Genomic DNA, 797,059 nt, shown 5'->3' with positions numbered 1-797,059 from the left:
CGTACGCTTTGAAGTCACCAAACTGTTTGGTGATCGCGGCGGTCAGCGTGGTTTTGCCGTGGTCAACGTGACCAATGGTGCCGATGTTGCAGTGCGGTTTACTGCGCTCAAACTTTTCCTTAGCCATCTCGGGCGCCTTCTACTTTGTGGGGGGCCGGTCTTGGCCCGTTTTCCTCTACCGCGCGCGACATATTTGGTTGCGCGCAAAAAATCAAGCGGGTTTGCCGTTTATCGACGCAGCTCTCGTTCCAGCTGCGCGCGCTTACGCTCATCTTTCTCAGACGGCCAGCATTTTGCCAGCACTTCGGGGGGCACATCGTCCACCAGACAGGACCGATTCTCATGCATCCAGCGCTCGATCTCACGCGCGGCGTTGAAGGTGAGATTTTCCAATTGCTCTTCCGCGGTCATGGTAAACCCGCTGGATGTCACAACCGTGCCACTGCCAAAGCTTTCCAGCACAATGATCTCGCGGGGCTCTTCGTTGAACTTCGCGCCCGCACGGTCATCCCAGGCGGTGACGGTGAGGATCAGCGCAGATTTCGTGGACAACAGCACCGGCACACCGCGTTGCGCTAGCATGTAGCCTGACAGGTTGATGCCAAAATGCACCAGACGCTCCCCGTCATAGCGGCCCAGACGCGCATCCACCGCGTTCTTCATGGAGGCAATCCACTGCTCCTTGGGCAACTCGCGCGACAGCGGGCCTTTCTGAAGATCCGGCGCCACCACAATATTGTGGCCCATTGTGAAATCCCCGAGGTCCAGCTTTTCGCTGGTCACTTCGGTGCTGCGCGCGCCACAAGATACCAGCACGGCCAACGCCGCCAAACACATCCCGATCCTGCCCATGTAAGCTGTTCCTGCTGCTCGTCGTTGTGATTGAGCGATCACATAGCCGATGCCCGGCTTTCACGCAATCTTGGCCTTTATTTGAGTTGATCCGCAGCCTACACTTTTGCGTAGAAGGATCGACATGCCAGATGATGTACATCAGTCCCAGCTGACCGAGGCCGACCGCGCGAAGGCGCTGCCTGTTCACGCCAAACTTGCCACCGAGCCGCTTGGGCTCTGGGGCTCGCTCAAGGCGGCGCGCAGCAATCTTCTGTCGATCCTGCCGGAAATTGCCGTGCGCCAGCCCATGGTGTCTGGCCGCACCGGATTGCGCTGGCACATGGTGATGGACCCCGGCGCCATCCGGCAGATGCTTCTGGAAAAGGTCGACGACTATCCCAAGTCCCGCGCGACCAAGAACATCCTGCGCCCTGCCATCGGCGACAGCCTGTTTATTGCAGAAGGCGCGCACTGGCGATGGCAACGCCGCGCTGCCGCGCCCGTGTTCACCCACCGCAACATCAGCAACCTCGCCCCCGTCATGGCCGCCGCCGGAGAGCGCGCCGCCGACCGTATCGCCACCGCAGGCCCCCGCGCCGTAGATCTGCTGGATGAAATGGTCAAAACCACCTTTGACGTGATCTCGGAAGTCACCTTCTCAGGCGATGGCAGGATGGACAGCGGCGCGGTACATGAGGCCATTGACGCCTATATCGCAGAAGCCGGCAAAATCTCATTGCTGGATATGCTGGGCGTGCCCGACTGGGTGCCGCGCCCCGGCCGCATCCGTACCGGCCAAGCCATGGTGGAGATGAAAAAGGTTGCCGACGCGGCCATCGAGTCCCGGCGCGCACGCGGCGCAAAAAACACGCCGGATCTGCTGGATCTGCTGCTGGCGGGCGAAGACCCCGAAACCAAAAAGCGCATGAACACCGCAGAGCTGCGCGACAATCTGCTGACCTTCATCGTCGCCGGGCATGAGACCACCGCGCTCACCCTTGCCTGGGCGCTCTACCTCTGCGCCTTTGATCAGGACGTGCAAACAAAGGCCCGCGCCGAGATCAACGCGGTCTGCGGCGACGCCCCGATCACCGGCGATCATGTCGACCAGCTCACCTATCTGCGCCAGATTGTCGAGGAAACCCTGCGGCTCTACCCACCGGCAGGCATCATTTCCCGCACCGCGCAAAAAACCGACTCGCTCTGCGCCCGCGACATCCATCCCGGCGATACGGTGATGATCCCGATCTACGCGCTGCAGCGCAATCACCAGCTCTGGGACAATCCGGACGCTTTTGACCCGGACCGCTTTGCCAACCGCAAAGCCATTGACCGCTACGCCTACCTGCCGTTTGGCGACGGCCCGCGCATCTGTATCGGTGCGAGCTTTGCGCTGCAGGAGGCCGTAATCATCCTCGCAGCCCTCCTGCGCCGCTTTCATTTTGAAGAAATCGCAGGCCGCCCGCCAAAGCCAGTGATGATCCTCACGTTGAGGCCCGAAGGCGGAGTGTGGTTGCAGGCCAACGAGATCGCAAAGACGTCATAATCCGAGCACCCGCCAAAAAGAAAACGCCGACCATTCTCATGATCGGCGCCTCAAATGTTTAGGTCTCAGCGAAATCAGAAGCCGTGCTTTTCTTTCAGCGCTGCAACCGTGTCCTGATTGGCCGCGAACCACGCGTTGAACGAGTCAACAATGTCGCCGCGCGTGCTGGAGGACAGATGGTAATCCGCCTGCGAATTCGGCAGACTCTCATCAAAGACCAGCGCCCCTTCGTCCTGCCCCATTTCGCTCAGAACCCGGTTCAGAACATGCACGTTTGCATAGGCGCCATCGATACGCCCCGCGAGCGCCTGACGGACCAGGCCGCTGAAGTTCGGGTTTTCTTTCAGCGTCACCTGACCTGCTTCAATCCGGTCCAACCAGGAAAAGGCTGTGAAACCCAGAACCGTTCCGATCTGCGCGATCTCATCCACGGGTTTGCCAAGGTTCTCAGGGACCACCATCACCCCCTCCACGGTCGCTTCGACCACGGTGGAGTAGTGCATTTCAACGCCGCTCTTCAGATCTGCGGACCAATAGGCATTGTCCGGATATTTCAAATCCACATCCCCGGACACCACCGCCTGCATCAAGCGGTTGATCGGCAGCGCTTTAAACTGCAGCTCATGCCCTTGATCCGCAGCAAAGGCGGACAGCACATCAGCCGCAAAGCCAGTGTAGGACTTTCCGTCCCATTTGTAGTGCGGCAGGTAGTCGATGTTCTCAACGCCCACCACAAGGGTTTCTGCAAGGCTGGCGGTGCCAGACAGGCTGGCCAGTGCGAGGGTGCCGGCTGCAAGAATGGTTTTCATGGCTGTGCTTTCTTTTTGACCGAATGAATAAGTATTCCAGCGCTGGACCTAGGTTTTTCAGACTAACAAAGTCTAAAAACCGGCCCCGCGCACAGCGCTCAGCTCAGCAAAATTCGGTTCAAAATGGAGAGGCATTGCGGCTTCGGAAACAGAGCTGACGCGACTCGGATTGCGCGCCTAAAACCAAGAGAAGATTCCTCAAGCGCCGCGCGCAATCATAGGCCGTCATGACACGGGATAGGCCTATCACCCACGGCGACATCGACACCCCACATCAAAGAAAAACGGGGGCACAGTGGCCCCCGAAAATCATTTGAACTTATTGTCTTTGGGGAAGCCATAAGGCGGCTTCTTGCCCACCCCGGCCCGCTTCGCCAGCCAGTCTGACAGATCAGGCTCATGGCGGGTTTTGCCGCTGTTGCCCATCGACCAGGTGAGGCCGTCGTCCCACTTGAACGTGGCGATATCCGACAGGCCACCATCCAACTCCAGCGTACCCTGACGACCGCGCGCCATATTGTACTTCTGCAGGCGCACACCTTTGCCGCGCCCCAGCTCAGGCAGCTCATCCACCGGGAACACAAGGAAGCGCGCGTTTTTAGAGACCACAGCAACGTGGTCACCTTCCACAGGCTTACAGATCATCGCTTTGACGTCATCTTTGACGTTCAACACCTGCTTGCCCGTACGCGTCTGCGCGATCACATCGGTTTCCGGCACAACAAACCCGTCTCCAGCGCTGGACGCCACCAGCAGCTTGCGATCAGGCTTGTGGACAAAAATGTCAATGATTTCAGCTTCATTGGGCAGATCAACCATCAAGCGCACAGGCTCCCCCATGCCACGCCCACCGGGCAAATTGGCCGCGCTCAGGGTGTAGAACCGCCCATTGCTGCCAAACATCAGCAAGCGATCGGTGGTCTCCGCATGGAAGATAAACCGCGGTCCGTCGCCATCTTTGAACTTCAGCTCACGGGTCAGATCAATGTGACCGGACATCGCCCGGATCCACCCCATCTGAGAGCAGACAATGGTCACCGGCTCGCGGTCGATCATCGCCTCAATTGGCACCTCTTCCACCTCAGCAGCCTCGGCAAACACCGTGCGGCGCGCGCCGCCTTCATAGTCTTTGCCAAAGGTCTTCTTGGCCTCTTTGAGCTGTTCGGCGATACGGTCCCACTGCATGTCTTCGCTGCCCAAAAGCGCAACGATGCCAGCGCGCTCTTCCTGCAGCGCATCCCGCTCGCGGATCAGCTCCAGCTCTTCCAGACGGCGCAGGCTGCGCAGGCGCATGTTGAGGATCGCCTCTGCCTGCACCTCGGTCAGCTGGGTTGCACCACTGCCCGGCAGCGGCGACTTATAGTCCGCCTCACTGGTCGCGCGGGGATGATCCAGATCCCAATTCTCCGCCATCAACGCCTGTTTGGGCGCATCGTCATAGCGGATGATGTCAATCACACGGTCCAGATTGAGGAAAGCAATGATGAAGCCTTCCAACACTTCCAGACGATGGTCAATCTTCTCCATCCGGTGTTTGGAGCGACGGATCAGCACCTCACGGCGGAAATCCAAAAAGGCGCGCAGAACCTCTTTCATGGAGCAAACCTTCGGGGTCACGCCATCAATCAAGACGTTCATGTTCAATGAGAAGCGGATCTCCAGATCGCTGCTGCGATAGAGCATGTTCATCAGAACATCCGGCTCCACGTTCTTGCTGCGCGGCTCCAGAATGACGCGAATATCGTCTGCCGACTCGTCGCGCACATCGGCCAGAATAGGCACCTTCTTGGTCTGGATCAGCTCCGCAAGCTTCTCGATCAGCTTGGATTTCTGCACCTGATAAGGGATCTCTGTGACCACAATCTGCCACTGGCCCCGGCCCAGGTCTTCCTTCTCCCACTTACAGCGCAGACGGAACGAGCCGCGCCCGGTGCGATAGGCCTGCGCAATGCTTTCAGGCGGCTCAACAATCACACCACCGGTCGGGAAATCCGGCCCCGGCACATAGTTGAGCAACGTGTCATCGCGCACATCCGGCGTCTTGATCATGTGCAGACAAGCGTCACACAGCTCGCTGATGTTGTGGGGCGGAATGTTTGTCGCCATCCCCACCGCGATGCCGCTGGCGCCATTGGCCAGAAGGTTCGGGAAGGTCGCAGGAAGCACAACAGGCTCGCTCAGCGTGCCGTCATAGTTCTCGCGAAAATCAACCGCGTCCTCGTTCAGCCCTTCCAAAAGCGCCTCAGCAACCGAGGTCATCCGCGCTTCCGTGTATCGGCTCGCAGCCGGGTTGTCCCCGTCGATATTGCCGAAGTTCCCCTGCCCGTCGACCAGCGGATAACGGACGTTGAAGTCCTGCGCCAAACGCGCCATCGCATCGTAAATCGCGGCATCACCATGCGGGTGATAGTTGCCCATCACGTCACCGGAAATCTTCGCGGATTTCCGGAAGCCGCCGGTGGCGGAAAGTTTCAGCTCACGCATCGCGTAAAGGATTCGGCGGTGTACCGGCTTCAACCCATCCCGCGCATCTGGCAGCGCGCGGTGCATAATTGTGCTCAGCGCATAGGTCAGATAGCGGTCGCCAATCGCGCGCCGCAGCGGTTCCGTTACGTTCTGAGAGGGGAGCTCGTCGTCATCGATCAGATCAGTCATGGCTGAGTGATAACTTTTGCAGCCGTCACGGTAAAGCACATGCACGGGAACAGCCGCCGATTTTTCCCCCACAAGTTAAGGATTTCCTCAGTTTATCTTTTGCATCAAGCGCTTAAGAAGCGCGTCTGTATTGATTTATTGATTCCCTGGGGAGGGTACAAAGTGAATAAGTTTGTCATTGTGAGTTTTGGCATTATGGGTTGGGCCTTCTGGGAACTCAGCGGTGGCGCGGATTTTGAGCCAAAATCGCAGCGCATCGTGGAATCGGCCCAGACGGAACCCGCCATCGCCTCCACTGCCATGGAGACGGCAGCTGAGGTCACCAACAAAGAGTCCATTGCGCGTGTCGCAACCTCTGTGCCCACGGTCCGGGCCACGCCAGCGGTAGTACGCACCGCCAACACAGCCTCGGTCATCCCGGCAGTTCAGCCCGGCATCACCAACAATGTGTTTGCCACCTCTCGCAATGTGAATCTGGCCTCTTACGAGACCCCGAATGCGGCCTTTGTTCCGGCCGTTGCTGAGGCCACCCCGGTGCCCGCAGCGGAACCCGCACCCCGCGCCACCGCCGATATGCGGCAAGTGCGAGGCTCCCGCGTGAACATGCGGGGCGGACCGGGCACCGGATATGGCGTGCTGGCCGTGCTGTCGCGAGGCCAGGAAGTGCAAATCCTGCGCGAGAGCGGCTCCGGCTGGCTCAAACTGCGTGATCAGGAAAGCGGCATTGTCGGCTGGATGTCCGCAAAAATGATCACATCACCTAACAGTTAAGTAAGACGCCACGTCTGGGCTATTGCTCCGGTCTTGGTCCGGCCTAGTGTGCCGCGCAAACGCGCGCAACAGAAGGCCAGTCCCGCTATGACCCAGAAAACGCTCCTTATCACAGGCTGCTCCACAGGTATTGGCCTTGCAGCCGCTGAAACCATGAAGGCCCGCGGCTGGCGCGTGTTTGCCAGCTGCCGCCAGCAGGAAGACTGCGACCGCTTGATTGCCATGGGCTATGAAAGCCCGCGCATCGACTATCTCGATCCGGAAACCATCCGCACCGGCCTTGAGGAAGTGCTTACCGCCACCGGCGGCACGCTGGATGCGCTCTTTAACAACGGCGCGCGCGCCCTGCCCGGCGCGGTTGAAGACCTGCCAACCGACGGTCTGCGCGAGATGATGGAAAGCAACCTCATCGGCTGGCACGATCTGACCCGACAGGTGGTGCCAATCATGCGCAAACAGGGCCATGGGCGGATCGTGCAGAACTCCTCGGTTCTGGGCTATGTCTCCATGCCCTATCGCGGTGCCTATGTGGCCACCAAATTCGCTCTGGAAGGCCTAAGCGACAGCCTGCGCATCGAGCTGCGCGACACCCCGCTGCACGTGATCCTGATCGAACCCGGCCCGATCACCTCCAACATCCGCACCAATGCCGCGAAACAGTTCTTCAAATGGATCGACTGGGAAAACTCGCCCCATGCAGAAGACTACCGCAAAGGCCTGGTGGAGCGCCTGACAGAAGAGGATCAGTCGCCAGATAAGTTTGAGCTGCCGGCCTCCGCGGTCTGCGACAAGTTGATCCATGCTTTGGAGGCCGAAAAACCGCGCGCGCGTTATCGCATCACCTTTCCTGCACGGCTGATGCACGTCCTGCGGCGACTTTTGTCGACCCGCGCGCTCGATTGGGTGATCTCCAAAGGCTGAGCGCGCGTAAAGAGTTGGTGGTTCTTTTTTGCGCCCAAAGCGTTTACACAGAGCCACCACAAACTCGAGGAGCAGTCTCATGGCCAATGATCCCCTTTTTTGGGTTGCCGCTGTCGCCTGTATTGGCGTTTTGATCATCCTGATGGTGGGTGTCGGCGGGTTTGCCAGAGGCGGCGAATTTAACAAGAAATATGCCAACAAAATCATGCGCCTGCGCTTGATCGCCCAATTTGTGGCGGTTTTGCTGATCCTGGCGTTTGTTTGGCTGCGTCAGGGGGGATGACGACATGGTGGTACTGAACAAAATCTACACGCGCACCGGCGACAAGGGCACAACCGCACTTGGCAATGGCGACCGCGTTGCCAAATACGACGGGCGCGTTGCGGCCTATGGCACGTCTGATGAACTCAACTCGGCCGTTGGCGTGGCCCGCCTGCATGCGGTAGGCGAAATGGACACCGCGCTGATGCGCATCCAGAATGACCTCTTCGATCTGGGCGCTGATCTGTGTCGCCCGGACATGGCCAAAGACGCCGAAGCCGAATACCCGCCTCTGCGTATGGCGGCGAGCCAGGTTGCACGCCTTGAACAAGAAATCGACGCCATGAACGCCGATCTTGAACCGCTGCGCAGCTTTGTGCTGCCCGGCGGATCCGCACTGGCGGCGCATCTGCATGTCTGCCGCACAGTGGCACGCCGCGCAGAGCGTCTTTCGGTTGAACTTGCCCAGCATGAAGACGTGAACAGCGACGCGGTGACCTACCTCAATCGTCTGAGCGACTGGTTCTTCGTGGCCTCCCGTGTGGCCAACAACAACGGCAAGGATGACGTGCTCTGGGTACCCGGCGCCAACCGCTGAGCCCCACATCCTCCAATCCGCGCGCAGCAGCGCGAATCAAATCCGGGTCAGCGGCCCATCTGTTTGCGTTAACGGCACGGTTGACGCAAACTCTCCTCACGTAACTTTCTGCGACGCGGCAACAATCTTTCGAAGAACGTCGCGTGAAAACATCAATACGCGACGTCGTTGCGCTGCAAGGTGACGATTTTGCTCTGTTTCCTGAGCGCGCGAATATATATCAACGCGGTGAGAGCATTCGGATGAGCTGCCTAGGCGGCTTTGACAAACTTTGAGGAGTCTACGCCCATGAAGGTACTTGTACCTGTCAAGCGCGTGATTGACTACAACGTGAAAGTCCGCGTGAAAGCGGATGGGACCGGTGTCGATCTCGCCAACGTCAAAATGTCGATGAACCCATTCGATGAGATTGCAGTCGAAGAGGCCATCCGTCTTAAAGAAGCCGGTAAAGCGGACGAAATCGTCGCCGTTTCCATCGGTGTGAAGCAAGCTCAGGAAACCCTGCGCACCGCCCTCGCCATGGGTGCGGACCGCGCCATCCTGGTTGTGGCTGCTGACGATGTACATCAGGACATCGAGCCGCTGGCCGTTGCCAAGATCCTGGCAAAAGTTGTCGAAGAAGAGCAGCCGGGCCTCGTGCTCTGCGGCAAGCAAGCGATCGACAACGACATGAACGCAACCGGCCAGATGCTGTCTGCTCTGCTGGGCTGGTCCCAGGCGACCTTCGCATCCGAAGTGGATCTGGACGGCGACAAAGCGGTTGTGACCCGTGAGGTGGACGGTGGTCTGCAGACCATCAAAGTCAACACCCCGGCAATCATCTCCGTGGACCTGCGTCTGAACGAGCCGCGCTATGCGTCTCTGCCAAACATCATGAAAGCGAAGAAAAAGCCGCTGGATGAGAAAACCGCTGCCGACTACAGCGTGGATGTCTCCCCACGTCTGGAAATCGTGAAAACCTCCGAGCCGACTGAGCGCGCCGCAGGTATCATGGTTGGCTCCGTAGATGAGCTGGTTGCAAAACTCAAAGAAGCGGGGGCTGTATAATGGCTGTTCTTCTTCTCGCAGAAGTCAACAACGGTGAGCTGGCGCTGGACGCCACCGCCAAAGCTGTCTCCGCTGCAAAAGCACTGGGTGACGTGACCGTTCTGGCCGCTGGCGCATCTGCTGCCGCTGCTGGCGAAGCCGCCGCGAAAATCGACGGCGTTGCCAAAGTACTGGTTGCTGAGGATGCATCCCTTGGCCACCGTCTGGCCGAGCCAACTGCTGCGCTGATCGTTTCCCTCGCGGGCGACTACAGCCACATCGTTGCACCAGCCACCACCGACGCCAAAAACGTGATGCCACGCGTGGCCGCGCTGCTGGACGTGATGGTGCTGTCTGACGTGACCGCAGTTGTGGATGGCGACACTTTCGAGCGTCCGATCTACGCCGGCAACGCGATCCAGACCGTGAAATCTTCCGACGCCAAGAAGGTCATCACCTTCCGTACGTCCACCTTTGACGCTGCAGGCGAAGGCGGTTCCGCATCCGTGGAAACCATCGGCGCAGCAGAAAACCCAGGCCTGTCTGAGTGGGTTGAGGACAAGGTTGCCGAGAGCGACCGTCCTGAGCTGACCTCCGCTGGCGTGGTTGTCTCCGGTGGCCGCGGCGTTGGGTCTGAAGAAGACTTCAAAATCATCGAAGCTCTGGCAGACAAGCTGGGCGCAGCTGTTGGTGCATCCCGCGCCGCGGTTGACTCCGGCTACGCACCAAACGACTGGCAGGTCGGTCAGACCGGTAAGGTTGTGGCACCTGAGCTCTACATCGCAGCAGGTATCTCCGGCGCCATTCAGCACCTTGCAGGTATGAAAGACTCCAAGATCATCGTTGCGATCAACAAAGACGAAGAAGCGCCAATCTTCCAGGTTGCAGACTACGGTCTGGTGGCTGACCTCTTCGAAGCCGTGCCTGCTCTGACCGAAAAACTCGGCTAAGCGACACCGCTTTCAGATACAGAAAGGCCCGCCTCATTGGCGGGCCTTTTTTGTTTCGTCTGGCGCCCGTGTGGCTCACGCCAGCGGCATCAGCACCTGCAGGCTTTCAGCCAGCGCCTCTGCGGTCTCTTCATGGCCTTTCACGCTCAGCATACGTTGCGCCGCACCGCGCTCCATATCGCCAAAAGCCATGCCGGTGACGCCCTGTGCCATGGCCTCTTCGCTCAGCACCACTTCCACAACGTCTTCGACCAGCGGGCGCAGCTCTTCAATCATCAGACGGTCCACAAACAGCGGATCCGGCCCCAGACCGCTGGTGCCAAGCGCTGTGTCCGGCGCATGGTCAGCCACCCACAACAGCACCACCTTGCCGCCAATCGTGTTCAGCAACAGCTTCATCCGTGCGCTCCACGCCATGCGCAGCTCATCGCGCACCATGCAGTAGCGGTCCGGCGTGCGCGCACAAAGCGTGCCCAGCATATGGCGGGTAAAATGGAACTCGCTGAAATCAATTTCATTGAACACCATCTGCATCATATTGGAGGCGCCAATGAACCGGTCATTACGGCGCGGATGCACCTTGTAATACCGGTTGGACATATTCTGCGCGCCCATGACCTGAACCACGGTCACCTCGGCCCGCTGCGCCATTTCCAAAACGGTTGGCTCTGCCAGAAAGGCATCAATCCCGGCGTTCACATAGCCAAGGTTCACACATTCCAGCGGCAGCCTGTCGTCCAGCAACTCCACAAACGGATGCGCAACAAATTTCCCATAGGTCTCTGTCCCACCCAGAAACGCAACATAAGGCGCGTCCAGATCTTTCTTCGGTCCACGGAAGGCCAGCCGGGACTCCCCGTAACGACACGGCTCATAATTGAGCTCACCGCCCTTCATCTTCTCGTAAGACATATTCTCACCACTAATTTTCTCACCCGTTTGAGAGAATCGCGCAAAGCTCTTGCGAAAAAGCTAATGCGCGCCTTTGACATAAGTTTTAGCGACTCCCGCCTCTTGCAGCTGTCGCCCACGCAGGCATAAGGTCCTCGCAAAGGTCTCAGAGGATAAGTGACATGGACATCAAAACGATTGGCGTCGTTGGCGCGGGCCAAATGGGCAACGGCATCGCACATGTAATGGCGCTTTCTGGCTATGATGTGCTGCTCAACGATATCAACCAGGACGCTCTGGATGCAGCCGTGGCGCGCATCGACAAAAACCTTGAGCGCCAAGTCAGCCGTGAGAAGATTTCCGCCGATGCAAAGGCCGAGGCCATGGCCCGCATCAAAACCACCCTGCAGCTGCCGGATCTGGGCGGCACCGATCTGGTGATCGAGGCGGCGACCGAGCGGGAAGAGATCAAACATCAGATCTTTGACACGCTGAAGCCGCATCTCGGCCCAGACACGATCCTGACCTCAAACACATCCTCGATCTCGATCACCCGTCTGGCCAGCCGCACCGACCGCCCTGAGCGCTTCATGGGCTTTCACTTCATGAACCCGGTACCGATGATGCAGCTGGTCGAGCTGATCCGCGGCATCGCCACCGATGAGCCCACCTATAAGGCCTGCCTGAACATCGTGGAACGTCTGGGCAAAACCGCTGCCAGCGCCGAAGACTTCCCGGCCTTCATCGTGAACCGCATCCTGATCCCGATGATCAACGAGGCCTGCTACACGCTTTACGAAGGCGTGGGCAACGTCGCCTCCATCGACAACGCCATGAAGCTCGGTGCAAACCACCCGATGGGCCCGCTTGAACTTGCGGATTTCATCGGTCTGGACACCTGCCTTGCGATCATGAACGTGCTGCACGACGGGCTTGCAGACACCAAATACCGCCCTTGCCCGCTGCTGACCAAATATGTCGAAGCCGGCTGGCTGGGTCGCAAGACCAAACGCGGCTTTTATGACTATCGCGGTGAGACACCGATCCCGACCCGCTAAGAACCTCTGAGGGACGCGCGGCCCCGCGCCGCGCCCCTCACACGCTTTGCCCTCCGGCAAGCCACAATGCTCTCCGGCACTTTTACCCTGTAAGAAGATATGAAGCGTCAGCCCCGCCTGTGGCGGGCGTCTGTCAGCTGTCTTTGCCCAGATCCAGCGTGTGCTGGCGCAGCCACGCCATAAAGCCACGCGGGTCCGTGTGCAGGCGCTCCATCTGCGCATCCGTCAGCGGCTTGCCGACCACTGGTTTCTGCGGCTTGTGGCAAGAGCGCACAATCTCATGCAGCAACAGGCCCTGACGCAGGATCGGGGAGATCTTATTGGCAATCTGATACGCGCGGCTGTTCTGTCCGGGATAATAGATCGGCACCACCCGCGCACCGGAGCGGCGGATCAGCTGGGCTGTGAACACATTCCATTCCCGCTCAATCGCGGGGCCAAACCAGCTGTCAGAGCTCATCACAACACCGGATGGGAACAGCGCGACCACGCCACCCTCTTTCAGATGCGCCATGGCTTTGCCACGCATCTCAACCATCTTGCGTTGCGCGTCCGGATCATGCGGGAAAGGCACCGGAATCATAAAGCTAGAGGCCGCCTCATCCAGACCGGTGAGCACAGACCGGGTGAGGATGCGGTAATCCTGACGCACCCGCCCAATCAGATCGGCAAAGATCATCCCGTCAACCATGCCATGGGGGTGGTTGGCCACCACCACAACAGGGCCCTCGGCGGGAATGTTCTCAAGCTGCTCCTGAGGCGTCTTGAGCTCGATGCCCATGACATTAAGCGCCCCGCGCCAGAATTTCTGGCCCCGGTACTGTTCGTTGTCGCGCTCAAACTTGTTGACCATGCGCAAAACGGTCAGCTTGCCGGTAAACCATTCGATCACCCGAATGGCCAAAGCGGTCCAGCGGTCATCAAAGGAGTTGGCATACGTCAGGGTACGGCGGTCATAAATCTGACCGTCAGTTTCGCTTGCAGGTTTGCCCGCCTGCGCCTCTGGCACCGTGTCTACCAAGTCCGTCTTCCTGCGCCACCGCGCGCCTTTTCTAAAAGCCTTCGCCGAATTTGTCTGCGACAAGCGCCTCAATGGCGTCGGCCAAGGCCAGAGCATCTGGCCCGCTGGTTTCTACGTCAATGCTGGTGCCTTTGGAGGCAGCCAACATCAGCAAACCCATAATACTGTCGCCTCCGGCACTCAAGCCATCCTTTGCGACTTCGGCACTGGCGTCAAATCCTTCGACCACTTCCACAAGCTTGGCAGACGCCCGTGCATGCAGGCCTTTTTCGTTCACGATCTGCATCGTGCGTTGGACAATCTGGCTCATGTCACTACCCTGCTTGAATATTTTGGCTGTCAATATACTTGCGACCGGCCTCTAGCGCAGCGCGAACTGCATCGGCCACATCCAAATGGCGACTTTTGGCCAATTTGATCAACATTGGCAAATTTGCACCATAGAGAATCCGGCGGTTGGCCGGGGCGCAGGCCCGCAGACTCAGGTTGGACGGGGAGCCGCCAAACATATCGGTGACGATGACCACACCATCGCCGCGATCCACGGAATCCGCAGCTTCACAAATCTCAGATTGCTTTTGCGGCCGGTCGTGATCGGCCTCAATGGTGATCGCCTGCACGCCACCCTGCGTGCCGACCACATGTTCCATGGCGGCCAGATACTCTTTGGCCAACCCGCCATGCGCGACGATCACTATTCCGATCAAACTGTGTGTTCCCCATCTTCCTGGCTGACCGGTATCCGCGCTGGCAGCGACGCAAACCGGTTAAGCTCGCGATGTCTTATAGACACCTGCCAGCCCCTGTTTGCAAGGGATTCGGCCATGGTTTCGGTGACAAAGACCGAGCGGTGTTTGCCGCCCGTACAACCAAAGGCAATCATCAGATGGCTGCGGCCTTCGCGAATATAGCCCGGCAGCAGCCCTTCCACCATCTGCTCCATGCGCTCCATAAACGGCGCAAATCCCGGGTCTTCAGACACATAGGCGCCAACGGCGGCATCCCCGCCATCCAGCGCCCGCAAATCTTCCTGCCAATGCGGATTGTGCAAAAACCGGCAGTCGACCACGATATCCGCGCCCTGCGGCAGACCACGCTTGTAGCTGAAGGATTGAATGGTCAGGCCAATCGCCTGTTCGTTAAGCTGAGAGAACCGCGCCTGCACCGCCTGACGCAGCTCATGCGGGCTCAGTTCTGAGGTGTCGATCAGCACATCCGCATAGGTGCGCACCCCGCTCAGCAGCGAAAGCTCGCGCTCAATGCCTTCGGTGGGGTCCTCCTGACGCGCCATCGGGTGGCTGCGCCGGGTCTCATTGTAGCGCCGCCGCAGCACCTCCGCCCGGCAATCCAGATACAGGAGATCCGCCGCCGCATTTGGAATGCCCCGCGCAATCTCCATTGCCGCCAGCAAAGCGTCCGGCGAGAAATCCCGGTTGCGCACATCCAGCCCCAGCGCCATGGGCTGCCGCAATGGTTGCCCGGACAGCAACCGCTCCAGAAGGCCAAGCGGCAGGTTGTCTATGGTTTCATAGCCCACGTCCTCCAGCGCCTTGATCGCGGTCGAGCGCCCCGCACCGGACGGGCCGGTGAGCAAAACAAGTGGAAAGGGCTTATCGGAGGCGGGCATGATCTGTCCTTATGCGTTTCGGCCGTGACGCAGCATCTGCAAAAGCGCTGCCGCAAAATATGGGGCGTCCACTGACCAGAGCAAGGGCACATCCTGCTCAAGAATGCGTGCGTGCCTTGGATGGGGCAGCCGGTCGGTTTCGGTCTGATCCATATCGACCACCAGCTGCAGCTGCGCGGTCTCGGCAATCTCCGCACGCAGAATGCCCACCCCGCGCGCCTCGATCAGCCCGCTCGTCGTCTCAGGCGCAGACACCCAGAGCGCCGCCCCGTCGCGGCGCACCATGGTCTGATCATCCGCCACCAGCTTTGCGCCATACGCCATCATCTGCAACGCCAGCGAGGATTTCCCGCGCCCGGAGGCCCCACGGATCAGCACCGCACGCCCGCCATCTGCCACGCAGGAGCCATGCAGCAGGGTCTCTGCCACATGCAGGTCTTCTGAGGAATTAGACGCACTCACTGGTTTGCCCGGCGCCTGCTCCATGGCTCAGACCGGCAGGCCCACGACAAAACGCGCACCCAGCGGTTCAGAGGTCACATCCGCATCTGTCGGGCGAATGTTCTCAGCCCAGATCACGCCACCATGGGCCTCGACAATCTGTTTGGAGATCGCGAGGCCAAGACCTGAGTTGTTGCCAAACTGCGATTCTGGGCGGTGCGAATAGAAACGGTTGAAGATCTTGTTGAGCGACTGCTCCGGAATGCCCGGCCCGGTGTCTTCCACCACGACCAGCACTCGGTTTTCCCGCCGCCGCGCCCAGACGCGGATCGCATCGCCCTCTTCACAGAAGCTGATCGCATTGGTGATCAGATTGACAAACACCTGTGCCAACCGTGCCTCAAGCCCATTGATCTCAATCGGCCCTTCAGGGAGGTCTGCAATAAAGTCGATGTTCTTGGATTTGGCATCTTCGCTCAGATATTGCGCCAGATTGCCAATCATCATCAGCAGGTCGAAGTTCTCTTCTTCTTCCTTGACCAGCTCACTATCCAGCCGCGAGGCATTGGAAATATCGCTCACCAGACGGTCAAGACGCCGCACATCGTGCTCAATCACGCTCAGCAGCTTCTCGCGGTGTTCGTCTTTCTTCACAACCCGTAGAGAGCCCACCGCAGAGCGCAACGACGCCAGCGGGTTCTTGATCTCATGGGCCACGTCGGCGGCAAACTGTTCATTGCTGTCGATACGCTCATAAAGCGCAGACACCATGCCGCGCAGCGCACCGGACAGGCGGCCAATCTCGTCAGGCCGCGCGGTTAGGTCAGGAATACGCACCCGGCCGGGATTGACCTTGCGGTTGTCACTATCCCCGCCAAGCTCTGCAGCCGCGGCCAGATCAGAGAGCGGATTGGAGATGGTTGAGGCCAGCACCATCGACAGACCTACAGAGACCACCGTGGCAATCAGGAACATCTGCAAAACGCGCTCGCGTTCCGAGCTGACCATATGATCCAGCTCACCGGAGGCACTGGTCAGCACCACCGCGCCAATCACCCGTGCGCCCTGTTTGATCGGCACCGCCACGGCAAAGATGCGCTCGCCTGTGGCATTGGACAGCGTATCAAGGCTCTCACTGCCCGCCACCGCATCCTGCGCCAGCCGGTTCAGCTCTTCGTTTAGCGCAGGGCCTGTGCGCGGCTCGGAGCCATCCCGCCCGGAAATCGCTGTCCATGCACGGCTTAAGGCAGAAGTCAGGGGCGTGCCCTCAGGGCGCTCTGACAGCACCTCTGCCAGCGCGGTGGAGGTGATGCCCTCTTTAGAGCCCACAACACTTGGGGCGGAGTCAAACACGGTGACTGTGGTGCCCATCTGCAGCGGCAGCTTCGCAAGCGTGCCCGCCACATCAACCCCGTCATTGGTCACAAGGTTCACCGGCGCCCCCGCCGGAAGCTGCGCCTCAAAGGCACCAGCAATCAGGCGCGCCTCTGTGGCCAGCCCACCGGCGCGCTGCACGGCAAAGCTGTCGCGCGCACTGTTGAGGTACAAAATCCCCGCGACCAGAACGCAAAGGGCGATCAGGTTGAAGGTGATGATCTTTCGCGTGAGGGGCGATTTGCTCAGAGGCAAAAGACGGCGGCGTTCGCGCCGACCTCGCATTTCCCTCTCGGCACGGGCTTCAGGTGCGACCCAATCGTCACCCAAAACAACGTCCCCGTCCCGCCCTTGCGCCATATCTCGCACGTCGGTCCTTTCGGCCTGGTGTCGTTACTCTTCGTTGTACCTATAGCCAATGCCATAAAGCGTCTCAATCGCGGAAAAGTCCGGATCGGCTGTGCGCATTTTCTTGCGCAGGCGCTTGATGTGGCTGTCGATGGTACGGTCGTCAACATAGACCTGATCGTCATAAGCCACATCCATCAACTGGTCGCGGCTCTTCACAAAACCCGGGCGTTGCGCCAGCGCCTGAAGCAGCAGGAATTCGGTGACCGTCAGCGTCACGTCCTTGCCCTTCCAGCTCACAGAATGGCGCAGCGGGTCCATGGTCAGCTCACCGCGTTCCATGATCTTGGTGTCTTCGGTATCGCCGACAATATCGCCATCCACGGCTTCCTGACGGCGCAGCAAGGCACGAATACGCTCCACCAGCAGGCGCTGGCTGAACGGTTTCTTGACGTAGTCATCCGCGCCCATGCGCAGACCCAGCACTTCGTCGATCTCGTCATCCTTGGAGGTCAGAAAAATCACCGGCATCGTGGTTTTCTGGCGCAGCCGTTGCAGCAGATCCATACCATCCATGCGCGGCATCTTGATGTCGAGCACCGCCATGTCGGGGAGTTTCTTGTTGAATGCGTCCAGCGCCTGCTGGCCGTCATTGTAGGTCTCGACTTCAAACCCCTCAGCCTCAAGGGTGATTGAAACCGACGTCAAAATGTTTCTGTCGTCGTCCACAAGGGCAATTCTTGACATCGGACGGATCCTCTCACTGCTCTTATTTTATGCCTAATTTTTGCGGTATTATGCGCATCTCAGGCAGAGGCAATCAACGCAAAAGTGCGATTCGGGTCTCAAACCGGACTCATTAGGCCGCAAAATCGCTAACCAATGGCTAAATTGTCTCACTTTCAGGGACAAACATTGCGCGAATTTTCCGATCGGAACACTTGGTTGCGCTAACCTGCACTTGGTTGCGCTAACTATACCAAACCCGCCTGTTCTTATTGTGAAACGTCATGTTAAGACCGGCGGGTAACGCATCGGAAATGATGGTCGCGCAAGATTGTTGCTTTCCGAAGTTCATCAACGACCGCCGCCAAACAGACGCGGCTACAGGAGTGTAAGAAATGACATTTGGACGGGTAAACCCGCAATTCCGCCTGCAAGATCAAGGGATCGAAGGTCTGGGCAATGTCTATTACAACTTTATGGAGCCAGCGCTGATTGAGCACGCTCTGAAGCGCAACGAAGGCACGCTCGGCAACGGCGGCACCTTCTTGGTGAGCACCGGTGAATTCACCGGCCGTTCGCCCAAAGACAAGTTCACCGTGCGCACGCCGATGACCGAAGACACCATCTGGTGGGAAAACAACCACGAGATGGCCAGCGACGCTTTTGACCGCCTGCATGCCGACATGCTGGAGCACATGAAGGGCCGCGACTACTTCGTGCAGGATCTCACCGCCGGTGCCGATCCGACCCACGCCATCAACGTGCGCGTTGTGAACGAGCTGGCTTGGCACAACCTCTTCATCCGTCACCTGCTGCGCCGCCCTGACCGCGACGCGCTGGATCAGTTTGTGGCTGACTACACCATCATCAACTGCCCAAGCTTCAAGGCCGACCCGGCCAAGCACGGCTGCCGCTCTGAGACCGTGATCGCGGTCAACATCGAGAAAAAGATGATCCTGATCGGCAACACCGAATACGCCGGTGAGAACAAGAAATCCGTCTTTGGCCTGCTGAACTACCTGCTGCCGGAAAAAGGCATCATGCCGATGCACTGCTCCGCCAACCACGCCAAAGACAACCCTGTCGATGCGGCGATCTTCTTTGGCCTGTCCGGCACCGGCAAAACCACGCTCTCTGCCGATCCGAACCGCACCCTGATTGGCGATGACGAGCACGGCTGGTCTGACCGAGGCACCTTCAACTTTGAGGGCGGCTGCTACGCCAAAACCATCGGCCTGAACCCGGAAGCCGAGCCTGAGATCTACGCAACCACCAAGATGTTTGGCACCGTGATCGAGAACATGGTCTATGACGAAGAGACCAAAGAGCTCGACTTCGAGGACAAGAGCCTCACAGAAAACATGCGCTGCGCCTACCCGCTGGAGTCGATCCCGAACGCATCCGACAACGGCCTTGGCGGTCACCCCAAAAACGTGATCATGCTGACCTGTGACGCCTTCGGCATCCTGCCTCCGATTGCACGTCTGACCCCGGCGCAGGCAGAATACCACTTCCTGTCCGGCTTCACCGCCAAAATGGCCGGCACCGAGCGTGGCCTGACCGAGCCAACCCCGGCCTTCTCCACCTGCTACGGCGCCCCGTTCATGCCACGCCGTCCGGAAGCTTACGGTGCCCTGCTGCGCCAGAAGATCGCGGAATTTGGCACCACCTGCTGGCTGGTGAACACCGGCTGGACCGGCGGCGCTTACGGCACCGGCTCCCGCATGCCGATCAAAGCCACCCGCGCGCTTCTGACCGCCGCGCTGGACGGCTCCCTGAACCACGTGGAATTCCGCAAAGACGCCAACTTCGGCTTCGAAGTGCCTGTCTCTGTCCCCGGTGTGGATGACAGCCTGCTCGACCCACGCGGCACCTGGGCGGACAAAGACGCCTATGATGCACAAGCCGCCAAACTGGTGGGCATGTTTGCCGACAACTTCGAGCAATACCTGCCTTACATCGACGCAGACGTGAAAGCCGCCGCCATCGGCTAAGCGCTTCTCTCGGTTTATTGAAAAGCCCCGTGCCACCCGCGCGGGGCTTTTTTGCATGCGGCGTATGATTTGCTTGCTATGCTTCCTCTGAAAGGACGCCTCACATGATCGCCTATATCACCGTCGGCGCAGACGACATCCCCGCCGCAGAGCGGTTCTACTCGGCCTTCCTGCCCGCGCTCGGCTATCGGCTTGAGCACTATCACGGCGATCTCAGCTACATCCCGCCGGGTACTCCGCCAACCTCTCCGGATTTCTACGTGAAAGCCCCGTTTGACGGGACTGCGGCCTCTGCAGGCAACGGCACCATGGTGGCCTTTCAGACAGAGAGCCAACAGCAGCTGCGCGATCTGCACGCCGCTGCGCTCACCGCAGGCGGCACAAACGAAGGCGCGCCGGGCTTTCGCGAAGCCTATAGCGCCGATTTCTACGTCGCCTATCTGCGCGATCCCCAAGGCAACAAACTCGCTCTCTTCACCACCTCCCCGTAGGGTGCGCAGTCCCTGCGCACCGCCGCCCTCCCCCAAAGGCACGCCAAAATGCACATCCGCCCAGAAACCGCCGCCGACATCGACGCCATCCATAGCCTGACCGAAGCCGCCTTTGGCCAACCGGAAGAGGCGCGTCTTGTCGACATGCTGCGCGCAGAGGGCGATGCCGCGCTCTCACTCATCGCAGAAGAAGACGGCCAGATCATCGGCCACGTCCTGTTTTCCCCAATGGCCGCCCCAGTGCGCACGCTAGCCCTCGGCCCGCTGTCCGTTGCACCAGACCACCGGAAACAAGGCATCGGTGCAGCCCTCATCCGCCACGGCCTTGCGCAGGCGCAACGTGAGGGCTGGCACGCCAGCTTCGTGCTTGGCAACCCCGCCTACTACAGCCGCTTTGGGTATTCAGTGGAGCTGGCCAAAGGTTTCACCAACCAATTCTCAGGCCCTTATTTCATGGCGCTGGAGCTTGCGGCAGGCGCACTCAAAACCCCATTTGCGGTCTCATACGCGCCAGCCTTCGCAAAACTCTAGGCCGAGCGCACCCCCTTATGCCAGGCTGCGCGCAGCGAGGGCACGCCCTCAGTCAGCCGGAACCGGATCATATCCGCCTGCAAACCAACCTCCAGACGCCCACGGTCCATCAGGTTAGTGTATTGCGCCGGTGCCGCAGTGACCGTGTGCAGCCCCTTGGCCATGTTGCCCCAAGTCTGGCCAAGCATCACCGCACCAAACAGAAGCGAAGAAGGCACATAGTCTGACGAAATAATATCCAGCAGATCAAGCTCCGCCAGCTCCATCGCCGCCACATTGCCCGAATGGCTGCCCCCACGCACAAGGTTCGGCCCGCCCATGATATTGGCAATGCCATGGGCGTGATTGGCGCGTGCTGCCTCCACCGTTGTTGGGAACTCCGCCAGATGGATGCCATAACCCGCCGAGGTCGCCACTTGAGCAGCGGTGGTGTCATCATGGCTCGCAAGCACAGCCCCAAAGCGCTTGGCCTCCGCAACTGTAGCTTCTTCATGAGCCTTGCCCAACCGGTCATGCAGCCCATGCAGAAAGGCGACGTAGTCCTCAAACCCTTCCGCATCCATGGCGTATTTGCCGCGGATATAGGCCTCAAACTTGCTCAGATCGGTGAACTGTCGCTGTCCCGGCGTGTGATCCATCAGGCTGACAATGCCCACGCGATCCTCAGGCCCGAACTCCGCCAGCTCCTCAATCAGCGTCTCCGAGCAGGTCTCCGCCCGCAGGTGCAGATGGTGGCTGATCCGCAATCCTCCGCTGTCGCGCATCGACAGGATCTCAGCGGCCACAGCCCGGGCATATTTGCCGTATTTTTTGCTTGGATCAGACAGGATCGAGCCGATGCGCAGCGCATCAAACACCGTGGTGATGCCCACACTCGCCAGCTCCGCATCATGGGCCACAATCGCCGCCTGATGCGGCCAATCCACCTTGGGGCGCGGGCGCATGTGCCGCTCCAGATTATCGGTGTGCAGCTCAATGAGGCCCGGCGCAACATAATCGCCTTCGCAATCCACCGCGCCCGCAGGCACCGCCGCGCCCTGATCCATCTCGGCAATCATCCCGTCGCGCACCACAACCGAGCCGGTCACGGTCTCGTTGGGCAAAACAAGGGTGGCATTTGCAAGGATCATCTCTTGTGTCATGTGGGTGTCACGCATTTTTGGCATTCGCTGTCAAAAGGTTGAAAGAGGCAATATGCAGTTCAAACGATACGGCATTTACTACACGCCAGAGCCCGGTGCTCTGGCTGATTTTGGCGCCCATTGGCTGGGCTGGGATCCTGTGGCGGGCAAGCACTGTCCCCACCCGGAGATTGCAGATCTTCTGCGCCCGGTGGAAGAGATCACCGCCACGCCGCGCAAATACGGGCTGCACGGCACCATCAAACCGCCGTTTTTTCTGGCAGATGGCCAAAGCGCTGAGGCCCTGCAAGAGGCGCTGGCCGCGCTCTGTGCCACGCTGGCCCCTGTCACGCTGCCCGGTCTGACATTGGCCCGCCTCGGCAGTTTCCTGGCCCTTAAGATCGACGGCGATCAAACCCCGCTGGCCGCACTGGCCGCGCGCGCTGTCACCGAGCTCGACATGTTCCGCCGCCCGCCCTCTGAGGCCGAACTGGCGCGCCGCCGTCAGGCCAATCTGTCGCCCGCACAGGAAGCGCTGCTGGCAGAGTGGGGCTACCCTTACGTGATGGAGGAATTTCGCTTCCACATCACCCTCACAGGCCGCCTTGGCAAAGATGCCGAACAAACTCAGGCCGCGCTTCTGCCCCACATCACACCGCTCTTGCCACAGCCCTTTGTGGTCAACAGCCTGACCTTGGTGGGCGAAGACGACAGCCAGATGTTTCACGAAATCCACCGCTACGCCCTCACCGGCTGAAGCGCCTCAAGCGCGGCGGCCACGGTGGCCGCCAGCGCCCCGTCATTGGCCACTTCCACCACATCTGCGCCTGTCGGGCGCGACACACCGGCACGGGCCAGACGCGCTGCGATCTCCGCCTCGCTCTCCCGTCCCCGCGCCGCCAGCCGCTGCGCCAGCGTTTGCACATCAGCGGTCAGCGAAAGCACCGCAAAATCCTCAAACGCCGCCCGCGCCTGATCCAGCACACCACGGGACAGGTTCACCAGCACAATCCGCGCGCCCGCCTGCTGCAGCGCTTCACGCGGCACGCCATAGCGCAGCCCATGTGCGGGCCACCACAAAGCGAAAGCATCCTGCGCCACCAGCGCATCAAACTCCGCATCCGTCGCGCCAATCGAGTTCTCGCCACCCGCGCCTGCAGCCCGCGTGATCACCCGACGCGCCAAAACCACATCGCTGCGCGCCGCCGCCATGGCATCCATCACCGTGTCTTTGCCCACGCCAGAGGGGCCAACAACCCCCACAACCCGCACAGGCAATCCAGTGTTTCCCATCAAGCCGCCCCTTTCAAACCGGGTGTGAAGACAGACACATCAATCTCCCGATCACAGACCTGATCGCGCGCTGCCTCATCGTGGAAAATCCCAACAATCGCCGCCCCGCGCGCCTTGGCCTCTTCAATCAGCCCCAGCACAGTGGCGCGGTTGGTTGCATCCAGCGAAGCGGTCGGCTCATCCAGCAACATCGCCGGATAGCTATGGGCAAATCCGCGCGCAATGTTCACCCGCTGCTGCTCCCCGCCAGAAAACGACGTCGGGCTCAGCTGCCAGAGCCGCTCCGGAATGCGCAGCTGGGTCAGCAGATCCCGCGCCCGCTCCCGCGCAGCTTCGGCCTCCACGCCCACAGCCAGCAAGGGCTCCGCCACCACATCCAGCGTCGGCACCCGAGGCACCACCCGCAGAAACTGGCTCACATAGCCCAGCACCTCACGCCGCAGCGCCAAGATCTCGCGCGGCTCAGCCTGCACCACATCCACGCCATCCACGACGATAGACCCACCGGCAGCCAAATAGTTGCCATAGATCATCCGCATCAGGGTGGATTTCCCGGCACCAGACGCGCCGGTCAGCGCCACACATTCCCCGCGCGCCACGCTCAAGTTGGCGCCATCCATCACCGGGATCACCGCGCTGCCCTGATTGTGCAGGGTGAAGGTCTTGCTCAGATCTCTAATCTCAATCATCTGATTTCTCATTCCCAAATATCCTCGGGGGTTTGGGGGCAGACAGCCCCCAACCTGTCAAACTTGCAGAACGGAACTGACCAGCAGCTGCGTGTAGGCATGCTGCGGATCATCCAGCACCTGATCGGTCAGTCCGGTCTCCACCACATGACCATCCTTCATCACCATCAGCCGATCCGCGAGCAGGCGCACCACCGCCAGATCATGGGTCACGATGATGGCGCTCAGGCCCATTTCCCGCACCAATCCGCGCAACAGATCCAGAAGCCGCGCCTGTACAGAGACATCAAGGCCCCCTGTGGGCTCATCCATGAACACCAACCGCGGCCCGGTCACCAGATTGCGCGCGATCTGCAGGCGCTGCTGCATCCCGCCGGAAAACTGCGTTGGGCGGTCATCCACACGGCTCTCGTTGATCTCCACGCGGCCCAGCCAGTCAATCGCCTCTTCACGGATGTTGCCATAATGGCGCGCGCCCACGGCCATCAGCCGCTCGCCTACATTGCCGCCCGCGCTGACGTTCATGCGCAGCCCATCGCGCGCGTGCTGATGCACAAAGGCCCAGTCCGTGCGGCTCAGCATACGACGCTCCGGCTCACTCATGGTGACCGTATCCCGCATCGCGCCATCGCGCATCTCAAACAGCACCTCGCCCGTTTCCGGGGTCAGATGACCGGCAAGACAGTTGAGCAAAGTGGACTTGCCTGAGCCACTCTCCCCAACAATCCCCATGACCTCTCCGGGGTAGAGATCAAAGTTCACATCTTTGCAGCCAATGCGGTTGCCATAGTACTTGCTGATATTCTCAACTTTCAGAAGCGGCGTCATGCGGCGGTCTCCTCAAGGGCTGCGGCCTGCGCGCCCATATGCCCGGCGGCACGGCGGCTGGCGCAATAGTCGGTGTCAGAGCAGACAAACATCCGGTTGCCCGCGTCATCCATGATCACCTCATCCAGATAGCTGTCCTCGGCACCACACATGTCACAGGGGTGATCGGCCTTGCTGGCCTCAAACGGGAAATCCTCAAAATCAAGGCTCACCACCTGACAGTAGGGTGGCAGCGCATAGATCCGTTGCTCACGGCCCGCGCCAAACAGCTGAATGGCCGCCATTTCCATCTTCGGGTTGTCAAACTTCGGGATCGGGCTCGGATCCATCACATAGCGCCCCTCCACCTTCACCGGATAGGCATAAGAGGTGGCAATCGCCCCGTGTTTGGCAATGTCCTCATAGAGTTTCACATGCATAAGCCCATATTCCTCAAGGCTGTGCATCTTGCGGGTTTCGACCTCTGATGGCTCCAGAAAGCGCAGCGGTTCCGGGATCGGCACCTGATATACAAGGATCTGATCCTCGCGCAGCGCCTCTTCAGGAATGCGGTGGCGAGTCTGAATAACACTCGCCCGCGCGGTTTCTTCCGTGGTCGCCACACCTGCGGTTTTCTCAAAGAATTTGCGGATCGACACAGCATTGGTCGTGTCATCCGCACCCTGGTCGATCACCTTCAGCGTATCCTCCGGCGTCAATGTGGCGGCAGAGACCTGCACGCCGCCTGTGCCCCAGCCATAAGGCATCGGCATCTCGCGGCTGGCAAACGGCACTTGATAGCCCGGAATGGCCAAACCCTTGAGGATGGCACGACGAATCATCCGCTTGGTCTGCTCATCCAGATAGGCAAAGTTGTAGTCAGACATGTTCTGGCCCTCTCAAGGTAAGCCCTAAATTGCGCGCATGTTGTTTGCCGAGGATAGGATAGTGCACCTGGAGTGCGTGCCGCAGGCACGGACCGCGCCCGACCCTCCCCATGGGAGGGCGCATTGCGCCGTTCTGTACGTCACCCGCGTTGGCGCGCATGGCGGCTGAATTGTCCCCAACACAACGTGTCAAAGCGCCCACCCAGGCTCGGGCGCGGTCCTCTCGGTTTACGCCTCGAAGCTTCATTCCGCCGCCTCCTGCACCGGTGCCACATTTTCCATCGCCTCACGGCGCAGCTTGCGGATCAGCTCCAGCTCAGACTGGAAATCCACGTAATGCGGCAGTTTGATGTGCTCCAAGAACCCCGTCGCCTGAATGTTGTCAGAATGATAGAGCACAAACTCCTCATCCTGCGCCGGCGCACCGAGGTTGTCTTCGCCCAGCTCCTGCCAGCGCAGCGCGCGGTCTACCAGCGCCATGGAGATCGACTTGCGCTCAGACTGGCCAAACACCAGCCCATAGCCGCGTGTGAACTGCGGTGGCTCGGTTTTGGAGCCCTGAAACTGGTTCACCGTCTCACATTCGGTCAGCTCGATCTCGCCAATCTCGATGGCAAAGCCCAGCTCTGGGATCTCCATCTCCACCGCGACCTTGCCAATGCGCAGCTCCCCCACAAAGGCGTGGTTGCGCGCATAGCCCCGCTGCGTGGAATAAGCCATCGACAACACAAACCCCTCATCGCCCCGCGTCAACGCCTGCAGGCGCAGCGGGCGGTTGGCGGGCAGCTCCAGCGGCTCACGGGTCAGATCCCCCGGCGTTTCTTCCGAGCTAACCTCCGTCTGGATCAGCCCCTCTTTGTTCAAAAACTCGGTGATATGCGGCGTCGTCTCCACGCGCGCTTCGCCACGCTCAACCACAGGCGTCTCGCCTTCTGCGGCCAGCGCAAAATCCAGCAGGCGGTGGGTGTAGTCAAACGTCGGTCCCAAGACCTGCCCACCGGGCGCATCTTTGAAGGTCGCCGAAATCCGGCGATCGCAAGCCATTTCCGCAGTTTCCACCGGCGCGGACGCGCCAAATCGCGGCAGCGTCGTGCGATAAGCGCGAATGAGGAAGATCGCCTCAATCATATCACCGCGCGCCTGCTTGATGGCGAGCGCGGCCAGATCAGGATCATAGAGCGATCCCTCCGCCATCACGCGGTTCACCGCAAGGCTCAGCTGTTCGCGGATCTGCGCGACAGAGAGTTCCGCCACATTCAGGTCGCCACGGCGTTCTTCGGCCAGCCACGCATGCGCATTGTCAATCGCGCGCTCGCCGCCTTTCACTGCAACATACATCAGGCCGCCTCCACTTTCGTTGTTCTTGGCAAGGCGGAAACCTGATCCCCGCAGGTGAAGAAGAAATCGAGCCCCAGCGGGAACAGCAGCGCATTCATCTGAAACGCTTCTGCTTCGGGCAGCGCCATCTCAGCCGACTCCTTGATCCCCGGCCCACGCAAGGTTGCACCCTTTGTCGCAAGTGCCTCGCGCTCCACAATCAATGTAGCGGAGCGGTCCGGATATTCCGGCGTGCCAATGGCAAATCGGTTGAGCGGCGCAAGAGCGTCCCAGTTACCAACCGCAAACATTGCGTGCGAGGCCCCAACGATCGGCGCACCAATGTGAAAGGCGATCCAGTCCCGCACCTCTTGGCAATCCCAGTCGCCTGCCAGATGCAACGGCGTGTCGGGATCACACAATGTCAGGATCAGCGTGCCCGCGGCTGTTGACATTGGCGCGGGCGGTACTGCGCCATCCAGAGTTTCGACCGTGCCCGGTCGCGCCATCACATTCATGGCTGCGCGAAACGCATGCGCCGCATCCACCGGTGCATTGGCAAACCCGCCTTTCAGAACATCTGCGTTCATCAGTCCTCTCCCCGCACCATGGTGAAGAAATCCACTTTTGTGGCCGCAGCCTTCTCGGCCCGAGCGGTTTTGACTTCCGTCATCTCTGCGTCCAGCGGCTTTAGAACAGCGGCTTCCACCGCCGCCGCTTCCGGCCCCTGCATCAACGCATCTACAAGCGCGGCTATCTCTGCCTTCTGCTTGTCGCGCCCCTGCACATAGCCATGGCCAACCTCGCCGCTCTCCAGCTGCAAAGCGCAGCGCGTCAGCGTCATCTCTCCGAGATTGAATGGCGCACCTGTGCCGCCAAGGCGCCCACGCACCATCGTTGCGCCGATCTCCGGCGCACGCAGCCAGTGAAATGCAGGCGTTGCGCCATGCTCTTGCCAAAGCGCCAAAAGCCGGTCTGCGGGCGCTTTCGCAAGCAGCGACATCCAGGCGCGTCTGTTATTTTCTGCGGTCATCTAGACACCTTGTCGATTTGTCTACTTTCCTATACAACTAGACAAATCCTAGCGACACATCGCGAGTCGCGCAATCCGTCACCCCATGAAGTTTTCATGACAGAGGCCCGCACATGAGCGCCAAACGCACCCCGATCTGGCAATCCATCGCCAACACACTGACCGAAGACATTGCCGAAGGCCGCTATGGTCCGGGGGACAAACTGCCCACCGAGGCAGAGCTCTCCGGCCGCTTTGGCGTCAATCGCCACACCGTGCGCCACGCGCTAAAATCGCTGGCGGACAACGGTTTGGTCCACGCGCGGCGCGGTGCAGGTGTGTTTGTGGCGCAGGTACCAACCGACTACGCCATCGGCAAACGGGTGCGCTTTCACCGCAACATCGCGCAGGCCGGGCGGCTGCCGGGCAAAGAGGTGCTGCATCTGGAAACCCGCAGCGCGGATGCAGCAGAGGCCACAGCACTCGCGTTGCCGGAAGGGTCAGAGGTCCATGTCTATGACGGTCTGTCGCTCGCAGACGGCAACCCAATCGCCCTCTTCAAAAGCGTCTTCCCGGCGGCGCGTTTTCCCGATCTGCCGGAACAACTTTCACGCCTGCGCTCTGTCACGGCGGCGCTCAAGGAAAACGGCGTGGCGGATTACACCCGGGCCTCAACCCGCCTGACAGCGCGGCGCGCCAGCGCCACCGAAGCCCTGCACCTGCGCATCAGCGAAAGCGATCCCGTCCTGCGCACCAAAGCCATCAACATCGACCCGGCGGGCAATCCGGTCGAATTTGGCATCACCTGGTTTGCCGGCGACCGCGTCACGCTCACACTTACAGAGTGAATAATTTGCCCAACAAGCCGCAGACGTCACGCAGCCGACACATAAGGAACGTAGAGAGAGCGAAAACACCAAAAGAGCATTCTTATGTCCAGATCCTCTCTGTCTCTGCGCCTCACAGGCGCACACGTCCTGCGCGACGGCATGCTGCAGGATGCCCCGCTGTCCTTCGCGGACGGCCTGATTGTTGATGACACACAGGCGGAGGTAGATCTCTCCGGCTATCTGCTGATGCCCGGCATCATTGATCTGCACGGCGATGCCTTTGAGCGCCACATCGCACCGCGCCCCTCCGCGCCATTCCCTGTGGACATGGGCCTGCGCGGCACTGATCGGGATGCCGCCGCCAATGGCGTGACCACCGCATGGCTCGCCCAAAGCTGGAGCTGGGAAGGCGGCCACCGAGGCCCCGATGCGGCAGAAACGCTGCTCGCCGCACTGGATGCCTACCGCCCCCATGCCCAGACCGATCTGCGCATTCAGATCCGGTGCGAGACACATACGGTTGACACACGTGACCGCCTTCTGGCTGCGGTTGAGAAACACAAAGTCGACTACGTGGTCTTCAACAACCACCTCGAAGAAGCGCTCGTTTTTGCGCGCGAAAAGCCCGCAGAAATCGCCATCTGGGCCCAAAAGTCTGGTCGTACTGCCGACGAGCATATGTCCTTGGTACATGCGGCCTTTGACGAAACACCTCAAGTGCCTCGCCACCTCTGCGCGTTGGCCGAAGCCTTTGACCGGCTCGGTGTGCGCTACGGCAGCCACGATGACCCCGATGGCGATACGCGCGAGCGCTATTCCGTGCTTGGTGCACGGGTCTGCGAATTCCCCACCGCCCGCAGCGCCGCGGCCGTGGCCAAAGCGGTTGGCGATCATGTGGTGATGGGCGCGCCCAACATCGTGCGTGGCGGCAGTCAAGCCGGCAACATTCAAGCTGCGCGCCTTGTGGCTGATGATCTCTGCGATGCGCTGGTGTCAGACTACCACTATCCTGCGCTTTCCAAAGCGGCCTTCCGCATGGTGGACGACGGACTCTGCGATCTGCCCACAGCGTGGGCGATGATCTCCACCAATGCCGCCAAAATCATGGACATGGACGATCGCGGCACCCTGGCCCCCGGCAAACGCGCTGACATCACGATTGTGCATCCGGTCACACACGCAATCGAAGGCACCATCGCAGGCGGACGCATCAGCCATCTGTCCGGCGAAGTGGCCCACCGCTTCTTTGACGTGGCATCAGACACAAAAATGGCGGCGGAGTAATCCGCCGCCACTGGCTGTCCCGCAAAGAGCAGGTCAGCCTCCGTATTTCTCCAGAAACGCCTCTGCCTTGAGCGCGCGAAAATCCGTCAGCGCCGCGCGCAACCGGCTGTGGTCCCAATCCCACCAGGCCAGCGCCATCAAGCGATCAGACACCTTCTCGCTGAACCGCCGCCGCAGCGGTGTCGCCGGCATCCCGGCGACAATCATGTAAGGCGGCACATCTTTGGTCACCACCGCGCCGCTCGCCACAATGCTGCCGTGGCCCAGCGTGACTTCCGGCTTGATCATCGCGCCATGACCGATCCAGGTGTCATGGCCAATGGTGGCCACCCGGCTCTGTCGATGGGAAAAAAACGCCGCATCCGGTTCTGCATCGTCAAAGTAATCGTCTGAACGATAGAGAAAGTGGTGCAGCGAAGCGTTTTCCATCGGGTGATCCGTCGCGCCAATCCGGGTGAAGGCAGCGATGTTCGCAAATTTGCCAATCTTGGCATTTGCCACTTCCGCCATACGGTCACAATAAGAATAGTCGTCAAAATGCGCCGAGATAACCCGGCTGCCTTGCCCGATCTCCACATAACACCCAAAAGTCGCGTCATGCAGAATGCAGTCTGGGTGGATCAGGGGTGTCTCTGCTGAGAGCTTGGCCATTTGTGGTTCCTGCTGTGTAAACTTTTGTGCCTCCGGCGGGGATATTTCTGGCAAGAGGAAACAGGGCCGCCCCGCACTTCCTCTTGCCCCAAATATCCCCGCCGAAGGCGAAATCCCAAAGGGTGGATCAGTGGCCGCTCTCGTCACCGGTGATTAGCTTGCGCCGCAGCCAGCCAGAGAACCAATCCATCACCATCACCATCAGCACAATCAGCACGATGTAATAGGTGACCTCTTCCCAGTCTTTCTGCGTGATCATCGCCTGTGTCAGCATCAAGCCGATGCCGCCGCCGGTGATAGCGCCAATGATGGTGGCGCTGCGGGTGTTGGACTCCAGGAAATACAGGACTTGGCTCATCAGGATCGGCGTCACCTGCGGGATCACCCCAAAGCGATAACGCTGCACCGGCTTGGCCCCGGTCGATTGGATGCCCTCGATCTGTTTCTGATCGACATTTTCCAAAGCTTCCGAGAACATTTTGCCAAACGAGCCGGTATCCGTGATCAGGATCGCCAACGCGCCCGTGAGTGGCCCCGGCCCAAAAGCCCGCGCCAGAACAATCGTCCAGATCAGCGCATCCACGCCGCGGAAGAAGTCAAAGATACGACGCGTGATCTGACGCAGCACCACAAAAGGCGTGAAGTTTTTGGCCGCCAGAAAGGCCAGCGGCAGCGCCACAATGGCCGCACCCATGGTGCCCAGGAAGGCCATCAGGATCGTTTCAAAGATCGCCCAGGCCACATCTTGGTGACGCCACATCTTGTTGGTCCAGAAATCCTGCCAGATCGCAGCCGCCTCGCCGCCCAGTGCCCGTGACATCACTTCGCCCACAGGCATCCCGTGGTAGGGGCTATCGAGCGTGAAGAAGAAGAGCTCCCAGCCGTTGAAATAGCGGAACACCTCAGTACGGTTGCGCGTCACCGTCAGACGGCCTGCTTCCGTGGTGATGGTCATGCGGTTCTTGGAGGCATTGATCCAGTCAGGTGTCTCGCCTTCGGGCAGCACGGCCTGCACCCCTTTGGCGCGGCTCGGCTGCGCAGTGATCACCCCATAGCCCGGCACATTGTAGCTGACAAAATTATCCGCGCCATAGGTCACCACATGACCTTCACCCAGATCGATCACCGTGTCAGCCTCACCCAGCGTGACCCAATCCGGTGATGTCCCCTCAGGATAGGTGCCTTTGCGCTCGCCCTCGATGGCGACAGACACCGCGCCAGAGCGGTTGTCACGCGCCACATGGGTTTTGTAGCTGTAGCTGTCCGCCACCAGCGCGCGGGCATTGTCCGCCTCAAAACGCTGCGCCAGACCGGGAATGTCAAAAATGAAGAAGATATAGGTCAGATAGGCAATCACCAGCGCCGGCAGCCCAAAGCTCACAAGCTTCTTTCTGGCAAAATGGCGATCCGCCTGCACCTTCAGGAAATCGGTTTCATTGGCTGCGATACTCATGCCGAGGCCTTCTCAAATTTTTGCTCAGATTTGCCGTGGGTCAGGCGCTCGCGCACCAGCGAGGACAACTGATCCACCACCACAATGGTGACAAACAGCAGGATGAAGATCGCGGCAGCCTCGTCATATTGGCCTTTGCCCCAGCTCATCGCGTTGCGCAGCTCATAGCCAATGCCGCCCGCACCGACGAAGCCAAGGATGGCTGAAGCGCGGATGTTCACCTCAAACCGCAGCAGGGCGTAGCTGAAGTAGTTTGGCGCCACCTGCGGGATCACCCCGAGCCACATGCGCTGGTTCCAGCTTGCACCAACAGATTGCAGCCCTTCCACGGGCTTGAGTGAGGCGTTTTCATTGACCTCGGAGAACAGCTTGCCCATCGCGCCCGCGGTGTGGAACGCAATCGCCACCATCGCAGGCACCGGCCCGCCGCCCATCACAAAGATCAGCACCAGCGCAATCACGATCTCGGGCATGGCGCGCATGATGTCCATGATCCGGCGGAACAGCGGAATGAGGCGCGGCCATTTGGCCATGCCGCGTGTGGACAGCAGCGACAGCACCATACCCAGCATGGTGCCAATCAGGGTCGAGGCCGCCGCGATATTGATGGTCTCAATCAGAGAGGGCAGGAATTTGAGCAGATGCGCAGGCAGATCAGCAGCCTTTTCAAAGGCCTCGCCCAGCACCTCTTTGGGGAAATCAAACAGACGGTGCAGCCCGTCCCAGAACCCACCGGCATTGCGGTCATCCGCAATCATGAAACCCGTTGTCATCAAAGCGATGAAAACGATGAGGATGATGCCGTCCATCATCCGCTTGCGCCGCACCTGCGCCATGTAGTCCGCGCGCACGCCGCCCGCGTTACGGCTGCCAGTGCCGCTACCGGTCAAATCTGTCATGGGAGCCCCTCAGTCAGGAAACAGGCCCCGCGCGCTTTTGCACAGGGCCTGCTCAAAGTGGTAAAGTCGTCTTAGTTGGACTTCAGTTTGCGTGCTTCGATGATCACTTCGTAAGCGTCATGGCTGATTGGCTGAACACCCTTGGCTTCGCCGGATAGCACGCCATATGCACAGTCTGGATCGATGGATGGCAGGGAGGCCATCAGCGCAGTGAATTTCACTTTCACGTCTTCAGGCAGCGCTTTGCGCAGCACGATTGGGCCTTCTGGGATCGGCTTGGACTGCCAGATTTTGACCAGCTCGTTCATGTCCACGAGACCCGCATCAACCGCACGACGCAGCGCGCCGGAGTTGTAGCCGTCTTCCCACTCGCCCAGACCGTCAGCCCAGGTCACGCCGCCGTCAAAGTCGCCGTTGTTCACGCCAACGATGGTCTGCTCGTGACCACCGGAGAATTTCACTTCGCCGAAGTAGTCGCCAGAGGTCATGGTCGCGCCGGTCACTTCAGGGATTTCGATGGATGGGATCAGGAAGCCGGAGGTGGAGTTTGGATCACCAAAGCCGAAGGTCTTGCCCTTCATGTCTTCCAGCGAGGTGATGCCGCTGTCTTTGCGGGCAAAACCGATGGAGTAATAGCCATAGCCACCGTCCACGTTCACTTTCACCAGGATCGGCTCAACCGCTTCCGGGTCAGACAGGTAGGTCTTTGCGTAGCCGGATGCGCCCAGCCATGCCATGTCGATGGTGCCACCCAGCAGGCCCTGGATCACGCCGTTGTAGTCGGCAGGGGCGAAGAGCTTGGTTGGGACACCCAGCACTTCTTCGGTTTTGGCGCGCAGGCACTCGTTGTTGTTCAGACGGTCCTGGGCGTTTTCGCCACCCAGCAGACCAATGCGGAATTCGCTGATCTCTTCAGCAAACGCAGGGGCTGTCAGGGCAGTGGTCGCCAGAACGGCAGCAATCAGTTTTTTCATCGTTTCTCTCCGGTTGATAAAAAAACCCACGCTTCTGTGACGTGGGGTGTGATGAAACTCAGGCGTATTCAGGGGTCTTGCGGCCGACTTCTGCGTCGGTGCGGTCCAGCGTCTCGATCTCTGTCGAGGTGGCCGCTTCGCTAAAGGTGGCATCCGCGCCATAGATGTCGCGCGCCACACCAGTGGTCAGCTGCGCGGGCGTGCCGTCAAACACGATACGCCCGTCGCGCATGCCGATCACACGGTCACAATAGCGTCGCGCCGTGTCCAGCGTGTGCAGGTTGGCGATCACCATACGGCCGTCTTCTTCGTGGATCTGGCGCAGCGATTGCATCACCACCTGCGCATTCATTGGATCCAGCGAGGCAATCGGCTCATCGGCCAGAATGATCTTCGGGTCCTGCATCAACGCACGCGCAATCGCCACACGCTGCTGCTGCCCACCCGACAGCGCTTCGGCGCGCTTGGCGGCATGCTCGGCAATGCCCAGACGATCCAGAATGTCGATCGCGCAGTGAATGTCTTCATTTGGGAACAGGTTGAACATCGTCGCCAGCGTGCTGCGGCGGTTGAGCGTGCCATGCAGCACGTTGCTCACCACATCCATACGCGGCACGAGGTTGAACTGCTGAAAGATCATCGCACATTCGCTCTGCCAATGGCGCTTGTCGCCGCCCTTGAGTGCGGTCACATCAGTGCCTTCAAAGATGATCTTGCCGCTTGTCTCTTCGGTCAGGCGGTTCAGCATCCGCAACAGGGTGGATTTTCCAGCCCCGGAGCGACCGATGATCCCGATCATCGCTGGCTTGTCGACAACAACATTGGCCGCATCAACAGCCACATTGGGGCCAAAGGCTTTGGTGAGCTTTTCAATTTTCAGCACGGTTCGTCCCATCCATTTGATGGGCGCTGGCTACAGGCCGAATCCAAAGCTTCGTTGTCAGAATGATGAAGATTGCGTAACGGAATTTTCGACAGTTTTAGATTTCGTCACAGTTCCGCCATGTGTCCTCAGATCATGCGGATCCATTGCTATGCCTTGAAACCGGAAGGCTGGGCCAAATCACCGCGCAATCTGGCGCGCTGTGCGATCGAATTTCCGAAATCAAAAAACCCGCGCAGAAATGCAGATTTCTCTCTTGACCCCACCTCAGGAACACCCTAAATCGCACCTCACTTACGGCGGTATAGCTCAGTTGGTTAGAGCAGCGGAATCATAATCCGCGTGTCCGGGGTTCAAGTCCCTGTACCGCCACCAAGAATTCCAGAAGCCCGGATGGATCGCCATCCGGGTTTCGTTTTTTTTGGGATCCGTGAGTGGATTTTAGATCCCTGCCTACGCCGCGGTCTGCTCCGCAACGACTTCCGCAAACTGTGCAAAGAACTTCGCCGAGAGTTTCTTCGCCGTGCCTTGAATGAGCCGGCTGCCCAGCTGCGCGATCTTGCCGCCGACCTCTGCCTTGGCTTCATAGCTCAGCACTGTCTCCGCACCGTCTTCAACCAAGGTGACTTCGGCACCGCCCTTGGCAAACCCGGCCGCGCCGCCTTTACCCTCACCTTTGAGCGTGAAGCCATCCGGAGCGCCGCTGGTGTCCAGAAACACCTCTCCCGCAAACTTCGCCTTCACCGGCCCGATTTTCAGCACCACTTTCGCCTCCAGATGCTCCGGCGTGTGCTGCTCCAGCTCTTCACAGCCCGGAATGCACTGTTTCAGCACCTCAGGGTCATTGAGCGCCCGGTACACCACGTCGCGGGGTGCCGAAATGCGAATCTCATCTTTTAGTTCCATCTGGTCTCTCTGCCTTTCTTGGTCTCAACAACATTTGGGAAACACCCGAAGCGCCTCTTCTGCGGCCTGCTCCGGTGTCAAATCTTCACGTGGGGCCCAAAACGCCCGCAATCTCTCAAGCAAGTTTCTCATCGCTGCCCTCTCCCGCTTCTATTTGATCCATCCGGCGCCACTGAACGATCTCCGCGAGGATCGACAGCGCGATCTCATGTGGATCCACCGCACCAATATCGAGCCCCGCCGGGCTCTTCAGCCGACCAACCCTGGCCTCCTCCAGTCCTGCCGTGATCAGCTTCTCACAGAGCACCGCCGCTTTTTTGCGGCTCGCCACCATCGAAACCCGCCGCGCCGGGGTCTCCAGCGCCGAGCGCAGCGCATCGCTGTCCCGTTGCCCCTGTGAAGCCACCAGCACAAAATCCCGCGCCTCGATCTGGCCCACACCCTCATCGCCTCGGCACACCCGAAACCCGGCCAGCGTGGCATGGGCCGCCACCGCCTGTGCAATCGGTGTGTCGCCAAAAATCACCAACCGCTGCGCCTGCTGGTAGGGCTCGATCAGTACATCCACCGTGCCGCCCGACGGGCACCCGCTCTTGAAGGTCTGCACACCGTCCGGATCCAGCAAGGTCACCACTTTGTCGGAGGGCTTCACCCGGATCATACGCGGTGTCTCTGCCACCAAGGCCTCTGCCGCCGCCTCTTTAACCGCGCGTTTCACACAAGCCCCGCCCAGATGTCCGATGATCTCACCCGTCTGCGTCACCGCCGCCTTCGCCCCCGCTTTGGCAGAGGTCACATCAGCGGTGCGCACCACAGTTGCGACACAAAACGGCGCCCCCTCCTCACGCAGCCGCGCCACCGTATCAAATATGTCAAACGCCTCCATGCGCTCCTCCCTCAAAGCCACGCACCGTCACAGGCGGGCAAATTCTCGCTCCAGCGCGCCAAGCGCCTCAAGCGTGTTCGCCGGCAGATGTGCATCCAGATAGGGCAGCGCCGCCTGCATGCTCGCCGCCACCGGCGCATAGTCCCGCCAGCCTTTCAGCGGGTTCAGCCAGACAATCCGCCGCGCCTTTTTCCTCAGTTTTGCCAAAGCCGCGCCCAGCGCCTCCGGATCAGAGGTGCAATAGCCATCCGACAGGACGATCACGACCGTCCGCCCATTGAGCGCCCGCGCGCCATAACCATTCAGAAAACGCTCCAGCGATCCGGAAATATCCGTGCCCCCGCCAAAGCCTTCCGCCATCAGCGACAGCCGAGAGGCCGCCCGCAGCGTGTCGTGATCGCGCATCGCATCCGTCACCCGCATCAGCCGCGTGTGAAACAGATAGGCATCGGTGCGCGTCTCACTGCTCACCAGCCCCTTGAGGAAGGCCAGAAACGCCCGCGCATAAACGGTCATCGACCCGCTCACATCACAAAGCGCCACAATCTGCATCGGTCTTGGCGGCCGCGCCCGCCGATGCAGTTCCATCGGCTCACCACCACGTGCCAGCGACGCCCGCTGAATACGCCGCATGTCGAGCTGCTGGCCGCGCAGCGCCTGCTTGCGCCGCCGCGAGCGCCGATCCCGTATCACGCGCGCAATCCGCTCCGCCGCCGCTTCGGCACGCCGCAGACTTTCCTCATCCATCAACTCGCGCAGATCCCGCCGGGAGAGGTTATCCGTCCGGGTCGCAATCAGCCGCCCATCGGTGCCCTCAGACTCCCCATCACCCTCATCCGGCGCAAAGGCGTCTTCTGAACTCTCCGTGCCACCCTCAGCGCCGTCCTCAGCACTCTCACCAAAATGCGTCTGCCACAGCAAAGGCCGCGCCGCCTGAACCTTCACATGATCGCTTTTCGCCGTGCCCTGCCGCTGTTTGCCCGCATTAAACCAATAGGCATCAAACAGGTCGTCAAACCTGCGCCAGATCTCCGCATCCCCAGACAACAGAACACACAAGGCTTCACGCGCCTGATCCACATCCGTCGCCTCCACCGCCGCCAAAGCGGCCAGCGCATCGCCGGTCTCCGCCACGCCCACAGGCAAGCCATTCATACGCAAATGCGCCATGAACCCCGCCATGCGGTCGGCCAATCCTTCGGCACGGGAGGGAAACCGCGTCACCTGCATCAGGCGACCTTCCCGATCAGCCGGTCCATCACCTCACGGGGGGCCGCATCATAATCCGCCGCAGTCTTAAGCAGACACACCAATGTCGCCTGCACCGCCTCCGGGCTCTGGGCCATATCATTCACCCCAAGCCCCGCCAGCGCCGCCGCCCAGTCCAGCATCTCCGCCACCCCCGGCGCCTTCTCAAGCTCCTCACGGCGCAAATCCTGCACCACGCCGACAATCTGACGCGCCAGCAGACCTTCTATCTCCGGCATCCGCGTGCGCAGGATCGCCAGCTCTGTCTCGCGATCCGGATATTCTACATAAGCATAAAGACAGCGCCGCCGCAGCGCGTCTGACAGCTCCCGCGTGCCATTGGCGGTCAAAATCACCATGGGCCGCGTGACCGCCTCAACGGTTCCCACCTCCGGAATGGTGATCTGAAAATCAGACAGCACCTCCAAGAGATAGGCTTCAAATTCCTCATCCGCCCGGTCGATCTCATCAATTAACAAGACCGGCGGCTGCTCCTGTGTGATCGCCTCCAGCAGCGGGCGTTTTAAAAGATAGTCTTCGCCAAACAGCGCCGCCTCCGCCATGCCGCCCTGCGCCTCAGACGCGCGGATCGCCAATAGTTGCCGCTGATAGTTCCACTCATAAATCGCGTGGCTCGCGTCCAAGCCCTCATAACACTGCAACCGGATCAGCTTGGTCTCATGCACCGCCGCCATCGCCTTGGCGACCTCGGTCTTGCCAACCCCCGCAGGCCCCTCCAGCAGCAAGGGCCGCCCCAGGGTCTCCGCCAGATGCAGCGCCATCGCAAGGCGCGCATCCGCCACATAGCCCTCTTCCGCCAAGGCAGATTGCATATCGTTCACGCTCATCGCGCGCCCCTCACCTTCTCATTCTCAAAATATCCCCGCCGGAGGCCCCCGCCCGCAACGCGGGCGAGGTCATAAGCGGATCAGCCATGCAGGCCCAGATCATTGGCAGTCTTCCAGATCCGCCAGTGATCATGCGGCATATTGGTCTGTGTCAAACCAAAAGCGCGGAAGGCGTCATGCACCGCATTGGAGAAACAGGGCACACCGCCCACATGCGGGCTCTCGCCCACACCCTTCGCGCCGATCGGATGGTGCGGGCTTGGAGTCACGGTGTAATCCGTTTCATAGTTCGGCACTTCCCAGGAGGTCGGCAGGAAGAAATCCATCAACGTGCCGGTCTTCACATTGCCCATCTCATCATAGGCAATCTCCTGCCCCAGCGCCACGGCCAGCGCCTCGGTCAGGCCGCCATGGATCTGCCCCTCGATGATCATCGGGTTGATCCGCGTGCCACAGTCATCCAGCGCATAAAAGCGGCGGATTTCCGGCACGCCGGTGTCCACATCAATGTCCATCACACAGACATAAGCGCCAAAGGGATAGGTCATATTGGGCGGATCATAATAGCTCACCGCCTCAAGCCCCGGCTCAATCCCCGGAATGGCCTGATTATAGGCGGCAAAGGCGATCTCTTTCATCGTCTTGAACCGTTCCGGCGCACCTTTGACCACAAAGCGATCCACGTCAAACTCGACGTCATCGTCATGCACCTCCAAGAGGTAGGCCGCAATCATCTGCGCCTTCGCACGGATCTTGCGTCCCGCCATCGCTGTCGCGGCCCCCGCCACCGGGGTAGAGCGTGACCCATAAGTGCCAAGCCCATAAGGCGCGGTGTCTGTGTCACCTTCCTCAATGGTGATGCTGTCCGCAGGCAAGCCGATCTCAGAGGCGAGGATCTGCGCAAATGTGGTCGCATGCCCCTGCCCCTGACTGATCGTACCGAGCCGCGCAATCGCAGAGCCCGTCGGGTGAATGCGGATCTCACAGCTGTCAAACATGCCCAGCCCAAGGATGTCGCAATTCTTCACAGGCCCCGCCCCGACAATCTCGGTAAAGAAGGTCAGACCAATGCCCATCAGGCTGCGGGTCTTGCCCGCTTTGAAATCCTCAATCCGCTGCGCCTGTTCGGCGCGCAGGCCTTGGTAATCCACAGCCTCCATCGCCTTGTCCCAGGCGGTGTGATAGTCGCCGCTGTCATATTCCCAGCCAAGGGCCGACTGATAAGGGAACTGCTCTTTCTTGATGAAGTTGATCCGGCGCAGCTCGGCTGCATCCATGTTCAGCTTGATCGCCAGCACCTCAATCATCCGTTCGATGAAATAGACCGCCTCCGTCACCCGGAAAGAACAGCGATAGCTCACCCCGCCCGGTGCTTTGTTGGTATAAACCCCATCCACCGCCAGATAGGCTGTCGGAATGTCATAAGAGCCGGTGCAGATGTTCATGAACCCGGCGGGGAACTTGGTGGGATCGGCGCAAGCGTCAAAACCACCGTGATCTGCGGTCACATGGCAATGCAGCCCGGTGATCTTGCCGTCCTTGGTGGCGGAAATCTTGCCGCTCATCCAATAATCGCGCGCAAAGGCCGTGGTCATCAGGTTTTCCATGCGGTCTTCGACCCATTTCACCGGCTTGCCGGTGACAATGGAGGCCACAACCGAACAGACATAGCCCGAATATGCGCCAACCTTATTGCCAAAGCCGCCGCCAATATCGGGGCTGATCACCCGGATATTATGTTCCTCAATGCCGGAAATCAGCGACACCACGGTTCGGATCGCATGGGGGGCCTGAAACGTGCCCCAAAGTGTGAGCTTGCCGGTCACCTTATCCATGCTGGCCACAGAGCCGCAGGTTTCCAGCGGGCACGGGTGGGTGCGGTGGTAATACATGGTCTCTTCCGCGACCACTTCAGCCGCCGCCATCACAGCTTCGGTTGCCGCCTCATCACCCTGTTCCCAGGTGAAGATGTGGTTGGGGTGATTGCGCGGCCCATGCGCACCATCAGTGGCCTTGCCGTTGGCGTCCACCGTATCCTCGCGCAGCACCACATCGGATTTTAGCGCCTCAAACGGATCCACGATGACAGGAAGCTCTTCGTACTCGACTTCCACCAGTTCCACCGCATCAGCCGCCGCATAGCGATCTTCGGCCACCACAAAGGCCACCTCTTGGCCCTGAAACAGCACTTTGCCATCGGCCAGCACCATCTGCTTGTCACCGGCCAATGTTGGCATCCAGTGCAAACCCAGCGGTTCCAGATCCGCCGCAGTGATCACAGCCACCACGCCGGGCACTTTCATGGCCTCTTCCGCGTTGATGCTCACCACCCGTGCATGGGCATAAGGCGAGCGCACAAAGTCGCCAAACAGCATGCCGTCGAGCTTGATGTCATCCACATAGTTGCCGCGCCCTTGGGTAAAGCGCACGTCTTCCACACGCTTGCGGGCACAGCCCATGCCTTTGAGATTGGCGGCGCGTTCTTCGGGGGTCGGTGTCATGTCATTCATTCTGCCGCCTCCTTCTGAGCGTTCAGCGTGTCCGCCGCAGCGGCAATCGACTTCACAATGTTCTGATATCCGGTGCAGCGACAGATATTGCCCGCCATGCCAAAGCGGATCTCTTCTTCGGTCGGGTTGGGGTTCTCCTGCAACAAGCGGTGCGCGCGGGTGATCATCCCCGGTGTGCAGAAGCCACATTGCAGCCCGTGATGTTCGCGGAACATCTCCTGCAGCACACCGAGGCTGCCGTCCTCATTCACCAGACCTTCCACCGTGGTCAGCTCTTTGCCCTGCGCTTGCGCCACAAACACGGTGCAGCTTTTGACCGACTTGCCGTCCAGATCCACGGTGCAGGCCCCGCAATGGGATGTCTCACAGCCGATATGCGGCCCGGTGATGTTCAGGTTTTCACGCAGGAAATGGATCAAAAGCGTGCGCGGCTCCGCAAGCCCTTCCACCTCTTTGCCATTCACGGTCATCTTTACATGCATCTTTGACATGATTTCCCCCCTCAGCTCGCACGGCTCTGCGCACGCGCAATCGCGCGGCGCAGGATCACTGCAGCCACATGTTTCTTGAATTCGATCGGCCCGCGGTTGTCCGCCACCGGGTCAATTGCGTCCATCATCGCGCTGACACAGCCGTCAACGTCCCCCGCCGCCAGCGCAGCGCCAGCCGCGTCAGACCAGATCGGCGTGTCCGCGAGGTTGGTCATCGCCACCGACGCTGTACCGCCGCCAATCATCACAGCCGCCGCCGCCGTGGCATAATCGCCAATCTTGCGCTTCTGCTTTTCATAGGCATAGCCAGTGCCACTTGCTGGCACAGGAATGGTGATCCGCGTTAGGATCTCCTCATCATCGCGTGCAGTGAAATAGGCCGCCTCATAGAACTCGCGCGCCGCCACTTCGCGCACCCCATCCGGCCCGCTCAGCTCAAAGCGCGCGTTCAGGCACTGCATCAACCCCGGCATGTCATTGCCCGGATCACCGTTGGCGACATTGCCGCCCACCGTGCCCATGTAGCGCACCTGCGGATCGGCAATCAAAAGCGCCGCCTCTTTGATCAACGGCACGGCGTTTGACAACCCTTCATGTGTGATCAGCTCATGCTGCGTCACCATCGCTCCGATGGTCACCGCATCGCTGCCAATCTCAATGCCCTTCAAGGCGTCAATATCCTGAAGATCGATCAGGTGGCCCATATCGGCCATGCGCAGTTTCATCATCGGGATCAGGCTGTGCCCGCCCGCGATCACCCGCGCCTCATCTCCATGTTCCTGCAAAATCGAAACCGCTGACGCAATGTCAGACGGACGGTGGTACTCGAACCCCGCTGGTATCATCTGGCTTGTCCTCCCTGGCACGCCCAGTGCGCGCCTCCGACATCCAGTCCGCCAACAGCAGAGGACCCGCGCCAGCCTTTAAAAACAGCCCGCGCGGTTCGTTGCACGAAATGCGAATAGGCTGCACGAGTTGCGAAAACCGCAAAATCCACCAGATGCACCGCTGATACTCTGCAAGCCACACGCCGCCCCACGCTGACGAGCCTGCCGCATCACACGCGCGCCTCTAGAGCGCCGCAAACCCTGCCCGCCCGCCTCAAACGGCACAAAAAGGCGAATCTCCTCTGAGGCGCAAAAACGATTCTCTCGGCGCAATCAGACGCTGAACCCGGCGCGCCGTCTCCCAAACCGCCCGCAATTTCATCAAAACCACATGGATTCCTGACTATTTTGCTTATTTTATCGTTTGGTAAAATTTTTTTCTGGCTTTTTTGATCAATTGGTCAAACCCTACCTCCAACAGGAGGCCCCATGACCGACCCACTCAAACTGACGGCAGACGCACTGCAAGCCCTTGATCTGGAGACGCTCATGGCGCGGGCACGTGACATGCGTGACAGCCACTGGGGCAAAACGGTGACCTACTCGCGCAAGGTTTTTGTGCCCCTGACCAACATGTGCCGCGACACCTGCGGCTACTGCACTTTTGTCAAACACCCCGATGATCCGGCCGCGCAGCTGATGTCTCCTCAGCAAGTTCTGGCCTCCGCAAAACGCGGCGAAGCCAAGGGCTGCAAAGAGCTGCTCTTCAGCCTCGGAGAGAAACCAGAGAAACGCTATGAGAAGGCCCGCGCGGCGCTGGCAGCCTATGGCTATGACACTCTGGTCGACTACCTCAGCGACATGTGCCGGCTGGTGCTGGATGAAACCGGCCTGCTGCCCCATGTCAACGCGGGCTCCCTCACTGAGGACGAGCTGACACAGCTCAAACCGGTCAGTGCCTCCATGGGCATGATGCTGGAAACCACCAGTCGGCGGCTCATGAAAAAAGGCATGGCGCATTACGCCTGCCCTGACAAAACCCCGGTGCAGCGCCTGCGCACATTGGAGCGCGCCGGGCGGCTTGAGATCCCCTTCACCACTGGCCTTCTGATCGGCATCGGCGAAACCTGGGAAGAACGCATAGAGGCGCTGCACGCCATTCGCGAAAGCCATCTGACCTATGGCCATGTGCAGGAAGTGATCGTGCAGAACTTTCAGGCCAAACCCGGCATCGCCATGGAACACCACCCGGAGCCCAGCCTTCAGGACATGCTCAAAACGCTCGCCGCCGCGCGCCTGATCCTGCCCGCCGATGTCAGCCTCCAAGCGCCTCCGAACCTCAGCGCCCGGCATCTGGAATATCTGAGCGCCGGGATCAACGACTGGGGCGGCATCAGCCCGGTGACCATCGACTTTATCAACCCGCAGCACGAGTGGCCCGAGATCCGCACGCTGGCCGAAAACACCGCGCGCACCGGCCACCAGCTGCAGGAACGCCTCACCGTTTACCCCGCCTATCTCAAGCGCAGCGCCCGCTTCATGGCACCGGAATTGGCACAGCGCGCCAAGGCACAGGCCCGCGCAGACGGGCTCGCGCTGCAACAAGAGGAAGAGACATGTTTGACCACAACCGCGTGAACGGCCCCGCCCCCGTTTCGCTGCACGGCACCTCGCCCGCTGTGCGCGCTATCCTAGAGAAATCCCTCGACGGTCAGGAGATCAGCGAACAGGAGGGCGAAACCCTCTTTGCCGCGCAAGGCGCGGACATCGCGGCAATCTCTGCGGTCGCGGACCAGCTGCGCCACCGCGCCAATGGCGATCAGGTCAGCTTTGTTGTGAACCGCAACATCAACTTCACCAACGTCTGCTACATGGGCTGCAAATTCTGCGGCTTTGCCAAACGCCGCGAAGATGCGGGAGCCGAGTGGCTCAATGTGGATCAGGTTGTCGCCCGCGCCGTGGAGGCCTGGAACCGCGGCGCGACCGAGGTCTGCATTCAGGGCGGCCTGCATCCCAAGATGTCCGGACAGGAATACCGCAATCTGCTGCTCGGGCTGAAAGCCGAACTGCCCGACATGCACATCCACGCGTTTTCGCCCTTTGAGGTCTGGTACGGCGCAGCCAAAACCAAACTGTCCTTTGCCGATTTCATTCAGGATCTCAAAGAATGCGGCCTTGGCTCCATGCCCGGCACCGCCGCCGAAATTCTGGACACCGACATCCGCAAACAGCTGACCAAAAACAAGCTCAGCGCCGAGCGCTGGGTCGAGATCATCCGCGCCGCCCATTCCGTCGGGGTGAAAACCACCGCCACCATCATGTACGGCCATATCGACGGCCCCAAACAATGGGCGCAGCACATGCGCATCCTGCGTGACATCCAAAAAGACACCGGCGGTTTCACCGAGCTGGTCCCACTCAGCTTTGTGCATGAGGACTCCCCGCTCTTCACCGCCAATCCGGAGATTGTCCGCCCCGGCCCGACCCATGACGAAACCGAAAAGATGCATGCCGTCAGCCGCATCTTCCTGCACGGCCAGATCGACAACATTCAGGTGAGCTGGACCAAACTCGGTGCCGAGCGCGCGCATTACATGCTGGATCGCGGCGTGAACGATCTGGGCGGCACGCTGATGAACGAAAGCATCAGCCGCTCTGCCGGTGCCAAAAACGGGCAGGAGATCATGGCCGCCGAAATGGTCGAGATCATCCGCGCCGCAGGCCGCATCCCCGTGCGCCGCAACACGGTCTATGACACGCTGGAAACCTACGACGATCACACACCTGACACCCAAGCGCCGCTTGTCGCCCGTGAGGGGCAGGACCCGCTGGCCTTCCTTGAGGAAGACACCACACGGGTGGCCGCAGAATGACCGGCCTGTCTAAAACCCGTGTCACCCTGATCGCTGGCGGCGTTGGCGGTGCCAAAATGGCCGAAGGCTTTGCGCATCTGGAAAACGTTGATCTGCGCGTGATCTGCAACGTCGGCGATGACGACAGCTTCCACGGTCTCTGGGTGTCACCGGATGTGGACACCATGCTCTACACGCTGAGCGATCGCATCAACCGCGCACAGGGCTGGGGTGTGGAAGACGACGCCCTGCGCGCGCTCTCGGTCCTCAAGGATCTGGGCCAAGAAACATGGATGACGCTGGGCGACCGTGACCTCGGCCTGCACATCTTCCGCACCATGCAACTGGTGCAGGGCCGCGCGCGCCAACACATCACAGATCACATCGCCAAAGCCTTTGGCCTTTCCGCGCGGCTGCTTCTCTCCACCGAAGACCAAGTGCCAACCCGCGTCTGTACCGAGAGCGGCTGGCAGAGCTTTCAGGAGTATTTTGTACGTGACCAATGCCGCCCTGCGGTGCGCGATCTGGCCTATGAGGGTCAGGAAACCGCCCGCGCCAATCCGGCGGCACTGGACGCGCTCACCGACACCGACCTGATCGTGATTGCCCCCAGCAATCCCCTGATGTCGATCATGCCCATTCTCGGCATTCCCGGGATCGGGGAGACCTTGGCACAGGCCGCCGCCCTCCGCCTTGCGGTCAGCCCCTTTGTGGGAGGTCGCGCGCTCAAAGGACCGGCGGACAAAATGCTGCAAAGCCTCGGTCACACGCCCTCCACCGCCTATATCGTCGATCTCTACGATGGGCTGATCGACGGGTTGGTGATCGACGGCACCGACGCCGGGGATCAGGTGGCAACCGGCTTGCCCCTCCATGTCGAGCAAACCGTGATGAAAACCCGCGCCGACAAATGCGCATTGGCGCAGCGCCTGCTGCATCTCGCCAACCTGTCACCGCTGACCCCTGCTCCGGATGAGGTCTGCGCATGACGGGCAAGCTGCTGATCGCCATTCCGATGAAGGACCCCAAACAGGCCAAAACCCGCCTCAGCGACGCCCTGCCCCCGCAAGAGCGGCAGAGGTTTGCCCTCTCCCTGTTCCTGCGCACGCTTGATCAGATCGCAGCGGCGCAATGTGAGGCTTCGGTGGTGGTGGTGACCGCCAGCTCTCTCATTGCCGAAGAAGCGCAAGCGCGCGGGGCTGCCGTGCTGAGGGAGGAAACCGCACAAGGCCTCAACAGCGCCTGCGCGCAGGCCAAGCTCTGGGCCGCAGAGCAAGGCTTTGCGCATCTGGCCATCCTGCCCGGCGATCTCGCCCTGCTCTCTGCCACCGACATCGCGCAGCTGTCACGGCTTACCCTGCCGCGCACCGCCGCGGCGCTCTGTGAGTCCAGCGATGGCGGCACCAACTGTCTGATGCTCCATCCCGAGGCCGAATTTGAGTTCTGCTTTGGCCCCGACTCCTTCCGCGCGCACCGCAAAGCCGCCGCCCGCGCGGGTCTCGCCAGCCACATCCTGCGCAGCCGCACCCTGCGCTTTGACGTCGATACCACCCGCGATTTGGCCCAGATCCAACAGCTGCGCCAACGCCCCTCCACAGGACAACAGGCCCTATGAGCGCGCTTTCCATCATCGCCGTCCCCGGCATCCCCGAAATCCACCCCGGCGACGATCTCGCCGCCATTCTTGCCGAGGCTCTAGAGCCGATCGGCGTGGAGCCCAACGACACTCTGATTGTCGCCCAGAAGGTGGTGTCCAAAGCCGAAGGGCTTCTGGTTGATCTCGCCTCCGTCACCCCGGGGGAGGAGGCCAACGCATTGGCGCAGCGCATCTCCAAAGACCCGCGCAAGGTCGAGGTGGTGCTGCGCGAAAGCGCGCGTGTGGTCAAAAGCTGGAAACACTCCGACGCGGACGAAGGCACGCTGATCTGTGAACATGTCAGCGGCCATATCTCCGCCAATGCGGGCGTTGATCAGTCCAACATCGGCGGCGAAGACATGGCGCTCTTGCTACCCCGCGATCCCGACGCCAGCGCCGCCGCCCTGCTCGCGGCCCTCACCGCGCGGTTTCAGACCCGTCTGGGCGTGGTGATCTCTGACACCTTCGGCCGCCCGTGGCGGCTCGGGCAGGTCAATGTGGCCATCGGCATAGCCGGGCTGCCCGCACTCAAATCTGAAGTCGGCAACAAAGACGCTCATGGCCGTGATCTGGCGGTCACGCAACCGGCCTTCGGCGATGAATTGGCCGCCGCCTCGGGCCTCGCAATCTCCAAAGCCTCACAGACACCCCTCGTGGTGATCCGGGGCCTCACATGGGATGGAAACAGCGGACAGGCCAGCGATCTGGTCCGCAAAAAGAAAAAGGATATGTTCAGATGACAATTGCAATTATCGGCGGCACCGGCCCGCAGGGCCAAGGTCTCGCGCTGCGCTTTGCCCGCGCGGGCGTGCCGGTGGTGCTCGGCTCACGGGACGGCACCCGCGCCAGCGAGATCGCCAGCGAGCTTCAGGCCAAACTGGCCGCCGACGCCGCCCTGATCACCGGAGCCGACAACGAAGGCGCCACACAGGCCGCCGAGGAAATGGTGATCCTCGCGGTGCCGTTTGCGGGCCACAACGCCACGCTTGAGGCACTCAAACCCCATCTTGCGGGCAAGATCCTTGTGGACATCGTGGTGCCGCTGGCAGAAGGCGATCCCAAGCTTGTGGACATGCCGCCCGAAGGCTCCGCAACCGAGGCCGCGCAGGCCATTCTCGGGGCCGACATCCCGGTGATCGGCGCGCTGCACAATGTCTCTGCGGTCACCCTGAACACGCTTGAGTGGGACATCAACTGCGACATCCTCGTCTGCGGCAACCAGCTGGCCGCGCGCAAAAAGGTCATGGAACTCTGCGAGAAGCTCGGCGTCACCGCCTATAACGCAGGTCCCGCACAGGCTGCCCGCTGTGTCGAGGCGATCACCCCGATCCTGATCCGCACCAATATTTCCAAAGCCGTGCCGTTTTCCCACGCCGGCATCAAAATCTGGGCCCCGGATCACTGATCCACCCGCCCCCAAACACAACAACACCCAACAAGGAGACCCCCATGGAATTTGGTATTTGTTTTAAAGGCTTCGTTGAGCCTGAGCGCGCCAAGGCACTTGTGCGCCAAGCCGAAAACGCAGGCTTCACCTACTGCTGGTTCTATGACAGCCACATCCTGTGGCGCGAAAGCTATGTGGCCATGGCCATGTGCATGGAGCACACCACCAAGATGAAATTCGGGCCTTGCGTCACCAACCCGAACACCCGCGACTGGTCCAACGCCGCCTCGCTCTTTGGCTCCCTTGCCAAGCAATCCGGCAACCGCTTTGAGCTTGGCCTTGGCCGCGGCGACAGCGCCGTGCGCGTGATGGGCAAAAAACCTGCCCCCCTCGCCCGCCTTGAGGAATTCACCCATGTTGTGAAAGCCCTCGTGCGCGGCGATGAGGCACAATACGGCGACGCGCCGAACCCCATCCAGTTCCCATGGGCCACCGGCTATGAACTCCCCGTTTGGGTCGCCGCCTATGGCCCCAAGGCCCTGTCCTCCGCAGGCCGCGTCGGTGATGGTCTGATCCTGCAGATTGCCGAACCTGCGATCATCAAATGGCTCACCGATCAGGCCATTGCCGCAGGCGAAGCTGAAGGCCGCGACATGTCCAACTTCGGCGTCATGGCCGCCGCGCCTGCCTACACAGGCGACCGCGCCAAAGGCCGCGAGGCCACCAAATGGTTCCCCGCCATGGTCGGCAACCACGTCGCTGACATCGTTGAGAAATACGGCACCGAGCGCGAAGACATCCCCAAAGCCCTGACCGAATACATCAAAGACCGCAAAGGCTATGACTATTCCAAACACGGCCAGAGCGATAACCCCTACCTCGACTTCATCACCGATGACATCGTCGACAGCTTCAGCGTTCTGGGCGAGATCGACGAGCACATCAGCAAGCTCAACGCGCTCAAAGAGGCCGGTGTGACACAGTTCAACATCTATCTGGACAATGGCGAGGAGGAGAAAATCATCTCCGACTACGGCAACCACATCATTCCGGCCTTCCAAGCGCAGGCCGACGAGGCCATCGCAGCGGAATAAATCTGCCCCAGACATAACCGGCTCCGTGACCTATGGGGCCGGTTTACTGCGTTGGAGCGGGGGGACTGCTCGATGAGATGTGAACTAATTTCCAAACGCTTAGCTAGTTCAATAAAAGTAGTTGCTCTAAAGATCTACAGGTGAGTGATTGTCGGTTGTAAAGAGCTGCAATGCTTAGTGAAGGGTATGGCCTGCCCCCAAAAATCTCCCGCGTTGTAGTGTAGGGGTTGCTGGGAAAGAGCTGACGACGCCGGTCAAGCGACGCGAGGAGCATTGTTGGCAATGCGGGATCATGACATCTCGCAGCGCTGCGCATGCCGTCTTGTCGGTGTCGACCCCAAGACCGTCAGGCGCGACCGTCTGCCTGACAATCCGGAGATCCGCAAGGAGATGAAGGGGATCGCTGCCAAGCGACGCAGATTTGATTATCGCCGGATCGGCGTGATAATTGAGCACGAAGGGTGCATTATGAACCAGATGAATTTGTATCGCCTCTACACCGAAGAGAAACTGGGTGTCAGACGCCGACGAGGTAGGTAGCGCGCCCGAGGATCACGAACACCGATGCCAGAGGTCCTATGGCCCGGTGCACGTTGGTCGCTAGACCTTCAGTCAGAGACGTTCGGTGCATCGCGCCGGTTCCGTATTATGGCAGTGAATGCTGATTATTCTCGTGAAAATCTGGGGCTGATCGCAGACACATCGATCTCCAGCGCCCGTTTGGCGCGAGAACTGGATTCGCTGGTTTGCATAAATGGCAAGCACGCCAGCATTGTCAGCGATAATGGAATAGAGTTCACCAGTCGGGCGATCCTGAAATGCGCGAAAGACAACAACGTCGATTGGCACTACATTGATCTAGGCAAGCCGCAGCAGAATACCTTCTTCGAGAGCTTCAACGGCTGTATCCGCGACGAGCCATTGAACGAAGAGATGTTAGAGAGCTTGGAAGATGCCCGCCGAAAGCTGGCGCTCTGGCGATACCACTACAACAACGTCAGACCGCACTCATCGTTCGGCAATCAAACGCCCACAAAAGCGTTTCTGACGCTTGAGCAAATTGAGGGTTCCGTGCCCGACGCGCTTGCCCATACCAAAGTCGCCGAATATTAAAACAGACCCGCAGACTCTCGTTGCGAGTGAGGGCGCATCGGGGCAGGTCGGACCGCCCGCGTCTAAAAAGCTTGAAACCGGCGATGGGGTGGCCGAGCTGCATTCAAAGGGGGCCGCTTGCACTTTGCAATTCCTGTACGACTTGCGTCCAACAACACATGTGTAAGAAAGTCGCGCTTCGCAGCAACTGAATTCACCGCGCCTAAAACTTTTCCCTGTGCAACCAGTAGTCAGCAGCCCCCTGAGACGCATTGCCGAAACAAGAAATAACCACCCCCGCCAAACACGTTTCTGATATAAAAACAGTCAAGCTAACCCATCGCAAACAATGCCAGGATGTGGGCAACGAGACTACTTCTTTCTTATAATCGCCAAGCCATCTCGCCCCTTACGAACGTCGAGATCAAAAAACTCGCTCGTACTCTTAGTAAAGAAGAGTATGTCACTCCAAATAATCGAAAGCGCCTGTGCGACTGACGGCCAAGAGAATGCATCATGAAAAAGCACAATACCCCCTTTATTGAGGTATTCTCTAATCATATGGAAATCCATGAGAGTAAAAGCCGTTGAGTGGTCCCCATCCACAAACGCAAAATCCACTCCCTCTTCTACAGCCTGCAAAACGTCCCTTCCGACCACAGGGATATTCATCATGCGCGCTTTCTCTAAATCAACGCTCGTAACCTTGGCGTCATATCCATGGGATATCCGGCCTGAACTCCAACCTGTTTCGAATGACACAATATCTGAAAGGCCCATATTGGCAAAAAGCTCTTTCGCCACATCAACCGGGTTCCCACTTGAGCGGTGTTGGATTTCAGGATCAATGCAAATCAGCCTTCCAGAGCCATTTTGCCGAAGAGCGTCTGCAATAATAGCGGCAGAATAGCCAATAAAGGTGCCAATTTGCACAACATTCTTTGGTTTTTGCTCTATGATCAGACGATGCAGCGTCACCGCTTCATCATCTTTGATGCTTCCACCAAAAAAATTGCCTCTAGTGATACCAAAGCGCTCAACATTAGAACTATAGAAATCGTTAATGCGTTTTACCGCAGCTTTTGATGCGGCTAACTCCGTCGGAAACATATCAATTGTCCTAGAACGACAGAGGAAATTCCACCAAACATAGTCCACAGGAGTGAACTCTGCTCCACGAAATCCTGCAGGAACGCGCGCCAAAATTTCTCCGACATTGATCTCAGCCAGAGTTTCTTTTGCTGAATCGAGCTCAACTTCAGATGGCGATGCAACATGTGTTCCTGTTATAACGCCAAACGCCCCGCGAACTCGGCCGATAGCTCGCGCTGCTAGAGATTTTTTTGAACTCATGATTGCTCCTATGAAGTGTAGAAATGATCACTGAAATGCAGTGACAATTCGATCCCGTATCAAGCACTTTGCTCTTAGCATTTCAAGCCACTGGAAGGTCGGAATGTTCAGGGCGAGCCAAATATGTGCAAACTTGGGAGATCTTTAAAACTAATGGGGCATACCGAAAATCGAGCTTTTTGAATTTCCCCCATTAAGCGAGGGCTTAACTGGAAAGCTCTGCCCCCTTTCACAACCCCAGCGCCTCGCGCAGCGGCCCCATGCGGGAGCGGCTCACCGGTACCTTGCTGAGCGACTCCACCGTCTCAAAATACAGCGTGCCATTGTCCTTGTTGCGCTCAAAGCTGCTCACATGGCTCGGGTTGATCAGATAGCTGCGGTGCGCCCTTAAGAACCCGCTCGCCTCCAGCCGGTTGGCCGCCTCCGTGATGGACCAGGGGCAAAACAGCTTCTCCGCCCCAAGATAAAGCACCGTATAATGCCCCTCCGCCCGAATGGCCGCGACCTGCGTCGGGTCTGCAAAAAACGTCTGCCCCTCACGCTCAAACGGCACCCCCGCCGTGGCCGCCACAGGCTGTGGCGTCGGCGCAGGCTCTGCGGCGGGCTCTGGCGGTGCGGTCTCGGTGTCTTCTTGCGGGGCAATGAAGGTGATCCCGGTCAGCAGGAAAGCCCCGCAAATCAGAAACACCGCCAGCGTGACCCCCATAGCCAGCACCTGATTGTCAAGCGCGGGTCCGGCGACAGCGGCGGCCTCACTGGGCAGAAACCCTGTGAGCAGGATCGCCACAAAATGCATGGAGAACACAGCAAAGCCAAAACACACCGTGCCCAGCACAATGTTGCGCTGTGTGCGCGCATCATAAGCGACCCAGATCGCCAGAATCGACAGCACCACAGAGGCCACGGTGGAGATCACCACATCCAGCACGCCGTAAACCGGGCGGCACAGCTGCATCCCGGCCATGCCGACATAATGCATCACCACAATGCCAAGGCCAACAATCACACCCGCCCCAAGGATCACCCGCGGCGAGCGCTCTCGGAAATGCAGCAGCAACAACGCCAGCCCCACCATCAGGATCGCCACCAGCGCAGAGATCAAGGTGATCAGCGCGTCATAGAAAAACAGGATCGGCAGTTGCAGCCCGAGCATGGCGACAAAATGCATCGACCAGATGCCCCCGCCGAGCACCACCGCCGCCAACGCCACCACAATCTTGCGCCGCGCATCGGGCAGCGCATTGGCCCCGCGTGTGAGCGACAACCCGGTGAACCCCGCCATCAGCGCCACCGCCAATGACGTCGCCACAAGCCAGGGGTTGTGCGAAAAATCCAACACGCCTGTGACCCTCCCCCGATCGCTGCCGTTTTGGTTGCTGTGGCGACGCTAGCAAAGCCCCCGTTCAAAGGCAATTTTCTCCCGCACTTTTATGGCGTTAGAAGTGCCGCACCGGGCTTTTCTCCTATGTCACAGATTTCCTGCGCGTTTTTGCGCCCTATTGCCCCGGTCCGCCGTTTCCGGCTAGGTCGGAAGCATCACAAAAGGCAGAGCGCAGATGAGCAGCACAATCTACATCCTCAACGGCCCCAACCTGAACCTTCTGGGCAAACGCGAGCCGGAGATTTACGGGCACGACACGCTGGCCGACGTTGAAACCTCCTGCGCCGCGGTCGGGGCCGCGCTTGGCTTGTCGGTGAAGCTGCTGCAATCCAATCACGAAGGCGAGCTGGTCGACTGGATCCACGAGGCCCGTGCGCAAGCGGCCGGGATCATCATCAACCCCGCCGCCTACAGCCACACGTCTGTGGCCATTCTCGATGCGCTCAACACTTTTGAAGGCCCGGTGCTGGAGGTGCATATCTCCAACATCCACAAACGCGAGGCCTTCCGGCATCACTCCTATGTCTCCGCCCGCGCCGAAGGTGTGATCGCAGGCTTTGGCGTGGAAGGCTACGCACTGGCCATGCGCCGCATGGGTACACTGCTCGGTTAATCCTTCTGACCCACAGCAGGGAGGTCTGCGCCTGCCTGCCCCCCGGCAGGCGCATCTGCAACCGCTCAACAGATAGTGAGCCAAGTGGTTTGGGGAACCACAGCGCAGCCTTTCACGCTGCAAAAGCGCCTACCCAGGCAGGCGCCGCCCTCCCCTCATCACTTCTTGCGCATCGCATCCATCAGCGCAGCGCCCAATGCGCCATTGCCGCTGTCTTGCTGCTTGGGCTTGGCACTGTAGTTGCCTCCACCGCCACCGCCGCGCGGCCCTTTCCCACGTGGCCCGCCCGCAGGCCCACCACGCCCCTTGCCGCCAAAGCCTGCGCGTGCGTTGCGGTCTTCTTTGGCCGAAGCCCCGCCATCCTTGCGCATGGACAGGCCGATGCGTTTGCGTGGCACATCCACTTCCGTCACCGTGACTTTCACCACATCCCCGGCTTTCACCACCTCATGGGGGTCTTTCACAAAGCGATCCGCCAGCTGGCTCACATGCACCAGACCATCCTGATGCACGCCCACATCCACAAAGGCCCCAAAGGCCGCCACATTGGTCACCGTGCCTTCCAGCACCATGCCGGACTTGAGGTCTGAGATCTCCTCAACCCCATCGGCAAAAGTCGCGGTCTTAAAGGTCGGGCGCGGGTCACGCCCCGGCTTTTCCAACTCGCTCAGAATGTCGCGCACGGTTGGCAGACCAAACTTCTCGGAGACAAACTCCTCCGCCCGCAGGCGTTTCAGCGCCGCGCCATCGCCCATCAGGCTGCGCACATCCCGCCCACAGGCAGAGACAATTTTACGCGCCACATCATAGGCTTCCGGGTGCACTGCGCTGGCATCAAGCGGCTCATCCCCTTCGGTGATCCGCAAGAACCCCGCGCATTGCTCAAAGGCCACCGGCCCCAAGCGCGCCACTTTCAGAAGCTCTTTGCGCGAGCCAAAGGCGCCGTTTTCGTCCCGATGCGCCACAATCGCTTCTGCCAGACCCGGCCCAAGACCGGACACATGCGCCAAGAGCGGGGCGGAGGCCATGTTCAGGTCCACACCCACCGCGTTCACCGCGTCTTCCACCACCGCTTCCAGCGACTTGCCCAAACGGTGCTGATCCACATCATGCTGGTACTGGCCCACCCCGATGGACTTCGGCTCGATCTTCACGAGCTCCGCCAACGGATCCTGCAAACGCCGCGCAATCGACACCGCGCCACGCAAAGACACATCCAGCCCCGGGAACTCCCGCGCCGCCAGCTCGCTTGCGGAATAAACCGAGGCCCCGGCCTCGCTCACCACCACTTTGGTCGGCGCCTTCACACCTTTGGGCAAATGCTTCAACACCTCGCCCACCAGCTTCTCGCTCTCCCGGCTTGCCGTGCCATTGCCAATCGCAATCAGCTCCACCCCATGTTTGGCAATCAACGCCATCAAGGTCGCCTCAGCGCCGCGCACATCATTCTTCGGCTGGAAGGGATAAATCGTGGCCGTGTCCAACAGCTTGCCGGTGGCATCCACCACCGCCACTTTACAGCCCGTCCGAATGCCAGGGTCCAGACCCAGCGTCGCCTTCGCCCCCGCAGGAGCTGCCAGCAAGAGGTCTTTCAAGTTGCGCGCAAATACCTGAATGGCCTCTTCCTGCGCCCGCGCGCGCAGCTCGCCCATCAGATCCACGGTCATCGTCAAGCTCAGCTTCACCCGCCAGGTCCAGCCCGCCACTTTGCGCAGCCACAGATCACCGGGCGCCTCGCTGCGGGTGTCGAGATAACTCGCCACCATCGCCTCTGCGCGCTCTTTGCCACCCTCCGGATCGGGGCCAATGTCCAGCGAGATCACGCCTTCTTTGGAGGCGCGCATCATCGCCAGCGCACGGTGGCTTGGCACTTTGGACCACGGCTCGGAATGCTCAAAGTAGTCCGAAAACTTCGCGCCCGCCTGTTCCTGACCGGAAATCACCTTGGTCGCCACAATCGCCTCTTTCTGCAAGAAGCTGCGCAGCTCGCCCAAAAGCGTGGCATTCTCTGTCAGCCCTTCGGCCACAATATCGCGCGCGCCATCCAGCGCCGCTTTCACATCGGCCACGTTTTCGGTGACATAACCCGCCGCCAGCGCCTCAGGATCGGCCGTGCGATCCGCCAAAATCGCCTCTGCCAGCGGGGCCAGCCCGTTTTCGCGCGCGATCATCGCCTTGGTGCGACGTTTGGGTTTGTACGGCAGGTAAATATCTTCCAGCGCGGCTTTGGTCTCCGCCCCCACAATGGCTTTGGCCAGCGCATCCGTCATCTTGCCCTGCTCGGTGATCGAGGCCGCCACGGTCTCGCGCCGCGCCTCCAGCTCCCGCAGATAAGCCAGCCGATCCGCCAAGGTCCGCAGCTGGCTGTCATCCAGCCCACCTGTCACCTCTTTGCGGTAGCGCGCCACAAACGGCACCGTCGCGCCCTCATCCAAAAGCTTCACAGCCGCCCCAACCTGATCGGGTTTGGCGGCAATCTCGCCAGCAATGGTGCGGAAAATGCGCGTGCTCGTATCCAAGGGGGCTCTCCTGAAAATCATTGGAGCACCCTTCTTAGCATTGCCTGCCGTGGGGCCAAGAGCGGAACGCCCCGCTCAGAGAAATACCGCCTAAAGAGCGTCACAACCCAGGGACGCGCCTGACCCTGGGTGGGCGCAGCATACCTCTGAAATGCCAGTTTATGGGTCCGCCAGCTCCAAGGAGCAGATTGGCCGCATCGCTGCAAATGCGCCCTCCCATGGGGAGGGGCGGGCGCGGCCCGGCGGGCTACGCCCTTATTTCCGGGCCAAGACGGGCGTTACCCATCAAGCTCCAACGTCTGCAAAAGCGCCTTCATGGTCGCGCGCTCTTCATCCGTCATGGCCGCCTTGCGGCTTTTAAACAGCGTCGCCTGCGACTTCAGCACCAAGGCATCTGACAGGATTTTCAAGTGGTTGGCCCGCAGCGTATCCCCTGTCGAGGTGATATCCGCCACGCCTTCCGCCGTCATATTCTTGATCGTGCCTTCGGTCGCACCTTGGCTGTCCACCAGCTGATAATCCGCCACGCCGTTGTCGCGCAGGAACTCCCGCACCAGGCGGTGGTATTTGGTGGCAATCCGCATCCGGAACCCATGGGCCTCCCGGAACGCCGAGGCCGCCGCATCCAGATCATCGAGCGTGTCCACATCGGCCCAACAGCCCGGCACCGCAATGATCAGATCCGCATGGCCAAAACCCAAAAGCGCCAGCTCCGCAACCTGCTGCTCCCACTGACCAAGCTTTTCGCGCACCAGATCGGTGCCCGTGACGCCAAGGTGAATGCGCCCCGCCGCCAGCTCACGGGGGATTTCTCCTGCGGACAGCAACACCAGCTCCACGCCCTCAACGCCTTCAACGGCCCCTGCATATTCACGATCCGACCCTGTCCGGCTTAGCTGCACACCGCGCGCGCCAAACCAGTCAAAGGTCTTCTCCATCAGCCGCCCTTTGGAGGGCACACCCAGCTTGATGCTCATGCCGCGTCCTCCAGATCGACCAACACACCGGGACGGATCACGCCACCCACGGCGGGAATTTCCCGTCCCTGACCAAGCACTTGGGTCAGCGCATCATAGCGCCCGCCCGTGGCCACCGCAGGCAGATCCGCCCGATCCGGCACATAAAAGCCAAAGACAAACCCGTCGTAATATTCCATCGAGGTCCGGCCATAGCTGGCTTCAAACTCAAGGCTTTCCACATCCACACCACGCGCATCCAGCGCTTCCATACGCTCGCGCAACCGGCGTGCGGCTCCGCTGATCGCGGGCATGTCCACCGCCAGGTCGCGGATATGCTCAAGCGCATTGGGCAGCGTCTCGCGCACATTCAGCAGCGCTTCGATCAGCTCCACCTGCAAAGGCGAGATCGGCGCCGCCGCCGCATCTTCGCGCAACGCCTCAATCCGCGCTGCCACCTCAGATTGCGACCGCAGGCCAATATCGGTGAAACCATGCGCCATCGGATCATCCGCCGCCAAAAGCGCCGCCCGGCTTGCAGGCACCTCGCTGCGCCCGGCAAAACGATCCAGCAGCGCCTTAAACCGCCGTGGCCGCCAGATGTGGCGTGCCAAAGCGCGCTTGCGCCGCTCGGTGGTTTCCAGCCCGGCCACAGCCGCGGCCAGAATGCCGATGTCGCCCGTCGCGGCGCGCAGCTCCACGCCTTTCAGCGCGTCCTGCATCACCGCAAACACCTCGGCGTCACTCGCCGCAGGGTTCTCGCGGTCAAACACCTCATAGCCGACCTGCATATATTCATTGGCCCGCGCAGGATCATCTTCCTGCCGCCGGAACACCTCACCCGCATAGGTATAGCGCGCCGGTTCCGCCCCATGGGCCATATGCATCTGCACCACAGGCACGGTGAAGTCGGGCCGCAGCATCTGCTCCCCGCGCAGCGCATCCGAGGTCACATAGGCACGCCCGCGAATGTCTTCGCCATACAGGTCCAGAAGCGCGTATGCAGGCAGTAGAATCGGCGTTTCCACCGGCACCGCACCCGCCGCTTCAAAGCCAGCAGCCAGCGCTGCCGCCCGCGCGCGGATCTTGGATTTTTGTGCCATCAGCCCGCCTGCTCTTCGCTCTGGGATGCGAGAATTTCGCGCACCTTCGCCACCAGATCGCCGCGTGGCACCTCAAACTGGCTCGGGCGCTCTTTCCACTCTTCCAATGTGGCGCTCTCGGCAATTTTTGCGCCCAAGATCAGGTCTTTGAGCTGCACCACACCGTTGGCTTTCTCATCACCACCTTCGATCACAGCCACAGGGCTGTTGCGCTTATCTGCGTATTTCAGCTGGTTGCCAAAGTTCTTCGGATTGCCAAGGTAGACCTCAGCGCGAATGCCTGCATTGCGCAGCTCCGCCACCATGGCCTGATAATCCGCCATCCGGTCGCGATCCATTACGGTCACCACCACAGGACCCGTGGCCACGCCACCCATACGGCCCTTCTCACGCAGCGCCGCCAGCAGGCGATCCACCCCGATCGACACCCCAACCGCAGGCACTTCCTGCCCGGTGAAGCGCTTCACCAAGCCATCATAACGCCCGCCGCCGGACACAGAGCCAAACTGCCGCTTGCGGCCCTTCTCGTCGAGGATCTCAAAGGTCAGCTCTGCCTCAAACACCGGCCCGGTGTAATAGCCCAAACCGCGCACAATGGAGGGGTCAATCTCGATCCGGTCACTGCCATAGCCACCGGCGGCCAACAGCTCACCAATCTGTTCCAGCTCGGCAATGCCCTCAGCGCCCACCTTGGAGGCGCCAACCGCCCCGCGCAGATTGTCAAAGGTCTTGGCCACATCGTCCGCTTTGGAGGTCAGGAAGGCAATCACCGGCTCGATCTGATCGTCAGACAAGCCCACGCCGTCGATGTAAGCGCCAGAGGCATCCAGACGGCCTTTGCCCAGCAATTCGCGCACGCCGCTCTCGCCCACCTTGTCGAACTTGTCGATGGTGCGCAGCACGTTGTCGCGGGCAACCGGGTCTTCACCAAGCCCCATCACTTCCAGCACACCGTTCATGACCTTGCGGTTGTTCACCCGCACAAGGAAATCCCCGCGCGGAATGCCCACGGTCTCCAGCGTGTCAGACAGCATCGCGCAGATTTCCGCATCCGCCGCCATGCTCGCCGTGCCTACGGTGTCCGCATCACATTGATAAAACTGACGATAACGCCCCGGTCCGGGCTTTTCGTTGCGCCACACTGGCCCCATCGCATAGCGGCGATAAGGGTTGGGCAAATCATTGCGGTGCTGCGCATAAACCCGAGCCAACGGCGCGGTCAGATCATAGCGCAGGGCCATCCAGTCACCCTGATCTTTCTCGTCAAATTCCTGCCAGGCAAACACGCCTTCATTGGGGCGGTCCACATCCGGCAGGAACTTGCCCAGCGCCTCAACAGTTTCCACCGCGCTGCTCTCAAGCGCCTCAAAACCATAGCGATGATAGACCCCGGCGATCTGATGCAGCATCTCGGTGCGCTCGGTCACCTCCACACCAAAATAGTCGCGGAACCCCTTTGGCGTGACTGCCTTGGGGCGGGGGGCTTTCTTCTGCTTGGCCATATCCATGGTCCCTGAGTGAAATTACGTCGCTTGTGCCTTTACAGAATGCCCAGCAGAGGAGCAAGGAAAGGCTTTATGACAGCGCCCGGCTCTTACGGCACCCGACCCCAAATCTGCCCCCGCAATCGAAGGCAGATTCACCGAATCTAAGGACACTTGCACAAAAATGTTCCGACATGCGTATTTGTCAGGCCCTTCGATGACCGACCTCACTTTGCCGACCTTGGCACCGGAAAAAACCAAGACACTGCTTTGGTCCATCGCAATTGCTCTTGGCACTGCGCTGATCTTCTTTGCCGTTCTGCGGGTTGAGGAAAACCACATCAGCAAGCATGAGCGTTTGCAGCTTGTGGAAATGACCGACAGCTTTGTGGCCGTGTTTTCTGATGCGCGCGGCGAGGACTCCCCTATTCCAGCGCATTTCCGGCGCCTTGGCATCGAGCATTTTTCCAGCACCGGACAAGTCGAACGCGACGGGCGCGCCAACACGCAGATGCGCATGCCGGGTCTGCCCGGCCTTGAGCTTGGCACCAGTGAGGATGACCCCCGTCTGTCCGAGGTCATCGCCGGATTTTCAGGCCAATCAAACCACGCGCCGGTGCACGAACAGCATTGGGAGAATGGCCGGCTCATCAGCCGCACCCTGGTGCCGTCGATTGCGGAAAAAGAAACCTGTGTGAGCTGCCACAACACGCTGCTTGGCGAAGAGGTGTTTCACCTGGGCGACGCGATGGGCGCCTATGTTGTGGAGCGCGACATGACCGCCAACGCGCTGGCAGATGCCAAATATGCCGCCGTCTGGTTCTTTGGCTCTCTCGCCGTCTTCTGGCTCATCGGCTTTCGCGAACACGCCCGCAACCTCCATGTGCTGCAGCTGAAATCGCAGGTCAAAATCGAGGAAATGAAAAACGCGGCGGACGCCAAGGAAAAGTTCCTGCTGTCCCATGACCCGCTGACCGGCCTGCCCAACCGCAAGCTCTTCAACGAGCATTTGCGTGACTGTTTTGATCTGCCCGAACGCAACACCCTGACCGCAGCGCTGGTGGATCTGGATGACTTCAAACTGGTGAACGACACCATGGGCCACGCCGCCGGTGATGCCCTGTTGGTTGAGGTCGCCCAGCGCCTGAAGGCGGCGACCCGCGATGTGGACGCCATGGTCGCCCGCTTGGGAGGCGATGAATTTGCGCTGATCTGGAACGCCCGCAACGCCTTCAGCCTTGGTGCTGCGGTGGCTCCGCGTATGCTGGCGCAGATCACCCGGCCGATGGAATTTGAGAATTGGTCCATCACCCCGAAATGCTCCATTGGTCTGGCCTGCGCCGATCAGGGCATGGGGCAGACCCCAAGCGAATTGCTCAAGGCCGCAGATGCCGCGCTTTATTCGGCCAAAGGGCTCGGCAAAAACACCTATCAGGAATACGACAAGGTCATCGACGCCTCTCTGCAGCGGCAGAAAACCATCGCCGCCCGCCTGCCCGACGCGATCCGCAATGGCGACATCCGTGTCGCGCTGCAGCCGCAGGTCAATCTGAGCAACCGGCAATTCCGCGGCTTTGAAGCGCTGGCGCGCTGGCGTCTGGACGGGGAAGACATCTCACCGGACGAGTTCATCACCATCGCAGAAAGCTCCGGCGTGGTGAAAGACCTCGATCTCTATGTGCTCAAAAAGGCCGCCCGCTTTGCCCGAACGCTGAGCGCGGATATGGGCGTGCCGGTGCCCATTTCGGTCAATGTCTCCGCCAAAAGCTTCCGCAGCCTGTCCCTTGCCGAGGACATTCAGGACATTCTCTGGACCACGGGGTTTAATCCCGAGCTCCTGACACTGGAAGTGACCGAAACCGCCGCAATGGAAAAGATGGAAGCAGTTCAGGCCACAATGGGCGCTCTGCGCAAACAGGGCGTGCGCAGCGCGTTGGATGATTTTGGCACCGGCTATTCCTCGCTAGCTTACCTGCTGCGCATGGAGTTTGACGAGATCAAGATTGATCGGGAATTTGTGCGCGACATTCACGCGGGCAATGACAACCACATTCTGGTTCGCCACCTCGCAGATATGCTGTGCCAGCTCGACATTGATCTGGTAGTGGAAGGCATCGAAACCGAAGAGCAGATCGCGCTGCTGCACGGGGTCGGCAACCGCGTGGGTCAGGGCTATCTCTTCTCCCGCCCGCTGGAGCTGGAGAATGTGGAAGGCTATCTGCGCTCTGCGCTCAACCTGCCGGACGGCGCAGCACAGACTGGCACCAAGGGGTAGCTGGCACCAACGGCTATCTAGAACCGAAGCTTAAAGCGCACCGAGGTCGTCGGCGATCTCCTGCGCGATGGCGACGCCATCCACCCCCTCGCGCTCTGCTGACACCCGCAGCCCCAGCAGATCAGACTGATAGCGCCGCGCCAAAGCCTTGGGATTATGCGCCGCGTCAATCTCCCCGGCGGCCTGCGCCTGCGCGAACAGGGCGGCAAAGGTGGCTTCCATTTTCAACAGATGCTGGCTCGCGGTTTCCGCGAGCGGGTGGTTGTGTGCCCGCAGCTCCAGAAGCGTTTTGGACAACATACAGGCCTTTGCCGGTGCCGCCCCGTTGCCGATCGCAATCTGCGGCCAACGCTTGAGCGCCTCAAGCGGCCCGAGATCCTGCGCCAATGCGTTCAGCCCCGCCACCCCGTCAGAGGCATATTGATTTAAGGCCAGCTCAAACAGCGCGTCCTTGGAGCCGAAAGCCGCATAGAAGCTGCCCGGCTTCATCTGAAGCTCTGCCTCCAGATCCTTGAGCGACGTGCCCGCCCAGCCGCGCTGCCAGAACAGATCACGGGCGCGGCCTATCAACTCTTGGCGGTCATAGTTTGGCTTTCGGGGCATCACGGACTCGTTACGGCTAATTCTTGAATGATTGCTCAACAATATACTTGAGTGATCACTCAAGAAAGCCTAAATGAGTCTCATCAACACTGAATCACAGGAATAATCCTCATGAGCTTCCCGTCCCACGACCTCGAAACCGCCCCAGAAGCCTCCAAGCCGCTGCTGGAAAACTCCCAGAAAGCCTTTGGCCGCCTACCCGGTCTGCACAAGGTTCTGGCAGAGAGCCCACAGGCCTATGAAGGCTACCAACTGCTGCACAAACTCTTCACCGAGACCGATTTTGACGCCGATGAGCTGACCGTTGTCTGGCAGTCCATCAACGTCGAGCACGCCTGCCACTACTGTGTGCCAGCCCACACCGGCATCGCCAAAATGATGAAAGTGTCTGACGAGATCACCGAGGCGCTGCGCAACGAAACCCCGCTGCCTTCCGCCAAGCTGGAAGCTCTGCGCACCTTCACCGTGCAGATGGTGCGTGAACGCGGCAACGTGTCTGAAGCGCAGATGAAAGCCTTCTTTGACGCAGGCTACGGCCACCGCGCGGTGCTGGACGTGATCCTGGGTCTGGCTCAGAAAACCATGTCCAACTACGTCAACCACGTGGCACAGACCCCGGTCGACGAAGTGTTCCACCCGCTGAAATGGGAACGCGGCAACACCCCTCTGGAGGTGTAATCCCGCCGGGCCCTTCCGGGTCAACAGAGCAAAAAAAGGGGCTGCGCTTGACGGCGCGGCCCCTTCACGCCTATGGCAGGCGCATGGAACACACCGTGCAAAAGCTTGAAGAACAGATTGCCCACCTGACCCGCACCATCGAGGATCTCAGCGATGTTGTGGCCCGTCAGGACAGCGAGATTGCCCTGCTCACCCGCCGTGTGCACATGCTGATGGAACGCGAAGCCAGCCGCGAAGCCGAAGGCGGCGGCGGTGTGGTGATCGGCGATGAGCGCCCGCCACACTATTGACCGGCCGGTCGCTCAGCTGACGCTGAGCCTGCTTGTGGGCGCTGCCCTCGTCACATCAATGATGTGACTTCACCCGGGATATTTTTGGAATGAGAAAGCTGGCGGGTGTTTCCTCCCCCGCGGGGCTGAGATAGCCTGTGGCAATGACCACAGCTCCCCGATTCATTCACCTGCGCACCCACACGGAATACTCTCTGCTGGAGGGCGCCGTGCGCGTGAAAAAACTGCCCGCGCTTTGTGAAAAGATGGGCATGCCCGCCGTCGCCATCACCGACACCAACAGCCTGTTTGCCGCGCTGGAATTCTCGGTCAGCGCGCAGAACGCAGGCATTCAGCCCATCGTCGGCTGTCAGGTCGATCTGCACATGCCGCACAACGACCCGACCGGTCGCACGGCCCCGCCGCCCCCGGCCCCCATCGTGCTGCTGAGCCAGCGCGAGGAAGGCTATGAAAACCTCATGAAGCTGTCCTCCTGCCTTTATGTGGACAAAGGCGGGCAGCTGCCGCAGGTCACCATGGAGGAGCTGGCGGAGCGCTCTGCTGGGTTGATCTGTCTCACCGGCGGGCCGGACGGCCCGATGGGGCGCATGATGCGCACCGGCCAGCATGATGCCGCCCGCGCCATGATGACCCGTTTCAAAGAGATTTTTGACGACCGGCTTTATGTGGAGCTGCAGCGTCACCCCGGCGAGCACGGCAAGCCTGAGGCCGAGCAGCTGACCGAGCGCGGCTTTATCGAGATGGCCTACGCCATGGACATCCCGCTGGTTGCCACCAATGACGTCTACTTTCCCACCACCGATATGTATGAGGCGCATGATGCGCTGATTTGTATCTCCGAAGGGGCTTATGTGGACCAGCAGGAAGGCCGTCGCCGCCTGACCCCGCAGCATTATTTCAAGTCTCAGGAAGAGATGATCACGCTTTTTGCCGATCTCCCTGAAGCAATTGAAAACACGGTGGAAATCGCCAAGCGCTGCGCCTTTGCCACCTATCTGCGTGACCCGATCCTGCCCAAATTTGCCGACGACGAGGTCGCCGAGCTGCGCCGCATCGCCAATGAAGGCCTGCAAGCGCGTCTGGCGGTGATCCCCCACGCCGTGAGTGTGGAGGAATATCAGGAGCGGCTCGATTTTGAGCTGGGCATCATCGAAGGCATGGGTTTCCCCGGCTACTTTCTGATCGTTGCCGACTTTATCCAATGGGGCAAAGACCACGGCATCCCCGTGGGCCCGGGCCGGGGCTCGGGTGCGGGCAGCCTTGTGGCCTATGCGCTCACCATCACCGACCTTGACCCGCTGCGCTATTCGCTGCTTTTTGAACGCTTCCTCAACCCGGAACGGGTCTCGATGCCCGACTTTGACATCGACTTCTGCATGGACCGCCGCGAGGAGGTCATCAAATACGTGCAGCAGAAATACGGCCGCGACAAAGTGGGGCAGATCATCACCTTTGGTGCGCTTCTGTCCAAAGCCGCCGTGCGCGACATCGGCCGCGTGCTGCAGATGCCTTATGGGCAAGTGGATCGCCTCTCCAAGCTGATCCCGGTGGAGGGCGTGAAGCCCATGTCCATCGCCGACAGCCTCAAAGAAGAGCCGCGCCTGCGGGAAGAGGCAGAAAACGAAGAGGTGGTGAACCGCCTCCTGACCTACGGCCAACAGGTTGAAGGGCTTCTGCGCAACGCCTCCACCCACGCCGCCGGTGTAGTGATCGGCGACCGTCCGCTCGATGCGCTGGTGCCGCTTTACCAAGATCCGCGTTCTGACATGCCCGCCACCCAGTTCAATATGAAATGGGTCGAACAGGCGGGTCTGGTGAAGTTCGACTTCTTGGGCCTGAAAACACTCACCGTGATCCAGAACGCGATTGAGCAAATCCACAGCTCGGGCCGCCCCCTGCATGTGGCCGCCGATGGCACCCAGCTTTATGAGCCTGCCGAGGGGGCCGAGAACCAGATCAACGCCATCCCGCTGGATGACGGGCCGACCTACAAGCTTTACTCCGCCGCCAAAACCGTCGCCGTGTTTCAGGTGGAATCCACCGGCATGATGGATGCGCTCAAGCGCATGAAACCCACCTGTATTGAGGACATCGTTGCGCTTGTGGCGCTCTACCGTCCGGGTCCGATGGAGAACATCCCGGTCTATTGCGAGGTCAAAAACGGGCAGCGCGAGATCGAATCCGTCCACCCGCTGATCGACCACATCCTTGAGGAAACTCAGGGCATCATCGTTTATCAGGAACAGGTGATGCAGATCGCGCAGGTCATGGCGGGCTACTCCCTTGGCGGCGCCGACCTGTTGCGCCGCGCCATGGGTAAAAAGATCAAGGAGGCGATGGACGCCGAGCGCCCGAAATTCGAAAAAGGCGCGGCCGAAAACGGCGTTCCGGCCAAGAAAGCCTCCGAGGTTTTCGACCTTCTGGAAAAATTCGCCAACTACGGCTTTAACAAATCCCACGCGGCCGCCTATGCGGTGGTGAGCTATCAGACCGCTTGGCTCAAAGCCAACCATCCGGTTGAATTCATGGCCGGGGTGATGAACTGCGATATCCACCTCACTGATAAGCTCGCGGTCTATTTTGAAGAGGTCAAAAAAGCCCTCAAACTGCCCTATGTACCGCCCTGCGTGAACCGCTCTGATGCCACCTTCAAAGTGGTCGACGGCGCGCTGGTCTACGCTCTTGGGGCGCTGAAAAACGTCGGTGTGGAGGCGATGAAGCTCGTCACCGAAGGCCGCAAGGTCGACGGACAGGACAAGCCTTTTGCCACGCTGTTTGATTTTGCCCGCCGGGTGGATCTGAAGAAAGTGGGCAAACGCCCGCTGGAAATGCTCGCCCGCTCCGGCGCTTTTGATCAGCTCGATGGCAACCGCCGCCGCGTGCTGGAAAGCCTCGATGGGCTGGTGAACTACTCCGCCGCCATCCATGAGCAAAAGACCTCCAATCAGGTCTCGCTCTTTGGGGAGGCCGGGGATGACCTGCCAGAGCCACGCCTCTCCCCCGCCGGGGACTGGCTACAGGCCGAGCGTCTGGATGAGGAAGCTAAGGCGATTGGCTTCTTCCTCTCCGGCCACCCGCTCGAAGACTACATGGCCGCGCTCAAGCGCAAGCAGGTGCTCACGCTGGACGAGCTCACCGACAAGGCGCGCGGCGGGGCCTGTATCGCCAAACTCGCCGGTCGTGTTTCCGGCCGCCAGGAACGCAAATCCGCGCGCGGCAACCGCTTTGCCTTTGCCCAGCTTTCTGATCCGACCGGGGCCTATGAGGTCACGATCTTCTCGGACACGCTGGAAAAATGCCGCGAGTATCTGGAGACCGGCTCCAAGGTGGTTGTGACCGTGAAGGCGGAAATGGAAAGTGACCAGCTCAAACTGCTGGCTCAATCCATGACGCCGGTGGACACCATTGTTGCGGATGCCGGAAATGCGGGCCTCAAGATTTTCCTCGATGATGCCAGCGCGGTGGGGCCAGTGGCCAACATCCTGCAGGGCGCAAAAGAGAGCATGCCCAAGGCCCCCAAAGGCCCGATCATGTTCTGCCTCACCAATATGGAGCTGCCCGGCGAGGTCGAGATCGACGCGGGCGCAGGTTTCCCGGTCAATCCCCAGATCAAAAGCGCGCTGAAATCCGTCGAAGGCGTGATGGCGGTGCAGGAGGTCTAACCTCCTGCGCTGAGCCTTTTGAGGACTCCGCCCTCGCCCGATTACAGATGGGGCTTCACCCGAGATATTTTTGGCAAGAGGAAGGCGCAACGCGCGCCGCCTTAAGGTTTTGCGGCCGCCTGAATTTGGCACCTACGCAATACAGCCGCGATACAGACGCAATACCGACGTCGCGGTTTATGGTTAATATAGCCAAATCGCAGCGCAACACTTTGGCCATAACGCTGCGGCGATGACGCCGCGTTCAGGGGTGACAGCGCCCCCACTTTACGTTTTGGTCAACCGGAAATGAGGAGGCACCGATGGAGGCACCTGTGACTCAATATCCCCATATGCTGGCCCCGCTTGATCTGGGCTTTACCACTCTGAAAAACCGCGTCCTGATGGGCTCGATGCACACCGGTCTGGAAGAAACCAAAGACTGGAATCGGGTGGCGGAATTTTATGCTGAACGCGCCCGCGGCGGCGTTGGCCTGATCGTCACAGGCGGCATGGCCCCTTCCAAAGAGGGCGGCGTTTTCCCAGGTGCTGCTGGGCTGTTTTCCGATCAGGACATCGCCAACCACAAGGTGGTGACAGATCGCGTCCATGAGGCCGGAGGCAAGATCGCCATGCAGATCCTGCACGCCGGTCGCTATGCCTATGGGCCGGAATGTGTGTCGGCCTCCCCGATCAAATCCCCGATCTCTCCCTTCCCGCCAAAGGAGCTGGATGAAGAGGGAATTGAAAAGCAAATTCAAGACTTTATCACCGCCACTGTCCGGGCGCGTGAGGCCGGATACGACGGTGTGGAGATCATGGGCAGCGAGGGCTATTTCCTCAATCAGTTCATTGTCACCCATGTGAACAAACGCACGGACCGCTGGGGCGGGTCTTATGAAAACCGCATCCGCCTGCCCATCGAAGTGGTGCGCCGCTGCCGTGAGGCTGTGGGTGAAGACTTCATCATCATCTACCGTCTGTCGATGATTGATCTGGTGCCCAATGGCTCCACCCACGAAGAAGTGGTGCAGCTGGCGCAAGAGATTGAAAAAGCAGGCGCGACCATCATCAACACCGGCATCGGCTGGCACGAAGCGCGCATCCCGACCATCGCCACCTCCGTGCCCCGCCGCGCCTTTGCATGGGTTACCAAAAAGCTGATGGGCAAAGTCGGCATCCCCGTGATCACCTCCAACCGCATCAACACGCCGGAAGTGGCCGAAGAGGTGCTGGCCGAGGGCTGCGCCGACATGATTTCCATGGCCCGCCCCTTCTTGGCAGACAGCGATTTTGTCAACAAAGCCGCCGAAGGCAAAGCCGCCCACATCGCCCCCTGCATCGGCTGCAACCAGGCGTGTCTGGATCACACATTTGGCGGGAAGCTCACATCTTGTCTTGTGAATCCAAGGGCTTGCCATGAAACGGAATTGCCGATCCTTGCTGCGGAAGCGGTGAAGTCCATCGCCGTTGTTGGCGCTGGACCAGCCGGTCTGTCCGCTGCAATGACCGCTGCACAGCGCGGCCACAAGGTCACGCTGATCGACCGCGCCGACAAATTGGGCGGCCAGCTCAACGTGGCCAAACAGATCCCCGGCAAAGAGGAATTCTGGGGGCTGGTGGACTGGTATGAAGCCATGATCGCCGATCTCGACATCGAGATCCGGCTGAACACCGAGGCCACCGCCAACACATTGGCTGGCTTTGACGAGGTCATCATCGCCACCGGCATCGTGCCACGCGATCCGGGCATTCCGGGCCAAGACCGCCCCGAGGTGATGAGCTATCTCGATGTGCTGCGCGACAAGAAGCCTGTCGGCAAAAAGGTCGCCGTCATCGGCGCAGGCGGCATCGGTTTTGACGTCTCCGAATTCCTTGTCCATGAAGGGGAAAGCCTCACCGAGAACCTGCCGGAATGGATGGTGGAATGGGGTGTCTCTGATCCCGAAGAACACCGCGGCGGCCTCGCTCCCGAGGGCGCACAGCCCCACGCCCCGGCCCGTCAGGTCACCCTGATGCAGCGTAAGGCCAAAGCGCTTGGCAAAGGTCTTGGAAAAACAACCGGTTGGATCCATCGCGCGGCGCTCAAAATGAAGAACGTCGAGATGCTCGGTGGCGTCAATTACGAGCGGATCGACGATGACGGTCTGCATATTTCTTTTGGCGAAGCGCGTGAAAATCCTCGGGTGATCGCAGTCGACAATGTGGTGATCTGCGCCGGTCAGCTGTCTGACCGCAGCCTGGCCGATGCGCTGGAGGCCGAAGGCGTCACTTGCCACGTGATTGGCGGCGCGGATGTGGCTGCCGAGCTTGATGCAAAGCGCGCGATCAACCAAGGCACACGTCTGGCCGCAAGCTTGTAAGGCCCTGATAACAAAACCAAAGGGGAGCGCTGGCCGCTCCCCTTTTTTATTGCCCGCACAAAAGAAAAAGCCCGAGTTCACAAGGAACCCGAGCTAAGGTTGCTTTCATAGAAAGCCAGGGAAAATTACCAGTTGGCCGGGCCTTTGTCGCCAAAAGCGTGGACCAGAAAGTCGATAAACGCGCGCACCTTGGGCTGCGTAAAGCGCCCGGGCGGGTAAACAGCATAGATGCCTTGTGTCTCAATCGGCAGATCCGGAATGGCTTCCTCAACCAGCCCCTGCTCCAGCGCATCCGCATAGAGGAAGTTCGGCAGATAGGCGATGCCGAGGCCAGATTGTGCCGCGTTCAGAAGGGATTGCCCGTCATTCACCGAAAGCCAGCCCGCCGTGCGCACCTGCCGCTTTTCGCCTGACGGCGCGGTCAGTTTCCAGACAGCGCCATTGGCCTGGCTGGAATAATGCAACAGTTTGTGGTGGTTCAGATCGTCGATCTTTTCCGGGCGGCCGTATTTTTCAAAATAGGCCGGGCTCGCGATCATACGCTTGGTGGTCTCAGCTAATTTGCGCGCCCGCAGGGTGCTGTCTTCCAGCTCCCCAATGCGGATCGCCATATCAAAGCCTTCAGAGATCAGCTCCACATAGCGGTTGTTCAACACCATATTCACTGTGATATCAGGGAATTCCGCCAGAAAATCGCCCAACACAGGGGAGAGGTGATTGACCCCAAAATCTGTCGCCACAGAGATCCGTAACAGCCCCGAGGGCGCCGATTGCATCGACGTCACCAGCGCATCCGCCTCGCCTGCGTCATTCAAAACCCGCCGGGCGCGGTCATAATAGGCCAGACCAATCTCCGTGGGTGAGACACGGCGGGTGGTGCGGTTCAACAGGCGCGCGCCCAGACGGGCTTCGAGGGAAGAAACGTGCTTTGACACCGCAGATTTGGAAATGCCCATCTTCTTGGCGGCATCCGTGAATCCGCCCTGATCCACAACAGTGGCAAAAGCTTCCATCTCGGTCAGGCGATCCATGCTGGTGTCCTCTAGTTACTCGCTTGAGCACCATCTATGACGTCGGAATCGGGCAGGATATGGGCAGAGGCCGGACAATATCGGGGTTTTCATGGGATCGTTTGCGGCATGGAAACAGGGAAACACTCGGTTTCCACAGCCCATAAGACCCCAGAAACACATAAAAAACCGCGCTCAGCTTATGTGAAAGGCTGCCCGGACAGTTCAGGGCAAAAACATCTATATTGTGCACAGCCTCGCCAGAAAGACGGGTCGCCCCGCAGATCAGTCGCCCAGTTTGGCGTGAACCTCGTCCAGATCGATTTCCCCAATCGGCATTTTGTTGGCCGGATTCTCGAAATCATATTTGAACAGGTGGAAATCGCGTTTGTAGATTTCATAGACCAGATGCATCGACAGATCGTCGAAATAGTCCTCAACCGGATGCGCGCGCTTGGGGCCGTGGCCCTCAGATTCGTTGAAGCGCGGGATGCTCGCCAAATCCACCGCATGCGGCGTCTCGATCTGATCCAACACGCTCTGCATGCCATCGTTGAATTGCTCGGTCCAGAAAATCTTGTCGTAAGCGCCGCCGTTCACAATGAAGGTTGAGATATGGCCCGACATGGCCGACCAGTGAATGTCCGGGTCCATCGGGCGCCGCCAGCGAATGGTGTCGCGCGCAAACAGCAGGAAGCGGCGGAAGCTTTGGATCTGGTCAAACTCCTGTTTGCCGTCATCGCCGCCCACTTCGATCCCGTATTTCTGCACCAGCATCGGCACCAGATTGCCGCGATAGCGCTTGCCGTTGCGCTGAATGCCACAGATCTTGTCAAAGAAAGACGACAGTATCCGCGTGTAAGGATTGCGCACACAGGTGAAGGCGTAAGAGCGGTGGTCGCGCACATTGTCGGTGATCGGCTGATGGCTGCCTTCCAGCGCCCATTTGTGCATCCCGCCCTTGGCGTCATGGATGTCACCGTCAAAAAACGTGCCATGATCGGAGTAATACATGATCTGCCCGATCGTCGAGCAAGCGCATTTGGGTACCACACGGTACACCACGCTCTCACTTTCCGTCATCCAGGTGCCGGGAAATCCCATTGCTCTGCCTCCGTTACCGCCGTGCTTCGCTCAAATGCCACGATCTCTGTACGTATTTTAAAATTCCAAACAAAGTCTGTTTATTCAACGCGTGTTCATCTTTAAATGGATAATTACAAGACGTCAAAGTGGGGATCAAAGAGGCTAGATGGCGAGAATTGCTTACATTCTTCTGTGCCACAAGGATCCCGAAGCCATCATCAAACAGGCGGAGCGCCTGACGGCCACGGGTGACCACATCTCCATTCACTTTGATGCGCGTGCCAAACCAGAGCACTTTCGCATGCTGCAAGAGGCGCTGGGGACCAATCCCAATGTGGCCTTTGCCGAAAAGCGGATCAAATGTGGCTGGGGCGAGTGGTCTTTGGTGGAGGCGACACTGAACGCAGTGGAAACCGCCGTCAAAAAATTCCCGCGCGCCTCGCATTTCTACATGCTGTCTGGCGACTGCATGGTGATCAAATCTTCTGAGTACATCCACAATTTCCTGGATGAGAACGATGTGGATTTCATCGAGAGCTTCGATTTCTTTGAGAGCGACTGGATCAAAACCGGTATGAAGGCCGAGCGCCTGATCTATCGCCACTGGTTCAATGAGCGCACGCAGAAGCGCCGGTTTTATACGACCTTCAATCTGCAGAAAAAGCTGGGCCTGAAACGCGAGGTTCCCGCCGACATTCAGGTGATGATTGGCAGCCAATGGTGGTGTCTGCGCCGCCAGACCATCGAGGCGGTGCTGAATTTCACGCAAAAACGCCGCGATGTGATGCGCTTTTTCCGCACCACTTGGATTCCAGATGAGACGTTTTTCCAGACACTGGTGCGCCATCTGGTGCCAACCGAGGAGATCCGCTCCCGCACGCTGACCTTCCTGATGTTCACCGACTACGGGATGCCCCTGACCTTCTATAACGATCACTATGATCTGCTGATCAGTCAGGATTACCTCTTTGCGCGCAAGATCAGCCCCGAAGCCTTGGAGCTCAAGGAACGTCTGGGTCAACTTTATGCGGAGAAAGGCGTGCAGTTTCAGATTTCCGCCGAAGGCCCCAGCCTGTTCCGTTTCCTTACCGGGCGCGGTCGACAGGGCAAGCGCTTTGCCAGCCGCTTTTGGGAGACCGAAAGTACGCTGGGCCGGGACCGCGAGTTGATGCTCTTGGTGTGCAAGAAATGGCACGTCGCCAAACGTCTGCTCGACAAAATCAGTCAGACCACCAACATCCCGACCATTGCCTACCTCTTCAACGAGGAGGGCACACCACTTCCCGATCTGGGCGGCATTCAGTCCACTCTCGGCAAACGCACGCGCCACCGCCGCGCGCTGATGCGAATGTTGTTTGACTATTACGACACCGATCGCCTGCTGATCTGCCTCGACCCCAGCGCGCTGGATCTGATGCAGGATTTCTTCAGCGACCGCTCCACCACGCGGATGCTGGAAATCCAGTGTGACTTCACCGATCAGTATCTGACGGGCCACGCCATCCGGATTGGCCTCGCCGGAGAACAGACCCCTCGGGAAACACTGGAGCGGCTCCTGCCAACCATCAAACGAGACATCTTCAACGAAAGTGACCGCATCCGCGACGCTGGATTTGAGAACCTCTCCCGCATGATCGAGGGCGGCACCGAAGAAACCCATGTGAAAGCCCTAACGGACTTCCTGCATGTGAACGAGGAAGCCGCCCGCGAAGTCGCCCGCACGGACTATCTGTTCAGCGACTAAGCGAGGTGCCTTTGCCCGTCGCGCAGTCTCAGCGGCTGCGCGTCAGCTCCAGGAACACATCTTCAAGATCGGCCTGCTCGGTCTTCACATCCTGAATCGAAATCCCCGCAGCCCGCACCGCGTTGAGCACGTCTTCAGCCGAGGTGGCATTGGCCTGATAGCTGATCGCCAATGCGCCGTCCGCGCGGCGCTCCACCGAAAGACCTTCGGCTTCGGGCAGCGCATCAACTTCGCCTGCGGGCTGGATGACCATGCATTTCTGATCGATATGGCCCAACAGGTTGCGGGTGCTGTCCTGCGCCACCAGCTCGCCCTGGTTGATGATTGCAATCTCATCACACATCTCCTCAGCTTCCTCGAGGTAGTGTGTGGTCAGGATAATGGTTGTGCCCTGCTCTTCGTTCAGCCGCCGCACATTGCGCCACAACATCTGGCGCAGCTCGATATCTACACCAGCGGTCGGCTCGTCCAGCACAAGCACCTGCGGCCCATGCACCAGCGCCTTGCCAAGCAACAGCCGCCGCCGCATCCCGCCAGAAAGCGTACGCGCATAGGCGTCAGCCTTATCAGACAGCCCCACCATCTCCAGAATGGCATCGCTTTGCCGCTGCGCCTTTGGCACACCATAAAGGCCCGCCTGCACCTCAAGCGCGCCGCGCGGGGTGAAGAAGGGGTCAAGGTTCAGCTCTTGTGGCATCACGCCAATCGCGGCGCGGGATTGGCGCGGATTTTCATCCTGATCAAATCCCCAGATGCGCACGCTGCCGGAGGTCTTGGTCACCAGCCCCGCCATGATGTTTATCATGGTCGATTTACCGGCTCCGTTGGGGCCCAACAGACCAAAAATCTTGCCCGCTGGCACCGATAGATCGACCCCTTTGAGCGCGTGTTTCTCTGGCTCGCCGCGGCCGCCCCTGTAGGTCTTCTGCAGCCCGCGGATTTCAATCGCATTCTGAACCATGACCGCTCTTGCCCCTCGCTGTGCAATCCATAATATTTGCCCTATCGAAACGGGGCCGGTATCACAACCAACTCCCCGGAAATTGCCAAGTCACAGGCGCATGCCTGCCCCAGCCAAAGGACGTTTGCGATGACGATTGCCGCCCCTGAAACCAAGATCGTTGACAGCTATCGCATTGCCTGTGACGGCGGCGAGGGTGCCTTGGGCCACCCCCGTGTCTGGTTGCAGATCCCAAATGAGCACGGCTGGGTCGAGTGCCCCTATTGTGACTGCAAATACATCCACAAAGACTTCGAAGACAAAGTCGCCTAAGCGGTCCATCCGCGCCGAGGTGCCTTTCCGAGGCACCCACCGGTTTTACAAATGGGTCTGGGCAAACTGCCGGTCTGGGGCTTCAAGATGGGCCACAGAATTGAACTGGGCCAGCAAAGGCTTGCCCAGAACCATCTGCCAGCGGTGAACAGAGGTGTTCTGGATCGCCAGACACATCTGCGCCCAGCCATCCACGTCAAGCGAGAGAGTCTGGCGCAGCACCGCGCCAATCAATCCGCCAGACGTGACCACCAGCGCACGGCCCTCACCGGAAGCGATCTCCGCCATCGCCGCCTTCACCCGCGCATCAAAATCGGCATAGCTTTCCGGCACATCTTGGATCTCGCCCTCCTGCCAGGCGCGCAACACCCTTGGCATATGGCGCACAAAGCCTTCCCGGTCTGAAGGCACCTCCAGCCCGAACTGCTCTTCCATCAGACGGGACAGATCAAAATAGGCAAATTCATTCAGACGCGGATCTTCCACGATCTCGGCAAACTCTGCCGCGCCAAGGCTCTCCGCTGTCTCTCGGTGCCGCCGCATACTGCCCACATAAACCCGCTGAAACCGCTCACCGTTGCCGCGCAGATGTGCGCCAAGCCATGCGGCCTGCTGATGCCCCAAAGGCGACAGCTTGTCATAGCTCTGTTCATCGCGGGCTTCGGTGTTGGCCTGTCCGTGGCGCACAAGGGTGATGTGAGGCATCTGCGACCTTTCTCAACTACAACGGTGGCCCATGCGTAGCGAAGCGGCACGCCTTGGGAAAGCGAATTCGCCGCCACCGGCTTGCGCTTCCCCTGCGGGAAGTTAGGGTTTGGCCATTCACAAGTGAGGCCCATCCATGCTCAATCCCGACCGCTTTCTTCAAGACCTTCATGCGCTGCGCGCTATCGGTGCGGCGGGCGTTGGCAAAGGTGTGCAACGGCGGGCCTTTAGTGCGGATGACATCGCCGCCCGCCAATGGCTTGCCACCCGCTTTGAAGAGGCCGGGCTGACGCCGCATTTTGACCCTTCCGGATCGGTCTGGGGACTGGCAGAGGCGCCCTCGTTGCTGCTTGGCTCGCACTCAGACACCCAACCCGAAGGTGGCTGGCTCGATGGGGCGCTTGGGGTCATCGCCGGGCTTGAAATCGCCCGTGCCAACAAAGAAAGCGGCGGCCCGCCCGTGTCCGTTGTGTCCTTTCAGGACGAAGAAGGCCGCTTTGGCGGCACCACCGCCAGCGCGCTCTGGAGCGGCGTGACCCAGCTCGAAGAGATGGACCAAGTGACAGATGACGCGGGTATCACTTTCGCAGAGGCCCGTCAGAGCATGGCGCATCTGGATCAGGGCTGGGTGGATCCCGCACAGTTCACTGGCTTTCTGGAAATGCACATCGAGCAAGGCCCCTGGCTCGATCTCGCAGGTGAGCAAATCGGTGTTGTGACCGAGATTGTCGGCATCCGCGATCTCAAGATCACCTTTGACGGCGCACAGAACCATGCTGGCACCACCCCCATGTCCACCCGCAAAGACGCGTTTCAGATGCTTTCCGCGTTCAACCAATCGCTCAATGCAGCCCTGACCGATATCGTCACAGACACCACGGTATGGACCATCGGCCATGTCTCCCTGCATCCCAACGCCAGCTCCGTCGTCCCCGGCAGCGTGACCTTCTCCATGCAATGGCGCGACGGGTCCGAGACCCGCCTGCAAGGCATGGACACACTGATCAGAAAGATCGCCAAAGACTGCGCCCCCCGCTTTGGCGGACGTGTTTCTTTTGGCGGCGAATGGAGCTTGCCTCCGACACAGATGAACCCGCGCCTTAAGGCTGCGCTGTCGGACGCGGCAGCCGAGTTGGCCCCGGATGCGCATCGCCTGATGCCCTCTGGCGCGCTGCATGACGCCGCCAATGTGGCCAATATCCTGCCCGTCGGAATGCTCTTTGTGCCCTCCATCAACGGCGTGAGCCACGTGTTTGAGGAAGACACCGCCGAAGCAGATCTGGTCAAAGGTCTGGAAGTGCTCGCCCGCGCGGTATCGCGCTTGGCCAACTGAAGCAGTTTGCCTCGACTTGAGAAAAGGCGGCCCCGTCAAATACGCGAGGTTCTAGCTGCGCGCGTATCCCTTACGCAGAGCTTTGCGCCGGAACCCATCCGCCGCCAAAGACGCATCGCGCAGGTTGCCAAAGATGCTTATCATAGTGCGGCCTTTGCCACCCTTCACGCCCCATTCGCGCATGACAGAGACCTCTTCAAACAAGTTCATCGCGATCTCCACCCGGTAGTATCTTGGGCGGGTGCGCAGCGCTGGTTTGTACATGATGCAGATGGCCATGAGGTGATTCTATTGCAGAGAGTCATCGGACGCAACTTCGCATCGCGCGGGTATGCAAATTTGGCGGACCAGCTAGGCCAGCCTCCAGCCGTCACTCAGTGATGTTGAGCAAAACAGCTTCCACACGCCGATTGGCCTCCCGCCCAGCGTCCGTGCGATTGCTGGCAACGGGCGCCAGATATCCGGCCCCTCGGGCCTCGACCTGCTTGGATGGCACGCCATGCTGGCTGACCAAACGGTCTTTCACCGCCTGTGCCCGCTTTCTCGAGATGCGGGTGTTCACATCCAGCGCCCCCTGACTGTCGGTATGCCCAACCAGCGCGATGCGCGTCTCGGCATTTGCCTTCAGATAGGCCGCAAGCGCCTCCAGCGAGGCAAACTCCCGCTCCGCCAACGTGGAGGCACCGGTCTCAAAGGACAGATCATCCAGCACCACATGCCCGGTGCCTTCAATCTGCGCGCGCAAATCTGACAGGGATTTTGTGGACACAGCCTCCTGCCCGTCGAGTGAAACCTCCGCCACGCCTTGAAAACCGCCGCCACCGGTGGGGGCCAGAGGCTCTGGGGCCACGGCGTTAGCCGGAGATACGCTTTCAATCTGCACCATGCCTGCCTGCACGGTTTGGCTCACCAGAATCCAAACCGCCTCCAGCCCGGTGTCTGTGTCTTTGGTGCCCGAGAGAAAGAAGTAATCCGACAGATCCACAAACATCTTTGGCGGAGGCAGGACGTCGATCCCGAAGCGGAAATCAAACCCGCCGCAGCCATCGGATTCACATTCAAAGACCACGTCATACCCCTGCTGGCGCATCTGCGCCGCAAGCGTGGCGGTCAACATGCCCGTGCCGCGAAACCCACGCGAGATACGCCACGTGCGCCGGGTCACATGACCCGGCAGGCTGCGCGTCGGCATCACGCCATCGGCAAATCGCCCAACTGGCAAAGTCAAAACACCCTGAGGCTCGAACACATCGGCCATCAACTGACCTTCGCCATCGAACTGAGGCTCAAATGCCCAGCACGCCAAAGGCGCCATGATCGCCAAGCCTATCGCCAGGGCCGTTTTCATCTTGCTTGTGCGTGATACTCTTCGTTGGGTTTCATATTGGTCGCAGAGGCCACACGATTGGACATGTTATAAAACCCCGCCACATTGGCGATATCCCAGATGTCTTGATCGGAAAAGCCAACATCGCGCAGCTTTTGACGGTCATTTTCTTCAATTGTACTCGAAGCCACCGTCATCTTCTCGGCAAAGGCCAGCATCGCATATTGCCGCGCATCCAGATCCGCCACGCGCCAGTTCATCACCATCTTTTCGCCGAGGCTCGGATCGCCCGAAAGCTGTCGCACCGCGGCCCCATGCGCCACCAGACAGTAAAAACACTTGTTGATCGAGCTCACCGCCACCGCAATCATCTCGCGCTCAAGCTTGCTCAGCCCGCTCTCACCCAGCATCAGATCATTATAGAGCGCGGTGAAAGCATTGAGCTTATCCACCGTGATAGCATAGGCCTTCAGAACGTTGGGCACCATGCCCAGCTTTTCCTGACAAATCTCAAAATAGCGCTGTGTCTCCGGTGGCAGCGGGTCCATCATCGGAATGTCGAGTGCGGTTGGCATCTCTGCTGTGCTCATGGTCTTTCCCCTCCCTCAAGCGTTTGTTTTCTGGCGGTAATGATACTGTCCCACAACGCGCATCCCGAGGGAAGCATAGAGGGCGTTTGCCCCTTCGTTCGCTGTGGTGCAGATCACCGAAAGATGTGTGCCGCCGTGCTGCTGCACCCAGATCGCCGCTCGGCGCATCAAAAACCGCGCGACGCCCTGACGGCGCTGATGCGGAAGAATTTCAAGCGAGTGCACCATGCCGACACCTTCATGCATGGCGAGGAAAGACGCCCCTGCGGGCTTGTCGTTCCAACGCGAAATCATCCCGGTTTTCGGACCTTCTGCACGGCGCATCACGTCGATACGTTTGGGGCCAACCCCACCTGCGGCCCAGATCTCCTCCATGATCTTGAGCGGCTCCCAAGCGGGGATTGCCGCCGTACGCGGTGGCTCTTCTTGCGAAAGAGCTTCCACCTCAATCACATACATGGTGACAGGGTCAATGACGTCATAGCCGCGCGCAGCCAGCGTCGCATCCAGGGCCTCTTCGCCCTCACGCAGCTGAAACAACAGGCCCTGCCCAAGCGCGGTCATAGCTTCTTCCGCACGGGCAATATCACCGTCGTCATAGGGGCCCAGCGCGGTGGCCGCAGACACCCGCTTGCCTCCGCCCTTGCCTTCGCGAATGAGAAACGGCCCAACGGCAAAGCTCCGCGCTGCAGGCCAGGTGGCATCTACGACATCATAGAGCTGCCGCGCATCCGGCGTCGCACTCATGCGAACAACCCAGACAACCGCGCCATGGCCGCATCAATCCGCGCACCATCTGTGCCGCGCACCACCACATTAGCCCCGTAAACGCCATTGCGCTGATAGGGATAAGAGCCAATCGACAGATCGGAAAATTCCTCGGCCAACTCTCCCAGAGGCCCGGCAATCTCGCCTTCGCCGCGCTCAATGCGCAGGGTCTGGCTCAGCAATGGCGCACCACCTGTGAGCTTTGGCAGAACACTCGCCACCATCGCCTGAAACACCGACGGCACACCGGCCATCACATAGACATTTTCCACCACAAACCCCGGCGCGACCGACACCGGGTTGTCGATCAGGGTCGCCCCATCAGGGATACGCGCCATGCGCTGGCGCGCCGCGTTAAACTCCTGCCCGGCATTGTCATAGTGCCTTTGCAACAGCGCCCGCGCATCATCGCGAATGTCGATGTGCACCCCAAAAGCCTCAGCCACACAATCCGCCGTGATGTCGTCATGGGTCGGCCCGATCCCGCCGGAGGTGAACACACTGTCATACTCCGCAGAAAGCGCACGCACCGCGCCAATGATCTTCTCAGGCACATCCGGCACCACACGCACCTCAGCCAGCGTGATCCCCTGCTTGGTCAGCTCGCCCGCAAGATAGTGCATATTCGCATCGCGCGTTCTACCCGACAGGATTTCATCACCGATAACCAGCATGGCGGCAGTAGGGTTTGTCATGATCTCATTCCTTGTCAGCAGCTTAGTGCAGGTATAGGCCTGTCCCATGCGCTTTCAAACCCCTCTTATCCCCGCCACGCTGATCCGCCGATACAAACGCTTTCTTGCCGATGCGGTGCTAGAAAATGGCACAGAGGTGACCGCCCATTGCGCCAATCCCGGCTCTATGATCGGGCTGGCCGAACCGGGGATGAAAATCTGGCTTGAGCCCAATGATGACCCGAAGAAAAAACTCAAATACGGCTGGCGCTTGGTCGAGCATGAGAGCGGCGATTTCACAGGTGTGGACACTTCGGTGCCCAACCGCGCGTTAAAAACCGCGCTGATGGCAGGCGAAATCCCCGAATACGCCAGCTACGACATGATCCGCCCGGAGGTAAAATACGGCCAAAACAGCCGGATTGATTTCCTGCTGTCCGGTGCCGGTCGCCCTGACCTCTATCTGGAGGTCAAATCCGTCACCCTGTCGCGCCAGACCGGTGTGGCTGAGTTTCCCGATAGCGTGACCGCGCGCGGGGCCAAACATCTGCAAGAGCTGATCGAGATGCGCGCGCAGGGCCATGATGCTGCGATGTTCTATCTGGTGCAGCGCACCGACGCGGAGCGCGTGACGCTGGCCCATGACATCGACCCGACCTATGCCGCCACCTTCGTCGAGGCACAGGCCGCAGGCGTGCAGGTGATCGCCTATCGTTGCGACATCACGCCTGCGCAGATCACCATCGGCAAACACCTGCCTTTTCACCTCCCCGAAACCCTTTCTGACGCATAGCATAAGCCCCCTCTGGCGCTTTGAGGCATTTGCCCTTACATAGCGTCGGACCCTAGGTGATGGAGCAGTTCAGATGATCGGCAAAGGCCGCCAAACCCGCGATGGCATTCGCATCTACGCCCCAGGCGACCATGCAGGCATGCACAAAGCAGGCGCGCTTGCCTCGCAGATCCTCGATGAGATCGCAGAGCATGTGTTCCCCGGCCAGACCACGGCCGAGCTGGACCGCCTGATTGAATCCAAAGTCGTCGCGGCTGGCGCTGAATCCGCCACCATCGGCTATCGCGGCTACCAGCACGCCAGCTGCATCAGCGTGAACCACGTAGTCTGCCACGGCATCCCCGGCAGCCCGATCCCCAAGTGGAACAAAGAGACCAGCGCCCGCAAAGAAGACCCGATGCGCGCCGATGACAAACTGCAGGATGGCGACATTCTCAACATCGACGTGACCGTGATCGTGGACGGCTGGTTTGGCGACACCAGCCGCATGTATGTGGCCGGCAAACCGAAGGCTTTTGCCAAAAAGCTCATTCAGGTCACCCATGACGCGCTGATGCTGGGCATCGAAGCCGTCAAACCCGGCAATACATTTGGTGACATCGGCAACGCCATTCAGACCTACGTGGAGCGCCAGCGCATGTCGGTGGTGCGCGACTTCTGCGGCCACGGGCTTGGCCTCGTGTTCCACGCCCCACCCAACGTGCTGCACTATGGCCGCGCTGGCACTGGCCCGGTGCTCGAAGAAGGCATGTTCTTCACCATCGAGCCGATGGTGAACTTGGGCCGCCCCGAAACCAAAGTGCTCGAAGATGACTGGACAGCGGTAACACGCGACAAATCCCTCTCCGCACAGTTTGAGCACTCCATCGGCGTGACCTCAGACGGCGCAGACATCTTCACGCTCTCCAAAGCCGGTCTCTTCCACCCAACCTGGGGCTAAGACCTAAGCGCTGCCTGCCCCACGCAGGCAGCCATCGTACTTCGGAATGGCACAGATACGAGAAAGGCCGCCCAAACTGGGCGGCCTTCGAACATTAGAAACCGTCTGTTTGGTTAGGCGCGGACGCGCTTTACCGCTTTGCCGTTCTTCCAGAAGCGATAGATCACGCGCAGGGCAGGCCAGATGCCGTCGGCTTTGGTTTGCACCTTCTTACCTTGCGAAATACGCTCGATCTGCATGGTGTACCAGCTGATTTCCATGATCGCCATCGCGTCGATCTTCTTCAGACCGGAGCGGATCGGTGCCACTGGAGACACGTGCTTGTTGTTCTGCATCACGTGCTTGCCAAACTTCGGATCCACCGCAAACGGACGGGCCACACCGGCCATATCCATTGCACCGGTCCCCAGCGCTTCGCTCATGCCTTCAGATGAGCGGAACCCACCGGTCACCACCAACGGTGTGGAAATCTGGCTTTTCACCTTTTCAGCATACTCAAGGAAATAGGCCTCACGCTTCAGCGTGCTTTCCTTTTTCGCTTCCTGCTTGCCTTTACGGTTCACCGGGTTTTCCCAGCTGCCGCCGGAAATCTCGATCAGGTCGATGCCCAGCTTGTCCAGACGCTTTGCCACCTCGATGGAATCTTCCTCGGTGAAGCCACCCTTCTGGAAGTCAGAGGAGTTGATCTTGATGCCGACGTTGAAACCAGGGCCGGTGCGGGCACGGGTGCGGTTGTAGATCTCTTCCACAAAGCGGAAGCGGTTTTCAAAGCTGCCGCCCCATTTGTCTTCGCGGCGGTTGTGGTGCGGAGACAGGAACTGGCCAATCAGATAGCCGTGTGCACCGTGCAGCTGAACACCGGTGAAGCCCGCTTCTTCAAGACGCGCCGCCGCTTCGGCAAAGCTGTCGATGATGCCTTCGATCTCTGCGTCGGTCAGCTCGCGTGGCGGCGCAAACATGTCGTTGGGGATCGGCACAACAGACGGCGCGAGCGGTGCATCATTCACCATTTTTGGCGATTGCTTGCCCGGGTGGTTCAGCTGTGGCCAGATGTGGGTGTTGGTACGTTTGCCGGTGGCTGCCCACTTGCGCAGCAAGTCCATGTTGGTGTCCAGCAGCGCGTCCACAACAAGCGGCTCGTTCATGTGCTTGCCGTCTACCATCATGTTGCCGGTGATCAGCAGGCTCGCGCCGCTGTCCACCCATGCTTCATAGAGCGACACATGCGCGTCCGTTACCTTGCCGTCCGGCGTTGCCAGCGCTTCATTCATCGAAGCCTTGCAAATCCGGTTGCGCAGAACCGTACCCGATTTCAGCGTCAGAGAATCTCCAAGCGTTGCCATGTCTGTGTTTCCTTGATGTCTGTACAGGCCGGCATGCCCTGTCGCATGCGGCCAGTTTCCATTGTAGTTTTTACGCCGTGCCCACGCCCATTGCGGCGTGAACGGCGTTCTTGCGTTCGAGCCAGCCCGCTTCTTCGCCGGGTGGTGGCAAAACCATGCCCCCTTCAACAACCCAATGCGGCTCGATGCCGATCAGCGTGACGAGAACTTTGGAGAGATCCAGCTTGGCCGCTTCCGCGATCCGCTGGTGCATTTGTTGGTTGAGCTGCTCATAAAGACCGGCGGTGCGGTCTCCTCCGGTGCGCACGTTCCCGTTCACACCCAGAATGGTTCCGCGGCGCATGCTGTAACCGGTCATGAAAACCACATTCACAAACTCGGTTGGCGCACCGGTCAAGCCACAGTGCACATCCGTGATCACCTGTGCGATGTCAAAACGTGTCTGCTCGGCAAACGGCTTCTTGGAAGCCAGAGTATAAAGCGGCATGAGTTTCCTCCCTCACTGGTTAAATCGGGTAATCAGCACTCCATACCGTGCCTTGGATATAAAGATGCGTGTGAAAAGCTTGGCCAGATAGCTGATGCGCCCCCATGTGGAGAACCGCGTCAGGTTGCCTTTCAGAATGTCCGTGTAGCGCGACTGGTCAAAGGCGCCGACGGCCACCTGATCTGGGTGCTGCCCGGTCACGGCACGCCAGCTCTTTTCCACCTCCAGCATGAAGGCTTCACGCTTCTGGGTTTCCAGCCCGTCTGGCACTTCCATGGTCACTGTAGAGGACCGAGACCACTTCCGATCGGTGATCGTGTGCTGCTTGGCGGCAATGTTCCAAATGATGGTCAGTTTGTCGTCGCAGATGTGTTCCGCGTAAAGTTTACGCAAAACCTCTTCCAACGCCTTGATCTGCTCGAGCGAAATTTGACCTTCTTGAATGGCAATAAGTGATCGCATATGTACCTCCCGATCACATCACAATAGACGACCGCCAAGGAAAGCCGATGACGTTTGGGGACATCATTTTGACATTTCCGGCCACGTGATTTAGCGTCTGATCATGTTAGATATGTCACTAAAACGCCCCGCAGGCAGCATCCGCATCCTGTGCGAAGCAGCGCCAAATTATGGCGTCAGCTCAGAGCAATGCCTGCAAGGAACGGGCTTGGTCACATTCGACCTCTACAACAACGACACCCAAGTGACGATCGCCCAAGAGGTTGCTGTGATTGGCAACTTTCTAAAACACACCACAAACCGGCCGGGTTTGGGTGTAGAAATCGGGCGTCTCTATCGCCCCGAGGTGTTCGGGATCTGGGGCTACGCTATTGTCAGCAGCCCGTCCCTGCGCGCTGGCCTGAAAACCGCCGTGGATTTTGCCAACCTGTCCTTTCTGATCGCCCAGTTCAAACTGGAGCGCGCCGAAAACAGCACCTTGCTGATCTATGACACCGATGGCTTGCCGCCCAGCGTCAAAACCTTTGTGCTGGAACGCCACCTGACGGTGTTCACAAATTTCACCTCAGAAGTGCTGCCAAAACTGTCGCTCGCGCAGATGACGGTGGAATCCACGCTCAATGCGCCGGAAAACGCAGCAGCGATACAGAAGCTGCTTGGCCTGAAGGTCATCGTAAACAGCGACCGCAACGCCATCGTGGTGCCCGATCACCTGATGGACACGCCCCTGCCGCGCCATGACCCCGCGACCATGGAGCAATGCCTCCAGCAATGCCGCAGCCTGCTCAACCTCACTGAGACCGCCCCCAACGACATGCGCTCCAAAGTGCGTGAGGCCATTCTGCTCAACATGAACAACGAGCCGACAATCGCCTCCATCTCGGCCAAACTGGGGGTGAGCGAACGCACCCTGCGCCGCCGCCTGTCCGCAGAAGGCGCGTCTTTCCGGCAGATCTTCATTGAGGCTCGTCTGGCGATCGGACACGAGCTGCTCAGCACCGCTGGCTTGGATGTCACCACCGTTGCGTGGCGCACCGGCTACTCCGAATCTTCAAGCTTTGTGCGCGCCTTTACCAAGCAATACGGCTACAGCCCCGGCAGCTTGAAACAAAGTGCCTGAACATTTCCGCCAATAGGGCGCACATATTGCCGCCACGTCAGGCAGACAGCCCTCAAGCCTGACACTGCAACAGATCGCACATCACAGGGTTGAAGCCCAAGGGCCCAGCATGCCTGTTTCACAGCCTCTTTTGAGCCAATGACGCAAACCCAAACAGCGTTTTTGTGAAATCTTAGCAAAAGATTGCAGTTATCTCCGGCTGCCGCGCGCGACTTGCATTCTGCGCAAACCTCCCCTTAGTTTCAAAATTTCCAGCAACCTAAAAACCACTCAGGATTGAAAATCCGGAACAATAGAGGAACTCGACTGGCCGGAAGTGTCAAAAAAATGTCCTCAAAGACGCTTCCTCAAACCGCTCGATTTTCTAGCATACGGCAAGGGAGGAATACCATGAAATTTGACTACGTGATCGTAGGCGGTGGATCTGCGGGTTGTGTACTCGCCAATCGCCTGACCGAAGACCCCAACATCAACGTGTGCCTGCTCGAAGCAGGCGGCGGCGGCAACAGCATCCTCGTGCGCATGCCTGCCGCGGTTGTGGCGATGCTTCCGGGCAAACCATTCAAGATCAACAACTGGATCATGGAAACCGTTGAGCAGCCCGGCCTGAACGGCCGCAAGGGCTACCAGCCGCGCGGCAAAGCGCTTGGTGGCTCCAGCGCGATCAACGCCATGCTCTATGTGCGTGGCCAGCGTCAGGACTATGACGAATGGGCCAACCTCGGCTGTGAAGGCTGGGATTGGGACAGCATCCTGCCCTACTTCAAGAAATCCGAAAACAACGAGCGCGGCGCCGACGACGTGCACGGCAACGGTGGTCCGCTTCAGGTGTCTGACCAGAAAGAAGCGCGCCCGATCACCGCAGATTTTGTCGAAGCGGCCCGCCAGCTGCAGTTCCGCGAGAAGACAGATTTCAACCGTGGCGACAACGAGGGTGTTGGCTACTATCAGGTCACTCAGTTCCACGATGAGGCCAAAAACGGCGAGCGCTGCTCTGCCGCCGCCGCCTATCTCTTCCCGGTCATGGACCGCCCCAACCTCACGGTGATCACCAAGGCCCACGCCACGCGGCTCACATTTGACGGCCTGCGCGCGACCGGCGTGGTCTACAAAAAGGATGGCAAAGGCGCGGACATCACTGTCAACGCCAAACGCGAGGTGCTGCTCTGCAGCGGCGCGCTGAAAACCCCGCAGCTTCTGCAACTCTCCGGCGTCGGCGATGCCCAGGACCTGCAGAAACACGGTATCGAAGTGCGTCACAACCTGCCCGGCGTTGGCAAAAACCTGCAGGACCACCTCGATTTCACCCTGGCCTATAAGTCCAAAGACCTCGACAACTTCGGGATCAGCCTGCGCGGCGGCATGAAAATGCTGGGCCACCTCAAAAGATGGCGCAAAACCGGCGTCTCGATGATGGCCACCTGCTTTGCGGAAGGCGCGGGCTTCCTGAAAACCTCCCCGTCGCTGGATCGCCCCGACGTGCAGTTGCACTTCACCGTGGCGCTGGTGGACGATCACTCCCGCAAACTGCACTACGGCCATGGCTTCAGCTGCCACATCTGCAAATTGCGCCCGGAAAGCCGCGGCTCTGTGACGCTCAAGAGCGCGGATCCGTTTGACAGCCCGGCCATTGATCCGGCCTTCCTCGAAGACCGCCGCGATCTGGAAACCATGATCAAAGGCATCCGCATGACCCGCGAGATCATGGAGGCCCCGGCGCTGGCAAAGTACCGCCACAAAGAGATGTTTGGCACGGAACACGCCAAAACAGACGCGGATTGGGAGAAGCACATCCGTGCGCGCGCGGACACGATCTATCACCCTGTGGGCACCTGCAAGATGGGTGTCGACGAGATGGCGGTGGTTGATCCCGAGCTGCGCGTCCACGGCATGGAAGGGCTGCGCGTGATCGACGCATCCATCATGCCCAACCTGATCTCGGGCAACACCAATGCCCCGACCATGATGATCGCAGAGAAAGCCGCCGACATGATCAAATCGGACCAGATCAAAGCAGCGGCCTGATGACACACTGACATCCTGCCTCACACGAACGGAGGCGGGTGCCGGACCAAAAAGGGAAAGACAATGAATAACAATACCGTTCTCAAAACCATGGATGAAATTCTTGCGTTTGAGCGGACACCTTTGCAGGATCGGCACCTGCCGCAAAGCACCTATGAGGCGCTTCAGAAAGGCGCAGCGCTCAACCCTGATGCCCCTGCGCTCAGCTTCTTTCTGAGCGCAGCCGCCATGCGCACGCCCTATGTGTTGACCCATGGCCAGCTGCTTGCGCGCATCACCCAAACGGCCAACGCCCTGCGTCGCCTCGGCATCGGCCGCGACGATGTGGCGGCCTACATCCTGCCCAACATGCCGGAAACCCATTTTGCGATCTGGGGCGGCAGCGCAGCAGGTGGCATGCTCGCCATCAACCCGCTGATGGAAGCCGATCACATGGCTGACCTGCTGAAGGCCGCCGGTGTGAAAGTGCTGATCACGCTTGAACAGACCCCCGGTGTCGACATCTGGGAGAAAGCCAGCGCCGCAGCCAAAGACGTGCCCGGCCTGGAGCACATCTTGCTCTGCAACTTTGCGCCCTACATCAAAGGGGATGGCGTCTGGCCTGAAACCCTGCCCCTGCCTCCGGTCGCCCCCATGCTTGAGGGCACCAATGTCACCATGTCCCGCCTGCTGGATGAAATCGCCAACGATCCATCCGATGCGCTCACCTTTGATGCGCCGGGTCCGCAGGACACCTCCACCATGCTCTGCACCGGTGGCACCACCGGCCTGCCCAAAATCGTGAAACGCACCCATTTTGGCGAGGTCTACAACTCCTGGTGCCCTAGCCTTTATGTTGGCGCGGAAAACGTCGGCCCGGGCACCGCAGCACTCTGCGGTCTGCCGCTCTTCCACACCAACGCCATGCTCGTAACCGGCCTGCTGCCATGGATGCACGGCGGCCATATCGTGCTGGCCACCCCTTCCGGCTATCGCGGCGAAGGCGTGATCGCAGGATTCTGGGACATGGTTGAGCACTATGGCATCAGCTCCTACTCCGGCGTGCCCACCATCTACGGCGCGCTGATGCAGGTGCCGCACAAAGACAAAGACCTCAGCTCCCTGCGCTTTGGCGCTTGTGGCGCGGCCCCGATGCCGGTCGAACTGTTCAATGCCTTCATGGCGGAAACCGGCGTCTCCATCGTTGAGGCCTATGGCATGACCGAAGGCGTTCTGGCGTCTTCCATGAACCCGATCAACAACCCGGAACCGCGCATCGGCTCCATCGGAATGCGCTTCCCCTATCAGGACATGCGCATCGCCATTCTCAACGACAACGACGAATTTGAGCGTTGGGCCGAGGTGGATGAGGCCGGGGTGATCTACATTACCGGCCCCAACGTCTTTGACGGCTACCTGATCGAGGAGCAGAACAAGGGCATCTGGCTGGAGCAAGACGGCAAGCGCTGGTTCAACACCGGCGACCTCGCGCGCTGTGACGCGGATGGCTACTTCTGGATGACCGGCCGTAAGAAAGAGCTGATCATTCGCGGCGGCCACAACATCGACCCCAAGATCGTCGAAGAAGCCATGCACAAGCACCCCGCCGTCGCCATGGCTGCCGTGATCGGCCGCCCGGATGCCAAAGTGGGCGAAGTGCCGGTGATGTATTATCAGAAATCGGCTGGCACAGAGGTTGATGCGGCCGCGCTGCTGGAGTTTGCACAAACCCATGTGACCGAACGCGCGGCGGTGCCAAAGGATTTCATCTGCCTTGAGACCTTGCCGGTGACCGCAGTGGGCAAGATCCACAAGGTCACGCTCAACATGATGGAAATCGAGCGCACCGTGCGGGAAGAGGCACAAAAACTCTCCGCCGAGCTGCTCAGCCTCGACGTGGTGCAAGACGCCAGCCGCGGCGTTGTGGCCAAAGTTGCAGTGGCGTCCGGTCAAGACGCATTGCAAAGCGCCTTGGGCCAATTTGCCTTCACCGTCGACATCAGCTGACCCGCGACACCTCAGCCAAACTGATAGATTTGAAGCGCCGCAGTCCCCTCTGCGGCGCTTCTTACTTTGCCCCCCACCACAGAGGTCCGCAACGCGTGCCTTGCCACAAGCGCACCAATACCACGTGCTCAAAAGCTGATCTGCACCAAAGGGCCGAGACTACGCCTGTGTGACCTGCTTATCGCCAAGCTCGCCCCTTCGCATCAGCCGTCAGCTCATACCTTAGCCATTCGGCACCGGAGGCATCGGTTGCAAAAACGCGCGCTGCAACATCGAAGAGCGCACCCAAGGCACCTGCATCCCTTGCGTCTGGCGCACCACATCGACCCGAATGCGGCGCAGCACATCCTCCAGCTGCGGGGCTTTTTGTGTGACATGGCGCAAAAAAGCCTGCGCAAAAGGGCTGTGGCCATTTTGGCCGTCATAAGCCACCGTACCAGTTGAAGACGCAAAAGCGATGGCGACCCCGGCCTCCATGGCCTGCCCGCTGCCGCCAAGACCGTCCCTGATCGGAGATACAACCGAACGGCATGCGTCAAAAAAAATAATCTTGTTGCGCGGTTTGTCTGAAAGCGCCTGCACAATTGCGGAGAGTGGCACCGTTTGAGACAAAGCCCCCATCTGCGCCGCCGTCGGGCTTTGCGCTGGCGGATCAAACTGCGTCCCATTCAGCGCATCCACTGGCAAATAGAAGGCCTGACCCGCCTGCATCACACCATGTCCGGCCAGATAAACCACCACCTGCCGCGCATCTTCAGCCGCCCAGCGCAAAACGGCCAGTGTGCGCATCACCTCCGCCTGTGTCGGGTTTTCAAGGTGCATCACACTATAGCCCAGCCCATGCAGACGCGCGGCAATCGCCCCGCTATCCGCCACCGCATTGGTCAGCGCCGCCGCCCCCGGATAGTCCCCGCTTCCAATCACCAACGCGACATACCGCTGGTTGCGAATGTCGGCCCATGCGGCGTGCGCAACGCCCACGACACCAATCAGCAGAACTACCAGAGCCCGCCAGATCACTTGCAACGGGCCCCATTGCTCGGCCGCGCCAGAATTTCCACACGGCGGTTTAACGGATGTGGCCCCGGGATGCCGCTCAGCAGGGCGGTTTCGCCGCGGGCTTCTGTGGCGATCCGGCCCTTATCCACTCGAGAGGCGCTGGCCAGCGCTGCCGCCACCGCCCGCGCCCGCGCGTCGGACAAACGCCGGTTATAGGCCGGCCCGCCCACACTGTCCGCATGGCCAACCAGTTTGATACAACTCTGCGCCAGCTTCGGCGCATTCAAAACGCGCCCCAACCGCGCCAGATGAGCCTTGTACTCCTCTGTCAAATCATCGGAATTGAAGGGAAAGCGGATAAAATACCCCTGCTCCTCAGGCACGCTGTCCAGACTGGCCGCTGCGGTGTCAAACCCCGCAGGCGGCAATCGCCGCGCGACGCCAAGCTCCGCTCTGGCAGGCGGCGCACACCCTGCCCCCACTTGCCCCGTCAGCGCAAAATGGATCGCGCAACCGTCTGCCGAAACCGGCAGCTCACGCGAGGCTGCAAACACTTGAGAAGACAGAAGAAAGAAAGCGCCAATAAGGCTGAGAAACCGCACAAACATCATAGCCAAAACCAAACACAACACAGTGGCAACGCCTCTATTCTGGCATGAAAGCCTAAACAGAGCGTAACTTGAGGGCTTTCAATTTTCAGAAAATTCGCAGCAAAAACGCTGGCAACTTCACCCATGCGTTTTACCGGTGTAAACCAATTGGCCGCACACTATTGGGGTGTTTTGGTTATGTGTATGGTGTCCTCTTGGTTCGGGTTCGCTTTGTTTCCGTTGTGATTTTCTGGCTTCTGGCCGCGTTCATTTTGGCCAGCTGTGCCTCCTCGCACGCCAGTTTTGCCCCTGCGGTTGCGCAACCCAATGCGCGCCCGGCGCGGAATTTCACCTCATTTGCCCCATCCCTGCGCTGCATGGACGGGCTCTTAGCCCAGCTGCCGGCGCGGCGCTATCTGGTGTCGTCCTCAGACATTCCCGATGACACCCGCGACATTGATGTGGGCGCGGACGACATGCTCATCAACGCGCTCAACCAGATGAACCAACGCAGCGGGCGCTATGTGTTTCTGGATCAGGCCCGTATCTCCGGGTTTGGTCAGTTGGAGCTGGTGACAACCCGCAAAAAGGGCGAGGTCAAACCCAACCTCTATATCAGAGGGTCAATTTCCCAGCTCGATTCTGACACGGTCGACAACACCATCACCGCCGGCCATGACTCCAACAGCGGGCGCGGCATCACCACCTCGCTTTACCGCAGCAAACGCACGCTTTCGATTGTCTCGGTGGATCTGCATCTTGTGCAATATCCCAGCCGTCAGGTGCTCGCTGGCGGCTCTGTCTCCAATTCCATGGTTGTCTCCCGCCGTGGGCTCAGCGGTACGGTCGCAGGCATGATCGACGATCTGGATGTGGCGGTCCCGATCTCCATCGACCGCGTCGAAAGTCAGGGGCAGGCGGTGCGCAATCTGATCGAGCTTGGTCTGATTGAACTGTTGGGCAAACACGCGGGTGTGCCCTACTGGCAATGTCTGCAGGGCGATATGACAGATGCCCGCGCCGCCCAGAAACGCGAGCGCAAACATGTGCTTACCGGTGCGGAGACCGAGGACATACAGCACCGGCTGATCGCGCTCGGCTATCTTAGCGGCAGTCCAAGCGGCACGCTGGATTCTGCCACCCGTCAGGCGATCACCCGGTTTCAAACCAAGCATCATCTCATTGCCAATGGCGAAGTGGATTTTGACTTTATCGAGCGCCTGAAAGCGGCCACCCCGCCCCCTATCGCCAAAGCCAAGCCAGCATCGGCGCCCGCATCCGAGCCAAAGCAGCCACGCCAGCCGGCCAAGCCCGCCGCACGCGCCACCGCTCCCGCAGCCCCCGCAACGTCACCGCAATGTGTGAACAATCAAAACTGCGAAGGGCTTTACAAAAACCTCTATGATTTCATCAAGGAAGACGTCGAATTCTAAGCGCTAAGGCGCGTGTCTTCCAAGCCCGCTTCCGGCTCCTCAAACGCTGCCTCTTCCTCCGCGCTGGCCACATCCATCTCAAAACGCGACACAATGCCAGTCAGGCTTTGGGCCTCGCCCTGCAGCATCTGGCTGGCGGCAGCGGCCTCTTCTGCCATGGCCGTGTTCTGCTGGGTCATGCTGTCGAGCTTGCGCATGGCCGCATTGACCTCATCAAGATCAGACGCCTGCTCCTGCACACCTTCGGAAATTTCGGTCACCAGATCGGACACAGACCCCACCTGCGTAATGATGCTGCTCAGCGCCTCGCCTGCACGTCCCACCATGGCAACGCCATTGGCAACATGGTCCTCGCTGGCTCCGGTCAGGGTCTGGATCTTGCCCGCAGCAGAGGAGGCCCGCTGTGCCAGCGCCCGCACCTCAGAGGCCACCACCGCAAATCCGCTGCCGGCTTCGCCTGCGCGCGCAGCCTCAACACCCGCGTTTAAGGCCAGCAAATTGGTCTGAAAGGCGATGTCGTCAATCACACCGATGATCTGCGCAATCTCATCAGAGGCCGTCTGGATCTGATCCATCGCCGACACCGCAGAGGACACAACATCGCGGCTGCTCTCTGCCTCATTGCGCGCGGCCTGCATGGCCGTATCAACCCGGGTTGCCCGATCGGCAGTGGCTGTCACACCTTCAGACAGGTGATCCACCGCGCGCGCGGTTTCCTCCAGTGTTGCAGCAGCCGCCTCTGTCCGCGCTTCCAGCACGGTTGCCGCAGATTTCTGCTCGTTGGAGTATTGATCCACATTGCCCGCCGCATCGATCACACCTGACATCATGTCGCGCAGGTTGGCGAGGCCGCGGTTAAAGCTCTCCCGCAGCGTTTCGTAATCCTCGGCAAAGGGCGTTGTGATGTCACAGGCCAGATTGCCGCCTTCCAGATCAGACAGCGCATCATTCATGGTTGCCACCACATGTGCTGTCTTCTGCGCCGCCTGCGTTTCGCGGGCAGAGGCCGCATCCGCGCTCTTCAGCCGGTCACGGAAATTGCCCATGGCGTTGGCCAGATCGCCAAGCTCATCGCCCCGCGCGCGCCCGGTGATCTCCACGTTATAGGCCCCTTCCGCCAGCGCGCTTGTCACCTCCCGCAGCGATTGGATTGGGCGTGTGATCCGGCTTGCGACAAGCCAAGACACCCCCGTGGCCAAAACAACAGCCGCCGCGATCATGGCGATGGCAACCATGCGAATATCGCGCACAACCGCGAAGGCCGCATTGCGGTCTGTCTCCATCACCAGCGCCCAGGAGAACCCATCAACATCCAGCGGTTTGACGAGCCCAATCACGGCATGCCCAGCGCCGGTTTTCACGCTTTCAAACAACGCCTCTTCGCGCGCCACGGCCGCAGCAATATGCGGTGCCTCAGGCAATATGTCCCCAACCGCAAACTGCCCCTCAATCAGAGACGGGCTGCGCGCGCGCCCATCCTGACTGACCAGAAACATGTTCTGCCCGCCGTTTGGCTCCAGATTACCCGCCAGGGCCTGCGCGATACGCTCACTGGAAAGCTGCACCGCCAGAACGCCCGCGATCACCTTTTTCTTGCTCAGCACCGGGATCGCAAGAAAAGCCCCTGCACCGCCATCGCCAAGCGCGTAAGCAGCAACATCAGATGTGCTGATCTCCCCCGGCTGCGCCTTCAAAGCGGCCTGAAACACCTGCCCCAAACCTGTCTCTGCATTTGCTCCGGCAGAGAAATCCTGCGCGAAATCCGCCTGTTTGGTCACGGAATATAGCAGACGCCCCTCTGTGTTGAACAGATACATATCCTTGTATCCATTGAGCGTGAGCGCCCGCAGAAACGTCGGATGATAGCTGGCATGGGATTGGCTGTAGTATTCGCCATCTCCGGGGTCGACCAGTTTGGCACGCTCTTCTGCCGCATGCGGATTGTTGGTGACGTAAGTGTCGGTGAGATACTGGATCGGATCGTCCGCTTCGATCATCTTGATCACGCGCTCAAAATTGCTGATCGCGCGGAAGGTTGTTGGCTGATCCGCATTCATCACCAGATCGCGACGCACCGCATCAATCATGGCCGTCAGCGCCTGCTGGGCCGCATTGGCGGAGGTCTCATGAGAAAAGAACACATTCTGCCGAATGGTCTGCTCCGCCATCCGGTAGACGGAAAAGGACACCCCCACAAGGAACGTGGCGGTCAACGCGACCATCAGCAGGGGCAGCTTGAGCCGGAGCGAAAGGTTGCCAAACTTGAGCATAGAAACGCCTCCCGACCATGCCTTCTCACGCGAGTATTCGCGCCTTTCACTGAGCCTAAGCGCAGAAATCCTGAGAATTCTTTAAGCGATCGGGCGGCCTATCCCAAAGGAGGAGGCCGCCTACCCAAGCGCTGTAATATTGGGCGTTTCACGGGCCACACGCCTTCTCGCCACCCCTACTCTGCAACCTGAGGCACAGCCTGCGGCACGCCAAACCTCTGCCAGGCGTCATATTGAGACAGGAAAACCTCGCCATTGAGCGCCTCAATCAGATGCGAGCGCCGCAGCCGGTCCATCACCGGGCCTTTTACCTCTGATAGATGCAACCCGACACCCATATCTCGCAGGCGGGCATTGATGGCTTCCAGACTTTCCAGCGCGGAATAGTCTACCTCATTGACCGCAGAGAACATCAGCACCACATCGCGCACCTCACAACCGGCGGTGACACGGCTCTGGATCAAATCCTCGAGGAACCGCGCATTGACGAAGTAGAGGCTCTCATCCACCCGCAGCGTCACCAGCGCGGGCACGGTCTCCACCTCATGGCGGTGGATATTGCGAAAGTGCTGCGTGCCAGGCACCAGCCCCACCTCCGCCACATGGGGGCTGGAGGTCTTATAAAGATGCAGCAGCACCGAAATGGCCACACCGCTGGCCACACCAACCTCCACACCCAGCCCCAGCGTCAGCAGGATCGTGGCCGCCACGGCGATGAAATCCGCGCGAGAGTATGCCCAGGTCTTTCGCAGGATCGAAAAGTCCACCAGCGACAGCACCGCCACGATGATTGTCGCCGCCAGCGTTGCCTTTGGCAGAAAATACACAAGAGGGGTCAGCGCAACCGCTGCCACCGCCAGCCCCACCGCCGTAAAGATCCCCGCCGCAGGGGTTTCCGCCCCGGCATCAAAATTGACCACCGAGCGGGAGAAGCCCCCGGTGACGGGAAAGCCGCCGGTGAACGCCGCCCCCAGATTGGCCGCCCCCAGTCCAATCAACTCCTGATCCGGATCAATGCGCTGGCGTTTCTTGGCCGCAAGGGTCTGCGCCACCGAAACGCTTTCCACAAATCCAATGATCGAAATCAGGATGGCAGGCAGCAATAGCGCGCCGATAAGATCACTGCTCACCCCCGGCAAGGTCAGCGGCGGCAGGCTTTGCGGCACATCGCCAACTATGCGCACGCCCTGCTCCCCCAAATTCAGCCCCCAGACCGCAAGCGTGGTCGCCACCACCGCAAAAACCGGGCCGCCCTTGGCCAGAAGATCAGTCAGAAGCGGCCCCGTCCTAAGCTTTTTCAGAAGCGGCTTCAGGTTGCCGCGCACCCAAAACAGAAAGCCCGCGGCCAGAACTCCGATCCCCACTGTGATCCAGTTGATCTCATGCAGATGCCGGGCAATCGACAGCAGCATCTCCGGCAACGTATGGCCATGGGCGCTCACACCCAAAATATGTTTGAGCTGGCTGGCGGCAATCAGGATGCCCGAGGCGGTGATAAACCCGGCAATCACCGGATGGCTCAGGAAATTCGCTAAAAACCCGAGGCGCAGGACCCCCAACAGCACCAGAAACGCGCCCGAAAGAAACGCCAGCGTGAGCGCGGCAACCGCATACCCAGCGGTCCCCTGCTCTGCAACCTGCCCGATGGTTGACGCGGTCAGCAAAGACACCACCGCCACCGGTCCCACTGCCAGAGCGCGGCTGGTGCCAAAGATCGCATACAGGATGATCGGCGCAATCGAGGCATAAATGCCTGCCTCCGGCGGCAACCCGGCCAACAACGCATAGGCCAGCGACTGCGGGATCAGCATGATCGTCACGATCACCGCTGCGATCAGGTCATTTGACAGCGCGTTCCGGTCATAGCGACGCCCCCAATCAAGAATGGGAACAAACCGGCGCAGGGGGTGGGACATTGTGGTTTCCGTCATCTGAGTTTTGCGGGCCTCGGCCCATCGCGCAGGTCCGCGCCCGCCCATCGCAGCGTGAAACAGGCGGGCACGACGCTGGCGAAGCGCCCTAGTTTGGCGCGACCTTGATCTTTTCCGGTTTTGCCAGCCACTCCTTCCCTTTGAGCATGGCCTTCCAGTAGATCGGCGGCAGCATGGTCTCCTTCAAAAACCAAGCCGCCCGGCTGGGTTTGGTGCCATCCAGCAGGAAAGTCGGAAAACTTGGCTTGAGCACACCACCATAGCCAAATTCTGCGAGCACAATCTTGCCGCGCTCTACCGTCAGCGGGCAGGAACCATATCCGTCATAGGCCGAGTTTGGCGAGCGCCCCGCAATATCCGCCACGATGTTATCGGCCACCGTCGGGGCCTGTTTGCGCGCGGCGGCGGCGGTCTTGGCGTTTGGCGCATTCATCACATCGCCAAGGGACCAGATGTTGTCATAGCTCCTGTGGCGCAAGGTGGCCTGATCCACATCGACCCACCCCGCAGCATCCGCCAAGGGCGACACCCGAATGAAATCCGGCGCCACCTGCGGCGGGCAGACATGCATCATGTCAAAGTCCACCGTAACCTCCGCAGGATCGGTATCCGGCTGGGCCACTTTGAACGTGGCCGTCTTCGCAGCCCCATCCACCGCGACGAGGTTGTGGAAGAAGTTCAGCGTTGCGTCATATTTCTCCACATATTGCGAGAGCGCAGGGACATAGTCCTTCACCCCGAAAAGCACCCCGCCGGCGTTCATGAATTGGATGTCGATGTTCTTCAGCCGCCCATTTCGGTGCCAGGCATCCCCGGAAAGATACATCGCCTTCTGCGGTGCCCCCGCACATTTGATCGGCATCGGCGGCTGGGTGAACAGCGCACGCCCCTCCTGCAACTCCTGCACCAGCTGCCAGGTATAAGGCGCCAGATCATAGCGGTAGTTTGAGGTCACCCCATTGCGGCCCAGCGTCTCCTCTAGGCCTTCGACCGCTGCCCAATCCAGCTTCAGGCCCGGGCAGACCACCAGCCGGTCATATTTCACAACCCGGCAGCCATCCAGAATGACCGCATTGTTTTCCGGCTCAAACGCCGCCACTGCGGATTTGATCCAATGCACGCCTTTGGGAATGAGAGATCCCATGGTTTTGGCGGTGGTTTGCGCCTCAAACACGCCGCCCCCCACCATGGTCCAGCCGGGCTGATAGTAGTGGATGTCTGCAGGATCAATCACCGCGATATTGAGGCCCGATTGTCGTGCCTTCAGGCTGGCGGCAACTGCGATGCCCCCGGCACCTGCACCAACAATCACCACCTCAAAATGCGCGTCTCCGGTATCTGTGGGGGTTTTGCCCCCATTGGAAATACGCCGCGCCACGCCGTTCATGTCATAGCCCGCCGCTTTGGTGGCCGCGAGAATCTCCGCCATCGGGCGCGATTTGGACTGATGGAAAGACCACAGCGTTGCCGAGCGTGTGCCGGTCCGGCAATAGGCCAGAACCGGGCGCTGGACCTCCTCCAAAACCGCGCCAAATGCGGCCACATCCTCATCGCGCACCATGCCCGATTGCACCGGCACATAGCGTGCCTCAATCCCTGCGGCCTTGGCGGCAGCTTCTATCTCTTCAAAGGAAGGCTGATCGCCCCCCTCGCCATCGGGCCGATTGCACAGAATGGTGCGAAAGCCCTGCGCGGCAATCTCGGCAATATCATCGGCCACAATCTGCGGGCTGACCGAAACCTGATCGGTTAGTCGTTTGATGTTCATGTGAACCCCTCCTCCGGGCGGTTTTGGCGGATCGCACGCCTCAGCGCGCATTACCGCTTACAGGCCGTTGACCGGCACCTTGAGCATCGGGTTGCCGTCTTTATCGGTCGGCACTTCGCCCGCACGCATGTTCACCTGCAGCGATGGAATGATGAGCTTTGGCATCGAGAGCTGCGCATCCCGCTCGGTGCGGAACCTGATAAACTCTTCCTTGGTCTTGCCCTGACCAACATGGATATTGGCCGCTTTCTGCTCCGCCACCGAGGTTTCCCAGGCGATGGCACGGCCGCCGGGGCCATAATCGTGGCACATAAACAGCCGCGTCTCATCCGGCAGTGCCAGCACTTTCATGATGCTTTCATAAAGCTCTTCTGCCGAGCCGCCGGGAAAGTCACAGCGGGCAGAGCCGCCATCAGGCATAAAAAGCGTATCCCCGACAAAAGCCGCATCGCCCATCACATGCACCATGCAGGCGGGTGTGTGCCCCGGCGTATACATCGCAAAGCACTGCATATTGCCGACCATATAGGTGTCGCCATCCTCAAACAGCGCATCAAACTGCGACCCGTCGCGCTGAAATTCGGTGCCTTCGTTGAACACTTTGCCAAACACGTTCTGCACCACAGTGATCTTGGAGCCGACCCCGATCTTCCCGCCCAACCGCTCTTGCAGATAAGGCGCCGCGCTCAGGTGGTCGGCATGCACATGGGTCTCGATGATCCACTCCAGCTTAAGACCCTGTGTCTCGATCTGGCGGATCAACTCGTCTGCGTGATCAAAGGTGATACGCCCGGCGGCATAGTCGATGTCCATCACCGAATCCACGATCGCACAGCTCTTTGAAGACGGGTCTTTGACAATGTAGCTGATGGTGTTGGTCGCCTCGTCAAAGAACGCCTGAACCTCAGGTTTCACGGTGATGTTGACTGGATAATCAGTCATAGGTTTCTCCTCCTCAGGACGCACCCCGCGCCCTTGGTCTTCCAAATCAGTGACGGCATGTGTGACCGCGTATTGGCTGAAAGCGCGCCGAGGCAGCCGCACCGCTGGCGCGCAGCCCCGGCAATCGCCCTGCCAAAGCCAAACGCATCCGGGTGCGGTGCAGAGCGCTCAAAGCCATCTCAAAAGGAAGGCCCCTCGCGCCCTTGGCCCGCGCGTGGATCAGCAGTCGCGGCAGGTCTTGAGGCCGACAATGCGGTAAAGCGGGCAATTCCCGACAAACGCCGTCAGCGTGAACACAGCGGCAACAGCCAGGGCAATCCAGAAAAGGACACCACCAATAACGCCTGCAACCAGCGTCAGAAACACCAATGCCGCCGCGATGATCAGACGGCCGCCGCGGTCGATCATTCCCATGTTCTTCATCATTTTTCGTCTCCAGGTCGAATCGTTGCTGGGCCACATTCGCATGCGGCGCGCGGAGACTTTGGTGACATGGTCACCAAGCAATGGAATTTCATGAAATCTGGTGGGATTTTTTGCCCCGCGCACCTTTGCAACAGGGCTCCAGACATCTTACCGATGCGCGCCTGAAGTCTTCACAAGGTGCTCCAGCCCTTCGCGTTCCAAAAGCTTCACCTCGCCGCGGGATTGTTCCACCCATCCCCGCCGCTGGAATTCCGACAGGGTGCGCGAAATAACCTCCCGTGCCGTGCCCAATTCAGTGCCCAGCGCGGCATGGGTCGCATGCACAACATCACCCGCATCCGCGAGCTCCAGCAAACGGGACGCCAGCCGCACATCCATCCGCTGAAAGACAATATCGTCAATCAGCGTAAACAGATCAGTGATCCGGCGCGAATAGGCGGTGAACACAAATTCCCGAAACACCGGTGACTTGCCAACAAGATCATCAAAGGTCGCGCGCGGTATCGCCACCGCTTTCACATAGGTCTCCGCAGCGCCTTCCGCCGAGTAATCCTCAAAGGCCAGCATACAGGCCGTGGTGAGCACACAGCTTTCCCCCGCATGCACCCGATACAGAAACACCTCGCGTCCGGTGTCTGACCTTTGCTGCACCTTCACCGTGCCATCCAAAAGCAACCACAAATTGTCAGCCGTCTGCCCCGGCGCAAAGATCTGCGTGCCTGCCGGAACCGAAACAATCTCGCTGCCCGCCTCCAATGCCGCCCGTATGTCTGCAGGCAAGCGGCTCAAGCCATTGAACTTTTCAATCCAATTCTCTTCCATCAGCATGCCCCCTCAGATGGTCCCGCCTGAGTCTTAGTCCATCCTGAATGGCGGGTCCATTGGGTCAGGAGCAAGGCCACAGGATGCGAATTTAATCGCCGATACAGTGTGCCATAGGTCGCTCAACCCGCCCCAACTAACCTAAAGTATAGCCGCCTTGCCTTAGGGCTATTTGCATTCACCCTCTGCCACCCAATCGTCAAATGAATACGACGGTATACAAACGTCACAGCCGAAACGCTGACGGTCCCCCAGACCCAAACCAGAATGGTTCTCTTTCAGAATTCCCCATCCGCCCGGAGAGACCCGCTATGAAACCGATGACCGCCAACCAGATCGTTCTTGCCACCGCCCCCACAAAGACCAACGACGCCCCGCGCCTCAATGTCATGCAAATCATCCTGCTCAATCTTGGCTGCTCCCTTTTGCTGGCAATCTCCGCCGCCGTAATGGGGGCCACCTGGATCAGCGCCCCGGTATTGGGCTGGCTTGGCGGCGGCATCGCCACTTTGGTGATCACAGCAATCTTTGTGGCGCTCGAACCAACCACATCCAAACGGACGCTCAAAGCTCTAGAGACTGAAGAAGAAAGCCTCGCCACCCTTTCCGAATGGGACACAGACGCTGCAAAAGAACATGCCTTGACCTTGGAAGTTGACGAGGCCCTCCAGGACGATTTTATGCGCCACCTCAACGACTTCAACACCATCGAAGAGTTTCTGGAAACCCAATCAACAGGCGGATCATGCACTTCAGTCTCCCAATTGGATGGTTACCTCACCGGCGTGATCTGCTCCCCTCAATCCGTCCCAGCCTATGAGTGGCTTCACGTCGCCCTGGGCGCCCCAGAGGACCTTCCCGAAAGTGTCATCATCGCGGTTGGCGGCCTCTATGACGACATTCTGGCAGGCCTCGAAGAGAGCAAACACCTCGCGCCGGTGTTTGATGAAACCGCAGAAGGCGACATGGACCCAACCTCCTGGTGCGCCGGTTTCCTCGCCGCCGCCGCCCTGCGCCCGGACAGCTGGACCGCCAACGGCCTCCACCTGAGCCATCAAGACTTCCTGCTCCCCCTGCTCGACTTCCTCAACGACGGAAAAATCCACGTCTCGCACCGAACCAATGCCATCGACACCTTCGCCTTCGCCGACCGCGACATCCTCGTCGACCTGATCCCCTTCGTCGTGCCCATGATGTATCACGAATTCAAACTGCAAGCCCCGGTGCAGGCAGATGAAAGTGGTGATTTGGCGGATTTTGCGGTTGCGTGATTTCGGAGCGTGTTGGTGTTGTTGAGGCAGCCGACAATAGTACGCTTAGTGGGGCGGTCCTTCTATTAATCACAAGCAAGGAGGGCCCTAAGCGCGCATATAGCAGCAAAGCCGAACAGTTATCGTTGGTCGCTCTCATTTGAGCTCTTCAAACAGCCTAGATCTGCTCTTCAACTTATCCGCTAAAAGATACCCCGAGGCGACATCAAAGCACCGAAGCAGTGATTTTCAGTACATCGTGAACTTCAAAAATGAGCCAGGCTAATTTTTTGCATCTACATAGATGGTAAAATTATCTTCGTTGGGTTTCGCTCGCCATTGATTGGCAAAGCGCTCGGCATAGCTCCTTTCAATCAAGCCCAAGATCCGCTCTTTTCTGAAAAGCCAAGAAAATTCACCTTTACCGGACCTACAAGAGCCTGAAATCGACAAGCGAAAATGCCCTCCCTCAGAGAAGACGCAGCACTCAATTAAAAGAACCTCAAAATAATCCAAACCCAAAAAATGAATAGAACACGCAAATAAAGAAACAGAAACTCAGATATCAACTTCAACCCTAAATCCAACCAAAAGTTGAAAGAATCGAATTTATATATTACAATCTACGTTACTTAATTCTTCCGATTTAGCGGAGTGATTGCTGTGAAGTCAGCCTTGGTATTGATTGTTTTGTGCGCTGCGTTTTTTGCAGCATCCCCTTCCTCGGTGCATTCTCAGGTGGGGTGCGACCCTTCGCGCGAACGGTGCCGATAAAGTAGCATTGTAACGTCATGTCTACGGACGGTATGCACGACATTGTCGCATTGTTTTTTGGCGTCGGCATTATAATCGCATTTTCCCATGAACGTTTTAACCGGATCTCCTACGAGACCGGCAAACGTCTTGATCGGCTTGTATCGTTTCTTACACCAGATAAATTGCGCGCACGCCGGCAGGTTACATATGCATATTTTATCTACACGCTTTCGCTGATCATCCTCTATTTGATCTTATGCGGCTATGCCGAGATTTTGTTACCTCTTATCGGAGGTCAAAATCTTTTGCCCGAGATCGGGGCAAGCACTCTGCCCTCCGAAGCGTCGACGAGCCCGCCTCCAGCGTCAGACACCGCACCCGAACCCACGACAGGTTTCGCCCCCATGGAATCTTCGGCGATCGAGTTCTGGATAGCAAACCTTGAACCCACTGTGAGTTCCGAGCCTGTGGAAACCAATTCAGGTGTCAATATCGCGCCCGAAGTCTCCATGGGACTGGCCCTGATCATGGTCGGTCTAGCACCTTCCATAAAGGCGCTGGTGCGCGTGGATGAATGGCTGCGTATGTTTGCCCATCGCGTTGCGGGAATACCGACCTGGGTTATAGATACCTCGGACGCTTTGCGGTCGAACGCCAAGGTTTTACGGTTCTTCACGGACAGCGAAGCCGACAATTCCAGCGAATATCTTATTTCAGAACCCGAGCGCAAACGTGTTATAGATTTGCACGCCAAGGCCAAGCCGTTTCTGGGCAATCTGGATGATTTCATCCTGAATATCGAAGTCATTCTTGTTGCATCGGCGTGGTTTCTTGATGAAAAGCTGCGGATCACGGGGACCGGCGACAAAAACCGCTTCGAAGAAATAGAAAATGAGCTTCGTCGCCGAAAGAACGAGTTGTTCAGCAATGCGAATAGTCCCGATCTTTCCCATGAAGGCTGGGAGGCTGTGGCCACTGCCGCAGATGAATTGGCCAGCGATTTCTGCGTGCTGATTGCTCTTTATGACGAACAGGACGTCATTCACCCCTATGATCAGCGCCCGGCCCCCACAGAAAGCCAGCGCCGCGCCCGGGATAGGCTGAGGCAATTCGTAGACGTCCTTTACAAGAACAAGACTGAACCATTGATGCAGCGCCGCGGCAACAATTTGGCGCTATTCTGGACACTGGCGATCGTGCTGAGTTGGACAGTCGCCTGGGCGGTGCTGTGGCCGGGGCAAGCGGAATTCAATTTGATCTGGGACACGCTCAGCAGTGACACCTATCGGAGGATCAGGCTGTATTCGGTCAACGCATTCAACACCTACTGCATCGCCACGATCGTTGCGATCACATTTCGCTGGGTCCGCATGACTTCCGTTGCTGAAGACGGCCAGCGAAAATGGGAAAACATGCGCTATCCCAATCACTGGACACGCTGGCTACCGCAGGCACTAAGCCTGTTTTCCATTGCCTTCTTGGTTTCTACAGCATTGAACATAGCGGTTCAGCTATGGCTCACGGAAACCAGAACACCCGAAGCAGAAGCCTGGCGAATGACATTCGAAGAGTTCATAATTTCGATCCGCTGGCGTTTTGAATACATGGGCCCAATTTCTTTCCGCGCGGCATGTTTGGCGCTGCTTGTGACAGTGCTTTTGGATGCGAGGCAGCGGTTGTGGACCGACTCGGGCCGGTATGAGCAGAAACAGCTCAAGAGACATAAGTCTAGCGACCAGATGAAATCGAATGCCAAAACATGGCGCGATTTGTCATTGCTGGACAGTCTGTCTTGGGTCGCGGTGGGAGCGTTGATGATGCTGATAATCACCCCCGTCATGCGCTATCTGTCATTTTTGGCGGCCACGCAGGACTATCCTCGAGATTTCGATCATATAGACGCCGGGTTGATGATCTGGGCGACGCTTTACACCGTTGTTCTGGCAGCTTTGGTGATGTTCTGCCTGTCCGAAGTACTTACCCGACGCGCCTTTTATCGTGCCTCAAAGGATCCAGCCGACGGTCGAGTTTTAGAAACTGCGGGGGAAGAATAATGAAAGCCAGTGTCTGGATTTCACTGTTGAGCTTGGCTTGTCTGCCAGCACTCGCCTTTGGACAAGATATCCAACTTGAGACCGCTGTAAAAGAGGATCGGAAAATCATCATGGGCGCGCGCACCGATGTGCCGCCATTCATCTGGAAGGACAAACGAACCCAAAAATACCGCGGGCTTTTTTGGGATATCTGCGTTGAGGCACTCGTGCGCTCAAATCGGCCATTCGAAACCGTGCCGATTTCGGCGGGGCAACGATCGGACCTTTTGTCCAAAGGCAGTTATTGCACAGAGGACGGCGAGCCATACGGCACATGCACCGCCGAGATCGCGACAGTGGAACTGCTGTGCGATCCGACCACTGTAAATCTGAAACGGATGCAGACCTTCTCAGAAATAGACAACGAAGACCAAGGAGAAGGCCTGCACCGTTTTGTTTTCTCCCCCATCCTTTATCTGGCAAATGGTTCGTATTTTCAGCTGGGCTATCCCAGAAGAGTGTTTCGTGAACAGCTCGCAAAGACCCTGAAGCTTAGGTGCACTCAGTTCCCTGAGTTAAAGCCTGTTTTTTGCGCCGAGCGCGAACACCCGACCGGTTGGGAGTGGCTTCGCCGACCCGATACTGAATTGTTTGCACAAAAGCCAAGCATAGATTGGACGACTGCCTGTGATGCCATCCTTGAAGCCATGGCGACAGACAAGGACTTGCCGGAAAACACCGAAGACCCAGGGCGCAAAGTTTGGCCCCCGCAAATCTGGCCGGAGCCGGACCCGGTAAAGCCTGAGTTCGAAATTTGGGGATATCTCGAAGGATCGACCATCGGACCGTCAGTTGTCAAAGCAGCGGAACTGGCTCCCTCCTCCATCGGCATTTGCCCCCAAGCTTTTGACTCGCACACCTTAGCCACTGAAGCCTTCTGCAACGGAAAGATCTACCGCTATTTCGGAGATGTCGATCTCGTTCGGGCGGCGGTCAACGCCTATCGCGCCAACAATACAGATAACGATTGCCCCGCAGACGAAACGCCCTCTTCTCGTGGGACCTATGAACCCTATGCTTTGGTTCTTTCCAACGAAAAAAGAGGTTTCGCCGAGGACTTCACCCTGGCGCTGTATTCCATGTTCACCGATGGCACGATTGCCCAGATGTTCGACGGAAGATTCGGGGAAAGACGTCGGTCTCAGTACCTTGAAACCTTGTTCAGAATTAACAGCATCCCAACTGGTGAGACGAATATCGAGGAATAGCGCCCCCTCGCATTTATTCGCATTTATAATGTGGCAGCGCCAAATCGATATCCGCTGATTTTCCCAACCGTCAACAAGCCTCAAAAGCTGCGGTTTGCGGCCCCCGCCGGAGCCGCAAACGCTTGTTCAATGTGTTTCGAGCGAGATGTATACATCCATCTCGGCGTCGGGATCAAAATCGCTAAGGTCCATGACCGAAAAGAACATCGCGCACACCGGCGACTCCATCTCTTTTTTGACCACGTCCTGATAGTCCTCGTGGCTTCGGAACTGCACGATATCGAGGTATGTGCCGTCGGGTTTGCGCACAAGTTCACGGCGTAAAATGCCCGGCTCATGGGCGACAAAGTCCCTTTGAAAAACGGCCGAAGCCGCGAGCAGATCCGCCTCTGTTTTGCCTTCAGCAAGTTTGATCGGCGCCAGAACGGTCACCGGTGACGTTGCTTGCCCATCCGCCTTTGGCGTGTCAGGCTCTATGATCCGGGTCGTCCCTGACACGCGGATACCTTCGCCCGGAGTGGCGCCAAACTGCGCTTTCAACAGCGACCGCGCCCCCATGTCTTCTCCTTGCACGATGTCGATCTCGCCCTCATGCGGCCAGCCGATATCGCGCAGATAGCCAGACAATGCGGCGGCGGCGGCCCCTGTCGCGGGGTCTTCGGCCACGCCGCCAATGGCAAAGGCGTTGCGGCTGTGAAAACGGCGTGGTGTTTCAGCCCACAACAGACTGATCGTCGTCAGGTCATGCGCCCGCATGAGCTGCGCGCCTTCCGCCAAATCATAAGACATTGCCGCAAGCCTCTGTCTGTCACGCAACGCAAGGATCAGGTGATTGTTGCCAGCATTGGCCTGCGCGGGTGGCAATGCGGGGTCAAGGTCGGCGGTTTTCAGGCCAAAGAGCGCAAGCGCCGCCGCCACCAGATCCGGGTCCGCCTCAGCGCTGTGGGTGGGAGGAGAGGTCAGCGTGGCGCTGCCGTCATTTTTAGTTTCCACGCTGATGCGCCCCGAATTCAGATCAAGTTGAAACAGCCCGCCCCCCTCACGCGCGGTGAGGGCGTTGCCCAGCGCGATGGTGGCATGTCCGCAGAACGCCACCTCTTCCTCGGGCGAGAAGTAGCGCACCCGCCATGCGTCACCCTGAGGTGCGGCGAAGACTGTTTCGGAATATCCCACCTCTTGAGCGAGGCGCTGCATTTCAAAGTCGGAGGGAAGCGTATCGCCGAGCACGACACCTGCGGGGTTGCCGCCTGTGGCTCCATCGGAGAAGGCCGCTACTCTGAGAACGTTCAGGTTGATGCTATCTTTCATGGGTTTGGTCCTTTTTCTGTCATTGCTGGTCAGAACGGGCAGCTCAAAAGCGGGATGTCATGGCTGCCCGCTTGCACTGCCCTGGCAGATCATCGCGCCAGGGCCGGAAGCCTCTACTGGGTGACGCGCGCGAGAAACTCCTGCATCTCGGCCGCAATCACATCGCCATACTCCTCGAGCGCGAAATGGCCGGTGTCCAGCAGGTGGAATTCCACGTCGGTCAGGTCCGCCTTGTAGGGATGGGCGCCATCTGCGGGAAAGATATGGTCGTTCTTGCCCCAGACGATCAGCGCCGGCGGCTGATGCTCTTGGAACAGGGCCTGCCACTTGGGGTACTCAGCAACATTGGTGCCGTAGTCCAGGAACATCTCCAGTTGCACCTCTTGGTTGCCCGGACGGTCCAGCAGGTACTGAACGTGCCAATAGTTGTCGGGGCTCACTGTGGAGACATCGCCCACACCATGGGTGAATTGCCACTTGGTTGCGTCAAGCGTCAGAAAGCCGCGCAGCGCATCTCCGTTTTCCGTGCTGGGATCGGCCCAATAGGCTTTGATCGGATCCCAGAATTCGCGCAGGCCTTCATCATAGGCATTGCCGTTTTGAATCACGAACCCCGTGACGCGCTCGGGGTGTTCAGCGAACATGCGATACCCAACAGGCGCGCCGTAATCCATCAGGTAGACGCTATAGGTGTCGACCCCTTTGGCGTCGATCAGGCGGGTGACGGTTTCCGCAGCATTGGCAAAGCTGTAGTCATAGCTTTCCGCAGATGGCATGTCCGATGCGCCATAGCCCAGATAGTCCGGCGCAATCACGTGATAATCCTCGGCCAGCACGGGAATGAGGTCGCGGAACATATGCGACGAGGTGGGAAACCCGTGCAGAAGAAGCACGGTCGGTTTGGACGGATCACCTGCTTCGCGATACGCAATATTGTGCCCGTCAATCTCCATGGATTTCATATCCACGGCAAAGGGGCTTTCCGCAGCGGTCGCACTGTTGGGGTGGATCATCGGCAATAGCATGGTGCCGGCCAGCAGCGTGGTAAGTACCGGAATACGCAAACGTTTTGTCATTGGTCAGTTCCTTTCAAAGTTGGGGTGCCGCGCGCGAGCGTCGCGCGCAGGGCAGAGGTTTCGGCCCGCAGGGCCTCGTTTTCGCGGCGCAACGCCGCAATCTCCTGCTGCGCCTCATCAACCGTGAGGCGCTGGGGAATATGGTTGGGACAGTTCCAGTCGAAGGCCTCAACTGTGATCATCACCGCGCGCTCGGGACGCGCCCGGTAGGATGGGTCATGCAACTGGTCCAGAATTTCGGGATGGTCGTCGCCTTCGATCAGACGTGCGCGGCCCCACAGCTTCAGGCGGCGGCGGTTGGGGTAATCCATCAAAATCATCGACAACCGCTCATTGCCCGACAGGTTCCCCGCGCTGATATACTGACGGTTTCCGCGATAATCGGCATAGCCAAGCGTCTGGGGAGACAGCACCTTCAGAAAGCCCGCCGGGCCACCGCGAAACTGCACATAGGGCCACCCTGTTTGTGACACCGAGGCCTGATAGAAACCGTCACGCGCGGTGATAAAATCGATCTCTTGGGGCCCAAGTTCATCTGGGTAAACCACATCGTCTGACAAGAGCTTGGCATAGGCATCTGCAGAGCCCTTTCGGGACTGCTGCGAGCGTACGGCAGGCGTAAAGGCAATGGTCGCGAAGGCACGTGCCATAGCGTTCTCCTTTCGGAAACTCATTCATTCATCTTGGTTGGGATGCCCGACTGGGCTGTTTCTGAATGTAAATGTGCGCATCACACCGCAATTTGACAAACGACAATGTCTATCGCAGGGTTAGAAAAAATAAGTCATAGCCATGCACCGCAAGAACTATCCCCTGAACGCACTCCGCGCTTTTGAAGCGTCCGCGCGCCATCTCAGCTTTGTGGCAGCCGCCGAAGAGCTGTCTGTCACCCCGGCAGCGATCAGCCACCAGGTCAAAAAACTTGAGGAGTTCCTCGGCTTCCCGCTGTTTCGGCGGCGGACGCGCGGCTTGGTACTTGTCGAGGCGGGACAACTGCTCGCCAAAGAGCTGCACGCGGTGTTCATCAGTCTCGATCGCACCATGGAAAACGTGATGGAGGCAGATCAAGGCGGATCACTCGCCCTCTCCGTCGCGCCGACCTTCGCCGCGATGTGGCTGATCCCGAAGCTGCAGAAATTCTATACGGAACATCCAGATATCGATGTGCGCATTTCTACAGGCCTGAGCCTGGTGGATTTTCAACGCGACGATTTTGACGCCGCCATTCGCCTCGGCCACGGCCAATGGCCCGGTCTTGAAGCCATCAAGCTCTTTGATGAGGCGGTTATTCCCATGTGCAGCCCCAGCCTTCTTGAAGGCCCAAATGCGATCAGAACGCCGTCTGATCTTCGAAAACATGTCCTGCTGCACAACCACTCAATGGATTTTGACCCAAACGCACCAACTTGGCAGACTTGGCTGGACGCAAGCGGCTCAACCGACGTGGACGCCTCGCGCGGGATGCACTTCAGCTTACCGGACCATGGGCTGCAGGCCGCGATAGATGGCGCAGGTGTTGTCCTTGGTTGGCGAGTCCTGTCGGCAAAAGACGTCCAGGCCGGACGCGTGGTCGAGCTTTTCGACTTAGAAATCCCCTTGGGATCAACATTTTACCTTGTCTATCCCGAAGCGCATTCACGACGCCCAAACATCGCAGCACTCCGCGACTGGATCTTCCGGGAGTTAAAAAACGCCTGAAGCGCGAACTCAACCTCGCAGGGGCTTTGCTCATCTGCTGCTGCAATTGTGGGATAGGTGCCTATGCGCTGGGTGACGAGCAAACAGCCAACGACCAGTCTGAGCCACTCGCAGAACATGTTTCGTTTTTCAAATGGTTGCATTCCAGCCTCAGACAGCGAAATGCCATCTAAAACCGCCAAACGCGCGGTCAAACCAGATAATCTGTATCAGAGATCTAAATGGTGCCCGGGGGCGGAATCGAACCACCGACACGAGGATTTTAAATCCATCCAGAATGGCTCGGCCAATACTTATCATTTATGTTTTCACTACATAAACAGATCACCCAGTCCTGACGATCAGCTTCACTGCAAGGCTTCGCTTTCGGCTTGTGGCCAAGGCGTAGACTCAAAGGCGGTATGACCGGTGCCCATGTCCCACCTATCTCAAATACCCAAGTTGCACCTTAGCGAACTCGCAGCACGGACACTTAGAAGAGGGTTCTTAGGCGCATTGCTCAATATCTCCTGCAACTCAAGGGAAACCTGACTTGTATTTGATGCAAGTAAGGCGATCTTAAAGCCAAGGACAGGCTGACAAACAGGGTTTCATGAACAGGTGGATTTTTGGATGCTTTGCGTCTTTGCTTGCGCTTTGCTGCGTCACGATACTGGCGTTCCGATGGGCTGCGTACCTGCGCGAGACTGTACCATTTTCCGTCGGCCTCCCCCCAGAGGGACAGCTAATTGAAACCGCTCAAGGCGACATCTTTACAGTCGATGTCGCCAAACAAAGCGCGCCTCGTGTAGTTTTTGCGCATGGAACCGCAGCCTGGTCAGCGATTTGGCGTGAAACCATGCTCTCGGTTTCAAACGCCGGTTACCAAGCGACAGCATTCGATATGCCTCCCTTTGGTTGGTCAAAGCATCCCGATGGGGCAGACTACAGCAGATCAGCGCAAGCTGACCGAGTGATTGCCCTATTGGAAGCTTTGGATGATCGCCCAATCATCGTGGCGCATTCAGTTGGCGCTGGCCCAGTTTCTGAAGCTGTGCTGAAGAGACCGGAATTGGTCTCAGGGTATATCGTTGTATCCGGTGCAATTGGTCTAAGTGACCGAGGAAACCCCAAACAACCGCCGCATCTCTTACGCAACTCTACTATTCGTGAACTTGCAACTTCCATCACAGCGACAAATCCAATGCTGACCGGAACTTTCCTGCGTGACTTCATGTATCGCAAGGAAGCAGCAACACCAGAACTCATTGACATGCTGCGTGCGCCGATGGTGCGTGAGGGCTATACAAATGCTGTCTCGAAATGGGTTCCGGAACTCTTCACAACGCCAAGGGATGCCCTGAGTTTAGACCCTACCAACTGGGAAGCGCTCGACCTGCCATTCGCCGTCATTTGGGGCGCAGAGGATAAGGTTACGCCAATTTCACAGGGCAAAGAACTCGCTACGCTTGTACCAAACGCAAAATTGACGATCCTTGAGAGCGTTGGCCATATACCTCACCTGGAAGCCCCTCCGGAATTTGCAGAGGCGCTCATAGATGCGTTGAAGTCAATGGCGCCGCCACACACACAGGAGTTGGAACAGCAATGAAGCCTTTCACCCGGCGGGCAGCCCTCGCCCTTGGTGGCGCGGCAGCAGGTTGGCTTGCTGCCCGACCATTTCACAGCAATCTGCCTGTTCTAAACGGAACAACAAGACTGGACACTACTCCCACCGGCTTGGTCATGAATGACGCAAGCGGTCTCTCGGCCACCCCAATCCACAAGCATCTGGTCCTTTCGGAGGATGCAGGCGACGCATTGATTGCAACAATACGTAGGGAACTTGCCGAAGCTAGTACTGCAAACAGGGCCTTCAACGTGGGCGCCGCGCGTCACTCGATGGGAGGGCAGGCCATTCCACGAAACGGTACAGCCGTGACATTCGACAATGGTAACGTGGAAATCGACACCGGCAATCGCAGCTATCGCACCCATGCTGGCGCTCGTTGGTCAGAAGTCATCGCAGCACTTGATCCGACCGGGTGGTCGCCCGCCGTTATGCAATCCAACAATGATTTTGGAGTGGCTGCGACGTTTTCCGTCAATGCACACGGCTGGCCTGTGCCTTACGGACCGATGGGCGCAACGGTGCGCGCACTTCGCATGATTTTGCCAACTGGCGATCTCGTAAATTGCTCGCCAACGGAGAATTCAGATCTCTTCAATATGGCCATGGGCGGCTATGGGCTTGTTGGCGTGATCGTGGACCTGGAGGTAGACATGGTGCCCAATGCCCGCCTGGCCCCGACCTTTGAAACAATGAAAGCCGAAGCGTTTCCAAGGGCCTTTCAATCCGCTGTGGATGATCTGGCAGTTACGATGGCATACGGCCGCTTGAACGTAGAGCGAGACGCCTTCTTTGAGCAGGCCTTACTTGTGACCTACCGACAGACCGACGATCAAGAAGCCCTTCCAACTGCGTCTGGCTCCGGCTGGATGTCGCATGTGGCAAGTCGCATATACCGCGCGCAACTTGGCAATGAGACCATGAAATCCTTCCGCTGGTGGAATGAAACGACACTAGGGCCAGCCCTCGGCAGTGGCGAGGTGACACGCAATTCGCTGATCAACGAACCCGTTGTGACACTTGATGATCGCAATCCCGACCGGACCGACATCCTGCATGAGTACTTTGTCAGTTTCGACGCATTTGACGCCTTTCTTACGGCCTGCCGCGAAGTGATCCCGGCGTCCTATCAGGAATTCTTGAATGTTACACTGCGCTATGTGGCTCAAGACGACCAGAGCGACCTATCGTATGCCACAACACCTCGCATCGCCGCCGTCATGTCTTTCAGTCAGGAGATGACCAAACGGGCCGAAGCCGACATGCGACGCATAACCGAAGAGCTGATAGACCGGATATCGCAAGATGGTGGCGCCTACTACCTGCCCTACCGGCCTCACGCACGTCTTGATCAACTGTCAAAAGCCTATGCCGGGGCCGCTAAATTTGCGGCTAGAAAACGTGAACTGGATCCTAAATTGGTCCTGCGCAACAACCTCTGGGATACGTATTTGGAGCGGTTATGACGTCACTACAGAAACTCAGCCTTGCTTACTTCATCGCGTTGATGATCGCAGCATCCTTGAACTACGTACCTGGATTGACGGATGCAAATGGACTGGCGTTCGGTATCTTTGCCCTCGACATCTATGACGATGCCCTCCACGTCGCGTCCGCAATATGGGCATTAATCGCCGGAATAAAGTCCCATAGGGCCGCTCGCATGTTCATGATCTTGTTTGGCCTTGCCTATCTCGGCGACGGTGTTTTTGGCTTTTTCACGGGCTATGGCTATCTCGATCTAGGCATTCTGACGAATGCTTCTTTGGGTCTGGACTTCTCGCTGGGTCGCGTGCTTGCGAATGTCCCACACTTGGCGCTCGGTGGCCTTGCCGTTTGGGCCGGAGCCAAAAACATCGGAAGCCCCGAATGAGACTATTCTTGCGATGGCTCTTGAGGCTGACTGCAGTTGCCGTTGTAGGTGTTCTGGCGCTCTTGTCCCCGGTTGTCTATTCAGAGACCCAGTGCCGACCAACCGGAGAGGCGGACTCGCGCAAACCGATCTTGGACCAAATGCACCACCGCGCTGAATCACGCACGCTCTTAACCTATCCAGAATGGCATATCGTTCACGCCTATGAAGATTACGCACGCGTCATCGAAACAGGCGACCCGCATGACTACCAGTTTCTCAAAGGTATTTCGGGGTTCTGGCGCTCGGTGTGCACCATGTCTCAGGCGTCAGGTACCCTTGGGCCTATTGAAGGCGCGACGAAGCAAATGGTTTACGTTATCGGCGTAAGCTTCACGGCTGAGTTGTTGGCTAAGGCAGCCTACGAAGAAACATTTGGTCGTCTTTTCTCGGCTCTCCGAGGTCCCTCCAGGGCCATTCTGGACGTCGTTTCAGCGCAACAGGCGAAAGAGTACGCATCCTTTCTTCAACAGGTGCCTTGGTACAAATGGGATTTCCTCGCGGACGCGCAGGCTCTTGCAGAGGAGGACGCAAAAGAACTGAGAGACCACGAGCGACGGATTGCTTTGGGGCTAGAATACCGCACGAAAGCCGCCTACGCTAAAGTGATAGACGCCGCTGTTGCGGGCGTTGGCGCTGACGCACTCACCCTTCGAATGATTGTTGATGGCGCTTCACCCGAGACGCTCGAACGTTTCAATGGGGTGACCGTTGTCCGTGAAACACGTTTTGGCATCGAAATCGAAACGATACGTTACCGCGCACTCACACATCTCATTTTGGAAATGGCAAGTATTGGTGTTGAGTTTGTCGAAATCGCAGGAAATGATGACATCATGTTCACGATTATTTCGGAAAGTGATACCCAACCTAATGCGATTTACAGCGATGTCAGGCAGGGTTTTGAAAGCCATCGGCACATCATTTTGACAAAGGTTGCGAACCTGGCCTCCGATCTGCGAGCGCTGCAAGATGGAACTCAGCGACTGGAGCATATCCATGACTACTAGAAGCGTTTTGTTGTCACTGGTGCTGCTTTTGTTTGGATGGCTGGGTATTCTTGGGGCGGTAACCCTGTTGACCAATGATGCACCTGCTGCATTGGTCGTGTTTCCCAGCCAAGACTTCCTGGAGCGCATGCCAAAAGATGTGGCCATTTTGTCGGCCTCACCCTTTAGCGTGACACTGGCGTCCGAGAATACGGGTCTAGCCATTCAACTGTACCAAAAGGGAGCATGGCTCGTTTTACCCGCCGGGCTTCAGGGCTGTTCGCGGCTTTCCTAGCTGCTTGCTAGCTCCGACCGCGCCTTAGCAGGAGCATCGCCCCACATTCCCGCAGTGGCTAAAGTGGCGACGTCAAACAGCTCCGACAGCCGCCACTGTTTATCTTAGGCCGCCATCAGCTCGGCATCCAACTTCTCAAACATTGACACGTCCTCTTCCGCGTTCTCAAACAGATGTCCGTAGACATCCATTGTCATTGTGATGGAAGCGTGACCAAGCAGTGCTTGGATCTTCTTGGGGTTCCAGCCTTGCTCGATAAACAGAGAAGCTGCAGCATGGCGAAGGGCGTGTATGCCAAACTTGGCTTCGCCTTTGTCATCAACGATACCCTCTTTGACAAGCATCGGTTTGAACACGCGGTTGTAGATGTTTGAATAGTTCTGCACCTTGCCGACAGAATTTGGGAACACCAGATCCAGCTTGCTTTCAGTCGCGTTAGCCTTCCACTCCCAAAGCTCTTCAAAGACCGTCGGGGCCATTGGGATCTCACGTGTGCCGGCACGGCTCTTCGGCAAACCGATTTCACAGTATTCATCTGCTCTCTGTCGGATTTGGATCACGCGCCGATCAAAATCGATCGCACCCCATGTCAGCCCCCTCAATTCAGAGATCCGCATGCCCGTGAAGATAGCTGTGATGAACATGGCACGATGTGACGCAGGCGCTTTCGCGATGATCGCTCTGATCTCCGCTTTGGTTGGCACATCCACGCGTTTCCCATCTGCGCGAGAACTACGCTTAAGCTTCACTTCGGCTGCAACGTTGTGACTGGCCCATTCGCGTTCAACCGCTTCGGTCAAAATGGCTCTGAGGCTCACCATGATCTTCTTGACCTGTGCGCGCGACACATCCCCATCAAGCAAGTCATCCATGAAATCCCGGATATCGCCACGCGACAGCTCCGCGAGCAGGAGACCTCCTATCTTCGGTTCAATATGGATGCGCACATGGCTGCGATAGGCTTTCATTGTAGAGCGCTCAAGCTCATTGCGCTGGCAGGTTTTCAGCCAGCTTTGGCACGCGTCAGATACGGTTTTTGATGATTTGGACATGCGGATCTTTCCCTTGGATAGTTGTTGACCGATCTGTGCTAGTAATCGGCCTCGAAGCCTTCGGGCGATTTCCGAATATTTTCCGCAATTGTTGCCGAAATGCATCACTTTTCTTAGATTGAAGCAGAACAGCCTGCCAGATATACCTCCAATCCACCCGTTTATGTAGCCACAACATAAAGAGAACCCGTTGATACCAGCGTATGCCCTACTCACCCACGGTCCAAAACCAAATGGATCTATCCAACAGCACCCATCAGCCAAGCAACAACTCGCCAACCTTCAAGGCGCGGCAAATGAGTTGGGAGCTGCCGACAAGCTGCTCATATTCTACGACCATTCTCGCAGCTACAAATCGCTGACTGATCTGCCAACATTGCAAGAACTCTTAAAGAGAGTGAGAGAACAAAATAGCGCAGTTATCATCGACGATTTCCGCCGACTGTTTGCCCACTATTCTGGCGATAACACCGTGACACTTCTTGAAGAGTTGTTGCTATTCAAGGAAAACATAAGGGATCTCAAAACAGGCAAACTGCTAGGTGAGCTCCCTGAAACCCTGCTGAAGCAACTGTGCCTGGCTGAAAGACCGGTAAGATATGTCCGGACACCTATTCCCCGAAAAGCGATACCGAAGGCGGAACGTCACCTGAATACGCGAGACGCAGTCCGTGCTTCCAGGAAGGTGAGATCCGACACAGCGGACCGCAAAGCTCATGAACTTGCCGAAGTGCGCGACCGCCTTGAACAAACACATGGAAACGCACCCCACCAGGCGATAGCGGATGCTGCCAATGCTGAAGGACTGCGAACCAGTCGCGGCAATCTATGGGGACCCGCAGGTGTCAGACGCCTGCTGAAGCGCCTGGAAGAAGTCGATGGAGATGAGGAAACACTTGCAGCAAGAGCAAAGGCCTCTTTGCGGAAAAGAGACGAAGTGTAAGAGTTGAGTTGTCGGTTTGGCAGGTTGTTTAAAGCCCCCGCCGCAATGGCACCAAAGCTTATACTGGGCTTTTTGAAGATCAGCCCTCTAAATTCAAGGTTCGGAAGCTAAACCGATGCCAATAAAGTTAAAACGCCTACTTATTCCCCAGAGAACCCCGTATTTTTCCCTTGGTAATTCCGCTCTATTCGCGAACAAGGCGGAAGAGGCGCAGCTTGTTAGGTTCTCGCCCACATGGTTTTAGAGTAACCGGGGAGCTGACAGATCAGCATCCAACAAGCTTCACAAGATTGAGCGCAACGAGCAAAAAAGCGGGAGACACTGCTTTTCGCAAAATTAGCACGAATGGCCAGTAGCGCACGGCCGGCACCAGCCCTAGGCAGACCCTACCCAACTACTTGTTAGGGCGAAGGGTCGCGCTTCGCCCGAAGGTCTGCTGCACGGACGAAGTCGTCATTTACCGCATAACTTTCAATGATCGCTTTTCAGTGCAAGGCGATAGCGCTGCTTTTGGAGCAAATTCGCAGACCCGGACCTTCGGTGAGCCACTGGCAAGCTGCTAAATTCCCGGAAATAAATGACAAACGGGTTGCGCATCCAATGCCTTCAAAAGACGCATGTTCGCTCATCCCCCACGTCCTACCTAAGAGTTCCAGGGGAGGTCATTTCGCCAATTCTCTTGCGAGTGCGTCATTAACACTGCGGTAGGCTGGTTCGATCCAGTTGGAATTCCAGAACCAAAGGTAGAAACCACGGTCGACCTCGTGCTGGATGACTTTCGTGCCGCCTTCAACAGGTTCCAGAAGCCAGCGGTGATCGAATGTGATGACTCCGGGAATACCGCCATACTGGCGCAACTCGCGCTCCGGATTCAGGGCTATCACTGTCGCGGTCATTTCCAAGATGTTGCCTTTCGGGTCACGCACCTTGTTCTGCAACTTCGCACCCTGGGCATAGGTCCCTTCCACCGAGACAAAAACGGGGTTCCATTCTGAGTAAGCCTTTGTGTCGATTAAAACCGCCCATACTTGCTCCGGGGTGGCAGGAATGACGGTTTCGACATGGAACGTCTTGCGGGTAAAGGCGCCCGCCACCGCTACAAAGGCGAGGGCAGGCAGACCCCACTTGAGGATCGACCAGAGCATCACATATACCTGTCAAACCAACCCATCAGCTCTTCGGGGTGGCTGCCCACATAGTCATAGGCCGCGAAGCGGCTCTTTTCGATGTCCAGCATACGCATGTCTTTTTCCACTGTGAGGGCTTGGTAGTAATCCTCCACCATGCCAAGCTGTGTCCAAGGATCGTTCTTGTTTTGCACCACAAGCGTCGGCACGGTCACATTATGCGCTTCTTTGACGAAGTTGGGTTGCCCCATGTCAAAGCCAAGACGCTGCTCGCTGACTTTCTCACCGGCCTTCACCATAAAGTTTGGCATGCCCAGGGCCTTCATGAAGCAGGTATACAGAAGCGGCTGAACCGCTATCATTGCCTTCACATTCTTACGCTCGGCCAAACCATTGTCACGACCATAGGCATAGGTGGTGGAAGCCGATCCCATGCAGATCGACAAAAGACCAATGGACGCTTCGGGGAAGCGCGCGGAAACAAAATCTACAGCGCCGATCACATCTTTGGCCTCTTCGGGTCCCCAGGATACCCAAGGGATCGGCCCCAAGTCGCTCTCCCCGTGACCGCGCATGTCATACATCAACACCGAGTAGCCCTGCTCCATCAGATACTCCGCCTGACGCAGGAATTTGATGTCCTGTTTCCACGGGGTGATCGGCCCATGGCCCTTGGGCGTCCAGCCGCCCCGGTTGCACTGCACACCAAAGTGAGTCTGCACGATCACCTTGTCGCTGCCGCCATGGATCAACCAGCCTCTGAGCGTCACACCGTCTTCGGTCTGAAACGCCACGTCTTCATAATCGAGGCCGTAAGCATCCGGGCTGTCAAACAAAGGGGACTGCCCCGGTTTGACCATCATGTTGGAAATCACTTTGCCAAACATCACCATAGTCCTCACAGATGCGCATCATACCAAGCGATCATCTCCGCCGGGTTTTGACTAAAGTAGCGATAACCCTCGTAGCGCACGGGCGTCCCTTCGATCCAGAGCAGCTTCTTGTCTTCATTCTGAAGCTTTGCAAAAATGCCTTCGGCATCACTTGGTTTGGTGGTCAGGTCGTCTTTCACCTGCACCAACATTGTGGGCAAGGTGACCTTGTCCGCGCGCGCTATCGCGTTGCTGTCGGTGTGACGGAAGCTGCTGTAGTAACTATAGCGCTCGTTGAACCGTTCCACCGCATTCTCAACTCCGTTGTCGATCAACGCCCGCTCAATAAACGGCTGCGCCGAAAGCGGCTGTACAGCGATCATACAGATAATATCTTCGAACTCTTCTGGATGTTTTTCCATCGCAATGAATGTTGAATTGCACCCCATACACTGGCTGTGCAAAGCAATCTTGGCTCTCGGCATCCTTTCTTTGGCATACCGCACAGATCCGATCACGTCTCGCCATTCAATCGCGCCAACACCACAGATATTGCCCGCACCTTCCGCCGAATGCCCGTGGCCGCGTAAATCATAGGCCAGTACGTTGTAACCTGCGTCATGCAGCGCCTTGTAGGCTTCGACAAAGTTCACCTCGAACCCGCCCTGACCGGTCCACGGGTCCAGATGACCGGGATAGCCATAGCGATTTGCGCCAATGAAGTGGTTCACGATGATCAGTTTGTTGCTGCCTTCGGCAGGGATGAACCAACCATCGAGCATGACCCCATCCATTGCCGGGAAAAACACGTCCTCATAATCCAAGCCATAGTCGGACGGGCGGCGCAGGACCGGGGTTCGGAAAGCGAAACTGACGCCCTTGGCGATCTGGTCGATCATTGCATCTTCTTGGGTCTTGTCCATTTGGGGTCCTTTCGGCGTTTCAGAGGCAAGGCTCTGTTTTGGAAGAATGCCAGCTACTACGGCGGCAGCGGTGGTGGAAAGAAACTGTCGGCGGGTTGGGGTCACGGGAATCATCAACTTTACAACCTGATCAATACTGTCAGCTTGTATTTTACATATGAATGCAACTTGTCAAGACGTAAGGTGAGCGCTATTTGTCGCTCAGACCTCGAAAACGCGCATGACCATGACTGAAACCGAAGAAAAGATCCTGAACGCCGCAATACAGACCTTTGTCCGTTACGGCGCACGCAAGGCATCGATGAACGACATTGCCCATGCAGCGGGTGTGTCACGCCAAACGCTTTACGATGCGTTCGGCGGCAAGGACGGGTTGATCAGGGCCTCGATCCGCATCGTGACCGACAGAAACCTGGCTCAGGTGCGTGCGGCACTGGAGGGGACCGCAGAGCTGTCTGACCAACTGGATACCTATTTCGCAAACACCATTGTGAAGAGCTTTGAGTTGCTACAAACAGCAGGCGACATGGAAGATCTGATCTCAGGTCATAACACGGCGGGCAAGGAGGAAATTGAACGCTCACATGCACGCCACGAAAAGCTAATTGCCGAACTGCTCGCCCCATATGAGCGGGAGATCCAAAGGAACGGCCTGACCGTCACCCAGCAGGCGCATTTCATCGTAACGACAGTCATGGGTTTCAAAAACGGCGCGAAGACACGTGAGGATTTGAACAGTCTTTTGATGGCGCTTAAGGCAAGTGTTCTTCGAGTTGCTAAAGTAAACTTAGGATAACGTTCACTCCTGAACCTGCCAGCAGGAACCTAAAGAAGTTTCACCTGTCTCCAGACGCCGTCCATTTTGAATCCAAAGTTGCAGTCAGAGAAAATCGTAGCATATGTATGCTTTGGGCTCCGGCCAAGCGCCCGCAAGGATCGGTTTTATAGTCCGATTTCGGTGACCTGCTTACGTTTTGCAGGCTCCGCTCTCTGTGCATTGCGTGATTCAGACAATACTCAGCATCAGTCAGGATGGGCTCTGAGCTACCGCTCGCCGCAATCAGTTTGTAGGTCCGCTTTCAATAATCGCCTTTACTTTGCGCAGTCCGGTCTCTTCGCTTGGCTCCTATAGCTGCATCGCGCAGCATCGTTCAAAGCTAATCAGTGTGCGCCTTTCCCCGAAGCACACCCGAGCGGTATTCAAAAGCGATCAACAAATCGCAGGTCGCGCGACTGCCCCAAACCCGGCGGTTCTCCCCACCAGGGAAAGGCTAGCAAGCCACTCTAGTAGCGACTTGCCACGCCCTCTGACAGGAAGTCCTAGCCAGCCATATCTGCATATATGAGGCATTCCCTGCCCTATTCGCCTGGCCGGCCCCCAATCCTCATAGAGGCGCTTCCTAGCAACAGGACTGAGCGTGCCCGACTATGTCTGTGCATCAACTCAAAACCCCACGCTGGCTTGCCTGAGGCTCCATATCGGGCGGAGCTGGGCAATTTGCACAAGACAATCAGCCATGACCAAACAGTCCTACGACGAAGAAACCGCCCGAGCATACTTAGCGGTCGAATATCCCCGCTGCCCAGAAGATCAGATCCCGTTTCTCGTCCAGAAACTTACGGCAAGGGAATGGGAGAACGCTCCCCTTCCGAAAGCAACAGGGATCGTTGTCACCAATCACATCCGCCACACACTGACGGTCTACGAAGCATTGCTGAAGCGTTACAAACTGAGCCGCAGTCAAGCGCGTTTGTGGGTTTCTGACGAGGTCAATGCAATGACCACAGCATGGCGCGAAGGAGCGCCCATACGAGCGCTGAGGAGAGCCAGAAAGCGTCGCAAAGACACACCCGCGCCGAAGCAGCGGATCACACCAGTGAGCTCTGAGCACGCGCAGAACGCGCCTACGGAGACACCCACCAAGCAAGGTCTTTTCCCTCACATGCCTCAGACAAGGACATGACTGAGCGCACTATCACATCGCATCGAAACAAGATCACGAGGTGATAGAAAATGACCGCCAGCCCAACTGCAGAAATGCTTGCCCAAGCCATTGATGCGTCGGAAATGACACAAAAGGAAATCGCTGACCAGATTGGCATGAAGAACGCCAATGTCATTAGTATGATGAAACAGGGGATCACCAGAATTCCCTTAAGTCGTATCCCCGCCCTTTCTGAAACCTTGCAGATCAACGCGCAGACTTTCCTCATGACCGCCATTGAAGAATATCACCCAACAACCCACGAAGTCTTGGCGGATGTTCTTGGACTGCCTTTGAGTGAAACCGAGATGAGATTGCTTGATCTCCTGAGGACGACCGAAGCAAGCGGGTTCATTGATGTGATTGGCCCACTATGGAGACACATGGAAAGACTTTTAGAGTTGGTGACCGAGGAGAGGACATGAACCAGATTAGCTAGACTTAAGCGAGCCCCAAAGCTTCACGCTATCGCTCTAGCGACGCTCTTCGCTTGGCTCGGCTACGCCTCACAGCTCAAGCGTCGAGGAATTGGCCTACATTCGGTTCAAGCGATCCTTCGGATCGTTTCCCTCATTCGGCCAATTCCATTTCTTTCAGAGAACGAGTGATCGGTAGTTGTCATTAGACAATAGGAAACAATTACCATCTCTCGACGGCCGTTAATCAGAACCAAAACAAGGTTTACCCATAGCGTCGCACCGGGCTCCAATGTTTTGTATCAGGTGTCGAAGAACTCACGGAAGATTACAAAGTCTTCGATGTTGGGCTCATATCCCAAAGACTTGGTCACGTAGTCTGCGACCGTTGTAGAGTCGGCGACTGAAGCTTTAATCAACTCCACATCTGAAGAACCGCTCGGAACGAGCTTGGACCAAGTTCTTTTGACAATGCGGTTGAAATCGTTGCTCGCGCCGAGATCTCGGATTTGATCAGACGTCAGCTGCAAGAGCAAATGCCAGTGCGGATTGACACCAGCTTTTTCAGGGAACGCAATCCAGTTGATGCGCTCATCATAGCGCTTCAACCATTTCGGCCCCACAATCTCTCGATTCACTCTGCCATCCCAATTCCGCAGGCGGTCTTTCATGCGTTCGCGCTTGAAACTTTGGTCGTTTGTCGTGAGCGTGACCAGATGTGTAAAATACATAGGACCAAGCCATTCACGCATCGCATCACGAATACTTATCTGGTTCCGGTAACCGAATTGTTTGGGGGAGCAGTTCATGTAAACATTATATCAAAACGCTAAAACGGGGTGAAGGGTTTTCCCTGAAAAACAGGGACTTAACCCAATCATCCGACAGAAGCAGCTATCTTATACAGCCGCACGCGCGCGGCATGACTTTAGTTTGTTACAACATAAATGATACATAGGCACCCCCAAGCAAAAGAGCACGGGTCGCATACAGATCCACACAGCTAGAAGCAGCCACGCAATAAATACCAGGCAATGTCAGAATTCCGACGCTTCTACATATTCTGATCAGGCTTAAATGGTGCCCGGGGGCGGAATCGAACCACCGACACGAGGATTTTCAATCCACTGCTCTACCCCTGAGCTACCCGGGCACGGGAAGGCTGTTGACCTTGGGTGGGGTGCTTCTATGTCAGCCGCGCGGGGCTGTCCAGAGGGAAATGACAAAAAAATTTAATGCAATCGCGAAGACTGTTTTTCGATCTCTTCCAACGCCTCAATCGCCTCTTCAGGATCCTGAGACGGCACCGCATAATCGCGTGAAAACCACTTGTTCAGGTCGATATCGGCGCAACGCTTGGAGCAGAACGGGCGGTAGTCCGCCACGGTCTCTTTCTTACAGATCGGACAGCTCATTTCAGCACCTCCGACAGCGGCGCGCGGGCGTTTTTGCGCTGCAGCTCATAGTGGCCAAGCGGGGTCCAGCCCACCAGCGTGGTCTCGATCTGATCACGCTTGAAGGCGGCGCGCAGCGCGCTCTCAAACCCACGGCGGTCCTTCTTGGGCATCGGGGCCAGATCCAGCACAATCTGCCCGCCAAGGCCGCGCACACGCAGCGCCCGCGGCAGGGCTTTGGCAACCGCAAAATTGGCTTTGGTGCCCGCAGCCGGGGAGGTGTCGCGGCCGGTGTTCACATCCACCGCCACCAGCGCGCGGGTCGGCTCCACATACATGTAGGCCCCACCGCCCAGCGCCACCTCGGCGCCCTCCGCCATCTCCAGCGCATCAAGCACGCCATGGCTGTCAAAACTGCCCGCCTCGGTCACCACCTCCGCAGGTTCTGACCAATCGCGCCAGGCCGAGACATGCGGGCCGTCGCCTTCGCTCAGCATCTCCGCCGCACCTTCCGCATCCGCCAGAACCGCTTCACAAAGATCCAGCATCGCGCGGATGTCTTCCGCAATATCCTCTTCCGCCGCGTCTTCACAGGCGGAGCGCAGAATCAGACCAATGCGCGCCTCTTCAGGCAGACCACCGGCCTCCGCATGGGCAATCGCCAGCAGCGCGTCGCGCGCATCATCATCGCGGATCGAGCGGCTCACATTCACGCCTGGCGCTCCGGGGGTGACAATCACATAGCGGCTTTTGAACAGGATTTTCTGCGTCACCGGAATGGCTTTGCCAGGCTCGGCAATGCCGGTGACCTGCACCAGCATCTGATCTCCCGGCGCAAGCCCCTTCACCTGCCGCAGAAAGGCCGCGCCATCCGGCGTCTTCAGGAACATCCCGCCCTGCCCCTTCACAGGCCGATCGGCAACCGCACGGTAGATCGTGCCCACCCGCGGCGCATCGCCCTCAATCAACAGGTCATCAAGCTGACCATCCACCATAAGAGCAGCGGCCTCGCGCCCATTGATGTGGTCGAGAATGATCTGACGCCCCTTCATCTGCGCATCCTTTTATGTGTTTTGGTAAAGCGGATATCCGGCGGCCTGCAAAAGCCCGGCTGTCTCCGCAACGGGCAGCCCCACAATGCCAGTGAATGATCCGGAAATCCACGGAACGAAGGCCCCGGCCGGCCCCTGAATGGCGTAGCCCCCCGCCTTGCCTTCCCAGTCGCCGGTGGCGAGATAGACATTGAGCTCCGCGTTGGACAGCCGTTTCATCTTCACAGCGCTCTCCACCTCGCGGGTCCAGAGCTGCTCGCCTTGGCGCACCGCAACCGCAGTGATCACCCGGTGGCGACGCCCGGAAAGCGCCATGAGAAACTCTGCTGCCTCTCCGGCATCCGCAGGTTTGCCCATAATCCGACGCCCCAAGGCAACGGTGGTATCGGCGCACAGCACAATATCCTCAGGCGCGGCCTGCACAGCCTCCGCCTTCTGCCGCGCAATGCGCGCGCAATAGGGGCGGGGCAGCTCATTTTTGAGGGGGGTCTCATCAATATCGGGCGGGCGGATCTCATCCGCCACAACCCCAATCTGTGCCAGCAATTCCCGGCGGCGCGGACTGCCGGAGCCCAAGATCAACTTCATCTCAGACCTCGTTTTGTCTGTCCGCGCAAAGGCTTACTTGAAGCGATAGTTGATCCGACCCTTGGTCAGATCATAAGGTGTCATCTCGACTTGGACTTTGTCGCCAGCCAGAACACGGATGCGGTTCTTGCGCATCTTGCCCGCCGTATGTGCGATGATCTCATGGCCGTTTTCCAGCTCGACCCGAAACGTCGCATTGGGCAGGAGTTCCTTCACGACACCGGGAAATTCGAGCAGTTCTTCCTTGGCCATGGTTTCTCCTTCACATTACACCCGCCTGTTGCGGGCTGCCCCTAAATGATCCCAAATGTGCTGCTTTTCAAGGGCAAACTCCCGCCAATTGCGCAAAAGTGACCCTCCGAATGCCTTATGACGCTGTGGAAACCGACGCACCCCAGCGCTTTTGCAGATAGGCCACGATCTCATCACGCGCCATCCGGTAGGCTGCGAGCTTGGCCTCACGTGCATCGCCGGTGGTCGCACCGCTTGGGTCTGACACCGGCCAGAACTCCAGATCAAGATGATCAAAGCGGGTTAGCTTTTCCGCCTCAGCCCGACTCGCGGGCGTCAGGGCCACCACCATGTCAAAGCTAGAGAGGTCATCGCCAAGCTTCTCCATTTCTGCAAAACTGCGGGTGCGGTGGCGGGCAAGCTCCACGCCGATCTCGTCGCAGACGGCAATCGCAAAGCCGTCGATGTCCAGATCGCTGCGAATCCCGGCAGATTGCACGTAAACATCCATACCGTAGAGCTTTTTCATGATGCCCTCCGCCATCGGAGAGCGCACCGCATTCTGATCACAGCAAAACAGAACCGACTGTGGCAAAGGCTGTTTCTGGTCCGTCTTTGCCACTTGCCTCAGCCTCCGAAATGCAGAACGCAGATCAGGGTGAAAAGCCGTCGTGCGGTGTCCGTGTCCACCTCGGCCTTCCCCTCAAGCCGCTCCTGCAGCACGCGCGCGCCTTCGTTGTGAATGCCGCGCCGCGCCATATCAATGGTCTCGATCTGGCTCGGCGGCAGGGTCTTCACTGCGTCAAAATAGCTCTCACAAATCGCCCAGTAATCTTTCACAACCTGACGAAACGGGCTCAGGCTCAGGTGAAACTCCGCCGCCTTGTCCCCGCCTTCGGTCGCCACATCAAACACCAGCCGCTTTTCGCGAATGGCGAGATCCACGGAGAACGGCCCGTCAGGCACCACCCGATCCTCCCGCTTGGGCAGCTCAAAGCTGTTGTCCTCCAGCAGGTCAAAAATCGCGACTTTGCGCTCCTGATCAATCTCCGGCGTGGGCGGCGGCAGGTTGCGGTCGTCAATCTGAATGTGGCTGATCCGGGACATGGCTGCCTCTTCTCGGTGTTGCGATGCAGCATGAGTAGCGCAGCCGCGCCCGCCTTGTCTATGCACCGTCTGCCTCAAGCCGATCTCACGTCACGGCGCGACACGCTTGACAGGGCCCTGTCCGCCACGCGATGCCGGGGCCACCCGCTCGCGACAAAGGATCTCCTGATGCCCAACGCCCTGCCCTGCTTTGACCTCTCCGGCCAAAACGCCCTGATCACCGGCAGCACCGACGGGCTTGGCCTTGCCGCCGCCGAACTTCTGGCTGAGGCTGGCGCGCATGTGTGGATCAACGGCCGCAACGCCGCGCGCTGCGCAGAGGTCACCGCCACACTCAAATCGCGCGGATGGGCGGCCAGCCCCCTGCCCTTTGACGTGTCAGATGAGACCGCGGCCGAGGCCGCCTTTGCCACGCTGCAAACCGCCGGAGGCCTGCCGATCCTCATCAACAATGTCGGCCTGCGTGACCGCCGCAACCTGCCAGAGTTCACCCAAGCCGATCTGCAACGCCTGTTTGGTGTCGATCTGATCGCCCCCTTCCGGCTGTGCCAGCGCGCAGCCACGCAGATGCAGGCAAGGGGCTACGGCCGCATCGTCAACATTTCTTCGATTGCCGGGCTCATCGCGCAACCGGGCGACGCCGCCTATACCTCAGCCAAGGCAGGCCTCAATGGCATGACCAAAGCTCTGGCCGCCGAACTCGGCCCCTCCGGCATCAACGTCAACGCCGTGGCCCCCGGCTTCTTCAAAACCGCCCCCAACATGGAGGCGGCAAAAGATCCCGCACTTGCAGAAAAGCTCAACAACGCCACCGCGCTCAAACGCTGGGGAGAGCCCGCAGAACTCGCCCCCGCGCTGCTGTTTCTGGCCTCCCCCGGCGCAAGCTATGTCACCGGACAGGTCTGGGCCGTCGACGGCGGTTACACCAGCCATTACTGAAGCGTTCAGCCCCACCAAAACTGGGAGCTGAGGCTTCCTCTTGCCGTAAATATCCCGGGGTGAGCCGCCTCTAGAAAACTGTCCAGTGGACAGTTTTAGCGGCGAACGGGCGGAGCCCCGAACAGCCTGATGTGGCAGGGGCAGCGCCCCTACACGTCTACTCTTCGTTCAGCGCATCCAGCCGCGCGCGCACGCTCAGGCCATGGGCCTCAAGGCTCTCTGAAATCGCCAAAGTTTCCGCCGCCGGGCCAATCGCTTTGAGCGCGGCGGGTGTCATCTTTGACAGGGTTGTGCGCTTGATGAAATCCATCACCGACAGACCGGAACTAAAGCGGGCAGAGCGCGCCGTGGGCAACACGTGGTTGGGGCCACCCACATAATCGCCAATTGCCTCAGGGGTATATTGGCCAAGGAAAATGGCCCCCGCGTGGGTGATCTCTTCTGCCAGCGCATCCGGATCAGCCACACAAAGTTCAAGGTGCTCCGGCGCAATCCGGTTGGAAAGCTGCGCCGCAGTCGCCAGATCGGGCACGGTCACAACCGCCCCGAAATCACGCCAGCTTGCTCCCGCAATCTCGCGCCGCTCCAGCGTCTCAAGACGCTTGTCCACCGCCGCAGCCACCGCCGCGCCAAAGGCCTCGTCATCGGTGATCAGGATCGACTGCGCGCTTTCGTCATGCTCGGCTTGGCTCAGCAGATCGAGCGCGATCCAATCCGGATTGTTGTCCTTATCGGCAATCACCAGAATCTCGCTCGGGCCAGCGATCATATCGATGCCCACCTTGCCAAACACCCGGCGCTTGGCCGCCGCCACAAAGGCATTGCCCGGCCCGGTGATCTTATCCACCGGCGCAATTGTGTCCGTGCCATAAGCCAGCGCCGCCACAGCCTGCGCCCCGCCGATGCGGTAGATCTCATCCACGCCCGCTAGCTTGGCGGCGAGCAGCACCAGCGGATTGGCCACACCGTCCGGCGTTGGCACCACAATCGCCAGCCGCTCCACCCCGGCCACCTTGGCGGGGATGGCATTCATCAAGACAGAAGACGGATAGCTTGCCAGCCCACCCGGCACATAAAGCCCCGCAGCCGATACCGCCGTCCAGCGCCAACCCAGCGTGGCCCCGCTTTCGTCGGTCCAGCTCGCATCTTCCGGCATCTGGCGCGCGTGATAGGCGCGCACCCGCTCCGCCGCCAGTTCAAGTGCTGCGCGATCCGCGTCAGTCACCTGCGCGCAGTACTCTTCGATCTCAGTTTCCGAGAAGCGCAGCGTCTCCGGTGTCAGCTCCAACCGGTCAAACTTTGCCGTCAGCTCGATCACCGCCGCGTCGCCCCGATGTCGCACATCTGCGATGATGTCGGCCACCACCGCATCCACATCCGGGCTGTCCTCGCGCTTGGCGCTCAGAAGCGCGGCAAAGCGGGTCTCAAAATCTGCATCAGAACTGTTCAGAAACTGCGGCATGAGTGTCTCCTTTGTGCGGTGTCTTAACGGGCAGGACAAAGGGTCTCAAGCGATCAGCGCAGATGCGGCGATCTGCGGCAGAAAACGTTGCGCAACGCACGCGGCCTTAACGGGCCTCATGACGTCAAAAGTCGGAAAATTGCACCTACGCGATACCGACATCACGGTTTTGCGCCGCATTTTCGCGCCCCGCGTCGTTAACTTTTGGCGAAAAAAGTCAGGCCGCGTCGAGTCGCTTCAGCATCAGCACGTCATCGCGCGCCACGCCGTTCACAATCACAGAGCGCGGCCGCAGCCCGATCTGCTCAAATCCCAAAGCCGCATAAAGCGCCCTTGCGCCCGCGTTTGTGGCGTCCACACAGAGCTCAAGCTGCAGCAACGCCTTGCCCCGCGCCGCATCAATCGCCGCCTGCATCAGCTGTTGCCCAAGGCCACGGCGTCGCGCCGAGGGCTGCACATAAAGCGGGCCGATGTCTGCCATATGGCGCAGCCGCTGCGGCCCGCCCTGATGCATACCGACAAAGCCCACAAGGGTCGCGCCCTCAAAGGCACCAATAACGGCGCCTGAGGCCAGCTTCGTAATCAGGCCGCTGTCCAGAGCGCCCAAGGCTTCCTCCGCTGTCAGCAGAAAGGCCGCAGGTTCAGAGGTAAGCCCCTGTATCCAAAGCGCTTTATAGGCCTCCAGATCATCCGCCGTCAGGGTACGGATCATTCCGGATGGCTCGGTGTGGTTTTGGACACCGCCATATAGGGCCGCGTCACATCCTTCAGCGTGGCCTCCAGCGCCTCCACCTTCAGACGGATCGCGCCATCCCCCGCCAGCGTCAGCGTGACGAACCCTTCGGCATCCTCACCAGCCTCAAAGCCAACAGACAGCAGCGACAGAATCGTATCCGCATCCCCGCGCGCCACCCCCTGAGAGGCCACCGACAGCACGTTTTCAAACAACAGCACCGCCTGAACCCGCTCCACCGAGCGCCCGCGCGCTTCAGCAGAGGTCTGATCCTCCCAGCGGAAGCGGTTCAAGAGAATGGCAAATCTGCGCTCCTTGGGCAGCCACTGCATTTCAGTGGCCGGAAAAACCGCATCCTGCGCCAGTGTGGACAGAACCTGCAGGTCCTCCCCATCAAGCGCCCCAAGGTTCAGCGGGCGATCGCCGCCATCTTCAAACCGCGCGTCCTGTGTCACTACTCACTCACCCTCTCAATATGGGCCCCAACATTGCTGAGCTTTTCCTCAACCCGTTCATAGCCGCGATCCAAATGATAGACGCGACTGACAACGGTTTCACCCTCTGCCGCCAGCCCCGCAAGAATCAGCGACACGGAGGCGCGCAAATCGGTCGCCATCACCGGCGCCCCCTTGAGCGTTTCCACCCCATGCACCGTCGCCGTGCCGCCATGCACCTCGATGTTTGCGCCCATCCGCACCAGCTCCGGTGCGTGCATGAACCTGTTTTCAAAGATCTTTTCTTCCAGCACAGAGGTGCCTTCAGCAGTACACATCATCGCCATGAACTGGGCCTGCAGGTCAGTCGGGAAGCCCGGGAACGGCTCGGTGGTCACATCCACAGCCTTCACCCGGCCATTTTTGCGCGCCACTTTCAGGCCCTTATCGGTCTCTTCCACGTCGATTCCCGCCTCATGGAGTTTGGCCACAAAGCTCTCCACCAGATCCATACGACCACCAAGCAGCTCAACCTCTCCACCACAGAAGGCAGGCGCGAGCATAAAGGTGCCCAATTCGATTCGGTCGGTCACCACAGGGTGAGTCGCGCCATGCAGCCGGTCCACACCCTGCACGGTGATGTCACTGGTGCCATCCCCTTCAATCTGAGCGCCCATTGCGCGCAGACAGGTGGCCAGATCCACAATCTCAGGCTCCCGCGCGGCGTTCTTGATCACCGTGGTGCCCTTGGCAAGTGTCGCAGCCATAAGGATATTTTCGGTTGCGCCCACGGAGGCAAAAGACAGCTCAATCACCGCGCCTTTCAGACCATTCGGTGCTTTGGCGTGCAGATAGCCGTCCTTCAGCTCGATCTCAGCACCCAGTTTTTCAAGGCCAAAGATGTGCAGATCCATCGGCCGCGCGCCAATCGCACAGCCGCCTGGTAGCGACACAACCGCATGCCCAAGCCGCGCCAGCATCGGCCCCAACACAAGGTTGGAGGCGCGCATTTTGCGCACGATGTCATAGTCCGCCACATGGTTGTTGATGTCATGGCTCGACATCGCCAGCACCTTGCCGTCCTGCAGGCTGGTCACTTCAGCACCCAACGAGCTCAGCAATTGGCTCATGGTCTTGATATCACTCAGCCGCGGCGCATTGGTCAGCGTCAGCGGCTCTTCGCTCAAAAGCGTCGCAGGCATCAGGGTGAGACAGGCATTCTTGGCCCCGGCAATGGGGATTTGCCCTTTCAGCGGCCCGTTGCCGCGCACGATGATCGAATCCATTTAATCCTGCCTTTTGTTCTCAACTGCCTCAATCTCTTCGGACGCGTCCGTCGGCGTAGCGCGCGCACGCGCCTGCGCCTTACGGCGCCCCATGTTGGCTTTCAATGCAGCCTTCAGACGGTCTTCGCGATCTGAGGCTTTTTTGGCTTTATTTACAGGGGTCGATTTGCGTTCCATGAAGTTTCTTTACATGAGGTGCAAAAAAGGGTCCAGATTGCCCTTGCACCCGTCAGATTTTGCGCCTAAAAGCCGCGCCACGGTAACGCTGCTGTAGCTCAGTGGTAGAGCGCACCCTTGGTAAGGGTGAGGTCGGGAGTTCAATCCTCCCCAGCAGCACCACCGTCATCCCCTTAAACGAACATCACTTTTTATCGTGCAAAAGTGCCCAAGCCTATTTCTCGCCAGGGCAATAAAACATGCACGCTAAAAAGCGTTCCGATGCGGCCTGCATGTGCGATGCCGCTCCACTGAGGGAATCAGCGCAACCAGCAACCGCCCCGGCGACAGCGATTCGCCCCCTTCTGCGCGCCACTCCGAACCAATCCCTGAGCGACTCGCCCTTTGAGCAAATTTCAGAAACAATCATCCCTCACCGCTGAAGCGTAGCAAACGGCCCTCCCCGCCCGCGATCCGCGCGCCCGATTGGTTCCCTTTCAGAAACACCCACCACGCCAGTTTTTCTCTCAGTTTTTGGGCCACCTTGAAAAACGGCCAAAATGTGGCGCAAATATGGACCCCGACCAGGCACGCCACGCCACAATTGCGCCCCAATTGAGAAACAATCAGCCGTAACCCGTTGAAACTCATCGCCCATTGGTCCGGCACAATCACGCCCCTTTCACGTCGATTTTTCCAAAATTTTTTAAGTTTTTATTTCTCTAACGGCACATTTCGCGCATATTTGGCTCACATCCGACTGGGGGATGGGTTCGGCTAGGGGCAGCCACCAAAAATTGTAATACGCATCCGTGTGATGCCGCTTGTGACCGCTTTACTGCGGCACGGAGCCGATCTTTTGCGGCCTGTGCCCCATCGCCGGTTCAAGCCGGTACCGCCCGGAGAGGAAGAGGTACTATGGCTGATCCAAGAGGTCCCGGAATCGTAGACGGCACCGAAACAGACGACATTGTCGAAGTCGGAAGCGTCGATGGACAAGGCGACACTGCAGACAGCTCCGGAAACACCATCAGCACGCAAGATGGCTCTGATACCATCCGTGCGGGTGCAGGTGATGATACGATCTTCGCAGGCAACGGCAGCGACCTGGTCTTTGGCGGGGCAGGCGACGATCGTATCATTGCCGACGAAACAGGCACTGACAGCGATAGCTCCGAACCCGCAGGCGACGACATCATCGTGGGCGGCGCAGGCAATGACACCGTATTTGGCGGTGCTGGCAATGACGCGATTTTTGGCGACTACAAACCGGGCACACCGCCGGTTCAGTCTGTGCGCGAAAGCTTCAACTGGGATGATCTGGGCGCGCAGGCCGACGGCGATGCCATCACCGTACCGCAGTCTCAGGACACTGGCTCCGTTTCCGTCACCCTGACCACGTCCGGCACCACCTCCTTTGAAGCGGATGCTCAGCTGGTGAGCGACCTTAACACCGGCGACGAAGCAGCCAATCCAAACAGCGGCGCGCTGTCCGCAACCGGCAACGGCATCAACGCCACAGCCACGCAAGCGCTGGCGTTTTCCGAAGCGGTTGAAAACGTTCAGTTCCGCATCAACGACATCGACGAAGACTCCGTTGTAAAGGTCCGCGCATGGGATGCGGACGGCAACCCGGTTGAGGTCACCCTCACCGCAAGCGATCTGACCAACCTGCATCTGACTGACATCGACGGCGACGGCGCCACCGAGGCCTCCATCGCAGACGGCACTGCTCCCGGCGACGCAGAAGACGCCGATAATTCCGTCGTGGTCGACATTCCGGGTCCAGTGGCACGGTTGGAAATCATCACCGTCAACTTGGATGACGCACCTGCCGACGTGACCATCAGCGATGTTTTCTTTGACGCCTCGCCAGATGCGAATGATCTGCTGATCGGCGGCGCAGGTGATGACATCATCCTTGGTCAGTTTGGCGATGACACCATTGTCGGCATGGACGGCAACGACACCATGTTTGGCGGCGAAGATCAGGACACCTTCGTTCTGGTCGGCCCCGGTGACGTGATAGACGGCAATGAAAGCGGCGTTGATTTTGACACGATCAACCTCTTCCGCGCGGCAGAAGACGCCAATCCGGGCGGCACGCTGCGCATCGAATTTGATCCCGACAACGCAGAAAACGGCACCATTTTCTTTCTTGATGCCAATGGTGTGGAAACCGGCTCCGCCATTTTCCGCAACATCGAAAACATCACCGACACGCCAGTGGTGGTCTGCTTCACCCCCGGCACCCGCGTGCTGACCCCCATGGGCGAAGTGCCGGTCGAAAACCTGCAGGCAGGTGACAAAGTTGTCACCCGCGACAACGGCCTTCAAGAGATCCGCTGGACCGGGCGCAAACATGTCTCGGGCCGCGAGCTGATGAAAACGCCAAACCTGCGTCCGATTCTGATCAAGAAAGGCACCCTTGGCCCCAACCAGCCGGAGCGGGACATGATGGTGTCGCCAAACCACCGGATGCTGCTGGTGTCAGAACGCGCCGAACTGCTGTTTGAGGAACGCGAGGTGCTGGTGGCCGCCAAACACCTGACCCATCTGGAAGGTGTGGAGCAGGTCGACACCGTGGGTGTCGAATACATTCACTTCATGTGTGACCACCACGAGGTGGTGCTCGCAGATGGCGCATGGAGCGAAAGCTTCCAGCCCGGCGAATACTCGCTGGATGGCATTGGCCGCGAACAGCGCGACGAAATCTACGCCCTCTTCCCCGAGCTGCAAAAGCTCGAAGGCCTGAAGCGTTACACCGCCGCACGCCTGTCGCTGAAACGGGACGAAGCCAAGCTGCTCGGCTGACACCGCACGCACCACGCGCCGCAATCTGGCACATCAAATATCGCTATGAGATGGGCTGGCCTTCGGGCCGACCTGTCTCGTTTTTGCGCAGGCCTCTGGACAGCACGCAGGCTTGCCTGTTCAATCCGCCGCAACTGCCCTCAAACCTGACGGAGCCGCGATGCCTGCGCCCAAGAACACCTTCAAAGCCGCCCTTGCCGCCAAACAGCCCCAGATCGGTTGCTGGATGAGCTTTGGCTCCCCCCTCGCCGCAGAGCTGATGTCCACCACCGGTTTTGACTGGCTGGTGATTGACGGCGAACATGCCCCCAATGACCTGCTCTCTATCACCGACCAGCTGCGCGCCATGAACGGGAGCGCCAGCCATCCGGTGGTGCGTGTGCCGATCTATGAGGATTGGATTCTGAAACAGGTGCTGGATGCGGGCGCACAAACCGTGCTGGTGCCGATGATCGACACCGCAGAAGAGGCCGCCGCCGTCGTGCGCGCCTGCCGCTATGCCCCCGCAGGCGTGCGCGGCATGGGCGGAGCTGGTTCCCGCGTGACCGGCTTTGGCGCCATCTCCGACTACGTCAGCAATGCCAACGAGGAAATCTGCGTGCTGGTGCAGGCCGAAAGCCGCGCGGCGCTGGCCAATCTGGATGAGATTCTCGCGGTGGATGGCGTCGATGGTGTGTTCATCGGCCCCGCAGACCTCTCCGCCGACATGGGCTTCCCCGGCAACTCCGATGAACCAGCGGTACAGGCGGCCATCGCAGAGGCCATTCAAACCATCACCAAAGCGGGCAAAGCCGCGGGCATCCTGACCTTTTCCCAGGAGGCCGCGAAACGCTATCTCGATCTCGGCGCGACCTTCGTGGCGGTGGGAATGGACACGCTCCTGCTCGCCAAAACCGCCCGCGCACTCTCCGCAGAGGTTAAGGCCCTGACCTGAGGCGATTCCGTCGTCCCTTAAGCAGTGGAGCAATAGGCCGCCCCACTCCGAAAACACACCACATGCGTGGCTCAGCGCGCATGTGGACCCAACGTCAATACACTCAGATGGCGCGTTCTTTGCCCAAAGATCGGCTCCAAACGTGCCAAAACCGTATAAAAATTAGGCATTTTCTGCCTGCTTTCCCCTGCAACTCTTTCGTCATTTCATTGAAAATCTTCTGGCAACGCCCTTAAAAACCAAGGATATGGAGAGAGACGCGCCCTCTGGCACCAGCCAGGCGCGGCCCAAAGCCCAAGGCGCGCGGAACTTTCTGTTGCAGAGGCGGGGGGCCGGTTTCTAGGGTGTGTACGCAACAAAAAAGCGGCCTGTCCGCACCCAATAGGCAAAGACTTACTCAGGGGATCACATATGAGCGCACCGCTCCTTTCCATCAAAGGTCTGACCAAGGCCTACCCCGGCGTGGTGGCCAATGACGACGTCTCCTTTGACATCGGACACAACGAAGTACACGCCCTGCTCGGCGAAAATGGCGCGGGCAAATCCACGCTGGTGAAAATGATCTACGGTCTGGTGAAGCCCGACAGCGGCGCCATGACATGGAACGGCGAGCCCTTCGCCCCGTCCGAGCCCAAAGCCGCCCGCGCCTCAGGCGTGGCGATGGTGTTTCAGCACTTCTCCCTTTTTGACGCGCTGAACGTGGCGGAGAATGTCGCCCTTGGCATGGAAAACCCGCCGTCGATGCGCGACCTTGCACGCCGCATCCGCCGCGTGTCGGAAACCTACGGCCTGCCGCTCGATCCCAACCGCACCGTAGGGGATCTCTCTGCCGGGGAACGTCAGCGCGTGGAGATCATCCGCTGCCTGCTGCAGGACCCCAAACTGCTGATCATGGACGAACCCACCTCGGTTCTGACCCCGCAGGAAGTGGACATCCTGTTTCAGACCCTAAACAAGCTGAAGGCCGAGGGCACCTCGATCCTTTATATCTCCCACAAGCTCGAAGAGATCCGCACGCTTTGTGACCACGCCACCATTCTGCGCCTTGGCAAGAATGTGGGCGAATGTGTGCCCGCCGACACCTCTGCCCGCGATATGGCGGAAATGATGGTGGGCGACACACTGCAAACGCCGACCCGCACCACCGACAAAGCGGGCGATGTGGTGCTGGATGTCTCTGGCCTTTCCATTGAACCAAGCAATCCTTTCGGCACCACGCTCAAAAACATCCACTTCACCGTGCGCGCAGGCGAAATCCTCGGCATCGGCGGCGTGGCTGGCAACGGGCAGGACGAACTGCTGGCCGCGCTGTCTGGCGAAGCGCTGACATGGCCGGATGCGATCAAGGTCAACGGCGAAGAGATTGCCAGCCTTGGGCCCAATGCCCGCCGCGATCGCGGCATTCTCGCCGCCCCCGAAGAGCGTCTGGGCCACGCCGCCGCGCCGGACCTGAGCCTGACAGAAAACGCCCTGCTGACCGGGGCCATCCGCGAAGGGCTGACCAAAAAAGGCTTTGTGAACTGGTCCAGCGCCAGTGACTTTGCCAACCGCATCATCAAGAGCTTTGACGTGCGTACCCCCGGCAACCACGTGGCCGCCCGCGCGCTCTCTGGTGGCAACCTGCAGAAATTCGTGATTGGCCGCGAAGTGCTGCAACGGCCCAAAGTGCTGGTGGTGAACCAACCTACATGGGGCGTGGATGCCGCCGCCGCTGCGGCCATCCGCCAATCCCTGCTCGATCTCGCCGCCGAAGGGGCGGCCATCGTTGTGATCTCACAAGACCTCGACGAACTGATGGAAATCTCTGACCGCTTTGGCGCACTGAACGAAGGCCGCCTGTCTGACATCCGCTCCGCCGCAGGGCTGACGATTGACGAAATTGGCCTGATGATGGGCGGTGCCCACGGCATGGAAGTCGCCCACGTGGGCGAGAACGACCAAGAAGGAGCAAGCGCATGATCGCGCTTCAAAAACGCCCCACCCCGTCCCGCGCCCTGTCGCTGGCGACACCGCTGATCGCGGTCATCATCACCATGATCATGGGCGGCATCCTCTTTGCCGTGCTTGGCAAAAACCCGGTGGAAGCCATCCGCACGATCTTCTGGGATCCGGTCTTTGGCGAGTTTGCCTTCTACTACCGCCCGCAGCTTCTGGTGAAAGCCGCGCCGCTGGTGCTGATCGCTATTGGCCTGTCGCTGGGCTTTAAAGCCGGCATCTGGAACATCGGGGCCGAAGGCCAATACATCATGGGCGCCATCTGTGGTGCCGCCGTGGGGCTTGCGGTCTATCCGACAGAAAGCCGCCTGATCTTCCCGGTGATGATCCTCGCAGGCGCGCTGGGGGGCTGGGCCTGGGGCATGATCCCCGCCCTGCTGAAAGTCCGCTTTGGCACCAATGAAATCCTCGTGTCATTGATGCTTGTCTATGTGGCAGAGCAATTCCTGGCCTCCATGTCGCTGGGCCTTTTGCGCAACCCCGACGGCCACGGTTTCCCCGGGTCGCGCAACTTTGGCGACTACCCGGCGGCCAACAGCTGGATCAACGAGGCCGCAGGCCTGCACTGGGGCATGGCATTTGCCTTTATTGCGGTGATCTTTGCCTATGTGCTTCTGAACCGCCACATCCTCGGCTTTAACATCCGCCTCACCGGCGAGGCCCCCCGCGCGGCCCGCTTTGCCGGTGTGAACCCCACCCGTCTGATCCTCTTCTGCCTTGGCACCTCCGGCGCACTGGCAGGTATGGCAGGTCTGTTTGAAGTCACCGGGCCCTCCGGTCAGGTCAACATCGACTTCGCCTCAGGCTATGGATTCACCGCGATCATCGTGGCCTTCCTCGGCCGTCTGCACCCGGTCGGCATCCTGCTCGCAGCCCTGCTGATGGCCCTCACCTACGTGGGCGGTGATCTGGCACAGGGCAATTTGGGCCTGCCTTCTGCCGCCATTCAGGTCTTCCAGGGGATGCTCCTGTTCTTCCTCCTGGCACTCGACCTGCTCACCAACTACCGCGTGGTTCTGAAAACGAAGGGCGTCGCATAATGAGCACCCTCTTTCAGATTTTTCAGGGCGCGCTTGGAGCAATGCTCACCATTTTGGTGGTTTTTCTTGTGATGGACGCAGGCTGGCAAGCAGTTCCGATATTGGCCTACTTCTTTGCCATTGGAGCTGCAATCTACGGCCTTCTTTGGCTGTTACATCGAAAGTTTGTTGGGCAGGTGCGCCCTAATCCAGATGATCAGCACCCAAAATCCACCCGTTTCCTTTCTTTGAAGGTCGGGACAGGCATTTGTCTTTTTGCTTTGATCGTAGCCGTGGGAGCTAACGAATAATGGATCTCTCAGCCATCAACCCCGTCCTTCTGATCGCCTCCCTCATGGTGGCGGCGACCCCGCTGCTGCTGGCGGCGATTGGCGAACTTGTTGTCGAGAAAGCCGGCGTGCTGAACCTCGGCGTCGAAGGCATGATGATCGTGGGCGCGATCTGCGGCTTTGCCATCGCGGTGGAGACCACCTCCCCCATGCTGGGCCTGTTGGCCGCCATGGTCGGCGGCGCGGTGCTCTCGCTGCTCTTTGCCTTCCTCACACAGTTTGCACTGGCCAATCAGGTGGCATCAGGCCTCGCGCTCACGCTCTTTGGCTTGGGGCTCTCAGCCCTCATGGGACAGTCCTATGTGGGCATCAAGCCGCCCGCTCTGGCGAAACTCGACATTCCGGTGATCTCTGACATCCCGGTGATTGGTCCAATCTTCTTCTCCCATGATCCCGTGCTTTATGTGGGCATCGCCCTCACCGCCGCTGTCTGGTGGTTCCTCAAGAAATCGCGCGGCGGGCTGATCCTGCGCGCAGTTGGCGAAAGCCATGATGCCGCCCACGCGCTCGGATATAACGTGATCCGCGTGCGCATTCTGGCGATCATGTTTGGCGGTGCCTGCGCGGGCCTTGGCGGTGCCTATATTTCGCTCATCCGCGTGCCGCAGTGGACCGAAGGCATGACCGCAGGTGTCGGCTGGATCGCCCTCGCCCTTGTGGTGTTCGCCAGCTGGAAACCCTGGCGCGTTCTTCTCGGTGCCTATCTTTTTGGCGGCATCAATGTTTTACAGCTCAATTTGCAGGCGGCAGGCATTGCCATTCCGGTCGAATACTTGGCAATGTCTCCCTATCTGATAACCATCCTCGTTCTGGTTATCATGTCGGCTGACAAGAGCGGCGCACCCGCCTCGCTTGGCCGTACCTTCCACGCCTCCCAGTGAGGCATATGATAAAAAACTGCTACCAACAGGGGGATCTCCCAAAATGAAATTCACCAAACTTCTGACAAGCGCAGCTGTCGCGCTGGGTCTGGCGACCACCGCCATGGCCGACACCACCAAAGTGGGCTTTGTCTACGTTGGCCCAGTGGGCGACGGCGGCTGGACCTACGAGCACAACAAAGGCCGTCTCGCGGTTGAAGAGAAGTTCGGCGACAAAGTGGAAACCACCTTTGTTGAGAACGTGCCCGAAGGTGCCGACGCTGAGCGCGTGATCACCCAGATGGCTCTGCAGGGCGCAGACCTGATCTTCACCACCTCTTTTGGCTACATGGACCCAACCATCAATGTCGCCAAGAAATTCCCGAAGGTGAAGTTTGAGCACGCCACCGGCTACAAACAGGCCGACAACGTGTCCGTTTACTCCGCACGCTTCTACGAAGGCCGCGCGGTACAGGGCCACATCGCAGGCAAGATGACCAAGACCAACAAGATTGGTTACATCGCCTCCTTCCCAATCCCGGAAGTGATCCGCGGCATCAACTCCGCCTACATCCACGCCAAGAAAGTAAACCCGGACGTCGAATTCTCCATCATCTGGGCCTACACATGGTTTGACCCAGCCAAAGAAGCCGACGCAGCCAAAGCGCTGATCGAGCAAGGCGCAGACGTGATCCTGCAGCACACCGACTCCACCGCACCTCAGGCAGCGGCACAGGCAGCAGGCAACGTGATCACCTTTGGTCAGGCCTCTGACATGGGCGAATACGCACCGTTCCCACGTGTGTCCTCCATCATCGATGACTGGGCGCCTTACTACATCGCACGTACCCAGGCTGTCATGGACGGCACCTGGGAGTCTGTCTCCACATGGGACGGCATCGGCGCAGGCATGGTTGGCATCGGTGAAATCTCCGACGCAGTTCCAGCAGACGTGAAAGCCGAAGCACTGGCACTGGTTGATGCACTGGCAGACGGCTCCTACCACGCCTTCACCGGCCCGCTGAACAAGCAGGACGGCACCCCATGGCTCGCAGAAGGCGAAACCGCCGCTGACTATGGTGACGACGGTCTGGCAGGCATGAACTTCTACGTTGAAGGTCTGACTGCCGAGATCCCGAACTAAGCCACGCTTGGTTTTGAAACACAGAAGGCCCGCCAGATTGGCGGGCCTTTTTGTATGGGCAGCCTAGCCAAAGGGCCGCAGGCCCGCCGGGCATCGCCCGACCTCCCCCACGGGAGGGCGATTTTGGCGCCGAAGGCAACGCTATAGTCGACTGTCAGCTTTTAGGGCCGTCAGATATGCTACAAAAAAGATAGTGCATCACTGGTTTTTTTGTGTGGGACTGGAGAAGGTTTTACCGTCAAACTCCACAAGCATCACCCCTCGAAACGACAAAGGTAGCCGTGCTGTAGCCAACGTAGATACGGTGCCGTCTTCGCAAACCCACAGCTTGCGGGCTTCTCCGAACTCACAGTTGGTTGCCGAGCCTTCAGGCACCGCATAGGTAATGATTTGGCGCTCAAGAGCGAAAGTTGAGCCATCTTCCGACACCATTTCAGGAATTGTCGCGCATCCAGTCAAAAGAACGGCCGCAACTCCTGTTCGAAAAAACTGAGGTTTGGGCATATCCTGACACTAACAGGGAAGCAGAGGCGACGACATCAGATATCGGCAGCAAGGTTGCCCGTGCGGTGGTCATTGCCCTTACGCCGAACTTGCCTATCCTAGGTGCCCTGATTGAATGCAAGACCATCCTGTCCCGTTTCAGCCCCCACCAAAACAAAAAAACGGGCGCTCTCACGCCCGGTTCTAACCTCATAGACCTTAGATCACTCAGCGATTGTGCGATCGTAGTCCAGCCGCTCTGCCGCCTGTAGTGTCAGGATTTGGAACAGGCGGGATGCTTCATCATCAGAACCAACCGGCGTTCCGCCGTCACCGCCACCGGAGCCAAACACATAGGTCGGCACATTCCGCTTGGCAAAGGCCTCAGCCCAGAGCTTCTGGATTTCCACTTCGGCATCCAGTTTCTGCGCCAGCGCGTTGTCGGCCTCAAGGATTTTGCTCTTGGCGTAGGCCTCCGCATCCGCGGCAACCTGCACCGCCTCCGCATCAATCCGTGCCTTATCAAGCAGGATCTCAGACTGCTCCTTGGCAATCCGCGCCGCTTCACGTTCCCGCTCCGCAGCCGTGATCGCCAGCTGCTTTTCGGTCTCCGCATCGGTGGTCCGTTCAATCTGAATCACCTTGGCCGCCGCCTGACGCTCCGCCACCTCACGTTCACCACGTGCCACGGCCAGAAGCTTTTGCTCTTCTTCCTGAATGCGCTGCTCACGCGCAATCGCGCGATCCGCTGCTGCCTGCTGGCGCAACGCCATCCGGTCCTTAAATTTCTGGTTCGGGTTCACATCGGTCACACGCGCCGAGGTCACCGAGATCCCAAACTGGGTGAACGACTGCTGCTTGCGACGCGGCTGACCGGTTTCATCCAGCAGCTTCTGCACCACAAACACAGTCTTGGTGTCATCGCCAAACTCTTCCTGATCTTCCCCAAGCGCGGCATTCGCCGATCCCGCCCGGTTCTGACCCGAAGACACCTGTGTCTCAATCCGACGCACAAGATAGATCCCGTCTTCCATCTGGCGCTGGAATTCATTGTTAAATTCCGTCTTGCCACCCTGGAAATAGTCTTCTGCAGACATCAACGCAGCGGTCGCGCCCAGCGTCTCTTCAAAGGCCGGCACCAATTCCGTGCGCAGCAGGTTTTCCGGCGTACGGTACTGACGCGCCAGTCGCAGGAATGCCTCTTCATCAGAGGGCAATTCAAACCGCGAGGTCGCAGACACAAAGGCATCCACCTGATCCAGGAACACCAGCGACTTTGGCGCAAGGTTCGCGCTCATCTGCGCGCTCTCTGCCTCAGCCACAACTTCGCCCCGTCCGGTCGAAGAGGCCTGCACCGACATCGCGTTTTTCCACGCATTGTAGCGGCCAAAGAGATAAAGGTTGTAGCCTGTGTCAGACACCATCTTCTCTTCGCCCAGAATGGTCCGCACGTGGTATTTGAAACCCGGCTCCGCGTAAAAGAACATGCCGCTAAACAGGCTGCCCACCAGCATCAGCAAACCAGTCGCTTTCACAAACCACCCGGCGATGTTCACCGTGCCATCCACATTGGGTTTGTCCGGGAACTCAATAGAACGCCGCAGCACATAGCCTGCAGCAATCACAAAGATCGAAATTATTGGCAAAAATAGCAAATTCTGCTCTCCCTGTTGTTGTTTCACCTGTCTGCCATATAGGCATTCCGGCACCTGCATGCCGTGAAACAGGCGGCTCAACCGCTAAATCCATGTTGTCTTAGAAAGCCTGTCGCCTCGCCTTTGGGTAGTATTTATTGACCCTCAGACGCGCATGTTGCACAAAAGCCACTTTTTGAAATCTGTCCCGCGACGGCCCGCATTTGGCCGCCTGAAACAGCGCTTTTAAGGCGATTGCGTCCACCATTTGACAGCCCTTAGAGGACACAGGCACAATCGCCTGTAATCCGAAAGGAATTTGGTATGCGTCATCTGTTTCTCCCGGTCGCCGGGGCCATTGCCCTGTCCTGCAGCGCCCTCTTCACAGGCCCCGCTCATGCCCAAGACATCGCCGACACGATCTATTCCGGCGGCACCATCCTTACGATGGATGACAGCGCGCCACGGGCGGAGGCGCTGGCCACCAAAAATGGCCGCATCCTCGCTGTCGGCACGCTCGCGGATCTTCTGGCCCATCAGGGCGAGAGCACCCGCACCTATGATCTGGACGGGCGCACCATGTTGCCGGGCTTTGTGGACAGCCACGGCCATGTGGTAATGGGCGGCCTTCAGGCGCTTTCGGCCAATCTGCTGGCCCCACCTGATGGGGACGTGACGGATATCGCCAGCCTGCAAGAGGCCCTGCGCGCTTGGATGGCGGACAATCAGGATGCCATTGCCGCCTCCAACCTGATTGTCGGTTTTGGCTATGACCAGTCCCAGCTCGCAGAACAGCGCCACCCCACCAAGGAGGATCTGGATGCGGTGTCCACCGATGTGCCGATCATCCTTGTGCATCAATCCGGCCATTTCGGCGCGGTGAACACGGCCGCGCTTTTCGCCAATGACATCACCAAACGCACCCCGGTACCGCCCGGCGGCATCATCCGCTACGGCGCGGATGGCGAACCGGATGGTGTGCTGGAAGAGAACGCCTTCTTCATGGTGCTGGGCCAGATGCTCGGCGGAATCGGGGATGAGGGCTTCAAGGCCTTCGCCCGCGCGGGCGCCAAACTCTGGGCAAGCTTTGGCTACACAACCGCGCAGGAAGGCCGCGCCACACCGCAGGTCGCCGCCATCGCCCGCGAAGTTGCTGCCGAGGGCGGCATGGACGTGGATGTGGTGGTCTATCCCGATGTTCTGGTGGATCGGGATTTCATCCTCGCCAATCAATCCGCCACCTACGACAACGGCGTGCGCATCGGCGGCGCCAAACTCACCATCGACGGCTCCCCGCAAGGCTTCACCGCACTGCGCGACCGACCTTACTTTGATCCTGTCGGCAATTATCCTCCGGGCTATGCGGGCTATGCTTCCGCCACCCCCGAACAGGTGCAGGACGCCATCAACTGGGCCTTTGGCAACGACATTCAGATCCTCACCCATGCCAATGGCGAAGGGGCCTCTGATATGCTGATCGCCGCCATCGACGCCGCCGAGGAGACCCACGGCCGGGCAGATCGTCGCCCGGTTCTGATCCATGGCCAGTTCCTGCGCCCCGATCAGGTGGCTGCGCTGGACCGGCTTGATGTCTTCCCCTCGCTCTTCCCAATGCACACGTTTTATTGGGGAGACTGGCACAGGGATCGCACAGTGGGGCCAATCAATGCCGACAACATCTCGCCCACGGGCTGGGTGCGCGAGCGCGGCATGATGTTTGGCACCCACCACGACGCACCGGTGGCCTTTCCCGACAGCATGCGCGTGCTCTCCGCCACCGTGACGCGGCGCACGCGCTCTGGTGACATCCTTGGCCCCCACCAGCGCGTCGACGTGATGACCGCACTCAAGGCCATGACCCTCTGGCCCGCCTATCAGCACTTTGAAGAGGCCGAAAAAGGCTCTCTCGAAGTGGGCAAGATCGCCGATTTTGTGATCCTCTCAGACGACCCTACTGCAGTTGATCCTGAGGCGCTCGACACCCTCAAAGTGGTCGCCACCATCAAGGACGGTAGCGAAATCTACCGGGCCAAAGACGGCCCGCAAAAAACTTTTCTGGTGCCGCCAGTGGGCCACCATGTGCTCGATGTCGCCCACGCTGCCGCGCGCAAAAACTGAGCGCTAACGGGCAGAGTGGCGAAAAACACCGCTCTGTTAAAACACAAAAAATCAAAATTTTTCGCAATTATTATCAATGCCTTAATTCACGTTTGTGCGCATGAGTTGAGTTTTTTCTGATCCGCGCCGCTGTTGCCGTCCGTAGTTTTCACGTCAACATTGGAGAGGATTGAACATGTTTAGACGTACATTTATGGCCACTGTGATCGGCGCATCTTTGGCTATTGCGGGGGCCACTTCGGTATTCGCCGACGGCCACGGCAAGAAAATGGATATTGTCGACACCGCCGTTGACGCGGGCTCCTTCACCACCCTGGTCGCCGCTGTTCAGGCTGCCGGTCTGGTGGACACCCTGAAAGGCGAAGGCCCCTTCACTGTGTTTGCCCCCACCGATGCCGCCTTCGCAGCGCTGCCTGAAGGCACGGTTGAAAACCTGCTGAAGCCTGAGAACAAAGATCAGCTTGTGCAGATCCTGACTTATCACGTGGTGCCAGCCAAAGTGATGGCCGGTGACATCGACGGCAAGAAAGCCAAAGTCCTGACTGTGGAAGGTGAGCGTCTGGACGTGAACGCCCGCAACGGTGTGAAGGTGAATGATGCCAAGGTGACCGCTGCGGACATCACCGCCTCCAACGGCGTGATCCACGTGATCGACAAAGTGCTGATCCCGGGCACCTGATCGGCTGCGTTACATCGCACGCTGCTTGTCTGAGAGGGGATCGCAAACTGATGCGATGCAGGGCAAACGGTGGCGTGAAATACAAAAAAGAGGCGCGGATCGCTCCGCGCCTTTCTCTCGTCTCTAGGCCTTCGGATCAGCCTTTGATCAGGCCGAGGCTTTCCAGCTTCAGAATCACCTGATGTGCACAGTTGTCCACGTCGGCACCTTCGGTTTCCACACGCAGCTCTGGATCGACAGGCACGTCATAGGGGTCGGAAATCCCGGTGAATTCCTTGATCTTGCCTTCACGTGCAAGCTTGTAGAGGCCCTTGCGGTCACGGCGTTCACATTCCTCGATCGAGGTCGCAACGTGCACTTCTACAAAGGCACCAAACTGCTCGATGTCCTCACGCACCGCGCGACGGGTGGTGGCATAAGGCGCAATCGGCGCACAGATCGCGATACCACCGTTCTTGGTGATCTCGGACGCCACATAGCCGATGCGGCGGATGTTGAGGTCACGGTGCTCTTTGGAAAAGCCCAGCTCGGAGCTGAGGTTCTTACGCACGATGTCACCATCCAGAAGCGTCACAGGGCGGCCACCCATTTCCATCAGCTTCACCATCAGCGCGTTGGCGATGGTGGATTTGCCGGAGCCGGAGAAGCCGGTGAAGAACACGGTGAAACCCTGTTGCGCCCGTGGCGGACGGGTCTTGCGCAGCTCCTTCACCACCTCAGGGAAGGAGAACCACTCAGGGATTTCCAGACCTTCGGCCAGACGGCGGCGCAGCTCGGTGCCGGAGATGTTCAGGATGGTGACTTCATCCTTGTCTTTGATCTCATCCATCGGTTCATACTGCGCGCGCTCCTGCACCCACACCATGTGTTTGAAGTCGACCATTTCGATGCCGATTTCTTCTTGGTGCGCACGGAACAGATCCTGCGCATCATAGGGGCCGTAGAAGTCTTCGCCTGCGGAGTTCTTGCCGGGGCCTGCGTGGTCGCGGCCAACGATGAAGTGGGTGCAGCCGTGGTTGGCGCGGATCAGACCATGCCAGACCGCCTCACGTGGGCCCGCCATACGCATCGCCAGGTTCAGCAGGGACATGGAGGTGGTGGAGGCTGGGTATTTGTCCAGCACCGCCTCATAGCAGCGCACGCGGGTGAAGTGATCCACATCGCCCGGCTTGGTCATGCCAACAACAGGATGGATCAGCAGGTTGGCCTGCGCTTCTTTCGCGGCACGGAAGGTCAGCTCCTGGTGCGCACGGTGCAGCGGGTTGCGGGTCTGGAACGCCACAACTTTGCGCCAGCCCATCTTGCGGAAATAAGCGCGCAGCTCGTTTGGCGTGTCGCGACGGCCGCGGAAATCATAGTGCACAGGCTGCTGAATGCCGGTGATCGGGCCGCCGAGGTACACTTTGCCTGCGGTGTTGTGCAGGTAGTTCACTGCCGGGTGCGCATCGTCATCCGCACCAAAAACCTTCTCGGCTTCGCGCGCTTTGTTTGGCACCCAGTTGTCGGTCACGGTCATGGTCGCGAGGATCACGCCCTCTTGGTCGCGCAGCGCGATGTCCTGACCCGCTTCAAGGGAGCCTGCGAACTCTTCGTTCACATCCAGAGTGATCGGCATTGGCCACAGGGAGCCATCCGCCAGACGCATGTCTTCCACAACGCCGTTGTAGTCTTCTTCGGTCAGGAAGCCTTTGAGCGGGTTGAAACCGCCGTTCATCAGCAACTCAAGGTCACAGATCTGACGCGGTGTCAGATCCCAGCTGACCAGATCAGCCGCTTCGACTTTCAGTTTCTGAGCGCTCTCATAGGAGACATAAAGCTCAGGAATAGGAGCCAGGTTGTTTTGCATTGGATGTGTCCTGTGTTTGATGGGGACAAGGCCGCTTGCTGAGCCTGTCAATTCCGCATGGAGTGCGTTGTATTCTGCCAGCTTGCGGGCAAGGAATTGGTCGGTGAGGCGCATCTTCTCCGTCGCCCCACGGGTGGTCAGCGTATAGGCAAAGCGCTGGCGCTTGTCCGGCCCGGCCCTGTCGCTGATCGTGATAAGCCCCGCGTCCGCCGCCGCGCGTAATTGCGCATTCAGCCGACCCAACGAAATGCCCAGCGCCTGCGCCGTCGCCCGCTGAGACGCATCCGGCGCCGCATCCAGCTGGCGCAGGAGTCGGAAGATCAGATCTTCCTCGTCTGGGTTGGGTTTGACTGTGGTGTCGGGCATCTCAACGAGACTCAAAGTATGTTCATGCGTGAACACATTGCACAGCACATTTCAAAAAGAAAGCCCCTACACTCCCTAAACTTGTGAAATTTTAGCGACACAGCAGGTGATCACACAGCTGTGTTCGCCTTTTGCGCGCCCTGCCGACTTAGGCGGCGGCCTCCTGATCCAGAATTTCACGCAGATCACTGCCAATCTGCACAGGCAGCGCCAGCACCGGCTTTGACACCCCGCGCAGCTCCAGAATCTCCAGATCCAGCCGATCCACATCCTGACCAACCGCGCGCAGCACGTTCTCCGACACCAGAAGCTCAACCCCAAGATCCTTGGTGGCCCCCTCAAGACGGCTCGCCGCATTCACCGTGTCGCCAATGATGGTGCGCGGTGCATGCTGCGCAGCACCGATCTCCCCAATCACCAGCGTGCCCAGATGCACCCCCATGCCGATGGCAACCGGCGCAGCTTTTTCAGCCTTCAGGGCCTGATTGAAGGTCGCCAAGGCAGAGCTGATGCCAATCGCCGCCTCCATCGCCGCCCGCGCGCTTGCCGCCTCATCTTCCTGCTCAAACACCGCCAGCAGCCCGTCGCCAAGGTATTTGTCCACTGTGCCACCGGCCCCTATGACCGAGGGCACAATGGCATCAAAGAAGCGGTTCAGCAGAAAGACCACATCATAAGGCAGCTGGCCTGTAGTGCGCGCGGTAAACCCGCGCATGTCCAGAAACAGGATCGCCATATTGCGCTCTTTGCCGAGGCTCTGGTGCGCCCGCACCCGTCCGCCATCGCTGTTAAAGACCCGCAAAACCGTGGCAGGCTGCACCGGCCGCAATTGGCAAGCCAGCCGCGCATTGGGCGGTGCATTCACCGCCGCCAGACTGGCCTCTTCTTCCGGGCTGGGCGGCGGCAGATGCTCTGCGCCTTCCTCAACGATCACGCGGCATGTGGTGCAACGTCCACGCCCGCCACACATCGCCAGATGCGCCACACCCGAGGCGCGCGACATCTCAAGAAGCGTCATGCCGGGCTGTCCCGAAATCTCAGGACCAGAGACATATTTGATCCGCACAGCGCCCCGCCGCGCCAAGAGCCGCCGCGCCGCCATGGCGATGACCACCACAGCCAGCACCGCTGCAAATGCCCAGATCGCGATGGTGCTCCGGTGATGCAGCGTGGCAAAGGCTTCTGCTGACAGCCAGTTGTAGTATTCCGCCAGCGCCGGAAACACATCCGGATCCTGCAGCGCAGCCGATTGCAGCCGCCCCTGCACCATAAAGCCAGCCAGCGCAAAGGCCGGCACCAGCACACCAAAGGCAATAAACGCCGGCAGCACCCGCTCCCAGAAACCCTGCGTGCGCAGCCAGAAATGCACGCCCATACAGCCGTGCGCCCATGTGATCAAAAGCAGCGCCGCCTGCTTCCAGCCGCTGCCGGTGTTCCAGATCAGCCCGACGATATAGCCCATCTCGTCATTGAGCAGGAAAACCTCATGCGCCATCCGCGTGTGCACCACATGGGTGATCAGCAGGAACGGGATCGTCAACCCCAGCGCGACCTGAATCCACTCCCAGATCGGCACCCGCAGCGTCCGCCGCCGCGCCAGACGCCACAACGCCAGCCCGCCGTGCAACAAAAACGCGCCATAAAGCACCACACTGCCCAGAAAGCTGCGGTGCACCAACTCGCGCATGTCCTGAAACGCCTCCGCCAGATCCAGAGAAACCAGCCCCAAGCCGATGTTGAGAAAATGCACCAGCACATAGGCAAACAGGATCAGGCCGGACACAATCCGCACCCGCACCCGCCAGTTGCCTTTCCAAAGAGTATTCATATGCGCCCGTTCAAAAATGTTGCCCTGCCTCAAACTGGCCAACACCCCCACCAGCGTCAAGATCACCCTCTGCGCCCTCGCGCAGATGTGCTGTGCGCGCGATCTTTCCAACACGCTCTGGCCCAGTCGGCTGCATCACACCCCGTTTTCTGATAGACTTGCTAGATCAAGCCCCCAAAAGCCCGCCGTGCTGCGCCCCCACACGCGGCATACTCCGCACTGCTGTTGTTTCTCTGGTATCTCGTTTTTCAGGAGTCCCCCCATGGCCGCACCCGCTTCCCCGCTCAGCGAACTCAACAGGGATCTGGGCGATCTTTACAACGACATCGATTATTTCTCGACGCCCCTCAAAGACGTGCATGATGCGCTCAACGCGCTGGAGCGGATCGAAAAAACTCCAAACCGCATGAAAGACAAAGTCAAAGAGGTCCACTCGGTTCTCTCCAACCTGCAAAAAGCCTGCAAGGCAGCCACTTGGCTGCCGGAGGTTGGCGAAGAGGCCAAATTCGCCGCTGAAACGCTGGGCAGCATCAACACGGTCCTTGGCGAGGTGCAGACCGTTCTGGGCGACATTCAAAAGGATGTCGACAAAGCCACGGAAGCGTTTTTTGAGCTCAAAAAACCTGTCGATGCCTCTTGGGCAGCCATTGCAAATGTCGAAGGCTTTCTGGAACGCGCCGAAACCGTCACGGCAGATCTGCTCAAACATTATGAGGGCTGCGAGACACCCGCTTCCGTCAACCGCTGCGCCGTTGCGCTGGATCAGCCGCTCGCCCCCTTTGTGCGCCCTTTGAACGACGCCAAAGATCAGGCGCAGAACGCCCTCAATGCGGCAGAGCGCGCGGGAGAGGCTGTGGTGAACGCGCTCACGAAGGCGGTGGATTTCAGCGATTTCATCGAAAAGGTCTATGCGGGGCTCAAACCAATCCGCGACGCCATACATGCCATCAGCTCCGCCCTCGCCCAACTCGCCCACTACGGAGAAGCCACAATCAAAAGCTTCCTTGCCCTTGGCGAGAAACTCGGCGGCAAAACCTACCGCAAAATCAAAGGCTTTCTCGATCAAATCGACCGCGAGTTTCACAAGCTCAAAAAGAAGTTCACCGATTGGGCCTTCAAACCGATCCGGGATGCGATGAAAAAAGCGCGGGATATGCTTCAGGATGCGCTTGGCAAACTGCCCGATTTTGACCCGGCCAAGGCAGCCATGGCCGCGGTGCAAGCGCTGCTGGCACAAATTGAACAGGCGATCAACGGCTTGGCCAGCACCTGCGCCGACCTCTTCTCCGGCAAAACCCCCATCGGCAGCGCAGCCTAGGGGCGCTGTCCCTGCCACATCAGGGATTTGGCCACTCTAGGGTCATTGCTGTCGGCTTCATTCTGCCCCAAATACTGCGGGGGGAGCGTGGCGCAGCCACGCTGGGGGCTGGCCCCCTCCAACAATCAAAACAAACGGGGCCGCAGCATGTGCCGCGACCCCGTCAATGGTCCGATGTCAAACAGCTCAGCTGTTTTCGGCCACAAAGCGTTCCGCATCCAGCGCCGCCATACAGCCCATGCCTGCGGATGTGACCGCCTGACGGTAGACGTGATCGGTTAGATCGCCTGCCGCAAACACGCCGGGGATGGAGGTTTTGGAGGTGCCGGGCTCGACCTGCACATAGCCGCCGTTGTGCAGCTCCAGCTGATCTTTCACCAGCTCGCTCGCAGGCGCGTGGCCGATGGCGATGAACACGCCTTTTGCCGGGATCTCGGTGATCTCACCGGTCTCCACATGCTTCACCTTCACGCCGGTCACGCCTTTTGGCATCTCATCGCCCACAACCTCATCGAGCTCGTGGAACCAGAGGGTTTCGATCTTCTCATTCTTGAACAGGCGGTCCTGAAGGATCTTTTCTGCGCGCAGCTCGTCCCGACGGTGGATCAGCGTCACTTTGGAGGCAAAGTTCGTCAGGAACAGCGCTTCCTCAACAGCGGTGTTGCCGCCGCCCACAACCACGATTTCCTGACCGCGATAGAAGAACCCGTCACAGGTCGCACAGGCCGACACGCCAAAGCCTTTGAAGGCCTCTTCGCTCTCAAGGCCCAGCCACTTTGCGCGCGCGCCAGTCGCCAGAATGACCGCATCAGCGGTGTAAAGCGTGCCGCTGTCGCCTTTGGCCTTGAATGGCCGCTCGCTCAGGTCGAGATCGGTGATGATGTCGCCGATGATCTCACAGCCCATGGCGCGGGCGTGCTCTTCCATCTTCTGCATCAGCTCCGGGCCCTGCACCTCCACGAAGGAAGGGTAGTTCTCCACCTCGGTGGTGGTGGTCAGCTGGCCGCCGGGCTCGATACCCTGCACCAGCACAGGCTCCAGCATTGCGCGGCTTGCATAAACACCCGCAGTATACCCCGCAGGCCCCGACCCGATGATCAGAACCTTGGTGTGTTTTGTCTCGGCCATGAAGGCACCTTTCTGCATTGCAAAATCTAAGTCGGTAGCCGATATAGCCATCCCCGCCCCGCAGGGAAAGCCCAAGACCCAAAAGCGGAACACTCTGCTCAACAAACAAGCGTGAGTAGGAAATCCGCAAAAGGATATTGCGCTAACACGAAACAATATTGCGCGCGCGCCCTTTGGTGATATAACAACCGCGAATTTGACCAATGAGACAGAGACATGCCCGGACACCGGCTTGATCCGATTGATCGCAAAATCCTCGCAGAGCTTCAGGCCGACGGCCGCATGACCAATGTCGAACTCGCCAAACGAGTCGGCATCTCTGCCCCGCCCTGTCTGCGCCGCGTGCGCACGCTGGAGGACGCCGGCTATATCCGTGGCTACCACGCAGATGTGGACAGCCGCGAACTTGGCTTTGAGGTGCAGGTCTTTGCCATGGTTGGGCTTGTGTCTCAGGCCGAAGTGGATCTCTCCGCCTTTGAAGAGCGCTGCCGCCAGTGGCCGCTTGTGCGCGAATGCCACATGCTCAATGGCGAGGTGGATTTCATCCTGAAATGCGTGGCGCCTGATCTCAGCACCTTTCAGACCTTCCTCACCGAAGAGCTGACCAGCGCTGACAATGTGGCCAGTGTGAAAACCTCACTGGTGATCCGCGGTGCCAAAGACGCCCCCGGTGTGCCGTTTGAGGTGCTCGAAGAACGCCTCAGCCGCGACGCCTGAGCCCATACCCAATCTTTGAGACCATATGGACGCGCTCTCGGCGCGTCATGACTGCTGTGCAAACCATCCCTGTATCATCTCAAGCAATGCGGAAAAGGCCGGAGACAGCGCAGACACAGGCCGATAGGCCGCCGAGGCGCGCCACACAGGCTGCAACGCGCTTTGCGAAAGCACCCGCAACCGCCCATCCTCCACATAAGGCCGCAGCAAATGTCGCGGCGCGCAGGTCAGCATATTCCCGTTTTGCACCACATCCATAATCATGTCGTATTGATCCGTGGTCAGCGTGGTGCGCAGCGGCTCCTCTGACGCCCCGCCCATGGCCGCAATCTGCGCCTGCAGGTCACTCGGAATTTCCGGAAGACTGAGCGGATAGGCCGCGATATCCTTGAGCGAAAGCGCCTGCGCACCCTGCAACGGATGCGCGGGTCGCGACGCGATCTGCATCGGGTCTTCAAACAGCGGCTGCAGCATCACATCCGGGCCACAGGCCTCCGCATTCAGCGCCCCAATCCCAAGATCCAGACGCCCCGCCGCCACATCCTTGGTGATCTGATCCGCCGAACTGGTCTGAAGGGTCAGTTGAAAATCAGGATAGGCGCGGCAAAACGCAGGCACCACCTGGCGCATCACCCCGTGGATCACCACCGGCCCCGCCGCCACCCTCAGCGAGCCGCGCTCCCCTCCGGCCAGCAGGCCCAGCTCATCCTCCAGACGGTTGAGACGAGACAGGATGTCCGGCGCTGTCTTCAGGACATGATGCCCAAAGACCGTCGGCTCCGCCCCCTTCTTGGAGCGCAGAAACAGGCGCACCCCCAGCCGCTCCTCAAGCGTGTTGATGCTTGCCGTCAACGCAGGCTGGCTCAGATTCAGATGCTGCGCCGCCTGATTGAAGGTGCCCAGCTCGGCAATGGTCAGAATCTGTTGCAAATGGCGCGGGGTCAGCATCACGGCTCCTTGTTATAGGTTACGTCTATAACATCTGCAGATTAATTCCATTATTCCTTTAATGTGCCACAGTCTATTTTCTCCCCAGTTTTTGAGGAGCCCCCATGACCTTCAGCACCAAAGCCCCGCCCCTGGCCGGTTTGTTCCTGTGCTGTCTCGCACTGGCCAGCCCCGGCGCCGCCTCTGCACACGCAGCTGAATCCCACACCAAAACCGCCAATGCTGCCGAGCAGACGCAGCTGGATTTTAGCAACCAACAGGATTTCGAGGACGCCCTGCGCGGCTTTATTGCCACCATCGACCCTGCTATAATCACCAATGAAAACGGCGATGTGGTCTGGGACATGGAGCGCTATGACTTCCTGTCAGGCCCCGCGCCTGACACGGCCAACCCCAGCCTGTGGCGACAAAGCCAGCTCAACGCCCTGCACGGGCTGTTTAAAGTCACCGACCGGATCTATCAGGTGCGCGGCTTTGATCTCGCCAATATGACCCTGATTGAGGGCGATACCGGCTGGATTGTCATCGACCCGCTCACCACCAATGAAACCGCCCGCGCCGCGCTCGCACTGGCCAACCGTGAGTTGGGGGAGCGCCCGGTGAAGGCGATCATCTACACCCACAGCCACGCGGACCATTTTGGCGGTGCCCGTGGCATCATCAGCGAAGAAGAACAGGCCGCCGGCGACATCCGCATCATCGCGCCCGAAGGCTTCATGGAACATACGATTTCCGAAAATGTTCTGGTCGGCAACACCATGGCGCGCCGCTCTGCCTATCACTTTGGCAATGTGGTGCCCGCCGGACCGGAAGGCCAGATCGGCTCTGGCCTCGGCCAAAGCACCGCCACCGGCGTTGTCTCACTTGTTGCGCCCAATGAAACCGTGTCCGAAACCGGCGCCATGCTGACTGTGGACGGGATCGACATCGAATTTCAGATGGCCCACGGCGCTGAGGCCCCCTCTGAGTTCATGTTCTATTTCCCGCAGTTCAAAACGCTCTGCCTCGCGGAAACTGTGAACCACACGCTGCACAACACCTACACCCTGCGCGGCGCGCGCGTGCGGGATGTGCTGGCCTGGACCCACTATATCAACGAATCCCTGCAGATGTTCGGCGACCGCGCCGAGATCGCCTTTGGCAGCCACCACTGGCCCAGCTGGGGGCAAGAGCGGATCAACACCCATCTGATCACCCAGCGCGACGCCTACCGCTTTATCCATGATGAAACCCTGCGCCTGGCCAACCACGGCCACGGCCCGCGCGAGATCGCAAACCTGATCGAAATGCCGGAACCCCTCGCACAGGTCTTTGCCAACCGCGGCTACTACGGCAGCGTCAAACACAATGCGCAGGCGGTCTACAATTTCTATCTCGGTTGGTTCAACGGCAACCCCGCCCTGCTTGATCGCCTGACCCCGGTGGACAGCAGCACCCGCTATGTCGCGGTGATGGGCGGGGCTGATGCGGTTCTGCAAAAAGCGTAACGCGCCTTTGAAGACGGCGAATACCGCTGGGTCGCGGAGCTGGTGAACCACGTGGTCTATGCCGATCCAGACAATGAACAGGCCCGCACCCTGCAGGCCGCCGCCCTGCGGCAGATGGGCTATCAGGCCGAAAGCGGCAGCTGGCGCAATTTCTACCTCAGCGCAGCGCAAGAGCTGGAAACCGGCGTCCGCCCTGTGCCAGCCCCGCTGCCCGGTCCGGACACGGTGAAAGGCATGTCCCTTGATCTGTTCTTTGATTTTCTCGGGGTGAAGCTCAACCCGGAGCTGGCAAAAGATGCGGAAATCATCATCAACTTCGACTTCCCCGATCAGAACGCGCAATACATGATCGAGCTGAAAAACGGCGTGCTCAACAACACCCGTGATGTGCAATCAGACGATGCGCATGTGTCTCTGATCATGGACCGCAGCGCGCTGGACAAGCTCATCCTGCAGGAGGCGGGCTTCATGTGGCTGGCCACCACCGGCGAGATCAAGTTCACCGGCAATCCACTGGCTTTCCGCAAGCTGATGGGGATGATGGACGACTTTGACCCATGGTTTAACATCGTCACGCCATGAATTCAGACCGGACGCCGCGGCGGCATGGCCCGCTCCGGCGTCCGGCTCACACCAGAGCCAGATACTGATATTGACGCACGCGGTTGTGCCCCGCGTCCTGAGCCGCACTCAGCCCCTGATCCGCGCGCCGCATCGCTGAATCGATGTCCTCATCACCTTCGCGATACTCCACGCCAATCGACACCGTGCAGGACACGCTGCCCTGATCCGCTGGCAAAGCCTCCTGCTCCACCGCGCTGCGAATGCCCTCGGCAAAGTCCAAGGGCGCGCGCCCCAGATCATCAGGCAGAAAAACCGCAAATTGCGCGCTGCCCACCCGCGCCGCATAGCCACCTGCCGCCGTCTGCACCTTCAGAACCTGCGCCACCATGGCAATCACCTGATCTCCGATCTTATGGCCATGGTTCTGGTTAATGGCTTTGAAACCATCGATATCCACCAGCAGGATCGCCCCGCGCCCAAGGGCGGTATCGGAAGCAAAGAGATCAAAGAACGCAGCCCTGTTCAGCAGGCCCGACAGGCTGTCATGCGCCAAAATCCGTTCGAGTTCACGATTGAGCTCATAGACACGCAAGGTTTTCTTCGTGGCCCAATTGACGGCCAATGGCGCAACAATCAGCGGAACAGTCACAGAGGGCAAAAGCGCCTGAGGCGACAGGCCGGTGGGCGACAGCACAGAGGTCAGCACTAATGAGCCTATCAGGGATGCCACTGTCACCACAAAACCCAAAACCCATCGATCGCGATTATTCCTAATATTCACGCGCCAGAAACCCTTACTCATTCCCTGTCCCTTTATGCGCCAAACACGGGCGAAGCCAAATAGGTTGCTACCCCCTCCATTTGCATGACCAAACGTAAAGAAAATCATTCCGCCAGTATGACAGCGGCCTCCGCCTGCAAAATCTCCGCCAAAACCGCGGCGCCGCGTGTGGGTTCTGCCCGCATCGGCTCCATCAGGGCAATTTCGCGGTGCGCCTCCGGGTGATCGAGCCTGCGCAGCCCCACATTTGTGCCCCGCTGCACCTCTGTCGCCGCATAGACACTGGGCAACACCGCCACCCCCGCGCCGCTCGCCGCCATCAGCCGGATCGCATCCAGACTGGTGCCCTCATATTCATCCGACACCCGCCCGCCCGCGCGCAGGGCCAACCCTTCCACAATATGTGAGAGCCTGTGTTTGCGCCCCAGGGTCAGCAGGGTTTCATTCTCCAACACCTCAAGCGCCAGCGCCGCCCCTTCTGCCTGCGGATGATCGAGCGCAAAGGCCGCCCAGAGCGCCTCAGTAAAGAGGGGCATGGCCCGCGCGCCCATATGGTCTTCAGGGGTGGAGATGATCATATCAAGCCGCCCGCTGCGCAGCCCTTCTTCCAGATCATGGGTGCTTTCTTCCCGGATCACGAGTCGCAGGTCCGGATGTTCCGCATGCAGACGACGCACCACGCCGGGCAGCAGATACGGCCCGATTGACGGCAACACGCCCAGACGCAGCCGCCCCTGAAAAATCCCGCCCCCGCGCGCCACTGCGCGCAAATCCTCCATCTCATGCAGGATCATCCGCGCGCGGCGCACCACCTCTTCACCCACGGGAGTGGGTTTCGCCCCGCCGCGCCCGCGCAGAAACAAGGTGGTGCCCAAATCCGCCTCCACCTCGGCCAACTGCGCAGAGAGGCTCGGCTGGCTCACATTCAACCGATCCGCCGCCACACCAATCCGCCCGGTCTCAGCCACCGCCACGATATATTCCAACTGCCGCAATGTCGGGCGCATTTCATAGCCTCAAACTATACAAATCGAAGAAACCTTATATTTGAACAAATGTTTCACACAAGAGATATCAGGTCAAATGCAATGCCTCCCGCTGCCTGATCTCTTTGGCGGCATGAACAAGGACCGCTCTATGGATCACCGACGACCCGACCCGCACTGATCCTCTGATCACTGGCACCTCCCCCTGAAAATTCAAGAAAGTCTCGCTTATGGACCTCTCCCTCGCTGCTTTGGCGGGCAACTTGCTTGCGCCCACAATTCTGTTTTTCCTCCTCGGCCTGATCGCTGCTTTTGCCAAAAGTGACCTCTCCATCCCAGAGGGCGCTGCCAAGATCATGTCGATCTATTTGCTGCTCTCCATCGGCTTCAAAGGCGGGGCGGCGGTGGCGGTCAGCGGGATCAGCAATGCGCTGATCCTTTCGCTGGTCGCCGGGATCGTGCTCTCCTTTGTGCTGCCCTTTGTCGCCTTTGGCCTGCTCTCGATCATGACCCGTCTTGACCCGCTCAACGCCGCTGCGGTGGCGGGTCATTATGGCTCGATCTCCATTGTCACCTTTGTGACCGCCGTGAGCCTGCTCGAAGGGCGCGGCATTGACAGCGAAGGCTTCATGGTTGCCGTCGCCGCCGTGATGGAAGTACCCGCCATCATGTCCGCCCTCTGGCTTGCAGCGCGCAAAGGCGGCGGTGCGAAATTTGACAGCAAACTGGCCCACCACATCCTAGGCAATGGCTCGATTGTGCTGCTGCTTGGCGCCTTTGCCATCGGCGTCACCACCGGTCAGGAAGGCCTTGCACAGATGGAACCCTTCATCATCGTGCCCTTCACCGGCGTGCTTGCCCTGTTCCTGCTGGACATGGGCCTGTCCGCCGGCCGCAGTCTGATTGAACACCGCAAAGAAATCTCCGGCGGGGTGCTGATCTTTGGCTGTGTGATGCCGCTGATCGGGTCCCTCTTTGGCTGGGGCGCGGGGGCGCTTGTGGGCCTGTCGATGGGCGGCACCTTCCTGTTGATGGTGCTCTGCGCCTCTGCTTCCTACATCGCTGTGCCCGCTGCCATGCGCCTCGCGCTGCCGCAGGCCAAATCCGGCATTTACCTGTCTCTGGCACTCGGGGTGACCTTCCCCTTCAACCTGACATTCGGCCTGCCGATTTACTTCTATCTGGCAAGCCTCACCGGCTGAGACACGGGCTCTATCGTGTGGCGGGAGCCCCCAGGCTCTCGCCCTGCTCTGCCTGCCGGTAGGCGCGCGGCGACATGCCGGACCAGCGCTTGAACGCGCGCGAAAAGGCGCTCTGCTCGGAAAATCCGGTGAGAAAGGCAATCTCGATCAGCGAATAAGACGAGCCCAGCACCAGTTGTTTGGACAATTGATGCCGCGCTTCATCCACCAGCGCCTGAAAGGTCTGCCCCCGCTCAGACAGCCGCCGCTGAAAGGTGCGCTCCCCCAGCCCCATGATCCCGGCCACCTCGGCCAGCTGAGGCACACCACCGCTGAGCAGCTTGGTGATCTCCTCCACTACCAATGCATCAAACGGGCGCGCCTTGCTGTCTTCCTCTTCCAGCGCCTGATCCAGGTGCGCTGTCAGATATTGCCAGATCGCCGCATCCCCCACCGCGCAGGGTTGCTCAACCTCGGCCATGTCAAAATGGATCGCATCTCGCGTTGCATCAAACTCGGGCATCACGCCAAAATGATCCAGCAAAGCCGCCTTGCTGCCCTCGCGCGTGTGGCTGAACTCTACTTTTGTCGGGGTCAGCGCTGTCTGCGTCGCCTCCCGGCACAGCACCAATGTGGTCGCCATTGCCGCCTCATTGGACAGCGCACTGCCCAGCCGCGCCACCGCCGGTCCCTTCATCGACCAGACATAGGCGCCCCCTTCAGGTTCCGCCGCAAACTCCGACACCCGGTTGTGCAGCCGCACATATTGCTGAAGCCGCTGCAATCCCTGCCGCACAGTCGGCGCAGATTTGAACGCAAGCCCGAACACGCCGAATTCATCGCACCGCATGCTCTGGCTCGTGCGCATATGAAACTGCAGGTCGGGCCATTCGCTCTGCGCAATCGCTTCAATCAGGCTCAGATAGGCCGCAATCGGCACCATCACCGCAGGATCCTGCACCTGCTCCGGAGTCAATTCGATGATCTTATACAGCGGTGCCTTGTCGGGCAGCTTCACAGCCTGCTCGATCTGCTTGCGCGCATACATCGCTGACACTGCCGTCACGCGCCTGCCCCCTTGTTCACCCATAATTTGCATCGATCACGCGCGCCGCCCATCGATCACGCTTTCGTGATCGACACTTTGACCTTTGGCATCTGCTGTCAAGTCTTTGGCACGTGGCGTCAATATTTGGCGGCTGCCCTGCGGTATCTCTGAGCACATCAGACACACACCGCCCAAGCACTCCTCCACGCAGACGGCGGGTTCCATTCAAAACCGCGCATCCTCCCTGCGCCAAACAGACCAAAGGAATACAACCATGACGTTTTCCATTCCGCAAATTGGCAAATCTCTGGCCCTCGCCGCACTGGGCGGCAGCCTCACCATCACCGCGGGCGCGCTGATCCTCGGCCTTGGCAGCTCTGCCGCGGGCGCGCCCAGCCTGCCATCCCCCACTGAGATCGCCGCCCTGCACGTGCCTTTCGCACTCTAACATCCCATTCGGGGTGATCCCTGTCCCTATGTACACCCCGATCCGGCAGCCACACTTCCCCCCTCGCGCAACCCAAGCGCCTCCCGTGGCTGCCCCGCACCGCCTCCGACAGTGGCTCTCCTTCGCTGTCGGGGGCGGCACAGACCTCCGCACGCCGCCGCTCCCAAAACCCTGTCTCACACAGCGAGTTTTTCCATGCATGTTCTCACCGTATTAGATCACCCGACCCCCACCTGTTTCGCAGCCGGTGCCGCCAGACGCTTCATCGCCGGTCTCAAATCCGCAGGCCACACCACAGAGCTCGCCGATCTGCACGCCGAAGACTTCAATCCGCTGTTCTCCCTTGCCGACATCTCCGAAGAGGGCGCGGAGGATGTCGCCCAGGAGCAGGAGCGTATCGCCCGCGCCGATGCGATCTGTCTGGTGTTTCCGCTTTATTGGTGGGGCATGTCCGCCAAGATGAAAGGCTGGGTCAACCGCGTCTGGATGCCCAACGACGCCGCCAATCAGAACACCGCGCCCACCCTGCGTGACGCCCACCTGAACTCCGGCCTGATGCTGGTCCCCGCCGGGCCGCGCAGCGACCGGGTGGAGCGCAAAGGCCACGCCCCGGCGCTGGACACCACATGGATGCTGGGAGCCGCTGGCGATTTTGGCGCCCTGCCCCGACGACTGGAACTGCTCATTGGCAGCTCCGCCTCAGAGCAACGCCGCGACATGCTGCTTGACCGCTGCTTCACCATCGGCCAGACCTTGCCTGCACCGGCCACCATCCGCAAAATTTGACACCAGCTCTGGTAGGGGCCTGCGCATATTAGGGCTGGGCAGCAAAGCTGCGATGCGCGGCCCAAAATCGCCCTTCCCCCGCGCCGCAACCCATGGCAACGTCGCGCCATGACACAGCCTCTTACCAGCCCCAACGGCACCCCCATCAGCCGCTTCGCCTTTGGCACCATGCAATTTGGCGAAGGTGCCAGCGCCGCAGACAGCGCCGAAATGTATGAGGCCTGCCGCGCGGCGGGCATCAACCACTTTGACACCGCCCATGTCTATACCTCCGGAAAATCAGAGAAAATTCTGGGCGAATTGATCAAGGACCACCGCGACGATCTGGTGATCGCCACCAAGGCGGGCTACACCGGCGGCGCTGGTGCGGCCAATCTTGCCGCGCAATTTGAGCTCTCCCGCCAGCGGTTGCAGCTTGATCAGGTCGACATCCTCTATCTGCACCGTTTTGATGACGAGACCCCGCTCGCAGAAACCCTCGATTTCTTTGCCGAGCAGAAGGCCGCCGGAAAAATCAGATACGTTGGCCTCTCAAACTTTGCCGCCTGGCAGGTGGTCAAAGCCGCATGGACCGGCGCAGCAAAAGACCTCTCAATCGACGTGCTGCAACCGATGTACAGCCTTGTGAAACGTCAGGTGGAGGTGGAAATCCTGCCCATGTGCGCTGATCTCGGCATTCTTGCGGCCACCTATTCACCCCTTGGCGGCGGGCTGCTCACCGGCAAATACAGCGCGGAAACTGGCGCGGGACGCCTGAGCACCGACAGCCGCTATGCCGCGCGCTATGGTGTGGATTGGATGCACACAGCGGCGACACAGCTCACGGCCATCGCCGCTGAGCGCAATGTCCACCCCGCGACGCTGGCCGTGGCTTGGGCCGCGCGCCACAGCACCGCGCCCAGCCCGATCCTGTCGGCCCGCACCGCTGCACAGCTGGCACCTTCGCTGGCGGCGGTCTCTTATGACATGGACGATGCGCTTTATGAGCAGCTCACCGCGCTGACACCGACACCGCCGCCTGCCACCGACCGGCTTGAGGAGGCATGATAGATTTCCTGATCATCGGCGGCGGCATCGCCGGACTGTCCGCAGCAGCGCGGCTGGCGTCGATGGGCAAAACCCTTGTTCTGGAACGGGAAACCGCGCTTGGCTATCACGCCTCCGGGCGCTCGGCCGCGATGTTTGAGCAGAACTACGGCCTGCCCAGCACCGTCGCCCTCAGCCGCGCGAGCGCGGATTTCTTTGCCACAACAGACGGGGGTTTCCTCTCCCCGCGTGGCGTGATGTTTCTCGCCAAATCCGAGGACCGCGTGGCCTTTGAGCAGGTCTGCGAGAGCTTTGAGGCCACGCCAATCTCCACAGAAGACGCCTGCACGCGGGTGCCCATTCTGCGGCCAGAGATCGCAGCCTTCGCAGCCATGCACGAAGAGGCCTCTGACATCGACACAGATCGCCTGCTGCAATGGTGCGCCAAGACTTGCCGCGCCCATGGCGGGGAGGTGCGCACCGGCCAGACCGTCACCGGGATCACGCGCACCAAATCAGGCTGGCAGGTGATCACGGAGGGAGAAACCTATGAGGCCAAACTGCTCCTGAACGCCGCCGGAGCCTGGGCCGATCAGATCGCGGCGCTTGCAGGCATTGCCCCGCTCGGCATCACTCCGATGCGCCGCTCCATGGCGCGCATTCCAGCCCCCGGTGGCCATGATCTGCGCCACTGGCCCATGCTGCTCGATGTGCATGAACATTGGTACGCCAAGCCCGATGCGGGCAGCCTGATTGTCTCCCCCGCCGAAGAGGACCCGATGGCACCGTTTGACGCGTGGCCTGATGACATGGTGCTGGCCGAAGGCCTTGCCAGATATCAGGAATTTGTCTCTGAGGAGGTGACGCGCCTTGAGGCCAGCTGGGCCGGGCTGCGCAGCTTCACGCCCGATCGCAACCTTGCCCTTGGGCCCGATGGCAGCGATGCGGCCTTTATCTGGGTTGCCGGTCAGGGCGGCTATGGCTTTCAGTCCGCGCCAGCCGCCTCCCAGCTGATCGCCGATCTGATCGCGGGCCGCGCTTCAGAACTCGACACCGCCACCCGTAACGCCCTTGACCCAAGGAGGTTCTCCCGATGCCCCGCCGCCTAAACCTGCCTGACAGCGCCTCCGTGGCCACGCCGGACACCGCTGGCAAACTCTTTGCCCCCTCTGCCGCGCGCAATGTCAGCCCTCTGATCGACGCGTTGAAAGACCTCCTGCCCGCAGAGGGCGAGGTTCTTGAAATCGCCAGCGGCACCGGGCAGCACATCGCCGCCTATGCCGAAGCCTTCCCCGCGCTCACATGGCGCCCCACCGAAATCGACGCCACCCGCCGCGCCAGCATTCAGGCCTATGTGGAAGAAAGCAGCCTCACCAATCTCGCCGCCCCTCGGGATCTGGACGCCACCGCCCCCGGTTGGGCGGCGCAGGTCGGCGCACCAGATGTGATCCTGCTCAGCAATCTTTTGCATCTGATCAGCACAGCGGAGGCACAAACCCTGATTGCCGAAGCCGCCAAGGCGCTGGCCCCGGGCGGTCAGCTGCTGATCTACGGCCCCTTCAAACGCGATGGCGTGCTGGTCAGCGAAGGCGATCAGCGCTTTGATGCAGACCTGCGCGCACAGGACCCGGAGATCGGGTACAAATCTGACACCGACGTCGATGCCTTCGCCACTTCACACGGGCTTTCCAAAGGCACCCTGACCGAGATGCCCGCCAACAATCTGCTGCTGCAACAGAAGAAACCTCTGTAATCGCAGGAAAACGGCGGCGGTCCGGCCATGATGTATACGGGCAACGCACTTGAGTGCTTTGAAGAGCTTTCCGCAGGCTGACATCCCGCGCGCCACGCCCTAAGGTGCACACAACCATAGCTAAAATGATTGGATCTCCAATGCGCTCGTCTCTAATTTGTTCCGCCCTGCTCTCGCTTGGGCTCACCGCAGCCTACCCCGCCCTCGCCTCTGAGGATTGGGATCTGGACGCGGATGGCACCATCACATGGGCTGAGATGGAAGAGATGCGCAAACGCACTTTTGAGGCCTTTGATGCCAATCAGGACGGCAAGCTCGACAACGCCGAATACAGCGCCTTTGACGAGGCCCGCGCCAAAGAGGCCGAGGCCCATCCGACATCCCTATCCAACCGCGCCGTGCAAGGGCTGAGCCGTGCCACCACCGACCTCAATCTGGACGGCATGGTCACCCGCGACGAGATGAACACCCGCCTGCGCGCGTGGTTCTCCAGCATCGACAAAGACGGTGACGGCGTGATCTCCAAAGGCGAATATTAAGCGCCGCGCGCTTTTTTACACCGCCCCGACCAAAACAAAACGCCCCGCAAATCTGCGGGGCGTTTCTTGTTTCGTGAGCAGACTTAGCCGTCTTTCCGAATGGTTTCGTTCTTCGGATCGTAAGGGCTGTCACAGGTCACAACCGCATCCCACAGCTTGTCCTGCATCTTCACTTTCAGCTTGGTGCCTTCCACCGCCAGCTCAGGCTTCACATAGCCCATGCCGATGGATTTCTCGAAGGCCACGGAGTAGCCGCCGGAGGTCAGACGGCCAACGCGCTCACCCTCTGGGGTGTAGAGCACTTCGCGGCCCCAAGGATCCGCATCTTCCGGCCCGTCGATCAGCATGGTGCAGCACTTGAAGCGCACGCCCTTGGCTTCCATTTCGGCCTTGCCGTGGAACTCCTTAGACAGATCGATAAAGCGCGGCAGGTCGGCCTCTGCCGGGGTCGCATCGCGGCCCAGCTCGGTGCCAAACGCACGGTAGGATTTCTCCTGACGCAGCCAGTTCTGCGCACGGGCGCCAACCAGCTTCATGTCAAACTCCGCACCCGCGTCGACCAGCAGATCCCAGAGGTAGTTCTGCATCTCGATCGGGTGGTGGAGTTCCCAGCCCAGTTCACCGGTGTAGGCCACACGGATCGCATTCACAGGGCACATGCCCAGCTCGATCTGGCGCGCAGACAGCCAAGGGAAGCGCTTGTTGGACAGCGCAGTGCTTGGATCGGCGTCGCTGATGACCTTTTTCAGCACATCGCGGGATTTTGGCCCGGCAATCGCAAACACACCCCACTGTGTGGTGACGTCCTGGATTTCGATGTAGCCGAACTCTTCCATCTTGTCCTCGGCCGCTTTGCGCAGGAAGTCTGCGTCATATTCGGTCCAGGCGCCTGCGGAGACGATGTAGTAGTTGTTCTCGCCGTTGCGCACGATGGTGTATTCGGTGCGGGTGGTGCCTGCTGCGGTCAGCGCATAGGTCAGGTTGATACGACCGACCTTTGGCAGCTTGTTGCAGGTGAACCAATCCAGGAACTGGGTCGCACCGGGGCCTTTGACAACATGTTTGGTAAAGGCGGTTGCGTCGATCAGGCCAACACCTTCACGGATCGCTTTGGCCTCATCCACGGCATACTGCCACCAGCCACCACGGCGGAAGGAGCGGTTTTCCTCGTCAAAGTTCGATGGTGCATCCACAGGGCCGTAGTAGTTCGGACGTTCCCAGCCGTTCACCCAGCCAAATTGCGCGCCTTTTTCTTTCTGGCGGTCAAAGGCAGGCGAAGTACGCAGCGGACGACATGCCGGACGCTCTTCATCTGGGTGGTGCAGGATGTAGACGTGCTCATAGCACTCTTCGTTCTTGCGCGCCGCAAACTCGGTGGTCATCCAGTTGGAGGAATAGCGCTTCGGGTCGAGGCTCGCCATGTCGATGTCAGCTTCGCCGTCCACCATCATCTGCGCGAGGTAGTAGCCGGTGCCGCCTGCTGCGGTGATGCCGAAGGAAAAGCCTTCTGCCAGCCACATGTTGCGCAGACCCGGTGCCGGACCCACCAGCGGGTTGCCATCCGGGGTGTAGCAGATCGGGCCGTTGAAGTCGTCTTTCAGACCGGATTCGGCACAGGAGGGCACACGCTCGGCCATCGCCATGTACTGATCCGCGATCCGATCGAGATCCAGCGGGAACAGGTCTGCACGGAAGCTGTCTGGCACACCGTGCTCAAAGCGCGCAGGCGCGCCTTTTTCGTAGATGCCGAGGATCCAGCCGCCACGCTCTTCACGCGCGTAGGATTCATTGTCTGCGTCACGCACAACGGGGTGCTCAGGGTTGCCCGCTTCGCGCCATTTGACCAGCTCAGGGTCCTGATCCATCACGATGAAGGTGTGCTCCACCGGGATCGCTGGCATCTTGATGCCCAGCATCTTTGCGGTGCGCTGTGCGTGGTTGCCCGACGCGGTCACAACGTGCTCAGCGGTGATCACCACCTGCTCGTCGGATTCAATCAGGTTGCCGCCTTTTTCCACCATCTTGGTGCAGGTGACTTCCCAATGGGTGCCGGTCCAGTGGAAGGCATCGGCCTGAAGCTTACGATGAATTTCCACACCACGCTGGCGCGCGCCTTTGGCCATCGCCTGGGTCACGTCAGCCGGGTTAATATAGCCGTCTTCGGTGTGGTAGATAGCGCCTTTCAGGTCGCCGGTTTCGATCAGCGGCCAGCGCTCTTTGATCTGATCCGGTGTCAGCCACTCATAGGCCACGCCGCAGGTTTCCGCGGTGGAGGCATAGAGCATGTACTCGTCCATACGCTCTTGGGTCTGCGCCATACGCAGGTTGCCCACAACCGCAAAGCCCGCGTTCAGGCCGGTCTCTTCTTCCAGCGTTTTGTAGAAGTCGACCGAGTACTGGTGGATGTGTGTTGTCGCATAGGACATGTTGAACAGCGGCAGCAGGCCAGCTGCGTGCCAGGTCGAGCCGGAGGTCAGCTCGTCCCGCTCGATCAGCATCACATCGTCCCAGCCCGCTTTGGCCAGGTGATATGCAATCGAGGTACCGACGGCACCACCGCCCACTACCAGCGCTTTGACATTCGTTTTCATAAGACAGGCGACTCCCCGCAGAAGAATGATTTTCGCTCAGTCTAAACGATTGGCCACGAATCTCTCGGTCCAGCCGACGCAATATTGTGCGAATGCGACGTGGCGTATTGGTTAAAACCCTTGCTGTGCACCCGCAGCATCGCTACACCCTCCCCACCTTAAATGGAGACAGACCAGTATGCTGATCTGCCGCTCAGTTTCGGAATGCCGCCAAGCGATCGCAGGGCTGCACCAAAATGGCCAAAGCGTCGGTATGGTGCCCACCATGGGCTACCTGCACGCAGGCCACATGAGCCTTATCAAAACCGCCCAAGCCCACGCCGACGCCATTGCCGTGTCGATTTTCGTGAACCCCACCCAGTTTGGCGAAGCCGCCGATCTGGACGCCTATCCACGGGATGTGGAGCGCGACCTCGCCCTGCTCAAAGAGGCCGGTGTCGCTGTGGTCTTCCTGCCAGAGGTCGAGACCATGTACCCTTCCGGCGATGAAACCATCGTGGAGACCACCCGTCTGGCCAACATGCTGCATGGCGAAGTCCGCCCCGGCCACTTTCGCGGCGTGACCACCGTGGTTGCACGGCTGTTTAACATTGTGCAACCGGATGTGGCTGTCTTTGGCGAGAAAGACTACCAGCAGCTTCAGGTCATCAAACGCATGGTCGCCGACCTTCACATGCCGGTGCAGATCATCGGCGCCCCCACCGTGCGTGAGGCCGACGGGCTCGCCATGTCATCGCGCAACGTGCGCCTGTCGCCGGAAGACCGCGCCGCCGCGCTGGTGCTGTCACGCGCGCTGGATGCGGCTGAGGCCGTGGCCGCAGGTGCTGATGCGACGATCGAACAGCTGCAGGCCGCCATCGTAGACACAATTTCAGCCCAGCCCCGCGCCGCCCTTAAGGGGGTGGACATCGTGGCCGCCGAAACGCTCAATACCCTCACCGGGCCGCTCACCGGCCCCACCGCCATCATGATCTCCGTTGCCTTTGGCGACATTCTTCTGATTGACCAAAGAGTAGTGACCACATGAGCAAACAGACCCAGTTCCGCCGCACCACCGTCCCTCAGATCGCCGCCCGCAAAGGCGGAGAGCCGATTGTATCGCTGACCTCCTATCACGCACACACCGCCGCGATTGTCGACAAATACGCAGATTTCATTCTGGTGGGCGACAGCCTTGGCATGGTCATGCACGGTATGGAAAGCACCGTCGGCGTTCCGCTCGATCTGATGATCATGCACGGCAAAGCCGTGGTGCGCGGCACTCAGAAAGCGCTTGTGGTGGTGGACATGCCCTTTGGCACCTATGAGGAAAGCCCTGCCGTGGCCTTCCGCAATGCCGCCAAGATCATGAAAGAGACCCAATGTGGCGCGGTGAAGCTGGAAGGCGGCAAACGCATGGCCGAAACCATCCGCTTCCTGACTGAACGCGGCATCCCGGTGATGGCCCACATCGGCCTCACACCACAGTCTTCAAACGTCATGGGCGGCTTTAAGACCCAGGGCCGCGAGGAAGACAGCTGGGCGATCCACGAAGAAGACGCCCGCGCCGTGGCCGAGGCCGGTGCCTTTGCCATTGTGCTTGAGGGCATGGTCGAGCCGCTGGCCGCCAAGATCACCAAACAGATCCCCATCCCCACCATCGGCATCGGCGCTTCCGCCGAGTGTGACGGCCAGATCCTCGTGCTCGAAGACATGCTGGGCCTGAACGAATGGACGCCAAAATTCGTGAAAGTCTACGGAGACCTCGGCCCCGCCATCGAACGCGCGGTGAGCCAATACGCCGAAGAGGTCAAAGACCGCAGCTTCCCGGGAGAGGATGAGGTCTATCGGTGATCCAAATACCAAGGCAAAGCCCCAACCTCTGCGTCGGGGCTTTGTTTTCGCGCGCCACACACCAGCATTCTGAATTATGTCGCGCTCTTAGACGGAGACCCGCGCTCAAGAAGCCCCCAAATGGCTTTGCTGAGCATCGCCCCATTGCCGTGGGGATTGCCCGTACATCCGCTTGAACTCGCGACTGAATTGCGACGGGCTGACATAGCCCACATCCATCGCCGCCTCATTGACGGCCACACCGCTGGCGATCTTCATGGCCGCATTGCTCAGGCGCATGGACTTCACAAACTGGATCGGCGCCATGGTCGTGACCTGCTTGAACTTGCGGTGAAACACGGCCCGGCTCATGCCCGCGCGGGTCGCCATATCGTCAATCGAAATCGGCGAATCCAGATGCGAAGACACATGGGCAATCGACCGCGCAATCGCATTGCCAGCCCCAAAGGCCTGCCGCGCAAAAACGCCCGCCTCCCCCTTCAATATCGCGTAATACAGCTCCCGCAGTCGCGGCTCGCCCAGAACCGCCGTATCCGTTTGACTGCGCCCCAGTTCCAAGAGCCGCTGCAAAGCTTCCGTAAACGCCGCATCCCACGCCGCCAGCCGGATCCCCTGCGCCCGCATGTCGCCTTTCATTGGCGAGAGCAGCTCTCCGGCCGCCTCCATTTCCATCGACATTTCGGTCATCCGGCGCTGATCAAGCGCGATTAGAACACCGTAAAGCGGCCGCTCCGGCGACGCCATCGGGGTGCCCGCTTTCACCGGCATCGACATCGGGCAGCACAGGTATTGGCGCTTATCATAAAGGTATCTCTGGCCGTCCAGCACAGCCTCTTTCGCACCGCTGACGATGGCCACCACACAGGGTTCATAAACCGCTGGGACACATGGGATCTCACAAGTGGCACGAAACAGACGCACCCCATCAATGCCGGTTTCCGTCAGCCCATCCCGCTCCGTGCGTGCCGCAATGAGGTGTTTGATCGCTTCTTGGCTCATGTGACCGATCTAACGCCGTACAATCGGCCATGACAACCGCTTTGAGACAATCAGGCAAGCATTCAAGACAAACACGCCTATTTGGGCCGCCATACGAGAGTTATCTGCAACTTTAGGACACACATCGCATCAAGCGACTTGAAGCTTTAAGGAGACACACAATGCCCGACACCACTTTTGGCCCCCAAGGCTGGACACCGGAACGGCTCGGCCCGCAAACCGGCAAAAGCTATGTGATCACCGGAGGCAATGCCGGTGTCGGGTTTCAGGCCTCCCGCATCCTTCTGTCCAAAGGCGCAAAGGTGGTGATGCTGAACCGCAACCCCGAGAAATCAACCGCCGCCATCGGCGCATTGAAGCAGGAGTTCGGCCCCGCCGCCGATATCAGCTTTGTGTCCATGGATCTCTCTGAGCTTGCAAGTGTGCGCGCAGCCGCCAAGGAAATCCTGCAAACCGTGCCCCGGATCGACGCGCTGATCTGCAACGCAGCCATCGCTCAGGTGCCGCGCCAAAAGCTGACCGTCGACGGTTTTGAAAGCCAGCTGGGCACCAATCACTTTGGGCATTTCTTGCTGTGCGGGATGCTGTTTGACCGGATCGAAAAGACCAAAGGACGGATCGTGGTGGTTTCAAGCCTTGGCTACAATATGGGCCTGAAAACGATCCAGTTTGACGATCTCAACTGGGACAAAAATTACAGCGCCAACCCTGCCTATAGCCAATCCAAACTGGCACAGATGATGTTTGCTTATGAACTGCAGGATCGCATTGCCGCCGCAGGCAAAACCGTCGAAGTCTATGTGTGTCACCCCGGCTCCTCCGCAACCTCGCTGATCAGCACCAGCGGCGGTGTTTTGACCCGCGCGATCTGGTGGCTGATGACCAAATCCCCGATGGTCCAGACCGCGGAACAGGGCGCATTCCCCGAACTCATGTGCGCCACCGAACCAAACCTGCAACAGCGCGCGCTCTACGGCCCCACCGGTCGCATGGAATTTGTTGGCGCTGTTGGCAAAGGCACACTCCACGCCCATGCCTATGACAAACCTGTCATGGTCAAATTGTGGGACGTGTCGGAAAAGGCGACGGGCTTTTCCTGGGCAATGTAACCCCAAAGCCTCTCTGCAACCTATCAGGGCAGGAGACCAATCGTGGCGCCCTCCTGCTCTACCAAGACGCAACGTTAGATTTGTTTGACACCGCAAAAGAGACCAGATGTGTGGCTCGATTTCGCACAGAACCCCGCTCCGACAGCGTCTCAAGACAGGTAGTTAGACACCATGGCCGATCACGTCCCTCCCCGTTCAAATGCGGAAAATCCCCCTGTCACGATCTCGGTCTATCGCCGCATCCTGCCCGGGCGTGAGGCGGCCTATGAGGAGTGGATCCGCGGCATTTCCGAGGTGGCCTCCCATTTTGACGGCCAGCAAGGCATCAACATTCTGCGCCCGTCTGAGCAGACCGGCGGGCGCTATGTGGTGATCTACCGCTTTGACACCTACGAACACGCCACCGCCTGGGAAAACTCCCCTGTGCGCACCGAGTGGATCGCCAAACTGGAGGGGATCACCGACGGCGAGCCCGATCGCGAAAGCGCCACGGGCCTTGAAGTCTGGTTTGACCTGCCCGAAGCCCCCCGCCCCACGCAGCCACCGCGCCACAAGATGGCGGTTGTCCTGATTGCCGTGATCTTTGCCCTGGTCTTTGCGCTTCAGCTCTTGCTCGGCCCCATCATGACAGGCCTGCCGCGCTGGTCACAAACCCTGATCATCGTCACCATTCAGGTGCTCGCCATGACCTACCTGATCATGCCCGTCATCACGATGTTGCTGAAAGCTTGGCTGTTCCGCAAAAAGGGCTAATCGCCACGACCGGAGCGGGTATTGCCCGCTCCATTTGCAATGATCGCAGCGCTCTGGGGGAAGATGCGGCTTGTTGGAAACGCGCAGACCCAGCCCGAAGGGTGCGCGCGTTGCACACCGGTGCGCGAAGGCTGATCTGCGAAAAAACCAGCCGTGGCTATGTTAGTATCAGGGAATTACTTTCCTAGGTTCCTATATGAACCTAGAATCGAGAGATCATGGAACTATTCGCATTCGCTTTACCGTCAATGTGTGGCGCAGTGACAGCCTGGCTGACGAGCAATAGACGGACCAGGACCTGGATCATTTTGCTAACGGTATGGCTGAGCGTTCCGCTTGGAGCAGCATTTTCGCTAGGGCTGGGCATCTGGTTGAAGGACCTGGGTAACTGCTATGATCCACGTGGGCGCGACGTAGTCGAGTGTATCGTTTTTGGTCTCGACGTAACCAATTGGGTGAATAGCTTAAGGACGGGCGGATATGCGATTGCTCTTTTTGCCTTGCCTTGGTTTGCCTTCGGCGGGTTCATGCTTTTTATTGCCCGAATTATTGCGTTTTTTCGAGCTGACAATTCGTGAAGAAATTTGCGAGAGCAATAAATATTCGCCCGGTAGGCCTCGCCTCAAAGCACTCCCTATCCCCTTCCAACACCCTCAGAAAATCTTCCCCGGGTTCATAATCCCATCCGGGTCAATCGCTGCCTTCACCGCGGCCATCACATCGACCGCTCCGCCAAGCTCTTTGCGCAGATAGGGCTTCTTGCCCTGCCCAATGCCATGCTCGCCGGTGCAGGTGCCCCCCATGGAAATCGCCAGATCATTGAGCCAGCTGACAAAGCCCTCCGCCTTGGCGACCTCCTCGGCATTTTCCATGTCAATGAGCGGCAGCGTGTGGAAATTCCCGTCCCCCACATGGCCTACAATCGGGGCCAGCAAGCCAAGCTCCGCCGCCTTCTCTGTCGCCGCCGTGACACATTCCGCCAGCCTTGAAATCGGCACGCAGACATCGGTGGAGACACCTTTTGCGCCGGGGCGCAGCTGTAGTGAGGCCCAATACATATCGTGGCGCGCCTGCCAGAGCTTGGTGCGGTCCTCGGCCTTTGTCGTCCATTCAAACCCCGTGCCACCCATCTCCTCAGCGATGGCGCCAAACATCTCTGCCTGCTCGGCCACGCCATTGTCTGAGCCGTGGAACTCCAGCAGCAACAGCGGTGTTTCCGGCAGATCGAGCTTGGAATAGGCATTGGCCGCCTTCACGCTCATCGCATCCAACAGCTCGATCCGCGCCACCGGAATGCCGTATTGAATGGTGGCCATCACCGCCTGACAGGCTGCATCCACACTCTCAAACGAGCAGCGGGCGGAGGACATTGCCTCAGGAATGCCCTGCAATTTCAACGTGATCTCGGTGATGATGCCCAAGGTACCCTCAGCCCCCACCATCAGGCGCGTGAGGTCATAGCCTGCACTGGATTTCTTGGCGCGGGTTCCGGTGCGGATCACCTCGCCTGACGGCAGCACCACCTCCAGCGCCAGAATATTGTCTTTCATCGTGCCATAGCGCACCGCATTGGTGCCGCTTGCGCGGGTGGAGGCCATCCCGCCCAGCGAGGCATTGGCCCCCGGATCAATCGGAAAGAACAGGCCGCGGTCGCGCAGATGGGTGTTGAGCTGCTCGCGGGTCACACCGGGCTGCACCACGCAATCCAGATCCTGATCATTGACGGCGACGATCCGGCTCATCTCTGTGAGGTCGATGCACACGCCCCCCGCCGGCGCATTCACATGCCCTTCAAGCGAAGTGCCCGTGCCATAGGCGATCACCGGCACCTTATGGGTGGCGCAGGTTTTCACAATGGCGGAGACCTCTTCAGTGGATTTGGCAAAGATCACCACATCCGGTGCCTGCGTGGGCAGCCAGGTGGTGGTGTGGCCATGTTGCTCGCGCATGGCTTGGCCGGTCTGACAGGCCTCGCCAAACTGCTGCTTCAGCACTCCCAGCGCTGCCGCAATACCCGTCTCATTGCGCTCCAAAACCTCTGCGTTTGCCATGCCTCTCCCCTTTGCACCTCGCATCGGGCCACAGGCAAACGCAGAGCCTTGTGCTCAGATGCGCTTATTCGCCATAGGCCACCCCTTCGCGGCGGTTGTCCGCCCCGCCCTGCAACCCATCACCAATTGCGATGGCATGCAAGCCAGAGTTCAGCCCACGCACATTCACCTCAAAACCCATCTCTGTCAGAGGAGCCTCAAAATCAGCCGCCGAGGTGCCTTCTTCCACGTCATAGGTGCCAAAACGGTTCACCAGATGCGGCAGATCAATCGCCGCCTGCACATCCATGCCCCAATCCATATGGGCAATGATAGTCTTGGCCACATAGCCGATGATCCGGCTGCCGCCCGGGCTGCCAATCACCAGCACAGGTTTGTCGTCTTTCAGCACAATCGTCGGCGCCATGGAGGAACGTGGGCGTTTGCCCGGCTCCACGCGGTTGGCCACTGGCACGCCGTCATTGTGCGAGCGGAAGGAGAAGTCAGTCAGCTCATTGTTGAGCAGATAGCCCCGCGCCATCACCCGGCTGCCAAAGCCGTTTTCAATCGTGGTGGTCATCGACAAAGCGTTGCCATAGCTGTCCACAATCGAGATGTGGGATGTCGACGGCTGCGCAAATGTCTGCCCGTCACCCCAGTTCAGCGCATGGTCAAACTCCGGCGTACCCGGGGCCACGTTTTCCAGCGCCTCGTCACCCGACAGCAGCTCTGCCCGCGCCGCCAGATAGTCTGGTGCCACCAGCCCCGCGGTTGGCACCGGCACAAAATCACTGTCCGCCATGTAACGGCCACGGTCAGCAAAAGCCAAACGCGAGGCATCCCCGATCAACCGCCAGGCATCCGCGCTCTCAGGCCCCATGCCCGCCATGTCATAAGACCCAACCAGCCCGAGGATCTGCCCCACGGTCAGCGCGCCCGAGGAGGGCGGCCCCATGCCACAGACATCATGATCGCGGTACTCCACACAGACCGCATCGCGCTCTTTCACCTGATAAAGCGCCATATCCACGGTACTCAGCACGCCGGGATTGTCGGCACTGCGCACCGTGGCCACAATATCCGTGGCAATCTCACCGGTGTAAAACGGATCCGCGCCGTGCTCCGCCATCAGGCGCAGGCTCTCTGCATAGTCCGGGTTCTGCAAAACACTGCCTTCTGCCAATGGCGCGCCACCGGGAAGGAAATAGGCCGCAGTGGTCGGATGGCTTGAGAGTCGCTCCGCATCATTGGCCACCGCGCCTGCAAGCCTAGGGGAAACCGCAAAGCCGTTTTCCGCATGGCCAATCGCGGCCTCAAGCAGGCCGGGCCAGGCGCTGCGCCCCCAGCGGCGATGCGCTTCTTCCATCAGCATCGGCGTGCCCGGCACCCCGACAGAGCGCCCACCAACCACCGCATCAAAGAACTTCATGCGCTCGCCGGTCTCATCCAGAAACAGCTTCGGTGTGGCCGCAATCGGCGCTTTCTCCCGCCCATCGAGCGTGGTCACCGTGCCGCTCTCAGCATCATACCAGACCAGAAACGCGCCGCCGCCAAGGCCAGAGCTTTGCGGCTCCACCAGCCCCAGCACCGATTGCACAGCCACCATGGCATCCGCCGCAGAGCCCCCGGCGCGCAGCACATCTGCGCCCGCCTCAACCGCCAGCGGATTGGCCGCTGCGACCATCCAGTTTTCCGCCGATGTGGGGCTGCCTGCCTCCTTGGCCTTCTGCGCCGCCATCAAGGCTTCGGGGATTTGCCCGCCAAGCTGAGTCGCCCCCTCCGGCGCAATACTGTCCGCCGCCTCCTGCGCCAAACTCATGCTTGCCATCAGGCAAGCCACGGAAACACTTAATGAAAAACGCTTCATTCCACTCTCCCTAAATCGGAAACCACAAGGCCAATTCCCGCTCTCAAAATCCCGAGCGATCCACCTGAAGACAGCTTAGGTCAGAGCGGCGGCATCACCAACAGCGGATAATCGCTGAGCACCTCATACTGCGCGCCAACTGAGGTCAGATGCGAGCGATAGAGCGCAAATTCAGACACCGAGACCGGCCACATATCGTAATGCGCACCGCGCGAAATCGCGCCTTGGATCTTCTCCGGCGCGTGCTGCCCGTCGCGAAACCGGCTCAGCGTGACATGGGGGCGAAAGCGACGCTTCTCGATCTTCATGCCCACCCGGCGCGCGGCGCGAGCCACATCGGCCTGCAACGCCATCAACGCCGGATCCGGCGCCACCAACAGCGCCAGACAGCGGCTTTTCGCGCCGCCCACGATGTCGATGCCCTTGAGGGTCATCTCAAAGCCCGGCGCGCGGATCATCTCCAGCTCTTCATGCAGCATCTCAAGCTGCTCCACCGGCTGATCATCCAGAAAGGCCAGCGTCACATGCAAATTGGCCGCAGGCACGGGGGTGCCAACGGCCAAACGGTCCTGCATATCCAGCAGGCGGTCTTCTTCGGGGCCATCCAGCGGTATGCCAACAAAGGCGCGCATGGGGTCAGCGCCGCCCGCTCAGAGCATCGCTGGCACAACCAGATCCGGCGGGCGGTGGCCGTCGTCAAAGGTCTTGATGTTGATCAGGACTTTTTCACCCATCTCAATGCGCCCTTCCACGGTGGCCGAGCCCATATGCGGCATCAGCACCACATTAGGCACACCGCGCAGATCAGGATGCACCTCATGGCCGTGCTCATAAACGTCGAGCCCCGCACCCGCGAGATCCCCGTTCTTAAGCGCCCGCACCATGGCGTTCTCGTCAATCACTTCCCCGCGGGAGGTGTTGATGATGACAGAAGAAGGCTTCATCAGCTTCAACCGGCGCGCGTTCAGCAGGTGGAAAGTCGATGGCGTATGCGGGCAGTTCACGGAAATCACATCCATACGCGCCAGCATCTGATCGAGGCTCTCCCAATAGGTCGCCTCATATTGCTCTTCAATCTCGGGGCGCAGACGGCGGCGGTTGTGATAGTGGATCTGCATACCGCAGGCATGCGCACGCCGCGCCACAGCCGTGCCGATGCGGCCCATGCCCAGAATGCCCAGCCGTTTGCCGCTCACCCGGCCACCCAGCAGCGTGGTGGGGGCCCAGCCGTCCCATTCGCCCGATTGCATGCGCTGCACGCCTTCGCTCACGCGGCGGGTCACACCAAGGATCAGCGCCAGCGCCATATCCGCCGTGTCATCCGCCGACACACCCGGCGTGTTGGAGACCAGAACACCGCGCTGACGGGCCGAGGCCACATCAATGTGGTCCACACCCGCACCATAGTTGGCGATCAGCTTTAGCCGCTCGCCGGACTGCGCAATCATGTTTGCGTCGATCTTGTCGCTCAGCGTTGGCACAAGGACATCCGCGTCCTTCATGGCCGCCGCCAGTTCCTCGCGGCTCATCGGGGCGTCATCCTCCCGCAACCGCACATCAAACAGCTCCGACAGCCGTGTCTCAACCGCTTCTGGCAGACGTCGCGTTACGACAACACTCAGACGTTGCTTTGGCATTCGATGCCTCCCAATGCTTTCCAAATCAGCCTGTTGATGTCACAGTGCAACACAGGCCAGCGGGGCACAAGAACCCCTCCGCACCTTCAATGCAGAAAATAACAGGCAAAATGTTCACCTTGGGTCGAAAATCTCTTGTGAGCTTGGCCGCAGCTTTGCTGTTGGCGCTCACAAATTCCGTTGCGGCAGAAGTACAAGCCGACCAAAAGCGCGGGCCGGTGACCAACCTGCCTTTGCCGCGCTATGTGTCTTTGAAAGCCAGCAAGGCCAACGTGCGGCGCGGCCCCTCGCGCACGCACCGGATCGACTGGGTTTTCACCCGCAAATCCATGCCGCTTCAGATCACCGCCGAATATGGCCACTGGCGCCGTGTGCGCGACATCGAAGGCGCAGGCGGCTGGGTGCATTACTCGCTTCTGTCCGGCGTGCGCACGGTGATTGTCCAGAAAGACATGCTGCCGCTCGCCATACGCCCGGAAGCCGAAACACAGGCCGCCGCGCATCTTGAGCTGGGCGTGATTGCCAAACTTGAAGAATGCAATCCGGACTGGTGCCGCCTGAAGGCGGGTGGCTACAAAGGCTGGGTCCAGAAGTCCGACCTTTGGGGCGTGTCAGCCGAGGAAATCCGCGACTGATCTGCGCGCTGTCGCTTGGAAAACGTTTCTCAGGCAGCTGACGCAACCATCAGGACTGGCTTCGGTCTCGGAGCGCAAGCAAGTTCATACAGCGCAGCGCAAATCCGCTTGATGACGCGCTGCTGCGATGCTCGCGAAGAGGTCAATACCGGATGCTGTGATATGGATGAAGTTCTGCTTCCTTAGGAAAGCAGAGGCGAAGCGAGACTGGCACGCTTCGCTTTCAATCCAATTGAAAACGAGCCGCCTCTCGCTTGCGCTCTAACGCGTGTCTCGAAACTTTTTCAATCTGCTTCGATACACTTCACCCTACGGGGTTTTGGTTGCGTACAGAATGCAATCCCTACCTGGGTTGAGTTCTTTGCAGTGAGCAAGGGCCCCGGCCTTGGCTTCATCCAGTGTGGATTTGCCACCAATGCGACCACCACCTCCACCAGTTTCCGTAACATACAATGCCCCGAAAGCATCCACATGTCGTATAAACTCTCGGTAGGCCTGGGGCATTGGTCCGTTCAACTCGATCTCGCTAAACCTTTGAACATTAGAAGGTTCTTCAAACTCGACACCCGTTTGGCATCCCAGCAACAGAGAAAACATGCAACCAAATAGCGCGAGTCTAGATATCATCGATATTCATTTTCTTGCTTGCTCAAACACAACGATATGTGCGCTCCAGCCATGTATCGTACGCGTTGCCGCGGGTTTTTTGCTCTTGCTGACCGGTATATTCAGCCGCTTCCTTTCCGAACTCCGCGCAGGCGTCATTGGCCAGTGATTGCATCTTATTGTACCCAAGAGCATGGGTCTCAGGCGGATGGCTCAACAAACTGATATGGATACCAATGGTCACTTGGTCGGCACTTTTTTCTTGTACCCAAGCATTGGTGTGCTCCGCACCTCCGGTGCAAGACGCCAAGGTGGCAACACAGCCCAAAATAAAGAGATTTCGCATAGCTTTTCTTTCTAAATTCCCCGATTCATCAAAAAACTATGAAGTAAAGCCAGCCGGAAGTTCCAGAGCCTTGAAGGCGATTGGCCCCGGATCACTCAAAGAAAATCGCGAAGTGCTTTTATCGTATCACGCGAGACCACAAGCGGGAGTGACTTGCTGTTCAGAGCAGCCAACCAAACACCGCCCCGCTGACGGCCTCAAAAAACCTCCCGTCGAGCGCCATACTTCCATGACGCTCAACAGGCACTCATTGCGCGCTGCTTAGTGCGTCGCCTCTGCCGCTGCGCGGATGGCGCGGATGTTGTCGCCGTAGACCTGCGCCTGATCGACAGAGCCGCCTTTGAACACGGCAGAGCCCGCCACCAGCACATCGGCACCGGCCGCCGCCACCAATGGTGCGGTTTCCGTGGTCACACCACCGTCGATCTGAATGTGGATCTCCCGATCGCCGATCATCTCGCGGCAGCGGCGTGTTTTCTCGACGCCGGAGTGGATGAACTTCTGCCCGCCAAAACCGGGGTTCACGGTCATGATCAGCACCATATCCACCAGATCCATCACATGCTCGATGCTCTCCAGCGGCGTGCCGGGGTTGAGGCTCACACCGACCTTCACGCCCTGCGCCTTGATGGCCTGCAACGTGCGGTGAATATGCGGGCCTGCCTCCACATGGGCTGTGATCATATCGGCACCCGCCTCGGCATAGGCCTCGATATAGGGATCCACCGGCGCGATCATCAGATGCACATCCATGAAGGTTTTCACATGCGGACGGAAGGCTTTCACCGCGGGCGGGCCAAAGGTCAGGTTGGGCACAAAATGGCCGTCCATCACATCCACATGCACCCAATCCGCGCCCTGATCCTCAATCGCGCGGATCTCCGCGCCGAAGTTGGCAAAATCCGCTGACAGGATGGATGGGGCGATCTTAATCTTGCGATCAAAGCTCATATCTGGCTCCTCTCCGGCCACGCCGGGATCTGAAGGGCTGCGGGGTCAGGCGTGTTGTCAGACCGCGCAAAATGGCGACATCGCCCCTTCTGAGGGCGATTCGAAACTGGCGGCAAAATGGCGAGACAGAGGGCAAATTTCAATCGAATTGGCATCTGCGCCGCAAAGTTCACAATCCGCCTAATTTTTCATCTTAGGTTTTCAGTTAGCGCAAAAATTGCACGCACCACACAAATGCGCTCAAAAATCGGGCAGTCTCACTTTCCGCCCGGCGCAACCGATGCGAGTCAAAGGCAAATTCCCTGCCGAAAGACCGGAGAGTGCCATCACCGCGCTGACACCCATATCACGTCCAGAGCCTGCCCTGCCGCCCACGCAGCAGCAGCCACGCGCGCAAGGCAGTGCCGATATCCGCAGCAAACAGCGCGAGGGCAACTCCGTTCTGGATGATCTGCGCCTGTCCGGCTCCAGCCGCGTCCTGTTTCCCCACGCCAATTACGCACGCGGCCGCACCAAGGCGCTTCAGGCGGTCCTTCTCAACACTGCAGGCGGCATCACCGGAGGCGACCGTTTCTCCGTTGCCGCCGCCGCAGGCACGGGCAGCCATCTCACCGTGACCACGCAGGCCGCAGAGCGGGCGTATCGCAGCATCGACGCAAAGCCCGGCCGGCTGGACAGCACGCTCACCCTGTCTGAGAACAGCCAACTCGATTGGCTGCCACAGGAAACCATCCTGTTTGACGGCGCATCGCTCTCCCGCAGCCTGACCGTCAACATGCATGAAATCGCGCGCTTCCTGATGGTGGAGCCTTTGATTTTTGGCCGCACCGCCATGGGTGAAACCGTGCGCAAAGCCGACATCTTTGACCGCATCACCGTGACCCGCGGAGATCAGCTGCTGTTTGCAGACCGGATCAAACTCAGCGGCAATATTCAGGCCCAGCTTGACCGCCCCACCATCGCCGGCGGTGCCCGCGCCATGGCCACGCTTTTGCTGGCCGCTCCGGATGCGGCCCGCCATCTGGACGCCCTGCGCGCCCTGCTGCCCGCCACGGCAGGCGCCAGCGTGATCCGCGACGGCCTCCTCTTTGCGCGCATTCTGGCCGAAGACGGCCACGCCCTGCGCCAATCTCTCATTCCCGCGCTCACGCTTCTGCACGGCGCCGAAATTCCCCGAACATGGATGCTCTGACCACATGCAACTGACTCCCCGCGAAAAGGACAAACTGCTGATCGCCATGGCGGCCGAGGTCGCCCGCAAGCGCCTCGCGCGCGGCGTAAAGCTGAACCACCCAGAGGCCATTGCCCTGATCACCGACGCCGTTGTCGAAGGCGCACGGGACGGCCGCTCCGTGGCCGACCTCATGAAATCCGGCGCGCAGGTCATCACGCGTGAGCAGTGCATGGAGGGCATCCCCGAGATGATCCATGAGGTGCAGGTGGAGGCCACTTTCCCCGATGGCACCAAGCTCGTCACCGTCCACAATCCGATCCGCTGACCAAAACAGAAAGACCCATCATGCAACGTTTTGCCTTCACCGCCCTCCCCGCCAAAAGCGCCGCCCCGGCCTTGGCACAATTCAGTGACCCCCTGCTTCTGGCACAGCTGGCAGGCAGCTTCACCCTCGGCGCACTTGGTCTTCTCGCGTGGTCCCTGCAATGATCCCCGGCGAACTGATCCCCGCAGAGGGCGAACTCACCCTGAACGAACACGCCGAAGTCACCACCCTCATGGTGGCCAACACCGGCGACCGCCCCATTCAGGTGGGCAGCCACTACCATTTTGCCGAAACCAATCCGGCTCTGGAATTTGACCGCGCCGCCGCCCATGGCCTGCGTCTGGACATCGCCGCCGGCACCGCCGTGCGCTTTGAGCCGGGCCAACGCCGCGAAGTGAACCTCATCCCGGTTTCAGGCGCCCGCCGCATTTACGGATTTAATCAGAAAGTCATGGGGCCTCTCTCATGACGTAACCCCAAGGAGATTTTGATGCAGACACTTGCCATGGGCTCTATCACGGCCTCACTGAACGGGTTTATCTTCATGTCGCGCATGATGGAGCGCAACATGCGCACCTCTCATGCCATGACCAAGGCCATGATGACCTCCATGGGCCTGCGCCGCCCGGATTCCGTCTCAGAGGTGTCTGCACCCTTAACCGCACCGCCTGTCGCCGAGGTGGCCAAACCGGTCCCGGTGACCAAACCGGCCGCCAAACGCCCGCCCCGCCGCAAAGCCAGCACTGCGACCAAGGCCAAGACCACCCGCCCTGCATCACGCGCTGCTGCCAAACCCGCGCCCTCAGAGCCGAGCTTCAAAACAACCAGCGCCAATGTCGCGACATCACCTGCGCCGAAAGTCGCAAAGACCGCCGCGCCGGAAACGCCAGCGGCCAAACCCGCGCCAAAGGCCAAGCCCGCCACCAAAACGGCAAAGACCGCAAACCCGCCTGCTGCCAAGGCCGCCACAACCAAACCTGCAGCCGCCAAAGCTGTCGCCAAGCCAACGGTGGCCAAAACCGCAGAGCCCAAAACGCCAAAAACAGCCGCGCCAAAGGCCAAACCCGCCGCAAAAACCGCAACACCCGCGCCCGCAAAAGCCGCGCCTAAAACCAAGGCCAAAGCAAAGGCAAGCACAGCTGCTGCCCCCAAAGCGGCCGCCAAACCCGCACCCGCGGCCAAAACCGCAACGCCCAGCGCCGAGCCTTCAGCGACACAGGCACAGCCACCAACGCCGACGCGCAAACCCAAACGCCAGCCTTCCAAGCCTCCGACCATGCCGCAGGCTTCAAAACCCCAAAAGTAATCCAGAGGCGGGCCCCGCCCGCCCTCTGCGCAACCAACAGAGACGTCCTTAAATGCCAGCCAAAATTTCCCGCTCCGACTATGCCGCCATGTTTGGCCCCACCGTGGGTGACAAGCTGCGCCTCGCTGACACTGATCTCGTGATCGAGGTGGAGCGAGATCTGACCGCCGAGAAAGCAGGCAACGGCAATGCGCTGAGTTACGGCGAAGAGGTCAAATTCGGCGGCGGCAAGGTGATCCGCGACGGCATGGGGCAAGCCCAGACCACCCGCGCCGAAGGGGCTGTGGACACGGTCATCACCAACGCGCTGATCGTCGATCATACCGGCATCTACAAGGCCGACGTGGGCCTTAAGGATGGGCGCATCGCCAAGATCGGCAAGGCAGGCAACCCCGACACCCAGCCGGGCGTGGACATCATCGTTGGCCCCGGCACCGAGGCCATCGCGGGGGAAGGCAAAATCCTCACCGCAGGCGGTTTTGACAGCCACATCCATTACATCTGCCCCCAGCAGATCGAGGATGCGCTGCACTCCGGCCTCACCACCATGCTCGGCGGCGGCACCGGCCCGGCCCACGGCACTTTGGCCACCACCTGCACCCCCGGCCCATGGCACATTGGCCGTATGCTGCAATCCGCTGACGCCTTCCCGATGAACCTCGCCTTTGCGGGCAAGGGCAACGCCAGCCTGCCGGCCGCCATCGAAGAGCAAGTGAAGGCCGGTGCCTGTGCGCTCAAGCTGCACGAAGACTGGGGCACCACGCCCGCCGCGATTGATTGCTGCCTCTCGGTGGCGGATGCCATGGACGTGCAGGTGATGATCCACACCGACACGCTCAATGAAAGCGGCTTTGTGGAAAACACCGTGGCCGCCATGAAAGGCCGCACCATCCACGCCTTCCACACCGAAGGCGCAGGCGGCGGCCACGCCCCGGACATCATCAAGATCTGTGGCGAAGAGCATGTGCTGCCCTCCTCCACGAACCCCACACGGCCCTTCACCGTGAACACGGTGGATGAGCATCTCGACATGCTCATGGTCTGTCACCATCTCGATAAATCCATCCCCGAGGACGTGGCCTTTGCCGAAAGCCGCATCCGGCGCGAAACCATTGCCGCTGAAGACATCCTGCACGACATGGGCGCGTTCTCGATCATCGCGTCCGACAGCCAAGCCATGGGCCGCGTCGGCGAAGTGCTGATCCGTACATGGCAGACCGCTGACAAAATGAAGAAACAGCGCGGCCGCCTTGCTGAGGAGACCGGCGAGAACGACAACTTCCGCGTCCGCCGCTATATCGCCAAATACACCATCAACCCCGCCATCGCCCATGGCATCGCTCATCAGATCGGCTCCATTGAAGAAGGCAAGCGCGCCGATCTCGTGCTGTGGAACCCGGCCTTCTTTGGCGTGAAGCCGGAAATGGTGCTGATTGGCGGCTCGATTGTCTGTGCGCAGATGGGCGACCCCAACGCCTCCATCCCAACGCCCCAGCCGGTCTACTCCCGTCCGATGTTTGGCGCCTATGGCCGCGCCGTGGAAAACGCCGCCGTTGTGTTTGTGTCAGAAGCGGCACAAGCGGAAAACATCGGTGCGTCACTGGGCTTGGCAAAACAAACCATCGCGGTTCAGAATACCCGCAAGATTGGCAAGTCAGATCTGAAACTGAACGCCGCCACCCCGGAAATCGAAGTCAATCCAGAGACTTACGAGGTGCGCGCGGACGGCGAACTTCTGACCTGTCAGCCTGCCGAGGTGCTGCCCATGGCACAGCGGTACTTTATGTTCTGACCGGAGGCCTTATGCGCGCACTTCTTCTCGCCCTCACCTGCTTTGCCAGCCCCCTCGCTGCGCAATGCCCAACCGCTTCTGACATGGACACCGGCATCCGTCTGGTCGACATGGAAGGCACCGTGGAAACCTACGAGGCTTTCGGCGAAAACCACATTCGCGGCGCGTGGGAAGAAGGCTCTGAGGTGCTGTCGAAGTTTGTCCTGCTCAAAGGCATCTATCTTGTGGAGTATTTTGATGTGAGCGACGGCAACGCCATCACCAGCTCCCGCAGAACCCACAGCTACCCCCTGCCGCCCGAAAAAGCGCCGCTCCCGGTCGCAGGCGGGCGCTGGGACACCAAAGTGGTGACCATGGACAGCGAAGGCGTCGTCAGCGGCACCGAAAGCTACCTCTTCGGCGACCCGACACAGGTCACCCTTGGCGGCTGCAGCTACGACATGATCGCGGTCACCGCCATCTACCATGATGACGACGGCTATCAGGAAACCCTGCACTACCTGCCCGAACTCGGCTTCTCCTACCTCTCTGAGTCCAAATCCAAAGACGCAGAGCCAGACCGCTATGTCTATGTCCGGATCGAAGCCGCAAACTAATCCCCACCCTGCGCTGACGCTGCATTGCAGCAAACGCAGGCCAGCTATGACGAAAGACCCCGTGCACATGCCCCCCCATTTCCCCCATATAAAGCGCCAGGGGAGGACCGAACGTTTTACTCAAACCGAGGTTCATCATGGCACTGACCGACACAACATCCGCCGCACCGCTCACTCTGAGCAAAGTGCTGGCCGCACCGTTCCGCGCAATCGGCAATGGCTTCGTTTCGCTGATCGAAAACAACAGCCGCATTCAGCAGGTCGACCGACTGAACGCACTGACCGACGCCCAGCTGGCCGCACGTGGCCTGAAGCGCGAGGACATCGTGCAGCACGTCTTCCGCGATTACATGCATCTCTGATCCTGCGGGCAACCGGGGGGGCGTCATGACCGCTCTGCCAACCGCCCGCGCCTATCACGGCCACGCCCATGCCCCCTCTGCGGGGCAGGTGGCCCTGACCTACGAAGACCGCTTCTTGCGCCGCAAAACCCTGCGGCTGGAAGACGGCACCCGCATCCTCGTCGATCTGCCCAAGACCACATCGCTCGATCACGGCGGTGTTCTGGTGCTGACCGACGGGCGCGAAATCACCGTGACCACCGCGCCGGAGCCGCTGCTGCAGGTCACCGCCCCAGATCTCACCCGCATCGCCTGGCACGTCGGCAACCGCCACACCCCGTGCCAGATCGAAAGCATGCGCCTGCTGATCCAACCCGATCACGTGATCAAAGAGATGCTGACCCTGCTCGGCGCCACCGTGACAGAGGTCTGTGAACCCTTCACACCGGAAGGCGGCGCTTACGGCCACGGCCGCACCCATGGCCACGATCACAGCCACCCGCACGCCCATGATCACAGCCATGATCACAGTCACGGTCATGACCACACGCATGAGCACTGATCCGATCCTGACATTGGCCCAATGGCTCTCCCCCGCCTATCCAGTGGGGGCCTTCACCTACAGCCACGGGCTGGAGGCGCTGGTGGATTGCGGCACGGTGCATGATGCCGCCAGCTTTTCGCACTGGCTGCAGGACACGCTTGTGCATGGCGCAGGCCACAACGACGTGATCCTGCTCGCCGCCGCGTACAAGGCTGACGATCTGAGTGCCCTGACGGAGGCCGACAACCTCGCCCGCGCGCTCGCCCCCTCTGCCGAGCGCCTGCTGGAAACCGATCAGCAGGGGTCCGCCTTTGTGCGCACGGCCAGTGCCATTCACGACCTTGATCTGACACAGCTCACCTATCCGGTGGCCGTGGGCCGCGCCGCGCGCCTGCAAGACCTGCCGCTGCCAGAGACCGCCCGCTTCTTCTTGCACGCCTTTGCCGCCAATCTCACCTCCGCCGCCACCCGGCTGGTGCCTTTGGGACAAACCGAGGCGCAAAGCGTGCTCACCGCCCTCACCCCGCTGTGTCAGTCCATCGCAGATCAGGCGATCACCGAGCCGCTCTCCGCCATCGCCGCCACCACATTTGCCTCAGACATCGCCTCGATGCGGCATGAAACCCAATACTCCCGGCTGTTCCGGTCCTAACCTCACAGGAAAACCACATGACCTCCTCCGCTTCTCCTCATGGCCCGCTCCGCATCGGCATCGGCGGCCCCGTCGGCGCCGGCAAAACCACGCTCACTGCCAACCTCTGCCGTGCCCTGCGCGACAAGCTCTCCATCGCCGTGGTCACCAATGACATCTACACCCGCGAAGACGCCGAGGAACTGATGCGCCAGCAGGTGCTGCCTCTGGATCGCATCAAAGGTGTGGAAACCGGCGGCTGCCCGCACACCGCTATCCGCGAAGACGCCTCCATCAACCTCGCCGCCATTGACGAGCTGACCAAAGAGATCCCCGATCTCGACATCGTGCTGATCGAATCCGGCGGCGACAACCTCTCCGCCACCTTCAGCCCCGAACTGGCCGATCTCACCATCTATGTGATCGACACAGCCGCCGGCGAAGAGATCCCCCGCAAAGGCGGCCCCGCCATCACCCGCTCCGACATTCTGGTGATCAACAAAACCGATCTTGCGCCCTATGTTGGCGCCTCGCTGGAAGTGATGGAGCGCGACGCTGGCAAAATGCGCGGCACCCGCCCTTTCCTCTTCACCTCCCTGCGGCACGGCAAGGGGCTTGAGGCCCTGCTGCCCCTGATCGGCGAAATCGGCGGCGTCCCCGCCCTCATGGCCGACTAAGCGGAAAACTTTCCCGCCAAACACGCCCCTCAGGGCTTCTCATTCCCGAAATATCCCCGCCGGAGGCATCCTCCGCTTCAACCGGCGCGCGCCCCGCGCTATGAGCGCAGCAGGCAGCAACCGGCGGGACCCCCATGATCGAGCTTCAAAACGTCAGCCTCTCTTTTGGCGACCGCGAGGTCCTCAACGACCTTTCGCTCACCCTGTCTGAGCGCCGCATCGCCATCATCGGGGCCAACGGCTCCGGCAAATCCACCCTCGCGCGCCTCCTCAATGGACTTGCCCTGCCCTCCTCAGGCGATGTGCTGATCGACGGGCTCAACACCCGCAAAAAGGGACGTGAAGTGCGCCGCAAGGTCGGCTTTGTCTTCCAGAACCCCGACAATCAGATCGTCATGCCGGTGGTGGAGGAAGACCTCGCTTTCGGCATGAAGAACTGCGGCTTCTCCACTGCTGAAATTGCCGCCAAAACCGATAAAATCCTCGCCCGCTATGATCTGAGCGAGCTGCGCGAACACCCCGCACATCTGCTCTCAGGCGGGCAGAAACAGCTGATCGCCATCTCCGGCGTGCTGGTGATGAACCCCGACATCGTGGTGATGGACGAACCCACCACGCTGCTGGATCTGCGCAACAAGCGCCGCATCGCCCGCGCCGTGGCTGCACTGTCCCAAACCGTCATCATGGTCACACATGATCTTGATCTGATCGCCGATTATGACCGCGTGATCGCCATTGATGAGGGCCGCGTCTTCGCCGACGGGCCGCCTGCCGAGGTCATCCCCGCCTATCAGGAGCTCATGGCCTGATGCTGGATCTCTACTCCCCCGGCCACTCTCCGCTGCACCGCATGCGCCCCGCGGTCAAAATGGCGGCGCTGATGGCGGGCGCCACCCTGCTCTTCATCAACCAGAGCTTGGCTGTGACCGCCGCCGCCACGCTGGCGATCCTCGCGCTTTATCCGCTGGCGCAGCTCACGCTGAAACAGGCCTTTACCCAGATCCGGCCCCTGCTGTGTATCTTTGTGCTTTTCTTTGCGGTGCAGTGGTTTTTCTCAGGCCTCACACTGGCGGCCTATGTGGTGCTGCGGCTCGTCGCCCTGATCTTGCTGGCAAGCCTCGTGACCCTGACCACGCGCTCCTCAGATATGATCGACACCATGACGCGCGCGCTCAGCATCCTGCGCCCCTTTGGGGTCAACCCCACCAAGGTCAGCCTCGCGATCTCTCTGGCGCTGCGGTTCATTCCGGTTCTGGCGCAGATCATGCGCGATGTGCGCGAGGCCCAGAAAGCCCGTGGGCTCGAGCGCTCGGTGATTGCGGTGGCCATGCCCATGGCGATCCGCGCCATCAAGATGGCGGATGATATTTCTGATGCCATCGATTCCAGAGGATATCGTTCCTAAGTCCGCCTCGTTAGCGCCTCATGCCCTTGAGCCCTCAGCGGCTTTTGCGCACCCCTCCCGCCAAACAGATTTCTGACAAGGGACGGATCAGATGGACACCGCAATGAAACAAGGCTTCGCGACCAAAGACATCGTCTATATCGCACTTTTTGCCGCCCTCACCGCCGCACTTGGCCTGATGCCCCCGATCCATTTCGCAGGCGCCGCGCTGCCTCCGATCACCGCTCAGTCGCTGGGCGTAATGCTCGCCGGTGCCGTGCTCGGGTCCAAACGCGGCGGCCTTGCGCTCCTGCTCTTCATTGCACTGGTGGCCGTGGGCCTGCCGCTTCTCTCCGGTGGCCGCGGCGGCTTTGGCGTGCTGATCGGTACCTCCGGTGGCTTCCTGCTGGCATGGCCACTTTGTGCCGCCCTGATCGGCTATCTTGTGGAGCGCGACACCGACAACAGCGCCTTTAAAACAGGTCTGAACGTGGCGCTTGGCGGCATCGTTCTGATGTATGCCGCAGGCATTCCCTGGATGGCGTTCATCGGCAAACTGGGCATGACCAAATCCCTCGCGATCATGGTGGCCTATGTCCCCGGCGATCTGGTAAAGGTGGTTCTGGCGACAGTGATCGCCCGCGGTCTGCGCCGCGCCTTTCCAGCCCTTTGAGGACGCGCTTGCCTTTACGCCACGCAATAGATCATCACGCCCGCCAGCGCCCCGACGCGCTGGCAGTTGCGCTTTCCAAGACCCGCCTGACCTACGGCGCGCTGCACCGCAAGCTGCAACGCCTGCATGCCGCCCTCAGCGCTCTGCCCGCCCAGCCCCGCGCCGACCTGTCGCTGCCCGAAGACGCGCGCAATTTTGCCCTCTCTGCGGGCAACCACCCCAACGCGCCTGTCCTGCTCGCCACAGCGCTCGCCACGCCCCACGCCGTCACCCTGCTTGATCCGCAGTGGCCCGACGCCCTGCATCAGCGCGTGCTGGCCAAACTCCCCCCCGATGCGCTGTTCTGCCTCTCCGGCCAGACCGCCCTGATCGCCGCCGCCGAGCGCCTCGGCATTCCCGCCATCCGCATTGACACCGCCGATTTTGACGCCTTCCTCGCCGCGCCTGCCGAGATCCCCTTCACCGATCCCCGCGCGATCTTCATGGTTGGCTTCACCTCCGGCACCACATCCGAGCCCAAAGCCTTTGCCCGCGCTCGCCACAGCTGGCGCGCCTCACTCGACGCCAGCCGCCTCGCCTTTGCGCTGACCGAGCAAAGCAACACATTTGCCCCCGGCCCGCTCGCCCACGGCATCACGCTTTATGCACTCGCCGAAACACTGGAACTCGGAGCCGCCTTCCACGCCCTGCCGAAATTCGACCTCGCCGCCGCCCATGCGGCCATGGCCGAGACCCGCCGCATCGTCGCCGTGCCCAGCCTCTTGGGCGCGCTTTGCCGCGGCACGCCGCTCGCGCAGATCATGGAAATCACCACCGCCGGGGCCAAGCTCGACCCGGCACTCTTGGAAAAAGCCCGCGCCTTCTTCCCACGCGCCCGCGTGCATGAATACTACGGCGCTTCCGAGCTGGGCTTTGTCAGCCTCAACACCCACGGCCGCGACAGCTCCTCTGCTCCCGCCCATTCGGTTGGCCGCCCCTTCCCCCATGTGGAACTCTCCCTGCGCCAGAACGGTCAGGAGGTCGCCCAGGGTGAGGCTGGGACCATCTTTGTGCGCGGCGATCTGGCGATCGACAGCTACCTCTGGGGCGGGCGCAACTCCGGTTTCCGCCGCGAAGGCCCATGGGCCACCGTTGGCGACGTGGGCAAGCTCAACAACGACGGCAGTCTCAGCCTTCTGGGCCGCGAAGGCGGCATGGTCATCACCGCAGGCCACAACGTCTACCCGCAGGAAATCGAAACCGCGCTCTCCGAAATCCCCGGCCTCACCGCCGCCGTGGTGCTCGGCGTGGCCCATCAGTCCCGCGGTCAGGAACTGGTCGCCATTGTCGAAGGCGACACGCCGCTTGAGGAGCTGCGCGCCCAACTCGCCATCCGCCTGCCCCGCTACAAACTCCCGCGCCATTTCTACCGCACGCAAGACTGGCCCCTGACCAGCTCCGGAAAACCCGACCGCGGTCGCCTGCTTTCATGGCTCAGCAAAAAGGACGCGCGCCTTGTCCCTGCTGCCACCTGAGCGCCAACCGGTCATTATCGCCGCCCGCCGCAGCGCCATCGGCCGCGCAGGCGGCATGTTTGCCTCTCTGGATGTCGAAGACCTCGCCGCCCCCGTGCTGCAAGCAACCCTCGCTGACGCAGGCCTCTCCCCCGATCAGCTCGACGACGTGATCCTCGGCAACGCCGCAGGCCCCGGCGGCAACGTGGCCCGCCTCGCCGCCCTACACGCAGGTTTCCCCACATCCATCCCCGGCATGACCGTAGATCGCCAATGCGGTTCGGGTCTTGAGGCCGTGATGCTGGCCTGCCACCTCATCATGGCAGGCGCAGGTACAACCTATCTCGCAGGCGGCGTGGAAAGCCAAAGCCGCGCGCCCCTGCGCACCCTGCCCGCCAGTGGCAGCCTGCCCGCACAAAGCTACAAACGCGCGCGCTTTTCCCCCGACACCTTAGGCGACCCAGAGATGGGCGCCGCCGCCGACACAGTGGTAAATGAGTTCAAGATCTCACGCACCCGACAAGACGCCTTCGCCCTGCGCTCCCAAGAGCGCGCCAAACATGCCCGCGATGCCGGGCGTTTCACCGGTGAAATCACCCCCATCGCAGGCCACGCCACCGACGAATGCATCCGCGACAGCATGACGGCTGCGCGCCTCGCCCGCCTGCGCCCCGCCTTCACCCAAGACGGCAGTGTCACCGTCGGTAACGCCTGCCCGCTCAACGACGGAGCCGCCGCCCTCCTGATCACCAGTGCCGCCAAAGCCCGCGTTCTGGGCCACACCAAAGCGCTCGCCTACCTCGGCGGCGCAGCGGCGGGCGTGGATCCCAATATCCTCGGCATCGGCCCCGTCGCCTCCACCCAAAAACTGCTCAAGCAACACCCAAACCTGCGCCTCTCCGATCTCACCCATCTGGAGTTCAACGAAGCCTTCGCCGCGCAGGTGCTGGCCAGCCTCGATGCGCTGGAGATCGACGAAACCCTGCCCAACCAAGACGGCGGCGCCATCGCCCTTGGCCACCCTTTCGGAGCCTCCGGCGCAATCCTCGTGGTGCGCCTGTTCAGCCAACTCATTCGCCAACAAGCCCCAGACAACGCGCTGGCCCTGGCCATGATCGGCATTGGCGGCGGCCAAGGCCTCACCGCCGCCCTCCAGCCCACACGCCTTTAGATTTTAAGTGCCGAGAGCCAAATCGCGCAAAGCGGGTAACCCGCTGATGCACAACCTTTTTCTTGTCATTTTCCCGAACACCACCATAATCTCCGGCACTTAGTTTGTTTAATGATTGGTACCTTTGCTATGAAACATTTTCTAATTCTCTCCACCATTGCTGCCTTCGGTCTCACCGCATGTGACACCGCGCCAACCCCACCATCAGATGCGCCCGCATGGCTCTCCGTAGTCGACAAGACTCTTGTGAGTGGCAACACCTCAGTCGTGCTTGGCTCTGACGGTTCCGTCTCTGGCGATGGCATCGAAGGTGTCTGGGAAGAGCGAGATGGCAAATATTGCCGAACCCTCACAAAACCTGAGCGGTTTGCGGGAACGGAGTGTCAGGTCGCCACACTGGACGGTGATCAGATCACCTTTGACAATCAACAAGGTCGCACATCGACCTGGACCATCCAATAGGCCCACAGCTCTATCGGCGCATACACTCGAAATGCGCCCTAAAAACCAAAACGGGGCCGCCAAGCGACCCCGTCTCTATCTTCGCATCAGACGTGTTTATTCGTCTTCGTCATCCAGCATGCGCACCGCGCCCAGCGAGGCGTTGGACACATGCGCCGCATAGACCTTCAGCGCCTTGGACACTGCCCGTGGACGCCCTTCCGCTTTCCAGAACTTCTTGTCCGCCTGCGGGTGGTTGTCACGACGTCGCTGCAGCTCCTCGTCGCTCACATCCAGATGGATGGTGCGGTTTGACACGGAGATTTTGATCTTGTCGCCATCTTCCACCAGACCAATCACGCCCTTTTCCGCCGCTTCCGGCGAGGCGTGGCCAATCGACAGACCGGCGGTGCCGCCGGAGAAGCGGCCATCGGTCAGCAGCGCACAGGTGGTGTCGAGCTTCTTGGATTTGAGGTAGGCGGTTGGATAAAGCATTTCCTGCATGCCCGGCCCACCTTTCGGGCCTTCATAGCGGATCACCACCACGGAATACGGCTTCACCTCATTCTGCAGAATCCCATGCATTGCGTCTTCCATGGATTCAAAGACCTTCGCAGTGCCTTCAAACTCATACATCTCTTTGATCACGCCCGCGGTCTTCAGGATACAGCCCTGCTCCGCGATGTTGCCAAACAGCACGCAGAGGCCACCTTCCTGAGAGTAGGCATTGGCAAAGTCGCGCACGCAGCCGTCCTCAATGTCCAGATCAAGCTCGGTGTACATCCGTGACTGGCTGAAGGCCTCTGTGGTGCGCACACCACCGGGGGCCGCGATGAACAGATCGCGCGCCTCATTGCCCGCGGTTTCGCGGCGCACATCCCATTTGTCGATGAACTCACCCACAGTGCGCTCATGCACGGTGGCGCAATCCCGGTGGATTTTGCCTTCGCGCTCCAGCTCCCCCATGATCCGCGCAATACCGCCTGCGCGGTGCACGTCCTCCATGTGGTACTTCGGCGTTGAGGGCGCCACTTTGCTCAGATGCGGGATCTCGCGGCTCAAACGGTCCATATCCGCCATGGTGAAATCCACGCCGCCTTCATGGGCAATCGCCAAGAGGTGCAGAACAGTGTTGGTGGACCCGCCCATGGCAATATCGAGCGCCATGGCGTTCTCAAAGGCTTTGAAATTCGCAATGCCACGGGGCAGCGCGGTCTCGTCACCTTCTTTGTACCAGCGGTCACACAGCTCAATGATCTTGTGACCGGCTTCTTCAAACAGCCCGCGGCGTTTGGAGTGGGTCGCCAGCAGCGAGCCATTGCCCGGCAGCGCCAGACCCAGCGCTTCGGCCAGACAGTTCATGGAGTTTGCGGTGAACATACCGGAGCAGGAGCCACAGGTCGGGCAGGCGGAGCGCTCGAGCTTATCCACCTCTTCCTGGCTGCGGTCTTCGTCGGTCGCACCCACGATGGCAGTCACAAGGTCGGCTTTGTGCTCACCATCTTTCAGGATCACCTTACCGGCTTCCATCGGACCACCGGAAACAAAGATCGCCGGAATGTTCAGGCGCATCGCCGCCATCAGCATACCGGGCGTGATCTTGTCACAGTTGGAAATACAGACCAGCGCATCGGCGCAATGGGCATTGGCCATATACTCCACAGAGTCCGCGATCACTTCGCGGCTTGGCAGGGAATAGAGCATCCCGTCATGGCCCATGGCGATGCCGTCATCCACCGCAATGGTGTTCATCTCTTTGGCCACACCACCGGCTTTCTCGATTTCACGCGCCACCAGCTGGCCCATGTCCTTGAGGTGCACGTGTCCGGGCACAAATTCGGTAAAGGAGTTGACCACAGCCACAATCGGCTTGCCGAAGTCCTCAGTTTTCATACCCGTCGCCCGCCATAGCGCGCGCGCAGCCGCCATTCGGCGACCGAATGTGGAGGTCTTGGAACGAAGATCGGGCATTTTGTGCTCTCCTGAGGATGGCGTTGGCACCCAGGTGGGCGCCCCTTTCATTTCTGGTCTGAACGGGTGCCATTCAAGGGGCCGAAATGCAAGTATGTTCAGAAATTTTATTGCCAGAAACACCCCGCCAAAATTGCGAAAACAACGCAACTCGCGCAAAACCTGTAACCTCCTGCACGCCCCCCCCCCCCGCCTAGGCGCAAGACACAAAGGCCCGTCGGAGCCCGCGCCACCACAATTCTACCCAACCGTCAGATGCGCCAGCAGCTCAGCGGCGTTCTTCACCTCAAACCGCTTCAACAGCCGCGCGCGCACGTCTTCCACCGTTCTTGGTGACAACCCCAGCTCACGCGCGATCTCCTTGCTGGTCAGCCCGCGCCCAAGGCCGCTCACCACCTGCCGCTGCCGCGCGCTCAGCGACAGGGGCGGGCCGTCATGGATCACCGCGATGCTCATCACCAGCTGCGCCAGCGGATCGTCCGGCGTGCGCGTCTGTGCGCGAAACCGGCACCAGATCTGCCCACCGTCGCGCCGCCGCAACATGCGCTCATCACTATAGGCCGTGTCCGCCCGCAGCGGCGCCATCCCGATGTCACGCACCTGCTCAAACTCCTCCGTGGTGCCATAAAGCAGGCGAAAGGACTGCCCGATCAGCTCCGCCTTCTGATACCCCAGCATCTGCGCAAAGCTCGCATTGCAGCCCCGGATCACCCGATGCTGCGTCACCACGATCCCCACCGGGGCCGCATCATATGCCAGCAGATCCCAATCCATCACATGCTCCCCGCAAACCGTAATCCTACGGTATTGATACCGTATCCCCACACAAGCCATTCTGCCACCACAGCTTTTCCTCTTGCCAGATATATCCCCGCCGGAGGCTCCCCAGCTGTCCACACCCGTCAGCAGCCGAGGTTTTGCCATGCCCTTTGACACAGACCGTTTGATGACGCGCATCGACGCCATGCGCGAAGACCTCATTGCTCTGACCCAGGATCTGATCCGCATCCCAACGCTCAACCCACCCGGCGAGTGCTACCGCGACATCTGCGACTACCTCGATACCCGCCTCACCCGCCACGGATTTGACACCCAGCTGATCCGCGCCCATGGCGCACCGGGCGATTGCGACAAATACCCCCGCTGGAATGTTCTGGCCCGCAAAGAAGGCCATCACCCCGGCGAATGCGTGCATTTCAACAGCCACACCGATGTGGTCGAGGTCGGCCACGGCTGGACCTTTGATCCTTTCGGAGGGCAGGTGTCAGACGGCAAAATCTACGGGCGCGGCGCCTGTGACATGAAAGGTGGGCTGGCCGCCTCCATCATCGCCGCCGAAGCCTTCATCGCCGAATTTCCGGATTTCTGTGGCGCCATCGAAATCTCCGGCACGGCCGATGAGGAGAGCGGCGGCTACGGCGGTGTGGCCTTTCTGGCAGAGCGCGGCTTCTTTGCCCCGGAACGGGTGCAGCATGTGATCATCCCCGAACCGCTCAACAAAGACCGCATCTGTCTGGGTCACCGCGGCGGCTGGTGGGCGGAAATCGAAACCTTCGGCGAAATCGCCCATGGCTCCATGCCCTTCCTTGGCGATTGCGCGGTGCGCCACATGGGCGCGGTGCTCGACAAGTTTGAGAGCGATCTTTTCCCCGCCATGGCGGCCCGACGCACCGATATGCCGGTGGTGCCCGAAGGCGCGCGTTCCTCCACCATGAACATCAACTCGATCCACGGCGGCCAGCCTGAGCAGCCCGAAGATTTCACCGGCCTGCCCGCCCATTGCGTGCCCGACAGCTGCCGCATCGTGATCGACCGCCGCTATCTGGCCGAAGAAAACCACGCCGGGGTGGCAGGCGAAGTCAAAGGCCTGCTCAACGATCTCTCCGCCCAGCGCGAAAACTTCCGCTATGAAATGCGCGAACTCAACCATGTTGCGCCTTCGATGACCGACCGCGCCGCACCGGTTGTCACCACCGTGGACCGCGCCATTCAGGATGTGCTGGGAAAATCGCCCGATTATGTCGCCAGCCCCGGCACCTATGACCAAAAACATATTGATCGCATCGGCAAGCTCAGAAACTGTATCGCCTATGGGCCGGGTATTTTGGAATTGGCCCACAAACCAGACGAATACATCGGCATCGACGATATGGTCGACAGCGCCAAAGTCATGGCCCATAGCCTGACTCAGCTTTTGTTGCCGTCAGAAGATGCTACATAGATTTATCCGGCCTGCCTCACCTGAGGCTGTGCCCAAAAATAATAAAAACCAATAAGATAAGGGAGAGATAAAATGACACTTCACACGTCAAAGCTGGCCCGCACACGCCTGATCGCCAGCACAACCGCCCTCACCGCAGCCCTGTTTGCGGGCGCGTCCATGGCACAGACCGACCTCACCGTGGCCCTGCAGCTGGAGCCACCGCATCTGGACCCGACCTCCGCCGCCGCAGGCGCGATCGACAGCGTGCTTTATTCCAATGTCTTTGAAGGGCTCACCCGCTTTGCCAGCGATGGCGCGGTCATTCCGGGCCTCGCCAAAAGCTGGGAGATTTCCGAGGACGGCCTCACCTACACCTTCATGCTCAACGAAGGCGTGACCTTCCATGACGGCAGCGCCATGGATGCGGAGGACGTGAAATTCTCGCTCGACCGCGCCCGCGCCGAAGACAGCGCCAATGCGCAAAAGGCCCTCTTTGCCGGGATCACCGATGTTGCAGTGCTCGATCCGCTCACCGTGCAGGTGACGCTGGAGGCCCCCAACGGCAGCTTCCTCTTCAACATGGCTTGGGGCGATGCGGTGATCGTGGCCCCTGAAACCATCGAGGACATCAAGACAACCCCCATCGGCACCGGCGCTTTCAAATTTGAAAACTGGGTGCAGGGCGATCAGATCACGCTGGCGCGCAACGAGGCCTATTGGGGCACGCCTGCTGCGCTGACAGATGTGACCTTCAAATTCATCTCTGACCCCACCGCCGCTTTTGCCGCGATGATGGCCGAGGACATTGATGTCTTTGCCGGCTTCCCCACCCCGGAGGCCCTGCCACAGTTTGAGGCCGATCCACGCTTTCAGGTGCTGGTGGGCAGCTCTGAGGGGGAGACCATCCTCTCCACCAACAACCAACAGCCGCCGCTCGACAATGTAAAAGTGCGCAAAGCCATCGCCCATGCGATTGACCGCTCCGCCATCATCGACGGGGCCATGTTTGGCCTTGGCACCCCGATTGGCACCCATTTTGCGCCGCACAATCCGGATTACGTCGACCTGACCGGCAACTCCCAATACGATCCGGAGCTGTCCAAACAACTTCTTGCCGAGGCGGGCTTTGCCGATGGCTTCAGCACAACGCTGAAACTGCCCCCGCCCTCCTATGCCCGCCGTGGCGGTGAGATCATAGCCGCCCAACTGCGCGCCGTGGGCATTGAGACCGAGATTTCCAATCTCGAATGGGCGCAATGGCTGGAGCAGGTCTTCCGGGGCAAAGACTACGGCCTGACCATCGTCAGCCACACCGAGCCCTTTGACATCGGCATCTATGCCCGGCCGGATTATTACTTCCAGTACGACAACCCGGAGTTCCAGCAGATCATGGAAACCCTGAATGCGGCAACCGATCCGGCGGAACGGACCACACTGCTGAGCGAAGCACAGACCATGATCTCCGAGGATTATGTGAACGGCTACCTCTTCCAGCTCGCCTTCCCCACCATCGCCAAAGCGGGCGTGCAGGGTCTCTGGGAAAACCAGCCCACCCAAGCCACCGATCTCACCGCTGTCACCTGGGCAGAGTAACACCCTCCTGAACGGAGCCGCCCGCGCGCGGCTCCGGCATTTGCCTCATTGACCTAGAAGGGTCTTTGCCATGATCGACCATATCCCCGCCGGGAGCCTGCCGAGCCGCGCAGGCGCTCCGGAGTATTTCACCGGCACGGTGCGTCTTGACCCGATCACCGAAAGCCGCCCGCCGTCCGAGCTCTTTGCCGCACGTGTCACCTTTGAGCCGGGCGCGCGCACCGCATGGCACACACATCCCGTGGGCCAGACCCTGCATGTGCTCTCCGGTGTTGGGCTGATCGCGCTGCGCGGCGAAGCCCCCCGCACCATCCGCCCCGGAGACACCATCTGGATCGAGCCAGGTGTGGAGCATTGGCACGGCGCAGCACCTGAAACCGGCATGTGCCATCTTGCCATGCAACAGGTCAAAGACGGCTCCGGCGCGGACTGGCTCGAACATGTCACCGACGCCGACTACCTGACACCACCAACCTGATGCCCGCCGCCGCAACGATCTGAAACCAACCACTCTAACACCCAAATGCTCCGCTACACTCTCAAACGCGCGCTTTCTTTAGGGCTCAGCCTGATCGTGGCCTCCCTCGTGATCTTCTTTGTGATCGAGGTGGTGCCCGGCGATCCCGCGAGCTTCATGCTGGGTCTCAATGCCCAGCCCGACACCATCGCGGCCCTGCGCGCAGAGCTGGGTCTGGATGTGCCCAAGTTTGAGCGCTACCTCACGTGGGTTGGCGGCATGTTGCAGGGCGACTTTGGCCTCTCCTACACCTACCGCACACCTGTGACAGAGATGATTGGCGACCGCATCTGGGTCTCTCTGCCACTGGCGCTCTATGCACTCACCCTGTCCACCCTGATCGCCTTCCCCGCTGGCATCTACGCCGCCTCCCGCCGCGGCAAGGCTGGCGACATGGCGGTGATGGGGGCCACCCAATTTGGCATTGCCGTGCCAAACTTCTGGTTCGCGATGATGCTGGTCCTGATCTTTGCCATCAACCTGCGCTGGTTCTCTGCCGGGGGTTTTGTCGGTTGGGACAAAGGCTTTGGCGCGGCGATGAAATCCCTCACCCTGCCCGCAATCGCACTGGCGCTGCCGCAATCCGCCATCCTCGCGCGTGTCATGCGTTCCTCGCTTCTGGATGTGCTTGGCGAAGACTTCATGCGCACCGCCCGCGCCAAGGGTCTCTCCCGCCGTCAGGCCCTGCTGCGCCACGGGCTGCGCAACGCCATGATCCCGGTGCTCACCATCATCGGCATGCAGTTCTCTTTCCTGCTCGCGGGTGCCATCATCATCGAACAGGTCTTCTTCCTGCCCGGTCTCGGCCGCCTGATCTTTCAGTCCATCTCCGCGCGTGACCTTATCGTGGTGGAAAGCGTGGTGATGCTGCTGGTGTTCCTAGTGATCCTTGTCACCTTCCTCGTTGATCTCGCCTACGCCGCGATTGATCCCCGCCTGAGGTCCCGCACATGAGCCTGTCGCGCAACATCCTCCTTGGCGGGCTGCTCTGCCTGATCGTGGTCAGCGCCGCGCTCCTCAGCTTTGTCTGGACGCCTTATGACATCACCACGATGGACATCCCCAACAAGCTGCAAACGCCCAGCGCGTTGCATTGGTTTGGCACCGACCACTTCGGACGTGACATCTTTTCAATGATCATGGTGGGCGCACGCACCTCGCTCGCCGTGGCGCTGGTGGCTGTGGGCATCGGCATGGGACTTGGCGTGCCCCTCGGCCTCTGGGCCGCCGCGCGTCAGGGCGGCTGGGCTGATGAGCTGATCATGCGTGGCAACGATCTGATCTTTGCTTTCCCCAGCCTCGTGATCGCCATCCTGATCACCGCCATCCTCGGACCCGGCGCAGTCAACGCGATCCTCGCCATCGGCATCTTCAACGTGCCGGTCTTTGCCCGCCTCACCCGCGCCGGCGCACTGCCGCTCTGGCAACGCGATTTCATCCTCGCCGCCCGCGTCGCAGGCAAATCCCGCGCCTTGATCAGCGTCGAGCACATCCTGCCCAATGTCGCCAACCTCCTGATCGTGCAGGGCACCATCCAGTTCTCCCTCGGCATTCTGGCTGAGGCTGGCCTCAGCTACGTCGGCCTTGGCGCACAACCACCTACGCCGTCCTGGGGCCGCATGCTCGCGGATGCGCAAACCATGGTCTCTTTCGCGCCCCATCTCGCGCTGATCCCCGGCCTCGCCATCATCTCCGCTGTGCTGGGCCTCAATCTCCTAGGCGACGGGCTGCGCGACTGGCTTGACCCCAAAATCCGCGTGGTGCGCACATGACCCTTCTCTCGGTGCAAAACCTCTCCCTCACCATCGGCTCCGTCCCGATCCTGCACGATGTCACCTTCTCCATCGCCCCAGGCGAAAGCCTCGCGGTCACCGGCGAAAGCGGCTCCGGCAAATCCATGACAGCTCTCGCGGTGATGCAGCTCCTGCCCGACACAGCCGAAACCCGCGGCCACATCCTGCTCAACGACACCGATTTGCTGACCCAATCCGAGTTCGACCTCTGCACCATGCGCGGCAATGACATCGGCATGGTGTTTCAGGAGCCGATGACCGCGCTAAACCCGCTGCAAACCATCGGCACACAGGTGGCAGAGACCATCCGCATCCACACCGGGGCCCCCAAAGCCGAGGCCATGGCGCAAGCCGCCGCCATGCTCACCCGTGTGGGCCTGCCCCAGGACCGCTTCCCCCTCAGCCGCTACCCGCATGAGCTGTCCGGCGGCCAGCGCCAGCGCGTGGTCATCGCCATGGCCATCGCCCGCCGCCCGCGCCTTCTGATCGCCGATGAGCCGACGACTGCGCTCGACGTCACCACCCAGGCCCGCATCCTCGATTTGCTCAAAGATCTCGTTGCCGAGTTTGACATGGGCCTTCTGATGATCACCCACGACCTCGCCGTGGTCGCCGATATGGCCGACCGCATCGTGGTCATGCGCAAAGGTGAAATTGTCGAACAAGGCGCCACCCAACAGCTGCTCGCCAATATGCAGCACCCCTATACGCGCGCGCTCTTTGAGGCCTCAGGCCACACCGTCGATCTGCCAACGCCACAGGACACACCTGCCCCGATCCTGACGGTGAAAAACGCCGTCCGGGACTACGCCCTGCCCCGCACCCGACTCTTTGCCCCTCGTGCCTTTCACCGCGCCGTCAACGATGTGTCCTTCACCATTCACCAAGGCGAACGGGTCGGGCTGGTCGGCGAGTCTGGCTGCGGAAAATCGACCCTAACACGGGCCATTCTGGGGCTGGAGCCGGTGCAAAGCGGCCAGATCATCGCCTTTGACCACCCGGTTGGCGCAGCCATGCCCGCCGCGCTGCGTCTCAAAACACAGGTGGTTTTCCAAGACCCCTATAGCAGCTTCAACCCGCGCCACCGCGTTGCCCGCATCCTGACAGAACCCTTCCATCTGGTGCAAAACCCGCCCAAAGGCGCGGCCCTGCAGAGCCTCATCGGCGAGGTCCTCACCGATGTGGGCCTCACGCCTCAGGACGCGCAAAAATACATCCACGAGTTCTCCGGCGGCCAGCGCCAGCGCATCGCCATCGCCCGCGCCCTCATCACCCGCCCCGAGCTCATTATCTTTGACGAGGCGGTCTCCGCGCTGGATGTCTCCATCCGCGCGCAAATTCTCGACCTGATCGCCGATCTCTCCCGCCGTCACAGCCTCGCCTATCTCTTCATCTCCCACGACCTTTCTGTGGTACGCACCGTCACAGACCGCGTGCTGGTCATGCAAAACGGTGAAATCGTCGAGGAAGGCGAGACCGAAGCGGTCTTTGCCACTCCGCAGCACAGCTACACCCAAAGCCTGATCGCCGCCGCCCCTGTCTTGCCCAAAATCTCCATAGAGGAGGCCCCCGCATGAGGCTTCTGATCAATGGCGTGCGCCTGTTTGTGGATTTTGACGGGCCGGAATGGATCGCAGACGGCCCCACGCTGCGGCAGAAACCCACGCTGATCCTGCTGCACGGCGGCCCCGGCGCGGATCACTCGATCTTTAAGCCCCATTACGCCGCCGCACTCTCCGACCTCTGCCACATCCTCTACCTCGACCACCGCGGCAATGGCCGCTCTGACGATGGCGACCCCGCGCTCTGGACGCTTGATCAATGGGCCGATGATCTCGCCACGCTCTGTGATGCGCTGGAGATCACCGATCCGATCCTCTACGGCGGCAGCTTTGGCGGCTTTGTCGCGCAGGCCTTTGCCACAAAATACACCGACCGCCTCGCGGGCCTCATCCTGTCCAACACCACCGCGAAAGTCGATTTCCCCACGATTTACAACGCCTTTGGCCACTTGGTCGGCCCGGAGGCACAGGCAGCGGCGCAAAACTACTGGGGCAATCCCACATCCGCCTCCCGCGCCACCTACGGCCGGATCTGCGTCCCCCACTATACCCAAACCGCGATAGAACCCGACTTCTGGTCCCGCGTGCTGATGAAAGATCCGGTCGCCCTGCATTTCAACGGCCCAACCAATGAAATGGGCCGCTTTGATTTCCGCACAGCGCTCGCCAAGGTCACCTGCCCCAGCCTGATCATCAGCGGCGACAAAGACCCGATCATGCCCAGCGCCTTTTCCCAAGCCATCACCGCCGCGCTCACCCACAGCGACGCGGCCCACCACTGCCTGCCAAACTGCGGCCACCTGCCGGAGTTTGACGCCCCTGACACCTATTTCAACCTCTTGCGAAATTTCCTCCAACGCATTCCCTCAAAGGATACTAAATGACTTCCGATCTCTGGTTTGACCCGTCCAAATGCCTCATCGGCGGCACATGGCAACCAGCCCTCTCCGGCGACACATTGGCGCTGACCAACCCCTCAGACGGCAGCCCGCTGGCCACCATCGCGCGCGGTGCCAAGGCAGACATCGACGCCGCCGTGGCCGCCGCGCAGGCCGCGCGCAACAGCGACTGGGGCCGCGCCACCGCTGTGGAGCGCGGGCGCATCCTCACCTGCATCGGCCAGCTTGTAATGGAGCACGCCGAAACCCTCGCCCGGCTTGAGGCACAGGACGTGGGCAAACCGCTGACACAGGCGCGCAACGATGTCACCGCATTGGCGCGCTATATGGAGTTCTACGGCGGCGCAGCTGACAAGGTGCATGGCGAGACCATCCCCTATCTGGATGGCTACACCGTCTACACCCTGCGCGAGCCTTTTGGCGTGACCGGCCACATCGTGCCGTGGAATTACCCGATGCAGATCATTGGCCGCTCGGTCGGGGCCGCGCTCGCCATGGGCAACGCCTGTGTTCTCAAACCCGCCGAAGAAGCCTGTCTCACCGCGCTGGCCTTTGCCGATCTGGCGCAACAGGCCGGCCTGCCGGACGGCGCGCTCAATGTGGTGCCGGGTTTGGGGGCAGAGGCCGGGGCTGCACTCGCCGCTCATCCAGACGTAAACCACATCTCCTTCACCGGCTCGGTGAACACCGGCCGCCTTGTGCAGGCCGCCGCCGCGGAAAACGTCGTACCGGTCACGCTGGAACTGGGCGGCAAATCCCCACAACTGGTATTTGCGGATGCCGATCTGGACGCCGCCCTGCCCTTCCTAGTGAACGCAGGCATCCAGAACGCGGGCCAGACCTGCTCGGCCTCCTCTCGCATTCTGGTGGAGCGCAGCGTCTATGAAGAGGTCAAAACCCGCATGAGCACCGCCTATAAAGCCATGCGCGCCGCACCTGCCATGGAGGATGCCACCCTCGGTCCGCTGATCTCCGCACGACAAAAAGACATCGTGTCAGACTTCCTCACCAAAGGCGCAGACCTGACCGTCGCCGCCCAGGGCGAAATCGCCACCGACGCCCCCGGACACTACGTGCCCCCCACGCTCTTTGCCGATGCCCCCCCCGATCACAGCCTCGCGCAGGAGGAAATCTTCGGTCCCGTTCAGGTGCTCATCCCCTTTGACACAGAAGATGAGGCGCTCGCCATTGCCAACAGCACAAAGTATGGCCTTGTCGCCTCGGTCTGGTCCCAAAACGGCGCGCGTCAGATGCGGCTGGCCAAACAGCTCAACGCCGGTCAGGTCTTCCTCAACAACTACGGCGCAGGCGGCGGGGTCGAGCTGCCCTTCGGCGGCACCGGCCACTCCGGCCACGGCCGCGAAAAAGGCTTTGAAGCCCTCTTCCACTTCTCCCAACTCAAAACCGTGGCCGCTCTGCACGGCTAGGCTTCTCATTCTTCAAATATCCCCGCCGGAGGCATCTCTCTTTGCCCGGCCCAGATAAAAAGGACCAACACATGCGCCTTCACAACAAAACCGCCATCATCACCGGAGGCGCCCAGGGCTTTGGCGCGGGCATCGTCGACAAATTCCTCAGTGAAGGCGCCAAGGTGCTGGTGGCGGACATCAACCGCGATGCCGCCAGTGCCAAAGCCGCCGAGCATGAAAACGCCACCCCCTGCACCGTGGATGTGGCCGATGCCAGCAGCGTGCAAGGCATGATCAACACCGCGCTTGGCGCTTGGGGCCAGATCGACATTCTGGTGAACAACGCCGGGGTCACGCATCTGCCTGCCCCGATGGAGACAGTCACGGAGAGCGATTTTGACCGCGTCTTCGCGGTGAACTGCAAATCCATCTACCTGATCGCCCAGGCGCTCATCCCCCATATGAAATCCCGCGCGGCAGGTGCGATCCTCAACATCTCCTCCACCGCAGGCCTCTCTCCGCGCCCCAACCTCAACTGGTACAACGCCTCCAAAGGCTGGGTGAACACCGCCACCAAAGCCATGGCCGTCGAACTCGCCCCCCATGGCATCCGCGTCAATGCGCTCAATCCCGTGGCAGGGGAAACCCCGCTCCTGAAGTCCTTCATGGGCGAGGACACCCCTGAAATCCGCGCCAAATTCCTCTCCACCATCCCGCTTGGCCGCTTCTCCCAACCCGAAGACATGGGCAACGCCGCCGCCTTTCTGTGCTCTGATGAGGCCTCAATGATCACCGGCACGCTGATGGAGGTCGACGGCGGGCGCTGTATCTAAAGCAGTTTGCGTTTTACTGAGGTAAGCGGATCGCTTTTCGCGTTCGACCGCATGGGAGAGGCAGCGAAAAAGCGATTCAAATCAAACGCAAACTGCTAAAAGCGCCCAACAAAACATCAAACCGAACCAAATACGCCCAAAAACCAAGCAGCACACTGCGTCACACCCGCCGCGCAGGCCTCCCCTGCGTGGCCCTTCGCTGCACTGCGGCACTATCACAGGGCAACCGCCACAGCCGCCCCGGAAACAGCCACCCGTGACAGCCAAGCTCACCATCCTCATCGTGGAGCCCGACAAACATCGGGCCGAAGCCATCATCGACAGCCTGACCGAAACCGGAGACCACCACATTCGCGTGCTCTCTGAATCCACCGGCCTGGCCCGCTCTGTGGCCGAGCTGAACCCCGATCTTGTGCTGGTGGATGTGGCCAACCCCAGCCGCGACGCGATTGACGCGCTCACCCTGGCCTCCTCGCCGCTGGAGCGTCCGGTGGCGATGTTTGTGGACCGCTCAGACGACAGCCTGACAAAGGCGGCCATCGAGGCGGGCGTGTCGGCCTATGTGGTCGACGGCATGCATCCCGACCGCGTCAAACCTGTACTCGATGCCGCCATCGCCCGGTTTCACATGTTTGCCCGCATGCGCAACGAGCTCGCCGCCACCAAACGCGCCCTTGAGGAACGCAAGATCATCGACCGCGCCAAAGGCATTCTGATGCGCGCGCGCGGCCTGCCAGAAGAAGAAGCCTACGCCCTCATCCGCAAAACCGCCATGAGCCAGGGCAAGAAAATTGTCGATGTCGCCCAAGCCCTTGTGACCGCATCGGAGCTTCTGTCATGAGAACCCTGCCGCTCTCTGTGGGCTTCATGCCGCTTGTCGATGCCGCCCCGCTGATCGTCGCCCATGAGTTGGGCTTTGCCGAAGAAGAGGGCCTCTCCCTTCATCTGCAAAGCGCGCCTAGCTGGTCCACCCTGCGCGACCGGCTGGTGCTCGGACAGATCGAAGCTGCCCATATGCTCGCCCCGGTGCCTGTGGCGATGGCGCTGGGTCTGGGCGGCGTGCCCACCAAGCTCGACGCGCTCTGCGTGCTCTCGGTCAACGGTAATTCCATCGGCGTCTCCAACGCGCTGGCGGCAGAGCTCTCCGCCAAACATCCCTTGCCTGACTTTCTCGATGCCGCGCAGGCCGGTCAGGCCCTTGCCAATCTGGGCCGCACCCTGCGCGTCGGTGTGCCGTTCCCGTTTTCCATGCACGCGGAGCTTCTGCACTACTGGCTGGCCAGTTCCGGTCTCAACACGCCCGAGGCGCTGGACATGCGGATCATCCCGCCCCCGCTGATGGCCCAAGCCATTGCCGCTGATGAGATCGACGCCTTCTGCGTGGGCGAGCCTTGGGGCTCCATCACCGTGGAACAGGGCGGCGGGCGGCTTTTGCTCGCAGGGGCCGCGATCTGGAATTTCACCCCGGAAAAAGTGCTCGCCGTGCGCCGCGATTGGGCGCAGGCCGAGGATGATCTCACCGGCCGTCTGATGCGCGCGGTCTGGAAAGCGGGCCGCTGGCTCGCCGATCCGGCGAAACGCTCCACCGCCTCAGACATCCTCGCATGGCCAGAATATCTCGACGTCTCCGCCGAAATTCTCGACCGCGCGCTCAGCGGCCAGATGCTCACCCACCAAAGCGCCGCCAACCACTGCGTGCCGCGCATGCTGGAGTTCTTTGACAGCGCCGCCACCTTCCCATGGAAAAGTCAGGCCGCCTGGATCGGCACCCGCATGGCCGCCCGCTTCGGGCTGGACCGCGCCCAATCCGCCGCCACCGCAGCCTCGGTCTTCCGCTCCGACCTCTACCGCCGCCACCTCGCCCCCTTGGGCGCAGTGCTGCCTGCGGCCTCTGAAAAATGCGAAGGCGCGCTGGCGCATCCAACCGCGATGAAGGCCACCAATGGGCCGCTCACCCTTGGGCCGGATCGCTTCTTTGACGGGCGCATCTTCGACCCGGCCCACCCTGAGTGATTAAAAAATAAGCAATCACCCCGCGTCATGCGGCGACGCAGCAAGAAACCGGCGATTCGCGCTTGAGCCAACGCGCCGTGATCCGCCAAATGGTCTCAAGACGGAACAAGGGCGTTCCGTAAAATCAGCCCCCGAAGCCGGGGACACTCTGAGCAAAGCCGCTCGACCTGACACCGCACTTCCTCCCGCGGTCTCTTGGTCAGCGGCTTTTTTCGTTCCCCGCCCATCTCCTCCAACAGGGCAAACAAAAGGACAGTCTAGATGAAACGCATTGCCTCCATCCTCGCGGCCACGACCATGTTTGTGACCCCGGCCATGGCCGAACTGGAACTTGAGAAAGACGAGCTGACGTTCGGCTTCATCAAACTCACCGACATGGCGCCGCTCGCCGTGGCATATGAGCAGGGCTACTTCGATGACGAAGGCCTGTTTGTCACGCTGGAGGCACAGGCAAACTGGAAAGTTCTTCTGGACGGTGTGATCGACGGCCAACTGGACGGCGCGCATATGCTTGCAGGTCAGCCCCTCGCTGCCACCATCGGCTACGGCACCGAAGCCCACATCATCACCCCCTTCTCCATGGATCTGAACGGCAACGGCATCACCGTCTCCAACCAGATCTGGGAAGAAATGAAACCGCACGTGCCGCTGATGGACGATGGCCGCCCACAGCACCCGATCTCCGCAGCCTCGCTGAAGCCGGTGGTCGAGAAATACACCTCTGAGGGCAAGCCGTTCAACATGGGCATGGTGTTCCCGGTCTCCACCCACAACTACGAACTGCGCTACTGGCTCGCCGCCGGTGGTCTGGAGCCAGGCTACTACTCCCCTGAAAACATCACCGGCCAGATCGGCGCGGATGTTCTGCTTTCCGTCACACCGCCACCACAGATGCCGGCCACCATGGAAGCGGGCACCATCTACGGCTACTGCGTGGGCGAGCCATGGAACCAGCAGGCCGTCTTCAAAGGCATCGGTGTGCCTGTGATCACCGACTACGAACTCTGGAAGAACAACCCGGAGAAAGTCTTCGGCCTGAACGCAGAGTTTGCCGAGAAATATCCAAACACCACGCTGGCCGTGACCAAGGCCCTGATCCGCGCCGCCATGTGGCTCGATGAAAACGACAACGCCAACCGCGAAGAAGCCGTGCGCATCCTCAGCCAGCCGGAATATGTGGGCGCGGATTATGACGTGATCGCCAACTCCATGACCGGCACCTTTGAATATGAAAAAGGTGACAAGCGCGACGTGCCGGACTTCAACGTGTTCTTCCGCTACAACGCGACCTACCCGTTCTACTCTGACGCGGTCTGGTATCTGACCCAGATGCGCCGCTGGGGCCAGATTGCAGAGGCCAAGCCGGACAGCTGGTATGACGAAGTGGCGAAGTCTGTCTACAAGCCTGCGATCTACCTCGAAGCCGCCCGCCTGCTGGTGGATGAAGGTCTCGCCAACGAAGCCGACTTCCCATGGGACAGCGACGGCTACAAAGCGCCGACCCCGGCTGAGGATATCATCGACGGCATCACCTATGACGGCCGCACCCCGAACGCTTACCTCGACAGCCTGCCCATCGGTCTGAAAGGCGACCAGCGCGTCGTCGGCACCGAAGTACAGGGCTGATCGGCTCCGTCGCCGGAAGGATCGCTCCCCTTTCCGGCGACGCAACGCACGGGCGATTAAGTTTTGCCCGTGCCGCGTTTTTCCACCTACGCGAAACAGTCGCGATACCGACGCAATACCGACGTGCCATTTCGCCGTTAACCATTCACGCAACAGCGCCCCAAGCCACTCAAAGCTGCCACGCAAAGCCACGGACATATCCATGACCACAATCGACCCCCAATCCATTGCTGAGGAAGACCGCGAAGCCAAGCGCGCCCGTCTCTTCACCCGCATCAACAAGGCCGACGCTTGGTTCCAAGTCCTCGGCCTGAGCTTCATCACCCCGATCCTGAAAGCCGCCGCAGGCGACAACCCAAAGGCCCAAGCCACTGAAATCTGGCGTCTTTTGGGCGTACCGCTGCTCGCCATCTGTGTCTTTCTGGTGCTCTGGGGCAACCTCGCCCCCAAGGTGCAAACCTCCCTCGGCGCGGTGCCCGGCCCCAAAGAAGTCTGGACCGAAGCCGTCAATCTGCACGAAGACGCCCAGGCCAAGGCCGCCAAAGAAGCGAAATTCATGGAGCGCGTCGAAAAGCGCAACGCCAAGTTCATCGCCGCCGGCCAGCCGGAAAAAGTCAAAGATATCAAGTACACAGGCAGCCCCAGCTACTACGATCAAATCTGGACTTCGATCAAAACTGTGTTCTTTGGCTTCCTGATCGGCTCCGCCATTGCGATCCCTCTGGGCATCATGGCGGGCCTGTCGCTCTACGCCAACGCCGCCATCAACCCGCTGATCCAGATCTTCAAACCGGTCTCTCCGCTGGCATGGCTCCCCATCGTGACCATGGTGGTCTCCGCCACCTACACCGTGGATGACGGCCTGTTTTCCAAGAGCTTCCTGACCTCCGCGATCACCGTAACCCTTTGTTCTCTTTGGCCAACTCTGATCAACACCTCTCTGGGTGTGGCCTCCATCGACAAGGATCTGGTGAACGTCTCCAAGGTTCTGAAGATGAACACATGGACCAAAATCACCAAGCTGGTGCTGCCCTCTGCCCTGCCTCTGATCTTCACCGGCCTGCGCCTGTCGCTCGGTGTTGGCTGGATGGTTCTGATCGCCGCAGAGATGCTTGCCCAGAACCCGGGTCTCGGCAAATTTGTCTGGGATGAATTCCAAAACGGCTCCTCCAGCTCACTCGCCAAAATCATGGTCGCCGTCTTCACCATCGGCATCATCGGCTTCCTGCTCGACCGCCTGATGTACGCGATCCAGTCGCTCTTCACCTTCAGCGCAAACCGGTGAGGTCAAACAGATGAGTGTTCTGAAATTTGAAAATGTTTCCAAGAGCTTCGGGGAAGGCACCCACACCACCCATGTGCTCAAGGACATCAATCTCGAAGTGCAGGAGGGCGAGTTCCTCGTTCTCCTGGGCTTCTCCGGCACCGGCAAATCCACGTTGATCAACCTCATGGCGGGCCTTGAGATGCCCACCAAAGGCACCGTCAGCTTCAAGGGCAAACCCATCACCGGCCCCGGCCCGGAACGTGGCGTGATCTTCCAAAGCTACTCGCTGATGCCCTGGCTCACCGTGAACGGCAACGTCCGCCTCGCACTGGACAGCGTCTTCCCGAAAATGCCCAAGGCAGAAAAGGAAGAGAAGGTCGCGCATTACGTCAACATGGTGGGCCTCAGCCACGCCACCGCGCGACGCCCGGCAGAGCTTTCCGGCGGCATGCGCCAGCGTGTGAACGTCGCCCGCGCGCTGGCCATGAACCCCGAAGTTTTGCTTCTGGATGAACCCCTTAGCGCGCTTGACGCCCTCACCCGCGCCAATCTGGCGGATGAGATCGAAGCCATCTGGGACGCTGAGAAAAAGACCTGCGTGCTGATCACCAACGATGTGGACGAAGCCATCATTCTGGCCGACCGCATCATCGCGCTGAACCCTGACGGCACGCTGGGCCGCGAGTTCAAGGTGAACATCGAGCGTCGTCGTGACCGGATGGAAATGAACCACCACGAAGGTTTCAAAAAGCTGCGTGCCGAGGTGACAAAATACCTGATGGACGTGGGCATCGAAGCCAAGGCCGAAGGCTCCAGAGTGCTGCCTGACGTGACCCCGATCCACGGCGTGCCTGCGGCGGTCAAAGATGCCCAGAAGGGTATGATCGACCACAACTTCCTCGACTTCTCCCAACTGCATAAAATCTATCCCACCCCCAAAGGTCCGCTAACCGTGGTGGAGGATTTTGACCTTAAAATTCAACGCGGTGAGTTCATTTCGCTGATCGGCCACTCTGGCTGTGGCAAGTCCACAGTGCTGACCATGGCCGCCGGTCTGAACGCCATTTCCAAAGGCGGTATCCGTCTGGATGGTCGCCACGTTGAAGGCGCAGATCCGGAACGCGCCGTGGTGTTCCAATCCCCCAACCTCTTCCCTTGGCTCTCCGCCAAAGAGAACGTCGCGATTGGCGTGGACAAGGTCTACCCGAAGGCAAGTCAGGGCGAACGTCAGGACGTGGTGGAATACTATCTGGAGCGTGTTGGACTGGCAGACGCCATGGACCGCCCGGCGCACTCCATGTCCAACGGCATGAAACAACGCGTCGGCATCGCCCGCGCCTTTGCCCTCTCCCCCAAACTGCTGCTCTTGGATGAGCCTTTCGGGATGCTCGACAGTCTCACCCGCTGGGAGCTGCAGGAGGTTCTGATGGAAGTCTGGGACCGCACCAAGGTGACCGCCATCTGCGTGACCCACGATGTGGACGAAGCCATCCTTCTGGCAGACCGCGTGGTGATGATGACGAACGGCCCACAGGCCACCATCGGCAAGATCGTCGATGTGGATCTGCCCCGCCCGCGCAGCCGTCAGGCGCTGCTCGAGCACCCGGACTATTACCGTTACCGCCAGGACGTTCTTGATTTCCTTGAGGAATATGAACACGGCGCGAAACCAAAGCCCAAAGTTGCCAAAGCCATCGCTGCGGAGTGAATATGACACAGAAACTAATCATCATTGGTGCAGGCATGGCCGCGGGCCGCGCTCTTGAGCACCTGTTTGAACAAGCGCCGGACGCCTATGACGTCACCTTGTTCAACGCCGAACCACGCGGAACCTACAACCGCATCATGCTCTCTCCTGTCCTATCCGGAGACAAGAGCTTTGAAGAGATCGTCACTCATACTGCTGAGTGGTATGAGGAAAACGGCGTGACCTGCCGCTTTGGCGAGAAGGTTGTGAACATCGACCGCGCTGCCAAAACCGTGACCTCAAACACCGGCGACGTGCTGCCTTACGACAAGCTGGTCATCGCCACCGGCTCCAACCCGTTCATCATCCCGCTCCCCGGTCATGATCTGGACGGCGTGATTGCCTACCGAGATCTGGAAGACACCAACGCCATGATCGCCCTAGGCGAAAAACCGGGCGCCAAAGCTGTGGTGATCGGAGGCGGTCTGCTGGGTCTGGAAGCTGCCGCAGGTCTTGCCTTGCGCGGCGTGGATGTGACCGTGGTGCACATCATGGGCCACCTGATGGAACGCCAGCTTGATGAGGCGGCAGGTTATCTGCTGCGCAAGGCACTCGCGGACAAAGGCATCACCGTCAAATGCTCTGCCAACTCCAAGGAAATCCTTGGCGAAAACGGCAAAGTCAAAGCGCTGCTGCTGGATGACGGCAACGAATTGCCCTGTGATCTCTTGGTGATGGCAGTGGGCATCCGCCCCTCCGTCGCATTGGCCTCTGGCGCCGGACTCGCAACCGGTCGCGGCATCCACGTGGATGATCAGATGCTCACCTCTGACGAGCATATTCTCTCGCTTGGTGAATGTGTTGAGCACAACGGCGATGTCTTTGGCCTCGTGGCGCCAATCTTTGACCAAGCCAAGGTACTTGCCAAAACACTGCTCGGTGAAGAGGCCGCTTTTGTGAACAAAGAGGTGGCAACCAAACTTAAGGTCACCGGCTGCGATCTCTTCTCCGCCGGTGATTTTGCCGATGGCGAGGGGCGCGAAGACATCGTGTTCCGTGATCCGGCCCGCGGCGTCTACAAACGTCTGGTGATTGAAGAAAACCGCATCGTTGGCGCGGTGATGTACGGCGATACCGCAGACGGAAACTGGTTCTTCGGGCTGATCAAAGACCGCGAAGACATTTCTGAGATGCGCGATACGCTGATCTTTGGTCCAGCCTATCAGGGGGGCGACTCCCTGGACCCTATGGCGGCCGTTGCAGCCTTACCGGCTGACGCAGAAATCTGCGGCTGCAACGGCGTATGTAAAGGTCAGATCGTGGACGCCATCGGCAATGGCGCGACCACTTTGGAAGACGTTCGGGCAGTGACAAAGGCCTCCGGGTCCTGCGGAACCTGCACCGGGCTTGTGGAGCAAGTGCTTTCGGTCACTCTGGGTGATGATTTTGTCATGCCAGCGGCCAAATCGGTGTGCGGCTGCACCGACCTCACACATGAGGATGTGAGGCGCTTGATAAAGTCCCGCGAGTTGAAATCCCAACCGGCCGTTTGGCAGGAACTGGGGTGGAGCACGCCAAACGGTTGCCACGTGTGCCGCCCCGCGATCAACTATTACCTTCTGGCGGATTGGCCGCTGGACTATGCGGATGATCCACAAAGCCGTTTTGTGAACGAGCGCAACCACGCCAACATTCAGAAAGATGGCACTTATTCGGTGGTGCCTCGCATGTGGGGCGGGATCACCACCCCAGACGAGCTGCGCGCGATTGCAGATGCGGCGGATAAGTTTGACGTGCCAACGGTCAAAGTCACCGGTGGCCAGCGCATCGACCTGCTTGGCGTGAAGAAAGAAGACCTGCCTGCAATCTGGTTTGATCTGAACCAAGCGGGGCTGGTCTCTGGACATGCCTACTCCAAAGGCCTGCGTACGGTGAAAACCTGCGTCGGCACAGATCACTGCCGCTTTGGCACACAGGACAGCACAGGGCTTGGCATCAAGCTTGAAAAGCACCTCTGGGGATCTTGGACGCCCCATAAACTCAAGCTCGCTGTCTCTGGCTGCCCTCGCAACTGCGCGGAGGCTACGTGCAAGGACATTGGCGTGATTTGCGTGGACTCAGGTTACGAAGTGTCTGTTGCCGGTGCTGCGGGCATGGAAGTCAAAGAGACCCAACTGCTTTGCAAGGTGGCCTCCGAGGAAGACGCCATCGAGGTGATCTCTGCCATGACGCAGATCTACCGCGAGAACGCTAAATATCTGGATCGTATCTGGAAATGGGTCGACAAGGTCGGACTTGATTGGGTCAAGGAGCAGATTGTGGATGATCTGGAGAACCGAAAGGCGCTGGCCGAACGGTTCGAGATTTCCCAATCCGTCTTCCGCACCGATCCATGGGCAGAACATGCGCGTGAGAAGGCGGAAACCTATCAACCGATTGCAAACCTGACACTGGAGGCTGCGGAATGAGCTGGATCGACATTTGTGACGTGACCGACATTCCCTTGCGCGGGGCACGTATCGTCAAAACGGCCGTGGGCTGTGTTGCGGTGTTCCGCACCAACGACGCCGAGGTCTTTGCCACCTCAGATCGCTGCCCGCACAAAGGCGGCCCCCTGTCGGAAGGCATCGTGCACGGCAAGAAGGTCACATGCCCGCTGCACAACTGGGTGTTTTCCTTGGAAACCGGTGAAGCGCAGGGAGCGGACGAAGGTCAGATCGCCACCTATGCAACGCAGGTTGTTGAGGGACGTGTCTTGCTGGATGCCAGCGCGCTGACAACAGGTGTGGCTGCGGAATGAGCCAGACTGTCTGCACCACCTGCCCTTACTGCGGCACAGGCTGTGGGGTCTTGGCGACACCAACGGAGGATGGGGCGCTCGCGGTCAAGGGTGACCCTGAGCATCCCGCCAATTTCGGGCGTTTGTGCTCAAAGGGCTCTGCGTTGGGAGAAACCGTTTCCAACGAAGGGAGGCTGCTGACGCCCCTGATCGACAAAGAGGCGGCAAGCTGGGACAGCGCACTGGATCTTGTCGCGGAGAAATTCCGCAAAACCATCGCCGAGCACGGACCCGACTCCGTGGCGTTTTATGTCTCCGGTCAGTTGCTGACGGAGGATTACTACGTCGCCAACAAGCTCATCAAAGGCTACATGGGTACGGCCAATATCGACACGAATTCGCGGCTCTGCATGGCCTCGACCGTGGCAGGCCATAAGCGCGCCTTTGGCACAGACACCGTTCCTGGCACTTATGAGGACCTAGAGCTGGCGGATCTGATTATTCTGACCGGCTCAAACCTGGCGTGGTGTCACCCGGTTCTCTACCAACGGATTGCCGCCGCGAAGGCGGAACGTCCGGAGATGAAAGTGGTGGTGGTCGATCCGCGTCGCACAGCCACCTGTGACATTGCCGATCTGCATCTCGCCTTGCGCCCCGGCACAGACGTCGCCCTGTTTAACCACCTTCTTCAGAAATCCTACGAACAAGGCGTGGTAGACACGTCCTTCGTCGGGCGGCACGTTGCTGGCTTTGACAAAGCACTGGACGCGGCGAGCGGTTCATCTGTTGAGGCAACAGGCCTGTCTGCGCATGACATCGAAACTTTCGTCAAGCTCTGGCTGACAACCGAAAAAACCGTCACCGTCTTTAGCCAGGGTGTGAATCAATCAGATCACGGTACCGACAAGGTCAATGCGATCCTGAACTGTCACCTTGCCGCGGGACGCATTGGCAAACCAGGCATGGGGCCGCTTTCTGTCACCGGGCAACCCAATGCCATGGGCGGGCGTGAAGTGGGTGGTTTGGCAAACATGCTCGCGGCCCATCTCGACATCGAAAACGCCGATCATCGCGCGGTCGTGCAAAACTTCTGGCAATCGCCGACACTTCCGGAAAAAGCTGGCCTTAAGGCCGTCGATCTGTTCCGTGCGATTGGCGAGGGCAAGGTGAAGGCTCTCTGGGTGATGTGCACAAATCCCGCCGTCAGCATGCCTGATGCCAAATCGGTGCGCGCCAGCATTGCCGGATGCGACTTTGTTGTGGTCTCCGATATGTTTGGGGACACCGACACCGCCGAACTGGCGGACGTGGTGTTACCCGCGACGGGATGGGGCGAAAAGGACGGCACCGTCACCAACTCCGATCGCACAATCAGCCGCCAACGCGGCTTTCTGCCACCTGCGGGAGAGTCTCGTCATGATTGGCAGGCGATCTGCGGCGTGGCCCAACGCATGGGGTTTGCTGAGGCGTTCAATTTTGAAACACCCGCACAAATCTTCCGCGAACATGCAGCTTTGTCAGGGATTGCCGCGGCACAAGGCAAAGACTTCGACATCTCTGGCTTCACGGATTTGTCCGACGCAGGCTACAACGCTCTGCAGCCCACGCGCTGGCCGTATCCGGCAGATAAGATGTCTTCAGAGCGCCTGTTTGAACATGGTGGTTTCTTCACCCCAACGCGGCGGGCCAATATGCTTCCTGTCGCGCAACCCGCTTCACAAGAGCCATCAAGGGACGCGCCATTTCGGCTCAATACGGGGCGCATTCGCGATCAGTGGCACACAATGACCCGCACCGCACGAGCGTCGCGCCTGAACCAGCACTATGGCGAGCCGTTTCTGGAGGTACATCCAGAAGACGCGCTTGCGCTTGGTTTGAGGGCTGCAGATCTGGCGACGCTCAGCAATGCGCACGGACACTCCATCCTGCGCGTTTTGATCACGGATCGTGTGGCAAAGGGAGATGTCTTTGCTCCGATACATTGGACCGCCACAACCGCTCCAAGCGGGCGCATTTCTGATGTTGTGACGCCCAAAACAGATCCGTTTTCCGGGCAGCCCGACAGCAAGGCCGCCAAAGTGGCCATTCATCCCTTCGCGCCCAAATGGTATGGGTTTGCGGTGTCTCAGCGCGAGCTTCAGCCAAATTCAGACTACTGGGCCAAATCGCGCGTCGAAGCTGGCTGGCAATATGAGCTGGCGCATCAAGACACACCAGAGTGCTGGGAAAGCTACGCCCGTGCGCTGTTTGAGGCACCGGATGCGGAAATCTCCAGCGTTTTGGACACATCCCGTGTTTCAGCGCGCATTGCGCTTCACAAAGATGGCGTCCTGATCGGCGCTTTGTTTGTTAGTGACCGCCCCGTTTCGGTCTCCCGAGGTTTCGCAGGAAGTCAGCTGGGCACCACAAGCGAAACTGTGTTGCTTGGCCGGCCAAGCGCGGAACAACCCGATCCCGGCCCAACTGTTTGTGCGTGTTTCAGTGTAGGGGTGAACACCATTCTGAGCGCGATCGAAACGCAAAACCTGATGTCGGTCGACGCGATTGGTGTAGCGCTTTCGGCGGGCACAAACTGTGGTTCGTGCAAGCCGGAACTCGCCGCGCTGCTGCAATCGGCCCAACGGAGTGTGGCGGCGGAGTAGCCACCTTCGCGCGCCAAAAATCCACGATCTGCGGTCAACTCGAAAGGCGTTGATCGCAGGTTTTGTGGCTACAAAGCAACACTTCAGGGGCGACACTCGCCTGTTTTGCGTGCAAACGAGGGCCAAACCGGCGATACATTGCCTGACGCGCATACCTCTCTGAACTCTACAATTTTTTAAATGGCCATTTAAAATGTCGGTTTCAGCGCGCAAAAGGCCGGTTTTCGAATACCCCCCATTTCACAGAGTTCGCGGGCGTTTTGCCCCTCTAAAAACTTTGTCAGCCCTGCCACATTTTCCTTGCTTTGAGTCGCGTTCGGATCGCAGCATGTCAGAAAACGACAAAATCAGCATGGGAGTCTCCAAATGAACAACGAACTTAAGTACCTGAGCCGCCAGGCGGCGTTGGGGAAACTGTCACGCCGCACCTTCCTGGGTCGTGCTGGCGCGCTTGGTGTATCCGCTGCCGCAGCCAACACAATGATGTCCACCGCAGTTCATGCAGCAGGTCCACAAAAGGGCGGCACATTGCGCATCGGTCTGCAGGGCGGCTCCACCACGGACAGCATGGATCCCGCACTGGCGACCAACACCGTTGCCGTGAACCTGATCCGCATGTGGGGCGAGCCACTGGTTGAATTGACCGACGATGGCGGCCTGCAGGGCAAAGTCGCAGAGAGCTTTGAAGCTTCTGCCGACGCCAAGACCTGGACCTTCACCGTTCGCAACGGCATCACCTTCTCCAACGGTCAATCCGTGACCGCAGAAGATGTGGCAGCGACCATTGATCGTCACTCCGGCGAGGACACCAAATCCGGTGCGCTTGGCCTGTTACGTGACATCAAAGGCGTCCGCGCCGACGGCCGCAATGTGATCATCGAGCTCAACAATGGCAATGCCGACCTGCCGTATCTGATGAGCGACTATCACCTGATCATTCAGCCAAACGGCGGCAAGGATGCACCGGACGCAGCCATCGGCACCGGCCCCTATATCATGAAAGAGATTGATATGGGCGTCCGCTTTGTTGCGGAGAAGAACCCGAACTATTGGGGTGACCTCGGCCACGCGCAGACCATCGAAATGCTGGTGATCAATGACAACACCGCACGTGTTGCCGCGCTGCAATCCGGTCAGGTTGACATCATCGACCGTGTGCCACCGCGCACCGCGGGTCTGGTGGCACGCGCGCCAAACATCACTGTCGCCTCCACCGCAGGCCCCGGCCACTATGTGTTTATCGCGCACACAAACACTGCACCGTTTGACAACCCGGACCTGATGATGGCGCTGAAGCACGGCATCAACCGTCAGGAAATGGTCGACAAGATCCTGTTCGGCTACGGCTCTGTTGGCAACGATACGCCCATCAACGCCGCGTATCCGATGTATCAGGAAATCGAGCAGCGCGAGTATGACCCGGAGAAAGCCGCGGAATACTTCAAGAAATCCGGCCACTCCGGTCCGGTTCTCCTGCGCACCTCCGACAACTCCTTCCCCGGCGCGCCGGATGCTGCGGCTCTGTTCCAGCAGTCTCTGAAAGCTGCTGGTATCGAGCTGGAAATCAAGCGTGAGCCAAACGACGGTTACTGGTCTGAAGTCTGGAACAGCAAACCGTTCTGCACCAGTTACTGGGGTGGCCGCTCCACGCAGGATCAGATGTTCACCACAGCGTATCTGTCCACCGCGGACTGGAACGACACACGCTTCAACAACGAACAGTTTGACCAGCTGCTGATCGCCGCACGTGCGGAGCTTGACCAGACCAAGCGTAAGCAGATGTATGCAGACATGGGCACCATGGTGCGCAACGAAAGCGGCCTGATCTGCCCGATGTTCAACGACTTCATTGACGCCTACACCGACAAGCTCGGCGGCTGGGTCGAAGGCGTTGCAGGCTTCTCGCTCATGAACGGCTACGCGGCACAGCGTATGTGGGTGACCGCCTGATATGTCGCTCCTTTTGAAACTTTTGGCCCAGCGCATCGCGCTGGGCCTCCTTCTGCTCTTCCTCGTCTCGATCCTGATCTTTGCTGGCACGCTGATTTTGCCAGGGGACGTGGCACAACAAATTCTCGGTCAATCCGCTACGCCTGAGGCACTCGCCAACCTGCGCGAAGAGCTCGGCGTGAATGACCCACCCGTACAACGCTATTTTGACTGGCTCGGCGGCCTTGTCCAAGGCGACCTTGGGACCTCTTTGACCAGCGGAAAGGCCATTACAGAATCCATTGGCAGACGCCTTGGGAACACATTGTTCCTTGCGTTCTGGGCAGCCATCATTGCTGTGCCTCTCGCGATTTTGCTGGGCCTGTTGGCCGTGCGCTACCGCGAACGCTGGCCAGACAAGATGATCTCCGCTGTTACACTGGCTTCGATCTCCGTCCCTGAGTTTCTGATCGCTTATGTGGCCATCTTCTTCATTTCAGTTCGCCTGAGATGGGCGCCATCGGTGACAACGATCAACGACAGTATGAGCCTTGGTGAGAAGCTGCACACCATCAGCATTCCCATTGCCGTTCTGACCCTTGTTGTCTTGGCCCATATGATGCGCATGACCCGCGCGGCGATCCTCAATGTGATGCAATCCGCCTATATTGAGACGGCTGAGCTGAAAGGCCTGCGCATGTTCACCATCATCTGGAAACATGCCTTCCCCAACTCCATCGCGCCGGTTGTGAATGTTGTCATGCTCAACCTGGCTTACCTTGTGGTTGGCGTTGTGGTGATCGAGGTGGTCTTCACATATCCCGGCATGGGGCAATACCTGGTGGACCACGTGTCCAAACGCGACATTCCTGTGGTGCAGGCCTGCGGCTTGATTTTCGCAGCGGTCTACATCGGCATGAACATGATCGCCGACATTGTCTCCATCGTCACAAATCCGCGTTTGCGGCATCCGAAATAGGGAGGTCTCCAGATGAGAATACCCATCGCCGCCCTGATCGGGCTTTTCTTCACCGCGCTGTATTTCCTGGTGGCCATCTTCGCCCCATGGATCGCGCCTTATGGTATGGCTGAAATTGTCAGCCGAGATGTGTGGTTGCCACCTTCCAGCGAGTTCCTGCTGGGCACGGATAACCTCGGCCGCGACCTGCTGAGCCGTATGATCTACGGCGGGCGCACCACAATCTTTATCGCGACCGCAGCCACCATTCTGAGCTTCACCACGGGCTCCGTCCTCGGCTTCCTTGCCGCTGTTCTTGGTGGTTGGGCAGATCAGGCCATGAGCCGGTTTGTCGATCTGATCATGTCGATCCCATCGCTGATCTTCGCACTTGTGGTGCTGTCAGTTACACCTGTGACCGTTCCTGTTCTGATCATCGTCATGGGTCTCTTGGACTCCACGCGCGTCTATCGTTTGGCACGTGCTGTGGCCGTCGACATCAACGTCATGGACTATGTGGAAGCCGCCAAACTCCGTGGCGAGGGCCGCGGCTGGATCATCTTCCGCGAAATCCTGCCAAACGCGCTCTCCCCGCTGATCGCGGAAATGGGCCTGCGCTTTATCTTCATGGTGCTTTTCGTCTCCACGCTGTCCTTCCTTGGTCTCGGTGTGCAACCGCCGCAAGCGGACTGGGGCGGTATCGTGAAAGAGAACGCTGACGGCATCGTATATGGCATCGGCGCAGCCCTTTATCCGGCTGTGGCGATCGCCACACTCGCGATCTCCGTCAACCTCGTTGCGGACTGGATCCTGAACCGCACCACATCGCTGAAAGGAGGCCGCGGATGAGCGACAAGCTTCTAAAAGTCCAAGACCTCAAGATTGGCGCGACGGTGTACCCTCCCGGCGAAAAGCCACACGATATTGAAATCGTGCACGGGGTGAGCTTTGAGCTGGAAAAAGGCAAGGTGCTTGGCCTCATCGGAGAATCCGGTGCAGGCAAGTCCACCATTGGCCTAGCCTCTATGGCTTACGGCCGTGGCGGCGTCAAAATCACCGGTGGGGAAGTCTGGGTTAATGGCCGCGACATCCTGAAATCCGGGCACGGCGACATTCGCAGCCTGCGTGGCGGTGAGGTCACCTATGTCAGCCAATCCGCTGCAGCCTCTTTCAACCCAGCCAAACAGATCATGGATCAGGTGATTGAAGCTGCCGTGGTTCAAGGCAAGTTCTCCAAGAAGGAAGCCGAGGCGCGCGCCGTTGAACTCTTCCGCAAGCTTGGCCTGCCGGACCCGGAGAACATCGGCAATCGCTACCCCCACCAGGTTTCCGGGGGGCAGCTGCAACGCTGTATGACAGCGCTTGCGCTCTGTCCGGAGCCGGATCTGGTTGTGTTTGATGAACCAACCACCGCGTTGGATGTGACCACGCAGATCGACGTGCTTATGGCGATCAAAGAAGCCATCCGAGACACGGGCGTCGCCGCGCTTTATATCACGCACGACCTCGCGGTTGTGGCGCAGGTGAGCGACGATATCCTTGTGCTCAAGATGGGCGACATGGTCGAATATGGCCCTGTTGATCAGATCATCAACGATCCTCAAGAGGATTACACCAAAGCGCTCGTCTCGGTTCGCTCGATCGACCATCAGGAGAAAGAGGCGACCCCTGAGCCGGTACTTAAGGTTCAGAACATCACCGCGCGCTACAAAGGTACCAACTTTGACGTTCTCAAGAACATCAACGTCGAGCTTCACCCCGGCCAAACCCTCGCGGTTGTGGGGGAAAGCGGGTCCGGCAAATCGACGTTGGCCCGGGTGATCACAGGGCTTTTGCCGCCCAAAAATGGGACTATCCATTTTGCTGGCCGCGACCTGTCCCCTGACCTTGATGGGCGTTCGCGCGAAGATTTGCGTGAGCTCCAGATGATCTACCAGATGGCGGATGTCGCGATGAACCCGCGCCAAACCGTGGGGACGATCATTGGACGCCCCTTGGAGTTCTACTTCGGTCTCAAAGGCGCAGAGAAGCGCAAGCGCATCATCGAGCTTCTGGATGAGATCGAAATGGGCGAGAAGTTCATTGACCGTTATCCGGCTGAGCTTTCGGGCGGCCAGAAACAACGTGTGTGTATTGCCCGTGCTTTGGCTGCGAAGCCCAAGATGATCATCTGTGACGAGGTGACAAGCGCGCTCGATCCACTGGTGGCGGATGGCATTCTGAAGCTGCTGTTGGATCTGCAGAAGATCGAGGACGTCGCGTATCTCTTCATCACCCACGATCTGGCCACGGTGAAGGCGATCGCGGACTCGATTTCCGTGATGTATCAGGGCGAGGTTGTCAGATACGGCGGCAAGACCGACGTGTTGAGCCCGCCATTTGACGACTACACCGATCTTTTGCTGAGCTCTGTACCGGAAATGAAACTCGGCTGGCTGGAAGACGTCATAGCGCACCGCAAAATGGAAAGCGCCGGGAACTAATTCCAAACGCCAAAATGAAAAAGTTGGGCGATGTCATCAAGACGTCGCCCTTTTTTATTAGCCGGACCCAGATTGTCGCATTTGCAATAGTTCTTGAAAGCGGAACTGGCGACCGTGGACCGGACGGAAAGGGAGACTCAGATGGACCGGAAACTTTTGCTCATCATTCTGGACGGCGTGCCTTGGCGCAATTGGGAACGTCTGTTTGGCAACCTTGAAGGTTGGGTTGCAGACGGCACCGCCCAAAAGTGGAAAATGCGTTCCGTTCTGCCCTCTACCTCTGCAAGCTGTTACGCGTCGATCCATACAGGCGTTACGCCGCAGGAACACGGCTGCACAGGCAATGGCAACGTATTTCGGATCAAACAGCCAGATGTATTTGGCCAGGTGCGCAAGTCAGGTGGCGTGACCGGCGCAGTCGCGCATTCGTTCTGGTCGGAGTTCTTCAACCGGCACCCCTTCGACTATGTGCGCGATGTGGAATATGACGAGCCCGAAAGCGAAACGATCAACCATGGCCGTTTTCACTCCATGACGGGCTACGGCATGGCCAATCAGATGACACCTTCGGATGTGGATCTTTTCGCGACGCTGACGAACCTCTGCCTGAAGCGCGGCCTGAATTACGGCATGCTACACACCTGTACGCTCGACAGTATGGGGCATCGCTTCCAACACGACAGCCACGAAATGGATCACGCCTGTTTTGTGATGGACGAGATGCTTGCGCCCTTCATCCCGAAGTGGCGCGCACTTGGGTATGAGGTGATCGTGACGGCGGATCACGGACAAGATGCACGCGGGCATCACGGCGGTCGCGACCCACTGCAGCAGGAGTTCGCGCTCTACTACTTTGGAGAGGCACAAGGCCCTGAAGCGGATACGGTTATCGATCAGCTGCAGCTGGCCCCCACAATCCTGTCGCGCCTTGGCGCTGAGATCCCGGAGACCATGAGGGCTGCCCCATTCCTAGGCTGAGGGCAGCACCGCATTAAACGCGGTCTCAAGCGCATCACAGATCAATGGGATATGGGCATCTTCCATTATGAACGGCGGTGCAAGCAGCACATGTGCCCCGTTTTGCCCATCGATTGTCCCTCCCATGGGATAGCAGATCAAACCCGCCTCAAAGGCTGCAGCCTTGAGCTTCGCCGCAATGCCAAGAGCAGGATCAAAGGGCGCCTTGGTTTCGCGATCCGCCACCACTTCAAGACCAAGGAAAAGCCCTCTGCCACGGATGTCACCGATGTTAGCGTGCTGCCCAAACCGCTCCTCAAGAGCAGCGCGCAGTTTTGCGCCCTTAGGGGCAACCTGCTGAACAATACCGTCCTCCACCAAGCGTGTGAGCACGGCATGCGACGCCGCCGCAGCGGTCGGGTGGCCATTGTAGGTGTGACCATGTTGGAAAAAACCCGAACCATCCCGGATGGTGTCATAGATTTCGGCTGAGCAGAGCATCGCACCGATGGGTTGGTAGCCGGCCCCGAGCCCTTTTGCGACCGAGCAAATGTCCGGAGTGACGTCGTCCTGCTCACATGCAAACAACGTACCGGTCCGCCCCATGCCACACATGACCTCATCCAAAATCAGCAAAACGCCGTTGGCGTCGCAAATCTCTCGGATGCGTTTGAAATAGCCCTCAACCGGCGGCACCGCGCCCGCGGTCGCGCCCACAACAGGCTCCGCGACAAAAGCCAATACTTTTTCCGCGCCTAGAGCCTCTATGGCCTCCTGAAGTTCATTGGCGACGCGTTGGCCATAGTCAAAAGCCGTTTCACCGGTTTCTTGGCCGCGATAGGCATAGCAAGGTGAAATGTGGTGGGTGTCCATCAACAGCGGCGCAAAGGGTGCGCGGCGCCATTGGTTCCCACCTGTCGCGAGCGCACCAAGCGTATTCCCATGGTAGCTCTGACGCCGGGCAATCACGTGGCGGCGGCGCCCTTCGCCCTTCTCAAACGCATATTGGCGCGCGAGCTTCAGCGCGCTTTCCATCGCCTCAGAACCACCTGAAACGAGGTATACGCGATCCAGCCCTTCAGGCGCGTTCGCCACGAGCTTTTCTGCCAGAGCTTCCGCCGGTTCTGAGGTGAAGAAACCAGTGTGTGCGAAGGCGACAGTATCCACCTGAGCCTTTATCGCCTCTGTCACAGCTGGATCAGAATGGCCAAGACAAGAGACAGCCGCTCCACCGGACCCATCGAAATAGGCTTTACCCGTGGTGTCATACAAAAATGGCCCCTCACCTCGTGCCACTGTGGGCAAGGTTTTCTTTGAGTGCCGGGGAAAAACAAAACTCATGAGACTGTGACCTCTTTCAAAAGCGGGCGGCCCAAAGCCTGCGCCGCATCTACTGCGCGGCGAACGTTCTCCGCGTTGTCTTCCGCCAACGTGCCATCAGGGCGTTGGATGTTGTTTTCAAAACCGATGCGTATGTGCCCGCCAAGCTTGATCGCAGCTTCGGCAACCGCATGTTCATTTTGCCCAAAAGCACACACCGTCCAGCGATCAGCGATTTGTGCGGCACCAGCAGCAAATGGTGCCAGCTCTGCAACTTCGGCCAATCGTGGCGGGGCATAGCGACCCAGCACCAGCAGAACATCAGATTGGCTACGCTCAACCACAGCGGCGTTCTGCCAACGGGCAAGCAGTTCCAGATCTTTCCTGTCGTACAAAATGTGCTGGACCTGAACGCCTGCTTCTCTGACAAAAGCATAAACCCTGGGGGCCAGTTCCATATCACGCGACATTTCCCGTACCGACACACTCGCGGCCTGCGGAACCAACTCTTGCAACGCAGAAAACTGCTCTTCGACATTGTACTTGCCGGCAGCTTCCGTCGTCACTTGAATGCCCAAATCGGGCGCCGTCTCAGCAATTGCAGAAATCGCCTCACGATAGCGGCAGGCATCAAGAGAATGGGCACCGCTGTCATCGCGGACGTGGAGATGAATCTCGTCAGCGCCCGCATCTGCACACTTTTTAGCCGTTTTGGAAATTTGATCTGTTGTAATTGGCAGCTGTGGATGATCTATCCGTCCGCGCCGGGCTCCGTTGGGGGCGACGGTTATCTTTAGCGGCGCCATTGTCTGCCAGTTCAAGGTTTCTTCAGGCAAATGCACAGTCATGAGGTCTCTCGTTTTGCTTCACGCTCACGGATCGCAACGCATGAAACAAATGTTCCAATTGTTGACATCCGTTAAAACAACTGCATAACCTGAGTCAATAGGAGGGACACGTGAGCAACGCCAACCGTCTTCAAGAGCGGGTTGCTGAAAGCTATGCTGGCTTAAGCGTCAAGCTTAAGGCTGCGGCTGATTACGTCGTGCACAATCAGATGGAAGTCGCCACGCGCTCTCTCAGATCAGTATCGGCGGCAAGCGGCGTCTCGCCTGCCACGCTTTCACGGCTGGCCCGAAGCCTCAGCTTTGACAGCTATGAAGACATGCGCGAGCTGTGCCGCGAAACGGTGGGAGAGCGCTCCTTGTCTTTTGCGGATCGCGCTGAGCAGCTCACAAGCGATCCTCAGCCCGACCAATCCATGCTCGACCGGCAGGCCGCTGCTTGCGGGCTGAACATCTCAAAACTCAGAGAAGAGCTGAACCAAGATCGGTTGAAAGCTGCCGTTGGTGCACTAAAAAACGCCAGAGGCGTTGTTTTGTTTGGTGCCTTTGGCTCGACCGGGATCGTCGAGTACATGGCTTATTTGGCCAACTATTTCACCACCAACTGGACCCTTGCCGGGCGCATGGGCGCTTCTCTTGGCGCAGCGTTGTCCACACTGGCAAAAGAAGATGTTCTCCTCATAGTCACCAAAACGCCTTACGCCAAAAAAGCGGTGCGCGCGGCGGAATCCGCCCGTGCTTCGGGCGCGACGGTCATCGTTATCAGCGACAGCCACGCCTGTCCCGCGATTGAGTTTGCAACTTTTCCCTTTATTGTTCCGTCAGATAGTCCACAATTCTTCTCGTCCTATGCTGCGACTCTGTCTCTATTGGAGACCATGATTGCCATGTTGGTCGCACAGTCAGGCGAAGACGCAAGCCGCCGTATCCGCGACGTAGAACGCCGGAACCAAAGCTTGGGCGAATTCTGGAACGACTGACCACAACAACACTAGAATTACTCAAACCATCATCAACTAGGGAGCCTAAGATGATTTCGAAACTTAAACTGGCGGGCGCCGCCATTATTGCCTCCATGGGCATCTCCGCGGGTGCATCCGCACAGGAGTTTATCTCCATCGGCACAGGCGGCGTGACCGGCGTCTATTACCCAACTGGCGGCGCGATCTGCCGTCTGGTGAACAAGGGCCGCAAAGAGCACGGCATCCGCTGTGCCGTGGAATCCACCGGTGGTTCTGTTTACAATATCAACACCATCAAGGCCGGTGAGCTTGAGTTCGGTGTTGCGCAATCTGACTGGCAGCACCACGCCTATAACGGCACTTCCAAGTTCGCAGACAACCCATTCCCTGATGTGCGCGCGGTGTTCTCTGTACACCCAGAGCCGTTCAGCGTGATTGCACGCTCTGATGCGGGCGTGAACAGCTTTGCGGATCTTAAAGGCAAGCGCGTAAACGTGGGCAACCCAGGTTCCGGCCAGCGCGCCACCATGGAAGTTGTGATGGAAGCCTATGGCTTCACCATGGACGACTTTGCTCTCGCAACCGAATACAAAGGTTCTGAGATGGCAAAGCAGCTGTGTGACGGCAACATCGACGCGATGATCTACACCATCGGTCACCCTGCCGCGGCCATCAAAGAAGCCACGACCACTTGTGATGCGAACCTCGTGAACGTGACCGGCCCGGAAATCGACAAACTGGTTGCCGATAACCCGTTCTACCGCGTCGCAACCATCCCAGGTGGCATGTACAAAGGCACCGATGGCGACACCACAACCTTTGGCGTGGGCGCAACCTTCGTGACCTCCGCAAACATCTCTGACGATGTTGTCTATGTGGTGGCGAAGTCTGTGATGGAAAACATCGAAGACTTCCGCAAGCTGCACCCGGCGTTTGCCAACCTTGACCCCAAAGAAATGGTTAGCGACGGCCTGAGCGCACCAATCCACCCAGGTGCGGAAAAAGCATACAAAGAACTCGGCCTGAAATAACTCGGGTTCAAATCTCTAAAAAACTACAAATGCGCCCCAGAAATGAGGGCGCATTTGGCCAAGGGCTAGACGAGGACAAAAATGGTTCAGGACCCCAATAAAGATGGCGCGGCTTCCGCCGATGCTATGGTCGCAGAAGTCGACACCGGCGCGCGCAATGCCACGGGTTTTCAAGGAAAACTCATCATCGCGATCTGTATCATCTGGTCGTTGTTTCAGCTCTATATCGCGTCCAAACTCCCCGGCACGCTCGCCCAACTCACCGGGCTTTCTGATTTTGCGAATGTGGTCAGCCAAGCGCGCTATATCCACCTCGCTTTTGCGATGTCACTGGCCATTCTGGCCTTTCCGATGTTTAGAACATCGCCACGTGACCGCATCCCGCTTTATGACTGGCTGCTCCTGATCATCGGCGTAAGCGCCTGTCTTTACCTCGTCTTCTTCCGCTACCAGATCGCGGATCGTCCCGGCCTTTGGACCAGCACAGACATCACCATGTCCGCTCTTGGCATGATCGTTTTGATGATCTGCGTGTATCGCTCGCTTGGCCTGCCACTTGTGATCATAGCTGGGGCCTTTGTGCTCTTTGCCTTCTTTGGCGGCAACTCCGAATGGGTGCGCGAGATCACCAACTATGGGGGCGCCTCGCTGTCCAAGGCGCTTGGCCACTACTGGATGCAGACCGAAGGTGTCTTTGGTGTCGCATTGGGTGTCTCCACCACAATGATCTTCCTCTTTGTGCTTTTTGGCGCATTGCTGGATCGCGCAGGGGGCGGCAATTGGTTCATCAAGGTGGCCATTGCCCTCCTTGGCGCGCTGCGCGGCGGCCCGGCCAAAGCCTCGGTTCTCAGCTCCATGATGACCGGCATGATCTCCGGCAGCTCGATTGCGAACACCGTCACCACCGGCACATTCACCATCCCACTCATGAAGCGTATTGGCTTCCCTGCTGAGAAAGCCGGCGCGGTTGAAGTGGCCTCTTCGACCAATGGTCAGCTGACCCCGCCTGTCATGGGGGCCGCAGCCTTCCTGATGGTTGAATATGTGAACATCCCCTACATCGACGTGGTCAAACACGCCTTCTTGCCTGCGGTGATCTCATACATCGCGCTGCTCTACATCGTGCATCTCGAAGCGCTGAAAATGCAGATGCAGGGTCTGAAGAAGGCCGGTCGTCACATCGGACCGATCATGATCCTCGTGTTGTTCCTGACCGGCTTCATCGGCCTTGGCGCGATCACTTTCGCAATGATCGGGATCCGCAATGTCTTGGAGCCAATGGTGGGCGACAGCATCTATATCGCGGTCGCACTGGTTGCCGTGATGTATCTTGGTTTGCTCTATGTGGCGTCAAAATATCCAGACATCGCAATGGATGATCCAAACGCCCCATTGGCGGCCCCTCGCCTGACACCAACACTTTTGGGTGGGGCTTACTACGCGCTGCCAATTTTCATTCTGGTTTGGAACCTGATGGTGAAAACCGAGAACCTGGATCGCTTGTCTCCGGCGCTCTCGGCCTTCTGGGCGACGATCTTTATGATCATCGTGGCGGTGACACATCGCCCAATCAAAGCGTTCTTCCGCGGCGAAACGGCCGTGAACGCCGCTTTCAGCCAAGGCTGGAACGATTTTGTTCAAGGCCTGATCATGGGCGCACGGAACATGATCGGGATTGGCGTGGCGACCGGCGCTGCAGGCATCATCGTTGGCACCATCAGCCTCACCGGCGCACACCAAGTGATTGGTCAGGTGATTGAAGTCATCTCTGGTGGTAACCTGATCATCCTGCTGCTCCTTGTGGCGGTGCTGAGCCTGATCCTTGGCATGGGCCTGCCAACCACTGCCAACTACATTGTGGTCAGTTCTCTGATGGCACCTGTTATAGTGGGCGTTGGAGCACAAGCCGGCTTGGTTGTGCCGCTGATCGCGGTCCATATGTTTGTGTTCTACTTCGGCATTCTTGCGGACGACACACCGCCTGTGGGCCTTGCAGCCTATGCGGCGGCTGCAATCTCTCGGGGCGATCCGATCAAGACCGGTGTGCAGGGCTTTGCCTATGACATCCGGACGGCTCTCTTGCCCTTCATGTTCATCTTCAACACCGATCTTCTGCTGATTGACGTGAGCTTTGGAAAAGCCGTTCTGGTGTTCTTTATCTCGCTCATCGCGATGCTGATATTCGCGGCCGCAACCCAAGGCTATTTCATCGCCAAATCCCGAAAATGGGAAAGCGCGGCGCTGCTCTTCATCGCTTTCATGCTCTTCCGGCCAGATTTCTTCCTCGACCAAGTGTCAGAGAAGTATCAGACCATGGTTGGACCGGAAGCGGTGCAGCTGGTCGGCGAACAGCCTGAAGGCGCGCTGGTGCGCTTTAAGGTCGAAGGACCGGACTTTGACACCGGCGATAACCGCGCCACCACCGTCACGATGATCTACCCAGGCGGCGATGCGTTGACGGCGATGTCAGACGGCGGCCTGAGCGTGTTGGAGGAAGATGGTAAGCTGCTGCTCGAAGAGCCTTTCCCCGGCACGCCCTACTTTGGCCAGTTGGGCACAGAGTATGATTACTACGGCGATCAGCCTGTGGTGATCTCGCAGGTGCAAGTTGAAAACGAGCGGATGCCAAAAGAACTGTTCTTCATTCCGGCGCTACTTCTGCTTGCAGGCTTGATGATGATCCAGCGGCCACGCGCCACACAACCGGCGTTCTAAGGAGAGAAAGTCATGTTCAAGACAATCTTGCTAACCGTGGACGTCAACGATCTGAAAGGCTCTGAGCGCCCCGCCGAGGCCGCGCGCGTGATGGCAATGGCCGATGGGGCTGAACTGCACGTCATGAACGTCGTGCCCGACTACGGCATGTCGATCGTCGGCTCGTTCTTCAGCCAGGATCACAACAAGCTGATCCTGAAAGAAGCCAAAGCTGCATTGGAGGATTGGGCCAAAAGCGCGCTGGCAGGTGTGGAGAACCTGCGCCTGCATGTGGATCAGGGTACAATCTATGATCTCGTTCTAAAGGAAGCCAAAAGCGTAGAGGCCGATGCGATCATCGTTGGCGCCCACAAATCCCAGCTGAAGGACTATCTGATTGGCCCCAATGCCGCACGCATCGCGCGGCACGCCAAACAATCGGTGTTTGTGATCCGCTGATCCGGCACTTTCAAAAAAGGCCCGTCGCGCAGTGCGGCGGGCCTTTTGTTTTTGCCCACGTGCTGAGATCAGAGACGTGGCACAGTGCTTTCCCAGTGTTTGGCAAACACCTCTGCGCCATTCTCGGATGTTTTCAGATCAGCCGTGATCAGGAAGTTCTGCCCATCGGTCCGCATCGAAACATCGGCATAGATCTCAACCTTCCACTCACCGCGCGCCATGGTGCGCCGCCATGTGAAGTGGTTTTCAGCGGAATTCGGATCACGTTCGACAATCGAGAACCGCTCTTCCACACGGGCTCCGGAAATGAGGCCGGTGTCCAGATCCTCTGTAAGACCCGTGTCGCCCACAATCTCCAGAGTGAGCTGTTGAGACCCCACATCCTTGGTGACTGTCTTCTTGTTCTCAGGCGCAGAAACCTGACGTGTGCGCCTCGGCTTCGCCGCCTTTGGCGGATCAAAGGAAACGGATGTTTCCTCCGCAGGTTCTTCGCGCACCGGCAATGAGAGAATGCCGCTTTGCAGCGTCAGCACCGCCGTTTCTGCCTCAGGCCAGACATAAGGCCAATAGCTCGAAGACAAGGCCAACCGCAGCTGATGCCCGGCAGGCAGCTGATAGGCGCAGTGGTCCAATGTCAGGGTCACATCAACGGGTTGATTGACCGGCAGATCGACAAAAGTCTCGTGTCGATCATGATGCCGAAGGTTCAGCACGCCATGCGTGATCAAGGTGCTTTGCCCATCCGGGTGCACATCGCACAAACGCGCGATCAGCTGCGCCTTTGGCTTGTCCGCCGAGAGCTTCAAACGCACCGAGGGGGCGCCAACAATAGCGCGGCAAGCGGTCATAACCTCTGTCTCAAAGCAGCAGGACAAAGCATCGTCTTCGCGCTGATCAGCGGGCAATTCCCCCGGCGCTGTCCCGGCAGGTGCCAGCGAAATCGGGAAATACTCGCCTGTGGCCTGTCCGCAGAAAAGAGCGGGCGCAACGATACGCTCCGCTGGGCCTTCGGTCTCTGAAAGGCTCTTCCCAGTCAGGAAAAAACTCTCAACCGCTCCGTTGATGTCTTCTGCGGAATCCGCGATCCACCGCCCTGGGCGGTCATCATAGATGGTCGCCGGTGGCACGCTGTCCATCAGCCAACGGCGCATGTCTGGCAGCGCTTCTACACCGTTGTCGATGCCCTTAAGCCAGCGATCCCACCACCGCAGCATTTCCCCCAGAAAGTCGATCTGTGGTCCCGGCGCGGCAAAATGAGGGTATTTATGGATCCAAGGCCCAATGAGGCCTTTCACAGGTGCGTCGAGGTTTTCAACGAGATGCGCGATGGTGTTGCGATACCCATCGTGCCAGCCGCCCACGCTCAAAACTGCGGCCTTGATCCCACTATAGTCCTCACAGACAGACCCATGTTTCCAATAGTCATTGCGCGCTTGTTCTTGCACCCATTTCTCTGCGAGGAACGGCGTGTTTTGCAGCCGTTCAAGCCAGACTTCCCGCCAGCTCTCGCCAACGATTTCTGGATCAGGAGGCAAGGCAAACCACCCCAGGACGGTTGCCGCCCAGCCGGTATTTTCGCCAAGCATGACACCGCCTTTGTAGTGGATGTCATCGGCAAAGCGGTCAGTGGTTGAGCATATGCTCACCACAGCCTTAAGCGCTTCGGGCGCCAAAGCCGCAATCTGAAGTCCGTTGAAACCGCCCCAGCTGATACCCACCATACCAACGCTGCCAGAGCACCACTCCTGCGCCGCCAGCCATTCGACCACCGAGACGCCATCGGCGAGCTCTTGCGGCGAGTATTCATCATCAAACAGACCTTCGCTGTCGCCGCAGCCGCGCATGTCCACGCGGACGCAGACATAGCCGTGTCCAGCCATATAGGGATGGGTCAGCGCGTCCCGTTCAGCAGTGCCATCCCGTTTGCGGTAAGGCAGGAATTCTAGGATTGCGGGCAGCGGTTCATCGGTCTCAGGTCGCCAAATCCGGGCGGACAACAGGGTGCCATCTGGCATTGGAATCTGAACATGCGGATGCTCATTCACTTGATAGGGAAAATCTTCCACCGTTTGCATCTCAAACTCCAGTGCTTGCGGTCACAGCTTTTTGTCAATCTGTACAAACATTTGCGTCCCCGCAAGAAAAAGCGAGATAGGTCCAACCTGTGTACAGTTCACTCTTCTGCGGCGATCAGCTGTTTGATGAGGATGAGACGCGCAATCAACATCAACCCGAAACATAGAGCGAAGGAGAGCGTTTCGCCAATGATGGGCGCAGACAGCACATAGATGCCGCCACCAATCAGCGAAACCGTCGCATAGAGATCTTCTTTCAGAACCGATGGGGTCACATTGCAAAGAACATCGCGGATAATTCCGCCCACGATGCCAGTGATACAGCCGATCACCACCGCAATGGCGGGATGGGTGCTCATATCAAGCGCGACACGCACACCAACAAGAGTGAACAACGCCAACCCTATGGCATCAAGTTGCATCAAAAGGCGCAAACGTCTGCCATTGCCTGACGGAAGGCGCGTGGCGACAAAATACATGGCAACGGCCACGGGCACCGCTGTGGCGAGATAACTCAGATCCTCAATCCAGAACACCGGCGTGCGGCCAAGCAGCAGATCCCGAAGCGTGCCCCCACCCACTGCAGTGGCGACACCGATCAAAGTGGCACCAAAGAGATCCAGCGTATGTCGCACCCCTTGGATAGAAGCAGAGGCCGCCATAACGGCGGTCGCGATGATTGTTGTGAAGGTGACAAACTGGGTGAGCGGGTCGATCATAGGTAGCGACTTTCACTTGGGCCCAAATTGCGTAGATCGATGCAGAACTATGTATCGCCCCACACATTATTAAGGGGGCCGAACGCCCCCCATTTTTCACCTGCCGGTCCCTGATCCCAAACGCCATCTGCCTTGTTTTCTACGGCGCGAGGAGTTGCTTTCACTATAGGAGCGGTGATTCGCTCCCGTCAACTGTCTGGGATCTCAAATCGCAAATCTGCCAACCAGAGCTTGGCAGATGCATAACATTAGCCGTTTTCGCGCAGCACCGCGCCTGCCAGATAGAGTGACCCACAAATCAGGATGCGCGCTTCCGGGGATTGCGCCGAAATGGTCGCTATCGCCTTGGCAACACTTTCTGCGACATGCGCCGTCAGCCCGGCCGCATTCGCATGCTCGGCGGTTTCTTCTGCCAGAAGCGTGTTGGCTTCCCCGGGAATGGAAACCGCGTGCAAGCTGTCGGACACCTCAGCCAAGGGGGACAGATACCCTGAGACGTCTTTGGTGTTCAGCATGCCACAGATGAGATGTGTCTCGCGCTTGGGCAGCCCTGCGATATGGGCGGCCAAAGCCTGCCCTGCCGCTGCATTGTGCCCGCCGTCGAGCCAAAGCTCAGCGGAGGCAGCCGCCTCCACCAATGGCCCCTCGCGCAAGCGTTGCATACGCGCAGGCCAGAAAACGTCTCGCATGGCCGCTTCGCAGGCTTCTGCATCGCAACCGAGGTGGCGCAACGCCGCCAAGGCGGCACCGGCGTTTTGGATCTGATGCGCACCGGGCAAGGCAGGGAGCGGCAGGTCCAGCAGGCCAGTTTCATCCTGATAAATCAGGCGGCCGTGTTCCTCATAAACATGCCAATGCTGCCCATAGGCGATCACCGGAGCGCCCAGACGAGCAGCGGTTTCTTCAATCACCTCCATCGCCTCTTCCGGCTGAGGGCCCACCACAACAGGGATCCCGCGCTTGATGATCCCAGCCTTTTCCGAAGCGATCTTGGCAAGCGTGTTCCCGAGGAATTGTTCATGGTCGATAGAAATTGGCGTGATCACGCACAGCTTGGGATCGTCAATCACATTGGTCGCATCCAGACGGCCTCCAAGACCGACCTCAAGCAAGGTGTAATCTGCCTGCACGCGCGAAAACGCGAGCAGAGCCGCGCAAGTGGTGATCTCAAAATAAGTGATATTCTGGCGCTCGTTGGCCTCCCAACACTCATCCAGCACCTGTGTCAGATGCGCCTCGTCAATCAGCTCCCCTGCGAGCCGAATACGCTCGTGAAACCGGGCGAGATGGGGGCTTGTATAGGCGTGGACCGTTTTGCCTGCACCTTCCAGCCCAGCGCGGATCATCGCCTGTGTGCTACCTTTGCCGTTGGTGCCCGCCAGATGGATAACCGGAGGCATCTTCTTCTCCGGATTTTCAAGCGCATTGAGCAATCGCCACATGCGATCCAACGTCAGATCAATGATCTTGGGATGCAGCGCCAGCATCCGGGCGAGGATGGCATCTGATGTGTCTGAAGTGTGGGTCATTTGCGCCTCCGAAACAGTGAGCCCGCCCTAAATGAAAGCGGGCTTCCGGTCAAACAAACCGAAAGCCCGCAGCTCAATAAAATTCTGAAAACTTACGCGTCCTGCGCAGTGTCCTCTTCGGCCTCGCCCAACTCTTCCTGGGTTGGCGCCGGCAGGTCTCCTTTGACGGCCGGAGGCATGTCCATCAGCATGCGGATGATCGTCACCAGCTCGTCCTTCATTTCGGTGCGTTTAGTGACGCGATCGAGCATACCGTGATCCAGCAGGTACTCCGCGCGCTGGAAGCCCTCGGGTAGCTGTTCACCGATGGTTTGCTGAATGACCCGTGGCCCCGCAAAACAAATCAAGGCGTTTGGCTCAGAGATCTGCACATCGCCCAGCATCGCGTAAGACGCTGTCACACCGCCTGTGGTCGGGTGGGTCAAAACCACGATGTAAGGCAGACCGGCTTCTTTTAGCATCTGCACAGCAACCGTCGTGCGCGGCATCTGCATCAGCGAAAGGATACCTTCCTGCATCCGCGCGCCACCGGCGGCTGAGAACAGCACCAGCGGGCGTTTCATGGCAACCGCACGTTCAGCGGCAGCGATGATCGCATTACCCACATACATGCCCATGGAGCCGCCCATGAAAGAGAAGTCCTGACACGCGGCAACAATCGGTGTGCGCCCGATTTCGCCTTCTGCCACCAGCATCGCTTCTTTCTCGCCGGTCTTCTTCTGCGCGGCCTTCATGCGTTCCGGATATTTCTTCTGATCGCGGAACTGCAGAGGATCGGCCAGCGGTTCAGGCACCTCGACTTCAACAAAGACACCACCGTCAAACAGCGCCTCAAAACGGTCACGGGCTGTGATCGCCATGTGGTGGCCGCATTGGGTGCAAACGTTCTGATTGCCCTTAAGCTCGCGGTGAAACAGCATTGTGCCGCATTCGTCGCACTTGGTCCAAAGGTTGTCCGGCACCTCACGGCGCGAAAAGATCGAGTTGATCCGCGGGCGGACATAGTTTGTGATCCAGTTCATGTGATCAGGGTCCTCTGGCTTCCAATCAGGCACCGAAATAAGACGCCACGTCAGGAATTGCAATCTATGGCGTGCTCTCTCCTGCGGGAACGGTCGAAACCAGCCTGCTGTGATTGGCGTTTCCTGCTCCCAGGGCGCGCTGGCGGCGGGGCAACACTTTGTCGGCAAATGTGAATTTGTGCGCCCCAATTGTTGAATGGGCGTTTGTCTCATCTCAATCAATTGGGTAGATAATAGAAAATCGAGCTGCGCATCGTTTCGCAGTCAGAAACAATTGAGCGGGACTCACTAATCGATATGGCACGTAGCAAGCGCGTTCTTCAGCAGTTTTTTCAAGCTGGCCTGGCACGCTATTGGGCGCGTGTGGCAAGCAAAGCAGCACATGAAGACTTGACCCGTCTGCGCCGTCAGCGGCGGCGCGCGCGGACTTTACGCCATCATCTCGACATGGTGATTGCGATTTCCGAGAGCCGGCTGGCTTTGCCCATCATCGGCTCCAATGCCTTTCCCAAACCCCACGGGACCGATTGGTCCTGGCGTCCCGCCCTGTGGCGGGAACCCAACCCCACCAAGGGTCTGGCTGGGGTTCAGAACAAAGAAAAACTCGGTGACGAGGTCACGCTGTTTCATGACTGCCGCATCTCGGAACTGACGCTTCGCCAATTGCGCAATCATCGCGAAAAGGATCTGGCACCGTTTGGCCTGCGCATGGATGTGTTCCGCTTTGACGGCTCGTTTCTCTCTCTGGTGATTGACCTGCCTCCGGAGTCAGTGGCCGGTCTGCGCCGGGAGCATGTTCTACGGCTCGATACCATTGTGGAAATGGAAAAGCCGCTTGAGATCTTTGCCCGTCTCAACATCCGGCACGGACCAAACACCGAGCAAATTGTGCGGGAGCTGCCGCTGCATGACGAGGACATTCGGGTTGAGTTTGATCTTGCCTACTCCAACCTGAACGAAAAGCGGGTGGAAAAGATGTGGATCGACCTGATTTTCGAAGGCCCTGAGATGAACCAGGTGGTCCTCAGAGATGTGACATTTGCCCGCCGCCCCCGCGCTGAATTCTAAGCCTGCTGTGAAAAGGATCGAGATATGAGTGAGTTAACGCTGACCAAGACCCGCCTTTTCGAAGGTGTTTGGGAAGGTGTCCTGAAATATGAGAGCGGTCAGGGACCGGTTCCAAAGGTTGACGTCACCTACCTTGGCGATCCGGTCAACGGGGTGCAGATTGACGCCACCGACACTCAAGACAGCTGGCGGCTCCGCTTTCCGCTGCCTAAGGAAAGCCTGTCAGATGGCGTGCAAACCCTGCTGATCACAGATCAGCTGAGCGGAGATCGCCTTGAGACCCTGAGCTTTGTTGCCGGCGAAGCGCTTGCTGATGATCTGCGCGCTGAAATCGATTTGCTGCGGGCGGAGCTCGACATGCTCAAACGGGCCTTCCGGCGTCACTGCGTCGAAACGATGTAAGCGCGCGCTTTGAAACGTGATACTTTGATTTCCAATCAACGATAGGATCCTCTCATCGCCGATCTGTTTCCAATGAGTCAGCCGCAACAGCTGTTGTGGGGCACCGTGGTGCTCAGCGCCTGCGCGATCATTCATGTCGGCTTTTTGTCTCTGATGATCGAAGCGCTTGAGAAAATTGGAAAATGGGTGACGCAGAGATCAAGGTTCCTCAGGACAGCGGTGGTGACCGGCGCGGCCTTCGCCATGATTGTCGGGTCTCACACCATTCAGGTTTGGCTCTGGGCCTATGTGCTAATCTATATGGGCGCGTTTGATTACCTTTATGATGCGCTCTATTTCTCGCTCGTGACCTATACCACCGTCGGCTATGGCGATGTTGTGCTGCCTATTCAGTTTCGCGTCTTTGGAGCCTTTGGCGGCGTGACGGGCATTCTGTGCTTTGGCATTTCCACCGCGTTTCTCGTTTCCCTGATCAGCCGGCTGTTGCCGCGCTCGCTCGACTGAGCAAAGGCAATATGCCTCAGTTGTAATCCGGCTTCTGAAACCTAAAATTAGACCATGATGAAAATTGCATACACGATGGCGCATGGGCGCGGGAAACTGGATTTGCTGCTGGCGGAGCTGGCAGATCGGCTGAATGATCGCGGGTTGACCGCACGTGGTATTGTGCAGACCAACACGGGCTGTGAGACCGATCAGCGTTGTGACATGGACGTTCAGGTACTGCCGAGCGGACCGATCATTCGTATCTCACAAGACCTTGGCAAAGAAGCCAAAGGCTGCCGTCTTGATCCGGACGCCATGGCCACGGCAATCACCGCTGTGTCGCAATCCATGGAAGAGCCCTACGACGTGTTCCTCCTGAACAAATTTGGCAAGCAGGAAGCCGAAGGAAAAGGATTCCGGGATCTGCTGGCAGAAGCGTTGGAGAATGGCGCGACGGTGATCGCGGGCACCAACCCGCTGAATGCCGGAGTGTTTGAAGAGTTTGCCGGGGGCATGGCCACGCAAGTGGCGCCCAACATCGACGATCTTCTTGCTTGGTATGATCAGGTGAACGCTTAAGCCGCCTGCACTCAACCGAGCAATGCGCGCCGCATCAGGTTGAGCGAGGCGATCAGCAAAACAAAAAGTGTGGCCTGTCGAAAACGGCGTTGGTCGATGCGATCAGAGATACGCCCTCCAAACCACATGCCCAAAATGGCGGGCAAAACCAGTGCGAGCGACAGGGGGGCGGTTTTGCTGGTCAGCACACCTGAGCCGATATGGGCAAAGAGCAGCACAACCGAACCGAGCCCGTAAATCACACCCTGAATGCGCATCTGCTCGGATTTCTCGGTGCCCAGTGCCGTCAAGTAGGCCACCGTGGGCGGCCCCCAAACACCAGAGATGCCGCCAATTGCCCCCGCAACGCCACCGACAGCCATCTCACCGCGTGCCGATGGCTTTGCGATGGTGATGGAACGCCCCATCAGTTGCAGCAGAGAAAACAAAAACACCGGCACACCGATCACCAACAGCAAAACGTTCCCTGGAAGAATGCGGACAAACTGCGCGCTGATCACCATGACAGCACCACCCGCGATCAAAAATCGCCGGAAACGCTTAACGGACTGCCAAGCTGCCGCACGCCCCTGACGCAACGCCTGCATGCCGTTTGTGGCCAATGTGGGCAGGATCAAACCGGCCAAAGCCAGCTCCGGGGCCAGAAACGAGCTTAGCCCAGAGATCAGGACCATAGGCATGGCAAACCCGACCATCCCTTTGATAACGCCCGCCAAAACAGCGATTCCCGCGCAAAGTAGCCAGGCAACGGGCGGTAGGGTTAGAATGTCGAAATCCATATCTTCCTATAGTGCCTGACATCCTGTCGGGCAAAGATTTGACGCGAAATAAACAATCAAAACGCAACGTCTTCTGGCATTTTTGTTGCGCTGCACCTGCAAAACAAATATGCACTCTGCAGAAACAGAGGATACTGCAACATGGCCCATGATGGACAGGATTTGACGATGGCGACTCCGGTGATTCTTCCCGATCTTCTGAAATTGACCGGCGCGGCTGTGGCCCCGGTTGAAGCCATTTTGGAAACCGCTATTGCGCGCGTGAAGGAAACTGTCTCCGAAGATGGCCGTGTTTCCGGCAAGCTGATTGAGGAAAATCAGACGGCAGCACATGGCCTGAGCTGGCTCGCAACTTACGCGCAATCGCTCAAACAGATGCAGGCTTGGGCAGAGAAGCTCAATGCAGACGGCAAGTTTGGCGAGATCGAACAGATCATTCACCAGATCGCTTTTGGCGAATACCTCTGGCAGGTGTATGGCGGCATTCCGATGAGCCAGGGCGAGATCATTCGCCTGCAGGACCTTGGCCTGACGCAAGACGAAATGCGTGGCCTGATGGCGCCGGATGTGATGGTCCTCTGCACCGAGGGCAACAGCCAAGCGGCGCGCATGCGACTTGTAGAGCTGATGCAGGAGCAGGCGGCAAACATCACCGTCGGCACCTCCGGTCTTGATGAAGAGCTGGAAATGATCCGCGAGCAATTCCGCCGTTTTGCGGTGGATCGCGTTGAGCCAAACGCCCACGAGTGGCACCTCAAAGACGAGCTCATTCCAATGGAAATCATTGAAGAGCTTGCGGAAATGGGTGTGTTTGGCCTGACCATCCCGGAAGAGTACGGCGGGTTTGGCCTCTCCAAAGCTTCCATGGTTGTGGTGTCTGAAGAGCTGTCTCGCGGCTATATCGGCGTGGGCTCGCTGGGCACCCGCTCTGAGATCGCCGCTGAGCTGATCCTGTGTGGCGGCACCGAAGAGCAGAAGCAGAACTGGCTGCCGAAACTGGCGAGCGCAGAAATCCTGCCAACCGCTGTGTTTACAGAGCCGAACACCGGATCTGACCTCGGCTCCCTGCGCACCCGCGCGGTGAAAACCGAGGACGGCAACTGGGAAGTGACCGGCAACAAAACATGGATCACCCATGCGGCGCGGACCCATGTGATGACCCTGCTGGCACGCACAAATCCTGACAGCGCCGACCACCGCGGTCTCTCCATGTTCCTGGCGGAAAAGACCCCGGGCACCGATGAGAACCCCTTCCCGACCGAAGGCATGACCGGCGGTGAAATCGAGGTGCTGGGCTATCGCGGCATGAAGGAATACGAGCTGGGCTTTGATGGCTTCAAAGTCAAAGGCGAGAACCTTCTGGGCGGGGAAGAAGGCAAAGGTTTCAAACAGTTGATGGAAACCTTCGAGTCGGCACGTATTCAGACTGCGGCCCGCGCAGTGGGTGTGGCACAGGCGGCGCTGGACGTGGGCATGCAATATGCGATCGACCGCAAGCAGTTTGGCAAATCGCTGATCGCCTTCCCCCGCGTGGCAGGCAAGCTCGCGATGATGGCGGTAGAGATCATGATTGCCCGCCAGCTGACCTATTTCTCTGCCTGGGAAAAAGACCACGGTCACCGCTGTGACCTTGAAGCGGGTATGGCGAAGCTGCTGGGCGCACGTGTGGCCTGGGCGGCGGCGGATAATGCGCTGCAAATTCATGGCGGTAACGGCTTTGCGCTGGAATACACCGTGAGCCGCATCCTGTGTGATGCGCGTATTCTCAACATCTTTGAAGGTGCGGCTGAAATTCAGGCGCAAGTAATTGCAAGACGTTTGCTGAGCTGACACCCGCTCTCAGTTGGACAGCAGACCCGGCGCGGCTCTCCCTCGGAGCCGCGCTTTTTTTGTGCCCGTTAACAAAGTCGCTGATTCGCAAAATCCGCAAAAATCGCGTGTTCGGTATCGCGTCGGTATTGCGTCTGTATCGCGGAGGTGCCGATTTCGGTGATCTTTTCGCAGGTGCAGCAATAAACACACCGCACGTTGTTGCGTGAAATGGCGCAACATTTGGTCACACTCCCTTTGCGCCTGTTGCAGTGCAGCATTTGCGCTCCTACGCTTCCATCATGACAAAGCGACTTTCACAGCAGGATTGGCTGCAGGCGGGATTTGAAGCGCTCACCGAGGCCGGATCGGCCGCCTTGAAGGCCGAGCCACTGGCGCGGCGGCTTGGCACAACCAAGGGCTCCTTCTACTGGCACTTTGACGATGTACCGGGATTTCACGCCGCATTGCTGGCGGCCTGGGCTGATGATGCCGAAGCGGTGATAACAGCCCAGCGGGAGGACACCGGTACGGCTGTGCAGAAGCTGCGTGATCTGGCGCAGATTGCTGAGCAAGAGACAGACAGCGAGACCACGCGGCTTGGACCAGCGATGCGGGCCTGGGCGCGCGACAATGCGGATGTGGCCGCTCAGATCACAGCGGTTGATGAGGCGCGCATGGCTCACATCAAGACCCTGCTGTCAGAAATTGGCCTCACCAATCCGGAATTGACCCGCTTGCTCTATGGCGCCTTCCTTGGCATGGAGACCCTGTCTGCGCATGATGGTGTGCAGAACGGCCCGGCTCTGGGCACTTTGGTTGATTTGATTTTGGCATTGCACGAGGCGGAATGATGCGGCGGATTGCTTGGGTTTTGGCAGCGGGTTTGGGCGTGGCCGCCTGCGCACCGTCTGAGACGGTGACACAATATGGTGGCGCCGACTACACTTGGCAGCTGCAGGAGATCGACGGCGCGGCTGTTGATTATGAAGCCAGCCTCACACTGGAAGAAAACGGCCGGGTGATGGGCCAAGGGCCCTGCAACAGCTTTCTGGCAACGCAGGACGCCCCCTACCCGTGGATCAACATCAAGGTGGATGTGGTGGAGCAGATCTACTGTCCGGACATCGATCGTGAAGAGGCCTATCTGACCGCGCTGCAGGAGATGAGCCTTGTGGAGGTCTCTGGCCCGACACTGGTGCTGAGCAATGATGCCGGGCGGGAGATGGTGTTCAGCGGGCAGACAGCTGACGCGCAAACCGATCAATAAAGCGCGCGCGCGCATCCGGCAGCGGTTTGTGCCCCAGATCGGGTGCGAGCTTTTCTGACAGGAAGTAGCCCGTGGTCGCCAGCGCGGCCAACACCTCTTCATCCGGCGCGCCGCCCTCCCCGCGTAGGACAGGTGGCAAGGGCAGCAGCCTGTCTGCCCACTCTCCAGCACCTTTGGCAGAGACCGCGCGCCCTGATTTGGGTGAAACATAGATTAGCGCGTCAGAGCTGCCTGTGACCGCACAGGAGGTGAGGTCGAGACCATAGCCCAGTTCCGTCAGCAGCGCCATTTCCCAGCGCAGATAGGCCAGCGGCCAGAGCTCGTGCTGCCCCAACAGATCCAGAAGCTGCACGCTTTGATGATAGAGCGCCGGGTGCGGTTCGCGATCCGGCAGGCAGAAGGACAAAAGCGCCGTCACCGCATTCAGCCCAGCCAGCGAAAAGCGGTCGCTCAGCACAGCAGCACGGGAGCGCAGCGGCTCAACGGTGTAGGTGCCAATATGATCTGACAGGCGCGCGCGCCAAGTGAGATCAACCTGCCCACCGGGCTGTAGGATGGGGGTCATCTTGCGGCTGATGCCACCGCGCACGATGCCTGCATGGCGGCCCTGTGTCTCGGTGAAGGCCTCCAGAATGACCGAGGTTTCCCCGTGTTTTCTTGTGCTGAGCACAAAGCCCTGATCGCGCCAGTCCATCGCCCTATCCTTTGGCTCAGAAAACCGTGCAGAGGGTCAAAAGGAAAGCCCATTCCAGCTTCATTCTGCCAAAAATACTCTGGGGAGATCACAGCTTTGCTGTGAGCGGGGCGAAGCCCCTGTCCCGCTCAATCCGACAGACCCGGCTCATCAAGCAGATGGCGCCCCTGACGGTCCTCAACCTCAATCACCCATGCGTCCGGATCAAAGCTGCGCTGACGGGCCAGTGCCGCATCCACCTCAGCCTCATCGCCCTCAGACAACACAACCCATTTGCGTTCGCCGCTCATCAAATCAAAACTGCGCTGAAACACCGTGGCTTTGCCATCCAGCGTGTTGAGTTTGACCAGAACCGCGCCCGCCGTGTCGTCGCCATGGGCCACCACAAAGGCCGGAATATCCGCAAGCCGGAGCCGCGCAATATAGGCGTGCACCCAGAAATCAGCGGTCAGGCGCATGGGCGTTCCTTCAGGCGTTGCCGTCTTTGAAATCGAGACCCATTTCGGAATAGCGCTCTTTTTCCTCAAGCCAGTTCGGGCGCACTTTCACCTGCAGGAACAGGTGGATACGACGGCCCATGAACTCTTCAAGCTCTTCCCGGGCGGCTTTGGAAACCGCCTTGATGGTCTCGCCCTTGTTGCCCAGCACGATGCCTTTGTGCCCGTCACGCATCACATAGATCATCTGATCTACGCGCGCGGAGCCGTCTTTGCGCTCTTCCCAGTTCTCAGTTTCCACCGTCATCTGATAAGGCAGCTCCTGATGCAGACGCAGGGTGAGCTTTTCACGGGTGATTTCGGCGGCGATCATGCGCATGGGCAGATCGGCGATCTGATCTTCGGGGTAGAGCCAAGGGCCTTCAGGCAACTCTGCGGCCAGCCATTTGCGCAGATCGGCGCAGCCGTGGCCTTTCTCTGCGGAGATCATAAAGGTCTCAACAAAGGTGAAACGCTCGTTGAGGTCTTTGGTCAGGGCCAGAAGCACATCGGATTTCACGCGGTCAATCTTGTTGATCGCCAGCGCCACTTTGCGCCCCTCTGCGATCTCTTCCAGCTGCTCCAGAATGGCTTCGACACCTTTGGTGACGCCGCGATGGGCCTCAACCATCATCACGATGACATCAGCATCCGCAGCCCCGCCCCAAGCGGCGGCAACCATGGCGCGGTCCAGACGGCGGCGCGGACGGAACAGGCCCGGAGTGTCCACAAAAACAATCTGGCTGTCGCCTTCCAGCGCCACCCCCCGGATGCGCGCGCGGGTGGTCTGCACCTTATGGGTCACGATCGAGACCTTCGCCCCCACCATCTGGTTGGTGAGCGTGGATTTGCCCGCATTGGGCTCTCCGATCAGGGCAACGAATCCGGCGCGTGTGGTCATGTGAATGCCTTTGTGAGTCAGCTGTGGCTGGTTAAGGGGCGTCTGTAGCGGAAATTGTGGGCTGGGGCTAGGGGCCTGATGCGCATGGGAGATATGCGAGAGTTGGGCTTTCTCACGGAAATCCGTTTTAAGATGCGCAAACCAAGCCTGTTGACCTCACAATCTAAAGTCTTGAGCGGCTTCGAAATTTCAAGGAAGGTGGAAAGAACACCTTTGAGTTGAATATCATTATGCTAATCAAGTTCCTTAGAAGCTTATTCTGGGCCCCGCCAAAACGGCCATCTTTTCCGCCAAAGGCGAACTACCTTTCTGACAAACCAAAACTGCAGGTTGTCGAAAAGCCTCCAATTCGCCACTCCTCCAAAGAAACGATCAAACCTGCCAACACACCTGCAAAGAAACAGCTGGTCGGCAAATGTTATGTGATCGATGGCGACACCATCGTGATAGATAAAACGCACATACGCCTCTTTGGCATTGATGCGCCAGAGATGGATCAACCCTATGGAAAGAAAGCCAAGTGGGCGATGGTCTCGCTCACCAAGGGCCGAACGGTCACAGCCAATCTACTTCCAGAAAGCAGCTATGATCGTGTGGTAGCACTTTGCGTTCTGGACGACGGCACCGACCTTAGCGCTGAGATGGTGAAACAGGGTTTAGCACTCGACTGGTCTAAGTTTTCAGGTGGCGCTTACGGCGAGTTTGAAACTCAAGACGCGCGCAAGAAACTCTGGCGGGTCGCAGCAAAACATCGCGGAAAGTTGCCGCCTGGCGACTAAGGCCTACCCGCTTACCTTCTCCAGCAGCGCCTTTGCCGCGGCCTGTTCCGCTTTGCGCTTGGAGTTGTCTGTCGCCTCAGCCGATGCGCCATTCTCCAGCTTGGCGGCGATGGTGAAGACCGGCGCGTGGTCGGGGCCGGAGCGTTTGACCAGCTCATAGCGCGGTGGCGGCAGTTTGCGGGCCTGTGCCCATTCCTGCAGCGAGGTTTTGGGGTCACGTGCGTCGGCCTCTACCGATTTCACGCGGTTGCCCCAGAGCCGCAGGATCAGAGCCTTGGCCACTTCAAAGCCCGCATCGCGGTAAACGGCGGCGATCACCGCCTCCATGGCGTCGCCCAGAAGCGCCTGTTTGCGGCGGCCACCGGACATCATCTCGGAACGGCCGAGCTTCAGGGCGGCTCCCAGATCAATCTCGCGCGCCACATCGGCGCAGGTTTCCTTGCGCACAAGCGCGTTGAAACGCGGGGCGAGCTGACCCTCGGCGGCGGATTTGTCGTGCTCCAGCAGCGCTTCGGACATGACAAGGCCGAGCACCCGATCGCCCAGAAACTCCAACCGTTGGTTGTCCTGCCGTGTGGGCGAGGACATGGAGGAGTGGGTGACCGCGCGCACCAGAAGATCGGGGCGGGAGAAGGTGTGCCCCAGTCGCGCTTCAAATGCCTTGAGTTCCGCTGCGAGTTTCACGTGACCCTCACTCAATCCCTTTGAAGAAACGATCCCCGCGCCATGTCCAGAAGGCAAACATGGAGCGCCCGGCGGAGGAGAACATCACCCGGTCGGCGCGGCCGATCAGGTTTTCATAGGGTACAAAGCCCACCCCACGTGCGGATTGCGGCACGCGGCTGTCGGTGGAGTTGTCGCGGTTGTCCCCCATGAAGAAGTAGTGGCCTTCGGGCACGGTGTAGATACCGGTGTTGTCAGACTGCTGATTGGTGATGTTGAGCGTGGCGTAGCTCACACCGTTTGGCAGGGTCTCAATATAGCGCGATTTGGCACAGATGCCGCCATCGCCGACGGGGCCGTTTTCACAGCGCGGGCGGTGGCCTTGTGGGCCCTGCGGGCCGTATTCTTCGCGGAAGACACCATCGGCCTTGCGCTTCACCGGCACGCCGTTGAGGTAGACCACGCCATTTTTGATCTGTACCCTGTCACCGGGCACACCGATCAGGCGCTTGATGAAGTCATAGCCGGTCACCGGATGGCGGAAGACCACAACATCACCGCGCTCAGGCTCGCCGCCCAGAAGACGGCCGTTGTTGCCGCCAAGCCAGCCGCAGAGGTCTTCGGCGTCAATATTCACACCCACCGCCGGGATGCGCACAGACGGGCAGGAGGCATAGGAGTAGCCGTAGGTCATCTTGTTGACGAAGAGGAAATCTCCGATCAGCAGCGTGTCTTTCATGGAGCCTGACGGGATCCAGAAGGGCTGAAAGAACAAGGTGCGGAAGACACCGGCAATCAGCAAGGCCCAGAAGATCGTTTTGATGGTCTCGACAATGCCGCTTTCGCTTTTGGCTTTTTCCGCCATGGGGAATGCTCTCCGCTCGTTCTGCCAGTGTTTTTTGGTCTGAGGTTACATGCGGGCGCGGGCGCGAGGTGTCAAGCAGACTGTCCCTGCGGCGCCGCAATTGGGCGGGCTTCGATCACCACAAAGGCCTGTGCCCAGGGGTGGTCATCGGTCAATGTCACATGAATGATCGCCTCATGGCCGGGCGGCGTCATCTCGGCCAGCCGCTCCTTGGCCCAACCAGTGACCTCCATCACGGGCTGCCCCGTGCGCATGTTTTTGACCGCCATGTCTTTCCAGCTGATGCCCATGGCCAGACCTGTGCCCAAGGCCTTGGAGCAGGCCTCCTTGGCGGCCCAGCGCTTGGCATAGGTGCCCACGGTGTCGCGGCGGCGCTCTGCTTTGGCCTGCTCCACCTCGGTGAAAACACGGTTTTTGAAACGATCGCCAAAGCGCTCAATGGTGCCGGAGATGCGGTCGATGTTGGCAAGATCGGTGCCGATACCAAGGATCATTGAAGAGTCGCGCCTATGTGCCCGGTGGCTTGGTTAAGGGTGAAGGTCAGTCGCGCGTCACCAAAGCTGTCGCTGTCCGGCAGAAAGCGACGCACGTTCATTTCAAAGACCAGGCCAACAGCCGGATCATAGCTGGCCTCAAGACTGGAGAAATCGGCACCAGAGAAGCCGATACCCTCCGCCATCGACACAGTGCGGCACTGTCGACCACCGACTTCATCATAGGGCGGCGAGAGCACCACTATATGGAAAGCGCCTGCTGCAGGCTCAATAGTGTCCAGCAGTGCAAGGCGGACGTCGCCATTCGCGAAGGTACGGGTGTTGTTTTCCCAAGGCTCCACAATGGAGTCCGCGCGGGCCTGCCATTCGCATTCATGGGCCTCTTGCGCAGCAGCAACGCTGGCGAAGCACAGAGCCGCGGCGGTCAGTGCAGGTTTGACAATCACTTCAACCCTCCAGTTTTGCGGTCAAAATTTTGAAGCCAGCAAAACCGAAAAACCCGGCAAATGCGAGATCAAATATACGACTGGCGCGTTGGTAGCCGCGCACGATGGCTGGGGAGGAAAACAGAAAGGCATAGCCGATGAAGATCAGGATCGAGCCCACATACAGCAGGCCGAAATAGCCAAAGAGCGTGGCCGGAGTGGCATCGGCAGGGGCAACGATGGCGTATATGGAGGCCCAGCTGAGGATGGCTTTGGGGTTGGTGATGTGGATCGCAGCACCTTTGGCAAAAAGGCTGCGGGCGCTGCCGGAAAACGGCGTGCCAGCAACGGCGGTTGTGTCTTCGGCAACCGCGCGTTTGAGCGCCTTGAACGCCAGCCAGCCAAGATAGGCGGCCCCGGCGTAGCGCAGGATTTCAAACACCCAGACATTTGCAAGCATCACCGCTGACAGCCCCAGCGCCGCCGCAATGCCCCAGCTGGCGGAGCCTGCAAGGATGCCGAGCGCAAAGGCGAGCGCCGAGCTGCGCCCCGCAGACATGGCGGTGCCTGCGATGCCCATGGTGGCCGGCCCCGGAGAGCCACCGGCCATAAGCCATGCAATCCAGATCGCGATGAACTCAGGAGTGATCATGATTTGTTTGCTTCCAGCTGTGCCAGTTTCATGCCGTGGCGCACTCCAGACGGCAAAAAAATTCTAATCGTCAGATAGATCAGTGACACATAAAACACCAAGGACAACAGCCAATACAGAGGCGGTAGCATAGCAAACACCGCTGAGGCGGACAGCCCCCAAATAGGCAATACAGCTGCCTTAAGTGCTGCGACTAACGCCTGTATGCAAATTGCAACTGCGGTCATTGGCAGTGCATATTTCCACGCCGCCCCTTTGGGCAAAGCCGCGCGAGCTCGTTTTCCGTGCTTCCTCCCCAAATCTTGGGCTGCGGTAGCAGCAGGGAGCCAAAGACTGATACTCGCGAGCCAATCAAGGCGACCATAAATCGCCAACACCATCTCACACACCACCAAGCCTAAAACCCACACGCTATAAAACCGAGCGAAGAGAAGTAGGTCCAACTCCATGGAGGTGTGTTCTGGTCTCATCCCCGTGCCTCATCCATCAGGCGGCGCATTTCCGCGATGGCGGGCTGAAGGCCGCGAAAGATCGACTCGCCAATCAGGAAGTGGCCGATGTTGAGCTCCATAAGTTCTGGCAGCGCCGCGATGGGGCCAACGGTTTCATAGGTCAGACCGTGACCCGCGTGGACCTCAAGCCCCAGTGAATGCGCAAAACGTGCCATTTCCGTAAGGCGCACAAGCTCTGCATCGCGCTCTTCAAAACGGCCTTCGTAGTGGAAGTCACAATACGCACCCGTATGCAACTCGATCACCTGTGCGCCAATCCGGTTGGCTGCTTCGATCTGGGCCTGATCAGCGGCGATGAAGATCGACACCCGACAGCCCGCCTCGCGCAGCGGCGCGATGAAATGCGCCAGTTTGTTTTCCTCACGCGCGACCTCAAGCCCGCCCTCTGTGGTGCGCTCTTCGCGCTTTTCAGGCACGATGCAAACCGCATGAGGCTTGTGACGCAGGGCGATGGCCTGCATTTCGTCGGTGGCAGCCATCTCGAAGTTGAGCGGCACCGAAAGCGCCTCCATCAAGGCGTCGATGTCGGCATCGGCAATGTGGCGGCGGTCTTCGCGCAGGTGCGCGGTGATGCCGTCTGCCCCCGCCTCTTCGGCCAGTTTGGCCGCGCGGACCGGATCCGGGTAAGCAGAACCGCGCGCATTGCGCACGGTGGCGACGTGATCGATATTCACCCCAAGACGCAGCATGATCTCAGTCCTCATCTCGCTAATATGTCTGTGGCGACCCTATGCCGGGTGCCGCGCGAGGAAAACCGATTTTTGATCAAAAGATGTGATAGGGTCTTTCAGGCTTTACGTGTCTGACTGGACGTTGGCAGCCTGTTCTTCGGCGCGCGCACGCGCCTTGGCAATGCGTTCTGCAAACTTTGCAGAGCGCCGCTTCTGATAGGCACGGATCACCGGCACAGAAAGGTAATACATAACGGTGGCCGCAATGATGCCCGGGATGATCCCGCCAATCATGTAGGGGTAAAACACCTCGTCATAGAAAATGCGCAGGCCCGTCCAATCCGGCACCTCATCGGTGAACAGCGCAAAGAGATTGTGCCACAAATCTGCGCCTGCATTGGCAAATTTACCGCCCAGAGAGCTTTTGTCACCGGCTTCAAATTCGGTACCCAAGATGAAGTGGCCGGTTTGCAGCGAGGCCACGCCGATGGGCACATAAGTCAGCGGGTTGCCAAAGAAGGTCGCCAGCAGCGCGGCAAGGATGTTGCCGCCCAGGATGCGGGCCAGAATGGCGGCCACGATAAAGTGCATCGTGTAAAACGGCGTGAAGGTTGTGAACACCCCGGCCCAGATGCCGCGACCGATGGTTTCCGGCGAACCAGGCAGACGGTGCAGGCGGTGTTTGACATAACGAAAGGCACGCCCCCATCCGCCACGCGGATAGAAAAACTCTCCGAGCACTCGGAGGAAGGGTCTTCTATCACGGCGTTTGAATACCACCGGGTCTGTCCTCAGTTACGTCAGGGCGCCAGCGCGGAGCGGGCGCTCTCCGGGTTTCTGTAGCGTTCAATCTCGGCCACGTCGGTTTCCGCTTCCAAAGCCAGCATCAGCTTGTGCAGATGCTCGGCATCGCCGAGGTCCACACTTATCAGGAGGCGGTAAAAATCCGGTTTCCGGTCAACGAACTCGAGGTCAGAGATATTGGCGTTGTTCTCGCCAATCAATGTGCAAATACGCCCCAGTACGCCCGCATCATTGCCAATGGTGACAAAGAGCTGCACCGCGTAGATCGGTTTGTGTTTTCCAGCATGCCAATGCAGATCGAGCCAACGGTCGGGCTGGTCTTCGTAGTTGGACAGCGAATCGCAGTCGATGCTGTGCACAACCACCCCCTGACCACGGTAGGTGATTCCCACGATGCGCTCGCCGGGCAGGGGCTGACAGCAGGGTGCGCGCTGAAAGCTCTGATCCGCGGACAGACCAATCACAGCGCGCTCCGCGCCAATTTCATCGGCCTCAGAGGGGGCAAGATCGGGGTAAACCGCCTGCAGCACCTGTTGCGCGGTCAGCTCGGCGGAGCCAAGGCGCGCCAGCACCTCATCGCGCTCTTTCAGGCGCAGGTGTTTGGCGGCCATATCCAGCACTTTGTCGGTGGATTTCTTGCCCACATGCTCAAAGGCGGAGCGCGCCAGTTCCGAGCCGAGCTTCACAAAGCGTTCGCGGTCCATTTCCCGCAGGGCGCGGCGAATCGCGGTCCGGGCTTTGCCGGTCTTGGCCATATCGAGCCAGGTCGCCTGCGGGACCTGCCCTTCTGCGGTGATGATCTCCACCGATTGGCCGTTCTTGATGCGGGTCCAGAGCGGCACGCGACGGTGGTCCACTTTGGCGCCAACACAGGCGTGGCCGATCCGGGTGTGGATCGCGTAGGCAAAATCAACCGGCGTGGCACCACGGGGCAGCTTCACCACTTCGCCTTTGGGCGTGAAACAGAAGACCTGATCAGAGTACATCTCAAGCTTCACGGCCTCGAGGAAGTCTTCGTGATCCTCCTCAGCGTCGAACTGTTCGGTCAGGCCGGAGATCCACTTCACCGGATCAACAGCAAAAGGGTTCTCGCCGCGCACGCCGTCTTTGTAAGACCAGTGTGCCGCCACACCGGATTCCGCCACATCATGCATTTGACGGGTGCGAATCTGCACCTCAACCCGACGGCCGTTGCGGCCCGACACCGTGGTGTGGATCGAGCGGTAGCCGTTGGATTTTGGCTGGCTGATATAATCTTTAAAGCGCCCCGGCACCGCGCGCCAACGCTGGTGGATGACACCAAGCGCGCGGTAGCAGCTGTCTTCGGTATCGGTGATGATGCGGAAGCCGTAGATGTCGGATAGGCGGGAGAAGCCCTGATCCTTTTCCTGCATCTTGCGCCAGATTGAATAGGGTTTCTTGGCCCGACCAAAGACCTCACCGGTCACATTGACGGCGGCCAGCTCCTGACGCATGTCGGCCGTGGTTTTCTCGATGACGTCGCCGGTTTCTTTCTGCAGCGTCACAAACCGGCGCATGATCGAGGCGCGGCCATCGGAGTTCAGAACCTTGAAAGCCAGATCTTCCAGCTCGTCGCGCATCCACTGCATCCCCATGCGGCCGGCAAGAGGCGCATAGATATCCATGGTTTCGCGCGCCTTCACGGCCTGCTTTTCAGGGCGCATGGCCTTAATCGTGCGCATGTTGTGCAGGCGGTCCGCCAGCTTGACCAAGATCACCCGCAGGTCCTTGGACATTGCCATAAAGAGCTTGCGGAAGTTTTCGGCCTGTTTGGTCTCTGAAGAAGACAGCTGCAGATTGGTCAGCTTGGTAACGCCATCCACCAGACCGGCCACCTCTTCGCCAAAGCGATCTGCCACCAGCTCATAAGACGCTTTGGTGTCCTCGATCGTGTCATGCAACAGCGCCGTGATGATGGAGGCATCATCCAAATGCTGCTCTGCCAAGATGCAGGCGACTTCGATGGGGTGGGTAAAATAGGGCTCGCCGGAATGGCGGAACTGACCATCGTGCATCTCGCGGCCAAACTCATAGGCCGCGCGAATAAGATCATCGTTGGTCTTAGGGTTGTAGGCGCGAATGTGGTCGACAAGTTCGTCAGCAGGAATCATTAGCGCCTACCGTAGTTGCTGGGGCTTAGCCCTGGCCTTGCGCTTCCATGAGGGCGCGCAGGAGTTTTTCTTCGGACATATCGTCCTCCGCCGGGGTATCGGCTTCGGCACCCATCAGAAGCGCCATGCGGTCTTCTTCTGGTTCGTCCACTTCGATCTGGCTCTGGTTGGATTCGATCAGACGCTCACGCAGCTCGTCAGCGGTCTGGGTCTCTTCCGCGATCTCGCGCAGGGCCACGACTGGGTTTTTGTCGTTGTCACGATCCAGTGTGATTGCGGCGCCAGCCGAAATTTCACGGGCACGGTGCGACGCGAGCATCACCAGCTCAAAGCGGTTCTGAACTTTGTCTACGCAGTCTTCAACGGTCACGCGGGCCATCAGGCACTCCATTCGTTATGGATCGGGTCGGAAGTCGTGTATGTAAGCGGGATTGTACCCCTTGACAAGCAAGATTCACAGAGGCTCCGGCTCATTGCGCTCGGTTTCGGGCAATTGGGCAAACATTTCTGCCACCGTGAGGCCAATAAGCGGGTGCCGCCAGTGCGGGGCGACGTCCAGAAGCGGGGCCAGAACGAAGGCGCGGTCCTGCAGGCGCGGATGCGGGAGAATCAGTTCCTCGGGCGCTTTGGTGGCCTGTGTCTGCAGATCCAGCTGCCGCCAGCGGGTCTGCACATCGGCGTCCGGCAGCACCAGATCGTCCAGCGCAATAAGATCAATGTCCAGTGGACGTGTGCCCCAGCGTGTGAGACGCTCGCGCCCAAACTCTGCTTCGATGTCATGCAAACACACAAGAAGCTCGCGCGGGTTCAAATCCGTGTGAATGGCAACTGCCGCATTCACAAAATCAGGCCCAGCCCCCGCCGGAAAACAAGGGGTTTGATAGAATCGGCTGATTGCGCGAATATGGATGGAATTACCACTCAATACCTTGATACATTGAACTATTGTTTCTTTGGGAGTCCCGAATTTAGATGGCAAGTTGCCGCCGAGGGCTAAGAGGCCGTATCTGCTCACTTAAGTAGCTCCGAATTACACGAGTTATGGGCGATATGTCGCGAGCGCTTGAAGGCCCGGAAAGATACCTATATTTTAAACAACGCTGTCGCGCCTATCCAAATAATTTCACTCACGGGACATGCCAAGCGCGACAGAGCCAGAAAGGACATTTTGATGTTTTACAAAGACGAACGGCTTGCGCTGTTCATAGACGGTTCGAATCTGTACGCGGCCGCCAAGTCGCTCGGTTTCGATATCGACTACAAGCTTCTGCGGCAGGAATTTATGCGCCGTGGTAAGCTGTTGCGTGCGTTTTACTATACCGCGCTATTAGAAAATGACGAGTATTCGCCAATTCGACCTCTGGTTGATTGGCTGCATTACAACGGCTTCACCATGGTGACCAAAGCTGCCAAGGAGTACACCGATGCTCAGGGCCGCCGTAAGGTCAAGGGGAACATGGACATTGAGCTGGCAGTGAATGCTATGGAGCTCGCGCCGCATGTGGACCACATTGTGCTGTTTTCGGGAGATGGGGATTTCCGGCCGCTAGTGGAAAGCTTGCAGCGTCAGGGCGTGCGCGTATCGGTTGTGTCAACGATCCGCAGCCAGCCGCCAATGATCAGCGATGAGCTGCGTCGTCAGGCCGATAATTTTATCGAACTCGACGGGCTGCGCGAGGTTATCGGACGCCCACCGCGTGACCCGATGCCAGAGCCGGGCCGCGAAGCGGAGATGGTTGGCAACTGAGCCTTCCACACAAGAGATAGAATCGAACCGGGGTGCTGAGCGCCCCGGTTTTTTTTTGTCCGGTCACATGGACACAGTCATTCCGATTGCGCGTTCATGCTGTTGTGCATTTCAATCACCTGGTCGGGCCAGGTGCTTTTGATAAAGGCCAACACATCCAGAATGTCCTGATCGGCCATGCTGTCAGCGAATCCCGGCATATTGCTTTGATAGCCCTGCCCCACAACTGCCTCCGTGCCCAATTTGGTGATCCTAAAGAGCACCTCGTCTGGATGGTGCCAGGTGTGGCCGCTTGCGTCATGCGGCGGGGCTGGCATCAAACCGTCTACATCGCGCTCGCGCCAATTGGGTGCGCCTTGCAAAGCCGCGCCGTGGCAGACCGCGCAATTCTCGGCATAAAGTTCTGCGCCCTGCGCAACGCGGGCGGCCTCGTCATAAGGCAGGCGCAAGGCGGCGGCATCCGCGTCTGAAGCGCCAAAGGCAAATTGCCAGACAATGGCGGCGACAGCGACAGTGGCTGCAGCTGCGACGGTTGCTTGCTTGAAAGACATGACCTCTCCATTCGTCGTTTGCCCGCTGCTAGCAGCCTCCCACACTGGAAGGTCAAGCACTGGACGGCGCGCTGGGAAATCACTACCTGTGGGCAACGACCAATGTGGAGTTGAGCCGATGAGCAAGCCGCCTCTGACCATTCACCTTGCTGCCCCGCGCGGCTTTTGCGCCGGAGTGGACCGGGCCATTAAGATCGTAGAGATGGCTCTCACGAAATGGGGTGCGCCGGTCTATGTCCGCCATGAGATCGTGCACAACAAATATGTGGTCGACGGGCTGCGCGACAAAGGTGCTGTGTTTGTCGAAGAGTTGGACGAATGCCCGGATGACCGTCCGGTGATCTTTTCGGCCCATGGTGTGGCCAAGGTGGTCCCGGCGGAAGCTGAAAGGCGCAATATGATCTATGTGGACGCCACCTGTCCGTTGGTGAGCAAGGTCCACATTGAGGCGGAGCGCCATTCTGAAAGCGGGCTACAGATCATCATGATTGGCCACGCCGGGCATCCGGAGACCATTGGCACTATGGGGCAATTGCCAGATGGTGAGGTGCTTCTGGTGGAAACCGAGGCGGATGTGGCCGATGTGGATGTGCGCGATCCTGACAAGCTCGCGTTCGTGACGCAGACCACGCTTTCGGTGGATGACACCAAAGGCATTGTGGCCGCGCTCAACCAGCGCTTCCCCAATATTGTGGGCCCACATAAGGAAGACATCTGCTACGCCACCACCAACCGTCAGGAAGCGGTGAAGGAAGTGGCCCCCAAAGTGGATGCGATGCTGGTTGTAGGCGCACCCAACTCCTCCAACTCCAAACGCCTGGTGGAAGTGGGTGCGAAAAACGGATGTGATTACAGCCAGTTGGTGCAGCGCAGCACAGATATCGACTGGCGTGCGCTGGAAGGGATCTCTGCTCTTGGCATCACCGCCGGTGCCAGCGCACCGGAGGTGCTGGTGAATGAGGTGATCGACGCCTTTCGCGACCGTTTTGACGTGACGGTCGAGATCGTGGAAACCGCGGTGGAGCGGGTGAACTTCAAAGTGCCGCGCGTGCTGCGCGATGTGGAATCTGCCTCTTAACGTCCTTGCAGAAGCGGGGAGCACCTGTTGCACGGACACTGAACTGCCCCCTTGGGGAATGTGCCTATGCGCCGCGACATACAGCGCTGCGCGTACTATTTCTCGCAACCGATCCCGTCTTTATCAGCGTCCAGCCGATACGGATCAGGCCCGACAACCCGAATGGGGCCTTGGACATAAATCGGGCCATTTCCGCTGCCACCGGCACAATCCACGTCCGGACCATTTGGCGGCAGGCACGCGCCTTTGTAGCTGGGGTGGCAAGGTTGCGCGGCAGCGGCGGTGGCGCCTATGAGCTGCGTAATGGTCAGCACCAGCAGCGCGCGTGTGTTTAGTCTATTGATCGTCATCACGCTTGGGTAGTTTATTGCCTATGGGCACGGAAGAGATCGCGTGCATATTGACGTGACGAAACAGTAAAAATGCAGAGAGGTGAAGATGTTAGGCATTCCAAAGGCGCCATTGGCACTGGGGCTGGCCGGATTGATCCCGTTTGTCTGGGGGGCGCTGTCCTACCTGAACCCGGATCTGGCACTTTGGGGCACGCAGGCTATGGGGCCGCGGTTTGTCGGGCCTTACATCCAGCTCTATTACGGTGCGATCATTTTAAGCTTCATGTCCGGCGTGCTGTGGGGCTTTGCCACCAAAGCGGAAGGCGGACGGGCGGCAACAGGCTATGCCCTGTCGGTTATTCCGGCGCTCTGGGCGTTTTTCATGACCGGCGGCGGGCCTGTGAGCGCGGGGACCAATCTGTTGTTTGGGTTCGCCGGGCTTCTGTTTTTGGACTATGCGTTTTTCAAATGGGGGCTTACACCACCGTGGTGGATGCGACTGCGGCTGATTTTGACAGCGGTTGTGTTGAGCTGTTTGGCGATCAGCGTGGTTTATTGAGCGCATGGCGCGCTGCGCTTGTGCCCGAGTGGAGGAGTTAGGATGATGTCATTGCAGTTTTTGATCACCGCCTTTGTGGTGGTGATCGCGCCCGGCACCGGGGTGATTTACACGTTGGCCATGGGGCTCGGCCAAGGGCCACGTGCTGCGGTTTGGGCAGCCCTTGGCTGCACATCTGGAATTCTACCGCATTTGCTGGCCGCGACATTGGGGTTGGCGGCGGTGCTTCACACCTCTGCGGTGCTCTTCAATGTCGTGAAATTCGCGGGGGTGGCCTACCTCCTGTATCTGGCCTGGCAGGCGCTGCGCAGCGATGGCGCCTTGCGCGTGCGTGCTGAGCGCGAGGTGCAAAAGGGCGCAGCGATTGCGCGACGCGGGGCATTGATCAATATCCTGAACCCGAAACTTTCGGTGTTTTTCCTCGCACTCCTGCCGCCCTTTTTGAGCGGCAATCCTGCTAGCGCCACCGCAGAGATGGCCTTGCTCGGCGGAGTTTTCATGGCGATGACCTTCAGCGTTTTTGTGCTCTATGGATTGTTTGCGGCCAAGGCACGGGATGTCCTCTTGGGCAGCGAGCGAGTGATGGCCTGGCTGAACCGCAGTTTTGCCACGCTATTTGTGGCGCTGGCCGGACGTCTGGCACTGGAGCGGGCATGAGCGACAAGGAAACCATGCAGGTTTATGCACAGGCCGCCGAGGAATATGCAGAGCGATTTGCCAAGGTCGCAGAGGGCGACATTGATCAGTTCAGCGATCTCAAGGCACTGTTTGAACTGTTGCCCGACAATGGGCTGGTGCTGGATCTGGGATGTGGCCCCGGGCAATGGGCGGCCAAGATCCGTGATGCGGGATATCGGGTTGAGGCCATGGATGCCTCACCAGAGATGGCGAAACTGGCCAAAGACCGGTTTGATCTGGACGTGACTGTGGGCGTGTTTGAAGATCTGACGGCAGAGGCCAAATACGATGGCATCTGGGCCAATTTCAGCCTGCTGCATGCGCCCCGTACTGACTTCCCGATACATCTGGCACGGGTGCACCGGGCGCTCAAACCCGGTGGCGCTTTTCATATCGGCATGAAGCTGGGTGAGGCTGAAGCACGAGATCGCTTGGGGCGGTTTTACAGCTATTATGGCGAGGCAGAGCTGATCGGCCTGCTGGAAGCGGCGGGCTTTACAGTCATCCGAAAAAGGCGGGGCAATGGCCAAGGATTGGCTGGCGGCGACGACACATTTGTCATACTGACCGCCCATGGCTGATTTGATTGCATATACCGATGGCGCATGTTCTGGAAACCCGGGTCCGGGGGGCTGGGGCGTGCTGTTGCAGGCCAAAGATGGCGACACGGTGATCAAGTCACGTGATCTGTCTGGCGGAGCGCCGGAGACCACCAACAACAAGATGGAACTGATGGCCGCGATCATGGCGCTTGAAACGCTGGAACGCCCAAGCACCATCACGGTTGTGACGGACAGCACCTATGTGAAGAACGGTGTGACCGGCTGGATCTTCGGCTGGAAGAAGAACGGCTGGAAGACCTCCGCCAAGAAGCCCGTGAAAAATGTTGAGCTGTGGCAGCGGCTTGATGCGGCGCAAGCGAGCCACTCAGTGACTTGGGAATGGGTCAAAGGCCATGCTGGCCATCCGGAAAACGAACGCGCCGACGAGCTTGCTCGTGAAGGCATGGCCCCATTTAAGGCCGGAAAGTAGAGCCCAACCCTATACCGCCACGGTCTGCTGTTCTTCGCCTTCAGACCAGCGCGCCTGATAGTCCGTCTGATAGACCTTTGTGCCTTTATCAGCGCGCTTCTGAAGCGGTTTGCGAACAGCGTAGGATAAGATGACCGGGCCATCAGGCAGTTTGCCAAGCAAACGGGGGCGCACCCCGGTCTCGTTGGGGTTCGTTGTCCCTACGCTCCGGTGCGCAAACATGGGAAGCAACGGCTGCAATTCGCATTCCAGCACTTCATAGCCAAGTGTTTTTTCCCAAAATCCATACACCATTTCCGGCGTGATCTGATAAAATCCGTGGTTGATCCAGTTGTTGCACGGGCTGTGCCCGATCAAAACGCCTCCGGGCTTCAGCATCCGGTCGATGTTGCGATAAGCGGTTGGCAGATCAAAGACATGCTCGCATGTGCCGCCATCATAGATCACATCAAAACGCCCACGCAGTTTTTTTGGGAGCTTACCGGCAAGATCCTGAACGATGCTGGCATCTTCAAAGTCAGAGACATCCATACTGTCTACCTGATCAAAGCCCAAACGCTCAAAGAAGGTTTCCGAGTATTTGTTATCCGGGCTGGCGAAATCTTCCTCAGAGAGATCCGGAAAACGCGCCTTAATCGTGTCTTGAAACAGTCGGGCGGAACGCTTGCGACGGCTCCCAACCCAGCGCTGACGTCCCAGCATCAAAAAATCGCCGCCGAGCTCGTGATCTCCGACGACATTCATAAGTCGCACGGCGAGCGTGTCAGGGATTGCCATGATATCCTCCTACCTGCGTTTTTATCGTCTTAGGCCGCCTGATCGGCGCCATCACTTGAGAGTTCGATCTCCTCCTCATCGGGCATGTGCCCGCCGGAAAGCATGCGATCCAGATGCACAACAAAGGCGCGGCCTGGGCGTTTTCTACGCGCCATTTTGGCCATGGCTCGCGCGCCCTCAATCGCCTCTTCATGTCGTCTTCGGACAACAGGATCGTCTAGCATCGCTTCTTTGATCGGCAGGGCTTTGGCGAAGCCGTCTGCCAGACTGTGATCTTCTACCTCGTTGCGATCAAATTTTTTCCAGTAGGCGAGCTTGAGGTTCCCACCGACATGATTGGCGCGCCCTCGGCGCTGCTTGTTCAAAAACGCATCCTTGGAGCGCAAAGCATAGTGATTGAGCTGTGCAACTTCATAGCCGTAGCCGTCACTCACATGGAGCGCGCCGGGCATGTTTTCATCGGGGATGCGCGTGCCATCAGCGGTGACCCAGACAATATCTGTGGCGCTGCGTTCAAGAAACGGGCGGTGCACCCCCATGCGGTTGAATTTCTCGTTGTTGCGAAACAGAGTCTTAAAAAAGCGGCTGCGACGTTGTGGGTTAACTTCGGCGCCTTCGCATTTCACGAACTCTTCCGGCACAGGGCGGTCTGAGATGTGCTCAATTCCCGCGTTGCCAAAGATACGCCATACCAGAGAGATCGCATCTGCGCCTTTGTGATGATCAATGAGCGCTTTGAAAGTGCCGTCTCCGACTTTGATGTCGAGATACTCATCCACATCAACCACCAGCAGCCAATCCGCATCGCGTACCACAGGCTCTTGTTCCGCCCACATCAGCGCGCTTTTGTGCGGCCCGCGACGCATCACACGGTTGAAACGATGATGGACATAGCCCAGCCTGTTGAGATTTCGTAGAATCTGGTCGGTAGGGTCACTGCAGTCATTGGTGAACACAACGATGTCTGTCGCACCAAGGGCCTTATAGTGCGCAACCCAATCAAGAATGTAAGGACCTTCGTCCTTCATGGTGGTCACAACCGTGACCTTTGGCGCAGCGGAATCGCTGCCAAAATCCAAAATCGCCATTTTTGCTCGCCTCAATAAAGCATGCGGCTTTGGTGCCGCTTATATGAGTCGAGCATAGTCAAGGTTTTGGCCAGCGGTCTACAATTTTAAGAAATTCTTAATGTAGCGCAGGCGTTTGTGGCTTTCGGGGCACCGGCGTGCCGGGATTTAGCGGCGGTAATGGGTTGGCACGATGATGAGTGCGCCGATCGAAGACACGATCGCATTCATGCCCGGGCTGCCAAAACCGATGTGAAACATGCGGCTGACCATGAAAAACAAAAACGCCCCGCCAATGCAGATGATGATCGACGGGATGTAGCCATTATGCGTGAAGCGGATGCGCTCTGAGGCATAGCCGATGATTCCGGCGATGATGACGGTTCCGAAGAAGGCAAAGAACATGGGACCTCATGGGCGTGCTAGCGGTGTATTTACCTGCCTACGATTGGGCAAAACGCGCTGCGAGGCAAGAGATGGCCTTGGGGCCGGGAGCATCGGAAAGGTGCGTCGTGTCTGGTTTCGCGGGGGCCAGCCCCCGCACCCTCGGGATATTTGACGAATGAGAAAACGCAGTGGCGGGCGTGTTGGCGATGTTGGGTTCTCCACCAATGCTGAAACACCGGGCGCCCAATTGAGCGACGCGCCTAGATCACATCACCCTTGCTGAGCTGGAAGCCTCGGAGGAACACGTCTGCATCCTGCGCGCCTTTGCCGGCGCGTTGCAGGCGTAGGAGTTGCACGGCGCCGTCGCCACAGGCCACGGTGAGCGCATCATCCAGTAAAGTGCCGGCGTCGCCCTGCCCCGTTGCGAGGCGGGAGGCGAGGAGTTTCACCCGTTGGCCTTCAATCTCTGTCCATGCACCGGGGAATGGGGAGAGGCCGCGGATTTTGCGGTCCACCTCAACCGCCGGGGCGGACCAGTCGATGCGCGCTTCGGATTTGTCGATCTTTTCGGCGTAGGTGACACCTTCTTCTGGCTGGGGCGTGGCTGTCAGTTCGGGTAACGCGGCAAGCGTGTCCACAATGGCGCCGGAGCCCAAGACCGCGAGGCGGTCATGCAGCTCTGCGGTGGTTTCCTCGGCGCCAATGGTGAGGTCACGACGCAGCAGCACAGGGCCAGTGTCCAGCCCCGCATCCATTCGCATGATGCACACCCCCGTTTCTGCATCTCCCGCCATAATCGCGCGGTGGATGGGGGCAGCGCCGCGCCAACGCGGCAGGAGGCTTGCGTGGATGTTCAGGCAACCCTGCGTCGGGGCGTCCAGCACCACCTGGGGCAGAAGCAGGCCGTAGGCCACCACAACCCCCACATCCGCCTTCAGATCGCGGATGGTCTGTTGCACCTCATCGGTGCGCAGGCTTTTGGGATGGTGCACCTCAAGGCCCAGCTCCAAAGCGCGGGCGTGCACCGGTGTGGGGCGGTCTTTCTTACCACGTCCAGCAGGGCGCGGAGGCTGGCAGAAGACAGCGGCAATCTCGTGGCCTGCGTCCACCAGCGCATCAAGCACGGAAACGGAAAAATCGGGGGTGCCCATGAAGAGAATGCGCATGGTCTGTCTCCTGTGTGCGTGCAATTGAGGTTGGGCGTTAGCGCCGCTTTTGCGCCTTTTTGATCAGCATCGCGCGTTTGGTTTTACTAAGGTGATCAAAGTACATCTTGCCGTTGATGTGGTCGATCTGATGCTGCACGGATGTGGCCCAGAGACCCACAAAATCTTTCTCAACCATTTCGCCGTTTTCATCCATATAGCGTACGGTCACAGCGCGCGGGCGGGAGATTTTGGCAGATACGCCGACAAGGTTCGGGCTGGCCTCTTCATGCTCGCGCGGTTGCACCGAGGCGTGCAAGATTTCCGGGTTGGCCATGCGGATGGCCTGATTGCCCTCCTCGGTGGCATCGACCACGATCAGGCGCTTGAGTACGCCAATCTGATTGGCGCCCATGCCAACGCCGGGCATGGCATACATGGTGTCAATCAGGTCGTTCCAGACCTCGCGCACCTCATCGGTGATCTCTGCCACTGGTTCGGAAACGGTGCGCAGGCGTTTGTCTGGCCAAGGCAGGCAGGGGCGAACAGTCATGGGGCGGTATATCCTTGCAAAATCTCGGTGCGGGCGGGCTCGGATAGGTGATCAAGCGTCACGCGGCCGTCAAGATGATCCATTTCGTGTTGAATGCAGCGGGCTTCAAAGCCGTCAAAATTACGCTCATGCGTGCCGCCAAGCTCATCCATCCACCGCACTGTGATCGCCGCGGGGCGGACAACAGGCACCATCAGATCAGGGATCGAGAGGCAGCCTTCATTAAGCGTATCCTCATCCTCCCTCTGCACGATGATCTCCGGATTGAGAAATGCCATTGGCGTCCCTGCGCCGTCTTTCCAGGTGCAATCCATTACAAAGACGCGTTTCATCACGCCCACTTGTGGCCCGGCCAAACCACGACCGGGAGCGGCATACATGGTATCAAACATATCTGCGATCACGGGGCGCAGGTCTTCGTCGGTGGCCGGATCTGTGACCGGGGCGCAGGGCTGCGCCAGCCGCGCGTCGGGATAGAAGACCAGCGGCAGAATGCTCATCCGCGTGCCAGCTCGCGCTTCAGCTTTTGAGACTTGCGGGTCATCATCTGGCGCTTCATCGGGCCAAGATAATCGATGAAGAGCTTGCCGTTGAGGTGGTCGATTTCATGCTGCACGCAGGTCGCCCAAAGGCCATCGAAATCTTTCTCCTGCGGATTGCCATCCATATCGATCCAGCCCACACGCACTTCGGCGGGGCGGGTGACTTCGGCAAACTGCTCCGGGATAGACAGGCAGCCTTCCTCATATACGCTCTGATCCTCAGAGCTGGACAGCACCTCAGGATTGAACATCACCACCGGTTCCGGTTCGCCCTCTTTGATGCAATCCATCACGATCAGACGCTCAAGCACGCCAACCTGCGGCGCAGCCAGGCCGATGCCAGGCGCGTCATACATGGTTTCCAGCATGTCTTCGGCCAATGTGCGCAGATCGTCGCTCAGATCGGCAACGGGCGCGCAGAGTTTTTTGAGGCGCGGATCGGGGTGGATGAGAATGGGCTTAATCATGGCCCTCATCTAGGACAGACGCGCCCTGCGCGCAACGGGTTAGGCTCTATGCAATAACGCCCAACGGCTGGGTAAAGCGGCTTTTCTGACACATACTGCCCACCACCACCCCAATAGATGCGTAATTGCAAGTCACTAGAGCGGCATCAGACAAAATATCCTCAAATCCAAAGGGTGCAGTTGTGGGTTTTTTGCAAGATGGGTTGCGCCGCGCCCGCTTTTCGCTAGCGTGCCTTGCGATGTTAAGCAAAGGACACACCACATGAGTTTTGACGAAATCATCGACCGTTTTGGCACCCACTCTGTGAAATGGGACATGATGGAGCAGATCTATGGCGTGCCTGCCGATGACGGGATCGCCATGTGGGTTGCGGATATGGACTTCCGCCCGCCACAATGTGTGGCGGATGCAATTGCCAAAATGCAGGCACAGGGCATCTATGGCTATTACGGTGATGAGACCGCGTACAACGAAGCGATCTGTTGGTGGATGAAGACCCGGCATGGCTGGGAGGTGGATCCGGCATCTGTCTTCACCACCCATGGGCTGGTGAACGGCACCGGCATGTGTGTGGACAGCTTTACCAAACCGGGCGATGGCGTTGTGCTGACCACACCGGTCTATCACGCCTTTGCACGGGTCATTGCTTCGGCAGGCCGCGAAGTTGTGGAATGCCCGCTGGCGCTGAACGAGGGGCGCTATGAGATGGATTTCGCGGCCTGGGATGCGCAGATGCAGGGGCATGAAACCATGTTTATCCTGTGCTCGCCGCATAATCCCGGTGGCCGTGTCTGGACCCGTGAAGAGCTGCAGGGCGTGGCAGATTTCTGCAAACGCCACGATCTCATTCTGGTGTCTGATGAAATCCACCATGATCTGGTCTACCCGGGGCACACCCATATCCCGATGACCAACGTGGATGAGAGCATTCTGGACCGGTTGGTGATGATGACCGCCACCACCAAGACGTTCAACATCGCGGGCAGCCATTCCGGCAATGTGATCATTCCCGACCCGGCGCTGCGCGCCAAGTTTGCGACCCGCATGGCCGCGCTTGGGCTATCGCCCAACAGCTTTGGCTTGTTTATGGCGGAAGCGGCCTATTCGCCGGATGGTGCGGCCTGGGTAGATGATCTGATCACCTATCTGGACGGCAACCGGAAAATTCTGGATGCGGCAATTGCAGATATTCCCGGCGTGGCCTCCATGCCGCTTGAGGCGACATACCTCAGCTGGGTGGATTTCACCGACACTGGCATGTCGCGGGCCGAGTTCACCAAACGGGTGGAACAAGATGCCCGCATCGCGGTGAACCATGGGCCAACCTTTGGCAAAGGCGGCGAAAACTTCCTGCGGTTCAATATCGCCACACCGCAAGCCCGCGTGGAAGAGGCAGCAAGCCGTCTGCGCGCGGCATTCGCCGATATGCAGTAAAACAAAAGCGCCCTGCCCGCTACTCAAACGGGCCGGGCGCAGCCTGCCGTGCAGATTAGCTCTGCTGTTCCAGCAATGCGACCGGCGCGGGCTCTCCCTGATAAAAATCGACCGGAGCGCGTTCCATTGCCGGGGTGGAGCGCTTGAACTCATAGCGCATTTCGCCGTGTTCCTCATCTGCGGCAATCACCAGACATTGAAACAGGTGTTTGCTGCCGTCATAGAGATCGACCAGCCCACGCAGATGTGGCGCGGTTTCGGCATCCAGCGTGAAACCGGTTTCCCAATGGCGCAGCACACGAATGCTTTGACCATCAGCTTCTATACGAAGGCGATGGCGCTGTTTCAGGGCTTTCTTGCGGGCGGCATCCAGGCCTGCCTGCACTTCAGCGGAAACGAATGTACTCATCGAGAATCTCCAAAATCGGCCTCCATCGTCGCGGCCCATTAGAGCTGGGTCAAGCGAAGATTTTGTAAACATACGCCACCGTTCGGAAGGGCAACGCCTTGTAAAAGCGCGACATCCCATGCGGCTTTGCCTCGCTATTTCTGTGCAAAAATGCGCAGCAAGCGCGCGGGTATGCCGGTGTTATGACGCCGCTGTGGCCCCTAGATTACTGTGCAACATCGATGACGACACCACCTCGGAAGGGAGCACGCCATGGGGCTTTTGGTTGATGGGAAATGGACCGATCAATGGTATGATACCAAGTCCACGGGCGGCAAATTTGTGCGCTCGCAATCGCAGTTTCGCAACTGGATCACCGCGGATGGCAGCGCGGGGCCAAGCGGCACAGATGGCTTCAAGGCCGAGAGCCGTCGCTATCACCTTTATGTGTCCTACGCCTGTCCCTGGGCGCATCGCACGCTGATCTTTCGCAAGCTGAAAGGGCTTGAGGATCACATCAGCATCTCTGCGGTGCATCCGGACATGCTGAGCGAGGGCTGGACCTTTGAGACAGACGGCGCCGGTGCGACGGGCGATACGCTTTATGGTCTGCCATTTGCCCATAGTCTCTATTCCAAGGCGGATGCGAGCTACTCAGGCCGCGTGACCGTGCCGATTTTGTGGGACAAGCAGCGGGAAACCATTGTGAGCAATGAAAGCTCTGAGATCATCCGGATGTTCAACAGCGCTTTTGACGGGCTGACCGGCAATACGCTGGATTTCTGGCCTGAGGCCGAGCGTGAGGCGATCGAAGAGGTCAACGTGCGGATCTATGACACGGTCAACAATGGCGTTTACAAAAGCGGCTTTGCCACCTCGCAAGCGGCCTATGACGCCGCTGTACACCCGCTGTTTGACACGCTGGACTGGCTGGAAGAGCGGCTCTCGCAAAACCGCTATCTAATGGGCGACCACATCACCGAAGCGGATTGGCGGCTCTTCACCACGCTTGTGCGCTTTGATCCGGTCTATCACCTGCATTTCAAATGCAATCGCAAGCGGCTGATCGATTATCCGAACCTCTGGGGCTACACGCGGGAGCTCTTTCAGGTGGAAGGTGTGGCCGAGACCGTGAATATGGATCACATCATCGGCCACTATCACCGCAGCCATGAAAGCATCAATCCGCACCGTATTGTGCCGATCAATCCGGTTCTGGATTTTGATGCGCCGCACGGGCGCGGCTGAGCGCGGCTTGCCAAACGCCGTATTGGTGGTGTAGCCGCGCTCTGAACGAAAAGGAGCGCGGCGCGATGCAGGCGGGAAGAGATTTGGTTTCAGTCATGCCACCGCGCGATCACGGTGGCGGCATTGACGCGGCGGTGGCCCGGTGGGGCGGTACACGGTCGGAGTGGCTCGATCTGTCCACTGGCATCAACCCCGTGCCCTATCCTTTGCCCGAGTTCACCGCGGCGGATTGGAATGATCTGCCTGATCAGGCGGCGCAGGATGCGCTGATCCGCGCCGCGAGGGATTTCTGGCAGGTGCCGGAGGGTGCTGCGATCCTTGCGGCTCCCGGGGCCTCAGCTCTGATCGCGCGCATTCCGGCACTCCTGCCTGCAGGCAGCGTGGACATCCCTGCCCCAACCTACAATGAACATGCCGCCGCCTTTGCGGCGCAGGGCTGGGCCTTTGGCAATAGCGCGCCTGAAGCGCGGGTGCTGGTGCATCCTAACAACCCCACAGGTAAACGCTGGCAGGCCGAAGATGTGGATGCCCCGTTGGTGGTGATCGACGAGAGCTTTTGTGACGTCTGCCCGGATGACAGCCTCGTGCATCTGGTCGATCAGCCGGGGCGGATTGTGCTGAAAAGTTTTGGCAAATTCTGGGGGCTGGCCGGGATGCGGCTGGGCTTTGCGATTGCCACACCTGACACTACCGCCAAGCTGAGCGCCTTGAGCGGCCCATGGGCGGTCTCCGGCCCGGCGTTGCGCACAGGCACCGCAGCATTACAGGATCACAGCTGGGCCGCGGATACACGCGCGCGATTGAGCAAAGGCAGCGATCGGCTCGATGCCCTGATGACAGCCAAAGGCGCGCGGGTTGTCGGCGGCACCACGCTGTTCCGTCTCTATGACGTGCCGGATGCGGCCAAATGGCAGGAACAACTGGCTGAGCATCACATCTGGACACGGGTTTTCCCATATTCGGAGACATTCCTGCGTCTTGGTCTGCCTGCGCCGGATCGCTGGGCACAGCTTGAGAATGCATTGACAACAATGGAGGCAGGCGCATGAGCACTGCATGTGTTTTGGTTGGTGCAATGCTTCTGGATGCTGCGCTTGGGGAGCCACGCTGGCTTTGGCAACGCCTGCCCCATCCGGCGGTTCTGATGGGCCGCGTGATTGGACAGGCCGATGCGCGTTTCAACACCGGTGAGGCCGGCCGCCTCAAAGGAGCGCTTGTGGTGGTTGGTCTGGTCATCGGCGCCATGGTGCTTGGCAAGGTGATTGGCCTGTTTGGCTGGCTACCCGAACTGATCATTACTGCCATCCTTTTGGCGCAACGTTCGCTTGTGGATCACGTTCAAGCGGTGGGCGATGGCTTGCGGCTGTCGCTCGGGGATGGGCGGCGCATGGTGGCGCGGATTGTAAGTCGAGACACCGCCCATATGGATCAAAGCGCGGTGGCACGCTCCGCCATTGAATCCGGTGCAGAGAACCTGAGCGACGGGGTGATCGCCCCGGCTTTCTGGTTCCTGATCGGCGGGCTGCCCGGCCTGCTGGTCTATAAAGTGGTGAACACCGCAGACAGCATGATTGGCTACCGCTCTGAGAAATATCTGCACTTTGGCTGGGCCGCTGCGCGGCTTGATGATGTGCTGAACTGGGTGCCTGCCCGCATCACCGCAGCCCTGATTGCCGTCAGCCATGCAGGGCTGTCCCAGTGGCAGGCCATCAAAGCGGATGCGCGTCTGCACCGCTCGCCCAATGCGGGCTGGCCGGAGGCTGCCATGGCCCGCGCGCTTGGCATCTCTCTGGCGGGGCCCCGCGCTTATGACGGCAAGATGCAGAGCTTTCCCTTTGTGAACCCTGAAGGCCGCAAAGAGCTCGGACCTGATGATGTGGACGCCGCCTGTGGCGCGCTGTGGCGCAGTTGGGGCATCACGCTCGCGGCAGCCTTGATACTGGCTCTGTTCTGAGCGCTTGCCCAGCCAGACGCCTCTGGCTATGTCTGAACGCAAATATTGCTTCAGGGACTTTCAGATGCGTCTTTTGCCTGCGCTTGCCGCCGCGTTTCTTTCCATCACCACCGCCAGCACCGCAATCGCGCAATGCGGGGGGTCGTTTAACAGCTTCGTCAGCGGTCTGAAGCAGGAAGCCCGCGCCAAGGGCTATGACAAAAGCACGGTGAACGCATTTTTCGCCAATGTGCGCCAAGACCCAGCCACCATCAAAGCGGACCGCAGCCAAGGGGTATTCCAACGCCCGTTTCTGGATTTCAGCCAGCGGTTGATCAGTCAGAACCGCATCAATGTGGGCCGCAAAAAAGCACAGCAATATGCCAGCACCTTTGACCGCATCGAGCGCCAATATGGCGTGTCGCGCGGCGTACTGTTGGCGTTCTGGGCGTTTGAAACCGATTACGGCGCATTTCAGGGGGACTTCAATACGTTGAACTCTCTGGTGACCCTGTCCCATGATTGCCGTCGCCCGGAGCTGTTCCGCCCACAGGTGTTTGCGGCGCTGGAGCTGTACAAACGCGGCAACTTCAGCCCGACCAAGACCACAGGCGCCTGGGCCGGTGAGATCGGCATGGTCCAAATGCTGCCAGCGGACATCATCGAGAACGGCGTGGATGGCGATGGCGACGGCAAAGTGAACCTCAAGACATCGCCGCAGGACGCGCTGATGTCGGGCGGCAAGATGCTCTCCCATCTCGGATGGCGCGCGGGCGAGCCTTGGCTGCAAGAAGTCACCGTGCCTGCCAATCTGGATTGGTCCCAGTCCGGGCTGGACACCACATTGCCTGCAAAACAATGGGCACAGATGGGGGTGAAACCCCGCGAAGGACAGCTGGCCAATCTGCCTGCGTCACTGTTGCTGCCACAGGGGCGCAAAGGGCCAGCCTTCCTCGCCTACCCGAACTTCAATGTGTATTTTGAGTGGAACCAGAGCTTTGTCTATGTGACCACCGCGGCCTATTTTGCCACCCGTCTGGAAGGGGCGGCGCGCTATGATGCGGGCAATGCCGATCCCGGTCTGAGCGGCGCGCAAATGAAGCAATTGCAGAGCAAACTCAAGGCGCGCGGCCATGATGTTGGCAAGGTGGATGGCATCCTTGGCAAGCTGACCCGCCGTGCGGTGCAGGCAGAACAACAGCGATTGGGCTTGCCTGCGGATGCCTGGCCTACGCAGCAATTGCTGAACGCGCTCTAAAAGCTCTATCAGGAGTGCGCGACAACCTCGCGCACTGGAAAGCGCATGCCATCTTTGGTCTGCAGCACAAGGCGGCCGCCGTTTTCCACAATGCGGTCACAGCGCTCCACACCCGTGACAAAAGTCACGCAAAACGTGCTATCTGCGACGGCCTTCCAATGGCCGTACCAGGTCCCGCCACCGCCATAGGTGTATTGATACTGGCCGTTGCTTTCAAAGACCGACCGCCCGTTATCAAAGAAAACCAAGGTCTGTCCGGACAGGCGCTCGGTCAGGCTTGCGCTGTCAAAAGCTGTGTCGCCGGGCTGGGTTTTCCAGTCCTGCGCCGCTACTGGCGCGGCCAACAGCATCAAAAACCCGATCATCATCCGCATCACGCATCCTCCATGCCGCAACCCTAAACCGAGCGGGACATGTTTCTGCGTCACAAAGCGGTGAGCCTCTTCATTCTGCCAAAAATACTTCGGGGTGAATTGGCCGTCAGGCCAAGAGGGGGCTGGCCCCTGAGCGTTACGCCACCAACGTCTCTGCCGCCTTAAGGTCCACCGACACAAGCTGGCTCACGCCCTGCTCTACCATGGTCACCCCAAAGAGGCGGTCCATCCGCGCCATGGTGACAGCGTGGTGGGTGATGATCAAAAAGCGAGTGTTGGTGCGGCGGCACATCTCGTCCAGCAAGTCACAGAACCGCGTGACGTTCGCATCATCCAGCGGCGCGTCGACCTCATCCAGCACACAGATCGGAGCCGGATTGGCCAGGAACACCGCAAAGATCAGCGCCATGGCGGTGAGGGTCTGTTCCCCGCCAGACAGCAGGGACAGAGTGGAGAGCTTCTTGCCCGGCGGCTGGCACATGATTTCAAGGCCTGCCTCCAGCGGGTCCTCGCTTTCCACCAGAACCAGATTGGCCTCGCCCCCGCCAAAGAGATGGCGGAACAGCAAAGAGAAGTTGCTGTTGACCTGCTCAAAGGCTGTCAGCAGACGCTCGCGCCCCTCTTTGTTGAGGCTGGCAATGCCGCTGCGCAGGGTGCTGATCGCCGCTTCGAGATCGGATTTCTCGCTGGTCAGCGCGTCATATTCTTCCTGCACCTCTTTGGCGTCTTCTTCGGCGCGCAGGTTGACCGCGCCAAGGCTGTCGCGCTGCCGCTTGAGGCGGTTCACATCGGCCTCGATGTCACCTGCATCCGGCATTTTGTCCGGCTCCACGGCAAGGCGTTCCAGAAGGTCGGCAGGTGTCACCTCCTGCTCTTCCATGATCCGCTCTGCCGCGTAGACCACGGTCTCGCGCGCCGCATCTGCGCGCGCTTCAGACCGTGCGCGCGCCTCGCGGGCCTCACTGGCCGCGCGTTCCGCGTCCCGTTCTGCATGTTCCGCCTCACGCAGTGCACCTTCCGCTTCCGCCAAAGCATCCGCGGCGGTGCGGCGGCGCTCTTCGGCGGCCTCGATGGCATCGGTCAGCTCTTCGCGCTTGGCTGCGATCTCTTCCGGAGCGGCGCCTGCATCAATCAGCTCCTCTTCGGAACTGTCTTTGCGTTCGACCAGTTCGTTCATACGTTTTTCAGCGGTCTCAAGGCGGTGGCGCCAGCCGCTGATCTCTTTGATCACCTCTTGGGACCGCTTGAGACGCGCCTCACCCTCACGGCGCAGCTCGTCATGAGAAGAGCGGCGGGACATCATCATGATGCGGGCGGCTTCGACCGTCATTTTGATGTCTTCAACGCCCTGACGCGCGGCATCCAGATCGCCAAGGTCCGCCAAGGCGCGTTCCGCTTCATTGAGTTGCGCGCGTGCAGCCATGGCCTCTTCTTCGTGGCGCGTCACCGCAAGGCCAAGGCTTTCAAGCTTGCCTTCGGCCAGATTGCGATCCGCCTCTGCCCGGCTCAAGGCGCGATTGGCATCCGCCACGGCCCGGTCGGCGGCACGGCGGGCTTCGCGGGCGGCCTGATCAATATCAGACAACTCCCGCAAGCGGTTTTGTAGCGTTTGATGGGCGTCCACGGCGCCATCGGTGCGCGCGGTGGCGCTGGCCATGGCTTGTTTGAGTTCCTCAAGGCGGTTGAGTTGCTGCAGGCGCAGCGCTGCTGCGCTCGGCGCATCTTCGGCCCAGGCGCGGTAACCATCCCACCGCCACAGGTCGCCTTCGATCGAAACAAGGCGTTGCCCCGGCTTCAAAAGCGGCTGCAACTGCAAGGCATCTTCGGTGGCCACCAGGCCGATCTGGCTCATGCGGCGCTCAAGCACCTCAGGCACAGAAACATGCTGGGTCAGCGAGGTGACCCCATCGGGCAGCGGCTGCACATCACCGTATTGCGGCAGCACGTACCACCCGGATGGCCCCTCTTCCTCCACCTCCGGCGCGCGCAGGTCATCTGCCAAGGCAGCGCCCAGCGCTTTCTCAAACCCCTGTTGTACCTGAAGCCGATCCAGGATCTGCCCACCTTCTGCGGTGTCGCGCTCTACGAGCTTGGCCAAAGCGGTGGTTTCCGCCCTGAGAGCGTTGAGTTCGCCTTCGGCCTCAGAGCGCTCGGCGCGGGCTTCGGCCTCACGGGATTGGGTCTCCGCGCGCTCTTCTTCGACGGCTGAGAGCCCTTCTTCGGCGTCTTGCGCCGCCTCAATCGCCTCTTCTTCGGCCTCGCGTGCGGTCTCCAGCTCTTCAGCCGCACGGCTGAGGGCGTCTTTGGACTCCGCAACCGCAGCGCGGGCGCGGGCAGCTTCCGCTTCGCTTTTTTCCTGCGTCTTCTGACTGTCGTGCAGCAGACGCTGCGCGGATTGGTGGCGCGCGGCCAAACGGGCCACATCTTCGGTCAACTTGGAGAGCTCGGCCTCGCGGTCTTGCAACACGCTGGCAGCTTCACGGGATTCATCTGAGGCCGCTTCGAGCTTCTCCGCGTGGCCTTCGCTGGCCTTACCCAGCTCGCGCTGCTCCCATTCCAGCCGCTCAATGGTGTCAACGGCATCGCGGTTCAGACCGGCCTCGCGCTCCATATCACGGCTGAGTTGCAGAATGCGGTTCTTGAGCGTTTCAATGATTTGCAGTGCATGGGCTTCCTGATCGTTCAGGCTGTCGCGCTGCACCTGCAGGCGCTGCAGGATCGCAGAGGCGATGGCTTCTTCTTCACGCTTGCCCGGCACTAGATCATCGCGCGCCACCCGCTCTTTGGCAGCAGTCCGGGCCGCGATTTCCGCCTGACTGGCCAAGGTTGTGCGCTCACGCAGCTCGTCATCTGCCTTCGCACGGGCCTCATCAGCTTCGCGCCAGCGGCGATAGAGCAACAGCCCTTCGGCCTGACGCAGCTCATCCCCGATCGCACGGTAACGCGCCGCCTGTCGGGCCTGACGCGCCAGCTGGCTCAATTGGTTGGCCAATTGCTCGATCACGTCATCGACACGCGCGAGATTGGTTTCAGCCCCTTTAAGCTTCAACTCGGCCTCATGGCGGCGCTGATAGAGGCCGGAAATGCCTGCCGCTTCTTCCAGAATGCGGCGGCGGGCCTTGGGCTTGGAGTTGATCAGCTCGGCAATCTGCCCCTGCCGCACCAAAGCTGGCGAATGCGCGCCGGTTGAGGCATCGGCAAAGAGCATCTGCACATCGCGGGCACGCACGTCTTTGGTGTTCACCTTATAGGCGCTGCCCACGTCACGGGTGATGCGGCGCACAATGTCGAGCGCGTCATCATCATTAAAGCCTGCCGGGGCAAGTCGTTCGGAGTTGTCGATCTGCAGCGACACTTCAGCAAAGTTGCGGGCGGGTCGCGTGGCCGCCCCGGCAAAAATCACATCCTCCATACCGCCACCGCGCATGGCCTTTGGACGGTTTTCCCCCATAACCCAACGCAGGGCCTCCAGCAGATTGGACTTGCCACAGCCGTTGGGGCCCACTACGCCGGTCAGACCATCAGCGATGATCAGATCGGTGGGATCCACGAAGCTTTTGAAGCCTGTCAGTCTGAGTTTGGAGAAGCGCAAATTATCTGCGGCCCTATGATTCCTGTGGTTTTGAGAAGTCTGCAAAGGCTTGTGGCAGGGAGTCAACGGCAAACCACATGATGTGGCAAAGGCGGTGGATTTATCCACAAGATATTGCCACTGAGGTGAGATTAGCTCCGCGAAGGAGCGTAAAGAGGCCGGCAAAGCTGATCACGCAAAGCGCCATGATTCTATGCAACCGCAAGGACGGGACAGCGAAAGGGTGGTACAAAACTTCCCTGTGGGTGCGTCTCTTCTGGACTTGGCTGAGAACTGCTGCCAGACAACCGCAAGGTCAGATGACAGCTTACAATGACTGGGGGCAAACATGGCACAAGACACATCGAATATTGCGGTCATTCCCGGTGATCCACGTGATCCGCAGGCGACCGCGCTGCTGCAGGCCAGCCATGCCCTGATGCAGAGCCTATTTGCTGCTGAGGACAATCACTTTCTGTCGATCGATGAGCTGTGTGTTCCGGAAATCAGCTTCTTTGTGGCCAAAGAAGGCGACACCACATTGGGCTGCGTCGCGCTTGCAAACAAAGGCGCCTATGGCGAGATCAAATCCATGTTTGTTGATCCAGAGGCCCGCGGCAAAGGCATTGCCCACAAGCTCATGGCGCAGCTTGATACGGCCGCACGGGATCAGGGCCTTGCAGAGCTGAAACTTGAAACCGGAGACAAGCTGAGCGAGGCGCACAGCCTCTATCATGCGCATGGATTTGTGGATTGCGGGCCGTTTGGGGACTATGAAGCCAACAGTTCTTCAATCTTTATGACAAAGACCCTCACCTAAGCAGTGATCCAACGGGGCTTGCCCTCTGTGGAATGGCGTGGTCAAATTACCTGACCAGTTTGATGCGCTCATTTTGGGCCAGAAGGAAAGTCATGCCGTTTCAAAAGGTTCAGCCAGAAAAACTCTCCACCTCCGTTGTGCGACAGATCGAATTGCTGATCCTGCGGGGGATTTTGCGCCCCGGAGAGCGGCTTCCGGCGGAGCGGGAACTGAGCGATCGGCTGGGTGTTTCGCGCCCGAGCCTGCGTGAAGCGATTGCAATGCTGCAGGACAAAGGGTTGCTGACGTCCAAGGCCGGGGCGGGCATTTTTGTCGCCGATGTTCTGGGCAGCGCGTTTTCGCAAGCTTTGGTGCAATTGTTTTCGGCCCATGATGAAGCTGTGTTTGACTACATCGCTTTCCGCCGTGACATGGAGGGGTTGGCCGCAGAACGCGCTGCGATGCTGGCATCTGACACGGACCTGCAGGTCATTCAGGCGGTGTTTGACAAAATGGAGGCCGCTCACCCCAAGCGTAATCCCACGGATGAAGCGCAGCTGGATGCGGATTTTCACCTGGCGATCATTGAGGCGAGCCACAATGTGATCATGCTGCATATGATGCGTTCGATGTATCAGCTGCTGCGTGAAGGTGTGTTTTACAACCGCATGATCATGTTCAAGCAGCGCACCACACGCGGCGAGTTGCTGGAGCAGCACCGGGCCATCAACAAAGCGCTGCAGGCACGTGATGCCAAAGGCGCGCGCAACGCGGTGATTGCGCATCTGGATTATGTGGAAAACGCCTTGTCCAACCACAAGAAATCCACACAAAACGAAGAGATTGCCAAGCAACGCTATGAGCATGAGCTCAGCCGATAGGCCTCATTGAGATGAGGTTTGGCCGAGGTTACGGTCTCTCGTTTTGACGGCAATTCATCTAGCGGGTGTCGCTGTTTTCGTTGGGGGCAAAGTCCCGCGCCATCAGGCCAAGGCCCATACATGCGCTTAGCGTCAGCAGTGTAACCATCGCTTCATTCCTCCACGCCCCACTGCACGGTGTGGATGGAAGAGGGCAACAATGTGGCCAAAGCAGGCAAAATCGCCTAGTGCTCAGATAGTTGGCCAAGCGTGATGTAGATTTACCGCACGCTCGGCCCGCTCAAAGGCGCTTACTTACCTTCGCTGCCGACATTCTCTGCGAAGGCTTTTTCAAAGTCCTTCTGCTTTTCCGGGCTGGCGTCTGTTTGGTAGTTGGCTTTCCACTTTGCCATGGTCATGCCGTAGAACAGTTCACGCGCCTCTTCCTTACCCATTTCGATACCACGCTCATTGGCGGCTTCCTGATACCAGCGCGACAGGCAGTTGCGGCAGAATCCGGCAAGGTTCATCATGTCGATGTTCTGCACATCGGTGCGCTTTTCCATGAGATGCGCGCGCAACGTGCGGAATGCTGCGGCTTCCAGTTCGATTTGGGTTTGCTCGTCCATGTCACTCTCCTCAGAGCAGGGTGTTTTTTAAGGCCTAGCAAGCGCAGAGAGGCGCAGCAAGCCGGTCAGAGGAGCCGTAGGGCAATCCACGGCACCAATGCGAAGACAAAAATCAGCAGTTTGTAGGCGCCAAGCCACTGAAAGTAGAGCGGCGCCAGGCTGTCTTGGGGCACGCCTGTGAGCCGCGCATGCATGGCCGTCACCCGCCCCCGCATCCCATAGATGCCAATGGATGCGGCCAACAGGAGCGCGACGTGAAGCACAGTCATCCAGCCGAAGAAGCTTGTGAGCATTGCATGTGACATTGTGAGCCTCCTTTGTGGCAGCAGCGTTTCCTTACCCCAAATATGGTGATGGCAACGGTCGTGAACAAGGGAGGCGACACTTAGTGTAAGGCGTTAAAGGCCACTTTCCTCAAGGGTTTCCTGCAGGATCACAGCCAGCCGCTCCGCCCAGTGGTTTTGCTGGTCAGCTGTTTCGATCTCGTCGTTGCGCAGCTCGATCAGCGCGTTCAGGCGGCCAGATTGCAGCGCGTGCTGATCGATGCTGTCACCGGGCAAATCGCCGTCATAAGGCTCGTTGTCGCCAACGGTCAGATCATGCTCTTTGGAAAGGCGCGACAGAAGGGCGTGGCCAAAGCGGTCTTCGGGTTTGGCATGCAACACAGCGATTTCCCATGGGCGCGGTGCGCGGCCTTTATATTGGGGCGTAAAGCTGTGCATGGCGATGATCACAGGGGCCGTCCGTGCAGCGGCAAGCGCCTCCAGTGCTTCGTGGTAGGGCTTGTAATGCGCCTCAACCCGGCGGGCGATCTCCGCATCATCCACATGGCGGTTGCCCTCAATGACTGAGCCATCACACAGCCGCATCACAAGGGTTGGATCATCCATACCCCGGTTGGGATCGATACAGAGACGTGAGAAATTGGTGCAGATCACCGGCGCATCAAGCAGCTCCCCCAATCGCAGAGACGTGCCGCGAGCTCCCACATCATAGGCGATGTGGCGCGCCATATCTTCGGCGGGCAAACCAAGGTCGCCGCCCGCAATGTCGTTGGGCACATGGTTGGATGCGTGGTCACAGGTGATGAGCCAACGCGCGGGGCGATCCGCGCCATAGATAGAAAAAGGAGTGTATGTCATGGGCCTGTCATTGCTATTTGCTCTGAGTTAAGAGAGTTCGACCTAAAAAGGAATTCCATAGAGGTAAAACTTGCATTTGTTAGCGTTAACATGTAGCGCAAACCGCAAGACATCCCGAAACGGAATGACCGCGCGCCCGACAGGCAAAGCCAAAGAAAGACCGATCATGCGACGACTGAGAAACGTGAAAATCGTGGCCACTCTGGGCCCTTCCTCTGAAACCTATGACATGATCCGCGCCCTGCACGAAGCGGGTGCTGATGTCTTCCGGCTCAACATGAGCCACGGCAGTCACGAAGAAATCCGCGAAAAGCACCGCATCATCCGGCAGGTGGAAAAAGACCTGCAAAGCCCGATTGCCATTCTGGCCGACCTTCAGGGTCCGAAGCTTCGTGTGGGCGTTTTTGCCAATGGCGCGGAAGATCTCGAAGAAGGCGCCAAGTTCCGCCTCGATCTGGACGCTGCAGAAGGCGACATCAATCGCGTCTGCCTGCCGCACCCGGAAATTTTCGCCGCGCTCAAGCCCGGTGCGAACCTTCTGGTGAATGATGGCAAGATCCGCCTAAAGGTCGAAGACTGCGGTGATGATTTTGCCAATTGCGTCGTAACCACGGGTGGCACGATCTCCAACCGTAAGGGCGTGAACGTGCCTGACGTGGTGCTGCCACTGGCCGCTCTGTCAGACAAGGACCGGGACGATCTGGAATTTGTCTGCGGTCTTGGCGTGGACTGGTTGGCGCTGTCCTTTGTGCAGCGCCCGGAAGATGTGACCGAGGCGCGCGAGCTGGCGCAGGGGCGTGCGGCGATCCTGTCCAAGATTGAAAAGCCTGCCGCCGTGGAGGCCTTTGACGATATTCTTGCGGTCTCTGACGGGATCATGGTGGCGCGTGGCGACCTGGGTGTGGAACTGCCGGTCAGCGCCGTGCCTCCGATCCAGAAACGTCTGGTGCGGAAGTGCCGCCATGTGGCCAAGCCGGTGATTGTGGCAACCCAGATGCTGGAAAGCATGATCGACAGCCCGATGCCGACCCGCGCGGAAATCTCGGATGTGGCCACCGCGATCTATGAAGGCTCTGACGCAATCATGCTGTCCGCCGAATCGGCGGCAGGCAGCTATCCGATTGAAGCGGTCACCACGATGAACAACGTGGCTGTAGAAGTGGAAAACGACCCGACTTACCGCGAAATCATCGAAGCCAGCCGGACGCAGCCGCGTTCCGGCGTGGCGGATGCAATCGTGGCTGCGGCCCGTGAGATTGCGGAAACCACGCAGGTCGCCGCGATCTGCTGCTTCAGCCAATCGGGCACCACGGCGCTGTTGATTGCGCGGGAACGTCCGCGCGTGCCGATCATCGCCATGACCAGCCTGCGCGGCACCGCGCGGCGTCTGGCCCTGAGCTGGGGAACCAACTGTGTGATCACCTCCAACGTCAGCCGCTTTAAAATGGCGGTTGTGGCCTCGGCCCGCGCCGCGCGTGATCTTGGCTATGCGCAGGAGAGCGATCAGATCGTTGTGACCGCAGGTCTGCCGTTCAATGTGCCAGGCACAACGAACATTCTGCGCGTGTCGCCCTGTGACGAGCGTTTGATTTTCAACGTCGAGTCGGAGTAGCGTCGGCCGGTAACAACCGGACCACAGCATGACCACGGACTATCTGATCACCATCGGGCTTTTGGTTGGGGTGTTTTCCATCCCGGCCATGATTTCCGCCTATGCGGACGACCGCTTTCCACGCGCGCCGATGGCCGCGTTTGTGCTGTCTGCGGCGGTGATCACGCTGGCCGTGCTTCTTAACCCGGCGCGCTACAGCTTTGGGGAGCTGCCCAATGTTGTGGTACGCGTGATTGCCGACATCCTGCACTGAGGCACCACAGGCTGCTGCCATTGGGACAAACAGCAGGAAAACGGCGAATTACCCCTTGCGCCACAGCAATGGGCGCTCTATACGGCGCCTCTATTCGCGCGACCGGCTGGATGGCATGCCGAGTCGCGTTTGTCACCGACCGAATACAAAGGAGACGGAAATGCCTAAGATGAAGACCAAGTCGAGCGCCAAAAAGCGCTTTAAGGTCACTGCCTCTGGCAAAGTGAAAGCCGGCCAAGCCGGTAAGCGCCATGGCATGATCAAACGCACCAACAAATTCCTGCGTGATGCACGCGGCACCACAACGCTGTCCGCACCGGACGCGAAGATCGTCAAGGGCTTCATGCCCTACGACCGCTAAGAGGAGATTGATATATGTCCCGCGTTAAAGGTGGCACCGTAACCCACGCCCGTCACAAGAAAGTCGTCAAGGCCGCAAAAGGCTACTACGGCCGTCGTAAGAACACCTTCAAGGTGGCACGTCAGGCAGTTGACAAGGCGAACCAGTACGCAACTCGTGACCGTAAGAACCGGAAGCGTAATTTCCGTGCGCTCTGGATCCAGCGTATCAACGCCGCTGTCCGCGCACACGACGAAGCGCTGACCTACTCCCGCTTCATCAACGGCCTGAACCTGGCTGGCATCGAAGTAGACCGTAAAGTTCTGGCCGACCTGGCCGTGCATGAGCCCGAAGCGTTCACTGCGATCGTGGATCAAGCGAAAGCTGCTCTGGCTGCGTGAGCCTAGGCAACACCAAGATTAAGAGGCTCGGAGCGCAAGCTCCGGGCCTTTTTTATTGTGGCCGCTCCCCCAACTGACACATTGAAAATACGGCCAAAACCGGAACAGATCAGGCTAGCAAGCAGAACATAAGAGAACAAAAGAAAAACAGATTACGATTTATTCACCATTTCAGCCCCAAGATGTCGCCAGCGGCGTGTGTTGCCGCATGAGTGCTAGTATCTGGAGGTTTTAATGGCGCGTATCAGCGAGCTGCATTTTTCCAATGACTTTACCCATCCGACCGGGGTTGAGGATTTTATTGAGGTCACGCTGGACCCAAACGAAGACGCCACAGGTTTCATTATCTCCTGTTATCAGATCGACGGGCATATCGGCACCGAGATCACGCTCACCGAAGCTGGCGTTCTGACGTTCATTCATTCAGAGAAAAACACGCAGACCTTTGTGATTTCTGCGTCCCGCTTTCCGGTTCTGTTTGCCCAAGGCACGCGGGAAACGCGCATCACGGCCGTGGCCCTGACGGATCTTGCGACCGGTCGCGTGCTCTGTTTCTTTGACACACGCGCGAACTCTGCTCCGGTGGTGGCCGTGGACGGCGCGGCCGCAGGCGCAATGTCATGCAGCTCCGCGGCAAGCACATCCTGGGCCAGCCCCGCCCCTTTAATGTCTGAACAACCAACCGTCCCCGCCACCACAGCGCAGGCCACAACCCCAATCGCCAAAATACGCACCACCGGTGGGCTCGCCTGTTTCACGGAAGGCACTCGCATTCGCACCGAGGTGGGCTATCAGCTGATTGAAACCCTGAAAGAAGGGGATCTGATCTGGACCAGAGACAACGGATCTCAGCCAATTTTATGGATCGGAAAGCGCCTTTTGCCCGCGCGGGGACAATATGCGCCGGTTCAGATTGCCCATGAAACCTTTGGCGCATTTAGGCCGCATCTGGTGGCGCCGGATCATCTGGTTTTGCTCACGGGCTGGCGCGCAGAGCTGCTTTATGGCGAGGAAGAGATCTTGGTGCCCGCCAAAGCCCTGGTCGACAATTGCGATGTGCGCGCAGCAGAGACCGACAAGATCACCTACTATCATCTCGCTTTTGAAACGCCCCAGATTGTCAGCGGAGACGGGGTGCTGAGCCAGTGTTTTCACCCTGATGCGCAGGCCAAAGCGCTATGTGCGCAGGCAGGGCGCGCGGAAATGTTTGCGCATTTTCCCGAGCTGGCGACTAAGGTGCATGTCTTTGGGCGCAACCGCCACCCCACCTCAAAAGCGAGTTTAGGGCCGCTTTTGGTGCGCTCTGGTTGATCAAAGAAGTTTACGCAGCGTTTTAAGGGCAAAATCAGCCTAAAATGGGGGAAAAGCCATTTCCCCCTCTTTCTGTGAGGCGTAAGGAGGCGCCGAAATTTGAGTCGGGCCGCCTTCGCTTGTGCCCGGCACCGCAGCCCCGCTGCGCAAACGACACAGGAAGCCTATGGAACCGACATCAAACGCCGCCGAAGCCGGAGGCGTCTTCGCCTCTTTTGCCAACTCTCTCGTGACCTCTATCGAAAACGTTGTGAACACCGCCAACGGGATCTTGTGGGGGTACCTGCTGATGTATCTGCTCATCGGCAGCGGGCTGTTCTTCACCTTGCGCCTCGGCTTTATCCAGTTCACCAACTTTCGCGAACAATTCCGCCTGACCGTGGCCTCCCGCGGCCAAGACGGCGCGGGCATTTCACCGTTTCAGGCGCTCGCCGTCAGCCTCGCCTCCCGCATCGGCACCGGCAACCTTGCCGGTGTGGCTGTCGCGATCTCCCTTGGCGGACCCGGTGCGATCTTCTGGATGTGGGTTGTGGCGCTGGTGGGCATGGCAACCTCATTCTCTGAGGCAACGCTCGCGCAGCTCTACAAAACCCGCGGTCCGGACGGCCAGTATCGCGGCGGCCCCGCGTTCTATATGGCGCGCGGACTCAACATGCGCTGGCTTGGTCTGATCTTCTCGATCTTTCTGGTCTTTGCCTTTGGCCTCGTGGTCAACGGCGTGCAGTCCAACTCCATCGCGCAGGCAATGAACGAAGCCTTCGATCTCCCCAAAACCACCACCGGCATCCTGCTTGCGATCGCAACAGGTGTGGTCATCTTTGGCGGCATCCGCTCCATCACCCGCGTGGCGGAAGTGTTGGTGCCGTTTATGGCCGGAGCCTATATCATTGTGGCGCTCTACATCCTGGCGACCAACTTTGCCGAGATCCCCGGCGTATTGCTGCAGATTGTGCGCGGCGCCTTTGGTCTGGAAGAGGCTGCAGGCGGTGCAGCAGGCGGTATGACCGCAGCGCTTTTGAACGGTGTGAAACGTGGCCTCTTCTCCAATGAAGCGGGCATGGGATCTGCGCCCAACATCGCGGCAGCGGCCACCCCGGTGCCAAATCACCCGGCCTCGCAGGGCTTTGTGCAGGCGTTTGGCGTGTTCATCGACACCATTCTTGTCTGTACCGCGACCGCAGTGATGATCATTACCTCAGGCGCGCACAAGATGGTGGATGCCGAGGGCAACGCGCTGGAAGGCATTGCCATGACCCAACAGGCCGCCGCCGCCTTCCTTGGGCCATTTGGCATCTACTTCATCGCCTTTGCGGTTCTGTTGTTCGCCTTCACCACCATCATCGCCTGCTACGGCTACGCGGAAAGCGGCATGGCGTTCCTCAAGCAGACAAGCAAATCGCGCCTGAACCTCCTGCGGTTGGGTGTGATGCTGGTGGTGTTCTGGGGCGCAGGCCAGTCCGTCGCCGTGGTGTTCAACGCAGCGGACATGGCGATTGGCATCATGGCATTGTTGAACCTGTTCGCTCTGGCGCTGCTGTCTCCCATCGTGGTGCGCGTAGCCCGGGACTATCAGGCACAGCGCAAAGCCGGCAAAACGCCAAACTTCAGCATCTCTGAGCACGCCAAAATTGCGCGTGGCGTGGACGCTGACATCTGGAAGTGACACCTTCTGGCGGGTGCCTATCGGGGCACCCGTGCCTCCGTGCTTGCAATCAACAGGCCTTGTGGTAGGAGGTCTGCGGTATTTTCTTCACTTGGGACGGCCCTGCCATGGACGATCTGCGCATCAAATATATCGACGCCATTGCCGCAGCTGCGGATGAAGCCGCGCTGGAAGAGCTGCGCCTGCAGGCCGTGGGCAAGAAGGGCGAAGTCAGTCTGAAAATGCGCGAGCTGGGCAAGATGACCCCGGAAGAGCGTCAGGTGGCTGGCCCCGCGCTGAACGCGCTGAAGAACGAGATCAACTCTGCCCTCGCGGCCAAGAAGGTTGCGCTTGCCGATGCGGCGCTGGATGCACGTCTGGCGACTGAGTGGCTGGACGTGACCCTGCCTGCGCGCAACCGCCGTGTGGGCACCATCCACCCAATCAGCCAAGTGACCGAAGAGGTCACCGCGATCTTTGCCGATATGGGGTTTGCCGTGGCCGAAGGCCCGCAGATCGAAACCGATTGGTACAACTTTGATGCGTTGAACATCCCCGGCCACCACCCTGCTCGCGCCGAGATGGACACGTTCTACACGCATCGTGCCGAAGGGGACGAGCGCCCGCCGCATGTGCTGCGCACCCACACCAGCCCGGTGCAGATCCGCTCGATGGAGAAAACCGGCGCGCCGATCCGCATCATCTGCCCCGGCCGCGTGTACCGTGCGGACTATGACCAGACCCACACACCGATGTTCCACCAGGTCGAAGGCCTTGCGATTGGCAAGGACATCTCCATGGCGAACCTGAAATGGGTGCTGGAAGAATTCTTCTCGGCCTTCTTTGGCACTGAGGTGAAAACCCGCTTCCGCGCGTCCCACTTCCCGTTCACGGAACCTTCCGCCGAAGTGGACATCCAGTGCAGCTGGGAAGGTGGCACCGTGAAGGTCGGCGAAGGCGACGATTGGCTCGAAGTGCTGGGGTCCGGCATGGTGCACCCCAAAGTGCTCGAAGCGGGCGGCATTGATCCAAACGAATACCAAGGCTTTGCCTTTGGCATCGGCATCGACCGCCTGGCGATGCTGAAATACGGCATTCCTGATCTGCGTGCCTTCTTTGACAGCGACCTGCGTTGGCTGCGTCACTATGGGTTTGCCAGCCTCGACCAGCCAACCCTGCACGGCGGTTTGACCCGCTAAGCGCAGACACAACTACGACTTCGGAGCGCCTGCGGGCGCTCTTTCCTTTCTGCCCCCATGCAAGACTGACGAAACGAGACGCGCCGTGACACGGATTTTGATTGTCGAAAGCAACACACCTGAGCTGCTGGCGCAGAGCCGGTCCGCGGCGGCGTATTTTCTCAAAGCATTCCTCGCGCTGGCACCGCATGCGCATCTGCGGGTGGTGAGCCCCTATGCGGCGCCTTTGACCGCGGATGTGTTTGGGGGGGTAGATGGCATCGTTTTCACCGGCTCCGGTGTGGACTGGACCACCAGCGACACGCGCGCCGCGCCTCTGCGGGCCGCAATGGAGCAGGCTTTTGCCACCGGACTGCCGGTCTGGGGATCTTGCAATGGGATGCAACTGGCGGCCTCGGTGCTGGGCGGGCATGTAGATGATTCTCCCAATGGGCTTGAATTTGGCTTGGCCTCCGGCGTGACCTTCACCGACGCGGGCAAGACGCACCCGATGTTTGCCGGTCGCAACTGTGGGCTTGCCAGCCCCTGTGTGCATTCCCATGAGGTGATCCGCTTGCCCGAGGGCGCGGTGGTGCTGGCTTCAAACGGGCATTCCGAGGTGCAGGCCATGGCCTATCAGAAAAACGGTGTGGATTTCTGGGGCGTGCAATATCACCCGGAAATGACAGCGCTGGACGTGGGCCGCATTGCCAATGCTTTACATCTAAAAGAGGATCACGCCGCGATGGTGCCGGATCTGCTTTCAGCCGATGCCGATGCGGATGCAGCACGGCGTTTGGGTGCGCGGCCTGAGGACCTTGCCCCACAGATGCGGATGCGCGAGCTGTCCAACTGGCTCACCTATATTGGTGCCCGCGCCTAGGCTGAGACCATTAGCTTTGGTCAAAAGCCTGCTCCCACAAATATGTGACGTGACAGCGCCTCTCCCTTGAGTAGGGTCAGCGGCATGAAACGATTTGCCCTCACCCTTGCCGCGACACTTCTTGCCCCTCCTGTTTTTGCCATGGGGCCGTGGAGAGGTGAGGTGGAACCCTGTGGCGGTGATGTGGCCTGCCCGCTGGGGGAGCGGTCCTACCATGTGATGGAACCTGAGGGGTGGGATGGCGCAAGCCCGCTGCCGGTGCTGCTGCATTTTCATGGCTGGTCCCGAAGCGGGGTTCACCCGCAACGCTCAGACCGGGTTGGGGCCTCTGCCAAGCGGCGTGGGGTTTTGTTGGTCACTCCCAACGGGCGCAACAAGACTTGGAGCTTTTGGCACGCGAGCACAGAGGACGTGCCATTTGCCGATGCCGTGCTGGAAGATGTGGCGCAGCGCTATCCCATAGATCGCGAGAAAATCTATGTGTCGGGCTATTCATTCGGCTCCGCAATGGCGTGGCGCTATGCTTGTCAGAGCGGCAATGACGTCACTGCGCTTTTGGCGATCGCAGGCAGTGTAGACCAAGACGAGACCTGCCCGGAGGCCCCGGCCGAGGTGCGCCATGTACATGGGTTGGCGGATACGGTGATGGATTTCCCGATGGGGCCGGGGGGCGATGTGACCTATCCAGTTGCGCTTTGGCGGCGCGAGTTGGGATGCACCACCCCCGGTGAGGATCAGGGCGACTGGCAGGCACGCAGCTTTTTGACACTCTCGCGTACAGCCTGGGACTGCGCCGACGGGCCGGTGACACTGGATCTGCATCCGGGGGGACATTTTATCCCTCATGGGTGGATTGGACGGCAGCTGGACGAGCTTTTGGGCCTCGCTCCGAGCTATCCGTAGACCTGCATTTGCAGCAAGGCTTGCACATGAGGGCAATCTTTGTCATTGCCTGCTGCAACAAACATGGCTTGCCATAGGACACCGGACAGATGAAATTCACGCTTTCTTGGCTGAAAGACCACCTTGAGACTGACGCGAGCGTCGACGAGATTGTTGAAGCGCTCACCGACCTTGGCCTTGAGGTAGAAGATGTGTTCAACCCTGCAGAGCGGTTGGCGAATTTCACGCTGGGCAAAGTGGTGCATGCAGAGAAGCACCCCGATGCGGACAAGCTGCGCGTTTGTAAGGTGGAAACCGATGAAGGCGAGCTGCAAATCATCTGTGGCGCGCCCAACGCACGCGAAGGCATCACCGTGGTGGTGTGCAAACCGGGCATGTATATTCCCGGCCTCGACATCACCATCAGCGTGGGCAAGATCCGCGGCGTGGAAAGCTACGGCATGATGGCCTCCGAGCGGGAGCTTGAGCTGTCTGACGAACATGATGGCATCATTGAGCTGCCTTCCGGTGAGGTGGGTGACAAATTCATCGACTGGCTGGCCGAAAACGATCCATCCAAGGTCGACACGGTGATCGAAATTGCGATCACGCCAAACCGCCCCGATGCGCTGGGTGTGCGCGGCATTGCGCTGGATCTCGCAGCGCGCGGGCTCGGCAAGATGAAACCTGCCAAAACCGCAGAGATCACCGGCAGCTTCGCCAGCCCGATCACGGTCACCATCGATGAAGACACCGCCACCGATGGCTGTGAAGTTTTTGGCGGCCGTCTGATCAAAGGCGTGAAAAACGGCCCCTCCCCGCAGTGGTTGCAGGACCGTCTGAAAGCCATCGGCCTGCGCCCGATTTCTGCGCTTGTGGACATCACCAACTTCTTCACCTTTGACCGCAACCGCCCGCTGCACGTGTTTGACGCCGACAAGGTCAAAGGCAACCTGCGTGTGCACCGCACCCAAGGTGGTGAGACCCTGATGGGGCTGGATGAGAAAGAATACACCTTCGGCCCCGGCATGGTGGTGATCTCTGATGACAACGCCGTTGAATCCATCGGCGGCATCATGGGGGGCCTCGCAACCGGCTGCACCGAAGAAACCACCAATGTCTTCCTTGAGGCGGCGGTTTGGGATCACGTTCAGATCGCCTACACAGGCCGTGGCCTGAAGATCAACACCGACGCACGTTATCGCAACGAGCGCGGCATTGATCCGGCTTACAATATGCAGGCGCTGGATGACGCGACCCAGATGATCATCGAGCTGTGCGGCGGTGAGCCATCTGAGATCGTGACCGCTGGCACTGTGCCGGATGTGTCCCGCGCCTATAAGCTCGACACAGATCGTGTGCAGTCTCTGGTTGGTATGGAAATCCCGGCGGAAACGCAGCGCGCCACGCTTGAAGCGCTTGGCTTCACCATCGAGGGCGACATGGCCCATGTGCCAAGCTGGCGTCCTGATGTGCGCGGCTCCGCTGATCTGGTGGAAGAAGTGGCGCGGATTGCCTCGCTGACCAAGCTGGAAGGCAAGCCGATGCCGCGTGCCACCGCTGGTCTGCCAGAGCAAATCCTGTCGCCAATGCAGAAGCGCGAGCAGATCGCACGCCGCACCACCGCGAGCCTTGGCTACAACGAATGTGTGACCTACAGCTTCATCGACAAAGCAGCGGCGGAGCTGTTTGGCGGTGGCTCTGATGCAACCATGCTGGAAAACCCGATCTCCAGCGAGATGAGCCACATGCGCCCGTCCCTGCTCCCGGGTCTGCTGCAGGCGGCCGCGCGCAATCAGGCACGTGGTTTCATGGATATGGCGCTGTTTGAATGTGGTGCCGTGTTCCATGGTGGTGAGCCGGGCGAGCAAGAAAACCTGCTGACCGGTATTCTGGTGGGCCGCACCGTTGGCAAAGACATTCATGGCGAAAGCCGTGGCGTGGATATCTATGACGCCAAGGCAGACATGGAAGCGGTGATGGAAGCGCTCGGCGCACCGGCGAAGCTCACCTACAATCGTGGTGTTAATGGCTGGTGGCATCCGGGCCGCAGCGCGAAGGTTGGTCTGGGTCCGAAGAAGATCCTTGGGGCCTTCGGTGAGATTCATCCCAAAGTGCTGGATGCGCTGAACGTAAAGGGGCCGGTTGTGGCCTTCGCGATCCACATCGCAGACATCCCGCTGCCACGTAAGAAATCCGCCTCCAAAGGCGCTGTAACCATGTCTGATCTTCAGGCGGTGGAACGCGATTTTGCCTTTGTGGTGGATGCGGACGTCGAAGCGCTGACGCTGGTGAATGCTGCGGCTGGCGCGGACAAAGCGCTGATTGAAAACGTGCGTGTCTTTGACGAATTCATCGGCGGCGCTTTGGGGGAAGGCAAAAAATCCCTCGCGATCACCGCGCGTCTGCAACCCACCGACAAGACGCTGAAAGAAGCCGATATCGAGGCCGTGGCCACGAAGATCGTCGAGAAAGTCAGCAAAGCCACCGGCGGCACGCTGCGTGGCTAATGCACCTCAGCCGCGACAGGCACGGGCCGATGAGGCCCCTGCCATTGCGCGGCTGATTGATGCGGCTTACCAACCTTATCGCGACGCAAGGATCGCGCTGCCGGATGTGTCCGGCGGCGTGCCGGATGCGATCGCTGCAAACCAATTTTGGGTTCTTGAAGACAAAAACCTGCTTGGGTTTTTGATGCTCACGCTCACTCCACCGCAAGCCCATCTGATGAATGTCGCCGTCGCGCCCACAGCACGTGGGCGAGGCATCGGCGGGCAACTCATTCGCTTTGCCATCGCCCAAGCCACAGCTGCAGGCTGTGCAGAAATCGCCTTGGCCACCCATGCGGAGATGCCGGAAAACGTCACGCTTTATGAGCGCTATGGTTGGCAGATCTGCGCGCGTGAAGACGTGCGCATCAGGATGCTGCGCAAATTGACCTAGCCGCGCGCCAGATGCTCGGCCAATGTGTCAAAGACCAATCTTATCCGGCGGCTGGTGTGCAACTCGCGATGGGTCGTGAGCCAAGTCGGGAAGACAATGGGCGCGATGTTGGGCAAGACCTTTTCGATCCCCTCAGTGACCTCAGCCACCTCAGCGGCCATGGGGGCGATGCCAAATCCTTGTTTGCAAAGCTCCCATGCCACAAGCCCACTTTCCGAACCGATCCGGAAGTTGCTGTGGGCAATCGGAAATCCCAGAGGATGCAGATATTCCAGCATCCGGCCTACATCGCCTGAGCCGATAAAATCATGCGCCTTGAGGTCCTCCAAGGCTTCCGGACGACCGCGCCGGTCCAGATAATCCGTTGAGGCATAGAAGAAGCCTTCCGCTTCGCGCACCAAACGCGCGATCAGGTCCGGCTGATTGGGACGCACATGACGAATGGCGATATCCGCCTCGCGCCGCATCAGATCCTGCAACTCATCTGAAGCCACGACATCTATCACCAGCTTGGGCGCCGTGGCCTGCAACTCTTTCAGGATCGGCGGCAGAAGATGGGCGGAATAGACATCTGACGCGGTGATGGCCACGCGCCCCTCAATCGTTTGGCTTTGACCAGAGGCCGCGAGCGCCACACGCTCTGCCGCCTCTCCCATCGCACGCACGTGGTCGAGCAGTTCCGCTCCAGCTGAAGTCAGCGAAAGCCCCCGCCCCACGCGCTCAAACAACATCACGCCGAGGTCTGTCTCAAGCGCGCTCACCTGCCGCCCCAAAGTTGGCTGGGTCACTCCCAAGTCTCGCGCCGCTGCGGACAACGATCCTGTCTCCGCGGTCTTGAGAAACGCGCGGATATGGTTCCAATCAAAAGCGGCGAGCGGATCATTCATGCATTTTCGTATAGCATAACTGCGATTTTCGGCAATTTATCTTGCATATCCGCATGACTACCTTGTGCTCGAAAGGAGTATGACCATGCAAGCAACCGCAAAGTTTTGGGACGGAATCGCACAGAAATATGCAAAGTCGCCGATTGGGGACATGCAGGCATATGAGTACACGCTGGGGCGCACACGATCTTACCTGAAAGACACCGATGTGGCGCTGGAATTGGGCTGCGGCACCGGCTCTACCGCAATCAAACTGGCAGATGCTGTTGCCGAGATGGTGGCAAGTGATGTGTCAGGCGGGATGCTGGAGGTTGCAAGTGAACGTGTGGCGGAAGCGGGTGCGAACAATATCAGACTTGCGCAGGCCACTCCGGAAAATGCCCCTGAAGGACCGTTTGATGTGGTTATGGCACATAACCTGCTACATCTTTTGGACGACACCGAGACTTCGATCTCTGCAGTTGCCAAACGGCTCAAACCCGGCGGCTTGTTCATCTCTAAAACACCATGTCTCAACGAGAACATGAAATCTCTGAAGTTCCGTGTCATGAAACGCGCCATTCCGTTGCTGCAGTTCTTTGGCAAAGCCCCCTTTGTGCGCTTCTTCTCCATCGCGGAGTTGGAAACCATGATCACCGAAGCCGGCTTTGACATCATAGAAAGTGGAAATTTCCCGGTGGATCCACCAAGCCGGTATCTGGTGACGCGCAAGCTTTGATTGGCCTGATCTGAAACTGCTTCGCCGGAAAGCGGGATTGGAGATAGAGGTTTCTCAGGCTATGAACAGCCAAACACTGAGGGAGCTTTCCAATGGCATTGAACGTCTATCTGTCCGGCGAAATTCACACCGATTGGCGCGAACAAATCACCGAAGGGGCCGCAGATCTGGATGTGCGGTTCAACAGCCCTGTTACGGATCACGCGGCAAGCGATGATTGCGGCGTGGCCATTCTGGGCGCGGAAGAGAACAAATACTGGCACGACCACAAGGGCGCGATGGTGAACGCCATTCGCACGCGCAAAGGCATCGAAGACGCTGATGTGGTGGTGGTGCGCTTTGGCGAGAAATACCGCCAATGGAACGCCGCCTTTGATGCGGGCTATGCAGCCGCATTGGGCAAATCCATCATTGTTCTCTCGATGCCGGATCAGCAGCACGCACTTAAAGAGGTGCACGCAGCCGCTCTCGCGGTGGCTGAGGAGCCAAAGCAGGTGGTTGAGATCCTGCGCTATGTGCTGACAAGCACGCTGCCCTAAGCAAAACAAAGGGGGCCATAGGGCCCCCTTTTTCTTATGCTTCCGGGCGTGGCGGAATATTCATGCCTGCCTGTACCGCTGGACGGGCCAAGAACCGCTCCAGATAGGCATTCACATTCGGGTACTCTGCCCAGCCGACAAGCTCTTTGGTCTGGTAATATTCCAGCGCATTGAGCCATGGCGCGATGGCGATATCGGCAATGGAATAGCTGCCGGTGATCCACTCACGCCCTTCAAGCTGCTTTTCAAGTACGGACAAAAGGCGCTTTGCCTCTACGCGGAAGCGCTCACGTGGGCGTGGATCTTCGATCTCTGCCCCGGCAAATTTGGTGAAATAGCCCAACTGGCCAAACATCGGGCCAACGCCGCCCATCTGGAACATCACCCACTGGATCGCCTGATATTTCTCTGCAGGCGTATTGCCGATGAGTTTGCCGGTTTTCTCCGCCAGATAGATCAGGATGGCACCGCTCTCAAACAGGGTAACGGCCTCCCCATCCGGTGCGTTCGGGTCAATGATCGCAGGGATCTTGTTGTTGGGATTCAGCGCCAGAAACTCCGGGCTTTTCACATCCGCGTCGCTCAGGGTGACCAGATGCGCCTCATAAGGCAGGCCAGTCTCTTCCAGCATGATCGACACTTTCACCCCGTTGGGCGTTGGAAAGGAATAGAGCTGAAGAACGGTGGCGTCGTCAGCGGCCCAACGGCTGTTGATTGGATGGTCGGTGACAGTTGTCATTGGGGATCTCCTGATAAGGCTTTGAGGGGATACATAGGCCGATTTTCCCATGAAACCAGCGCGCGCGGCATGCGAAAGGAGCGAAATCTGAGAATTTAAGGGGGAATGGCTTGCGCCTGACGCAGCCACTGCAGTTAAAGTCCTCTTAAATGTTGTCGAACAGGGAGACATCAAATGGAAACGCTTGTTGAGAGTGCACAGGGCTACGCACCGCTGGTTGTGTCAGCTGTGAAAGCACTGGTGGTTCTGGTCATTGGTTGGATGGTTGCTGGCGCAGTGAGCCGTATGGTACGTAATCGCGTGAACAAAACACCGGAAATCGACCAGACACTGGGCAATTTTGCCGCCAGCATCGTGCGCTGGGTGATCCTTCTTATGGTGCTGGTTGCCATCCTTGGCATCTTTGGCATCGAGGCGACCTCTCTGGTCGCGATGTTGGGCGCCGCGACACTGGCGATTGGCCTCGCACTGCAGGGCACGCTGAGTGATCTTGCTGCGGGCTTCATGCTGATCCTCTTCCGCCCCTACAAAATTGGGCAATATGTGGATGTTGGCGGCACGGCGGGTACGGTCGTGGATCTGAACCTGTTTGTGACCGAGATGGTCACACCGGACAATGTACAGATCATCATCCCCAACGGTCAGGCCTGGGGCTCGATCATCACCAACTTTTCCGCTCATGAGACGCGCCGCGTGGATGTGGTGTTTGGCATCGACTACGGCGATGATGCAGAGAAAGCCAAGCAGATCATTCTGGACACCGCAAACGCCGACGCGCGTGTCTTGAAAGATCCTGAAGGCTGGGTGCGTGTCACCAATCTGGGCGACAGCTCTGTCGACATCACCATGCGCGTCTGGTGCAAGGCAGAAGACTATTGGGAGCTGAAGTTCGCACTCACGCAGGCCGTGAAGGAAGCCTTCGACAAAGGTGGCATCTCGATCCCTTACCCACACACGGTGGAGATCAAGCGCGAGGCCTAGGGGTGGCGCCAGTTCACCATGTTTTTGCAGGAGGCGCCCCAAAGAGGGCGCCTTTTTTGCGACTGCTGAGCAAGTTGGCAAAGCGGCCACGGCCACTGCATGGTCTTACATCAGGATGATGTTGGACACGCCTGCCCCCCGACGCAGCGCGCGCACCTCGGCAAATTCGGGATCCTCGATCCAGGCTTTGGCGGCATCCCGATCCGGGAAGGTGAGGATGACCGTCACGGTTGGCGCAGCGCCCTCCCCTTCGATCACTTCGGCTTCTTTGGAGACGTGCAGCGGCGCAGCGCCGTGCTTTTTCAGCGCCATGCCCGCTTTCTCACGGTAGGCTTCAAAGCTCTCAGGGTTGGTGATGGTCAGATTTACAAAGGCGTAAGCGGTCATTTTGGTCTCCGATGCTAATGTCTTGCCGCATACTTAGGTGCCGGTCGGATGTGAAAAAACGATCATTGATGCAACCACTCTGTGCAAATATGATCACCCCTATGCACAACTGGGATGATCTGAAATTTGTTATGGAAACCGCCCGCCATGGCGGCACCAGCGGTGCAGCACGCGCGCTTGGCGTCAACCACGCCACGGTGGCGCGACGGATCGCGGCGGCAGAAGCCTCTCTGGGCACGCGCCTGTTTGAGCGCCTGCCAAGCGGCTATGTCCCCACGGAGGCAGGTTGGGAGGCCGTCCGCGCAGCTGAATCTATGTCTGATCTGGAGCGAGGGCTGGACCGGACAATCGCAGCGCGGGACACGGCCATTCGCGGGCCGCTCAAGGTGACGGCACCTGAACTGCTGATCAAACGCATTCTGTCCCCCATTTTTGCGGACTTCATAGACGCGCATCCGGAGATCGCGCTGTCTCTGGTGGCCACCAATGAAACCGTCAATCTTGCGCAGCGGGATGCGGATGTGGCCATAAGGTTCGCCAAATCACCGCCGGACACTTTGGTTGGCACTCAGCTATTTGAACAGAAAGGCGCGGTCTATGCGAGCCACGCGCTTTTGGCGCGGGACGAAGGCGGTGAGGCGCCGCTGGATTGGATCCGTTTTGCCCATTGGCCCGGGCCGCCGGAAGCGATCAAAGCCGCGCGGCCAAATCTGCGCACGCGGCTGACCGTAGACGATATGGCTGCTGCTGTGGGGGCTGTCCGCGCTGGGATCGGTGCAACGCGCATGGCCTGCTTTCTGGGAGATAGCGATCCGGCACTTGCGCGTGTGCCGGGCCTGCCGCTGTTTCCGCAAATCCCGCTCTGGGTGCTCACCCATGCCGATCTCAGACAGGTGCCGCGGGTGCGCGCTTTCACCGGTTTTGTCACGCAGCGCCTGAAGACGCTGCGTCCGTTGTTTGAAGGAGACTGCCCTCAGGACTTGAGCGCCAGAGAGGGCGAAATCACATCAATGCCAAGCGCTTTGCCCACCGCGTAATAGGTCAGCTGGCCTGCGTGCACATTGAGGCCGTTGAGCAGATGTGGATCATCCTCGCAGGCCTGTTTCCAGCCTTTGTCCGCCAAATTCAGCAGGAACGGCAGCGTGGCATTGCCCAGCGCCTGTGTTGAGGTGCGCGCCACAGCCCCCGGCATATTGGCCACGCAGTAGTGCATGATGCCGTCGACCTCGTAGATCGGATCTGCATGAGTGGTGGCGCGTGAGGTTTCAAAGCACCCACCCTGATCGATTGCCACATCCACCAGCGCCGCGCCCGGTTTCATTTCCGAAAGCTGGGCACGCGACACAAGTTTGGGTGCCTCCGCGCCGGGGATCAGCACCGCGCCAATCACCATGTCGGCTTCACGGACCAACTCGGCTGTAGCACCCGCCGTAGAATATTGGTTTTTGAACGTGCCACCAAAGACATCATCCAGATACTTCAGCCGAGGCAAAGAGCGGTCCAGCACGGTGACATCTGCGCCCATGCCTGCGGCGATCTTGGCAGCATGGGTGCCCACGACCCCACCGCCGATCACAACAACATTGGCTGGGGCCACGCCCGGGACACCGCCCATCAACACACCGCGACCGCCGTTTGCCTTCTGCAAGGTCCATGCACCAACCTGGGGTGCGAGGCGGCCAGCGACCTCAGACATGGGCGCCAGGAGCGGCAGGCCTCCACGACTATCGGTCACCGTTTCATAGGCGATGGCCGTACAGCCGCTCTCCAAGAGATCTTTGGTTTGCTCCGGATCCGGCGCGAGGTGCAAATAGGTGAATAGCAACTGGCCTTCACGCAGCATTTTGCGTTCAACGGCTTGGGGCTCTTTCACTTTTACGATCATGTCGGCGGTGGCAAAAATGTCTTCTGCGGTCTCGATCATCGTCGCGCCGGCAGCGCGATAGTCCTCATCGGTGAACCCAGCGCCGATCCCGGCACCCACCTGAATGATCACCTCATGGCCGTGGGCCACCGCCTCTCGCGCGGCGTCCGGCGTCATACCGACACGAAACTCTTGAGGTTTGATTTCGGTGGGGCATCCGATTTTCATGGTCTCACTCCTGACTTTACCTAAAGGAAGGTTAGAGTGAGGCCGCAAGAATATGCTTCATTTTTAGGCAGAATGAAAACTCGCCTTTGCAAGATACTTCGAATAGAGAGAGCAAACACGCAAGGAGCTTTCGCAATATGTCTCTTGATCCGACAGATCGTCGCATACTGACCGTCCTTCAAAAACAAGGCCGGATTTCCAACGCCGAGCTTTCAGAGCGCGTGAACCTCTCTGCGTCCGCCTGCCACCGCCGAGTACACCGGCTCGAAAGCGAGGGATACATCAAGGACTACGTGGCCCTGCTCGACCCGCGCAAACTGGATGTGCCGACAACTGTTTTTGTGGAAATCACGCTGTCAGGTCAAGCCGATGAGGTTCTGGACGCCTTTGAGAAAGCGGTGGCGCGCATTCCTGATGTGCTGGAGTGCCACCTGATGGCAGGAACGGCGGATTACATTCTGAAGGTCGTCGCGGAGAACACCGAGGATTTTGCGCGCATCCACCGTCAACACCTCGCACGCCTGCCGGGGGTGGCCCAGATGCAGAGCTCTTTTGCGCTACGGACGGTTTTTAAGACAACGGCGTTGCCGGTGTAGTTTCTTGAATCAAAACGGGCGGCACCAACGCACCGCCCGCTCTTTTTTTTCACGTACAAGCTGCGCTTTATTCTGCCGCAGGCTCAAGCTTATCCGCTGTGCGGGTTTCAAAATCCTCAGCCGCGTGGCGTTCGTGAAGTTGCTTGTCGAGATCCCCCCAGCTGCGGTTGACCATCACACCGCGTTTCACGGCCGGGCGGTCGTTGATTTCCTTGGCCCAGCGCTGCACGTGTTCATAGCTTTCCACATCGAGGAACTCGGCCGCCTCATAAAGACGCCCAAGCGCCAGCGCGCCGTACCAGGACCAGATTGCGATGTCGGCAATCGTGTATTCGTCACCGGCGATGTATTTGTTCTCTGCCAGCTGGCGGTTCAGAACATCAAGCTGGCGCTTGGTTTCCATGGCAAAGCGGTTGATCGGGTATTCCCATTTCTCTGGCGCATAGGCGTAGAAATGGCCAAAGCCACCGCCCAGATACGGCGCGCTGCCCATTTGCCAGAAGAGCCAGCTGATCATCTCAGCGCGCTTTTCCTTTGGCCCCAAGAAGGCGTCAAATTTCTCTGCAAGGTGCAGAAGGATCGCGCCGCTTTCAAACACGCGCACTTCTTTGTCGCCGCTCAGATCCATCAGCGCGGGGATTTTGGAATTCGGGTTTACGCCCACAAAACCGGAGCCAAACTGATCGCCCTCACCAATGTTGATGAGATAAGCGTCATACTCCGCGCCTTTGTGACCTGCTGCCAGAAGCTCTTCCAGCATCACGGTGACTTTCACGCCGTTGGGCGTGGCCAGTGAATAGAGCTGGAATGGATGCTCACCGCGGGGCAGCTCTTTGTCATGTGTCGGGCCTGCAATTGGGCGGTTGATGCTGGCAAATTTGCCACCGCTTTCAGAATCCCAAGTCCAGACTTTCGGGGGGGTGTAGGTATCGGTCATGCTATCGCGCCCTGTGTGAAATCGAATTCTCGTTAACATAAGAACTTTGCCCGGGTTTCAAAGCGCTAGAAGTAAATTGTTTGTCATGCCGGTCTGACGGGTATTTGGCGGCGGAACGAGACACCTATACACGCCCAAAGTTTTGGTCTATGTGCTGCGCTTCTTGCCACAAATGATGATGAGAGCGGTTCAGATGATGAGGGAGCCCGCCGACGCCGTCCAGCTGGCACTCCTCAGATGAAAAGTGAACATCACCGTGAAAACCGCACTTCAGGCCGCGCTTGACGCAAAAGGCTATGACAAGCTCACCCAGGTTCAGGAAGCCGTAATGGCCCCGGAACTGGCGGGCAAAGACCTTCTTGTTTCCGCACAAACAGGCTCAGGCAAAACGCTGGGCTTCGGCCTTGCAATCTCCTCCACCGTGCTGGGCGAGGCAGAGGCCTTTGATGAGGCCGCCGCACCACTGGCGCTGGTCATCGCGCCGACACGCGAATTGGCGCTTCAGGTGAAACGCGAACTGACCTGGCTTTATGCCGAAGCAGGTGCGCGCGTGGCCTCCTGTGTGGGCGGCATGGACATGCGCGACGAACGCCGTGCGCTGGCGCGTGGCGCGCATATTGTTGTGGCCACCCCCGGCCGTCTGCGTGACCACATTGACCGTGGCTCTATCGACCTCTTGGACATCCGCGCCGTCGTGCTGGATGAAGCGGATGAAATGCTCGATCTGGGCTTCCGCGAAGAGCTGGAATTCATTCTGGAGCAGGTGCCGGAAGAGCGCCAGACGCTGCTGTTCTCCGCCACCGTGCCAAAAATGATCGCGGAACTGGCCAAGAACTATCAGCGTGATGCGATCCGGGTGGAAACCAAATCCGAGCAAAAGCAGCATGCCGACATCACCTATCGCGCCATGACGGTGCTGGATCGCGATGCGGAAAACGCCGTGATCAACACGCTGCGCTTTTACGAAGCGCCAAATGCAATTGTCTTTGCCAACACCCGCGCCATGGTGGCCCGTCTGACGACTCGTCTCTCCAACCGAGGCTTTCAGGTGGTTTCGCTGTCTGGCGAACTGTCTCAGACAGAGCGTACCCACGCCCTGCAAGCGATGCGCGACGGCCGTGCGCGTGTCTGTGTCGCCACCGATGTGGCCGCGCGTGGCATCGACCTGCCAAACCTCGATCTGGTGGTGCATGCCGAACTGCCGAACAACCACGAAACCCTGCTGCACCGCTCTGGCCGGACCGGCCGTGCAGGCCGCAAAGGGGTCTCCGCGCTGATCGTCACCCGCAAGTCCCGCAAAAAGGCAGAGCGTCTGCTGCGGTGGGCCAAGCTTGAAGCCGAGTGGTCTGGTGCGCCTTCTGCCGAAGAAGTCAGCGCGCAGGATCAGGCGCGGATGTTTGCCGATCCGGACTGGATTGTGGAGCCAACTGAGTCAGAATTGCCTCTTATTGAATCTTTGCTTGGAACATTTTCGCCCGAGCAAGTGGCCGCGGCCTATCTGCGACTTTACAATTCCAAACATTCCGCGCCTGAAGAGATTGCGGAAAGCGATGCCAAGCCAGCCCCGCGCAAGGATTTTGGCCCCTCTGTTTGGTTCTCGATCTCCGGTGGTCGCAAGGCAGGTGCAGAGCCGCGCCGCCTGCTGCCAATGCTGTGCAAACTGGGCGATCTGACCAAAGACGACATTGGTGCGATCCGCATCAATCCGGAAGAAAGCTATGTGCAGGTTCTTGAAACCAGTGTGGCAGGCTTCCTCGCCGCGATTGGCCCGAACATGACGCTGGAAGAAGGCGCAAAGCTGACGCAGATGGAGAATGCGCCTGTGCTGGAACGCAGCCCACGTGATGCGCGCGAGGGTGGCAAAAAACCGTTTGGCAAAGGCCCGCGTAAAGACGGTGGAAAACCGCATCGTGGCAAAGGAAAGTTCGAAAAGCCACGGCATGACCGGGATGAACAGCGCCCTGAGCGCGGTGAAAAGTCGGATTTTCACAAACCAAAACGCGATAAATTCTCAGAAAAACCAAACAAATCAGCATCTCCGGTGGACTGGAACGACGATCCAGCCCCACGGCAGAAGAAGCCAAAACCCGGTGCCGCCAAATCTGCTCCAAAGGACGGAAAACCGAAGTCAGCCTCAAAACCGGCCTATGGCGCAGCCCCGGGTGGGAACGCGGCGCCGCGTCGGCGCGCAATGGCTGATGGCGCATTGAGCGATGCCAAGCCTCACCGCAAAGGCGGCGACAAGCCCAAAGGTCCACCGCCCCCAAAAGGCAAAGCCAACAGCAAGAAGAACAAAGCGCGTCGTGCGGCGGCGGCATCTGCCCCGAAAGGCAAACCGCGCGCTTAAGCCGGAACAGCCTCAGGCGTCAGCGCCTCCAAGGCGCTGCCGTCCGGCGCGGTCAGTGTGAGCATTTGCGTGGCACTGGCCCGCCCGCGCAGGGTGGTCTCCTCCACCGCTGCCAATCCAAGCCCCATCGGCAATGTGATGTCATTGGCGGTTTCAGCATCCAAAATCACCGAAAGCCCATGCGCCTTGCAGGCCTCCTGCAGGCGCTTGGCGCGGTTGATCGTGTCGCCGATATAAACCACTTGGCGTTTTTCCCAGCCACATTCCCCGACAGCCACCGGCCCGCCGGCCACGCCCATGCGCAATGAAGGGGCAACACCGTATTTGGCCATGTAGTGGTCATGGCGCGCCGCCACGATCTGAAAAATCTCATCGATGCACTTGAGGAGCCGCATGTTTCCGTCCGGCCCGCGATCCCGCCAGCTCATGATGATCTCATCGCCCACATAGTTGTGGATCACCCCCTGATGTTTTTTGATCACTGGATCGATGTCGAGAAAGAAGCCCGTGATCATCTCAAGCGCGCGCTGATCGCCAAGCTTTTCCGTGATCGACGTGGACCCTTTTAGATCGGCCAGGACAAAGATCCGGCATTCCTCGGTGGGCCGCGCATACCGCCCGAGCAGGAAATAGGTCAGCGTCCGCCCGCCGATCAAACGCCGCGCCTGCAGCATGAACTGAATAAAAATGCCGGTGCAGAAGGCAAACAGGAAATCGGGAAACAGCCCCTGCTGAAACCACATCACATAGGTGTCTTTGTCCCGGATCAGCACCAGATGCGTGGCCGCCAGCGAAAAAAGCAAGATGCAACAGGTGATCAGCATCCGCAGCGCCAAGCCTCGTCGGAACTTCAGGCTGCGCTGCCACCGCCCAATTGGGCTGTTGCTGATCCAGACCTCAAGGCCCACAGCAATGGTGGCCACGATCACACCGCGCACGGCTCCGCGCCAAAGCGCCAGAAGGCCCAACCCCCAACCCATCATATCGGCCAGGACATAGCTGTAGATCGCTCCGACAATGGCACCAACTGTCAGCACAAAAAGAAAAGATCCTAGGTTGCGAGATAGCATGGCTGCCCTCAATCTTAGCTTCGGGAACGCCATGGGAGCCCCGGTTTTGTCTGGCATCTAAGCACAAAATGCCCTGATGCAACAAAAGACAAACCCCCATGGCCGGGCCATGGGGGTCGTCAATTCTTGTGTCCAAGCTGGAGAGGTGTGCTTAGAGCAAACCTTCACGCTGTGCTTTCTTACGCGCCAGTTTACGGGCACGGCGGATCGCTTCAGCCTTCTCGCGCGCTTTTTTCTCGGACGGCTTTTCGAAATGTTGCTTGAGCTTCATTTCGCGGAAGACGCCTTCACGCTGCAGCTTTTTCTTCAGGGCACGAAGCGCCTGATCGACATTGTTGTCACGAACACTAACCTGCATGTGGTTTTCACCACCTTTCTAAGTTTGAGTTGCAATGAAATTGCAGGAGCCCGGCGTATAGCAAGTCGTCCCGTCTTTGTCTAGTATGGGTGCAACGCCACCTCGCGACAGGGAGAGAGCCCGTGACGGAGACCCCCAACACCGACCTGAAATCCCGCCTTTTGGACGCTGCAGAGATGCATGTGCCCTTTGATGGCTGGTCTGAGGCCACTTTTACCGCTGCCATCGCGGACAGTGGTGTGGATGCCACCGTTGCGCGTGCAATTTGTCCGCGTGGCGCGGTCGACCTTGCGGTGGCTTTTCACAAGCGCGGTGATTCTCAAATGGTCGCAGCCATGGGAGAGACCGCAGTCGCAGAGATGAAAATTCGCGAAAAGATCACCCATGCGGTGCGCCTGCGCCTTGAGCTCTGCCCGGATCGTGAACTGGTGCGCCGCGGCTCCACACTCTTTGCGCTTCCGCAACACGCAGCCACCGGTGCGCAGCTGATCTGGGGCACGGCAGATGCCATCTGGACTGCCATCGGTGACACTTCGCGCGACCTAAACTGGTATACCAAACGCGCCACACTTTCGGCGGTCTATTCTTCCACGGTGCTCTACTGGTTGGGCGATGACAGCGAAGGCAACACCGCCACATGGGCGTTTCTGGATCGTCGCATCGAAAACGTCATGCAATTTGAAAAGACCAAAGCCCGGTTCAACAAAAGCCCGCTTGGGCGCCTTATGGCCGCCCCACTGGAAGCGGCGTCAAAATTTCGCGCCCCCGATCTGCCCAACAACATGCCTGGCAGCTGGACACCCCCTTCGCGCTAAAGCGCGTTCCCAAAACGGCTTCTCATTCGGCAAATATCCCCGGGTGGCCATCGCTTGCGATGGCAGGGGCACCCCCCCTTTTGCCTGCCCTAGCGCCACAACGCCCTCACGTCAGGACAGCAAAAGCCTCTGTGCGCGATGCCAGCCGCTCTGCTACACAGTTCCCGAACACAGGAACCCAGAGGGACAGATCATGACAGAGACGATGCGCGCCGTTGAAATCACCAAACCCGGCGCGGCCGATGTGCTGAAACTGACCGATCGCCCGATCCCGACACCCGCCGCTGGAGAAGTTCTCATCAAGATTGCCTATGCTGGCGTCAATCGCCCGGATGTGCTGCAACGCGCCGGACTCTACAACCCACCTGCAAATGCCTCTGATCTCCCGGGCCTTGAGGCCTCAGGCACCATCGCGGCAGTGGGCGCCGGTGTGCCCCAATGGTCTGAAGGGGATGCCGTTTGCGCGCTGCTGCCCGGCGGTGGCTATGCCGAATATGCGCTGACCCCGGCGGCACATTGCCTGCCCCTTCCAGAAGGATTGGGCCTGCAAGAAGCCGCCTGTCTGCCTGAAACCTTTTTCACGGTCTATTCCAACGTCTTTCAGCGCGGCGGGCTGCAAGCGGGAGAGCGCTTTCTGGTGCATGGCGGCTCCTCCGGCATTGGCACAACGGCCATCCAACTTGCCAACGCCTTTGGTGCGCGGGTCTTCACCACCGCCGGATCTGACGAAAAGTGCAAAGCCTGCCTCGATCTTGGCGCCGAACGTGCGATCAACTACCGGGACGAGGATTTTGTCAGCGTTCTGCGCGCCGAAGGTGGAGCCAATCTGATTTTGGATATGGTGGGGGGCGACTATCTGCCCCGCAATGTCAAATCCCTGGCGGATGATGGCCGCCTTGTGCAAATCGCCTTTCTGCAAGGGCCGCAGATCGAATTGAACTTCGCCCATGTGATGATGCGCCGCCTCACAATCACCGGTTCAACGTTGCGCCCGCAAAGCGATCTGGCCAAAGGCAAAATCGCCGAAGCTCTGTTGCGCGACGTTTGGCCCTTGCTGTCATCCGGTCGCATCGCTCCGGTGATGGACAGCGAATTTGCTTTGAGTGATGCGGTCGCGGCGCACCAACGTATGGAGAGCAGCGGCCACATCGGCAAAATCGTCATGAAAGTGGCCTAAACCCAGGTTATAACCCCCCAAATCGCTGCATTTTTTCTCTCCTCAAACCCTCTGCCATCCGGCAAAAAGGGCCACAAAAGCCAAGCACATTTATGTGCCTAGCCAAAGTGGGGAAGACATCTTGAGAAAAATCGGATTGCTTGTGGTGGCCGCAGCACTGGCGGTGCCATTTGTGTGGTGGCCGTCAATCGCGCAGGGTCGCGACGGTGTGGCGCTCTTTAGCCAATATCTGGGCCTGGGCGCTTTGATCGCCATGGCCTTCTCACATTTGATCGCCACCCGCTGGCCCGGCGTTGAAATGCTCTTTGGCCCGCTTGATCAAAGCTATCGTCTGCACAAGTGGCTCGGCATCGGTGCCATGGTCGCGATCCTTCTGCATGACACGATTGACGCGGAAATGCGGGGCCTTGGTCGCGAAACCGCCCTTGTTGAGCTTGCCGAGACCTTGGGGGAAATCAGCCTCTACGGTCTGCTGATACTTGTGGTCATCACCATCGCCACTTTCATCCCCTACCACCTGTGGAAATGGACCCACCGATTCATCGGTATCTTCTTTGTCTTTGGTGCGTTTCATTACCTGTTCATCCTTAAACCCTTTAACAACGGCGATCCGCTTGGGCTCTATATGCTGTTGGTCTGTGTGGTCGGCATAGTGGCCTACGCTTGGACGTCCGCGCCGCGAGGGCTCCGCCCCAGCCGCAGCTATGAAATCATCCACGTCACACAGCAGGGTGATGCGGTCGCTGTGGACCTCGCGCCCAAAGGCCGTCCACTGCGCCACCGCGCGGGCCAGTTTGCTTTTTTCCGCTTTTCCGGGGCCGGGTTTAGCGAACCGCACCCTTTCACCATTTCCGCAGCGCCCAATGAAACAGGCGATCTGCGCCTGACCGTTGCGCCACTTGGAGATCTTACCAGCCATGTCGCCCACAGCTTGAAAGCCGGACAGGCGGTGCAAGTGGACGGCCCCTATGGCCATTTCGGTCGCGCAAAGGGCCATCAGGTCTGGATCGGGGCCGGCGTCGGCGTAACACCATTTGTCGCCCTTGCGCAGGCGCTTCCCGCTGAGGCGCCGCCTGTGACTTTCATCTATTGCATACGTGATCGGGACAACGCCGCGCATCTGGCAGAACTGGAAAGCCTTGCGGCAAGCAAATCAAATCTCGATCTTGTTCTTTGGCAAAGCCAGACACGCGGACGTCTTTCCGCCACGACCCTCGCTGCAGAGATCCCGGACCTTGCCACACGCAAAGTGCTGTTTTGTGGCCCCATCGAGATGCGCCGCAGCCTTGCCAAAGATCTGCCAAAGCAAGGCGTCGACCAAAAGAATTTCCTCTATGAGGAATTTGAAATTCGAACGGGCATCGGCCTGCGCCGCCTGGTTGCCTGGCTCTGGCAGAGTCACCTGGCCAAAAGCGCTTAGGCAAACAAAAAAGGCGCGCCCAATCAGGCGCGCCGAATATCCAATTATTGCGCCAGAGCTTAGATCGCAGCCTTACGGCTTTCTTCCAGATAGATCTCACGCAGACGGGTCGCGATTGGCCCCGGTGTGCCATCGCCCAGCGCCACGCCGTCGATCTCCACTACCGGCATCACAAAGGCCGAGGCCGAGGTGGTGAAGGCTTCATCCGCCTCTTTGGCTTCCTCAATGGTGAACAGACGCTCTTCGATCTTCAGCTGCGCCTCAGCCGCCATGCGCAGCACCGCCTTACGGGTGATGCCGTGCAGGATGTCATTGGACAGAGGGCGGGTGACGATCACGCCGTCTTTGACAAAATAGGCGTTGTTAGAGGTGCCCTCGGTCACATAGCCGTCTTCAATCATCCAGGCATCATCGCAGCCCGCTTTCTTGGCCATCATCTTACCCATGGACGGGTAAAGCAGCTGCACGGTTTTGATGTCGCGACGGCCCCAGCGAATGTCTTCGATGGAGATGATCTTGGCACCTTTCTTGGCGGCTGGGCTATCTGCCAGACCGGGTTTGTTCTGGGTGAAGAGCACGATTGTTGGCTTGGTATCTTCACCTGGGAAGACGAAGTCACGGTCACCGTCAGAGCCGCGTGTGACCTGCAGATAGACTAGACCTTCGTCAATTTCGTTGAGCTCTACCAGCTTGCGGTGGATCTCCAGCAGCTCTTCCTTGGCGCAGGGTTCCGCCATGTCCAGCTCATCCAGAGAGCGCTTGAGACGCACCGCATGACCTTCAAAATCAATCAGCTTTCCGCCCAGAACGCTGGTCACCTCATAAACCGCGTCCGCCATCAGGAACCCCCGGTCAAAGATCGAGACTGTGGCTTCGGTTTCCGGCAGGTATTCGCCGTTCACATAGACGGTGCGGGTCATGTTTGGATGCTCCTTACGGGTTGTTTCAACTCCACCGCGATGCGTGTACGCCACACCCCTCTGCAATGGAACAAAAATTTAGGCGACGGTGGGGCAATCAGCCCCAAAGCGCGGCGCTTGGCGGGTGCACGCCGTTTTCATCAAACACCAGCGGTGTGTCGCGGTCTTCACCGAGCAACAATGGCCCGTCGAGATCGGTGACCATCACACCCTGCGCAATCAGAGTGGCTGGCGCCATGGCAAGGCTTGAGCCCACCATACAGCCAACCATCACTTTGTAGCCTTCTGCCAGCGCCGCTTCGCGCAGACGGAGTGCCTCGGTCAGCCCGCCGGTCTTGTCGAGCTTGATGTTGACCACATCATATTTGCCTTTGAGCTTGGGCAGGCTGGTGCGGTCATGACAGCTCTCATCGGCGCAGACCGGCACCGGGCGCTCCATGCCGATCAGGGCGTCATCTTCGCCCGCTGGAAGCGGCTGCTCCACTAGAGCAACGCCCAAGCGCACCAAATGCGGTGCCAGATCCGCATAGACCTCCGCGCTCCAGCCTTCGTTGGCATCCACAATGATCGTGGATTTCGGCGCACCTGCGCGCACGGCCTCAAGCCGTGGCATGTCATCCGGCGTGCCAAGTTTGATCTTCAGCAGCGGACGATGGGCATTTTTCGCGGCCTGTGCCTGCATCTCGCCAGGTTCCGCAAGCGACAGCGTGTAGGCAGTGATTTCCGGACCAGGCTTTGGCAGCCCCGCCAATTCCCAAGCGCGTTTGCCTGCTTGTTTGCTTTCCAGATCCCAAAGCGCACAGTCCACCGCATTGCGCGCGGCACCCGCAGGCAGCAGATCATAAAGCGCCTCGCGGTCAATCTGCGCTGGCAGCCCTTCGATCTCAGCCGTCACGCTTTCCAATGTCTCATCATAGCGCGCGTAGGGCACACATTCGCCCCACCCCACGACGCCATTGTCTTCAACACGCACGGTCAGCACTTTGGCCTCAGTGCGGGAGCCGCGCGAAATGGTGAACACCTGTGCCAGTTTGAACACATCGGGGGTGACGGTGATTTTCATGCGGTCCTCAAAGTCCTGTGGCTGAAGGGCGCGACACGCGCGCCTCTTCCTCTTGCCAAAAATATCCCGGGGGTCCGGGGGCAGCGCCCCCGGTCCAGCCCGTATCAGTTTACAATGCCGCCAGCGCGTCCACCAGCTTGCCCGCACCAAAGCGGAACGGATCGGTGGCTGGCAGACCCATGTCCGCCTCGATTTGCGCCAGATAGGCCTTGGCTTCGTCCTCAGCCATGTGCTGGGTGTTCACCGACACGCCCGCAACCTGACAGGCCGGGTTGGCAACCTGTGCCAATGGCAGCGCCATGTCGCGCAGCGCTTCAAGGCTCGGCTGCTGATACTCTGGCAGACCACGCATGTGATCCCGGGTGGGCTCATGCGCCAGGATCAGCGCATCAGGTTGCCCACCATGGATCAACGCCATGGTCACACCGGAATAAGACACGTGGAACAGGCTGCCCTGGCCTTCGATGTGATCCCAGTGGTCTTCGTCATTGTCCGGGGTCAGCCATTCAACAGAGCCCGCCATGAAGTCCGCGATCACCGCATCCAGCGGCACGCCGTCGCCGGTGACCAGAATGCCGGTTTGACCCGTGGCACGGAAGGTGGATTTCATCCCCCGCTTGCGCATCTCAGCGTCCATGCAGAGCGCGGTGTACATCTTGCCCACGGAACAATCGGTGCCCACCGCCAGACAGCGCTTGCCGGTGCGTTTCTTGCCATTGGCAATCGGGTATTCCACCTCAGGCACACGCACGTCATGCAATGTGCGGCCGGTTGCCTCTGCCACGGCCACCAGATCCGGCTCATCGCGCAGCAGGTTGTGCAGACCGGAAGCCAGATCGAAGCCTTCCTCCAGCGCCATCACCAGCACTTTTTTCCATTCCTGGGAAATCACGCCACCCCGGTTGGCCACACCGATCACCAGCGTTTTGGCGCCGGCTTCGCGCGCCTCAACGAGGCTCATATCGGTCAGGCCCATATCCGCCTTGCAGCCTTCCATACGGAACTGGCCTACGGCGTTTTCCGGCCGCCAGTCTTTGATGCCCTGAGCCACTTTGGCCGCCAGCTGGTCCGGCGCATCACCCAGAAACAAAAGATACGGTGTCTCGATCATAGCGCGTCCTTCCCTGTCATCGTCGCGTAAGTCTTCCTGACCTATATTCTGCGAGCAATGATGAAATTTCCTTGTGAAACCTGTCCGAAACGGCAAAAAGTTCGAAGATTCTTTCACCCTTTCCGGATTTGAGGATATTTTTTCCTTTCCCAAAGCGGAAAGCTGCAAACAAACCGCGCCAACCCCAGTCTGCGCCGCAACGCGGCGTCGCCTTGCCGCAGATGCAAAATATCCTTGCGCATCGACGCGCAACTTCATACCACAACAGGCGACAAAAACGTAATTTCCTTACCGAGAGGCCGATAGATATGAGTTTCCGCATCCAGCCTGCCGCCCCCGCCCGCCCCAACCGCTGCCAGCTGTTTGGCCCGGCCTCCAACACCAAGCTCTTTGCCAAGATGGCAGCTTCGGCAGCAGATGTGATCAACATCGACCTCGAAGACTCTGTGGCCCCCACAGACAAAGACATGGCGCGCGCCAACGCGATTGATGCGATCAACACCATCGACTGGGGCAACAAGACCATTTCCGTGCGCATCAATGGTTTGGACACGCCGTTTTGGTACCGCGACGTTGTGGACCTGCTGGAGCAAACCGGCGACCGTCTGGACCAGATCATGATCCCAAAAGTGGGTTGCGCAGGCGACATCTACGCGGTTGACGCGCTGGTCACAGCAATCGAAGCCGCAAAGGGGCGCAGCAAGCGCATTGATTTTGAAGTCATCATCGAATCGGCGGCGGGCATCGCCCATGTGGAAGAGATCGCCGCAGCCTCCCCACGCATGGTGGCCATGAGCCTCGGCGCTGCGGACTTTGCCGCCTCGATGGGCATGCAGACCACCGGCATCGGTGGCACGCAGGAAAACTACTACATGCTGCATGAAGGCCAGAAACACTGGTCTGATCCATGGCACTGGGCGCAAGCCGCCATCGTTGCGGCCTGCCGCACCCATGGCGTGCTGCCAGTGGACGGCCCGTTTGGCGACTTCTCTGATGATGAAGGCTATATCGCGCAGGCCAAACGCTCTGCAACATTGGGCATGGTTGGCAAATGGGCGATCCACCCCAAGCAGATCGCACTGGCAAATGAGGTGTTCACCCCTTCTGAGGAAGCAGTCACCGAGGCACGCGAAATTCTCGCAGCCATGGAGCAGGCCAAGGCCAATGGCGAAGGCGCGACCGTCTACAAAGGACGCCTTGTGGATATCGCCTCCATCAAGCAAGCCGAGGTTATCGTGGCACAGGCTGAGCTGATCGCGGCCAGCTAAGCGCAGACATGATTGCACCATTAGGCCTCGCCTGACGGCGGGGTCTTTTTTGTTTCTGCACTTAGGCGCGTTCGTCTTTGGGCGAGCCCATCACCACATAGCTGGTGATCGCATTCACCTGCGGCACAGTGCCAAGGACGTCGGTGTGAAACGCTTTATAAGCGGTCAAATCCGCTGCCTCCACGCGCAGCAGATATTCCACCTGACCGGTGATATTGTGACACTCCCGCACCTCCGGAGCCATGGCCATCGCCCGCTCAAAGGCTTCTTGGGCGTCTTTGGTGTGTTTGTTGAGGCCAACAGTCACGTAAGCCACAAAACCCGAGCCGAGGGCCGCGCGGTTGAGAACAGCGCGATAGCCGGAGATGATCCCGGCCTTTTCCAAAACCGCAACCCGGCGCAGGCAGGCAGAGGGCGACAAGCCGACCTTTTCCGCCAAAGCAAGGTTGCTCATGCGTCCATCACGCGACAGCTCACGCAATATATGTTCGTCAATATGATCCAGTTTCGCCATTAATTGTGAATTAATTAACGATAATCACACAAAAACGCAACCAAACACTGTGTGCTTTGCATCAGATTGGTGCCATGACTTACGATATCCTCACCGCCCTCATGATCTTTGCCTTTGTGTCCTCCATTACGCCGGGGCCGAACAACCTGATGCTCATGGCATCCGGTGCAAACTTCGGCTTTGCGCGCACCATCCCGCATATGCTGGGTGTCGGCATCGGATTTGTGGTGATGGTCGCGCTGGTGGGACTTGGTCTTATGCAGGTTTTTGACCGGTTTCCGATCGCACATACGGCACTTTCCGTGGCTTCGGTCGCCTATCTTTTGTGGCTCGCTTTCAAGATTGCGCGCGCCGGTGCTCCGCAGGATGGCAGCACAAGCGGCAGGCCCATGACCTTCATGCAGGCGGCGATCTTTCAGTGGGTGAACCCAAAGGCCTGGACCATGGCCCTGACGGCGATCACGCTTTATGCGCCAGATCGCACAGTGCTCACGATCCTGCTCGTGGCAGGCGCTTTTGGCGCAGTGAATTTACCCTGTGTGTCGAGCTGGACCGTGCTTGGTCAGCAGATGCGCCGCCTATTGACCTCTCCTGCCCGCCTCACAGCGTTCAACTGGACAATGGCGGCGCTGCTAGTTGCCTCGCTTTATCCGGTGGTGTTCTCCGGCTGAGGCCCGCGCATTATTTTGCAGCCAACGGCATGCAGATTTCCGTCAAAAGATCCTCAGGTGCTGTGTCGCGCGGGTTGTTGAGATAGATCTCGTAACAGGGCTGGTCTGCGGGCTCTTCGCCAGAGGCGGGCAGCCAATTGCCATAGAAAGAATGATAGGCCGCCGAGATGCCGGAATAAGGCCCCTTATAGGTCAGCACGGCGGTTCTACCGCCCGGGAGCGCAAAGTCTTCCATCCCTTCCGGGGTGCCCTCACCGACGAATTCGGCACCGGCGAGACCGCGCAGCTCCGCTTCCGGCACAACTTCGGGGCTGTCTTGATAGACCGCGATCACCGCGCGCACATTGGGCCAGAGGGCACGGCTTTCACACATGGCACCGAAGGCCTCAAAACTTTTGCCAATCTCATGATAGGCGCCTTTATGAGGCACTCCGACCAGGCGGCGGCTGGGTTCATTGCGAATATCTACGTCATGCATAGGGTAACATCCTGTTTTTAAATCTGGATTGAGCAATGCCACCTGCCCTGCGGCACGATACGCCGACGGGCTGATGCCATAAGCGTCAGAGAACGCACGTGAGAAACTGCCTTGTTTGCCATACCCGGTGCGCGCCGCAATCTGCGGCAGAGACATATCTCCCTGCGCCAGCCAGACCGCCGCGCGATGCAGGCGAATGCGGCGCACGGCCTGCGCGCAGGTTTCACCGGTGAGCGCATGAAAGACGCGATGCCAGTGAAAACGCGACATCGCCGCCACATCTGCCAGCGCGTCCAAAGACAGGTCTCCATCCGTATTGTCATGAATGTAGGCCAAAACACGCAGGATGCGGTCTTCGTAGCTGGCGGACATAATACGAGTCTCCCAATGGTTTGGAGTATGAAAACAAAACAGGATTCAGAGCGATCCCGACCCCGTCCTGATGACATGAAGCCAGATCACAAATCTTGCTAACTTGCGCTGCACCCTGCCTCAATATTGGCCACATGGCGCACACCGTTGCAATTACGCTCCGTCAGCGTCATATAGCGGAAACGTAAGGAATGCGCCGGGAGTGCCCAATGACCAACTATCTCGACTTCGAAAAGCCACTTGCAGAGATCGAGGGCAAAGCCGAAGAGCTGCGCGCGCTGGCGCGTCAGAACGAAGAGATGGACGTGGCTGACGAAGCCGCAGCGCTGGATCGCAAAGCCGCTGATCTGCTGGAAGAACTGTACAAAGACCTGACACCATGGCGGAAATGCCAAGTGGCACGTCACCCGGAGCGCCCGCATTGCCGCGACTACATCGACACGCTGTTCACCGACTACACCCCGCTTGCGGGCGACCGGAGCTTTGCGGACGATCTCGCCGTTATGGGTGGCCTTGCACGTTTTAACGGAAAGCCCGTGATGGTGATCGGCCAGGAAAAGGGCAACGACACCAAATCCCGCATCGCGCATAATTTCGGCATGGCGCGTCCAGAGGGCTACCGCAAAGCCGTGCGCCTGATGGAAATGGCGGCAAAATTCGGCCTGCCGGTTGTCACCTTGGTAGACACAGCCGGTGCCTATCCTGGCAAAGGCGCAGAAGAGCGCGGCCAGTCTGAGGCCATCGCGCGTTCCACTGAAATGTGCCTGCAAATTGGCGTACCTCTGGTCTCCGTGATCATTGGCGAAGGCGGCTCCGGTGGTGCTGTGGCATTTGCCACTGCGAACCGCGTCGCCATGCTGGAGCATTCGGTGTATTCGGTGATCAGCCCTGAAGGCTGCGCGTCTATCCTCTGGAAAGACAGCACCAAGATGCGTGAAGCGGCAGAAGCTCTGCGCGTGACCGCGCAAGACTTGCACCAGCTTGGCGTGGCAGACCGGATTATCGCGGAGCCGAAAGGCGGCGCTCATCGTGACCGCGCCGCGACCATGGAGAACGTCCGCAAAGCCATCGAAGACATGCTTGGCGAACTGGCGGAAATGCCTGCGGATGAATTGGTCTCCAACCGCCGCAAGAAGTTCCTGAACATCGGGGCCAAAGGACTGGCAGCCTAATCTGCGCTCTCCCCCTTTAAAAACCGATTGAGAAGACGGCTTGCGCCTGAGACCGCAAGCCGCAGCTTCCGAGCTGCTTGTAGAGACGAACATGGCTTTGCTGAGACGCGCCAACGCGGTACTCTGGCGTCATGTTGAACTTGCTCAAACACCCCACGTTTTCACGCCTGTTTGCCGCGCAACTCGTCGCGCTGGCTGGTAGCGGGCTTCTCACAATCGCGCTTGGCTTGCTTGCCTATGACCTGGCAGGGGCCAATGCCGGGGCTGTGTTGGGCATCGCTTACACCATCAAAATGGTGGCCTATGTTGGCCTATCCCCTGTGATGGGCGCACTTGTGGCCAAGATTCCGCGACGGGCAGTCCTGGTTGGGGCAGACGCCATCCGCATTGCTGTTGCGCTGAGCCTGCCATTTGTGGACAGCGTGGCGCAGGTTTATGGGCTAATTTTCCTGCTGCAGGTGGCTTCGGGTATTTTCACTCCGACATTTCAGGCCACGATCCCTGAGATCCTTCCTGATGAAGACGAATATACACAAGCGCTATCGCTCTCTCGCCTCGCGTCTGATCTGGAAAATATCTTATCCCCCGCCTTCGCCGGTCTCTTGCTGCTCTTTATGAGCTTCCATGGTTTGTTTGCGGGCACAGCCGCAGGGTTCTTCCTCTCTGCATTGCTGATTCTCAGCACCAAACTGCCGCCCCGCAAAGCCAGCGCCGACCGCCCGTTTGTGTCGCGCCTGACGCGTGGCAGCTGGATCTATCTGGCGACGCCCCGCCTGCGCGGACTTCTCGCATTCAACATGGCCGCAGCCGCCACAACAGCCTATGTTCTGGTGAACACTGTCGTCGTGGTGCGCAACACGTATGGCATGGCTGAAAATGGGCTGGCGATTGCCATGGGCGCCTTCGGCGCGGGCAGTATGATCACAGCCCTGATGCTGCCTCGTTTGCTTCATCACATCTCTGATCGCGCGTTGATGAGCGCAGCAGCCGCAGTGCTCGCAGCCATCCAACTGTGCCATGCGGCCTGGGTCTGGGCCAATGGCCCGCTGTCATGGATCGGGTTTCTGGCCATCTGGCTCTGCGCGGGCCTGCTTTATTCCGCCGTGATGACACCTTCCGGACGGCTCCTAAAACGCTCAGCGCACTCAGAAGACCGGACTGCGGTTTTCACCGCGCATTTTGCCCTCAGCCATGCCTGCTGGCTGATCGCCTACCCTTTGGCAGGCTGGACAGCCACAGCTGGCTCTCAGGCGCTTTCATTGGGAGCGCTCAGCCTGATCGGCCTTGCGAGCGTTTGGATCGGTCTGCGCCTCTGGCGGCCATCTCCTGCCGACATGCCGCATGAACATCCGGATTTGCCGCCGGATCACCCCCACCTCAAAGAGCATGGTCCACGCAAACATGCGCATGCGATTGTCATTGACGACTATCACCACGCTTGGCCGTCGCGGGGCTGATTACCGCGCGAGCAGCCGCAATCCCTGCGTCACATCTGAGCGCACAGCGAGCCGAAGGCCCGGCTCGTCTCCGGCCTTGAGCGCCGCAATAATCAGGCGATGGTAGTGGGGAGGTTCCGTGCGCCGCAGGCGCCCATAAAGCGCGCGCATGGTTGGTCCAAGCTGCAACCAGACGGTCTCCGCCATCGCCAGCATGGCCGGTGCTTGAGCGCGCAAATAAAGCGTGCGGTGAAAATCCAGATTGGCGCGGATGTAGCCGACCGCGTCCCCCTTGCTCACAGCCTCAGCCACAGTGCCGTTGATCGTCACCAGCCGGTCGATCAGCGCCATATGAGCCCGTGGCAGCGCGCGGCTGGCCAGCTCCACCTCGATCAGCGCACGCAACGCGGCCAACTCTTCCAGACGCTCACTCGAAAGTTCGGGGGTGGCCACGCGGCCTGAACTGGAAAGCGTCAAAGCGCCTTCCGCTACCAGACGCCGCACAGCTTCACGCGCTGGCGTCATGGAGACCTCATAGTCTTTCCCAATGCCGCGCAGGGTCAGCGCTTCGGCCGGTGCCAACTCGCCATACATGATCTTGGTGCGCAAGGCGCGGTAAACGCGGTCATGCGCCGAGGTGGATTGGTCTTGGGAGGGACGAGGCTGTGGGATCATTCTGCCGTTGTGATCACAAAGCGCCGAGACGTCAATGGCCTCGCTGCAAGTGACAGCTAAACCCCGTCAAAGCGATAACGATGCAAGACCTGCCCATCAGTGCGCAGCCATCGGCGCGGTGCCTCGTATGGGCCATAGAGTTGCGTCACCACATTCCAAAACGCTTGGGAGTGATTCATTTCTTTCAGATGGGCCACTTCATGCGCGGCGACATAGTCCAGCACATCCGGGGCTGCCATCACCAACCGCCAGGAAAACATCAGCGCCCCCGCCGAAGAACAGGAGCCCCAGCGTGAGCGCGTGTCCCGCAGCGTCATCCGGCTGTAGGGCAATCTCAAATGCGCCGCATAGTGATCGACAGCCTCCGACAGACGGTGCCGTGCAAGCTCTTTCAGAAAGCCCTGCACTTTGCGCCCAACCAGATCAGGGCGCCCCGGCACGGCAATTTCATCCTGTCCCAAAACAACCGACCGCCCCTGCCCGGCCACAACCAGCCGATCCCGACCAGCCACCGGCAGCACGGCACCTGGCGCGACCAAAACCTGCTCTGGCTGTTGCGACAGCTGTCTGCGCAGCCAGTCTTGCTTTTCCTCAGCAAAGCCGAGCGCCTCACGTGTGCTCACCCCGCGTGGCACAGTGAGTGTCACTTTGCCATCCAGCCGCGACACACGCAGGCTGATGCGCCGCGCACGGGAAGACTGACGCAAAGCCACCGTCACAGGTGGTGTTCCGGGGATGATATGTTGCGTCATTTACGCTCCTTGGCCGCGATTGCAGTGATACCCTTTGACACGCGGCCCTTGATATGGCACGTGGCGCAAACCGTCGAGAGCGACTCAACCGATTGAAGGGGATTACCCATGCCCAAAGAAGAATGGGGCGTCAAACGCGTGTGCCCGACCACCGGCAAGCGTTTTTATGACCTGAACAAAGATCCTGTTGTCAGCCCATACACTGGCGACATCGTAGAAGTAGATGCGGGCAAGAGCCGCATGATTGCAGCAGACGCCGAGGATGCCGCAACACTGAAAGCCAAAGCCGCCAATCTGGATGATGCAGATGACGTGCTTGATGATGATGACGCCGTTGATCTAGACCTCGAAGATGATGTTCTGGATGACGACGAGGACGACAACGTTTCGCTCGATGAGATCGCGGACGTTGCCTCTGAAGACGACGACAACTGATCGTCAGCCGAACGGCAAAAAAACTTCTCCGGGGCGGAATTTTTCGCTTGAACCTGCCCCGGGATACGCCTAATTAGGCGCGCACAGGCTGAGAGGCCTGACAGATTTGGGGCCTTAGCTCAGCTGGGAGAGCGCTACAATGGCATTGTAGAGGTCAGGAGTTCGATCCTCCTAGGCTCCACCAAACCTACATGAAAACAAACATATTTTTCACGGGACAGCTGTTCTGCCCCTAACCTGCCCCTTATTTTTCTTGCCACGGAGTACGGTCGAAGCCAAGCACAGCCGCGTCAACCTCCCCCCCCGGCCTCACCCGACGACGTTCCGAATTGCTCTACATGCTCCGTCTATAAAGCCGAGAAATTCTGGACTTTTTGACTGCGCAGTCAAACAACTCAGGAAATACTGCAAGACCGGGTGAAAGGGATTGTCTGTATGGCCCATGTGCGGCAAGACTCTTGCGCCCTATGCGAATGCCACTGCCTCCCCGTTGTGGGCGAAACGGTTCCGCTCATTCAAAAGTGCGATTTTGTTGAGACATAAGCGCGAGGTCTTCCGCCTGTGGAGCGAGCGCCTCAACCTCAGAAACACTCCAAACCGACCTCTTATGATCTGAAAATCTGGCCACGGAACAAATGGACAAGCGCCTCCAGGCAAGACCTGTCGATATACGCTTGCCCACGTGCAAGAGTGAGAGCTTTCCTGAACAATATTTTTCATTCGCCAACAATACTGCACAGTGCTAGGCGTTCCCGAGAGCTTTTAGAGGCAACAACGACCTCTTCACGGGATTGGAAGCCTGTAGCAAATCCGACACCATAGCGTGGCATTGCTTAACACAGGATCTCCCACTGCTCTGGTTCCAGCTCGGAGTGCCTTCAGTGTACTGTTCGTTTAAAAATAGGAACGCCTAGGCAACTAAGCGAACAACCAAACTTACAGCGTCGCCGTCTTCAATTTGTTTCTCCGAGACTTTGCCACTGATGCGGGCAGATGACACTTCCAAGGCTAGTTTCTCGACGAGATGGTCACTTTCAAACGTTATACGATTTGACTGAAGAAGCATCCGGGCAAACTGATACTTCACCAAAAACGAGCGCACCGTACGTGGCGTTATGATTTCGTCTGATTCTTCGCATTGACTAGACAAGGCTGAGCGAATTGCATTGTGCTCATCAATTGACAATACAAATTCGACTGCTGGCTCGGCGGGCGAGGAGGGCAAGGAAGGCGCAGCGGTAGGCCTTTCGACCTTTTCTGGAGCATCCAAAGATTGAGATGGCTTTTTTAAAGGTGCTTCCTTGGTTTCTAGACCAAATTCTTTGGAGAATGTTGTAACCAGCTCTTCAATCCCTTTAGCGGAAAGTACGGGCAGGGAAACATGACAGAGAAACACTTTTTCCATATGCTCTCGAACCGCTGCGCGCCACCGCCCTGGATTGCCATCTTCTTTGCTTGAAAGCCCCTCGAAACGGCGCCGAATGGCCGCCTCCAGTACTGTGTCATCGGCTAAAACAAAGGCTTGAACAAGTTTGCCGACGTCTTCATCGTCAATCATCAATTTGATGCCATCGATTAAATCAACGATTTCGTCAGGCGGACAACGATCAAGATCGTCTACGATCAGTAGAATGCGGTCAGCGCGACCAATATTCGAAATCACCGCACCGAAGAAAGTAATGGCTATCAAGCACCATATACCCCAAGCAACCTTGGAGGCATTAAGAACTTGGGCAGCATCCGTATCAAGCTTCTCGGACGCAGCTGTCTTTAAGACATCAATTAACCAACCACTTTCCCCCCCGAAAAAGGTAGAGAACCAAACTACTGCCACCAAAAAAAGTAAAAATCCAAATACCACCTTATCTCTAAAAGCGAACTGATGGACATTAGTCCAAGAGGTAACTAAAGCCTTCAAGTCCTCTCCTATTAGCGCTTGCATACCTAAGTGTTCACGATGGGTCGTCACCATACCGTATTTGTCGTAAAGGCGCCGGAGAGAGGTGTACCACCTGCGAGCAAGGAAAACTAAACCAAGGAGCCCTGAGATTCCGAAAACTGCCAAGCCATAGGGCAAGACTTGAGAGATCCACATGGAAGGCACAGCTAAGAAAGCTAGCGTGACTAAGGTAAAGAGTGATTGATAAAGACCGTGTTTTTGAAGGCCGAAACGGACTGACCTAAGAACTCGGTTCAGCGGATTGCATTTAAGGAAGGCGATCAAAAAGCTTTCGTACAACCAAACCCAAAGCTCTGGTTTTTGCCGATACCGCCATGCATTGAATTTGACGATCTCGTAGTCTCTGTTCTCTGCCTCGTCCTTTGCTCCCTCACCAAAAACCTTCTGGATTTCTTTCTGATACTTCTCACTATCCTGCAGGTAACCAGCCACTAGATCCGCTATCGAAGTCTTTCCACTGCCCCACCGCCCAAGAAGGGCAAGAGAAAATTCACCCTGAGCAATTCGGAAAAGGCGCGCCAATGCCAAACTGAAACGGTCACTGTTTAGAACAAGCTTTCCCGTTTCCCGGCGAAGGTGAAGTCCAAATCCGCTCCTGGTCTCTTCTTCTTGTTTTTTTCTGTGCTCATCTGCAGCATTTATTTGGTCAGAATGGTTTGGAGATGGAGCCCAATTCACGGTTCCATCACGTTGAACTTGGTCAACAACTTCCTGGATTACTGCATCGGTAACGAAACTGCCGAAACTATCCCGAATTACCTCTTCAGCATTATAGGGACCGCCGTAGATGTAGACGAAATCGCCCTCTTCACTGTCGAACGGAGTTTCGTTTTGGGGATCTTCATAAAAGTGATGAAACCACTGAACCAAAGAATCCACAAGGTCTTGCTCGGACATGGAGGCAGCAAAGTTGCGGTTTGTCCGAAACCGTTCCAGCAGATCTTCTGGACTCACATTCTGTTCTGGCAGATGTTTTTCACCGTCACTGAAAAAATCGGGGCCAGGTATTGGCGTCCAATCAATCAACTCATCCTCAATACGGGATGCTACTTCCTCGATGACGTCGGAGGGATATTTGCCCCCAAACTCCTCTTCTAGAGCTTCGATTGGCGTTGTCGGTCCGCCATAGATCCATTGATAACCACCTTCTCGAGTGTCATAGGGGAGGGAATTAGCTGGATCCTCATAATTCTCACGAAACCACTGCTCCATTATATTCGATGCGTGACGAACGAATGCCTCATAATTTTTGTCGGTTTCATAATCTAAGCTGACGCTGAAATCTTGAACGATCTCGTGACCATTTAAATCTCTAACAATCTCGCCCAAAAAACCCTCAGGATACTCTGTCACCTCCCATCGAAGTGTTCCCAACTCGTCATGTTCTATGTGAGCACTCCACAGCTTCTCAGGGCCCATGTCGCGCTCGTGGCTCGAAACAACTTCCCAATCCAGTTCATCGGAAAAAATATCATATACTTTGTTTGAGGTCGAACTTTGAACCTGAGCGGTACCCACCGTCGTCATAGTCATCAATTCACGCCCAGCTTTGTTTCAGTATTGACTTCACTCGTCGCAACTAGGAATTGAAAAGTCGAGAGGAATTTGACCCTGACTTTTAATAAACTTACCTTCCGAACAGCTGCGAATGAGCTTGTCCCCACCTAATTTTGGCGGCATAAGACCGCCTCACCCCGGAAATTGAGCACTGGCGTTTACGTTTCGGCAACCAGCCGACCCGATGAATATCTGCTTTCGGGAACCAACCTTTTCAAGTTTTGCATATACAGCGTTTTTTGCTCCTAGCGGCCTAGATGGGTCCGCTTTAGGCAGAGAGCCGTCATTCCCTATGAATGCCCATACGGCGCCCTCGCCCTACATCTCGGATATCGTAGTGTTTTTGCTTTTGTCGGCCTTGCGATAAAGCAGCCGTCGACGCGGAGAACCGTCTTTGAATCCTCCCCTAAGAAAAAGCACAGGGTCAGTTACTCACAACCCGCTAATTGACAGGATTACTACGTGTAATAATATAACACCCATGAGCGGCGGCGGGGCAATATAGAGGACGTGAAGATAAAAACTCCGATCCAGAGCGCAGAATTTCGAGAAGCTGCCAAGGTGTTTGAGCGCGGCGGGCCTCTAGCCCCAACGTGTGGTGCCCGCACCCGAAACGGTGGCACATGCACTAACCCGCCAATCAAGGAGGGCAAGGGCCGGTGCCTAAGCCACTGCGGCCCCAAGGCTGCCAATGCCTTCCGGGAGCGCCAGAAGCGCCGCTTTGAGGCCGGGCAAATCACAGCAGAGGAATGGAACCGTGCAGAGGCACGTCGTGCTGCCAACCGGCTTGGCGATGCCTGGAAAAAAGACCCGTGGGTGCCGGGGCGTACAATCGACCTTAAAGAGCACGAGGAGGCGTTCGTGGGTGCGTTGGGCGGCATTGACGTAGCCGAGCTCGCTCCTGCCGTCGCAGATTGGCTGCGCTGGAAGTACCAGCGCTTGCAAATCGACACGCGCAACGACGTAAGCTGGATGGACGTGAGGTTGAGCAAGCTGCCAGCACGCATAGAGAGCGCCGGACAGCGCACAGAAGCCACCTCCGTTAAAGCGACAGAGGACCAAGGCATGCAGGGCCTGTGGCGACCCTCAAGGGGCTCTTTTGACGCTCTGTCCCGCCGCAGTCTGCCTGACCAGCCACGCGCACCAAAGCCTGTGCGTCAGGGCGCTGTCGTCCGCGCAGGGCGTCCGCGTATCCGCCCTGTTTGCGCGGACGAGCAACAAGATCTCTTGGACCTCTATCGTGACCATGCTGCCGCATTGCGTCCGATTATGAAAATGACCACCGGCGAGGCGAAGCAGTGGGCCGTCTTACGAGTGCTTCGCGCTTACTTGGACGAACCGCAGAACACTTCTGCGCATCAAAGGTGGCTCGCATTAGTGCAAGCCACGCTTGTGCCTCCAATGCGAGCCACCGGTACCGGCTAAAGTCTTTGGGCTGCCGCACTTCGCACCTCAATTTGATCTTCTCCCCCACCACTTCCGCTCTATAGTAAAACAGGTGGTGGTGGGGGTGTCCCTGTTGGGGACACACCCCCCTATTCCACCGCTATTTTACTTTACCCGGCACGGTTGCGGACCCCACCTGCGCCCCACCTCGGATCCGCTGCGAGAAGTGCACTTCCTTGGCGTTGATCGGGTCCAGCGAACTTAACTAGAGGCAGTTTCGCCGCCGTCAGGCAGAAGCACTGCAGGCTGCCCGGTACGGATAACAGGGGTGGCACGCCCCTTCTTTAGGTCAGATACAGGTTCCTGGAGAAGTCCGCCGCTATTGAGCCACCGCTTCACGAGGTCTTTGACCTGCCCCCGTTCGCGGTTTTGCTCAGCGCTACGTTCTTCGCGCTTTGTGCCACGCGGCCCCACATCAAGGCTCAGGACGCCCGCCACGATATACCCCACCCATTCTGGAGATTGTTCGCTGGCGCGAGGAGGGTTTGGGGCTTTGTCAATCGCGGCCTGAACCAGTTGCAATTCGCTTGCAGTCACCGTCTCGACCATGGGGGTCGGTGGCGACCAGTCTACGGGTACGCCCACGCTATCCCCGTCCGGGTATTGCGGCGTGCCGTTACCCAAGCCCATCGGTTCGATTTTGCGCCACACAGCTTTCGCCGCTGGCGCGAGGTTTGCCTTCCCGTTGTCTACTCGAATGTATTTGAATGCCTCTTCCGCTGGGATTGCGAAGTTTGCTGCCTCCGCCGAGGTCATACGCGCGAGTTGACGAACATTCCGCGCCCCATCGACCCACGCTGACGCTCCACGAGCTGCACTTGCACCGCTTCCTTTCATGTCGTTGGCCGCCTGCTTGCCGGTGTGGTGCACAGCTTGAATAGCTAGTGCAGTGCGATCCATGACACGACGAAGTGCGCCCAAAAGCACGTTGACCGCCGTGTTGTCGTTCTCAGGCAGCGCGTGGACCGCACCCAAGGGATCTAAAACAAGGACATCGATGCGGTTACGCTTGATGAACTCAGTGAGCTTGTCTTCAATCCCCGGCACCACACGCGGTTCGCCACGTTCAGATTTTGCTAAACACAGATCAACTTCGCGCCCTGACGTCAGAAACAGGCGACCGCCAAGATCAGCGTTCGAGAGGCCGTATTGCTTCATGATGGCCGCCAAGCGCCGGTCCAATTCATCCTGGGGGTCTTCTGCGTTGTGGACCCAAACGCGGAGCGGACGCTGCGGCGCTTCACCGGGGAGCAATGTCCGTCCGCAAGCCATAGCGACCGCCTCAACCATAGTCAGCGCAGACTTACCTGTTCCACCAGGTGCAGCAATGATGCTGAGCGATCCCGCAATCAGGCTACGCCCGTAGAGCCACTGGCGTGGGGGAATGCTTGTCACTGAAAGAACGTTTGCTGGGGTAAGCACCAATCGCTCAAGCGCACACGAGGACTGACCTCCACCGCCACGGGCTGCCAATTCGTCGATTACGCCATCGGGAATGCGCGCGCCAGAAAACACATGCTTTGCCTCAGCAAGGCGCACCTCTTTAGCAAGATTAGGGGCGAACTGGTGGCAAGTACGAAGTAGCGACGCCCAGCCATTTTTCGGGGCACCAAGGGTGTCAAAAATACGCGCGTCTTCAAGCGGATTAGAACCCCACCACTTGGCGCTCCACGCAAGAAAGAGGTCTCGCCCCTCTGCCTCAAATCCGGTTCCAGTTACTGCGCCTTTTACCGCGTTTGCAACGCCAACTTGCCCGCTCCGGTCCATTCCTGCCGGGTTCGGCATGTGCTCCATCAGCTGCGAGATTAGGGCAAGGTCAGGCACTCGATTGGGCGGCGCGGCCACACTGGGGCAGCCAACCTGTGCGATGTGCGTGGAACGCGACGGTTTGTGCCCCGGCAGGCTCAAAGAAGCTGCGATGTCCCGCATGTGGGTACAGAAGTTGCCTACGGTGTATGTGTGTGCAGAGTTCAAGCTGCGGCCTCCTGTACTGCCATTGCATCCACGGGCGAAGCAAAGCGCACCACGCGCCCTTTCCGGCGCTTACTGTCATTCGGCACATTGAGGGTGTAAGGAAGGCGCATAAGGCGCGACAGATCGCCTGTGCTATCCGCGCCAATCACCGCCAACGCCTCACAAAGCGCCGGAGCACTATGGTGGAGGTCTTCGCTAGCCTGTGCCTCGATGTTGAACCAGATTTGCCAGCCGTTACCACTGCGGACGCTCAAAGCCGGACCAAGTTGGCGGAGTGCCTCAACGGTCCGCAGCCATCCCGCGTCCACGTCCGGCGCGTCCTTATCGTCCAAGTCCAATACCACATGCCGACGGCAAAGCACGTCCGCGTTGTTCGCACGTCGTCGCTGCCCCAACATGTGAGGCTGGCGAGGACAGATGCCCACGTAGAGGTTCGCGTACCCAAGTTGATTGCGTACAAACTCCGCCATTTTTGCGGCCAGTTTTACATCATATGGGTCACCTTGAAGCGCCACAACAACCCCTTGCGGGGAGATTGCGCAAAACTCAATAGTGTCGCCGGGCTGAAAGAGGCCCTTAACGACATCCATAGCTTGCTCGACGGCACCGCCGTCAAGCATCACAGCGCGGATTGCGTCGCGAGCGTCTTCGTATGTGAGTTTCCCCTTCGAGCAACGCTTTGACAGCGTGTCCAGAAGCTCGCTCTTGACCGGGAATGCGCCGGAGCGCCGGAATTCGTTCAGAACGTCCAGGATTTCATCAGGAGATGGCACAGGGAATTGTTGCCCGCTAGTTGCGGGTTGTGTAGTTTTTTTCAAGGCAAAGCTTTCTGTTTAGCCCCGCTGGTGCTGGCCACATTGCGGGGCTTTTCATTTCGCAGAGGTTTAGAGTTAGGCAGCTGCCGACTGAGGCAGCGTGTCGAGCCAAGCTTGCACATCGCTCGCCCGCCATGCGGTGATACGCCCAATTTTGACCGGACGCGGGAACGGGTGCTCCGGGTCCGGATTTTGCAGCCAATCATAAACTGTACTGCGGCCCACACCCAACCGCGCGGTCAATTCCTGAACGCGGAACAAGCGGGTAGAGTGGTCTTCGCCTTTTGAGGGCTGAGGGGCGGCGGTGTTCTTCATAGACGGTCTCCGGTGATTTCCGTCAGTATCCGGTCCCGCCCATTACCACTCAACAGCAAAGCCTTGGTTTTTCGCAAATTGGGGAGAGTATTTCGCCTTTCTGACAAGCCAGTCAGATATGAGGAATAATCTTTCGGAAACTCGTTGCTGACACAAACTACGCAACGAGTTAGCGCTTAGGCTTTGAGAGGCGCGCGCCCAGTGCGGCTCCACCGCCACAGGGCACGCGCGGGTTTAACGTTGTTTGTGACCGTGCAGCTGAACCACCGCGCCGCCGCCAACTTGCCTACCGCTTACGAAATCAGCCCACGCCTCCATCAAAACACGGCGGCGCTCCACGGCCTGCTCGCGGCGATACGCCTTCTCAACTTGTCCTAACTGATGCGCAAGCGCCTCCTCCGCAAGTTCACGTGGGAACTCGGTGTCATTTGCGGCCCAGTCTCTAAATGTGCTCCGGAACCCGTGCGGAACATACTGCTCCCGCCCCATACGCCTCATGACTGCCCTCAGGGTCATATCAGACAGCGGCTTGCCCACACGAACACCCTGAAAAACGAAGTCGTTCAGGTTGGGAGCATTCAGGCAGAGGCTACGTGCACTCTCCAATACAGCCATTGCGTCTCCCGCCAGCGGAACCACGTGTTCACGCTTTGCCTTCATGCGCTCTGCCGGGAGAGACCAAACCGCTCGCTCAAAATCAATCTCCCTCCATGTTGCGAGACGCACCTCGCCAGACCGAGCAGCTGTCAGAATTGCGAACTCAAGAGCCAACGCGCCGCATCCTTCGCGACCCCTCAACTGGGCAACAAAGTCAAACACTTCACTACGCGGCATTGCGGACCTATGCCCATGCGTCAGCTTACGTGGCGCTGACAGTGTCGCGTTGTACAGCTTCCAGCTCGCCGGGTTGTCGTGATGGTATGCCTCATTCTGGATAGCATGGTCGAAGAGATTTTCAAGGCGACCACGCACCCGTGTCGCGGTCACGTGCCTGTCCTCCCAAAGCGCCTCCAGAACCGGCAGGATGTCCCTGCGCGTTATGTCCGAGAGAGGCTTGTCACGTAGCCGTGCTGCGTGGACCTTGAATGTGTGTCGCCACTGGTTTCTGTGTTTCGGATTACTAAACCCCGAGTGGTCTATTTTCCATTCGACGAACTCGTCCGCGTAGGCTCCAAAGGTAACGCCTTTTGCTGCTTCCGCAGCCGCTTGGGCCTTCTCCTGTTCGACCTGCGCAGAGGCCTCGGCTACAGGGTCCAGTCCCCGTGCCAAGACATCTCGCGCCGCCGCACTCTTCATGCGGGCCTGTGCAAGCGTCGTAGCGGGGAAGCCGCCTAGCCCCATCTCCTTCTGTTTGTGACCCTTTCTTTTGTAGCGAAAGACCCAGCGCCTATTTCCTTTGGCCGTGACGCGTAAAAACAGACCACCACCGTCATTCACTGAGCTGCCGGGCGCGGCATTTTCGACCTGCTTAGCTGTGAGAAGATGCATACCTCGCGCCATGTTTTCACCCCCGATTACACGACTGCCGCGCGATAGCGCGAAACAACTTGCATCGGCAGGGGGGAAGCCTCCACCATATCGCAGGTGTTCATCCGGCAATCTTGGATCAATGTGTGTAGTCGCGCTGCCATATCACACCAGGCTTCTGGGAATACCTCGCGCAACGCATTGGGACGACGAAACGTTGCAGTAAGCGCATCAGCAAAATAACTTTCGGAAACGCCGCAAGAGGCCGGGTAAGTCGTGTTCATAAGTGAAGTCCTTTAGTCATGCGGGGCCGCGCTATCCAGCATCCCCGCTTGCCCCTAATTTGCCCCTAAATTTCTCTGGCAGTCAATGGACGCAACCGGAAAAACTCAGACACGCCCATGACAAATTATTGACTTTAATATTGTTTTCTTGCCCATCTCGCCCAACATCGGACACCATCGGACATAGGTTATACGCCCCTAGGCTCCACCAAATCCCCTGAAAAGCATTGCTTTCATCCGATGGATATAGGGTATGTCGCGATGACGTTACCTTAGGTAAACATAGCGGAAATTCGGGACTGCGGGTGCATTTGCACTTTGGCCGTTACGACTCGAACAAAGAGAAAGAGGCAGAAAAACTACTCAGTTCTTCGTTGATCTCCCTCTGGTTTTCCCGCACATTTTCTGGCAACGGACCAAGCCAAAACCCACCTATTTTGCTCTACTAGAGCGAAGGGATTGAGATAGTTAGGCGAAGGGCACACTTTCCTTCAGCCGTTGAACCAGAAGGGTCAGCACTTTGCAGAAGCGATTGGGGAAACTGCCTTTCTCGCCTCCCGTAGGTTCGGTCGTCCTCCTCTCGTTTGCCATTGTTATCATCGCGTTTGCATTGGTTTTTTTCAGGATTTGGTCATCGGAGCAAACCGCTGCTGAACGGGAAAGCCGTTTTGTATCTTTGATGTATGAGCGCGAGAAAGCGAGCATGCTCTCAGCGCTAAAACCCTACGCCGCGTCAGATGCCGCTTACCGCAACATCTCTATCAACTTCTCCGCACCTTGGATCGAATCACGATTTGTCGACGATATGATTGCTGAGACAACTTATAAGGCAGCGTTTTTGATCGCGCCGGATGAAAGCGTGGCCTTTCTACACGCAGAAATCGCCCCCCCCCTCACGCAAATCACAGCGGACACATTGCCAAGCGTCTGGGCAGCCGCAGCACAAATTCGCCAGACCTATCTCGAAGAGGCATCCAACCGCATACCTGAGGACAGCAATTTTTCAGGCATGCTTGACTCGCTGTCTGACATTCATGCTCTGCGCTGGGGAGACCAGATAGCCCTTGCTGCGAGCTATGCCATCATCCCTGATCCCGGTATGGTACCGCTCATCGACGCGCCGCCCTACATACTCATCACCTTGCAGATTTTGGATGACACCAAGCTGGCGCAAATTTCGCCACATCTGTTCTTGGCTGAAATTGACGACACCAACACTCTAGGCCGGGGCCGAAACGCCTTCCTGATCACAGGGCCCGACGAGGCGCCCCTTGGTTACTTCGCGTGGCAACCTATGGGGCAAGGCACACGGATTATCGTGGCCGCCACGCCGCTGCTCTTACTGCTGATCGGCACCATAACCTGGTTCACCTGGCGGGTGGTGCGCAGCAACGCTGCAGCCCACAAAAAACTCGAAGAAATTGCGCTGCAGTCCCGCTACGACGCAGACCACGACAGTCTGACCGGGTTTTCTCTGCGCGACCATTTCTTTGCGCGTGCCAGAGAGGCCCTGACGTCAGATGGCGCAGAGCTCACAGCGCTTATTTATCTAGATTTGGACAACCTGAAAAAAGTGAACGATGCTTGGGGGCATGCAGCTGGTGACGCGCTGGTGGGGGCGGTTGCCCAGCGTATTACCGAACGTCTTGGCTCAGATCTGATTGCCGGCCGCGTGGGCGGCGATGAGTTCCTGCTTTTGGTGCGTGGATTTAACCAACGTACAGACGTCGAAACACAGATCAGGGAAGTGCTCATGGCGCTCATGCAACCCCTGCGCTTTGAGGGGCAGCTGATTGAGACCTCCGCCAGCGCGGGGCTGGCTTACTTTCCCGATCATGGAACCAGCATTGAAGAACTTGTGCGCGCCGCAGATGTCGCGCTGAACCGCTCCAAAGAGGTCAGCCATTTCGGCCTCGCCGTCTTTGACCCCACGATGGATGCGAGCCTGAAAGAAAACCGTGATCTGCGTGAAGATTTGCAGAAAGCCGTGCGCAACGGTGAACTTGAGCTGTTTTATCAACCGATCATCTGCTCTGAACACGCCAAGCCAACCCATGCAGAGGCGCTGTTGCGCTGGAATCACCCAACCCGTGGCCGCATTTCGCCGGATCGATTTCTGCCGCTTGCCGAAGCCAGTGGCCTTATGCCGGAAATCAGCCGCTGGGTCACGCAGACGGCCATCAGAGACGCCGCAGAGTGGCCAATGGACTTTGGAGTGACTATCAACGTCAACACCTCTCAATTGCTTCACAAAGGGTTCCCAGACGAAATCCGCAATCTGCTTAAGACAAACCAACTGCAGCCGGAGCAGCTGACAATCGAGATTACGGAAACTGAAATTCTTGACCGGATTGAAGAGACAAAATCCGTGCAGGAAGACCTCACCGAACTGGGTGTGCGCTTTGCTCTGGATGATTTTGGCACGGGCTACTCCAGCCTGAGCTATCTGCATCTCTATGATTTTCAGACGCTCAAGATCGACAAGAGCTTCCTCTCAGGCCCTGACCTGACAGAGGATGCAAAAGGCCTTCTGTCGACCATGATCAACCTTGGCCAGGTATTGGGCATGACGGTTGTGGTTGAGGGGGTCGAAACCGAAGAACAGCGCGATTTTCTCACGGAGTCTGGCTGCTCGGAATTACAGGGATTTCTTTTTGCCAAGCCAATGCCGCTGTCGGAGCTGACTGCGATTTACGGACATGAAGGCAAATCGGAGTAATCCGTGCTGCCAGCACGATAGATCACCTCACTCAAATGCCCAAAATTGTCCTGCACCTGAAATCAAATGACGCCAATCCGGAGCTGAATGGATGGCATCTACGGCTCTACAGAGAGATTGTAGACCTAGGGCTTGCCGAGGGCATTTCGGTTGAGATTCGCGCACGCGTCAGCGACATACGCGTCGGCACACGCAGCATCACAGATGACCGTTTCAACGATGGCGACCTTCACATCATTGATGATCGCTCTGTCAGAGCTACCGGCGTTCTGAATGCCGGCGTCGCCTACCTTTGGGAGTTTTGGCATCTTGATCCTCAGGGAACAAAAGCCTTCTCCTCGATTGGAGAAGATGCCTACAGTCCCTCGATGATTGCCGATCAGCGTGTTCAGACTTTTTCCCGCAATATAAAACGGCGTTATTTGGAGAAGCGGAAGTCCAAATATGACCAGCCGGAAGTCCACCAAGCCTTCGAAAGAAATGCGGTCGCCATTTTCTTTCAGGGCCAATATCCCATCAATGCCAGAGCCACCCAGCACTCGGACATGGATGTGCTGCAGGCAACTCTTAAGGCGGCGGGCGATCGACCCATTGTGGTCAAGCCGCACCCAATCTCCAGTGACGAGGCCACAATTGCCGAAGTGAACGCTCTCGCGAAGAACGATCCGCGCATAGTGCCGACACAGGCAAACGTCCACGACATCCTAAACGCAAGCGCCTGCACGGTTTCGATAAATTCCACAGTTGCGCTTGAGGGGTATCTTCATGGCGTGCCTGCAATTTTGTGCGGCAAATCCGACTTTCACCACGTCGCGCACACCGTTACAGATCTGAGCCAGTTTTCGAGCGCGCTGGAAAATGCGCTGTCATCAGATGCTGATTTGGAGCGCTATCTGGCTTGGTATTTCCTGAAGAAATGCATCCCGATAAACAGCGGAAAACTTCACAAAAAGATCTGGGAGAAGTTTGAAATCGCTGGCTTCCCAAGGGAGCGGTTTGGCTAGCCCGCAAATCTTTAGGAAACTGCCTTTTTCCCCAAAAAAAGGGCTGCTCGCATCGGATTGCGCACAGCCCTTCTGATTGGGAGTATTGCCCGTTACAGCCCTTCAGGCTGACCAACGACTACGAATTGCAGGCCATCACGGTCCAGCAGTTCGCCAGCCACTCTGGAAACATCCTCAGCGGTGACAGCGTTCACTTTGTCATTACGGGTCGCGATATAGTCGATGGGCATGCCATCCATCTGCATTGAGACCATGATCTGGGCGATCGCGCCATTGCCGTCAAAGCGCAGCGGATAAGCACCGGTCAGAAGCGCCTTTGCCTTTTCCACTTCGTCTTCAGTCGCGCCTTCTTCGGCCATACGTGCCCATTCGTCTTTCACCACGCCGACAGCCTGTGCCACACGGTCGTTCGCCGAAGACACGCTCCCCATGTAGACGTTGGCGAGATCGCGCAGCACAAGGTAGCTATAGACCCCATATGTCAGACCGCGCTTTTCGCGCACTTCGCTCATAAGGCGGCTCTCAAACCCACCTCCGCCGAGAATGGTGTTGAGCACGTAAGCGGCGAAGAAATCCGGGTCTTCCCGGTCTATGCCATCCTGCGCCCAAAGGGCCACGGATTGCGGCGTGTCATAGTCCACGATGTCCACACCGCCGTTGATTGCAACGTTGGCATCTTCAGGCATCGGAGCACCCGTTTCTGGCAGATCTCCGAGCAGGCGATCCAGCATCGGACCAAGTTCTGCGCCGGTGATGTCGCCGACCACACCGACAAACAAGCGGTCCTTCGCCAGCGCGCCCTGATGTGCGGCGACAATGTCGTCCCGGCTCAAGGCGGTGACGCTCTCAAGCGTGCCTTCACCGGGAGAGCCGTAAGGATGGTCGCCGTAGATCAATGCGGCCAGCCGCGCCCCTGCGATGCTTTCGGGATCCTTCAGATCCGAGCGGATGCCGGAGAGCACCTGCTCGCGCACACGATCCAAGGCGGTCTGTGGGAAACTTGGCTCGACCAGAGAGCGGCGCAGGAGGTCGATGGCCTCGTCGCGGTTCTCGGTCAGCATACGTGCGGAAATCGACACGGCATCGGCATGGCTGTCATAGCCAAACTGCGCAGCCAGCGCCTCGCTCGCCTTGGCAAAGCCCTGCGCATCCAGATCCCCCGTACCCTCTTCAAGCAGCCCCACCATCAGGTTGGTCGCGCCACGTTTGCCCGGTTGATCCAAGGATGTGCCCCCTTTGAACCTCAACTCAAGTGCCACGAATGGGATCGAAGGTTCCTCAACAAGCCAGGCTTTGATGCCGCTGGGAGAAGTGACTTCCTTGATGTTGATTTCAGCCCATGCCGCAGGCACGGTCACGACAACGGCAACAAAGGCCAGAACAAAACGGATCATTGGCTCACCTCCTGCTCTTGGGTCATCAACCAGCCTGTAACCGACTTGCGGTCATCAAAGATTTCCTCGGCCGCGGCCATGATCTCTTCGCTGGTGATCGCGTTCAAAATCTCGGGCCATTCTTGGATATCCGCGATGGTCAACCCGGAGGTCAGCCCGCGCCCATATCGGTTGGCCACGCTCTCAACGTTGTCGCGCTCATAAATCTGGCTGGCGCGCAACTGCATCTTGATACGTTCCAAATGCGCTTCGTCCACACCTTCCTGCATGAACTCTGCCACCGCGCCATCCATAGCTTCTTCGGCCTCCTGCATCTCCACCCCCGGGGCAGGCACCATGATCAGGTTGAAGGTGGTCGCATCCAAAGACGTCCCGCGATACCAACTTCCGGCATAGACCGATTGCTTGGTCTCAAACTGCAGTTTCTGGCTCAAGACAGAGGTCTGCCCGCCGCCAAGCAATTCAGCCAGCAGCGTCAGCGCCGCAGCTTGGCGCTGATCACCGCTGTTGCGCTCTGGGGCCAGATAGCTGCGGGTGACATAGGGTTGCGCCACGCGGGGATCGTAAAACACCATACGGCGGGCACTGGACTGCGGCGGCTCGCTCGGACGTGCGCGTGGCGGCAGCTCAGGATTGGCAGGGATCGCGCCATAGTATTGATCCGCCAGCGCTTTGACCTCGTCGGGCTCTACATCCCCCGCAACGATCAAGATCGCGTTGTTGGGCGCATAATAAGCCTCGTAAAACTCCAGCGCATCCTCCAGATCGAGCGCCTCCATCTCATGGCGCCAGCCAATCACGGGCACACCGTAGCGGTGGTTGAGATACTGCGCCGCGCTCAATTGTTCGCGAAACAGAGCGCCGGGATTGTTCTCGACCCGCTGGTTGCGCTCCTCAATGATCACATCGCGCTCGGTCAGGATGTCCTCTTCGTCGAGTTGAAGATTGACCATACGGTCGCTCTCCATACGCATCATCAGCTCCAGACGGTCAGAGGCCACACGCTGGTGGTAGGCTGTCACGTCATAGCTTGTGAACGCATTGTCCCGCCCGCCATTTGCGGCAACCGTTGCGGAAAACTCACCCGGTTCAAGATTTTCTGTGCCCTTAAAAAGCAAATGCTCGAGGAAATGCGCAACGCCTGACACGCCGGGGCGCTCATCCGCAGACCCCGCCTTGTACCAAACCATGTGCATCACAACTGGGGCGCGGTGATCCTCGACCACGACAATTTGCATGCCGTTATCAAGCGTATAAGTGCTCACCAGATCATCGGCGGCCTGCAGCGGGGCTGTCATCCCCGCAGTCAGCGCCAATGCCAAGACAGTGCGTCGCAACATCAAAATGTCTCCCAACCAATCGCCACTCATAAACCTTACGCAAACAGCGCAAGGTGCGGCTCATCTTTTGTAAAAAGAGTTACGCCCCAAACGGGGCGCTTCAAGGCATCATACGCGATTGTGAGGCAGCTTGGGTCAACGCCCGCCATTCTCATCAATCGCAAGACCCTTAGTTTCCTGGAGCTGCCGGAGTGCGCACACCGGCTCGCTTCCACCGCCACCATTCTTCGCGGAAGTCCAGCGTCTGGGGCCGGTAAACCTGTTCATACAGACCTTTTTTGGAGACGCGGATGCTTGTGAACCGGCCACGGCGGTCGCGAAATTCTTCGTCTTCCTGCGCCACAATCTGACGGATATTGGCATCGCGCCCCTGACGCGACGCATAGTTCACCAGCGCGGTATCTGCGCTTGGGATGGCGGTGTTAAGGGAACTGCGTGCAGCAGCAGAACCACCCAGCGCGGCAACTGCGTCGCCAAGCGGATCCTGGTCGGTCCGGTTCACGCCCGTTGGATTGGGCGGCGGCAAGGCCGAAAGATCAGAGGGCACCACCAGCTCTTTGCTCGGCAAAATGCCGAACTCATCAGGGCCATTGCCGCTTGATACATTGGAATGCAACGTGCCGCCGCCGGTACAACCGGCAACCAAAAGCGCTGCGAAAACACCCAAAATCTTCAGCCGTGCCACGCTCATTATTCACTTCTCCAAGAGCTATTGGCACAGCTTTACCTGATCACGGTACGGAGGTCACGCCTCTCTTTTTTCGCCGCTGGTAAAAAGGATGAGACCAATCGCCCCTGCGAAGATCCAGATGTCTGCGACATTGAAGGCATAGGGGTTGTCGATGCCGCAGCAGGACATGTTCAGAAAGTCCACAACTGCGCCAAACAGCAGGCGATCCACAACATTGCCCAGCGCGCCGCCAATCAGAAGCCCCGCACTGATCATGCCCCATTTGCCCGGTGGATCTTTGCGCATCCAATGGAGCACATAGCCGCAAATCAGCATCGCAAGCGCAATCAGCACCCACTTGGCCGCCTCGGGGCTGCCGGAGAAAAGGCCAAAATTGATCCCGTCATTCCACGCCATATGGAACCGCAACAAAGGAGGCAGAACGTCGATCTGCAAAACCTCACGCAGGTTCAATGCGTTGAGAACAAGAAACTTGCTCGCCTGATCGGTAATGAAGGCCCAAAAGCCTGCCCAAAATACAAGACGCATCACCTGCGCCCCCTTTCTGCCTATCTGCCCCGGCGTTCTGCGTTGTCCGCAGAATCTCTAATTTTGCCATTGGGCGGCAGTGTATGTCAGGTTTGCCCAATGTAACAAGGGTGCTGACGTATTTTCAGCCGCTGAAGGTGTCGCGCCCTACGATCGAATACGACCCGATCGCAGGGCGTGTTGATCAGTGACGGAAGTGGCGCATACCAGTGAAGACCATCGCAAGCCCCGCCTCATCAGCCGCCTTGATGACTTCCTCATCCCGCATGGAACCGCCCGGCTGGATCACGCAGGTACCGCCTGCCGCCGCCGCTTCCAACAGCCCGTCCGCAAAAGGGAAGAAAGCATCAGAGGCCACTGCGGAGCCCTTCGCAGGGCTTTCTTCAAGGCCAAGCTCATCCGCCATACGCTGCGCTTTGGCCGCGGCCACATTCGCGCTGTCCAGGCGGCTCATCTGACCCGCGCCGACACCGACAGTCGCACCGTTTTTCACATAGACAATCGCATTGGACTTAACGTGTTTTGCGACTTTCCAAGCGAACTGAAGGTCCGCCATCTGTTCCGCGCTTGGCGCAACCTTTGTCACCACTTTCAGCTCGTCCACAGAAACGGACCCCACATCCTTGTCTTGCACCAGAACGCCACCGGCCACCTGTTTGTAGGCTGTGATCGGCGCGCGTGGATCAGGCAGACCGTCAGTCAGCAGCAGGCGCAGGTTTTTCTTCGCGGCAAAGATCTCTTTGGCCTCATTAGAAGCGCCCGGTGCAATCACCACTTCGGTGAAGATTTCCACGATCTTGCTGGCCGTTTCTGCATCCAGCGGCTGGTTCAGCGCGACAATGCCGCCAAAGGCTGAAGTACGGTCACAATCAAAGGCTTTCTGATAGGCCTCAACCAGCGTCGTGCCCACGGCCACGCCGCAAGGGTTGGCGTGTTTGATGATCGCCACGGCAGGCCCCTCGGCAGGATCAAATTCCGCGACCAGCTCAAAAGCGGCATCTGTGTCATTGATGTTGTTGTAAGACAGCTCTTTGCCCTGCAGCTGCTCTGCAGTGGCCACGCCGGGACGACCGGAGCCATCTGTATAAAACGCCGCTGTCTGGTGGCTGTTTTCACCATAGCGCAGAGTTTGTTTGATCTCACCTGCGAAAGCACGACGGCGTGGCGCCTGCTGCTCCAGAGCGGTCGCCATCCAGTTGGATACAGCCGCGTCATAGGCACCGGTGCGCGCATAAGCGGTTTGAGCAAGCTTTTGACGGAACCCATAAGAGGTCTGACCATCATTGGCGTCCAGTTCGGCCAGCAAAGCGTCATAGTCTTCAACATCCACAACCACGTTCACGAAGCCATGGTTTTTCGCCGCTGCACGGATCATTGCAGGGCCGCCAATGTCGATGTTTTTAATGCAGGTGTCATAGTCAGCGCCTGCAGCAACAGTCGCCTCAAACGGATAGAGGTTGACCACCAACAGGTCGATGGCGCCGATGCCGTGCTCATCCATTGCGGCGACGTGATCATCGTTATCGCGCAGCGCCAGCAGGCCGCCATGCACCTTTGGATGCAGCGTTTTCACCCGGCCATCCATCATCTCCGGAAAGCCTGTCACCTCAGAAACGTCTTTCACCGCAAGCCCCGCATCGCGCATCGCTTTGGCAGAGCCACCAGTGGAGAGGAGTTCGACACCCCGTTCAGACAGCGCGGTGGCCAGTTCGATCAGCCCGGTCTTGTCAGACACGGAAATCAGGGCGCGGCGGATGGGGTGCAGGTCGCTCATAGAGGTATGATCCTTGGGCTCAGGTGTTCAAATCCAACTCGTCCCGGTTCAAGTCCCTGATCGCCACATTGGTCTCATGGGCTTTGCTCAACGACCACCGGATGCGGGTCGCATACTCCATTGCCACGCCGGATAGAACGATTTGTTTGGTCGCACGTGGCTTTAATCGCCCTTTTTCGAGGAAAACGCTGGCATCTACCCTCAATTTCGCGACGTCATCGTGTCGAAACACCCACAGCTCGCCACTTTTTAAGGCAATCGAAACCGCCGCCCCGCCCATATCCAGACTGGCGTCAGCCTCAGGATGCAAGTGAAAGGCGATTTCATAAGGCACCCCCTGCAAAGCGCTCTCGTCCATCACCCTGTCAAACCGGCGTTTGGCCGCGTCATCCATGGTGATCAACAGATCTTCCCCAACCATACCGCGCCCATCAAAGGTCAGCTCAAGGGTGCGGGCATGGGTCAGACCGTGGGTGCGCACATAGCCGTCATGCCCGCCCTCAAAGCGCAAACCATCACTGGCATTGCTCATCTGAATGGGCACATCTGTCGGCGCATCTACGAGTTGTTCCTCGCGCCAGCCCTTGCGCTCCTGCCCAAGCCGCGCACTGGAGAGCTCGTCAATGGTGACCGTCGAATGGGATGGCGTCGCCCGACCAAAACGGCGCCAATCCTCACCGAAACTGGCACCAGAGCCGCAATTCACGATCACGGGGCGCCGGCCACTTGTCAGCTCAAAGGCCAGCGTCGAGGCATGGGCATTGAGCGCACTTACGCCCGTTGGCGGTGGGCTGGCATCAATCACCACGCTGGTGCGGCCCGCACTCAACCGCGCATAGCCCATGGCAAGCCCGTCCGCCTGCCGGGTTTTATTGCCGCTTTCCGCAAGCGCGTGATCCAAACGGCCTTCCATACCGCGGCCGCCGCCATGAAACCGCGCCAAACTGCCATCTGCATGGCGCAATGTGCGCAGCGTTGGCGCAATCCTCTCAATCGCGCGCAAATGAATGTCAGATGGTGTTCGATCCGCATCCCGCAGCGCCGTTGCGGCCCAAGTCAGAAGCGTAAAGACCTCAAGCAGCTCCTCGGGATTACGCGTCGGGATCCCACCCTGCTCATCCACCTGTTGCGCGCATTCTTTGTCGAGCGCCTTACACGCCGGTTCAACATGCTGCTCCATGCCTTCGAGCGCCAAGCCCGCGTATATCAGCCCGGTCAAAGCCTCAAAGCGCGGCAAACCGGGAGCGGTTTTGTGCCAGCGCTTACTGAGGAAAATCGTCTGCTGTCCCAGCGACTGGAAAAACGCATCTGACTGATCAGAGCCTTGTGCCCGGAGCAGAAAAATCGCGTGGCTGATCCAGCGGATCAGTCGGCGGCCCGTGAGGTCAGGGGTCCAGCCCGGCCCGGTGCCGCGGCCATAGAGCTCAATCCAATGCCAGACCCATTCCTGCGCACGATCTCTGGCAGCCATGTCCCCAACCGCAGCCAGATCATCGAGCCAAGCGAACCCCTGCAACTCCTGCGCAAAAACATCATCCGGAACATCAATGTCCCAGATCGCAGTTTTGGGCGCGCTGACCAGATGGCCTGCAAAAAGGAAATTGCCCGCAACCAGCTGCTTTCCGCGCGCAAACAGCCCGATTGTGCGTGGCTCAGGTGTTGTGGTAAACCCCGTTGCCGGATGCGCCCGCGCGCTCCTGCGCGCAGACACGCGGTGCATCAGCCGCGTCCACCGTGCTGTAAAATTGTCTGTATCGGACATCTGCTCTGCCTCTACGCTCTGATGGCGTTTGGCGTGAGTGTAGCGAGCGGATCGCCGCAAGTCACCGTTTGAATCAGCCGATGCACATCCGCGTGACCTCCACACGGAACAGCCTCAATTCAAATGGGTCTTTCCTCAGACGCCTTTACGCAGCATCGCCACGTAGAAGCCATCCATACCGCCTTTGTCGGCCCAATAATCCGGGCGCAGCCGCAGCCCGCCTTCCTCTGTCACCCATGCCGTATCAACACCGTCAATCAGCACGGCGTCTCGGTCCACGGTGACATCGGCCCAGCGCTCTGCTGCTTCTTCAATCTGCACTTCGCCTTCGTCAGGCAGCAATGAGCAGGTGCAGAATACCAAACGCCCGCCAGGCTTCAGCAGCCCCAAGGCGTGATCCAGAAACACCTCCTGCATCCCGATCAGATCGCCAAACTCGCTGCCGTCTTTGGCAAACGGCAAATCGGGGTGCCTGCGAATCGTACCTGTTGCCGAGCAGGGCGCATCCAGAAGGATCGCATCATACTGCCCCTCTTGCGCCATAACATCGCCAACAACCACCTCAGCGTCCAATTGCACGCGCTTGAGGTTCTCCCGCAGCCGCTCCATTCGGACTGGGTTGTCGTCCACCGCGGTGACTTTCGCACCAGCCGCCGCGATCTGCATCGTCTTGCCGCCGGGCGCGGCACAAAGATCCAACACGCGCTCGCCCGGTTGTGCATTCAGCACCCGCGCAGGCAGCGCCGCAGCCGCATCCTGCACCCACCAGTGCCCCTGCTTAAAGCCCTCCAGTGCTGTCACCTGCCCCGCGTCACGCAAACGCACGGAGCCTGTTGGCAGCAGCTCGCCACCAACGGCCTTGGCCACAGCCTCTGCATCCTCTTTGGGGGTCAAATCCAGTGGCGCACCGGCATAGTGCGCGGCTTCGATTTCAAGCATGATTTCGTTGTCATAGGCCTGCGCCAGCGGCTTGCGCAGCCATTTTGGCAAACGCGGGATGCGCAGCTTGACCCATTCATCGCGCCCTTTGTCGTCCACCTTACGCAACACCGCATTCACAAGGCCCTTCATGCCTGAGGTGCGCTTGGATTTGCTGATAATTTCAACTGCATCGTTGACCACACCATGTGCTGCACCGCCTTGGCAGATCTCCATGGCCGCCATCCGCAAGACGTTCTGCACCGTCATGGTCGGGGTCTTTTTCAAATGTTTCTGCAGCACCCGATCGGCGCGTTCAAGATTACGCAGCGTGTCTGTTGCCAACCGCTGTGCGCGAGCGCGTTCTGCGGGCTCCAGTTTCTGCAAGGCACCTCCCGCAATCACATCAGACAGCAGCCGGCCTTCGCCCAGCACCTGATCCAAGAGATAAACCGCACTGCGGCGGGTCGGATAGCTGGATTTGGACATGCGAAAGACCTTCTAAAATGGTTTGGCGGCGACTGCTGAGGATCAGACAGGGGGCTTGTCGTTGTCAGACGGGCGCGTATATCAAGGGAAAGCCTCAAAAGGAACCCTTGGATGAGCGACACGCCTGAAACCCGCGATGACCTGCCCGAAGCCGCCAAGCGCGCGCTTGCCGAAGCCGAAGAGCGCCGCAAGAAGGCCAAGGATCTGGAACTCCCAACCGAATTGGGTGGCCGCGACGGGCCGGAGCCTGTGCGCTACGGCGATTGGGAGAAAAAGGGAATCGCGATTGATTTCTGAAGCCAGACTAGGCGTCTAGCTCCCAGCCCGCGTCGCAGAACAGTTTCAGAAAAGTCAGACCGTGAATTTCGCTGATTTCCGGTGCAAACACCTGATGAACCAGCTCGGGGCGGAAGGTTGGCCACTTTTCTCTGATTGAGGCAACCACCCGTGCGGCGGTCTCTGATCTGCCAACTGCCTGATAGGCCGCAGCTACATAGGCGGAGCCAACGGGTGTGGGATTGCCGCCGCGCTTCATAGACTGCTCAAAAGCTGCAACGGCACCCTCGTAGTCTTCCAGATAGAACTTGGCAAAACCGTGGATTCCAATGTCACCACTTTGGGGGTCATTTTCTTTGGGAGCCGTGACTTCTGCCGCCGTCTTGAAATCACCGGAAAATAGCAAAATTAACGCGCGAAAGATAAGTATTTCTTTGCTTTCATTTTCTAGCTCATGCGCGCGTGCGCTCAACGCGCGCGCATTATCCCAATCTCGTAAGCCAGCGGCCAACCACCCTCCGGCAGAAAGCGTCCAAGGGTCATCAGCGGCTAGGATCTGCGCCCTCTCCACCATAGCGGAAGCTTCGTCGAAGTACGCTAAAGAAGCACTGGAGCCTCGCGTCAAGATCGCCATATTGCTCAGGCTATGCGCTGCCGTGGCATAGGAACCCGAGTGGTCCGGAAAACGTGTTATCACCGCCTTGGAATGTGCAACCACGCGCTTCTGGCGCTCCATGTCCATGAAAGAAAACATGTGATTGCGGGCAAGAATGTCCAGCTCTTCTGGCGTCGAAATGGAAATCTCCCCGGTGCCCGGCAGAAATTCAATATCAGCATTTTGCGCCTTCGAGCCAGCGCTCCAAGGTGATGCGAAGTTGAGCGCGTTCTGTTGGGCGGCAAAAAGAGTTGGCACCAATTTACCAACCAATATTACGACAACCAACATCGCAACTGCGCCGAACAGCGCCCAATTTCGCCGGAACATCGCGCGTGTCTTAGACTTGGCCTCGCTCTGCTCCTGCTCGGCAAAGGCAAAATCCAGCTGCAGTCCTTCAGACGCCACGGAAATATGCAGAGCATCCTCACGTCCCTCCGCCGAAAAGTACCGCTGCAACAACTCTGCCAATCTGAGCTTGTCAGAGCGCGCGACCTTTTCTCGTTCCTGAGGGTCAAAAGACTCATAGAGGGCAGATTGCACCGTTTCGAATGAGGTCTGCGCTGCGCGCCCTGCCAAGGCTTCCTCTGTTAGAAACTCAAGCAGTCTGCGCGCACGTCCTGATTTCTCAAACACCTCACTCGCAGAGAGACGCGCCACGGCGACACGGATGATTTCGGGCGCAATTTCAACCGACGTTTCGCGATCTGCGTCCAAATCGTTCATTGCGCTCTTCTCACTCTAACCCGTTTCGCTTTTCGGACTGATTGAAGAGCAGCCCTGACTTCGCTTCACACATCTAAATCAAAAAAGGTTGAATAAATCTTCTTCCGCCACTCAACAGTGGCGGGAGCTACCCTTCACAATTCTCAGGTTAGCCAAGGCAGTATTTGAGATATATGACATAAATCAAATGTCATACGGCCAAGCGCTCAAGGCGCGGAAATACCGACATCGCACACCGGCTTTACTGATGCGATAACGACGCGAAACAGATGTGATACCGACGCCTAACAAGGCAAGAGAAAGCGAGAATTTCCCGCTTTCTCCAATCGCTTACAGCCCCAGAGCCTGACGCCGTTCTTCAGCAAACCCCTGCACCAACCGATCCGCCACCAACGCCAAAATCGCCATGGCTGCGCCTGCGGTAACACCGAGGCCGACATCGGCCTGCCCAAGTGCCAGATAGATCGACTGACCAAGGCCTGTCGTACCGATCAACGCCGCAATCACAAGCATGGCAAACGCATAGAGGATGGTCTGGTTGAGCCCGAGCAAAATGGTCGGCGCCGCATAAGGCGCGCGCACCTCAAACATGGTTTGCCAACGCCCGGCCCCGCTTGCGGTTGCCGCCTCGATCATCTCGTCCGGTGTGGTGATCAAACCATGCCGCGTGTAGCGGATCATGGGGACCACCGCATACATGCAAATGGCAAGAAACGCGGAGAATTCGCCAATCTGGAAGAACATCAGAACCGGGATAAGGAAGACAAACAGCGGGATGGTTTGCAACGTGTCACAGATCGGACGGACAACCATCCAGGCTCGGTCGCTCATTGCGGACCAGAACCCCAAGATGCCGCCCACCAAGGCGCAGGCTGCAACGGCTGCACCGCTGAGGTAAAGCGAGAGCAAAGCACGCTCCCAGAGCCCCGAAATCAGGATCAGACCCAACAGAATGGTGACTTGAATGGCGAGCTTCCAACCGCTGGCCACCCATCCCAACGCCGCCACACCGAACAGCAAAATGGGCCAAGGCAGTTGTGCCACGCCAATCTCCAGCACCATTGCCGCAATCAGAACCAAGCCAGCACCTGCGAGATGACCGCGCAGAGCGATAAGAGCAGCGAGAGCAGCAAAGGTCGCATAGAACACCAGCGTGTGCGTCGTGGTCCAGGCAAAGCCCCAGGTGAAGGGCAAGACAGCATCAGACAACCCGATCCGCAGAGGCAAGAGACCATAGAACATCGCGGAGTTCTTCACAGTGTCGAGCGTTGCTCCGTGGTTTGCAGTGAACTGTCCCACGCCTTGGTCGACCCGCTCAGCAACACCATCCAGTGCTGCGATGCCCGCCGGGTTCCAACCTGCCAGCGCAGCCCAGATCGCGGTGATTGCGCCGACGGCGAAGATCGCCAGAGCAACCCGCTTGTCTTGCGCAGGACGCGGTTCCGCTAATGCGGCAGACATGCGGTCAATCACTACGGCAAAAACCACAATCACTGAGCCTGCGAGAAACGCTGGGCCAAACAAGGCCTTGCGCATGGTCAGCAGAACTTCCCAGCCAATGTCCTCAAAGCCGCCAATGACGGCCGCGATGATCACCATGCTCAATGCAGCCATCAGACATTGGTTGAAGCCGATCATGATCTGCTGGGACGCTGCGGGCAATTCGACCAAAAAGAGCTGCTGACGACGGGTGCCGCCCGACATCACAGCTGCTTCGCGAATTTCAGGCTCTACGCGCTCCAGCCCCAGCAGCACATTGCGCGCCATGGGTGGTGCTGCAAAAATTGCCGAGGCGATAAGGCCCACCACCGGACCGAAGCCGAACAGCACGAGCAGCGGTGTGAGGTAGGCAAAGGTCGGCATGGTCTGCATGACATCCAAAACGACATTCACGCCGCCTTTGAGCTTGGGGTATTCAAACGCGAGGATGCCAATCCCAGCCCCTAAAAGCGCCGCCAAAGGCACAGACACAGCGACCAGCGCCAGTGTGTTCATACCTTCCAGCCAATATCCGCTGATCACTACAAAACCAAAGCCAAAGAAGGCCAGCGCGGCCATGCGTGCACCGCCTATGAGCCAGCCCAGCGCTGTGACCGCACCAAGCACCAGAGGCCATGGAGCACCAGACAACAGCCCGCCGACCCAGGTCATCGGGAACTCAAGCAGATAGGAGAACACACGCGCCACAGGCTTGAAGAAATTGAGAAATCCACCAACCACGGCGCCGACCCATTCGGTCATTGGCACGGTTAGGGCGTCAGGCCAGCTTACAAGCCACTCAAGTTGAGCGCCAAACAGGCGACAAATCACACCGATCGTCACCACCAAGATCGCGGCCATACTGCCTTTGCTGAGCGGCAGGCCACGACGCGCAGCGAGCGGAGCGTTTTCGGCGATACTCATGTCTCTTCTGCCTGCAAAGCTGCAGCAAGATCTGCTGGGTCAACCGCCCCAACCAGAGCACCATTGGCATCATGAACCGGAACCGGCTCATAAAGCGCCATACATTTGGCCAGCGCTGTTTCGATGGTCATGCCAACTTTCAGACCAGGATCATCCGGCATATTCGCAGGCACGTCTTTGGTCATGACGTTCTCTACGCAACCGTGCCGGCCTTTGGGCACATCTTTGGAGAACTCCGCGACATAGTCGTTGACCGGGTGCAGAACGATCTCTTCCGGCGTGCCAATCTGCACGACCTCACCATCTTTCATAATGGCAATGCGATCCGCGAGCTTGAGCGCTTCCTGAATGTCGTGGGTGATGAAAACAATGGATTTTTTGAGCGTGGCCTGAATGTTCAGGAACTCATCTTGCAACTGACGCCGGATCAACGGGTCAAGCGCAGAGAAGGGCTCATCCAAGAACCAGATATCAGGGTTCACCGCAAGAGAGCGAGCAATCCCGACGCGCTGGCGCTGACCACCGGAGAGGTTGCGCGGATAGGTGTCTTCACGCCCTTGGAGGCCAACAAGCTCAAGCACTTCCAGCGCACGTTCCCGGCGCTCGGTCTTGCCCATGCCCTGCATCTTCAGCGGGAAGCCAACATTGTCTGCAACCGTCATATGCGGAAACAGACCAAAATGCTGAAACACCATGCCAAGCTTGTGCCGGCGCAGGTCGATCAGCCGTTTGTCATTGGCTTGAAGAATATCTTCGCCATCGATGCTTACGGATCCGGAGGTCGGTTCGATCAGACGCGAAATACAGCGGATCAAGGTCGATTTACCGGAGCCAGAAAGCCCCATAATCACAAAGAGCTCCCCGGATTTCACCTCGAAGTTCGCTGCGCGAACCGCAGGGATCAGCCCCTTGTCTTTGAGGGTTTGAGCAATGGCTTTGTCGCCTCCGGCCCCGCGTGCATCACGTAGGGCCGGTTTGGCGTTCTCGCCAAAGACCTGCCAGAGGTCTTTGACGGCGATCGCCGGAGCGGTGCTGTTATGGTCAGTCATAAAGGCTTACTTGATTGCGGCGTCGACAACCGACTTCCACTTTTCTTCGTTTGCACCCATCCAAGCGGCAACAACTTCTTCAACAGACTGGCCGTCCACATCTACGGCCCCCATCATTGGCTGCTGATCTTCGACAGCCAGCTGATAGTTCACGAGGATTTCGTGCGCGGCAGGCCATTTGTCTTTCAGGCCCGGCCAACCCGCCTTGAAGATACGGCTGGCGGAGAAATCACAGTCGTTGATGGCGTTGGGGTTTGGACCCCATGCCGGATCGGTGAAACACGCATCTTCGCCCGCTGGCAGATCCACAAATTTCACATCATAGGCAGACATTGCCCAGTGCGGCTGCCAGAAGGTGATCAACAGCGGAGATTTCTTCTCGGTAGAGGCACGCAATTCGGCAATCAGCGCGCCTTCAGAACCCGCTGGTACGGCCTTAAATGGCAGGTCGAGACCGGTCATGCGGTCTGCACCCGGTGTGCCCCAATCAGCAGGGTAATCTACAAGGCGGCCGGCTGGCAGCGTTTCCGCGGTTGCGAAGTTGATCGCGCAATCCTTTAGCGCTTCCCATGCTGGCAGGCCGGGGCAAAGGTCTGCGACGTGTGCGGGATAGGCGATGCCTTCGCGCGCATTCAGGCCGAGATCAGACAGCTCTTCCAATTTGCCTTCGCCTTTCAGCACAGCATATTGGTCAGACACGTTGGAGGACCAGATTTCGAGGGTCGCATGGATGTCGCCATCGGCAATCGCCTGAAATTGGTTCATCATACCCGCGGTAACATATTCAACGTCGTAACCTGCGGCTTTGAGCATCTCACCGGCGACATGGGTGGTCACGTGCTGGCCGGTCCATTCGTTGATGGCCAGCTTGATTGGCTCACCAGTCGCGCCCAGCTCTGCTGCCTGTGCGGACATCGCCACTGCAGTTATGGCCAGCGCGGACAATCCAGCCTTCATTGTCGTCTTCATCGTCATCTCCCTGTCGTCGTTTTTTAAATGGTCATTTAATTTTTTGACTGCCGGCATAAAAACACAGCAACACCGATCTGCCAACAAAAAATACGCCCGTTCAGTTTACATCACCGTGTGGTGTGACCAACGCTCAAAAAATCGGCGGTAGAACGCTGAATTATATGTTTATTTTCAAGACACATATTTTGAGCACCGGTAAGGCGCTTTGACAATTTGAGCGACGTTCAGGGCAAGACACTCTGATTTAATAAGGCAAAATCTCAGAATCGCCCGACTTTATCAGAGGCCCAACACGTCCATCATATCGTATTCACCGGGCTTTTGACCTTGTCCCCAGATCGCCGCTTTGAGCGCACCGCGGGCGAAGATCGCCCGATCCGTCGCGAGATGGCGCAGCACGATCCGTTCACCTGCAGCGGCGAACAATACATCATGCTCACCCACGATGTCTCCGCCACGAATAGCTGTGAAGCCAATATCGCCGCGTTTGCGGGCACCTGTGATGCCATCGCGACCACGGTCGGCCACATCTGCTAGCGCAACGCCGCGTCCTTCGGCGGCCGCTTCGCCAAGCATCAGGGCGGTGCCGCTTGGCGCATCCACTTTGTGATGGTGGTGCGCCTCAATGATTTCGATATCAAAATCCTCATCCAGCGCTGCCGCCACCTTTTGCGTCAGACGAGTCAACAGATTGACACCAAGGCTCATATTTCCGGCCCGCACAATCACTGCATGGCGGCCACAAGGCTCCAGTTGTGCAATATCCCCATCCGTCATGCCGGTGGTGCCAATCACATGCACAGCACGTGCCTGCGCGGCCAATTTCGCGAACTCAATCGTCGCTGCCGGCGCTGTGAAATCAATCACTGCCTGCGCCTGTGCAAAGGCGTCCAGAGGCTGATCGGTCACTGTAACGCCAAGTGGTGCGCCTCCCATGGCTTCACCAACATCACGCCCGACCCATTCATGTCCACTGCGCTCCACAGCACCGACCAGCTTTGCCTTATCGCTCTCACAAACCGTCTTGATCAGCATCTGTCCCATACGGCCAGAGGCTCCAGTGATGACGATTCCGGGCAGATCTTGCATAACGTTCTCCATTTGTGGGCCGGTGGATCGGCGCCGCCCCTGCTTACATAAAGCAATCCAGCTTGGCAAAGGGGCAGAGAACGCCTAAGTGGGGAGCCATGGCAAAGAACACATTTTCTGAGGGCCGCGGCCCCTCCCAGCGCCAGCTGCGTGTTGGCGAAGTGATCCGACGCACATTGTCGGAGGTCTTGATGCGCGATGAGCTGCACGACCCCGACCTCAGCCGTCTCTCGATCACGGTTGGCGAAGTTCGGGTAACACCTGACCTCTCCATTGCGACAGCTTTTGTCCTGCCTCTTGGCGGTGACAAACAAGAAGAAGCGATCAGCATTCTCGCCAGTCACAAAGGCGAGCTGCGCCGCATCATCGGCCGTAAGGCCAAGCTCAAGCATGCTCCAGATCTGCGGTTCCGGATCGACACCACATTTGACCAGATGGATGCAACACGACGGATGCTCTCTGAAGACCGTGTACAGGCTGACGTGGCAAAGCCTGACAGCGAAGAGGATGGCGCAACCTCGTGATCCGGCACTGGCTCTGTCTCGCAATCATCGCACTGCCCCAATGGGTTGGTGCCGTGACCTGCGAAGACACCAGCTTTGAGGGCAAGGGCATCACAGTTTGCACTGTTGATGCCACTCAAGATGATCTCAGGCTGTTCCTGCGCGACGATGAAGGCACGATCCTTGGCCAATTTCGCGCGGTAGAGCGCGCGCTGGACGAAGGAAAAACCCTCGCGTTTGCCATGAATGCAGGCATGTATCATGCGGATCGCAGCCCTGTAGGCCACTACGTTCAAGACCAGAATGAAGAGATGCGCCTGTTAACAGGGGCGAGCGTTGGCAACTTCGGGCTTCTCCCAAACGGCGTTTTCTGCATCACCGAGAACTCCGCAAAGGTTTATGAAACGCTCACGTTTGCGTCGCAAAAACCACACTGCCGTGATGCCACGCAATCAGGGCCGATGCTGGTGATCGATGGCGCGCTGCACCCTCGTTTTTTGAAAGACAGCACCTCAAAGTTTCTGCGTAATGGCGTCGGCACGAGCGCCGATGGCAAGACTGCATATTTTGCGATCTCGAACACTGCCGTCACATTTCATGAGTTCGGGCGGTTTTTTAGAGACGTGCTAAAAACGCCCAATGCGCTCTATTTTGACGGCAAAATCAGCCGCCTACACGCACCCCAGCTTGATCGTTCTGATACGGGTTTCTGGATGGGACCTATCGTCGGCGTAACTGCGCCAGCCGCTACTGAATAACGGCGTCGCTCCATTCTTTGATGAATGTGCGCCGCTTGAGCGGATCAAGATATGTCATCAAGGCAGGCTCAAGCGTTATCGCCGATTGTCCGGATGCATCCGTGTTCGAGGTAAGACGTGGAAGCGGAAAAGTTTCTGGCGACGGGAGAGCGGATTGGACATTGACCAGATGCCGCACAAAAGCCTCTGCATCTCCGCGAAGCATGGTATCTACATGCACAAAAGCCGTGCGCATCATGGTTGTTGGAAAATCTGATGGCAGTATGACCTCAAGCTGGTCTGAAACGGTTTCGCGCGCGTCGACGTAGCTCCCCAGCACATTATAGGCGACCAGCAGTTTGCCTGTTTCCAAGTCCTCGATCATCTCACCAGAGCAGCAATAGAGCTTTGCATTCAGCCCTCCTATGACCTCCATAAGTCGCCAGAAGCTCTCGGACGCGCGCGCATCCTGTGTCGCAAAGAGATATCCGAGCCCGGACAACCTCACGTCATAGGTGCCCACCCGCCCGTCAAACAACTCCGGGCGCGCGCGCAAAGCCTGGATCAACTCCTGCCGCGTCCTTGGAACGTCGCCATTCGGGAAAGCCGAACGGTTTACGACAACCGTCGCAGGCTCAGAGGTGAAGGCATACAGGCTGTCGCGCCATTGGGCCCAATCCGGCACACTCAGATTGGCGATGGGAAGACCGTAGCCATCATTCACGAGCTTCAGCTGCAGGTCCATCGCACTGGATATAACCACGTCATACTCTGAGGGTTCCGCCCGAAAAATCTCATCAATTTGCGCGGTACTAATCACAAAATACTCGACCGCCAATCCCGGCTGTCTTTGCAGAAAGGACTCAATGATCGGCGCAAAGAACGAAGTATCCGTACTCGACAGAACGCGCAGGGTGCGCGCGGGATTCGAAGCGCCAAAAACACTGCGATCCTCCCAAGTCTGCGCACCAACCAACATTGGGCAGAAGCACAGTATCAAACAGTAAATGTAACGCATGCGCCCCCCTCAGACCGATTTTCGAGTTGCAAGTCTCCACCATGAGCTTCTGCAACATCTTGAGCGATGGTCAGGCCCAAACCTGAGCCAATTGTCCCCGTCGCATTGTCGCCGCGCAAAAACCGCGTCGCAAGCCGATCGATTTGATCCGGCGGAAAGCCTGGCCCTTCATCCATGACCTGTACATGAGGCTGAGGCGCGGATTTCACTTCGATGATAATTTCACTCTCGACCGGCGAATACTTCAAAGCGTTGTCCACAAGATTGCGCAGCGCATTTTGAAGCAGGATGGAATCCGCAGCGACCATGACCTCAGGATCGCTCTCCACCGTCAAAGCGATGTCTTTCATTTCAGCGATTGGGGTCAACCGGATCACCAAATCCTGAACCAAGGCCACAAGATCCAGGCTTTCACGCTCAAGATGGTCTGCCCGAAAGGTTATCATTGCATGATCCAGCAACTGCCCCGCCGCCCGGGAGCTTTCATCAATCGCGCGCACCATCGATCGCAGCGCTTGCCGGTTCTCTTCTCGCTCCACCCTTTGCAATGTCGTTTCTGCGTGGCTGCGGACAGTGGCCAAAGGAGTGCGCACCCGATGGGCCGCTTCGGCGATGAAGTCCTCCGACTGCGAAAGAGACGCACTCAAACGCGCCATAAAATTGTTGAGCGAAGACACCAATGGTCCCATTTCCAAAGGCACAGGCTGCGCAACTGGTGTCAGATCTTTGGGACCGCGCCGGGTGATGGAGTTGGTCAGGCGTTCCAGCGGGCGAATGGTTGTCGAGGTTGCCCAAGAGGCGACAAGGACCGACAGAACAAAGAACCCTGCCCCGAAATAAGCGACGTTCAACGAAATCCGATTAAGCGTCACCTGCAACGCTTCTTGGGTTTGTGCGACGGCGACTGTCACCAGCGTGCGTGCATCTGCGCCAACCAATGTGCGCGACGCTGAAGCGATCCGAACATCTGAACCGCGCATATCCCCGGACACATGGACAACATCTGCGCCAATGGTCTGCTCAGCTTGAGGCAAGGTGTCATAACCGGAAAGCAATGTGCCATCTTGATGGATGGCATAAAAAACGCGGTCGTCCTGATCTGTGCTGAGAATGGAAAAAGCAGCATAGGGGAAGTCCACCTCAACCAACCCGTCGCGCAGAACCGCTGCATCCAAAATCGAGGTTACGGAAGCTTCCAGGATACGATCTTGCCCCTGTTGAGCGATCTGCGCAGCATAACTGCGCACGACCAGAAAGAGGAGGACAGCCAAGCCCGCTGCGCCCCCAATCAGAGTCAACGCAAGTCTCGCTCGCAAGGAGCCCGAGACATTTGCCGCCTCACGCATGGTCGAGCCGATATCCGAGGCCACGTAAGGTTGTAATTTGCAAACTGGAGGGCTCCAAATGCCGCCTCAGACGCCCGATATAGACCTCTATAGCATTTTCGGAGACGTCTTCGTCATAGGAAAACAGCCTGTCAGCGAGTTTCGCTTTTGAAAATATCTGCCCAGGGGCGTTGATCAGCAACTCCAACAAGCGCAGCTCTCTATTACGCAGGGTGACCACTTTCGTTCCGACCTTGAGCTGCCCAGCGACAGGATCAAGCATCACATCGCCAAGCTGAACCGACGGCTGCGCGTGACCGGCATTCCGCCGCAAAACCGCACGGCATCGAGCTTGCAGCTCTTCATGATCAAAGGGTTTGGTCATGTAGTCATCCGCGCCCAAATCCAGCATGCTGATTCGATCACTCACTTGCGACCGCGCTGTTAGAACAATGACCGGCGTGTCATTTTTTCCCGCGCGGTGCTGCTTGAGAAAGGCGCGGCCATCGCCATCTGGCAACATAATGTCCAGCAGAATGAGATCATAGTCGCCGGTGTCCACAAAAGCCGATGCATCCGCAATTTTATCCGCATGATCAACGACATGACCATCCATCTGAAGACGCGCGCAAACAGCATTGGCCAAATCGTGGTTGTCTTCGACCAACAGGAACTTCATCGGGGATCGGCCTTTCTTCGCCCATGACAGGTTTGTGACAGGTTGCAATGTTTGAGTTGCCCCAACTGAGCCAGCTTTCGGACAGTTGTCAAATTGGGAGGAAAATATGTTGAAATTTGACATGGGCCGTCGCGCCCTGATGGCGACGGCTGTCGCCGCAATGGCATTTGCCGGTCCTGCACTCGCAGACGGGCACAAAGTTGTGGACAGCATCCACTTTCTGATCCCCGGCGGCGCCGGTGGCGGCTGGGATGGCACCGCGCGCGGCACGGGCGAAGCGCTTACCAAAGCGGGCATCGTCGGCAACGCATCTTATGAAAACATGTCGGGCGGCGGCGGTGGCAAAGCCATCGGCTACCTGATTGAAAACGCCGACAGCAACCACGGCACCCTGATGGTCAACTCGACCCCAATCGTGATCCGCTCACTGACCGGCGTGTTCCCACACAACTTCCGTGATCTGACCCTCGTTGCGGGAACCATTGGCGACTATGCCGCCATCGTTGTGGGCAAAGATAGCCCCATCAACTCCATGGACGACCTGCTGGCGGCTTTTGACGCGGACCCATCCGCAACCGCGATTGGCGGCGGCTCTGTGCCGGGTGGCATGGACCACCTGGTCGCCGCCATGGTGATGGAAGCAGCAGGCAAAGACGCGCTGGGAGTGAAATACATTCCTTATGACGCAGGCGGCAAGGCCATGGCGGCGCTGCTGTCTGGCGAAATCGCGGCACTTTCCACCGGTTTCTCTGAAGCGGTTGATCTGTCCAACGCGGGCGAAGTCAAAATCATCGGCGTGACCTCTGATGACCGTGTTTCGGCGGCCCCGGATGCCAAAACCATGAAAGAGCAAGGCATCGACACCTCCTTCGTGAACTGGCGCGGCTTCTTCGCAGCACCCGGCCTGCCAGAAGACAAGCTCGCGATGTACCAAGACGCCATCGGCAAGATGTATGACACCAACGAGTGGGAAGACGTTCGCGCCCGCAACGGCTGGGTCAACATTCACAACAATGGCGCAGATTTCCAAAGCTTCCTTGAGGAGCAGGAGAAAGTCATTGGCGATCTGATGAAGAAGCTCGGCTTCCTCTAAGGTCAACTCTTCACGTTACATAGGGCAGAGCGGTCAGCCGCTCTGCCTTCCTTTCATCAAAAGATGCAGGAGGGCTGAATGGCTCTTGATCGTTGGATCGCACTGATCCTGCTCGGCATTTGCCTGATCTACGGCTACGCCGCATGGTTCACGATGGATGGCAGTCTTGCGCCGTTCATGAGACGCAACCCCATTTGGCCCAGCACGTTCCCAAAACTGCTGTCCATCTTTGGCATCATCGCCTCGTCCATTATCCTCTTGGGCTTTGAAAAAAGTGAAGCCAAAGAGGCGGACATCGATTACCGCCGCCTGCATGAGTATAAACTCGGCCAGGCAATTATTCTGCTCGCGCTGATGGTGGCCTATGCGCTGTTGCTGCGCCCTGCAGGGTTTATCCTGTCCACGAGCGGTTTTCTGATTTTGGGTTCTTTCATTCTCGGCGAACGCAAATGGCACATCATGGTGCCTGTCGCGGCCATCGCTACCCTAATCGTCTGGTATCTCGTCCAAGAAGTGCTTGGCATCTACATGCGCCCGCTGCCGGGCTTTATCGGAGGCTGACATGCTTGAAGGACTTCTGATTGGCCTGCAAACGGCTTTCTCTCTACAAAACCTCCTGATGGTCATTGGCGGCTGCCTGATCGGCACCTTCATCGGCATGTTGCCGGGCCTTGGCCCCATGTCGATCATCGCCATCATGATCCCCGTTGCCATCTCGATGGGCGACCCATCCGCTGCGCTGATCCTGCTTGCGGGCGTCTACTACGGTGCCATCTTCGGCGGCTCGACCTCCTCTATCCTGCTGAACGCGCCGGGGGTCGCGGGCACAGTTGCCTCAAGTTTCGATGGCTACCCCATGGCCAAGCAAGGCAAGGCGGGCAAGGCGCTGACCATCGCCGCCATCGCGAGCTTTGCGGGCGGCACCATTGGTGCGCTGCTGCTGATGATCTTTGCCCCCATGCTGTCGTCTGTCGCGCTGCTCTTCCACTCTGCGGAGTATTTCGCCCTGATGGTGGTCGGCCTCTCTGCCATCGCGGCTTTCGCAGGCACTGGTCAGGTCGCCAAAGCGCTGATGATGACCGTGCTCGGCCTGATGATGGCCACCGTGGGCGAAGGTGCCCTCTTCAACATGCCGCGCTTCACCATGGGCATCATGGATCTGCAATCGGGCTTTGGCTTCATCACGCTGGCCATGGCGATGTTTGCATTGCCCGAAGCTCTGTTCCTGGTGCTCAAACCCCGCGTAGCCAAAGAGGGCGGCGAGGGTGAGATCAAAGACCTACGCATATCACGCGACGAAGCCAAAGCCATCACGCCTGTGATTGGGCGTCAATCAATACAGGGCTTCTTTATCGGCGTTCTGCCTGGCGCAGGTGCCACCATCGCGAGCTTCCTCGGCTACGCGGTGGAGCGCAACATCGCTCCCGAAGAAGAGCAAGAGCAATTCGGCAAAGGCGCCATCAAAGGACTGGCCGCGCCGGAAACCGCCAACAATGCGGCCTGCACCGGCTCATTTGTGCCGCTTCTGACACTGGGCATTCCCGGCTCAGGCACCACGGCAATTCTGCTCGGAGCTCTGATCGCGCTCAACGTCACGCCCGGCCCGCGTCTCATGATAGATGAGCCGCAGGTGTTTTGGGCGGTGATCATGTCGATGTTCATTGGCAATCTGGTGCTTCTGATCCTGAACCTGCCCCTGATCCCCTATATCGCCAAGGTCCTCTCGGTACCGCGCAACTACCTGATACCCTTCATTTTGTTCTTTACCTTAATGGGGGCCTATATCGGGCAGAACAACGCCACCGAGCTTCTGATCCTTGTAGGCTTTGGGGTTTGCGCCACCGCGCTGCGCTTCGCGGATTATCCGCTTGCCCCACTGCTGATCGGGTTCATCCTTGGGGGCATGCTGGAAGACAACTTCGCCCGCTCAATGCAGCTCTATGATGGCATTGCTTTCATCTGGGAACGCCCGATGACACTTGGCCTCTTGGTGATTGCCGCGCTGCTGGTGGTGCTGCCAAGCTACCGCGCCCGTCGCGCGCGCTTGCGGGCCGAAGGGGTCGCAGACGGGGATTGATCCATACTCAGCCCAATGAAAAAGGCCGCCGGGAACTTCGGCGGCCTTTATTGTTTTTTGACACGTTACGCAGCGGAGAAGCCCGTATCCAGCGCCGACAGGATTGTGTCGACCTCCGCCTCCGAAATGGTCAGCGGCGGTGACATCAGGATATTGTGCATCCCCATTCGCACCATCGCCCCGGCCTGATAGGTGACCTCGTGAATTTTCTTCATGGTCGCCATATCCATCGCCGTTTTTGTCGCGTTGTCAGAAACCAGCTCGATGCCCGTCATCAAACCATGCCCGCCACGGATATCACCGATGATGTCATGTTTCTCCGCCAGCTTCTTGACGCCCTCATAAAGCTGCGTGCCCCGGGCAGCGGCATTGGTTTTCAGATCCAGCCGCGTGGTTTCCGCCAGACAGGCCACCACCGCCGCAGAGCCAACAGGATGCGCCGAATAGGTATAACCGTGGAAAATCCCGGCCTCGCCGCTTTCGTCTTTCTCAAACACATCGGCAACCTTGTCACCCACCAGACAGGCCCCCACAGGGAAATAGCCCGATGTGATCCCCTTGGCCGTGGTCATCATATCCGGCTGCACCCCCCAATGGCGCGCACCAGACCAGTCGCCGGTGCGGCCAAAACCGGTGATCACCTCATCAGAAATCAACAGGATGCCGTGGCGGTCACAAATCTCGCGCATCAGGCCCATAAAGCTCGCATCCGGCACAATCACACCACCCGCGCCCTGGATCGGCTCCATGATAAAGGCGGCAATGGTGTTGGCCCCTTGAAAGGCGATCTCATCCTCAAAGGCCGCTGCGATGTTCTGCGCAAGCTGCGCAGGGTCAGTTTCATTGAACGGATTGCGATAGGTGTAAGGACTCGGCAGGTGGAAACAGCCGGGCAGCAGCGGCTCATAGTTGATGCGGAATCGGTTGTTGCCGTTCACCGACGCACCGCCAAAATGCGTGCCGTGGTAGCCTTTTTTCAGCGATAGGAATTTGGTCCGGGTCGGCTCGCCGCGCAGGCGGTGATACTGCCGCGCGAGACGCAGGGCGGTCTCCACACTGTCTGAACCACCGGATGTGAAAAACACCCGCGTCATGCCATCCGCGTCAAAGAATTCGCGCACCGCATATGAGGCTTCAATTGCCGCCGGATTGGAGGTGCCCGCAAAGGCCGAATAATACGGCAAATCATAAAGCTGCTTGGCAATCGCCTCTTTCACCACATCGTTGGAATAGCCGAGGTTCACACACCACAGACCACCCACAGCATCCACCGTGGAATGCCCTTCCAGATCGGTGATGTTCACTCCCTCGGCGCTCTTGATGATTTTGGGGGCGTGATTCTGCATGTCCCCCGGTGCGCCCATCGGATGCCAGAGATGGCGGGCGTTGTTCTCTTTCAGAAAGTTGTCGTCTTTCATGGTGATGCTCCCGTTGGTGGCACAGCTGTGTCCTGTGCGTCGATTCAATAATTTGATCAAATTATGAAACCACGGTCTGGGAGTGTCCAGTAAGAGAGCGACATCTCAACAGATTTTCCCAGTGTAAAACCGACATGCCAAAACCTGCAATCCCGGTGGTAGAATCAAACAAGAACATGCTAGATTTCGTCGTATGCGTGTGGATAACCCCAACATAAGCCCCGAAAACGCCCCTACGCAGCCCGTGATCCGCCAATTGGATGACGCTGCGATCAATCGTATTGCGGCTGGCGAAGTGGTCGAACGCCCCGCCTCTGCGGTGAAAGAGCTGGTGGAAAACGCCATTGATGCGGGCGCCACCCGCATCGAAATTGCCTATGCAGATGGCGGCAAAACCCTGATCCGCATCACCGATGACGGCTGCGGCATCACTGAGGCGCAACTGCCGCTGGCGCTGTCACGCCATGCCACCTCCAAGATCGACGGCAGTGACCTCTTGGATATTCACACCTTTGGCTTTCGCGGCGAGGCCCTGCCCTCGCTTGGGGCGGTTGGACGCCTGACCATCACCAGCCGCGTGGGCCGCGCCCCAGCGGCCAGTATTGCGGTGGAAGGCGGAGCCATGGGGCCCGTCAAGCCAGCCGCGCTCTCAAGCGGTACCATCGTTGAGCTGCGCGATCTGTTTTATGCCACGCCTGCCCGCCTTAAATTCATGCGCAGCGATCGCGCTGAGGCACAGGCGATCACCGATGTGGTGAAACGTCTTGCCATGGCAGAGCCGTTTATCGGCTTCACCCTGCGCGACGTCAGCAGCGGCGGCGAAGGGCGCATCTCTTTCCGCGCTGAGGCTGAAAGCGGAGACCTCTTTGACGCGCTGCATGGCCGACTGGCGCGGATTCTGGGCAAGGAGTTTGCCGAAAACGCGCTCAAGATTGATGCAGAGCGCGAAGGCCTGCGCCTCATTGGCTATGCCGCCTTGCCGACCTATTCGCGCGGCTCTGCGGTGGCGCAATATCTCTTTGTGAATGGTCGCCCTGTGAAGGACAAGCTGCTGGTTGGTGCGTTGCGTGGGGCCTATTTTGACTATCTCAGCCGGGATCGTCACCCCGCCGCTGCGCTGTTCATCGACTGCGACCCGCATCTGGTGGATGTGAACGTCCACCCCGCCAAATCCGAAGTCCGCTTTCGCGATCCCGGAATGGCCCGCGGGCTGATTGTCTCCAGCCTGCGTCATGCTTTGGCCGAAGCGGGCCACCGCGCCTCCACCACCGTGGCGGGCGCAACCCTTGGCGCCTTCCGTCCTGAACCAATGGGCGCGCTTGGCGCAACCCCACAGGCGTCTGCCTCAGGCCCAGCCCGCATCTACCAGATGGACCGCCCCTCGCTTGGCGCACGCACCGCCGCCTACCAAGCTCAAGCGCCCTTTCCACAAGCACCTGTGGTTCAGGAACCGGGCTTTGCTGAACTCAGCGAATCCTACAGCGCACGTGTAGAGCCCACAGAGGCGCTCGACACTCCACAGGAGGGCCCCGCCGAGGGCCTGCCCTTGGGTGCAGCCCGCGCGCAAGTCCATGAGAACTACATCGTGGCCCAGACCGAAACCGGCATGGTGATTGTCGATCAACACGCCGCACACGAACGTCTGGTCTATGAAAAACTCAAACGCCAGATGGCGGAAAACGGCGTCGCCGCGCAGGCCCTGCTGATCCCCGAGATCATCGAGCTTTCCGAGGTCGACTGTGCCCGCATTTTGGCCGTGTCGGAGCCTTTGTCCAAGCTTGGCCTCACCATAGAGGCCTTCGGTGGCGGCGCGGTGGCGGTTCGCGAAACCCCGGCGCTGCTGGGTGAAGTCAACGCGCGCGCAATGGTGCTCGACATCTTGGACGAGCTGGACGAAGACGGCGAAACCATGTTGGTGCAGGCCAAGCTGGAAGCCATCCTCAGCCGCGTCGCCTGTCACGGCTCAATCCGCTCAGGCCGCCGCATGCGCGCCGAAGAAATGAATGCCCTCTTGCGCGAAATGGAAGCCACGCCGCACTCCGGCCAATGCAACCACGGGCGCCCCACCTATGTGGAATTGAAACTGGCCGACATCGAGCGGCTGTTTGGACGAACATGATGACCGAACTGACCACTTTGCTTGCCAACTCTGACACCGCACTGCTCTATCTTCTGGGCGGCATGGGCTTTGCCCTGGTGCTGCTGTTTGTGCTCCTGCGCAACACAGCACAGAACCGCGCTGCCCAGACAGAGGCCTTCATCGCCCAGCATATGGGCCAGATGGCGCAACGCGTGGATCAGCTCGCCACCGGTCAGGCCCAGCTTGATGGCGGTCTGCGCGCACAGGCCCAATCACAAAGCCAGATCGCCACGCTGATGGAACAACGCCTTGGCGAAGTGCAGGTCAACATGCACGAGAACCTCGCCAAAGTGCAGCGCAGCACTGGCGAAAACCTCGCCTCCATGCAGCAGAAAATGTCAGATACGCTGGCCGCCCAACAGCTGCAACTGCAGGAAAACCTCTCCAACATGCAGATGCGCACCGGCACCGCGCTCAACGACATGCAGGAGAAGCTCAACACCTCCCTCATGGGCAACGCCAAACAGACCGCCACATCGTTGACCCAGCTTCAGGAACGGCTGCAAACCATCGACAAGGCGCAGGAAAACATCACCCGCCTGTCTGGTGACGTGCTCAGCCTGCAGGACATTCTCTCCAACAAACAGACCCGCGGCGCCTTTGGTGAAATCCAGCTGAACGACATCGTTTCCAAAGCCCTGCCCAGCGACAGCTACGCGCTGCAACATACGCTCTCAAATGGTAAGCGCGCCGACTGTTTGATCCATCTGCCCAACCCGCCGGGCCCAATCGTGATCGACAGCAAATTCCCGTTGGAAGCCTATGAGGCCATGCTGCGCTCAGAAACTGAGGCAGAGCTCAAAGCCGGCATCCAGCTGTTCAAGACGTCGGTGCGCAAACACATCAAGGATATTTCGGAAAAATACATCCTTGAGGGGGAAACCGCAGATGGGGCGCTGATGTTTCTGCCCAGCGAAGCGATTTACGCAGAGTTGCACGCCAAATTCCCTGAGCTTGTGCATGAAGGGTTCACAGCGCGCGTCTGGATTGTCTCGCCCACCACCTGCATGGCCACGCTCAACACCATGCGTGCGATCCTCAAAGACGCCCGTATGCGCGAACAGGCCGGTGCGATCCGCAAAGAGCTTGGGATGCTCTATGCCGATGTTGATCGACTGGGCACGCGGGTGGAAAATCTGGATCGTCACTTCGGCCAGGCTGCCAAGGACATCAGCGAAATCAAGATCAGCGCTGACAAAGCCGGACGCCGCGCACGTCGGCTGGACAATTTCGACTTTGAAGAACTGGCCCAGACCGAGGACACCAAAGTGTTGCCGCTGACCAAGGCCGATCCCTAAGCCTGTTGCCCCCCAGCCCTTGGTGCCGCCAGAAAAGACGACTTTGCGCCATATCAAAGACTCACGCCCTTCGTATGCGCATTCTTCTGACAACACGTTAGGAGACGCAAAATGCTTGAAATTTCAGCCTGGAAAGTGGCGCAAGTGGTTCTGATGTCGCGCGAGCTTGATCGCGCCGAAGGAGAATTGCGCGCTTTTATCGACCGTTTGAACGAAGACGAACAGGCCAGCCTTGTGGCGGTGATGTGGATCGGCCGGGACAGTTTTTCCGCCGAAGATCTCGAAGAGGCCATCATGACCGCCAAGAGCGAAAAGACCGTGCCAACCGCAGATTACCTGCTCGGCTCGCCACATGTGTCCGATCACCTGGAAAACGGCATGGAAGAGCTCGGCCTCTCGCTCAGCGCAGAAGAAGACGATCTGATCCGGCGCGGCTGATCACACCGACGCTTGCGGCTTCAACCACGCCTCCAGATAAGTTTCCAACCGCGCCCGAGGTGCGGTTGCACTGTGCAGCGCACAAAACACCAGTGACACCGCCTGAATGGCAAAGGCCTGAACTCCCTCTGCCTGTAGCTCCACGGAGATATCTTTGCGAAACGGGCGGTCCCTGAGCCAGTGCGCCACAACTTCCGCATGGCGGCCAAATGTTCTGGCAATCGCGCCAATCTCACTGTTGGCCGCCGCACCGGAGTGGCGCAGGATCACATCAAACACATAGCGTTCACAGCTCATGAACGCGGTCAGCGGCATAAGCGCATCCACCATCTCGGCAATCGAATTGGGCGGCGCAAGTGCTTCCAGCTGATCCAGATGCCGGTCAATCTCCGCGCCGATCAACTGATCCATCAAGGCGTCTTTGTCTTTGAAATGCGCAAAAAACGTGCCCTTGGCCACGCCGGCGCGCAGCACCACCTCCTCCACCCGCATGGCCTCATAGCCCCCCTCTGAAATGATATCAGTTGCCGCCGCCAACAGCTTGGCGCGGGTTTTCAGGGTGCGGGATTGGACAGCTCTGCTCATGCGGCTTTCTGGCACGAAAACTGACTGGGGTCAAATTTTAATTGACCGCAGTCAGTTTTGCACACATTAAATATGACCACGGTCAATATTGAGGAGAATCACCATGACCCGGAAACGTATTTTCATATTGAACGGCCACCCGGCCAAAGCCTCGCTGACAGGCGCCGTGGCACAATCCTACGCAACCGCCGCTAAAACCGCCGGCCACGAGGTGCGCCTCACCAACCTGCATGATCTGGAGTTTGATCCGGATTACGGCTTTGGCGGCTATGTGAACCAAAAGCCGCTGGAGGCGGATCTGGAAACCCTCCTGCAAGACATCGAATGGGCCGAACATGTGGTGGTGGCTACGCCGATGTGGTGGGGCGGGCTGCCTGCCAAACTCAAAGGGGTGTTTGACCGCGCCTTCCTGCCGGGCCGCACCTTCGACACGCGCAACACCACAAAACTCGGCCTGCCCGCCCCCCTGCTCACCGGCCGCACCGGCCGCGTGCTCCTGCTCTCGGACACGCCGGGCTGGTTCTTCCGCCTGTTTTATCGCAACGCCTTGATTGTGCAGATCCAGCAGCAGATTCTGGAGTTTGTCGGCATCAAACCGGTCAAAGTCACGCAATTCACCGGCGCCAGCCACCCCAAGGCCGGTGTCGCAGACAAATGGATCAAACGCGCTGCCAAAATCGGCGCAAAGGCGGCCTGACCGCACAAAGCAAACGGGCCTGAGAGTGCTCCCCTCAGGCCCGCCGCAATCTCAATCAGACAGCATCACGCCGTGTGATCGACGACTTCCATATGCTGCGCCAAAGTGCCGATGTGGCCCAGCCAGCTCTCAAACAGCGCAGGCTCTGACGGCGCTGCATGCACGCCCGGCGCAATGGCCCCCTCCAGAACAGACTCAATCGCCAGCGACACCGGAATAGACACAAGCCGCGCCATAGCTGTGCCGCGTTCATCACCCCAGGCATCCATCGCATAGGTCTTGTGATAAACCTCCGCGCCGTCTTTCTCCGCCTTCAGCCCCACACAAAGGATCACCCGATCAGGCTCCCCTTCGTCATAGGCATTCTCGGCCCAGAACTGATCGGACATCTCTTTCAGACGCGCATCGCCTTCCGGCCCGCTCAGGGTCTCGATCTCGCGGAATACATCGCCCCAGGCCTCCGCCCAGCCATTCAAGCGCAGCGTGCCGCGCACAAACTCTTTCACATTCCAATCCGGATCAAACTTATAGTCTTCCATAAACGGAATGCTGTCGCGGTTCGGATACACCTCAAAGCTCTCCGGAGTCGCCAGCGGCGCCTCATAGCTCGAAATCGCATCCCACGGACGGTTCACATCAAACGGCTGCCCATCACGGATCGAGCGCGACGGTGAACGCAGCGCCTTCAACACACCCAGCGGCGACCAGCTGAATTTGTAGCGGAACGGGTTAGCATGTTTGGGCACACCACCGCAGTAGCTGATGAAGCTCAGGGTGTTGTCGGCATCAAACGCCTCAGAAGCGCGGTAATCCGCCACCAGCGCATGCGCCATCAGGTGGTCAATCCCGGGATCGAGCCCCACCTCATTCACACAGGCAACACCGGCCGCCTTGGCCTTGGCGTCCAGCGCTTTCATTTCTGGTGCAATGTAAGACGAACTCACAAAATGCGCTTCCTTGGAAATGCACAGCTCCGCCAGCTGCACGTGCCAGTCGCCCGGCAACATAGACACCACCACATCGCCTTTGGCTAGAACGCCACCCAGCACTTCAATATCAAACGCGCGGATATCCTGGGTCAGATCGCCCACCGCCTCCTGCGCTTTTTCCACCGTCCGGTTCCACACAGTCACCTCACGCCCTGCTTCAATCAGGCGGCGCAGGCCGGGAATGGCCGACAGGCCGGTGCCACACCAATGAATGGTCATCTCTCTTCTCCCCTCAAAGGTCTTTTCTTCACAAATCTTTGGAATGCGTGATGAAATCAGCTTCCGCGCGGGTCCACACGCCACCGCCCAGATCATCCAATGTCATCAAGGTCTCAAGCAACTGCGCCGCGTAATCTTCTGAGCTTTCCACCGGCAACATGGAGGGCAGATTATCAATCGCCATCACATCTAAAACCGGGTTGTCTGCAACACGCAGTGCAGGCGCCTCCCAAGTGGTCGCCCGATTATAGACTGGCACAGGGTTGTAATCACTGTCCGGATCACAGGCTACATCGCCAATCGCCGTCAACTGCCGCGCCGCGCCCAGCGCGTCCTGCGGCACAAACACAGGGGTGCCGGGCCGCGCAAAAATACAGTTCAGAAACAGATCATGCGCCAGAATTTCCGGGAACGGCCCACCAGAGGCGGTCTCCGCCATATCCCATTTGGTCACCGCACAGCCCATCGCCGTAAGCAGATCCGCCGCCCCGGTGCCCACACGGCCCAACGCGCCGATCACAATCGCAGAGGGGCGCGCCGCTTCCAGCGCATCCAGCTCCGCGCCAAGATCTGCCAGCAACGCCTCTTTGCCGCCATAAACCCCAACCGCCCCGCAAACCTCGCCCCGCTGCTGCGCCGCCCAGCTTTTGAGCGTCACAGCCGCACCGGCATAGCCCGCCCAATAGCCAAAGGCTGCCACGCGCCGCCCGGCCTCATCCACCAGATATTCGAGGTCATACAAAGTGCCGCCACCAGCCTTAAAGCGCTTGAGCAGCGCAACACCAGAGTGCTGTCCTTTGAAAGCATGACCAAACATGATGTGGCGATGCGGCAAAGGCGTGCCGTCTTCTGGCAACTCTTTAAGCCCGAAGATAATGGCGTCCTTGGGGGCCTCAGGCCAGCTGTTCTCCGCGGCAAACTCGCAGCCTGCGGCTTTGTAACCCTCAATCCCGATCGCACGAACTGAGCTTTCCTCGACAGTCACACGGATGCCTTTTTCGATCAGAGCTTTTGCCCCGTCCGGCGTCAGCCCGACCCGTTCCTCATTCGGCCGTTGTTCGGCCCGTATCCAAAGATGTGTCATCTCGGCTCCCCTGATAGTCGCGCTTCCATAGATCAGCCCACTGCGCCAATGACAAGAGGCGGGTCAGATCCCGCAATTTCCGGGTGGCGGTGCGGAGGGCTGCGTGGCACAACAGGGCCAAGCAAACAGAGGAACGCGCGATGAGTTTTGGCAAGGGCTGTCACCTGCACCTGATTGATGGATCGGCTTTCATTTTCCGGGCCTATCACGCCCTGCCGCCGCTCACCCGCAAATCAGACGGCCTGCCCATCGGCGCGGTCTCCGGCTTCTGCAACATGCTGCAGCGCTACATCGAAGACAATTCCGGCCCCGACGCCCCCACCCATGTGGCGGTGATCTTTGACTATTCCGGCAAGAGCTTCCGCAATGATCTTTATGATCAGTACAAAGCCAACCGTCCCCCTGCGCCCGAAGATCTGGTGCCACAGTTCCCGCTGACCCGTGATGCCACACGCGCGTTCAATATTGCCTGCAAAGAGATCGAAGGCTTTGAAGCCGATGACATCATCGCCACCTTGGCTTGTCAGGCTCGCGAAGCCGGTGGCCGTTGCACCATCATCAGCTCTGACAAAGATCTGATGCAGCTGGTGGGAGATGGCGTCGAAATGCTCGACGCGATGAAAAACAAACGCATCGATCGCGACGGCGTGCATGAGAAATTCGGCGTCGGCCCCGAACGGGTTGTGGATGTGCAGGCGCTTGCGGGTGACAGTGTCGACAACGTCCCTGGCGCGCCCGGCATCGGCATCAAAACCGCCGCTCTGCTGATCAATGAATATGGCTCTCTTGAGGAGCTGCTGGACCGCGCTGAAGAGATCAAACAGCCCAAACGCCGCCAGACCCTGATCGAGAAACGCGACCAGATCGAACTGTCTAAAAGGCTCGTGCAACTAGATTGCGACATGGCACTTGATTTCACACTCGATGATCTGGAAGTGCAGGATGCCGAGCCTGAAACGCTGCTGAGCTTCCTTGCAGATATGGAACTGCGCACCCTTATGAAACGCGCAGCAGATAAGCTCGGCGTCGAAGCACCTGTTTTGCCGGAACCGACAGCATCGGGGACCGCTACTGTCGAAGACAGCGCCGAAGATGTACCCTTTGATGCGGAAAAATACGAATGGGTCCGGGATCGTGAAGCGCTGGATCGCTGGATCGCAGCGATCATGAAACGCGGCTATGTCGCTGTGGACACGGAAACCAATTCTCTGGATGAAATGGTCGCGGCGCTCGCGGGCATCTGCCTTTCCGTCGAGCCGGGCGAGGCCTGCTACATCCCTGTGGGTCACAAAAAGGGGGCCACCGATGATCTCTTTGGTGGCGATGAGCCGCAAGAAGGGCAAATGCCTCTCAATGAGGTGCTCGATGCGCTTAAACCCGTGCTCGAAGACGAGTCTGTTCTGAAAATCTTCCAGAACGCCAAATACGACTGCAAAGTTTTCGCCAACTACAACATCGCAGTCGCCCCGATTGATGACACCATGCTGCTCAGCTATGCGCTGCATGCTGGCGAGCACAACCACGGTATGGACGCACTGAGTGAGCGCTATCTCAGTCATCAGCCGATCTCGATCAAATCCCTGCTTGGCACCGGCAAAAGCGCGATCACTTTTGACAAGGTCGCGATTGAAGATGCCGTTAAATACGCCGCAGAAGACGCCGACATCACGTTGCGCCTGTGGAAACTCTTCAAACCCAAGCTGCACCAGCGACAAGTCACAAGTGTATACGAGACGCTGGAGCGTCCTTTGGTGCCTGTGCTTGCACAAATGGAACGGCATGGCGTCAAGGTGGATCGCGACACGCTAAGCCGCATGTCCAATGCCTTTGCTCAGAAGATGGCTGGGCTTGAGGCCGAAATCCATGAGCTCGCAGGGCGCAGCTTCAACGTTGGCAGCCCAAAACAGCTCGGTGAGATCCTATTTGATGAAATGGAATTGCCCGGCGGCAAGAAGGGTAAAACCGGTGCTTATGCAACCGGGGCTGACGTGCTCGAAGATCTCGCGACGGAACACGCCATGCCGGGCCTCGTGCTCGATTGGCGCCAGCTCAGCAAGTTGAAGTCGACCTACACCGACGCACTTCAGGAACACATCAACGCGGACACAGGTCGTGTGCACACCTCTTATGTGCAGACTGGAGCCAACACCGGGCGTCTCGCCTCTTCCGATCCCAACCTGCAGAATATCCCCATCCGCACTGAGGAAGGCCGCCGCATCCGCGAAGCCTTTGTGGCCGAAGAGGGCAAAACCCTGATCTCGCTCGACTACTCTCAGGTGGAGCTGCGCCTCCTCGCGCATATCGCAAAAATCGATGCGCTCAAAACCGCCTTCCGGGAGGGGCTCGACATTCACGCCATGACCGCGTCGGAGGTCTTTGGCGTGCCGATGGAAGAGATGACCAGCGAGGTGCGTAGCCGCGCCAAGGCCATTAACTTTGGCGTGATCTATGGCATCTCAGGCTTCGGCCTGGCTCGCAACCTGCGCATCCCGCGTGGCGAGGCACAGGATTTCATCAACCGTTATTTTGAACGCTTCCCGGGCATTCGCTCCTATATGGATGAGACCAAAGAGTTTGCCAAAACCCACGGCTATGTGCAGACGCTATTTGGCCGCAAAATCCACACGCCTGAAATCAACGCAAAGGGCCCGCGGGCGAGCTTTGCCTATCGCGCTGCAATCAATGCGCCGATCCAAGGCACCGCCGCCGATATCATACGTCGTGCGATGATCCGTATGCCCGCTGCGATCCAAGACCTGCCCGCAAAAATGCTATTGCAGGTGCATGACGAACTGATCTTTGAAGTGGACGATAGCGCGGTTGACGAAACCATTGCTGTGGCACGTGAGGTCATGCAAAACGCAACCGAACCCGCAATCAAACTGGATGTGCCGCTCATCGTAGATGCGGGACGGGGAACCAATTGGGCTGAAGCGCATTAAGCGCCTTTGCTCTGCCACTCTTCTAAACCGGGCTCCTTCAGGCGAGCCAATCCAAGCCCTGCTCGGTGCGTTTGAGGGGATTATATTCAGCACTTACAGTGCCCTGAAACCCGCTTGCGTCCAGCATCTCGAAGAATGCCGGATAATCAAAGTGCTTGTTTTTGAGCGGCTCGTGACGATCCGGCAATCCACCTATCTGAATGTGCTTCACGCGCGCCTTGTGCTTCTCCCAGCAGGCTAGAGCGTCGCCGTGGATACGATGGGCGTGGTAGGTATCGAATTGAAGCGCCAAATTGGGGGCATCCACTTCGTCCAAGATTTCTGCTGCGAGGTCGAAATCATTTAAGAAGTAGCCCGGCATATCGACGTCGTTGATCGGCTCGATCGTCAGCTGTTGCCTGGGGGCAAAGGCGCAGGCCCATTTCAGGTTCTCAACAAAAGTCTCGCGCGCCAGAGCTCCGCTCGCCGCCCCCGCCATAATATGGACCACATCCGCCTGAAGCACCTCCGCATATCGCAGAGTTCGGCGAAAATCGCGTTGGAACCGCTCAGACAGGCCAGGGACAGCAGCGAACCCTCGTTCTCCACCGGTATAGTTGGGCGGAGGGCAGTTGATCAGCGCCAGTGAGAGCCCGTTACGCACCAACTCGCGACGCGTTTCCGGTGCAGGGACATCATAAGGAAACAGCACCTCTACTCGGTTGAACCCAGCCTCAGCAGCGGCTTCATAGCGCTCAAGCTCCGGAAACTCGGTGAACAGCATCGTCAGATTGGCGGCAAATTTCGGCATGTTTTCCTCCTGCTAACGCGGAGTATTCCAGCTTTCAGACCAATCAAACAGTCTGAATTTAAGTGCTTTTTAGCGGTATCGGCAGGATATTGCCTTAGCTCGATGCGCTTGAAGGCAAGAAGGGAAAAAACACGCCAGACGACATGACCCCAAACTGGCTTTCTCCATCCACTTCCTGATGCTCTGCTAACTCAACAAGACGATAAAACGCCTTACGTGTTATCCGAGCCTCCAAGTTAGCCCGCACGGTCACATATGGGCTTGGTTCTGCGCTCTCCGGGTCAATCTCAACCCGGATCGGATTGACCTGACCAGCAATCACGTTGTCGCCAACGTGGGTTTCAAATGTGAGGGTCTGATCGGCACCGCTGCCACTGACTTCAAAATCTTCGGCCACAAAAGGCACGTCTTCTACTGTGATGCCGACTTTTTCGACAGGCGTGACCAGCACATAGTTGTCACCATCCTTGCGCAAGATGTTTGAAAAAAGCCGGACCATGGCTGGTCTATTGATTGGGGTGCCCTGGTAGTACCAAGTGCCGTCGCGCGCGATACGCATATCAAGATCACCACAATGAGGTGGGTTCCACAGATGCACAGGCGCTGGGCCACGTCCTTTGGCGGCGGCATTGGCTGAACTGGCGATGGTGTCTGCAGTTACTTTCACAGGAAATTGTCCCCTCATTGGTTTTGCCATTTCATCTGAGCGCGCTACTGTCAACGTAAGCAGTATAAGGATACGGGAGAGTCAGCATGGCAGATGAGAGCGATCTTGTCGCAGAAATCGAAACTCTGGGCACCAAGCTGGCTGCGGCAAGAGAGGCGATCACGCGACGCTTTATCGGACAAGAACGTGTGGTCGACCTCACACTTTCTGCCTTGCTTTGCGGGGGACACGCGCTTTTGATCGGCCTGCCGGGCTTGGGAAAAACGCGGCTGGTGGACACGCTTTCAACAGTGATGGGACTCAATGGCAACCGTGTGCAATTCACGCCGGATTTGATGCCAGCGGACATCTTGGGCTCGGAAGTTCTGGAAAAAGCAAAAGGCGGGGCGCGCACCTTCCGATTCGTACCTGGGCCAATTTTCTGCCAACTGCTGATGGCCGATGAAATCAACCGCGCAAGCCCACGCACACAATCTGCCCTTTTGCAGGCGATGCAGGAAAAGCAGGTCACAGTTGCCGGCGAAGACCGCCCCCTCGATGCGCCGTTTCACGTGCTCGCCACCCAAAACCCTATTGAGCAGGAAGGCACCTACCCGCTTCCCGAAGCGCAGCTTGACCGCTTTCTGGTACAAATCGATGTGCCGTATCCTGATCGCGACACAGAGCGTGACATCCTTCTGGCCACCACGGGTGTGGAAGAGGACGAAGCTCACGAAGTCTTTACGGCACAAGAGCTGATTGATGCACAGACTCTGCTGCGCCGCATGCCCGTCGGAGAAAGCGTGATGGAGCTGATCCTCGATCTCGTCCGAGCCTGCCGCCCCGATGATGAAACCGCCGCCGAAGCCGTGCGTGAAAACGTTGCCTGGGGGCCGGGTCCGCGCGCCGCGCAGGCACTGATGATGACCGTTCGCGCGCAAGCGTTGTTGCAGGGTCGCCTTGCACCAAATGCCCAGGACGTGATCGACATGGCCGCACCGGTGCTCAGCCACCGCATGGCATTGACCTTCGCGGCGCGTGCCCGCGGCGAGTCCCTTGCCGATCTGATCGCTCAAACCGTCGCACGATTTGATAGCGTGGGAGCAGCCGCGTGAATGCAGCCCCCCACCTGCGCAGCCGCGCCGAAGCGGAAGCCGCTCGCCTCCCTCCCCTCCTTGCACAGGCGGATCATTTGGCAGGCACTGTGCTGTTGGGGGAACACGGCCGACGCCGCTCTGGTATGGGAGACGATTTCTGGCAGTACCGTCCCGTACAGCCCGGCGATAGCCTACGCATGATCGACTGGCGGCGTTCCGCCAAATCAGACGCGCAATTTGTGCGCCAGCGCGAATGGCAGGTGGCGCAATCCATCATGATGTGGATCGACACCGCCCCATCGATGCAATTTGCCAGCGATCCTACTCTCCCGAACAAAGCAGATCGTGCACGTCTTTTGGCGCTTGCATTGGCGATCTTGCTGATCCGCAGCGGGGAACGGGTGGGCCTTACCGGCACCGATCTCCCGCCCCGCCGCGGCGAAGCACAGATCCTGCGATTGGCCGAAATGTTTCTGCGTGACGATCTTGACGGAGAACTGCCCGACTATGGAACACCAGAGGCCCGCGCCATGCTTCCCCACGCTAGGGCCGTATTTGTTTCCGACTTCATGGGAGACTTTGACGCCGTGGCAGCGGCGCTCGCCAAGGCCTCAGATCGTGGCGTGCGCGGCGTGTGCTTGCAAATTCTCGATCCGGCGGAAGAGAGTTTTCCATATCGTGGCCGTGCGATCTTTGAGAGCATGGGCGGCGGGCTCACACACGACACCAAGAAAGCGGATGATCTGAAAGATCGTTATTTGGAACGCCTCGCCGAACGTCAGGCAGCGCTAAAGGATCTCTGCCGTGTCACCGGCTGGCTATATGGCTATCACACAACGCAGCACTCCGCACAGTCTGCCCTGCTTTGGGCGCATCGTGCCTTGGAGAAACGCGCATGATCGGCGGCCTCTCCATCGGATTTGCAACGCCTTGGCTTTTGGCATCATTGATCGCCTTACCAGTCCTCTGGCTGATCTTGCGCGCTATTCCACCAGCCCCAATCAAGCGCCGCTTTCCGGGCGTGGTCCTGCTTTTGGGCCTCTCTGATGAAGATACTGTCACAGACCGAACACCATGGTGGCTCCTTCTTTTACGTACACTTGCCGTGGCCGCTCTTATCATTGGCCTCGCTGGCCCCACACTTAACCCTCAGCCCAAAGAGGCAGGCAAAGGCCCGCTTCTGATTTTGATGGATGCAAGCTGGGCCTCATCCCCAGATTGGGAAGCCCGCCGTGAAATGGTGGCGGCCCTTTTGGATGAAGCCGCGCGCAATGGTCGCGTCGCAAGTGTTCAGCGGCTAACAATGCCGGAGCAGGTCCGTTTCCTACAGGCAGATGCCCTGCAAAGTCGCCTCGCAGGCGTCATGCCAATGGCATGGGCGCCTGATAAATACCGCATGGAGGAGTTTTCTGCCGACCTGACAACAACGCTCGGCGATCAGAGTTTCGACACGGTCTGGCTCTCGGATGGAATTGAACGCGAAGGCCGCAAGGAGTTGTTGGAAACACTGCAACAGCGTGGGTCTGTTCGCATCATTCAGACTGGCCTTGCGGTAACCGGTCTCCTGCCTGCAGCCTATGATGACGGGCGCTTGGTCCTCAATGCTATCCGCAGTCAAGCCGGGCCTGCGCGCGAAGTGACCGCCCAAGTTATTGGGACAGATCCAAGTGGCACCGAACGCGTTCTGGCCGCTCTGCCACTCACTTTTGAGCTCGGCTCCAACAAAGCTGAGAACGCCATCGTATTGCCGTCAGAACTACGCGCGCGCGTGACTCGGTTTGAACTGTCCGGCATCCGCTCAGCAGGGGCCGTTGCCCTTAGTGATGACAGCTTGCGTCGCCGTGAAATCGCTCTGATCGCAGGACGTGAGGACCGCGAAGGTTTGCAACTGCTTTCGCCTTTACATTACCTGCGCCAAGCCTTGGTTCCGACAGCGGATGTTATTGAAGGTGCACTGTCAGATATCCTCCCAGCTAACCCTGACGTCATTGTCATGGCGGATGTTGCGGTTCTGTCTGTCGGGGAAAGTGAAGCTGTGCTGAACTGGGTCAACGGCGGAGGCCTTTTGCTGCGCTTTGCCGGCCCGCGCCTTGCAGCCAGTGAAATCAGCCGAACAGAAGAGGACCCACTGTTGCCTGTCCGCTTGCGCGCAGGAGGCCGCAGCGTCGGAGGCGCTATGAGCTGGGGCGAGCCAAAATCGCTCGCGCCTTTTGAACAGGACAGCCCGTTCTTTGGACTTGAAGTGCCAGATGAAGTCACAGTGACCGCCCAAGTCATGGCGCAACCTGATCCGACGCTTGCAGACCGTGTCATTGCAAGCTTGAGCGACGGCACACCACTGGTGACACGCAAAGCTGTCGGAGAGGGTCAAGTTGTCTTAATGCATGTCACCGCCAATGCCGAATGGTCGGGACTGCCGCTTTCCGGTTTGTTTGTTCAGATGTTAGATCGCCTCGCCGTGCTCAGTGCCGTGGGCACGGATGCGGAGACCCGGCTTGCAGGCACGACATGGCAACCTTTGAAGGTCCTGGACGGCTTTGGCCGATTGGAAGACGCCCAGACGCTGCCCGGTGTCAGTGGAGAAGCGTTGTCTGAGAGACAAATTGGGCCTGACCTGCGCCCAGGCCTCTATCGAGATGGAGATAAAATTCTTGCACTGCCGGTATTGCCCAACGACGCAAGCTTAGCGCCTGCGCTTTGGCCTGTTTCGATCCCGGTTGAAGGACTACGTGGCGCCGTAACTCGCGACCTTGCAGGGTTCTTCCTGTCAGCGGCACTGATCATTCTCGCTATCGACGTCCTGGCTTCGCTGTTGGTTTCCGGCCGTCTTTGGGGCGCGCGTGCTGCAGCGAGCCTCGTGGCCCTGCTGTGCGTCTCGCCAGAGGTCTACGCGGAAGACGAGTTCCCACCACCCGCCCAGGCCATTGACAGCTATGAGGTTGTTCTGGGCCATGTCCGTACGGGCAATGTAGATGTGGATGATATTGCGCTGGCAGGGCTGCGTGGTCTTGGGAATGTGCTGTATTTCCGCACCTCCATCGAGCCAGCGGAACCAACCACGGTTGATCTGGAAACCGATGAGCTGGCGTTTTATCCGTTTCTCTATTGGCCCATCACGTCAGATCAACCCATCCCGTCGCGTGAAGCATATGCAAAACTCAATGCATATCTGCGGTCTGGCGGTATGATCCTGTTTGATACGCGTGATGCAGATGTCGCGCGTTTTGGCACTTCCAGCCCGGAAGGCCGCATGTTGCAACGCCTCGCAGCTGGACTTGACATCCCTCCGCTCGACCCACTGCCCGAAGACCATGTTCTGACCCGGACGTTCTATCTGTTGCAAGATTTCCCGGGCCGCTACATGAACCGCGATGTTTGGGTAGAAGCGGCACCGCCGGATGCGGAGAAAATTGAAGGCATGCCCTTTCGTAACCTGAACGACGGCGTGACGCCGGTCGTTATCGGCGGCAACGATTGGGCTGCCGCTTGGGCGGTTGATACCCGTGGCAACACACTCTTCCCAGTTGGACGTGGCCGAGCCGGAGAGCGCCAACGCGAGTTATCATACCGTTTCGGGATCAATCTGATAATGCATGTGCTCACCGGCAATTATAAGAGCGATCAGGTCCACGTGCCCGCATTGCTGGATCGGTTGGGACAATGACGCGAGGCGCCGTATGACCGGAACAATGGTGTTTGACCCCATCGTCCCCATTTGGCTTCTGGCCGCATTGGCTTTGCTTTGTGGCCTTGCCGTTTCATTTGCGCTTTGGCGGGGACTGAATGGGTGGGGCTGGCGCGGGCTTGCCGGTCTTGTCGTGCTCGGAGCTTTGGCTGGCCCCGTCTGGCAAACAGAAAACCGCGCTCCATTGAGTGACATCGTTCTGATGTTGGTTGATCAATCCGCCAGCCAGCGCCTCTCAGATCGCGCTGCACAAACGGACGCCGCGGCGCAGGCGCTGCAATCCCGCCTTGAGACACGATCAAACACCGAAGTGCGCCGCATTCCCGTTCGAGATACCAACGGAGACGGTGGCACCGAGATGATGGCAGCGCTCTCTGAAGCCCTCGCGCAAGAGCCGCAGGGTCGGATCGCCGGGATCGTTGCTCTCAGTGACGGCCAAGTACACGACATACCCCTGGCGCCAGAACTGCCAGCGCCCTTCCATCTTTTATTATCTGGGCAGTCAGAGGACTGGGATCGAAGACTGATCGTGCGCAACGCGCCAGCCTTTGCGATCCTGGGGGAACCCGTCACCCTCACGCTCCGTATCGAAGATAGCGGATCAGCGCCTCAAAATATTGACCGCGTACCTTTGGACATCTCGGTGGATGGTGGGGAATCTGAACGCTTCATGGTGCCCATTGATCGTGACATCGAGCTGCCTGTTACGCTGCCTCATGGTGGGCGCAATGTCATCCAGTTCACCGTCCCTGTCACGGATGGGGAGCTGACAGACCGCAACAATGCTGCGCTCGTGCAAATCAACGGCGTTCGGGATCGGCTGCGGGTGTTGCTGGTTTCCGGCGAGCCGCACCCAGGGGGGCGCACCTGGCGCAATCTTCTGAAATCAGATGCCTCCGTAGACCTTGTGCATTTTACAATTCTGCGGCCTCCGGAAAAACAGGACGGTGTGCCAGTCAGCGAGCTTTCCCTGATCGCTTTCCCCACACGCGAGCTGTTCCTCGAGAAGGTCGAAGACTTCGATCTCATCATCTTTGATCGCTACCAACGTCGGGGCATTCTGCCTTCGCTTTATCTTGAAAACGTCGCGCAATATGTGCGCAACGGCGGCGCTGTCCTTGTCGCCGCAGGCCCAGACTATGCCAGCGCCGACAGCATCTACCGATCCCCTTTGTCCGAAGTGTTGCCCGCCAGCCCAACGGCCCGCGTGGTTGAAGAGGCTTTTAGAGCTGAAATCAGCGAATTGGGGCAACGCCACCCCGTAACAACCGGCTTGCCCATGGAAGGCGACTGGGGCCGATGGCTTCGGCAAGTGGAGGTCACGCCCGACGAAGGCGATGTCTTGATGACCGGATCCGACAACCGCCCCCTTCTGGTTCTGAATCGCGTGGGCGAGGGGCGCGTCGCGCTCCTAGCTTCAGATCATGCGTGGCTCTGGGCGCGCGGATTTGAAGGCGGTGGGCCGCAGCTCGAGCTTTTACGCCGTTTGGCCCATTGGATGATGGGCGAACCTGAGCTTGAAGAAGAGACGCTGTGGGCAGAACCCACGGGTCAAAACCTGCGCATCATCCGCCGAAGCCTATCTGAAGAAGTCGGTGAGGTCACAGTTACGACGCCTTCTGGTGACATCGAAACTCTTTCGATGAGCGAAATTAGCCCGGGTCAATTTGAAACGCGCTTTGAGGGTGCGGAAATTGGCCTCTACCGGCTGAGCCAAGATGACAAGGAAACTGTTGTCGGCCTCGGACCTGCCGCCCCGCGCGAGTTTGAGCAGACAATCGCCAGCGCGGAAGTTTTGGCCCCACTTTTGGAAGCCACCCGAGGCGGAGTGCTGCGTCTGGAAGATGGCGTGCCGAGCGTGCGTAACGTGCGCGAAGGCCGACCAGCTGCCGGGCGCAACTGGATTGGCCTGACACCGCGCGAGGCATATGAAACACTGGATGTAGCCCAAGCACCGCTCCTGCCAGCATGGCTGGTCCTGCTTCTGGCCTCAGGCTTCATCCTAACAGGATGGTTGCGTGAGGGGCGCAACTAGGCGCGTTTGCGGCCAGCCTTACGAAGTTTGCGACGCAAAACTGACAGCAGACCGGCCTCGCGCTTACGCGCTTCTTTCTCCGTGTCATAGCGCAGCAACAAAGGAAGGCTCAGCGGATCATCTTCAGGCTCAGGAAAGGCGCGCGGCGCGCTCACCTCATCGCCCAAGGAATGCTGCCCCTTGGTGTAGACCTGTACGCTTTTGAAAGACTGCGGCGTTTCGGTGATAACTCCAGCGACCTCCCGCGTATCGATCTCGTCCATAGCGCTTTCAATATTGTCAAATTCCACACCCGCCAGATCGTTGATGTCAAATCGCCACCAACGTAGATGTAGCAGCCGCTCAATCACGTCACGATCAAACCTGAACCGCAGGTGCGCCGCCGGCAGCCCGGCGACGATCGCGTATGGCGGTACGTCTTTGGTGACAAAAGCATTGCCCGATACGATCGCCCCATGCCCTATTTTCACGCCCCGCCGAATGGTGGCTCCGGCGCCAATCCAAACATCATGACCAATGCTCACACACCCTTTGGCGCCATTGTTATTCGCTTCGGTACGCGCCACACGACGCCGTTTGGTCGCTTCTTTTTCCGGGGGATAAAATTTAAACTGCTCAAAGGTGTATTGGCTCGGTGAGGTCGATAGCCAGTTGGTCGGATGCTCCCCTTCACCTATCGTCACGCCAGGTCCAACACTACAATATCGACCTATCCGATCGACATAACGCACGATCCCGGTGCGCAGATAGGAATACATCCCTATTTCGAGGTTCTGATAGTAGAATATTGGGGCATTGTTGAGTTGGCTTGGCGCTTCAAACCGCACCTGTAGGTGTTTTCCTCGTGTATCAATACCCTGCGTCACCCGCAGACCTTGCTGCGACAGCTCCCCAAACGGGCGTAGCTCAGAGGATTTTACGTTCGACACTTTTTGGGTCTCTCACCATGGGATCTCTTCTTTATCCACTACGGCGGTTAAGGATCCATTTACCGCGATTGCATGCGAATTGCGCCACCAATCGCGTAAGAACAATTGAAAGGCAAAAACAGGTTCCTTCACCCTCTGCACCACGGTAAAACGCGGTGATTGAGGCCAACAAACCCTGTGGAGCAAGAAGAGCATGGCACCCAAGCCCGTTGTTTTGTGCATTTTGGACGGCTGGGGGCTGTCTGAGCAAACTGAAGCCAACGCACCCTATTTGGCCAATACCCCAAATTTTGACGCAATGCTGGCCGATGGACCGCATGCCAAGCTGATCACGCATGGACCAGATGTAGGTCTGCCGAGCGGACAGATGGGCAATTCCGAGGTGGGCCATACCAACATTGGCGCTGGCCGCGTTGTGGCGATGGATCTCGGCCAAATCGACCTCGCAATCGAGGATGGCTCTTTCTTTCAGAATGTTGCGCTGCAAGCGTTTATCGCCAAGCTCAAGGAAACCAGCGGCACGGCACATCTAATGGGCGTTGTCTCCGACGGAGGGGTTCACGGTCACATCACGCATGTATTGGCCGCAATGAAAGCCATCACCGCCGCAGGTGTGCCCGTGATACTGCATGCCGTAACAGACGGACGCGACGTGGCACCCAAATCTGCTCTGGGATATCTCGACACATTGTCGTCCGAAATGCCCGAAGGCGCACAGATTGGCACCGTTACTGGCCGCTACTACGCGATGGACCGGGACAACCGTTGGGAGCGCGTCTCGCAAGCCTATAAAGCGTGGACTTCGGGCATTGCCGTGCACAGTGCAGCTGACGCCAAAGCCGCCATCGACGACGCATATGCGCGTGATGAAAGCGATGAATTCATCACAGCTACCGTGATTGGTGACTACGCAGGAGCAAAAGACGGTGATGGCTTCTTCTGCCTGAACTTCCGCGCCGACCGCGCCCGCGAAATTCTTGCCGCGCTGGCGCAACCGGGCTTCTCCGATTTCGACGTGACCGCTCGCCCCACTTGGTCAGCCGTGCTGGGCATGGTCGACTATTCCGAAGCCCACAATGCCTACATGACCACCGCTTATCCAAAGCAAGAAATCGTCAACACGCTTGGCGAATGGGTCGCCAAACACGGTAAAACCCAATTCCGTCTCGCTGAGACTGAAAAATACCCCCACGTGACATTCTTCTTAAATGGCGGAGAAGAAACACCCTCTGAGGGCGAAGACCGGTTCATGCCGAAATCGCCCAAGGTCGCGACCTATGACTTACAGCCTGAAATGAGTGCGGAGGAGGTCACCGGGAAATTCGTTGCTGCGATCGAGCACGGCTATGATCTGATCGTTACCAATTTCGCAAACCCAGATATGGTTGGCCATACTGGAAACCTTAAGGCTGCTATCGCGGCCTGTGAAGCCGTCGACCAAGGGCTTGGCAAGGTGCGCGCCGCGCTGGAAGTAGCGGGCGGTACGATGATCGTCACTGCCGATCACGGAAACTGCGAAGTTATGGTCGATCCTGAAACGGGCGGACCGCACACAGCCCACACCACCAATTTGGTGCCTGTGGTGCTCGTGAACGGACCGGAAGGCGCCGTTCTGCGCGATGGGCGACTGGCTGACTTGGCTCCAACCCTTTTGCAACTCATGGCGCTGGGACAACCTGTCGAGATGACCGGGGAGAGCCTGATCTCTTGAGACACCCCAGCATCTTTGCGGCTGCACTTGGCTTGTGGCTCACAACAACACTTGCGCTGGCAGAAACCAATCCGTCTGAAGCTGCACGAGAAGCAGCAACGCAGCTGGAAGAAGCCTCGGTCGCGCTCGCGCAAGCCAAATCCAGCCGGGATCGCGTAAAATCTCTGACCAAAGTCGTTCACGCCTATGAGACCGGCCTAACGGCCTTGCGCGCAGGGCTGCGGCGCGCGTCCATCCGCGAAGCACAGCTCTCCAAACAGCTCAAAGCGCAAGAGACAGAGATCGCTAGCTTACTGGGTGTCTTGCAATCCATGAGCTCAGGCCCGGCACCAGTGGTACTTGTCCATCCAGGTGGCCCGATGGGCACCGCCCGATCAGGTATGATCATCGCAGAGGTAACACCTGCTCTTGAGGCCAAAGCGGCGCAAGTGCGTCGTGACCTGGAAGAAGTCACCATTCTGCGCAGCTTGCAGGAGGGAGCAGCTGAAACGCTTCAGATCGGATTGACCGGTGCCCAAGACGCCCGGACGGCTCTCAGCAAGGCGATTGCGGATCGCAAGGACCCGCCTCTGCGCTTCGTTGAGGATCCGGTGCAAACCGCTTTGCTGATAGCCTCCACAGAAACCCTAGAAGGCTTTGCCAGCGCGCTCGTTGACCTGCAAATAGAAGGCTTGGAAGACGTCACACTTCCGGATGTGAACGACCGCAAAGGCCAGCTTGCACTCCCCGTGGCATCAACCGTGCTACGCCGCGCAGGGGAAGCAGACGCCGCTGGCATCCGTCGCCCCGGGCTTGTGCTGGCAACCCGCCCAAGCGCTCTGGTCGTCACACCAACACCAGCGACGATCCGCTATCGCGGGCCGCTTTTGGATTTCGGAAACGTGATGATCCTTGAGCCGCAGCCCGGCGTACTCTTTATACTCGCAGGCCTTGAACAGGTCTTTGGAGATGTTGGGCAAGTCCTATCGGAGGGCGCTCCAGTGGGGCTGATGGGGGGAAACGGGCTGGAAACCGGTGCAATTCTCTCACAGTCTGGTGATGGCTCTGGCAATGCTCGACCAGAAACGCTCTATATAGAGGTCAGAGAGGGCAAATCGCCCGTGGACCCGGAAACCTGGTTCCAAACGAATGAGGATGGATAAGCAATGAAGAAATTCGTCGCCGCCGCAGCAGGAGGCATCGTGGCGGGGCTTTTGGTCACCACTCAGGTGGCCGGGCCGCTACTTGCGCAAGAAAGCGAGCGCAAGACCAACGTCTATGAACAGCTAGACCTGTTTGGCGACATCTTTGAACGCATTCGCATTCAATATGTTGAAGAAGTGGACGAGGGGGACCTGATCGAAGCAGCAATCAACGGCATGCTGACGTCGCTCGATCCTCACTCCAGCTACCTCTCACCGGATGACGCAAGCGACATGCGCGTGCAAACACGCGGCGAATTTGGCGGGCTGGGCATCGAAGTCACGCAGGAAGAGGGCTTTGTGAAAGTCGTCTCTCCGATTGACGATACGCCTGCGGCCTCCGCTGGAATCGAAGCCGGGGATTTTATCACCCACGTGGACGGGGAAAGCGTTCTAGGCCTAAACCTTGATGAGGCAGTTGAACGTATGCGCGGCCCGGTGGGCAGCGAGATCGTGATCACAGTGGTGCGCGAAGGCGAACCCGAACCGTTTGACGTCACCATCATCCGTGACACCATCAAGCTCACCGCTGTAAGGTCTCGCACCGAAGGTGACAGCGTTGTTCTGCGTGTGACCACGTTTAATGACCAAACCACTCCGAACCTGGAAAGCGGCTTTGCCAAGCAGGTTGAGGAACTTGGTGGCATGGAAAACATCAACGGCATCGTGCTCGACCTTCGCAACAATCCAGGCGGTTTGCTGACCCAAGCGATCAGCGTGTCTGACAGCTTCCTTGAAAAGGGTGAGATCGTCTCGACCCGCGGCCGGAATCCACAAGATGGCGAGCGCTACAACGCGACACCCGGCGATCTGGCTGAAGGCAAACCGATTGTCGTGCTGATCAACGGCGGCTCTGCTTCTGCATCAGAAATTGTGGCTGGTGCCCTTCAAGATCATCGCCGCGCAATTGTTGTTGGCACCAAGAGCTTTGGCAAAGGTTCCGTGCAGACTGTGATGCCGCTGCGAGGTGATGGTGCGATGCGCCTAACGACCGCGCGCTATTACACGCCGTCTGGCCGCTCCATCCAAGCCCTCGGCGTCAGCCCGGACATCGTTGTGGAACAACCCCGCCGTGCACCAGAGACTGAAGAAGAAGAGGAAACCAACCGCAACATCCGCAGTGAAGCGGATCTGCGTGGCAGCCTCAACAACGACAGCCTGACTGAGGACGAACGTCGCCAGATCGAAGAAGATCGCGAGAAAGCCGAAGCCGCGGCCAAGCTGCGCGAAGAGGACTATCAGCTCGCCTATGCGCTCGATATCCTCAAAGGCCTCTCAGCCCTCGGCCCAACCGAGTAATCGGGTCCATAGAAAACGCGAAAGGGCGCTGATCATATCAGCGCCCTTTATGTTTTAAGAGCACAGCAGGCTTTACTCAGCTGCCCACTGAGGTTCTTGATTTTCTTCCCAATCCTCTTCGTCTACGGACAGTTCCGAAGAATTGGACACAGCAAAGTGCGACATGAGGCCGGAGAGCCTTTCTGCATTCTGGCTGAGCAGTTGGCCCGCAGCGCTTGTTTCTTCGACCATCACAGCATTTTGCTGCGTCACTTGATCCAGCTGAGACACTGATTTATTGGCCTCTGACAATCCGTTCGCCTGAGACGCCGAGGATTCCGCAATATGACCAACAAGCCCTGAGATATGGCTCACGCGGTCAGAAATGCTGCGCAGAGCTTCGCCTGTTTTTGCGACCAAATCCACGCCGTGCTCAACCTGTTGCGTGCTCTTGGAAATCAGGTCTTTGATTTCGCTTGCTGAATCCGTTGTGCGATGCGACAGGCTGCGCACTTCAGATGCAACCACGGCAAAGCCACGTCCGGCATCTCCGGCGCGTGCAGCCTCAACCCCTGCATTCAATGCCAGAAGATTGGTTTGGAATGCGATGTCGTCGATCACGCCAATGATCTGCGCAATCTGTGCGGAGCTGGTTTCGATATCCTGCATCGCTAAGACCGCATCTTCGACCACCTTACGGCTTTCCGCAGTTTCATCGCGGGCGTTCTCTGTCGTAATGGCCGCATCTTGCGAGCCACTCGCAGCGGATTGCACGCTGTTGGTCAACGCTTCGATAGAAGATGCCGTTTCCTCAAGCGTTGCCGCCTGACTTTCGGTGCGATACGCCAAATCGTTGGAGGCCTGACTGATCTCAGCGGAACCGTTACGGATCGACTCTGCCACGCTGACCACTTCCTGAACGGTTTCATTCAGCGTTTCGGCAGTTGTGTTGAAATCATCTTTCAACTTGGCATAGCCCGCGGTCAACTCTGCTTCGATACGATAACTCAGATCACCATCGGCCAATTTCGCCAATCCGGTGCCAATCGCATCCACAGCCGCCATCTGCTCGGCTCGGTTCTTTTCGCGCTCCGCTTCGGCAACCCGCGTATTTTCTTCTTTCTCGACAAGACCGTCACGGAAAACCTTTAGCGCATTCGCTATTCGCGCGATCTCATCACTCGCCCGTTCGAACCCTTCGACAGGGCTCATATCCCCCTGAGACAGGCGCTCGGTGGTTTTGCTGATCGCATTCAACGGACGGCTGATCAACACGTAGCTGAGCAGAAGCGCAACACCGACCAACCCAAGCGCTGCCCAGCCCATGAGCATGAGGTGTTCTTTCACCTGCGATGCATCGGCAGCGAGCGCTTTGGCCTGAGTGGTTATGGTGCCTTGGCTTTCCAAACCACGCATGGAGGCCTGACCAGCAATCTTGAGCACAGCATCCACCGTTTCGTTGGCCGCTTCGGTCGCTGAACCATCCGCTTCGATAGACGCGATACGGAACGAGGCAAGCCCCAGCCCAGGCTCTGCAATTGCGGTGATTTGATCGATCATCTCAGCGATGCGCCCATCTCCAAAATCCCGATAAGACACCAATTTCTGAGCGGCCGCAGACATAGCCTTTTCTTCGCGCATCGCAGCATCAACTGTATGGGCAGTCACAACTTTCAAAGCGTCACTCTGGAAGACACCAAGCGCGGAATTGATCTCCAGCAGTGCATTCATAAAGGCCACTTCGTTGTCAAGAAGCCCTTGGATGGCTTCTCGGTTCCCAGTCGCGGCATCGTCAGCCGCGATTGTAAGCTCAAACAGCATATCGTCCACGGCGCTCACAAGAATGGCGTCCGCACGCTGGCGAATGGCCAAAACCTCATCGCGTGGTACACCTCGGCCAATCAGGCCTGCTGAAATCGCTTTGAGCAATCCGGCAGAGACCTCCTGCAAAGAGTCCGCTACCGGCGCACCAGCTTCAAAACCCTCCAGAGTGGTAAGGGCTTCTTTCAATCGGTTGTGCGACGAAATACCAAGATCCGACAGTATCGAGCGCATCGAGCGATCTTTGGACGTAGACATCGCCAAAGACACCCCCGTCAAAAAATTGATCTCAGCGCGCGTGTCCAATAGTGCCTGCAGCGTTGCAAAGCGCGTGTCGACCAAATCAAGCAATGTGGCATCAATTGAGGTCATCGTATCCTCGCCCTGCACCACAATGTCAAAATAGGCGTCGTCAGCAATTTCCAGCAATGCACCGGTCAAGGCCGCCCCTGCGGCTTGCAGATCCGCAATCATTGCATTGGATTGGGCTGTGCTTTCAAAGGCTGTTGTGCGGGCTGAGATCGAAGTGCGCAACGTATTACGCACTTGTGTTAGATCGGCCTCAAATTCGGCTTTCACTTCTTCCGGCAGGCTATCTACGGCAGACGTAAGCTCCGCGCTCGAAGCGCGCACCTTTTGCGAAGCGGCTTCCAGCTCTTCAGCATTATTGGCCACCAGCACAGCGATCATCGCATCTTTCGTGTTGTTGGCCGACATAATCAGAGCGTTGCTTTGCGCCAGTTTGGGGAGATCACTCTCCGTCATCTTGCGCACACTTTGATCAACACGATCAAAGGACTGATAATTCACATAGCCAGCACCAAAAGCGACAGCCATGAGCGTAAGCAATAGGAAGGTGATTTTACCGCGTATGCTCGACAGGACATTCAGTCGGCGTAAAATCTGAGACGCTCGTGAGCGGAGCATGGTCGTACCTCTAGATAATCTTTTGGCGAAGTGCCCCGCCGAAACAGGCGGGGCAATTTGGCATTTTCACGAACTTGCGTTTTAAGAACCGCCTGCAGCGACAATAGGTGTAAAGCTCCCGTCAGCAGCGATACGGGTTAGGAAGACGTCGTCCATGCCCTGATTGTCGCCCGCGCCGAAAGTCATGGTCACACCACCTAGATCGACAGCTTCAAGTCCTGCCATCGCCGCCAGAAAACTTTCGCGTGTCAGAGATTTGCCAGCTGCATTCAGCCCTTCGATCGCCAAGCGCCCGACCATGTAGCCTTCCAGCGTCACAAAACCCGGCTTCTCTTCTGCATCCACTGCAGCCAGTGCTTCGGTGTACTGTGCAACGACAGGGATAGAGGCATCCCAAGGAAACGGCACCACCTGGCTGATAATCACGCCCTCACCATCTGCACCCAATTCATTGGCCAACGCCGATGAGCCCACAAATGAAATATTCACGAACTCCGCATCGATCTTCATCTTCCGCGCCAACTTGATAAATTCGGCGACCGGCTTGAAAGCTCCAACCATCACGACGGCATCTGGCTTGGCCTTGCGGATCGACAGAAGCGCCTTTTTCACGGCAACTGTGTTACGAGTGTAGGTGCCCTCTGCCGCAAGGCTCATACTGCGTTTTTCAAGCGCAGCATTCACACCTGCCAACCCCACACGGCCAAAACCATCGTCTTGATAGAGGATCGCGATGTTTTTCAGCCCTTGCTGGTCAACCAGGTATTCGATCCACGCTTCTGTTTCGGCGGCATAGGTTGCGCGCACATTGAATATATTGCCATGGCTCGCGTCGCGCAAAAATCCTGCGCCTGTGAACGGGCCAATGAAAGGCATGTTGGCTTCCGTGGCGATCGGTTGTGTCGCTGAGGATGTTGGCGTGCCAACGGGGCCAATCAAGCCAATATGATTGTTCCCCTCCACGACAGATTTGACCAAAGTCGCAGAACGATCCGGCTCATAGCCATCATCCATGCTTTCCAGTTTCAACATGCGACCATGCACGCCGCCCGCAGCATTCGCCTCCTCAAAAGCTGCCATGATGCCAAGGCGCATACCTGTGCCAAGTGCGGCAGCTGGCCCGTCCAACGCGGCAACCTGTGCAAAGGTCACGCTTGTATCGGTTATGCCTTGCTCTGCATTGGCAAACATAGGCAAAGCGGCAATTGTGGCTGCCGCGAGCATCGTGTTTCTGAAAAACATGTAAAGATCTCCGGTTCGCTGATCTTCACAGTCTCTGAATCACCGTCATAAGTTTCCGTTAATCGGCTTTTGGCTCGGATGCTTAAGGGTATTCATTTTCAATCTAATTTGAGCTGGATTGGATTGATAGTCACTCATCTATAAAACTATATATGTATTTCAGAGGCTTATGGGGTTTTCGGTTGAATAGAGAAAACGACTCAACTCTCAATTCAAAGTTGCTTCGTCAATTTTCCCTCAACACACAACTAAACCCTAGAGCGTGTTGATGTCTGCGGTTTAAAACCATGCATTGACTTTGAAACCCCATATTCAGGCTGCGATCTTTTTTAGTCGCGCTCTGATTCTCTCAACTCAGCTCAAGAGGTCAAATTGACACCCAGCTTCCAATCCGCTAGGCCGCCGCCTTCACCACACTTTCAAGAGAGACAAAGGTTGGGTCATGGGACGTAAGCGCAAGGGACGTGATATTTCTGGCTGGCTCGTGGTCGACAAGCCCGCAGGCATGACGTCCACGGCTGTGGTCAACAAAATCCGCTGGGCTTTTGACGCAAAGAAAGCAGGCCACGCAGGTACCCTTGATCCCGATGCCACCGGCGTGCTTGCCGTGGCCCTTGGCGAAGCCACCAAAACTGTGCCTTTCATCACCGATGCGCTGAAGGCTTATACCTTCACCGTGCGTCTGGGTCAGGCCACCAACACCGACGATGCCGAAGGCGAAGTGATCGCCCAATCCGATCTGCGCCCTTCTGACGAGGATATCAAAGCTGCGCTGGGTCAGTTTGTGGGTGACATCATGCAGGTGCCGCCTAAGTTTTCCGCGGTGAAAATCGACGGCCAGCGCGCCTATAAACTGGCCCGCGATGGCGAGGATGTGGAACTTGCCGCCCGCCCGCTCTGGGTCGAAGAGCTGGTGATGGTAGACCGCGAAGACGAAGACCACGTCACCCTTGAAATGACCTGTGGCAAAGGCGGCTATGTGCGCTCCATTGCCCGTGATCTGGGCGCGGCGCTTGGCTGTCACGGCCACGTGCGCGAGCTGCGCCGCATCTGGTCCGGCCCGTTTGACGCCGCTGATGGCCTCACCATCGAACAGATCGACGAAATGGCCAAACAGCCGGAGCTCGACACCCACCTGCGCCCGCTTGAAGAGGGTCTTGAGGAGCTCACCGAGGTCAAAGCCACCCCAGATGGCGCCACCCGTCTGCGCAACGGCAACCCCGGCATGGTGATTGCCCATGATGTGGAATACGGCGAGGAATGCTGGGCCAGCTATGAGGGCGAGGCCGTGGCCGTGGGCATCTTCAAGGCGGGCGAGCTGCACCCCAACCGGGTGTTTGTGAAAGCCGGATAACCCCGGTCGCTGCTCTATGATCACGCGCCATTTTCAGAAAGAGGATGCCACCTCCTCCGCGATCTATTCAGAGTGCGAAACCTACCGCTATGCGCTGACCCGTGTGTGGGACGATACGCAGCCGCGCGTGCTCTTCATCATGCTCAACCCCTCCAAGGCCACAGAGCAGCAGAATGACCCCACCATCGAGCGCTGCGAACGCCGCGCCCGCGCGCTGCGGTTTGGCGGCTTTCGCGCGGTCAATATCTTTGCCCTGCGCGAAACCGACCCGAAGAAAATGCGCGCCCACCCGGCCCCGACCGGCCCGGACAATGACGCCATCGTGGCCGAAAGCTGTGACTGGGCCGATGTCATCCTTGCCGCATGGGGCGCCCATGGCGACCACCTGAACCGCGGCTTTGAAATGCGCGACGTGCTCGCCGGTCTGAACAAACCCATGCACACGCTGGGCCTGACCAAAGCAGGCCACCCCCGCCATCCGCTCTATATCTCCTACGCCCAACAGCCCGAGCCTTGGGATCTGTCCGCGCATTAGGCGGCGTCTGACGCACAAAACCCTTTTCTTTTTGGCCTCTGAGGACTAAATACGCCCATCCACCGGAGATTCTCCGGCGGATTTCTCTATGGACCTTGCTGGACGACATCCCGGCTTGCGCCCGAAACCCTTTGATACAGGAGACCCCGATGTCGATCACTGTTGAAGAAAAAGCACGCCTGATGAAAGAATTCGCGACCAAAGAGGGCGACACCGGTTCTCCGGAAGTCCAGGTTGCGATCCTGACATCCCGCATCAACACCCTGACCGAGCACTTCAAAACCCATAAGAAAGACAACCACGGCCGCCGTGGTCTTCTGAAAATGGTTGCTCAGCGTCGTAAGCTTCTGGACTACACCAAAGGCAAAGACGAGGCGCGCTATCAGGACCTGATCAAGCGTCTGGGCATCCGTCGCTAAGACGCCGCTCACTGCGAGATTATCTGAAACGCCTGCTCCCACGAGCAGGCGTTTTGCTTTGGGCCGCCCGCACGGCTTTACGCCAAGTCAAATTTGACAGTCCCGGCACAAGCAAACAGACTGTGCGGCCAAAGGGAGAACACATCATGAAAGACGCATTGTCGGTATTGATCCGTATGGGCAGCCTGCACCGCCTGCTGCCGTTCTGGCTTGTTGGTCTGTGGTTGATCACACAGAATCTGTCGTGGTGGATTCCCGTCGCGCTGGTCTATGGCTATATCGCGCAGCTCTTTGTCGAATATGCCATGCATCGCTTCCTGCTGCACCGCGAGCCGCCCACCGATCAGGGCGTGTTTAACGAACTCTACCGCAGCCATATCGGTCACCATGAATTCCCGTCGGACCCGGAATATTTCACTGGCGGTGACCATTGGTATCCGGTGCGCTTCGGCCTCGTATCGATTGCCCTGCACACACTTCTGCTCTGGCCGCTGTTCGGTTTGGGAACGGCTTTCACCTTCTCATATATCGCGCTTTTTGTGGGATCGGTGACCGCCTTTGCCACCTATGAATACTGCCATACCCTGTCACATCTGAATGTGAATAAAGGCAAATTCGGCCAGTATGTGACACGCAAACATCTGGCTCACCACTTTCAGGACCACCACGCCACCTTTCAGGTCAGCTTCGGCTTTGACTGGATTGACCGGCTGTTTGGCACCGCCCACGACAAAGCCGAAGCCCGTGCGCGCTATGATCGCAAAACCCTGCTCTCCATGGGGATGGACCCCGATGATCTGCGGCTGGTGACTGCGCGCAAAGCCTTTGGCATCACCCAACGGCCAGGCGCAAAGAAAGCCTCCTAACACCTGCGCTTGGCAGGCTTATGCCACAATTGAGAGTTTTGGTTTGCCCAGTTTGCGACTTGCCGGCTTGACGCCCGCGGGAAAACGGTGGGCAAAACCAAGGCCAGCACGGATCAAATCTGGATCCATACGCCCGCGCGTGACAAAGGCGACCGCACTGCGCGCGCCCGAGGCTTTGTCACGCCGCATGTGATGCAGCATCGACATGATTTGCATCTCATCATCTGTCATCTGTTCACGGGTGTCGATGCAAAGCGGATCGATCATCTCCGGTCCACCATCTCGGCAATCAAAAAGAGCCAGAGCCACACGATTGAGCAAATGCGCGACGGGTAGACCAATCGCCTCTCCCCAACGTTCCACCGCGACATCCTGCCCCCGCACCCAACCACGCGGATCGCTTTCAGACAGCCCTAGCATGACGTGACGCAATACGGGCAACAGGCCATACTCAAACTCGTCACACCCAATGGTGCGCAGCGCTTTTACGGAGTGCGCATTGACAACGTTTCGATCCATCTTACTCATGCCTGCTTCCTGCCATCGTTTAAAGCAGAAACAATCGACACCACATTTTGAGGCAAACCCGCAGGGTCAACTGGTGTGATTGGCATCGGAGACGCTGCGGCTGCAGGAAACCGCAAGCTGGCTTCCATTGCCTCACGCAATTCTGGCTTCAATCCGCTCCCGAAGCCCTGAGCAGTTTGATCTGCAGCCAACAATCCCAGAAATACATGAACCATTGTGTTTCCTTTCAGCTCAACAATGAACCGTGCGCGATTGGTCATTTGAAACGACGACAAACCGCGCACGTAGAATTGGCAACCAGAGCTATCGAAAGGGTATCTTGGCTAGGCACGCGCTATCTGACAATTTTAGTCAGAAAATGCAAGCCGTGACATCATTCACCCCAAAGGCAAGACGCCGCACCCGAGAGCGCGGCGACTTACCATTCAAATCAGATAGTTAATAGACTACTGGACTTTGTCGTGCGTTGCGATCACGGCCGCCACACGCTTGCCGATCTCGCGACTGCCTTTCAGCGACGGATGGATCATGTCTCCGCTATGAAAACTACGGTCTCCATGCGGGACAAGATCCGCGAGAGAGACAAAATGGACCCCGCGGTCCAATGCGGCGAGCTTGGCGATACGCGCTTCAAGCGCCTCTCCATTGTCGCGACAGCTTTCAATCGGCGACCAGACCCCTGGACTGCGCAAGTAACCAACCCATGCCACCTGCGCGCCTTTCTGGCGCAATTCTTGAACCAGCATAGGTATTGCACCACGCTTTCCATCCTCGCTGATAAGCTTGTTCAACTTGCGGGTACACTTCCCGCACCCACAGCCAAGCCAAAGATCGTTGCCACCACCATTAAGCACCACCCAATCCCACGCGCCATTGCGATACTGGCTGGCGATTTTCATGCCCATGGCTCCCGAAACCGGCAATTTATAAAGCACTCGTGCCCCGCTGACTGCGTTGCTTGCCACGGGTTCGCCGAGAGCATTTTCCAACGCATGTGACACCGACTTCTGCGTCAAGCTGTGCCATGCCATCATGCTGTCGCCCATCGCCAGGATACGCGCCTCCTTCTCTTGAGGCACCACAGCGTTTTTGGCCACAACATCCGCCTTGCTTGAGAGCAAAGCTGTTTCCGAAGATTCTTCGGAAGAAACATTGGGTATACCCTCAAGCGGAGGCGTTGACGCGCACCCTGCAACAAGGAACACAACGGCAAAACCAATGGCCAACAAAAGGGTATATGGGGCTCTTACCAAATAGTCTCTCATACGCACGCCTAATCCACGCAAATTCGAATCGAACACGGCAAGCCCCCAAGCCGCATCAGTCCAGCTCAATCTCGCTCAATTTGTGGTTAATTGCTACGATTGCTTCGTGAACAATGTGTTGCGACTCCCGCTATAGTCGCAAGTCTCAAGGGAAAAACGCGCCTAAAGCGCCTTCTTCAACGCTTATCCTATGCAAAATCTGGTTTCCAAAAGCCTTATTTTCCGATATGGGCCGGTCATCTGAAAGCTTGCGCTCTGATCCCGGCGCTCGAAGCAAGATAAGGGGGATCGGCGGCAATGGGGCCGCTATTTCAAACGGGAGACCCGGGATACGCTCGGGAGTGCTCCCAGCTAGGATACGATGATGTTCGAAGTAACAAAGAAATCCATGCAGTGGGGCGAAGAGACGCTCACACTGGAAACGGGCAAAGTGGCCCGTCAGGCCGACGGCACCGTGATCGCCACCCTAGGCGAAACCTCCGTTATGGCCAACGTGACCTTTGCAAAGGCACCAAAGCCAGGTCAGGACTTTTTCCCACTGACCGTACACTACCAAGAGAAATACTACGCCGCCGGTAAAGTACCGGGTGGCTTCTTCAAGCGCGAAGCGCGCCCGACCGAAAAAGAAACCCTGACCGCGCGTCTGATCGACCGTCCGATCCGCCCGCTGTTTGTCGATGGCTTCAAAAACGAAGTTCTGGTGATGTGCACCGTGCTGTCCCACGATCTGGTCAACGACCCGGACATCGTGGCGATGATCGCAGCTTCTGCCGCGCTGACCATCTCCGGCGCACCATTCATGGGCCCAATCGCGGGCGCACGTGTGGGCTTTGAAGACGGCGAATACGTTCTGAACCCAACCGTTGACGACATGCAGGATCTGCGCTCCAACCCGGACCAGCGTCTGGATCTGGTAGTGGCCGGCACCAAAGACGCCGTCATGATGGTTGAATCTGAGGCCTATGAGCTGACCGAAGCAGAGATGCTGGGCGCCGTGACCTTCGCACATGAGCAGATCCAGCCGGTGATCGACCTGATCATCGATCTGGCCGAAGAAGCTGCCAAAGAGCCGTTTGACTTCCAGCCACCAGAATACACCGAGCTGTTTGACGCGGTGAAAGCGGCTGGCGAAGAGCAGATGCGCGCAGCCTTCGCTCTGCGTGACAAGCAGGAGCGCACCACTGCTGTGGCCGCGGCCCGCGACGCGATCAAAGAAGCTCTGACGGAAGAGCAACTGGAAGACGCGAACCTCGGCTCCGCGCTGAAAAAGCTCGAAGCAGGCATCCTGCGTGGCGACGTTGTGAAAACCGGCACCCGTATTGATGGCCGCAAAACCGACGAAGTCCGCGACATCGTCTGTGAAACCGGCATGCTGCCACGGACCCACGGCTCCGCTCTGTTCACCCGTGGTGAAACACAGGGCTTGGTTGTGACCACTCTGGGCACCGGCGACGACGAGCAGATCATCGACGCGCTGCACGGCAACTTCCGCTCCAACTTCCTGCTGCACTACAACTTCCCGCCCTACTCTGTGGGTGAAGTTGGCCGCGTGGGCTCCCCGGGCCGTCGTGAAATCGGTCACGGCAAACTGGCATGGCGCGCGCTGCAGGCGGTTCTGCCAGCGGCAACCGACTTCCCATACACTGTGCGCGTGGTCTCCGAGATCACCGAATCCAACGGCTCTTCTTCCATGGCGTCTGTTTGCGGTGGCTCCCTATCCATGATGGACGCAGGTGTGCCCCTAAAATCCGCCGTTGCCGGTGTGGCCATGGGCCTCATCCTGGAAGACAGTGGTGACTACGCGATCCTGACCGACATCCTGGGTGACGAAGATCACCTCGGCGACATGGACTTCAAAGTGGCGGGTACCGAAAACGGCATCACCTCGCTGCAGATGGACATCAAAGTCGCAGGCATCACACCTGAGATCATGGAAAAAGCGCTGGCACAGGCCAAAGAAGGCCGTATGCACATCCTGGGTGAGATGAACAAATCTCTCTCCGGCGCATCCGAGTTTTCCGTCCACGCTCCGCGCATCGAGACCATGAACATCCCAACCGACAAGATCCGCGAGGTGATCGGCTCCGGTGGTAAAGTGATCCGCGAGATCGTCGAAGTCTCCGGCGCGAAGGTCGACATCAACGACGAAGGCGTGATCAAGATTGCGTCCCCGAATGGCGACTCCATTCAGAAGGCCTATGACATGATCCACGCGATCGTGGCAGAGCCAGAAGAAGGCGCGGTTTACACTGGTAAAGTTGTGAAAATCGTCGACTTCGGTGCCTTCGTGAACTTCTTTGGCAAGCGCGACGGTCTGGTGCACGTGTCTCAGATCGAGAACCGCCGTCTGAACCACCCGTCCGACGTTCTGAAAGAAGGCCAGGAAGTGAAAGTCAAACTGCTTGGCTTCGACGACCGCGGCAAGGTGCGCCTGTCCATGAAAGTTGTGGATCAGGAAACCGGCGAAGAGATCGTTCCTGAGAAAAAAGAAAAGTCTGATGACTAAGTCTTGAATATAAGACACCAGAGAGCCCCGGCCATTGGTCGGGCTCTCTTGCTTACCAGCTTTGGCAACAGTGTGGGACAAAACATGCCACAGCAACAAGATGAAACTCCACTCGCACGACTGGTGACTTGGGTCATCAATTTGGAAGCGGACGCTGAGAGGCTTCGAGTAACAGGCAGTCTCTTGCAGGACGCGGACCTCCCTTGGTCTCGTTTTCCTGCGGTCGACGGTCGGGCGAACGATCTGAAAACCCATCACCTGAATAATATTGCGCGACAAACCCACTTGTTTGGACGTGAGTTGAGCAGTGGCGAAATTGGGTGTTTCCTCAGCCACTTACATGCACTCGAAAAATTGATCGCCGGCTCCGAAGAATACCTTCTCATTCTGGAAGACGACGCCGATGTTCCGAAGTCATTGGCACAAGACGTATCTGAAATAATAGAGTGGCACGAAGCAAATCCCAAACACCGTTTGGATTGTGTCAATCTTTGCAATGCATATCGCAAACGAAACAAACCACTCGCTGCGCTGTCAGGACGCCAGCTATTGCGTTCCTGGTATTTTCCTGTTCTCACAACCGCTTGCCTCTGGACAAAAGAAGGCGCACGCGCGTTTGTCAACCATGTATATCACGGTGGTATTGATGGCCCACTGGACGATCGAATGCGCGCTTGGTTCGCCGAGACAGGTGGCGGCATGCACCTAGACCCAGTCCTTGTGCCTCCGCGTCAGATTCAAAGCTCAATAGACGCAATGGGATCCCGATCGACAAGCACCTTGCCGCGTTCAAAGCAATTTCTGCGGCGAAAACTCCCTGTCTATGGGTGGGTTTTTCTGAACAAGTTCAAAACCCTTCATCGTTCTTCATAGCAAACTAGTCAGTTGATCAACTTCGGAAGGCAGAAAATGAATTGACCGCCTCCAAGAACAGAGGCGGTCATACTTTTTTTCATGGCAAGAACGCTTTATGCTGCTTCCCAGACCTCATCATTATCGCCGCCTTCAAACAGGATCGCTTCCTCAGAAGCCTTCTCAACAGCTTCAGCGACTTGGAAACCTGACAGCCCATCCACCAGGCGGTCAACCGCCATATCAAGGCTGGATGTTGCTGCGGATGCCTCCTCAGAGCGCGCCGCGTTGGCCTGCGTCTCAGAGCCAATTGTCTGCATACTGTCGCGGATCTGAGCAACCGATTGCGCTTGCTTGTCAGAGATCTCGGAAATTTCAGCAATGTTTGTGCGCACTTCGCTTACGTCGCCCAAAATCGTCTCTAGCGCACTACCCACTTCGCGCACCAAAGACACACCACTGGCCACATGACCATTGCTCTGGCTGATCAGAGTATTGATATTCTGAGCGGCCTCAGCGGAGCGATGTGCCAATTCACGAACTTCGGAGGCTACAATCGCAAACCCGGCACCAGCTTCGCCCGCACGAGCTGCTTCAACGCCAGCATTCAGCGCGAGCAAGTTAGTCTGGAAGGCAATGTCTTCGATCAAAGCTACTACAGTATCGATTTGGCTGGAGCTGGCTTCAATCTCATCCATTGTGGTGACGGCTTTGCGCACAACTTCTGTGCCTTCCTGCGTCAGGCGCGTGGTGTTGTCAAAGCGTTGTTGGGTATCAACAGCCTTGTCCACTGCGCCTTTCATGGCCTCGGCGATCTGTTCAACTGCACCGGTAACATGCTGCAACTCACCCGCTTGCTTCTCGGTGCTATGCGCCACATTGGAGGACACCTCACGCAGTTCGCGACTGTCGATCTCGATCTGGCTCGAAATCGACAGAACAGAACTCACGATACCGCTGAGTGAAGCCACAGAAGCATTAAAGCTCTTACGCAGGTCTTCATAGCTATCCTCAAAGGGTTCACGGATATAGGCGTCAAGGTTCCCCTCAGAAATCATGGTCAACTTGCCGTGCAGTGTATCCACGACCTCTGTTTGAATCTGCTCTTTTGCCTCTATACTCGCCTTTTCAACATTCAGCGTATCCATCAGATCCTGCTGTGCCTGCTGCTCTTTGGCCAGTTCCTGAAGCTGCTTGCGGTAATTGTTCACAGAAACCACCAGAATGGCGGTTTCCGCCACAACGATCACCGCATGGATTACCGTACGCTGCACATTGCCCATCAAATCCACCGAAGGATAGACCAGCGCCGGAAAGAGAAACGTCAACGCAAGGTGATGCACGGCAATCACCCCGGCCGCCACCAGAATTGCCACCGGGCACACCAGCACCGTGGTGATCGCCAGCATCGCAAAGAACATCATGTGAATATCAAGCTGCCAGGCATGCCCGGCCATGGCCGCAAGCAGCACCATGATCTGACCAGAGCTCGCCACCGCAACGCTCAGGCGTGCCGCCATATTGCCGTTTAGCCGCATGGCATAAAGCGCCAGCCCCACCAAAACCGCAGACGATCCGCCCATCGCAACGATGTTGCCACCACGCAGAACTGCAACCCCCACAGCGAGGGCGGCCAGAGACGCAGTCAGGATCGCCATGACTTTCACGCCGGTTTGCTGCGAATGAATTAGTTTTGGATTCTCAATCATGCTTGTTCTCCACACAGCCAAGACAGCGCCCTGCCGTCCAAAATGGCCCATGCTCCATTTTCTTTCAGTCTGTCTTCAAAGTTCGCGCTATCTGACATTCCCATCACAGCCATCGGGGCGCGGGAAACGCCCACCAGCCAGCCATCGGAGGCTTTCACAATGGCTTCCAGATCCGCTCCCGGACCTGCCACAACCACCACTGGTCCCCCCTCTGTCAACGGCGCACTGACCACTGCCAGAACAGGGGTCACTGTCAGACAGAACACCGTAGCGAGAATCGCTGGCAGGTATTGGAGAGGCTGTGTCATGCGCCCATCTGCGCGGAAATGTATTTCCAGCAGCTTAATTGCCCCGCAGCAGGCAGCGTACAAACGCTTAAGAATTTAGCGTATTGAATAACCTTTGCTCTGTGTAGAGATCAATCTACACAGGCCATACACACAAAAGCACCGCCAAAACATGACGGTGCTTCTTTTTCTATCAGTGCTGACTTTCAGAAAGCAGACATAAGAACAATGGCTTAGATCGTCAGCCCGCCGCTATTAATCCGGCAGCTTGGTTGTGCGCAGATACGGGAAGTGTGTTGTGAACTCACCATATTTTGCCGTTGCGTCCTCATCGCTCACAGCAACAGGAATCACAACGTCACCACCCGGCGTCCAGTTCGCCGGCATCGCAATATTCTCCTTCGCAGCGGTCTGCAGTGCCTCAAGCGCCCGCAGAATCTCTGCAAAATTGCGCCCCACGTTCATCGGGTAGGTCATCGACAGTTTCAGTTGTTTGTCAGGGCCGATTATGAACACCGACCGCACGGTGGCGCTGTCCGCAGGAGTGCGCCCATCCGGCAAATAGGCCTCTGCTGGCAGCATGTCAAAAGCCTTGGACACCGCCAGTCCATCATCTGCGATGATCGGGAAGCCCGCATCTGTACCAGCGAACGACTCGATGTCTTTCTTCCAGCCTTTGTGATCTTCCACACCGTCTACAGAAACGCCCATCACCTTAGTGCCGCGCTTTGCCCATTCATCAGCAAGCTGGGCAACCGCACCAAACTCGGTGGTGCAGACAGGTGTGAAATCTTTCGGATGGGAGAACAGGATCGCCCAGCTGTCCCCAATCCAATCATGGAAAGTGATCGTGCCCTGATCCGTTTCGGCGGTAAAGTTTGGCACAACATCATTAATTCTCAGGCCCATTGGTCTCTCCCTAGTCATGGGGCTCTAAACGCATCTCGCCATCCTGCCCAAAATGAGCCCCGCTGGGTGTGGCGGCGTCGAAATTCATCTAAATCAAATATTCAGATCGCGCGCAGAGTACATCCACCTCCTTGCAACGTCACCCCTGTAGACGGGTGTTTATTTCGCAGAGCAAATAAAGAAGACCCGGCGTCGCGTTCGATACCCGCGGACTTGCGCCGAGTATGTACCGCAGGCAGAGTGCGTCCAAGATTGCGAGGGAGTGCACCATGATCGACAAACGCAAATTCTATATCAATGGCCAATGGGTTGATCCCGTGGACGCCAACGATCTCCATGTCATTGACCCGGCCACAGAAGAACCTTGCGCCGTGATTTCCATTGGCGATCAAGCCGACACCGACGCCGCCGTTGCCGCCGCACGCGCGGCCTTCCCCGCCTGGGCGGACACCCCACTGGAAGAGCGCGTCGCACTGGTCAAAAAACTGCGCGAGATCTACGTCGCCCGCCGCGCCGATATGGCAGAGGCCATGCGCGCAGAAATGGGCGCGCCGCTCGATCTGGCCAGCAACAACCAATGGGGCGCCGGGGTCTGGCACCTGGATGGCTTCCTTGAGGCGCTTGAGAGCTTTGAGTTTGAATACGCCATGGGCGAAGACCGCATGCGCAAAGAGCCCATCGGCGTCTGCGGCATGATCACCCCCTGGAACTGGCCGATGAATCAGGTTTTCCTGAAGGCCATCCCCGCGCTTCTGGTGGGCTGCACCATGGTGCTCAAACCCTCCGAAATCGCGCCGCTCTCCTCGATTGTCTTTGCCGAGATGATGGACGAAGCGGGCTTCCCTGCGGGTGTGTTCAACATGGTCAACGGCGATGGCGTCGGCGTCGGCAGCCAGCTGTCTGCCCATCCCGATGTGGATATGATCAGCTTCACCGGCTCCACCCGCGCGGGCATCGCCATCTCCAAAGCCGCCGCCGACACCCTCAAACGTGTCAGCCTCGAACTGGGTGGCAAGGGCGCGAATGTGATCTTTGCAGATGCGGATGAAAAGGCCGTGAAACGCGGTGTGATCCACTGCATGCAGAACTCCGGCCAATCCTGCAACGCCCCCACCCGCATGATGGTGGAAAGCAGCTTCTACGCCACCGCCGTGGATCAAGCCAAAGCCGCCGCCGAGGCCGTGCAGGTGGGCCCCACCACCGAGGCAGGCCGCCACATCGGCCCGGTGGTCTCCGAGCTGCAGTTCAACAAAATCCAGAGCCTGATTGAAACCGGCATCAAAGAGGGCGCCACCCTTGTCGCCGGTGGTCTGGGCCGTCCGGAAGGCTTGAACAAAGGCTACTATGTGCGCCCCACTGTCTTTGCCGATGTCACCCCCGACATGACCATCTACCGCGAAGAAATCTTTGGCCCAGTGCTGGCGATCTCGTCTTTTGACAGCGAAGCACAGGCGGTTCAGATGGCCAATGACACGGTCTATGGCCTCACCAACTACATCCAGACGCAGGATGACGAAAAGCGCCTGCGCGTGGCCCGTCAAGTGCGCTCCGGCATGGTGGAAACCAACGGCGTGGGCCGCGTCAACGGCTCCCCCTTCGGCGGCTACGGCCAATCCGGTAATGGCCGCGAAGGCGGCGGCTGGGGGCTGGAGGAATTCTGCGAAACCAAGGCGATCTCCGGCGTGCCAATGGGCTGACCGGAAGGCTTAAACAAAACAAAAGGCCGCAGCACACCGCTGCGGCCTTTTCTATTGAGGCTGTATTTATGCCGCTGGCTTGCGCGAGCGGTTGCGCCGCCGACGTGGGCGGCCGCCACCGGGCTTATCATTGCCATTGGCCGCGCTTTTGGGCTGACCGCCAGCAGGCTTGGCACCACCGCCGGGCCGTCCACCGCCGGGTTTGCCGCCACCGCGCTTGCGCCCTCCGCCACCGGAACGTGGCCCGGTGCCATATTCTTTCTTCATCTCGCGAAGCTCATCGGTCGGGCGGTCAAACTTGCGCCCGATCAGCTTTTCGATGTCCTTCAGGTAATCGCGCTCATCCAGCGCACAGAAGGAAATCGCGCGCCCATCGCGGCCCGCCCGCGCGGTGCGGCCAATCCGGTGCACATAGCTTTCGGCCACATTGGGCAGATCAAAGTTGATCACCAGCGAAATCACCGGAATATCAATCCCGCGCGCCGCCACATCTGTCGCCACCAGCACGGTGATCTCACCATCGCGAAACGCCTTGATCGCGCGATCGCGCTGCCCCTGGCTTTTGTTGCCGTGGATCGAAGCCGCGTTGAACCCGTCAGCGACAAGCTGCTTCATCATCCGCTCCGCACCATGTTTGGTGCGCGAAAAAATCAGCGTGCTCTCGCCCATGTTCTCCGACAGGATCTCCCGCAGGCGCACACGTTTTTCGCCCTTTTCCAGATACTCCACGCTCTGCGTGATCTTATCCGCGGTCTTGCCCGGAGGCGCGATTTCCACCCGTTTGGGCTTGGTCAGATAGCTCTGGCTCAGTTCTTCCATCTGCTTGGGCATGGTGGCCGAAAACAGCATGGTCTGGCGCGGCGTGCCCAGATGCGGCGCAATTTTGCGCAGCGCATGGATAAAGCCCATGTCCAGCATCTGATCGGCTTCATCCAGCACCAGATTGCCCACGGTGGACAGGTTGATTTCCTTGCGATCCAGCAGATCAATCAACCGCCCCGGCGTCGCCACCAGAATATCGGTACCGCGCGACAGCATCGCAATCTGGCGGTTGATCGACTGGCCGCCCACCACGGTCATCACCTTGATCGGTGTGCCCTGCACCAACGGGCGCAGGTTGTCCGCGATCTGATTGACCAGCTCGCGCGTCGGGGCCAGCACCAGCGCCTTCACCGACCGGGGCAAAGGCTTGCCCGGCTGTTCCAGCAGGCGGTCCATCATCGGCAGACCAAAGGCCAGCGATTTCCCGGTGCCTGTCTGCGCAAGGCCCAGAATATCATGTCCTTCAAGCGCCAGCGGTATGGCCTTGGCCTGAATCGGGGTTGGGGCGTCAAAGCCGTGCTTTTTCAACCCTTTCAAAAGAGTGGAAGACAGGCCCAGTTCTTCAAATTGCGCCACGATATATCCTTTCAACCGCGCGCATCACGCACGGCAAACGGCGGCCTCTTTCACAGAGACCGCCCAGAGGTTTGACAGCACCGCCATTGCACAGACCCATTCCGTGCCAACCCGGCCTATCCGTCAGAACCCTGCGTGATGGGAACGAAAGCGTCGTTGATGCGCCAGTCAGCCCTCTTGGGGCCCGGCGCGGCCTGCTCACGCGGCTGCGCAACGACGCGCTTCACATATAGGTTCGGCGTCATTTGTCAACCTTGGCACATAAATCACAAAGGACCGGCGCATTTCGCGCCGACCCTCATGTCACTCATTCTGCAAATATCATCGGGTTGCCACATCTGTGATGCGGCAGGGGCAACGCCCCGCATTCACCCTTTGCCTTTCCACGGCACCAGATATTTCTCGCCCCAGCGCATAAGCATATCGATCCCAAATCCGATGATCCCAATCAAGATGATACCCATCAGAACGATATCCGTGTCCTGGAACTTCGACGCCGCCACGATCATCTTACCGACGCCCTTCTCAGCGGCCACCAGTTCAGCGGCCACAACAGTCCCCCAGCAAACCCCCATCGCTACGCGCGCGGCGGTGAATATCTCGGGCAAAGAGTTAGGAATGATTACGTGGCGCAGGATTTGGCGTTTGTTGGCACCCAGAGAGTAGGCCGCATGCACTTTTGAAATCTTCACGCCAGACACACCGGAACGCGCCCCGATCGCCATGATCCAAAGTGCCGCGAGGAACAGCAGGATGATCTTACCCTGCTCACCGATCCCGGCCCAAATGATCACCAGCGGGATCAAAGCCAACGGCGGCACAGGGCGCATGAATTCCACAATCGGGTCAAACCAACCACGGAACCAGTTCGAAAGGCCCATGGCGTAACCCAGCGGAATACCCACCGCCGCGCCCAGCGCGAAGCCAACGATCACACGGAACAGCGAATAGCTCAGGTGCTCTGCCAACGTGACATTCTGATAGCCATCACGGCTCACGGAAATCAGGCGCTGCCAAACGCTTTCTGGTGCAGGCAACCAGATCGATTCCATCTGCATGCCTTTGGCCGGTTCAAAGTTCAGCGTACCCTTATCAGTCAGTGCCACACGGCCAAAGCCAACATCGACATCCGCGTCACGGCTGATCGGCGCACCATCTACGGCAACAATCTTGGCGCCATCTTTGCGGGTCACCTCATCATTGGCATCCCATCGCAACAGTTTGCTGCGATACGCCTGCACTACCAAAGCATCATCTTTGGCCAAACCTTCGCCTAGCGCGACTTCTGGTGCTGCTGGCACTTGCCCAGCCTCATGCACAATGACGCTGACTGTCGCATCATCCGTCGTGCCATCCTCGGCCTCAAGCGTGTAGGTGAAGCTTGCCTCGCCAACAAAGGGGCCTGGGGCATGCAGGAAACCTGGCAGCCAGTTTGAGCCGGTAAACGACCCCCAGATCACAAAAATCAAGACCACCGAAATCACGGAAGCCGCTTTGTTGGAAATCACCGCACTTTCGTCGCCAAAAGTCACAGTTTTCAGTGAGGTATAATCCTGCAGCGAAGAAAGACGCTGCTTGATCTGCGTATAGACAAACAGAGCAAACAGGATCAACCCAACGTAGAGTGCCAGATACGGCAGAGCGCCAAGGACCGACAAAAACAGGGTCGCCAGTTCGCCCCCAAGATCAGCAAATATCTGCCCCATCTTATGCGCCTCCCTCTGCACGGCCCATGATCTCTTCTTCCATGTTCCAGATCATGTTGAGGATCTCTTCGCGCGTCGGCGCGTAATCAGGGTGCTTCTTCACCTCACGCAAATCCGCTCCCACGCCGAGATCTGCAAAGGGCAGCCGGTATTCTTTGTGAATGCGCCCGGGGCGTGGTGCCATTACCAACAAACGCTCGCCCAGCAAGAGTGCTTCTTCCACTGAGTGGGTGATCAAAATGATCGTCTTCCCGGTTTCTTTCCATAGTTTGAGCACAAGACTTTGCATCTTTTCCCGTGTGAGGGCGTCCAAGGCCCCCAGGGGCTCGTCCATCAGGATCACATCCGGGTCATTCGCAAGACAGCGGGCCAACGCCACACGCTGTTGCATGCCGCCTGACAGCTCATACACCATCTTTTCTTTAAAATCCTGCAGACCAACCACATCCAAAAGGTGATCCACGATCTCAGCGCTTTCCGTCTTTGGCATGCCTTTCATATCAGGGCCAAAGCTCACATTGTCCCGCACGCTCATCCATTCAAAAAGCGCGCCTTGTTGGAACACCATCCCGCGTTCTGCATCCGGGCCTGTGACCTGATGCCCATTCATCACGATCTGTCCCTCGGTAGGTGCCAAGAACCCGGCCACAATATTCAGCAACGTGGTTTTACCGCAGCCCGAAGGCCCCAGCACGCTCAGCAATTCGCCCTGCTTGAGATCAAGGCTCACGTCCTTGAGCGCTTGCACATGCCCGCCATCGGGCAAATCAAAGCGCATGGACAGGTTTTCGATCGATAATCCGGTCATGGTTCCCAACTGCTTGTTCGCCCATTTTTCTGGGCACTGGCGGTTGTCCCGCCCTATCTTCTGGCTGTGAAACAAAGGCCCGCCACGAACGAGGCGGGCCTTCAATTTTTGAAGTTACAGACCTTTGGCCGCTTCCAGAGGACCGGTATTCACGGTGCCCTCATAGCTGTCAAGCGCGCTCGGGATAGAGCCTGCGCCAACGAAGACGCCTGCAACGCCTTTCATGAAGTTTTGCGCTGTTCCGCCAAACCAAGCATCACCCAGCTGTTCTTCAACAGTTGGGAATTTAAACGTCGCGAGTGTCGCGGCAGTGGCTTCTTCATCCATGCCCGCGTCCTTGGCGATCACCGGCAACATTTTGGCCTGGTTGGCTTCATCTGCCCACATTGCGTTGGCGTCGGCGGTCACTTTCAGGAACTTCGCCAGCATCTCGCTTTCTTCCGCGATGAAAGATGCTGGTGCGGTGGTGGCGTCAAACACCAGAATACCCAGCTCTTCTTTCTCTGCACCAGTCAGCAAAACGTTGCCGTGCTCTTTCATGCGGCGCAACGCGCCGCCCCAACCACAGGCCATATCCAGCGAACCCTGCGCCAGTGCAGCCGCGCCTTCTGCCGGTGCCATGTCGACAACTTCCATACCGCCCACGTCTACGCCGAAGTGGTTCATCTGGCTCAGGAAGCCGTAGTGCGCTGCAGTGCCCAGCGGCACAGCCACTTTCTTGCCAGCCAGCTCAGCGGCACTGTCTTTATCGATCTCAAGACCAGACGCCACAACGCAGTTGTCGTTGTCAGAATAAGACACAGCCACGTCCACAATCTGGATGTCCTGGCCGGCAGACGCCGCCACAACAAATGGTGGCACACCTTGGCTGACGGAGATTTGCACGTCGCCGGACGCCATCGCAGCGCTCATTGCGGTGCCTGTATCGAAGCTGACCCAGTTGATCTCGGTGCCCAGCGCTTCTTCATAGGTGCCCATTTGCTTGGCGTATTGGAAAGGCATCGGCCATTCGAGGAAGTAGGCCACTGTGATCTCTGCACTCGCAGCCTGCGCGCCCATCATCATGGCGATAGCAGCGGTGGCACCCATCAGCGTCTTTTTCAAGCTCATCGTATTTTCTCCCGTTGTCGTTATGGCGCGTTTGTACTCGAGATCTTCGGGCGTTTGGCCTCTTTTTTGATCATCGGCAATCTGCGTCCTCCTTGATCCGACCGGAATTTAGGCCACCGATCAATGTTTTTTTGGGGAATTGCCTGCCTCTGGTACACGGCTTTCACCCCTCAAAATTATTTGACCAATTGGTAGAAAACCATATAAAATAGGTATTTGACGCCCAACCATGGGATTTCAGAGCGGCAAAATTCGATTATCTGGTCTTATATAGGTAAATCTTTTGGCCCTATAAACATGCTTGAAAAAGTCGCGAGGATGTCGTGCAAACTTACATGAACTGCCCAAATAGGGCGCACACAACACCCCTGATTGCACTACTTCAAGGAGGCTTAAGCCATGGACGGCACTCTGAAAGAAAACGATATCAGCCACGTCGTCAAAGCCGACAAGGCCCATGTCTGGCATCATTTGGTTCAGCACAAACCTTTTGAAACCAATGACCCGCGCATCATTATCGAAGGCAAAGGCATGCGCGTCTGGGACCAAAACGGCAAAGAATACATTGACGCTGTGTCCGGCGCTGTCTGGACGGTCAATGTTGGCTATGGCCGCGAGCGTATCGCCAACGCTGTCCATGAAAACCTTATGAAAATGTGCTACTTCGCCAATGCCGCGGGCAACGTGCCAGGTGCGCTTTACGCGGAAAAGCTGATTGAGAAGATGCCTGGCATGAGCCGCGTCTACTACTGCAACTCTGGCTCTGAGGCGAATGAGAAAGCCTTCAAAATGATCCGCCAGATCGCGCACAAGAAATATGGCGGCAAAAAGCATAAGATTCTCTACCGCGATCGCGATTACCACGGCTCCACGCTCGCCGCGATGTCGGCCGGTGGACAAGACGAGCGCAACGCACAGTATGGTCCCTTCGCCCCGGGTTTCGTCCGTGTGCCACACTGCATGGAGTATCGCAAAGATGAGCTGGGCCTCGGCCACCTCTCCGGTCGCGAATTCGGTATCGCTGCGGCAAACCAAATCGAAGAGGTGATCCTGCGCGAAGGTCCAGACACCGTTGGTGCACTCTGTCTGGAACCTGTGACAGCAGGTGGTGGCGTGATTACTCCACCGGAAGGCTACTGGGAGCGCGTGCAGGAGATCTGCAAACAGTATGACATTCTTCTGCACATCGACGAAGTGGTCTGCGGCATCGGTCGCACGGGCACCCATTGGTTCGGCTATCAGCACTACGGCGTGAAACCCGACTTCGTGACCATGGCCAAAGGTGTCGCCTCAGGCTACGCCGCCATCTCCTGCCTTGTAACCACTGAAGAAGTTTTTGAGCACTTCAAATCCGATCCATCGGACAAGCTCGACCACTTCCGCGATATCTCAACTTTCGGCGGCTGCACCGCTGGCCCGGCGGCAGCGTTGGAAAATATGGCCATCATCGAGGAGGAAGGCCTTCTTGAAAACTGCACAGCCATGGGGGAGCGCATGATGGGCAACCTCAAAGCGTTGATGGAGAAGCACGAGATCATCGGAGATGTGCGCGGCAAAGGCTTGTTCCTCGGCTGCGAGCTGGTGAAAGACCGCGAAAGTAAAGAACCGGTGGACGAAGCTGACATCGCAGCAGTGGTTGCTGACTGTGGCGCCCAAGGGGTGATCATCGGCGCAGCCAACCGTTCCGTACCTGGCCGCAACAACGTGATCGCTTTCTCCCCAGCGCTCATCGCTACAGCTGCCGATATCGACGCGATCACCAATGCGGTCGACAATGCACTGACAAAGGTCTTCGGCTAAACGCCAACACTTGTCCCAAAGGCGAGACACTCCCCTCGCCTTACTGCACCGCCCAACCCTAGAGGGGAGGGCGGCGTTTGTGGCTTCAGCGCATGATGTCGATGACCGCAACCAACCCCAACACCAAAAAGGAACGCCCCATGTGGCCCGCCCCCGTCACACTCAAAGGCATCCACGCCAGCCTTGTGCCTCTCTCGCCTGATCATGCGGCCGATTTGGCCGATGCATCTGCCGATGGCGATCTACACAACTTGTGGTACACGACCGTTCCTGCCCCCGAGGGCGTTCCGGCCGAAATCACCCGTCGCTTGGCACAACCCAATATGACGCCCTTCGCGATTCTTGATTACGCAGAACGCGCCATCGGCATGACCACCTATATGAACACCGATCCCGCCAACCGCCGTGTCGAAATCGGATCCACATGGTACCGCAAATCAGCCCAACGTTCGCCAATCAACACCGAGTGCAAACTCTTGATGTTGCGCCATGCGTTTGACGATTTATCTTGTATCGCTGTGGAGTTCCGTACCCACTTCATGAACCACCAATCGCGCAACGCGATAGAGCGGCTAGGCGCAAAACTCGACGGTGTACTGCGGAATCACTCACTCATGGCGAACGGTACCCTGCGCGACACGGCGGTCTATTCGATTTGCCAACACGAATGGCCTGCAGTCCGCGCAAATCTGGAACATAAGCTAAGCCAAAACCGCTGATTTGATCAGCATCTATCAGGAATGAGGAAAGTCCAGTTTGCAACCTAGATAGGTCCAGTATAGCGTCTCTGCATGGCAATATCGGTTGAAACTTTCTTTCTCTCCCCCGGCTTTCAGGGCACGCTTCAGGCACAGATCCAGCAGCTGATCGCCGAAGGCATCCTATCGGGCCGCTTCCGTCGTGGAGAAAAGCTTCCCTCTTCCCGCAAACTCGCGAGCCATCTGGGCGTGAGCCGTATCACGGTAACGCTCGCCTACACCGAACTTCTTGCCAACGACTACCTGACCTCGCGCGGGCGCTCGGGATACTATGTCTCTGAAAATGCGCCTGTTCCGCCAAGTTTCTCGCCCCCAAAGCGAAGCGAGGACCGCATTGACTGGACCCGCGCTCTGGGGCGCCGCTACACTGGCGGCGACACCCCGGATAAACCGAAAGATTGGGCCAATTACCGCTACCCGTTTGTTTATGGTCAAACCGATCCAAGTCTCTTTGACCATGCCAACTGGCGCCTTTGCGCACTCCAGGCTTTGGGCCAAAAAGACTTCACCGCGCTCACGTCAGACTACTACGATCAAGACGATCCCGAACTGGTCGAATTCATCGCCCGCAATACACTCCCCCGTCGTGGTATTATCGCGCGCCCCGAAGAAATTCTCATCACTCTTGGCGCTCAAAACGCCCTTTGGATCGCCGCGCAAATCCTGCTGACTCAGCGCCGCATGGCCGCGATTGAAAACCCCTGCTACCACGCTCTGCGCGATATTCTCAATCAGTCCCGCTGCCACGTGGCCCCGATCAATGTCGACAAAGACGGGCTGGATCCAAGCCTGATCCCGGCTGAGGCGGATGTGATTTTCACCACACCCAGCCACCAATGCCCGACCACCGCCACTATGCCGATGGCCCGCCGCCACGCGCTCTTGGAGCGCGCTCGCGAAATCGACGCGCTGGTGGTGGAGGACGACTATGAGTTCGAAATGTCCTTCTTGGACGCCCCCTCTCCCGCCCTGAAATCGCTGGATACAGAAGGACGGGTGATCTATGTCGGCAGCTTCTCTAAATCACTCTTCCCCGGCTTGCGTCTTGGCTATCTTGTGGGCAGCGAAGCCTTCATTCGAGAGGCTCGCGCCCTGCGCGCCTCTGTGCTACGCCACCCCCCAGGCCACATTCAGCGAACAGCCGCTTACTTTCTTTCTCTTGGGCATTACGATGCTTTGATCCGCCGCATTCGCGAAGCTCTAAAGGCCCGTCGCGCAGTGATGCAGGAGGCGATCACGCAAACTGGCTTGGATGTTGCGGGTCAAGGCGCCTTCGGAGGCTCTAGTTTCTGGATGCAGGCTAAAAGCCATATCGATACAGAAATTTTCGCCCAAAAGATGCAAAATGACGGCGTTTTGATCGAGCCCGGCACCTCCTTTTTCTCAGGCGCGGACATCCCGCGGAATTTTTATCGCCTGGGATACTCTTCCATTCCGTCCGAGCGCATCCCTGAAGGCGTGGCCTGCATTGCCAAGGCTCTGAACGCCCTCTAATCTGGCGCTATCCGGCGCACATGTCTGGCCCTATCGCCGACCCGCACCAAACCGTAGTTTCTTTCCAAAACGATCGCCCAAAACCTCCGTTCCGGGCGCAATAGGAGTTTGCTTCATGAAAATGACAACCGAAGAAGCCTTTGTAAAAGTGCTTCAAAAACACGGCATCGAACACGCTTTCGGGATCATCGGCTCTGCGATGATGCCGATCTCCGATCTGTTCCCAAAAGCAGGGATAATGTTCTGGGACTGCGCACATGAAGGCTCCGCAGGCATGATGAGCGATGGCTACACCCGCGCCACCGGCAAAATGTCCATGATGATTGCGCAGAACGGCCCAGGCATCACCAATTTTGTGACCGCCGTAAAAACCGCCTACTGGAACCACACTCCACTGCTGTTGGTGACTCCGCAAGCCGCAAACAAGACCATCGGTCAGGGTGGCTTCCAGGAAGTGGAGCAGATGGCTCTCTTCAAAGACATGGTTGCCTACCAAGAGGAGGTTCGTGATCCCTCCCGTGTGGCCGAAGTCCTCACCCGTGTGATTAGCCAAGCCAAACGCCTCTGTGGCCCGGCACAGCTCAACATCCCACGCGATTTCTGGACTCAGGTGATCGATATCGACATCCCTGATCCGATCGAATTCGAAGCTTCTTCTGGCGGAACGTCCTCTGTGGCAGACGCCGCATCCTTGCTTTCCTCTGCAAAGAACCCTGTGATCCTTAACGGCGCGGGCGTAGTGCTGTCTGAAGGCGGTATCCCGGCCTCCATGAAGCTGGCCGAAAAACTCGACGCCCCAGTTTGCGTTGGCTACCAGCACAACGATGCCTTCCCCGGCTCTCACCCGCTTTTTGCAGGCCCACTGGGCTACAACGGCTCCAAAGCGGCTATGGAGTTGATCAAAGACGCCGACGTTGTTCTGGCGCTCGGCACACGTCTAAACCCCTTCTCCACCCTGCCCGGCTACGGCATGGAATACTGGCCCGCCGACGCCAAAATCATTCAGGTGGACATAAACCCCAACCGCATCGGCCTCACCAAGAAGGTCACAGTGGGCATCGTTGGGGACGCCGCCAAAGTCGCCACCGGCATTCTGGAGCAATTGGAAGACACGGCAGGCGATGACGGCCGCGACGCACGCAAGAGCCACATAGCCAAGACCAAATCCGCATGGGCGCAACAGCTTTCCTCCATGGATCACGAAGATGACGATCCGGGCACCACATGGAACGAACGCGCCCGTGCAGACAAACCAGACTGGATGAGTCCGCGCATGGCATGGCGCGCGATCCAATCCGCGCTGCCTCGCGAAGCGATCATCAGCTCCGACATCGGCAACAACTGCGCCATCGGCAACGCCTATCCTGACTTTGATCAGGGCCGCAAATACCTCGCGCCGGGCCTCTTTGGTCCCTGTGGCTACGGCCTGCCTGCCATCGTTGGCGCCAAAATTGGCCAGCCAGACGTGCCGGTTGTCGGCTTTGCGGGCGACGGTGCTTTCGGCATCGCGGTGAACGAACTGACTGCGATTGGTCGCGGCGAATGGCCTCCGGTCACGCAGATCGTTTTCCGCAACTACCAGTGGGGCGCAGAAAAGCGGAACTCCACTTTGTGGTTTGACGACAACTTCGTTGGCACTGAACTGGACACACAAGTGTCTTACGCCGGCATCGCCCAAGCGTGCGGCCTGCAAGGTGTTGTCGCCCGCACCATGGACGAGCTGACCGCCGCGCTGAACAAAGCCATCGACGATCAGATGAACCACGGCAAAACCACGCTGATCGAGGCCATGATCAACCAGGAACTAGGCGAGCCTTTCCGTCGCGACGCGATGAAAAAGCCGGTTTCTGTGGCGGGCATCGACCCAGCGGACATGGTTCCGCAGAAAGCGAGCTGATAATATGGCACGGCCCAGTATCACAAGCCCCGTTCTGGTGCTCAACGCCGGGTCATCCTCTATCAAATTTGCCGTCTTTGATGGTGAGTTGAATGAGTGCATCACAGGCATCGCCGAGGGTATCGGCGGTGCCTCTTCTTTGACCATCGCCGGGAAATCCCGCGATTTGCCTTTCATCGATCACCGCGCCGCTTTGCAAGCGGTCCTGGAGGCTTTGAAGGCTCATGGCGTGGCCGTCACCGACCTGCGTGCGGCGGCCCACCGCGTGGTGCATGGCGGGCGCAAACTGACTGCGCCGGTCAAAATAAATGCCGAAGTGCGCGCGGAGATCGCCTCCTGCACGCCGCTTGCTCCGCTGCACAATCCGCACAACCTCGCCGCTGTGGACACGCTGGCCGAAATCGCGCCAGAGCTGCCGCAATACGCGAGCTTTGACACCTCTTTTCATGCAACCAATCCCGACGCCGCAACCCGCTACGCCATACCCCGCATGATGGAGACCAAAGGCATCCGCCGCTATGGTTTCCACGGCCTCAGCTACGCCTCCTTAGTGCAAAACCTGCCTCAGATTTCCGGCGAAAAATTGCCCTCTCGTCTGTTGGCTTTCCACCTCGGCAATGGGGCTTCCCTGTGTGCCATCAAAAACGGCCAATCCATTGCCACAACCATGGGTTACTCACCGCTTGATGGCCTGACCATGGGCACGCGCTCCGGCGGGATCGACGCCAATGCCGTGTTGCGTCTGGTAGAGGAAAACGGGCTGGAGCGGACCAAAGCAATCCTCAATCATGAAAGCGGTCTTCTGGGTCTTTCAGGTGGCAAATCGGACATGCGCAATCTGATGGTGGACCCATCGGCCGATAGCGCCTTTGCCATCGAGCATTTCTGCTATTGGTCGGTGCGCCATGCAGGTTCTTTGATCGCAGCCATGGAAGGGCTCGACGCAATCGCTTTCACAGGCGGTATCGGAGAAAATGCCGTGGGCGTACGCGCCCGTATCCTGCGCTCCCTCGAATGGATTGGCGCGCGCATGAACCCAGATGCCAATCACGCGCGCAAGCCTCGACTACACGCGGAGACCTCCAAAATCGCAATCTGGGTGATCCCTGCGCAAGAAGAGCGTATGATTGCAATGGATGCGACCTCCCTGATGGAGGCCGCATGATCTCTGTTCAGCCAAGCGCGAGCGACACCGCCGTCGCATCAACGATGTCTTGCACTGTTGCGCCTCGGCTGAGGTCACAGACCGGCTTGCGGAAGCCTTGGAGAATGGGCCCCAACGCCTGCGCGCCGGCTAATTCCTGCGCCAGCTTGTATGCAATGTTGCCCGAGTCCAGCGACGGGAAGACCAGCACATTGGCATCCCCAGTGCCCAAACCTTTCATCTCCGCTACCCGCGGATTAAGCGCGGCATCTCCTTGCACCGGTCCAACAAAACCGGTCGCTTCTGCTGCCTCGCGCACCTTATCGACACTTGGCCCTGCGCCAGACGCGCCAGTAGAAAATGACAAGAGCGCAACACGTGCATCCCCCAAAAGCGCGGCCCCGCTGCGCTCTGACGCGCGCGCAATTGCCGCCAAAGCCTCTGCATCCGGATCCACGTTCAAACCGCAATCGGCAAAGATCACCTCACGCCCGTCCGGGAAGCGCATCAGGAAAAACGAGCTTGCCACCGATACACCTTCGGCCAAGCCGATCCCGATACTGGCGGCCTCGATGACTTTCTTGGTGGAAGCGACTGCGCCTGCCACCATCGCATCCGCTTCGCCCACCGCCACCATCGCAGCGGCGCGGTACAGCGGGCGGCTGAGCATGCGCCGAGCCACTGCCTCTTTTAAACCCCGAGCCTCTACAAGCGCAGCAACATACGCCTCCGTATCTTCACCCAGCTCCACAGGCTCGCAAATCCCGTCAGCCCGCAGCCGCTCTGCCGCTTGTGTAATCCGGTCGTCTTCCATTTCGGGCATCACAACCCGTGCGCCGCGCGCCTTCGCGCGGCTGATGGCGGTCTCAAGTGCTGACATCGTACCTCCCCAATTTTCGCGACTAAGGAGCCACCCGTGACAGAGAACGTCAAGATCAACCGCGGCCTAAAAGGCATTTACTTCGAACGCTCCGGCGTCAGCCACATCGATGGCGCCAAAGGCGAACTCTCCTATCGCGGCTATTCGATCCACGACCTCGCCACGCAATCCACCTTCGAAGAAGTCTGCTATTTGCTGATCCACGGCGAACTGCCGACTGAGGCCGAACTTGCCGATTTTGACGCTACCCTGAAAGCCGCCCGCGAACTCCCCGATCAGGTCTATGACATCATCCGCGCCACCAAAGACGGCCACCCCATGGACGTGCTGCGCACCGCTGTCTCAGCACTTGCTGCTCTGGAAAACGACAGCCAGAACGTTGGAGAGGAGGCTTTCCTCGCCAATGGCCTGCGCCTCACATCTCAGGTGCCGATGATCATTGCCGCACATGAAAACATTCGCAACGGCCGCGATCCCGTGCCTGCGGACAAAACACTCAGCCATGCCGCCAACTGGCTCTGGATGCTGAAAGGTGAGAAGCCCTCCGAGGACGCCGCCGAACTGGCTGACGTTGATTTCATTCTGCACGCCGAACATGGCGCCAACGCCTCTTCTTTTGCAGCCCGTGTCACCATCGGTACCGACACCAATCTGCACGGCGGCATTGTCACCGCGCTGTCCACTCTTGCTGGCCCCGCCCACGGCGGCGCGGCGGAAGACGTGATGAAGATGGTGCAGGAAATCGGAACGCCCGATAACGCCGCCGCCTACGTCAAAGAGAGGCGCAAGAATCGCGAGGCCGTGACCGGCTTTGGCCACCGAGTTTACCGCGCCGAAGACCCCCGCGCCCGCCACATGCGCGACGGGGTGAAAAAGCTCGGCGAAGAGATGGGCGCGCCAGAATGGTACGAAATCCTGCAAGGCGTTGTGGAGGCGATGAAGCCCTACGCCCGTCACGGCCTGAACGTGAATGTCGATTTCTACTCCGGCGTGATCTACCAGCTGCACGGCATCCCCATGGATCTCTACGTGCCGATCTTCGCCATCGGCCGCATGCCTGGCTGGATCATCCAATGCATGGACCAACAAGAGAGCAACATCCTGATCCGCCCGCTCACGCTTTACAACGGCCCCGAGATGCGCCCTTACACGCCAATGAGTGCACGATAAATTTCGCACAAATACTCTTGCGTGGGAAATTTTTCCCACCAAGGATAGACTGCCCGGAATACTCTGACCGAAAGACCCCACATGACCTTTCAGCAGCCCCAGCTTGACACCTCGCCAAAAGTCTCTGACGAGGTGCGCCAGACAACCTGCTACATGTGCGCCTGCCGCTGCGGCATCAACGTGCACATGAAAGACGGCAAAGTTGCCTATATCGAGGGCAACCGCGATCACCCGGTGAACAAAGGCGTGCTTTGCGCCAAAGGCTCTGCCGGGATCATGCAGGTCAACGCGCCTTCCCGCCTGGAAAAGCCCCTCAAACGGGTTGGCCCACGCGGCTCCGGCGAGTTTGAAGAAATCAGCTGGGAAGAGGCGCTCTCAACGGCGGTGGGCTGGCTCACCGAGCTGCATGAAACTGCGCCGCATAAGCTGGCCTTTTTCACAGGTCGTGACCAGTCCCAAAGCTTCACAAGCTTCTGGGCGCAGCACTTTGGCACCCCCAACTACGCGGCCCACGGCGGTTTCTGTTCGGTCAACATGGCGGCGGCAGGCATCTACACCATGGGCGGGGCCTTCTGGGAATTTGGCCAGCCAGATTGGGACCATACCAAGCTCTTCATGATCTTCGGCGTGGCCGAAGATCATGACAGCAACCCGATCAAAGCTGGCATCGGCAAGATCAAAGCGCGAGGTGCAAAGGTCATCGGTGTGAACCCCGTGCGCTCCGGCTACAACGCTGTGGCCGATGAATGGGTCGGCATCACGCCGGGCACCGACGGGCTTTTCATCCTCGCGCTCATTCATGAGCTGATGAAGGCGGGCAAGATCGATCTGCACTATCTCGCGCAATACACCAACGCCGCTGTGTTGGTAGACGCCGACACCGGCCTGCTGATGCGCGATGCTGATGGCAAAGAGCTGGTGGTGGATCGCACTACAGGCAAGCTCACCCCCTTTGATCAGAAAGGCGTGCGCCCGGACCTCTCCGCCACATATGAGGGCAACAAGACCGTCATGCATCTCATCGCGGAGAAATACCTTGATCCGCAATACGCCCCCGAAGCGGTGGCCGAGCAGACCGGCATTCCCCCCGCCAAGATCAAAACCATCGCCGCCGAATTGGCCCGCGTCGCCTTTGACGAAGCCTTTGAACTGGATCAAGAGTGGACAGACTTCCGGGGCGAAACCCACCAGACCATGACGGGCCGCCCGGTCAGCTTCCACGCCATGCGCGGAATTTCGGCCCACTCCAATGGCTTCCAGACCTGCCGCGCCCTGCATGTGTTGCAAATCCTTTTGGGCACGGTCGAAGTCCCAGGCGGCTTCCGTTTCAAACCGCCTTACCCTAAGCCTGTCTCGGCCCACCCTACGCCACATGGCTATGGCCGCCCGGGCAAACCGCTGGCAGGACCACACCTTGGCTTCCCGCGTGGTCCCGAAGACTTGCAGATCAACGAGGACGGCACCGCCTGCCGGATCGACAAAGCCTTTACTTGGGAAAATCCCATGTCGGTGCATGGGCTCATGCATATGGTGATCTCAAACGCCCACGCCCAAGATCCTTACCCGATCGACACGCTGTTCATGTACATGGCGAACATGTCGTGGAATTCCACGATGAACACCTCCGGCGTGATCAAGATGCTGACCGACCGCAATGACGACGGCGGCTACCGCATCCCGCGCATCATCTACTCCGATGCCTACAGCTCAGAAATGGTCGCCTACGCCGATCTGATCCTACCAGACACAACCTATCTGGAGCGCCACGACTGTATCTCGCTACTCGACCGCCCAATTTGTGAAGCAGACGGTGCCGCCGATGCCATCCGCTGGCCGGTGGTGAAACCTGACCGAGACGTGCGCGGTTTCCAATCCGTCCTGATCGAACTTGGCGCGCGCATCGGCCTGCCGCATTTCCTCAATGACGACGGCACACCCAAGTGGAAGGACTACGCCGACTATATTGTGAACCACGTACGCCGCCCCGGCGTTGGCCCTCTTGCAGGCTTCCGCGGCGAAGACGGAGATCAATTTGGTCGCGGCGAAGTGAACCCGGACCAGCTTCAGCGCTATATCGACAATGGCGGCTTTGCCATCGAGCATGTGCCCGACAATGCGCTCTACATGAAGCCGTGGAACCAGCACTACCAAGATTGGGCGGTGCAGATCGGCCTCTATGACGCGCCCCAACCCTTCCTCTTCCAACTATATGTGGAACCGATGCGCAAATTCCAGCGCGCTGCCGAAGGCCATGGCGACATCCAACCACCTGATCACCTACGTGACCGCCTCAGACAAGTCATGGACCCGCTTCCGATCTGGTACGCGCCGCTCGAAGACGCCCGCGTGGACCCCGAAGAGTTTGACGTCCACGCGCTCACGCAACGCCCCATGGCTATGTATCACAGCTGGGGCACGCAAAACGCTTGGCTGCGCCAGTTGCACGGGGAGAACCCGCTCTACTTGCCAACCAAGCTTTGGGAGAAGCATGGCTTTGCAGAGGGCGACTGGGCGCGCGTGACCTCTGCGCATGGTGAAATAACCGCACCTGTCGCGCATCAGGCCGCGCTCAACGAAAACACTGTCTGGACATGGAACGCCATTGGCAAACGCAAAGGCACTTGGGCGCTCTCTGACGATGCACCCGAAAGCAACAAGGGCTTCCTGCTCAACCATTTGATCCACGAGCTACTGCCCCCCAAAGGGGACGGCCTTCGGTGGGCCAATTCCGACCCGATCACCGGACAGGCCGCATGGTTTGACCTGCGCGTGAAGCTCGAAAAAGCGCCGGTCCCGGTAGCTGCCCAGCCCACTTTCGCGCCAATAAAGTCTCCGGTGCCTCAAGGCCCCAAAACGCTCGCATGGAAGGTCGGTAAATGAATATGACCACCTTTCAAATTCCGAGAATCCGCACCTACGCGATACAGCCGCAATACCGACGCAATACAGAGGTCAAAACATGACTGATCTCCCCACCCAAACCGACCGCAAACTCGGCCTCGTGATCGATCTGGACACCTGCGTCGGCTGCCATGCCTGCGTGATCTCCTGCAAGGGCTGGAACACGGAAAACTACGGCGCCCCCCTCAGCGATCAGCGCCCCTATGGCACCGAGCCGATGGGCACTTTCCTCAACCGCGTGCACAGCTATGAGGTTCAGCCAGAGCAAGGCAGCGCACAAACCGTACACTTCCCAAAGTCTTGTTTACATTGCGAAAATGCACCCTGTGTGACCGTCTGTCCTACGGGTGCGAGTTACAAGCGGGTTGAGGATGGCATTGTTCTGGTCAATGAGGATCACTGTATCGGCTGCGGCCTCTGCGCCTGGGCCTGCCCCTACGGCGCGCGTGAATTGGACCAAGAAGAAGGGGTGATGAAGAAATGCACCCTCTGTGTGGATCGCATCTACAATGAAAACCTGCCGGAAGAGGATCAAATTCCCTCCTGCGTGCGCACCTGTCCCGCCGGCGCCCGTCACTTTGGCGACCTCTCTGATCCGAGCTCAGATGTTAGCCAACTCGTTGAAAGCAGAGGCGGATTTGACCTCATGCCTGAAATGGGTACCAAGCCCGTGAACAAATATCTGCCTCCACGCCTCAAGGATTCTTGGGACGATCAAAGCCTTCTGGCCCCACTCTTGGAACCCGTTGCAGAGGAGCCAACCGGCTTCCTCGGCTGGCTCGACAAAGCCCTTGATAAACTGCCCGGAGGCACTGCCTGATGCATCCCGCTCCATCCGTCATCATCTTCTCCACGCTCTCCGGTCTCGGCTTCGGCTTGCTATTCTGGCTTGGTATTGACCTCACGCCCCCTACCGGAGGCGTGGCTTTTGCCTTCTTTTTCATAGGCTTTGCTCTTGCTGTGGGAGGCCTTTTGTCTTCAACCTTCCACCTTGGCCACCCAGAACGCGCCTGGCGTGCGCTCAGTCAATGGCGGACCAGCTGGCTCAGCCGCGAAGGTGTCTGCGCCGTCGCGGCACTTTGCGTCATGGGGCTCTACGCGCTTTGCCTGATCTTCTTCGCCCCCCATATCGCCATTCTGGGCTGGCTTGGAGCGCTGCTCTCGTTGCTCACAGTCTTCACCACATCAATGATCTACGCGCAGCTCGACACGGTCCCCCGTTGGAAAACCCCTTTGACACCAGCACTTTACCTCAGCTTTTCGCTGGCTGGTGGAGCGTTGTTGTCAGGCCGCACAACCATCGCCATTGCTTTGCTCGCAGCAGCCGCGGCGATCCAAATCCTGTGGTGGCTGCGCGGTGACAATGCGCTCAAAGACAGCGGGACAGACATGGGCACCGCCACCGGATTGGGTGAGCGTGGCACCGTGCGCTCCATGGCGCATCCGCACACGGCACCAAACTATTTGGTCAAGGAATTCATCTACATCATCGGCCGCAAACATGCCCAGAAACTGCGTGTGATCGCCTTTGTCCTGACCTTTGCGTTGCCTCTGGTGATATTGGCGCTTTTGCCTTTCGGCCACATCTTGGCCGCCGTCGCGGTGCTCAGCCATATCGCAGGCGTAGCCACATCGCGTTGGCTCTTTTTTGCAGAGGCCGAGCACGTCGTCGGCCTCTACTACGGCATGCGCTAACGTGCCTTCCCGCGCCAGGTATCGAGCCAGGCGCGGAACCGGCCACGTTTTTCAGTGATATTGTCTCCAGCTGCATCCCAGCTGTCCGCCACATCATCGATCACCGGATCAATCCGCGCCTCGCGGAAGCGCCGCCACCGCACATAGATTGCCCAGAAAAGCGCAGCCAGAAGCGTCAGGAAGACAATGTTAAACCAAGGGATAACCCGCATATCTGGTCCGGTTGCTGGCTTGATAGACACCGCGTTTGGAAAGGCAGAGAAAAACTCATTGCGCCAGCCATAATGGGTGATCACCACCCACTCCGGTGCATCCTTGGTCGAAACCGCATCATTGGCCTCAGTGTAAAGGTTCGCCGTGTCAAATTTGAAATACGGTGGCCAGCTCCAGCCGGTATCCTCATTGCGGTACACACGCGCTTTGTCTTTGCCATCAAAGCCCTGCAAGAACTGCACATCCCGGTTGATCAGCCCTTCTGATTGCGTGTCAGGCTTGGACCAGAAAATCCGTGTCCAGTCGCCCAACTCCTGCCGTTCTTCATAGGTGCCAACAAGGCGCACAACGTCATGCTGCGGCAGCGTGTAATGCAACCAGGCTGCCAAACCGCCCCAAAACAGGATCCGGAAAATCCATTTTACATAAACCATTTAAGCCGCCTCTACATGAAGTTGATGACATAGATAAGGATCGCAACACAGGTCACTGGCACAATATAAACACCCAAAATCAGTTTTCGACGCAAAGAGCCATCATACTCTTGCAGCCCCTGCTCGATAAATGCGTCTTTGTCACCTGTCATCCCCTCTTCGTCCCATTCTGCACGCAGCTTACAGCGCCGCACCGCCCGGCTGTAGAGCGACAGGCAGACATAGATAATCGTCAGCACGATGAAGCCGATAACCGTTAAACGCAGCAATGCCATTGTCTACCTCCTCACCGCACCCCAGGGGCCAACCCGCGCGATCATCTCCTCGCTTGCGCGCCGCCGCACGCGCGGCATCTCCAAGGGGAGCTCGTGCCCAAAGAGCGCCTCACGCGCCCCCGCCTTGTCCACCTGATACTCACGTTCCAGAAAATCCGCGACAAAGCTCTTCTTGGTGTCTGACCAACCCTGATAGAGACGATAAAATACTTCTTTGTGACAGATGAAGAGCTGGCGAATGTCCTTTGGCGCCAGCTCAGACAGCAACATGTTCACAAGATCCGATTGATCCGTATCTGTGGCACGCAGGGTGTAGAAATAGGCTGGGTGATCGCTGGTGATTTTAGGCCAGGGCCCATTGTGTTCCGCCCAGGCCACGATCTCGCGAAGCGCGTGATACTCCGGCGGCAAAGCCTCGGCATGTGTACGCGCCAAGCGGCGAATGTCACTGCGGGTTGCCCCTGTCAGATCAACGCCCGCATCCTGCGCCGCATCCACGACGATAAAATCCATTTTCTGGCGCAAGATTGCAACGCCATCCACACCACGCGCTTTCACAATCGGCTCCGCCAAGCCGTTCATATCCAGAAATTTGGCAATCTGATTGCGGTCGGAGAAATCAAAGCAGTATTTGACAGACAGTTTCCCCAATGAGGACTTGTCCTGCGCGGCGATCACAGCCGGATGCTCCACGCCCCGGAATAAATACACCCCACCAAAATGCGCCGTCCAATAGTCCTGCTGATCAAACGCCATGTGATTGAGCGTCACCGGATTGCGCGTCACGTCCCCTGTGCGTTTGGCCAGCGTGATCATATCCGCGATCAGCACATCATCAAACCAGCCGTCTTCCTCCTGTTTGAACCGATCCGCCAACGCGCCAAGCTGCGCAGCATCTCGCAGCGTGCCCGCGGTGGTGTCCGCCTCAATCGTGACCTGACGAATGTCCAAAAGACGGCTTGGCTCGCTCACAGAAAACACCGAGTTCACCAGTTCGCCCGCCACCGCATCCCGCGCCGTCAGCGCAAAGAGCTGTGGTTCGTTTTCCTCAATAAAGTGACGCAGAATATCGCGGCTGGTCGAGAACTTCGCATTCAGGAGCGGTGCGGTTTTCTGATCTGTGGTCAGCAGGATGAACTGCCGATTGCAGCCGCCGTGGTTGAGGTAGAGATGATCGTCAAGTTCATCGCCGATCTCAGGGCTATATCCTGAAATGTCGATGTGGAAATCCATGAGGCTAGTGGTTTTGCCCGTCAGATGTTTCAGCGCACGATTGTAGCGCTCCACCAAAACCGGGGAGGCCACCTCAATCAGATTGCCAAACATCAGCCCGCGTTGGATCAGTCTATGCATACTTCATCACCACCATCACCAATCCCCCTTCGCAATATCCTGACCGCGACGCGCCTCAACGCCTTGCGCTAAACCAAACCACACCAGCCCCAGAACCGGTCCCCAAACGATTGCTGTCATCAGCGACAGCCGCAGATGCACCCAGACTGCGCCCAGCGGATCAATCTCAAAATGCCCCACGGCCTCAAACCCGCGCATCTGGGTGACGGCGATGGAGATCATGAAACCGATTGCCACCAGAAATGCCGCTGTCAGCGCGATGCCATGCAGCAGCTTGCCATGTGAGCGCGTTTCGCGATCCACCAGAACCCGCGGCAACAGTACGGCCAGTAACCCCAACACGGCCAATGGCACCAAAGTGTTCCAAAACCCAATGGTATCAATCACGAACATCAGGTTTTGCCTTTCAGATAGCGCTGTTTCGCCGCCTCAGTGCGGCCCATGTCGCGCACCATGGCCTCTATCGCGGCCTCGTCGGACTTATCGGCATAGCGGAACTCGCTATCGGCATAACGGTTGATCTCCTGCACCACCATCTCGGTGGTGATCGGAACACGCAGCTCCGCGATCATCGCCTTTTTGGTGTCGTAGTCCTTGGTCAGGAAAAGATCTGGCTGCTCCATCCATTCGTCGGGCAGTTCAAAATCCATCGCCCGCACTTTCACCGCATCGGTGATGTTCTTAATGGCTCGGCCCGTAAAGCGTGGGTCTGCCTCTTGAATGGCCTTCAGATAGGTGCCCATCTTGGCAATCGTATCCAGATCACCGACTTGCCCCTGAACACGCTCAAACACTTTGAGCAGCCCTTCCTCATGGGGTCGATTGTGGCCTTTAAAACTGGCGGCCACCGCTTTCTGAATGGCCTGCGCTTCAAACAAATCGTGATCGCCCAGCGCAATGTCGTGGTTTTTGCCCATCAGCAGCGCGAGGATGTCGATGTAATCCTCCCGCGTCTGCGGCCCATCCACCAGAAACCGCGCCCCAGCCCGCTGGCGCAGCGCGTCATCCACGTTTTCGGGGTAATTGGAAAACATCCCGAAGGTACAGTTGCCGCGCACCACCGTATTGGCACCGGCAAAGGCCTCCATAAAGACAGCTGTGACCTCCTGTTGCCCGGCCGAGCTCTGCCGGTCTCCGCGTTTGCCCGCGATCTGGTCAATGTCATCAATCGTGCCAAAGCCAATCACCTGCGGGTCCAGCACATTGGACACAAAGGATTTGGCATTCTGGCCGGATTTGCCCTGATAGCTGTCGATGTTGTCGATGCCAAAATTCTGATAGCGGAAGGCATAACCCGCCACCTGACAATAATCGTGGATCATCCCCGCCATCATCTGAATGAGCGTGGTTTTGCCTGTCCCCGGCGCGCCATCGCCCATGAAGGTGAAGATGAACCCGCCCATTTCGGCAAAGGGATTCATGCGCCGCTCAAAATCATAGGCCATCAGCATCTTGGCGAGCTTCATCGCCTGATATTTGGCAATATGGTTGCCCACAACTTCGTTGGGCTTTTTGAAACTCATGGTCAGCGTGGTGCTTTTGGCCGCGCATGCTGGCGTGAAACCGTCGATGGTCAGATCATCGGCTTCCACCTTCCACCGCGCGCCCACAAAAGCTTCCAGACGCGGCGCATTTTGGGCGCGCAAGGCCAGTTTCTCCATCAACTGTTCCGCAAACGCACAGACACAGGCAACCAGACGATCCTCGCTGCTCACCAGTGCAGCGATATCCTGATCCAGCTCCCAAAGCGTGCCATGCAGAGCCAACTGCGCGTTGTCTGTCAGGATCTCTTCGACCTCACCCACCTCAACCTGCGTTTCTGCGAGATGGGGCGCGAGCAGGAAGGATGTGGCATTGGCAAACACATAGCTCACGGCCAGCGCTTCCGCTGCCAAAAGCGCAGAGAACGCCGTTTTCTTGTCCGCACTCAGACTGCCTGCCAGGTTGTCCCGTTTCAGATCGGCCAGACCCGCCGCCTCAGAAAAAGTCTCTCCAACCGCCAAGGCAATCGCCAGCGCCCGCCGCAAACCATGCAACACATTGGCCTGCACCGGCGACACCAGCGGGTCTTCCACGCCTGCACCCTCGATACGCTCCACCAGATGCACCCCTTCAGGCCGCGCGGTTGAACGCGTGACCAAACCGGGCGTGGTAGAGCGAAACCGCCGGCGTGTGCCAATCCCACTGGACCGTTCCGCCGCCGGGGCAACATCTTTGCCTCTGGCAATGCGCGGCGTGTGGTCAAAGCCTGCAAGCATCTGCGCCGCGGCTTCATAGTGCTTGCGAATATCCTCTTCGCGCAGCTCCATCTGGTCACTTGTCAGGCTCATTTCAATTCTACCTTAAGCATATTTTTCTAACTATCACAGACGACAAACTTCAGGCGTCACCCGCTGGCTTAAACTCGCACCAACGCTTCTCGCCAAAGTCTTCCCGCAACAACAGCCCATCCCAAGTCCCTGCTGGCCAGCGCTGATCAACATGAGCGATGGCGTACTCAAGCACTTCGGTCTGATCGGCCAAGATGAAAGCCGCCAGAAACTCATCAGCCAAGTCGCCGAGTCCATTCAAAGGTTTGGTAACACAATGAACGTCGTCGCCTTCCCGCAACATCCACTCTTTTGGCACCAACCCACATGGCAACGCCCAAACACCTGAAATTTCATCATAACCGCATGCATTTGGAAAAAAACCAGCGCTACCTGCCCAAGCTTTAAACTCCGACAAGCTTTCTGAAACTTCCAAAGCTTGTTGAAGGTCCTTACGCTCTCCCCAGTCTTCCGCTCGAAAGAACACAGACGTGCAAAACACAGCGACCACTAACAAGAAGATGGAGACCCCTTTCATCAATATCTGAGCACCCGCCCCTGCGGGCTCACCACATATTTGTTCACGCTGCCAAATCCCGGCGGGTTCAGCTCTTCCAGCGCTTGAAAAGGCCGCTGTGGCAGCACAATTGAACGCTCCATCCGAGTGGCGCCAGTGTCTGCCCCACGCCCGGCAAAAGGATCGAGCGCAAATATCTGACGTTCCACGGTGCCAAACCAGCCCGAGCGCTCTGACTTTACATCTTCGCTCAGCAACTCCTCAGTGGTCCAGGCCAAGGCCCAGTCTTCCCCTTCCGGTGCCCGCGCCGCCTCAAGCACATCGCGGATAGGCCCGCTTTGCCGCGTGAAAGCGCTGGAATACATCGGCCCCACATGCAGACGCTGCAACCGCTTGGGGTGCAGATCGTCAAAACTCTCATCAAATCCCTTGGCAATGGTCACCAGTTTCAACCCCGCCACCGCCTGCGCCATCAGATGCGCCTGCACCTCTGGCCAGCGTCTCTCATCCTTGGGCAAGGCCCGCTTGCCTGTGTCCTCTAGCTCCATGAGGTAGATCGTCGGCAGATTGACCTGACTGTCATAGACCGCCCAATGCAGCAGAAACTTGCGCCGCCGCTCAGAGAGATTGCCCAGCCACAGCACCTCAGGGTGGTTCTGCGCCCAGAACAGCTCTCCCTTGAGCAACTCCTCATAATAGAGCCGCTGGCTCAGCGCGAATTGCAGCTTCGTTGGGATCTCCTGATCGCCAATAATGGTGCGCAGCATGTCGTTCTTCAGCGTCTCCGCATCCGGCATATTGCGCAGATGGCTTTCTGCCTGCTGGGCATCGTTGGCCATCACCAAGAGCTCATTGAACATCGGAAAGCCGCTTTCCACAGCATCCATCGCGAGGCTGCCAAAGAACTGCCCGGTCTGACGCCCCACCAGCAGATACTTCATGCTCAGCGCTTTGAACGTGTAGCCAATCGTGGCCAGATAACGAGTGAGGATTTTCACCTCATCGGCGCGCATCTCCCCCTCCGCCTCACGTGTCGCAGCCACCTGCGTCAAATGCTCCATGATCCGCGCAAACTTCTGAAAGTAGCGACGAGATTCGCGGGTATCCATCAGGGCGTTTTGCTCTTTGGTTGTGTCGTTCATTTTTCTTCTCCGAGACACCCTGTGTCACGGATCGTGACCAACTCAGAGTTCGATTCGTGGCAGGCGGACCATCTTTCCGAAGGCGTACGCGGATTTAAGTAGGCAAACATTGTTCCATCCACTTCTATTCGCGCCAACCTCAGTGGCGTGTCCTACCGTTTGCATCGACGTGTAAAAACCATTGCCAAGCCGGAGCGAATGGAGGTTCCACCAAACTATATTGAAAGAAGGAAGGATCACTGTAGGACAGCTTAACTTTCATGTTTCGACGATGCGGCAAAAGTTCGAATTGAACAAAGGCCCGCACGCCCCATCTTACGAATACTCCCAAAAATAGAGTCACTCCCGACAGCGTCAGGAGGATAAAAAACGCTATAGTCCTTGTCTCCTCAACTTCAAAAAACATCGGAAACGATGACGGTTCGATACTCAATTGAGTGAGCGCAAATGCGCCAGCGGCACTCAAGAGACCAATCACTGCAGTGATAGAAAGTTGCGCGCCGAAACTCATGCCCCATACAAATTCTTGTCGTGCTTCTCGACGATCTTCTGGAACCTCCGGGCAAAGCGTTCATCCGCCTTGGCTTTGGCCGCCAGAACATCACGGGCAAAAACCATATGCTCCTCATGGGCTTCCATCATATCCGCCATGCGCTGGTTCGTGGCGGTGCCAATCGCCGCCATCGACGCCTGCGCTTCTTTGTCGGTTTCCACGCCAATCTCGTTGATGCGGTGCGCGATGTCCTGCTGCTGCGCGGTCTTCAAAGACTTGGTCAGCGCATCGTAAAGCACCACACGTTGCTTTGTGTCCGTCTGCAGCTTATTGATCAGCACCATCTGCGTCGCAGCCTGATTTTGCAGACTGTCGACCCAGGTTTTGCCTTTCTCGATATAGCGCTCCAGTGTCTGGCTTTTGGCCAGTTTTACCTGCTCTTGCTGAACCAGCTCATTGTAGGCTTTGTTCAGATCTGCCAGCTCGGTCTCAAACTTCGTACGCGCGGCGGCGTCCTGCTCAACCGCAATCTTGTTCTCCAGCGCAATGATCTCAGGATCCATGCCAAGGATCTCCGCGCGCAGATTTTCCAATTCACCTACAGTGAATTCACGTTCATCCAGCGTCTCGGTGAGATTGTCCTCAACCTTCACCTTCTGCTCTTCCAGCACGGCCAGCTGACTTTCTAGTAGCTTGGTGATTACATCGGATTTTGCAATCAGATCCTGCAGCTTATCGTCAATATTGGCGGTCTTGATACGCTCTGCCCGCATCGATTCTGATTTGCCGCGGCTAAAGATGCCGACAAAACTCTCCCAGCCGGTTTTGTCCCGCATCTGGTCAAAGTCTTTGGAAAACGCCGCCGTCACATCATCAAGGCCCATGATCAGCTCAGCGATATTGGCGTTCATCACTTCGGTATGGGCATGCACGTCGTCCAGCGTCGCGTTCTCAATATCAATCGCAACATCGTTGCCGGTTTTCATCTTTTCACGTGCCGCATCAATGCGGCCAGTCAAATCCGCAATCTTGCTCTGTGCCGCCGCAACCTGCGCCTGAGATTCGCGCACTTGAGTTTCAAAATTTGCCATCAAACACCCCCTTATTTTCTAATATCTTGAAGCGCATATGGGGAATGTTACGCCCATTTACATCGCCTCTGCAGTCAATTCGAGCAAACTGTTGCAAATGTGCACGCCAAAGAAAAGAGGAGAGAGGGATTGATACCGCCATAAGGCGATTGAATTTAGAGCTCAGCTTAGAGTTTCAGGTACATCAAAGCACCCGCAGCAACGATCCTAACGGCAAGCATACGTCAAAGATCATCAGGTTTGCCGCGCCCAACAGGGCGCGACATAACGATTATCCAACCACGTTGAACTCAGGCCCGTAAGGAAAGCCCGTGATGTTCTCGTTGCCATCTTCGGTGATCACCAGGATATCGTGCTCGCGATACCCGCCAGCGCCGGGTTGCCCGTCGGCAATCGTCAGCATCGGCTCCATGGAGATCACCATACCCGGCTCCAGCACAGTGTCGATGTCCTCACGCAATTCCAAACCGGCTTCGCGCCCATAGTAATGGCTCAAAACGCCAAAGCTGTGGCCATAGCCAAAGGTGCGATATTGCAGCAAATCGCGCTCCGCAAAAAAGGCATTGATCTGCTCGGTCACCTCGGCACAGCTTGCCCCCGGTTTTAGCAGAGAAATACCCAGTTCATGCGCGCCGACATTGGCTTCCCAGATCGCAAGGCTGGCCGGGTCGACCTCTTCCACAAACATCGTGCGCTCCAGCGCTGTGTAATAGCCGGAGATCATCGGGAAAGTGTTGAGCGACAGGATATCGCCACGCTCAAGAACACGCGCCGTCACAGGGTTATGTGCGCCATCTGTGTTGATGCCCGACTGAAACCACACCCAAGTGTCCCGATACTCAGCTCCAGGGAAGCGTTTGGCGATCTCAAGCTCCATTGCGTTTCGTCCAGCCATGGCAACATCGATTTCGCGCGCGCCGGCCTTCACAGCATCACGAATGGCATACCCGCCCACATCCGCAACCGCAGCGCCCGCGCGGATCAGCTCGATTTCTGCGGCACTCTTGTGCATACGCTGCCGCATGGTTTGTTCGTAAAGGTCGACTGTGCTATTTGGTTTAAGAAAACTGTTCAGCTTGTTTTGCTGCAGCAGGCTCAGGTGATCCCCCTCATAACCAATCACTGCGCTCTCGCCAGTGATCGAACGGATCGCCCGCCAGTAGTTGTCCCGCTGCCAGTCAGTGTAGGTGATATTGTCACCGTAGCAGCGCCGCCATGGCTGGCCCGCATCGATACCCGCCGAAATCGTCACACAGTCTGTCGGTGTCACCACCACGGCATATGGTCGCCCGAATGCGCAATAGGTGAAGCCCGAGTAGTAGGAAACATTGTGCATAGAGGTGAAAACCGCGGCATTTACGCCAGCCTCCACCATAATCACGCGCAGACCAGCCACGCGGGCCTCATATTCGGCCTCCGCGAACTGCAACGGCGCTTTCTCGCCATTATGAAACCGATAAAATTCAGGACGTGATGTCATGTTGACCTCCGATCAAAGAGGTCCCGGCGTTCAGGACTGTAAAGAGTTTGGCGCATTCCTCACGCAGAATGTGGCGACGCCATCGCCAATGCCTGCGAAAAGTCATGCCAAAGGAAGCCCGCCGAACGCAACAAAAATCCGACGCCTAGCGCGCGCTGAGACTCTTGCGCCCAAATTCGAGGCGCCTACTGTGAACGCAAAGAGGAGAGCGCAGATGCAAACAGAAGCCAGAAATTTGATCACCGATGTGGCTGGGCTTTGTGTCGGCAATGCGCAGGATGCAGTGATCAAGACCGGCACCACTGTGTTGGTTGGCGATGCGCCCTTCACCTGCGGCGTCAGCGTGATGGGTGGCGCACCGGGCACGCGCGAAACCGACCTACTCGCGCCTGACAAAACCGTTCAGAAAGTTGATGCACTGACTCTTTCGGGAGGTTCGGCCTTTGGTTTGGATGCATCATCCGGCGTAGCGGATGCCCTGAGGTCCGCCGGACGTGGCTTTGCCGTTGGCGATCAGAACGTCCCCATTGTACCGGGCGCCATTCTTTTTGACCTGCTCAACGGTGGGGACAAAAACTGGACCGAAAATCCCTATAAACGCCTCGGTGCGGAGGCGCTCGCCGCAGCGGCCGAAAACTTCGCAATGGGCTCCTGGGGGGCCGGGACCGGAGCCACCCTGGCCAGCAACAAAGGCGGTCTGGGATCTGCATCGATGGTCTTGCCGTCCGGGCACACAGTGGGTGCGCTGGTGGCTGTTAACGCGCTTGGCGATGCATCTCCAGACGGCCAACACTTCTGGGCGTCCCCTTGGGAAATCGGCAGCGAGTTTGGCAATTTGGGTCTGGTCTCCACTTCTCCCTCCACCTTGCCAAACACCAAGCTTTCCAGCCACAACACCACCATTGCCATTGTCGCGACCGACGCGGACCTCACCCAAGCACAATGCACACGCATGGCCACAGCTGCGCACGATGGAATGGCCCGCGCCTTGGTGCCTTCGCATACCCCAATGGACGGGGATCTGATTTTTGGCGTCAGCACAAATGCGAAGCCGCTCGAAGCAGAAGTTACCGACACCCTTTGGCTCGGCCATACCGCAGCCACTTGCCTAGCCCGCGCAATTGCGCGAGGGGTCTGGCATGCGCGTCCCGCCGAGGGTGATACGGTGCCCTGCTTTAGACCCTAGCGAAACACCATCTGCGCAAAATCACTTTCGGGGTCTGCCAAGGCGTCGATGACATCAAAGTGGTGCTTGCCACCGGCAACAAACAGATCGCAGCCCCAAGCCTCTGCCAGCCAGCGTGCTTGATCTAGAAACACAGGCCGTTCATCCGCACCGACCCAGACAGTCACATCGATACCTTCTCGCGGTGTTCCAAACACGGGGCTTTCCGTAGCGCATTCCGCAGCGTCCAGCTTCAAATCCGCATTCATTGCGGTCTTCATCAAAGGACGCAGGTCAGACACCGGTGAAATCGGCACCACACGCGTGATCCGACTTGCTACGGCCTCTGAAAGCACACCTTCACAGGTCATCCGCGCCACCAGATGCCCGCCAGCCGAATGCCCCGCCAAAATGATCGGACCTTCAATCATTTCAGCCGCTCGGCTCACTGCCTGTGCAACTTGCGCTGTGATCTCTGAAATCCGCACATTTGGTGCCAAGTCATAGGATGGGAGCGCAACGGCCCAGCCATGTGCCACGGCTGCGCGCGCAAAATGGCTCCAGAAAGTTTTGTCAAACCGCAGCCAATAGCCGCCGTGCACAAAGACAAACAACCCTTTAGGTGAGCCCTCAGGCCGGATCAGATCGAAGCACTGCCGCGCGCCTTCCCCATAAGCGACGTCAGTTTCCGCCACCATCTCCGCTCGGAAAGCGGCAGCCTCCTCAGACCAACGTGGCGGATAGGCATCTGCCCCCTCGATATAAGCCGCATTGGCGTAGGCATCATCCCAGTCCATATCGCTCTCCCTCCCCCGAAATCATTCACAAGTTCGCCACCACTCTGCGTGATCTGGCGCACCTCCACAAACCAGTTTTTAGCTGAGGCCTTCAAAACAGGCTTTCGCATATCTGTCACAGATCTGTTGCCACCGCGTCATATAGAGGTGCGACCTGCAAGCCGTTAACCAACACGGAGACTCCAAATGTTGCTGCGCAGCCTTTGTTTGACGTCGGCCTTGGCACTGACTGCAGGTCACGCCGCCGCAGAAATGAACTTCAATCGCATAGCCTCTTTCCCAGTGGTCAAAAACATGGCTGAAGGTGAAGACACCAAGCGCGAGACTTCCCCGGAAATCATCGCCGCCACTGCAGATGGCATGACGCTTGTATACACTGACAGCCCACTGGGCGTTCTGGGTCGTATTGATATCGCTGATCCGGCCGCTCCCAAACCGCTCGGCAATGTGGCTCTGGAGGGCGAACCAACATCCGTTGGCGTGCTTGGTGAGCTCGCCATTGTTGGCGTCAACACTTCCGAGAGCTACACGCAACCATCCGGCGTGCTTCAGGCCATCAACATCGCAGACGGCTCAGTTAAAGCCTCTTGTGATTTGGGTGGGCAACCCGACAGCGTCGCCATCGCACCGGATCAAAGCTTTGTCTCTGTCGCTATAGAAAACGAGCGTGACGAAGACCTAGGCGACGGCCGCACAGGCCAAATGCCAGCCGGAATGCTGGCCATGGTCGAATTGAAAGACGGTACACTGGCGTGCGACACACTGCGCATGGTCGACATGACCGGCCTCGCTGAAGTCTCTCCAGAAGATCCAGAGCCAGAATACGTCTCAATCAACACGCTTGGCGAAACTGTGGTGACCCTGCAAGAAAACAACCACATGGTGGTTGTCTCCAAAGACGGCGAGGTCATCTCCCATTTTTCCGCTGGAGCTGTTGATCTTGAAGGCATTGACGCGACCGATGAGCGTGGTGCGCTGATCTTCACCGAAAGCCAAGAGGGCCGTCTGCGCGAGCCTGACGCTGTGGCGTGGATTGACGACAATCACTTCGCGACAGCCAACGAAGGTGACATGGACGGCGGCTCCCGCGGCTGGACGATTTTCCACAAGGACGGCACCGTTGTTTACGAAAGCGGCACCGATTTTGAACGTGCCATCATCCAGATCGGCCACTACCCAGACAAACGCTCTGACAGCAAAGGCGTTGAGCCGGAGAGTGTGACTTTCGCAACCTTCAACGGCACGCCATATGTGTTTGTTGGAGCGGAACGCGCCTCTGTTGTCGGTGTCTATGACGCCACCAATCCAGCTGAACCAGTTCTCAAACAGCTGCTGCCCTCCGGCGTTGGCCCGGAAGGCTATGTGGCGATCCCAGAGCGCAACCTGTTGGTCTCTGCCAACGAAAAAGACCTGATCGAAGATGGCGGCGCACGTGCGCATGTGATGCTGTTTGAATATCAGGACGCGCCAGCAACCTATCCACATCTCACCTCTGAAGGTGCAGACGAGTTGATCGGTTGGGGTGCGCTCTCAGGCATGGTCGCTGACAAAAACGGCATCGTCTGGGCCGTGAATGACAGCTTCTACGGCTTTCAGCCCTCCATCTTCAAAATCGACACCACCCAGACGCCAGCCCGCATCATTGATGTGATCCGCGTACACCGTCAGAACGGCAGCCCAGCGCAGAAGATCGATATGGAAGGCATCACGCTGGATGGCAAAGGTGGCTTCTACGTGGCTTCCGAAGGCCGCACCGACCGCGTGATCCCTCATGCGATCTATCATGTGTCCGCCGAAGGTAAGATCAAAGACCGCAAAGGCGAGATTGGCCTTCCTGCAGAACTGATGGCGGTGGAAAAGCGTTTTGGCTTTGAAGGCATCACCAAAGTTGACGACACGCTCTGGATGGCGGTGCAGCGGGAGTGGAAAGATGACCCGAAAAACCACGTGAAACTGGTGGCCTATAATCTGGAAACCAAAGAGTGGGGCGCGGTGCATTATCCAAAAGCCGAACCCGCGACTGGTTGGGTTGGGCTGTCAGAAATCGTGGCACATGGCGATTGGGTCTACATCGTGGAGCGTGACAACCAACATGACCACCGTGCCGTGACCAAGAAAATCTACCGCGTGCCTGCGTCTGAAATGGTGCCTGCCCCTCTTGGCGGTGAGCTGCCTGTAGTCACCAAAACTCTGGTGCGCGACCTCCTTCCAGATCTGACCTCCACCGGAGGCTACGTTCTGGATAAAGTCGAAGGCCTAGCCATTTTGGAAGACGGCACCGCTTTTGCCTCCACCGACAACGACGGTGTGGACGATCATTCTGGCGAAACCATGTTCCTCAACATTGGCAACATCGAACCGGCTGCCAACTGATCTGATCCTCCCCGTCAGACAGGCAGAGCCCCGTTGCTTAAAAGCGGCGGGGCTTACTTTTTCATACTGACGAGCGTCAGGTACCCCGCCACGCTCAGCGCCGACAGGCTTCCACACCAAACCAGAGCTTTTTGAAATCCCATAAGATCCGCCAAAACACCCACTCCTCCAGCACCGAGTGCAGCACCACCTGCAGCGATCACCGCCCACAGGCTCATCACACGCCCACGCATGTCATCTTCAAGATCTAGCTGTATGGCCGTCTGTGTGGAAATCGCGGTCAAGGTAGTGACATAGGACATCCCTGCCGCCACTGCCAAGGCTATTTCCCAAGTCGGCGCTAGGCCAAGGAAAGCCACTAGGAGCAGCCCTAGAACGATTGCCAATCTGGTCAGAAGCGGTAGGCGACCTGGCGCTTGCGGTGGCAGAGCTGCCTTGGAAAACCCGCCTAGAATGGCACCAAGCCCGGTGACACTCATCAAGGCGCCCAGCCCGTCCGCGCCGCGCGCGAACACGCCATCAGCCAAAGGCGGCAAAACCTCCAGCGCTCCGCGTGCCACCAGTGCCAGCATACCAGCAACAAACATCGCTTCGCGCACTGCCTTAACCTGCCAGACATAACGCAGCCCTGCGCCCAGTGCTTTGAAGAAGGGCTCTTGCGCACCGCCGCTTTCCCGCCTTGGTCGCAGGCTCAGACGGGACAAGACAACCAGATAAGGTACAAACAAAAGCCATTGCAGCAACAGCGTATGCGCCACGCCTATCTGCGCAATCATCACCCCACCAACAGCCGGTCCTACCATCCGCGCGATGTTGAAGTTGATCGCGACAATCGTGACCACCGAACTCACATGCTCTCGCCGCACCAATCTCGGTGTCATTGCCATCCGAACCGGATGGCTCGCCGCGATCAACACGCCAATCAAGAATGCAAACAGAGCTAACAGAAACGGCGTGATCCACCCCAAAGCCACAATCGCCCAAAGCGCCGCGCACAGGAATATATTGCCCCCCTGCACCATCAGCATTGCGCGCTTTACGTTGACGCGATCCACCCAGACACCCACCAGCGGCGACAAGACAATCGCAGGTGCGAACAGTAGAAGCGCGACAAATCCGACAAAACTCGGCGAACCCGTCATGTCCCAGGCCAGCCAGCTCATAACGATCCGCTGCATCCAGATCGCAAGCAACCCAAAGGCCGCGCCAAACACATAGGCGCGGAAATTTCCGGATTTCAGAGCGCCCAAGTTCACGTAACCACCAAGTCTTTAGAGAACCCGGCGACTGTGGACGCTTCACCTGCGAACTGCAACCGAACATGCAAAAACGCGCGCCTCAATTTGAGACGCGCGCCTAACAACAAGGGAAGAAAGTGTTTGTCAGTTTTTGAGCAGTCAGTTGACAGCTTTGGCGTCAACCACATCCTGCTCCACGGCTTTTCGGGCACCGGTGGAAATCTCGATGCGGCGCGGCTTCAGGGCCTCTGGGATTTCACGCTGCAGTTCGATGTGCAGCATTCCATCCTCATGGCTCGCGCCGGTTACCCGAACGTGGTCTGCCAGATGGAAACGACGTTCAAACGCGCGGGTCGCGATACCACGATGCAGATAGGTTTTCTCTTTTCTCTCTTCGCCTTTTTTTGCGGTCACGATGAGAGCGTTCTGTTTGACCTCAATGCTCAGGTCGTCAGCCGAAAAACCGGCGACTGCCAGCGAAATGCGATAAGCGTCATCGGCGGTTTTTTCGATGTTGTACGGGGGGTAGCTCGGCTGGGCGACGTCGTTGGACAGAACACGGTCCATCATGTTTGCCAATTGGTCAAAGCCAACGGTCGACCGGTACAGCGGAGCCAGATCAAAAGTGCGCATGGGTTATCCTCCATTGAGCGACAACAATATGTAAGTGCCTTCCATTCGGACAGGCGGTGTAAACGAGACCCGATCATCGGCGCCTCGTTACATCTCATTTGGGGAGGCTTTTCAGCGTTTCAACCCCCACCCGCGCGGACAAATTTAGCACCTGTTCCAGTGCGATTTCCGATCTGAATGCGCTTTGCGCCGTTGCTGACTTTGGCGACCGGCGCATCACCCACGCGCATTCGGCGTTTGAGCTCTGCGACCGCCGTTGGCAGCTCCATGCCGAAAGACATTTTCTCACCGTCAGCAGTATCATCTCCCGCGGAAACCAAAGAAAGGATCCGCACCCGATTGCCATAGCGCACAAAAACGGGCGCGCCCGAGGATCCGAAGGTCACGTTGCAATCAAAAGTGAGAAGCCCCCACGCCCGCTCCAAAATGGCGCAATCACGCTGCCAGGAAATGAACTCGCTCCGCCCACGCCCATAACTCAAGATCGAAACCTTCTCACCTTCCTGCGGATCGACGTGAATGGCGAATGGATTGGCTTCTGAGGTGGAGATCGGCGCAGACAGACGCAGCAGAGCGATATCATGACGTATCATTTTGGTACTGATTTTGCCTCCAGGGACATCTTCATACCTCGCATCAACAACCACACGGCTCACACGGCGTTCCGCAAGCGCGTCACCGTCCACATATCCCGCACGAAATGTCATCTGGTCTGCCGCGAGTGGTCGCCCCTCATCGTCAAAAACACAATGCGCAGCGGTCAGCACTTGATCCGATGCAATCAATGCGCCCGAACAATAACCGCCGTTTTTTATGTCGAGCCGTCCGATCGCTTCCCAGCCCAACAAGTCACCGCGCGTCCGCAATGGCTGCAATCGCTCTTCCGCAAATACGGGCATCGCCGACAGCAAGCTCGCAATCAAGCACATCAGATAGGTTAAACGCATAAGAAACTCGCTTTTTGGGGGCAATCATCTACGGGCGCACAAATTTCGCACCCGTGCCGTTTCTTTCTTGCAAGGGTGTGAGGCTGCGCGCCTGTGGTGACTCATCCATCTGCGCTGCAAACAACTCATCCAAGCTATGATCCAGCGCTGCCCCCAGCGCCACTTTGGTGCCACGCACCTCCGCTTTCGCGGCCACGACGGATGCAATCCGCACCGCACCGTCTTCAAAAACAAAAACCGGCGCACCGCTGCTGCCAAAATCGATGTTGCACGACAGTACGTACACACCCTTCTGACGGCCCATCACCCGACACATCTCCTGAAATGATGGTGCCTCAGCACGCCCAACCGCATAAGATACCACACCGATCCGGGATCCTTTGCGAAGGGTATCGGCCGTCTCAAACGGAGTGATCTTGGTATTTCGGATCGGATGATGCAGTTCCAGAAGCGCGAGGTCATTTTGCACGTCCTCGATCTCGGTCTGACCGCTGTAACGGTATTTGGGATGCACAACGGCACGCTTCACCTTGCGATACGCCTCGGCACGTCCATTGCGCCAACCTGCGCGAAATTCGATCTGCCCCACGTCGTGACGGCCGCCTGTCTCTTTTGAGTAAAGGCAATGTGCGGCGGTCAGCACCAAACCCGGCGCGATTAATGCCCCGGTGCAAAACCCGCGACCGTCTATCTCCAGGCGGCCAACCGCCCCCCAGTCACGACTGTCCTCGCCGGTGTCAAGACGCCGCAAGCCCGTGTCTTGCGCCACGGCAAAGCTCGCAACACAAACAGTAAACAAACAAGCAATGAACCGCGCGATCATACCGCCTCCACAAACTCCCCCTGAGCCATATCGATGACCTAAGGCGGAAATAGGGCATGCGCATGACATGCCCTGTTTGCGGAGCATTATGGCGATATCAGCGCAGGATGGGAATCTCCGGTGCACGTTTACCCGGCTCGGTGAGCGCGCGCGGCTGCGGACCACCGGTTGCCCAGTCCAAAAGCTCTACCGTATGCACAATCGGCACCTCGGTCGCAGATCCAATTTGCATCATGCACCCAATATTGCCCGCTGCGATAATACCGGGATTTTTGGCCTCTAGCGTCCGCACTTTGCGCTCTTTCAACTTTCCGGAGATCTCCGGCTGCATCAGGTTGTAAGTGCCTGCCGAGCCACAGCACAAGTGACTATCCGCCGGCTCAACAACCGTGTAGCCCGCCTTTTTGAGCAGGTCTTTGGGGAAGGTTTTGATCTGCTGACCATGTTGCAGCGAACATGCAGCATGATAGGCCACCACGGTTTGCTTATCATCGCCTTGTGGCAAATCGAGCTTCATCAATACCTCAGACACATCCATCGCAATCCCACTCACGCGAACAGCATCCGCCGCCAGCGCGTCATTGCGGAACATATGGCCATAGTCCTTCACCGTCGTGCCACATCCAGACGTGTTGATCACAATCGCATCCAGCCCCTCGCCATCCATCTCCGCACACCAGGCTTTGATGTTCTTGGCCGCAGTCGCATGGCTTTCTTTGGTTTTGCCCATGTGATGGGTCAGAGCACCGCAACAGCCCGCCCCCTCGGCCACCACAACTTCGCAGCCCAGCCGCGTCAGAAGACGAATTGTTGCATCATTGATATCGGTGTTCAGCGCCTTCTGCGCACATCCCGTCATAAGGGCGACCCGCATCTTTTTGTCAGCCATCGGAGCAAAGCTCTGTGGATCGTCATTCCGGCTAACCGGCGGAATTGATTTGGGCGCCATATCCAGCATCGCACGCAAGCGCGCATCCGGCATCAGAAACCGGAAAGGGCGGCCCAATTTAGCCCCAAGCAGCGCCAGCCGGAACCGCATCGGGTAAGGTAGGATTTGCGCAAGAATCCAGCGCAAGGCTCGGTCACTAAAGGGGCGCTTGTAGTTGTTTTCGATATACTCACGGGCATGATCCACCAGATGCATATAATGCACGCCACTGGGACAGGTGGTCATACATGCCAGGCAGCTCAGACAGCGGTCTACATGTTTGACCGTCTTTTCATCCGGCACACGCTCGTTTTCCAGCATGTCTTTGATCTGGTAAATCCGTCCGCGCGGGCTGTCGAGTTCATCGCCAAGCACCTGATAAGTCGGGCAAGTCGCAGTGCAGAAACCACAATGCACGCAGGCGCGCAAAATTTCATTGGCCCGCTGTGTTCCAGGATCTTTAAGCTGGTCTTCGGTGAATGTCGTTTGCATTTGCCTATTCCGGTCGTTCTGGCGTGTGCCACGTTGTGTTGGAGGGATGGCTCTCGAGCTCTTCTGGAAGCTCTTCTGGGCGGGGTGGACGCACATGGGGCAGCAAGTGAGGCTCGCAGGCACCGATTTTGCGGTAGTTCCTGCGCCCATCCTCCAAGCTCAGATTATTGGCGCCACCACCGTCAAATTCTGGTGTTTGATCGGGATCGTCTTCCCAAAAGCACACACCACAGATTTCGTATCCGCCGCGTTCCCGTATGGTGAGACAGCCACAGCAGTTGCAAGGCAAATGTGGCTCAGGACGTGCCGCTCGCCGTGCCCTCCAACGCCGAACCTGCCTGCGCTTGCCTTTTGTGCTCATCCCATCAGCCCTGGGTTCAAGATCCCACGGGGATCAAATTTTTTACGAAGCCCCGCGCTCAAGTTGGCCAATGCGGCAGACTCGGGGTGGAACACGGGCACCCGTGCGCGCGTCGCCTCAGCCGCGCGGATCAGTGTGGCGTGACCTTGACCAACGGCTGCGCGCACATCCGAACCTTCGGACACTTGCACCCAAATCAAACCGCCGCCCCAATCGTAAAGCACCTGCGCCTCCGGTTGACTCTGCTTGATAGCTACAACGACACCCGGCCCGTCAGTGGGTTTCACAGAGAGGCGCCACACATCACCGGTTCCGCCCTGAAACAGCGCCACATCGCGCACCCAGGACCAACCTGCAGAAACTTTTTCCGCATCGCGCTCAACAACAACTTCTGCGCCAAAATCCGCAAGCAGCGCCGTCAGTTTCTCGGCACGATAGGCCACAGAGGCTTCCAGCCCTTCGATGCGGATCATCGTAACAGGTGTGCCATCTACACCCACAGGGGCATGTGCCGCACCGCTAACATCGTAAGGAGAGCCCAACGCCGCGCTCATTGCCTTTACCGCTTGGTGATCATCCAAACCATGTAGCAGCACACAGCCGACCGCTTCAGACACCGCTTGGACCTTTAGGCTGACTTCGCTGAGCACACCCAAAGTCCCCCAGCTCCCCCCCATCAGCTTCACCAAATCATAGCCAGTGACGTTTTTCATCACGCGACCACCATTCTTCAAGACGCGCCCTGCCCCATCCACAAAACGCACACCCAACAGGCTGTCGCGACAGGCACCTGCCTGAATACGCCTTGGGCCACTCACGTTTGCGGCGACCGCCCCTCCAATTGTGGGAATACCATTAGTACCCAACAGGCCGCGATGGTCCATCGGCTCAAAGGCCAAGCGTTGCCCTTCCGCCGCCAAGGTCGCTTCGATCTCCGCTATTGGCGTTCCAGCTCCGGCAACAATCGTCAGCGCACCCGGCTCATAAAGCGTCACGCCGGAAAGCGCGGAAGTCGACAACACTGTCGCGTCGCTTGGCGCACCGATCGCGCGCGTGCCCCCGCCCTGTATGCGCAACGCCGTTTGCGCGCCCGCCACCATCTCTGCCAATTCAGCTTCATTTGCAGGTGTCATCATAGTCTTACTGGTCCAAAATATCCTGGGGTGAAGCCAAAACTGGCTGTGGCAGAGGGGCAAAGCCCCTGATTTGCCTGAGATTATTCAGCCGCCATGCGACGCGGCTCGCTCGCAGCCAACGGAAAGACCTTCGCGGGATTCAAAAGCCACTTAGGGTCAAACACATCTTTCACAGCCATCTGGATATCCAGATCTTCCGGCGCATATTGATCCACCATCAGATCGCGCTTCTCGATACCCACGCCATGCTCACCTGTGAGACATCCCCCAACTTCAACACACAGTCGCAAAATGTCAGCCCCGAAGGCTTCACATTTCTCTAGGTCGCCCGGCTTGTTGGCATCAAATAGAATGAGCGGGTGCATGTTCCCGTCCCCGGCGTGGAACACATTGCCCACATCAAGTCCGTAGTCTTTGCTCAGCTCCCCAATTCTGCGGAGCACATAAGGAAGTTGGCTCACGGGAATGGTGCCATCCAAGCACATGTAGTCGTTGATCTGCCCCATCGCCCCAAAGGCCGACTTACGCCCCAGCCAAATCCGCGCGCTCTCTTCCGCGCTTGTACTTTCGCGCAGTTCCACTGGATTATGTGTCCGGGCGATCGCCAGAATACGTTCAAGCTGGGCTTCGATTTCCTGATCGGAGCCTTCTACCTCGACAATCAGCAGCGCCTCACAGTCTGGATAGCCTGCTCCGGCAAATGCCTCTGTGGCGCGGATACAGGGGCGATCCATAAACTCAATGGCCACCGGCAGAATGCCCGACTTGATAATGTCGCTCACGCATTGGCCTGCGACCTCATTGCTATCAAATCCCATAAGGACAGGTCTTGCGCCTTCCGGCTTGTGCAAAATACGCAATGTGGCTTCGGTTACGACACCAAGCTGACCCTCACTGCCGCAAATCACACCCAGCAGATCCAAGCCGCCAGCGTCTAAATGGGCACCTCCAATCTCGACAACCTCGCCCTCCATGGTCACCATGGTGACGCCCATCAAATTGTTCGTTGTCACGCCGTACTTCAGGCAATGGGCACCGCCGGAATTCATCGCAATATTGCCCGCAATGGCGCAAGCCAGTTGGCTGGAAGGATCTGGTGCGTAAAAGAAGCCGTCCTCTTCCACCGCACCAGAAACGCTCAGGTTGGTGCGGCCAGTTTGCACGCGGATGAAGCGATTTTCATAATCTGTTTCAAGAACTTCGGTCATCCGGGCCACGCCCAGAATAATCGAATCTGCGGTTGGCATTGATCCACCCGCAAGCGAGGTGCCTGCGCCCCGTGGCACCACTGGCACATCTTCTTCGTGACAGACCTTTAGAACCGCCACCACTTCTTCCGTGGAGGCAGGAAGAACCGCAGCAAGCGGCGGGCACCGATAGGCGGTGAGCGCGTCGCACTCATAGGCCCGCGTTTCAGCCTCATCAGAGATGACAGCATCTGCCGGAAGCACTTCCTGAAGCCGGGCAACAATGCGCGCCTTCTTCGCAAGAACCTCAGGGTTAGGGGTTGGCATGTCCATGGCTGACCTCCGCAATAATTGGTAAATTAATATAACCAATATTGCAGACTGGCAAGAGCTAAGCGATGACGCTACTGTACAGACATGACTTTCACACAGCTCGCCAACCAGTTTTCACCCCTCGATTTCATTGCTGTTGCAGCGAGCCTTCTGACTTGGCTCGCCACCACGCATCTTATTGAAAATCCGCCCAAAAACAGACCATCCGTGTCCCGATTGATGGCGTTTTATCGAAGGGAATGGATGGTTCATTATGTGGAACGAAGCGCCCGCATTTTTGATGCACAGATCATGGGTAACCTGCGCCAGAGCACGGCGTTCTTTGCCTCTTCATCAATGATCGCCATTGGCGGTTTGGTGGCTTTGATCGGGAATACTGACCAAATTGCCGGCCTCACACAGGATCTGGCACAGAAAGCTGATTCCACCTCTGTCCTGGAAATCAAACTGATGTTGGTCCTGCTATTCGTTGGCAACGCATTCCTGAAATTTGTCTGGTCTCACAGGCTCTTCGGCTATTGCTCTGTACTGATGGGGGCAGTGCCAAATGACAAAGACCATCCCGCAGCGATGTCTCGGGCCCACAAGGCTGCGGATGTGAACATCACAGCAGCGCGCAGCTTCAACCGGGGGATTCGAGCCATCTATTTTGGATTGGCTTCCGCAGCCTGGCTTTTGGGCCCAATCATGTTGCTTGTTGGCATTTCCGTTACGGTGATCGTGCTGGGGCGGCGTGAATTTGCCTCTCAGTCCCGCGCCGCCCTGCTGCGTGATCCCCGCTAAATAACCCGCCAAAACACCGTCGGTATAACGTCGGTATCGCGGCTGTATCACGACGTTATAGCGGGTGTGCATTGTCGGTCTTTTTAAAGCGGAACAAACCGCACAAAGCCGTGCCCCATCAGACCCGATGATAAGGTGCGCCGGCCAAAATGCTTGCAGCGCGGTAGAGCTGTTCACTCAGCATCACGCGCGCCAGCATATGTGGCCAAACCATTTTACCAAAACTGAGCTTGGCATCTGCGCGCGCGCGCAGCGCGGGAGCAATGCCATCCGCGCCGCCGATCACAAAAGCCAGATCTCCCCGCCCATCATCGCGCCAGCCACCGAGCATGTTCGCAAAATCCGGGCTGCTCATCAGCTTGCCACGCTCATCCAGCGCGCAGATCACAGCCCCTTTGGGGATGACACCTTCAAGAAGCCCTGCTTCGGTCGAGATCCCGCCGCCTTTGCGGTCTTCAACTTCATGCACCGTAACCGGACCAAGCCCAAGGGCGCGTCCGGAGCGGTCAAACCGTGTCAGATAATCATCAAGAAGGTCGCGCTCAGGGCCAGACCGCAGCCGACCCACGGCGCAGATGTGCACTTTGAGTGCCATGCCGCTGCCTTGTGCTGTGGCGACGCAGCGCTAAGCGCACACGCCGCGCAGACTTATGCGGAGCCGCCAGGCACCCACATTTTTTCCAGCTGATAGAATTCGCGCACTTCCGGACGGAAGATATGCACGATCACATCGCCGGTATCCACAAGCACCCAGTCACCGGAATCCTTGCCTTCAACTTTGGCGCTGCGGCCAAACTCATGCTTGAGCCGTTCGACAAGTTTCTCAGCGAGGGCCACAACCTGACGCGAGGAGCGCCCGGAGCAGATCACCATGTAATCGCCAATCGACGTCTTGCCGCGCAGATCGATCTGCACAACGTCTTCGGCTTTGTCTTCGCTAAGAGAGGTGAGAATGCGGGCAAGCAGATCCTCGCTTGTCGCACCCGAGGCGCCCGATGTCAGAACGGGTCCGGTATCAGCAGCATTTGCCACGTCAGTGTTCAAAGACAGAAGTCTGCCCTCCTTGCAACGCACCGCAAAGCCCCGGTGCCGGGCGTAAATTCAAGATAGCACCGGTTGGACTCATTCTCAACGAAAGGCAAGCAAGATTTGGCGCGCATGGACCAATTGGCGCAGAAACGCTGCGGTTTCGGGAAGTTTTCTGGGAAAATCAGCCGGTGAGGGAGGGGGCCAGCCCCCAGCTTGCGCGTTGCGCAAGCTTCCCCCGGGATACTTTAAGAATGAGAAGCTGGATTGGCGAGATCCCCATCTGCCGTGCTATCTTACAACAGTCGCACCTCACGTTGAGGGAAGGGAAGCGAAATGCCGTGCTCTTTGAAGGCATCCCAGAGCGCGAGATAGACATTGCCGCGAATATTGGTCAGCCCGCCGGTGGGGTCCTTGATCCAAAACCGCAAAATGTAATCCACACTGCTGTCCCCAAAACCCACGATGTGGCACACAGGGGTGTTGGGATAGGTCAGCACGCGACCCACGGATTTGGCTGCTTCCACAGCCACTTTGCGCACCAGATGCGGATCATCGCCATAGGCGGTGCCAAAATAGATATCGAGCCGCACAAATGTGTCAGAATGGGACCAGTTCACCACCTGATTGGTGATCAAATCCTCGTTGGGGATGAGAAATTCTCGTCCATCGCGGGTGACCACACTCACATAGCGCGCACCCAGAGAGTTGATCCAACCGAAGGTTTCCCCCAGCGAGATCACGTCGCCGGGCTTGATGGATTTGTCCATCAGGATGATGAGGCCTGAGACGAGATTGGACACCACTTTTTGCAGGCCAAAACCCAGACCAACACCGACAAACCCGGTGAGAAAGGCAAGGCCACGCAGATCAAAGCCGATGATTCTCAGCCCAACAAAGAAGGCCGCAGTATAAAGAAAGACCTGCAATAGCTTGCCAAACAGCACACGCATGGAGGGGGAGATGTCTTCGCTGCGGCTCAGCCGGCTGTCCACCTGACGCGCAGCAAGGCGGGCCAGCACAAAGGTTGCGGCCAACATCAGGATCGCCTGCGCCATCATCCAAAGAGACACGCGGGTTTCACCAAAGGTGAGCGACATGCTGTCCATCAGCTCAACCGCATCATCGCGCAGGCCTGTCAGGATGAGCGTCACCCAGATCCAAGCGCCATATCGCAAAACCGCCCGCAGTGTGGTGTTGTGCACAACCCGCAAAACCACCACCACAAACAGGAAGGCAAGTGCCAGATTGGCGAGCTCGACCAAGAGATAAGACCGGCTTGGCCATGTCACCGCGCGCATCACCCAAACCGTGAACCAGATCAAAATAGTGAAGAAGATCAGCGCCATACGGCGATGCACCATCATGGCGTAGCGATAGCGCCATTTGGGCCAGCCTTCGCGTGTCTTGAGCCAGTCATAGAGTCTGGGTTTGAAGATCATCGCCAAAGCCGCTGCGATCACCATCAAGATCAAGGTGATCAACACCTGATAGGCCGCCCAGGGCCGTAACAGGGTTTCGGCAAAAGCCACCACCTGATCCCAGATGCCCAAGGCAATTTCCGTGGTCTCGGCTGCGTCGCCGCTTTGGCTGATGGTTTCGGGATGGTGCACGGCGCGATCTGCTGCCGCGATGCGATCCAATTCGGAAGGCGCTGCGCTGTCAGTCGGGCCTGAGATGGTCTCTTCTTCCATAAAACCAGTCTTGCACGCCAAACCGCTTGCAGCAACGCGCAGACTGCACAGCGCATCCTTGGGCGGCTTCTGCTTGAAGGAATCTTTTGGCAGGTATAGATGGGTGGCATGAAACGCATCTATGACATCGACGACCGCGCCTTTTTGCCTTGGCGTTTCTTTGGTCAGTCCAAATCCGTCATCGCCGCCCTATGAAGGTGCGGCGTGCGTTTGCGCGCCTGTTTGACAGCCAAAGTTTCAGCTACACAATCAGAATGGAGAGGACCCATGTCCCCCAAAACGCTTTATGACAAGATCTGGGATGCCCATGTGGCACACGAAGCCGAAGACGGCACCAGCTTGCTTTATATTGACCGTCACCTCGTTCACGAAGTGACCAGCCCGCAGGCCTTTGAGGGCTTGCGCATGACCGGCCGCAAAGTGCGTGCACCGGAGAAAACCATCGCTGTGCCGGATCACAACGTGCCAACCACCAAGGGACGTGAAAACCCGGAACAGATGACCGAGGAAAGCCGCATTCAGGTGGCCGCGCTCGACAAGAACGCCAAGGAATTTGGCGTGCACTACTATCCGGTGTCTGACGTGCGTCAGGGCATCGTGCACATCGTTGGCCCGGAAAACGGCTGGACCCTGCCGGGCATGACCGTGGTTTGCGGCGACAGCCACACCGCGACCCACGGCGCATTTGGGTCGCTGGCCCATGGTATCGGTACATCCGAGGTGGAGCACGTGCTGGCCACCCAGACGCTGATCCAGAAAAAGTCCAAGAACATGAAGGTGGAGATCACCGGCAAGCTGAACCCGGGCGTGACCGCCAAGGACGTGACGCTGGCCATCATCGGCGCCACAGGCACCGGCGGTGGCACCGGCTATGTGATCGAATACTGTGGGGAGGCGATCCAGTCGCTGTCCATGGAAGGCCGCATGACCGTCTGTAACATGGCGATTGAAGGCGGCGCACGTGCTGGCCTGATCGCTCCTGACCAGACCACCTTTGATTACTGCAAAGGCCGTCCGCACGCGCCAAAAGGCGCAGCATGGGAGCAGGCCGAGGCCTATTGGCGTACGCTCTACACCGATGAGGGTGCGCATTTTGACAAGGTCGTCACCCTGAAGGGCGAAGACATCCAGCCGGTTGTCACCTGGGGTACCAGCCCTGAGGATGTTCTGCCGATCACCGGTGTTGTGCCTGCACCTGAAGACTTTGAAGGCGGCAAGATTGAAGCGGCACGTCGCTCCATCGAGTACATGGGGCTGACCCCTGGCCAGAAGCTGACCGACATCGAGATCGACACAGTCTTCATCGGCTCCTGCACCAACGGTCGTATCGAAGACATGCGCGCCGTGGCTGAAGTGGTCAAAGGCAAGAAGATCAAAGAGGGCATGCGGGCGATGATCGTTCCGGGCTCCGGTCTTGTTCGGGCGCAGGCGGAAGAAGAAGGTCTGGCAGACATCTTCAAGGACGCCGGCTTTGAATGGCGTCTTGCGGGCTGCTCCATGTGTCTGGCGATGAACCCTGACCAGCTGTCGGAAAACGAACGCTGCGCCTCGACGTCCAACCGGAACTTCGAAGGCCGCCAGGGCTACAAAGGCCGCACACACCTTGTGTCGCCTGCCATGGCTGCTGCCGCTGCGATCACCGGCAAGCTGACGGACATCCGGGAACTGATGTAAGGCGGATCCTCTCATAGGCCTGTCGGGCGCTGCTTTGGCGCCCCACACGTCAGGGCTATGAGGGGCATCAACCCAGTTTCTTCAACCAGGCAACACGCAACGTCATGTTCACATCCTTTGATCCTATGGTGACCAACTGTGTAGGCGCGGCCCCTTTCTCTGGGCTGTCCGTGCCCCCATCTCAGTTGAAGCCGCGGCAGAATGTCGCGGCGCGCACCGCGCAGAGCACCCCGCTTTGCGCAGGAAAGGAGACTGAAAATGATCCGTGTTGTATTGCCGACTATCTTAGCTTTTGCCAGCCTGATGGGCCTCTGGGCCATCACCGCGACCGTGATTGCGTAACGCAAGCTGTCAAAGCTTATATCTCTATCGAACACCCGATGGTCGGCGCGACCGTTGGGTGTTCTCGTTTTTGAATCGCTCTGAAAGGACGATAGAATGAAAAAGTTCGAAACTTTCTCCGGTATCGCCGCGCCTATGCCGCTGGTGAACATCGACACAGACATGATCATCCCCAAGGTCTTCCTGAAGTCCATCGAACGCACGGGCTTTGGCAAGAACCTCTTTGATGAGATGCGCTACAACCGCGACGGCACAGAAATCCCAGATTTCGTGCTGAACAAACCACAATACCGCAGCGCGCAGATCCTAATCGCGGGTGACAACTTTGGCTGCGGTTCTTCGCGTGAACACGCGCCGTGGGCGCTGGACGATTTCGGCATCAAGGTGATTGTGTCCACTTCCTTTGCTGACATCTTCTTCAACAACAGCTTCAAGAACGGCATGCTGCCGATCGTTCTGCCACAAGAGCAGGTCGACGTGCTGATGGCCGACGCGGAGAAGGGTGAAAACGCCCGCATGACCGTGGATCTGGAAGCTCAGGAGATCACAACCTCGGATGGCGACGTGATCAAGTTCGAGGTGGATGCGTTCAAAAAGCACTGCCTGCTCAATGGTCTGGATGACATTGGTCTGACCATGGAGAAAGAAGCCTCGATCGACGCATATGAGGCCAAAGCGGGGGCGGAGCGCCCTTGGGTCTAACCCTTCGCTGACGCACTTCAGGCGCTGCCCCACCCGGGCGGCGCTTTTTTCTTGAGGGATGTGATGGATCTGACCAAGCGGTCATTTGAAACCGAACGTTTGCTGGTCCGCAGTTGCGAGCTGGAGGACGCAGCCGCCCTTGTGCAGCTAATGACACCCTCGATCAGCCAGTGGGTGGCCGCATGGCCAACATCACTGACTGCTGAGGACGCGCGTGCGCTTCTGAAGGGCGCCATTGAGGCCTCAAAGTCAGGCAGCACTTTCGCGTCTGTCGTGATCGATAAGGAAACCTGCGCGCTTATTGGCTGGCTCAAGATCGACCTTTCCAACGCCTCTCAAAAGACGGGCGCCAAATTCGGGGAATTTGGCTATTGGATTGGCGAAGCCTACCAACGACAAGGTTATGCGCTTGAAGTGTCACGCGGCGCGCTGGACTTCGGGTTTGGCACTCTCGGGCTGGATACAATGCGCGCGGGGGCGCAGGTGCAAAACCACGCCTCCCTCAGACTTCTTGAGAAACTTGGCATGGAGCCCGTTGGCGTTGAACACGTCTGGGCCCCCGCCAGACAACGCCACGAAGAGTGCGCGTTTTGGCAGCTGAAGAACCCAAGCATCCCATGGGTTGACTGAACGACTAAGGCGGCTCTCGCCAAAGCTGATAGCGCAAACCGCAATTGCGGCACAATTGTGGCAACCCCTCCCGCGCGAAAATATCTCTGTTGATTCTCAGTGCGTTATCCGACGCCAGAGTAGCCTATCCGACGAACTGCGCCAAAACACCGCCTTTTAAGGCCGTTATTGATGCATTCGGGCATCACATGGCCCTGAGCACCGACCAATCTTAATCATTTCTCAAACAAATCCTTGAGCCGCGCCAAATTCCGGCGTCAAATTGTGGCGGAAATGGGGCAAACCGCCATTAAGTGCGGATAAAGACGGGATAAGTTCGCGGCAATGTATCGCGGCGTCCGGTTGAAGGGTACTACGGCAGTGATAGGCAGAATAATAGGAGCGGGCACACGCGCAGGCTTGGTTGCGTTGCTGTTTGCTTTGCCAGCGATAATCTTACCATCGATCAGCTCTGACGCGGTTCAGATCATGATGCTCTTTGCGTTGTTTTCTGGCTGCCTTGTGTTCATCGAATATGTATCCAGCGCGCCCTCCATCATTGAGTTTCGCTATGCACCGCCATTTAACAGGCTCCGTTTCCTGGCGATCTTCTTCACAGTTTTTGCACTCTCTGTGATTGCCCGTGGCGAAGTCGCCCCGAATGCATTCACCGCCTTTCTGCACGCTCTTGGGATCATTGTGGGCGACGCAATTGATTTCCCATATTCGCCAGTGCGACTGATGGTGATCATGCTGCCAAACAATGCCTCAGCGGAATTGGTGCATCAGGTCCGCACTGCGTCAGGCCTGTCTTACCTGATCTCACTGATCACTTTGGTGGTGTTCTTCTTCTATCTGCGCATTCTGGGATGGCCCGCGCGCAATGGCGCCTTCAACGTCTGGGTCAACCTGCCATTGTTCGACCCGACAGCGGGCGGAGATGTGATGCCCCGTTTGCAACGCGATGGCCGCCTTAACATTGCGTTAGGGTTTCTTATGCCATTCTTAATTCCGGCGATCATTCAGATGATGTCGGATTTGATTGACCCGATTTATCTGAGCGACCCAAAGACAATGATCTGGACAATCAGCGCATGGGCATTTGTACCCGCCAGCATGATCATGCGCGGCATGGCCATGACCCGTGTTGCGACCTTGATCAACGAGAACCGCCGTCGCGCTTATGCGGCCTCTCGCAGCGCGCACGCACAGCAATCTCAGGTTTCCTCCACCGCCTGATCCAAACACTTTGGATAATCGGCCTGTTGTGCACCCCAGTCTGGGGTGAAACCATTCGTGTTGCGACCTATGACGTGGAGCTTTCGCGCAAAGGCCCCGGCCTCATGCTACGCGACATTCTGCGCAACGACGATCAAACGCAGGCCATCACCCAAGTGGTCGCACACATCGCACCAGATATCCTGTTTCTGCAAGGCGTGGATTATGATGCGGACCTGCTGGGACTAAAGGCGCTGCGCGATCGCTTTACCGAGGCGGGCCTGACCTATCCCCACCTCTTTGCGCTCAAGCCAAACACCGGCATACCCACGGGGTTGGACATGAACGGTGATGGCTATCTGCACGATGCAGAGGACGCACAGGGATTTGGACTGTTTCAGGGGGCATCAGGCATGGCTGTCCTCTCGCGCTGGCCCTTTGGAGAGGTGCGAGATTTCAGTGAGCTTTTGTGGCATGACTTGCCAGAGGCACAACTGCCAAGAGTGGACGATAGCCCGTTTCCTTCGCAGGAGGCGCAGGCGATCCAACGGCTTTCCACCGTTGGTCACTGGTCACTGCAGGTGACACCGCCAAACGGCACGCTCGCGCTGATGCTCTTTGCTGCCGGACCACCAGTCTTTGATGGGCCGGAAGATCGAAACGGGCTGCGCAATGCCGATGAAGTCCGTCTGTGGCACCATCTGTTGGATGGAAAGCTCGGCCCTGCCCCTAAGCCCCCTTTCGTCATCATGGGCGGCGCAAACCTTGATCCGCACTCTGGAGAGGGGCGGCGCCATGTAATTACAGACTTGCTTGCGGATCCCCGACTGCAAGACCCGCTTTCAGATGCTGGCCCAACCGTTGACTGGAAGGAACCGATACCCGGAGACCTGCGGGTCGACTACCTCCTGCCTTCGGCAAACATCACAGTGGAGCGCGCAGGTGTGTTCTGGCCCAAACCACCTGATCCGGACGCTGCGCTTCTGGAACACAAGACCACACCGGCCAGCCGTCACCATATCGTTTGGGCCAACATCCGATATTGATCGGTTTCTCAAGCATTCCAGCGCATTCAAGCCCCTTGTTTCTTGATCTTTTGCGCCTGTCTCGCTAACCCGTAGCGAACCCAAAGGATCAAGGACGACACCCATGAGCAACCCTTCGCTTCTCATCCTCGCCGGCGACGGCATCGGCCCCGAAGTCATGACCGAAGTACAGCGCGTTATCGGCTGGTTTGGCGACAAGCGCGGTCTGAAATTTGACGTGAGCGAAGACCTCGTGGGCGGCGCAGCATACGACAAACACGGTGTACCGCTGCATGACGACACCATGGCGAAAGCCCAAGAGGTGGACGCGGTACTGCTGGGTGCTGTGGGCGGCCCGAAATACGACGATTTGGACTTCTCCGTAAAGCCGGAGCGCGGCCTGCTGCGTCTGCGCAAAGAGATGGACCTCTTCGCCAACCTGCGCCCGGCACAGTGTTTTGACGCGCTGGCAGACTTCTCCTCGCTGAAGACCGACATCGTGTCCGGCCTGGACATCATGATCGTGCGCGAGCTGACCGGCGGTGTGTACTTTGGCGAGCCACGCGGCATCTTTGAAGAAGGTAACGAGCGTGTGGGCATCAACACCCAGCGTTACACCGAAAGCGAAATCGAGCGTGGCGCGCGCGCAGCGTTTGAGCTGGCGATGGTGCGCGACAAGCGTCTGTGCTCCATGGAAAAAGCCAACGTGATGGAAAGCGGCATCCTGTGGCGCGAAGTGGTGAACGAAGTTGCCAAAGACTACCCAGAGGTAGAACTGTCCCACATGTATGCCGACAACGGCGCAATGCAGCTGGTGCGCGCGCCCAAACAGTTTGATGTGATCTACACCGACAACCTGTTTGGCGACATCCTGTCTGACTGTGCGGCGATGCTGACCGGCTCTCTGGGTATGCTGCCCTCTGCGTCCCTTGGCGCACCGATGGCCAATGGCCGCCCGAAAGCGCTCTATGAGCCGGTACACGGCTCCGCACCGGACATCGCGGGCCAAGGCAAAGCGAACCCATGCGCCTGTGTGCTCTCCTTCGCGATGGCGCTGCGCTATTCCTTCAATGAAGGTGCCGAAGCGGATCGTCTGGAAGCCGCTGTTGAGAAAGTTCTGGCAGACGGCGTGCGCACCGCAGATCTGATGCAGTCCGAAGGTGAGACACCGGTCTCCACCTCCGAGATGGGCGACGCCCTGCTCGCGGCCCTGGACGCCAGCCTCTGATCGCGGGCTTTCATAACCAAAACAAAAGGCGCCTCATCGGGCGCCTTTTTCTTTGAGCGTTTGCTTATTGCAACGCGGGTCGCGGGTTCTTTTGCGCGTGGCTGTAAATCGAGCGGACGCTCCACTCCACGGAATTGCGCATTGTGCGCCCGAGGGCTGTGTCAAACGCCAGAATGACATCCTCGATCTCATCACTAGCCGTCTGCACCACAGCTTCAAACGACTTTGAGTCGATGATCTGGTTGTTAAACGAGTCCACAATTTTCAGGTTTAGGCGCACATCGATCTTGAGGGCTTCGGTGCCTTCAACCTCAACAACGGGCAGTCGCGCCTGAAATTCGCGCAGGTCGGTTACAATCACATAGTCCGGGCGCAAGCCAACGCTTGAACGGCCAACCGAGCGGACTTTGCCACTGTTTTCATAGCTTTCCACCAGCAAGTTCTGCACAATCACCGGTGCGCGGTCGACCCAGCGGGCACGGGGCAAATATTCGATCTGATAAGGTGTCGGCTGCACCGCAATCTGATCGGTGTTCACCGCAGACGAAGCTGTCGGTTCTTCCACGACGATTTGCTGGCGAATACGCGGCAGCCCAGAGGCAAAGGTGCTTTTGGGTGTCAGCGTATAAAGGTCAGTTGGTGTCGTGGCACGATTAAGGGTCTCAATCCCGGTGCACCCAGAAAGCGCCACCGCGCCTAGCATCATGCCTACCCATACCAGTCGCATCATCGACGAAACTCCGATCCTTGAGTGCCCAGAAGGAACCGAGCTGGATCACGCCTGATCAGCTCAACCAACCGGTCCATGTTGTTTATGAGAAACCGCGCTTCTTCCACGAAACGGGTGGCCTGCGGCAGACCGATGCGGAAGAACTCCGTCACCTGACGCTCGTTTTGCGCAACGATACCGTCCAGACGGCCCAACAGGGCTGAGGCGGATTGCGAGGCGGCAAGCACCTCATCGGCGGCGCGGTCAATGTCGTCTGTCACACCATTGACCGTGCCGGACACGGCGGAAACAGCGCCGCTGATATTTGTGAGAATGCCAGAGATCTCTTCATCGAGAATGCGGTTCACACCGGTGAATGTCTCCCGGGCGGTGCCCAGTGTATCATCCGCTGTTTCCATCGCTTCAGTGATTGCGGCAAGTGTCACATTGGAGCGTGCAAATGTGTCTGTGGCCGCAAGCAGCGCCGCACTGCCCTGCTCTGACAATGTATCGAGATCACCGGCGGCCCCCACCGCAAGCGCGTCGATGTTGCCAATCATCGTGTTGGCAGATTTTGCCGCCGCGCTGATATCGGCAACGAGATCAGGGAGTTCTGTGTCCACAGTTGTTCGAATGATATCGAGCGCATCACGCGCGCTGGTCGCTGCCGCGCGCGCCTCGGCGACAAAGGCGGCCCCGTCCCCTTCAACCAAAGTTGTGACGCTGTCTGCGGTTGCATCAACCGAGCGCAGCATTTCGTCTGACAAATCCAGCGCCTCATCCAGATTGGCCAAAGTCGACTGCGCCTGAGTTAGGCGTGCAGTGGCCTCGGCAATCAACAGAGCACCTTCTGTGGAAATCGAAGACACGCCGGTTTCAATCACAACCAATGTCTCATTGGCCTGATCCAACAGGGGCGGCAGCTTGGTGTCAGTCAGTGAACGCACCGAACTGAGCGTTTCCGTCGCCTCATTAGCAAGCGGTTTGATATCTGTGCTCAGCACCTCGTTGGCGGTATCTGAGGTCACACGCACAGAACTCAGCGTATCCCTTGCTGTGTTGGTCGCGGTCTCAAAGGCCGCAATCGCGCTTTCAGATTGATCGACCCGTGCCTTGATGCTGCTGCCCACTTCTTCGTAGCGGCTCATCAGGTTTGAGGCGTCTTGCCCCACCTGAGCCACCTGTGTTTCGAGTACTGAGGCGGTGTCCTGCACCTGCTGCACCAGTGCAGGAAGGCGTTCTTCAACCAGATTGCGTGCAGATTGCAGCGTGGCCAGCGCGGAAGGCTCAAGCACCGTAACAACGCCTTCAAGGGCGGCGGCAGCGTCCGCACCGCGGGTGATGAAATCACTCAACTGATCTTTCATCAGCGCATCCGCCGTGCCAAAGGCGCTTTCTGCGTTGCGCAATGTGCCTTCGGTGCGATCAGCGGCCACGCGAATGCTGCCAAGCGTTGTGGTGGCCTCTTCCAAGGTTTCCTCTGCCGTGTCCGAGAGTTGCTCAAGTCGACCAGTGAAGGCCGCAATCTCACGCGCGGCACTTCCTACATCCGTCGACAGGGTTTCAAACTCAGACAGCGTGCGATCAAGCCGCCCTGACGCGCTTGACAGGTTCTCAAGCAGCGATGTCACGGCCTCGGTGTTCTCATCACTCACGACCGATTGCAGCCGCTCCAGTAGCTCGATGGCCTTTCCCATCAGCTCCGGCGCGCTTTCCACAACGGATTGCAAAGCACTTGCTTCCGTTGGAATTTCGCCAAACTGGGGCAAGGCCTGCGCCTCGGGTGTGCCACCGGAAAGCGCCACAAAGCTCACCCCCGTCACGCCCTGCCCCTGAAGCTTCGCAATCGTGTCGGTCTTCACGGGGGTGTCCGCGCCAACTTCAATGCGCACGCGCACCCGCGAGGGATCTTCGTCGTCGAGCTCCAACATCACAACCTGCCCAACCGGCAAGCCATTATAGCGGACGCCGCCCGCCATCCCGAGGCCCGACACATTGTCAAAAAGAACGTCATAATATGCGTACTGCCGCTCCAGATCGACTTTGGCGAGCCAGAACACAAACAGGAAAGAGCCGATCAAACCGACCAGCGCGAACACCCCAATCAGGAGGTAGTTTGCCCGTGTCTCCATCTGCCCTTAACTCCTACTGCCTTTGACCTGTGCCGCACGCGCGCGTGGTCCCGTAAAATATTCCTGAACCCAGGGATGATCGACATCTGTCATGGTCTCAATCGGCCCTTCTACCAGCACGCGCTTCTCTGCCAATACGGCAATTCGGTCACAGATGGCATAAAGGCTGTCCAGATCGTGGGTCACCATAAACACGGTGATACCAAGCGCGCGCTGCAATTCCCCAATCAAATCGTCGTAGGCCGCCGCCCCGATTGGATCGAGACCCGCCGTCGGTTCATCCAAGAACACGATCTGCGGATCAAGTGCCAAGGCCCGCGCCAAAGCGGCCCGTTTGCGCATCCCGCCTGACAGCTCGCTTGGCAGCTTCTCACAGGCAAAATGCGGCAGCCCTACCAGCCCGATCTTTAGCGCGCCGAGATCCTTCATCAGGTTTTGGGAGAGTTTAAGGTGCTCACGCATCGGGGCCATAACGTTTTGAAGAACGGTGAGGCTGGAAAACAGCGCGCCGTCCTGAAAGGCGACTCCCCAGCGGGTCTCAACCTTGCGTCGTTCGGCCTCAGGGGCGTGCAGCACATCGGTGCCAAGCACCTCGATGCGGCCAGCCGCCGGACGGTTCAGCCCAACAATCGTGCGCAGCAATACGGATTTACCGGTGCCGGACCCTCCAACGATACCCAGCACTTCGCCCCGCCAGACATCCAGTTCCAGATTGTCATGCACCACCTGCTTGCCAAACTGATTGCGCAAACCGCGCACCTTGATGACCGCTTCACGCTCTTCTGTGGCAGCGTCTGCGGGCTGCGTCCCCACCAAGTTCATATGCCAAGCTCCGCGAAGAAGATAGAAAACAGAGCATCCAGCGCGATCACCAAAAAGATGCTTTGTACCACGCTCGAAGTCGTGCGCTGCCCAACGCTGGTAGAGCTGCTTTTCACTTGAAAGGCCTGCCAACAGGCCACAACGCCGATCACCAGCGCAAAGAATGGTGCTTTCACCATGCCGACCAAAAGGTGGCTTACATCCGTGTTCTCATACAGCCGGGTGACAAACATGCCCGGGCTGACACCAAGGTTGATCCAGCTCATGAGAGCGCCGCCAAAGAGGCCAAACAGATTGGCCACAAAGCCCAGCAATGGCAGCATGATCAGGAGTGCCAGAACCCGCGGCACCACCAGCACACGCACTGGATCAAGCCCAAGCGTCTGCATCGCGTCAATTTCCTGCTGCACTTTCATGGATCCCACCGAGGCCGTGAAAGCCGATCCTGAACGACCAGCGACAATGATCGCGGTGAGCAGGATCCCCAGTTCCCGGAGCACGGAAATCGAGATCAATTCAACAACAAAGACTTCCGCGCCAAAGCGCTGCAATTGTGTGGCCCCCTGAAAGGCCAAAACCACACCGATCAGAAAGCCCATAAGCCCGATGATGGGCACGGCGTTGAATCCGGTGTCCTGCATATGGGTCACGAGTGACGCCCAGCGCAGCTTGTGCGGACGAGACAGTTCGCGCGTCAATGCCGCGAGTGTTTGCCCCAGAAAACTGATCAATGAGAGAGCGTTGTGATAGCCCCCGACCAAAGACTTGCCCCACTCCTCCAGCCAAGCCCAGGCTGAATGCGCGGCGGCGTCTTGCACCTCTTCATCCGGAGCCGCAGCGGAAACCGTGCGGATCAGTGCCAGTTGATCCTGCGCACCACCATCAATGGCAACTTCCGCTCCCGCACGGCTTAGCCGGTCGCGCAAATGCGTGACCATCCAGGCGCCACCTGTGTCCATCGCCGTGAGATCAGAAAGATCGACCCGCACCGTGCCCGCATTTGCCGAAACCTGTGCAAAAGGTCGCTCCATCTCTGCAAGATGTTCGGTCAGAAGCGCACCGGACAGACGTACAACCGTCTCGTTACCCGTCGCTTCGACGTGCAGGTTGGGGCGCTTGTTGGTCATGAAACCAACACCATCTGGCTTGAGGCATACGCCACTTTCGTCCCGGTCATTTTGGTCCCAAATGCGTGGAGTCGTCTTGCGTCCCGCCACCTTTATCAAACCGCCTCAGCGCTTTAAACCCCAAGGGCTATCGCAGCGGCACCCGTTGCTCCAGAGCGTCAATCTTTGGGCGTGGCAAATGCTGAAATGCCCGCAGGACCATCTGCCGCGCGCGCGCGCCTTCCCAATCCCTTGGCAACACCAGATCCTGCACCGCCCCGTGCCTCAAACACAGGCGCCGCCAGTGATGCAGCACCACAAGCCTCAGGCTCGTACGGTCAAACAGATCTTCAGGCACCGGATGGGCAAGCACTCTTTCCACGACGGACGCGAGTTCATCATATTCCGCGCGCATCACCTGTGGCGCGACGGTCTCCGTAACCCACTCTGGCATATCACTTGGCGCAAAGGCGCTCAGCAGGCAGCCCTGCGGGGTCTCCGATAGACCGCTCACCAAAGCGCTGCGGGTCGACAGTGGCACCGCACCCGCAGGCAAAAGCGCCTCAAACTCCGCAACGGTTAAGGATGGCTCTCCGATCAACAAACTCACGGTCGCAGCGGCATTTCCCTTGGCACCGTAAACCTGTGGACGTGCGCGCTCCGTCGCGGCCCATCCTTCTGCAGACAGACGATGCGCAGACATACGTCCGCGCTTTTCGGTAATCACCCACCCGTCCCGCCGGAGCCGGTGCAACGCCACGCGCAGCGCCTGATTGTTGATCCCAAGCGGCCGCACCAATGCATCCAGAACCGGCCCGGAAACCCAGCTCTCTTCATCCTGCAGAAGGTCACCCAAAATGGTCACGACCACCGACCAAACCTTGATCGGACCACAGTCGCGCACCGCCTTGATATCTTCTTGCAGATCAACCTGTTGCATAACCACCAGTTTACGCTTGCTGCAGCGCAACAACAAGCGGGGCACGTTGCGTCACATGCACTCTCCCTTGATGCGCGTAGCGACCCGGCCCATGCTGAGGTGGAATAGGGACCGCTTCAGGAGGAGGAGCCCCCCATGTGGAGGAGCACATCCATCACGCCAGACTCACCGGAGTTTGCCGCGAACCGCGCCGCTATGTTGTCGGCGGTCGATGACCTGCGCGCCCTGGAGAAGCGGACCGCTGATAAATCCGAACAACGCCGGGAACGTTTCGCCGCACGTGGGCAGATCACCCCGCGCGAACGACTTGGACGCCTGCTGGACCCTGGCATGGCGTTTCTGCGCCTACACAGCCTTGCGGGCTATCTCCAAGACACCGACGATCCCGACACCTCCCTGCCCGGCGCGACCTTTTTGATGGGGATCGGCTTTGTCTCAGGTGTGCGCTGCATGGTTGTGGTGGACGACAGCGGTATCAACGCAGGCGCACTTTCCCCAATGTCTTTGCAGGCCATCCTGTCTGCGCAAGACATCGCCTTGCGCCAAAAGCTGCCATTTGTGCATCTGGTCGAAAGCGCAGGGGCAAACCTGATGAACTACCGGGTGGAAGATTGGGCTCTGGGTGGCGGTGTCTTTCGCAACCTTGCCCGCCTTTCTGCCGCAGGCCTGCCCACCATTGCTGTGCTGCATGGGCCTTCCACTGCTGGTGGCGCCTATATGCCGGGACTCTCTGACTATGTGATCGGCGTGAAGAAAAACGGGATGGCGGCGCTGGCGGGCGCGGCTTTGGTAAATGCCGCAACGGGCGAAGTCGCCAAGGACGCAGATCTGGGCGGAGCGGAAATGCATGCAACTACCTCTGGCCTCGTCGAGTATCTGGCCGAAGATGACGTTCACGCCATCGCTTTGGCCCGTCGGGTGATATCCCGGCTCGATTGGAACCGAGACTTGCAGATGCCTGATATCCGCAGTTTTGACGCCCCTCGCTATGATACTGACGAAATTGCGGGCGTTGTCCCGGCTGACTGGACCACCCCTTATGATGCACATGAACTTGTTGCTCGATTGGTAGATGGCTCAGATTTTGACGAATTCAAATCCGGCTTTGGCGCTGCCACACTCTGTATCCAAGCTCAGATTCATGGCCATACAGTCGGTATCATTGCCAACAACGGCCCCATTGATCCGGCGGGTGCCAATAAGGCGACCCACTTCATACAAGCCTGCGATCAGGCCGGTACGCCGCTTGTGTTTTTAAACAACACCACAGGCTACATGGTCGGCACCGCCTATGAGCAGGCGGGAATGATCAAACATGGCTCTAAAATGATCCAGGCGGTCAGCAATGCCCGCGTGCCCAAAATCACGCTCTACTGCGGCGCCTCGTTTGGAGCGGGCAACTACGGCATGTGCGGTATCGCCTATCAACCTGATTTCCTGTTCTCTTGGCCCACCTCGCGCTCCGGCGTCATGGGCGGGGCGCAGGCCGCCAAAACCATGTCGCTCGTGGCGCGTGCTGGTGCTGCCCGCAAGGGTGTGGAACTTGATGAGGCGCATATCACGAAGCAGGAAGCGGCCATCGAACATCTCTTCGATGCGCAGAGCTCCCCTTTCTTCACCTCCGGAAAGGTCCTTGACCATGGCGTGATCGATCCCCGCGAAAGCCGCAAGGTGATCGCCTTCTGCCTGGACACCGTGGCGGAGGCGCGACGCCGCAAACTCAACCCCAACAGCTTTGGTGTGGCGCGGATGTGACGATCCCTGCCCCGACCTCGGCCCAGTCCGAACACCACATCAAGATGCTCAGCCGCGCATCGACTCCGCGCGAAACCCCACCGTGAAGGACCGCTTATGACCCTGACCCAAGCTGACGACTTCCTCACCGAATCCGAAACGCTACACGCCGCCATCGCAGACCTGAGCGATGCGGAGTTGCGCATGACAACCCAGTTCAAAGACTGGAGCATCGAAGATGTTCTTGTGCATCTGCATTTCTGGAACATCGCCGCTGATCTTTCCGCCACCGATGAGATCGCGCTGCAAAAACAAATTGGTGCCGTCATGGCCTCACTCGAAGACACCGGCTCGATGCGCGGCGCGGAAAATGCGGCGATCACCGAACGCGGAACCGCTTTGCGGAGCCTTTGGATCAACAAAGTGCGTGATATGGCGCCCCGCTGGCGCGACATGGATCCCAAAGCGCGGCTCAGCTGGGTGGGACCCTCCATGTCCGCGCGCTCCTCGATCACCGCGCGCCAGATGGAAACCTGGGCGCATGGCTTTGAGATTTTTGACCTGCTTGGCACAACCCGCACTGAGGCGGACCGGATCAAAAACATCATTGTGCTTGGGGTCAACACATTCGGCTGGTCCCATCAGGTTCACAGCCTGCCGATACCTGAGGCCATGCCAACGCTCTCTCTCACCGCTCCGTCCGGGGACGTCTGGTCCTTTGGTGAAGATACCGAAAACACCATCAGCGGGCCGGCGGTCGACTTCGCTGCAGTTGTCACACAAACTCGGGCTTTTGCCGATACCTCATTAATTGCCACCGGCAACGTAGCACAGACATGGATGGCCAACGCGCAATGCTTTGCAGGTCCGCCGGAAACACCTCCTGCGCCGGGCAGCCGTCACCGCCTGAGCGCCACAGATCACGGGTGATCCATGGATAAGGCGATCCTCACCTGCGCGCTGAATGGCGTGCTAACCGACCCGGCAAAGCACCCCGTGCCCGTCACCCCGGCACAATGTGCCGCCTCCGCGAGAGAAGCCATGGATGCGGGCGCAAGTGTGATTCACATCCATTTCCGGCAACAAGAGCCGGGCAAAGGTCATTTGCCAAGCTGGGATCCCCAGGTGGCAGCGGAAATTGTAGGCGCGATCCGCGATGCCTGTCCGGGTATCCTGATCAACGCGACCACTGGCGCAATCGGGCCAGACTACTCCGGCCCTCTCAATGTTCTACGCGCCCTGAAACCGGAGATCGCCGCCTGCAACGCAGGCTCGCTCAACTACCTGAAACTGCGGGCAAACGGGAATTGGGCCTGGCCGCCGATGCTGTTTGAAAACACCCCTGACAAAATTCAGGATCATCTGGACGTGATGGCTGAGACGGGCACCCTGCCGGAATTTGAGTGTTTTGACACTGGCATTGCGCGCTCCGTTGCCATGTATGTTGCCAACGGCATGACCAAACGCGCGCAGTACAACCTCGTGATGGGCGTCGCCTCCGGCATGCCAGTCAGCCCAGTGCTTTTGGAGTTTCTGCTGCCCTACCTCATTGAAGGCAGCAATTGGCAGGCAACACTGATCGGCCGCGCTGAGATCTGGGAAACCCACCAGAAGGCAGCAGATCTGGGCGGGATGCTGCGCACCGGCGTTGAGGACACTTTTTACCTGCCCGATGGTGAGAAAACGCGCTCCAATGGCCAACTGATCGAAGCGCTTGCGACCTGCGCGCGCAATGCAGGTCGGGCGATTGCGTCACCGGAGGAGGCACGCACCATTTTGGGGATATCCTAGGCGCTTGATCCTGTTCTCTTTCCCGCCATAGTGACCGGATGATCGACTTTCTGCCGCCAGACCTTGCCCAAGCTGCCGCCATCGCACTGCTGCTGACGAGTTTCGCGGGATCTTTCATCACGGCTGCGTTTGGCATTGGCGGGGGCGTCGCCTTTCTGGGGGCTTGCGCAATCTTATTGCCACCCGCCGCAATCATCCCTGTGCACGGTGTTGTGCAACTCGGCTCCAACGCAATCCGTGCGCTGATGTTCCTGCGCTATGTGCTTTGGAAAGCCCTACCTGCCTTTGTCATCGGTTCCGTCGCGGGCGTCGCCATCGGCGGTAGCGTTGTGGTCAGCTTGCCGGGCTGGCTTGTTCAATCCGTCGTCGGCCTCTTCATCCTCTGGGTGGTTTTTGCCAAACCTCCCAAATGGCTCTCCCGCTGGCCCCTGATCACAGGGCTTCTGTCCAGCTTCCTGACGATGTTCTTTGGCGCGACCGGTCCATTTGTGGCAGGCTATGTCAAAACCTTGCAACTCGATCGCCACAAGCATGTGGCCCTACAAGCCGCAATGATGACTGTGCAGCACGGCCTCAAGGTCGCGATGTTCGGCCTCTTGGGGTTCGCCTTTACGGAATGGGCGCTGTTGATTGCAGGTCTGATCGCGTCAGGTGCCTTGGGCACTTGGGTCGGCAAACAGGTGCTCGGCAAGATGAGCGACCACGGCTTTCATCGCATGCTCAACGTGATCCTCGTGTTGCTCGCATCGCGCCTCATCTGGGGCGGGGTGGGTGCATTTTTCTAGAGTAGCGCGCCGAAATTCCGCACCGTCGCGATACCGCGACACAACAGACGTATTGCAGATACATCTTTTCATCCCCATTTGCCCCGAAACGGGGAACGGTGTATGACGCCACCCTGATCAGGAAAGCGCGCGCGATGACCCAACATAGATCCGAACTTTTGATGCCAGCCGGCAACCTCCGTAAACTCAAAATGGCCGTCCTTTATGGTGCGGATGCCGTTTATCTCGGCACGCCAGACATGAGCCTTCGGACGAAGTCTGAGTTCTCACTAGAAGACGTGATCGAAGGCGTAAAATTCTGCCATGAGCACGGGCGTCGGGCTTATCTGACTCTGAATTTGTTCAGCCATAACAAAGATATCCCGAAACTCGATGAATACATCGACACAGTGCGTAAAGTGAACCCCGACGGGTTGATCATCTCCGACCCCGGCGTATTCCAATACGTCCGTGAACGGGCGCCGGAGATCCCGCTGCATGTCTCCACGCAAGCCAATATCGCAAGCTGGCTGACCACGCAGTTTTGGCAGTCCCAAGGCGCCGATCTTGTTGTGCTGGCGCGCGAAGTCAGCTTCCCGGAACTAGAAGAGATTCGCGAAAAATGCCCTGACATCAAGCTCGAAGCCTTTGTCCACGGTGCTATGTGCATGACCTATTCCGGTCGCTGCCTGCTGTCCAACTTCATGGCAGAGCGCGGTGCCAACCAAGGTAACTGTGCCAACTCCTGCCGCTGGAACTACAAATTCCACATGCGCCTGAAAGACGGCACCGTGCAGGAATTGATCGTGGACGAAGACAACATCCACATGTTTGAGTTCCTGCTCGAAGAAGGCGTACGGCCCGGCGAGTTCCTCCCCATTCAGGAAGATGAGCGCGGCAGCTACATCCTCAACTCAAAAGATCTGTGCCTGCTGCCCAAGCTGGATGATTATCTGCGCATTGGCGTGGACAGCCTCAAAGTCGAAGGGCGCGGTAAATCAGAATACTACGCCGCCATCGTTGCGCGCGCCTACCGCATGGCGATTGATGATTACTACGCAGATCCGGAAAATTGGGACGCATCGGACTACATGAGCGAGTTGGAGACTGTGGGCAACCGCGGCTACACGCTGGCTTTCCACAAGGGCCGCCTGACCAATCTCGCCCACGGTTATGAGCAAACCCAAGCAATTGCCCATTGGGAATACGCGGGGTTTGTAACCGAAGTTGTCGATGATGCCTTTCATGTGGAAGTCAAAAACAAACTCGAGCCGGGCGACGTGTTGGAAATCGTCTCCCCTGTTGCCCGCAATACAATTCTACTTCGTGCCTATGACTATGAGGTCGCTGCAACCGGTGAGAAAAAAGACGTCATTCACGGCTCCACCAAGACCGTAATCCGCATGCCCTTCTCCCTGTTTGAGCATGAAGACCTCAAAGATCTGCGTAATAACTTCCCGCCCATGACAGTCATCCGCAAAGAGCGCGCCTTGACCGATGAGCAATGGAAACGCCTTCAGCTTGATAAGACGGCGCTGGCGATGGAGGTGAAGGACACCACCAACGAAACGGCTTATAAACGTCGCCGTGATGCGCTGGTGGAGGCGATTGAGGCTGACACCAACACCAAGCGCTTCAAGACCAACCGCAAAGGCACAGAAGGATGCTGCGGCAAGGGGTGCAACGGCTGCCTGATCTTCTGGGAAGACCCGATGTATGCCAAAGCGCGCGACGTTCTAAAAGAGCGCAAGATGGGTTCCATGCTCAGCCGCGCAGAGGCAACAGAGCTGAAGCTGCCCGCAGCAGAGTAAAGCAAAAAGCCCGGTCACTGACCGGGCTTTTCTTTATGTTCTATAGAAATAATAGCGTTCAGGCGCGACGGTTGTCGGACCACGCACTTGCTCAAAGCCCATCAAAGGTTGACCGGACACAAGCACTCCACCCGGCAACATGATTTTTTTGATCAGTTCTGAGAGGCGTGCAGCTTCGGCAACGTCTTTTACCTTGTCGCCAAAGCCAAAATCATAATGCGCCATAGCGATCTTGGTTCCGTCAGCTGCCATCTTGTTGAGCATCTCTTCGGCTTCGCCCTGCAAAAAGTCTTCCTCAGGTGGCACACAGGAGGGGTGACAGTTCAACGCGCGATCGATCACCCAGATGCGGCGGTCCGCTGCGATTTCCCGGATGTGGTCATAGGTGCGCCCGTTGCCAAGGCCCATATCCAGAAAGTCGCCCTTCAGGCTGTCCACCATGGTGTTAGCCCATTCCAGCCCATCCGCCTGAGCGGCCAAGCGGCGCATCATGCTGTTCAATCGGCTCATAATTCGCCCTTTCGGTCGTGGCGATAGAGCTGCACTGGCCCATCGCAAATCTCTTTCAAAAACTGATCGGAAAAATTCCAGATATCGTCGTCATGCACAAGATGGTGGGTCAAATATCCCAAGGGCTCGTGATTGTCTGTGAGGCCAGCGCGCCGATCCTTCAGCAAGGCAATGAGCTGTGCGATCAGAGCATCGGGCGCCACCAACCCTCTGGTGCCCCGCCAATAAATCGGATCCAGATGGGTGTTGATTTGCTCCAGACCGAGCGCTGCAAAGGACTGATTGCGCGGTTGATAGGTGGACACAGCATCATACCCGAGCGCGGCCAAAGCAGGCATCAAGGCCACATCCATTCGGTTCCAAGGCGGGACAAACATCATCGCCAAACGGTTTCCGAACAGGGATGTCATCTGCTCCAGCGCCGCAGCCAAATCCGCTTGCGCCACCTCAGGCGGGCGGCCGGCGCCGAACTCTGCGTTCTTGATCCCCTCAGGAGTATGGCTCAGATGCGCCCATCCATGCACAACCGGCACGAACGTGTCACGGAGTGTCTGCGCCAAGTCCACAGTTGCCTGCTCGGGAATGATTGCCAGATGCACGGGCACCTCGACGGCAGCGCTCAGCGCTCCGAGGTGGTCCAACGCATCGGTCGGTGTCACCGCATCATCGTCACGCCACCAGAACGGCAGTGTCAGCCCGGCAGCACGCCACTCCCGAAATTCTGCTCTGAGCGGCTCCCAGTCAATCTTCACCCGCGCTTCTCCGCGAGCAGTTGCTGGGCGATACGCACGCTTCCTGCAGCTCCATCCATGCGCATATCGGTCGGCGGCTGTCTCCCATGCGCCAACACCCGCTTCAGTTCAGAAAGCAGGTTATCAGGGGTTAGATCCACGGAACTTAAGACTTCAATGCCCGGCTGTCTGGCCAGCGCGCGGGCCCGCAGTGTCTGCTCCACTTCGCCTGCATCAGAAAACGGCACGAAAACCGTGGGTACGCCTGTCTGCAAAACATCGAGCGCTGTATTGTACCCGCACATGCTGACTGTCGCTTCGGCGTTCAACAGCATCTGGCGAAAGTCCGGGCTTACCGGCTCGATGATGATGGTGGGATCATTGGCGATCGCCTGCAGTTCTGATACTCGGGCGTCCTTGTCGGCACCTCCCACCAGCAGCCGCCAGCGTAGCGGGCTGCGTTTCGCAGCTGCTATGGCGCATCTATAAAGCTCTTCCCCAACCGAGCCACCGCCCGTGCTGACAATGACCTCTCCGACGCCAGGGCCATTCTCGACTGCTACCGGTGCCGCTGGGGCAACGTAGCCCGTATAGTGCAACATGGCTCGCACATCATTGGTAACGGGCCAGCTCACGTCAAATGTGGTGAGTTCTTCATCCGAATGCACAAGCACGCCGTCATAAAACTGCTTGAGCAGATCCCGTGTATCTCCGGCTTTGCTGACCTTGGAGGGGGGCTCCAGAATATCGCGCACCGACGACAGCACAACGGGTCGCGTTTTAAGCGCATGGGCCGCCTCGAGCAGAGCCACAAACTCCTTGGCCAAGCTGCGCCGTCCAAAAGGATACAACTCTGTTATCACAACATCGGGCTGCATCTCATTGACGGTTTTCACCGCCATTGCGCGACGCGCTTCCAGATAATCACCGTCAACAACCCGGTTTTGATCAGTCAATAATTTTTTGAACTCCACACCGTCAGAAGCCACCGGAGGCAATTGGATCAACGGTACATCATCGGTGTTGAGGTGCGGCGCGGGACGCCCTCCCGAAAGCACAACCGCATCATGCCCATCTGCCACAAAGGCGCGTGCCAGATTGAGGGCACGAGACAAATGCCCTGTGCCTAAAAGGTGGGTAACAACGATCAGTACTTTCATACGCTGCGCCTCTCCAAACGAATTATCTCCGGGTCTGCGACCCTAATCATATCATCCTGAAGTTCCACCACAAAAAGTCGGTTTCGTTTCACGGCGAAAGGGGCAGGACCATCGAAGCTCCAGCCATGAGCTTTGGCCAAGATCATGCGCATGATACCAATATGACAAACCGCCAGCGTGTCCCGTTCGCGGGCAAAGAGCCAAGGCGCGATGCGCGCCCAAACCTCACGCGGGCTTTCCCCTTCTGGCGGGCGATAATCCCATCCCCACGCCTCAATATCGCGAAAGCCGCTATTGGGATCGGCTTGCAGGTCGACACCTTTCTTGCCTTCCCATTGGCCCCAGTCCATCTCCGTCAGCGCATCCACTGTTTCAGGGGAACGTCGAGCGACAATCTCTGCCGTTTCTCGCGCACGGGCCAACGGGCTGGACACAAGATCGGCCTCTCCCCAAGGGGCAGGCAGGGCAAACTCCGACAAATCCCCACGCGCCTGATCATCCAATGGAATGTCCGTGCGCCCCTGAATTTGATGGGCCCGGTTCCAAGCCGTATGGCCATGTCGCATCATCGCAAGTCTGATCATGATCTCTCTTTCATCAGAGGATGCAACGCACCCCAGATCGTATTTCTGGCTGCAGGGAGCAAATGCCGCGATTGCACCAAAGTCCTTGCCGCTTCAGATCGCAACCTATGGTGCGCATCATCGTAGAGCGCGCGACCAAGCGCTTCGGCAAGCTGTTCTGGTGCGCCCTGCGCAATCAATCCGCCTGCCTCGACCACTTCGTTGACGCCGGCACGGTCCTCCGCCACCACCGGCACGCCATGCGCCTGTGCTTCCAGATAAACCATGCCAAAGGCTTCATTCACGCCGGGCCAAAAGAACGTTTTTGCCCGCCCATAGGCTGCTACCATACCTGCCGCGTCGAGCGCCCCCAAAAAGCGGACGCGATCACCAAAAGGTGCCATCATCTTGGCAACTTCGCTGTGCATTGGCCCATCTCCGGCAATCTCTAACTGCCAAGGGGCATCCCCTATGTGTCGGAGCGCTTCTGCCGCAATCTGATAAGAAGATAGCTTGTCTCCCGCGCGCATCATGCCCGCGATGAACACGTTCTGAGTTTGCGCACTTGCTGGCTCCGGCAATGTCTCCATTGCCAGAAACGGCGATAGGCCGACGAGTTTCTCAGCGCCTAATGTGGCGCGCAACGCCATGGCATCGCGCTCTGTGAAACAAAAAATAGCGTCGGCGGCCTCGCAAGCGGCCATCGCCCCACGCTCAAAAGTATCCCACGGCCCACCCAACCGTTTGCTGGCAAGAGTTGCCTCCACCAGCAAGTAAGGGATGCCAAGCGCCTTTGAGACTGTTGGGCCGAGCAGATCAGGCGCTTTGTAGTAATTGTGATAGGTCACCCAAGCCTGCCACCCTTCACCACGCCCGCGCGTGATCAGGGTTTCAGCTTCCTCTTGCGCCTGCTGGATCAACACCGATTGGTACGCGGCGCTCCCTTGTTTGTCCAAACTGCGCAGCTCAGACACCAGCACAGGCTGAGCGCTATCTGAGCTCAATACCCGCATGAGGTTGCGTGCGATTTCGCGCTCACCAGACGAAACCGTATGGTTTGGCGATTTTAAGGGCGCATAAAATGCAATCCGCCCCATCGCTTTACCCCCTCTGATCCGCCGTCACGGCAGCTTGCAACCGCGCGTCCAGTTGCGCAATACCCGGCTGCATCAAGAAAGACGTTGTCAGCCGTACATAGGCCGCTTCGGCCAGCTGCGCGCGCAGTGCCGGGTCACGGGCCAATCGCTCCATCGCCTCAGCCAAAGCCTCCGGAGCATCACTGCTCAACACGCCATGCTCCCCATCAGTGATGAACTCCGGAATGGCAGATACCGGCGTGGAAAGCAGGCACAGCTTCTGGCTCGCGGCCTCCATCAACACGTTGGGCAAGCCATCCCGATCCCCATCCACAGCAACGCGACTTGGCAGCACAAAAACATCTGAGGCACGCAAGGCCTCAATCACCTCGGGCTGGTCACACGCGCCGCGCCAGACAATGCGGTCCGCGATACCCAGTCGTTCCGCTTCCGCCTTCAAAACCGCGCCGGATCCACCTCCGCCGATATGCTCCCATCGCCAGTTCAAATCTTTAGGCAGCAGCGCGAGGGCCGCAATCAAACGATCAAAACCCTTCTTTTCCACAAGCCGCCCTACGGAAAGAAAGCGTACCATCCCATCAGGTTCGCGAGGCTTCGGGGGCTCTGGAAATCGTATCAGGTCCAGCCCGTGATAGACCAATTCCACGCGGTCATCTCGATCTGCCAGCTCTTTCAGGTGACGCGCCCCCACGCCTGTGCAGGTCGCCAGAAAGGCCGCGCCATGCGTTTCCGCCTGCAACTTCTCCCGTTTCTCCCATTCGGGTGAGGTCCAAATATCTTTGGCATGGGCTGAGACCGACCAAGGCAAATCCCGCATGATCGCGGCATAGCGCGTGACAGACGCAGGCGTATGCATGAAATGGGCATAGAGGACATCAATATCGCGCGGCAATTCCCGCGCCAAGACACAGGCTTGCCCAAAGCGACGCACACGGTTGCGCGAGATGTCCCGCCGCAAGTCTTTAAGCCAAATGGCCGCAGCTTTCCAAAACTCTGGCTTGGACATGCCTGCCAAGACGCTGCGCAACACGCGCAGGGGCTCTTGGTGCAGGTATTCCGGCAGATAATGCACCGGCGCTTTCAAACGATCATGCAGCGGATGGCGTTTCTTGTCTGTGGGAAACCGCAGCGACCAAAGCGCCATATCATAGCCAGTTTCTTCCAGCGCCACCAATTCCTGCGCGATAAACGTCTCTGAAAGGCGGGGCCAGCCTTTGACCACCACCGCCACCTTCGGTCTTTGAGAAGTCATGCGACGCCTTGTGTTTGCGGCTTTGTGTTTGGCTCAGAGAGCCCCAACATGGCAAGTGTTCGCTCAGACACTACATTCAGCCCGTCAAGAAGCCCCGGCACAAAGGCACCGCTCGGCTTCGGTTGATGCGGAATGCCGCGAATGGCGGCGATCATCGCTTCGGGCGTAAAACCATCACGACGCTCATCCAGCATGCGCACCAAGCCGAGGCTTTCGGCGCGGCTCGCGCGGATATGTTGCTCCATACGCGGGCGGGTGCGCGGGACAATCACCACAGGTTTGTCAAAGGAGAGCACTTCGCAAAAAGTGTTGTAGCCCCCCATCGACACGATGCCCTGCGCACCTTGCATCAAGGTTTCCATGCGGCTGTCAAAGCCGACCGCATGCACGCGCCCGTCCAGTTTGGCCACGCGCGCCTCAAAATCTGCACGCACTTCGCCAGACAGAAACGGCCCATAAACCAACAGCGCGCGTGGGGAGAGATCCGGATCCGCCTCATAGGCGCACAACACCAGGTCCACCATGCCAGCGCCATCACCGCCGCCACCGGGGGTGACGAGGATATACGGTTCAGACGGGGGTTCATCGTCGCTAAAAGCTTCTCGCTGAAGATAACCCGTGAAGGTCATTTTATCGCGAAACTCTTGGGTCAGCTCCAAGCCCGCTGTCGGATCATAAATCGAGCGTAGGCCGTAAACCCAAGTCTCATCATAGTATCGCTCCGCTGCCTCAACGGCACCTTTACGCGCCCATTCGGCCGCAAGCACATTGGGCTCGTCCAGCACATCCCGCAGACCAAGAATCAAATGCGCCTTGCGCTTCAGCTTCAACCATTCCAGTGCGGGCAACAGCTCACCGCGAAAGCCGGTCGGCTCTTTGTCCACAATCAGCACATCTGGATCGAAGTGTTCGACAGTTGCCTTGATCAATCCGGCGCGGAGCGCAGTGGTTTCGTCGATATGAAGACCCAGGCGCTCGCTTTCGTAGTTCCCATCCAGTGTTTTGGTCACACCGGGCAGGCGGATATGGTCCACATTGTCGGGAAAGGAAAATCGCCCTGCCACAGGAGATCCAGTCAGGATAAGCGCAGAGATACGGCTGTCCGCCTGCGTTATCGCGGTCGCGAGGGCACGCGAGCGGCGCAAGTGGCCCAGCCCGTAAGTGTCGTGGCTATACAGCAGCACACGCGGAGACGCATTGGCCGCCAAGTTGCCTTTCATCGAATGCGCTTCTGACAAATCGTGCCTCACCCTTCGTTACAACCGCAAATCCGACTCGGATTTGGGCAATACGCCTTTGATATCGTAGAGCAATGCCTCGGGCTTTCCGAGGTCTCTTATTGCAGCAGCACCCATCTCTACAAATTGGCGATGCGCAACGGCCACGACAACTCCGTCATAGACGCCGCTTTCAGCCTTTTGAATGGGCGTGATGCCATATTCGGCGCTTACCGCCTCCAGATCGACCCAGGGATCCCAGACATCAACGGCCACGCTGTAGCTCTTCAGCTCGTCCACAATATCGGCCACGCGGGTGTTGCGCGTGTCGGCACAGTTCTCTTTGAACGCAAGCCCCATCACCAAAACACGTGCGCCCGAGGGGTTGGTGCCTTTGGCAAGCATGCCCTTGATCATCTCCTGCGCCACATGACGCCCCATGTGATCATTGATCCGACGCCCCGCCAAAATGACCTCAGGGTGATAGCCCAGTTGCTCCGCTCGGAAGGTCAGATAGTAAGGATCGACACCGATACAGTGCCCTCCCACAAGACCTGGCTTGAATGGCAGGAAGTTCCATTTGGTGCCCGCAGCTTCTAGAACTTCCAGAGTGTCTAGTCCCATACGGGAAAAGATAAGCGAAAATTCGTTCACCAAAGCGATGTTCAGATCGCGCTGCGTGTTCTCGATGACCTTTGCCGCCTCTGCCGTCTTGATCGAGCTGGCCTTGTGCAGCCCAGCCTTGATCACAGGTCCATAGATCGCCTCAACGCGGGCAAGGGTTTCAGCATCCTGAGCCGCCACCACTTTGACCACATTTTCCAGCGTGTGCTCGGCATCTCCCGGATTCACACGTTCCGGCGAATAGGCAAGCTTGATCTCGCTGCCTGCTGCCAGCCCGCTGGCCTGCGCCAGCGCAGGACCACAAACTTCCTCGGTCACACCGGGGTAGACGGTGCTTTCCAAAACGACCAAGGCATTTGCAGTCAAATACGGCGCGATGGTCGCACAAGCGCCCAGTACCGGGCCAAGGTCAGGTGCCTTTGCATCCGTGATCGGCGTCGGCACTGAAAGGATGAAGGCCGTGCAGCCTTTCAGCGCGTCCGAGGCGTCGCTGAAAACCGCAGCGGTCTGCGCCAGTGACTCAGCCGCCACCTCGCCGTTTGGATCGCGCCCAGAAGTTAGCCCTGCAATCAGCTTGGCATTGGTGTCAAAGCCAACCACCTCAAATCCGGCGCGTGCAAGGCCCAGAGCCAAAGGCAAGCCCACATAGCCCAAGCCCAAAACAGCGATTTTTTCTGATGTGTTGAGGGTCACCTGTAACCGGTCCTTCCGCTCGCCTGCACCTTTTATCATTGGTTTCAGCCGCTAAACTGTTTGCCACCCCTTGTCACGCCAAAACGCGCTGGCTGCGTGGTTTCGCCCACACCCACACACGTGAGATGATCTCATTTGCGTGACGCCGCCTCAAAGGCTAGACCAAAAGAAGACTGATTTGAGAGGGTTATTCGCCATGTTGCGCCAATTGTTTGCAATGATCTTCATCATTTTACTGATGCCATTGATGGCAACAGCTCAAGCGACCTCTCTTTTGCCCAGCACCGCTCAAAGCGCCGCGCCCGAAGAAAACGCGGCCATGAGCCAACTTTTGCAGGAAGCAGCGAATACCGGCATGCAAGTCATCATCCTGCAACCTGACGGATCTACGCAAACTGTCGGCGCAAGTAGCGCCTCCAGCAGCTCTGCGCAAACTTCCGGCACCTCCAATGACGACGCCACCCTTATCATGCGCGCGCAATCAGAAGTCGATGAAGTGCGGAGCATCTTTTTCAAGCGCTTGCAGGCCCTGCCCGCGGCCATCAACGAGGTCCGCTTTATCCTGCGCGCCTCCAGCCCTGATGGCACCATCATGGCCTTTGTCAGAACCCTTTTGTGGTCACTGGTTTTCCTGCTGCTTGGCGCCCTTGCCGAGCGCAGAATCTACGGCCCAAAAATTGCGGCCCGCTTTGTGATGCCAATGGTGCAAAAAGCACCGCTAGGCTATTCCGAAAAGCTGCCGTTCCTCGTGGTGCGCTTTGTCGGCGGGGTGATTGGCGTGGCGTTTTCCATGGTTGTGGCCGCTATTCTCGGCTTCATCATCACAGCGGTCATCGGAGGTGAAGAAGACAGCGCCATCCGCTTCACGCTGATCTCGATCTTTGTGGCCTACGCCCTCAGCCGTATTGTCGCGCTGATCTGGCGCATGATCCTGTCGCCCTATCTGGACCAGTATCGTATCCCTAGTTTTTCCACACGCGATGCAAAACGCCTGCACCGCTGGATGTTTACGCTTGGTGCTCTCAACATTTGTACCGCAGTGTTCGGGGAATGGTTGAAGCAACTTGGCCTGAACTACGATGTCTTTGCAGCCATGACGCTTGTTTTGCTGAGCGTCTTTGCGATTGGCAACCTCGCGATGGTGGTGGTGAACCGCGAAGCCATTTCAAACGCCATTCGCAATGGCAAAGCCCTCCCTCAAGCAAGCCTGCCCATCCGACTGATCAGCACACTCTGGGCGCCTGTTTTCCTGCTTTACGTGATCTATGGCTTCACCGAGCAGGCCTTTGACATTGTGCTGGGCAATGAGCTGTCGATCCCGCCAATCGCCGGCGCCTATATGATTTTCGCGGCCACAATTGTGGTCTATGCGGCCTTCAACTTCATCATCGAGCGCTACTTTGACCGCGCCCGCAAAATCCGCGCAGCCAATGAAGCGGCGGAACGTGCTGAGGCGGAACAGGAAGCCGCCCGCTTGGCCGCCGAAGCTGCACAGGAAACCATTGACGGCATAGCAACAGAGACGGTGTCCAGTCCGGTTCTGGACGGCGACATCATGGAAAGCGAAGATGATGATGCCGAACTGCGTGCGTTTCAGGAACGCATGCAATCGAGCAGCATTCACACCTTTGAAGACCTTGCGCGCCGGATTGCGGGGATATTGGCGCTTGTTTCCGGCCTGTATGCTGCGGTCAATATTTTTGGCGCCGAAGAAATGATGGTCCAGACCAATATCTTTGATCAGACGCTGGATGTGGCTGTGATCTGTTTCATTGGCTACATCGTGTTTCATGCCTTCCGCATCTGGGTGGACACAAAAATCAAAGATGAGGGCGGAGATGCTGTAAGCGCAACGCCCGGTGATGAGGGGGGCGCAACCGGTGCCAGCCGCCTCGCAACGCTGCTTCCGCTGTTCCGCAGCTTCATTCTGGTGATCATCGTGGTCTCCATCGTTCTGATCGCGCTCTTGGAAATGGGAGTGAACGTCAGCCCACTCTTCGCCGGTGCTGGTGTTATCGGCCTTGCCGTGGGCTTTGGCGCTCAATCCCTGGTGCGGGATATCTTTTCCGGCGCTTTCTTCCTGTTTGATGACGCCTTCCGCAAAGGCGAATACATCGACATTGGCTCTGTCAAAGGCACGGTCGAAAAGATCTCTGTCCGGTCTTTCCAACTGCGCCACCACTTGGGGCCGCTGCACACCATTCCCTTTGGCGAAATCCAGTATCTAACCAACTACTCCCGCGATTGGGTGATCATGAAACTCAAGCTCCGTGTCACCTACGACACCGACGTGGAGCGGGTGCGCAAGCTGGTCAAAAAGCTCGGCGTCGAATTGCTCGATGATCCGGTGATCGGCCACAACTTCATCCAGCCGCTGAAATCACAAGGCGTGATCGAGATGCAGGACAGCGCGATGATCATTCGTGTGAAATTCATGACCAAACCGGGCGATCAATGGCTGGTGCGCAAAAAGGTCTATCAGGAAATCCGCGAGCTCTTTGCGCGCGAAGGCATTAAATTTGCCCACCGCGAAGTCACTGTGCGGATTGCTGATGATGACAAAGGCGAAGAGTTGAGCCCCAAACAACGCGACGCCGTTGTGGGCGCAGTGGAAGCGGCCATTGACGAAGATGCGCTGGAAGAGGCTTCCGGCGGCGGCGATGACCGCTGATAGCGCCACTGCGTCAGCACCCCACGATTAACCATTTGCCCCGTCTGCGCTTTTAAACAAAGGGTAAATGCGCTAGCAAAATGGTGGGATTTGTTGCGGACCATGGGATCGGGCCGCGAAGGGGGGGGAATGTCGCCTGAGATTGAGCACGCGTATGAGCTGTTGGAAGTGACTCCGGATGTCTCTGACAAGGAGATGCGCTCCGCATGGCGCAAACTTGTCAGACGTTACCATCCGGACCTCGCCAAAGACGACCCTGAAGAAGCCAGCCAACGCATGGCTGACATCAACGCAGCCTTCGACGCGTTAGCCTATCACCGCGCAAAGATTGAAGCGGAAGAGATGCCCCAAGAAACGGGCAAAAAGAAAGAAAAGGCACGTCGTTCAGCCAAGTCCAAACCACGCGCGCAAACCAATACCAAACGTGAAAAGGCGGAAGAACCTCAGCCCGAACCGGAAGCGCCACAGGAACCTGAGACCAAGTGGAATAGCGAAGAGCAGACTCTGGTGAATGCAGCCTCCTCTCTCTTTGAAGAAACCCGTCGCAAACTGAGCGCAGCCGCCCGGCGTCCACTCTTTTCCGTCTGCCACTAAAGCTATAGCGACTTAACCCAAAGCGCTGAGGGCGGTCCAAACCACCCTCTTTCAGTTTTAGCTTCGGTTCGGATCCATTGCGTCCCGCAAACCATCGCCAAAGAAGTTGAACGCCAAAACCACAATCACGATCGGTAGCATCGGAATCGCCGTCCAGGGATAGATCTCAATCGACGCAAGGTTCTGCGCATCGTTCAGCATGACGCCCCAACTCACCGCTGGCGCGCGCAACCCCAACCCCAAGAAGCTCAGCGCCGTTTCCCCCAAAATCATCGCCGGGATCGAGAGCGTCGCGCTGGCGATCAGATGGCTGAGGAAGTTGGGCAAAAGGTGTTTTTTGATCACCCGGCTTGGCTTCGCCCCCATCATCTCAGCGGCTTTCACAAATTCTTCTTCGCGCAAACTCAGGAATTTGGAGCGCACAGCACGGGCCAAGCCCGGCCAGTCGAGAATACCAAGGATGATCGAGATGATGAAAAACACCGCCACAGGCCCCCAGTGAGAGGGCACAGCCGCCGACAGCGCGAGCCACAGGGGCAGCTCTGGCAGGCTGCGCAAGACTTCAATCACTCGGTTGATGAACCAATCCAGAAAGCCGCCAAAATAGCCAGCGATCGAACCCAGAATGATCCCGATCACAAAGGAAACAGTGATACCCACAAGCCCGACGGTCAGCGAAAGCTGCGCGCCATAAAGGATGCGTGAAAACACATCGCGCCCCAATCGATCCGCACCAAAGAGGAACAGGGTCGCTCCCTCCGGAGCACAGAAGAAATGCGTGTTGGCCGGAATGAACCCTGCGAGCTTATAGTCAGCCCCTTCGCAGAAGAACTCAAGCATCATTGGTGTGTCGGTATCCGGCACATATTTCCAACTGAAGCTCTCCAGATCCATTTCCGCCGTGGTCGGATAGACATGCGGGCCAATGAAGCGGCCGTCATGAATGAAATGCATCCGCTGCGGAGGGGCGTAGATGTAATCTTCCAACCGTTCGTTGGGCCCATAAGGCGCAATGAAGCCAGCAAAAGGCAGCGACAGATAGGCAAGGAGCAGAAAAATGGCTGAGATCAAGCCAAGCTTATGTTGCTTAAAGCGCAACCACAGCAACCGCGCGTTGGACATATCCAACTCGGCGCTGCGCGCCTCTGCCGCTGCTTCGGGATTATAAGGGGCCTGATCGACAAAACGCCCGTCTGGCTGAATGCTCATCGCTCCCGCCCTCCAAATCGAATGCGCGGATCAAGCAGCGCGAGCAAGAGATCGGACACCAGCGTGCCAATCAGCGTAAGAAGCGCCACAAACATCAACACAAAAGCGGACAGGAACAGATCCTGCGACTTAAGCGCTGACAGCAGCAGCGGCCCGATGGTTTGCAGCCCCAAAACCACAGACACCAGAACCGAACCGGAGACCAGTGAAGGCAAAAGCGTGCCGATGTCGGCCACAAATGGGTTAAAAGCCACGCGAAGGGGATATTTGGTGAGCATACGCGGCTCGCTCATACCTTTGGCCCGCGCTGTTTCCACATAGGGTTTACCTAGTTCATCAAGCAGGTTCGCTCGCAGCCGCTGCATCATCGCCGCCGCGCCTGACGTGCCAATCACAAAGGTTGGAATGATCAAGTGGACCAGAACCGACTTCATCTTCTCAAAGCTCATCGGTTCACCTTCGAACTGCGGATCCATCAACCCACCAATCGGCAGGTTGAGATAGCGGTTGCCGTAATAAAACAGGATCAGCGCCAGCAAGAAGTTCGGCGTCGCGAGACCAAGATAGCCAATGAACGCAGAGGTATAGTCAATCCAGGTTTTGGATTTCGCCGCAGCCAGAACGCCAAGCGGCAGCGCCACAGCATAGATGAAAAGCACCGCAGCCAGATTGACCAGCACCGTCATCCAAAGCGCACCGCCGACCAGATCAGCCACCGGCTTGTCGAACTCAAAGGACCAGCCAAACTCGCCCTGCAAAAGCCCCGCAAAACCATGCGGCCCCTGCATGAACCCGGCCCAGATCAGATATTGCTTCCACAAAGGTTGATCGAGTGAGTACTCCTGCCGAAGGAACTCCGCCTTGGCGATCCCATTGGATTGCCCGGTCGCGCGCAGCTCGTTGATTTGATTGGACAGATAGTCCCCCGGCGGCAGGTTGATGATGACAAACACCAACACCGACACCACCAGAAGTGTCGCAAGCATGGTCAAAAACCGGAAAACCGCGAACCGCAGCAGAGCCATTCCTTGCTCCTATTCCGCAAAGAAGAATTCATCGGGGCGATGCACCCCGAAATGGGCACCGGGAGACCAAGCCCAAATGGCTTTCTCCGGCACATTGCGCAAGCGATTGGACACAACAACCGGTTGTGGCGCGCCGTTCAACAGGCCAATGGCAAAAACATTGTCAGCATGAATATCCACCATACGCTGCCAGATCACAGCGCGATCCACCGACGTATAGGCCTGTGTCCACTGATGCGCGAGATCGTTCAGTTCAATCGCGGCAGGAAGATCAGGGGCCTCACCAACTTCACCATGTGTCTGATGGTACTGCCCCCACTTCGGCCAAGAGAGGAACGCCTGATCCCACGGCGCAAGATAGCCCGGTGAGGTGTATGGCTGCGGCAGCCCGTTGTCCCAGCCAAACCACGTGGAGGCCATGGTTTCTCCGGCGTAGACCCGATTGCGCAAAATATCGCGTTCCAAGGGGCGCATGATCAGCTTCACGCCAATCTCCGCCCAATTGTCAGTGATAATCTGCAGCGCGTTTTCAACCTCTTGGCGCTCGCCTGCCGTCTCGATCACCACCCATACGGGGCGCCCATCGGGCAGCGTGCGATATCCTTCTTTGGTGCGCTTATCGAGGCCCATTTCATCCAGCAGAGCATTGGCTTGATCCAGATCACGAATGGCCCATGCATCGCGGTTTTTCTCTTTGAAGAAAGGACTCACCGGCAAAACCGTCATGCCACCCTGTTTGGCCAAGCCAAAGTAAAGGCCGCGGTTAATGATCTTGCGATTGATTGCCAGAGACAGCGCCCGACGGAAACGCACATCGCGCAGCGTCTCCCGCCAGCCCTCGTCGTTGTAGTTCAGATTGGGATAGATCGCGATCTGACTGGCCGTGCCGTTGCCCCACAACATGGTGCTGTAGTTGCCTTGCGCCTCACCCTTTTTCAGGATCGCCGTGTCTTTGAAGTCCAGCCCACGCGCCTGCAGATCCACTTCGCCCGCATTTGCCTTCGCAGCAACAAGACCCGGCGCAACCACCTGCATTTCAACAACATCGATGTAGGGCAATTGCACCCCATTGCTGTCGATCCGGTGGTAGAAGGGATTGCGGACAAACAGGAACCGGCTTTTGCCGTCTTTCGTCGCCAGGATCCAAGGCTGCAGCGTAGGCAGATCCGGATTGTCGAACTTATACATATTGTCCTGACGGTTGTGCAGCGCGGCCCAACTGCGCACACGCGCCTCATAAAGCCGCTCACTCAGCTCTTCTTCATCCGTGTAGTCCGCATGGAACGGCTTCATGAAATGCGCAGGGCGATAGATGAACGGCGGGCGCGCCTCGGCCAGCATCTGCAAAAACTGCGGGTTGGGTTTGCTCCACTCATAGATAACCGTATGTGCATCGGGGAAACTGACCTTTGGCAGCTCTCCTTCAACTCTCAGGAAATCGACGGGACCTGAAGGGGACAGCAACGGATTGTTGGCAACATCCTCCCACCAGTAGCGGAAGTCCTCAGATGTAAACGGATGACCGTCCGACCACTTGTGGCCGGGGCGTAGGCGCATGGTGAATTTCTTGCCGTCTTCATTGTCTAGACCCGCAAGAATATCGGGGACCAATTCATACCGTTCGTTGTAGCCCACAAGCCGCGCATAGCCGTACACAACCATTTGCCGAACATCTTTGGAGCGCGTGACCATGGTGCGCAAAGTGCCACCCTGCTTGCCGAACTCCCGGTTGCGCAGAGACAGATCTACGGTCTTTGGCGCCTTTGGCACACGCTCTGCAACCGGCGGCAAATTTCCGGCAGAAACATCTGATTGCCAAAAGCCGCTTTCCTGTAGCTCCATCGCCGAGGCAGCGTGGACACCCAGCAAAGAACAGGCCGCAAAAAGGCCAGCTGTGATCAGTCGTTTAGGCATGGTAACGCACCTTGTGTCCTGGCTCGGTCTCTCGCAACGGCGGCGCATTCACACCGTCAAAGCGGAAAGCATCGGGCCAACTGGAAGGCGCGCCTGCCCCCTGTGCCACGATCTTGAGGTTGATGGGGCGCGCAATATCTGGCTCAGGCTGAGCCGCAATGAGCGCCTTGGTATAGGGATGTTGCGGATTATAGAAGAGCTGCTCTGGCGGACCTTGTTCGACCACAAGCCCTGCGCGCATTACCGCGACTTCATCCGCTATCCGCGCCACAACAGCAAGATCATGGCTGATGAAGAGGTAGCTGAGGTTGAGGCGGTCCCGAATGTCTTCAAGCAGGCGCAACACTTGCTCCTGAACAGAAACATCCAGTGCTGATGTCGGCTCATCACATACCAGAAACGTCGGCCCAAGCATCAATGCACGCGCGATGGAAAGTCGCTGGCGTTGCCCCCCGGAGAAGGCATGTGGAAAGCGCGTGAGCATGTTTTCATTCAGCCCGACCCAGCGCAGAATTTCCACGGCACGGTCAACACGCTCTGACGGAGATCCAATGTTGTGAATCTCCAGAGGTTCACAAAGCGCATCTTTCACCCGCATACGCGGATTAAGTGTGCTGTAGGGGTCCTGAAACACCATCTGAGCCTTGCGCTGAAACGCCAGACGCTCCGCGCGGTTCAGATCCTGAAGGTTGACCGGCTCAGCACCCGGCTCAGCGCGAAACAGGATCGAGGCGCCGCTATCCGCACGCTCCGCACCGAGCGCCATGCGCGCACATGTGGTTTTACCGGATCCGGATTCACCCACTACCGCCAGTGTTTTGCCGCGCTCGACCCCGAAGTCCACACCTCGGACGGCATTTACCACGGATTTGGCACCCCAAGGTGAGGAGGCCTTAAGCTCATAGGTTTTGTTCACGTCCCGCATCTCAAGGATGTAGTCGCGTTCCTCCTCATCTGGTCGATCTGCCGGCGTGGCCGGAATTTCCGGTGCCGCTGCCATCAAGTCTTTCGTGTAAGGGTGATGCGGATCGCGCAGGACAAGGGGGGCAGGCCCCGCCTCCATGACGCGGCCACGGTTCATCACCACCACATCGTCCGCCATATTGGCCACCACGCCAAGGTCATGGGTCACCAAAATCACCCCCATGCCGGTCTCAGCCTGAAGATCCTTGATCAACCCCAAAACCTGCGCCTGCGTTGTCACATCAAGCGCGGTTGTCGGCTCGTCCGCAATCAGCAGATCAGGCCGCCCAACCATCGCCATCGCAATCATAGCACGCTGGCGCATCCCACCTGAGAGCTCAAACGGATAGGAATTGTAGACGCGTTCAGGGTTTGGGAAGCCAACACGTTCAAACTTCTCAAGAACCAGTTTCTTGCGCTTGGCCGCGTCAAAATCATGATGCAACTTCAGCGCTTCAGACACCTGGTTGCCAATACGGTGGAGCGGGGACAGCGAGCGCATCGGCTCCTGAAAAATCATCGAAATCCGATTGCCGCGAATGCTGCGCATCTTGCGCTCGCTCAGATTGGTGATGTCGATCGGCGCATCTCCGCCACGTCCCGCAAACTCGATCTGACCACCGCGCAACTGGGCCGCCGCAGGCAAAATCCGCAACGCCGCGCGACAGCTCAAGGTCTTCCCCGACCCGCTTTCACCGACCAGCGCGAGGGTCTTTCCGGCGGCGACTGAAAAACTGACGTCATCCACCACAGGTTTGGCTTTTTCAAAGCCAATTGTAAGATTTCGCACAGTTAATAGTGCTGTCAAAGCAATAGTCCCCTGCCACGCTCTTTTTAATCCACCTTGCGGCGGCGTGTTCTGGTTCATCTGAACATGATTATTCTTGTCGGAGCAAGCATCTAGAAACAGCTTCTGTTCACGATCTGCCCAAATGGCGTTCAGCAAGCCACACAAGCGCAAAAGCAATGCGCCCGAAGAATTCTGCCCTTGCATTGTGCTGGACCGGATGCCACGAAGCGGTCATATTGCAATTTCGTGACCAGCCCATCGCGGAGGCCGCGTTATTGCCTCACTTTTGAATTCTAAAAAATAAGCGCAGCGCAGGCTGCGGAGACTTGGATGAAAACCAAAAACACCAGCTTCCTCACCTTTGCTGAACGCCGTTTTCGCCTGAGCGGCCGCGCATTGATCGAAAACGGACATCCCTATTTTGTTCCGACCGATGATCTGGAAGCAAAGGCAGAACAATGGCCACATGGTTTCCTGTCCATGTCGCACTATGACTACCTCGGCCTTATGCATCATCCGGAAACGACCGGTGCTGCCAAAGAGGCCATTGATGCGCAGGGTACGGGCGTGGGCGCCTCCCGTCTCGTAGGCGGTGAACGGCTCGCCCATCGTGCGCTTGAAAACGACATGGCCGAATTCCTCGGTGTCGGCGGCGTGCTTTCAGTGATCTCGGGCTACCTCACCAATGTCTCCGTGGTTGGCCTCCTGCTTGGCCCGCGCGATCTCGTGATTGTCGATGAGCTTGCCCACAACTCCATCATCATGGGCGCACGTGGCACAAAAGCACGCTTTGAGACCTATGCACACAACGATCTGGATGATCTGGAGCGCATTCTGCGCGAACACCGCGCGGATCACGGGCGTGTGCTGATTTGCACCGATGGGCTGTTCTCCATGGACGGTGACATCACCGACCTGCCCCGTCTGCTGGATATGAAAGACGCCTATGACGCGTGGCTTTTGCTGGATGAAGCCCATTCCTATGGCGTTCTCGGCGAAACCGGCCGCGGTCTTTGTGAACACTTCGGCGAAGATCCCAACCGAGTGGAAATCGCTATTGGAACACTGTCCAAAAGCTTCGCATCCTCGGGCGGTTTCATTGCTGCAAATGCCGACGTCATTGAGTGGATGCGCTTCTGCCTTCCAGGCTTTGTCTACTCCGTAGGTCTGCCTCCGGCGACGGTTGCCAGCGCACATGCAGCGCTGAACCTCCTTAAGCATGAGCCGAGCCGCGTTGCCAAGCTGCGCGCCAACTCGCGCCGTTTCCTCACCAAGGCGGCCGAAGCAGGCCTGGACACTGGCACCGCCATCGGTGAGGCCGTTGTTCCGATCCTGTTTGAAACGCCCGAAGATTGCGTCTTTGTCGCTGAAGCCCTGATGCAACAGGGCATCTATGCGCCGCCTGTCGTGCATGTGGGCGTGCCCAAAGACATGCCACGCATCCGGTTCTTCATCTCCGCCGCCCATAGCGAAGCCGATCTGGATCGCGTGATCGATGCGGTCGCGAAGGCTTCTGAGGCTGCCGCAGCTTTGCGGCAACGTATGAGCGCGGAATAATCCCATGTACCTGACTGCTCACACGGGCTTTCAGGGCACCTCCCTGACGCATCGCAACGGGTCAACCTTTGCGATGTTGTTGGCATTTTTTGCCGCCTTCTGCCTGACACTGCAGGCAACTGCGGCCAAGGCAAAGCCGCAACTCGCGCTCACCTCTTCTGAGCAAAGCGACGTCTTGCCATTGGCCAATCCAGACTTCCCGCATCCTGATGAACCCGGCCAGCTGTTCTTTTTGCAACGCAATATGAACGCCAACACCGTGGTCTACAGCGCGCGCTTTGACGACGCGGGCAGCCTGATTGACAAGTCACCCGTGTCTGTCTTTTGGCGCCGCTATGCCGATGAGGGGCAGACCATGGCGCTGCGCTGGTATGAGCGCGTGTTTGGCTTTGGCGTCCGCCTGAAATCGCACGCTTCCGCCACATCGCGCACTCTGGCCTTCAATGCACTGAAATCTCAAAAGCTGGAACTGCGCCAGATTGCACCTTTCAAAGCGGCCCTGTTTACAGAACAGGACGGCCGCGAATATCAGCTGATTTATGGCTATCTCGATGTTGACGAAAGTGGGCTCTTGCCCAAAGTCACCCGTCTGCGTCTTTATACAACCGACCCCCAAACGGGGCTCTATGTGACCCACACTATTGCCGTTTCCGGTGGAGCTTTCAACGAATGACAAAATCCCCTTCTTCTCCGATCCGCACAGTGATTGTTGGTGTTGGCAACTGTGCCAGCTCGCTGATCCAAGGTGTTTCCTACTGCCGCGCTCTTGGCGATGAAGCCGTTGGCGTGAGCTTCCCGGACCTGGCGGGCTATACACCTGCGGATGTTGAACTGGTCGCTGGCTTTGACGTGGACAGCCGCAAGGTTGGCAAAACGCTCGGCGAAGCGGCTTTTGCAGCTCCCAACTGCACCGAACAGTTTCACACCGATCTGGCGGAGCAGACCGGCCCGGTCCTGCGCGGCCCCGATCTTGATGGTGTGGCTGCTCACATGCTCGCTAACCCGGAAGATCGCAGCTTCCGTCTGTCCTCAGAGAACGCGCTCAGCAAAGAAGAGATCGTCGCCAAGCTGAACGAGCTTGAAGCGGAAATCATGATCATCTTCCTGCCCGTTGGCTCTCAGAAAGCGGTGGAGTTCTATGTAGAGTGCGCGCTTGCAGCAGGCGTGGCTGTTGTGAACGGCATCCCGGTCTTCATTGCGTCTCATCCGGTATGGGCCGACAAATTCCGCGCTGCAGGCATCCCGATCCTGGGCGATGACTTCAAAGCGCAGATGGGTGCAACCGTACTGCACCGTACGCTCGCCAATCTGGCAGAAATGCGCGGTGTTGAAATCGATCGCACCTATCAGCTCAACGTAGGCGGCAACACCGACTTCCTGAACATGAGCGAGAACGCTCGTCTGGCCAACAAGCGGGAAAGCAAGACCGAGGCGGTGCAATCCGCGATGGAAGAGCGCCTGCACGAAAATGACATCCGCATCGGCCCATCAGATTATGTGCCATGGCTGAACGACCGCAAAGTTGCCTACGTGCGCCTTGAAGGTCGCCTCTTTGGGGGCGCGCGAACCAACATCGAAGTGCGTCTCGATGTGGAAGATAGCCCGAATGCTGCGGCAGAAGCGCTGGTGGCGATCCGTCTGGCACGTATCGCGCGGGATCGCGGCCTTGCAGGCCCCATCACCGAGGCCAGCGCCTTCCTGTTCAAGCATCCGCCAGAGCAGATCGAAGACACCGACGCGCACGACGTCGTGTTGCGGTTCGTCAACGAGGCCAGCTGATGCGTGCCGCCTTCATTACAGGCGGCTCCAGCGGCATCGGGTTTGCCGCGGCGATGCAGCTTGCGGTGAAGGGGCACGACCTCGCTCTATTTGCGCGTGATGCCAGCCGATTGCTGGCCGCGCGCGACGCCCTGTTGCAAGCAGCGCCCAACATCAATGTGGAAACATATGCCGTCGACGTCGCCAATGAAGTCGCGCTGACAGAGGCGCTTTCCGATGCTGTCCTCGAGCTGGGTGCTCCCGAAATGGCCATCGCCAGCGCGGGTATCGCCCAGCCGGGGCTCTTTCACGCTCAAAGCGCAGACCTCCACCGCAGGCATATGGACGTGAACTATTTTGGCACGCTCACTTTTGTTCAAGCGCTGTCCAAACCGATGCAGGACGCGGGTGGCGGACACATCGGGCTAATCTCCTCCGGCGCGGCATTCTTTGGCATCTATGGCTATGGCGCCTATGCTCCATCCAAATTCGCCCTGCGCGGATTGGCGGAGATTTTGCATCTCGAACTGGCAGCTGCCAACATCACCACAACGGTGATCTATCCGCCTGACACCGATACGCCTCAGCTGACCGAAGAGAAACGCACCAAGCCCATGGCCACCCAGAAGATCACCGAAGGGGGAGGCCTCTGGCAGCCTGAAGACATCGCCGCACGTCTCATTGCGGGGATGAAGGCGGGCCACGCCGCAGTTGCTCCGGGCTTTCAGATGGCCGCGCTCAACCGCCTTGGCAGCCTGATTGCTCCGCTTCTGCGCTGGCACCAAAAACGTATCATTTCCCAGCACGGCAACCAATGACCACGCCCACTGTCCAAGACATTGCCATGGCCGCAGCGGTCATCATCGGCGCGGGATTTGTCATGCTGCTTTTGCTGGCATTGATCCCAAGTATCCGCCGCAAAAGCCTCGACCTTGTCGTCACACTGCTGAGTGCCACCCTCATCCTGATCTGTCTGCTCGCGCTCTTCCTTCTGGGACCGCAAGCTCTGATCGCTGGTTCGACACTCGCCGCTGCCCGGATCGGCTACGAGGTCGCCACGTTGCGTCTTGCAAAAGAAACTCACGTGATTCTGGCGGCTCTTGCTGCCGCTGGTCTCACTGTGATCAGCGCACTGTTTAACCCGGTGGCGATCGCTTGCGCCGGCCTGTGGTTCCTGCTGTTTGCCCGTCAATTGACAACCCGTCCAAGTTCGCCCAATGCCGCGGTCGACGTGCTGCTATTTCCCATGCTGCCCATGGCGCTGCTGGCATATGGCGCGGCACACCCGGAACTCACAGCGCTCATGTTGGCAGCCTACGTACTGGTTGAGATTTTTGACAGTTTCGCCCTCCTTATCGGCAGCCTTCTGGGGCGCACCAAAGCCTTCCCAATCCTCAGCCCCAACAAAACCATCGAGGGCCTTGCCGGTGGTGCAATGGCGCTTCTGATCGCACTTGTTGTGGCTGCGACGATCTGGGGCTTTTCCCCGCTAAAAGCCGCCGCCACCGCACTTTTCGTCGGCGCCCTCGCCGTGGCAGGAGACCTCACCGCCTCACGCCACAAGCGCATTGCCGGTGTGAAGGACTATCCCCGCGTCCTTGCTCGCCAAGGCGGACTTCTGGACAGTCTGGACAGCTGGATTGCCGCGAGCGCTGGCCTTGTGGCGGTTCACTTCCTCACCGCATTGTGGTGAGCGTCTTGCCAGCGGCGCGACACATGGTGACACTCCGCCCATGAGCCGATTGGGAACCTTCCTGCGCCTTCCGGTGCTGCGTGTGCTGGGCAAACCGCTTTTTTTGCGGCTTTTGCTTCTGTTGCTCGTGATCGAGGCGATCTTTCTTGCCGAAAGCTTCACCACATTGATGGAACACGCCCTACGTCTGGGTGGCGGCCCTGTGGATGTGGCACATCTTCTGGGCTTCAAGGTTCCAGAAATCCTCGACCTCGCGCTTGCCATGAGCCTGCTGATCGCCACGTATTTTGCCACGCAGGATGCCCGTAACCGGGGCGAGTTGATGATCCTAGCGACCGCCGGTGTGCATTGGGGTCGGGTGGTGAGTTTTGTGCTGATCTTCGGCCTCATCGGCGGCGCGCTCAGCTTTACCAACGCGGGCCTGATCCTGCCCAGCGCCAAATTTGGCGAGCGGTTGGCGCTGATTGAGCTGCAAAAAGACTTTGTCCTCACCCGTATTCAGGAGGGAGGCAACGAAACCACCCTGCAAACCCTGCGTGACACAACCTTTATTGCCACCCCGCCAAACACATCTTCTGAGCGCGCCGAAGAACGGGGCCATCTGTTTGTGTTTCAGCCCGATATCAACGGAGGTTGGCGTGCAGCAAATTCAGAAAACTGGCATGTCACCGACCCCGAAGTCTCCGACACCCATAAAATCCAGCTGCAACAGCTCAACGTGCTTGAAGGCCTCTACCCGTCACCAGATCTGACACCCAGGCCGCTCAACAGCTTCGCCACCAAATCCGCGGATTTTGCATTCTCCATGTCCGATGCGCTGCCGGAAACCGACACCGAACGCAGCGCGGCTGAACGGCTTCTCAGCCTTTCAGACAGCGAAACCGGCCAGATCACCCGCCTGCTGTCGCGCGCGCTTATGGTACCCATGGCCGGACTGCTGGCCTTGGCGGCACTGGTGGCGGGAGGGGGCGGCCCACTGCGTTTTGCCGCCCTACCTCTGGCCGCGCTCATCATGATGAGCAGCGATGTCGCCAGCGGCGCGATCCTCTCTGGACTCGCATCCAGCCTGCCTACAACTCTGATCTGTGCCGCCGCCGCCCTGCTCTATCTGGGGCCACCGCTGGCCTATCTGATTTGGCAGGGAGAAGCCCTCATGAAACCGGAGGTGCGCCGATGATTGGGCACCGGCACACAGGGCTTGCGGTACGCGCCATGGTGCGCGGGGATCTCGCTGCCATCGGCTTCATGATGTTCACCCTGCTTGTGGTGGCCTTGGCCATTGATCTCGCGAAATGGCTTGGCTCTGTTCAGACGCAGGCCACAGCCACTGATGCCCCACTTTGGTCGGTCCTGTTTCCCTATATTGGCTATCGCAGCGTCGACATCATCACCCGTCTGCTCACCATGGCATGCCTTGCAGGCGGCTTTGTCGTAACACTGCTGCGCCACCAACGACAGGACGATGTGATCCTCGCAGCCTCCGGTGCTGGACCAAGTTTCCGGATTTCTGCGCTGTTGATTTCCGGCCTGCTGCTGGGTCTTGTTCAAATGGCCGGAGAAAACTGGCTGCGCCCAGAAGCGGTGTCTCAACAGGTGGCCGCCAATCTTGGCGACTATGGCAAGCGCTACCACAACAATGAGTTGGGCACACAATGGGTGGTCTCGGACGATCGCGCGCTGCAGGCCACGTTCACCCGGGGCAACGCCCCCCACCTGAGCGACGTGATGTTGTTTGAAGGACTGTCAGAGCCTGAACTCAGCCATGTTCTTCACGCCAACACCGCGCGCCCCAGCTTTCGCGAAGGTATATGGACCTTTGAGCAGGTCACTTACTGGGACGTCAAAAACGCCAACGCTCCCAACTTGGAACCGCGCCTTGATATGCCCTTTGAACTGAACCCCGAAACCGTCCGCTGGTTCGGGGTGGATGCCTACTATCTCCCCAACGCCTCCCTGCGCGCCATCGCTTCAGCACCGGAAAGCGCTGCTGCTTCTGATGCCGCAACCGCTCTTGCGGTGCGCAAAGTTGCGATTTTCCTGCCCGCGATCTTCGCCTTTCTTGGCGTAAGCTTGGCAGGTCAGGGCACGGTCGGGCGCCGCCTGTCCCCTTTCCTGCTTCTGGCACTGGCGGCCGTGGGCTATCTCTCCGTGGTTTCCGTCAAAGTCTTTTGGGCGCTCGGCATTCACGGTGTCTTGCCCCCTATGCTTGCCGCCTCTCTGCCCGCCACCTTCGCGCTTGGTCTCGCTGTCGTACTGCAGCTTCGGCTCGCCGGTTACTTACCCACAACCCGTTTCAAAAACTCCCCTAAGGTCGCGTCATGAAAATTGTGCAGCTCACCCCCTACGCGATGGATCGACCCGGCGGAGTGCAATCCCACGTGCGCGACCTTTCCGCTTGGTTGCGCAGCCAAGGCCATGAGGTGCGCATTGTCGCCCCACCGGGCCAACCAAATCACGCGGAAGAAGGCCTGATGACAGTTGGCACCGCCCGGCCCTGCGCAATCCATGGCACCGCCTTTGAGGTCAGTCGCGCCACGCGCCTCCAACGCGCACAGGCTGTTGCAGAGCTGCGGGGCTGGGGCGCGGAGGTCGTGCATATGCACACCCCTTGGACTCCGCTGCTACCATGGCAGATGTGGCGCAAACTGAAACTGCCCGCCATCGCCACGTTCCATGCAACCCTGCCAGAGAGCGCGCGCTTTGATCCTATGTCCTGGGCGCTGCGGCGTGTGGGACGTTATTTCAACCGACGTATCAGTCGCATCGTTGTGCCGTCCGAGGCACCTTACGCGCAATGGAAAGCCGACAAAGCAAATCCGCTGCCGTTGATCTTGCCACCTGCCATAGATCTCTCTTCTTGGCGCACTGCGGCAGAGGCAACAAAACCCTCTGAAACATTCCGGGTGGTATACATGGGCCGCCTTGAAGCACGCAAAGGTGTTTCCGTCTTGCTTCAGGCCTGGCGGGAACTGCAAAACCAACTGCCTAACGCTGAGTTGATCATCGCCGGCACCGGAGATGAAGAAGACAGGCTGCGCGCCTATGCACAAACGCACCACCTACACAACTTGTCGTTCCAACCTGCCCCCAAAAACGCCGAGGCCCGTGCCCTGATCGCCAGCGCAGACATCTTCGCGGCTCCTGCCTTACACGGAGAGAGCTTTGGACTTGTGTTGATTGAGGCCATGGCCGCTGGCGCGCTCCCTGTCGCCGCGAATAACGAAGGCTTCCGCACAGTTATGACCGGCCAGGGCAAAGATCTTCTGGTGCCACCCGGAGATGCCCAAGCGCTCGCTGATAAGATCAAGACACTGGCCACCAACGCCCCCCATCGCACGACGCTTCAGAGCTGGGCAGCAGATCACGCACATCGTTTTGACGTTGAGACTGTCGGGCAAGATTACATTACGCTCTTCCAAGACGCTCTGCAACAGCGCCGCTAACGCAACCTGAACTTGCCAAGCATTCCGGAGCATGACAGACCCATTCCCGTCCCTTCGGATAAGTCTTCTAAGACGTTTGGGACAACACAGGTTAAAAGACTTTGAGGCATATGAGAGAGACTATGGGCGATCTGGTTATTGCGGCAGATTTTGGCACCTCCGGCGTAAAAGTCGGTGTGGTGGACAGCTCCCTCACCGTGCTCGCACGGGTCACCGAAACCTATCCGCTGTCGTTGGCCTCAGGTGGTATGGCCGAGCAAACGCCTGAAGATTGGTGGGGCGCTCTGGCGCATGCGCTCGCCGCGCTTCGTCGCGACGTGCCCGATCTCTCCAAACGGGCGTCAGCGCTTATCTTCTCCTCCCAGCTTCTCGGCCTGATTTGTTGTGATGAGAATGGCACCCCGCTGCGCCCATGCCTCACATGGCTCGACAAACGCGCAGCCCCTTTGGGTCAAAAACTCATCGGTGGCTTCCCCGAGGTGCTCGGCTACAACATCCCGCGACTGGCCAAATGGCTGCGCATCGCCAATGGCGCTCCGGCCAAAAACGGCATGGACCCCACCGCAAAAATGCTCTGGGTCATGCAACAGGAGCCAGAGATCTACGCCCGCACCCGTTGGATGCTGGACGTAAAAGACTGGCTCATCCATCGTGCCACAGGCGAGTTCACCACCAGCCCCGAAAGCGCCAACCTGAGCTGGGTGATGGACACCAGACAGGGCCGTGAAGGCTGGTCCGATACGCTTTGCGCGCTCACGGGCATCGACCGCAGCAAGCTCGCCCCGATCACCCAAGCAGATGCCGTTGTGGGGCCGCTCACCGCGCAGGCTGCGGCAGAGCTCGGCTTGCCACCGGAGGTACAGGTGCTTGGCGGCACATCCGATGTGATGGCCTCAGCTCTTGGATCTGGCGAAGTTGCCGATGGCGCTCTGCATATCTCCATCGCTACCTCGGCCTGGATCGCAGGCTTCTTCCCCAACCGCCGCCTGAGCGTGCCGCATTCCTACGCCACAGTGTCAACCGGCCTCGACTTCCGCCCTCTGCTGATCGCCAGTCAAGAAAACGCAGGCTCCGCGCTTGATTGGGTCTGCGGCGTCACCGGCGGCGGCGCGGTTGATACCGGCTTTGATGACCTCGGAGCGCCACAAGCGGATGATCCTTTCTTCCTGCCTTGGCTCGCCGGCGAGCGCGTGCCGGTCGACAATGACAGCCTGCGCGGCACCTTCCACGGGCTCAGCCTGCACCACGACGGCGCCGCAATGCGCCGCGCCGCGATCGAGGGTGTTGCGCTGAACCTGCGGTGGGCCATGTCCAAGGTGCAGCGCGAAAAAGGTGTTCAAACTTCCGGGGCGCTGTCCATTGTGGGCGGTGTGGCCGCCAACCCGATTTTCGCCCAGACACTCGCCGACGCGCTAAACCGCGACATCCGTGTGTGCAGCGCACGCCACGCCGGCATGCTGGGCACGGCCACTCTGGCGGCGCCATTTATGAGCTGGGCACCTACGGTGACCGATGCCGCAGCCACACTCAAATTGCGCAGCTCAGCGTTTTACTCACCAAACCCGGATCGCGCAGACGCCCTGGCCGCGCGGGCTGAGAAACTGGACAAAATCCGCCGCCGCCTCATTCGCAGCTACACCTAAAGGACACACCATGATCGACGGGCTAATGAAATCGACAATCGACCCGCTATGGGAGGCAATGGCCACGCCTTTGGTGAAAGCCAAGCTGACGCCAAATCAGGTGACATTCATTGGCCTGCTGCTCGTGATTGCGGTCTCACTGGCTTACCTCTGGCACGGCTCACCCGTGGCCTACGGCCTCACTCTCATTCTGGCGTTTGTCTTTGACGCATTGGATGGCGCGGTTGCCCGCCGACGCGGCATGTCCACCAAAGCGGGGGGCTATTTTGACGCCATGGTGGACCGCTACCAAGAGCTTGTTGTGCTGGCCACTTTGGCCCACATGCACGACGCTTGGCCACTCGCTTTGGCTTGTTTCTCAGGCTCGGTGATCACCTCTTACGCAAAGGCGCGCACAGCCATTGAAATTCCTGTCTCCAACACGGACTGGCCTGATTTCTTTGAGCGGATGGAGCGCGTGATCTACCTCTGCGCCATGCTCCTGATCGCAGGCGCGCTTGGCAACTGGGTGGTGCTCTGGGGGTTGGGTGGCTTTGCGCTACTGTCGCATTTCACCGCCCTGCAGCGCGCCCGTCGCGCCACGCAAATGCTACGCGCTCAGGACGCCGAGGATTCCGCCGAAACATAGGCACCAATCCGACTCACACGCCACGTCCGCCACATGTCAGGCGCAAAGGTCATGAGGTAGAGCAAGAACGAGGAAAGCAGCAAAAGCTCAAGCCCTGTGTAGACATAGTACACCTCGTAGCGCAGCCCCGCTGGGGCGTACCCCTTGCCCAGGAAGAAAACCAGGTAGCTTACGCCCAGCGCGATCGGCACCCAAACATAGGCGCGCCGCCAAGCGGCGTAGCGCGGGGCCAAAACGCGGCCTTCTGCACCCAGATGCGCATAGCTGCGCGACAGAAACTCGCCACAAACCACCACCAGGGCTTGGCTGAAGAAGAACAGATAGCTGCCCAACATGTGCTCATCGCGAAAATGCGGAAAGCGATACTGGCTCAGAACCACCAGCCCCACACAGGCCATCGCCTGCAAAACCAACAGCGCCCAGGTCAGCAGCGTGATGCGCCGCACCATCTTGGCATCAGACGCGCCTACCCGCAGCTCGCGCAGAGCAGGCAGACACAGCAGCACCACACCGACAAACAAGATCGGCGCACACAATAGCATCCAATCCGCGAACGGCTCGCCAATGCGCGGATCTCCTATGGATTCGCTGATGGTATAGGGGCGCTCGGCGGTCTTTTCAGGGTAGAACAGAGCGTATTGCCAACGCGCCGGGTAAATCTGTGCATTCACCACCAGCGTGACAAACCCGGTGCAGATCAGCGAGATCAACATCGCCAATCCTGTGCCGCGTGACGGAGTCCATTGCGTATTGGTCATCTGCCCAAAGCCTCTTTACGTGTGCGCATGCGCTCGTCCGACACGATGCGCCCCGCCTCCATTTTGATCAAGCGATCACATTTGCCAAATTGATGATCATCATGTGTCACCGCCAGCACCAACCGACCGGATGCCGACAGCTCCGGCATCAGCACATCATAGAAAAACGCGCGATTGGCCGGATCCTGATCCGCAGCAAACTCATCCAGCACAATGATCGGCCTTTGCTCTGCAAGGGCCACTGCCAGTGCGAGGCGGCGGCTCTGCCCTGCAGAGAGCGAAGTGTTGGAGAACTTATCCCCTAACAACTGAACCCGCTCTGCCAGCCCAAGCTGCGCAATCCGGCTTTCCAAGGCAGCCAACTCCGTTTCCGGCATGCCATAGGCATGTTCAAACAGATGGAACTGCGCAAAGACCGCAGAAAACAGCTCGCGATACATTGCGGTCGTGTCATCCGTCAGTGGCGCACCATTGAGCAGGATGTCTCCTGTTTCCGGATGGCGCATGCCCGTGATCAAAGACAGCAAAGTGGTTTTGCCCGAGCCATTGCCCCCGCAGATGAACACCGTCTCCCCGGGGTGAAACGTCAGATCAATCGGCCCAAGGTGAAACGGCGTCACATCCGCTCGCCCGATTTCACCGACATTGGCCTCCACACCGCGCAGCGCAATACTGTCAAACCGGTCCAATGGTTTGGACACCGCATGCAGCGCCTGGCTCTGCGCCTCAGCCAATTCGGCCTCGACCCCTTTGATCTTGTAGTAGCTCGCCTCCGCGCGGCTCAAAATCGGCAGAGTGTTGAAAACGAGTTCGGTCGGGCCATTGACCAAGAAGATGATGGTCAGCACCTGAAACATCACGATCGCATCGCCGCCAGAGAGCATCGGCAAAATGATCACCACAAAACACATGAGCAGCGCGACAGCCAGTTGCCCACCACCGGTGCTCGCAGCAAACAAGCGCTCTGAGCGCATCTTGTGAGCCACCTGCGCTGCGATCACGGCTTTGGTTTCACCCTCCAGCGCATCGCGGCGGCTGCCACGCAAGCGCAGTTCCTTCCAGCCGCTCAGCATATCCGTCACACGGTCGCAATACGCCGCAAAGGACTCTGAGGCCTTGATCGCCCAGCGCCTTGCAGGGCCATCCATCAGGGCAAAGCCGATGCCCCCCAAACCAATCGCCGCCACGGCCGCGACGCCAGCAATCCAGCTCACATAAAACAGATACGGGATGGCAAACAGCAAAACCAATGCTGCCCCAATGGCCTCCACCAGATGGATCACCGCCTGCGCAAGCTGGTTCACCTCTGCCGTCATCGCACCATAGACTTTGCCATGGCGGCGCGAGATCAGAAAATCGATGTTGGCACGCAGCAAAAGCGCGGAAAGCCGATTGCGCATCTGCGCTTCAATCCGGGTGATGAGGGTAAAGGCGCGGACCTTCTGAAAATAGCCCGATACCACCATCGCCGCGGCACAGATCAGTAGCATCGCGACCGACCATCCAGGTCCTTCGCTATAGCGCTGCGCGGTTTCATTGATCGCAAAGATCATCCCAGCGCGGCTCAATCCGGATATCAGCGTGAGAAAGACAATGGGATCGCGCATGCCAGCACCCGCATCCAATAGAAAGCTCACGACCTCAAGGCGACGGGCAAAGGCTCCATCAGGTTCCGCCGTCTGAGACGCGGTATTGGTCTTGGCTTTGATGCTCACACAGTTCACTTACGCCGGTCAATCCGGTCCCCTCGCCCGCTTTTCACCCGGAAAACGGCACCGACGCAATACCATCCCGATACTGCCTACAGACAACGTGGCATTTTAGGCGACGCCGAAGAACAGGCCTTGCCCGCTTCTTTGGTTGACCCAGCTGCCCTGCCCCTCAAGATAGCGCAAAGACTTTGGGGGAGCGGAACAATGGCAAAAGCCAAAAACATCCTATTCATCATGTTTGACCAGCTCCGTTGGGATTACCTCAGCTGCTACGGCCATCCACACCTGCAAACCCCGCACATAGACCGGCTGGCTTCCCAAGGAGTCCGCTTCACACGCGCCTATATCCAGTCTCCAATCTGCGGCAGCTCCCGCATGTCCACATACACAGGGCGCTACGTCCACAGCCACGGTGCAAGTTGGAACGGAATTCCACTGAAAGTTGGCGAAATGACCATGGGAGATCATCTGCGCAAGGCGGGCATGGATTGCTGGTTGGTGGGCAAAACCCACATGCGCGCAGACGCCGAAGGCATGGCGCGATTGGGCTTGGAACCTGACAGCCTGATTGGCGCCCGTGTTGCCGAATGCGGCTTTGATGTCTTTGAACGCGATGACGGAATGAAGCCCGAAGGTCCCGAAGGCAGCTATGACCCGGACGGCGCCAAGGCCTACAACACCTATCTGCAAGACAAAGGATACGAGAGCGACAACCCTTGGCATGACTTCGCAAACTCCGGTCTGGATGACGAGGGCAACGTCCTCTCTGGCTGGTTCCTAAAGAACTCTTCTGAGGCGGCGAATATCGCCGAAGAGGACAGCGAAACGCCTTATCTGACCACCCGCGGCATGGACTTCATCGCCCAAGCTGACGGCCCCTGGTGCTGCCATCTCAGCTACATCAAGCCCCATTGGCCCTATATTGTCCCGGAGCCCTACGCCTCCATGTTTGGCCCTGAACACGTCTTGCCTGTTGTCCGATCCGACAGCGAGCGGCAAAACGCCCACCCCGTTCTAAAAGCTTTCATGGACACCAAAATTGGAGAAACCTTCTCGCGCCAAGATGTCCGCGACGCCGTCATCCCTGCCTATATGGGCTTGATCAAACAGGCCGATGACCAGATGGGACGCCTCTTTGCGTGGCTGGAGGAAACCGGCCGGATGGAGGATACAATGATTGTGCTGACCTCCGACCACGGCGATTTCCTGGGCGATCACTGGATGGGAGAAAAGACTTTCTTTCAGGACGCTGCCACCAAGGTGCCTCTGATCATCTACGATCCCAGCCCGGAGGCAGATGTCACGCGCGGCACCGTATGTGATGCATTGGTGGAGTCCATTGACCTTGCCCCCACATTTGTCGACGTCACAGGCGAGCAACCCGCCTATCACATTCTGGAAGGCGAAAGCCTGCAGCCCATTATCCATGGGCAAAAGGAGACAACAGACCGCGCATTTGTAATTTGCGAATACGACTACTCCGCCAGCCCCATCGCCACGCGGCTTAACGCGTCGGTTCGGGACGCGGTGCTGTTCATGGTCGCCACAAATGAGTGGAAACTCGTCCATTGCGAGGGTGGTTACCCTCCGCTGCTGTTTGATCTGGTCAATGATCCCAATGAGCTCACCGATCTCGGACAAAGCGCGGAGCATGCCGAGGTCATCGCGATGATGTATGACCACCTCTTCTCTTGGACCCGCCGCCAATCCCAACGCACAACACGCTCAGCAGAACAGCTCAACGAGATGCGCACCAAATCTGGAGGCAAAGGTGTTGTGATCGGGATCTATGATGAAAACGACGCGCCGCTTGAGCTGACAGTGAAATATCGCGGTCTGAAGGCCAAACCCTATGAGGAATACTTGAAGGGCTAAAGCACCCTATCCCTGATCTGCGCACGGGAACCACAGGCGGAACACCGTGCCTTCGCCTATGGTGCTGTCCGCCTCGATAGTGCCATCGTACAGCTCCACCAGTTTGCGCGAGATCGACAGCCCCAACCCCGTGCCCTCCCCCTGTTTGGTGGTGAAAAACGGGTCAAAAATCCGGCTCAGATGCGCGTCTGTCATACCCACACCTGTGTCCGCCACCTCGATCAACACACCAGCCTGATCGTCTCGCGTGTCGTCCTTGGTAGAGATCCGCAATGATCCCCCCTCAGGCATCGCGTGAATGGCGTTGACGATCAGGTTGATCAACACCTGCTGCAGCTCTGTGCGATTGATCGCAACCGCCCCTTCGCTTTCCAGCTCCAACTGTAACGCGATGTCCCCGCTGTTCAGCAAATGCTGCACCAGCGGCACGGTATCCACCATCACTGCCGAGGGTTGATGAAGTTCGCTCCCCTGCGCGTATTCATCTGGCCTGGTGAACTGCAAAAGCTTGTTCACAATCAAAAAAATCGAATGCGTCTGTTCATCAATCAGTTTCAGCTCGGTCCGAATATCCTCAATCCGATCCCCAAGCTGCACGCGTATCACATCCAGATTCCCCTGGATCACCTGAATGGGATTGTTGATCTCATGCGCGATGCCCGCCGCGATTTCACCAACTGCCGCCAGTTTTTCGGACACAACCAGCTGCCGCGTCGTGGCTTCCAGCCGCCGGTTTGCTTCTGCCAAATCTTGCGTCCGTGCGGCCACGCGCCGGTTCAACTCCCGATCGCGCTCCTGAATTTGCTCCAGCAACGCATCCATCTGTGCCGCCACACGCGCAATCTCCTCATCGCTGTTTTCAACGCCAGTACGCGCCCCCAGATCACCGCCTTCAACCCGTGTGATCGTGCGCAACATCCGCTCCAGCGGCGCAAAGATCTGGCGGGCCCAGCGCAAAAAGATCGGGACGGAAATCAGCACAATCACCGCAAAAGCGACTGCAAAGGTCAGGATGGTTGAGAACTTTGCATCCCGAAACGGCTGATCCAGAAAGCCGACGTAGAGCATCCCGACGCGATTGCCAAAGCTATCCGTGACCGGCTCATAAGCTGAGATGTACCAATCGTTCACCACAAAGGCACGGTCGAGCCAGACCTCACCGCGATCCAAAACAGCCTCTCGTACCACGGCGGAAACACGGGTGCCCAAGGCACGCTCATCCTGAAAGAGGCGCACATTGGTGGAGATGCGCACATCATCCAAAAACAGCGTCGCAGTGCCCTGACTGCCTTCGGTCAAACTCGCGGTCGGATAGACCAGATCGTTGATCGTATCAATAAAAGGGAGATTGCGATTGAGCAGAACACCCCCAACCAAAGCACCGTGGCGCCCATCTTCTGACACCGGCGTGGCCGCATGCACCATCATGCCCCGTGTCTCCTCGACACGCTCTGTTGGTACCGCAGCCTGTGTCGGCACCAGTTTAATACGCGCGAGCTCAGCCAGATCGGAGGAGACCTTGGCCAGATCCTCTCCTGAAAAGACATCAATCTGCGCAGAGCCAAACCCGGCCAGCGCCTGAGACACAACAGGCCACCGCGCCAGATTTCTGTCATCCACCAAACGAGGAGAGGCGATCACAGAACCATCCGCGGCAAGGTAGTAAAGGAAATCCAGCCCAAGCTGGACCCGCTGCACCTGCAGAAGACGCGCGATGCCACTCTGATCGTCAGACCGGACATGATCCACAAAATCCGCCGAGGCCGCCAACGCCTGCATCCGCAGGTCACTGTTTTCAAGCAACTGAGACAGGTACTGATCCGCAATGGTCAGCTCGCCATTCACTTTGGCAATCAGCAGGTTATCAAACCGCGAAGACCAATTCACCGCCGTAATAATGAAGAACAACGGCATGATGACCAGCGTTGGCAAAAGCGCGATAGCCAACAGCCGCATCCGCACAGAAGCGGAGCGGCGTCGTGGCAGCCAGGCCCATGTTGACCTTGAGGCCGAAGATGACCTTTTGGCGCTTGTGTCAGTCATTCCACATCGCGCATTTGCGATCGATGGTTTTACGGGAAATCCCCAATCGTCTTGCGGCCTCCGCACGGTTACCGTCACAGGCTGCCAGCACCGTCAGAATATGCCGACGCTCTACCGCCGCGAGGCTGTCCACCGCCGCAACCTCTTCTTCGGCACCGTTGGCCGCAAACTCCGCCGGCCATTCGCCCACAATCAGTGATCGCTCAATCAGGTTACGCAATTCGCGCACATTCCCCGGCCAGTCATACCGCGCCAGGTTCAAAAGCACCCCCTCAGACAGGGTCAAGGGCGGCACACCAAGCGACTTTGAGATTTGCTGCAAGAACATCAAGGCCAGTTCTTTCAAATCCCCCTCGCGGTTTTGCAAAGGTGGCATCTGAATATTCAGCACATTGATGCGGTGATACAGGTCTTCTCTCAGGCGGCCATCTTTGACCGCCGCTTCAAGATCGGCATTGGTGGCAAAGAGAAACCGCAGGTCCAGCGGCACCTCCCGCGAGGAGCCCACAGGCCGGATTTTCTGATGTTCCACCACACGCAGCAACGCCGCCTGCACCGGAAGCGGCAGCTCCACGATCTCATCGAGGTAAAGCGTGCCGCCATTGGCGTTCATGAACACACCATCATGACGCACCGTGCGCCCGCCTGCGTCCTGCCGGATGTGACCAAAAAGCTCGTGCTCAATCATGTCACCGGCAATGGTTGCGCAATTGATTGGCACAAAAGGTTTGTCGGCGCGCGGCGACATCATGTGCAAGGCACGTGCGGCAACCTCTTTGCCCGTGCCGGTATCCCCCGTCAGCAAAACCGGTGTTGGCAAAGGTGCGGCACGGGCCATCGTGGAGCGTATGGTCTCAATCTGCGGCGAACTGCCGAGGAGGCGCGCGCGCACATGCTCGTTGCCCGCAGCAAGCTCATACTTCAGCAGGTAATTCTCCCGCCGCAGGTTCACACGATCCACACAGCGCGCCACCGCGTTCAAAATCTGGTTGGAGCGGAAAGGCTTCAAAACAAAGTCGACGGCCCCCGCGCGCATCGCTTCAATCGCGGTGTCCATATCTGCAAATGCGGTGATCAAAATGGTGTCAGCAAAGAACCCAAGCTTGCGCTGCTCGCTCAGCCACTCAAGCCCCGAGGTCCCGGGCATCACATTGTCCAGAATTACGATGTCAAAATGGTTCTGATCCAACAGGCGGCTGGCCACATCCGTATTGGCCGCCTGCTCTATGCGCCCGACCACAGGGTCGAGAATTTTGACGATGAAGTTGCGAATGCCCGGCTCGTCATCCACCACCAGCACCGAAGCTGTCGACAGGCCAATGCCAAATTCAGAAGGACGTTTCGTTTGCGCAGACGCACGGTCTATTTGGTTCATGTGGTCAATCCAACCTTACGGCTGTTCCACTGGCAACATCGCTGGCAGAAAACCCGATGGCGTGCAGCCCATAGTAGGCGCCCACGGAAATGGCAGCCACTGCTGCGCAGGCCAGGAAAAACACTCTCATATCTTTAGTCCTCAAAGTCGCTGTAAAGGCGCAGATAGGCGATCAAATCTGCGCGGTCTTCGGCGCGGGTGATGCGTTGAACCGGCATTTTGGTTCCCGCAATATACACGTCCGGCCCCAAATCAAAAAGCGCATCAATGGTTTGGCTTGTCCAAATCACATCAGATGTCAGCAAGGTGTCCGAGTAGCTGTAGTCAGAAACCGTGCCCGCTTCGCGTCCAAAGACATCCTTGAGCGTCGGCCCTGCCCGTCTGGCACTGTCTCCGGTCAGCGTATGGCAAATGGAGCATTTGCGCTGAAACTGGCGCTCCCCATTAGAGGCGCTGTCATTGCCGTTCAGAAACGCGCGACCTTCCGCCACCATCCGGGGGGTGTCATCCGGATCAGACAGCGGCCAGCTGAACATTGCCTCATCCAACCCACCCGCATGAATATTTTCCCCATCAGCAGAAAAAGCCAACGCCCAGATCGGCCCACGGTGGGTGGCCCTGATGTCATTGGCAATCGACCAATCTTCGGTGTTCAGCATCAGAATATAACCTTCGCCGTCGCCTACAGCGAGATGACGGCCATCCCGACTGCTGGTCATGGCCAATATCGGCCGCCGCTCAAGCGTGATGTCTTTGATCAGCTCAGCAGTATCAGGGGTGACAATTTTTGTGACACCGTCCACGGCGCCAAAAGCCAGCCAACCAAGATCTTCGCGCAAAACCAAAGTGTTCACGCCAAACCCATTGGTCAGGAAAAGTTGCCTCAAGTCGCCAGTTGCGGTGTCATAGAGCCGTATCTTACCGTCTGCGGAGGCGGAAAACAGGGCGGCACCGTCATGTGCAAAAGCAACGTCATTCACATTGCTGCCGACTTGAATAAGTCGCGACGCGTCTCCACTCAGCGGCCAGATGCCAACCGATCCATCCCAACTGGCGCTTGCGACACTGCGCCCATCAGGCGCCACCCGCAGCGCCATAACCTTGCCCTTATGCTGCCCCAGAAGCTGTGACGTTCCAGCGTCCAGATCCCAAAGCCGCACGGCAAAATCATCCCCGGCGGAAACCGCCAGAGTGTCGGTCACAAAAACCACCGCGTTTACCGCTGCCTCATGGCCTTCCAGCCACAGCGGCTCCTGCTCTCGCCAAAGGCCAAGAGAATTGTCAAAGCTTGCCGTCAGGATCTGACGACCGTCCGGAGAGACCGCGATGCCTTTGATAGGGCCTCCGTGGCCGGTCAGTTGAAAGAACTCCCCAGCCACCGCACCGGTGGCCCAACACAGGAAACCAAGAAACAGCGCGACAGCCCGCATGATTACTCCGCTGGTGTCGCTCGATCAGCGCCGGGTTTTGCCTGCGCTTTGGCAAGCTCCTCCTCATACCAGATTGAATGGTGCTCCTTCGCCCATTGCTCATCCACCTCGCCGGTCGCCATGGTCTCAATCGCGCCTTCCATGCCAACGGACCCAAGATAGATGTGCGCCACGATGATGGCGATAAAGACAAAGGCCACGATACCATGCCAGAGCTGGCTGAGTTGCATTTCTTCATAAGGAGAGAGCACTTCCGGCAATGCACCGCCCGTTACCAGTTGCGGCAGACCAGTCATGTTCAACACATTGAAGGTCTTGGCAAACATCGGCAGCTCAAACGGGAACAGCAGCGCGAGGCCAGATGCCGAGATCGAAACGCCCAACACAATCACCGACCAGAAAATGATCTTCTGCCCTGCGTTGAATTTTTTGGCAGGCGGATGCACGCCTTTGGAAAACAGCCCACCGCCTTTTGCCAGCCACTTGATGTCCGTGCGATCCGGAATGTTGTGATGCACCCACATGACAAAGACCATCGCCAGTCCCAGCATAAAGGCCCAGGCGATGTTGTTGTGCACCCATTTGCCGGCCAGTGCGATGGTGGCATAGGCTTCGTGCCCCATCCAGGGCAGGATAAACTTACGACCGGCGATCAGCACAAGGCCGGTGATCCCAAGGACAATGAAGGACACGCCCATCAGCCAATGAGCAAACCGTTCAATCGCCAGGAAGCGGATGATATTCCGCCCGGTCTTGGCCCCTTCGATCATGATCTTGCCGCGGATTAGCCAAAACAGCGCAATAACAGCCGTCATGCCGCCCAGCAGATAAAGCCCATAAGTGAGCAGCGGCCCCTCGCGGAAACTCAGCCAAGCCATGCCACTGTCTTGAATGAGCAATGTGCTGGTCGGCCCGCTGGCCTGTGTGGTGGTGTTGGCACTGCCATAGCGCAATGCACGAAACACTTCGGAGTCTGACGCCACGCCGCGCGTGCCCAGCTGGCCAATCAACGCTTCGACATTGCCCTGCCCGGTCGCATCACGCCGGAAACTGTCATCCAGTTTCTCACCACGCTGTCGCGCCATGATATCTTCCAGCGTCTGAGCGCCGCCCGTTGAACTGCGATCAGGTGCCGTATCCTGAGCCAAAGCTGGCCATGCCAACATGAACGAAAGAGCCATCCAGAGAAGCGCGCGCATCACATCCTCATATCATCTGAAACCATGGGGTCAGGGCTCTGCCCGTAACCGCGCATGAAAGAGTTCCTAGAAACATCAAACCGGCGGCAAGGAAACCCGCCGCCGGTGATTTTGACGGTATCAGCCGCCTTTTTGCTCATAGGCGGTGCCCCAGCCCCAAGCGCCGGTGCCAAAACCGCGCGCCACTACGCGTTCGCGGTAAATCGCGGAGACAACGTCCCCGTCACCCGCCAGAAGGGCTTTGGTTGAACACATCTCCGCGCAGATCGGCAGCTTGCCCTCTGCGATGCGGTTGCGGCCATATTTGGCGAATTCCGCAGTGGAGTGGTTCTCTTCCGGACCGCCTGCACAGAAGGTGCATTTGTCCATCTTGCCACGGCTGCCAAAGTTGCCTGCCTGGGGATATTGCGGCGCGCCAAACGGACACGCGTAGAAGCAATAGCCACAGCCAATGCACAGGTCTTTGGAGTGCAGCACCACACCTTCTTCGTTCTGATAGAAGCAATCCACCGGACAGACCGCCATACAAGGCGCATCTGAACAGTGCATGCATGCCACAGAAATCGAACGTTCACCCGGTGTGCCGTCGTTGATTGTCACAACGCGACGCCGGTTGATGCCCCAGGGCACCTCGTGCTCGTTCTTGCAGGCCGTCACGCAGGCGTTGCATTCGATGCAGCGTTCCGCGTCGCAGAGAAATTTCGCTCGTGCCATTTCTCTTCCTCCTTATGCTGCCCAGATTTTGCAGAGAGTCGCTTTGGTCTCCTGCATCTGGGTCACGCTGTCATAGCCATAGGTCTGCGCCGTGTTGGTGGCTTCGCCCAACACATATGGATCGGCCCCTGCCGGATACTTGCTCCGCAGGTCCTCCCCTTCGAAATGGCCCGCAAAGTGGAACGGCATGAAAACCACACCTTCGCCGACGCGTTCGGTCACCATGGCCATCACTTTGACCTTGGCTCCTTCGGCACCTTCGACCCACACCTGCGCCTGATCACGCACACCGAGATTGTTCGCATCACGCGGGTTGATCTCGACAAACATGTCCTGCTGCAGCTCGGCCAGCCACGGGTTGGAACGGGTTTCATCCCCGCCACCCTCGTATTCCACCAGACGACCAGAGGTCAGGATCAGCGGGTAGTCCTTGCTGAAGTCCTGTTTCTGGATCGAGGCGTACATGGTTGGCAGACGATAGAATTTCCGATCCTCATAGGTCGGATAATCCGCCACCAGGTCCCGACGGTTGGTGTAGAGCGGCTCGCGGTGCAGCGGGATCGGATCCGGGAAGGTCCAAACCACGGCACGCGCTTTCGCGTTCCCAAATGGCGCACATTCGTGCTTGATCGCCACCCGCTGGATGCCGCCTGATAGGTCGGTTTTCCAGTTGGTCTTGGGTCCGGCCACCGCATCAATGGCAGCGCGCTCTTCATCCGTCAGATCGCCATCCCAGCCCAGATCCATCAGCATCTGCATTGTGAATTCTGGGTAGCCATCCTGAATCTCGGAATCGAGGCTTGCCACACCTTCGGCCAGAAGGTTGTCACCGTCACGTTCCACACCAAAGCGGGCGCGGAAAGTCAAACCACCCTCAGAGACACGTTTGGACATGTCATAGAGGTTTGGCGTGCCCGGGTGCTTCATCTCTGGTGTGCCCCAGCATGGCCACGGCATACCGTAGTAGTCACCATCAGCCGGACCTCCATTCGCTTTCAGCGTGGTGCGGTCAAAGGTGTGCTGGTTTGCCATGTGCAGCTTGATACGCTCAGGCGACTGACCGGTGTAGCCAATCGTCCACAGACCTGCGTTGAACTCCCGGGTGATGCTTTCCACATTCGGGGTGTTCTCGTCTTCCATTTCGATGTTGCGGAAGAAACGGTCTGCCCAGCCAAACTTGTTGGCAAGGAGGCCCATGATCTCATGGTCCGGCTTGCTCTCAAACAGCGGATCAATGATCTGATCACGCCATTGCAAAGAGCGGTTGGACGCGGTCGCGGACCCGCGGGTCTCAAACTGCGTACAGGCCGGCAGAAGATACACGCCATCGGTGCGGTCTTGCATAACAGCAGAAGCGGTTGGGAACGGGTCGACAACGACCAGCATGTCCAGCTTCTCCATCGCTGTTTTCATTTCCTTACCGCGCGTCTGCGAGTTTGGCGCGTGGCCCCAAAGCACCATGGCCCGCACTTTGTCGGGGTTGTCCATGTTCTCTGGATCTTCCAGCACACCGTCGATCCAACGCGACACCGGAATACCGGTGAGATTCTGAAGCGACTTCTCTTTGCCGTCAGCACCTGTGGTGGTCGCAAACTGGCCTTTCAGCCAATCGCCATCTTCACCCCAGACACGGCCCCAGTGCGCCCATGCGCCTGCAGACAGGCCATAATAGCCCGGCAGCGTGTGGGACAGAACGCCAAGGTCCGTTGCCCCTTGCACGTTGTCGTGGCCGCGGAAGATGTTGGTGCCACCACCCTCTGTGCCCATGTTGCCCAGCGCCAACTGCAGCACACAATACGCACGCGTATTGTTATTGCCGTTGGTGTGCTGCGTGCCACCCATACACCAGATCACGGTGCCGGGACGGTTGTTGACCATCTGACGTGCGACACGGCGCAGCTGTTCACCCGGCGCGCCTGTGACGCGTTCAACTTCTTCCGGGTTCCACTTGGCCACTTCTTCCTTGATCTGGTCCATCCCCCAAACACGGGTGCGGATGAACTCTTTGTCTTCCCAACCGTTTTCGAAGATGTGCCACAGAATGCCCCAAACCAGCGCCACATCGGTGCCGGGACGGAAACGCACATATTCATCCGCATGGGCCGCCGTGCGTGTGAAGCGTGGATCACATACGATCAGCGGCGCGTTGTTGCGCTCTTTCGCGCGCAGCACGTGCAACAGCGAAACCGGGTGGGCTTCGGCCGGGTTGCCGCCAATGATGAAGATGGCTTTGGAGTTGTGGATGTCATTGTAGGAGTTGGTCATGGCGCCGTAGCCCCATGTGTTCGCAACACCTGCAACAGTGGTGGAGTGACAGATACGCGCCTGGTGATCCACGTTGTTGGTGCCCCAATAGGCAGCAAACTTACGGAACAGATAGGCCTGTTCGTTGTTGTGCTTGGCAGAGCCTAGCCAATAAACGCTGTCAGGGCCGCTTTCTTCGCGGATCTTCATCATGCCGTCGCCGATCTCGTTGATCGCCTGTTCCCAGCTGATGCGTTTCCACTCACCACCTTCTTTTTTCATCGGATACTTCAGACGGCGTTCGCCATGGGCGTGCTCGCGTACCGAAGCGCCTTTGGCGCAATGTGCACCGAGGTTGAACGGGCTGTCCCAACCTGGTTCCTGACCGACCCAAACGCCGCTCTGAACCTCTGCCACAACCGTACAGCCCACAGAGCAGTGGGTGCAGACGGATTTGACAGTTTCAACGGCGGTGTTTGCGGCGTCTTGGGCTTGCGCCTGAGTGACGGTGCCTCCTGTGGCACCAATTGCTGCCAGCCCGCCAATGGCGAGGCCGGATCCGCGCAGGAATGTGCGGCGGTCTACAGCTTTTTCAGCTGCAACAGACAGGATACTTGTCCGCTGGGGGCGTCGCGCAACCCCGTTGGTCTTTTTCCTAAGCATAGTTTCCTCCCTTGCTGTCCCTTAACGGGAACTTGCTAGGTAACTCTCTGATCCCGACCGGTGGGCGTCACGCAACCGGTGGTCGGGGGCGGGGATAACGTCCGATCAGAACCGGGCGCTGTCGAGGTAAGCGCGGGTGTGCGCAGTGTCCTGCATCTTGTTGCTGGACAGGTCAGCCGGTTGGGCTTCCGCCGTGTCAGGCGAAAGGGCCACCACTGCGGCTGCAGCTGGGGCTGCCGTCGTGGCGAGCTTCAGAAAATCGCGCCGGCTGGCGCCTTTTTCCTCTGGCTGGCTCATGGTCTGCTCCTTCTTCATGTCGGTTGGGGCCCGACGTTTCGTTTTGCGCTTACTCCGCCCCCATGCGGAACGCTTGTGTCTCAATCTCAAGGAAGGCTTTGCCCACAGTGCCGACAGGGGCGTAGAACACCGAGTTCTGAGCTCCCTCCAAATCTGTGAAGAAGTGCTCGGCCCACGGGGCGATGTGGGTGAAATAGAAATCCTTCTGACGTGTCAGCGGCGTCGGTTCGCCAAAACGCCCACGGATCATCCCCGCCATCATCTCAAGCAGGCTGGCGATATTGTCTTCCGGCTCATAAACATTGGGCGCGCGGGTGATACGCAGCCCCGCCATGTCAGCTCGCAGGGTGGCAAGCGGTTTTTCGTTGAGAAACCCGGTGAGGTAGTAGGAGGCAAAGGGCATCAATTCGCCACGCCCCAGACCAATGAACAGCGCATTGAACTCGCGCTCGACCGCTGGCTCTTTCATGGCCTTGGCAACACGCGCCAACGTGCTTATCGCCTGACCAAGAGCGCTGTCGTCACCGCCCAGACTGCTTGCGCGCTGCAAAAGCCCACTGTCCGGCGGATTCGCCAGAAGCGCCGCCAGAAAATCATATAGATCCGCCCGCAGCAGATCTTCCTCGGCAATCACGATGTCTTTGACGACTTCACTCATCCCTGTGTCATCTCCCCAGTCTGTTCTTGTGCGGCGAAAGCAAACCGCAAACGGCGGCGTACGGGCGATGCAGGCTCCGGCTCCTCGGTTTCGGCCATATCACCCGCAAACTCTGTGTCTTCGCCCTCAAACATTGTGGCGGCAGGGGCATCTTCCAAACCGCCGTCCTGTGCTTCTTCCGACTCAGAGAGCGTCACCGCAGACACATCTTCGCCCGCTTCATCGGCGGACTCAGCTTCGGCGACAGGCTCCGCCTCAGCGGCCTCTTTCTCCGCCGCCTGACGGGCCATTTCTTCCACATGTTTCAACATGCCTTTGCCCACCTGATAGGCGGTCTGCATGCCTTCGATCACCATGGCGCTGTCGGTGAAGTCCTCACCGTAATCGACCAGCTCATCCAGATTGGCCAAAACCGGATTGGTCAGCCAAAGTTTGCGCAGTGCGCGGCGACGAATGCGCTCCGGCACGGCTTTGGCAAGAAAGACCGAAAAATCGTCGCCCTGATCCAACTCATCAGGATCCGGCAATTCCAGTTCCGCCAGCACCTCTGCGTCTGTCTTTTCCTCAAGCGCTGCGTGCTCTTCTGCCAGCACCTGTTTCTCAACAGCCAATGCCTCCGCAGCAGCTTCCTCTGCAACGGCCGCCTTGCGGCGTGCCCAGAAATCTCCACCCCGGCTCAATTTGGCCTCCCCGTGCGCGGCGCGCGGTACACATCGCTCAGCTGCGAAATCCGCGCGTCCCCGCGGCCATCTTCCGTCAGGTCGGTGCGCTTCTTGTCCCGGCGCCGCTTCACAAAAACCTCTTCCTCGTGGTGAGCCTGAACAAAGTCGCGCAAGAAGGCGATCAACCCTTCAGGCATCGGCACAAGCTCCAGAAGCTCTTCGCCGCTGTCCGCGTAGTCCTGAAACTCGTAGGCAGAGGCCGTTGCCAGCAGAATATCGTAAGGATGATCTGCATCCGGATCCTCATTCTCCCGCATCACCACACCGATCGACGGCACGCGCGATGACAGCGTGGTCAGATACGCCTCCGTATCCGTGTGCCAAAGTTCCAGCGATACCGTGGCCGCATGAAACTCCACCGCATCTCCCTCCTCGCGCAGCACCTGCCAGTCGGCCTGCGCCGCTCCCGGCAAGACAGCAACAGCCTGCCACGCAAAAGGCACCCAACGGCTGGCCGAGGGTGTCCTGCGAATAACGATGCCCAGTGGCAATGAAACCGGCGCTTGGCGCATGCGGCTCTAGTTCTCCTCCCATGCCTACAAATTTTTTTGCAGGCACAGATATGATCCCCCCAACACCTCCGTTTGCCAAAGAAAAACGCACAAAGCCGACAATCCGCTCTCAAAACTGGACATTTTGATCCGAGAGACGCTGCGACATTCTGACGTTAGGTCAGATTGTCCACCTGAGGTCAAAACCAAGAGAATCACTAGGCTTTAGCCTTCCGATTCTCCTGAGCCTCTCGCGTATTTGCAGGGCTTTACGGCATCAAAGATTCATGCATTCCTAGGTGCGTTCGACCGCACCAATTGCCGCCGAACAGGGGAGGAAATCGTGTCCAAGACTTTGATTCTATGTAATTGTTCTGACAGCATGACTCTGGACGCAGAGCAATTGTCCGCAACCAGCGGTCTGAGCTGCTCTAAAGTCCACAACGGCCTTTGCACCAAAGACGCTTCTGCGGCCGCCGAACTTTTGAAGGCAACAGGCGGCGGTGAAAATGCGGTCATCGCCTGTCAGCAGGAACAGGATTTCTTTGTCGAACTGGCCGAAGATCTTGAGGTGGACAGCCCCCTTTGTGTGGACCTACGCGACCGCGCCGGCTGGTCCGAGAATGCAGATCAAGCCGCCCCCAAAATGGCCGCGCTTCTCGCCGATGCGCTGCGCCCGACGCCAGAAACCAAAACCTATGACATTATCTCTGACGGCCAGTGCCTGATCCTGGGCGCACCGGATGTGGCCATGGAGGCCGCGCAGCAGCTTTCAGAGTTCCTGAGCGTCACGGTGCTTGTTCCAAGCGGTGCCGAAGCCCCGATCGAGCGTGGATGCGATGTCATCGCCGGGCGCATCAAACGTGTCACCGGTGCGCTTGGACAGTTTGACGTTTACATCGACGCCCTGCAGCAATTGGAACCCGGCGGGCGTGGCCCGCTACAGTTTGGCGATGCCCGAAACGGCGCACAAACCACCTGCGACATCATCCTTGATCTGCGTGGTGAACCCGCGCTGGTTCCCGCTCCGGAAAAGCGTGAAGGCTACCTGAGAGCGGATCCAAACAGCTTGCCCGCCGTGCACGCCGCGATCCTCGAAGCCTCCCACCTTGTTGGGACATTTGAGAAACCTCTCTATCTGACGCTTGAGCCAAGCCTCTGTGCCCACTCACGCGCAGAGCAGACCGCTTGCACCAAATGTCTGGATGCCTGCCCTACGTCTGCGATCCATCCGTCCGGCGATCATGTGGATATCGATCCCAATATCTGCGCCGGATGCGGTGCCTGTGCCGCCCTTTGCCCCTCTGGCGCAATCACCTTCGATGACCCGCCCGTCAGCGCGCTCTTTGCACGCATCAACGCTCTGGCGGAGGCCTATCGCTCCGCGGGCGGCACCGCGCCGCGCCTTATGGTGCATGACCGCAGTTTCGGCGCAGAGATGATCGCCCTCGCCGCACGATTTGATCGCGGCCTGCCTGCGGATGTGATCCCGATGGATCTCGAACGTGTCAGCGGATTTGGACACGCCGAAATGCTCGCGAGCCTCGCCAGCGGTTTTGCCAGCGTGGACATTCTGGTGTCTCCCACCACAGATCGCAGCGCTTTGGACAGCGAGCTCGCGTTGGCGCAAGCCCTAAGCGGTGCAGAGAACACGCTTCGCCTTTTGGAGCCGCAAGAGCCTTCCGCGCTATGCGACATGCTCTATGACACCACGCCGCAAACCGCATTGGCAAACCCCATCCTGCCGCTTGGCAACCGCAGGCAGGTCACCCGTCTTGCGGTGAAAGCTCTACAGCCAAGTGTAGAAGCTCCCATCGCTCTGCCGGAGCAGGCACCATACGGTGCCGTACTTATGGATAAAGACGCCTGCACATTGTGCCTGTCCTGCGCATCGCTCTGCCCGGCGGGGGCGCTTGGGGACAACCCCGATAAGCCACAGCTGCGCTTTCAGGAAGACGCCTGCCTGCAATGCGGTCTCTGCGCCAATGTCTGCCCGGAAAATGCGATTTCGCTGGTGCCCCAGTTTGACACCTCAGATGCCGCGCTCACCCAACAGGTTGTGCATGAAGAAGAGCCCTTTGAATGCGTGGAATGCGGCACACCGTTTGGGGTGAAATCCACCATCGAGCGCATCATGGACAAACTCGCGGGCAAACACGCCATGTTCGCCACCTCAGATGCAGCGCGGATGATCCAGATGTGTGATGATTGCCGTGTGAACGCGCAGTTCCATCAGCCCAGCAATCCCTTTGCCGCAGCAGATCGCCCGCGCGTGCGCACATCTGAGGATTACTTCAGCAAGCGCCGGGATCACTGATGCGCAATCGGCTTGCCCAAATCTGCCGGGTCCACCGTCGCGGCATAGGCCAGGATGTTCTCCAGCTCTTCAAGGCTGAGAGTGACCGGGCTGATGGGCGACGGGCGGGTTTCGTCAAACGGTTCGGTCAAATCCGGGATCACCGTGAATGCCGGATGCGGGTTCAGCGCATAGAAGGCCGCGAAACGCTCCTCCCAATCCGCCAAGCTGCGCAGCACAGCAAAGCTGGGGGTGGAGCCAATGCCCGACATCCGGTTGGCGTCGCCCACCACATGACAGCGGCCACAGGCCGTGAGCGCCAGATCCGCCCCGCGCGTGGCGTCTCCGTCAAACACCGTCGCCTCAACCGCAGCCTCTGTGACAACCGGGGGCGCAAAAATCTCTGCGCCATCGCGTTTGTACGTCAGCACCGTGCGCTGGCCGACCTCTCCGGTCAGCCATTTGGCAAAGGTGGCCATATGAACGTCCTCTGCGTTGGAAACGGTCAGCCCATAGGTCACGCCATCTTTGGAAAAAACCGCGCGCTGACCATCTTCGACCAGCGCCGCAGCGCCCGCGCCAGCATCCTCCACAAGCGTGACCCGCACCCCGTGCTTAAGCATGAACCGCGGCATCATGAATTTGATCACACCGGTTTCGATAAGGTCCGGCGAGACGTAGAGCGTGGTGGTTTTCCCCTGCGCCAAAGCGGCACTAGCCATGGCAGCGATGCTAATCGCCATTGCCAAAACCCATCGTACCATCCGAGATATCACCATGTAGCAAACCTAGGCGCGGCTCACAGCCCGCGTCAACACGCGCGCCTAAGACGCGCGTTTTAGCAAAGGACACCGCAATGAGCGACGATTTCAACATGAGTATGCGCAAGTTCCTCAAGCAGGTTGGCGTGACAAGCCAGCAGGCCATCGAGGAAGCCATGCGCGCGGCGGGGGCTGAGGCCACCGCGGGAAAAACCTTCAATGCCAAAATGGTGCTCACCATCGACGGGCTGGAGATGGAGCATGTGGTGACCGGCGATATCAAAGGACGCGAATGAATGGCCAACCGCGACGACATTCTGAATATTCTCAAAGACTTCACTGATCCTGCCTCCGGCAGTGATCTGGTCGCCTCGGGCATGGTGCGCGCGCTTTCCGTCGACAACGGCGAGGTGCGGTTTGTGATGGAAATCGACCCAACTCGCGCACAGGCAATGCAGCCGATCAAGGCCGATATTGAAAGCCGCCTGAACGCGCTTGAAGGGGTTTCCAAAGTGGCCATTGTCATGACCGCACATGAGGCGAAATCCCCGCCACCCGATCTCAAACCCTCACGTCCCAGCCAGCCCCAAGGCCCGCAAAAAATTCCGGGTATCGACCGTATTCTTGCCGTCGCCTCGGGCAAGGGCGGCGTGGGCAAATCCACGGTTTCAGCGAATCTCGCCGCCGCTTTGGCCGCCGAAGGCCGGCGGGTTGGCCTGCTGGATGCAGATGTCTACGGCCCCTCACAGCCGCGTATGCTTGGCGTCTCTGGCCGTCCGGCCAGCCCGGATGGCAAAACCATTCTCCCCATGCGCAACCACGGCGTCACCATGATGTCGATCGGCCTCATGACCCGCGAAGAAGAGGCTGTGGTCTGGCGTGGCCCCATGTTGATGGGCGCGCTTCAGCAGATGCTCAATCAGGTGCAATGGGGGGCGCTTGACGTGTTGATCGTCGATCTGCCACCCGGCACCGGCGATGTGCAGATGACGCTCGCTCAAAAAGCAGAGCTCACCGGCGCGCTTGTGGTCTCCACCCCGCAGGACATCGCACTCTTGGATGCCCGCAAAGGCATCAACATGTTTGAAAAACTCGGCACGCCAATCGTGGGCATGATCGAAAACATGAGCACCCACATCTGCTCCAACTGCGGGCACGAGGAACATGTCTTTGGCCATGGCGGCGTCGCAGCGGAAGCTGAGAAGCTGAACGTGCCACTCTTGGCGGAAATTCCTCTGGCGATGGACATTCGGCTGGCCGCGGATGGAGGCGCACCAATTGTTGTCTCCAAGCCGGACTCGCCGCAAGCACAGGTCTTCCGCGAACTGGCGCGTCAACTGATTGCGGATGGCACCGCATGAGGGCGGCACCGCAATTCCCGCCGCTCTTTGAAGGCCTCGCGCTTTCGGGCGCGGCGGATCCCTTTGCCAAGGCGCAGACGCAGGCCATCATGGGCTGTGACGCAGGGTTGGTGGTCTACAATCTGGCCGCCGACCAGCTGCGCGCAGCGATTGTCTTTGCCCCCGAAGTCACCTTGAGCGAAGCCATGCCCGTGCTGATCAGCTGCGCCATCGGCTTTCAGAATGCGCTTGGTGCCTTAGCCCCGCCCGAGGTCGCCGTACACTTGGAATGGCCGGGCGGTATTTTGGTCAACGGTGCGCGCTGCGGTCAACTGCGCGTGGCGGCCTCGACAGAAGATGCCAACGCCATGCCCGACTGGATTGTGGTCGGCCTCGAACTGCCCCTGATCCCGGCGAACGCAGACACGCCGGGCGACACACCTGATCAAACCGCGCTCTATGAGGAAGGCTGTGTCGATATCCCACCCGAGGACCTGCTCAGCGCCTGGGTGCGCCACACGCTGGTCTGGGTCAACCGCATGGAAGAAGACGGCCTCAAACCGCTCAACAACGAGTGGCGTGGCCTTGCACATAACCTTGGAGAAGACGTGAGCTGGACGATCGGTGACACCCCAGAAACCGGCACCTTTGTCGGCACCGACGAACATTTCGGCGCCATGCTGCGCAGCGACGAAGACACTCGCCTGCTCCCGCTGACAACGCTTTTGGAAGGAAACACCTGATGCTGCTCGCACGCGCCATCCACTTTGATGAAAGCGACCAGAGGGTCTACCACAGCCCCGCCCGCACCGGCGAATGGGCCATCAGCGGCGGCTTTGAATTCTCCAATTGGTCAGACGCGGATCTCACCGGCAAGGCCCGTCAGGCCTTCACCAATGGCTGGCTGGGCGTCGAAACTTTCGGGCGCGTGACCTTCGTGGCCGTGACAGCCATCGAACCCGCCGAACTCGAAGCCCTGACAGATGCCCTTGCGCAGCATTTTGTCGAGATCTACGGCGCCCCCTCTCTGGAAGCTGCCCGACCTGTGGCTGCCGAAGAGCTCGCGCACATGGCGGACCTTTGCGCCGATCACAGCCCCAACACCCTGCTGACAGTGGTGCGCGAGCTGACCGAAGCTGGCGTGCGCGAACAATTCCGCTCCATCGCCCCGGCAGAGGCTGAACTGGAGCAGTTTGCGATACATTCCGTGCCGGATGAGGGGGCTTGATCAAAGCCCCCTAACATACTCAGCGTTTGGCATTGAAAACGAACAGCCGCCCGCCTTCCAGCACATACCCATCAATCAGGTCGCGTGCGCGGTCACTGACCAGCCAATCCTCAAGCTGAAGCGCCAGCTCCGCCTTCACATGGCCGTGCATCTCAGGGCTCACCGGCAGGTAAGCATATTGGTTAAACAGAGCAGGATCGCCCGCATAAAGCAGCGCGAGATCGCCTTTGTTGCCAAACTTCAACCAGCTGGCGCGATCCGTCATGATATAGGCATTCAGCCCCGAGGCTGTGTTCAGCGAAGCCCCCATGCCCGCACCGGCCTCTTTGTACCAGGATACGGCACGCGCCTCGGCATCGATACCGGCATCCGCCCAAAGCCCCAGCTCTTTCTTGTGGGTGCCGCTGTCATCCCCACGGCTCACAAACGCGGCGCCGTTTTGTGCAATCAGGCCAAGTGCATCCGTTGCCGAAGCCGCGCCGGCAATCCCGGCCGGATCAGCAGACGGGCCAACAAACACAAAATCATTGAACATGATTTCGCGGCGATGCACGCCGAACCCGCCTAGAACAAATTCCTCTTCCGCCGCTTTGGAATGCACCAAAATGGCATCCACGTCCCCGGCTTCCCCAAGACGCAAAGCCTGCCCGGTCCCCACCACGAGCAGTTGCACTTCGATCCCGGTGTCTTTCTGAATTTCAGGCAGCAGCACCTCGGCCAAGCCGGAATTGTGGAAAGACGTTGTGACAGCCATTTTCAGGCTATCGGCTTGCGCGGACACGGTGCTCAATGCCCATAGTGTCAGCGCAAAAAGTGGTCCCATTTTCATTCGATAATGTCTCCTTGAAGGAAAGCGCGCGCTTCCTTGGATTTTGGGTCTTCAAAAAATAACTCTGCAGAAGTCGCTTCTAATATCTGGCCATGATGTATGAACCAGACGTCTTGCGCCAGTCTGCGGGCCTGTCCGATGTCATGTGTCGACATCACGATGCGTGTCCCCTCTTCATGAACACTGTGCAGCAAGGCCTCAAACTCGCGCGTCGCGCGCCCGTCAAGGTTGGCACAGGGTTCATCCAAGAACAGAATTTGCGGTTGCCGGATCAAAGCGCGGGCCAGCGCCAGCTTTTGCCGCTCGCCTCCTGACAGAACCGTCGCCTGTTTGTCTGCACTGTCCTGCAAACCAACACGGGCAATCCACTCCGCTGCTTGCTTCCGCGCGTCCTTTCGGGACACACCATGCACGGTCAAAGGATAAGCCACATTCTCAAGCGCACTGCGGCGCATCATGATTGGCGCCTGAAACAGAAACCCTTGCTGCCCACGTGCCTGCGGCTCTGGCACCTGCCACTTGAGCTGCCCCCCGGACGCCAATCGCTCCATGCCGTGCAAAAGTCGCAACAGCGTGGTTTTACCCGCACCATTTGGCCCCATCACAATGGTCAGCCCGGTCTCGGACACCTCGGCAGTGATCGGGCCAATCAGCACCTTGCCACGGCGGCGCACCACCGCATTCTCCACACTAAGGGGCAGGATCGTCTCTACCATCGTCCGCTCACCTCTGTGCGTGACAGGCTGTGGATGATCAGGTTCACCGCCACCGCCAAGCCGATCAGAATGAAGCCAAGCGCCAACGCCAGCGCGAAGTTGCCTTTGCCTGTCTCAAGGGAGATCGCCGTGGTCAGAACCCGTGTGGCATGGTCGATATTGCCACCCACAATCATGATCGCCCCCACTTCGCCAATGCCGCGGCCAAAGCCGGCAAGCGACGCCGTCAACAAGGCACGACGCCCGTCCCACAGCAAGGTCATAATGCGTTGACGCCGCGTGGTGTTCAGCGAAATCAACAGGTCATGATATTCCGCCCAGAGATCGCGGATCGCCTGATGTGAGATCGAGGCGATCAGCGGGGTCAGAATGACGACCTGTGCAATGATCATTGCGGTTGGTGTGAACAACAGTCCAAAGACGCCAAATGGGCCGGAGCGGGACAGCAGCAGATATACGATCAGCCCAACCACAACCGGCGGCAACCCCATCAATGCATTGAGTGTGGCAATCGCCAATCGGCGGAACCGGAAGCGCTGCACGGCCAGCCAGCATCCCAGCGGCAAGCCAATCAACGAAGACACCAAAACCGCACTCAGCGTGACCCGCAGAGAGCGCAAAGAGATCTCGATGAGATCCGTATCCAAGGTGAAAATCAGATGGGCTGCATGCAACAGCCCTGCCAGAATGTCGTTCATCCGCCCGGTCTGAGACCGCCTCCCTCACTCAACACAGCGCTAGGTACCGCCAATTCGGAATTTTGTGTTGATCTGAGCATTTTTACGGGTTGGCAAGTCCGAGCGAAAGTAAAATACCCGCCACCTGCGACCTTTAGGAAATTCGACCCAAAATGTCTCAATGCAGCGCAGGCATCCCGTCATTTTGTCCTAGTGTCCCCAACGGTCCTGCCTGCCAGCAAAACAATCGCCCTGATCTGCCCGCAAACACATCGCAGGGTTCCACTTCTGTAGCTCGTGGTGGAATGTCGTTGCCGCTCTGGCGAGGCTTCGCCGTTTGCGTCCCTAATTTGGGTGATCACCGCAACACGCCTACCGCTCTGCGCTGACAGAGCCTACCTTTTTGGCATGGTTCAAACCCGAGGAGAGGCCCATGACCCGACAAACCCAAGGACGCGGACAGCGATATGACAGCATTCTGGACACGGTTGGCGATACCCCCGTTGTGCGCCTCAATCGCATCGCACCAGACCATGTGAACATGTTCGTCAAGTTTGAAGCCGCAAATCCGGCGGGCTCCGTGAAAGACCGTCTGGCCCTCAATATCATTGAAGCCGCAGAGAAGGACGGTCGTCTGAAACCCGGGCAAACCGTTGTTGAGGCAACCTCCGGCAACACCGGCATTGGTCTCGCCATGGTCTGCGCCGCCAAAGGATATCCGTTGGTGATCACCATGTCCGAGGCTTTCTCGGTTGAGCGCCGCCGTCTGATGCGGTTCCTGGGCGCAAAAGTTGTGCTGACACCAAAGGCACAAAAAGGCTTTGGCATGTACACCAAAGCAAAAGAACTGGCAGATGCAAACGGCTGGTTCCTGGCCAGTCAGTTTGAAACTGCCGACAACGCCGACATGCACGAACACACCACCGCGCGCGAAATCCTCAATGATTTTGCCGGGGAGCAGCTTGATTATTGGGTCACGGGCTACGGCACCGGCGGCACGGTTGCCGGGGTGTCCCGCGTGCTGCGCCGCGAAAGCCCGCAGACCAAGATCATCCTGTCCGAGCCAACCAACGCCGCGCTGGTGGACTCAGGCTATGTGAACACCCGCAACGACGCCCATCAGGCCACCGAAAGCCACCCATCCTTTGAGCCGCATCCGATCCAGGGCTGGACCCCTGATTTCATTCCATGGGTGTTGCAGGAAGCGCTCGACAACAATGGCTTTGATCAGCTGATCAAAGTGTCAGGGCCGGATGGCATCAAATGGTCCCAGCGCCTCGCCGCTGAAGAGGGGATCTTCACAGGCATCTCCGCCGGCGCCACTTTGGCCGCAGCGATTGAGGCTGCCAAAGATGCCCCCGAAGGCGCAAACATTCTCGTCATGCTGCCCGACACCGGAGAGCGCTATCTGTCCACACCCCTCTTTGACGGCATTGCCGAGGAGATGAGTGAAGCGGAGATCGAAATCTCCAAATCCACGCCCAGCGCTGAAATCTAAGACCTCGCACATCGAACCGCACAAACAAAAAGGGCCGCTCCATCGGGGCGACCCTTTCCGTAATCAGTGATCGAAGCGATCAGCCGTTCACGCTGTCTTTCAGCGCTTTGGCGATGGTCATTTTCACAACCTTGTCGGCTTCTTTCTTGATCTGCTCGCCGGTCGCTGGGTTGCGAACCATACGCTCAGGACGCTCGCGGCAGTAGATTTTGCCAACACCCGGCAGAGTCACTGCGCCACCTGCGGAAACTTCGCGGGTGATCAACGCGCAAACGGCTTCCAGAGCTGCGCCTGCGGATTTCTTGTCAGAGCCCATGTCTTCGGCCAGAGCAGCAACGAGTTGGGTCTTGGTCATCGGTTTTGCCATTTCAGGTCTCCATTAGTCTGCCCGAATATTGGGCCTCATGGCGGGCATTTAACGGGATATGGTGGATGAACACAACAAATTGTGATGCCAAAAACCGTGTTTTTTATGGGTTTTCCACAGGTTTCCGTAGGGTCAAAGGAAGGCAGTCTCGTCAAATGACCGCAATTTCCGCGAATGCAACCGCTCAAGTGGCATTTCCCTCAAACGCTCCATTGCACGAATTCCAATCAGCAAATGGCGCGCCACCTGCGTCTTATAGAAGTCACTGGCCATTCCGGGAAGCTTCAATTCGCCGTGTAGAGGTTTGTCACTCACGCACAGTAATGTCCCATATGGCACGCGAAAGCGATACCCATTCGCAGCAATTGTGGCACTTTCCATGTCCAGGGCAATCGCACGGCTCTGGCTCAGACGCTGCACCGGCCCGGTATGCTCACGCAACTCCCAGTTGCGGTTGTCGATTGTCGCCACGGTGCCCGTCCGCATCACACGCTTCAGCTCATAACCGGACAGTTTGGTGACATTGGCCACCGCCTCTTCCAAAGAGGTCTGCACCTCCGCCAGCGCGGGAATGGGCACCCATACCGGCAGGTCGTCATCCAGCACGTGATCTTCACGCAGATAGGCATGCGCCAGCACAAAATCCCCAAGGCTCTGCGAATTGCGCAGACCCGCACAATGCCCCACCATGATCCAGGCGTGCGGACGCAAAACGGCGATATGGTCGGTGGCCGTCTTTGCATTTGACGGGCCAACCCCGATATTCACCAGTGTGATGCCAGAGCCATCCGCGCGCTTCAGGTGATAGGTCGGCATTTGCGGCTGCTTATCAACCGGCGCAATTGGGGTCTCCGCATCAGAGATCACCACATTTCCGGTGCTGACAAAGCTGGTGTAGCCGCTCTTTTCATCCGCCAGCATAGCGCGCGCATAGGCTTCAAACTCGGTCACATAGAACTGGTAGTTGGTGAACAACACATGGTTCTGAAAATGCTCCGGGTCCGTCGCCGTGTAATGGCTCAGACGCGCCAGCGAGTAATCCACGCGCTGCGCCGTAAACGGGGCCAGATGCCCAACGCCGTTTTCGTCGGGCCCGGCGGTGCCATTCACAATGTCATCATTGGTGGTCGACAAATCGGGCACATCAAAAATGTCGCGCAGGGTGAAATCCGCCGCCCCGTCCTGTGGCACGGTCATATCGGTCCGCGCCGCCACTGCGAAATGCACCGGAATGGGCGTGCTGGAAACCCCCACCATCACGCCCACTTTGTGATTGCTCAACAACAGCGCGATCTGCTGCTCCAGATAGTGCCGGAACAAATCCGGCCGCGTGATCGTCGCTGCATGCACACCGGGCTCCGCCACGTGGCCGAAACTCAGACGGCTGTCCACCTGCGCAAAGCTTGTCGTTGTGATGCGAATTTCCGGATAAAACGCACGAATGCGGTGCCCGTCCGGTCCTTTGCGCAGCGCGCGGCGGAACTGGTCGCACAGATATGTGGTCGCAATGGTATACAGCTCTTCCAACCGATCCACCGCCGCCTTGGCATCAGTGAAGGTTTCATGAGCTGGCACAGCGGGGGAATGTACAGGAATACTCTGTGGTGTCATTGCGCAGCCTTAATCACGTCGGTCATTTCAAATTTGGTCACATCCACCAGTCCGAGGTCAGAGATCCTGAGTTCCGGGATCACCACCAAAGCCAATAGCGAATGCTGCATATAAGCGTTGTTAAGCGTACAGCCGCAAGCCTCCATCGCCTCAACCATATTCTGCGCCTTGGCGGCCACTTCGACCGCCGGAGCATCTGACATCAAACCAGCGATGGGCAGCTCGACCAAGGCTATCTCTTCGCCATCTTTGAAAACGGTCACACCACCGCCAACTTCGCCCAGTCGGTTGGCTGCCTTCGCCATCATCTCGCGATCAGTTCCGACCACGATCATATGGTGGCTGTCATGCGCCACTGTCGAAGCCATCGCCATTTTCCCTTTGTAGCCAAAGCCAGACACAAAGCCGTTGGTCACGCCGCCGGTGCCAAGGTGGCGCTCCACCAAAGCGATCTGAGAGACATCCTGTGCCAGATCACATTCCACCACGCCGTCGACCACGGAAAGCTCCGCGGTCAGCGCCTTGGTTGGGGCTTGGTTCTCGATCACACCAATCACATTGGCCGTGACTTGGGACGCGCCATCGGGAGCGCTGACTACAAAGTCTTCCGCTCCGCGCGCACGGCCAAGGTTCACGGTCTGGCGCGCATGGGCGGGCCAATCATAGTGCGGGCAATCCACAAGCACTTCACCTGCCTTGGCCACGGTCACGCCCCGCGCGATCACATGCTCAATCGGCAGCGTCTTCAGATCGCTTGTCAGGATCACATCCGCCCGTCTTCCGGGTGCAATAGAGCCTAAATCACGTTCCAAGCCAAAGTGCATGGCGGTGTTGATCGTGGCCATCTGCAGCGCCACCACCGGATCACATCCACAGTCGATCGCATGGCGCACCACGCGGTTCATATGCCCGTCATTCACCAGGGTGCCGGAATGACAATCATCGGTGCACAGGATGAAGCTGCGTGGGTCCAAACCCTTCTCGGTCACCGCCGTAATCTGGGTCTCAACATCATACCAAGCGCTGCCGAGCCGCATCATAATGCGCATGCCCTGACGCACCCGCGCAATCGCATCCGCCTCACAGGTGCCTTCGTGATCATCCGCAGGTCCACCAGCCGCATAGGCATGGAAATCCTTGCCCAGATCGGGCGAGGCATAATGCCCGCCCACGGTCTTGCCCGCCTTCTGCGTTGCGGCGATCTCGGCCAGCATCTGCTGGCTGCCGTTGATCACACCCGGGAAGTTCATCATCTCCCCAAGCCCGATAATCCCCGGCCAGCTCATCGCCTCCGCCACATCATCGGGGCCAATCTCATAGCCGGTGGTCTCAAGCCCGGGCGCTGAAGGCGCACAGCTTGGCATCTGCGTGAAAATGTTGATGGGCTGCATCAGCGCCTCATCATGCATCATTTTCACGCCTTCAAGACCCAGCACATTGGCAATCTCATGTGGGTCGGTGAACATCGTTGTGGTGCCATGCCCAATCACCGCGCGGGCAAACTCCGCTGGCGTCAGCATCCCGCTTTCGATGTGCATATGCCCGTCACACAGACCGGGGATCATGAAGCGCCCTTCCGCCTCAATGATCTCTGTATCTGCGCCGATGCAATGGCTGGCATCCGGCCCGACATAGGCAATGCGTCCGGCAATGACCGCAATGTCATGATCCGGCAACACCTCGCGGGTGTGCACACTCACCCACTGGCCTTTGCGAATAACGAGATCTGCAGGGGAGCGCCCTGCGGCGACGGCGACAAGCTGTGGGGCCACATCAGCCCAGCTTTGAAATTGCATATGTTCCATGGCCCAAGGTGCCATGCGTGTTCAGCAGGTTCAAGCGGCTGTCGTTTGAAGCTTTTGTAAAAGATGTTTCTCGCAAATTTTGAAAGGCTCACGCGCACTTCACATGCGCTCAAGGTGCATTTGCGACGTCGCAAATGTCTTAGACCGGCAAATTTGTGCCATGCTGAGGTGACCTTAGGGAGAGAGACATCATGGCCATCACCAACATTCGACCCAACATGGAACATTGGCAGGCGCGCGTGGATCTCGCCGCCGCCTTCCGCTGGACGGCCCGCCTCAACATGCACGAAGGCGTCGCCAATCATTTCAGCCTCGCCATAAACGAGGACGGCACCCGCTTTCTCATGAACCCGAACCAGCGCCACTTCGCGCGGATCAACGCCAGTGATCTGATCGAAGTCGACGCCAATGACCCAGATGCGCTGACCGGCCCGGATGCGCCAGACCCCACCGCCTGGGGCCTGCACGGCGGCATCCACCGCGCCTGTCCACACGCGCGCTGTGTGATGCATGTGCATTCGATCTTCGCCACCGTCTTGGCAAGCTTGGCCGACTCCCGCCTACCCCCGATCGACCAGAACTGCGCCACTTTCTTCAACCGCTATGTAATTGATGATGGCTACGGCGGCCTGGCCTTTGAGGACGAAGGCGCCCGCTGCGCCGCGCTGCTGACCGACCCAAAACAGAAGGTCATGATCATGGGCAACCACGGTGTCCTGGTGATTGGCGACACGGTCGCAGACACCTTCAACAGGCTCTATTATTTCGAACGCGCCGCCGAAACCTACATCCGCGCGCTGCAAACCGGCCAGCCCTTGCGAGTGCTGTCAGACGAGATCGCCGAGAAAACCGCTCAGGAGCTGGAAGCCTACCCGGAGCAGGATGTGCGCCACCTGCAGGAACTCAAAGCCATTCTGGACGGGGAGGGCGATCCCTACGCCACCTGAACCTTGCCAAGATCAAAGGGAGCCAGCGCCATGCAACATGACTACGCCACTGATGATGAAGCCCAACGCTGGCACTACCGCCCGCCACAGCCGGTGCGCCTGAACCCGCTGTTTGAATGGCCACCCAAACCGCGCGCCATCCTGCAATGGTATCGCGGCGCATGGCTCATGCTCACGGCGCTCACGGTGCCCTTCCTGATCGCCGTGCTCATCTATGTAATGGTTCTGCCACCGCTCGCGGATATGGCAAAGTTCCATTGGTCTTGGGTGCTCACCGTCTGGCTCATGAATGTCGTCCCCCAAACCGTTGTCGCAGGCGGGCTGCATTGGTGGCTCTACATGCGCAAAGGCCAGGGCATGCGCAAAAAATTCGATAAGCGCGACCTCACCCGCAAAAACGGCACCTTCACCTTCAACAATCAGGTGCTCGACAACATCTGGTGGACATTGGGCAGCGCCATGACCGTCGCGACCGTGTATCAGTGTCTGATTTTCTGGGTCACGGCCAATGGATGGGTCCCAACCCTCAGCTTCGCCCAGGCCCCCGCGCTCTTTGTGCTCTGGCTCGCGCTCATCCCCATGTGGTCCGGCCTGCATTTTTATTGGGTCCACAGGCTGGAGCATCACCCCAAGCTCTACAAACACGTGCATGCGGTGCACCACCGCAATGTCAACGTCGGCCCATGGTCCGGCATTTCCAATCACTGGTATGAAAACAGTCTCTATTTCACCACATATTTTATTCACCTGATCATTCCATCAGCCCCCCTGCACCTGCTTTTTCACAGCTATTTTCAGCAAATCAGCCCGGTGTTTTCCCATTGCGGCTTTGAAAAGCTGATCGCCAAAGACGCCGAAGTCGCCAAATCCGGAGACTTCTTTCATCAGCTGCATCACCGCTATTTTGAGTGCAACTATGGCACGTCTGAGATCCCGTTTGATAAGTGGTTTGGCACCTTCCATGACGGCTCTGCCGAAGGCACCCGCCGCACACGTGCCCATAAGAAGCAGATGTACACGCGCTAATCAGCTGCTTTGGCGCAGCGCACGCGGCGTTGTGCCAAAGGTCTCTTTGAACGCCCGCGTCATCGCCGCCGGTGTCTGATAACCCGCGCGCAGAGCGATTTCAGCCACGCTCAGGTCTGTCTCTGCCACAAGCTTGCGCGCCAGATTGAGCCGCATACGCCGATATACCGCCGTCGGCGGTGCGCCCAATTCCGCACGCATCCGGCTCTCAAGAGTCTTCTGTGTGGCTCCAGCCCGCGCCGCCACCTGTCCGATGCTGAGCGGCGCTTCCAGATGCTCCTGCATGACCCCCAGCGCGCGGCTCACCAATCGCCCCGCCGGGCTGGCCCCCCCGCTGTGAGAGCGCGCGCTGTCGCGCGTCATGAACAGCTGCGCCACCTCCAGCGCCAAGGCCTGTCCATGCGCCTGCCCAATCAAATGCAACACCAGATCAAACGCCGCCATCGCCCCCGAACAGGTGATGCGATTGCCGTCGATCACAAACCGCTCGCGCACCACCTCAACATCCGGAAACCGCTCCGCAAAGGGCGTCAGCTCCTCCCAATGGATCGTGGCACGCCGCCCTTCCAGCAACCCGGCCTCCGCCAGCAGCCAACTGCCCGTGTCCATGGCCGTGATGATCGGAAAGCGTTTGTCCGCCGCCCGCAAGGCCGCCTGCGTGGCCCATCCACCGAGATCGCGAAAACCGTAAGAGGGCATCACAATCAACATATCCCCAGCGGCCTCTGCGATACGCCCATGCGGCGCGACGGACAGGCCAGAGGAACTCTCAACCGGCGCCCCTTCCAGAGAGAAAAACTGCCACAGGAACAGCGCTTTACCGGAAAGCATATTGGCCGCACGCATAGGCTCAATCGCATTGGCGAGGCAGTGATTGGAAAACCCATCAAACAGCAGAACCCCGACCTTCTGCGCTGCGGCGTGATGATTTTCCCAAATTCGCATGATTTAGGGATATTTCTGCATACTACTCTCCGTCAAGCCAAAGGACGATTTCTGCGAAACAGGATTGGAGCGTGGCACATGCAATTTGGCCTGACCGAAGAACAGGAGATGATTGTCTCCACCGTCCGCAGCTTTGTGGAAAACGAGATCTACCCCCATGAGGCAGAGGTTGAACGCACAGGCCAGGTGCCACATGAGCTCGGCGAGGAGATCAAACAGAAGTGCATCGACCTTGGCTTTTACGCCTGCAACTTCCCCGAGGAGGTCGGCGGCGCCGGACTGTCTCATCTGGATTTCACTCTGGTTGAGCGCGAACTGGGGCGCGGCTCCATGGCGCTCACCCATTTCTTTGGCCGCCCGCAAAACATCCTGATGGCCTGCAACAGCGAGCAGCGCGAGCGCTACCTTCTGCCCGCTGTACGCGGCGAAAAAATGGACGCTTTGGCCATGACAGAGCCTGATGCGGGCTCCGATGTGCGCGGCATGAAGTGTCAGGCCCAGCGCGACGGAGGGGATTGGGTCATCAACGGCTCCAAACACTTCATCTCCGGCGCCGAACATGCGGATTTCTTCATCGTCTTCATCGCAACCGGTGTCGATGACACCCCCAAAGGCCCCAAAAAGCGCATCACCACCTTCCTCGTGGATCGCGGCACACCCGGCTTTGAAGTGCGCGAGGGCTACAATTCCGTCAGCCACAAGGGCTACAAAAACTACATCCTCTCCTTTGATGACTGCCGCCTGCCCAATGCGCAGGTGCTCGGCGAGGTCGATGGCGGTTTCGCCGTGATGAACGAATGGCTCTACGCCACCCGTCTCACCGTCGCCGCCTTCTCCGTGGGCCGCGCGCGCCGCTGTTTTGACTACGCCTTAAATTATGCGGCTGAGCGCAAACAATTCGGCCAGCCCATCGGTAAATTCCAGGGCGTCAGCTTTCAGATCGCCGATATGATCACCGAAATTGACGCTGCCGACTGGCTCACCCTCGCGGCCGCCTGGCGTCTGGACAACAACCTGCCCTCCAACCGCGAAATCGCCTCCGCCAAACTCTACGCATCCGAGGCGCTTGCCCGTGTCACCGATACCACCCTGCAGATCTTTGGCGGCATGGGTCTGATGGACGACTTCCCGATCGAGCGTTTCTGGCGCGACGCACGTGTGGAGCGCATCTGGGATGGCACCAGCGAAATCCAGCGCCACATAATCAGCCGCGATCTTCTACGGCCGCTGGGTGCATGATGGAAAGCGTTGTGTTGCCTTCCCGTGTGCGGCACAACCTCGGAAAAGATCCGAGGGGAAAGCCACATGAAACCTGTCGTTACAATCACCTATTGCGTGGGCTGCAAATGGCTCCTGCGCGCCGGCTGGATGGCGCAGGAACTGTTGCAGACATTTGGCGAAACCCTCGGCGGCGTGACCATCGCACCAGCCGAGGTTCCGGGGACTTTCAAGATCACTGTGGACGGCACGCTCCTTTGGGATCGCAAACGCGAGGGTGGCTTTCCGGAAGCCAAAGAATTGAAACAACGCCTGCGCGACGTGATCGAACCGAACCGCGATCTCGGCCACTCGGATCGTTAGACGCAAATGGCGCAGCGGGGGCCAGCCCCCGCACCCCCGGGATATTTAGAGCAAGAGGAAAGGGGGCGACGCGCCGCCACCCCCTCCAGAAAGACCCTTGCGGGTTTCCCCTTGCACGGTCATCGGCTTCCCAGCCTGTACCGCCCCAAAAATCTGCGCAAAACTGGTTAACAAAACCTTACTTCCTCTTGCTGCAAATATCCCTGCCGGAGGCCAAGAGTCATTGCGAGAGGGCGACATCATGACCCGCGATCTCTCAAGGCTGATCCGTCCAAAGTCCATCGCTGTGGTTGGCGGCGGCGCGTGGTGCGCTGAGGTCATTCGTCAATGTGAGAAAATTGGCTTCTCCGGAGACATTTGGCCAGTCCATCCCAAAGCCGAATCTGTGTTGGGCCTGCCCGCCTACGCTGATATCGCCGCACTGCCGGCACCACCTGACGCCACCTTCATTGGCATCAATCGCCACGCCACCATCCAAGCGATTGCCGCGCTCTCAAAGTTGGGCGCAGGCGGCGCGGTCTGTTTTGCCTCAGGCTTTTCCGAGGCCGCGTCTGAGGACGCCACGGGAGCCAACCTTCAGGACGCGCTGATCATGGCCGCGGGCGATATGCCCATTCTTGGCCCCAACTGCTACGGGCTCATCAACGCGCTGGATGGGGCCGCGCTTTGGCCCGACCAACACGGTTGCCTCCCCGTCGACAAGGGCGTAGCCATCCTCACACAAAGCTCAAACATCGCCATTAATCTCACCAACCAACGCCGCGGTCTGCCCGTCGCCTATGTCGTCACCTGCGGAAACATGGCGCAGCTCAATCAGGCGGAAATTGCCACCGCCTTTCTGGATGACCCGCGCGTCACCGCGATTGGCCTCCATATCGAGGGGTTCACCGATCTGCGTGCCTGGGAGGCGTTTGCGCACAAAGCCTTTAAAAAAGGCGTCCCGGTCGTCGCCCTCAAAGTGGGGGCCAGCGACGAGGCGCAGGCCGCAACAGTCTCTCATACAGCTTCATTGGCAGGCAGCGACACAGGCGCAGGCGCCTTGCTCTCCCGCCTTGGCTTCGCCCGCGTCACAGAGCTTCCCGTGTTTCTCGAAACCCTCAAGCTCCTGCATATGGTTGGCGTGCCGAAAGGGCGCAACATCGCCTCGATCAGCTGTTCGGGCGGCGAGGCCAGCTTGATGGCCGACACCGCGCTTGGCACAAATCTGCGCTTCCCCCCGCTCACGCAAGACCAAATCCAAGAGCTGCGCGATGTGCTTGGCCCCATGGTCGCGCTCGCCAATCCATTGGACTACCACACCTACATCTGGCGCGACGAAGCGGCGATGACACGCGCCTGGGCTGCCATGATGACGCCCGACACCGCCATGACGTTCACCGTGGTCGACTACCCGCATAAAAACCGCATGGATTGGGATTGCGCAACCGCAGCAGCCATTGGCGCACGCAAACGCACAGGACGTCCCATCGCCGTGGTCGCAAGCCTGCCCGAACTCATTCCCCCTGATGTGGAAAAAGAACTGATTTCAGGTGAAGTCGTTCCTTTTTTTGGTCTACACGAAGCGCTCGCAGCAACAGATGCGGCGGCCAGCATCACCGCCCCAGACACTCTCCCTCTCGCACTGCCAGGCGCACCATCAAATGCCACCGTGCTCAGTGAATTGGAAGCAAAGCGCGCACTCGCCGAACATGGGCTGGATATCCCAGCGCACCAATCTGCCTACCACGAAGACATTGGCAATCTCGCCAAGCTTGCGGAAAACCTCTCGGCCCCTCTCGTGCTCAAAGGTCAGGGCATCGCCCACAAAACCGAAGCCGGAGCCGTCAAACTCAAGCTGACACCGGAAGATCTCGATACTGCGGCGGCTGCAATGCCAACCGATCACTTCCTGATCGAAGAGATGGTCGATGGCGGGGTGGCTGAGCTTTTGATTGGCATCACCCGTGATCCGGCACATGGTTTTGTGCTCACACTGGCAGCAGGCGGCGTGCTCACGGAACTGATGGAAGACAGCGTATCGCTTCTCGTTCCAGCAAACCGAGATCGCCTATATCAGTCTCTAATGCAGCTGAGATCTGCCAAATTGCTCACCGGATATCGCGGGGGTGATGCTGCGAACATAGACGCCATTCTCGATGTAACTGAGGCGCTCCAAGCCTATGTCCTTGCCAACGCTTCCACCTTGGAAGAGGTTGAAATCAACCCGCTGATCTGCACGCCCACACGTGCTGTGGCTGCAGATGCGCTGATACGAAAGGAAATGTCATGACCGACAGTCCCGTAAAAACCCGGCGCGACGGTGCCATCCTTGAGGTCACCTTGGACCGCCCCAAAGCCAACGCCATCGACCTCGTCACCAGCCGGATCATGGGTGAGGTCTTCCGCGACTTCCGCGATGATCCCGACCTGCGCGTGGCCATTCTCACCGGCGGTGGCGAGAAATTCTTTTGCCCCGGTTGGGATCTGAAAGCCGCCGCAGATGGCGACGCGGTGGATGGCGACTACGGCGTAGGCGGCTTTGGTGGCCTGCAGGAGCTACGCGATATGAACAAACCGGTGATTGCCGCCGTGAACGGTATTGCCTGCGGTGGCGGGTTGGAGCTCGCCCTGTCCGCCGACATCATCATCGCAGCCGACCACGCCTCTTTTGCACTGCCCGAAATCCGCTCCGGCACTGTCGCGGATGCGGCCTCTGTGAAGCTGCCCAAGCGCATCCCGTATCACATCGCCATGGAGCTCCTTCTGACTGGGCGCTGGTTTGATGCCGAAGAGGCTCACCGCTGGGGGCTCGTGAATGAAATTGTACCAGCAGCCACCCTGATGGACCGCGCATGGGAGCAGGCCCGCCTGCTCGCCTCCGGCCCACCGCTGGTCTATGCCGCGATCAAGGAGATCGTGCGCGACGCGGAGGATGCCAAATTCCAGGACGCGATGAACCGCATCACCCAGCGCCAGCTGCGCAGCGTTGATGTGCTTTACGACAGCGAAGATCAGCTCGAAGGCGCCCGTGCCTTCGCGGAAAAACGTGACCCTGTCTGGAAAGGCAAGTGAGCCGACCGGACATCCATGATCTCGCGCGGTTTCTGCCCCGTCAGGCAGAGACCCACACTCAGGCTCTGGCCGAGCTCACCGCCGGTCGCAAAGACACCCATTGGATCTGGTGGGAAATGCCGCAGCTGCGCATTTTGGGCCGTTCACAACGCGCCCACGACTACGGTCTGGCAGATCTCAGAGAGGCCACCGCCTACCTCAAACATCCGCTGTTGGGCCCCCGCCTCATCGAGATGTGCAACGCCCTGCTCCGGCACCGTACCACACCCATCGTCGACATATTGGGGCCGGTGGACGCGCTCAAGGTCCGCAGCACGGCGACGCTCTTTGCTTCCATCGACAATGCCGACCCGGCGTTTACCGAAGTGCTCACGATGTTCTACGGCGGGCAAAAATGCCCCGAAACCGAGGCTCATGTTCAGCGCTTTCGAAACAACGCTACATAACCCGTATCATCCTTATGTGCGCCGGTGGCATGCGCCCCGTAAAACCGTATCTCCGGCAAACGCAGGTCCACTATCTGCCCTGCAAGGGCGTCTAGTTTTTGCGCAAATCCCCATGTCTCAAAATGCACTCCATTGATCGACAACGCCAAAAGCCCACCTGCCCGCGTAACCCGCAACAGCTCATCCAGAGCGCCAGGTCCCACATGACCATTTGTAAAAGTGCCGGAGCTGACAACCCCATCATAATGACCGTCCGAAACCGGTAACCCGAGGGTCACATCCGCAGCAAATAGGGTGGAATAGACTCGCTTTTTCTGTGCGACCTCTAACATTTCAGGCGAAATATCGGTGCCATCAACCTGCGTCACCCCAAGCACTGCGAGCGCCTGGCCACATAACCCGGTTCCCGCACCAATATCCAAAACTGCCCCACCTCCGCCTGCATCGACAAACTGCTCCGCCACTTTTTTGGGCAATACATAATCAGACGCCTCTGCGAACCCGGCATCATAGGTTTCCGCCCATGCAGCATAGAGGCGTCGGGAATCCTCCGGCGTTTTAAGCGCATAGGCTGCGTCCAGATCAGGTTTCGATTTTGCACACATGCGTTATCTCACCCCATCATCATGTCTAAAATCAACCCCGCCCCCTTGCTCCTCCTGACAGGGAAAGGCACTGTGCCCTCATGAGCAAAACCCTCCTCTCCCTAGGCCACGGATATTCCGCCCAGGCACTGGCAAAGCGTTTGCTGCCCCAGGGTTGGACCATCCTTGGCACCCACCGCGATCCGGATCAGGCTGACAAGCTGCGCGCCCAAGGGGTCACGCCTCTGCATTGGCCGATCAATTTTGACGAGGCGCTGCAAAACATCACCCATGTTCTCAGCTCGATCCGTCCGGATGATGATGGCGATCCGGTGCTGCAGATTGGCCGCGATGCGCTTCAGGCAGCCTCGCAACGGCTGGAATGGGTTGGCTACCTCTCCACCACGGGGGTTTACGGCGATATGGACGGCGGCTGGGTGGACGAAGAGACCCCGCTTGATCCCGGGGGCATCCGCGGCCAGATGCGTGTAAAGGCCGAGGCCGAATGGTCCTACGTGCCAGACCTGCCATTGCATATTTTCCGCCTCGCAGGCATCTACGGCCCCGGCCGCGGCCCCTTTGCAAAACTCCGCCGGGGCACCGCGCGCCGGATCATCAAGAAAAATCAGGTGTTTTCCCGCGCCCATGTGGACGACATCGCACGGGTTCTTGAGGCATCGATGCTGGCCCCAAATCCGGGGCGCATCTACAACGTCTGTGACGACACCCCCGCCCCACCGCAGGACATACTCGCCTACGCCGCCGAATTGCTTGGCATGGATCCGCCCCCTGAAATCCCTTTTGAAGAAGCGGATATGAGCCCGATGGCGCGCAGCTTTTATTCAGACAGCAAACGCGTGCGCAACACGCGCATCAAAGAAGAGCTCGGCGTCGCGTTGAAATACCCCAACTACCGGGATGCGCTCAAAGCCATGCTGGAAGAAGAACAACGCTAGCACGCAACCTAAAGCGACAATCTCAGATCGTAGCCTGGGCCAAATCCCGGACCCGACGCTCTAAAATCTTCTCATTCGGAAAATATCCCGGGGTGGCCAACGCTTGCGGTGGCAGGGGCAGCGCCCCTATCCGCGTTCAGGAAGTAATTCAGGCCCGCTTGCTGTCGAGCGACGCCACACCCAGCACATCCAGCACCTTGGCCTCAATGTGCTCCGCATTCATCGCAGCGATGTCATACATCGTCTTTGGGCTCGCCTGATCGATGAAAATATCCGGCAGCACCATGGAGCGGTACTTCAGCCCCTCGTCAAACACGCCTTCCTCGGCCAAAAGCTGCGCCACATGGCTGCCAAAGCCACCCACTGCGCCCTCTTCGATGGTGATCAGCGCCTCATGATTGGCCGCCAGCTCCAGAATCAGCGCCTTATCAAGCGGCTTTGCAAACCGTGCATCCGCGATGGTTGGTGTGATGCCTTTGGCCGAAAGTGCCTCGGCGGCTTTCTTGGCCTCTTCCAGACGCGTGCCAAAGCACAGAAGCGCCACCCGGCTGCCCTCCTGCACCATCCGGCCCTTGCCGATCTCAAGAATCTCGCCGCGCTCCGGCACATCCACGCCCACGCCTTCGCCGCGCGGATAGCGGAAGGCAATCGGCCCCTCGTCATGCGCCGCAGCCGTGGCCACCATATGTTTCAGCTCCGCCTCATCCGCCGCAGCCATCACAACCATGCCCGGCAGATTGGCCATAAAGGCCACGTCAAAGCTGCCCGCATGCGTCGCCCCATCCGCGCCGACCAGCCCGGCACGGTCAATCGCAAATCGCACCGGAAGACGCTGGATTGCCACATCATGCACAACCTGGTCATAGCCACGCTGCAGGAAAGTCGAATACATCGCACAGAACGGTTTCATCCCGCCCGCCGCCAGAGCCGCGGAAAAAGTCACCCCGTGCTGCTCGGCAATCGCCACGTCAAAACAGCGGCTGGGATAGCGCTCGGCAAAAAGGTTCAGCCCGGTGCCATCCGGCATCGCGGCGGTCACCGCGCAAATCCTGCTGTCCTCTGCGGCCTCTTGCACCAGCGCTTCCCCAAAGACCGAGGTATAGCTCGGCGCATTGGACGGCGCTTTGAACTGTTTGCCGGTCACCACGTCAAATTTCGCCGTCGCATGGCCTTTGTCGCGTGCGGCCTCCGCCGGGGCATAGCCTTTGCCCTTCTTGGTGATCACATGCAGCATCACCGGCCCGGTCGCCCGCTGGCGCAAAGTCCGCAGGAGCGGCAGCAGCTGGCCCATGTCGTGGCCATCAATCGGCCCCACATAGCTGAAGCCGAGCTGTTCAAACAACGTGCCACCCACAGCCATGCCCTTCAGCATATCCTTGGCGCGTTTCGCCCCTTCGCGGAACGGCTCCGGCAACAGACTCACAGCCCCTTTGGCGGCGGATTTGAACTCCTGAAACGGCTCTCCCGCATAGAGGCGTGAAAGATATTCACTCATCGCCCCCACAGGCGGCGCAATCGACATGTCATTGTCGTTCAGCACAACAAACATCCGCTTGCCCAGATGGCCAGCGTTGTTCATCGCTTCATAAGCCATGCCCGCCGTGATCGAGCCATCGCCGATCACCGCAATCGCATCGCCAAGTCCGCCGTCACATTGCCCGCCCAGATCACGCGCCGTGGCAAAGCCCAGCGCGGCAGAAATAGATGTAGAGGAATGCGCCGCACCAAAGGGGTCATAGACACTCTCGCTGCGCTTGGTGAAACCCGACAGGCCGTCCTGCTGGCGCAGCGTGCGAATGCGGTCCCGCCGCCCCGTCAGGATCTTATGCGGATAACACTGGTGGCCCACGTCCCAGATGATCTTATCACGCGGTGTCTCAAACACCGAATGCAGCGCAACAGTCAGCTCCACAACACCAAGACCCGCACCTAGGTGCCCGCCGGTCTCACTGACCGCAGAGATGGTCTCCGCGCGCAGCTCATGGGCCAGCGCCGTCAACTCGCTGTCAGAAAACCGTTTCAGGTCTTCCGGATGGGTGACCTGATCCAGGAGTGGCGTCTGGGGTCTGGCTGACATGGGGCGTCCTCCGCTTAGCTGTCTCGCGAGATAACGAAGCGCGCCGCCTCCCGCAAGGCATCAGCATCCTTACCATAGGAGGAAAGCGCGTCACAGGCATCTGCCACAAGGTCGCGGGCGCGCGCTTTGGCGCCTTCCAGACCCAGAAGCGAGACAAAGGTCGCCTTACCGGCCTCCGCATCTTTGCCAACCGCCTTGCCAACTTTGGCCGCGTCGCCTTCCACATCCAGAATGTCATCGGCAATCTGGAACGCCAACCCAAGATCGGTGGCATAGCGCATCAGGGGCGCGGTCTCCGCCTGCGCCATCACCGCGCCTGCGGTGGCGGACCAGGCAATCAACGCACCGGTCTTACCGGCCTGCAATCGGGTGATCTCTTCAAGCGTCAAAGGCGCAGGTGCCGTTTCAGCCGCAATATCAAGCGCCTGCCCCAAAACCATCCCCTGCGCGCCTGCCGCTCGGGCCAGCGTCACGGTCAACTCTGCGCGCACCACCGCCTCCGGGTGGCATTCCTGCCGGCTCACACATTCAAACCCGAGCGTCTGCAGCGCGTCTCCCGCCAGAACAGCGGTACACTCATCCCATTTCACATGGGTGGTGGGCAGCCCCCGGCGCATGTCGTCATCGTCCATGCAGGGCAGATCATCATGCACAAGCGAATAGGCATGGATCGCCTCAATCGCCGTGGCAGGCCAGATCGCGTGCTCGGCAGCCACACCATGCAGGCGCGCGCTTTCCAGCACCAGAAACGCCCGCAGCCGCTTTCCGCCCGCGCTGGCATAGCGCATGGCCTCCACCACCGGCAAATCGCCCAAAGGCGCCATCACATGCTGCAAATGGGCCTCAACCTGCTGGGCGGCCTCTTTCAATCTGGTCTCAAACATGATCCGGCGAGTCCTTTATCAAAGGCGCAGCGGCCTCACATCCCCTCAACCGGGGTCAAACCGGCCGGATTTCCGTTGCCATCCAAGGTGATCGCCGCCACCTTTTCCTCAGCCTCTTTGAGCTTGGCCTCACAACGCGCCTTCAACGCCGCGCCACGCTCATAAAGGGCAATGGATTTCTCCAACTCCACGTCGCCGCGTTCCAGCTGGCCCACAACCTGCTCCAGCTCCCGCATGGCCGCTTCAAAGCTCATCTCTTCCACAGGCGTGTCACTCATCCGGCTCTCTCCATCAAAACGCTGACATGTGCGGCCACCGAGGCCGCAAGCGCGTTCAGATCATATCCCCCTTCCAAAGTCGAGACCACCCGACCTTCGGCATGTTGATCCACCACATCACAGAGCCGCTCTGTCAGCCAGGCAAAGTCGTCTTCCCGCCAATTAAGCTGCGCCAGAGGATCGTCGGCATGGGCATCAAAGCCTGCCGAAATGATCACCAGCTCGGGCTCAAACCGCGCCAGCGCGGGAAACACCTCCGCTTCATAAGTGGCGCGCATCAACCGTCCGTCGCTGTGTGGCGGCAGCGGCAGGTTCATCACATTGTTATGTCCGCCGGTCTCTTCCGGCATACCTGTGCCGGGCCAAAGCGGGTTCTGATGGCTGCCAACAAACAGGCTGCGGGACTCGTTCCACAACAGATCCTGCGTGCCATTGCCGTGGTGGACGTCAAAATCCACCACCGCAACACGGCTCAGCCCATGGCGCTCCAGCGCATGTTTCACCGCGATGGCCGCATTGCCAAACAGGCAAAACCCCATGGGTGTGGATGTCTCGGCATGATGCCCAGGGGGACGACAGGCCACAAAGGCATTACTCACCTCACCTGTAAGCACCGCATCCACCGCAGCAATACAGCCGCCAACCGCATGGCGCGCCGCTGCCAGCGACCCCGGCGACATATGCGTATCAGCGTCCAACGCTACAGTACCGTTTGCTGGGGCAGCCGCCGCAATGGCATCAAGATGTGTTTGGGGATGGCACAGCAGAATATCATCATCGCTGCAGGCAGGCGCGTCCCGACGATCCAGCGCCGCAAAACTCGGCCCCTTCAGCGCCGCCATGATGTGCTCAATCCGCGCCACCTGTTCCGGATGCCCGCTTGGCGTCACATGCCCCAATGAACTCTCGTGACCAAAAAGCGCTGTTGTCATCACTGCCCCCTTCCTCTTGCTCTAAATATCCCCGCCGGAGGCCTAAAATCTTATGCTCAAACGCCTCAATCTGGCGCCAGCATATAGCCCGCACCGCGCACCGTCTGCAGATAGCGAGGCTGCTTTGGATCTTCTTCAATCTTGCGCCGCAACCGGGTGATCTGCACATCCACCGCCCGCTCCTGCGCCTGACCTTTGTCGCGGCCAAGCTCTTCTACCAATGTGCTCCGGCTGATCGGCTCGCCCGGCGTTTTGGAGAAAATGCGCATCAATTGGCTTTCGGTGGCTGTCAGGCGCACGGGCTCCTCGCCCTGCCACATCTCCCCGCGATCAATGTCATAGCGGATGTCGCCCAGATGCAGCACCTTGGGCACCGTCGCCGCTTCATCGACCTCCGGCATGCGCCGCAAAATCGCGTTGATGCGCAGCAACAGCTCTTTGGGTTCAAACGGCTTGGCCAGATAATCATCCGCCCCTGCTTCCAGACCGGCGATCCGGTCTTCTGTCTCACCCTTCGCGGTCAACAGCAGCACAGGGGTTTCGGAGTCCTCGCGGATGCTACGCGTCAAGCTCACGCCATCTTCGCCCGGCATCATCACATCCAGCACAAGCAGATCAAAATCCAGCCCCGACAAAATGCGGCGCGCGTGATCTGCGTCCCGCGCGGCGGTCACCAGAAATCCGTGCCGCATCAAAAATTTACGCAGCAAGGTGCGGATGCGTTCATCGTCATCCACAATCAGCAAATGCGGGGCAATGTCATTCATGCTCTGGTTTCCTCATTGGCCCAATTATTGACCGGTCTCCCGCAACGACAAATACTGCCGACGCAGCTCGCCGTCCATCATCGACTCAAGCACACGGCGGAACCCCGCGACTGCCTCCGGTCCGGCATCGCGAAACGCGCTGCGCATGCGGGTGCGCTGAGAGTCCGACAGACGGTTCTCCAAGGCTACACCAGCCTCGGTTAAATAGAGGTTGCGCTCACGCCGGTCAGAGGTGCCCACCCGGCTTTCCACCAGCCCGTCCTCGATCAGGGTACGCAACACACGGTTGAGTGACTGTTTGGTCACTCCCAGCATCGCCAGCAGGTTGGTCACCGTGGTGCCCGGCGCGCGGTTGATGAAATGGATCGCCCGATGATGTGCCCGCCCGTAGGCCATGCTCTCCAGAATACGGTCCGGATCCGCGGTAAAACCACGATAGGCGAAATACATCGCCTCAATGCCCTGACGCAGCTGCTCGTCGGTGAGATAGAGCAAGCTTTCGCTGCGTATGCCCTCGCCCATGATACCTCCTGAGATCACAATTGACCGCTTTGCCCGTCACAATACGTCAGCTTTGTTGACACTCCAAGTCCTAACTGATAGCGAATCGCAGGATTTGCGCAACTTTATGACCGGATCGGCGATTTACGGCGCAACAAATGAAAACTGAGATGAGCTCTGAAAGGCGAAAGGAACGACCATGGCGGGTGCATATGACGATCGTGACGGCGTCATCTGGATGGATGGCGAATTTGTGGACTGGCGCGAGGCCAAGGTCCACGTCCTGAGCCACGCGCTGCATTACGCCAGCTCCGTGTTTGAGGGCGAGCGCGCCTACAACGGCAAAATCTTCAAAAGCCACGAACACAACCTGCGCCTGTTCAAAAGCGCTGAGGCGCTGGACATGCCGATGCCACTCTCCCTTGAGGAGCTGGAAGCGGCCAAGCTGGAAACCCTGAAGAAGTCCGGCCTGCAAGACGCCTATGTGCGCGTGGTTGTGTGGCGCGGCTCCGGTGACGACATGGGTGTCGCCTCTGCAGCCAACCCGGTGCGCGTGGCCATCGCGGTCTGGCCTTGGGGCGCTTACTACGGCGACGCCAAAATGCAGGGCGCCAAGCTCGACATCGCAGAGTGGAAACGCCCCAGCCCGGAAACCATTCCGGTACACGCCAAGGCCGCAGGTCTCTATATGATCTGCACCATCTCCAAGCACAAAGCCGAAGCCAAAGGCTGCTCTGACGCGCTCTTCATGGATTACCGCGGCTATGTGGCGGAGGCGACCGGCGCAAACATCTTCTTTGTGAAAGACGGCGAAGTGCACACACCGACGCCTGATTGCTTCCTCAACGGCATCACCCGTCAGACCGTGATCGGCATGCTGAAAGACAAAGGCATCAACGTGATCGAGCGTCACATCATGCCCGAAGAGCTGGCCGACTTTGAGCAGTGCTGGCTGACCGGCACCGCCGCCGAAGTGACCCCAGTGGGCCAGATTGGCGACTACACCTTTGAGGTGGGCGACATCACCCGCGACATCGCGGAATCCTACGAAAAGCTTGTTCGCTGCTGAGGCGAAACAATCTGCGAAATGATCAGGGGCCTGCGGGCCTCTGATTTGTTTTGGGCCTCTGCCTTGCCATCCCAGAGCCTCCGGTCCAGTGTTGCCGCACCTTACGTCAGCGTCGGACACCCCCATGAACCCTCTCAAAGGCATCGCCCTGAAAATCTGCGCCATCGCGCTGTTTTCCATCATGGCCGCGCTGATCAAAGCCACCGCCTCTGATGTCCCCGCTGGCCAAGCGGTGTTTTTCCGCTCCTTCTTTGCCCTCTTCGTGATTTTTGGCTGGCTGATCTACCGGGGCGAGATGCCTCAGGGCCTGCGCGTCAAAAACGGCATGGGCCATGTCTGGCGCGGGGTGATCGGCACCACCTCCATGGGGATGAACTTTGCTGCCCTTGGCCTTTTGCCGCTGCCCGAAGTCACCGCCATCGGCTTTGCCGCCCCGCTGCTCACAGTGATTTTTGCCGCCATGTTCCTGGGTGAAGAGGTCCGCGCTTTCCGACTGTCCGCGGTCGGTCTGGGCCTTGTGGGGGTGACCATCGTGCTCTGGCCCCGCATCACCATCTTTGACGAAAGCCAGGCCGCCACGCTGGCCACGTTGGGGGTCATGCTGGTGCTCGGCTCCGCCGCCTTCCGCGCGCTTGCCCAGATCCACATCCGCAAACTTGTGCAGACCGACCAGACCTCGGCGATTGTGTTTTACTTTTCGCTCACCGCGACCTGCCTGTCCCTGCTCACGCTGCCCTTTGGCTGGGTGATCCCCACATGGGAGCAGGCCATCATGCTTACGATTGCAGGCCTCATCGGCGGTTTTGCGCAAATCCTGCTCACCTCCTGCTACCGCTTTGCCCCCGCCTCCGTGGTGGCCCCGTTTGACTATGTTGCCATGCTGTTTGCTCTGCTCATCGGCTACGTCTGGTTTGCCGAAGTGCCTACACCGCAGATGCTGATTGGCGCGGCTGTGGTGATCCTTGCGGGCTTCCTGATCATCTGGCGGGAACGCCAGCTTGGCCTCAAGCGCGGCAAAGCACGCCCCGGCATCACACCGCAGGGATAACCAAGCCTATCGGCAAAACTGCCTTGGTAAGTTCCACGTCCAGTGGATCACCCAACGAACGGCCGCGGGCTCAGCTCCAGCTGTCTGGCAGCACGATGCCCAGCTCACTCGCCAAAACCGCCGCATAGCGGCGCATATTGGCGACACGCTCCTTTGCGATGGCTTTGCCTGCCTGGGTCAACATATCTTCCGGCAAACGGAACAGCTTCACCGGCCAATGATCCAGCGCAAAGGCGCCATCGTCCAAATCGCGCGATGTGGCAAATGGATCCTGCGGATCATAAAGCGGCGTGCCCAAGGCTCCGCTCACAGCAAAAGTGCGGGCAATCCCGATCATGCCCAGCGCATCCAGCCTGTCCGCATCCCGCAATATCCGGGCCTCTTTGGATTTGGGCGCAAGCCCGGCTGAAAAGCTATGCGCCGCAATCGCGTGCTGCGTGGCGGCAACCTGATGATTGTCAAACCCCAGTTCGCGCAGAACCGGCGCGGCGGCCGCAGCTGCCAAAGTGCTGGCCTTGGATCGGTTCGGGGCGTTTTTGGGCAGGTTCACCAGATCATGCAGATAAGCCGCACCCAGAAGGATTTTCAGATCCACTTCACCTTCGGAACGGGCCAGCCGCTGCGCGTTGGACCAAACACGATCCAGATGCGCCAGATCATGGCCGCTGTCCTGTGCCATGCGCTCTGCGGCGACGTCTCGCAGCGCCGTTCTCAGCTCCTGCAATTCCGTCCCGTCCAGCATCAGCCAATCTTACCCTGATTTTCTCCGACCTGACCACGATGGAGCAGCAGGTGATCCAGAATGACACAGGCCATCATCGCCTCGCCCACCGGCACCGCACGGATGCCCACACAGGGATCGTGCCGCCCTTTGGTGATCACTTCGGTCGGGCTGCCATCTTTGCGGATCGACTTGCGCGGGGTGAGGATAGAGCTTGTCGGCTTCACCGCAAAACGCACCACAACGTCCTGACCTGTGGAAATCCCACCCAGAATGCCGCCCGCATGGTTGGAGGAGAACACCGGCTGACCATCATTGCCCATAAAGATCTCGTCCGCATTTTCCGAACCTTTCAGCCCGGCGGCGGCCATGCCTTCACCGATCTCCACACCTTTGACGGCATTGATCGACATCATCGCTGCGGCCAGATCTGTGTCGAGCTTGCTGTAAATCGGCGCACCGATCCCGGCAGGCACATTGCGCGCCACCACCTCAATCACGCCGCCGACACTGTCGTGCTCCTTGCGCAGCGCCTGCAGATAATCTTCCCATTCCTGCGCCACATCGGCTGACTGCGGAATCCAGAAGTCATTGCGGTCAATCGCGTCCCACTGGAAATTCTCTCGGTCAATCTCAAGCACACCCATCTTGGTCATGTAGCCCTTGATCTCAAGATCGGGGGCCAGCGCCTTGATCGCTTCGCGCGCGATGCCACCAGCGGCCACGCGTGCTGCTGTCTCGCGCGCAGAGCTGCGCCCGCCGCCGCGGTAGTCGCGATTGCCGTATTTCAGATGATAGGTGATGTCGGCGTGGCCGGGGCGAAACGTCTGGCTGATCTCGCCATAATCGCGGCTGCGCTGATCGGTGTTCTCGATCATCAGCTGGATCGAGGTGCCTGTGGTCTTGCCCTCAAACACGCCCGACAGGATTTTCACCGCATCCGGCTCATTGCGCTGGGTGGTGTTCTTGTTCTGACCCGGGCGGCGCTTGTCCAGCCAATGCTGCAGCATCGCCTCATCCACAGGCACACCGGGAGGGCAGCCATCCACGGTCGCGCCCAGCGCAGGTCCATGGCTTTCGCCCCAGGTGGTGACGCGGAAAAGGTGTCCAAAGCTATTCATCGACATGCGCAGGCTCCTGTTTGTGGCACCTTTAAACAGAATGCGCGCTATGGGGAAGGAGACTCTCGCAACCCTATCCTAAAGAAAACACTGCACCTCGATCTGATACCCGTTCGGATCGGTGCAGAAAAAGCTGTAGATGCCAAAGCGCGCCATCTCTTCCGGTGCGCCCCGCAGGGCGACTTTGGCCGCTTTTAGGGTGGTATAGGCTCTATCCACGGCGGTGCGATCCTCCACCACAAGTGTGATCATGCTGCCTTCGGGCTGCACCACCCGATCCCCAAAAGCCTCGCACACACCAATGCGCGCACCGGGCGCTGTCTCAAAAATCATCGCGCTGCCCGCATCATGGGCAACCGGCAGCCCCAACGTGTCGCGATAGAACGTCACACAGGGCGCAAGCGCTTCGGCGTAAACCCAGGTGATCTGATACTGCACACCCTTCATTTCAGCCGCCCCACAATCCGCCCGATAAAGATCGCCACAAACATCGTGCCCACAATCGCCTGCAACCCGGTCAGCACCCGCGGCAGGCTCGCCGCTGGGGTCATCTCACCGTACCCCACCGTCGTCATCGTGATCATCGAGAAATAGACAAACGGCGCGCGCTCGCCCCCAACATCCCCCGGCAGGTTGAAAGACCCGGGATGCACCGCCTCGATCCGCCAGTAAATCACGCCCCACAACATCGCCATCAACAGATAGCCAAACACCCCGCTGGACAGCCGCTCATATTCGGAATGCACCGGCCCGATCAGCTGCCAGAAACTGGTGAGCATCGAGCCAAACAACAAAATCCCTGCCAGAATGGCCAGGCTGCCGTCCACTCTGACACCGGCAACCTCGTTTAGCACGATCAAAGCAATCCAGATCACCACCGGCACGCCCATAACAAAGCGCAAAACCGTGTTGCGCCCCGTGGCCCCGACAACGCCCAGAAACAACAGGCTCAGCCCCCAAAGCCCCGCAGTATCCGCCCAATGCACGCGGTCTTCAAACCCGTCCAGAAGGATCAGCGCCACCAGCAACGCCAGCAGGATCGACCATCGATGGGTCTCAACAAAGCCAGTCGGGGCCGGAATATGCGTCGTTTCACTCACCTGTCTGCCCTCAAATTCACGCCCCAAATGTCGGCGTTTCTTCACCCTAATCGCAACGTCCCGCGCAAGAAAAGCCGTTTGGCAAGCGCCACTGTGGGGTCCGCGCTCTCAAGCTCGTTACAACCCTGTGCCTCAGTCCTCTGCCAACTGTCTGGTTGCGACACAACCTCTGATGGGGTTACATCGAAAAAACCTACACACAATACAATAAGTTGAGACCGGCTGGATGGACTTTCGCGCAATAGGCATGGGGCTGCTGTTTGCCCTGATCTGGTCCTCAGCCTTCACCTCCGCCCGCATTATTGTCGCCGACGCGCCGCCGCTTGCGATTTCGTCTCTGCGGTTTGCACTGGCGGGCACAATCGGCGTGCTGATCGCCCGCGCGCTGGGGCAAAGTTGGAAGCTCACCCCCTCTCAATGGCGTGCAACCCTGATATTTGGCCTCTGCCAAAACGCGCTGTATCTGGGTCTGAATTTCACCGCCATGACCACGGTCGAAGCCTCGCTGGCCTCCATCATTGCCTCCACCATGCCGCTCATCGTGGCGCTGCTGGGGTGGTCGGTGCTGGGCGAGCGCCTGACACCTGTTGCCGCCATCGGGCTGATCGTCGGCTTTGGCGGCGTAATCCTGATCATGGCCGGCCGCCTGCAGCAGGGTGTGGATCTCTTTGGCGTGCTGCTCTGCGTCATCGCTGCGCTGGCCCTCGCGGTGGCCACGCTCACCGTGCGCAATGCCTCCGGTGGTGGCAATGTCCTGATGATCGTTGGCCTGCAGATGTTTGTCGGCTCCATAACGCTGTTTTTTTCATCGCTGATCTTTGAGACCTGGGCGTTCAACTGGAACCCCGTGATGATCACCGCCTTCGCCTACACCGTGCTTGTCCCCGGCCTGCTCGCCACCTGGATCTGGTTTGCGCTGGTGGGCCGCATCGGCGCCGTCAAAGCCTCTACCTTCCACTTTCTAAACCCGTTTTTCGGTGTCGCCATCGCCGCATTTGTGCTCGGTGAGCGGCTCCAGATGACCGACATCATCGGCGTGATCGTCATCTGCGCAGGCATCCTCGCGGTGCAACTCTCCAAACAGACGAAACAAATCCACACGACCACGTGATCACCTGTCAGACGGGTTTCACATGACAGAACAGCGCCACCTTGGCAAAAGGTGGCCATGGAATTTGTCTTTGCATATGCCGCAGGGCTGCTGACCCTGATCAACCCCTGTGTGGTGCCCGTGTTGCCGATTGTTCTGGCCACAGCCCTTCAAGCCTCCAAACATGGTCCCGCCGCGCTCGCCCTCGGGATGAGCATCAGCTTCGTGGTGCTGGGCATGCTCGTGACCACCTTTGGCTATGCCATCGGACTGACACCGGAAACCCTGTCTCAGGCCGGTGCGGTTCTGATGATCGTCTTCGGTGCCATCCTGCTGGTTCCGCGCTTCTCCATGGCGTTTTCCACCGCCACCGCCGGTGTCGCCGCCAAGGCAGACAGCGGCATGGACGCGGTGGACAATTCGACCCTGCGCGGCCAGTTCCTTGGTGGTCTGCTCTTGGGCGCGGTCTGGTCCCCCTGCATTGGCCCAACACTGGGCGGCGCCATTTCTCTGGCCAGCCAAGGGGAAAACCTTGGCTTTGCGGCACTGATCATGGTCGCTTTTGCCGCCGGTGTCTCCACGCTGATCTTGGGCCTTGGCTACGGCGCGCGCTCCACTATCGGCCGCCATCAGGCCACCATGCGCGCCATCGCCGCGAAATCCCGCCCGATCATGGGCGCCATCTTCCTTGCCACCGGCCTCGCGCTCTTCTTCAGCCTGCATCACGTGATCGAAGGCTGGCTGCTCAGCGTCATGCCGGCATGGCTCATCGACTTGTCTGTATCCGTTTAATCAAAGGAGTTTTCCATGCACCGCCGCACATTTCTGACCGCCGCAGCCGCGTCACTTCTGGCGCCTTTTGCCGCCCGCGCCGCCACCGACTACACCCCAGGCCTCGTGAAACAGCACCTCGCCAAAGGAGACATCGTCTTCCTTGATTTCTCCGCGACCTGGTGCGCCACATGCGCCACGCAAGAGCGCGTGGTCAACGAACTGATCGAAGAAAACCCGGCCTATGGCGAGACCATCACCTTCATCAAGGTCGACTGGGACACCTACCGCAAGGCGGAGCTGACCAAGAGCCTCAAGATCCCGCGCCGCTCCACATTGGTGGTGCTGAAAGGCGATCAGGAGCTGGGCCGCATCGTTGCAGGCACCTCCAAATCCCAGATCAAAGGCCTGCTGGACACCGCTCTCAGCGCCGCAAACGCCTGAGCTCACAAACGCCACGCCAGCCTCGGTCATCATGACGCTGGCGTGATCCCCCTTTTCATCACCTCCATATCTCCCATATTCCAAGGGAGAAAAGAGACACGCCGCTGCAAAGCTGCAGCGCGGGAAGGAGAGGCCAATGACCACCTACAAACGTGATATGGATGCCATTGCAGCCCTGAATGACGAACAATTCTGGGTCACACAGGAAAACGGGACAGAGCGCCCGGGCTCCGGCAAGCTTTTGTATAACAAAGAACCCGGCCTGTATGTGGATGTCGTGTCTGGCGAGCCGCTCTTTGTCAGCTCTGACAAATATGAAAGCGGCTGCGGCTGGCCCAGCTTCACCAAACCGGTGGAAGCGGCCTTTGTCACCGAACATCACGACGCCACCCACGGCATGATCCGCACCGAAGTGCGCTCCAAGCACGGCGACAGCCATCTGGGCCATGTGTTTCCTGACGGCCCCCGCGACCGTGGCGGGCTGCGCTACTGCATCAACTCCGCCTCTTTGCGTTTCGTGCATCGCGACGATATGGAGGCAGAGGGCTATGGCGCCTATCTCGACCAAGTAAAGGAGATCGACCAATGAGCGAACGCGCAGTACTGGCAGGCGGCTGCTTCTGGGGCATGGAAGACCTGATCCGCAAGATGGATGGGGTTCTGGCGACCCGCGTGGGCTACACCGGCGGCGATGTCCCCAATGCGACCTACAAGAACCACGGCACCCATGCCGAGGCCATCGAAATCACCTTTGATCCGGCCAAAACCTCTTTCCGCAAGCTTCTGGAGTTCTTCTTTCAGATCCATGATCCGACCACGGTGAACCGTCAGGGCAATGACATCGGCACCTCCTACCGCTCCGCCATCTTCTATGTGGATGACGCGCAGAAAGAGATGGCGATTGACACCATCAAGGACGTCGAAGCCTCCGGTCTCTGGCCAGGCAAAGTCGTCACCGAAGTCACCGCCGTCAGCGACTTCTGGGAAGCCGAAGAGTATCACCAGGACTATCTGGAGAAAAACAAAGGCGGCTACACCTGCCACTTCGCCCGCCCCGACTGGGTCCTGCCCAAACGCGCAGGGTAATCCTGAACGCCCCAGCCAATGCGCTGGAGCTTTTTGTTGAGAGCATAGTCGTAAAAATTCAAGTCATACGGGCGGCGAAGCCGACCAGCCCCCGACCCCCACCCAGGGTCGGGGGCCGGTCTAAGTGAGGCGCCACAGTTGTTGCAGGTTTTCTGGACGATGCTCTGAAATGAAATAATCTAATTCCAATTTATTTTTTGCAGAAAGAAATCTGGCTCAATTGGGATTCTTCTCTAAAACCACCGCCCCTGCGCGCTCAGATAGACCCGTGCGCTATCTCCAGCCGCAAAATCCGTCAGCCCACTGATCCGGTGCAGCGCCGCCCGCGCAGAACTTGCGCCCACCGCTTCCATCCACACGGCACCGACCTCGCTCGCAACCGGTGTCGCATTGGCGGCCAGATCATCCCCATCCAGCGTCGCTGTCACCACAGGTGGCGCGGCAAAACTGGCCGGATAGCTCCAGTCAGCGGCCAGCCGATGCACCGCGTCAAAATCCAGATCCAGCGTCTGCGTACAGATCATCGTCCCATCCGCCCATTTGGTGAAAGCCCCATTGGCACCGCTCCCCTGCTCGATCACCGCCCCCGTGGGCACGCCACCGCTTTCTGACACGCTGCCCACCAGCGACCCACTGTCCCAAAGCCGCTGCCACGCGCCCCAAACACCACCATCAAGCCGCCGCAGAAAAAGCGCCCCACCGCTCTGATCACACAACATCTGAAACCCGCCATCGGATTCTGATTTCGCCACAAAGACCGCATGCCGCCCGCTCAACCCTGTCGGCACATTGGCTGCCGTGCCAGCATTAACAGAGACTATTCCACCTGAAATCGCTGCATCCAGATCCGTCACCTCCGGTGCTGCGCTGCTTCCAAGCCCAAAGCCACCCACCGTCAGAAGCCGTCCCACAGTGGCATCCAGCGCATCCGCCTGCACCGCACTCCCACTCAAATGCCCCGTCGCCGCCGCAACCTTGAGCGCTGTCGTCCAATTGCTCCCATCCGGCGAGACTTTGATCGACCAATCGTTCTCCCCCGCCAGTCCCATCTCAGCATGGCCCGTCCAATTGGATTGAAACAACAGCGAAGCTGTGTCGCCAGCGGATGCCTTGTTCAGCTTCAGCTGATGCCCTGCCCCGTCATGCGAAAACAACGTCGCCTCTGCTGCTACCGACAGCCGGTTCACCGCATCCGGCGTTGCCCCCAGCCCCAGCTGGTCAAAGGACAGCCCGGCCCACTGCCCGCCACGATAGATCCGCAACGCCTGCTCCGCCTCGCCAAAGGCCCGCCAGCCCTCTTGCGGGGCCAGATACAGCCAGCCGCCATTGGCCCAGACCGCGAGCATCCCGTCCTGCCCTGCCCAATCCCCATTTGCGCCTGCCCCAAGCGCATAGCGCTCCCCTTCCACCGGATTGGCAGGCGGCTCCACCGCATCAAAAGCCTTCACCGACAGCCCGACCAACGCATCTAACTGCTCTATCGCCTCATTGTGGGTGACATGCTTCTGCGCCTGCGACGGCTGAATATAGGGCATATCGAGGTTCGGGGATCTCTGGAGCATCGCGCGGTCCTTCACAGGCAGTTATGGCCAAAACTGCCCAAACCCTGCGCAAAAGAGATCAACACTTCCTGACACCACCGCGCGCTGGTGTTCCAGACAAAGAAAAACCCCGCACACCTCCAGATGTACGGGGCACTCGTTTTTGAGGTCAGCTCACCTTACAGCGCGCCGTTAAACCGATCCCGTGCCGCGCGGCCATTGTCGCTGTTTTCAAAGCACACATGCAGGCTGTGATCCTCCAACACCACCTCATGGAACGCCAATGCGCCCGCGTGGCTTGCCAGATTCGCCTCGGTCGCCACAAGATGCTCAAACACGTTGCGGTCAATCACCGCCGCATCAATCCGGCCTGCCGCCACTTTGCTGACGTTGCTCGCATCCGTCGGCCCCGCATCCACAGTCAGCGCCCCCTCAGCCGCCATCGCATCAAACGTGGCCTCATTCACATAGCCCTGCACCACGCCAATCCTATAGGCTTTCAGATCGTCATGGCTGGCCCAGTCAAACCCGCCGTCGGTGCGATAGATAAATCCCACAGGGCTGGTGCCAAAAGACGCCGAATAGAGGCACCGGTCCCCGCCCGCATCCGCATCAGAGCCCGCGTCATAATATTCCGGATACACACCGACCCAGGCAGGGTCCTTCGCCGCCAGATTCACCGCACGGTTCCAGGGAAACACCTGCACGGTGGCCTCATCCCCCGCCGCTGCAAAGGCGCCAACCACCGCCTCAGTGCTCGCCCCGCTGCCATCCGCCATCACATAAGGCGGCCACTCCAATGTGGTCAGTTTCAAGGCTTCCGCGTGAACCGCAGGCGCCGCAAAAGCAGCAACCGCCAACGAGAATACCAATTTCGAAGCGCGCATCGGCGTTCCTTTCCTCTTGGGTCTAATCATTGGCGCCACCGAACCACGATTTTTCTAAGAGAAAGTTACCCGCATCAATCTCCCATAAGGTGATCCAAGAGCAGCGCACGCCGAAACGCACCGGCAATAAAAATCGCACATCTTCTGAGCGTTCCGGCCCTTCAATGCCCCCTCAACACCTCACCCCGCTTGCAGCTGCGCCAGCGCCCAGCGCGCCGCATCCGCAACGGTCTCATCTGCGTCCTGCGCCAGCGGAGCGATCACCGGACAAAACGCGGCATCCCCCGAATTGCCAATGGCGTAGAGCACATTGCGCACAAAGCGGTCCCGCCCGATCCGCTTGATGGGAGAGCCTGAGAAAAACGCCCGAAACTCCTGATCCTGCAACTGCACCAACTCTGCCAGTTTCGGTGCCACCAATTCGTCGCGCGCGTGGTATTTCATCTCCCGCGCATCCTGGGCAAATTTGTTCCACGGGCAGGCCGCCAAACAGTCGTCACATCCGTAAATCCGGTTGCCCAAAAGCGGGCGCAGCGCCTCATCCACCGGCCCGTGGGACTCAATGGTCAGATAAGAAATACAACGCCGCGCATCGATCTGATGCGGCGCGGGAAAGGCATTGGTCGGACACGCATCCAGACAGGCCCGGCAGGATCCACAATGATCAATTTCAGCCTTATCCGTCTCTAATGCGGCGGTTGTGAATACCGAGCCGATAAAGAACCACGAGCCCAGATCGCGGCTCACCAGATTGGTGTGCTTGCCCTGCCAGCCAAGTCCCGCCGCCTGCCCCAGCGGCTTCTCCGGCACCGGGGCCGTGTCCACAAAAACCTTCACTTCCGTCTCAGGCCCGGCTTCTGCAATCAGCCACCTTGCCAAGCGCTTCAGCCGCTTTTTGACCGTGTCGTGATAATCTTTGTTCTGCGCGTAAACCGAGATCGCCGCCCGGTCAGCCTGCCCATGCACGGCGGTCGGATCATGTTTGGGCGTATAGCTCTCCCCCAGCATGATCACAGAGCGCGCCTCAGGCCAGAGCACGCTGGGGTCACTGCGCCAATGGGTGCGCTCAGCCAGCCAGCCCATTTGCCCGTGATAGCCCTTGTCCAGAAACTTCGCGAGATCCGCGCCCACATGGCCCACCGCATCCGGGCGGCACACCCGCGCCAGATCAAAGCCCATTGCCTGCGCTTCGGCCTTCATCCGGTCTGTCAGCTCATGGGACATGTCAGCGCGGCTTTCTCATTCGCCAAATATCCTCGGGGGTGAGGCCGTCAGGCCGAGGGGGCAGACAGCCCCCTCCTCCCGGGTCTTAGAAATCCAGATCCGCATAATGCGCCGGGGGCGGGAAACCCGGCACCTGATCCGCCAGAATCGGCCGAAACGCCGGACGCGACTTGATGGTCGCATACCAGTCTTTCACCACAGCAGAGCGGTTCCAGTCCACGTCGGAAATATAGTCCAGCGCACTCAGATGCGCAGCGGCGGCAAAATCCGCCAGCGTCATCATATCCCCGGCCAGCCAACGGCGGTGATCAAGCAGCCAATGCATGTAGTCGAGGTGATATTTGATCGCCTTGGCCCCGGCTTTCACATTGGTGCTGTCAGGATAGCCTGTGCCCATCAGCTTGCGATTGACCCGCTCATAAAGCAGCTTGGACGTCACCTCGTGATGGAACTTGTCATCAAACCAAGCCACCAGACGCCGCACCTCATAGCGCCCATCCGCATCCTTGGGCATCAGCGCGGTCTCCGGATATTTCTCTTCCAGATACTCACAGATCGCCCCGCTCTCGGCCATCATCTTTCCGTCCATCTTCAGAACCGGCACTTTGGCCGCCGGATTGCGGCGCAGAAAATCCGGATCCTGCTCCCAGTAGCGCTCCTCGACCAGCTCCACCTCAAGCCGCTTTTCCCCCATGCAGAGGCGCACTTTTCGACAGAACGGAGACAGGGGAACGTGGAACAAACGGTTCATCAGCAAGGTCACAGTGCAATTGAATCTGATTTTGGGCTTTGATCCTCAATGCCCTGCGAAGGCGCATTTTTCAATCCGCAAAACACGCATCCCGCCCGTCTGCGCGTATGGTTGCCGCCCCATCCAGGATCGCGGCGGCCCGCTTGCGCAGCCCCGCCGTGGGCCTGCTGGCAGAGCGCCCCTTCGGATTGGGCAACACCGCTGCCAGCCGCGCCGCCTGCACCGCAGTCAGATCTTCAGGGCCAACACCAAAGTAATGCCGCGCGGCCGCTTCCACGCCAAAGACGCCTTCGTCAAACTCCGCCACATTGAGATAGATTTCAAGGATCCGCCGCTTGCTCCAGGCCATCTCAACCAGCGGCGTCATCAGGGTTTCCAGCGATTTGCGCAGCCAATTGCGCCCTTGCCAGAAATAGACGTTTTTGACGGTCTGCTGGCTCAGCGTGCTGGCCCCGCGTCCTGCGCCCTCTTCGATTGCGCTGCGGATCGCGCGCATGTCAAAGCCCCAGTGCAGGCAGAAATTCGCATCCTCAGCCGCCACCACAGACCGGCGCATCACCGGCGCAACCTCTTCAATCGGAACCCATTGCCGATCAATGCTACCCAGCCGCCGCTTCTCGCCAACCATGGTCCATGTAAAAGGCGGGTTCACCACCGCATAAAGCAGCACAGACAGCACCACAAAAGCGGTGCCCCAGATCGCCAAACGCCGCACCCAATAGCGCAGGCGTTTCCACTGCCGCTGCATCAGCCCTGCGTCTGACTTTTTGCTGCTTCTTTTCTTGCTCTTGGCCATGACCCTGCCACGTGTTTTACGCATAGGGAGTAGAGCTTCGGCCCCGCCCTGACAAGACAGTCACGCAAGGCTTTGCTAAGCGCCGCCTATGGCGAGCAGGCCCAGGCCCGAACTTCGCATCCCGCGCCATAGTTCTGACAGAAGGCCAGCGCCACATCCTCGGCGGCCATGCGCGAATGGCTCTCGCCAAAGCCCCATTGGTCGCGATCACCCTGCGCCATCGCTCCACAGCCGTTGAAAAAGGTCTTCACCGTGTCGCAGTTGTCGCCACAGATCGCCTGCACCCGCTCTCGCGCCATGTCCTCGGAATACTGGCTGTAGGCATAGCCCCGCGCGCCCTCCGGCCCGACCCCCACAGCGCCCCAACAGCGTGCAAAGCCACATTGCTGCGCCTCAACTGGGACTGTGCAGGCCAAACTTGCGATCATCAGCGACAGAACACCCCATGGCTTCATCATGCGTCACCTCCATCTTCAACGGTGGCGCGACATTCTGTGCACGCGGGACTTACTGGGCCACCTTAGGCCTCATGCGGTAAAGATTTGGTAAGGCGTATTCTCTCAACACACATGCCTGAGTAAGGCGTGCAGGCTTTGTCACGTCACGTCCTTTAGGTTGAACCCCAAAGTCCCATTTACCCGAAATTAGGACGAAATCCGTAGGCCTAAGCTAGCGTGAGGCAGAAAGTACTCTGCTGTCTCAATGAGAGATTTGTCGAAACGTCCTAAGTTTGGAATGCGCATTCATGAAGTTATCTGCCCCGAAGTTTGTTTCAAAGCTCAGCGCCAAGCTCACCGCTGTCATGACCATTTGCCTGTGTTCCACAGTCATTGTCGGCGCGACCCTGACCTATGAAATCTCTCAGCTGACCCGCTTCACCGAAGCGCTGTTTGAGAAAGAATACCAGATCGCCGCCTCCCTGCGCGAAGTCGAAACCCACCTTGTGACCATCAACCGCGACATGCTCACAGCGCTGGTCGACACCTCCGCAGAAACCCATGAGGCCGTTTTTGAGGATGCCAAGGCCAGCGAGGCGCTCATCAACACGCTCCTGACAGAGATCGAACAGCTCGCCCCCGCAAACGCCGAAGAAATCGCCAACCTGCGCAGCGCCGTGGGAAACTGGCGTCCCCTCTGGCTTGGCGTGTTCCAGATGGCGGCCAACGGCGGCCATGAATTTGCTTACGAGGCCTTCCGCACCCACGGGCCGACCCAGCTCAACGACATCCGCGAAGCTCTGAGCGCCATCCGCACCGCCTCCGACGCCTCCACCGCCGCCTTTGTCGCCGATGCCGCGGCCACAAAACAACGCGCCTTCCTGATCGCTGCTCTGATCATGATCGGCGCCATCGCCCTCAGCATGGGTGGCGGCTACGTCCTGCGCCGCTCCATCGTCTGCAGCATCATCGACCTCAACACCGCCATCGGCAAACTCGGCGCAGACCAGCTCACCGAGCAAACCCCGCACACCGGCCGCCGCGACGAAATCGGCGACATCGCCCGCACCGTAGAGCGGCTCCGCGTGCGGCTGCAGGACGGGGCTGAGGCGCAGGAACGCGAGGCCGAATCCCAGCGCGGCAACGCTCTGGTGGTGGATGTCCTCAGCAAGGCGCTCACCGATCTCGCCCAGGGCGATTTCCGCAACGACGTGAATATCTTCCTGCCCGAAGCCCACAAGAAACTGCGCTACAAGATCAACGACGCCCTCATCGGCCTCAATGATGTGGTGGTGCAGGTCGGCGAGGCGGCGGAAAACATCCAGACCGAGATCACCGAGATCAACACCGCCACGCAGGAGCTCGCTCACCGCACCGAACGTCAGGCCGCCACGCTGGAACAGACCACCACCGGCATCGATCAGGTCACCGACAGCGTGAAAGTCACCTCCCGCAACGTCGACACCGTGAAAGACGCCGCCATGGGCGCCCGCGCCGACGCCGAAGACAGCAGCCACATCGTGCGCGAAACCGTGCAGGCCATGGCCGAAATCGAACGCTCCTTTGCCGAGATCAGCCAGTTCATCGGCACCATCGAAGACATCGCCTTTCAGACCAACCTGCTCGCGCTCAACGCCGGGGTCGAAGCCGCCCGCGCAGGTGATGCGGGCAATGGGTTTGCGGTTGTGGCGTCTGAGGTCCGCGCGCTCGCTCTGCGCGCCGCGACTTCGGCGTCCGAGATCAAAGAGCAGGTCGAAACCAGCAGCCACCATGTGGAAAAAGGCGTCGAGCTTGTGGGCCGCACCGGCGCGTCACTGGGCGCGATTGTGGATCATGTCTCAGGCATCGCGGAAATGGTCGCCGACATTCACCAATCCGCCAAGGAACAGGCCGCCTCGCTGGGCGACATCAACGCCTCGGTCAATCAGCTCAACAACGTGACCCAGGAAAACGCCGCCATGGTCGAGGAAACCACAGCGGCCAGCAATCTGCTGAATACGAATGCCGTGCAACTCACCGAGCTGGTGGGGACATTTAAGACCCGTCCGGTGGAGGAGGAAAAGCCTGAAAGGATGTCGGCTTGAGCGGGGCCCAAACCTCGGAGCCAACACCCAAGTGAGCTAAATCAATTTCCAAATTGGCGCTCAAAATAGAAAGAAAATCTAAAGCTTACATTCAAAATAACAAACACGGGATTGTTAACTCAAATTGCTAAGCAGTGTACTCCCCCTCAAATATTATATGAAATCGCTTCAAAACCATCACAAGAGAAAAAAAGAAGTGAACATACACAAATACCGATGCGAATTTTTCAAAACTGTCAGGAAAATCGAAAGCTACAAACAACAAGAAAACAGAGGCGCAAACACAGGAGAGCAAGGTTAAATATGAAATATTCGCATTCAACAACGCGAACTTCTCAGCTCTCTTTTCGTAACGGTTAATCAAAATCGATTCTCCAATCGATTTATCTGAATCCCCCTTGGCATCTAAAAAAGCAATATGATCACGCTGCTTACTGTAGATACCATAGATCGCAATTTGCACGGTTATCAAGAGAGCTGAAAAAATTGAAAAGACCGTAAGGGCAAATCCATATGTATCAGCATCTAAATCGATGCCGAATACGACAACCGCTACGCCAGCGCCAATGGGCAATAGTAGAAAAGTAAAAATGTCTACAAGCGTAGCCCACCAAGATCCGCCAAGCGTCCCTAGTTGTCCTCTAACTATACAAGCTACGTTGATTTTTGGAGGTATCATGGATTCTCCAGCCTTAGAGCGATATCACCAATACTCTCTCGGAATACCGGTGTCATGGTCTCTATAATTGGAAATTCTCTTTCGTCGTACTCGATAAGATCAGATATCTCGACCGATCCAGCGCTACTATCGTAACCAATAAGGTTTACTTTTCGTCTCTTGTTACGCCCTAGATCCACCAAGGCAACGGCTTTTTCGAACTCAATTCCATCGTATATCAAAATATCATCTTTTTGACTCTGGTAAGAATTAAAGTAGCCAATATATCTACCCAGTGAACGCCCACGGCCAGCAGCGGCTATCGTCATCTTTAACTTTATTTCTTCAACATGATCCGCAATATACGCATCAAAAGGGTCAGCTTTCATTTTATTCCTGATCAACGTCAACTCTTTTACAGGAGCATCTCTCACGACCGGGTCATGTTCTCCCGACAGCATTACTTTCGAAGCTGTCATCTTTAATTCTTGCAATTCGTAGGCTCTATTAAACTCCCCTACAAGATGCCCCAACACAAGACCTGCACACGATCTGGTTTGATATGTTTGAAATGCGATGTACCCATTTTTCGAGTTAGGGGGGAAGTAGCACTGAAAGTAGATCGGAATCTCCTCCAGATCGTCTACGTCCCTCTCAACGACCTCCAACTCGTTTTCGCCTTCAGAAATTTCATCGGCGTCAGTTATTGCGCCCCGAGCAATATTACTAGCAATACCATAAATGCCGTATTGGATATTACCATGAAAGAAGTCCGATCCGTCCGGCAATAGCTCTGACCTGTAAGTCCTTTTCTTCAGAGAATTTCGGTAGAGAACATTTCGCCCCAAGCAGTGCTTGAGGTGGGCTTGCACCAGTGACCCATCTCCTTTGGTGGTGAACTTAACTCCACGATGATTCCCATCAAACAATCGAATTTTGTAGATCTTTATACCGATATCAGGCAAGTAAAATTCCTCTTTATGCTAGCGCGAAAACGCCCCAAATACCCGTCTTTTGGTGACACATACACCGCAGAGACACAACCATAAGATGTTGGCTCACTTACCTAAATTACCCTCTTGGTCACGCGTCCAAGACTTACACCCCCTCAAAAACAAAAAACCCCCGCCAGCCAGCGCCAGCGGGGGGCTTTTTTGTCTCTATCCCAGCCTTATTCCGCCGGAACCGCTGTTTCCTCAACCGTCAGAGGATGCGGGATGTGCACCAGCATTTCTTTCGGGCAGACCTGCAGGAAGTTGGCTTTTTCCACATCCCAGTGTTGCAGGATGTCACGCGCCTTGGCGCTGCCGGTCTCGGCCACATGGCGCTCGATCAGGCCTTTCAGCTGATCTTCCCAGTGCTGCACCGTCACCGGACAGGTCACCAGCGTCTCCATGTTCATGACGTCCTCGGCTTTGCCTTCCGGATCATAGAGATAGGCCATGCCGCCGGTCATGCCTGCGCCGAAGTTTGCGCCGATCTCGCCAAGGATCACCGCCACGCCACCGGTCATGTATTCACAGCCACAGGCGCCACAGCCTTCGACGACCACTTTTGCACCGGAGTTGCGCACCGCAAAGCGCTCGCCTGCGCGGCCCGCGGCAAACAGGTGCCCGTCGGTGGCGCCGTAAAGCACGGTGTTGCCGATGATGGTGTTCTCGGCTGCTGTCAGCGGGCTCGCCATGGGCGGGCGCACCACCACGGTGCCCCCCGACAGGCCCTTGCCCACATAGTCGTTGGCATCGCCGGAGACTTCAATCTTCAGGCCCGGTGCCGCAAAGGCGCCCAGAGACTGCCCCGCAGAGCCGGTGAGCTTCACGGTCAGGTGGTCTTCCTGCAACGTGTTGCGCATGCCGAAGTTGCGCACGATGTGGCTTGAGGTGCGTGTGCCCACCGTCCGGTGCGTGTTCTGCACCGCATAGGAGAGCTGCATCTTCTCGCCTTCCTGAAGGAAGCGCGCCGCATCCCGCACGATCTCCGCATCCAGCGTGTCAGGCACGTAGTTGCGGTCTTTGTCGCGGTTGTAGACGATGTCATGCGCGCCATCGACGGTGATCAAGAGCGGGTTGAGATCCAGATCATCCAGATGGGCAGAGCCACGGCTCACCTGCGCCAGCAGGTCGGCACGGCCAATCACCTCATCAAGGCTGCGCGCCCCGATGGAGGCGAGGATTTCCCGCACTTCCTGCGCGTAGAAGGTGATCAGGTTCACCACCTTGTCCGCAGAGCCGGTGTATTTCGCACGCAAGCTTTCATCCTGAGTACAAACTCCGACCGGGCAGGTGTTGGACTGGCACTGACGCACCATGATACAGCCCATCGCGATCAGCGCTGCGGTGCCGATACCGTATTCCTCAGCACCCATCATCGCCGCCATCACGATGTCACGCCCCGTGCGCAGGCCACCATCGGTCCGCAGCGTGACCCGCTCACGCAGGTTGTTCATCGCCAACACCTGATGCGCCTCAGTGAGCCCCATCTCCCACGGCAGACCCGCGTGTTTGATCGAGGTCGCGGGGCTTGCACCGGTCCCGCCATTGTGGCCCGAGATCAGGATGATATCGGCCTTCGCCTTCGCCACACCGGCCGCAATCGTGCCCACACCGGAGGAGGCCACCAGCTTCACCGTCACCTTACAGCGCGGATTGATCTGCTTGAGGTCATAGATCAGCTGCGCAAGGTCTTCGATGGAATAGATATCGTGGTGCGGCGGTGGGGAGATCAGCGTCACACCTTTGGTGGAGTGGCGCAGACGGGCGATCAGGTCGGTGACCTTCATCCCCGGCAGCTGGCCGCCTTCACCGGGCTTCGCACCCTGCGCCACTTTGATCTCCAGCTCTTCACACTGGTTGAGATACTCCGCGGTCACACCAAACCGGCCCGACGCCACCTGCTTGATCTTCGCAGAGGGGTTGTCGCCATTTGGTTCCGGCACGAAATGCGCCGGATCTTCGCCGCCCTCACCGGAGTCAGACTTCGCGCCAATCCGGTTCATCGCCACGTTCAGCGTCTTATGCGCCTCAGGGCTCAGCGCCCCCAGCGACATGCCCGGCGTCACAAAGCGCTTGCGGATCGCGGTGATGCTCTCCACTTCCTCAAGCGGCACAGGCTTGCCGATCGCCTTGATGTCCAGCAGATCGCGCAGATGGATCGGCGGGTTCGCCTGCATCTTCGCGGAATACTGCTTCCACAGCTGATAAGACGCCCGGTTACAGGCCGCCTGCATCATATGCATGGTCTGCGCGCCCCAGGCATGGGTCTCGCCAGATTTCCGCGCCTTGTAGAAGCCGCCAATCGGCAGCACATCCGTGCCCGACAGGAAGCCCTTGGCGTGCACTTCTTCGACCTTCTTCTGAATGCCGCTCACACCGATGCCGGAAATCCGGCTGGTCATGCCGGGGAAATATTCCGCACACATGGCACGGGACAGACCCACCGCCTCAAAGTTCAGACCACCGCGATAGGAGGAAATCACCGAGATCCCCATCTTCGCCATGATCTTGAGGAGACCCTGGTCAATCGCCTCGCGATAGCGCGCGACGTTCTCAGTCAGCGTGCCATCCGCCAGACCGCGCTCAATGCGATCCGCCAGCGTGTCTTCCGCCAAGTAAGCGTTCACCACCGTCGCACCTGCGCCGATCAGCACGGCAAAGTAATGCGGGTCGATACATTCCGCCGAACGCACGTTCAGCGAGCAGAAAGTCCGCAGACCTTTGCGGGTCAGATGGCTGTGCACCGCGCTGGTGGCGAGGATCATCGGCATCGCGACCTTGTCAGCACCCTGCGCCTCATCAGACAGCACAATGTGGCCCGCGCCGGAACGCACCGCATCCTCGGCCTCTGCGCGAATTCGCTCAAGACCCACCTGCAGCGCACGGGAATCCGCGCCCGCCGCAAAGGTACAGTCGATACGCACCACCGTGTCATCAAACGCCTCAAGCAACCGCGCGAACTGTGCATTGGCCACAAACGGGCTGTCCAGCACAGCGATTTCGGTCTGGCTGCCATCCTCATCCAGCACGTTCTTCAGATTGCCAAACCGGGTCTTCAGCGACATCACGCGGTATTCGCGCAGGCTGTCGATCGGCGGGTTGGTCACCTGAGAGAAGTTTTGGCGGAAGAAATGGCTCAGCGGACGGTACATGTTGGACAGAACCGCAGACGGGGTGTCATCGCCCATAGAGGCCAGCGCCTCTTTGCCATCCTCAGCCATCGGCGCAAGGATCTGCTCGATCTCTTCCATGGAGAAGCCCGCCGCGATCTGACGCGCACGCAGCTCTTCGCCAGTGAAGGTCGCGGTTTCCGTCACCGCATCCAGCTCACCTGCCAGATCACGGATCTTGCCAACCCATTCGCCATAAGGCTTGGCATTGGCCAGTTTGTCCTTGATCTCCGTGTCGTGGTAGAGCTTGCCCTCTTTCATATCCACAGCCAGAAGCTGGCCCGGACCAAGCGCGCCTTTTTCCACCACATTGGCTTCATCAATCGGCACCATGCCGGCCTCAGAGCCGGAAATCAGCAGGCCATCACCGGTCACGACATAGCGCATCGGGCGCAGGCCGTTACGGTCCAGACCGGCACAGACCCAGCGACCATCGGTCATCGCCAGCGCAGCAGGGCCATCCCATGGCTCCATCACAGAGTTGCAGTAGGAATACATGTCACGCCACGCCTGCGGCAGCTCCACCGCCTGCTTGGACCAGCTTTCCGGCACCAGCATGGTTTTTGCCATGGGCGCAGAGCGGCCCGCACGCACCAGAACTTCGAACACACCGTCCAGCGCAGCGGAGTCAGACGCCCCACCCGGCACAATTGGTTTGATGTCTTCGGCGTAGTCGCCAAAGCTGTCAGACGCCATGCGGATCTCATGGCTCTTCATCCAGTTCAGGTTGCCTTTCAGCGTGTTGATCTCACCATTGTGCGCCAGCATGCGGAACGGCTGGGCCAGCCACCATTGCGGGAAGGTGTTGGTGGAATAGCGCTGGTGATACAGCGCAAAGGCACTTTCAAAGCGCTCATCCATCAGGTCGGGGTAGAACACCGCAACCTGCTCCGCCAGCATCATGCCTTTGTAGATGATCGAGCGGCAGGACAGCGATGCAATGTAAAGCTCGCCAATATTGGCCGCCAGTGCCCCCTTCTCGATGCGGCGACGGATCACATAGAGCTCACGCTCAAAGGTGTCTTCATCTACACCTTTGGAGTTGGAGATCAGGATCTGCTCAATCTCCGGGCGGGTCGCGTTGGCTTTTTCACCAAGACAGCTCACATCCACCGGCACATGGCGCCAGCCATAGATGCGATAGCCCATCTTCAGAACTTCGGTTTCCACGATGGTCCGGCAGTGCTCCTGCGCGCCAAAATCCGTCCGTGGCAGGAAGACCTGCCCCACCGCGATCAGCTCATCTTTGTTGGGCTCATGCCCGGTGCGTTCGATCTGGTCATAAAAGAACGGCACAGGGATCTGCACGTGAATGCCCGCGCCATCGCCGGTCTTGCCGTCTGCGTCCACCGCACCACGGTGCCAGATCGCTTTCAGCGCGGTGATGCCCGCTTCCACAACCTGACGGCTTGGTTTGCCGTCAATGGAAACCACAAGACCCACACCACAGGAGGAGTGCTCTTCTTCTTCGGAATAGAGGCCGTTCTCCGCCATCCATTTGCGTTTGGCTTCTTCGGCTCTGACCCAGTTCTGATCAAATTTGGTCATTCGCTATCTCCATCATTTGCACCGGGTGTCCCGAAGTGGGGTGGCACGTGGCCTTTTCCGGCGAACTGCGCTGTCGGCTCCTCAAGCCAGTTTGGTCAGCGCATATGTCTTATTTACTATTGCCTGCTGTTTTCGGCACCGTCGCGATACAGTCGCAATACCGACGCGATACAGACAGTCGTTTTTTGCCCTTTTCCGAGCGCGTTAACGATTACTCAGCGGCCACAGCTTGTGTTGCGCCAAAGCGTTCGATGATCGCATCTGCGCAATCCCGTCCGTCTTTGATCGCCCAGACCACAAGGCTTGCACCGCGCACGATATCGCCCACCGCATAGACGCCATCCAGATCAGTGGCGCCGGTGGTGAACTGTGCTTTCACGGTGCCCCAGCGGGTCACTTCCAGCTCAGGCTGACCCCAGAGGGTTGGCAGGTCTTCCGGCTCAAAGCCCAGCGCCTTGATGACCAGATCCGCATCTTCCACGTAATCCGCACCTTCGATCACCTCAGGGCTTTGACGGCCCGATGCATCCGGCTGGCCGAGGCGCATCTTTTGCACCATCACACCCTCTACGCGGTCACCACCGGTGAAACCTTTCGGGGCGGACAGCCAGACAAATTCCACGCCTTCTTCTTCGGCGTTCTGTGTTTCCCGCTGGGAGCCAGGCATGTTGGCCTTGTCGCGGCGATAGAGACATTTCACGCTCTCAGCGCCTTGGCGGATCGCGGTGCGGACACAGTCCATCGCAGTGTCACCACCGCCGATCACCACAACCTTTTTGCCCTCTGCATTCAGCTCGCCGCTCTCGATCTCAGGCACGGTGTCGCCAAAGTTCAGACGGTTGGAGGCGGTGAGGTAGTCAATCGCTTTCACGATGCCCTCTACACCAGCGCCCGGGCCTTGCAAATCACGGCTTTTGTACACGCCAGTGGCGATGATCACAGCGTCATGCGCATCGCGGATATCTTGGAACGAAATGTCCTCACCCACGTTGCAGTTTAGCTTGAAGGTCACGCCGCCATCTTCCAGCAGCTTGTTGCGGCGCATGACCACGTCTTTTTCCAGTTTGAAGCCCGGAATGCCGTAGGTCAGCAGGCCGCCTGCGCGGTCATAGCGGTCATAGATGGTCACCTGAAACCCTGCGCGGCGCAGACGGTCTGCGGCGGCCAGACCGCCGGGGCCCGCGCCGATGATGCCCACGCTCTCGCCACGCTCTTCGCTTGGCGCCAGCGCTTCGACCCAGCCGTTTTCCCAAGCGGTGTCGGTGATGTATTTTTCGACAGACCCAATGGTCACAGTGCCATGGCCGGACTGCTCAATCACGCAGTTGCCTTCACACAGACGGTCCTGCGGGCAGATGCGGCCACAGATTTCCGGGAATGTGTTGGTGGCTTGGCTCACCGCATAGGCCTCTTTGAGGCGGCCCGTCGCCGTCAGGTTCAGCCAGTCCGGGATATTGTTGTGAAGCGGGCAATGGCTCTGACAGTAAGGCACACCACACTGGCTGCACCGACTCGCCTGCTCTTCCGCCTTTACCTTGGCGTACTCCGCATAGATCTCATTGAAATCTTCCTTGCGCACCGACGCATCACGCTTCTCCGGCATATCGCGCTCTACGGTCACAAATTTCAACATAGGTTGCTTAGCCACGTCCGCTGCCTCCAGATTTTTCCAGTCCCGGCTGTCTAAAGAATATTCAATCGGCATAAAAGTCAGCTTTACTGACCTATATTCTGCTTTTTTGATGTTTTTTGAGAAATCGGATCAAAAAAACTCAATCTTTAGGTCCGAACGGTGCTTAAATTCTATATTTCCCTTGAATCACTGGCCAATTATACCTGAGTCGTTCAACGCGAGGTCGCCCCTATTATGGCACTTTTTCACATATTTTTGGTGGCAATCATTCAAGGCCTCACCGAATTTCTCCCGGTTAGCTCCTCAGGGCACCTGATTCTCCTCTCAAAACTGACTCCTCTCCCGGATCAGGGACTCGCCATAGATGTCGCCGCGCACCTCGGAACTCTCGGTGCTGTCGTCATCTATTTCTGGGCGGATGTACGCGGCGCTGTGGCTGGCCTCCCGCGCCTTGCAATAGGCAAACGTGACACTCCCGGCGCGCGCCTCGCGTTTCTGCTGATCATCGCCACACTCCCTGTTATCGCTGCAGGGTTGCTGCTCAAACTCAGCGGTGTCGATGAAGCCATGCGCTCCGTCGCGGTGATTGGATGGGCCATGATCCTCTTCGGTCTGGTGCTCTGGTGGGCCGATCGCTTCGGAGCGCAGAATAAAACCGAAGCGGATTGGAACCTCAAAGACGCGTGGAAACTCGGCCTATGGCAAGCTATAGCGTTGATCCCCGGCACCTCGCGATCAGGTATTACCATCACAGGGGCACGTCAGATGGGCTATGCCCGCAAAGACGCCGCCAAGCTCGCCATGCTCATGTCGATCCCCACGATCCTCGCGAGTGGTGCCCTGCTTTCCCTCGACGTTGCAGCGCAGGCAGACATAACGATCCTTCGGGATGGCGCACTCGCAGCAATCTTCTCATTCTTCGCGGCTCTGCTCGCCCTGATCCTAATGATGCGATTACTCCGCACCGTCAGCTTCACACCCTATGTGATTTATCGGGTCATCCTTGGGATCTTGCTCCTCGGCTTTGCATATAGCTGACCAACAAGCACAAAAAAACGCCGCTGAAACAGCGGCGCTTTCAGAATTCTTTAAAGCGAGGACTTATGCCAGCGCTTTTACCCGAGATGCCAGACGGGACATCTTACGGGACGCGGTGTTCTTGTGATAAACACCTTTGCTCACGCCACGCATCAGTTCTGGCTGAGCTGCGCGCAGAGCAGCAGTTGCTGCCGCTTTGTCACCGGATTCGATCGCTTCTTCAACTTTGCGCAGGAAGGTGCGGATGCGGGAGCGACGTGCTTTGTTAACTTCGAGACGACGCTCGTTCTGACGGGCGCGCTTTTTTGCCTGAGGCGAATTTGCCATGATCTTGGACCTTTTTGGTTCGGTACGTTTGTAATGCGTGCCACGTCCGAACGGGCCTCTCTGTCAAAGAGAATCAGATCAAGCCTAAGCGGGCTGCACGCGCATGTATGGCGGAGCCTTATAAGGCTTTTGCAAAAACATGCAATGCCAAATCATCCAAAGACAAAGGAGACACAGGCACGCGTCGTCGCGCAGGTTCTACGGAGATTTGGCGAGAGAAAATTTGGTCGGAGTGAGAGGATTCGAACCTCCGACCCCTGCCTCCCGAAGACAGTGCTCTACCAGGCTGAGCTACACTCCGACCGTGCCGAGCGAGATAGTCGGTTCGATTTGCTTTGGCAAGGGCAACCACAGCCCTCTACGGATCGGTCTTGTCTGTTAGTTCCGGCCTTCGCATGGCCGAACTGACGCGCAGACTGCCGGGAGAAATGCCTCGTGAGCGGGTCCGCAGCACGGGTGTTTGTTCCGAATTTCCACCCATAGCTTCGCGCGCAATGATGAAAAGGCCGCTGGCTACGATAATTGCGGCGCCAAGCAGTGTTGCCACGTCAGGTGTCTCACCAAAAAACAAGGCGCCAAAGATCATCGCCCAAATGATCTGAGAATACTGCATGGGCGCAACCAGCGCCGCTTCGCCAATCGTATAGGCATAAACCAGAAGCAAGGTCGCGCAGAAGCCAAAGAGAGACACAAACGCCATACTGCCAAGGTCAATCAGTGGCATGGGCTCATATACAAACACGAGAACCACCGACATCACGGCAACACTGCCCAAAAGCGGATAGAGCATGAGAACGACGCGCCGCTCTTCACGTCCGATTTTGCGGACGATAACAGACTGAAGGGCCGCACTTAGCGCAGTGATGATCGCTGCGGCATGACCTGCATTTAGCTCCGTGGCACCAGGGCGCACGACAATCATCACGCCTCCAAGACCAATGACGACAGCGAGCATCCGCCAGAGCCCAACTTTCTCCTTTAGGATTGGAATCGACATCAATGTGATCAGCAGAGGTGAAGAGAACAAAATCGCGTAGACCTGCGCCAATGGCAGATTTGCGAAGGCGTAAAACCCGGCGGCAGGTGCAATAACAACGCACAAAGACCGCACAGCCACCCACCAAGGATGCACTGGGCGTAGATTTCCCTGCGTCGGGTCCCGCACCAACATCATTGTCACAAGTGGGAAAGAAAACAGGGAAGCAAAGAAAACGATCTGAAAGGGCGAATAGGTCGCGCCAAGATACTTTGCGACCACATCATGCGTAGAATAAAGCGCAAAGGCCAACAGGGCCAAAAGGGTCGCCTTGAGGTTCATCGGAAATCTTCACCAGGTTTGCTGTGAGGCCACTGTCGGCGTTTGAGCGCAACGCTTCAAATGAAAAAGCGGTGCGCGCAATAATCACCCTAGAAATAGCTGCGCACAAGGCTGCCTGCAATCAGGCTCCAGCCATCTGCAATCACAAAGAAGCTGAGCTTAAACGGCAATGACACGATTGCCGGTGGGACCATCATCATACCCATGGACATCAAGACTGCTGCAACCACGAGGTCGATGATGAGGAAGGGCAAGAAGATCAGGAAACCAATCTGAAAAGCGCGCGCGATCTCAGAGAGCATGAAGCTTGGCACCAAGACAGACAATGGCGCGTCCGGACCAGGGGCGACCTGTGCCGTATCAGGGCGCAATGCGGCGAGGTGCAAAAAGGTGTCTGGATCCAAGCGAGAGGACATAAACAGCCGGAAAGGTTCCGTGGTGCGCTGGAACGCTGTCTCTATATCAATCAACTCGTCCAGAAGCGGTTGCACGCCCGTCGTCCAAGCCTGCATGAACACTGGCTCCATCACGTAATACGTCAGGAACATGGCCAGTGAGACCATCATCATATTGGGTGGCGATTGCTGCAGCCCGATCGCCTGCCGCAGGATCGACAACACCGTCACAATGAACGGGAAACATGTCACCATGATCGCGATACCCGGCGCGAGGCTGAGTATCGTGATCAAAAGGAATAGCTGAATGCTGCGCGCCGTAAGCGATTCATCGTTCCCGATTGACAGCGATACATCCTGAGCGGATGCAGCGTCAGCCTGAAAGAGAACGAAGATTAGCAAGGCGGCGGCGATAGAAGCCGCCTTACGCATCAGAGACCGCTTTCAAATTCTGCGACTTCGGTCAGGCGAACGGCCAGCTGACCTTCTTGGCCGCCCTCAAGCTCTTCCAGCTCGCCACGGGCAATCAGCTTATCCCCAACGTAGAGCTCCACTGGATCATCCACGCGCTTGTCCAGCGGCAGAACGGAGTTTTCATTCATATTCAGCAAATCACCGATCAGCGGCCGCGCCTTGCCGACAGAGATTGTGATCTCAACCGGCACGGAGGTGAACGGGTTGGCGGAATCGGGTTTCATCATTGGATCAGCCATTCTGGGCCTCCTTGCGGGTTTCATGTGTGAACGCTTTCAGAGCTTCGGCAACGGTGTCCAAAACTTCGCTCATATCCAGCAGTCGTTCGCGTTCTGCGAATTCGAATCTGATTTGACCTTCCCCTAGGCTCTCGTCACGGACGACTTCGACGGGGAATTGCGGGGTTTCAGGCATGACGTCGATGACCGGCTGAAACGCATCCGGTGCAGCGGACAAAACAACAGGAGTTTCGCTGCTTTCGCGAACGATCTCATTGAGTTGTTCCACCGCCAGCGCCCCAATGGCTTGACGCGCCAGTTCCGGCAAGACGGTCATGATCGCTTTCTCGATGGTGGGCGCCATGTCGGCGACGATGGCTTCGCGCGCCTCATGATAAGTGAAAGACAAATCCTGAAGCTTGCGCTCAAGTTCCGCAGACATATTTGCGTGTTCTTCGGATTTCGCATTGATCGCGTCATCCCAACCCGCCTTGTAGCCTTGCTCAAAGCTTTCCAGCATCTCGTCTTCGTTGCCGACTGCTTCTTCAACAGGTGCGGGTTGCGGCTCAGCAATGCCACCAAAGTCTTCAAAAAGATGGGAGACCGACATTAGACACGCTCCTCACGATCGTCCAACCAATGGCGCAGGATTTCCACCGTTTCTTCTTTGCGATCACTGATCAAGGACCGCAGACGTTCGGCTGCATCAGATTGTGACATGCCATCGCCTCCCATTGGCATATCTCCTCCAAGCGCAGGCAAGCCGCCAACTTCGCCACCCATGTCACCAATCGCCATCGGCATCCCCATGTCTCCACCCATGTCACCCATCATCGGAGCCATCGCCGGGAAACCATCGTCTCCATCAAGGCCCGGCAACATCGGTGCCTCAGCCATTTCGTTCAGATCACCTGCCCCGGCGCCGCCGGCCAGCAGAGGACGAATGACGAACAGTCCAAGAACAAGCGCAACAATTGCGAGCACTGCTGTCTGGATGATGGACATCAAATCAAGCGTCATACCTTTGAACATCGAGGTTTCAGCAGAGGTCCCCATCGGCAATGCTGGCTGGAAGGTCATCGACTTCAGGGTGATGACATCGCCGCGCGCCTCGTCAAACCCGACTGCAGAGGCGACAAGCTCCCGCAATGCGCCCATTTCTTCTTCAGGGCGCGGGGTGACAATTGTCTCGCCTTCAGGAGTTTCTGTCGTCGTTCCGTTCACAAGCACCGCGACTGTCATACGGCGAATGGCACCTGGCTGACGCAAAATCTCGCGCTGCGTCTCAGACACCTCATAGTTGATTCGCTCTCTGGTCTCACGGTTCTGGTTGGAAGAGCCGGACTCATTCCCTGCCGCATCTCCGTCAGGCAAGTTGGAAGCAACCGTCACCTGACCACTGGCGTTCTGGGAATCGGTGCTGCGTTCCTCGGTATCCGTGCTGATGGCCACCCGGCCGTTTGGATCAAAGATTCGTTCAGTGATAGACTCAGTCTCCGTCACTGTTTCAATGCTCACTTCAACCACAGCATTGCCAGGACCGACACGCGCTTCAAGCAAGCGCTGAACAGCGAGACGTGTCTCTTCTTCGCGATTTTCACCCACTTTGGTTGTGGTTTCTTCGGCAACGCCGACCAGCCCGCCATTGCCATCAATGATTGCCACATCTTCAGGCGACAGGCCCGAAACGGCGGACGCCACCAAGAATCGCAGAGCTTGCGCATGTTTTGTGGGCAGATCGCCAGCAGCGGTCGTTATTGTCACCGACGCAGAGGGTTTAATTTGGCGTTGAAACGGGTTTGAGGAGGCGTTCGCAATATGTACGCGCGCCTGGCTGATAAGCGGGCTAACAACGATGGTACGCGCAAGCTCACCTTCTTTGGCACGCCAGTATGCCGCATCAAACATTTGCGAAGTTGTACCGAAGCCTGAAAGCGAATCGAGAAGCTCGTAGCCCTGCGTCGTATTTGCTGGCAGCCCCTCGCTCGCAAGCGTCATGCGCAGTTCGTCACGCGCGGAAGAAGCCACATAGATTGAGCCTCCCCGCACCTCGTACACGGCGCCGCGCTGTTCCAGCGCCCGCACCACTTCACCTGCTGCGCCACTCTCAAGGCCGCTATAAAGCAGAGCCATTCCAGGTTTTGTTGCCACCCGCCCCAGGGAAAGTACTGTCGCAAACACTGCGACGGTGGCCAACACGACGATCACTTTCCGCCGCAAGTCCAACCCAGTCCACATATTCAATAATTGTTGCACGTCTTTACTCCGTGATGCCGCACCTTCTGCACGACCTTGAACAACTGTTTCCACGATCAGGCTTAACAATCGGTTAGTTTCTGTGTGGTTGAACTTGCAGGGACAAAGAATTTGGAACCTGCGATGACTGACGAAACTGTCGACACAGAGGAGACGCCAAAAAAGGCGTCAAAACTCCCTTTAATTATTGGGCTTGTGCTTGCTTTGGCAGGCGGAGGCGGCGGCTTCTTTGCCGTCTATTCAGGCATGATATTGGGAAGCGATACTGCACCAGCGGCAGAAGAAGAATCGGTTGAGATGGATAAACCCGAAGCTCTCCCGGACATCACATATGTTGGTCTCGACCCATTTGTCGTTTCACTGACATCTGGTGGTTCTGCTGACTATTTGCGGTTTCGCGCGCAGCTAGAGGTTCCCAGCGCACACCAAGAAGAAGTCGAACGCGTTCTCCCACGGGTCGTTGATGTCCTTAATGGATATCTCCGCGCACTTAGCCCTGCCGACATCGAATCGCCCGATGCCTTGGTGAAGCTGCGCTCTCAGATGTTGCGCCGTGTCCAAATTGTAACTGGCCAAGAGCGGGTTTCTGACCTTTTGGTCATGGAATTCGTGCTGAATTAAGGAGTGCCGAGATGGATTTGATTGCAGATATCTTACTGGTCGCGGGTGCTCTTGGTGCAGGGCTCTATTGCTATGTGCTCGCACGCAGACTTGCGAAATTTAACGACCTTGAAACCGGTGTTGGCGGTGCGGTCGCTGTATTGTCCGCGCAAGTTGACGATATGACACGCACCCTCAAGGCAGCTCAGCAGACCGCTGGGAAATCGACAGAGCGGCTTGAAACGCTGACCGAGCGCGCAGAAGGCGTTTCGAAGCGTTTGGAACTCATGCTGGCGTCAATGCATGACTTGCAGGACAGCGCCGCAGCGGATGCGGCTAAAGCTGAGGCAAAAGCCGCGGAAGAAGCTCTGCGAAAAGAGCTTGAAGCAGCTGCCAAGCGCAAGGCTGAAGACGCAGAACAAGATGAGGATGACGAGCTGACGGATGAAGATCTCCTCGACCAAGAGTTCGAGATTGATTTCGAAGCCGAAGAAGAAGAACGCCTGCGTCGTCGCGAGAAAAAGAAAGCCAAACGCAAGGCGAAGCGAAAAGCTGCAAAAGAGGCGGCTACGCAAACCAAAAAGAAAGGTAAATCGGGCAAGACAAACGCAGATGAGGGCACAAAAGCTGCTCCGGTCTTCACCCGTCACGTTGCTTAAACGGAGCGAAAGCAATGAAAAAGGCTCAGAAAAACGCGCCAGCCAAAGCTGGCGCTGCCGACAAAACCCGCAAGCCAAAGGCCAAAGGCAAAGCGCCGCGTAAACAGGCCAAAGGCAGCCTGTTTATGATCGCGTCTTTCCTGGTTGCTTCTGCCACTTTGCGGGTGGGCGTAGGCGCAACAGAAGCGCTGGCACGCGAAGAGCCGCTCCTTGATTCGCCTCAAATGGCGATGGCGGAACCGCAAGCCTGTGAGCATCCAGAAGACATGCGCAAGCTGATGTCTGTGTTTGAAGAACGCGAGGCGCGCATCGCGAAGCAGGAAGCCGAGATCAAGAATCGCCTCCAGGCGCTTAATATCGCGGACGCCGAAGTTTCGCGCAAAATGGCAGCGCTTGAAGATGCTGAAAATCGCCTGCGCGACATGATTTCCATTGCCGAAACCGCCGCCGAAGACGATCTGACGCGCCTGACTCAGGTTTATGAAACCATGAAGCCCAAAAGCGTCGCTCTTCTCTTTGAAGAGATGGATCCACAGTTTGCAGCCGGCTTTATTGGCCGGATGAAGCCTGAGGCCGCTGCTGGAATCATGGCCGGCATGAAACCTGATGCCGCTTACACAATCAGCGTGATTTTGGCCGGACGGAACGCAAATTCGCCCACCGAATGAGACATTGTTAACCCGCTGCTGCGTATGGTCACCCAAGAAGGGTAAAAGGAGTTTGGACTCATGATCAGCATTATCGGCATCGCTGTCGTTTTCATCATGGTGTTAGGTGGCTACGTGCTTGCTGGCGGTAGCCTGGGACCAATCATGAAGGCGCTGCCCTTTGAGATGATCATCATCGGCGGCTCTGGTGTTGGTGCATTCTTGCTGTCCAACGACGGAGCGGCGGTAAAGCACACGCTGAAGGATCTCGGCAAAGTGTTTAAAGGGACCAAGTGGCAACCACAGGACTATCAAGATCTGCTCTGTCTGCTCTTTGAGCTCATACGACTTGCCCGCAAGAATCCCGTGGCGATCGAAGAGCATATTGAAAACCCAGAAGAATCTTCAATTTTCCAGAAGTACCCGAAAATCCAAGCGGATAAGGAATCCGTGAATCTGATCGCCGATACCCTGCGCTCTGCGTCGATGAACTATGATGATCCGCATCAGGTCGAAGAGGTGCTTGAGAAGCGGATCGAAGCAAATTTTCACCATTCCATGCATTCCTCGCATGCACTCCAGTCCTTGGCAGATGCGTTGCCAGCTCTCGGAATTGTTGCGGCGGTTCTTGGTGTTATTAAGACGATGGGCTCGATCGACCAGCCACCAGAAGTGCTTGGTAAGATGATCGGTGGCGCTCTTGTGGGAACATTTCTTGGCGTTTTCCTTGCTTATGGTTTGGTTGGCCCATTTGCGGCCAAAATCAAAGGGATCGTGGAAGAAGACGCACACTTCCACCAGCTGATCCGCGAAGTGCTTATCGCGAACCTGCACAACCACTCGCCAAACATCTGCATCGAAGTCGGTCGACAAAACACACCTGGGCACAACCGCCCACAGTTTGCTGAACTTGAAGAAGCACTCAAAGAAGTGAAGAAGGAAGCGGCGTGAGACCACTACTCCTGTCCATTCCGTTGGCCTTTGTGGCCGCGACCGTTCAGGCTCAAGATGTGCCCTTCATCTCCGGGGAGCATGAAGATTTCACACGGCTGGTGGCAACCTTGCCATCCAGCGATACCGAGTGGACGATCGACCGTAATGGAAACACCTATCGCATCAAGATTGACGGCGATGATCTGAACCTGATCACTGATGACGTGTTCGACCGCATTCCCCGGACACGTCTCGCCGACATCAAAGCCAATGACCGTACGGGCGAAGTTGAGCTCACCCTGGCGTGTGATTGCCGGGTGGTATCGATCCCTTACAACGAACGCCATGTGATTTTTGACATTCGCGAAGATCTGTCGACTGAACCAGAGGATGTTCCGCAGATCCCTCTGTCGTTTGGCGAAGCCGTGGAAACGGAAACACCGCAGCGGGTGTTCCGCTTCTCCGCTCTTGAAGCGGCCAAGCCGGTCCCCCTCGCGCCAGCTCCCGAAGAAGAGCCTGCACAATCTCCGGACTTTTCCGGCCTTCTGGCGCTTGAGAACTTTGTGAACCGCAGTGTCCAAGTCACCACGCTGCGGCAAGACCTGATCAAACAGGTTGATCGCGCCGCGACGCAAAACCTGCTGAAATCCCAAGTTCCGATGCCAAAACCAAAACCGGCGCCGAAACCAATGGAGCTGGCAGCAGGGCCGCAGTTCAAAACGCCAGAATCTGCCGGCCAAAATATGGATCACGTTCCGCCACAAGCCGCTGTCGGCCTAGATGGCCAGAATGTGAACATCGTCGCCTACAACGTAATTGACGAAGTGGGGCGGGATATTGCGGCCCTTCTGAGTGGTCAGGTTGGCGTTGGAACTTGTCTGCCGGACTCAGCGGTGAACATCGCTGACTGGAGCGGCGAAAAAACCTTCGTAGAAGAACTCGCAGATGTGCGCAGAAATCTGGTGGGCGAATTTGACCGCACCAATGAGAAAGCGCTGCAGCGTCTGGCAAAACTCTACGTTCATTACACGTTTGGCGCCGAGGCCCAGCAAGTTCTCAAGCTTCTGCCAAACACAGGCGAAACCCGCATTCTGCATGCCATGGCGCAGATCGTTGACGGTGATGCCCCCAAAGACAGTGACCACATGTTTGCCAAGCAAGGCCATTGTTCCGGTCACGTGGCCCTTTGGGCCGCTCTGTCCGGCGAACGTCTCACAGGGGAAAGCGCGATCAATGGCGCAATGGATGGTTTGAATGTGCTACCACGCCATCTGCGCGACTATTTCGGGCCACGCCTGAGCAATCAGCTTGTTGAGCAGGGCGATACGGAGGCTGCGACGCTTGTGCTGAATGGCATTGAGCGCACCAACCCAATGCCGGGAACAAGCTTTGATTTTGCGCAAGCCAATCTTGATGCCGAGCTGGGCAACACCCACGCCGCAGATGCCACTCTGGAAGACATCGCCACTCAGAACACAGATCTCGCAACCCTAGCGATTGTTGAGCTGATCGACTCGCATGTAAAACAGGCCCTGCCTCCGTCGAATGACACCATTTCACTTGTCGGCGCGCTTGCGGTGGAGCACAAATCTGGCGAGATGGGCCCTTCTTTGCGACGCGCCCATGCGCTCGCGCGGATGTTGGTGCATGAATTTGAACCGGCCTTTGAAATCGTTGCAGAGATCGAAGCGAAGGATGGTCCCGAACCTGCCGTTGAGGTGCGTAGTCGGCTGGCCAGCGCTGTAATCGAACACGCGCAGGACTTCGACATTGTCACCTTTGCGCTCGCGGAAGATCTGGCCGAACCTGGCAAGATTACCCCGGACACTGCGCTCGCCCTTGCTCAAAAGATGTTTGAAATGGGCTTTGTTGGGGAAACCAAACGTCTGCTGCAAGCCGCTCAGAACTCACATCAGAATGATGAAATGCGTTTGCTGAAAGCGCGCGTCGCTTTGGCCGATTCCCTACCCCGCCGTGCAGAAGCTGAATTGCTTGGCATGACTTCTCCAGACGCCGAACGTCTCCGAGCGCAAGCGCGATCTCTGGTCGGCGATCACGAAATGGCAGCACAGATGCTCTCTGATCTTGGCGAAAACCAAAGTGCCGAAGAGCAGAACTGGCTTGGTGGAAATCTCGATGCCTTGGCATCGTCCGAAAACGAGGTTTATCGCCAAACAAGCGATATGATGATGAAAACGGACACTGAGGAAACTCAGGTGGACGAGGCCACACAAGGCATATTGGCGCGCAACCGTGGGCTGCTTGATGACAGTGCTGAAAGCCGCAACGTGCTTGGCGATTTGTTGGATTGGCATAGTCTGACTGAGCCTTCCTCTTAACCACGCTTACCAAATGTAAAGAAACGACCGATAGCTTGGCCTCAAACTGGGGCAGAAAGCTATCGGTATGAAAAAACAGAACGTTTTCAAAGCATTGTTGTGCCGAGCGCGCGACTCGCTTTTGATAATCAGCGTCGGTGCGGCAAGCACGCTGATAAACCCTTTTTCGCAAGGGTCTCACGCAGCGCACGCCAGCACTGAAGAGGCTGAGACCTGCGACCGTGTCGCGCGAATCGTCTCGAATGAAACTGGCGTCCCACTTGACGTCCTTCGCGCCATCACCCGCACCGAAACCGGCCGCGCAAAAAACGGTGTTCTGACGCCGTGGCCTTGGACTGTGAACATGGAAGGCAAGGGTGTCTGGTTCAACTCACAGCGCGAAGCTCTGTCCTATGTTCAAAAGCACTTCGCAGCAGGCGCACGTAGCTTTGATGTGGGCTGCTTTCAGCTGAACTACCGGTGGCATGGCCAGCATTTTACCGACGTAACCCACATGTTCCAACCCATCGCCAACGCGCGCTATGCGGCGGATTTCTTGTCACGTCTCTATGCTGAGATGCAGAATTGGGATGATGCCGCCGCGGCCTATCATTCCCGTACGCCTAAGTACGCAGAGAAATACAAAGCGCGCTTCAAGCGTATCATGGCGAACCTGCCTGATCCCGGGTCAATGCCGCTCGCGCCGGCCAAGCAAACCGAGCCCTTGGTGCAGACCGCCGCTGTTGCAAGGAAAAACAATTTCCCGCTGCTTCAACGGGGCAGCAGCGCAGGCGCTATGGGATCGCTCTTTCCTGGCAGAACTGGCTCCGCTCGCCCCTTCCTCGGTAACGGAGGCTAATTCGTGAATCCGCAAACTCTAAAGACCCTCTTCAGCCCGACCATTTTGTTGGCCTTGGCACTGATGGCGATCATCGTGATGATGATTTTGCCAATGCCATCTTGGGTGCTGGATATCGGTCTGGCGGCGTCTTTTGCGCTCGCCATTTTGATTTTTACCGTCACGCTGTTTATTGAGCGCCCGTTGGATTTCTCCGCATTTCCAACAATCCTGCTTGCATCCCTGATGCTGCGCCTGTCGCTCAACGTGTCTTCAACCAAGTTGATCATTGGTCAGGGACACACGGGTACAGGTGCAGCGGGCGACGTGATTGAAGGCTTCGCCAACTTCGTTATGGGCGGTAGCGTCTTTCTGGGCCTTGTTGTCTTCTGTGTCCTGTTGATCGTGAACTTCATGGTCATCAACAAAGGCGCCACACGTATGGCCGAAGTCGGCGCGCGTTTTGCCTTGGACGGTATGCCGGGTAAGCAGCTTGCGATTGACAGCGACATGTCCGCTGGCGCGATCGACCACGCTGAAGCAAAGGCCCGCCGTGAACGTGAACAGCAAGAAACCACTTTCTTCGGCTCTCTGGATGGTGCCTCAAAATTCGTAAAGGGGGACGCGGTCGCCGGCCTTCTGATCACCCTTCTCAACCTCGTGATGGGCTTGATTATGGGCGTCGCGATCCACGGCATGCCAATCGGTCAAGCGTTTGAGACCTACGCGATCCTGACGGTTGGCGACGGACTGGTCACACAGATCCCAGCTGTGATCATCTCCATCGCCTCAGCGCTCTTGCTGGCGCGTGGTGGCACCACCGGTTCCACCGACCTGACACTAGTCAAACAGCTCGGCAACTATCCGCCCGCGTTGGCCACAGTGGCCGTCCTGATGGTGCTCTTTGCGCTGGTACCCGGCCTGCCCTTTGTGCCGTTTCTATTTGGCGGCGCGGTGCTTGGAGGGGCCGCCTATTATCTCTATAAGAACAAGGCCCAAGAAGAAGAAGCTCCCCTCGAAGAAGAAGCCCCTGTCCTGCCACGTGACAAGCCCATTGGCGATGTCTTGGATTTGGATGACATCCACGTCGAATTCGCCACGGATCTGGTCAACATGGTACTAGATCCCGGCGCAGGCCTGGACGCCCGTATCACCAATATGCGGACCCATGTGGCCTCAACCTTCGGGCTGATCCTGCCCGAGATCCGCCTCACCGATGAGCCCTCTCTGCCTAACGGCACTTACACCATCCGCATTCAGGGGGTAGAGCAGGTGCGCGACCGTCTGGAGCCGGAGAAAGTTCTGGCACTTGCTGGCGACACACCAGACGCCCTGCCACCGGGCGAAGATGTATCTGAGCCCGTTTACGGCGCGCCTGCCCGCTGGATCGACAGCAAAGCACAGGAAGCCGCGGCGCTCTCCGGCATCACCATTGTGACGCCCGGGGAGGTTCTGGCCACGCACTTGCTCGAAACGATCAAGACCAACTTCGGCCGTTTGCTGACCTTTAAAGCACTCCGCCGCATTCTGGACGAGATGGTCAACCTGTCCGACCCTGTACGTGCAGATGCCAACCGCCGGATGATGGACGAGTTTGTACCCGATAAAGTACCGCTCGATCTGTTGCATCGGATTTTGCGCATGCTGCTGGATGAGCAGGTCTCCATTCGCAACATGCCGCTGATCCTCGAAGCGATTGCCGAAGCGAGACATGTCACGGTTATGCCGGATGCCATCTGCGAGAATGTGCGTCAGCGTCTTGGTTTCCAACTGATATCTGATCTGAAACGCGACGATGGAACCATCCCGTTGGTGCAGCTGGCACCCGAGTGGGAAGATACCTTTGCGACATATCAAGTTGATGGTGACGCTGGCAGCATGGATGTGGCGCTTCCACCGGATGTGTTCAACGCTCTCGCCCAATCGATCGCTGATCGCATGAACGAGGCTGGCAACAGCGGTATTTTTGCAGCTCTGGTCACCTCAACGCGCCGCAGACGCTTTTTGCGAACAGTGTTGAGCGCCAAAGGCATTTCAAATCCCGTGCTGTCTTTTGAAGAAATCGGTTTGGATGCGCGTCCTTCTCTTGTCGGGGTCGTCGCCGCATGATGGAAAATGCGCTCGCGCTAATGAATTTGACGGAAACCATGCTCTGGCATGGTTTTCTCGTGTTTTTGCGGGTTGGCGCAGCGGTCTCTGTACTGCCGGCCTTTGGCGAAACCAGCGTCCCACCGCGGATCAAGCTTGGCGTAGCTCTGGCATTCACCGCCATCATTGCCCCGGCAGTACCAGTCTTTGAAACCGTACCCCCCAGCGTTGGTGAAATCGCGAGGTATACCGCCACCGAAGGTTTGATTGGTCTGTTGATGGGCATTTCGGTGCGTATGTTCGTCTTTGCCCTACAAACCGCAGGCACCATTGCAGGCCAATCCACCTCGCTGGCCCAATTGTTTGGCGGTGCTTCTGGTGAACCCTTGCCCGCCGTCGGCAACGTGCTGGCTCTTGGCGGCACCGCGCTTGCGGTGACCATGGGCCTCCACGTCTATGTCGCGCAATTTCTCATCGGATCTTACATTCTGTTTCCAGCGGGCGTTTTCCCCGCGCGCGAAATTATGACCGAATGGGGCGTTCCTCAGGTTTCGTCGGCTTTTGCAATGGCGTTCCGACTGGCTGCGCCTTTTGTGATCATTTCAGCGATCTACAACCTGATGCTCGGTGTTATCAACCGCGCCATGCCGCAGCTGATGGTGGCCTTTGTTGGTGCGCCACTCATCACGGCAGGCGGCCTGTTTCTTCTGTTTCTTGTCGCCCCAGCGCTCCTGGCGCTCTGGTGGGGGGCGCTCCAGGGTTTCATGATCAACCCGGTTGAGGGATTGAGATGAGCGGAGGCGGTCAGGACGACGACAGCGAAAAGTCCTTTGAGCCAACCCAGCAAAAGCTGGATCAGGCGCGAAAAAAGGGTGAAATCGCAAAATCTGCCGATGTATCGGTCGCCGCAGGATATCTGGGCATCACACTGGCTTTTCTGGCTGTGGGTGCAGGTACCATCAAGGCGGCTGGAAATGGTCTGATGGTTCTTCTGGATCAGGCAGAATCCATCGCACCGCTGGTTTTTGAAGGCAGTCCTTCCGCGCCTATTGGCGGCATCATGCTGGAAATGATCTGGGCCGTGGCACCATGGTTCGTGATCCCGATGATCGCTGTGATCCTCAGCATCATCGCTCAGAACGCCTTTATCTTCGCCCCTTCAAAAATTCAGCCCAAGCTTTCAAAGATCAGCCCAATTTCAAATGCCAAAAACAAATTCGGGCGCAATGGGCTTTTTGAATTTGCAAAAAGCTTTGCGAAGCTTGCGATCTACTCGATTTGCCTCGGTATCTTCTTGAACATACGGATGCCTGAAATGGCCTCCTCGATCCAACTCGATGCAATCATGGTCCCGGCCCTGCTTGGGCGGCTGATGCTCGAATTCTTGATGATCGTGATCATCGTCGCTGCCTCTATCGCAGCTGTAGATTATTTCTGGCAGCGTGCCGAGCACATCCGCAAAAACATGATGACCCGCAAAGAGATGACCGACGAGCAGAAGGAATCTGAAGGCGACCCACATATGAAACAACAGCGCCGCCAGAAAGGTCAGGAGATCGCGATGAACCAGATGCTGGCGGACGTGCCGGAAGCAGATGTGATCATCGTTAACCCGACACATTATGCCGTTGCGCTCAAATGGTCGCGCCTCCCCGGCGAAGCACCGGTCTGCGTTGCCAAGGGTGTCGATGAAATCGCCGCGCGCATCAGAGAAAAGGCGCAAGAAGCCGCCATTCCAATCCACCGGGATCCCCCGACTGCACGTGCGTTGCATGCGATTGTAGAGATCGGTCAGGAAATTCCGGTTGAGCAATATGCGGCGGTGGCTGCAGCCATACGCTTTGCAGATGCCATGCGTCAACGCGCGAAAGGACGGGTATGAGCGACGATTTGAAAGAGCTGAATGTGATCACTCAGGCCCGCTACCAAAAAGCACAGGCCGCAATGCAAGTCGTACAAGCAGAAGAAACAAAGCTGCGTGGCATGCTCAATGACCTCACCGAGCAAGAAAAAAGCGGGCGCGAAACGATGCGCCATGACAGCGCCTTGCGTATGACGGGTGGCGATCTGGCATGGAACAATTGGATTGGCCGCAACCGCAAAATCTTGAACCACCAGCTCGCCAATGTCTTGGTGCGCAAGGAAATGGCGTTTCGGGAACTGCAAAAGCACTTCGGCAAAGCAGATGTCATGCAGACTTTGCTTGAAGAGGCAGAAAGCAAACGCCGCCAAGCGCGGCAAACCGCGCTGATCGAAGCCGTGATGGAAACCAAGCTCAACTGCGGATAAAAAACGCGCCGGAGCAATTGCTCGGCGCGTTCTTTTTGTCGTCGTGAGAAGGGGGGAGATTCCCTTACCTCTTACGACACGTCCTGGCGGGTAATTTGCACGATCAAGACGTCAGAAATCTCGTCGCCATACACTTTTTGCGCCACCTCTACGAAGGTCTGACGAAGCGGCTCAAGCTTGCTTGAGTTTGTGAAAGCGCCATTAAATCCGCCAATATTTGCGTGATCAAACATCGCTTGCAACAACGCGCCTCGAATACGTGGCTCGGCCTGGAACACCCGCTCCGTGGCGCCGGAGTCAACTTCCAGCGTGAGTGTGATCAAGATCAGCGAGGTGACAGAACTATCGTTCACGACTGGGATGATGAACTGATCAACCAGTTCAACATATTCGCGCCCCTGTGGTGGGCCGTCAGCCTTCTCTTCCTTTTTCATTTCCTTTTTCATGTCGTGCTCGTCGGCGTGTTCGGCGCCGTCAGCCAACTCTGCGTCCATAGCCGGAGGTTCAGGCGCCGGGCGCAAGGCAAGCCCTGCACCCACTCCCGCGCCAACACCGACGAGCAACATGATGATTGGGAGAAGTTTTTTCATGGGAGACCTTGATCAGAATGGCAGCACAGCGTCGAGGACTTGCTGTCCAATGCGGGGTTGTTGCACGTCAGTGATCTGCCCACGGCCACCGTAAGAGACACGCGCCGACGCGATTTTGTCAAAAGTGATCTCGTTTTTACGAGAAATATCGGCTGGTCGCACATATCCAGAAACCAGAAGCTCCCGAAGCTCAAAGTTCACACGGAGTTCCTGCGTACCCTGGATGGCAAGCACCCCATTTGGCAGCACATCCACGATTGTTGCGGCGACGCGGAGCGTGAGTTTCTCGCTACGTTTCACAGAGCCATCTCCGCTACTGCTGCTTGTCGAAGTCAGATCCACCAAAGGATCCGTCGTCGCGCCGTCTGGCAGCCTGTCGTTGACACGCTGAGGAATGCCGATCAGCTGCGGAACACTCAAGCTTTCAGAGCCGCTGCGGTTACGCTCGGTTTCATTATCGATTTCAGCTTCTTCATCCACCTCAATGACAACAGTCAGAATGTCGCCACGTTGCGCGGCACGGCGGTCGCCAAGCAGGGACTGCTTATTGCCACTCCAAAGAGACGCACTGTCAGAGCGCCGGGATACGTTGGTTTGAGCCGGCAGCGGTGGATTCATCATCGCATAGTGCTCTTGATTATTCGTGGTCGGCGTAAAGCTAGGCGCTTTGCCGATGTGATCCATACGCGCGCACCCAGACATGGCCAGCGCTGAGATCACGAGAACTGCTGAAAAAAGACGCACCATTCTCTTCCTTTAGTTTGACACGTGGACGCTGCCGTCCGGCATTACAGTCCCGGTAACGGTTGACCGGGATCCAATATTCATGACGCGCAAAGCCTCTCCGGCACCTGCACGCGCCAAAGAGCGCCCTTCGGTTAGAATCTCGAGACCTCCCGAGTTGTACCTGAGCGTCACGATTTGGTTGCGCTCGACCAATGCCGGCGCACCAACATCGCCAAGTCGCACGGGGCGGCCGGGATAGATCGCTTTCCGTGCTTCGAGCCCGATGACGGCTTCCAGGTCAGAATGCACCCCGGCGACATCACCCTGTTTGAGACCAACAGCGTCGGCAGTGACGATGGTATTGGCTCGGATGGTTTGGGTCGCCACAACGATTTCAGCCGAAACCGGCGCCGCACAAACCAAAAGTAGAGCTGCAAGGATGCGTTTCATTTTATCTTACCTGCGCTGTGGCAGCCATCATCTGGTCGGCCGCGGTGATAACTTTGGCGTTCATTTCGTAGCCACGTTGCGCCTCAATCAGCTCGGTCACTTCGCGTACAGCATCCACGGAGCTGTCCTCAAGGAAGCCTTGGCGAATGGTCCCCAGACCATCTTGCCCCGGGTCGGACACGGCGGGAGCGCCAGACGCCTCGGTTTCAAGGAACAGGTTTCCACCAATCGCCTCGAGCCCTTTCGCATTTGAGAAGTTGGCCAGAGAGAACTGCCCTAAGAGTTCAGCGTCAGGGGAGTCGTTGAAATACGCGTAGACTTCACCATCACCGTTGATGGAAATGCTCCGCGCATCTTCGGGGATCGTGATCTGAGGCGCCACAGGGAAGCCATCGGATGTCACGATCAGACCGTCAGCACTGCGTTTCAGACCACCATCGCGGGTATACGCAGACTGTCCGGAAGGCAGTGCCACCTCAAAATAGCCTTTGCCTTCGATGGCCACGTCAAGGTCACCACCGGTGTTGGACAACGAGCCCTGTTCGAGCTGAACGGAAATCGCGGATGGGCGCACACCTAGACCGACCTGCACACCCGTCGGCAGAACAGACCCGTCAGAGGCGCTGATCGCACCAGCCCGCGATACTTGCTGGTAGTGCAAGTCGGCAAATTCAGCGCGACGTGCGTTGTAGCCAGTGGTCGACATGTTGGCGAGGTTGTTGGAAATGGTTTCGACACGCAGCTGCTGTGCGCTCATACCTGTGGCTGCAATCGTAAGGGCCCGCATGGCAAAATCCTCTGGTTACTTGACTAGTGTTTTTACCGCGTCGCGAATGCGGTTGTGTTCATTGTCGAGGAAGGTTTGACCCATCTCATAGGCGCGTTGCACCTCGATCATGCGCGAAATTTGGTTGATCGGATTGACGTTGGAACTTTCCAAGAAGCCCTGCAAAATACGCCCATCTTCGATGGGTTCGTATCCATCCGGCGCTTCAAACAGAGTGCCCGACTCACGTCTGAGATCGAGCGGATTCGTCGGTCGATAGAGACCAATTTGGCCAAGCGGTTGGCCATCAACACTCAACGTACCGTCTGAGGCCACATCAACGCCCTTGGCATCTGGTGGAATAAAGACCGGCGCACCGCCAGCATCCAGAACCAGGTTCCCGTCCATGGTAACCAAATCACCATTCTCATTTGGCGTGAACGCACCCGCACGAGTCAGTCGCTCCCCTTCAGGGGTCTGAATGAGGAAGAACCCTGTACCTTCGACCGCGAAATCAAAGCTGCCACCCGTCTTTTTCAGAGCGCCCTGCTCCAGCGACGTCGTCTGCACATTGGCAGCGGCCATCGAGATACTTTCAGTCCCTGGCGCAGACTTAATGAATTCCGAGAAGGTGATACCTTCTGCGCGATAGCCCGTTGTCGCCGCATTGGCGATGTTATTGGCCAATACAGTCATCTCTCGTTTCAGACCAGATTGACGGGTCAGGGTGGTGTAACCGGCGTTATCCATAGTCAGCCTCCGACAACAAGCGGGATAATGTTTGATTGAAAAAACGAAACGAGCGTCTGCACCATGAAACCCATGGTCGCCCAGAAAATGATGACGATGCACAGAACCTTGGGCACGAATGTCAGCGTCATTTCCTGAATGGATGTCAAAGCCTGAAACAAGCCAACTGCCACACCAGAGATCAGCGCCACAGCCAGGATCGGCGTGGAGATCAAAACTGCAACCCAAAGACCTTGGCGCAGCGTGTCAAAGAAGATGGCCTGCTCCAGCATCAGACGGGCATGCGCAGGATTTCTTGATAGGCTTCCACGACCTTATTACGCACGGTCACGGCAGTTTCGACGGCCAGCTCGGTCTGAGCCAACGCTTGGACCAGCGTGTGCGGGTCCGCTTTGCCGGTCATGGCCTGCATGGACACCTGCTCGCTTTCCTGCAAGGTCGCGGCGAAGTCTTTCACCAGACCAAATAGCGCATTGCCACCTTGAGCATTTTCTGCGGGGCCGGTTGCAGGCTTGGAGGCGGTGTATTTCTGTGCGGCGAGTACTGTACGGACATCCATTCTGGCTCTCCTTATTCACTTGTTATTTCCGTAAAAGTTCCATGAGCGACGAAGACATCTGTCGCGTCTGATCGAACATTTTGAGGTTGGCTTCATAGCTGCGCTGTGCCTCGCGCGCGTCCGCAATTTCGATGATCATATCGACGTTGGAACTCATGTAGTTCCCGGTGCCATCCGCCATCGGGTGGCTGGGGTCATAAATCTGCTGACCTTCCGAACGATCAAGCTGTACCGGACCAACCGAGACGCGCCCGTCGCGCGCAGCCGTATCAGCTTCGAATTGAACAGTTTTACGCTGATACCCGGGCGTATCAGCGTTTGCGATGTTCTCAGAGACGTGACGCAAGCGTGCGGCCTGTGCACGTAGACCAGAGGAGGTGACACTTAGGGCTGTACCGAAGTCGCTCATAGATCAGATACCTTGTGAGTTAACGCGAGATGGCTGTGCGCAGGACAGACATGGAGGATTTGTAAATCGCGACCGAACGATCATGCTGGCGCTTGATTTCCACCGCTTTCAGCATCTCTTCTTCGACAGAAACGCTGTTACCGTTGGGGGAAACTTCCGCAGTGGAGAGACCTGGAGCCATGTCAGAGGCCTCCAAGCTGCTGCCGTGATGACCAGCGCGGGTTGCACGCATTGTGCCGCTACCGCCATCATTCTGATAAATCTCTTGGAAAGGTTTGATATCGCGGGCTTGATAACCCGGGGTATCCGCATTCGCCATGTTCTGCGCAACGACGGTCTGTCGTGCGGCTGCATGTTTGCCCATGGCATGGGCGGCTTTGAAAACGTCCAACGATTTGAACATCGGGGCTTCTCCCTCGAACTGCTTAAAGCAAGGCTTAACCCTGATTCCTTTAGAAAGTGTTTCGTAGGAACTTTGGAGAATCCAATGGACACAAAAGGGCTAGAAAGCCTTGGCGCGGAACTTAAAAGAGTGCGCCCAATCAAGGACATAGGCCGTGTAAGCGCGGTTGAGGGCAATCTTCTGAGGGTGCGCGGCCTCAACAAAGTCGCGCGAATCGGAGATTTGCTTGAAGTTACACTTCAGGATGAGCGCAGGATTTCCGGTGAAGTCATACAGTTGCATAGCAACGATATGACAATGTTACCTGACGCGGCGCCGGATGGCGTTTCGATTGGAGATCGCGTCGCGTTGCGCGACCAGATCGGGATCGCGCCTTCGGATGCCTGGATCGGGCGGATCATTGATCCTTACGGAAACCCGATTGACGGAAAACCTCTGTTACGTGGACCGGAAATGCGGCCCCTAAAAAACCCGCCCCCACCTGCGGCGGCGCGACGGGCACTTGGCAGCCGACTTGAGACCGGGATGGCGGTCTTCAATACGATGCTGCCGATCGTGAAGGGCCAACGTATTGGCTTGTTTGCAGGATCTGGTGTCGGCAAATCGAGCCTCATGGGGCAATTCGCACGTTACATGACAGGTGACATCGCCGTTATTGCGCTGGTTGGAGAGCGGGGACGTGAACTTCGGGAATTCGTTGAGCATGTCTTGGGACCTGAAGGGCTTAAGCGCTCCATCGTCGTCGCCGCCACATCCGATCAATCGCCGCTCGTGCGTAGGCGTTGCGCTCTCGCCGCGATGAGTGTGGCAGAGCACTTCCGCGATCAGGGTAAGCATGTGATTTTCATGGCAGATTCGATTACCCGATTCGCAGAGGCTCACCGCGAGGTCGCCGTTGCCGCCGGAGAAATGCCCGCGCTGCGGGGATACCCGCCGTCGACCTCTCATATGATCATGTCACTGTGTGAACGCGCCGGTCCCGGGCTGGAAGGACAAGGGGATATTACCGGTGTGTTCAGTGTTCTGGTGGCCGGTTCCGATATGGATGAGCCGATTGCCGATATTTTGCGGGGGGTGCTGGATGGGCATGTGGTGCTGGACCGCAAGATCGCTGAGCGCGGCCGCTACCCAGCTGTAGACCTCCTGAGGTCAGTGTCACGGAGCTTGCCGCACTGTGCCACACAAACAGAAAATGCAGTGATTACAGAGGCCCGCAAACTTTTGGGCGCCTATGAACAATCTGCCACGATGATCCGCGCCGGGCTTTATTCCGCCGGATCTGATACGGCCTTGGACGTGGCGATCAACGCCTGGCCAGAGCTGGATTCCTACCTTGGAGATGGCCAGAGCGCGTCCATTGACAACGCCTTTGCCAAGCTCACATTGCTGCTGAGACGCGCAGGCGCACGCGGTGTCTGAACACAGAAAAGGCGCGCCTTAGAGCGCGCCTTTTTCAGCGATTTGGGACGTCGGTATCGCGTCTGTATTGCGTCGTTATCGCGGCGGTATCGCGTAAGTGCCTCGTCGGTCTTTCAGATCAGTAGGACAACAGTGTCAGAGCGATCTGTCCGGAGCTTGCAACAGAGACATTGTTGATCTCAGACATCAGCAAAAAGCGTTGTACAATCTGGTCACGTGCTTCCGTTGACACAAATTGGGAAATCTCGCCATCACCTGTGAGTTTCTCCAGACGGCTGCGGAAAGTGTTCAGTTGCGAGTCCAGATCTTGTGAGCCAAATTCACTTGGAAGCCCAAAAGCGGTTTCAAACACCCGGCGCAGTGGCGGGTTGCCCATCACTGTGAACCAATTGGTGTTGTCACTACTGCCTGAAAGCGCGATGTCGTCCAGCTCACGGACCGCGTTCATAGCAAAGCGCAAATTTTCATCCTGCTCGCCAACCGCACGCTCAAACTGACGCGCGACATATTGTTCACGCATATTTTCGGCAAAACCCGGAGTCTTATGCCAAGGCCCACCCAAATCACCAAAACCAAAGGCTTCGGCAAACTCACGATAGCGCGTGTCCGCCAGACGGTTGGCCAAAGCATCATTAGCCTGCGATCCTTCTTCGAGAATCGTCTTGATGAAGAACTTGCTGTTGATGTCCTCATCAAGGCCAAAGGCGCCCAGCGCCACAGTAAGAAGCTGACGGTCGTTGACAAGGTCTTCGGCGCTCTCGATCTTGCCGATGTTTTCGGCAAAGTAGTCGAGATCGCGTTTGACAATAAAGGAGTTCTCAAACGCTTCGGTCTGAGTCTCCATGGTCCGCTGCATGAAACCCCATGCAACCAGCCCCGTGCCTACGACTATCGGTTGATAGGTCATTGGCGTGCAACTGCCATAAGGCGTTCCTCACGGTCCAGTAGGGACCGCAGCGCTTTGAGACCCTGATAGTGGCGTCCACCTATCACCGCCTCAGTCGCCAAACCGATCTGACGACGGCTGTCGTGATCCGTGAACACTTGACTGAGATCCTCGATGTGGCGCAGTAAAGTGCGTTCCACCTCATCAGCATCGGCATCACCGGACAGTACAAGCTGCAAAGAGTAGCAAGCGCGGCGCACCGGGGTGTTGGCTTCTTCGGGGTGAATGGCATCCCGCAGGCGCAGGATGTTTGCGTTTGGGGTCATGATGGAGAGACGTGACCGGCGATCGCCGTTTTCAATCACTGCTCCATTGACCAGAACCCGCTCTTTCGGGCTCAATTTAAGAACAAGGCCGCTCATGCTGCTGCTCCACTTCGAAGACCGCGCAAGATGGCGGTGTTGACTTCAAGAAGGGGGCGTACGTTGGCGTCGCCCGCCAGCACCTTGGTGCTATGATGATCTGTAAATTCGGCAAGGTAGAAAATCTGGGCGCGCAGCTCTTTTGGCAATTCATTGTCTGAATCCGCCACCATGGTGGCGAGCAATGTCCAAAGCTGACGATTTTCGTGGATGGCTTCCACCAACGCCGGAAATCCGCGTTTTTTGCCCTTTTTGGCCGCTTCTTTCAGTTTGTGGGTGATGCGTGCGATCACATCGTATTCGAGTTTCCCCGCGGTTCTGGTTGGCGCAGAAGCTTGACTATATGCCTTTTTGGCAAGAACGTTTGGGGTCACGTCAGAATTCCCTGAATAGTAGTCGGTCGGGCGATTTAATGGAGGGAGTGAGGGCGCGTGGCGCGCCCCCACCTAGATCCATTAACGGAAGAGGGACAGCAGCTGCTGTGGGCCCTGGTTCGCGATAGACAGCGACTGGGTCGCCAGCTGCTGCTGAACCTGAAGCGCCTGCAGACGTGCAGAAGTTTCTTCCATATCCGCATCGACCAGAGAGCCGATACCAGATTTCACAGAGTCAGACAGGTTAGACACAAAGTCTTTCTGAATGCTGATACGGCTTTCAACAGTACCAAAGGCCGCAGATGCGTCGATGGTGGTGTTGATCAGGTTTTCAATCGATGCCAGGGACGCCTGCGCAGCAGAAGAGCTGGAGATGTCGATTGTGCTAAGCGCCGCAAGGTCACCCGCGCCTGCGTTCTGGTACTGACCAGAAATGTTCATCGATTCACCGGTGTTGTTGGTGATCGTGATCTGGTCAGAGTTGGCAGCTGTCGATGCATCGTATTCAACAGACAGTTCAGATGTGTCGTAGTCAGTCTGAGATTCGATCGCGTTTTTCAGACCAATGACAACTGCTTCGTTCGAGCTGGTTGCAGCCACGTCCTCAGCGGTCACCTGATAGGTAACTTTCTGATCACCCAAGTTCAGGGTAATGGTGTCGCCTGCCGCCACGGAGGAAGCGTCAATCTCGATGTCAGCTGTTCCGGCATCAGCAATGTTCGTCGCAAAGCCGTCATTCGCCGCAGTGATGCCGTCAGTGTTGGTGCCGAAGACGTTCTGGGCGGTGTAGCCGCCAGTGTCCAGATCCACACCGTTAACGGTGATCGCAGACGCGCTGACGTCGCCATTAGCACGGTCCAGAGAGGACAGAACGTCGGTGCTCGTAGTCGAACCGTCCACCAAGTTCAGGCCGTTGAACTGCGCAGCGCCAACAACAGAAGCGATCTGCTCGCGAAGCGACGTAATTTCGTTGGTCAGCTTGGTGCGGTCAACGTTGTCACCGGTTGCAGAAGCGATACGTGTTTTGATTTCGCCCAGCAGGTCGGTCACAGTTTCGGTAGCCTGACGAGCAACCGCAACTGTGGATTCACCCAGTGCAAGGCTTTCCTGCACGGATTTGAAGCCGTTGACGTCGGATTCCATGGTTTTGGAGATCGCCCAAACAGCGGCGTTCTGTTTGGCGTTGTCCACTTTTTTACCGGTGGAGATTTGACCCTGAGTCTCGGAAAGGCTTGCGTTCACGGATTTCAGGGTTTGCAGCGCAACCATTGCGCCGTTGTTTGTCAGAAGGCTGGTCATGGCTTTCCTATACCTAATATAAATGGCGCTTTTGCGCCGGGTTGTATTTTGCGCTCCTTCGCGGGAACGCTCCTGAACGTCATTCTGACATGTACCGCCGGGGCTTCCGGATCGGTGCCACTCTCTGTGGAGTGCGGGTTCAACATGGCGGGATAAGTGCTAACGCTTTCCTAAACACGAACCCCGCAATCACTGGCATTTTAACTAAACTTGCGAGAGGGCAATTTATGCTCTCTTTTCAACACGTTGACCGGCACTCATTTGAACGGCATGGCGCTGGCCTGTTGGGGTGTATGTTTCCAAAGATGTGCGCACCCGACGCATCGCGCCCATGCGCTCTGTGGTTGCGCGCAAACCCTTCTGAGTCGATTCCAGAAGTGCGTGGTTGCGGCGGAAAAGATCCTGCAGGGGCGCAAGGGATTCGGGGTCGATCGAGTCTTCTTCCTGCCGCTCTTCGAGCTCTTCAAACAGCGCTTCCTTGCGGCTGAGCAGACCTTCAAGTGCATCAAGCTTGCCTTCGATCAAGGCGGTGCGCTCATCCTCCAGCAGGGAGGTCAGAGAATCGATCAGATCATTGGTCACATCATCAGACATCGGCGCGCTCCTTTAGGGCGTTGAAGAAAGCTTCGGACAGGCCGATCCCGCCGGAAGCGACCATGGCGCGGGCCTGCTCCTGGCGGAGGAAGGAAGAGAACTGGTCTTCGCCAGCGCCACCGCCAAAGGATTCGCTGGTTTTGCCCAGACCGGCAGATTTCAGCATTTCAGAGAGAAAGGTGATTTCGAGCTCATTGGCAGCGCTGCGGAGCGCCTCCTCCTGAGCGGTGGGCAGAGGGCGGATCGGCTGAGCACTGGGCGCAACCGGGACCGCGACTGGGGCCGTTGTGTGGAGCATTTCTTGCCTCGCGGGTTGTGCATGTTTTTCCGTTGTGACCGAGGACGGTAAAGAAGTGGTAAGGAAAGCTGAGGTAGGGGTTTTGCGGTGGAAGAATTCCCGGAGGCCCTATGTTGAACCTGCCTTTACTCGCGCCGCAGCCTGCCCACACGGCAGCCGCAGCCCCCAAGAAAAGCGCTGATGCGCGACAGGAAAACAACGGTTTTTCTGATGTTTACGACGATATGAACAGTTCCGATGACCGGCCTTCTGACGATCTCCATGAATCGCGCGAGGCACGCTCGAACCAAGCTGAGGATGCGCCGGTAGAAGGCGAATCACAGGTCAAGCAGAGCAAATCAAACTCCGAGAAAGAAGCGCCTGAAGAGGCGGACTTTGCTGCGATCGAAACGGCAGAGCCAAGCGAGACGGAGCCGGAAGTTCAAATGCAGGGCGTCGAAAAGCGCGCGGCGGTGAACGCCTCTGAAAATGCTGCGATGATGCGAATGGCGCCCCCCGCAGAAGGCACCGCGGCCCCTGTCAAAGCTGAGGCACCAACTGCAGCCGCACAGGCCCAAGCCACCGCCACCGCCACAAAACCGCTCACCGATGAAACCAAAATTGCGACCACCGCAAAATCAAGTGAAACGGCGCAACTCTCTGAGTCCCAAGCAGCCAAACTGGCAGCCGAGACGCCTGAAGGACTTGACCCAATGCAAGTTCAGGTCCGCAACAAAGGCACCCAACCTTCGCAGGCTCAAGCTGCCAATGCCGCGCTTGCGGCTGCTCAAATGGCACTGCCGGAAGCTGCCTCTGAGACCGCTGCAACGCGCAACCCGGTCAAATCAGATGTGGAAGTCGAAGCGGACGCGGAGGCGCCGACCGCCAAACTGGACGCACCGAGCACACCAACGGTTTCCACCACTCAGCAAATGCAGGCACGTGCCATTATGGAACAGGTGCAGGCAGGGGCCCAATCGGTTTTGGCCAAGGGTGGTGAAGCCAACGTCGGGCACGCAGCAGAATCAGCACTGCCTGCCGCTCTGGAAGAAAACAGCATCAGCCCACGCGGAATCATGAGCGCGCAGGAAGCGGCCTCTCAGGCCCGTCTTGCCAACAGCGCCCCGAACCCGGCCTATGTGGTGCGCCAGCTCGCAGATGCAGTGAAGACCAGCGACAAAAATCTGATCGAACTGACAATGGATCCGCCGGAGCTAGGCAAAGTGCGCATGTCGATGGCGGAGACCGGCGGCGTGATGGCCGTGACTATCAGCGCGGACAGCCAAGCGACCACCGAATTGATGCGCCGTCATATGGACCTGCTGCGCAAAGACTTCATGGAGATGGGCTATCAGGATGTGTCTTTCTCCTTTGAACAAGGTGGCAGCGACGCTTCCGGCCAGCAGGCCCAAATGAACAACGAATTTGGTCAAGGTGGCGGCGGACAGGGCGAATCATCTCACGGTGGCTCTGCTCAAACTGACTCATCACCCGTTTTGGCCGCACAACAAACTTCGCAACTCTCAGCCGCAAGCAGCGGCGTTGACATTCGCATCTAGGAGAATCCTATGGACGCCGTAACCTCATCGACCAGCTCAGCCCCATCACGCGCCGCAACCGCGGCCAATGCAGTGGCTGCAAATCAGAACGAAACCGCGCTTTCTTCTGACTTTGAGACCTTTTTGCGCATGCTTTCGGTTCAAATGCAGAACCAGGATCCGCTGAACCCACAGGACTCTACCGAATTCGCCACGCAGCTGGCGCAATTCTCAACCGTGGAACAGCAAACCCTGACCAACACGCTGCTGACCAATCTCGGCTCGCAGTTGAACGCGATGGGGCTGAGCGGTCTGACCAATTGGGTTGGCATGGACGCCCGCGTGAACGCACCTGCGCATTTCTCAGGTGCGCCGATTGAGGTCGTGCCAAACGCCAATGCGCAGGCAGACAAAGCCTATTTGGTGGTGAAAAACGCCAATGGCGCAGAAGTTCAACGTTTCACCATTGATCCCAAGGCGGACACGCTGGAATGGGCCGGTGTAGACAACTCAGGCAAGCCATTTGCCAATGGCCTCTACAGCTTTGAAACAGAGAGCTACGCGAAAGACGAGTTGCTCGATACAGTCAGCGCTGACGTCTATGCACGGGTGACGGAAGCCCGCACAGGCACCGATGGAGTGGTTCTCATTGCTCCGGGCGGCGTTGAATTTGCATCTGACAAAGTCCTGTCCCTGCGCCAGCCAAGCTGAGGCTTGCCCCTGACACGGACGTGAATTAGCGTCGCGGCGCTCTGAAAAGGAACGCCGCGTTGCCTGTTTTTGCCCCCTCCCCCTCTGCATCTGTGATTGCGGCCTTCGCGCGGGCATTGCCAGATACGCCGCTCCCATCCTCTTGGGAGCCTCTGTTTGGTGGACGAACCAATATGGCATGGCGCGGGATCTGTGAGGGCGCGCCTGATGTGGTCCTGAAACTCTATCGGGGTGCCGCTCAGAACCCGCTTTTCCCGAATGACCCGGCAGCGGAAACACAGCTGTTGAAAATACTAGCGACACATCCGATGGCGCCGCACTTCTGTGCCTCGTTTGAATCGGAAGATGGTCAGTGCAATGTTTATGAGCATTTGCCCGGGCGCCTTTGGCAATCAGACACAAAAGCGGTTGCCGCGCTGATGCGCGATTTGCACCGCATCCCGCCCCCTACCGGTTTGCGGCAGGTGCCCGATGGCTCATCAGAGCTTCGCACCCAAATTGAGTCGATTCTATCGCGCTGCTCTGAACCACCTGATCTGCTGTCACAGCTGCCAGCCCGTGACATCGCCCCATGCGGACGATGCGCACTCTTGCACAGCGACATCGTGCCGGGAAATCTGATCGAAAATGACAAAGGCTTGCACCTGATAGATTGGCAGTGTCCGGCGATAGGTGATCCCTGCGAAGATATTGCCATATTTCTCTCCCCTGCGATGCAGATCCTGTATCGTGGAGAACCTCTCAATCAGGCTGAAATAGAGACGTTTTTTGCCGCCTATGATGACGCTGCGACCGCGACGCGTTACCAATCTTTGGTGCCGTTTTATCACGCCAGAATCGCTGCCTATTGCCTATGGCAGATGGAACACGGGCAACCGGAATATCGCGATGGCTTACAACTTGAAATGGCCGCGCTTCAGAGGTCTTTGAAGGCGTAGTAGAGATAAGCAGGATACATTAGCAGCCTGCGCGCGCGCCCAAGCGGGAAGCGTCGGGGCGTGGCGCGCATAATCCCCGGGTGTCGATGCGTTCCGGTTCCCAGAATCTCCTGAGCAAGGAGCAAACCAGCATAGCTCCCCATAGCGACGCCGTTTCCGTGAAAGGCGAAGGCAGCAAAAAGATCATCTGCCCCCGGGACTTTGCCGGCAAAAGGTGTTTGGGCGCGGCTGTAGCACACGAAGCCGCCCCAGAAATGTGGTGTTTCCACCTCTCTCCAGGCAGGAAAAAGCTGTGCGAATTCGCGCTTGATGCGGGTGCGAATGGCCTCATGTGCGGGTCTCGTCGTGGCCAGACCACCGCGCATTCCGAATAGAAACCGGCCATCCGGCATGAGCCTGAAGTAGTGCAGCAGATTTCGGCTGTCATAGGCCATCTGTGCAGAGGTCCAACTTTGCGCCTTTTGCTCAGCCAAGGTGAGCGGGCGGGTGACAAGGATACTCGATTGCGCGGGCAAAAAGCGCCCTGCAAGCCATGGCGGAATATGCTCGCTGGAGTAGCCATTTGTGGCGACCACAAATTTCTTTGTGATGATCTGTCCTCGCGGGGTGGCCAGATGCCAAAGCCCGTTTTTATACTCGGTCTCAGTGACAGGCGTGTCACCGTAGATCTTTGCGCCAGCCGCCTCTGCTGCGCCTGCGAGGCCACGAAGATATTTTCTTGGATTGAGTCCGAAGCCAATTGGCAGCGTGAGCGCACCATGAAAACTGGTGCCCAGCCCCTGCGCTGCCAGCTCTGACTGATGAGTCACCTGCGCTTTCAAGCCATATGTTTGCTCAAACGCAGCGGCTTCAGCAGGGAAAGTCTGCGAAACACGAGCATTGTGCGCAAGGAGCGTTTCACCTTCGGAATGTCGATCCACATCCCAACCAAATCGTGCCAGGAGCTGCTCGACATGCTCCACCGCCGCACGTTCAGTTTGGAGATAGTCCGACAGAGCGACCTGACCAAATCGCTTTTCAAGCGTCCTATGGGATGCTTTTGCACCACCCAAGCAGCAGAAGCCTCCGTTGCGGCCGGAGGCGCCCCAACCTACCTGTTTCGCATCCAGCACAGCGACGGACACACCCGCCTCTGCGAGGTGTAGCGCGGCGTTGAGGCCTGTCACACCTGCACCAACGATGGCGACGTCGGCACTGGCGGTTGCGCTGAGCGGGGTCCGTTCAGATATCGAGACTGTTTCAGCCCAAAAGCAGCTTTCTAGCGGTCCATCGCCATAGGCAAATGGATCGCAGATCCGGCTCATGCCGACTTGGCCGCGGCCGCCTCGTCCCGCCGTTGACGCACCACATTGCGCTTGTTGATCAAAGACGCTGTCACCACACCAATGGTGACCACCAGGATCATGACGGTTGAAAGCGCATTGATTTCCGGGCTGACACCCAAGCGCACAGAAGACCAGATTTTCATCGGCAACGTGGTGGCAGAAGGTCCGGAGGTGAACGACGCAATAACCAGATCATCAAGCGATAGGGTGAAGGCCAATAGCCAGCCGGAGATCACAGCAGGGGCGATGATCGGTAGGGTCACAAGGCGGAAAGCTTCCGCGGGCGTGCAGCCCAAATCCAAAGCAGCTTCCTCAAGAGATTGATCAAAGCTCACCAGACGGGAGCTGACCACCACAGAGACGTAGCACATCGAGAAAGTGGTATGCGCAAGCACAATGGTGAACACGCCGCGGTCCATGCCAAGGCTGATGAACAACAATAGAAGTGACAGGCCGGTGATGACTTCTGGCATCACCATGGGTGCGTAGATCATGCCGGAGAACAGCGTGCGCCCGCGAAAGCGCCCAGCGCGCACCATAACGATGGCCGCCATGGTGCCCAATACTGTGGCCAATGTGGAGCTGATGAAGGCAACCTTGAGAGTGACCCAGGCTGCATCCAGGAACGCCCGGTTGTTGATCAGTTCGCCGTACCATTTTGTGCTGAATCCAGCCCAAACAGTGACGAGTTTGCTTTCGTTGAAGCTAAAGATGATGAGGATCACCATCGGCAGGTAAAGGAACACAAAGCCGAGCGTTAGCGAGGTGACGTTGAACCAAGACATCTGTCTCATTTGCCTGCCTCCCGCTGCTTCTGCTCATTACGTTGGAAGAGCACGATGGGAATGATCAGGATGAGCAGCAGGACAACGGCCACGGCGCTGGCAACGGGCCAGTCGCGGTTGGAGAAGAACTCCTCCCACAGCACTTTGCCGATCATCAGCGTGCGCGAGCCACCCAGCAAAGAGGGGATCACAAACTCACCGATGGTGGGAATGAAAACTAGGAAACTGCCTGCGATGATGCCCTGTTTAGAGAGGGGCACGGTGATCAGCCAGAAGGCAGAGAAGCGCGAACAGCCAAGGTCTTCGGCGGCCTCCAAGAGGCTGATGTCGAGTTTTTCCAGAGCGGCATAGATCGGCAGGATCATGAAAGGCAGATAGGTGTAAACGATGCCGATGTAGACGGCGATATTGGTGTTCAGGATCACCAAAGGCTCGCTAATGACACCGATGCTCAACAGGAACTGGTTGAGGTAGCCTTCCTGGCTGAGAATGCCCATCCATGCATAGACACGGATCAGAAAGCTTGTCCAAAACGGCAGGATCACCATCATGAAAAGCATAGCGCGCCATTCTTCAGGCGCCCGCGCCATTCCATAGGCGATGGGATAACCAACCAGCAGCGTCAGGAAGGTGGAGATCAGCGCGATTTTCAAGCTGGAGAGATAGGCTTTCCAATAGAGATCATCTTCGGTCAGCCAGATGTAGTTTTCCCAGTCGAGTTCCGCGAAGAACTCTCTGATCGCGCCAAAGCCCGCCGAAATATCCAGCGTTGGCGTGTAAGGCGGGATCGCGATGGCTGTGTCAGAGAGGGAGATTTTGAAAACGATCAGGAACGGCACGATAAAGAGTGCCAGAAGCCAGACGTAAGGGATGGCGATCAGAAGACGACGCATCAGTTAGCGCTCCAGAAAAACGCCGGCTGTGGCGGTCCAGCTGAGCCAAACTTCGTCTTCCCAAGTGAAAGCGCGTCGGGAGATTCGGCGGTTGTTGGCAGCCTGGGCTTTGATGATCTGCCCCCCCGCGAGCTCCACGTGGTAGGTAGAAATGTTTCCAAGGTAGGCGATATCAAGCACTTTGCCCTGCACGGCATTGGCGGCCTCAACGGGCTTTTCAGCTGAAATAGAGACTTTTTCTGGCCTGATGGCGTAGTGCAGATCTTGCCCGGCCTGCGCCCCCACAAGCGGCGCACCAACGATTGCTGGCTGGGCTTCGGCCCAGTGCATTTGAAGGACATCTCCTTTCGGATCCGCCTTGCCCGTGATCAAATTCACCTCGCCAATAAAGTCGGCAACATAGGTGGAGTTCGGAGCCTCATAGATCACGTCAGGGGTGGCCACTTGAATGATTTTTCCGTGGTCCATCACCGCAACGCGGCTGGCAACAGTCATCGCCTCTTCCTGATCGTGGGTCACAATCACAAAGGTGGTGCCTGTTTTCTCCTGAATGTCCATCAGTTCAAACTGCGTTTCCTGACGCAGCTTTTTGTCGAGTGCGCCAAGTGGCTCATCAAGCAAGAGAAGTTTGGGCGCTTTGGCGAGGGACCGGGCCAGCGCCACGCGCTGTCTCTGGCCACCAGAGATTTGGTGCGGCTTGCGCCGCGCAAATTTGTCCAGACGTGTCAGGCGCAGCATCTCTTCGACGCGCGCGGCGATCTGGTCTTTGGGCATCCGGTCACGACGCAGGCCAAAGGCGATGTTTTCCCAAATGCTCAGATGCGGGAACAGCGCATATGACTGAAACATCATATTCACTGCGCGCTTGTTTGGCGGCACAGGTGCGATGTCTTGACCAGCCAGCAATATGCTGCCCTCGGTTGGCGTTTCAAAACCCGCAAGCATGCGCATCATCGTTGTTTTGCCACAGCCCGAAGGCCCAAGCAGGGCAAAAAATTCACGCTCAAAAATGTCGACATTCAGATTGTCGATCGCCGTGAAATCGCCAAACCGCTTGGTAACGTTTTGAAACTGGATAAGGGGTTTTGCTGTTGGGTCTTCCCAAGGGGCAAAGGCATCAAGCGCCATGGCGGTCTCCGAAGTGGCAGGAGGCGAACTCACGAATGCAGAAAGAGGCCCGCGCCACAAAGACGCGAGCCTGTGGTCACTTTGTTCTTAGGTGCCGGATTTGATCTTCGTCCAGAGACGGGTCACAACACGCTGCACTTTCGGAGGATACGGAGACACTGTGTAGAGGTTTCCGAGCGTTGCCTCATCCGGGTAGATCGCCGGATCACCAATCACATCTTCCGCCAAGAGCGGCTGTGAGGCGAGGTTGCCGTTTGCGTAGTAAACATAGTTGGAAGCATCTGCCATGTTCTGCGCTTCCATGATGAAGTTCAGGAACTTATGCGCCGCTTCCGGATTTGGCGCATCAGCTGGAATGGCCATTTGATCAAACCACATCAGCGCACCTTCAGTTGGTGCATTATAGGCGATTTCGACCCCGTTTTCCGCTTCCCATGCGCGATCACGCGCCTGCAGAATGTCCCCGGACCAGCCCATCGCTACGCAGATATCGCCATTGGCAAGCGCGTTGATGTATTCAGAGCTGTGGAATTTCTGAACGTAGGGTGCAATCGCGGTAAAGAGTGGCTCAACCTTGGCAATCACATCTTTGTCTTGGCTGGTGGGGTCTTCGCCCAGGTACGCCAGCGCCGCCGGGATCATCTCATCGGAAGCGTCCAGAATGTGAACGCCACATTCCGCGAGTTTCTCCATATTTTCTGGGTTGAAGATCAGATCGAGGGACCCAATCGGCGCATCCTCACCCAGCACCTCTTTGACTTTGCCGAGGTTCACGCCAATGCCCGTGGTGCCCCACATATAGTTAATGGAGTAGGCATTGTCTGGATCGTAGTTGGCTGTGCGCTGCTCAACCACATCCCACATGTTGCCGATATTGCTGAGCTGACCTTTGTCGAGCTTCTGAAACACGCCTGCCGCGATCTGACGCTGCAGGAAGGCACCGGTGGGCACGACGACATCGTAGCCGGAGTTGCCCGCGAGCATTTTGGTTTCGAGCACATCGTTGCTGTCAAACACATCATAGATCAGCTTGATGCCGGTTTCTGCTTCGAACTTTTCCAGCAGTGCTTCGTCGATATAGTCGGACCAGTTATAGACTCGAACTTCTTCGGCCGATGCCGCCGCCGCAGTCAGCGCGAGGGTCGCGGTGAGGGTAATGAGGGGTGTCTTCATGTTGATCTCCCGTTGGATGCCGAGTTCTGGGCCCGGTCACATTCTGCGAGATTAATTTGATCAAGTTTTTGCGCTATGGCAACATACTTGTGCAATTGAGCGTCACAGAGACGTGTTTGAAAGAGCCACTCAAGCGTGGTTTGCATAAATGAAAGGCAGGTCGGATTTGACACAAGCTGGTGAGCAGACAAAAGAAAGTGCGGCCCGTGTTCCGGTGCATCAGCAGGTCTATGCACAACTGCGTGAAGCCGTTCTTTTTGGAGAGCTTGCACCGGGTCAGGCCGTGACCATCCAAGGCCTCATTGAACGCACAGGCGCAGGTATGACACCAATCCGAGAAGCGATTCGACGCCTGACAAGCGAAGGGGCGCTGGAGTTTCGCGGGAACCGGCGTGTTGTGGTGCCTTTGCTGACAGTTGATGCCATTGATGACCTTATTTTCCTTCGAGAATCAGTGGAAACGCGGCTCGCAGAACAGGCTGTGGCCCATATTTCGGCACGCCAGATTGCACGTTTGGAACAGATCGATTCCCGGCTGGATGAGGCCATCACACGCGGTGATGTATCTGCCTATCTTCGCCGCAACTATGATTTCCACGCGCTGCTTTATGAGGCAGCCGAGGCGCCGATCCTGCTGGATGTGGCCAACAGTGTGTGGCTGCGATTTGGCCCTTCAATGCGCGTGGTATGCGGACGCATGGGGACGCAAAACCTGCCTGACAACCACAAAACCGCGCTTGAAGCGCTGCACAAAAAAGATGCAGCGGCGGTGGGAGAGGCCATCCGTCAGGACGTGACACAAGGGATGGAAGAGATCCGTGATGCCCTTCGAGAAGGCACCGGATTCGCCGAGATGATTGACTAATCAAAATTTGATCATATTTTTGAACGCAGACAATGAAAGCAGCTGAGGACACCCTCACCCTGCCCCAATTTTTCTCTGCGAGGATTGCCATGAATATGATCACCAATCATCTGCCGACGGCAGAGCTTCAGGCGTTGGACGCGGCGCACCACATGCATCCGTTTTCCACGCAGGCAGATTTTGACAGCACCGGTGCGCGGGTGATCACGCAGGCCAAAGGCGTGACATTAACCGACAGCGAAGGCGAGCAGATCCTGGACGCAATGGCCGGGCTTTGGTGTGTTAATATCGGCTATGGCCGCGAAGAGCTTGCGGAAGTCGCCGCGCGCCAAATGCGCGAACTGCCCTATTACAACACGTTCTTCAAAACCACTCATGTGCCGGTGATCGCCCTTTCAGCAAAGCTTGCAGAGCTTGCTCCGGGCGATCTCAATCATGTGTTTTATGCAGGCTCCGGCTCTGAGGCCAATGACACCAATATGCGACTTGTGCGGCATTATTGGTCTGCCAAAGGCAAGCCCAGCAAAACGGTCTTTATCAGCCGCAAAAACGCCTATCACGGCTCCACCATGGCCGGCGCAAGCCTCGGCGGTATGGTGCCAATGCATCAACAAGGCAGCCTGCCTATTCCGGATGTGCACCATATCAACCAACCAAACTGGTGGGCTGAGGGCGGTGACATGAGCCCTGAAGAGTTCGGCCTTCAGCGTGCCCAAGAGCTGGAAGAGGCGATTCTGGAACTTGGTGAGGATCGCGTAGCGGCGTTCATTGCAGAGCCAATCCAGGGGGCCGGGGGCGTGATTGTTCCGCCAGAGACCTATTGGCCTGAGATCCAGCGTATCTGCGACAAATATGAGATCCTGCTGATCGCGGATGAAGTGATCTGTGGCTTTGGGCGCACCGGAAACTGGTTTGGCAGCCAGACAGTGGGCATCAAACCCCACATCATGTCGATCGCCAAAGGCCTTTCCTCAGGTTATGCGCCAATCGGCGGCTCGATTGTCTGTGATGAGGTGGCAAATGTGGTGGGCGCGACCGAGTTCAACCACGGCTATACCTACTCCGGCCATCCGGTGGCCTGTGCTGTGGCGCTGGAAAATCTGCGCATTCTGGAAGAGGAAAACATCATCGGCCATGTCCGCGACGACGTGGCGCCGTACCTCAAAAAGAAATGGGAAGCGCTGACAGAGCATCCTTTGGTGGGTGAGGCCAAAATCGTCGGGATGATGGGGTCAATTGCGCTGACACCCAACAAGGAAACCCGCGCGCCGTTTGAAGCAGAAACAGGAACCGTGGGCTACAAATGCCGGGAGCACTGCTTTGCCAACAACCTCATCATGCGCCACGTCGGCGACCGGATGATCATCTCCCCGCCATTGGTGCTTCAGAAAGCAGATGTTGATGTTCTGATCGCACGCGCAACGCGCGCCTTGGATCAAACCTACGAGCAAATCAAAGCTGAGGGCCTCTACAAATAGTCGCCTATTAATTGATCAAATCGACATCCCCGGAAGCACTTTCCGGGGATTCTTTTTTGCCTCACACGCATCACTTCTCAACCCAAAGGGGAAATTCACGGATATTTTTTAGAATTATGGGTTTACCTCTGTCGGTTTTTGACGAAAATCATCTTTGTTGTGTCGCAAACCGACCTTGCCGGACGAGATTGACTGGCAAACTTTCCGATGTGGACTGCGGTGTTGCGCAATGAGACGCAGGTGTGGTTACACTTGAAACAGATGAGCAGAGACAATCTGCCGACTGAAAACACAGGGAGCCTATTTTGGCTGATAGTGCATCTAACGGCGCGTTTGTCGAATTCGACCGCGTGCAAAAGAGCTATGATGGTGAGACACTCGTCGTCAAAGATCTGAATTTGAGCCTGCCCAGAGGCGAATTTCTAACAATGTTGGGACCCTCAGGGTCAGGCAAGACCACCTGCCTGATGATGCTGGCCGGATTTGAGACAGCAACCCACGGCGACATCCGTCTGGGCGGCACCTCGATCAACAACATCCCGCCGCACAAACGCGGCATCGGGATGGTGTTCCAGAACTATGCGCTTTTCCCGCATATGACGATTGCGGAAAATCTGAGCTTCCCTCTGGAAGTGCGCAAGATGGGCAAAACCGAGCGCGAAGAGAAAATCATGCGCGCTTTGGATATGGTGGAGATGGGCGCCTTTGGCGGCCGCCGGCCCTCCCAGCTCTCCGGGGGCCAGCAACAGCGGGTCGCTCTGGCGCGCGCGCTGGTGTTTGAGCCTGAGCTGGTGCTGATGGACGAGCCGCTCGGCGCACTCGATAAGCAGCTGCGCGAAAAAATGCAGTTCGAGATCACCAACCTCGCCCACAACCTCGGCATCACCACCGTGTATGTGACCCACGACCAGACCGAGGCGCTCACCATGTCTGACCGCGTCGCGGTGTTTGACGATGGCCGCATTCAACAGCTGGATCCGCCTGACACCCTCTATGAGGCCCCTCAGAACAGCTTCGTGGCGCAGTTCATCGGCGAGAACAACACGCTGGAAGGCACCGTGAAGGAGCTCAACAACGGTCTGGCACTGATCCAACTGGACGATGGCGAGCTGATTGATGCGATGCCAGTGCATGAAAGCGTCAAACCCGGCGCCCGCACCCGTGTCTCCATCCGTCCGGAACGCGTGGAATACAACAAGGAACGCATTCAGGAAGGCGCCCACACGCTGAAAGCCGAGGTGAAGGAATTCATCTACATGGGCGACATCTTCCGCACACGTCTTTCGGTGGCGGGCAATGATGAGTTTGTCATCAAAACCCGGAACGCACCGGATGTGGAACGCCTGAAGCCAGGTCAGCAGATCGAGATCGGCTGGCTGCCTCAGGATTGTCGCGCGCTCGACGCCTGACAAAGGGACAAAAACCTCCGGCGCTCAATTGACCGGGGGATAAAAAGTCAAATCAAAGAAAACCAACAAGGAGAGAGTGTTCTATGAAACTCACCAAACTTGCAGCACTGGCGGCAACGACAGCACTTTGCGCCCCGGCAGCATTTGCCCAGGAAATGGCAAACGAAATGACCCTGGTGTCCTGGGGTGGCGCTTACCAGTCCAGCCAGATCAAAGCCTATGTAGAGCCCTATCTGGAAATGCACCCGGAAGTAAAAGTCACTTGGGATGAAAGCTCTGCCGAAGCCGTGGCCAAACTGCGCGCCATGAACGAAGCGGGCAATGTGACATGGGATCTGGTCGATGTAGTGGCATCTGACTCCATGCGTCTTTGCGACGAAGGTCTGGCGGTGGAGCTGGATCCGGCCACCGATCTGGCGGCCGCGCCTGATGGCACCTCTGCAGAAGATGACTTCGGTGATCTGCTGGTGTCTGAGTGCTTTGCCCCTCAGATCGTATACTCCACCACCTTCGGCTACCGCACCGATCTGGTCGGCGACACTGCGCCAACCTCGGTTTGCGACGTATTCGATCTGGCAGCTTACCCAGGCAAGCGCGCACTTCAGAAACGCCCAATCGACAACATGGAATGGGCTCTCTTCTGTGACGGTGTTGCCAAAGAAGACATCTATGACACACTGGGCACCGACGAAGGTGTAAGCCAGGCGCTGGCAAAGCTCGACACCATCAAAGATCAGGTTGTCTGGTGGACCGCAGGTGCGGAAACCCCACAGCTGCTGGCTGACGGTGAAGTTGTCATGGGCTCCACCTTTAACGGCCGTCTGTTCTCTGCCATTGCAGAGCAGAACCAGCCGATTGGCATGCTCTGGGACATGCAGTCCTTTGACCTTGACGGCTGGATTGTTCCAGAAGGTCTGCCTGCAGACCGCAAAGCACGTGTGATGGACTTCCTGAAGTTCGCAACAGACACACAGCGTCTGGCCGATCAGGCGAAATACATCTCCTACGGTCCAGCGCGCGCATCTTCTGCGCCACTCGTGGGCACCCACGCTGAACTGGGCATCGACATGGCACCACACATGCCAACCGATCCTGCCAACGCGACCAACGTGCACATCTATGACTACGAATGGTGGGCAGACAACCGCGATGATCTGAACGCAAAGTTCGAAGCGTGGCTGGCGAAGTAAGTCCAGCCTAAGCTGAGAAGATTTGGGAAGGGGCCTCAGCTGGCCCCCTCCTCCAAAACAAGAACAACCTAAAAATAGGTGTTCGTCTGCTCCTATCGCAGACTTGCAACGCACAAACGGCAATAGCCGACAGGGATACCATGAGCGATATGACCGATACCGCCGGCCCGGTTCTGGCCGCAGACGGGACGCCCCTCAAGCGCAGTCTCGCGCGGGCACTCCGGCGACAGAAAATGCGGGCACTGCTGCTGATCGCACCTTTGCTGATTTTTATTCTCGTGAGTTTCATCCTGCCCGTGGTGGATATGCTCTATCGCTCGGTCCAGAATGGTATCGTCTCCAACACGCTGCCGCGCACAGTCGAAGCCTTGGCCGACTGGGATGCCAGCACCGGAGAATTGCCGGATGAGGTGGTCTTTGCCGCGATGGCGGCGGATCTGAAAGACGCGGCAGAAGCAAAGATCCACACCAAGGTCGGCACACGTCTGAACTATGAAAACCCGGGTATGTCGTCCCTCTTCCGGAAGACCGGACGGAAAGCCAAGAAATTCGATATCGAAAATGGCGGCCCCTGGAAAGAAGAGCTGATCGACATCAACAAAGGCTGGGGTGAGCTCGACAACTGGCGCACCCTCCAGACCTATTCTCCAGCCATCACCTCTGGCTACTTCCTCAACGCGGTTGACATGCGTGTGGGTACTGACGGGCCAGAAATGCGCCCTGAGGATGAGCAGATCTATATGAAGCTCTTGGGCCGCACCCTGTGGATGTCTCTTGCGATCACATCCTGCTGTATCCTGCTGGCGTATCCAGTGGCGTGGATTCTGGCCAATCTGCCAGCACGTAAGGCAAACATGCTGATGATCCTTGTGCTGCTGCCGTTCTGGACCTCGCTACTGGTGCGGACATCGGCCTGGAAAATCCTGCTGCAACAACAAGGCGTGATCAATGACATCCTTGTCTATGTCGGGCTTGTCGCCGATGACAGCCGCCTCGTGATCATCAACAACCAGTTCGGCACAATCGTGGCCATGACACACATCCTGCTGCCGTTCATGATCCTGCCGATGTATTCGGTGATGCAGACCATCAACCCCTCCTATCTGCGCGCGGCCAAATCTCTGGGTGCAACCGATTGGACGGCCTTCTGGAGGGTCTATTTTCCGCAGACCGTACCGGGCATTGGCGCCGGATCGATCCTCGTGTTCATTCTGGCAATTGGCTACTACATCACGCCAGCTCTGGTGGGGGGGACAAAAGGTACCTTCATCTCCAACCAGATCGCCTTCCACATCTCAACGTCGCTCAACTGGGGTCTTGCCTCGGCACTTGGCGCAATCCTTCTGGCGGTCGTTCTCGTGCTCTATTGGGCCTATGACAAAATCGTCGGCATCGACAACGTGAAGCTGGGGTAACGGACATGAGCGCACTTCCACCATATGCAACCACCGGCCAACGTGTTTGGTACTATTCCTTCCGTGTCATCTGTGGCCTGATCTTCTTCTTCCTGATCGCTCCGATCATGGTGGTGATCCCGCTGAGCTTTAACGCGCAGGACTTCTTCACCTTCACCAAAGAAATGCTGAGCTTTGATCCGGAAGGATATTCGCTCAAGCACTACCGTGATTTCTTCGGGAATCCGGACTGGCAGGATGCTCTCTGGAACTCGGTGAAAATCGCGCCAGCGGCGACTTTGCTTTCCGTGTCTCTTGGTACCCTCGCAGCGATTGGCTTGAGCCAGCCGCATGTGCCCTTCCGCCGTGCGATTATGGCCACGTTGATCTCCCCGATGATCGTACCTCTGATCATTTCGGCCGCGGGTATGTACTTCTTCTATTCCCGCATGGGTCTGGCAGGCACTTACTGGGGCGTTGTCCTGGCTCACGCGGCGCTGGGTATTCCGTTTGTGATCATCACCGTGACGGCAACTCTGGTGGGCTTTGACCACTCTCTGACACGGGCTGCCGCCAGCATGGGTGCCAACCCGGTCACGACGTTCTATCGCATCCAGATGCCTCTGATTCTTCCGGGCGTGATCTCCGGTGCGCTGTTTGCCTTCATCACTTCTTTCGACGAGGTGGTGGTGGTGATCTTTGTGGGATCGGCCAAGCAACAGACCCTGCCATGGCAGATGTTCACCGGCCTTCGGGAACAGATCAGTCCAACCATTCTGGCCGTGGCAACCATTCTGGTGGCGATCTCTATCGCACTCCTAACCACGGTTGAGCTTCTGCGCCGCCGCTCAGAACGCCTGCGGGGCATGTCCCCAACCTAAGCGGGTAGCAGAAACAGAAAAAGGCGGTCTCTGGATACAGAGGCCGCCTTTTTTGTGGAAGGATGCAGACATTAGCGCAGTGTTTTGAGCAGCGTCAGAGAGGCATATCCATCAGGCTCAAGCCCAACAGAGCGCTGATATTGGCGCACAGCTTCAATGGTCAGAGGCCCGATTTTGCCATCTACCTTCTGGGTATCAAAACCCGCTTTGGTCAGTCGACGCTGCAGCTCTTTGCGCTCCTTGAAGGTAAGTGCGCGATCACCACGTGGCCATTTTCCTTGAATGGCCGGCCCACCTTCGATCCGGTCGCTCAGATGGCCAACACCGATCACATAAGCATCTGCCGCGTTGTAGCGCTCGATCACCGCAAAATTCTTAAAAATCAGAAAGGCCGCGCCCTGACCGCCCGCGGGCAACAAGAGCGACGCCGTACCGTGGTTTGGAACGGATCGGCCGTTGATCCCCACAACCCCCAAACGCGCCCATTCAGCAGGGGATTTCTTGATTTTGCGATTTGCGAGGGCGTAGTTGAAGCCACGCGGCAGTTTTACCTCGACACCCCAAGGCTGGCCAGACACCCACCCTGAACGCTTCAGATACGCCGCAGTGGATGCCAGTGCATCTGTCGGGTCTTCCGACCAAATATCGCGCTTGCCGTCTCCGGTGAAATCAACCGCGAAGGATTGATAGGAGGTGGGGATGAACTGTGTGTGCCCCATGGCACCGGCCCAGCTCCCGGTCATATTGCGCGCTGAAACATCCCCATTTTGCAGGATCTTCAACGCGGCTGTGAGCTGCTGCTCGAAGAACTTACCGCGGCGGCCATCGTAGGCAAGCGTAGCTAGGGCCTCAATAATGGGCGTGTTCCCACGATAGGTTCCGTAGTTGCTCTCCAATCCCCAAACCGCGACAACCACTTCCTTCTCAACGCCATAGTGCGCCTCGATGCGCTGGAGGGTCCTGCGATGTTTCTTGAGCGCAGCCTTGCCGTTTTTGATCCGGGTCTCAGAGACAGCGCTGTCGAGGTATTCCCAGATCGTTTTGGTGAACTCGCTTTGATTGCGATCTCTCTGGATCACATCGCTGTTGTATTGCACGCCACGAAAAGCCTGGTCAAAAACCGCAGCACTCACACCAGCGCTGATTGCACGACCACGGTAGCCATTGATCCAACGCTGAAATCCCTTGTTGCTGACAGCGACTGTTTGGGGAGCGGGTGCTGTCAGGGCAGGATCAAGAGGTCGCAGAACGGGGCGAAGCGATTGGGAAGGCGCATTGGCCGTCGCGCTCGTGGATATGGCTGCCGATAAAACGCCAACAACCCAATATTTGTTTTTCCACATGGCCCTGCTCCTCGCCTGTTTAGGAAAAGTCTACCGCGATCCGCCCCGTCACAAAAGAACAGACACAATCAAGCGCGAGGATTTGCCGACGTCTGATTTTCTTCCCTAAGGCGCTGCTTAAACTCCCGGAGCATCGGGATACGGCGGGGCCGAAACGAACGCTCAGTAACTGCTAGATCGGACATGCGGTCCAATCGGAACGCTCGAAAATCTTTCCTGAGATGGCAATAGGCCAACAGGCAGTGCGCGGTTTTCATGAAGACAATCGACAATGGGTCGGCCTGACGCGATGTCTGCGCGCCCTGTGCATCGGCATAGTCAAAGCCCACCGTGCGCTCTTCCCAGGCAGCTTGCCGCAAAACACTTGCGTCAATTCCGGGAGCCGGTGGCTTTTCAAAGCGCCTTGCCGTGAGAATCGCATGTTTCAAGCGGTGCGCCTGTGCCTCTGGCAGACGCGATTTAAGCTTGTTTAGAGCCGAATGTGCGGCTGACGCCAGGGCCGGGTCGCCAACTTCCATCACTTCATTCAATCCAACCACCAAGGCCTCTATTTCTTCAGGCACAAACCCCAAAGGCGGCAGTGTTGCGTCTTCGATCAAAGTGAAACCAAACCCCGCTTCGCCATCAATCACCGCTCCAAGCCCGCGCAAACTGTCGATGTCTCGGTAAATGGTGCGCTCTGACACGCCGGTTTCCCGCGCCAAAGCCTGCGCTGTGGCGGGAGGTGGAAGATCACGCAAAGCTTGCATGAGTTGAAACAAACGGTCGGTGCGGCTCATAAGTCTTGATAATGCATCCAACTGACAAAAATTGACAAGAGCCTCCGTTAGACAAAGCGCATCTTTTCTAAAGGAGTGAAGAAATGCACTTGATCATGTTCCCCGGCACCGAAACCCTGCCAAGCTTGTCGCCATTCTGTACCAAGGCCATCTGTCTGCTTCAGTTGGCCGGCGCAGACTGGCAGCCGGAGATCACGATGGATGTCTCCCCCATGCCGCTTGGCAAATTGCCGGTGCTGCGTCTGTCTGACCGTCTGATCCCCGACAGTGCCAAAATCGAGGCCTATCTGACCGCACAAGGCGCAGAGTTCTATCCGAACATGAGCGCACAGGAGCGGGGCACGGCCCATGCGCTGGTGCGTATGGTCGAGGACAGTCTGGTGCTGGGCATGGCCCATGACCGCTGGCTAGATGACACAGTTTGGCCGGACACCCGCGCGTTGCTGTTTTCAGAGGTGCCTGAAGACATGCGCGATGCGGTGGCAGAAGAGGCCCGCGCAGGCGTGCTCGCCGGGTTGACCGGACACGGCATTGCCCGCTTCTCCCCTACCGACCGGCAGGCCCGCTTTGACAAAGATTTGGATGCGTTAGAGACGCAGTTGGGCGCAAAACCCTATCTCTTTGGCACAGCGCCCTCTGGCGCGGATGCCGCCATTGTGCCGACTCTGGACATGATCCTGCAACTGCCCGCCGAAACCGACCTTCAGGCTGCGCTGAAGGCCAAACCCACGCTCACTGCTTATGTGGCGCGTGCGCGGGCTGCGCTTTATCCGCAGAGCATCCCAATGGCGGCCACACCAATCAGCTCCGCCGCCGAGTGACCTTGCGTTTGGTCTTGGCCGCCTTGTGCTTTGCCTTGGCGGCCTTGCGCCGCACCGGACCACCGCGTCGGTTCTTGCCGCCGCGCCCCGCCCGTTTCACCACTTCGCCATCCAGCGAAATCAGCTCCAGCGCGATGCCACCTGTCACCGGCGCCGCTTCTGTCAGACGCGCGGTCACGCGCCGACCAAGGCCAATCACAATGCCCGTGTCAGAGCCGGTCAGCGTATTGGTTTCCGCATCGAAGTGGAAATACTCCCGCCCAAGTTCCCGCATCGGGATAAGCCCGTCTGCGCCGGTTTCGTCCAGTTTCACAAACACCCCGAACCGCGCGATGCCGCTGATCCTTCCGGTGAACTCGTTGCCGATCCGCTCTGACATATAGGCCGCCAGATAGCGATCCGTGGTGTCGCGCTCTGCCAGCATGGACCGGCGCTCAGTGTCAGAGATATGGGTCGCCGTATTCTCAAGACGTTCGATGGTTTCCGGCGTCAGCCCGTCCTCTCCCCATCCGTGGGCCGTAATCAACGCGCGATGTACGATCAGATCCGCATAGCGGCGGATCGGAGAGGTGAAATGTGCGTAAGCTCTGAGCGCCAGACCGAAGTGGCCGAAATTCTGCGGCGCATAATAGGCTTGCGTCATCGAACGCAAAGTCGAGAGATTGATGAGTTCAGCTTGCTCTGTTCCCGCCGCGGCATCCAACAGCTGGTTGAGGTGGCGTGTTTGCAAGACTTGCCCTTTGGCAAGGGTCAGCCCGGAGGCCTGTGCCGTGTCGCGCAGCGCATTGAGTTTCTCCGGGCTTGGCTCTTCATGCACGCGGAACAGGAGTGGTGATTTTTTGGCAATCAGCGTTTCGGCGGCGCAGACGTTTGCGAGCACCATGAACTCTTCGATCAGCTTATGGGCATCAAAGCGGTCACGGAAGTTGACTGACAGCACATCACCTTTGTCTGACAGCTCAATTTTGCGCTCCGGCAGATCAAGAGCCAGCGGTTGGCGGGCTTCGCGCGCTTTGGTCAACGCTGCATAGGCCGCATAAAGCGGGGTAATCACGCTGTCCATAAGCGTGGCGCAACGCTCGTTGGGATGGCCATCCTGCGCCTGCTGCACCTCGCCATAGTTCAGCGAAGCAACCGAGCGGATCATGGCGCGACAGAAACGGTGTCCGATCTTTTTGCCATCAGCATCGATCTGTATGCGGAGTGCGATCACCGCCCGTGGCACCCCTTCATGCAAAGAGCAAAGATCACCGGACAGCCGATCCGGCAGCATGGGCACAACACGATCCGGGAAATACGAGGAATTGCCACGTTTTCGCGCTTCGCGATCAAGCGCTGTGTCGGCGGTGACGTATTGTGCCACATCGGCAATCGCGACCCAAAGCACGTGCCCACCCGCATTTTGGGGATCATCATCAACGTGTGCCCAGCAGGCGTCATCATGGTCTCTGGCATCCGCCGGATCGATGGTGACAAACGGCATGTCGCGCAGATCTTCGCGCACGCCGAGCGGTGCCGGTTTGGCATTGTCGGCCTCCGACACCACCTCATCTGGGAAGGTATCAGGAATTCCGTGCTGATGGATCGCAATCAGCGAGACGGACTTTGGGGCTGAAGGGTCTCCCAAACGACCAACAATGCGCGCGCGTGGCAATCCGAGGCGCCCGCGTGGGCCGGATTGCTCGGCTTCCACCAACTCTCCATCCTTTGCGCCTGCGCTCTGATCGCTGGCGACGGACCACTCTTTGCCGTCGCCCTTATCAATGGGGACAATGCGTCCTCCTTCGGCGGTTTTCCGGAAGACCCCCAGAACACGGCGCGGGTTGGTACCGATGCGGCGAATGAGACGGGCTTCGTATTGGTAGCCCTCGTCCGCGACCTCGGTGAGGCGGCCCAAAATGCGGTCACCTTGTCCCAGCGCAGGATCAGAGGCACGCGGGATCACCAAGATTGTTGGCGCCTCTCCTTCGCCATGCCACTCAAGCGGCCGCGCAAAGAGATCACCATCTTCATTGGGACCGGCAATTTGCAGAACCGAGACCGGAGGTAATTTGTCCGGATCGCGATAGGTCTTACGGCGCTTTTGTAGGTGTCCCTCGGCTTCAAGCTCCTTAAGCAGGCGCTTGAGATCGATACGCGCAGCCCCTTTGATGCCAAAGGCTTTGGCGATGTCACGTTTGGAAGTGAGGGTCGGGTTTTCGGAAATCCACTCAAGGACTTCCTCTCTGGAGGGCATAGGCATAGGGCTGCCCTATCACGGTGCAGTCAGTAGGTCTACGTGCAGAATAGGAAGGGGCCAGCTCCATCCTGTGCCTGCGGCCCAGTTCATCCCCGGGATACTTGACGAATGAGAAGCTTAGAGCCGCGCAAGATCCGCAACTGTGTCCACATCAGCAAGAGTGGCAACCTCTGCAATCTTCGCATCCGGCAGTGTGGCACGGCTGTCTGCCAGCGCGTGTTCGCTGGACCAACGCACATTGTGGAAGAGGGAAGGCGGCGGCAGCGCGGTGCGTTTCAGGCCAACCAACCAGAAACCGCCATCCGGCGCGGGACCAAAGACTGCTTCGTGATCGCCCAGCGCGCGGAAAGCTTCGCTGACCCGTGCGCGGGTGATGCCCGGGATATCGGCCCCAATGATGCAAACCGGGCCCGGCGGCATCCGATGAAATTGACGCACCATACGGGCACCAAGATCACCGCTACCCTGAGGAACCCTCGGGAGATGGCTTGGCCAAACGCGAGAGCTAAGCCCAGCGCGATCCGGAGCGACAGCAAGAAGCAGGTCCCAGCGCGGGTCTTCCAGACGTTTCAAAAGCGACGCGGACTGGTGGCGAAACCACCAGGCAGAGGCCGTCATACCTATGTCGCGCCCCAAACGTGTTTTGACACGACCGGGGCGTGGCTCCTTGAGCATCACAACAAGTCGTTGACGGCGAATTGGGTCGTTTTTAGCTGAAATAGTCACTTAGTATCCGGCTGTAGATCGCTTTGAGTTGATGGATTTGTGCCACCGGGACCTGCTCGTCGACTTGGTGCATGGTTTTGCCAACCAGACCAAATTCAACAACCGGGCAGTGATGCTGAACAAAGCGCGCGTCAGATGTGCCGCCAGATGTTGAGAGCTCGGGCGTGCGGCCCGTTTCAGCCTCCACAGCAGCTGCGACCAGATCAGAGAGCATCCCGGGAGGTGTGATGAAGCTTTCGCCAGAGACCTTAACCTGCAAATCGATCTGCACACCTGTTTCAGCGGCAAGCGCATCCACTTGGGTTTGCATCCAGTCTGTCAGCGAGGCACCGGAATGCGCGTCGTTAAACCGTATATTGAGCGTCGCACGACATTCGGCGGGGATCACATTGGTCGCGGGGTTTCCAGTGTCCATCGTGACAACGGCCAGTGTGGAGGCGTCGAAGTGATCTGTGCCCTCATCCAATGTGTGGCGCGACAGCTGGTCCATCAGTCGTGCCATGACCGGAACAGGGTTGTTGGCGCGATGAGGATAAGCCGAATGCCCCTGCGCCCCGGTGAACTTGAAAAACGCATTGAGAGATCCGCGGCGCCCGATCTTCATCATCTCGCCCATTTCGTTTGGGCAGGTTGGCTCTCCGACCAGGCAAACAGACATTTGCTCGTTCTGTTCGGCCATATAATCCAACAGCGCGGTGGTGCCATCCAGCGCATCCCCCTCCTCATCGCCGGTGATGGTCAACACAATGGCACCGTCTGGTGGTGTGTCAGAGACAAAATCGATCGCAGCCGCCGCAAAGGCCGCGACACCTGACTTCATATCAGTTGAGCCGCGCCCGTAAAGAATGCCGTCCTTTTCCTGGGCACCGAAAGGGTCCACACTCCATGCCGCAGCATCGCCCACCGGGACCACATCGGTGTGGCCATTAAAACCAAAGGTCTTGGCATGCCCCCTTTCGCCCCAGCGTGCAAAGAGGTTGCCAATTCCATTTCGGTCCACGCGCGTACAGGTGAAACCCGCGCCAGAAAGCAAATCCTCCAACAGTACCAGCGCGCCACCTTCTTCAGGTGTCACGGAGGGACAACGGATCAGATCTGCAGTCAGCTTGGCGGCATCTATGGAAGTCATGGGCGCATCCTCATTTTCGGTCATGGTCTTGTGGCACAGGAAGACAGGACCGGAAAGCCACATTTCCGCCACAAAGCGTGAGGCTTCAGCCCTAACCTCTTAACAAACCCCAAAGGTTCCGATTTACTGATTGTTAATAAAAATCGACCGAGGCAGGTCACCAGCAGTTGGCGAAAGCCGCCCCCATGGAAACGATCAGCAAAAAGCTGCGCCATGAGGTTTTATCATCACCCGGATCCTCCGGTGTGGTCTCTGATGCGTGATGTGCCTGTTGGAAGCAGGGAAGAGCAACATGCCCAGAGTACCAATCAACACCGGTGCCTCCGCGATCGACATGGCCGAAACCATTTTCGGCGATGATGTCACAATCGTTTCTGCATCCTACAGCGGACAAAGCACATCATCTGGCATTTATACCGACGGCGATTCCCTATCTCCGGAAGCCACACCAAGCGACTCCGGGGTGATCCTCTCAACAGGTCGAGCCACCAACTTTTCCAACAGATTTGGTGCTTTTAACCAGCGGACCAACCGCTCTTCAAACACCAATGGCGAAGACAACAACCCCGAATTCAACGCGATTGCGGGCACTTCAACCTTTGATGCGGCTTACTTGGATGTGTCCTTCACGGCCACTGAAGCCAGCCAGATGACAATGCAATTTGTATTTGCCTCCGAAGAATATCCGGAGTTCACCAACTCGATCTATCAGGATTTTGTGGCTGTCTCCGTCAACGGAACTTATGTGCCGCTGGCGATTGGCGATGGTGACGTAGACCCCCGAAACATCAACACGGGAAACAACGAAAGCCTCTTTGTCGACAACACTGGTAGCCAATTCAACACCGAGATGGACGGGTTTACCCAGACCATGACGTTGAAATTCAACATCACGGAAGGGTTGAACACCATTCGCATCGTCATCGCGGATGTTTCCGACAGCAGCTATGACAGCTCGCTACTGATCGCGGCGAACTCACTGCAAACTTCCTTGGTTGCCAATCTCGATGAGGTGAACCTGCCAATCGATGGCACACGCACAATCGATGTGCTTGCCAATGATGTGAACGACACCGGCAACTCTCTCACCATCACCCATATCTCCGGCCAGCCTGTTGCCGCGGGGGGGACCATCACCCTGCCCAGCGGACAGGAAGTGACGGTCAACGGCGATGGGACACTCACGCTTGTGGGTGATGACGACGAAGAAGTGGTCAATTTCTCCTATACGGTCGACGATAACAACGGCACCACGGATGTGGGCTTTGTCACCGTAAATCAGGCCCCCTGTTTCACCGCAGGCACGTTCATTCGCACCCCTTACGGCGAGGTCCCGGTGGAATGTCTGAACATCGGCGACTTGGTGGAGACCATGGACAATGGCGCGCAACCCATTCGTTGGGTCGGGCGGCGAGAGGTGCCAGCTGAGGGCAATCTGGCCCCCATCCACATCGCCGCTAACACTTTTGGCAAGCATCGCAGCCTCAAACTGTCCCCCCTGCATCGCGTTCTGATGCAGAACGCGTGGGCAGAACTGCTTTTTGGCGAAGAAGAGGTCTTAGTGGCTGCGCGGGATCTGGTCAACGATCAGTCTGTGCGGCGGGTGCCTGGTGGCACGGTTGAATATGTGCACCTGCTGTTTGACGAGCATCAGATTGTCTTCTCAGAAAATCTGCCAACTGAGAGTTTTTTGCCGGGTCCCCAGACTTCTGCCAGCTTTGAAGCGGAAATTGTGGATGAAATCTGCGCCATTTTTCCGGAAATCGACCGGGATTCCGGGGAGGGATATGGTCCGATGGCACGGCGGGGGCTGCGCAGCTATGAGGTTGCTGCAATGACGCATCTTGCTGCCATCGCAGCAGAATAATCGCGTGGCGCGTATGAACACGGCACAGGCATATTCTGACCCGCTCAGGAGTAGCACCACATGAGCTGGATCGGCTTACTGGACAAATCCCGAGCCCTCTTTTGCGCAAATGGGTTGGCCCATCTGGGCGTTGGCGCGGGGGCCGATACGGGTGTCGACGAGACACCGATGACGCGCGGAAGTGTTGTGCTTGAGATGCGTGCATCCCCATATGATCGTCCACAAACGCTGTTGGCTTTTCGGCCAGTTGACGGCCACGGGGTGCGTTTTTCTCTGCAGGCAGTGCCCGGTGGCGGCGTGGTATTGGTCATGAACCGTGCCGGCCGCACCTGTCACGGCGCAGTCAATCTGGACACCATTGGTCGGGCCGATGCCTTGCGGGTCACGTACTCCTGGGATCTGACAGCAGGATTGGGACGTCTGTCAGTCGAACAACCGGGCACGTTTCGCGTGGCACATCGCAGCATCAAGGCACCAATCGCGCTCAGCCCTGAAGACGTCAAGGCCTGCACAGTGCTCGCGGAAACCCGCACCCTTGCCAACGATGTGTGCTTTATCGCCTTCTCAAATCGCATCGAGCCCATAGGCCCTATGCCGAGCTTGTCTCCGGAGACGCCAGTGATGACAGACCGCGGCTATCAGCCGGTAGGCAGCCTGCAGCGCGGCGATGTTGTCCAAGCGTCCACCGGTGATCTGGTACCTGTTCTGTCCAATATCATGCGCACCGTCCCAGCAGCGGGCAATTTCGCTCCTATCAGACTGCGCGCGCCTTTTTTTGGTCTCGCCCAAGACATTGTGACAAGCCCCACCCAGAGGCTGGTGATTGGCGGAAGCCGGGTCGAGTACATGTTCGGGTCAGAATATGTGTTGGTGCCAGCAGGCCATCTCCTTCACGGAAATGCGGCGACCAGCGGTGGCTCCACCCCACTCACGACATACTGCCAATTGCTGCTGCCAGACCATGCCGCTGTTTTGGTGGCAGGAACCTATCTGGAGAGCTTCGACATTGGCCGGCTGCGTCGCAAGCGGGAAATTTTGAAAGCGAGTATGTTATCTGGCTATCCACGCGCGAAACTGCCTGAGCACTCTCGCACGGCCTATCCGGTACTTAGAGAGTTTGACGCGCTCACACTTGCCGCCCAACGGGCCGCATAAGTCAAAAGCCGAACTCAATGTTCGGTGCTTTCGCCTTCGCTTTCTTCGCCGTGAAAGAACGGAGTCATCTGCGCGACAACAACGGAGTTTTCATCCAATGCACGCTGCATCAACTCGCGCTCTTGCCCGTCAATTTCATGGCCTTGCGCTTCGCGCTCCTCAATGGTGCCATATCCGGTCACGTCAAGCGGGTTGAGGTCTGCCTGCTTCAGGATCGCCACCGTTTCACGCACAGCTTCCGCTTCGTCCACGCCGCTGGCATAGATCATAAGCGCGCCACCGGTCGCTTCTTCGGGCAGACCATCACCGTCTTTGCGCCCAACCTGAACCAACAAAGTGTAGACCTGTTGGCGTGTTTTCTTTTTCTTCTCTTGGGCCATCGCGATGCTTTCCTTTGTTTGTTCTACCTTGATCTCACTTTGTGACGCACACAGGTGGATCTTGGTCGGATAAATGGGCTGAGCGATCCTCGTTCAGTGCTCCCATACAGGCTTCGTCATCTGATGGATAGAAAGAAGGCGCTCAATCCCGAGAGCGCCTTCATTTGTTTCAGTCAGTGGCCGCCGCAAAATCAGTCGCGGAGCAGCTCGTTGATACCGGTCTTGGAGCGTGTTTTTTCGTCAACGCGCTTCACGATCACAGCGCAATAGAGGTTCACACCATTCTTGGACGGCATCGAGCCAGCAACAACCACGGAGTATGGCGGCACTTCGCCATACATCACTTCGCCGGTTTCGCGATCCACGATCTTGGTAGATTGGCCAATGAAGACACCCATGCCAAGGACAGAGCCTTCGCGCACGATGCAGCCTTCGACCACCTCTGAGCGTGCGCCGATAAAGCAGTTGTCTTCGATGATGGTTGGGCCAGCTTGCATGGGCTCCAGCACGCCACCGATACCCACACCACCGGAGAGGTGCACGTTTTTGCCGATCTGCGCGCAAGAACCAACGGTGGCCCAAGTGTCGACCATAGTGCCTTCATCAACATAGGCGCCAAGGTTCACGAAAGATGGCATCAACACCACGCCAGGTGCGATATAAGCGGATTTACGAACAACACAGTTAGGCACAGCACGGAAGCCTGCCTCTTTCCACTGGGTCTCGCCCCAGCCTTTGAATTTGCTGTCGACTTTGTCCCACCAGCCGGAACCCTGCGGGCCGCCACCCTGGATCTCCATATCTTTGATGCGGAAGCCAAGCAGCACAGCCTTTTTAGCCCACTGGTTCACATGCCAATCGCCGCTTTCGAGTTTCTCAGCAACACGCAGGCTGCCCCTGTCCAGCGCATTCAGCGTGTCTTCGATCGCCTCGCGGGTTTCGCCGGTGGTCGCAGAGGTGATGGTATCGCGCGCATCCCATGCGGCTTCGATGGCTTGTTCCAGTTGGGCATTGGACATGTCTTCAGGCTCCGGATGTCTTGAGTTCACGCTTATCTAACGAGATCGGACGCAGCCGTCACGTCCTCTTTGCGACCATTATTGCATCGGATCGGGCGCAATATTGGCTCCGCAGACCAGCACAGCGACTTTTTCACTGGGCTCCGGCACATAAGCGCCCGACATCAACGCCGCGAGAGCGGTTGCCCCCGCCGGTTCCACAAGTAGACGGCGCTCACGCCAAAGCGCATGTTGCGCGCGTGTGATCGCGTCATCTGGGACCAAAATGGACTCCGCTCCAGTGGATACTGCGAGGTCATAGCAAATTTGCCCAATGCGCTTGGCCCCCAGCGCGTTTGCGGCGACGCCTGACACCTCTACATCCACCGGAGACCCAGCGCCCAGCGCAACATTGAGCGCGCAGGACGTTTCCGGCTCGACAGCGACCACACGACGGCGACCGTCAAACCAAGTCATCGCCCCCGCAATCAAACCGCCACCGCCCACGGCGATCAGAACAGTGTCGGCATCCAACCCCTGCTCTTCCCATTCCAAAGCCAAAGTGCCCTGCCCTGCCACCGTCGCTGGCGCGTCATAGGCGTGTATTTGCATCGCGCCGGTTTCTGCCTCATAGGCCTTCGCCTGCTCAAAAGCGTCGGCATAGGCACCTGGCACAACCTGCAAATCTGCCCCCGCATCCTTGATGAGCGCGACCTTTGCCGGGCCCGCCATTTCCGGCACATAGATTCGAGCCTTGTGACCAAGCTGATGCGCGGCGTAAGCCACCGCCGCACCATGATTCCCACCAGAAGCTGCGACCAGACCTGCCGCAGGTACGTCACGAGATAGCAGGGTGTTAAATGCCCCGCGCGCCTTGAATGTGCCGGTGTGCTGCAGCTGCTCCAGCTTCATCTCGATGCTGTGACTCAGGCCAAACCCGCCATCCACTGTCATCACAGGTGTGCGCACAATATGTCCATCTATGCGCGCAGCAGCGGCTTTTATCTCGGCGTTCCAGTCCATTTTGCGTCCCTGTTACTGGCTTTGTTAACGTGAAACCTATAGGCCTGAGCTAAACGCGCAAGCAAGGACCAACACCATGCAGGATGAACGCCCCCACCCGCTGTCTGATGCCCATTCAGATCGTGAAACCGCGTCACATGTCCCGGACACTCCACAAACCCGTGCCCCTTCTTACAGATTGGCTTTTGCGGACACTGATTTCCTGTGTCGGGATGAGCTGCGCCCGGTGAGATTGCAGCTTGAGCTACTCAAGCCGGAACTGGCGCTCGACGAACACGGTATTGAAAGCACCGTGGTGCTGTTTGGCGGCGCGCGCATTCCTGAACCCGCCAAAAAGAAGACTGCACGCACGCAGACTTTGGCAGATTTGTCGTCCTTTTATGATGAGGCACGCAAGTTTGCTCAGATCGCGACCAAAGCCAGCGATGGCAAGAAGAACGTGATCGTCACGGGTGGCGGCCCCGGCGTGATGGAGGCGGGCAACCGTGGCGCAATGGAGGCCGGTGGGCGCTCAATTGGCCTCAACATCGTACTGCCTCACGAACAGGCGCCAAACGAATATGTATCCCCGGACCTGTGCTTCAACTTCCATTATTTTGCGATACGCAAGATGCACTTTCTGATGCGTGCACGGGCCATCTGTGTGTTCCCTGGCGGGTTTGGCACGCTTGATGAGCTGTTCGAAGCCCTGACGCTCATTCAGACAGGGCGGATGCAGCGCGTCCCGTTCCTGTTGTTCGGGCGTGCATTTTGGGAAAGCATCATCAATTGGGACGCTCTTTCAGACGCAGGCACTATCTCGGCTGATGATCTGGATCTCTTCCAGTTCGTGGAAACCGCTGAAGAGGCTGTTGAGGTGCTCGACAACTGGAAAGATTATTCCCGCCGCGCGGAGATTCCCGGCCGCTGAGCCCAACACACCCAGAAATTTCAGGCGCTCCGATATTTTCGGGGCGTCACAGTTCTGGCAACTGCTTATATGCCCGGTCTGGCCGCCTTAGTGAAACTGCTTTGGTAGAACGCCGATCTCTGTACCGTGAGGCAACTTGGTCACAACCTGCGCACCGGCCACATCCTTGATGGCATATCCATAGCCCGCGAGGCGAAACTTCCATTCACGCGCGCTCAAAGCCTGATCCCGCTCTCGCTTCAGAATATCCAAGACAGGCGCTTCAATCTCAGTGCTAAGAATTTGAGTAGGTGTCATCGTGCATTCCTTCCCGTTGTTTACAGAAAGGAAACTGAAGGCCGATCTCGACTGAATTGGCGCCTAACTGTGAAAAGTTTTAGGCCTTATTAACCTTTTGGGATTTGGCCTCTGCCAAAGATGGGAACAGATACTTCGGCAGCAACACCCCTGAAATCAACGCGCCAAGCCAGACAATCAATGTCGCTGCGAGCAGGTTGGCGACCCCGCCGATGGTAAAATCCGAAACAAGCAGTTCGGTGATGAGCAGGCCAGCGAAGGACACAACAAGTGAAATGCCACCCAAAAGCTCCGGCAGCTTCTTCTCCGCAATTTTGCGAACCACCGGCAGAAGCACGACCGACACCACCGTGAAAACCAATGTCACAATGATGGCGCCCAATATGCCAATGGAAAACCCTGGCAGCAGAACACTGGCAAGGATAAGGCCGACAGCGTTGGCGATCAGATGCGCAGCGGTGGAAAGCACAAATTTGGGCATAACAACTCTTCCGTGATGAAAACCACAATCAGATTACCCAAATTTGCAAAGCTTTCCAACCCGTTGCAGCGCCAAAGGCTTAGGGCTGTGAAAGCCCCGCCTCTTCCGCAATTTGCTTGCGCGATTTGCGCGCCCGCTCTGTTGCGGATTTCAACTGACCGCAAGCCGCCATGATATCTTCACCGCGGGTCTTGCGGATCGGGGAGGCATAGCCCGCCTGATAAATGATATTGGCAAACGCGCGGATGCGGTTGTTGGAGCTGCGTTTATAAGGCGCGCCAGGCCATTCGTTGAAGGGGATTAGGTTGATCTTGGCCGGAATGTTGTAGCGTTTGATATGGTCGATCAGACGGTGGGCGTCTTCGTCGGTATCGTTCACACCATCCAACATCACATACTCAAAGGTGATCCGCTCGGAGTTGGAGACTTTTGGATAATCGGCAAGGGCCTGCAACAACTCGTCAATGTTCCAACGCTTGTTGATCGGAACCAACACGTCACGGGTTTCGTTGGTCGTGGCATGGAAGGAAATCGCGAGCAGACAGCCAATCTCTTCAGCCGTGCGTGCAATCTCCGGAACAACGCCAGAGGTCGACAGCGTGATACGGCGACGAGACAGAGAAATCCCTTCCGGGTCCATCGCAATCTTCATCGCGTCACGCACATTATCGAAATTGTAGAGCGGCTCACCCATGCCCATCAGAACAATATTGGAGAGCAGGCGCGTCTCGTCTTTAGGCGCACCAGGCACCGGCCATTCTTCAAGATCATCACGCGCCATCATCAGCTGACCGATAATTTCCGCCGCCGTCAAATTGCGCACCAGTTTCTGTGTGCCTGTATGGCAGAAAGAGCAGGTTAGCGTGCACCCGACCTGAGAGGAGATACATAGCGTACCACGATCATCCTCTGGGATGTAGACCACCTCAACCTCATGCCCGCCAGCAATACGCACCAGATATTTCCGGGTCCCGTCCTCGCTCACCTGTTTGGTGATGACTTCAGGGATCGCAATTTCAAAAACCTCATCCAGCTCTGCCCGATAGGCTTTGGACAGGTTGGTCATCTCGTGAAAATCACGCACGCCCCATTGGTATATCCACTGCCAGATTTGCCCAACGCGCATCTTGGCCTGCTTCTCCTTGGTCCCATTGGCAATCAACACTTCGCGCATCTGATCACGGGTCAACCCAACGAGATTGATCTTGCCGCCCTCAGGCAGCTTACGGGGAATGGTCATCACGTCCTGCGTGATTGGCGCGGAGGTACTCATGGCTCAGGGACTCATCTGGGAATTCAAGCGGTGCAGATACACCATTTAGGGCGTTTTGCAAATATTGCCAGAAAACCTGGCTGACTCCAAAACCAACTGACAGACCGTGTCAGTTGGGCTGTGACACAAGGCGGATATCGAAACGGACCACATAGGAGACCAAAATGTCTGTTATTGAAATTGTGCGCTACCGCCTGAACGCCGACGTCAAACCGGAACAAGCCATAGCCGCATGGGAAAAATCGCAGAGCTTTGCAACGGCACAGGCAGGCTTTCTCCGCCGCCGTGTCGCAGTCACCGCGGAAGGTGATTGGATCGACGAGGTGGAATGGGAAACGCTTGCCGATGCGCATGCGGCTTCCGCAGCGTTCAACCCAGAAGCACATCCGGAACTGATGGACCTGATGGCGGTTCTGGATCAGAATTCCATGAGCATGTCCCACTACACCATCAAAGGCAGCACGTCATAAAATGCGCCGGACCGACCGCCTCTTTGATCTGATCCAACTCTTGCGCGATGGGCGCCTGCACAAGGCATCAAACCTCGCCGAGAAAATGGAGGTGTCGGTCCGCACGATCTATCGGGATATGGACACACTGGTTGCCTCAGGCATTCCAGTGGAGGGCGAACGCGGGGTGGGCTACATTCTGCGAGCGCCCGTATTCATGCCCCCTATGGCGCTGACACAGATCGAGCTTGAGGCATTACACCTTGGCGCCGCTCTGGTGCGGCAAACCGCTGATCCGGAATTGCAAGAAGCCGCCGAACATATGTTGAGCAAAGTGGATCGCGCCATGCCTAAGCCCACGTTCGGTGGGATTGACGGTTTTGACAAAGAGATCTTTGCAGCCCCTGAAGTGGCAGCAAGTTTTGCCCAAATGCCGATCCTTCGCCGCGCCATCCGCGAAAGGCAGGTACTGATGATCGACTATACCACACTGGATGGCCGCCAAAGCCGAAGACATATCAGACCTCTGCAGATGGAATATTGGGGTCGCGCCTGGACCTGCACTGCATGGTGCGAAACCCGTGAAGACTTCCGGGTCTTTCGGATCGATCACATCAACGAAGCTTTGCTGGCTGGGGAGAATTTTGACGAAGAACCAGACAAATCTCTTTTGGAATACCTCAAACGCTTTGAAGCACCCTAAGCGCGTTTTTTGACCTCAACTACGTGAGCCGCTTCGTGTTTGTCCAAACGGCGACGCCATTTATCCGATTTTGGACTGAGAGCCAGAAGTTCCGGAAACAGGACGGCCATTTCGTCCGCATCCACCGTATCAAATTCCGGCATATCGGCTCCAGCGTGGCGCATCTCCACCTGCATGCCATCCATGGTCAGGATTTGCGGTGTGTCACATAGCACGAGAAAATAGTCGGTCGTGGGCGCATGTGAAACATGCTCTGTTATCCCGTGCCAATCGACGAGATCCTTCACCGGAACCATCACCTCACGCGCAGCAAAGGCAGTTTCAAACTCAGTGCCCCGCATCCAGATCCGAGAATTTGGTGCAAGTAAACAATCGCGCGCTGGGACATTTCTCCCCAAAGCGCCAGCAGGCACTCGGATCGGGAGCTCAATTGCCTGCAACACTCCAACCCAGCGCACACGGATAAGCCCCAGATCTCGGCTGACCACTTCATCACCAGCGCGAAGCGTTTCGACCGCCACCTCTCCTTGTCGGGTTGCGATCTTTGTACTTCTCGCAACCAGGCTCACATCTTTGGAGCCCAGCTCTTGCACCTGAGACTGCCGGCCATTTGTGTATGCTGTTTCTGCCTGCGCCATTTTTGCTCTCCCATGGCCATTTGATCGACCGGTTGTTCCGATCGATCTCCCCCATGGTGACGTTGGATGCGTGTTAGGCCCTGGCAGGGGCTTTATTGATCTCAGTTACAGCGTTTCTCTGCGTCTTCGACGGCAGCGGTAAAACCGCGCAACGAAAACGTATCGGCGGTTTTGGTCCCGCGTGAAGAGCGCGCCGTCAGCGTCGCATCCGCGCCGCGTTTCATGGCCGCAACAATTTTGGCATCATCTCCGGAAGACGCAGGCCAAGCCCATTCGCCTTCTGTGATCATCACAAAACTCTGACCGTCAATGCTCACTTCAACGGTGGATCCACCAGCAAAGGGATATCCACCGGTAAACCCAACCTGCGCCGAGACGCTCTCGTGGGGCAAGAAAGACACCATCAGCAGAATGTCGCTGCGGCGTACGGCCACAACCTGTCCGCCGCGGGTGTTCACGCTCTCTTTGGCTGTGCTCACCGCCCAGCATTCACGTTTGTCACCGTCTTTGTGCTCAAAGACGCTCCAATCCGTGATGGCGTTGACCTGATTTTCGCTTGATGCCTGTGCCGAAACACTGCCACTCCAAAGCGTCGCCGCCATGGCCAGCGCCGTCATCCAACGTGATGTCATGCTCTTCTACAGCCTCCAAGCTGTGTGTTGCCTCTGGTTCCTGCCCGCTGGTTTTGCACCATTTGTGTTGGGCCGGAGATTATTATACGCGATAGAATAAGCTTAGCCCATGTTTGCCGCGAGACGAAAGACCCGTTGGCACAAATTTGCCCATGAAAGCGAGAGATTTATGACCAAAGCCGTGCCGATGACCGAACTCTGGCGAGGAGACATTCTTGAGAGTGTCCACAGCGGCCATGCCGTGGTCTGCAATGCCGACGGGGAGATTGTGCATGCATGGGGCGATCCGGATGCCATTGTGCTGCCTCGCAGCTCCTCAAAAATGATCCAGGCATTGCCTTTGGTGGAAAGCGGCGCAGCCGATGCCGCAGGTTTGACGGAGCAGCACCTGGCGCTGGCCTGCGCGTCCCATAACGCGTCTGCCATCCACAATGACATGGTGAATGCCTGGCTCGCGGCGCAAGGGTTTTCAGATGACGATCTGATTTGCGGACCTCAGGAACCGCGCGACATTGGTGTGCGTGATGAGTTGATCCGCTGCAATGACCCGGTTTGCCGCGTACACAACAACTGTTCCGGCAAACACTCGGGCTTTCTCACCCTGGCCAAACATCTCGGCGCGGAGAAAAACTACACAGATATAAACCATCCTGTGCAAAAAGCCGTTCTGGCAGCGCATGAAGAGCTGACACAGGAAACCAGCACAGGCTACGGCATTGATGGCTGCTCTGCTCCCAATCACGCCAGCACACTCAAAGGCATGGCCCGCGCTATGGCGTTCTTTGCAGCAGCTCGTGAAGGCGAAGGCACCCGCGAAACAGCCGCTGCACGCTTGAGGAATGCTATGGCCAAACATCCGGAGTATGTGGCTGGCGAGGGCCGCGCCTGTACCAATCTGATGCGCGCAATGAACCATAAAGTCGCGATCAAAACCGGTGCTGAGGCCTTCTTCATCGCCATATTGCCCGAACAGAAACTGGGTGTCGCACTGAAGATCATTGATGGCGGCACGCGCGCTTCTGAAAACGCGATTGCAGCGATTTTGGCGAAGCTCGGTGTTTTAGACCCTAACCATCCAGAAGCGGCAAAATATCTCGATGCTCCGATCAGAAATTGGGACGGTCTAAAAACCGGGATGATGCGCGCGACAGAAGTCATGCGCTGAGTTTCGCAACTCCAGCTTCACTCTGCAGAAAATACTCCTGCCGGAGGCATCGACATATGCCACCGGCGCTTCATTCAGTCTGGTTTGGCTACATCTCCATCGCTTCGGCCACTTCCACTGTGCCCATCCCGCCCTCCAGGATTGGGCAGCCCTTTGCGATTTCGCAGGCCGCGTCGATATCGGGCGCATTGACAAGCGTGTAGCCGGAGACCGGGTTGGCACCGCCATCATTCGCCACACCATCTGCGCTGACGGTTTTGGACATACCTGCCGGGTTGCCACCATCGACGAGATCAGCGCCTATCCCTTCCATCCACTTCATCCAGGCTGCCATGACTTTCTCGCCTTCCTCCGGCGTTTCCGGGCGCCCACCTCCGTGATAAATGAACATAAATTTTGGCATTTGAAGTCTCCTTTGTTGAAGGGTCTTGATCCAAATTTATTCGAGAAGCGCCCGCAGCCTATTGGTAGAACTGTTCCAGCCCCAACTGTGGCCACGCACAGCTTCTTCGTCCTGCAAGTTCTTGTGATCTATAATTAGCTTGGCGCCCCGCGCCGTCGCCTCAACGGTGAATGTGACATGACTTTCATGTCCACGTTGATCATTTTCGTCGTGCCAAGCCCAAGTAAACCCGACCGAATGTGGCGGATCGATACTTGTCACTTGGCCTGACATTTTCATCTGCCGACCAGCGTCACTGATTTTGACAGAATGCCACGGGCCAAGTCGCGTAAAATCTAAAGTGTGGTCGCCCAATGTCATGCCTTCCGGCCCCCACCAACGGCTCAGGTCAGCCGGATTTGTGATCGCAGCGTAGAGGCGCTCAGGCGAGACAGAGAACTCCCTTTCCAATCGCGCATCGCTCACGACGTTTCCTCCGCCAACAGGGCATCCAAACGCTCCAAGCCTGACTGCCAAAACGCTTTATGATCCATTGTCCATCCAGCAACGGCTTGCAGCGCTTCCGGTCGAACGCTGTAAAGACGTTTTGTGCCCTCTGCGCGCTGTGTCACCAGACCTGCGTTGCGCAGTACTTTAAGATGGCGAGATACTGCGGGACCGCTGATCGACGCATCTGCCACAAGATCACCGGCTGGAAGCTCCCCAACAGCCATAAGACGCTCCACCATGGCAAGGCGGGTTTCATCGGAAAGGGCTGCAAAGGTTGTGGTCAGGCGAGTCATAGCCTGATCTTGAGGGGATTCTCTATTTAACACAAATGTTAAATTCAAGCTTTGTCAGAGCACATCCCAGAGCAGTTTGAGCGCCAATGCGACGGAGGTTGCCACCAAAAGCGGGCGGATCAACCTCGCCCCTTTCGCCATGGCCACCTTGGCACCAAGCCGAGCGCCCAAAATTTGCATCGCGCCCATAGCTAAGCCAATAGCCCAAAGCGGGTTGGCAACGAGGATAAACCCGGCGAGCCCGCCAACATTGGAAGCGAAATTCAGAAGCTTGGTATGCGCGGTCGCTTTCAAGATGCCGTAGCCGCCCAGCGCAACGAAGGCGATCATATAGAAACTGCCCGCGCCCGGCCCCAAGATACCGTCATAGAAGGCAACAACCGGAACAGCCGTCAGGGAAAAGATGATGGGTTTGAGACGCGCTGTACGATCCATCTCGCCGGGATCTTTGCGAAGGGCAAAGAATAGCGCAATTCCGATCAGCAGAACCGGCAAGATCAGCCGAATCCAATCTGTTGGCAAAACGGATACAAGGAGTGCGCCGCCAAGCGATGCGATAAACGCCAACAGTGCAGGTCCAGCCTGAGCGCGCAGATCGACCAAGCCACTCTTTGCATAGGAATAGGCAGCGGTGCCTGATCCAAACATCCCTTGTATCTTGTTTGTTGCGAGTGCTTGCACGGGCGGCACACCGGCAATCATCAACGCCGGCACCGTGATCAATCCGCCGCCACCAGCTATCGCATCCACGAAGCCCGCAAAAAATCCTGCTGCCAGTAAGAGCAGCAGCCCCTCAACCCCAAATTCCAGCATGTATTAGAGGCCCGCGAACTCAGACTTGGCATAGCCTTGGATATACAGCAGCGCGGTGAGGTCCCCATGGTTGATGCGGATGTCACATTCTGCCGCGACTGAAGGCTTTGCGTGTAGCGCTACCCCTGCCCCAGCGAGCCCCAGCATGCCAAGGTCATTGGCACCATCACCCACAGCCATCACATCTTCATGCGCAAGCCCAAGTCGTTCGGTGATCTCTTTGAGCGCCTGCACCTTCGCTTCGCGCCCCAAGATAGGGCGCCCCACATCCCCGGTCAGTTTTTCATCTGCAACCAAGAGCGTGTTGGCGCGGTTTTCGTCAAAGCCAAGTTCGGATGCCACTTTGGCGGTAAAGGCTGTGAAACCGCCTGACACCAACGCTGCGTAGGCGCCTTCCGCTTTCATTGTCGCCAAAAGCGCTTTCCCCCCAGGCATGAAAGTGATGCGTTCCGCGAGCACCTTGGCGATCACCCCCTGATCTAAGCCTTTCAACAGGCCAACGCGCTCCGTCAATGCACCTTCAAAATCGAGTTCTCCGTTCATCGCCCTTGCGGTGATGTCTTTGACGCGATCCCCGACACCCGCTTCGTCAGCCAACTCATCGATGCACTCTTGCTCGATCATCGTGCTGTCCATGTCCGCCAGAAGCATCTTCTTGCGACGGCCTTCAGTCGGCTGAACAACGAGATCCACACCCATCTTTTGCAAATCAGCCCAAACCTCCCAAAGATTGTCGGGATTGTTAGGCAGAGCAAACTCCGCAGCCTCTTCAACTGCGAGCCAATGTACGGTGTCACCTCCCCACGCATTGCGCAAATTCTCCACAAGCGCCCCATCAAGACTTGGTAACGTCGGATTGGTCAAAAGCGTGGCAGTGAACATCGGGGGCCTCAACAGATTTGAAGTTAGCTTGGGCGCCATAGAGCACGGCGGCAAAGATGATTCCAGTCTCGGATATTTCTGACCGTAAGGTTTTATTCATCAGAATCTGCACCTGCCGCACCCACATCGTTCATGTGACCGAATGTTTCCGATAGTGGTCATTTGGCGTCGCTTTTGAATCACAAACTGTCGTCAACGCGGATTTTTCATGTTGTGAGATCCCGCCACTCCGCCTAAGTCGGTCCGTGGGACACCTCTCCCCAACGAGAGGCATTTATCTGGAAGGATAGCATTTATGGCTACTCAGCAACCGGCGGTTCGCCCGGCGAACCCGCGTTTCTCCTCTGGCCCCTGTGCCAAGCCCCCCACATTTGATGTCACCAAGCTCGCAGATGCCGCTCTCGGCCGCAGCCACCGTGCCGCCATCGGCAAGGACAAGCTGAAGGCCGCGATTGAAGGCACGCGCGAGATCCTGGGCATCCCCGCAGATTACCGTATTGGTATCGTGCCCGCCTCTGACACAGGCGCGGTTGAAATGGCGCTCTGGTCCCTTCTGGGCGCACGCAAAGTCGAAATGCTGGCATGGGAAAGCTTTGGCGCTGGCTGGGTCACCGATGTGGTGAAGCAGCTTAAGATCGACGCCGAGGTTAAGACCGCCGACTATGGTCAGATCGTGGATCTGGCGACCGTCGACACCAAGAAAAATGATGTCGTCTTCACTTGGAACGGCACCACCTCTGGTGTGCGCGTGCCAAATGCCGACTGGATTGCGGATGACCGCGAAGGGCTGACAATCTGTGATGCGACCTCCGCCGCATTTGCGATGGATCTGCCCTGGGACAAGCTGGATGTGACCACCTTCTCCTGGCAGAAAGTGCTGGGCGGCGAAGCGGCGCATGGCGTGATTGTCCTGAGCCCGCGCGCTGTGGAACGGCTGGAAAGCTACACACCGGCCTGGCCGCTGCCTAAGATCTTCCGTCTGACCAAAGGCGGCAAGCTGATCGAAGGCATTTTTACCGGCGCCACCATCAACACCCCCTCCATGCTGGCAGTCGAAGACTATCTCTTTGCGCTGGATTGGGCGCGGTCTGTGGGTGGCCTGAAAGGTCTCATCGCGCGCGCGGATGCCAACGCCAAAGCGGTTTTCGATTTCTGTGACGGAAACGACTGGATCACGAACCTCGCCGAAGACGAAACCACGCGTTCCAACACATCGGTATGCCTGAAGTTCTCAGACGACCGCATTCAGGACGGTGCAGCCTTTGCTAAGGCAGTCGCCAAACGTCTTGAGGCAGAAAACATCGCCTTGGACATCGGCGCCTATCGCGACGCACCTGCTGGCCTTCGCATCTGGTGTGGCGGCACGGTTGAGACCTCCGATCTGCAGGCCATGCTGCCATGGCTCACATGGGCCTTTGAGGCCGAAATCACAGCGCAAGCCTAAGAGGGGCGCCCCGAGGGCACACCCGACGTCGGGTGCGCAGTTGTTGCGCACCTTCCCTGACATAGATTTTCCAAAGGACGCTCAAAATGGCTCCCAAAGTACTCGTATCCGACAAGCTCAGCGAAACCGCCGTTCAAATTTTCCGCGACCGCGGCATCGACGTCGATTTCATGCCTGACCTTGGCAAAGACAAAGAGAAATTGGCCGAAGTGATTGGTCAATATGACGGGTTGGCGATCCGCTCCGCCACCAAGGTAACCCCGACAATCCTGAAGGCAGCCACAAACCTCAAAGTGGTCGGCCGCGCAGGCATTGGCACCGACAATGTGGACAAGGAAGCTGCTTCTAAAAAGGGTGTGATCGTGATGAACACGCCTTTCGGCAACATGATCACAACTGCAGAACATGCCATCGCGATGATGTTTGCTGTGGCGCGCCAAATCCCGGAAGCCAGCACATCGACCCATGCCGGGAAATGGGAAAAGTCCAAATTTATGGGGGTCGAACTGACCAACAAAACCCTCGGCGTGATCGGTGCCGGCAACATTGGTGGCATCGTATGTGATCGTGCCCGTGGTCTGAAGATGAAGGTTGTCGCATATGATCCATTTTTGTCCGCCGAGAAAGCCGGCAAGATGGGTGTGGAAAAAGTGGAGCTGGACGAATTGCTCGCCCGCGCTGATTTCATCACGCTGCACGTGCCATTCACGGAACAGACCGCCAATATCCTGAGCCGTGAGAACCTTGAGAAGACCAAAAAAGGCGTGCGGATCATCAACTGTGCTCGCGGTGGTCTGGTGGACGAAGAAGCACTGGCCGAGCTGCTGAAATCCGGCCATGTTGCTGGTGCGGCCTTTGACGTGTTCTCCGAAGAGCCCGCCAAAGAAAACGCACTCTTCAATCTGCCCAATGTGGTCTGCACCCCGCACCTTGGCGCAGCGACCACCGAGGCTCAGGAGAATGTCGCTCTGCAAGTGGCGGAGCAAATGTCCAACTACCTTCTGACCGGCGCTGTTGAAAATGCGCTCAACATGCCGTCGGTGACCGCGGAAGAAGCCAAGGTGATGGGACCCTGGATCAAATTGGCAGATCATCTTGGCGCCTTCTCGGGCCAGATGACAGACGAGCCAATTAAGGCCATCAACATCCTCTATGACGGCGTGGCCGCGGATATGAATCTTGCAGCTCTGAATTGCGCTGTGGTGGCTGGGATCATGAAAAAGGCCAACCCAGACGTGAACATGGTTTCCGCCCCTGTGGTCGCCAAAGAGCGTGGTATTCAGATTTCGACCACCAACCAGGACAAGTCCGGCACCTTTGATGGCTACATCAAAGTGACAGTGGTGACCGACAAGCGTGAACGCTCCATCGCAGGCACCGTCTTCTCGGATGGCAAGCCGCGTTTCATCCAGATCAAAGGCATCAATATCGATGCCGAGATCGGGGCCAACATGCTCTACACCACCAATGAGGATGTGCCTGGCATCATCGGTACGCTGGGTCAGACATTGGGCGACAATGGCGTGAACATCGCAAACTTTACATTGGGTCGTGCGGACGTCGGCGGCGAAGCGATTGCACTCCTTTATGTAGACGAACCGGTCCCCGCCGAAGCGCGTGCGAAACTGGCAGAAACCGATATGTTCCGCCAAGTCAAACCACTGGTCTTTGACGTCGCTTAAACTGTGGCGAAGCCAACAAAAGCGCCGCCTCGATTTGGCGGCGCTTTTTTGTTGTCTCTGAAAGATCCTCTGGGGTTGTGCTCAGAAGATCTCCAATCAACAGTGGGGGTGTTTACACATAGTCGGTTTAGGAGGTTTCCATGTTTCCCCAAATGCGTGACGCTGACCAGCACTCACCCACCGTTTCCGGCCCGATTGACCAGCTGTTTTTCCAAAGCCGCAACGTGATTGTTGCCGGAGAAATCAACGATGTTCTCGCCCGCCGCACAGTGACCCACCTGCTCTCGCTTGCTGAGGCCGGGGATGACCCGATCAACGTGTTTATTTCCTCTCCCGGTGGGCATGTGGAAAGCGGCGATATGGTGCATGATGTCATCCGCTTCATCCGACCCAAAGTACGCACAATCGGCACCGGCTGGGTGGCAAGTGCAGGTGCGTTGATTTTTGTCGGTGCACAGGCTGAAAATCGGTTTTGCCTGCCTAATACTCGTTTCTTGCTCCACCAACCGTCTGGCGGCATTGCCGGACAGGCATCCGACATGGAAATTCAAGCGCAACAAATTCGGATGATGCGTGCCCGCTTTGACACTATGTTTGCCGAAGCGACCAGCCATACTCCGGAACAAATAGCCAACGACACTCAACGAGATTTTTGGCTTACAGCGCGGGAAGCCGTCGACTACGGTCTTGTTGGGCAGATTATTCAAACAGCAGATGAACTCCGATGACAGATCCAGTTTACGCCATCGGCGACATTCACGGGCATCTCGAGAAGCTAGAAGACATACTTGCGCGCATTGAGGCAGACGGCGGTCCCGATGCGCGTATTGTCTTTCTAGGGGACCTTGTAGATCGCGGACCAAACAGTTGCGGTGTGGTCGATAGGCTTATGCACGCAAGAAATGAAGGCCGCCCTTGGACCGTTGTGAAGGGCAATCATGATCGCATGTTTGAATATTTCATGGGCGCACAACCAAAGCATGATCCCCGCCTGCGACCAGAACTCACATGGCTTCATCCGCGACTGGGTGGCGCCGAAACAGTGGCCAGCTATGGTGTAGATGCTCACGTCGATCGAGCTGTCGAGGACATTCATACTGACGCGCTCGCGCTTGTTCCCAAAGAGCACATAGAGTTCATATCGAGCCTGCCTTTGTTTCACCTCATGGACTCTATCCTCTTTGTACACGCAGGCATTCGACCTGGCATCGCGTTGGAAGATCAGTCAGAAGACGATTTATGCTGGATCAGAGACGATTTTCTTTCCGATCCCCGGCCGCATCCCTGGCTGGTGGTACACGGCCATACGGTTGTTGAAACCGTCGAACACAAAGGCAATCGCATCGACCTGGACACAGGAGCTGGCTACGGAAAGCCTATTTCAGTGGCCGTCTTTGAAGGCTCGGATGTCTGGACCTTGGAAGATTCCGGCAGGAAGGTCCTGAAGCCCGCATAACAAGCAGGCTGCTCCGCTCAAAACACCATCGATCCTCCGCGCCCTTTCTGCGCAAAGCCGGCTAGAGGCTTTGTTAAGATTTTCTTCTTACTCTTTTCGGATCAAGTGTATGTGTTTTGTTCTGGTGTTGTTATGTTTCTGCGTGTGTTGGCGCTGCTCTGCAGCCTATCTGGCATGGCTTCGGCCGATATCTACAAGGTGTATTTGGATGCGGATCGGACTTCCAACTACGCCTCTGCACGGTCAATCGAAATTGGTATTCTCGCCGCGTTTGACGAGGTAGATCGTGTTGTAAATGGGCGCGAGATTGAATTTGTGCCTCTTGATCACCGCGCCAATAGCAAACGCTCAAAGAGACATCTCCAGCAGTTTCTAGACGACCCTCAGGCAATCGCGGTCGTGGGAGGCCTGCACTCCCCGCCTTATCTCTCCTCCAAAGACTATGTGAATGAAAATGGCATACCATTGCTACTTCCCTGGTCGGCCGCTGCCCCACTCACACGTGCACAAACTTCCAAAAATAGCATCTTTCGCCTGTCTCTAGATGATGCGAAAGCGGCAAAAATCCTTGTTCCGCAGGCCGTGACACAGGACAAATGCCAGCATATCACCCTAATCTTGTGGCGGTCAGGATGGGGAGAATCCAATGAGCGCACCATGACCGCGGAGATGAAATCTCTCGGGTTTAATCGCTATAACATCCGATATTTCGAGGGTAACCTGGGTGAGGCTGATGCCTTGTCCCTTGCCAACGCATTGGATGTCGCAGGCAGTGATTGCGCCATTTATGTGGGCAATGCGAAAGATGCTTCTGTCATTTTCACCGCACTCCACAAAACAGATATGAAAACCAGAATGCTGAGTCATTGGGGCATTACCGGAGGAGACTTCGAAGAGGATATTCCGGTAGAAGTGCGCGACGGGTTGCAGCTCCGATTCATTCAGCCCTGCTTTAGTTTCGAAACACCGGCAGGATCTTCCGGTGCGCGCCTAAAGCAGATCGTCAAAACCTATGGTAAGGATTTTGATGACAGTGGCTATTTGCGAGCGCCAGCCGGGTTCTTTCACGGATATGATCTCGGTCTCCTGTTCATTGAAGCATTGCGCAACATCGAGGATGAAGCCGATATATCAACACAACGCGCGATGTTGATCAAAGCACTGACCAATATCGAAGGCCCGATCGACGGGTTGCTCCGCCGCTATGAGTTCCCCTTTTCGGAATATGCGGTTCAAAATCCAGAAGCGCATGAAGCACTCGAAGTAGGAGACTTCTGTATGGCGCGTTTCGACAACGAGGACCGTATTGTTACCGCCAAGTCTGACCACTTCTAAAAATGGCCAGCTCAATGCGCTACACGTTGTTCTTCAACATCTTCGTTGTGCTCGCCTCATTGGTATCAGGGGCCTTCACCAGCGCCGTGGTGCGTTTTTCGGTGTCAGAACAAACCCTGAGTTCCCAACAGGAATTTGCCAAAGTTGAAGGTGACGCACTTGCGGATCGGTTGCACACTCATATGGATCAGTTGGGCTTAGGTCTGGCTTTTCTCGCCACGCAACCAGCCATCGTAAATCGTGTCTTGGGAGATGTGCAAACGGACATCTATGCAGATGCAATCTTTGACCGCTATCTCGAAATTGCCCCCTTTGACGGCACTCTCTTGTACGATTTTCTCCCGGAAGAAATTCTCCGGCTAGACGCAAACAATATTCTAAACAAGCGCCTCTCAGATCATACCAATCTCTTGGCGCAGCGCGTTGTCGCAGCCGAACAAACACTGTTTGACGTCGTCTATTTTGAGAGCACGCCAACATTAATGGTAGCCGTGCCGGTACTGGCAAACGGGTTTGTCGAAGGCGTTCTAGTAGCTATTGACGCCGAATGGAGTCTTCCGGCTCAAATCATCCCGTCTGGGGTGGAAACCTTGACGCTGACGCGAACCCAGCAACATGATCCCGCAAATTGGTTGTTTGCAAGCAACCTGGAAGGCACCGGGCTAACCCTTCAAGTGCAGTGGGACGCAGCGGCACTGGATCAGGCACGAACGGCACTTTTGCGATCTCTCACATGGGCGATTTTCGGAATTCTGTTGGTGGCAGCTCCATGTATGTCACTGCTCGGCCATCGGCTGTTGGTTCGGCCTGTCAAAGCCCTAGAGAAAGCCAAAACCGAAATGGAGGAACTAGAACAGAAACATAGGGAACTGTCAGAAGTCGCCATCCGTTCCAATGATGCAGTGGTCATCACGGATAAAAACAGGCTGATCACCTGGGTCAACCCAGCGTTTGAAAACCTAACAGGCTATAAACTGGGAGAGGTTCTCGGAAAATCTCCGGGTGCGCTACTTCAGGGCGAACTGTCTGATCCAAAAGCCATTGCAACCATGTCTCGCAATCTAAACGCTGGAAAGGCGGTGACTGTCGAATTGATCAACCATGCAAAAGACGGGCGCCCCTATTGGGTGGAGGTCGCGATCAACCCGGTTTTTGATGAAAGCGGTACATTGGTGCGTCTGATTGCCGTAGAGCGAGACACAACACGCCAAAAGGAGCACGAAAAACGCCTCAATCAAGCAGCGCTTCAGGCCGAGGAAGCCAACAAAACCAAGAGCCGTTTTCTAGCCAATATGAGCCACGAAATCAGAACGCCGATGAATGGGATCATTGGTATGTCAGAAGCTTTGTTGGACGAAGACCTTTCCACCGAAGCGCGGGAATCGGTCAATGTTATCCGCTCTTCTGGCTTGGCTCTTGTCGGGATTATCAACGATATCTTGGACTTTTCAAAGTTGGAGGCAGGACAGTTTGAGACATCAAGTGAGCCTGTTTTGATTGACGATCTGGTCTATGAAGTTGTGGGTCTAGTCAAACAGGGGCTCGAAAAACCTGACGTGGCCTTTGAAGTGACATTAGATAAAGCCATGCCAAGAGTGATTTGGTCCGACGCCAAAAGACTGCGGCAAATCCTGCTGAATGTCGTTGGGAATGCGAACAAATTCACCCTAAGCGGACGTGTCCGAGTTTCCCTCCAAAGACGCGCCCACACACAAGACGACTCTTTCGAAATACATGTTTCCGACACCGGCGTCGGCATCGCCGAAGACAAGCTGGACCGGGTGTTTGAGGCATTTAAACAGGTGGACAATTCGGCAACGCGCACCTTTGATGGCAGCGGCTTGGGGCTCGCGATTACAAAGGGGCTGATTGATGTCATGGAGGGCCAAATCTCCGTGTCATCTGTTCTGGGTGAAGGAACCACCTTCTCGATTGTTTTGCCCCTGTGCACGACGGGCTGCGGACACGCCCCAATTAACAATCTGAATGGTAAACGCATTGCCATATTAACCCAAGACTCGCCAGAGTTGGCGCGGTTTTGGCAAGACCGATTGGCTTATGTTGGTGCAGAAGTTGTCCTACTGCGTATGAGCGAATTCAATCTTCCACTGATGAATCGGCATGTGATCCTGGTTGGTGGGTCGAAGCTCCCGAAATCGGCGCAGCAGAACGTGGAAAAGTCGAAGTGCCATGTATTTGAGATTGGCGATGGTGACCAAACGAGAGGTAAGTATCCATCACTGAGTCCGTTGATGACCAACTCCACTCTCATAGAACGCCTGTCTCCTGAAGAAGATGCGTTGAATACCCCACGAGATACGAAAACAGAATTACCCAATTGGCGGATCCTTGCTGCGGATGACAACAAGGTTAATCGGTTGGTATTGGAGAAGTTGTTCAAAAATCAGCCTGTTGAATTTCAATTCTGCGTAAACGGACAAGAGGCGGTAGATGCCTTCCAAGATGACCCGAGTTTCTCTGTCGTGCTCATGGACATATCCATGCCGATAATGGGCGGGTTGGAAGCAACACTGCGCATTCGTGAATACGAACTTGTGCACGACTTAGAACCCACCTCCATCATCGCGCTCACAGCCAATGCTAGCAAAGAAGATCGTGAGACCTATCTCACCCAAAAAATGAACGCAGTCCTTTCAAAGCCCTTCAAGAAAGAAGAACTGCTCGACCTGCTTTGGGAATTCGCAAAGCCAGAAATCGCTTCATATCAGTCAAACACGCGCGAACCAAAAAGCAGAGCCCGCTCATAGACAAATCGTGCCTTTGGGTTTGTGGTAAGTGTTACGGCAATTTTGAAGCTGAAAGATGGTGCCTCAAGAGGGACTCGAACCCCCGACCTTGTCCTTACGAAGGACCTGCTCTACCAGCTGAGCTATTGAGGCACTGCGCCCGTTCCTCTAACCGCTAACAGTTTAGCGCGCAAGGGTCCGCAATCAAACCCGAGATCATTTGTCTCTCCAAGAGCGGCTACCTAACGGGATCCAGCCCTTTTTAAGTGTTTCACAATCATTATCGGCTCCGGAGGGAGGCTCTCCTTGCCCAAGCGGTTAAAAACCGCTATCGCGCGAGCGTTATATGGACGAAGGGAAAAGACATGTCGGCTCCGAAGAAAGTTGTGCTGGCCTATTCCGGTGGCCTGGATACCTCAATCATCCTGAAATGGCTGCAAACCGAATATGGCTGTGAGGTGGTGACCTTCACCGCAGATTTGGGTCAAGGTGAAGAGCTTGAACCGGCCCGCCAAAAGGCGGAACTGCTGGGCATCAAACCAGAGAACATCTACATCGAAGATGTGCGCGAAGAGTTTGTACGAGATTTCGTTTTCCCAATGTTCCGCGCCAATGCGGTTTATGAAGGGCTCTATCTGTTGGGCACGTCGATTGCACGCCCGCTGATCTCCAAACGTCTGATCGAGATTGCGGAGGCAACGGGCGCAGATGCGGTGGCACATGGCGCAACCGGCAAAGGCAACGACCAGGTGCGCTTTGAGCTGGCCGCCTATGCGCTGAACCCCGACATCAAAGTAATTGCGCCTTGGCGTGAGTGGGATCTTTCTTCCCGAACCAAACTTATCGACTTTGCCGAACAGCATCAGATTCCCATCGCCAAAGACAAACGCGGCGAAGCGCCCTTCTCAGTGGACGCGAACCTTTTGCACACCTCTTCAGAAGGTAAAGTATTGGAAGATCCGGCCGTCGCGGCTCCGGACTATGTCTATCAGCGCACCGTCCATCCTGAGGACGCACCAAATGAGCCAGAATTCATCGAAATCGGCTTTGAAAAGGGTGATGCGGTCAGCATCAATGGCGAGACGATGAGCCCGGCAACCATTCTAACCAAGCTGAACGAATATGGTGGCAAACACGGCATTGGCCGTCTGGACCTCGTAGAAGGCCGCTTCGTGGGCATGAAATCCCGTGGCATCTATGAAACACCCGGTGGCACCGTACTTTTGGAAGCTCATCGCGGCATCGAGTCCATCACCATGGACCGTGGCGCGATGCATCTCAAAGATGAGTTGATGCCAAAGTACGCTGAACTGATCTACAACGGCTTCTGGTATTCTCCAGAGCGTGAGATGCTGCAGGCGGCGATCGACAAATCCCAAGAGCACGTCACAGGCACCGTGCGTATCAAGCTCTACAAAGGCAGCGCGACCACTGTAGGCCGTTGGTCCGACTATTCTCTTTATTCGGAAGAGCACGTAACCTTTGAAGATGACGCGGGTGCTTATGACCAAAAAGACGCGGCCGGCTTCATTCAGCTGCAAGCACTGCGCCTTAAGCTGATCGCCATGCGCAACAAGCGCAACGCGGATTAAACTTCCCGACTTTAAGAACTAAAACCCGCCCAATGGGCGGGTTTTTTGTTTCCGGCAGTTTGCTATCAAACCGACAGTTCAGTTGAATACAGAGGTAAAGCCGGTAGAGTCCATTTTGTGTACAGGATCCTGCTCTTCTTGGGGTTTGCAAGTCAGAGGGTAGGTCGCATTACTGTCACATCCAGTAATTGGATATCTTCCCGCGTCTGAGCAAGCGGAAATGAAGGTGACTAAACAGGTTATCAGGATCAAAGGGCGCATGGTGATCTCCATAAAAAGTGTAATTTTAGTTCGATCAGCTATTTATTCTTCGCGATCAGACAAAACATGGCACCAATAGCCAACAACTTGATAGTTTCGGACAGAACGCTGAACTCCAGAAGAACACGACAAATTTCTCTGAAGCCTCGCCACCTAACGTCGAGGTAACCAATCCAACGTAACTCTTGCAGCAACGCAATGTGGCTGCGATTAAATACTCGCGAGAGACTTATTTTTGGAGGATACATGCTGGAAGAGATTGCGGCGCAAATGCGCGAAGGGTTAAAAGATCAAGCGTTTGATAACACGCTGAAATTTGATTGTGGAGATGCCGGAGTGCTCGTTCTGGCAGACGGGACAGCGTCTACCGATGATCGTGATACTGACTGTACCGTCAAAATCTCTGCGGACAATCTCTCTAAGCTTCTGGCTGGAGATCTCAAGCCGACCACAGCTTTGATGTTGGGCAAGCTCAAAGTGTCAGGTGACATGGGCGTCGCCATGAAGCTGGGACAGCTGCTAGCTTAAACACCTGCTTTAAATTCTCTTTTCACGGAGGCAGCATTCCCTGCCTCCGCGTTGAGTACGATCAGCGCTTTCGCGATTTCATCTCTTCGTAGATTGGCAAAGCCGCATCAAGCACCGGCTGGAGGTTAACAGGAACCTCTGGCAACGGGCCCTCTGCACCCGCAAATCCCGTGGAGCTCCAAACCGCGCCATACCAGTGTTTGGCCCAAACCCCATCGTCTTTATGCCCGCCTTTGGGCCAGCTGAGCATCGCCGGATCGTAGTCTAAGCCTATATCATCACATAGCTTTTTCAGCGCATCCTCGGGGTTTTCCCGTATGTCATGGCTGTCAACAATGACGACATCTTGGCCCCAGTCACGCACTTGTTGGAGAAGTTCTAATTGTTGAGGAAAACCAATATCCTGAAGTGTGGGGTTCTCTCGTTTGGCCGCATATGAGGCGATCACGCGTGCCGGATGGCGCAGCAAAAACACATTTTTTGCATCCCTCATCCACTCTCTGGGGACGCCATCAATCATATGCTGGGTCATATGTTTTTGATAATAAACGGGTTTACCATCTGGATTAGTGCTTGAGAGCGCTGAAGCCACCACTTGTGGATCCTGGTGTTGTGACCTCAGGATCTCTTCACGCATCGGATGTTCTAGGCCGGTTTTTTCAAGATAAGCCGCATAAAACGGCTCATCCACCACTGCACAATCCGAACGATTGCCAAAAGCATACATCATCGCCGTAGACAGATTTCGCGGCCCGCTCCACATGGCTATCTTCATCAAAATCATCCTCTGTATTGCGTCGGTATCTCAGCTGTATCGCAGAGGTGGATTTCTCGACCACTCAGTCGCCCTCACACAACCTATGCTAGCTTTGATACCGTTGATTTTTACTGACGCTAGCGCGCACCTGCATGAAGACCAAGAGCAAATGCTTCTGGTAACTGACAAGCTTGAATGCCATTCTGTCATATCGATGCAATTGCGCATCGCACAACCTTTTAGGGTCCCATTTTGACGTCAATCCACTCTCCGATATCCCCAAATTTAGCCGATCAAAAAACCTTGCTTGTACTGGGCAGCACCGGAAAACTTGCCCGAATGATGCGCTTTTCTCTCCAGCAGTCTCCTACCCTTCTCAATGATTGGAAGCCAATTTGGTGCGGGCGCGACTTGGCGGCAGATTTGGACTTGGTGGTTTCGTCTGAAACGCGCGCATTTCCCACTGCAAATGCTGTGCTGGCGCTTTGGGGGGTGGTACCCGGCAGCGGAGATCTCTCACAAAACACAAATCTTGCGAAACGCGCAAACGAGATCGCGTCACTATGTAGGGCGAAACATATCATCCATTGCTCCAGCAGCGCGGTTTACGGCCCCGGACAGGCGCTTTCTGAAATTTCGAAACCAGCACCTGTAAACGAATATGGGGCCGCGAAAGTTGCGATGGAAGAAGCCGCTCTGTCCATCCACCGCGACGCAAATTCACCGAGGAAATCGACTATCTTTAGGCTTTCCAATGTCGTGGGCGCTGACAGCCTGTTTGAGGCGTTAAACGCCGGCGACACCTTGAAGCTTGATCGCTTTCCAAATGGCATGAGTCCCTTGCGGAGCTATACAACACCAACACTTGTCTGGACCGCCATAGACGCTGTTTTAAACGCAAAGACTCCACCTCCTATCCTGAATGTGGCCACCTCAAAACCTGTGGCAATGCATGACCTGCTCCGGGCTGCAAATCATACTTTCGACTGGCAAAACGCACCGGAAAGCGCAGTTGCGGAGGTCTCACTTGACGTCAGCTTACTTCAACAGTTGACCGGATCAGACTTGCATGTGACAGCAGCGCAGATGATTGAAGAATGGCGTTCAACGCGTAAGGCTTTGGCATGATCGGAAGTGGTACGACTTTGGGCAGGCGCCTCATGGATTTGGCGTGGGTGCTTTTTCTGCTCGCGTTGCTATGGCCAGTCATGCTCGTCCTTTCTGTTCTCATCTTGATCCAAGACGGCCGTCCCGTGTTCTACATTTCAGAGCGGATGAAAACGACCACACAGGGGTTCCAACTGCTCAAGTTCCGCACGATGACAAATGTCTCTCGTGACAGCGGCGTATCTGGCGGCGACAAAGCGCACCGGATCACAAAAATTGGGCGCTTCCTGCGCAAATATCGACTGGATGAATTGCCGCAGCTGATCAATATCTTGCGCGGTGACATCAGTTTTGTTGGTCCTCGCCCGCCGCTGCGCCGCTATGTTGAGCGCTTTCCCGACCTCTACGCCGAGGTTCTAAAGGACCGGCCCGGAGTGACTGGCCTGGCAACGCTAATCTATCACCAAACGGAAGAACGCCTGTTGGCGAATTGCCAGACAGCTGAAGAAACCGAAGCTGTTTATGAGCGTCGATGCGTGCCGACAAAAGCAAAGCTGGATGTGCTTTATGCGAAGAAACGGACTCTTTGCAGCGATCAACGGCTCACCGTTGCAACAGTTTTTCGCAGAGTTTCACCGGTCTATCGCTCTCGGAAGCGTGGGTAGGATCGGCTCCGGCTGCTCCCATTCACCGCTTTTCACCTTGGTGTGACAACAGGTTTCATAGGATTGAGACTCACGAAGAGCCAGCGCAAGATTGGGGCAACAAGGAGTTGTCTGATGAAAAAACTGCAGAACCTGAAAACCGCAGCCCTATCCGCTCTGATTGTTCTGGGAACATTTGCTCACAGCGATCGCGCTTACGCCATGACCACGGAGAAACTGATCGTCGCCGGCGGATGCTTCTGGTGCGTGGAGAGCGACTTTGAAAGCGTCAAAGGTGTTCAGGAAGCGCGGTCCGGCTTTATTGGCGGCAACACAGCCAACCCAAGCTATAAACAGGTCACCAAAGGTGGGACAGGTCACTACGAGGCGGTAGAGATTACTTTCGATCCCTCCAAAGTTTCACGTGAAACGCTGCTAGATCTGTTCTTCCGCTCTGTTGATCCCACAGATGCCGGCGGTCAATTTTGCGACCGAGGCGACAGCTACCGCACCGCGATTTTTGTCGCCAATCAAAGCGAACAAAGCAAGGCTCAAGCCGCAAAAGTGAAAGCCCAGGCTCAGTTGGGGCGGACAATTGTGACGCCAATTTTGCAGGCCGGAACCTTCTATGAGGCAGAAGCCTATCATCAGGACTACTACAAAGGCAGCAAGATTGTATTGACCCGCTTTGGGCCGAAAAAGCAGAGCGAAGCCTATAAGCGCTATCGCAAAGCATGCGGCCGGGATGCGCGCGTAAAAGAACTTTGGGGAAGCGCTGCTCCATTTGTAGGCCACTAAGGCCCCTCAGGGTTTTGGCTCCATCGCGGTAGAGCTACGATACCCTCGAGGGTCATTTCTAGCCGAAATTAGGTGTGAGGCAGCGCTTAGAAACGCGCCTCGTCCACTTCTTTCAAATCAGGGATCACATCTGCGGTGCCCTGTCGGGTCACCATCAGAGCACCTGCCCGCATCGCGAGGGCGATCGCCTGCTCCATAGGCAGGCCACGGTCACGCGCAGCAAGTACATAACCCGTGAAGGTGTCTCCAGCCCCCGTGGTGTCGACCGGTGTCACAGGCATTGCAGGAAAATCGCGAGAATGCCCCTCATGCAGCCAGCGCGCACCTTTCGCACCAAGCGTAATGATCACGTCGGTGACACCCAGAGCATCCGGAGACTTACCAGTCGCTACTTCCAATTGCTCAGCCTCCACCTCATTTAAGATCAAGAAATCGAGGTGAGGAAGAACAGCCTCAACAGCCTCCGCCTCAAATGGCGCAGCAGCATAAGCGACATAGAGACCAAGCTCCCGCGCAATTGTTGCGGCCTCGGGCTGATCCTTGGTTTCATTCTGCATCAACAACGTGTCGCCTGTACTCGCCTCTGACAGCGCTGCAGAAATGGTTTCGGCTGGTATTTGATGATTGGCGCCTTGGAAAAGAACGATGCTGTTTTCACCGCCCGCATCCACATAGATATGAGCTTGGCCATTTGGTGTGTCCGGAAGCTTGCTGATGTGACGCGTATCCACGCCAAACTCCATCATGCGGTCGGCCGCCCAAAGCCCATCATGCCCAACCGCGCCAACATGCACTGTATGCGCACCTGCACGTGCGGCGGCAACGCTCATATTTGCGCCTTTGCCGCCAAGGCCCCGGGTCAACTTGGTCGCTGCAAGAGTTTCGCCTGGCCCTGGGAGATGGGGCACATGATAAAAGAAATCGGCGTTGATGGAGCCGAGGTTGTAAATCGTCATGAGGGTACGCCGTGTTTCTGTTTTCTTTGATCTAACGATCAAAAATTTGCACGCTTGTCTATTGGCAATGACCTTACCTGAGGTTTTGCGCTTTTCCATAGGGACCGAGGTTTGCTATCTGAGGAAAACCAAACCTTGGGGGTTCTGAGCAGTGAAGGGCGACAAGCCGGGCGTCACGCCGATGATGGCGCAATATCTGGACATCAAAGCGCAGTATCAGGATGCGCTGTTGTTTTACCGGATGGGTGATTTTTATGAGATGTTCTTTGACGACGCTGTGGCGGCGGCAGAGGCGCTTGATATTGCCCTGACCAAACGTGGCAAACATGAGGGCAATGAGATCCCCATGTGTGGCGTCCCGCATCACGCCGCAGAAGGGTATTTTCTGACTCTCATCCGCAAGGGCTTTCGTGTCGCCGTTTGTGAACAGCTTGAAAGCCCAGCAGAGGCAAAAAAGCGCGGCTACAAAGCGGTGGTGAAACGGGATGTGGTGCGGCTGGTGACGCCGGGCACATTGACCGAAGACAGCCTGCTGGATGCGCGACGACACAACTTTTTGGCAGCTTACGCCGTTGTCCGAGATGAGGCGGCACTGGCCTGGGCAGATATCTCCACAGGTGCGCTGCATGTGATGCCTTTGGCGCCGGTACGACTGGGGCCTGAACTCGCACGCTTGGCGCCAAGTGAGTTGTTGGTGGCAGAAGGCTCGGAAAGTGAGCTCGGACCGGTTGTCGATGATATGGGGGTGCCGCTGACATCTGTGTCACGCGGTAGTTTTGACTCTGTTTCAGCGGAAAAACGGGTTTCTGCGCTGTTTAAAGCGTCGTCTCTAGAAGCCTTTGGCACTTTTTCGCGGCCCGAGGCCGGAGCGCTTGGTGCGATCGTCGACTATCTGGAGCTGACCCAAAAAGGCAAATTACCGCTGTTACAACCGCCGGTGCGCGAGGCGACACAGGGTGTAATGCAAATTGATGCGGCGACACGGCGGAACTTGGAGCTAACAGCAAGCCTTTCTGGCGGACGGGCCGGATCCCTTCTCGCAACGATAGATCGGACAGTGACCGCCGGCGGCGCACGCCTTTTGGAGCAACGATTGTCCTCGCCCTCTCTGCGCTTGGCAGCCATTCGCGGGCGGCTGGAAGCGGTCAGCTATATGGCTGATCAACGCGGCGAGGCAGCGGATCTACGTGAAGCTTTGCGCAAGGTGCCAGATTTGGACCGCGCCCTCTCTCGGTTGGCGTTGGACCGAGGCGGCCCTCGGGATTTGGCGGCCATCCGGAACGGCCTCGGGCAAGCAAGTCTTTTGGCGGATCGGAATTTCTCCGGTGATTTGCCAGATGATTTGACTACAGCACGTCGGGCACTTTCCGGGCATGATGAGCTACTTGATCTTCTGGAAGACGCGCTGATCGCAGAGCCACCGCTTCTCGCACGCGACGGTGGCTTTATTGCACCCGGCTTTGACGCAGAGCTCGACGAAAGCCGTGAGTTGCGCGATCAGGGGCGTGGTGTGATTGCTGGCATGCAAGCACAGTATAGCGAGCAAACCGGCATCACCGCGCTGAAGATCAAGCACAACAATGTGCTGGGTTATTTCATCGAAACCACCGCGAAGCATGCGGATGCGATGATGTCTCCGCCCCTGTCTGAAACCTTTATACATCGTCAGACCACCGCCAATCAGGTGCGCTTTACCACCGTTGAGTTGAGCGAAATGGAAACCAAGATCCTGAACGCCGGAAACCGGGCGCTCGAGATCGAAAAGCGGCTCTATGACAGCTTAAAAGGCGCAATTTTAGATCGCTCCGCTGAGGTTGCGGCAGCTTCCAGAGGTCTTGCAGAATTTGATTTATCTGCTGCTTTGGCGGAACTGGCAGCCAATGAGAAATGGACCCGACCTGAGGTTAACGACAGTCGGGACTTTGCCATCGAAGGCGGGCGGCATCCGGTTGTGGAAGCAGCTTTGCGCAAAACCGGTGACCCGTTTGTTGCCAATGATTGTGACCTTTCAGGTGGCGATGCGGCGAACATCTGGCTTCTGACAGGCCCAAACATGGCCGGTAAATCGACCTTCCTACGCCAGAATGCACTCATTGCCCTACTTGCGCAGATGGGAAGCTTTGTGCCTGCAAACAGTGCGCGGATCGGATTGGTCAGCCAGCTTTTCAGTCGCGTGGGCGCGAGCGATGATCTGGCGCGAGGACGCTCCACATTTATGGTGGAGATGGTCGAAACCGCCGCCATCCTCAATCAAGCTGACGACCGCGCCTTGGTCATTTTGGATGAAATTGGACGCGGGACCGCCACCTATGACGGCTTGTCGATTGCCTGGGCAACACTCGAGCATCTGCACGATGTGAACAAATCCCGCGCGCTCTTTGCAACGCATTACCACGAGATGACACAGCTTGCCGGGAAGATGCCGGGCGTCGACAACGCGACAGTTGCGGTGCGTGAATGGGAAGGCGAAGTGATCTTCCTGCATGAGGTCACACAGGGGGCTGCAGATCGGTCTTACGGCGTTCAAGTGGCTCAGCTGGCGGGCTTGCCAGCTGCGGTGGTATCGCGTGCACGTGTGGTGCTGGATGCATTGGAAAAGGGTGAGCGGGAAGGTCAGGCACAGAAAGCATTGATTGATGATCTGCCGCTCTTTGCTGCGACGCCTGCCCCTGTGCCCTCTGCACCAGCGGGACCAACTCCCTTGCAAGAGAAGCTCGCAGATGTGCATCCAGACACATTGAGCCCGCGAGAGGCTTTGAACCTCATTTATGAATTGAAGAATCTGGCGGAGAACTAATTCTCACCATTACCCAAAGAAAAAGCCTCCGAGTGATCGGAGGCTTTTTAGTTCAATAACTCTGCGAGTTAGGCTGGAGTGGAGCTCACGCCAACCTGTGCTGGGCGCAGAAGGCGGTCGTGCAGCATGAATCCCTGAGCGGAAACTTGAATGATGTCACCCGCCTTGGTGCCCGGAACGGGCGCTTCAAACATAGCTTCATGTACGTTTGGATCAAATTTATCGCCCACTTCAGGGGAGATCACTTCAATGCCGTGCTTGGAGAAAGTTTTCAGCAGCTCGCGCATAGTGAGCTCAATACCTTCGATCAGCGCAGAAGAGGCCGCTTTCTGCTCCTCAGTGATCGATTCAACTGCGCGTTTCATGTTGTCAAAGACAGGCAGCATGTCACGGGCCAGCTTGGAGCCTCCGTATTGCTCCGCATCGCGACGCGCTTTGTCGCCACGTTTGCGGGCGTTCTCAGCATCTGCCAGCGCACGCATCCAGCGGTCTTTCAGTTCGTCACGCTCGGCACGCAGCTCATCCAGTTCCACCGCCTCATCTGCGAGCTCATCAAGGCTCTGAGCAAATTCTTCGGCTTCGGCTTCTGCGATGTCGTCCAGAAACTCGTTGTCTTTCGGCTCAGCCATTTTTCACCTCTAACCGCGGTCGGAGATCAATTTTCCAACCAGTTGCGCCGTGTAATCCACGATCGGCACAATACGTCCATAGTTTAGGCGCTTGGGTCCGATGACCCCGACAGCACCCACGATCTTTCGATCAGCGTTCATATAGGGAGACACCACCAAAGAGGAACCCGAAAGTGAAAAAAGTTTGTTCTCTGAGCCAATAAAAATGCGCACACCGTCGCCTTGTTCAGCAAGTTCCAGAAAATCGGCAATGTCGCGCTTACGTTCAAGGTCATCAAACAACGTGCGGATACGCTCCAGATCCTGCTCCTCGCCACCAGAACCAAGAAGATTCGCCCTCCCGCGGACGATGAGGCGTTCTTCCTGTCCGCCCTCACCGGCCCAAAGTGCCAAACCGCTTTCCACAAGGTCAGCAGCCAGCGTATCGATTTCCTGGCGCCGACGCGCGATCTCTTCCCGTACGGCTTTGCCTACCTCACTCAGCGTGCGCCCTTCAGCCACAGCATTGAGGAAATTCGCGGCCTCCCGCATGGAGCTGGGTGTTTGCCCCGGCGGCGGCGAGAAAAGGCGGTTCTCCACATGGCCATCCGCAAACACCAAGACCACCAGCGCACGATCATGCGCGAGGGAGACAAACTCGATGTGTTTGACCGGTGCCTCATGTTTAGGTGCCAGAACCAGCGAAGCACCCTGTGTGACGCCAGAAAGCGCCGTGCTGACGCGATCAAGCATGTTGCTCACATCCTTATCGCCTTCGCCCAACGTGGCATCGATCTTTTTGCGGTCTCCGTGATCCAAATCGCCAACTTCAAGGAGCCCATCCACAAACATACGAAGACCTTGCTGCGTCGGCACGCGGCCAGCCGAAACATGCGGACTGTCCAGAAGGCCAAGGTATTCCAGATCCTGCATCACATTGCGAATGGTCGCCGCACTGACTTTCTCCGAAAGAGACCGGGTGAGCGTGCGCGATCCCACCGGATCGCCTGTTTCAAGATAGCCTTCGACCACACGGCGAAACACCTCTCGGCTGCGATCGTTCATTTCTTCGAGGATTTTGGTGGTGTCTGCCATCTGCCCGTGCCTTCTGCTCTTCAATAAAATAGGCTCAAGCACAAAGGTCAATCGGCGTTGGTCAATCGGGGTTGCACCCGCCCTGCCCGCGCGGCTATGCCCAAAAGAAATCAAGAGAAGGAAATCCCCATGCGCCCCTCTGGACGTCAGCTCAATGAAATGCGTGCCGTGTCGATTGAGACCAATGTAACCAAACATGCGGAAGGCTCCTGCCTGATCAAAATGGGCGATACGCATGTGCTCTGCACCGCCTCTCTGGAAGCGCGCGTACCGCCGTTTATCAAAGGCTCCGGTCTGGGTTGGGTGACAGCGGAATACGGGATGCTGCCACGCTCTACCTCTTCCCGCATGCGGCGCGAAGCTGCGGCAGGCAAGCAAGGCGGCCGCACCGTAGAAATTCAGCGCCTGATCGGCCGTTCCCTGCGCGCAGGTGTGGACCGCGTGGCTTTGGGCGAGCGTCAAATCACCGTGGATTGTGACGTAATCCAAGCTGATGGCGGCACGCGCTGTGCTTCAATCACCGGCGGCTGGGTTGCCCTGCGTTTGGCAGTGAACAAGCTCATGAAAGCCGGCGACGTCACCACCGACCCGCTTATTTCTCCGGTCGCGGCAGTGTCTTGTGGCATCTACGCAGGTCAGCCAGTGCTTGATCTGGACTACCCAGAAGACAGCGAAGCAGGTGTGGATGGCAACTTCATCATGCTGGCCAACGGGCAGATGATTGAAACCCAAATGTCCGCCGAAGGTGCAACCTACTCCCGCGATCAGATGAACCAACTGCTTGATCTTGCAGAAAAAGGCGTGGCAGAACTCGTTGCCGCGCAAGAGGCAGCCGTGGCATGACACGCAAGTTCACGGACAAAACGCTGCTGATGGCGACGCACAACAAAGGTAAACTTGAGGAGATGATTCATCTCCTTGAGCCCTTTGGCGTTAAAGTTGTCGGTGCTGCAGAAATGGATCTGCCCGAACCTGAAGAGACCGAAGACACATTTGTCGGAAACGCCCGGATCAAAGCCCACGCTGCGGCAAAGGCGACCGGTCTGCCCGCCCTCTCAGACGACAGTGGCATCACGATTGACGCGCTCAACGGCGCGCCCGGCGTCTATACAGCAGACTGGGCCGAGACCGAAAATGGCCGTGACTTTGTGATGGCAATGACCCGAGCCCACAACGAACTTGAAGCGGTAAACGCGCCGCACCCAAGACTTGCGCAATTTCGCTCCACGCTGGTTCTGGCTTGGCCTGACGGACATGATGAGGTTTTTGAGGGTGTGGCTCCCGGGCATCTTGTATGGCCCATGCGCGGCAAAGACGGCTTCGGCTATGATCCGATGTTTGTGCCCGAAGGGCATGATGTCACCTTCGCGGAAATGGACCGCTGGGCCAAAAACAAGATCAGCCATCGCGGCCGTGCGGTGAAAGCCTTTGTGGCTGGTTGTTTTGGCTGAAGATTGGCAAAACGGGGGCTTTGGCCTGTATATACATTGGCCGTTTTGTAAGGCCAAATGCCCCTATTGCGATTTCAACAGCCATGTAAGCCGTGAAATCGACCAAAATCGCTGGTTAAACGCTTATCTCAGCGAACTGGACCGCGTCGCAGCTCAGACGCCGGGGCGTGTGCTTAACACTGTCTTCTTCGGCGGAGGCACCCCAAGCCTAATGGATCCAGATATCGTCGCAGCCATTCTGGAACGCGTGCGAAAACTCTGGCCCACATCGAACGACATGGAAATCACGCTTGAGGCGAATCCCGGGTCTGTCGAGGCAGGTCGGTTCGTGGCTTATCGCGCAGGCGGGGTAAATCGAATTTCCATGGGTATTCAGGCGCTAAATGACAGAGATCTACAGCGTTTGGGCCGTATTCACTCTGTATCAGAGGCCAAGAAAGCCTTTGAAATAGCGCGCAAAACCTTTGATCGGGTGAGTTTTGACCTGATCTATGCACGCCAGGATCAATCCTTGAATGATTGGCAGACCGAGTTGAAAGAAGCTCTGTCGATGGCGATAGATCATCTTTCGCTATATCAACTCACAATTGAACAAGGCACAGCCTTTGGCGATCGGTACAACCGCGGAAAGCTCCGCGGTTTGCCAGAGGATGACCTGGCTGCAGACATGTACGAAACAACGCAGGAGATCTGCGCTGAAGCAGGCATGTTGCCTTATGAAGTTTCCAACTATGCAGCCATAGGCTCTGAATCTCGGCACAATCAAATCTATTGGCGCTACGGCGATTACGCAGGAATTGGGCCAGGAGCGCATGCGCGGTTGACACTTAACGGGAAACGTCATGCGATAGAGACATGGAAAAATCCGAACAAGTGGCTGGAGACTGCGGAAGGCGGAAATGGAGAAAGTCTGGACGAGGTGATTTCCAGAGATGGCCAAGCCGCGGAATTCCTTCTCATGGGGCTTCGCCTGAGCGAGGGAATTGATTTGTCCCGCTACGAGGCGCTCTCGGGGCATGCTCTTGAAGGGCCCCGCGTGGATCACATGGTCGAAATTGGCATGATTGAAAAGACGGCGCGACATCTCCGTGTCTTGCCACAAGGGCGCATGGTGCTAAATTCTGTCCTGTCGGAACTTTTGGTGGACTAAATGCGCGCGATTTGGCTGATCTGCGGATTGATGTGTGTCGCGTTTGCATTGGTCGGCGTTGTGCTCCCCCTCTTGCCGACTGTTCCCTTTTTGTTGCTCGCAGCTTTCTGTTTCGCACGTTCATCGGAGAGGCTGCACAATTGGCTCCTCTGTCACAAACTCTTTGGTCCGATGATTGATGATTGGCATCGCAATGGTGCAATCAGACCAAGCGCAAAAAGGGCAGCAACGCTGTCCATAATGTTGGTGTTTGCAATTTCATTGGCTTTAGGCGTAAAAACCACCGTTTTGATCATCCAAGCGGTGGTTTTAAGCGCGGTACTTTTTTTCCTCTGGACGCGACCTAACGCGTAGAGGACAGAATCCGGCACAATTCATCTAGATCATCAAGTGTCTGATAATTAATGGTAATTTTCCCAGATTCCCCACCAGACGTATGATCGACGCTGACTTTCATTCCCAAATTCGCAGAAAGATCGCCTTCTAGCGCGACTGTATCGGCGTCCTTATGGGTCTTTGGTCGAGATTTTTTAATTTGCTCGACGAGAGAGCCTGTTTTTTTCGCGAGTTTTTCAGTCTGGCGAACAGAAAGACCATCCTTCACAACTTTCTTGGCGAGCTCTGAGGCATTTTCCGAGGTCACCAAGGCGCGCGCATGACCGGCCGAGAGTTCTCCCTCGCGCAACATCATCTGAACGTCATCCGGCAGATTGAGCAGGCGCATCAAGTTTGCGATGTGGCTTCGGCTTTTGCCGAGCGCTTCAGACACCTTCTCTTGCGTGTGACCGAACTTTTGCATCAGTTGACGATAGCCCATCGCCTCTTCAACCGGGTTCAAATCCGCACGTTGAATGTTCTCGATGATCGCAATCTCGAGAACTTCAGTGTCATCATACTCTCTGACGATAACCGGAAGCTCATGCAGCTTCGCCATCTGGGACGCGCGCCAACGGCGTTCGCCAGCGACAATCTCGTATCGATCTCCAGATTTCTTCCGAACGATAAGCGGCTGAATGACGCCCTTTTCGCGAATGGAATTCGCCAGATCGTCTAACTGTTCAGGTGTAAAATCACGGCGCGGCTGATCTGGATTTGGCTCAATCCGCTCGATTGGGACAACCATATCTGCCCGACGAGGTGTTTGCGCAACTTGCGCGCTCTTATCTTCGGTAACATCCGCCATCAATGCACTGAGGCCGCGGCCAAGGCCACGTGATTTCTTCTTCTCTGCCATACCGGCCTCCTTTAAGCGGCGACTTTATAGTTTTTGACCAATAGTTCCTTGGCCAGGGCTCGATATGCCTCTGCGCCCTTGGATGTTGGATCATACTCCAAAACAGGCTGCGCGTAAGAGGGCGCCTCAGAGACACGTACATTTCGAGGAATTTTTGTTTCGAATACCAAGTCACCAAGGTTATCGCGCGCATCCTGCTCCACCTGTTGAGACAGGTTATTGCGTGCATCGAACATGGTCAGAACGATACCCTCAATGCGCAGCCCTGAATTCGCCGTTTGTCGCACTTCACGCACGGTCAACATAAGTTGCGACAATCCCTCAAGTGCGAAAAATTCGCTTTGAAGCGGAATCAAGACCGAATGCGCCGCGATCATCGCATTGACTGTCAACAAGTTGAGGGACGGTGGACAATCAATCAATATGTAGTCCAGATCATAGGCATCCATGGCATGCTGGCGTAAGGCGTCATGCAACAAGAAGCTGCGCTTTTCATTGGTCATCAACTCAATGTCCGCCGAGCTCAGGTCAACGGTTGCCGGAACAATCCACATGGTTTCCGAGTCCGTCGTTTGAATCACGTCTTCAAGTTCGGCTTCGCCGGTCAACAGGTCATATGTTGTGTTCTGACGATCCTCAACTTCTACGCCCAATCCCGTTGAAGCGTTGCCCTGAGGATCGAGATCCACCAAAAGCACACGACATTTCTGCTCTGCGAGAGCAGCTGCAAGATTTATGGCTGTTGTGGTTTTGCCAACCCCACCTTTTTGGTTGGCAACAGCGATAATCTTGGGGCCCTTAGGGCGCGTTGGATCCGTCACGTTTCAGTTCTCCGACCTTCAGGATGACTGCTTGAGAGTCCGTAACACTCTTTACCACTTCGCAATCAAATGACCACGATTCCTGTACGGATTTAAGCTCTTTTTGCCAGCTTGCTCCCTTTGGAAACAGCCCAACGCCATCTGCCCGCAAATGTTGCTCTGCAAAGTCAAACAACAGCGGAAGATCCGCCAGCGCGCGTGCAGAAAGAACGTCGGCATTCTGCGGAGGCGCTTTCTCGATACGTTCTGTCAAAACAGCCGCTTTCACACCGGTCTCTCGCAAAACCGTCCGCAAAAAAGCACACTTACGTTGATCACTCTCAATCAACGTTACCTTCTGCGGCGCAGTTGGCTCTTCCGACATCAGCGCAATGACTAATCCAGGGAAACCACCTCCGCTGCCAATGTCCACCCAATGCGCCACACGATGAGGTGCGCTACGCATCACCTGAACCGAATCCAGGATATGACGTTCCCATAAGGCGTCGAGTGTGGACTTGGAAACGAGGTTAATTCTCGGGTTCCACTTAACCAGTAAGTCTGCCAAGATCTGCAGACGTTGAAATGTTTCACGTGAAACATCCAATGCGTCACGAATGTTCTCTGGGCAGTCCATCAGGCGGTTTTCGCTTTCTGGGCCTGGCGCAACTTAGCAAGAAGCAGCGTAAGAGCCGCAGGTGTCATGCCATCAATCCGCCCGGCCTGCCCCAAATTCTCAGGACGGACGGCATTCAACTTGGATTTCAACTCGTTGCTCAAACCTTCGATCACATCGAAGTCTAAATCAGACGGGATAATCTGCGTTTCATCTCTGCGCATTGCCTCGACATCCCGCTTTTGGCGCTCGATGTAATTTGCATAAAGCGCATCACGCTCAAGCTGAAGTTGGATATCTTCGTCTATCTCAGCAAAGCGAGGATCCAGCTCCACCACATCTCCGAAGCTCACTTCAGGGAAAGCGAGAACCTGGAATGCTGTGCGACGATTACCATCTTGGTTAACAGAAATGCCCGCAGCATTAATTTGTTTTGGCGTATAGCCAGTTTCTTCTAGGAGGGCTTTGCCGGACGTTAGCTTCTCCTGCTTGTTTAAGAACACCGACTTGCGCGTTTCACCAATGAGGCCAAGCTCCAAACCAATTGGCGTAAGCCTCTGGTCCGCATTGTCTGCACGCAAAGAAAGACGAAACTCTGCACGTGAGGTGAACATTCGATAAGGTTCTGTGACACCGCGCGTGATAAGATCATCAACCATGACGCCGATATAACTGTCCGACCGGCTGAAATGGTGGGGCTCTTTGCCTTGTGCCGCCAATGCCGCATTCAAGCCGGCAACGAGCCCTTGAGCCGCAGCTTCCTCATATCCAGTGGTCCCGTTGATTTGTCCCGCAAGATATAGACCTGGTACCCCCTTAACACCGAGCGCCGCATCCAGAGCTCGCGGATCGACATAGTCGTATTCAATCGCATACCCCGGCTGTAGAATTTCTGCATCTTCTAAACCATACATCGAACGCACATAGCTTTCCTGAACGTCCACAGGCAGCGACGTCGAAATACCGTTTGGGTACACCGTGTGATCGTCCAGACCTTCAGGTTCCAGAAAAACCTGATGCGAGGTCTTATCTGCAAAACGCACAATCTTATCTTCGATAGATGGGCAATACCGTGGCCCAACGCCTTCGATATGGCCACCATACATCGCCGAGCGATCTAGGTTTTCTCGGATAATTTCATGCGTTTTCTCATTCGTATGCGTGATGCCGCAGGAAATCTGTCGAGCGCTTGGCGCATTGTTCAAGAACGAGAAAACCACCGGATCATCATCACCCGGCTGGCTGTCGAGTAGATCCCATTTGATGGTTTTGCCATTCAGACGTGGAGGCGTGCCCGTCTTCAACCGGCCAAGCGGCAAGTCAAAACTGTCAATGCGCTCCGCAAGTTTGACAGACGGGTCGTCCCCCATTCTGCCGCCAGGGCGAGACACATCCCCGATGTGGATGACGCCCCGCAGGAAAGTCCCTGTGGTGAGTACAACAGAATTCGCAGAGATCTCTGATCCATCTGCGAGGACGACCCCGCGCACCGCCTGCCCTTCCATTCGGAAGTCAGTTGCCTCGCCCTCTACAATGGTCAAGTTGGGTGTGGCTTCGATTTCCGCCAACATTTCTTCGCGATAGATCTTTCGATCGGCCTGCGCGCGTGGGCCCTGTACAGCCGGGCCTTTACGACGATTGAGCAGTCGAAACTGAATACCAGCCTTATCCGCGATACGCCCCATAACTCCATCAAGCGCGTCGACTTCACGCACGAGATGGCCTTTTCCAAGACCACCAATGGCAGGGTTACAAGACATGACGCCAATGCCTGATTTCTTCAAGGTGACTAGAGCTGTTGAGGCACCCATACGCGCCGCCGCCGACGCAGCATCCGTTCCGGCGTGTCCTCCGCCCACAACAATGACGTCAAAATGTTTCACGTGAAACACTCCTCAGATTTGAATCACTTCCCGATACAAAAGCTCGAAAAGATTTCGTCCAGCAGGTTCTCTACATCGACATGGCCAACAATGGAATCAAGAGCACGAATCGCGGTTCGTAACTCTTCAGCACCAATATCATAGTGATCTGGTCCGAGAGCGAGAACAGCACGCGCTGCATCCAGCGCTTCTGATGCGCGTTTCATCGCGATCCGGTGCCTCTCGCGGATCGCCACTCCGGATCGGCCAGCCTGTTCAGAAAGCTTCTCTGTGATCTCTGAAACCAATTCGCTGACACCAAAACCGGTTTTGCCTGAAATAGCATTATTAGGATCAGACAAAGTATCTGCCTTGGCCGTTCTGATCACATCCTCAGGCAGCGGTTCGAAATCCGGCGCTTCATCCTGAATTTGAAGGAATACACGGAGATCCGCAGCCTCTGCCCTATCACGCGCACGCTGAATACCAATCCCCTCCACGTGATCCTCAGTCTCACGAAGCCCGGCAGTATCCAGCAAAGTTACCGGCAATCCGTTTAACTCCATACGGACCTCGATCACGTCACGTGTTGTCCCGGCATATTCAGAGGTAATTGCCGCCTCGCGACCAGCAAGCGCGTTGAGCAGCGTGGACTTGCCAACATTTGGCGCGCCCAAGATGGCAACCTCGAAACCGGTTCGGATGCGTTCAGCCGTATCGACACCTGCGATCTCACGGTCGAGCTCATTTCGTACGCCAGACAGAAGGTCAGTGACTTCCGGCGTGACATCCACAGGGACTTCCTCGTCGGCAAAGTCGATGGTCGCTTCAATCAAAGCAGCGGCGCGGATCAAATCCGTGCGCCAGTTGCCTGCAAGATTCCCAAGATCACCTGATAAAACCCGCAAGGCCTGACGCCGCTGAGCCTCGGTCTCGGCATCAATCAGATCAGCAAGCCCTTCGACCTGGGCCAGATCCAGGCATCCGTTTTCCAAAGCACGACGGGTAAACTCCCCTGCTTCCGCGAGGCGAAGCCCATCCATCTCTGAAAGTTCACGAAGAACCGCATTCACCACGGCAGTTGAACCATGTAAATGCAGCTCCAGGACCTCTTCGCCGGTAAAGCTGTTCATATCCGGAAAGTAGAGTACCAAGGCCTGATCCAGACGACGGCCTTCACTGTCTTTCAGAATCTTCAAAGCAGCGTAGCGTGGTTTGGGTAGATCGCCGAAAAGCGCATTCCCCGCCTCTTCGACTCGGGAACCGGACACACGAACGACAGCGACCCCCGCTTTACCGGGGGCCGTTGCTAAGGCGAAAATTGTGTCTGGCACATAGGCCATGTCACATTCCTTAAGTGTTCATCGAGTCAAAGAACTCGCCATTGGTTTTGGTCTGCTTGAGTTTGCCAAGCAGGAACTCCACGGCATCCGTGGTGCCCATCGGGTTGAGGATACGGCGCAATACGAATGTCTTGGCCAGATCACCTTTGTCGACGAGCAGATCTTCTTTCCGCGTACCTGACTTGAGAATGTCGATCGCAGGGAATACACGTTTGTCCGCCACCTTACGATCAAGAACAATCTCAGAGTTACCCGTACCTTTGAATTCTTCAAAGATCACTTCGTCCATCCGCGAGCCGGTGTCGATCAGCGCAGTCGAGATGATGGTCAGTGAGCCACCCTCTTCGATGTTACGGGCAGCACCAAAGAAACGTTTGGGACGCTGGAGAGCGTTGGCGTCTACACCACCGGTCAGAACTTTACCGGAAGATGGCACCACGGTGTTGAAGGCACGACCAAGTCTTGTGATGGAGTCCAGAAGGATCACAACATCTCGTTTATGCTCTACAAGGCGCTTTGCCTTTTCGATCACCATTTCAGAAACAGCAACGTGGCGGGTGGCCGGTTCGTCAAAGGTAGAGGAAATCACCTCACCTTTCACCGACCGCTGCATGTCCGTCACCTCTTCCGGGCGTTCGTCGATCAGAAGAACGATCAGGTAACACTCTGGGTGGTTCGCTTCGATGCTGTGCGCGATGTTTTGCAACAGAACGGTTTTACCGGTGCGCGGCGGCGCAACAATCAGGGAACGCTGGCCCTTACCAATCGGCGCAACCAGATCGATAACCCGTGCAGAGCGATCTTTGATGGTGGGATCTTCGATCTCCATCTTCAGGCGCTCATCGGGATAAAGCGGCGTGAGGTTGTCAAACGCAATCTTGTGCTTGGCTTTCTCTGGCGCTTCAAAGTTGATCTGAGACACGCCAGTCAGCGCGAAATAGCGCTCGTTGTCGCCTGGCGCAGTCATAACGCCATTCACGGTGTCACCGGTGCGCAGAGAATGCTGGCGGATCATCTCCGGGCTGACATAGATATCATCCGGGCCCGGCAAATAGTTGGCTTCTGGAGAGCGCAGGAAGCCAAAACCATCCTGAAGCACCTCAAGCACACCATCACCGGAGATTTCCCAGCCATCATCCGCGCGTTCGCGCAGAATCTGGAACATCATCTCGCCCTTACGCATGGTGGAGGCGTTTTCGATCTCCAGCTCTTCGGCCATCGCCAAGAGCGCTTTAGGGCTTTTGGCTTTCAGATCGCCAAGAGCGAGCTTTTCTTGTGTCATGAAACAATCCTGTACTGCCCGAAACGGGGCAGATCATGTGCTCTATATAAGGGATACACTTAGCCCGGACGGGCCAGTTGTAGAATCAGATAGGGCTTTCGCTCTTCTGAGTCAATAAATTCAGAATTTCACCACAACCGAGACAACGATGATCACCATCAAAATTGTCGGTACTTCGTTCATCATTCGATACTGGCGCCCGGTTAGCGTGTTCTCGTTGCGATCAAATTTCTTTCGCATTTGCATGAGCCAGTGATCAAACCCTGTCATGGCAATCACAGCAAACGCTTTGGTGTAAGGCCAAACTGACGACCAATCGACAATACCGGGCGTAAACACCAGCGTGAGACCGGCAAGCCAAGCAGCAACGCTGGCTGGTGCCATGATATAGCGCTGAAGCTTGTATTCCATGATCTTAAGCGTTTCGTCGAGCTGATCCCCCTTCTCTGCCCGTTCCGCGTGATAAACAAATAACCGTGGGAGATAGAACAGCCCTGCCATCCAGCTGATCACAGCCATGATATGGAAAGCGAGGACATAGGGATAAATGTCTACGAGAAAGTAACCCATGCGGTTTCGATCCTTGGTACGAGCTCACCCTCTCTAAATAAATAAATATATTTAGAAAAGGATGATGATTTTGTTGGGAGCTCCAAACCTGTGGATTATGGCTTTTCCCCCGCAGTTTTACACAGGAGGATAGAATATCTAAGAAGACTCCCATATCTGGGGCTAAAGTGAAAAGAGTCTATGAGAGTCAAAGACTTGAGAGCAAGATGACGTGTGGATGATTGTGGATAAACGTGAGGATGAACTGGTATGTGGCTGATTCCTCCCCCAAGCAAAGTTTTCCTCATCCACGGTGCAGAAAAACGGGGGATTTCCGTGAAGTCCGGGTGAGTTTCCCCAGCTTGCAAAATCTCACAGAAATTTCCAGAAAGGACTCACCAGATGTTCCTTTCCTTCTCCACGGATTTATCCACATGGCTGCACCCCTGATCCTTGCTTCGGGTTCCGAGATACGGGCTCAGCTCCTACATAAAGCGAATCTTGGTTACGAAGTTGTTAAGCCACGTGTTGATGAAGAAATGATCCGCCGATCTTTGCAGGCGGAAGGCGCACCACCAAGAGATGTAGCGGATGCGCTCGCGGAGGAAAAAGCGCGTAAGGTGAGCCTGAAGCGGCCGGAGGCCATGGTACTTGGCTGTGATCAGGTGCTTGATTTTCAGGGCACGATCTTTTCCAAACCCGCGAGCATTGATGACGCGCGCAACCAGCTCCTGATGCTGCGCGGAAATCGGCATATGCTCTTGTCTGCCGCAGTGATCTATCAAAATGGCGAGCCACTATGGCGTTTTGTCGGTGTGGTACGCCTGTTCATGAGAAACTTTAGCGACGAATTTCTTGACGATTATCTGGCCCGCAATTTTGAGAGCATACGCCATTCGGTCGGCGGGTATAAACTCGAGGAAGAAGGCGTGCGGCTTTTTGAAAAAGTAGACGGAGACTTCTTTACCGTCCTTGGAATGCCACTTGTTGAAATACTCTCATATTTGACCTTGCGGGGAGAACTGCCACAATGACTTTGCCCTCGATCCCCCTTGCCGGAGTGATTGGCAATCCCATCGCCCATTCCAAATCTCCTCTGCTGCATGGTCATTGGCTGAAGACCTACGGTATCGCAGGACATTACGTGCCGCTCGAAGTGGACGCAGAGCATCTGGAGGCCGTCCTTAAGGCAATGCCGCAAATGGGGTTTGTGGGATGTAACGTCACCATCCCTCATAAAGAGCGTGTCGTTCAGTTTGTTGACCAGATCACGGACCGCGCGACGTTGATCGGTGCGGTGAACACGCTGATTTTCCGCCCGGATGGCAGCATCGTTGGCGACAACACCGATGGATACGGCTTTATCGAAAATCTGCGTCATGGCGCACCAGAGTGGCAGGCGGAGGCCGGTCCAGCGGTGGTCTTGGGCGCAGGTGGCGCCGCGCGGGCTGTGGTAGCCTCGCTTCTAGACGCAGGTGTGCCAGAAATTTTGCTGACCAACCGGACTCGCGTGCGGGCAGATCGGTTGCGGGAGGATTTTGGCGCGCGTGTCAAAGTCATCGAATGGGTCCAGGCCGGCAATATTCTTGAAGAAGCCGCCACGCTCGTAAACACAACCTCTCTTGGGATGGCTGGGAAATCGGAGCTTCGGATTCCCATGGACGGATTGCGCAGCCAAACTGTTGTCACGGATCTGGTTTATAATCCTCTGATCACAAATTTCCTGAAGACGGCTCAAGAGCGCGGATGTGTGACCGTTGATGGCCTTGGTATGTTGCTGCATCAAGCGGTTCCGGGATTTGAGCGTTGGTTTGGCCGCCGCCCTGTTGTGGATGGAGCCACGCGGCGGGTGGTTTTGGGATGACCAAACAGCTATTCAAGCTCGGCTTGACCGGCTCAATCGGCATGGGAAAATCGACGACAGCGAGGTTTTTTTCAGAATTGGGTTGCCCGGTTTGGGATGCGGATGCAGCGGTGCATCGGATCTACTCTGAGGGAGGGGCAGCTGTAGCCCCTATTTCAGCGGTACTACCAGACGTGATTGAAGATGGCGCGGTTTCGCGAGATCGGTTGAAAGAGCTGATCGCACAAGATGCGTCTGTGTTGGGCACCATCGAAAAGATCGTCCATCCTTTGGTTGCCCAGGATCGCGCGGATTTCATTAACGAAGCTGACGCTGAAATTCTTGTTTTTGATATCCCACTGCTTTTTGAAACAGGTGGAGATGCAGCGATGGATGCGGTTGTATGTGTCTCTGTTTCACCTGATTTGCAGAGAATTCGCGTGCTGGAACGCGGCACGATGAGCGAAGATCAGTTTGAACACATCCGGTCAAAACAGATGCCAAATGAAGAAAAAGTGGCATTGTCAGACTATGTGATCGAAACGGATACACTTGACCGTGCCCGGTCTCAGGTGGAGAAGATTGTGAATAGCATTAGAGGACAATTGGATCATGCGTGAAATCGTACTTGATACGGAAACCACAGGCTTTGATCCGTTTTCTGGTGACCGCATCGTCGAAATTGGTGCGTTGGAGCTCTATAATCACCTGCCAACCGGCGAGACATTTCATGTCTACATCAATCCTGAGCGAGCCATGCCGGATGAGGCGTTCAAGGTGCACGGGATTGGCCCAGATCTCCTGGATATTCCCCGTGACGCCGCGCCGGGAGAGGTAACACTGCGCGACAAACCTGTGTTCAACGCGTTTGGCCAAAAGTTTCTCGATTTCATCGGCAATGATAGCAAGCTTGTCATCCACAATGCCAAGTTCGACATGAAATTCTTAAATGCCGAATTGAGCTGGATGAACCTGCCGCAAATCCCGATGGAACGCGCTGTTGATACGTTGGAAATGGCGCGCAAGAAATTTCCGGGGTCTCCTGCCACGCTGGATGCTCTTTGCCGCAGATTTGGGATCGACAATTCCTCACGGACGCTGCACGGCGCGCTTCTTGACTCCGAAATTCTGGCAGAGGTGTATCTCGAGCTGATCGGGGGACGGCAACCAGATCTGGTTCTGGCGTCTGACAACACTTCAGAAAAGAAAAGCACGGCCATTCAAGATGATTGGCGGCCGAGCGCCCGTCCAACGCCATTGCCCTCCCGGCTTACGGAGGCCGAGGCAGAAGCGCATAGAGGTTTTGTAGAGAAAATGGGCGAAAATGCCCTCTGGACCAAACTCGGCTAGTTTGGTGAGGCGCTGCCAAAGGGCAGCGCCCAACTGATCAATTTGCGACAGGCTGTTCGCTCTGTTCTTGTGCACGACGCGCCAGTTCTGCGCGATAAAGTGCAACAAAATCAATTGTTTCAAGGTTCAGCGGCGGGAAGCCGCCGTCACGGGTCACGTCAGACACGATGCGACGCACGAACGGGAACAACATGCGTGGGCATTCGATCAGAAGGAACGGGTGCAACTGATCTTCAGGCACGCCTTCGATGTGGAAGACACCGGCGTAGTCCATTTCCAGGATGAACATTTCAGCACCGTCATCTTTGTTCTTGGCGGTGATGTTCAGCTTGATGGCGACTTCAAACTGGTTGTCTGCTGCGCGCTTTTTTGCGTCCAGATTGACCTGAACCTGAACATCAGGCTGCGGGTTCGCGCTGGAGCCCTTTTGCGCCAGAATGTTTTCGAACGACATATCGCGCACGAATTGAGTCAGAACATTCATCTTCAGCTGAGGTGCCTGCTGTGCCGCACCGTTTTCTGTTTCCGCCATTGGGATCTCCAAAAAAACACGTTTGGCCTGCTTTATCAGGTCAGACTTAGTGCCTCAATGCTTTGTCCAACCTGAGGGTGAATGTGTGGGCTTTTTGACCGTCTCATCCTGATTGGTCACAGGTTTCGCAGCGGGATCGATTTCGGAAAACTCCCCGTCAATGATGTCGGCCTGCGCGCTGTGGGGAGGGCGTTGTGGCGTGTTTGTGTGAAACTGAGCAGAGCCTGCGCTTCCCATCGTGAAACTTTGCACCCGAACGCGTTTGCGCGCGTAATGAAATACAGCGGAGCGAAATGGCGGCGTCAGCAAGGCAAAACCCAGCGCATCGGTAAAGAAACCAGGTGTCAGCAATAGGACGCCAGCGATCAGGATCATGGCCCCATGCGCCAAAGGCTCGGTAGGATCATTCAATTCGTTGAAAGATCTTTGTACATTTCCAATCGCGGCGAGCCCTTGAGAGCGCACGAGATGCGTGCCAAGCATCGCGGTCAAAAGCACTATTGCAAGCGTTGGCCACAAGCCAATCGCACCGCCAACGCTGATAAACAGGGCGATCTCAATCATCGGGACCGCAACAAAGGCCAACAACAGCCACATCTTCGCTTTACTCCAATGTCATCTCCGGTGAGGTGGACTTGACCCCGCCTGTAACTTACATAAGTGCGTGAGACAGTTGTTTCCATGCCCAACAAGAGGTTCAAATGAACTCCTCCCTACTTCAACTTCTGGTTCTTGCCGGTATTGCTGTGTTTCTCATCCTGCGCCTGCGCAATGTTTTGGGCACACGGGATGGCTTTGAGCCTCCTCGTCAGGAGACAACAGCGCCATCACGTCGTCGCGGGCCGGAGCTCGAAGTGATCGAAGGTGGCCCGGATCAGGACATTCTTGATCATGCAGAAGAGGGCAGCCCGCAGGCTGAAGCTCTTGCCAAAATGAAGTCCGCAGAACCGCAGTTTGGCGTGAATGACTTCCTCGGTGGCGCTCGAGGCGCCTATGAGATGATCCTAATGGCTTTCGAAAAAGGAGATCTTGCGTCGATCAAGGATTTCCTGGGCGAAGAGGTTTATGAGAGCTTTGCCTATGTGGTTCAGATGCGCGAGGACAAAGGCCTGACCGTTGAAAGCGAATTTATTGGTGTTCGTGAAATGGTGCTTCAGGATGCGACCTTTGATGATGCGACCAAGGAAGGCGAGATCTCTGTGCGCTTCATCGGGGAATTGACCCATGTTGTGCGCGACAATGGCGGCGATATCGTTGAAGGCAGCGACAGCCAGATCAAACGCCAGAAAGACGTTTGGACATTTGCCCGTGTCATGGGATCTGATGACCCGAACTGGCAGCTTGTTGCCACAGGCGAATGATTGGGATGTTTCGGGCGGCGTTGGCCGCAGCCCATGTGATGGCTGGTGTCATGGCCGGGAGCGCAGCGATGTCCGAAACAACCATGAAAATCCTATCATTTGAAGAGCTTGAAGGCTGGTCAGAGGATGATCACGAGGCTGCCCGCCAAGTGTTTTTGAACACATGTGCTGATCTGGATGAACCAGATTGGCAAACCGTCTGTGCCGCGGCCTCGGGCATTTCAGATGCGCGCAAGTTCTTTGAGCTGCTGTTTCGACCTGTCCTGATAGAGGAAGCAGATCGGGATGCGTTGTTTACCGGATATTTTGAGCCAGAACTCGACGGCGCGCGTCGACCAGGTGGACCATATCAATTTCCGATTTATCGCGTGCCGCCAGAGGTGCGGCGTGGCGGGCAATGGTTGACACGGCGAGAGATTGAAACCAGTGCAGCGATGGACGGCCGCGGGTTGGAAATTGCTTGGGTCGACGACCCAGTTGAGCTTTTCTTTCTACAAATTCAGGGATCTGGGCGGGTACGTTTGCCTGATGGTGGCTATATTCGCGTTGGCTATGGCGGTGCGAACGGGCATGAGTATCGCTCAGTTGGTGCAGAGCTTGTGCGGCGCGGGATCTACGGCGCGCATCAGGTGAGCGCGCAGGTCATCAAAAACTGGGTGAAGCGCAACCCTGCCGAAGGGGCGGAGCTGTTGCGGCACAACGACAGCTTTGTGTTTTTTCGGGAAGTCAGCCGTGTGCCAGCGCACAAGGGCCCGCTTGGCGCCATGAACCGATCCATTACCGAGATGCGCTCTGTTGCCGTTGATCCGGCTTTTACGCCGCTTGGCGCCCCAGTTTGGGTGGAGAAGGACGGCAAAGGCCCTCTGCGCCGTCTTATGATCGCACAGGACACCGGTTCTGCCATCAAAGGCGCACAGCGTGCTGATATTTTCTTTGGCACCGGAGACGCAGCGGGTCGCGCTGCTGGGACGTTGAAGGATCCTGGCCGGATGGTGGTTCTGCTGCCCATCCAACGCGCCTATGCAATGCTGCCGGAGTCCGTTCTGTGACACGCCGAAAACTGAGCGAAGACGAAGTTGCGCTTTGGCGCAAGGTGGCTGACACGACTGAACGACTGAACCCAGCAGCGAAGCCGCATGATCTGCCGCTGCCCAAGCCCAAACCGCAGAAGAAACCACGAGTGCGGGACGCGTCCCCTGCTCTACCCGCTTTTGAAGTTGGGTCACGCGCATCGAGTGATTTGCGCGGGCATGATCTGATGGGCTCTGTTTCAGATCGCGTGGCGCGACAGCCTGTGCAAATGGACAAGAAAGCCTTCGGCCGTATGAAACGCGGAAAGCTGGTCCCTGAAGGCAAAATCGACCTGCATGGAATGACCGCCGATCAGGCGCATGGGGCGTTGACCGGCTTCATCATGCGATCCCATGCCGAGGGAAAAAGACTGGTTCTGGTCATCACAGGCAAAGGCAAATCCAAACGTGATGACGGACCCATTCCGACGCGCCGTGGTGTGCTCAAACATCAGGTCCCGCAGTGGTTTGCCCTGCCCCCGATGAAAAGTTGCATTTTGCAGGTTGCTGAAGCGCACATCAAACACGGTGGCACCGGGGCGTACTATGTTTATCTACGGCGTCGGTAGGTTACGGCGCGCCCGTGTAAAGGGGATGACCATCGCGGCGCTTGCGAGTGCAAAACAAACGGCAAAGCTCTGGAGCTGGCTTTCATAGGCGACACCTGCATCAATCAGCCATCCGGACAAACCTGGTCCCAGCGCAGATCCCAGCACGCCAAAGGCGGCCACAGTGGCTTTGATCGCCCCAAGATGCGCTGTACCAAAGAACTGGGACCAGACCGATGCGGGCAATGTCGCCATGCCTCCCCCAGCTAACCCCATCAAAATAACGCCCATCGCGACCCAACTTACTGAGGGTGCCCATGCGTGGATCGTGAACGCGGCCACAAGCGGGAGTAGGTAAAATGGCATGAGACGCGCTGCGCCAAATCGGTCGATCAACCAGCCATAGATCAAGGTCGACGCCCCAAAAGAAATGGTGCCAAGCGGGAAGACAGCGACAAGAGAGAGATGGGACCAGCCTTTGATCTCTGCGAAATAGGCTTGCTGGAAGAAAAAAACCGTAGCGAATGCCGGGAACGCCATCATCGCAGGAATGGCAGACAGGAAAACCGGATGCCGAATGGCCTCCCAACGCGTCCAGTTGCGGCCTTGCATACCAAAGGTGGAACTTTCGGAAACGATGCTGTTGGGCTCCCGTTCTTGGCGCAAGAGCACGAAAATGACCGGCGCCAAAATCAGACAAAAACAAGCGGCTGCGATCCAGATCATTTGCCATTCCACGCGGGCTTTGAGCCAGACGACAGTGACAGGCATGATCGCCTCTGCCAGCATGAAGCCGATTGTTGCAAAGGCCAACGCACGGCCGCGAGATGCGGAAAACCACCGAGCCATGGCCACTGCTGAAATATGCGGCAGCATGCCCTGAGCGGTAAACCGCAGCGCGAGTATCACGATAGGCAATGCCCAGGCCCCTGTGAGTTGTGAAAGCGCAAAACACGCACATGCCAGCAGGATGAGCATCATCGGGCCCAGCAGGCGCACACGGATACGATCAGCCAATGTGCCAGCCCAAAGCATGACCAAAGCGGAAGTTCCTGTACCCAGCATATAGATGGCGCCCCAGTCTCCGTGAGACAGGTCAAAATTGGCGCGAATATCGGCCGCAAAGGTACCAATGAAGAAGGTCTGCCCAAAGCAGGACAGAAACATCAACGCGGCACCGGGCAAGAGAAAGCGCCCGTTTTGCCGCAGGAATGCCCGGGTCGAAATCATTGTATTGGCTCAATGTCGTTGGGGCTTTTGACGTGCAGTGCGCAAAAGAAAGCCCCGGAAAGAAAACTCTCCGGGACTATGGCTGGCTTCGCGTTGTTGAACCAGAAGAAATCAGAGCACGTAGCGGCTGACGTCCATGGATTTTGCCAATTCGCCCAAATTCGTCTCTACAAAGGCCGCATCGACGGTGATTTCCTCGCCGGAGCGATCCGGCGCAGAGAAGCTGAGTTCCTCAAAAACCCGTTCCATCACCGTGTAGAGGCGACGCGCGCCGATGTTTTCCACCGATTGGTTTACTTCCGCTGCGATCTTGGCAAGCGCTGCAATGCCATCGTCGGTGAAGGTTACAATGACCTCTTCGGTGCCCATCAAAGCAGTGTACTGACGTGTCAACGCGTTGTCGGTTTCCTTCAGGATGCGTACGAAATCTTCTTCGGTGAGCGCGCGCAATTCCACGCGAATAGGTAGACGGCCCTGAAGTTCCGGCAGCAAGTCCGAGGGCTTTGCGATGTGGAACGCACCCGAGGCAATAAAGAGGATATGGTCGGTTTTCACGGGTCCATGCTTGGTGGAAACCGTGGTGCCTTCAATCAAGGGGAGCAAGTCACGCTGAACCCCTTCGCGGGACACATCGCCGCCACGCGCTTCTTGGCGGGCGCAGACCTTGTCGATTTCGTCCAGGAACACGATGCCGTTTTGCTCAACAGCTTTCAGGGCGGCGGTGTTGACGGTTTCATCGTCCAGCAACTTGTCTGCTTCGTCAGAAATCAGCACCTCGTAGCTCTCGGCCACGGTCATGCGTTTTTTGACAGTGCGCCCGCCAAGCGCTTTGCCGAAGATATCGCCGAGGTTCATCATACCCATCTGACCGCCGGGCTGGCCGGGGATGTCGAACATGCCGCCCATCGGGTTGGAGGTGTCCGCCACTTCCAGCTCGATCTCCGTGTCGTCCAGCAAGCCATCTTTGAGCTTCTTGCGGAACATTTCGCGCGTCGCTTCGCGGGCATCAGTGCCTGCAATGGCTTCGATCACGCGGTCCTCGGCGGCAGCGTGGGCTTTCACTTTCACATCTTCTCGCATGTGTTCGCGGGTTTGGATGATCGCTGCGTCCACCAGATCACGCACGATTTGTTCGACGTCGCGTCCAACATAGCCCACTTCCGTGAATTTGGTGGCTTCCACTTTGATGAACGGTGCGCGGGCAAGCTTGGCAAGCCGGCGGCTGATTTCGGTTTTGCCAACACCGGTTGGGCCGATCATCAATATGTTTTTCGGGTATACCTCTTCGCGAATGTCATCAGACAGCTGTTTGCGGCGCCAACGATTGCGCAGCGCAACGGCGACGGCACGTTTGGCGTCTTTCTGACCGATGATGAAACGGTCAAGCTCAGATACGATTTCGCGGGGAGTGAGATCAGTCATAAAAGGTCCAATCAGTGAGACGGCGGGAGGCGGTGCAATGGCAGAATGCCCGAAAGCGGCGCCAGAAGTGCCGCGCGAATGCGGGCCCAGAATGCGCCGAGCACCACAAGGAAGATACCAAGGAGGAAAATCGTCATTGCCGCGCCCTCGCCCTCAAAAACTGTGCCGGCAAGAGCAACAGTGTAGCCAATGGCGGCAATCAGGAACGAGCGGCGGTCGATGATGATGGCGATGAAAGCGAAGAGCAACAATACTGCAAAGAGCGTTGTGTTCGCACCGGAGCTGTCTCGCTCCAAAAGGCTGAGCGCGATCGTGTTCACAAGTGCCGGTGCCGCGATAACATGCAGCCAGAATCCCTGCGCAGCGCGCCGGGTAACACGGTGTGGATCTGACATATCAAAGATCATGGCAACGGCAAAAACACCAGCTCCCACGGCCAGCGTGATGAGGGCAAATGGTCCGCCTGCAGACAGAAGGAACATATCAGAGAAGCTGGCCGGAGTGCCCGCTTGATTGGCACCGACCATCATCGCGACGCCAAATACACCAAGGGCAATCAACGCCATGGCGAAGGGAACGCGGAAACGTAGCCAGTAAAGAAACATCGCCACTGTGGTGAGCGCGAGCGGGAATGGCAGGCTGGAGAAGTCCTCCTGTGCCACCATGAAGGGTTGCGCGAAATAGGCCGTGATGCCGGAACCTGCGTTGATCGCCCAAAGACAGGAAAGCGCAATTGCTGGCGCCACCATGCGGCGACGGCGTATGAAATACTCTGACAAACCCCACAGAACGAGGGCTGAAATGCCTGCCGTGGTCACCAATTTGCTTTTGTAGTCTACGATTTCGACTGCCATGGAGAGGCCGTTCACCGCGGCCCACCCGCCTGCGAGGATCAGAAGGCCAATGACAATGAAAATCTCATTGAACCCCTTAAACAGTTCAAAGGGTTCATCACCGGGCGCAAGGTCTTCGCGCGCGCCACGTCGGCTGTCAGCCAGAGCCGCAAGCGAAGCCGCTTGAGACTCGTTTAAAAGGCCGGAGCCGACAGCGGCGCGTAGGTCATCTTTGGAAATCATGCGGGTTCAACGTCTCTTGTTACGCAAGCACTTTGGCAAACAACTCGTCTTTCATCATGTCGTCAAACCACTCGGGATAGCGACGGCCCGGCGCAGCAGCGGCATCAAGCGCGGCCATTTCATCTGCACTCAGGGTGATATTGGCCGCAGAGATCGCGGTTTCAAGTTGGCTAAGCTTTGATGCGCCGACAATCACGGTATGATCGCGTCGTTTATTCAAAATCCAAGCTTGTGCAATTTGAGCAGGAGTTACGCTATGCGCATCGACAGTGGAGTTCAGAGCGTCAATCGCTGCGGCTGCTTGATCCCTTGAAACTTGTAAGAAATCTCCTTCAGCCAGGCGTCCATCACTGTCTTCCAGCTTATCGAGGTCATACTTCCCGCTCAAAAGCCCGCCTGCGAGCGGTGACCATGCCATCAGGCCAATGCCCAGCTCTTCTCCCATGCGCAGAACATCCATCTCGATGTCGCGACCCACGGCGTTGTAAAGGTATTGCCCGGCCACAAACTGGCTCATGTTATTGTCGCGCTGGAATTGCACCGCTTGCGCAACCTTCCACGCGGGCCAGTTGGACACGCCGATATGGCGGACTTTGCCTGCGTCTATGACGTTTTGCAGTGTTGAAAGGGTTTCTTCCATCGGTGTGGTAAAGTCTGTCTTGTGTAAGACAAGCAGGTCGATCCAATCGGTATTTAGGCGTTTCAAACAGCCATCGACTGACGAGAGGATATGGACACGAGACAGCCCGGCGTTGTTGATCCGGTCATTCTGGCGAAAGCCCAGCTTGGTACAGATCACCGCTTCGTTGCGTTTGCCTTTGAGGGTTTGGCCGAGGATGTCTTCGGCTTCGCCATTGGAATAACCGTCCGCAGCATCAAAGAAGTTGATACCACCATCAAGTGCCACATCCACCATGCGCTGTGCGTCCTGAAGACCTACTTTGGCCACGCCGGGGATCCAGTCTGAACCATGTGTGAAGGTCATGGTTCCAAGCGCCAGGCGAGACACCACCAGCCCGGAATTTCCCATGCGTGTGTAGGTCATCTCAGTCATTTTTTGATGGTCTCCAATGTCAGGTTGCCATTGGTGTAGACGCAAATATCGCCGGCGATTGCCATGGCTTTGCGCGCCACTTCCTCAGCGTTCAGATCGGTGTCCATCAACGCGCGACCTGCGGCGAGCGCGAAGTTACCACCCGAGCCAATCGCGGTGACATCATGTTCCGGTTCCAGAACGTCCCCTGCCCCGGTGATGACAAAAATGTCTGTGCCATCGGAAACGATCAGCATCGCCTCAAGCTTTTGCAGGTATTTGTCTGTCCGCCAATCCTTGGCCAGTTCCACAGAGGCGCGCGCGAGTTGGCCCGGCGTTGCCTCGAGCTTGGCCTCAAGGCGCTCCAGAAGTGTGAAAGCGTCCGCAGTTGAGCCTGCGAAACCTGCCACGATTTCATGTCCACCCGGGGACAGACGGCGCACCTTGCGCGCGGTGCCCTTGATGACTGTCTGACCAAGCGAGACCTGACCGTCGCCGGCAATCACAACTTCGCCGCCTTTTTTCACACCGATGATCGTGGTGCCGTGCCAACCGGGGAATTGATCCTCTGACATGAAAAGCTCCTTTTGTCTGCGCTCTTATATGAGCCTGTCCGCTAAGAGGCACAAGTGTCAGCCCTAGGGTTAGGCGTTTGCAAAAGAAAAGGCGCCCCATGTGGAGCGCCTCCCCAAGAGCCTTTAGGCGTGTTGGATCAATTTCCAGTTCACTGCTTTCCTGTTGTGAGGTGGCATAACATTCCCTTTTGCGATTGGCGCTGTTGTCGATGGGGTGTCCATCGAACGCCAAACACCGCTTTCAGGACATTTTTCGCCGGTCTTAGCAATGGTGCCGATTGGTTTCTTCGAATTGTGGTAATTCATTTCACAGTCCTCATGTTCCGGACTCAGACTGAGCCGGATGTTAAAATAGGGAACCGCGACTTGATGGGTTGCTAGACCTGATGCACATCGCGATACCAGCTTCGACGAAGCCACACTATCGATAGAGTGAGTCCCACGGCTGCGTCAAGCGTTTGGGTTGTGGTTATCCACAATATATAGTGAACCTTGGGTTAAGTACTCCAAAATAAAGTATAAAAAACCCCGGGTATTCCGATGGAATACCCGGGGTTTTATCCAATTCGCGATGCGAATCAGGTCTAGCATTGTTGGTTAGACTCGATTTCGATTCATCAGTCAATTCTCTAAATTCACAAATTGTGAACCTACGTTGAAGACTGAATCAACGTTAAGCTAGACAGAATCTATCAGATGGAATCTTCAATCCAGCTTTGCAGCGCAGCTTTAGGAGCAGCGCCTGCGCGGTTGGAGATCACCTGACCGTCTTTGAAGATGAACAGCGCCGGAATACCGCGCACACCCAGAGCAGCAGCGGCGTTCGGGTTGCTGTCGACATCAACCTTGGCGATTTTCACCTTACCGTCCAGCTCAGCAGACAGCTCTTCGAGCGCTGGGCCGATTTGCTTACAAGGGCCGCACCACTCGGCCCAGAAATCTACGACGACGGGCACGTCGGCGTTTTTTACTTCTTCGTCAAAAGTGGCGTCGGTGACAGCGACGGTTGCCATTGGAGGTCTCCTGAAAGGGAATTGGATAAGTCTTGGTCTGGTGGAACCTAGGTTTGCGGCGGCAGGGCGTCAAGATATGCTGTGGCGCGCAGTGCATTTGTCACAAGATCGTGTGGCAATTCCATAAGCTCCGCTTTGGTTGTCCATAGGATGGCAGTCCGTATGGCTTTGCCGGGAAAAACCTGTTCCAAAGCATGGGCATAGGCTCCCATTTGCCGCAAAATCCCTTCGGGTGTGGCCTTGGGATTTTCGGGAACAACGGCGTTGGTTTTGAAGTCGACGACCCAAATATAATCGTCTTGAATGACAAGCCGATCGATGATCCCGTGTAAGCGATGCGATCCTAAAGCTGCCGTGATTGGTACCTCAGCCAGGGCTTCCTGCGCAAAGATCCAGGTCAGTTCCGGCGCAATAAGATTGGCTTGGGCCTCATTAAACAATTCTGAAAAGACTCCGTCTTCCATCTCAACAAGGTCATCCTGCAGCAGGTTCTCTGCGATTTCTTTCCAGCGCTCTTGTGGATGCATTGGCAAATGCTCCAGCAATACGTGCAACCACGTTCCCCGTTGCATGGCCGCTTCCTGATCAAGCCCCTGCTCACCCGCCAAGGCCTTGGCACCCCCGAGGTCCGATGGGCTCAGCGTGCCGGATTTTGGCAACGTTTCCGAGGCCGCGGTTTGCAAATACTCTGGAATATCGGGTTTGATTTCAGGCGCGGTTTCAGGCGGTTTGGTAACGGATCCTGTCCAATCTCCGTGATTGAGCCGCAGCCCCTCGCCGCCCCGAAACTTATAGGGCTCCGCGTCTGAGGCCACCATTGCGCTGCGCACAATATCATACCAACTGTTGCCATCTTTGCCGAGATCACCCGCAGCCGCGACGATCAGCCATTTTTCCGCCCGCGTCATGGCAACATAGAGCAATCGAAGCCTTTCCGCTGCCTGTGCCTCAGCCATTTCGGCACGTGCCTCCGAAAGAGCGTCAGGTGCCGCATCTGCGGACATATTCCACAAGGCTGTCTGCCCCACCGGCACAATCGGTGCATCGGTTTTGATCAGACGCTTGCCTGTGTCCGGCATAATCACAATTGGTGCCTCCAACCCTTTGGAGCCATGCACGGTCATCACGCGAATACGGTTAGAGGCGCTGTCCATCTGGCGTTTGATCTCCAGATCATCGGTCTCCATCCATTGAAGGAAACCGGTCAGGCTGGGCACCGAAGATTTTTCATAAGCGAGAGCTTGGCTCAGCAGCGCGTTGATGCCGTCTTCCGCCTCAGCACCCAGTCTGGCGAGCAATGCGTGCCGGCCCTTGTGCCGGGTCAGGATCCGTTCGATCAAATCATAAGGGCGCAAAAAGTCGGTCTGCCCGCGCATGTCATTCAGAATGGCCATGGTCTCGGGAAACTCTGTGCTGCGATCTCGTAGCGCAGTCCAAAGATAGGACCCCGGCTTTCGGCGATGCGCCAGATCAAACAGGTGCTGTTCAGACCAGCCAAACAGCGGTGAACGCAGGACCGTAGCAAGTGAAAGATCATCTTCCGGCGTTGCAAGGAAGGCCAAGAGCGCACCAAGATCGCGCACGGCCATTTCACCGCCCACCTTGAGGCGGTCGGCCCCTGCGATTGGCAGCCCTTGGAGTTTGCAGGCCCGGATAATCTCATGAAAGAGATCAGAGCGTCGCTGCACAAGGATCAGGAAATCACCAGGTTCAATGGCGCGCTGCGTGAATTTTCCGTCCGGCCTGCGTTTATCCGCAATCGTGTCCTGTTTGATCATGCGCGCGATTTGCGCTGCGACGCGTTCGGCAAGGATCACCGTATGGTGGGTATCTCCAAGGCGATCAACCGGATCAAACCACTCGTCTTTCTCTGCTTTTCCAACAGGTTCGACCACTGGCCACAGATCAACGCGACCGGGCATATCATCGTTGAACGCTATGTGACGATTGCCAGCGGGAAAACCCGCTTCCACATGATGCTCAAAGCAGGTGTCCACCAGATTGAGCACCGCTGGCGAAGAGCGGAAAGAATACTCAAGGCTTAGGCTTTGCAGTTTATTACCCGTCGGCTCCAAACGGGCGGCGAACTCTTCGCGCATGCGGTCAAACTCCGCGGGATCAGCGCCTTGAAAGCTGTAGATCGACTGCTTTTGGTCTCCCACCACAAATATCGTACGTGTGATATCGCTGCGCGCACCGGTGCCGGATGTGAATTCTTGGGCAAGCCGCTCGATCACTTGCCACTGCACAGGGCTCGTATCTTGGGCCTCATCCACGAGAATATGGTCAATGCCACCGTCCAGGCGATAGAGCACCCACTCAGCGACAGAGGGTTCGTTGAGCAAGTTGCGCGCGCGAAGGATCAGGTCATCAAAGTCCAGCCACCCGCGCTGCTGTTTGGCTTTGTCATAGCGCGCAAGGAAACGTGCGGCAAAAGCATGAAGCGCTGCACTGCGTTCTGTGGCCCGCAGCGCGACGCGGCGAGGACGCACATCTTCCACACGCAGCATCAAGGGCTGAAGTTGATCGATCAGATCAGGGTGCTTGGTGCGCAGGCCTTTCGTTGGAAAAGTGTCTAACTTGGCTGAAAATGGTGATTTTGCCGCCTTACCGTTGAGCAGAACGGTTTCCAATATTTCCAGCGCAGCAAGGTTTGGCGCGGAAATGGCGGCAAGCTTATCCGCAGCGCGGTTGTCGTTTGTCCCGCCAGTACGCAGCATAGCGATGACCCGCGTGATCAGCCCCATCTCTCCGCCAAGAAAAACCTCTGCGAGCAATTGCGCTTGATCGTATCCATCCGGCAATCCCAGCAAGGCACCGAGTTCAGAACTGGATTTTCCATTTCGCAGCCGGTCTGCGTGGCGCGTGATAGCTGCAGTAAGTTCTTCAAGGGCTGCACCGGTGAAATGCACCGCGACATCGCGAAGAAGCGGCGCATCCTCGCCCTCTGCCATGGCTTCGACGATATCTTCTCGAAGGAGCGCCGCCGCACGGTCTTCCATCTCGGAAAACAACGGAGACACACCGGCCTCCAACGGGAAACGGCGGAGCAGAGAGGCGCAGAAAGAGTGGATGGTCTGAATTTTCAAACCGCCCGGTGTCTCAATCGCGCGGGCAAACAGCGTGCGCGCTTGGCGCAGGTCTTCTGAATTGGCTTTGCCTGCCACTCCGAGCTCGGCCAACTCGGCAGCCAGCTCCTCATCGCTTTTCATGGCCCAGCTGCCAAGGCGCTTGAAAAGCCGGTTTTGCATCTCACTTGCAGCTGCCTTTGTATAGGTCAGGCACAAGATATGCTGGGGCAGGACCCCTTCGAGCAGGAGCCGGGCCACGCGGTCGGTCAGCACGCGGGTTTTGCCGGATCCGGCGTTGGCTGAGAGCCATGTGCTGGCATCGGGGCGCGCGGCAGCGATCTGGCGCAGGGTCGCATCGTTCGGGGCGTTCATGTCAACTCCTCCGGTGCAGGCTCATCCGTCGCGTCCCACTCACCAAACCGGGCGAGCTGATCATAAAGACCTTCGTCGTGCTCCGATTGCATCGCGCGGCGGGAGGTGAAACCTTTCCCGTCTTCAAGGTAGTGGCCGATGAGGGTCGAAAACTCTTCCCAAACCTTTTCCGTAGGCGTTTCCGCCAGCGGGGCCGGTTGGTCCTTGGGAGTGGTTCCCAGACCGATATAAATCGCATCAGCGACCTGCGCCGGATCAATGTCCTTAAATCCGTTCTGTTCCGCCATGGCTGCTTCCAAAAGCAGCTGTTTGTCAAAATAGGTTTGCTCATCCTTGGAAGGAGGCGCACCGGTTTTGTAGTCGTAAAGGATCAGATCGCCTTTCTCAGTGCGGTCGATCCTGTCAGCCTTGGCAGTGAGCGTGAAATCCAACTCGTCGATCCGTGCGCTCGTTTCCGCTTCAAAAGCCAGTGGAATGGCGCGTTCCCGGCGGCGTTCCTCGCCATGTACAATGTGATCTGAAACACGCGCGAGGCGGGCCAACCAAAGCGCGCGCGCTGTGGCCCATGGAACGTTTTGCGCCAAAACAGTCTCTGATACTTCCAAAATACGCGCGCGGGTCACAGGAATATCCTGATCACGACTTTCCTTGATCAGCGTTTCAAGAACCTCATGCACGACGATTCCGCGCAACAAGGCATCCGGTGTGCGCATCAGAGGATCAAGCGGGCGCAAGCGCAGCACGTGTTTGGCGTAAATCGCATATGGGTCGCGGATCAGACGTTTAATTTCTGTAACGGAGAGCTTTCGCGGACGCGCTGCAACCGGTGGAGTTGGTGAAGGACGTTTTGCGGCCGGCACAAGGGGCACGGTTTCTATGGCTCGAACGCGATCAAGCCAAACCTGTGCACGCCCGCGCATTTCTGCCAAAGCCTCCGGACCGTTTTGCTGCGGCAAGCCGCCCAGAAGGTTGATCAGACGATTGACCCAGCGCGAAGGCACAGTTTCGGCTTCGTCAGAACGGATCGCGCGGGTGATCCAGACCTCTGGCGCGCCAACGGCCTGTTGAAAATCATGCGCGGCAAGACCGATGCGGCGTTCTGGCAGCAGCAAGCCGGCATCATGGCGCATTTTCCGGTTGAGCCAAGGGTCAGGGCTGGGCGCTTCTGGCCAGCTGCCCTCGTTCAAACCACCAAGGATCACAAGATCCGCCCCTTGAACACGCGCTTCCAACGTGCCCCAGATCAGAATGTGCGGGTGACCAGCATCGCGATCGCGAACCTCTCCACGCGAAAGAAGCGCGCCGATGAGATCCGCATAATCAGTGGAAGATATCTCGCCAACAACAGGCGCATGGTCCTTGATATCGGCCAAAACCCGCACGGCCGCACGCCCAGCAGCTTCCTGCCAAAGCGCGCCACTTCCCGTTTCTTCATCCCCTTGGGGACCATGTGCGATCTTTTCCGAAAGCAAGAGATGGGCTTCAAGCAGGCTGGCCATATCAGAGGCCCCGCGGAGTTGATCGCAGAAGCACCCTGTGAGCCAGGTGATCCACTCTGACATATCGTCTTTCTGGGCCTGCGCCCAAGCGCTTAGCGTTTCGGCGTCAGGATAGGTGACGCCTTTTCGGCGCAGCCAAAGCTCTAGTTCTCTTGTGTAGCGCAGGTGTTTGCCACGATCTGCCCCGCTGTGCGTCAACGGGTGTTTCAGCAGCGTCAGCAGCATCTCAGAGGTAAGTTTCTGATGAAACAGAGCCATAACATGCCGCAGGAAACGGCCTGGAGGGGAGAGTTGAAGAGGTTGTCCGGCGCTGTCGTCGGGCACAATACCCCAACGATCCAACGCCGCAGTGACCTGACGTGTGAGCATTCGGTCGGGCGTGATCAACGCGCAGGTCTGCCCGTCGTCTGCGGCTTTGCGCATGCGAGCGGCGATGGTGAGGGCTTCTTCGCGCTGCGTCGTTGCCTCGGCCAAAGTGACGTCCTTGGTGGCGGGAAGCAGATCTCCAAGCGTTGGGCCTTCGCTAAGCCACTGGTCCGTGACTGGTGCGGGTCGCAGTGCGAGCGAAACCAGCCGATTGCGCGCAGGTGAGGGAGCCGGGCAAGGATCCCATGTTTGAACGGCTTTGATCGGCAGATCCAATGACGCCAGCAAGGCATGATACCGAAACTGCGGGTGATCTTCGCTTTCCAAAGCCGTGCTGAGATGCCCCCAGGTGGCCGCAGGCATGTCAAAGTCAAAACCGGGCAAAACAATCGCACCTTGCGGAAGTTGCGCAACGGCCCCCATCAAAAGCTGCATGGTGCCGCGAGACCCGGTGGAGCCCGCCAATATGATTGGATGGGTCGGGGGCGCAGTTTCCCAACGCGCGATAATGGCCTCGATGGCACGGCGTTGACGCGCTTCGGCACCCGGTGCGCTTTCGAGATCTTCCAGAAAATGTCGGGCAATCGCAAAGAATGACTGCGCGCGCGCCCAGTGACCGGACTGATCAGCCACATCCAATGTCTCAATGATATCCACAGCCACACCTTCTCCAGCCATCTCATCAAACAGAGAGGCCAGACTGTCGGCGAGGTCATAGACGGAGGCGCGCGCAGCCAAGTCGGGCTGTTGTTCCAGCAAGCGCGTGACCAGCTGGATCAGCTCAAAGCGTTGGCGGATGGGCGAGGATGCCTTGGGCAGGTCCGCGGATTCCGTGTTGGCAAAATCTCCAAGCAATTGAATGCGCGGCAAGAGCGTTGCCGGGCCATTGTCAAAAAGCGTCTGGATGCGCCGCGCCATACGGGCGGTGTTCACAATCACCTGAGCGCGGGCAATGTCCTGTGGCGGCTTGCCGTCAAACCGCGCGCGCAGTCCCTTCACAAAGGCCTCGGGAAAATCCACGCCGGGTGCGAGCGCAAAAATGCGCGGCGTCTCGCTTGGCTCAAACATCGTGGGCCTCCAACATGGTTTCGGCGAGCGCGATGCCTTCTGGTGAACCCACATCGCACCACGATCCCGGGTATGTGAGGCCGAACAAACGGTCGTTCTCCAGCATGCGGTCCCACAAAAGGTTGAGCGAAAAGGCCGTTTCGCTGATCTCGGACAACCCGTGCGTCTTCAGAATTTGCACCCCGGTGTAGATCTGCCCCGGTCCACGTGTGAGTTTTCCGTCAGCGTCCAACAAGAAATCACCAGAACGCACATGGCCAACAGCGTGTTTTTTGGGAACGCAAAGCAGCAATGCATCCATGCTCTCGGGTTTCCACGCGGATTTTAGCAATTCAAAGGGATTTGGACCGCGCCAAACCGCGTCTGTGTTGCTGGTGAAAACTGGGCCTTCGCCCAAAAGGGGCAGGGCATGCCGCAACCCACCGCCAGTTTCCAGAATGTCTGGGGACTCGACAGAAACCGCCACGTCTTTGTGCGCCAGATGGGCTTCAATCTGAATATGGTGATAGTGTGCATTCACCACAATTTTCTGAGGGGAAACGGCTTGTGCCAGGTCCAGTGTGTGGTCCAGCAGTGTTTTGCCCCCAACGGACAAAAGCGGTTTGGGGCGGTCTTTGGTCAGTGTGCCCATGCGCGTGCCAAAACCGGCGGCGAACAGCATTATGGCTTCGGGTGTGTGGCGCATTGGTCTTTCAAAGATTGGAGAAATTTTGGGGTTGGTTCAGGCAGAACAGATCTTAGGGCTTTGGCGATGTCCTGCAGGGCAGGGTGGGCCAGATTGCGGATCACATGGGCATGAACGCGCGGTATGAAATCCACGTAGTGCGGTTTCCCGGCTTGCTTACACAATCGGGCAAAGATGCCGAGAATGCGAAGATTTCGCTGCAAACCAAGCAGGTGGAAGCCGGCATCAAAGCTTTCAGGATCTGAATGAGCCTTGTGTTGGAAATAGGCCTTGGTCGCATGCTCGATATCTTCAGGCACATCCCGGCGCGCGTCCTGCAGCATCGAAACCAGATCATAAGCTGGATGGCCTATCAAAGCGTCCTGAAAATCCAACAGCCCAACACGTGCACTGCCGTCGCGATCTGGCAGCCAGAGAAGGTTCTCCGCATGAAAATCGCGCAAGACAAGTACGCTTGGTTCGGGAAGGTAAGTCTCCAACAGGTGCTGTAACGCCCCCACAAAACTTGCGAAGGCTTCATCGATCCCCTTGGCTGGTGTGTCGCAATACCAAGTGAAAGCGGGCTCAGTCATTTCCGCGAGCGTTTTGTGATCCATCACCGCCAGATCGGCGGGCGGAGCCAGCGCTTGCAGTTCAAGCAGCACATCCACAGCGGCCTGATAAAGCGAAAGCTGATCGGCTGTCCCATCCGCCATGACCTTTACAAAAAGGTCGTCGCCGAGGTCTTCCATCACAATCAAACCTGCGTCTTCTGACGCTTGCCAGATTTCCGGCGCGGAGAAACCATACGCCGTCAAAAACTGCGCGATCCGCAAGAAAGGGCGAATGTCTTCACTGTTTTCTTTGGGCGCATCCATCAATATGGCTTTTTGTCCAGATGGGCGTTGTAAACGTATGTAGCGACGTGCAGAGGCATCCCCGGCAAGCGGTGTCTTCGTAGCATCAGACCACTGGGTTTCTTGCAAGAATGCCGCGATTGCGGAGGTACGCGCGGTCATACAGACAGGCTTTCAAACAGATAGGACCAGCGTGGCGCGGTCGCTGACAGGGTCAGCTCACGCCTGTCTTCTTCTTCGGCGAGGGCAAAGGAAAGCGTTAGGGCGTTTTCAGGTTGCAACTCCGCCAGGCGGTCAGGCCACTCCACCAGACAAATAGCTTCTTCAAAAGCATCGGTAAGGCCAAGCTCAACCACCTCATCGGGGGCAGAGAGGCGATAGAGATCCGCGTGCCAGATTTCACTCTCAGGTCCGCCATAAACCTGCACCAGCGTGAATGTGGGGGAGGGCACATCTTCGACAATCGGCAAAAGAGATTGGATCAGGCTGCGGGCAAAATGCGTTTTGCCGGCACCTATCGGGCCTTCCAGAAGCACAACATCACCTGGCGTGAGTGTTTTGCCGATACGCATGGCCAATTGCTGCGTTGCGTCGGCAGAAGGAAGATCAAGGGAAAGCTGGAGGACAGTCATGCGGCCACAGTAAAAATCGTGGCCGTAGGCTGCAAGCGAGATCAGCCGTGAATGGGTGTCTCTTCCTGCGTTTCCACTCTGATGGGATCCGGCGTGCCAAAGGGCAAGATCTTGTCAAAGGAAACCAGCGTCATCCCACCTGCTATGGGCGTCAATGTCAGACGCACAGCGGTGAGCGTTTTCAGCGTGATGGTGGCATGCCAGTGCTCGCGAATGGAGGTGGATAGGATGCGGGTTTGAAGTTGGGACCATATGCCAGTTGGCAGGCAATCACTGCGCCAGTGGGCGAGGGCGTCTGTGAGAGTGTATTTGGCAAAACTGCTGTCGGGGTCGGATTTCCAGAGACGCCGGTAAGCTTCGTTGCAAAGTTGCAGCTGGCCGGTGGAGGAAAACAGAACAAGTGCCGTCCGTATTGTATCCATGACGCCGTGACACTGATCCAGTTCGGCGCGAAATCGTCGTGTGACGGTGATTTCCGCTGTAATGTCTTCCACCAGAAAGACCAAAGCGCCATCCGGATGTGGGCGGCCCGTGACGCGATAGGTCACGCCAGAAGGCAAGGTCCAGGTCTTGCTATAGCGGTCCCCAAGTGCCGCCTGCATGATGATTTCAACCTGCTCCGCCCAGCTTTTGTTGGTGCTGACGTTGGGCGCTACGTGCATTTCCCTGAGCTGGTCAAAGAAAGACTTCGCATCGCAGCGTTTGGATAGAAATTCCGCGCTGAGCCCGGTGAGCGACATAAGGGCAGGGTTAAAGAGGATCAGTCTGCGATCGCGATCAAAAATCGCCAGTCCGGTTGAGAGATGCGCAAAGGTTTTTGAGAAGATTTGCACAAAGCTGCGCTGTGCATCCAAAGCGGACACAACGGCATCTGCCTCGGTGGCATAATACATCACGTTGTTGCCCGCCTGCACCGCGGTCACGTCAAACCATCGGGTCGTGGCGCCGATTTTGTCGGTGACTTGCAGCCGTTTTGAGGGTTCCCCAACGACCAACTCGCGGACGTCAAAGACAGGTTCGTTTCTGGACTGATGGCCTAGCTGCCCAACCAGGTTCTTATATGACCCATTGCGCCAGACCACGTTTCCTTCGGTGTCTGATTTCCAGATCGGGTTAGGGGCTTGAAACATGGCCTGCATAATCGCGGTGCGGCGGGCCGCATCGGGCGCATCGTCTTGCGCGATCGTGATGCGGGCGACTTCGTCCCATTGATCTATGGTCACGATGGAGCCGTCTTCCGGATCCTGCGACCGTAAAATGGTAACGTCGCGATCCTGACTGGCGCCTTGAATTCTTGGGAAATCCGGAAAGAGCGGCGTCATCTTCTGGTGGAGCGCGGACCAGTCAAAAGTCTCAACCGGCGTCTCAGCACATATCTGAAGCGCTGCGGGATTGGCATCAACCAAACTTCCGGAGCGAAACAGAAAGCAGGCTTTGGTGGCGTTTGGTGCGATCTCTGTTGGCGGTCGGGTGTTTGGCGGCAGGCGTCGGGTCATCATCCAGACGCAGGTCACAAATAAGACCGAAACGGCCAAAACAAACAGAAGCTGAGTACTCGTTAACAACATGGAAGTCTCCATTAGCAACGTAGTGGAGAGGAAGGTCTTCGTTGAATTCGTTAAGAGTGTGCAAGAATCCGCTTGTTTTGCAAGATTTATCTGCTCAGGCCTATGTTTGATGCACCGGATTTTCGCCGCTTCCAACAAGATTGAGATTGAGGTTCGCCTCGATTTTTTGCCGCGGCCAAATGACCTCTACCACGGCGCCGCTGCGCGCCGTGGTAAAGCGGCCTTCCTCTATCACTTTGGAACCGTTTGCAAAACTGATCTCCGCACCGGATCTCTCCAGCAGCGTTTTTGCGATGAACAGGCCAAGCCCCATGCCCTCGTAGCCCGGACGCTTCTTGCGTTCCTTCTCTGGTTTGCGGTGCCGCATGAAAGGGTCGCCAATGCGGCCGATCAGATGGGGCGGGTAACCGGGCCCATCATCCAAGATGCGCAAATAGATCGACGTTTCGTCCCATTCTGTTTCAACCCAAACGTTCTCTCGGGCAAAGTCGACTGCGTTCTGAATGAGGTTTCTCAAGCCGTGGATGATCTCTGGCCGACGCAAAATTTCCGGGCCGTCCACGATCTCAAAATGATCAAATATGATCTCTTTGCCCCGATCCATATGAGGCTCGGCTGCCTCTTCGATGACTGTGGAAAGAGGTGCCTTGCGCAGGTGCAGATCGTCTTTGCCGGCACGGCCCATGGAGCGCAGGATGTCTCTGCATCGGTCGGTTTGCTCCCGGATCAGGGCGGCGTCTTCACGGAGATCCGGCCGGTCATCCAGCTCTTCAAACAGTTCCGCGCTCGCCAGTTTGATGGTGGCTAGGGGGGTCCCCAGCTCATGGGCGGCAGCGGCGACAACTCCTCCAAGATCGGTGAGCTTCTGCTCCCGTGCGAGCGCCATTTGAGTTGCCGCCAAGGCTTCGGCCATGGAGGACATCTCTGTCACTACCTGTCGCGAATAGAATGAGGAGAAGGAAATCGCGATCACGATGGCGGCCCAGTTGCCAAACAAGAACACGTCAGACACTTGTAGAATAAAGAAATTCTGGGTTCGTAGCGGCAGGTGAAACTCCAGCAGTGCAGTTACGATGATCACCGCCAGTGCGGCGAGCGTGACGGCGGAACGGAGCGACAGGACAGAGGCGGCGATGGTGACGGGGGCGACAACCAGAAAGGCGAAGGGGTTGTGCAGACCACCGGTCAGGAACAGCAAAAACCCGAGCTGCAGCACGTCAAACAACAGCATGTAGCGGTTCTCGGACTCGGTGAGCAACTTGTTCTCTGGAAAGACAAATATCGCGACAAGATTGCCGATCACCGAAATGCCCACCGCGAGGTAGCAAAGCCCGTATTCCAAAACCAGGCCAAAGCCGAATTGTGCCACAAGCAGCGCGACAATTTGCCCGGCAATCGCAATCCAGCGCAAAGCGATGAACGTACGCAGGCGAATCCAGTTGCTGCGTCGATTTGCGCTGAGCAGTTCGCCTGACAAATCCGTCATTTTCCGGCCTTTCCACTTGTGTCTTTGCCCGTACTTGATAGGTCTCTAGGCCATATCCCGCAACATGACTTGGTGAGGTGCGACATGGTTCGAATGGTGGCAGCTGTTGCTGTTTTTGTGGCGATCTTTGCGCTGGCCGCGATGTGGTTTGTTGGCCGCGGAGGTCATGGGTCAGATCAGTTTGCGCAGTGCCGTCAGGGGCAGGTCGCGGGCGGAGCCAGTGCGATTGGCGGGCCTTTTGAGCTGGTTGATGAAGATGGTCAGACGGTCACCGAGAAAGACGTTCTGACAGAGCCTGCGCTGATCTATTTCGGCTATACCTTCTGCCCGGATGTGTGCCCTCTGGACGCCACACGGAACGCGGAAGCCGCTGAAATCCTTGAGGAAGATGGGGATATCGTCACCCCGGTCTTCATCACCATCGACCCTGAGCGCGACACGCCGGAAGTGATGAAGGAATACACCGACTACATGCATCCGCGCATGATTGGCCTGTCCGGTTCCCCCGAGCAGGTGAAAGCCGCAAGCCAAGCCTATCGCACCTACTATAAAAAGCAGCCGGCAGAAGATGGGGATGAGGAGTATTACCTCGTGGATCACTCCACTTTCACCTACCTGACACTGCCAGGTCATGGGTTTGTGGAATACTTCCGTCGCGATGTTTCGGCAGCAGATATGGCCCAAAGAGTAGGCTGTTTCGTAGAAAACATGTAACGCAGGCCTCGGTTTGACCAAGATTGGCTGTGCCGTTACAAGTTAGAAAATTGGCATAGGAAACAGGCAAATGGCTGATAGCGCGCTGTCGGAGATCGGGCCGGACAAATCCCTCCTCCTCGTAGATGATGATGAACCGTTTCTGAAACGACTGGCAAAAGCCATGGAAAAACGGGGCTTTGAGGTGGAAACCGCCGGATCGGTTGCGGCGGGTCAAGCCATCGCGACGGCCCGTCCTCCAGCCTATGCTGTGGTTGATTTGCGCCTTGGGGACGGCAATGGATTGGACGTTGTTGAGGTCATCCGAGAGAAGCGGGAAGACAGCCGCGTGGTGGTGCTGACCGGCTACGGCGCGATTGCAACTGCTGTGGCTGCGGTGAAGATCGGGGCGACGGACTACCTCAGCAAACCGGCGGATGCGCAGGACGTGACCAATGCGCTTTTGAGCACCGGAGATGAGCTGCCGCCGCCACCGGAAAACCCGATGAGTGCGGATCGGGTGCGCTGGGAACACATCCAGCGGGTCTATGAATTGTGTGACCGCAATGTGAGTGAAACGGCGCGGCGGCTGAACATGCATCGCCGGACGTTGCAGCGGATTCTGGCTAAGCGCTCGCCGCGTTAATTTTGCTCTGAGTCGGCCAAAACGGCCTGTCTGTATCGCGGTGGTAACACGTCGGTATTGCGTCGGTGCGAATTTCGCCCGGCGCATTTAACTTTTTGCGCAACGGCTGCGCCGCCCGGATTTTTTGTAAAAAGCGCGTTTCAGCTGCGTTCGTTGGCAAAGGACGCCAGCAAGTGATCTATCGCCGCGCGCACATGGCGTGGCATGAGGCGGCGGTCTGCATAAACAATCCAGTGAGAGCGGCTCTGGTCCTCAAAACCTTCGAGGATGGGGGTGGCTTCGCCTGCGTCGATCAGCGGTTGCAGATTTCCAATGGGCGAATAGGCAATGCCAAAGCCACGCCGGACAGCATCCTGCATGAGTGGAATATTGTTGGTGCGCAGGCGGCCTGAGATTTTGACGGGCAGGGGGCTGCCGCTTTCCGGGTCGTGAAACAGCCAGGTGTCGTTGTTGGCAACAAGGCAGGAATGCTGGCGCAGATCCTGTGGCTTTTGCGGTGTGCCGTGGCGCGCGAGATATGCGGGGGCGGCGACGCAGGATAGCCGGTGGTTGACCAGTTTGCGTGCAATCAGCGAGCTGTTTGAGAGCACGCCGTAGCGCAGGGCAAAATCATAGCCATCCGCGATCAGATCCACATTGCGGTTGTTGAAATCTATCTCAAGCGTGATGCGCGGATTGGCTTGGGCAAAATCTAGAAGCCTTGGCGCCACCACCGTTTCGGCAAAGGGGCCAGCAGCAGACACACGGATCAGACCAGAAAGTGCGGCGACATCTCCTGCGATGCTCTGGTTGGCCTCCTGCAGGCCGGAGATGACGTTTTCGATCTGTGCGAGATATTCCGCCCCGCGTTCGGTGACCCGCACGGTGCGGGTGGTGCGCGCCAGAAGCTTTGTGCCGAGCCGGTCCTCCAGCGCCTGAACCCGGCGCGAGATATGAGAGGTGGACACATTGAGCCGCCGTGCTGCAGTGGTGAAGCTGCCGGTTTGCGCCACCGTGGCAAATTCTTCGATCCCGTCCCAGAGCGCCATCCCGCCATTCCTTATTGTTGCTCATGTGCAAAGATGTGTTGCCAGTTACGTCACTTGCGTCACCTATGCAATGATACCTAGATGCCTCCTCAGAAGGGGCGGCGCGGGCTGCCTCACATCATAGGCAGGAACATCTGATGACCAAAAAAATCCTCGTGGCACTGACATCCCATGACCAACTCGGCGATACTGGTGCAAAAACCGGCTTCTGGCTCGAAGAACTGGCCGCGCCTTACTATGAGTTCGTTGATGCAGGTTTTGAGGTCACGCTAGCGTCGCCCAAAGGGGGCTTGCCGCCGCTCGACCCAAAGAGCAATGAACCTGATTTCCAGACCGAGCACACTCACCGTTTTGAGGCGGATGCAGCGGCAAATTCCGCGCTGAACAGCACCGCAAAGTTGACAGATGTGGCGGCCGAGGATTTTGACGCGATCTTCTATCCCGGTGGCCACGGCCCAATGTGGGACCTGGTTGAGGATGCAGACTCCATCAAGCTGATCGAAGACTTCTTTGCAGCTAAAAAGCCGGTTGGCTCTGTCTGTCACGGCCCGATCGTTTTGGTGAACGCAAAGGATGCAGAGGGCGAATACATCGTCAAAGACCGCAAAGTGACCGGTTTTTCCAACACCGAAGAAGACGCCGTGGCGCTGACCAATGTTGTGCCGCAGCTGTTGGAAGACACGCTGATCGCCCGTGGCGGGATTTACTCCAAAGGTGAAGACTGGATGTCTTATGTGCAGAAAGACGGGCACCTGATCACCGGTCAGAACCCGAACTCCTCTGCCGCCGTGGCGCAGCAGGTGATTGAGGCGCTGTCTTAAGCCATTGAGCGCAGGAAAGGGGGGCGCTGCGGAAGCATAGGTTTGCCTGCGCAGCACCTCAGATCTGTTTCACGTGAAACGACGCGCCGGAGATCTTCTCTGGCGCGTTTGTTATGTCAGGTCGTAACGTTTGTGGATTTTGTCCACGGTGGTGCCATCGGCCAGCGCGACGTCGGATTTCCGCGCGTAGGTTTCAAAGCTGCGGCTTTGATAGTAGGCGAGGCCACCGGCGTTGTCGGCGCGGATTTCGGCGTTGATCCATTCATAGCCCAATTTGCGCGCAGCCGTCTTTGTGGCGTCAAACAGTTTGGAGCCGATGCCCATGCCGGTTTGGCCGGTTTTGACAAAAGTGCCGATGTCGCAGGCTTCCGGGGGCAGGGCGGCATAGGGGCCGATCCATTGAAAGCCCAAGAGCGTGCCGTTTTCGGCGAGGGCGACATGCCAGGTGGCGTCCTCCGGATTGGCCATCAGCCATTCGCCAAGCGCTTCTTTGGTCATGGTCTTGGTGATCGCGGTGGTGCCGCCCGCTGCGATGATTTCATTGAGCAGATCGGCGGTTTGACGCAGGTCGGCTTGTGTGCCGGGTTGAATGGAAATTTGTGTCATAAAATTAGATCCAAATAGAGACTAAATAAGCTGAAATAGGTTTAAATTTGCGCCAGTAATGCGGCGTGTCGGCGGGTAAAATCGGTGCGCACCTCTACGGGTGGGCGTAGGTCAATGGTGAGCCCGTCAATCACGTCCGGGTCGGGCACCCCAAAGAGTTTGTTGGCCTCAGCCACGGAAAAGCCTGCGATCTGCGTCGCTTCCATCCAGGCGGAGATCTTATCGGCTTTCTTGATCTGGGCCTTGAGGCGCTTGGGCGTTTCGGCGGGCAATCCAAAGCGGATGTGAATGGCGGCGGTCAGACGGTCATCAAGCTGGCCGTAGCCAGGGCCCACCGCGGCTTTCACCGGGGAAATCATATCGCCAATGACATATTCCGGCGCATCATGCAGAAGCGCGGTGAGCCGGGTCTTGGGCGTCGCGGATTTATACATGCGGCGATAGATGTCTTCGACCAGCAGGGAATGCTCGGCCACGGAATAGGCAAAATCCCCATGGGTTTGCCCGTTCCAGCGCGCGACAAAGGCGAGGCCATGGGCGATGTCTTCGATCTCTATGTCCACAGGTGTGGGGTCAAGCAGATCGAGCCTGCGCCCTGATAGCATCCGTTGCCAGGCTCGTGCCATGTGTTTGCGCTCCCAAGTGTTCGCAAAATACCTACGCCAGCCACAGGGCGCAGGGCAAGCGTGCGCGAAACGCAGGCATTAGGCTGTGCTCAGCCAGCGGTGCCGCTTACGGTCAGCAACACACTTGTGACCACGATGAGCGACGCCAAAATGAGGACGGTGGGCACCAGCCGCGCAAACCGCAACCGGGCCTTCTGAGAGGGGGTAATCATAATTTCTTCCTAAAATACCCTTTCTTTATAACAGTCTAACAGCTTGTGGAAAAGTCAGGGGAGTCTGACTTTTGCAGGTAGAGCATTGCCTAAAAATCAGGCAGCGCCACAAAACCGCCACATTCTTCGGGCAGTCTGAAAAGGTGTTGGGATCACATGCTGCCGCAAAACAACGTGATCACGCGTGTTTTGAAAAACCGGCGTATGACACCAACATGACTAGCGAGGGGGACACGTAACTTATCTACGTCCTCCCGCGTGTCCCTCTCTCCAACCCCAGCGCCTGTTGCTGATGCAATTGGCCGCGCGTGAAAGGAGAGCGCTATGTTTAAGAGACTTGTAGGATCCGCCCTGTTGTTTGGTATGGCCGCAGCCGCCCCACCCGCTTTTGCCCAAGGATGTGCAGATCGCGAGACATTGGTAGAGCGGTTGCAATCCAAATACTCCGAGGTCAGGACCGCCGGGGGCTTACACGGCTCGGCCTCAAACACCCAATCGGCGGCACTTGTGGAGGTCTGGTCCTCCGAAAAAACCGGAACATTCACCGTGATTTTGACGAATGCACAGGGGGTCTCCTGTGTGGTCGCTGCCGGGACCGACTGGTTCCAGCACGTGCCGATGCCCGAGCCGCCGGGCGTAAATGGCTAGCGCGTTTGGCGCAGAAAAACTGTATCGCCTGTGCCAACCGCGCGCAAAGCGCTGAAATATCGACGGATTGGCACTGGCCACACAGGCCGACAGGCTCAAATCTCTGCGCCGTTGTGCAACACCCATAGGGGTGCTATCTGGTCGCCAAGGAAACCCTGCATAGGAGCTGGGCGCCATGGCGACCGAATACACTGTAAAAGACATTTCGCTGGCCGATTTTGGCCGCAAGGAACTGGACATTGCCGAAACCGAAATGCCGGGCCTGATGGCGCTGCGCGAGGAATACGGCGAAGCGAAGCCACTGAGCGGTGCGCGCATCGTTGGCTCGCTGCACATGACCATTCAGACCGCTGTTCTGATTGAAACGCTGGTGGCGCTGGGTGCGGATGTGCGCTGGGCGAGCTGCAACATCTTCTCCACTCAGGATCACGCGGCGGCGGCGATTGCCAAAGCGGGCATTCCGGTGTTTGCGATCAAAGGCCAGAGCCTTGAGGAGCACTGGGACTATCTCGACAAGTCGTTCCTGTTTGAAGACGGCCCGAACATGATCCTCGATGATGGCGGCGACGCGACGCTCTACGTGCTGCTGGGTGCGAAAGCCGAAGCGGGCGAAGATCTCGGCGTGCCAACCTCTGAAGAAGAGGAAGTGATCCACAAGCAGATCGCCAAGCGTATGGCGGCAAGCCCCGGCTGGTTCACCAAGACCCGCGACGCGATCCAAGGCGTGTCTGAGGAAACCACCACCGGTGTGCACCGTCTCTATGATCTGGTGAAGCGCGGCGAGCTGCCTTTCCCGGCGATCAACGTGAACGACTCCGTCACCAAGTCGAAGTTCGACAACAAATACGGCTGTAAAGAGAGCCTCGTGGACGGCATCCGCCGCGCCACCGACACCATGATGGCTGGCAAAGTGGCGGTTGTCTGTGGTTATGGCGATGTGGGCAAAGGCTCCGCCGCCTCCCTGCGCGGCGCGGGTGCCCGTGTGAAAGTCACCGAAGTAGACCCGATCTGCGCCCTGCAGGCGGCGATGGACGGCTTTGAAGTGACCACGCTGGAAGACGAAGCGGGGACTGCGGATATCTTCATCACCACCACCGGCAACAAAGACGTGATCCGCATCGAGCACATGCGCGAGATGAAGGACATGGCGATTGTTGGCAACATCGGCCACTTCGACAATGAAATTCAGGTGGCCAACCTGAAGAACCACAAGTGGACCAACATCAAAGAACAGGTCGACATGATCGAGATGCCATCCGGCAGCCGCTTGATCCTGCTCTCTGAAGGCCGTTTGCTGAACCTCGGCAACGCCACCGGCCACCCATCCTTTGTGATGTCTGCATCTTTCACCAACCAGGTGCTGGCGCAGATCGAGCTCTTCACCAAAGGTGAGGAATACAAAAACGAAGTCTACATCCTGCCCAAGCATCTGGATGAGAAAGTGGCCGCGCTGCACCTCGCCAAAGTGGGCGCGAAGCTCTCCAAGCTCAGCAAAGAGCAGGCAGACTACATCGGTGTCGGCACCGAAGGCCCGTTCAAGCCAGAGCACTACCGCTATTAAGGTGGTTTAGAGCCTGAAACAAATAAACGGCGCTCCTGAGAAGGCGGGCCGTTTTTGTTGAGACCGACGCTGTTGTGCTTCAATAAGAGACGAAACAGCTTTTGCGAAGTGCCTGGCGCAAAGCAAGCGCAGGCAAATTTTTTGAAGGTTAAACTGTGAATAGAACTTCCGCTCCGAAACGTTTGGTCGCTGTTGTCGTAACGTTCAACCGGCTCGAGAAGTTGAAAGAAACGCTACACCGGCTGCTGGAAAGCCCAGTGGAGGAGCTTTCTTCGGTTGTGGTTGTCGACAACGCGTCCACTGACGGAACAGGTGATTGGTTGTCATTTCTTACAGATGATCGTCTCGATCTGATTTTGAGTGACACCAACACGGGTGGTGCTGGCGGGTTTGAAATGGGTATGCGCCACGCCATGGAGGCCCATCAACCTGACTGGTTGGTGGTAATGGATGACGACGGCAGACCAGAACCTGGAGCGCTGGCGGTCTTTCATGGTTTGCCGGATGGCAAGTGGGATGCGGTGGCGGCTGCGGTCTATTTCCCCAGTGGCGAAATTTGTGAGATGAACCGGCCCTCTCGCAATCCATTTTGGCATTGGAAAGAGTTTCTGCGCACGCTCGCGGGCGGTGGTCGTTCCGGCTTTCATATTCCCCCAAGCGCTTACGACGGAGAGGGGTTCCAGATTGACGTCACTTCTTTTGTTGGCTTTTTCGTTTCTGCAGAAATGGTTAGGCGGATCGGGTACCCAGATCCGGCGTTGTTCATCTACGGAGATGACGGTATTTATACGCTTGGCTTAAGTAAGTCTGGTGGGCGTATAGGGTTTGAGCCCTCTGTTCGTTTTGAGCATGATCTGACCAGCTTCAGTGATCAGGCGGCGCAATCCCAAGGCAAAGTTGTCCAACGCGGACGCCTGTCACCATTGTGGAAAGTCTATTACTATCACAGAAATCTGCTGATCATGTATCGATTGGCTGCAGGCGTGCTGTTTTGGCCGGCATTACTGGTGGTATTGCCGAAGTGGATCGCCAAATCTAGGCACTATGGTGAGGAAAAATCGACATTCCTACGGCTTCTTAAGCATTCAATCATTGATGCAATCGGAAAGCGCAGGCATGCAACCTTCGCTGAGATCAGAAAAATTGCCAAACCTGATAGTTAGACAAGCCACAAAGTTGACCGATCACACCTTTAGCGGTTGACGATCTCGCGATTGTACCTGTTCAGCATTAAAAACCCAAATGTTATCAAGGTCATTGATACCAGTAGCACGTATGTGATGCTCGCGTAGTCAGCTGAGTAAGTTGGGTAAAACCCTTTGCGCATTAGGCCAACAATATGGATCAATGGGTTGTACCAAAGCACATCTTGGGCAAGCTCTGGCATATCGTCGTAGAGGAAGAACGTTCCAGATGCTATGAAGAGTGGCCGGTTAATCACACTCCATATGATGTCCCATATTGGAAAGAATGCAGTTATCACTTGGTTTATTGCTCCAATACCTAAGCCCAGCAATAGGGACAGCAGTATGGCTATGCCTATCAAAGGTGGATAGGCGGTAGCTTGTGTTCGGTCCAGGAGCATTATCCCTGTCATCAGCAGGACTGTATTGAAAGCCCCTGTAAGGCCGTTCAAAAAGAAACGGGCGAGTATCGCGTCTACCCAAGTTACAGCGGGATAGCGCAGTAGGGGTCTGGAAAAATCGATAGCGTGCCTGCATGCTCTCGACAGTGTTATATAGAGTTCAAAGGGCATGTAACCGGTCGCGTAGAACAAAAAAAAGCTTGTTCCAAGCGGCGGGGAGGCGAATATCAATGAGAACCCAAGGCTCAGGAAAAGTACAGCTGCGAGTGGCTCAAGTACAGTCCAGAGATACCCGCCAGGTGTGCGGCCATATCGTGTAGACATTTCCCGTAGAATAAGCGCAAGGATGGTTCGAATGGTCGCGAAATTGCGATAAGCACTCCTAACAGGCCTAGCAGTTAACGCCACTTTGTGGGAATCAGGTGTTTCAACCATGGAGAAAGTCGTAAATCCGTTGTGGCTAGCGTAGCGCGCAGTATATTATGGGCGATAGGGCCGTGGATTGCAATTGACCCTCACGAGGCAAATTTAACCCTGTTGGCAGACAAAAGATTTCCTTGAAGATGTGACCTTTGTTATGTCTCCGAATGGTAACCAATAGAGCGACTTAGCTTTGACAGATAATGTAACTCCGATCAAACCGAACGAGGATGCGGCTAAGCCTAAGGCTAGTGAAACTGCAGAAGCAGAAAAAAAAGCGTCAACAGTATCGGTATCAGCACCTCAGAATCCTTCGCAAAACGCCGAAATTGCCGAATTACGCAAAAAGGCTAAGGCTGCAGAGGACAAGGTAAAGGAGCTAAATAAGAAATTAGCTAAACCCCAAATTGCTCCTCTGGCGCGGCCGGCTCGGATGAAAAGCCGCCATTGGGGGGTGCTGGCGAGTTTTGTGCTGTCAGTGATAACTCCGCTTGCAGCTGTGATCTTGTATTTGATGATTGTCGCAGGTGACCAGTATATTTCGAAGGCTGGTTTTACTGTTCGTAGCCAGGATGGTGCTAGCGCAACAGACCTTTTAGGAGGACTGGCACAGTTCACCGGCGCCGGAGGTGCAACTGCTTCGGACACTGCCATCTTGTATGAGTACATTCATAGCCAAGAAATGGTTGAAGCGGTTGATCGGGAGCTCGATATACTTGGGCACTATTCCCGAGAATGGCCTAGAGATTGGGTATTTGCGATTTGGCCGAGCGCTACGATCGAAGACCTTACCTGGTTTTGGCAGCGTATTGTAAGCGTTTCCTATGACAGCAGCACCGGACTGATTGAGGTACAAGTGACCGCGTTTGATCCGGAAACGGCGCAAGCGATATCTAAAGCGATTGTGGCAAACTCGCAAATGAGAGTGAATTCTCTCAACGAGCAAGCTAGAGATGATGCTATGCGCTATGCGCGTACCGATTTGGATGAGGCTTTAGAACAGCTGAAGGCCGCGCGTGAAGCAATGGTACAGTTCCGAACTAGAACACGTATCGTTGATCCAGAAGCCGACATTCAAGGCCGAATGGGGGTCATGAATAATCTGCAACAGCAGCTGGCAGAGGCGTTGGTTGAGTTCGATTTGTTGAGCGGATCAGTGGGTGTCAACGATCCAAGATTGAGGAATGCCGAGAGATTGATTGGCGTTATCCGGACAAGGATTGACCAAGAGCGAACCAGCTTCATTGCCGAAGAGATAGCAGAGACCGGGAATGGTGGCGAATCATATCCTGCTCTAATCTCGGAGTATGAACGACTAAGTGTCGACCGAGTATTCGCCGAAGAGATGTATCGCGTTGCGCAGACATCGTTTGAACTTGCACGTGACGAAGCCGCTCGACAAAGCCGTTATCTCGCGACCTACATCAACCCAACGAAAGCAGAGAGCTCTGAATACCCCAACCGATGGATCGTGTCTGCGATTGCCGGGATCGTTTTGCTAATGGGCTGGTCGATCATAGTACTGGTTTACTATTCGGTGCGAGATAGACGTTAAGGTTCGAAATGATCCGACTAGAAAACTTGAGCAAGAGCTTTTGGATCAAGGGTGAGCAAAAGACTGTTATCGACAATTTGTCGCTGACGATACCATCGGGAAAGTCTCTGGCTCTGCTTGGTAGAAATGGTGCGGGGAAGTCCACACTCCTTGAAATAATAGCAGGGACCTTACACGCGGATAGCGGAAGGGTTTTAAGCGACGGGACTATTTCTTGGCCGGTCGGACTTGCTGCTTCGTTTCACGGGGATTTAACGGGAGCGGAGAACGTTCGATTTATTGCCCGTATCTACGGAGTAGACACCGACGATTTGGTAGACTTTGTTGGGAGTTTTGCAGAGCTTGGCAATTCATACTTTATGCCGATGCGTACATACTCCAGCGGTATGAGGTCGCGATTAACCTTCGGAGCATCCATGGGAATTAAGTTTGATACCTACCTGGTGGATGAGGTTACTGCAGTTGGAGATCAAGCGTTCAAACGAAAAAGCCAGAGAGTTTTTATCGAACGTATGAAAACTTCGTCAGCCATCATGGTTAATCATTCCATGGGGGAAATCCGGCAGTTTTGCAATGCAGGGGTCGTTTTGGACAATGGACATGGGGAGTATTTTGATGATCTTGAAGAGGCTATCAAGGTACATCAAGAAATACTGAGGTAGTTCGTCGAGTATGTTGAGGTTCAGCTGTGAACTGGCAGTTGGCTGGTTTTTTGGCGGCGTCTGCCAGGTCAAGTTGGTCAGAAAATTTTCCTTCCAGATCTCTTTGCTAACAATCTTGGTCTGTGATGACCCAATGGGATGAACCTCTCTCCCACCAAACCATCGACGTTTTGGTGAACATAGGTCGAGAAAGGAACTTCAGATGGGCAACGAAGTTATCGAGACAGCTCAGAAGATCAAAACCTAAATCAAGCTTGCTAATGCATGCTGTCTCTTTGGGGAGTATCTCATGTCAGAATTACAGCAACCTGTTCATGCTTCCTGTTGTAAGTTAAATATTCATATCCAAGGTTTGTCTCACTCAAGAATTCTTGAAACGCCTGGAACTCTCCAACTTTCCAGCCATCATAGTTAAAGTACTCGTCAAAAACGATGACACTGCCCACAATCAATTGATCTTTTAGTTCGCGGAAAATCGTTTTTGTGGAGCTATAGAGATCGCAATCCACATGTAGGAAGGTAACCGGCTTTTTAGCTCTCTGATCTTCCGCAAGATACTTTGGCAGACTGTCGTCGAACCAGCCTTTATGTAGATGGACATTTTCGGCCACCTCGGGCAACTGATCTTGTCTGAAATGACCCGCCGCATATCCGTCCCGCCACGCTTCAGGCAAACCCTCGAAAGAATCAAAGCCATCCACCGTCCAGTTGGGACGCTTTTCTGCGATGTAGTTAATCGTTCGTCCGGTCAAAACACCAAACTCAAGCGCCAAACCGCCAGTTAACTTCGAATGGTCCAGTGCAATATCGATCACTTTAAATTTGTGATCAACCGATTGAACGTGAGACATGGCTTCACGAATATACTCAGCTGTCTGCTGAGTGGCCTGTCCTTGAAGGACATGGCGTAGGTCAGCTTTCTTGGCTTGAACATCTCTCCAAGAAGAAAGAAGGCCACCTGTTTGCTGCGCTATTTTTTCTTGTTGGGCGATAGAACTTAGTCTTGTCGTTTGCTGCTCTTTGAGCAGCGTGATCGCCTCTTTAACTTCTTTTTCTAGCGCGGCAACCTTGCAGGATACCTGGTCTAGATGTTGCGCCATATCAGTATCCGCGCCAATCCATTTTTCAGCGTGTTGGTCTATAGGGGCCATAGCAGCATCAAGCTTTTGAGTGATCTGCTCCAACGCTTTTGACTGATCTAGAACCAATCGTTCTGTCTGAACTCTTAGTTCAGTTTGCTTGGCAATGAGTTCCTCACGCATGTCCGAACAAGCAACTCTTCCAGCCTTCCTAAGGTAGCGCGCCAATAGTCTTTTCATTGTTCTTAGCTTTAAATTCCAATTTATTCTTATCCATTTTGCGCAGCGAAAGGCATCCCAGTTCTACTTAAATCACTGACACAAAAAAAGGTTTAGCAGCTTGTCCAGAATTTTGAAGCGACATAAATGACTTCGCCGTGTCCAGAGCTTCACGTATAGTTACGTCCATGTCGAGATATCGATAGGTTCCCAGCCGCCCAACAAAGGTCACGCCCGAAGTCGTCTCAGCAAGTGAGACATAGGCATTGAGCAGCTCTTTTTCTTTTACCTGCCGAATGGGATAATAGGGGATATCGGCAGGTTCTGCGGCGCGGGAGTACTCTCGATAACAAACAGAGCCTGCATGGCTCTCCCAAGGAGAGAAATGTTTGTGTTCGGTGATGCGGGTATATGGCACCTCCTCCTCACCATAGTTCATAACCGCGCACCCTTGAAAGTCTCCTTCAAAGGTAAACCGCTCAAAATCCAGAGTACGATACCCTAGTCGTCCTAGTTCATACTCGAAATAGCCATCGAGCGGACCCGAGTAAAATACATGGTCATAGTGTACCGACATCTCTCGAGTGAAAGTTGTAGAGAGCTTGACGTTAATGTTCTCGTGATCAAGGATTTTTTCAATCATTGAAGTATAGCCATTTTCTGGCATGCCCTGATACTTGTGAAAGAAGTAATTGTCATCGTAGTTGAAACGTACAGGAAGACGTTTCAAGATCGAGGCAGGCAATTCGCTAGGGGCCATCCCCCATTGCTTAATGGTATAGCCCTTGAAGAATGCTTCATAGAGATCCTTACCCACAAAGCGTAGCGCTTGCTCTTCAAAAGTTTCGGGTTTTTCAATGGACAAATCAGCCTGTTCTTCAGCGATGAAGGTCGCCGCTTCTTCTGGGTTCAGAGTTTTTCCGAAGAACTGGTTGATAGTGTGAAGATTGATTGGAAGCGAGAAAACGCCGCGTTCACCCGACGCATTCTTGGAAGTCGTCTTGACCCGGTTTTTATAGGGCATGAACCGCTCAAATCTGTTCACATAGTCCCAAACTTCTTCATCGTCTGTATGAAAAATATGAGGTCCATAAATGTGGACCATGACATCTGTTTTTTCGTCGCGTTTGGTATGGCAATTTCCGCCGATGTGGTCGCGGGAGTCGACGACATCGACTGCGTGACCCGCTTCAGCCAAACATCTGCCAATTACAGCACCAGAAAGTCCTGCACCCACCATTAGATATTTGCCTGACATTTGTAGGCCTCCTGCTCGTTCTTTATCGAGAGGAGTATCTGAATGCCTTTAGTTGCGCAACCGAACCTCGAAGCAGGTAAAATTCAGTGACTTGAATTCCATGGGTAACGATTTCATAGGTTGCGATCTCAGTTCCCAAGGGCGTACACGTAAGGGGAAATCAAGCCTCCGATAATGCGGTAGAGGGCAATGATATCCGGGAGATCAGGCCCAAGAGAACTCGCACGCGAAATGATCAACCTCGGAACACCGGAAACAGATTTCGAAAGATAAAAGTATAATGACTGAGCCAATTCACCGATGTTTTCACTGCAAAACCTAGTATTTCCGGATCCAGAACTTGGCTTCAACGAGCAACTATATTTCAGACACGTTTCTGGCGATAAAACAGACGCGACATTTAATGCGTATGCGGTCCCAAAAGATGCGTCCATCGCTTTTGACAGCTACTTCAATCTATTTGACTTAGCGCGATGGCAGCATGTTTGTGACTTACACAATTTTTCGGCTAGACTCGTTGGCCAGGGACAGTTTGTCGTTCAATTCAAGCTCGCAGCGAGCCATCAATCTGTGCCACTGGTTATCGCTGATTTTTCTGGAGATTTTTCTAAGGACAGAGAAATCCAAATTGAATTCAATCTTCCTAGCTCATGCGTGAAAGGCGGTGTGATTTACGCAGAATTCAAAGCTCTGTCCGAGAATGCGGAGATACGCCAACTTTCCTACCAAACAAGTACTCCTCCGCTAAGGTGGCCACAGATGGCCCTTGCGATTACCACGTTCTTGCGAGAGCAAGCTGTCACATCCACGATAGAGCGCTTGGAAAACTTCATAAGAAACTGGGAATTTGGCAGGCATTTGTCCCTACAGGTTGTGGACAATGGGAATAGTCTACATTCAGTTTGCGCAGAAAATTTGAGGATTTTCTCCAACCCCAATTATGGCGGTGCTGGTGGTTTTGCTCGCAATCTGATCGAGGCACGAAACGTAGATGCGAGCCATTGCTTGTTTATGGATGACGATGCAAGCTGCCATCCTGAAAGTATCGCTAGAGCGTATATGTTGTTAGCCTATGCGATCTCCGAACACACTGCTGTGGCGGGGGCTATGATTGATACAGCACACCCATGGAAGATGTGGGAAAATGGAGCCACGTTTGATGGAACGTGCTCGCCGTTGCACAACGGTGTGGACTTGCGCAAATCAGGCGAATTGCAACAGATGTTGGCGCTGTCTCTGCCCCGGAAAGACCAGGAAATTTATGGCGCTTGGTGGTTTTTTGCTTTCCCTATTAGCGTTGTTAAACACTACCCATTTCCTTTCTTTGTTCGTGGAGACGACGTAAATTTCTCACTCTCTAATCCGTTTGAAGTTCAGACTTTGTCCGGGGTTGCCTCACTTCAAGAAGACTTCGCGCAAAAAGAAAGTGCTTTTACACTCTATCTTGACATGCGCCATCCGCTGGTGACGCACATGTCTCTTCCAAGAATACAAAAGTCGGCTCTGAGTATGATCTGGATGGCTGTTCGTCCAATACTCCGCTCGATGCTTCGTCTCCAATATGCTGCCGCCGATATGCAACTTCTTGCATGGAGGGACGTAATGAAAGGCCCAGATTTTTTTGTCGCCAACCTCGATATGTCATCACGTCGCGCGCTGATCAGTTCGCTAGCTGCCTCTGAAAGATGGCAGAACACTCCGGTGAACAGCGCATGTTCAGCACCGAAACCCAAAAAACGTGCGCAGTTCTTTTGGCGAGCCATTGGAGCAGCAACATTAAATGGGCACATGCTCCCGCTCTGGAATAAGATGGCTCCCCATCTGCAGCTGAGCCTTTCTGAACGGGGTCGTTTGTCAAACCTGCTTGGAGCAGGGAATATTACCTATGCTACCCATGATGGCGCCGCTCATATGGCGCTTTCACATTCGAAAAAGAGGTTCTGGAGAACTTCCTTGGGTCTACTGATAACTTCCCTGAAGTTTTTATTAAGGTATAGGAGCATCCGAAAATCGTACGCAAATGCCTTTGCTGAAATGACGGCTGCAGAATTTTGGGAGGGTTGCCTAGGTTTACCCAAATGACAGGACGCGGAGATCAGTTTGTTCTTTCGGTTTTTGATTCAGGTCCTAAGATCCGTTTTCTCTCCCTTGCCTGTCGTCTTCATACACGAGCACAGCAAACATAAACGAAAGACTTTTCCATTGAATGGGTTGAACTTTCAACGGCAATCTCTCGAATTGGTTTCTGGGCACCAAGATTTTCTATAGACTGTGAGAAGCGTGATCCGTGATCAAAGAATGTAGGGGCGCTTCAATCAGACGTGCCCGCTCGTTCGGTGTCCTATCATCAGTTGGCCTTTGAAACCTGAGTGCGAATGACCCAAGGACTAACCGCGAACCAAAGATCCGATTGTTCCACTCAAATTGCCCTGCTTCTCTTGGACTATGGATCTCAACGAAAGTTCCACGAATGGCGTGGTCTCCCAAAACCCAGAAAAAGAACACTTACCCAGTCATTAGTAGGTTTGTTCTCTGTGGTGGAGCGTCGGCGGGGTAAATCAGCTTAAGCACGTTGGTATTTCCCTCTCATTTGTCGTCGGCAAGTAAGCGTTCCCAATACTCTGCACTCACATAGTGATCCTTTGTTGTTTCAAAGGATGTAAGGGCACTGGAAAGAGATCGCTTAATCCTTATGAGATCCCAAAGTGCCCTAATAGACTTTGATATCGTTTTGGTAAGAGACCTCTCTACGGTATATCCGACTCCAAAAATCGGATTGTAGTAAGTGAGGCGACGTTTCAAAAACTTGCATGTCTTGGGTTGCTTCTTGAGCAAGTCGACGAAGGCCTCACCCCGGCCATTGGCCAAGAATCCATTGAGAGTTAGCCGTCTCACGGCTCGCGCCAGTTTGGAATTGCTAATTTGGGCCTCTTCCAAATTTGAGATATCTACCTTTTTAAACGCTTCATTTTGCACAAGCGTACCAAGTTCAGCGTTGATTGCTATTGCATTGCTTGCAATGAAATCTGGGCCTTTCAAAAAGTCTGTCAGAGCTTTGTGCAGAACGTCAGCGTGTTCATATTTCGCATCCGCAATGAATGACGCTACTGCGCGAAGATAGTCCTTGCAGAATTGATTAACATTGTATTCATGGCCGTTTAATGTCGAAAAGATCCAACTGTTGCGATGGCCGTAATACCCGATTTTGGCGGAGTATTTTTCTTCCATTGGGCTGTGCCAAATATAAAAGCCTCCAGGAAAAACGACAGAGTAGCCTTTGCGGCGCAGTCGAAATGAATATTCTGCGTCGTCCAGTTTGATAAAAAACGGGTATGAAAATCCGACGTCCTCCAAGGCTTCAATAGGGAAGCATGCCCACCACCAAGGAGCATGTGTCGCAGTATCTTTAAGAAACGCGGCGTCGTAAGCATGACCATCACGGTTGCGACTTTTTGTTCGACTCAGCGCCAAGAACCCTTCTTGTAAAGAAGCCCCGCGTTCGTGCAAAAATCGCATGTCGTCATCTAGACGAACCATGCCGGAGCCGAGTACCGTTTTTTCGTTGGTGTATCGCAGATATGACACCAAATCCCGGAACATCGAAACTTGAAACTTGATGTCATCGTCCATCAAAACCATATGGGTGAAATCACCTTTGGATGTTTCGAGCATTCCTCGTGTGAAGCCGCCGGAGCCTCCTGTGTTTTTGTTTGGAATGATCGTGACTAAATCCGAGTTTTCAAATTTCAGGTTTTGTCCGTTGTCAACAATCGTAAAGTGATAATGACTATTGAAAATTTCAGGGTTGTCTTCGATTGCTCGAAGTATGTCTTGGATGTACTCCTCACGATTGTAAGTGCATATGACGCAGTTAATTTTCAACTGCTCGCGAACCGGCTCTTGGGCGGTTGTAAAAGACGCGCTGGAAAATGCAGAGTTATCCTCTAGTGCAGTCACCCGTAGAAAAACTTCGGAATCGAGATCCCAAAGATTAAGAGAAGTTCCAAGATCCAGGGTTTGTAGCTGGGGCAGGTCTATTTGTTTGGAAAAAACAATTTTTCCCTGTTCTGCCCTTGGACCTTCAGTGGACAACACTTCCACCTTGAATTTTCCACGCGCCTCTATCTCAAGCCCAAGCGTTTTTACGCCTGTGTGGTTGCGCAAAAATGAGCAATCGAGAGAGTTAAAGATAGTATTGCTCGTTAGCACTCGGCCCGAAGAGAGCTTGATGACATTTTCCTTAGCGTCGAGGCTTCCGTTGCTCCGAAAGAATAAGGTGCTAACTTTGTCGGCTGAGAACTCTGGATATTGGAGCTTTTTAAGAAGTTGCGGTTTCATCGGTATCCTGCGGAGAGTTTCATTGCGAATGTCAGCGAACAAGTAGGCGGCGGAGCCTGCGGGCTAGTGCTGAGCGGATGCGTTGGTAGGTTATTGGGCGCGGTGAAGTGCTGGAGCTTTGCGCTGGATAGGTTTCTTTGCCTCTTGAAAGTGCTTCAACTCCGGGTTGCCAATAGCTTGGGCCTAGGTCGGGGCGGATAAAGGTAAACGTGTCACCGATAATGCCATTGGAGAAAGACACATTCTTGAAAAGTTCGGCATCCAACCTGCTTGGAACAGTCATGAAATGCTCCAGTGCTTTCATGGATGTCCGTGGCAAGATGTTGATATATTTGTCATATTTTCCAAACAACTGAACGTACTCATCGAAGAATTTCAGACAGGCGTCTTGCATAGTTCGAACGAGGTTTCTTCCTTGCGAGTTGATGTGGTTGTCTTCGAACTCAAAGTTGAATTCGCCATCGGTGTTTCGAGAAACGCCCAAAACAGAGCCACTTTCTACATCTGAAATCAGGAGTTCCAAGATTGCCGTATAGTAATCTGGTGTAATCCAGCCTCTTGCCTGTGGCGGGAATAGGTAGTTTCTTGTGACTGCCTTTGAGAAATACGTTGGGTGCATATCACTGAACGACATCAGATAATATGCGTGTACAGGTTTCTTCCAATGCCCAGACAACAATTTCTGCACGCGTGCGCGATATCCGATGTCAAACAGAACCGTAGTCTTTGTGTCAGAAATCTGGACGTCGTAGTAGTCTAGAATTGTTTGCTTCTCGTTCTCAAAGCTTCTCAATGAGGTGTGACTAAAGCTCTGACAATCGATGAAAAACTTCTCGATGCTTTCTGGCGGATGATCAAGCTTTTTGTAACCCTTCTGAGCAAGCTGAGCCTTGATTCCTGCATCTATGGATAAGCCTAAGCGTGTCTCCAGCAACGTTCTGATGCTCGTTTGCGGATGTACGTAGAGGCGTTGGGGATTGAGGCTAACATCTTCTGGTTCGTTCATCTGTAGCGGGTAGCACAAAGAGCGAGAAGCCATCAGATAATTGGCTTGGATGTCGCTGCCACTTAGCCTTTTCAGTTTATCAAAGGCTTGCATTGGGAGTTTGCCATCGCGTGCCAAAAAATGGATTTCTTTAAATCCGTCGGCTTCGGCTTGCTGCATGATCCATTTGGTCAAGCCAAAGACCATTAATCCTACGCCATAATACCCGAGAACGTTTGCATTTCCAGCAAACAAAGAATCTCGTTTTTCATTATCGAAAATATTGATATCGAAGACGCTATTTATCGAAAGACCCAGCAGTAAGCGCGCACCCAATTCGAGTTCTCGAAGATGTTTGTACCATACTGCACGGTTTCCTTTGTGATCCAGAAAAACGTCGATAGCTTTTGGAAGATGGTAAGCAGAAAGTCCATTTTCCTCTGCTTTTAGAATGTCTGTGTGCTTGTTGTCGCCAAAGTGTACGACTTGCCTAGCTTCGCATTCCAAGTCTGCCAGCAAATGCCTGTAGAGGCGCCCACTATGCTTAGTGATCCGGAGATCGCTGCTCAGATAAAGTTTGTCAAAACCTGCAAATCCGCATCGCTCTAGTTGTTCGACGATAAAGTCTCTAGGCAGATACATATCTGACGTAATAACAACTTTTTTTCCGGTTGAGCGCGCGGCTTCAAAAAGTTTTGTACCAATCTGACGAGGCTGCAGAAGATCGCGTTCGACAGTGAGCTCAAGGTCTTTAAGCTCCTGAAGAGCATCTTCTGGAAATTGAGCGATTTTCGCAAGCTCGCTGTAGATCTCGTTTAGTGTCACCTCATCTTCGCTGCAGATTTCCCGAGCTTGTTTTTCCGCTGCTTTTCTTAGGGTTGAAAATTCGAGAAACGGTTTTTCTAATTTCTCCCGTGCAATTTCTTCCACCAAGTCGAACAGATCGGTTGGTTTGACAACAGGTCTACAAAGCAGGGTGTCAAAAATGTCGAAGCTGATCACCTTGACTTCAGGATTGCGCATAAAACCCGTCAACTGGTTGATGCGGTTTTGTGTTTTTTTGCTGACTTCAATCATGCCGTTAAAATCCTGAAATCACTTCGTCCAAGTCAGCGCGCTCAAAAACATCCAGTGCGGTTTTTCTGCTCGCGTTTCGGATTTTGATACCATGCTCTTCGCAAGCTGTTCGCGCTGCTCTGTAGGAGTGCTCAAGAACTTCGAGCTGCGGTTTGTTCCAAACTTCTCCGGGGCGTCTGTAGTCTTTGCTGAAGTGGTTCTTTTCTCCGCTATACACGTAAGCGCCATTTTCCATTTTTTTCGGCGTTTCATAGCTATGATCTATGCCAATGAGGTAGATTTCTTTGAAACCCATATGGGCTGCAAGTTGGATTTGGGTGTAAACAATCGTTGACCCCCAATAGACACAATGCTCTGCGTTGATGCTGAATCCAGGAAAGTCCTTACTCTCTAGTGGTTTTCGCGGGTCACAAATGTGGGGGAACCTGAAGTAAACCACCGAAGGGTCATCACCCATGTACTTGTAGGTGTACTCAGGCATCAATTTGATCGTCTGCTCGATACCAATTATCTCTCTTTGGTTCTGCTCCATGACAAGTCGATCCTCGAGAGAGTAAAAGGTAGGGCGCCAGTGCGTCTCGGGAAAAGCCAGATAAATTTTGTTGGATCCGAAGGTGTACTCCCAGCGCAGTGCGTCTAAATCAGTTGTTGTAAGACTTGGCCCATTTCCGACAACGAAACACCTTTCGCCGAAATGACGGTTCTTAAGGCTGAGTAGGGCGGGAGTATCTAGGCGGGAAGGCAAAGGGCCTTTCCCTTTGTGCCGTTGCGGAATTTGGTACTGACCCCAATCTGTAACGATGGGCGTATCGTGGTTTTTTTGAGGTGTTCTGATTTCTTGAGAGAGAGCCACTTCACCGCCAGTTTTCTTTTCTTCCAGCAGATTTTTGGATAGCAATCTTAGACGATTTACTGCGCCGCGTGCGTATCTTGCTACTGTTTTTGACATGTTTTGTCTCTAATGGTTTTGAGTGGAGGACTGTTAGTTACACGCATAGTGTACTTAGCGCGCTTACTTCTGAGTTTGTTTGACTGATCTTTAGTCTGAGATAGTGTGATTGTTAAGGTCCTGCGGAAGCACAGGTCTCGACACTTTTTAGTCAATTGAGACTTTAACTTGTGGCTCTGCTATTCCAGTGAACGATGTATTAGCAGAGTGTAGTTTACCTGCATTTGGCAGCCAGTCTTTTGCTGTGTCTAGTAGGTTTTGCTGCGCCGTAGATACAAAAAGAGTATCTAGCTTTGGCCCGCCAAAAGCTGGGCACGATGTGTGGCCTGTTGGAAATTCAATTGCCATAAGAAATTGACCATCCGGGCTATATCGCGCGACACGTGCGGAACCCCATTGAGCACTCCAAAGGCACCCTTCTGAATCAATTATCGCACCGTCAGGCTTGCGCTCTTGACTGTTCTTTGCGCCTTTTAGATCCAAAAAAATCTGCTTTTCATCTACTGGCCAGCCAGTGACCGGGTCAACGGAATGACGCCAGATTATACGCGTTTTTGTATCCGAGAAATAAGCGTAGTTTCTATCGCGATCAAAGCAAATAGAGTTAGGTGTGCTCATCTCAGTTTCTATCACGCGCAGTTTGTTCTCTTGATTATTTGGAAGCCATCGGTATAGCGCACCTTTGCCCGCTTCACCAGATTTGCTCATGGTGCCAATCCAGAAACCTCCCCATGGATCTGCTCGGCCGTCGTTTGAACGCGTTGTTTCGTCATCTGCTTCGATTGAGCAAAGTGGGGCTTGTTGGTTTGTCTCCAGATTGAACCGGAAGAGACCTGTTTCGCTTGCGATCAGAAGGTGTTCACGGTCGATCCAGCCTGCTGCACTTACGTTCTGGTCAAATTCCCAGCATAATTGCTCGTTTTTTGTGCGGGATAGCAAACGACAATTGACGATGTCGAACCAGAAGAGTTGCTTCCTCAAAGGATGCCAGAAAGTGCCCTCTCCCAAATAACATTGTCGGTCATCGTAAATCGAGACGCTCTCGGTCATGGAACACCTATCTCGGAAAGATATTGTCGAAGTCAGCTCGCTGGAAAACCTCAAGTTGGGTCTGTCTTGAAGCATTTACGATCAAAACTCCACGACTTTCGCAGACTTTTCGCGCTTTTCGATACGACACTTCCAGAACATCCAGATTGGGTGGATGCCATTTTTCCCCGGGTTGTCTATAGTCTGGATGGAAGTGGTTTTGTTCTCCTTCGCCCACGAACACTTTGCCATCTGATTTGGTTGGGAGTTCGTAGTTGTGGTCTATCCCAATTAGTATGATCTCGCGGCATCCCATATGTAGTGCCATCTGGATCTGACTATAGACTACGGTCGACCCCCAGCCAATGCCGCGACATAAATCAGTGCTAAACTCTGGAAAGTTCTGATCCTCTAAAGGGGTCTCATATGACTTGGGCTGAAGAGATGGGGCGAATATTGTATCTGCCGCGAAATATCCAGAATCTCTTGTATTTGAAGGGAACAGCTTGGTGCTATCCTGAAGATTGTATATTTCCGAAAAGTTATTCTTTAAAACCAGATGGTCTTCGACTGTGTAGTATGTTGGACGCCATTTGGTTTCGCCATAGGCAAGAAATATCTTATTGGATGCAAAGGTAATGTCATTTCCCAGCCGCTCCAGATCCTTGATGAGTAGGCTTGGCCCATTGCCGATAATTACTGCGCGTTGGCCTTTGTGCCGGCCTCGAAGCATACTCAACGCCAGCAAATTGGCTCGTTTGAGGTCCTCATTTGCTCGGTGATGATTGCTAAAGTAGCGTAGAGCTTTGTAGAGGCTTTGTAAGCGATGAGCGAGATCGTCAAAGAGGCGTTTCACAGTGGTAGGCTTCGTTTAGGCTGCGAGGTGTTTGAATAAATTTTCTAAGGTATTGGCATGGACATGTTCGATTGCCTGTACCGTACTATTTGCGTTGTGGCTTGATACTGCCACGTTCTCAAAGCTCAAGAGCGGACTGTTCTTAGGCAGAGGTTCCACCTCAAAAACGTCTAAGGCTGCAGCGCCCACTTTGCCGCTTTCCAGTGCTTCGATCAATGCAACTTCGTCGATCAGCCCTCCTCGAGCAACGTTACAAATGATGACGCCATCGCGAGCGCTGTTCAGGCTATTTGCGTTAATTAGGTGGTAGTTTTCATCAGTTTGATTGCAGCAAAGGCAGATGACATCAGCCTCTTCCAAGAGCGTTTGAAAGCTTACGATCTTCGTGCCGTCGGTAGCAGTTTGCATGAAAGGGTCATGCGCTATGAGGTGCATGCCGAGCCCGCGAGCCCTCTGGCCGACACCTCTCCCGATAGCTCCATATCCAACGACCCCCATCGTTTTTCCGGTCATTCCAGGATATCTTCCCTTGGGCCATCCACCTTCCCTTATCGTCCGGTCTGTGCGCGCGATCCGTCTCGTTGCGGCTAAAAGAAGACCAATGGCATACTCACTTACCGCGTCTTGAAATGCGCCAGGGGAATTACAAACTGGCACGCCAAGCGCTTCCGCAGCGCTCAAATCGATGCTGTCTACACCAGTACCCCATTTCGAGATCACTTTGAGGCGGGGCACAGAGGCCGTTAGAACCTTTGAAGTAATTTGGTCATCACCCGCAAGCCAACCGTCGATTTGACCTGCATACTCCAAACATTCAGCTTCTGACAGGAACTGGTTTACGCTGGGCCAAAGCGGTTCGAAGTTCTTGCTTCGAAGTAAGGTATCGAACCTTTCACGTTCGTTTAGCATCATGATGTTGGAAACGAGAATTTTCACTTTGGCATCCTCAAGCGTTTTTTGAACTAGAAAGAGCTTTCAATAGAGCCTCGGCGATATCGAGATCTTCTTGCGTTTTGATCACGTGCCCAGACACAGCGCCTACCGGGTAGAATTGAATCTTACCATTGTAGGTTCCTATATTCCCGCTTTCGACTGCATCAATATAAGACTGTGCGCGCCATCCGGTGATTGACCAAGTAACACGTTGGATTGGATGCAAGTCTTGTGAATTTGTTTTTTCGGAAAATGTGAAGTTGACCGGTTTGTCTTTGTAGGCGACTTCGATCTGATCTTCGATACAGGAGAGCATTACATCGGCATCCGACGCGATGAAGGTCTCGGCGAAGGATTTCACCTCTTCAGCGGTCAGTAGTGGAGCTATTGAGTGTACCTGGATGAGTAGGTCACACTCAACGTTTTTAAGAAAGTCATAAACGAACTCTTCTGAAGTGGCGACAGAATTTCCGAGCTGTTCGGGGCGTTGATAAAAGTTAATGCCATATTCATCTGCAAATTTAGCAAATTCAGTGTTTTCAGAGTTGATGTAGATCTCGTCAAAACACTGCGTAGATTTGCATTTTTCAATCGCGTGGGTGATTAATGGTTGTCCGGCTAGCGGTGCCAGATTCTTCTTCTTAAGGCGCTGACTGCCCATGCGAGCGGGTATCATTGCAACGGTCTTCATCGGTCGCTCCTCAGATTAGGAAGGGTATCTGGCAAACTACAAGCGAAGACTGCGCGAAATTGTTCAAACGCTTCGGGGTGAGTGCAGATGCTATGTTGGTTTTCGTCAAATGCAGGCTTTGTTGAATAGTCTTTATAGTGCCCGTACTTCATACCTGCTTCCTGAGCGATCAAAGCGCCAGCTATATCATCCCAGCCCTTTGCTTCGCGGCTTGCTACGAGGCACACGCTGCCCATTGCTACATAGCAAAGATGAAGAGCTTGGCTGCCAAAATTCCGGAGCTTGAAACTATTTAACAAGCTGGAGAGAGTTTCTGGGGCTTCATTTGTGAGGTTTGCAAGCAAACCTGAGGAAACGATCGCCAGACGTGCGCCGTGTTTCTTAGGTCTAATAAGTGCTCCATCACACCAAGATCCCGTACCCTTTATGGCAGAGTACATCGTGTTGTTTGGGACATCGTAGACAGCGGATAGGACAGGTTGGCCATCTCTAAGAAGTGCGACGGACACGCTAAAGGCGGGCAGCCCGGCAACAAAATTGACTGTCCCATCTAGTGGGTCAACCAGCCAAACTGGCGCCGCTCCCGCGTAGTTTGCGAATTCTTCTTCACCGAGTGCCACCGACCCGGAGAGAATGCGCTCCAACTCGATTGTCAAACGAGCCTGCATGTTTCTGTCGATAGTCGTGACTAGATCTAGCCCGTCGTCGCCCTTTTCCTCGGTCACCACGTCTTGACCAAACACTTCATCAACGAGCAAAGGTATCAATTTACATACAGAATCATGCAGTTCTTGGAGTGAAACGTCGGACCACAGGCTCAAAACTTGCGTGCCCCGATCAAATTGGCGTCCATGTTGGACATTCTCAAATACTGGGTCAGTGTGTGGATGAAGGCCATATGGATGTCTTCGACGACGCCATAGTTTTGTGCTTCAACGTGTGCGTTTACATCCGCCAGATCTTTCGACCGCCCACCTGAAAAACCGGTGAAAGAGATGGAACTCAGGCCAATGTCCTTTGCTACTTGAAGTGCGCGGACCACGTTTTCGCTATCTCCTGACGAAGATACAGTCCACAGAAGATCACCTGGCCTGGCCATTGACTGAAGTTGATACGCAAAGACTTCGTCGTAAGAAATGTCATTAGCCAGCGCCGAGTTCATTTCGGTGTGCGCTGAAAGTGACATAAATCGAGGCCTAAGATCAGTGTCAGTTCGTACGCACTTTAGAAAATCGCAAAGCGAGTGATTTGCAATGCCCGCCGAACCGCCATTGCCACAGATGAATACAAAATTACCGTTCTCTATCGTTCTGGTTAGTAGTGCTGCAACATCGTCTAGCTTGCTCAAGTCGCTCAGCTCAGCTGCTCTCGCGAGTGTTCTAAAGTAATCTTCGGCGAACTTCGCGCAGCTGCTATATGCGGAAGTAGGGAAATGCGGGGTCATAGGTGGTACTCTTTTGGGTTGAAGCGCCTAGGTTTCTGCAACGAAACGCAATATGCCTGACTTTTGGCTGCGCTGGAGGAGAATCTGAAGGTCACGCAGCCGGTTGTTGTCCGCGTCTTTGAAGAAGCCCGACCAGAAGGGGATATTTGAGTTTTCTTCGCTTTTGAAATGGGTGTCCAGAATCACAGCGTCTAATCTGCCTGGGGTCGAGCATTCCAGCACCGAAAGTCCAACTTTATTGCAGAGGCTTTGCAAACCGGAAATCGAGAAAACAGTTAACCGGTCGAGCGGAACAAAACTTGGGGAGTCCGCTCCAAGGATTTCGTACTCCAAGCCATCCGCGCATGAACTGGCAATAAACAGGACTGTTTGCTTTGGGCAACTCTTCTTTATGGCGTTGAGCAGCATTTCCGGGTTTGCGACCCTATCCAGTTCTACGGGCAAGAGAACTGCTTTTGGAGAACTCTGAGAAAGTGCCGCGCTGAGGTCAGTGAAATCGCAAGTGTCCGGAGACAAATCAATAAAGTCCCAGGTTCGGTTGTGGCTTAAGCGCTCGGTTGTTTCCTTCCAGCCTGCCATTTGACTGGAGAAACGGATGTCGACCACATGATCGAGAGAACGCTCAATTCTAGCTTCTGTAATGCTCACCCAATTGAGCAAAGAAATAAATTCGAACTCACGGTCTTTTTCAGGCGGACCGTCTTCTATGAGCTCGATACGCAGTTGATCTAGTTTCTCTTGTGTAGGCACGCGCTGCGCAAAAATTGAATTACACTTGGTGCAGCGTTGGAAGTCGAGGAGGGCCTTTGAAAAGCTTTTACAGTTTGTCGACTGCTCTCCGCAAGCGGGGCAGGCGCAACGTTTTGTCCATATGGTCTCGGAGTCTAGCAGGAGTTGAAGTAGCGACTGGTTGCGTTGCCATCTATATCTTGCTGGTTTATCTCCTCCAATCTTCTCAAAGTCAGGTAAGTGATCTAGAAAAACGGGTGATTGCATGACTTTATCCTGTGACTTCCGTCGCGGAGGTTCGCAGCGTTTGGCTCCATTCAGGGTCCGCTTGATAAATCGCTTCTACAAGCTGCATAACGTCTAATGCTTGTTGTGAGGTACCACACTTTATGGGTTTCCCGTGCACGACGGCATCGTAGAACTCTGCAACTTCTTTGTTCCAAGACAGGTCTTGGGTAAACCGGATTTCTTGCAGTTCTGGGTTCGGAGATGGGTTTCCGGAGCTATCTAAGCGATTGATAGCGATATTTAAGACTTCCGCTCCGTAGCTTCCAGACGCGGAGAGAATGCCGTCTACAGAGATAAAACCATTGCGAAGATATAGCTCTAGTCGGAAGGTGTGTTGCCATTGTGTCGCTGATGAATGCAATGATGCGACAACCCCTTGGGGGGTTTTCATCAATGCAAACGCATTGTCTTCTACAGGGACCTCCGTCCAAAATTTTCGCTGTACAAAGCTTTGTATGTCACAGAAATTACCTGCAAACATTTGGAATAAATCAAGCATGTGGATGCCTTGATCTATTAAGATACCGCCCCCAGATTGCTCCGGGTCGTTACGCCAGTTTTTTGCATAGTCCGGCCCACCTGCTTTACCATACACCCCGCGCATGAAGTATAGGTCTCCCATGGTGCCTGCGGAAAGGAGTTTTTGCGCTTCCTCAATCGCGTCATGCACTCTATGGTTGAAGCCAAATTTAAGAACTGAGCCGCCTGCTGCCCGCTCCGCGGTGATCATTTTTTGGACATCAGACGAGTTGCGACCAGGAGGTTTTTCGCAAAACACATGTTTGCCATGACTCAGTGCAGTGCAAACCAAGTCAGGTATAAATATGTTCGGTACGCTACAAACTACAACATCGGGTGCGAAATCATAGACATCTGAAGGTCTAGTGACCATAGGTACAGTGGCGCTTGGGTCTATTGCTGTATCGCAGGCAACAACGACGTCAAAGCCACCATGGCTTTCCATCGCTTTGTGGCGGATTTTTCCCATCTTCCCATAGCCGATAATCGCGGTTCGCAACTTCATATTGGTTCACTCGTTTTCGGCTCGATTTGGATTCTACTACAAGTTGATTTGACGCTGTGCATATCGACTTCTGACGAATTTTTCGGGACATTACTCAGAGCCTACGGCACGTGCAAGTTGGAACTTCCAAACTGTACATTGAAGGCTTGCAAAAATTCGGTGTTTTTGTTGTTAGACAGACACAAAGGACTGATGGAAATTTGGTGGGAAACGGCGATGCTTAGCCACATGGAAGTTAAGAATGCATTGGAGGTCGCACGAGGTGCCTCAGCTGATGCGAAACTGTCGGTCGAAATGCTGCCGGAAGATATAGAACAATGCTATGGTGTTTCTTTCGCTCAGGTTCCAAGGCCGTCAGCCTGGAAAATTGGTGGAGTTAATGCTTGGTCGCGTAAAGTATTCGAGAACGATGAGGCGTTTTTTGGCCCGTTGAGTTCGGAGGAAGTGTGTTCGGGGCGGGACAATATTTCAATTCAAGGGTTGAGAAACCCGCTCGCGGAACCGGAGATCATGCTTCAGCTGTCCAAAGACAATACGGGCGGTTGGCGCTTTTCACAGATGGGAATTGGGTTTGAGCTCCCGGCGACCGTTTTGCCGGAGGGGCTTAAACCGGAGCTGAGAGCCCAAGTTTGTGACCGGGCGGGAGCAGGGGCCCTCTGGATTTCTGGGGTCCAAGCATACAGTGAAGATTTGTTGGCCCAAAACTTTAAGGTAGAGACTTGGTTAGATAGCCGGCCCCTCGCTACCGACGCGCTTGCGCAAAATGTAATTGGTGGGCCATTAGGGGCTGCACGAGATTTCATAGCGCTAGCGGAACGCTACAATGCGCCGCTTAGCCACGGGCAGTGGATTGCTACCGGAGGACTTAGTCCCGCGGTTTCCGTGAACGGCAATAGCGTAATTCGTGTGAAAGCGCTGTGTTGGGACGTTTCACTTAAATTTTCGCCATAAGGTAAACTGGTTTGAGGATATGAGACGTGGCAATCATTGAGCTTGAAAGAGCCAGGGCGCCTTCTTAGCTAGCTCTAGTTTAAAGTCAAATTTGAACCGACAATTTCTTAGATTTTATTCTCTCGATTAGCAGTTGGTCTAAACGACTTATGAACCCGGTCGAATTGCCCCACCGAGAAACTAGACTCCTATTTCAAAGCATGCTCCAAGTAACACATTCGAAAAGGGACCATTTGAATGAAAATTGCTGTTGCGGGTTTGGGGTATGTTGGGCTGTCAAATGCGGTTTTGTTGGCTCAGAGCAATGAGGTTGTCGCTGTCGACGTGTCTGAGGCGCGGGTGCAGATGGTCAAAGAGCGCAAGTGCCCTATTGTGGATGCGGAGCTGGAAGAGTTTCTGACCTCGCGGGAGCTGAGCTTGACCGCAACCACCGATGCCGCGGCAGCTTACACAGATGCGGATTTTGTGATTGTCGCGACGCCGACGAATTATGATCCGAAGACCAACTATTTTGACACTTCCAGCGTTGAGGCCGTGATCAATCAGGTGATCGCTGTGAACACCTCTGCGACGATTGTGATCAAATCCACCATTCCGGTTGGCTATGTGACTGACATTCGGGCGCAGCTGGATACGGATCAGGTGATCTTCTCCCCTGAGTTTCTGCGTGAGGGCCGGGCGCTTTATGACAACCTGCATCCAAGCCGGATCATTGTGGGGGAGCAGTCGGAGCGGGCGCGGATCTTTGCGGATCTTCTGTTGGAAGGCGCGGTGCGCAAGGATGTGGAAGTGCGCTTCACCGATCCGCAGGAGGCAGAGGCGATCAAGCTTTTTGCCAACACGTACCTGGCGATGCGTGTAGCCTTCTTCAATGAGCTCGACAGCTATGCCATCGCTGGTGGCATGGACTCGCGCCAGATCATCGAGGGCATCAGCCTCGATCCGCGCATTGGGGATCACTACAACAACCCGTCTTTTGGCTATGGCGGCTATTGTCTGCCCAAGGACACAAAGCAGCTTCTGGCGAATTACAACCATGTGCCGCAAAACCTGATCCGCGCGATTGTGGACGCCAACCGCACGCGCAAAGATTATCTCTCCGATCAGATCCTGATGAAGGGGCCGCGGGTTGTGGGCATCTATCGTCTGGTGATGAAGGCGGGCTCGGACAATTTCCGCCAAAGCTCTGTGCAGGGCATCATGAAGCGTCTGAAAGCCAAGGGTGTTGAGGTGATTGTCTATGAGCCTGTGTTGGAGGAAGAGGACTTCTTCCGCTCGCGGGTGGTGCGTGACATTGATGCTTTCAAGGCGGAGGCGGATGTGATTGTGGCCAACCGTATGACAGACGATCTCCTGGATGTGGAATGCAAGGTCTTCACGCGGGATCTGTTTGGCGCGGATTGAGCGACGATGTTGAAATCCTAAGACGGCGCGCCCGTTCGATTGTTTTGAACGGGCAACATATGCCTTTGTTTTTGCCGAACTCTCTAAGATCTCTTCAGCTTTTTACCCTATGCTCTTGCCAACGCGGGCTGAGGCATCTTTTGTCTCGCGCTTCAAGTGTTTGGAGATGAGATGCAGATTGAACAGACCGCCCTTGAAGGTGTTTTAGTCCTGACCCCGGCGCGTTTTGGGGATGCCCGTGGCTTTTTCTCCGAAAGCTGGAACAAGCAGCGGCTTCTGGATCATGGCATTGATCTGGAGTTTGTGCAGGACAATCATTCCATGTCGGCCGAAGTCGGCACAGTGCGTGGGCTGCATTTTCAGTCTCCGCCACATGCGCAGGACAAGCTGGTGCGGTGCGGGCAGGGGGCATTGCTGGACGTGGCCGTGGATGTGCGCAGGGGCTCGCCGACCTATGGAGCGCATGTTGCGATTGAGCTGACCGCAGCAAACGGCAGACAGCTTTTGGTGCCAAAAGGATTTCTGCACGGTTTCATCACCCGCGCGCCCATGACCGAAATCATCTACAAATGCACAGATTACTACGCACCCGAGTGTGATGGCGCTGTGCGTTGGGACAGCTGTGGTGTGGATTGGGAGCATGAGGGCGACGTGGTGCTGTCGGACAAAGACGCCATCGCGCCATCGCTGAGCGATTTTGACAGTCCTTTCACGTGGGAAGGGTGACAGCATGAAGATCTTGGTGACAGGGGGCGCTGGGTTCATTGGCTCGGCCGTGGTGCGTCAGGCGATTTCTGACGGGCATGAGGTGGTCAATCTCGATGCGCTGACATATGCGGCCTGTCTGGAGAATGTGGCTTCGGTTGCAAACCATCCGGGCTATCAATTTGAACATGTGGATATTCGCGACCGCGCAGCGCTCAACCAAGTGTTTGCAAGGCATCAACCGGATGCTGTGATGCATCTGGCGGCAGAGTCCCATGTGGATCGGTCCATTGATGGCCCCGGCGATTTCATTGAGACCAATATCACCGGCACATTCAACATGCTGGAGGCGGCGCGCCAGTATTGGATTGAGAAGGGCAAACCGGAGGGGTTTCGCTTCCACCACATCTCAACGGATGAGGTCTATGGCAGTCTGCCAGCGGATCCTGAGGTGCAGTTCACCGAGGACACCGCCTATGATCCACGCAGTCCCTATTCCGCCTCAAAAGCGGCCTCAGACCATCTGGTGCGGGCCTGGGCGGAGACCTACGGGCTGCCGGTTCTGCTGACCAATTGTTCCAACAACTACGGGCCGTATCACTTCCCGGAGAAGCTCATCCCCGTTGTGATCCTGAACGCCCTCGCAGGAAAGCCGCTGCCGATTTACGGCGACGGATCCAATGTGCGGGATTGGCTTTATGTGGAAGACCACGCGGATGCGTTGCTGACGGTGGTGAAACAGGGCGTTGTTGGGCGGACCTACAACATTGGTGGCGAGAACGAGCGCACCAACCTGCAACTGGTGCAGACGCTCTGTGCGATCCTTGATGAGCTGCGGCCGCGGGAGAGCGGGGCCTATGCCGATCTGATCACTTTTGTGACCGATCGCCCCGGCCATGATGCGCGCTATGCGATTGACCCGACCCGCATTCGCAAAGAGCTGGGCTGGCGTCCGTCGGTCACCGTGGAGGAAGGGCTGCGCAAGACCGTGGCCTGGTATCTGGACAATGAGGCCTGGTGGCAGCCGCTGCTCAATCGGCATCGCGTGGGAGAACGCATTGGCGAAGATGCGGACCGCAGTGCCAAAGATGCGGCTGATGCGTCATGAAGGCACTGGTTTTTGGCAAGTCCGGTCAGGTGGCGAGGGCGTTGATCGCCTGTGGTGAAGCCGAGGCTGATCTGACCATTGAAGCGGTGGATCGCAGCCAAGCCGATTTCATCCAGCCCGATGCCTGCGCCGCGCTGGTCAGGACGACAGATGCGGATGTTGTGATCAACGCGGTGGCATATACGGCGGTGGATCAGGCGGAGAGTGATGAGGCGGTTGCGACCGCAATAAACGGCACCACACCGGGGGCGATTGCTGCGGCTTGTGCCGATCGGGGTCTGCCGTTTGTGCATATCTCAACCGACTACGTCTTTGACGGCGCGGGTGAGGCGCCCTTTGCAACAGACCATCCCACCGCGCCATTGGGGGCCTATGGTCGCTCCAAATTGGCGGGCGAAGAGGCGGTGCGTGCAGCGGGTGGTACCCATGCGATCCTGCGCACCTCCTGGGTGTTTTCCGAGCACGGCAATAACTTTGTCAAAACCATGCTGCGGCTTGGGGCAGAGCGCGACGTCCTCACCATTGTGGCTGATCAGATCGGCGGGCCGACCAGGGCGGCCCATATCGCGCAGAGCTGTCTGACCGTTGCGCGCGCTATCACAGTGAGCCCCGGGCAAAGCGGCACCTATCACCTTTCGGGCGGACCGGATGTGAGCTGGGCATATTTTGCCCGAGAGATCTTTGCGCAGGCAGGTTTGAGCTGCGCGGTTGAAGACATTCCAAGCAGCGCCTACCCAACCCCGGCCGCGCGGCCCAAAAATTCTCGTCTGGACAACAGTCAGACGCTTGCCACCTTTGGCATCGAGCGTTCTGATTGGCGCATTGAGTTGGCGGACGTTTTGAAGAAATTGGACAGATAGATATGACACAGCGCAAAGGCATCATTCTGGCGGGCGGAACGGGGTCACGCCTGCATCCGGTCACCATGGCTGTCTCAAAACAGCTTTTGCCGATCTATGACAAACCGATGATCTACTATCCGGTTTCGGTGCTGATGCTGGCAGGCATTCGCGAGATCTGCATCATCACGACGCCGCAGGATCAGGAGCAGTTCAAGCGGCTCCTCGGGGATGGTAGTCAGTGGGGGATCTCGCTCACCTATGTGGTTCAGCCGTCACCGGATGGGCTGGCGCAGGCCTTTATTCTTGCAGAAGAGTTTCTGGATGGGGCGCCATCCACATTGGTGCTTGGCGACAATATCTTCTTTGGTCACGGCCTCCCTGAGGTGCTGGCAGCAGCGGATCAGCGCGTGGTTGGCGGCACAGTTTTTGGCTATCATGTGCAGGATCCGGAGCGTTATGGCGTGGTGTCTTTTGATGCGGAAGGGCAGGCGCGTGAGATCGTGGAGAAGCCGGCGGTGCCCCCTTCCAACTATGCGGTGACTGGGCTGTATTTCCTTGATCAGGAAGCGCCGGAGCGGGCGCGCAGTGTCAAACCTTCCCCGCGCGGGGAGCTTGAGATCACCGATCTGCTGCAGACCTATCTGACCGAGGGCAAACTCCATGTCGAGACCATGGGGCGGGGTTATGCCTGGCTTGATACCGGCACGCACGCTTCGCTGCTGGACGCGAGCAATTTTGTGCGCACGCTGGAAAACCGGCAAGGGCTGCAGACCGGCTGTCTGGAAGAGATCGCCTTTGATCGCGGCTGGATTTCGGTGGAGCAGCTTGCCGAGCGCGCCAAGCTTTTTGAGAAAAGCGCTTATGGCGCCTATCTGGCGAAGATTCTGGCGGAGACCTGAGCGTGGCCTAGGGGCGGCAGGCCGCCTCCCATTCTGTCAGAAACTGCATGATTTCCAGACTGTCTGAGAGCCGTGGACTGGGCCGGTCTGCGGCCTTTGCACCGTTGCGCAGCGCGCGCTCTACCATGCGGGTCTGATGATAGAAGGCATCCTGCTCAGAACGCACCACGATTTCGCGCGCAGGGCCGTCGTAGGGTTGCCAGATCATGCGGCTTTCGCCCGGTTCAGGCAGCCAGGGATTGGTAGCAAACCGCAGCGTGCCTTTGGTGGTCACGATCACAAACTCATGGGCGAGACCATGGCCATCCGTGCTGTGCAGATTGGCCAGAACACCATTGTCAAACCGCACAGAGACACTTGCATCCTGCAAGGTGGCGTCCTTGCCAAGGTTGCCAAAGCCCGTGAGTTGCCGCGCGGCAAAGGCCTCCTGCCCGCACATGGTTTGCACCACCAGATGCAGCAGTGAGGCCGGATAACAGCCAAGATTATAAAGCGTGCCACCTCCCGCCGGATTGACCACCTGCCAGATATCGGCGGCATAGAACCCCGACACAGACCGCAGCTCCCCCACAGTTGGATCGCGCAGCACGGTCACAAGCTGCTCCATCAGGGGATGGGCCAGATACATCAGACCTTCCAGAAAGAAGGTCTCCGCCTTGCGCACCGAGGCGGCAAGGGCGGTGGCGTCTTCCATGGTTGTGGTCAGGGATTTCTCACACAGCACGGGTTTGCCTGCGGCCATGGCGGCTTCGGTGGCGGCGCGGTGCAGATGGTTGGGCAGCGCGATATAGACCACATCCATATCCGCGTTGGCGAGCAGGGTTGCCTGATCGGTGGTGCTGGCCGGGATGTCATACTGCGCGGCAAGCGCATCCAGCGCCGTCTCGTTGCGGCCGCAGATCATGGCCACGGAAGAGCGCTCACTGGCGCGGATCGCGCCGAGCATGGCATGCGAAATAAATCCGGTTCCGATGATCCCCCATCGCAGCATGGTGTGTCCCCTGTTGGCTTGAGTGGCGGCCAGATGCCCTAAGACCTGAACCTAGAGAGCGGGCCCGCAAATGGCCAGCGCACCGGCTTGAAGGGGAAAGACCGGGCGGTTTTCCCTTTGCGCTTTGGGGCCTGAGAGCTAATTTGACGCTCAAGAGCGGCAGATAGGCCGCTTTCGTTTATAAAAATTGACTAAAATATAAGGGGAGTATCATGGGAAAACGCGACGATTTGATCGCCAAATATGCAGATGATCTGCAAAACAAATGCGGCATGACGCCGGATATGGATCTGCTGACGAAAGTCACGATTGGATGTGGTCCGGCGATCTACAATGATGACGCCTCAACGGTGGCGAGCTCTCAGCCGGAAGAGATCGAAATCGTGAAAAATAACTTTCTCATCAAGAAGTTGGGCCTTTCAGACGGGCCGGAGCTGATGCAGGCGATTGACGCGGTGTTTGAGACGTACGGCAAATCCGAGCGCAACAAATACCGTGCGGTTGTCTACTATATGCTGACCAAACATTTCGGCAAAGAAGCCCACTACGGCTAAAGAATACACCACTCACGAAAGGCGCGCGTTTTGGCGATCCGGTCCAGCGCGCGCCTTAAGTCTTTCCAAAACCCTGATGGATCCCCTCATATTGTCGGTACTTGATAATTGAACCGACGCGGGGGTCTGCGCTAGGCATAATGTGTCGGGCTAGGACGGCCGGACCCTAAGAGATAACAGACGCGTGTGGTGGTATGGGAGCACGCGGGGGGCATAGGGGGTCTGACCGAGTGGAAGCAGGCCCCCTATGTTTTATTGTCATTCTGTTTTTTGATACCTAAGCAAATAGGCTTGGCCCCATTTAGGCCCGCCTTTTTCGTTTCTAGCGACCTCAAAACAAAGTCAGCACCGCACCGATAATCCCGCAGCCGATGGTGGCGTAGCCGCCGTCGATCAGCATCAGGACACGCGGGCGTCCGGCGAAGCTGTAGTTGGTGATGATCCAGGGCGTTGCCAGAAACAGGCCAATACCCAGCCCGCCGATCAGTCCTGCGCCGGGGCTGGTGATGCCTGAGAGCGAAAAGATGTGGCGCATCATGCCCGCCACAATCAGTGTGCAGACAAAGGCGGCGATATAAGGGGCCGGATTGCTGGCGTTGAGGGGGCGGCCGTTGTCGCCCAGCTTGACCTCAGCGGCGGCCATCCAGGGTTTGGCCAGCACCATGTACCAGACCGACCCAAAGACATAAGACGCCACAGCGGCGACACATACGGCTAGAAATCCCATGGAACCCTCCCCGTTCACATTTGGACTGGGGAGAGTATGCCTGAAAACTCAGGGTTTGACACCGCCCAGATCACAGACGATGGCCCATTCCTCGGCGGTGACCGGCTGCACCGACAGGCGGGAGCTTTTCACAAGCGCCATCTCGGTGAGGCGCGGATCGTCCTTGATCATGGCAAGCGTCACCGGTTTGGGCACCGGGGCAATGGCCTTGATGTCCACGCATTCCCAGCGCTCGTCAACGGTGGTGCTGTCTTGATGGGCTGCGGCGCAGACCTCGATGATCCCGACCACGGATTTCTCTTTCTGAGAGTGATAGAAAAAGCCGCGGTCCCCCACGGCCATTTCCCGCATGAAATTGCGCGCCTGATAGTTGCGCACGCCGTCCCATTCTTCGCCAACCTCGCCTTTGGCGACCTGTTGCTCCCAGCTCCAGGTGGAGGGCTCCGATTTGAACAGCCAATAGCGCATCAGCCCAGAACCTTGTTCCAGGCGGTCAGCTCCACGCTCTCAAACAGGCCAGCAGCCTTGTATGGGTCCGCAGCGGCCCAGGCCTCGGCTTCGGCCATATCCGCGACGTTCAGGATGATCAGCGAGCCGCACATGTCGCCGGCCTCGTCCAGAAACGGGCCCGCCATCATGACAGTCTCGCCAGAGCTTTTCAGATAGGCCACGTGGTCGTCACGGTTGGCCTTGCGGATGTCCAATGCGCCAGCTTTGTCTTTGGCGATGAGGGCGATCAGCATGTTTATTCCTCCTTGGGTGGTCTTGAGAGCAACATTTCCATGGCGTCGCGGATTTGCAAGCCCCCATCGAGGATCGCAACCACCGCAGCGGTGATGGGCATGTCAGTGTTCAGGGTTTTGGCGCGCGCAAGTGCGGCCCGGGCGGTGGCGGCGCCTTCCACCGTCACCGACGCATCAAAGCTGTCGCCTCGACCGAGCGACAGACCAAAGCTGTAGTTGCGCGATTGTTCCGATGAACATGTTAGGGTGAGGTCACCAAAACCGGAAAGCCCGGCCAGCGTGTCGCCTTGGGCACCCAGCGCACGCGCCATCCTCACCATTTCCGCATAGCCACGGGTCATCAGCGCGGCGCGCGCACTGTCGCCAAGCCCCGCACCCATGGCGATGCCACAAGCGATGGCGATCACGTTTTTCAGCGCGCCGCCCAGCTCTGCACCGACGGTGTCAGTTGTGCGATAGATCCGCAAATTGGGCGATATCAGTCTCTGTTGAAGTGCCTTTCCGGTGTCTTCATCCGGGGTCGCCAGCGTCAGCGCTGTGGGCAGGCCGCGGGCTATATCGGCGGCAAAACTGGGGCCGGTGAGGATCGCAGGCGTGGCGTCCGGCAGCACATCGCGGATCAGCGCCACAGGGCCAAGTTCTGTGCCCAGCTCCACGCCTTTGCAGCAGGCCACAAGGGTGCGGCCGGAAAGCTCCGGATGGGCTTCCAGAACGCCGCGCAACCGCTGCATGGGCGCGGCCAGCAGAATGACATCTGACAGGGCGTGGGTAAAATCGGCGGTGATGGTCAGGGTTTCGGGCAGAGTCACACCGGGCAGGCGTGGGTTTTCCCCTGTGCTGCGCATCACCTCGACAGCCTTGGCGTCACGCGCCCAAAGGGTCACCTCGGTGCCACCTTTGGCAAAGGCCACGGCCAGTGCGGTGCCAAAGGCGCCTGCGCCCAGAACGGAGATCATGCTTTGGCCCCTTTCTTGCCGGAGCCAAGAAGCGCAGGCGCGGATTGGTCCAGTGGCCAACGGGGGCGCGCTACAAGCGACATGTCGTCCTGCTCCCCTGCGCGAAACCGCTCCAGCCCGGCATAAGCGATCATCGCCGCGTTATCGGTGCAAAGCGCCAGTGGCGGGGCGGTGAAAGTCACGCCAAGATCGGCACAAACAGTCTCTAATCTGGCCCGAATGGCGGTATTTGCCGCCACGCCACCGGCCACAGCCAGAAGCGGCTCAGAGGGGTTTTCCGCCAGATATGTCTCCAGCGCGCGGCGGGTCTTTTCCGCCAGCACATCCACCACAGCGGCCTGAAATCCGGCACAGAGGTCGGCGCGGTCCTGCACGGTCAGCCCGCCTTTTTCCGCGATGATGGCATCGCGCTGGCGCAACAAAGCTGTCTTCAGGCCGGAGAAAGACATGTCGCATCCGGGGCGATCCAGCAGCGGGCGGGGGAAGCGGAACCGCTTGGCGTCGCCTTTCTCTGCCTCCGCCTGCACCGAAGGCCCACCCGGCTGCGGCAGCCCAAGCAGACGCGCGGTTTTGTCAAAGGCTTCGCCGGGGGCGTCATCAATTGTGCCGCCAAGTCGGGAGAATTTTTCCGGGCCATGGGCGATTAGGAACTGGCAATGCCCGCCCGACACCAGCAGCATCAGATAGGGGAAGGCCACCTGATCGGTGAGGCGCGGGGTCAGGGCGTGACCGGCGAGATGGTTCACCCCAATGAGCGGGATGCCAAGGCTGGCCGACAGCCCTTTCGCGCACATCACACCGGAAATCACCCCGCCAATCAGACCGGGCCCCGCAGTGACGGCAACGGCGTCCAGATCCTTCAGCGTCACGCCGGAGGCTTCAAGCGCCTGCTGAATACAGATGTCTACCTTCTCGGCATGGGCGCGGGCGGCGATCTCGGGCACCACGCCGCCGTAAGGGGCGTGCAGATCGGTTTGCCCGTGCACGACGGAGGCGAGGATATCGGCCTCAGCGCCCGCAGGTTGGCGCAGGATCGCGGCAGCGGTGTCATCACAGCTGCTCTCAATGCCAAGAATGGTGAGCGTTTCAGTCATGGCGGCGGGTGTCCTTGCCGTTGCGCGTAGGTTCTGTGGCAGGTAACACCTCCCTATCGTTCAAACAATCCCGGTGGCCTGAATGCCGCAAACACCCGCTTCGATTTTGCTGACCCGGCCTTTGGCGGATGCGGAGCGGTTTGCGGCGGTGTTGCGTGCGCGCGGCGTGGTTGCGCCGATTGAGATTTCCCCGATTGTGGAGATTGTGCCCACCGGCGCAGAGGTCGATCTTTCAGATGTCACTGGCGTTGTGTTCACCTCCCGCAATGCGGTGGCAGTGGTGGATGGGAAGAACCTGCCCGCCTGGTGCGTTGGCAAGGCCACGGCAGAGATCGCAGCGGCCAGAGGTTGGCGTGCCATTGCAGCGGAAGGCGACGCGGATGCGCTTTATGCGCGAATTTCAGCCGATGCGCCCAAGGGGCCGCTTTTGCATCTGCGCGGGGTTTTGTCGCGGGGCGATTTGGCAGTTCGGCTGACCGCTCTGGGCATCGAGACGCGCGAAACGGCGGTGTACCGGCAGGTTCCTTCTGAGCTGTCAGAGGCCGCAAAATCGCGGCTCATGCAGGAAAAGCCTGTCTTGGTGCCGCTTTTTTCGCCAAATGCCGCAGAACAATTTGCGCATCAGTTGCAGGGACTTGGCCCGATCAAGGCCGCTTTGCATGTGGTGGCGATCAGTGGCGCGACACAAGATGCCTTGGGGGATTTGCCCTGTGAACAGGTTGTTTTGGCGGCCAAAAAAGAGGCGGGGGCCATGGCGGATGCGATCACGAGACTGTTGGACGCAGGGTGACGCATTGAGCGAGTCGCCACGCTCGCCTAGACTTGGTGCTGCATTTGCAAAAACGGATTCGAAAGGGTGACCGGTGGGGACCACGGACAAGTCGGACAAGCCGAACAAGGATCAGGTGGAGGCGGTGGAGGCCGCGGACACGATCGAAGATGCCGAAATAGTGGAGGAGGTTTCCGAGGAAACCGCAGCGGAGGCCTCTGAAAAGGCCACTGAAGAGGCCGCTGAGGAGACAACCCTGGAGGAGACAGCGGAGACCGCTGAGCAAATTTCAGACGAAGATCCTGAGGAGGTCGCCGAGGCAGCGGATGGGGCGGACGACATGGCCGCTGACGCAACAGAGGAAGAGGACGCCTCTGAAGATGCTTCGGATACTGATCTCTCTGAGGATGCGCTGGACAGTGCAGACGAGCCATCCGCGCAAGAGCCGGAGTTTGAGCGCGTGGTCTCTGAAAAGCCTGAGCCAGTAGCGCCAGCGCCTGCGCCACAGGACGTCCGTCGCGGCGGCTTTGTGCCGTTGGTGTTTGGCGGTGTCATCGCGGCTGTCATCGGATTTGGCGGGGCAATCTATTTTGGCGATCAGCTTGGTCTTGGCGGCGACACCAAGGCAACACTTGCCGAGCTCACTGCGCAGCTTGAGGCACAGAATGCCGCGCTGGCTGAGTTGCAGGGCGGTGTGAGCGCAAGCTCTGCGGCGGCAAGTGGAGCGCAAGGCGCAGCGGATGCGGCTGCAAGCGCGCTTGAGACGCTGCGCGCCGATGTGGGCAGCCTGTCTGAGGCGGTGGCCACTTTTGAAGCCCGTCTGATGGATATCGAAAAGCGCCCGCTGACCGAAGGGTTGGGCGCGGCGGCGGTGGCCGCCTATGAGCGCGAGGTGAAAGACCTCAAAGATCTGGTTGCGGCCCAGAAAGCGGAAGCGGCGGAGCTGAAAGACCGCGCGGATTTGTCGGCTAAGACGGCTTTGGCGCGCTCTTCTGTAACCCGCATCGTGGCCGCGCTTGAGAGCGGCGCGCCGTATCGGGCTGCGGTGGTTGATCTGCGGTCTGCCACCGGGCAGGAGGTTGCGCCGGTTCTGGAACAGTTTGCCGATGACGGGATCATCCCGCTCTCTGCGCTGATCGAGAGTTATCCGGATGCGGCACGCGCGGCCCTAGCCAAGGCGCGGGCGGATAAGGTGGATGATGCCCAAGGCAGCACCCTTGGCAATTTCTTCAAAACCCAGTTTGGCGCACGCTCTGTTGAGGCCCGCGAAGGCAGCGATACAGATGCGATCCTCAGCCGGGCCGAAGCGGCCCTGAAGGCGGGTGATCTGGCGACAGCGCTGGGCGAGATCGACACATTGGCCGAGGGGCCGAAATCCGTGATGGCAGAGTGGGTTGCGCAGGCGCAAACCCGGGCTGACGCCACGCAAGCTGCCGAAGATCTGGCACAAACCCTAAACAGTAACTGAAGGTCATTTCATGCTCTGGTCCCTGATCAAAATTATTGCGTTTGTTGCCATTGTCACCGGGCTGACCTTTGGCTCGATTTACCTGCTTGAAAGCGAAGGCGGCGTGATGCTGACCGTGGGCGGGGTGGAATACAGCCTCGGCCCGTTCCAGACCGCGCTGGCGCTGGCCGCTCTGGTGGCTACTGTCTGGGTGGGTATCAAGCTTCTGGGGTTCCTTGTGGCGGTGCTGAAATTCCTCAACGGGGATGAAACCGCGATCAGCCGCTATTTTGACCGCAATCGCGAGCAAAAGGGCTATCAGGCGTTGTCTGACAGCGTCATGGCGCTGGCCTCCGGTGAGGGGCGCATCGCGATGGACAAAGCGCGGCGCGCAGAACGGCTGTTGATGAAGCCGCAGTTGACCAATCTCATTGTGGCGCAGGCTGCTGAGATGCATGGCGATGTCAAAAAGGCCGAAGAGACCTACAAAAAGCTGCTCAATGACGAGAGCACGCGGTTTGTCGGTGTGCGCGGCCTGATGAAGCAGAAGCTGGCGGCGGGTGACACCGATGTGGCGCTGAAGCTGGCGGAAAACGCCTTTGCGCTGAAGCCGCGCCATGAAGAGGTGCAGGACACGCTGCTGCGGCTTCAGACCGAAAGCAAAGATTGGAAGGGCGCGCGTGGCACGCTGAACGCCAAGCTGCGTCACGGCAATCTGCCGCGTGACGTACACCGCCGGCGCGATGCGGTTCTGGCGCTGTCGGAAGCCAAGGATGTGATGGCCGAGGACACCACGATCGAGGCGCAGGAGCAGGCGATTGAGGCCAACCGTCTGTCACCGGATCTGATCCCTGCGGCGGTTCTGGCGGCGCGCGGCTATATTGAGAAAGGCAAAGCGCGCTATGCGACACGCCTGCTCAAGAAAGCCTGGGACACCCAGCCGCATCCGGATCTTGCCGCTGCTTTTGCCGAGATCGCCCCTGATGAAACACCTGAGGCGCGCATCAAGCGCTTTAGCGCGTTGATCAAGACCACGGCTGAGCACGACGAGAGCAAAATGCTCATGGCGGAGCTCTATATTGCGGCGGAAGATTTCCCGGCGGCACGCCGTGCGCTGGGCGATCTGGTTGAGAGCGCGGCCACGCAGCGGGTGCTGACCATCATGGCGGCCGTAGAACGTGGCGAAGGCTCAAGCGACGCCGTGGTGAAGGGGTTCCTTGCCAAGGCGCTGAGCGCGCCGCGTGGTCCGCAGTGGGTGTGCGACAACTGTGGTCATATCCATGCGGAGTGGGCACCAACCTGTGAGACCTGCCACAGCTTTGACACGCTGAGCTGGGTGGCTCCGCCGGAAGTCGAAGGCCAGAGCCAGGCCAGCGCAGCCATGCTGCCGCTGATCATCGGCGCGCTGGAGGATCACTCCGAGAAATCCTCCGTCGAAGATGCCGAAGAAGTCTCGGAAGAGGATGATCAGGTGGTGGAAGGCTCAGCAGTGGAAGCTGAGGTGTCCACATCGGAAGCGGAACGCAAATCCGCCTGATCCTTAATAAAACTTAGAAAATCGCCCGCCATGTTGCGGGCGATGTTTCATGTGAAACGTTGCGGGTGGTAGGGCGCGAGGTCCATGTTGGGCGTTTTGCCGGTGATCAGATCCGCCACCAGACGTCCGGTTTTTGCACCACCTGTGAGGCCGATGTGCTGATGGCCAAAGGCCGCAAACACACCGCTTGTGCCAATTTCTCCCAACATCGGCAGGCTGTCAGGCAGCGTCGGGCGGAAGCCGAGCCACTCCTCTTCGCTGTCAGCTTTCAGATCAGGGAACACCTCCGCCACCTTGCGGCGTAGCAGTTTGAGCGGGGCTTTGGACTTCTGCTCTGACAGGCCGCCAAACTCGACAATTCCGGCACAGCGCAGCCCTTGATCCATGGGCGTGGCGACAAATTTGGCGTCTGCGATCATCATCGGATTGTTGGGCTGCACCGACGGGTTGCGGTAGGTGACGTGGTAGCCGCGTTCGACCTCCAGCGGCACAGTGAGGCCCAGTTTGCGCGCCAGATCCTTGGACCAGATCCCCGAAGAAAGCACCGCGTGGTCACAGTCGATGCGGCCCTGATCGGTCAGAACGGCGGAGATATCGCCCCCTGAAAGATCAAAATCCCGCACCTCCGCCTGCACAAAGCGGCCGCCCATGCCGGTGAATGTCTCAACCAGCGCTTTCACGTAAGACGCGGGGTTGAGGATATAGCCATGGGCCTTGTTGACCGCGAGCAGGCCGATGTCTCCGCCCAGAATGGGCTCCATCTCCCGTATCGCCTGTCCTTCAACGAGGTCGGGCACAAAGCCCATCTCGGCGCGCATGTCCCAGACGTAGCTGTCGGCGTCAAATGCGGCGCGGTCTTTATAGGCAAAGAGATAATCGGTGTCTTTGATCCAGCGCTCCGCTGCGGTGCCCGCGGCCAGCGCCTTGTGTTGCTCGACGCTGTCGCCGATCAGATCTGTCAGAGCCTGAGTGATACGGCGCACATGGGTGTCGCTGGAATATCCCATGAACTTCAGCAACCAAGGCACCAGCCGGGGCAGGTGGCCCCATTGCATGAAGAGCGGGAAATCAGGGTTGAGCAGATAACCAGGGGCCTTTTTGGCCAGACCCGGCGTTGCATTGGGCAGAATCGCGCAGCTGGCCAGCAGGCAGGCATTGCCAAAAGAGGCACCCATGCCCGGCGCGCCCTTGTCAATCAGCGTCACTTCAGAGCCTGCGCGCCGCAGCCAAAGCGCCGTGGCCGCGCCATTGATGCCCGCGCCCACCACCACAACATGCTGTGTTGTCTTCGCCATGTTCCGCTCCTTGCAACTTCGCCGAGTGTTGCAGGGCAAAGAGCGGAATTTCAATAGCTTGCGCGTCTCAAGCGGTGATCAATCTCAAAGTTCGGCGATGATCTTTTTGAGCTGCTGAAGTTTGATCGGTTTGGCCATATGCGCGTCCATCCCGCTTTCCAGACAGGCCTCCCGATCCTCGGGAGCGGAATGGGCTGTCAGGCCGACAATCTGGCTGCGGGCCGCGCCGCCAAGCGCCTCAAGCGCGCGGATTTCGCGGGTTGCGTCCAGCCCGTTCATCACCGGCATACTCACATCCATCAGCACCAGATCGGGGCGGTGGGTGCGGAACCGGTTGATCGCCTGTTCCCCGTCATTGGCGGAGTAATGGCTGATCCCAAGCCTTGTGAGGAAGACCTCGATGAGTTTGCGGTTGGTTTTGTTGTCATCCACAATCAGGATGGTTTTGTCCTCAGGCAGCTCTGAAAGCTCCTGCGCGATGGGTTTGGGCGCGCCATTGGCGGCAAAGAAGGCCTTGGGGGCGGCGGCCTCTTCTGCGTCGATTTCATCCGGCACGAGGGCGGCCAGCAGTTTGGGTGTCAGAACAGGTTTCAGCAGTTCGGCATCGGCCTGCGGTGTTTTCACCTTGTCGGTCTTGAGCGCTTCGCTGATCGGTTTGACCACAATCAGACGAGCCTTCTTGCGGCCCTGCGCCGCCTTGAGCTCGGCAAAGAGCTTGGCCTGCTCCATATCGGGCAGGGAGGTTTCGGTGATGATCACCTCGTAAGGTTCCTTGGCCTCTGTGGCAGCGCGCAGGCTGCTGAGCGCGGCAGCGGCGGTCTCAAAGGTCTGCGCCTCCGCGCCCCATTGGTTCAGGATCTCCTTGGTCACAAACAGCGCTGTGGGTTCGGATTGCAGAACCAGAACCCTGAGGCCTTCCAGATCGACGCTGTCCTCGGAATGCAGCGGCGGCGGCGTGTCAGGCTTTTTGATCGGAATGGTGAATTTGAACGTGGTGCCTTTGCCCAGTTCAGAGGTGACCCAGATGCGCCCCCCCATGAGTTCGGTGAAGCCTTTGGCAATGGCAAGGCCCAGACCTGTGCCCTGATGGCGGCGGCTGTAGGAGCCATCCACCTGCGTGAACTGGTCAAACACGGTTTCAAGCTTGTCTTTCGGGATGCCGATGCCGGTGTCGCAGACATCCACCTGCATCACCTCGCGCCCGTCATCCTCTTTGAGCGTGGCGTTGATCAGCACATAGCCTTCTTCGGTGAACTTCAGCGCGTTGCCCACAAGATTGATGATGATCTGCTGCAGGCGCGAGTCGTCGCCCATCAGGGATTTGGGCAGCTCCGGCGCAACCCTTGTGATCAGATCAACGCCCGCCTGCGCGGCTTGAAAGGAGAGCATCTGCGCGGTGTTTTCGATCACGTCGCTGGGGCGGTAGGCCTCTTCGCGCAGGGTCATGTGATCGCTGTCGATCTTGGAGAAATCCAGAATGTCGTTGATGATCCGCAGCAGGGTGGAGCCGGAACTGTGGATCGATTCCAGCAGGTTTTGCTGATCCACCGACAGATCGGTGTCCGCCAGCAGCTCCGCCATGCCAAGTACCCCGTTCATCGGTGTGCGGATCTCGTGGCTCATGCGCGCAAGGAACTGGGATTTGGCCTTTTCGGCGGCTGTGGCCTGTTCCGCTGCGATTTGCAGCTCCTGGTTCTTGAGGTTCAGGTCGCGGCCCGACACCTCAAGCTTGGTCTGCGTGTCCTCCAGCGATTGCACCCAGGCGCGCAGGTTGCCCAGCATCAGGTTGAAACTGTTGGCGAGGCTTTCGACCTCGTCATTGGTGCGGATGACAATGGACTGATTGAGGTTGCCTTTGGCGGCGCGTTTTGTGGCGCTGTTCAGGCGCGCCAGCGGCTCGGTCAGACGGCGTGACACCCAAATGCTCAGCAAGACACCTGTGAGGGTGAAAAACACCCCGAAAAGCAGGTTCCGGCGCAGCACCAGGTTCACTTCGCGGCTGGCGGGTTCGCCATCCAGATCAAAACGGATCGTGCCGTAGTTCACATTGCCATAGATCACCGGTACCGCCACCTGAATGCGGTTGTCCTCGGAGATGATATTGGTTGTCTGGGTCTCGGTCGCCAGCGTGATCAGCGGATCTTCGACCCGGCTGAGAAAGAGCGCATTGGCATCCTCTTCGCCGTTCACCAGCAGATAGCTGTTTGGGTCAACAAACTTGAGGCTCAGGATGTCGGGCTGGCGCATCAGCTCCTGATAGATGATGTCGAGCTCCGCCGGACGTCCCTCAAAGAGGTAAGGTAGCGTCACTTCCTGAATCAGGATCCCCAGCGCGTCCGAGCGCTCCGAGAAACGCGTGCGCACCAGCTCCAGCTGGGTCAGGGTGTTGAGATAGATCAGCGTGGTCACAAAGGCACCGATCATGAGGCCGAAGTACAGCGTCATGCGACGGCCAAGGCCGTAGGTCATCGATTGCCATGTCTGGGAAAAATAGCTCAAAGGTCGTTTCTTCTCTGCGGACACGCTACTGTATCCCCGCCTTTTCGAGGTCGCTCAGTATTTTGTTGATCCTTTCAAACAGCCGATTGCGACCATCTGGAAAATCATCAAACGCGCTGGTGTTCTGCAGTTTTTTAAGCACGTTGCGACCTTCTTCTGACTCTTGCATGCCCAGCAACACAGAGCGTACGTCGGAGAGCGTGTCGGGGTTCAAACTCTCCCGATGCAACAACACCTGACGCGGAAACTTTGCGGAACTGGCGATGACGCGATACTCACCCGGACGCGCTGCGCGCAAGGCCTGAAACGCATCCAGATTGGTGGCCGCCGCGTCCACACGCTGGCTGGCGATCAGAAAAATGGTGTTTTTATCGTGTGAGGAGAACACAAAGTTCACTTCACCCTCTTCGGCAACCTGCGTCTGGTTCAGCTTTTCGCGCAGACGCAGGCCGTGTTGCACAATGATGTGGGCGGGCAGCAGAAAGCCGGCCGAGGATTCCGGTTCGCTGAAGGCAATGGTCTTGCCTTCGAGATCGTCCAGCGTGGTGATCCCGCTGTTCACATGAGCGATGATCACCGAAAAATAGGGGCCTGCGGTTTCCTGATGGCGGCGCAGAAACGGCTGTGCGCCGGACATCTTGGCCACTTTACCTGCCACAAGCGGACTGTCGATGAAGATGTCGACCTCGTTGCGTTTGATCGCATCCGCCATTTGATCGGCGCTGGACACCACCATCAGTCGCACACTGGTCACCCCGGTGCCGCGCATTTCTTCCTCAACATAAGCCGCGAAAGGCTCATATATCTTCATCTGCGCGCGGATACCCTGGTTCATCGTGCCAATGGTCAACGTCTCCGCCACCGACATATGCGGGGCGCAGTGAACACCGGTGACAGCCAATGTGACGAACAACCTGATAAGACGCAGCATTGCGATAAACCCCAATGACTTAGATAAGCCGACAGATGGAACGTCTTGACGACTATTTAACAGAGGTAAAAAAACTGTTGAAATTTGGGCGGTCTCCCAAATTCGTTAAAAATTTTTCGTAAGTTTGCGCAGAGCCTGTGCTGCTCTGGCTTCGGCCCACTGAAATCCGGCGGCGCGATTCTTGCTGGGTGCGTTGCATCCCCCTAGTTTGCAACGATTTTGCGCACCACACCACTGTTTTGCGGCGGGTGCTGCAGGGGCAGAGAGCAACCCTAAAATGAGGGCTATGCACCTAGGCGCGGTTTAATGCGCCTTGGTTGCGATCGATTTGATCGGGCGGTCGCGATAGAGAAGCGACTGCGTGTCGGCAAAAATATGCACTTTGGCCGGGTCTGCGGTCATGGACACCTGCTGGCCTTTGAGGTCGCGGTGAATGCCCTGAAGCTTGCCGATCACCGGATCCGCATCGCCTTGCGGCTGAAAATAGAGCAGTGTGACCTCTCCCAGAGCTTCGGTGATATTGACCGTGCCGGTGAAGATTGCGGGGCCGTCGGTGGTCACCAGATCTTCAGGGCGCACGCCGATGTTCACGGCACGCCCCATATCCTCAGCGCGCGATGGCACGGTCGATGTGGCGGTGCCACCTGCATCCAATGCCACGGTGGTTGTCTCACCCGTACCCGTGATTTTGCCGGGCAGCAGGTTCATGGCCGGAGAGCCGATGAACTGCGCGACAAACTCATTTTCTGGGCGCTCATAGAGCTCCAGCGGCGTGCCAACCTGTGCAATGCCGCCACCCGCAAGCACCACAATGCGCGAGGCAAGCGTCATCGCTTCCACCTGATCGTGGGTCACATAGACCATGGTGCTGTCCGGCATGCTTTCCTTAAGCTGCGCAATCTCGATGCGGGTGGCCACCCGCAGCGCGGCATCAAGGTTGGAGAGCGGCTCATCAAACAGATAGACCTTTGGATCGCGCACAATCGAACGGCCAATGGCGACACGCTGGCGTTGCCCGCCAGAAAGCTCTTTGGGCAGGCGGTCCAGCAGATTGTGCAGCTGCAGGGTTTTGGCGGCCTTCTCCACACGCTCGTTGATCTCCGCCGTGCTCATTTTCGCGATCTTGAGCGCAAAGGACATGTTTTCGCGAACCGTGAGATGCGGGTAGAGCGCGTAGGATTGGAACACCATGGCGATGCCGCGCTGGCTGGGCGGCACATCGTTGACCAATGTGCCGTCAATTTCCAGCGTGCCGCCGGTGATATGTTCGAGCCCCGCAATCATCCGCAGCAAGGTGGATTTGCCGCAGCCCGACGGGCCGACAAAGACGATCAATTCGCCTTTTTCGATCTCCAGATCGATGTTGCTCAATACATTCACCTGGCCATAGGACTTGGCCACATCTTTGAGAACCAGATCAGCCATGTCCGCTTTCCTCGCTGTTTTGCGCTGTATTAGAGCCTGATGTGACCGCAAAGACCGCCTGCCATCCGGGCAAGGTGACGCTGTTGCCATCGCGGCTGACGGTGAAAGGGGCTTTGGCCTCCACTTTCCATGCGCCGCTGGGCAATTCGAAGCTCTGGTCTTCGTCAGACAGGTTGAAGGCACAGATCGCGCGGGTGCCATTGTGGCTGCGTTCAAACCGGATGTGGGTGTCATCGGCGTGGATCAGGGTGAAGTCCCCCTTGGCCAGCGCAGGCACGGTTTTGCGGAAGGCGATCAGGCGGCGGTAGAAGTTCAGCATGGAGCCGGAGGCGTCTTCCTGCGCTTCAACGGACAGCGCCAGATGCTCAGAGGCGACCGGCAGCCAGGGCTTGCTGTCCGAAAACCCACCATTCTGATTGTCAGATTTCCACACCATGGGTGTGCGACAGCCGTCACGCCCTTTGAACTTCGGCCAGAAACGGATGCCATAGGGGTCTTGCAGATCGTCAAACGCCACATCGGCCTCCGGCAGGCCCAGCTCTTCGCCCTGATAGATGCAGGCAGAACCGCGCAGCGACATCAAAAGCGCCGCATAGGTGCGCTGGGCGGCATCTGACAGTGCCCAACGGGAACCATGACGTTCCACGTCGTGGTTGGAATAGGCCCAGCAGCCCCAGCTGTCCTGAGAGAAGCTTTCCGCCTTTGCCATCACTTCGGCGATGCGTGTGCCGGTGGGATGCACATGGCCAAGCAGGGCAAAATCATAGGCCATATGCAGCTTGTCCCCGCCGCCGGTGTATTCCGCCTGAATTTCACTGCCGCGATGGGAATCACCCACCTCACCCACGGTGGTGATGGTGTCATATTCATTCAGCAAAACCCGCAGATCGCGCAAGAAGCCGAGGTTTTCCGGCTGGTTTTTGTCGTGCAGGTGATCCTGATGGTTATAGGGGTTCACCGCTGGCGCGATGTTGTCGTTGCGCTGATCCTCGGGCAGGGGCGGGTTGTCGCGCAGCTCTGCGTCACAATAATAGAAGTTCACGGTGTCCAGGCGGAAACCATCCACCCCACGCTCCAGCCAGAAGCGGGCCACATCCAGCAGCTCCTGGCGCACTTCTGCGTTGTGGAAGTTGAGGTCCGGCTGCTCGGCCAAGAAATTGTGCAGATAATACTGCATCCGCGCGGTGTCCCACTGCCAGGCCGGGCCGCCAAAGATCGACAGCCAGTTGTTGGGCGGCGTGCCATCGGGCTTGGCGTCAGCCCAGACATACCAGTCAGCCTTGTCATTGGTACGATCCGCGCGGCTTTCCACAAACCATGGGTGCTGATCAGAGGTGTGGCTGAGCACGAGATCGATGATGATCTTGATGCCCAGCTCATGGGCTTTGGCGATCAGCGCGTCAAAATCCGCAAGCGTGCCAAACATCGGGTCGACATCGCGATAATCCGAAACGTCATAGCCAAAATCCAGCATCGGCGAGGTGAAGAACGGCGAGAGCCAGATGGCGTCCACACCAAGGCTGGCCACATGGGGCAGGCGCTGGATGATGCCAGCCAAATCACCAATACCGTCGCCGTTGCTGTCCTGATAGGAGCGCGGATAAATCTGATAGATCACCGCACCGCGCCACCAGTCTGGGTCTGTGATGAGAGCGGTGTCTTGGGTCATGTTCGGGTCCTGATATGTCATCGGGTCGTCCTAGGTCTTGGCGGCATTTCTGCCGTGTTAGGGTCTGTTTTGTTATTTCACGGAGCCGGCCAGCAGGCCGCGCACGAGGTAGCGTTGCATGGCGAAGAACACGCAGAGCGGCGCCACGATGGAGACAAAGGCCGCGGTGGCGAGGATCTCCCAATTGCCGCCACGTGTGCCCAGCAGCTCGACAATCTGATTGGTCATCACCGTGGTGTTGCCGGTGGCGTCGATCAGGAAGACTTTGGCGACCAGCAGGTCATTCCATGTCCAGAGGAACTGCAGGATCGCGAAAGAGGCCAGCGCAGGGAAAGACAGGGGCAGGATGATCTTGGTGAAGATCTGAAAATCTGTGGCGCCATCCACTTTGGCGTTCTCGATGATGTCTTTGGGCAGCCCCGCCATGTAGTTCCGCAAGAGGTAGATCGCGAGCGGCAGGCCAAAGCCCGTGTGGGCCAGCCAGACGCCAAGATAGCCTTTGCCGATGCCGATATTGAGATGCAGCTTCAGAAGCGGGATCAGCGCCAGCTGCAAGGGCACCACCAAGAGGCCCACCACCGTCGCAATCAGCAGCACGCGGCCGGGGAACTCCATCCATGCCAGCGCATAGGCGGCGAAGGCGGCGATCAGAATTGGGATGATTGTGGCCGGAATCGTGACTGTCAGCGTGTTGAAAAACGCTTTGGCCATGCTGTCATTGCTGTTGCCGGAAAAGAGCACCTGATCATAGTTCTCAAGCGTAAAGTCCGGCGGCAGGGTTGCTGTGATGAACACCCGCTGGCCACGTTTGCGCAGCTTCTCGGTAGAGGTGAAACGGTAGTTCCCCGCCGCGTCCATGGTGAAGGTCTTCTCATCTTTGGAAAACGTTGCTGTGTCGCCCACCGCAAAGGCGTCCACCGCTTTGGAGGATACGCCAAACCGCGTGATGGTGATGCCCGGCGCGGGGCCATCCTCAGCCTCGTCCAGCAGATTGCCCTCAACCACCCAGAGGTCGCCCTCCTGTGTTGCGGCCTCCGCCCCACCGGTGCGCAGCTGCACGACCTGCTCTGCCGAAAACAGGGATTTCCACCATCCCGAAGCAGAGATCTGATCTGCGGTGCGGAAGGAGGACACCAACAAACCAACGGTGGGGAAGAGCCACAGCGCCACAAGCAGCGCCACAGAGATATTCACTGCCCAGCTGAGACCGGATTTACGTCCTGCGATATTGTCCATGGTCTCTCTCCTCAGCGCAGTTCTTTGCGGGCCTGCACCACATTCCAGATCAGGATCGGGGAGACGAGCAGCATGATGATGATGGCGCTGGCAGAGCCCACGCCCCAGTCATTGGCGCGGAACAGCTTGTCATACATGTAGTTCGCCAAGACCTGTGTTTCCCACTGCCCGTTGGTCATGGCGAACACGATGTCAAAGACCTTGAGCACCACCAGCGTGATGGTGGTCCAGACCACGACAATTGTGGGCATGATCTGCGGGACCTTGATTTTGAAGAAGATCTGAAACGGGTTGGCCCCATCCAGAATGGCGGCCTCGATGGTTTCCTCCGGGATGCCACGCAGCGCGGCGGAGAGGATCACCATGGCAAAGCCGGTCTGGATCCAAATCAGCACCACCATCAGGAAGAAGTTGTTATAAAATGGCAGGGTTAGCCAGGTCTGCGGCGCGCCATATTCAAGCTCGGTGACAAAGACCGTCACTGCATTGCTGAGCGCGGTATAGGCAAACCAAAGGCCAAGAGCCGCGCCAAACACACGTAGGGCTTTGATCAGCACGGTGCCGGCGTTTTCAAACAGGGGGCGCAGCAGCAGATAGGCGACATAGGCCACGATTGCGGCAAAGCTCACCAGAAGCACCGCAGGCATCAGTTTCAGGATCAGAAAAGAGCCTATTCCGCCTTCAAACTGAAACCAGACCGCATTCAGGATGCCAATTTGCTCATTGCCCGCGGGGCGCGCATCATAGACCAGCTTGAAGATCACCGACGCACCCACAAAAGAGATCGCCATGGGCATAAAGATCAGGGATTTGGCGATGTTGCCCCATTTGATGCGGTCGGTCAGCTGCGCTGCCAACAGGCCAAAGGCGGTGGAGGCGGCAGGCACCACAATCAGCCACAGCATGTTGTTGCGCATCGCCTCCCAGAATTTGGGTTCGGCAAACATCTGGCTGTAATTGGCGAGGCCGACAAAGGCCTCATCCTGCGTGCGGTCCGTGAGAGACAGCCGCAGCGTCTCGATCACCGGATAGCCGAGGTACAGCCCCAGCGCGAGGATCGCAGGGCCGAGAAACAGCCATGGGCGGATCATGTTTGCGCGGTTGATATTGCGCCCCGCATTGGGGCCCACCGGCGGAAACAGGACTTTATCCAGAAAGAGATTGGACAGGTAGAAATAGCCAAGACAGCCACTCACACCAATCGCAATGGTCACAAGACCAAGCAGGGCCGGAGACATGGCGCACCCCTTTTTTGAACTGTGCCGCCCCGACTGTGGGGCGACACGGGTTTGGCGTCAGAGCGCGCTTATTTTAGCGCGTCCCAGCTGTCCTGAATCTCGGTCGCCACCGTGGCTGCGTCTTTGCCGCCGGTGAAATCGACCATGCCGGTCCAGAAGGAGCCTGCGCCCACGCCACCTGGCATCAGGTCAGAGCCGTCAAAGCGGAAGGTGGTCGCATTCACCAGAATATCCGCCTGACCGCGCAGCGCGTCGTTCAGGTAGGTCTCCGGATTCACGCTTTTCAGCGGTGTCAGGAAGCCCGATTGCGCGCCAAAGACTTCATGCGCCAGCGGCAGCTGGAAGAATTCCATCAACGCGGTGGTGGCATCAGACGGATCGGTGATCGCCATCAATGTGCCGCCGCCCAGAACCGGATTGCCGAGGTCTTTGCCCTCATAAGACGGGAAGTAGAAGAAATCGACATCTTCGCCAAACTCAATGCCTTCCGGGAAGAAGGCCGGCACAAACGAGGCCTGACGGTGCATGTAGCACTCTGCCGGGGCGGCAAACATGCCTTTCGGGCTGTCGCGGAAGTCGGTGGTGGCCACGGCACCCGCGCCGCCGGAGACCTTGGCGTCATCGCCCACAAACCAGCCGAACTCTTCAATGGCTGCCACCACGCGTTCGTCGTTGAACGGAATGTCGTTGGTGGTCCAGGCGTCATAAACATCGGCTGGCTGGGTGCGCAGCATGATGTCTTCCACCCAGTCGGTGGCAGGCCAGCCGGTTGCCGCGCCGGATCCCAGACCGATGCACCAAGGGGTTTCGCCATCCGCCACGATCTGCTCGGTCAGCGCGCGCAGCTCCTCCATGGTCTCGGGCACCTCATACTCGGCGTCCTCAAAGTTCTCCGGCACATACCAGACCAGCGACTTCACGTTCACATTGTAGAAGAAACCATAGTGCTGATCGGCGCCGTCTTTGTCCGCATAGGTGCCAAGATCCACCCAGCTCTGGCCTGCGCCGTAGTTCTCAACGGTCCAAGGTGCCATGCTTGCAGGCAGCGGAGAGAGCAGGCCACGCGCGGCCATGTCTGCTGCGAGACCCGGCTGTGGGAACACGGCGATATTGGGGGCGGAGCCTGCTTCGGCGTCGATCACGATCTGCTGCTCAAAGCTGTCAGAGCCGGTGTAGATCGCCTCAGCGCCGGTGGCTTCGGTGAAATAGGCCAGCACGGAGCGGAACACGTCGTCTTCCGGCTGCAGCCAGGGACCGGCCACGGTCACGGTCTGTCCGCTCAGATCCGGCGCGCTCTCGGCCCATGCGTTGTAGCTGTCCCAGCTGAATGCTCCCTCACCCGGCTTGAACTTCATGTGGCCGTGGCCGTCCGCCATTGCGGTGCCCGCCATCAGCGCCAGCGCGGCGGCGCTCGCATAGAGTTTCGGTGTCATGGATTTCCTCCCAGTTTCCATAATCTGTGGATAGATTACCAAAGCGCTTTGAATTTTGCAATGCGCTTGAAATTGCGGCGCTTGTGCCAAAGAAATATATGATTTATGACTGTTTTCAGGAGGGATTCTTTGATGTTGATGCTGTTGGGTACACCGATAAAGCATCAATTATCAAAGCGCTTTGAGGAATAAACGTCAAAAATCATGAACCTGAAAGAGCTCTCAGAGAAACTGGGTCTGTCGCAGACTACAGTGTCGCGAGCGTTAAACGGCTACCCCGAAGTGCGCGAATCAACGCGGCAAAAGGTGCTGGAAGCGGCGCGCGCCCATAACTATGCGCCCAACACCCGCGCCAAAACGCTGGCGACCGGGCGGGCGATGACCATCGGTCACGTGCTGCCGGTGTCCAAGAAGCATGAGATGGTGAACCCGATCTTTGCGGATTTCATCGCCGGGGCGGGGGAGATCTATTCTGACAACGGCTATGATCTGTTGCTATCGGTGGTGAATGACGAGGACGAAGAGGCCAGTTACCGCAAACTTATTTCACGTGGAGCAGTGGACGGGGTCATCGTACATGGCCCCAAGGTGAATGATCGCCGCATCGCGCTGTTGCAGGAACTGGGTGTGCCCTTTGTGGTGCATGGCCGCTCCACCGAGGTGGCAGAGCGCTACAGCTGGGTGGATGTGAACAACAAGCGGGCCTTTCAGCGGGCCACCGAATTTCTGCTGGATCTGGGACACCGTCGCATCGCCTTGCTGAACGGATTGGCGGATATGGATTTTGCCACCCGCCGCGGCGCGGGCTATGTGGCGGCGCTGGACGGGCGCGAGGTGCCTGTGCGCCAGGAGCTGATCTTTCACGACGAGATGACCGAGAACTACGGCTATGAAACCTGCCGCAAAGCGCTGGCGATGGAGAAGCCACCAACCGCCTTTGTGGTGTCCTCGATCATTCCGGCCATTGGCCTGCGCCGCGCGCTTTCCGAGGCGGGGCTGAAGATGGGCCGCGATGTCTCCGTGGTGATCCATGACGATGCGCTGAGTTACTTCGGCAACGAAGGCGATGTGCCGGCCTTCACCGCCGTGCGCTCTTCGGTGCGCGAAGCTGGGCGCAAGGTGGCTGGCACGCTGATTGATATGATTTCCAAACCCGGCAGCGAGCTGCGTCAGGAGATGCTCGAAGCAACCCTGACCGTTGGCCAATCCACCGGGCCAGCCCCGGCGGTGCGACAGGTTCTGGCACAGGAGGACTGAGATGATCACCCACAAGCGCTCCGACTTTCCCGAAGGGTTTCAATTTGGCGTGGCCACATCGAGCTATCAGATCGAGGGCCACAGCTTTGGCGGCGCGGGGCGCACGCATTGGGATGATTTTGCCGCCACACCCGGCAATGTGGTGCGGGCCGAAAATGGCGCGCTGGGCTGTGACCACTACAACCGTCTGGAAGAAGATCTCGATCTCATCGCCGGGTTGGGGGTGGACACCTATCGCTTTTCCACCAGCTGGGCGCGGGTGCTGCCCGATGGGCGTGGTACACCCAATCAGGAGGGGCTCGATTTTTATGACCGACTGGTGGACGGGCTTCTGGCGCGCGGCATCAATCCGGCGCTGACACTCTATCATTGGGAGCTGCCCTCCGCCCTTGCCGATCTGGGCGGCTGGCGCAATCGCGATATTGCGGGCTGGTTTGGCGACTATACCGACACGCTCATGCGCCGGATCGGGGATCGCGTTTGGTCGGTCGCGCCGATCAACGAGCCCTGGTGCGTGGGTTGGCTGAGCCACTTCATGGGAGCACATGCGCCGGGGCTGCGCGACATCCGCGCCACCGCACGCGCCATGCATCATGTGCTTCTGGCCCATGGCACGGCCATTCAGGTGATGCGCGGCCATGGCATGAAAAACCTCGGTGCGGTGTGCAATTTTGAATGGGCCACGCCGCTGGATGACAGTGCAGAGGCCGCCGCTGCCGCCGCGCGCTATGATGCGATTTACAACCGGTTCTTCCTCGGCGGACTGTTCAAAGGCGAATATCCCGCACTGGCGCTGGAGGGTTTGGAGCCGCATCTGCCGCAGGGCTGGCAGGATGATTTTGAGGTGATCACCACGCCCGTGGATTGGAGCGGGCTGAATTACTACACCCGTAAGCTCATCGGGCCGCAGGATGGCCCATGGCCGCGCTACAGCGAGCACACCGGCGATCTGCCTCTGACCTCAATGGGCTGGGAGATCTATCCCGACGGGCTGCGTGATTTCCTGATCCGCATGGCGCGCGAATACACCGGTGATCTGCCGATCTATGTGACCGAAAACGGCATGTCTGCGCCGGATCACCTCTCAGATCGTGGCGTGGTGGAGGATTCGCACCGCATGTCTTACCTCAATGGCCATCTTTCAGCGGTGCAGGACGCGCTGGCCGCAGATGTGCCGCTGAAGGGCTATTACATCTGGTCGCTGATGGACAATTACGAATGGGCGCTGGGCTATGAGAAGCGTTTCGGCCTGATCCATGTGGATTTTGTCAGCTTTGCGCGCACGCCAAAGGCGTCTTATCACGCTTTGGCACAGGCGCTGCGCAGCTAGTCTCGTGCCATAAGCTGATCCAGCTTTTCCCGGAAGGCCGAAACGGTGGCGCGGTCTGTCACGCGCTGCGTCTTGGCAAAGCCAAATTGATGCAAGTTTGCGGCCACCGGCATGTCTTTCGCGCAGGAGCTGTGAAAGGATGTGATGCCGGTCATTTCTGCGATTTCAGTCAAGTTAGAGACTGATACGCCGCTGCCTGCCATGATCTCGATCCGCCCGTCCGCCGCGCTGTGGAGGCGTGCAATCTGCGCCAACCCGTCAATTGCTTTGGGCGCCCCGCCGGAGGTCAGGATGCGGTTTATGCCCAGCGTGATGGCCTGCTCCATGGCCGCGATGGGATCCGGCAGCAGGTCGATCACCCGATGCAGCGTGACCTCCAGCCCGTCGGCGGCGCGCATCAGGGTGCTGAGCGTTTTCAGATCAAGCACGTCCCCTTGGCGTGCGCCGATAACCACCCCGGCCAGACCTGCCTCCTTCACCGCATGAATGCTGGCGCACATCGCCTGTGTTTCTGCTGCGTCATAACAGAAATCTCCGGCGCGGGGCCGGATCATCACATGGCTTGGCAAGTCGCTCTGCGCCGCCAGCGCTATCAGCCCGGGATCGGGTGTTAGGCCCCCCAGCTCCAGCGCGCTGCACAGCTCGATCCGGTCCACCAAGCCAGCGCAGGCATCCAACCCGGCAGGGCTGTCGATGCAAACCTCAAATGTGAGCCTATTCCGCCGCATCTGGGGCTTTTGGCGCGGTGAGAGCTGCGGCAAGTGTGCCAGTGACGGCGTGGTTTTCATCCAGCAGGATCAGATCTTCGACAGGGCGGTTGAGCGGGCTTGCGAGCGCCTCCAACCCCATGCAGGCCGCAGGGGTGGTGATCGCCATGCGCAGGGCCGCTTCCGGTGTCAGCCCGATTTTTGAAATCAGGCGCTGCACGCCCTCGGCCTGGGTGATATGCGCCCCAGCCAAGCCGCCCTGACGATTGATCAGGCGCCCATCGCGCAGCACAACCTCATGGCCATAAAGATCAAACCGATCCGGCCCGCCAACCGTGGCCATGGAATCCGAGACCAGCATCATACGGTCCGGCACCGGACGTGCGCGCAGGGCAAGTCCGACCATGCTGTCAGCCACGTGGAAGCCGTCACAGATGATCCCGGCGTAAAGCGATGAATTGATCACCGCGCCCACCACGCCGGGTTCCCGGCTCGTCATCGGGGACATGGCGTTATAGAGATGCGTCGCGCAGCTTGCGCCCGCCGCAATCGCCGCCTCAACCTGCGCCGCCGTGGCATCGGTGTGGCCCAGCGAGACAACAACGCCGATCCCCGCCAGCTCGGAAATCTGCTCAAGCGTTGCGGCCTCTGGCGCCAGCGTCATCATCACCGGAATGCCGATCTCGCGCAGATGGCGCACCACATTCATCGTGCGCGTATCAAGCGGGCGGATAAAGCTGCCCTCATGGGTGCCTTTGCGCGGCTCGGCAATATGCGGCCCTTCGATGTGCAACCCCGCAACGCCCGGCAGATCTTTGGCCGCGACAATGGCATTGGCAGCATTTTCAAGCACTTCGGGGCGGTCGGTGATCACCGTGGGTAGGATCGCGACCGTGCCGAAACGCCGGTGCGCGGCGGCGATGGTGGCGATGGCCTCGCGCGTGGGCGTAGCGTTTAACAACACGCCGCCGCCGCCGTTGACCTGCAAATCCACATAACCCGGTGTCAGCGTGCCGCACAGTGGCGTGGCGCCCGCCGGCGCCTTGGCGATCTCCGTCACAACGCCGTTTTCCACACGCAGGGCCATGCCCGTGCGTAGGTCTTTGCCGTCAAACAGGTGATCGGGGGCCAGCCATTGCGTGCTCATGATGTCACCTCAAGAAAATAGGGATCCAGCGCCAGCTCGATCTGTGCATCCACCAACCGCTGCGCCTGAGAGCCGCTGAGCATCTCGGCGCGGGCCAGCGTGGTCTCGTCAAAGGCCGCACGCAGCGTGGCGTCCGGCAATGCGGCGGGGAGATCGTCAAACAACGCGGTCACAGCGGCCACCGCTTTGGGCTGGGGCCAGTAATAACGGATACGATCTGCCAGCCCGAAATGGCGCTGCTGATAAAGCGCCTCCTCGGCCCCATGATAGTGCCCCTGCCAGTGTTTTGGCGTTTCCAACATCACGTCTTCCATTGCCGCCTGCAGCGCGCCTTTGGTGCCGCGCAGACTGTCCAGCGCGTAAAGCGCTTCGCGGTATGCGAAGGTCAGCGCCGGGCCGACCTTTTGGAACGCAAAGCCCAGCTCTGCAAGCCGGTGAAACACCTCCGGGTGCTGATAATCCGTCGAATGCGCCTCAAGGCAGACATTTGGCGCGTCTGCCAGAGCCGCAACAAAGCCCGGATCGCGCGTCAGCGGCATGTGATGCACCTCGGTCGGGCTGAATTCCACACCGGGCTGCACCACCAATCCGCCAATCGCGGGGGCCAGATCACCGAAGGTTTCGATATGCATCGCCAGCGTCTTTGCGGCGTCAGCGGCATTGGTGGGCGGAATGTCCCCGTCCTCATCCATGCGCGCGCCGCCGGGGGGGGGCACTTCGGTGCCAACCACAAAGAGCAGATCGTCACCCGCCTCTGCGCAGACCCGCGCCAGATCGGCAGAGCGGCTGGCGGTTTGATCGTCATTAAGCTGCGCCGCTTCGCCCGCGCAGCCTTCCGAGCAATCCAGATGGATTTTGCCAAAGCCGGCTTTCACATAGTCGCGCACCAATACGCGCGCCTTTTCCATCGCGGCCTCGGCTGGCATGGCGCGCCAGGCCTGCGGGCCGAGGTGGTCGCCGCCAAAGATGATGCGGTTGCGGTCCACACCTGCGCCGTCGGCAATGTCGTGCACATAGCGGATGAAGCCCTCCGGTGTGATCCCGGTATAGCCGCCATCCTGATTGACCTGATTGGAGGTGGCTTCAATCACCACCTGCTGATCCTTGCGCTCCGCCAACGCGAGCGAGGCCCGCAGCACATCCGGATGCGCAGAGCAGACCGAGGGGATGGCCACCGGCGCGCCGCCGCGGTTTTGGGCGATAATCTTGCGCAGCACATCAGTCATTTTGTGTCTCCTGCCAGGCCGCATAGGCTGCGCCGCGCGCGCCACTGGCGTCTCCGCCCTGGGCCAGTACCAGTTTTGCGGCGAGAAAATCGCCGATCTGCGCGTCTTGCGCGGCGGCTGTGATGTCTTCGATCACGCCGTCGATCCGGCTCAAGCCGCCGCCCAGCACAATCACGTCAGGATCCACTGTCAGAGTCAGCCCGTGGATCATCTCGGCCGCAAGGCTGGTCCAGACTTTCCAGACCCGCGCCATATCGCCCATGCGCCGCGCAGCGATCTCGGGTGGGGCAAGGTTTTGTCCGGTCAGATGCTCCGCCAGCAGGCTCAGGCCGGGGCCCGCAACATAGGTTTCAATACAGCCCTGACGGCCACAGCCACAGCGGTGGATCGGCAGCCGATACTGGCTCACGATATGCGCGGGCGCGGCGATATGGCCAAACTCGCCGCCGGTAAGGGTTGGCCCCTGCAATAGAGACTGTTTCACCACAATTCCGCCACCAATGCCTGTGCCGATGATCAGCGACATCACCGTGTCATGGCCCCGTCCTGCGCCAAAAATCGCTTCGGAAAGCCCCAGCGCACGGCAGTCATTCACATAGGTGATCGGGCGTCCTAGCGCGGTGTTCAGATGGGTAGGAAACGGGTGGTCCGTGGCGGGCAGATTGGCGGTCAGCGCAAGGCCGGTTTTGGGGTTGATCAACCCTGCCGCCCCAACGCCGACAGGCACGGCCATGCCTGCCTCCGCTTCGGCCCAGCGGGCCTGATCGACCACGGTGGCCACCAGATCTTTGTAAGACTTGGGCGTGGGGGCGCGATGGCGCGCGACCTCGCTCCAGTCTTCATCAAACAGGCGTACCTCACATTTGGTGCCACCCAGATCGATGCCGGCGACGGTCATGCGTCTGCTCCCTCGCCAACCCCGTGCAGGGTCACCCCGGCCACCACCCGGCTGAGCGTGCCTTGGCCTGTGAAGGGATCATCTACATTCAGGCCCAGCTCCGCCGCCCATTTGACCCCGTCAATCTGGGAGGCCGCGATGCACAGCGGTGCGGCCCAGGCGGTGCCAAAGGGCATGGGGATGTCGTTGTCGCCGCCGGGGCCAATCTCTGTCACCCGCGCGTCAGGGAACTGCGCACGCAACTCGGCCACAAGATCGGTATCATAGGCGCGGGTTGGCGATTGCGGGCTGGAGAAGACGGTGATCGCGGTCTCCCCGCGCACAAAGGACTTTGGCCCGTGGCGGAACCCAAGGCTGCTGTCCCACAGCGCAGGCGTCTGCCCGGCGGTCAGCTCCATCACCTTCAGAGCCGCTTCTCGTGCGGCGTAGGTCAGCGGGCCGGAGCCCACATAAACCGCGCGCTCCGGGCGCGGTGTGCCAAACTTTGGCAACAGCGCGTCGAGTTGATCGGCCAGCGCATCAAAGCGCGCAGGCACATCACAGGGCGCATCAAACAGGGCGAGCGCGGTCAGCAGCATGGTGGAAAAGCTGCTGGTCATGGCAAAGCCCGCGTCATGGGTCACTTCGGGCAGGTTGATCACCTTCAATGGTCCGGGCGCTGCGCGGGTCGCCAGCGCGCCGTCGGGGTTGCAGGTGATGTGCAAACGCGGCGCATCCGGCGCCAAAGCGTCCAGCGCATCCAGCGTGCCAAGGCTTTCCGTGGAATTGCCGGAGCGGCCAAAGCTCACCACCAGCGGGCGGTTGCCATTCAGAAAGGCGCGCGGGTTGGCCACCAGATCGGTGGAGGGCACAGAGCGGGTGCCCGGCACGGCGGCGGCGATGATGTCGCCGATATAGGCGCTGGTGCCTGCGCCGCAGAACCAGATTTCCTCCGCCGCCTGCTCCGCAATCCATGCGCGCAGACCAGCGACATCCAGCGCGGCCCCCCAGGCGCGCCAGACGGCGGGTTGTTGGTGAATTTCGCGCCAGGTGGCCCAGGTGTTCAGAGAGTCGGTCATGTGGTTTGGGTCACTTTCGAAAGCGTTTCCGGCGCATCGGGGTTCAACCCCAAAGCCAGCGCGGTTTCAAGGATCACGGGATAGATCAGCGCCAGCAGATAGGCGGCTGCGGCGGCAGGTGGCAGGGGCGCGTCGATCAATTCGCTCACCCGCAGCCGATGCACATCACAACCCACCGCGCCAAAGCGTGCCTCTGCCTGATCCAGACTGTCCTGAATGTCGGCCTGTCCGGTATCAAGGATCAGCACCATCAACGGGTTGGTCGCCAGTTGCAGCGGGCCATGCAGCACCTCGGAGGCGGAATAAGCCTCAGCATGCAGCGCGCAGCATTCCTTGAGCTTCAGCGCCACCTCATGGGCAGCCCCAAAGCCGGTGTCGCGGCCAATCACATAGACGTTGCGCGCGCGCAGAAAAGCCGCACGGATGCTGTTTGCGTTTGGCAATGCCGTGGGCGCATTTTTCAGCGCTGTTGCGGCGCTTGCTGCGTCATATTTAGGCTCTATTCCAGCCAAAAGCGCCATCCCTGCGGCGATCGAGCCCACCACGGTTTTGGTTGCTGGCACTGCGTTTTCCGGCCCGGCATCAATCGGCACGGTGACCTCGGAAACCTGCTCCACCGGGCTGTCAGACTGATTGGTCAGCGCCAGCACCTTGGCCCCCCGTGCCCGCGCACCTTTGGCGCTGCGCACAAGGTCTTCGCTCGCGCCGGATTGGCTCACCACCAATGCGGCGGTGTCCTCCAGCTGTACGCCCGCGCCAATCGAGAAGACCGACGGCGGCAGCGAGGTCACCGGCACGCCCAGCACCCGCATGAACTCATAGGAGAGAATATTGGCCGCCGCATCCGAGGAGCCGCGTGCAATCGTGTAGAACGCCCGCACATCGCCCATGTCGGGCAAGGTCACCTCTTGGGTGGCCGCGCGTGCAAATACGCTGAGGGCTTGGGCGCTTTCCTGCGCCATCCAGGCGCCAGGAACATCCGCTTTCATGGTCATGTCCGCAATCCAAATGTGTCAAACTCGGCCCAGGTCGGGGCCATATCAATCATGCTGCCGTTGATGCGCGCCTCATCCAGCGCCATGGCCACAAGCCCGGCCTCAAGCGCGTCCACCACGCCCACCGGCAGGCTGTCGCTGTCGCCTTTCAAAAAGGCCACGATGTCATCCACCATCATGTGATCCGCGCCGTAATGCGCAGAGGCGCGCGCGGCTTCCATCTGGGTGTAATCGTGATCGGCAATCACCGTGCCATCCCGCGCCGTGGCCCTGACAAAGCCGCGCATAAAATCGCCCTCAACCATGCCAAGCGCACCCATTACACAGAAGCGGCGGTGCTCATCGGGCACGTTGATATTGGTGTGAAAACTCATCGACGCGCCGCTTTCATAGTGCAGGATCGCGGTCTGGTGGTCGATGATATCCCCGTCGCTGTGAAACGGATCATCCACGCTTTGCCACACGCTTTTCTTGCGGTGCATGATCTCGTTTTCAGCGTTAGATGTGGGGGCGAACTCCGGCACAAAGGAGCGCCGGCCCCCAAAGCTCGCCACCCGGTTCGGGCGAGAGGCCGTCACCATGTTGTAAATGTCCAGATCGTGGCAGCATTTTTCCAGCATGAAGCCGCCAGACCAGCGCACCATCCGCCGCCAGTCCCGCATGAAAAACGCCCCGTGATACGGCGCGATATGTTCGCTTGCTTCGATCGAGGTGATTGGCCCGATCTGATCCAGCACCCGGCGCAGATCCACCATATGTTGCGAATAGCGCAGAACCAGCCCGACCATCACACTGTCTGTGCCATGTTCTGCCAAGAGAGCGGCCAACTCCATGGTCTCCTCTTTGGTGGTGACCACGGGCTTTTCGGTGAAAATCCGCACCCCGGCGGCCAGCCCCGCCTTGATATGCTCCAGATGGAAGCTGTTGGGCGAGCCGACAAAAAAGAGGTCTGGCGACGCCTCAGTGAGCATGGTCTCTACGTCGTCAAACCGCGGCACATCGGTGCCGATCATCTCCAGATGGGTGGGCTGGGGATCATAGAAGCCGACAAATTCGACCTCGGGCATGGCCTCTTTCAGGATGGAGAGCACATGCCCCGCCCGAAGCCCGATCCCTGCTGTCACAACACGCATGGCTTATCCTCAGGCCACCAGCGCAGGCGCGGATTTGCGGCGCAGCACCTGACCGTTGCTTTGGAACACATGGCAGTCCTCCGGCGCGACCGTGAGGTTCAGGATTTCCCCTTCACGCACCGGCGCGTCTCCGGGCAGCGAGGCGCAGAAGCGTGTGCCATTGCCAATGGTGCCATAGGTGATCGCCACACCGCCCAGACGTTCCAGCACATTCACCGTAATATCGAGACCATTCTGGCCCAAAGCCACATGTTCGGGGCGAATGCCGACCTCCACAGTGTCACCAACGCTGACGCCCTCGGTCTCCACCGGCAGCGACATCTTGTGGCCGCCTTCAAGCTCCACAGTCAGCGCGCCCGCGGTGTCGAGCACCTTGGCCGGTACAAAGTTCATGTTTGGCTGGCCAATGAAGCTTGCCACAAATTTTGTGGCCGGGTGGTGGTAGAGTTCCATCGGTGAGCCGAATTGCTCCACCTGCCCGCCGTTCAGCACCACAATCCGGTCCGCCATGGTCATCGCTTCGACCTGATCATGGGTCACATAGACCATGGTGGCGTCCAATTCGCGGTGCAGCTGGCTCAGCTCGACGCGCATATCCCCACGAAGTGCGGCGTCAAGGTTGGAGAGCGGCTCATCAAACAGGAACACTTTGGGTTCACGCACAATCGAACGGCCAATGGCCACGCGCTGGCGCTGACCACCGGAAAGCTGTCCTGGCTTGAGTTGCAGTTTTTCCGTGAGTTGCAAAACTTTGGCGGCACGCTGCACACGTGCATCCAATTCGGCTTTCGCCATCTTCTGCACACGCAGCGGGAAGGCGATGTTTTCATAAACACTCAGATGCGGATAAAGCGCGTAGGATTGAAACACCATCGAGATGCCGCGGTCCACTGGTGCGGCGTGGCTGACGTCGTTGCCGCCAATCACGATGGAGCCTGACGTGGCTTCTTCCAGCCCGGCAATGATGCGCAGCAAGGTGGATTTGCCGCAGCCCGATGGGCCGACAAAGACCACAAACTCCTTGTCCTCAATCGCGAGGCTGATGTCATGCAACACTTTGGCGGTGCCAAAAGACTTGTTGATTGCATTGAGGTTGAGCGTCGCCATGGCACTGTCCGTCTGTCTGAGAAGGGATTGATAGAGAGGAGGAATTTCACCCCGGGCGCACCGCTGAAGGCACGCCCGGAGCAGGGAGACCGCTTAGAGCGCGTCGTCGAGCTCTTCAGCGGCGATGGTGACAAGGTTGTCCACGGTGTCATCCTTCAGGATGATGCCCTGCACCATGTTGGTGAACACCGACTGCAGCGATTTGAAATCTTCCACAAGCGGCTCCGGACCACCGGTGGCGATGGAGGCTGTGAAGGTCGGCCAAATGCCATCCGCGTAGTAGAGATCTTCTTTGCCGAGCTTGGAATAATCCAGGATCGGGGTCAGACCCCAGCTGCTGTCCAGATCATACTGGCTGTCACCAGAGGTGATGCGCTTGGCCAGCTCCTGCGCCAGATCTTCGTGACCAGAGCCTTTGAACACCACGATGGAGTCGGTGATCAGGATCGAACCGGAGGTGCCGGAAGGGCCAGCAGGCACAGGCACAACCTTCTGGTTGATGTCTTCGTTGTGCTGGTTGTGACCCCATGGGCCGGACACATACATCGCGATCTGACCGTCGTTGAACAGGTCACGCAGCTGGTCACGTTCCCATGCGGTTGGGCCGTCCTGTGCCACATCCACGAGCTTGCCGTAGAATTCCAGCGTCTCGCGGGTCTCTTTGCTGTCGAGCATGTTTTCGCCCGACGCGCTGTCGATCACCGCACCACCGTTGGAATAAAGGTAGTTCAGGAACTGGTGCATGGTGTTGTCAAAGTCTTTGCCTGCAAGGCCCACGCCTGCCGCATCGGTGTTGTCCACCACGCCTTTGGCCAGATCATACATCGCGTCCCATGTCGCAGGCGCTTCACAGGCCTGACCGGAGGCTTCGATGATGTCACAGTTCAGATAGAGCGCCTTGGTCGAAAACGCATGCGGATAGCCCCAGGCGGTCCCTTCCACGGTCACAGTGTTCAGAACACCGGGCTGATAAGGTGTGCTCGGGTCGATTTCTGCCGGTACGATCAGATCATTCTTGGCCAGCTGGCGCAGGGTACGGCTGCCCATATAGGCGATGGAGGGCGGATCACCGGCTGCGGCGAGAGTCAGGGATTTGTCCTGGCATGTGCCCCATGGCACCGCTTCCAGGTTCACCTTTACGCCTTCGTAATCGGCTTCAAATTGATCGACCACCGCTTGGTCTGCGGCCCGGACTTCGCCGCCGCACATGATGAAATGAACTTCTTTGTCCGCCGCCATGGCCGTGCTTGCCACGCCGGACAAAAGGGCCGCGCCCAATGTCAGTTTTACGCTTTTCATAAATAGTCTCCCTTGTTTGATTATTCTTTCACGGCGCCAGCGGTGAGGCCGGCGACGAGATACTTTTGCAGGAACAGGAAGATGACCATGACGGGCAGAACACCCACCAAGGCAGCGGCCATCATCTCATTCCAGGTCACCGTCTGGTATCCGATGAATTCATAAAGACCGGCAGGCAGCGGCTGCAGCTCGCGGGTCTGGTTGAATGTGATTGCGAACAAAAATTGCTGTGCATAGGCGCCGATAAAGACCGCCACGCCCACCACGATCAGCCCGGGCACCGCCAGCGGCAGCACCACACGGCGCAGGGTGTAAAGACGGCTGGCGCCATCCACAAAAGCGGCTTCCTCCAGCTCGCGCGGAATTTTCTCCAGATAGGAGCGTAGCAGCCAGATGCCGGTCGGAATTAGGAAGGCGACGCCGGGAATGATCATCGCCCAATAGGTGTTGAGCAGCCCCATGGTGCGCAGCACGCGGTAAAGCGGAATGAGCAGCACCGCCCCGGTGAACATGTTCACGCCGAGAAAGATGCCAAGGCTGATGTTTTTGAAAGGAAACTCCAGCCGCGCATAGGCATAGGCCGCTGGCACCACAAAGACCATGGTGATCGCCGTCACCGCGCTGGCGATGAAAATCGAGTTGAAGATATAGCGGCCGAGCAGGGGCACGGTGACCCACATGTCGCTATAGGCCTGCAGGCTGAAATCATCGGACCAGAACTGATAGGGGCTACGGAACAGATGCTCCAGCGGCCGCAGGCTAGCCATGAACATCTCAAAAAACGGCAGCAGCATGAAGGTGAGGAAGACAGCAAGCGCGGCGTAGATGCCGACCAGTTGCAGCTTTGTGTAGCGATCCATCATGTCACTTCACCCCGTAGCGTTTGTTCACTTTGTTCAGGAAGAACAAGTAGATGAGAGAGAAAATACCGAGCAGCAGGACGATGATGACAGCACGCGCTGCGCCTTCGCCGAACTTGTAGTTGCCAATCGCCACCTTGTAGGTGTCCACGATCATCGTGGTGGTCGCGCCGCGTGGCCCGCCTTCGGTCAAAATCCAGATGATCTCAAAGCTGTTGAAGGTGAAAATCGCGGACAGCAGCGCCATGGAGACAATCACCGGCAGGATTTGCGGGATGGTGATGCGGCGGAAGCGATACCAGCGCCCGGCACCATCCACCCAGGCGGCCTCATAAAGGTCACGGCTCACGCCCTGCATTGCGGCAAGGAAGAACAGCGTCACCATCGGCGTGCCCACCCAGACGTCGGTCACAATGGCCGAGTAGAAAGCGGAGGTCTTGTAGGCGAGGAATTCAAACGGCCCATCGGTGATGCCGAGCTTCATCAAAGTGCCGGACAACACGCCGAAATAGCCGTTATAGAGCCACATCCAGCCGATGCAGCCAATCGCAATCGGGATCACCCAGGGCGGCATCACCAACACCCGGAAGAGCGCGCGGCCTGGAATGGCAGCATTCAGCAGCACAGCCCCGATCAGGCCCAGCACCAGCTTCAGCCCGACACTCAGGAACATCCAGTAGAACGTCCGCACAATCGTTTGGTGAAAGCGGCGGCTGTCGGCGAGATCCTGATAGTTCTCAAGGCCAACATAGCTTTCGCCGCCAAGTCCGGCCTCCATGAAAGAAAGACGGATGGTTTCCGCCAATGGCCAGGCCACGATCACGGCGATGAAGAGCATCGCGGGCCCAACCAGCAGCCAGCCAAAGAGCCCCTCTGGCAAAGTGCGGCTGCGCAGGCTGGCGCTGTCTTGTGGCGCCTGAGCGGAGAGTTCGGCCATCCATATCCCCCATGGTTTTCATCGGCTCTCACTGGGGCCGAATCAATTCATGACAAATATGTTAACCCAATCAAACCAAAATGCTACCAATACAATACCAAAAAATAGCTACCTTGAATAACGTATGAAAAACAGGCATTTCGTAAGGAGTTCAGCCTGCCTCATTGCGTATATTTTACAAATTGGTATTGTTTTTGAAACCACATGAGGGCCCGTGATGGAAACCGAGACATCTCTTTATGATCCCAGTGTCTGGCACCGCGCCGGGCGCGGGCCACGGTATCAGCAGCTCTATCGCCACATCGCCGCAGAGATCCGCAGTGGTGGCCTGCAACCCGGTGATCAGCTCCCGCCGGAGCGTGATCTGGCGGACACCGCAGACATCAGCCGCGTGACCGTGCGCAAGGCGGTGTCCTTGCTGGTTGAGGAGGGGCTGATTGAACAGCGGCGCGGCGCAGGCTCCTTTGTGGCGATCCCGTCGCCCCGTCTGGAGCAATCGCTGTCCTCACTTGTGTCATTCACCGAAACCATGCGTGCCCGCGGGATGCAGGCCACAAGCGAAGTGCTGTCGCGCGGGCTGTTTTCGCCCAACCCCGATGAAATGGTCACGCTGGGGCTGGCGGCGCATGAAAAAGTCGCGCGCATCAACCGTTTGCGCAGCGCTGGCGGCACGCCCATCGCGCTCGAATATTCCTCTCTGCCGCGTGACATTCTGCGCGACCCGGAGCAGATCGACACCTCGCTGTATACACTTCTGCGCAAAGACGGCAGCGCCCCAACGCGCGCCATTCAGCGGGTCACCGCGCTCAATCTGTCGCCGTCTGATGCCGATCTGATGAAGCTGCCTGAGGGCTGCGCGGTCTTGCAGATCGTGCGCACCGGCTACCTCGCCTCAGGCCGCCCTATCGAGCTGACGCGCGGACTGTACCGTTCAGACATTTATGACTTCGTTTCAGAGCTCAGGTTGGATTGATATGCAGTATGAAAGTCGCCTCTTTGGCAAGGAAATCCTCTGCACCTTCACACCGGATCGCGCATTGACGGCTCCGGTGTTTTGTTTTTCAGGCATGGCGCCGTTTGAGGTGGTGTCCGGTGGCACAGTGACCAAGGAGCTTGGCAGCTACACGGAAATCCAGCTGCCCGACCTGGCGGCCGATACGCCTTACGAACTGACCATCCGCTACGCCAAAGGTTTTCACCCCGCCAACCGCGCGTGGCTGCCTTTGGGCCCTTTTCTGCGAGTGGCTGGAGAGGCGATCCCTTTGCCCAAACCGCCTTCGGGATGCCGCCCGCAACCGCTGCCGGATCTTGGCCCGTTCCCCGGCCTGCCGTTGGTGCCGCAGCCGCAAAGCTGGGTGCCGTCCGGCGGCACGCTGGCGCTGGACGGCATCCAATGCACCCATCCCGCGCTGGAGGCGGTTGCCGCGCTGGCAAAGCGCAAAAACTGGCGCTTTCAAGGTAATATAGAGACTAGTATTGCGCTCGCAGACTTTGCCGAAGATGCCTATGAAATCGAGATCACACAGCAGGGCATTACCATCCGCGCCGGAGATTATGGCGGGGTGTTTTATGCGGGCATCACGCTTCTGACGCTCCTGCAGCAAGGGCCGCTGCCCTGTGGCACCCTCAAAGACGCCCCGCGTTTTGGCTGGCGTGGGCAACATCTTGACACCGCGCGCCACTATTATGCGCCGGAAACCATCTGTGAGCTGCTCGATCTGATGGCCCTGCTCAAGATGAACCGCTTTCACTGGCATTTTGCCGATGATGAGGCTTTCCGTCTGGAAATCGACAGTTTCCCCGAGCTCTGGCAGAAGACCGTCTTTTGTGGCGAAGGCCATCTGCTGCCGGGCCTGTTCTCCGGCGCGCTGATCTCCGGCGGCAGCTACTCCAAAGACACCGCCCGCGCGATCATCGTCCATGCCAAAGCGCTCAATATCGAGGTGATGCCGGAAATCGAGGTGCCTGCGCACGCCATCGCCCTCACCCATGTGTTCCCAGATCTACGCGATCCTGACGACACCGGCACGGAAACCAGTGTGCAGGGCTACAGAGGCAATGTGGTGAACCCGGCGCTGGAGCGTACATGGGAGGTGCTGGAGACGATCATGGCCGAGGTGGGCGCGCTCTTCCCCTTTGGTCATGTGCATTTGGGCTGTGATGAATTGCCGGAAGGCACTTGGATGGGCAGCCCGCTGGCCCGTGACCTGATGGCGCGCGAAGGGTTGGAGACCACCGATGATCTGCAAGGCTGGACCATCGCGCGGCTCGCCGCCAAAACCACCGCGCACGGCTTCCGCCCCTGCGCGTGGGAAGAGGCCGCAAAGGGCAACAACGGCGGCATCGGCAACGGCGCGCTTCTGTTCAGCTGGACAGGGCAGGGGCCCGGCCTCGCTGCTGCCCGCGCAGGCTATGACGTGGTGATGAGCCCGGCGCAGCATGTCTATCTCGATATGGCGCACACCGATGATCCGGACGACTGGGGCGCCAACTGGGCCGCCTATGTTTCGCTCGCGGACACCATCGCGTGGGAGCCTGTGCCAGAGCCCGAACTTGCGGTGCGTATCAAAGGGGTGCAGGGCACCTTCTGGTCAGAGTTCACCACTGAAGACGCGCAAATCTGGCCGATGCTCATGCCGCGCATGCTCGGCGTCAGCGCCAAGGCCTGGCAAACCGCCGATATCACGACTGAAGCGCTCACGCAGTTGGCCCATGTGTATCAATCGGGCCTTGGCCCGCAGGTCTGGTCACAGCAGGCGGAACAGCCGTGATCTGCGGATAAATCTGTGCAAGTGATTGTAAAAATTTAAGGATTTAGCAGGGCTCGATTTAACCTTTCTTAACCTTGATGCGTCGTACTGGTCCCCGGGATTATTTTGGGGAAGACCGATGGCATATGTAAAAGGCTATTGGCTGTTTGACACAATGACAGCTGGCAAACCTGCAAACGCGGCTTTGGAAGTGCAGATTTTTCCAGAGGAAAATCCGCCGCTTGGCCGGGGCAGCGTGGAATACCGCTCGGCGCTGGGCGTGGTGGACGGCGCGTTTTTTGAACATCACGGCGCAACCTATTTTGTGCCCGACGACCACACCGGCTTTCCGACCTTGGCCCGTGGCCGGGTGCTCAGCTTTGAAGAACCGTGGGAGCAGGAGGCCGCCGCTGGCTATCTTCATCCGCCGCAGGCCGAGCTGACCGAAACGCTGGTGCAATGGATGTGTGATTCCGAAACCTTCGCTTTTGCCGGAGAGTATGACTTTGACGTGGTGCCGGATTTCCGCATCGAAGGGGCGGATCGCGACCAGCTGGATGTCTCTTTGCTGACCGATGCCCGTGGCAAGCCGGTCAGCGTTCAGGATGTGGCCGTGCGCGCAGACCGTTACGGCAATGCGGTGCTGATTTTCCCCGGCGGAGAAGGCATCACCCTCACCGGCGTGAACCCTGCGCGCCTCAATGAGCCGACCTTGATCGCCATGGGTATCCCGAGCAGCGCACAGGTCGACGCGCTTCTGGCCTGAGCCTGAACGCACCTCTTTCTGAGAACTGGGCAATGCACCCAAAGCCGCGCGTGTGGATGTTATACATCACGCGGGCGGCTTTGCGCCGACGGCCCCGCTTCTGACTTGAGATACCTCTAACGCGATCATAGCGTCTGCGCAGCTACTTAGAGGTGATGAGATGCAGGGTTGGAAACTGTTCAAACATGCTTTTGGCATGGTCATTCGCAACTGGCGCGAGGCGCTGCGCATCTTTCTGATGCCGGCGCTGCTTGGGATTGTTGCCCTTGGCCTGATTGTCGGGCTGATGTTCGCCATTCTGCCCCAATCCACCTCTGAAGATTTTCCTGAAGCCGCCGCCATACTGGGTTTTCTGGGCATGTTTGTGGTTTCTGCGACGCTGGCAACCTGGTGCGTTGTGGCGTGGCACCGCTTTGTGATCCTTGAGGAGATGCCACAGGGGTGGATACCCACCTTCAACGGTGGCCAGATCCTGGCCTATTGGGGGCAAATCCTGAAGCTGTCTCTGGTGGCTGTGGTGGTCGGCGCTCCGGCGGTATTTATCGTGACGATGCTGCTGCGGACGGCGCCCAGCCTTGGGATTGTGTTTGGCATTGCCGCCTATATTTTTGCCGTGCTGGCCTTCATGCGTCTGTCCACAACACTCCCCGCAGCCGCCATTGGCAAACCAGTCACATTTGGCGAAGCGTTTGCCGCCACCGCGGGCTCCTGGGGATCGCTCTTTGTGCTGCTTCTGGCCTTGGTTGGCTGTCAGGTGGCGGCCCAGTCGGCTGTGCTTGCTCTGGGCGCGATCACGCCAATACTGGGTGTCCCGTTTTCCATAGCCACAACCGTCTTCCTGTCCCTGCTTAATGTCAGCATCCTGACAACGCTTTACGGGCACTACATCGAAGGCCGCAGCATCGACTGACCCTTGCCAAACGGGGCGGCTTAAGTCACTGAAGGCGCATGAGCGATTTTCGTACCTGTGCCCGCACTGCCGAAGCCGCCATGCGCAGCGTTTTCCCCGCCACGCCTCTGCAGCTGAATGCCCACCTGTCTGCCCGCTTTGACGCCAATATCTGGCTCAAGCGCGAAGACCTCACGCCCGTGCGCTCCTACAAGCTGCGCGGCGCGTTCAACGCCATGCGCAAGCGGCGTGTGAACACGCCTGATCAGCGGATTTTTGTCTGCGCCAGCGCGGGCAACCACGCTCAAGGTTTGGCCTTCATGTGCAAGCATTTTGACGTGCAGGGCGTGATCTTCATGCCGGTGACCACGCCGCAGCAAAAGATTTTCAAGACGCAGGTGTTTGGCAGCGACAATGTCGAGATCCGCCTTGTCGGGGATTATTTTGACGACACGCTGGCCGCGGCTCAGGCCTATTGCACCGAAGCAGGGGCTGCGTTCCTGTCACCCTTTGATGATGAAGACGTGATTGAGGGGCAGGCCACGGTTGCCGCCGAAATTGAATCCCAATTGGGCCGCGTGCCCGATCACATCATTTTGCCGGTGGGCGGGGGCGGCCTGTCGTCGGGCGTTTACAGCTATTTTGGCGATCAGACCCGCTACACGCTGGTGGAGCCTGAAGGCGGCATGAGCTTGGCGGCGGCTCTGGATGCCGGGCATCCCGTGACGCTGGCCAATCTTGACGGCTTTGTCGACGGCGCGGCGGTGGCCCGGATTGGCGACAAGACCTTTGCCCGGCTGGCGAGCCTCTCCCATAAAGATGTGCTGGCCGCGCCCGAAGACCGGATCTGCGCCACGATGATCGAAATGCTCAATGTGGAAGGCATTGTGCTGGAACCCGCAGGGGCGCTGGCGGTGGATGCGCTGACCGATGTGGCCGACGAAATCCGCGGCAAAACCGTGGTTTGTGTGACATCGGGCGGCAATTTTGATTTTGAGCGTCTGCCCGAAGTGAAGGAGCGGGCGCAGCGGTTCTCCGGTGTGAAGAAGTATTTCATTCTGCGCATGCCGCAGCGCCCCGGCGCGTTGCGCGACTTTCTGGAGACCCTCGGGCCGGAAGATGACATCGCGCGCTTTGAATATCTGAAGAAATCCGCGCGCAACTTCGGCTCGGTTCTGATTGGCATTGAAACCACAAGGTCTGAGAATTTCGACGCGCTGTTTGAGCGAATCAAGGCCGCTGGGATGACCTTCACCGACATCACCAATGATGAAACCCTGGCCCAATACGTGCTCTGACCCTCGGCTTTGGCGGATCTGTCGGCAGGTCTATGCCGATAGAGGCGTCACAAACCTGTGAGCGGGACAAAGCCAAAAGCGCTGCACCACATCAGTGGGCGCAGCGCTTTTTGGAGGAGGGACGTCTGAGTTTTTGCGCCAGAGGCGCAGGTTCAGGATGCGATTAGGCCGCAGCCAGAGTTTGAGCAAAGACGTTTTTGCTCTCGGAAAAGGCCGTGAGAATCGCCTCAAGATCGACGGAGTCTGCTTTCCCAGCCGCTGCAGCGGCCTCGCCAGCTTGGCAAAGTTGCGAAAACGCCCGAAAACCAAGGTTCAGCGCGCCACCTTTCAGGAAGTGCAGGTCAGCCTCAAGGTTGGCCAGATCCGGACCGTCCTGAAGACGACCGATGACTTCCTCAACTTCGTCGAGAAAGAGGTCCACAACTTCATCAAAGTCCTCTGCGCCGATCTCTTCACGCAGTTCGTCAACGCGTTCCCAGTCAATCATGGGCATTTCCTCATCAGTTCCTCACCTAACAATGACAAAAAAGTATTAACAATTCCTAACCCGTAAAATTTGAACTATCTCATTTTTACTTTTGACGGCATGTTAAGGCGCACGTTCCTAGATGTCTGTGTAACCAAATTCGAAATTTGTGCAAAGGCCCCAGAGTTTTGTCGAGCACCTCTGTTCAATCTGCTGAAGATGATGCGCCTGAAACCGGCGTGATCAAGCGTGTGTTGCTGGTGGATGACAGCCGTGTGCAAAGGCGCATTCTCAGCCTGTCTCTCAAGCGGGACGGTTATGATGTGATCGAGGCGGCCTCTGGCATGGAAGCTCTGGAGATTTGCCGCGAGGATCCGCCGGATCTGATCCTGTCGGATTGGATGATGCCGGGCATGACCGGGATCGAATTCTGCGTCGCCTTCCGCCAGCTGCAGACAGAAACCTACGGCTACTTCATCCTCTTGACCTCCAAGAGCGAAAAAACCGAGGTTGCACAGGGGTTTGACGCCGGTGCTGATGATTTCCTGACCAAACCGGTGAACGGCTATGAGCTGCGCGCCCGGATCTCTGCGGCGGAGCGTATCCTTCGCATGCAGCGCGAGCTGAAAGACAAGAACAAGGTCATCACCGACACGCTGGACGAGCTTCAGCGGCTTTATGACAGCCTTGATAATGACCTTCTGGCCGCCAAGAAACTCCAGCAATCTCTGGTGCCTGAACGCTATCGCACCTTTGACGGCGCTGCGGTGTCGCTGTTGCTGCAATCCTCCGGTCATGTGGGGGGCGATCTTGTTGGCCATTACAAGATCAGCGACACGCGTATTGGCCTCTATGCGATTGACGTCTCAGGCCATGGAATCAGCTCTGCTCTGATCACCGCCCGTCTCGCAGGGCATCTTTCCGCGACCTCGCCGGAGCATAATGTGGCGATGCAGGTGTTGCCCGACGGCACCCATCAACCGCTGCCGCCCGCAGAGGTGGTGGCGCGTCTTAACGAGATCATTCTCGATGAGATGGAGACCGAGCATTACTTCACCATGCTGCTGGCCGATGTGGACCTGAAAACCGGCAAGGTGATCATGGCGCAGGCGGGGCACCCGCACCCGCTGGTGCAGCGCGCCGACGGCACGATTGAGCAGGATGGCCCCGGCGGCCTTCCGGTTGGCCTCATCCCCGGCGCCGAGTTCTCGCAGTTTGACATTCAGCTTGCCCCCGGCGACCGCCTGTTCCTCCTGTCAGACGGGGTGACCGAATGTCCGGACACCGGCACTGGCATGCTGGGCGAAGAGGGGCTTGAGACGATGATGGCGGATCTCAAAGATCACGATCTCGAAAACACCCTTCAGGCGCTGGTCTGGAAGCTCGATGAGTTCTCCGGTGGCAAAGGCTTCCCGGACGATGTGTCCGGTATTCTTCTGGAATATCAAGGCGACTGAGCGCGCCAGCACGCCTGATGTGCGCCCTGCGATAGAGCGCACATTGGCCCGCGGCCGGATCGCTTAACGCAGAAACTGCGCCGTGAAATGGCGGTCGCCGTCATTGGCCAGCTGTGCCACCGCATCCTCAATATCCATCCACACCGCCGTATGCCCCGGCTCGCTTGGCGGGCCGATCCGCAGCGTTGGTGTCGCCACATAGATCGTGCAGAGCTTTTCCGCCCAGAGGTCATATTCCGGCATAAAGGTGAAACGGCGAAACGCGCCCAACCGGCGCGGCTTGGCAATCCGGTAGCCGGTCTCCTCAAAAACCTCACGATAGAGCGCGACCGTAGGGCTTTCACCGGGATCAATCCCGCCGCCGGGCAGCTGAAATTCATCATGCGGCGCGCTCTGATAGGTCACCAGCATCTGCTCTCCCTTGAGCAGAACCGCATAGGCCCCGGGACGCATCCGATACCGTTTGTCCGCGCGCGGCGGTGTGCCAAATCGTGGAATCATCCGTGAAACCCCTTTTTCCGGCCCTTGCTGGCCCTATATAGTCGCGGTATGGCAAGGGAAGGCCGATAAGGAAACCCCATGAAAGCTGCAAGTAAAATTGCCTGGGACGACACAGTGTTGCCGTTCCAGCTGGACAAATCTGATATTCGCGGACGTGTGGCGCGTCTGGATGGCGTGCTCTCGGGCGTGCTGAAACAACATGCCTATCCGGAAACGGTCGAGGCGCTGGTGGCCGAAATGGCCCTGCTGACCGCGCTGATCGGCCAGACCATCAGCCTGCGCTGGAAACTGTCGCTGCAGGTGCAGACCAACGGCCCGGTGCGCATGATCGCCACCGATTACTATGCACCCCAAAACGAGGGTGAGGTCGCCCGCATCCGCGCCTATGCCAGCTTTGATGAAGAGCGCCTGACCGAAGGCACTCCGTTTGAGCAGCTCGGCAATGGCTATTTCGCGGTTCTGATCGATCAGGGCGAAGGTATGAAGCCCTATCAGGGCATCTCCGGTCTGGTTGGCGGCTCTCTGCAGGCCTCCGCAGAAGCCTATTTTGCGCAGTCTGAACAGCTGGCCACGCGCTTCTCCCTGAAATTCGGCAAATCCATCGAGCCGGGCGTGGGCGAACACTGGCGCGCGGGCGGCATCATGTTGCAGCACATGCCAAAAGCCAGCCCCGAAGTCTCCGGCGAAGGTGGCAGCGGCGAAAGCGGCTATCTTCTGGCCAAGGATGTGGTCAACGAAGACGACGCAGAGAACTGGAACCGCGCCAATATCCTGCTGGATTCGGTCGAAGATCTGGAAATGATCGGCCCCTCCGTGCCACCAACCGACCTGTTGGTGCGCCTGTTCCATGAGGAAGAGCCGCGCGTCTATGCTGCGCAGTCGGTGAAATTCGGCTGCACATGCTCTGAGGAGCGCGTGCGACAGTCCCTGTCGATCTACTCCGCCCGTGACATCGAAAAGATGACCACACCGGAAGGCCGCGTCACCGCGGATTGCCAGTTCTGCGGCGCGCACTACGACATGGATCCGGCCAGCGTGGGCATGCCCCCCAAGGACCGCAGCAAAGACAGCGGTGCCGATGCCGCAGGCGTCTGATCCGCTCCACCACATCAAGGCCGCGCTGTCGCTGGACAGTGCGGCCTCCTCTGATTTTGATCTCAACCCCGATGTGATCTTGCCCAAGGGCCGCAAGCTGCGCCCCGCTGGCGTGCTGGTCCCGATCGAGATCAAATCCGGCATCCCCCATGTCATCCTCACCAAACGCGCCAGCCATCTGAAGCACCATCCGGGGCAGATTGCCTTTCCCGGGGGCAAGCAGGATGAGGCCGATGCGGATGTGATCGCTGCTGCGCTGCGCGAAGCCCGTGAAGAGATCGGTCTGCCTTCTGAAAACGTCGAGGTGCTCGGCACACTGCCCACCCATGAGACCGTGACAAGCTTCACGGTCACCCCGGTTTTGGGCTATGTTAGAGACGCTTTTGACGTGATCCCCGAGCCTGGCGAAGTCGATGAGGTCTTCTCCGTGCCACTCTCCCATGTCACCGATCCGGCGCGGTTTTCCGTGCAATACCGTCGCTGGCAGGGCAAGCGCCGCCATTATTTCACAGTCCCCTTTGGCCCCTATTACATCTGGGGCGCCACCGCGCGCATTCTGCGCGGTCTGGCCGAACGGGTAGAGCGCCTATGAAAGTCACCGGAGACTGGTTGACCGCGCCCGCCACACAGGCGGTTTGCGCCATGTTAGAGACTGATAATCATCAGGCACTCTTTGTGGGCGGCTGTGTGCGCAACGCGCTTTTGGGCGCGCCTGTCAATGACATCGACATCTCCACCGATGCCCGCCCTGAACAGGTCATGGCGCTGGCCAAATCGGCAGGGCTGAACGCCATCCCCACCGGGATTGAGCATGGTACCATCACCGTGGTCTCTGGCGGCATCCCACATGAAATCACCACCTTCCGGCGCGATGTGGAAACCGATGGCCGCCGCGCCGTGGTGGCTTTTTCCGAACATGTGGAGGATGACGCCCACCGCCGCGACTTCACCATGAACGCACTTTATGCCCGCTCTGATGGTACCGTGGTCGACCCGCTTGGGGGCATTGCCGATCTCAAGGCGCGCCGTCTGCGCTTTATCGACGTGGCCGAAGACCGCATTCGCGAAGATTACCTGCGCATCCTGCGCTACTTCCGCTTTCACGCCTATTACGGCGATCCGGCTGAGGGCATGGACACGGAGGCCTTGGCCGCCATTGCCGCCAATATCGAGGGCATTGCCAGTCTGTCCAAAGAGCGCATAGGCGCGGAGATGGTCAAACTCATGGGCGCGCCTGATCCTGCTCCGGCTGCGGCTGCCATGCGCAGCACCGGCGCGCTCACCGCCGTGCTCGAAGGGGCCGATGATCGTGCGCTTGCGCCGCTGGTGCATCTGGAAGGGCTTGCCGGTCTTGCGCCTGAACCCATGCGCCGCCTTGCGGCCTTGGGGGGGCAACAGGTGGCCGAAGCGTTGCGCCTTTCCAAGAAACGCGCGCGCCAGTTGGAAACCCTGCGCAACGGCGTGGAAAGCACCGACAGCCCCGGCGCGCTTGGCTATCTCCACGGCGTCGATCTTGCGCAGTCCATCGTGCTGTTGCGTGCCGCCCTGCTGGAGATGCCCCTGATGCCGGATGCGCTCTCTGAGGTGGCGCGCGGTGCGGCCGCGACCTTCCCGATCCGTCCCGCTGATCTGATGGAGCGCTTTCAGGGCGCCGCGCTTGGCCAACGGCTGAAACAGCTTGAGGCACGCTGGATCGAGTCGCAGTTCACGCTCACCGCAGCGGCATTGCTTGACACGCCGGAGTGATCGGCAACGGCCAACGCACCTTGTGCTTACACTTCGCCCGACCACAAATTTCGCACCTCCGCGATACAGCCGCCTTACCGACGCGATACCGACGTGCCAAAAAGCTGGTTAATGCCCGGTTGACTTTGACGCAACGGTAGCGCAGCATCACCTCACTCAACCATGAGAAGGAGTGCAAAATGTATCGCGGGATTTGGTTTTCATAACCACATCGGACCGCAGTGGCGGCCGATCGTGGCGTGTCACTTCATTTATGCACTTAACTTTCTGTTCTTTCAGGCTTTCTCATGTTCAAGTTTTTCGAGACCCTTGTTGACCCCTATTGCGACTACGACGAAGTAGATACGCCCCCCACCAAGCTGTGGCCCTTCATGCGCGACTATGCGCTGCCTTTCCGAAAAGTCTTTGTTTTTGCTACGATAATGTCCATCATCGTGGCGGCTGTGGAGGTCGGCCTGATCGCCTATATGGGCCGCGTGGTGGACCTTCTGACAGGTGATCCGTCGACGGTTTGGGCAGACCACGGCACCGAGTTCATCTTGGTGGTGCTGTTTGTGCTCTTCCTGCGCCCCGCGCTGCAGGCGCTGGATGTGCTACTGTTGAACAATACCGTGCTGCCAAACTTCGGGGCTTTGATCCGGTGGCGAGCCCATAAACATGTTTTGCGTCAGTCAGTTGGATGGTTTGAGAACGACTTTGCCGGGCGCATTGCCAACCGGATTATGCAGACCCCTCCGGCAGCGGGGGAAGCCGTGTTTCAGGTCTTTGACGCGATCACCTTCTCCATCGCCTATGTCATTGGCGCCGCAATCCTTTTGGCCGAGGCAGATCCCCGTCTGGTGCTGCCCATGCTGGGCTGGCTGGTGCTCTATGGCTTCTTGGTCAAATGGACCGTCAAACGCGTCGGCCCAGCCTCTCAGGCCGCCTCTGATGCGCGCTCCAAAGTCACCGGCCGCGTGGTGGACGCCTATACCAATATTCATTCGGTAAAGCTCTTTGCCCACAATCAGCGCGAGCTGGAATATGCCAAGGAAGCCATTGAATATTCAAGGGAAACTTTTCAGCATGAGATGCGGATTTTCACCATCATGGATGTTGCGCTGGTTCTGTTGAACGGGGTGCTGATCGTCAGCGTTGTGGGCTGGGCCATCTGGCTCTGGTCTATGGGGCAGGCTTCCGTTGGGGCGGTTGCTGCCGCCACCGCGCTCAGCCTGCGCCTGAATGCGATGACCGGCTGGATCATGTGGGCGCTGACCTCTTTCTTCCGTCAGCTCGGGGTTGTGGCTGAGGGTATGGAGACCATTGCCCAACCTATTGATCTGGTTGATCAAAAATCAGCTCCACAGCTTGATTTTGATCAGGGGAAAATCGAGCTGCAGGGTCTGTCGCACCACTACGGACGCGGCTCCGGCGGGTTGGATCAGATTTCCCTGACCATCGCGCCGGGTGAAAAAGTGGGTCTGATCGGCCGTTCCGGAGCAGGCAAATCGACTTTGGTGAAGCTGCTGCTGCGCTTCTATGATGTTGAAACCGGGCGCATTTTGATCGACGGGCAGGACATTTCCGCCGTCACGCAGGACAGTCTGCGCGATGCCATCGGCATGGTGCAACAAGACAGCTCGCTGCTGCACCGCTCTGTGCGAGACAACCTGCTCTACGGCCGGCCTGATGCCACAGAGGCGGATATGATTGCCGCCGCCCAAAAGGCCGAAGCCCATGATTTCATTCTGGATTTGGAGGATCCGGAAGGGCGTAAAGGCTATGACGCCCATGTTGGCGAGCGGGGCGTGAAGCTCTCCGGGGGTCAGCGTCAGCGTATCACACTGGCGCGGGTGATCCTGAAGGACGCGCCGATTCTGCTCTTGGACGAGGCAACCAGCGCTTTGGACAGCGAGGTTGAGGCGGCCATTCAATGCACGCTCTATGGCATGATGGCGGGCAAAACCGTGATCGCCATTGCGCACCGCCTGTCGACGATTGCCGAGATGGACCGAATTTTGGTTATGGATCAAGGCCGTATCGTGGAGCAGGGTAGTCATGCAGAGCTGCTTGCGCAGAATGGTCTTTATGCCGGTTTCTGGGCGCGGCAATCCGGTGGCTTCCTCAATGCTGATGAGGCTGCAGAGTAGCGTTTGACCTTGTGCCTGTCCCTCGTTAGGGGACAGGCATGAGCCAGATCGACATCCAGCGACTGGGCCTGCACGGTGATGGCATCGCCGACGGCCCGATTTTTGCCCCGCTCACCCTTCCCGGCGAAACTGTCGAAGGGGAGCTTGAGGGCAACCGTCTGAAAAACATACGGGTTTTGACCCCTTCTGATCAGCGGGTGAAGGCACCTTGCCGGCATTTCAAAAGCTGCGGCGGCTGCCAGTTGCAGCATGCAGCGGATGGCTTTGTGGCAGATTGGAAGGTTGATGTGGTGCGTCAGGCGCTTGCCGCGCAGGGCTTGGAAACCGATTTGCGCCCCATCGTGACCTCCCCCGCGCGGTCCCGCCGCCGCGCGGTGATTTCTGCCCGTCGCACCAAAAAGGGTGCACTCGTCGGCTTTCATGCCCGCGCCTCGGATGTGATTGCCGACATCAGCGATTGCCAGCTTCTGCATCCGGATCTGATGCCCGCTTTGGACATTGTGGGCGCTTTGTCCCAAATTGCCGGGTCGCGCAAAGGCGAGCTCAGCGCCACGGTCACCCTGTCAGATGCCGGGTTTGATCTGTCTGTGAAAGGCGGCAAGCCTCTCGATGGCGCGCTCTTGGCGCGTATGGCGCAGGAGGTGGAGCGCCACAAGCTGGCACGGCTCACATGGGATGGCGAGGTCATCGCAACACGGCTTGCGCCTTACCAAACCTTTGGAAAAGCGAAGGTTGTTCCGCCGCCCGGCGCGTTTTTGCAGGCGACCAAAGAGGGCGAGGAGGCTTTGCTGGCCTCTGTGCGATCTGCGATCACGCAGGGCGACTCAGGTGTCGATCTCTTTGCTGGAAGCGGCACCTTCACCCTGCCGCTGGCAGAGAGCTACATGATGCACGGCATTGAAGGTGAAAAATCCATGGTCAAAGCCATGGATGCCGGATGGCGCATGGCCACAGGGCTGAAAAAAGTGACGGCCGAGACCCGCGACCTGTTCCGCAATCCGCTGATTGCCGAGGACCTGCGCTATGACTTTGCGGTCATTGACCCCCCGCGCGCAGGCGCCGAGGCGCAAGTGGCGGAGCTCGCCAAATCTCAGGTCTCTGAAATCGCTTATGTTTCCTGCAATCCCGTGACCTTTGCACGGGATGCGGCGGTGCTGGTGCAGGCGGGATATACGCTTGAGTGGGTGCAGACAGTCGATCAATTCCGCTGGTCTTCGCACGTGGAATTGGCTTCAAGATTTGTTCGGAAATAGAGGGTATCACGCAGGCGTGAGCGGCACATGGCCGGCGGGTCTGCTAAGAAACGCTCAGAGGCAGTGAAGACATATAAAGAGGAAACTGTTGATGCGTTGGATCTCCGCATTGATGATTGCCGTTCTGGCATTCGGATTGGCAGGCTGCGCCGAGAAATTCACCACATACAATGGCCCCGAGGTCACCCGTGTGCTGGTTTATAAAGAAAGCCGCCGGATGTATCTGATGCACCATGATCAGGTGCTGCAGGCCTATGACGTGGGCCTTGGGTTTTCTCCTGCCGGCCACAAGCAGATCGAAGGTGACGGCCGCACGCCGGAGGGCGATTATTACATCGACCGCCGCAATCCCAACAGCCGCTTCTATCTGTCGCTTGGAATCTCTTATCCCAACGCCGCCGACCGCGCCTATGCGGCCTCGATCGGCGAATCCCCCGGTGGAGACATCTTTATCCACGGTCGGCCGCAACTGTTTCAGAACGGCGTTGAGGACTGGACTGCGGGCTGTATCGCGGTCTCAGACGAAGAGATGCGCGACATTTACGCGATGGTCAGAAACGGAACCCCGATCTCAATTTATCGTTGAGAACGGGTTTGTGTCGCTGGCTTCTGGTGTGCTGGTGGTCTCTGCAACATCAATAAAGGACGCTGAGTTTGGTTGACCCATCACAAGGGTCCACCAGATCTTGCCATTGTCTTCCTGGAACCAGGCAAAGCCCATGTCGCGCGCGTTGCGGTCGAGGATCACAGAACGCGTGTCATCCTGTTCCATCCAGGCGGCGAGGGTCTCAACCTCGGTTTCGTAGGTCTCGCTGATGGTTTCGCCGGTCAGAACACCGGTGTAGCCCACGCGCGCCACACGATCGAGTGGCGAGGAGCCGTCAGAGCCAAAGTGCCAAGGGCGGTTCTGCAAGGCCATATCCCGCGCATGGGTCGCGGCGGCGGCATTCAGTTGGGCGTTGAGTTCCACGGCTGGTGCGCCAGAGGCCTGACGAAGCGCATTTACAGAGTCCAGTACGCGAAACTGAACACGGGCGGTGTTGCCCGAGGAAATCTTATATTGCTTGGCGCTGCCACCGCCTCCGGTTCCGCAAGCGGCCAATCCAACAGCTGCAGCCAGCAAAAGTGCAATAACGCGCATCGTGTCTCTGTCCCACCTAATTGATTGGGGCACTCCTACCCGCACATCGTGGCCATGAAAACCCACATAGGCGTGACATTGCTACCCTGACAATTGATTGATTTGCGACTGCGGCATTAGAGCCATATGATCTCACCGATCCGTGAGGTTGGTTTCTGGAGAAAAATAATGACTGTAGATCGGTCGGATAAGTTTGGACGGCGTACGTTTCTGGCAGGTAGCGCCGCCTTTTTGAGCACGCCGGCTTTGGCACAAACCGAAGCTGAAACCACTGAGGTGGAACGCGACCTGGACGAGCGTGTCGTTCGCAATATATCGAGCTTCCGGTCGCTGGACTGGGCGCCGTATTTTGACAACTTGAAGAACGGCGCTGTTCTCGTGGATGTCACGTCCCGCGCGCTGCATTATTGGTCAGAAGATGAGTCGGTGTATAAACTCTACCCGACTTCAGTGCCTTTGAGCGAAGATCTCACACGTCTTGGCCGCACCAAAGTTGTGCGCAAGGTTGAAGGGCCAAGCTGGCGTCCAACGCCGTCGATGAAAGAGCGCAATCCGGAATGGCCTGATTTTGTTGGCCCCGGCCCGGATAACCCATTGGGCACACACGCACTTTATCTGAGTTGGACCTATTACCGAATCCACGGCACCCACGACACACGCAAAATTGGGCGTCGTTCTTCCAACGGTTGCATTGGTCTTTACAACGAACACATCGCAGAGCTGTTTTCGTTGACAAAAGTGGGCACGCAAGTGTTGCTAATTTGACGACATTTTGTTTCGGGAGTCGCGTTTAAGGTAAACTTCGGTTTGCAATTCCGAAAAATTACTGTTTAGACGTGACTTACGAGGTAAGTCTTGGGTGCTTGTCATCGCCCATTCCTATTGGTGGCAAGCGAATTCTGGAGGTGTAAAATGAAAAAACTCGTTATCGCTGCTGCTCTGACTGCTGCTGCAACCACTGCAATGGCTGGCGGCTTGGCTGATCCAGTTGTTGAGCCTGTTGTCATCGAAGAAGCCGCAAACGGCTCCGGCGCTGGCGTTTGGGTTCCGCTGGTACTGCTGGCAGTTGTGGCTGCTGCTGTTGCTGCAGGCAGCTAAGCTTTTTAAGCTTACTGAACTACGAATTCAAAAAAGGCGGGGCTTTGGCTCCGCCTTTTTTACGTTTTCCTGTGGCTGAAAGAAAAATGCCCCGGGTCGTTTGAACCCGAGGCATAAGCCGTTCACGGAAGGCGTGCTGATCAGGTGATCCAGCCGCCGAGATTCTGGTCGATGATCTCACAAAGCGCGGCAACATGGGCCTCATCAGAGTTCAGACAGGGGATGTACAGGAAATCCTCTCCACCTGCGTGCTCAAAGCTCTCTTTGATCTCTTCGTTGATCTCTTCCAGCGTTTCGATGCAATCCGCAGAGAAGGCCGGCGCGATCACCGCGATGCTCTTCTTGCCTTCCTCTTTTGCAACGCGGGCCACTTCGTCCACAGTGTAGGGGCGCAGCCAGTCTTCGGGGCCGAATTGCGACTGGAACGTGGTGCGCAGATCGGTGTCTTGCCAGCCCAGACGCTCTTTGAGCAGGCGCGTGGTTTTCTGGCATTGGCAGTGGTAGGGATCGCCTTCCTGCAGGTACCGTTTGGGCATGCCGTGGTAAGAAACCACCAGCAGGTCCGGACGCTTCTCCTGTGCGGCGTAGGCTTTTTCCACCGACTGCGCCAGCGCTTCGATATAGGCGGGGTGCTCAAAATAGGCTTCCACCGTGCGGGCTGCCGGTTGCCATTTTTCTTCCATCAAAGCGCGGAAAAATTGATCGTTGGCGGTCGCAGTCGTGGCGCCCGCGTATTGCGGATAAAGCGGGAAGAACAGGATGCGTTCACAGCCGGCTGCCACCATCTCGCGCACCTTGGAAGGCGTGGAGGGGTTGCCGTAGCGCATGCAGAAATCAACCATGACATCCTCGCCGTGACGGGCGGTCAGGGTTTCTGCGATTTTGGCGGTCTGTTCCTTGGTGATGACCATCAACGGGCTTTCACCATGCTCCTTGTCCCAGATCGATTCGTAGGCTTTGCCGCTGGAAAACGGGCGTTTGGACAGGATGATCAGCTGCAGCAACGGCTGCCACTTCCATGCCGGATAGTCGATCACCCGTTTGTCGGACAGAAATTCGTTCAGGTAGCGGCGCATGGGCCAATAGGTGTAGTCGTCAGGCGTGCCAAGGTTGGCAAGCAATATGCCGGTTTTGCCGCGCGCTACCTTAGGGTGGTCCGCAGGGGCGTGGGCGGGGCAGGTGGCTTGGGTCATAAGGGAAGGTCCGTTCCGTGTAGGATCACTTGTAAGATCACTTGGGCAGTTTGATTTCAGAGGCGCCGAGCGCGTCGGCAAGTCGGTTGGTGGCCGATCCGGGCCGCAGGGGTTGGGGTTGACTGTCGTCAGGTGCCCAGCCGGTCAGATAAATTAATTCGAACGTGGCGGGTATGCGACCATTTTTCATGAAGCTTTCTACGTAGATTTCGCAGGCGCGGATCATCAAAGAACGCGACGTCGCGGTGCGCAATCGATTTTGCAGGGCGTTTCCTTCGCCCATGGCGCGCAGCTCTTTCATCAACGCCCAGGGGCTTTCGTAGGTCACGGTCAGTGGCGCGGTGTCAGCCACGGGCAATGACAGCCCCGCCCGTTGCAACAGGCCGCCGAGATCACGGATTTCCGCCATGGGGGCCACGCGCGGGGAAAGACCGCCGGTGAGCTCGACCTCGGCCTGCGCCAGAGAGGCGCGCAGTTGATGCAGGGTTTGCCCGCCAAAACACACAGCGAGAAAGAAGCCGTCGTTTTCCAAAGCGCGGCGGCATTGGATGATTTGACCCACCGGATCGTCGGCCCAATGCAATCCCATGGCATGGATCACCAGATCATGGGCACCGGTTTCCAGTGCCAGCACCTCTGTGTCCGCGACAATTTTTGCGTTGGGCACGCACCGCTCCCACACGCTTGGAAAGCCGGTCACCACGGCAGGTCGCGTAAACCCTTTGTTAACCATGGTGAGACGATCCTGAATCTCGTCCTGCGCCAGCGCATGCAGGAACATGGCGTCCTGCAGATCAGCGCGTGCGCGGTTGCGATCAAGGGCCACTCTGTCAGTGAGGTGAGGTTGGTTTTGCATAGCGCGGAAAATAGGTTGTTCGCCCGTAAGTTTCAAACAGCGCTGCATCTTTTGTTTCCGCCGCGGTGCGTCGGCTGCGGTGAGATGGTCGAAAGTGACTTCGGTTTATGCGCCGAATGCTGGGCGGATACTAATTTTCTTGGCGAAGATGTGTGCGACACCTGCGCCACTCCGGTGACGCGCTTGCAGGGGGAGGACAGTGTGGTCTGTGATGCCTGTCTGAAAGACCGGCCCCCTTGGGGCAAGGCGCGCGCCGCTTTGCTTTATGCGGGCACCGGACGCAGGCTTGTGCTGGCACTCAAACACGGGGACCGCACCGAGGTTGTGCGGCCTGCCTCAAAATGGCTCGCCCGCGCTGCTGCTCCGCTGTTGAGGGCTGAGACAGTGATCGCCCCTGTGCCATTGCATCGCCTGCGACTGCTGCGCCGCCGCTACAATCAAGCGGCACTTCTTGCAGAGGCATTGGCGGGTGAGGTCTCAGCCAGCTATTGCCCGGATTTGTTGATCCGGCGGCATGGGCTTGGCAGTCTGGAAGGGCTGAATGCAGCGGCGCGCCACAAAAAACTCGCCGGTGCGATTGTGGCAAACCCCAAACATCACGGAGTTTTGAAGGGCGCGTATGTGCTTCTGGTGGATGACGTTTTGACCAGCGGGGCGACGTTAAAGGCGGCAGCCGACGCCTGTTTTCAGGCAAATGCCACAGATGTGTGTGTTCTGACACTGGCACGCGTTGCAAAGGGTTCCTAAATGGCCGACAAACAATTTGAGTGCATAAAGGAAAGACCATGCAGCCTGTCGAAATCTACACCAGCCCGCTCTGTGGGTACTGCCACGCCGCAAAACGCCTGCTGAAACAGAAAAACGTCAACTTCAAAGAGATTGATGTGCTGACCAGCCCGGGACGCAAACAAGAAATGATCACCCGCGCCAACGGTGGCCGCACCGTGCCGCAGATTTTCATTGGCGAGACCCATGTGGGTGGCTGCGACGACCTGATGGCGCTGGAGCGCGCGGGCAAGCTCGACCCTCTGCTGGCGGCCTGATCTGCCATGCGCGCCGCTCTGCTTCAGATGACCTCCTCCGACGTGCCAGAGGAAAACCTAGCCACCGCGTCGGCGATGATGCGTGAGGCAAAATCTGAAGGGGCGGACTTCGCCTTTATGCCGGAGGTGATGAATTGTCTTTCCACCAGCCGCAGTCGCCAGAACGAGGTGCTGCGGTTGGAGGAAGAGGACGCCACGCTTCCCGCGCTCTCTGCTTTATGCGCTGAGCTTGGCATGTGGGCGCTGATTGGCAGTCTTGGCTTAAAGACACATGATCCGGATGGGCGCTTTGCCAACCGGTCGTTTGTGATCTCCGACAAGGGTGAGATCGTCGCGCGCTATGACAAAATCCACATGTTTGATGTGGATGTGACGCCGGAAGAAACTTACCGCGAATCAGATGGCTATCGCCCGGGCGACAAGGCGGTGGTGGCCGAAACCCCGTTTGGCGCGATCGGGATGACAATTTGCTATGATGTGCGCTTTGGCGCGCTCCATCGCAGACTCGCCAAGGCTGGCGCGCAGATCCTGACGGTGCCCGCTGCCTTTTCTCATGTGACCGGGGCGGCGCATTGGGAAACGCTCCTTCGCGCGCGGGCCATTGAAACCGGCTGTTTTGTGATTGCCCCGGCGCAGACCGGCACCCATGCGACCACGCGTGGACAGGCGCGGCGCACCCATGGGCATTCCATGGTGGTGGCCCCTTGGGGGGAGGTTCTTGCGGATGCAGGCACCGAGGCCGGTGTCACGATTGTTGATGTTGATCTCTCTTTGGTTCAAAAAGCCCGCAGGCAGGTGCCAGCACTTCAGCACGATCGAGAGTTTGACGGGCCTTAAATGAACGACAAAAGCGGATTGGCCATCACCTTGTTTGGTGAAATTCTCATGGTGGACCAGCTGGCCCGATCCCGCCTGTCCAAAGTCCTGCCCAAAGGCATGGAGCTTTCACATTTTTCGGTGCTCAATCATCTGGACCGCTCCAACGCAGAGCGCAGCCCGGCACAATTGGCCAAGACGTTTCACCTCACGCGCGGTGCTATGACAAACACGCTCAATAAGCTTGAGCTGGCAGGCTATGTGCACATTCGCCCCGATTGGGACGACGCGCGACGCAAGATGGTGGCGATCAGCCCAGCCGGACGTCAGGCGCGCGACGCGGCGCTGGCCAGCATGGCGCCCATCATCAATGAAATGGTGAGCAAGCTTGGGGATGACCGGGTGCGCGCGGCGCTCCCGATCCTGCGCGAATTGCGCCTCAAGCTTGAAGATGGCGGTTGACCTGTCAGTCTTTGATGCTGGCAGTCACGTAGTTCACGCTCAGATCGCGATCTGAAAGCGACCACTGCCAGCTGATCGGATTGAAGACAAAGCCCTTGCGATCCACCGGTGTGAGGCCGGATTGCTCGATCAGGCCAAACAGCTCATCAGGCGTGATGAATTTGTGCCATTCATGGGTGCCCTTAGGCAGCCAGCGCATGACATATTCCGCGCCGATGATGGCCATGGCAAAGCTTTTGGGATTGCGGTTGATGGTGGAGCAGATGTGCAGCCCGCCCGGTTTCAGCAATTGCTGGCAGGCAGTGAGATAGCTCAGCGGATCGGCCACGTGTTCCACAACTTCCATGTTCAGCACCACGTCAAACTGCTCTCCGGCCTCTGCAAGGGCTTCGGCTGTGGTGTGGCGGTAGTCGATGGTCAGGCCGGATTGCTCTGCATGGACACGCGCCACCGGCAGGTTGCCTTCTGCGGCATCTGCGCCCACAACCTCCGCCCCCAAACGCGCCATCGGTTCAGACAGCAAACCGCCGCCACAGCCGATATCAAGCAGACGCAAACCCGCAAAAGGCAAAGCTTGAGACAAGTCGCGATTGAACTCTGCCGCAATCTGCGACGTAATGTAGTCAAGCCGACAGGGGTTGAGCATGTGCAACGGTTTGAACTTACCGTTCGGATCCCACCATTCCGCCGCCATGGCCTCGAATTTGGCCACTTCGGCTGGATCTACCGTGGTATTCGTGGCTTGCATTTTGAACTCTCCATGCTCATTTGGGCGTCGCAACCATTATAGGTAGGACATGGACAAAAACTCGGGCCAAAAGCGCGCAGTGCACTACCTCTACCCTCCGGTCGAACCCTTCGACCAGAGGATGCTGGACGTGGGCGACGGTCACGCGATCTATGTGGAACAATCGGGCAATCCGCAAGGGCTGCCGGTGATTGTTGTGCATGGCGGTCCCGGCGGCGGCAGCAGCCCGGCGATGCGGCGCTACTTTGACCCCAAGGTTTATCGGGTGATCTTGTTTGATCAGCGTGGCTGTGGCCACTCGCGCCCGCATGCTGAGGTGGCGCACAACACGACGTGGCATTTGATCGCTGATATGGAACATATCCGGTCTACGCTGGGCATTGCCGAATGGATTGTTTTTGGGGGCAGCTGGGGCGCAACCCTGTCGCTGCTGTATGCGCAGGCGCATCCCGAAAACACGGTTTGCCTTGTGCTGCGCGGTGTTTTCCTGATGACCCGCTCTGAGCTTGATTGGTTCTATGGCGGCGGCGCAGGACAATTCTGGCCTGAACCCTGGGCGCGGTTCACCTCGCTGATTCCGGAAGATGAGCAAGACGATCTGATTGAGGCCTATCATCATCGCCTGTTCTGCGGTGATCGCGCAACGGAGATCAAATACGCCCGTGCCTGGGCCGGCTGGGAAAATGCGCTGGCGTCGGTTTATTCCAACGGTGCGGGTGGGGATGCCCCCGCAGAATATGCGCGGGCCTTCTCTCGGCTGGAGAATCATTACTTCCGGAACCTTGGATTCCTCGACACCGATGGCCATATCCTGAAGAACATGGCCGTTCTGGAGGACATTCCCGGATATATCGTGCAGGGGCGCTATGACATGATCTGCCCTCCGCGGGCGGCCTATAATCTGGCCCAGGCCTGGGGGGATATGGCGGATCTGCGCATGGTGCGAAACGCTGGTCATGCCCTCTCTGAGCCGGGCATCAGCGCGGAACTGGTGCGCATCATGGATCAATTGGCGCGCATCTAGGAAAACTGCTGGACAATATGCGGGCGAGCGCGTCTGATCAAAGCCCGCAGAACCGGAGATTTTCTTTGCCCCGTATCAGTCGACGCAGCCTTTTGACCTCTGGTGCCGCCGCAGGTGCGCTGGCGGCCTCCGGTCTTGCGTTGATGGCGGGCACCCCCAAGACCGGCGGGACGTTGCGCGGTGTTCTGACGGGAGGAACGGCGCAAGACTCATGGGACGCACGGGATCATGACAGCCTGTTCATGATGGCGGCGGCACATGGTGCGGTGTTTGATTGCCTCACGGAAATTGCAGCGGATGGCGCGCTGAAAGGCGAGCTGGCGGAAAGCTGGAGCGCAAGCGAGGACGCGCGCCTCTGGACTTTTGATCTGCGCAAAGATGTGACCTTCCACAACGGCAAACCCTTTGTGGCCGAGGATGTTCTGGAAAGCTTTGCGCTGCATTTTGATCCAGCGCACCCATCACCTGCGCAGCCCTTGCTGCGGGATGTCACCGGTATCCATGCGCTGGGCGATCATCAGGTACAGTTCACATTGGCGGCCTCCAACGCGGATTTCCCCTATCTGCTCGCGGATTACCATCTGGTGATCTATCCGGCGGGCTATGTCGAATTGGCGATGCTCAACGGGATCGGCACCGGGCTCTATCGCGTGCAATCCTTTGAGCCGGGGCAGCGCCTGCAGGCGACGCGCGTGACGTCACACTACAAGGATGGACGCGCCGGTTTCTTTGAGGCGCTTGATTTTGTGAACGTGGATGCGCCTTCAGAGCGGTTGAACCTTCTGCTGGAAGGGCAGGCGGACGCGGTTGCGCAAATCGCGCCAGTTTATGCCACCCAGATCGCGCAGGCTGAGGGGATCACGCTGCAACAGTTGCGCGGCAATCAGCACTTCAGCTTTGCATTGGATGGCCGTCACAGCCTGGCAGAGGCAGATGCGGTGCAGCGGGCGCTCAAACATGCGGTTGATCGTCAGGCCTTTGTGGATGATCTGTTGCTCGGATATGGCGCTGCGGGGAGCGATACTCCGGTTGGCCCCTCAAACCCATTCTATGCGGGCAAGCTTGGGGCGCTGGCGCATGATCCGGAGCAGGCGCGCCACCTGTTGCGCGCTGCGGGCGTTGATCAGCTGTCGTTGCGACTCATCGGCGGGTCCGGCGGGCAGGGGCAAGCGACTGCCGCTGTTTTTGCCAAGCAGCTGAAGCAGGTGGGCGTGGATATCGCTGTCTCTGCGCAACCAAGCCAGCTGTCTCTTTCCACATCTGCGGGCCGTGCTACGGAAGACTGGGCGATGGCCACATATCTTGCACCGGGTGCCACATGGAACCGGGGCGGCTGGGAGAACCCGCTGTTTGATACGCTTCTTGGGGCGGCGCGCTCTGAGATGGACAGCACCAAGCGCCGGGCGCTTTATGGGGAGCTGCAACAGCTTGTTGCGCAGTCGGGAAATCTGATCATTCCGGCCTTTGCTGATCACCTTCAGGCCACCTCCAAGGCGATTGCCTCCCCGCCCGCCACAGGCGCACACTACGCGATGGACAATGCGCGCTTTGCCGAACGCTGGTGGCGCGCCTGAGGTCGCGCAACGCGCGGTCCAACATTCTGGCTTGCAGACTCAGCTTCTGACACGTATATGCCTTCTCAACAGCGGCGCGATCGGCTGACACCGAACGCACCACCGAGAAAGATCGACGGGCCGCGGGCCCGTTTTTTTGTGTTTGGAGCTCGCCTATGAGTGACCTGATTGCCAAAGCGGCGATTGACCGCAAGCTGGCAGATATTGTTGGCCCCGTGATCGAAGACATGGGGTTTGAGCTGGTGCGCCTGCGCCTGATGGGGGGGAAAACCCACACCCTGCAGATTATGGCAGAACGCCCCGGCGGCGGCATCGAAGTGGATGAATGCGCGCAGATCTCCAATGCGGTCAGCGCGGTGCTGGACGTGGAAGATCCGCTGGCGGATTCCTACACTTTGGAAGTGGGCAGCCCCGGTGTGGACCGCCCGCTGACGCGCCTGAAGGATTTTGAGGCCTACGAAGGCTATGAAGCCAAGATCGAAACCGGCGAGCTGATTGATGGGCGTAAGCGCTTCAGAGGTGTGCTGGCCGGTATCGAAGGCGAAGATGTTCTGATCAACATCGACAATCAGGGTGAGACCGTGACTGTGGGTCTGAACTTTGACTGGCTGGCAGATGCCAAGCTGGTGCTGACCGATGACCTGATCAAAGAAATGCTGAAAGCTCGCAAAGAGGCGGGCATCTTGAACGAAGACGATTTTGACGACGTCGAGACCGAAGAGTCCGAGGAGTAAGACAATGGCAATCACTTCTGCAAACCAACTTGAGCTGCTTCAGACCGCCGAAGCCGTTGCGCGCGAAAAGATGATCGACCCCGGGCTGGTGGTTGAAGCGATGGAAGAATCCCTCGCCCGCGCAGCCAAAAGCCGCTACGGCGCGGAAATGGACATTCGTGTTTCCATCGACCGCAAGACCGGTAAAGCGACCTTCACCCGCGTGCGCACCGTTGTCGAAGACGATCTGCTGGAAAACTATCAGGCAGAGTTCACCGTAGAGCAGGCCAAACAGTATCTCGAAAACCCGGAAGTGGGTGATGTGTTTGTGGAAGAAGTGCCTCCGGTAGAAATGGGTCGGATCGCGGCGCAGTCTGCCAAGCAGGTGATCCTGCAGAAGGTGCGCGAAGCGGAACGTGACCGTCAGTACGAAGAGTTCAAGGATCGCGCCGGCACCATCATCAACGGCTCTGTGAAGCGCGAAGAATTTGGCAACGTGATCGTGGATCTCGGCGGTGCCGAAGCCGTGCTGCGCCGCAACGACAAGATTGGCCGCGAAAGCTATCGCTCCGGCGACCGTCTGCGCGCCTACATCAAAGAAGTGCGTCGTGAGCCACGTGGCCACCAGATCTTCCTGAGCCGCACCGCGCCTGAATTCATGGCAGAGCTCTTCAAAATGGAAGTGCCGGAAATCTATGATGGCATCATCGACATCAAAGCCGTGGCGCGTGATCCGGGCTCCCGTGCAAAGATCGCTGTGATCTCTCACGATGGCTCCATCGATCCGGTTGGTGCCTGTGTGGGTATGCGCGGCTCCCGTGTTCAGGCGGTTGTGAACGAGCTTCAGGGTGAGAAAATCGACATCATCCCATGGAACGAAGATCAGCCAACCTTCCTTGTCAACGCGCTGCAGCCTGCAGAAGTGTCCAAGGTGGTTCTGGATGACGAAGCTGGCAAAATCGAAGTGGTTGTGCCTGACGAGCAGCTGTCGCTGGCGATTGGCCGTCGTGGTCAGAACGTGCGCCTGGCGTCCCAGCTGACCGCGCTGGACATCGACATCATGACCGAAGCGGAAGAATCCGAGCGTCGTCAGAAAGAATTTGAAGAGCGCACCAAACTCTTCATGGAAACACTGGATCTGGACGAATTCTTCGCACAGCTTCTGGTGTCTGAGGGTTTCACCAACCTCGAAGAAGTGGCCTATGTTGAAGTGGATGAGCTGCTGGTCATCGACGGCGTTGACGAAGGCACCGCAAATGAGCTGCAGGCCCGTGCGCGTGACTACATTGATGCACAGAACAAAGCTGCGCTGGATAATGCCCGTGAACTGGGTGTTCAGGACAGCCTGGTTGCATTTGAGGGTCTGACACCCCAAATGATCGAGGCACTGGCCAAAGATGGCGTGCTGAACCTCGAAGACTTTGCAACCTGCGCAGACTGGGAACTTGCCGGTGGCTGGACCACGGTGAACGGCGAGCGCGTCAAAGACGACGGTATTCTGGAACCTTTCGATGTGTCGCTGGAAGAAGCACAGGACATGGTGATGACAGCACGCGTCGTGCTGGGCTGGGTTGATCCAGCTGAGCTTGAGGCCGAAGCGGCTGAAGACGGCGAAGAAGACACATCTGAGGAGGCTGAGGCCTGATTTCAGGCCTCAGAGGGCAACAGATGAGCCGCGGTGGCCGTCCGGGCAAACGGGCTGAAGAACCAGAGCGCAAGTGCATCGTCACAGGCGCGACAGCTCCCAAAGAGGGGCTGATTCGATTTGTTGTCGGGCCGGACCAGCAGGTTGTGCCCGACGTGATGGGCAAATTGCCGGGCCGTGGCATGTGGGTGACCGCAAATGTCGCCGCCCTTAGCAAGGTGGTCAAGAAAGGTGTTTTTGCCCGCGCTGCAAAGCAGCAGGTGAAGGTGCCTGAGGATCTGGTGCAAGAGGTGTCCCGCCAATTGGGGCAGCGCGTGATTGAGCTGATCAGCCTTGCGCGCCGCTCCGGATCAGCGGTGGCTGGCTTTGAGAAGGTCAAAGATTGGCTGGTCAAGGATGAGGCAGTGGTGCTGCTTCAGGCCAGCGACGGATCGGAGCGCGGGAAAACGAAACTGAGGCCGCCATATGGTGGCCACCACATAGACTGGCTCACAGCTGACGAATTGGGTTTGGCTTTTGGGCGACAAACTGTGATACATGGAGCGCTTGCGTCTGGCGGACTCACAAATCGTGTTGTAGAGGAAGCCCTAAGATTAAAAGGCGTACGCGAAGAAACGGTGGCAGCGGCCTCCGGGAAGGACAAGACAGCCAGATGAGCGATAACGACGGTAAAAAAACCTTGGGTCTGCGCGGTGGGAACCGCCCTGGCAACGTGACGCAAAGCTTCAGCCACGGACGCAAGAAAAATGTCGTGGTGGAAACGAAGCGCAAACGCGTTGTGGTGCCCAAGCCTGGTGCGGCCAAAACCGGTGCCGGCGGTGGCGCAAAATCCGGTGGCGATCCCAATCGCCGCCCCGCTGGCATTTCTGATGCGGAAATGGAACGCCGCCTGAAGGCGCTTCAGGCCGCAAAGGCACGTGAAGCCGAAGACGCAGCCCGCCGCGAAGCCGAAGAAAAGGCCCGCGCCGAAGAGCGTGAGCGTCGTCGTCAGGAAGCGGAAGCCAAAGAGCGTGAACAGCGCGAAGCTGAAGAGCGTGCCCGCAAGAAAGCCGAAGAAGAAGAGCGCAAGAAAAAAGAAGCGGCGGAAGCCGCAGAAGCAGCCAAACGTGCTGCCGCTGCGCCTGCACCTTCTGCTGCGCCTCAGGGCCGTGGTGCACCAACTAACAAGCCTGCACCGCAGCCAACTCAGCGTAAAGCAGACCGTGAGCGCGAACAGCGCGGTGGCCGCGGCAAAGGCCGTGACGATGGCCGCCGTTCCGGCAAGCTGACACTTGGTCAGGCCACCGGTGGTGAGAACAACCGCCACCGCTCCATGGCGTCCATGAAGCGTAAGCAAGAGCGTGCGCGTCAGAAAGCGATGGGTGGCTCTGTTGAGCGTGAAAAGGTTGTGCGTGACGTGCAGCTGCCAGAAGCCATCATGGTCTCTGAGCTCGCGAACCGTATGGCCGAGCGCGTTGCAGACGTTGTGAAAGAGCTCATGAAAATGGGCATGATGGTCACGCAGAACCAGACCATCGACGCGGACACAGCGGAACTGATCATCGAAGAATTCGGCCACAAGGTTGTGCGTGTTTCTGACGCCGACGTGGAAGACGTGATCTCCGATGTGGAAGACGATGAAGGCGATCTGCAGGCGCGTCCGCCAGTGATCACCATCATGGGCCACGTGGACCACGGCAAAACCTCGCTTCTGGATGCGATTCGCGACGCGAAAGTTGTGTCTGGCGAAGCCGGCGGCATCACCCAGCACATCGGCGCCTATCAGGTGAAAACCGATGATGGCGTGACCCTGTCGTTCCTCGACACTCCGGGCCACGCGGCGTTTACGTCCATGCGGTCCCGTGGTGCACAGGTGACGGACATTGTTGTTCTGGTTGTGGCAGCCGACGATTCGGTCATGCCGCAGACGATTGAGGCGATCAACCACGCCAAAGCGGCCGAAGTGCCGATGATCGTGGCGATCAACAAGATCGACAAACCAGCTGCAGATCCGAACAAAGTGCGCGCAGAGCTTCTGCAGCACGAAGTGATCGTGGAAGCGATGTCTGGTGAAGTGCAAGACGTGGAAGTTTCCGCACACACCGGTCAGGGTCTGGATGCACTGCTGGAAGCCATCGCGCTGCAGGCAGAGATTCTGGAACTGAAAGCCAACCCGGACCGCGCGGCACAGGGTGCTGTGATCGAAGCGCAGCTGGACGTAGGCCGTGGCCCTGTTGCGACTGTTCTGGTTCAGAAAGGCACGCTGCGCCAAGGCGATATCTTCGTTGTGGGTGAGCAGTACGGTAAAGTCCGTGCGCTGATCAACGACAAAGGCGAGCGCGTCAAAGAAGCTGGCCCATCTGTGCCGGTCGAGGTGCTTGGTCTGAACGGCACACCGGAAGCGGGTGACGTTCTGAACGTGACCGAAACCGAAGCGCAGGCCCGTGAGATCGCGGAATACCGTGCACAGGTTGCCAAGGACAAACGTGCGGCAGCCGGTGCTGCAACCACGCTTGAGCAGCTGATGCAGAAGGCCAAGGAAGACGAGAACATGGCAGAGCTGCCAATCCTCGTTAAGGCTGATGTGCAGGGCTCCGCTGAGGCGATCGTTCAGGCGATGGAAAAAATCGGCAACGATGAGGTGCGCGTGCGCGTGCTGCACTCCGGTGTGGGCGCGATCACCGAGACCGATGTTGGTCTTGCTGAAGCTTCCGGCGCTCCGATCATGGGCTTTAACGTCCGTGCCAACGCCTCTGCCCGCAACACCGCCAACCAGAAGGGTGTGGAGATCCGCTACTACTCGGTGATCTATGACCTGGTGGATGATGTGAAAGCTGCGGCCTCCGGTCTGCTGTCTGCAGAAATCCGCGAGAACTTCATCGGCTACGCGAACATCAAAGAGGTGTTCAAAGTGACCGGTGTGGGCAAAGTGGCTGGCTGTATCGTGACCGAAGGCGTGGCGCGTCGCTCTGCTGGAGTGCGTCTGCTGCGCGACAACGTGGTGATCCACGAAGGCACGCTGAAGACCCTGAAGCGCTTCAAAGACGAAGTGGCGGAAGTTCAGTCCGGTCAGGAATGCGGTATGGCGTTTGAGAACTACGACGATATCCGCGCTGGCGACGTGATCGAGATCTTCGAGCGCGAAGAAGTGACGCGTACGCTGGATTAATCCAGCGTATGCCGCCTCCGCGGCACGAGCTATTCAAAGAAAAAGGCCGCTCCAGTTTGGAGCGGCCTTTTTTCTTCCGGTTCTGCTCTGCGCGATCAGGAGATCGGTTTGCCAGAGTAGATCTTGTTGCCCACGCGGATGGATACGCGCCCATCTGGAAGGCTTCTTACAACTGGACCTTGGATAGAGACGCAGCTGCCTACAGTGATAGTTTTTAGCATGTCAAAAATCCCCACTTGATTGACACCTTGTTAACATCGACTTGGTTAATTTTCGGTTAGTGCGTAGTTGTCATATGGCCAACATACTACCTTGTTCAATGCTTATTGTTGAATATAAGTTTACAAACCGCCTACCAAAGTAGCGTGATTTGGCCCAATTTGAGCAGATTCTAGCCTATACCCAGTCTCTAATCATCGGAATGAGCGGGATATCGGCGGGTGGCATCTCATAATCACGCAGGTTCTTGCTGGCGACCCACTTGAGGGTTTGACCCTCTTTGGCCTGAGGAATGCCCTCCCATTTGCGGCAGGCAAAGAGCGGCATCAGCAGGTGAAAATCATCATAACTGTGGGACGCAAAGGTCAGCGGCGCGAGGCAGCTTGCCCATGTATCGATCCCCAGCTCTTCCTGAAGCTCGCGGATCAGCGCGGCTTCGGGCGTTTCCCCCGCTTCTATTTTGCCTCCGGGAAACTCCCAGAGGCCTGCCATAGATTTTCCTTCAGGACGTTGCGCCAGCAAAATGCGCCCGTCCGCATCGATCAGCACAACGGCTGCGACCAAAACTGTTTTCACGACCGGTAATCCGCGTTGATGGTGATATAACCATGGGTGAGGTCGCAGGTCCAAACGGTATCCTGTGCGTCACCAAGGCCTAGATCGACATTGATGGTGATGTCTTGCTGTTGCATGTAGCCGGCGCCGGCCTCTTCTTTATAGTCGGGCGACACCCAGCCGTTTTCCGCCACAAGAATATCGCCAAAGCGTATGCTAAGGAGATCGCGATCCGCCTGAGCACCGGACTTGCCGATCGCCATCACGATGCGGCCCCAGTTGGGATCCTCACCGGCCACAGCGGTTTTGACCAAAGGCGAATTGGCGATTGCCATGGCGTGTGTGCGGGCATCCTCGGCGCTTGCTGCACCGGTGATGTTGATTTCGACAAATTTTGTCGCACCTTCACCGTCGCGCACCACCTGATGCGCCAGATCCAGCATCACTTCATGAAGCGCGGTGCGGAACGCCTGATCTTCTGGGCTCACCAAAACGCCTGAGGCGCCCGTTGCGGCAACCAGCAGCGTGTCGGATGTGGAGGTGTCACTGTCCACAGTGATCGCATTGAAGGTGACGTTGTTGAGCGACGACACCATGGCTTGAAGATCCGCGCGCGCGATCTGTGCGTCTGTGAAGATATAGACCAGCATTGTGGCCATATCCGGGGCAATCATCCCGGAGCCTTTGGCGATGCCCGCGATCTTGACGGTCTGGCCATTGATCTCTGCGGAGCGCGTTGCGCCTTTGGCAAAAGTGTCGGTGGTGCGGATCGCCTCGGCGGCATCCACAATCGCCTCAGATGAAAGCTTGCCGCGCAGTTCCCCAAGCTTGCCGGTGATCCTGTCATGGGGCAAAGGCTCGCCAATCACGCCGGTCGAGGAGGAGAACACCCGTGTTTCCGGCAGATCAAGACAGGCGGCAACCGCATCGGTCACAGCTTTCACCGAGGTGACGCCGTTTTTGCCGGTGAAGGCGTTGGCATTGCCCGCGTTCACGAGGATCGCTGCGCCTGCGTCGCTGTCCTGCGCGATCTTTTCCTGACAATCCAGAACCGCAGCGGAGCGCGTCGCGGAGCGCGTGAAGACACCAGCCATTGCGGTGCCTGGCGCCAGTTCTGCCAGCATCACATCTTTGCGGTTGGCGTATTTCACGCCCGCCTCAACAGCAGCGAATTTCACCCCTTCGATGGTTGGCAGCTCCGGAAAATGTTCCGGAGCCAGAGGGGACACTGTGGTGATTTCAGCCATCTTTTATTCCTGCACGCGCACAGGGTTCAGCAGGTCGATGCGCTGCAACACAGCGGGATCAATGCCTTCAGCACCGGTTTGGTCGACATCAGCCGCTGCCGCTTGCTTGGCGATATAGCCCTGAACCGCTTTGCGCTGTGCATCATTGAGCAGCTCCTGACGCGCCTCTTCAAAGGAAGGGGCTTCGGATTTGCGGGCGTCATTCAGGATAATCAGGTGCCAGCCAAATTGGGTTTGCACAGGCTGCGAGATTTCGCCCACGGCGAGTTCGGCCACGGCGTCCTCAAAAGGTTTCACCATCTGACCTTTGCCAAACCAGCCAAGGCTACCGCCGGAAGCACCGGACGGACCTGTGGATTTTTCTTTGGCGGTTTCCGCAAAATCGGCCCCGTCCTGAAGCTGCTGACGGATCTCAACTGCTTCTTCTTCGGTGCCCACGAGAATGTGACTGGCGTTGTATTCTGCCTCGCCCTCGAAGTTTGCGAAGCGGTCCTGATAGGCGGTCTGCAGTTCTTCGTCGCTCACTTCGTTGCTGGCGACAAAGGCTTCCAGCGCTTCGCCTGCCATCAAGGTGCGGCGCTCGTTGTTCAGCGCAATCTCGATATACTGTGGAACATTGTCTCCCAGCGCCTGTGACAGGGCGGTTTGCTGCACCAATTGCTCAAGAATGCTGGCAAACAGGGTTTCCGGTGGCAGCTGCTGGTATTGCGGTTGCAGCCCTGCGCGGATCGAGATCATGTCACCCAATGTGATCGCCTCGCCATTGACCGTTGCAACAACGGTGTCCAGCGACGGTTCTTCCTGTGCAAATGCAGGGAGAGCAAAGCAGGCAGCGACTGCACTCGCGCGCAAGAAATTGAGGTGTTTTGACATCGTTTCGTCCTTGGCTGGTGCCGCGCGGACTGGCGGCGTTGACACTGTTCCTGACGCCCCTTACATCGCTTTGAGGTCAAGGCAAACAGGCTGTTTCCCGTTTCTAGGAGCACAGGGCCGGGACAGCAAGAATTAGCCACGCACGAATGCGCAACGAAGGACAAGTTATATGCTCGGTTTCGGAAAAATCGCCAAAAAAGTGTTTGGCACGCCCAATGACCGCAAAGTCAAAGCAACACGTCCGCTTGTTGAAAAGATCAATGCGCTGGAGCCGGACTTCGAGAAACTCTCTGACGACGAGCTGAAAGCCAAAACACAAGAGCTGTCTGAGCGCGCCAAAGGTGGCGAGTCGCTTGACGCACTTCTGCCTGAAGCCTTTGCCAACTGCCGTGAAGCCGCAAAACGTGCGTTGGGTCTGCGGGCCTTTGACGTACAGCTGATGGGCGGCATCTTCCTGCATCAGGGCAATATTTCCGAGATGAAAACCGGTGAAGGTAAAACCCTCGTGGCGACCTTCCCTGCCTACCTTAATGCTTTGACCGGCAAAGGCGTGCATGTGGTGACGGTGAACGACTATCTGGCCCGCCGCGACGCGGACTGGATGAGCAATGTCTTTGCCGCTTTGGGGATGACCACCGGCGTGGTGTACCCGCAGCAGCCCGAAGATGAAAAGCGCGCCGCATACGCCTGTGACATCACCTACGCGACCAACAATGAGCTGGGTTTTGACTATCTGCGCGACAATATGAAAAGCGAATTGGCTGATATGTCCCAGCGCGATCACCATTTCGCCATTGTGGACGAGGTGGACAGCATCCTGATCGACGAGGCGCGGACCCCTCTGATCATCTCAGGCCCTGCGCAGGACCGCACAGACATGTATGTGGCGATCGACAAGCTGATCCCGGATGTTCAGGAAGAGCACTACACGCTGGATGAAAAAGCCAAAAACGTGACGTTCACCGATGAAGGCAACGAGTTTTTGGAAGAGCACCTGCATGCACGTGGCCTGCTGCCCGAAGGCCAGAGCCTGTATGATCCAGAAAGCACCACCATTGTGCACCACGTGAACCAGGGCCTGCGCGCGCACAAGCTGTTCATCAAAGACAAAGACTACATCGTGCGTGACAGTCAGGTGGTTTTGATCGACGAATTCACCGGCCGTATGATGGCAGGCCGTCGCCTGTCTGAAGGTCTGCACCAGGCGATCGAAGCCAAAGAAGGCTGCCAGATCCAACCTGAAAACGTGACACTCGCGCAGGTGACCTTCCAGAACTACTTCCGTCTCTATGACAAGCTGGGCGGCATGACCGGTACAGCGGCAACCGAGGCAGAAGAATTTCAGGAAATCTACGGCCTTGGCGTGGTGGAAGTGCCCACCAACCGCGGCGTGGCACGGATCGACGAAGATGACGCCGTTTATCGCACCGCACGTGAGAAGTTTGACGCCATCGTCACCACCATCAAGGAAGCCCACGAAAAAGGGCAGCCGATCCTTGTGGGCACAACCTCGATTGAAAAGTCCGAGTTCCTCTCCAGCCTGCTGGAAAAGGCCGATGTGAAGCACAATGTCTTGAACGCGCGCCAGCACGAACAGGAAGCGCAGATTGTTGCGGATGCGGGCAAGCTGGGTGCGGTGACCATCGCCACCAACATGGCGGGCCGCGGCACCGACATCAAACTGGGCGGCAACGTCGAATTCAAAGTGCTTGAGGCCATCGCTGCGAACCCTGAAGGGGATCACGCGGCGCTGCGGGCAGAGATTGAAACCAAACACGTGGACGACGAAGAGGCCGTGAAAAAGGCCGGTGGTCTGTTTGTTCTCGCCACCGAGCGCCATGAAAGCCGCCGGATCGACAACCAGCTGCGTGGCCGTTCTGGCCGTCAGGGCGACCCGGGCCGTTCTGCCTTCTTCCTGAGCCTTGAAGATGACCTGATGCGCATCTTTGGCTCTGACCGTCTGGACAAGGTGCTCTCCACTCTTGGCATGAAAGAGGGTGAGGCGATCGTGCACCCATGGGTCAACAAATCTCTGGAGCGTGCGCAGGCGAAGGTCGAAGGCCGCAACTTTGACATCCGTAAGCAGCTCCTGAAATTTGATGACGTGATGAATGACCAGCGGAAAGTGGTCTTCTCCCAACGTCGCGAAATCATGGAAAACGCTGATCTTTCTGAGATCGTTCAGGATATGCGCCATGAGGTCATCGACGATCTGGTGGAGAAGCATCTGCCGCCAAAAACCTATGCGGATCAGTGGGACACGCAGGGTCTCTATGCTGCGGCCATTGAACATCTGGGCGTCGACGTACCTGTGATTGAATGGGCCGACGAAGAAGGTGTGGATGACGACAGCATGCGCGAGCGTCTGGAAAAGGCCGCTGACGAGATGATGGCGTCCAAAGCCACCAGCTTTGGCCCCGATGCGATGCGCATGATCGAAAAGCAGGTTCTCTTGCAGACGATCGACAGCAAGTGGCGTGAGCACCTTCTGACGCTCGAACACCTGCGCTCTGTTGTGGGCTTCCGTGGCTACGCACAGCGTGATCCGCTCAACGAATATAAGAACGAAGCCTTCCAGCTGTTTGAAAGCATGCTCGATAGCCTGCGCATTGACGTGACTTCCATGCTCTCCCGCGTGCGTCCGATCTCTGAGGAAGAGCAGAAACAGCTCGCACTTGAGATGGCACAGCGCCAGCAGGCTATGATGAACGCCTCTCAGGCGGGCGCGGCACCTGCGCAGGGTGATGTCGCAGCGGCGGCGCAACCGCCAGCGGGCGAAGCGCTTGCGGGCTTTGACGAAGAAGATCCCTCAACCTGGGGCAATCCGGGGCGCAATGAGCAATGCCCCTGTGGTTCGGGCAAGAAGTTCAAGCATTGTCATGGCAAGCTGGCCTGATTTCAGCGTCACACCGACAGACAAAGATCAAAAGGGCGCCTTATGAGCGCCCTTTTCTATTGTGAATGTGTCCGGACGGGATTTGCCACCTGAGAAGGAGACATCATGCAGAATCTCAAAAACATGTACCGCCGCTATGCCCTTGCTTTCGCAACGGGGTCGATGGCTGTGTGCATTGGGTTTGTGATGCAAACAAGTGAGGCCGCTGTGCCCGCCGTTGCGCAGGCGCCAGCGCAGGGTGATTTGCGTGACCGCGTGTCATTGCCTCAGGATTTTGCGACCCCGCGCCTGGGGCAGGCTGTGTCTTTGCCGACCATGCCAGCCGAGCAGGGCCAAGGCGTGAGCCTGCCGACACAGCAGGTGTTGGTGGCGGTTGCCGATGATCTGCCGGTTGGTCTTCTACCCAAGGAAGAGAGCATTCCCGCTTTGGGCTGTGGTCCGGAGCTACATGCCAAAACCAATGCCGCCGCGCTGGTCTCTTTGCAGCTGATTGCGCCGTGCCATCCCGGTGAACGTGTTTTGATTGAACACGAAGAGCTGAAATTCCACGCACAGGTTTCTGCTGACGGCAGCGCGGATCTGCTGGTGCCTGGTCTGGCGGAAGTGGCTGTATTCGCGGCATCTTTTGAGAATGGTGATGGGGCTGTGGCTTCCGCACGTATCGACTCTTTGCCGCTTTATGACCGGGTGGTGATGCAGTGGCGCGGTGACAGCGGCCCTGAACTCCATGCCCGTGAGTTTGGCGCGAGCTACGGCGAGAAGGGCCATGTGTGGCGCGAAGCCCCCCGCAGTGTGAGCGCCCTTGCAGGTGGCGCGGGCGGTTTTCTGATGGTTCTTGGCGGGGCTGACGACCCGACAGCGGCGCAAGCCGAGGTCTATACCTTCCCGACCGGCATTGCGAAGAACCGTGGTGAAATCCAGATCAGCATCGAAGCTGAGGTGACCGCCGCCAACTGTGATCAGGACATGCAGCTTTCCAGCCTCGCTCTGCGTGAAGGGCAGGTCAAAGACCGCCATGAGCTGCAAATGCAGATGCCCGATTGTACCGCTGTTGGTGAATTTCTGGTGTTGAAAAACCTCGTCCAAAACCTGACAATCGCGAAAAACTAAGCTCGCGGTCAGGACATCACAATGATGCAGTTTCGTGCGGCGGTTTACGCCGCACTTCTTCTTTTGGCAGGTGTCACATCTGCCCTTTCTCAGGACGTTTTCCTCAAATCTCACGACGGAGAAGTTGAAATCTCCGGCACCCTTTTGGGGTTTGATGGAGAGTTCTATCGTGTGCAGACGATCTACGGCGAGCTGACCGTGGATGGCTCCGGTGTGTTCTGCGAAGGCCCCGGTTGCCCCAATCTGATCAACTTCGTCGCCGATGTTTCGATCTCCGGATCCGCAACAATGGCCGACATTCTGATGCCTGCGCTGCTTGAGGCTTTTGCGCAGGCTGAAGGTTATGAAGTGGCCAAAGAATCTGAGAGCAAACAAAGGTTTACCTATATCCTCAGCGCACCGAACGGAGGCGAAACGCTCGCCAAGTTCCGCTTTCATGCCAGCAGCGCGGAAGAAGGGTTTGCCGATCTTCTGGCGGATGAGGCGGACATCGCCATGTCTTTGCGGGAGATCCGCCCCAAGGAGGCAGAGCTGGGCTATGAGGCTGGATTGGGCGACATGACAGACGCCAACCGCAACCGCGTTCTGGCGCTCGACGGGATGGTGCCCATCGTGGCTGCTGGCAATCCGGTCACGTCCATGTCCTTGCTGCAGCTCGCTGAGGTTTTTGCCGGCAAGATAGACAATTGGGCAGCCCTTGGCGGCCCCGACGCGACGATTTCCGTTCATATGATGACAGCGGAGTCCGGTTTTGCGCAGGCGGTCGAAGATCAGTTGATGCTCCGCGCCAATTTGCGAACCGATGAGGAGGCGGCGCGCCACAGCCGCAATGAAGCGCTGGTCCATGCGGTGGAGCGGGACCCGTTTGCCATTGGAATCGCGTCTTATGCGGATCGCGGCAACACGCAGCTTGTGACCTTGCAGGGGTCTTGCGGGTTTTCTCTGGCGGCATCGCGGCGCACCATCAAAACCGAGGACTATCCGCTTAACGCCCCGATGTTCCTCTATTTTCCGGCACGTCGCTTGCCCAAAATCGCACGAGATTTCCTGAGCTATACCCGCAGCCCCTCCGCGCAGATCGTGATCCGGCGGGCTGGGTTTGTGGATCAGACCGCCGAAGAGGTGCCGGTCAACTTGCAGGGGGATCGCTTTGCCAATGCGATTTCCGTGGCTGGGGAAGACGTCGGGCTTGAGGATCTACAGCGCCTGACATCCACGCTTTCGGGCATGAAACGCCTGTCGATTTCTTTCCGGTTCCAAGCGGGATCCTCACGGCTGGATGCGCAGTCGCGCTCCAATGTGCAACAGCTGGCGCGGGCGCTCGAGGCCGGTGTCTATGACGCAAGAAGCCTGTATTTTGTAGGCTTTTCAGATGGTAACGGCCCGGCGGCGGGTAACCAGAAGATTGCGGAACGTCGGGCGGATTCGGTGCGCAAGGCTGTGCTGACGGCTGCGGAGACTGCAAAGCATGAGCGGATGGATATTCAGGTGCATGCCTTTGGCGAAGCCATGCCCATGGCTTGTGATGACAGCGCCTGGGGGCGGCAGGTGAACCGGCGGGTGGAGATTTGGGTCAAGTGACCTAAATCAGCCCTTCGGAGCGGAAGCTCAACTCGCGGGATTTCCCAATGATTATATGGTCATGCAGGGTCAGCGCGAGGGTCTGGCAGGCCATCTCGATCTGATGGGTCATGGCGATATCCGCCTCTGACGGGGTCGGGTCGCCGGATGGGTGGTTGTGCACTAAAATGAGGGCGCTTGCGTTGAGCTCCAGCGCGCGTTTGGCGACCTCGCGGGGGTAGACCGGCACATGGTTGACCGTGCCCTGTGCCTGCGCTTCGTCGGCGATCAGCGTGTTTTTTGTGTCTAAAAACAGCACTCTAAACTGTTCGGTGTCGCGATGCGCCATAGTGGTGTGGCAATAATCCAGCAGCGCCTCCCAGCTCGACAGGATCGGGCGGTGCATCACACGCGAGCGGGCCAGACGGTGGGCGGCGGCTTCAATCACCTTCAGCTCACAGATTACCGCCTCGCCCACGCCTTTGATCTGCGCAAGGCGCGGTAGGGGCGCGCTGATGACGGCGTTGAAATCTCCGAATGTTTCCAGAAGCTTATGCGCGAGGGGTTTCACATCCCGTCGCGGTATTGCGCGAAACAGCACCAGCTCAAGCAGCTCATAATCAGGGAGCGCCTGCGCGCCGCCGTTAATGAAGCGGGTGCGCAGGCGCTTGCGGTGATCCGCAATATAGGAGGGTAGTTTACCGGCCTTGAGCGGCGACCCAACGGCCTCGTCCGCTTCAAAAAGCGGCAATGGCTGTTCCCCAAAGTCGTTCGCTCTGGACATAGGTTAACAATCTCCAAAGATGGTAAATCAAAGGTTAACAAAGGCCAGATTTCTGCAAAATCGCACGTCGGTATCGCGTCTGTATCGCGGCTGTAACGCGACGGTGCCAATTTCGTTAACCTTTGTGCGCGGAAATCTCGCTTGTGGCCCTTCACGGAAGCTGGAAAGGTAATGCCAACACCAATTTTTTTTTGACAGGATACCCCATGAAATCCCTTTTGAGCCTTGCTATGGCCGCTGCCCTTTTGGCAGGAGCTGCCAGTGCGCAGACCATCGAACGGATCAAGGAAACCGGGCAGCTCAAATTGGGCTATCGCGTGGATGCCGCGCCGTTGTCCTTTCAGGCAGAAGATGGCAACCCGGGCGGCTACACGCCGCTGGTCTGTGCCGAATTGGCACAAGGCATTTTGAACACCATTCAGATCCCCAATCTGGATGTGGAATTTGTACCCGTCGGCGCGCAGGATCGGTTTGAGAAAGTGGCCGCGGGTGAGATTGACCTGCTGTGCGGGGCGGCCACCATCACTTTGTCACGGCGCGAGATCGTGGATTTTTCCATTCCGGTTTTTGCAGATGGCACGTCGATCCTCCTGCCCCTGAACGGCTCTGACAATTTTGCGGATCTGGCGGGCAAGAAGCTGGGCGTGCGGCGCGACACCACCACCGAAACCGCGCTCACCAACACGCTGACGGGAGCAGGGCTGTTTGCCGAGGTGGTGCGCTTTGCCGATCATGATGCGGCGATGGAGGCGTTGGAGAATGGCGCGCTGGATGCCTATTTCGCCGACCAGTCCATTCTGGCGGCACTGTGGCTGAGCAGCGAAGACCGCGGCAATCTTAAACTTAGCAATGCGATCCTGACGGTAGAGCAGCACGGGCTGGCCATGGCGCGCGGCGACACGGAGTTCCGCCTGATGGTGGATCGTCTGCTCTCTGCCATGTATGCGCGCGGCGTGATGCAGAAGATTTTTGAAACCACGCTGCCCGGCATTCAGCCGGGAGAATTCCTGCGTGCAATGTTTACGATGGCGCCTATCCCGCAGTGAGGCGATTGCACTAGAAAAGAAGCGTGAGCGGCGTGTTTTCCGGCTTTGAGATACAAGAGATTGACCTGCCCAATGCGCGCATTCATCTGCGCGTGGGCGGGGCAGGCGCGCCGCTTCTGTTGTTGCACGGGTTTCCGGAAACCCATGTGATGTGGCACGGCATCGCGGTACAGCTGGCAGCGCGGTATCGCGTGATCGTGCCGGATCTGCGCGGCTATGGAGACTCTGTCGCCCATGACGCGGATTTCACGTTTCGGGCGATGGCGCAGGATCAGGTTGCGGTGATGCGCGCGCTGGGGCATGAGCGGTTTCATGTGGTGTCCCATGACCGCGGCGCCCGCACAGCGCATCGCATGGTGCTGGATTATCCGGAGGCGGTACAGTCCGTCGCTTTGATGGACATTCTGCCCACGCTTGATGTGTGGCGCACGATGGATGACTGGTTGGCCAAGCGCTACTATCACTGGACCTTTCTGGCGCAGCCCGGCGGCATGCCGCAGGCGCTGATCAAAAGCGATCCGGTGCTCTATCTGCATTCCGCGCTGGTCGGGCTGTCAGGCAGCTTGGAGATGTTTCATCCTGCGGCTCTGGCGGCCTATGAGGCGGCGGCGCGCAAACCCAGCGTGGTGGACGCTTGGTGCGGCGACTATGCGGCCGGGGCCAGTGTGGATCTGGATCATGACCGCGCGGATGAGGGGCGAGAGTTTGAGATGCCCTGTCTGGTGCTATGGGGCACCAAGGGGGTGATCGACCATCACGTGGACCCGCTGGAGTGCTGGCAGACGTGGTTCCCGAATGCGGTGGGCAAAGGCATCGCGGCGGGACATTTCCTGATTGAGGAGCAGCCTGAGGAAGTTCTGGCAGCGGTGCTGGGGCATTTGGAGGGGGCTTGAGTGCTGAAATTTTTTGGAATGGCAGCCTCGAGCCGGATCAATTCCGATGGGGCGGAGTTCTTTCGAACTGATTGGACGCTGGGGTGACAGCTTTCGAGCATTGGTGAAAGATACGTATTTAAGCCAAATGCACCACTCGCTTGTTCAGTAATGAGTCTCTCGAAAGTAAGGAACAAATTCAAAAATGTTTCGTTTCGCTATCACCCCAGTTGTTGCTCTCGGCATTGTCGGTTGCCAATCCGTTGTTTTTGCTCAAGAGCAAGAGCAGCCGCTCAGATATATCTCTGACTTGTGGCAGGTTTACGTTTCTCGATGTGGCTTGACGATCGAAGACACGCAGAGCTTCTTGGAAACGCTACCTCCGACAAATTCTAGGGGTGGACCAAATGCAGTTATGACAGCGGATCAAGCCCTATTGGTGTCTAGTACGCCGTACAATGGGTTTGTTGTAGACGCTGATATTTTCGGTGTTGCTGAAGGCCTCAATGTCTCGTGTCATGTATTCCCGTCAGAAAGCAGGTTTCTTGAGTTAGTCGAATACTCGGCTGCAGACATTGAACTTGCTTTGGTTCAATTCTTGAACGCTCAGGGTTTGGGTCGCCCTTCCGGTGGAGTAATAAAAAACGCATTCACCGGTCCACAAGACGGCGAAGAGTTAGAGTATCATTACTCTATTGGCATTCTGATTTCAGGAAACTCGGTGCTTACAAGGTTTGAAATGACGGAAGGCGATCTTGGAGTTTACTTCGAAGGCATCTTCGTTCCTTCAAACCGCTAGAGAGCCCAATCGGAAACACTTTCTGAGTTATCGCATTGGACAGTGGCCTGTCGGGATGAATGACCGCGGGCTGGCTTAAACCGCACACCCATCACTGTTTGCCACCTTCACGCAGGAGGCGAAGCCGACCAGCCCCCGACCCTCCCCAAGGGAGGGGGCTTCACCCCCACCCAGGGTCGTGGGCTGGTCTTGGTGACCGGATACAGCCGCTGTAGATTTGTTGGGTGCTCAACACATTTTCGCGAGAGCCGCCATTGGCCTCCTTCATCAAAAAAAGCTCCCGAAGAGACCCTCGGGAGCTTTCTTGCGTTTGTTGGTTGGCAGGCGCAGGGCTCCGCCCGTTCGCGGCGGAATTGCTCCATTGGAGCAATTCTCGAGCGCCGCTCACCCCTTCATGCTGTCCCAGAAGCTCTTCACGGAGCTGAAGAAGCTGCTGCTTTCGGGATTGTTTTCCTCCGACAGCTCTTCGAATTCGCGCAGAAGCTCTTTCTGGCGGCTGGTGAGGTTCACCGGGGTTTCCACCGCCAGTTCGATCATCATGTCGCCGGTGCCGCCGCCGCGCAGGGCGGGCATGCCTTTGGCGCGCAGGCGCATCTGACGACCCGATTGGGAGCCGGATGGGATCTTCACACGGGAGCGGCCGCCGTCGATGGTTGGCACCTCGATGTCTCCGCCAAGAGCGGCAGCGGACATGGAGACCGGGACGCGGCAGTATAGGTTCACACCGTCACGCTCAAAGATCTTGTGCTGCGCCACCTCGATGAAGATGTAGAGGTCGCCTGCGGGGCCACCGCGCATGCCGGCTTCGCCTTCGCCAGCGAGGCGGATGCGGGTGCCGGTTTCCACACCTGCAGGAATGTTCACAGACAGTGCGCGATCTTTCTCGACGCGACCCTGACCGTGGCAGCCCTTACAGGGGTTCTTGATGATCTGACCGAGGCCCGAACAGGTCGGACAGGTGCGTTCCACCGTGAAAAAGCCCTGCTGTGCGCGCACTTTGCCCATGCCGGAGCAGGTTGGGCAGGTGGTCGGCTCAGCACCGCCCTCAGCACCGGAGCCTGAACATTTTTCACAGGACACGGAGGCTGGGACGTTGATGGTTTTCTGCAGGCCGGAGTAGGCTTCTTCAAGGGTCACACGCAGGTTGTAGCGCAGGTCGGCACCACGCGAGGCGCGCTGACGCCCGCCGCCACCACGGCCACCGCCGCCCATGAAGTCGCCAAAAAGGTCGTCAAACACATCAGAGAAGGCTGAGGCAAAATCACCCTGGCCCGGATGGCCGCCACGGCCTCCGCCACCACCCATGCCACCTTCAAAGGCAGCGTGACCAAAGCGGTCATAAGCGGCTTTCTTCTCTGCGTCTTTGAGGATTTCGTAGGCTTCGTTGGCCTCTTTGAACTGTCCTTCCGCCTCAGGATTGTCCTTGTTGCGGTCCGGGTGCAGTTCCTTGGCTTTCCTACGGTAGGCTTTTTTGATTTCGTCCGCCGAAGCCCCTTTGCTGACGCCAAGCACCTCGTAGAAGTCACGTTTTGCCATGGGTTACTCCTTTGGTCGGAATGAAAAGGGCCAGTCCGGAGATCGGACCGGCCCGATTTTCATGTCCGGGAGCGCTGGGATCAGCGCTTGTTGTCGTCCAGATCTTCGAAGTCGGCGTCAACGATGTCATCGTCAGCAGCCGGACCAGCGTCGTCCATGTCAGGCATGTCAGCAGCGCCTGCATCGTCCTGGCTGGCTTTGTAGATCGCTTCGCCCAGACGCATCGCCACTTCCATCACGTTCTGGATGCCGGACTTCAGCTTCTCAGCGGTGATGTCGTCTTTTTCCAGATCGTCTTTCAGCGCGGCCACGGCCAGCTCGATGGCTTCCACAGTGGATGGGTCCACTTTGTCGCCATGCTCTGCCACCTGCTTCTCGGTGTCGTGCACGAGGCTTTCCGCCTGGTTACGCGCTTCGATCAGCTCGCGGCGCTCTTTGTCGGCCTCAGCATTCTCTTCGGCGTCCTGAACCATCTTCTCGATGTCCGCATCAGACAGACCGCCGGAAGCTTGGATGGTGATCTTCTGCTCTTTGCCGGTGCCTTTGTCGGACGCGCCCACAGACACGATGCCGTTGGCGTCGATGTCGAAGGTCACTTCGATCTGCGGCATGCCGCGTGGCGCCGGTGGGATATCTTCGAGGTTGAACTGGCCGAGGATCTTGTTGTCCGCTGCCATCTCACGCTCACCCTGGAAGACGCGGATCGTCACAGCGTTCTGGTTGTCTTCGGCTGTGGAGAAGATCTGGGACTTCTTGGTCGGGATGGTGGTGTTACGGTCGATCAGACGGGTGAACACGCCACCGAGGGTCTCGATGCCCAGAGACAGCGGGGTCACGTCCAGAAGAACAACGTCTTTCACGTCGCCCTGCAGAACACCGGCCTGAATGGCAGCACCCATGGCCACAACTTCGTCAGGGTTCACACCTTTGTGCGGCTCCTTGCCGAAGAATTTGGTCACCTCTGCGATGACTTTTGGCATACGGGTCATACCACCCACGAGAACCACTTCGTCGATCTCGTTCGCGGACAGGCCTGCGTCTTTCAGAGCCGCGGCACAAGGCTTCATGGAGGCCTTGATCAGGTCGTTCACCAGGCTTTCCAGCTTTGCACGGGTCAGTTTGATGACCATGTGCAGCGGTGTGCCGGTGGCCGGATCCATGGAGATGAACGGCTGGTTGATTTCGGTCTGGTTGGCCGAGGACAGCTCGATCTTGGCTTTCTCTGCGGCTTCTTTCAGACGCTGCAGCGCCATCTTGTCTTTGGTCAGGTCGACGTTGTGCTCTTTTTTGAACTCATCCGCGAGGTAGTTCACGATGCGCATGTCGAAGTCTTCACCACCGAGGAAGGTGTCACCGTTGGTGGATTTCACTTCAAACAGGCCGTCGTCGATTTCCAGGATGGTCACGTCGAAGGTGCCGCCGCCGAGGTCATAAACGGCAATGGTTTGGGTGTCTTCTTTGTCCAGACCGTAGGCCAGCGCGGCCGCGGTTGGTTCGTTGATGATACGCAGCACTTCGAGGCCCGCGATCTTGCCCGCGTCTTTGGTGGCCTGACGCTGAGCGTCGTTGAAGTAGGCAGGAACCGTGATCACAGCCTGTGTCACGTCTTCGCCAAGATAAGATTCAGCGGTCTCTTTCATCTTGCCGAGGATGAAAGCGGAGATCTGGGATGGGGAGTATTTCTCACCCTTGGCTTCGACCCATGCGTCGCCATTGCCACCGTTGATCACGGAGAATGGCATGTTTTTGAGGTCTTTGGACAGCGCTGCGTCATCCTTACGACGACCGATCAGACGCTTCACACCAAAGATGGTGTTTTCCGGGTTGGTGACGGCCTGGCGTTTTGCCGGCTGGCCCACGAGGCGTTCGTCATCTGTCAACGCAACGATGGACGGCGTGGTGCGCGCGCCTTCGGCGTTTTCAACCACTTTTGGCTGGGAGCCATCCATGATGGCAACACAGGAGTTCGTTGTACCGAGATCGATACCAATCACTTTGCTCATTTTTGATCCCTTCTACTTAAGGCGACATTTCAAGGTCGGACCCTTTGTGGCATCCAAGCCTCGATCCATTGGACATTCTGACGACTGAGCCAAAATGCGCTTCGCAGCGTATATAGGGAGCAAGAAAAAAGCCTGCAAGCGTCTCCATTGGGCGATTGTGGTCCTTTGGCTACATTTTGCAGAGGTTTTTTGCCGTGGGGGCGGAGAAATTGGAACAAGCCATGAAAATTGGCGGTTTTGAGCTGTTGAAGAGCTATCTGAACAGCGCGGATCAGTTAGATTTGGTTAGCGATTTACGCAGCGTCGCGCAGGCCGCTCCGATGCGATCTCCGGTGACTCGCTGGGGCAAGCCGATGAGCGTGAGAATGACCAGCGCGGGACGGGTGGGCTGGATCAGCGACCGGCGCGGATACCGCTATGAGCCGCAGCACCCGGACGGCATGGATTGGCCGCCGATTCCCGACCGCATTCTGACCCTCTGGAAAGACATCACGGGGCTGACCCGCCAGCCGGATTGCTGCCTGATCAACTACTACGGCGAAGGCGCACGCATGGGGCTGCATCAAGACAAGGACGAGGTAGATTTTTCTTATCCGGTGCTGTCGATCTCGCTGGGGGACGACGGGCTTTTCCGCATGGGCGGCACGGAACGGGGCGGCAAGACACAATCGGTCTGGCTGACCTCCGGGGATGTGGTGGTGATGGGCGGCGCAGCCAGGCTGGCCTATCACGGCGTAGACCGCATCCGCTTTGGCAGCTCATCGCTTTTGCCGGATGGAGGGCGGATCAACGTGACCCTGCGGGTTGTTGAGGGGTGAGCTGCTGAACGGGTTACCTCCTTTGGTGGCGGGTTTGTCGATGCTACACTGAAGACCTTGTTACGTTGTGTTTTGGGAGGTTTTGCGATGAAACGGCTTTTTCCATCTTTGCCTGATGATGCCACGCTTGGCACTGTGTATCAGGCCTTTCCCTCCAAGCTGGCACCTTTGGCCGAATACCAAAACCGGGTGATGCGCGGAGACAGCAGTCTCTCTATTGCGGAACGAGAAACGATTGCCGCCTATGTGTCTGGCTTGAATGCCTGCGCGTTTTGTCACGGGGCGCATATAGTCCACGCAAAAGCATTCGGCGTGAGCGTTGATGCGATTGAGGCCATGATGCACGATTTGGAGACGGCGCCAATTGATGAGGCGCTCAAGCCAATACTGGCATTCTGCAAAGGGCTCACCCTTGCCCCGAGTCGGATCACGGAGGCTGACGCAAAGGCGGTCTATGAGGCGGGCTGGTCGGAGGCCGCGCTGTTTGACGCCATTCAGGTGTGCGGATTGTTCAACATGATGAACAGGGTTTTGGAGGGCACGGGGATCACAAGCTATTATCATGACCCAAAACACGTCGGAGAGGCGCTTTTGGCACCTCTGCGGAGCCGAAGCTGCTATTCGGATTTTGGTGCGGCAAACGGATTGTCTGAATGAGTTTCCAGCCGACTGATTGGAGAGCCCTTCTAAAAAGCTAAGGCGGTGGTAGTGACCGCTGTGCGGTCATGGCTGCCTGCGCAAGCCATGCATGGGATCAGACGCCGGCGTGTTCTGTCCATTCGTTGTGCCCACGTGCATTCACGTAAGTGGTCATGCGAAAGCGATCCTCAACAATCTGCATGATCGCTGTCGACGTGTAAGGCTCTTCAATAAGCGCTTCATTGCGCAGCAACCGCGTTTGAAATGTACCAACCCATGTGCCGTCCGGGGAATGTTCCAGCATGACCGGGATGCGGTCGGCGACTTCCACACACAGGGCGTCTCTTACTTTCAGGTACATCCCGAAATTTTCAGCCACTTCCTCTTCGGTTCTCAGGATGGTGTGCTCTGTTTTGGTCGTGATCGTTAAGGGCAAGATCAGCCGGGACCGCCAAAGTGGCAGATTTCCCTGAAGGAATGATACGGAAATGTCTTTCAAAAAATCTTTGAACGCCTCATCCATGCTTTCAGCTTAGGCGCAACCTTTGGAATGAGTCGAGCGGGTAAAAGGTCGGACTTTCGTGCTCTGCTTATATCCGCCGAAACGGGCTGTTCTGCTTGGCTATTTATGCGGCACTCACACGTGCTGGCCGCCGTTGATCTCAATCTCGGTGCCGGTCACATAGCTCGATTGATCCGAGCACAGCCAATAGATCACATCGGCCACTTCGCGGGGTTGTCCCAGACGCTCCATGGGCAGGGCTTCGACGATCTTTTCGGTGCCTGGGGACAGGATCGAGGTTTCCACTTCGCCCGGCGCGATGGCGTTGACGCGCACGCCCAGCGGGCCGAAATCATGCGCCATTTCGCGGGTCAGCGCCGCCAGGGCCGCTTTGGAGGTGGCATAGGCCGCACCGGCAAAAGGGTGCACCCGTGAACCCGCGATGGAGGAGACATTCACGATGGAGCCTTTGGCCTCGGCCAACTCCTCGCGCAGGCCGCGCGCAAGGATCACGGAGGCAAAGAAATTCACGTGAAAGACCTTGCCCCAGTCCATCAGATCGGTGGTGAAGGTGTTCAGCCGCTCGCCATTGGGGCCTTTGGGGGAAATGCCCGCATTGTTGGCCAGCCCGTGCAACGGCCCATCAAGCCGCTCGCGGATCAGCTCCACCGCGTTGATGGTGTCTGCCGGGTCAGAGAGGTTGAGCTGGATGTGGTTTTTCTCGCCGTCAGGCCAGGGGCAGCGCGGATCAAAGGGTTGGCGGGAACAGGTCAGCACGCGCCAGCCTTCCTCTGAGAAGCGCTTGACAGTGGCGTGCCCGATGCCGCGGCTGGCGCCAGTGAGGAGGAGCGTTTTCTGCATGGAAGGTCATCCGCGATGGTGGTTGCTTGGAGGTAACTTGATCCTGTCGCGGGGGAATTACAACCAGTGAGAGCGCTTATTGGCCTTCCCAATTGCGCTCCAGTTCCAGCGCGGCGGCAAAGCTCTTGAGAGGGATCGCGACGCTCAGGAATTCCGATTGCTTTGTGACCGCGCCGGTGAAGATGCCAACCACCTTTGGGACGCCGTCAATCAAGGCAAGGGCGGGGGCGCCCGAATCCCCGTGCATGGTGGCGCAGCGTTGAAACATCAGCCGCCGGTCGGTGCTGAACCCCGGCGCGCCACAGTCCTGTGCCAGAGACAGTACGTGAGGCCGCAGGGCGGGATATCCGGCGAGGGCAAAATCTGCGTTTTGGGCTGAAACAGAGCCTATATCGAGCGTTTCCAGAAAACCTGTTTCACGTCCTATCGGGTCTTTCAGAATCAGCAAGGCCCAGTCGCGGGGAAAGTCGCCCTTGAAGTTGCGGCTGTGCGGGTCCTGTGCCTCATGCAGCACGTAGCGAGCAACCTGAGACACCGCCACGGCTGTGCTGCGCTGATAGCCTGCGACAAAGCGGGTGCTTTGCGGGGGGATCCAGGTTTTGCGGGCGAAGTTGTACAGGCAATGGGAGGCGGTCAGCACGATCCTTTCAGAGACCAGCGCGCCGGTGCAATGCTGGCGCTGAGAGGTGCTGGCAAAATTGACCCGACCGATGGCGCGCCACGGGGCGGCAGAGGCGTCCAGTATCTGGCGGTCGCGAATGGCCTGACAGCCCTGAGACAGCTGCTTGCCCGCGCCGCAGAGCGCATCGAGCTGCAAAACATAGAGGTCATCCCCCAGCGGCCCGGCATCGGGTCGGCCCGCATCCGGCGCGGTGGTGGTTTGGGCCTGCGCAAAAGACAGGGTGCAGAGCAGAGCAATCAGAAAGGCGCAGGCTCGGGAGATTGGTTTCATCATCCGCAGGCCCTCTTCGCCTCACATCAGCGCCGTGCGCTCCAGCTGACGGAGGCATGTTTGCGGGTGTAGAATTCGCCCATCAGACCAATCATCAGCAGCACGACGCCAACAATGAGCGGATAGGTGACAGAGGAATTGCGCGGCACATAGTTGATGAAGGCAAACCCGCGCGCCTGATCGATGCAGTGAAACAGCGGATTCCAGTCAAACATTGCAAGCATGAAGGGCGGCAGCGTGTTAGCCACAAACATCTTGCCGGACGCAATCATATTGGCGCGGGCAAATATGGTGTTCGCGATGCTGACGAAGGTGGGAAACCAAGGCTTGAGCGCCAGAAAAACCGTGCCAATCGCAAGCCCGGTGAACCAGGCAATGAGCAACATGCCAAAGGCAGGCACGGGTTGATGAATCTCAAACGGCGTGAAGGCCACGTGATAGACAAACAGAATCGTCATAAGCGACAACACCTGAATGTAGAGCGTGCCCAAGGCGGCAGACAGGATCGCGATGATGGTGTTCATCGGCGCATGTTTCATCATCGGCGAGGATGGGCCCTCTGACCCCACCACGGCGCCCATGGTCTTGGTGTGGGTCATAAAGAGGAACACGCCGGACATGATGTAAATGAGGAAGTCCCCGCGCAGCGCAGCCCCCCGCATCCCGAGTACCGAGAACATCACATAAAACACCATCACAAACATGATGGTCTGCAGCATGTTCATGATCAGCGACATGAGCGCATTGCCGTGCGTTTTTCGCACGCTGCGCACAATCGAGTGGTACACCAGCTCAGACAGGTTAAGTGCCGAAGCGAGCGTCGTTTTGGGGGCGCTTTGCTGAAACATTGCCTCTGCCGCTTTTGTGTGCCCAAAGAATAGGATGGAATTCTTGCTGTTCCCTTACGCAGGGAGCATAAGGGGCCGGACCCAATTAGACAACAAATGTCCTTCAGGAGAGAAACCTTGGATTATGACATCCTCATTCCCGTCATGCGTGAGCTGGCCATCGAAGCCGGTGCAAAGATCATGGAGATCTACGAGGCGGCTGATTTTGACGTGAAGGTGAAAAGCGATGACAGCCCGGTGACGGCGGCTGACGAGGCAGCGGATGCGCTGATCTCTGCAGGGCTGCGGGCGGCGTTTCCTGATGTGATGTTGGTGACTGAGGAGCAGGCCGACAGCCACAAAGCCAAAGGCGATACCTTCCTGATTGTTGACCCGCTGGACGGCACCAAGGAATTCATCCACCGCCGTGGCGATTTCACCGTGAACATCGCCTATGTGGAGAACGGTGTGCCACAGCGCGGTGTGGTCTATGCCCCGGCGCGCAACCGTATGTTCTTTACACAGGCGGACGGGCAGGCGATTGAGGAAACCGGCATGTTTGACCCCAAGAAAGTGGGCACCATCACCCCGATCAACGTGGCAGACAGCGACAATGACGCGCTGTTTGTTGTGGCCTCCAAATCCCACCGGGATCAGGCGACTGATGACTACATCAACAAATACAGCGTCAAAGACATGAAGAGCGCGGGCAGCTCTCTGAAGTTCTGTCTGGTGGCGACCGGCGAAGCGGATATCTATCCGCGTGTGGGCCGCACCATGGAGTGGGACACCGCCGCAGGTCACGCTGTTTTGCTTGGCGCAGGTGGCCAGGTGGTCCGTTTTGATGATCACAGCCCGCTGGCCTATGGCAAAGAAGATTTCGCCAATCCGTTTTTCATCGCCTACGCGCCCAAAGTGGAACTGAAAGAAGCCTGATGTCTGTTCTGATCGTCATTCCTGCACGCTACGCCTCTTCACGTTACCCCGGCAAACCTCTGGCAGAGCTGAAAGGTGCCACCGGGGTGAGCAAGAGCCTCATCCAGCGCAGCTGGGAAGCGGCTTGTGAGGTCAACGGTGTCGACCGCGTGGTTGTGGCAACGGATGATGATCGGATCAAAGAGGCGAGCGAAGCCTTTGGCGCAGAAGTGGTGATGACCTCTGAAACCTGCGCCAATGGCACGGAGCGCTGTGCGGAAGCCTTTGATGCGCTGGGCGGTGGCTATGAGATCGTGGTGAACCTGCAGGGCGATGCGCCGCTGACACCTGCCTGGTTCATCGAAGATCTGGTGGCTGGTCTGCGCAATGACCCTATGGCTGAAGTGGCGACACCAGTGCTGCGCTGCGACGGCCGCGCGCTCAACGGTTTTCTGGAAGACCGCAAAGCGGGGCGCGTGGGGGGCACCACAGCGGTCTTCACCACAGACCGACACGCGCTCTATTTCTCCAAGGAAGTGGTGCCTTTCACCAGCGAAACCTACGCTGATGAAGATGAGACACCTGTGTTTCACCATGTGGGTGTTTACGCCTATCGCCCCTCAGCGCTGGGCGCGTATCCGCGCTGGTCTTCCGGGCCTTTGGAGCAACTGGAAGGGCTGGAGCAGCTGCGCTTCATGGAGCATGGGCGGCAGGTGCTTTGTGTAGAAGTTGAGGCACGTGGACGCCAATTCTGGGAGCTGAACAATCCTGAGGATGTGCCGCGGATCGAGGCCATGATGGCCGAGATGGGGACCGCCTAAGCCCGTATTTTATTTTGGTATTTGAGTAATTTTCGGCGGTAGAAATCCGCCGATTTTAAGGGGAGAAGACCGGAACTATGACGCAAACGCAGCGCACGGCCCTGGTGACGGGCTCCGCCGGATTTATCGGATTTCATACCGCTCAAAGGTTGTTGCAGGAAGGCTGGGCCGTCATCGGTCTGGACGCGATGACGGATTACTATGATGTGACGCTGAAAGAGCGCCGGCATCAAATCTTGAAGCAGCACCAAGCATTTCAGACGGTGGAAGAACGCCTGGAAGCCTCCGGCACCCTGATGCGCCTGTTTGAAGAGCACAAGCCGGATGCGGTGATCCATCTCGCCGCGCAGGCAGGGGTGCGCTACTCCATTGATGCACCGCGCTCTTATGTGGAGGCCAATCTGGTCGGCACGTTTGAACTGCTGGAGGCCGCGCGCGCCTTTCCGCCAGCGCATATGCTGCTGGCGTCGACCAGTTCGGCTTATGGGGCCAATACGGAAATGCCCTATGCCGAGACGCATAAAGCCGATCACCAGATGTCCTTTTATGCGGCGACCAAAAAGGCCAATGAGGCGATGGCGCATTCTTATGCCCATCTCTACCATCTGCCGACCACCATGTTCCGATTCTTCACGGTCTATGGCCCATGGGGACGACCGGACATGGCGCTTTTCAAATTCACCAAGGCGATTTTGGAAGGTGCGCCGATCGACATCTACAATCATGGCGATATGCGCCGCGATTTCACCTATATCGACGATCTGGTGACCGGCATTGTGCAGTTGATTGAGGCGGCTCCGTTGCAGGTGGATCAGCGCGAAGCGGCGCTGACGGGCGACAGCCTGAGCCCGGTGGCCCCCTGGCGTGTGGTCAACATCGGCAACGGTCAGCCGGTGCAGCTGATGAAATTTGTGGAGGCCATCGAGGTGGCGCTTGGTAAAGAGGCCAAGAAAAACTTCATGGACATGCAGCCCGGCGATGTCCCTGCAACCTGGGCGGAGGCCCAGCTTCTGGAGCAGTTGACCGGGACAATTCCGGCGACGCCCGTTGAAGAGGGTGTCGCCAAATTCGTCGCTTGGTACCGCGAGTTTTACGACGCCTGATGGGGTGATGGCGCTTTTATCGCGTATAAGAAGCCGCGGTCCGTTCGATTAGCACGATATCTTGGAGTCTCAGCCGATTTATCAACCGGCTGAGTAGTTTCACTCACCAACTAGCGTGAGTGTCGGGGCGTTTGTCTCGTGGCTGGTTGTCGCCACTTCTGTCTGGGTCTGATCTGCGGCGATACAGCGTGTCAGGGTTGCCGCGAGCAACGTGTGATCGCGCTCATCGATGGCGCGGCGCAGATCCTGAAGGGCGAGCGCCACTTCAAGTTCGGACATAAGATTTTCCTGCGCGCGCAGGATTTTCGGATGCGGCGTGGTGAGCATATCGCTGCCAATCAGCAACTCCTCATGCATTTTTTCGCCGTCCTTCAATCCGGTGAAGACAATCGGGATGTCGCCGTTCGGGTCCATCTCATCACGCACTGTATGGCCTGCGGCCTCGATCATCTTGCGGGCCATCTCATAGATTGAGACCGGTGTGCCCATGTCGAGCACAAAAACATCGCCGCCGCGCGAGAAGGTTCCTGCAAGCAGAACCAGGCGGACGGCTTCGTCAATAGTCATGAAAAAGCGTGTGACATTGGGGTGGGTGACGGTCACCGGGCCCAATTCACGGATTTGCTGCTGGAACAGCGGAATCACCGAGCCGGAAGAGCCAAGCACATTGCCAAAGCGGACCATGGAGAATTTTGTGGTCTGCGAACGTGTGGCCAGATCCTGAATAACCAGTTCCGCAAGGCGTTTGGAGCTGCCCATAATGGATGTCGGGCGCACAGCTTTGTCGGTAGAGACCAGAATAAAGCGCTCAACCCCGGCCCGCAGGGCCTCTTCTGCCACGATGCGGGTGCCAATTACATTGTTACGCACGCCCTCAAAGGCATTGTCCTGTACAAGGCCTACATGTTTGTAGGCGGCAGCGTGAAAGACCACATCGATTTTATGGGCGGCAATCGTTTCCGCGATCAACTCGGCATGCCCGATGGATCCAAGCACAGCTGTGAATTTGGTGTCTGGTAGGTTCTCTTTGATGGATTTGGCAATTTTGTAGAGTGCAAATTCGCAATGATCGAACAGAACCAGCTCTGCAGGAGCGCAGCGCGCAAGTTGACGGCAAAGTTCGCCGCCGATGGAGCCGCCTGCGCCTGTCACAAGAATACGGTGACCACGGTAGGCGGATTCCGTTTCCGGCAGATCGTCCTTTACAGCGTCGCGCCCGAGAAGGCTATCCATTGTGATAGGGGCAGCAGCGGTCACATCTTCTCCGCGTAGAACAATATCAGCAAATGACGGAAGGGCGAGCACTTCACAACCTAGGCCAGATAGTTTTCTGGCCAGACGCTGTCGCACTGTGTGTTCGGCAGACGGCATTGCCAGAATGATACGATCAACTTTTGATTGTCTTGCGAGCTTGGGGATTTCACGCGGGGCATGAACCCTCAGGCCATTGATTGTGAGCTTTTGCAGATTTGGGTCGTCGTCGACAAAGCACGCGGCTTTAAATTCGTCATCGGTGACTAGGGCCGCAGCCAGCTGCTGGCCGGTCTGACCTGCGCCGTAGATCAACACGCGCCGGCGAGAGGTGCGAGAGGCGTAGATGCGCTCCACAATCTTGTGCATGATGACTCGGAAGGAAATCGAGAGCAGCAGGAACAGGCCTGTAAATTCTGCTAGGGTCGCAAACGCCAGTCCTTCATCACGCAAAAGGACATTCAGAGCGAGGCTGGACAAAAGCATCAAGCCTGCAACCGTCATGCTCTTGCTGATGTCTTCCATGCCAAAAGCATTTAGTTTTATGCGGTTAAGGCCGAGAAAGTGAATTGTTGCGGCAGAGACAGCGATCAAAACTGGGAAATGCCAAACCAGCGCTGAGAGGCCGCGCGCGTCGTCTGAGAAAATCTGGGCTATACAAAGCGCAAATGTCAAAGCGATCAAATCAACCGTGACAAAGATCTTGGCTTTCTGCGCTTGGGACAGGGAGGTGATTGTATTATAAAGCATAGTCTTTAAGTTGTGCAATCAATGCGCGTTTGTGGTCTCGTGATCTTAAGTAACGTCGCGAAGGCGTTTCTGCGGTGCTCTCGAAGGTATTGAATTTCTGTTGTTTGGTAGACTAGCGGTGCAATTGCGTACGTGTATTTCCTATACCCGTTTGGATGCGTAATCAAACTTCGGATGTCTCTAAAAGCGTCTTTTTGCCTATCAATTGCGCAACTTGCGAACTGGATGGGTGCGCTGAGTGACGCTGGCAGTTGAGATGAGCGGTTAAGTTTCTCCTTCAAAAAATCCGAAGCCCTGTGGTGTGTGGCGCACACGTTTCACCACAAATTTGAACAAATGGTTGTGGCCCGGCGCGAAACGCTCATAAAAGAGAGCAAAAGAACTGGAACTATGGTGCAGGTCATGCAGAGCAGAGCGGTTACATTTGTTTTGTTGGCGACACTCTTTATTGTGTCCGCCTGTTCCCTGCCGCGTGGTGGGCCTATCGCTTCAGAAGTTGTAGGTGAGAACCGCACACCGGATGACATCCAAGTCACTGCTGTAGACCGCATTAGCGCCAAGAATATTGAAGAATGGCCCGGGACTGGATGGCATGGCCACTATCATTGGTTTGCGCGCTCGCCGGGTCCTAAAAGCCGCGTTATCCAAACGGGCGATCTGGTGACGCTCACGGTTTGGGATAACCAAGACAATTCTTTGCTTTTGGGGCCTGCAGAACGCTCCACGCCGCTGCGGCCTGTAGAAGTGACTGAGGCTGGTACAATTTTTGTACCTTATGTGGATGACATTATGGTCGCGGGGCTGACTCCTTATCAGGCGCGTGAAAAAATCCAGGGGCAGCTCTCCCCTATCGCGCCGTCGGCACAGGTTCAAATCGGGGTCACACCTGGGCCACAGAACTCGGTCGACGTGGTTACTGGAGTGGTTGCGCCTCAGAGGTTGCCTTTGACAGACCGAAACGTGTCTATCTTGTCTGTTTTGGCCCAGTCCGGCGGAGTGAGTGATCAGGTTGAAAATCCACTGGTGCGGTTGCAGCGTCAGGGAAAATCGTATGAAATCCCATTGGATAGCTTGCTCAAAGACCCTACAAAAAATGTGATTGTGCGTGGTGGCGATCAGATTATCGTTGAAGAAGATGAAAGGTATTTTATCGCAGTAGGGGCGACCCGATCTGAGCGTCAGGTGTTTTTTAACCAAGAAGATATCACCGCCATGGAAGCAGTTACAATGCTCGGGGGCCTCAATGATGATCGCGCAAACCCGCAAGGTCTGTTTGTTTTGCGGCAATATGATGCTGAGGATATTAGACCGGATAACAGTGGCCCTAACCACGAGCACGTTGTCTTTTCTTTTGATCTGACAAGGGCCGATAGTCTGTTTGGTGCAAATACCTTTCAGATCCAGCCCGGCGATATCGTGGTCGCCAGCGAATCTGCAATCAGACCTGCGCAAGCGGTTATCGCCTTGGTCGGGTCGCTCTTTGCGATTGCCAGTGTCTTTTGACAGATGATTTTTCAATCACCGCAAAATGTTGAAGGTGCAACTGAGGTATTCTGCCAACGTTTGGGAAAACTTCGAGCTGGGTATGTAGAAATCAGGGGCAATTCGTGCTATCGCCAAATCATATTTTATTGATTTGGATTGCCTTCGATCGCCTGAGATTGAAGGTAGATAACAACTTTAACCGAAAGTGAGCTCTATATGCAGCGCAAGGTAACGAAAGCGATTTTTCCGGTGGCTGGAATGGGGACCAGATTTCTGCCGGCAACAAAATCCGTGCCTAAAGAAATCATGACATTGGTGGATCGCCCGCTCATTCAATATGCAATTGATGAGGCGCGTGAAGCAGGGATAACCGAGTTTATCTTTGTCACCTCGCGCGGAAAGAGCGCGCTTGAAGACTATTTTGACCACGCGCCCCAGCTGGAGCAGACCCTGCGCGAAAAGGGCAAAACCGATCTGCTGAAGCAGCTTGAGTCTTCCAATATGGAAAGCGGTCAGATTGCCTATATTCGCCAGCACAGCGCCCTTGGTCTTGGACACGCTGTGGCTTGTGCCAGCCGTTTGGTGGCCGATGAGCCTTTTGCGGTGATCCTGCCGGATGACGTGATTGCCGGTCAGGTCGGCTGTCTCAAGCAGATGGTTGACGCTTATGAAGAGACTGGTGGCTGCATGGTGGCAGCGATGGAAGTGCCACACGACAAAGCATCCGCTTATGGTGTGCTGGACGTGCAGGAAGACATGGGCTCGCTGGTGTCTGTGAAGGGCATGGTGGAAAAACCCCCTGCCGGAACCGCGCCTTCCAATCTGGCGGTCATTGGCCGCTATATCCTGACCCCTGAGATCTTCACCAATCTCGCCAACCAAGGCGAAGGCGCTGGCGGTGAAATTCAGCTGACCGACGCGATCGCGACTGAGATCGGTAAAGGCGCTGGTGTTTATGGCTATCGCTTCCAGGGGCAGCGGTTTGATTGCGGCTCCAAGGCGGGCTTCCTGCAAGCGACCGTGGCCTTTGGTCTTGCGCGCGAAGAGCTGTGTGATGAGCTGTCGGTCTATCTCGAAGAGCTGGTCGCATCGCGCCGCGCTGCTGAGTAATCCCTGGGAGACTATTTTTGGAACATGTGATCGTCACAGGCGGGGCGGGCTATATTGGCTCGCACGCCTGCAAGGCATTGGCGGTGGCTGGCTTTGTGCCGGTGACCTTTGACAACCTGTGCACCGGCTGGGAAGACGCCGTCAAATTCGGGCCTCTGGAGCAAGGAGATCTGTTGGATCGAGCACGGCTGGACGAG

The 797,059-nt window shown here is 57.9% G+C and carries 756 protein-coding genes, 6 tRNA genes and 5 pseudogenes (1 of these 767 cut by a window edge); 363 read left to right on the top strand and 404 right to left on the bottom strand.

What is annotated here, in order from left to right:
• A partial coding sequence (locus J7399_RS11000; protein WP_229802302.1) for a GTP-binding protein occupies window positions 1-127 on the bottom strand: 127 nt, incomplete at its 3' end.
• Between the two features lie 101 nt (window positions 128-228).
• Window positions 229-852 (bottom strand): hypothetical protein, encoded by a 624-nt coding sequence (locus J7399_RS10995; protein ID WP_209086037.1) that lies wholly within the window; start codon window positions 850-852, stop codon window positions 229-231.
• 124 nt (window positions 853-976) lie between these two features.
• Here J7399_RS10995 and J7399_RS10990 point away from each other — a divergent pair, with 124 nt between their 5' ends.
• Window positions 977-2,380 (top strand): cytochrome P450, encoded by a 1,404-nt coding sequence (locus tag J7399_RS10990; RefSeq protein WP_209086036.1) that lies wholly within the window; start codon window positions 977-979, stop codon window positions 2,378-2,380.
• Between the two features lie 74 nt (window positions 2,381-2,454).
• On the opposite strand, the gene J7399_RS10985 is transcribed toward J7399_RS10990, so the two are convergent.
• Both J7399_RS10985 and J7399_RS10980 read right to left on the bottom strand, forming a co-directional pair.
• Window positions 2,455-3,189, bottom strand: coding sequence for a transporter substrate-binding domain-containing protein (locus tag J7399_RS10985; protein WP_209086034.1), 735 nt, complete (start codon window positions 3,187-3,189; stop codon window positions 2,455-2,457).
• Between the two features lie 309 nt (window positions 3,190-3,498).
• Window positions 3,499-5,844, bottom strand: a complete 2,346-nt coding sequence (locus J7399_RS10980) for a DNA topoisomerase IV subunit A (RefSeq protein ID WP_209086032.1) — start codon at window positions 5,842-5,844, stop codon at window positions 3,499-3,501.
• Window positions 5,845-6,006: 162 nt separating this feature from the next.
• Here J7399_RS10980 and J7399_RS21190 point away from each other — a divergent pair, with 162 nt between their 5' ends.
• The 6 genes from J7399_RS21190 (at window position 6,007) to J7399_RS10950 (ending at window position 10,372) form a co-directional block, all read left to right on the top strand.
• On the top strand, window positions 6,007-6,615 hold the full coding sequence (locus tag J7399_RS21190; protein WP_209086031.1) for an SH3 domain-containing protein: 609 nt from the start codon (window positions 6,007-6,009) through the stop codon (window positions 6,613-6,615).
• A gap of 87 nt (window positions 6,616-6,702) precedes the next feature.
• Window positions 6,703-7,536, top strand: coding sequence for an SDR family NAD(P)-dependent oxidoreductase (locus J7399_RS10970; protein WP_209086030.1), 834 nt, complete (start codon window positions 6,703-6,705; stop codon window positions 7,534-7,536).
• Between the two features lie 79 nt (window positions 7,537-7,615).
• Window positions 7,616-7,819, top strand: coding sequence for a twin transmembrane helix small protein (locus J7399_RS10965; protein WP_209060141.1), 204 nt, complete (start codon window positions 7,616-7,618; stop codon window positions 7,817-7,819).
• 4 nt (window positions 7,820-7,823) lie between these two features.
• The gene (locus tag J7399_RS10960; RefSeq protein WP_209060139.1) at window positions 7,824-8,396 is read left to right on the top strand and encodes a cob(I)yrinic acid a,c-diamide adenosyltransferase; all 573 of its coding nucleotides are present in this window, start codon (window positions 7,824-7,826) and stop codon (window positions 8,394-8,396) included.
• 288 nt (window positions 8,397-8,684) lie between these two features.
• A complete protein-coding gene (locus tag J7399_RS10955; RefSeq protein WP_209086029.1) occupies window positions 8,685-9,443 on the top strand; it encodes an electron transfer flavoprotein subunit beta/FixA family protein in 759 nt (252 codons plus the stop codon).
• Window positions 9,443-10,372 carry an FAD-binding protein gene (locus J7399_RS10950; RefSeq protein WP_209060135.1) on the top strand — a complete coding sequence of 310 codons (930 nt, stop codon included), beginning with the start codon at window positions 9,443-9,445 and terminating at the stop codon, window positions 10,370-10,372. Before J7399_RS10955 ends, J7399_RS10950 begins: the two co-directional genes overlap by 1 nt.
• Before the next feature lie 75 nt (window positions 10,373-10,447).
• Here the strand turns inward: J7399_RS10950 and J7399_RS10945 are convergent, their stop codons facing one another.
• Window positions 10,448-11,284 carry a DUF6473 family protein gene (locus tag J7399_RS10945; RefSeq protein ID WP_209086027.1) on the bottom strand — a complete coding sequence of 279 codons (837 nt, stop codon included), beginning with the start codon at window positions 11,282-11,284 and terminating at the stop codon, window positions 10,448-10,450.
• 161 nt (window positions 11,285-11,445) lie between these two features.
• Between J7399_RS10945 and J7399_RS10940 the strand changes: the two genes are divergently transcribed.
• Window positions 11,446-12,321 (top strand): 3-hydroxybutyryl-CoA dehydrogenase, encoded by an 876-nt coding sequence (locus tag J7399_RS10940; RefSeq protein WP_209060130.1) that lies wholly within the window; start codon window positions 11,446-11,448, stop codon window positions 12,319-12,321.
• Between the two features lie 133 nt (window positions 12,322-12,454).
• Here J7399_RS10940 and J7399_RS10935 read toward each other — a convergent pair whose 3' ends face one another.
• From J7399_RS10935 to J7399_RS10905, 7 genes are read right to left on the bottom strand one after another with little or no spacing between them, the layout of a single operon-like run.
• On the bottom strand, window positions 12,455-13,342 hold the full coding sequence (locus J7399_RS10935; RefSeq protein ID WP_247738587.1) for a lysophospholipid acyltransferase family protein: 888 nt from the start codon (window positions 13,340-13,342) through the stop codon (window positions 12,455-12,457).
• Between the two features lie 31 nt (window positions 13,343-13,373).
• The gene (locus J7399_RS10930; protein WP_209060263.1) at window positions 13,374-13,643 is read right to left on the bottom strand and encodes an HPr family phosphocarrier protein; all 270 of its coding nucleotides are present in this window, start codon (window positions 13,641-13,643) and stop codon (window positions 13,374-13,376) included.
• A gap of 13 nt (window positions 13,644-13,656) precedes the next feature.
• On the bottom strand, window positions 13,657-14,049 hold the full coding sequence (locus J7399_RS10925; RefSeq protein WP_209060126.1) for a PTS fructose transporter subunit IIA: 393 nt from the start codon (window positions 14,047-14,049) through the stop codon (window positions 13,657-13,659).
• The gene (gene rapZ / locus J7399_RS10920; protein ID WP_209060124.1) at window positions 14,046-14,969 is read right to left on the bottom strand and encodes an RNase adapter RapZ; all 924 of its coding nucleotides are present in this window, start codon (window positions 14,967-14,969) and stop codon (window positions 14,046-14,048) included. Before rapZ ends, J7399_RS10925 begins: the two co-directional genes overlap by 4 nt.
• A 9-nt stretch (window positions 14,970-14,978) precedes the next feature.
• Window positions 14,979-15,455, bottom strand: coding sequence for an HPr kinase/phosphatase C-terminal domain-containing protein (locus tag J7399_RS10915; RefSeq protein WP_209086022.1), 477 nt, complete (start codon window positions 15,453-15,455; stop codon window positions 14,979-14,981).
• Window positions 15,456-15,458: 3 nt separating this feature from the next.
• Window positions 15,459-17,144, bottom strand: coding sequence for a sensor histidine kinase (locus J7399_RS10910; RefSeq protein ID WP_209077431.1), 1,686 nt, complete (start codon window positions 17,142-17,144; stop codon window positions 15,459-15,461).
• Between the two features lie 33 nt (window positions 17,145-17,177).
• Entirely contained in the window at window positions 17,178-17,879 is a 702-nt protein-coding gene (locus tag J7399_RS10905; RefSeq protein ID WP_209060121.1) for a response regulator transcription factor, read from the bottom strand.
• A 374-nt stretch (window positions 17,880-18,253) separates the two neighbouring features.
• Here J7399_RS10905 and J7399_RS10900 point away from each other — a divergent pair, with 374 nt between their 5' ends.
• From J7399_RS10900 to J7399_RS10890, 3 genes are all read left to right on the top strand, one after another.
• Window positions 18,254-19,852: a phosphoenolpyruvate carboxykinase gene (locus J7399_RS10900; RefSeq protein ID WP_209086019.1), complete on the top strand. Its 1,599-nt coding sequence runs from the start codon at window positions 18,254-18,256 to the stop codon at window positions 19,850-19,852.
• A gap of 104 nt (window positions 19,853-19,956) precedes the next feature.
• Entirely contained in the window at window positions 19,957-20,343 is a 387-nt protein-coding gene (locus J7399_RS10895; protein ID WP_209060116.1) for a VOC family protein, read from the top strand.
• Window positions 20,344-20,391: 48 nt separating this feature from the next.
• Window positions 20,392-20,874, top strand: coding sequence for an N-acetyltransferase (locus tag J7399_RS10890; RefSeq protein ID WP_209086016.1), 483 nt, complete (start codon window positions 20,392-20,394; stop codon window positions 20,872-20,874).
• Here J7399_RS10890 and J7399_RS10885 read toward each other — a convergent pair.
• Window positions 20,871-22,016: an alpha-D-ribose 1-methylphosphonate 5-triphosphate diphosphatase gene (locus J7399_RS10885; RefSeq protein ID WP_209086014.1), complete on the bottom strand. Its 1,146-nt coding sequence runs from the start codon at window positions 22,014-22,016 to the stop codon at window positions 20,871-20,873. The genes J7399_RS10890 and J7399_RS10885 overlap by 4 nt on opposite strands.
• A 52-nt stretch (window positions 22,017-22,068) precedes the next feature.
• Here J7399_RS10885 and J7399_RS10880 point away from each other — a divergent pair, with 52 nt between their 5' ends.
• Complete coding sequence (locus J7399_RS10880) at window positions 22,069-22,752, top strand: DUF1045 domain-containing protein (RefSeq protein ID WP_209086012.1); 684 nt, start codon at window positions 22,069-22,071, stop codon at window positions 22,750-22,752.
• On the opposite strand, the gene phnN is transcribed toward J7399_RS10880, so the two are convergent.
• The 7 genes from phnN to phnG all read right to left on the bottom strand — a co-directional run bounded on the left by phnN (window position 22,734) and on the right by phnG (window position 28,021).
• Window positions 22,734-23,288 (bottom strand): phosphonate metabolism protein/1,5-bisphosphokinase (PRPP-forming) PhnN, encoded by a 555-nt coding sequence (phnN, locus tag J7399_RS10875; protein WP_209060100.1) that lies wholly within the window; start codon window positions 23,286-23,288, stop codon window positions 22,734-22,736. The genes J7399_RS10880 and phnN overlap by 19 nt on opposite strands.
• Complete coding sequence (gene phnL, locus J7399_RS10870; protein ID WP_209086010.1) at window positions 23,288-23,977, bottom strand: phosphonate C-P lyase system protein PhnL; 690 nt, start codon at window positions 23,975-23,977, stop codon at window positions 23,288-23,290. The genes phnN and phnL overlap by 1 nt, the downstream gene beginning before the upstream one ends.
• A gap of 57 nt (window positions 23,978-24,034) precedes the next feature.
• A complete protein-coding gene (gene phnK, locus J7399_RS10865) occupies window positions 24,035-24,805 on the bottom strand; it encodes a phosphonate C-P lyase system protein PhnK (protein ID WP_209060095.1) in 771 nt (256 codons plus the stop codon).
• The gene (locus J7399_RS10860) at window positions 24,802-25,671 is read right to left on the bottom strand and encodes an alpha-D-ribose 1-methylphosphonate 5-phosphate C-P-lyase PhnJ (RefSeq protein WP_209086008.1); all 870 of its coding nucleotides are present in this window, start codon (window positions 25,669-25,671) and stop codon (window positions 24,802-24,804) included. The genes phnK and J7399_RS10860 overlap by 4 nt, the downstream gene beginning before the upstream one ends.
• A 243-nt stretch (window positions 25,672-25,914) precedes the next feature.
• The gene (locus J7399_RS10855) at window positions 25,915-27,009 is read right to left on the bottom strand and encodes a carbon-phosphorus lyase complex subunit PhnI (RefSeq protein WP_209086006.1); all 1,095 of its coding nucleotides are present in this window, start codon (window positions 27,007-27,009) and stop codon (window positions 25,915-25,917) included.
• Window positions 27,009-27,578: a phosphonate C-P lyase system protein PhnH gene (phnH, locus tag J7399_RS10850; RefSeq protein WP_209086004.1), complete on the bottom strand. Its 570-nt coding sequence runs from the start codon at window positions 27,576-27,578 to the stop codon at window positions 27,009-27,011. Before phnH ends, J7399_RS10855 begins: the two co-directional genes overlap by 1 nt.
• A complete protein-coding gene (gene phnG / locus J7399_RS10845) occupies window positions 27,578-28,021 on the bottom strand; it encodes a phosphonate C-P lyase system protein PhnG (RefSeq protein WP_209086001.1) in 444 nt (147 codons plus the stop codon). The genes phnH and phnG overlap by 1 nt, the downstream gene beginning before the upstream one ends.
• A 113-nt stretch (window positions 28,022-28,134) precedes the next feature.
• Here phnG and phnF point away from each other — a divergent pair, with 113 nt between their 5' ends.
• Both phnF and J7399_RS10835 read left to right on the top strand, forming a co-directional pair.
• Entirely contained in the window at window positions 28,135-28,848 is a 714-nt protein-coding gene (gene phnF / locus J7399_RS10840) for a phosphonate metabolism transcriptional regulator PhnF (RefSeq protein ID WP_209085999.1), read from the top strand.
• Between the two features lie 84 nt (window positions 28,849-28,932).
• Window positions 28,933-30,114, top strand: coding sequence for an alpha-D-ribose 1-methylphosphonate 5-triphosphate diphosphatase (locus tag J7399_RS10835; RefSeq protein WP_209085998.1), 1,182 nt, complete (start codon window positions 28,933-28,935; stop codon window positions 30,112-30,114).
• A gap of 33 nt (window positions 30,115-30,147) precedes the next feature.
• On the opposite strand, the gene J7399_RS10830 is transcribed toward J7399_RS10835, so the two are convergent.
• From J7399_RS10830 to phnC, 5 genes are all read right to left on the bottom strand, one after another.
• Complete coding sequence (locus J7399_RS10830; RefSeq protein ID WP_209085997.1) at window positions 30,148-30,765, bottom strand: chloramphenicol acetyltransferase; 618 nt, start codon at window positions 30,763-30,765, stop codon at window positions 30,148-30,150.
• 127 nt (window positions 30,766-30,892) lie between these two features.
• Complete coding sequence (phnE, locus tag J7399_RS10825; protein WP_209085996.1) at window positions 30,893-32,218, bottom strand: phosphonate ABC transporter, permease protein PhnE; 1,326 nt, start codon at window positions 32,216-32,218, stop codon at window positions 30,893-30,895.
• Entirely contained in the window at window positions 32,215-33,117 is a 903-nt protein-coding gene (phnE, locus tag J7399_RS10820) for a phosphonate ABC transporter, permease protein PhnE (RefSeq protein WP_209085995.1), read from the bottom strand. Before phnE (J7399_RS10820) ends, phnE (J7399_RS10825) begins: the two co-directional genes overlap by 4 nt.
• A 71-nt stretch (window positions 33,118-33,188) precedes the next feature.
• Window positions 33,189-34,091 carry a phosphonate ABC transporter substrate-binding protein gene (phnD, locus tag J7399_RS10815; protein ID WP_209085993.1) on the bottom strand — a complete coding sequence of 301 codons (903 nt, stop codon included), beginning with the start codon at window positions 34,089-34,091 and terminating at the stop codon, window positions 33,189-33,191.
• Window positions 34,092-34,149: 58 nt separating this feature from the next.
• On the bottom strand, window positions 34,150-34,974 hold the full coding sequence (gene phnC, locus J7399_RS10810) for a phosphonate ABC transporter ATP-binding protein (RefSeq protein ID WP_209085991.1): 825 nt from the start codon (window positions 34,972-34,974) through the stop codon (window positions 34,150-34,152).
• A 298-nt stretch (window positions 34,975-35,272) separates the two neighbouring features.
• On the opposite strand from phnC, the gene J7399_RS10805 reads away from it, so the two are divergent.
• Window positions 35,273-35,349, top strand: a tRNA-Met gene (locus J7399_RS10805).
• A 78-nt stretch (window positions 35,350-35,427) separates the two neighbouring features.
• Here J7399_RS10805 and J7399_RS10800 read toward each other — a convergent pair.
• From J7399_RS10800 to J7399_RS10770, 7 genes are all read right to left on the bottom strand, one after another.
• Window positions 35,428-35,880 (bottom strand): carbon monoxide dehydrogenase subunit G, encoded by a 453-nt coding sequence (locus J7399_RS10800; protein ID WP_209060064.1) that lies wholly within the window; start codon window positions 35,878-35,880, stop codon window positions 35,428-35,430.
• A 115-nt stretch (window positions 35,881-35,995) separates the two neighbouring features.
• Entirely contained in the window at window positions 35,996-36,766 is a 771-nt protein-coding gene (locus J7399_RS10795; protein ID WP_209085978.1) for an XdhC family protein, read from the bottom strand.
• A 27-nt stretch (window positions 36,767-36,793) separates the two neighbouring features.
• A complete protein-coding gene (locus J7399_RS10790) occupies window positions 36,794-37,996 on the bottom strand; it encodes a VWA domain-containing protein (RefSeq protein ID WP_209085976.1) in 1,203 nt (400 codons plus the stop codon).
• On the bottom strand, window positions 37,996-38,862 hold the full coding sequence (locus J7399_RS10785; protein ID WP_209085974.1) for a MoxR family ATPase: 867 nt from the start codon (window positions 38,860-38,862) through the stop codon (window positions 37,996-37,998). The genes J7399_RS10790 and J7399_RS10785 overlap by 1 nt, the downstream gene beginning before the upstream one ends.
• An 80-nt stretch (window positions 38,863-38,942) precedes the next feature.
• Window positions 38,943-41,372 (bottom strand): aerobic carbon-monoxide dehydrogenase large subunit, encoded by a 2,430-nt coding sequence (locus J7399_RS10780; RefSeq protein WP_209085971.1) that lies wholly within the window; start codon window positions 41,370-41,372, stop codon window positions 38,943-38,945.
• On the bottom strand, window positions 41,369-41,863 hold the full coding sequence (locus tag J7399_RS10775; RefSeq protein ID WP_209060036.1) for a (2Fe-2S)-binding protein: 495 nt from the start codon (window positions 41,861-41,863) through the stop codon (window positions 41,369-41,371). Before J7399_RS10775 ends, J7399_RS10780 begins: the two co-directional genes overlap by 4 nt.
• An 11-nt stretch (window positions 41,864-41,874) precedes the next feature.
• A complete protein-coding gene (locus tag J7399_RS10770) occupies window positions 41,875-42,708 on the bottom strand; it encodes a xanthine dehydrogenase family protein subunit M (RefSeq protein ID WP_209085969.1) in 834 nt (277 codons plus the stop codon).
• Between the two features lie 471 nt (window positions 42,709-43,179).
• Here J7399_RS10770 and cofG point away from each other — a divergent pair, with 471 nt between their 5' ends.
• The 8 genes and pseudogenes from cofG to J7399_RS10730 all read left to right on the top strand — a co-directional run.
• Window positions 43,180-44,328, top strand: a complete 1,149-nt coding sequence (cofG, locus tag J7399_RS10765; protein WP_209085967.1) for a 7,8-didemethyl-8-hydroxy-5-deazariboflavin synthase CofG — start codon at window positions 43,180-43,182, stop codon at window positions 44,326-44,328.
• On the top strand, window positions 44,307-45,563 hold the full coding sequence (gene cofH, locus J7399_RS10760) for a 5-amino-6-(D-ribitylamino)uracil--L-tyrosine 4-hydroxyphenyl transferase CofH (RefSeq protein ID WP_209085965.1): 1,257 nt from the start codon (window positions 44,307-44,309) through the stop codon (window positions 45,561-45,563). The genes cofG and cofH overlap by 22 nt, the downstream gene beginning before the upstream one ends.
• A complete protein-coding gene (gene cofD, locus J7399_RS10755) occupies window positions 45,560-46,531 on the top strand; it encodes a 2-phospho-L-lactate transferase (RefSeq protein ID WP_209085963.1) in 972 nt (323 codons plus the stop codon). Before cofH ends, cofD begins: the two co-directional genes overlap by 4 nt.
• Window positions 46,528-47,157 carry a 2-phospho-L-lactate guanylyltransferase gene (gene cofC / locus J7399_RS10750; RefSeq protein WP_209085962.1) on the top strand — a complete coding sequence of 210 codons (630 nt, stop codon included), beginning with the start codon at window positions 46,528-46,530 and terminating at the stop codon, window positions 47,155-47,157. Before cofD ends, cofC begins: the two co-directional genes overlap by 4 nt.
• The gene (cofE, locus tag J7399_RS10745; protein WP_209085961.1) at window positions 47,154-47,918 is read left to right on the top strand and encodes a coenzyme F420-0:L-glutamate ligase; all 765 of its coding nucleotides are present in this window, start codon (window positions 47,154-47,156) and stop codon (window positions 47,916-47,918) included. The genes cofC and cofE overlap by 4 nt, the downstream gene beginning before the upstream one ends.
• Window positions 47,915-48,583 carry an NADPH-dependent F420 reductase gene (gene npdG, locus J7399_RS10740; protein ID WP_209085959.1) on the top strand — a complete coding sequence of 223 codons (669 nt, stop codon included), beginning with the start codon at window positions 47,915-47,917 and terminating at the stop codon, window positions 48,581-48,583. Before cofE ends, npdG begins: the two co-directional genes overlap by 4 nt.
• Window positions 48,584-48,627: 44 nt before the next feature.
• Window positions 48,628-49,659, top strand: coding sequence for a TIGR03842 family LLM class F420-dependent oxidoreductase (locus J7399_RS10735; RefSeq protein WP_209085957.1), 1,032 nt, complete (start codon window positions 48,628-48,630; stop codon window positions 49,657-49,659).
• A 226-nt stretch (window positions 49,660-49,885) separates the two neighbouring features.
• A pseudogene (locus J7399_RS10730) lies at window positions 49,886-50,748 on the top strand (IS3 family transposase); the annotation flags it as partial.
• Window positions 50,749-51,123: 375 nt separating this feature from the next.
• Here J7399_RS10730 and J7399_RS10725 read toward each other — a convergent pair.
• Both J7399_RS10725 and J7399_RS10720 read right to left on the bottom strand, forming a co-directional pair.
• The gene (locus J7399_RS10725; protein WP_209059994.1) at window positions 51,124-52,104 is read right to left on the bottom strand and encodes a class I SAM-dependent methyltransferase; all 981 of its coding nucleotides are present in this window, start codon (window positions 52,102-52,104) and stop codon (window positions 51,124-51,126) included.
• 229 nt (window positions 52,105-52,333) lie between these two features.
• A complete protein-coding gene (locus J7399_RS10720) occupies window positions 52,334-53,443 on the bottom strand; it encodes an MHYT domain-containing protein (RefSeq protein WP_209085955.1) in 1,110 nt (369 codons plus the stop codon).
• Window positions 53,444-53,660: 217 nt separating this feature from the next.
• Between J7399_RS10720 and aroQ the strand changes: the two genes are divergently transcribed.
• Window positions 53,661-54,098, top strand: coding sequence for a type II 3-dehydroquinate dehydratase (aroQ, locus tag J7399_RS10715; protein ID WP_209085953.1), 438 nt, complete (start codon window positions 53,661-53,663; stop codon window positions 54,096-54,098).
• A 158-nt stretch (window positions 54,099-54,256) separates the two neighbouring features.
• On the opposite strand, the gene J7399_RS10710 is transcribed toward aroQ, so the two are convergent.
• The 4 genes from J7399_RS10710 to hisS all read right to left on the bottom strand — a co-directional run bounded on the left by J7399_RS10710 (window position 54,257) and on the right by hisS (window position 60,178).
• Window positions 54,257-56,617, bottom strand: a complete 2,361-nt coding sequence (locus J7399_RS10710) for a Tex family protein (protein WP_280637779.1) — start codon at window positions 56,615-56,617, stop codon at window positions 54,257-54,259.
• A gap of 278 nt (window positions 56,618-56,895) precedes the next feature.
• Entirely contained in the window at window positions 56,896-57,594 is a 699-nt protein-coding gene (gene hisG / locus J7399_RS10705) for an ATP phosphoribosyltransferase (RefSeq protein ID WP_209085948.1), read from the bottom strand.
• The gene (locus J7399_RS10700) at window positions 57,591-58,676 is read right to left on the bottom strand and encodes an ATP phosphoribosyltransferase regulatory subunit (RefSeq protein ID WP_209085945.1); all 1,086 of its coding nucleotides are present in this window, start codon (window positions 58,674-58,676) and stop codon (window positions 57,591-57,593) included. The genes hisG and J7399_RS10700 overlap by 4 nt, the downstream gene beginning before the upstream one ends.
• Window positions 58,676-60,178, bottom strand: coding sequence for a histidine--tRNA ligase (hisS, locus tag J7399_RS10695; RefSeq protein WP_209085943.1), 1,503 nt, complete (start codon window positions 60,176-60,178; stop codon window positions 58,676-58,678). The genes J7399_RS10700 and hisS overlap by 1 nt, the downstream gene beginning before the upstream one ends.
• Window positions 60,179-60,377: 199 nt before the next feature.
• Between hisS and J7399_RS10690 the strand changes: the two genes are divergently transcribed.
• Window positions 60,378-62,435: a bifunctional diguanylate cyclase/phosphodiesterase gene (locus J7399_RS10690; protein WP_209085941.1), complete on the top strand. Its 2,058-nt coding sequence runs from the start codon at window positions 60,378-60,380 to the stop codon at window positions 62,433-62,435.
• Between the two features lie 30 nt (window positions 62,436-62,465).
• Here the strand turns inward: J7399_RS10690 and J7399_RS10685 are convergent, their stop codons facing one another.
• Window positions 62,466-63,038, bottom strand: coding sequence for a TetR/AcrR family transcriptional regulator (locus J7399_RS10685; RefSeq protein ID WP_209085940.1), 573 nt, complete (start codon window positions 63,036-63,038; stop codon window positions 62,466-62,468).
• A 111-nt stretch (window positions 63,039-63,149) separates the two neighbouring features.
• Here J7399_RS10685 and J7399_RS10680 point away from each other — a divergent pair, with 111 nt between their 5' ends.
• The 4 genes from J7399_RS10680 (at window position 63,150) to J7399_RS10665 (ending at window position 70,010) form a co-directional block, all read left to right on the top strand.
• Complete coding sequence (locus tag J7399_RS10680; RefSeq protein WP_209059951.1) at window positions 63,150-63,716, top strand: carboxymuconolactone decarboxylase family protein; 567 nt, start codon at window positions 63,150-63,152, stop codon at window positions 63,714-63,716.
• A 95-nt stretch (window positions 63,717-63,811) separates the two neighbouring features.
• Entirely contained in the window at window positions 63,812-64,006 is a 195-nt protein-coding gene (locus J7399_RS10675) for a SlyX family protein (RefSeq protein ID WP_209077555.1), read from the top strand.
• A gap of 143 nt (window positions 64,007-64,149) precedes the next feature.
• Window positions 64,150-67,668: a DNA polymerase III subunit alpha gene (gene dnaE, locus J7399_RS10670; RefSeq protein WP_209085939.1), complete on the top strand. Its 3,519-nt coding sequence runs from the start codon at window positions 64,150-64,152 to the stop codon at window positions 67,666-67,668.
• Window positions 67,669-67,982: 314 nt separating this feature from the next.
• The gene (locus J7399_RS10665) at window positions 67,983-70,010 is read left to right on the top strand and encodes an NADPH-dependent 2,4-dienoyl-CoA reductase (RefSeq protein ID WP_348539457.1); all 2,028 of its coding nucleotides are present in this window, start codon (window positions 67,983-67,985) and stop codon (window positions 70,008-70,010) included.
• A gap of 125 nt (window positions 70,011-70,135) precedes the next feature.
• Here the strand turns inward: J7399_RS10665 and J7399_RS10660 are convergent, their stop codons facing one another.
• Both J7399_RS10660 and J7399_RS10655 read right to left on the bottom strand, forming a co-directional pair.
• Complete coding sequence (locus J7399_RS10660) at window positions 70,136-71,041, bottom strand: LysR family transcriptional regulator (RefSeq protein WP_209077347.1); 906 nt, start codon at window positions 71,039-71,041, stop codon at window positions 70,136-70,138.
• A gap of 264 nt (window positions 71,042-71,305) precedes the next feature.
• Window positions 71,306-72,124 carry a sulfotransferase family protein gene (locus tag J7399_RS10655; protein WP_209059930.1) on the bottom strand — a complete coding sequence of 273 codons (819 nt, stop codon included), beginning with the start codon at window positions 72,122-72,124 and terminating at the stop codon, window positions 71,306-71,308.
• A gap of 148 nt (window positions 72,125-72,272) precedes the next feature.
• Between J7399_RS10655 and J7399_RS10650 the strand changes: the two genes are divergently transcribed.
• Window positions 72,273-73,850: a DUF5928 domain-containing protein gene (locus tag J7399_RS10650; protein ID WP_209059927.1), complete on the top strand. Its 1,578-nt coding sequence runs from the start codon at window positions 72,273-72,275 to the stop codon at window positions 73,848-73,850.
• 28 nt (window positions 73,851-73,878) lie between these two features.
• Here J7399_RS10650 and J7399_RS10645 read toward each other — a convergent pair whose 3' ends face one another.
• Window positions 73,879-74,811 carry an ABC transporter ATP-binding protein gene (locus J7399_RS10645; protein WP_209077343.1) on the bottom strand — a complete coding sequence of 311 codons (933 nt, stop codon included), beginning with the start codon at window positions 74,809-74,811 and terminating at the stop codon, window positions 73,879-73,881.
• Between the two features lie 129 nt (window positions 74,812-74,940).
• On the opposite strand from J7399_RS10645, the gene J7399_RS10640 reads away from it, so the two are divergent.
• Window positions 74,941-75,123 (top strand): zinc-finger domain-containing protein, encoded by a 183-nt coding sequence (locus J7399_RS10640; RefSeq protein ID WP_209059921.1) that lies wholly within the window; start codon window positions 74,941-74,943, stop codon window positions 75,121-75,123.
• A gap of 45 nt (window positions 75,124-75,168) precedes the next feature.
• On the opposite strand, the gene J7399_RS10635 is transcribed toward J7399_RS10640, so the two are convergent.
• Entirely contained in the window at window positions 75,169-75,828 is a 660-nt protein-coding gene (locus J7399_RS10635) for a histidine phosphatase family protein (RefSeq protein ID WP_209085937.1), read from the bottom strand.
• Between the two features lie 136 nt (window positions 75,829-75,964).
• On the opposite strand from J7399_RS10635, the gene J7399_RS10630 reads away from it, so the two are divergent.
• Window positions 75,965-77,161 (top strand): hydantoinase/carbamoylase family amidase, encoded by a 1,197-nt coding sequence (locus J7399_RS10630; RefSeq protein WP_209085935.1) that lies wholly within the window; start codon window positions 75,965-75,967, stop codon window positions 77,159-77,161.
• 51 nt (window positions 77,162-77,212) lie between these two features.
• Here J7399_RS10630 and J7399_RS10625 read toward each other — a convergent pair whose 3' ends face one another.
• From J7399_RS10625 to J7399_RS10605, 5 genes are all read right to left on the bottom strand, one after another.
• Complete coding sequence (locus J7399_RS10625; RefSeq protein WP_209059910.1) at window positions 77,213-77,440, bottom strand: WGR domain-containing protein; 228 nt, start codon at window positions 77,438-77,440, stop codon at window positions 77,213-77,215.
• Window positions 77,441-77,531: 91 nt separating this feature from the next.
• Entirely contained in the window at window positions 77,532-78,509 is a 978-nt protein-coding gene (locus tag J7399_RS10620) for an OmpA family protein (protein WP_209085933.1), read from the bottom strand.
• Window positions 78,506-79,078, bottom strand: coding sequence for a peroxidase-related enzyme (locus J7399_RS10615; RefSeq protein ID WP_209085931.1), 573 nt, complete (start codon window positions 79,076-79,078; stop codon window positions 78,506-78,508). The genes J7399_RS10620 and J7399_RS10615 overlap by 4 nt, the downstream gene beginning before the upstream one ends.
• A 15-nt stretch (window positions 79,079-79,093) precedes the next feature.
• The gene (locus tag J7399_RS10610) at window positions 79,094-79,825 is read right to left on the bottom strand and encodes a GNAT family N-acetyltransferase (protein ID WP_209085929.1); all 732 of its coding nucleotides are present in this window, start codon (window positions 79,823-79,825) and stop codon (window positions 79,094-79,096) included.
• The gene (locus J7399_RS10605; protein ID WP_209085926.1) at window positions 79,822-80,541 is read right to left on the bottom strand and encodes a molybdopterin-binding protein; all 720 of its coding nucleotides are present in this window, start codon (window positions 80,539-80,541) and stop codon (window positions 79,822-79,824) included. The genes J7399_RS10610 and J7399_RS10605 overlap by 4 nt, the downstream gene beginning before the upstream one ends.
• A 46-nt stretch (window positions 80,542-80,587) precedes the next feature.
• Between J7399_RS10605 and sfsA the strand changes: the two genes are divergently transcribed.
• Window positions 80,588-81,313 carry a DNA/RNA nuclease SfsA gene (gene sfsA / locus J7399_RS10600; RefSeq protein ID WP_209085924.1) on the top strand — a complete coding sequence of 242 codons (726 nt, stop codon included), beginning with the start codon at window positions 80,588-80,590 and terminating at the stop codon, window positions 81,311-81,313.
• A gap of 73 nt (window positions 81,314-81,386) precedes the next feature.
• Window positions 81,387-82,253 carry a type I methionyl aminopeptidase gene (gene map, locus J7399_RS10595; protein WP_209059881.1) on the top strand — a complete coding sequence of 289 codons (867 nt, stop codon included), beginning with the start codon at window positions 81,387-81,389 and terminating at the stop codon, window positions 82,251-82,253.
• A gap of 113 nt (window positions 82,254-82,366) precedes the next feature.
• Here map and J7399_RS10590 read toward each other — a convergent pair whose 3' ends face one another.
• The 3 genes from J7399_RS10590 to J7399_RS10580 form a co-directional block, all read right to left on the bottom strand.
• Entirely contained in the window at window positions 82,367-83,596 is a 1,230-nt protein-coding gene (locus J7399_RS10590; RefSeq protein ID WP_209085921.1) for an NADH:flavin oxidoreductase/NADH oxidase family protein, read from the bottom strand.
• A gap of 70 nt (window positions 83,597-83,666) precedes the next feature.
• Complete coding sequence (locus tag J7399_RS10585; protein WP_209077325.1) at window positions 83,667-84,083, bottom strand: hypothetical protein; 417 nt, start codon at window positions 84,081-84,083, stop codon at window positions 83,667-83,669.
• A gap of 12 nt (window positions 84,084-84,095) precedes the next feature.
• Window positions 84,096-84,545: a hypothetical protein gene (locus J7399_RS10580; RefSeq protein ID WP_209085920.1), complete on the bottom strand. Its 450-nt coding sequence runs from the start codon at window positions 84,543-84,545 to the stop codon at window positions 84,096-84,098.
• A gap of 112 nt (window positions 84,546-84,657) precedes the next feature.
• Between J7399_RS10580 and J7399_RS10575 the strand changes: the two genes are divergently transcribed.
• The 3 genes from J7399_RS10575 to J7399_RS10565 all read left to right on the top strand — a co-directional run bounded on the left by J7399_RS10575 (window position 84,658) and on the right by J7399_RS10565 (window position 89,676).
• Entirely contained in the window at window positions 84,658-85,665 is a 1,008-nt protein-coding gene (locus J7399_RS10575) for an AraC family transcriptional regulator (protein WP_209085919.1), read from the top strand.
• A 390-nt stretch (window positions 85,666-86,055) separates the two neighbouring features.
• The gene (locus tag J7399_RS10570; RefSeq protein WP_209085918.1) at window positions 86,056-87,690 is read left to right on the top strand and encodes a choline dehydrogenase; all 1,635 of its coding nucleotides are present in this window, start codon (window positions 86,056-86,058) and stop codon (window positions 87,688-87,690) included.
• A 63-nt stretch (window positions 87,691-87,753) separates the two neighbouring features.
• Window positions 87,754-89,676 carry an acyl-CoA synthetase gene (locus J7399_RS10565; protein WP_209085917.1) on the top strand — a complete coding sequence of 641 codons (1,923 nt, stop codon included), beginning with the start codon at window positions 87,754-87,756 and terminating at the stop codon, window positions 89,674-89,676.
• A gap of 222 nt (window positions 89,677-89,898) precedes the next feature.
• On the opposite strand, the gene J7399_RS10560 is transcribed toward J7399_RS10565, so the two are convergent.
• Window positions 89,899-90,696: a caspase family protein gene (locus J7399_RS10560; RefSeq protein ID WP_209085916.1), complete on the bottom strand. Its 798-nt coding sequence runs from the start codon at window positions 90,694-90,696 to the stop codon at window positions 89,899-89,901.
• Window positions 90,693-91,286, bottom strand: coding sequence for an OmpA family protein (locus J7399_RS10555; RefSeq protein ID WP_209085914.1), 594 nt, complete (start codon window positions 91,284-91,286; stop codon window positions 90,693-90,695). Before J7399_RS10555 ends, J7399_RS10560 begins: the two co-directional genes overlap by 4 nt.
• 194 nt (window positions 91,287-91,480) lie before the next feature.
• On the opposite strand from J7399_RS10555, the gene J7399_RS10550 reads away from it, so the two are divergent.
• Window positions 91,481-92,698 carry a peptidoglycan-binding protein gene (locus J7399_RS10550; protein ID WP_209085911.1) on the top strand — a complete coding sequence of 406 codons (1,218 nt, stop codon included), beginning with the start codon at window positions 91,481-91,483 and terminating at the stop codon, window positions 92,696-92,698.
• Here the strand turns inward: J7399_RS10550 and J7399_RS10545 are convergent.
• The 6 genes from J7399_RS10545 to J7399_RS10520 all read right to left on the bottom strand — a co-directional run bounded on the left by J7399_RS10545 (window position 92,695) and on the right by J7399_RS10520 (window position 100,857).
• On the bottom strand, window positions 92,695-94,968 hold the full coding sequence (locus tag J7399_RS10545) for a methyl-accepting chemotaxis protein (RefSeq protein ID WP_209085908.1): 2,274 nt from the start codon (window positions 94,966-94,968) through the stop codon (window positions 92,695-92,697). The two genes, J7399_RS10550 and J7399_RS10545, sit on opposite strands and share 4 nt — an antisense overlap.
• A gap of 176 nt (window positions 94,969-95,144) precedes the next feature.
• Entirely contained in the window at window positions 95,145-96,884 is a 1,740-nt protein-coding gene (gene sulP / locus J7399_RS10540; RefSeq protein WP_209085907.1) for a sulfate permease, read from the bottom strand.
• A 103-nt stretch (window positions 96,885-96,987) separates the two neighbouring features.
• Entirely contained in the window at window positions 96,988-98,667 is a 1,680-nt protein-coding gene (locus J7399_RS10535; protein ID WP_209085903.1) for a bifunctional protein tyrosine phosphatase family protein/NAD(P)/FAD-dependent oxidoreductase, read from the bottom strand.
• A 57-nt stretch (window positions 98,668-98,724) separates the two neighbouring features.
• Window positions 98,725-99,609 (bottom strand): MBL fold metallo-hydrolase, encoded by an 885-nt coding sequence (locus J7399_RS10530; RefSeq protein WP_209085898.1) that lies wholly within the window; start codon window positions 99,607-99,609, stop codon window positions 98,725-98,727.
• A gap of 219 nt (window positions 99,610-99,828) precedes the next feature.
• Complete coding sequence (locus tag J7399_RS10525) at window positions 99,829-100,035, bottom strand: DUF2892 domain-containing protein (protein WP_209085896.1); 207 nt, start codon at window positions 100,033-100,035, stop codon at window positions 99,829-99,831.
• A 147-nt stretch (window positions 100,036-100,182) separates the two neighbouring features.
• Window positions 100,183-100,857: a Crp/Fnr family transcriptional regulator gene (locus J7399_RS10520; protein WP_209085894.1), complete on the bottom strand. Its 675-nt coding sequence runs from the start codon at window positions 100,855-100,857 to the stop codon at window positions 100,183-100,185.
• A 311-nt stretch (window positions 100,858-101,168) separates the two neighbouring features.
• Here J7399_RS10520 and J7399_RS10515 point away from each other — a divergent pair, with 311 nt between their 5' ends.
• The 3 genes from J7399_RS10515 (at window position 101,169) to J7399_RS10505 (ending at window position 106,164) form a co-directional block, all read left to right on the top strand.
• Complete coding sequence (locus tag J7399_RS10515; RefSeq protein ID WP_209085892.1) at window positions 101,169-102,128, top strand: YecA family protein; 960 nt, start codon at window positions 101,169-101,171, stop codon at window positions 102,126-102,128.
• Between the two features lie 785 nt (window positions 102,129-102,913).
• Window positions 102,914-104,917: a hypothetical protein gene (locus J7399_RS10510; protein WP_209085891.1), complete on the top strand. Its 2,004-nt coding sequence runs from the start codon at window positions 102,914-102,916 to the stop codon at window positions 104,915-104,917.
• Window positions 104,917-106,164, top strand: a complete 1,248-nt coding sequence (locus tag J7399_RS10505) for a hypothetical protein (RefSeq protein WP_209085890.1) — start codon at window positions 104,917-104,919, stop codon at window positions 106,162-106,164. The genes J7399_RS10510 and J7399_RS10505 overlap by 1 nt, the downstream gene beginning before the upstream one ends.
• A gap of 126 nt (window positions 106,165-106,290) precedes the next feature.
• Here J7399_RS10505 and J7399_RS10500 read toward each other — a convergent pair whose 3' ends face one another.
• The 3 genes from J7399_RS10500 to J7399_RS10490 form a co-directional block, all read right to left on the bottom strand.
• Window positions 106,291-107,472 carry a PhzF family phenazine biosynthesis protein gene (locus J7399_RS10500; RefSeq protein WP_209085888.1) on the bottom strand — a complete coding sequence of 394 codons (1,182 nt, stop codon included), beginning with the start codon at window positions 107,470-107,472 and terminating at the stop codon, window positions 106,291-106,293.
• A gap of 113 nt (window positions 107,473-107,585) precedes the next feature.
• Window positions 107,586-108,548 carry an alpha/beta hydrolase gene (locus J7399_RS10495; RefSeq protein ID WP_209085886.1) on the bottom strand — a complete coding sequence of 321 codons (963 nt, stop codon included), beginning with the start codon at window positions 108,546-108,548 and terminating at the stop codon, window positions 107,586-107,588.
• The gene (locus J7399_RS10490) at window positions 108,545-109,198 is read right to left on the bottom strand and encodes a pyridoxamine 5'-phosphate oxidase family protein (RefSeq protein ID WP_209085884.1); all 654 of its coding nucleotides are present in this window, start codon (window positions 109,196-109,198) and stop codon (window positions 108,545-108,547) included. Before J7399_RS10490 ends, J7399_RS10495 begins: the two co-directional genes overlap by 4 nt.
• A 142-nt stretch (window positions 109,199-109,340) precedes the next feature.
• On the opposite strand from J7399_RS10490, the gene gcvA reads away from it, so the two are divergent.
• The 6 genes from gcvA to J7399_RS10460 all read left to right on the top strand — a co-directional run bounded on the left by gcvA (window position 109,341) and on the right by J7399_RS10460 (window position 115,051).
• Window positions 109,341-110,246 carry a transcriptional regulator GcvA gene (gene gcvA, locus J7399_RS10485; RefSeq protein ID WP_209085882.1) on the top strand — a complete coding sequence of 302 codons (906 nt, stop codon included), beginning with the start codon at window positions 109,341-109,343 and terminating at the stop codon, window positions 110,244-110,246.
• Between the two features lie 592 nt (window positions 110,247-110,838).
• Window positions 110,839-111,837, top strand: a complete 999-nt coding sequence (locus J7399_RS10480) for an alpha/beta hydrolase (protein WP_209085879.1) — start codon at window positions 110,839-110,841, stop codon at window positions 111,835-111,837.
• Window positions 111,834-113,321 carry an FAD-binding oxidoreductase gene (locus tag J7399_RS10475; protein ID WP_209085876.1) on the top strand — a complete coding sequence of 496 codons (1,488 nt, stop codon included), beginning with the start codon at window positions 111,834-111,836 and terminating at the stop codon, window positions 113,319-113,321. Before J7399_RS10480 ends, J7399_RS10475 begins: the two co-directional genes overlap by 4 nt.
• Complete coding sequence (locus tag J7399_RS10470; protein ID WP_209085873.1) at window positions 113,318-113,728, top strand: DUF4383 domain-containing protein; 411 nt, start codon at window positions 113,318-113,320, stop codon at window positions 113,726-113,728. The genes J7399_RS10475 and J7399_RS10470 overlap by 4 nt, the downstream gene beginning before the upstream one ends.
• Before the next feature lie 140 nt (window positions 113,729-113,868).
• Window positions 113,869-114,777: a hypothetical protein gene (locus J7399_RS10465; RefSeq protein WP_348539456.1), complete on the top strand. Its 909-nt coding sequence runs from the start codon at window positions 113,869-113,871 to the stop codon at window positions 114,775-114,777.
• Complete coding sequence (locus J7399_RS10460; RefSeq protein WP_209085869.1) at window positions 114,767-115,051, top strand: hypothetical protein; 285 nt, start codon at window positions 114,767-114,769, stop codon at window positions 115,049-115,051. The genes J7399_RS10465 and J7399_RS10460 overlap by 11 nt, the downstream gene beginning before the upstream one ends.
• Window positions 115,052-115,155: 104 nt before the next feature.
• Here J7399_RS10460 and J7399_RS10455 read toward each other — a convergent pair whose 3' ends face one another.
• Entirely contained in the window at window positions 115,156-116,208 is a 1,053-nt protein-coding gene (locus tag J7399_RS10455) for a site-specific integrase (protein WP_247742824.1), read from the bottom strand.
• 85 nt (window positions 116,209-116,293) lie between these two features.
• Here J7399_RS10455 and J7399_RS10450 point away from each other — a divergent pair, with 85 nt between their 5' ends.
• A complete protein-coding gene (locus J7399_RS10450; RefSeq protein ID WP_209085867.1) occupies window positions 116,294-117,046 on the top strand; it encodes a hypothetical protein in 753 nt (250 codons plus the stop codon).
• 662 nt (window positions 117,047-117,708) lie between these two features.
• On the opposite strand, the gene J7399_RS10445 is transcribed toward J7399_RS10450, so the two are convergent.
• Genes J7399_RS10445 through J7399_RS10435 form a run of 3 tightly spaced genes read right to left on the bottom strand, consistent with a single transcriptional unit; the run spans window position 117,709 to window position 119,968 of the window.
• Window positions 117,709-118,191, bottom strand: a complete 483-nt coding sequence (locus tag J7399_RS10445; RefSeq protein ID WP_209085865.1) for an SRPBCC domain-containing protein — start codon at window positions 118,189-118,191, stop codon at window positions 117,709-117,711.
• A complete protein-coding gene (locus J7399_RS10440) occupies window positions 118,191-119,060 on the bottom strand; it encodes an alpha/beta hydrolase (RefSeq protein WP_209085863.1) in 870 nt (289 codons plus the stop codon). Before J7399_RS10440 ends, J7399_RS10445 begins: the two co-directional genes overlap by 1 nt.
• An 11-nt stretch (window positions 119,061-119,071) precedes the next feature.
• Entirely contained in the window at window positions 119,072-119,968 is an 897-nt protein-coding gene (locus J7399_RS10435) for an alpha/beta fold hydrolase (RefSeq protein ID WP_209085859.1), read from the bottom strand.
• Window positions 119,969-120,188: 220 nt separating this feature from the next.
• On the opposite strand from J7399_RS10435, the gene J7399_RS10430 reads away from it, so the two are divergent.
• From J7399_RS10430 to J7399_RS10420, 3 genes are all read left to right on the top strand, one after another.
• Complete coding sequence (locus J7399_RS10430) at window positions 120,189-120,764, top strand: TetR/AcrR family transcriptional regulator (protein ID WP_209085857.1); 576 nt, start codon at window positions 120,189-120,191, stop codon at window positions 120,762-120,764.
• Between the two features lie 721 nt (window positions 120,765-121,485).
• Window positions 121,486-121,932: a DUF2293 domain-containing protein gene (locus tag J7399_RS10425; RefSeq protein ID WP_209085854.1), complete on the top strand. Its 447-nt coding sequence runs from the start codon at window positions 121,486-121,488 to the stop codon at window positions 121,930-121,932.
• A gap of 50 nt (window positions 121,933-121,982) precedes the next feature.
• Complete coding sequence (locus tag J7399_RS10420; RefSeq protein WP_209085852.1) at window positions 121,983-122,378, top strand: helix-turn-helix transcriptional regulator; 396 nt, start codon at window positions 121,983-121,985, stop codon at window positions 122,376-122,378.
• Between the two features lie 293 nt (window positions 122,379-122,671).
• On the opposite strand, the gene J7399_RS10415 is transcribed toward J7399_RS10420, so the two are convergent.
• From J7399_RS10415 to J7399_RS10380, 8 genes are all read right to left on the bottom strand, one after another.
• Window positions 122,672-123,178: a hypothetical protein gene (locus tag J7399_RS10415; RefSeq protein ID WP_209077234.1), complete on the bottom strand. Its 507-nt coding sequence runs from the start codon at window positions 123,176-123,178 to the stop codon at window positions 122,672-122,674.
• 269 nt (window positions 123,179-123,447) lie between these two features.
• Window positions 123,448-123,522: transfer RNA gene (locus tag J7399_RS10410), tRNA-Phe, on the bottom strand.
• A gap of 79 nt (window positions 123,523-123,601) precedes the next feature.
• Window positions 123,602-123,784: a DNA gyrase inhibitor YacG gene (gene yacG, locus J7399_RS10405; RefSeq protein ID WP_209085849.1), complete on the bottom strand. Its 183-nt coding sequence runs from the start codon at window positions 123,782-123,784 to the stop codon at window positions 123,602-123,604.
• The gene (locus J7399_RS10400; protein WP_209059716.1) at window positions 123,781-124,815 is read right to left on the bottom strand and encodes a ribonuclease E/G; all 1,035 of its coding nucleotides are present in this window, start codon (window positions 124,813-124,815) and stop codon (window positions 123,781-123,783) included. Before J7399_RS10400 ends, yacG begins: the two co-directional genes overlap by 4 nt.
• 12 nt (window positions 124,816-124,827) lie before the next feature.
• A complete protein-coding gene (locus tag J7399_RS10395; protein WP_209085846.1) occupies window positions 124,828-125,403 on the bottom strand; it encodes a nucleoside triphosphate pyrophosphatase in 576 nt (191 codons plus the stop codon).
• Between the two features lie 33 nt (window positions 125,404-125,436).
• Complete coding sequence (gene infA, locus J7399_RS10390; protein ID WP_007205486.1) at window positions 125,437-125,655, bottom strand: translation initiation factor IF-1; 219 nt, start codon at window positions 125,653-125,655, stop codon at window positions 125,437-125,439.
• Between the two features lie 115 nt (window positions 125,656-125,770).
• Window positions 125,771-126,256: a low molecular weight phosphatase family protein gene (locus J7399_RS10385; protein ID WP_209059700.1), complete on the bottom strand. Its 486-nt coding sequence runs from the start codon at window positions 126,254-126,256 to the stop codon at window positions 125,771-125,773.
• Between the two features lie 5 nt (window positions 126,257-126,261).
• Window positions 126,262-126,741 (bottom strand): UPF0262 family protein, encoded by a 480-nt coding sequence (locus J7399_RS10380; RefSeq protein WP_209059698.1) that lies wholly within the window; start codon window positions 126,739-126,741, stop codon window positions 126,262-126,264.
• A 168-nt stretch (window positions 126,742-126,909) separates the two neighbouring features.
• Here J7399_RS10380 and J7399_RS10375 point away from each other — a divergent pair, with 168 nt between their 5' ends.
• Window positions 126,910-127,680 carry an SDR family oxidoreductase gene (locus tag J7399_RS10375; RefSeq protein WP_209085843.1) on the top strand — a complete coding sequence of 257 codons (771 nt, stop codon included), beginning with the start codon at window positions 126,910-126,912 and terminating at the stop codon, window positions 127,678-127,680.
• A gap of 157 nt (window positions 127,681-127,837) precedes the next feature.
• On the opposite strand, the gene hisD is transcribed toward J7399_RS10375, so the two are convergent.
• The 5 genes from hisD to J7399_RS10350 all read right to left on the bottom strand — a co-directional run bounded on the left by hisD (window position 127,838) and on the right by J7399_RS10350 (window position 131,772).
• On the bottom strand, window positions 127,838-129,142 hold the full coding sequence (gene hisD, locus J7399_RS10370) for a histidinol dehydrogenase (protein ID WP_209085841.1): 1,305 nt from the start codon (window positions 129,140-129,142) through the stop codon (window positions 127,838-127,840).
• A 217-nt stretch (window positions 129,143-129,359) separates the two neighbouring features.
• Window positions 129,360-129,854, bottom strand: a complete 495-nt coding sequence (locus J7399_RS10365) for a GNAT family N-acetyltransferase (RefSeq protein WP_209085839.1) — start codon at window positions 129,852-129,854, stop codon at window positions 129,360-129,362.
• A complete protein-coding gene (locus tag J7399_RS10360) occupies window positions 129,851-130,330 on the bottom strand; it encodes a DUF2948 family protein (RefSeq protein WP_209085837.1) in 480 nt (159 codons plus the stop codon). The genes J7399_RS10365 and J7399_RS10360 overlap by 4 nt, the downstream gene beginning before the upstream one ends.
• A complete protein-coding gene (gene murA, locus J7399_RS10355) occupies window positions 130,330-131,595 on the bottom strand; it encodes a UDP-N-acetylglucosamine 1-carboxyvinyltransferase (protein ID WP_209085835.1) in 1,266 nt (421 codons plus the stop codon). The genes J7399_RS10360 and murA overlap by 1 nt, the downstream gene beginning before the upstream one ends.
• On the bottom strand, window positions 131,596-131,772 hold the full coding sequence (locus J7399_RS10350; RefSeq protein ID WP_209059684.1) for a hypothetical protein: 177 nt from the start codon (window positions 131,770-131,772) through the stop codon (window positions 131,596-131,598). It abuts the gene before it with no gap.
• An 87-nt stretch (window positions 131,773-131,859) separates the two neighbouring features.
• On the opposite strand from J7399_RS10350, the gene J7399_RS10345 reads away from it, so the two are divergent.
• Window positions 131,860-131,934, top strand: a tRNA-Thr gene (locus J7399_RS10345).
• A 243-nt stretch (window positions 131,935-132,177) separates the two neighbouring features.
• On the opposite strand, the gene J7399_RS10340 is transcribed toward J7399_RS10345, so the two are convergent.
• Window positions 132,178-132,426 (bottom strand): hypothetical protein, encoded by a 249-nt coding sequence (locus J7399_RS10340; protein ID WP_209085833.1) that lies wholly within the window; start codon window positions 132,424-132,426, stop codon window positions 132,178-132,180.
• A gap of 243 nt (window positions 132,427-132,669) precedes the next feature.
• Here J7399_RS10340 and J7399_RS10335 point away from each other — a divergent pair, with 243 nt between their 5' ends.
• The 7 genes from J7399_RS10335 (at window position 132,670) to J7399_RS10305 (ending at window position 140,867) form a co-directional block, all read left to right on the top strand.
• Entirely contained in the window at window positions 132,670-134,565 is a 1,896-nt protein-coding gene (locus tag J7399_RS10335) for a Hint domain-containing protein (RefSeq protein ID WP_209085831.1), read from the top strand.
• A 160-nt stretch (window positions 134,566-134,725) separates the two neighbouring features.
• Window positions 134,726-135,499, top strand: a complete 774-nt coding sequence (locus tag J7399_RS10330) for an HpcH/HpaI aldolase/citrate lyase family protein (protein ID WP_209085829.1) — start codon at window positions 134,726-134,728, stop codon at window positions 135,497-135,499.
• Window positions 135,500-135,910: 411 nt separating this feature from the next.
• Window positions 135,911-137,458 carry an ABC transporter ATP-binding protein gene (locus tag J7399_RS10325; RefSeq protein ID WP_209085827.1) on the top strand — a complete coding sequence of 516 codons (1,548 nt, stop codon included), beginning with the start codon at window positions 135,911-135,913 and terminating at the stop codon, window positions 137,456-137,458.
• Window positions 137,455-138,534 carry an ABC transporter permease gene (locus J7399_RS10320; RefSeq protein WP_209085825.1) on the top strand — a complete coding sequence of 360 codons (1,080 nt, stop codon included), beginning with the start codon at window positions 137,455-137,457 and terminating at the stop codon, window positions 138,532-138,534. Before J7399_RS10325 ends, J7399_RS10320 begins: the two co-directional genes overlap by 4 nt.
• Complete coding sequence (locus J7399_RS10315) at window positions 138,534-138,824, top strand: hypothetical protein (RefSeq protein ID WP_209085824.1); 291 nt, start codon at window positions 138,534-138,536, stop codon at window positions 138,822-138,824. Before J7399_RS10320 ends, J7399_RS10315 begins: the two co-directional genes overlap by 1 nt.
• Window positions 138,824-139,744, top strand: a complete 921-nt coding sequence (locus tag J7399_RS10310; RefSeq protein ID WP_209085822.1) for an ABC transporter permease — start codon at window positions 138,824-138,826, stop codon at window positions 139,742-139,744. The genes J7399_RS10315 and J7399_RS10310 overlap by 1 nt, the downstream gene beginning before the upstream one ends.
• Window positions 139,745-139,787: 43 nt before the next feature.
• Entirely contained in the window at window positions 139,788-140,867 is a 1,080-nt protein-coding gene (locus J7399_RS10305; protein WP_209059661.1) for a BMP family ABC transporter substrate-binding protein, read from the top strand.
• Between the two features lie 198 nt (window positions 140,868-141,065).
• On the opposite strand, the gene J7399_RS10300 is transcribed toward J7399_RS10305, so the two are convergent.
• Both J7399_RS10300 and J7399_RS10295 read right to left on the bottom strand, forming a co-directional pair.
• Entirely contained in the window at window positions 141,066-141,371 is a 306-nt protein-coding gene (locus J7399_RS10300; protein ID WP_209077206.1) for a hypothetical protein, read from the bottom strand.
• A gap of 203 nt (window positions 141,372-141,574) precedes the next feature.
• The gene (locus J7399_RS10295) at window positions 141,575-143,005 is read right to left on the bottom strand and encodes an SPFH domain-containing protein (protein WP_209077204.1); all 1,431 of its coding nucleotides are present in this window, start codon (window positions 143,003-143,005) and stop codon (window positions 141,575-141,577) included.
• A gap of 303 nt (window positions 143,006-143,308) precedes the next feature.
• On the opposite strand from J7399_RS10295, the gene J7399_RS10290 reads away from it, so the two are divergent.
• On the top strand, window positions 143,309-145,102 hold the full coding sequence (locus J7399_RS10290; RefSeq protein ID WP_209085820.1) for an amidohydrolase: 1,794 nt from the start codon (window positions 143,309-143,311) through the stop codon (window positions 145,100-145,102).
• A 175-nt stretch (window positions 145,103-145,277) separates the two neighbouring features.
• Complete coding sequence (locus J7399_RS10285) at window positions 145,278-145,781, top strand: fasciclin domain-containing protein (RefSeq protein WP_209059652.1); 504 nt, start codon at window positions 145,278-145,280, stop codon at window positions 145,779-145,781.
• A 136-nt stretch (window positions 145,782-145,917) separates the two neighbouring features.
• Here J7399_RS10285 and J7399_RS10280 read toward each other — a convergent pair whose 3' ends face one another.
• Window positions 145,918-147,993: a bifunctional sulfate adenylyltransferase/adenylylsulfate kinase gene (locus J7399_RS10280; protein ID WP_209085818.1), complete on the bottom strand. Its 2,076-nt coding sequence runs from the start codon at window positions 147,991-147,993 to the stop codon at window positions 145,918-145,920.
• Window positions 147,994-148,141: 148 nt separating this feature from the next.
• Entirely contained in the window at window positions 148,142-149,821 is a 1,680-nt protein-coding gene (locus J7399_RS10275) for an adenylate/guanylate cyclase domain-containing protein (protein WP_209085816.1), read from the bottom strand.
• Window positions 149,822-150,083: 262 nt separating this feature from the next.
• Between J7399_RS10275 and J7399_RS10270 the strand changes: the two genes are divergently transcribed.
• Window positions 150,084-151,139 carry a hypothetical protein gene (locus J7399_RS10270; protein WP_209085814.1) on the top strand — a complete coding sequence of 352 codons (1,056 nt, stop codon included), beginning with the start codon at window positions 150,084-150,086 and terminating at the stop codon, window positions 151,137-151,139.
• A 186-nt stretch (window positions 151,140-151,325) separates the two neighbouring features.
• Here J7399_RS10270 and trxB read toward each other — a convergent pair whose 3' ends face one another.
• A complete protein-coding gene (gene trxB, locus J7399_RS10265) occupies window positions 151,326-152,267 on the bottom strand; it encodes a thioredoxin-disulfide reductase (protein ID WP_209059644.1) in 942 nt (313 codons plus the stop codon).
• Window positions 152,268-152,483: 216 nt separating this feature from the next.
• Here trxB and J7399_RS10260 point away from each other — a divergent pair, with 216 nt between their 5' ends.
• Window positions 152,484-152,984: an Lrp/AsnC family transcriptional regulator gene (locus J7399_RS10260; RefSeq protein ID WP_209059642.1), complete on the top strand. Its 501-nt coding sequence runs from the start codon at window positions 152,484-152,486 to the stop codon at window positions 152,982-152,984.
• Between the two features lie 45 nt (window positions 152,985-153,029).
• Here J7399_RS10260 and J7399_RS10255 read toward each other — a convergent pair whose 3' ends face one another.
• Window positions 153,030-153,932: a LysR family transcriptional regulator gene (locus tag J7399_RS10255; RefSeq protein ID WP_209085812.1), complete on the bottom strand. Its 903-nt coding sequence runs from the start codon at window positions 153,930-153,932 to the stop codon at window positions 153,030-153,032.
• Window positions 153,933-154,036: 104 nt separating this feature from the next.
• Here J7399_RS10255 and J7399_RS10250 point away from each other — a divergent pair.
• Window positions 154,037-155,593 (top strand): annotated as a pseudogene (locus J7399_RS10250) (alkyl sulfatase dimerization domain-containing protein); the annotation flags it as partial.
• 21 nt (window positions 155,594-155,614) lie between these two features.
• Complete coding sequence (locus J7399_RS20950; RefSeq protein WP_348539455.1) at window positions 155,615-156,001, top strand: alkyl sulfatase C-terminal domain-containing protein; 387 nt, start codon at window positions 155,615-155,617, stop codon at window positions 155,999-156,001.
• Between the two features lie 46 nt (window positions 156,002-156,047).
• On the opposite strand, the gene J7399_RS10240 is transcribed toward J7399_RS20950, so the two are convergent.
• Together J7399_RS10240 and J7399_RS10235 are read right to left on the bottom strand one after the other, a co-directional pair.
• Window positions 156,048-156,713: a GGDEF domain-containing protein gene (locus tag J7399_RS10240; protein ID WP_209085804.1), complete on the bottom strand. Its 666-nt coding sequence runs from the start codon at window positions 156,711-156,713 to the stop codon at window positions 156,048-156,050.
• Between the two features lie 155 nt (window positions 156,714-156,868).
• Complete coding sequence (locus J7399_RS10235) at window positions 156,869-157,771, bottom strand: hydrogen peroxide-inducible genes activator (protein WP_209085803.1); 903 nt, start codon at window positions 157,769-157,771, stop codon at window positions 156,869-156,871.
• Between the two features lie 209 nt (window positions 157,772-157,980).
• On the opposite strand from J7399_RS10235, the gene J7399_RS10230 reads away from it, so the two are divergent.
• Entirely contained in the window at window positions 157,981-158,952 is a 972-nt protein-coding gene (locus J7399_RS10230) for a sodium-dependent bicarbonate transport family permease (protein ID WP_209077183.1), read from the top strand.
• A 10-nt stretch (window positions 158,953-158,962) separates the two neighbouring features.
• On the opposite strand, the gene J7399_RS10225 is transcribed toward J7399_RS10230, so the two are convergent.
• A complete protein-coding gene (locus tag J7399_RS10225; RefSeq protein ID WP_209085802.1) occupies window positions 158,963-159,997 on the bottom strand; it encodes an AraC family transcriptional regulator in 1,035 nt (344 codons plus the stop codon).
• Between the two features lie 256 nt (window positions 159,998-160,253).
• On the opposite strand from J7399_RS10225, the gene J7399_RS10220 reads away from it, so the two are divergent.
• From J7399_RS10220 to J7399_RS10195, 6 genes are all read left to right on the top strand, one after another.
• Window positions 160,254-160,427 carry a hypothetical protein gene (locus tag J7399_RS10220; RefSeq protein WP_209085801.1) on the top strand — a complete coding sequence of 58 codons (174 nt, stop codon included), beginning with the start codon at window positions 160,254-160,256 and terminating at the stop codon, window positions 160,425-160,427.
• 195 nt (window positions 160,428-160,622) lie between these two features.
• Window positions 160,623-161,213 carry an NAD(P)H-dependent oxidoreductase gene (locus tag J7399_RS10215; protein ID WP_209085800.1) on the top strand — a complete coding sequence of 197 codons (591 nt, stop codon included), beginning with the start codon at window positions 160,623-160,625 and terminating at the stop codon, window positions 161,211-161,213.
• A 108-nt stretch (window positions 161,214-161,321) separates the two neighbouring features.
• Window positions 161,322-162,260 carry an aldo/keto reductase gene (locus J7399_RS10210; protein WP_209085799.1) on the top strand — a complete coding sequence of 313 codons (939 nt, stop codon included), beginning with the start codon at window positions 161,322-161,324 and terminating at the stop codon, window positions 162,258-162,260.
• Window positions 162,257-163,348 (top strand): FAD-dependent oxidoreductase, encoded by a 1,092-nt coding sequence (locus J7399_RS10205; RefSeq protein WP_209085797.1) that lies wholly within the window; start codon window positions 162,257-162,259, stop codon window positions 163,346-163,348. The genes J7399_RS10210 and J7399_RS10205 overlap by 4 nt, the downstream gene beginning before the upstream one ends.
• Window positions 163,333-163,992 (top strand): DUF938 domain-containing protein, encoded by a 660-nt coding sequence (locus J7399_RS10200; protein ID WP_209085795.1) that lies wholly within the window; start codon window positions 163,333-163,335, stop codon window positions 163,990-163,992. The genes J7399_RS10205 and J7399_RS10200 overlap by 16 nt, the downstream gene beginning before the upstream one ends.
• Window positions 163,993-164,132: 140 nt before the next feature.
• The gene (locus J7399_RS10195) at window positions 164,133-164,531 is read left to right on the top strand and encodes an EF-hand domain-containing protein (RefSeq protein WP_209085793.1); all 399 of its coding nucleotides are present in this window, start codon (window positions 164,133-164,135) and stop codon (window positions 164,529-164,531) included.
• An 83-nt stretch (window positions 164,532-164,614) separates the two neighbouring features.
• On the opposite strand, the gene J7399_RS10190 is transcribed toward J7399_RS10195, so the two are convergent.
• Window positions 164,615-167,122 (bottom strand): FAD-dependent oxidoreductase, encoded by a 2,508-nt coding sequence (locus tag J7399_RS10190; RefSeq protein ID WP_209085790.1) that lies wholly within the window; start codon window positions 167,120-167,122, stop codon window positions 164,615-164,617.
• 178 nt (window positions 167,123-167,300) lie between these two features.
• Here J7399_RS10190 and panC point away from each other — a divergent pair, with 178 nt between their 5' ends.
• Window positions 167,301-168,149 (top strand): pantoate--beta-alanine ligase, encoded by an 849-nt coding sequence (gene panC, locus J7399_RS10185; RefSeq protein WP_209085787.1) that lies wholly within the window; start codon window positions 167,301-167,303, stop codon window positions 168,147-168,149.
• Window positions 168,146-168,955 carry a 3-methyl-2-oxobutanoate hydroxymethyltransferase gene (panB, locus tag J7399_RS10180; RefSeq protein WP_209059598.1) on the top strand — a complete coding sequence of 270 codons (810 nt, stop codon included), beginning with the start codon at window positions 168,146-168,148 and terminating at the stop codon, window positions 168,953-168,955. The genes panC and panB overlap by 4 nt, the downstream gene beginning before the upstream one ends.
• Window positions 168,956-169,060: 105 nt before the next feature.
• Here the strand turns inward: panB and J7399_RS10175 are convergent, their stop codons facing one another.
• Window positions 169,061-169,954 (bottom strand): AraC family transcriptional regulator, encoded by an 894-nt coding sequence (locus J7399_RS10175; protein ID WP_209085784.1) that lies wholly within the window; start codon window positions 169,952-169,954, stop codon window positions 169,061-169,063.
• A 161-nt stretch (window positions 169,955-170,115) separates the two neighbouring features.
• Between J7399_RS10175 and J7399_RS10170 the strand changes: the two genes are divergently transcribed.
• The gene (locus tag J7399_RS10170; RefSeq protein WP_209085781.1) at window positions 170,116-171,063 is read left to right on the top strand and encodes an oxidoreductase; all 948 of its coding nucleotides are present in this window, start codon (window positions 170,116-170,118) and stop codon (window positions 171,061-171,063) included.
• Window positions 171,064-171,234: 171 nt separating this feature from the next.
• Window positions 171,235-171,816: an antibiotic biosynthesis monooxygenase gene (locus J7399_RS10165; RefSeq protein ID WP_209085778.1), complete on the top strand. Its 582-nt coding sequence runs from the start codon at window positions 171,235-171,237 to the stop codon at window positions 171,814-171,816.
• Window positions 171,817-172,469: 653 nt separating this feature from the next.
• Here J7399_RS10165 and J7399_RS10160 read toward each other — a convergent pair.
• The 4 genes from J7399_RS10160 to J7399_RS10145 form a co-directional block, all read right to left on the bottom strand.
• The gene (locus J7399_RS10160; protein WP_209085775.1) at window positions 172,470-173,867 is read right to left on the bottom strand and encodes an FAD-linked oxidase C-terminal domain-containing protein; all 1,398 of its coding nucleotides are present in this window, start codon (window positions 173,865-173,867) and stop codon (window positions 172,470-172,472) included.
• Between the two features lie 64 nt (window positions 173,868-173,931).
• On the bottom strand, window positions 173,932-175,713 hold the full coding sequence (gene ggt / locus J7399_RS10155; protein ID WP_209085772.1) for a gamma-glutamyltransferase: 1,782 nt from the start codon (window positions 175,711-175,713) through the stop codon (window positions 173,932-173,934).
• An 80-nt stretch (window positions 175,714-175,793) separates the two neighbouring features.
• A complete protein-coding gene (gene thpR, locus J7399_RS10150) occupies window positions 175,794-176,345 on the bottom strand; it encodes an RNA 2',3'-cyclic phosphodiesterase (RefSeq protein ID WP_209085769.1) in 552 nt (183 codons plus the stop codon).
• Window positions 176,346-176,363: 18 nt separating this feature from the next.
• Window positions 176,364-177,350 carry a D-glycerate dehydrogenase gene (locus J7399_RS10145; RefSeq protein ID WP_209059577.1) on the bottom strand — a complete coding sequence of 329 codons (987 nt, stop codon included), beginning with the start codon at window positions 177,348-177,350 and terminating at the stop codon, window positions 176,364-176,366.
• Window positions 177,351-177,460: 110 nt separating this feature from the next.
• Between J7399_RS10145 and J7399_RS10140 the strand changes: the two genes are divergently transcribed.
• The gene (locus J7399_RS10140; protein ID WP_209060255.1) at window positions 177,461-177,985 is read left to right on the top strand and encodes an SH3 domain-containing protein; all 525 of its coding nucleotides are present in this window, start codon (window positions 177,461-177,463) and stop codon (window positions 177,983-177,985) included.
• Between the two features lie 649 nt (window positions 177,986-178,634).
• On the opposite strand, the gene J7399_RS10135 is transcribed toward J7399_RS10140, so the two are convergent.
• Together J7399_RS10135 and rpe are read right to left on the bottom strand one after the other, a co-directional pair.
• On the bottom strand, window positions 178,635-178,937 hold the full coding sequence (locus tag J7399_RS10135) for a hypothetical protein (protein ID WP_209085767.1): 303 nt from the start codon (window positions 178,935-178,937) through the stop codon (window positions 178,635-178,637).
• A 261-nt stretch (window positions 178,938-179,198) separates the two neighbouring features.
• Entirely contained in the window at window positions 179,199-179,888 is a 690-nt protein-coding gene (gene rpe / locus J7399_RS10130; RefSeq protein ID WP_209085764.1) for a ribulose-phosphate 3-epimerase, read from the bottom strand.
• Window positions 179,889-180,168: 280 nt separating this feature from the next.
• Here rpe and J7399_RS10125 point away from each other — a divergent pair, with 280 nt between their 5' ends.
• Genes J7399_RS10125 through J7399_RS10110 form a run of 4 tightly spaced genes read left to right on the top strand, consistent with a single transcriptional unit; the run spans window position 180,169 to window position 181,856 of the window.
• Window positions 180,169-181,080: an urease accessory protein UreD gene (locus J7399_RS10125; protein WP_209085763.1), complete on the top strand. Its 912-nt coding sequence runs from the start codon at window positions 180,169-180,171 to the stop codon at window positions 181,078-181,080.
• Window positions 181,081-181,084: 4 nt separating this feature from the next.
• A complete protein-coding gene (locus J7399_RS10120) occupies window positions 181,085-181,387 on the top strand; it encodes an urease subunit gamma (protein WP_209085762.1) in 303 nt (100 codons plus the stop codon).
• A 20-nt stretch (window positions 181,388-181,407) separates the two neighbouring features.
• A complete protein-coding gene (locus J7399_RS10115) occupies window positions 181,408-181,551 on the top strand; it encodes a hypothetical protein (RefSeq protein ID WP_209085761.1) in 144 nt (47 codons plus the stop codon).
• Window positions 181,548-181,856 (top strand): urease subunit beta, encoded by a 309-nt coding sequence (locus J7399_RS10110; RefSeq protein ID WP_209059558.1) that lies wholly within the window; start codon window positions 181,548-181,550, stop codon window positions 181,854-181,856. Before J7399_RS10115 ends, J7399_RS10110 begins: the two co-directional genes overlap by 4 nt.
• Before the next feature lie 110 nt (window positions 181,857-181,966).
• Here J7399_RS10110 and J7399_RS10105 read toward each other — a convergent pair whose 3' ends face one another.
• Window positions 181,967-182,665, bottom strand: coding sequence for a hypothetical protein (locus J7399_RS10105; protein ID WP_209085760.1), 699 nt, complete (start codon window positions 182,663-182,665; stop codon window positions 181,967-181,969).
• Between the two features lie 80 nt (window positions 182,666-182,745).
• Here J7399_RS10105 and ureC point away from each other — a divergent pair, with 80 nt between their 5' ends.
• The 12 genes from ureC (at window position 182,746) to J7399_RS10045 (ending at window position 192,457) form a co-directional block, all read left to right on the top strand.
• Complete coding sequence (gene ureC, locus J7399_RS10100) at window positions 182,746-184,485, top strand: urease subunit alpha (protein ID WP_209059539.1); 1,740 nt, start codon at window positions 182,746-182,748, stop codon at window positions 184,483-184,485.
• Window positions 184,486-184,496: 11 nt separating this feature from the next.
• Entirely contained in the window at window positions 184,497-185,081 is a 585-nt protein-coding gene (locus tag J7399_RS10095) for a hypothetical protein (RefSeq protein ID WP_209085759.1), read from the top strand.
• A gap of 137 nt (window positions 185,082-185,218) precedes the next feature.
• Window positions 185,219-185,443, top strand: coding sequence for a DUF1127 domain-containing protein (locus tag J7399_RS10090; RefSeq protein ID WP_209085758.1), 225 nt, complete (start codon window positions 185,219-185,221; stop codon window positions 185,441-185,443).
• A 25-nt stretch (window positions 185,444-185,468) separates the two neighbouring features.
• Window positions 185,469-185,984 (top strand): urease accessory protein UreE, encoded by a 516-nt coding sequence (gene ureE, locus J7399_RS10085; RefSeq protein ID WP_209085755.1) that lies wholly within the window; start codon window positions 185,469-185,471, stop codon window positions 185,982-185,984.
• Window positions 185,974-186,618, top strand: a complete 645-nt coding sequence (locus tag J7399_RS10080) for an urease accessory protein UreF (RefSeq protein ID WP_209086109.1) — start codon at window positions 185,974-185,976, stop codon at window positions 186,616-186,618. Before ureE ends, J7399_RS10080 begins: the two co-directional genes overlap by 11 nt.
• 17 nt (window positions 186,619-186,635) lie before the next feature.
• A complete protein-coding gene (gene ureG / locus J7399_RS10075; protein ID WP_209077146.1) occupies window positions 186,636-187,274 on the top strand; it encodes an urease accessory protein UreG in 639 nt (212 codons plus the stop codon).
• Window positions 187,275-187,408: 134 nt separating this feature from the next.
• A complete protein-coding gene (locus J7399_RS10070) occupies window positions 187,409-188,083 on the top strand; it encodes an ATP-binding cassette domain-containing protein (RefSeq protein WP_209085752.1) in 675 nt (224 codons plus the stop codon).
• The gene (locus tag J7399_RS10065) at window positions 188,083-188,679 is read left to right on the top strand and encodes an energy-coupling factor transporter transmembrane protein EcfT (RefSeq protein WP_209085749.1); all 597 of its coding nucleotides are present in this window, start codon (window positions 188,083-188,085) and stop codon (window positions 188,677-188,679) included. Before J7399_RS10070 ends, J7399_RS10065 begins: the two co-directional genes overlap by 1 nt.
• Before the next feature lie 103 nt (window positions 188,680-188,782).
• The gene (locus J7399_RS10060; RefSeq protein WP_209059507.1) at window positions 188,783-189,331 is read left to right on the top strand and encodes a biotin transporter BioY; all 549 of its coding nucleotides are present in this window, start codon (window positions 188,783-188,785) and stop codon (window positions 189,329-189,331) included.
• Between the two features lie 8 nt (window positions 189,332-189,339).
• Window positions 189,340-190,845, top strand: a complete 1,506-nt coding sequence (locus J7399_RS10055) for an AMP-binding protein (RefSeq protein WP_209085746.1) — start codon at window positions 189,340-189,342, stop codon at window positions 190,843-190,845.
• On the top strand, window positions 190,826-191,995 hold the full coding sequence (locus J7399_RS10050; RefSeq protein WP_209085743.1) for a thiolase family protein: 1,170 nt from the start codon (window positions 190,826-190,828) through the stop codon (window positions 191,993-191,995). The genes J7399_RS10055 and J7399_RS10050 overlap by 20 nt, the downstream gene beginning before the upstream one ends.
• A 129-nt stretch (window positions 191,996-192,124) precedes the next feature.
• Entirely contained in the window at window positions 192,125-192,457 is a 333-nt protein-coding gene (locus J7399_RS10045; RefSeq protein ID WP_209059499.1) for a hypothetical protein, read from the top strand.
• A 96-nt stretch (window positions 192,458-192,553) separates the two neighbouring features.
• On the opposite strand, the gene ilvD is transcribed toward J7399_RS10045, so the two are convergent.
• Window positions 192,554-194,407 (bottom strand): dihydroxy-acid dehydratase, encoded by a 1,854-nt coding sequence (gene ilvD / locus J7399_RS10040; protein ID WP_209085740.1) that lies wholly within the window; start codon window positions 194,405-194,407, stop codon window positions 192,554-192,556.
• A 240-nt stretch (window positions 194,408-194,647) separates the two neighbouring features.
• On the bottom strand, window positions 194,648-195,181 hold the full coding sequence (locus tag J7399_RS10035) for a PAS and helix-turn-helix domain-containing protein (protein ID WP_209085737.1): 534 nt from the start codon (window positions 195,179-195,181) through the stop codon (window positions 194,648-194,650).
• A gap of 148 nt (window positions 195,182-195,329) precedes the next feature.
• On the opposite strand from J7399_RS10035, the gene J7399_RS10030 reads away from it, so the two are divergent.
• The 22 genes from J7399_RS10030 (at window position 195,330) to J7399_RS09925 (ending at window position 223,578) form a co-directional block, all read left to right on the top strand.
• Window positions 195,330-196,628 carry an acetylornithine deacetylase/succinyl-diaminopimelate desuccinylase family protein gene (locus J7399_RS10030; RefSeq protein WP_209085735.1) on the top strand — a complete coding sequence of 433 codons (1,299 nt, stop codon included), beginning with the start codon at window positions 195,330-195,332 and terminating at the stop codon, window positions 196,626-196,628.
• A 72-nt stretch (window positions 196,629-196,700) separates the two neighbouring features.
• Entirely contained in the window at window positions 196,701-198,203 is a 1,503-nt protein-coding gene (locus J7399_RS10025; protein WP_209085732.1) for an ABC transporter substrate-binding protein, read from the top strand.
• 70 nt (window positions 198,204-198,273) lie between these two features.
• Window positions 198,274-198,681 carry a cupin domain-containing protein gene (locus tag J7399_RS10020; protein WP_209059475.1) on the top strand — a complete coding sequence of 136 codons (408 nt, stop codon included), beginning with the start codon at window positions 198,274-198,276 and terminating at the stop codon, window positions 198,679-198,681.
• A 45-nt stretch (window positions 198,682-198,726) separates the two neighbouring features.
• Window positions 198,727-199,674 carry an ABC transporter permease gene (locus J7399_RS10015; RefSeq protein ID WP_209085730.1) on the top strand — a complete coding sequence of 316 codons (948 nt, stop codon included), beginning with the start codon at window positions 198,727-198,729 and terminating at the stop codon, window positions 199,672-199,674.
• A 2-nt stretch (window positions 199,675-199,676) separates the two neighbouring features.
• Complete coding sequence (locus J7399_RS10010; RefSeq protein ID WP_209086107.1) at window positions 199,677-200,492, top strand: ABC transporter permease; 816 nt, start codon at window positions 199,677-199,679, stop codon at window positions 200,490-200,492.
• Entirely contained in the window at window positions 200,489-202,090 is a 1,602-nt protein-coding gene (locus J7399_RS10005) for a dipeptide ABC transporter ATP-binding protein (RefSeq protein ID WP_209085728.1), read from the top strand. Before J7399_RS10010 ends, J7399_RS10005 begins: the two co-directional genes overlap by 4 nt.
• Window positions 202,087-202,959: an alpha/beta fold hydrolase gene (locus J7399_RS10000; RefSeq protein ID WP_209085726.1), complete on the top strand. Its 873-nt coding sequence runs from the start codon at window positions 202,087-202,089 to the stop codon at window positions 202,957-202,959. Before J7399_RS10005 ends, J7399_RS10000 begins: the two co-directional genes overlap by 4 nt.
• Window positions 202,956-204,401 (top strand): aldehyde dehydrogenase family protein, encoded by a 1,446-nt coding sequence (locus J7399_RS09995; RefSeq protein WP_209085724.1) that lies wholly within the window; start codon window positions 202,956-202,958, stop codon window positions 204,399-204,401. Before J7399_RS10000 ends, J7399_RS09995 begins: the two co-directional genes overlap by 4 nt.
• A gap of 71 nt (window positions 204,402-204,472) precedes the next feature.
• Window positions 204,473-205,216, top strand: a complete 744-nt coding sequence (locus J7399_RS09990) for an SDR family oxidoreductase (RefSeq protein WP_209085722.1) — start codon at window positions 204,473-204,475, stop codon at window positions 205,214-205,216.
• Window positions 205,217-205,472: 256 nt separating this feature from the next.
• Window positions 205,473-206,057, top strand: coding sequence for an ANTAR domain-containing protein (locus tag J7399_RS09985; RefSeq protein WP_209085720.1), 585 nt, complete (start codon window positions 205,473-205,475; stop codon window positions 206,055-206,057).
• Entirely contained in the window at window positions 206,054-207,229 is a 1,176-nt protein-coding gene (locus tag J7399_RS09980; protein ID WP_209085718.1) for a CmpA/NrtA family ABC transporter substrate-binding protein, read from the top strand. Before J7399_RS09985 ends, J7399_RS09980 begins: the two co-directional genes overlap by 4 nt.
• Window positions 207,230-207,490: 261 nt before the next feature.
• A complete protein-coding gene (locus J7399_RS09975; protein ID WP_209077114.1) occupies window positions 207,491-208,855 on the top strand; it encodes a CmpA/NrtA family ABC transporter substrate-binding protein in 1,365 nt (454 codons plus the stop codon).
• Window positions 208,856-209,057: 202 nt separating this feature from the next.
• Entirely contained in the window at window positions 209,058-210,140 is a 1,083-nt protein-coding gene (locus J7399_RS09970) for an ABC transporter permease (protein WP_209059436.1), read from the top strand.
• Window positions 210,141-210,150: 10 nt separating this feature from the next.
• Window positions 210,151-211,830 (top strand): ABC transporter ATP-binding protein, encoded by a 1,680-nt coding sequence (locus J7399_RS09965; protein ID WP_209085716.1) that lies wholly within the window; start codon window positions 210,151-210,153, stop codon window positions 211,828-211,830.
• A gap of 2 nt (window positions 211,831-211,832) precedes the next feature.
• Entirely contained in the window at window positions 211,833-214,277 is a 2,445-nt protein-coding gene (gene nirB / locus J7399_RS09960) for a nitrite reductase large subunit NirB (RefSeq protein ID WP_209085715.1), read from the top strand.
• Entirely contained in the window at window positions 214,274-214,609 is a 336-nt protein-coding gene (nirD, locus tag J7399_RS09955; protein WP_209085714.1) for a nitrite reductase small subunit NirD, read from the top strand. The genes nirB and nirD overlap by 4 nt, the downstream gene beginning before the upstream one ends.
• Complete coding sequence (locus J7399_RS09950; protein WP_209085713.1) at window positions 214,606-217,230, top strand: nitrate reductase; 2,625 nt, start codon at window positions 214,606-214,608, stop codon at window positions 217,228-217,230. Before nirD ends, J7399_RS09950 begins: the two co-directional genes overlap by 4 nt.
• 366 nt (window positions 217,231-217,596) lie before the next feature.
• Window positions 217,597-219,180: an ABC transporter substrate-binding protein gene (locus J7399_RS09945; protein ID WP_209077105.1), complete on the top strand. Its 1,584-nt coding sequence runs from the start codon at window positions 217,597-217,599 to the stop codon at window positions 219,178-219,180.
• 1 nt (window position 219,181) lies between these two features.
• Complete coding sequence (locus tag J7399_RS09940) at window positions 219,182-220,138, top strand: ABC transporter permease (protein WP_209059410.1); 957 nt, start codon at window positions 219,182-219,184, stop codon at window positions 220,136-220,138.
• A gap of 12 nt (window positions 220,139-220,150) precedes the next feature.
• Window positions 220,151-220,966, top strand: coding sequence for an ABC transporter permease (locus tag J7399_RS09935; protein ID WP_209077103.1), 816 nt, complete (start codon window positions 220,151-220,153; stop codon window positions 220,964-220,966).
• Window positions 220,963-222,600 (top strand): ABC transporter ATP-binding protein, encoded by a 1,638-nt coding sequence (locus tag J7399_RS09930; protein WP_209085712.1) that lies wholly within the window; start codon window positions 220,963-220,965, stop codon window positions 222,598-222,600. The genes J7399_RS09935 and J7399_RS09930 overlap by 4 nt, the downstream gene beginning before the upstream one ends.
• Before the next feature lie 141 nt (window positions 222,601-222,741).
• Window positions 222,742-223,578: an alkaline phosphatase family protein gene (locus J7399_RS09925; RefSeq protein WP_209085711.1), complete on the top strand. Its 837-nt coding sequence runs from the start codon at window positions 222,742-222,744 to the stop codon at window positions 223,576-223,578.
• Here the strand turns inward: J7399_RS09925 and J7399_RS09920 are convergent.
• Window positions 223,570-224,898, bottom strand: coding sequence for an aspartate aminotransferase family protein (locus J7399_RS09920; RefSeq protein WP_209085710.1), 1,329 nt, complete (start codon window positions 224,896-224,898; stop codon window positions 223,570-223,572). The genes J7399_RS09925 and J7399_RS09920 overlap by 9 nt on opposite strands.
• On the bottom strand, window positions 224,895-225,725 hold the full coding sequence (locus J7399_RS09915) for a 3-keto-5-aminohexanoate cleavage protein (RefSeq protein WP_247742823.1): 831 nt from the start codon (window positions 225,723-225,725) through the stop codon (window positions 224,895-224,897). Before J7399_RS09915 ends, J7399_RS09920 begins: the two co-directional genes overlap by 4 nt.
• 110 nt (window positions 225,726-225,835) lie before the next feature.
• On the opposite strand from J7399_RS09915, the gene J7399_RS09910 reads away from it, so the two are divergent.
• The 4 genes from J7399_RS09910 (at window position 225,836) to J7399_RS09895 (ending at window position 230,868) form a co-directional block, all read left to right on the top strand.
• Window positions 225,836-226,702: a MurR/RpiR family transcriptional regulator gene (locus J7399_RS09910; RefSeq protein WP_348539452.1), complete on the top strand. Its 867-nt coding sequence runs from the start codon at window positions 225,836-225,838 to the stop codon at window positions 226,700-226,702.
• Between the two features lie 50 nt (window positions 226,703-226,752).
• On the top strand, window positions 226,753-227,715 hold the full coding sequence (locus tag J7399_RS09905; protein ID WP_209077091.1) for a TAXI family TRAP transporter solute-binding subunit: 963 nt from the start codon (window positions 226,753-226,755) through the stop codon (window positions 227,713-227,715).
• An 81-nt stretch (window positions 227,716-227,796) separates the two neighbouring features.
• A complete protein-coding gene (locus J7399_RS09900; RefSeq protein ID WP_209085709.1) occupies window positions 227,797-230,430 on the top strand; it encodes a TRAP transporter permease in 2,634 nt (877 codons plus the stop codon).
• Between the two features lie 12 nt (window positions 230,431-230,442).
• Complete coding sequence (locus J7399_RS09895; protein ID WP_209085708.1) at window positions 230,443-230,868, top strand: universal stress protein; 426 nt, start codon at window positions 230,443-230,445, stop codon at window positions 230,866-230,868.
• A gap of 68 nt (window positions 230,869-230,936) precedes the next feature.
• Here the strand turns inward: J7399_RS09895 and J7399_RS09890 are convergent, their stop codons facing one another.
• The 4 genes from J7399_RS09890 to accD form a co-directional block, all read right to left on the bottom strand.
• Entirely contained in the window at window positions 230,937-232,943 is a 2,007-nt protein-coding gene (locus J7399_RS09890; RefSeq protein ID WP_209085707.1) for a CocE/NonD family hydrolase, read from the bottom strand.
• A gap of 98 nt (window positions 232,944-233,041) precedes the next feature.
• On the bottom strand, window positions 233,042-233,662 hold the full coding sequence (locus J7399_RS09885; protein ID WP_209085706.1) for a trimeric intracellular cation channel family protein: 621 nt from the start codon (window positions 233,660-233,662) through the stop codon (window positions 233,042-233,044).
• Between the two features lie 248 nt (window positions 233,663-233,910).
• On the bottom strand, window positions 233,911-235,191 hold the full coding sequence (locus J7399_RS09880) for a folylpolyglutamate synthase/dihydrofolate synthase family protein (RefSeq protein WP_209085705.1): 1,281 nt from the start codon (window positions 235,189-235,191) through the stop codon (window positions 233,911-233,913).
• Window positions 235,192-235,283: 92 nt separating this feature from the next.
• Window positions 235,284-236,213, bottom strand: a complete 930-nt coding sequence (accD, locus tag J7399_RS09875) for an acetyl-CoA carboxylase, carboxyltransferase subunit beta (protein ID WP_209077081.1) — start codon at window positions 236,211-236,213, stop codon at window positions 235,284-235,286.
• A gap of 297 nt (window positions 236,214-236,510) precedes the next feature.
• Here accD and J7399_RS09870 point away from each other — a divergent pair, with 297 nt between their 5' ends.
• The 4 genes from J7399_RS09870 to J7399_RS09855 all read left to right on the top strand — a co-directional run bounded on the left by J7399_RS09870 (window position 236,511) and on the right by J7399_RS09855 (window position 238,748).
• Entirely contained in the window at window positions 236,511-237,281 is a 771-nt protein-coding gene (locus J7399_RS09870) for a DUF6478 family protein (protein ID WP_209077079.1), read from the top strand.
• Between the two features lie 24 nt (window positions 237,282-237,305).
• A complete protein-coding gene (locus J7399_RS09865) occupies window positions 237,306-237,683 on the top strand; it encodes a hypothetical protein (protein ID WP_209085704.1) in 378 nt (125 codons plus the stop codon).
• 72 nt (window positions 237,684-237,755) lie between these two features.
• Entirely contained in the window at window positions 237,756-238,187 is a 432-nt protein-coding gene (locus tag J7399_RS09860; protein WP_209085702.1) for a potassium channel family protein, read from the top strand.
• 54 nt (window positions 238,188-238,241) lie between these two features.
• Complete coding sequence (locus J7399_RS09855; RefSeq protein WP_247742822.1) at window positions 238,242-238,748, top strand: DUF2478 domain-containing protein; 507 nt, start codon at window positions 238,242-238,244, stop codon at window positions 238,746-238,748.
• 11 nt (window positions 238,749-238,759) lie between these two features.
• Here the strand turns inward: J7399_RS09855 and J7399_RS09850 are convergent, their stop codons facing one another.
• Window positions 238,760-239,527 (bottom strand): sulfite exporter TauE/SafE family protein, encoded by a 768-nt coding sequence (locus tag J7399_RS09850; protein ID WP_209085699.1) that lies wholly within the window; start codon window positions 239,525-239,527, stop codon window positions 238,760-238,762.
• A gap of 141 nt (window positions 239,528-239,668) precedes the next feature.
• On the opposite strand from J7399_RS09850, the gene J7399_RS09845 reads away from it, so the two are divergent.
• The 3 genes from J7399_RS09845 (at window position 239,669) to J7399_RS09835 (ending at window position 242,606) form a co-directional block, all read left to right on the top strand.
• Window positions 239,669-241,357 (top strand): acyl-CoA dehydrogenase family protein, encoded by a 1,689-nt coding sequence (locus J7399_RS09845; protein WP_209085696.1) that lies wholly within the window; start codon window positions 239,669-239,671, stop codon window positions 241,355-241,357.
• Window positions 241,358-241,638: 281 nt separating this feature from the next.
• Window positions 241,639-242,190, top strand: a complete 552-nt coding sequence (locus J7399_RS09840; RefSeq protein WP_209085693.1) for a TetR/AcrR family transcriptional regulator — start codon at window positions 241,639-241,641, stop codon at window positions 242,188-242,190.
• Window positions 242,187-242,606: an META domain-containing protein gene (locus J7399_RS09835; RefSeq protein WP_247742821.1), complete on the top strand. Its 420-nt coding sequence runs from the start codon at window positions 242,187-242,189 to the stop codon at window positions 242,604-242,606. The genes J7399_RS09840 and J7399_RS09835 overlap by 4 nt, the downstream gene beginning before the upstream one ends.
• Here J7399_RS09835 and recO read toward each other — a convergent pair.
• From recO to era, 3 genes are all read right to left on the bottom strand, one after another.
• A complete protein-coding gene (gene recO, locus J7399_RS09830; RefSeq protein WP_209085691.1) occupies window positions 242,569-243,300 on the bottom strand; it encodes a DNA repair protein RecO in 732 nt (243 codons plus the stop codon). The genes J7399_RS09835 and recO overlap by 38 nt on opposite strands.
• 128 nt (window positions 243,301-243,428) lie before the next feature.
• Window positions 243,429-243,758: a DUF1491 family protein gene (locus J7399_RS09825; RefSeq protein WP_209077062.1), complete on the bottom strand. Its 330-nt coding sequence runs from the start codon at window positions 243,756-243,758 to the stop codon at window positions 243,429-243,431.
• Between the two features lie 10 nt (window positions 243,759-243,768).
• Complete coding sequence (gene era / locus J7399_RS09820) at window positions 243,769-244,677, bottom strand: GTPase Era (protein WP_209077060.1); 909 nt, start codon at window positions 244,675-244,677, stop codon at window positions 243,769-243,771.
• Window positions 244,678-244,907: 230 nt separating this feature from the next.
• Here era and J7399_RS09815 point away from each other — a divergent pair, with 230 nt between their 5' ends.
• On the top strand, window positions 244,908-245,456 hold the full coding sequence (locus J7399_RS09815; RefSeq protein WP_209085690.1) for a thermonuclease family protein: 549 nt from the start codon (window positions 244,908-244,910) through the stop codon (window positions 245,454-245,456).
• A gap of 3 nt (window positions 245,457-245,459) precedes the next feature.
• Here J7399_RS09815 and rnc read toward each other — a convergent pair whose 3' ends face one another.
• The 11 genes from rnc to folK all read right to left on the bottom strand — a co-directional run bounded on the left by rnc (window position 245,460) and on the right by folK (window position 253,689).
• A complete protein-coding gene (gene rnc / locus J7399_RS09810; protein ID WP_209085689.1) occupies window positions 245,460-246,140 on the bottom strand; it encodes a ribonuclease III in 681 nt (226 codons plus the stop codon).
• A 7-nt stretch (window positions 246,141-246,147) separates the two neighbouring features.
• Entirely contained in the window at window positions 246,148-246,984 is an 837-nt protein-coding gene (gene lepB / locus J7399_RS09805) for a signal peptidase I (RefSeq protein WP_209059289.1), read from the bottom strand.
• A 71-nt stretch (window positions 246,985-247,055) separates the two neighbouring features.
• Window positions 247,056-247,478, bottom strand: coding sequence for a holo-ACP synthase (gene acpS, locus J7399_RS09800; protein WP_209059287.1), 423 nt, complete (start codon window positions 247,476-247,478; stop codon window positions 247,056-247,058).
• Window positions 247,475-247,924: a hypothetical protein gene (locus tag J7399_RS09795; protein WP_348539451.1), complete on the bottom strand. Its 450-nt coding sequence runs from the start codon at window positions 247,922-247,924 to the stop codon at window positions 247,475-247,477. The genes acpS and J7399_RS09795 overlap by 4 nt, the downstream gene beginning before the upstream one ends.
• Window position 247,925: 1 nt before the next feature.
• Window positions 247,926-248,555 carry a LysE family translocator gene (locus tag J7399_RS09790; protein WP_209085688.1) on the bottom strand — a complete coding sequence of 210 codons (630 nt, stop codon included), beginning with the start codon at window positions 248,553-248,555 and terminating at the stop codon, window positions 247,926-247,928.
• Window positions 248,552-249,004: an ABZJ_00895 family protein gene (locus J7399_RS09785; protein WP_209085687.1), complete on the bottom strand. Its 453-nt coding sequence runs from the start codon at window positions 249,002-249,004 to the stop codon at window positions 248,552-248,554. The genes J7399_RS09790 and J7399_RS09785 overlap by 4 nt, the downstream gene beginning before the upstream one ends.
• A gap of 17 nt (window positions 249,005-249,021) precedes the next feature.
• Window positions 249,022-249,756 (bottom strand): pyridoxine 5'-phosphate synthase, encoded by a 735-nt coding sequence (locus J7399_RS09780; protein ID WP_247742819.1) that lies wholly within the window; start codon window positions 249,754-249,756, stop codon window positions 249,022-249,024.
• A 105-nt stretch (window positions 249,757-249,861) separates the two neighbouring features.
• Window positions 249,862-250,518, bottom strand: a complete 657-nt coding sequence (locus tag J7399_RS09775; protein ID WP_209085686.1) for a DUF2062 domain-containing protein — start codon at window positions 250,516-250,518, stop codon at window positions 249,862-249,864.
• A gap of 20 nt (window positions 250,519-250,538) precedes the next feature.
• Window positions 250,539-252,674 (bottom strand): bifunctional (p)ppGpp synthetase/guanosine-3',5'-bis(diphosphate) 3'-pyrophosphohydrolase, encoded by a 2,136-nt coding sequence (locus J7399_RS09770; protein ID WP_209085685.1) that lies wholly within the window; start codon window positions 252,672-252,674, stop codon window positions 250,539-250,541.
• A gap of 25 nt (window positions 252,675-252,699) precedes the next feature.
• Window positions 252,700-253,053, bottom strand: coding sequence for a DNA-directed RNA polymerase subunit omega (gene rpoZ / locus J7399_RS09765; protein ID WP_209059254.1), 354 nt, complete (start codon window positions 253,051-253,053; stop codon window positions 252,700-252,702).
• A 75-nt stretch (window positions 253,054-253,128) separates the two neighbouring features.
• A complete protein-coding gene (gene folK, locus J7399_RS09760; protein WP_209085683.1) occupies window positions 253,129-253,689 on the bottom strand; it encodes a 2-amino-4-hydroxy-6-hydroxymethyldihydropteridine diphosphokinase in 561 nt (186 codons plus the stop codon).
• 156 nt (window positions 253,690-253,845) lie between these two features.
• Here folK and J7399_RS09755 point away from each other — a divergent pair, with 156 nt between their 5' ends.
• Complete coding sequence (locus J7399_RS09755) at window positions 253,846-254,421, top strand: NYN domain-containing protein (protein WP_209059248.1); 576 nt, start codon at window positions 253,846-253,848, stop codon at window positions 254,419-254,421.
• A 77-nt stretch (window positions 254,422-254,498) separates the two neighbouring features.
• Here J7399_RS09755 and J7399_RS09750 read toward each other — a convergent pair whose 3' ends face one another.
• The gene (locus J7399_RS09750) at window positions 254,499-254,972 is read right to left on the bottom strand and encodes a cytochrome c (protein WP_209077045.1); all 474 of its coding nucleotides are present in this window, start codon (window positions 254,970-254,972) and stop codon (window positions 254,499-254,501) included.
• A gap of 118 nt (window positions 254,973-255,090) precedes the next feature.
• On the opposite strand from J7399_RS09750, the gene ispH reads away from it, so the two are divergent.
• Window positions 255,091-256,050, top strand: a complete 960-nt coding sequence (gene ispH / locus J7399_RS09745; protein ID WP_209077043.1) for a 4-hydroxy-3-methylbut-2-enyl diphosphate reductase — start codon at window positions 255,091-255,093, stop codon at window positions 256,048-256,050.
• Between the two features lie 95 nt (window positions 256,051-256,145).
• Here the strand turns inward: ispH and J7399_RS09740 are convergent, their stop codons facing one another.
• Window positions 256,146-256,400 carry a hypothetical protein gene (locus tag J7399_RS09740; protein ID WP_247742818.1) on the bottom strand — a complete coding sequence of 85 codons (255 nt, stop codon included), beginning with the start codon at window positions 256,398-256,400 and terminating at the stop codon, window positions 256,146-256,148.
• Window positions 256,401-256,488: 88 nt separating this feature from the next.
• Here J7399_RS09740 and J7399_RS09735 point away from each other — a divergent pair, with 88 nt between their 5' ends.
• From J7399_RS09735 to rnhA, 4 genes are read left to right on the top strand one after another with little or no spacing between them, the layout of a single operon-like run.
• Complete coding sequence (locus J7399_RS09735; protein WP_209085681.1) at window positions 256,489-256,941, top strand: DUF3429 domain-containing protein; 453 nt, start codon at window positions 256,489-256,491, stop codon at window positions 256,939-256,941.
• 42 nt (window positions 256,942-256,983) lie between these two features.
• Window positions 256,984-257,598 (top strand): LysE family translocator, encoded by a 615-nt coding sequence (locus J7399_RS09730; RefSeq protein ID WP_209085679.1) that lies wholly within the window; start codon window positions 256,984-256,986, stop codon window positions 257,596-257,598.
• Window positions 257,595-258,200, top strand: a complete 606-nt coding sequence (locus J7399_RS09725; protein ID WP_209085678.1) for a class I SAM-dependent methyltransferase — start codon at window positions 257,595-257,597, stop codon at window positions 258,198-258,200. The genes J7399_RS09730 and J7399_RS09725 overlap by 4 nt, the downstream gene beginning before the upstream one ends.
• The gene (gene rnhA / locus J7399_RS09720; protein WP_209085677.1) at window positions 258,193-258,651 is read left to right on the top strand and encodes a ribonuclease HI; all 459 of its coding nucleotides are present in this window, start codon (window positions 258,193-258,195) and stop codon (window positions 258,649-258,651) included. Before J7399_RS09725 ends, rnhA begins: the two co-directional genes overlap by 8 nt.
• Before the next feature lie 9 nt (window positions 258,652-258,660).
• Here rnhA and J7399_RS09715 read toward each other — a convergent pair whose 3' ends face one another.
• From J7399_RS09715 to def (J7399_RS09685), 7 genes are all read right to left on the bottom strand, one after another.
• Window positions 258,661-259,428 carry a class I SAM-dependent methyltransferase gene (locus J7399_RS09715; protein ID WP_209085676.1) on the bottom strand — a complete coding sequence of 256 codons (768 nt, stop codon included), beginning with the start codon at window positions 259,426-259,428 and terminating at the stop codon, window positions 258,661-258,663.
• A gap of 29 nt (window positions 259,429-259,457) precedes the next feature.
• Window positions 259,458-260,516 carry a glycosyltransferase family 2 protein gene (locus J7399_RS09710; RefSeq protein ID WP_209085675.1) on the bottom strand — a complete coding sequence of 353 codons (1,059 nt, stop codon included), beginning with the start codon at window positions 260,514-260,516 and terminating at the stop codon, window positions 259,458-259,460.
• Window positions 260,517-260,663: 147 nt separating this feature from the next.
• Window positions 260,664-260,900, bottom strand: coding sequence for a hypothetical protein (locus J7399_RS09705; RefSeq protein WP_209085674.1), 237 nt, complete (start codon window positions 260,898-260,900; stop codon window positions 260,664-260,666).
• A gap of 242 nt (window positions 260,901-261,142) precedes the next feature.
• Window positions 261,143-262,048 carry a methionyl-tRNA formyltransferase gene (fmt, locus tag J7399_RS09700; protein WP_209085673.1) on the bottom strand — a complete coding sequence of 302 codons (906 nt, stop codon included), beginning with the start codon at window positions 262,046-262,048 and terminating at the stop codon, window positions 261,143-261,145.
• Window positions 262,049-262,085: 37 nt separating this feature from the next.
• A complete protein-coding gene (gene def, locus J7399_RS09695) occupies window positions 262,086-262,580 on the bottom strand; it encodes a peptide deformylase (RefSeq protein ID WP_209085672.1) in 495 nt (164 codons plus the stop codon).
• Window positions 262,577-263,080, bottom strand: coding sequence for a peptide deformylase (gene def / locus J7399_RS09690; RefSeq protein WP_209085671.1), 504 nt, complete (start codon window positions 263,078-263,080; stop codon window positions 262,577-262,579). Before def (J7399_RS09690) ends, def (J7399_RS09695) begins: the two co-directional genes overlap by 4 nt.
• Complete coding sequence (def, locus tag J7399_RS09685; RefSeq protein ID WP_209059169.1) at window positions 263,077-263,589, bottom strand: peptide deformylase; 513 nt, start codon at window positions 263,587-263,589, stop codon at window positions 263,077-263,079. Before def (J7399_RS09685) ends, def (J7399_RS09690) begins: the two co-directional genes overlap by 4 nt.
• Window positions 263,590-263,851: 262 nt before the next feature.
• On the opposite strand from def (J7399_RS09685), the gene J7399_RS09680 reads away from it, so the two are divergent.
• The gene (locus J7399_RS09680) at window positions 263,852-265,024 is read left to right on the top strand and encodes a MalY/PatB family protein (protein WP_209085668.1); all 1,173 of its coding nucleotides are present in this window, start codon (window positions 263,852-263,854) and stop codon (window positions 265,022-265,024) included.
• A gap of 55 nt (window positions 265,025-265,079) precedes the next feature.
• Here J7399_RS09680 and J7399_RS09675 read toward each other — a convergent pair whose 3' ends face one another.
• Window positions 265,080-265,433: a hypothetical protein gene (locus J7399_RS09675; protein WP_209085665.1), complete on the bottom strand. Its 354-nt coding sequence runs from the start codon at window positions 265,431-265,433 to the stop codon at window positions 265,080-265,082.
• 252 nt (window positions 265,434-265,685) lie between these two features.
• Here J7399_RS09675 and J7399_RS09670 point away from each other — a divergent pair, with 252 nt between their 5' ends.
• From J7399_RS09670 to J7399_RS09655, 4 genes are all read left to right on the top strand, one after another.
• Window positions 265,686-266,660, top strand: coding sequence for a glutathione S-transferase family protein (locus J7399_RS09670; RefSeq protein ID WP_209085663.1), 975 nt, complete (start codon window positions 265,686-265,688; stop codon window positions 266,658-266,660).
• 65 nt (window positions 266,661-266,725) lie between these two features.
• Window positions 266,726-267,709, top strand: a complete 984-nt coding sequence (locus tag J7399_RS09665) for a threonine-phosphate decarboxylase (RefSeq protein WP_209085660.1) — start codon at window positions 266,726-266,728, stop codon at window positions 267,707-267,709.
• Window positions 267,706-268,614 carry an adenosylcobinamide-phosphate synthase CbiB gene (gene cbiB / locus J7399_RS09660; protein ID WP_209085657.1) on the top strand — a complete coding sequence of 303 codons (909 nt, stop codon included), beginning with the start codon at window positions 267,706-267,708 and terminating at the stop codon, window positions 268,612-268,614. The genes J7399_RS09665 and cbiB overlap by 4 nt, the downstream gene beginning before the upstream one ends.
• Window positions 268,615-268,678: 64 nt before the next feature.
• Window positions 268,679-269,851 (top strand): lytic murein transglycosylase, encoded by a 1,173-nt coding sequence (locus J7399_RS09655; protein ID WP_209085654.1) that lies wholly within the window; start codon window positions 268,679-268,681, stop codon window positions 269,849-269,851.
• An 8-nt stretch (window positions 269,852-269,859) separates the two neighbouring features.
• On the opposite strand, the gene J7399_RS09650 is transcribed toward J7399_RS09655, so the two are convergent.
• Both J7399_RS09650 and smc read right to left on the bottom strand, forming a co-directional pair.
• The gene (locus J7399_RS09650) at window positions 269,860-270,225 is read right to left on the bottom strand and encodes a hypothetical protein (protein WP_209085651.1); all 366 of its coding nucleotides are present in this window, start codon (window positions 270,223-270,225) and stop codon (window positions 269,860-269,862) included.
• Between the two features lie 136 nt (window positions 270,226-270,361).
• Window positions 270,362-273,817 (bottom strand): chromosome segregation protein SMC, encoded by a 3,456-nt coding sequence (gene smc, locus J7399_RS09645; protein ID WP_209085648.1) that lies wholly within the window; start codon window positions 273,815-273,817, stop codon window positions 270,362-270,364.
• Window positions 273,818-274,145: 328 nt separating this feature from the next.
• Here smc and J7399_RS09640 point away from each other — a divergent pair, with 328 nt between their 5' ends.
• The gene (locus J7399_RS09640) at window positions 274,146-274,616 is read left to right on the top strand and encodes a GNAT family N-acetyltransferase (protein ID WP_209085644.1); all 471 of its coding nucleotides are present in this window, start codon (window positions 274,146-274,148) and stop codon (window positions 274,614-274,616) included.
• A 92-nt stretch (window positions 274,617-274,708) separates the two neighbouring features.
• Window positions 274,709-275,476 (top strand): FCD domain-containing protein, encoded by a 768-nt coding sequence (locus J7399_RS09635; RefSeq protein ID WP_209059142.1) that lies wholly within the window; start codon window positions 274,709-274,711, stop codon window positions 275,474-275,476.
• Window positions 275,477-275,766: 290 nt separating this feature from the next.
• On the opposite strand, the gene J7399_RS09630 is transcribed toward J7399_RS09635, so the two are convergent.
• From J7399_RS09630 to J7399_RS09620, 3 genes are all read right to left on the bottom strand, one after another.
• Window positions 275,767-276,084, bottom strand: coding sequence for a DUF1244 domain-containing protein (locus J7399_RS09630; RefSeq protein WP_209085642.1), 318 nt, complete (start codon window positions 276,082-276,084; stop codon window positions 275,767-275,769).
• 65 nt (window positions 276,085-276,149) lie between these two features.
• Window positions 276,150-276,389, bottom strand: a complete 240-nt coding sequence (locus J7399_RS09625; RefSeq protein ID WP_209085640.1) for a DUF6868 family protein — start codon at window positions 276,387-276,389, stop codon at window positions 276,150-276,152.
• Window positions 276,390-276,482: 93 nt separating this feature from the next.
• Window positions 276,483-277,226 carry an N-formylglutamate amidohydrolase gene (locus tag J7399_RS09620; RefSeq protein WP_209085638.1) on the bottom strand — a complete coding sequence of 248 codons (744 nt, stop codon included), beginning with the start codon at window positions 277,224-277,226 and terminating at the stop codon, window positions 276,483-276,485.
• Between the two features lie 166 nt (window positions 277,227-277,392).
• On the opposite strand from J7399_RS09620, the gene pyk reads away from it, so the two are divergent.
• The 11 genes from pyk (at window position 277,393) to J7399_RS20945 (ending at window position 288,671) form a co-directional block, all read left to right on the top strand.
• Window positions 277,393-278,838: a pyruvate kinase gene (pyk, locus tag J7399_RS09615; RefSeq protein ID WP_209085636.1), complete on the top strand. Its 1,446-nt coding sequence runs from the start codon at window positions 277,393-277,395 to the stop codon at window positions 278,836-278,838.
• 28 nt (window positions 278,839-278,866) lie between these two features.
• Entirely contained in the window at window positions 278,867-279,091 is a 225-nt protein-coding gene (locus J7399_RS09610; protein WP_209059119.1) for a hypothetical protein, read from the top strand.
• A 160-nt stretch (window positions 279,092-279,251) separates the two neighbouring features.
• Complete coding sequence (rpmI, locus tag J7399_RS09605; RefSeq protein ID WP_058241085.1) at window positions 279,252-279,452, top strand: 50S ribosomal protein L35; 201 nt, start codon at window positions 279,252-279,254, stop codon at window positions 279,450-279,452.
• Between the two features lie 14 nt (window positions 279,453-279,466).
• A complete protein-coding gene (gene rplT, locus J7399_RS09600; RefSeq protein WP_132861339.1) occupies window positions 279,467-279,832 on the top strand; it encodes a 50S ribosomal protein L20 in 366 nt (121 codons plus the stop codon).
• 234 nt (window positions 279,833-280,066) lie between these two features.
• Entirely contained in the window at window positions 280,067-281,143 is a 1,077-nt protein-coding gene (locus J7399_RS09595; RefSeq protein WP_209085635.1) for a Hint domain-containing protein, read from the top strand.
• 166 nt (window positions 281,144-281,309) lie between these two features.
• Window positions 281,310-282,806: an alanine/glycine:cation symporter family protein gene (locus J7399_RS09590; protein WP_209085633.1), complete on the top strand. Its 1,497-nt coding sequence runs from the start codon at window positions 281,310-281,312 to the stop codon at window positions 282,804-282,806.
• A 107-nt stretch (window positions 282,807-282,913) separates the two neighbouring features.
• Window positions 282,914-283,984, top strand: coding sequence for a phenylalanine--tRNA ligase subunit alpha (gene pheS, locus J7399_RS09585; RefSeq protein WP_209059112.1), 1,071 nt, complete (start codon window positions 282,914-282,916; stop codon window positions 283,982-283,984).
• An 85-nt stretch (window positions 283,985-284,069) separates the two neighbouring features.
• Window positions 284,070-284,846 (top strand): type 1 glutamine amidotransferase, encoded by a 777-nt coding sequence (locus tag J7399_RS09580; RefSeq protein ID WP_209085631.1) that lies wholly within the window; start codon window positions 284,070-284,072, stop codon window positions 284,844-284,846.
• An 84-nt stretch (window positions 284,847-284,930) separates the two neighbouring features.
• A complete protein-coding gene (locus J7399_RS09575; protein WP_209085628.1) occupies window positions 284,931-285,749 on the top strand; it encodes a polyhydroxybutyrate depolymerase in 819 nt (272 codons plus the stop codon).
• Between the two features lie 89 nt (window positions 285,750-285,838).
• Window positions 285,839-288,238: a phenylalanine--tRNA ligase subunit beta gene (gene pheT / locus J7399_RS09570; protein WP_209085626.1), complete on the top strand. Its 2,400-nt coding sequence runs from the start codon at window positions 285,839-285,841 to the stop codon at window positions 288,236-288,238.
• Window positions 288,231-288,671: a GNAT family N-acetyltransferase gene (locus J7399_RS20945; protein WP_209085623.1), complete on the top strand. Its 441-nt coding sequence runs from the start codon at window positions 288,231-288,233 to the stop codon at window positions 288,669-288,671. The genes pheT and J7399_RS20945 overlap by 8 nt, the downstream gene beginning before the upstream one ends.
• Here the strand turns inward: J7399_RS20945 and J7399_RS09560 are convergent.
• Window positions 288,668-289,558 (bottom strand): LysR family transcriptional regulator, encoded by an 891-nt coding sequence (locus tag J7399_RS09560; protein ID WP_209085621.1) that lies wholly within the window; start codon window positions 289,556-289,558, stop codon window positions 288,668-288,670. The two genes, J7399_RS20945 and J7399_RS09560, sit on opposite strands and share 4 nt — an antisense overlap.
• A gap of 85 nt (window positions 289,559-289,643) precedes the next feature.
• On the opposite strand from J7399_RS09560, the gene J7399_RS09555 reads away from it, so the two are divergent.
• Both J7399_RS09555 and J7399_RS09550 read left to right on the top strand, forming a co-directional pair.
• Window positions 289,644-290,276 (top strand): class I SAM-dependent methyltransferase, encoded by a 633-nt coding sequence (locus J7399_RS09555; protein ID WP_209085620.1) that lies wholly within the window; start codon window positions 289,644-289,646, stop codon window positions 290,274-290,276.
• Window positions 290,277-290,368: 92 nt separating this feature from the next.
• On the top strand, window positions 290,369-290,815 hold the full coding sequence (locus tag J7399_RS09550) for a YtoQ family protein (protein WP_209059091.1): 447 nt from the start codon (window positions 290,369-290,371) through the stop codon (window positions 290,813-290,815).
• A gap of 34 nt (window positions 290,816-290,849) precedes the next feature.
• On the opposite strand, the gene J7399_RS09545 is transcribed toward J7399_RS09550, so the two are convergent.
• On the bottom strand, window positions 290,850-291,554 hold the full coding sequence (locus J7399_RS09545) for a glutathione S-transferase N-terminal domain-containing protein (RefSeq protein WP_209085619.1): 705 nt from the start codon (window positions 291,552-291,554) through the stop codon (window positions 290,850-290,852).
• A gap of 174 nt (window positions 291,555-291,728) precedes the next feature.
• On the opposite strand from J7399_RS09545, the gene J7399_RS09540 reads away from it, so the two are divergent.
• Complete coding sequence (locus J7399_RS09540; protein ID WP_209085618.1) at window positions 291,729-292,535, top strand: mechanosensitive ion channel domain-containing protein; 807 nt, start codon at window positions 291,729-291,731, stop codon at window positions 292,533-292,535.
• A gap of 105 nt (window positions 292,536-292,640) precedes the next feature.
• Here J7399_RS09540 and J7399_RS09535 read toward each other — a convergent pair whose 3' ends face one another.
• On the bottom strand, window positions 292,641-292,922 hold the full coding sequence (locus tag J7399_RS09535; RefSeq protein WP_209085616.1) for a DUF1330 domain-containing protein: 282 nt from the start codon (window positions 292,920-292,922) through the stop codon (window positions 292,641-292,643).
• Between the two features lie 101 nt (window positions 292,923-293,023).
• Here J7399_RS09535 and J7399_RS09530 point away from each other — a divergent pair, with 101 nt between their 5' ends.
• A complete protein-coding gene (locus J7399_RS09530) occupies window positions 293,024-293,959 on the top strand; it encodes a LysR family transcriptional regulator (protein WP_209085614.1) in 936 nt (311 codons plus the stop codon).
• Here J7399_RS09530 and ald read toward each other — a convergent pair.
• A complete protein-coding gene (ald, locus tag J7399_RS09525; RefSeq protein ID WP_209085612.1) occupies window positions 293,896-295,014 on the bottom strand; it encodes an alanine dehydrogenase in 1,119 nt (372 codons plus the stop codon). The genes J7399_RS09530 and ald overlap by 64 nt on opposite strands.
• A 137-nt stretch (window positions 295,015-295,151) precedes the next feature.
• On the opposite strand from ald, the gene J7399_RS09520 reads away from it, so the two are divergent.
• Window positions 295,152-295,610 (top strand): Lrp/AsnC family transcriptional regulator, encoded by a 459-nt coding sequence (locus tag J7399_RS09520; protein ID WP_209059062.1) that lies wholly within the window; start codon window positions 295,152-295,154, stop codon window positions 295,608-295,610.
• Between the two features lie 67 nt (window positions 295,611-295,677).
• Here the strand turns inward: J7399_RS09520 and yghU are convergent, their stop codons facing one another.
• A complete protein-coding gene (gene yghU / locus J7399_RS09515) occupies window positions 295,678-296,547 on the bottom strand; it encodes a glutathione-dependent disulfide-bond oxidoreductase (RefSeq protein ID WP_209076940.1) in 870 nt (289 codons plus the stop codon).
• Between the two features lie 256 nt (window positions 296,548-296,803).
• On the opposite strand from yghU, the gene J7399_RS09510 reads away from it, so the two are divergent.
• Window positions 296,804-298,894 carry a DEAD/DEAH box helicase gene (locus tag J7399_RS09510; protein WP_209085609.1) on the top strand — a complete coding sequence of 697 codons (2,091 nt, stop codon included), beginning with the start codon at window positions 296,804-296,806 and terminating at the stop codon, window positions 298,892-298,894.
• Here J7399_RS09510 and J7399_RS09505 read toward each other — a convergent pair.
• Both J7399_RS09505 and rpsU read right to left on the bottom strand, forming a co-directional pair.
• The gene (locus tag J7399_RS09505; RefSeq protein WP_209085606.1) at window positions 298,891-299,964 is read right to left on the bottom strand and encodes an adenylate/guanylate cyclase domain-containing protein; all 1,074 of its coding nucleotides are present in this window, start codon (window positions 299,962-299,964) and stop codon (window positions 298,891-298,893) included. The two genes, J7399_RS09510 and J7399_RS09505, sit on opposite strands and share 4 nt — an antisense overlap.
• Before the next feature lie 151 nt (window positions 299,965-300,115).
• Window positions 300,116-300,322 carry a 30S ribosomal protein S21 gene (gene rpsU / locus J7399_RS09500; RefSeq protein ID WP_005614280.1) on the bottom strand — a complete coding sequence of 69 codons (207 nt, stop codon included), beginning with the start codon at window positions 300,320-300,322 and terminating at the stop codon, window positions 300,116-300,118.
• Window positions 300,323-300,444: 122 nt separating this feature from the next.
• Between rpsU and J7399_RS09495 the strand changes: the two genes are divergently transcribed.
• The 3 genes from J7399_RS09495 (at window position 300,445) to J7399_RS09485 (ending at window position 303,734) form a co-directional block, all read left to right on the top strand.
• On the top strand, window positions 300,445-301,137 hold the full coding sequence (locus J7399_RS09495) for a COQ9 family protein (RefSeq protein WP_209085603.1): 693 nt from the start codon (window positions 300,445-300,447) through the stop codon (window positions 301,135-301,137).
• A gap of 193 nt (window positions 301,138-301,330) precedes the next feature.
• Window positions 301,331-302,314, top strand: coding sequence for an NAD(P)H-quinone oxidoreductase (locus J7399_RS09490; protein ID WP_209085600.1), 984 nt, complete (start codon window positions 301,331-301,333; stop codon window positions 302,312-302,314).
• Window positions 302,315-302,435: 121 nt separating this feature from the next.
• Window positions 302,436-303,734 carry a ferredoxin reductase family protein gene (locus tag J7399_RS09485; protein WP_209085597.1) on the top strand — a complete coding sequence of 433 codons (1,299 nt, stop codon included), beginning with the start codon at window positions 302,436-302,438 and terminating at the stop codon, window positions 303,732-303,734.
• 59 nt (window positions 303,735-303,793) lie between these two features.
• Here the strand turns inward: J7399_RS09485 and J7399_RS09480 are convergent, their stop codons facing one another.
• From J7399_RS09480 to dgcN, 3 genes are all read right to left on the bottom strand, one after another.
• Window positions 303,794-304,654: a D-amino-acid transaminase gene (locus J7399_RS09480; RefSeq protein ID WP_209085593.1), complete on the bottom strand. Its 861-nt coding sequence runs from the start codon at window positions 304,652-304,654 to the stop codon at window positions 303,794-303,796.
• A gap of 97 nt (window positions 304,655-304,751) precedes the next feature.
• Complete coding sequence (gene dgcA, locus J7399_RS09475) at window positions 304,752-305,717, bottom strand: N-acetyl-D-Glu racemase DgcA (RefSeq protein ID WP_209085591.1); 966 nt, start codon at window positions 305,715-305,717, stop codon at window positions 304,752-304,754.
• 109 nt (window positions 305,718-305,826) lie between these two features.
• Entirely contained in the window at window positions 305,827-306,828 is a 1,002-nt protein-coding gene (gene dgcN, locus J7399_RS09470; RefSeq protein WP_209085588.1) for an N-acetyltransferase DgcN, read from the bottom strand.
• A gap of 308 nt (window positions 306,829-307,136) precedes the next feature.
• On the opposite strand from dgcN, the gene J7399_RS09465 reads away from it, so the two are divergent.
• Entirely contained in the window at window positions 307,137-308,096 is a 960-nt protein-coding gene (locus J7399_RS09465) for an L-malyl-CoA/beta-methylmalyl-CoA lyase (protein ID WP_209085586.1), read from the top strand.
• 61 nt (window positions 308,097-308,157) lie between these two features.
• On the opposite strand, the gene J7399_RS09460 is transcribed toward J7399_RS09465, so the two are convergent.
• The gene (locus tag J7399_RS09460) at window positions 308,158-308,610 is read right to left on the bottom strand and encodes an Lrp/AsnC family transcriptional regulator (RefSeq protein WP_209058999.1); all 453 of its coding nucleotides are present in this window, start codon (window positions 308,608-308,610) and stop codon (window positions 308,158-308,160) included.
• A gap of 74 nt (window positions 308,611-308,684) precedes the next feature.
• Between J7399_RS09460 and J7399_RS09455 the strand changes: the two genes are divergently transcribed.
• Entirely contained in the window at window positions 308,685-309,281 is a 597-nt protein-coding gene (locus tag J7399_RS09455) for a LysE family translocator (protein ID WP_209085584.1), read from the top strand.
• A gap of 10 nt (window positions 309,282-309,291) precedes the next feature.
• On the opposite strand, the gene J7399_RS09450 is transcribed toward J7399_RS09455, so the two are convergent.
• A complete protein-coding gene (locus J7399_RS09450; protein WP_209085582.1) occupies window positions 309,292-310,131 on the bottom strand; it encodes an AraC family transcriptional regulator in 840 nt (279 codons plus the stop codon).
• 209 nt (window positions 310,132-310,340) lie between these two features.
• Between J7399_RS09450 and J7399_RS09445 the strand changes: the two genes are divergently transcribed.
• Both J7399_RS09445 and J7399_RS09440 read left to right on the top strand, forming a co-directional pair.
• Window positions 310,341-311,303, top strand: coding sequence for an acetyl-CoA carboxylase carboxyltransferase subunit alpha (locus J7399_RS09445; protein WP_209085580.1), 963 nt, complete (start codon window positions 310,341-310,343; stop codon window positions 311,301-311,303).
• 131 nt (window positions 311,304-311,434) lie between these two features.
• A complete protein-coding gene (locus J7399_RS09440) occupies window positions 311,435-312,760 on the top strand; it encodes an MFS transporter (RefSeq protein WP_209085578.1) in 1,326 nt (441 codons plus the stop codon).
• Here the strand turns inward: J7399_RS09440 and J7399_RS09435 are convergent, their stop codons facing one another.
• Both J7399_RS09435 and J7399_RS09430 read right to left on the bottom strand, forming a co-directional pair.
• Window positions 312,761-313,414 carry a GntR family transcriptional regulator gene (locus J7399_RS09435; RefSeq protein WP_209076904.1) on the bottom strand — a complete coding sequence of 218 codons (654 nt, stop codon included), beginning with the start codon at window positions 313,412-313,414 and terminating at the stop codon, window positions 312,761-312,763.
• A gap of 56 nt (window positions 313,415-313,470) precedes the next feature.
• Entirely contained in the window at window positions 313,471-314,166 is a 696-nt protein-coding gene (locus J7399_RS09430; RefSeq protein ID WP_209085575.1) for a SprT family zinc-dependent metalloprotease, read from the bottom strand.
• Between the two features lie 108 nt (window positions 314,167-314,274).
• Between J7399_RS09430 and J7399_RS09425 the strand changes: the two genes are divergently transcribed.
• Together J7399_RS09425 and J7399_RS09420 are read left to right on the top strand one after the other, a co-directional pair.
• Window positions 314,275-314,601 (top strand): TIGR02300 family protein, encoded by a 327-nt coding sequence (locus J7399_RS09425; protein ID WP_209076898.1) that lies wholly within the window; start codon window positions 314,275-314,277, stop codon window positions 314,599-314,601.
• A gap of 108 nt (window positions 314,602-314,709) precedes the next feature.
• Window positions 314,710-314,785: transfer RNA gene (locus J7399_RS09420), tRNA-Ala, on the top strand.
• Window positions 314,786-315,511: 726 nt separating this feature from the next.
• On the opposite strand, the gene J7399_RS09415 is transcribed toward J7399_RS09420, so the two are convergent.
• A complete protein-coding gene (locus J7399_RS09415) occupies window positions 315,512-318,094 on the bottom strand; it encodes a P-loop NTPase fold protein (RefSeq protein WP_209085572.1) in 2,583 nt (860 codons plus the stop codon).
• A gap of 534 nt (window positions 318,095-318,628) precedes the next feature.
• On the opposite strand from J7399_RS09415, the gene J7399_RS09410 reads away from it, so the two are divergent.
• Window positions 318,629-319,543 (top strand): hypothetical protein, encoded by a 915-nt coding sequence (locus J7399_RS09410; RefSeq protein WP_209085571.1) that lies wholly within the window; start codon window positions 318,629-318,631, stop codon window positions 319,541-319,543.
• A gap of 222 nt (window positions 319,544-319,765) precedes the next feature.
• Here the strand turns inward: J7399_RS09410 and J7399_RS09405 are convergent, their stop codons facing one another.
• The 5 genes from J7399_RS09405 to J7399_RS09385 form a co-directional block, all read right to left on the bottom strand.
• The gene (locus J7399_RS09405) at window positions 319,766-321,349 is read right to left on the bottom strand and encodes an AAA family ATPase (protein WP_209085570.1); all 1,584 of its coding nucleotides are present in this window, start codon (window positions 321,347-321,349) and stop codon (window positions 319,766-319,768) included.
• Window positions 321,350-321,534: 185 nt separating this feature from the next.
• Window positions 321,535-322,311 carry a hypothetical protein gene (locus tag J7399_RS09400; RefSeq protein WP_209085569.1) on the bottom strand — a complete coding sequence of 259 codons (777 nt, stop codon included), beginning with the start codon at window positions 322,309-322,311 and terminating at the stop codon, window positions 321,535-321,537.
• Window positions 322,312-322,428: 117 nt separating this feature from the next.
• A complete protein-coding gene (locus tag J7399_RS09395) occupies window positions 322,429-322,668 on the bottom strand; it encodes an AlpA family phage regulatory protein (RefSeq protein WP_209085568.1) in 240 nt (79 codons plus the stop codon).
• A gap of 234 nt (window positions 322,669-322,902) precedes the next feature.
• Window positions 322,903-324,156, bottom strand: coding sequence for a site-specific integrase (locus J7399_RS09390; protein WP_209085567.1), 1,254 nt, complete (start codon window positions 324,154-324,156; stop codon window positions 322,903-322,905).
• A 26-nt stretch (window positions 324,157-324,182) separates the two neighbouring features.
• Entirely contained in the window at window positions 324,183-324,419 is a 237-nt protein-coding gene (locus J7399_RS09385; protein ID WP_209085564.1) for a hypothetical protein, read from the bottom strand.
• A 679-nt stretch (window positions 324,420-325,098) separates the two neighbouring features.
• Here J7399_RS09385 and J7399_RS09380 point away from each other — a divergent pair.
• Both J7399_RS09380 and J7399_RS09375 read left to right on the top strand, forming a co-directional pair.
• Complete coding sequence (locus tag J7399_RS09380) at window positions 325,099-327,138, top strand: EAL domain-containing protein (protein ID WP_280637778.1); 2,040 nt, start codon at window positions 325,099-325,101, stop codon at window positions 327,136-327,138.
• Between the two features lie 35 nt (window positions 327,139-327,173).
• Complete coding sequence (locus J7399_RS09375; RefSeq protein WP_209085559.1) at window positions 327,174-328,142, top strand: hypothetical protein; 969 nt, start codon at window positions 327,174-327,176, stop codon at window positions 328,140-328,142.
• A gap of 92 nt (window positions 328,143-328,234) precedes the next feature.
• Here the strand turns inward: J7399_RS09375 and J7399_RS09370 are convergent, their stop codons facing one another.
• The 7 genes from J7399_RS09370 to J7399_RS09340 form a co-directional block, all read right to left on the bottom strand.
• Window positions 328,235-329,536, bottom strand: a complete 1,302-nt coding sequence (locus J7399_RS09370) for a pitrilysin family protein (RefSeq protein WP_209085557.1) — start codon at window positions 329,534-329,536, stop codon at window positions 328,235-328,237.
• Window positions 329,533-330,876, bottom strand: coding sequence for a pitrilysin family protein (locus tag J7399_RS09365; protein ID WP_209085555.1), 1,344 nt, complete (start codon window positions 330,874-330,876; stop codon window positions 329,533-329,535). The genes J7399_RS09370 and J7399_RS09365 overlap by 4 nt, the downstream gene beginning before the upstream one ends.
• Window positions 330,877-331,045: 169 nt before the next feature.
• Window positions 331,046-331,567: a DUF3035 domain-containing protein gene (locus J7399_RS09360; RefSeq protein WP_209085553.1), complete on the bottom strand. Its 522-nt coding sequence runs from the start codon at window positions 331,565-331,567 to the stop codon at window positions 331,046-331,048.
• Between the two features lie 54 nt (window positions 331,568-331,621).
• Window positions 331,622-332,095 carry a signal peptidase II gene (gene lspA, locus J7399_RS09355; protein WP_209085552.1) on the bottom strand — a complete coding sequence of 158 codons (474 nt, stop codon included), beginning with the start codon at window positions 332,093-332,095 and terminating at the stop codon, window positions 331,622-331,624.
• Window positions 332,096-332,279: 184 nt separating this feature from the next.
• Entirely contained in the window at window positions 332,280-333,869 is a 1,590-nt protein-coding gene (purH, locus tag J7399_RS09350; RefSeq protein ID WP_209085550.1) for a bifunctional phosphoribosylaminoimidazolecarboxamide formyltransferase/IMP cyclohydrolase, read from the bottom strand.
• A 19-nt stretch (window positions 333,870-333,888) separates the two neighbouring features.
• A complete protein-coding gene (locus tag J7399_RS09345) occupies window positions 333,889-335,631 on the bottom strand; it encodes a heparinase II/III family protein (RefSeq protein WP_209085548.1) in 1,743 nt (580 codons plus the stop codon).
• A 135-nt stretch (window positions 335,632-335,766) separates the two neighbouring features.
• Complete coding sequence (locus J7399_RS09340; protein WP_209085546.1) at window positions 335,767-337,038, bottom strand: transcription antitermination factor NusB; 1,272 nt, start codon at window positions 337,036-337,038, stop codon at window positions 335,767-335,769.
• Window positions 337,039-337,149: 111 nt separating this feature from the next.
• Here J7399_RS09340 and J7399_RS09335 point away from each other — a divergent pair, with 111 nt between their 5' ends.
• Window positions 337,150-337,335, top strand: a complete 186-nt coding sequence (locus J7399_RS09335) for a DUF1674 domain-containing protein (protein ID WP_209076855.1) — start codon at window positions 337,150-337,152, stop codon at window positions 337,333-337,335.
• A gap of 7 nt (window positions 337,336-337,342) precedes the next feature.
• On the opposite strand, the gene J7399_RS09330 is transcribed toward J7399_RS09335, so the two are convergent.
• From J7399_RS09330 to dapB, 5 genes are all read right to left on the bottom strand, one after another.
• Entirely contained in the window at window positions 337,343-338,605 is a 1,263-nt protein-coding gene (locus tag J7399_RS09330) for a hypothetical protein (RefSeq protein WP_209085543.1), read from the bottom strand.
• 420 nt (window positions 338,606-339,025) lie between these two features.
• A complete protein-coding gene (locus J7399_RS09325; RefSeq protein ID WP_209085540.1) occupies window positions 339,026-341,098 on the bottom strand; it encodes an ABC transporter permease subunit in 2,073 nt (690 codons plus the stop codon).
• Window positions 341,095-342,147 (bottom strand): glycine betaine/L-proline ABC transporter ATP-binding protein, encoded by a 1,053-nt coding sequence (locus J7399_RS09320; protein ID WP_209085537.1) that lies wholly within the window; start codon window positions 342,145-342,147, stop codon window positions 341,095-341,097. The genes J7399_RS09325 and J7399_RS09320 overlap by 4 nt, the downstream gene beginning before the upstream one ends.
• A 6-nt stretch (window positions 342,148-342,153) precedes the next feature.
• On the bottom strand, window positions 342,154-343,104 hold the full coding sequence (locus J7399_RS09315) for an ABC transporter substrate-binding protein (protein ID WP_209086091.1): 951 nt from the start codon (window positions 343,102-343,104) through the stop codon (window positions 342,154-342,156).
• A 294-nt stretch (window positions 343,105-343,398) separates the two neighbouring features.
• On the bottom strand, window positions 343,399-344,208 hold the full coding sequence (gene dapB / locus J7399_RS09310) for a 4-hydroxy-tetrahydrodipicolinate reductase (protein ID WP_209085534.1): 810 nt from the start codon (window positions 344,206-344,208) through the stop codon (window positions 343,399-343,401).
• 98 nt (window positions 344,209-344,306) lie between these two features.
• On the opposite strand from dapB, the gene rbfA reads away from it, so the two are divergent.
• Both rbfA and J7399_RS09300 read left to right on the top strand, forming a co-directional pair.
• Entirely contained in the window at window positions 344,307-344,732 is a 426-nt protein-coding gene (rbfA, locus tag J7399_RS09305) for a 30S ribosome-binding factor RbfA (protein WP_209085532.1), read from the top strand.
• Complete coding sequence (locus tag J7399_RS09300) at window positions 344,732-345,469, top strand: phosphodiester glycosidase family protein (protein WP_209060243.1); 738 nt, start codon at window positions 344,732-344,734, stop codon at window positions 345,467-345,469. The genes rbfA and J7399_RS09300 overlap by 1 nt, the downstream gene beginning before the upstream one ends.
• Here J7399_RS09300 and J7399_RS09295 read toward each other — a convergent pair.
• Genes J7399_RS09295 through J7399_RS09285 form a run of 3 tightly spaced genes read right to left on the bottom strand, consistent with a single transcriptional unit; the run spans window position 345,459 to window position 348,470 of the window.
• Window positions 345,459-346,466: an ABC transporter substrate-binding protein gene (locus J7399_RS09295; RefSeq protein ID WP_209058888.1), complete on the bottom strand. Its 1,008-nt coding sequence runs from the start codon at window positions 346,464-346,466 to the stop codon at window positions 345,459-345,461. The genes J7399_RS09300 and J7399_RS09295 overlap by 11 nt on opposite strands.
• Window positions 346,445-347,812, bottom strand: a complete 1,368-nt coding sequence (locus J7399_RS09290; RefSeq protein WP_209085530.1) for a sensor histidine kinase — start codon at window positions 347,810-347,812, stop codon at window positions 346,445-346,447. Before J7399_RS09290 ends, J7399_RS09295 begins: the two co-directional genes overlap by 22 nt.
• Window positions 347,805-348,470 (bottom strand): response regulator transcription factor, encoded by a 666-nt coding sequence (locus J7399_RS09285; RefSeq protein WP_209058876.1) that lies wholly within the window; start codon window positions 348,468-348,470, stop codon window positions 347,805-347,807. Before J7399_RS09285 ends, J7399_RS09290 begins: the two co-directional genes overlap by 8 nt.
• A 106-nt stretch (window positions 348,471-348,576) precedes the next feature.
• On the opposite strand from J7399_RS09285, the gene J7399_RS09280 reads away from it, so the two are divergent.
• The 3 genes from J7399_RS09280 (at window position 348,577) to J7399_RS09270 (ending at window position 351,640) form a co-directional block, all read left to right on the top strand.
• Window positions 348,577-349,563 (top strand): tripartite tricarboxylate transporter substrate-binding protein, encoded by a 987-nt coding sequence (locus J7399_RS09280; RefSeq protein WP_209085528.1) that lies wholly within the window; start codon window positions 348,577-348,579, stop codon window positions 349,561-349,563.
• A 78-nt stretch (window positions 349,564-349,641) separates the two neighbouring features.
• Window positions 349,642-350,124, top strand: coding sequence for a tripartite tricarboxylate transporter TctB family protein (locus J7399_RS09275; protein ID WP_209058871.1), 483 nt, complete (start codon window positions 349,642-349,644; stop codon window positions 350,122-350,124).
• 1 nt (window position 350,125) lies between these two features.
• Complete coding sequence (locus tag J7399_RS09270; RefSeq protein WP_209085526.1) at window positions 350,126-351,640, top strand: tripartite tricarboxylate transporter permease; 1,515 nt, start codon at window positions 350,126-350,128, stop codon at window positions 351,638-351,640.
• Between the two features lie 65 nt (window positions 351,641-351,705).
• Here the strand turns inward: J7399_RS09270 and J7399_RS09265 are convergent, their stop codons facing one another.
• The gene (locus J7399_RS09265) at window positions 351,706-353,058 is read right to left on the bottom strand and encodes an aminotransferase class III-fold pyridoxal phosphate-dependent enzyme (RefSeq protein ID WP_209085524.1); all 1,353 of its coding nucleotides are present in this window, start codon (window positions 353,056-353,058) and stop codon (window positions 351,706-351,708) included.
• A 193-nt stretch (window positions 353,059-353,251) separates the two neighbouring features.
• Between J7399_RS09265 and mutL the strand changes: the two genes are divergently transcribed.
• The 3 genes from mutL (at window position 353,252) to J7399_RS09250 (ending at window position 356,934) form a co-directional block, all read left to right on the top strand.
• Window positions 353,252-355,177, top strand: a complete 1,926-nt coding sequence (gene mutL, locus J7399_RS09260; RefSeq protein ID WP_209085522.1) for a DNA mismatch repair endonuclease MutL — start codon at window positions 353,252-353,254, stop codon at window positions 355,175-355,177.
• Window positions 355,177-356,496, top strand: a complete 1,320-nt coding sequence (rmuC, locus tag J7399_RS09255; protein WP_209085520.1) for a DNA recombination protein RmuC — start codon at window positions 355,177-355,179, stop codon at window positions 356,494-356,496. The genes mutL and rmuC overlap by 1 nt, the downstream gene beginning before the upstream one ends.
• A 111-nt stretch (window positions 356,497-356,607) precedes the next feature.
• Window positions 356,608-356,934 (top strand): DUF3775 domain-containing protein, encoded by a 327-nt coding sequence (locus J7399_RS09250; protein WP_209076823.1) that lies wholly within the window; start codon window positions 356,608-356,610, stop codon window positions 356,932-356,934.
• Here J7399_RS09250 and J7399_RS09245 read toward each other — a convergent pair whose 3' ends face one another.
• The gene (locus J7399_RS09245; protein ID WP_209076819.1) at window positions 356,935-357,519 is read right to left on the bottom strand and encodes a TetR/AcrR family transcriptional regulator; all 585 of its coding nucleotides are present in this window, start codon (window positions 357,517-357,519) and stop codon (window positions 356,935-356,937) included.
• Between the two features lie 103 nt (window positions 357,520-357,622).
• Between J7399_RS09245 and J7399_RS09240 the strand changes: the two genes are divergently transcribed.
• The gene (locus J7399_RS09240; RefSeq protein WP_209076816.1) at window positions 357,623-358,216 is read left to right on the top strand and encodes an NAD(P)H-dependent oxidoreductase; all 594 of its coding nucleotides are present in this window, start codon (window positions 357,623-357,625) and stop codon (window positions 358,214-358,216) included.
• A 65-nt stretch (window positions 358,217-358,281) separates the two neighbouring features.
• Here the strand turns inward: J7399_RS09240 and J7399_RS09235 are convergent, their stop codons facing one another.
• Window positions 358,282-359,424 carry a saccharopine dehydrogenase C-terminal domain-containing protein gene (locus J7399_RS09235; RefSeq protein ID WP_209085518.1) on the bottom strand — a complete coding sequence of 381 codons (1,143 nt, stop codon included), beginning with the start codon at window positions 359,422-359,424 and terminating at the stop codon, window positions 358,282-358,284.
• Window positions 359,425-359,452: 28 nt separating this feature from the next.
• Entirely contained in the window at window positions 359,453-360,508 is a 1,056-nt protein-coding gene (locus J7399_RS09230) for a saccharopine dehydrogenase (protein ID WP_209085517.1), read from the bottom strand.
• A gap of 140 nt (window positions 360,509-360,648) precedes the next feature.
• Here J7399_RS09230 and polA point away from each other — a divergent pair, with 140 nt between their 5' ends.
• Window positions 360,649-363,450 (top strand): DNA polymerase I, encoded by a 2,802-nt coding sequence (gene polA, locus J7399_RS09225; RefSeq protein WP_209085516.1) that lies wholly within the window; start codon window positions 360,649-360,651, stop codon window positions 363,448-363,450.
• A 37-nt stretch (window positions 363,451-363,487) separates the two neighbouring features.
• Here polA and J7399_RS09220 read toward each other — a convergent pair whose 3' ends face one another.
• Window positions 363,488-364,240 carry a TIM barrel protein gene (locus J7399_RS09220; RefSeq protein ID WP_209085515.1) on the bottom strand — a complete coding sequence of 251 codons (753 nt, stop codon included), beginning with the start codon at window positions 364,238-364,240 and terminating at the stop codon, window positions 363,488-363,490.
• A 94-nt stretch (window positions 364,241-364,334) separates the two neighbouring features.
• Window positions 364,335-364,937, bottom strand: a complete 603-nt coding sequence (locus J7399_RS09215) for a DUF1285 domain-containing protein (RefSeq protein ID WP_209086089.1) — start codon at window positions 364,935-364,937, stop codon at window positions 364,335-364,337.
• A gap of 56 nt (window positions 364,938-364,993) precedes the next feature.
• Here J7399_RS09215 and J7399_RS09210 point away from each other — a divergent pair, with 56 nt between their 5' ends.
• Genes J7399_RS09210 through J7399_RS09195 form a run of 4 tightly spaced genes read left to right on the top strand, consistent with a single transcriptional unit; the run spans window position 364,994 to window position 371,703 of the window.
• Window positions 364,994-366,001: a MoxR family ATPase gene (locus J7399_RS09210; RefSeq protein ID WP_209085513.1), complete on the top strand. Its 1,008-nt coding sequence runs from the start codon at window positions 364,994-364,996 to the stop codon at window positions 365,999-366,001.
• Window positions 365,998-366,882, top strand: coding sequence for a DUF58 domain-containing protein (locus J7399_RS09205; RefSeq protein ID WP_209058794.1), 885 nt, complete (start codon window positions 365,998-366,000; stop codon window positions 366,880-366,882). The genes J7399_RS09210 and J7399_RS09205 overlap by 4 nt, the downstream gene beginning before the upstream one ends.
• Window positions 366,879-369,647 (top strand): DUF4159 domain-containing protein, encoded by a 2,769-nt coding sequence (locus J7399_RS09200; RefSeq protein ID WP_209058790.1) that lies wholly within the window; start codon window positions 366,879-366,881, stop codon window positions 369,645-369,647. The genes J7399_RS09205 and J7399_RS09200 overlap by 4 nt, the downstream gene beginning before the upstream one ends.
• 13 nt (window positions 369,648-369,660) lie before the next feature.
• Window positions 369,661-371,703, top strand: coding sequence for a glutamine amidotransferase (locus J7399_RS09195; protein ID WP_209085511.1), 2,043 nt, complete (start codon window positions 369,661-369,663; stop codon window positions 371,701-371,703).
• On the opposite strand, the gene J7399_RS21090 is transcribed toward J7399_RS09195, so the two are convergent.
• A complete protein-coding gene (locus J7399_RS21090) occupies window positions 371,700-372,632 on the bottom strand; it encodes a CatB-related O-acetyltransferase (protein WP_348539450.1) in 933 nt (310 codons plus the stop codon). The genes J7399_RS09195 and J7399_RS21090 overlap by 4 nt on opposite strands.
• A 193-nt stretch (window positions 372,633-372,825) precedes the next feature.
• Here J7399_RS21090 and gpmI point away from each other — a divergent pair, with 193 nt between their 5' ends.
• Genes gpmI through J7399_RS09175 form a run of 3 tightly spaced genes read left to right on the top strand, consistent with a single transcriptional unit; the run spans window position 372,826 to window position 376,823 of the window.
• Entirely contained in the window at window positions 372,826-374,343 is a 1,518-nt protein-coding gene (gene gpmI, locus J7399_RS09185; RefSeq protein WP_209085509.1) for a 2,3-bisphosphoglycerate-independent phosphoglycerate mutase, read from the top strand.
• On the top strand, window positions 374,340-375,485 hold the full coding sequence (locus J7399_RS09180; RefSeq protein ID WP_209085507.1) for a peptidoglycan DD-metalloendopeptidase family protein: 1,146 nt from the start codon (window positions 374,340-374,342) through the stop codon (window positions 375,483-375,485). The genes gpmI and J7399_RS09180 overlap by 4 nt, the downstream gene beginning before the upstream one ends.
• 3 nt (window positions 375,486-375,488) lie before the next feature.
• Window positions 375,489-376,823: a S41 family peptidase gene (locus J7399_RS09175; protein ID WP_209085505.1), complete on the top strand. Its 1,335-nt coding sequence runs from the start codon at window positions 375,489-375,491 to the stop codon at window positions 376,821-376,823.
• A gap of 72 nt (window positions 376,824-376,895) precedes the next feature.
• Here the strand turns inward: J7399_RS09175 and J7399_RS09170 are convergent, their stop codons facing one another.
• Window positions 376,896-379,550 (bottom strand): methyl-accepting chemotaxis protein, encoded by a 2,655-nt coding sequence (locus J7399_RS09170; RefSeq protein WP_209085504.1) that lies wholly within the window; start codon window positions 379,548-379,550, stop codon window positions 376,896-376,898.
• A gap of 81 nt (window positions 379,551-379,631) precedes the next feature.
• A complete protein-coding gene (locus J7399_RS09165; RefSeq protein WP_209085503.1) occupies window positions 379,632-380,792 on the bottom strand; it encodes an ABC transporter substrate-binding protein in 1,161 nt (386 codons plus the stop codon).
• 442 nt (window positions 380,793-381,234) lie between these two features.
• Between J7399_RS09165 and truB the strand changes: the two genes are divergently transcribed.
• The 4 genes from truB to J7399_RS09145 all read left to right on the top strand — a co-directional run bounded on the left by truB (window position 381,235) and on the right by J7399_RS09145 (window position 383,966).
• Entirely contained in the window at window positions 381,235-382,146 is a 912-nt protein-coding gene (truB, locus tag J7399_RS09160; RefSeq protein WP_209085502.1) for a tRNA pseudouridine(55) synthase TruB, read from the top strand.
• 16 nt (window positions 382,147-382,162) lie between these two features.
• Window positions 382,163-382,681, top strand: coding sequence for a DUF1643 domain-containing protein (locus J7399_RS09155; protein WP_209085500.1), 519 nt, complete (start codon window positions 382,163-382,165; stop codon window positions 382,679-382,681).
• A gap of 149 nt (window positions 382,682-382,830) precedes the next feature.
• Window positions 382,831-383,100, top strand: coding sequence for a 30S ribosomal protein S15 (gene rpsO, locus J7399_RS09150; RefSeq protein ID WP_058241030.1), 270 nt, complete (start codon window positions 382,831-382,833; stop codon window positions 383,098-383,100).
• Between the two features lie 146 nt (window positions 383,101-383,246).
• Complete coding sequence (locus tag J7399_RS09145; protein ID WP_209076763.1) at window positions 383,247-383,966, top strand: sterol desaturase family protein; 720 nt, start codon at window positions 383,247-383,249, stop codon at window positions 383,964-383,966.
• Window positions 383,967-383,984: 18 nt separating this feature from the next.
• Here the strand turns inward: J7399_RS09145 and J7399_RS09140 are convergent, their stop codons facing one another.
• The 3 genes from J7399_RS09140 to J7399_RS09130 all read right to left on the bottom strand — a co-directional run bounded on the left by J7399_RS09140 (window position 383,985) and on the right by J7399_RS09130 (window position 385,615).
• Complete coding sequence (locus J7399_RS09140; RefSeq protein WP_247742817.1) at window positions 383,985-384,494, bottom strand: hypothetical protein; 510 nt, start codon at window positions 384,492-384,494, stop codon at window positions 383,985-383,987.
• Window positions 384,491-384,709, bottom strand: a complete 219-nt coding sequence (locus tag J7399_RS09135) for a hypothetical protein (RefSeq protein ID WP_209076760.1) — start codon at window positions 384,707-384,709, stop codon at window positions 384,491-384,493. Before J7399_RS09135 ends, J7399_RS09140 begins: the two co-directional genes overlap by 4 nt.
• Window positions 384,710-384,940: 231 nt before the next feature.
• On the bottom strand, window positions 384,941-385,615 hold the full coding sequence (locus J7399_RS09130; RefSeq protein WP_247742816.1) for an SGNH/GDSL hydrolase family protein: 675 nt from the start codon (window positions 385,613-385,615) through the stop codon (window positions 384,941-384,943).
• A 508-nt stretch (window positions 385,616-386,123) separates the two neighbouring features.
• On the opposite strand from J7399_RS09130, the gene pnp reads away from it, so the two are divergent.
• Window positions 386,124-388,265 (top strand): polyribonucleotide nucleotidyltransferase, encoded by a 2,142-nt coding sequence (gene pnp, locus J7399_RS09125; protein WP_209058760.1) that lies wholly within the window; start codon window positions 386,124-386,126, stop codon window positions 388,263-388,265.
• An 84-nt stretch (window positions 388,266-388,349) separates the two neighbouring features.
• On the top strand, window positions 388,350-389,138 hold the full coding sequence (locus tag J7399_RS09120; RefSeq protein ID WP_209085498.1) for a glycosyltransferase family 25 protein: 789 nt from the start codon (window positions 388,350-388,352) through the stop codon (window positions 389,136-389,138).
• Between the two features lie 95 nt (window positions 389,139-389,233).
• Here the strand turns inward: J7399_RS09120 and J7399_RS09115 are convergent, their stop codons facing one another.
• The 3 genes from J7399_RS09115 to J7399_RS09105 form a co-directional block, all read right to left on the bottom strand.
• Complete coding sequence (locus J7399_RS09115; protein ID WP_209058756.1) at window positions 389,234-390,826, bottom strand: methyl-accepting chemotaxis protein; 1,593 nt, start codon at window positions 390,824-390,826, stop codon at window positions 389,234-389,236.
• A complete protein-coding gene (locus J7399_RS09110) occupies window positions 390,823-391,134 on the bottom strand; it encodes a hypothetical protein (RefSeq protein WP_209085496.1) in 312 nt (103 codons plus the stop codon). Before J7399_RS09110 ends, J7399_RS09115 begins: the two co-directional genes overlap by 4 nt.
• Window positions 391,135-391,368: 234 nt before the next feature.
• On the bottom strand, window positions 391,369-392,022 hold the full coding sequence (locus J7399_RS09105; RefSeq protein ID WP_209085493.1) for a peroxiredoxin: 654 nt from the start codon (window positions 392,020-392,022) through the stop codon (window positions 391,369-391,371).
• Between the two features lie 269 nt (window positions 392,023-392,291).
• Between J7399_RS09105 and J7399_RS09100 the strand changes: the two genes are divergently transcribed.
• Window positions 392,292-393,719: an aldehyde dehydrogenase family protein gene (locus tag J7399_RS09100; protein WP_209085490.1), complete on the top strand. Its 1,428-nt coding sequence runs from the start codon at window positions 392,292-392,294 to the stop codon at window positions 393,717-393,719.
• Window positions 393,720-393,785: 66 nt separating this feature from the next.
• Here the strand turns inward: J7399_RS09100 and J7399_RS09095 are convergent, their stop codons facing one another.
• The 4 genes from J7399_RS09095 to J7399_RS09080 form a co-directional block, all read right to left on the bottom strand.
• A complete protein-coding gene (locus tag J7399_RS09095; protein ID WP_209085488.1) occupies window positions 393,786-395,117 on the bottom strand; it encodes a DEAD/DEAH box helicase in 1,332 nt (443 codons plus the stop codon).
• 368 nt (window positions 395,118-395,485) lie between these two features.
• Window positions 395,486-396,823, bottom strand: coding sequence for an ABC transporter permease (locus J7399_RS09090; protein WP_209058739.1), 1,338 nt, complete (start codon window positions 396,821-396,823; stop codon window positions 395,486-395,488).
• Between the two features lies 1 nt (window position 396,824).
• A complete protein-coding gene (locus J7399_RS09085) occupies window positions 396,825-397,631 on the bottom strand; it encodes an ABC transporter ATP-binding protein (RefSeq protein WP_209058737.1) in 807 nt (268 codons plus the stop codon).
• A gap of 114 nt (window positions 397,632-397,745) precedes the next feature.
• Entirely contained in the window at window positions 397,746-398,741 is a 996-nt protein-coding gene (locus tag J7399_RS09080) for an ABC transporter substrate-binding protein (RefSeq protein ID WP_209085487.1), read from the bottom strand.
• 399 nt (window positions 398,742-399,140) lie between these two features.
• On the opposite strand from J7399_RS09080, the gene J7399_RS09075 reads away from it, so the two are divergent.
• From J7399_RS09075 to J7399_RS09055, 5 genes are all read left to right on the top strand, one after another.
• Window positions 399,141-400,541: an aminotransferase class III-fold pyridoxal phosphate-dependent enzyme gene (locus J7399_RS09075; RefSeq protein WP_209085486.1), complete on the top strand. Its 1,401-nt coding sequence runs from the start codon at window positions 399,141-399,143 to the stop codon at window positions 400,539-400,541.
• 140 nt (window positions 400,542-400,681) lie between these two features.
• Window positions 400,682-401,260: a GNAT family protein gene (locus J7399_RS09070; RefSeq protein ID WP_209086081.1), complete on the top strand. Its 579-nt coding sequence runs from the start codon at window positions 400,682-400,684 to the stop codon at window positions 401,258-401,260.
• Between the two features lie 72 nt (window positions 401,261-401,332).
• Window positions 401,333-402,793, top strand: coding sequence for a PLP-dependent aminotransferase family protein (locus J7399_RS09065; protein ID WP_209085485.1), 1,461 nt, complete (start codon window positions 401,333-401,335; stop codon window positions 402,791-402,793).
• A gap of 115 nt (window positions 402,794-402,908) precedes the next feature.
• Entirely contained in the window at window positions 402,909-404,690 is a 1,782-nt protein-coding gene (gene xsc, locus J7399_RS09060) for a sulfoacetaldehyde acetyltransferase (RefSeq protein ID WP_209085484.1), read from the top strand.
• A gap of 4 nt (window positions 404,691-404,694) precedes the next feature.
• A complete protein-coding gene (locus J7399_RS09055) occupies window positions 404,695-405,855 on the top strand; it encodes an acetate/propionate family kinase (protein ID WP_209085483.1) in 1,161 nt (386 codons plus the stop codon).
• 7 nt (window positions 405,856-405,862) lie between these two features.
• Here the strand turns inward: J7399_RS09055 and J7399_RS09050 are convergent, their stop codons facing one another.
• Window positions 405,863-406,714: a phosphate acyltransferase gene (locus J7399_RS09050; RefSeq protein WP_209085481.1), complete on the bottom strand. Its 852-nt coding sequence runs from the start codon at window positions 406,712-406,714 to the stop codon at window positions 405,863-405,865.
• Between the two features lie 36 nt (window positions 406,715-406,750).
• Here J7399_RS09050 and J7399_RS09045 point away from each other — a divergent pair, with 36 nt between their 5' ends.
• The 4 genes from J7399_RS09045 (at window position 406,751) to J7399_RS09030 (ending at window position 412,480) form a co-directional block, all read left to right on the top strand.
• Window positions 406,751-407,884: a citrate/2-methylcitrate synthase gene (locus J7399_RS09045; protein ID WP_209085479.1), complete on the top strand. Its 1,134-nt coding sequence runs from the start codon at window positions 406,751-406,753 to the stop codon at window positions 407,882-407,884.
• 81 nt (window positions 407,885-407,965) lie between these two features.
• Window positions 407,966-410,764, top strand: coding sequence for a molybdopterin oxidoreductase family protein (locus J7399_RS09040; RefSeq protein WP_209085478.1), 2,799 nt, complete (start codon window positions 407,966-407,968; stop codon window positions 410,762-410,764).
• A 79-nt stretch (window positions 410,765-410,843) separates the two neighbouring features.
• On the top strand, window positions 410,844-411,605 hold the full coding sequence (locus J7399_RS09035) for a 4Fe-4S dicluster domain-containing protein (RefSeq protein ID WP_209085475.1): 762 nt from the start codon (window positions 410,844-410,846) through the stop codon (window positions 411,603-411,605).
• Window positions 411,605-412,480, top strand: coding sequence for a DmsC/YnfH family molybdoenzyme membrane anchor subunit (locus J7399_RS09030; protein WP_209085472.1), 876 nt, complete (start codon window positions 411,605-411,607; stop codon window positions 412,478-412,480). Before J7399_RS09035 ends, J7399_RS09030 begins: the two co-directional genes overlap by 1 nt.
• Here the strand turns inward: J7399_RS09030 and J7399_RS09025 are convergent.
• The 9 genes from J7399_RS09025 to J7399_RS08985 form a co-directional block, all read right to left on the bottom strand.
• A complete protein-coding gene (locus J7399_RS09025; protein WP_209085470.1) occupies window positions 412,477-413,127 on the bottom strand; it encodes a DUF1523 family protein in 651 nt (216 codons plus the stop codon). The two genes, J7399_RS09030 and J7399_RS09025, sit on opposite strands and share 4 nt — an antisense overlap.
• 11 nt (window positions 413,128-413,138) lie before the next feature.
• Window positions 413,139-413,402 (bottom strand): hypothetical protein, encoded by a 264-nt coding sequence (locus tag J7399_RS09020; protein ID WP_209085467.1) that lies wholly within the window; start codon window positions 413,400-413,402, stop codon window positions 413,139-413,141.
• Window positions 413,403-413,405: 3 nt separating this feature from the next.
• Window positions 413,406-414,755 carry a DUF6638 family protein gene (locus tag J7399_RS09015; protein ID WP_209076700.1) on the bottom strand — a complete coding sequence of 450 codons (1,350 nt, stop codon included), beginning with the start codon at window positions 414,753-414,755 and terminating at the stop codon, window positions 413,406-413,408.
• A 15-nt stretch (window positions 414,756-414,770) separates the two neighbouring features.
• A complete protein-coding gene (locus J7399_RS09010; protein ID WP_209076699.1) occupies window positions 414,771-415,148 on the bottom strand; it encodes a hypothetical protein in 378 nt (125 codons plus the stop codon).
• On the bottom strand, window positions 415,148-417,085 hold the full coding sequence (locus J7399_RS09005; protein WP_209085465.1) for an ATP-binding protein: 1,938 nt from the start codon (window positions 417,083-417,085) through the stop codon (window positions 415,148-415,150). Before J7399_RS09005 ends, J7399_RS09010 begins: the two co-directional genes overlap by 1 nt.
• 49 nt (window positions 417,086-417,134) lie before the next feature.
• Entirely contained in the window at window positions 417,135-417,602 is a 468-nt protein-coding gene (locus J7399_RS09000) for a hypothetical protein (protein ID WP_209085463.1), read from the bottom strand.
• On the bottom strand, window positions 417,602-418,723 hold the full coding sequence (locus J7399_RS08995) for a hypothetical protein (RefSeq protein ID WP_209085461.1): 1,122 nt from the start codon (window positions 418,721-418,723) through the stop codon (window positions 417,602-417,604). Before J7399_RS08995 ends, J7399_RS09000 begins: the two co-directional genes overlap by 1 nt.
• 507 nt (window positions 418,724-419,230) lie before the next feature.
• The gene (locus J7399_RS08990) at window positions 419,231-420,307 is read right to left on the bottom strand and encodes a hypothetical protein (protein WP_209085459.1); all 1,077 of its coding nucleotides are present in this window, start codon (window positions 420,305-420,307) and stop codon (window positions 419,231-419,233) included.
• Between the two features lie 271 nt (window positions 420,308-420,578).
• Complete coding sequence (locus tag J7399_RS08985) at window positions 420,579-421,787, bottom strand: aminopeptidase P family protein (protein ID WP_209085455.1); 1,209 nt, start codon at window positions 421,785-421,787, stop codon at window positions 420,579-420,581.
• A 214-nt stretch (window positions 421,788-422,001) separates the two neighbouring features.
• Here J7399_RS08985 and J7399_RS08980 point away from each other — a divergent pair, with 214 nt between their 5' ends.
• A complete protein-coding gene (locus tag J7399_RS08980) occupies window positions 422,002-422,973 on the top strand; it encodes a P1 family peptidase (protein WP_209085452.1) in 972 nt (323 codons plus the stop codon).
• On the opposite strand, the gene J7399_RS08975 is transcribed toward J7399_RS08980, so the two are convergent.
• Window positions 422,970-423,749 carry an alpha/beta hydrolase gene (locus tag J7399_RS08975; protein ID WP_209085449.1) on the bottom strand — a complete coding sequence of 260 codons (780 nt, stop codon included), beginning with the start codon at window positions 423,747-423,749 and terminating at the stop codon, window positions 422,970-422,972. The two genes, J7399_RS08980 and J7399_RS08975, sit on opposite strands and share 4 nt — an antisense overlap.
• Before the next feature lie 186 nt (window positions 423,750-423,935).
• Between J7399_RS08975 and J7399_RS08970 the strand changes: the two genes are divergently transcribed.
• Entirely contained in the window at window positions 423,936-426,122 is a 2,187-nt protein-coding gene (locus J7399_RS08970; RefSeq protein ID WP_209085447.1) for an esterase-like activity of phytase family protein, read from the top strand.
• Window positions 426,123-426,175: 53 nt separating this feature from the next.
• Here J7399_RS08970 and J7399_RS08965 read toward each other — a convergent pair whose 3' ends face one another.
• The 8 genes from J7399_RS08965 to J7399_RS08930 form a co-directional block, all read right to left on the bottom strand.
• Window positions 426,176-427,378 (bottom strand): MFS transporter, encoded by a 1,203-nt coding sequence (locus J7399_RS08965; protein WP_209085445.1) that lies wholly within the window; start codon window positions 427,376-427,378, stop codon window positions 426,176-426,178.
• Window positions 427,379-427,519: 141 nt separating this feature from the next.
• The gene (locus tag J7399_RS08960) at window positions 427,520-427,993 is read right to left on the bottom strand and encodes an Hsp20 family protein (protein ID WP_209085443.1); all 474 of its coding nucleotides are present in this window, start codon (window positions 427,991-427,993) and stop codon (window positions 427,520-427,522) included.
• Window positions 427,994-428,112: 119 nt separating this feature from the next.
• Window positions 428,113-428,940 carry a trypsin-like peptidase domain-containing protein gene (locus J7399_RS08955; protein WP_209085440.1) on the bottom strand — a complete coding sequence of 276 codons (828 nt, stop codon included), beginning with the start codon at window positions 428,938-428,940 and terminating at the stop codon, window positions 428,113-428,115.
• Between the two features lie 28 nt (window positions 428,941-428,968).
• Window positions 428,969-429,709: a trypsin-like serine protease gene (locus J7399_RS08950; protein ID WP_348539449.1), complete on the bottom strand. Its 741-nt coding sequence runs from the start codon at window positions 429,707-429,709 to the stop codon at window positions 428,969-428,971.
• Between the two features lie 151 nt (window positions 429,710-429,860).
• Window positions 429,861-431,183 carry a glycolate oxidase subunit GlcF gene (gene glcF / locus J7399_RS08945; RefSeq protein ID WP_209085436.1) on the bottom strand — a complete coding sequence of 441 codons (1,323 nt, stop codon included), beginning with the start codon at window positions 431,181-431,183 and terminating at the stop codon, window positions 429,861-429,863.
• 4 nt (window positions 431,184-431,187) lie between these two features.
• Window positions 431,188-431,544: a CPCC family cysteine-rich protein gene (locus J7399_RS08940; RefSeq protein ID WP_209085433.1), complete on the bottom strand. Its 357-nt coding sequence runs from the start codon at window positions 431,542-431,544 to the stop codon at window positions 431,188-431,190.
• A complete protein-coding gene (locus J7399_RS08935; protein ID WP_209086078.1) occupies window positions 431,541-432,677 on the bottom strand; it encodes an FAD-binding protein in 1,137 nt (378 codons plus the stop codon). The genes J7399_RS08940 and J7399_RS08935 overlap by 4 nt, the downstream gene beginning before the upstream one ends.
• 83 nt (window positions 432,678-432,760) lie before the next feature.
• The gene (locus tag J7399_RS08930; RefSeq protein WP_209085431.1) at window positions 432,761-434,200 is read right to left on the bottom strand and encodes an FAD-linked oxidase C-terminal domain-containing protein; all 1,440 of its coding nucleotides are present in this window, start codon (window positions 434,198-434,200) and stop codon (window positions 432,761-432,763) included.
• An 84-nt stretch (window positions 434,201-434,284) separates the two neighbouring features.
• Here J7399_RS08930 and J7399_RS08925 point away from each other — a divergent pair, with 84 nt between their 5' ends.
• Entirely contained in the window at window positions 434,285-434,983 is a 699-nt protein-coding gene (locus J7399_RS08925; RefSeq protein WP_209085428.1) for a DUF599 domain-containing protein, read from the top strand.
• Window positions 434,984-435,101: 118 nt separating this feature from the next.
• Here the strand turns inward: J7399_RS08925 and rlmH are convergent, their stop codons facing one another.
• From rlmH to J7399_RS08910, 3 genes are all read right to left on the bottom strand, one after another.
• Window positions 435,102-435,578, bottom strand: coding sequence for a 23S rRNA (pseudouridine(1915)-N(3))-methyltransferase RlmH (gene rlmH / locus J7399_RS08920; RefSeq protein ID WP_209085425.1), 477 nt, complete (start codon window positions 435,576-435,578; stop codon window positions 435,102-435,104).
• 53 nt (window positions 435,579-435,631) lie between these two features.
• Complete coding sequence (gene rsfS, locus J7399_RS08915; RefSeq protein WP_247742844.1) at window positions 435,632-435,985, bottom strand: ribosome silencing factor; 354 nt, start codon at window positions 435,983-435,985, stop codon at window positions 435,632-435,634.
• A gap of 320 nt (window positions 435,986-436,305) precedes the next feature.
• Entirely contained in the window at window positions 436,306-437,703 is a 1,398-nt protein-coding gene (locus tag J7399_RS08910; protein ID WP_209085422.1) for a mechanosensitive ion channel domain-containing protein, read from the bottom strand.
• 267 nt (window positions 437,704-437,970) lie between these two features.
• Here J7399_RS08910 and leuC point away from each other — a divergent pair, with 267 nt between their 5' ends.
• From leuC to leuB, 6 genes are all read left to right on the top strand, one after another.
• Window positions 437,971-439,377 carry a 3-isopropylmalate dehydratase large subunit gene (leuC, locus tag J7399_RS08905; protein WP_209058636.1) on the top strand — a complete coding sequence of 469 codons (1,407 nt, stop codon included), beginning with the start codon at window positions 437,971-437,973 and terminating at the stop codon, window positions 439,375-439,377.
• Between the two features lie 438 nt (window positions 439,378-439,815).
• Window positions 439,816-440,421: a 3-isopropylmalate dehydratase small subunit gene (gene leuD, locus J7399_RS08900; RefSeq protein ID WP_209085421.1), complete on the top strand. Its 606-nt coding sequence runs from the start codon at window positions 439,816-439,818 to the stop codon at window positions 440,419-440,421.
• A gap of 63 nt (window positions 440,422-440,484) precedes the next feature.
• A complete protein-coding gene (locus J7399_RS08895) occupies window positions 440,485-441,051 on the top strand; it encodes a GNAT family N-acetyltransferase (RefSeq protein WP_209085420.1) in 567 nt (188 codons plus the stop codon).
• A 468-nt stretch (window positions 441,052-441,519) separates the two neighbouring features.
• A complete protein-coding gene (locus J7399_RS08890; protein WP_348539448.1) occupies window positions 441,520-442,269 on the top strand; it encodes a hypothetical protein in 750 nt (249 codons plus the stop codon).
• 26 nt (window positions 442,270-442,295) lie between these two features.
• Complete coding sequence (locus J7399_RS08885) at window positions 442,296-443,294, top strand: endonuclease/exonuclease/phosphatase family protein (protein WP_247742815.1); 999 nt, start codon at window positions 442,296-442,298, stop codon at window positions 443,292-443,294.
• Window positions 443,295-443,397: 103 nt separating this feature from the next.
• Window positions 443,398-444,501 (top strand): 3-isopropylmalate dehydrogenase, encoded by a 1,104-nt coding sequence (leuB, locus tag J7399_RS08880; RefSeq protein ID WP_209058627.1) that lies wholly within the window; start codon window positions 443,398-443,400, stop codon window positions 444,499-444,501.
• A 64-nt stretch (window positions 444,502-444,565) separates the two neighbouring features.
• Here the strand turns inward: leuB and J7399_RS08875 are convergent, their stop codons facing one another.
• The 5 genes from J7399_RS08875 to J7399_RS08855 form a co-directional block, all read right to left on the bottom strand.
• Window positions 444,566-445,231, bottom strand: coding sequence for an ABC-type transport auxiliary lipoprotein family protein (locus J7399_RS08875; RefSeq protein WP_209085419.1), 666 nt, complete (start codon window positions 445,229-445,231; stop codon window positions 444,566-444,568).
• On the bottom strand, window positions 445,228-447,342 hold the full coding sequence (locus J7399_RS08870; RefSeq protein WP_209085418.1) for an MlaD family protein: 2,115 nt from the start codon (window positions 447,340-447,342) through the stop codon (window positions 445,228-445,230). The genes J7399_RS08875 and J7399_RS08870 overlap by 4 nt, the downstream gene beginning before the upstream one ends.
• A 6-nt stretch (window positions 447,343-447,348) precedes the next feature.
• Complete coding sequence (locus J7399_RS08865; protein ID WP_209085417.1) at window positions 447,349-448,164, bottom strand: ATP-binding cassette domain-containing protein; 816 nt, start codon at window positions 448,162-448,164, stop codon at window positions 447,349-447,351.
• Window positions 448,161-449,291, bottom strand: coding sequence for an MlaE family lipid ABC transporter permease subunit (locus J7399_RS08860; protein ID WP_209085415.1), 1,131 nt, complete (start codon window positions 449,289-449,291; stop codon window positions 448,161-448,163). The genes J7399_RS08865 and J7399_RS08860 overlap by 4 nt, the downstream gene beginning before the upstream one ends.
• Before the next feature lie 127 nt (window positions 449,292-449,418).
• Complete coding sequence (locus J7399_RS08855; protein ID WP_209085412.1) at window positions 449,419-450,210, bottom strand: PaaX family transcriptional regulator C-terminal domain-containing protein; 792 nt, start codon at window positions 450,208-450,210, stop codon at window positions 449,419-449,421.
• A gap of 135 nt (window positions 450,211-450,345) precedes the next feature.
• Between J7399_RS08855 and J7399_RS08850 the strand changes: the two genes are divergently transcribed.
• The 5 genes from J7399_RS08850 to J7399_RS08830 all read left to right on the top strand — a co-directional run bounded on the left by J7399_RS08850 (window position 450,346) and on the right by J7399_RS08830 (window position 456,310).
• Window positions 450,346-451,965 (top strand): carboxyl transferase domain-containing protein, encoded by a 1,620-nt coding sequence (locus J7399_RS08850; RefSeq protein WP_209085410.1) that lies wholly within the window; start codon window positions 450,346-450,348, stop codon window positions 451,963-451,965.
• A gap of 96 nt (window positions 451,966-452,061) precedes the next feature.
• Window positions 452,062-452,874, top strand: a complete 813-nt coding sequence (locus J7399_RS08845; protein WP_247742814.1) for a TIGR03084 family metal-binding protein — start codon at window positions 452,062-452,064, stop codon at window positions 452,872-452,874.
• A gap of 3 nt (window positions 452,875-452,877) precedes the next feature.
• Window positions 452,878-453,735 (top strand): 3-keto-5-aminohexanoate cleavage protein, encoded by an 858-nt coding sequence (locus tag J7399_RS08840; RefSeq protein WP_209085408.1) that lies wholly within the window; start codon window positions 452,878-452,880, stop codon window positions 453,733-453,735.
• Window positions 453,736-453,773: 38 nt separating this feature from the next.
• On the top strand, window positions 453,774-454,520 hold the full coding sequence (locus J7399_RS08835; RefSeq protein WP_209085407.1) for a sulfite exporter TauE/SafE family protein: 747 nt from the start codon (window positions 453,774-453,776) through the stop codon (window positions 454,518-454,520).
• A 134-nt stretch (window positions 454,521-454,654) separates the two neighbouring features.
• Window positions 454,655-456,310, top strand: coding sequence for a U32 family peptidase (locus J7399_RS08830; RefSeq protein ID WP_209085405.1), 1,656 nt, complete (start codon window positions 454,655-454,657; stop codon window positions 456,308-456,310).
• A 33-nt stretch (window positions 456,311-456,343) separates the two neighbouring features.
• Here the strand turns inward: J7399_RS08830 and J7399_RS08825 are convergent, their stop codons facing one another.
• Genes J7399_RS08825 through J7399_RS08790 form a run of 8 tightly spaced genes read right to left on the bottom strand, consistent with a single transcriptional unit; the run spans window position 456,344 to window position 464,196 of the window.
• The gene (locus tag J7399_RS08825; protein WP_209085403.1) at window positions 456,344-456,820 is read right to left on the bottom strand and encodes a class I SAM-dependent methyltransferase; all 477 of its coding nucleotides are present in this window, start codon (window positions 456,818-456,820) and stop codon (window positions 456,344-456,346) included.
• A complete protein-coding gene (locus tag J7399_RS08820; protein ID WP_209085402.1) occupies window positions 456,817-457,572 on the bottom strand; it encodes a polysaccharide deacetylase family protein in 756 nt (251 codons plus the stop codon). The genes J7399_RS08825 and J7399_RS08820 overlap by 4 nt, the downstream gene beginning before the upstream one ends.
• The gene (locus J7399_RS08815; protein ID WP_209085400.1) at window positions 457,569-458,711 is read right to left on the bottom strand and encodes a glycosyltransferase; all 1,143 of its coding nucleotides are present in this window, start codon (window positions 458,709-458,711) and stop codon (window positions 457,569-457,571) included. The genes J7399_RS08820 and J7399_RS08815 overlap by 4 nt, the downstream gene beginning before the upstream one ends.
• The gene (locus J7399_RS08810; protein WP_209085398.1) at window positions 458,708-459,295 is read right to left on the bottom strand and encodes a histidine phosphatase family protein; all 588 of its coding nucleotides are present in this window, start codon (window positions 459,293-459,295) and stop codon (window positions 458,708-458,710) included. Before J7399_RS08810 ends, J7399_RS08815 begins: the two co-directional genes overlap by 4 nt.
• Complete coding sequence (locus J7399_RS08805) at window positions 459,292-460,371, bottom strand: glycosyltransferase family 4 protein (protein ID WP_209085395.1); 1,080 nt, start codon at window positions 460,369-460,371, stop codon at window positions 459,292-459,294. The genes J7399_RS08810 and J7399_RS08805 overlap by 4 nt, the downstream gene beginning before the upstream one ends.
• Before the next feature lie 4 nt (window positions 460,372-460,375).
• Window positions 460,376-461,623, bottom strand: a complete 1,248-nt coding sequence (locus J7399_RS08800) for a glycosyltransferase family 4 protein (protein WP_209085392.1) — start codon at window positions 461,621-461,623, stop codon at window positions 460,376-460,378.
• A complete protein-coding gene (locus J7399_RS08795) occupies window positions 461,620-462,843 on the bottom strand; it encodes a glycosyltransferase (protein WP_209085390.1) in 1,224 nt (407 codons plus the stop codon). Before J7399_RS08795 ends, J7399_RS08800 begins: the two co-directional genes overlap by 4 nt.
• Window positions 462,844-462,879: 36 nt before the next feature.
• Window positions 462,880-464,196 (bottom strand): nucleotide sugar dehydrogenase, encoded by a 1,317-nt coding sequence (locus tag J7399_RS08790; protein ID WP_209085387.1) that lies wholly within the window; start codon window positions 464,194-464,196, stop codon window positions 462,880-462,882.
• A gap of 208 nt (window positions 464,197-464,404) precedes the next feature.
• Here J7399_RS08790 and J7399_RS08785 point away from each other — a divergent pair, with 208 nt between their 5' ends.
• Together J7399_RS08785 and J7399_RS08780 are read left to right on the top strand one after the other, a co-directional pair.
• Window positions 464,405-466,828 carry a mechanosensitive ion channel family protein gene (locus tag J7399_RS08785; protein WP_247742813.1) on the top strand — a complete coding sequence of 808 codons (2,424 nt, stop codon included), beginning with the start codon at window positions 464,405-464,407 and terminating at the stop codon, window positions 466,826-466,828.
• A 129-nt stretch (window positions 466,829-466,957) separates the two neighbouring features.
• Window positions 466,958-467,422 carry a J domain-containing protein gene (locus J7399_RS08780; protein WP_209085379.1) on the top strand — a complete coding sequence of 155 codons (465 nt, stop codon included), beginning with the start codon at window positions 466,958-466,960 and terminating at the stop codon, window positions 467,420-467,422.
• Between the two features lie 57 nt (window positions 467,423-467,479).
• Here the strand turns inward: J7399_RS08780 and J7399_RS08775 are convergent, their stop codons facing one another.
• The 4 genes from J7399_RS08775 to J7399_RS08760 form a co-directional block, all read right to left on the bottom strand.
• Window positions 467,480-468,631: an ABC transporter permease gene (locus J7399_RS08775; RefSeq protein ID WP_209058584.1), complete on the bottom strand. Its 1,152-nt coding sequence runs from the start codon at window positions 468,629-468,631 to the stop codon at window positions 467,480-467,482.
• The gene (locus tag J7399_RS08770) at window positions 468,628-469,656 is read right to left on the bottom strand and encodes an ABC transporter permease (protein ID WP_209058579.1); all 1,029 of its coding nucleotides are present in this window, start codon (window positions 469,654-469,656) and stop codon (window positions 468,628-468,630) included. The genes J7399_RS08775 and J7399_RS08770 overlap by 4 nt, the downstream gene beginning before the upstream one ends.
• A 9-nt stretch (window positions 469,657-469,665) precedes the next feature.
• Window positions 469,666-471,498 carry an ABC transporter substrate-binding protein gene (locus tag J7399_RS08765; protein ID WP_247742842.1) on the bottom strand — a complete coding sequence of 611 codons (1,833 nt, stop codon included), beginning with the start codon at window positions 471,496-471,498 and terminating at the stop codon, window positions 469,666-469,668.
• Between the two features lie 64 nt (window positions 471,499-471,562).
• Window positions 471,563-473,341, bottom strand: a complete 1,779-nt coding sequence (locus J7399_RS08760; RefSeq protein WP_209085373.1) for an ABC transporter ATP-binding protein — start codon at window positions 473,339-473,341, stop codon at window positions 471,563-471,565.
• A 312-nt stretch (window positions 473,342-473,653) separates the two neighbouring features.
• Between J7399_RS08760 and J7399_RS08755 the strand changes: the two genes are divergently transcribed.
• From J7399_RS08755 to J7399_RS08710, 10 genes are all read left to right on the top strand, one after another.
• Window positions 473,654-474,880, top strand: coding sequence for an aminotransferase class I/II-fold pyridoxal phosphate-dependent enzyme (locus J7399_RS08755; RefSeq protein ID WP_209085371.1), 1,227 nt, complete (start codon window positions 473,654-473,656; stop codon window positions 474,878-474,880).
• Between the two features lie 4 nt (window positions 474,881-474,884).
• On the top strand, window positions 474,885-475,553 hold the full coding sequence (locus J7399_RS08750; RefSeq protein WP_209085368.1) for a DUF4833 domain-containing protein: 669 nt from the start codon (window positions 474,885-474,887) through the stop codon (window positions 475,551-475,553).
• On the top strand, window positions 475,550-476,659 hold the full coding sequence (locus J7399_RS08745; RefSeq protein WP_209085365.1) for an inositol-3-phosphate synthase: 1,110 nt from the start codon (window positions 475,550-475,552) through the stop codon (window positions 476,657-476,659). Before J7399_RS08750 ends, J7399_RS08745 begins: the two co-directional genes overlap by 4 nt.
• Window positions 476,659-477,456: an SDR family oxidoreductase gene (locus tag J7399_RS08740; protein ID WP_209085363.1), complete on the top strand. Its 798-nt coding sequence runs from the start codon at window positions 476,659-476,661 to the stop codon at window positions 477,454-477,456. The genes J7399_RS08745 and J7399_RS08740 overlap by 1 nt, the downstream gene beginning before the upstream one ends.
• Window positions 477,453-478,331 carry a phosphatidate cytidylyltransferase gene (locus tag J7399_RS08735; RefSeq protein WP_209085361.1) on the top strand — a complete coding sequence of 293 codons (879 nt, stop codon included), beginning with the start codon at window positions 477,453-477,455 and terminating at the stop codon, window positions 478,329-478,331. Before J7399_RS08740 ends, J7399_RS08735 begins: the two co-directional genes overlap by 4 nt.
• A 40-nt stretch (window positions 478,332-478,371) precedes the next feature.
• The gene (locus J7399_RS08730) at window positions 478,372-479,508 is read left to right on the top strand and encodes an LptF/LptG family permease (protein ID WP_209085359.1); all 1,137 of its coding nucleotides are present in this window, start codon (window positions 478,372-478,374) and stop codon (window positions 479,506-479,508) included.
• Window positions 479,505-480,653 (top strand): LptF/LptG family permease, encoded by a 1,149-nt coding sequence (locus tag J7399_RS08725; protein ID WP_209085357.1) that lies wholly within the window; start codon window positions 479,505-479,507, stop codon window positions 480,651-480,653. The genes J7399_RS08730 and J7399_RS08725 overlap by 4 nt, the downstream gene beginning before the upstream one ends.
• Window positions 480,650-481,774, top strand: coding sequence for a glycosyltransferase family 4 protein (locus tag J7399_RS08720; protein ID WP_209085355.1), 1,125 nt, complete (start codon window positions 480,650-480,652; stop codon window positions 481,772-481,774). Before J7399_RS08725 ends, J7399_RS08720 begins: the two co-directional genes overlap by 4 nt.
• 122 nt (window positions 481,775-481,896) lie before the next feature.
• Entirely contained in the window at window positions 481,897-483,417 is a 1,521-nt protein-coding gene (locus J7399_RS08715; RefSeq protein WP_209085352.1) for an FGGY family carbohydrate kinase, read from the top strand.
• A 10-nt stretch (window positions 483,418-483,427) separates the two neighbouring features.
• Window positions 483,428-484,045, top strand: a complete 618-nt coding sequence (locus J7399_RS08710) for a CDP-alcohol phosphatidyltransferase family protein (RefSeq protein ID WP_209085349.1) — start codon at window positions 483,428-483,430, stop codon at window positions 484,043-484,045.
• Here J7399_RS08710 and J7399_RS08705 read toward each other — a convergent pair.
• On the bottom strand, window positions 484,015-484,803 hold the full coding sequence (locus tag J7399_RS08705) for a hypothetical protein (protein ID WP_209085346.1): 789 nt from the start codon (window positions 484,801-484,803) through the stop codon (window positions 484,015-484,017). The two genes, J7399_RS08710 and J7399_RS08705, sit on opposite strands and share 31 nt — an antisense overlap.
• Window positions 484,800-486,518, bottom strand: coding sequence for a cyclic peptide export ABC transporter (locus J7399_RS08700; protein WP_209085344.1), 1,719 nt, complete (start codon window positions 486,516-486,518; stop codon window positions 484,800-484,802). The genes J7399_RS08705 and J7399_RS08700 overlap by 4 nt, the downstream gene beginning before the upstream one ends.
• A 201-nt stretch (window positions 486,519-486,719) precedes the next feature.
• Here J7399_RS08700 and J7399_RS08695 point away from each other — a divergent pair, with 201 nt between their 5' ends.
• Window positions 486,720-488,390 carry a sulfatase-like hydrolase/transferase gene (locus J7399_RS08695; protein WP_209085342.1) on the top strand — a complete coding sequence of 557 codons (1,671 nt, stop codon included), beginning with the start codon at window positions 486,720-486,722 and terminating at the stop codon, window positions 488,388-488,390.
• A gap of 6 nt (window positions 488,391-488,396) precedes the next feature.
• Here the strand turns inward: J7399_RS08695 and J7399_RS08690 are convergent, their stop codons facing one another.
• From J7399_RS08690 to J7399_RS08645, 11 genes are all read right to left on the bottom strand, one after another.
• A complete protein-coding gene (locus tag J7399_RS08690; protein WP_209085340.1) occupies window positions 488,397-490,433 on the bottom strand; it encodes a HAMP domain-containing sensor histidine kinase in 2,037 nt (678 codons plus the stop codon).
• A complete protein-coding gene (locus tag J7399_RS08685; RefSeq protein ID WP_209058548.1) occupies window positions 490,426-491,808 on the bottom strand; it encodes a sigma-54 dependent transcriptional regulator in 1,383 nt (460 codons plus the stop codon). Before J7399_RS08685 ends, J7399_RS08690 begins: the two co-directional genes overlap by 8 nt.
• A gap of 4 nt (window positions 491,809-491,812) precedes the next feature.
• Window positions 491,813-491,938 carry a hypothetical protein gene (locus J7399_RS21085; RefSeq protein WP_280637703.1) on the bottom strand — a complete coding sequence of 42 codons (126 nt, stop codon included), beginning with the start codon at window positions 491,936-491,938 and terminating at the stop codon, window positions 491,813-491,815.
• Window positions 491,939-491,942: 4 nt separating this feature from the next.
• Window positions 491,943-493,238, bottom strand: coding sequence for a c-type cytochrome (locus tag J7399_RS08680; protein ID WP_209085337.1), 1,296 nt, complete (start codon window positions 493,236-493,238; stop codon window positions 491,943-491,945).
• 2 nt (window positions 493,239-493,240) lie between these two features.
• Window positions 493,241-494,437 carry a formate dehydrogenase subunit gamma gene (locus J7399_RS08675; RefSeq protein WP_209085335.1) on the bottom strand — a complete coding sequence of 399 codons (1,197 nt, stop codon included), beginning with the start codon at window positions 494,435-494,437 and terminating at the stop codon, window positions 493,241-493,243.
• 120 nt (window positions 494,438-494,557) lie between these two features.
• Window positions 494,558-495,151: a formate dehydrogenase FDH3 subunit beta gene (gene fdh3B / locus J7399_RS08670; protein WP_209058542.1), complete on the bottom strand. Its 594-nt coding sequence runs from the start codon at window positions 495,149-495,151 to the stop codon at window positions 494,558-494,560.
• Between the two features lie 12 nt (window positions 495,152-495,163).
• Entirely contained in the window at window positions 495,164-498,058 is a 2,895-nt protein-coding gene (locus tag J7399_RS08665) for a formate dehydrogenase subunit alpha (RefSeq protein ID WP_209085333.1), read from the bottom strand.
• A gap of 105 nt (window positions 498,059-498,163) precedes the next feature.
• A complete protein-coding gene (locus J7399_RS08660; RefSeq protein WP_209058538.1) occupies window positions 498,164-498,355 on the bottom strand; it encodes a ubiquinol-cytochrome c reductase iron-sulfur subunit N-terminal domain-containing protein in 192 nt (63 codons plus the stop codon).
• 49 nt (window positions 498,356-498,404) lie between these two features.
• Entirely contained in the window at window positions 498,405-499,013 is a 609-nt protein-coding gene (locus J7399_RS08655; protein ID WP_209058536.1) for a molecular chaperone TorD family protein, read from the bottom strand.
• On the bottom strand, window positions 499,010-499,693 hold the full coding sequence (locus J7399_RS08650; RefSeq protein WP_209085329.1) for a DUF3306 domain-containing protein: 684 nt from the start codon (window positions 499,691-499,693) through the stop codon (window positions 499,010-499,012). Before J7399_RS08650 ends, J7399_RS08655 begins: the two co-directional genes overlap by 4 nt.
• Entirely contained in the window at window positions 499,690-500,247 is a 558-nt protein-coding gene (locus J7399_RS08645) for a DUF3305 domain-containing protein (protein WP_209058533.1), read from the bottom strand. The genes J7399_RS08650 and J7399_RS08645 overlap by 4 nt, the downstream gene beginning before the upstream one ends.
• A 322-nt stretch (window positions 500,248-500,569) precedes the next feature.
• On the opposite strand from J7399_RS08645, the gene J7399_RS08640 reads away from it, so the two are divergent.
• Complete coding sequence (locus tag J7399_RS08640; protein WP_209085326.1) at window positions 500,570-502,543, top strand: 4Fe-4S binding protein; 1,974 nt, start codon at window positions 500,570-500,572, stop codon at window positions 502,541-502,543.
• Here J7399_RS08640 and J7399_RS08635 read toward each other — a convergent pair.
• Complete coding sequence (locus J7399_RS08635) at window positions 502,537-503,265, bottom strand: hypothetical protein (protein ID WP_209085324.1); 729 nt, start codon at window positions 503,263-503,265, stop codon at window positions 502,537-502,539. The genes J7399_RS08640 and J7399_RS08635 overlap by 7 nt on opposite strands.
• Before the next feature lie 113 nt (window positions 503,266-503,378).
• Here J7399_RS08635 and J7399_RS08630 point away from each other — a divergent pair, with 113 nt between their 5' ends.
• The 4 genes from J7399_RS08630 to J7399_RS08615 are packed head-to-tail and all read left to right on the top strand — an operon-like array spanning window position 503,379 to window position 505,851.
• Window positions 503,379-503,579, top strand: coding sequence for a DUF6494 family protein (locus J7399_RS08630; protein WP_209085322.1), 201 nt, complete (start codon window positions 503,379-503,381; stop codon window positions 503,577-503,579).
• Window positions 503,580-504,644, top strand: coding sequence for an iron-sulfur cluster carrier protein ApbC (apbC, locus tag J7399_RS08625; protein ID WP_209085320.1), 1,065 nt, complete (start codon window positions 503,580-503,582; stop codon window positions 504,642-504,644).
• Window positions 504,641-505,366 (top strand): biotin/lipoate--protein ligase family protein, encoded by a 726-nt coding sequence (locus J7399_RS08620; RefSeq protein WP_209085318.1) that lies wholly within the window; start codon window positions 504,641-504,643, stop codon window positions 505,364-505,366. Before apbC ends, J7399_RS08620 begins: the two co-directional genes overlap by 4 nt.
• A complete protein-coding gene (locus J7399_RS08615; RefSeq protein WP_209058520.1) occupies window positions 505,366-505,851 on the top strand; it encodes a DUF6505 family protein in 486 nt (161 codons plus the stop codon). The genes J7399_RS08620 and J7399_RS08615 overlap by 1 nt, the downstream gene beginning before the upstream one ends.
• A 19-nt stretch (window positions 505,852-505,870) precedes the next feature.
• Here J7399_RS08615 and J7399_RS08610 read toward each other — a convergent pair whose 3' ends face one another.
• The 3 genes from J7399_RS08610 to J7399_RS08600 are packed head-to-tail and all read right to left on the bottom strand — an operon-like array spanning window position 505,871 to window position 508,094.
• Window positions 505,871-506,680, bottom strand: coding sequence for a substrate-binding domain-containing protein (locus J7399_RS08610; protein WP_209085316.1), 810 nt, complete (start codon window positions 506,678-506,680; stop codon window positions 505,871-505,873).
• Window positions 506,677-507,396 (bottom strand): ATP-binding cassette domain-containing protein, encoded by a 720-nt coding sequence (locus J7399_RS08605; RefSeq protein WP_209085313.1) that lies wholly within the window; start codon window positions 507,394-507,396, stop codon window positions 506,677-506,679. Before J7399_RS08605 ends, J7399_RS08610 begins: the two co-directional genes overlap by 4 nt.
• Window positions 507,390-508,094: an ABC transporter permease gene (locus tag J7399_RS08600; RefSeq protein WP_209085311.1), complete on the bottom strand. Its 705-nt coding sequence runs from the start codon at window positions 508,092-508,094 to the stop codon at window positions 507,390-507,392. Before J7399_RS08600 ends, J7399_RS08605 begins: the two co-directional genes overlap by 7 nt.
• Window positions 508,095-508,506: 412 nt before the next feature.
• On the opposite strand from J7399_RS08600, the gene cysK reads away from it, so the two are divergent.
• Window positions 508,507-509,571, top strand: a complete 1,065-nt coding sequence (gene cysK, locus J7399_RS08595; RefSeq protein WP_209085310.1) for a cysteine synthase A — start codon at window positions 508,507-508,509, stop codon at window positions 509,569-509,571.
• Between the two features lie 79 nt (window positions 509,572-509,650).
• Here the strand turns inward: cysK and J7399_RS08590 are convergent, their stop codons facing one another.
• From J7399_RS08590 to ade, 3 genes are all read right to left on the bottom strand, one after another.
• A complete protein-coding gene (locus J7399_RS08590; protein WP_209058508.1) occupies window positions 509,651-509,938 on the bottom strand; it encodes an HU family DNA-binding protein in 288 nt (95 codons plus the stop codon).
• Window positions 509,939-510,070: 132 nt separating this feature from the next.
• Window positions 510,071-511,549 (bottom strand): AMP nucleosidase, encoded by a 1,479-nt coding sequence (locus tag J7399_RS08585; protein WP_209085309.1) that lies wholly within the window; start codon window positions 511,547-511,549, stop codon window positions 510,071-510,073.
• Window positions 511,546-513,354 carry an adenine deaminase gene (gene ade / locus J7399_RS08580; protein ID WP_209085308.1) on the bottom strand — a complete coding sequence of 603 codons (1,809 nt, stop codon included), beginning with the start codon at window positions 513,352-513,354 and terminating at the stop codon, window positions 511,546-511,548. Before ade ends, J7399_RS08585 begins: the two co-directional genes overlap by 4 nt.
• Window positions 513,355-513,545: 191 nt before the next feature.
• Here ade and J7399_RS08575 point away from each other — a divergent pair, with 191 nt between their 5' ends.
• Both J7399_RS08575 and J7399_RS08570 read left to right on the top strand, forming a co-directional pair.
• The gene (locus J7399_RS08575; RefSeq protein WP_209085307.1) at window positions 513,546-514,301 is read left to right on the top strand and encodes a class II aldolase and adducin N-terminal domain-containing protein; all 756 of its coding nucleotides are present in this window, start codon (window positions 513,546-513,548) and stop codon (window positions 514,299-514,301) included.
• Between the two features lie 30 nt (window positions 514,302-514,331).
• The gene (locus J7399_RS08570; RefSeq protein ID WP_209085306.1) at window positions 514,332-515,327 is read left to right on the top strand and encodes a sterol desaturase family protein; all 996 of its coding nucleotides are present in this window, start codon (window positions 514,332-514,334) and stop codon (window positions 515,325-515,327) included.
• Here J7399_RS08570 and J7399_RS08565 read toward each other — a convergent pair whose 3' ends face one another.
• Entirely contained in the window at window positions 515,328-516,272 is a 945-nt protein-coding gene (locus J7399_RS08565; RefSeq protein ID WP_209085305.1) for a GlxA family transcriptional regulator, read from the bottom strand.
• A 78-nt stretch (window positions 516,273-516,350) separates the two neighbouring features.
• Here J7399_RS08565 and J7399_RS08560 point away from each other — a divergent pair, with 78 nt between their 5' ends.
• From J7399_RS08560 to J7399_RS08540, 5 genes are all read left to right on the top strand, one after another.
• The gene (locus J7399_RS08560) at window positions 516,351-517,511 is read left to right on the top strand and encodes an acyl-CoA dehydrogenase family protein (RefSeq protein ID WP_209085304.1); all 1,161 of its coding nucleotides are present in this window, start codon (window positions 516,351-516,353) and stop codon (window positions 517,509-517,511) included.
• Between the two features lie 66 nt (window positions 517,512-517,577).
• Entirely contained in the window at window positions 517,578-517,853 is a 276-nt protein-coding gene (locus J7399_RS08555) for a SelT/SelW/SelH family protein (protein WP_209085301.1), read from the top strand.
• A 241-nt stretch (window positions 517,854-518,094) separates the two neighbouring features.
• Complete coding sequence (locus tag J7399_RS08550) at window positions 518,095-520,122, top strand: acetate--CoA ligase family protein (RefSeq protein WP_209085299.1); 2,028 nt, start codon at window positions 518,095-518,097, stop codon at window positions 520,120-520,122.
• Window positions 520,119-520,904 (top strand): carnitinyl-CoA dehydratase, encoded by a 786-nt coding sequence (locus J7399_RS08545; RefSeq protein WP_209085297.1) that lies wholly within the window; start codon window positions 520,119-520,121, stop codon window positions 520,902-520,904. The genes J7399_RS08550 and J7399_RS08545 overlap by 4 nt, the downstream gene beginning before the upstream one ends.
• Window positions 520,901-521,350, top strand: a complete 450-nt coding sequence (locus tag J7399_RS08540) for a DUF1810 family protein (RefSeq protein ID WP_348539447.1) — start codon at window positions 520,901-520,903, stop codon at window positions 521,348-521,350. Before J7399_RS08545 ends, J7399_RS08540 begins: the two co-directional genes overlap by 4 nt.
• Here the strand turns inward: J7399_RS08540 and J7399_RS08535 are convergent.
• Entirely contained in the window at window positions 521,323-521,955 is a 633-nt protein-coding gene (locus J7399_RS08535; RefSeq protein WP_209085295.1) for a class I SAM-dependent methyltransferase, read from the bottom strand. The two genes, J7399_RS08540 and J7399_RS08535, sit on opposite strands and share 28 nt — an antisense overlap.
• Before the next feature lie 80 nt (window positions 521,956-522,035).
• Here J7399_RS08535 and J7399_RS08530 point away from each other — a divergent pair, with 80 nt between their 5' ends.
• Entirely contained in the window at window positions 522,036-522,890 is an 855-nt protein-coding gene (locus tag J7399_RS08530) for an SDR family oxidoreductase (RefSeq protein ID WP_209085291.1), read from the top strand.
• Between the two features lie 148 nt (window positions 522,891-523,038).
• Here the strand turns inward: J7399_RS08530 and dxs are convergent, their stop codons facing one another.
• The 6 genes from dxs to J7399_RS08500 all read right to left on the bottom strand — a co-directional run bounded on the left by dxs (window position 523,039) and on the right by J7399_RS08500 (window position 528,350).
• On the bottom strand, window positions 523,039-524,967 hold the full coding sequence (dxs, locus tag J7399_RS08525) for a 1-deoxy-D-xylulose-5-phosphate synthase (RefSeq protein ID WP_209085289.1): 1,929 nt from the start codon (window positions 524,965-524,967) through the stop codon (window positions 523,039-523,041).
• Window positions 524,968-524,981: 14 nt separating this feature from the next.
• Complete coding sequence (locus tag J7399_RS08520; protein WP_209085286.1) at window positions 524,982-525,851, bottom strand: farnesyl diphosphate synthase; 870 nt, start codon at window positions 525,849-525,851, stop codon at window positions 524,982-524,984.
• Between the two features lie 35 nt (window positions 525,852-525,886).
• Window positions 525,887-526,129: an exodeoxyribonuclease VII small subunit gene (locus tag J7399_RS08515; RefSeq protein ID WP_168590799.1), complete on the bottom strand. Its 243-nt coding sequence runs from the start codon at window positions 526,127-526,129 to the stop codon at window positions 525,887-525,889.
• Window positions 526,126-527,061, bottom strand: coding sequence for a histone deacetylase family protein (locus tag J7399_RS08510; protein WP_209085283.1), 936 nt, complete (start codon window positions 527,059-527,061; stop codon window positions 526,126-526,128). Before J7399_RS08510 ends, J7399_RS08515 begins: the two co-directional genes overlap by 4 nt.
• Before the next feature lie 65 nt (window positions 527,062-527,126).
• Window positions 527,127-527,828 (bottom strand): response regulator, encoded by a 702-nt coding sequence (locus J7399_RS08505; RefSeq protein WP_209058473.1) that lies wholly within the window; start codon window positions 527,826-527,828, stop codon window positions 527,127-527,129.
• A 24-nt stretch (window positions 527,829-527,852) separates the two neighbouring features.
• The gene (locus tag J7399_RS08500; protein WP_209058472.1) at window positions 527,853-528,350 is read right to left on the bottom strand and encodes a MarR family transcriptional regulator; all 498 of its coding nucleotides are present in this window, start codon (window positions 528,348-528,350) and stop codon (window positions 527,853-527,855) included.
• A 178-nt stretch (window positions 528,351-528,528) separates the two neighbouring features.
• Here J7399_RS08500 and J7399_RS08495 point away from each other — a divergent pair, with 178 nt between their 5' ends.
• Together J7399_RS08495 and J7399_RS08490 are read left to right on the top strand one after the other, a co-directional pair.
• Window positions 528,529-529,398: a branched-chain amino acid aminotransferase gene (locus J7399_RS08495; RefSeq protein ID WP_209085281.1), complete on the top strand. Its 870-nt coding sequence runs from the start codon at window positions 528,529-528,531 to the stop codon at window positions 529,396-529,398.
• A 124-nt stretch (window positions 529,399-529,522) separates the two neighbouring features.
• Entirely contained in the window at window positions 529,523-530,446 is a 924-nt protein-coding gene (locus J7399_RS08490; RefSeq protein WP_209076532.1) for a DMT family transporter, read from the top strand.
• Between the two features lie 70 nt (window positions 530,447-530,516).
• On the opposite strand, the gene J7399_RS08485 is transcribed toward J7399_RS08490, so the two are convergent.
• From J7399_RS08485 to J7399_RS21185, 4 genes are all read right to left on the bottom strand, one after another.
• On the bottom strand, window positions 530,517-531,188 hold the full coding sequence (locus J7399_RS08485; protein ID WP_209058464.1) for an HD domain-containing protein: 672 nt from the start codon (window positions 531,186-531,188) through the stop codon (window positions 530,517-530,519).
• Window positions 531,188-532,294, bottom strand: coding sequence for a chorismate synthase (gene aroC, locus J7399_RS08480; RefSeq protein ID WP_209085278.1), 1,107 nt, complete (start codon window positions 532,292-532,294; stop codon window positions 531,188-531,190). The genes J7399_RS08485 and aroC overlap by 1 nt, the downstream gene beginning before the upstream one ends.
• Window positions 532,295-532,366: 72 nt before the next feature.
• A complete protein-coding gene (locus J7399_RS08475; RefSeq protein ID WP_209085275.1) occupies window positions 532,367-532,735 on the bottom strand; it encodes a VOC family protein in 369 nt (122 codons plus the stop codon).
• On the bottom strand, window positions 532,732-533,388 hold the full coding sequence (locus J7399_RS21185; protein ID WP_209085273.1) for a potassium channel family protein: 657 nt from the start codon (window positions 533,386-533,388) through the stop codon (window positions 532,732-532,734). Before J7399_RS21185 ends, J7399_RS08475 begins: the two co-directional genes overlap by 4 nt.
• Before the next feature lie 226 nt (window positions 533,389-533,614).
• Between J7399_RS21185 and J7399_RS08465 the strand changes: the two genes are divergently transcribed.
• The 5 genes from J7399_RS08465 (at window position 533,615) to msrA (J7399_RS08445) (ending at window position 536,779) form a co-directional block, all read left to right on the top strand.
• The gene (locus J7399_RS08465; RefSeq protein WP_209085271.1) at window positions 533,615-534,499 is read left to right on the top strand and encodes a DMT family transporter; all 885 of its coding nucleotides are present in this window, start codon (window positions 533,615-533,617) and stop codon (window positions 534,497-534,499) included.
• A gap of 57 nt (window positions 534,500-534,556) precedes the next feature.
• Window positions 534,557-535,270 (top strand): cytochrome c biogenesis CcdA family protein, encoded by a 714-nt coding sequence (locus tag J7399_RS08460; RefSeq protein WP_209076521.1) that lies wholly within the window; start codon window positions 534,557-534,559, stop codon window positions 535,268-535,270.
• A 15-nt stretch (window positions 535,271-535,285) separates the two neighbouring features.
• Window positions 535,286-535,693: a thioredoxin family protein gene (locus tag J7399_RS08455; RefSeq protein WP_209076519.1), complete on the top strand. Its 408-nt coding sequence runs from the start codon at window positions 535,286-535,288 to the stop codon at window positions 535,691-535,693.
• Between the two features lie 136 nt (window positions 535,694-535,829).
• Window positions 535,830-536,282, top strand: coding sequence for a peptide-methionine (R)-S-oxide reductase MsrB (gene msrB / locus J7399_RS08450; protein ID WP_209076517.1), 453 nt, complete (start codon window positions 535,830-535,832; stop codon window positions 536,280-536,282).
• Window positions 536,279-536,779 (top strand): peptide-methionine (S)-S-oxide reductase MsrA, encoded by a 501-nt coding sequence (msrA, locus tag J7399_RS08445; RefSeq protein WP_209076515.1) that lies wholly within the window; start codon window positions 536,279-536,281, stop codon window positions 536,777-536,779. Before msrB ends, msrA (J7399_RS08445) begins: the two co-directional genes overlap by 4 nt.
• Window positions 536,780-537,012: 233 nt before the next feature.
• On the opposite strand, the gene J7399_RS08440 is transcribed toward msrA (J7399_RS08445), so the two are convergent.
• From J7399_RS08440 to J7399_RS08415, 6 genes are all read right to left on the bottom strand, one after another.
• The gene (locus J7399_RS08440; RefSeq protein WP_209085270.1) at window positions 537,013-538,341 is read right to left on the bottom strand and encodes a DUF2793 domain-containing protein; all 1,329 of its coding nucleotides are present in this window, start codon (window positions 538,339-538,341) and stop codon (window positions 537,013-537,015) included.
• Between the two features lie 158 nt (window positions 538,342-538,499).
• On the bottom strand, window positions 538,500-539,207 hold the full coding sequence (locus J7399_RS08435) for a transporter substrate-binding domain-containing protein (RefSeq protein WP_209085269.1): 708 nt from the start codon (window positions 539,205-539,207) through the stop codon (window positions 538,500-538,502).
• Window positions 539,208-539,387: 180 nt separating this feature from the next.
• Window positions 539,388-540,431, bottom strand: coding sequence for a tRNA epoxyqueuosine(34) reductase QueG (gene queG / locus J7399_RS08430; protein WP_209085267.1), 1,044 nt, complete (start codon window positions 540,429-540,431; stop codon window positions 539,388-539,390).
• Between the two features lie 85 nt (window positions 540,432-540,516).
• Window positions 540,517-541,182: a glutathione S-transferase family protein gene (locus tag J7399_RS08425; RefSeq protein WP_209058445.1), complete on the bottom strand. Its 666-nt coding sequence runs from the start codon at window positions 541,180-541,182 to the stop codon at window positions 540,517-540,519.
• A gap of 70 nt (window positions 541,183-541,252) precedes the next feature.
• A complete protein-coding gene (gene mtgA / locus J7399_RS08420; RefSeq protein WP_209085265.1) occupies window positions 541,253-541,978 on the bottom strand; it encodes a monofunctional biosynthetic peptidoglycan transglycosylase in 726 nt (241 codons plus the stop codon).
• An 86-nt stretch (window positions 541,979-542,064) separates the two neighbouring features.
• Entirely contained in the window at window positions 542,065-542,436 is a 372-nt protein-coding gene (locus J7399_RS08415) for a DUF4189 domain-containing protein (RefSeq protein WP_209076504.1), read from the bottom strand.
• A gap of 287 nt (window positions 542,437-542,723) precedes the next feature.
• Here J7399_RS08415 and J7399_RS08410 point away from each other — a divergent pair, with 287 nt between their 5' ends.
• Window positions 542,724-544,499, top strand: coding sequence for a HAMP domain-containing methyl-accepting chemotaxis protein (locus J7399_RS08410; RefSeq protein ID WP_209085263.1), 1,776 nt, complete (start codon window positions 542,724-542,726; stop codon window positions 544,497-544,499).
• A gap of 127 nt (window positions 544,500-544,626) precedes the next feature.
• Here the strand turns inward: J7399_RS08410 and J7399_RS08405 are convergent, their stop codons facing one another.
• The 4 genes from J7399_RS08405 to J7399_RS08390 all read right to left on the bottom strand — a co-directional run bounded on the left by J7399_RS08405 (window position 544,627) and on the right by J7399_RS08390 (window position 552,515).
• A complete protein-coding gene (locus J7399_RS08405; protein ID WP_209085261.1) occupies window positions 544,627-545,178 on the bottom strand; it encodes a hypothetical protein in 552 nt (183 codons plus the stop codon).
• Window positions 545,175-546,122, bottom strand: coding sequence for a hypothetical protein (locus J7399_RS08400; RefSeq protein WP_209085260.1), 948 nt, complete (start codon window positions 546,120-546,122; stop codon window positions 545,175-545,177). Before J7399_RS08400 ends, J7399_RS08405 begins: the two co-directional genes overlap by 4 nt.
• A 206-nt stretch (window positions 546,123-546,328) precedes the next feature.
• Window positions 546,329-550,867 carry a glutamate synthase large subunit gene (gene gltB, locus J7399_RS08395; protein WP_209085258.1) on the bottom strand — a complete coding sequence of 1,513 codons (4,539 nt, stop codon included), beginning with the start codon at window positions 550,865-550,867 and terminating at the stop codon, window positions 546,329-546,331.
• A 211-nt stretch (window positions 550,868-551,078) separates the two neighbouring features.
• Entirely contained in the window at window positions 551,079-552,515 is a 1,437-nt protein-coding gene (locus J7399_RS08390; RefSeq protein ID WP_209085256.1) for an NAD(P)-dependent oxidoreductase, read from the bottom strand.
• A 219-nt stretch (window positions 552,516-552,734) separates the two neighbouring features.
• Here J7399_RS08390 and J7399_RS08385 point away from each other — a divergent pair, with 219 nt between their 5' ends.
• Window positions 552,735-553,538: an undecaprenyl-diphosphate phosphatase gene (locus tag J7399_RS08385; RefSeq protein ID WP_209085254.1), complete on the top strand. Its 804-nt coding sequence runs from the start codon at window positions 552,735-552,737 to the stop codon at window positions 553,536-553,538.
• Window positions 553,539-553,601: 63 nt separating this feature from the next.
• Here J7399_RS08385 and rpsT read toward each other — a convergent pair whose 3' ends face one another.
• The 7 genes from rpsT to fliF form a co-directional block, all read right to left on the bottom strand.
• A complete protein-coding gene (rpsT, locus tag J7399_RS08380) occupies window positions 553,602-553,865 on the bottom strand; it encodes a 30S ribosomal protein S20 (RefSeq protein WP_209058430.1) in 264 nt (87 codons plus the stop codon).
• A 224-nt stretch (window positions 553,866-554,089) separates the two neighbouring features.
• Window positions 554,090-554,166, bottom strand: a tRNA-Pro gene (locus J7399_RS08375).
• Between the two features lie 57 nt (window positions 554,167-554,223).
• Window positions 554,224-555,183, bottom strand: coding sequence for a DMT family transporter (locus J7399_RS08370; protein WP_209085251.1), 960 nt, complete (start codon window positions 555,181-555,183; stop codon window positions 554,224-554,226).
• Window positions 555,184-555,272: 89 nt separating this feature from the next.
• Window positions 555,273-556,010, bottom strand: a complete 738-nt coding sequence (fliP, locus tag J7399_RS08365; RefSeq protein WP_209058428.1) for a flagellar type III secretion system pore protein FliP — start codon at window positions 556,008-556,010, stop codon at window positions 555,273-555,275.
• The gene (locus J7399_RS08360; protein WP_209058427.1) at window positions 556,010-556,291 is read right to left on the bottom strand and encodes a FliM/FliN family flagellar motor switch protein; all 282 of its coding nucleotides are present in this window, start codon (window positions 556,289-556,291) and stop codon (window positions 556,010-556,012) included. The genes fliP and J7399_RS08360 overlap by 1 nt, the downstream gene beginning before the upstream one ends.
• Window positions 556,284-556,880 (bottom strand): hypothetical protein, encoded by a 597-nt coding sequence (locus tag J7399_RS08355; protein ID WP_209085248.1) that lies wholly within the window; start codon window positions 556,878-556,880, stop codon window positions 556,284-556,286. Before J7399_RS08355 ends, J7399_RS08360 begins: the two co-directional genes overlap by 8 nt.
• Window positions 556,880-558,508 carry a flagellar basal-body MS-ring/collar protein FliF gene (gene fliF / locus J7399_RS08350; RefSeq protein ID WP_247742837.1) on the bottom strand — a complete coding sequence of 543 codons (1,629 nt, stop codon included), beginning with the start codon at window positions 558,506-558,508 and terminating at the stop codon, window positions 556,880-556,882. The genes J7399_RS08355 and fliF overlap by 1 nt, the downstream gene beginning before the upstream one ends.
• 141 nt (window positions 558,509-558,649) lie before the next feature.
• Between fliF and J7399_RS08345 the strand changes: the two genes are divergently transcribed.
• The 10 genes and pseudogenes from J7399_RS08345 (at window position 558,650) to J7399_RS08300 (ending at window position 568,898) form a co-directional block, all read left to right on the top strand.
• Entirely contained in the window at window positions 558,650-559,147 is a 498-nt protein-coding gene (locus tag J7399_RS08345; RefSeq protein WP_209085247.1) for a flagellar basal body-associated FliL family protein, read from the top strand.
• An 11-nt stretch (window positions 559,148-559,158) separates the two neighbouring features.
• Window positions 559,159-559,443: pseudogene (locus J7399_RS08340) on the top strand (hypothetical protein); the annotation flags it as partial.
• Between the two features lie 356 nt (window positions 559,444-559,799).
• Complete coding sequence (locus J7399_RS08335; protein WP_247738568.1) at window positions 559,800-560,453, top strand: hypothetical protein; 654 nt, start codon at window positions 559,800-559,802, stop codon at window positions 560,451-560,453.
• 60 nt (window positions 560,454-560,513) lie between these two features.
• Complete coding sequence (gene motA, locus J7399_RS08330; protein ID WP_209058421.1) at window positions 560,514-561,383, top strand: flagellar motor stator protein MotA; 870 nt, start codon at window positions 560,514-560,516, stop codon at window positions 561,381-561,383.
• Window positions 561,380-563,704 carry a hypothetical protein gene (locus tag J7399_RS08325; protein WP_209085245.1) on the top strand — a complete coding sequence of 775 codons (2,325 nt, stop codon included), beginning with the start codon at window positions 561,380-561,382 and terminating at the stop codon, window positions 563,702-563,704. The genes motA and J7399_RS08325 overlap by 4 nt, the downstream gene beginning before the upstream one ends.
• 67 nt (window positions 563,705-563,771) lie before the next feature.
• On the top strand, window positions 563,772-564,542 hold the full coding sequence (locus J7399_RS08320) for a transglycosylase SLT domain-containing protein (RefSeq protein WP_209085243.1): 771 nt from the start codon (window positions 563,772-563,774) through the stop codon (window positions 564,540-564,542).
• A gap of 3 nt (window positions 564,543-564,545) precedes the next feature.
• Window positions 564,546-566,630: a flagellar biosynthesis protein FlhA gene (gene flhA / locus J7399_RS08315; protein WP_209058418.1), complete on the top strand. Its 2,085-nt coding sequence runs from the start codon at window positions 564,546-564,548 to the stop codon at window positions 566,628-566,630.
• A 20-nt stretch (window positions 566,631-566,650) separates the two neighbouring features.
• Window positions 566,651-567,403 (top strand): flagellar biosynthetic protein FliR, encoded by a 753-nt coding sequence (locus J7399_RS08310; protein ID WP_247742812.1) that lies wholly within the window; start codon window positions 566,651-566,653, stop codon window positions 567,401-567,403.
• Entirely contained in the window at window positions 567,400-568,491 is a 1,092-nt protein-coding gene (locus J7399_RS08305) for a flagellar type III secretion system protein FlhB (protein WP_209085241.1), read from the top strand. Before J7399_RS08310 ends, J7399_RS08305 begins: the two co-directional genes overlap by 4 nt.
• A complete protein-coding gene (locus J7399_RS08300; protein ID WP_209085240.1) occupies window positions 568,488-568,898 on the top strand; it encodes a hypothetical protein in 411 nt (136 codons plus the stop codon). Before J7399_RS08305 ends, J7399_RS08300 begins: the two co-directional genes overlap by 4 nt.
• Window positions 568,899-568,969: 71 nt before the next feature.
• Here the strand turns inward: J7399_RS08300 and J7399_RS08295 are convergent, their stop codons facing one another.
• Genes J7399_RS08295 through J7399_RS08255 form a run of 9 tightly spaced genes read right to left on the bottom strand, consistent with a single transcriptional unit; the run spans window position 568,970 to window position 573,551 of the window.
• Window positions 568,970-569,488 carry a flagellar basal body-associated protein FliL gene (locus J7399_RS08295; protein ID WP_209085239.1) on the bottom strand — a complete coding sequence of 173 codons (519 nt, stop codon included), beginning with the start codon at window positions 569,486-569,488 and terminating at the stop codon, window positions 568,970-568,972.
• Between the two features lie 12 nt (window positions 569,489-569,500).
• Window positions 569,501-570,235, bottom strand: a complete 735-nt coding sequence (gene flgH, locus J7399_RS08290; protein WP_209076472.1) for a flagellar basal body L-ring protein FlgH — start codon at window positions 570,233-570,235, stop codon at window positions 569,501-569,503.
• A 9-nt stretch (window positions 570,236-570,244) separates the two neighbouring features.
• On the bottom strand, window positions 570,245-570,664 hold the full coding sequence (flgA, locus tag J7399_RS08285) for a flagellar basal body P-ring formation chaperone FlgA (protein ID WP_209058406.1): 420 nt from the start codon (window positions 570,662-570,664) through the stop codon (window positions 570,245-570,247).
• A gap of 1 nt (window position 570,665) precedes the next feature.
• Window positions 570,666-571,451 carry a flagellar basal-body rod protein FlgG gene (gene flgG / locus J7399_RS08280; RefSeq protein ID WP_209058405.1) on the bottom strand — a complete coding sequence of 262 codons (786 nt, stop codon included), beginning with the start codon at window positions 571,449-571,451 and terminating at the stop codon, window positions 570,666-570,668.
• A gap of 15 nt (window positions 571,452-571,466) precedes the next feature.
• A complete protein-coding gene (locus J7399_RS08275) occupies window positions 571,467-572,180 on the bottom strand; it encodes a flagellar hook-basal body complex protein (protein WP_209058404.1) in 714 nt (237 codons plus the stop codon).
• A gap of 2 nt (window positions 572,181-572,182) precedes the next feature.
• The gene (locus J7399_RS08270) at window positions 572,183-572,452 is read right to left on the bottom strand and encodes a flagellar biosynthetic protein FliQ (RefSeq protein WP_209058403.1); all 270 of its coding nucleotides are present in this window, start codon (window positions 572,450-572,452) and stop codon (window positions 572,183-572,185) included.
• Window positions 572,452-572,739, bottom strand: coding sequence for a flagellar hook-basal body complex protein FliE (gene fliE, locus J7399_RS08265; protein ID WP_209085238.1), 288 nt, complete (start codon window positions 572,737-572,739; stop codon window positions 572,452-572,454). Before fliE ends, J7399_RS08270 begins: the two co-directional genes overlap by 1 nt.
• Window positions 572,740-572,761: 22 nt before the next feature.
• Window positions 572,762-573,148 (bottom strand): flagellar basal body rod protein FlgC, encoded by a 387-nt coding sequence (gene flgC / locus J7399_RS08260; RefSeq protein ID WP_209058400.1) that lies wholly within the window; start codon window positions 573,146-573,148, stop codon window positions 572,762-572,764.
• Window positions 573,149-573,167: 19 nt separating this feature from the next.
• Window positions 573,168-573,551 (bottom strand): FlgB family protein, encoded by a 384-nt coding sequence (locus J7399_RS08255; RefSeq protein ID WP_209085237.1) that lies wholly within the window; start codon window positions 573,549-573,551, stop codon window positions 573,168-573,170.
• A gap of 84 nt (window positions 573,552-573,635) precedes the next feature.
• Between J7399_RS08255 and J7399_RS08250 the strand changes: the two genes are divergently transcribed.
• A complete protein-coding gene (locus J7399_RS08250; protein WP_209085236.1) occupies window positions 573,636-574,970 on the top strand; it encodes a FliI/YscN family ATPase in 1,335 nt (444 codons plus the stop codon).
• Between the two features lie 118 nt (window positions 574,971-575,088).
• On the opposite strand, the gene J7399_RS08245 is transcribed toward J7399_RS08250, so the two are convergent.
• The 6 genes from J7399_RS08245 to J7399_RS08220 all read right to left on the bottom strand — a co-directional run bounded on the left by J7399_RS08245 (window position 575,089) and on the right by J7399_RS08220 (window position 578,843).
• Window positions 575,089-575,877, bottom strand: a complete 789-nt coding sequence (locus J7399_RS08245; RefSeq protein ID WP_209085235.1) for a DUF1217 domain-containing protein — start codon at window positions 575,875-575,877, stop codon at window positions 575,089-575,091.
• Window positions 575,874-576,278 carry a flagellar biosynthesis repressor FlbT gene (gene flbT, locus J7399_RS08240; protein WP_209085233.1) on the bottom strand — a complete coding sequence of 135 codons (405 nt, stop codon included), beginning with the start codon at window positions 576,276-576,278 and terminating at the stop codon, window positions 575,874-575,876. The genes J7399_RS08245 and flbT overlap by 4 nt, the downstream gene beginning before the upstream one ends.
• On the bottom strand, window positions 576,275-576,652 hold the full coding sequence (gene flaF / locus J7399_RS08235) for a flagellar biosynthesis regulator FlaF (RefSeq protein ID WP_209085231.1): 378 nt from the start codon (window positions 576,650-576,652) through the stop codon (window positions 576,275-576,277). The genes flbT and flaF overlap by 4 nt, the downstream gene beginning before the upstream one ends.
• A gap of 81 nt (window positions 576,653-576,733) precedes the next feature.
• Window positions 576,734-577,951, bottom strand: coding sequence for a flagellin (locus J7399_RS08230; RefSeq protein WP_209085228.1), 1,218 nt, complete (start codon window positions 577,949-577,951; stop codon window positions 576,734-576,736).
• Between the two features lie 225 nt (window positions 577,952-578,176).
• Window positions 578,177-578,545, bottom strand: coding sequence for a flagellar biosynthesis protein FlgN (locus J7399_RS08225; RefSeq protein WP_209058387.1), 369 nt, complete (start codon window positions 578,543-578,545; stop codon window positions 578,177-578,179).
• Window positions 578,538-578,843 carry a rod-binding protein gene (locus J7399_RS08220; protein WP_209058385.1) on the bottom strand — a complete coding sequence of 102 codons (306 nt, stop codon included), beginning with the start codon at window positions 578,841-578,843 and terminating at the stop codon, window positions 578,538-578,540. Before J7399_RS08220 ends, J7399_RS08225 begins: the two co-directional genes overlap by 8 nt.
• 110 nt (window positions 578,844-578,953) lie before the next feature.
• Here J7399_RS08220 and J7399_RS08215 point away from each other — a divergent pair, with 110 nt between their 5' ends.
• From J7399_RS08215 to J7399_RS08205, 3 genes are all read left to right on the top strand, one after another.
• Window positions 578,954-580,381, top strand: coding sequence for a flagellar hook-length control protein FliK (locus J7399_RS08215; protein ID WP_209085226.1), 1,428 nt, complete (start codon window positions 578,954-578,956; stop codon window positions 580,379-580,381).
• 9 nt (window positions 580,382-580,390) lie between these two features.
• Window positions 580,391-581,071, top strand: coding sequence for a flagellar hook capping FlgD N-terminal domain-containing protein (locus J7399_RS08210; RefSeq protein WP_209085224.1), 681 nt, complete (start codon window positions 580,391-580,393; stop codon window positions 581,069-581,071).
• Between the two features lie 92 nt (window positions 581,072-581,163).
• Window positions 581,164-582,009, top strand: coding sequence for a phosphotransferase (locus J7399_RS08205; RefSeq protein WP_348539454.1), 846 nt, complete (start codon window positions 581,164-581,166; stop codon window positions 582,007-582,009).
• On the opposite strand, the gene J7399_RS08200 is transcribed toward J7399_RS08205, so the two are convergent.
• From J7399_RS08200 to J7399_RS08180, 5 genes are all read right to left on the bottom strand, one after another.
• Window positions 581,988-583,313, bottom strand: a complete 1,326-nt coding sequence (locus J7399_RS08200) for an FAD-binding oxidoreductase (RefSeq protein WP_209085220.1) — start codon at window positions 583,311-583,313, stop codon at window positions 581,988-581,990. The two genes, J7399_RS08205 and J7399_RS08200, sit on opposite strands and share 22 nt — an antisense overlap.
• On the bottom strand, window positions 583,310-584,128 hold the full coding sequence (locus J7399_RS08195) for an ABC transporter permease (protein ID WP_209085219.1): 819 nt from the start codon (window positions 584,126-584,128) through the stop codon (window positions 583,310-583,312). The genes J7399_RS08200 and J7399_RS08195 overlap by 4 nt, the downstream gene beginning before the upstream one ends.
• Window positions 584,125-585,012: an ABC transporter permease subunit gene (locus tag J7399_RS08190; protein WP_209085218.1), complete on the bottom strand. Its 888-nt coding sequence runs from the start codon at window positions 585,010-585,012 to the stop codon at window positions 584,125-584,127. The genes J7399_RS08195 and J7399_RS08190 overlap by 4 nt, the downstream gene beginning before the upstream one ends.
• Window positions 585,013-585,015: 3 nt before the next feature.
• Window positions 585,016-586,140, bottom strand: coding sequence for an ABC transporter ATP-binding protein (locus J7399_RS08185; RefSeq protein ID WP_209085217.1), 1,125 nt, complete (start codon window positions 586,138-586,140; stop codon window positions 585,016-585,018).
• Between the two features lie 87 nt (window positions 586,141-586,227).
• Entirely contained in the window at window positions 586,228-587,313 is a 1,086-nt protein-coding gene (locus tag J7399_RS08180; protein ID WP_209085216.1) for a polyamine ABC transporter substrate-binding protein, read from the bottom strand.
• Between the two features lie 166 nt (window positions 587,314-587,479).
• Between J7399_RS08180 and J7399_RS08175 the strand changes: the two genes are divergently transcribed.
• From J7399_RS08175 to J7399_RS08150, 6 genes and pseudogenes are all read left to right on the top strand, one after another.
• Window positions 587,480-588,178: a GntR family transcriptional regulator gene (locus J7399_RS08175; RefSeq protein ID WP_247742811.1), complete on the top strand. Its 699-nt coding sequence runs from the start codon at window positions 587,480-587,482 to the stop codon at window positions 588,176-588,178.
• An 89-nt stretch (window positions 588,179-588,267) separates the two neighbouring features.
• Entirely contained in the window at window positions 588,268-589,656 is a 1,389-nt protein-coding gene (locus tag J7399_RS08170) for an aspartate aminotransferase family protein (protein WP_209085213.1), read from the top strand.
• A 305-nt stretch (window positions 589,657-589,961) separates the two neighbouring features.
• Window positions 589,962-591,065 carry an ABC transporter ATP-binding protein gene (locus J7399_RS08165; RefSeq protein ID WP_209076437.1) on the top strand — a complete coding sequence of 368 codons (1,104 nt, stop codon included), beginning with the start codon at window positions 589,962-589,964 and terminating at the stop codon, window positions 591,063-591,065.
• 83 nt (window positions 591,066-591,148) lie between these two features.
• Entirely contained in the window at window positions 591,149-592,255 is a 1,107-nt protein-coding gene (locus tag J7399_RS08160; protein WP_209085211.1) for an extracellular solute-binding protein, read from the top strand.
• Between the two features lie 140 nt (window positions 592,256-592,395).
• Window positions 592,396-593,670, top strand: coding sequence for an ABC transporter permease (locus tag J7399_RS08155; protein ID WP_209085210.1), 1,275 nt, complete (start codon window positions 592,396-592,398; stop codon window positions 593,668-593,670).
• Between the two features lie 14 nt (window positions 593,671-593,684).
• Window positions 593,685-594,530: pseudogene (locus tag J7399_RS08150) on the top strand (ABC transporter permease); the annotation flags it as partial.
• A gap of 71 nt (window positions 594,531-594,601) precedes the next feature.
• On the opposite strand, the gene J7399_RS08145 reads toward J7399_RS08150, so the two are convergent.
• The 3 genes and pseudogenes from J7399_RS08145 to J7399_RS21180 all read right to left on the bottom strand — a co-directional run.
• The gene (locus J7399_RS08145; RefSeq protein ID WP_209058356.1) at window positions 594,602-595,873 is read right to left on the bottom strand and encodes a lytic murein transglycosylase; all 1,272 of its coding nucleotides are present in this window, start codon (window positions 595,871-595,873) and stop codon (window positions 594,602-594,604) included.
• Between the two features lie 68 nt (window positions 595,874-595,941).
• Entirely contained in the window at window positions 595,942-596,505 is a 564-nt protein-coding gene (locus tag J7399_RS08140) for a WYL domain-containing protein (protein WP_348539453.1), read from the bottom strand.
• A gap of 30 nt (window positions 596,506-596,535) precedes the next feature.
• Window positions 596,536-596,622: pseudogene (locus J7399_RS21180) on the bottom strand (HTH domain-containing protein); the annotation flags it as partial.
• A gap of 113 nt (window positions 596,623-596,735) precedes the next feature.
• Between J7399_RS21180 and J7399_RS08135 the strand changes: the two are divergent.
• Complete coding sequence (locus J7399_RS08135; protein ID WP_209085209.1) at window positions 596,736-597,473, top strand: glutathione S-transferase family protein; 738 nt, start codon at window positions 596,736-596,738, stop codon at window positions 597,471-597,473.
• Here the strand turns inward: J7399_RS08135 and rnr are convergent.
• The 3 genes from rnr to dapE all read right to left on the bottom strand — a co-directional run bounded on the left by rnr (window position 597,454) and on the right by dapE (window position 601,567).
• Complete coding sequence (gene rnr / locus J7399_RS08130) at window positions 597,454-599,715, bottom strand: ribonuclease R (protein ID WP_209085208.1); 2,262 nt, start codon at window positions 599,713-599,715, stop codon at window positions 597,454-597,456. The two genes, J7399_RS08135 and rnr, sit on opposite strands and share 20 nt — an antisense overlap.
• Window positions 599,716-599,829: 114 nt before the next feature.
• Window positions 599,830-600,387, bottom strand: a complete 558-nt coding sequence (locus J7399_RS08125; protein WP_209058349.1) for a TIGR04282 family arsenosugar biosynthesis glycosyltransferase — start codon at window positions 600,385-600,387, stop codon at window positions 599,830-599,832.
• Window positions 600,388-600,421: 34 nt separating this feature from the next.
• Entirely contained in the window at window positions 600,422-601,567 is a 1,146-nt protein-coding gene (gene dapE, locus J7399_RS08120; protein ID WP_209058347.1) for a succinyl-diaminopimelate desuccinylase, read from the bottom strand.
• 292 nt (window positions 601,568-601,859) lie between these two features.
• On the opposite strand from dapE, the gene J7399_RS08115 reads away from it, so the two are divergent.
• Window positions 601,860-603,434, top strand: coding sequence for a Hint domain-containing protein (locus J7399_RS08115; RefSeq protein WP_247738565.1), 1,575 nt, complete (start codon window positions 601,860-601,862; stop codon window positions 603,432-603,434).
• 60 nt (window positions 603,435-603,494) lie between these two features.
• Window positions 603,495-604,589, top strand: coding sequence for a Hint domain-containing protein (locus J7399_RS08110; protein WP_209085207.1), 1,095 nt, complete (start codon window positions 603,495-603,497; stop codon window positions 604,587-604,589).
• Between the two features lie 14 nt (window positions 604,590-604,603).
• Here the strand turns inward: J7399_RS08110 and J7399_RS08105 are convergent, their stop codons facing one another.
• The 3 genes from J7399_RS08105 to J7399_RS08095 all read right to left on the bottom strand — a co-directional run bounded on the left by J7399_RS08105 (window position 604,604) and on the right by J7399_RS08095 (window position 606,990).
• Window positions 604,604-604,969 (bottom strand): hypothetical protein, encoded by a 366-nt coding sequence (locus tag J7399_RS08105; RefSeq protein ID WP_209058343.1) that lies wholly within the window; start codon window positions 604,967-604,969, stop codon window positions 604,604-604,606.
• A gap of 191 nt (window positions 604,970-605,160) precedes the next feature.
• On the bottom strand, window positions 605,161-605,988 hold the full coding sequence (gene dapD / locus J7399_RS08100) for a 2,3,4,5-tetrahydropyridine-2,6-dicarboxylate N-succinyltransferase (RefSeq protein ID WP_209085206.1): 828 nt from the start codon (window positions 605,986-605,988) through the stop codon (window positions 605,161-605,163).
• Between the two features lie 78 nt (window positions 605,989-606,066).
• Window positions 606,067-606,990, bottom strand: coding sequence for a threonine/serine dehydratase (locus J7399_RS08095; RefSeq protein WP_209085203.1), 924 nt, complete (start codon window positions 606,988-606,990; stop codon window positions 606,067-606,069).
• 76 nt (window positions 606,991-607,066) lie between these two features.
• Here J7399_RS08095 and J7399_RS08090 point away from each other — a divergent pair, with 76 nt between their 5' ends.
• Entirely contained in the window at window positions 607,067-607,900 is an 834-nt protein-coding gene (locus J7399_RS08090; RefSeq protein WP_209085200.1) for a TIGR00730 family Rossman fold protein, read from the top strand.
• An 87-nt stretch (window positions 607,901-607,987) separates the two neighbouring features.
• Here J7399_RS08090 and J7399_RS08085 read toward each other — a convergent pair whose 3' ends face one another.
• The 3 genes from J7399_RS08085 to rlmN all read right to left on the bottom strand — a co-directional run bounded on the left by J7399_RS08085 (window position 607,988) and on the right by rlmN (window position 609,951).
• Window positions 607,988-608,197 carry a hypothetical protein gene (locus tag J7399_RS08085; protein ID WP_209085198.1) on the bottom strand — a complete coding sequence of 70 codons (210 nt, stop codon included), beginning with the start codon at window positions 608,195-608,197 and terminating at the stop codon, window positions 607,988-607,990.
• Window positions 608,198-608,276: 79 nt separating this feature from the next.
• On the bottom strand, window positions 608,277-608,678 hold the full coding sequence (locus J7399_RS08080) for a phage holin family protein (RefSeq protein ID WP_209058332.1): 402 nt from the start codon (window positions 608,676-608,678) through the stop codon (window positions 608,277-608,279).
• 79 nt (window positions 608,679-608,757) lie between these two features.
• On the bottom strand, window positions 608,758-609,951 hold the full coding sequence (gene rlmN / locus J7399_RS08075; RefSeq protein WP_209085196.1) for a 23S rRNA (adenine(2503)-C(2))-methyltransferase RlmN: 1,194 nt from the start codon (window positions 609,949-609,951) through the stop codon (window positions 608,758-608,760).
• 164 nt (window positions 609,952-610,115) lie between these two features.
• Here rlmN and J7399_RS08070 point away from each other — a divergent pair, with 164 nt between their 5' ends.
• Both J7399_RS08070 and J7399_RS08065 read left to right on the top strand, forming a co-directional pair.
• A complete protein-coding gene (locus tag J7399_RS08070; protein WP_209085195.1) occupies window positions 610,116-610,421 on the top strand; it encodes a hypothetical protein in 306 nt (101 codons plus the stop codon).
• Window position 610,422: 1 nt separating this feature from the next.
• Window positions 610,423-611,103 (top strand): YafY family protein, encoded by a 681-nt coding sequence (locus J7399_RS08065; protein ID WP_209085194.1) that lies wholly within the window; start codon window positions 610,423-610,425, stop codon window positions 611,101-611,103.
• Here J7399_RS08065 and J7399_RS08060 read toward each other — a convergent pair.
• Both J7399_RS08060 and J7399_RS08055 read right to left on the bottom strand, forming a co-directional pair.
• On the bottom strand, window positions 611,100-611,741 hold the full coding sequence (locus tag J7399_RS08060) for a Hint domain-containing protein (RefSeq protein ID WP_209085193.1): 642 nt from the start codon (window positions 611,739-611,741) through the stop codon (window positions 611,100-611,102). The genes J7399_RS08065 and J7399_RS08060 overlap by 4 nt on opposite strands.
• Before the next feature lie 101 nt (window positions 611,742-611,842).
• Window positions 611,843-612,373 carry an invasion associated locus B family protein gene (locus tag J7399_RS08055; protein ID WP_247738564.1) on the bottom strand — a complete coding sequence of 177 codons (531 nt, stop codon included), beginning with the start codon at window positions 612,371-612,373 and terminating at the stop codon, window positions 611,843-611,845.
• Between the two features lie 169 nt (window positions 612,374-612,542).
• Here J7399_RS08055 and J7399_RS08050 point away from each other — a divergent pair, with 169 nt between their 5' ends.
• On the top strand, window positions 612,543-613,538 hold the full coding sequence (locus J7399_RS08050) for an asparaginase (RefSeq protein ID WP_209085191.1): 996 nt from the start codon (window positions 612,543-612,545) through the stop codon (window positions 613,536-613,538).
• A gap of 88 nt (window positions 613,539-613,626) precedes the next feature.
• Here the strand turns inward: J7399_RS08050 and J7399_RS08045 are convergent, their stop codons facing one another.
• Genes J7399_RS08045 through serB form a run of 5 tightly spaced genes read right to left on the bottom strand, consistent with a single transcriptional unit; the run spans window position 613,627 to window position 616,418 of the window.
• Window positions 613,627-613,941 carry a YciI family protein gene (locus tag J7399_RS08045; RefSeq protein ID WP_209085189.1) on the bottom strand — a complete coding sequence of 105 codons (315 nt, stop codon included), beginning with the start codon at window positions 613,939-613,941 and terminating at the stop codon, window positions 613,627-613,629.
• 36 nt (window positions 613,942-613,977) lie between these two features.
• Window positions 613,978-614,406: an SRPBCC domain-containing protein gene (locus tag J7399_RS08040; RefSeq protein ID WP_209085187.1), complete on the bottom strand. Its 429-nt coding sequence runs from the start codon at window positions 614,404-614,406 to the stop codon at window positions 613,978-613,980.
• Window positions 614,403-614,723 (bottom strand): metalloregulator ArsR/SmtB family transcription factor, encoded by a 321-nt coding sequence (locus J7399_RS08035; protein ID WP_209085184.1) that lies wholly within the window; start codon window positions 614,721-614,723, stop codon window positions 614,403-614,405. The genes J7399_RS08040 and J7399_RS08035 overlap by 4 nt, the downstream gene beginning before the upstream one ends.
• A gap of 54 nt (window positions 614,724-614,777) precedes the next feature.
• Window positions 614,778-615,536 (bottom strand): TSUP family transporter, encoded by a 759-nt coding sequence (locus tag J7399_RS08030; RefSeq protein ID WP_209085181.1) that lies wholly within the window; start codon window positions 615,534-615,536, stop codon window positions 614,778-614,780.
• A 3-nt stretch (window positions 615,537-615,539) separates the two neighbouring features.
• Window positions 615,540-616,418 (bottom strand): phosphoserine phosphatase SerB, encoded by an 879-nt coding sequence (serB, locus tag J7399_RS08025; RefSeq protein ID WP_209085176.1) that lies wholly within the window; start codon window positions 616,416-616,418, stop codon window positions 615,540-615,542.
• Between the two features lie 295 nt (window positions 616,419-616,713).
• Between serB and J7399_RS08020 the strand changes: the two genes are divergently transcribed.
• From J7399_RS08020 to J7399_RS07995, 6 genes are all read left to right on the top strand, one after another.
• On the top strand, window positions 616,714-617,862 hold the full coding sequence (locus tag J7399_RS08020; protein WP_209085173.1) for a phosphoserine transaminase: 1,149 nt from the start codon (window positions 616,714-616,716) through the stop codon (window positions 617,860-617,862).
• Between the two features lie 86 nt (window positions 617,863-617,948).
• On the top strand, window positions 617,949-619,544 hold the full coding sequence (gene serA / locus J7399_RS08015; protein WP_209085170.1) for a phosphoglycerate dehydrogenase: 1,596 nt from the start codon (window positions 617,949-617,951) through the stop codon (window positions 619,542-619,544).
• A gap of 140 nt (window positions 619,545-619,684) precedes the next feature.
• The gene (locus J7399_RS08010; RefSeq protein ID WP_209085167.1) at window positions 619,685-620,272 is read left to right on the top strand and encodes an ATP-dependent Clp protease proteolytic subunit; all 588 of its coding nucleotides are present in this window, start codon (window positions 619,685-619,687) and stop codon (window positions 620,270-620,272) included.
• The gene (locus J7399_RS08005; protein WP_209085164.1) at window positions 620,269-621,000 is read left to right on the top strand and encodes a metallophosphoesterase family protein; all 732 of its coding nucleotides are present in this window, start codon (window positions 620,269-620,271) and stop codon (window positions 620,998-621,000) included. The genes J7399_RS08010 and J7399_RS08005 overlap by 4 nt, the downstream gene beginning before the upstream one ends.
• 132 nt (window positions 621,001-621,132) lie before the next feature.
• Complete coding sequence (locus J7399_RS08000; protein WP_209085163.1) at window positions 621,133-622,335, top strand: ABC transporter substrate-binding protein; 1,203 nt, start codon at window positions 621,133-621,135, stop codon at window positions 622,333-622,335.
• Between the two features lie 14 nt (window positions 622,336-622,349).
• A complete protein-coding gene (locus J7399_RS07995; RefSeq protein ID WP_209085162.1) occupies window positions 622,350-625,103 on the top strand; it encodes an ATP-binding protein in 2,754 nt (917 codons plus the stop codon).
• Window positions 625,104-625,159: 56 nt separating this feature from the next.
• Here J7399_RS07995 and J7399_RS07990 read toward each other — a convergent pair.
• Window positions 625,160-625,235 (bottom strand) — tRNA-Thr (locus J7399_RS07990).
• Between the two features lie 212 nt (window positions 625,236-625,447).
• Here J7399_RS07990 and J7399_RS07985 point away from each other — a divergent pair.
• Both J7399_RS07985 and J7399_RS07980 read left to right on the top strand, forming a co-directional pair.
• Window positions 625,448-626,674, top strand: coding sequence for an argininosuccinate synthase (locus J7399_RS07985; protein WP_209085161.1), 1,227 nt, complete (start codon window positions 625,448-625,450; stop codon window positions 626,672-626,674).
• A gap of 507 nt (window positions 626,675-627,181) precedes the next feature.
• Window positions 627,182-627,463, top strand: coding sequence for an SCP2 sterol-binding domain-containing protein (locus J7399_RS07980; RefSeq protein ID WP_209058292.1), 282 nt, complete (start codon window positions 627,182-627,184; stop codon window positions 627,461-627,463).
• A 61-nt stretch (window positions 627,464-627,524) separates the two neighbouring features.
• Here J7399_RS07980 and J7399_RS07975 read toward each other — a convergent pair whose 3' ends face one another.
• On the bottom strand, window positions 627,525-628,238 hold the full coding sequence (locus tag J7399_RS07975) for an HAD family hydrolase (protein WP_209085159.1): 714 nt from the start codon (window positions 628,236-628,238) through the stop codon (window positions 627,525-627,527).
• Window positions 628,239-628,472: 234 nt separating this feature from the next.
• Between J7399_RS07975 and J7399_RS07970 the strand changes: the two genes are divergently transcribed.
• From J7399_RS07970 to msrA (J7399_RS07960), 3 genes are all read left to right on the top strand, one after another.
• Complete coding sequence (locus J7399_RS07970) at window positions 628,473-629,348, top strand: NAD-dependent epimerase/dehydratase family protein (RefSeq protein ID WP_209085157.1); 876 nt, start codon at window positions 628,473-628,475, stop codon at window positions 629,346-629,348.
• A 32-nt stretch (window positions 629,349-629,380) separates the two neighbouring features.
• Window positions 629,381-629,992, top strand: coding sequence for a sugar transferase (locus J7399_RS07965; RefSeq protein WP_247742810.1), 612 nt, complete (start codon window positions 629,381-629,383; stop codon window positions 629,990-629,992).
• Between the two features lie 114 nt (window positions 629,993-630,106).
• Window positions 630,107-630,769 carry a peptide-methionine (S)-S-oxide reductase MsrA gene (msrA, locus tag J7399_RS07960; RefSeq protein WP_209085153.1) on the top strand — a complete coding sequence of 221 codons (663 nt, stop codon included), beginning with the start codon at window positions 630,107-630,109 and terminating at the stop codon, window positions 630,767-630,769.
• Between the two features lie 86 nt (window positions 630,770-630,855).
• Here the strand turns inward: msrA (J7399_RS07960) and J7399_RS07955 are convergent, their stop codons facing one another.
• Window positions 630,856-631,725 (bottom strand): ribokinase, encoded by an 870-nt coding sequence (locus J7399_RS07955; protein WP_209085150.1) that lies wholly within the window; start codon window positions 631,723-631,725, stop codon window positions 630,856-630,858.
• Window positions 631,726-631,906: 181 nt separating this feature from the next.
• Here J7399_RS07955 and mutS point away from each other — a divergent pair, with 181 nt between their 5' ends.
• Window positions 631,907-634,522: a DNA mismatch repair protein MutS gene (mutS, locus tag J7399_RS07950; protein ID WP_209086060.1), complete on the top strand. Its 2,616-nt coding sequence runs from the start codon at window positions 631,907-631,909 to the stop codon at window positions 634,520-634,522.
• Window positions 634,523-634,590: 68 nt separating this feature from the next.
• On the opposite strand, the gene J7399_RS07945 is transcribed toward mutS, so the two are convergent.
• Window positions 634,591-635,151 (bottom strand): nucleotide exchange factor GrpE, encoded by a 561-nt coding sequence (locus tag J7399_RS07945; RefSeq protein WP_209066555.1) that lies wholly within the window; start codon window positions 635,149-635,151, stop codon window positions 634,591-634,593.
• 9 nt (window positions 635,152-635,160) lie between these two features.
• Window positions 635,161-636,225, bottom strand: a complete 1,065-nt coding sequence (gene hrcA, locus J7399_RS07940) for a heat-inducible transcriptional repressor HrcA (protein WP_209085147.1) — start codon at window positions 636,223-636,225, stop codon at window positions 635,161-635,163.
• A gap of 129 nt (window positions 636,226-636,354) precedes the next feature.
• Between hrcA and rph the strand changes: the two genes are divergently transcribed.
• The 4 genes from rph to J7399_RS07920 are packed head-to-tail and all read left to right on the top strand — an operon-like array spanning window position 636,355 to window position 639,180.
• Window positions 636,355-637,068, top strand: coding sequence for a ribonuclease PH (rph, locus tag J7399_RS07935; protein WP_209076312.1), 714 nt, complete (start codon window positions 636,355-636,357; stop codon window positions 637,066-637,068).
• Window positions 637,065-637,676 (top strand): RdgB/HAM1 family non-canonical purine NTP pyrophosphatase, encoded by a 612-nt coding sequence (gene rdgB / locus J7399_RS07930; RefSeq protein WP_209085144.1) that lies wholly within the window; start codon window positions 637,065-637,067, stop codon window positions 637,674-637,676. The genes rph and rdgB overlap by 4 nt, the downstream gene beginning before the upstream one ends.
• Window positions 637,669-638,826: a radical SAM family heme chaperone HemW gene (gene hemW, locus J7399_RS07925; RefSeq protein ID WP_209086058.1), complete on the top strand. Its 1,158-nt coding sequence runs from the start codon at window positions 637,669-637,671 to the stop codon at window positions 638,824-638,826. Before rdgB ends, hemW begins: the two co-directional genes overlap by 8 nt.
• On the top strand, window positions 638,827-639,180 hold the full coding sequence (locus J7399_RS07920) for a YbaN family protein (RefSeq protein ID WP_209085141.1): 354 nt from the start codon (window positions 638,827-638,829) through the stop codon (window positions 639,178-639,180). It abuts the gene before it with no gap.
• Here J7399_RS07920 and J7399_RS07915 read toward each other — a convergent pair.
• From J7399_RS07915 to J7399_RS07885, 7 genes are all read right to left on the bottom strand, one after another.
• On the bottom strand, window positions 639,170-640,060 hold the full coding sequence (locus J7399_RS07915; protein ID WP_209085138.1) for a ParB/RepB/Spo0J family partition protein: 891 nt from the start codon (window positions 640,058-640,060) through the stop codon (window positions 639,170-639,172). The genes J7399_RS07920 and J7399_RS07915 overlap by 11 nt on opposite strands.
• An 11-nt stretch (window positions 640,061-640,071) precedes the next feature.
• Window positions 640,072-640,881, bottom strand: a complete 810-nt coding sequence (locus J7399_RS07910; RefSeq protein WP_209085136.1) for a ParA family protein — start codon at window positions 640,879-640,881, stop codon at window positions 640,072-640,074.
• Complete coding sequence (rsmG, locus tag J7399_RS07905; protein WP_209085134.1) at window positions 640,859-641,497, bottom strand: 16S rRNA (guanine(527)-N(7))-methyltransferase RsmG; 639 nt, start codon at window positions 641,495-641,497, stop codon at window positions 640,859-640,861. Before rsmG ends, J7399_RS07910 begins: the two co-directional genes overlap by 23 nt.
• Window positions 641,497-643,359, bottom strand: coding sequence for a tRNA uridine-5-carboxymethylaminomethyl(34) synthesis enzyme MnmG (gene mnmG / locus J7399_RS07900; RefSeq protein ID WP_209085133.1), 1,863 nt, complete (start codon window positions 643,357-643,359; stop codon window positions 641,497-641,499). The genes rsmG and mnmG overlap by 1 nt, the downstream gene beginning before the upstream one ends.
• Window positions 643,360-643,382: 23 nt before the next feature.
• Window positions 643,383-644,681 (bottom strand): tRNA uridine-5-carboxymethylaminomethyl(34) synthesis GTPase MnmE, encoded by a 1,299-nt coding sequence (gene mnmE, locus J7399_RS07895; protein WP_209085131.1) that lies wholly within the window; start codon window positions 644,679-644,681, stop codon window positions 643,383-643,385.
• Window positions 644,682-644,691: 10 nt separating this feature from the next.
• Window positions 644,692-645,963: a transcription termination factor Rho gene (gene rho, locus J7399_RS07890; RefSeq protein WP_209058261.1), complete on the bottom strand. Its 1,272-nt coding sequence runs from the start codon at window positions 645,961-645,963 to the stop codon at window positions 644,692-644,694.
• A 120-nt stretch (window positions 645,964-646,083) separates the two neighbouring features.
• Complete coding sequence (locus J7399_RS07885) at window positions 646,084-646,533, bottom strand: CopD family protein (RefSeq protein WP_209085129.1); 450 nt, start codon at window positions 646,531-646,533, stop codon at window positions 646,084-646,086.
• 413 nt (window positions 646,534-646,946) lie between these two features.
• Between J7399_RS07885 and J7399_RS07880 the strand changes: the two genes are divergently transcribed.
• From J7399_RS07880 to dnaQ, 4 genes are read left to right on the top strand one after another with little or no spacing between them, the layout of a single operon-like run.
• The gene (locus tag J7399_RS07880) at window positions 646,947-647,546 is read left to right on the top strand and encodes a Maf family protein (protein WP_209086056.1); all 600 of its coding nucleotides are present in this window, start codon (window positions 646,947-646,949) and stop codon (window positions 647,544-647,546) included.
• Window positions 647,543-648,376 (top strand): shikimate dehydrogenase, encoded by an 834-nt coding sequence (locus J7399_RS07875; RefSeq protein ID WP_209085128.1) that lies wholly within the window; start codon window positions 647,543-647,545, stop codon window positions 648,374-648,376. The genes J7399_RS07880 and J7399_RS07875 overlap by 4 nt, the downstream gene beginning before the upstream one ends.
• Window positions 648,373-648,975, top strand: coding sequence for a dephospho-CoA kinase (gene coaE, locus J7399_RS07870; RefSeq protein ID WP_209085127.1), 603 nt, complete (start codon window positions 648,373-648,375; stop codon window positions 648,973-648,975). Before J7399_RS07875 ends, coaE begins: the two co-directional genes overlap by 4 nt.
• A complete protein-coding gene (gene dnaQ / locus J7399_RS07865) occupies window positions 648,968-649,705 on the top strand; it encodes a DNA polymerase III subunit epsilon (RefSeq protein ID WP_209085126.1) in 738 nt (245 codons plus the stop codon). The genes coaE and dnaQ overlap by 8 nt, the downstream gene beginning before the upstream one ends.
• 37 nt (window positions 649,706-649,742) lie before the next feature.
• Here dnaQ and secB read toward each other — a convergent pair whose 3' ends face one another.
• Window positions 649,743-650,237, bottom strand: a complete 495-nt coding sequence (gene secB / locus J7399_RS07860; RefSeq protein ID WP_209058244.1) for a protein-export chaperone SecB — start codon at window positions 650,235-650,237, stop codon at window positions 649,743-649,745.
• Between the two features lie 54 nt (window positions 650,238-650,291).
• Window positions 650,292-650,834 carry an FxsA family protein gene (locus J7399_RS07855; RefSeq protein ID WP_209085125.1) on the bottom strand — a complete coding sequence of 181 codons (543 nt, stop codon included), beginning with the start codon at window positions 650,832-650,834 and terminating at the stop codon, window positions 650,292-650,294.
• Window positions 650,835-650,938: 104 nt separating this feature from the next.
• Between J7399_RS07855 and J7399_RS07850 the strand changes: the two genes are divergently transcribed.
• From J7399_RS07850 to J7399_RS07840, 3 genes are read left to right on the top strand one after another with little or no spacing between them, the layout of a single operon-like run.
• Window positions 650,939-651,598, top strand: coding sequence for a Tim44/TimA family putative adaptor protein (locus J7399_RS07850; protein WP_209085124.1), 660 nt, complete (start codon window positions 650,939-650,941; stop codon window positions 651,596-651,598).
• Complete coding sequence (locus J7399_RS07845) at window positions 651,595-652,647, top strand: MltA domain-containing protein (protein WP_209085123.1); 1,053 nt, start codon at window positions 651,595-651,597, stop codon at window positions 652,645-652,647. The genes J7399_RS07850 and J7399_RS07845 overlap by 4 nt, the downstream gene beginning before the upstream one ends.
• Entirely contained in the window at window positions 652,644-653,237 is a 594-nt protein-coding gene (locus tag J7399_RS07840; RefSeq protein ID WP_209085118.1) for a Smr/MutS family protein, read from the top strand. The genes J7399_RS07845 and J7399_RS07840 overlap by 4 nt, the downstream gene beginning before the upstream one ends.
• Here the strand turns inward: J7399_RS07840 and J7399_RS07835 are convergent.
• The 13 genes from J7399_RS07835 to J7399_RS07775 form a co-directional block, all read right to left on the bottom strand.
• Window positions 653,223-654,446, bottom strand: a complete 1,224-nt coding sequence (locus J7399_RS07835) for an MFS transporter (RefSeq protein ID WP_209085115.1) — start codon at window positions 654,444-654,446, stop codon at window positions 653,223-653,225. The genes J7399_RS07840 and J7399_RS07835 overlap by 15 nt on opposite strands.
• A gap of 111 nt (window positions 654,447-654,557) precedes the next feature.
• Window positions 654,558-655,868 carry an ATP-dependent protease ATPase subunit HslU gene (gene hslU / locus J7399_RS07830; RefSeq protein WP_209085113.1) on the bottom strand — a complete coding sequence of 437 codons (1,311 nt, stop codon included), beginning with the start codon at window positions 655,866-655,868 and terminating at the stop codon, window positions 654,558-654,560.
• 11 nt (window positions 655,869-655,879) lie between these two features.
• Window positions 655,880-656,944 (bottom strand): hypothetical protein, encoded by a 1,065-nt coding sequence (locus J7399_RS07825; protein ID WP_209085112.1) that lies wholly within the window; start codon window positions 656,942-656,944, stop codon window positions 655,880-655,882.
• 19 nt (window positions 656,945-656,963) lie between these two features.
• Complete coding sequence (locus J7399_RS07820; RefSeq protein ID WP_209085109.1) at window positions 656,964-657,998, bottom strand: aldo/keto reductase; 1,035 nt, start codon at window positions 657,996-657,998, stop codon at window positions 656,964-656,966.
• A complete protein-coding gene (gene hslV, locus J7399_RS07815) occupies window positions 657,995-658,552 on the bottom strand; it encodes an ATP-dependent protease subunit HslV (protein ID WP_209085108.1) in 558 nt (185 codons plus the stop codon). The genes J7399_RS07820 and hslV overlap by 4 nt, the downstream gene beginning before the upstream one ends.
• A gap of 692 nt (window positions 658,553-659,244) precedes the next feature.
• Window positions 659,245-659,565, bottom strand: coding sequence for a thioredoxin (gene trxA / locus J7399_RS07810; protein ID WP_209085106.1), 321 nt, complete (start codon window positions 659,563-659,565; stop codon window positions 659,245-659,247).
• A gap of 47 nt (window positions 659,566-659,612) precedes the next feature.
• Window positions 659,613-663,008 carry a double-strand break repair helicase AddA gene (gene addA / locus J7399_RS07805; protein WP_209085104.1) on the bottom strand — a complete coding sequence of 1,132 codons (3,396 nt, stop codon included), beginning with the start codon at window positions 663,006-663,008 and terminating at the stop codon, window positions 659,613-659,615.
• Window positions 663,005-665,941: a double-strand break repair protein AddB gene (gene addB / locus J7399_RS07800; protein WP_209085102.1), complete on the bottom strand. Its 2,937-nt coding sequence runs from the start codon at window positions 665,939-665,941 to the stop codon at window positions 663,005-663,007. Before addB ends, addA begins: the two co-directional genes overlap by 4 nt.
• On the bottom strand, window positions 665,934-666,626 hold the full coding sequence (locus J7399_RS07795) for a nucleotidyltransferase family protein (RefSeq protein ID WP_209085100.1): 693 nt from the start codon (window positions 666,624-666,626) through the stop codon (window positions 665,934-665,936). The genes addB and J7399_RS07795 overlap by 8 nt, the downstream gene beginning before the upstream one ends.
• Entirely contained in the window at window positions 666,602-667,624 is a 1,023-nt protein-coding gene (locus J7399_RS07790; RefSeq protein WP_209085099.1) for a phosphotransferase, read from the bottom strand. The genes J7399_RS07795 and J7399_RS07790 overlap by 25 nt, the downstream gene beginning before the upstream one ends.
• Entirely contained in the window at window positions 667,621-668,094 is a 474-nt protein-coding gene (gene tsaE / locus J7399_RS07785) for a tRNA (adenosine(37)-N6)-threonylcarbamoyltransferase complex ATPase subunit type 1 TsaE (RefSeq protein WP_209085096.1), read from the bottom strand. Before tsaE ends, J7399_RS07790 begins: the two co-directional genes overlap by 4 nt.
• Window positions 668,095-668,135: 41 nt before the next feature.
• Window positions 668,136-669,662, bottom strand: a complete 1,527-nt coding sequence (locus J7399_RS07780) for a PAS-domain containing protein (RefSeq protein WP_209085094.1) — start codon at window positions 669,660-669,662, stop codon at window positions 668,136-668,138.
• A gap of 100 nt (window positions 669,663-669,762) precedes the next feature.
• Window positions 669,763-671,148, bottom strand: a complete 1,386-nt coding sequence (locus tag J7399_RS07775; protein ID WP_209058188.1) for a sensor histidine kinase RegB — start codon at window positions 671,146-671,148, stop codon at window positions 669,763-669,765.
• 84 nt (window positions 671,149-671,232) lie between these two features.
• Here J7399_RS07775 and J7399_RS07770 point away from each other — a divergent pair, with 84 nt between their 5' ends.
• A complete protein-coding gene (locus tag J7399_RS07770; RefSeq protein ID WP_209085092.1) occupies window positions 671,233-671,862 on the top strand; it encodes an SCO family protein in 630 nt (209 codons plus the stop codon).
• A 70-nt stretch (window positions 671,863-671,932) separates the two neighbouring features.
• Window positions 671,933-672,487, top strand: coding sequence for an ActR/PrrA/RegA family redox response regulator transcription factor (locus J7399_RS07765; protein ID WP_209058183.1), 555 nt, complete (start codon window positions 671,933-671,935; stop codon window positions 672,485-672,487).
• A 140-nt stretch (window positions 672,488-672,627) separates the two neighbouring features.
• On the opposite strand, the gene J7399_RS07760 is transcribed toward J7399_RS07765, so the two are convergent.
• The gene (locus J7399_RS07760) at window positions 672,628-673,515 is read right to left on the bottom strand and encodes a LysR family transcriptional regulator (protein ID WP_209076377.1); all 888 of its coding nucleotides are present in this window, start codon (window positions 673,513-673,515) and stop codon (window positions 672,628-672,630) included.
• A gap of 137 nt (window positions 673,516-673,652) precedes the next feature.
• On the opposite strand from J7399_RS07760, the gene J7399_RS07755 reads away from it, so the two are divergent.
• Window positions 673,653-674,336 carry a type 1 glutamine amidotransferase domain-containing protein gene (locus tag J7399_RS07755; protein ID WP_209085091.1) on the top strand — a complete coding sequence of 228 codons (684 nt, stop codon included), beginning with the start codon at window positions 673,653-673,655 and terminating at the stop codon, window positions 674,334-674,336.
• A gap of 111 nt (window positions 674,337-674,447) precedes the next feature.
• On the opposite strand, the gene J7399_RS07750 is transcribed toward J7399_RS07755, so the two are convergent.
• The 3 genes from J7399_RS07750 to J7399_RS21075 form a co-directional block, all read right to left on the bottom strand.
• Window positions 674,448-674,942 carry a GNAT family N-acetyltransferase gene (locus J7399_RS07750; protein ID WP_209058178.1) on the bottom strand — a complete coding sequence of 165 codons (495 nt, stop codon included), beginning with the start codon at window positions 674,940-674,942 and terminating at the stop codon, window positions 674,448-674,450.
• A 41-nt stretch (window positions 674,943-674,983) separates the two neighbouring features.
• The gene (locus J7399_RS07745; RefSeq protein WP_209085090.1) at window positions 674,984-675,568 is read right to left on the bottom strand and encodes an HD family hydrolase; all 585 of its coding nucleotides are present in this window, start codon (window positions 675,566-675,568) and stop codon (window positions 674,984-674,986) included.
• 89 nt (window positions 675,569-675,657) lie between these two features.
• Window positions 675,658-675,780 (bottom strand): hypothetical protein, encoded by a 123-nt coding sequence (locus J7399_RS21075; protein ID WP_280637777.1) that lies wholly within the window; start codon window positions 675,778-675,780, stop codon window positions 675,658-675,660.
• 324 nt (window positions 675,781-676,104) lie between these two features.
• Between J7399_RS21075 and J7399_RS07740 the strand changes: the two genes are divergently transcribed.
• The 3 genes from J7399_RS07740 to J7399_RS07730 all read left to right on the top strand — a co-directional run bounded on the left by J7399_RS07740 (window position 676,105) and on the right by J7399_RS07730 (window position 679,152).
• Window positions 676,105-676,428, top strand: coding sequence for a hypothetical protein (locus J7399_RS07740; protein ID WP_209058171.1), 324 nt, complete (start codon window positions 676,105-676,107; stop codon window positions 676,426-676,428).
• Window positions 676,429-676,603: 175 nt separating this feature from the next.
• Complete coding sequence (gene ahcY / locus J7399_RS07735) at window positions 676,604-677,989, top strand: adenosylhomocysteinase (protein ID WP_209085089.1); 1,386 nt, start codon at window positions 676,604-676,606, stop codon at window positions 677,987-677,989.
• Window positions 677,990-678,144: 155 nt separating this feature from the next.
• On the top strand, window positions 678,145-679,152 hold the full coding sequence (locus J7399_RS07730; RefSeq protein ID WP_209085088.1) for a glycosyltransferase: 1,008 nt from the start codon (window positions 678,145-678,147) through the stop codon (window positions 679,150-679,152).
• A gap of 29 nt (window positions 679,153-679,181) precedes the next feature.
• Here J7399_RS07730 and J7399_RS07725 read toward each other — a convergent pair whose 3' ends face one another.
• Window positions 679,182-680,009, bottom strand: coding sequence for an ABC transporter permease (locus J7399_RS07725; protein WP_209058163.1), 828 nt, complete (start codon window positions 680,007-680,009; stop codon window positions 679,182-679,184).
• Between the two features lie 178 nt (window positions 680,010-680,187).
• On the opposite strand from J7399_RS07725, the gene J7399_RS07720 reads away from it, so the two are divergent.
• Together J7399_RS07720 and J7399_RS07715 are read left to right on the top strand one after the other, a co-directional pair.
• On the top strand, window positions 680,188-681,549 hold the full coding sequence (locus tag J7399_RS07720) for a sugar transporter (protein WP_209058162.1): 1,362 nt from the start codon (window positions 680,188-680,190) through the stop codon (window positions 681,547-681,549).
• Between the two features lie 8 nt (window positions 681,550-681,557).
• Complete coding sequence (locus J7399_RS07715; RefSeq protein WP_209058161.1) at window positions 681,558-682,211, top strand: ABC transporter ATP-binding protein; 654 nt, start codon at window positions 681,558-681,560, stop codon at window positions 682,209-682,211.
• A 287-nt stretch (window positions 682,212-682,498) separates the two neighbouring features.
• On the opposite strand, the gene J7399_RS07710 is transcribed toward J7399_RS07715, so the two are convergent.
• Both J7399_RS07710 and glf read right to left on the bottom strand, forming a co-directional pair.
• A complete protein-coding gene (locus J7399_RS07710) occupies window positions 682,499-683,473 on the bottom strand; it encodes a class I SAM-dependent methyltransferase (protein WP_209085087.1) in 975 nt (324 codons plus the stop codon).
• A 124-nt stretch (window positions 683,474-683,597) separates the two neighbouring features.
• A complete protein-coding gene (glf, locus tag J7399_RS07705; protein ID WP_209085086.1) occupies window positions 683,598-684,767 on the bottom strand; it encodes a UDP-galactopyranose mutase in 1,170 nt (389 codons plus the stop codon).
• Window positions 684,768-685,067: 300 nt separating this feature from the next.
• Between glf and J7399_RS07700 the strand changes: the two genes are divergently transcribed.
• The gene (locus J7399_RS07700; protein ID WP_209085084.1) at window positions 685,068-686,849 is read left to right on the top strand and encodes a glycosyltransferase; all 1,782 of its coding nucleotides are present in this window, start codon (window positions 685,068-685,070) and stop codon (window positions 686,847-686,849) included.
• A gap of 504 nt (window positions 686,850-687,353) precedes the next feature.
• Here the strand turns inward: J7399_RS07700 and J7399_RS07695 are convergent.
• The 11 genes from J7399_RS07695 to J7399_RS07645 form a co-directional block, all read right to left on the bottom strand.
• Entirely contained in the window at window positions 687,354-689,105 is a 1,752-nt protein-coding gene (locus tag J7399_RS07695; protein WP_209085082.1) for a glycosyltransferase, read from the bottom strand.
• A gap of 31 nt (window positions 689,106-689,136) precedes the next feature.
• Window positions 689,137-691,167 (bottom strand): HAD family hydrolase, encoded by a 2,031-nt coding sequence (locus J7399_RS07690; protein WP_209085080.1) that lies wholly within the window; start codon window positions 691,165-691,167, stop codon window positions 689,137-689,139.
• Window positions 691,168-691,171: 4 nt separating this feature from the next.
• Entirely contained in the window at window positions 691,172-692,116 is a 945-nt protein-coding gene (locus tag J7399_RS07685; RefSeq protein WP_209085078.1) for a hypothetical protein, read from the bottom strand.
• Window positions 692,117-692,263: 147 nt separating this feature from the next.
• Window positions 692,264-693,166, bottom strand: a complete 903-nt coding sequence (locus J7399_RS07680; RefSeq protein WP_209058142.1) for an SMP-30/gluconolactonase/LRE family protein — start codon at window positions 693,164-693,166, stop codon at window positions 692,264-692,266.
• A 7-nt stretch (window positions 693,167-693,173) separates the two neighbouring features.
• The gene (locus tag J7399_RS07675) at window positions 693,174-694,001 is read right to left on the bottom strand and encodes a 6-hydroxymethylpterin diphosphokinase MptE-like protein (protein ID WP_209058141.1); all 828 of its coding nucleotides are present in this window, start codon (window positions 693,999-694,001) and stop codon (window positions 693,174-693,176) included.
• A gap of 15 nt (window positions 694,002-694,016) precedes the next feature.
• The gene (locus tag J7399_RS07670) at window positions 694,017-694,937 is read right to left on the bottom strand and encodes a phosphoglycerate dehydrogenase (protein ID WP_209058139.1); all 921 of its coding nucleotides are present in this window, start codon (window positions 694,935-694,937) and stop codon (window positions 694,017-694,019) included.
• Between the two features lie 10 nt (window positions 694,938-694,947).
• Window positions 694,948-695,625 (bottom strand): NTP transferase domain-containing protein, encoded by a 678-nt coding sequence (locus J7399_RS07665; RefSeq protein WP_209085076.1) that lies wholly within the window; start codon window positions 695,623-695,625, stop codon window positions 694,948-694,950.
• Entirely contained in the window at window positions 695,622-696,446 is an 825-nt protein-coding gene (locus J7399_RS07660; protein ID WP_209085075.1) for an inositol monophosphatase family protein, read from the bottom strand. The genes J7399_RS07665 and J7399_RS07660 overlap by 4 nt, the downstream gene beginning before the upstream one ends.
• Complete coding sequence (locus J7399_RS07655; protein WP_209085074.1) at window positions 696,443-697,069, bottom strand: SIS domain-containing protein; 627 nt, start codon at window positions 697,067-697,069, stop codon at window positions 696,443-696,445. Before J7399_RS07655 ends, J7399_RS07660 begins: the two co-directional genes overlap by 4 nt.
• Before the next feature lie 27 nt (window positions 697,070-697,096).
• A complete protein-coding gene (locus tag J7399_RS07650) occupies window positions 697,097-698,065 on the bottom strand; it encodes a hypothetical protein (protein WP_209085073.1) in 969 nt (322 codons plus the stop codon).
• Window positions 698,066-698,069: 4 nt separating this feature from the next.
• Entirely contained in the window at window positions 698,070-699,074 is a 1,005-nt protein-coding gene (locus J7399_RS07645; RefSeq protein ID WP_209085072.1) for a Gfo/Idh/MocA family oxidoreductase, read from the bottom strand.
• On the opposite strand from J7399_RS07645, the gene J7399_RS07640 reads away from it, so the two are divergent.
• The 6 genes from J7399_RS07640 (at window position 699,039) to rfbA (ending at window position 705,019) form a co-directional block, all read left to right on the top strand.
• Window positions 699,039-700,061, top strand: a complete 1,023-nt coding sequence (locus J7399_RS07640) for a hypothetical protein (RefSeq protein WP_209085071.1) — start codon at window positions 699,039-699,041, stop codon at window positions 700,059-700,061. The genes J7399_RS07645 and J7399_RS07640 overlap by 36 nt on opposite strands.
• Before the next feature lie 237 nt (window positions 700,062-700,298).
• Window positions 700,299-701,465, top strand: a complete 1,167-nt coding sequence (locus tag J7399_RS07635; protein ID WP_209085070.1) for a nucleotide sugar dehydrogenase — start codon at window positions 700,299-700,301, stop codon at window positions 701,463-701,465.
• A 171-nt stretch (window positions 701,466-701,636) separates the two neighbouring features.
• A complete protein-coding gene (rfbC, locus tag J7399_RS07630) occupies window positions 701,637-702,191 on the top strand; it encodes a dTDP-4-dehydrorhamnose 3,5-epimerase (RefSeq protein WP_209085069.1) in 555 nt (184 codons plus the stop codon).
• Between the two features lie 4 nt (window positions 702,192-702,195).
• On the top strand, window positions 702,196-703,278 hold the full coding sequence (rfbB, locus tag J7399_RS07625) for a dTDP-glucose 4,6-dehydratase (protein ID WP_209085067.1): 1,083 nt from the start codon (window positions 702,196-702,198) through the stop codon (window positions 703,276-703,278).
• Window positions 703,275-704,138, top strand: coding sequence for a dTDP-4-dehydrorhamnose reductase (gene rfbD, locus J7399_RS07620; RefSeq protein ID WP_209085065.1), 864 nt, complete (start codon window positions 703,275-703,277; stop codon window positions 704,136-704,138). Before rfbB ends, rfbD begins: the two co-directional genes overlap by 4 nt.
• A gap of 2 nt (window positions 704,139-704,140) precedes the next feature.
• A complete protein-coding gene (gene rfbA / locus J7399_RS07615; protein ID WP_209085063.1) occupies window positions 704,141-705,019 on the top strand; it encodes a glucose-1-phosphate thymidylyltransferase RfbA in 879 nt (292 codons plus the stop codon).
• A 7-nt stretch (window positions 705,020-705,026) separates the two neighbouring features.
• On the opposite strand, the gene J7399_RS07610 is transcribed toward rfbA, so the two are convergent.
• Window positions 705,027-706,010, bottom strand: a complete 984-nt coding sequence (locus J7399_RS07610) for a Gfo/Idh/MocA family oxidoreductase (protein WP_209085061.1) — start codon at window positions 706,008-706,010, stop codon at window positions 705,027-705,029.
• Window positions 706,011-706,222: 212 nt separating this feature from the next.
• On the opposite strand from J7399_RS07610, the gene J7399_RS07605 reads away from it, so the two are divergent.
• Entirely contained in the window at window positions 706,223-706,564 is a 342-nt protein-coding gene (locus J7399_RS07605; RefSeq protein ID WP_209058117.1) for a DUF2853 family protein, read from the top strand.
• A gap of 331 nt (window positions 706,565-706,895) precedes the next feature.
• Here the strand turns inward: J7399_RS07605 and J7399_RS07600 are convergent, their stop codons facing one another.
• The 5 genes from J7399_RS07600 to tsaD are packed head-to-tail and all read right to left on the bottom strand — an operon-like array spanning window position 706,896 to window position 710,084.
• Window positions 706,896-707,291 carry a DUF1761 domain-containing protein gene (locus J7399_RS07600; protein ID WP_209085059.1) on the bottom strand — a complete coding sequence of 132 codons (396 nt, stop codon included), beginning with the start codon at window positions 707,289-707,291 and terminating at the stop codon, window positions 706,896-706,898.
• A 48-nt stretch (window positions 707,292-707,339) separates the two neighbouring features.
• Complete coding sequence (locus tag J7399_RS07595; RefSeq protein ID WP_209085057.1) at window positions 707,340-707,759, bottom strand: EVE domain-containing protein; 420 nt, start codon at window positions 707,757-707,759, stop codon at window positions 707,340-707,342.
• Window positions 707,759-708,034, bottom strand: a complete 276-nt coding sequence (locus J7399_RS07590; protein WP_209058110.1) for a YciI family protein — start codon at window positions 708,032-708,034, stop codon at window positions 707,759-707,761. Before J7399_RS07590 ends, J7399_RS07595 begins: the two co-directional genes overlap by 1 nt.
• Before the next feature lie 2 nt (window positions 708,035-708,036).
• The gene (locus J7399_RS07585; protein ID WP_209085055.1) at window positions 708,037-708,990 is read right to left on the bottom strand and encodes an NAD(P)H-dependent glycerol-3-phosphate dehydrogenase; all 954 of its coding nucleotides are present in this window, start codon (window positions 708,988-708,990) and stop codon (window positions 708,037-708,039) included.
• The gene (gene tsaD / locus J7399_RS07580) at window positions 708,987-710,084 is read right to left on the bottom strand and encodes a tRNA (adenosine(37)-N6)-threonylcarbamoyltransferase complex transferase subunit TsaD (RefSeq protein WP_209085054.1); all 1,098 of its coding nucleotides are present in this window, start codon (window positions 710,082-710,084) and stop codon (window positions 708,987-708,989) included. Before tsaD ends, J7399_RS07585 begins: the two co-directional genes overlap by 4 nt.
• A gap of 82 nt (window positions 710,085-710,166) precedes the next feature.
• On the opposite strand from tsaD, the gene J7399_RS07575 reads away from it, so the two are divergent.
• The 3 genes from J7399_RS07575 (at window position 710,167) to J7399_RS07565 (ending at window position 713,837) form a co-directional block, all read left to right on the top strand.
• Entirely contained in the window at window positions 710,167-710,874 is a 708-nt protein-coding gene (locus J7399_RS07575) for a uroporphyrinogen-III synthase (protein ID WP_209085053.1), read from the top strand.
• 73 nt (window positions 710,875-710,947) lie between these two features.
• Complete coding sequence (locus tag J7399_RS21175) at window positions 710,948-712,321, top strand: mitofilin family membrane protein (protein ID WP_209085052.1); 1,374 nt, start codon at window positions 710,948-710,950, stop codon at window positions 712,319-712,321.
• A gap of 10 nt (window positions 712,322-712,331) precedes the next feature.
• Window positions 712,332-713,837, top strand: coding sequence for a heme biosynthesis HemY N-terminal domain-containing protein (locus J7399_RS07565; protein WP_209085051.1), 1,506 nt, complete (start codon window positions 712,332-712,334; stop codon window positions 713,835-713,837).
• A gap of 47 nt (window positions 713,838-713,884) precedes the next feature.
• Here the strand turns inward: J7399_RS07565 and J7399_RS07560 are convergent, their stop codons facing one another.
• From J7399_RS07560 to J7399_RS07525, 8 genes are all read right to left on the bottom strand, one after another.
• Entirely contained in the window at window positions 713,885-715,132 is a 1,248-nt protein-coding gene (locus J7399_RS07560) for an FAD-binding oxidoreductase (RefSeq protein WP_209085050.1), read from the bottom strand.
• Window positions 715,133-715,216: 84 nt separating this feature from the next.
• Window positions 715,217-717,631, bottom strand: coding sequence for a response regulator (locus tag J7399_RS07555; protein ID WP_209085049.1), 2,415 nt, complete (start codon window positions 717,629-717,631; stop codon window positions 715,217-715,219).
• A gap of 25 nt (window positions 717,632-717,656) precedes the next feature.
• Window positions 717,657-718,562, bottom strand: a complete 906-nt coding sequence (locus J7399_RS07550) for a phosphate/phosphite/phosphonate ABC transporter substrate-binding protein (RefSeq protein WP_209085046.1) — start codon at window positions 718,560-718,562, stop codon at window positions 717,657-717,659.
• 303 nt (window positions 718,563-718,865) lie between these two features.
• Window positions 718,866-719,987, bottom strand: a complete 1,122-nt coding sequence (gene ugpC / locus J7399_RS07545) for a sn-glycerol-3-phosphate ABC transporter ATP-binding protein UgpC (RefSeq protein ID WP_209058085.1) — start codon at window positions 719,985-719,987, stop codon at window positions 718,866-718,868.
• Complete coding sequence (locus tag J7399_RS07540; RefSeq protein ID WP_209085044.1) at window positions 719,980-721,656, bottom strand: alpha-glucosidase family protein; 1,677 nt, start codon at window positions 721,654-721,656, stop codon at window positions 719,980-719,982. The genes ugpC (J7399_RS07545) and J7399_RS07540 overlap by 8 nt, the downstream gene beginning before the upstream one ends.
• 72 nt (window positions 721,657-721,728) lie before the next feature.
• Complete coding sequence (locus J7399_RS07535; RefSeq protein ID WP_209058081.1) at window positions 721,729-722,892, bottom strand: carbohydrate ABC transporter permease; 1,164 nt, start codon at window positions 722,890-722,892, stop codon at window positions 721,729-721,731.
• A gap of 11 nt (window positions 722,893-722,903) precedes the next feature.
• Window positions 722,904-724,130 carry a sugar ABC transporter permease gene (locus J7399_RS07530; RefSeq protein WP_209085042.1) on the bottom strand — a complete coding sequence of 409 codons (1,227 nt, stop codon included), beginning with the start codon at window positions 724,128-724,130 and terminating at the stop codon, window positions 722,904-722,906.
• Window positions 724,131-724,198: 68 nt separating this feature from the next.
• Window positions 724,199-725,563, bottom strand: coding sequence for an ABC transporter substrate-binding protein (locus tag J7399_RS07525; protein ID WP_209076206.1), 1,365 nt, complete (start codon window positions 725,561-725,563; stop codon window positions 724,199-724,201).
• A 204-nt stretch (window positions 725,564-725,767) separates the two neighbouring features.
• On the opposite strand from J7399_RS07525, the gene J7399_RS07520 reads away from it, so the two are divergent.
• On the top strand, window positions 725,768-726,820 hold the full coding sequence (locus J7399_RS07520; RefSeq protein ID WP_209085041.1) for a substrate-binding domain-containing protein: 1,053 nt from the start codon (window positions 725,768-725,770) through the stop codon (window positions 726,818-726,820).
• 1 nt (window position 726,821) lies between these two features.
• Complete coding sequence (locus J7399_RS07515) at window positions 726,822-728,150, top strand: GH1 family beta-glucosidase (RefSeq protein ID WP_209085039.1); 1,329 nt, start codon at window positions 726,822-726,824, stop codon at window positions 728,148-728,150.
• On the opposite strand, the gene J7399_RS07510 is transcribed toward J7399_RS07515, so the two are convergent.
• The 11 genes from J7399_RS07510 to J7399_RS07460 all read right to left on the bottom strand — a co-directional run bounded on the left by J7399_RS07510 (window position 728,147) and on the right by J7399_RS07460 (window position 739,517).
• The gene (locus J7399_RS07510; protein ID WP_209085037.1) at window positions 728,147-728,878 is read right to left on the bottom strand and encodes a copper homeostasis protein CutC; all 732 of its coding nucleotides are present in this window, start codon (window positions 728,876-728,878) and stop codon (window positions 728,147-728,149) included. The genes J7399_RS07515 and J7399_RS07510 overlap by 4 nt on opposite strands.
• Window positions 728,865-730,004: an N-acetylglucosamine-6-phosphate deacetylase gene (locus tag J7399_RS07505; protein ID WP_209085035.1), complete on the bottom strand. Its 1,140-nt coding sequence runs from the start codon at window positions 730,002-730,004 to the stop codon at window positions 728,865-728,867. The genes J7399_RS07510 and J7399_RS07505 overlap by 14 nt, the downstream gene beginning before the upstream one ends.
• Window positions 730,001-731,230 carry a class II D-tagatose-bisphosphate aldolase, non-catalytic subunit gene (locus J7399_RS07500; protein ID WP_209085033.1) on the bottom strand — a complete coding sequence of 410 codons (1,230 nt, stop codon included), beginning with the start codon at window positions 731,228-731,230 and terminating at the stop codon, window positions 730,001-730,003. The genes J7399_RS07505 and J7399_RS07500 overlap by 4 nt, the downstream gene beginning before the upstream one ends.
• Window positions 731,223-732,128: an ROK family protein gene (locus J7399_RS07495; protein ID WP_209085031.1), complete on the bottom strand. Its 906-nt coding sequence runs from the start codon at window positions 732,126-732,128 to the stop codon at window positions 731,223-731,225. Before J7399_RS07495 ends, J7399_RS07500 begins: the two co-directional genes overlap by 8 nt.
• Window positions 732,125-733,186, bottom strand: a complete 1,062-nt coding sequence (locus J7399_RS07490; RefSeq protein WP_209085029.1) for an SIS domain-containing protein — start codon at window positions 733,184-733,186, stop codon at window positions 732,125-732,127. The genes J7399_RS07495 and J7399_RS07490 overlap by 4 nt, the downstream gene beginning before the upstream one ends.
• Window positions 733,183-734,181, bottom strand: a complete 999-nt coding sequence (locus tag J7399_RS07485; RefSeq protein ID WP_247742809.1) for an SIS domain-containing protein — start codon at window positions 734,179-734,181, stop codon at window positions 733,183-733,185. Before J7399_RS07485 ends, J7399_RS07490 begins: the two co-directional genes overlap by 4 nt.
• Entirely contained in the window at window positions 734,178-735,314 is a 1,137-nt protein-coding gene (locus tag J7399_RS07480) for a Gfo/Idh/MocA family oxidoreductase (protein ID WP_209085028.1), read from the bottom strand. The genes J7399_RS07485 and J7399_RS07480 overlap by 4 nt, the downstream gene beginning before the upstream one ends.
• Before the next feature lie 9 nt (window positions 735,315-735,323).
• Complete coding sequence (ugpC, locus tag J7399_RS07475) at window positions 735,324-736,421, bottom strand: sn-glycerol-3-phosphate ABC transporter ATP-binding protein UgpC (protein WP_209076185.1); 1,098 nt, start codon at window positions 736,419-736,421, stop codon at window positions 735,324-735,326.
• 93 nt (window positions 736,422-736,514) lie between these two features.
• A complete protein-coding gene (locus J7399_RS07470; RefSeq protein ID WP_209058052.1) occupies window positions 736,515-737,720 on the bottom strand; it encodes a sugar ABC transporter substrate-binding protein in 1,206 nt (401 codons plus the stop codon).
• Between the two features lie 20 nt (window positions 737,721-737,740).
• The gene (locus J7399_RS07465) at window positions 737,741-738,583 is read right to left on the bottom strand and encodes a carbohydrate ABC transporter permease (protein ID WP_209076180.1); all 843 of its coding nucleotides are present in this window, start codon (window positions 738,581-738,583) and stop codon (window positions 737,741-737,743) included.
• Between the two features lies 1 nt (window position 738,584).
• Window positions 738,585-739,517, bottom strand: a complete 933-nt coding sequence (locus J7399_RS07460) for a sugar ABC transporter permease (protein WP_209058048.1) — start codon at window positions 739,515-739,517, stop codon at window positions 738,585-738,587.
• 217 nt (window positions 739,518-739,734) lie between these two features.
• Between J7399_RS07460 and J7399_RS07455 the strand changes: the two genes are divergently transcribed.
• The 5 genes from J7399_RS07455 to ilvA all read left to right on the top strand — a co-directional run bounded on the left by J7399_RS07455 (window position 739,735) and on the right by ilvA (window position 745,220).
• Entirely contained in the window at window positions 739,735-740,490 is a 756-nt protein-coding gene (locus tag J7399_RS07455; RefSeq protein ID WP_209058040.1) for a GntR family transcriptional regulator, read from the top strand.
• Between the two features lies 1 nt (window position 740,491).
• The gene (locus J7399_RS07450) at window positions 740,492-742,288 is read left to right on the top strand and encodes a beta-N-acetylhexosaminidase (RefSeq protein ID WP_209085027.1); all 1,797 of its coding nucleotides are present in this window, start codon (window positions 740,492-740,494) and stop codon (window positions 742,286-742,288) included.
• Between the two features lie 118 nt (window positions 742,289-742,406).
• On the top strand, window positions 742,407-743,033 hold the full coding sequence (locus J7399_RS07445) for a hypothetical protein (protein ID WP_209085026.1): 627 nt from the start codon (window positions 742,407-742,409) through the stop codon (window positions 743,031-743,033).
• 160 nt (window positions 743,034-743,193) lie between these two features.
• Window positions 743,194-743,943, top strand: coding sequence for a hypothetical protein (locus tag J7399_RS07440; protein WP_209085025.1), 750 nt, complete (start codon window positions 743,194-743,196; stop codon window positions 743,941-743,943).
• A gap of 38 nt (window positions 743,944-743,981) precedes the next feature.
• Window positions 743,982-745,220, top strand: coding sequence for a threonine ammonia-lyase IlvA (gene ilvA, locus J7399_RS07435; protein WP_209085024.1), 1,239 nt, complete (start codon window positions 743,982-743,984; stop codon window positions 745,218-745,220).
• A 163-nt stretch (window positions 745,221-745,383) separates the two neighbouring features.
• Here the strand turns inward: ilvA and J7399_RS07430 are convergent, their stop codons facing one another.
• Window positions 745,384-745,707: an Hpt domain-containing protein gene (locus J7399_RS07430; protein ID WP_209058030.1), complete on the bottom strand. Its 324-nt coding sequence runs from the start codon at window positions 745,705-745,707 to the stop codon at window positions 745,384-745,386.
• Between the two features lie 167 nt (window positions 745,708-745,874).
• Between J7399_RS07430 and J7399_RS07425 the strand changes: the two genes are divergently transcribed.
• Window positions 745,875-747,143 carry a SpoIIE family protein phosphatase gene (locus J7399_RS07425; RefSeq protein ID WP_247742808.1) on the top strand — a complete coding sequence of 423 codons (1,269 nt, stop codon included), beginning with the start codon at window positions 745,875-745,877 and terminating at the stop codon, window positions 747,141-747,143.
• A 63-nt stretch (window positions 747,144-747,206) separates the two neighbouring features.
• Here the strand turns inward: J7399_RS07425 and J7399_RS07420 are convergent, their stop codons facing one another.
• Complete coding sequence (locus J7399_RS07420) at window positions 747,207-747,644, bottom strand: NUDIX hydrolase (RefSeq protein ID WP_209058028.1); 438 nt, start codon at window positions 747,642-747,644, stop codon at window positions 747,207-747,209.
• A gap of 78 nt (window positions 747,645-747,722) precedes the next feature.
• Here J7399_RS07420 and J7399_RS07415 point away from each other — a divergent pair, with 78 nt between their 5' ends.
• From J7399_RS07415 to J7399_RS07390, 6 genes are all read left to right on the top strand, one after another.
• On the top strand, window positions 747,723-748,739 hold the full coding sequence (locus tag J7399_RS07415; protein WP_209085023.1) for an Hsp33 family molecular chaperone HslO: 1,017 nt from the start codon (window positions 747,723-747,725) through the stop codon (window positions 748,737-748,739).
• Window positions 748,723-749,331 (top strand): CoA pyrophosphatase, encoded by a 609-nt coding sequence (locus J7399_RS07410; protein WP_209085021.1) that lies wholly within the window; start codon window positions 748,723-748,725, stop codon window positions 749,329-749,331. The genes J7399_RS07415 and J7399_RS07410 overlap by 17 nt, the downstream gene beginning before the upstream one ends.
• Window positions 749,328-750,485, top strand: coding sequence for a CCA tRNA nucleotidyltransferase (locus J7399_RS07405; RefSeq protein WP_209085019.1), 1,158 nt, complete (start codon window positions 749,328-749,330; stop codon window positions 750,483-750,485). The genes J7399_RS07410 and J7399_RS07405 overlap by 4 nt, the downstream gene beginning before the upstream one ends.
• Before the next feature lie 287 nt (window positions 750,486-750,772).
• Window positions 750,773-752,614 carry an ABC transporter ATP-binding protein gene (locus tag J7399_RS07400; protein ID WP_209085017.1) on the top strand — a complete coding sequence of 614 codons (1,842 nt, stop codon included), beginning with the start codon at window positions 750,773-750,775 and terminating at the stop codon, window positions 752,612-752,614.
• A gap of 38 nt (window positions 752,615-752,652) precedes the next feature.
• Window positions 752,653-753,867, top strand: a complete 1,215-nt coding sequence (locus J7399_RS07395) for a class I SAM-dependent RNA methyltransferase (protein WP_209085015.1) — start codon at window positions 752,653-752,655, stop codon at window positions 753,865-753,867.
• Window positions 753,868-753,958: 91 nt separating this feature from the next.
• Window positions 753,959-754,453 (top strand): L,D-transpeptidase family protein, encoded by a 495-nt coding sequence (locus J7399_RS07390; protein ID WP_209085013.1) that lies wholly within the window; start codon window positions 753,959-753,961, stop codon window positions 754,451-754,453.
• On the opposite strand, the gene J7399_RS07385 is transcribed toward J7399_RS07390, so the two are convergent.
• Window positions 754,439-755,008 (bottom strand): CAP domain-containing protein, encoded by a 570-nt coding sequence (locus tag J7399_RS07385; protein ID WP_209085012.1) that lies wholly within the window; start codon window positions 755,006-755,008, stop codon window positions 754,439-754,441. The two genes, J7399_RS07390 and J7399_RS07385, sit on opposite strands and share 15 nt — an antisense overlap.
• A 168-nt stretch (window positions 755,009-755,176) precedes the next feature.
• Here J7399_RS07385 and J7399_RS07380 point away from each other — a divergent pair, with 168 nt between their 5' ends.
• A complete protein-coding gene (locus J7399_RS07380; RefSeq protein ID WP_209058012.1) occupies window positions 755,177-755,773 on the top strand; it encodes a L,D-transpeptidase in 597 nt (198 codons plus the stop codon).
• A 147-nt stretch (window positions 755,774-755,920) separates the two neighbouring features.
• On the top strand, window positions 755,921-756,106 hold the full coding sequence (locus tag J7399_RS07375) for a hypothetical protein (RefSeq protein ID WP_209058010.1): 186 nt from the start codon (window positions 755,921-755,923) through the stop codon (window positions 756,104-756,106).
• A 140-nt stretch (window positions 756,107-756,246) separates the two neighbouring features.
• Here the strand turns inward: J7399_RS07375 and hemH are convergent, their stop codons facing one another.
• Together hemH and J7399_RS07365 are read right to left on the bottom strand one after the other, a co-directional pair.
• Window positions 756,247-757,299, bottom strand: a complete 1,053-nt coding sequence (gene hemH, locus J7399_RS07370; protein WP_209085011.1) for a ferrochelatase — start codon at window positions 757,297-757,299, stop codon at window positions 756,247-756,249.
• Window positions 757,300-757,336: 37 nt separating this feature from the next.
• Window positions 757,337-758,155, bottom strand: a complete 819-nt coding sequence (locus J7399_RS07365) for a methyltransferase domain-containing protein (RefSeq protein ID WP_209085010.1) — start codon at window positions 758,153-758,155, stop codon at window positions 757,337-757,339.
• Here J7399_RS07365 and J7399_RS07360 point away from each other — a divergent pair.
• Genes J7399_RS07360 through J7399_RS07345 form a run of 4 tightly spaced genes read left to right on the top strand, consistent with a single transcriptional unit; the run spans window position 758,138 to window position 760,476 of the window.
• Window positions 758,138-758,902 (top strand): double zinc ribbon domain-containing protein, encoded by a 765-nt coding sequence (locus J7399_RS07360; RefSeq protein WP_348539446.1) that lies wholly within the window; start codon window positions 758,138-758,140, stop codon window positions 758,900-758,902. The genes J7399_RS07365 and J7399_RS07360 overlap by 18 nt on opposite strands.
• A gap of 38 nt (window positions 758,903-758,940) precedes the next feature.
• On the top strand, window positions 758,941-759,198 hold the full coding sequence (gene grxC, locus J7399_RS07355; RefSeq protein WP_209058002.1) for a glutaredoxin 3: 258 nt from the start codon (window positions 758,941-758,943) through the stop codon (window positions 759,196-759,198).
• Window positions 759,199-759,204: 6 nt separating this feature from the next.
• A complete protein-coding gene (locus J7399_RS07350; RefSeq protein ID WP_209085008.1) occupies window positions 759,205-760,035 on the top strand; it encodes a carbon-nitrogen hydrolase family protein in 831 nt (276 codons plus the stop codon).
• Window positions 760,036-760,476: a MarR family transcriptional regulator gene (locus tag J7399_RS07345; RefSeq protein ID WP_209057997.1), complete on the top strand. Its 441-nt coding sequence runs from the start codon at window positions 760,036-760,038 to the stop codon at window positions 760,474-760,476.
• Between the two features lie 4 nt (window positions 760,477-760,480).
• Here J7399_RS07345 and ubiG read toward each other — a convergent pair whose 3' ends face one another.
• Window positions 760,481-761,224, bottom strand: a complete 744-nt coding sequence (gene ubiG / locus J7399_RS07340; protein WP_209085007.1) for a bifunctional 2-polyprenyl-6-hydroxyphenol methylase/3-demethylubiquinol 3-O-methyltransferase UbiG — start codon at window positions 761,222-761,224, stop codon at window positions 760,481-760,483.
• Window positions 761,225-761,273: 49 nt separating this feature from the next.
• Here ubiG and pip point away from each other — a divergent pair, with 49 nt between their 5' ends.
• The 6 genes from pip to infB all read left to right on the top strand — a co-directional run bounded on the left by pip (window position 761,274) and on the right by infB (window position 769,328).
• Window positions 761,274-762,248: a prolyl aminopeptidase gene (gene pip, locus J7399_RS07335; protein ID WP_209085006.1), complete on the top strand. Its 975-nt coding sequence runs from the start codon at window positions 761,274-761,276 to the stop codon at window positions 762,246-762,248.
• Window positions 762,249-762,313: 65 nt separating this feature from the next.
• A complete protein-coding gene (locus J7399_RS07330; protein WP_247742806.1) occupies window positions 762,314-763,822 on the top strand; it encodes an ABC transporter substrate-binding protein in 1,509 nt (502 codons plus the stop codon).
• Window positions 763,823-763,977: 155 nt separating this feature from the next.
• Complete coding sequence (gene rimP, locus J7399_RS07325; RefSeq protein WP_209085002.1) at window positions 763,978-764,556, top strand: ribosome maturation factor RimP; 579 nt, start codon at window positions 763,978-763,980, stop codon at window positions 764,554-764,556.
• Between the two features lie 4 nt (window positions 764,557-764,560).
• Window positions 764,561-766,180: a transcription termination factor NusA gene (gene nusA / locus J7399_RS07320; protein WP_209076138.1), complete on the top strand. Its 1,620-nt coding sequence runs from the start codon at window positions 764,561-764,563 to the stop codon at window positions 766,178-766,180.
• A 23-nt stretch (window positions 766,181-766,203) separates the two neighbouring features.
• On the top strand, window positions 766,204-766,836 hold the full coding sequence (locus J7399_RS07315) for an RNA-binding protein (protein ID WP_209085000.1): 633 nt from the start codon (window positions 766,204-766,206) through the stop codon (window positions 766,834-766,836).
• Window positions 766,833-769,328 (top strand): translation initiation factor IF-2, encoded by a 2,496-nt coding sequence (infB, locus tag J7399_RS07310; protein ID WP_209076134.1) that lies wholly within the window; start codon window positions 766,833-766,835, stop codon window positions 769,326-769,328. Before J7399_RS07315 ends, infB begins: the two co-directional genes overlap by 4 nt.
• Window positions 769,329-769,724: 396 nt before the next feature.
• On the opposite strand, the gene mutT is transcribed toward infB, so the two are convergent.
• Genes mutT through J7399_RS07295 form a run of 3 tightly spaced genes read right to left on the bottom strand, consistent with a single transcriptional unit; the run spans window position 769,725 to window position 772,222 of the window.
• Window positions 769,725-770,123, bottom strand: coding sequence for an 8-oxo-dGTP diphosphatase MutT (mutT, locus tag J7399_RS07305; RefSeq protein WP_209057969.1), 399 nt, complete (start codon window positions 770,121-770,123; stop codon window positions 769,725-769,727).
• A complete protein-coding gene (argJ, locus tag J7399_RS07300) occupies window positions 770,120-771,349 on the bottom strand; it encodes a bifunctional glutamate N-acetyltransferase/amino-acid acetyltransferase ArgJ (protein WP_209084999.1) in 1,230 nt (409 codons plus the stop codon). The genes mutT and argJ overlap by 4 nt, the downstream gene beginning before the upstream one ends.
• A 3-nt stretch (window positions 771,350-771,352) precedes the next feature.
• Complete coding sequence (locus J7399_RS07295; protein ID WP_209084996.1) at window positions 771,353-772,222, bottom strand: peptidylprolyl isomerase; 870 nt, start codon at window positions 772,220-772,222, stop codon at window positions 771,353-771,355.
• 169 nt (window positions 772,223-772,391) lie between these two features.
• Between J7399_RS07295 and secA the strand changes: the two genes are divergently transcribed.
• From secA to J7399_RS07280, 3 genes are all read left to right on the top strand, one after another.
• Complete coding sequence (gene secA, locus J7399_RS07290; RefSeq protein ID WP_209084995.1) at window positions 772,392-775,118, top strand: preprotein translocase subunit SecA; 2,727 nt, start codon at window positions 772,392-772,394, stop codon at window positions 775,116-775,118.
• Window positions 775,119-775,223: 105 nt separating this feature from the next.
• On the top strand, window positions 775,224-776,228 hold the full coding sequence (locus J7399_RS07285; protein WP_209084994.1) for a hypothetical protein: 1,005 nt from the start codon (window positions 775,224-775,226) through the stop codon (window positions 776,226-776,228).
• 21 nt (window positions 776,229-776,249) lie between these two features.
• Window positions 776,250-777,809: a phosphate ABC transporter substrate-binding/OmpA family protein gene (locus J7399_RS07280; RefSeq protein WP_209084993.1), complete on the top strand. Its 1,560-nt coding sequence runs from the start codon at window positions 776,250-776,252 to the stop codon at window positions 777,807-777,809.
• Between the two features lies 1 nt (window position 777,810).
• Here the strand turns inward: J7399_RS07280 and radC are convergent, their stop codons facing one another.
• Window positions 777,811-778,572: a DNA repair protein RadC gene (gene radC / locus J7399_RS07275; protein WP_209084992.1), complete on the bottom strand. Its 762-nt coding sequence runs from the start codon at window positions 778,570-778,572 to the stop codon at window positions 777,811-777,813.
• Between the two features lie 206 nt (window positions 778,573-778,778).
• On the opposite strand from radC, the gene J7399_RS07270 reads away from it, so the two are divergent.
• From J7399_RS07270 to J7399_RS07260, 3 genes are all read left to right on the top strand, one after another.
• Window positions 778,779-779,618, top strand: coding sequence for an amino acid ABC transporter substrate-binding protein (locus J7399_RS07270; RefSeq protein ID WP_209084991.1), 840 nt, complete (start codon window positions 778,779-778,781; stop codon window positions 779,616-779,618).
• Between the two features lie 23 nt (window positions 779,619-779,641).
• The gene (locus J7399_RS07265; RefSeq protein WP_348539445.1) at window positions 779,642-780,511 is read left to right on the top strand and encodes an alpha/beta hydrolase; all 870 of its coding nucleotides are present in this window, start codon (window positions 779,642-779,644) and stop codon (window positions 780,509-780,511) included.
• Between the two features lie 184 nt (window positions 780,512-780,695).
• Entirely contained in the window at window positions 780,696-781,289 is a 594-nt protein-coding gene (locus J7399_RS07260) for a hypothetical protein (RefSeq protein ID WP_209084990.1), read from the top strand.
• Window positions 781,290-781,673: 384 nt separating this feature from the next.
• Here J7399_RS07260 and dnaJ read toward each other — a convergent pair whose 3' ends face one another.
• Window positions 781,674-782,825 carry a molecular chaperone DnaJ gene (gene dnaJ, locus J7399_RS07255; RefSeq protein ID WP_209057950.1) on the bottom strand — a complete coding sequence of 384 codons (1,152 nt, stop codon included), beginning with the start codon at window positions 782,823-782,825 and terminating at the stop codon, window positions 781,674-781,676.
• A gap of 80 nt (window positions 782,826-782,905) precedes the next feature.
• Complete coding sequence (dnaK, locus tag J7399_RS07250; protein ID WP_209084989.1) at window positions 782,906-784,828, bottom strand: molecular chaperone DnaK; 1,923 nt, start codon at window positions 784,826-784,828, stop codon at window positions 782,906-782,908.
• 221 nt (window positions 784,829-785,049) lie between these two features.
• On the opposite strand from dnaK, the gene J7399_RS07245 reads away from it, so the two are divergent.
• The gene (locus J7399_RS07245; protein ID WP_209084988.1) at window positions 785,050-785,646 is read left to right on the top strand and encodes an alpha-ketoglutarate-dependent dioxygenase AlkB; all 597 of its coding nucleotides are present in this window, start codon (window positions 785,050-785,052) and stop codon (window positions 785,644-785,646) included.
• A gap of 87 nt (window positions 785,647-785,733) precedes the next feature.
• Entirely contained in the window at window positions 785,734-786,303 is a 570-nt protein-coding gene (locus tag J7399_RS07240; RefSeq protein WP_209084987.1) for a peroxidase-related enzyme, read from the top strand.
• A 97-nt stretch (window positions 786,304-786,400) separates the two neighbouring features.
• Here J7399_RS07240 and J7399_RS07235 read toward each other — a convergent pair whose 3' ends face one another.
• From J7399_RS07235 to J7399_RS07220, 4 genes are all read right to left on the bottom strand, one after another.
• On the bottom strand, window positions 786,401-786,808 hold the full coding sequence (locus J7399_RS07235; RefSeq protein ID WP_209057942.1) for a hypothetical protein: 408 nt from the start codon (window positions 786,806-786,808) through the stop codon (window positions 786,401-786,403).
• A gap of 114 nt (window positions 786,809-786,922) precedes the next feature.
• Window positions 786,923-787,648 (bottom strand): SDR family oxidoreductase, encoded by a 726-nt coding sequence (locus J7399_RS07230; protein ID WP_209057939.1) that lies wholly within the window; start codon window positions 787,646-787,648, stop codon window positions 786,923-786,925.
• A 76-nt stretch (window positions 787,649-787,724) separates the two neighbouring features.
• A complete protein-coding gene (locus tag J7399_RS07225) occupies window positions 787,725-788,603 on the bottom strand; it encodes a trypsin-like serine protease (RefSeq protein WP_247742805.1) in 879 nt (292 codons plus the stop codon).
• 23 nt (window positions 788,604-788,626) lie between these two features.
• Window positions 788,627-789,448 carry an ABC transporter permease gene (locus tag J7399_RS07220; RefSeq protein ID WP_209057937.1) on the bottom strand — a complete coding sequence of 274 codons (822 nt, stop codon included), beginning with the start codon at window positions 789,446-789,448 and terminating at the stop codon, window positions 788,627-788,629.
• 117 nt (window positions 789,449-789,565) lie between these two features.
• Between J7399_RS07220 and cysQ the strand changes: the two genes are divergently transcribed.
• The 3 genes from cysQ to J7399_RS07205 all read left to right on the top strand — a co-directional run bounded on the left by cysQ (window position 789,566) and on the right by J7399_RS07205 (window position 792,266).
• Window positions 789,566-790,363 (top strand): 3'(2'),5'-bisphosphate nucleotidase CysQ, encoded by a 798-nt coding sequence (cysQ, locus tag J7399_RS07215; RefSeq protein WP_209084986.1) that lies wholly within the window; start codon window positions 789,566-789,568, stop codon window positions 790,361-790,363.
• Window positions 790,363-791,163 carry a manno-octulosonate cytidylyltransferase gene (locus J7399_RS07210; RefSeq protein ID WP_209057933.1) on the top strand — a complete coding sequence of 267 codons (801 nt, stop codon included), beginning with the start codon at window positions 790,363-790,365 and terminating at the stop codon, window positions 791,161-791,163. The genes cysQ and J7399_RS07210 overlap by 1 nt, the downstream gene beginning before the upstream one ends.
• Window positions 791,164-791,240: 77 nt before the next feature.
• On the top strand, window positions 791,241-792,266 hold the full coding sequence (locus J7399_RS07205; RefSeq protein ID WP_209084985.1) for an SDR family NAD(P)-dependent oxidoreductase: 1,026 nt from the start codon (window positions 791,241-791,243) through the stop codon (window positions 792,264-792,266).
• A 99-nt stretch (window positions 792,267-792,365) separates the two neighbouring features.
• On the opposite strand, the gene J7399_RS07200 is transcribed toward J7399_RS07205, so the two are convergent.
• Window positions 792,366-794,267 carry a nucleoside-diphosphate sugar epimerase/dehydratase gene (locus tag J7399_RS07200; RefSeq protein WP_209084984.1) on the bottom strand — a complete coding sequence of 634 codons (1,902 nt, stop codon included), beginning with the start codon at window positions 794,265-794,267 and terminating at the stop codon, window positions 792,366-792,368.
• Between the two features lie 390 nt (window positions 794,268-794,657).
• On the opposite strand from J7399_RS07200, the gene J7399_RS07195 reads away from it, so the two are divergent.
• The 3 genes from J7399_RS07195 to galE form a co-directional block, all read left to right on the top strand.
• A complete protein-coding gene (locus J7399_RS07195) occupies window positions 794,658-795,770 on the top strand; it encodes a polysaccharide biosynthesis/export family protein (protein WP_209084983.1) in 1,113 nt (370 codons plus the stop codon).
• 198 nt (window positions 795,771-795,968) lie between these two features.
• Entirely contained in the window at window positions 795,969-796,862 is an 894-nt protein-coding gene (galU, locus tag J7399_RS07190) for a UTP--glucose-1-phosphate uridylyltransferase GalU (RefSeq protein ID WP_209084982.1), read from the top strand.
• A 17-nt stretch (window positions 796,863-796,879) separates the two neighbouring features.
• Window positions 796,880-797,059, top strand: partial view of a UDP-glucose 4-epimerase GalE gene (gene galE, locus J7399_RS07185; protein ID WP_209084981.1) — the 5' portion only. 804 nt of this gene lie beyond the right edge of the window; 180 of the gene's 984 nt are visible here — the first part of the coding sequence; its start codon is at window positions 796,880-796,882; its stop codon lies beyond the right edge, outside the window.

It is taken from the genome of Shimia sp. R9_1, assembly GCF_017743775.1.
Lineage (GTDB): Bacteria > Pseudomonadota > Alphaproteobacteria > Rhodobacterales > Rhodobacteraceae > Shimia.
The sequence above is the reverse complement of the archived record's forward strand: the minus strand, read 5'-3'. Positions and strand labels throughout refer to the sequence as shown.

Excerpts from the sequence above, each read along its gene's own strand:
- J7399_RS09755 (WP_209059248.1), top strand. The coding sequence starts at position 253,846 with ATGTTTTACAAAGACGAACGGCTTGCGCTGTTCATAGACGGTTCGAAT.
- hslU (WP_209085113.1), bottom strand. The coding sequence starts at position 655,868 with ATGACTGATCTCACTCCCCGCGAAATCGTATCTGAGCTTGACCGTTTC.
- J7399_RS10190 (WP_209085790.1), bottom strand. The coding sequence starts at position 167,122 with ATGAAAACGAATGTCAAAGCGCTGGTAGTGGGCGGTGGTGCCGTCGGT.
- J7399_RS08230 (WP_209085228.1), bottom strand. The coding sequence starts at position 577,951 with ATGACCAGCCTTCTGACAAACAACGGCGCAATGGTTGCGCTGCAAACC.
- J7399_RS08635 (WP_209085324.1), bottom strand. The coding sequence starts at position 503,265 with ATGGCGATTAGCATCGCTGCCATGGCTAGTGCCGCTTTGGCGCAGGGG.
- aroC (WP_209085278.1), bottom strand. The coding sequence starts at position 532,294 with ATGTCGATGAATAGCTTTGGACACCTTTTCCGCGTCACCACCTGGGGC.
- J7399_RS08220 (WP_209058385.1), bottom strand. The coding sequence starts at position 578,843 with ATGCTCCACACAACGGCCCCAGTCGCGGTCCCGGTTGCGCCCAGTGCT.
- addB (WP_209085102.1), bottom strand. The coding sequence starts at position 665,941 with ATGTTTGAGCCAAGCGAGACGCCGCGCATTTTTGCGCTCGCACCCGGC.
- J7399_RS08250 (WP_209085236.1), top strand. The coding sequence starts at position 573,636 with ATGGACACAAAAGGGCTAGAAAGCCTTGGCGCGGAACTTAAAAGAGTG.
- J7399_RS07235 (WP_209057942.1), bottom strand. The coding sequence starts at position 786,808 with ATGGATGAGGCGTTCAAAGATTTTTTGAAAGACATTTCCGTATCATTC.
- J7399_RS08805 (WP_209085395.1), bottom strand. The coding sequence starts at position 460,371 with ATGGGGCGGATTGCATTTTATGCGCCCTTAAAATCGCCAAACCATACG.
- J7399_RS10515 (WP_209085892.1), top strand. The coding sequence starts at position 101,169 with ATGAAACCGATGACCGCCAACCAGATCGTTCTTGCCACCGCCCCCACA.
- J7399_RS07920 (WP_209085141.1), top strand. The coding sequence starts at position 638,827 with ATGCGCGCGATTTGGCTGATCTGCGGATTGATGTGTGTCGCGTTTGCA.
- J7399_RS09975 (WP_209077114.1), top strand. The coding sequence starts at position 207,491 with ATGAAACGCATTGCCTCCATCCTCGCGGCCACGACCATGTTTGTGACC.
- J7399_RS10970 (WP_209086030.1), top strand. The coding sequence starts at position 6,703 with ATGACCCAGAAAACGCTCCTTATCACAGGCTGCTCCACAGGTATTGGC.
- J7399_RS07405 (WP_209085019.1), top strand. The coding sequence starts at position 749,328 with ATGAAAGTCACCGGAGACTGGTTGACCGCGCCCGCCACACAGGCGGTT.
- J7399_RS10065 (WP_209085749.1), top strand. The coding sequence starts at position 188,083 with ATGCTGGATCTCTACTCCCCCGGCCACTCTCCGCTGCACCGCATGCGC.
- era (WP_209077060.1), bottom strand. The coding sequence starts at position 244,677 with ATGACCACACGCGCCGGATTCGTTGCCCTGATCGGAGAGCCCAATGCG.
- J7399_RS09295 (WP_209058888.1), bottom strand. The coding sequence starts at position 346,466 with ATGCGTTACATTTACTGTTTGATACTGTGCTTCTGCCCAATGTTGGTT.
- J7399_RS10690 (WP_209085941.1), top strand. The coding sequence starts at position 60,378 with ATGACCGACCTCACTTTGCCGACCTTGGCACCGGAAAAAACCAAGACA.
- yghU (WP_209076940.1), bottom strand. The coding sequence starts at position 296,547 with ATGACCGATACCTACACCCCCCCGAAAGTCTGGACTTGGGATTCTGAA.
- J7399_RS08385 (WP_209085254.1), top strand. The coding sequence starts at position 552,735 with ATGGCACTTTTTCACATATTTTTGGTGGCAATCATTCAAGGCCTCACC.
- J7399_RS10545 (WP_209085908.1), bottom strand. The coding sequence starts at position 94,968 with ATGCTCAAGTTTGGCAACCTTTCGCTCCGGCTCAAGCTGCCCCTGCTG.
- dgcN (WP_209085588.1), bottom strand. The coding sequence starts at position 306,828 with ATGATCGAGACACCGTATCTTTTGTTTCTGGGTGATGCGCCGGACCAG.
- J7399_RS10655 (WP_209059930.1), bottom strand. The coding sequence starts at position 72,124 with ATGGGATTTCCCGGCACCTGGATGACGGAAAGTGAGAGCGTGGTGTAC.
- J7399_RS09880 (WP_209085705.1), bottom strand. The coding sequence starts at position 235,191 with ATGACCCACACTTCAGACACATCAGATGCCATCCTCGCCCGGATGCTG.
- J7399_RS10580 (WP_209085920.1), bottom strand. The coding sequence starts at position 84,545 with ATGCGATCACTTATTGCCATTCAAGAAGGTCAAATTTCGCTCGAGCAG.
- phnD (WP_209085993.1), bottom strand. The coding sequence starts at position 34,091 with ATGAAAAAACTGATTGCTGCCGTTCTGGCGACCACTGCCCTGACAGCC.
- rfbB (WP_209085067.1), top strand. The coding sequence starts at position 702,196 with ATGAAGATCTTGGTGACAGGGGGCGCTGGGTTCATTGGCTCGGCCGTG.
- gpmI (WP_209085509.1), top strand. The coding sequence starts at position 372,826 with ATGGCACCCAAGCCCGTTGTTTTGTGCATTTTGGACGGCTGGGGGCTG.
- J7399_RS08800 (WP_209085392.1), bottom strand. The coding sequence starts at position 461,623 with ATGACTTCTCAAAGACCGAAGGTGGCGGTGGTGGTCAAAGGCTGGCCC.
- J7399_RS07385 (WP_209085012.1), bottom strand. The coding sequence starts at position 755,008 with ATGCGCGTTATTGCACTTTTGCTGGCTGCAGCTGTTGGATTGGCCGCT.
- J7399_RS08440 (WP_209085270.1), bottom strand. The coding sequence starts at position 538,341 with ATGCTCCAGAGATCCCCGAACCTCGATATGCCCTATATTCAGCCGTCG.
- J7399_RS09505 (WP_209085606.1), bottom strand. The coding sequence starts at position 299,964 with ATGCTATCTCGCAACCTAGGATCTTTTCTTTTTGTGCTGACAGTTGGT.
- J7399_RS08715 (WP_209085352.1), top strand. The coding sequence starts at position 481,897 with ATGGGCGATCTGGTTATTGCGGCAGATTTTGGCACCTCCGGCGTAAAA.
- J7399_RS10000 (WP_209085726.1), top strand. The coding sequence starts at position 202,087 with ATGAGGCTTCTGATCAATGGCGTGCGCCTGTTTGTGGATTTTGACGGG.
- J7399_RS08615 (WP_209058520.1), top strand. The coding sequence starts at position 505,366 with ATGCTGCTCGCACGCGCCATCCACTTTGATGAAAGCGACCAGAGGGTC.
- J7399_RS07485 (WP_247742809.1), bottom strand. The coding sequence starts at position 734,181 with ATGACCATGAAAGCGGATGTTCCTGGCGCCTGGATGGCGCAGGAAAGC.
- J7399_RS07700 (WP_209085084.1), top strand. The coding sequence starts at position 685,068 with ATGTTTTCACTGCAAAACCTAGTATTTCCGGATCCAGAACTTGGCTTC.
- J7399_RS07855 (WP_209085125.1), bottom strand. The coding sequence starts at position 650,834 with ATGTGGCTGTTGTTGGCCTTTGTTGCGGTCCCGATGATTGAGATCGCC.
- rlmH (WP_209085425.1), bottom strand. The coding sequence starts at position 435,578 with ATGGCACTCAAAGTGCACATCTGCGCCGTGGGTCGGCTGCGGTCTGGC.
- J7399_RS10660 (WP_209077347.1), bottom strand. The coding sequence starts at position 71,041 with ATGGATCGCCTGACCGAGATGGAAGCTTTTGCCACTGTTGTGGATCAG.
- J7399_RS10590 (WP_209085921.1), bottom strand. The coding sequence starts at position 83,596 with ATGGCAACGCTTGGAGATTCTCTGACGCTGAAATCGGGTACGGTTCTG.
- J7399_RS08310 (WP_247742812.1), top strand. The coding sequence starts at position 566,651 with ATGAATTTGACGGAAACCATGCTCTGGCATGGTTTTCTCGTGTTTTTG.
- J7399_RS07350 (WP_209085008.1), top strand. The coding sequence starts at position 759,205 with ATGCGCGCCGCTCTGCTTCAGATGACCTCCTCCGACGTGCCAGAGGAA.
- dxs (WP_209085289.1), bottom strand. The coding sequence starts at position 524,967 with ATGTCAGCCAGACCCCAGACGCCACTCCTGGATCAGGTCACCCATCCG.
- J7399_RS09275 (WP_209058871.1), top strand. The coding sequence starts at position 349,642 with ATGGCTCTTGATCGTTGGATCGCACTGATCCTGCTCGGCATTTGCCTG.
- J7399_RS09365 (WP_209085555.1), bottom strand. The coding sequence starts at position 330,876 with ATGTTGCGACGCACTGTCTTGGCATTGGCGCTGACTGCGGGGATGACA.
- J7399_RS09235 (WP_209085518.1), bottom strand. The coding sequence starts at position 359,424 with ATGACCATTCATTGGTGTGGCACCGGCCTGTCGGCCATTCCCGGCCTG.
- J7399_RS09665 (WP_209085660.1), top strand. The coding sequence starts at position 266,726 with ATGCAGGCGGGAAGAGATTTGGTTTCAGTCATGCCACCGCGCGATCAC.
- J7399_RS09050 (WP_209085481.1), bottom strand. The coding sequence starts at position 406,714 with ATGTCAGCACTTGAGACCGCCATCAGCCGCGCGAAGGCGCGCGGCGCA.
- J7399_RS10645 (WP_209077343.1), bottom strand. The coding sequence starts at position 74,811 with ATGGTTCAGAATGCGATTGAAATCCGCGGGCTGCAGAAGACCTACAGG.
- J7399_RS08455 (WP_209076519.1), top strand. The coding sequence starts at position 535,286 with ATGCACCGCCGCACATTTCTGACCGCCGCAGCCGCGTCACTTCTGGCG.
- J7399_RS09335 (WP_209076855.1), top strand. The coding sequence starts at position 337,150 with ATGAGCGACACGCCTGAAACCCGCGATGACCTGCCCGAAGCCGCCAAG.
- J7399_RS07845 (WP_209085123.1), top strand. The coding sequence starts at position 651,595 with ATGATTGGGATGTTTCGGGCGGCGTTGGCCGCAGCCCATGTGATGGCT.
- J7399_RS08335 (WP_247738568.1), top strand. The coding sequence starts at position 559,800 with ATGAAAAAGGCTCAGAAAAACGCGCCAGCCAAAGCTGGCGCTGCCGAC.
- J7399_RS09455 (WP_209085584.1), top strand. The coding sequence starts at position 308,685 with ATGACTTACGATATCCTCACCGCCCTCATGATCTTTGCCTTTGTGTCC.
- J7399_RS09435 (WP_209076904.1), bottom strand. The coding sequence starts at position 313,414 with ATGATCCCACAGCCTCGTCCCTCCCAAGACCAATCCACCTCGGCGCAT.
- J7399_RS10455 (WP_247742824.1), bottom strand. The coding sequence starts at position 116,208 with ATGCATTTCGGCAACAATTGCGGAAAATATTCGGAAATCGCCCGAAGG.
- J7399_RS09370 (WP_209085557.1), bottom strand. The coding sequence starts at position 329,536 with ATGATCCGTTTTGTTCTGGCCTTTGTTGCCGTTGTCGTGACCGTGCCT.
- nirB (WP_209085715.1), top strand. The coding sequence starts at position 211,833 with ATGACACAGAAACTAATCATCATTGGTGCAGGCATGGCCGCGGGCCGC.
- apbC (WP_209085320.1), top strand. The coding sequence starts at position 503,580 with ATGGCCAACCGCGACGACATTCTGAATATTCTCAAAGACTTCACTGAT.
- J7399_RS09290 (WP_209085530.1), bottom strand. The coding sequence starts at position 347,812 with ATGCGTGAGGCGGCAAATGTCTCGGGCTCCTTGCGAGCGAGACTTGCG.
- rfbC (WP_209085069.1), top strand. The coding sequence starts at position 701,637 with ATGCAGATTGAACAGACCGCCCTTGAAGGTGTTTTAGTCCTGACCCCG.
- J7399_RS10585 (WP_209077325.1), bottom strand. The coding sequence starts at position 84,083 with ATGCCGCTTTATACTCTGGCTTCCAAGAAGCCGTTTGCCGAGCAGACA.
- addA (WP_209085104.1), bottom strand. The coding sequence starts at position 663,008 with ATGAACGCCCCGAACGATGCGACCCTGCGCCAGATCGCTGCCGCGCGC.
- J7399_RS10620 (WP_209085933.1), bottom strand. The coding sequence starts at position 78,509 with ATGAAAACGGCCCTGGCGATAGGCTTGGCGATCATGGCGCCTTTGGCG.
- pnp (WP_209058760.1), top strand. The coding sequence starts at position 386,124 with ATGTTCGAAGTAACAAAGAAATCCATGCAGTGGGGCGAAGAGACGCTC.
- J7399_RS08610 (WP_209085316.1), bottom strand. The coding sequence starts at position 506,680 with ATGAAAATGGGACCACTTTTTGCGCTGACACTATGGGCATTGAGCACC.
- J7399_RS10025 (WP_209085732.1), top strand. The coding sequence starts at position 196,701 with ATGACACTTCACACGTCAAAGCTGGCCCGCACACGCCTGATCGCCAGC.
- J7399_RS08035 (WP_209085184.1), bottom strand. The coding sequence starts at position 614,723 with ATGACTCGCCTGACCACAACCTTTGCAGCCCTTTCCGATGAAACCCGC.
- rpsT (WP_209058430.1), bottom strand. The coding sequence starts at position 553,865 with ATGGCAAATTCGCCTCAGGCAAAAAAGCGCGCCCGTCAGAACGAGCGT.
- J7399_RS10235 (WP_209085803.1), bottom strand. The coding sequence starts at position 157,771 with ATGCGCCCGACATTGCGGCAGTTGGAATATATCGTGGCGGTGGCTGAG.
- J7399_RS07245 (WP_209084988.1), top strand. The coding sequence starts at position 785,050 with ATGAAAATTGGCGGTTTTGAGCTGTTGAAGAGCTATCTGAACAGCGCG.
- fliE (WP_209085238.1), bottom strand. The coding sequence starts at position 572,739 with ATGGATGTCCGTACAGTACTCGCCGCACAGAAATACACCGCCTCCAAG.
- J7399_RS10300 (WP_209077206.1), bottom strand. The coding sequence starts at position 141,371 with ATGCCCAAACCTCAGTTTTTTCGAACAGGAGTTGCGGCCGTTCTTTTG.
- J7399_RS07345 (WP_209057997.1), top strand. The coding sequence starts at position 760,036 with ATGAACGACAAAAGCGGATTGGCCATCACCTTGTTTGGTGAAATTCTC.
- J7399_RS09750 (WP_209077045.1), bottom strand. The coding sequence starts at position 254,972 with ATGTCTTTCAAGCAAGCAACCGTCGCAGCTGCAGCCACTGTCGCTGTC.
- J7399_RS10535 (WP_209085903.1), bottom strand. The coding sequence starts at position 98,667 with ATGAACATCAAACGACTAACCGATCAGGTTTCGGTCAGCCCGCAGATT.
- J7399_RS07770 (WP_209085092.1), top strand. The coding sequence starts at position 671,233 with ATGGTTCGAATGGTGGCAGCTGTTGCTGTTTTTGTGGCGATCTTTGCG.
- J7399_RS10205 (WP_209085797.1), top strand. The coding sequence starts at position 162,257 with ATGATAGATTTCCTGATCATCGGCGGCGGCATCGCCGGACTGTCCGCA.
- J7399_RS07820 (WP_209085109.1), bottom strand. The coding sequence starts at position 657,998 with ATGACTGAGATGACCTACACACGCATGGGAAATTCCGGGCTGGTGGTG.
- J7399_RS08725 (WP_209085357.1), top strand. The coding sequence starts at position 479,505 with ATGATTGGGCACCGGCACACAGGGCTTGCGGTACGCGCCATGGTGCGC.
- J7399_RS08980 (WP_209085452.1), top strand. The coding sequence starts at position 422,002 with ATGCAAACAGAAGCCAGAAATTTGATCACCGATGTGGCTGGGCTTTGT.
- J7399_RS08565 (WP_209085305.1), bottom strand. The coding sequence starts at position 516,272 with ATGCGAATTTGGGAAAATCATCACGCCGCAGCGCAGAAGGTCGGGGTT.
- J7399_RS08320 (WP_209085243.1), top strand. The coding sequence starts at position 563,772 with ATGAAAAAACAGAACGTTTTCAAAGCATTGTTGTGCCGAGCGCGCGAC.
- J7399_RS09405 (WP_209085570.1), bottom strand. The coding sequence starts at position 321,349 with ATGCCGAACCCGGCAGGAATGGACCGGAGCGGGCAAGTTGGCGTTGCA.
- ilvA (WP_209085024.1), top strand. The coding sequence starts at position 743,982 with ATGAGCGATTTTCGTACCTGTGCCCGCACTGCCGAAGCCGCCATGCGC.
- J7399_RS09995 (WP_209085724.1), top strand. The coding sequence starts at position 202,956 with ATGACTTCCGATCTCTGGTTTGACCCGTCCAAATGCCTCATCGGCGGC.
- J7399_RS07195 (WP_209084983.1), top strand. The coding sequence starts at position 794,658 with ATGGTGCAGGTCATGCAGAGCAGAGCGGTTACATTTGTTTTGTTGGCG.
- J7399_RS07225 (WP_247742805.1), bottom strand. The coding sequence starts at position 788,603 with ATGATGAAACCAATCTCCCGAGCCTGCGCCTTTCTGATTGCTCTGCTC.
- J7399_RS08080 (WP_209058332.1), bottom strand. The coding sequence starts at position 608,678 with ATGCCCAAATTTGTGCTTTCCACCGCTGCGCATCTGATCGCCAACGCT.
- map (WP_209059881.1), top strand. The coding sequence starts at position 81,387 with ATGATCGGCAAAGGCCGCCAAACCCGCGATGGCATTCGCATCTACGCC.
- J7399_RS08870 (WP_209085418.1), bottom strand. The coding sequence starts at position 447,342 with ATGGAGACACGGGCAAACTACCTCCTGATTGGGGTGTTCGCGCTGGTC.
- J7399_RS09980 (WP_209085718.1), top strand. The coding sequence starts at position 206,054 with ATGAGAACCCTGCCGCTCTCTGTGGGCTTCATGCCGCTTGTCGATGCC.
- J7399_RS08270 (WP_209058403.1), bottom strand. The coding sequence starts at position 572,452 with ATGCTGGAGCAGGCCATCTTCTTTGACACGCTGCGCCAAGGTCTTTGG.
- J7399_RS09930 (WP_209085712.1), top strand. The coding sequence starts at position 220,963 with ATGAGCGACAAGCTTCTAAAAGTCCAAGACCTCAAGATTGGCGCGACG.
- J7399_RS08910 (WP_209085422.1), bottom strand. The coding sequence starts at position 437,703 with ATGGAAGAAGAGACCATCTCAGGCCCGACTGACAGCGCAGCGCCTTCC.
- rpsU (WP_005614280.1), bottom strand. The coding sequence starts at position 300,322 with ATGCAGGTTAGTGTTCGTGACAACAATGTCGATCAGGCGCTTCGTGCC.
- J7399_RS09520 (WP_209059062.1), top strand. The coding sequence starts at position 295,152 with ATGTCTCTTGATCCGACAGATCGTCGCATACTGACCGTCCTTCAAAAA.
- J7399_RS09030 (WP_209085472.1), top strand. The coding sequence starts at position 411,605 with ATGCATCCCGCTCCATCCGTCATCATCTTCTCCACGCTCTCCGGTCTC.
- J7399_RS09885 (WP_209085706.1), bottom strand. The coding sequence starts at position 233,662 with ATGATCGACCCGCTCACCCAGTTTGTCACCTTCACAACAATCATCGCG.
- J7399_RS09670 (WP_209085663.1), top strand. The coding sequence starts at position 265,686 with ATGGGGCTTTTGGTTGATGGGAAATGGACCGATCAATGGTATGATACC.
- flgH (WP_209076472.1), bottom strand. The coding sequence starts at position 570,235 with ATGGTGCGTCTTTTTTCAGCAGTTCTCGTGATCTCAGCGCTGGCCATG.
- J7399_RS09970 (WP_209059436.1), top strand. The coding sequence starts at position 209,058 with ATGACCACAATCGACCCCCAATCCATTGCTGAGGAAGACCGCGAAGCC.
- J7399_RS10640 (WP_209059921.1), top strand. The coding sequence starts at position 74,941 with ATGACGATTGCCGCCCCTGAAACCAAGATCGTTGACAGCTATCGCATT.
- J7399_RS10650 (WP_209059927.1), top strand. The coding sequence starts at position 72,273 with ATGGCGAGAATTGCTTACATTCTTCTGTGCCACAAGGATCCCGAAGCC.
- rsmG (WP_209085134.1), bottom strand. The coding sequence starts at position 641,497 with ATGGACTGCCCAGAGAACATTCGTGACGCATTGGATGTTTCACGTGAA.
- J7399_RS07445 (WP_209085026.1), top strand. The coding sequence starts at position 742,407 with ATGGCATATGTAAAAGGCTATTGGCTGTTTGACACAATGACAGCTGGC.
- J7399_RS09320 (WP_209085537.1), bottom strand. The coding sequence starts at position 342,147 with ATGACTGACCATAACAGCACCGCTCCGGCGATCGCCGTCAAAGACCTC.
- J7399_RS07665 (WP_209085076.1), bottom strand. The coding sequence starts at position 695,625 with ATGAAGACCGTTGCAATGATACCCGCTCGCATGGGCAGTCAGCGCCTT.
- J7399_RS09385 (WP_209085564.1), bottom strand. The coding sequence starts at position 324,419 with ATGAACACGACTTACCCGGCCTCTTGCGGCGTTTCCGAAAGTTATTTT.
- J7399_RS08740 (WP_209085363.1), top strand. The coding sequence starts at position 476,659 with ATGCGTGCCGCCTTCATTACAGGCGGCTCCAGCGGCATCGGGTTTGCC.
- J7399_RS08435 (WP_209085269.1), bottom strand. The coding sequence starts at position 539,207 with ATGCGCGCTTCGAAATTGGTATTCTCGTTGGCGGTTGCTGCTTTTGCG.
- J7399_RS08960 (WP_209085443.1), bottom strand. The coding sequence starts at position 427,993 with ATGCGCACTTTTGATCTGGCTCCGCTGTACCGGTCGACCGTTGGCTTT.
- J7399_RS08555 (WP_209085301.1), top strand. The coding sequence starts at position 517,578 with ATGAAACCTGTCGTTACAATCACCTATTGCGTGGGCTGCAAATGGCTC.
- J7399_RS07915 (WP_209085138.1), bottom strand. The coding sequence starts at position 640,060 with ATGGCAGAGAAGAAGAAATCACGTGGCCTTGGCCGCGGCCTCAGTGCA.
- ald (WP_209085612.1), bottom strand. The coding sequence starts at position 295,014 with ATGAAAATCGGATGCCCCACCGAAATCAAACCTCAAGAGTTTCGTGTC.
- J7399_RS10230 (WP_209077183.1), top strand. The coding sequence starts at position 157,981 with ATGGACCTCTCCCTCGCTGCTTTGGCGGGCAACTTGCTTGCGCCCACA.
- trxB (WP_209059644.1), bottom strand. The coding sequence starts at position 152,267 with ATGGCCGAGACAAAACACACCAAGGTTCTGATCATCGGGTCGGGGCCT.
- J7399_RS09250 (WP_209076823.1), top strand. The coding sequence starts at position 356,608 with ATGCTTGAAATTTCAGCCTGGAAAGTGGCGCAAGTGGTTCTGATGTCG.
- J7399_RS09990 (WP_209085722.1), top strand. The coding sequence starts at position 204,473 with ATGCGCCTTCACAACAAAACCGCCATCATCACCGGAGGCGCCCAGGGC.
- J7399_RS10440 (WP_209085863.1), bottom strand. The coding sequence starts at position 119,060 with ATGTTTGGCAAAGTGATTTCCAACATGATGGTCAAACCGGGGCAGTCC.
- J7399_RS10615 (WP_209085931.1), bottom strand. The coding sequence starts at position 79,078 with ATGAGCACAGCAGAGATGCCAACCGCACTCGACATTCCGATGATGGAC.
- J7399_RS07470 (WP_209058052.1), bottom strand. The coding sequence starts at position 737,720 with ATGAAAAGCGTAAAACTGACATTGGGCGCGGCCCTTTTGTCCGGCGTG.
- J7399_RS09200 (WP_209058790.1), top strand. The coding sequence starts at position 366,879 with ATGATCGGCGGCCTCTCCATCGGATTTGCAACGCCTTGGCTTTTGGCA.
- J7399_RS07395 (WP_209085015.1), top strand. The coding sequence starts at position 752,653 with ATGAGCCAGATCGACATCCAGCGACTGGGCCTGCACGGTGATGGCATC.
- J7399_RS07980 (WP_209058292.1), top strand. The coding sequence starts at position 627,182 with ATGCTGGAAGAGATTGCGGCGCAAATGCGCGAAGGGTTAAAAGATCAA.
- J7399_RS10290 (WP_209085820.1), top strand. The coding sequence starts at position 143,309 with ATGCGTCATCTGTTTCTCCCGGTCGCCGGGGCCATTGCCCTGTCCTGC.
- J7399_RS10605 (WP_209085926.1), bottom strand. The coding sequence starts at position 80,541 with ATGACAAACCCTACTGCCGCCATGCTGGTTATCGGTGATGAAATCCTG.
- cofD (WP_209085963.1), top strand. The coding sequence starts at position 45,560 with ATGACCGGCCTGTCTAAAACCCGTGTCACCCTGATCGCTGGCGGCGTT.
- J7399_RS08560 (WP_209085304.1), top strand. The coding sequence starts at position 516,351 with ATGCAATTTGGCCTGACCGAAGAACAGGAGATGATTGTCTCCACCGTC.
- rph (WP_209076312.1), top strand. The coding sequence starts at position 636,355 with ATGCGCCCCTCTGGACGTCAGCTCAATGAAATGCGTGCCGTGTCGATT.
- dapE (WP_209058347.1), bottom strand. The coding sequence starts at position 601,567 with ATGACTTCCATAGATGCCGCCAAGCTGACTGCAGATCTGATCCGTTGT.
- J7399_RS09195 (WP_209085511.1), top strand. The coding sequence starts at position 369,661 with ATGACCGGAACAATGGTGTTTGACCCCATCGTCCCCATTTGGCTTCTG.
- J7399_RS08020 (WP_209085173.1), top strand. The coding sequence starts at position 616,714 with ATGGCTACTCAGCAACCGGCGGTTCGCCCGGCGAACCCGCGTTTCTCC.
- rnhA (WP_209085677.1), top strand. The coding sequence starts at position 258,193 with ATGGCTGATTTGATTGCATATACCGATGGCGCATGTTCTGGAAACCCG.
- msrB (WP_209076517.1), top strand. The coding sequence starts at position 535,830 with ATGACCACCTACAAACGTGATATGGATGCCATTGCAGCCCTGAATGAC.
- J7399_RS09055 (WP_209085483.1), top strand. The coding sequence starts at position 404,695 with ATGGCACGGCCCAGTATCACAAGCCCCGTTCTGGTGCTCAACGCCGGG.
- J7399_RS10430 (WP_209085857.1), top strand. The coding sequence starts at position 120,189 with ATGACCATGACTGAAACCGAAGAAAAGATCCTGAACGCCGCAATACAG.
- J7399_RS10350 (WP_209059684.1), bottom strand. The coding sequence starts at position 131,772 with ATGGAACGCAAATCGACCCCTGTAAATAAAGCCAAAAAAGCCTCAGAT.
- J7399_RS07955 (WP_209085150.1), bottom strand. The coding sequence starts at position 631,725 with ATGACGATTTACAACCTCGGCTCCATCAACGCCGATTTCTTTTATCAT.
- J7399_RS09850 (WP_209085699.1), bottom strand. The coding sequence starts at position 239,527 with ATGGATTTCGACATTCTAACCCTACCGCCCGTTGCCTGGCTACTTTGC.
- J7399_RS09460 (WP_209058999.1), bottom strand. The coding sequence starts at position 308,610 with ATGGCGAAACTGGATCATATTGACGAACATATATTGCGTGAGCTGTCG.
- J7399_RS10165 (WP_209085778.1), top strand. The coding sequence starts at position 171,235 with ATGGCCGATCACGTCCCTCCCCGTTCAAATGCGGAAAATCCCCCTGTC.
- J7399_RS08215 (WP_209085226.1), top strand. The coding sequence starts at position 578,954 with ATGTTGAACCTGCCTTTACTCGCGCCGCAGCCTGCCCACACGGCAGCC.
- rimP (WP_209085002.1), top strand. The coding sequence starts at position 763,978 with ATGAGTGACCTGATTGCCAAAGCGGCGATTGACCGCAAGCTGGCAGAT.
- J7399_RS10530 (WP_209085898.1), bottom strand. The coding sequence starts at position 99,609 with ATGACTGATTATCCAGTCAACATCACCGTGAAACCTGAGGTTCAGGCG.
- mnmE (WP_209085131.1), bottom strand. The coding sequence starts at position 644,681 with ATGGCCTATGTGCCAGACACAATTTTCGCCTTAGCAACGGCCCCCGGT.
- J7399_RS09145 (WP_209076763.1), top strand. The coding sequence starts at position 383,247 with ATGAAAGACGCATTGTCGGTATTGATCCGTATGGGCAGCCTGCACCGC.
- J7399_RS08710 (WP_209085349.1), top strand. The coding sequence starts at position 483,428 with ATGATCGACGGGCTAATGAAATCGACAATCGACCCGCTATGGGAGGCA.
- J7399_RS10080 (WP_209086109.1), top strand. The coding sequence starts at position 185,974 with ATGAGCACTGATCCGATCCTGACATTGGCCCAATGGCTCTCCCCCGCC.
- J7399_RS10220 (WP_209085801.1), top strand. The coding sequence starts at position 160,254 with ATGACGTTTTCCATTCCGCAAATTGGCAAATCTCTGGCCCTCGCCGCA.
- J7399_RS07715 (WP_209058161.1), top strand. The coding sequence starts at position 681,558 with ATGATCCGACTAGAAAACTTGAGCAAGAGCTTTTGGATCAAGGGTGAG.
- J7399_RS10795 (WP_209085978.1), bottom strand. The coding sequence starts at position 36,766 with ATGGAGGCGTTTGACATATTTGATACGGTGGCGCGGCTGCGTGAGGAG.
- J7399_RS08855 (WP_209085412.1), bottom strand. The coding sequence starts at position 450,210 with ATGCAACAGGTTGATCTGCAAGAAGATATCAAGGCGGTGCGCGACTGT.
- J7399_RS09860 (WP_209085702.1), top strand. The coding sequence starts at position 237,756 with ATGAGTCAGCCGCAACAGCTGTTGTGGGGCACCGTGGTGCTCAGCGCC.
- J7399_RS07550 (WP_209085046.1), bottom strand. The coding sequence starts at position 718,562 with ATGCTGCGTCTTATCAGGTTGTTCGTCACATTGGCTGTCACCGGTGTT.
- J7399_RS10565 (WP_209085917.1), top strand. The coding sequence starts at position 87,754 with ATGAATAACAATACCGTTCTCAAAACCATGGATGAAATTCTTGCGTTT.
- J7399_RS08155 (WP_209085210.1), top strand. The coding sequence starts at position 592,396 with ATGAGCGATATGACCGATACCGCCGGCCCGGTTCTGGCCGCAGACGGG.
- fliF (WP_247742837.1), bottom strand. The coding sequence starts at position 558,508 with ATGTGGACTGGGTTGGACTTGCGGCGGAAAGTGATCGTCGTGTTGGCC.
- J7399_RS08060 (WP_209085193.1), bottom strand. The coding sequence starts at position 611,741 with ATGGCGCAGGCAGAAACAGCATACACAAATGGCCGGCAGTCTCAGGTG.
- rlmN (WP_209085196.1), bottom strand. The coding sequence starts at position 609,951 with ATGAGTACCTCCGCGCCAATCACGCAGGACGTGATGACCATTCCCCGT.
- flbT (WP_209085233.1), bottom strand. The coding sequence starts at position 576,278 with ATGAGCGGCCTTGTTCTTAAATTGAGCCCGAAAGAGCGGGTTCTGGTC.
- thpR (WP_209085769.1), bottom strand. The coding sequence starts at position 176,345 with ATGCGCGCCTTTGTTGGCATACCGCTGGATGGCCCCGAAGAAGACCGC.
- ugpC (WP_209058085.1), bottom strand. The coding sequence starts at position 719,987 with ATGGCTGATCTGGTTCTCAAAGATGTGGCCAAGTCCTATGGCCAGGTG.
- J7399_RS09915 (WP_247742823.1), bottom strand. The coding sequence starts at position 225,725 with ATGACTGTGCATTTGCCTGAAGAAACCTTGAACTGGCAGACAATGGCG.
- J7399_RS08370 (WP_209085251.1), bottom strand. The coding sequence starts at position 555,183 with ATGAACCTCAAGGCGACCCTTTTGGCCCTGTTGGCCTTTGCGCTTTAT.
- J7399_RS08830 (WP_209085405.1), top strand. The coding sequence starts at position 454,655 with ATGACCCAACATAGATCCGAACTTTTGATGCCAGCCGGCAACCTCCGT.
- J7399_RS09590 (WP_209085633.1), top strand. The coding sequence starts at position 281,310 with ATGGAACCGACATCAAACGCCGCCGAAGCCGGAGGCGTCTTCGCCTCT.
- J7399_RS10770 (WP_209085969.1), bottom strand. The coding sequence starts at position 42,708 with ATGATACCAGCGGGGTTCGAGTACCACCGTCCGTCTGACATTGCGTCA.
- tsaD (WP_209085054.1), bottom strand. The coding sequence starts at position 710,084 with ATGACTGAAACGCTCACCATTCTTGGCATTGAGAGCAGCTGTGATGAC.
- J7399_RS10110 (WP_209059558.1), top strand. The coding sequence starts at position 181,548 with ATGATCCCCGGCGAACTGATCCCCGCAGAGGGCGAACTCACCCTGAAC.
- J7399_RS09040 (WP_209085478.1), top strand. The coding sequence starts at position 407,966 with ATGACCTTTCAGCAGCCCCAGCTTGACACCTCGCCAAAAGTCTCTGAC.
- recO (WP_209085691.1), bottom strand. The coding sequence starts at position 243,300 with ATGGACTGGCGCGATCAGGGCTTTGTGCTCAGCACAAGAAAACACGGG.
- J7399_RS09025 (WP_209085470.1), bottom strand. The coding sequence starts at position 413,127 with ATGGTTTATGTAAAATGGATTTTCCGGATCCTGTTTTGGGGCGGTTTG.
- J7399_RS09390 (WP_209085567.1), bottom strand. The coding sequence starts at position 324,156 with ATGCATCTTCTCACAGCTAAGCAGGTCGAAAATGCCGCGCCCGGCAGC.
- dgcA (WP_209085591.1), bottom strand. The coding sequence starts at position 305,717 with ATGAAAATCACCGTCACCCCCGATGTGTTCAAACTGGCACAGGTGTTC.
- hisD (WP_209085841.1), bottom strand. The coding sequence starts at position 129,142 with ATGCCGCAGTTTCTGAACAGTTCTGATGCAGATTTTGAGACCCGCTTT.
- J7399_RS10905 (WP_209060121.1), bottom strand. The coding sequence starts at position 17,879 with ATGTCAAGAATTGCCCTTGTGGACGACGACAGAAACATTTTGACGTCG.
- J7399_RS08135 (WP_209085209.1), top strand. The coding sequence starts at position 596,736 with ATGCACTTGATCATGTTCCCCGGCACCGAAACCCTGCCAAGCTTGTCG.
- J7399_RS09555 (WP_209085620.1), top strand. The coding sequence starts at position 289,644 with ATGCAAGCAACCGCAAAGTTTTGGGACGGAATCGCACAGAAATATGCA.
- J7399_RS10365 (WP_209085839.1), bottom strand. The coding sequence starts at position 129,854 with ATGATCCGTACCCTGACGGCGGATGATCTGGAGGCCTATAAAGCGCTT.
- J7399_RS10510 (WP_209085891.1), top strand. The coding sequence starts at position 102,914 with ATGCACGACATTGTCGCATTGTTTTTTGGCGTCGGCATTATAATCGCA.
- hrcA (WP_209085147.1), bottom strand. The coding sequence starts at position 636,225 with ATGGCAGACACCACCAAAATCCTCGAAGAAATGAACGATCGCAGCCGA.
- sulP (WP_209085907.1), bottom strand. The coding sequence starts at position 96,884 with ATGTCCCACCCCCTGCGCCGGTTTGTTCCCATTCTTGATTGGGGGCGT.
- J7399_RS10830 (WP_209085997.1), bottom strand. The coding sequence starts at position 30,765 with ATGGCCAAGCTCTCAGCAGAGACACCCCTGATCCACCCAGACTGCATT.
- J7399_RS10145 (WP_209059577.1), bottom strand. The coding sequence starts at position 177,350 with ATGCCAAAGCAACGTCTGAGTGTTGTCGTAACGCGACGTCTGCCAGAA.
- J7399_RS08475 (WP_209085275.1), bottom strand. The coding sequence starts at position 532,735 with ATGAAGGGTGTGCAGTATCAGATCACCTGGGTTTACGCCGAAGCGCTT.
- def (WP_209085672.1), bottom strand. The coding sequence starts at position 262,580 with ATGACTGTTCGCCCCTGCCTGCCTTGGCCAGACAAACGCCTGCGCACC.
- J7399_RS09100 (WP_209085490.1), top strand. The coding sequence starts at position 392,292 with ATGATCGACAAACGCAAATTCTATATCAATGGCCAATGGGTTGATCCC.
- J7399_RS08680 (WP_209085337.1), bottom strand. The coding sequence starts at position 493,238 with ATGCGGGCTGTCGCGCTGTTTCTTGGTTTCCTGTGTTGGGCCACCGGT.
- J7399_RS08530 (WP_209085291.1), top strand. The coding sequence starts at position 522,036 with ATGAGCAAAACCCTCCTCTCCCTAGGCCACGGATATTCCGCCCAGGCA.
- J7399_RS10475 (WP_209085876.1), top strand. The coding sequence starts at position 111,834 with ATGAAGCCTTTCACCCGGCGGGCAGCCCTCGCCCTTGGTGGCGCGGCA.
- tsaE (WP_209085096.1), bottom strand. The coding sequence starts at position 668,094 with ATGACTGTCCTCCAGCTTTCCCTTGATCTTCCTTCTGCCGACGCAACG.
- J7399_RS09730 (WP_209085679.1), top strand. The coding sequence starts at position 256,984 with ATGATGTCATTGCAGTTTTTGATCACCGCCTTTGTGGTGGTGATCGCG.
- J7399_RS10175 (WP_209085784.1), bottom strand. The coding sequence starts at position 169,954 with ATGAGCCAAGAAGCGATCAAACACCTCATTGCGGCACGCACGGAGCGG.
- ureC (WP_209059539.1), top strand. The coding sequence starts at position 182,746 with ATGCCAGCCAAAATTTCCCGCTCCGACTATGCCGCCATGTTTGGCCCC.
- J7399_RS10890 (WP_209086016.1), top strand. The coding sequence starts at position 20,392 with ATGCACATCCGCCCAGAAACCGCCGCCGACATCGACGCCATCCATAGC.
- J7399_RS10115 (WP_209085761.1), top strand. The coding sequence starts at position 181,408 with ATGCAACGTTTTGCCTTCACCGCCCTCCCCGCCAAAAGCGCCGCCCCG.
- J7399_RS07490 (WP_209085029.1), bottom strand. The coding sequence starts at position 733,186 with ATGACCGACTCTCTGAACACCTGGGCCACCTGGCGCGAAATTCACCAA.
- phnL (WP_209086010.1), bottom strand. The coding sequence starts at position 23,977 with ATGATTGAGATTAGAGATCTGAGCAAGACCTTCACCCTGCACAATCAG.
- J7399_RS10275 (WP_209085816.1), bottom strand. The coding sequence starts at position 149,821 with ATGAATACTCTTTGGAAAGGCAACTGGCGGGTGCGGGTGCGGATTGTG.
- J7399_RS08675 (WP_209085335.1), bottom strand. The coding sequence starts at position 494,437 with ATGCGCGCGCTTCTCTGGATGGCTCTTTCGTTCATGTTGGCATGGCCA.
- J7399_RS08930 (WP_209085431.1), bottom strand. The coding sequence starts at position 434,200 with ATGGACATGCCAACCCCTAACCCTGAGGTTCTTGCGAAGAAGGCGCGC.
- J7399_RS10090 (WP_209085758.1), top strand. The coding sequence starts at position 185,219 with ATGGCACTGACCGACACAACATCCGCCGCACCGCTCACTCTGAGCAAA.
- J7399_RS07600 (WP_209085059.1), bottom strand. The coding sequence starts at position 707,291 with ATGGGATTTCTAGCCGTATGTGTCGCCGCTGTGGCGTCTTATGTCTTT.
- J7399_RS07745 (WP_209085090.1), bottom strand. The coding sequence starts at position 675,568 with ATGGCACGAGCCTGGCAACGGATGCTATCAGGGCGCAGGCTCGATCTG.
- J7399_RS07965 (WP_247742810.1), top strand. The coding sequence starts at position 629,381 with ATGGATTTGGCGTGGGTGCTTTTTCTGCTCGCGTTGCTATGGCCAGTC.
- J7399_RS10860 (WP_209086008.1), bottom strand. The coding sequence starts at position 25,671 with ATGTCTGACTACAACTTTGCCTATCTGGATGAGCAGACCAAGCGGATG.
- pheT (WP_209085626.1), top strand. The coding sequence starts at position 285,839 with ATGAAATTCACGCTTTCTTGGCTGAAAGACCACCTTGAGACTGACGCG.
- J7399_RS07540 (WP_209085044.1), bottom strand. The coding sequence starts at position 721,656 with ATGACCCAAGACACCGCTCTCATCACAGACCCAGACTGGTGGCGCGGT.
- J7399_RS08295 (WP_209085239.1), bottom strand. The coding sequence starts at position 569,488 with ATGAAAAAACTTCTCCCAATCATCATGTTGCTCGTCGGTGTTGGCGCG.
- phnH (WP_209086004.1), bottom strand. The coding sequence starts at position 27,578 with ATGAACGCAGATGTTCTGAAAGGCGGGTTTGCCAATGCACCGGTGGAT.
- J7399_RS09920 (WP_209085710.1), bottom strand. The coding sequence starts at position 224,898 with ATGAGTTTTGTTTTTCCCCGGCACTCAAAGAAAACCTTGCCCACAGTG.
- J7399_RS10135 (WP_209085767.1), bottom strand. The coding sequence starts at position 178,937 with ATGCGAAATCTCTTTATTTTGGGCTGTGTTGCCACCTTGGCGTCTTGC.
- J7399_RS09265 (WP_209085524.1), bottom strand. The coding sequence starts at position 353,058 with ATGAAAGACGACAACTTTCTGAAAGAGAACAACGCCCGCCATCTCTGG.
- J7399_RS08535 (WP_209085295.1), bottom strand. The coding sequence starts at position 521,955 with ATGTGTGCAAAATCGAAACCTGATCTGGACGCAGCCTATGCGCTTAAA.
- J7399_RS10950 (WP_209060135.1), top strand. The coding sequence starts at position 9,443 with ATGGCTGTTCTTCTTCTCGCAGAAGTCAACAACGGTGAGCTGGCGCTG.
- J7399_RS10070 (WP_209085752.1), top strand. The coding sequence starts at position 187,409 with ATGATCGAGCTTCAAAACGTCAGCCTCTCTTTTGGCGACCGCGAGGTC.
- J7399_RS09925 (WP_209085711.1), top strand. The coding sequence starts at position 222,742 with ATGGACCGGAAACTTTTGCTCATCATTCTGGACGGCGTGCCTTGGCGC.
- dnaE (WP_209085939.1), top strand. The coding sequence starts at position 64,150 with ATGACCACAGCTCCCCGATTCATTCACCTGCGCACCCACACGGAATAC.
- J7399_RS09680 (WP_209085668.1), top strand. The coding sequence starts at position 263,852 with ATGAGTTTTGACGAAATCATCGACCGTTTTGGCACCCACTCTGTGAAA.
- J7399_RS08495 (WP_209085281.1), top strand. The coding sequence starts at position 528,529 with ATGGCGGGTGCATATGACGATCGTGACGGCGTCATCTGGATGGATGGC.
- ade (WP_209085308.1), bottom strand. The coding sequence starts at position 513,354 with ATGGAACATATGCAATTTCAAAGCTGGGCTGATGTGGCCCCACAGCTT.
- J7399_RS10170 (WP_209085781.1), top strand. The coding sequence starts at position 170,116 with ATGCCCGACACCACTTTTGGCCCCCAAGGCTGGACACCGGAACGGCTC.
- J7399_RS09325 (WP_209085540.1), bottom strand. The coding sequence starts at position 341,098 with ATGAGTATCGCCGAAAACGCTCCGCTCGCTGCGCGTCGTGGCCTGCCG.
- J7399_RS09430 (WP_209085575.1), bottom strand. The coding sequence starts at position 314,166 with ATGACGCAACATATCATCCCCGGAACACCACCTGTGACGGTGGCTTTG.
- J7399_RS08860 (WP_209085415.1), bottom strand. The coding sequence starts at position 449,291 with ATGACCAACAAGCGCCCCAACCTGCACGTCGAAGCGACGGGTAACGAG.
- J7399_RS08110 (WP_209085207.1), top strand. The coding sequence starts at position 603,495 with ATGAGCTGGATCGGCTTACTGGACAAATCCCGAGCCCTCTTTTGCGCA.
- J7399_RS07410 (WP_209085021.1), top strand. The coding sequence starts at position 748,723 with ATGCCGCAGGCGTCTGATCCGCTCCACCACATCAAGGCCGCGCTGTCG.
- panB (WP_209059598.1), top strand. The coding sequence starts at position 168,146 with ATGAGCAAACAGACCCAGTTCCGCCGCACCACCGTCCCTCAGATCGCC.
- dapD (WP_209085206.1), bottom strand. The coding sequence starts at position 605,988 with ATGTCCAATGCCCAACTGGAACAAGCCATCGAAGCCGCATGGGATGCG.
- J7399_RS07260 (WP_209084990.1), top strand. The coding sequence starts at position 780,696 with ATGTTTCGTTTCGCTATCACCCCAGTTGTTGCTCTCGGCATTGTCGGT.
- J7399_RS08705 (WP_209085346.1), bottom strand. The coding sequence starts at position 484,803 with ATGACCAATACGCAATGGACTCCGTCACGCGGCACAGGATTGGCGATG.
- J7399_RS09710 (WP_209085675.1), bottom strand. The coding sequence starts at position 260,516 with ATGGCGATTTTGGATTTTGGCAGCGATTCCGCTGCGCCAAAGGTCACG.
- J7399_RS10835 (WP_209085998.1), top strand. The coding sequence starts at position 28,933 with ATGTCCAGATCCTCTCTGTCTCTGCGCCTCACAGGCGCACACGTCCTG.
- J7399_RS07280 (WP_209084993.1), top strand. The coding sequence starts at position 776,250 with ATGATGCAGTTTCGTGCGGCGGTTTACGCCGCACTTCTTCTTTTGGCA.
- J7399_RS09445 (WP_209085580.1), top strand. The coding sequence starts at position 310,341 with ATGACCAACTATCTCGACTTCGAAAAGCCACTTGCAGAGATCGAGGGC.
- def (WP_209059169.1), bottom strand. The coding sequence starts at position 263,589 with ATGATTAAGCCCATTCTCATCCACCCCGATCCGCGCCTCAAAAAACTC.
- glf (WP_209085086.1), bottom strand. The coding sequence starts at position 684,767 with ATGTCAGGCAAATATCTAATGGTGGGTGCAGGACTTTCTGGTGCTGTA.
- J7399_RS07420 (WP_209058028.1), bottom strand. The coding sequence starts at position 747,644 with ATGATTCCACGATTTGGCACACCGCCGCGCGCGGACAAACGGTATCGG.
- J7399_RS09595 (WP_209085635.1), top strand. The coding sequence starts at position 280,067 with ATGGCGCGTATCAGCGAGCTGCATTTTTCCAATGACTTTACCCATCCG.
- J7399_RS07880 (WP_209086056.1), top strand. The coding sequence starts at position 646,947 with ATGGCTGCACCCCTGATCCTTGCTTCGGGTTCCGAGATACGGGCTCAG.
- J7399_RS09020 (WP_209085467.1), bottom strand. The coding sequence starts at position 413,402 with ATGGCATTGCTGCGTTTAACGGTTATCGGCTTCATCGTGCTGACGATT.
- J7399_RS07640 (WP_209085071.1), top strand. The coding sequence starts at position 699,039 with ATGGCTTTCCATCGCTTTGTGGCGGATTTTTCCCATCTTCCCATAGCC.
- J7399_RS08225 (WP_209058387.1), bottom strand. The coding sequence starts at position 578,545 with ATGTCTGATGATGTGACCAATGATCTGATCGATTCTCTGACCTCCCTG.
- rmuC (WP_209085520.1), top strand. The coding sequence starts at position 355,177 with ATGACCGAACTGACCACTTTGCTTGCCAACTCTGACACCGCACTGCTC.
- J7399_RS09740 (WP_247742818.1), bottom strand. The coding sequence starts at position 256,400 with ATGACGATCAATAGACTAAACACACGCGCGCTGCTGGTGCTGACCATT.
- J7399_RS10965 (WP_209060141.1), top strand. The coding sequence starts at position 7,616 with ATGGCCAATGATCCCCTTTTTTGGGTTGCCGCTGTCGCCTGTATTGGC.
- rplT (WP_132861339.1), top strand. The coding sequence starts at position 279,467 with ATGTCCCGCGTTAAAGGTGGCACCGTAACCCACGCCCGTCACAAGAAA.
- J7399_RS07750 (WP_209058178.1), bottom strand. The coding sequence starts at position 674,942 with ATGACACAAATTTCCATTCAACCCGGCACACAAGCCGACCTGCGTCAA.
- J7399_RS09815 (WP_209085690.1), top strand. The coding sequence starts at position 244,908 with ATGCTAATCAAGTTCCTTAGAAGCTTATTCTGGGCCCCGCCAAAACGG.
- J7399_RS08790 (WP_209085387.1), bottom strand. The coding sequence starts at position 464,196 with ATGATAAAAGGTGCAGGCGAGCGGAAGGACCGGTTACAGGTGACCCTC.
- J7399_RS07635 (WP_209085070.1), top strand. The coding sequence starts at position 700,299 with ATGAAAATTGCTGTTGCGGGTTTGGGGTATGTTGGGCTGTCAAATGCG.
- J7399_RS08510 (WP_209085283.1), bottom strand. The coding sequence starts at position 527,061 with ATGACAACAGCGCTTTTTGGTCACGAGAGTTCATTGGGGCATGTGACG.
- J7399_RS10470 (WP_209085873.1), top strand. The coding sequence starts at position 113,318 with ATGACGTCACTACAGAAACTCAGCCTTGCTTACTTCATCGCGTTGATG.
- J7399_RS09840 (WP_209085693.1), top strand. The coding sequence starts at position 241,639 with ATGACAAAGCGACTTTCACAGCAGGATTGGCTGCAGGCGGGATTTGAA.
- J7399_RS10885 (WP_209086014.1), bottom strand. The coding sequence starts at position 22,016 with ATGACACAAGAGATGATCCTTGCAAATGCCACCCTTGTTTTGCCCAAC.
- J7399_RS07565 (WP_209085051.1), top strand. The coding sequence starts at position 712,332 with ATGCTCTGGTCCCTGATCAAAATTATTGCGTTTGTTGCCATTGTCACC.
- J7399_RS08935 (WP_209086078.1), bottom strand. The coding sequence starts at position 432,677 with ATGACACCTGCAAATGAAGCTGAATTGGCAGAGATGGTGGCGGGCGCG.
- J7399_RS10465 (WP_348539456.1), top strand. The coding sequence starts at position 113,869 with ATGCACCACCGCGCTGAATCACGCACGCTCTTAACCTATCCAGAATGG.
- J7399_RS09005 (WP_209085465.1), bottom strand. The coding sequence starts at position 417,085 with ATGAGCCTGACAAGTGACCAGATGGAGCTGCGCGAAGAGGATATTCGC.
- J7399_RS10735 (WP_209085957.1), top strand. The coding sequence starts at position 48,628 with ATGGAATTTGGTATTTGTTTTAAAGGCTTCGTTGAGCCTGAGCGCGCC.
- J7399_RS07595 (WP_209085057.1), bottom strand. The coding sequence starts at position 707,759 with ATGCGCTATTGGCTGTTCAAATCGGAGCCCTCCACCTGGAGCTGGGAG.
- J7399_RS08030 (WP_209085181.1), bottom strand. The coding sequence starts at position 615,536 with ATGCTGGAATTTGGGGTTGAGGGGCTGCTGCTCTTACTGGCAGCAGGA.
- J7399_RS10445 (WP_209085865.1), bottom strand. The coding sequence starts at position 118,191 with ATGCTCTGGTCGATCCTCAAGTGGGGTCTGCCTGCCCTCGCCTTTGTA.
- murA (WP_209085835.1), bottom strand. The coding sequence starts at position 131,595 with ATGGATTCGATCATCGTGCGCGGCAACGGGCCGCTGAAAGGGCAAATC.
- J7399_RS10210 (WP_209085799.1), top strand. The coding sequence starts at position 161,322 with ATGACACAGCCTCTTACCAGCCCCAACGGCACCCCCATCAGCCGCTTC.
- J7399_RS07740 (WP_209058171.1), top strand. The coding sequence starts at position 676,105 with ATGTTTAAGAGACTTGTAGGATCCGCCCTGTTGTTTGGTATGGCCGCA.
- J7399_RS08570 (WP_209085306.1), top strand. The coding sequence starts at position 514,332 with ATGCAACATGACTACGCCACTGATGATGAAGCCCAACGCTGGCACTAC.
- J7399_RS10015 (WP_209085730.1), top strand. The coding sequence starts at position 198,727 with ATGCTCCGCTACACTCTCAAACGCGCGCTTTCTTTAGGGCTCAGCCTG.
- J7399_RS08970 (WP_209085447.1), top strand. The coding sequence starts at position 423,936 with ATGTTGCTGCGCAGCCTTTGTTTGACGTCGGCCTTGGCACTGACTGCA.
- J7399_RS08010 (WP_209085167.1), top strand. The coding sequence starts at position 619,685 with ATGTTTCCCCAAATGCGTGACGCTGACCAGCACTCACCCACCGTTTCC.
- J7399_RS07455 (WP_209058040.1), top strand. The coding sequence starts at position 739,735 with ATGGAAACCGAGACATCTCTTTATGATCCCAGTGTCTGGCACCGCGCC.
- dapB (WP_209085534.1), bottom strand. The coding sequence starts at position 344,208 with ATGCAAGATCTGCCCGGAATCGTCATCACTGGAGCCTCTGGCCGTATG.
- rfbA (WP_209085063.1), top strand. The coding sequence starts at position 704,141 with ATGACACAGCGCAAAGGCATCATTCTGGCGGGCGGAACGGGGTCACGC.
- J7399_RS08305 (WP_209085241.1), top strand. The coding sequence starts at position 567,400 with ATGAGCGGAGGCGGTCAGGACGACGACAGCGAAAAGTCCTTTGAGCCA.
- J7399_RS09415 (WP_209085572.1), bottom strand. The coding sequence starts at position 318,094 with ATGACTATGACGACGGTGGGTACCGCTCAGGTTCAAAGTTCGACCTCA.
- J7399_RS10880 (WP_209086012.1), top strand. The coding sequence starts at position 22,069 with ATGCAGTTCAAACGATACGGCATTTACTACACGCCAGAGCCCGGTGCT.
- J7399_RS10140 (WP_209060255.1), top strand. The coding sequence starts at position 177,461 with ATGTTCACCTTGGGTCGAAAATCTCTTGTGAGCTTGGCCGCAGCTTTG.
- J7399_RS10460 (WP_209085869.1), top strand. The coding sequence starts at position 114,767 with ATGACTACTAGAAGCGTTTTGTTGTCACTGGTGCTGCTTTTGTTTGGA.
- J7399_RS07575 (WP_209085053.1), top strand. The coding sequence starts at position 710,167 with ATGCCGCAAACACCCGCTTCGATTTTGCTGACCCGGCCTTTGGCGGAT.
- J7399_RS09110 (WP_209085496.1), bottom strand. The coding sequence starts at position 391,134 with ATGACACAGCCTCTCCAATACCTGCCAGCGATTCTCGCTACGGTGTTC.
- J7399_RS10990 (WP_209086036.1), top strand. The coding sequence starts at position 977 with ATGCCAGATGATGTACATCAGTCCCAGCTGACCGAGGCCGACCGCGCG.
- J7399_RS10035 (WP_209085737.1), bottom strand. The coding sequence starts at position 195,181 with ATGGATTGGGATCTGCTGGCATATGATGCGGCCCCGGTGGGGATCGTG.
- J7399_RS09425 (WP_209076898.1), top strand. The coding sequence starts at position 314,275 with ATGCCCAAAGAAGAATGGGGCGTCAAACGCGTGTGCCCGACCACCGGC.
- J7399_RS10610 (WP_209085929.1), bottom strand. The coding sequence starts at position 79,825 with ATGAGTGCGACGCCGGATGCGCGGCAGCTCTATGATGTCGTAGATGCC.
- ureE (WP_209085755.1), top strand. The coding sequence starts at position 185,469 with ATGACCGCTCTGCCAACCGCCCGCGCCTATCACGGCCACGCCCATGCC.
- J7399_RS08490 (WP_209076532.1), top strand. The coding sequence starts at position 529,523 with ATGAACCCTCTCAAAGGCATCGCCCTGAAAATCTGCGCCATCGCGCTG.
- J7399_RS08245 (WP_209085235.1), bottom strand. The coding sequence starts at position 575,877 with ATGACCTATCAACCGATAGTCGTAGGCACGGGGCTGGTTGCATGGGGT.
- J7399_RS08995 (WP_209085461.1), bottom strand. The coding sequence starts at position 418,723 with ATGAACGACACAACCAAAGAGCAAAACGCCCTGATGGATACCCGCGAA.
- J7399_RS08765 (WP_247742842.1), bottom strand. The coding sequence starts at position 471,498 with ATGGAGCTACAGGAAAGCGGCTTTTGGCAATCAGATGTTTCTGCCGGA.
- rfbD (WP_209085065.1), top strand. The coding sequence starts at position 703,275 with ATGAAGGCACTGGTTTTTGGCAAGTCCGGTCAGGTGGCGAGGGCGTTG.
- J7399_RS08425 (WP_209058445.1), bottom strand. The coding sequence starts at position 541,182 with ATGAACCGTTTGTTCCACGTTCCCCTGTCTCCGTTCTGTCGAAAAGTG.
- J7399_RS10555 (WP_209085914.1), bottom strand. The coding sequence starts at position 91,286 with ATGATGTTTGTGCGGTTTCTCAGCCTTATTGGCGCTTTCTTTCTTCTG.
- nirD (WP_209085714.1), top strand. The coding sequence starts at position 214,274 with ATGAGCTGGATCGACATTTGTGACGTGACCGACATTCCCTTGCGCGGG.
- J7399_RS10425 (WP_209085854.1), top strand. The coding sequence starts at position 121,486 with ATGACCAAACAGTCCTACGACGAAGAAACCGCCCGAGCATACTTAGCG.
- hisS (WP_209085943.1), bottom strand. The coding sequence starts at position 60,178 with ATGGCCAAGCAGAAGAAAGCCCCCCGCCCCAAGGCAGTCACGCCAAAG.
- J7399_RS07780 (WP_209085094.1), bottom strand. The coding sequence starts at position 669,662 with ATGTTGTTAACGAGTACTCAGCTTCTGTTTGTTTTGGCCGTTTCGGTC.
- J7399_RS09165 (WP_209085503.1), bottom strand. The coding sequence starts at position 380,792 with ATGTTTTTCAGAAACACGATGCTCGCGGCAGCCACAATTGCCGCTTTG.
- J7399_RS08895 (WP_209085420.1), top strand. The coding sequence starts at position 440,485 with ATGGATCTGACCAAGCGGTCATTTGAAACCGAACGTTTGCTGGTCCGC.
- lspA (WP_209085552.1), bottom strand. The coding sequence starts at position 332,095 with ATGCGTCTTGTATTTTGGGCAGGCTTTTGGGCCTTCATTACCGATCAG.
- J7399_RS07450 (WP_209085027.1), top strand. The coding sequence starts at position 740,492 with ATGCAGTATGAAAGTCGCCTCTTTGGCAAGGAAATCCTCTGCACCTTC.
- J7399_RS07440 (WP_209085025.1), top strand. The coding sequence starts at position 743,194 with ATGCAGGGTTGGAAACTGTTCAAACATGCTTTTGGCATGGTCATTCGC.
- J7399_RS09530 (WP_209085614.1), top strand. The coding sequence starts at position 293,024 with ATGCACAACTGGGATGATCTGAAATTTGTTATGGAAACCGCCCGCCAT.
- J7399_RS10570 (WP_209085918.1), top strand. The coding sequence starts at position 86,056 with ATGAAATTTGACTACGTGATCGTAGGCGGTGGATCTGCGGGTTGTGTA.
- leuB (WP_209058627.1), top strand. The coding sequence starts at position 443,398 with ATGAGCAACCCTTCGCTTCTCATCCTCGCCGGCGACGGCATCGGCCCC.
- J7399_RS08620 (WP_209085318.1), top strand. The coding sequence starts at position 504,641 with ATGAGGGCGGCACCGCAATTCCCGCCGCTCTTTGAAGGCCTCGCGCTT.
- J7399_RS10700 (WP_209085945.1), bottom strand. The coding sequence starts at position 58,676 with ATGGCACAAAAATCCAAGATCCGCGCGCGGGCGGCAGCGCTGGCTGCT.
- polA (WP_209085516.1), top strand. The coding sequence starts at position 360,649 with ATGAGTTTTGGCAAGGGCTGTCACCTGCACCTGATTGATGGATCGGCT.
- J7399_RS08125 (WP_209058349.1), bottom strand. The coding sequence starts at position 600,387 with ATGCTCAAGGAGCCACGCCCCGGTCGTGTCAAAACACGTTTGGGGCGC.
- J7399_RS10800 (WP_209060064.1), bottom strand. The coding sequence starts at position 35,880 with ATGGAACTAAAAGATGAGATTCGCATTTCGGCACCCCGCGACGTGGTG.
- glcF (WP_209085436.1), bottom strand. The coding sequence starts at position 431,183 with ATGCAAACGACATTCACCGAAGACCAGCTTAAAGATCCTGGAACACAG.
- J7399_RS09715 (WP_209085676.1), bottom strand. The coding sequence starts at position 259,428 with ATGGCAATCCCTGACACGCTCGCCGTGCGACTTATGAATGTCGTCGGA.
- J7399_RS08185 (WP_209085217.1), bottom strand. The coding sequence starts at position 586,140 with ATGGCGCTTGATGCCTTTGCCCCTTGGGAAGACCCAACAGCAAAACCC.
- J7399_RS09075 (WP_209085486.1), top strand. The coding sequence starts at position 399,141 with ATGGACGGCACTCTGAAAGAAAACGATATCAGCCACGTCGTCAAAGCC.
- J7399_RS08630 (WP_209085322.1), top strand. The coding sequence starts at position 503,379 with ATGAGCGACGATTTCAACATGAGTATGCGCAAGTTCCTCAAGCAGGTT.
- J7399_RS07230 (WP_209057939.1), bottom strand. The coding sequence starts at position 787,648 with ATGCAGAAAACGCTCCTCCTCACTGGCGCCAGCCGCGGCATCGGGCAC.
- motA (WP_209058421.1), top strand. The coding sequence starts at position 560,514 with ATGATCAGCATTATCGGCATCGCTGTCGTTTTCATCATGGTGTTAGGT.
- gcvA (WP_209085882.1), top strand. The coding sequence starts at position 109,341 with ATGCACCGCAAGAACTATCCCCTGAACGCACTCCGCGCTTTTGAAGCG.
- J7399_RS10725 (WP_209059994.1), bottom strand. The coding sequence starts at position 52,104 with ATGAGTTCAAAAAAATCTCTAGCAGCGCGAGCTATCGGCCGAGTTCGC.
- J7399_RS07795 (WP_209085100.1), bottom strand. The coding sequence starts at position 666,626 with ATGCGCCACACACCCGAAGCCATAATGCTGTTCGCCGCCGGTTTTGGC.
- J7399_RS09675 (WP_209085665.1), bottom strand. The coding sequence starts at position 265,433 with ATGAGTACATTCGTTTCCGCTGAAGTGCAGGCAGGCCTGGATGCCGCC.
- J7399_RS08695 (WP_209085342.1), top strand. The coding sequence starts at position 486,720 with ATGGCAAAAGCCAAAAACATCCTATTCATCATGTTTGACCAGCTCCGT.
- J7399_RS10575 (WP_209085919.1), top strand. The coding sequence starts at position 84,658 with ATGTCACTAAAACGCCCCGCAGGCAGCATCCGCATCCTGTGCGAAGCA.
- J7399_RS07210 (WP_209057933.1), top strand. The coding sequence starts at position 790,363 with ATGTCTGTTCTGATCGTCATTCCTGCACGCTACGCCTCTTCACGTTAC.
- J7399_RS08415 (WP_209076504.1), bottom strand. The coding sequence starts at position 542,436 with ATGATGAAGCCATGGGGTGTTCTGTCGCTGATGATCGCAAGTTTGGCC.
- lepB (WP_209059289.1), bottom strand. The coding sequence starts at position 246,984 with ATGGCGGAAAAAGCCAAAAGCGAAAGCGGCATTGTCGAGACCATCAAA.
- J7399_RS07365 (WP_209085010.1), bottom strand. The coding sequence starts at position 758,155 with ATGCAAAACCAACCTCACCTCACTGACAGAGTGGCCCTTGATCGCAAC.
- J7399_RS07390 (WP_209085013.1), top strand. The coding sequence starts at position 753,959 with ATGCGTTGGATCTCCGCATTGATGATTGCCGTTCTGGCATTCGGATTG.
- dnaK (WP_209084989.1), bottom strand. The coding sequence starts at position 784,828 with ATGAGCAAAGTGATTGGTATCGATCTCGGTACAACGAACTCCTGTGTT.
- acpS (WP_209059287.1), bottom strand. The coding sequence starts at position 247,478 with ATGATCCTTGGTATCGGCACCGATCTTGCCAACATCGACCGCATCTCC.
- J7399_RS09705 (WP_209085674.1), bottom strand. The coding sequence starts at position 260,900 with ATGTTCTTTGCCTTCTTCGGAACCGTCATCATCGCCGGAATCATCGGC.
- J7399_RS07680 (WP_209058142.1), bottom strand. The coding sequence starts at position 693,166 with ATGACCGAGAGCGTCTCGATTTACGATGACCGACAATGTTATTTGGGA.
- J7399_RS09545 (WP_209085619.1), bottom strand. The coding sequence starts at position 291,554 with ATGACAACTGTCACCGACCATCCAATCAACAGCCGTTGGGCCGCTGAC.
- J7399_RS07200 (WP_209084984.1), bottom strand. The coding sequence starts at position 794,267 with ATGCTTTATAATACAATCACCTCCCTGTCCCAAGCGCAGAAAGCCAAG.
- J7399_RS09065 (WP_209085485.1), top strand. The coding sequence starts at position 401,333 with ATGGCAATATCGGTTGAAACTTTCTTTCTCTCCCCCGGCTTTCAGGGC.
- J7399_RS09000 (WP_209085463.1), bottom strand. The coding sequence starts at position 417,602 with ATGAAAGGGGTCTCCATCTTCTTGTTAGTGGTCGCTGTGTTTTGCACG.
- J7399_RS08875 (WP_209085419.1), bottom strand. The coding sequence starts at position 445,231 with ATGATGCGACTGGTATGGGTAGGCATGATGCTAGGCGCGGTGGCGCTT.
- J7399_RS09825 (WP_209077062.1), bottom strand. The coding sequence starts at position 243,758 with ATGCGCCTGACCGCTGATTTCTGGGTGCACGCCTATATTGCGCGGCTC.
- mtgA (WP_209085265.1), bottom strand. The coding sequence starts at position 541,978 with ATGGCCAAGAGCAAGAAAAGAAGCAGCAAAAAGTCAGACGCAGGGCTG.
- J7399_RS07295 (WP_209084996.1), bottom strand. The coding sequence starts at position 772,222 with ATGTCAAAACACCTCAATTTCTTGCGCGCGAGTGCAGTCGCTGCCTGC.
- cofH (WP_209085965.1), top strand. The coding sequence starts at position 44,307 with ATGTTTGACCACAACCGCGTGAACGGCCCCGCCCCCGTTTCGCTGCAC.
- J7399_RS10255 (WP_209085812.1), bottom strand. The coding sequence starts at position 153,932 with ATGCTGACCCCGCGCCATTTGCAACAGATTCTGACCATTGCCGAGCTG.
- J7399_RS08300 (WP_209085240.1), top strand. The coding sequence starts at position 568,488 with ATGAGCGACGATTTGAAAGAGCTGAATGTGATCACTCAGGCCCGCTAC.
- sfsA (WP_209085924.1), top strand. The coding sequence starts at position 80,588 with ATGCGCTTTCAAACCCCTCTTATCCCCGCCACGCTGATCCGCCGATAC.
- J7399_RS07655 (WP_209085074.1), bottom strand. The coding sequence starts at position 697,069 with ATGACCCCGCATTTCCCTACTTCCGCATATAGCAGCTGCGCGAAGTTC.
- J7399_RS10625 (WP_209059910.1), bottom strand. The coding sequence starts at position 77,440 with ATGGCCATCTGCATCATGTACAAACCAGCGCTGCGCACCCGCCCAAGA.
- J7399_RS08360 (WP_209058427.1), bottom strand. The coding sequence starts at position 556,291 with ATGGCTGATCCAATGATGAAACCCGATTCCGCCAACCCGTTCACCTCC.
- J7399_RS10785 (WP_209085974.1), bottom strand. The coding sequence starts at position 38,862 with ATGAGCGTGAACGATATGCAATCTGCCTTGGCGGAAGAGGGCTATGTG.
- J7399_RS08585 (WP_209085309.1), bottom strand. The coding sequence starts at position 511,549 with ATGACACCACAGAGTATTCCTGTACATTCCCCCGCTGTGCCAGCTCAT.
- J7399_RS07765 (WP_209058183.1), top strand. The coding sequence starts at position 671,933 with ATGGCTGATAGCGCGCTGTCGGAGATCGGGCCGGACAAATCCCTCCTC.
- J7399_RS07605 (WP_209058117.1), top strand. The coding sequence starts at position 706,223 with ATGGGAAAACGCGACGATTTGATCGCCAAATATGCAGATGATCTGCAA.
- flgC (WP_209058400.1), bottom strand. The coding sequence starts at position 573,148 with ATGAGCGACTTCGGTACAGCCCTAAGTGTCACCTCCTCTGGTCTACGT.
- J7399_RS09215 (WP_209086089.1), bottom strand. The coding sequence starts at position 364,937 with ATGGCAAAACCAATGAGGGGACAATTTCCTGTGAAAGTAACTGCAGAC.
- J7399_RS08410 (WP_209085263.1), top strand. The coding sequence starts at position 542,724 with ATGAAGTTATCTGCCCCGAAGTTTGTTTCAAAGCTCAGCGCCAAGCTC.
- J7399_RS10285 (WP_209059652.1), top strand. The coding sequence starts at position 145,278 with ATGTTTAGACGTACATTTATGGCCACTGTGATCGGCGCATCTTTGGCT.
- pip (WP_209085006.1), top strand. The coding sequence starts at position 761,274 with ATGGACAAAAACTCGGGCCAAAAGCGCGCAGTGCACTACCTCTACCCT.
- J7399_RS10310 (WP_209085822.1), top strand. The coding sequence starts at position 138,824 with ATGGATCTCTCAGCCATCAACCCCGTCCTTCTGATCGCCTCCCTCATG.
- J7399_RS08645 (WP_209058533.1), bottom strand. The coding sequence starts at position 500,247 with ATGCGCCAAGCGCCGGTTTCATTGCCACTGGGCATCGTTATTCGCAGG.
- J7399_RS07315 (WP_209085000.1), top strand. The coding sequence starts at position 766,204 with ATGAGCCGCGGTGGCCGTCCGGGCAAACGGGCTGAAGAACCAGAGCGC.
- J7399_RS07585 (WP_209085055.1), bottom strand. The coding sequence starts at position 708,990 with ATGATCTCCGTTCTGGGCGCAGGCGCCTTTGGCACCGCACTGGCCGTG.
- galU (WP_209084982.1), top strand. The coding sequence starts at position 795,969 with ATGCAGCGCAAGGTAACGAAAGCGATTTTTCCGGTGGCTGGAATGGGG.
- J7399_RS09535 (WP_209085616.1), bottom strand. The coding sequence starts at position 292,922 with ATGACCGCTTACGCCTTTGTAAATCTGACCATCACCAACCCTGAGAGC.
- J7399_RS10325 (WP_209085827.1), top strand. The coding sequence starts at position 135,911 with ATGAGCGCACCGCTCCTTTCCATCAAAGGTCTGACCAAGGCCTACCCC.
- J7399_RS10020 (WP_209059475.1), top strand. The coding sequence starts at position 198,274 with ATGATCGACCATATCCCCGCCGGGAGCCTGCCGAGCCGCGCAGGCGCT.
- J7399_RS08975 (WP_209085449.1), bottom strand. The coding sequence starts at position 423,749 with ATGGACTGGGATGATGCCTACGCCAATGCGGCTTATATCGAGGGGGCA.
- J7399_RS09285 (WP_209058876.1), bottom strand. The coding sequence starts at position 348,470 with ATGAAGTTCCTGTTGGTCGAAGACAACCACGATTTGGCCAATGCTGTT.
- grxC (WP_209058002.1), top strand. The coding sequence starts at position 758,941 with ATGCAGCCTGTCGAAATCTACACCAGCCCGCTCTGTGGGTACTGCCAC.
- J7399_RS09950 (WP_209085713.1), top strand. The coding sequence starts at position 214,606 with ATGAGCCAGACTGTCTGCACCACCTGCCCTTACTGCGGCACAGGCTGT.
- J7399_RS08210 (WP_209085224.1), top strand. The coding sequence starts at position 580,391 with ATGGACGCCGTAACCTCATCGACCAGCTCAGCCCCATCACGCGCCGCA.
- J7399_RS10420 (WP_209085852.1), top strand. The coding sequence starts at position 121,983 with ATGACCGCCAGCCCAACTGCAGAAATGCTTGCCCAAGCCATTGATGCG.
- J7399_RS08460 (WP_209076521.1), top strand. The coding sequence starts at position 534,557 with ATGGAATTTGTCTTTGCATATGCCGCAGGGCTGCTGACCCTGATCAAC.
- J7399_RS07400 (WP_209085017.1), top strand. The coding sequence starts at position 750,773 with ATGTTCAAGTTTTTCGAGACCCTTGTTGACCCCTATTGCGACTACGAC.
- J7399_RS09940 (WP_209059410.1), top strand. The coding sequence starts at position 219,182 with ATGTCGCTCCTTTTGAAACTTTTGGCCCAGCGCATCGCGCTGGGCCTC.
- rbfA (WP_209085532.1), top strand. The coding sequence starts at position 344,307 with ATGGCAAAGAACACATTTTCTGAGGGCCGCGGCCCCTCCCAGCGCCAG.
- accD (WP_209077081.1), bottom strand. The coding sequence starts at position 236,213 with ATGAACTGGATCACAAACTATGTCCGCCCGCGGATCAACTCGATCTTT.
- J7399_RS09725 (WP_209085678.1), top strand. The coding sequence starts at position 257,595 with ATGAGCGACAAGGAAACCATGCAGGTTTATGCACAGGCCGCCGAGGAA.
- ugpC (WP_209076185.1), bottom strand. The coding sequence starts at position 736,421 with ATGGCGACGCTCAACCTCAATGCAATCAACAAGTCTTTTGGCACCGCC.
- J7399_RS09550 (WP_209059091.1), top strand. The coding sequence starts at position 290,369 with ATGGCATTGAACGTCTATCTGTCCGGCGAAATTCACACCGATTGGCGC.
- J7399_RS08690 (WP_209085340.1), bottom strand. The coding sequence starts at position 490,433 with ATGACTGACACAAGCGCCAAAAGGTCATCTTCGGCCTCAAGGTCAACA.
- J7399_RS09785 (WP_209085687.1), bottom strand. The coding sequence starts at position 249,004 with ATGGAGTTGGACCTACTTCTCTTCGCTCGGTTTTATAGCGTGTGGGTT.
- J7399_RS09625 (WP_209085640.1), bottom strand. The coding sequence starts at position 276,389 with ATGTCACATGCAATGCTCACAAGCTTCTTCGGCTGGATGACTGTGCTT.
- J7399_RS08955 (WP_209085440.1), bottom strand. The coding sequence starts at position 428,940 with ATGCGTTTAACCTATCTGATGTGCTTGATTGCGAGCTTGCTGTCGGCG.
- J7399_RS08190 (WP_209085218.1), bottom strand. The coding sequence starts at position 585,012 with ATGCGTCGTCTTCTGATCGCCATCCCTTACGTCTGGCTTCTGGCACTC.
- J7399_RS10635 (WP_209085937.1), bottom strand. The coding sequence starts at position 75,828 with ATGCCTCACATCACCCTTGTGCGCCACGGACAGGCCAACACCGAAGCC.
- J7399_RS09085 (WP_209058737.1), bottom strand. The coding sequence starts at position 397,631 with ATGACCGGATTATCGATCGAAAACCTGTCCATGCGCTTTGATTTGCCC.
- J7399_RS07520 (WP_209085041.1), top strand. The coding sequence starts at position 725,768 with ATGAACCTGAAAGAGCTCTCAGAGAAACTGGGTCTGTCGCAGACTACA.
- J7399_RS09070 (WP_209086081.1), top strand. The coding sequence starts at position 400,682 with ATGTGGCCCGCCCCCGTCACACTCAAAGGCATCCACGCCAGCCTTGTG.
- J7399_RS08745 (WP_209085365.1), top strand. The coding sequence starts at position 475,550 with ATGACAAAATCCCCTTCTTCTCCGATCCGCACAGTGATTGTTGGTGTT.
- J7399_RS10955 (WP_209086029.1), top strand. The coding sequence starts at position 8,685 with ATGAAGGTACTTGTACCTGTCAAGCGCGTGATTGACTACAACGTGAAA.
- J7399_RS07725 (WP_209058163.1), bottom strand. The coding sequence starts at position 680,009 with ATGGTTGAAACACCTGATTCCCACAAAGTGGCGTTAACTGCTAGGCCT.
- leuC (WP_209058636.1), top strand. The coding sequence starts at position 437,971 with ATGTCCCCCAAAACGCTTTATGACAAGATCTGGGATGCCCATGTGGCA.
- J7399_RS07205 (WP_209084985.1), top strand. The coding sequence starts at position 791,241 with ATGACGCAAACGCAGCGCACGGCCCTGGTGACGGGCTCCGCCGGATTT.
- J7399_RS08780 (WP_209085379.1), top strand. The coding sequence starts at position 466,958 with ATGTCGCCTGAGATTGAGCACGCGTATGAGCTGTTGGAAGTGACTCCG.
- serA (WP_209085170.1), top strand. The coding sequence starts at position 617,949 with ATGGCTCCCAAAGTACTCGTATCCGACAAGCTCAGCGAAACCGCCGTT.
- def (WP_209085671.1), bottom strand. The coding sequence starts at position 263,080 with ATGAGCATTCTGCCGCTGGTCTTCTATCCCGACGCGCGGCTGGCGCAG.
- J7399_RS08600 (WP_209085311.1), bottom strand. The coding sequence starts at position 508,094 with ATGAACGACATTCTGGCAGGGCTGTTGCATGCAGCCCATCTGATTTTC.
- J7399_RS09575 (WP_209085628.1), top strand. The coding sequence starts at position 284,931 with ATGAAACGATTTGCCCTCACCCTTGCCGCGACACTTCTTGCCCCTCCT.
- J7399_RS10435 (WP_209085859.1), bottom strand. The coding sequence starts at position 119,968 with ATGGACAAGACCCAAGAAGATGCAATGATCGACCAGATCGCCAAGGGC.
- rpoZ (WP_209059254.1), bottom strand. The coding sequence starts at position 253,053 with ATGGCCCGCGTGACCGTTGAAGACTGCGTAGACAAAGTTCAGAACCGC.
- J7399_RS08255 (WP_209085237.1), bottom strand. The coding sequence starts at position 573,551 with ATGTTCAAATCGTTGGACGTTTTCAAAGCCGCCCATGCCATGGGCAAA.
- J7399_RS07495 (WP_209085031.1), bottom strand. The coding sequence starts at position 732,128 with ATGACCGTCGCCGGCATCGATCTGGGTGGCACCAAATGTGAGGTACGC.
- argJ (WP_209084999.1), bottom strand. The coding sequence starts at position 771,349 with ATGGCTGAAATCACCACAGTGTCCCCTCTGGCTCCGGAACATTTTCCG.
- J7399_RS09780 (WP_247742819.1), bottom strand. The coding sequence starts at position 249,756 with ATGCTGCGTCTTGGGGTGAATATCGATCACGTCGCCACCGTGCGCAAT.
- J7399_RS08550 (WP_209085299.1), top strand. The coding sequence starts at position 518,095 with ATGACCCGCGATCTCTCAAGGCTGATCCGTCCAAAGTCCATCGCTGTG.
- J7399_RS09945 (WP_209077105.1), top strand. The coding sequence starts at position 217,597 with ATGAACAACGAACTTAAGTACCTGAGCCGCCAGGCGGCGTTGGGGAAA.
- J7399_RS07480 (WP_209085028.1), bottom strand. The coding sequence starts at position 735,314 with ATGCGTGTTGTGACAGCAGGGATCGGGCTTCGGGCGGGGCATGTGCTC.
- J7399_RS07685 (WP_209085078.1), bottom strand. The coding sequence starts at position 692,116 with ATGTCAAAAACAGTAGCAAGATACGCACGCGGCGCAGTAAATCGTCTA.
- J7399_RS09895 (WP_209085708.1), top strand. The coding sequence starts at position 230,443 with ATGTTCAAGACAATCTTGCTAACCGTGGACGTCAACGATCTGAAAGGC.
- J7399_RS08275 (WP_209058404.1), bottom strand. The coding sequence starts at position 572,180 with ATGGATAACGCCGGTTACACCACCCTGACCCGTCAATCTGGTCTGAAA.
- J7399_RS10855 (WP_209086006.1), bottom strand. The coding sequence starts at position 27,009 with ATGTATGTTGCAGTGAAAGGCGGCGAGCGCGCGATTGACAATGCGCAT.
- J7399_RS09845 (WP_209085696.1), top strand. The coding sequence starts at position 239,669 with ATGGCCCATGATGGACAGGATTTGACGATGGCGACTCCGGTGATTCTT.
- J7399_RS08795 (WP_209085390.1), bottom strand. The coding sequence starts at position 462,843 with ATGAAAGGCAACTTGGCGGCCAATGCGTCTCCGCGTGTGCTGCTGTAT.
- J7399_RS07270 (WP_209084991.1), top strand. The coding sequence starts at position 778,779 with ATGAAATCCCTTTTGAGCCTTGCTATGGCCGCTGCCCTTTTGGCAGGA.
- ahcY (WP_209085089.1), top strand. The coding sequence starts at position 676,604 with ATGGCGACCGAATACACTGTAAAAGACATTTCGCTGGCCGATTTTGGC.
- J7399_RS10305 (WP_209059661.1), top strand. The coding sequence starts at position 139,788 with ATGAAATTCACCAAACTTCTGACAAGCGCAGCTGTCGCGCTGGGTCTG.
- J7399_RS08005 (WP_209085164.1), top strand. The coding sequence starts at position 620,269 with ATGACAGATCCAGTTTACGCCATCGGCGACATTCACGGGCATCTCGAG.
- J7399_RS08505 (WP_209058473.1), bottom strand. The coding sequence starts at position 527,828 with ATGAATGACATTGCCCCGCATTTGCTGATTGTGGATGACGATGAACGC.
- secA (WP_209084995.1), top strand. The coding sequence starts at position 772,392 with ATGCTCGGTTTCGGAAAAATCGCCAAAAAAGTGTTTGGCACGCCCAAT.
- J7399_RS09480 (WP_209085593.1), bottom strand. The coding sequence starts at position 304,654 with ATGACCCGCACCGTCTATGTGAACGGCGAATACCTGCCGGAAACCGAA.
- infB (WP_209076134.1), top strand. The coding sequence starts at position 766,833 with ATGAGCGATAACGACGGTAAAAAAACCTTGGGTCTGCGCGGTGGGAAC.
- J7399_RS08000 (WP_209085163.1), top strand. The coding sequence starts at position 621,133 with ATGTTTCTGCGTGTGTTGGCGCTGCTCTGCAGCCTATCTGGCATGGCT.
- J7399_RS08840 (WP_209085408.1), top strand. The coding sequence starts at position 452,878 with ATGGATAAGGCGATCCTCACCTGCGCGCTGAATGGCGTGCTAACCGAC.
- J7399_RS10395 (WP_209085846.1), bottom strand. The coding sequence starts at position 125,403 with ATGAAGTTGATCTTGGGCTCCGGCAGTCCGCGCCGCCGGGAATTGCTG.
- J7399_RS08095 (WP_209085203.1), bottom strand. The coding sequence starts at position 606,990 with ATGGACTGGAACGCCGAGATAAAAGCCGCTGCTGCGCGCATAGATGGA.
- J7399_RS09635 (WP_209059142.1), top strand. The coding sequence starts at position 274,709 with ATGCCGTTTCAAAAGGTTCAGCCAGAAAAACTCTCCACCTCCGTTGTG.
- J7399_RS09905 (WP_209077091.1), top strand. The coding sequence starts at position 226,753 with ATGATTTCGAAACTTAAACTGGCGGGCGCCGCCATTATTGCCTCCATG.
- J7399_RS10505 (WP_209085890.1), top strand. The coding sequence starts at position 104,917 with ATGAAAGCCAGTGTCTGGATTTCACTGTTGAGCTTGGCTTGTCTGCCA.
- J7399_RS08065 (WP_209085194.1), top strand. The coding sequence starts at position 610,423 with ATGCGCCGGACCGACCGCCTCTTTGATCTGATCCAACTCTTGCGCGAT.
- J7399_RS08070 (WP_209085195.1), top strand. The coding sequence starts at position 610,116 with ATGTCTGTTATTGAAATTGTGCGCTACCGCCTGAACGCCGACGTCAAA.
- J7399_RS21075 (WP_280637777.1), bottom strand. The coding sequence starts at position 675,780 with ATGATTACCCCCTCTCAGAAGGCCCGGTTGCGGTTTGCGCGGCTGGTG.
- J7399_RS09790 (WP_209085688.1), bottom strand. The coding sequence starts at position 248,555 with ATGATCACTCCTGAGTTCATCGCGATCTGGATTGCATGGCTTATGGCC.
- J7399_RS08810 (WP_209085398.1), bottom strand. The coding sequence starts at position 459,295 with ATGATCAGACTTGCGATGATGCGACATGGCCATACGGCTTGGAACCGG.
- rpe (WP_209085764.1), bottom strand. The coding sequence starts at position 179,888 with ATGAGCTTTGATCGCAAGATTAAGATCGCCCCATCCATCCTGTCAGCG.
- J7399_RS09965 (WP_209085716.1), top strand. The coding sequence starts at position 210,151 with ATGAGTGTTCTGAAATTTGAAAATGTTTCCAAGAGCTTCGGGGAAGGC.
- J7399_RS10895 (WP_209060116.1), top strand. The coding sequence starts at position 19,957 with ATGATCGCCTATATCACCGTCGGCGCAGACGACATCCCCGCCGCAGAG.
- J7399_RS09080 (WP_209085487.1), bottom strand. The coding sequence starts at position 398,741 with ATGAGCTTGAAAAAGACGCTGATGGGTGCCACCGCTGCTATCGCCATG.
- J7399_RS09540 (WP_209085618.1), top strand. The coding sequence starts at position 291,729 with ATGGAAACGCTTGTTGAGAGTGCACAGGGCTACGCACCGCTGGTTGTG.
- J7399_RS08985 (WP_209085455.1), bottom strand. The coding sequence starts at position 421,787 with ATGACATCACGTCCTGAATTTTATCGGTTTCATAATGGCGAGAAAGCG.
- J7399_RS07465 (WP_209076180.1), bottom strand. The coding sequence starts at position 738,583 with ATGATGGATCGCTACACAAAGCTGCAACTGGTCGGCATCTACGCCGCG.
- rho (WP_209058261.1), bottom strand. The coding sequence starts at position 645,963 with ATGACACAAGAAAAGCTCGCTCTTGGCGATCTGAAAGCCAAAAGCCCT.
- gltB (WP_209085258.1), bottom strand. The coding sequence starts at position 550,867 with ATGACCAAATTTGATCAGAACTGGGTCAGAGCCGAAGAAGCCAAACGC.
- J7399_RS08355 (WP_209085248.1), bottom strand. The coding sequence starts at position 556,880 with ATGTCGGTCTCCCATCTTTTTGAAGACTTTGGTGGCATTGCTGAGCCG.
- J7399_RS10380 (WP_209059698.1), bottom strand. The coding sequence starts at position 126,741 with ATGTCCCGGATCAGCCACATTCAGATTGACGACCGCAACCTGCCGCCG.
- pheS (WP_209059112.1), top strand. The coding sequence starts at position 282,914 with ATGGACGATCTGCGCATCAAATATATCGACGCCATTGCCGCAGCTGCG.
- J7399_RS08160 (WP_209085211.1), top strand. The coding sequence starts at position 591,149 with ATGAAACTCACCAAACTTGCAGCACTGGCGGCAACGACAGCACTTTGC.
- J7399_RS07690 (WP_209085080.1), bottom strand. The coding sequence starts at position 691,167 with ATGATTGAAGTCAGCAAAAAAACACAAAACCGCATCAACCAGTTGACG.
- J7399_RS10500 (WP_209085888.1), bottom strand. The coding sequence starts at position 107,472 with ATGAAAGATAGCATCAACCTGAACGTTCTCAGAGTAGCGGCCTTCTCC.
- J7399_RS08890 (WP_348539448.1), top strand. The coding sequence starts at position 441,520 with ATGATGCTCTTTGCGTTGTTTTCTGGCTGCCTTGTGTTCATCGAATAT.
- J7399_RS09175 (WP_209085505.1), top strand. The coding sequence starts at position 375,489 with ATGAAGAAATTCGTCGCCGCCGCAGCAGGAGGCATCGTGGCGGGGCTT.
- J7399_RS10280 (WP_209085818.1), bottom strand. The coding sequence starts at position 147,993 with ATGCCCGACACCACAGTCAAACCCAACCCAGACGAGGAAGATCTGATC.
- J7399_RS09245 (WP_209076819.1), bottom strand. The coding sequence starts at position 357,519 with ATGAGCAGAGCTGTCCAATCCCGCACCCTGAAAACCCGCGCCAAGCTG.
- J7399_RS08195 (WP_209085219.1), bottom strand. The coding sequence starts at position 584,128 with ATGAGACAGATGTCTTGGTTCAACGTCACCTCGCTAACGCTCGGCTTT.
- J7399_RS08775 (WP_209058584.1), bottom strand. The coding sequence starts at position 468,631 with ATGAGCATTCAGCCAGACGGGCGTTTTGTCGATCAGGCCCCTTATAAT.
- J7399_RS09230 (WP_209085517.1), bottom strand. The coding sequence starts at position 360,508 with ATGACACATCTTTGGATACGGGCCGAACAACGGCCGAATGAGGAACGG.
- msrA (WP_209076515.1), top strand. The coding sequence starts at position 536,279 with ATGAGCGAACGCGCAGTACTGGCAGGCGGCTGCTTCTGGGGCATGGAA.
- queG (WP_209085267.1), bottom strand. The coding sequence starts at position 540,431 with ATGTCCCATGAGCTGACAGACCGGATGAAGGCCGAAGCGCAGGCAATG.
- J7399_RS07755 (WP_209085091.1), top strand. The coding sequence starts at position 673,653 with ATGACCAAAAAAATCCTCGTGGCACTGACATCCCATGACCAACTCGGC.
- J7399_RS08865 (WP_209085417.1), bottom strand. The coding sequence starts at position 448,164 with ATGAACTTGGTGGGGACGCAGCCCGCAGACGCTGCCACAGAAGAGCGT.
- J7399_RS09935 (WP_209077103.1), top strand. The coding sequence starts at position 220,151 with ATGAGAATACCCATCGCCGCCCTGATCGGGCTTTTCTTCACCGCGCTG.
- J7399_RS07510 (WP_209085037.1), bottom strand. The coding sequence starts at position 728,878 with ATGCGGCGGAATAGGCTCACATTTGAGGTTTGCATCGACAGCCCTGCC.
- J7399_RS09375 (WP_209085559.1), top strand. The coding sequence starts at position 327,174 with ATGCCCAAAATTGTCCTGCACCTGAAATCAAATGACGCCAATCCGGAG.
- J7399_RS08770 (WP_209058579.1), bottom strand. The coding sequence starts at position 469,656 with ATGGCTCTGCTGCGGTTCGCGGTTTTCCGGTTTTTGACCATGCTTGCG.
- J7399_RS10215 (WP_209085800.1), top strand. The coding sequence starts at position 160,623 with ATGCATGTTCTCACCGTATTAGATCACCCGACCCCCACCTGTTTCGCA.
- J7399_RS09280 (WP_209085528.1), top strand. The coding sequence starts at position 348,577 with ATGTTGAAATTTGACATGGGCCGTCGCGCCCTGATGGCGACGGCTGTC.
- J7399_RS09340 (WP_209085546.1), bottom strand. The coding sequence starts at position 337,038 with ATGTCCAAATCCAGCTATCCGACCCGCCGCAGTGCGGTTTATCTCTTG.
- J7399_RS08115 (WP_247738565.1), top strand. The coding sequence starts at position 601,860 with ATGCCCAGAGTACCAATCAACACCGGTGCCTCCGCGATCGACATGGCC.
- J7399_RS07380 (WP_209058012.1), top strand. The coding sequence starts at position 755,177 with ATGACTGTAGATCGGTCGGATAAGTTTGGACGGCGTACGTTTCTGGCA.
- phnN (WP_209060100.1), bottom strand. The coding sequence starts at position 23,288 with ATGGGAAACACTGGATTGCCTGTGCGGGTTGTGGGGGTTGTTGGCCCC.
- J7399_RS09900 (WP_209085709.1), top strand. The coding sequence starts at position 227,797 with ATGGTTCAGGACCCCAATAAAGATGGCGCGGCTTCCGCCGATGCTATG.
- J7399_RS08575 (WP_209085307.1), top strand. The coding sequence starts at position 513,546 with ATGGCCATCACCAACATTCGACCCAACATGGAACATTGGCAGGCGCGC.
- J7399_RS10400 (WP_209059716.1), bottom strand. The coding sequence starts at position 124,815 with ATGAAGGGGCGTCAGATCATTCTCGACCACATCAATGGGCGCGAGGCC.
- fdh3B (WP_209058542.1), bottom strand. The coding sequence starts at position 495,151 with ATGGCACGAGCGAAATTTCTCTGCGACGCGGAACGCTGCATCGAATGC.
- secB (WP_209058244.1), bottom strand. The coding sequence starts at position 650,237 with ATGGCGGAAACAGAAAACGGTGCGGCACAGCAGGCACCTCAGCTGAAG.
- J7399_RS07995 (WP_209085162.1), top strand. The coding sequence starts at position 622,350 with ATGCGCTACACGTTGTTCTTCAACATCTTCGTTGTGCTCGCCTCATTG.
- J7399_RS07875 (WP_209085128.1), top strand. The coding sequence starts at position 647,543 with ATGACTTTGCCCTCGATCCCCCTTGCCGGAGTGATTGGCAATCCCATC.
- J7399_RS09240 (WP_209076816.1), top strand. The coding sequence starts at position 357,623 with ATGACCCGGAAACGTATTTTCATATTGAACGGCCACCCGGCCAAAGCC.
- J7399_RS10270 (WP_209085814.1), top strand. The coding sequence starts at position 150,084 with ATGGCCGCACCCGCTTCCCCGCTCAGCGAACTCAACAGGGATCTGGGC.
- J7399_RS08465 (WP_209085271.1), top strand. The coding sequence starts at position 533,615 with ATGGACTTTCGCGCAATAGGCATGGGGCTGCTGTTTGCCCTGATCTGG.
- J7399_RS10120 (WP_209085762.1), top strand. The coding sequence starts at position 181,085 with ATGCAACTGACTCCCCGCGAAAAGGACAAACTGCTGATCGCCATGGCG.
- J7399_RS07790 (WP_209085099.1), bottom strand. The coding sequence starts at position 667,624 with ATGACCGCGCGTACCTCCGCAATCGCGGCATTCTTGCAAGAAACCCAG.
- purH (WP_209085550.1), bottom strand. The coding sequence starts at position 333,869 with ATGAGCGACCTGCACCCCATCCGCCGCGCCCTGATTTCCGTGTCTGAC.
- J7399_RS09835 (WP_247742821.1), top strand. The coding sequence starts at position 242,187 with ATGATGCGGCGGATTGCTTGGGTTTTGGCAGCGGGTTTGGGCGTGGCC.
- J7399_RS08835 (WP_209085407.1), top strand. The coding sequence starts at position 453,774 with ATGATCGACTTTCTGCCGCCAGACCTTGCCCAAGCTGCCGCCATCGCA.
- J7399_RS10910 (WP_209077431.1), bottom strand. The coding sequence starts at position 17,144 with ATGGCGCAAGGGCGGGACGGGGACGTTGTTTTGGGTGACGATTGGGTC.
- cbiB (WP_209085657.1), top strand. The coding sequence starts at position 267,706 with ATGAGCACTGCATGTGTTTTGGTTGGTGCAATGCTTCTGGATGCTGCG.
- J7399_RS10195 (WP_209085793.1), top strand. The coding sequence starts at position 164,133 with ATGCGCTCGTCTCTAATTTGTTCCGCCCTGCTCTCGCTTGGGCTCACC.
- J7399_RS10200 (WP_209085795.1), top strand. The coding sequence starts at position 163,333 with ATGCCCCGCCGCCTAAACCTGCCTGACAGCGCCTCCGTGGCCACGCCG.
- radC (WP_209084992.1), bottom strand. The coding sequence starts at position 778,572 with ATGTCCAGAGCGAACGACTTTGGGGAACAGCCATTGCCGCTTTTTGAA.
- J7399_RS07975 (WP_209085159.1), bottom strand. The coding sequence starts at position 628,238 with ATGAAGATAGCCATGTGGAGCGGGCCGCGAAATCTGTCTACGGCGATG.
- J7399_RS08815 (WP_209085400.1), bottom strand. The coding sequence starts at position 458,711 with ATGAAAGTACTGATCGTTGTTACCCACCTTTTAGGCACAGGGCATTTG.
- J7399_RS09890 (WP_209085707.1), bottom strand. The coding sequence starts at position 232,943 with ATGCAAACGGTGGAAGATTTTCCCTATCAAGTGAATGAGCATCCGCAT.
- trxA (WP_209085106.1), bottom strand. The coding sequence starts at position 659,565 with ATGGCAACCGTCGCTGTCACCGACGCCACTTTTGACGAAGAAGTAAAA.
- J7399_RS08735 (WP_209085361.1), top strand. The coding sequence starts at position 477,453 with ATGACCACGCCCACTGTCCAAGACATTGCCATGGCCGCAGCGGTCATC.
- xsc (WP_209085484.1), top strand. The coding sequence starts at position 402,909 with ATGAAAATGACAACCGAAGAAGCCTTTGTAAAAGTGCTTCAAAAACAC.
- J7399_RS08520 (WP_209085286.1), bottom strand. The coding sequence starts at position 525,851 with ATGTTTGAGACCAGATTGAAAGAGGCCGCCCAGCAGGTTGAGGCCCAT.
- J7399_RS10315 (WP_209085824.1), top strand. The coding sequence starts at position 138,534 with ATGAGCACCCTCTTTCAGATTTTTCAGGGCGCGCTTGGAGCAATGCTC.
- J7399_RS09140 (WP_247742817.1), bottom strand. The coding sequence starts at position 384,494 with ATGAGTAAGATGGATCGAAACGTTGTCAATGCGCACTCCGTAAAAGCG.
- J7399_RS09345 (WP_209085548.1), bottom strand. The coding sequence starts at position 335,631 with ATGTCCGATACAGACAATTTTACAGCACGGTGGACGCGGCTGATGCAC.
- J7399_RS07415 (WP_209085023.1), top strand. The coding sequence starts at position 747,723 with ATGAAAGCTGCAAGTAAAATTGCCTGGGACGACACAGTGTTGCCGTTC.
- J7399_RS08990 (WP_209085459.1), bottom strand. The coding sequence starts at position 420,307 with ATGGCAAATTTTGAAACTCAAGTGCGCGAATCTCAGGCGCAGGTTGCG.
- J7399_RS10095 (WP_209085759.1), top strand. The coding sequence starts at position 184,497 with ATGCGCGCACTTCTTCTCGCCCTCACCTGCTTTGCCAGCCCCCTCGCT.
- J7399_RS07610 (WP_209085061.1), bottom strand. The coding sequence starts at position 706,010 with ATGCTGCGATGGGGGATCATCGGAACCGGATTTATTTCGCATGCCATG.
- rpsO (WP_058241030.1), top strand. The coding sequence starts at position 382,831 with ATGTCGATCACTGTTGAAGAAAAAGCACGCCTGATGAAAGAATTCGCG.
- J7399_RS08720 (WP_209085355.1), top strand. The coding sequence starts at position 480,650 with ATGAAAATTGTGCAGCTCACCCCCTACGCGATGGATCGACCCGGCGGA.
- J7399_RS08940 (WP_209085433.1), bottom strand. The coding sequence starts at position 431,544 with ATGAGCACAAAAGGCAAGCGCAGGCAGGTTCGGCGTTGGAGGGCACGG.
- J7399_RS10520 (WP_209085894.1), bottom strand. The coding sequence starts at position 100,857 with ATGGAAGAGAATTGGATTGAAAAGTTCAATGGCTTGAGCCGCTTGCCT.
- panC (WP_209085787.1), top strand. The coding sequence starts at position 167,301 with ATGCTGATCTGCCGCTCAGTTTCGGAATGCCGCCAAGCGATCGCAGGG.
- J7399_RS09015 (WP_209076700.1), bottom strand. The coding sequence starts at position 414,755 with ATGCATAGACTGATCCAACGCGGGCTGATGTTTGGCAATCTGATTGAG.
- J7399_RS08685 (WP_209058548.1), bottom strand. The coding sequence starts at position 491,808 with ATGAACCAAATAGACCGTGCGTCTGCGCAAACGAAACGTCCTTCTGAA.
- msrA (WP_209085153.1), top strand. The coding sequence starts at position 630,107 with ATGAAAAAACTGCAGAACCTGAAAACCGCAGCCCTATCCGCTCTGATT.
- J7399_RS09655 (WP_209085654.1), top strand. The coding sequence starts at position 268,679 with ATGCGTCTTTTGCCTGCGCTTGCCGCCGCGTTTCTTTCCATCACCACC.
- J7399_RS10125 (WP_209085763.1), top strand. The coding sequence starts at position 180,169 with ATGCGAGTCAAAGGCAAATTCCCTGCCGAAAGACCGGAGAGTGCCATC.
- J7399_RS08660 (WP_209058538.1), bottom strand. The coding sequence starts at position 498,355 with ATGAGCCAGCCAGAGGAAAAAGGCGCCAGCCGGCGCGATTTTCTGAAG.
- J7399_RS07885 (WP_209085129.1), bottom strand. The coding sequence starts at position 646,533 with ATGGGTTACTTTCTCGTAGACATTTATCCCTATGTCCTCGCTTTCCAT.
- coaE (WP_209085127.1), top strand. The coding sequence starts at position 648,373 with ATGACCAAACAGCTATTCAAGCTCGGCTTGACCGGCTCAATCGGCATG.
- rapZ (WP_209060124.1), bottom strand. The coding sequence starts at position 14,969 with ATGCCCGCCTCCGATAAGCCCTTTCCACTTGTTTTGCTCACCGGCCCG.
- J7399_RS07535 (WP_209058081.1), bottom strand. The coding sequence starts at position 722,892 with ATGGACAATATCGCAGGACGTAAATCCGGTCTCAGCTGGGCAGTGAAT.
- J7399_RS08590 (WP_209058508.1), bottom strand. The coding sequence starts at position 509,938 with ATGGCAAAACCGATGACCAAGACCCAACTCGTTGCTGCTCTGGCCGAA.
- J7399_RS07590 (WP_209058110.1), bottom strand. The coding sequence starts at position 708,034 with ATGCTGATCGCCCTCATCGCCAAAGACAAAGCTGGCGCATTGGACATC.
- J7399_RS09640 (WP_209085644.1), top strand. The coding sequence starts at position 274,146 with ATGGCACAAGACACATCGAATATTGCGGTCATTCCCGGTGATCCACGT.
- J7399_RS07460 (WP_209058048.1), bottom strand. The coding sequence starts at position 739,517 with ATGGCCGAACTCTCCGCTCAGGCGCCACAAGACAGCGCCAGCCTGCGC.
- rdgB (WP_209085144.1), top strand. The coding sequence starts at position 637,065 with ATGACACGCAAGTTCACGGACAAAACGCTGCTGATGGCGACGCACAAC.
- J7399_RS09315 (WP_209086091.1), bottom strand. The coding sequence starts at position 343,104 with ATGAAGGCTGGATTGTCCGCGCTGGCCATAACTGCAGTGGCGATGTCC.
- J7399_RS07985 (WP_209085161.1), top strand. The coding sequence starts at position 625,448 with ATGTCGGCTCCGAAGAAAGTTGTGCTGGCCTATTCCGGTGGCCTGGAT.
- J7399_RS10375 (WP_209085843.1), top strand. The coding sequence starts at position 126,910 with ATGCCCAACGCCCTGCCCTGCTTTGACCTCTCCGGCCAAAACGCCCTG.
- phnG (WP_209086001.1), bottom strand. The coding sequence starts at position 28,021 with ATGACCGCAGAAAATAACAGACGCGCCTGGATGTCGCTGCTTGCGAAA.
- J7399_RS08090 (WP_209085200.1), top strand. The coding sequence starts at position 607,067 with ATGCAGGATGAACGCCCCCACCCGCTGTCTGATGCCCATTCAGATCGT.
- J7399_RS08500 (WP_209058472.1), bottom strand. The coding sequence starts at position 528,350 with ATGGGCGAGGGCATACGCAGCGAAAGCTTGCTCTATCTCACCGACGAG.
- J7399_RS09465 (WP_209085586.1), top strand. The coding sequence starts at position 307,137 with ATGAGTTTCCGCATCCAGCCTGCCGCCCCCGCCCGCCCCAACCGCTGC.
- J7399_RS07835 (WP_209085115.1), bottom strand. The coding sequence starts at position 654,446 with ATGATTTCGACCCGGGCATTCCTGCGGCAAAACGGGCGCTTTCTCTTG.
- J7399_RS08405 (WP_209085261.1), bottom strand. The coding sequence starts at position 545,178 with ATGATACCTCCAAAAATCAACGTAGCTTGTATAGTTAGAGGACAACTA.
- J7399_RS10260 (WP_209059642.1), top strand. The coding sequence starts at position 152,484 with ATGCCCGGACACCGGCTTGATCCGATTGATCGCAAAATCCTCGCAGAG.
- J7399_RS09490 (WP_209085600.1), top strand. The coding sequence starts at position 301,331 with ATGACAGAGACGATGCGCGCCGTTGAAATCACCAAACCCGGCGCGGCC.
- J7399_RS10775 (WP_209060036.1), bottom strand. The coding sequence starts at position 41,863 with ATGTCAAAGATGCATGTAAAGATGACCGTGAATGGCAAAGAGGTGGAA.
- J7399_RS10685 (WP_209085940.1), bottom strand. The coding sequence starts at position 63,038 with ATGCCCCGAAAGCCAAACTATGACCGCCAAGAGTTGATAGGCCGCGCC.
- J7399_RS09120 (WP_209085498.1), top strand. The coding sequence starts at position 388,350 with ATGCCACAGCAACAAGATGAAACTCCACTCGCACGACTGGTGACTTGG.
- pyk (WP_209085636.1), top strand. The coding sequence starts at position 277,393 with ATGCGACGACTGAGAAACGTGAAAATCGTGGCCACTCTGGGCCCTTCC.
- ureG (WP_209077146.1), top strand. The coding sequence starts at position 186,636 with ATGACCTCCTCCGCTTCTCCTCATGGCCCGCTCCGCATCGGCATCGGC.
- J7399_RS08655 (WP_209058536.1), bottom strand. The coding sequence starts at position 499,013 with ATGAGTGAAGTCGTCAAAGACATCGTGATTGCCGAGGAAGATCTGCTG.
- J7399_RS07505 (WP_209085035.1), bottom strand. The coding sequence starts at position 730,004 with ATGAGCACGCAATGGCTGGCCCCCGATCACCTGTTTGACGGCAAAGAC.
- J7399_RS09855 (WP_247742822.1), top strand. The coding sequence starts at position 238,242 with ATGATGAAAATTGCATACACGATGGCGCATGGGCGCGGGAAACTGGAT.
- J7399_RS09735 (WP_209085681.1), top strand. The coding sequence starts at position 256,489 with ATGTTAGGCATTCCAAAGGCGCCATTGGCACTGGGGCTGGCCGGATTG.
- J7399_RS07560 (WP_209085050.1), bottom strand. The coding sequence starts at position 715,132 with ATGGCGAAGACAACACAGCATGTTGTGGTGGTGGGCGCGGGCATCAAT.
- cofG (WP_209085967.1), top strand. The coding sequence starts at position 43,180 with ATGACCGACCCACTCAAACTGACGGCAGACGCACTGCAAGCCCTTGAT.
- J7399_RS09440 (WP_209085578.1), top strand. The coding sequence starts at position 311,435 with ATGTTGAACTTGCTCAAACACCCCACGTTTTCACGCCTGTTTGCCGCG.
- J7399_RS10630 (WP_209085935.1), top strand. The coding sequence starts at position 75,965 with ATGCTCAATCCCGACCGCTTTCTTCAAGACCTTCATGCGCTGCGCGCT.
- J7399_RS09380 (WP_280637778.1), top strand. The coding sequence starts at position 325,099 with ATGTATGAGCGCGAGAAAGCGAGCATGCTCTCAGCGCTAAAACCCTAC.
- J7399_RS08925 (WP_209085428.1), top strand. The coding sequence starts at position 434,285 with ATGACTTTCACACAGCTCGCCAACCAGTTTTCACCCCTCGATTTCATT.
- J7399_RS09210 (WP_209085513.1), top strand. The coding sequence starts at position 364,994 with ATGGCAGATGAGAGCGATCTTGTCGCAGAAATCGAAACTCTGGGCACC.
- J7399_RS07515 (WP_209085039.1), top strand. The coding sequence starts at position 726,822 with ATGATCACCCACAAGCGCTCCGACTTTCCCGAAGGGTTTCAATTTGGC.
- J7399_RS07650 (WP_209085073.1), bottom strand. The coding sequence starts at position 698,065 with ATGCAATCACCCGTTTTTCTAGATCACTTACCTGACTTTGAGAAGATT.
- J7399_RS09865 (WP_209085704.1), top strand. The coding sequence starts at position 237,306 with ATGAGTGAGTTAACGCTGACCAAGACCCGCCTTTTCGAAGGTGTTTGG.
- J7399_RS08045 (WP_209085189.1), bottom strand. The coding sequence starts at position 613,941 with ATGCCAAAATTTATGTTCATTTATCACGGAGGTGGGCGCCCGGAAACG.
- J7399_RS09115 (WP_209058756.1), bottom strand. The coding sequence starts at position 390,826 with ATGATTGAGAATCCAAAACTAATTCATTCGCAGCAAACCGGCGTGAAA.
- cofE (WP_209085961.1), top strand. The coding sequence starts at position 47,154 with ATGAGCGCGCTTTCCATCATCGCCGTCCCCGGCATCCCCGAAATCCAC.
- J7399_RS09090 (WP_209058739.1), bottom strand. The coding sequence starts at position 396,823 with ATGGGGCAGATATTTGCTGATCTTGGGGGCGAACTGGCGACCCTGTTT.
- J7399_RS10995 (WP_209086037.1), bottom strand. The coding sequence starts at position 852 with ATGGGCAGGATCGGGATGTGTTTGGCGGCGTTGGCCGTGCTGGTATCT.
- J7399_RS10105 (WP_209085760.1), bottom strand. The coding sequence starts at position 182,665 with ATGGTCGGAGGCTTGGAAGGCTGGCGTTTGGGTTTGCGCGTCGGCGTT.
- J7399_RS09395 (WP_209085568.1), bottom strand. The coding sequence starts at position 322,668 with ATGAAGAACACCGCCGCCCCTCAGCCCTCAAAAGGCGAAGACCACTCT.
- infA (WP_007205486.1), bottom strand. The coding sequence starts at position 125,655 with ATGGCCAAGGAAGAACTGCTCGAATTTCCCGGTGTCGTGAAGGAACTC.
- mutS (WP_209086060.1), top strand. The coding sequence starts at position 631,907 with ATGATGGCGCAATATCTGGACATCAAAGCGCAGTATCAGGATGCGCTG.
- rpmI (WP_058241085.1), top strand. The coding sequence starts at position 279,252 with ATGCCTAAGATGAAGACCAAGTCGAGCGCCAAAAAGCGCTTTAAGGTC.
- J7399_RS08055 (WP_247738564.1), bottom strand. The coding sequence starts at position 612,373 with ATGACATCACGTTGGATGACGGCGCTGGCCATGGCGGCGACGCTTTGG.
- J7399_RS08050 (WP_209085191.1), top strand. The coding sequence starts at position 612,543 with ATGACCAAAGCCGTGCCGATGACCGAACTCTGGCGAGGAGACATTCTT.
- J7399_RS09220 (WP_209085515.1), bottom strand. The coding sequence starts at position 364,240 with ATGCCGAAATTTGCCGCCAATCTGACGATGCTGTTCACCGAGTTTCCG.
- J7399_RS10780 (WP_209085971.1), bottom strand. The coding sequence starts at position 41,372 with ATGAATGACATGACACCGACCCCCGAAGAACGCGCCGCCAATCTCAAA.
- J7399_RS10005 (WP_209085728.1), top strand. The coding sequence starts at position 200,489 with ATGACCCTTCTCTCGGTGCAAAACCTCTCCCTCACCATCGGCTCCGTC.
- J7399_RS09870 (WP_209077079.1), top strand. The coding sequence starts at position 236,511 with ATGGCACGTAGCAAGCGCGTTCTTCAGCAGTTTTTTCAAGCTGGCCTG.
- ubiG (WP_209085007.1), bottom strand. The coding sequence starts at position 761,224 with ATGCAAGCCACGAATACCACGGTAGATCCAGCCGAAGTGGCCAAATTC.
- J7399_RS08085 (WP_209085198.1), bottom strand. The coding sequence starts at position 608,197 with ATGACACCTACTCAAATTCTTAGCACTGAGATTGAAGCGCCTGTCTTG.
- J7399_RS08170 (WP_209085213.1), top strand. The coding sequence starts at position 588,268 with ATGAATATGATCACCAATCATCTGCCGACGGCAGAGCTTCAGGCGTTG.
- cofC (WP_209085962.1), top strand. The coding sequence starts at position 46,528 with ATGACGGGCAAGCTGCTGATCGCCATTCCGATGAAGGACCCCAAACAG.
- dnaQ (WP_209085126.1), top strand. The coding sequence starts at position 648,968 with ATGCGTGAAATCGTACTTGATACGGAAACCACAGGCTTTGATCCGTTT.
- J7399_RS10030 (WP_209085735.1), top strand. The coding sequence starts at position 195,330 with ATGCCCTTTGACACAGACCGTTTGATGACGCGCATCGACGCCATGCGC.
- serB (WP_209085176.1), bottom strand. The coding sequence starts at position 616,418 with ATGTTCACTGCCACGCTTTTGACCAATCCGACGTTACCAAGTCTTGAT.
- J7399_RS07825 (WP_209085112.1), bottom strand. The coding sequence starts at position 656,944 with ATGATTTCCAAAGATGACCTACGCGCCGCTGTCGGCTCCGGCCTTTTA.
- J7399_RS09560 (WP_209085621.1), bottom strand. The coding sequence starts at position 289,558 with ATGAATGATCCGCTCGCCGCTTTTGATTGGAACCATATCCGCGCGTTT.
- J7399_RS10330 (WP_209085829.1), top strand. The coding sequence starts at position 134,726 with ATGCCTGCGCCCAAGAACACCTTCAAAGCCGCCCTTGCCGCCAAACAG.
- ggt (WP_209085772.1), bottom strand. The coding sequence starts at position 175,713 with ATGAAGCGTTTTTCATTAAGTGTTTCCGTGGCTTGCCTGATGGCAAGC.
- J7399_RS08105 (WP_209058343.1), bottom strand. The coding sequence starts at position 604,969 with ATGGCCCAAGAGAAGAAAAAGAAAACACGCCAACAGGTCTACACTTTG.
- J7399_RS08665 (WP_209085333.1), bottom strand. The coding sequence starts at position 498,058 with ATGCTTAGGAAAAAGACCAACGGGGTTGCGCGACGCCCCCAGCGGACA.
- J7399_RS09650 (WP_209085651.1), bottom strand. The coding sequence starts at position 270,225 with ATGCGGATGATGATCGGGTTTTTGATGCTGTTGGCCGCGCCAGTAGCG.
- J7399_RS09105 (WP_209085493.1), bottom strand. The coding sequence starts at position 392,022 with ATGGGCCTGAGAATTAATGATGTTGTGCCAAACTTTACCGCCGAAACG.
- leuD (WP_209085421.1), top strand. The coding sequence starts at position 439,816 with ATGAAAAAGTTCGAAACTTTCTCCGGTATCGCCGCGCCTATGCCGCTG.
- J7399_RS07375 (WP_209058010.1), top strand. The coding sequence starts at position 755,921 with ATGAAAAAACTCGTTATCGCTGCTGCTCTGACTGCTGCTGCAACCACT.
- J7399_RS09770 (WP_209085685.1), bottom strand. The coding sequence starts at position 252,674 with ATGATTCCTGCTGACGAACTTGTCGACCACATTCGCGCCTACAACCCT.
- J7399_RS09135 (WP_209076760.1), bottom strand. The coding sequence starts at position 384,709 with ATGGTTCATGTATTTCTGGGATTGTTGGCTGCAGATCAAACTGCTCAG.
- fmt (WP_209085673.1), bottom strand. The coding sequence starts at position 262,048 with ATGCGCATTCTCTTCATGGGCACCCCCGATTTTTCCGTTTCCGTGCTT.
- J7399_RS07430 (WP_209058030.1), bottom strand. The coding sequence starts at position 745,707 with ATGATTGACTGGGAACGCGTTGACGAACTGCGTGAAGAGATCGGCGCA.
- J7399_RS09620 (WP_209085638.1), bottom strand. The coding sequence starts at position 277,226 with ATGACATACACTCCTTTTTCTATCTATGGCGCGGATCGCCCCGCGCGT.
- J7399_RS07525 (WP_209076206.1), bottom strand. The coding sequence starts at position 725,563 with ATGACACCGAAACTCTATGCGAGCGCCGCCGCGCTGGCGCTGATGGCG.
- J7399_RS07695 (WP_209085082.1), bottom strand. The coding sequence starts at position 689,105 with ATGAAACCGCAACTTCTTAAAAAGCTCCAATATCCAGAGTTCTCAGCC.
- J7399_RS10320 (WP_209085825.1), top strand. The coding sequence starts at position 137,455 with ATGATCGCGCTTCAAAAACGCCCCACCCCGTCCCGCGCCCTGTCGCTG.
- J7399_RS10915 (WP_209086022.1), bottom strand. The coding sequence starts at position 15,455 with ATGGAGCAGGCGCCGGGCAAACCAGTGAGTGCGTCTAATTCCTCAGAA.
- J7399_RS08785 (WP_247742813.1), top strand. The coding sequence starts at position 464,405 with ATGGCAACAGCTCAAGCGACCTCTCTTTTGCCCAGCACCGCTCAAAGC.
- J7399_RS10900 (WP_209086019.1), top strand. The coding sequence starts at position 18,254 with ATGACATTTGGACGGGTAAACCCGCAATTCCGCCTGCAAGATCAAGGG.
- J7399_RS10160 (WP_209085775.1), bottom strand. The coding sequence starts at position 173,867 with ATGGCAAACGCAGAGGTTTTGGAGCGCAATGAGACGGGTATTGCGGCA.
- J7399_RS07530 (WP_209085042.1), bottom strand. The coding sequence starts at position 724,130 with ATGTCTCCGGCCCTGCTTGGTCTTGTGACCATTGCGATTGGTGTGAGT.
- J7399_RS09035 (WP_209085475.1), top strand. The coding sequence starts at position 410,844 with ATGACTGATCTCCCCACCCAAACCGACCGCAAACTCGGCCTCGTGATC.
- J7399_RS10980 (WP_209086032.1), bottom strand. The coding sequence starts at position 5,844 with ATGACTGATCTGATCGATGACGACGAGCTCCCCTCTCAGAACGTAACG.
- cysK (WP_209085310.1), top strand. The coding sequence starts at position 508,507 with ATGACCCGACAAACCCAAGGACGCGGACAGCGATATGACAGCATTCTG.
- flgA (WP_209058406.1), bottom strand. The coding sequence starts at position 570,664 with ATGAAACGCATCCTTGCAGCTCTACTTTTGGTTTGTGCGGCGCCGGTT.
- J7399_RS10060 (WP_209059507.1), top strand. The coding sequence starts at position 188,783 with ATGAAACAAGGCTTCGCGACCAAAGACATCGTCTATATCGCACTTTTT.
- J7399_RS08145 (WP_209058356.1), bottom strand. The coding sequence starts at position 595,873 with ATGTGGAAAAACAAATATTGGGTTGTTGGCGTTTTATCGGCAGCCATA.
- J7399_RS07850 (WP_209085124.1), top strand. The coding sequence starts at position 650,939 with ATGAACTCCTCCCTACTTCAACTTCTGGTTCTTGCCGGTATTGCTGTG.
- hslV (WP_209085108.1), bottom strand. The coding sequence starts at position 658,552 with ATGTCAGAGGATCAATTCCCCGGTTGGCACGGCACCACGATCATCGGT.
- J7399_RS07760 (WP_209076377.1), bottom strand. The coding sequence starts at position 673,515 with ATGGCGCTCTGGGACGGGATCGAAGAATTTGCCACGGTGGCGCAAACC.
- J7399_RS21085 (WP_280637703.1), bottom strand. The coding sequence starts at position 491,938 with ATGAGAGTGTTTTTCCTGGCCTGCGCAGCAGTGGCTGCCATTTCCGTG.
- J7399_RS08515 (WP_168590799.1), bottom strand. The coding sequence starts at position 526,129 with ATGAGTGACACGCCTGTGGAAGAGATGAGCTTTGAAGCGGCCATGCGG.
- rnr (WP_209085208.1), bottom strand. The coding sequence starts at position 599,715 with ATGCCTATGCCCTCCAGAGAGGAAGTCCTTGAGTGGATTTCCGAAAAC.
- nusA (WP_209076138.1), top strand. The coding sequence starts at position 764,561 with ATGGCAATCACTTCTGCAAACCAACTTGAGCTGCTTCAGACCGCCGAA.
- J7399_RS09155 (WP_209085500.1), top strand. The coding sequence starts at position 382,163 with ATGATCACGCGCCATTTTCAGAAAGAGGATGCCACCTCCTCCGCGATC.
- J7399_RS08200 (WP_209085220.1), bottom strand. The coding sequence starts at position 583,313 with ATGAGCCGGATCTGCGATCCATTTGCCTATGGCGATGGACCGCTAGAA.
- J7399_RS07710 (WP_209085087.1), bottom strand. The coding sequence starts at position 683,473 with ATGCGTGAGGAACTCATTGCCAAGCAAACTGAACTAAGAGTTCAGACA.
- J7399_RS07240 (WP_209084987.1), top strand. The coding sequence starts at position 785,734 with ATGAAACGGCTTTTTCCATCTTTGCCTGATGATGCCACGCTTGGCACT.
- J7399_RS08845 (WP_247742814.1), top strand. The coding sequence starts at position 452,062 with ATGACCCTGACCCAAGCTGACGACTTCCTCACCGAATCCGAAACGCTA.
- J7399_RS10480 (WP_209085879.1), top strand. The coding sequence starts at position 110,839 with ATGAACAGGTGGATTTTTGGATGCTTTGCGTCTTTGCTTGCGCTTTGC.
- J7399_RS10680 (WP_209059951.1), top strand. The coding sequence starts at position 63,150 with ATGAGCTTCCCGTCCCACGACCTCGAAACCGCCCCAGAAGCCTCCAAG.
- J7399_RS10960 (WP_209060139.1), top strand. The coding sequence starts at position 7,824 with ATGGTGGTACTGAACAAAATCTACACGCGCACCGGCGACAAGGGCACA.
- flgG (WP_209058405.1), bottom strand. The coding sequence starts at position 571,451 with ATGCGGGCCCTTACGATTGCAGCCACAGGTATGAGCGCACAGCAGCTG.
- J7399_RS10790 (WP_209085976.1), bottom strand. The coding sequence starts at position 37,996 with ATGCAGGTGACGCGGTTTCCCTCCCGTGCCGAAGGATTGGCCGACCGC.
- J7399_RS10985 (WP_209086034.1), bottom strand. The coding sequence starts at position 3,189 with ATGAAAACCATTCTTGCAGCCGGCACCCTCGCACTGGCCAGCCTGTCT.
- hisG (WP_209085948.1), bottom strand. The coding sequence starts at position 57,594 with ATGAGCATCAAGCTGGGTGTGCCCTCCAAAGGGCGGCTGATGGAGAAG.
- J7399_RS07220 (WP_209057937.1), bottom strand. The coding sequence starts at position 789,448 with ATGTTTCAGCAAAGCGCCCCCAAAACGACGCTCGCTTCGGCACTTAAC.
- J7399_RS10490 (WP_209085884.1), bottom strand. The coding sequence starts at position 109,198 with ATGGCACGTGCCTTCGCGACCATTGCCTTTACGCCTGCCGTACGCTCG.
- J7399_RS08750 (WP_209085368.1), top strand. The coding sequence starts at position 474,885 with ATGTACCTGACTGCTCACACGGGCTTTCAGGGCACCTCCCTGACGCAT.
- npdG (WP_209085959.1), top strand. The coding sequence starts at position 47,915 with ATGACAATTGCAATTATCGGCGGCACCGGCCCGCAGGGCCAAGGTCTC.
- J7399_RS07945 (WP_209066555.1), bottom strand. The coding sequence starts at position 635,151 with ATGGCTGAGCCGAAAGACAACGAGTTTCTGGACGACATCGCAGAAGCC.
- phnE (WP_209085995.1), bottom strand. The coding sequence starts at position 33,117 with ATGACAGATTTGACCGGTAGCGGCACTGGCAGCCGTAACGCGGGCGGC.
- J7399_RS08825 (WP_209085403.1), bottom strand. The coding sequence starts at position 456,820 with ATGAGCCGATTGAACAGCATGATGCGCCGCTTGGCCGCTCAGGCGGAT.
- phnK (WP_209060095.1), bottom strand. The coding sequence starts at position 24,805 with ATGACGCCGCTTCTGAAAGTTGAGAATATCAGCAAGTACTATGGCAAC.
- J7399_RS10525 (WP_209085896.1), bottom strand. The coding sequence starts at position 100,035 with ATGATGAAGAACATGGGAATGATCGACCGCGGCGGCCGTCTGATCATC.
- J7399_RS07285 (WP_209084994.1), top strand. The coding sequence starts at position 775,224 with ATGCAGAATCTCAAAAACATGTACCGCCGCTATGCCCTTGCTTTCGCA.
- yacG (WP_209085849.1), bottom strand. The coding sequence starts at position 123,784 with ATGAGCTGTCCGATCTGTAAGAAAGAGACCGTGGCGGACTACCGCCCG.
- J7399_RS08850 (WP_209085410.1), top strand. The coding sequence starts at position 450,346 with ATGTGGAGGAGCACATCCATCACGCCAGACTCACCGGAGTTTGCCGCG.
- J7399_RS10945 (WP_209086027.1), bottom strand. The coding sequence starts at position 11,284 with ATGTCTTACGAGAAGATGAAGGGCGGTGAGCTCAATTATGAGCCGTGT.
- J7399_RS09610 (WP_209059119.1), top strand. The coding sequence starts at position 278,867 with ATGACCACGGACTATCTGATCACCATCGGGCTTTTGGTTGGGGTGTTT.
- J7399_RS10495 (WP_209085886.1), bottom strand. The coding sequence starts at position 108,548 with ATGACAAAACGTTTGCGTATTCCGGTACTTACCACGCTGCTGGCCGGC.
- ispH (WP_209077043.1), top strand. The coding sequence starts at position 255,091 with ATGAGCAAGCCGCCTCTGACCATTCACCTTGCTGCCCCGCGCGGCTTT.
- J7399_RS09270 (WP_209085526.1), top strand. The coding sequence starts at position 350,126 with ATGCTTGAAGGACTTCTGATTGGCCTGCAAACGGCTTTCTCTCTACAA.
- J7399_RS08485 (WP_209058464.1), bottom strand. The coding sequence starts at position 531,188 with ATGCTGGACGGGACGGAATTGCAGGAGCTGAGAACGGCGCTGCGAGAC.
- J7399_RS08755 (WP_209085371.1), top strand. The coding sequence starts at position 473,654 with ATGAAAACCAAAAACACCAGCTTCCTCACCTTTGCTGAACGCCGTTTT.
- J7399_RS09450 (WP_209085582.1), bottom strand. The coding sequence starts at position 310,131 with ATGTCCGCCAGCTACGAAGACCGCATCCTGCGTGTTTTGGCCTACATT.
- J7399_RS09360 (WP_209085553.1), bottom strand. The coding sequence starts at position 331,567 with ATGAGCGTGGCACGGCTGAAGATTTTGGGTGTTTTCGCAGCGCTTTTG.
- J7399_RS10045 (WP_209059499.1), top strand. The coding sequence starts at position 192,125 with ATGAAACATTTTCTAATTCTCTCCACCATTGCTGCCTTCGGTCTCACC.
- J7399_RS09170 (WP_209085504.1), bottom strand. The coding sequence starts at position 379,550 with ATGCTCCGCTCACGAGCGTCTCAGATTTTACGCCGACTGAATGTCCTG.
- phnE (WP_209085996.1), bottom strand. The coding sequence starts at position 32,218 with ATGAGTATCGCAGCCAATGAAACCGATTTCCTGAAGGTGCAGGCGGAT.
- J7399_RS10335 (WP_209085831.1), top strand. The coding sequence starts at position 132,670 with ATGGCTGATCCAAGAGGTCCCGGAATCGTAGACGGCACCGAAACAGAC.
- J7399_RS09010 (WP_209076699.1), bottom strand. The coding sequence starts at position 415,148 with ATGTTCGTGATTGATACCATTGGGTTTTGGAACACTTTGGTGCCATTG.
- aroQ (WP_209085953.1), top strand. The coding sequence starts at position 53,661 with ATGAGCAGCACAATCTACATCCTCAACGGCCCCAACCTGAACCTTCTG.
- phnF (WP_209085999.1), top strand. The coding sequence starts at position 28,135 with ATGAGCGCCAAACGCACCCCGATCTGGCAATCCATCGCCAACACACTG.
- truB (WP_209085502.1), top strand. The coding sequence starts at position 381,235 with ATGGGACGTAAGCGCAAGGGACGTGATATTTCTGGCTGGCTCGTGGTC.
- J7399_RS07500 (WP_209085033.1), bottom strand. The coding sequence starts at position 731,230 with ATGACTGATGTGCTGCGCAAGATTATCGCCCAAAACCGCGGCGGCGCG.
- J7399_RS08545 (WP_209085297.1), top strand. The coding sequence starts at position 520,119 with ATGACCGACAGTCCCGTAAAAACCCGGCGCGACGGTGCCATCCTTGAG.
- fliP (WP_209058428.1), bottom strand. The coding sequence starts at position 556,010 with ATGCGTAAGGCGGCTTCTATCGCCGCCGCCTTGCTAATCTTCGTTCTC.
- J7399_RS07775 (WP_209058188.1), bottom strand. The coding sequence starts at position 671,148 with ATGACGGATTTGTCAGGCGAACTGCTCAGCGCAAATCGACGCAGCAAC.
- J7399_RS10415 (WP_209077234.1), bottom strand. The coding sequence starts at position 123,178 with ATGAACTGCTCCCCCAAACAATTCGGTTACCGGAACCAGATAAGTATT.
- J7399_RS08345 (WP_209085247.1), top strand. The coding sequence starts at position 558,650 with ATGACTGACGAAACTGTCGACACAGAGGAGACGCCAAAAAAGGCGTCA.
- J7399_RS08605 (WP_209085313.1), bottom strand. The coding sequence starts at position 507,396 with ATGGTAGAGACGATCCTGCCCCTTAGTGTGGAGAATGCGGTGGTGCGC.
- J7399_RS07645 (WP_209085072.1), bottom strand. The coding sequence starts at position 699,074 with ATGGGAAAAATCCGCCACAAAGCGATGGAAAGCCATGGTGGCTTTGAC.
- J7399_RS08180 (WP_209085216.1), bottom strand. The coding sequence starts at position 587,313 with ATGAAGACACCCCTCATTACCCTCACCGCGACCCTCGCGCTGACTGCG.
- hemH (WP_209085011.1), bottom strand. The coding sequence starts at position 757,299 with ATGACCCAAGCCACCTGCCCCGCCCACGCCCCTGCGGACCACCCTAAG.
- dnaJ (WP_209057950.1), bottom strand. The coding sequence starts at position 782,825 with ATGGCAAAACGTGACTTCTACGAGGTGCTTGGCGTCAGCAAAGGGGCT.
- mutL (WP_209085522.1), top strand. The coding sequence starts at position 353,252 with ATGCGTGTGGATAACCCCAACATAAGCCCCGAAAACGCCCCTACGCAG.
- J7399_RS10940 (WP_209060130.1), top strand. The coding sequence starts at position 11,446 with ATGGACATCAAAACGATTGGCGTCGTTGGCGCGGGCCAAATGGGCAAC.
- ilvD (WP_209085740.1), bottom strand. The coding sequence starts at position 194,407 with ATGCCCGATCTTCGTTCCAAGACCTCCACATTCGGTCGCCGAATGGCG.
- J7399_RS08730 (WP_209085359.1), top strand. The coding sequence starts at position 478,372 with ATGAGCCGATTGGGAACCTTCCTGCGCCTTCCGGTGCTGCGTGTGCTG.
- J7399_RS09630 (WP_209085642.1), bottom strand. The coding sequence starts at position 276,084 with ATGGACGAGCAAACCCAAATCGAACTGGAAGCCGCAGCATTCCGCACG.